This window comes from Achromobacter sp. GQ309, from assembly GCF_059759315.1.
Map to the genome: position 1 here is coordinate 1 of NZ_JCAXDP010000001.1, position 895,032 is coordinate 895,032.

Sequence of the window (895,032 nt, forward strand, 5' to 3'; positions counted from 1 at the left end):
GGTTCTTGAGACGCCCGGTGCGGCCTCGGTGCGGGTTCTTAAGACGCCCGGCACGGCGGTGGCCTGGGTGCGCGGGGCTACGATTGCGGTCCGGAGCCTTCGCTCCGGACTGCCCCGTCGTCATCGTCGTTGTCGCCTTCGGCGACTGCCTTCCGATTCCCTCGGGCGCATCTACACGCCCCGCGCACCCAGGCCACCGCCGCACCGGGCTGCGTCGTATGAGGTCGTGCGGTCGGCGGGGAGGGCGGCTTGCTTGGCCTTCTTCTGAAGGTTTGTTGATGGCCGGAAGATCTTGCGGGGCTGCCAGATGTCGGCCGCGCGGGCGGCCTTATCTGGCGTTCGGGGGGCTTGCGTCGACGGCTTCAAGTCGAGGTGTCTGACACCCGTCAAATCGAGGTGTCTGACACCCGTGGCGTATGGGTTGTTCGCTGGAATGGTCGAGAATCGAGGTGTCTGACACCCGCTGAGCCGGTCTCTCAGACTGACGATCCTGCTACCTGGGTGTCTGTTACCGGCCCGCCGACGGATGCGACACATTGAAGTGCGCGCAAAGCAAATCGCCGGCCTGTCAGGCCGGCGATTTCATTTGACGCTTGCTTGCCGCATTGTGCGTTTACGGAATCAGCGACAAGCCCACGCGGAACTGGCTTTCGTTGCGCTGGTTGTAGCCCAGCAGCGTCTCGCCGTAGCCGTTGAAGTACTGCAGATGCAGGTAGCCGTTCCAGTTCAGGAACGTGCGGCGCAGCGGCCACGCAAAATCCAGCTGCGTCGTGCGTCGCTTCTGATCTCCCTGGCGGTACATCGCCGAGACGACGGCGCCGTTGTCCTGGGCCCAGCGCAGTTGCCAGTCGACGTGGCCGGCGTAGTCGGCGTAGTCGCTGTTTTCCTTGGCGACGGCGAAGTAGGCCTTGACCTTGGGGGCGAAGGTGAGGGTGCTGCCGCTGTCGAAGCGGTAGTGGAAGCGCGGTTCGATGTAGCCGTCGTTGAGCGAGCGGGAGTCTTCGCCGTCCTTGCCGTTGGAGGCGTGTTCGACGCCGGTGTTCATGCCGAAGCGCCAGTTCTGGTTCTCGGATTTCCAGATGTCGTCGGTCATCCAGAAAACGCTGGGATTGAACGTGGTGTCGATGAAGGGCTTGGAGTCGCTTTCCAGGTCCCACAGCGAGGTCTGGGTGTAGCCCAGGTAGAAGTCGTCGTGCCAGGTGTCTTCGCCGCCGCGCGGGCTGATCAGGCGGTATTTGGCGCTGATCTGGAAGCGGGCGGTGGTGAGGCCGCGGGTGCCGACGGCGAAGTAGACGGGCTTGTAGGCGGAGAAGGCGCTGCGGAATTTGTCGAAGGCGGCCTGTTCGACGGTGGGTTCGATGGTGGCGGCGGGGGCGGGGCCGGCTTCGGGGGAGGCGCCTGCGGCGGCGACGGCTGCGGCCGGGACGGGTTGGCCGCTGCGTGGGTCGACGACGGGCGTCTGGGCGGGCGTGGTGGCCAGGGTGCCGCTGTCGCGGCCGGTGGCGTCGAGCGCCATCATGGACGGTTGGCCTTCGATGGAGACGGCTTGCAGGCCGCGTGCGGTGGCGGGCACTTCGGCGGACCAGGACATGCGCGCGAAGTTGTTGACGGGCACGCTGTAGTTGTCACGGCCGCTTTTCAGTTTGGCGAGGCTGCGGACGATCTGGCCGTCGGGGCTGCGCCACTGCAGGACGAGTTCGGGCGGGGCCTGCCAGTCGACGCGCGAGCCGCCTTCGTTGAAGAAGACGGCTTCGATGGTGACGGTTTCGCCGGGCGCCGCGGAGGGGCGGTCCAGCCGGTATGACACGCCTGCCGCGGCGGAGCCGGCCGCGCTCAGGGCCAGGACGGCGGCAAGGAGGCGGGGGGTGGGAGAGCGGTGAAAAGGACGGCGGGAGGTCATTGAGGATGTATCTGATTTTTGTGATCAGGCAATGTAGCACCGACTCTGGCAACAGTTTGTAAATCAGACTAATCGTATGTGTGGGCTGTAAAAAATGCGAAAAGCCCCGCGCGTTGTCGACAATGCGCGGGGCTTTTCGAGCCGGTTGTGGTGCGGGAATCGAGGTCGAGCAGGCCGGGCCTTGCGGCTCGATGCGATGCCACGCGCGGGCTTGCTGCAAGCGCCGCGCGTGGCCGGCATCGGGGTTATTCCCCGAACTTGATGCCCTGCGCCAGCGGCAGATTGCGCGAGTAGTTGATGGTGTTGGTCGCGCGGCGCATGTAGTTGCGCCAGGCGTCCGAACCGGACTCGCGGCCGCCGCCGGTTTCCTTTTCGCCGCCAAACGCGCCGCCGATTTCGGCGCCGGAGGTGCCAATGTTGACGTTGGCGATGCCGCAGTCGGAGCCGGCGGCGGACAGGAAGGTTTCGGCTTCGCGCAGGTCGTTGGTGAAGATGGCGGACGACAGGCCTTGCGGCACGCCGTTCTGCATGGCGAGGGCGTCGCCGAAGTCCTTGTAGCGCATGACGTAGAGGATGGGCGCGAAGGTTTCGTGGCAGACGACGTCGGTCTGGCCGGGCATTTCGGCGATGGCGGGGCGCACGTACCAGGCGTCGGGGTATTGGTCCGCCAGGACGCGTTCGCCGCCGGTGACCTTGCCGCCCTGTTCGCGGGCGGCGGTCAGCGCGGCCTGCATGGCGTCGAAGGAGGCGCGGTCGATCAGGGGGCCGACGAGGTTGCCGCTGTCGAGCGGGTTGCCGATGGGGGCACTGGCGTAGGCCTTGTGCAGGCGCTGGACCAGTTCGTCGGCAACGCTTTCGTGGACGATCAGGCGGCGGGTGGTGGTGCAGCGCTGGCCGGCGGTGCCGATGGCGCCGAAAACGATGCCGCGGGCGGCCATGTCCAGGTCGGCGGTGGGGCCGACGATGATGGCGTTGTTGCCGCCCAGTTCAAGCAGGACGCGGCCGAAGCGTTGCGCGACGCGCGGACCGACCTGGCGGCCCATGCGGGTGGAGCCGGTAGCGGACACCAGTGCGACGGTGTGCGAGTCGACCAGGGCTTCGCCGACCTCGCGGCCGCCGATTAGCACTTCGGACAGGCCGGCGGGCGCGTCGCCAAAGCGCTGGACGGCCTGCGCGAAGAGCGCCTGGCAGGCCAGGGCGGTGAGTGGGGTCTTTTCCGAAGGCTTCCAGACGACGGCGTTGCCGCAGACCAGCGCCAGCGCGGCGTTCCAGGCCCACACAGCGACGGGGAAGTTGAAGGCGCTGATGACGCCGACGACGCCCAGCGGATGCCACGTTTCCATCATGCGGTGGCCGGGGCGCTCGGAGGCGATGGTCAAACCGTAGAGCTGGCGCGACAGGCCGACAGCGAAGTCGCAGATGTCGATCATTTCCTGCACTTCGCCTTCGCCTTCGGCGACGATCTTGCCGGCTTCCAGGCTGACGAGGCGGCCGAGTTCCTGCTTGTGCTGGCGCAGGGTTTCGCCGAACAGGCGGATCAGTTCGCCGCGGCGGGGGGCGGGGACGTCACGCCAAGCCAGGCTGGCTTGCCGCGCGCGGGTGATGGCGGCGTGGGCCTGGGCCACCGTGTGCTCATGCACCTGCGCCAGTTCGGCGCCATCGATCGGGCTGCGGGCGATCAGGGTGCCGCCGGTGAGCGCACTGGAGGTGAGTCCGAGATTGCGCAGGATGTCTTGAGGAGTGTCCATGCCGGTTCCTTCGAGGCCTTGCGAAGTCAGCGCCTTCGCTTAAGGGTTATGCCTAAGTGGCGATTCTGGAAAAAAATTTACTATACGAAACTATGACGTGAAACGCGAAATATTTTTGAGGCGCCCTTTGCTGGCCTCCTTGAAACGCTAGTGCGTGCGGCAGATCCTCAGTCAGCCCCGTGCGCACTGCACCTGAAGGTGAATTCGTGGCGGAACCGTTGCTCGTTGTTCAGGCAGTCAAGAAGACCTATCAGCGCGACGGGCATCCCCCGCATCTGGCGCTGGACGGCATCGATTGCCAGCTCGAACGCGGCGAGGTGATGGTCGTGGTCGGTCCGTCGGGCTCGGGGAAGAGCACCTTGCTGCGCACCCTGAACGGGCTGGAAAGCATCGACAGCGGCACGATCCGCGTCAATGGCGTGTCGCTGACGGATCCGGCCACCGACGTCAACCGCTGGCGCACCGACGTCGGCATGGTGTTCCAGCACTTCAACCTGTTCCAGCACCGTACTGCGCTCGACAACGTGGCGCTACCCCAGCGGGTGGTGCGCGGGCGCAGCCGCGCCGATGCCGAACGCTACGCCCGCGACCTCCTGGGCCGCGTCGGCATGGCGGAATTCGGCGATCGCTACCCCAGTCAGTTGTCCGGCGGCCAGCAGCAGCGCGTGGCGATCGCGCGCGCGCTGGCGATGGACCCGCAGCTGATGCTGTTCGACGAGGCCACGTCGGCGCTCGATCCTGAAACGGTGGGCGGCATTCTTGAATTGATGCGCGCCCTGGCTCGCGACGGCATGACGATGGCCGTGGTGACGCACGAAATGGGCTTTGCTCGCGACGTGGGGGACCGCGCGCTCTTCATGGACGCCGGCCGCATCGTGGAGATGGGCACACCCGACGAAGTGTTCGGCCACCCCAAAGAAGCGCGCACCCGCGCCTTCCTGGAAAAGATTCTGTAGTCCCGCCGGTCCGGCTTATCCGGGCGCTGCCGGCGCGATGTGCCTTGCCCGGAACGATATGGGTCCAATCACCAAAGGGGTTAGCAATGCTGAAAATCAAACAATGGCTGGGCGTGGCCAGCGTCGCCCTGGCGGCCGCCACCGTGGCCCTGCCGGCACAGGCGGACGAACTTTCCGACATCATCAAGCGCGGTGAATTGCGCGTAGCGGTGCAGACCTCCGGGCCGCTGATGAGCTTCATGGATAAGACGGGCAAGCGTACGGGGCTGGCCGTGGAAGTCGCCAAGCGCATGGCCGACGACCTGGGCGTGAAGCTGGTGCTGCAGGATTATGAATGGAAGGGCCTCTTGCCCGCGCTGCTGTCGGGCAAGGCCGACATGGTGGCCGCCGACATGACCCCGACGCCGCAGCGCGCCGCGCAGGTGCTGTTCTCGCTGCCCATGTTCTACGCCGACACCGTCGCCGTGGTGCCCAAGGATTCGCCGTACAAGAACTACGCCGAACTGAACAAGTCGGGCGTCACCGTCGGCGCGCTGGGCGCCAGCACCTACGCCGAAGTCGGCAAGAAGATGCTGCCCACGGCCACGCTCAAGGAGTTCTCGGGCGGCAGCGCGCCGGTTGGCCAGGCGCTGTCCAGCGGCCGGCTGGATGCCGGCATCATGTCGCTGTCCACCGCCAACCAGTTTCTCGTCGACTTCGGCAACCTGCGCGTGCTTGAGGGCGTAATGGTGCGCGAGCCCCTGGCGTTTGCTGTCGGCCCCAACGCGTTCCGCCTGAAGTTCTGGCTGGACAACTGGCAAACGCTGAAGACCGCGGACAACTCGCTGCCGGAACTGGTCCAGTACTGGTATTCCACCGATTGGAAGAAAGACCACTGATCGGAGACGGGACCGCCCATGGACTGGCTGATCGATTTCTATAACTGGCGCATCGTCAGCCAGTACACGGGCCAATTTGCCGAAGGCCTGGCCAATACCCTGATCGCGGCGGGCGCAAGCCTGGTGCTGTCGGTGCTGGCCGGGGTTCCGCTCGCGCTTGCCCATATGTCGTCCCGCGGCGCGGTGTGGCGCCCGGTGGCGGCGTATGTGCAATTCGTGCGCTCCACGCCGCTGCTCGTGCAGATCTACCTGGTCTATTACGCGGTGCCTTATCTTGTGCCGGGCGCCAAGGGCTGGAGCGAGATGGTGCTGGGCATCCTCGCCATGACCCTGCACCACGCGGCCTACATGAGCGAAATCATCCGCGTCGGCATCGAGTCCGTGCCGCGCGGCCAGATCGAAGGCGCCAAGGCCTGCGGCATGAACTACCACCAGCGTCTGCGCTACGTGGTGCTGCCGCAGGCCTTTGCCAATACGCTGCCGCCGCTGCTGGGCCAGACCGCCGTACTCATCAAGGACACGTCGCTGCTGTCGTTGATCACGGTCTTTGAACTGGTCGCCGCGGGCGTGCAGATGAACAGCGAGCGCATCGTGCCCAACGAAGCCTTCCTGACCATCGCGGCGGGCTATCTGCTGATCTATTGCGTCATGCTGCTGCTGTCCAAGGGCGTCAGCCTGTGGCTGGCCGGCCCGGCCTGGAACGCGAGGTAATCATGCTGGACTCCTATCTTTCCACCGCCGGCGTCGTGCTGCCTTTTCTGCTCAAGGGCTTCTGGGAGACGCTGAAGATCTCGTTTGTAGCCATCATTGCCGGCTCGCTGCTGGGTTTTGTGATCGGCGTGATCCGCAGCTACCGCATCCGCGGCGTGCATCAGATCCTGGGGCTGTACATCCACATCCTGCGTGGCACGCCGTTTCTGGTGCAGCTCTACATCGTCTACTTCGTGCTGCCCAGTTCGGGTATCGAGTTGCTGCACTGGGATTCCGGCACGGCGGCCTTTGTGGCGCTGTCGGTGTACACGTCCTGCTACGTGGCGGAAATTGTCATGGGCGCCATCCAGGCCGTGCCGCGCGGCCAGACCGAAGGCGCAATGACGTTGGGCCTGCGACCCTTGCAGATTCTGTGGCTGGTGATCCTGCCGCAGGCCATGCGCCTGATCGTGCAGCCCATGAGCGGCGTGTACGTCATGCTGATCAAAAGCACCGCCATCCTCTCGGTGGTCGGCATCACCGAACTGACCCGCCAGGGTGAAGTCTTCATCATCACCTTCCCGGCCAAATCGCTGTTCATCTACGGCATGATCGCCGCCATCTACTTCATCTACTGCTACCCGCTCCTGCGCCTGGCCAACTGGCTGGAAAAGCGCCTGACCGGGGGCCTGCAAGGCGCGGGCCTGCACTGAGCCGACAACATGGTCTCCGAGTACATCGACACCTACTACAAGCGCACGATCGCCGACGGCGACACCTACTATCCGCCGCTGGCGGGCGCGGCCAGCGCCGACGTCTGCGTGATCGGCGCGGGGCTGGCGGGCCTGTCCACGGCGCTCGAACTGGCCCGGCGCGGCCGCAACGTGACCCTGCTGGAAGCGCGGCGGATCGCCTGGGGCGCCTCGGGCCGCAACGGCGGCTCGGTGTCGCCAGCGTTTTCCGCGGGCGCCGACGCCATCCGCAAGCACGTCGACGAAGACCACTACCGCCAGCTTTACCGCCTGTCGATGGAAGGCGTCGAGATCATCCGCGACAACATCCGCGACCTGCGCATCGCCGACGCCCACAAGGTCGACGGACGGCTGCGCGTCGTGCGCTACGAAGCCACCGACGCGTTGCGCCAGTGGTGCGACAGCCAGCAGCGCGACTTCGGGCGCGACGTGCGGCTGCTCTCGCGCAGCCAGGTTCGCGAACGGCTGGTGTCCGACGTCTACCACCAGGGCATCGAAGACCCCTCGTCCTTTCACTTCCATCCGCTGAACTACGCGCGCGCGCTGGCCCGCGAGTGCGTGCGGCTAGGCGTGCGCATCCACGAGGATTCGCCCGTCGTGCAGGCCACGCTGGACGGCGCGGTCAAGCACCTGAAGACCGAACAAGGCCAGATCGACGCCGCCACCGTGGTGCTGGCCACCGGCGGCTACACGGGCGACGTCGTGCCGGCCCTGCGCCGCGCAATGCTGCCCATCGCCACCTACATCATGCTGACCGAACCGCTGGGTGACCGCGTGCGCGAAGCCATTCGCAGCAATGCGGCCATCGGCGACGACCGGCGTGCCGGCAACTATTACCGCGTCCTGGATGGCGGCCGCATCGGCTGGGGCAGTAGAATCACCACCCGTGTCGACGACCCGCCCGATCTGGCCGAGTCCCTGCGCCGCGAATTGCTCAGCGTCTACCCCCAATTGCAAGGGGTGCGCGTGGAGGCAGCGTGGTCGGGACGCATGGCTTACGCGCGCCACCTGATGCCGCAGATCGGCCTGCTGGGTCCGAATGTCTGGTATTGCACTGCGTTCGGCGGACACGGCATGAACACCACGTCCGTGGGCGGACGCGTCGTGGCCGAGGGCATTACCGGCGACACGCAGCGCTACAAGCTCTTCGAACCGTTCGGGTTGGCCTGGAACGGCGGAAGCCTGGGCACGGCGGCGGTTCAACTGACTTATTGGTCTTACCAGGCGCGCGATTGGTGGCGTGAGCGTCAATCGCGGGGCTGACTATTGCGGGCTTGAGGATTCGGGCCCGAGGGTTCGGGTCTGAGTATTGCGGGCCTGACTACTGCGGGCATGACAGGGTATACAGATGCAAGGCAACAAACAGAGCGCATTGGCACAACGGCTGCGAGCCTTGCGCCAGGCGCGCGCGTGGACTCTGAAGCAGGCGGCCGAGGCCACCGGCGTGTCCGCGTCCACCCTGTCAAAGATAGAGAACAGCCTGCTGTCCCCCACCTATGACAACCTGATCAAGATCGCCGCGGGCCTGGACCTGGACGTGGCCGAACTCTTCACCGCCTCCGACGCCCACATGGGCACCGGCCGCCGCAGCCTGAGCCGCCAGGGCGAAGGCCGGCAGTACGAAACGCCGTATTACGATCATCGGTTGCTATGCACTGCGCTATCGCACAAGCGCATGATGCCGTTTCATACCCGCGTCAAGGCGCGCGCCTTTGACGAGTTCCAGGACTGGAGCCGGCACGGGGGGGAGGAGTTTGTGTATGTGCTGGAGGGAGAGGTTCAGCTTTATACCGAGTTCTATGAACCGGCCCGGCTGAAGGCGGGGGAGAGCTTCTATATAGATAGCCGCATGGGACACCGGGTGATCAGCCTCAGTCCGGAGGATGCGATTGTGTTGTGGGTGTCCACGCATACGGATATAGGCGAGGAGTAGGGGGCGAGCCGCTTTTTCCGCAACAGGGTAAAATGCGCGGCCCGGACGGGTTCCGGGCGTCACCACAACGCGCGGCAGTAGCTCAGCTGGATAGAGCACGGGCCTTCTAAGCCTGAGGTCGGGGGTTCGAGCCCCTCCTGCCGCGCCAGCCCTAAAGCTTGCCATATGAACCTTGACCGACTGCGCCGGGAATTTCCCCGCTACGACATCTCCACCCTGCCGACTCTGCCCGAAGGCTACGTTGACGCGTCTGAACGCATCGATGCAGCGCCGTCCTTCGTGAACGAGGAGCGCGGCTTGAAGGTGTATGTCGACTACGCCAACTACGCCGACCGCGAATCCGGCAGAAGCCAGCGCTACTGCGTCTCGCGTTGGGACGAGGAAGAAGGCGACTACGAGGATGTGGCGTTGTCGACGAATGATTGGGCGGAAGTCGTGCGGTTTTTGACTGCCTGAGTTGTCTTCCTGGGGACTTCCTATCCACCAGCGTGAATCCGCGTGCGGGCCGGCCAATCACAATAGGACGGTTTCTCCGCATCAATAAGACGGACTCCAATTTACGACCTATACGGGCAGCTTCTAAAAAGGGAACTGCCGCGCGTCGCCAAGTGCGACCTGCGCGGCATGTCCCCACAGGAAGCTCGCCATGCCCACCCAATCCCATCTTCGCTTCACCTTCGAAATCATTGGCGGTGAGACCCGCAACGACTTCGAGGTGGTCGAGTTTGAATTGCGGGAAGGCCTCAGCGAGACCTTCCATCTCGCCGTCGAGCTGACCAGCGCCGATCACGAAATCGACTTTGGCAGCGTGCTCGACCGTCCCGGTCGCCTCACGTTCTGGCACGGCGATACGCCCGTGCGCTACGTGCACGGCGCAGTTTCCTCCTTCGTTCAGCGCGACACCGGATTTCGCCGGACGCGCTATTCCGCCATCGTCGAGCCGCGGCTGGCGCGACTGAAGCTCAGTTCCGACTGGCGCATCTTCCAGTCCCTCAGCGTCCCGCAGATCGCCGAGGCGGTGCTCAAGGCCCACGGCCTCACCCTGGACTACGAGCAGCGCAATACCACGGAGCATCAGACCCGCGAATACTGCGTGCAAGCCGGCGACACGGACTACCACTTCGTCGAGCGCATCATGCGCGAAGAGGGATTCTTCTATTCCTTCCGCCACAGCGCCGAGGGGCATCAGTTAATCCACAGCGATCGCCTCTTCATTCACGGCCGAGTGGGCGACGAGCCCGTGCAGTACAACCCGACGCCCGGCGGCGACCAGGCGCAACCGGCGCTGCGCCGCTTTGCCTACACGGAAAACGTGCGCACCGCGCGACAGACGCAGCGCGATTACACATTCCACAATCCCCGCTACACCCACCAGCACAGCCGCGATGGACGGGAGCTGGACCACCAAGGCCGCCGCTACGAGCGCTACGACTATCCGGCGCGCGCCAAGTTTGACGAGGCCGGCAAGCCTTTTGCCGAGAACCGCCTGCGCGGGCATCGGCGCGATGCGCGTATTGCCTTGGTCGAAGGCGATGACCCGCGATTGCAGCCGGGTATCTCCTTCACGCTGGCCGGGCACCCCCGGGACGACATGAACCGCGGCTGGCGTCCGGTCCGCATTGTTCACCGTGGCACCCAGCACACCAGCCAGGGTGAGGATAGTGCCGACGCGCAACGTGGCACTCACTACCACTACAAGGCCGAGCTGGTGGCCGACGACGCCGAGTGGCGCGCGGAACCCCTGCCCACACCGCGCATCGACGGACCCCAGAACGCGGTGGTCGTCGGTCCACCCAACGAAGAAATCCACACTGACGAGTTCGGGCGGGTAAAGGTGCATTTCCCCTGGGACCGCCTGGACGATCAGGGCGAACACACCTCCTGCTGGATCCGCGTGTCGCAGAACATCGCCGGCGCCACCTGGGGCCACATGGCCATTCCACGCGTCGGCCAGGAGGTCATCGTCCAGTTCCTGGATGGGGATCCGGATCAGCCGATCATCACGGGAAGGGCCTACAACCGCTTGCAATTGCCCCCGTATGAACTGCCGAAGTTCAAGGAACTTGCGACAGTCAAGAGCAAGGAACACAAAGGTAACCGCGCCAGTGAGCTGCGGCTGGACGACACCACTTCTCAAATCAGCGCCGCGCTGATGAACGATCATGGCGCCAGCCATCTGCACCTGGGCTACCTGACGCATCCGCGGCCCCGCGGCGGAAAGCCGCGCGGTGAAGGGTTCGAACTGCGCACTGACCTGCACGGCGCCTTGCGCGCCGCGCGAGGTCTACTGCTGACCACTGATGAACAACCGGACGCCCAAGGAGGCCACCTTGCGCGCGCCCAGTTGGTCCAGTGCCTGGAAAGTGCGCTTGAGTTGGCGAGAAACCTGGGCGAGTACGCCGGACAGCACCAAAACCTGCCGCACGATGCCGGTCCCCAGGCAACCTTGTCCAGCGCCGTTCGCGACTTGGGGCACGGGGCAAACGACGAGAGCGGCGGAAACGGCGGGCAGCCGCTAATCGGCCTCAGCAGCCCGGCAGGCATTGCGGCCGCCACGCCGCGTTCCATCACGCTCGCGGCTGGCCAGCATCTGGACACCGTAGCTGAGCAGAACCAGCATGTCACGGCAGGCCAGTCCATCGTCATGAACGCCGGGCAAGGCATCAGCCAATTCACGCACAGCGGCGACCTGCGCCACATCGCGCATCAAGGACAGGTAAGCGTTCAGGCTCAACAAGCGTCGATCCACCTTCAGGCAGACAAGAGCGTCGTGGTCAGTGCCAGTAACGAACATGTTCTGGTGACCGCCGACAAGCACATCACGCTGTTGTGCCAGGGCGCCTACATCCGGATGCAGGGGGGCGACATCGAGTATGGATGCCCTGGCGCCATGACCTTCAAAGCTGGTAGCTACAACTGGATGGGTGCTGCAAGCGAGGCTGGTTCGTTGCCTCAGTTCGATGTCGGATCTACCCAGAGACGCTTCGTGTTGACGTTGCCCGATGGCGAACGACCGGCCGCCGGGCATCCGTACAGGATCACTCTTAGCAATGGGGATGTGATTGATGGCGTTACGGATGCGGAAGGTGGTACCGACCGTGTGGAGATGGGGGCAATGCACATCGCCTCGTTTGCGCTGCTTCCTCGGAACGGTTCAGGGGCGTTGTCTTCACTGTCCTCGGAAGCAGCAATGCAGGCGGCGGCCGGTAAAGCAACGCAGGGTTGACGAATTTGCTGGGCCAGCGGAAAGCGCCTCAAGTGGATTGAGGCGTCCAGCGCGCTGCCGAAGACAAGAAGAGGGAGATTCAAGGGATGCACTCACCCCCCATTACCGGAAAGACCCAAGCCATCGTTGCGCCCAACGCGACAGATGCTTACGTGCAAAAGCAGCAGCCGAAGCCTTGCATCGTGATTCTGATCCACGGCGTCAACGATCTGGCTGGTGTTTACGATGACCTGGAAACTGGCATCTGCAGCGGCTTGAACGAACGTCTGGACCATCTGTTCACGAAACGCGGCGAGCGCAGTCCTGCTGCGCTCAATCCGGCCAGGTACACATCGCCTAAAGACGATGACGGTAAAGCGCCGGACCCGGATGTGGCGTATTACCGCCGCCTGGCAGATGAAGGTAAGCATGGCGGTCATCCGCGCAGCGTGGTGATTCCCTTCTATTGGGGCTTTCGGGAAAAGGAAGACCGGATCCAGAAGCGGACCTCCCATGGCGAATGGCTGGACCGCTTCGGCAACCGGCTGGACAAGGCAGGGACCAAGGAAGGCGGTCCTTTTGCCAATGCCACCACGACCCTCCCGGACATGTTTGGCCAGGGATTTTCCGGCAAGGTGGCGGGGTTGCCTGCCAATTTGATGTTTGGATCTCCTGACCACCCGCTGTATCCGGCCCCGTCTCGGCGCTACATGGTGTTGGCGGCGCAGCGGCTGGCCATGTTGGTCAGGATCATCCGCGCCTATCGGCACCCCGATGGTCGCTCGGGCGAAGACGATACGATCAATGTGGTCGGGCATAGCCAGGGCAATCTCATCACGCTGCTGGCCAATGCCATGCTCCACGACGAGGGCTTGCGCCCCATTGATGGTTCCGTGCTGATGAGCCCGCCTTACAGTTTGGCGGAAACGTTCTTCGAGCGTAGCGAGTTGGGCGACGCGCAGCAGACGACCCCTGCGCGCGTCAAGACGTTAAGCAATGTCGTCGACTTCATCGGCAAGAACGCCCATCAGACGCCTTCATTGGCCGACATGGCCGATGCGGGTAAGGATAGTTGCATCGGCGGTGTGCGCTGGACGGGACAGCACTGTGAAACCTCGATTGATGGCAACACGGTCAAGTTCTCGGAGCGCGACAATCGCGGTGCTGTCTTTCTGTACTTCTCGCCACAGGACCAAACGGTAGGGATGGCAAACGTTCAGGGCATTGGTTGGCAAGGGGTTGCTGAAGCCGTAAGTTATGGGGTCTTCGATCCGGCCGCCTTCACGACCCGGCCTCACAACCCCGCCTATCAGACGAGTGCGGACGAAGGCGGGTACCGGCGTGTCAGCGTTCCTGCGCTGGCTGCGCTCGGCGAACGCTTCTATCAGCGCGTCTTTACGATGCGCGAACGGGATGGCAAGGGTGAAGAGGTCGGCAGGCCGCCGTCTCATGACTACGAGCTGGTGCGGCAGGGGGAGCGAACTTGGGAAGGAACTCCGCTCAACGCCGGGCGGACGATGGTCGCGAACGCCGACTTCTCTCCCGGACAAACCGTCACTATTCAAGCGCCAGCCCTGCCGGTTCCGTTCCTGCCGGATTTCGTTGCCGGCGGCGCGACGCTGGATCGCACCGGTTCCGGGGGCATCAAACCTGTGTGGACGGCGACCGATCCCATCGACGCGTCGATCGCCATCGCAAACGGCGGCATTGATGTCCACAGCACGCGGGTGATGACGCTCTCGACCGACAGCTTGTTGGGCCCTGCGCTGCGACGGGCGCTGGAGGAAAAGGCGACTGACCTGAATGACCTGAATCGCAACCCCTACCTGGACCCGGAAAACAGCGCATGGGCTGCCGATTGGCATCGCGTTGCGCACGTCAAGCCGTTGGGGGGAGGGCGCTACGACGCTGTGTTCGAAGAGACGCCGAACCAAGCGCGCAGGCGGATGATGGATATGCCAGCAGGCAGCAACGAAGCCCTCTCGTTTCACTCGGCGATTCCTATGAGCGCCCTGCACAGCCGACGCGCCGTGGCGTACGACCTGGCAATCGGGCAGGCCTGCAGCATTGACGATGAGGTGTTCTACGCCTACTTGTGCAGGGTGGCGGATTGGCGGCTTAGCTGGGCACAGATCTACTGGGACGGCCGAGATGAGGCCGTTTCTGATTCGCGTGTGTCGAGCCAACCCGACAGTGCACTTGCCGCGTTGCATGAGGCCGAGAACGCGATCAATAAGCGTCTGATCGATGCTACCGATCTATATCGCAGCAATCGGGAGCCGGGACAGGACGCTGCTGGTCTTGCGAGGGCAGCCGGTGGAGGATTTCTGCCCGAGTCCACGCTAAGCGCACCCATCCCCACTCTGATCGTGAGCGAGACCATCAGCGAGCGCGAGCGCAGCGTTCACGCAGAACCAGCTAGAACAGGCGCATACCAATGAATCGACATTCGATCTCCGCGGGTCTCGTCGTACTTCTGGCTGTGGCCAGCGGTTCCGCCTCTGCAGCCGGCGTTCCTGCAGATCCACTGACCGCCGTCACTTGTCCACTGCCGCCGCCCGACAGGCCCGGGCGAACTTTTTTCGTTGACACATTATCGTCAGGTGTTCACATGTACTTCAATGCTCCACGCACGTCTCCTCGCCTCGAAACACTGGATATCGTTCGCGTGGGAGTCAGCATCGATGTCTTCCGGCAAGGCCAGATCTGGGCGCAACTGCAAAAGCAAAACGCGAGCCAGCCCAACACGTTGCACCTTGGCACGGCACTGCCCATGGACCCCCAGGAGTATCCCATTAGTGCCACGCGCAAGAACATGGCCTGGCGACAGCGCATTTCCAACGCTACCGAGCTCGCGCTGAGAAGTTTCCCGGAACGCTGGCGAATACCTGCCATCACGGTGGTTCGAGGCTACAACCCCAACGCGGAACGCCTCCGCCTTCGTCCTGAGCGGACAGCAAGAATGTTGAACGATATGGCCAGCCTGGAACTCGGAGACGCAGGGCTGCATTGGCACCGTATCGGACAGTTGAAAAATGGCGTCATCTGCAACGACACACCAGAAGCCGTGATCGAGGCAGTCTTTGGCGTCTTCGAGCAAAACCCTGACATGCCAGCGCTATTGCTGTATGTCGTCGAGGGCTACAACATGGCTCGCATCTTGATGAGTCACGGCGAGAAGCCCATTGGCCTCGGCACGGGCCCCCGCCAACCAGGCGAGCTGACTGATAGCGTGGTGGCGCTGGTCGTCGCCCGCCCCGAACGCATCGGCTGGCTGCGCGAGTTCGCCAAGTACACGCAGTCCAAGCCCGACTCCATTGACCCGGCGTTTACCGGTTGGGAGCGTACGCCGCCACATGCCTTCAAGCCCAGCCCGTTTTTCCCCACCCCGATCACGCAACGCGGCTTCGAGCAGTGGGATCGCCTGAAGGTGCTGGCGCGGTTGCATCGGCCGGTGACGGTTTCCTTGCATCAGGACGGAAAGAGCTCGATCCCGCTCAAGGGCGCTTCACGCGATAGGGCGCTTGCCGAAGGCTGGGATCAGGCGGTTTCGGCGCTGGGCGGGGCACCTGCGCGGGCATTCTTCGACACGGGAAAACCGTCTGGCGCCATCGCCGAACTAGCCCCGGCGTTGCATGCGGCTCAGCATCCGGTGGATCTGCTCGACTCGGCTCAAAGTTATGACCTGACCCAGCGGCTGGGCGACACGGGCGCTGCGTCGCCGTTTGTCGGGTTGGCCCTGGCCACGATGGCAAGCTACCTCAACGCGGATAGCAGCGTGGTGGTCCCGTTGCGCCGCACGGACCGTGCAACCTTCATCGGCATCAGCCCGCCATCGCCAGGAAAGCAGCCTGTTGACGACCCGTTTGACGTGGCGTTGCGGCCTCAGCACGCGCCGATGTCTGAAGCGCCTTCTCCGGAGTTCAAGGCCTGGCACGGTCAACAGGTCATTGATTATCAGCGGGCGCAGGAGCGAAGCGCGCCGCGCTATCGAGACCCCGCCGTGGTCGCCCGGGAGCAGCGCATGCTCGATGACTTTATTGCGGGGCTTCCCGGCGGCGGCCCATTGGGTCCGAAGACCAACTAGGTCCAGTAGAAGGAGGCATAGCGATGCCCAACGTTATTCGCAAGGGCGACAGCACCGATCATGGCGGCGTGGTGCTGGAGGGCTTTGAACACACTAACTTCAACGGGAGGCCGTTGGCCGGTGTGGGGCACAAGGTTTCTTGCCCCAGGTGCAATGGCGTCTTCGCCATCGCAGAGGGAAATGCCGCCTACAACATAGGCGGAATCCCCGTCGCGGTGGAAGGGATGAGGACCACATGCGGAGCAAGCCTGATCGCGAACACGTCAACCGGGAAAGTTAGCTGCTGAGATGCCGGTCATGAACCCGAGCCCCACCATCGTAGCGGCCGACGGCAAGCCTGCCTTCGTTGTGCTGCCCTACGCCGAATACCTTGCGCTGATCCGCGCTTACAACGCGCCAAGGCGGCACCGTGTGCGCATACCCGCGGACGGAAGCATTCCGCACGAGGTTTTTCTCCTGATGACTCTTAACGACTGGAGCGTCATCCGTGCGTGGCGCAAGTTCCTGGGGATGACGAGAGCCCAGATGGCGGATGGATTGGACATACGGCGATCGAGCTATACGGCCATGGAGGCAACCGGAGCACGCCTGAACAAGGACACACGCGAGCAGATTGCGGTCCTCCTCGGCCTTCGGTTCGACCAATGCGATGTCTGACTTGGAAAACGGTGGGGCCCCGGTTGAGGTAGCCCCATCAGGCAAAAATCCGCGGCACGTGACGCTCGTGAGCAGCCTTGTCCCCTCGTTAAGCTGGATCGGTGCAGACAGGTTTGATCGACTGAAAGGGTTTGAAGAACGCCTTGCCGAAGTGCAGCGGTGATCCTTGACGGCGGTCGACCGGATGCTAAATCGCTCAAACGTCGACTAAAGCGCCATGCCGAACCACCCGCTTCGCCACATCCCCACCCACCCAATACGCCAGCTCCGCCGGATGCGTGATCTCCCAAGCCACAAAATCCGCCACCTTCCCAACCTCCAGCGTCCCGTGCGTCGCTGACAACCCCAACGCCTGCGCCCCATTCACCGTCACCCCCGCCAGCGCCTCTTCCGGCGTCATCCTGAACAACGTACACGCCATGCTCAGCATCAACCGCAACGACAGCACCGGCGACGTCCCCGGATTCAGATCTGTCGAAATCGCGATCGGCACGCCGTGCTGGCGCAGCAGATCCACCGGCGGCAACTGCGTTTCGCGCAGCGCGTAGAACGCGCCTGGCAGCAGCACCGCCACCGTCCCCGCCTTGGCCATTGCCAGCACGTCGGACTCGGTCAGGTATTCCAGATGATCGGCAGACAGCGACCCATAGCGCGCCGCCAGACTCGCTCCGTGCAGTGACGACAGCTGCTCCGCATGCAGTTTCACGGGCAGGTTCAGCCGGACCGCCGCCCGGAAAACCCGTTCGACCTGCTCCGGCGTAAAAGCAAGGTGTTCGCAAAAAGCGTCCACGGCGTCGACCAAGCCTTCCGCCGTCAGCGCCGGCAGCATGCGCAGCGCGACTTCGTCGATGTACTCGTCCGGATGCTCTGTGAACTCCGGCGGCAGCGCGTGCGCGGCCAGGCAGGTTGCCCGCACGGTCAGCGGCAGCGTCTGACCCAGGCGCCTTGCCACGCGCAGCATCTTGCGTTCATTTTCTAAATCAAGTCCGTATCCCGACTTGATCTCCAACGTCGTGACGCCATCACGCAGCAAATGCAGCGCACGGCGATGGGCGCTTGCGAACAGTTCGTCTTCGGTTGCCGCGCGTGTGGCGCGTACGGTGCTGGCGATGCCGCCGCCTTGGGCCGCGATGGTGGCGTAGTCGACCCCTTGCAGACGCTGTTCGAATTCCCTGCTGCGGTCGCCGCCGAATACCAGGTGGGTGTGGCAATCGACGAGGCCGGGTGTGACCCACGCGCCGCCCAGGTCATGGACGTGCGCGGCGTCCACGGCGGGCAGTTCGGAATCCGGGCCAATCCATTCGATGCGGTCGGCGCGGGTCACGATGGCCGCGTTGTCGATTACGGAATAGGTGCCGCCGGCCATCGTGGCGGCGTGGCAGTGTCGCCAGACCTGTCTCATGCGTTTCTCCTTGGTGCAAGCGCCGGCGCAAACACATGCGCCGGCGCTGCGTCGTTCAATCCGAACCCTGGGGCGCGGGCACCGGCTGCCGTTCCGTCGGGCGCTTGGGATATACCCAGAAGCGATAGGCCAGGCAAAGCAGCGCGATCCAGACAGCGCCCACGCCGAGCGCCGCCTGTGTGCTTGGGAAGTAGCCCAGGACTGCGATCACGAAGGCCATAAAGGCAATGGCCATCAACGGGGCAGCGGGCCAGAGCGGGACGGGGAACTTCAACTGCGAGATTTCCTCCGGGCTCATCTTGCGGCGCATCGCCACTTGCGACAGCAGGATCATCAGCCACACCCACACCGTGGCGAACGTGGCGATGGAGGCGATCAGCAGGAACACATCTTCCGGAATCAGATAATTCAGCAGTACGCCCAAGAGCAGCGCCACCGTCATTACCACCACCGTCATCCACGGCACACCATTGGCCGATACCGAGGCAAAGCCGCGCGGCGCCTGGCCTTGTTGGGCCATGCCGAACAACATGCGGCCCGCGGCGAAGATGTCGCTGTTGATGGCGGATACGGCCGCCGAAATCACGACAATGTTCAGGATGGTGGCGGCGGAACTGATGCCGAGGCTGTCGAAGATCTGCACGAAGGGACTGCCCTGGCTGCCGATCTGCGTCCACGGGAAGATCGACATCAGCACGAACAGCGTCAGCACGTAGAAGAGCAGGATGCGCATGGGCACCGCGTTGATGGCGCGGGGAAGGGTGCGGCCGGGGTCCTTGGCTTCGCCGGCGGTGATGCCGATGATCTCGATGCCGCCGAAGGCGAACACCACCACGGCCAGCGATGCAATCAGGCCGCCCACGCCGTTGGGCATGAAGCCGCCGTGCTCCCACAGGTTGTGCACGCCGGTTGCAACGCTGTCCGCGCCCATCCCCATGCCGAACAGCATGATGCCCAGGCCGCCGGCGATCATCGCGAGGATGGCGCCTACCTTCAGCAGCGACAGCCAGAACTCCAGTTCGCCGAATACCTTCACGGAAAGCAGGTTGATGGCGCCGATGAAGAGGACGATGGACAAGACCCAGATCCATCGGGGCACGTCGGGATACCAGAACCCCATGTAGAGGCCGAACGCGGTGATGTCGGCGAGACAGACAATGATCATCTCGAACGCATAGGTCCAGCCGGTCAGGAAGCCAGCCAGCGGCCCCAGGTATTGCGTGGCGTAGTGGCCGAACGATCCGGACACCGGGTTGCGCACCGCCATCTCACCCAGGGCGCGCATGACCATATAGACGGCGGCGCCGGCCACCAGGTAGGCAAGCAGCACCGAGGGGCCGGCCGCCTGGATCGCCTTGGCCGACCCATAGAAAAGGCCCGTGCCGATGGCCGAGCCCAATGCCATGAAGCGGATGTGGCGGGCGTTCAGCCCGCGTTTGAGTGTCTGCGCTTCTGCCGGTGTGTCTGACTGCGAGGATGCTTGCATTGTTGTCTCTCTCGGTTCCTTGGTCGATCTCGCGTGTAACGCCGCGCAGGCGCCTTCTGATGGGCCCGTACGCGCGGCGAGGCAATGACGGCCGGATGCTTCCGGCCGGGGGGCGTGGTATCAGAGGCTGGGCAGCAGACCGGCCGGCATCAGGCCGTTCATGACTTGCGCGGCGATCAGGCCGCTGGCCGCTGCGATGTCGGGCGCGAAGAAGCGGTCTTCTTCGTAGTGGGGCACTTTCTCGCGTAGCGCGCGACGCGCGGCTTCGAGCTGCGGCGAGGTCTTGAGCCCTTCGCGGAAGTCCAGGCCCTGGCACGCGCCCAGCCATTCGATGGCCAGGATGTCGCGCACGTTGTCGGCCATGGCCCACAGCCGCTTGCCCGCGTTGGGCGCCATCGACACGTGGTCTTCCTGGTTGGCCGACGTGGGCATGCTGTCCACGCTGGCCGGATGGGCCAGAGCCTTGTTGTCGCTTGCCAGTGCCGCAGCCGTCACCTGAGCGATCATGAAACCCGAGTTGACGCCGCCCTTGCGCACCAGGAATGGCGGCAACTGCGACATGTGCTTGTCCATCATCAGCGCGATGCGCCGTTCCGCCAGGGCGCCGATTTCGGCGAGCGCCAGCGCCAGGTTGTCGGCGACCAGCGCCACGGGTTCGGCATGGAAGTTGCCGCCGGAGATGACGTCGCCCTGCTCGACGAACACGAGCGGGTTGTCGGACACGGCGTTCGATTCTATTTCCAGTACCTGCGCCGCGTGGCGGATCTGCGTGAGGCAGGCGCCCATCACCTGGGGCTGGCAGCGCAGCGAGTAGGGATCTTGCACCTTGCCGCAATCGGCGTGGGAGTGGCCGACTTCGCTGTCGTCGCCCAAGAGGCTGCGGTAGACGGCGGCCACGTCGATCTGTCCAAGCTGCCCGCGCGCGGCGTGGATGCGGGCGTCGAAGGGGGCGCGCGAGCCCAGCATGGCCTCGACGCTCAGGCTGCCGCACACCAGACCTGCCGCCATCATGTCTTCGGCTTCGAACAGGCCGCGCAGCGCGAACGCGGTGGACACCTGGGTGCCGTTCAAGAGGGCCAGCCCTTCCTTGGCGGCCAGCGTGAGCGGCGCGAGGCCCGCGCGCGTCAGCGCCTCACGCGCGGGCAGCCATTCGCCTTGGTGGCGTGCCTGGCTTTCGCCCAGCAGGACCAACGACATGTGTGCGAGCGGGGCCAGGTCGCCCGAGGCGCCCACAGAACCCTTGAGCGGAATGTGCGGGTACACGCCCGCGTTGACCAGCGCGATCAGACTGTCGATGACATGGCGGCGCACGCCGGAATAACCGCGAGCCAGACTGTTGATCTTGAGCACCATGATGAGCCGCACCATGGCGTCGTCCAGCGCCTCGCCCACGCCGGCTGCGTGCGAGCGGACCAGCGAAGTCTGCAACGCCTGCAAGTCTTCGCGCGCGATCTTGGTCGAGGCCAACAGGCCAAAGCCCGTATTGATGCCGTAGACGGTGCGGCCTTCGGCGATGATGCGTTCAACCGTGGCCACGCTGGCGTCGATGGCCTGCGCGGCGCCGGGATCCAGCGTCAGGCTAACGGGCTGCTGATAGGCGCGCCGCAGGTCGGCCAGCGTCAAGTGGCCCGGTTTCACATGCAATTCCATTCCTCTTTCTCCTACGCCGGCGGTCCGGCTGCTTGCTATCGTTGTCATGCGGTCTGTTGCGCGGGCTGGTCCATCGCGAGGCTGCGCCGCGCGGGTGTCAGCGCTTGCCGGTCACCATGGGCAGGTTCAAGCCCTGTTCGTGTGCGCAGTCGATGGCGATCTGGTAGCCGGCGTCCGCGTGCCGCATCACGCCCGTGGCAGGGTCGTTGGTCAGCACACGGGCGATGCGCTCGGCAGCGGCGTCGGTGCCGTCGCACACGATGACCATGCCGGAGTGCTGCGAGAAGCCCATGCCGACGCCGCCGCCGTGGTGCAGCGACACCCACGTCGCACCGCTGGCGGTGTTGAGCAGGGCGTTGAGCAGGGGCCAATCGGAAACGGCGTCCGAGCCGTCGCGCATGGATTCGGTTTCGCGGTTGGGGCTGGCGACCGAGCCGGAATCGAGGTGGTCGCGGCCGATGACGATGGGCGCCGACAGTTCGCCTGACCGCACCATTTCGTTGAACGCCAGGCCCAGCTTGGCGCGCTCGCCCAGCCCGACCCAGCAGATGCGTGCGGGCAGGCCCTGGAAGCTGATGCGCTCGCGGGCCATGCTGAGCCAATGATGCAGGTGGGCGTCGTCGGGAATCAGTTCCTTGACCTTGGCGTCGGTTTTGTAGATGTCTTGCGGGTCGCCGGACAGCGCAGCCCAACGGAAGGGGCCCACGCCGCGGCAGAAGAGCGGACGGATGTAGGCCGGAACGAAGCCGGGAAAGTCGAACGCGTCGGCGACGCCTTCTTCCTTGGCCATCTGGCGGATGTTGTTGCCGTAGTCGAAGGTGGGGATGCCCTGGCGCTGGAAGGCCAGCATCGCCTGCACGTGTACGGCCATGGATTGCTTGGCGGCCTTGATGACCGCCGCCGGTTCGCGCTGGGCGCGGTCGCGGTATTCCTGCCACGACCAGCCGGCGGGCAGGTAGCCGTTCAAGGGATCGTGCGCGCTGGTCTGGTCGGTGACCATGTCGGGCTTGACGCCGCGGCGCACGAGTTCGGGCAGGATTTCGGCGGCGTTGCCGCACAGCGCGATGGACACGGCGCGGCCGGCCTGCGTGTGTTTGGCGATGCGGGCCAGCGCGTCGTCCAGGTTGGCTGCCTGTTCGTCCACGTAGCGGGTGCGAAGACGGAAGTCGATGCGGCTTTGCTGGCATTCGATGTTCAGGGAGCACGCGCCGGCCAGCGTGGCGGCCAGCGGCTGCGCGCCGCCCATGCCGCCCAGGCCGGCGGTCAGCACCCAGCGCCCGGACAGGTTGCCGCCGTAATGCTGGCGGCCGGCTTCGACAAAGGTTTCGTACGTGCCTTGGACGATGCCCTGGCTGCCGATGTAGATCCAGCTGCCGGCGGTCATCTGGCCGTACATGGCCAGGCCCTTGGCGTCCAGTTCGTTGAAGTGTTCCCAGGTGGCCCAGTGCGGGACAAGGTTGGAGTTGGCGATCAGGACACGCGGCGCGTTGGCGTGCGTCTTGAACACACCCACCGGCTTGCCCGATTGCACGAGCAGGGTTTCGTCGTCGTTCAGGGCCTTGAGCGATTCAACGATCTTGTCGTAGCAATCCCAGTCGCGGGCCGCGCGGCCGATGCCACCGTAGACGACGAGCTCGTTCGGGTTCTCGGCCACATCGGGGTCGAGGTTGTTCATCAGCATGCGCAAGGGCGCTTCGGTCAGCCAGCTTTTGGTGTTGAGCTGGCTGCCGCGCGGGGCGCGGATGGCGGCGTCGCGGAATCGGGGGGATGGGTTCAAGTGAAGTCTCCTGGATCGGGTCAAGGCGCGCTGTGATCCAGCGCCAAGGTGAGCAGATCTTAAGACGACTATGGTTGTATATACAATAGCAGATGACTGATTTTGGACTGAGGGATTACCCCAATGAAAAATGCCGAAACCAGTGAGATTTCGGCATGGGAAACGTCATGCGGGAGGGAGCCGCACTGCCGCGGTGCAGTTCAGTCGGACGCGACTCGTCGCGTCATAGGTACAGCGTGCGGAAAGCGGTGAACGTCACGTTGTGAACTTGCCTTCCAGCCGGTGACGGGAACCCGGATGGATCAGGCGGGCCAGTGTCACCGCGCGGTCGCCGGACCAGGTGCGCCGGCGGATCAGCAGGCAGGGTTCTTCGCGGTCGATCTGCAACAACTGGCACTCGCGCGGCTTGGCGAGAATGGCTTCGACCACGTGCTCGCCGGCGCTCAGCGGCGCCACGCGCGTCAGGTATTCGTACGGCGTGCTTTGCGTGAAGTCCTGCAGCAGGTAGTCGGGCGCAAGGCGGACATTGACGTAGCGGTCTTCAAGCTGGATGGGTACGTCGTCTTCGTAATGGACGATCAGTGAATGAAACACAGGTTGGCCTGCGCGGATGTCCAACGCCTGAGCTTGCTCGGCGCCGGCCGGTTCTTCGGCCAGCCGCACGACACGGCTGTGGTGGCGGTGGTTGCGCGCCGCGATTTCGTCGGCAATGTTGTTCACGGCGAACAGCGCCGAGCGCGCCTTGGGCTGCGCGACGAACGTGCCGACGCCTTGCATCCGCACCAGCAGGCCTTCGGCGGTCAGTTCGCGCAGCGCGCGGTTGATCGTCATGCGGCTGAATCCCAGTTCATCGACCAGCTCGGCTTCGGACGGCACGCGGTAATGCGCAGGCCAGGCGCCGCTGCGGATCTGCTGCGCGATCATCTGCTTGACCTGCGCGTACAGCGGAGCGGGCAGAGCATTGGCCGGGACGGGCAATCGGGGGGGAGAAGCGGCCACGGGTGGGATCCTGGGAGTGCGATACGTAAGCAAGGAAAGATGCGGTTCCTAGTATAGACAGGTACACATCACTTGCGAACGGCGGCGCCCCTATCCCGTCATCACGCCATTCTTCACCGCCAGAATGTGCGCCATCACGCTCACCGCGATTTCGGCCGGCGTCTTGCTGCCGATGTGCAGGCCGACTGGCGAGTGCAGCCGCTGCACGGATGTTTCGGTTTCGTCCAGATGCTCGATGAACCGCTGCCGGCGGCTGGCAGCGTTACGGCGCGAGCCGATGGCGCCGACGTAGAAGGCAGGACTGTGCAGCGCTTCCAGCAGCGCCATGTCGTCAAGTTTGGGGTCATGGCTGAGCGCCACGATGCACGAGCGGGAATCCGGGTTCAGCGCGCGCACTGCGTCGTCGGGCATTTCGGTGGTGAACGCCACGCCGTCGACGGACCATGTGCCCAGATGCTCGATGCGCGGATCGCACACGGTGACCGCAAAATCATTGAACAGCGCCATGGTGGCGACGTACTCGGCCAGCGACCCGGCGCCGATCAGCAACAGCCTGTACTGCGGGCCCAGCGTGCTGGACAGGGTGACGCCATCGAAATGCAGGGCCTCCGGCGCCGAGGCGTCGCTCAGCGTGACCGCGCCGCTGGCGCAATCGACCGTCCGCTGTACGAGCTGGCCGGTCTCGAGCCGGCGGACCAGTTCATTCAGTATTCCGCTGTCCGGTGCAAATTCCAGAAGCAGTTCAAGCGTCCCGCCGCAGGGCAGTCCGAACCGGTGCGCCTCGTCGGCCGTGACGCCGTAGCGGACGAGTTCGGGCGCCGATTGCGGAATGCTTCCGTCGCCGTAAGCCCGCGTGTAGCGGTGGATCAGGTCGTCCTCGATGCAGCCGCCGGACACCGAGCCGATGCAACGGCCGTCCTCGCGCAGCACCATCATGGACCCCACGGGCCGCGGCGACGAGCCCCATGTCTTGACGACCGTAGCCAGCATCAGGCGATGCCCGGCCTCCTGCCAGTCGCGCGCCGCGCGCAGCACGCGGACATCAACGCTTTCCATGGGCGTGCTTCCTTTGGATCAAAAAGGCGTTCATGGCGGACGGCCCTGATTCAGTCATAGATTGGCTTTCCGCTTATGCCAGCTTGCGGACCGGCAGGGCGCGGATCCGCTTGCCCGTCGCGGCGAAGATCGCATTGCACAGCGCGGGGGCGACGGGCGGCACTGGCGGTTCGCCCACGCCGCCCGGTGGCAGCGCGTGGTCGTCGTCGACCAGATGGGTGCGGATCACGCGCGGCGAGGCGTTGTGGCGCAGCACCTCGTAGTCGTGGAAGTTGCTTTGCTTGACGCGGCCTTTTTCAAATGTGATCTCGCTGGTCAGCGCCAGGCTCAGCCCCATGATGGCGCCGCCTTCCATCTGCGCGCGGATGCGTTCGGGGTTGATCTGCGGGCCGCAGTCCATCGCCATGTCCACGGCGACGACGCGGATCTCGCCCTTGTCGTCCACCGCCACCTCGACCACCGTGGCGGTGTAGCTCATGAAGCTGTAGCAGAAGGCCAGCCCGAGCCCATGCCCCTTCGGTAATGTGCGGCCCCAGCCCGCGCCCTTGCACGCGGCGTCGATCACCCCGCGAAGGCGGCCGGTGTCGTAGGGGTAGCGTTCAGGCGATTCGGTGTAGTTCCAGGTGTCGGCCAACGTGCCGGGATCGATCTGGCGCGCGGGGCCAATGAGATCCAGCGCGAATGCCTGAGGATCCTTGCCCGCGCGATGCGCGAGTTCGTCGATGAAGCACTGGGCCGCGAAGGCATGCGGAATGTTGGCGACGGACCGGAACCAGCCAATGCGCGCATGGGCTTCGACTTCGGCGGTTTCCACGCGCACATTGGGAATGCGATAGGGCATGTTGATCGCCGACATGGCGGACTCGAACATCTGCTGCCCCTTGGCGCCTTGCGCAAACAACGACGCGATGGTGGGGGAGGCGCTTCGATGCAGCCAGGACTGGACTTGCCCCTGCGTGTTCATGACGGCTTCCAGGCGCTCGACCGAGACCGTGTGCAGGTAGTCGTGATGGATGTCGTCTTCGCGGGTCCAGACCAGCTTGACCGGCGTGCCTTCGGGCATGGCGCGGGCGACGATGGCCGCTTCGTCCACAAAATCGGGCTTGGACTTGCGGCCGAAACCGCCGCCCAGCAGCAGCACGTTGACCTTGACGTTGGCGGGCTCAAGCTTCAGGCGCGCGGCCACGGCGTCCCGGGCAGCGACCGGATTCTGGATGGACGTCCAGACCTCGGCGCGATCGCCCTGGATTTGCACGGTGGCGACGGGCGGCTCCATCGACGCGTGGGCCAGGTGCGGAACGTAGTACTCCGCGGACACGCGCTCGGCTTCCGGCGCGTTGGTCCAGGCATTTGCGGCGTCGCCCTGGTTGCGCATCGTCTTGCCGGGCGCGCGCGCCGCCGCCTGCAGCGTCTGCTGGTAGGCGACGGAGTCATAGGCGCCGTTCGGACCGTCGTCCCATTCGATCTGCAGCGCATCGCGCCCCTGCCGCGCGGCCCAGGTGTTGCGCGCAACGACCGCCACACCGCCGAGCGGCTGGAAGGCGGGCGCCCCTTGCATGGCGGGGATTTCAACGACCTTCAGCACGCCTGGTACGGCGAGCGCCTTGGCGCTGTCGACGCGGCGCACCCGGCCGCCCACGACGGGCGGGCGCGCAACGACGGCGTAGACCATGCCGGGCAGGCGCATGTCCATGCCGTAGGTCGCCTGGCCTTTTCCGATGGCTTCAAGGTCGACCAGGCGCACCTGGTCCTTGCCGATGTAGCGGAATTCGGACCGGGCCTTGAGTTTGAGGGCGTTGCCCGCGGGCACGGGCTGCTTGGCCGCGTCCGCCGCCAGGTCGCCATACGATAGACGGCGGCCGCTCGGCCCATGCAGCACTTCGTGCTGTTCGGCTTTGACCTCGGCAATGGGCACGGACCACCGCGCCGCCGCGGCCGCTTCGAGCATCTGCCGGGCCGCCGCGCCCACGCGCCGCATCGGCATCAGGAAGTGGCGCATGCTGCGCGAACCGTCGACGTTCTGATTGCCGTAGCGGGATTCGTCGGCGGGGGCCTGTACGACCTTCACGCGTTCCCAGCGTGCTTCCATTTCGTCGGCCACCACCATCGGCAGGCTGGTACGCACGCCGGTGCCCATCTCGGCACGGTGCGCCACGATGGTGACGGCGCCATCGGAAGCAATGCTGACGAAGACGAGCGGGTCGTCCACGGTGCCGCCGGGCATGCTGTCGGCGCCGTATGCTTTGGCATCCGGCTCGGCGGCCACCGCCGCCGTGACCCATCCCTTTGCGGTGACGGCCAGCGTGAGTACGCCCAGGCTGCCCTGCAGGAAGGCGCGGCGCGAATGCTGAACGGCGGCGGTCATTGCTTGCTTCCTTGGGCGAGGCGGGCTGCGGCCTGCTGAATGGCCGCGAGGATCCGCGGGTACGTGCCGCAGCGGCAGATGTTGCCGCTCATGGCGTCCGCAATCTGTTGTTCGGTCGGATTGGGAGTCGCCTTCAACAGGCTTACCGCCGTCATGATCTGGCCAGCCTGGCAATAGCCGCATTGCGCGACGTTATTGGTAACCCAGGACGCCTGCACCGCCCGGCCGACCGGATCGGCTTCCATGCCTTCGATGGTGGAGAGTTGGCGGCCGGTGGCCACGGAGACGGGCGTCAGACAGGATCGCACGGGCGTACCGTCGATATGCACCGTACAGGCGCCGCACAAGGCCATGCCGCAGCCGAACTTGGTGCCGGTCATGCCCAGTTCATCGCGCAGGACCCATAGAATCGGCATTTCATCCGGGACGTTGACGTCCTTGGTCTGGCCGTTGATTTGCAATTGCGTCATGAAGGGAGTCCAGGGGGAGGGCACGACAAGCTGCCTTGCCTCGGGTGGCGGGGATCATTGCTTGAGTCCGGAATTTTGCCCAAAAAATCCCGGGTTGGTTCATTAAAGGGACAAATTCGCCAGTGTCCGGGGCCGGTCCTGCCTGCACAGGAGCCGGCCCTTGCCGTCACTTGCCGGCTTGCACCAGCAATTGCCGGTCCAGCGCGTCCGTTGCGCGGCGGGCCGTCTGCGCGTCGACGTGTGACGCCAGCACCTGGGCAAGCTGGCGCAGTTGCGGCGCCGTCAGGCCCACGTTCATACTGATCCGCATGTGCGATTGCAGTTGCGATTCGACGCCCGTCAGCGCGGCCAGCATGCTGACCGTAGCAATTTCGCGGCTTTGCCAGTCCAGGTTGTCGCGCTCGAAGATGTCGCCAAAGAGGTGCGTGCGCAGGTATTCGTTGGCGACGGGAGCGAAGTCGAACAAGGGGCCCTGGACCGGGCCGCCGGATAGCTTGGTCTGATTGGCCGTTCCGGCGGCCAGCAGCGCGTCGCCCTGCGGGATCGGCCGGCCGGGCTCGGCGCCGGGCGCATCCTGGATGCCGCGTTGCTGGCGGGCCTGCCTTACTTTCATCAGTTCGGACAGGGCATTGAGGCTGCGCGGAAAGCCGGCGTAGGCGTACAGCTGCACCAGCACCTCTTTGGCATCGCTGACCGTCAATCCGGCATCCAGACCTTGTTCAAGCGCCGCGTTCAGCCGCGCGATGTCGCCGGTTGCCGCCAACGCGGCAATGGGCACGATCGCCGCCTGGCGGGCGGACAGCGAGTCCGGGGCCTGCGTCGCCGTCTGTGTCTTGTCTGTCATGTTGGAGGCTCCTTGCGCGTGGACGGGCAGGGCGATCGCTGCGGCCAGGCCAACGGCAGCGGCAAGCGCGCGAGTGCGAAATTGGGTCATGCGGGCTTTAGCGCGAGGCATATTGTTCATCGCTGACCTTCTCCATCCAGTTGACGTTCTTGCCGTCGACCGACGGCGTGACGGCCAAGTGGGTCATCGCGGTGCCGGGTGCGGCGCCGTGCCAGTGCTTGACGCCGGGCGGGCAGTGGATCACGTCGCCCGGGCGGATTTCTTGCACGGGCTTGCCCCATTCCTGGGTCAGTCCAACGCCCGACGTCACCACAAGCCGCTGTCCGGCCGGGTGCGTGTGCCACGCCGATCGCGCCCCGGGCTCGAAGGTCACAAGTGCGCCCGAAGCATTGACGTCCTTGTCCGCCGCCCACACGGGATCGATGCGCGCGCGGCCCGTGAAGTAGTCGTCCGGACCGGCGATGGATGCCTGCGCGCCCGCGCGTGCGATCTGCTGGGCCGCGGGGGAGGCGGTGGGCTGCGGTTCCGCGGCTTGCGCCGCCGCCGTCTGGACGAGCGCGGCGCAGACCGCGATCTTGCTTACGTGTTTTTGCATGCTTTTCTGCCTCTGTTCGTTGGGCGGCGGCGCTGTCTGCCGCGCGCCACGTCGGGTTTGGCGGGGCGCCGACCCGCCATCGGCGCCCACCCGTCGCACTGTATGATCCGGCGGATTAGATGAGAAGATCGCAAAATCCGTATTCCCTGGTGCACGGAATTCACCAATGCCCAAAGAGAACCTCAACGATCTGCATGCCTTCATGGCGGTGGCGCAGACCCGCAGCTTCACCCGCGCTGCGGCCCAGCTTGGCTTGTCGCGGTCTGCGCTCAGCCACGCCATGCTGGCGCTGGAAGCACGCCTGGGCGTGCGGTTGCTCACCCGGACGACCCGCAGCGTTTCACCTACTGAAGCCGGCGCCCGGCTGTTGAGTGTGCTGAGTCCCCGGCTGAGCGAAATACAGCAGGAGCTGGAGTCGCTGACCGCAATGCGCGACAAGCCCGCGGGCACGGTACGCATCACCGCGCATGATCACGCCATCGTGACGGCGCTATGGCCGCGCCTGTTGCCACTTCTGCGGCAGTACCCGGACGTGCAGATCGAATTCAGCGTGGACTACGCGATGACCGACATCGCCGCGCAACGTTTCGACGCGGGAGTGCGCGTGGGCAACCGCGTGGACAAGGACATGATCGCCGTGCGCATCGCGCCCGACCTGCGCATGGCGGTCGCCGCGTCGCCGGACTACCTGGCCGGCAGATCACTGCCCGCCACACCGCAGGAACTGACGGAGCACTGTTGCGTGAACCTGCGGCTGCCCACGCACGGCGGCCTGTACGCCTGGGATTTTGAAAAGGATGGACGCGCGCTGAGCGTGCGCGTGAACGGGCAGACCGTGTTCAACAATACGTTCCTGATGCTGCAGGCGGCGCTCGATGGCATGGGCCTGGCTTATGTGCCCTATGACCTGGTCAAACCGCACATCGAAGCGGGCCGGCTGGCGCCCGTGCTGGAGGATTGGTGGCCGGTGTTTCCGGGCTATCACCTTTACTACGCAAATCGCCGGCAGCTCTCGCCGGCGTTGGCGCTGGTGATAGAGGCGCTGCGGTATCGCGCTGAATCGGATCGCGCGTCTGCTACGACTTAACACGCCTTTCCCAGCGCGCGTTTGCTATAAAAGCGGCTATAGCGTTTCTGTAGGGCCGGGAAAATGTCGATATTCACGATCAGCCGCTGCGGCGCGGCGTTGTTTTTTGTCGCGGTGGTGGCGGGGTGCTCGTCGAGCAAGCCGACGGCTGCGGAAAAGGCCAGCATGGCGGCCACCACGCCGGCCCGGTCCAACGATGAGTGCAAGGCCAATCGCAAGAAGTGCCTGCACGAAGGGTCCTACGATGTCGGCGAGCGGGATTACGCCGAAGACGAAGCCAAGCGCCTGAACCTCGCCGAGTCCCAGCGTCTGCGGCGCCTGTTCGGAAAGTAAACTCCGTCATCCTTTCAATCCGCAGAATCGTTGTCCATGACCCGAAAACCGCTCGCCATCATTCAGATGGGCCGCCCGCCCGAAGATCTGCGGCAGGCGCAAGGCGAACAATCCGACTGGATGCTGGCCGCGCTTGAAGATCCGGACCTGCCGGTGCGGGTCTTCAAGCCCCACGACGACGAACCCCTGCCCACGTGGAATGACGTGTCCGGCGCGGTGTTGACGGGATCGTGGTCCATGGTGACGGATCGCGAGCCCTGGAGCGAGCGCACGGCCGAGTGGCTGCGCGGCGCGCATGGCGCGCGGTTGCCGCTCTTGGGCATCTGCTACGGCCATCAACTGATGGCGCACGCGCTGGGCGGCGTCGTCGACTTTCATCCGCAGGGCCGCGAGATCGGCCAGCATGCCATCGACTTCTGCGCGGACGTTGGCGACGATGCGCTGCTTGGCGCGCTGCCGCGGCGTTTTCTGGCCAATCTGACGCATGAGCAAAGCGTGTTGACGCCGCCGCCGGGCGCCGAAGTGCTGGCCCGTTCACGGCACGATCCGCATCAGGTCCTGCGATATGGGCCGAACGCGTGGTCGGTGCAATTCCATCCCGAGTTCTCGCCGACGCTGATGTCGGCATGCCTGTCGCGCCGCGCGCCGGTGTTCGAGGCGGAGGGCCACGACGTGGCGGCGATGGTGGCGGGCCTTGTCCCCACGCACGATGCGCGCCAACTGCTGCGCACGTTTGCGCGCATCCTGTCTTCATAGCACACGCCCATGACACGCCTGCCGGCGTGGCCGATGTGCGCGCCGCTGTCGGCGTCGCGCCACAAAAAAGCGATTTTTTCCATTTCTTGCTGCGAAATCGCTTGTGTCCCCAGAACTGACATATTGCGTCCCTAGAATCCGTTCCTGCCATGCGCCGTGTGCATCACTGTGCCGCCTGCAATGCGGGTCTGGCCACATGCGCATGTCTGTTCACATCAATGGGAATCTGTAATGAAAAAGACTCTGTTCGCCACCGCCATCTTTGCCGCGCTGTCCGGCATGGCGCAGGCGGAAACCTCGGTGACGCTGTACGGCTTGATCGATACGGGCGTGGGCTATCAGCGGATCAAGGGCGATGGCTACCATGAATCCAAGGTCGGCATGAGCAACGGCGTTTCCAGCGGTTCGCGCTGGGGCCTGCGCGGTTCGGAAGACCTGGGCGACGGCCTCTCCGCCGTGTTCACGCTGGAAAGTGGATTCAACTCGGCCAACGGCCAGTCGGGCCAGAGCAGCCGCCTGTTCGGCCGCCAAGCCACCATCGGTCTGAAGAGCTCGTCGTGGGGCTTGCTGGAATTCGGCCGCCAGACCAACATCGCTTCCAAGTACCTGGGCGCGATCGATCCGTTCGGCGCCAGCTACGGCCAAGCCAACATCGGCAACGCGTTCAGCGCCGCCAACACCGTCCGCTACGACAACATGGTCCAGTACGCGACCCCGTCGTTCGGCGGCTTCCAGGCTGGCGTCGGCTACTCGTTCAACATCGCCGACACGACCGCCGCACAGACCGGCTTCCGCACCGCTGACAACACCCGCGCCATCACGGCCGGCGTGCGCTACGTGAACGGTCCGCTGAACGTCGCCCTGACGTACGACCAACTGAACCCGGCCAACCAGCTTGGCAATGACGCCACGCCCAAGGCATGGAGCATCGGCGCTTCGTACGACTTTGAAGTCGTGAAGCTGGCGGCCGCCTTCGGTCAGACGCGTGACGGCTGGTTCACCGGCCAAAGCATCAACGCCTTCGGCAGCGGCAGCCCCGAGGCCAAGAGCTTCAGCTCGAACGTTGGCGTCGAAGACTTCAAGGCCAATTCGTACATGGTCGGCGTGACCGTTCCGCTTGGCTCCAGCACCATCCTGGCTTCGTGGCAACGTGCCGATCCGGACAGCGATCTGCTGACCGGTGGCGATTCGGCCATGAACGTGTACAGCATCGGCTACACGTACAACCTGTCCAAGCGTACGAACCTGTACGCGCTGGGCTCCTACGCCACGGACTTCGCGTTCATCGACGGCGTGAAGAGCACGGTGGGCATGGTCGGTGTCCGTCATCGCTTCTAAGCGGCAGACGTGATGAGCGGCGCGCGCCAGGCGCGCGCCGCTTGCGCCCTGCACCGCGGTTGCACTGAGCGGATTGGGCGTCTTACCCGGCCACAGACGCGAAAAAAGCGGCCACCTCCCTAGCTCCACTCCCAGTCCGCTCACCCGAACTCCGATCATGGCAATTTGAAGGCCCGCGCAGGCTTGCGCGGGCTTCGTCATTTGTTGAGGCCGGATTGCGTAGCATTTTGGATCACCCTGCCGGCCGTCGTCGCCCGAGGGCAGGGTGAGTGTCGTTGTAGTATTGAACGCTCAGCCTAATCATCGGATAGCTATGCACACGCACAACGCACGGCTCGCAGAAATGACATTGGCGTTGACGCTGGCCATGGCCGCGGGCGCCTCTGCGCAGGCACAGAATGTTCAGCCGGGGGATGCGGCGGCCGCAGGCGGAGCGCCTGCTGCGGCTTCACCTGCGGCTAAGCCGCCAGCAGCGACAGCGCCGGCGGCGGCATCGACGGCGCCCGCAACTGCACCTGCGGCATCGGCGTCTGCGAAACCAGCGCCTGCTTCGCCGGCACCTGCGTCGCCGGCATCTGCCGCGTCAGCAGCGGCAGCGCCCGCGCCAGCAGGGGCAGCGCCTGCATCGCCGGCGCCGGCCGCGCCAGCCGCGCCAGCCGCAGCCACGCCCGCAGCGGCAGCGCCAGCCCCAGCAGCAGCCACGCCAACACCGGCAGCGCCCGCCCCGGCAGCACCCGCCCCATCAGCACCTGCTCCAGCAGCGCCGGCGCCGTCAGCGCCAGCCGCGCCGACACCGGCATCGCCGACACCGGCTCCTCCGGCCGCAGGATCGCCCGCAGCTGGATCGCCCACCGCCGGATCGCCGGCCGCCGGTTCGCCTGCTGCGCAACAAGACCCGAATGGCGCGACGGCGGACGCCGCCGCTCCCCCGCCGCAGCCGCAAACGCTGCAGGTGCTGGACGGCAAGCTCAAGGTCCTCATCCCCGCCGGCTTCACCGAAACCGAATTTCCGTCGGACCCGGCAACGCCCGAGGTCTCCGGCAAGATCTACCTGAATCGCGCCACCATGCAGGCGATCATCGTGATCGATGTGCCGGTCGAACTGGCCGTCGGCGACGACGACGCGTTCACATTGGGCGCGATGGCCGCAGGCTTTCAGTCGCAGCAGAAGGAAGCGGTGCCGACGTTCAAAAAGACGGGAGATGGCGCTTTCAAGGTTGGCAGCATCGGCGTTTTTCAAGTGGACGCGACCAGCAAACTGTCGGGCCGCCCGGCCGAGCTGACGGCGCTGTTCGCGGCGTCGGGCAAGAAGGTGGTGACGTTTTCCGCCTACACGCTCACGCAGGAAAAGGCCCGGCATCCCGGGCTGGTCGATGCCTTGAAGCAGGGCATGTCCGTCGCGCAGTAACGCCCGGCATCTGCCCGAGGCGGGCGCACGAGCGGTGCAGCAGGGGCCGCCGCTGTGGGTCAGCCGCGGCACGACCGGCGCGGTGCCTTGCCGCAATGCGACCGCCGCCGGACGTCCGTTCAGCGAACCACCCTCAGTTCGGTTTCCAGAACACGTAATCGGCCTGGTATTTGACCTGCGCCCGTTGGCCCTTGTTGGCCGCCGAGCAGGGCGTCTGCGGCGCGCCGCCGCCCGCGCGCACGAACCGCTGGATGTAGGTCACGCCGGTCAACAGACCCACGCCCGACGACGGATTGGCCAGGACGAGCTGGTCGTACAGGCGGTCCGGCCCGGCATTGGCGCGCACGGTTTCCATGCCGGTCAGCGTCGACCCGTCGGCCGCCCGCCAGGTTTCAGGCGGACTTTTGTAGGTGCCGGTCTGGCCGGATTGACCCGCGCCAAGCGTCGCAGCCGCGCCCGCGATGATCCACGCGTAGCGCGCGCCGTCGGTCTGGGTCAGCCGGCATTCATACGTGATGTCGCCTTCCGCCGGCGCCTGCCAGACGATGCGGTTGTCGGCCGGCACCTGCATGATCTGCGGCGCCTTGTCCTGTGCGGCCGCGCCGGTTGTGATGACTGCGAGGCCGGCCGCCAGCAGCAGGCGGGGCAGCTTTTGGCGGGTGTGAGGCGGAATGCGGTTCATCCGTGCTCCTTCTGGCGGGCCGGGCGCGCCCGCGATGCATGGTTTGTCGAGACGGCTAGCCTTGGAACCGGCGCCGAACGCCGGGTCGGGCCATTCTGCCACGATTCCCGGGCAGCGCCTCGCTCAGTGCACCTGCAGCGTGTAGGCGGTCCGTCCGCGCAGCAGCGTCAGCACCAGCGGCTGCGCGCCCGCGCCGGTCAGCAGGTTGCGCAGGTCGGCAAGCGTGCTGACGGGGCGCTGATTCACGCCGATGATGATATCCCCGCGCTGCAGCCGCGCGGCCACGGGGCCGCGATCGGGAAACGTGGCGCTGACCGCGGCGCCGTCGTTGCCTTGCACGCGTTGCGCGCGTCCCACCTCGGAAAACTCCACGCCCATCATCCGGGCGTCCAGTGAACCTGCATGCAGGCGCTCGTTCTGCTCGGGCTCGATGCGCAGCAGGACCTCGGTCCTTGCGCCGGCGCGGGACAATCCCAGCCGCACCTGGCGCCCGACCGGCAACAGACCCTCCGCATTGCGCAGTTGGGCGCTGGAGCCGATTGTCTTGCCGTCGATGGACAGGATATGGTCGCGGGCCTGGACGCCTGCTTTTTGCGCCGGCGAGCCATCGGCGACGCGCGCCACGACGACGCCGGTCGATCCCGGCGCCAGTCCAAGCTGGCGGGTATTGCGCGGCGTGATGTCCAGCGTGTCCAGTCCGAGTCCGCCGCGCTGCACCTGCCCGTGCTGCAACAGTTGCTGCATGACTTCGCCCGCCAGATTCGACGGAATGGCAAAGCCGATGCCTACATTCCCGCCCGACGGCGTGTAGATCATGGTGTTGATGCCGACCAGGTCGCCGTTCAGATTGACCAGCGCGCCGCCCGAGTTGCCGGGGTTGATGGACGCGTCGGTCTGAATGAAGTTCTGGTAGCCCGCGGCGCGCAGGCTGGACCGGTCCAGCGCGGACACGATGCCGGACGACGCCGACTGTCCGAGGCCGTAGGGATCACCGATCGCCACCACGAAATCGCCCACGCGCAGGTCGCTGGAGTCGGACAGGGTCAGCGCCTGCAGGTTCTGCGCGGCGATGCGCAGCACGGCCAGATCCGTGTCCGGATCGCTGCCCACCACCGTGGCGTTGAAGCTGCGCCCATCCTGCAGGGACACGCGGATGGCCGACGCCCCGCGCACCACGTGATGGTTGGTCAGGATGTTGCCCTGGGTGGCGTCGACGATGACGCCCGAACCCACGTTCTGCCGCAGGCTGCCGGGCGTGGACGCGCGGCCGCCGCTCGATGCCGCAGCGTCGGTAGACGCTGAAATATTGACGACGGCCGGCGTGACGCGTTCGAGCATTGGCGCCAGCGAAGGCAGCGGTTGACCACCGACGGCCACAGGCAGCGCGGCGCGGCCGGGCGTGGGCGCCGACGTCAGCACCAGCAGGCCGACGGCGGCCAGCGTGGCGGGTAAGCGTTGCAGGGTCAGAAGAAAACGCTGCGCTGGGCGCGCGCGTTTGAGGCGGGGCGGTGAAGCCGGGTGGGGCATTTCGGTCCTTCATGCAGCGACGCGGCAGTATCGGGCGGCGCTGCTGCAGGGATGTGACGGCGCGCGAAGGCGGCAGGCTGCCAGCGCGCGGGCGCGCGCCGGCAGGTCACGGATTGTCGCCGAACTTCCGCAAGGGACGTCCGGCGTGCCCCCGCAACGCGTCAGAAGCCGACGGCTTGTCCGTCGCGGCGCGAGTCCGACGCCGCCACGTAGCCGCCTTGCGGCAAGCGGCAGATGAGCTGCGCCGAGCCGAACTCCAGGCTGTCCACCGGGGCTACCGCGACGTTGTGGCCACGCGCGCGCAGCGTGTCGACCACGTCGGCCGGCAGGTGCGATTCCACGTTCACGACCGGGCCCTTCTCGACGCGGAAGCGCGGCGCGTCGCTCATGGCCTGCGGGTTCTGGCCGAAGGCCGCCAGACGCGTGACCATCTGCAGATGGCCTTGCGCCTGCATCGAGCCACCCATCACGCCAAACGACATGACCGGCTGGCCGCCGCGCGTCACGAACGCGGGGATGATGGTGTGCATCGGCTTCTTGCGCGGCGCGACCTGGTTGACGTGGTCGGGCGTCAGCACGAAATTCAGGCCCCGGTTGTGCAGGCTGATGCCGGTGCCCGGCACGACCACGCCCGAACCAAAGCCGTGATAGTTGGACTGGATGAACGACACCATCGTGCCGCTGGCGTCCGCCGCGGTCAGGTAAACGGTGCCGCCGGTGGCGGGCGTGCCCGCAGTGGGCACGCTGGCGCGGTCCATCGAGATCAGGCGGGCGCGCTCGGCCAGGTAGGCGCGGTCGAGCAGGGCACGCGCGTCGGTGCGCATGTGGCGCGGATCGGCGACGTGATGGTGCAGGTCGGCAAACGCCAGCTTCATGGCTTCGATGCTGACGTGGTAGTAGTCGGCGCTGTCGCGGCCCATGCCTTCCAGGTCGAATTGTTCCAGCATGCCCAGCGCCATCAGCGCCGAGATGCCTTGGCCGCTGGGCGGGATTTCGTGCAGCTCGTAATCGCGGAACGACTGCGAGATGGGCTTGACCCATTCGGCCTGATGTTCGGCCAGGTCGACGGCGCTGAGCGCGCCGCCCGTCTTGGCCGCGAAGTCCGCGATCTTGCGGGCCAGTTCGCCGCGGTAGAAGCTTTCACCACCGGTTTCGGCGATGTCGCGCAAGGTCTTGGCCTGGTCGGGAAAGCGCCACCATTCGCCCGCCTGCGGCGCGCGGCCCTGCGGCAGGAAGGCCTCGGCAAAGCCCGGCTCGGCCGCGAGCTTGGGCGCCTGATTGGCCCATTGGCGCGCAATGGTGGGCGACACCGCAAAGCCTTCCTCGGCGTATGCGATGGCGGGTTCGAAGAGCTTGGCGAAGGGAAGCTTGCCGAAGCGGTCGGACAAGGCCTTCCAGCCCGCGATCTGACCCGGCACCGTGACCGTGCCCCAGCCGGTGCCCGGCATGGCGTCGCGGCCCTTGAAGTACTCGGGCGTCCACGCGGCCGGCGCACAGCCGCTGGAGTTCAGGCCGTGAAGCTGGCCGTCGTGCCAGATCAGGGCAAACATGTCGCCGCCGATCCCGTTCATCACGGGCTCGACGACGGTCAGGGCGATCGCGGTGGCAATGGCGCTGTCAACGGCATTGCCACCGGCCAGCAGCATGCGTAGTCCCGCCTGCGCAGCCAGCGGCTGGCTGGTCGCGACCGCGTTGGCGGCCAGGACCGGCATTTTTCGGGAAGCGTACGGAAAAGACCAATCGAAGGGGGAGGACATGGGTGCTGGAACTCGTTGGAAAAATTACTGCGGGGTGATGCCGGCCTGGTCGATCAGCTGCTTGGTGCGCGGAATCTCGGCCTTGATGAAGGCGGCGAATTCCTCGCGGCTGCCGCCACGCGGCTCGGCGCCGGCTTCGGCGAGCTTACCGCGCAATGCGGGGTCGGCGAGCACTTTGTTGACGGCTTTGTTGAGCTTGTCGAGGATTGGTGCGGGCGTGCCTTGAGGCGCGACCAGACCGTACCACGGCGCGATGTCGTAGCCCGAGAAGCCTTGCTCGGCGATCGTCGGGATGTCCGGCGCCAGCGCCGAGCGCTGCGAATTGGACATGCCCAACGCCAGCAGCGAACCGCTCTTGGCTTGGGGCAGTCCGGTCATGATGGTGTCGAAGTACATCGACACCTGACCGCTCAGCAGGGCGGGGATGGCTTCGCCGGCGCCCTTGTAGGGCACGTGCAGGATGTCGATGCCAGCGACGGACTTGAGCATCTCGCCCGCCATGTGCGAGGTCGTGCCCGTGCCGAACGAGGCATAGGTCAGCTTGCCGGGATTGGCGCGCGCATAGGCCACCATTTCGGGCAGCGTCTTGAACGGCTGCGACGGATTGGCCAGCAGGATATTCGGCGTGTAGGCCACCATCGACACCAGCTCGAAAGCGTCGGGGTCGTAGGCCAGGCGTTTCTGCAGGAAGCGGTTGGTGACGACGGCGGCCGGACCGCCCATCAGCAACGTGTAGCCGTCCGCCGCCGACCGCGCGACCGACGCGCTGCCGATCGCTGCCGCGGCGCCCGGGCGGGCCTCGATGACGAAGGGCTGGCCCAGTTCGGCGGACAGCGCCGCGCCAAGCTGGCGCGAGATCAGGTCCGTGGCCGAGCCAGCCTGGAAGGGCACGACGATGCGCACGGGATGCTGCGGCCAGTCCGTGGCTTGCGCGGCCGCTTGCGCCCCGAAGGCCATCGCGGCGGCGCCTGCCAGCGCCCGGATGAGACGAAATTTCATGGATTCCCCTTGATCGCGTTATGGAAAGCGTATGGGCCGGGTCGGGTCTGATGCCCGTTCCGGCCGAGCGGGCGCGGTCTGCCGCGTCCTGCCCTGGATTAAACGCAACGAGCGAACCCCCGGCCATAGGTATTTGCATCCATGGATCATTGGATCCAATTTGTGTTATTTTCGCCCTTATCTATCATGGCGGCTTTCCAAGCCCGGGGACGTCAGTGCTGCAATTCCAGAAGACAGCCATCAGCGCCGAAGACGAGGCGTACCTGCATCTACAGCGTGAAATCCGCCTGGGCCGCTACGCGCCCGGCCAGCGCCTCGTGCCCGACGTGGTGGCCGCTGAGATCGGCACCAGCCGCATGCCCGTGCGCGGCGCGCTGCGCCGCCTGGCGTCGGAAGGTCTGGTCGAAATCCGCGCCAACCGCGGCGCCGTGGTGCGCGGCTTGAATCAGCAGGAGATGCTCGAGGTCTTCGAGATGCGCTCCGTGCTCGAAGGGTTGGCCACGCGCAATGCCGTGGAAAACATGGGCCCCGAGCACATCCGCCGGCTGTCGAACATGCTCGAGCAGCTGGACCAGGGCGCAAACGAAGATCTTGACTGGACCGCCGCGCACCGCGAATTCCATGAATACCTGTGCAGCTTCTGTAAACAACCGCGCCTGTTGAATCAGATCTCCGAACTGCATTCGGTTGTCGAACCCTACATGCGCCTCTGGGCTGCCCAACCCGGCCGCGTGCTGCGCGTGCGCGAATCGCATCAGGAACTGATCGACGCGCTACAGACCCGCGACGCGGCACGTTGCGAGGCCGCGATGCGCCAGCACGTGCTGAATACGGTGCCCGCTTTGCAGGCGTTTTTGGAGCAGGGTGGCTGATCCAGGTGTCGCTGCGATAGCCATCCCTTGGCGCAACCGTGGCATGGGCGGCAGACACCGTTCATTCGCAACTTCGACCGGCAGCGGGGCGGCCGGTCGAATTTTGCCTTGCGATGCGTTTTGACGGGCGATTTGATGTGCGCTTTGATGTGCGCTTTGATGTGCGCCGTGATGGAGCGATTTGACGAGCGCTTTGGCCCGCGACTCAATATGAAAACTCATTATCCAGCGCCTGGATTATTGAATTTAATTAGCGCCAGAAAAGAAAAAAGCCGCTAAAAGCGGCTGATTTCAAATGAATTCTTGGGGTGGCTGATGGGGCTCGAACCCACGACAACCGGAATCACAATCCGGGACTCTACCAACTGAGCTACAGCCACCTCTGGTACTGCGTTGCACTTCAGTTTCCTTCAGTGCTTTCGTCGTTTTGCGTCTTTGAATTTTGTTTCGAAAGCTGCTCAACAACGAAGAGGCCGAATTCTAGCACGTTTTTTTGAAGGGTGTGAAATCGCCTTCAAAAAGTAGTCTTGCCACAGGCGGCAGCCTTGCTATTCTTGCGCTGGTTAACCACTGGAGGCCGTGTTTCAAGCCATCGCCATGGATCGCATACACGCATTTTTGATCGAATACTGGCCTCATGTTGCCTTTGCCATCAGCATCGTGGCGGGCACGGGCGCGGCGGTGCATGCCGCGATGACCAAGCAGGATGTGCGGGCGGCCATTGGCTGGGTGGGGGTGGCGATGTTCTCGCCGATCCTCGGGGCGCTTTTCTATTTCGTGGCGGGGATCAACCGCATTCGCAAGACGCGGGTGTCGCAGCAGCGGGACGACGCGATGCTCGAGGACGCTGGGCAGGTCGCGACGGCGCCGGTGGATGTGGTGCCCATATCGGGCGAGCAGTTTGCGTCATTGAAAGTGCTTGGCGACCGCGTCAGCCGGTTCGAGCTGCTGGGCGGCAACCAGGTGCGGCCGCTGGCGGGTGGCGACGAGACGTATCCCGCGATGCTGCAGGCCATCCGCGAGGCGCGGCACACGGTAGCGATGCAGAGCTACATCTTCGATAACGATCCGATCGGGCGCGAGGTGGCCGAGGCGCTGATCGAAGCGCAGGCGCGCGGTGTGCAGGTGCGGGTGCTGATCGACGCCGTGGGTTCCAAGTATTCACGCCCGCCGATCGTGCGCATGCTGGCGAAGGCGAACGTGCCGGTGGCGCGGTTCATGACCAATCCGATGGGCGTGCTGCGCATGCCCTACGCCAATCTGCGCAGCCACCGCAAGGTGCTGGTGGTGGACGGACGTGTGGGGTTTACGGGCGGCATGAACGTGCGGGCGGCGTTTGTCAGCGCGCTGGCGGGGGATGCCACCAACCACGACACGCACTTCCGCGTGGAAGGGCCGATCGTGACGCAGTTGATGTCGGTGTTCGCGCACGACTGGAATTTCACGACGCACGAGTCGCTGTCCGCCAAGCCGTGGTTCGACCCTGACTACCTGCCGCCGTCGGGCCGTGTGCCAATCCGCTGCGTGCCGTCCGGCCCGGACCGCGCAATCGGCAGCACGCACAACATGCTGCTGGGCGCGTTGGCGGTGGCGCGGCATCACGTGCGGATCCAATCGCCTTACTTTCTGCCCGACCAGACGCTGATCGGCGCGCTGGCCACGGCGGCGCGACGTGGGATCGTCGTGGACATCGTGATTCCGGGCAAGAACAACCTGCGGCTGGTGGACTACGCGATGACGGCGCAGCTTGATCAGGTGGTGCGAACGGGCTGCCGCGTCTGGCGGTCGAGCGGTGCGTTCGATCACTCCAAACTGATGACGGTGGACGGCGCGTGGACTTACGCCGGCTCGTCGAACCTGGATCCGCGCAGCCTGCGATTGAATTTCGAATTGGACACCGAGATCTACGATCCCGAGGTGGCGCGCTGGATCGGCGCGCGCGTTGATGCGTTGATCGCCAACGCGCACCGCGTGACGCTGGAAGATCTGCTGCAGGCGCCGTTCGCGAAGCGCCTGCGCAACAAGGTGATCTGGCTGGCTACGCCTTATCTGTAGCGTGGGTCCCTTGTAGCGCGGGCCCCGGCCGGCAAGCCTGTGCCGCCGGCCATGCCCGCTTCGTCGATCAGCCGTCCGAAGCCGGCACCGCCGCATGTCGCACCGCGAACACGGCGCTCGCTTTGAGCATGACGCGGCCCTCCACCTGAAGGCGGCAGGTCGCGTAGATGAGCCGCTTGCCCTGTTTGTCGATCTGCACGTGGGCTTCGAGCCAATCACCCGGATTGACGGCATTCAGAAACTCGACGGACATCTGCGCCGTGACGACGGACACGTGGGCGTCTTCGGAAATGACGAGGCCCAGCGCACTGTCGGCAAACGTGGCCAGAAATCCGCCGTGTGCCATGCCGTGCATGTTGCCGTGCGCCGTGGTAACCCGCAGGGCCAACACGTTGTCGGCCTTGCGGCGATAGAACGGGCCCAGGTCGTTCAGGTGGCGCATGAACTGGCTGCTGGGATACCAGGGCGTGAAACCGGCGGGAAGGGAGTCTGTCATGGCTGGCGATGCAAGAGTCCCGTAGGACGATCCCCGAAAGTATTCCAGACGCGCCCGCGCAGGCATAGCGCGGTGATCGGGGCGCGGACGCACGCGGAATTGTCACCACGCCGTGCAACCCCCCGGCCCAGCGCTCATCTTCTGAGGGTAAGATTTACGGCACAACAATCACCCTACATGGCAGGAGCATTTGAAGATGGCGAAAGTCGGCATGATTGGTATCGGCCTCATGGGCCACGGCATTGCAAGCAACCTGGTCAAGCATGGTCACGCGCTGACCGTGCTCGAACACCCGGGCAACCAGCCGCTGGACGCGCTCAAGGCGGCCGGCGCGGTCAGCGTGACCAGCGGGGCCGAGCTGGCTGCGCAGTCGGATGTGATCATCCTGTGCGTCACCGGCAGCCCGCAGGTCGAAGCCGTGCTGCTGTCGCCGGCCGGTGTGCTCGAGGGGCTGCGTCCCGGCACCGTCATCATCGATTGCTCAACGGCCATTCCGTCGTCGACCGTTAAGGTCGCACAGGCCGTCACCGAAAGCGGCGGGCGCTTTCTGGACGCGCCCATGACGCGCACCCCGAAAGAAGCCGCCGAAGGCCGTCTTAACCTGCTGGTGGGCGGCGATGCGGCGTTGTTTGACGAATGCAAGCCGCTCTTGGCCTGCTTCGCTGAAAACATCACGCATGCCGGCCCGGTGGGCGCCGGCCATCGCATGAAGCTGCTGCACAACTATGTGTCGCTGGGCGTGGTGGCGCTGCTGTCCGAAGCCGCGGCGTGCGCGCTGCGTTCGGACATCGACCCGGCCGTCTTTGCGGAAGTGCTGGCCAAGGGCGGCGGCGGCGGCGTGGCGCTGGAGCGCATCAAGCCGTATCTGCTGGAACAGGATCCGTCGTCCCTGCGCTTTTTCATGTCGAACGCGCAGAAGGATCTTTCGTACTACAACACCATGGCCGCCGAAGCCGGGGCGGTCCGCGAGATCGGCGCCGCCGTGCAGCAAACGTTCGACCAGGCCGTTGCGCAAGGCGGCGGCGAACGTTATGTGCCCGAGCTGGTGTCGTTGCTGAAAGACCGTTAACGCCTGCGGGCCGGGGGTGCGGCGCACCCTCGGCAAGTCGCCCAAGGCGCGGGCGATTCAGCGTCCGGCGGCAGGCACTGCCCGTGGCGCGCGCAGGATTCCGCGCGGCGGCAGGCGCATCGAGATGAATGCGGCCAGGAACAGCAGCGCGCCGGCCGATCCGAAGGCCACCCAGTGCGTGCCAAAGGTCTCGAACGCCCAGCCGCCCAGCCACGAGCTGATCATGCCGCCGATCTGGTGGCCCAGATACGTCAGCCCGTACAGCACGCCAACCAGCCGGATGCCATACACGTCCGCCAGGATGGCCGAGGACAGCGCAATGCTGCCGGCCCAGACGATGCCGCCGATGGTCGCAGCCAGATACAGTTCCCAATGTGCGCCCACCATGACCAGCGCGAAGAATCCCAGTCCCCGCACCAGATAGATGGCCGCAAGGATGTTGCGGCGTTCGACCTGGTCGGACATGCGGCCCAGCACCAAGGTGCTGAAAATGGCGACCAAGCCAATCAGGCCGATGCCCAGCGAACTGGTTGTGGCGTCAAAGCCGTGGTCCATCAGCATGGGCATGCCGTGCGTGCCCAGCAGGTTCATGCTGAAACCACAGGCAAACAGACCCAGCGCGACCTGCCAGAACGGCAACGTGCGCAGGGCCTCGCCCAGCCCCGGCGCGGGCGCCTTGGATGTCGGCTTGGCCGTGCCGGTCTTTTCGATGATCTGATGGGGCAGCAGGTCGGTGTGCTCGGGTGCCTCGTCGCGCATCACGAAAAGCGCGACCGGCACGGTCAGCAGCGCAAACAGCACGGCAAAGCCCAGCAGCGTTTCCTGCCAGCCGACCGCCGAGATGGCGTAGGTGAGCGTCGGGGTCATCAGCGCGATGCCGGCCATCGACCCGGTGGACAGGAAGAAGAGCGCCATGCCGCGCTGGCGCGTGAACCAGCGGCTGATCACCGGCGTCAGCGCGACCGGACTGGTGAAGGCCAGACCCACGGATAGCGCAACGCCAAAGGCCAGCAAGAATTCGAGGGGTCCGCGCGCGAAGACGGTCCAGATGGAAGCCAATACCACGATGGCCGTGCCGGTCAGCAGGACGAAGCGCGTGCCGCGAATGCTGACCAGATAACCCGCCAGCGGCATGCCCAGGCCATAGCACAGCATGCCGATGGCGACGATGCCCGACAGCAGGCTGCGCGAAAAACCCAGGCTCTCGGCCATGGGCAGAAAGAACGGTCCGATGCCCATGCGCAGGCCGACCGTAAACAGGGTGAGTACCGTGGCGGCGCCGACGATGTTCCAGCCGAAATACCAGCCGCCCGACTCTTGCTTGTCCAATCCGCTTCTCCTCGATGTCTTTTCTTGTGGCCGCTTGCGCGCCAGGACTTGCAGACACCGAGGGCAGGCACGGAGGGACGCTCCGCTGTCGACAGGGGGTGGGAAGGACCAGGCGTGAATCGGCTTGCTTGCGCCGGCGGGTTTGACGCCAGACGCGTCATATTACTCCTGGCTATAAAGCGATGGCGGCAAGATTGAGTAATCCTGTCCGGTGAGCGGTCACCCCAAGTTTTTAATAAATATCCGATTTCGGGACGGGGAGTGCATACCTATACTCGCCTGCGCAGCGTGCTGGCAATTTGCCGGCCGTATTGGACACTTTTCAATTCTTCCTGGCTGTTCAACGATGCCGTATTCCGAACAACCGCTGCGGTGGAGGCAGTATCAATACCGGTCCATTCCGGACGAATTTCTGGCATCGCGTGATGCGGAATCAGTCACTGGCCAAGCCAGCGCATTGCCCAGTGGCTCCAAAGCCTACATCGTGGACGAGGACGAGTCTTCGGTGTGGGCGGTGCGCCGGACGCTCGCCGACTTCTCCATCGAAGTCGTGCAAAGTCGAACAGTCAACGAATTCCTGTCTATTTATTCAGCGGGCGAGTGCGACTGTCTCATCATGGATTTCGGGAAGGCGGCTGCCGATACCGCGGTACAGCGCGACCTGGTTCAGGCCAACGCGGCGTTGCCAACCATCTTCATCAAGGCCGAGCCCGAATTCGGAGATGCCGTCGAAGCCATGCGGCGCGGCGCGGTCGATTTCTTTGCCAAGCCCTTGAACTCAAGCCGGCTCTGCCAAGCCATTCACCATGCACTGCGCCTGAGCCGCCGCGCTCACCTGAATCGGCTCCGATCAGACCAGGAAGAAGCACGCAAAGCGATGCTCACGCCGCGTGAACTGGTGATTGTCCAAGACGTCATCGCCGGGCATTCCAGCAAAGAGATCGCAGAGCATCTCCATATTTCAGTCCGTACCGTCGACAACCACAAGGCGCGCATTTACTCGAAGTTGAACATCAACACCTCGCTCGCCTTGGCCCGCCTTTTCATTGGTCTGATAAAGCCGGTCAGCGAGGGCAGGCTTACTGAGTCGCCTCGCCATTTTTTGCCTGCAAAGAGGTAGTTCTACTCTGCATTTCGGCCTGTTGATCTTGAAATAATGTGACGCCCAGTTTCCAGATTCGTTGACGCAGAACGTGGCCTGCAGCCTTGCGCGACGCCGTGATGTAAATGCAAAGCGGCAAAGCGGCGCATCAAGGTCTGATTGAAGGGCACGAGGTAATTGGGGGCTCGCACGCCAGGCTGCCGCGCCTGGCCTGTAGAGAGACGTGTAATGCGCACTGCGCATCGTTGATTAAGTCACAAGGACCGTTATGAATAAAAAGATAATCTCCCGATTCGCGTGCTTGGGAGCCGCTGTTGGACTGATCGCAGTCACGCCTGGCCAAGCCATCGCTGCCGAAGACTTCAAACCGCCCGTGGGGAAAATCACTCAGCGTGCCGCGCCTGCCAAGGGGGCACCTTCATCCGGCACCAAAGCGCCGGCGGCGTCCGCGGCAACCACGGGATCTCAAGACATCACCCGCGCCCGCCCGGCTGCCGTGGCACCGGACAAGGGCCTCTCCATCACCTCGGGCGCAACGCTCAATTCCCAGTTGATCCGGGTGCGCACGTCGGGCGGCACCGGGGCGTTGAACTTCCGGCTGCTTGATACCAGCGGCAAACCCGCCGAACTGCCGGCCGGGCTGGTGTTCGGATCCGACGGTTCGCTGTCTGGCGCCGCTCCTTCCGTGGCCAGCCCCAAGACGTTGACGTATCTCATCCAGGTTGAAGACAGCGGCGGCGGCAAGGCCAGCCGTACCGTGCAACTGACCATCAATCCGCCCTTGAACGTTGAGGGCGGCTCCATTCAAGCGACGGCGGGCGGGCGCATCAAGAGCCCCGTCAAGTTCATCAACGTCAGCGGCGGCACCGGCAACTACGCCGTTTCCTATTCAAATCCCGACGGCAGCGCCATGCGCATGCCTTCCGGGCTGGTGCTCGACGGCAGCGGCCGTGTCAGCGGCGCGGTGCCCAAGTCCCTGGAAAAAATGGCGGGGCTTACGGCCACCATCAGCGACGAGGGCGGCGCCCGCGTTTCCATTCCCGTCGATTTCAACCTGGCGCCCGCGCTGGAGGTCTCCACCCTTCCGATCGAACTCACGGCGGGCGCCACGATGCCGTCGGCGGTGCCGGTGGTAAACGCCACGGGCGGAAGCGGTGCGGTGCGCTACACGCTATTCGACAAGGACGGCACGACGCCCGCCCGGCTTCCGGAAGGCCTGCAGTTCGACGAGGCCACCGGCACGCTACGGGGCTTGGTGCCGCCGACCCCGCAAGAAGGCCGGTATGTGGTGTTGGCCCAGGACGCCGGCGGCGGCGAGGCCAGTGCCCGATTCGAATGGAAGATCAATCCTCAACTTCAGATTTCGTTCGAATAAGCTGATTGACCCGCAAGACGCCCGCCTTCTGCATTCGTATGCAGAAGGCGGGCGTTTTCTTGCGGGTTGCATTGCGCCTTTGTTACAGGGCCAAGCGGCGAGCCAGGCCGTGCAATCCCGCGCTGACCTCCTTCTGGTCGGACTTGAAGCCGCGATTCTCGTCCGATGGGTGCGATTCAGTACGTAACATATCTTTCGTGCTGGATGCCATTCGGGATTGACGATGGCGATATGCTTGCTTTCTCACTCGTTTTTACGGGAAAGCCATGAGCGCAACGATTGAAGAACAGACTGCGGCTTTCAAGCCAGACCCCCGAATTTCGACCGGAAATCTCGGCATCGACGACATTCTCGGCGGCGGCTTGGATCCCAACAAAATGTATCTGTGCGAGGGAAGGCCGGGCACGGGCAAGACGACCATGGGAATGCAATTCCTCTTGGAAGGCGTCCGCCACGGCGAGCGCGCCCTTTATGTCGCGCTTTCCGAAAGTCCGGCCGAACTAAGTCTGGTTGCCCACCGCCACGGGTGGTCATTGGACGGTGTGGAGATCCTGGAACTGGTGTCCGAAGACGTGTTGGATCCCGAGCGGGAACTCACCGTTCTGCACCCCGCCGAGATGGAGCTGACCGAGACCACGCGCCTGATCCTGGACAAGGTTGAACAGCTTGACCCAGCACGGGTCGTCATCGATAGCCTGTCGGAACTGCGCCTGCTGGCGCAGGGCTCACTGCGTTATCGCCGGCAGATTCTGGCGATGAAGCATTTTTTCGCTAATCGCCGGTGTACGGTGATCCTGCTGGACGACCAGGCGGCCAAAGAGGACGACCTGCAATTGCACTCGATCTCGCACGGCGTGATCGCACTTGAGCAATTGGCGGTCGACTACGGCGCCCAGCGACGGCGGCTGCGCATATTGAAAATGCGCGGCATGGATTTTCGCGGTGGCTACCACGACTTCACGATCAGGAAGGGCGGGCTCGAGGTCTATCCGAGGCTCGTTGCGGCGGAGCATCACAAAGCGTTTTCCCCGACGCCCACGCCCAGCGGCAACGCCGAACTGGATAGCTTGCTGGGCGGCGGGTTGGACCGCGGGACGAATGTTCTGCTGATCGGCGCGGCGGGGGTGGGCAAGTCTTCGCTTGCGGCAACCTATGCGCTGGCATCGACGCAGCGCGGCGAGCACGCAGCCATTTTCGCGTTCGACGAGTCCCGGGCCACGTTCTTCGCGCGCTCACGTGCACTGGGAATGCCGCTGGAATCCGCGCTGGACGCAGGGCTTCTGACCTTCAGACAAGTCGATCCCGCGGAGATGGCGCCGGGCGAATTCACGGCGATAGTTCGCCGCGCGGTTGAAGATGATGGCGCGCGCGTGGTGGTGTTCGACAGTTTGAACGGCTATCTGAACGCCATGCCCGACGGGCGCTTTTTGATTCTGCAGATGCACGAATTGCTGAGCTACCTGGGGCAGCAGGGCGTGACGACGGTGATGATCCTGGCCCAGCACGGTCTGGTGGGCCCGATGGAAACGCCCATGGACATCAGCTATCTCAGCGATACGGTGATCATGTTGCGGTATTTCGAGCACGACGGACGCGTCCGGCGAGCCATCTCCGTCGTCAAGAAGCGCAGTGGCGCGCACGAACATGCCATCCGCGAATTCAGCATGTCCGAAGATGGGCTGGTCGTTGGCCCGCCGTTGACCTCGTTTCACGGAATATTTTCGGGAACGCCGCAATACACCGGCGACGATTTGCGCCTTCTGCTGAACAATCCCGATGCATCGACCTGAGGACGCTGAATCGCGGGTGCTCGTCTACGCACCGATCGGCCGAGACGGGGAAGCCGGCGCGCGGCTGCTGCAGCGCGCGGGTTTCGACACGTTCGTCTGTCGCAATATCGAGGAGGTGCTGGCGCAGGCGGACGCTGGCGCCCTGGCCGTCTGCCTGACCGAGGAAGGTCTGTTTGGCAAAAACCTGGAACTGGTGTCCGAGTGGTTGAAGGCGCAGCCGGCGTGGTCGGGGCTGCCGTTCGTCGTGTTGACCGGCAAGACGCAAACCGGTCCCATCGTGCGCTGGCGCGAGAAAATGACCGAGTTATTGGGCAATGTCTCGCTCCTGGAACGGCCGGTTCAGAGCCTCGCATTGACCACCACGGTTCAAACGGCGGCGCGCGCCCGGACCCGGCAATATGAAATCCGCACGTTGCTGCAAGCTGAGAAGCAGGCCGCGCAGGCGCTTGAGTCGGTCGTGGCAAGCCGGACGCGCGAACTGGAACTGGCCAACGCCGAGCTTCAGCAGCAGATGCGCGAGCGCAGCAGGATCGAGGAATCGCTGCGCCAGGCTCAGAAACTCGAAGCGCTGGGTCAGCTCACCGGTGGGGTGGCGCACGACTTCAATAACCTCCTGATGGTCATTTCCGGCGGGCTGCAAATGCTGCAGCGTCCCATCGACGAAGCGCGGCGCACCCGCTTGTATGGCTCGATGCGACAGGCGGTGGACCGCGGCGCCTCGTTGTCTCGCCAATTGCTGACGTTCGCGCGCCGCCAGGCGTTGCGTCCGGAGGTTCTCAACCTGAACACGGTCGTTCAAAACATGCTCGAGATGCTCGAGCGCAGCCTGCGCGGCGACATCGTCATTGCGTTGGCGCTGGCCGACGACCTCTGGCCGGTCGAAGTGGACCCTGGCGAGTTGGAACTCGTCATCCTGAATCTGGCGGTCAACGCGCGCGACGCCATGCCGGACGGCGGTGTGATCGAAATCCGGACCGAGAACATGACCGCATCCGGGAAGGGTGAATTGACCGTCGATCACATTGCATTGCGGGTGTCGGACACGGGGACCGGCATGAGCCCGGCGGTGGCTGAACGCGTGTTTGAACCGTTTTTCACCACCAAGGATGTCGGCAAGGGATCGGGGCTGGGACTGGCGCAGGCGTACGGCTTTGCCAAACAATCGGGCGGCGCCATCGATCTCTCCACCGAGATGGACGTCGGCACCACGGTTTCGGTCTTGTTGCCGCGGTCGAAACGGCGGCTGGCTGCGCAGGGAAAATCGGGCGAGTCCGGCGTGGTCCAGGAGCGGCCGGCGGCCTTGAACGTGCTGCTGGTGGAAGACGACGCGGACGTTGCGACCCTGACCGCCAGCATGCTGGAAGAGCTGGGTTATGTCGTGACGCCCGCCGCCAGTGCCGCCGAAGCCTTGAACGTGTTGAATGACGGCGCCGCTATTGATGTGATGCTGACGGATGCCATGATGCCCGGTGGCAAGAGCGGCATTCAACTGGCGCGGGAAGTGCGCGCCCAGAGGCCCGATCTTCCGGTGGCGTTGATGACCGGCTTTCTGGGCGAGGAAGTGAAAAGGGCGGGGCAAGAAGGTATTCCGCTGTTGTCCAAGCCTTATCGGCTGGAGCAACTGGCGGGGTTGCTGCTGCGCCTGACTGGCAGACGCGCTGCCGGGCGAGGATAGGGCGACACCTTCCAGCAGGATCGCGTCGCCGGCCAATCGCTCAGACTCCACGTGCAGCTCTGGCCGGCGCATTGGCGTTAACAGCCGCGTTGTGGCGTCTCGCGGGGCGAACGGGTATGAGATTTGCTGACATCGCCCGTCATCGCCCCAAGGAGACGCCATGATTTCGGAACGATTGCGCAGATTGCGCCGCATCGCGGCTTTTGCTGCCGAACGCTCGGGGGACTATGTTGAGCTGGTAGGCATCGAACTGTCCCTGTACCGGGCCGCGCTCGTCGCCACGGTGATCAGCAGCGTGGCCCTGGTTTTCTGCGGGCTGGGCACGTTGGGGTTCGTGTCGGTGGCCGCCATCGTGAGCTTCTGGGACACGGAGCATCGCAAACTTGCCGCGTGGCTCGTTGCCGGCGCGTGGTTGCTCATCACGCTCATTTCGCTCGCCATTTCGACACGTAGCGCACCGAAGGGATCGCCCTTTGCGGAGCTGAGCCACCAGGTGCGCCTCGATACCGCTGCTGCACGGAGCCACTATGCCCAAGATGACCACGCTAGCTGACAAGGCGGCCCTTCTGGCCAAGATGGAACGTGACCGCCAGGCGCTCTCCGTTCCCATGGCGCGCAGCGCGCCCCGCAGCAAGGTCGGCGGGGCGTGGGCGCGGACGGCGGCACTGGCCGCGGGAGCTTCGCTCGGATGGCCAAAGTTTATACGGCAGCCCCTGCGCGCGATGGCTGCCGTGGCGCTGCGCGACCGCGTTAACGAGTTGATGGGCCGCATGCAGGTGCGGCGCGTCAGCAATCCATTGCCTGATCCGGACATGGCGCGGCTGGAAAAGATGGTTGAGGAAGTGCGCGCCGCCGCGGTGCGCTCGGCCGATGACGCGGAGATCGAGCGCCTGCGGGCGCAGCTGGACGACCAGGTGAGGCGGCTGCGGACGGCGCGGGCGTTGCAGGCCACGCAGGCCTCGCGCGCGTTGCGGCCTTCGGATCCGTCGAATCTGTCACGTCCGGCGCATGCGCCGATTCCTTCGACCCGGTCGAGTCCGGCGGAGTTGTCGCGGCCGGCGCAACCTTCGGGCAATCTCGAGGCGCCTACCGGCCGGGATGTGTCGGCGATTCCATAGTTGGACACGGACAAGGCGGCGCGGTGGCCGCCTTGACACACAACCGACCAACTAGTAGATTGGCGAGCATTCGCATCGACTTGCCCCCCGCCAATCGGAGTCATTCTGGCCATGAGCCTGGAACTTTCTGCCCGCGCCGCCGAGATCGTCGCGCACACCAAACTGCTGCTCGCCGAAGGCGGCTATCACGGGTTCAGCTATGCCGATGTGTCCGAACGCGTGCGCATCGGCAAACCCAGCATCCATCATCACTTCCCGACGAAGGCCGAACTCGTCCTGACTGTCGTCATCCGCCATCGCGAAGAAGCGCTCGCGGGTCTGGCAGCGCTGGATCAGAACGTGGTAGATCCGGTGGAACGCCTGACCGCCTACACGGACTACTGGGCCAAGTGCATCCGCGAAGGCAGCGCGTCGATTTGCATCTGCGCGATGCTGGCGGCGGAGTCGCCGATGATTCCCCAGGAAGTCGCGACCGAGGTGCGGGCTTATTTCAAAGATTTGACCGCTTGGCTCGCCTCGGTGCTTGAAGCCGGGGCGACGGCAGGGCAGCTCCAATTGCGCGATAGCGCGCAGGTCGAGGCGCAGGCCTTCATGTCCACCGTGCATGGCGCCATGCTGACCGCGCGTGCGTTCAACGATCCGAAGGCGTTTGCCGCGATCACCCAGGCCGCGATCCGGCAAATGGCTGTGCAGGCGTGAAAGCAGCACGACGCGTGCGAAAGTGCGCGCCCGACGGCCCGGTAATGGGTCAATCGCGGCGGCGGCCGCGTGCCCGTTGACGATGCTGTTTGCGGGCGCGGGCCGTCAATGCCGACGCCAAGGCAAGCAGCTTGTCTTCATCCAGACGCTCGGCGTCGACCAGTTGCTCGTCGGCCCCCTTGACCGCAATCAGCAGCTCGTCCAGTTTCAGATGCAGCGCCTCGCTGTCCTTGTTCTGGCTTTGCTGAATCAGGAAAACCATCAGGAAGGTGATGATGGTGGTGCCGGTGTTGATGACCAGTTGCCAGGTCTCAGAAAAGCCGAACGCGGGCCCCGAGATCGCCCATACCACCACCGCGATGAGCGCGATGCCGAAAGCGACGGGTGAGCCCGCCCATTTGGTCACAAGCGACGCGAAGCGGTCAAAAAAATGGGAAACCGGATTGGGTTTGCCGGTCTTCCGGGGTCGTGGTTGCGGCCTGGATCTCGTTTGCCGCATTGCTGCGTTCCTTTTCGGCATGGCGCTCCATCCATACATGCACGGACCCCATGGACAGCAAGCCGCATGCCCGATTCCGCGCGGCTCGGCTGGAACGGTGCGTGCTAGGCTCTCGATGTTCCGGCCCGCCACGTTGCGATGAAATCCCTACTGCATTCCGAAAAGTTCCTGCTGCTCGCCTGCCTGCTTGCGATCGCGGGGTTCATGATCGACCCGCAACTGGAGGGTCTAGGCCAAGCAGCAAGCCTGGCGGAAACGGCCGTGCTGATCGCGGCGATCCTTGCCGCCTCCCTGAGCGTTGCGCGCCATGCCGAACGCATCGCGCAGAAGCTCGGCGACCCGTACGGCAGCATGATCCTGACGCTGTCAGCGGTGTTGGTGGAAGTGATCGTGCTGGTGATCGTGTCGTCCAAGGCGGGCTCGCCGACGCTGGTTCGCGACAGCATCTATTCGGCGGTCATGCTGGATATCAACGGCATTCTTGGCGTGGCCGCCCTGATCGGCGGGTTCAAGCACGGCGAGCAGGCATACAACGACGATTCGGCGCGCACGTACAGCGTGATGATCCTGACCGCCGTTACGGTGTCGATGATCATTCCCGAGTTCGTGCCGCAGCCCAGTTGGCGCGCCTATAGCGCCTTCACCGTGGTGTCGATGCTGCTGATGTACGGCGTGTTTGTGCGCATGCAGACCGGGCCTCACAGCTATTTCTTCAGCTACAGCTATCCCGAAAAAAAGACGCGCACGCCCGTGCCGCCCGGCGGCGGTCCCGGCTGGCGCCAGTCGGCCGCCGTGATGGCGGTCGGCATCGTGGCGGTGGGCGCGCTGGCCGAGCTGATGTCGCATGCGCTGAACCGCAGTCTGGAAGGGATGGATGTGCCGGTCGGGCTGATCGCCCTGGTGGTGGCGGGCATCTCGGCCGCGCCCGAGATGTTGACGGCCTTCCGGGCGGCGCTTGCCAATCGCATGCAGTCGGTGGTCAACATCGCGCTCGGCGCGTCGCTGTCGACCGTGATCCTGACCGTTCCGGCGATGGAGGCCATGGCCCTCTTCACCGGCCAGCGGATCGACATGGCGATGACGCCGCTGCAGACGCTGATGATGCTGGTCACGTTGATCGTGGCGGCCATCAACCTGAATGACGGCCAGACCAACGCTATCGAAGGCCTGACGCACTTTGTGCTGTTTGGCGCGTTCCTGATGCTGCTGACCCTGGGGCTATAGCGACGGAAGGTTTACTCCTTCGGCCCGGACTTCTCCGGCAGCACGGCCGGCGTGTCGTCGGCCGGCTTGAACATGCCGCCTTCCACGTCCGGCTGCGGCGCGGAATTGCCATCAATGGCCTGTTGCTCCACTGACGCATCTTGCCGGGCGCGCTCCCGGTCGTTGGCCTTGGCGAGATCCTTCTGCACACGATCCGCGATATCGACCTGGTCTTCGGTCGACGGGTCGGGGGCGGGATTGCCGTCTGCGGTCGTGGCGGCACGCGCCGGATCGTGGGCGTCTGCGGCCGTATCGCGGCCGCCGGGATGGATGGCGTTCATGGTGTTCTCCTTGAAAACGCATTCCGGCTGCAAGCCGCGTGCCTATCCGCGCGCCGACGCCAGTACCGGCTCGGCCGCTTCGTCACCTTGGGGCGCGTTGATGGGGACGATGCTACGCATGCTGCATGCGCTAGTCGGTTCTGGACCGTCTGCATCGCGAGGGCGACCGCGACACCGCCGATGGGCAGCGCGGGGGAAAAGCGTGAGGGAACGGGGGATTCAGCCAAATCCCCCGGAGCGCAGGCTCCAGGGGAGCGCGAACAATTATTTCTTCAGACCCGCCAGGGCGTCGCGCAGCATCTGTTTGGGGTTTTCGTTGCACTGCTTGACGAGCATCGGCGTGCGGGTGCTGATGCCCTCGACGTCAAGCACGGCCTCTTCGGGCTTGCCCTTGTTGTTAAGCGCTTCTGCATAGCTGACGACGACGGGGCGATAGGTCTCTTGGACGCCTAGGAAATCCTGGCATTGCCATAGCGCGAGAGGCTTTTTCGCATCAGCTGCCTGGCCGGTGACCGCGAAGGTCATTGAGCCAATAAGACCAATCATCAGTAGGTGCTTCTTCATATTCGAGCTCCTGGGGGTTGGCTTGCAGACGAAACGGCTTACTGAGAAACGGACAAAAACGGCCTATACAAAAAACGTGAGCGCGAGGCTCACCGGCCTAAATTACTGAAAACGGATGAGCGTCGTCAACGCACATTGCACCAAAGGGCGGAATGACGCGTGTATACCGGTTAAGCCGTATCGCTGGCCTGACGTCACTGCAGGGCCGTGTCCAGCACCATCATCAATACAAATCCCAGCATCAGACCGCAGGTGGCGGGGACTTCGTGACCTTTCCGATGGGTCTCGGGGATGATTTCGTGGCTGATGACGAACAGCATGGCGCCCGCGGCAAAGCCCAACCCCCACGGCAGCAACGACGCCGACCAGCCGACGATGGTTGCACCCAGCACTGCGCCAAGCGGTTCCACCAGGCCGGAGGCCATGCCGAATCCCACCGCGAACGCGCGCCGATACCCGGCGGCCAGCAGCGCGATGGCCACCACCAGGCCTTCGGGCACATCCTGAATCGAGATCCCCAAGGCCAGCGAGCCGGCCTGCACGGGGTCTGCTCCGGCATAACCGACGCCGATCGCCAGGCCTTCGGGAAAGTTGTGCAGCGTGATCGCAAACACGAACAGCCACGTTCGCCGCAGGTTGCGGGCAGGCTTGCCTTCCTTGCCCTTGATGAAGTGCTCGTGCGGCAAGACGCGGTCCAGAATCAGCAGCGCCGACGCGCCGAGCAGGATGGCGCCGGCCATGGAGAGTCCGGCGCTCCATGGCCCTCTGCCGAGCTCGCGGGCGGCGTCCAGGCCCGGAATGATGAGAGAAAAGGCGCAGGCGGCCAGCATGATGCCGGCGCCGAATCCCAGCAACGTGTCCTGGACCCGTTCGGGCACCCGTTGCGAAAAGGCCACCGGCAACGCGCCCAGCGCGGTGGCGCCAGCGGCAAGCAAGCCGCCCAGCAGCGCTGCACCCACCGCCGGATGCGAGGCGTCCAGGTAACGCCACAGCGCGAAGACGCCGAACGCGCTGAGTGCGAGCAGACAGGTTCCAAGCAGGCCCTTCAGCGTGGACGCGCGCGGATCCGCCAGGGTTTGGCCGTCCTGCACGGCGGGGCGGGGCACTTAACGCGATCCCGGAAAGCGTCGCGACGTCAGCGGCCAAGATGGCCATGCGTATGCCGTAAGCGCTGAATCCTTTTGCGTGCGGTGGCGCGGCCGTTTCATGATGCTCCTCGGTTTGAAGGGCCGGCGCCTCGTTGCTGGGCTGCCGGCCATGTCGTGCTGTGGTTCTGCGGTGGTGCGATAGCGCATTGACACTACAGGACCGTGACGCCAGAGCAATGCGCGTGCCCGGACCCGCGGCGGGGGCGGGGTCAACGAAAAAAGAGCGCCCGAGGGCGCTCCAGAAGACTTAAGCGCGCAATGCGCCGGGTCTTGCAAAGATCAGGTCAGGCAGAACTGCGGGACGCCGCTGGCGTCGACGCGCCGGATGCCCTTGAGGATCCATTTGGCGTGACGCTCGGCCTCGTGCTGCGCCGAGAAAAGCTTGCCGCTCGGGATGGGCCAGACGGCCTTCCCGTCGTGTTCGCCGTCACGCCGGGTCGTGACGTCGAGCCGATACTTGCCGCTCGGCAACTCAATGACATCGCAGTGGACTTTGAATCCATCTACGCAAATACCCTTTTCAGTATTCATCGTGCGCTCCAGAGCGTGGTGTTCGGAAAATTTCCTGCCCGGGATTTTCCAAAAACTGCCTCCGCGCGGGTGCAACAAAGTGCAAGAATTCCCGACCAAGGCCCGCAAGCGAATTTGTTCGTGAAAACGCGCCGCCAAATGCCCGCCGGTTCTCCAAATGAATCGGGCCCTGGACGATGCCCAGGGCCCTGGCGGGATACGCACCGCAGGCAGTGACTACCTGCGGGTGATCGTGAAGGGGGATGACGGCGCGCGGCCGACGACGCGAGATCTGACGCCGTCTTTCCAGCCGGCTTTCCACATCTCGACGCGGCTGCGCCATTCATGGACTGATTCGCCGGTCTGCGCAGGCATGGCTGCGGAGCGAAGGTAGGGGCAATCCAAAAGGGTCAACCCTTGGCGCGCGGCGTCTGCTCCCAACTTCTGGATATCCACTTGCATGGCAACTCTCCCAAAAGATGCGAGCAGCTAGTGTGCCGATGGCACTGCGCTCGCGCAACGGAGGGCGTGTAACGCTGCGTTTCCTTGTTACATCGCCGTAAAACACGCTATTTCTGCCGCAAAAAAGCGCCCCGCGCGATGCGGGGCGAAGACTCACGGTCCAACAAAACGCAAAGGTCACAGCGACGTGGCGAGGCCGTGCCAGCCACCGGACTCCCCAACCAGAGACCGGTAACCCTGCCGCTGTGACTCCCGGATCGCCGCAACTATTGTTCCCGTCGCGCGTGGCGGAAAGATGACGGCGCGTCGCGCGTGCTGATGCGCATGCACTGCTGCGATTTCTACACGATCGGAAGATTTGACTTGCGCGGTGTGGCGGAACACGACTTGCTGCCTTTGCCGCAAGCGCTCCGCACCGCGGCGCGTCTCCGACAACCACTCGCGAGGAGGGACCGAAATGAAATTCACCAAAGCGACCAACGCGAAAGCACAAGGCGATGCCATCGTATTCGAGATGGAAACGGCCGGTGTGACGCGGCAGTTCGAGATATCGGGCGATGTGCTGCGGCAGCGGTTCGGCGCCGCCGATGACACCGCGCCGGAATTGCTGCGTGCATTCGAAAGCGGCGCCGATGCGTTGCGCGAACTGGCGCACCGCACGCAGTGGGTGCCGACCGACGGTCCTATCCAGGTGGGCGAGGGCGATTTTGGCTAATGGCGAACGCGGACGCGTCGCTGGCAGGCCGCGCTTCGCGGCGCGGACGGGCATGACGTTTGCTGGATGTTCCTTGTTCGCCGGGCGGCATCAGGCCGACAGCCGGCGACTTATTTTCTACTGGAGGTCCGAATGAAAAACCGTCTTTTGAAAGCAGGGCTTGGCGCTGCAATTGTCCTCGGCATGAGTTCGGTTGCGCTTGCGCAAACCCCGGCGGCCCCTGGCGCCCAGGTGCCCGCTGCAACGAACAAGCTCGATAGCGAGGCTCGCGGCTTTTTGACAGACGCCGCGGAGTCCGGCCATCTCGAGGTTGCCGGCAGCAAGATGGCGCTGGAAAAGTCGCAGAACGCCGAGGTCAAGCAATTTGCGCAGAAGATGATCGACGATCACACCAAGGTGGCCCAGCAGCTCGAGGCCTTGGCCAAGAGCAAGGGCTTTGAGCCGCCCAAGGATCCTTCGATGATGCAGACGGCCAAGCTCAAGGCCTTGGGACTGCGTGACGAAGGCTTCGACAAGGCGTACGCCGACGAGATCGGCGTGGACGCGCACGAGGACGCGGTCAAGCTGTTTGAGAAGGCTTCGAAGGAAGTGAAGGACCCGGAGGTCAAGCAGTTCGCGATCGAAACGCTGCCCAGCCTGCAGCAGCACTTGCAGGCCGCAAAGACCTTGCAGCAAAGCGTGTCGGCCAAGAAGTAAATGCGTTGAGACGTGCCGGTGTCCCCACCGGCGACTGATGGATCAAGCGGGCCTGCCCGTTCGCTATTTCGGTAAGACTCACCGGCATGCGTCTTGCTGTTTACCGCACGGGCAAGGCCCGCTTCCCCATCGATCCACACACAGGAGTGATCATGAGCCAGAAGACATTGAAGGACCTGTTTATTCACGAGCTATCGGATGTGTACAGCGCCGAAAAGCAACTGACGCGCGCCCTGCCGAAGATGGCACGCGCCGCTACTGACCCCACGTTGGCCGAAGCCTTCAACACGCACCTTGAAGAGACGCGCGGACAGATCGAACGCATCGACAAGATCGTCGAAGGCGCGGATTTCAGGCTGAAGCGGATCAAGTGCGCCGCCATGGAAGGCCTGGTGGAAGAAGGCAAAGACGTCATCGAAGACGTTGAGGAAGGCCCGGTGCGCGATGCTGCGTTGATCGCTGCGGCGCAGAAGGTCGAGCATTACGAGATCGCCAGCTACGGCACGCTTTGCACCTTCGCCAAGCAACTGGGCGAGACCGAAGCACTGAAGCTGTTGAAGGAAACGTTGGCCGAAGAAAAGGCCACCGACGAGAAGCTGAGCATGCTGGCGCTGCAGCAGACCAATGCTGAAGCGGCCCAGGCGGGCAAGGCAAAGTAATTGCAACCTGCATGAAGCGGGTGACGATGCTGATGCGGCCCTGTGTCCTCGCGGCGCAGGGCCGTCATCGCCTCACCAGCGGGGCGTGGGGATCCGGGAGCGCATCATGAAACCTGTTGACGATACTTCCAGCCGCGCCCGCCCGGCGCGGCGCGGCGCCAGGACTGGCCGGGGACCGTGGCTGATGCTGGCCGTCTGGATTGGCGCCGTGGCCGTGCTGTTCATCGTTGGGCTGTTGATTCGCGGGATATAGCTGCGCTGCTTGATCCGGTCCGAGCGCACTAGGAGCACAGTCGCGATGCCACCATCGTGACGATCGTGCCGTCGGGCAGCTTGTAATGTCCGTCTCCCTGCCATGTCACGAGCTGCCCGTCAGGCAGGCAGCAATAAGAACTGGCCTTCGCATCTCCTTGGGGCTGCGAGCAATATCTGTCGATCCGGTAGGTGGTGCCATCGGCGGCGGCTGCCACCACCTCCATCACACGCTTATATGCGGGGTTCGCCATGTGTGCCTCCTGTTCGCCATTCGGGGTATTGGTGCATGCGGGCTTTGCGTGGTCAATACGCATCGCAGCATCCGGGACTCGTGCGCAGGGATCGGCGATCGTCGGACAGCCGCACGCATCGCGGCTTAATGGAGCGCAACCATGCATGAATTTGAGAGTCTGGACGGACGGGTAATCCTTGTGACCGGCGGCGGCAGCGGATTGGGTGCGGCGCTGTGCGAGCAGCTTGCGGCCGAAGGCGCCCGTATCGCGGTCAGCGACATCGACGAGCAGCGTGCCAATGCTGTCGCGGGCAAGCTGAAAGAAGGCGGCGCGGACGTCATGGCCTGCGTCATGGACGTGGGCGTGGCGGCCGACGTCGCCGAGTGCATGGACGCGGTCGTGCGGCAGTTCGGCAAGCTGGACGCGATCGTGAACAGCGCCGGCGTCGATGTCACCGCATCCATCGACCAACTCGATCCCGACGTCTGGGAGCGCGTGCTGCGCACGAATCTGACGGGACCGTTCCTGATGGCAAAGCTGGGCAAGAACCGCCTCAGCCCCGGCGGCCATATCGTGAACGTGGCTTCTACCGCAGCGCGGCGTGCGTGGCCCAACGCCAGTGCCTACCACGCCAGCAAGTGGGGATTGCTAGGCCTGTCGCATGCCCTGCATGCTGAATTGCGCGGAATGGGTATCAAGGTCAGCGCCGTCATCGCCGGCGGCATGCGCACGCCGTTCCTCCTGGACCGGCTTCCGGATATCGATACGAGCACGCTGCAGGATCCCGCCAACGTCGCGCGTGCGGTGCGCTTCGTATTGACGCAACCGCCGGAAACCGTGGTGCCCGAGGTGATGGTGTTGCCGATGCAGGAAACGTCCTGGCCCTGAACACACCCCAAGGAGATGACCCATGAGCACGAAGCCCCATTCCCATCAGGACGACCCCGCCGACGCGGACCGCAAGCCGGTGCCGCCCGGCGAGCGCACGCTCTCGGACCGCCCGGCCGATCCGAACCGCACGGGCGCGGGCCGCCAGTTTCCGCCCGGCATGGACCCTGCGGACGTGTGGGACCCGGGAAGCGCCACGCCGGACGCCCCGCCCGTGGACAACCGGTCCGGACAAGGTCAGCCGCCCGACCGCAAAAAATGAAAGCCCGCCCGGCCGAAAGGGCGGGGCGGGCAAGGGATGCGCCGGGCTGCGGCGCGTCGCGTTACGGCTGCTTCAGTTCGTCGGCCGCATTCACCTGCCCGAGCTCCGTACCCGTCACCGGGTCGCTGCTCGGGTCCGACGCCGTGCGGGCCGCCATGGCCTGCAGGGCCAGCACTTCGTCTTCGGTCAGGTTCACATTGGGCATGCCGTCGCCGTCGATGGCGCCCTGTTCTTCGCGGTCCGAGATGTACTCGAAGTTGGCGTCGCTGTTCCACGGGCCGCGGGTGTCGCCGTCGCCCTGCGACATGTTGAAGTACACCGAGGCAAAGCGCGGGTCGCCGGGCAGCTTCCCGGGCGGGAAGTTTGGCTCGATCGAATACAGGGCCTTTTCGAAAGAGCGCTGGTGCGACACTTCACGGGTCATGAGGAAGCCCAGCGCGTCTTTGACGCCCGGATCATCGGTGGCGTTGATGAGGCGCTCGTAGATGATCTTGGCGCGTGCCTCGGCGGCGATGTTGGACCGCAGGTCCGCCGACGGATCGCCGATGGTGTCGATGTAGCCGGCATTCCAGAGCTGGCCGCCCGAATTGATCAATGCCGGACCGCCGCCATACAGCACCTGCGTGACGTGCGAGTCGTTGCCCGGGCCGTTCAGACGCCGGTAGATCTCGGCTTCGGATTCCGTGGCTTCGGCCAGTACGCCTTTGGCGCCTTTGTTCAGCATGGCGACGAGCGTGCCGATGACTTCCAGATGGCTCAGTTCTTCCGTGGCGATGTCGAGCAGCATGTCCTTGCGGCCCGGGTCGTCTTCGGCCAGCGCCTGCGTGAAATAGCGACAGGCCGCCGCCAGTTCGCCCTGCGGGCCGCCAAACTGTTCCAGCAACAGATTGGCAAGACCGGGGTTGGTCTCGCTGACACGTACCGTGTATTGCAGTCGCTTGTTGTGTGCAAACATAACGTTCTCCTGATACCCGGCGCTCTGCCGGGATGCGTGTGCGCGGCGCGTTTGGACGTGTGCCGCAGGGTGTGTGCTCCGTGGTTGGATCTGTCCTCTTGCAAGCCGCGGACAGCGAACCGATGCCGCAACAAATGTTCCTGACGGCCAGGCTTTCTCGCGATCACGCTTGCTTGAAGACCATCAGATAAAAGATCGCCAGGAAAGCCACGAAAGCGATCGCACCGAGCGCGACCCGCCAGCCGAACCAGCGCGGGAATGTTGCCGGCAACAGGGTTCCGCATGGTCCGCTGCGGCGGCTGCAGCACGGCGGCCGTTGCGTTGAAGCGCGAGTCGGCCACTACCACCAGGCGTCTTGCGACGGCGATTACCAACGCTGCCAGCATCGGTAAATTTTTCGACAACGGTCCGGATGGGTGCATCGAGAATTCGGGCAGCCAAATGATGGATGCGGACGGGGTGGCGTTTGGGGCGCGTTTCAGGAATGGGGATTGCTGGCCCGATCCGCTGCGCGGTTTTCGCGTTAGGAAGCGGGAGCACTCAATGAAATTGAAACTGAAACCGCTACGTGAGCAGGTGATGGTGATTACGGGCGCGAGCAGCGGCATCGGCGCGGCGACAGCGAAGATGGCGGCTGAACGCGGGGCGAAGGTGGTGTTGGTGGGACGCCAGGAAAACAGGCTGAACAGCGTGCTGAACGATATCGTGCGCGGCGCCGGTGTCGGTGACGCTGATCAAGCCGGCTTCGATCGCTACCGGCTTTACTTCGCACGCGCGCAACTATATGGACGTTCAGCCTAGCCTCCCAGCGCCGGTTTACGCGCCTGAGGCGGTGGCTGATGCGATTCTGCACGCGGCGGAGCATCCGACGCGGGATTTGTACGTGGGGAGCGCGTCGCGGGCTATTTCTACGCTGGGTCAGAATATGCCGGGGCTGGCGGACCGTATGGCTGGATGGCTGTTTCGGCAGCAGCGCGGTGGCGCGGTGGCTGACGGCGGATCTGATTCGCTGTATGAAGGCGGCGGGTCGCATTCCGCCGAGCAGCAGGTTGGCCGTCGGAGTATGTACACCAAGATGGCGCTGAATCAGCCTCGCGGTACGGTTGTTGCTGCGGCGGTGGTGATTGGCGGGGCGGCTTGTTGGTTGCTGCGGTCGCGGCGTTGAGCGCTCGGCTTCGTTCTTGGGACGTCATGCTTGGTTCTTTTGACGCCCGGCGCGTCGTCGGCCTGGGGCGCGCGGGGCTACGATTGCGGTCCGGAGCCTTCGCTCCGGACTGCCCCGTCGTCATCGTCGTTGTCGCCTTCGGCGACTGCCTTCCGATTCCCTCGGGCGCATCTACACGCCCCGCGCGCCCCAGGCCGACGCCACGCCGGGCTCCAATGGCTTGAGCTTGGCGGGCGCTGGGGTGGGTGGAGTTCTTGAGGTTCTTGGCTGCGTTCGTGTGGGTATGGAGCGTCTTTCGGGGCCCGTCCCACGACGGCCGCGCGGGCGGCCTGGTGGGACTTACGCGGTGTCTTGCGTTTGGCGATGACGCTTCGCGCCTGCGGGGGCGTGCGCTGTTCTCCGAACCGCAGATCGTTTTGCTGGGTGTCTGACGGCGGCGCAGGAAAGCGCACGTCAACTCGTGATGCCTGCCTTCAGCCACGCCGAACAACCGGCCGGTGCCACCGAGCCGCTGACGTACATCGCGCCGGCCGCAAACAACCGCAGCTTCTCCGCCGTCGGAATCGCGGTCATCACCCACACGGATCCCTGCGAATCTGACCACACGACGCGCGCATCGGTATCGGCCAGCGCCTGAAACATCGCCCCGGGCGATGCGCCGGGCCGCAGTGCGATGACGGTGGTGTTGGCGTCCGCGCGCAAGGGAAAAAGGTTCATCAGCCCGCCGGTCAGCACGCCTGCAACCAGCAAGCTGGCAAACGTCTTGCTCGTGCGTCCTGTGGGCGGCGGACGGCGATGGTTGCGTGTGCGCCAGCCGTACAGCAGCGGCAGCACGCCAAATACGACAAACCAGGCCAAGTCCCACACCAGCGGATTCTCCGCGTCCATCTTGATGCGATGGATGCCGGTGATCCAGTGCGAGAGCAGCGCGTCGATGATGTGCCAGGCGCCGAAGCCGATCCAGAAGTGGCCCCATCGCGGACGGAGCGCGGGGCCGGTCGTGGCGGCGGAGCGGGCGCGGTATAGCTCGATCAAGCCCGCGGCTGCGATGACGTACATGATGGCGTGGAAGATGCCGTCGGCGGCGACCTGGGCGGTCAGGCTGCCCAGGGGGCCGACCTGTATGTTGGAGAGCAGGTGATGCCATTGCAGGATCTGGTGCAGCAGGATGCCGTCGAAAAAGCCGCCCATGGCGAAGCCCAGCAGGAAGCTGGCGCGGCGCAGGCGGCGGGGGACGGTCGGATCTTCCGGAGGGCGGACGAGTTCCATTGGGGCTCCTGGATTAGTGGGTGAAGGTTCGGTCAGGCGGTGGCGGGGACCGGGTGGATGCCGTCCTGGCCGCTGCGGCGGTCGTGGCCGGCTTGCAGGTCCCAGAGTGCGCGCAGGGGGCCGCGGGCGGCTAGGAGTTCGTCCAGGGAGCCGTCTTCGACGATGCGGCCGGCGTCTACGACGACGATGCGGTCGTAGCGGGTCAGGGATGACAGCCGGTGGGCGACGGCGACGACGGTGCGGCTGCGCATGAGTTCGGCCAGGGCGTCCTTGATGAGCTGTTCGGAGTAGCTGTCCAGCGCGGAGGTGGCTTCGTCGAGCAGCAGGATGGGTGCGTCTTTGAGGAAGGCGCGGGCGATGCCGATGCGCTGGCGTTCGCCGCCGGATAGCAGGGCGCCGCGTTCGCCGACGATGGTGGCGTAGCCGTCGGGCAGGCGCCGGATGAAGGTGTCGCAATGGGCCTGGCGCGCGGCGGTGATGACGTCTTCTTCGGTGGCGTCGGGCCGGCCGTAGCGGATGTTTTCCATGATGGTCCGGCGAAACAGACTGACGTCTTGCGGCACGACGGAGATGGCGTCTTTCAGGCTTGCTAGCGTGACCTCGCGGATGTCCTGGCCGCCGATCAGGATGCGGCCCTGTTGCGGTTCGTCGGCGCGCTGCAATAGCGAGAGCAGGGTCGATTTGCCGGCGCCGGAGGCGCCGACCAGGCCTACTTTCATGCCGGGGCGGATGGATAGGGTGATGCCGCGCAGCGCATGGCAGCCGTCGGGGTAGGTGTATTGGACGCCTTCGAAGGCGATGGCGCCGGCGGGATCGCGCAGCGTTTGGGCGTTCTGTACATCGGGCACGGAGTGTGGCCGTCCGACCAGACGCAGCATCTCGGCGATGACGCCGAACTGCTGCGCGGTGCCGACGAGCGCGAGCGCGAGGTCGCGCGAGCCATGCAGGATGCGGAAGGTGAGCGCGCTGACGACGACGACGTCGCCGGGGCTGGCTTGGCCCTGTTCCCAGGCGCGCAGCACCCAGAGCAGCATGCCGCCGGCCACGAGCCACAGGCAGGCGTCATGGATGACGCGTGCCTTTTCGACGTACATCCAGCTTCGGCGTTGGGCGCGGGCTTCTTCGCCGAGCGCCTTTTCAAGGCGTGCACGCTCGCGCGCCTGGGCGGAGAAGGCCTGCACGGCCCAGATGTTGGAGATGGCGTCGACGATTTCTCCGCCGACGTGGGCGGCCTGCTCGCCGTACTGCTGGTGCAGGCTGCGCCCGCGCGCGCCGAAGGAGATGATGATGGCGGCCAGCACGAGGACGAAGCCGAGCAGGGCGGCGGCCATGCGCCAGTCGACCATGCTGAGCACGACGACGGCGCCCAGGAAGTCGACGCAGGGCGGCACGATGCTCCAGACCATGGCGCCGTAGATGGCGCCGGCGGCGCTTGCGGTGGACGAGATGCGGTTGGCGAGGGCGCCGGAGTGGTGCTGGCGGAAGTAGCGGGTGGAATGGTGGCTCAGGTGCTCGAAGACCTCGACCCGCAGCGCCGCGCAGGCGGCCACGATGTTGCGGCAACCCAGCCATCCGCCGCAGCGCCATAGTGCGGCTTCAATGGCGATGACGGCGAGGAACAGGCCGAGCGCCCACCACACCTGCACGGATGCGTCTGCGCCCAGGGCCATGGCGTCGACGATGAGCTTCATGGCGTACTGAACCGTCACCGAGCACACCCCGGCCAGGACGACGATCAACCCCAGCAAGCCGAACGCCCAGGGCCGCTGGCGGACGTACCGCCAGAGAAAGGCCGTGGGATGGGTGGGGAGGGCGGGCAGGTCTGGCATGGCTCAATCTCCGTCGGCGCTGCGTTCGGGCGCCGGGAGCAGGCCGGCGGGACCGCGGCCCGCGCGTACCGCCTGCGCGCGCAGTTCGATTTCGAGCGGGGCGTACACGCTGCGCCGGCCATCGGACGCGGGCGCGCTGAGGAGGCCGGTCGGGCAGTGGCGGTCGTCTTCCCAGCCTGGGTAGTCCGTCACCGGATACAGGCAGATGCCCGCGACGTCGACGCCGCGCGCCTGCGCCAGCGCGACCTGGTCGGCGACATAGCGCATCCAGCGGGGGCGAGCGAGACCTTCGGCCCCGGTTTCTGCAATGAACAAGGGCTTGCCGTAGCGGTGCGCGCAACCCTGCAGAAGGTGGGCCAGGGACGTGTAGCGCGCGTCGTCCCATGGCAGGGGCGCGCCGCGGTGCATCCATTGGTTGTGGGGGTAGTAGTTCAACCCGATGACGTCGACGTAGCGCTCGTCGCCGCCCAGGTCCGCGTGCCCGCGTCCGCACAGCATGTCGAGTGCTTCGAACTGGGCCTCGCTGGCCGCCGCGGCTTCCAGGGCGTCGCCGGGTTGCGCGGGCTGAATGGCAATCAGCGGCTCGGCGCAGACCAGACGCGCGTCCGGGTCGGCTTCCTGGATCGCGTCGCTGGCCTGGATGGCGGCGCGGGCGAGCTGCCGCTTGAGTTCCAGGCCACGCCCGAGCGTGCATGGCCCGAAGTGCGCCATGTCGCCGCCCGCCCAGCTCCAGTACGAGATTTCGTTCATCGGGCAATACCAGGTGGGCATATCGGTTTCTCCTGCAATCAGGCGGGCCGTTGCGGCGGCATATCGGGCGAACGCCTCGGGAAAGGAGGGCGACCAGATATCCAGCCACGCCGGCCAGCCGTAGTGGCACAGGTCCCAGATCACTTCGACGTTGCTGTCGCGGGCGGCACGTAGCAGCGGCAGCAGCGAAGACCAGTCGTATACGTTGGCGGCGGGGCAGACGAGGTGCCAGCGCACCCCGTCCCTTGCCGTCCGCATGCCCAGCGCGGCGATGGCGGCGTAGTCCTGGGCCGCCCACTTCGCATGGCCCGTGGACTCGATCAGGTCAAGCTGCCGGCCATCGGGGAAGCGGTGACAGGAGCACTCGAACCCCGCCTGCAGGAAGCTCTGAAACGCCATGCCCCGATTCATTCGGCCACGACCGCACCGCGCGGTTCTGCCTGCCGGTTTGCCATCTCCTCGTACGTGGACAGGGCCTGCGCCACGACCTGGTCCATGTTGTAGTACCGATAAGTCGCCAGGCGGCCGACGAAATGCACGCCTTCGCACGCATCCGCCAGCGCCTGGTACCGCCGGAACAGCGCAGCGTTTTCGGGGCGCGGGACGGGGTAGTACGGGTCCCCCTGCGCGCTGGGATACTCGTAGGTCACGGCGGTCTTCGCGTGGCGCTGGCCGGTCAGGTGCTTGTATTCCGTGATGCGGGTGTAAGGGACGTCTTCGGCCGGGTAGTTGACGACGCCGACGGGCTGGTGCCATTCCTCATCCAGCGTTTCGTGCCGGAACTTGAGGGACCGGTACGGCAGCGGGCCAAAGCAATAGCCGAAGTATTCGTCGATGGGGCCGGTATAGATCAGCTCGTCATAGCTGAACGCCGACTTGGCTGCCTCGAAGTCCATCCCGAGCGCAAGGGATATGTTGGGATGGTCCAGCATGCGCTCGAACATGTGCGTGTAGCCTTTGAGCGGCATGCATTGATGGCGGTCAGTGAAGTAGCGGTCGTCGCGCGAAAGCCGCGTGGGTACGCGCGCGGCGACGGAACGGTCCAGTTGCGAGGGGTCCAGGCCCCATTGCTTGCGGGTGTACCCGCGGAAGAACTTTTCGTACAGGTTGCGGCCGACCTGCGACACGACGTAGTCCTCGGCGCTGGACACGACGGAAACCGGCTCGGCCACCGTCTGCAGGAATTGTTCGGCCTCGGCGGCGGTGAAGCTCCGGCCGTTCAGCCGTTCGAGGGTCGTGAGGTTGATCGGCATCGGTACCAGCATGCCGTCGGTGCGGGCCAGGACCCGGTGTTCATAGGGCCGCCATTCCGTAAACCGGGACAGGTATTGCAGCACCTTGTCGGAGTTGGTGTGGAAGATGTGGGGACCGTAACGGTGCACGAGCAGTCCCGCCTCGTTATAGAAGTCGTAAGCATTGCCCGCGATGTGCGGACGCCGGTCCACCACCATGACGCGCTTGCCGCTGCCGCGCGCCAGGCGTTCGGCCAGCACGCTGCCAGCGTAGCCTGCACCGACGATCAGACAGTCGTAGTGCGTGGGCGTCAGGCTTTGCGGCAGCCGCAGGGCGGCCGGCACCGGGAACGCCTGACTGGCCCCGCGCGCGGAGCTGGTCCAGGCGCGATTCATCGCATCGCAGATGCCTTCCCAGCTTCGATCCCACGACATGCCGTCCAATGCGCGGTCGGCGTGCTGGGCCACCGTGTCCGGATCGGCCGCCGCGTCCAGCGCAAGCGCTATCGCGTTGACGAAGGCTGGCGCGTCCGCAGCGATGTGCACGACGGGGCAGCCGCGGTAGGCGCGCACGACGTCCGCAATCGGTGTGGAGACGACGGGCTTGCCCGCCGCCAGGTATTCCGGCGTCTTGGTCGGGCTGATGTAGCGCGTGGATTCGTTCATCGCGAACGGCATCAGGGCGACGTCCCATCCCGCCAGATAGTCAGGAAGCTGGGGGTACGTGCGCGAGCCAAGGTAATGGATGTTGGGCGCCTGCGGCAGCGTGGACGGGTCGATCTTGACCACCGGGCCGATCAGCACGAACTGCCACTCGGGCCGCATGCCGGCCGCCTGCGCCAGCAGTGCCGTGTCGAAGCGCTCGTCCAGCACGCCGTAAAAGCCCAGGCGAGGAGATGGAATCGCGAGCAGGTCGGCAGGGATGCTGGCCGACGTCCGGCCCCGCGCGAAATGCTGCCGGTCCACGCTGCTGGGGAACGCCTGAACATTCGGGTGCAGCCGTCGCTTGGACTCGTAAAGGCTATGCCCGCCCGTGAAGACCACGTCGGCGCGCGAGAGCAGTTGCCGTTCGAGCGCGACCAGTTCCGGCGGCGCGCCGCGAAACGCGGACAGTTCGTCCATGCAGTCGTACACCACGAGCCCGGCGTCCAGATCTTCGGTAAACGGCAGGCTCATCGGCGTGTAGTACCACAGGACCGGTGTGGCAAGTCCGTGCTCGCGGACAAGCTCAGCAAGCAAGCGGTGTTGGTCTTGCTTGGCCGTTTCCCGCGCCACGTGCGGTGTGATGACGGTGACGCCATCGACGCGGCTGGACTCGAGCCAGCCGTGGCGGGCGGTGTCTTCCCAGACAGGTTCTTCGACGTAGTAGACGGCGTGGGCCCGCGCGAAACGCGTCATCAGATGCTGGGGCCGTTGGTGCACGAAATTCCAACGGAGATGGGAAAAGCACAATATCGCAGGGCGCTCGCGCGTCAGCCATCCGTTCGCCGCAGGTGCTTCCGGTGCGGTGGGAGGGCGGGCGTGGGGTGCGCCGCCAATTGAGGAATCGACGGTACGCATGGAAACTCCAGGAGATGGGGATGGGTCTGGTGATGGCGGGGCGGCTTGAGCCGGGGTATCACACCGAAAGCGTGTGAAAGGGCTTCGCAAGCATCGTGCCGAACGCGCGCGGGACGCGGGGCTGCGATAAATCGCGGGGATCAATGGCGATTGCGGCCCAAGGTGTTGACGCGTCGTGGATATTTTTCGACCGGCGTTGCAAGTTCTGCGTTCGCTCCTGCGTCCGCGCGGACATTTCAGATGAATCGTGGCTCGCGGCATGGCAGTTGCTGCGCCCTGCCTGATCGCGTGTTGCGGTCACGTCAAAGGAGATTCTGATGAAAGCACTTTGCTGGCACGGCAAACACGACATCCGCTACGACACCGTCCCTGATCCTGTCATCGAGCATCCGCGCGACGCGATCATCAAGGTGAGCGCGTGCGCAATCTGCGGGTCCGACCTGCATCTGTTCGATGGATTCATGCCGGGCATGAAATCCGGCGACGTCATGGGCCATGAATTCATGGGCGAAGTCGTGGAAGTCGGCGCGCAGGCGCAGAACCTGAAAATCGGCGATCGCGTGGTGATCCCGTTCACCATTACCTGCGGGGAGTGCGACCAGTGCAAGCGCGGCAACTTCTCGGTCTGCGAGCGCACGAACCGCAATGCGGCGCAGGCGGCCAAGATGTTCGGCCACACGACGGCGGGGCTGTTCGGCTACACGCATCTGACTGGCGGCTATGCCGGCGGCCAGGCGGAATACGTGCGCGTGCCGTTTGCGGATTCAACGCATGTGCAGGTGCCCGACGAGTTGTCGGATGAACAGGTGCTGTTTCTGGGAGACATTCTGCCCACCGGTTGGCAGGCCGCCAAGCAATGCGACATCGAATCGACCGACACGGTCGCGGTGTGGGGCGGTGGCCCCGTCGGCCAGATGGCGATCAAGAGCGCGATCCTGCTGGGCGCGCGCCAGGTGATCTGCATCGAATCCGTGCCGGAACGCCTGCAGATGGCGCGCGATGCTGGCGCAGTCACGATCAACTTTCAGGACGAGGCCGTCGTGGAACGGTTGAAGGAACTGACCAACGGCAAGGGACCGGAGAAATGCATCGACGCGGTCGGCATGGAGTCGCACGCCAGCAGCACGATGGAGCACATGTACGACCGCATGAAGCAGGCGGTGGGCGCCGAGACCGACCGGCCGCACGTGTTGCGCGAAATGATGTACGTGTGCCGGCCGGCGGGCATCCTGTCGGTGCCGGGCGTGTATGGCGGGATGATCGACAAGATTCCGTTTGGCGCGTCGATGAACAAGGGGCTGACGTGGCGCATGGGCCAGACCCATGTGCGGCGCTGGACGGACCAGCTGCTCGACCTCATCGTGCAGGGCAGGATCGATCCGTCGTTCGTCATCACGCATCGCGCCAAGCTGGAGGCCGGGCCTGAGTTGTACAAGACGTTCCGTGACAAGGAAGACCGCTGCATCAAGGTCGTGCTGACGCCTTGAAGTCTTGACGCGTTGACCCATTTAATCGTTGGGCTTTGACCACCGAGGCCGGAAATCCTGCATCCGGCCTCGCGTTTGTCAGGACTCCGGCTGGACGGTGTCGCACAAGGCGTCCAGTTCCCGCGTGACTTCCTGCCACGACCAGCGGATGAGATCCACGGCCACGCGCTCGCGGGCCGTGAAGCTGCCGCCGCTCGCGGCTTCCTCGACAGCGGCATCCAGTTTGGCAAATGGCTCACCGGTGCTGCACATGGGCGCTTCGGCGCCCTTGTCGCGAATGACGCGGGCCAGTCCATCGATCTGCTGCCGTGCCGCCATCGCGACGTCGTGCAGCGCGGGGCCCAGACGGTGGCAGACGTTGTCGGTCAGCTCCATGCCGCCGATGCGTTCCATCAGCGGCACGGTCAACCACAGTTCCTCGATCCGTTCCTGCAGCCGATGGGCCTGCGTGTCCGCGCCCAGAATACGAATGGGCACTGATCGCGACTGGCTTGCCATGTCGCGTGCGCGCCAGTGGGTACGTTCCAGGGCGGGCTTGTCGCGGGGCCGGGGCCGGGCACGGCCTTCGTTCACGGCGGCGGCCCATTCGACCAGCAGTTCGCCATAGAGCTGCAGCGACGCGGCCAGGTTGTAGCGCATGCTGTATCGGGCCGACAGGGGCAGCACCGCAAAAGCGGCCAGGATCCCGGCAATGGACCCCACGACGATGGCGAGCGTCTTGTTCACCGCGCCCGCGACGATGTCGGCGTCCGGCGTGACGGTCAGGATGGTTGCCGTGACCAGGCTGTAGTTCAGCGTCGGCCAGCGTATCGACAGGCAGGCGGCGGCCCCCACGCCGGCCACGATGCTCCATGGCGCCGGAATGTCGGCGGCGTGCGCCAACGGCACGAGCGTGATGCCCAGCGCCACCCCGATCAGTGCGCCCAGGATGCGGGCCGCGGCCTCGCCGACCGTGCCCTCGACCGTGGCGCGCACCACAAAAAGGGCGGAGAAGGCGCCCCACGCGACGTCCGGCATCTGCCACCACGTCATGCAGCCGAAGGCAAGCAGTACCGCCGCCACGGTCTGCAGCGGCAGGCGGACGCCGTCCTCGGCAATGGCGGCCCGGTAGGCGGCAGCGCGTTTCAATAAATGGGAAAAGAGGGGGCTCATCGGCAACTGATTCATCTACAGCATGGCGCGGGGGCGTCGGCATCGCCCGCGGGCACGGAAATACGGGCGCCAGATGGCAGCGACCGCACGCGGACGGCCCCGTGCGGTCGCTGAAGGCGCAAGGTGAATGCGGCGGGCAGGCTCAGGAATCGGACTGCTTGGGACGTCCGTACGGATCCTTGCCGGCCGGCGCTTGCGAGCCGCCGGCGGGGTATCCCGAATTGGAGTCGGGGTTCTGATTCACGTCCCCCGTCGGCGGCCCGTCCTCGGTCGGCTGGCCCGTGAAGCCGGTCTCGGCGCGGTCGACATGCGGTGACGGCGGCGGATTGGGCGGGGGAGCGGGTTTCGAATCGGTCATGGAAAGACTCCTTTCTCTCAGGCCAGGTTGTGGTACTTGCGCCCGATTTCCATCGTGGCGCGGTAAAAGCCTTCCTTGCTGCCGCAGTCATAGCGCACGCCGTCGTATTCGAAGCCGAAGACCTTGCGCGACTTGAGCAGGGCGGCGATGCCGTCGGTCAGCTGGATTTCGCCGCCCACGCCCGCCTGGGTGGCTTCCAGCAGCGCGAAGATCTGGGGTTCCAGGATGTAGCGTCCGACCACCGCCAGGTCGGTCGGCGCGTCCTCGGGCTTGGGCTTTTCCACGATGCCGGTCAGGCTCATGACGCTGTGCGCCTTGCGGCTGCCGGACACGATCCCGTACTGGTGCGTGTTGGTTTTTGGCACCTGCTGGATCGCCAGGACGCTGCCCTCGAATTCGCGGGCAACCTTCATCATTTCGCCGATCACGGGGGCGTCCGCGTCTATCATGTCGTCCGCCAGCAGCACGGCAAACGGTTCATTGCCTACAATGTTCGCCGCACAAAGCACGGCGTGGCCGAGCCCCAGGGCGGCGGGCTGTCGGGTGTACACGCATTTGACGCTGTCCGGAATGACGTTGCGGACGGTCTCCAGCAGGGCGTTCTTGTTCTTCGCCTCCAAGTCGTACTCAAGTTCGGGCACGCGGTCGAAATGATCCTCGATCGCCCGTTTGTTGCGGCCGGTGACGAAGATCAGTTCGGTGATGCCTGCCGCGACCGCTTCTTCAACGGCATACTGGATCAGTGGCCGGTCGACGATGGGCAGCATTTCCTTGGGCATGGCCTTGGTGGCGGGAAGAAAGCGGGTGCCCAGGCCCGCGACGGGAAATACAGCTTTACGAATCGGTTGCATTATTAAGGCCCTCTATGCCCGGGCGGCGCCTGGAATGGGCCGCCCACTGACTACGGGTTACAGCAAATTCTGTGCCCGTTTGGCGATTGCTGTAACAGGATTTTCTGAACGGCACGGCGTTTGCTGAGAGCGATGAGCATGAATAAACACGCAGGTGGGGACATTGCATGACTTCTTTACCGGATTTTCCGTCCGAGGACCGCTATCGCCTTCTAGTCGGCGCAGTGCGGGATTACGCTATCTATCTTCTCGACGCCAAGGGCCGCGTAAGCAGCTGGAATCCCGGCGCGGAACGATTCAAGGGCTATGGCGCGGACGAGATCATCGGGCAGCATTTCTCCGTTTTTTACACACCTGAAGACCGAAATGCCGGCGTGCCGGAGCGTGCGTTGGAGACGGCGCGGCGTGAAGGGCGCTTTGAGGCCGAGGGCTGGCGCGTCCGCAAGGACGGCAGTACCTTCTGGTGCAGCGTGGTCATCGATCCGGTCCATGACGACCGGGGCGTCCTCGTCGGTTACGCCAAGATCACGCGCGACATCACCGAACAGAAGGAGCGGCACGAGCAACTGCAGGAAGCCCGCGATTCCATGCATCACGCCCAGCGCATGGAAGCCATCGGCCGCCTCACCGGCGGCGTTGCGCACGATTTCAACAACTTCCTGACCGCGATCCGCTTTTCCGCGGAGTTCATCAAGCGCTATCCGGAACTGCCCCCCTCGCTGATGCGCTACGTGGGCATCATCATCGACACCACCGAAAAGGCAGCTCAGCTGACCCGGCAGTTGCTGGCCTACGCCAAGCGGCAGCCGCTGCAGCCGCACGCGTTTGATGTGCGTGACAGCCTGGCGTCGATGCGGGAGCTTTTCGAGACCTCGGTCGGATCGCACGTGGCAATCAGCTACGAGTTCGGGCCGGGCGACTGCACGATCTTCGCGGACCCGGGGCAACTTGAATCCGCGTTGCTCAATCTGATCATGAATGCGCGCGACGCCATGCCGGCTGGCGGCCAACTCAAGATATTGGCTAAGGTTGTGCCGGACGCGTCGGAACTGGAAGACCATACCAAACTCAATGGCCCGCATGTGGCCCTCTCCGTGCAGGACACCGGCCCGGGTATCGCGCCCGGCGTGCTGGCGCACGTGTTCGAGCCTTTTTTCACCACCAAAGGCCAGCATGAGAATTCTGGTTTGGGTCTGAGCCAGGTGCAGGGCTTCGTGCAGCAGTCCGGCGGCGACGTGACCGTGGACAGCACGGTTGGCAAGGGATCCACGTTCACGCTCTACCTGCCGGCCGTCACGTCACCTGGCGAGGTGGTCGAGGCGCCTGCCGCCGGCGTCATCCTCAACGTGCCGGTGCGCCGCCAGGTGCTGCTGGTGGAAGACAACCGCATGGTCGGCGAGGTGGTGTCGGCATGGCTGGCGGAACTGGGCCAGGACCTGACGTGGACGGTCGATGCCGAGAAAGCCCTGCACGAACTGGAGCAACGCAACGGCGGCTTTGACCTGGCGATCCTGGATCTGGTGCTTCCCGGCATGAACGGGATGGAACTCGCCCGCCGGATCCGAGAAAATTGGCCCGGCATTCGGATCGTGCTGGCCAGCGGCTATAGCGATGCGATGGCCGGACCGCGGGCGCTGGGATTCCCGGTCATGCAAAAACCGTACTCCGTCGAGGCGCTGATGCAGGTGCTGACCGAGGATGCGCACACGATGCCGTAAGGGCCGACGCATGGCGCTGCGGTGATCCCCGCGGGCGGTGGCCGACGTCCCGACGGATGGGCGTCAGGCTGCGCGGCGTTAGGTCCGGCGAAAGCGGTTGTGCGCCCGGCGCTTGATGACGCTGATATCTCCATCCGGCTCCATATACGCGCGGCGCACCTCTGAAACTTCGAGGACGCCTTTCAGCCGGAGCTGGCTCATCAGCTCGTCTTCCGTCAGGTATTCGCGGCGCAGCGCGCGCTTGGCGATCACGCCGTCGCGCACGAGGCATACGCGGTCCGATTCGAGCAGGCGGCCAAGCGGCTTGAAAAAGTAGCCTACCCGGTCGACCAGCACGGTCCAACCGATGATCGTGGAGATCAGGACCATGCCGTCCAGAATGGATTTGTATTCGCCCGCCATCGCATTCTGCGCGGCGTCGGCGATCAGGACCAGCACCAGCATGTCGGCCACGCCCAGCGAGCCGACATCGCGCCGGCCGGCAAGCCGCAGCAGCAAGAAGATGAACCAATAGACGATCGTCCCGCGGATGAAAATCTCTAGCGGCGAGAGCGAAAACGAAAACATCGTCGACCAGTCCGGGTCCATCGTGGCGCCTCCGACAATGAAACATCGAACGGCGAGCAAGTGCCGTGCCCGAACAAGCCTGGCGCGGCGCAGGGCATGAGTCGCACGCAGGAACGCTGATTGCTGCTCAGATGCGCCAACGTGGAGAAGTAAAAATGAATTCAGGTAACACCCCCTTGCGCTTGCGGGATGCCATCGCCGGAGAATTGGGAGTAACCCCGGACTTCGACGCGACCGAAGAGCTGGAAAGGCGCATTGCCTTCCTCGCCGACTACCTGATGCAGTCAGGCCGCGCAGGTTATGTCCTGGGAATCAGCGGCGGGGTGGATTCCACGGTCGCGGCGCGGATCGCGCAGCTTGCCGTCGAGCGCGTTCGCGGCCAGGGGAGACCGGCCACGTTCGTCACCGTGCGCTTGCCCTACGGCGAGCAGCGGGACGAAGAAGACGCGGCGCAGGCACTGGATTTCATTGCACCCGATCGCCGTATGCGGATCGACATCAAGCCGGCCGTGGATGCGCAACGCGAGGCGCTGCGCGCCGCCGGCCTTGAATACGCGGACGAGGCGGCCGAGGATTTCGGGGCGGGCAACATCAAGGCGCGGCAGCGCATGATTGCCCAGTATGCGATTGCAGGCGCGCTTGACTGCCTGGTGATTGGCACGGACCAGGCCGCCGAGGCCTTGATGGGGTTTTTCACTAAACATGGCGACGGCGCGGCGGACGTGCTGCCCCTGCGCGGTCTGACCAAGCGGCGGGTGCGGGCGCTGGGGTCGCTGCTGGGCGCGCCGGACCGGCTGGTGCTCAAGGTGCCGACCGCCGACCTTGAGTCGTTGCGGCCGTTGCGCCCGGATGAGGACGCGTACGGTGTGACATACGCGCAGATCGATGGCTATCTGGAAGGCGAGGAGGTTGCCGAAGACGCGGTCGCGGTGATCGAGCGCCAGTACCGCGCCACGGCGCACAAGCGGATGCTGCCGCCGGGGCCCATCGAATGATTTGAAGACGCTGCGCGACGACGCCAAACATCTGTTTTTGAGACTGCTGTCGCGGCACCTCACGCAAACTGGCGGCTGTATCATGGCGGGTACTCCCACGCACGCAACCTACAGGCCCAAAATGTCCCAATCGCCGTCTGTTCCCAACATCAAACCGGGAGTCGTCCGAAGCGACCTGAACTTCCCGGTGGTCGGACTGGGGGCCTCTGCGGGAGGGATCGACGCGCTCAAGACTTTCTTCTCGAACATGCCGGCCAAACCCGGCATGGCCTTCGTCGTCGTGGTGCATCTGTCTCCCGATCACGAAAGCATTCTCGACAGGATTCTGCAGGCCTGCACGGGGCTACCGGTCGAGCAGGTCACCAAGCCGGTGCCGATCCTGCGTGATCACGTCTACGTGATTCCTCCGGCGGCCTCGCTGTCGATGAATGATGGCTACCTGCGTATTTCGGCGGGGGCCAGTCGCCCGGAAGGCCGCCCGATTGCGATCGACGAATTTTTCCGCACGCTGGCCGATGTGCATACGAACCGTGCCGTCGGCATCGTGCTGTCGGGGGGCGGGTCCGACGGATCGGTGGGCCTTGCCCGCATCAAGGAACAGGGCGGCGTGACGTTCGCGCAGTTGCCCGAGGAAGCCGAGCACGGCACCATGCCGCGCAATGCGATTGCCACCGGCATGGTGGACATCGTGCTGCCCGTGTCCACCATGCCGCAGCGCCTCAAGCAGATCGCGGAAAACATGGACAGCATCCATCTGCCGCCGCTGACCGAGGCCGAGGCCTCCGGCGCCGCGGATGCCGAGCAGGCGACGGACGGGGCGCAACAGGAACGCAATGCGTTGCGGGACATTCTTGCCCTCTTGCGCGCCCGCACGGCGCACGATTTCCGTCACTACAAGAAGGCCACGGTGCTCCGCCGAATCGAGCGCCGCATGCAGGTCACGGGCGTGTCAACCTTGCCCGAATACGGAAAGCTGCTTCAGGAGCGCATCGACGAGACCCCTAAACTGCTGTCCGATATGCTCATTGGCGTCACGCAGTTTTTCCGGGACAAGGAAGCTTTCGCCAATCTGGATGAATTCGTGTTGCCCAAGCTGCTGAAGTCGCTGAGCACCACGCCGGAAGTGGCGTTGCGCGCCTGGGTGGCCGGTTGTTCTACAGGTGAAGAGGCGTATTCGCTGGCCATGCTGATGAGCGCGCAGGCCGATGCGTTGCCCCACCCGCCCAAGATCCAGTTATTTGCCACCGACATCGACGAATCGGCGCTAGCCGTGGGCCGAGCGGCGGCTTATCCGATGGCAATCAAGGGCGACGTGCCTGAAGCCATGCTGCAAAGCTTCTTCAGCGAGCAGGACAACGAGTACTGCGTCAAGAAGGAAATCCGCGAGCGGGTGCTGTTTGCCGTGCACAACATCCTGCGCGATCCCCCGTTCTCGAAGCTGGATCTGGTCAGTTGCCGCAACCTCTTGATCTACCTGGACCGCGAAGTGCAGCGCGACGTGTTGCGCATGTTTCACTTCGCATTGAAGCCGGGCGGTTATCTTTTCCTCGGCAGTTCCGAATCGGCCGATGCGTGCCCGCAGCTTTTTCAGGTGGTGGACAAGCGCCACCGCATCTACATCGCTCGGGAAACGCCGTCGCAACTGAGCGGCATGCCCGAACTGGCCGACGGCGGGATTAATCACGTTCGGCCGGTGCACGCTTCGGCGGCGCCGGTTCGCCAGCCCAAGGTCTCGTATGCCGCCGTGCACCAGCGTGCGCTCGAAATGTTCGCGCCGCCTAGTGTCATCGTCGATGCTCACAGCGACATCGTGCACATTTCGGAGCGGGCAGGCCGCTTCCTGCGCCACCCGGGCGGCGAACCTTCCCGCAATCTGTCCTTGTCGGTGCATCCGGAATTGCGCACGGAATTGCGCACCGCGATGTTTCAGGCCCTGCATTCGCGAAAGAGTGTCGAGGCGCGGCGCGTGAAAATGACGTTGGGCGAGCGCCAGACCTACGTCAACATGGTGGTGCGGCCATTCCGGCACGATGAGTCGGCCAGCGATTACCTGCTTGTGCTGTTCGAGGAAGTCGAGGACGTCATGAGCGCAGAGGGTGTCGTCAGCCCCGCGACGGGCTCCGCAGTGGTACTGACGCAACTGGAGGCCGAACTCCAACGCACCCGGGGCCAGTTGCAGGCGACCATCGAGCAGGCGGAAACCTCCACCGAAGAACTGAAGGCCTCCAACGAAGAGCTTCAGGCCATCAACGAAGAGTTGCGCTCCACCACCGAAGAACTTGAGACCGGCAAGGAAGAGCTGCAGTCTGTCAACGAGGAGCTGATCACGGTCAATGCGGAACTGAAGACCAAGGTCGATGAAACCGCGAAGATCAATGACGACCTGCAGAACCTGATCGCGTCTACCGACATTGCCACGGTGTTCGTGGATCGCATGATGCGCATCCAGTGGTTCACGCCCCGGGCGTCCGACATCTTCAATGTGATCCCGAGCGACGCCGGACGTTCGGTGCTCGACATCACGCATCGTCTGGAGTACCCGGACCTGGCCAAGGATGCCGCCGGCGTGTTCGAGCTGCTGCGCCCCTTGGAACGCGAGGTGCACAGCACGACGGACCGTTGGTATCTGGCGCGGCTGCTACCGTACCGGAGCGGTGACCACCGCATTGAGGGCGCGGTGCTTACGTTCATCGACATCACGGACCGGCGCAAGGCGGAAGAAAGCGTGCGACTGGGCGAGGCCCACTTGAAGCTGATGACCGAGAGCGCGCGCGATTTCGGCATCATGACGCTGGACAACGAAGGCATCATCACCAACTGGAATATCGGCGCCGAGCTGATGTTCGGCTACACCAGCGCCGAGGCGGAAGGCAAGCCTATCGCGATCATCTTCACCGACGAGGACATCGCGGCCGGCAGACCCGAGCATGAGCTGAATCGCGCCAGGAAGATCGGCTACGCCCCTGACGAACGCTGGCACAAGCGCAAGAACGGCAGCCTGGTGTTCTGCACGGGCGGCGTGAACCGGATGGATGATCCTGTCTATCAGGGGTTTGCCAAGATCGTGCGCGATGTCACTGACCTGAAGTTGCGCGACGCCGAGCAGGAGTCCCGTCTGGACCGCGCACATGCCGATAGCGTGCTGAAGGACGAGTTCTTCGCGGTTGTGTCGCACGAACTGAAGCACCCGCTCAACCTGATCCAGCTCAATGCAGAGCTGCTGGCCCGCACGCCGGCCGTGCGCAATTTCGGCCCCGCCGCGCGTGCCACGGACCTGATCCAGCGTTCGGTCAAAGGCCAGGCCCGCATCATTGACGATCTGCTGGATCTCTCGCGCGTCCGGACGGGCAAGCTGGCGCTCAACAAATCGATCATCGACGTCGTGGCCATCGCGAAAAACATCCTCGAGGTGCTCAAGCCCGTGGCGGCGTCGGCCGGCATCGATCTGCGCAGCGACTTTGATCCCGCGCTGGCGATCTACCTGGATGCGGATCCCGTGCGCATCGAACAGGTGATCTGGAACCTGCTGAACAACGGGATCAAGTTCACGCCCGAAGGCGGGTCAGTCGCGCTCACGCTGGCTGTCGAGGACAACCGCATGAAACTGGAAGTCGCCGACACGGGCCAGGGCATCGACCCGCTGTTCATCGGCCGGGTGTTCGACATGTTCAGCCAGGGCGATGTCCGCCAGAAGACGGGCGCCACCTCTGGACTGGGCATCGGCCTGGCGGTTGTCAGCGAGCTGGTGGGTGCGCATGGCGGCACGATTCAGGTCCATTCCGATGGCGTGGGACTTGGCGCGCGCTTCACGGTATGGCTGGATCTGGCCGGTTCCCTTGAAGCCGAGGACGCGCCGCAAGCCAACGCCGACATGCCTTTGGAAGGGCTGAAGGTGCTTTTGGTCGATGACTCCGAGGACGTCCTGCACATCATGCACGAGTTGCTGGACATGGAAGGGGCGGTAGTCACGGCCGCCTCCAACGGCCGGCAGGCGTTGGAAATCCTGGAGACCGCCCGCTTCGACCTGATGCTGTCGGACATCGGCATGCCGGAGATGGATGGCTATACGCTGATGCGCGCCATTCGCGAAAAAGACAGTGGCGCCGATCTGCCTTCCATCGCGCTCACCGGTTTTGGCGCCAAGGAAGACATGCGCGAAGCCGTCAGCGCAGGCTTTTCCGCCCACATCAGCAAGCCGGTGTCGCTGGACGATCTGCTCGAAGTGGTTCGCAAGCTGCGGTTGCGCGGGTGATCCGCGCGTTTGGGAAGTGGCCGGCACATGCGTTTGCCGCCACTTCCCGGCTCGTTTCGCCGGGGCGGATTCTTTCTGATCCTATTTGTTTAGTCTGGCAACAACTACTCAAGTGGACGCCCGACCCGGGGCACTTCTCCCCATCGCCCTGTCCTGCGACACCCGTTCCCAACGCATCGCTTTCGTTCCCGTTCGCCAACGGCGCAAACGAGAAAAGCTTGCACTAAGTGCCATCGCTACTTAAGCTGTGCTTTCGCGCCGCGCCCAGCACGTGCCGTGCCAGCGCCCGCAAGCGGATTCCCCCTCCGCCGCTCGACCATGCAGCCCTATTTCAGCCAGTCTTCCTCGTCAACGACATAAAGGATGCTTGTGCGAAAGTCGATGGTCTTGTTCGTTTTGCATGGCGCCCGGCCGACGCCGGGCCAGAGCCAGCCTGGCCTCAATTGGGCAGGTTCCGCCTGGGTCGGACTTTTCCCGATTGGCGGCATTCTCCTACTTCAACGCGATAACCCCATGGCGCCTTGCTGCGCCCTCGCTTCATAAGCTGCACGTCCGTCAGTCCGGCGCGCTCAGGCGTGCCCGCAAGGTGTCCACCCATAAGCTGTTCCGTATAGAAGCTGTCCAAGTAAGGCTCTTGCCTCCGCCATGAGGTGAGGGCAGCGCGAGACCCCGAGTCCGACCGCCTGGGAGTAGTGGATGACGCAAGTAAGCAGCAATGTCCGTCGTGTCATGTTGTATGCCTTGGGCGCCTGGACGCTTGCATTGGCGGGATGTGGTGACCGGAACGACGCGGCGGCCGTCACCATTGCGCCGATGAAGGTGTTCGTGATGACCGTCGGCCGCCAGCCGGTCGACCTGAACGTGGACCTGCCCGGGCGGATCGAACCGATTCGCACCGCTGAAGTGCGGGCACGCGTTGACGGCATCGTCGAGAAACTGCTGTACACCGAAGGCAGCGACGTACAGGCCGGCGATCCGCTGTTCCAGATAGACCCCAGCGACTACAAGGCGCAGCTGGCGCAGGCTAACGCCATGCTGCAGCGTGCGCAGGCCGTGCAGAAGAATGCGCGCTCGGTCACGGACCGGTTCCGTCCGCTGGTGCAGCGTCAAGCGGTCAGCGCGCAGGAATACGAAGCCGCGCTGGCGGCGCTGGGGCAGGCGCAGGCCAATGTGGCCGATGCGCAGGCCGCGGTTACGTTGGCGCAGTTGCGGCTGGACCGCTGCACGGTCAGGGCGCCCATCGCCGGTCGCGTGGGCCGCGCGCTGGTCACCGAAGGGGCGTTGGTCAGCGCATCGGCGGCCACGCTGCTGGCGCAGGTCAATCAGTTGTCGCCGATCAGCGCCACGTTCACCAAGTCCAACACCGCCATCATGGACCTGACCGACTACGCGCGCTCCGGCGCGCTGGCGACGGCGGGCAATACGTTTCCGGTGCGGCTTACGCTGGCCAACGGCCGGGAGTTTGGCGAGACCGGGGTCGTGGATTTCGCGGACCTGAGCGTCGACCGGACCACTGGCGCGCAGACCATCCGCGCCCGTTTCGACAACGCCAAGCGTGAGTTGCTGCCCGGGCAGTTCGTCAACGGTCAGATACTTGTCGGGGTGCGCCAGGAGGGCGTCCTGATTCCCGCGCGGGCGGCGCGGCTGAACGGCGATACGGCCACCGTGTTCGTCATCGGGCCCGACAACACGGCGGTGCCCAGGCAGATCGAGGTGGGTGAGCAGATCTCAGGAAGCTGGCTGGTGCGCCGCGGCCTTGAACCAGGGGAGAAAGTGGTCGTGGATGGCTGGCACAAGATAAGGCCAGGCCAACAGGTTGACCCGGTCGAACAGCAAGCCGCGAAACCCTAGCGGAGTCGGTCATGGGCTCATTCTTCGTCTTGCGGCCGGTATTTGCCTGGGTGGTGGCGTTGTTCCTGTTGCTGTTCGGGCTGATCGCGGTGGTGCTGCTGCCGGTGGAGCAGTACCCGAACATCGCGCCGCCTTCGATCACGATCCAGGCGACCTTCCGGGGCGCCGACACCACCACCATCGACCGCACGGTCACCTCGATCATCGAGGAGGAGATGAACGGGGTCGACAACTTCCTGTACATGGCGTCGGTCAGCCGCGCCAACGGCACGTCGCAGATCACGGTGACGCTGCAGCCGGGCACGGACCTGGACGTGGCCCGCAGCCAGGTGCAGGACCGCCTGAGCCGGGTCGAACCCCGGCTGCCGCAGGAAGTCCGCCAGCTTGGCGTGGCGGTGACCAAGGCGTCGTCCGGCTTCCTGATGCTGCTGGCGCTGCAATCGGAAAGCGGCAACGTCAGCGCCGTCGAGATGGGCAATTTCGCGTCCAACAACATCCTCAACGAGCTGCGCCGCATCCGCGGGGTGGGCGACGTGCAGCTGTTCGGCTCGTCGTACGCGATGCGGATCTGGCTGGACGAACGCAAGCTGGCCAGCTTTCAGATGTCGGCCAGCGACGCGATGCGTGCGGTGCAGGAACAGAATGCGCAGACGATCGGCGGGTCGCTCGGTGACCTGCCGCTGGCGCGCGGCGCGGACTTCAATGCACAGATCGTGGCGCAGAGCCGCTTTTCCACACCGGAGCAGTTCCGGCAGGTCATCCTCCGCGTCAACAACGACGGCTCGCTGGTGCGCCTGGGCGACGTGGCTCGGGTTGAGCTGGGCAACGAAAGCTACAACTTCCGGCTCAGCGTCAACGGCAAGGAGGCCGCCGGCATCGCCATTCAGCTGGCCAACGACGCCAACGCGCTGGACGTGGCACGGCAGGTGCGGCAGCGCATGGCCGAGCTGGAGCCCGTGTTTCCGGCGGGCGTCGGCTGGACGGTGCCGTTCGACACCACGCCTTTCATCACCACGTCCATCAGCTCGGTGCTGGTCACCATGGTCGAGGCGCTGTTGCTGGTCACGGCAATGGTGTTCCTGTTCTTGCAAAGCTGGCGCAGCACGCTGATCCCCACGCTGATCGTGCCGATCGCGCTGATCGGCACCTGCGCGGGCCTGTTCCTGTTTGGCGCGTCCATCAACCTGCTGTCGCTTTTTGGCATGGTGGTGGCGATCGGGGTGCTGAACGATGACGCCATCGTGGTGTCGGAAAACGTCGCGCGGATCATGCAGGACGAGAAGATTTCTGCGCCGGAAGCGACGCGCAAGGCGGTCGGCCAGGTGTGGGGGCCGATCATCGCCAGCACGCTGGTGCTGGTGGCGGTGTTCGTGCCGATGGCGATGTTTCCCGGTTCCAGCGGCGCCATCTACCGCCAGTTCTCCATCACGCTGTCCGTGGCGATCGTGGTGTCGACCGTGCTGGCGCTGTCGCTGGGCGCCGCGTTGTGCGCCACGCTGCTCAAGCTGCCGGACGGCAAGCCGCCCAAGGGCCGGATCTCGAAGGGCAAGCAGTGGGTCTTCGACAAGTTCAATAACGGCTTTGACGCGATGACACGCCAGTATGTGCGCGCGGTCGAACACATGCTGGTGCGGCCCCTGCGCTGGATGCTGATATTCCTGGGCGTCTGCGGCCTGACGGTGTTTCTGTTCTCGCGCCTGCCGGGCGGCTATCTGCCGCTGGAAGATCAAGGCTACTTCTTCGTGTCGTACACCGGCGCGCCCGGCACCACGGCCGACCAGACCGAGGCCGCCGTGCAGCAGGCCGAAAGCCAGCTGCGCCAGTTGCCAGCCGTGCGCAACGTGGCATCGGTGGTCGGGTTCAACTTCTTCGGCCAGGGGCAGACGGCGGCGCTGTCGTTCGTGGACCTGCACCCGTGGAGCGAGCGCACCGATCGGGCCGAGGCCGTCGACGCGCTGGTCGGGCGCAGCAACCTGGCGTTCCGGTCGATTCCGCAGGCGATGATCTTCGCGCTGAATCCGCCGCCCATCCCGTCGATGGGCAACGCGTCGGGCTTTTCCATGAAGGTGCAGGACCGCACTGCGCAGGGCGGCGCGGGTCTGGCCGCCACCGGCGCGGCCATGATCGCGGCCGCTGCGGCCAGCCCCGTGCTGACCGGCGTGCGGCTGGACGGCATGCCGCCGGGACCGCGCCTGTATGTCGAGATCGATCGGGTGCACGCGCGCGCATTGGGGCTGCAGGTCGCGCAGGTCAACCAGGCGCTGACGCTGGCGTTCGGGTCGAACTACGTCAACGACTTCCTGCTCGACGGTTCGGTGCAGCGGGTGTTCATCCAGGCCGAGGCCGACCAGCGCATGCAGCCGCAGGACATTGCCGCCTTGCAGTTGCCGAACAACCGGGGCGAGATGGTGCCGTTCTCGGCGTTTTCGCGGATGCGCTGGATCGACGGGCCGCAGCAGCTGGAACGCTACAACGGCTTTCCGTCCATCACCATCTCGGGCGAGGCCGCCGCCGGCCGCTCCAGCGGCGTGGCGCTGGCCGAGATGGAAGCCATTGCCGGGCGCGTCCTGCCGCAAGGCATCACCTATGAATGGACCGGCACGGCGTACGAAGAACGCCAGGCGGGCAACCAGGTGGCGCTGCTGCTGGGCCTGTCGCTGATCGTGGTGTTCCTGTTGCTGTCGGCGCTCTACGAAAGCTGGTCCGTGCCGGTGTCCGTGCTGCTGATCCTGCCGTTCGGCATTCTGGGCGCGGCCGCGTTCACGCTCGGGCGGGGCATGTCGGCGGACATCTATTTCAATATCGGGCTGGTCACGATCATTGGCCTGGCCGCCAAGAACGGCATCCTGATCGTGGAGTTCGCCTTGAAAGAGGAACTGGAAGGGCGCGACCGCAAGGAGGCCGTGGTCGATGCCGCCCGGCAGCGTCTGCGTCCCATCATCATGACCAGCATCACCTTCGTGCTGGGCATGCTGCCGCTGGTGCTGGCCACCGGCGCCGGCGCGGCCAGCCGTCAGGCGGTGGGCACCAGCGTGATGGGCAGCATGCTGACCGCCACGCTGTTCGGCGTTTTCTTCACGCCGCTGTTCTACATGGTTGCGCGGCGCTGGTCGGGGCCGCGCAAGAATGCGGCCAAGCCCGGGTCCTCGCCTGCTGCCAGCGTTCCGGCCAAGGCCGAAGAGCGGGGAGAGAACCCATGAGGCCGGCGCGCATTGCCATCTTGGCGCTGATGGGCTGGGGGCTGACCGCCTGCAATTTCGCGCCGGAGCACCGCCAGCCGGAAGTCGCGACGCCTGCGGTATTTCCCGGCGAGGTCCCGCCGGATGCGGTGGCGGCGCAGGACGTCACGTGGGAGCAGTTCTTCGGCGATCCGCAACTCAAGCGCCTGATCGCCCGGTCGCTGGAACTGAACCAGGATCTGGCCGCAGCCACGGCCCGGATCGAGCAGGCGCGCGCCTTCTACCGCATCGAACGCGCCAACCAGCTGCCGCAACTGGATGCCGGCGCGGCCGCGTCGCGCAACCAGCAGCCGCTGACCGTACTGGATCCGGCGCTGGCGGGGTCGCGGCAGACCGTGCAGTTCAACCAGTTCAGCGCCCAGGTAATGGTCTCGTCCTTCGAGCTGGATTTCTGGGGGCGGATCCGCAACCTGACCGCCTCCGCGTTGCAGCAATACCTGGCGACCGTGGAAGGGCGGAGGGCATTCCGTCTGTCGCTGATTGCGAACGTGGCCTCGACCTATTACGACGCCCGGGCGGGCGAGGAAGGCATCGCGCTGGCGCAGCGCACGGTCGAAACCCGCAGCTATGCACTGCGCGTCGCCAAGGACCGGCTGGACGCCGGCGTGACCTCGCTGGTCGACTTCGAGCAGTCGGCCATCCTGCTGACGCAGGCGCAGACCCAGCTCGCTGAGTGGCAGCGCGCCACGGCGGCGCACTGGAACCGTCTGTGGGTGCTGGTGGGCGAAGACCTGCAGCGGGAGATGACCGTTGGGCCGCCGATTGAGGCCGCGGGCCAGTTCGATGCGCTCAGTCCCGGCCTGCCGTCGTCGCTGCTTGTCGTAAGACCCGACATCCGCCAGGCCGAGAACCGCTTGCGCAGCGCCAACGCCAATATCGGCGCCGCGCGTGCAGCCCTGTTTCCGCGCATTGCGCTGACCGGTTCGTTCGGCTATGCCTCCACCGAGCTGTCGGACCTCTTTTCGTCGCCCAGCCAGATCTGGAACATCGGCGCGGGAATCGGATGGCCGATCTTCGATTACGGGCAGCGGCGCGCGGCGGTGGATCTTGCCACGGCGCAGCGCGACGAACTGATCGCCAACTACCGCAAGACGGTGCAGACGGCGTTCAGCGAAGTGGCCACCGCGTTGGAGAACCGCAAGCGCTTCCAGGAGCAGGTGACCGCGCAGGAAACGGCGATCCAGGCGCAGCGCCGCCTGGCCGAGACTGCCGAGCTGCGCTACATGAACGGCATCTCGATCTACCTGGAAGTCGTGGACGCCCGGCGCGGATTGTTCAATGCAGAGCAACAGATGCTGACGCTGCGCGCGTCCCAGCTTCAGAACGGCGTGTCGCTGTATGTCGCGCTGGGGGGCGGGGATGAGCAGCCGCAGGTGGTGATGGCGGGATCGCCGCCGGGCGCGGGGGGGGCGGCAGGCGAACCTGCGGCCAAGGGTTCGCCCGCCATGTCTACCCCCGTTCCGCCGCCCGGCGTGGGAGCGCCCCAGTGAACGCCGGCAAGCCCGGCAGCGCCAGCCCGCGCCCGGGGTGGCGCAGGCTGCGCAAAGCCGTGTTCATCCTTGCCGGCCTTGCCGTGCTGGTCGTCGTCACGCTGATGGGGGTGCGCCTGTACGACATCCAGCAGGGCCCGCCGCTGGCCGCCTGGCACACGTATGTTCCCCAGGAGCTGGACGCCGAACGCCTGGACCACAGCACCTGGGACGATTACCTCGCGCACGAGGACGCGCTTTTCACGCTGGTCCGGCAGAACGTAGGCGACAAGCTGCTGCCGGAGGACAAGGTGGACAGCAACCGCTATTTCGCGGACGCCAAGGTCTACCCCGAACACTTCGCGCACGACTGGAACCGGTCCTTCGTCCTGACGCCGGCGGGAGAGCCGCAGGGCGTGGCCGTGCTGCTGCATGGCCTGACGGATTCGCCGTACAGCCTGCGCCATGTCGCCGCGCATTATCAGTCCGTCGGCTACGTGGCGATCGCCATCCGGATGCCGGGCCACGGCACGGTGCCGGGCGGGCTGACGGACGCGCACTGGGAGGATTGGGCGGCCGCGACGCGTCTGGCGGTGCGCGAAGCGCGGCGCCGGGTGCCCGCACCCAAGCCGCTGCACATGGTGGGCTTTTCCAACGGCGGGGCGCTGGCGCTGATGCACACGCTGGACGCGCTGGACAATCCCAAGCTCGACAAGCCCGACCGGCTGGTGCTGCTGTCGCCGATGGTCGGCATCACGTCGTTCGCGCGCTTTGCGGGCGTGGCCGGGCTGCCCGCCATCCTGCCCGCGTTCGCCAAGGCCGCGTGGCTGAGCATCGTGCCGGAGTTCAACCCGTTCAAGTACAACTCGTTCCCGGTCCACGCGGCGCGCCAGTCGTTCGAACTGACGCAGACGCTGCAGGACAGGCTGGTCGCGCAGCAGCGATCCGGCGGCCTGGAGCGTCTGCCGCCCATCATCACGTTCCATTCGGTGCTGGACTTCACCGTCAGCACGCGCGCGCTGATCAACGCCCTGTATGCGCGCCTGCCCGCCAACGGCAGCGACCTGGTGCTGTTCGACCTGAACCGCGCTACCAAGCTCGGCCCGCTGTTCCGCCGCGGCGTGGCCTGGCAGCTGGCGGGCACGCTGCCAGGCGAAAAGCGCAATTACCGGCTGACGCTCGTCACCAACGCCAGCCCCACGTCCAGCGCCATGATCGAGCGCGTCATCGAGCCGAACGCGACCGCGGTCGTGGAACGCGCCATCGGCATGGACTACCCGCGCGAGGTCTATTCGCTGTCGCACGTGGCGCTGCCGTTTCCGACCGACGACGCGCTGTACGGCACGCACCCGGACAACATCGAGGAATTCGGCATCAGCCTGGGCGCCATGTCCATGCGTGGCGAGGTTGGAGCTTTCGTGATCGGCATGGATACGCTGACCCGGCTGACCTCCAATCCGTTCTATGCCTATCTGGTCAAGCGCGTTGATGGGGTGATACCAAGATGATGTCTTTCGCACTGTCCGGCATTTTCGCCATCCTGCTGCTGGGGCTGTTGTACCTGGCCAGCCCGGTGTTCGTGCCGTTGACGTTCGCGCTGTTCGTGATCTGCCTGGTCGCGCCGCTGCGCCAGTACCTGGGCCGCAAGATGCCCGCGCCGCTCGCGGCGATCCTGGCGTTGGTGGTGACGCTGGTCGTGTCGGTGGTGTTCCTGTCGCTGGCGGCATGGGGCTTCAGCCTGGTCGCGCAGTGGGTCATGGCCAACGCCGCGCGCTTCCAGCGCCTGTTCACGCTAGAGACCGAAACGCTGCACCCGCACGGCGCGATGGCGATCCAGATGTTCCAGGACAGCTTCAACGTGTCATGGCTGGTGCGGGCGATCCAGGAAGTGGCGCTGCGGATCAACAGCATGCTGGGCATGATCTTCATCGCCTTCGTGTTCATTGCGCTGGGGCTGTTCGAACTGGACGAGGCGCCGGAGCGGCTGACCCGCCTGCTGGGCGAGGCAAGGGCGCAGCGCTGGATGGCGGTCGCACGCGAGGTGGCGAGCAAGCTGCGCTGGTACATGGTGATCCGCACCATCGCCAGCGTGCTGACGGGTGTGACCGTCTGGCTGTTTGCGATCTACGCCGGGCTGGAGCTGGCGACCGCCTGGGGCGGGCTGGCGTTCCTGCTGAACTACATCCCGTTTCTCGGACCGCTGGTGGCGACGGTGTTTCCGGCGTTCTTCGCGTTCGTGCAATACGGATCGTTGCAGACGAGCATTCTGGTGCTGGTGGTCTTGAACTGCATCCAGATCGTTTACGGCTGCTATCTGGAACCCCGGCTGGCCGGCAGCGCGTTTTCGCTGTCGCCGCTGATGGTGATGTTTGCGGTGTTTTTCTGGGGGTTGGTGTGGGGCATACCGGGCACGTTCATCGGCGTGCCGCTTCTTATCACGATGACCACGGTGTACGGCGCCAGCCGCAGTTTGCGCGTTACCCGCGGCTGAGCCGGCCGTCCCGGGCAGCATCCGGGACGGCGGCCGACCTGCTCACGTCTTTGCTCAATACTGGAGGTGCATGATGGAAAGCAGTACTCCCAAGAAGCTTGGATTGCTTGCCCTGACGGGCATGGTGGTGGGGTCGATGATCGGCGCCGGTATCTTTTCGCTGCCCCGGACCTTTGGCGGGGCAACGGGCGTGGTTGGGGCGGTGATCGCCTGGATCATCGCGGGCGCGGGCATGTACACGCTGGCCCGTGTGTTCCAGGCGCTGGCCGAGCGCAAGCCCGACCTGGACGCGGGCGTCTTTGCGTATGCCAAGGCCGGGTTTGGCAATTACCTGGGCTTTCTGTCCGCGTTTGGATACTGGATCGGCAGCTGCATCGGCAACGTGTCGTATTGGGTGCTGATCAAATCGACGCTCGGCGCCTTCTTTCCCGTCTTTGGCGACGGCAACACGGTCATCGCAATCGCTGTGGCGTCCGTGGGCATCTGGATGTTCCACTTCATGATCCTGCGCGGGGTGCAGCAGGCGGCGTTCATCAATGCCGTGGTGACCGTGGCCAAGATCATCCCGATCGTGGTGTTCATCATCGTGCTGTTCGTGGCCTTCAAGGTTGACCTCTTCCGCATCAATTTCTGGGGCGACATGAGCGGCTACAGCCTGTTTGAGCAGGTGAGGCGAACCATGCTGGTGACGGTCTTCGTCTTCCTGGGCATCGAGGGCGCGAGCGTTTATTCCCGCTTCGCGTCGAAGCGTTCGCACGTGGGGGTGGCCACGCTGATCGGGTTTGTGACCGCGCTGCTGCTGATGGTGCTGGTGTCTCTGCTGCCCTATGCCGCCATGCAACAGACCGACATCGCGGCGCTGCGCCAGCCGTCCATGGCCGGCGTGCTGGAGTCGGTGGTGGGGCCGTGGGGCGCCGTATTCGTCAGCGTCGGTCTGCTGATCTCGGTGCTGGGCGCGTATCTGGCCTGGTCGCTGATCTGCGCCGAAGTGATGCACGCGGCAGCAAAGACGGAAGACATGCCGCGCGCGTTCGCCCGCGAGAACAAGAACGGCGTGCCGGTCGTCGCGCTGTGGGTGACCAACATCATCGTGCAGCTTTTCGTCATCAGCACGTACTGGTCACGCGATGCATTTTCGCTGATGCTCAGCCTGACCAGCGCGATGTCGCTGATTCCGTACCTGCTGGTCGCGGGTTTCGGCTGGCAGCTCGCCAAGCGCGGCGAAACCTATGTCGGCGGCAAGGATCAGAAGCGCGATCTCACACTTGCCAGCATCGCGGCCGTCTATACGCTTTTCATGATCTTCGCCGGCGGCTTGAAGTTCCTGCTGTTGTCGGCGCTGTTGTATGCACCCGGGTCGGTCCTGTACTTCTGGGCCCGGCGTGAGCAGGGCCGGAAATTCTTCACCGGCTGGGAGTTGGTCGTTTTCATCGTGGCATGCGTCGGAGCCCTGGCCGCCATCGTGGGCCTGATCTACGGCTGGATTGCCATCTAACGTCTGGGAGCTAGTCATGGCTGATACCGAGGAATTTGGAGTCCATTCAGAAGTCGGGCAATTGCGCACGGTGATGGTCTGCGCGCCAGGACGCGCCCACGAAAGATTGACGCCCTCCAATTGTGATGCGCTGCTGTTTGACGATGTCATGTGGGTCGACAACGCGAAACGCGACCATTTCGACTTCATGACGAAGATGCGGGACCGCGGCGTGGACGTCGTGGAAATGCACAACCTGCTGGCCGAAACGGTCGCGATACCTGAAGCGAAGAAGTGGATCCTGGACAACCAGGTCGTGGCGAACCAGGTTGGCCTGGGCCTGCTCGACGAGATCCGCAGCTACCTGGACGGCTTGCCGGCGCGCAAGCTGGCCGAGACCTTGATCGGCGGGCTGTCGACCGAGGAGTTCCCCGAGTCGATCGGCGGCGAACAGCTCACGCTCATCAAGGAAGCCGCCGGCGTCACGGAGTACCTGCTGCCGCCGCTGCCCAACACGCTGTACACGCGTGATACGACCTGCTGGATCTATGGCGGCGTCACGCTCAATCCACTTTATTGGCCCGCGCGGCACGAAGAGACGATCCTGACGTCGTCCATCTACAAGTTCCATCCGCGCTTTGCCGGCAAGGTGAACGTCTGGTGGGGCGACCCCACCGCCGATCATGGACTGGCCACGCTGGAGGGCGGCGACGTCATGCCCATCGGCAACCGGACGGTGATGATCGGCATGAGTGAACGCACGTCGCGCCAGGCCATCAGCCAGCTGGCGGCCAGCCTGTTCGCCAAGAATGCGGCAGACCGGGTGATCGTGGCGGCCATGCCCAAGCTGCGGGCGGCCATGCACCTGGACACCGTGCTGACCTTTGCCGACCGCGATTGCGTGCTGATGTATCCCGACATCGTCAACAACATCCAGGCGTTCTCCTACCGGCCGGGCAGCGCGCCGGGGTCGCTGGAGCTGCACAAGGACAAGGGGTCGCTCGTGGACGTGATCGGCGAGGCGTTGGGCATCAAGAAGATGCGCGTCGTCGAGACCGGCGGCAACGCCTATCTGCGCGAGCGCACGCAGTGGGACAGCGGCGCCAACCTGGTCTGCATCTCGCCCGGGGTCGTGCTGGCGTATGACCGCAATGTCTACACCAACACGCTCTTGCGCAAGGCGGGGATCGAGGTCGTCACCTTTGTCGGCGCCGAACTGGGCCGGGGCCGCGGCGGCGGGCACTGCATGACGTGCCCGATTTCGCGGGATCCCGCCTAGCGGCGCACTGCCGCGCGCGGCCATCCCTGAAAAGGGCGGCCGCGCGGGCGCGCAACCACCGGATCGCTTTCAGGAGAAGAACGTGAGCGGGGAAACTGCCAAACTTTCTCGCATGGCGCTGGCCGCCATGGTGGTGGGATCGATGGTGGGCGCGGGAATCTTTTCGCTGCCCAGCGTCTTTGCGCGCAATACCGGGCCGGTGGGCGGCCTGGTGGCCTGGGCCATTGCTGGCACGGGCATGTTGACGCTGGCGATGGTGTTCCAGTTCCTGTCGCGCCGGCGCCCCGATCTGGACGCCGGCATCTTCGCGTATGCCAAGGCCGGATTCGGGCTGTATCTGGGCTTTCTGGCCGCGCTGGGCTACTGGACGGCCGCCTGCCTGGGCAACGTCAGTTATTTCGTCATCTTCAAGGGAACGCTGGGCGCCGTCCTGCCGTTCTTCGGCGACGGCGATACCGTGGCCGCCGTGCTGGTGTCGTCGGTGCTGCTGTGGTCCACCCATTTCCTGATCCTGCGGGGCATCCGGCAGGCGGCGGGCATGAACACGGTCGTGACCATCGCCAAAGTCGTGCCCATCGCCATCTTCATTGTCTTCGCCGCGTTTGCCGTGGACCTGGACGTGCTGCGCGCCAACATTGCCGAAGGGCTTAGCGGCGGGGGCAAGGGCAGTCTTTTCGAACAGGTGCGCAACACGATGCTGGTCACGGTGTTCGTGTTCCTGGGCGTCGAGGGCGCCAGCGTCTACTCCCGCTACGCCAAGCGCCGTGAGGACGTGGCGGTGGCGACAATCGTCGGGTTCGTGCTGGTGCTGGCGCTGCTGGTGCTGGTGACGATGCTGTCGTATGGCGTGCTGCCGCGCGCGGAACTGGCCTCGCTGCGCAACCCGTCCATGGCGGGCGTGCTGCGGGCCGCGGTCGGACCGTGGGGCAGCATGCTGGTCAGCGTGGGGCTGATGGTGTCGGTGGCGGGCGCCTACCTGGCGTGGATCCTGCTGGCCGCCGAAGTGCTGCGCGCCGCGGCGGGCGCGGGCATCATGCCGTCGTTTCTGGGGCGGGAAAACCGCCACGGCGTGCCGGCGGCGGCACTGTGGCTCAGCAACGGCATCGTGCAGCTCTTTCTGATCGTCACGCTCTTCACCGAGGACACCTTTGTGCTGCTGAAGAACATGGCCAGTTCGATGAGCCTGATTCCGTACTTCTTCGTGGCGGCATTCGGGCTGATGCTGGCGGTACGCGGCGAAACCTATGACGGCTGGAGTCGGCGGCGCAAGATCGAGCTGGGGCTGGCGGTGGCGGCCACGGTCTATGCGGCCGGGCTGGTGTATGCGGGCGGTTTCCGGTATTTCGTCCTGTCTTGCGTCATCTACGCGCCGGGCACCATTCTTTTCCTGATATCGCGCCGCGAACAGCGCGGCAACATCTTCGCGCCGTACGAGTGGCCGATCCTGCTGCTCGTGCTGGTGTCCTGCGGCATCGGCGTGTGGGCGATCAGCACGGGCAATACGGCGTTCTAGCCGAAAGGGGCAGGGGGCAGCACGGCAATGAGCAGCGAACTGGCGATTGTCCTCACCATCCTTTGTGCGGCCGTCGTGCTGTTCGTCATCGGGCGGCCGCGGTCGGATGCCGTCGCGCTGCTGGTCATGCTGCTGCTGCCGCTGAGTGGCACCGTAACCTACCGCGAGGCGCTGGACGGGTTCTCGAATCCCGCCATCATCCTGATCGCTTGCCTCTTCGTGGTCGGCGAGGGGCTGGTGCGGACCGGGGTGGCGCAGTCCGTCGGCGACCTGCTCCTGCGGCACGGCGGCAAGAGCGAGGGCTGGCTGGTGTTGCTGGTGATGGGGGCGGTCGGCGCAATGGGCGCGGTGATGAGCTCCACGGCCGTCGTGGCCATCTTCATTCCGATCGTGCTGCGGATCGCGCGCAAATCCGGCATGGCGGCCCGGCGGATCCTGATGCCGATGGGCGCGGCGGCGGCGATCAGCGGCATGCTGACGCTGGTGGCGACCACGCCGAATCTGGTGCTCAATAGCGCGCTCGGTTATGCGGGCTACGAGGGTTTCGGTTTTTTCGACTTCACGCCGATCGGGATCGTCGTCCTGGCGGGCGGCGTTGCCTACATGCTGTTCGCGCGCAAACTCATCGACGCGGGCCAGGGGCCGCGCGCGCTGAACCGGCCCAGCCTGGGCGACTGGGCGACCAAATATTCCCTGCAGAACCGGGCATGCCGCCTGCTGGTGCAGACCGACTCGGACCTGGTGGGACGCCAGCTCGGACTGTGGGCGGGCGAACTCGGCAAGGCAGCATTCGTCATCGCCATCGAGCGCAACACGCGGTTCGCGCGGGCCGTCATGCGCGCGACGGCGGACGACGTCCTGGAGGCGGGCGACATCCTGCTCCTGGACAGGGACGCAGAGGGGTTCGATATCGACGGCTTTTGCAGCCGGCATCACCTGCGGCGGCTGGAGATGTCCGGCGTGTACTTCACGGATCAGGCCCGTGATGTGGGGATGGTGGAGGTCATCATCCCGTCGGAATCGCGGCTGGACGGCGCGAATGCGCGCGATTCCGTGGTGCTGGGGCGGCATGGTCTTTTCGTCGTGGGCCTGTGGCGCGGCAAAGAGGCCAAGCGCGACCTGCCCGACGTGAAGATGCGCGTGGGCGACACGTTGCTGGTGGTCGGGCCGTGGGCGGGCATTTTTTCCCTGCAGGCCGAAGAGCACGATCTGGTCAGCCTGGCGATGCCGGTCGAAGCCGATTCGCTGGTGCCGGTGCCCAACCGCGCCATCCATGCGCTGCTCTCGCTGGCGACGGTGGTGTTCCTGATGCTGACCGACTGGGTGCCCAACGTGATGGCGGGGCTGATTGGCGCGCTGATGATGGGCCTGTTCGGCTGCGTGACGCTGGACGTGGCGTACCGGTCGATCAACTGGCGGGCGCTGATCCTGATCGTGGGCATGCTGCCGTTTGCGCTGGCGCTCAAGCGCAGCGGCGGCGTGGATCTGGCCGCGCAGTTCCTGCTGCACTATTCGGGCGATTGGGGCATCTACGGGCAGTTGGCGCTGGTGTTCGTGGCGACGGTGACGCTGGGCGTGGTGGTCTCCGGCACCGCGACCGCCGTGCTGATGGGCCCGGTCGCCATCAGCATCGCCGAAAGCCTGCACGCGTCTCCCTATGCATTTGCGATGACGGTGGCCATTGCGTCGTCGGCGGCGTTCATGTCGCCGGTGTCTACGCCCTCCAATGCGCTGGTCAGCGTGGCGGGCGGTTTCGGGTTTGCCGACTATCTGAAGATCGGGACACCACTTGCTGTGTTTTCGCTGGTGGTCAGCGTGCTGCTGATTCCGATCCTGTTTCCGTCCTGAGGGCGGATGACCCCATCCGGAGGTTCGATCATGTTTGTCAGGACTGGCATTGCATTCATGGCGGCATCGCTGCTTCTTGGCGCTTCGCTGGCGCATTCCCATAGCTTGCCTGCGGCGCCGGCTGCCACGGCGCCGCCGCCGACCGCGCAGGCCGCGGCGGATTCGCGGATCCTGTTTGAAAACGTGCGCATCTTCGACGGCGTGTCCGGCGACCTGAGCCCGGCGAGCAGTGTTCTGGTTCACGGCAACGTCATCGAAAAAGTGTCGCGGGACAAGGTTGCGGCAGACGGCGCGCGCGTCATCGATGGCGGCGGCCGCACACTGATGCCGGGGCTGATCGACATGCATTGGCACAGCATGTTCGTGGGCGTGCCGCTGGCGGTGGCGATGACGCAGGATCCCACTTACCTGAACATCGTCGCGGGCGTCGAGGCGAAGAAGACGCTGATGCGCGGCTTCACCACCGTGCGTGACCTGGGCGGCTCGGCCTTCAGCCTGAAGCTGGCGGTGGACCAGGGCGTGATCCCCGGTCCGCGCATCTATCCGTCCGGCGCGATGATCAGCGTCACCAGCGGGCATGGTGACTTCCGCTCGATGGCGGACCTGCCGCGAACCCTGGGCGCGCCGGGCTCGCGGCACGATCTGTCCGGCGATAGCACGATCGCCGACAGCCCCGACGAAGTGCGCCTTCGCACGCGCGAACAGCTGATGCAGGGCGCGACGCAGATCAAGCTGACCGGTGGCGGAGGGGTGTCGTCGCCGCACAGCCCGCTGGATGTGGTGACGTTCACCGAACCGGAGTTGCGCGCGGCGGTGGATGCCGCGACCGACTGGGGTACGTATGTGGCGGTGCACGCCTACACGCCCACCGCCATCCAGCGCGCCATCAAGGCTGGCGTGCAGAGCATCGAGCACGGCAGCATGATGGACGAGGAAACGGCCGAGCTGATGGCGCGCGCGGGCGTGTGGCTGAGCACGCAGCCCTTTCCGGACGAACTGGCCGACGCCTTTCCGCGAGGATCGGATCAATGGCAAAAGGCGCAGGAGGTCTTTGCCGGGACGGACCGGACCTACCAGCTGGCTATCAAGCACAAGCTCAAGACGGCGTTCGGCACGGACATCCTGTTTTCAAGCCAGTTGGCCGAGCAGCAGGGCCGCATCCTGGCAAGCCTGACGCGGTGGTACACGCCGGCGCAGACGCTCATCATGGCAACCGGCACGAACGCAGAACTGCTGAAACTGTCGGGCAAGCGCAATCCCTACCGCGGCGATCTGGGTGTCGTGCGCGAAGGCGCGCTTGCCGACCTGCTGCTGGTCGATGGCGACCCGATCCAGGACATCAAGCTGATCGGCGATCCGGACAAGAACTTCCTGGTCATCATGAAGGATGGCGTCATCTACAAGGACGCAGTGCCCGTCCGTTGAGCGAGGCGTCCGCTCGTGGCGCTGGCCGTAACCCGACGCGTGTCGCGTGGCCGAGGCCGGCGTTCCGACGGCGGCGCCGTGGACCCGGATCATTCAGGCGCGATGCCGGGCACGCCCTGCCGGATGTTGCGGGAGAATTCGGCAGGGTCGGTGGTGGCGCGGGCGCGGTCCGTGTAGCGGCCGCGGCGCCGGTACTCTGCGGCGCTGCCGGCCCCCCGCAGGGCGTCCAGTTTGTACAGGTATTCCGGCAGGTAGCCTGACAGAAGCTGGCGGTAATCCATCGGCAATCCGGGCACGATGCGCCGGGCCATCTGGAAGACGATGGTGGTGCAGTTTGCCGTGAGCGTGTGATAGAAGCGGGGTGTTGTCCGGAGGCGGTTGGCGGCGTCGACGTAGGCCACGAAGAGTTCGCGCCCCGCGCCCTCGGGCATGTGGATGCGATACAGGTAGCTGTCTTCGCCGCGCACGTTGGTGCGCACCCGCAGGCTGTCCGCTTCGGTCGAGGCGATCACGCTCAGTTCGTACTGCTTGAAAAATCCGCCGATCTCGGAAAACCGGTCGCCCTGCTTGCGGCGGATTTCAACCGAGAACACCACGTGATCGTCGTCGCCAAACCCGAACGACACCAGCGCGTGGGCGATGGCGGGACGGCCCCAATACGACAGGGCCACGTCCACCGATTGCAGCGTGTCCAGCGCATAACGCCGGGTTTCCCAGCGGGGCGTGAAGTCGGTGCGCGATCGCCAGTCGAAGTTGCGCACGTTGTGCAGCGTGACGGTGTTGCCATTGACGACGCCGTGGGTTTGGCGGGCGACTTCGGCAAGCCAGGGGCGGTCGTTGGACGGGCGGATGCGCAGCCACCACACGAGCAGAACGGCTAGCGCCGCGCCATGCAGAACCAGGCCCGGCCACCAACGCGGCCATACCAGCCCGGCGATGGCCGCCAATGCCAACATCACCCAAGCCAGCACTGCGACCAATTTCCATGCAGATGAAAGCGGCGCGCGGATCCACAATGCCAGCGCACCCCAGCCCGTTTCCAGCGCAATGGCGATGCCCAGCAGGATGGAAACCGTCATTGCGCTCCTTGGACGGCGGTTGCGCCGCGCACTGCAATCAGAAGGTGCCTACCGTGACCAGTTGGTCGGACTCGAACATGGCGGCCGGGGAGATGATGGGTTCTTCCCACGGAATGTTCTTGCCGTAGCGTTCCCGCATCTTGGCCTGCACGGCAGGCGATGCGAGATCGAAGCTTTTCAGCGGCGCCAGCGCGCCGACCTTCACGCCCAGGACGCGCTGATAGATTTTCCACACCAGCTCGGAGCAGTAGATCTGGTCGTCGGACCAGGCGAATACCAGATCGTAGGGCTTGCCGACGTAGGCGGCGCCCGCCTTCGCCAGCCGATCACGCGCGTCGGGCGTCAGCAGGGAAGTGTCGCGCAGCCGCTTGACGACGTAATGGCCGCGCTCGCCTTGCGCGGTCCATTGAGAGAGGGGGGTGTAGCTGACGCGCGCCGCGGCCTCAAGCACGTAGGGCTGGCCTTGGCGCGTCACGATCATGCCCATGTGGCTGTAGGGCGAGTGCGTGGCTTGCTGGATGGCCAGGCTTTGCGCTGACCGGGACTGCTGGAACACCATGTCGCCCGTCTGGATGTCGGGCGCGGCGGCGGCCGCCATGGACACCGCGGACAGCGCCGCCAGCGCTGCCGTACAGACCTTTGCCGCCAGCCTCACGGGCGCGCCCGCCCGGTCGCAGGCGTCTGCTTTTTGGCGCGCGGTTTGGCCGCGGGTTTTTCTTCCTTGGGCGGCGTGTCGAACTCTTGTTTGTTGCGTTCGCCGCGTGGCGTGTTTTCGGGGTGGGGTTTGGGAAATGCCCAGGGCTTCGTTTTCTGATCCATTGCATGTACTCCTTGCACAGGCGGAACAGTAGCATTAGCCGGCGGCCCTGGGTAAGTGAGGGTTGACGTCAATATTCATCACATCGTGATATGAAGGCGGAAAATGTCCGCCGCGCGTCATTTGGTCTTGGGTATTTCGCCGACCCAGATGCGGTCGAACTGCTCGCGGACCCGGCGCGCCCAGTCGTCGATGGCGCTTTGCACGTCGGCGGCGGTGGGCTTGCGGTTTTCCGGCAAATTGCTGCCTGTGACTGCGCCCAACGACGCGATCAGCAATTGGTTGGTGGTGGCATCGCGCGCCGAGGCTTCGATCAGCAGCCGCGCCGACTGGTCGCGCAGGCCTGCAGCCTTGGCAGTCTGGCCCAGCACATAACCAATGGGCACATACTCGCCGGGCCGCGGATCGCGATCGTTGCGGAAGGTGCCGGTGATGGCGGCGCGCAACCGCACCGAGCGCGGGGCTGGCGCGGAGATCAGTTGATAGCCCGCCTGCGTGAACTCCCGGCGCAGGGCCGCGTTCATGTAGGCCAGCACGCGCTGGCGCATCTCGGCGTCGTCCCGGAAGTCCAGCTCGTCCGGCCGGTCGCCCGGAATGTAGGTGACGTCTTCCATGAGCAGCTTCTTGTCGAACTGGCTGCCGATCGGCGGACCTGGCCTGACCCAGATGCGGCCGCCGCTCCAGTTGGGATCCTGCTGAAGCTGGCTTTGCGGTTCGCCGAGCGCGGTGGAATAGTCCTTGGCCTTGGGCAGATTGGTGCAGCCGGCCAGTCCGATGAGCGCGCAGCAGGCCGCGCGCAGTGCGAGGTTGGGCTTCATGGCTTTTTCCCTTGTCAGAAAAACGGCGCCCACGGCAGGCAGGCGCAAAACCGGCACGATCCTTGCTGGGAATTATCTGCCTGAACCGCGGCGCGGCGCGGCAATTTTTTCGCTCGCGCAATGCATCGCTGCGTCGCCGCCACATCATCCATCTGGCCATGCGAAAACGCTGTCTCGCTGGTATTGGCCAGCGCTACGATTGGCCTGTGCACATAGAAGGGGGAGAGTATCTATGGACACCGCCAACGAATGGTATGCCGCCGTCAAGGAATGGCAGCGGGCACGTGACGAACTGACCGACGCAATCGCTGCAATCCAGTGGCCCAATCCCACGGCAGGGTGCCTGGAAAACTACGACCGCGCTTTCGCGCATGAAACGCAGGCTCGCGAGCGCATGAACGCGGCGTACGGTCGATCCCGGCAATAGGGCAAGACGGGCACGGGCGGTGTTTCGGGTTTGCGCCGCGCATGGCTCCATGAAAGGCAGGTTGTGTGGCTCTTTCAGTGGTGCCACGCGCGCGGTATGTTGTCGGTTTCCGTCCTACTGATCGCGCCGCTGCCATGTACCTGCCGTCCGCTTTTCGCGAAGATTCGCTGGAAATCCAGCACGAGTTCATCCGCGCCCACCCGCTGGGAGTTGTCTTCACCAGCGGAGAGGGCGGATTGATGGCGAATCACATCCCCTGTCTGCTGTATCCCGAAGGCGAGCACGGCGTCCTGCGCCTGCACGTGGCGCGTGCCAATCCGCAGCTGGCCGAGCTGGCCGCGGGACGTGAGTGTCTGGTGGCTTTTCATGGCGCGCAGGCTTACATCACGCCGTCCTGGTACGCGACCAAGGCGGAAACGCACAAGGTCGTGCCGACCTGGAACTTCGTGGCCGTGCATGTGTGGGGCACGCCGGTGATCCAGGACGATCCGGCCTGGCTGCGCGCCCAGCTTGAGGCGCTGACCCACAGCCAGGAAAAGGCGCGCGTCCAGCCGTGGCGCGTGGACGAGGCGCCCGCCGATTTCATTGCCGCGCAGATGCGCGCCATTATCGGCGTCGAGATCCCCATTGCCCGTATCGAAGGCAAGTGGAAGGTCAGCCAGAACCGCAACGTGGCGGATCGCGAGGGCGTCGCCGAAGGCCTGGTCAGCGAACGCGGCGACGCGGTCATGGCCGGCCTGGTGGCCCGGCGCGGCAAAGGCGCCTGAGGCATCAGGGCGCGCCGCGCTTGGCGTGCGCGCCCCGGCCGGCCGCAAAGCATGCGATGGCCGCGGCTTGCAGCAGGGCGGCCGCAGCCAGGAAGCCGGGAAGCGTCAATCCCGAAGGCTGCAGCCACGTGCGCAGCGCGCCGAATGCCGCGGGCGCAAAGGCATACGCGCCTTGCGAAAGCGCGACGATCAGCGGCACCACGCGTGCCGCCTGCTCGCGGGCGAATTCGGTCTGCGCGATCAGCGGCGGCAGCGACGTGGCGTTGCCGATGCCCGACCCGAACAGCACGACGCCCGTCCACAGCGCCCACGCATGGTCGGCGGCCAGCATCAGCACCAGCGATCCCGCAATCTGCACGGCATATGCCGCGCAGGCTATCTTGCGGCGGTCGGCCCCTGGCGGCATCAGCCAGCCGACGAGCGAGCGGCCGGCGATGGCGCTGGCCGTTGCCAGTCCCATCGCCAGGCCTGCCGTCTGCGCGCCCAAGATCGGCGCCAGCAGTGACAGCAGGTGCGCGATCAAACCGATCTGGGCGAACAGCCCCAATGCCATGCCGGCGGCCAGCGTCACGAACGCCCGGTCTTGGCGCAGCTTGGTAGCAAGTGTTGGCGTGGGCGGTGCGGCGCTTTCCTGCACTGCGCGCGATGGGGCGGTGGCCGGGGGCGTGCCGCTAGATTGGATGCCGCCCGACGATGAGCCGGCCGACGATGAGCCGCCCGACGGGACGCCGCCCGACGGCACGCCGCCTAACGGCACGCCGCCCGACAAATCTCCGTCCGGTGCCTGGCCGATTTGCTGTGGGGTCACCTTGAACACCTTGTGCGACAGCACGGCAATGACGGCGACCATCGCAATGCCAACCCACAGGGCTGCCTGCGCGAAGCCGGCCTGCGCAATCAGGAACACCCATAGCGGCGAAAAGACGATGCCGCCGACGCTGGCGCCGTTGTACGCCATGCCCAGCGCGGCGGGTCGCCGCCGCACGAACCACGGGGCAATCAGCGCGTTGACGGCTGCCGCACCCAGCGTGACCCAGCCCATTCCGCTGACCACTGCGGCGGCATAAAGCTGCCACGGCGCCTGCGCCACCGCCCATCCCGCCACGCCCAGCGCCAACAGCGCCGCGCCGCCTGCGGTCGTACGAGCGACGCCGATGCGCCGGTACAGACGCGGCAGATTGGCCACCACCACCGTGCCCGCCAGAAAATGCAGGGTGACCGCGCCCGACACCAGCCCGACGCTCCAGCCGGTGCGCTGGACGACGGCATGCAGGAAGACCGGCGGCCCGTAAAAGCCGACGCCCCAGCCGAAAATGGCGAGCATGAAGGTGGCGTAGAGGACTTTCCAGCCGAAAAAGGAAGGGGAAGCAGGCATGGGATGGCGTGGATGTTGTTTTCGTTGAGTCGAAGTATGCTTACGTCCTGCACACAACACTTTGGTCCATACCGAATCATGGAATCCGAGTTCGCCGACATCAACCTGTCCGCCGTGGCGGGCGCCATTGCCGATCCCGCGAGGGCGCGCATGCTATGCGTGCTGCTGGATGGCCGCGCGCGCACCGCCACGGAATTGGCCGCGGCCGCCGACATCGGCGCGTCCACGGCCAGCAGCCATTTCCAGCGTCTGCGCGATCAGGGTCTCGTCGAGATGGCCGTGCAGGGCAAGCACCGCTACTACCGGTTGGCGAGCGGCGACGTCGGCCACGCGCTGGAGGCGCTGTTGGTAGTGGCGGGCGCCGACCGCGCCCCGTTCAAGCCGACCACGCCTTCCGCGCTGCGCGACAGCCGCACCTGCTACGACCACATGGCCGGCACGCTGGCGGTGCAAATTCACGATGCGATGCTGGCCCGGCACTGGTTGACGCCGGACGGCCGCGACTATCTGCTGACGCCGCTGGGCGAGGCGTCGCTCGCGCAGGTGGGCGTTGATGCCGCGCAAGCGCGCCAGCGCCGCCGCCGCTTTGCCTGCGCGTGCCTGGATTGGAGCGAGCGGCGCTCGCATCTGGGAGGCGCACTGGGCGCCGCGCTGCTCGATGCGCTCTTGGCGCGCGGCTGGATCAGCAAGGATCTGGACTCACGCGCGCTGCGCATCACGGCCAAGGGCGAACGCCAGTTTCCGGCCTTCTTCGGTCTTGCCGGCGACCAGCCCGCCGCCCAAAGGGACGCGCATGCAGCAGCCTGATCGCTTCCTCCGCGCCTCGCCCCATCCATACCGCCCCATACGGCGGTGCACCCGCACACAACCTTTCAAGCCGCGGATGCGGCTTTTTTTACGTCCCGTCCCTCGCGGACAGCTTCTCAACCCTGTACAGGAGGTGGCCTTGCCTACGCTGGCCCTGCACGCGTTCCGTCACGTCATGTCGATCGTGACGGAATTGCGCATCGACGTTAACCATAGTCCCGAAGAAGTGGATAAGGAACTCGATGCCATCCACAACCGCATGAATCGTCCAATGGACCGCCTGCATGGATTGCCGGAGGTCAAGACCGATATCCCTGGCATTGTGCTTCGCTACCGCGAGGCCGACGGCGAGTATTACGTGTATGTGGTGGACGTGCGGCGCGGCCGGCTGGCGGGTTATACCGTCTTCAACCGCCTGATCGAAGTGGGGCGGCGCGCCGATCCCTACGTGCGCGCGCCGCATTCCAAGTACGCCGCCCCCTACCAAGGCATGGGACTGGCCACCGCGGTGTACCGCTGGGCGCTGGATGCGGGTTTGTGCATCCTAAGCGGCGCCCGTCAGTCGGTGGGGGCGCATCGTCTGTGGATGGGGCTGGCGCGCGATTATGTGCTGGGCTTCGTGGACCTGCGCAGCAAGCAGCTCACGTATCTGGGAAGTGAGGTCAGTCCGGCCGTGCGGGACGACCTGCATACCCGCATGATCCTGCTCGGTAAAGGCTGGCGGCTGGACGATTACATGCGCATGACAGGGATGAAAGTGTCCCGGGATGCACTTTCGCAACAGGGCCTAGGGTAAATCCCCGGAAACCGCTGTTGATGCTGCACCGCTAAATGGCGGTGCAGCCCCGCAAGCCGCGTCTACGCTGACTCTCGGCAAAATGGCCATTTTGATTCCCAGCGGTTGAGAAACGGGGACGCGCTTGCGGCAGCGCAACAGTGTTTCCATTTTCTGCTTGGGTTACAAAACTTATCCGGATTGTCATCGAATCACGGAGTATGCTCGACGGCAGATAGAGGACTACCGAAGTGCATCAGAACAACTTGATCTACAAGGGATACCGCCTCACGGCCAAGGTTTCCCGGGGCAGCGGCGCTATCGAAGTTCCGGCGCAATCCAGCGGCCCTGTCTTCATCGCATCGGTGATGGTCGTGCAGGCAGGCGCCATCCTTGAAGGCGGCGACGAATACCCCGTACCGCAATTTGCCGGCGGTGGCTTTGTCTACAGCCCGCGCGAGGCCGTCCATGCGGCCATTCTGCATGGCCGCGAAATCGTGGACGGCCTGACCAATCTGCCGTCCTGACCCGCCTGACTTTCGACGGCTACGTCGAAAACACTTCGCGCCAGTCGCGCGTCTTGGCCAGCGTCTGCACGGTGGCGGACTGCTCCAGGATCGTCACGGCCTTCTTGAATTCCTCGGCCGACGCGCCGTCTTCCAGAATCACCATGCGCGAGTTGCGCGCATCGGCCATCTTCACGTCCGACATCTTGCCGTGAGTCTGATAGACCTGCGTCCAGTCCATCTTCTTGCCCGCCTTCAGGGCGATGGGCTCGATGTAGGTGAGGGCGGTGCTGCCCGCCGCACGCACCGCGTACGCGAAGTCCGCCGTGTGACCGCTGCTGCCCTTGGCGCGCGCGCCCTTGACCATGCGGTTCACGCCCACGCCTTCGGCCAGCGCGCGTCCCACCTGGGCGCGGAAGCGCAGCTGGCTGAAACGTGGCATCCACTTCGCGCACTGAAACGACAGGGCCATCGCCAGCTTTACCGCGTCCCATAGCGCTTCCTGCAACTGCTCATTCGGGCCCGACGCCACGATCGCGCCCGACCGGTCGAAGTGGGCGAGGGTGACGCCCGGCGTCTCGTTCAGGATGTCGATGCGCTTGGCCGCTACCTCGATGCCGAAGCTCGACGCGTGCATCGCGGTCTCACAGGCGTCGGTCAGGTAGAACGACGACTCGTCAGGATGCGCGATGAAAAAGGCGGCGTGCTGGCCGTCAAGGCCCAGCGTCATGGGAGACACGGCGCGGATGGCGTGTTCGCCCGCCGGCAGGACGGTCCAGCCGGAGGCTTCCAGAAAATTACTCATAGGATCAGTTCGATTTGGCGGCCTTTGAGGGGATGCGCAAAGCCGCCGGCCAGCGTCAGATTCGCTCGCGGCAGGAAATACTGCATCAGCGCCGCGATGGTGTCCAGCGCGGGCACGACGGGCTCGGCATAGCCTTCGCCTTCCTCGACCCAGATGTGCTCATGGCTGCGGTCGGCCAGCGGCTTGCGGTACTGCGGCCGGTCCGCGCCCACCAGGCTGGTGTGAAACGAGTCGTCGGTGTCCACCCCGTACACCCGGTGCGGCCCGACGAACAGGCTGGCACAGAACGCTTCCGTCAGAAAGATGGTGGCCTGGCCGTGCACTGCGGTGCGGGCGCCCCGGTACATGACGCGAAAGATCACGTCTTCGCGCACGTCGCCCTTGATCTTGCAAGGGCTGCTGAACTCCATCCACTGCGCGCTGCCCGCCGCCGGCTTCGGGACCCAGACGATGGGCTTCGCGGTTTCCTTGGGTTCGGCAAGAATCTCTTGCACCTCATCAACGGTGATTAGCGGTTCGAACTTGTTGGCCATGGAAACAGATAAAGGGTCTTGGAGGGCGCGTGGGCAAACCGGCGAGTGGCGTGCGCTGCGCCCGCCGCGCCGCGGAGATGAACACGCGCGCGCAGCATTGCGAGGGGGCGTAATCTTACAAGATGAAGACGGCAGGGGTTGGTTGACTGTATGGATATACAGTCAAGCGGGCGGCCGGCCTGGAATGATGGCATGCCGGTGCCGGTGCCGGTGCCGCTGCCGGCGCCCAGCGCGAATCTGCCGTCACAGCGATGTCGCACCAAACGTGTCGCACTGCTTGATGCTGCCGCTTTCCAGGCCGCGCTTGAACCACCGCACGCGCTGCGCGGAACTGCCGTGCGTGAAGGCATCGGGCACCACGTAGCCCTGGCTCTGCTTCTGCAGCCGGTCGTCGCCGATGGCGGTGGCCGCTGCCAGCGCTTCTTCGACGTCGCCGCCTTCAAGAATGTTGCGCGCCGCATCGGCGCGCTGCGCCCACAGGCCGGCAAAGCAGTCCGCCTGCAGCTCCAGCCGCACCGACAGCGCATTGGCCTGCGACGGGTTGCGACGGCGCAGTTGGTCAACTTGGTCCGAAATGCCCAGCAGGTGCTGCACATGATGGCCGACTTCATGCGCGATCACATACGCCTGCGCGAAATCGCCCGGCGCCTTGAACCGGTTCTGCAGCTCGTCAAAGAACGACAGGTCTATATAGACCTTGCTGTCGCCAGGGCAGTAGAAGGGCCCCATGGCCGATTGGCCGGTGCCGCAGGCCGTCGGCGTAGCGCCGCGAAAGAGCACCAGCTTGGGTTCGACGTACTGGCGGTTCAGTTCCTTCTGGAAGATGGCATTCCACACGTCCTCGGTTTCGCCCAGCACCTTGGACACGAAGACGGCCTGCGGATCGTTGGCCGGCGGGGCCGTGGCGGGCGCCTGCTCCTGCACCGCCGGCCCCTCGGCCATGTCGAGGACCACGCGGGGATCCACGCCGAAGTACATTGCGACAAGGGCAAGTACTATCGTGCCTATGCCGATGGTGCCGCGGCCCCCGATTCGCGGGCCGCCCGACCGGCGGTCTTCCACATTGTTGCTCTGGCGCGAATTTCCAAGGCGCATATTCGTTCTCCGGGGCGGATCGGCGATACCGCCATTTTGCATCGCCGCGCAATTGAGCGGCTTTCAAGGATGTTAGGATAAACCCATGGCTTTGTACTTCTCCGTCCACCCAGCAAATCCCCAGCCGCGGCTGCTCAAGCAAGCCGCGCAATGGCTTAACGACGGGGGGCTGGTGGCTGTGCCCACCGACTCCAGTTATGCCGTCGTCGCCCGCCTGGACGACAAAAGCGCCGCCGACGGACTGCGCCGCCTGCGCGGACTCGACGAACGCCACCACCTCACGCTTCTATGCCGCGACCTGGCTGAAATTGGCCACTTCGCCCGCGTCGACAACAAGCAGTACCGCCTGCTGAAAGCCGCGACCCCTGGCCCCTGGACCTTCATCCTCGAGGCCACCAAGGAAGTCCCGCGGCGCGTATCGCACCCCTCGCGCAAGACCATCGGCATCCGCGTGCCGGATCACGCCGTCCTCCTGGGCTTGCTGGAGCAGGCGGGCTCGCCGCTCCTGTCCACGACGCTCATTCCCAAGGATGAAACCGAGGCGCTGAACGACGCCGAGGAAATCCGCGAGCGCTACGACCACGATCTGGCCGCCATCATCGATGCAGGCGCCTGCCCGCAGGCGCCCACCACGGTGATCGACCTCACGGCCGACGAGCCGGTCGTCGTGCGCCTGGGCCGCGGCGATCCCGCCACGCTCGGACTTGTCTGATTTCACCCCTCGCCTCGATGCACGAGACGTGCCGCGCGAGGGCGTGGCTCATCTACAATCCGGTTCGCCATGAATGACATCATCCAAACCATTGCGGTCTACGCGATACCGGTTATCTTCGCCATCACCCTGCACGAGGCCGCGCACGGCTACGTGGCGCGCATGTTGGGCGATCCGACCGCCTACCAGGCCGGACGGGTCAGCCTGAATCCGGCGCGGCACATCGACCCCGTCGGCACGCTGCTGGTACCGGTCGCCATCCTGCTGGCCTCCAAGCTGATCGGCGGCTCCATGCTGCTCTTCGGCTGGGCCAAGCCGGTTCCCGTCGACTTCGGCCGCCTGCGCCGTCCCAAAAAGGACATGGCCTGGGTGGCGCTGGCCGGCCCGGCTGCCAATATGTTCATGGCCATCCTGTGGGCGCTGTCGCTGCGCCTGTTCATGGAAAGCGGCCTGCACGAAAGCTTCTGGTTCGAAATGGCGGTGGCGGGCGTCAACGTCAACCTCGTGCTGATGGCGCTGAACTTGCTGCCCATCCTGCCCCTGGACGGCGGACGCATCCTGTTCAGCCTGCTGCCCAATCGTCTGGCCTGGCAATACTCGAAAATCGAGCCGTATGGCTTGATCATCGTCATTGTGCTTTTGGTCACCGATGTGCTCTGGTTATTGATGCAACCGGTGCTCGGGCTGGGAACGACAATCGTTCAGTGGTTTCTGTAAGATTCCCCCCAATATCCGTTAAACTCAGCGGTTTCACTGAATCAGGCCCTGGGGCAATCCCGCCGCGGGGTTTTGGAGCCCGAATCTATGGCATCCCCTGCTACCGCCGCAGGCGTTAATTTCCAGGGCAGCATGGTGGCCCTGGTCACCCCAATGCAACCCGACGGCAGCCTGGACTACGCTGCCTACCGGTCGTTGATCGACTGGCACGTCCAGGAAGGCACCGACGCGCTGGTGGTGGTGGGCACCACCGGGGAGTCGCCCACGGTCTCCATGGAAGAACACGCGGAACTGATCCGCGTTGCCGTCGAACTCGCCGCCGGCCGCATTCCGGTCATTGCTGGCGTGGGCGCCAACTCCACCGACGAAGCCATCCACCTGACGCGCCACGCCAAGGCGGTCGGCGCCCACGCTGGCTTGTCGGTCGTGCCTTACTACAACAAGCCGTCGCAAGAAGGCCTGTACCGCCACTTCCGCACCATCGCGGAAGCCGTCGACCTGCCCACCATCCTGTACAACGTGCCGGGCCGTACCGTTGCCGACATGAGCAACGACACGATCCTGCGTCTGGCGCAGGTGCCGGGCATCATCGGCATCAAGGACGCCACTGGCGACATCGCCCGCGGCGGCCTGCTCCTCCGCGAGGCGCCTGCCAGCTTCCAGGTCTTCAGCGGCGACGATCCCACCGCGGCCGCTCTTATCCTGCTGGGCGCGCGCGGCAACATTTCCGTCACGGCCAACGTGGCGCCCAAGCTCATGCGCGACCTCTGTGCCGCCGCCCTGGCGGGCGACGTGCCGAAGGTCCGTGAACTTAACGCGTTCCTGGCGCGTCTGAACAAGGCTTTGTTCGTTGAAGCCAACCCCATCCCCGTCAAGTGGGCGTTGGCCGAAATGGGCCGCAGCGCGCTTGGCTACCGACTGCCACTGGTCGAACTGAGCGCGCCGCATCACGCAACGGTGCGCAACGCGCTCCAGGAAACGGGACTGCTCTAAATATCGTGAGGAAACGTATGAACAAGCGTCATGCCGGTTTGTCGGCATTGATGTCTCTGGTGTTGCTGGCCGGGTGCTCCGAGGTCAACCAATTCCTGGGCAATGAAGAATCGGTCGACTACAAGAGCGCAGTGAACCAACGCGGAGAGCCCCTGAGCATTCCGCCCGACCTGACGCAAGCCAACAGCGACCCCCGCTACCGCGCGCCGGCATCCGGCTCCACCACCTTCTCTGAGTTCCAGCAGCAAGGCGTGGCCCAGGCCAGCGCCCCGAAGACCAGCAACGTGCTGCCCAGCCGCTCCGACATGCGTGTCGAGCGCGACGGCGACCTGCGCTGGCTCGTGGTGGACCGTCCGCCCGAGCAGGTCTTCCCCCGCCTGATCGACTTCTGGACCGAAAGCGGCTTTACCGTCGCCACCAACAACCCTGGTGCCGGCCTGATCGAAACGGACTGGGCCGAGAACCGCGCCAAGATCCCGGAAAGCTGGCTTCGCCAAGCCCTGGGCGCCGTGCTGGAAACGGCCTGGGATAGCGGCGAGCGCGAAAAATTCCGCACCCGCGTCGAACGCGTCAACGGCCACACCGAGATCTACGTCAGCCACCGCCAGATGCTTGAGAAGCGCGTCGGTTCCGACGGCGCCCAGGTGCAGTGGCAGAACGGCAAGGAAGACCCGGGCCTGAACGCCGCCATGCTGGCGCGCATGATGGTCTACCTGGGCACCGACGTCGACAACGCCCGCAGGCTGGTGCAGCAGGCGGAAGCCTCGCCGCAGCGTCCGGCTGTTCAGCAGGACGTCCGCGCGCAGGGCGCGTCGCTCATCGTCAGCGAATCCTTCGACCGCGCCTGGCGCCGTGTCGGCGTGGCGCTTGACGGCGGCGGCTTCGCCGTCGAAGACCGCGACCGTTCGGCTGGCGACTACTTCGTTCGCTATGTCGACACGGACACCGGCGAAAAGATGGAACAGCCCGGCTTCTTCAGCCGCATGTTCTCCGGCGACAAGAAGGCGCAGGCGCCCCAGTACCGCATCCACCTGGTGGGCAACGGCGAACAGACCACCGTCTCGGTACTGGACGCCAACGGTTCGCCTGACAACAGCCCGACGGCGCAGCGCCTGCTGAGCGTCCTGAAGGACAAGATGTAATTGAAACGACCTCGCCGCGCACGCTCAGCGTGCCGCGGCAAGGCACAAAAAAACCCTGGCATGACATGCCAGGGTTTTTTTTGCGTCTTTCAGGGCGGGGGTTCGTGCCTGAAGATTTACGACGCGGGGGTGGTCGAGCCGCCCGGGGTGGTCGAACCAGAGCCGGGCGTCGTGCCAGGGGTCGGCGCGGGCGATGCCGGCGGCGTGCCGCCAGGAGCGGGCGTGGTCGCGCCGGGAGTGGGGTTGGCCGCCGGTGCCGGGGCATCTTCCTTCTTGTTGCAAGCGCTGAGCGCGACGGCCAGCACCGAGGCAATAATCAAGGTTTTGCTCATCATTATTTGAACTCCTGTAGATGACGACTCTTGAAACCCCGTTAGGGGAAACCAGAACTCAGGCTACAGGAAGGTTCATGCCGATCGCGTGTGAAAGTTAAAGCGGTGGCATCCCAAAAGCAACAAACCTTTCAGCTTGGTGTTATCTCTTTCTTGATGTGACCCGGCTTACAGACCTGATTTCTTTCTGTGCGACACGGATACTTTCAGGTTTCCAGATACTACTCGGGGCGGTAATGAATCCAACCCGAGTCCAGCCAATCCGCCAGGCAGGCGCGCGCTTCCTCTGACAGACGGGCGCAAGCGGGATGCGCACAATCCAGGCTACGCGCATCGGCCAAGAGTCGCAATGCCACATCTGCGGGCGTCATGGCCGTTTCCCCGTTGATGAAAAGCTGCTTGCCGCGATACAGCATGCGGCTGCGGCGATTCAACACCAGGCGGCCGGACGCGGGCCAATCCTCTTCCAGATCGACATCCAACCCCTCGGGCGCATCGAACACGCTGAGGTTGCTGGGCTCGGTCAGCCAGCAGCCCAGGAAGCGCGATGCCAGGGCATCGTCAAAACGCAGCTTTTCGACCGTTTCCAGCGTGGCGGCCACCAGTCCGTCCGGCAACGCCGCGGGCGTGTCCACCGCCGGCTGGCCCGGGTCACGGTAGACCGCCGACAGCTTGGGGCCGGGCAGGGCGGGTTCGCCATAGGGACCGCCCAGAAGGCCCACGCGAGCCATCACCTGGTCCGCAGCGGCTTCAAGGAGGCCGCGCGCCAATGTTGCCTGCGTCGGCGCCCGGAAACCGATGGAGATCGTCATGCAGCCGTCTCCCATGGCAATGCCGTCATGCGCGGCCTGCGGCGGCAGGTACAGCATGTCGCCCGGCGCCAGCACTGCCTTTTCCTCGGGCTGGAAATTGCTCAGGATCTTGAGCGGCAGACCCGGCTCCAGCGACAGGTCCTTCTGGCGGCCGTAGCTCCATTCGCGCTCGCCCGCGGCCTGCAGCAGAAACACGTCGTAGCTGTCGAAATGCGGACCGACGCCGCCGCCGTGGCTGGCGACGCTGATCATCACATCGTCCAGGCGCGCGTCCGGAATGAAGCGGAACAAGGCCATCAGTTCGGCCGCCGCATCGCTATGCAGGTCCACGCTCTGCACCAGCAGCGTCCAATCACCCTCGTTGTCCTTGGGCAGGCGTGCAAAGGGGCCGTTTTCCATCTGCCATTCGCCGTTCTCGCGCCAGATCAGACGCGATTCCACGTCGTCGCGGCGCGCGAGCTTCTTGATGGCCGCGATGGTGACGGGCGGCTTGAAAGCCGGAATGGCCTGGCGGATCAGCAGCGGCTTCTTCTGCCAGTAACGGCGCATGAAGTCGTTGGGGCTTTGATTGCCCAGGAGCGGCAGCGGTTGGTCGAGGTTCATTGGAGGTGCTTCTTCAAGCGGTAAAGGGCATCCAGCGCTTCGCGCGGGGTGAGGCTGTCGGGGTCAATGGCGGAAAGCTCCTCGCGCAGCGAGTCCAGCGCTTCGATGGCGTCCGAACGTTCGGCTTCGGCGTACGCCTGCGCGTCGGCCTCGGCGGCGGCCGAGAACAGGCCCAGCTGCGGCGTCGGGGCGCCTTGCGCTTCCAGGCGTTCAAGTTCGCGTGTCGCCTGGCGGATGACCGCGGCGGGCACGCCCGCGCGCTGCGCCACCTGAATCCCATAGCTGCGGCTGGCCGGACCTTCGCGCACTTCGTGCAGGAACACGATGCCGCTTGCCGATTCCGCGGCGGCCAGGTGCACGTTGGCGGCCGTGGCCTGCTCGGCGGGCAGACGCGTCAATTCAAAGTAGTGCGTGGCAAACAGCGTCAGCGCGCGGTTGTGCGACAAGAGGCGGCAGGCGATAGCCCACGCAAGCGCCAGGCCGTCATAGGTAGACGTGCCGCGCCCGATCTCGTCCATCAAGACCAGACTGTTGGGCGTGCTGGCCGACAGGATGGCCGCGGCCTCCGTCATTTCCATCATGAAGGTCGAGCGTCCGCCCGCCAGATCATCGGCCGCGCCGATGCGCGTGAAGATGCGATCGATCTTGCCGATCCGGGCGCGCGACGCAGGCACGAAGCTGCCGATGCGCGCCAGCAGCACAATCAGCGCCACCTGCCGCATGTACGTCGACTTACCGCCCATGTTCGGGCCGGTGATCAACAGCATGCGCCGCGCCGGATCCAGGCGGCAGCCGTTCGGCGTAAAGCGTTCGATGGCGCGCTCCACCACCGGGTGGCGGCCGGCGTCGATGTCGATGTCGGCCTGCTCTGACAGCTCGGGCGCGACCCAGTCATGGCGCTGCGCGTGCTCGGCCAGGGCGGCCAGCGTGTCCAGTTCGGCCAGCGCTGCGGCGCAGTCCGACAACGGGCGCACGTGTTCGGCCAACACGTCGAGCAATTGCTCGAACAGCCATTTTTCGCGGGCCAGCGAGCGGTCCTGCGCGGACAGCACCTTGTCTTCCCAGGTCTTGAGTTCGGGCGTGATATAGCGTTCGGCGTTCTTGAGCGTCTGGCGGCGGCGGTAGTCTTCTGGCACCTTGGCCGTCTGGCCCTTGGTGACTTCGATATAGAAGCCATGCACGCGGTTGAACTCCACGCGCAGATTGCTGATGCCGGTGCGCTCGCGCTCGCTGGCTTCGAGCTGGACCAGGAAGTCGCCGCCATCGGCGGCCAGACCGCGCAATTCGTCCAGTTCCGCGTCAAAGCCGGTTGCCAGCACGCCGCCATCGCGGATCGCCACGGCCGGCTCGGGGGCAATCGCCCGCACCAGCAGCGCGGCCAGCGCGGGATCCACCGACAGGTGGGAGATCAGTTCGCCGATACGCGGCGAGGCCGACATGGGCTCGACCAGATCGGCCAGCGCGGGTAGAGCCTGCAAAGCGTCACGCAAACTGGCCAGTTCGCGCGGGCGCACGGACCGCAGCGCCAGTCGCGCCGCGATGCGCTCGATATCGGGAAAGGCGTTCAAGGAGGCGCGCAGGGCTTCCAGCAGTCCCGCCGAACCGAACGTCTGCTCGACGTCCATACGGCCGGCCAGCAGCGCAGAAATGGCCTGCTGCCGCGCCAGCGCCTGCTCATTCTCGCGCAAGGGGTGATGCAGCCAGCGGCGCAGGAGACGGCTACCCATCGGCGTGCGGCAACCGTCCAGCAGCGAGAACAGCGTGGGCGAGTCTTCGCCCGACAGCGTCTGGGTCAGCTCCAGGTTGCAGCGCGTGACCGGGTCCAGCAACACGAACTGCCCTGGCCGCTCGGCGGACAGGCTCTGCACGTGCGCCAGCGCCTGCGACTGCGTGCGCGCGGCATAACGCAGCAGGGCGCCCGCTGCGCAAATGCCGGCCGGCATATCCTCAATATCAAAGCCCGCCAACGTGTCGGTCTTGAAATGCGCCAGCAGATGCGCACGGGCGCCGTCGCTTTCGAAGTGCCAATCCGGCACCCGGGAACGCGCGCCCTCGAACGGAAAATCGAACTCCGCGCTGTCGGCGCAAACGATCTCCGCCGGCGCGATGCGGTGCAGTTCGGATTCCAGTTGAGCCGGCGCGCATTCGGTCACCCGGAACTCGCCACTGGCCAGATTCAGCCAGGCCAGCCCGGCACGCGGCGCGCGCGCGCTGCCGCTGACGAAAATGGCCGCCAGCGCGCGGTCCGCCTTGGCGGGGAGCAGGGCGTCATCGGTCAACGTGCCAGGCGTCACAATGCGCACGATACGGCGCTCGACCGGGCCCTTCGAGGCGGCGGGATCGCCGATCTGTTCGCAGATGGCGATGGACTCGCCCATCGCGACGAGCCGCGCCAGGTATTGCTCCATGGCATGCACGGGCAGCCCGGCCATGGGAATGGGCACGCCGTTGGACGAGCCCCGCTTGGTCAACGTGAGGTTAAGCAACCGCGCGCCGCGCTCGGCGTCTTCGTAGAACATTTCATAGAAGTCGCCCATGCGATAGAACAGCAGCAACGGCCCGGCCTCGGCTTTGAGGCGCAGGTACTGCTGCATCATAGGGGTATGGCTTGACAGGTCCTCGTCCGTTTTGGCCCGAGATTTCGGCGTTATGCCTTGAGTTTCTTGCATTTATTGAGGGAGCGTCGGGAAAGTTGTCATCGTTTTATGGCCCAACTACGCCCATCGAAATCCGCCAACACTTAGCGGTTTGGCGTAGCTTTTGGCGGGGTCGAATTGAGAAGTTACGCCGCTTCGTTTAGGATTCTCGAAAAACCTACGCCAGAGGATCCTTCCCTTCATGCAATTCGACGCGCGCGCCGCTAAGCTGCTTGAGCCAGGCCGACACCTTACCATTGATGGCTATCCCGGGTTGCGGCTTGAAGCAACCGCCACCGCACGAACATGGATCTACCGGTACAAGAGCCCGGTAAGCGGCAATATGCGTCAGACGAAGTTGGGGCGCTGGCCAGCTATGTCGATCGCCGCTGCGGTTGTGGAATGGGAAGTCCTCCGGCAAAAACGCGACGCGGGGATAGACGTGGCAGTGGAGGCCAAGCAAGAGCGCCAGGCGGTGAAGGTCGCCGCTGCTGCAGCCAAAGAGAAGGCTAAAGGCGTTTTGACAGTAGCGGACGCCTGCGATATCTACGTCGCCGGCCACATCAAGCAACATCGGGCCGAAAAGGGCCAGATCGAAATCGAGCGCACGTTTCGAACCATGCTGGGGGACCTTGCGAGCAAGCCCGCAGAGGCGGTAACTCGTGCGGATGCGTTTGCGCTCATCGAATCGTTTTCCCACATTCCTGTGCAAGCACAGATCCTGCGCCGCGAACTAGGGGCAGCGTGGGACTATTGTCATGACGCGGGGAGACTGGCGGAGAACGTGCCGAATTGGTGGCGCGCAATTCTGCGCGGAAAGCTGAAATCGAAAGGGAAGGCGATCAACGGCAAGAAGGGGGGCGTCAAGAAGCGGGTCCTGTCACCGAAGGAAGCGGGGGAGCTGATACCTTGGCTCGCCAACTTTTCCCGCGACGTGGATGACTTCTTGACGATGTATCTCTGGACTTGCGCCAGAGGTGCCGAGATCGGATCTATCGAGGCTGAGGAAGTCTCGGAAGAGGCTGATGGGTTGTGGTGGACCGTACCGAAGGAAAAAACCAAGAACGTGAAGCGAGCTGAGGCGACGGATTTTCGGGTGCCGTTGGTTGGCCGTGCCGAACAAATAGTGCGGCGCCGTTTGGATGTCCATCCCGCTGGTTACTTGTTCCCCTCATATGGCAAATCAGGCCACTGGGAGCAAAAGTCGGTCCAGACGCGCGTCTACTACCATCAGCCCTACAGTGAAACCACGCCACACCGAGTGAGGGCGCGTCTGAAGGTGACTCACTGGGCGCCTCATGACTTGCGACGCACCTCGCGCACGTTCTTGGCATCGCTCGGTTGTCCGCGTGAGGTGGGTGAGGTCATTCTTGGCCATATGCTGCCCGGCGTGGAGGGAGTCTACAACCGGCACTCTTACGACAAGGAGCGCAGGATTTGGCTTCAGCGCCTGTCGGAATACTTGGAAGAGTTGGTCCGGACTCACGGCTAGACGCCTGCGCTGTCGGGCCGACCGGCTCGCGGCTTCCGAGCGCCGGTATTGGCTGGTGGCAGCATTGTGGAACGCGGCCGGCTCTTCGCCCATTCCAGGATTTCTGCGTAGAGATACCCGACCCGCCGCCCCGACAGTTCTCGCGGCGCGGGGAACTCTTCGCGAGTAACCATGGCCTGGATAGTCGATTCCGCCAGGGTGGTAATCATGGCCGCAGTAGCTAGGTCGACGTATACGGGTTCGATGTGCACCATCGGTGTCATAAATCAACCTCCATCAAGCGCCGTCTCCGGTCCGCTTGCATTGATCCAATTGCACGATTTATGAGGCATAAAGATCGCTCCAGCATCTTTTATGAGTCATTTTCGGATTGCGTTCGATGCTTGGCGCACGGCCAGCTCAGGGAGCCGTCGCCGGCGGGGCAGGAGCATTGCGCCTCGCCGGCCTGGTCCGCTCGCCACTTCCGGTAGCGTTCCAAACTGCCCTTGGCGCTGGGCTTCGGAGCGGTGATGCCCTGATGCTCGTCTAGCCAGGCCTGCACCTCACCGCCCGACCACATCTTGCGCAGGTGCGTCGGGAACAGGATGCGCATGCCCTGGCTTGCCGGGGGCGCGGCATTCCTCCTACACACGGCGCACGGGATGTTGTCGCCAGATGGCTTCCCTTCGCAGGCAACGCATTGCTTCGCTTCTCCGGATACGGGGGCGCTCGCCAGGACAGCGGCGAGTTGGTCGCGCCAAGCGTCGTGGTCGCCGGCCGGTTCGTTGTCATAGACGAACAACTCCAGCGGGGTTAGCGCTTCGCCGCGTTCCCGTTTGGTGGAAAATCGCTCCCATTCGGGTAGTTCATCGGCTACAAGGGCGTACATGTGAGAATTGATGAAGCTTGATATTGGTATCATTTAGTAATATCTCCGCTCAACTAAAAGAAAAGGTGGAGAAATGCCGCTTTGTTCGGATTGCGAGGAAATAGTGCAAAACCAGCGAGGCGCACCGGGGCACGAACGTTTAATCAGCCTCGGATATGTTCGGAGCCTTGCAGTGGCGCATGCCGGTGGGACGCACGAGGCGTTTGTGTGCTCTTCCTGCGGGGCCGAATGGGACTATTTCGACCAAAAGAAAGGTGCTATGGCGGGATGGACGCGCACTTAGCGTCGGCAGCGCGGCCGTTATCAGCGGCGCGGTCCGTAATTGCGCAGCCCGAGCCGCGTTGACGTGCATTTCGCGCCCATATGCTCAAACCGGGAGAAGAGAGGAAAAATGGAAAAGGAACCGTTTTCAGGCAAGAAGACATTGACCGTAGGCTTGTTGGCGTTGCTTGCGATCTTTGTAATCTTCAAAAAATCACCGGAAGAAATGGAAGCTTCACGCCCAAAGCAGACACCCCCGCAAATCGTCCAGACGCAGGCGGACCTCAAAGGGGTATCGGCGGTGGACGCTGAAGCGGAAAAAAAGCGGACTGCTGAGCGACAAGCTCAACAGGAACAAGAGCGGATCAGGGAAGCTGCGCGGAAGGCAGAACAGGATGCCAAGATGGCAAGATCGTTGGCGATTGCCCAAGCTCAAATTCTGATTAAAGAGTCGCTCAGAGATCCAGATTCGCTTGAGTGGGATTCCAAGTTCTATAACCTGAGCAATGGCGCCATGTGCTTTCAGTACCGTGCGAGAAACGGCTTTGGGGGTATGAATAGGGAGTATCTGGTCGTCGCAAAGGGCAAGGTGTACGAGAACCAAGCAGCGCGCTGGAACCAGTTCTGCACCAAAGGGCAGATCGAAAAGCACGGGTGGTGAACTTGGTTGGGAAGAGCGTCTTCATCGTTAAGCTAAGACCTGGATCACCGGACGCAAGAACGCGCTCCATCGTGCATCCTTTGCCGCCTCTGATGAAATTAGAAGCTAAGTAGAGTTGTTCCTTCTTTTCAACACAACCACGGACGAAATATGAATATCCCGGCTTATGCGTCACACGTACCCCGCGAAAAATTGGTCCGATACCTTTGCAAAAGCCGGTGCAATAGCACCCGCTTTGGCGAGGTCTCTAAAGCCGATTGGAAGGCCAAGCACCCCGTTGATAATGACGTTTTTGTTACATGCCTCAAATGCAGAGGGACGCAGTTGGATGCCTACAACTGGGAACGTGTTTGAGCGATCAACTTTAGTGCTGCTGCGCATCTTTAGCATCAGAGGTCGGTACTCGGCGCTTGGCTAACTCACCCCGTAGCTTTTCTTCCCAGCAAGAAGGGCAGAGCGTGTCCCAGGCCATGCCGGAGAATGCGCCCCGGCAGATAGCGCATTTCTGGGCGGGCGCAGTTGGCGAGGCGTCGGGCACGCCCAGGGCGGCGCCCAAGCGATTGCGGAGGGGCGCGTCTGCCGCGTCGAGGGCGTCGCGATAACGCTGGCGCTCTTCCGGGGTCATCTTCGCGACCATGTCGTGCAGCACACGGGTGGACAGCGCGGCCAGGTCAACGTCGTCCAATTTGTCGAGGTTTTGGGGGGGCGTTCATGCGTGGGCATCCTCTGCGGTGGGGATTTCGGCCTGGCTGGCGGTTGCCGCGGCCTCGGCCTGACGGCGTTGCTTCTCCGCCTGCTTGGCACGGACCGTTTCAACGGCGCCGTGGGCCTGGAACAGATCGAGCAGGGCGGCGGCGGGGATGGTGATGGTTTCGGCAGCTACGCGGCCTTCTTGGATGTCCAGAAGGGTAGCGCGCTGGTTGGCGTCCAATCCCTGCATGAACGTGTCCACGCCGCTGATGAGCGGGGAGACCACTTTGCGGGGCAGGGCGCGGCCGTGGATGGTGCTGGGCGTCACGCGGGACTTGCCGGAGGCCTTAGCTTTCTCAAACTCACCTTGCAGGAAGGCGCCAGCACCTTCGCCGTACTTGGCAACGGCCTCAATGGCAGTGGACGCCTTCACAGCGCCGGACCGCACGAGCGCATGCACATCGCTGTTGGCATGGGCCAGCGCGATCATCTTGGCGACCCATTGAGGGGATACCTGTTCCAGTCGGCTGATGCGCTCGTTGTCCCACTTGAAGCCCGCCAGCTTGGCGTAGCCGAAGGCGGTCTCCAGCGGCGTCAGGTGCCGGCCCTGGGCGCTGCTGATGACGCGCGCGGTGCGGTCTGCGTCGTTGCCAACGAAGGCCGTGACGTCGATCCAAACGACGCCGTCCTCATCCTGCAGCGGCGCGCCGGCGGCAATCGCGCGGCCGATCTGCGCGTGGCGGCGATGCCCGTCCACCAGCCACACGCCACCCTCGGGCCGGGGGCGGACTTCGAGCGGCGGAATCTTGCCGCCCGCCATGATGTGCTGAAACAGGGCTTCGTCGTCGGCCTCGGCGCGCTCACGTTCCTCTCCGTCCAGCAGATCGAGGGGGGTGCGCAGGTTGAAGCCGGGTTCGACGTGCAGATCTTCATAGCGGGCCTGCATGGCGTGGGCGCGCTTGATTTCCTTGGAGAGGATCTTCTGCCGGAAGGAAACGGGGGCGGTGGATTCGGTCATGGGGGCTCCAGGAATCAGAATTTCTTCTCGCCGCCGAGCGCTTCCACCAGCTCGGCAAGCATTTTGGCGAGTTCGCCCGTCATGAGAACCATGTCCGAGTCGAACTTCTCGTCATCGTTCTGCGCGTAGTCCGCGCCTTCCTTCAGCACGTCCAGTGGCGAGACACGGCGGATATCGAGGCTTTCGGTCAGAACGAACGAAATGCGGTCGGCCCAGGTCATGGCGAGGCGGGTGCATTGCTTGCCGGACTGGATGTGCCGGCGCGCGTCCTCCGCGTCGATGGAATGCTTGAGGTAGCGGACCGCCGCGCCGCTCGTGCCAGACGAGCGCAGTTCGGTGTCTTGGTCGATGGTGAAGTTGGACGGGGCTTCGTCTTCAGCCAGCCAGCCGGTCATGGCGGCGGCAGGCGACTGCGCGACGTACAGGTTTTCCAGCGGCAGGGGGTCAACCGTCTTCGCCAGCAGGCCGATGACCTCGTCTGCTTTGGCCGATGAGGCGGTGTCGATCACCAGCCAGCGATTCAACGGGTCAATCCAGACGCGGGTATCGCGATAGACGCTGAAGGCGCGCGGCAGGAGTTCGTCGGCCACGCGTTTCTTGATTTCCTTCATCTGCTTGCGGCCGGGCCTGTACCCCTGCTGCTCCTCGATTTCCTCGGCCCGCGCCCTGGCGACCTGAGCAATCACGGAGGGCGGCAACAGCTTCTTCTCGGCGCGCATGCTGAGCAGGAAGCGACCGGCAACGGCGTGGGCGAGCTCGCCGCCTACGCGGGGCGTGATCCATCCGATGGACTGCATTTCCAGATTGGTGCCGGACTGGAAGGCGTGACGCTTCAGGCCCGCCTGGAGCTTCTCTGCATAGTCAGATAGGGGAGCGGACAGGCGGTAAAACTTGAGGTTTTTGAACCACATGGTGGACATGCCTTTTTATAGGGAATGAGGAACCCAGCCGATGACGGGTTTCTTGGTTGACTTGCTGATGACGGGCGCGCCATTGGCGTCGCGCTTTTCGCCGCGCGCCATGATTTGCAGCCGGGAAGTGCGGTGCATGCGTTGGGCAAGCGTGATGTAGTCGCGGGCAAACTGCGGGGCGTCAAAGCCGCCAGACACCTGCACCGGCTTGGCCTTCGCGAGGAAGTACTCCGTCTTGACGGCAATCCAGTTGGACTCGTACTCAGCCGTGAGGCTGTCGCGGACTTCCTTCGTCATCAAAGTGAGTTGCTTTTCCCAGGCCTTCGCTGCCGCCTTGCGTGCGATGGGCTCGGTCATTCCGAATACGCAGAATGCGCTCATGGCTGCTTCCTTTTGACTCGTATGCGCTCCGGGCGCGAAACGGGGCCGGCAGGACAGCGCCCGGCCCAAATGTTGCTGATGGTCTGCGGAGAGACGCCGTAGCACTCGCCCAGGTCTTTTGCGGTTAGACGACCCTTCGCGCCCTTGATGAACGCAAGTTCTTCGGGGCGCATGGCTTCCTGTCTGGAATCTGCCCAGCGCAGGCGTCGGCGCGGCAACGGTATCGGGGGCGTCCAGCCGGCTCGATCCCGCAGAATGAAGTCGATACCGTTCATGCGACCGCCCGCAGCATCCAGCCCAGGACAGTCGGGCCGAAGAGGAAGAACGCAGCCAGCGCCAGGCTGGCGGGCCATGCCCACAGCGGGATATCCGCGTCGTCGTTCCAGTTGCCTTTGCCTGCGTGGTCCCGGGGCGCGATGAGATCGCCAAGCTTGCGGGCCAGATGGGCGATGGACGGCAGCTTCCGGCGGCACCGCGGGGGCGCCGTTGCAGCGATAGCGTTCATGATGCTTTCCAAGGATCGGCCGCGATATAGCGGCGGTTGAAGTGTTCGCCGATGGGGACCAGCACTACCGCCGCCAGGGCAAGCAGGGCCAGGCCCCACCAGACGGCGGGGATAGTTGAGGGCATGGGGATCTGCGCGGGTTTGCGCGGTGGTGGGCTTCGGAGAGCGGGCCGGTAGCCCGGGAAGACTCCTGAAAGTCACTGTCAGCGCCGGTGACGTTGCGACGCCGGCCCGCTCTCCGAAGCCGCCCCGGTTAGGGCGGAGAAGGGGCGGTGCTACTTGCTGATGCTGCTGCCGAAGTTGAAGGCGTCGATCAGTTCTTCGATGAAGCGAATGAGCATGGCAAACATCTAGATTTCCATAGGGGTAGTGGGGGCCTGAACAGGGAAGTCCGAATAGAATCTGTGCAGGCCCGAGTCACAGAGATAAAAATGGATCGCCGTCGAACACTTATTGGCGTTGTCGTCTCCCTTATCTATCTAGGGGCCGTTGTTGCGCTGTCTTGGAGTGATCGCGCGGCATTATTTAAGATGGCTCCAAATGAGGTGGGGGATTTTCTCGCGGGAATATTTGGTCCGCTTGCCGTCCTATGGCTGATTCTTGGCTACTTTCAGCAGGGGGAGGAATTGCGGCACAGCACGGAGGCGCTGAAGCAGCAGGCGGAAGAGTTGAGACAATCCGTTGAGCACCAGCAAGCTTTGGTGGAAGTCACGAGACGCCAAGTCGATGTGCAGCTTGAGAGCTTCGCGCAAGATAGAAAGAAGGAGCGGGATGCTCTGCGGCCGAAGATTTGGCTTTCTACCAACGGGTTCGCGGTATCAGGAGGGCGTACCGAGTCTCGTTTCAAATTGGAGAATTTCGGATATCGCGCTACTGACGTCTCAGTGGAGTGCTGCGTAGGCAGTAAACAGCTGCCAGCCTACCGCTATACCTCGCTCAACGAGAGCAGTTCTTTCGATTTATCCGTACATGGCTTGCAGCGCACGGATATCGGGAACATTCGGTTTGTGATCGCTTGGATCGACGGAGCGGGAGAGAAAGGCATCCTTGAGTTCCCCGGTACCGTGCAGCCTACCGATTCAAATGGGGTTCAAGTTTTCCTGGCGAAGCCATTCGAGCGAGTGGACGGCTAGTAGGCACCTGCCGATACCCCGCACGCGGGGCATGAGCCGGGGCTGTCAGGCCGCGATCTTTTCGGCTTTTGCGGGCTTTCCGCAGAAGGGGCAGAAAGACACATGCATTGGCACCGCTTTGCCGTCCTGGCTGCGGTAGCCGGGGGCATCCGCCTTTACTTGAAGGGGGATGTAGAGCCGCGCGTCCATTGCATTGCCGTCGATGACGAAGGCGACATTGCCCATCTTGACGCTGCTGATTGGGCCTTTGATTTGCGGTTGAAGGTGCGCCTTGGCTTCTTCTTCGACACGCGAAATGCACTCGCATTGCATGGTCATTTCCTCAGTGCTGGGAATCAGTCGTCGTACTGCTCGGATGCGGTCGATTCCACGTCATCCGCATCTATGTCGAAATCGATTCGCGTGCGCCCCACGTACAAGGCAAGGAGTGTGGCCTGGAAGCCGCTGATGGCATGGGGCAGGGACGATGGAGTGATTTGTTGGCCGCTCAGCTTTAGCGAATAGCATTCGCCCTCTTCGGTGAACGCAAGCTGGTATGCGGCGCTGAATCGGTCAGTCCGTGTTCCGCAGGTACTCGACTTCCGGGTATCACTGTCGAGCGCGAGGTGCCTGTGGCCGTAGGAGCCTTCCTCCAGACGGGCAAAGAATTCGGCGCCGCCTTGGACGTGCAGACCGTTGCGTGCGTCTTTCATCAACTGCGACAGCTTTATGCGTGCAGGAAGGTCGGGCAACACGCTTGCCGCAGCTTCTGCCAAGGCGGTGTTAATTGTGGCGGCATTCTGGCCGTGGACTGCTTCGCGCAGAGCCTCATTCAAGACGTGCTGGAATTTCGCCACGTCGGACACCCGGAGGCCGTGAGGCAACGCATCTGCCAACTGAACCTTGAGCGCCTTGCTGAATTCACTGTTGTAGCCGGTGGCGTCACGGACTGCGCTGGTGATCGCATCGGTCAGGTGCTTATCAAGAATGGGCTGGAGCTTTTCGGGTGCGAGTGCCTGGGAGACGGCTGCTTCCAGGTCGATATTGACTTTCAGTTCCATGGGATTCCTTTGCGCGGGCATGCGCTGGATGGGGGAGTGCTTCGGTAAGCGCTGACTCGCAGCGCTGGCCGAAACCCGCTTTTCAGCGGAATCGGAAGAGGCCGGGGTTATCGTCGCCACGCCCGGCTGGGCGTTGCCTGGCTGTGGAAGCCCAAGCACACAGGGTCCGGGGGCGCGCTAGCGCCTGGTTGGTTGTCCTGTTTCGCCCGCCGTCCCCTCTCGGGGGCGGGCGGCCTCAGTTGTTAAAGAGCGGTCTGCTTGGACACGTTTCCGAAGCAAGTGAGGTGAGTATAGAAAACATAGACTTTACGGTCAACAAAAACGAGACTCGAAGGTCTCGCTTTTGTAGATTTTTTGTAACGGGGATGGTTCTACGCGTCGGGGCGCAGCGCCGTGCGAGCGTCGAAGGCCAAGTCAGCAGCTAAGGTCAGCACGCCTTCTTGGCGCTCGAGAGAAAGCGACGAAAAGGCGATAAAACCTGGCCCGGTGGTGTAGGCGAGAAGTGCTTCTAGTTGTTCTAGCTTCGTGAAGCCTTCTTCGAACGCCGCTAGGTCGAACTTTATGGTGGTTGTCATTCCTTGGCCCTCTAAACCCTGCCGCAGGTCATTTCGGGCAATATCGCCTCGTGACCGATCTCCTTCCTAAGATTTCAGCACTGAGCCGTTCGGGCGAATGCTTCGAACAAGGGTCAAACACTCGCACAGTGCGAGTATTTATTCCAGCACTGTGCGAGTACGCTGCCGCGCATGGGAAGAGCACGAGCCTCGCAAGTTAGAGATTGGGACCAAGTGACGGTCCGCCTGCCGCCAGGCATGCGTGATCGTATAAATGATCTGGCGGCGAAGAACGGCCGCTCGGCGAATGCCGAGATTGTGGCAAGACTCGAACGGTCATTGTCTACGGACGATTTACCGGACTTAGCCACCCTGAGGGCCGTCGTTCGGGAAGAGGTGATTGCCGCCCTGGCGATTCGCCGCGCCGAGGAGTAGGCCTATAGCGTTTCACAGGTCTAGGCGGCTAGCACCTACAAATCCGGCGCCGTACGGGCGGCGTAATGCGCCATATCTTGAAGCCAAAGGCATGTGGAGGTTCGTCAGCCGGCGCGCTTGCAAGCGACATATAACCACCTTACAGCCGCGAGTCCGGCATACTCGCCCATCTGCGCCCGCACCAGACGAGCTCCGCCGGCGGTAATTGCGAACACCAGTCAGAGCTGGGATCTACGCGCAGAACATAACTTCGCGCGTCGCGCCGGAAAGAGTGGGACGACGCAACGAAGTACGTTGGTTTAGATTTTCAAACACGGATTCTTCGGCTCAGGCACGCCTGAGAGCCGCATCGGTTGCGGATCCGTAACGGTGTTGACCCGTGGGGGGGCCGGCTTTTCTTCGTATGGAGGCTCAGGTCGACATTGCTTGCTTACGGCGACAGTCTGCAGTTGGCACAGCCGGCTGTTTGCGGACTTGATGGCGGCTTTCTTCTCCATCGAGTTGCCAATGCCGAAGTCACCCATAATAGCTAGGGCATCGCGCCCATCGAACTTGCTCTCCGAGTTAACCTGCTCGATCCAGCCTTGGACCTTGGCTTCTTCCAGCGCGATATCGGAGCAAGACATACGGCTACTCTCGTATTCGGTCAGACTTCCTTGTCGACCATAGTTTTTTGTCGAGCACCCGGCTAACAAGGAGGCCACCATAATGACCAAAACCGCGCCTTTCATCGATCCACTTCCTTTTGTTAGAAACTCTGAATCCAACGTCACCGCCTCCCGCCCTGACGCCAGCCCAACAACAGCCGCTCATCTACGCCGTTCCGCAAGTCATAGGGTGACCAGAGGACGGTGCCGATGATGCGAACCTCGCTGCCGTCGTCCGTCGCTAGCGGGAATGGATGGTACTGGGGGTCCAGATTGGTGGAAATTGCCATCCACGTTCCATCTTTCCACTGCTCCAGACATTTCACGATCATTTCGCCAGCCCGGTTGATGGCATAGACGAAACGCGGTTGGACCTCGTGCAACTCTACTGGGTGGATGTCTACCAGCATGGGATTGCGGTGACGAATGGCTGGCTCCATGCTGAAACCATTCCCGTAGCAGATTTTCATCCGCTTAATAGGCCGATTGAACGACTCAAGGAATGAACGGCGCAGCAGTATCTGGCCTATTTCTGTCTCTTGATAGTTCTCGATTCCCAACTTCCCTGCGGCCATACGAACGTCCAGCTCTGGAATCGGCACGAACTCATGATCGTTCGCGGAGTACCCCGAGTCCTCAACGTGACCTACATTGATCGCGTGGCTAATCCGCAGCCCGTGGTTCTCACGCTCCATCTGTGCAGTGGTCTTGCCCCCCTCCCAGGGGGCGGGAGGCAGGCCGGAAATGCGCATAGGAAATTCGTCGGCAGTCACGTCCATGTCCACGAGCCCGCCAGCTTTTTGAGCGCGCAATGCTTCGCCGGAAGGATGGCTCGGCGATAGAGGCATTGGGGACACCCTTATGCCGTGCTTGAGCTGGGCGATAGCGAGCGCCAAGGCCCCTTGCAACTCGCTCAATTGAGCAGCTGGCAAGGCATGCACCTCATCTTCAGAGATGCCAGGGAAGGGCCAGGGGCGATGCTTTAGGGGCGGGGCGGGCGACTGTACCGAATTCGCAGAACCGGAAAGCCCCGGAAGTGGTTCGGTGTACCGGGTCAGTTCCCCGATTCGGACAAGCTGCTCAAAGCTCGGCTCGTGTCGGCCCTTCTCCCAGGCGGACACGTTTCCCTTGCCCACTCCGAGAGGCTCCCCAAGCTGTGCCTGGGTTAGTCCTGCGTGCAGGCGGGCGGCCTTGATCCAACTCTTTATATCCATGATCGCAGTGTAAAGAAATTCTGGACTAGACGGGTCTATAAGAAATTGACTCTTTCGGTCTAGGAAATGTAGACTATTGAAATGGACCACAACACTATTCATCCCTTGGAGGAGGCGGCAAAGGTCTTCGGATCGGAAGCTGCCCTGGCCCGCGCCTTGAATGTCAGCCGCGCGGCGTTTAACCAGTGGAAAAAGCCGGGACGTCAAACGCCAGCGAAGCACTGCCCACGCATTGAAGAGCTCACGGGCGTCAAGTGCGAACGTTTGTGCTCAAGCGTTGACTGGGCTTACTTGCGCAAGCCGCGTACGGGGCCGGCGCATGCGTGACGCTGCCCTGATGGCCTTCGGCGCAAGACTCGCCGTCCAACGCCTCACGGAGCAGGACGCTGCATGGTTCTTCAACGTGCCGGCGGAGCCAACGCTCCCCGACCCACCCGAGCGAGCCGAGCCAGCTGACGCTGACGATCGGATCCAGGTTGGACCGTTGGACGTGTAGGGCGAAATTCGCTTTTTCCATGCAGCGCATCGTAAGGCCGCTGCTCAGCAATAGATACGTTCAGGAAATTCACATATGAACATCACGAGTGCGGCCGATTTGACGGTGCATGACTACAAGGGCGGCAGCGAGGCGCTGGGGGCGGTTATCGGCATGTCGCCGGCCGTGCTGCGCAACAAGGTCAACCCCAACAACACCACGCATCACCTGACGCTGGCTGAGGCCGACCGCATTGTGCGAATGACGGGGGATGTGCGCATCCTGGCCGCTTTCGCGCATGGCAACGGCTATCTGCTGGTCAAGGCGCCCGAGTCCTGCGGCGAGAGCGACATGTCAGTGCTGGAGCAGGTCGCGGCGCTGATGATCGCGCATGGCCGGTTCGGTCATGAGGTGTACGACGCTTTGGCTGATGGAGGTGTTGACCAGCAGGAAATGCAGCGCGTGGACGCTGCGGGCCGGGCGTTGATGGAAGCGGTTGCCGGTGTCGCCCGCCGCCTTAGCGGGATGGCCGAGCAATGATTCAGCGCGGAACATCCGGTGTACCCGTGCGGCCTCGTGTGCCGTCCACGGAGCGCAAGGGGGCGGCGCTGTCGCGCGCGGCTGCAATGATGTGCAACGGCGCGAAGTTCCAGCGGTGGGTTGTGTCCCGCATCGGCGCCGCCCCTGATGGCGTGTCGGCGAGCCAGCAAGCGGCGCAGTACGTCCGCGACATCTGTGGGATCACCAGCCGCGCCCAACTGGATCACAACGCTCAGGCGGCCAATCTGTTCCATGAGGCAGTGCGCAAGCCATTCGTGAAGTGGAGCGGCATCTATGGCTGACTGCCTGCATATGTTCCGGGGCTACCGCGTGCCGCCTGAGACGGTGGAGCAGGTCAAGCAGGCCATCATCGACACGCGCGGTCGGGTTGACCTTGAGGCTTTGCGCGGCATCGTGGCGCCCGCGATGAAGGCCGTTGATCCCTGGTCCAGCACGACGCGGGCACAGGCGGCGGCTTGCGCGGTCGATTCATTTCTGTTCGACGCCGCGCGGGCCGGCTTGGTGGAGCGTCACACGAACGGTTGGAAGTTCCCGGCCTGGTGGCGAGCCAAGAATCAGGCGAGAGCGGTATGTCGCTGATGCGCAAGACACCCCTCAAGCAAAAGACGCCTCTGAAGCGTGGTGCGCCGATGATGCGCGCAACGCCCATGCCGCCGCCCCGTGCCGCAATGAAGGCGCGCAAGAAGGGCAAGAAGCCGCCCAAGACCGTCTACCGCAATCAGGCGCTGCTGGACCTTGCCGAAGGCGAGGAATGTTTGCTGCGCGTGCCGAGGTACTGCCAGGGCGGCATCGATACCACTGTGGCCTGCCATTCCAACTTGCTGCGCGACGGCAAGGGGAAGGGCATCAAGGCGCACGACTGGGCCATTGCGTTTGGCTGTGGTCCTTGCCACTGGTTCATTGATCAATCGCCAGCACCGCTGGAACAGAAGCTCACCTATTTCATCCCCGGCTTGCGCCTTACGCGCTTGCGAATCATCGCTATGGGCAAGTGGCCCGAAGCGGCCGAGCGCGGGTATCAACTTTCGTATGGAGAACAGTCATGAGCGTTCAGGGCATGACATGGGCGCTTGCGCAGAGGATCGTGAAAGATCCCACGGCGCGCCACGTATTGCTGTGCCTGGCGAACTACGCCGGGCCGAAGGGTGAGGGCGCGTTTCCCTCTGTGGCTACGCTGGCCGAGGATACCGGGCTGTCGAGTCGCACGGTGCAGAACAAGCTGCGCGAGCTGGAAGCCTTGCAGATCATCCAGCGCGGCAATCAGGATTTGGTGGTGGCCTACATCCGACGCGCGGATCAGCGGCCGGTTTGCTACGACATGGATCTGTCACGGGGCGCACCTGCTTCACCCCGCGTGGAACATTCCGCCGATCAACGGCGGGGCGAACCTGCTGCACCCCGTAACGAACGGGGTGAATCTGACGACGCAACGGGGTGCAGCTCACGACACGACGGGGTGAATCTGACGACGCCACGGGGTGAACCTGCTGCACCCGATCCGTCATTGAACCATCAAGGAACCATCAATAAACCCAAAGGCGCGCGCAAGCGCTCGCCGGGGTTCGACCCGCTGACCGTGGAACTTCCGTTTTGGTTGGATGCGGAACTGTGGGGGCGCTGGGTGCGGCACCGTGTGCAACTCCGCAAGCCGTTGACCGAGGAAGCCGCCCGGCAGCAGGTCAGGGACTTGGCGAACTTCCGCGAGCAGGGCCACAAGCCGGAGGCTGTCATCGAACACGCCATCGGTAAAAGCTGGCAAGGCCTGTTCGCCCCGAGTGGCACCGCAGCTGGGGGCGCGCAGCGTCCCGGCAAGTTCAACCCGACCGACTACGTGAACCGCAATCGCACCCATGGAGGTCCCGACTATGACGACGGTCGCACAATCGACGAGTGAGCGGGCCGGCTGGGCCGTGCCGCTGGCGAAGCTGGAAGGCATTTCGCTGATAGACCACCTGTGGAATCGCCTATCGGGCACGTATGGGGGGCGCTGGCTGAAGGACTTTCCGGACATGCAGAGCATCGAGAACTGGAAAGCCGCATGGGCCGAGGCGCTGGACGATGATCGCGTGACGCCGCAGGAAGTGGCCGACGGGCTGCGCACCTGCCGCCGCATGTTCCCCGACTGGCCGCCCGCGGTTGGTGAGTTCATCCGCGCGTGCCGGCCGGGGCTGATCCCGGAGAACGCCTTTCACGACGCCGTTGCAGGAATGACCGCGCGCCGTCGTGGCGAAATGGGGCAATGGACCCATCCGGCGGTGTACTGGGCCGCTGTACGCGTCGGGTCGCATGACCTGCTGAACTGCGGCTACTCGGTCATGCAGTCCCGGTGGGAGCGGGCGCTGTCGGAGGAACTTAGCCGCGGCGAATGGTCAGCCATTCCCGCTCCGGCCGTCGCGCTGCCTGCCCCAGGGGCGACCCATGCCACGCCCGAGGAAGCAGCCAAGGCATTGAAGGAGATGGGCGCGGGCGCGATCCTGACCGATTCTGGCCGCGATCCGCGCCGCTGGGCAAAGCGCATCCTGGCCGAAGCACAGCGGAAGGGGGGGCGGGTGCCATCCCTGGCGGTGCTGGGCATGGCACAGGCCGCAGTGGGCGCGCCGATCGACGCCGGGGGCGCGGCATGAGTGCGATGCAACGGAACAAGGGCGCGGCCTTTGAGCGCAAGGTCGCCAACCTGTTGACCGACGCGACCGGAACGACTTGGCGCCGCAGAGTGCGCAACCAAGCGGGCGACAGCGATGTGGTGGCCGACGAACCGGCGTTCGCGCGTATCAGCATCGAATGCAAACACGCAAACGTGCTGTGCCTTCCAGCTTGGTGGCGTCAAGCCCAGGAACAGGCAGGGGCGGCGGGCGTGCCGGTGCTGATCTACAGACAGACGGGGGCGCGCGGTGAAGCCGTGATGGTCGACGCGCACGACGTGAACCCAAAGACTTTTCCCGTTCGGGGGCGGCACACCGTCACGCTCGGATGGGAAGCCGCAATGCAATGGATGCGGGAAATGCTGCCCGCGAAAGTGACCTATTCCCCGGGGATTATCTGATGACTACCTTGACTCCTTCTCGCGTCCCCTCAGTGCCGACCGTGGCGGCTAAGGCGGTGCCGCTCTTTTCCAGCGCGCATGCGGCGCTGATCTTCGCGTTGCACTACTCGATGCAGCAGTATGATCGGCCGCTCATGAATCGGATTGCGTCGGGCGAATTGACAGCAGGAATGTCCACCGGGGACGGGCCGGGGCTGTCCGGACTGGATGGGGCAGGGCAAGCGGGCATGATCCGTGCAGAACTGGCCCGGCTCAGTCCGATTGAGCAGGCGGTCCTGGTCGCTCACGCTGCGCCTTCACAGATTCCGTGCGCTTGTGGAATTGCGTGCTGCTCCGGCTTCAAGACCAATCCGGAATGGCAGGATGCGATGAGCACACTTACGACTGCGGCGGCGTCTGGGGCGCTGTCCGGCTGCGTGTCGAACGGCCGTCTCCGCTCGGCGCTCATCCAACGTTTGTTAGGTGCGAAGGTTACGCTGGCCGAGCTGGCTGAGCGGTTTGAGGTCGATGACAAAACCGCGGCCGCACATCATGCGAAGCTGAAGCGTTGGCTGTTCGGGGGCGCAGGCGAAAAAGCCGGGGGACTGCACCATCGGGCTTATTGCGCGCTGAGCGATCGGCTGAAGGCGTGCAAATGGATTGCGGAGGACGCGGACGCGTGAAAAAATTGACGAATGGGGTTTTTTGCCCCAAAATACGTCCCTGACGGATACGGTGTATTAGTCTGTCCAAATAAACCCGCCAAGCGCAAGCAGGCGGGTTTTTGCGTTTTTGGAGGCGTCACTGTCGAAGACACTGATTGGTCTCGCGCATAAACTCCATATAAGCGCTGGCTCGCTTCTCATCGCTAATGCAAATATAAGTTTGGTTCAGCATCGCGCATGCCGCAGCCGTATCGGGTACCTTTTGGAATGTCGCTTTAAAAACTTGTGAGGCCTCGGCCTTGAAATTTGCAGACATTGGAAGTTGAGCAAACTTCGTCAGATCGACTCCTGCCTGGATAGCGAGCTGTCGATTGGTGTCGTATGACGCCGGAGGCGCAACACTGCAGGGGGGGGATTGACAGCCGCTTAACAACATTAGCAGAGCTACGGGAGCCATGCTGAATTGAGTTGCGCATCTCATATTAGCTCTCCTAGTTAGCGGGAGGTCAGCGACAAATTGATCGGTTCTTTAAAGCTCCATCAGCTCCGCGAACTTGCAATGGCACGCATGTATCACTGGGTGCAAGGGAAATAACCTTGCTTTCCGCAGAACGGTTACTGTTGTAGAAGACGACTACCCGCACCTGTTCGCGCGGTCCCCTGTTCTTCATTCCGTCGAGAAAGGTGTACGTGACGCGAAATCTATCAGTCGATCTCGGTCCGAGCACTTGCGCCACGGGTGTTTCCACGATCAATACCGGGTCGTCGGATGGATACCAAGCTTTCGCAGGGCTGCGCATTTGGGATTTTGCACCAGCCACGATCGCGCCTGTACTGTCTACGGTGACCGCATAAATTTCGGTTAACTCGACCACGGACGCTAGACCGCGCGAGCTCCTTAAATTCTCGTCGAACCAGACCTTGACTACAGAGATCTGCGCTGGCTTGTCACCCGAATTTCTGACAAATATATCGATCGCGATCGGCGGGTTTGATGTCAAGTTTCCGGGGGCGGGAATTTGCTGGACTACTGAGTCCACCACCAGCTTCGCCTCATCGGTCCGCTCGCAGGAATGGGTCTCCTTCAGGTAGGTTCTGAACTCGCTAATTTGGGCGTCTGAACGCCCTTGCTCGGACAAGCACGCTACTGTCCTAAGAAGCATTAAGCAGGAAGCGTCTTGATCCTTCACGGTCTGATAAGTCTCCTCGAATCGGTTGCGCCATTGGGCTTGGCTAAGATTCGCCGCCTTAACTACGCTTGCACTGAGCTCCGTTTGGACCGAGAGAAGGACGTTCTTGTCGGTAAGCGTTCTTTCTGGTGCAGCAATAGCGCAAGGGGTTCCGCTATTGGTTGTGGAACAGGCAACCAACATCAAGGCAGCGGCTGAGGAACATATGGACGTCCAGACTTTCAAGGCACCACCTCGCAATTTGTGGCGGGATTTTCGGGTTGTACCGCTGTGTTTATCTACTTCGCAATGGGTATTTTTCACCGGTGCTAAATGTTCTAGCTCTCGGATTGGACCCGGAACGGGACCCCGATCTCGAGGGTAAAACATCCAATAATGAAAGATGAAAATCAAAACACTTAAGCCGCGACTGCCAATTGCGGGCTCGCGGCTGGCAGTAGCTCCTCCGATCAGCGCGAAACGCATGACGGGCCGCAAGCTGCAAGACCGCCGGTTGCGTGTCTGGTCTGCCGATCCGCACTGCGCCCACTGCGGCGCGTTGACCGCATACCCCGAAGGGTTCGAGCTGGACCACAAGGTCAGTCTGCACGATGGGGGCGCGGACACCGATGAGAACTCGCAGGTGCTGTGCGTCTCGCGCGATGCGCACGGGCGCAAGGTGGGATGCCACGACGCTAAGACGCGGCAGGACATGGGATACAGGAGCCGCACGTAATGGCGCAAGTCACGGTCAAGCTTTCCCTGCGCGTCGCGTGGTGGGTCCGCTGGTACTTGGTCGGCATCGTCATCGCGGCACGGCTGACGGGCGCAACCCCGGACATGACGAAGGTGGAACGGTGGATCAGGCGCGGCCTGTCCGTCCACGCCAGCAGGAAGGGGTAGGACGCCTCTGCATCGAGGCCGGGCCCGAGGCGCACCCGGTCCATCGTCGCGTCCAGTATGGCCTCTGCGTGGCTCCCTGGGGTATCGGCAGAGGGGCAGCGGCCGGTGGTCAGGCGGCAGGCAGGGGGGGGCGGGTCGAAAGTCTAGGGCGGCTCGACACTGGAAACCACCTGTTCCCTCATGCGCAGAAAATTTCCCCCTTAACCGGATTTGTTAACCGAGATTGTTAATGGCATTAACCGACAAAAAGCGCCGCTTTGTGCAGGCGTTGCAGTCGGGCCTGTCCGGTGCTAAAGCCGCTATCCATGCGGGCTACAGCGAAAAAGGGGCGGCCGTTGCAGCGTCCCGGCTGATGAAAGACAAGGACGTCCAGGAAGCCCTGGGCCGTGTTAACCAAGTTAACAAACTGAAGGAAGAGGCCGCAGCCGCAGGGAAGGAGGTTTCGCTCCCCGATCTGGGCAAGCTGTACTCCGATCCCCTGGAGTTCCTCAAGGCAGTCGCAAACGATCCCGAGCAGGACATGAAGCTGCGCGTGGAGGCCGCGAAGGCGTGGGTCCCATACGTACATGGAAAGATGGGGGAACAAGGAAAAAAGGACGCGAAGAAACAAGCAGCAGACAAGGCGGCAAGCGGTGGACGATTTGCACCGCCGCCACCGCCCACCCATCTGCGCGTCGTGGGGAAGGGTTAAGCCATGTCCTGGACAACTGCATGCCCGGATTGGGCAGCACGCTTGCGCGAGCGCCGTTCGATCATTCCGGCGCCGATCTTTGCAGACCAGGCCGAATACGCGTTGAACATCTTTAAGCAGTTGCGCGTTGTCGACCTACCCGGGAAACCCACTTTTGGCGAGTGCAGCGAAGAATGGGTGTTTGCCTTTGTGCGCGCCATCTTCGGCGGCTATGAGGCGGCAACGGGGAAGCAGTTGATCCGCGAGTACGGGCTGCTTATCAGCAAAAAGAATACGAAGTCCACCATCGCGGCCGGCATCATGCTGACGGCTCTTGTCATGTGCTGGCGCGAGGAAGAGGAACACCTGATCCTGGCCCCGACAAAAGAGGTCGCCGACAACAGCTTCAAGCCCGCCGCGAGCATGATTCGCGCGGATGAAGAGCTGTCGGACATGTTCCACATCCAGGAACACATCCGAACCATTACCCATCGCGTGACGCGCAACAGCCTGAAGGTCGTTGCTGCGGACACCGACACGGTATCGGGCAAGAAGTCCGGCCGCGTGCTGGTGGACGAGCTGTGGGTGTTCGGCAAGCGAGCGAATGCCGCGGCGATGTTCATGGAGGCGTTGGGCGGCCAGGTCTCCCGCGATGAGGGATGGGTGATCTACCTGACCACGCAGAGCGATGATCCGCCTGCCGGGGTGTTCAAGGAGAAACTCGACTACTGGCGCGATGTCCGCGACGGGAAGATCGAGGATCGGAAGACGCTGGGGGTTCTGTACGAGTTCCCGGATGAGATGGTGAAGGCGAAGGCCTACCAGCTACCGGAGAACTTCTACATCACCAACCCGAATCTTGGCCGCTCTGTCAGCGCGGAGTGGTTGCAAGACGAACTCAAGAAGAACCTCGGCAAAACCGACGGGTCAAGCCAGAAGTTTCTGGCTAAGCACATGAATGTGCAGATCGGGCTGAACTTGCGATCAGACCGCTGGGCCGGCGCCGACTTCTGGCTGGCTCAAGGTGATCCAGCCTTGGCAGATCTGGATGAGTTTCTTGACCGCTGCGAAGTGGTCGTGGTCGGCATCGACGGGGGCGGCTTGGATGACTTGCTTGGGCTAGCCCTGATGGGGCGGGAAGTTGAAACGCGCCGCTGGTTGCATTGGGGGCGCGCCTGGGCGCACAAGATTGTCTTGGAGCGTAGGGCGGAAATTGCCCCTGCTTTGCTGGACTTCGACAAGCAGGGCGACCTGAGGATCGTGGATCGGCCCGGCGATGACGTGGCCGAAGTGGCTGACATTGTCTGTCAGGTGCGTGATCGCGGGCTGTTGCCGGAGAAGCTGTGCATCGGTGTGGATGGATCGGGTATCGGAGACATTGTTGACGAGCTCACCAGTCCGGGGCGGAACTTCACCCTTGAAGAAATCACCGCCATTTCGCAGGGATGGCGCTTGAATGGCGCGATCAAGACCACAGAGCGCAAGATTGCCGGGCAGGAGATGCTGCACGGGGCGCGTCCGCTGATGGCCTGGTGTGTCGGCAATGCAAAGACAGTACAGCAGGGAAACGCGATCGCCATCAACAAGCAGGTATCGGGTACGGCAAAAATCGACCCGCTCATGGCGCTCTTTGACGCCGTTTTCCTGTTGTCGCTCAACCCCGAGGCCTCTGGCCGGTCGGTATACGAATCCCGCGGGATTCGATTTATCTGAGAGAACTCATGAAATTACTGGACCGCTTTCTGGGCGGCTCGGCGGACGAGTCGGCGCCTGAAGCCGGTCCGCGGCTTGAGCCCACCATTGCGCTAGAAAGTGCGCAGGCGTCGGCGCAGCCCAGGGGGCAGGCGTTTCGAGGCTTGGATGATCCAGCGCTGCTGGAATACATCCGCAGCGGCGACTACAACAGCCGGGTCGAGTCGCTACGGAACATGGCCGCACTGCGGTGCGTGTCGCTGATCGTCACTTCACTTGGCATGTTGCCGCTCAACCTAATTCGAAACGACACGTCCAAGGCGCCAGCGAAAGACCACCCGGGCTATCGGCTGATGAAGCTGAAGCCGAATGGGTGGCAAACGCCCTTCGAATTCAAAAGCATGATGCAGCTGCATGTTCTGCAGCAAGGCAATGCCTACGCCAGGGTTATCTGGTCAGCTGGCAGGCCGATCGCCCTGGTGCCAATGGCGCTCGGGTCCGTCAAGGCCGAGCTTGTGGGCTGGGAGATGCGTTACACGTACACCCGGCCGGATGGCCAGCAGGTAAAGCTATCGCAGAAGGAGGTGTTCCACCTGCGGGACATCACCATTGATGGGGTGGAAGGGCTAGGCCGTATGAAGCTCGCGCGCGATGCGATCTCACTGGCGCGCGACGCCGAGCGCGCCGCTGGTCGCGTATTTCGGACGGGCAACCTGGCGGGCGGCGCCGTGGAGGTCCCCAAGGCGCTATCGGACACGGCCTACGGGCGGATGCGCAATTCCCTGGACACGGATTTTGCGGGCGCTGAGAACGCTGAGCGCTGGATGTTGTTGGAGGAAGGCGCCAAGGCAAACAAGTTCAAGGTGACCGCAGCCGAAGCGCAGCACATCGAGAACCGCAACGCCCAAATTGAAGAGGTAGCGCGCGCCTTCGGCGTGCCGCGGCCCCTCTTGATGATGGATGACACCAGTTGGGGGTCGGGCATCGAACAGTTGGGAATCTTCTTCGTGCAGTACGGGCTGCAGTTCTGGTTCACGGCGTGGGAACAGGCGGCCATGCGCACCTTCCTGACTGACGAGGAACTGGACCAGCTGGCCTACAAGTTCAACGAGCGGGCTCTGATGCGCGGCACGTTGAAGGACCAGGCGGACTACTTCGCCAAAGCGTCCGGCGCCGGCGGCCATGCCCCGTGGATGTGGCAGAACGAGATCCGCGACCTGTCAGACCTACCGGCCAGCGATGACCCGCAGGCAAACAAGCTGCGCGACCCCATTACCCAAAAAGGAAAACCCAATGAGCCTGCTGCAACTGCCTGAAATCAAGGCGGATGCCCGCCTTGGCGCCGCCGACTTCGATCTGCGTCCAGACGCACTGGAGCGGTGGGCTCCCCGAGTCCGCGCGGCCGCGGCGGACGAAGACGCCACCATTTCCATCTACGACGCCATCGGAGATACGTGGGACGGTAGCGGCGTGACGGTCAAGCGCATTCAGGCCGCGCTGCGTTCCGTTGGCGCCCGGGACGTGACGGTGAACGTCAACTCACCTGGCGGCAATTTCTTTGAGGGAGTCGCGATCTATAACGCGCTGCGCGAGCACAAGGCCAAGGTCACGATCAAGGTATTGGGACTGGCGGCGTCAGCAGCGTCGGTAATTGCGATGGCGGGCGATGAAATCCTGATGGGTCAGGGATCGTTCCTGATGATCCATAACGCCTGGGCAGTAGCCATCGGGAACCGCCACGACCTGATCGACGCAGCCGCGAAGCTGGAGCCGTTTGATGAGGCGATGGCACAGGTTTATGCGGCTCGAACGGGCATGACGCCGAAGCAGGCCGCAGCCCTCATGGACAAAGAAACCTGGATCGGCGCGGAACAGGCGGTCGAGGATGGCTTCGCCACCGGCCTGCTGGATGGCACCGCAGTCACCGAGCAGCCGCAATCGAGCGGCGAACGGCGGGCTCTGGCCCAGGTGGAGGCGGCCATGGCTCGCGCCGGATATAGCCGCTCGTCTCGCCGCGACACCTTCAAAGCACTTTTCTCCGGCAAGCCGAGCGCTGCCACAACCACCACGCCGTGCGCTGGTGACGACGTAGCAGCCCTGCTGCAAACCACACTTACAACCCTGCGAGGTTAAACATGAAGCAACAATCGAATGCCCGCGTCCCCCGCGGGCTGGTTTCCGTACGCGCCGACGCCGGCAGCCCAGGTGAGGTGAAGGCCCTCATCGAACAGCTGAACCAAGCGTTCGCCACGTTCAAGGACGAACACTCCAAGCAGCTGGATGAGGTCAAGAAGGGCACGCATGATGCGCTTCAGGCCTTCAAAGTCGAGAAGATCAACGCGGACATCTCCCGGCTTCAATCCGCCATCGACGACGCCAACATGAAGATCGCGTCGGCTCAGATGGGCGACGGCACCGGCCAGCGCCTGAAGGACTCCGAGTATAGCGACGCCTTCAACGCGCACTTCAAAAAGGGCGACGTGCAGGCCGCGCTGAACAAGGGGGCCGCAGAAGAAGGCGGCTATCTCGCGCCGGTGGAGTGGGATCGCACCATTACCGACAAGCTGGTGCTGGTATCGCCCATGCGGCAACTGGCGACCGTACAACCGGTATCCGGCGCCGGCCTGACCAAGCTCTACAACATGGGCGGTACGGCATCTGGCTGGGTGGGCGAGACTGCGGCGCGTCCGCAGACCAACACGGCTGGTTTCGCTTCGCTCGGCTTCGGTTGGGGCGAAATCTACGCCAACCCCGCGGCGACGCAGCAACTGCTTGACGATTCGGCGATCAATCTGGAAAGCTGGCTCGCAGGTGAAGTGGAAACCGAGTTTTCCAAGCAGGAGGGCCTGGCTTTCGTTTCGGGCAACGGCACCAACAAGCCCTTCGGGATCCTGACCTATGTCGAAGGCGGCGCCAACGCGGCCAAGCATCCGTTCGGCGCGATCAAGGTGGTGAACAGCGGCGCGGCGGCAGCCATCACGTCGGACGGCATCATTGATCTCATCTACGACCTGCCTTCGGCATTTACGGGCAACGCGCGCTTCGCTATGAACCGCAAAACCCAGGGCCAGGTCCGCAAGCTGAAGGATGGTCAAGGCAACTACCTGTGGCAACCGTCCTTCGTCGCTGGTCAGCCGGCCACCGTGGGCGGTTTCCCGCTGACCGAAGTGCCGGACATGCCGGACGCGGTGGCGGGCGCCACGCCGGTGCTGTTCGGCGACTTCAAGCGCACCTACACCATCTTCGACCGTGTGGGCGTGCGAGTGCTGCGGGACCCGTACACGAACAAGCCCTTCGTTCTGTTCTATACGACCAAGCGCGTCGGGGGCGGAGTGCATAACCCCGAGCCGATGCGTGCCATGACGGTCGCTGCGGACTGAACACCGCGGGAAGGCGCCGGCCGGCGTCCTTCCCCATCTCAGGAGAGTTACATGGCGAAGCTGATCAAGGCGTTTCGGGGTGTGCCGAAGGGCGCTATCTACCCGGTTGAATTTGCGGCCGGTGAGGAATGCCCTCCCGAACTAGAAGCCGGCGCGCGGGATTTGGGGGCGCTGGAAGCGAGCGCGGAGGATTCGGACGAGAAGAAGGACCTGGTGGCGCAGCTGGACGCCGCGCAGATTAAGTATGACAAACGCTGGGGCATCGACAAGCTCCGTGCAGCCCTGGCTGAAGGCCTGAAGGACTGATCATGCCGCTGTTGACGCCTGAAGAGTGCATTGCTCATTGCAACGCCGATCCGGCGGACGCGCCATTGCTGGCCGACTTGCTTGCTGCTGCAGAAAGCGCAGTGGCAGGCCATCTAAACCGGGCATTCTTCTCGGCTCACTCTGACCTCATCGCCGCACAGGACGCGCTGCCGAAGGCTGCTGGAGATGCGCAAGACGCACATGAGGCTGCCCTGGCCGCCGCTGCTGAACTTAGCAACGCGGCTGCGCGCCAAATGGCAATTGCACTTGCGACGGAGAGGCTGAAGGAAGCGAAGATCGGCTTTCAGCGCGTGCTGTTCGGCATTGTGGCTACACCTCGTGTCAGGGCCGCAGTGCGGCTGACGCTCGGCAATCTGTACGCCAACCGCGAAGAGGTGGTTGTCGGTGCAAGCGCCGCTCGGCTTCCCCAAGGCGTGCCGGAACTCCTGCGAGCCGACAGGCGGGAGATGATGCCATGAGGGCCGGGACACTGCGCACCTGGATTCGGATCGAACGGCAGGAAGATGGGCAAGACGACGCGGGGCAGCCGAACGGGCCCTGGGTGGAAGTTGCAACAGTACCGGCAGATCCTCGCGGTCAGAGCGGTATGGGCGCCATTACCCGCAATCAGGAAAACATTGGTGCGTCCATCAACGCATACAGTTTCCGGATCCGGTTCCGCCGCGGCATCGACCAGGGGATGCGCATTCTGGAGCTGTACGACGGGCAGCCGGTGGGCGAACCCTTCGACATCAAAAATGTTCGGATGGACCTTGCGCGACGGCAGTGGACGGACTTGATCTGCGAGCAGGGGGGCGGCGATGGCTAACGGGCTTCAGGCGTCTTTCGTCACCTCCGGCTGGTCTGCGGGCTTGGATCGGCTATTGGGTCCCGCACGGGTCAGCCTGGCGCGCTCAATGGCCGTGGCTGGCGGGGAAGTGTTGCGGAATGAGGCCAAGGCTCGTGTGAATACGCATAACGGCGTCTTGGCGGGTGCGATCTATCTAGCATTCCGGGAGCGGTACTCGACAGAGCAGGAGGTTCAGTACGCCGTCACTTGGAACAAGAGCAAGGCTCCACACGGCCACCTGGTCGAGTTTGGACACTGGCAGATCTACGCCGTGATCCGCAAGCCGGACGGCAGCTACATCACGGACACGCGGCGCAAGCTCGCAACCCCGAAATGGGTACCCGCCTATCCGTTCCTGCGGCCGGCGTATGAAGCCGCCGCGGCTCTCGCGCAGGCGGCAATGATTCAGCGCGGGCGGGAACGGTTGCCGGAACTTCTGGCAGGACAGGAGATTCGCGATGTCACTTGAAGCCCAGTTGCTCGCAGTCCTAGGGCCGTTGGTCGGCGGGCGTGCCTATCCAGATGTCACCCCGGACAAGCCTATGTTTCCGTTGATCGTTTATCAAGGCACCGGCGGGCAAGAGCAGTGGTACGTGGAGCGCAAACGCCGCGAGAAACGGCATCAGCGCGTGCAGGTGTTCGTGTGGGCCGCCACGCGGGCGCAGGCAAGTGACATCGCGGACCAGATCGGCACCGCCTTGTGTGAAAGCGACTTTCCTGCTGTTGAGCCGTATGGCTCTCCCACCAGCCTCTACGAAGAGGCAATCAAGAAGTACGGCACCCGCCAGGACTTCGGTATCTGGTTCCTTCCCTCCTGAATTTTCCCTGCTTCTACATCGAACCCGGCCTCGCGCCGGGTTTTTCAATTGAGGAACACAAATGGCTTCCATCTTCATCAACGGGTCGCAATTCCGGGTTTCGAAAACGATAGCCCTGGCTGTGGCGATTTCTTCGATTGCGAACGGCGTTGATCCGCTCGCGTCTACCGTCACCCCCCCGGAGGACGGCGACATTCTGGTCATCGACTCCGGCTGGGCCGCCTTGACCGAGGCTGTTTACCGCGCCACTGGCGCCACCGCGAACGGCTTCAAGCTGGAGGGTGCGGACACAACGGACCTGAGGTTGCACCCCGCAGGAAGCGGGGCGGGCGCTTACCAGGCGGTCACCGATTGGTTCAGCTTGGACCAGATCACGGACGTGCAGATCACCGGTGGTGAGCAGCAGTACCACCAGTTCCAGTACGTCGAAGACCCGAGCAGCAAGCAGCGGCAGAAGCCGACCGTTAAGAGCCCGACTGTGCTCACCTACACGCTCGACTACGACCTCAACAAGGCGTGGTATGCGGCACTGGTCAAGGCGGACCGCCTGCGTATCCCGGTTGTGCTGGAAACGAAATATCCGGACGGCGCCATCACCTATTACTACGGCTATCCGTCCTTCAACAAGAACCCGACCGGCGGGCAGAACGTGAACCTGCAGAACACGTTCACGCTGTCGCTCATCGCGGATCCGATCACCTACGAGGGCGCGTAATGACGTTCCAGATCAAAGCCAACCCGACTATCGACGCGAAGGTGACGATTGTGGGCCAGGGGCGCCAGCAAGAACTGAACGTGACCTTTCGCCATAAGACGGGCAAAGAGTATGACGCGTTGATGCAGAAGTTGGCGGCCAACAAGATTTCGACCGCCGACCTGCTGCTCGTGCTGATCGAGAAATGGGATGCGGACATGCCCGTTAGCAAGGAGGCATTCGACTTGCTTTGCGAGCATCAGCCCGGTGCCGATCTTGCCATCGCGAGCGCCTTCAACGATGCGATTCGGGTCGAGCGCAAAAAAAACTGACTGAGGCTGTGGCGGCGTTCCTGTGGGAGCCGCCATCAGCCGCGACCTTAGCAAAAGCCGGTTTGAAGCCCCGCTACTTCCAAAGGCCCGCGGTCGAGCTTTGGCAGGAGCTCGTGCCTGCATTCAACCTGTTCACCCGGAACTACACGCAGTGGCGTGTAGGGGCGGGAGGGCCGATAGGGCTGGACTACGGGGTCCTGTATCACGACCTGGACCGTCAACAGTGCCCCAGGGCCGAACAGCAGGAAATCATGGACGACCTTCGGATCATCGAGCGGGCGGCCCTGGAAATCTTCCATAAGAGTTGAACATGGCACAGGAAAGCATTGGCACCGCGCGGCTAGACATCGTCGTTGATACCTCGCAATTTGACGCCGCGATCGCGTCGGCCAAGCGCGGAACCAGCGACATGTCTCAGTCCGCGCAGGCGGACTATACGAAGCTGGCAGCCGCTGAGCGCCGGCGTGTTGATGCCCTGGTGAACCAGGCTAACACCATCGGAATGACGCGAAAGGAGCAGATCCTTTACAACGCCGCCCTGCGCGGCGTGCCAACGTCAATCCTCGACGAGCTCAAGACCAAGCTGGCGGCGACGGGAACGGCGGCAGTAGGAGCCACCAAGCAACTGAACCAGTACGGGATCAGTGCTGCGCAGCAGGCCGCCGCATTGAGGGGCATGCCCGCGCAGCTGACTGACATCGTGGTTTCGCTGCAGGGGGGGCAGCAACCGCTGACCGTGTTGCTTCAGCAGGGCGGCCAGTTGAAGGACATGTTCGGCGGCATTGTGCCGGCGGCGCGGGCGCTGGGCGGGGCGCTGTTGGCGCTCATCAATCCGTACACCCTGGCGGCCGGGGCGGCTGCGGCGGTGGCAGTGGCTTGGGTAAAAGGTTCTTCCGAAGCGGAGAACTTTCGTGATTCCTTAATTCTGACCGGCAATGCCGCGGGTGTAACGGCGGGTAATCTCGTCGCGATGGCGCGCGGCCTAGGCGAGATTACCGGAAGCCATTCGCGCGCAGTTCAAGCCCTGAACGCCGTGGCGGCCTCCGGGAAGCTCTCCGGCACCGCACTGTCGGACGTGGCACTTATTGCTGCTGAAATGCAGCGCGCGGTTGGCACGGGGATTGAGAGCACAGTCGAGATTTTCGCAAAGATCGGCAAGGACCCCGTGGCGGCGGTTGTTGACCTCAACGAGCGCTATGGGATTTTGACCGGTTCCATCTATGCGCAGGTTCAGGCTCTGATGGAGCAGGGGCGGGCGCAAGAGGCTGTTGAGCTGGTCGCTCGGCAAGCGGCTGCGGAGCTCACGGGGCGGACCGCAGAGCAAAAGCAAAACCTGGGATCGCTTGAGTCGGCGTGGAACAAGCTAGGCGCAGCTGCGTCATGGGCTTGGGACAAGATGCTGGACATCGGCCGGGAGAACACGGTTGATGAGACGCTTCGCGAGTTGGAACGAGAGGTGCGCCAGCGTGCGGAGAATATCCGCATTGCGGCCGAAGCTGGTGCCACGATAAGCGAGAAGGAAAGGCAAGGCCTCAAGAATGCGGAAGCTCGGCGTAACGCTGTAATCGCGCAGAAGAAGGAGGCGGAAGACGCCGCCAAAGCAGAGGCGGAGCTCCTCCGGGTCAATCGCGAGGCGATTCAATCCCGGAAAGAGATATCCAAGCTCATTGACGAGGGAGCGGACAAGGCGGAGAAGCGTCGCAAGGACTTTAAGGCCTTGGACGACTGGATTTCCAAGGCGCAGAAGGACGGCACTACGCTGGACGCCTCCGTCATTGCGGCGGCTCGGGGAGCCCTTGAAAAGCGGTATGAGGACAAGGGTGCGAAAAGGGTCTACACGGACGATGCGGCAACCAAGCTCCTGCAGCAGTACCGCGAGGCTGAAGCCTCCTTGCAGGCCCAGATCACCAGCGAGGGCAAGCTGGCCACCTGGGGGCAAAAGCGTGCCCAGTTCGAGCAGCAGATTGCCGACTTCAAGGACAAGAAGGTCCTGACCGCAGATCAGAAGAGTCTGCTTGCCCAGGCAGATTTATTGCGCCGCCAGCTCGATCTGAACGTGGCCGCTGAGAAGGAGCTACGCACCAAGCAGGAAGCGGCCAAGGTCGACGCGCTGCGCGCCAGCCTGTCCAGCTCTCGGGATCTGGAACAACAGCAGTACGACGACCAGGTGGCGGGCTTGGGCCGGGGGAATCGGGCGCACGAGGAATTGCGTGCCCGCCAGGGGATTCTGCGGGACTACCAACGTCAGAAGGCGCAGTTTGACCGCTCGATGGCCTCGGGCCAAATCTCGCAGGAGACATACCAAAGCGAAACCGCGCTCTTGCAGGAGCATCTGCAGCTCCGCCTAGAGATGCAGCAAAAGTACTTCGACCAGGTCCGGGAAGCCCAGGGCAATTGGAGCAACGGCGCTACCTCGGCCTTGGAAAATTATCTGGATTCGGCTTCCGACATTGCAGGGCAGACAAACGCGCTGTTTTCCAACGCTTTTCAGGGCATGGAAGACGCGATCGTACGCTTCGCGACGACCGGCAAGCTTTCGTTCAAGGACTTCGCGACATCAGTTATCGCTGACCTCGCCCGGATTGCCGCCCGTCAAGCTATTGCGGGAATGGTCGGCAGCCTGTTTGGCGCCTTTGCTGGTGGTGCCTCCGCGGGTATCGGCGGCGCCACCGCTGCGGACGTGGCCGGGGCTGGGGACGGGCTCATGTTCCTATCCGGCGGGGGATACACCGGAGACGCGCCGCGGAACAAAATCACCGGCATGGTCCACGGGCAAGAGTATGTGCTGAATGCGGCCGCAACCGCTCGAATCGGACGGCAAGCGTTAGATGCAATGAACGCAGGCGCACCGGTCGCGCTGAGCGGGCTTGATACAGGTTTCACCAAGCCGTTGATGAGATCGGTGTCTTCAGCGGTTCCGCAGCAAATGCCAAGAATCACGATTCATAACAACGGCACACCGCAGGAGTACCGCGCGGAGCAGTTGACCCGAGACGATGTTGTCTTGATTGCGCGTGACCAGGTCTTTTCGCAAGGCCCCCAAATGCTGGAATCACAACTGGGCCGGCCTAACTCTCGGGGGGCGCGCGCGATGAGTAAGAACTTCAAAACAGAGCGAAAGCGATGAGCGACTTCCCTGTAATGCCATTTCGCCCGGTGCAGGCCGGGTACGCGCCTGCACTTGGAGATGGATCGCAGCGCATTGGCTTAGAAGGCGGGAGCGGCCGATATCGAGCTGGCGTGCAAGGCGCGCCGCACATGGTTGCCGTCACCTACGTCGTCTTCGGAGAGGAGTACGACGTGCTGATGGGATTTTGGCGAAACATGCGCCGATTGGGCGGCGGCCCCTTCCATGCGGACTTGGTAATTGACAGCAGCACCAGTCGAAGGTACGTCGCGCATTTCATGCCGGAAACGGCGCGGCCGGTCCCCATCGGTGGCGGTGGCTGGTCGGTTTCGTTTCAGCTTGAGGTGGACACGCTGCCTGAATTCGATGACGCCGATCTAGATTATTGGGGCTCGCTGGTAAACATGCTCGCCGTGTATGGCAGCTTGCCGGCTGCCAAGGAGATTTTGAGCCTGTTGGCCAAGTTGGTGAATGAGGACCTGCCGCATGATTAGCGCGAATGACGCCCAGTACGTCGATTTCTATTTCGGGGCACCTCCAAGCGTCGCGGAGCTTCAGACGTTGGAGATCAGCCATCCCGCGTTCTCGCAAGTATGGCGGCTGCAGCCAAACTATCGTGAGGGCTTCTGGGCTCGCCTGGAGTCGGGTGAAGCTGTCTTCTGGCAGTACGTCCCCATGAGACTTCAACAGCTAGGTGATCGCGGAAATCTCGATTTTGGTATTGCCGTGACGCTTGGGGACTTGGGCGAAATACTTCCCGATGAGATTGAGCGTGCTAGGCGAGCTGGAACTCTTCGCACCATTCCGCCGACGGTGGTCCATCGTGCTTACCGGTCCGATGACCTAGATGCGCCCATGATTGGGCCGATCTTTCTACAAGCCAGAAAGATCACCAGAAACCGGGGCGGTGCGCAGTTCGACGGCACGGCACCCCAGACGAATCTGACGAAGACCGGGATGCTGTATCGCACAGATCTGTTTCCAATGTTGTTGGGCTACCTATGAGCATCGATTTTCTTCTCAGCCGAAGCTATGACCGCGACTCGTACAACTGCCTGCATTTCGCAGCCGACGCTTGGGAGCATTTGACCGGAGACAGCCGCCTTCGCCAAGTCAACGAGCGAGAGCTAGCTGCAGGACGGCTGGCCGAGTTGTTCCGTGGAATGCGAAAGGTGCAGGGGCCTTCGCAATTCCCGTCCATCGCGCTCATGGAGACACTGCACGGGGAAGCGCATATCGCTGTGTGTGTCAGAGGACGACTTCTTCAGAACAACGAATCTGGGCCGTCGTTTTTCCCAGTTGAAGCCCAGACCCGACTGTATCGAAACATGAGGTTCTACGCATGACGACCGTTCACCTTTATCGCGCGCCAGACGGGAAGCGCGAAACACGGGAGGTGGCTGACCTACATGCCTTTCTTAAGGCGGAGCTTGGACCGAGGCTGCCCCCCGCTTGCCGCATCACCGACATGGCAACCGGCCGATCGGTGAGACCGCGCAAGCCGGAAGACATCGCCGAGCTGCGGCAGCTTCCTGGCCCATTCGTCGTGGAAGCCTACCCTCTTGGCCCCATGTTTCTGCCGGCATTAGCGGTTGCGCTGGTGACATCGGTGGCGTCGATGATATTGACGTCCATCCTGGCGCAAGACCCTCCGAATCAAACTGCACGGAATGTTCAAAACGAATCACCAAACAATGGCCTGTCCGAACGCACGAACCAAGTGCGAGTGAATGGGCGCGTTCCGGACATATACGGGCAAGTTCGCTCGACCCCAGATCTCCTCGCACGGCCTTATCTGATTTTCGAGAACCATGTAGAGAAGGAAGTGGCGTTCATGTGCGTTGGCCGAGGAGCATACGAGGCGCACGACGCGCGCGATGACACAACCTTGATCGAGGAAATCCCGGGCGCCTCGGTGGAGGTCTACGCGCCGTTCACCTCTCCTAACAGTGGGCACGCACCGCAGCTTCGGATAGGCAACGCGATCAATCTCCCTATCACCACCGCGAAACGAGCGAACAGCGTGAACGGTCAGACCCTGCAGCCTCAGGACTATGGCAGCGTGGTCCGGCGCGGCATGGTGTTCCGTTCTCCGAACGAAATTGTCTCTCAGGACGCTGACCTAGACTTCGGCGAGTTGTTCGTGCCCGGTGACGTGATCACAGTCTCCAACGCGGCCCAATCACAAGGGACGTTCTCTTACACGCCTCCGGGTGGTGCTATTTTCGCGTCTGAGAACTCGCCTTCATCGCAATGGGGCGTGGTGGCGTTCGCGGGAGACCAGACCGCTTCGTGGTCCGCCGGCCAAATCGTCACGTTGTCGAATGGGTACGTGACATGGACGGCGTCCACAGGAGGGGATGCGGACCTTCCCTATACAGCGTCCAGCAATTTGACTGGCATCTACGGGGTTCTAAGCTCCTCCTATGATCCTATTGATGATATGACCCGGCTGCGTTTGGACGTCGTTCAAAACTCAGCGGCATGGGCGGCCTTCAGGAACGCTTCCGCTGGTGTAACGGGGTCACCCGTGCTAACCCGGCCTTCGGACATCATTCAGTTCGACCTATCCGGTCAGTACACCATCACGACGGTGACCGGCTCACTACTGACGCTCAATACTCCCGCCGGTGTAAACAGTGGCTGGACTGTGATGCAAACGGAATATGGTGGTCAGTCAGTGGTGATGAATCCCACCATAAGCACGACGGGCGAGCGTTGGGTGGGGTGGTTTAGCGTGGAAAGCGTGCGGCCGATCACACGACTGATCTCCAACGTTATCGCGCTCAACGGTCTCTATAAGGACAATGGCCGGCAGCAGTATCGTCGCGATGTGGTGTATCGAATCGAGGCCCAGCGTCTCGACGCATCCGGCGTTCCGCATGGGGAAGTTCTCGCGTTTGAACGCACTATCCAAGGATCCGCGGTCACGCGATCTGTGAGGGCGGACACGTTGGATGCGATCTTGCCGGGTGCGGCCAGCACGCGGTGGCGCTTGCGCGCCAGGCGCTTGACCAACTCTGATACGGATTTTGAGGGTTCTGTTGTCGATGAGATCAAGTGGCGGGATCTGTATGCATGCTCATCGGTTGATCAAGCGCACTTCGGTGACGTGACCACGGTGCAATCGGTAACGCTGGCGACAGATGGCGCTTTGGCTGTGAAGGAACGCAAGCTGAACCTGTTGGTGACCCGGAAATTGCCGCGGCGGGTTTCGGGCGCTGCTTTTACGACCGAGCTGTATCCGACAACTGATGTAGCAGACATCATAGCGGCGGTGTGCCTAGACCCGCTGATCGGCAATAGGACACCGGCGGAAGTGGATTTCGAAAACATCTACACCACTGCGGACGAGGTACGCGAGTACTTTGGGGTAGATGTGGCGCGGTTCGATTACACCATCGACAGCGACAATCTCAGTTTCGAAGAAACGCTGGCGATGATTGCCGAGGCAGTGTTCTGTCGGGCGTACCGGCGCGGCAGCGTCATCCGCCTCTTTTTCGAGCGGGCCACGGACGACTCTACCCTCCTGTTCAACCATCGGAACAAGCTTCCCGGATCTGAACAGCGTACCGATGGCAGTGATGAAGAGTACGACGGCGTCGAGTTTCAATGGATCGACCCGGCCAACGATGCTCCCGTGACGATCTATTTGCCGGAGGACCGGTCCGCGATCAATCCGCTGAGGGTCGAATCGGTCGGCGTCAGAACGCAAGCGCAGGCGCACATACATGCCTACCGGCGCTGGAACAAGATCCGCTATCACGATCAATCTGTTGAGTTCGACGCGCTGCCAGAGGCGAACTTACTGCGTGTGAGCGAGCGCATTCTGTGCGCGGACAATACGCTGGGCCGCAGTCAAGACGGGGACATACTTCACGTCGATGAAGGTAACAATCGGCTGGTGACGCTGTCGCAGCCATTCGATTGGGGTGACGGTCCTTACGTGATATTCCTGCAGGGAAGCGACGGCTTAGTTGAGAGCATGGGCGTAGCGTCAGGTGGCCGACCTCGACTAGCGTTGCTCCAGCGAACCCCTCGCGCTCCAGTCATCTGCCGAGGGGAGGCATATAACGCTACCGCCTACGTCATAAGCGACGCCGGCGATGATCGCACCGCAAAACCGTTCATCCTGACAGAGAAGGACACCCCGAACGACGATGGGACCATCCCTCTGAGGGCGATCAACTACGACGCCAGGTATTACCAAAACGACCTCGATTTTCACCCTTAGGTTTCATTATTCACCAGACGAGCCCCGCCCAGTGCGGGGCTTTTTTTTTGAGAGTCCCCAATGGCTGGATACCTTACAAGGCAGCAGTTGCTTAACGGCCGCGTAGATGCCGAAACCCTGGATGCGTTCTCGAATGGCGCCGTGGGCACGCCGAACGTCAACCGGGCGGGCAATGACGTGAAAAACCTCGCTACCCTTCGGACAGAGGTGTTGGACGCCGCGTCCGGCGTGGCGAATATTCGTACGTATTTAACTGTGGCCGCCATGTTGGCCGATACCAGCCGTCCCGTTCCGACGACAGGACGAGTCACGAATGATCCCACCTCGGGCAACAACGGGGATTACGTTTGGAATGGTTCCGTGTGGGCTTGGTCCGAAATCCAGCCAGCCACGACGCAAAGTGTGATGGCTCTCGATCAGCGTGCGAACGCCCTCGAGACGCTGATCCATGATGGCGTACAGCCAATATTGAGCATCGCCAACGAAGAGGGCGCCGTCGTAGTGTCACAAGACGAGGCGACCTATGCTGCCCCCAGCTTCACCATTACGGGCCGTCTGAATGAGCCTACCAGCATTGGTGACGCTGAAGGCGGCAGGCTCTTGATGGGTGACGATGAGGGGGTGTGGGTGGGGCCGATGTTTATCCAAAATGTGGATATGCCCGGCGTGTTTGTTGTCAATGAGCGCGGTGAGGTGCTCGACCACCCCTCGTCGGAACCTGGGGTTCCGGAAGACGCGCGTATCGATTCGCCCTTCGATAGGGGGGTGTATTTCAGCGCACGGCTGGCAATCTTCCAGGGTCAGACAACGCGGCTTGATCTCTCCAGCATGTTGGGGGTCCGAAGCCGCGTGGAGCGCGTTATCGGCAGCGTCGCGAGCACCAGCACAGCGTTCTCGCGCTGTGGCATGTATGGGCTTGATATTCCCGGAGATTTGTCGTTAACCGGCGGAACATTGGTGTTGAGCCTTCGGGATAAGAGGGATCTGGCCTCGCGTCAGGCGCGCAATATTCAGATTGCCGCGGTCGGAAATCAAGGCGCCGCCGTCAACCAGCGGATCATGATCATTGGCGACAGCATCGTCAATCGGCAGCTGGTATCGCTTATGGCCCCAGAGTTGGAAAACCGAAATTTCGTGCCCGAATGGGTTGGGACACTTAACACCAGCGGCGTTTCGAACAACGCGAACGATGCCAGCGGGCCACTCGCTGAAGCCCGCGAAGGCTGGGAGACGGGAGATTTCACCGGCGCTGTGGCGGACCGCATTTCGATTGTGAGCCCGGGGGGCGAGGCCGCTTATCTGGCAATGATCAAAACGGACCAGGTGGTCTACAACCCATTCCTGCGGATTGCGACTCCGGAAGACCCCGCCGAAGACGTGCGCAACGGTTGGATCCTCGACTTCGCATACTACGCCTCAAGATTTGGCCTTCAGGCACCTGATCAGGTTGTCATCACAGTGGGGACAAACGACGCGCGGGATCGGTCAGGGGCAGAAATCTCGCAGGCAGTACTCGATAACGATCGGCTGATCTACAAGAGGCTGAAGCTGGCGTGGCCATCGGTAAAGATCCTGCGCGCGCTGCCAGGAACCGCGAGACAGGATGCTCGCGAAGAACTGTGGACCACGAAGTACACCGCCATTCTTCGCAGCATCATGCAGGCGGCGTCTGAGCACGGCGCGACTGTCGCTCCGACCTGGGCGCTTGAGAACCCGGAAAGCGATTACACGCTGCTGACCGGATCTACTGATCCGATCACAGGGTTCCGCACCACGACCTACTCGGACAGCATCCACCCCACCATGTCCGGCAGGGTATCGCTGGCTCGCAATCTTGCCGCTCATGTCGCGGCAAAGTCTTTGAATCTCATCTGAGGAATTACAACTATGGGCGTTGCAATTGTTTCGCGCGGATCGGCCGCGCCTTGGTACAGCCGTGTCGTTCCCCCCGTCACGCGGGGTCTGGTTGGCTGGTTCACATTTGATACTGATATCCGTCGGCTGTCGTTGAATCGAGTGCCCGGCCGAGGGCCGGTCCAGATCATCGGGACGCCGGCGGTTTTTGGCGCGTATGCCAGGTTCAAAGGAAACGCAAACTACATCCAGACGGACATCCCCGAGACCGAGCAGGCCACCATCCTGGTGGTGTGTCGCACGGCAGCGCCTATCGCGAGCGCGTCTGCCGCAGACTCGGGTATGTACGTGTCCACGTATCGGGGGCCCGCGGTTACGCCTGGCTATACAGGCACAGCCTTTGGCGTGAGCCTCTACCAGACCTCGACCGGCTTGGCTGCGGGTGGGGCCCGGGATAACGGCTCTGGCGGGATCACCTCGGCCGGTACCACGCTGACCAGTGGCGAAGTCGCTACCGCATGGGGGCTCCGTATCGTCCGGGTCGGTTCGCAGAACGTCGCTCGTAACCTCACCACCGGGCAGTCGTCGACGGCGTCGCCGACGACGGCACGCGTCCTGACGGGGAACAAATTCCGGATCGGCAGCGCAACAGACACCTACGCCGCTGAAGTCGATATCAGCTCCGTCGCCATCTTCACCGAGGCGTTGACCGACGACGAAATCGCTAAATTGGCGGACGTTATTCGGGCCCGGGCGCAGCGCCTTGGAATCGAAGTCTGAACAACATGCCCGCCTCGGCGGGCTTTTTTTCGTCTCAAGGGGACGCGATTGAACATCCAAGACTTCGACGCCCTCGCGGCAAAGCTGGCCGGCGTGATTGGCGCGATGGTGTCCATGCGATTCCTGCAAGGATCACGCACAGCAAAGGCCAGCATGGCCGCGACTGGCGCCGTTCTGGCGTACTACGGCTCGCCGTGGCTGGCGCAGTTCCTAGGTATCCCCGAGGGGCTGTCAGGCTTCCTGTGCGGTTTCCTTGGCATGGCGATCATGTCGCGCATGTGGCAGGCCGTGCAGGAAGCGCCCATCGGCGCGCTGTGGCAAGCAGTTCTTGATCGCGTACGCGGTAAAGGGGCCTGACATGGACGCCAAGATCCACATCACCTTGTGGGCCGTCCTCGCCTTCGTCTGCTGGCTTGTGGTCGCCGGCGGCGCTGTGCTGGCGGTGTTCTCTAAGTCGATCAAAGACACGACGCTGGAGCGCGTCGGCTTGGCAGCCATCTGCCTTACCGCAACAGGTACAGCCTGCCGGATCTTCGTTGCCGGCTGGGCAAGCGCCGGCGACGCCGCCCTTGCAGCTTCGGCTGCCTTCTATGTGGCCGCAGTAACGGCCAAGCACATCAGGATCCCCAAAGCATGAGCCAATTTCAACTATCCCAGCGCAGTCTGGCGCGCCTGATCGGCATCCACCCCGACCTTGTCGAAATCGTCAAATTGGCGATTCAGCGTACGGCCGTGGATTTCACCGTGGTGGAGGGCGTGCGGACGCCGGCGCAGCAGCGCGAGTACGTCACGAAGGGCGCCAGCCAGACGATGAACAGCTACCACCTTCCGCAGGCCGACGGCCTCGGCCACGCCGTCGACCTAGCGCCGCTGGTGCGCGGCGTGATCCCCTGGAACGACTGGCAGGCCTTCGCCGATCTTGCCGAGGTGGTGAAAGCCTGCGCTGGCGAGCTAGGTGTACCGGTGGAGTGGGGTGGCGACTGGAAGTCGTTTAAGGACGGCCCGCACTTCCAGATCGCGCGCGACTGGCGAGGTCGGGCATGAACGCCGCGGCCAGGCTTGGCCAAGCGCTGGCAGGGTGGAAAGGTTACGTGGCGGTCGCGCTGGCAGTCTCTGCGCTGGGCGGATGGTCAGGGTGGACCGCGCAGGGCTGGCGCGCGGCCGCGACGCTGGCCAAATCCGAAGCGGCGCAGGCGGCAAAGCGTGATGCCCAAGCACAGGCAATAGTTGCCGCCGTAGAGGCGGCCCGAGAAGAGGGAAAGCGGCGCACGGCCGCAGTGGAGAAAGCGCGTGATGACGCAACGAAACAGGCCGCTGCAGCGGCTGCTGATGCTGCTGGTGCTCGTGCTGAGCGTGACGGGCTGCGCGCCCGGGCAAACACGTTGGCTCGCGCCGCAATCTCCCGAGATCCCTCCGCTGCCAACGGAAGCCCGACAGGGGCCTCTGCCGTTGATTTGCTCGCCCACATGCTCGGCCGGGTTAGCGACCGAGCTGAAGAGCTTGCGGCACTTGCCGACCGTGCCCGTATCGCCGGATTGACATGCGAGCGCAGCTACGAAGCGTTACGCTGACGCCAGATCCAACTCAAGTGCGCTCCGTTCCGGGGCGCACGGTTCAGCGTGCTAATATGATTCATAATATTTCCAAGTGCACGCGCCTCTGCTCGCCATGCTGGTTTGGTTTTCTCAACAGAGTGTAATTTATTGGATCATCAATCTAGGGGTCCCGTTGGCCGTGCTCGCGTTCAATGTCAGCCAGCGTGGATTTTCGGTTTCTGGAGCCACAGCCCCGTCTGATTGGATCTTGCTGCTTGCCGGGGTTGACTTTGCGGCGGTAGCCCTCATGTCTACTGGCAAAGCTCCCCCAAGTGTGGGAGCATTGGGGCCAGCTGTAGTGATAGTGGGGTTGCTAGGGCTATGCGCGCACAATTTTAGTCGGCGTTGGTTCGAGCCCAGGGTAACCAAGGCCGTCGAGGGCTGGTCCACTCAGCAGAGTGGATCGCTTCCGAAGACGATGGCTGCGGGTAAGGTGCTGTGGGAGTACTCTATTGCAATGATGGTCCCAGCCGTTTGGACGATTGTGCACATGTTTATGTACGTGACAGGTGGGTGGAATGGCTAATTTGATCTTTCCAATCATCGCTACATCATTGATGGCGATTGCGATCTTGGCTTTTTTCGCTTGGGTTGTGACCCGTCCGAGTTTGCTCCGGTTCGTTCACGAATGGTTCGTGCGTCCAGCTTTTGACCGCCGAGTCGCTGCCTCAAAAGTGACGGCCGACAAGCTGTGGAGCGACTCTACGTCTGGTGATACTGCGGCGTTAATGGAGTATTTCTCGGCAAATGATCGCGGCATTTTGGGGGCTAGAAATGCAACCATTATGGGTGCTTCTTGGTTGATTGCCGCCGAGACTAGGCCATATCTGCGTTTGTCGGTGTCCAGGAAATTAGAAGATCCAGCATCAGAGCTACATCCTTTCGAGGTTATCGGCGGTGGTGGGGCGGTGCATCTGCATTAATTATGAATCAATCTCAGCAGTCGCCCGTGTATCCCCCAATTGAGGACACTACTTTCATTGTCTGCAATGATGTCAAGTCTTCAGGCCAGGGTACTCACGATATTATTGGTTTATGCCCTGGCGGCGTTATTGTTATCCCGAATGAATACCGCCCGGGTGGAGCTCTCCGCCGAGTTACCTTTTTTATAGATTTCAAAGGGTTAGCTCCTAGAGTGTATTCGATAGCTGTGGCGGTCAAGTCACCCGAAGAGAGTACTATTTTCGACAGCAAGTCCGAAATGACTGTGCCGCAGGCGACTGGCATTACACCTAATCCTTTTTCGACAATTTTCTCGGTCGAACCTTTTCCCATTGAAAGCAGTGGGACGCATAGCGTTTGCTTGACAATCGATGGTCATGAGTACAAATGGAATTTCCAAATTTTATTTGTGCCTCAGCTTAAGGGCGCGCCCTTGTTCCACCCTCCGGCGAACTCTGCCTGACTTGTGGCTCTTTAGTTCGTAATGCCTCGCAAATAAATAGCGCATCCTCGATCGAGTAGGTTTTTTTGCGGAAGGCAGGTCGCCTCGAACTGCCTCCACCCCTCTCTAGTTGTGCCCGAGCTTACACATCCATAAGTCGCGGTGATTGGAGGGCTCGCAACTCCAAAAAAATACCCAGGCTGGTGGCCTGGGCGAATCGCGCCGCATCCGCCGGCACGGGCTGCGCGAACGCTGAGGGTAAGGCAAGTGGCTAAGGCGGACCATAATAAATTCACTATTGTCCGTATACTGAACACCTAGCCCGGTTGAAGCCACTGCATCCACCACCCTTGGTAGTAGCGCCGGCCGTCGATCTCTTCGAAGCCGCAGACCATCATCCCCCTGTCAGAACAGAAAGTGAGCAGTTCTGGCTCGAGTAGGTCAGGGATTGGCCTTTTAGCCGTCGCGCCGAACTTGGCTAGGCCATCCATCGTCATGATGCGCACCTGACGCCGCATGTCTTGGCGCGTGATCGAGTACATCCGCACAGTGCCAGTCACGGCTGGCGCGGGGTCATTGTCCCGGCGCTTCTGGCCGAGGTAGTGGGTGCGGACGATGGAGCAAAGCATGATTCTGCTGCGATATACTGTATGTATATACAGTATATCGCAGCAGAATCGGCGTCAGGTCGTCGCGTGGCGACGAGCTTGTCGGAGGGGAAGGGTACGAGGAAGTCGCGGCTTTGATCGGCGCTCGCGGTCAGCCAGTCGCCATACGCACCCTCGGGAAGGATCACCACCATGCGTTTTTCTTTGTTGGGTTGGTGGTAGTCGCGGAAGAGGGGATCGTTGTCCGCGTTGATGGTGAGCATCGTGTAGCTCTCCTGCCACTGGCCGGCGGCGTCGCGGTAGCGGTCCCAGAGGCCTGCGACGCCAAGCGGTCCGCCGTCGGCCTTGGTGAATCGCGTGGCCACCGCCTTGCCGGATCGCCAGTCGGGTTCGAAGATCGCGTCCGCAGGGATGATGCAGTGCTGCGCTCGGCGCCAGGCGTTGCGGAAGGTGAAGGCGTTGGCTACGCGGTCGTCGCGGGCGTTGAAGGTGGACAGCTTCTCAGCCCCGGGTAGCGCGTCCGGCCGGGTGGATCCCGAGATCAAGCCCCAGCGGCCGGTAACGGCCTCCAAGCTCGGCACCGCCTCGTCGCCGGATTCATGCTCCGGCGGCCGGCGGACGAAGATGCCCTGATACCGCGGCCACATGTCGTACTGGTCGAGCACGCCCGGCCTTGTCACGCCGAACTTCTTTAGCAGCAGCTCAGCGTCTTTCAGGGTCTGGTAATGGCTACACATGTGTCCTCCCCAGCACCGGTGGTCGCGCAACAACGGTGGTGTAACGCCGTGAATATTTTTATGAATAATTTGAGGTGAAATATGTAAGGCGTGCTATTCTGCCCCCGTCGACTTGTCTTAGGAACTCGAATGCCATTGCCTCATCAGGAAGCGGTTCTATACAATCTGCGGCCCTTTGCCCAGGATATCGTCAATTCAGTCCTACGCGCTTGGGACGAGTGCCGAGAGAATCCGTTGAATGGGCCGTGGTTGTTCAAGCGTACCCGAGCAAACGTTGTGTGGGAGCGTATAGCCCGCCATGCGATGGTGAGCTTTGACGGCAATCCATCCGTTTCGGTGAGAAGGCGGAACGAATCTCTTGATTTTTTCATCGCGGATCAGGTCCTGTTCCGTTTTAAGAAGGGTGATAGCAACGGCGTGAGTTCCAACTATCCGACGCAACTTGCCCTAGCATTTCATGACCATGCCAACAATCTGTTGGGATTGCCAGACGTACAGCGTGTCGACGTCGTCTACCGACTGAATGCGCTTGAGACCGAGATTGAGGATGTGATGGTTGTGGCTCGAGAGGGGGAGAGGATCTTGTGGACAGAGAGTCTGCTCCAGGCTGGCGACGCATCCAATGTCGTATCGATCCTGCCTGAAGGCCCCGCTCCCGAAGAGCCGGCCGGCCGTCGAGTTGTTCGTCCGCGCCATAACAACGGCGCGGTTAAGAAAGTAAGTGGAAAATGAAGCACGAATTCAATGCCGATCTCCTTCGAATCGCGCGACAGTCGCGCGGTTTCAGTCAAAGTCTCTTGGCCGACAGGAGCGGTGTGTCCCAAGCCCACATTTCGAAGTGGGAAAACGCCCTATTGCAGCCAACTGAAGTCCTACTTAGTAAGGTCGCGGGCGCGTTAAATTTTCCGGTTAGCTTCTTCTTCGAGCCCGACCGCGTGTTCGGGCTGCCGGTTAGCGTTCATCCGATGTACCGGAAGCGTGCGAGCGTTGGCAAGCAGAGTATTGAAAAGCTTGAGGCAGAGGTGAACATTCATTTGTTCCATTTTCGGCGCCTGCTCAAGTCGGTTGACTTGGCGCCTGAACTTGATCTGCCCGAAATTGAAGTTGATGAGTATGCAGGGGGGGCGGAAGGCGTCGCGGAAATGGTACGTCGAATGTGGCTAATTCCTGTAGGCCCCATACGAAATTTGATGTCGTACGTGGAACGGGCTGGCTGCCTCGTCATCCTGAGTGACTTTGATGGGGAGTCTGTCGATGGTCTGACGGTGCGAACGCCCGATATGCCGCCGTGCATATTTTTGAATAGGAACCAGCCCGCAGACAGGCAACGATTCACTCTGGCTCATGAACTTGGGCATCTTGTGATGCATCGCCATCCTTCGCCTGCGATGGAGGACGAGGCGAATGCATTCGCTGCGGCGTTGCTGATGCCCGCTCGCGACATACGACCGATTCTCTTGGGCGGAACGATCACGGTACCGAGGCTTGCGGCGCTGAAGCCAATATGGCGCGTATCAATGGCGGCTATCCTGGTGCGTGCAAAGACTATTGGCTTGCTTACGGACAATCAGAGCAGCTATTTGTGGCGGCAAATGAGCCAATTGCAGTATCGACGCCGAGAACCGGCTGAATTGGATTTCGCCGCCGAGGTGCCATCAGTTGTGCCAGAGGTCGTGAGAAGTCACCTCGAAGACCTCGGCTACGCCTTAAGCGACTTGCGGACGATGTTGCATACATCGGGCGACGACATCAGCCGGCTCTACAATATCGCTCCGCCGAACGCGAGTCGACTCAGATTGGTCTGAGCGCTCCCTTGATCAGAGCGAGAGTTGCGAGCGGGGGGTCGGCTAGTGCCTGTCAATTCGCTTCTCGCTCACCGGGATAGGATAGCGATTTACTTCCACCCTATCGGGGTTAGGTTTCCGATGTTGCCTAATTTTCGCGTGCTCCTCCATGCATCTTGGAGGCACATCGAATGCATCGACGGGCCCTTCATCATTGGCTTCGATCTGCCTGATGAGGCGGGCAACCGCAGGTAAAGCCGGGGCAAATTCGCCTTGGTGGATCCGAATTGTTCCTTGCTCCAAATCGTCTTTGTGAGCCGTAAATGTAAACAGGACAATTTTTTTATTGTCTCGGAAATCCCAGGCGGAGCCCTGGAGCCGACCCCAAACATCGATCTCCCCTTCGACATTTGCGAGTCCAGCCACGAAATCCCACATACAAGTCCATGGGGTTGAGATCATGCCGCCAACCTGGCCCCCGTCGGAAACCAACAATAATCTTATGTCGGTTTCCGATAATTCAGGTGCGCCGAGTATGTATTCGCTGTTGTTGCCCCACACGCCTGTCCAATAGGCGTCGTCATAAAACCAAGCCTTGAACTCCTGCACTGCCAGCCGGGCCTTTTGCGGCGTTGTGCGAAGGTTCTCGATGGCGGCACCAGAATTAAGAAGCCCCCAGGCAATAGTTGAGAAAATCCCCGCGAACACCCAGTGTGATGGGCTGCTGAGTGTCTCGATAGCTCGCCTCCAAAAGGTGCGCCGCGGTTGAGATCTTCGAGCGGGGTCGTCAAGGCCCGGGATACGTTTCCTGTCGTGATTCATGGAGCACCAAGATTGACGAGCGAATTGCCGACGGCGTCGGTTTTGGCGTAGCTTTTGAAAGCTATCGGAATTATCTCTATGGTAGTTACCAATGCATCATGGGAGTGTGGCCCGCGTGGGCGTCGGCGGCGGTGTTTTGCAGTGCGGAATTCATGCCCGTGATTGTATCGGGGCGGGGAAGGGGTTGCTGAGCTGGGGCGGGACGATTTGGCGGCGGGTTGCGATTTTTCGGATCGGCGGGCGGTTCGTGTGCACGGTGGCTGGAACCGAAATCCCTCGATTTTTGACACCGTCGAACTCCATCGGGCAATGAAGGGCCAGATTGAGATCGAGCGTACGTTCACAACCATGCCGGGCGATCTAGCCGATACGCTTGCAGATACGATCACCTTCGCGGTTGCGTTTGCGCTGTTCGGGTACGATTGCTCGCTAACCAAGCGAGGCAACAGCATTAACCAGCAGAAGGGAATCAGCATGCTGCGCGATTTGGGTTGGTCCTTCTACAGCATCCTTGCGCTGATTTGCGGTATTGCTACTGCCTGGTTGCACTGGTGGGTGGTTATGCACGAGGGACTCTGGCCGTACATCATCTTCGAATTGATCCCCGGGCTTCCCGGCGTGGCTTCCGGCGTATATGCCATACACCGAGATGGCAGCAAGGTAGCGTGGGCTGGTGTGCTGCTGTCGTTGTCGCCGCTGGCGACTTGGCTCAGCATCTGACAAGCGACTTTTTAAACATTTCCGTCCAGTGTCAGACATCTTCAAGCGTTAGACGAGCCAGCGGCCGCGCCGTGATCTGAAGCGCCCCTTACCGATGGCAAGCCCCGCCGATCCGCATGCCGACTAATACAATTGGCGCGTTATCCAGACGGTCTGCCCATCCGTGACCACAAGCGAAAAGTTGAAGACCTGGGCCAAACGAATCAAGCGTGACGGCGTCACGCTATGGTTTGCCGGCAAGGACCCGCGGACGCCCTGGTACGCGAAGGCGCTTGGCGTGCTGGTCGTGGCTTACGCCTTGAGCCCGATCGACCTGATTCCGGATTTCATCCCGGTGCTGGGATACGTCGACGACGTCCTGCTGCTCCCCGTCCTGATCTGGCTGATTATCAAACTCCTTCCTTCGGATGTCATCTCGGATTGCCGCCAGCAGGCTGATGAATGGATGCGAGAAAAGGGTGCAAAGCCCCGGAGCGTCCTCGGCGCGATATTGATCGTTGCGGCCTGGGCAGCCTTTGCCGCGGCGGCATGGCTGTGGTGGTCCGCCAGAGACTAGCCGCCGGCGTCACGATCCCGCCAACTTGCAGCCTTATTGCCCCGCCGGGCACAATTCCCCCTCGTGGCGCACGTGGACGCCGCAGGAGTTTCAACCCTCATGTCCGATATTGCTGTTCCTGCCGAGCTGGACGCCACCGAGCGGGTGACCATTTCCAGCGGCGACCACCAAGCCGAATTCGCCCCGGGCGGGGGCGGGCGTCTGACGCGTCTCTCTACCGGCGCTCACGACTGGATCGTGCCCCTGACCGCCACCGAATGGCCCGCCGGCAAATGGCCTCGCGCCGGATCCTATCCGCTCGCGCCATATTCCAACCGCATCCGCGACGGCGTCTTCACCTTCAACGGCGCCCGATACGCGCTGCAGTCCGTGCCGAACCGCCCGCAGGCGATTCACGGCGCCGGGTTGTTCCAGTCCTGGCAGGTCCGCAATCTGACACCCGACAGCGTCGACCTGGTGCTCGACCAACCCGCTGGCGTGCTGGGCTGGCCCTGGCCGTTCGAGTGCGTGCAGCGATGGCGTCTGGACAGCCGCGGGCTCAGCCTGAAGCTGTCCATCACCAACCAAGGCGACACCCCGATGCCATGCGGTATGGGCATCCATCCGTATTTCACGGCCCAGCGCGTGTCGCTGCACGCCCGACGCATCTGGCCGTCGGATGAGAATGGCCTCCCCACGGGAAGCAAAACGACGACAGTGCGTGAATTGCGCCAGTCCGCCGAGGGCTGCGACACGTACCTGTCGCAGTGGCAGGGCCGCGCGACGCTGCATTGGCCCGATGGGCACGAACTGGCGCTGCATGCCGACCCGGCGTTTGCGCATCTGGTGGTGTACACGGCCCCGGGCGCGGATTTTCTTTGTGTAGAACCGGTCACCAACGTGGCCGACGCGTTCAACCTCGCGGCGGCTGGCGAGACCCGCACCGGCATGCAGGTGCTGGAACCCGGCGAGCGTTTTGCCGCCACGCTGCTATTAGGCCTTGCGCCGGCTCGCAAAAGGTAAATGGCAGCTTGGTAACCGCCGCACCCTGCGGCGATAATCCGCACAAATCAAGCATCAGGAGTCATACGTGAAAAAGCTCAGCACCGAACAATTGCAGGCCGCTGTCGAGACACTGCGCCGGACGCAGGCCAAGCTGGCTCGTGCGGGCAACCTGCCGCTGGAGCCGACCATCTATGCCAGCGCCAAGGGCTTTCGCCGCAACGTGCCCGATTACCTGTGGTCGTGGCTGTCCGGCCTGCTGGCGCCGCACAAGAGCCTGTCCGCCTGGATGGACGCGCATCAGACGGGTTGGCGCGAAGGCAAGACGCCGGCGGCCGCCGTCTATGCCCGCACGGAAAACGGCTGGTTCCAGTGGCTGATTGCCGAGCTGGAAGCCGAAATCAACGACCCGCACGCACGCGCCAAGCGCGAAGGCCGAGGCTGACAGGCCTGTTCACGCCCGGCGCGCCGCGCCGGCGCACGCGATCCCGCACGGGATCGCCGCGTTTCTAGAACCCCTCCAGCACGATCTTGCCGCGCGCCTTGCCGCTTTCGATGAAGGCATGCGCGCGCCGCAGGTTTTCGGCGTTGATCTTGCCGTAGTGCTCGCCCAGCGTCGTGCGCAGTGTGCCGTTGTCGATGAGACGGGCGGCCTGGTTCAGGAGCTCGTGCTGGGCGATGAGATCGGGCGTGTTGTGCAGCGGCCGCGCAAACATGAATTCCCAATGCAGCGACGCCGATTTGCCCTTGAGCAGCCGCACGTCCACCGCGGCCGGGTCGTCGATCAGTGCGATCTTGCCCTGCGGCGCAATCGCCTCGGCCATCTGCGCAAAGTGCTTGTCCGTGTGCGTCAGGCCGGCGATATAGCTGACGTTCTCAAAGCCGATGCGCTTGAGCTCCTCGGTCAGCGGCCGCGTGTGATCGATGACGTGATGCGCGCCCAGTTCGCGCACCCAAGCCTGTGTTTCGGGACGCGAGGCCGTGCCGATCACCGTCAGGCCGGTGAGCTGACGCGCCAACTGCACGAGGATCGAGCCAACTCCACCAGCCGCGCCAATGACGAGCAGGCTGCGCTGGCTGGGCGCGGCGTTGTCCAGCACGCGCAGGCGGTCGAACAGCAATTCCCATGCGGTGATGGTGGTCAGGGGCAGGGCGGCGGCCTGCGCAAAATCCAGGCTCTTGGGCATGTGGCCAACGATGCGCTCGTCCACGATGTGGCGTTCGCTGTTGGCGCCCGGGCGGGTCAACGCGCCGGCGTACCAGACGCGGTCACCAGGCTTGAAGAGGCTGGTCCGGGCGCCGACCGCGCGCACCACGCCCGCGGCATCCCAGCCGATGATTTCCGGCTTTCCTTCCTGCGGCTTGCGGTTGGCGCGGATCTTCACGTCAACGGGATTGACCGAGATGGCATGCACGTCCACCAGCAGGTCGTAGTCGCCCGGCACGGGTTCGGGGGCGGTGATGTCCTGCAGCGCGTCGGCGTTGTCGGCGGGCAGGTTCTTGAAGTAGGCAATGGCTTTCATGATGGGGTGCTGGTGATTCAAGGGATCAGATGATGGAGCGGACCACGCCGCCGTCCACGCGCAGGGCCGCGCCATTGGTGGCTGACGCCTGCGTCGAGCAGGTGTAGACGACCATGTTCGCCACTTCTTCCACCGTGGCAAGGCGGCGCAGCAGCGATGTCGGGCGGTGCTGGGCGATGAAGTCCTGCTCCATCTGTTCCTGCGAAACGCCTTGCTCTTTGGCCATTTCCGCAAAGAAGTCGGAGACGCCTTCGGAGCGCGTCGGGCCCGGCAACACGGCGTTGACGGTGACATTGGTGCCCGCAGTCAGCTCGGCCAGGCCGCGCGACACGGCCAGCTGGGCCGTCTTGCTGACGCCGTAATGGATCATCTCGGCGGGAATCTGCACGGCGGATTCGCTGGAGATGAACACGATTCGGCCCCAGTTGGCCGCCAGCATCCGCGGCAGGTAATAGCGCGACAGGCGGATGCCGCTCATGACGTTGGTGTCCATCATGGCCTGCCAGTCGTCGTCGGTGATTTCGGTGAAGGACTTGGGCGTGAACGTGCCGGCGTTGTTGACCAGGATGTCCACGTCGGGATGCGCGGCGCTGACCGACGCCGCGCCGTCCGCGGTGGCCAGGTCCGCCTGCACGGTGGTGACCTGCGCGCCTGCGACCTGCTGCGAAATGGTCTGCGCGGCCTGCGCCAGCTTGCTTGCATTGCGACCATGCAGGACGACCTGCGCGCCGGCCTGCGCCAGTCCGGTGGCGATGGCCAGGCCGATGCCACCGGACGATCCGGTGACCAATGCCTTCTTGCCCTTCAGTTCGATGTTCATGCGGTGACTCCTTGTGCGTCGGGGAATGAGTGCATGATTACCCACACCGCAGCCATGAAAAACCGGCTAGCATCGCAGGCAGTTTCAATAATTTTTTGAAAATGAGGCCGGAATTGGTCCGATTCGAGGATTTGAGAATCTTTGTCGCCGCGACGGATCTGGGCAGCTTTTCCGCCGCCGCGCGCGAGCTCGACCTGACGCCGGCGGTGGCCAGTGCCGCGCTCAAGCGGCTGGAACAGGAACTTGAAACGCGGCTCTTTGTGCGGTCCACGCGCAGCCTGCGGCTGACCAGCGACGGCGAGCGTTATCTGGAGTACGCGCGGTCAGCGATCTCCACGCTCGAGGCTGGCAAGAACGCCATGGCGCGCGACAAGACGGACATCGCCGGCACCTTGTCGGTGTCGATCCCTTCCGACCTGGGCCGCCACGTGCTGCTGCCGTGGCTGGACGAGTTTCAGCATCAGCATCCCCGCGTCAATTTCCAGTTGCGCATCAGCGACCGGCTGGCGGACCTGTACCGGCAGCCGGTCGACATCGCCGTGCGTTACGGCACCCCGAACGACTCAAGCCTTGTCGCGCTGCCGCTTGCCGAACACAACCGGCGCGTGGTGTGCGCCGCGCCCGCCTATCTGGCGCGACATGGCGTGCCGCAAACGCCGGCGGATCTGCGGCGGCACAACTGCTTGTCGTTCGTGCTCGGCGAAACCCTGCATGACCGCTGGACATTCGAGCATGACGGCACCAGCCTTACCATTCCGGTCAAGGGCGATCGCGTCGGCGATGACGGCGACCTGGTGCGGCGCTGGGCGCTGGCCGGGCACGGCGTGGCGTACAAATCACGATACGACGTGCTGACGGATCTGCGTGCGGGCCGGCTTGTCGAACTGCTGGCCGGCTACGTCAGCGAACCGTCACCGTTGTACCTGCTGTGCGTGCACCGCATGCTCCTATCCCCCGCAGTGCGGCGGCTGCGGGAGTTCTTGCAGGAGCGCTTCAAGGCGTTCGAGGCCGGTTAGCTGCGCGTTGATGGGGGGCTGCGGCATGGATACGCCGCAGCAGTTCGCCAAATCAATGCGCCGCGTGATGCCCGCCCGCTGCCTGCTTGTTCGCCGCACGCGTGCGCGCCGCCTTCTTGGCCGCAGCCGAGCGGCCGGCCGCACCCTTGGTCGCCGCGGCCTTGCGCGCCGCAGCCGAGCGGTCCGCAGCCGTGCGCTTGCTCGCCGTCTTGGTCGCGTTGCGTGACAGCGCCGACTTCGATGCGGGCTTGGTGCTTTCCTTCTTCAGGGCCTTGGTCGCCGCCTTGGAGCGCGTACTCGACTTGGCATGGCCGTCGTGTGCCGCGCGCGTGTCTTGCTCGGCCTTGCGTTTGGTTTCGGCGCTGGCCTTCTTGGGCGTGCCGAGCTTCACACCAGCGCGGCGCGCCTTGGACAGGCCGATCGCGATGGCCTGCTTGCTGGACCGCACGCCATGCTTGCCTTCGCGCACGTTGTCGATTTCTTCGCGCACAAACTCGCCGGCCTGCGTCGACGCGGACTTTCCTTCGCCCTTGTCGCGCTTGGCGCGTTCGATGGTCTTTCGTTCAGGCATGGTGATCTCCTTTGCTTCGCGTTGCAAAAGCGATTCCGTCGCCGGTCGAGACCGCGCGACGGAACTCGTAACACCACTCTATCGCTGCGCAGGTATCCTGTGTGTTCGAATGGATTGCCGGTCGTAAGCGCCGGAACACGGCCAAGCACCGACGATTCACGACTCACCTCACAGCGGAGACGAGCTATGTCGAATCATGTCTATAAGCAGATCGAGTTGGTGGGCTCTTCCACCAAATCCTCCGACGATGCGATCGCGAAAGCCATTGAGCGCGCGTCCGAAACCTTGCGCAACCTGGATTGGTTTGAAGTGACCGAAGTGCGCGGTCACATCAAGGACGGCAAGGTGGCGCACTGGCAGGTGGGATTGAAGATCGGCATGCGCCTCGAAGGCGATTCCTGATCCCGGTGCTGGTCATTCCTTGACCGCACCTCGCAAGTGACTGTCACATAACGGGTTTCTGTACTTGTTGTGCGACTGTTCAGAGGCTTGTCCACATTCCATGGGGACAAGCCTGTCTGCTTTTTGCAAGAGGCCTGCCATTCTCGATGCGGCCCGCATCTCGGTCGCCTAGTGGGCGTTTCTTGCCCGCGACCTGCAAGTCCCTGACCTGCAAGGCTTTTTGCAGACTCCCCCTAGGCTGTCCTCAGGCTTATCCACATTTGCCGGGGACAACACAGCCCAAACAAACTGCGTTTGGGCCTTTCGTGACCACGCCCCGCAGGGCGTTGATATGCAACAGGATTTTCAACCTGTGCGCACACTGTCCTCATGCTTTTCCACAGAAGGCGGGGACAAATCCACAGTGGGGTGAGCGACACCTGGATTTCTTGGACGCTAGCGCCAAAAACCGGGGATAACTCCATCGGAAATCGTCCATAAGGATGATTGCGCATTTATTGACCGCGCCCTGCAAGTGCTTGGCGCGACAGGGAATTTTGCACCTGCCCCAAGGCTGTCCTCACCTTTCTCCACAGTTGAAGGGGATAAGTGCAGCCGACTGGAAGAACCTCCGGAGGCTCGGTCCGAAACTATCAAGGGCGGTGTGGTGCAACGCCGGTTCTAGCTCGCTTGGGGTTGACGAAATGTCGTCACGGCTTGCAGGCCGGCGAGCTTGTGAACATTCAGGCTGTTTGCCGCGAAAAATAGTTTTTGTCTGATATCCGATGGTGGGTAGGTATGGGGTAATGCAAGCGCACTCCATGCGCGTCCATCGCGACTTCCCATTTGCCGTGGACGCGTTCCTATTGGCGGCCTGGATCCTCCCCGAAGGTGAAGATAGGTCTGCACGCAAAGGAAACCACCCATGTCCAAGACAACGGCCGGCGGAGCAACGTCGGCGCCGGCCTGCTGCCCGCGCATCCCCATTCTCCCTATTCGATATGCGATCGTCCCGGATGCGGATGGATCTGCTTTGTATCGGTACGCCAAGTCCGGTTTCAATCTGGAAGCGGATTTCCAGCGTCTGCAGCTTTCGTCCTATACCTTGCGCGCGCTTCGTCCGGGATACGTCTACGTGTTCATGAAGGGTCCCAAGGGCGAAAAGCTCGTTATCCATGAGTACGACGGTGAGGGACATTATCAGGAACTGACGTACACAGGTCTGGAGGACTACGACAAGACGAACAGGTACAGGACGGGAGCGCGCATGGGCTGGGTGTGGGCAGACACCAGCCCGGACACCGCCAAAGAGGTGTGGATCGGCTACAGCACACATCTTTGGACGAATGCCATGACGGCCAGGATTGCCAAAGATCCTGAAGCGCGCCAGCTTCACATGCGACCCTTGGACATGGTCGAACTGACCTCTGGCGTCAAATCGCCGTCTGGTCAAGCCCACATACTGCCGGCCGATGCTTTGACGGATTGGGTGGAAGACTTCAAGCCCCTTGGGCAGCGCATGCCGCTTGAATGGAGTTGCCACGCCAGCGAGGATGACCTGTCGGTCGCGACCTTTGTCGCTCAGGGCAACCATTACCGCTTCACGCGCCCGCGCGTCCCAGCGGTGGTCGCGCTCAATGACGCCGAGGGGATCAGCCTTGATTTGGGTTTGATCGCCGCTGCGTATCAGCATCAGATCACGGATCTAAAACGCAGGCCTGGCCAGAGGGCAGAAGGCGCCAGTCAGCCTCACCTGCCCGACTGTCTCAGCTTGGACGTCGAACAAATCCACCTGGCCAGTTCAGAGTTTCATCACAAGAATCTGACCGCCTTGCTGCTGACTCGTACCTTGAAGTCAATGTTTCCCGCTGACCGCGGCGACCCAGCGAACATTGCGTCAAGAAGAGGCGAGTGGCATCGGAATCAGCCGACGAATCGGTCGATCCCATCGCAGGAGCAGCTGGAATATGAAGTTTTGACCGACGAAAGAATGTCTCCGTCGGGCGCGCGCCTGGCTAAAAGAATAGATACAGAGCGGTATTTCGACTTTTTAAGGCAACGCAAAGAAGCAGACGCGCAACTGCGTGTGATGGTGCATGAACTGGACCAAGCATGTTCAGATCATGACTCTTGGATATCCACCGCGGAATCGAAGCATAAGGTCGACCCGAAGAGTCTGGCTGCGATGTTCGAGACATTTGATAGGAATGACCGTCGGTCTGCGGCAGGCTTGGAGTTGTCTATCGCGTTGATGTTGCAGAGCATGACGCAATCGCTCGCTGTTAAAGACGAGGGCGACTCCCGATATGAACGGCTCGAGAGATGGTGTGACGATCCTGAAAGCACCGTTTACATTTCACTAGCTGCATTCAATCCGTTTAAAGATAAAGCGGATGCAGTTGGCTCGATACTGGGCGCACCAGATGCTGTCATCTCTGAGCTTGGCCTCAAATTTCCAGCGATCAACGGCGTCACCGATCTGACCTCCCAGACCATCACCACCGTCGCGCTAAAGCGACTCAAGGGGAAGACTCGCTGGGACGCAAGCCGGAATCTCCGCCAACAAGTCCACGCGGCGGCGGGCGAGGCGAATTTGGAAAAAGCGGTGGGGTTAATGGCGGGACGCTACACTGTTTTGGATACTCTCACCCAGACACACGAGCTTTCCAATGAATTAAAGGAATTGGTCGATAAGGGTATGGCTGAGGTGGAACGTACAGGCACCAGCGTCAGAGTTAAAGGTAATAGATCGGTATCGATCGAGCGAACCCAGACTTCCACGGTAAAGCCGAAGCTCAAGGCGTTGAGCACCACGTCAATCGGGGCTGGCCTTAACCTCGGAATGGTTTACTTCAATATTATCAATATTGGGTATGCGCTAAAGACGGTGGAAAGCAAATACTCGCACGAAGCTGCGTTGAATTTTGCGTCGGCGCTTCTTGGGATCATAAGTTCCATAAGTTCGGCAGCGATGAGTACGCGATCCGCTTACTCTGCGGTAAGGGCGAAATTTGGCCATCGAATTCCTGGTTTGGCTTTTTCTATTGCATTGAAGAAACTCGTTCTGTCCAGGCTTTATGCTTCGGCTGCTGGCGGGCTTGCAATTATTGCCGGTATAGCGGCGGATATTCTAAAGGCCAATCGCCTTTTCCAGGGCGGCAATCAGGCGGCAGGCAGTTATACGTACGCCGGAGGGACTTTGGTGGCGGTGGGATCGGGAGTGCTCTTAGGGACGAGCGCCATTGCTAAAGTTCTTTCTGGTGGAACGGCGATTGCCGGAGTGTCTGCATCCGTTCCCGTTGTCGGCTGGGTGGCGGCCGCAGTCGTCCTAACGGGCGTGGCTTTACTGGCCGGCGGTATTTGGTTCCATTCCCTGGCGGCTGCTGAGGCGCATTCTGCTATGGAGCTTTGGGCCGCACGGTGCCAATTGGGAAACTTGAAAAATGACGGCGAGCAGCGGGAAGGCATCCTACTTGACAAAGATCTTAATCTTCCAAGATATGTTGACATCAGCGCCGAGATGAAGGATTGGTATCAGGCGTTTTTCGCCCCGATCCTACTCGATTCTGATCAGATCGAATCTGTCAAATTGAATGGCATGGAGAACGGGTGGCACGATAGATGGTTTTCTGATGATGACGTTGAATTCGTTGTGCTCTTGCCCGGATTTATTTTGGGGCAAAGCACGTGGGACGGGGGGCTGGGCAGTGTGGGAAAAAATGTTGGACTTGGTCTGCCGCCAATTACGGTGTTTGGCTTGGAACCTGCTTGCTACGTCACGTCCGCTGGTTTGGTGTTGCATTTCAAAATCAAGGATAAAGGCTTCTCCAACGCGATATTGACAATCGAATTTAAGCCCAACCAGGGGCTGGATGAAGAAGCCGTCGCTGGCGCCAACTTTCTGCTAGAGGATTGAGCGGTTTATATGTCAATAAATTGGATTTGGTCGAGCAATGACACTGCCGGTGTCTCGCCCATGATCGGGGATCAACTTGTAGAGACCGACGATACCCGGTTGCGAATAAGAAACCCGTGGGTGGCGAGCTCTGCTGCTACAGGGAAAGTGTATGCGTCTGTCCTCGTTGGCGGCACTGGCGCAGCAACATGTTTCTTTCTGGCTGAAATTTACGGAAAGCCAAAATTTGACTATGCGTTTTTGATCTCAATGGCGTCGCTAGCTGTTTTCGTCTCATTTATGCTTGCGATTAGCATTCGAATAATAAAAAATGAATCGGATTTTATATTTGATAGGTCCGCCAAGCAGGTGTACTACAGGGAGCGCCGACGGTTGGTTGCAGGCAATTGGAGGTCTGCAGTTGCGGGTCAGCAATCCAAGGTGGAATTTACTGGCAGAGCAGTGGTTGTGATGCATTCGCTGATATTGAGAATGCAAGCTGAGTCCGTATCTCATTGCGGGACAAAATCCTCGCCGGTGTCACTGTTCGTTTCGGTCGAAAGCAATGCGCCGACCGAGGCGTCCGAGATGTATGTCGGGCAAGTATGGGAGTTCATTCGAATATTCATGGACGAAGGTCCAGGCAAGCTGCCCGAACCAGGCGAATCTAACTGGTGGAATCGCCCAAATGTTCGCATCTTCCTGACTCCCGCCGAAGCGTTGCGCCATTATGTCCCTTGGCGGACGGGAGAGCCCAATGAGTTGCAAGGAAAGAGCAATTGGCTTTTGCCTCTATGGCTCGTGTTTTTCCCCTACAACATGTTTTGCGCACTGTGTTGGTACGCGGTGTGCCGAGTTATGAAGGTCCAAGGTATGCCGCCACCGATGCACTTCGCGGGGTCTGAAAATCCCAATTCAAGTCGGATTTCTGACCAAAAAAAACCCCTCGACGAATCGAGGGGCTTGATCGCCCGGAGGTAGGTCGGGCGATCGGCGCCGGCACGCTGCGCGTGGCCGGCGTCGGCGGCAGATCAGGTGTTGAATTTCTTGACCCAGTCGACGTAGCGGTCCACCCAGCCCTGCAGGAATTTGCGGGTGCCTTCGTTGGTGATGTTGAACTGGTCGTCGACCAGGCCTTCGGAATACTGCAGGAAGACTTCCGGCGTGGTGAGGGCGTTGGCGCCTTCGGCGGCCAGGATGTTGCGCAGGTGTTGCTGCATCATGGCGGTGCCAGCGGCGCTGGGCGATGCGCCCACGATGCCGACGGCCTTGCCGGGCCACGAGTTCTGGCCCCACGGGCGCGAGCCCCAGTCGATGCCGTTCTTGATGGCGGCCGGGACCGAGCGGTTGTGCTCGGGCGAGACGAAGAGGATGCCTTGCGCGTCGGCGATCTGCTGCTTGAGCTTGGCGGCGGGCGCGGGCAGGTTGTTTTCGTTGTCCTGGTTGTAGAGCGGGATGTCGCCCAGGCTCACATACTCGAACTTGAAGTCGGCCGGAACCAGCTTTTCCAGCGCACGCGCCAGGCGCAGATTGATCGAGGCGGCACGAAGGCTTCCGACGAAGACTGCAATCTTGTATGTGCTCATGAGCGTGTGCTCCAACGAGGGAAAAAGGAACAGCCAGTGTAGACCTGCACGGGGCCAGGCTCAATGCCGATTGCGCATATTCATATGGCGCCGTCGGTCCCGAGTCATGCCAAGGCCGATGGCCGCGTCAGGTCATCAAACTGACATGCGCCGCCACCACGCGCCAGCCTTGCGGCGTGCGCATCCAGGTCTGGCTTTGGCGTCCGATGCGCGTGCTGCCTTCGCGCTGGAATTCCAGGTTCGCGGTGGCGAAGTCCTGGCCATAGGTGGTGATGGCGGTGCGCAGGACCTCTCTTGCAAGACCTTGCGGGGAACGCTGTGCGCGGAAGGCGCGGATCTCGTCGTAACCGTAGAGGTTTTCGCCGGCGCCGTAACGCAGGGTGTGAGGGCTGTTCCAGAACAGGGTGTCGAGCACTTGCACGTCGTTGGAAACCAGCGCGGCTTCGTAGCATTCAACGGCGGCCGTGACTTCGGCCAAGACGTCGGGTAGGTTGATGTCCATTGCTGCTTATCTCCGATATGCACCGAACTGGTGCGTCGTGTAGGGGTTATCACCAATATGGGGTGTGTTGCGGTGCGCAATTACTCGGGCCATCTCGCTGAATGACACCGCCAAGGGGCAAATGCTGCGCCGCAAGGCTGGCACACGGATTGCTAGGGTTAACGTGCATAACACGCTGCACGCTGCCCAGGAGTTCCGCCATGTCTCATTCTGCCGTTTCCGGTCCGGTCACCATGCTGGTGACGCGCCACATCGCGCCCGAGCGCTATAGCGATTTCCTGTCCTGGATGCGTCAGGGCGAAATCCTGGCGGCGGGTTTTCCGGGGTTTCTCGGATCTGGCGTGCTGCAGCCGCCGGAAGGCGGCGATGAGTATCAGATCGTGCTGCGCTTCACCGACGAGGCCAGCCTGAACCGGTGGGAAAAGTCCTTGCCACGCCGCATGTGGCTGGAGCGCGGTGCAACGCTGGTGCGCGCGAGTCACGAGCATCGGGTGAGCGGCACGGCTGGGTGGTTTGCGCCGAAGGCCAGCACGCCGCCGCGCTGGAAGCAGGCGGTCAGCATTTGGCTGGCCTACTTTCCGGTGCTGCTGGTGTTCTCGGTGTTGGTGAGCGAGCACTTGAGCATCCTGCCGGTGTTCTGGCGTGTGTTGATCACGAGCGTGATATTGACGCCCATCATGGTGTTTGTCTGCATTCCCGTCATCACGCGCGTGCTGCACCGCTGGTTGCGCGCCAGCTGAACCGGGCCGGCATGGCGGCCGCCCGAGGAGCGGCCTGAAAGCCCGAAAGCCCAAAAGCCCGAAAGCCCAAAAGCTCGAGAGCCCGAGAGCCCCAAAGCCCAAAAGCGTTAAGGCCCCCAAAGCTCGAAAGCCCGCGCGCCCCCAAGCCCGAATTTTGGCAACCCCCGCAGGCCCCCCGCCCGCCCGCCTTCACGCCGCCTTCGCGCGGCGTGTCGCGTACAGCCGGTGCAACGTAATCTTGCGCACCGCCTCCTGACTGTCCTTGATATGCGCGCGCAGCAGCGCCGCGGCGCTCGCGCCGTCGCGCGCCAGTACGGCGGACAGGATCGCGGCGTGTTCCCGGTACGTGGTGCCGATGCGATCGGGCTGGGTGAAGTCGAGCCGGCGCACGATGCGGATCCGCTCGGTTGCCGCCCGATGCACCCGTGCGATCTCTGGGTTGCCGGCGGCCGCCACCAATTCGATATGAAAGCGCTCGTCCAGGTCGGCCAGCCATTCGCAATCGCTGGACCGCTCGCTCTCATCGACCAGCCACGTCTCCACGAGCGCGCGCAGCGCCAGCAGCGGATCGGGCGATTGCCCGGGCGTGCACAGCGCATGAACCGCTGCCGCTTCCAGCACGCTGCGCAGCTCATAGAAATGATCCAGCGTTTCAAAATCCAGCGGCTTGACCAGCCATCCATTGCGTTGCCGCACCTCCAGATAGCCTTCGCGCTCTAGCCGGAACAGCGCCTCACGGACCGGCGTCCGGCTGACCTGAAGCCGGTCCGCGATCTCCGTTTCGGTGAAGCGGTCGCCCGGCGCCAGCCGGAACTCCAGGATGTCACGCTTGAGCGTGGTGTAAGCGGAGTCGGCCAGCGTGCGCGGCATGTCGATGGCGGCGAATGCGGATTCCATGTCGAAGCTCCAGGCGTTGCGGTGTAAGGAACGTCAAACCGGCCGCGTGCGTGCCGCGCCAGCCTGCTCCAGCGTGTGGGCCGCACGCAGGCAATCGGCTTCTCGCCAGGGCGCGGCGATCAGTTGCACGCCGAGCGGCAGGTGGCCGTCTTCGTCCAGTTCCGGCCACGTGGGCGCCGTGCAGACCGGCAGCCCGATGGCGGAAATGGGTTGCGTCAATAGCCCCATGCTGGCGCGAGCGGGCATTTGCTTGCCCGCGAGTGTCAGCCAGTCCGCGCCGATGGGCGTGGCGCTGACGGGCGTGGCGGGCGCGATCAGCACATCGTATTGGTCGAAAAGGGCCAGCGCCTCGAGGTAGGCGCGATGGCGCACGCGCTGCGCCTGCTGCACCCAGGCTGCTGGGACGAGGCTGCCGGCGACCAGGCGGTCGCGCGAGTGCGGTTCGTAGTAGTCGTAATGCGTGACGAGCCGGCGGCGGTGCAGCGCGCCGCCTTCCGCCGCGGTGATGATGAAGGCGGCGGAGCGCGCCTGCACGGCGGCCGGCATGTCGACCACGTCAGTCGCGCCCAGGGCGCGCGCGGCGATTTCCACGGCGCGGCGCGCCTGGGGACCCGCCCATTCCGAAAAGTAGCCGCCCAGCACCGCGACGCGCAGCCGTCCATTGCCTTCCGCGATGGCCGGCAACGTGGGCGCCGCCGGGCGCTGCGCGCAGGCGACGTCCGCGGCATCGGGGCCTTGCAGTGCGTCGTAGGCGGCGGCCAGGTCGCTGGCGCTGTTTGCAAACGGACCCAGATGATCCAGGCTGCCCACGAACGGGAAGGAACCCGTGCGCGGCAGGCGGCCAAAGGTGGGCTTCAAGCCAAAGACGCCGCACAGCGAGGCAGGCACGCGGATCGAACCGTTGGTGTCCGATCCCAGGGTCAGCGGCACCAGCCCGCCGGCGACGGCGGCGGCGCTGCCGCCGGACGAGCCGCCCGCGATGCGCGAGGTGTCGTGCGGATTGCGGCAGGCGCCGTAATGGGTGTTTTCCGTGGTGAAGCCGTAGGCGTGCTCGTCCATGTTGAGCGCGCCGATCAGCACGGCGCCCGCCTCACGCATGCGCTCGACCAGCAGCGCGTCGCGCCGAGCGGGCGGGTTGGAGGCGTTGACGCGCCCGCCGGCCAGCGTGACCTCGTCGGCGATATCGAAGAGATTCTTCACGGCGTACGGCACGCCCGCCAAGGGCGGCAGCGTTTCGCCGCGTGCGCGGCGCGCGTCGATGGCCAGGGCTTCCTGCCGCGCGCGGCTTTCCGTGACGGCCGTGAAGCAGTTGTAGCGGGGATCGCGCTCGCGCACGCGGGCAAGCGTGGCGTCCAGCACGGCGGCGGCGCTGCGTTCGCCGCTGCGGACCTGGCGGGCGATGTCGTGAGCGGGGCCGGTCACGGACGGAACACCGAAGCGGATTCCAGTTCCACGGGCAGCGGCTCGTCGGCGAAGGTCGACGCAATGTCGTGGATGCGCGAGAACTGCTGCACGACCTGCTCGGCGGCGGACTCGCGCAATGCATATCCCGACAGCGCCAGCGCGCTGCGCACGTATTGGTCGATGGTTTCCTGTGTCATGGCGAATGCTCCCGGTATTGGCTTGGGATTAATAGCGTGGAATCACTTGCGCACTTCGCGCTGGAAGATTTCCAGGCTCAGTTTCTTCATCTGGATGAAGCTTGGCTCGGACAGCGTCTCGACCGTGCGAGGCCGCGCGTCCGTGTAGTCCAGGATCTCCGCGACGCGCGTGGGGCGCTTGGTCAAGAGCAGCACCTGATCCGCCAGGTACACGGCTTCCTCCAGGTCATGCGAGACAAGCAGCATGGTCGTGCCGGTCTGCAGGAAGACTTCCTGCAGCTTTTCCCGGATGAACAGCGTCATCTCGAAATCCAGCGCGGAAAACGGTTCGTCCAGGAACAGCACTTCCGGTCCGGGGGCCAGCGCGCGCATGATGGACGCGGTCTGCTGCTGTCCGCCCGACAGCTCGTACGGATAGCGGTTCAGGTCGAACTTCACGTCGAACGACGCCACCAGTTCCTCGACCCGCGCATCGACCTGGGCCTTGCTGCGGCCTTCCAGGCGCAGCGGGTAGGCGATGTTGTCGATGGTGCGCAGCCACGGGAACATGGCTTCGCGGTAGTTCTGGAACACGTAGCCGATCTTGGTCTGCGCCAGCGATTTGCCGTCGAACAGGATCTCGCCGGCATCGATGGGGATCAGGCCGGCGATCATGTTGATCAGCGTGGACTTGCCGCAGCCGTTGGGACCGAAGACCGAGACGATCTTGCCCTTGGGGATGTCGAGGTTGAAGTCTTCATAGAGCGGCCAGCCGGCGAAATACTTGGTCAGGCCGCGGATGGTGATGTGCGTGCCCAGCGGGCCGGGCTGGAAGGGCGCGGCGGCTGGCGCGGGGGCGATGACGGGGTTGATGACGGTGGACATTTATCGGCCGCTCCAATGAACCACGCGCTTTTCCAGCACGAGAAAAAGAATGTTGAGCACATAGCCGAGCGCGCCGGCCGCCAGGATCGCGGCGTACATTTCGCGCACGTTCAGCACCTGCTGCGCATTGATGATGCGATTGCCCAGGCCGCTGTCCGAACCGATGAACATCTCGGCCACGATCACGATGACCAGCGCCATCGACACGCCGCTGCGCAGGCCGACAAACGTGGGCTGCAGGCTTTCCCAGATCAGCACGTCCTTGAAGATCTGCCAGCGCGACGCGCCCATCACGCGCGCCGCCATCACGCGCTGCTTGCGGGCGTTGATGACGCCGTACGCGCTGTTGAACAGGATCACCAGCACGGCCGCGAAGGCAGCGATGGCGATCTTGTTCATGTCGGTCACGCCGAAGATCATCAGGAACAGCGGGATCAGGGCGGAGGACGGCGTGGACCGGAAGAAGTCCACCAGGAACTCGACGCTGCGGTAGGCCTTTTCATTGCTGCCGAGCAGCACGCCCAGCGGCACGCCGATCACGCCGGCCATCAGGAAGGCCTGAACGGTGCGGTTCAGCGACGACAGGAAGTCAGCCAGCAGCGGGCCGCCCGCCATGCCCTTGACCAGCGCCACGATGGTCGCGCTGGGCGTGGGCAGCAACACCGGACTGACAAGCTGCAGGCGGACCACCAGGTCCCACACCACAAAGAGCGCGAGCGGGCCGATCAGCGGCAGCAGGCGCGAGGTGTCGAACTTGCGCGGCGGCTTGGACATGGCCGGTTGCGCCTTGGCGGGCTGCGTCTTCGCCGGCGCGGTGGCAGAGGCCTGGGAGGGAGCGGGCGTGGCGCCCGTAGCCGTGGTTGCGGTCATGGATCAACCCTTGTAGAGCATGGTCGAGACGTCGACCTTCTGCGCGAAGACGCCCTTGTCGGTGAACAGGTCGAAGAACTTCTGGAAGTACTGCACGTCGCTGGGCGTGAACTCGTTGTGCAGCGTGTAGGCGGCCAGCGGCACTTCCTCGGTCATCGGGCCTTCGATGGCGGTGTAGCCCTTCAGGAAGGGGCGCGCCTCTTCAGGCTTGGTGCGGATCAGTTCGATGCCGCGCGCATAGGCGGCGATGAATTTCTTGCTTTCCTCGGGATGCTTCTTCAGGAAGGCGGTGGTCAGCGAAGCCGAGCCGCCGAACCACGGCGCCATCGGATCGCCCAGGACGTACTTGGCGATGACGCCGGTCTCCAGGACGCGGGTCGTGCCGTTCAGGCGGCCCACCGTGCCCGTGGGTTCCAGCGTGTAGCACGCATCCAACTGGCCGGCGGCAACCGCGGCGACGTGCTGGCTGATCGCCAACTCGACCACGGTTGCCCCCGTTGCGCCGGCGCGCTCCAGGACTGCTTTGGCCAGCGTGGAATTCTGGATGCCGGGACCAGAACCGACCTTTTTCCCCTTGAGGTCTGCGATGGATTTGATGGGACTGTCTTTTGCGACGATGAACTCATCCAGCACGTTCTTGGCGTTGCTGGGATTGGACGCAAAAATCTTGAACAGGCCGGGCGAAGCGATCTCGCCGATGGCCAGGTTGGCCGAGCCCGTGCCGTTGGCGCTGCCATCGGCGCGGCCCGCAAGCATGGCTTCCATGACCTGCTGCGCGCCCGCGAACTTCAGCGCCTCGACGTTCAGGCCGGCCTCCTTGAAATAGCCTTTCTCGATCGCGGCGTAGAACGGCAGGCCAGCGGCCACGGGCCAGAAGCCGATGCGGATGACCGGACCCGATTGCGCGCGCACCAGCGCCGGGGCGGCGAGCGCCGCCGCGCCCATGGCGGTGCCCTGGATCAGGCGGCGGCGGGTGGCGTTGAAGGCGTAGGGTGCATTGCGATGGATCATGTAAGGCTCCTGGGCTGCTTGATTGGGGGCGCTTGTAGACAAGCTTGCATACCAGTCATCAAGCAATAGCCGTGCCAGGTTTTGTGCGCGGTGGTTTCCTCCGTGGCGCGCGGTCACGCCGCTTCAGGCTGGTGCCCGGCATGAACCAAGTTGGTGCAGGGCGCACCACATAAGGGGACATAACGTGTCCTCTTGCCGTGCCCGCTCGCCGGCAGCGACGCGTCCCGCCCCGGCTGCGTTGGCAGTAGCATCGGCGCATGAACACGCGTTTTGTCGAAGCCTTTCTGTGGTCCGCGCGGCTGGGAAGTTTTCGCGCCGCGAGCGACCGCCTGCATATCACGCAGGCGGCCGTGGCCAACCGCATCGCATCGCTGGAAGAGGACATCGGCGCGCGCCTGTTCGAACGTGACGCCAAGGAACTGAAGCTCACGGCGGTCGGTACGCGGCTGCTGGATTATGGCGAGCGCCTGCTCGAGATCCGCCAGCAGATCCTGTCGCTGGGCAAGCGCGGCGACGAGGTCGCCGGGCTGGTGCGGATTGGCGCCATCGAGACCGTGGTGCATACGTGGCTGATCGGCTTTCTGACGAACCTGCGGTCCACGTATCCCGGCATCGAGGTCCAGCTGACGTCCGAGACGGTGCGCGCCCTGCATCGCGGGTTGCGCGAAGGCACGCTGGATATCGCGTTCCAGACCGACGTGCTGAACGACACGGGCATCATCAGCATGCCCTGTCTGCCGATGGAGATGGGCTGGGTTGGGCCGCCAGGCAGCGAGGAGACGATGACGGCGCACGATCTGCTCGGCGAGCCGGTGCTGACGATGAGCCCGGGATCGCAGCCGCACGAGGCGCTGAAGGCCCTGTACCGCGAGGTCGGCATGCCGCAGGGCAAGGTGCATTTCGTCAGTTCGATCTCGGCGCTGGCGCGGCTGGTGCGCAGCGGCTTCGGCCGTGCGCTTGTGCCGTTGCCGCCCATGTACGAGTACGTTGCGCGCGGCGAGATCCAGGTCATCCGCACCGATCTGCCGGTGCCGCCGCAGCTACTGGTGGTGAGCTATCTGGAAAGCGGCGGCTCGGACGCAATCCGGCTGGTGGCGGAACTGGCGTGCCGCGCCTCGGATCAGTTCACGGCCGCCGTCGTGGCCCCGGGTATGGGATCAGCCCATTAACCGAGCGTCAATGCGCCTGCGGGTCGAACTTGCGTACCAGCACGGCCCACTTGTCGTGCTCGCCCTTGATGAAAGTGGCGAATTGCGCTGGCGTGCCGCCGACAGGCTCGGCGCCTTCGCGAATCATCTGCTCGTTCAATGCGGGCAACGACGCGTTGACTTCGCGGTTGACCAATTCCACCACCTGCTGCGGCGTGCCCTTGGGCGCAAAGAAACCAAACCACGAGCCCGCGTCAAAGCCTGGATACCCCGACTCGGCGATGGTCGGCAGTTCGGGCAGGGTGGCGGACCGCTGCAGCGTGCTGACCGCCAGCGCGCGCAGCTTGCCCGAACGGATGTGGCCGATCACGGACGGAATGGTGGCGAACATGAAGTCGATGCGGCCGGCCAGCAGATCGTTGACCGCGTCCGCGCCCTTGTAGGGCACGTGCGTGGCGTTCACCTTCAGTTCGTCCATCAGCATGTAGCTGGACAGGTGCGAAGACGTGCCCACGCCGGTCGAGCTGTAGTTCAGTTCGCGCGCGCCCTTGACGTATTTCAGGAAGCCCTGGATGTCCTTGGCGGGCGAGGAGGGCGGCACAACCAGCACGTTGGGCACTGTGGCGATCTGCACCATCGGGACCAGGTCGGTCAGCGGGTCGTAGTTCAGCTTGTTCAGCGTGGGATTGACGGCGATGGGGCCGACCGAGTTCACGATCAGCGTGTGCCCGTCGGGCGCGGCGCGCACCACGTATTCGGTGCCGATGTTGCCGCCCGCGCCGGGCTTGTTTTCCACGACGAAGGGCTGGCCCAGCTTCTGCGTCAGCGTGTTCGTGACGCTGCGCGTAAGCGTGTCGGTGGTGCCGCCGGGCGAGAACGCCACGATGACCTTGACCGGCTTGTCGGGGTAGCCGGCGGCGCTGGCGGCGGGCGCGATACAGGCGCCCGCCAGCGCCGCGCAAGCCAGCAGGGCTTGGGCAGTGTTCATGAATGTCTCCTCGCGTGGTCGTTGTCGTGTGGGATATCGCGCCGTGCCGCCACGCCGGCCGGCGCTGGAAATGTTCAGGGGGATTCCGGGCGCGGCCTCAGTCCCGGTAGCCGGGGTCGATGCGGTCCAGCTTGCGCAGCAGCGCGGGCCACTCCATGACGCCATACGGGCGGCGCGTGCCGGGCTGGTAGTTGTTCCAGGTAGCCTCCAGGACGGGCGGCGGCACGGCTTGCAGCGGGGCGCCCGTCGCCATCGCCGCCAACTGCGAGCGGCAGGCCAGTTCCAGACGGTGCATCCAGTTGAAGGCTTCGCCCACGGTGCGTCCTACGGTCAGCGCGCCGTGATTGCGCAGGATCAGCGCCTCGCCCTGGCCCAGGTCCTCGAGCAGCGACGCCTGTTCCTCGGTGCCCAGCACCACGCCCTGGTAGTCGTGGTAACCGATCTTTAGGAAGCGCATGGCCGTTTGCGTCAGCGGCAGCAGGCCGCACTCCAGTGACGACACGGCCATCGACGCCCAGCTGTGCGTGTGGATGACGCAGTCCACCTCGTGCCGGTGGGCGTGGACCGCGCTGTGGATCACGTAGCCGGCCTTGTTGATGCCGTAGTCCAGATCGCCGAAATCGGGCTTGGACAGAATGGTTCCGTCCACGTCGACCTTGATGAGGCTGGACGCGGTGATTTCCTCGTACATCATCCCGTAGGGGTTGATGAGGAAGGCGTTGTCCTCGCCGGGCACGCGGGACGAGATATGGTTGGCCATCATGTCGGCCATGCCGTAGAGCTCGACCAGGCGATAACAGGCGGCAAGGTCCACCCGGGCCTGCCATTCCGCTTCGGAGCAGTGCGCCCGCATGGAGGAAATGCCCAGCCGGCCGGGACGAGAGGGGGAAGTGGTCATCGGATTTCGTGAAGGTTGATCGTCGCATGCACCGCGCTGCGACTTGATGTGGATCAATTTATCTTCAGAAAATCCGACCGCCTAGGCATCCCGAGGCTATGGGGGCATCACGAATCCAGAAGGGTTGCCCCCGGCCAGCCGCCGTGCCGGACCAGTCCGCGCATGGCGTCCAGCAGCACCACGCGCGCGGCCAGCGCGGCGGGCGACAGCTCGTCGTCACTGATGCAGTAGATGTGGTTGCGGCGGAACAGATAGGGATCATCGATGGGATGCATGCTGAGCAGGCCGGTCTCGACGCGGGCCACGGCCGCGCCCGGCTGGATGGTCGCGATCGGATGGGCCTGCACCAGGTCCATCAGCGTCGTCAGGCCGTCGACCTCGACGCCGATCCAGGGTTCGATGCCGGCCCGCTCGAAGGCCGCTTCGACCCAGGCGCGCAGACCATGCGCCTTGCTGGTGACGGCGAGCGGCAACCCGGCCAGATCGGTCATACGGACTGGCTCGCCATCGGGGCGCTCCACCATGCCGCGCGGCGCCAGCAGGAACAGACGCTCGTCCAGCACGGGCACCACGCTGCGGCCCTGCGCGGTGTCGTTCTGGAACAGCACGGCCAGGTCCAGCCGGCGGGCGTTGAGCAGGTCGCCCAGATTGCCCGAAAGCCCCTCGACCAGATGCAGGCGCACGTTGGGATAGCGCTCGGTCATGGCGGCGTAGAACGGGCGGGCCAGCAGCGACGCAGTGGTGGGCGCAAAGCCGACGCTGACGGTGCCGGCCAATCGCGCCTCGCGCGCGGCCGCCACGGCGCTTTCCGCGTGGCGCAGGGTCAGTTGGGCCTGGCGCAGGAAAGCGGCGCCGGCCGGCGTGGTGGTCACGCCGGTGGGGCTGCGCGTCAGCAGCCGCGTCGCCAGCTCGCTCTCCAACCGGCTGATCTGCTGGCTGAGCGCCGACGCGACCACCCCGAGGTCGCGCGCGGCGCGGCCGATGCTGCCCAGCTCGGCGACGCGGACGAAGTAACGGAGTTGGCGCAGTTCCATGAGGCGATTTCCAGGCTGAAGAAAACGGGGCCGGCGGGGCCCCGGGTGACCTGCCGGAGCATACTTTTTTCGTTCAAAAATATGTCAGCTATCTGAACAACGCCTGAATATCAAACGAAAATTGTTTACACTCGCATCCACAAAATTCAAGCCGGAACGGGCCGCCGCGGGGGCGGGCCGTCCGAATTACGGGAGAAAGACGATGCGCAAGTTGCTTTTGGGTGCGGTGCTGGCCGCCGCGGTGTATGGCGGAGTGGCGCAGGCCGCCGTCGAACCCAAGGCCGTGGTCGCCACGTACTCCGACCTGGCGCTGGCCGGCTACGAGGATTCGCTGACGGCCGCCAAGAAGCTGCGCGACGCCATCGACGCGCTGGTCGCCAAGCCCAGCGCGGAAACCCTGAAGGCCGCGCGCGAGGCATGGATCGTGGCGCGCGTGCCGTATCAGCAGACCGAGGCCTACCGCTTCGGCAACCCCATCGTCGACGACTGGGAAGGCCGCGTGAACGCCTGGCCGCTGGATGAAGGCCTGATCGACTACGTCGACGCCTCCTACGGCACGGAAAACGACCAGAACGCGTTCTACGCCGTGAACGTCATCGCCAATTCCAAGATCTCGGTGGGCGGCAAGACGGTCGACGTCAGCAAGATCACGCCCGAGCTGCTGTCCGACGTGTTGCACGAGGCCGACGGCAACGAGGCCAACGTGGCCACGGGCTATCACGCGATCGAGTTCCTGCTGTGGGGCCAGGACCTGAACGGCACCGGCGCCGCGCCCGCGGACCGCAAGGGCACGCCGCAGGAGCGTCACTCGGGCAATCGCCCGCATACGGATTTCGATCCGAAACAGTGCACCGGCGGCAATTGCGAACGCCGCATTGAGTTTTTGAAGGCGGTAACGGATTTGCTGGTGACTGATCTCGAAGAAATGGTGGGCAACTGGAAGAAAGACGGCGCGGCGCGCAAGGCGGTCGAAGAGGATCCGAAGGCCGGCCTCATCGCCATGCTGACCGGGCTGGGCAGCCTGTCGTACGGCGAACTGGCGGGCGAACGCATGAAGCTGGGCCTGATGCTGCACGATCCCGAGGAAGAGCACGATTGCTTCTCGGACAACACGCACAATTCGCACTATTACGACCAGATCGGCATCCGCAACGTCTATCTGGGTTCGTACACGCGCATCGATGGCAAGAAGGTGACTGGCGCCAGCCTGTCCGAACTGGTCAAGGCCAAGGATTCCAAGCTGGACGCCGAAGTGCGCGCCAAGCTGGACGCCACCGTCGCCGCCATGCAGGCCATGAAGACGCGCGCCGAAACGGTCGAGACCTATGACCAGATGATCGCGGAAGGCAACAAGGAGGGCAACGCGGTGGTGCAGGCTGCCATCGACAGCCTCGTCGCGCAGACGCGCAGCCTGGAACGCGTGATCGCGCTGCTGGACCTGGGCAAGGTCGCCATCGAAGGGTCCGACAGCCTGGATAAACCTGACGCCGTATTCAAGTGAAACTCGCATTAGCCGCCGTACTGGCGGCGTCGGTTCATGCCGTCGCCGCCGCCGCGCCCGCCGCTCCCGGCGGGCGTGACGATCTGACGCCCGAAGACCAGAAACGCGTCACCGCCATCACGGCGCCCACCAGCGATTTTTCGAAGGTCGAATCCTTCGAGACCATGCAGGCCGGCGCCACGACGACCAACAAGCTCATCAACGCCGACATCTTTTCGCAGCCGTCGGCCAACATGAGCTTTGAAGGCCGCCAGGAGTTCATCGTCGGCAACGGCCTGTTCCGCAAGGATTGGGTGTCCGCGCCTTCGTCCACGCAGGCGTCCGACGGCCTGGGCCCGCTGTTCAACGCGCGCTCCTGTCAGGCCTGTCACACCAAGGACGGCCGCGGCACGGTGCCGGGCTTCGATCCGCTGGAACGCACGGATGCGGTCGCGCTGCTGCTGCGCCTGGCCGTGCCGGAAGGCGCCGATCGCGGGCATCCCAAGCTGGGCGCCGACGAGATCGCGGCCTTGCCCGAACCCGTCTACGGCGTGCAGTTGCAGAATTTCGCGGTCGCGGGCCTGCCGGCCGAAGGCCGCATGGAAATTGAATACGAAGCCGTGCCCGTGGCGCTGCGCGGCGGCGAGACCGCCACGCTGATGAAGCCCACGTATCGCATCGAGAACCTGGGTTACGGGCCGATGCGTGCGGACACGCAGATCTCGCCGCGGCTGGCGCCGCCGATGATCGGGCTGGGCCTGCTGGAATCGATCCACGAGTCGGACATCCTGGCGAACGTCGGCGCGGACAAGCGCGACGGCATCGTCGGCAAGGCCAACAGGGTCACCGATGCGCGCACCGGCGCGCGCGTGCTGGGCCGCTTTAACCTGAAGGCAGGCCAGCCGACGGTCGAGCAGCAGAGCGCTGCCGCATTCTCCAACGACATGGGCCTGTCCACACCGCTGTTCCCCAAGCATTCCGGCGAATGCACGCCCGCGCAGACGCAATGCCTGGACATGCCGCACGGCGCGCAGCCGCGCTTTGGGCCGGAGGAAGTGCCGGGCAAGCTGATGGACTTCGTCACCATCTATTCGACCAACCTCGCGGTGCCCATGCGGCGCGATGCGGATGACGCGCGCGTGCTGGCGGGCAAGAAGCTGTTCTACGAAGCCAATTGCGTGGCCTGCCACGTGCCCAAGTACGTGACCAGCCGCAACGCCAAGCAGCCGGAACACCGTTTCCAGCTGATCTGGCCGTACACCGACATGCTGGTGCACGACATGGGCGACGACCTGGCCGACGGCGTAAGCGACGGCATGGCCACCGGCCGCGAATGGCGCACCCCGCCGTTGTGGGGCATTGGCCTGACCAAGACCGTCAATCCCAATGCGACCTGGCTGCACGACGGGCGCGCCCGCACGCTGCTGGAAGCCGTGCTGTGGCATGGCGGCGCGGCCAAGCCCGCGCGCGACCGCGTCGTCGACATGACGCCCGAAGAACGCGCGGACCTGATCCGCTTCCTGGAGTCCCTGTGATGGCCCGCCATTTGTTCATGCGCGCTGCGGCTGCGGCATTGATGCTGACGGCGCCGATTGCCGTGGTTGCGGCACAGGCCGCGCTGCCCGCCGACCTGGGCGAACGCCTGGCGCGCGACTACGCCCGGCCGGCGGTTGCGAAGATGACGGACGCCGCTGCCGCGCTGGAAAGCGCGCTGGGCGGCTGGTGCGCCAAGCCCGATGCGGCCGGCGCCGGGCGCGTCGGCGATGCGTTCAAGACGCTGGCGCACGCATGGTCGGGCGTCGAGATCCTGCGCTTCGGCCCGCTGGTGCAGGCCAACCGCTTTGAACGCCTGGCCTTCTGGCCCGACACGCGCGGCGTGATGCCCCGCCAGGTGCAGACGCTGATCGCGGCCAAGGATGACGCGCTGCTCAAGCCCGGCGCGCTGGCTGGCCGCAGCGTCGCGGTGCAGGGCCTGCCCGCGCTTGAGTACGTGCTGTACGGCGAGCCCGACCTGCTCAAGCAGACCGGCGAGCCCAGCTTTGCGTATGCCTGCGGCTACGCCACGGCCGTATCCGCCAATGTCGCCACGATCTCGCGCGACCTGGGCGAGGCCTGGGATGCGCAGGGCGAATTCGGGCGGCAGTTTGCCAAGCCCCAACCGGGCAATGACCTCTATCGCAGTTCGCAGGAAGTTGCCGCCGAAGCCATGAAGGCCCTGTCCACCGGCCTGCAGTTCGCGCGCGACGTGAAGATCGAGCCGGTGCTGGGCGATTCGCCGCAGGCCGCCCGTCCGAAGCGCGCGGCGTTCTGGCGCAGCGGCCTGTCGATGCGCCTGCTGGCGGCCAACCTGGATGCGCTGAAGGCGTTCTATGTGGCGGGCGGCTATCCCTTGCCCGCGGGCGAGGAATGGATGGATGCGTCGGTGCGCGGCGAATTGTCCAGCGCCGCAGAGACGCTGCGTGCGGTGCCGGCGCCGCTGGACCAGGCGCTGGCGGGCGAGGAAGGGCGCCGCCTGCTGGTCCTGGCGTCTCTGACGCTCAAGAACGCGAAGGCCATCGTTGACGAGAACCTGGCGCCTGCTCTGGGCGTCACCATCGGCTTCAACGCGCTCGATGGAGATTGACCGGCGCCGCTTCCTGGCGCTGGCCGCGGCGCTGGGCCTGTCGCCTTCTGCGGCGCGCGCCGCGCTGCCGGCCGATGGCGGGCAGCTGTACCTGACCGCGCGCAAGCGCGGCGGCCGCGATGAAGCCGTGGTGCTGGACGGGACGGGCCGCGATCGCCTCACGATCCCCATGCCCGCGCGCGGCCACAGCTTTGCGATCGACGCCACCGCGCAGCGCGCCGTGGTGTTCGGCCGCCAACCCGGCTTTTTTGCGCTGGGCTTTTCGCTGGAAGGCGGCGAGCCCGCGGCCTTGCCGCTGCCCGATGACCGGCATTTTTTCGGTCACGGCGCCTTCGTGCAAGGCGGCCGCCTGCTGGCCGCCACGGAAAACGACTTCGAAGGCGGACGCGGCGTGCTGGGTCTGTACGACGCCACCCCCGGCGGCGGCTACCGGCGCGTGGGGGAGTTCGATTCCGGGGGCATCGGACCGCACGAGGTCGTGTTGATGCCCGACGGCAAGACGCTGTGCGTGGCCAACGGCGGCATCCTGACGCACCCTGACTACGGCAAGCTGGAACTGAACCTGGACACCATGCGGCCGTCGCTCGCGTATATCGACGCGGCCTCGGGGCAACTGCTGGAGAAGGTGGAGCTTGCGCCGGCGCTGCACCGGCTGTCGATCCGGCACCTGGCCCTGGCGGTCGATGGCGCGGTGTGGTTCGGTTGCCAATACATGGGCCCGGCCGCGGATCGTCCGGCGCTGGTCGGCCGCCATCGCCGCGGCGCGGCGCTGGAACTGTTCGACGGCCCGGCCGAGACGCTGCGCAACATGCGCAACTACGTCGGCTCCGTCACGGTCGACGCCGCCGGTGGCATTGTGGCCACGTCCAGCCCGGTTGGCGGGCAGGTGATCTACTGGGACGCCGCCAGCGGCAAATGCCTGGGCGTCACAGCACTCGCCGACGGCTGCGGCGTCGCGCCTGCCGTGCAAGGGGGCTTTCTGGTCAGTAGCGGATTGGGCGCGATGATCCGCGTTGACGCGCCAGGCAAGGAAAGGCCGGTCCTGCCGCCATCGCGTGACATGTCCTGGGACAACCATTTCCGCATCGTGCCGGCGTAACGCCGCTTTGCCTGCCGGCGCGGCAAGACCTATGCTGCATGTCTGACCGATTCGGGTGTCAGACACCGGAATCAGTCTTACGCCGTACGCTGCGGCGGCACGCGCTGCTCCGCTTTACAAAGCCTGACACTCCCGTCGGGCGCTGCGCCGCTTTGTGCCAGCCGCTTCTGATACATTCTGCCGTCGATTTTTTTCGCAGGAGGTTCCATGGATGAGGCCGTAAAAGAGTTCTATATCTGGGCCCCGAGGCTGATGGATATGGGCATCAATCTGCTCGTCGCCTTGCTCATTCTCGGTATTGGCTGGTGGGTGTCGTCGTTGCTGGGCAACTGGGTTCGCCGGGCCGCTACGCGGTCGCCGAAGATCGATCCCACGATCGTGCCCATGTTCTCCACGACCGTGATGTGGGCGGTGCGCATCTTTACGGTGATCGCGGTGCTGGCGCGCTTTGGCGTGCAGACGGCCAGTCTGATCGCCGTGCTGGGCGCCGCGGGTCTTGCCGTCGGTCTGGCCTTGCAGGGCACGCTGCAGAACATTGCTGCCGGCATCATGCTGCTGATCCTGCGTCCGATCCGCGCCGGCGAGTACATCGCGCTAAGCTCTGGCGCGGATGGCACGGTCGAGGAAGTGGGCCTGTTTCTGACGCGCCTCGTGCAGGGTGACGGCATCCACATGACACTGCCCAACAGCACGGTCTGGAACGCCACGATCACCAACTACAGCCGCAACAAGACGCGCCGCCTGGACATCCCGGTGCCGGTTCGCTATGGCGATGACCTGGATGCGGTGGTCGCCAAACTGCAACAGATCGTGGACGCGCGTCCCGATGCGTTGAAGGACCCGGCCCCGCAGGTGAAGGTGTTCGACTACAAGGAAAACGGCGTCACGGTGAACGTGCGCGTGTGGGCCGAGTCGAGCAAGTATTGGGAGCTGCGCTGGAGCCTGTACCAGGAGATCCGCCGCTCGCTCGAAGAGGCCGGTTTCCAGGCCCCGATCCCGCTGCGCGAGATCCAGAACCCCAAGACGGGCGCAGCTGCTACCTGATTGCGGGTCTTGTTTCGTCAGCCATGAAAATGGGCGCCTCGTAGGAGGCGCCCATTTTTATGTGGCGGCGAGATGGCGTGCACCAGCAAGGCGTGACGGCATGACCGCTTCTCGATCCTTCGGCTTCCCGGCTTAACGGCCTGGATGCGTGACCACGACTCAGCCGCGCCCCGGCACCTTGCCAATCAGGCCGGCATCGCAAGCCGCGCCAGTTCCGTCTTGATCCAGCCCGCGATCTCGCGCTGTCGCTGCGCGGGCATGCGGTCGATGATGGCGGTGACGCTGACGGCCAGCAGAGGCGCGCCCTGCGCGTCCAGCAGCGCGCAACCCACGCCCAGCGCGCCACGCACCGCGTGGTTGCCCACCACCGAATAACCGCGCGCGCGCGTGTTTTCGATGAGGCGGAACATTTCCTGGGGCGTCATGCCGCCGTACTCGTCCAGCCTGCCCGAATTACGTTCCACGATGCCGCGCGCGATGTCGTCGGGCAGGGCAGCCAGCAGCGCCATCCCGCCCGATCCCACACCCAGCGGCTGGCGCTTGCCCGCATAGGTGGCAAGGATTTGCACGGGATAGCTGCCGATTTCGCGATGCAGGCTGATCGAATCGTCTTCCTCGCGCACCACCAGGAACACGGCGTCGCCGGTGCGGTCGGCCAGGCGGCGCAGCACGGGGAGCAGTTGGCGCACCCGCGGATCGCGGGAACGCGTGTCCGGATCGACGGCAAGCTGGGCACGGTACTTCTTGGTGCCCGCGACCGGCAGCACGAGGCCCGCGTCGAGCAGGGCGGCCAGCAGTCGGTAGATAGTGGGCCGCTGTATGCCGGTCAACCGGGCGATATCGGTCACGCTCAGGCCGTCCGGTCCCTGGTCGCGCAGGGCGGCCAGAACGGCGAGGCCGCGTCGCAGAGTACGTGGGCCGGCGGCCGCGGCATCGCTGTCTTGCATGCAGATCTCTGAAAACTAAGGGTTATCAACGTACGGACGAGGGAAAACCATCGTCCGTAGGGTGGACTCTACCTTGATGGCCAGCGCATGTATAGCGCAGAATGCGTTCATCCAATAATTCAAATCGTCCATCTAATGGACAGTACCTGCACGGAGACACTATGACTACAGGTCACAAGCCTGGCATGCGGCGTTTGGCCGCCACCCTTCTGGCCACCGCCGCAAGCGCATTTGCAATGGGTTCCGCCCACGCCGCCTATCCCGACAAGCCCGTCCGCATCGTGGTCGGTTTCTCGGCCGGCGGCACCACCGACGTGATCGCCCGCATCATGGCCAAGGAACTGACCGAGTCGCTCGGCCAGTCCTTCGTGGTTGAAAACAAGCCGGGCGCCGGCAGCAACATCGCGACTGACCAGGTCCAGCGCGCCACGCCGGACGGCTACACGCTGCTGTTCGTCGCAGTGACCAGCGCGATCAACCAGACCCTGTACAAGAACGTTTCGTTCGACCTGACGAAGGACTTTGCTCCGGTCGCCCTGGGCGCCAAGGTCCCGAACATCCTGGTGGTCAATCCCCAGGTGCCGGTCAAGTCCGTGCAAGAGCTGGTCGACTACGCCAAGAAGAACCCGGGCAAGCTGGCTTTCGCCTCGTCCGGCAGCGGCACCTCCATCCATATGGCAGGTGAGCTCTTCAAGATGAAGGCGGGCATCGACGTGCTGCACGTGCCGTACAAGGGCAGCGCCCCGGCCATGACCGACCTGATCGGCGGCCAGGTGCAGTTCATGTTCGACAACATGCCGTCGGCCTGGCCGCACGCGCAATCGGGCAAGCTGAAGGCGCTGGCCGTGACCACCGCCGACCGCTCCAAGAGCGCGCCGGATCTGCCGACCATGAAGGAATCGGGCTTCACGGACTTCGACGTGTCGTCGTGGTTCGGCCTGCTGGCCCCGGCCGGCACGCCGCCGGAAGTCATCAACAAGCTCAACGCCGCCATGCAGCAGGCGCTGGACAAGCCTTCCGTGCAGACCAGCTTTGAAAAGCTGGGCGCCGTGGGCGTGAAGACCACGCCGGCCGAATTCGGCCAATTCATCAAGTCGGAAGTCGAAGGCTGGGCACCCGTGATCAAGGCCTCGGGCGCCACGGTGGACTGATCGGCGTCCCTGCCGGTTACACGCCGGCAGTTGGCACAGTAAAAAGGGACGGTCATGGACCGTCCCTTTTTCGTGCGTTGCCCGCCAAGGGCGAATCCAGCCGGTTCTTCGGACCCGCTATTTCTTCTTGGCAGCGTTCAGCATCGCCGTGCAGACCCCGCGCATCATGTCGACCTCGTCGCGGGTCAGCGCCAGGCGGGAGTACAGATGGCGCATGCGCGGCATCAATTTCTTGGGATGGGCCGGGTCGAGGAACTGTACGCCGACCAGCGCTTCCTCCCAGTGCGCCAGAAACGCCTGGACCGCCTCGCTGGAAGCCGGCTCCGCGCCACGCGAAGGCTCCTGAGCGGTGGAACGCGGCAGGAGTTCGGCGCCCTGGTCCACCAGCAGCGCATAACGCAACTCCCAGGCGGCCAATTGCAGCGCCTGGGCGACGTTCAGCGAGCTGTACTCGGGATTGGCAGGGATGTGGCAGATGCGGTGGCACAGCGCGATCTGCGCGTTCGTCAGACCGGCGCGCTCAGTGCCCAGCACAACGGCGGTCACGCCCTCGGCCGTGTCCGCCAGGTGGGCGCAGGCCAGGTCGGCTGCCTGCCGGATGTCGCAGGGCGGGGGACCCAGGTCGCGCACCCGCGCGGTTAGCGCGAATGCCAGCGTGACGGGCGCCAGGGCTTCTTCCAGCGACGGATAGATGCGGGCGTTCTCAAGCACGTCCAGCGCGCCGCTGGCCAGCGCCACGGCCTCCGGCTGGCTTGTTACATCCGGGAATTTGGGGTCCACCAGGACCAGTTCCGAGAAGCCCATCGTCTTGATCGCACGGGCCGCGGAACCGACGTTTCCGGGGTGGCTGGGGTTCACCATTACGAAGCGAACACGTGAAAATGCTTGAGTCATTTAAAATGGCACGTTTGGCTTCGTGCCTTCCTGGTTTTTTGAGTCGATTTCCCCGCGGGGGCGACGGCGTGCCGGGGGGCGGCAAGCGGCCTATCATCAAGCCAACTCATCGCATACGTACGGAATTTTATGCACCCGATGCTCAACATCGCCATCAAGGCGGCCCGGCGTGCCGGCACCATTATCAACCGTGCCAGCATGGATTTGGAACGACTCAGCGTGGCTCGCAAGGGGCCGCGCGATTATGTCACGGAAGTCGATCGGGCCGCCGAAGAGTCCATCGTCGAAACGCTGCGCGCTGCCTACCCGGACCACGCCGTCCTGGGCGAGGAGTTCGGTCTGCAGGGTCCGGACCAGGCGGAATTCCAGTGGATCATCGACCCGCTGGACGGCACCACGAACTTCATCCACGGCCTGCCCAACTATGCCGTGTCGATCGCGCTGACGCAGCGCGGCCAGGTCACGCAAGCGGTCATCTATGATCCCTCGCGCAACGAACTCTTCACCGCCAGCCGTGGCAGCGGCACGTTCCTGAACGACCGCCGCGTGCGCGTCTCGGGCCGCACCCGCTACCACGACGCGCTGCTGGGCGCGCACTGGCCCAACGCCGGCGATCCCGAACAAGGCTCGCAGCGGTTCCGCCAGATGGCCGAAGGCGCCACCGGCGTGCGCCGCCTGGGCTCGACCGTGCTGGATCTCGCCTACGTGGCCACCGGCCGCCTGGATGGGTTCTGCGGCGTGGGCCTGAAGCCGTGGGATGTGGCGGCGGGCAGCCTGATGGTGCTGGAAGCGGGCGGTCTGGTCGCTGACTTCGACGGCGAACAAGGCTGGATGGACAGCGGCAACGTCCTGGCCGCCAGCCCCAAGATCTTCACGCAGATGCTCTCGACGCTGAACCCGCCCTCGGCGGCCTGATCGGCGCGGCGGGCAATAAAAACCGGCCCTGAAGGCCGGTTTTTCGTGTCAATGCAAACCGGCCCTGGCGGCCGGTTTTTTCATGCGGCGCGCAATCAGGCTTCGCCGGTCTGCGCTACCAGCTGTCCATCTGGCAACACCATCCACGCCTGCACACCCAGGCTGCGCACCAGCGCGGCGGTGCGTTCCAACGGCATGTTCGAGAACGCCGTGGACAGGGCATCGGCAGTTGTGGCGGTGGATGCCATGACCGACACGCTGCGATAGAGCGGCCGCGCCCGACCGGAGTGCGGATCGAACAGGTGCGAATACTGTCCCGCGGCATCCAGCGGCGTGCCGTAGCCGCCGGAAGTGGCAAGCGCCTGGTTGCTGATCGGCACCTGCGCCAGGATCTGGTCCGGCGACATGGGGTCGGCCAGCCCGACGCGCCAGCCCGTTGCGTTGGCCGTCGCATCCAGTCCGCGTATCTCGCCCATGTCGACCAGCGCGCGTTCCAGCCCGGCGTTGCGAAACAGGTCCGTCACGCGGTCGGTGATGTAGCCCTGCGCGATGCCGTTGAGCGTCAGCGCCATGCCCGGCTGCAGTTCGATGCGCTGCGGGTCGATCTTGATGTCCTGGTACGACACGCATCGCAGCGCCCGGGCGATGTCCGCCGGCGCGGGACCATCCTGGGACGCGCCAGACCGCGCGAAGTGATCTGCGTACACGCGCCACAGCGGCTGCACGGACGGATCAAAGAGGCCTCCCGTCAGGTCCGCGTAGTGCCGGCTCTCGCTGAGCAGGCGGACGAGGTCGGAGGGAGGATCGACCAGAAACCCCTGGCGGTTCAGGATCGACAGCGCACTGTCGTCGCGGTACAGGCTGAACACGCCCTCGAGGCGACGCAGTTCCTGCAACGCCCGCTCGATGAGCTGTTCGGCGGCCTGGCGGTCGGGATGGTAGAGCCGCAATTCCGCATCCGCGCCCAGCGCCACGCCTTGCCAACGCGTTGGCGAGATGGCCGCGTGCGCGCGGCGCAGGAAGCTGGGAGCGAGGGCCAGCGCGGAAGACGCGGCGATGATGCCGAGGAAGCGGCGGCGGGCGGGAGGGTTCATGGCGATATCAACTGATTAAGGCGCGATTGGCGCGGGCACATGAGGCAGGTCGGAGGGCTTGGCGCTATTGAGCAAACACATAGTCCTCGGGCACGTCGGCAAAACGCACGACACGCCCGCCGTGGGTCTGGGCGAAGGCCAGCGCACGCGTTTGATCCGAAAACGGAATGGCGTCTTCGGCGCCCATGCCGCCGATGAAGCTGGAGTTGATGACGTAGAAGGCTTGCCGTGCGTCGACCCATGCTTTCAGATCCGCCGCGCCATCGGGACCGGCGGCTGCCATGTCGTTGACGTAGATGGCGGCCAGGCCTTTGGGTTCTTCGGGCAGCAGCGTGTAGGCGAAGACCTGCTTGATGGACGAGAACCACACCGGCGCGGCGCGGCCCTTTACGAATATCTGGCCCTTCGGCCCCGCATGGTCCAGCAGCATCATGCCGCAGTAGTGGCCGACGGCGTCGGCGGAGACGGCCTGCGGCGCGGGTGGCGGCGCGGCGGGTTCGTCGCCGCCGCAGGCCGAGACCGCCAGCACGACGGCCGAGAAGGCCGCCATTGCGGCCCAACGTTTCAGCGTCATAGCTGTTTCCTCCGGAAGCAGAAGGCGGCCAGCAGAAACGGCACCGCGATCCACAGCAATTGCGCCGCCACCAGCAGCGGCACGGGCATGTGGGCCTGGTCGCTGACGCCGGCCATGCCCGCATACATGGAAATGTTCTCGAACCCGGTCAGGTTCAGCAGGCGGTAGACGTCGGACGGATTGGCCAGCAGCAGGGCATTGAGCATGCCCGGCGTGACGTGGCGACCCTGGTCCGCGGCCAGCACGCCCAGGAGGCCCATGTCGTAGATGACGACAAAGAACAGCCAGACGCCCAGCGCGATGCCCGCTGCCGTGGCGCGTTCCCGCACCAGCGTGCTGATGAGGTAGCCCATTGCCAGAAAGCTGGCGCCCAGCAGGACGCTGGCCCCGATCAGCATGGCGAAGGGCCGCCAGGCGCCGGCGTCCATGCCCCCGTAGACCCATTGCAAAGCCAGCCCTGCCGACCCATATCCCGCACCGGTCGCGATGGCCAGGATGGCCAGGTGCCCGATGAACTTGCCCATGATGACCTGCCAACGCGACACCGGATAACTGAGCAGCAGCGCCATGGTGCCTCGGTCTACCTCGCCCACGATGGCGTCATACGCCAGCAGCATCGCGATGAGCGGCACCAGGAAGATGGAGAGGCTGGACAGGCTGACCACCGTGACGGTCAGCGGATCGACCTTGACCGCACCGGTGGGGGCGCTGCCCAAGAGGCCGAGCGCGAGCGCCAGTGCGGCCAACAGGAGCGATGTGGCAAGGACCCAGCGATTGCGCAGGCCGTCGCGGATTTCCTTGCCGATGATTGTGCTTACGGCGTTCATGCGTCTTCCCGTTCAAGCAGATGGGCGTAGATGTCGTCCAGCCCCGGGACCTGGATGTCCAGGTCGCTGATGGGCGCCCCGATGGTGCCGATGCTACGGATGGCCTCGACCTTGTCCGATTCGTGGCACAGGCGTTCGTAGCGGTTGGCGTCGACCTGGCGCCAGGCCGAGGAGGGCGGGGCGGATGCGTTGTCCGGCCCGAGCGTGACGCTGATGCGGATGGGCAGCCCGGTGTCGCGGCGCAGCGCCGACATGCCGCCGTCGGCGATCTTCACGCCCGCCTTCATGACGACGATGCGGTCGGCGTGGCCGGCCAGCTCCGACAAGGCGTGCGTGCTGAGGAGAATGGTGGCGCCGCTTGCGCGCAGTTCGTGCACGATCTCGTAGAACTTGAGACGCGACGCCGGATCCAGGCCGGTGGTGGGCTCGTCGAACAGCAGGATGCGGGGCGCGCCCAGCAGCGCCTGGGCCAGCGCCAGCCGCTGGCGCATGCCTTTTGAATAACCGCCCACGCGGCGGTGCGCCGCGCCGGAGATCCCCACTTTCTCGAGCAGATCCGCGTTGCGCGACACGGGTTGGCGCTTCAGGCGTGCGTAAAAGGCCAGGGTCTCGGCGCCCGTCATCGCGGGATGCAGCGCCACCGTTTCGGGCAGGTAGCCGATCCGGTCACGCAGGCGCGCGGCGGCCGGACTGTGCGCGTCCTGGCCGAAGAGCGTGACGCGCCCGTGCGTGGGTCGGATGAGTCCGAGGATCAGCTTGATGAGGGTGCTTTTGCCCGCGCCGTTGTGCCCGGCCAGCGCCACGCATTCGCCTTCGCGCAGGTCCAGGTCCAGGACGCTGATCGCCCTGTGGCCGCCATAGTGTTTGCTGACGCCCGCAAGCGTCACCAGTGGGTTGCTCATTGATTGTCCTCGGCGCGCTTCGCGCCGTTTATTGCGACGGGGTTGGCGGCGCTTTTTGCATCAGGCGATGCACCGGGCTTCGCGTTGGCCACCGCACCGCCGTAATCGATCCGTTCCCGCACAGGTTTCATCAGCGGCCTACTGTCGATCACGCCGCCTGGCAGGATTGCGGGGAACTGCGATTGCGCCCAGCGCACCACCGAGATGGCGGGGCTATTGAGCAGAATCCGCGCGGCGGGCGCGCGCCACAGCAACTGGTCCACCACGTCGTTCGGGCGGTAGGCCGTGTCGGCGATGCCGTCGCCGTCCAGGTCGAAGGCGGTGTTGTCGCTCCAGTAGTTGCCGCGGCCGTTGTTCGACCATTCCATCACCCGCGTGCCCACGTACTTGACCTGGTTGCGGTTGTTGATGAAGGCGTTGCCTGAGATCCGGTTGCCCTCGGAGCCGGCGGTGAAGTGGATGCCGATGTCGCAGTTGGAGAAATGGTTGTCCGCAAAGCGGTTTTTGTTGGCGTTGTAGATGAACACGCACTTGCCCGCGCCATCGACGGTGTTGCCGGAGATGTCGGAGTTGTTGGCGTAATTCATCATCAGCCCCTGCTCCACGTTGTTCACCGCCACGTTGCCGGTAACGACCAGGCGGTGCGAGTACATGATGGCGTAGCCGATGTCGTTGCCGGTGGACACGTTGCCGCTGATCTCGCTGTCGTTCGTGTACATGTAGTGCACGCCATAGCGCAGGTCATGGAAACGGTTGCCGGTGAACCGGTTCTGCTTGCTGGTGTTCACGAAAACGCCGTCGCGGCCGGCGGAGATGTCGTTGTCCACCACCGCGCTGCCCGGCGTGTTCCATAGCGACACGCCGTTGCCGCGCTCGGCCACGCGCAGTTCCTGGTTGCCGACGATGCGGTTGCCGCGCACCATCGCGTCCTGCGGGCCCCATACATAGACGCCGAACAGGTTATCCAGGATGTCGTTGTGTTCGACCACCGCGTGGTGCGCGGTGCGGTCCAGAAAGATGCCCGCGTCCATGGCGGGCAGGTCCAGCCCGGAGCGCGTGACGGTCAGGTTGCGCAGAGACACGTCCGCGGCCTTGACCCACAGCGTGCGTCCTTCGCGGGTGCCGGCGATGATGGCGGAACGGTCCTGCGGTCCTTCGATGACGAGGGGTTTGTCGATGACGATGGCGCCGGGGTAGGTGCCGGGCGCCAGCCGCAGCGTGTCGCCGGGCTGCGCCGCGGCCACGGCCTGCGCCAGGTCGGCGCCTGCGGCGACCTCCAGGGTGGCGGCCGCGGCCGCCCCGTGCAGGGCCGGGCCGAAGCCGGCCAGCACGAAGCCGGCCGCGGCCCACGCCGCGTTTCGCAAGGTTGCGATGGCAGCCATGGATCGTTACGCAGACTTCTTGGGGTGCACGATCATCTGGCCGGACATTTCCATGTGCAGCGCGTGGCAGAACCACTGGCAGTAGTACCAGTAGATGCCGGGGCGATCCGCCTTGAACGTGATGGACGACGTGGCCTGGGGTCCGATTTCCATGGCGATGCCGTGGCCTTCGAGCGTGAAGCCGTGCGTCAGGTCTTCGATCACTTCCATGTTGGTCACGAACACGGTGACCTCATCGCCCTGGTTCACCTCGAACTGCTTCAGGCTGAACATCGGCGCGACGGCCATCATGTACACGCGGACCTTGTTGCCGTCGCGCACGACCTTGGCCGCGTCTTCCAGCGACACGCCGTCCTTCTTGGCGATCTGGCGGGCGTCTTCCCACATGGGGTCATCGCGCTTCCAGACGCTGATCGGGTTGATCTTGGAACGGTGCACCAGGCACATGTCGTGCGGCTCGGCAAAGCTGGGGCCGTCATGCACAAGCTTCATCTCGTCGCCGGAGATGTCGATGAGCTGGTCGTTTTCGGGCTTGAGCGGACCCACGTTCAGGAAGCGGTCTTTCGAGAACTTGTTCAGCGACACCAGCCACTTGCCGTCGGCTTCCTTGGTTTCGCCCATGGTCGAGTGGTTGTGGCCCGGCTGGTAATGCACGTCCAGCTTCTGCAGGATCGGGTCAACTTTTTCGCCCTTGTACGCGCGCTTGGCCTTGTCGATGTTCCACTTGACCATCTGGCTGTCGATGAACAGCGTGGTGTAGGCGTTGCCGCGGCCGTCGAACGCGGTGTGCAGCGGGCCCAGGCCCAGTTGCGGTTCGGCCACGACGCAGTCGCGCGGCTTGATCTTGTCGGCGAACAGGTCGTCCAGCTTGCGCACGTCGATCACGGTGACCGTGGGCGAGAGCTTGCCGTTCAGCATGAGGTGGATGCCGTCGGGCGCGGCATTGCAGCCGTGCGGCGAATTCGGCACCGGGATGTAGCGCGTGTACTTGGACCCGTGGCGGCCGTCGACCACCGGCACGCCGCCCATCGTCTTGAAGTCGCCGTCCTTGACCGCCTTCTCGATGCGCTTGAGGTCGAAGACCACGACCCAGTCCTGCTCGTTGGCGGACATTTCCTCGACAGTGACGCCTTTCTCGGAGTTGTAGCAGGTGGCGAACGAATACTTGCCCTGGTAGTCGGCGTCGCCGTTGTCCAGGTTGCCGTCGACCAGCACTTGCCACGCCACCTTCATGGTGTCGCCATCAATGGCCGAGTACACCGAGAAGAAGTTCTTCTTGGGATCGTCCAGCACCTTGCCGTCGTTGGGCAGCGGGATGATGTGCTCGCCGTTGGCAAACACGTAGCCGGTGCGCGGATAGCGCTGCGGACGCAGGCCGTGCACGCCCGACACGTTGGGCAGTTCAACGATTTTGTCCGTCTTCATCACGTCCAGACGGATGCGGGCCACGCGGTTGTTGGCCTTGTCGTTGATGAAGAGGTAGCGGCCGTCGTAGGTCTGGTCGGTAAACGACAGGTGGGGATGGTGGGCGTCGCCGTTGGGGAATACGCCGCCCTTGTCTTTCAGGTACTCGCGGGTTTCAGGCGTGAGGCCTTCGGTCAGCACCTTGCGGCTTTCGTTGGTGCGGCCCCAGCCGGTGGCGCTGCAATGGTTGAACACGGGGATACGCACGAGTTCGCGCATGGACGGCAGGCCCAGCACGCGGACTTCGCCGGACTGGCCGCTGGAGTTGAACGCATAGTATTCGTCGAGCTCGCCCGGCGCGACATGCCCGAGCACGGCGCCGTTGCCTGATTTGCCCTCTTTGCCGTGCGCGGTGGACATCTGCGCCCCGGCTACGAGGCCGGCCGCGCCGGTGATGGCTGCGGTGCCCAGGAAGCTTCGGCGTGTGAGGCCGGCTTTTTCGGGGGTCTTGTCGGACATGGATAACTCCTAGGTAGGGACGGCGCAGAGCGCCGCGGTACGAAAACCGTGTTTCACGATTCCCGGTTGGGGCGATTTGCCGAGTTGGGCGTCGGCATGCGGTGCAGAACGACTTCCTGCACCGACGGCTCAGGGGGCGGAGCCGGGCGCCGCTCACGCTTAGCCTGCTTCTGGATCAGGTGAGGGCACTTCTGTTTGTGGTGGTAAAGCATTTGGCAGTGCAGGCACTGGATGCACTCGTTCGGGTTGATTTCGCCGGAGGGGTCGATCGCCTGAACGGGGCATTCGATGTTGCAGCGCTGACAGGGGTTGCCGCAGTCGCGGTAGCGCTTGAGCCAATTGAAGATGCGCAGGCGGGCGGGGATGGCCAGCGTGGCGCCCAGCGGGCAGAGGTAGCGGCAGAAGAAGCGTTCGATGAAGAGGCCCGCGGCCAGCAGCGCCACGGCGAACAGCACGAAGGGCCAGTGGCGCACGAAATGCAGGATGATCGCGGTCTTGAAGGGTTCGACTTCGGCCAGTTGTTCGGCGACCGCCAGGTCGTACAGCGAGAAGCCGAAGAGCAGCAGGAAGATCACGTACTTGAACGTGGACAGGCGCTGCGCCACGCCGTGGCGGATCTTGAGTTGGCGCACGCCAAGCCGCCGGGCGATGCGGTTGGTCAGTTCCTGCAGTGCGCCGAACGGGCACAGCCAGCCGCAGAATGCGCCGCGGTTCCAGAACACCATGGAGATGGCGGTGGCGCACCACAGGATGAACACCAGCGGGTCCATCAGGAAGTATTCCCAGCGGAAGTCGGTGCGCAGGGCCGAGAAGAACGTCAGCACGTTCACGATGGACAACTGCGCCTGCCCGTACCAGCCGATCCAGAACAGCGCGAAGGCCAGGAACGCGAGGCGCAGGCGGTCGTGCAGCAACGGGCGCGACGTCAGTTGATCCTGGAAGAAGAAGATGCCGACCAGCACCGTCAGGGCGACGGTCAGGATGGCGATCTGGCCAGCCTTGCGTTGCCAGATTTGCTTCCACAACGCGGGCGGGGCGGTTTCGACGTCGGGCGAGGGCGCGGGTGCAGTGGCGGGTTGGCCTGCTGCTGCGGGTGCGGTCGGCGGCGCGACGGCGCGGGTGTAGGCCGTGGGCAGGTCATACGGCAGATCGAACGTGACGAACGCCTTGTCCGACACGCTGAGCACGCGCTGCACCATCAGTTGCAGCCGCCACGGTTTGACCGGGTCGAGCGAGGCGTCCTCGGGCACGACGAAGAGGGCGACTTCGCGCAGCGCGGGCGCGCCCTTGGCGTTGACGTCGGCCAGCCGCTGGTGGTTGCGGTCGCGGAACCGGAAGGCGCTTTCGTCCTGGATGACCTCGATGCGGTCGAAGATGCCGCCGCGCACGTAGCCCGAACCCTTGAATGAATAGAGACCGTTGCCGGCGACCAGCACGGCCTGCTGGCCGGGCTTGAGGCGTTCTTTCAGGCGCTGCCAGCCGATGTCGCCCAGCAGGCTGCGGCCGATGGACGGGGCGCTGACCAGTGCGGCGTACAGGTCGATGAAGGTGTCGTCGGGGCCGCCTTCGCCGTGTTCGGCGGCGTCCTTGCGGCCGGACCGCAGAAACGCCTGGTTGACGTCGTCGGGCGTCAGGCGCAGGTTCTTCACGGCGCCGGCGTCGAGCAGTTCCTGCCAAGTCTGCACGGTGTCTTTGCTTTCGTCGATGACGCGGGTCGCCGCTGGTTGCGCGGTCTGGCGCGGCGCGCCCGACTTGTCGATGCCGTGGGCGCGCGCCACCGCAATGGCGGACCGCGTGATCGTGTCGCCGATCACCATCAGCGTGACCGTAGCGCCGCTGACGATATCGACGGGCGGCGGTGCGCCGTGACGGGGCGGGGCGTCGACGAAGTTCAGGCCGACATAGCCCTGGATGAAGTGATCGACCTTGGCTTGCGGGATGCCGATCAGCACGATGGGCTCGTGGTGTTCGACCAGCTTTGCGCCCATGATGCGGCCGCTGTCGGAAAGCCCCACCAGCACGTCGATGGGTTTGCTGGAGTAGCCGCGGGTGTTGACGACGTCGGTGGTCAGGTAGACAAGGCCCAGTGGCTTGTTGCCTGCAAACACGCGGGCAATCGCGGGCTTGCCTTCGACGGGACCGGTGCGGTCGGCGCCGGGGAACACGTCTGTGATGGGTGTGCTGGCAAGAAAGTCAGGCAGGCGCTGCGCCTGCGCGGTTTGCGCCAGGAACAGACAGGAAAGCCATAAAACAAAGAACGCGGCCTGAATGTGTTTGGTGAACCGGTGGGGTACTTCGGTACTGCCGCGCATGCTGAACTCTGTTCGTCGTGTTTGCTTACGGCCATCCTACGAACATGCACCCAGGACCGGATTGCGGTTTGTCAATCTGCCAGAGTCGAAGGCCTAATAGCCCTACGAAATGTAGGGGAAGTTCCTGAGTTTTGAGGGGTATCCGCAGGGGGTGTTGATGGATGTCAAGAGAGCGAGGGGAAGGCAGTCCTACACTGATCCGCGGCGGCAACGGCGTCTGCATCTGGCTGGCGTACGTGCATCGACCGCTGTGTCATCGGAGAATTTCATGCTGGCAAAAGCCACCCTCGCCATCCTTCTTTCCGCCTCCAGCCTGCCCGTGCTGGCCGCGCAATGTGAAGCCACCGTCGAAAGCAACGACGCCATGCAGTTCAACGTCAAGGAAATCGTGGTCGACAAGAGCTGCAAGGAATTCACGGTCAACCTGAAGCACGTCGGCAAGATGGCCAAGGTCGCAATGGGCCACAACTGGGTCCTCACCAAGGAAGCCGACAAGCAGGCCGTCGCCACGGACGGCATGGGCGCCGGGCTGGCACAAGACTACGTCAAGGCGGGCGACACCCGCGTCATCGCCCACACCAAAGTCATCGGCGGCGGGGAATCCGACTCCGTCAAGATCGACGTCTCCAAGCTCGCCGCTGGCGAAAACTACGCATTCTTCTGCTCCTTCCCCGGCCACTGGGCCATGATGAAGGGCACGCTCAAAGTCGGCGGCTGATGCCCCGACGGGTCTGTTGAGACAAGCAAGAGCCGGCCGGGGGGCCGGCTTTTTCATGCCCGCATCGTTTGACGCGCGGCGCGCGTAAACCGGGACACACGGCCCGTTTCAGGCGCTTGCAAGCCTTAGTCCATACGGCTCAAAGCCTCTGTCCATCAGGCTTACGGAGGGGATGCGTCACCGGCATGTCATGGATTTTCCATGTACGATTACCGGTCGTGTAACTTCTGGAGCTCCTGATGGAGTGGCTGCTGGACCCCGCTGCGTGGGTCGGCTTGCTTACCCTGGTCGTCCTTGAGATCGTCCTGGGCATTGATAACCTGATTTTCATCGCCATCCTGGCGGACAAGCTGCCGCCCGCGCAGCGCGATCGCGCGCGCATCATGGGCCTGAGCCTCGCGCTGATCATGCGCCTGGGCCTGTTGTCCGTCATGTCATGGCTGGTCACGCTGACTACCCCCCTGTTCAATATCGGTCCGCTATCGCCCTCGGGGCGCGACCTGATCCTGATGGTGGGCGGCCTGTTTCTGCTGTTCAAAGGCACCATGGAACTGCACGAGCGCCTGGAAGGCAGCATGCACACCGGCTCGTCCGGCCCGCGCGTCTATGCCAGCTTCTGGGTGATCGTCACGCAGATCGTGGTGCTGGATGCGGTGTTCTCGCTGGACTCGGTCATTACCGCCGTCGGCATGGTGGATCACCTGGCCATCATGATGATCGCGGTCATCATTGCCATCGGCATCATGCTGATCGCGTCCAAGCCGCTGACGCGCTTCGTCAACGCCCACCCGACGGTGGTGGTGCTGTGCCTGGGCTTCTTGCTGATGATCGGCTTTTCGCTCCTGGCCGAAGCCTTCGGCTTCAAGGTGCCCAAGGGCTATCTGTACGCCGCCATCGGGTTCTCGGTTGCCATCGAGGCGCTCAACCAGGTGGCGCGCCGCAACCTGCTCAAGCTCGACGCCCGGTTTCCCATGCGCGAACGCACCGCCTCTGCCGTGCTGCGCATGCTGGGCAAGCGGCCGCCGGCCAGCGACGAACCCGACCTGCCCAACGCCGGCAGCCCGGCAGTACAGGCCTTCGGGGTCGAAGAACGCAACATGGTCAGCGGGGTGCTGACGCTGGCCGAGCGCTCCATCCGTTCCATCATGACGCCGCGCACGGACGTTTCCTGGATCAATATCGACGACGATCCCGACAACATCCGCCGCCAGCTCACCGAGGCGCCGCACAGCTTCTTCCCGGTGTGCCGCGGCTCGCTGGACGAAGTGCTGGGCATCGGCCGCGCCAAGGATCTGATCGCGGACCTGATCACCGAGGGCAGGGTGCGCCGCAACCGCCTGCGCGATCCCATCATCGTGCACGAGTCGATCGGCATCCTGCGCCTCATGGACACCCTCAAGCGCTCGCGCGGCCAGCTCGTGCTGGTGGCTGACGAGTTCGGCGCCATCGAGGGGCTGGTGACGCCGATCGACGTTTTCGAGGCCATCGCCGGCGAATTCCCCGACGAAGACGAGCTGCCCGACATCGTGGCGGACGGCGACAACACCTGGAAGATCGACGGCGCGGCCGACCTGCACCACGTCGAGCAGGTGCTTGAAACCGAAGGCCTGGTCGACGACGCCCAGGACTTTTCCACGCTTGCGGGCTATCTGCTCTCGCGCTTCGGACACCTGCCCAAGCCGGGCGACGTGTGCGAATACCAGATCCATCACCAGCATTTCCGCTTCGAAGTCCTGGAAATGGATGGCCGCCGCATCGCGCTGGTGCGCGTCGAGAAGCGCCCCGAAGAGCATTTTCCTGACGAAGCAACCCTAGCCAACGACTAACAGAGAGAGACCCCAGCCCGTGACCGAGAACTCGCTCTATCTGATCAAAGCATTCATCCTGGGCATCCTGGAAGGCCTGACGGAATTCATCCCCGTGTCCAGTACGGGCCACCTCATCCTGGTCGGCGACTGGCTCAATTTCGATTCGGGCGACGGCAAGGTGTTCGAGGTGGTCATCCAGCTGGGATCCATCCTTGCCGTGATGTGGGTCTTCCGAGCCCGGCTGCTCAAGCTGATCCGCGGCACGCTGACGGGCGTGCCCAGCGAGGTGGCCTTCACCCGCAACCTGATCCTGGCGTTCCTGCCGGCGGCGGTGATCGGCGCGATCTTCATCAAGACCATCAAATCGGTGTTCTACCACCCGGCGGTGGTCGTGGTGACGCTGGTGCTGGGCGGGCTGATCATGCTGTACGTCGAACGCCGCACGCGCCACACGCCGGGCGATGCGCCGGGCGCTGCTGACGACACCGCCTCGGACGAGCGCGCGTCGGCGCACACGCTGGAACAGATCACCTGGAAGCAGGCGCTGGGCGTGGGCGTGGCGCAGTGCTTTGCGATGATTCCCGGCACCTCGCGGTCGGGCGCCACCATCATCGGCGGCATGATCGCCGGCATCCAGCGCAAGACGGCCACCGAATTCTCGTTCTTCCTGGCCATGCCGACCATGCTCGGCGCGGCGGCCTACGACATGTACAAGAACTTCGGCCTGCTGACCCAGCACGACCTGTCGGGCATCGCCGTGGGCTTCATCGCGGCGTTCCTGAGCGCCATGGTGGTGGTGCGGGCCGTGCTGCGCTTCGTGGCCAACCACACGTACCGCGTGTTCGCCTGGTACCGGATCATCTTCGGCGGCATCGTGGCGGCCTGGATCTTCACGCGCTGATTCCTCCCGCCACACGGCGATCGCAGAAAGAAAAAGGGCCGCTTTCTCAAGCGGCCCTTGTTTTTTGTCCGGCGTGGGACGGGTGGCGTCTACGCTTCCGTTTCCAGGTCGTAGAACTGCAGCCCGTCGCGGTCAATGACCAGCCAGCCGCCGCGCGGCGGCGACACGTGATCGCAGTCCCAGTCGGGCAGCACCCAGCGCTCGCGCTTTTGGCCGTCGACATCGAGCACGTGGCGGTTAGGGCGATGCGTGTGGCCATGCACCAGCACGCGCACGCCCGTCTCGCGGAAGATCGATTCGATGGCGTCCGCGTTGACGTCCATGATTTCCATGGACTTCGTCTGGTTGGCCGCCTGGCTCTCGCCCCGTGCCTGCTGCGCCATGGTCAGCCGCTCGGGAATGGTCTTGGCCAGGAATTCGGCCTGCCATTGCGGATTGCGGACCATCTTGCGGAACTGCTGGTAGGCGGCATCGTCCGTACAGAACTCGTCGCCGTGCGTCAGCAGGACCTGGCCGAAATCGGTTTCCAGCAGGGCCGGCTCGGGCAGCAGGCTGGCGCCCACGGCCTTTGCCAGTTCCTCGCCGATGAGGAAATCGCGGTTGCCGCGCCCCAGCCAGACCGGGATGCGGGCGGCCGTATTGCGCAGCGCCACCAGCACCGTGGCAAGCCACGGCGGGGCGGCGCGGATCACGTCGTCGCCAATCCAGGCGTCGAAGATGTCGCCGGGCAGCAGCAGGGCTGCCGCCTCTTCCTCTGCCGCCTGCAGAAAGGCCAGGAAGGCCTCCGAGGTGGCCGGCGTGGCCGGCCCCAGGTGCAGGTCGGATGCCAGCCAGACCGGGCCGGGCAGGGAGATCTTATTCAAGAACTTCGGCCTTCTCGATGATGACGTCTTCGTTCGGCACGTTCTGGTGGAAGCCCTTGTTGCCGGTCTTCACGCCCTTGATCTTGTCGACCACGTCCTGGCCTTCGGTGACGGCGCCGAACACGGCATAGCCCCAGCCGTTCGGCGTGGGCGACGTGAAGTTCAGGAAGTCGTTATTGGACACGTTGATGAAGAACTGGGCGGTGGCCGAGTGCGGATCGCTGGTGCGGGCCATGGCCAGGGTGTACTTGTCGTTCTTCAGGCCGTTGTTGGCCTCGTTTTCGATCGGGGCGTGGGTCTGCTTCTGCTTCATGCCGGGTTCGAAGCCGCCGCCCTGGACCATGAAGCCGTCGATCACGCGATGGAACACGGTGCCGTTGTAGAAGCCTTCCTTGACGTAGGTCAGGAAGTTTTCGACGGACTTGGGCGCCTTGGCGGCGTCCAGGGTGATGACCATGTCGCCTTGGTTCGTTTGAAGCTTGACGCGGGGATTGGTGCTCATGGTTTTGGTGCCTTCGGAGGTGGAGGGAGAAGAAGAGGCTGCGGGGGCGGCGCTGACGAACGCCGGAGCGAATGCAGCCAGTGCGAACGAGCACGCCGTCAGGCGCAGCAGGTGAAGAGGGGAGTAACGGGACATCATTTGCCTTGTTTATCCTTCAACATTGTTTCAACTTCGCGGACCTTTTCCCGCATGCCAGGCACGCCGTCGCCGGCGGCCTCCTTGTAGGTTCGCAAGGCCTGCAGCAGTTGCAGGTCGCCGAGGTTGGCGCGGGCGGCGGCGTAGTTCGGGTCTGCGCGCAATGCCATCTGGAGGGCATCCTGCGCACGGTCGAGTTCGCCGCGTCCAGCATATAGAGCTGCCAGATTGTTCCAGGGTTCCGGCAATTCCGGGAACCGCGTGGTCATATCGTTGTAGATGTCGATGGCTTCGTTCGTGCGGTCCAGGGCGGCGAGGGCGCGCGCATGCTGGAACATGAGCTGCACGTCGGTGCCGCGCTGGTCCTTGATCTCGGCCTGGCGCTTTTCGATCATCGCCAGCGCTTCCGCGTTTTCGCCACGGTTCAGCATGCGCTCGATGTGCGTCGTGATCTGCGACGCGGACGGGATCAGCCGGGTGTCCACGCTGGGCTTGGCGGCTTCCAGCAGATTGGCCAGAGCGTCCCAGCCGCCTTCAGGCGGAATCGGGTCCAGGGTGGTGCGGGTGGCGTTAGGGTTTTCTCCCGCGCCGCCGCTCATCGACTGGGCGAGGGCGACGCCCGCCGGCGCGCCGGCCAAGGCCAGGGCGAGCAGGGCAACGCAAAAACGCGGCTTGATAGTCACGTGGGCTTTCCGTTAAAAGTCTTGGCCGGCTGGCGCTTACGCGCGCGACCGGGCCGCTTGCTATACTTGACGACCGCCATTTTAGCCCCGGTTGCGTTTTTGGCTCGACCATCGCGTTCAAGGCAGTAGGGAATAGGGGCCACCGGAAGAATACGGGCCATCGATCCCGCACCGACAGCTGTGCCGGAACAGGCTGCCGGGACAGCACTGCCGGGACAGACTGCCAGGACAGCGCTGCCAATGGACTGCACTGCCAATGGACTGCACTGCCATCGGGGCGGCAATGTAAATGGGGCGGCGAATTGGGCGGCACGCGTTGACGGTATTTTCCGTCGACAGCAACTTTCCGAAACCGCCACGGAACACTAAACGAAACCTATCGCGCCATGCTGCAAATCTACAACACGTTATCGCGTACCAAAGAACCGTTCAAACCGGCCCAGGCCGGCCAGGTGCGCATGTACGTGTGTGGCATGACCGTGTATGACTTCTGCCATCTGGGCCACGCCCGCATGCTGGTGTCGTTCGACGTCGTGCAGCGCTGGCTGCGCGCCAGCGGCTTGTCGGTGGACTACGTGCGCAACATCACGGACATCGACGACAAGATCATCCGCCGCGCCGTGGAAACGGGCCGCCGCATCGGCGAAGTCACCGAGTTCTACATCGAGGCCATGCATGCCGACGAGCGCGCGCTGGGCGTCGAATCGCCTGATCGCGAACCCCGTGCCACGCAGTACGTGGGCGAGATGCTCGACATCATCGGCAAGCTCGAAACCAACGGGCTGGCCTACCAGGCCGAAGACGGCGACGTGAATTACGCCGTGCGCGGTTTCCCCGGCTACGGCAAGCTGTCCGGCAAGACGCTGGATGACCTGCGCGCCGGCGAGCGCGTGGCGGTGGGATCCAGCAAGCGCGACCCGCTCGATTTCGTGCTCTGGAAATCCGCCAAGGCCGAAGAACCCGCCGACACCAAGTGGGAATCGCCGTACGGCCTGGGCCGCCCGGGCTGGCACATCGAGTGCTCGGCCATGAGCAAGTCGCTGCTGGGTTTGCCGCTGGACATCCACGGTGGCGGTCCGGACCTGAAATTCCCGCACCATGAAAACGAGATCGCCCAGACCGAGGGCGCGTTCGGCGGCACGCTGGCCAACATCTGGATGCACTGCGGCCCGCTGATGGTCGATTCGGACAAGATGTCCAAGTCCCTGGGCAACTTCCGCACCATCCGCCAGACCGTCGCGCAGAATGACCCGGCGGCTGACCAGTCCGAGTACCAGGTGAACCCGCGCGAAGCGGAAATGGTGCGCTTCTTCATTGTGCGCAACCATTACCGCAGCCCGCAGAACTACACGCCGGACAACCTGATCGACGCGCAGAACGCACTGGATCGCCTGTACCAGGCCCTGCAGAACGTGCCGGCCGACGATCAGGGCATTGACTGGAACGAGCCGCAGGCACAGGCCTTCAAGGCCGCGATGGACGACGACTTCAACAGCTCGGGCGCCGTGGCCGCGTTGTTCGAACTGGCCTCCGAGGCCAACCGCACCAAAAGCGCGCGCAGCGCCGGTCAGATGAAAGCCCTGGCTTCGCTGCTGGGCCTGCTGCAGCAGGCGCCCGCCACGTACTTCCAATCCGCCACCCGCTATTCCGCGGCCGCTATCGAGCAAGGCGCGCGCAGCACGCTGGATGCCGACGCCATCCAGTCTCTGATCGACGCGCGCGCGGCCGCCAAGGCTGCGCGCAACTTTGCCGAAGCCGACCGCATCCGCGCCGAGCTGCGCGAATCCGGCATCGAGCTGGACGACAAACCGGGCGGCCTGACGCAATGGCGCCGCGCGTGACCCCGCAGGATACGCCGGACATGTCCACCGCAGATCTCGAGATTCCCAAGCCTGAATACTGGGAGGCCGCCGTGGCGCACCTGATGCGCCGCGACCGCATTCTGAAAAAGATCATCCCCCAGCACCCGGAGGTCTGGCTGACCTCGCGCGGCACGCCGTTCATCACGCTGGCGCGGGCGATCATCGGGCAACAGATTTCCCCGAAGGCGGCCGATGCCGTCTGGACCAAGTTCATCGACGCCGTGGGCAAACGCCCCACGCCCGTCGCCGTGCTGCGCGTTGGCCTGGACGGCCTGCGCAAGGCCGGACTGTCGCAACGCAAGGCCGAATATGTGCTCGACCTGGCCGTGCATTTCGGCGAGCGCCGGGTCCATCCCGAGAAATGGGCGGCCATGGACGACGAGGCCGTCATTTCGGAACTGGTCGCCATCCGCGGCATCGGACGCTGGACGGCGGAGATGTTTTTGATTTTCAATCTACAGCGGCCTGATGTCCTGCCGCTGGATGATCCCGGGTTGCTCAAGGCAATCTCGCTACACTATTTCAGCGGCGAGCCTGTCTCTCGCTTCGAGGCTCGCGAAGTCTCGTTGGCGTGGCAGCCCTGGCGTACCGTGGCGACCTGGTATCTGTGGCGCAGTCTGGAACCGACGCCGGTCCAATACTGACGCAAACCAGGCAGCCCATCTACGGAACCACACTACATGCGCAATACATTTCTGGAATTTGAACAGCCGCTCGCCGAGCTTGAGAACAAGATCGAGCAGCTGCGCTATGTGCAGGCCGATTCGGCGGTAGACATTTCCGATGAAATCGGACGTCTGCAGCAGAAGAGCCAGACGCTCGCCAAGGAGATCTACGCCAAGCTCACGCCCTGGCAAACAGCGCTTGTTGCGCGTCACCCCCAGCGTCCCTACACGCTGGACTACGTGCGCGAAATGTTCACCGACTTCCATGAACTGCACGGCGACCGCATGTACGCCGACGACCAGTCCATCGTGGGCGGCCTGGCGCGCTTCAACGGCACGCCGTGCATGGTCATCGGCCACCAGAAGGGCCGCGACACCAAGGAGCGCGCTGCGCGCAACTTCGGCATGCCGCGCCCCGAGGGCTATCGCAAGGCCCTGCGCCTGATGCGCCTGGCCGAAAAATTCGGCATTCCCGTCTTCACCTTCGTGGACACCCCGGGCGCCTATCCCGGCATCGGCGCCGAAGAGCGCGGCCAGTCCGAAGCCATTGGCCACAATCTTTACGCCATGGCCGAACTGAAAGTCCCGTTGATCTGCACGATCATCGGCGAAGGCGGTTCGGGCGGCGCGCTGGCCATTGCCGTCGGCAACGCCGTGCTGATGCTGCAATACGCCACCTACGCCGTGATTTCGCCGGAAGGCTGCGCCTCGATCCTCTGGCGCAGCGCCGACAAGGCCCCCGAGGCCGCCGACGCGCTGGCCATCATCGCGCCCCGCCTCAAGGATCTGGGTCTGGTGGACCGCGTGGTCAACGAACCCGTCGGCGGCGCTCATCGCGACCCCCGCGTCATGGCCCGCCTGCTGCGCCGCGCGCTCGGCGACGCCCTGCGCCAGCTGCAGGGCCTGACCCCCGAACAGCTCGTCGAGCAGCGTCTCCAGCGCGTGCGCTCGTACGGCGCCTTCCAGGAAGTGCGCGCGTAAAGCGGGCAGGGCGCCGGCCCTTCAGCCGGCGCCGCGGCCCCCGCGCCCTTGCACGCTCATGACTGACGTCCCGCCGCCCGGCAGCCATCCCCGGGCCGACGCGGGCGCCATTCCCTCCCTGCCCATCTCCACCGCGCTTGCCGCGGCGCTGCGCCAGATGCTCCAGGCACTGCCCGAGCGTCCGCGCCGCATTGCCGTGGCGTTCAGCGGCGGCGCGGACTCGGCCATGCTGGCCGTACATGCGGCCGCCGTGGCGCCGCTGCTGGGCATCGAGGTGATGCTTTTCCATGTGCACCACGGTTTGCAGGCGCAGGCCGACGAGTGGGCGCAACACGGCCAGACCCTGGCCGCAATACTGTCGGTTCCGCTTATCGAGGCGCGCGTGCAGGTCGAGCCGGCCAGTGGCAAAGGAATCGAAGCCGCCGCGCGCGATGCGCGGTATGCCGCGCTCGCCAGGTTGGCGCAGGAGCACGGCGTCCACCACATCCTGCTCGCCCACCATCGCAACGATCAGGCGGAAACCGTGTTGCTGCGCCTGCTGCGCGGGACCGGGTTGTCGGGCATGGCGGCCATGGCGCCGGTGACGCAGCGCGATGGCGTGTCGTACGTGCGCCCGTGGCTTGAGCAGGATCGCAGCGCAATTCTTCAGGCGGCAGATGACGTAGAGGCAGCCATCGGCTGGCGCGCCGTGCAGGACCCAACCAATGCCGATCCGCGCTACACCCGTGCCGCGCTGCGTGAATTGCTGGCGCCCGTGCTGGATGCACGCTGGCCCGGCTGGCGCGGCATCGTCGCGCGCCATGCGCGGCACATGGCAGAGGCGGCAGAGATTCTGGACGAAGTCGCCCGTGAAGATTTCGCACGGCTGGATCCCGGTGCCGATGACGCCAGTTTTTCGTTGCAGGCGTGGCGCGGACTATCGCCCGCCCGTCAGTCGCAGGTGTTGCGGTATTGGCTGGAGCGAAATGGGGCGCGGATGCCCACCGACGCGCGCATGGCGGACCTGCTGAGGCAGTTGCGTGGCCTGCACAGCCTGGGCCATGACCGGCAATTGCGAGTGGAGCAGGCGGGCCACGTGATTCGATGTCACCGCGGCCGCGTGTGGGTGGAGCGCCGGGACCGGGCCGGTTCGTAAGCCGGATCGGACGCCGGATCGGCCGCAGGTTTGCGGCAGGAGGTCAGCTACTCCGATTTGGGGCGGTATCGACAAGCCCGACACCGTATTCACCCCGAAAATGGACATAAATCTGCGCAAACTGCGCAAATTTTTACCGTCGCGCTAGAATATATGGTTTTGCCCGTCAACACTTGCGGCGGGTGTCCAGCCAGAGTACGAGATGTCCCTGATCGTTCACAAATATGGCGGTACTTCGATGGGCTCGGTCGAGCGCATCAGAAACGTGGCGCGTCGCGTCGCAAAGTGGCACGCCGCCGGCCACCAGGTTGTTGTTGTTCCGTCCGCCATGGCGGGCGAGACGAATCGTCTGCTGGGCTTGGCGCGCGAGCTCTCGCCCCAGCCCGACGGCCGCGAACTCGACATGATCGCCGCCACCGGCGAGCAAGCCAGCAGCGGCCTTCTGGCCATTGCCTTGCAGGCCGAAGGCGTGTCCGCTCGCAGTTATGCCGGTTGGCAAGTGCCCGTGCGCACCGATTCGTCGTTCACCAAAGCCCGCATCACGTCCATCGACGACGCCCGCGTGCGCGCTGATCTGGACGCCGGCCGCGTGGTCATCGTGACGGGCTTCCAGGGCATCGACCCTGACGGCCACATCACCACGCTGGGCCGCGGCGGCTCCGACACCTCGGCTGTAGCCGTGGCGGCCGCCATCAAGGCCGACGAATGCCTCATCTACACCGACGTGGACGGCGTCTACACGACCGATCCGCGCGTCGTGCCCGAAGCGCGCCGCATGTCCGTCGTTTCCTTCGAGGAAATGCTGGAAATGGCCTCGCTGGGCTCCAAGGTCCTGCAGATCCGCTCGGTCGAATTCGCCGGCAAATATCGTGTTCCGGTCCGGGTCCTGTCCTCGCTGACCGACCCCCTTATCCCGCTCGACGAAGAAATGGTCTCGGGCACGCTGATTACTTTTGAGGAAGACGAAAAAATGGAAGCCGCCGTTGTCTCCGGCATCGCCTTCAGCCGCGACGAAGCCAAAATCACCCTGCTGGGCGTTCCCGACAAACCCGGCATCGCATTCTCCATCCTGGGTCCCGTCGCCGCCGCCAATATCGACGTCGACATGATCGTGCAGAACCAGTCCGTGGCCGGTACGACCGACTTCTCGTTCACCGTGAACCGCAACGAATTCACGCGCGCCGTTGACCTGCTCAAGCGCGAAGTCATCCCCGCCGTCGGTGCCCGTGAACTGTCCACCGACGAAAAGGTCGCCAAGGTCTCCATCGTCGGCATCGGCATGCGCTCGCACGTGGGCGTCGCCAGCCTGATGTTCCAGACGCTCTCGCAAGAGGGCATCAACATCCAGATGATCAGCACCAGCGAAATCAAGACCTCCGTCATCATCGACGACAAGTACATGGAACTGGGCGTGCGCGCACTGCACAAGGCCTTCGGTCTGGACCAGGCGCCGGCCACCAAGGTCTGATGAATCAGGTCCGGCACGATTTTTTTGCATGAACGCCCCGATCGCGGGCAAGAGCCAAAAAAATCGTGCTAGAATCTCGTTCTCTTTTCGGAGACGTGCCCGAGAGGCTGAAGGGGCTCCCCTGCTAAGGGAGTATGTGGCTAAAAACTGCATCGTGGGTTCGAATCCCACCGTCTCCGCCAAAGACACTTGCACCAGTGAACCAAGGTTGCCTCAAGACCCGCATAGCTTATTGCTCTGCGGGTTTTTTGTTTTCTACGCGGTAATTGTGCGCGTTTGACCACGCGTAGCCGTAGTCCTGGTTGCAGTTGTAGTCCTAGTCTCGATACGGTTGCGGTGATCTACGTCTTTCTTCCGATCAACGCCCGTGCCTGTTCAACCACATCCGCGTCGTTCGGCCGGAAATCCACCTGCACTGCTTGCGCAAGGCGCACGAAGTGCGATTGCGAACTGCGCGCGTACGCCGGGTCGTAGTGCCTGTCGATCAGTTCGCGCGCCAGGTCCTCGCGGCGCCCTTCGTCCACCAGCGTTATCCAGCCCTTGATGGTTTCTCGGCTGTGCAGTCCCACCATGCGCTGCAACTGCGCTTTGAGCCAATCCGGCGTGTCGAACAGCCGCGCGTAGTCCTGCTGCAGGAAGCGCGTGCGGTCGTCGCGGCTGGCGCGGACTTCGACACAGTCACCCTGATGCATGGCCTGCAGCAAGGATGCGGGCAGTTCCACCGCGCCGATCTTGCGGCTTTCTGCTTCGACGAACACCGGTTGGCTGGCGTCAAGTTCGCGCAGCCTGACTGCGAGCAGCGTGTCGAAGCGCTTCTGCGTGGGCTGCTCCGCGCCGGGCAATGCACCCAGCAGCGAACCCCGATGGGAGGCAAGGTCTTCCAGGTCCAGCGTCTGCGCGCCTGCGTCGCGCAGCGCGTGCAGCAAGCGCGTCTTGCCGCTGCCGGTGGGGCCGGTCAGTACGACGAAGCGCAGCGGTTGTGGGAGCGTTTGCAGGCCGTCCAGGGTGGCGCGCCGGTAGGTCTTGTAGCCGCCGTCGAGTTGCCGGGCGCGCCAGCCGATCATGTTGAACATCAACGTCATCGAGCCCGACCGCTTGCCGCCTCGCCAGCAGTAGATCAGCGGACGCCAGCCTTGCGGGCGGTCGGCGAAGGTCGTCTCCAGATGGCGGGCGATGTTGCGAGCGACGATGGCTGCGCCCGCGCGGGATGCTTCGAAGGGAGATACCTGCTTGTACATCGTGCCGATCAGGGCGCGTTCTTCGTTGTCGAGCACTGGCGCGTTGCGGGCGCCCGGAATGTGATCGTCGGCGTATTCCAGCGGGGTGCGCACGTCGATGATTTCGTCGAAATCATGCAGTCTGTCCAGACTGACAAGCAGGTGTTTCACGCGGACCGCCCTCAGTAAGTCGATCTGCAATTCTCGCACGCTGCGCTGCGGTGTCGAGCTGGATCCTATTGAGGATGGATAGAATGGCAGCCCTCGCCAGGATGGGTGTCTGACACCCTCGGAGGGCGCAGTTTCATGCATGTAGTCCATCGATGCGGATGCCAGACACCGAAGCCCCACCTAATCGCGAAGCGTCATCACCCCAACGCAAGACACTGCGTAAGTCACCGCAGGCCGCCCGCGCGGCCGAACGGGGACGGGCAACGCAAGATGCTTCTGGCCCAAGAACCTCTGCGCAAAAACGCCAAGCACACAGACCGCCCCAGCGCCCGACAGGTTTCAAATGCTAGAGTCCGGTGCGGTGGTGTCCCGGGGTGCGCGGGGCGTCGATAAGCCCGAGGGAATCCGTAGGAGTCGCCGAAGGCGAGGACGAGGATGACGATGGGGCAGTCCGGAGCGAAGGCTCCGGACCGCAATCGTGGCCCCGCGCACCCCGGGACGCCACCGTGCCGGACGCCTCAAGAACCCACACCGAAAAAGTAGCAATGGACTTTTCCTTCAAGTGCACCGCCTGCGACGAGTTCCACCACGGCCTGCCGAGCTTCGGCGCCGATGCGCCCGCAACGTACTACGCCGTACCGCCCGAAGATCGCCCCCAGCGTTGCGATCTGGGCAGTGACGATTGCGTAATCGACGAGCAGCACTTCTATGTGCGCGGCTGCATCGAGCTGCCGATCGCGGGCCACCCAGAACCCTTCGTGTGGGGCGTGTGGGTCTCGCTCAGTCTGCAAAGCTATGAAACGTGGGTGCGGATGTCGGACGAGGCAAAGCGTTCGCACACGCCGCCGCTGTTCGGCTGGCTTACGACGCGGCTCGATCCGTATCCCGACACGATCGGACTGAAGACGCACGTGCATCTTCGGGACGACGGCATCCGGCCGTACATCGAACTGGAGCCGACGAGTCATCCGTTGGCGGTGGAGCAACGCGAGGGGATCACGACCGGCCGCGTTGCGGAGATCTATGCGCTGCTGGTGCACGGGCAGGCGGGCGCGGCGTAGAGAGGGCGATTCGCCCGACGGATCGCCGCCCGACGGATCGCCGCCCAACGAATCGCCGCCCCGCCAGCCCGCGTCAGGCGCCGAACGTCAGCGCATTCGTCAGATCGCCCATCGCCGCTTGTCCTCGCGCCGTCATGGCGTCATCGCGCGCTTTCAAACCATCGAGCATCGGCAGGTCGAAGAGCCGCGTGGCAAGACGCAGGATGGAGCCCGTGTCGTAGATCGTGTGGTCCACCGTGCCCTTCTTGGCAAAGGGTGACACGATCACCGCCGGGATACGCGTGCCCGGGCCCCAACGGTCGCCTTGCGGCGGCGCAACGTGATCCCACCAGCCGCCGTTCTCGTCCACCGTGATCACCACCACCATGTTCTCCCACTGCTTGCTCTTCCTCAGGCTGTCCACGATGTGCGCGATGTGGCGATCACCCGAGTCCACGTCCGCGTATCCCGCGTGCATGTTCAGGTTGCCCTGCGGCTTGTAGAAGGTCAGCGGCGGTAGCGTGCCCGCTTCGGCGTCGGCCAGGAATTTGTTGGTGGAATTGAGATCACCCAGGCCGCCGTCGCGGATGTGCACCGTGCGCGCCTCGGTGCCCGGCCCCGTGCTCTTGAAATAATTGAACGGCTGGTGATGCGCCTGGAAGTTCGGCGATGACGGAAAGCCCGTGCTGGCCGTTGAATCGACGGCGGCTTTCCAACCGCCTGCATACCAAGCCCAGTCCAGGCCCTTCGCACTCATCAGATCACCGATGTTGGCGTGCGTTTGCGGAACCATCGTTTGCGGGCTGGCCGGATCCGCCAGTGTCGGATCGGTGGCATCGCGGCTGAACGACGGCCAGTAGGGCGGGGCCATCGTATTGACGCCATAGCCGTCGGGCGTGAGTGCGCTGGCGCCGAACTGCGGGATGCCGGTCAGCGCGCTGGCGGGTGACGTGGCCTTGGGTTCCAGGCGCGGATCGGTGGGGTCCGCGCTTTGCAGTTGCGCGATCTGCGTCTTGGCGACCGACGTGGCGGCGTCGGGATAGAAAGGCGGACGCGCCGCGACCAGGTACTGATGGTTCAGGAACGAACCGCCAAAGGCGCCCTGGAAGAAGTTGTCGCACAGCACGAATTCCTGCGCCAGCTTCCACAGCCGCAGGTTGTACGCCGAATCGCTGTAGTGCCCCATGACGAGCGCGCCGGAATCAGCCCACGCGACGAACTTGTCGTTCTTGCCGCCGTTGATCTGCATCTGGTTCTGGTAGAACACGTGCCAGAGGTCGCGCGTCACCACCCCTTGCGGCAGCGGGTCGCCTTGCGGTCCCTGCAACGCGAAGGGCGCGTTGGGCAGGTTATTCATGTAGGCCGCGGCCTGATCCACCTGATAAGTAATGTGGTTGACCTGCTGCGACGTGGGCACCATGCCGTTCCAGACCGGCGGCAGCACGGGCAGCGGCGTGCCGTCGCGATCGAGCTGCGTGTAGTCGGCCGGCGTCAGCGCGGACAGCGGCTTTTCCACGCCGGGGAAGTTGGCGAACAGATTGTTGAAGCTGCGGTTCTCGGCAAAGATCACCACCAGCGTCTTGACGTTGTCGCGCAGCTGCGTGGTGAGGTCAGGAGCAGGGGCGGGTGTGGGTTCCGGCGCGGGCGCGGGGGCGGGGGCCGCAGGACTGTCATCGTCGTCGTCGTTGGAGCATCCGGACAGCGCGCTCATCGCGGCTGCGCTCGCGCCGAGTGCGGCAATGCCGGTCAGAAAGCCGCGGCGCGTGGCGCGCACCGGCGTCGTGCTGGGGGCGTCCTGGGAAGGTTCTCCAGTGCTTTTGTCTTTGTCGGACATGAAAGGTCTCTTGAGCTTGCGGATGACGTGGCGCACTGTCATTGCGTCACGAAGATCGCCGGATGACAGCCGGCATCGTTAACGGCCGCTAGGCTAAAGAGACAACGTTCTATCGATGTGACCATCCGCTGTCGGGAAGCTGTACGCAGCCATCCACGCGCCTTCCGACTTGCGCAACGCGTGAAACAACGCTATTATTCAAGGCTTGCTTTTTCAAGCGCCCGTAGCTCAGCTGGATAGAGTACCTGGCTACGAACCAGGGGGTCGTAGGTTCGAATCCTGCCGGGCGCGCCAAGTTCTTTTTTGGGTTGTTTGTGTTTTGCGCAGACCTGCCGGAAAGGGAATAAAAAGCAGGCGTAGTGAAGTACAAGTTGCCGCAAGAAGTTCTGCGATAAGTTTTACTGCACTACAAACATGGCACGATTATTCTGATATAATTTTGCCTCTTTGCCGGAGCGCCCGTAGCTCAGCTGGATAGAGTACCTGGCTACGAACCAGGGGGTCGTAGGTTCGAATCCTGCCGGGCGCGCCAAACTTCACGGTCTAAACACCGCGATGTAAAAGCGGCAAAGAAAATGAAAAGGCCTTTGATCTTGAATCGAAGGCCTTTTTGTTTTGTGCGTCAAATTGGTGAGGCGTACATCGGTGGGCGTACATCGGTGGGCATCAATAGGTGGGCATCAATAGGTGGGCATCAATAGGTGGGGCATCACACCGATGCGCATCAAATAACTGCGCATCCCATCGATACATCCAATACAGCCCCATCGCATCAATGCGCAGCCTCTTCCTTTTCTTTCGATTGCGGCTTGTCGTCCGCTTCATCGAAGCCCCAATCTCCGAATAGATACCAATCTTCGCCGAGCGATTCCGCCGGGTGCATGGTGCGGCCCGAGCCGTTGCCACAGGCCATGGAGTCGGTGGAGCAGTATCGGTCGCAACCCCAGCAGATGCGTTCGGGATGCTTGGGGTGCAGGGGAAATTTCTTGGCCATGCTGTCTGCCTGATGTGTTCTTGTTGAACTCAGCGTACTGCTGCCTGGCCGTGTGTTTCATTGACATCCCGCAAACGCCAGGGCGCTGTCTGTGCCAGTACGCCATTTAAACGGGGCCGATTTGCATGGCACGGTTCTTTCGTGTTATAAACACGCCTCTTTCGGGGCGCCCGTAGCTCAGCTGGATAGAGTACCTGGCTACGAACCAGGGGGTCGTAGGTTCGAATCCTGCCGGGCGCGCCAACTTATTCGAGGCCATGCTTCACGGCATGGTTTCAGCCAGAAAGACGCAGCAATGCGTACGCGAAAAGCGGCTTGATGAATTCATCAAGCCGCTTTTTTTTCGCCGCAGATTTTGCGCATCTTGGCAGCAGCGATACCCGGCATCACCACACGCGATATACCCGCCCCGTCTGCGCGCCTTCGACGCTGCGGCTGTAGGCCAGCGCGACACGGCTGGCCGGCGCGGCTTCGAAACCCTGGAAGTACGGACCATAGTTGTCCAGCGATTCTTCCAAGACCGTGGGGCTGACGGCGTTGATGCGGACGCCTTGCAGTTCTACCGCTGCACCACGCACGAAACCGTCGATGGCGCTGTTCACGGCGGCGGCATTGGCGCCAAAGCGGATGGGTTCATCGCTCAGGATGCCGCTGGTCAGCGTGATCGAGCCGCCCGCGTTGACGTAGTGCTGGCCGATCAGCGCCAAGTCGACCTGGCCCAGCAGCTTGTCATGCAGGCCGATCTTGAACTGATCCGCCGTCATCTCGGCAAGCGGCCCGAAATGCAGGCTGCCGGTAGCGGAAACGATCGCGTCTACCTTGCCCACGCGTTCAAACAGGTCGCGAATGCTGTCGCTGCGGGTCACGTCGACCTGATACTGGCCGCGGGTCTTGCCCACTGTGATGATGTCGTGCCGATGGCCCAGCTCGCGGGCGATCGCGCTTCCGAGGGTGCCGCTTGCGCCGATGAGGATGATCTTCATGAGGTTCTCCGGGAATGCCGATAAAGCGCGCCGGCAGGACGCCGACGCATGGACGCATTCTGCGCGCCGTATTCCGCCCGAAAAATCCTAGAATTGTTGGATCAGTCAACACTCGGAGTGTGTAATCCATGGATCGCCTGCTCAGCATGGAAGTCTTTGTGGCGGTGGTGGAACTGGGCAGCCTGTCTGCCGCGGCAGCGCAACTGGATATGTCGCCTGCGATGGCGGCCAAGCATGTCAAAGGCCTGGAAAACCGGCTGGGGCTGCGGCTGATGAACCGCACGACGCGGCGCCAGAGTCTGACCGAGGCGGGCCAGGCTTACTTCGCGCGCTGCAAGACAATCCTTGCCGACATCCGCGACGCAGAGCAGGGGGCCGAAGCGCTGCGCTCGGCGCCGCGCGGGCATCTGCGCATCACCTCGTCCGTATCGTTCGGGTCATTTGCGCTGGCGCCGGCCATCGCCGAATACCTGTCGATCTATCCGGACGTCAGCGTGGAGCTGTCGCTAAGCGACATGGTGGAGGACGTGGTCGCGTCGCGTTTCGATGTGGCGCTGCGCATCGGCGAGCCTGCGGATTCCGGCCTGGTGGCGCGCCGAATCGGCCTTTACCAGATGATCATCTGCGCGGCGCCCGCATATCTGGCGCGTTACGGCACCCCGGCCGTGCCGGGCGATCTGTCCCGGCATCAGTGCCTGGATTTCTCGCATTGGAGCCGGCGCACCGGCTGGCGGCTTGGCACGGACGAGGGCGGAGAAATGGGGTATCCGACGGGGCGGTTCGTGTCGAACAACGGGCAGGCGCTCCGGCAGGCCGCGCTGGCGGGCTTTGGCATCGTGCTGCAGCCGGAGCTGCTGCTGGCCGACGACGTGCGCGCCGGCCGCCTGGTGCCTATCCTGCAGCCTTACTGGCCGGTGGCCCGGCCCATCACGCTGCTGTATGCGAAGGACCGCCAGGCTCCGCCGAAACTCACGACATTCGTGGATTTTGTCGTGACGCGTTTCGGGCGGTAGTGGCGGGCTGTCGTGGAGAACGTTGGCAGCGGCCGTCAGGCGCGTCGTCGGTCCACTGCGGTCAGGGATGTGCCGCTCTTGAGAAGCTGGTAGGTCTGGCCGCCCAGCCACGCAACCTTTTCACCGGAACTGGTGCGGCAGACGCAGTGCGTCTTGGGATCGAAGCGTGGCGTGCCCAGCGCGGAATATGCGCCAGGATCGGAAACGAAGCGTTCAATGCGATACAACGTGCCATCCGGCGATGTGGCGAGCACGTCGGTCAATCGTCTTGCGGTGCCGAGCATATTCAATACCTCCATGCGCGGGCCGTCAGGTGTCGGCGCCAAAGTCGTTTGAACAATTCATGGCGCGGGCGCGGGGCAATGCCGTCGCGCGCTGCGCTAATGAAACTGTCCTCCTAACAATGAATCATCGAGTTGTTCCGGCGAAACGCCGAGGGCTTCGGACACGCGGTCAAGAATGACCTGCCTGGGCCGCGGGCGGGGCCGTTCCAAATCGATATAGATGGAGTGATCGACGCCAAGCCGGGCAGCCATGTCAGCAGTGCTGATGTTCAGGTGCTCGCGCCAGGCGCGGATCAGGCTCCAATCGTTGCCGGTTTTTAGATTGACTACAGCGGGCGGCAGGCGCGCTTGAGCCCCGGCAAATGTCTTGCGAGAGGCGCGCGGCGCGGTGGCCGGCTTTTCATCGCTCGGGGCGGAGACGTTGTGCCGCGACTCGCCTCGAGGTGTGGTGTGCGCGGTGACGGCGAGAAAGACGGCGCCGCCGTTCAACTGGCGGTATTCGTCGTTGCCCACCCAGCACAGCGTTTCGCCGTTATCGAGCTTGCATTCGCAATCCAGATGGGTATTGCTTGGCATGCCTTCAAGCAGGGCGATGGTTTCCGTGGTCGTGGCGTGACGCACCACACGGTGCAGCACACCGTCCGGCGAACGTACGAAGACGTCAGGAAGTCTCCAGGAAAACGGAATGATCATCTCCACAAGCGAAGCTCATTACACCACTGTATAGCGCGGTTGTAATGGTGAAAGTGAGGGTTTCCCCGCGAGTGTGGCGCAAGTGTCATAGACGTGTGATCCGGTTACGGCGGATCCTCACCAAACCTCGCTGCGGCAAGCACCTTGGGCATCATTTCGGCCGCGGCGCCGCGCAGGTTGTGGTGGGCCAGACCGTCCAGGGGCGTTGCGGCCGGGTTGACCTGTACGACCGTGGCGCCGCCTGCGATGGCCAGCTGAGGCAGTTCTGCGGCGGGGTACACGAGCGACGAGGTGCCGATGCTGAACAGCAGGTCGCACTGCTGCACGGCGACGGTAGCGTCGCGCCAGGCCTGCGCGGGCAGGCTTTCGCCGAACCAGACGACGCCCGGCCGCACCGGGGCGCCGCAAGCCGTGCAGGCAGGCGGCGGGATGCGGCGGCCGGCATCGGGTTCTTCCGGTGTTTCCGTGGCAAAGGACTGGGGGGCGCCGCAGCGCGAACAGCGCGGCGCATGCAGGCTGCCGTGCAAATGCGTGACATCGCGGCTACCCGCGCGCTCGTGCAGGTCGTCCACGTTCTGCGTGATGACGGTCAGTTGGGGGACATGGCGGGCGAGCGTCGCGATGGCATGGTGTGCGGCGTTGGGCGAAGCGCGCAAGACCTGCGCGCGCCGCCATTCGTACCAGCCCCAGACGATGTCGGGATGCGCGTGAAAAGCTTCGGGCGTGGCCAGCGCCTGTGCGTCAAAGCGCGACCAGAGCCCGGTCAAGGCATCGCGGAACGTGGCGATGCCGCTTTCCGCGGAGACCCCTGCGCCCGTGAAGACGACGACGCGGCGTGCGTCGCGCAGCGCCTGCGCCAGCGGGGGCGGAATATCGTGATGCGTGTTTTTCATTTCCAACCTTGCAGACAGTCCGATACGCTGCACGCGCCGCCACGGGGATGTCAAGCGTGGTTGCGCGATGTTCGGCCGAGCCGGAAGCGGCAGGCGCGTGCGTCGCCGTCCTGAATCGTGGATACTCTTTTTTCATTCTGGGATTTGATCCCGCCTGGAGACGTGCAATGCCTGAATCGACCACCGGCCTGGAACGGCTGCGCCGCTTTATCGCCACCGCGACGCGGCTGGCCACGCCGCAGGCGCTGGCGCAGAGCCCCGAACTTGAGGCAGCGTTCTCGGACCTGGTGAGCCACGACGATTGGCTGCCCGAAGCCTGTACCGCCCCGCACCCGCAGTTCTATCAGCAGTACCTGCTGCACTGCGATCCGCTGGAACGCTTCTCGCTGGTGAGCTTTGTCTGGGGGCCCGGCCAGTTGACGCCCGTGCACGATCACGAGGTCTGGGGCTATGTCGGCATGCTGCGCGGCTCGGAGATCAATCAGCGGTTCTCGCGGGACGTCGACGGGCGTTTGGCCATGGCGGGCGAGCCCACGACGCTGCGGCCCGGCGATGTGGAGCGCCTGTCGCCGGCCGAGGGCGACATCCACCGGGTGTCCAACGCGTATCCCGACCGCGTCTCCATCAGCGTGCATCTGTACGGCGGCAACATCGGCGCCGTGTCGCGCCACGTGTACGACCCGGTCACCGGCGTCGCCAAGCCGTTCGTCTCGGGCTATTCGTCGCCCACCCTGCCCAATTTGTGGGACCGCTCTGCCGCTGTCCGCGCCACGCTGGCCTAGCGCGGGCATTGCGGCAAATCCGCTGTTCCCGCGGCGTGTCTCGTGCTATGTTCCCGTCCTAAATATTAGGAAAAATAACGAATGGACAAGACGCTGCTTAAAGGGCTGATGGTGCTGGAAGCGGTGACCGATGTGGACAATCCGCCGCGCACCATCGATGCGCTGGCCGCGCGCGTGGGCCTGACCCGCAGCAATACGCATCGCACCCTGCAGACGCTGATTCACGCCGGCTACGTCATCAAGGACGACGACGGCGGCGGTTACCGCGGGGCCGTGCGCCTGTTTGAACTGGCGGCGAGGCAGTTGGCGCAACTGGACGTGCGCAAGCTGGCCGCGCCCTACATGCGCACGCTGGCGGACCAGACCGGCGAGACCGTGCACCTGTCGGTGCTGGACGGCTTTGACGTGGTGTACGTGGACAAGATCGACAGCCCGCAGCCCATTCGCGCGTACTCCATGGTGGGCGGCCGCGCGCCCGCCTACGCGGTGGCGACCGGCAAGGCGCTCCTGGCCTACCAGCCCGAAGGCTACGTCGAACGCTACGCGGAGCAGATGGTGCGGCACACGCCGTCCACCATCGTGTCCATGCCGCTCTTGAAAGACGAACTGCGCAAGATCGCGCGTGCCGGCTACGCGATCAATCGCGGTGAATGGCGTGAAGGGGTCGGCGGGCTGGCCGTGACCGTGTTCAACAGCCTGGACCAGCCCGTGGCCGCGGTCGGCATCTCCGGGCCGCTGGACCGTCTGAGCGCCGCTAGGATGAAGCAGCTTGCGCCGGATGTGGCGGCCTGTGCGCAGTCCATCTCTCAGGGGATGGGATATCGCCGGGGATTTCTGGATCAGTAGCGGGCGCGGCGCGCAGGGTGGCCGCGATCCGTTCGGCCTGATCGCGCGCCAGCCGGGCATTTACGTCCATGGACGTGGTCCAGAAGTACGTGCCGCCTGCCAGGCTGCCCAGCACCGAGACGCCCGCCACGATGTGGCCACCGGCGTTCTTCAGGCAGCCGGTGCCGTAGTCCAGCGCCAGGCCGCCATGCGGATCGGCCTGCGCGTGACCGTCGCGCAGCAACTGGGACACCAGCGGATCGGCCGTGCGCTGCGCGTCCACGGAAAAACTCGTCGCATTGATCAGATACTGGCTTGTGTGTTCGACGTGCTCACCTGCCGTGTGCAGCCGTGTGCGGAACAGGCCGGTGGCCGGATCGTGATCGCAGCCGGCAAAGCCGGCGGCAACGTGGAGCTGCTTGGCGCCGAGCAATGCCTGCAACTTCAAGGCGTTGCGCATCGGGAAGGTCGCGCGCCTAGCCATCCATAGCGAACGCCAAGTCGACTGGAAGCGGCGCCGTTCGGTGTCCGGCAGCAGATGCCAGATCCGGTCCACCGCCCCATTGGTGGCGGCGGCCACCGCCTGCCACGGACGCGGCGCCGTGGCCGACCGGCGGATTTCATCATCCAAGGCGGCACGCGCGTCGCCGTCGATGCCCAACACATCGTCGTCGTCCAGCGAGCCGTGCAACGCCATCACCTCGTCCCGCAGCGCCTGCCAGATGACGTCCAGCGTCAGCGCGCCGCCGTGCCGAGCCGCCAGTTGGAGCGCGCCGTCGGCGCTCAGCTGTTGCAGCGTGCCGGGCGCACGGTTGTGCGGACTGCGCACCGATGGCAGCCGCCCGTTGCGCGAGACGCACAGAATGGGCCCGCGGTGTCCGGCCTGCTGCAATGCAGCCACGGCGTCCACGGCGCTCAGGCTGGTGCCGACGACGCACACGGACGCATCGGGCGCGATTGCTTGCGCCAGCGCCGACACCGGATACGGGCTGTTGAAGTAGCCTGCCACGCCATCCAGCGCAGGAAACGCCTGCGAAGGCAGGTTGCCGTTGCACAGCACGACGTGGCGCGCCACGATCGGCGCACACTGAGCGGGCTGGACATGCACACGGCCATCAGGCTGCGGGACCACGCGGAGCACGCGGTCAGGCACATGCGCCAGCGTCACGCCCAGCGTTTCAGCAAGCTGGCGGCAGCGCTCGTAGACGGCGCGCATGTAGGCGCCGAACAGCGGACGCGGCAGGAAGTCGGCAGGGTCGATGGCCGTGACGCCGTAGCCGTGCAGCCAGTCCGCATCCTGTTCGCGCAGCCAGTCGACGAAGTCCAGCCGATGATCGGCGCGCGCGGACATGTTGCCTGCCGGAATGTTAAGCAGGTTGCTGCGCAAATCGTCCTGGTACGCACCGCCCGGACCGGGGTCGGCCTGCGGTTCGAAGAGATGGACCGTTGGCGGGCGCACGGCCGGCGCGGCTTGCAGCGCCACCAGGAACTGATACAGGAAGCTGACGCCAACCGAGCCGCCGCCGACGATGGCGAGGTCGGAGGTGGCCGGCTGGGCCAATGCGGTGGCGCGCGTCATTTCGCCGCCGACAGACGCACCACGTCGGCCCAGCGCGCGACTTCCTGCTTGAGCATCCGGCTGGTGTCGGCGGGCGAGGTGGCGATGGCGTCGGCACCCAGCTTCAGCGCGGCCTGCTGCACGGATTCCATCGCCGCGGCCTTCTGCATGCCGTCCGACAGCCTGTCCACGACCGCGGGCGGGGTGCCTGCCGGCGCGAGCAGGGCATACGTGGTGGCAACCGAATAATCCTTCACCCCCTGTTCCGCCAACGTCGGCAGGTCGGGCAACGCGGTGGCGCGCTTGGCCGTCGTGACGCCCAGCAGCCGGATCTTGCCGCTGGCGACCTGCGGCAGCAGCGCGGGCAGCGTTTCGATCACCATGTCGATCTGGCCGCCCAGAAGATCTGTAATGGCGGGACCGCTGCCGCGGTAAGGCACGTGCATGAGCCGCGTGCCGGTGACCGCCTGGAAGAGCTCGCCGGCCATGTGCTGCGAAGTGCCGGGTCCGGCTGACCCGAAGGTGATAGATCCGGGTTTGCTCTTGGCCAGCGCGATGAGTTCCTGCACGTTCTTGGCTGGAATCTTGCTGCTGTTCACGGCCACCGCCATCGGCATGCTGGTGGCCATGGACACGCCAACGAATGCCGTGCCGAAGTCGTAGCCCGGCTTGTCGGGCATGGCGGCGTGGATGGCATGGCTGCCGACTGCGCCCATCAGCAGGGTGTAGCCGTCGCCTGCGGACTTGGCGACAAATTCCGCGCCGATCTCGCCGCCCGCGCCGGCCTTGTTCTCGACGACCACGCTCTGTCCCAGGAAGTCTCCCAGATGCTGCGCATAGATGCGCGCGGCCGCATCGGTTGCGCCGCCCGGCGGAAACGGCACCACCATGCGGACGGGTTTGGTCGGCCAGTTGTCGGCCGATGCGGGGTTGGCCGACAGCGCCAGCACCGTGCTGGCCAGGGCAATACGCCACGACAGTCTCATGCAAGTCTCCTCGGTGGACGGGCCAGCATGCGACGGAGGCGGTTCGCGATTGCGGGGCGCCGGGGCCGCTGCAGTCCTCTTTTGTAAATCCTAAATATTAGGATTGACGTTTCAATAAATGGTTTACCTAGAATTCCACACGGTGCTATGCTGGTCAACAATTAACCGCGGCTCTTAGGGATTGCACTAGGATTCACCCGGACACCAGCGGCTTTCCCGGGGGGCGCGTCTGGATGATGCCATCGATGAAGGCCGCGTCTTATACTGTTTTCCGCATCCCAAATATTGAATTTTCATAACGAGAGGTCAGACATGACACCCAGTTCGGCGCTAGCCGGCATTACGGTGCTGGAGATTTGCAACGTCGCGGCGGGACCCTTTTGCGGCATGTTGTTGGCGGACATGGGCGCGGACGTGATCAAAGTGGAGAACCCGGAAGGCGGCGATACGCTGCGCAGCTGGCCGCCCATCTCGGACGGCTACAGCGAGAACTTCGCCTCGCTCAACCGCAACAAGCGGTCGGTGACGTTGAACCTGAAGGACCCCGGCGATCTGGCCTTGGCGCGCGAATTGGCGTTGCGCGCTGACGTCCTCATCGAAAACAACCGGCCGGGCGTGATGGAGCGGCTGGGCCTGGGCTACGTGCAACTGCGCGAGGCCAATCCCCGGCTGGTGTACTGCTCGATCTCGGCGTATGGCCAGTCTGGACCGCGTTCGCAGGAAGGCGGCTTTGACCTGACCATCCAGGCCATGAGCGGCATCATGAGCGTCACCGGCGAGCCCGGCGGCGAACCGGTCAAATGCGGCGTGCCGCTGGCTGACTTTTCCGCGGGACTGTACGGCGCGTTCGCCATCGCATCGGCGCTGCGCGCGGCGCAGGCCAGCGGGCAGGGCACGCACATCGACGTGCCGATGCTGGGCGCCACGCTGGGCATCGCCGCCTTGCAGACGTCCGAGTTCTTCGGCAGCGGCAAGGATCCGGTCAAGCTGGGGTCGGCCCATCCGCGCAATGCGCCGTATCAGGCGTTTCGCTGCAAGAACGGATACTTCGGCATGGCCGCGGGCAACCAGGCGTTGTGGAAGGCCGTGTGCGTGACGGTGGGACGTGAAGACCTGCTGGGCGATCCGCGCTTTACCGATACCAGCGCCCGCGCTCGCAATCAGACGGCGCTGCGCGACATCCTGGAAGCGATCTTCGCTGAGCACGAAGCACAGGACTGGCTGGCACGCTTTCGCGCGGCCGGCGTGCCGTGCGCGCCGATCAACACGTATTCGGAGGTGCTGGCCGATCCGCAGGTCGAGCACATGGGCTGGGTGCAGGCGCTGGAACTGCCGAATGGCGTGCAGACCCGCACGTTTGGCCTGCCGGTGCGGTTTGACGGCGAGACCACGGCGCTGCGCCGCCGGCCGCCCGCGCTGGGCGAGCACAACGACGAGGTGCTGGGACCGCTGCGCGTGTCTGCCAAGGGAGGCAAGCGATGAGCGTTCTGCGTATCGACCGGCAAGGGCCGCGCCACGTGCTGACGCTGGCGCGCCCCGAAAAGATGAATGCGCTGTCGGCCGACCTGGTTGAGGCGCTGATCGCCGCGCTGGACGAGGCCGAGGGCGCACGTGCCCAGGTCATCGTGCTGCAAGGCGAGGGCAAGAACTTCAGCGCCGGCTTTGACTTTGGCGATTGGCAGACGCAGAGCGAAGGCGATCTGCTGCTGCGCTTCGTGCGGATCGAGACGCTGCTGCAGCGGCTGGCGGCCTCGCCGTGCCTGACCGTGGCGCTGGCGCATGGGCGCAATTTCGGCGCGGGCGTGGATGTGTTTGGCGCCTGCAAGTGGCGCATCAGCGCGCCGGACGCGACGTTCCGCATGCCCGGGTTGAAGTTTGGCCTAGTGCTGGGCACGCGGCGTTTCGCGTCGCTGGTGGGCGCGGAGCGCGCGCGCACGATTCTTGAACAGGCCGCCACCTTCAACGCTGAAGACGGGGTGCGCGATGGCTTCGTCAGCCGATTGGCCACGCCGCAGGAATGGCCGCAGATCGGCGAGGCGGCGCTGGAAACGGCGAGCGCGCTGACCGACGCGAGCCGCACGCAGCTCTACGCGGCCCTGTCTCAGGAGACGCCGGACACGGATCTGGCGCGGCTGGTGCGTTCGGCCGCGGCGCCCGGCCTGAAGGACCGCGTGGCGGCGTATCTGCAGGCGCGCTAGGCGCGTCCCATCAAGCAGGAGGAAGACAATGGCTTCAGGATTCAACCAGAAGAACAAGCAGTGCAGCCTGCAGGAACTGGCGGCGCTGGTGCCCAACGGGGCGTCCATCGCGCTGGGCGGCAGCTTTCTGCACCGCGGACCGTTCGCCTTCGTGCGCGAACTGATCCGCCAGGAAAAGCGCGATCTTGAACTGATCAAGCAGTCGCCGGGCTATGACGTGGACATCCTGTGCCGCGCGGGCGTGCTGCGCCGCGTACGCGCGGGCATCGTCGCGATGGAAGGCAACTTCGGGCTGGCGCCGTGGTATCGGCGCGCCGTGGAGCGCCACGAGATCGAACTTGAGGAACACGCTTGCGCCAGCCTGACGGCCGGGCTGCGCGCGGCGGCCTTTGGCGTGCCGTTCCAGCCCTGCGGCGGTCTGCATGGCAGCGGCCTGCCGGAGCTGAACGGCTGGAAATGCCTGGATGATCCGTACGGCAGCGGCGAGAAGACCTGGGTGGTGCCGGCGATACGGCCGGACTTCGCCGTGATCCAGGCGTCCGAAGTGGATGCGCTGGGCAACGTGCGCGTGCAGGGCACGGCGCACTGGGACCGCATCATGTCGCGCGCCGCGGGCAGCGTGCTGGTCGTGGCCGAAAAGCAGGTGGACAGCGCCGTGTTCGAGGCGCAGCCCGAGTCCACGCTGGTGCCGTATTTCATGGTGCAAGCCTTCGCGGTCGTGCCGCAGGGCGCGTGGCCGGGTTCGTGCTGGCCCGATTACGCCATCGACTATCCGGCGGTGGAAACCTACATGGACAAGAACAGCGATCTGCGCGCGCATATGGCCGCGGCGCCCGAAGCGCGGGAGGGAAATCATGGCTGAGCAATGGTCGGGATTTTCGTACATCGTCACCAATCTGGCGCGATTCATCCGTCCTGACGAAATCACCTTCAGCGGCGTGAATTCCACCATGCCGATGCTGGCGTGCCTGCTGGCCAAGCGCGCGTACGACTGGGACTTCGTGTACATCAACGTGGCGGGCGGCGTGAACCCGCGGCCGTCGCACATTCCGTTGTCCAGTTCGGATCCGGTGCTGGCCGAGCACACCGCGTCGATCTTTTCCAACGAAGATTTCTACGACCTGTGCACGCGCGGCCGCATGGACCTGACCTTTCTGGGCGCCGCGCAGATCGACGGCGCGGGCTGCGCCAACAACTCGTGCATCGGCGACTGGCATGAACCCAAGGTTCGGCTGCCCGGCGGGGGCGGCGGGGCGGTGATGCTGCCCACGGCCAAGCGCGCCTGCACCTGGCGCACCGAGCATTCGCGCCGCACGTTCGTGCCCAAGCTGGACTTCATGACGTCGTGGGGCGGCTTTCATGGCGTGGTGACGCCGATTGCGGTGTTCATCAAGCGCGACGGCCGGCTGGCCCTGCAGTCGTGGCATCCGGAGTCCAGCATGTCTGAAGTACGCGAACGCACCGGCTTCGAGTTCGACGCCAGCGGCGCGGGCCCGACCGAACCGCCGACCGAGCAGGAAGCGCGCGCCTTGCGCGAGCTGGATGCCGATGGACAGTTCGAACGCGACGCCGCCGTCGCATTGCGCTGACAGCGCCACGCATCAACGAGCCCGGTACAGGGGGAGTAATCATGACGATTGCCGATGCCACGATCGTGGCGGCGTTTGCGCGCTTGTGGGACCAGCCGGAATGGGCAGCGCGCCCTGCGCTGGTGACCGCCGAGGAAACGGTCAGCTACGCGGACCTGCGCCGCCGCGTGGGACAGGCGGCGGGTGGCCTGCGGGCCGCCGGCGTCGCGCCGGGCGAATACGTCGGCGTGGCGATGGAGCGCGCGGTGGCGCAGGTGGTTTCCCTATTGGGCGTCATGGCGGCGGGCGCTTGTCCGTGTCCGCTCGAGCCGCGGCTGTCGGTCGAGGAAACCGCGCGGCGTGTGGCGGCGGTGGGCTTGACGTGGATGCTGGCGGACGCCGACAACGCCGCTACGGCCAGCGCCTGCGGCCTGCCGGAAGCGCGCGTGCTGGATGCCGCCAAGGTGGCGTCGAATGTGGCGTCGAATACCCCGGACTGGGCGGGCGCGGACATTGCGCCGCAGGCGCCGGGGCTGCTGCTCTTCACGTCGGGCAGCACGGGCAATCCGAAGGGTGTGCTGCTTTCCCATCAAGGCCTGGTCAACAACGCGCGCGGCGTGCTGGGGCACACGGGGCTGACGCCTTCGGATCGCCTGCTGCACGTCATGCCGCTGCATCACACCAACGCGCTGAACAATCAGATCTTCACCCCGCTGTTGGCAGGCGCCAGCGTGGCGCTGGCCGGCCGGTTCCGCGCGCAGGACATGCCCGGTCTGCTGGACGCTTTCAGGCCCACGATCATCACCGGCGTGCCGACGATGTATGCGCGCATGCTGGAACTGACGTTCGATCCGGACAGCCTCGCCGTGCTGCGTTTTGCGCGCTGCGGTTCGGCGCCCATCACCGAGGCCTTGCATCGGCGGATCGAAGCCTTTCTTGGGTGTCCGCTGGTTGTGTCGTACGGGCTGTCAGAGGCCACGTGCACATCCACAATGAATCCGCCGGACGCGCGGCGCGTGGGATCGGTCGGGACGGTGCTGCAAGGACAGGACGTAACCCTGCGCTTGCCCGATGGCAGCGTGGCGCCGGCCGGCGCGGAAGGGGAGATCTGCATCGCGGGCGACAGCCTGATGCTGGGCTATCTGGGCGTGGACAGCGCAGACGCGGGTGCACCCACGCTGCTGCGCACCGGCGACCTGGGACGCTTCGACGCGCAGGGCTACCTGACCATCACCGGCCGCATCAAGGACGTGATCATCCGGGGCGGCGAGAACATCTCGCCCGCGCTGATCGAAGGAGTGGTCACCGGAATGCCGGGCATCGCGGCCTGCTGCGTGGTGGGGGCGCCGGACGATGATCTGGGCGAGACGCCGGTGATCTTCGTGCAACGCAATGGCGAAACCGCGCCGGATGCGGCCGAGATACAGGCCGAGGTGCTGGCGCGGCTGGGCCGGATCTATGTGCCGCGCGACGTCTGCTGGATCGACCGGCTGCCCGAGAACGCGGTGGGCAAGGTGGACCGCAAGGCGCTGGCGCGCCAGGCGGCGACGCGGGAGACGGTGCAGTAAACGCGAAAGGGGGGCGCGATGCCCCCCTTGCGTGTGCATGGCTCAAGCGTCAGTCATTCGACCTTGCCGATCCGCTTGACGGCCACTTCCAACGAGGCCGAATCCTTTTTCCAGTAGTCGTCGAATGCCGGCGCGTCCAGGTACTGCATCGGGCTGCCGGTGCCCGCAATGCGCGCCTGCACGGCCGGGTCGGTCGCAATCTGCTTGACGGCCTGGCGCAGCTTGTCGATGACGGCGGGCGGGGTGCCGGCCAGCGCGAAGACGCCGGACCACTGCACGAAGCTGGCGTCGTAGCCCTTGGACGTCAGCGACGGCACGTCGGGCAGGCTGTCCAGCTTGCCGTCGCCCCAATGCGCCAGCGGCCGCACGCGTCCAGCCTGGATCAGCTGCATGACGCTGGACGGACCGGTTGCCAGCGCGTCGACCTGGCCGCCGACGAGCGCCTGCACCGCGGGACCTGCGCCCGTGAACGGCACGTGCATCATCTTGACGCCCGCGGCGTTCTGCAGCATTTCCATCGGCACGTGCATCGTGCCGTAGATGCCCGAACTGCCGTAGCTCAGCTTGCCGCCCTGTTTTTTCGCGGCGTCGATGAACTCGTCCAGCGTCTTGTATGGCGCATCCGCGCGCACGACCAGCACTGTCGGGTCGGCCGTGATGCGGGCGATCGGCACGAACTGGTCGAGCTGATAGGCCGGCTTGCGTTCCAGCAGGCGGTCTGCGGCGGGCAGGATGGAGATCGACGACAGGCTCAGCAACAGCGTGTAGCCGTCGGGCTTGGCGCGGCCCGCCTGGCCAATGCCGATGGCGCCGCCCGCGCCGCCCTTGTTTTCGATGACGATGGGCTGGCCCAGCTTGTCGCCCAGGGCCTGCGCCAGCGGCCGGGCGATGGTGTCCGCGACGCCGCCGGGCGGGAAGGGCACCACCATCGTGACGGGCCGCTCGGGATACCCGGCGGCCATCGCGGCCGTGGCCCCGAGGCATAGCAAGGCGGCCGCGGCCGCCCGTCTGGCTACATGCTTGCAGCGCAGGTTCATGTCTCACTCCTTAGGTTTTTTGCGGCGCGGCGCCGGTTTCTTGTGACCGGCGCTCGTTTACGCGGGCGTCAGACGAATCGGTTTTCGATGCGTCCAATGCCGTCGATTTCGATCCGGACGACGTCTCCGTGCTTGAGGAACTGCGGCGGGTTCAGACCCTGGCCCACGCCAGCGGGCGTGCCCGTGGCGATGACGTCGCCGGGGTACAGGGTGATGCCGCGCGAGCAGGTCTCGATCAGCGTGGGGATGTCGAAGATCAGGTCTTCCGTGTTGCCGTCCTGGCGCAGTTCGCCGTTGACCCAGCAGCGCACACGCGTCTGGCGGCCGTCCAGTTCGTCGGCGGTGACCAGCCACGGACCCATGGGGCAGAAGGTGTCGAACGACTTGCCCAGGTCCCACTGCTGGTGGCGCATCTGCACGTCGCGCGCGGTGACGTCATTGACGACGGTGTAGGCAATGACGTGGCTCATGGCTTCGGCGCGCGAAATGTTGCGGCCGCCTTTGCCGATGACGACGGCCAGTTCGGCCTCGTAGTCGATCTTGTCGGAAATGCCGGTGGGCAGCGTCACGTCTGACCAGGGGCCGACCACGGTCTGCGGCACCTTGGTGAAAACGATGGGCCAGGATTCCGGATTGGCGTCGTTGTCCTTGAACACGGAATCGCGCAGTTCCTTGGCATGCGCGTGGTAGTTGCGGCCGACGCAGAACAGGTTGCGCGGCTGCGCGGGCAGGGGCGCTTCGTGCTCGACCTGATCCCAGCGATAGGCCGGACCCGTTTGCGCGGGTAGGGCGCGGCCATCGGCCAGCCATTGCACCGCCGTCAGCGCGCCGGCTGCCGCAAGTTGCGGCGGGAAGTCCAGCGCGGTGACCGTGCCGCCATCGTCCGACACCACGCCCACGCGCCGCTCGCCATTGATTCGAAATACCGCGATTTTCATGCTTGCTCCTACGGCGGCCGGGGCCGCCCGTGATGACATACCAAAAGATACCAATTGGCCGATTCTCAGGCCCAATTGCTGGTGTTGGGCAGGATAAACCAAAATTGTTCCCAGGCGAATCGGGTAATTCGCGGACGAGAAAGAATTTATTGGTCTGTTTTGGTATCATTTGCGGCGTCATCATCCGGGGACATCCATGGACAAAGCCTCCGCCATGCGGGCGGTCATCATCGAAAACCTGCAGTCGGGCGAATGGGCGCCAGGCCACCGCCTGCCGACCGAACGCGCGTTGAGCGAGCAATTCGGCATCAGCCGGTCAACCGTGCGCCGAACGCTGACGCAATTGAAGGAAGAGGGCCTGATTTCGCAGCGCGTGGGCAGCGGCACCTACGCCAACCCGCCCTCGGCGCTGGCGCAGACCGAGGCGCTGCTGCGCGGCGAGGTGCTGTCCACCAGTCCGGCCGAACTGATGGCGGCGCGGCTGGTGCTGGAGCCGGCCATCGCGGCGCTGGTCGTGCAGCACGGCACGCCGGCGGATTTTGCCGCGATGCAGAACGCCTGTGATGAAGCGGAGACCGCAGCCAGCTTTGAACAATTCGAAGTCTGGGACGCGAAACTGCACGAACTGATGGCCACGGCCACGCACAACCTCTTCATCGAAAAGGTGTTTGCGCTGATGACCGCGGCGCGCTCGCAGGCGACGTGGGGCGCACTCAAGCGCAAAAGCCTGACGCCCGAGCGGCGCGCGGCGTATCAGGTCGAACATCGCGAGATCGTCGAGGCGCTGCACGACCGCGACGCGGACCGCGCCATGGCGGCCGTGCGGCGGCATCTGGTGCACGTCAGGGAGAATCTGCTGGGGTAAGGGGGCGGGGCCTAATTCACCCGCAAATGCCGTTGCAGCGTATCCAGGAACACCTTGGCCCGCGCCGGCGTCACGCGGTTGTCGGATAGGGCGTAGATGGTGGCCGGCGGCAGTTTCCAATCGGGCAGGATCTGTTCCAGCGCCAGTTCCCGCAGCGTTTGCGACAGCGCCTGATGGCTGGGCATCCAGGCGATCCCCAGCCCGGCGGTGGCCAGCTGCACGCCCAGCGCCGCACTGTTGGTGCCGATGTGGGTCGGTCCGCGAACATTCAGCAGGCTTTCGCCTTCCCCCAGCGTCCAGTCGGGCAGGCCGCCCGTGACGATGCGCTCGTGCAGGCCCAGGTCTTCCGGGCAGGTCGGGCGGCCGAAGCGGTCCAGATAGCTGCGGGCCGCCACGAGAATCCACTGTACCTGCGCCACGTGTTTCTGGATCAGCGCGGAATCCTCGAGCTCTCCCGTGCGCAGCATCAGGTCGAAGGGATGGCCGCTGCGGGCGGCGCCGGCCGAGCCTAGCTCCACCTCGAAGGAGATCTGCGGATAGGTTTCGCGCAGTTCCTTCAGCACCGCCGGCAGGATCATGGTCAGACCCGGCATCACCGACACGCGCAGGGTTCCGGCCAGATGGTTAAGGCCGGAATGGATGCTTTCGTGCGCGGACAGGGCGGCTTGGACATGCGTCGCGCATTGGTCGAAGTACTGCTGGCCGATCGCGGTCAGGCTGACGCTGCGGGTGGTGCGGTTCAGCAGCTTGTACCCCAGCGTCTGCTCCAACTGCGTCAGGCGCCGGGACAGCGTGGCCACGGGGAGGCCGAGTTCGGCGGCGGTGGCGGACAGCTTGCCGCGCTTGGCGACTTCCACGAAGTAATGGATGTCCTGCATCGAGATAACGTTTCTGTTCATGATGATTTCCGGGCGCGAGCCTTGATTGCCTGGGTATTTTCGGGGTGATCGCGCGGGGCGATTGTTGTCATTGCGGCAACATCGTGGTCCCTGCGCCGGGGCTACTGCCGCGCTGCGCGCCGGCCTACGATTTGGGCGTCGAACAAGCCAGCGCAAAACCCGATAACCCCATCGGGGCAGCGCCCAACCCACCCAGGAGTCACCATGAGCCAACGTCTCAACGCCTTTGCCCAGTCGCCCGAACTGTTCAAGAAATTTGTCGAATTCAGCATGCTGGCCAAGGCCGGCGCGATCGAGGAGTCCATCCTGACCCTGGTCGACATTCGCGCCTCGCAGATCAATGGCTGCGCCTTCTGCCTGGACATGCACATCAAGCAGGCCAAGATTGCGGGCGAACGCGAACTGCGCCTGCATCACGTCGCCATCTGGCGCGAATCGAACCAGTTCTCGGCGCGCGAACGTGCATGCCTGGCCTGGACCGAAGCGCTGACCACGCTGGGCGTGCACGGCGTGCCGACCGAGGTGTACGAGCGCGTGCGCGGTGAACTGTCCGAAAAGGAAATCTCGGACCTCAGCTTTGCCATCATGGCCATCAACGGCTGGAACCGCCTGAACGTGGGCTTCCAGACGGTGCCGGGCTCCGCCGACAAGGCATACGGGCTGGACAAGGCCCAATTCAACTAAGGAACGATCATGAAAATCCTCGTCATCGGCGGCACGGGCCTGATCGGCTCCAAGCTCGTCAAGCTGCTTACGGAACGCGGTCATGAGGCCATCGCCGCTTCGCCCGCGACCGGCGTGAACACCATCACGGGCGAAGGCCTGGATGCGGCCCTGGCCGGCGTTGACGTGGTGGTCGACGTCGCCAACTCGCCGTCCTTCGAAGACAAGGCCGTGCTGGAATTCTTCCAGACCTCGGGCCGCAACCTGCTGGCCGCCGAGAAGCGCGCCGGCGTGCGCCATCACGTCGCGCTGTCGGTCGTCGGCACCCGCCGCCTGGCCGAAAGCGGTTACTTCCGCGGCAAGATCGCGCAGGAAGACCTGATCGAGGCGGCCGGCATTCCGTACACCATCGTCCATAGCACGCAGTTCTTTGAATTCCTGGGCGGCATCGTGCAGTCCGGCACGCAGGGCGAGGAAGTGCGGCTGTCGTCCGCCTACGTGCAGCCCATCGCGTCCGACGACGTGGCGCTCGCCATGGCCGACGCCACGCTGGGCGCGCCCGTGAACGGCATCGTGGAGATCGCCGGTCCCGAAAAGGTCAGGCTGTCGGAACTGGCGCAACGGTACATGGGTAGAATCGGGGACACTCGCACCGTGCAGGCGGACGCCGGCGTGCGCTACTTTGGCGCGCTGCTCGACGACGACACGCTGGTGCCGGGATCCGGCCCCCGCCTGGGCAAGATCGACTTCGAAACCTGGTTCAGCCGTTCGGGCGCAAGAAAGTAGCGGCGGGCACAAGGACCCACATGAGCAAACTGCGGCCTCCTCCCCAAAGCCTCCTGGACAAGTACCGGGGCGGCGACTTCCGTCCCCTGTACACCACCAGCGTGACGGTGCGCGGCGGGGAGGCCGCGCACGGGCGCGCCTCAGGCATTGCCATCTCGGACGATGGCGAACTGATCGTGGAATTGCGGCTGCCGGTGGAGCTGGGCGGCACGGGCGGGGGCACCAACCCCGAACAGCTGTTTGCCGCCGGCTATGCGGCATGTTTCCACGGCGCGTTGAGCATGCTGGCCGAGCGGTCCGGCCTGTCGATTCCCGAAGCCTCGGTCACGGCCACCATTTCGTTCGGACGAGACCCGGTCGATGGCTTGTTTGCGCTGACCGCTGACGTCAACATCCACCTGCCGGGCCTGGAGAGGGCCCTTGCCGAAGAACTGGTGCGCAATACGGAACGCCTCTGTCCGTATTCCAAGATGGCGCAGGGCGGCATTGAAAGCGTGGTGGCGCTGACGCAGTAGCGCGGCCTTCTTCACGCCTGCTTCGCCAGCAGGCTGTCCAATATCTGCAGGTCCATTGCGCGGATGTGTTCGGTCATGTAATCGATGAACACGCGCATGCGCGCCGGCAAGTGCTGGCGGCTCAGGAAACAAAGGTAATGGCCGCGGTCCTCGGGCGCATATTGCGGCAGGCAGGCGACCAGCGTGCCGGCGCGCAGGTGGTCGCAGACCTGGTAAGCGGCCATCTGCGCAATGCCGTGACCATCCAGCACCGATTGCAGCACCAGGTCGGCATCGTTGAACGTCAGCATGCCGGGCGGCGCCACCTTGCGCAGTTGACCCGCCACCTTGAATTCCCACTCGAAAACGCGGCCCGACGCCAGCTTGAAATTCACGCAGGCATGGTCGGCGATGTCGTCGACGCTGCCGGGCAGGCCGTGCGCGGCGGCATAGGCGGGCGAGGCGCACAGCATCATCTGCATCGGGATGATCTTTTTGGCGATCACCTGGCTGTCTTCCATGCGGCCGTTGCGGAAGGAGACGTCGACCCGGTCGGTGGTGAAGTCGGTGGGACCGTCGTCCAGCAGCAGCTCGACCGAGATGCCGGGATTGGCCTCACGAAACCCCATGAGCAGCGGGGCAACGACCTTGCGGCCGAAACCCACGGTGGCGCACACCCGAAGCTGGCCCGACGGCGGGCCTTCGCGCAGATCGCGCATGTCGTCCAGGGCCTGGATGATGCGCTCGACGCCGGGGTGGCATTGTTCGTAAAAACGGTGGCCCTCGGGCGTGAGCGAGGTGCTGCGCGTGGTGCGCACGAAGAGGCGGGTGCCAAGCTGGTCTTCGAGCTTCTGGACGCTGCGGCTGACGGCAGAGCGGCCGATGCCGAGCCGGTCGCCCGCCTTGGCAAAGTTGCCCTCGGCGGCGACGGCAATGAAAGCCATGACACCGGCATAGCTGGTGGCAAAGCTGTCGGCCAGGGAATCCGGTCCGTTTGAAGGGGTGTCGGAGGAGGGAGGGTAGGGTGTCGACATGGTGGCGGCGCCGCAAGTGGGTTGATCCTACAGCTAAGACGGCGCGCGCCGCAATCTTGTGACATCGGGCGCAAAAAAAAGAAGGCCTTCCGCTTTGGGAAGGCCTGCTGGCGTTCTGAAGGGCGGGGTCCGCCCGGCGTCCCTATTTGACTGGTGTCAGAGCGGGCGCGCCTTGCTTCTTGATGAGGACGACCACGAACTTGGCCGGCTCGGTCTGGCTGGCGTTGCGGCCGACGGTGTGGATGTCGTCGGGACCTTCATAGAAGGTCTGGCCGGGCTTGAGCGTGACTTCCTTGCCGCCCTTGACCTGCATGACGATCGTGCCCTCCAGGACGTAGACGAAGGCGGAGGCGTCGTGGCGGTGGACGGGGTCGGCGCCGCCGGGCGGGTAGTCGACGACGAGCATCAGGGCTTCCTTGCCGGGGATGTCGGGCAGGGCCTTTGTCATTACTTCGGTGACGACGGGGTCGGTTGGCTTGGGGGTGGCTTGGGCGTGATGGGAGGCGGCTTGGGTGGGCTGGCTGAGCAGCGTCGCTGTGGCTATGAAGGGCAAGACGAATTTTGTGAGCTTTGACATGGTTTGTCCTTTGAGGGGTGACGGGTCCATCGTAGGTTTGGTGGGGGCGGGGCGGTAGGTCCGTGGAGGGGATCACGGTGTTGCCTGTCAGGCACCAACGTTCTTGGGTCGCACGACGTTGCTGTTACCGTAGTCGCTGTAGGTCGCCCGACGCCGTGGTCACCGGGGAGGCGATCGCCCACGATTGCGGTCCGGAGCCTTCGCTCCGGACTGCCCCTTCGTCATCTTCGTCCGCCTTCGGCTCCCTTCAGATTCCCTCGGGCGCATCGACGGCGCTCGCCTCCCCGGTGACCACGACGCCGTGCTACGAGGGTCTTTGGTTTGGGGCGCTGTAAGACCTGTGGTCAGGGCAGGAGATCTGCGGGGCCGCCGGGTTGCTGCCGCCCGGACGGCGGCAACCCGGCATTGGGTCGGTGGGGCGTCGTGGCGGTGTGCGCTTGCGCGCTGGTGGTGGTGGGGGTGCTGATGGGCCGTCGTCACGGGGGAGGGGCGGTGATGGGCGGCGCGCGTCGACGGCCAGCCACAACCTGCCGACCTGTACGCGCGCCGCCCATCGGGCACTGGAGTTCAAGTGGCGATTGGGGACGCGCCGCTTGAGGTAGGCGAGAACGTCTGCCGTTGCCGGTATCAGACGCCTGACGCAGAAGCAGCTACGCGCGAAGCGTCATCGCTGCCGGTGTCTGACACCTTTGGGAGTCGGACTTGGCATGACGCAAATTTCGCCAGGGTGTCTGACACCCGACGCAGAAGCAGCCACGCGCGAAGCGTCATCGCTTCGACGCAAGACGCAGCGTAAGCCCACGAAGGCCGCCCGCGCGGCCGCCCGGGGGCGGGCCCCGCAAGATGCTTCTCGTCCTCTCAAGTGTGTGCAAGAACCTTAAGAACTCAAGCCGCCCCAGCGCCCGTAAAGATCAATCAACTAGAGCCCGGTGTGGCGTGGGCCTGGGGTGGGCGGGGCGTTTAGATGCGCCCGACGGAAACCGAAGGGAGCCGAAGGCGGACGAGGTTGAGGACGGGGTAGTCCGGAGCGAAGGCTCCGGACCGCAATCGGAGCCCCGCCCACCCCAGGCCCACGCCGCGCCGGGCGTCTAAAGAACCCAAAAACCTCAAACCGCGCCCGCCTGAATTCATCAGGCACGCTTGAGCGAAGCAGCAATACGAGCCAGCTTATCCGGATTCCGTTGCACCAGCACCCGCGTCAACCGCTCGCCATCGGTCTCGTAAGACTGCACGGATTCCAGCTCGCCATCGATGAAACGCAACAAGGTCCATTGCCCATTCACCTGCACCACCTCGACGTCCAGCGCATCGCGATACCGGCGCTTGCCCGCATAAAAAAGTTGCGCCAGTCGCTTGCCGCCGACCAGGCTGGCAAATGCCGTGACCTTGTCGCCGCCGTCGCCGATGAGCTCGGCGTCGTCGCTCAGCAACGCAAGCAGCCCGTTGAAATCACTGCGCTGCATCGCATCCGCAAACGCCTGCAACAGACGCTGCAGCGTTGCCCGCGGCACTGTTTCGCGCGGTGCGCCCTGGCGCAGTTGCTGCCGCGCCCGCCGCACCATCTGGCGGACGGCAGCCGGGTTCTTGTCCAGCGTTTGTGCGATGTCTTCGTAGTCCGCGTCGAACACATCGCGCATCAGAAACGCCGCGCGGGCATCTGGCGAAAGTCGTTCCAGCATGAACAGAAACGCCACCGAAACGTCGTCCGCCATCTCGTGGATCTGCTCCGGCGTCGACGGCGCGGCCATCAGCATCGGTTCGGGTAGCCAGACGCCCACGTAGTTTTCGCGCTCGGCCTTGGCGGCGCGCAGGCGGTCGATGGACAGGCGCGTCGTGGCAGTGACGAGCCAGGCCTCCGGGTTCTGGATGCAGGCGCGGTCGGCGCCATGCCAGCGCAGCCAGGCTTCCTGCACCACGTCTTCCGCCTCGGCCACGGCGCCCAGCATCCGGTAGGCGATGGCGTAAAGGCGGGAACGGTGCTGGTCGAAGAGGGCGACAGAGTCGGTCATGGAGGGGGCCAGCGCCGGGACGAGGGGGGAGGGAGGCAGGTATTTTGCCGCAGGGGCCTGCCTGCGACAAGCGCGCGGGACGTCCATGGCGGTCTCCCCTCTTGAGCCGCGAGAGCTACAGCACGATGTCATTCGTGCACAGCGGCGGCAGCGCCGTGGCGCCGCGCATCTGCCTCAGGTCCCGTTCCACCATCGTGCTCAACTGACTGATCGGCACGTCGTTGGCATTGCCTTCAAACGGATTTTCGGTGCTCTGGCCCACCTGCTCCAGCGAGGTGTAGATCCACGAAATGATGACGCTGAAGGGCGCGGCCAGCCACGCCATCTGGCCCTGCATGAAGCCGCCCGCAGCGTCGCCGATCAGGTCGAACTGCGCGGTCAGGCCAAAAGGCAGCGCCACGCAGAACGCGCGCACGAAAAGCGTGTTGATGATCGCGTACTGGCGCGGATACGGAAAATCCTTGATGCGTTCGGCCTGCCCTTGCAGGTCGAGCAGGTCGCGCAGTCGCCCGTTAAGGTCAGCGTATTCCGACGCCGTGATCGCGCCGTCGTCCAGCAGTTGCCTTGCCGCGCGGGCTTGCCCATCCAGCAGTTGCACCGCCTTGTTGTCGGCCGTCGCCAAGGCTGCGATTTCCGCCGCTGGTAGGTAACGGGCTAGCGCGGAATCAAGCGGCATGCGGCGCTCGGGGATCACGTAGCGCTTGCCGTATTCCGCATTCGGCCGGTTCTGCATGGACTCCCAGACCCGGGGCGCGCGAAGCTGATAACGCAGGGCCGTCAGCCACGCCAGATGCCGGTCGACCAGCCCTGCGGCGCGCCCGGCGTCACCCGCATAGTGGCCGCACAGCATGCCCCACGCGCGGCTGGCGCTGACGATGCCCATCCAGATCTTCTGCGCTTCGACCGTGCGCGTGTACGTCTGCACATTCTTGAAGCCCACGACGAATGTCGTTGCCGTTCCCAGCAGCGTTACCACCGACAAAGGCAGCGTCAGCCATTTCATGCCCGCCACCTGGTACAGCAGCACGGGCACAAGGCTGAGGGCGGCGAGGCCATAGATGGTCCGGCGCGTCCAGACCACGAATTCGCACAGGCGATAGGATTTTCCGAGGTGCATGATGTCGATTCCTGATTGCCTTCAGACGTCCGTTCAAGGAGCGGTCGGGCCGGCCTGGCGCGCCGCTTTCACGCCCCACGCGCGCCGGGCATAGCGATACGCCAGGAACAGCACCGCCGCCGCAATGGCTACGACCGACGCGCGGCCGCCCAGCGCGCTCAGTGCTGCCAACAACGCTTCCACCCGCGCGGAAAACACTGCGCCCAGCACCAGCCCCACCGCGGCCCACAGCGCCAGGCCCGCGCAGTCGTGCCAGACGAACGACCGCAGGCGCGTGCCGCTTGCGCCGCACAGCGGCACGGCCACCATCGACAGACCGGGCATGAAGCGCGCGACGATCAACAGGCGCACGCCCCAACGGTTGAAGAAGCGCTCGGTCCTGCTGATGCAGGCCTCGCGCGAGAGCGACAGGTTGCACACGGTGTGCAGCGTGCGCGGCCCGTAGCGTCGGCCGCCGCGGAACCACAGCAGGTCCGCCAGCACGCCCGCCAGCACCGCGGCGGCCAGCACGACGGCCAGCGGCAAGGCGACGTGGCCCGCTGCGCCGGCCGTCGCCGCCTGGCTGGCGCCCACGGCGATGAGCGTGGGCATGACGGGAAGCGGCAGGCCGAGCGATGCGCCCAGCACGTTCAGGAACACGGCCAGCACGCCGTATTGCGCGATCCATTCATGCGGCAGCATGCGGCGCTCCCTGCGTATTGCGGTGGGGCGCGATGGCGGGCGTGGACATGTGGGATCTCCTGGAATCGCCGCGCCGCGGTGCGTGGCCGGTCAGGACAGATCCTAGAGGTGGCGCTTGCGGCGCGGTAGACCCGCGCAGGGACGCACGGTGTTGTCCGGGCGACAACAATGCGCTGCGGGGATGCTGCCGGCCAGATTTATGCGCTGTCGCGAGTCACGATGCGAAAGCCGATTTCCACCACCGATTGCGCGGGACGCTGGCCGTTCGCGCGCAGGCCGATCATCTCGGCCGCCTGCGCGCCGATGGCGGCGCCATCCACGTGCACGGACGTGATGGCCGGGGACATCGACGCGGCGATCTCCATGTCGCCAAAGCCCATCACGGCCAGTTGCCGCGGCACCTCCAGCCCCTGCGCCGCGGCCTCGGTCAGGACGCCGGCGGCCATCATGTCCGAGCTGCAGAACACCGCGTCGATGCCCTGGCCAGAACGCTGCAAGGCGCGCAGGCCTTCGCGGCCTTGCGCGTGCGTCGTCGGCGCGGGCATGTAGTGCACCAGCGGTTCGGGCAGGCCCGAATCGACGGCGGCGCGGACCAGGCTTTCGGCGCGCAGCCGGGCGCGGTGGTCGTCGCCGCTAAGCACCGCCTGCCGCGTCTTGCCGGCGTCGCGCAGATAGTGGCTGACCGCGGCCCCGATCGCGTCATGCGACAGGCTGAGCAGCATATCGATGGGCGCGTCCGTGGCGTCCCACGTTTCGACAATGGGGATGCCGGATGCTTTCAGCAATTGCCGGCCTTGCGGGGAGTGCATCACGCCCGTCAGCACGATGCCGTCGGGGCGGCGCCCGATGATGGCGCGCAGCAGGGCGTCCTCGCGCGGTGAGTCGTAGCCGCTTTGGCCCACCATGAGCTGGAAGCCCTTGGCCTCGAGCGACCGCGTCAACGCCGTGAGCATGCCGCCGAAAAGCGAGCCTGTGATCGAGGGGACCAGCACCATGACCAGGTTGCTGCGTGACAGGCGCAGGCTGCCGGCCATCAGGTTGGGCACGTAGCCCAGCGACTGGATCGCGGCATTGACCTTGTCGAGCGTGGCCGGGGAAACCTGCTGCGGCGTATTGATGGCGCGCGACACGGTGATCATGGACACCCCGGCCGCCTGCGCCACCTCGCGCACGGTGACGTTGGCGCGCTCCGGGGAGCGGGAAGGCGAATCGGCGGACGGCATTCGGGACGGGCGCATCGTAAAGGGAACAGGAACGGACGTGAAACTGGGGTCAAGCCTACCTGCAGACGTCAATCTTGCGGGCCGGAGGCGGTTAGGGTTTGTCCGGATAGTAGCCGGACAGGGCGAAGAAATATTCTAAAAAGGCCGTGATGTTAACGTTAACAAAAGAAATGTTAACGTTAACGTTCATAAAAGAACCTATACCGGAGACAGTAATGACGAGCAACGCGCGCAAGTGGATTGTTGGTTTGACCCTGATGGCCGCAGCCGGCGTGGCGCACGCCTGGCCCGACAAGGCCGTCACGGTCGTCGTGCCGTTCCCGCCCGGCGGCGCGACCGATTCGGTGGCGCGCGCGCTGGCCAACAAGCTTGGTGAACAGCTCAAGCAATCCTTCGTCGTGGAGAACAAGGCCGGCGCCACCGGCACGATCGGCGCCTCGCAGGTGGCCCGCGCCGCGCCGGACGGCTACACCCTGATGGTCACGTCGCTGGCCCCGCTGGTGGTGGCGCCGCACCTGATGAAGGGCATCACCTACGATCCGGCCAAGGACTTCACGTACCTGACCGTGGCCGTGCAGACCCCCAACGTGCTGGTGGTCAGCCCGCAGCTCGCCTCCAAGGTCAACAGCGTGCAGGACGTGCTGGCGCTGCTGAAGGAAAAGCCGGGCGCGATCAGCTTCGCGACATCGGGCGCGGGGTCGTCGGACCACCTGACTGCCGAACTCTTCTGGCAGAAGACCGGCACGAAGGGCCTGCACGTGCCGTACAAGGGCGGCGCACCGGCCATTTCCGATCTGCTGGGCAATCAGGTGGAGATGTCCTTTCAGAACGTGAATGCCGTGCTGCCGCACATCAAGTCCGGTAAGCTCAAGGCCATCGCCGTCACGGGTTCCAAGCGTTCGCCGGTGCTGCCCGACGTGCCCACGTTCGCCGAAGCATCGGTGCCGGGTGTCGACGTCTACGCCTGGCAGGCCGTCGTGGCCCCGAAGAACCTGCCCGCAGACGTGCGCGACAAGCTGTCCGCCGCCCTGACCGCCGCCCTGAAGGATCCGGCGATCAGCAAGCCCTTCACCGACATCGGCCTGGAGGTCGTCGCCAACTCGCCCGAAGCCTTCACGAAATTCCAGCAGCAGGAAAGCGCCCGCTGGAAGCAGGTCATCGAGACCGGCGGCATCTCCGTGCAATGACGCAACGCGCCCGGCCGTGGCGGCCGGGCTTTTTCAAGAAGCAATCATGACTCTTCACGCATCCCAAGCCTCCCAGACGCCCACGATCACCGGCATGCGCGTCGTGCCGGTGGCCGGCCAGGACTCCATGCTGCTCAACCTGAGCGGCGCTCATGCCCCTTACTTCACGCGCAACCTGGTCATCCTGACCGACAGCGCGGGCAACACCGGCGTGGGCGAAGTCCCCGGCGGCGAAAAGATCCGCACCACGCTGGAGGACGCACGCGCCCTGATCGCGGGCAGCTCCATCGGCAACTATCAGCACACGCTGAATCAGATGCGCCAGGCCTTCGCTGGGCTGGACAGCGCCGGCCGCGGCGCCCAGACCTTTGACCTGCGCGTGGCGATCCATGCCGTGACGGCGGTGGAATCGGCGCTGCTGGACCTGTTGGGCCAGCACCTGGGCGTGCCTGTCGCGGCGCTGCTGGGCGAGGGCGTGCAACGCACGTCCGTGCAGATGCTGGGCTATCTGTTCTACGTGGGCGACTCCGCACAAACGCCGTTGCCTTACCAGACGGCGCCCGATGCCGAAGGCTGGCTGCGCGTGCGGCACGAAAAGGCGATGACGCCCGAGGCCATTGTCCGGCTGGCCGAGGCTGCTCACGAACGCTACGGCTTCCAGGATTTCAAGCTCAAGGGCGGCGTGCTGCGCGGCGAAGAAGAGGTCGAAGCCATCCGCGCCTTGCACGAGCGCTTTCCCGAGGCGCGCGTCACGCTCGACCCGAACGGCGGCTGGCTGCTCAAGGACGCGGTGCGCCTGTGCCGCGATCTGCATGGCGTGATGGCTTATGCGGAAGACCCGTGCGGCGCCGAAGGCGTGTTTTCCGGCCGCGAAGTCATGGCCGAATTCCGCCGCGCCACCGGCCTGCCGACCGCCACCAACATGGTGGCCACCGACTGGCGCGAGATGGCGCATGCGCTGTCGCTGCAATCGGTCGACATCCCGCTGGCCGACCCGCATTTCTGGACCCTGCAGGGCTCGGTGCGCGTGGCGCAAACCTGCCAGGCGTTCGGCCTGACGTGGGGCTCGCATTCCAACAATCACTTCGACGTGTCGCTGGCGATGTTCACGCATGTGGGCGCCGCCGCGCCGGGCCGCGTCACCGCGATCGACACGCACTGGATCTGGCAGGACGGCCAGCACCTGACCCGCAACCCGCTCCAGATCCGCAACGGTTATGTCGAGCTGCCGCAGACCGGCGGGCTGGGCATCGAGTTGGACATGGAAGCGATCGAGCGCGCCCATCAGCTTTATCTGCAGCACGGCCTGGGCGCGCGCGACGATGCCACGGCGATGCAGTATCTGGTGCCTGGGTGGAAGTTCGACAACAAGCGGCCTTGCATGGTGCGCTGATCTGCATCGCGCCGACCGGTGAAGAGGCAGGGCGCGGGGCAGGGAACTACCTTGCCCCCGCACGCTCCAGTGTGTGGGACAGGCAATAGACGTCTGACCACGCCGGGCCACCACCCGTCATCGCGCGCATCTGGGCCGAGTTCAGAATGTCGCCGTCGCAGGCGGTCACCGCGTTGATCGCATAACCATTGACGATGTAGATCCAGTCGGCCGCGCGGTCTTTTCCGCCGCGTATTTTCTGTTCCGTGGTGGCGTTCATTGCCGGCGTGTCCGTCACGATCAGATGCGCGCCGGACAATCCCGGCTGCGCCGCCGCGGCCGCCGCATGCGCCTTCAGATACGCACGCAGCGCTTCCTCCGACCCTGGCAAGGGGGACAGGCGAATCGTCAGGGCATATCTGGCCAAGCCGCCGCCGACGCTCTCGACCACGCGGCATTGGCTGCGGATCATGTTGCGGTGCTGCGGCATGAGCTTCGTGGACCACGGCGTGGGCGCGTTGAGCCGCTGGAGGTAGCCGGGGGAGACCAGCGTTTCGTAGGCGTCCAGCTCGTACAACACGAAGAATCCTTCCCCGCCCTGGGCGCTGGTCCAGCGCGTGCCGCGCAGAAACCCGGGAACGCCCATGCGCTCCGGGAAGTGCTCATGGGTATGCCAGTCTTCGAACTCCGCGCGCCACGCCGGCGCAATGTCCCACCACATTGCGATCGCGGCCTTTCCGAGCATGGCCATGATCAGTTTTTGGCCCGCAACGCGGTAAGTTCCGCGGTAACCTGCTGCATGACGTCGGGTCCGATTTCGCCCGCGAACTTGTCCACCACCGGTTTGACTGCGCCGCGCAGGCGCTCGACCGCTTCAGGCGTCAAGGTGTTGACCTGCATGACCTTGCGCAGATCGTCGATGGCCACCGCTTCCTTGGCCTGCGAGATCCGCCGTTCTTCCGCCTTGGCCTCGGCGGCCGCTTCCAGGATGATCTTGCGCTCGGCCTCCGACATGCTGTCCCACGTCTTGCGGCTCATCAGGAACGGCATGCCCGTGTAGATATGGCGCGTCAGCGACAGGTATTTCTGCACTTCGGCAAACTTGGCGGACAGGATCACGCCCACCGGATTGTCCTGGCCGTCGATGGCCTTGGACTCCAGCGCGCCGTAGACCTCTCCGAACGTCATCGGCACCGGGTTGGCGCCCAGCGTCTTGAACATGTCGATGTAGACGGGCGCGGCGATGACGCGCATCTTCAGGCCTTGCAGGTCCTGCGCCTGCGCGATCGGGCGCTTGCTGTTGGTCATGTTGCGAAAGCCCAGGTCCCAGATGCCCAGGCCGATCAGGCCGTGATCGGACAGGCCATTCAAGAGGCGCTGGGCAACGGGTCCGTCCGAAACTGCGTACGCCTCGCGTGCGTCGTTGAACAGGAACGGAAGGTCAAAGACCATGAACCGCTTGTCGATGCCGGCCAGGAGGCCCGTCGCCATCGAGGTGAAGTCCAGCGTGCCGCCGCGAACGGCCGACAGATTCTGGGGATCGCCGCCTAGCACCGCATTGGCGTAGATCGACACCTTCATCTTGCCGCCGCTTTTCTCCGCGACCAGATCGGCAAATTTCTGCGCGCCCTGGCCCAGGGGATGGTCCGCAGCCAGGCTGAACGCGAATTTCATCGTGCGCGCCTTGATCTCTTGTGCGGCGGCGGTTCCCGCTACGGCAAGGCAGGCCAGGATGGTCGCTGCGGCATTCACGGCGATGCGCAAGCACGTTTTATTTGAATTCATCACAAGCACCTTCTTCGGTTGTCGTTGGCAAAGGTCCGGTTGATGCGGTTACGGCGGCGGGCCATCGTGTGAATACCCGGCTGCGAGCATAGGGCATAATTTTGAATCCCGTTCAAAATTTGATCGAATTCAAAAATTGAACGATTCCATGGATGGTCACCCGGAGAGCGCGATGAGCGGGGCAATCGAAAAAACACTGGCGTTGCTTGAATACCTGGCTGCCCATCCCGACGGCGCGAACCTCGCCGACATTGCGGACGACCTGCACCAACTGCGCAGCGGATGTCACCGGACCCTGCACGAACTCATGAAGTTCGGCTACGTCCGGCAGACGTCGGTGCGGGGCGAATACGCATTGACGACCAAGCTGGCGTCGATGGGTTTGAGTTTCCTGAGCCGGTCCGGCGTGATCGACATCGCGCAGCCGGTCATCGACCGTTTTGCAGCGGCAACCGGTGAACTCGTGCGCCTGGCCATCGTCGACGGCAAACGCCTGACGCTGGTGGCCAAGGCGCAAGGCGCGAAATCCGGGCTGCTGTACGACCCGGACATGGGCATCGACCTGCGCCTGTCGTGCAGCGCGGCCGGCCACGCGTGGTTGATGACGTTGCCTGAAGACCAGGCCATTGCCTACGTCACCGAACAGGGGCTGGGAAAACCGCGGGATTTCGGGCCGAATGCCCCCACGTCGATCCGCGCGTTGCTGGCCAGCCTGGACGCGCATCGGCGGCGCGGCTACAGCATTCTGCAGGACGTCTACGCGGCCGGCATGAGCGCGATGGCGGCGCCCATCCGGCGTCCCGGGCATCAAAGCACCGGCATTCTGGTGGTGGCCGGTCCATCGCAACGCTTGACCGTTAAAGCCATGGAGAAATTCGGGCCGGCGCTGCTGCGCGCGGCAAGCGAGCTGGCGCAGGCCGGAGACGCCTCGCCGTTGCTGCGCTCCGCGCGCGTGGGCACCTGGGGAAACGGCCCCGCGCAGGGTGAAGAGCCGGCGGCGGATTAATCCGCGGACGCCTCGTCTCCGGAATTGCGGCCCTGCATCGGGAAGCGCGTCCGGAACATCGGCGATGCCAGGCTGGCCAGCGCCAGTTCCTGCGCAGCCGCCAGCAGGTCGGGACCCAGCGCTTCCATCCGCGCTTCGGTCAGGCGCATCGCCGGACCGGCAATGCTCAGTACGCCAATGGCCGCCTCGCCCTTGCGCTGCACGGGCGCTGCCATCGCGGTCATCCCCGGCGCGAACACTTCGTTGATCATCGCGTAGCCGCGCTTGCGTCCGGCCTGAAGCATCTTCGTCAGCGCGGCGATGGTGGTGGGGGCATTGGGACCGTATTCCTCCGGCGAACCGAAACCCTGGCGCGAGACCAGGTCCAGCGCGCGTTCGTCGGTCATCGTCAGCATCCACGCGTGGCCCGAGGCGCTGCACGACAGCCTGGCTTCGGATCCCATCTCCGGGTCGTAGCGCAGGCCGTGACGCGCGCCCTGCGCCTTCGCAACCCAGGTCAGCCGCTCTTCGTTGTCCACGATGGCCAGCCGCACGAGTTCGCCGGAGATGTCCGCCAGCCGATCCACCAGCGGCTGGGCGATGTCGACGATGCCTGTCGCCGCAAGGTAGCTCAACCCGATTGAAGCGACTCGGGCTGTCAGCGCGTAGTCGCCGTGATCCCGGATCTGGCGCACGTAGCCGCAGCGGCAAAGGTCTGTCAGCAGACGGTGCGCGGCGCTCTGCGGAATCTCCAGTTGCTGGGCAAGTGAAGCGAGGGGCACGCCTTCGGGTCTGGAGGACAGGTACTCCATGACGGCGAGCGCGCGTTCGAGGACTCCGGCCATGTCATCTCAACAAGTAGTGGGGTGATGGATGATAACCCTAGGTGGAAAACTATTCCACTCGGAATTACATTCCACTACCGAGTCTTGCCAGACATCGAAAAAATTCCAAATAACACCGGAGACAACGATGAAGACCAGCCTTTTCCGCATTGCATTGATGGCCGCGCTGTGCTCAAGCGCCATGACGGCCGCCGCGCAGGACGTCCAGGAACGCACAATACGCTTTGGCCATCTGAACAACACGGATCACCCCGTCAGCGCGGGGGTGCAGAAGTTCGCGGAACTGGTGGCGGCCAAGAGCGGCGGAAAGCTGAAGGTGAAGGAGTTTCCCGCCTCGCAGCTCGGCAATGAAATGCAGCAGCAGTCCGGGCTGCAGGGGGGCGTGCAGGAGATGTCCGCGCCGGCTTCCACGTCGCTGGCGGGCATCGTCAAAGAGTTCGGGCTGATCGATCTGCCGTTTTCCGTGACGGACTTCGGGCAGGCCGACGCGCTGCTGGACGGCCCGCTGGGCAAGGCCCTGATCGCCAAGCTGCCCGAAAAAGGTCTGGTCGCGCTGGGCTTCTGGGATCTGGGCTTTCGCAACGTGACGAACTCCAAGCACGCCATCGGCAAGCCGGAGGACCTGGCGGGCCTGAAGATCCGCGTGATTCCCAATCCCGTCTTCCTCGATACGTTCAAGGCCTTCAAGGCCAATCCCGTTCCGATGCCCTTTGCGGAGCTGTATGGGGCGCTGGAGTCGCGGGCGGTCGACGGCCAGGAAAATCCCTATTCGGTGATCCTGTCCAACAAGTTCTATGAAGTGCAGAAGTACGTCAGCGCGACCAACCACGTGTATGCCGCGAACATCGTGCTGGTCAGCAAGAAGTTCTGGGACAAGCTGTCGCCCGCCGAGCAGAAGATCCTGCAGGAGGCGGCCGATGAAGCGCGCGGCTACCAGCGCAAGGTCAGCCGGGCCGCCGCGCAGAAGGCCGTGACGGAATTGCAGGCGAAGGGCATCCAGTTCAACACGATCGAACCGGGCGAAAAGGCCCGCATGCAGCAGGTCGTCAAGCCGGTGATCGAGCACTTCACCAGCAGCTACGACCCCGCGATCGTCAAGCTCTACAACGACGAACTCGCCCGCATCCGCAAGTAACCCGCACCGGCATCCCCATCATGAAGATCCTTGTCCTGCACGGCCCCAACCTCAACCTTTTCGGCCGCCGCGAGCCGCACATCTACGGAACCACGACGCTTGCGGAGATCAACGACCGCCTGGCGGCGCTGGCCGCGGAATTGGGCGTCCAGTTGTCGACGCTGCAATCGAACCATGAGGGCGCGTTGATCGACTTTCTGCACGAGAACATCGACTCCGCCCAGGGCGCCTTGGTGAATCCTGCCGGGCTGACCCAGCACGGCGTGCCGCTGCACGATGCCATCAAGGCCATGCCGTTTCCCACGCTGGAGGTGCACATGTCGAACATCGCCGCCCGTGAGACCTGGCGCGCGCATTCAATTATTTCGCCGGCGGTGCGCGGCACGGTGCAAGGGTTGGGCCCCCAGTCCTACCTGACGGCGTTGCGTGGCCTGGTCGGGCTTTTGCAGGACGCCAAGGCATGAGCCCGGCGCCCGCGCATCCGACGCCGCAAGGAGGCTGGCCATGGTAGTCATAGACAGATTCATCGGCGCGGTCTGCCGTGTGCTGGAGTTTGCCATCGCCTTGCTGCTGGCGGCGATGGTGGTGCTGGTCTTCGGCAATGTCGTGGCGCGTTACGGCTTTAACTCCGGCATCACGCTGTCGGAAGAGCTGTCGCGCTGGATGTTCATCTGGCTGACGTTTCTAGGGGCGGTCATCGCCCTGAAGGAGCGCGGCCACCTGGGCATGGACATGGTCGTGGCCAAGCTGCCCACGGCGGGCAAGAAGATCTGCCTCGTCGCGGGACAAGTCCTGATGCTTTACATCGTGAGCCTCATGTTCAAGGGAAGCTGGGATCAGGCGGTGATCAATGCCGACGTCAGCGCGCCCGTGAGCGGCCTGCCGATGGCCATTGTCTACGTGGCCGGATTGGTGTTCTCGGTGATGGCGGGCCTGATCATCGCCATGGATCTGTACCGCGTGCTCGCCGGCAAGCTGCAGGACCAGGATCTGATCATGGTCCAGGAGTCCGAAGAGGCGGTGCAGCTCAAGCAGATTCTCGAGGATGCCGGCAACGGCGCGCCCGGGAGAAGCGCATGACGATCGCCGTGTTTATCGGATCGCTGCTGGGGGTCATGGCGCTGGGTGTGCCGATCGCCTTTGCGCTGCTGGCCAGCGGCGTGGCGCTTATGTGGCATCTGGACATCTTCGACGCGCAGATCCTCGCGCAGAACGTCATTGGCGGGGCGGACAGCTTCCCGCTGTTGGCGGTGCCGTTCTTCATGCTGGCCGGCGAAATCATGAACGTGGGCGGGCTGTCGCGCCGTATCGTCGATCTTGCGCTGGCGCTGGTCGGGCACGTGAAGGGCGGGCTTGGCTACGTCACGATCATGGCGGGCTGCCTGCTGTCGGCGCTGTCGGGATCGGCTGTGGCGGACGCCGCTGCGTTGACGGCGCTGCTTCTGCCGATGATGGTAAGCGCCGGTCACAAGAAGCAGACCGCGGGCGGCCTGATTGCCGCGACAGGTGTGATCGGTCCGGTCATTCCGCCCAGCATCGGACTGGTCATCTTCGGCGTGGCGGCCAATGTGTCCATTTCCAAACTGTTCATGGCGGCGATCGCGCCCGGCCTGATGATCGGTGGGGCGTTGTGGCTGACATGGGCGTTTCTGGTCCGGCGCGAAAAGATCGTGCCTCCGCCGCGCAAGTCTGCGCAGGAAATTGCCACCGCGTTCCGCAAGGCGATCTGGGCGTTCATGCTGCCGGTGATCATCCTGGTTGGGCTGCGGATGGGTGTCTTCACGCCGACCGAAGCCGCGGTCGTCGCTGCGACCTACGCGCTGCTGGTGTCGACGCTGGTGTACCGCGAACTCAAGCTCAATCAGCTCTACGCAGTGTTCGTGTCGGCAGCCAAGACCAGCGCCATCGTCATGTTCCTGATTGCCGCCGCCATGGTCAGCGCGTGGCTGATCACCGTGGCCGATCTGCCGTCCAAGGTCGTGGACATGTTGCAGCCTTTCATGGGCAACAAGATCCTGCTGATGGCCGCGATCATGGTGCTGGTGATGGTGGTGGGCACGGCCATGGACATGACGCCGACCATCCTGATCCTGACGCCCGTGCTGATGCCGGTGGTGCGCGCGGCGGGCATCGATCCGGTGTATTTCGGCGTGCTGTTCATCATCAACAACTCGATCGGGCTGGTCACGCCGCCCGTGGGCACCGTGCTCAACGTGGTGGCCGGCGTGGGGAAGATGAAGATGGACGACGTGACGCGCGGCGTCCTGCCGTTCATGGCCGCCGAGTTTCTCGTCATGTTCCTGATGGTGGCCTTTCCGGCCCTGGTGATCATTCCCGCGCGGTGGTTTGGCGGGTAGGCGCCAACGCACCTCCCGCGCCGCTCGCCGGCGCAACCTGAAGCTCGATTCATTGGAGATTTTTCGCGATGTCCGATCTTGCTCAATACCGGCGCCCCTTCTGGGACACCCAGCCGGGCTACCGTTTCGATCCGTATGGATCCACGCGTTTGCGCTCGCCGAACGAACCGCTGATCGTCGTGCCGCAGACGCTTTCGGAGGTCACGGGGCCGATGTTTGGTGCGGCGTTCGTCAAACAGGGCGATAACGACCTGACCCGCGTTTCCACGGCGGAGGCGATCGGCGAGCGCATCATCGTGTCCGGCCGGGTGCTGGACGAGAACGGCCGGCCGGTGCCGGACGCGCTGATCGAGATCTGGCAGGCCAATGCCGCGGGCCGCTATCTGCACAAGCGCGATCAGCACGATGCGCCGCTGGATCCGAACTTCAGCGGCGAAGGGCGAACCGTCACGGACGCGCAGGGGCGCTACCAGTTCAAGACGATCCGGCCGGGGGCGTATCCGTGGGGCAACCATTACAACGGATGGCGTCCGCAGCACATTCACTTTTCGCTGTTTGGCCGAGCCTATGCCACGCGTCTGGTCACCCAGATGTATTTCCCCGGCGACCCGCTGCTGGAGTTCGATCCCATCTTCCAGTGCGTGCCAGACGCCAAGGCGCGCAACCGGCTGATCGCTGCGCTGGATTGGGAGACCACCGTGCCCGAGTACGCGCTGGGCTATCGCTTCGACATCGTCCTGCGCGGCCGCAACGCCACCCCCATGGAGTAACGCATGCTCTATCCCACCAGTTCACAGACTGTCGGTCCCTATCTGCACATCGGGCTGTCCGGGTTGAACCGTGACGATCTGACGGCAGGGTGCGGCGACCTGGGCGCGGCGCCCGTCGTCATCGAAGGACGCGTAATCGATGGCGAGGGCAATCCCGTGCCGGACGGCATGGTCGAGATATGGCAGGCCGATGCGCGCGGTGTGTACGGGCATCCTGACGATCCCCGGCATGGCGAGGGCAGTGCGGGCTTCGGCGGCTTTGGTCGTGTGGCCACGCAGCCAGACGGCGGCTTTCGTTTCACCACGATCAAGCCGGGCTGTGTGCCCGGCCCGGACGGACAGATGCAGGCACCGCATCTGGTGGTGTCCGTCTTCATGCGCGGCCTGCTCAAGCATCTGTCGACGCGGATGTACTTTCCGGATGAGCCCGGCGCCAACGAGCAGGACTGGATCCTGACCAAAGTGCCCGCACACCGGCGCGGCACGCTAGTGGCAACAGCGGCGGAGGCGGGCGTTTTGCGCTGGAACATCGTCCTGCAGGGTTCGGAAGAAACCGTGTTCTTCGACATCTGAGCCGGTGTGCGACAAGGTCTACACGATGAGCAACCTTTCCGGGCTGACCGAATCCATCTATTCGGATGACGCGATCCTGTCGCTGTTTTCGGGCGCGGCGACCCTCGGCCAGATGCTTGCCGTGGAGGCGGCCCTGGCGCGCGCGCAGGCGCAATGCGGCGTCATTCCTCAAAGCGCCGCAACCGCCATCAATGAGGTCTGCCGGCGTGGCGAAATCCGCGACGTGCTGGACGTGGACGGCATTGCCAGGGCTGCGGTGGCAGCGGGCAACATCGCCATCCCCTTCGTCAAGCAACTGACCGCGGCCGTCGCGCGCGTGGATGCCGAAGCCGCCCGCTACGTGCATTGGGGCGCCACCAGCCAGGACATTCTGGACACCGCGCTTGTCCTGCAGTTGCTTCAGGTGGCGGCCAGGCTGGACGCGGGGCTGGAGCGCGCCTCGCTGGCGTGTGCTCGACTGACCCGCGCGCATCGGGACACCATCATGGTCGGACGCACGTGGCTGCAGCATGCGCTGCCCACGACATTCGGCGCCAAGACGGCGGGCTGGTTGGAGGCGCTGGAACGTAGCCGGCTGCGCGTGCGGCAGGACACGTCACAGATGGCGCTGCTGCAATTCGGCGGCGCCGCGGGCACGCTGGCCAGCCTGGGACCGTCGGCAAATGAGGTGGTGCAGGCGCTGGCCGCCGAGCTGGGCCTGGGCGCGGCTGCGATGCCATGGCACACGCACCGCGACCGGCTTGCCAGCCTGGCCGCGTCGCTGGGAGTGCTGACCGGCACGATGGGCAAGATTGCGCGGGACCTGTCGCTGATGGCGCAATCCGAGGTCGGCGAAGTGAGCGAGCCATCGGGCCCGGGGCGAGGCGGATCGAGCACCATGCCGCACAAGCGCAATCCCGTGGGCTGCGCGGCCATCCTGGCCGCCGCGATCCGCGTGCCGCCGCTGGTGTCGACGATGCTGTCGGGAATGATCCAGGAACATGAACGCGCGCTGGGCGGCTGGCAGGCCGAATGGGATGTGCTGCCCCAGATTGCCGCGCTGACCGGCGGGGCGTTGCGCCATTTGACCGGCGTGCTGGACGGGTTGGAGGTGTATCCCGAGCGGATGGCGCAGAACCTGGCGCTGACTGACGGTCTCATTCTGGGCGAGGCCTACATGTTGGCGCTGGGCACGCGGCTGGGCCGTCTGCCCGCCCACGCGCTGGTGGAACGCGCGTCGCGCGATGCTGTTGCGAACGGGCTTTCGCTCAGGGATGCGCTGCGCGAGGCGTTGGAAAGCGATGCCGCGACGCGTGGAATGCTCAGTGACGATGACCTGGATCGTCTTGGCAATCCGGCGAATTATGTGGGCGAGGCGCCGGCGATCTGCGACAGCGTGTTGGCGGCCTGGAAGGCGAGCGGGAACGGCGCGAAGGCGGCTTGAAGCGCCTTGAAGCGCCTGCGCATCGCAGCGGCTCAGAACGCTGAGAACCGCATCGCGCGCGTTGCGTTGTGATTCAGGACTGCCCGCGCAGTCGCGCCAATTCCGCCGACAACTCCGCCACCAGCGCCTGCGCGCGCGCCAGCGGATCCTGTGTGTTGACCGGCGCCTGCGGTTCGGGCGCGGTTTCATGCAGCCGGGGCTGCACGCTTTCATGGCCCATGCTGACGTCCACGTCGAACACCAGCTGTTCGGCGCGGTGCCATGTGGTGAACCATTCCAGCGGCTTGCCGTGCTGGTCCATGCCCTGGCCCTGCAGCATCAATAACGGCGTGCCGGCCTGCGTGTCCAGCAGGGCCGCCAGCGCGCTGTCGGCCGCGACCGCGCGGATCTGGTTGCGGCCGGCGCCGGGGCGCAGACCGAACTGCCGCGTCAGCACGCCGTGCAGGGAGGCGTCGGCCAGGTGTTCAGCGCGCAGGCCGGGCACCGCGTCGGCGGGCAGCCAGGTGCGCACGTAGGCCAGCGGCGCTTCGGCCACGTGGCGCAGGCGTTCGAGCATCAGGAGGCGGGTGGTGCCGAAGAACTCGGCAACCTCGGCGGGCGGCTCGGCCGGGCCCAGCGCCAGCACGCGCGTGCGCAGCGCAACGCCCGACTGGGCAAACTGTTCGTACAGACCGGTGGACCGCTGCACCAGGCGGCGGTGTTCCTGCGGCGCCGCCACGGTGGCGGGGCGGCCGGTCTCGCGTTGGATGAGGCCTTCGGCGGCAAGTGCCGCGAGGGCCTGGCGCACCACGCTGCGCGCCACGCCGAAGCGGTCGCACAGCGCGGCCTCGCTGGGCAGCACGGCGCCCGCCGCGAGCTTGTTCGTGCGGATGTATCCGCGCAACCGCGACGCCACCTGGGCGTGCAGCGGGATGTCTCCCGCGCGGTCAAGATCGGGCAATGCGTCGTGCGTGGCGGGCGCCATGGGAATCAACCTCCGGTTTGTGCCCGCGCAGTTTCCCATACATGCGTCCAGCCCGGGGCCAGATGCGCGGCGCGCTCGGCGGCCAGGATCAGGCTGTCTTCGCGCGCGATGCCCTTGCCGGCGATGTCGAAGGCGGTGCCGTGGTCGACGGACACGCGCACGACGGGCAGGCCGACGGTGATGTTGACGCCATCATCGCCGTACACGGACTTGAAGGGCGCGTGGCCCTGGTCGTGGTAACAGGCGATCACGAACTTCCATTTGCCGCGCACGGCCTGCGGGAACAGCGCGTCGGCCGGGATGGGACCGGCGGCCAGGATGCCGGCGGCGTTGGCTTCGGCCACGGCGGGCGCGAGGATGTCGGCGTCTTCGCTGCCGAAGATGCCGTTTTCGCCGGCGTGCGGGTTCAGGCCCGCGACGGCGACGGGTTCGTCGGCGCGGCCCAAGGCCGTGGCGAACGAGCCGGCCAGGCGCAGGACAGCGCGCATGCGGGCAGGGTTCACGTCTTCGATGGCCTGGCGCAGCGACACGTGCGTCGTGGCGTGGAAGATGTAGAGGTCGCCGGCCGACAGCACCAGCGAGAAGGTCTTGACGCCGAACTCATGCGCCAGCAGTTCGGTGTGGCCGGGCCACTTGTGGCCGGCGGCGTGCATCGCGGCCTTGTTCAGCGGGGCGGTGACGATACCGTCGATCTCGCCGGCGCGCGCCAGGGCGCAGGCCGTGGTGACGAAGCGCACCGAGCCGTCGCCGGCGTCCGCGCTGATCTCGCCCAGCTTGACATGCGCGAGCGACGGGCCGGCCTGCAGCACTTCGATCACGCCCGGGGTGTTGGTGGCGTCGGCGGGACGTTCGATCTTGCGCACGATGGCGGGATCGGCGCCCAGATTGCGCACGGCATTGGCCATGACGTCTGCGTCGCCAACGACGAAAAGGCGCGCCTTCTGGCGCAGTTCGTCGTGGCCCATGAGCATCTTGGCCGTGATTTCCGGCCCGATGCCCGCTACGTCGCCCAAGGTCACGGCCAAGAGGGGCAGCTTTGCGGGAGGGGTTTGTGTCATCGCTTGAATCTCCTGTCGCGGATCGCGCGCACCGCGCGAACCAGTACGTCTTCGGTGCCAAAGCCGCCGGCCTTGGTCACCACGGGCAGGCCAGCGGCCGTGCCTCCGGTCAGCGTGCCCAGTGGCACGCCGCCCATTACTTCGTCCACCAGCGCAATGCCGTTGGCCTGCAGGGCCACCAGCACGCTGCGCGCGCCGTCGCCGCCGGTGGCGACGACCCCTGCCGCGCGCGAGGCGGCGATCAATTGCGCGGCAAGGCTGCCGAGGCGGTCGGCGACCTTGTCGGAATCCAGGCCGGCGCGTTGGCCTTCGGGGGCCAGCAGCAGAATGGTGCCGGCTTCCAGCGGGGCCTGCGCGTGCGCCTGCAGGAGCGGTTGGCTCCAGGCATGCCACTGCGCGTCGTCGGCGAGTTGTTCGAGCGACGGGCGCCAGGTGTCGGCGCCCGCAGCCTGCAATGCGGCAGCCTGGCCGCGTGCGGCGCTGTGCTGCGAGGTCACCACGACGACAACGGGGGCGGTCTGGTCGGCGCCCGCCCAAACGCGGGCCAGCGGGACGGCCAGGCCGCCCGCGCCCACGGGCAGGGCGCGCTCGCCCAGCAGGCCGACGGCGCGCGCCAGCCGTTCCAGGTCGGCATCGGTGGACGCGTCCACCACCACGGCGCCGCCCGCGTGCGCGATGCGCGCGGCCAGCGTTTCCGGCGTGTCTTCAGCCAGTGGCGCCACGTGGGCGCAGCCGAGCAGGGTGGGGATGTGGCTTTCGGTCACGGGGGTGACCGGATCGGTCGCGGCCGAGGTTTCGGTGACCGGCTTGCCGTTCACATAAAGAATGCCTTGCTCGACGGTGCGGCCCGTCGCCGGAAAGGCGGGGCAGACCACCGCGATCGCGTCATCGCCCCAGGCGTCGCGCGCCGCGTCGATCTCGGCCTTGAAGGCGCCGCGCAGCGTCGAATCCACTTTCTTGTACAGGCGGGTCACGCCGGCATCGCGCAACTGACGTACGTTGCCGCGGATGACCTCGGCCGCATCGGCCGCGCTAAGCGCGCGGCTGTTGGTCGTGACGGCCAGCACCTCGACGCCGTCGTGGGCGGGCCCGGACAGGGCCTCGTCCGCGCCGCCGATCGACAGGTGCGTGCACCAGCCGGCGCGCACGAATTGCACGGCGGTGTCGCCGGATCCGGTCAGGTCGTCGGCAACGATGGCGATGGTGGGTTTCACAGGGCCTCTCCGCGGGCTTCGGTCAGGGGCGGGGCGACGGTGGCGTCGGCGTCCTCGGACTTCAGTTCACCGGCGCGCTTGAGGAACCAGGATGCCAGCACCGGGGCCAGAATGGAACTGATCAGCACGCATGCGGCGACCTGCGCGGTGGCGGTGGACACGTATTGCTGGAAGTTGGGGTCGGCTGCCGCGACCACGGCGGGCGTGGCGATGGCGTTGCCGGCGGTGGTGCCGGCTGCGAAGCCCAGGCCGCTCCTGCCGCCGCGGCGCAGGATCATGCGGTAGCCCAGGTAGACCAGGCCGCCCGTGATCGGGCTGATGATCAGGCCCAGGATCAGGCCGCTGATGCCGCCGCCAACCACGGCGCCCAGATCGATGCCGGTGCCCAGCGCAAAGGCGAAGAACGGAATGACGATGTTGGGCACGGGCTTGAGCACGTCACGCCACTTGGGGTCCAGGTTGCCGACGACCACGCCCAGCAGGAAGGGCACCAGTGCAGCGACCAAGGCGATCATCGGGATGTCGGCCAAGCCGGACGCGCCCAGGAACAGCAGGCTGAAGAAGGGGCCGTCGTTGACCGCGCTGGCGACGTAGGCGCCGCGGTCGCGGGCATCGCCGTATTGACCGGTGTAGGCCAGCCACAGGCCGCCGTTGCTGTTGTCGAACGCGGCCAGCATGGCCAGGATCGACACGCCCCACAGACCGTCCAGACCGACGTAGCTGCCGAGGATGATGATGAGCGTGGCGGGCACCAGCGTTTTCATCAGCAGGATGGTGCCGGCCGTGGCCAGGATCGGGCCGCCGGTGCGGGCGTTTACGTGCGTGCCGGTCGCGAAGATCAGCAGCGCGATCAGCGGCAGCGCGCTGTTCTTGAAGAGGGCGGTGGTGAAGCCGCCGATGGCGAGCGCATCAGGGGCGAAGGTGCCGATCAGGGAACCCAGGATCAGCGGCACCAGCATCAATCCACCAGGGATTTTCTGCATCGTGCCAAAAAAGGGCGAGCGGGTAGTTGCGGTCGACACTATCGAGGTCTCCAGGACGATTTTTCTGGGTTGCAGACGTTCATGCGCGCGTCTGTCGGACGGGTGAAAAAATCGTAGTGTACACCTGTACGTACAGCATGTACGTACAGGTTGGCCTCAATTGCCGTCCCGGATATGGGGACGGTTTCGTCGTCAGAAGCGGTAGGCGCCGCTCAACATCACCGTGCGGCGCGCACCATAGAAGCAGTCGCCACGGTCCAGGCAGACCACTTCATACGTGCGGTCCGCGATGTTGTTGACGTTGAGCGCATAGCGCCACGGTCCGTTGGTGTAGCTGACCATCGCGTCGAACAACGTCACGGACGGCGTCTCCGGCGCGCCGCCGTCGCGGAACTTGGACAGGAAGCGCGTGCCGGCGCCGACCGCGAAGCCGGGCTGGCCCGCGATCGCGAAGCGATACTTGCTCCACAGCGACACCATGTGCTTGGGCATGCCTTCGAGCTGCGGATCGATGTCGGTGTAGATGTAGTTGGCGATCACGTCGACGTTTTGCGTGACGCGTCCGCGCATCTCCAGTTCGACGCCGCGTGTACGCGTCTTGCCCGCCTGGATCTGATTGTTGGGATTGTCCGGATCGTTGGTCTGGCGGTTGCTTTCGCGCAGGTCGTACGCCGCCGCCGTGAATTCCAGGTCGGCACCCGGGGGCATGTACTTCAGGCCCAGTTCCCACTGCTTGCCGCGCATGGGCTTCCAGCGCTGGTCGTAGAAATCCGCGCCCGCGATGGGGGTGAAGGACTCGCTGTAGCTCACGTACGGCGACCAGCCGTTGTCGGCCGCGTACATCAGGCCGAAGCGCTTGGTCGTGGCCTGATCGGTTTCCTTGTCCTGGCCCTCGGCCGTGCTTTCGACGCGATCACGGCGGATGCCTGCCAGCAGGATCCAGTTCTTGTCGAACGTGATCTGGTCCTGCGCATAGAAGCCCAGCTGCTGCTGGCGCTGCTTGGGCGAATCGCTGAGCGTGTAGTCGGGCGCGTTGCCATACACCGGGTGGTACAGATTCAGCGGCGACCCCAGCCCGCTGTCCGATTGGCTGGTTTCGCGATAACGCGTGTAGTCCATGCCGACGATGACGGTGTGCTGCGTGCGGCCCCAGTTCAGCTTGCCTTCCAGGTTCTGATCGGCGAGCAGCGTGCGCATGCGCGGCTTGTTGATGTAGTAGTAGCGGTCGACGGTGGTCTGTTCGGGATCGATGTAGGAATCGCCGCGGCGGTCGCCATACACGTTCGGGTACAGCGATTTGTAGTCCACGCTGCTGACCGTGTTGCGGAAGCTCTGGCGGACCTTCCAGGTGTCGTTGAACTTGTGTTCGAACAGCCAGCCGACGTTGAATTGCTCGGTGTCGTAGGTGTCAAAGCCCGGTTCGCTGGCAAAACGGCGCGTCGGAATGCGGCCGTTGGGATTGTGATCCACGGTGCCGCTCCATGGCAGGAACGATTGCGTCGTGCCGGAACGGTCCTTCTGCCAGGAGGCCTGCAGCGTCAGCGACGTGGCTGCGCTGGGTTGCCACGTGAGCGACGGCGCGAGGAACATCCGGTCGTCCTGCGCATACTGCACCTGCGTGTCGCTGTCGCGGCCCAGCGCCACCACGCGATACAGCCACTGGCCGTCCTCGGTCAGCGGGCCGGTGATGTCGGCCTGGATCTCGCGGCGGTTGAAGTTGCCCAGCTGCACGCCGATTTCACCCTGCTGCTCGGCCTGCGGGCGCTTGCTCACCAGGTTGACGATGCCACCCGTGCTGCCCTGTCCGTATAGCATCGACGACGGGCCGCGCAGCACCTCGACGCGTTCCAGGCCATAGACCTCGGTGCGCGGGTTGTTGAAGCTGAAGAACTGGCGCAGGCCGTCCAGGTACTGAACAGGTTCCACGCCGCGCACACGCACGTAGTCGCCGCGGTTGTCCACGCCATAGGCGTTGGGCCGCACGCCGGCTGCGTAGTTCATCGTGTCCTGCACGTTCTGCGAACCCTGGTCGATGATCTGCTCGCGCGGGATCACGGTGATGGCCTGGGGCGTTTCGGACAATGGCGTGTCGGTCTTGGTGCCGGTGGCGCTGCGACGGGCCACGTAGCCGTCGACGGGACCGGTGGCGGTTTCGCCGGTGCCCAGCACCTGCACGGCGGGCAGGGTGGCGGGCTGTTCGGGCTGCGCATGCGCGGCGCCCGCGCCCAGGCAGGCGGCCAGCGCGGCGGCGGCGGGAACACGGGTGTGCAGCCGCGCGCGCGAGGCGGCGGGGGTGTGGTGGTGCTTCAAGAGGATCTCCCCACTGGCGTCGGTTGGGTGCGGCCAGTTACGTATAGAAATGACAACGATAATAATTATCAATTGTGGCGATGTGCTCAGCCAATAGCGCGCGTCGCGGGAAGATGTAAAAAAGCCCTGCGGCGCTCCGGCGTGGCAGGGCTTGCACAGGAATCCCCTGTGAATTCATCGAGTTGAAGCGCGGCTTGATGCGGGACGCTGCCGCGGCCGCTGTTGGCGGCGCGCGACAGTGTTGCACGCGCAAAAACGGGGTGCGGTCGGCGGTGCGCCGATCAGTCCTGGCGGGTCGCCTGATTCGCGGGGGCCGGAGGGTTGGCGGCGGGCGTGGCGGCAGGCGCCGGCGCGTCGGGACGCAGTTCGCGCCGCAGAATCTTGCCCACGTTGGTGCGCGGCAGGTCGTCGCGGAACTCGATGTGGCGCGGCACCTTGTAGCCGGTCAACTGGCTGCGGCAATGCGCGATCAGCGTTTCCGCGTCCAGCGTGGGGTCCTTGCGGATCACGAACAGCTTGACCGCCTCGCCGGAGCGTTCGTCCGGCACGCCGACAGCCGCTACCTCGCGTACACCAGGATGCAACGCGGCCACGTCCTCGACCTCGTTCGGGTACACGTTGAAGCCGGACACCAGGATCATGTCCTTCTTGCGATCGACCAGGTACACGTAGCCGGTCTCGTCGACATAACCGACGTCGCCCGTGCGCAGGAAGCCGTCCGGGTACATGACGAGCGCCGTCTCGTCCGGCCGGTTCCAGTAGCCCCGCGTGACCTGCGGACCGCGCACGCAGATTTCGCCGTTTTCGCCGATGCCCAGTTCGCGGCCCGCGTCGTCGCGGATCGACAGATCCGTGGAGGGCACGGGCAATCCGATGGATCCATTGAAGATCTTTGTGTCCAGCGGATTGATGGTGACGGCGGGCGACGTTTCAGTCAGGCCGTAGGCCTGGGCGATCGATACGCCGGTCGTTGCGCGCCACCGGTCCGCCACCGACCGCTGCACCGCCATGCCGCCGCCCATGGTGAGCCGCAGGCGCGAAAAATCCAGGTGGGCGAAATCGGGGTGGTTAAGCAGCGCGTTAAAGAGCGTGTTGACGCCCGTGAAGGCCGAGATCGGCACCTTGCCCATTTCCTTGATCAGGCCGGGGATGTCGCGCGGATTGACGATGAGAAGGTTGCTCGCGCCCAGCTTCATGAAGGTCAGGCAGTTCGCCGTCAGCGCGAAGATGTGATACAGCGGCAGGGCCGTGACGATGCATTCCTCGCCGTCTTTCACCAAGGGTCTTACCCACGCGTAGGCCTGGCTCACGTTGGCGACCATGTTGCCGTGCGACAGCATGGCGGCCTTGGCCACGCCGGTCGTGCCGCCCGTGTATTGCAGGAACGCCAGGTCGGCAGGCGAGAGCCGCATGTCGGTGTAGGGAAGGTCGCGCGCCGCACGCAGCACGTCGCCCAGCTTGTGCGAGCCGGGCAGCGACCACGCGGGCACCATGCGCTTGACGCGTCGGACCGCGAAGTCCACCAGGCGACCCTTGATCGGGCCCAGCATTTCTCCGATGGACGTGACCACCACGTGCTCGACCTGCGTGCCGGGCAAGGCTTTTTGCAACGTGGCCGCGAAGTTGTCCGCGACCACGATGGCGCGGGCGCCAGCGTCGGCCAACTGGTGTTCCAGTTCGCGCGCGGTGTAGAGCGGATTGCAGTTGACCACGATGCAGCCGGCGCGCAGGGCGCCGAACAGGCAGACCGGGTATTGCAGCAGGTTGGGCATCATCAGCGCGACGCGGTCGCCGCGCGCAAGGCCCTGGGCGTGCAGCCATGCGGCAAAGCGGCGCGTCAGCGCGTCCAGTTCGGCATAGGTGATCGACTTGCCCATGCTGATGTAGGCCGTCTTGTCCGGAAAGCGCCGGAAGCTTTCCTCGATGATCGTCACCAGCGTTGTCTCGCCGTCGGTCTCGATCTCGGCGGGCACACCGTAGGGATAGCTCTTGTGCCAGATTCGTTCCATGTCTTGCGGTTCCGTTGGGGCGCAAGGCCCTAGTTGCCCAACAGGGCTTTCTTCAGGGAAGCCTGCGCGGGGCTGTCGCCCAGCCAGACGCGCAGCAGGGCGCGGGCGAAGGCGGGATCGTCGATGCGTCCGCGCGGCTTGCCGTTGCTGGCGATGGCCACGCCGCGGGCGTCGAAGTCCAGGTCGATGACGTCGCCTTCGCGCGCGGCGCCGATGTCGGCCATCAGGCGCGACAGGCGTTCGGCGGGTTCTTTCAACGCGGCCAGCGCCTGCGAGGGCGTATTGTCGCGCAATCCGTCCTGCAGCGCGCCATCCAGGCTCTTGCTGTCCACGTCGCGCAGCATTTGCAGACGGATCCGACGCGGCTCGGTGCTGCCGATGATCGCGGCGGGGTCGTGGGTCTTCGTGGTGACGTACAGCGCCGCCACGTAGACCTTCACGACGAAGCGGGTGCGCAGGCCGGCGCCGTTCAGCGTCAGCGCGTGACCGCCTTCGGCAAGCTGTTCGGGCACGCGCACGCCGGCGACGTCGACGTCAGCGTGGGCCGGCGCGCCCGCCAGGCTGGCGGCAAGGATCAGACTCAGGGCGGCGGCGCGCCCTCCGGGGTTGAAACGCATTGGTCACCTCCAGTGTTCTTCTGTTTGTAGAACTTCTTGTCTGCGATGTAGATCGTGCGTTCCACGACGGCGTACACGACGTCGTCCTTGTCCTTCAATTCGACCGTGTAGGTGCGGGTCGTTTCGTGATGCGAGGCAAGCAGGCGCCGGATTTCTGCGATCTCGCCCGGCGGCAGCCGGAAATCCACGTACAGCGTGGTGTAGGCCGGCTTGCGAAAGCGGATCGATGCCGCCTTGTCCCACACGATGTGATCGGCGCCCAGCGCCGACATCAGCATGGTCGGATGCGCGCCGTCCGTCACCGCGAACAGCGAGCCGCCGTACATCGACCCCACGATATTGCGCGTGCGGCGCAAGAGCGGCAGCTTGATGCGGATGTGCTGGAAGTCCGGCGACACGTGCAACACGCGGCCGCCGGTTGCGCGAAACGCCGGATGCAGGTTGAAGCCCACCCGCATCAGCCGCGCGCGCCACTCGGGCGACAGGTTCTTGAACCAGTAGGGCTTCACGCTGTCCGCCGCCTGCTTACAGGGCCTCGAACAGGCCGGCGGCGCCCATGCCCGTGCCGATGCACATCGTCACCAGCCCGTACTTGCCGCCGGTGCGGCGCAGTCCGTGCGTGATCGTGGCGGTGCGGATCGCGCCGGTGGCGCCCAGCGGGTGGCCCAGCGCAATGGCGCCGCCCAGCGGGTTGACCTTGGCCGGGTCCAGCTTCAGCTCGCGGATCACGGCCAGCGACTGCGCCGCGAAAGCTTCATTGAGTTCGATCCAGTCCAGCGCGTCCTGCTTGATGCCGGCGCGGTCCAGCACCTTGGGAATGGCGGCGACCGGACCGATGCCCATGACCTCGGGCGGCACGCCGGCCACGGCAAAGCCCACAAAGCGGGCGAGCGGGCTGAGGTTGAATTCGCGCAGGATGCGGTCGGACACCAGGATCACGGCCGCCGCGCCATCGGACATCTGCGAGCTGTTGCCGGCCGTGACGCTGCCGCGCGTGGAGAACACGGGCTTCAAGCGGGCCAGCGCTTCCAGGCTGCTGTCCGGGCGCGGGCCTTCGTCGACCTCGATAAGCCGGCGCGCCACGCGTACCGCGCCGCTGGCGCCGTCCGGCAGATGCGTGACCACTTCATAAGGCGTGGTCTCGGCGCGGAAGTGGCCGGCAGCGATGGCTGCGCACGCCTTCTGGTGCGACGCCAGCGCAAAGGCGTCCTGGTCTTCGCGCGACACCTTCCAGCGCTCCGCAACCTTTTCGCCGGTCAGCCCCATGCCGAACGCCATGCCGACGTTCTCGTCATGGGCAAAGATTTCCGGATTCATGGACACCTTGTTGCCCATAATCTGCGGCATGGCGCTCATGGATTCGGTGCCCGCGCCGATCATGATGTCGGCCTCGCCCATGCGGATGCGGGCGGCGGCGTCCGCCACGGCCTGCAAGCCGGACGCGCAGAAGCGATTGACGGTGACGCCCGCCACGCTTTGCGGCAGCCCCGCCAGCAGCAGGCTGATGCGGGCCACGTTCATGCCTTGTTCGGCCTCCGGCATGGCGCAGCCGGCGATGACGTCCTCGATGCGGGCTGCGTCCAACCCCGGCACCTGCGCCAACGCGCCATTCAGCGCGGCGGCCAGCATGTCATCGGGGCGGGTGGTGACGTAGGCGCCATTGCGCTTGCCCACCGGCAAGCGCGTCGCGGCGACGATGTAGGCGTCTTGGATCTGCGTGCTCATATCCATTTCCTCAACTAACAATAGCGAGACATATCAATCGGACCCCCCCACAAAACGGTCTCCCACAAGCGGGGCCGCGCGGATCCGGCTTTGCCGGTCCGCTTGCGGCGCCCCTGGGGGAAGCGCCGCAGGCGCAAGGGGGGGACTAATTCCGTAGTGGTTTGCCGGTTTCCAGGGTGTGGCGGATGCGCGCCTGCGTTTCCGGCGTGCGCAGCAACGCCACGAACTCCTTGCGCTCCACGGCCAACAGCCATTCCTCGTCGACCTTCGTGCCGGTCTCGACCTCGCCGCCGCACAGCGCGACCGCCGCGCTACGCGCCACGCGGTAATCGTGCGCGCTGATCATGCCGCCTTCACGCATGTTGACCAGCACCATCTCGAAGTTGGCGATGCCGTTGCGGCCAGCCACCGGCACGTTTTGCAACCGCGCGGGCGGGGTGTAGCCGGCCTGCGCGGCGGCGCGCGCCTGGCCGATGGCCACGTAGAGCAGTTCGCCGGGATGGAACAGCACGATGTCGTGCTCGCGCGCGAACCCGGCGTCGATGGCTTCCAGCCCGCTCTTGGCGACCTGGGCCATGGCAATGGTCTGGAAGACCGGCTGCAGATATGGAAAGACCTCGCCGGGCGTGGCCGTCTTGGCCGCCAGCGCCGCAGCGCGCGCGGCAAATTCCTTGCTGCCGCCACCCGCCGGGATCAGGCCCACGCCGGCTTCGACCAGGCCGATGTAGCTTTCCAGCGCCAGCACGCGGTGCGAGGCGTGCATCAGGAATTCGCAGCCGCCGCCCAGCGCCATGCCCTGCACGGCGGCCACCGTCGGAATCTGCGCGTACTTGAACGACTGCGAGGCGCGCTGGAATTTTTCGACCGTGGCTTCCAGCATCTCCCATTGGCCCGCCGCGCAGGCTTCTACCACCTGCTGCAGGTTGGCGCCCACGGCAAACGGCGCGTCGTGCCAGATGACCAGGCCGTCGAATTCGCGTTCGGCCTTGGCCACCGCCTGCAGCACGCCTTCCAGCACTTCGGCGCCCAACGTGTGGTTGCGCGACGTGACGGACAGGATGGCGATGCCGGCGTCGACCTGCGGCAGGTTCCACAGGCGCACGCCCTCGTTTTCCCAGACGGTGACGCCCCGGTCGTCGGGGGCTTCGCCTACGACGCGCTCCGGGAACAGCTGGCGCGCGTACACGGGCAACGTCGAGCGCGGATGCAGCTTGCCGGTGCGCGCGGAATACGAGCCTTCCGGCGCATGCACGCCCTGGCGGTTGGACTCCAGCACCCAGGCGGGCAGGGGCGTGTTGCTCATGGCGCGGCCGGCGGCGATGTCCTCGGCCACGGCGGCGGCAATTGCCTGCCAGCCGGCGGCCTGCCACGTTTCAAACGGACCTTGCGACCAGCCAAAGCCCCAACGCATGGCCAGGTCCAGATCGCGCGCGTTGTCGGCCACGTGCTCAAGCTGCACGGCGCTGTAGTGGAAGATGTCGCGGAACAGGCTCCACAGGAATTGCGCCTGCGGATGGTCGCTGGCGCGCAACGCGGCAAAGCGCTTGGCCGGATCGCGTTCCTTGAGCAGCGCCGCCACCTCGTCGGCCAGCTTGCCGGTGCCGGGGGCGTAATCCTGCTTTTTCAGATCCAGCACCTGGATCTCGCGGCCCTGCTTGCGATAGACGCCGGCGCCGCTTTTCTGGCCGAGCGCGCCCTTGGATATCAGCGCCGACAGCCATTCCGGCAGCGCGAAATACTGATGCCACGGATCGTCGGGCAGGTTCTTTTCCATCGTGCCCACGACGTGGGCCAGCGTGTCCAGCCCGACCACGTCGGCGGTGCGGTACGTGGCGCTCTTGGGGCGGCCGATCTTGGGGCCGGTCAGCGCGTCGACTTCGTCGAAGGCCAGACCCAGGCGCGCGGTGTGGTGCATGGCGGCCAGGATCGAGAACACGCCGATGCGGTTGGCCACGAAGTTCGGGGTATCCAGCGCGCGGATCACGCCCTTGCCCAGCGCAGACGTCAGCCAGGTTTCCAGCTGGTCCAGCACGGCCGGCTGCGTGTGTGACGTGGCGATGATTTCCACCAGGCGCATGTAGCGCGGCGGATTGAAGAAATGGATGCCGCAGAAGCGGTCGCGCAGCCCGGCGGGCAGCGCGTTGGCCAGCGCGTCGATGGACAGGCCGGAGGTGTTGGAGGCGACGATGGCGCCGGGCGCGACATGCGAGGCAATGCGCTCGTACAGCGCCGTCTTCCAGTCCATGCGCTCGGCGATGGCTTCGATGATGAGGTCGCAGCCTTGCAGGCGCTCCAGGTCGTCATCGTAGTTGGCGGGCGTGATGAGCGCCAGGCGTGATGCGCCGGCCAGCGGCGCGGGTTCCAGCTTCTTGAGACCGGCCAGCGCCTTCTTGACGGTGCCGTTGCGGTCGCCTTCGCGGGCGGCCAGGTCGAACAGCGTGACCGGCACGCCGGCATTGGCCAGGTGGGCGGCGATCTGCGCGCCCATGACGCCGGCACCCAGCACGGCGACGTGTTTGACGACGAACTTGCTCAAGGGAGTCTCCTGAAAAGGCGGGCGGACGGCGCGCGGCCGTCCGCCCGTTCACGGCTAGAAGCGGGACGAGAGCTGCAGGCCGAAGATGTGGCCGCTGCTGTCGTAGGTGCCCGCGACGCGGCCCTTGGTGGCCTGGCTGCCGGACGTGGTGTCGATGTCCGTCTTGCGCAGGTACAGGTACGTGTAGCCGACGTCGATCGTGGTGGACTTCGTGGCGGCCCATTGCACGCCGGTCGAGAACCAGTAGCGGTCGTTGTCGGGCAGGGAAGTGGGACGGTCGGCCGCATCGTGCACCGGCGATTGGTCGAAGGCCAGGCCGAACTTCCACTTCCAGGCCGGGGCGAACTTGTAGTTCGCGCCCACGGCGACGCGCCAGGTGTCGCGGAAGTTGAGCGGCAGCTCGTCGTCGCGCGCGCCCGGGCCCGAGTTCTTGATCTTGAGCTCCGGAATGCTGCTCCAGCCCGTCCAGGACACGTCGCCCAGCAGTTCCCACTTTTCGTTGAGCTGGTGCGTGGCGCTCAGGATCAGCGAGTCGGGCAGGTCGACGTTGGCCTTGGCGTCAAACGACACGGATTGGCCGGTGGGGCCGATGTTGTCGATGTCGGTGTCGCCCTTGGCCGAGTGCTTGATCTTCGAACGGTAAGACAAGCCGACGCGCGTGTCTTCGGTGGGTTGCAGCATGAAACCGACGTTCCAGCCCCACGCGTCACCCTTCAGATTCAGGTCCGCGTCGCCATTCGTGGCCAGCGGCAGGCCGGCGATGGGCACGACGGTCTTTTTCTTGTAGGTCGCATCGATGTGCTGCCAGTTCACGCCAAAGCCCATCGAAAACTTCTCGTTGACCTTGTAGGCGATGGACGGGTTGACGTTGATGGTCTTGATGTCGAACTTGTTCGAGTGGTACTGGCCGACCCAACCGTCGTCGTATTCGGTCATCAGGCCGAAAGGAGCGCCGACGCCCAGGCCGATGTACCACTGCTCGTTCAGTTGCCAGGAGGCATAGATATTGGGCACGACGCCCAGGTGGCCCGCGTCCCCGCCATTGCCGCCGGTGGGAACCGAACCGTTCAAGCCTGATCCGGGAATACCGGGCACGCTGGGATTGCGGCTGTTTCCGTTGTCCGAAAACTTGAACGACGGTTTGATCAGGTTTACCCCGCCGGAGAAATTGAGCCCTGGCAGATAGGTCAAGCCTGCCGGGTTGAAATACATGATGCTGGCATTCTCCGGGTTTGCCGCCGAGCCGGCATACGCGTTGCCCAGGCCGCTGGCGTTCTGCTCCAAGAGCTGAAAGCCGGCAGCGTAGGACGTTGCGGATGCGCCCAGGCCGACCAGGATGGCCGACAGGGTGCTCAGGGACAATGGACGTCTGCGCATGGTACTGACTCCTCGAGTTGAATGTGTGTCTCTCTCTACCACTGCCGGCCTGTTGCTGCCGGTCTATTCGGCGCGAGCCGCTGTGCTGCGGTGCTGCTGGGTGCTGCCGTCTTCGTAATGCAAGGGGCCGCCCGTGAAAGGCGCGAAGCCCGTTCCAAAAATCACGCCGGCGTCGGCCAGGTCGGCGTCGGCCACGATGCCGCTGGACACGCGTTGCCGCGTGGCGTCGATCAGCGGCTGGATCAGGCGCTGCGCCAGGCCTGCCGGGGCGGCGGCGGGGTCGCGTTGCTTGACCGGCTTGCCGTCGCGCCAGGTGTAAAAGCCCTTGCCGCTTTTCTTGCCGAGTTCGTTGCGGGCCAGACGGTCTGCCAGGCATCGCGGCGGCGCCGCGCCGTCGGCAAGCTGCGCGCCAGCGTCCCGCGCGATGTCCAGGCCCACGGTGTCCGCCAATTCCAGCGGCCCCATCGGCATGCCGAAGGCCACCATGGCGGCGTCCACGGTTTCCGGCGCGACGCCGTCGTCCACGCTGCGCATGGCCTGCAGCATGTAGGGCGCCAGCACCGCGTTGACGAGAAAGCCGGGCGCGCTCTTGACCGGCAGCGCCAGCTTGTCGATCTGGCCGACAAAGGCGCAGGCGCGGGCTTCTATGGCGGGGTCGCCATCGTCCGCGTGCACGACTTCCACCAGCGGCATCTTGGCCACGGGGTTGAAGAAGTGGATGCCGACCAGACGATCCGGACGGGCCAGGCCCTCGCGGAGCGTTTCGAGCGACAGGCTGGACGTGTTGGTGGCCAGCAGCGCGTCGGGCTTCATGCGCGGCTCCAGCGACTGGTACAGCGCGCGCTTGGCATCGGGCTGCTCGCTGATGGCTTCGATGATGACGTCCGCCAGCGGCACGCCGCCGCCTGCCGGATCCGGGACCAGCCGGTCGAACGCGGCGCGCGCCAGGCGCGGATCCTTCAGGCGGCGCGCGTAGAGTTCGGCGGCGCGCTTGATGGCGGGCGCGATGCGCGATATCTCCTGGTCCTGCAGCGTGACGGTCATGCCCTTGAGCGCGCACCAGGCGGCGATGTCGCCGCCCATCACGCCCGCACCGACCACATGGACGTGACGGGCCGGCGCGACGCCGGGCTGCTTGCCATTGGCCTTCAGGCGCTCCTGCAGGCGGAACACGCGCAGCAGGTTGCGCGCGGTGCCGGACGAAATGATGCGGTCGATCAGGTCGGGCGCCTTCAGCGCATTGCCCCCATGTTTTTCCCAGATCTCCACAATGGCCGGCGCAGCCGGGTAGTGGCCGAGCGGATCCTTGGCCGCGATCTGCTTGCGGGCGCGGTTGGCGACGATGGCCTTGAACGGCCAGCGGTTCAGCAGTCCGCCCAAACCGCGCGCGCGCCGGGCAGGCTTGCGCGACAGCACGGTCTGGCGTGCCGCGGCGAGCAGCAGCCGCGGGGGAACACGCGCGTCGACCAGCCCCAGTGACGCCGCGCGGCGCGCATCGGCGCCGCGGCCGGTCAGCATCATGTCCAGCGCGGCGGGCGCGCCGATCACCTGCGGCAGGCGCAGCATGCCGCCCCAGCCGGGGAAGATGCCCAGCATGACTTCAGGCAGGGCCAGCGAGGCGCCGGGCTGATCGGCCACCAGCCGGTAGCGGCAAGCAAGTGCCAATTCAAGGCCGCCGCCCAGGCAATGACCCTGGATCAGCGCCAGCGTGGGATAGCGCACGCCGGCCAGGCGATTCATGAGGTTCCAGCCGCGCGACACCAGCCCGCGCGCCTGCTCGGGCGTGTCCAGGGTGGCGAATTCGTTGACGTCGGCGCCCACGATGAAGCCCGTGGCCTTGCCGGATTGGATGATGAGGCCTTTGGGCGGATCGGCGTCCAGCGCGTCCAGCACCACGGAGAGTTCGGCCATCGTGTCGGCCGACAGCGCGTTGACCGCGCTGCCCGCGCGGTCGAAGGTCAGCCAGGCAAGTCCGTCGGGGTCGCGATCCAGGCGCCAGTGGGAAAGCGTGTCCAGTGTCGTCATGGGCGGTCCTCGTCCAGGGTTTCGACCAGCATCGCGCCGCCTTGACCGCCGCCGATGCAGATGGCCGCCATGCCGCGCCGGGCGCCGCGGCGCTTGAGCGCGTGCAGCAGATGCAGCACGATGCGGGCGCCAGACGCGCCCACCGGGTGGCCGATGGCGATGGCGCCGCCGTCGACGTTGAGCCGTGAGGGGTCCAGGTCGCCCCAGGCAGGTGTGCCGAAGTTCTGCTGGCAGTAGGCCTCGTCCCGCCACGCGGCCAGGCAGCCTAGCACCTGCGCCGCGAAGGCCTCGTTGATCTCCCACAAGTCCAGGTCATTCAAGCCCAGGCCGTGGCGCTGCAGGATCGGCGTGGCGGCATGCACGGGGCCCAGCCCCATGATCGCGGGATCCAGCCCGGCCCATTGCGTATCGATGATGCGGCCCAGCGGGCGCAGGTTCCATTTCTGCACGGCCTCTTCCGAGGCCAGCACCAGCATCGCGGCGCCGTCGGTGACCTGCGAGCTGTTGCCTGCGGTGATGTTGCCCCAGGGCTTGTCGAACACGGGCTTGAGCTTGGCCAGCTTGTCCGGCGTGGAGTCGTCGCGCACGCCGTCATCGTGGGGATGCAGCTTGCCCTGCGTGTCGATGAGCGGCGTGATCTCGGGCATGCCGGCCGCGCGCGCCGCGAGCGCGCGCTGGTGGCTGCGCGCCGCATAGGCGTCCATCGCGGCGCGGTCGATGTGAAAGAGCGTGGCGACGTTTTCGGCGGTCTGTCCCATCGACAGTCCCACCACCGGGTCCGTCAGCCCCTTGAGCAATCCGATGACGGGCGCCAGGTGTTTCGGTCTGAAGCCGCCCAGCGCCTTGAGCTTGGCGCCCAGGCCGCGCGCGGCATACCAGTGCGACAGCCAACGCACCATGCCGTCCGAAAACAGCACCGGCGCGCGCGACAGCGCATCGGTGCCGCCGGCCAGCACCAGGTGCGAACGGCCGTTCTGGATGTTGGCGATGGCGGAGTCCAGCGCCTGCATGCCCGACGCGCAGTTGCGCATGACGGTCCACCCCGGCACCCGGTCGCCGCAGCCTAGCCGCAGCGAGATCACGCGGCCGATGTTGACTTCCTCGGGCGAGGGCGCGGCGCAGCCGACGATAACCTCGTCCAAATCCGTGGGCGCGTAGGGTTGGCGCAGCAGCAGGGCGCGGCCGGCCTGTACCGCCAGATCCCCGGCGGAGAAGGGTCCCGGGCCCGTACGGGCCTTCAGGAAAGGCGTGCGTGAACCATCGACGACGTAAACCGGTTTGAATGCCATCCGCTTCCTCCCTCAGGCGACTTTGCGTTCGGCCGTGGGCCGGTCTGCGTCGGCGGCGCCGAGGTCAAAGGGGAAATCATCCACTTTGACGACGGTATCGCGCAAGCGGTTGCGGCGTTTGACGACCGCATACTCTTCGGCGGTGATCGCGCCGATGGTGACCGCCGCGTCGGCGATGTCGCGCACGTTGGCTTGCGGATTGCCGTCCAGCACGCCGCGTTTTTCGATCTCGCGGATCTTGGCCTCGATGGGCTCGGCCTCCAGCGTGGCGGCCAGCGCCTGCTCGATCGCGCCCACGGGTTCGTCCGCGGTATCGGGCAGGTGGCAGCCTGCCGTCAGGCGGTCGCGCGTTGCGCTGGGGCTGATCAGCAGCCGGGCCACGTCCTGGCCAAGCTGGTCGGACGGCGGGATCTGGCTCTGGCCCCACGGGAACACGATGCGGCGGATGATCCACGCGACAGCGCGATTCGGGAAGTTGTCCAGCACGCCGTCAAAGGCCTCCTGCAACTTGCACAGCGCGTCCTGGATCGACCAGTGCGCCAGCGGCGCGTCGGCCTTCTGGCGGCCTTCGTCCTCGAAGCGCTTGAGCGTGGCGCTGATCAGGTACATCTGCGACAGCACATCGCCCAGGCGCGCCGACAGACGCTCGCGGCGCTTCAGGCTGCCGCCCAGCACCAGCATCGACGTGTCGGCCAGCAGTGCAAAGGCGGCCGAGTAGCGGCCCAGGAGCTGGTAGTAGCGCTTCATGTCCGGTGCGACGTCGGCGTTGACGGCCACAAAGCGCGCGCCGGTCAGCGAGGTGCCCAGCGCCCGCAGCGTGTTGCGCACCACGAAGCGGGCGTGGCCCCAGAACGCGGCATCGAAATCGTCCAGTCCCTGCTTGCGGTCCGGCGATTGCGCGGCCTGCATTTCCGCCAGCACATAAGGATGGCAGCGGATTGCGCCCTGGCCGAAGATGATCAGGCTGCGCGTGAGGATGTTGGCGCCTTCCACGGTGATCCCGATGGGGATCTGCTGGTAGGCGCGGCCCAGGAAATTGGACGGTCCCAGGCAGATGCCCTTGCCGCCGATCACGTCCATGCCGTCGTTGACGACCTGGCGCGCGCGTTCGGTGACGTGGTACTTCACGATGGCCGACACGACCGAGGGCTTCTCGCCCAGGTCCACCGCGCCCGCCGTCATGGTGCGCGCGGCGTCCATCATGTAGGTGTTGCCGCCGATGCGGGCCAGCGCCTCTTCGACGCCTTCGAACTTGCCGACCGGCATGCGGAACTGGCTGCGCACGCGGGCATAGCCGCCCACTGCGCGCGCCGTCAGCTTGGACATGCCCGTGTTGGAAGAGGGCAGCGAGATCGAGCGCCCCGCGGCCAGGCATTCCATCAGCATGCGCCAGCCCTGGCCGGCCATGGCGGGACCGCCGATGATGAAGTCCAGCGGCATGAAGACGTCAGTGCCGCGCGTCGGGCCGTTCATAAACATGGCGTTCAGCGGGAAGTGGCGGCGGCCGGTGTCCACGCCGGGGTGGTCGTGCGGCACGAGCGCGCAGGTGATACCCAGGTCCTTCTTGCCGCCCAGCAGCCCGTCCGGGTCGTACAGGCGGAACGCCAGGCCCAGCAGCGTGCAGACCGGCGCCAGCGTGATGTAGCGCTTGTCCCAGGTGACGCGCATGCCGATGACTTCGCGGCCCTGCCATTCGCCCTTGCAGACGATGCCGCTGTCGGGGATGGCTGCGGCGTCCGAACCTGCCCACGGGCTGGTCAGCGCGAAGGCCGGCACCTCTTCGCCGCGCGCAAGACGCGGCAGGTAATGGTTCTTCTGCTCCTCGGTGCCGTAATGCAGCAGCAATTCTGCGGGACCGAGCGAATTCGGCACCATGACCGACACGGCCAGCGCGGAGGACCGCGTGGACAGCTTGGTCACGATTTCGGAGTGGGCGTACGCGGAAAACGCGAGGCCGCCGTATTGCTTGGGAATGATCATGCCGAGGAAACCCTCGGACTTCAGGTAGTTCCAGACGTCGGCGGGCAGGTCGAAGCGCTCTTGCGTGACGTTCCAGTCATTGACCATGCGGCAGGCGGCTTCGGCCTGGTTGTCCAGGAAGCGCTGCTCTTCGTCGGTCAGGCGGGGGCGCGGATATGCCAGCAGGCGGCTCCAGTCGGGACGGCCGCGAAAGAGTTCGCCTTCCCACCAGACCGTGCCGGCCTCGAGCGCATCGCGCTCGGTGTCGGACATCTGCGGCAGCACTTTGCGGTACAGGTTGAAGATCGGCGCGGACAGCAGCGCCCGCCGGATGGGGCGCACGCCCAGCAACACGGCGGCCAGGAGCGCAATGACAACCAGCGCGACGATGACTGCGTACATTTTCTTGTCTCCTCGTTGTTCTTCAGTTGCCTGGCGGTGACCGAAGGCGGCTCGCCGGCCTGTTGCGGTGGAAGGCGGTCAGGCGCCTCCGGGGCTTGCGTTCAAGTGCGGCAGAGGCGAGCGCAGCCCACCCAGCAGGAAACTCATCAGGCGCGGCAAGAGCAGCTCGCGGTCGTTGGGCTGTTCCGCCTCGTCGCCGGCCAGACCGGTGACCGAGCGCAGCAGGTCGGTGCCCATGATGGCGTACGACGTCGCGCCCAGCATGAACTGGAAGCGCCAGATGATCTCGGCGCGCGGCACGTCGGGCAGGGCGGCGAACAGCGCGTTGCGGTAGCGCGCGAGCACGTCGGCATATTCCTCGGCAAACAGCGCGCGGATGAAATCCGTGGGGTCGGTCATCGTGCGCTCCAGCAGCGGCAGAAAGGTGCTGCCGGCCTGCGCCGGATCGGCGGCCAGGCGCAGGAGGGTGCCGAAGAACGCGTCCACGATCTGGGAGGGCTTCAAGGGCTTGCCGCCGGATTGCGCCTCGAGTTCGTCCAGAAGGCGCATGCGCTCGCGATTCAGCACTTCCAGGCGGCGTTTGAGCACCGCCTGCACGAGTGACTCTTTCGAGCCGAAGTGATAGTTCACCGAAGCGAGATTCACACCGGCCGCGCCCGTGATCTGGCGCATCGACGTCGCTTCGTGTCCCTGTTGCGCAAACAGGGACTCGGCGGTGTCAAGGATGGTTTCTCTGGTGGACGTGGCGCGGATTTCTTGCATAAGGTTGAATTCAAACGTTTGTTTCAAAGCATTATGCGGGAGGCAGGGATGAGAGGCGAGCCTCTGCTATCCCCAATAGGGTTTACCCCTAACCATGCGCGCGTGATATGTCGGTTTTGCGGCACGTGCGCTTCGCATCGGGCGTAAGGACGAGACCCGCCGGAAAGAAGAATGAGGCGCGACATGTCCGCCAGGTTGAGTTTTGGCCGATCGGCCTCGGACACCGGCCCTAGGATGAATGTGCTCTGGAACGCACGCCCAAAACCCCGCAGTATCAGCGCGAGAACATGAACGCATTGCCCCGGGTGTGTGCCGGGCGGAGGCACCCGCGCAGTCACGGCGCGGCAGGCCAATCGCCCTGATACAGGAGCACGAGAAATGAAGACGTACAAGGTGGGACTGCTGGTTGACGGGTATGAGCAACCCGGCTGGATGCACGAGATGGTTGAGTGGTTACTCCATAGCCAGGATTTCGACCTGACGGCACTGCTGGTGATGAACGGCGAAGCCGCCGATACCGCGCCCAGGCTGAGCGTGAAGGCACTGTTTGGTTCGCTGTCGCGTCTGGAAGGCAAACTGCTGCCGCAGAAGCAGCGGGACATGCTGGCCTGCCGCGACATGCGCGATGGCCTGCAGGAGGCGGGCGCGTCGGTGATCCCGCTGGCGCCGGGGGACGAGGATCCGCACGCGCGCGCCGAGGTCCAGGCGCTAGGGCTGGACCTGGTCATCACGCTGGGTGCGTCGCCGGCCACACGGGCGCAGCTCGCCAGTTGGTCGCGGCTGGGCGTCTGGCAGTTGAGCTATTCCGATATTGCGGTGGCGACAAGCCGATATGCGGGTTTCTGGGAGGTCTTTCAGCGCGAGGATCACACCACCGTGAAACTCTGGCGCGTGGGCGCCAGGCAGGAAGACGACGAGCTTCTGGACCAGCGCAGCTTCAATACGGAAGTGTTCTGGCTGAAGAATCAGGCGCGCGCATTCAGTTTGGGAAACTTCATGGTCTACGACGCCTTGCAGGCGCTGGCCCATGACCGCCCGGGCGTCGCCCCGCCCGCCATGCAGATCATGAGCGGCCCGCGCCGGGCCGATCCGGCGGAGTGGGATAGCGCTGCATATATTGCGCGCCAGGCTTGGTTAATGTCCGATCTCGTTGTGCGCCGCATCATGAAACGCAATGTCCGCTGGCGGATCGGTATGTTTCCGTCTGCACGCCAGCAGGCCGTGGTCTCCGAAGCCATGGTATTGCAGCCGCCAAAGGGCCGGTTTTTCGCCGACCCTTTCGTTTATACGCACGATAAAAAACCATATATATTTTTCGAGGATTACGATTTTACGTCCCGCAAGGGCACGATCTCGGTCGCGACCTACTCGGACGGGGCTTTCCGGCTGCTGGGCACCGCGCTGAACCTGCCCTATCACCTCTCGTTTCCATATATTTTTGAACACGAAGGCGTGACGTACATGGTTCCGGAAACGTGCGGAAATCGCAGTATTGAACTGTGGAAGTGCACTGAATTTCCGCTGAAATGGGAGCTTGACGTTAATCTGATGACCAATATTTCGGCCGTGGATACCATTATTTTTAAACACGGCGAATACTGGTGGCTATTAACAAATATCGACCGGACGGACGGGCAGAGCCATTGCGACGAGCTGTTCGCGTTCTTCTCCGATTCGCCACGTTCCACGACCTGGACGCCGCACGCCTGCAACCCGATCGTGCGCAACCCGATGCGCGCCCGCAACGCCGGAATCGTTGTCTCGCCTGGGGGAGACGTGATCCGGTGCGCGCAGTACCAGGGCTTCTGTCACTACGGCAAGGGCGTCTCGCTCAACCAGATCGAGGAATTGACGCCTTCCACCTATGTCGAAACCGACGGCGAAATCCACTACGCAAACTTCCTGAGAAAACGCCATGCTTCAATGCACCATTGGCATCATCAGGGGGGGCACACGGTATTTGACTTCGCCTATATGGAGTAAATCCGCCTGCGGGCGTGTAAATAAAAAATGTTACCGTTATTTCGAATACAGGGACTGTTCACGGGCTTGATGTGTCTGCGGATACAAGTTGACAGGTTTCCCTCTTCCACCGGCTATTCGACGCCGCGTCCGGCTGATGTCCCGACGCGGCTTTTTTTCGTCTGTAACAAGGGCCAGAGCGCCTGTGCAGGCCGCCCTGACGGGCCGTTTCATAGAGGGAGACACGTCCCCGAAGCCCGTCGCCGCTGGTGAAAACCCTAGCGGCGAAAAGGACGAGATGAACTTCTCATCCATATTTAGGAACGTGATTAAGGCTAACGATTGATTTCTGATTTTGTCGGATTATATCGCCCTGAAACGTCTTGATTTTGACAAATCCGAACCATAAGATGGGTTCCATGCCATCCGTTATGTTGGCTACCAAAGTCGCCCAGCCCAAACGTCCCGGTTCAGCTTCATTAGATATTCCGGGATATGCGGACCACCCCCGCAGGGCTGGATAAAAAATAGTCTTCAGCACAGCGAAGATCCCTTCTAGGCCCGTCGAAAAACCGGGAGGACACCATGGCCAAGATGGTCCTGATTGAAGCTCATCCGCTACTGCGGTTGGGTTTGTGGCAGATTCTTAGCAAGTTGGATGATGTGTGGGAGATCGAGGGGATGGGCCTTGCGGACGTGTCCAAGGCCGACGGCGTGCACGCGGGCGCCGATCTTCTGATCTATGGTTTGCCAGTGGATACCGATGAAGCATGGAGCGCGTTGCACGAGATTCAGCGCGTTCTGACGCCCAAGCGGATTCTGCTTTTGACGGACGTCATGCCCTTGCCCATGCCGGTGCAAGGCCTGCCTGGCGCCAGCGTGTACGGTTGCCTGATGAAAACGGCCTCGGTCGAGATCCTCGAGGCCGCCATCCGCCTGGTGATGGCGGGCGGGCAATGCTTCCCCAGCGAACAGGCGCTGCAGGCTCCGGCCTCCACCGTATGCGCCTTGCCGTCGCGGGACGCGGAAGAAGCCGGCTCGAAGGGCACCATGCCCGTGAGCGCGGGGGCACAGCTCCTGCAGATCACGCCGCGCCAGTACGAAGTGCTGGTGCTGCTTGCACGGGGTTATCCCATCAAGACCGTCAGCCGGATGTTGAACATCTCGGTGGCGACGGCCAAGACGCACGCGTGCACGCTGTATCAACGCCTGCATGTCAAGAACAAGGGCGAAGCCGTTTACGCGGCGCTGCAACGCGGTGCGACCTTGGAATGGCATGAACCGAACGGGCGCGAAGTGGATGCCGGGCAGATCTATGGGCGCAAGCTCGGTTGAGTCAGGTTTGCGCTGCCTGCCCGGCAGCAGGAACGCTCAGTTCCAACGCTGCCGGGGTTGCGCATAGCCAATACGGCTAAGGCATAGAAAGCAGGTGTTCGGGTTGCTGTCACCTCGCTTTCCGCCACCAATCATCCTCCTGAACGAGATTCAGCGAACGTAGCCGCTGATAGCATGAGTTGTGTCCGCAAGCATGGATTGATAGGGCGAATCACTTAGTCTCGCCACTGCAATCCCAAGGCTGCGGACAGGATTCCCTTGAACCTGGCGACGCGCGTGAACCCGCGCCTTGCGCGGCGTCGCGCCAGCGTCATGGGAGCCGTAATGGGCCATGCGTCACAAGGTTCTTCCCGGGATGACAACCGTACTGATCGAAGACTACGCTCTGCTTCGTGTCGCAATTCAGCATGTGCTGGAACGTGTGCGCAACGCCGACGATATCCTGGCCATCTCGCCAGCTCACCTTCTCAATATGTCCAGCTCGATCAACAAGCCAGTGGAGTTGCTGGTGGTCGGTTGCAGCGGCACTGCGGAGCAGGACATCGGGCTTCTTTCCCAGGCGATGGCATTCTTCATGCCCCGGCTGGTGCTGGTGCTGTATTCGGCGATGGACCAGAGCGTCATGGCCGCGTGTGCGCGCGCCGGCGTCGCGGGCTATCTGCCCAAGGCGTCCAGCCCCGACGCGCTGGCCGCGGCCGTCAGCCTGGTGATCGCAGGCGGCGAATGCTATCCCCAACCCGCAGGCAGGCCGCCCAGCACGACACACGCGTCCGTGCAGGAGCTGCGTGAACTTACGCAGCGGCAGGAGGAAATCCTGCAGCTCCTTGTGCAGGGTAAGACGATGCGCGAGATCGGCCAGCAGGTCGGCATCTCGGTCGCCACCGTCAAGAGCCATGCGCGCACACTGTACTGGAAGCTCAATGCGCGCAACCAGGCCGAGGCCGCGTACATCGCGGTGCAGATGGGGTTGGTGCGAAGCTCGAATGGGCAGCCCGCGCCCGGGAAGGGCGAAGCGGGTTGATGCGATGGCGCGAGTCAGGGCCTGTGCGGGTGGCGATGCTGCCTGCACGGGCCCTGCTTTTTTTTGGGCGCGTGAAAGTTATCGCAATAAAAGTCGTTCGTTGAGCGTTGCGTCATCGGATGCTGTGCCACTGAGCATTGCAGCGGCGCGTGGCGGGTCCCGGCCACGCCCAAGGTTGCGAACCCGATCAAGTTCTCAGCTGCTGCACGTCAAAATCATACGTGTCTGATATCCAAGCCTGTGTTGGCATGCCGTAATGGCCGGGCGCGGGCTGAGCACTCATCGGGGATGAGAAAGGCCTGTCGTTCCCGGGAGCACGCCATTTCTATCCAGTCCGATTTGCGGTTCACATTTGCCGTCTACGACAAGTCCTTCGTCGTCGTCGATTTCACGTTGCAGAGAGGTCTGTCCAGGAACTTCGTGATGCATGTGGCCCTGGCTATCGCCAATGCGGCCGCCGACATGCGCAATGTTCTTGACCAAGCAGCGGCGCTCACGATCCGGTGTCACGCCATCTTGAGGAACCCGACATGAAGCAGCCCTACAAGAAAGCACTGGGTCCCGACCGTCCCAATGAAAAACAACTGGGCAAGGCCATCTCACCGCCAGCGTGTCAGCGATGCGTGCCCATCTATCCTTTGCGCTATGGCGTTGCAGAGCGCTCCTGGGAAGAAGGCGTGTTTCCGACGCTTAGCACCGATGGCTATCCCGAGCTGGCCGCTGGCAAGGCATACGGCCTGCGCGTGCTGCGTCCCGGCGCCTACGTCTACCTGTGCTATTTCCAGCACGGCCGTATGTGGACGCAGCACTATCAAGTCACCGATGACCTGCGCTTTGCACGCATTTGGTGGACTCGCGAAGACGATCAGGATGACATCCCGGGGCGGCTCGCTCGCCCTGAGATCGCCAGCGCCAGACCCTATCTATCTGCCCCAGAGAGCAAGACAGCGGACGTTGTCTACCTGCTGACCAGTGAGACGATGCTCACCCATGCTTGGCTATGGAGCATTGAGAATGATGCCGATGGCATCCGCACCAGGTTGGCGACAACGGTCAGACCGTCCGGTGGCGTTGAACAGCCCCACGCGTTCAACATTGCGCTGCTTGCTCACGCAACACCGGAACTGCGACGACCCGGCTCGAACGAAAAGCCGGGCTACACATGGAGCGAGATATCTCTCCCCGAGTCGTTCACGACCTACGACACCGTCATTCCAGGCGCTCACGTCGAGCTTGTTCCCATAAAGGATATCGTTCCGCTGGCGGTCGTACTGCACGACCCGATCGGCGTCGTGAGTGAATTGGCGCATCTCGTCGCTGTTGCCGCGGCAGATCGGCAAGTTTATGAAATCGATAACAATCACGCATACACGAGCGCGACCGTCATCAAACAGTACTTGCAGAGCGTTCAGAAGCAGGCGACCCCGCAAGCCCACGCCAAAAGGCGAGATCTGGTTCGCTTCGATCAAAACAGCAATGCGGATGTCTTGTTCGGCAATGCGGTTCCATACATGCTGGCGTACGAAGAAGCCGTCAAGCGGAAACAGTCCGCCATCGACACGCTAGTGAACGACCTGGAGAGTTGGATCAAGACTGGCGGCAGCGCCATCGCCGACGATTGGCAGGGTGGGTGGTTCAGCAAGGTGCTGTCCTGTTTCGACCTGGGCGCAAAAGAGAATGCGCAAGACTACGAGCGGGTTGTTGCCCACTGCGTTGGTAACCTGACTCACAGCGAAAGCGGTCGATCCACCTACCGAAAGATGTTGTTGGCCCAACCAGAAAAAAGTCCTGTCTGGTTGGCGCTGGGTCACGGCATCCGAGCGCTGCACGGCAACTTCGCCAACCCTCCGCTGCTGAAAAATGTGCTGGACATTGGGGTTGCCGCCTTTGCGCCTATCTTTCAATTCAATGTTTCTTATCCGGCGACTAAAGCCTCAGATGTACTCGTCAACCAGATGCTGTCACAGCTGGGTGATATGAGTTTGCCCGATGCTACGGCCGACAGGATAGTTCGACGATTACGCCTATTTGCTGAAGTTCGTGTTGGCAGCACGATCGTCACGTACCGCGTGTCCAGCGCTGAGGCGCGCTTTCAATACGCCCAGTTTCATGGTGAGCAACACATGAACACCGAACGGCTCAGGAAGTGGGGTATTACGGTCAAGCGGCCATTGCGCAACCAGGCGGCATCGGTGCTCCTATACGAAGAGGTGCGCGTGGGCGACCAGGTGAAACGCATTTCTTCCGCTCCATCCACAGCGAACAATCGACAGCCTTTCCAACTTGAAGGAAATGTTTTCAGTCGTATGCTGGAGCAGACCCGTCAAAGTCGAGCTTACGGCGCCGCGCAGGCTGGAATTGTGCGCGCGGAATATGGGTTCACAGGCCTTGCTGCCGTATCAGCCATCATGGCACTGCGCTCTTCAATCAGAGATCTCGTGAACGGGAAGGATGATCGGTCGCTTGTAGGTATGGTTAACGGCGTCAGCGCATTAGCGGCAGTGGCAGCTGTGATTAGCTCCGGTTTGTTGGTGAAGGGCGATCTGATCCAACTACATGCATTGGCGAAAGGGAAGTCACTTGCTTTAGCCCGATTAGCCGCTTTCGAAGTGCGAAGACTAGCAACGATGTATGGCGCAGGAGCTGCTGGCCTTGGAGCTGTCGCCGACGGAATACGTGCTGCTATCGCATTCACGACGCAGCAAAATTTCGAAGCGGGCCGAATGTATCTTGCGTCTGCTGGGTGCGGAGTGTTGGCGACCGCGGGCTTGGCTTTAAGCGCCTCCGGCACCGTCCTTGGCATTATCGGACCAGTCGGCTGGGTCGTGCTGGCCTTCATCGCCACTGTTGGAGTAATTTATTTCAGCATCCAGGCCGCTTTCGCGAAGTTTCAGCCCGACGAAGTCTGGTTGGCCCACTGTTATTGGAGTCGGGGAGATCAAGCATATCGCTATAAATCTATGGGCCAGGAACTCGCTGCTTTTCACGGCGCCGTCTACGGCGTTCGCGTTATAGCGAGTTGGGAGACGCCCTCGATGTCGGCGCGCGACATCATAATCCGCAGTATCCCTGTCTACGGTCTCTGGCAAGACAGCGTTGATCTAAAGCGTGCTGCGGCCAAGGAAGGCATAGGGACGCTTTCCCTATCTGTAGTTCTGCCCGCGTATCCTACTTTAAACGAAGGGCCGCCGCTCATAAGCCATGACGATGTTTTCCAATACACGCTCAATGCCAGGAGACACGGTCAAAGCCTGAATATAGTCCGCGGACCCATCGCAACTGGTCCGGGTTACCGCTTTCCGTATGACACGGAATGCATGGTCGTTGGTAAGGACTATATTCGAGACGGTACCCGCCATGTGAGTTGGCAAATTACTATGCGGGCAGACACGGAGATCATGCTGGATTACTGTTACAGGCCGGATATCGTGAACGAACCTGGCCTCGCGATGTTCCCACAGCAGGAGCCGCTTGTCTTTACACACGGTACGTGGCTCACAGATCCCATCGACGAAGCGCTGCTTGCTCCAGTCCAGGAGCCTAAATGATGCGGACTACCAAGCAGCTTCGGCAGCTCCGCCCAACGTTCAGGGACGTTCAGAGAAAGTGGCGGCTGTTTCGCTTCGCAAGTACGTTATTGCCACTGGACGCTGACTCACGCGAAACGCCCGCCATCGAAGCAACGCGATTCAATGAAAATTGCGTCGAAGTGGTTTCCGATACTTTGCAAACCGGAAAGGAGGGGGCGCTTCTACGAATTTTCGTTTTCTCTGGAATTTTTTTATTTCTCTATGCGTTGATCGGAGGCTTTGGCGGCTGGTCTGCAGGCGTGTTGATACTGTCACTCGGCCTCCCTGGTATTGGTCTTCTGTCGTTTTTCATTCCTCGTGTCTTGAGTCCGCGCTATCGATATCGTTGTTCGAAAGTGCGTTTTGATCGCCGTAGTCGTCGTGTCTACTATGTTCCGTATCCGGACGAAAGCTCGGAAGCGGTGTGGGAGCTTGATTGGGATCAGTTGCTGGGAATTCAATGGTCAACAGGTCAGGCGCAACCGTATCTTTACCTTGTTGGCTATACGTGCAACCTCCCCGAGCCTCAATTGGTCAAGATACCCGTAATTTTTAACGAGAAGATTTTCGGAACCCAGATCTGGGCTTGGCTTCATCTGTTTATGGATAAGGTCGGAAACCTTCCCCCACCAAGAATCATCCTCTTCCCTCAGAATCCGGGCGACGTGCTGATGCGCTATGGTGGCCGCCGGATCTTTAGGTCCCTAACGACGAGGAAGGGGTGGTTATGGTTGCCTGTGACGATCTGGGTGGATTTGGCGATTCTGCTTCTATACATGCCATCCTGGGCCTTGCCGCAACTGATCGTCCTCAAATATCCGGAGATTCAATTTCCGGAAGAGAACAATCGACATTGTGGCTTTTCTTCGGGCTAAACAAGAACGCAGATGCGCCGTCGCATACTGCCGTGCCGCGGCGCCCAAAGTTTCGTAGATTTGCGCGTTGTAGCTGAGCTTGCGCACTACCTCTGCCATCGCCACGTGGTGGCGTTCATTGCCACAGCAGGAGCAGCTTATTTCAGTTTCCAGGCCGCTCTCGCCAAATTCCAGCCCGACGAAGTCTGGTTGGCACATAGCCATTGGAGTCTGGGTAATCGGGCATATCGATATAACTCGCTGGACCAGGAACTCAATGCATTCCACGGTGCCGTGTACGGTGTCCGCGCTGTAGCGAATTGGGAGACTCCCTCAATGTCGGCAGGCGATATCGTAATTCGCAGCATCCCTGTTTATGGCCTTTGGCTAGACAGCGCTGATCTAAAACGTGCTATCGCCAAGGAAGGAGTGGGAACGCTTTCGCTCACAGTGGTCTTGCCCGGCTATCCCACTTTGGGCGAAGGCGAGACCGTCATTAGTCATGCCGATATTTTCCAATACACGCTCAAAGCCAAGAGGAACGGCAAAAGCCTGAATATGGCCCGCGGGCCCATCGCTACACCTCCGGATTACCGCTTTCCCTATGACACAGAATGCATAGTTATTGGCAAGGATTCCATCCGCGATGGCACCCGCCAGTTGAGCTGGCAAATCACTATGCGTGAAGATACGGAGATATTGCTGGACTACTGTTACCGACCGGATGTGGTGGACCAACCCAGCCTCGCGTTGTTTCCACAAAACGAACCGCTTGTCTTCACGCGCGGTACTTGGCTAAAAGATCCCATTGACGATGCGTTGATCGCTCCGGTTCAGGAACCCACGTGATGCGGGCTACCAAGCAACCCCGCCGCCCGCGCCCGTCATTTAGAGAAATCCAGAAAAAATGGAGGCTATTTCGCTTTGCATCGACGCTACTGCCTCTGCAGCCCGACGCGCAGGAATCCTCCGCCATAGAGGCAACCAAGTTCAACGAGCATTGCATCGAAGTCGTATCCGATATGCCAACCGAAGGTGAGGGGCTCATTCTTCGAATGTTCACTTTCTTTGGGCTGGTTGTTTTTTTTATTGCAGTGGTCGTAGGCGTTGACGACTGGTTCGGATTGATTTGGCTGTTCGTTCTAGGCTTTCCAGTCATAGGGCTTATGTTGTTCTTCCTTCCTCGCGTATTGGGACCGCGCCATCGATACCGTTGTTCGAAAGTTCGTTTCGATCGCCGTAGTCGTCGGGTCTACTACGTTCCATATCCCGAAGAAAGCTCGGAGGAAATATGGGAACTTGATTGGGATGGGCTTCAGGGCATCAGGTGGATGACGGGTCATGCGCAACCGTATCTTTACATCGTGGGCTATACCTGCAACCTGCCTGTGCCGCAATTAGTCAAGATACCCATAATGTCCAACGAGAGAATTTTCGCAGACCATATCTGGGCTTGGCTTCATCGGTTTATGGCCCAGATCGAAGACTTGCCCCCACCCAAAATCATCACATTCCCCCAAAGTCCGCGTGATGTGCTGATGCGCTACGGTGGCCGTTGGATCGTAAGGTCTCTCACCACAAAGAAGGCGCGGCTATGGTTGCCGCTGACAATCTGGGTGGATTTGGCGATTCTGCTTGTGTTCATGCCGTCCATGGCCTTGCCGCAATTGATCGTTCTCCTATACCCGGAGATTCAATTTCCGGAAGAGAACAATCGACATTGTGGCTTTTCTTCAGGCTAAACAAGAACGGCGGGGCAAGGCGACGCTGTGCATGATGTCCCGAGCCCGCCAATGCGTGCGCCAAGTCCGACAGACACCGCCTCTCAAACATCCCCCTCACTCGCCCGCGTCCCCGCCGGCGCTCCGCGGCCCTTGCTCTTCGCAATCGCCATAAACTCCCGCTCCGCCGCACCTAGCACCGCGTCCACATGCAGATGCGCCATCGCATACTGCCGTGCCGCCGCGCCCAAAGTTTCGCGGATTTGTGCGTTATAGCTGAGCTTGCGCACCGCTTCGGCCATCGCCACGGCATCCTCGGGCGGTGTCAGCAGCCCGCACCGCGAAACCACACTGGCCAGCTCCGTACCGCGCGCCGCGCCGCAGACCACCGGGCGGCCGCTGGCCAGCATGCCGGTCAGTTTTGAAGGCATCACCAGGTCGGCGGCGCCGGCGCGTTGGGGCAGGAGGTGGATGTCCGCGGTGCCCAGCAGCGCGCCCAGGCGTTCCGCTGGCTGCAGATCCAGAAAGATGACGCGCGTCAGGCCTTGGCACTTCTCTTCCAGCGCCGCGCGTTCAGGCCCTTGCCCGCAGAACAAAAACCACAGGCGGTCCTCGCGGTTGAGACGCCGCGCCACGTCCGCCAGAATCTGCAGACCCTGCTTGCCGCCCATGTTCCCCGAATACAACGCAACGATGGCGTTATCCGGAATGCCGAGCTGCGCACGGTAATCGCCGCCTTCGGCCAGCGGCGTGATGGCGTTGACATCGATCCAGTTGGGCAGCAGCACCGCACGGGCGGGTTCGATGCCTTTGGATAGCGCCAGATCCAGCATCCGGTTTGAAATCGTCGACACGCGATCGAACCGGCGCATCAACCAGCGCTCGGCGCGCTTGACCATCGATCGCAAGGCGCCGCCCTTCAGCAGCCCCAGTTCAAACGCCGCGTCGACCTCGAAGTCCTGGATGTGCAGCCAGGCGCGCGCGCCGGTCAGGCGCGCGGTCAGCCATGCGGCCGGGGCGCAGAAGAGGGCGGGTTCGACGACCAGGATGATGTCCGGGCGGCGCATTGCGGCGCGCAGCAGCGACGGCAGGCTGGACAGCGCGAAGCTTGCCAGGTGCACCAGGCGCTTGGCGCCGCCAGGTCTTTCGGGCACCCACAAGGGCGCGCGTCGCACGGTCACGCCGCGGCGCGTTTCCTTGGCATAGCGCGAGCCGCGGTAGCCCTCGTGCACCTTCCATTGCGGGTAGTAGGGCGGGGCGGTGACCACACTGACTTCGTGCCCGCGCGCGGCCAGCCATTCGGCCAGTTCGGCGGTGTACTTGCCGGTGCCGGTCAGTTCGGGCGCGTAGTTGATGCCATAGATGAGTATTTTCATGTTGGCGTGGCGGTGCGGGGCCGGATGGGTCGGCACGGGTTGCCGTGGCAGACCATTGCGGCGGGCATGTTGCGGAACACCGAACTGCGTGCGCCGATGACCGCCTCGCGCGCGATCGTCACGCCGGGTCCGACGAACACGTCGGTCGCCACCCACGCGCCGTCTTCGACGCGCACGGCGCGTTCACGCAGCGGGAAGTCGGGCCGGCCGGCGTCGTGGTCCGCCGCGCACAGATAGCTGCGCTGGGACACCACGGCGTGCGCGCCGATGTGGATGGGGCCCAGGCTGTAGATCACCGCGTCGTCGCCGATCCAGGCGTAGTCGCCGATCTCGACCTTCCAGGGGTAGGTGACCGTGGCCGTGGGCCGGATCAGCACCTTGTGGCCCACGCGCGCCCCGAAGCAGCGCAGCAGCCAGCGGCGAAAGCCGTAGGCCACCTGCGGCGACCAGCGAAAGAGCGTGCCTTGCACCATCCACCACAACTGCACGGTCAGCGCCGAACGCCCGCGCTGACCCGGCGCCAGCGCGAACTGGTCCAGGCGTTGCAAGGTGCTCATTTGGCCGCTCCCGCAACGGCATCGCGCTGCGACGCGGCCTCGCTGGCCCGGCGCGCCTTCAGGATTTCTTCGGTCTTGATGCGGATCTGCCAGTAGTACATGGCGCGCGCGACGGCGTAGTCATAGCCCGCCTTGCCGTCCAGGAAGCCCAGCTTGAAGACGTAGGAATGCAGAAACGAGATGGGCGCCTTGAACGGCATGGCCTGGAAGATTTTCTTGAGCAGCGCGCGTCCGCCCACATTGGCTTCGCGCGGGTCGTTCATCAGGCCCTTGGTGCGCAGGTTCGCTTCCCAGTCCGAATAGCGGTTGTGCTTGTCGAAGTAGTGATAGAGCGAATCGTGGTCGTTGTGCACCATGCGCTGGCGCAGCGCGAACGTTTCGCCCTGGACCTGCGGCTGGTAGTGGCCCTCGACCTCCCACATGTTGGCGACGTCCAGGTCGTCGTAGTCCAGGAAGCGCGAGCGGTCGCGCGCCAGCAGCGCCAGCTTGTAGACGCGGTGGCCGTGTTCGAGCTTCTTGCCGCAGAACACGTAGTCGAACGGCACAAAGGCGCCGCCCGCGCCGGCCGCAAAGCGCGGCAGCACCTCGCGGATCTCGGCGGCGAGGCTTGGCGTCATTTCTTCGTCGGCGTCGACATACAGGACGACGGGGTGCGAAAAAGGAAGCTGCTCCAGGCACCACTGCTTTTTCTTCGGATACTTGCCGTCCCAATTGAAGTTCGACACGTGCGCGCCCATCGCCGTGGCGATCGAGCAGGTTGCGTCCGTGCTGTTGGAGTCGACGACGAAGACCTCGTCGAACTCCACCAGCCCCTTCAAGCACTTCGCGATGTTGCGTTCCTCGTTCTTCGTCATCACCACGACGGATACCGGTATCTTCTGCATGATGCTGTCCTGTTCAGGGCGTTCCGCGCTGCATGAGCGGGCGGAAGAGATCGATGACGTTGCGGCAGTGCCGCTCAAGGGAAAAGGCGTCCGCGCGCTCGGGGCCCTGGGCCGCCAGCTTCTCGCGCATCTCGCCGTCGTAGGCCAGGCGCCGCACCGCCTCGGCCAGCGCCTCGGCGTCGCCGACCGGCACCAGCAGCCCGTAGCGGCCGGCGTCCAGGATCTCGGCCGGACCATGCGGGCAGTCCGTGGAGATCACGGGCACGCCCAGGCACAGGGCCTCCACCAGCACGTTGCCGAAGCTCTCGCGCACGGAGGTGAGCGCAAAGGCGCCAGCACCGGCGATGACCGGAAAGGGGTTGTCGATATGGCCCGCCAATGTGACCTGCGTGCGCGATGGCCTGTCGTCGATGCGCTTTTGCAGGGCGGCATGCTCGGAGCCTTCGCCCAGGATCGTGAATGCGATACGCGGGTCGTCCAGCAGCGCGGCCGCGTCGATCAAGGTGGCATAGTCCTTCACCGCCTCGAGCCGGCCCACGGCCACGACGTGGTAGGGAGACTCGCCACCGTCGTTCAGCCTGGGCTGCGCGCCTTGCCGGCGCACGTTATCCAGCGGCACGCCGTTGTAGATGGTGTGGACCTTGCCGCGCAGCGGCGGGAACATGCTGACCAGGTCTTCCTTCACACCGCGCGACACGCCCACCACCGCGTCATGGCGCCGGTAAGTCTGACTGACCAGCCAGCACTTCAGACGGCGCATTTTCGATGCGCCGTAGTGGATGGCCGGGCTGCTGTGCTCGAAGGCCACGGTTCGGAAGTTGCCGCGCAGGACCTTCTTGGCCAGCACGACCAGCATGTTGCACAACAGACCGTGCGAGCAGACGATGGCGGGCTTTTCGCGGCGGATGTGCTGCAGCAGCTTGAAGAACGCCACGGGCAGCGCCAGCCGCAGCTTGGTTGGGGACTCGATGATCGGAAATGCGCGGGTGACCTTGGGATTGGCGATGGGATACTCGCGATTGCGCGAACGCAGCAGGAACAGGGCGGAGTCCACCCCCTGTTCCGGCAACGCATCCACAATGAAGGCGACGCATCTTCCGACGCCGCCATGCAAGTCCGGTGCGACAAACAAGACATCAGACATGGGGTATTACTCGCGTGGGTGGCGCCCGGCGCACGATATCCGGGCGAGGGCTGGGAGCGGGAGATTCTTGGCGAGGCACCGGCATGATCTGTGCATTGCGCATCAGCGACAGGCAATAGCACAGCAGGAAGCCGGTAAACGCGGTCTTGGGCGCATAGGCCAGACCGCCGGACATCGAGTCGATGAAGATGTAGATGGGCGCGGTGGCGAGCAGATATCGCCGGTGCATCTCCAGCCCGGGATGGGCGTAGCGCCGAAAGAGCGAGAACAGCAGGATCAATAGTGGCGGCAGCATGATCATGATCGTGCCGACCACGCCGAACTTCATCAGGTAGAAGGCCCATGAGTTGTGCGCGAACGTGCTCAGCTCGAAGCCGTTTTCGCCCATCACCCAGCTGCGAAAGCCCGCGCCCTTGCCGAACACGGGGCTTTCCGCGAAGAACTGCATCTGGCCTTCCATCTCCTGGACGCGCGCGCCGTAGCTGGAGTCTTCGTCCAGGCGCTCGACGCTGAAGATCCGATCGGTCAGCACGTCCAGATAGCCGATGGCGCCGAAGATCAGCACCCCGGCCACGGCCGCGGGCGCGAAGATCATCACGGCGCGGCGCCGGATGTCGGCGCTGCCGGCCAGCAGCACGGCGATGATGACGGAGATCGCCAGCTGCAGGTACTGGCTGCGGTTCAGCGAGAACACCAGCGCCATCACCATGTAGAGCGTCAACATGTAGGCCTTGGGGCCCGATACGTTCAGCGTGCGGCGGAAGTACAGCAGTGACACCACGCCCATCGGGATCGCCCACACGCCCAGCCGCACGTTGCGCAGGGGATTGGCGACGCTGAAGCCGGCCGCCTGTTCCACCAGCATCAACGTGGCAACCGCCAGACTCGCCGCAACGATGTACTTCTGCAGGATCGCATAGGCGTGCGGACTGTCGATGTCCTTGTAGCAAAGGAACGGCGTGCAAAGGAAGTAGAAGACGATGCGCAGGTCGCGCGCGACGTCGCCGGTCTCGATGCCGGGGTGATGGCTCGACACCACCAGCAGATAGATCACCGAGATCGCCTGGATGCCCAGCAGCACCCCCAGCGCGCCGCGCGGGAACGCGTACGCGCCCGGGTCGGCCAGCCGGAGCGCCTTGACGCCCAGCATGGCCACGAACAGCAGGTCGAAGGGCGAGAGCTTGAAGCTCCCCACCCCGATGACGAACCTGTCGTCGTTCAGCGCCAGCGCGGTGAAGACGAACAGGCCCAGGAGGTGCAGGGTGGAAAGCCGGCGCGTAGTCATTGCAGTTCCGTATCAGTGTCGGTCCGGCCTAGTGCGCGGCCCAATCGTCGCGTCCGAAGATCTTGGTGGTCAGCTTCTCCAGCAGATACGTCAGATCGCCCTGGCGTGCGTGCGCGGCGACTTTCGAGGCGCGGCAAGACAGTTCGAACAGCTTGCCCAGACCCGGTTCGGTACGCCGGATGCGGCTGACGATCTGTTCGCGCTCTTCCAGCAGCACGTCCTGCATCAGCGCCGTCTTGGTCTCGTCGTGGGCGGTGTAGACGCCCAGCGCGTCCGGCACGATCAGGTTCTTGCCTTCGCGCAGCAGCCGGCTCCACAGCTCCAGGTCCATGCAGTAACGCATGCTTTCCTGCAGCAGGCCGTACTTGCGCAGCAGGTCGCGGCGGAAGATGGCCGACTGGTTCGGGATCGACGCCTTCACCACCGTCAGCGTGCCGCGGTTGACGGGCGTGTAGTGGATCTTGCGGAAGATGTGGTTGTTGGCATCCGCCACGAACAGGTTGCCGCTGACGATCGGCGCGCGGCCCTTGGCGGCGGCCGTGCCCAGCTTGCGCAGCGCGCCCGGAAAATACAGGTCATCCGAGTTCTGCCAACCGACGTAATCGCCCGTGGCGCGTTCGAAGCCCTTGTTGATCGCGTGCGACTGGCCGCGGTCCGGTGTGCTTTCCCAGTAGGACAGGTAGCGCTCGTACTTCTTGATGATGTCCACGCTGCCATCCGTGGAGCCGCCGTCGATGATGATGTATTCCAGCCGCGGATACCCCTGGTTCAGCACGGACAGGATGGTGCGCTCCAGGAACTTGGCCTGGTTGAACGAGGGCGTCACGATCGTCACCTTGGGCAGCAGGCCGCTGGCGATGGGCGCTGGCGGACGGAGCTCGCGGACGAAGTCGATGAGCTGGCGTGAATACTCGTTGTGGCGCTTGCGCATGTAAGACCTCAGCATGTTGGTTATCGGGTGGCCGCAGGCATGGCGCCCGGAAACTCGGGGCGGGATTGACGGATGGCGAGGGCCACGCCGGCCAGCGTGATCGCCGCGTAGGCCATGCGGCCCCAGGCTGCGGCGTGTTCCCCCGCCACGTGAACCAGTCCCGCCATGACGCACAGCATTGCCAGCCCGCCCAATCCGTTCAGGATCGCGACGGCGCGGGAATTGCCGAGCCCCAGCAGGGAGAAATGCGCCGCAGCGTTCAGGGACAAGAGGCCCGACGCCACGATCAGCAATTGGAATGTGCCCAGATGGCCGCCGGCGACGTCGTCGCCCAGCAGCACGTTCAAGAGCGGCCGGCTGACCGCCAGCACCGCCAGCGTGGCGCCGGCCGACAGCGCCAGGTTCCACAGCATCATGCGGCGGATCTCTCGTTCGGCCGCGCCCGGGTAGGGCGGCGAGACCGAAAGGCGGGTCACGCGCGGCATGGCCTTCTGGAAGATGGCGACGGACGCGGTGTGGATGATCTGGCCCACTTGCACGCCCACGGTGTAGATCGCCAGCGCCGCCGGCCCCATCAGGCTGCCGACCAGCACGCGGTCGACCGAGCCGAAGGCCAGCGCGCTCAGGCTGTTCAGCCACGACCAGCGCGAGAACCGGAAGGCGGCCATCATGGCGCCGCGATCGCGCACGGGCCGCACGATGTAGCGGTCGTAGGCGCGCGAGAACACGCGCATCTTGACGCTGCCCGCGATCAGGAGGCCCAGCGCCTGCGCCAGTCCCGTCCACGTGGGCGAGGCGGTGTACCAGGCGGCCGCGCACGCGAGCGCCATCGTGCCCGTGCGGCTGAAGACCTCGCACAGCGCGGTGGCGCGAAAGTCCTCGCGCCCCTTCAGGCAGCCGGAAAAGAGCTGGTCATACTGCTGCGTGAGATAGATGGCGAGCGCGGGCATGGCCAGCATCGTCACCGCCACGCCGCCGAACGTGGCTTCTGGCCAGCCCAACCCCACCACGCCCCACAGCAGCACGGCAGCCAGGGTCACCACGGCCAGCGCACAGCCGATCAGCGACATGCTGACGCCGGCCGCGCGATAGGCGCCGCCGGGTTCGTGCGCGCTCTCGGACACCAGCTTGGTCGCAGTCACCGCCGCGCCCAGGTTGGCCGCGTTGCCGAAGCCGGCCAGCGCGATGATCATCGAATACTGGCCGAAGCCGACCGTGCCGAGCTGGCGGAACAGGATCGGCAGCGCCACCAGCGCCGCGACGGGACCGATGCCGTACTCCACCAGCCCCCAGAAGGAGGCATTGCCGGCGATGTGTTTCTTCACGAATCCAAGCATCGGTAACCCTGTCTGTCATGCTGGCGCGGCCGTCAGGCCACCGGCAGCGCCTGTTGCGTGCGCTCGCGCAGGAAATGGCCGTAGGCCAGCGTGATGCCATGCGTCAGAGAGATCTCCGGCCGCCAGCCCAGCGCCTGCACGCGCGACGAGTCCATCAGCTTGCGCGGCGTGCCGTCGGGCTTGGAGGTGTCGTAGACGATCTTGCCCTCGTAGCCGATGACGCGCGCCACCAGCCGCGCCAGGTCCGCGATGGAGATGTCCTGGCCGGCGCCGATGTTGTAGATGCCCTCGGCGTCCGGATGCTCCATCAGCATGACGCTGGCCTGCGCCAGGTCGTCCACGTACAGGAACTCGCGCAGCGGCGACCCGGTGCCCCAGATCGTCACGCTTTCCGCGTTGGCCTCGCGGCCCTCGTGGAACTTGCGGATCAGGGCCGGCAGCACATGGCTGCTGTGCAGGTCGTAGTTGTCGTGCGGGCCGTAGAGGTTGGTGGGCATGGCGCAGATGAAGCGCGCGCCGTGCTCCCGCTGATAGGCCTCGCACAGCTTCAGGCCGGCGATCTTGGCGATGGCGTACGGTTCGTTGGTGGATTCCAGCGGACCGGTCAGCAGCGCGTCCTCGCGGATGGGCTGCGGCGCCTCGCGCGGGTAGATGCATGACGAACCCAGAAACAGCAGCTTGCGCACCCCGGCCGCATACGCGGCGCGGATCACGTTGCACTGGATCATCAGGTTCTTGTACAGAAAATCCACCGGATGCGTCTGGTTGGCCAGGATGCCGCCCACCTTGGCGGCGGCCAGGTACACCACGTCGACCGGCGTGGTCGAAAAGAAGCGGTGCACCTGGTTCTGGTTTTCCAGGTCCAGTTCCGCGCGGCTGCGGGTCAGCACGTTCTCGTAGCCGCGCCGGTGCAGTTCGCGGGTGATCGCCGCGCCCACCATCCCGCGGTGGCCGGCGACGAAAACGCGTTGGTCCAGGTTCGTCATGGCGGGCTACTCCTTGTAGGCGTAGATTTCGTAGCCGTTCTGTTCGACCAGCGCATCGCGCCGCGCGTCCTTCAGGTCCGCCTCGACCATCTCCTTGACGAGCTGCGCAAACGTGGTGCGGGGCGACCAGCCGAGCTTTTCGCGGGCCTTGGTGGGATCGCCCAGCAGGGTCTCCACTTCAGTCGGACGGAAGTAGCGCGGATCGACGCGGACGATGACCTGGCCGGCCTTGACGTCATGCACCGGCGAGAACAGCACCGTGGCCGTCTCTTCCAGGCCTTCGCCTTCCCACGCCAGCAGGATGCCCAGTTCGCGCGCGGCGGTGTTGATGAACTCGCGCACGCTGTACTGCATGCCCGTCGCGATGACGTAGTCTTCGGGCGTGTCCTGCTGCAGCATCAGCCACTGCATTTCGACGTAGTCGCGGGCGTGGCCCCAATCGCGCAGGGCGGACAGGTTGCCCAGGTACAGGCATTCCTGCAGCCCCAGCACGATGCGCGCCAGGCCGCGGGTGATCTTGCGCGTCACGAACGTTTCGCCGCGCTTGGGCGATTCGTGGTTGAACAGGATGCCGTTGCAGGCGTACATGCCATAGGCTTCGCGGTAGTTCACGCTGATCCAGTAGGCGTAGAGCTTGGCGGCGGCGTAGGGGCTGCGCGGGTAGAAGGGGGTGGTTTCCTTCTGCGGCGTTTCCTGCACCAGGCCGTACAGCTCGGACGTCGACGCCTGGTAGAAGCGCGACTTGTTTTCCAGCTTCAGGATGCGGATGGCTTCCAAGAGGCGCAGGGTGCCCAGGCCGTCGGCGTTGGCCGTGTATTCCGGTTCCTCGAACGAGACGCCCACGTGGCTTTGCGCGGCCAGGTTGTAGATCTCGTCGGGTTGCACCGACTGGACGATGCGGATGAGGCTGCACGAGTCCGTCATGTCGCCGTGGTGCAGGACGAAATTGCGGGGCTGGTCGTGCGGGTCCTGGTACAGATGGTCGATCCGCGCGGTGTTGAACAGCGAAGCGCGCCGCTTGATGCCGTGGACCTCATAGCCCTTGGCCAGCAGAAGCTCCGCCAGATAGGCCCCGTCTTGGCCAGTTACGCCGGTAATCAGTGCCCGTTTTGGCATGGTTGTGTCCTTAAGACTTAGTGACTGCACGAAAGGAGCCGATGGCTGCGTTACCAATGTGCAAAGAGATTACTGTTGCACCAGCCGCTGAGATATCGGCCAAAAGGTCTAAGAGTTCAGCCTCTCGGTAGGGAAAAAGGGACTGGATGGATTCGTCCACCACTCCCAATGCGGTAACCGCCAGCATGGCCACCAGCGCCGGGCGCCGGTTGACCGATACGTAGATCAGCCCGGTCAGGAAGGCGTAGGCGGCCAGATGCAGCCGCTTGTCGCCAAAGGCATCGGACATGTCCGCCGCCAGCCCGGGAAGATTGCCCACCGTGATGAGCACGATGAAAAAGAGGGCCGCCACGGGCAGGCAGATCTTGGCCATGCCCGGGCGCCAAAAGGGAACCCGCTCCGGCTCTTCGCCGCCGGGCCGCCCCAAGGCGAAGACGGCCCCCTCGGGGGGCAGCAAGCGCGCGGAGCGTGTGCGGCGTGGGGGCTCCCTAAACACGGCCGTAGATGTCCTGGAAACGCACGATGTCGTCTTCGCCGAGATAAGCCCCCGACTGCACCTCGATGATTTCCAGCGGAATCTTCCCGGGGTTCTCCAGGCTGTGGATCTCGCCCAGCGGGATGTAGGTCGACTGGTTCTCGGTCAGCAGGTACTGCTTGTCGCCGTTGTAGATGCGCGCCGTACCCGACACCACGATCCAGTGCTCGGCGCGGTGGTGGTGCATCTGCGACGACAACCGCGCGCCCGGCTTCACAGTGATGCGCTTGACCTGGTATCGCGGCCCCTGGCCGACCGAGTCGTACGACCCCCACGGCCGCTGCACCTCGCGGTGGTGGTTCAGTTCGCTGCGGTGCTGCGACTTGAAGACCTCGACCAGGCGCTTGACGTCCTGCGAGCGCGACTTGTGCGCCACCAGGACCGCGTCGGCCGTCTCGATGACCACTATGTCGTCCAGGCCCACCGAGGCCACCAGCCGGCTGGTCGAATGGATGAGGCAGTTGCGCGAATCCTCCACCATGACGTCGCCCGTGGTGGAGTTGCCTTCCACCGACTTCTGGGCGATGCCCCATACCGCATCCCACGCACCCACGTCGCTCCACGAGGCGGCCAGCGGGATGACCACCGCGCTGTCGGTGCGCTCCATGATGGCGTAGTCCATGGAATCGCTGGGGCATGCCTCGAACGCCGGGCCGTCCAGATGGAAAAGGCCGTTGTCGCCATGCCCCGTCGCCACGGCCGACTGCGCCTGCGCGAGGATCTTGGGCGCCAGCCGGCCCAGCTCGGCCAGGAAAACCGACGCCTGGAAGGCGAACATGCCGCTGTTCCAGTAGTAACCGCCGTCGTCGATGAAGCGCTGGGCGACCTCGGGCGACGGTTTTTCCACGAACCGGCGCACACGGCGCGCCGGGGCCATGGCGCCGGGCTCGTCCGCCTGGATGTAGCCGTAGCCGCTGAGCGGCGCGGTCGGCTTGATGCCGAACGTCACCAGTGCGCCTTGGCGGGCCGCGTCGTACGCCTGGGCAAACGCCGTGCTGAGCACCTCGCCGTCTTCCAGCACGTGGTCCGACGGCATGATGAGCATGATGGGATCCTCCCCATCCTGCATGGCCCGCAGCGTGGCGGCAGCGATGGCCGGCGCGGTGTTGCGCGCATACGGCTCCAGGATGACCTCGACGTCCTTGATGCCCAGCTCATCAGCCTGCTCCGCCGCGATGTAGCGATGCGCCTCATTGCAGACCAGGATGGGCCGCTCTTGCGCGCCCGCCGACTCCAGCCGTCGCAGGGTGTTCTGCAGAAGGCTGCGGTCATCGGTCAAACGGATGAACTGCTTCGGCAACAGTTCGCGCGACAGCGGCCACAGGCGCGAGCCTGAACCACCGCAAAGAATCACTGCCCGGTACGGAGGACGGGGGTTGGTCATGGCTCTCACTCCTTGAAGTAGGCCTGGGTGTACGGATGCACGCCGGGATCGGCGGCGATCACTTCCCGCGGCAGCCAGCGATAGCCGCTGTGCTGGGACAGGGGAAGGCTTGCGGTATCCAGAGAAAGCTCGGCCTCATACGCGAGGACGACGTAGTGGGTGGAGCGTCCCGCCTCACCCGCGAAATTGGTGCCGTAGAAGTGCTCGTACACGCCGCGCGGCGTCCACTCGAGGTCGGGCAACGACAGGCCCAGCTCGTCGTGGACGATGCGGCGCAGCGCGTGGCGCAGCGACTCGTTCTTGCGGATCCGGCCACCCGGCACGAACCACGCGCCCTGGGCGGGCGGATTGGCCCGCAGCCCTGTCAGGTAGTTGCCGGCGCCATCGCGCAGCAGGAGATCGATCGACACCAGGGGCAGCATTTCCACGGCCTGGCGGAAGTCCGAGCGGCCAAGCATGCCGCCACGAGGCCCCGGCGCTTCACGCACGGGCCATCCCAACGGTTCAGTAGACATTGCGGCCCGTCCATCCCGAAATCGCGGTGCGCGCGATGATCAGCAGGTCCATCCTGAACGTCCAATGCTGGATGTAATAGATGTCGTGTTCGACGCGGTCGCTCATCTTGCGCAGCGTGTCGGTCTGGCCGCGAAAGCCGTTGACCTGCGCCCAGCCGGTGATGCCGGGCTTGACGCGGTGGCGCATCATGTAGCGCTGCACCAGGTCCTTGTACATTTCGTTGTGCTCCAACGCGTGCGGGCGCGGGCCCACCACCGACATGTCGCCCATCAGCACGTTCAGGAACTGCGGCAGCTCGTCCAGGCTGGTGCGGCGCAGGAAGCCGCCGATGCGCGTGACGCGGTTGTCGTTGCGCGTGGCCTGGGTGACCACGCCGTGTTCCTGGTGCACGGTCATGGTGCGGAACTTGTAGACGTGGAACACCTTGCCGTCCACGCCGAGGCGGGGTTGCGTGAAGAACACGGGGCCGCGCGACGTCAGCTTGATCAGCATGGCCACGGTCAGCATGACGGGCGCCAGGCCGATCAGCGCGCACAGCGCGAAGCTGCGGTCGAAGGCTTCCTTCGCCCAGCCGCGCACGCCGGCGGCGGGCAGGCTGTTCAGTTGAATCGCGGGCAGTCCCAGGAACTCGCCGATGCGATGGCCCAGCAGCTGGATGGACATCACATCGGGAATCCAGCGGATATCCACCAGGTCGTTGCGCAGGTGATAGAGCACTTCGCGCAGCTCCTGGCCGGCTTCCATCGGCAGCACGATCCAGATCTCGCGAACCTTGTTCTCACGAACGAAGTCGGTCAGGTTGTCCAGGTCGTGCAGACGGCGGACCTGCGGCGGCAGGATCTCATGCGGTTCGGCGTAGATCCCCGATATCTGATAGCCGGCCTCGCGGTACTTTTCCACGCGGCGCCACATGTCGTGGCCCAGCGCGCCAAAGCCCACGAGCAGCACCCGCTTCTTGTCCATGCCGCGATCGCGCGCCGCGCCCAGCGCCGCATAGACGGCGATGCGCACGCCGGCCAGCGCCAGCGCCGTCATGCCGAACCAGGTTGCAGCCCATAAGCGGGATATCGCGCCGGTCTGGTGCATGAGAAAACTGACGAAGATGCCCAACGCAAACACGGTGGCCCACGCGGCAAGGCTGCGCACCACCAGATCGGTGAGCAGGCGTCCGCGCCACGACACATACAGGCGGAAGGCCGGGAAGAGCGCTATGACGCCCAGGCCGCACAGATAGATCAGGAACAAATGAATCTGCGGAGGATCCGTGAAAGCATCTTCCGAGAACTTCAAGCCGGTGGCAGTCAGGCCGCAGGTGATGACGATCGCGGCGTCGAGCAAGCGATACAGATAGCTTGCCCCACTGAACCTTGCCGACGTGTCCGTTTGGGACGGGTCCATCGCGCACTCCTGTTCGGGGAAACGCCTTGCGCAATGCAAAAACTGTGCAGTGCCGCAAAGCATGTGGCTACCGACAAAATCTTATTGAGTGCGCAACTCACCCGAAACCTCCAAACGGTGTAGGAGAAGGCTTAGGGCATCCGTCGAATGTGCGGGCTTAGGAAAAGCGTGTGGAATGTCGCAACCCGTTACGCATCGGGCTCCTTTCCAGGCAACGAAGTCATTCACAGTGGATTCGCCATGACTACATTTTTCGGAACGATGAGCCGAGCCATAGCCGCTATCGCGCTCGTGTCCTCGCTAGGCGCTTGCGCCCTATCACCCGGTATGACGTTCAACGCCAATCAGCTCGCGGATCCGCTGGACCCGAACTCCAAGGCGGTCATCAAACAGATCACGCCGTCCCTCGTTCTTGAAGAGCAGCGCGCACGTGAAGCGCTGATCGATAACGAAGGCATCGGTCACCTCATCGGCAAGCCGGCTCCCTACCTCATCGGGCCGGGAGACATCCTCTCGATCGTCGTGTGGGATCACCCCGAGCTCGTGCTTCCGACGCAAACCTACGCCATCGGATCAGGGGCAACGGAATTAGCTATTGGGGATACCGCCTCGGGCATTCCGGGCTATACGGTCTCATCCGCTGGATATATCCAGTTTCCGTATACGGGACTGCTGAAAGTGGCGGGGTTGACTGAACTTCAGGCGCGCAATCTCATAGTCAATAGTTCGGGCAAGTACATACAGGACCCGCAGATCACCGTACGCGTTCTGGGATTCCGCAGCAAGCGCATCTTCGTCGATGGCGAGGTAACCACGCCGGGTACGGTTGCGATCAATGATGTGCCCATGACCCTGTTGGAAGCGCTCAACAGGGCCGGAGGCATCCTGCCAACCGGAGACCGCAGTGCGGTTTATGTGATCCGCGATGGCAAGCGTACTCGCGTGAACCTTCCCGCGCTGATCGAGCGCGGCCAGGACCTGAACCAGGTCATGCTCAAGGCAGGGGACATCGTGAGAGTCACGCCGCGCGAGGATAGCAAGGTGTTCGTGATGGGTGAGGTGTTCATCCCCGGGGCTTCCGTCATGCGTGATGGACGCTTGTCGCTGACCGAAGCATTGGGTCTTGCTGGCGGGCCCAACCAGATCACGGCCGACACCTCGCAGATTTTCGTCGTGCGCGCCACGGAGGAGGCAAAGCCTTTGGTGTATCACCTGAACGCCGCATCGCCGCAGGCACTGGCGGTGGGCGCCAAGTTCGAATTGCAACCCAAGGATGTCGTGTTCGTGGATTCGGCGGGCCTGGTGCGGTGGAACCGCTTCATCAGCAACCTCTTCCCGAGCGCGCAGACCGTACAGACCGTCAGGTCCATCGATTAGTCCGCCTCAAAACCCCGCCTTTGGGGGCGCCGCAACCGCGGCGGCGCCCTCTCCTGGAGAGCTGCATGTCGTTGCCCATCGAATCGTTCGAGCCGTCAGTACCGGCCCGTCAGCAGGAAACCCCGTTGTCGTCCCACGTGGACGCCATTTTTTCCAACCGCTGGATGATCATTGCGATCACCATGTTCGCGTTTCTCGGCGCGCTCGCCTATGTGATGGTGACGCCGTCGGTCTATTCGGCTGACATCATCGTGCAGGTGGAGGAGGAGCTCCCGAACGGACAGGCGCGCAGCCTGCTGGGCGATGTCTCATCCATGTTCGACACCAAGGCGGAAACGTCGGGCGAAATGGAAGTGCTGCGCTCGCGCATGGTCGTCGGTCCCGCCGTCGACAAGTTCCTGCTCTACATCCATGCGAAGCCGCGCTACTTCCCCGTGGTGGGCGAATGGCTGGCGCGGCGCTACGAAAGCCTGCCGTATCCGTCCAGCCTGCCGCGCGGGGGCTATGCGTGGGGCGGCGAGTCCATTGCAATCTCGCAACTGGACGTGCCCAACGAGTGGCTGGGCAAGCCGTTCCGGCTGACCACGCTGGGCGAGGGCCGCTACACGCTCAGCGACAAGCTGACCGGCGCCACGTTCACCGGCACGGTGGGCAAGCCCGAGCGCTTCCTGTTGCCGGGTGGCGGCGCGATGGACGTGCACGTCGACGCGCTGTCGGGCCGTCCCGGCACCGAGTTCACGGTGTCGCGCAGCTCGCGTCTGGCGGCCATCGAGAATGTGCAATCGCGCATGGGCATCTTTGAGCGTGGCCGCACGTCGGGCGTGATCGGCGTCACGCTGGAGGGCAACGATCCGGCGCTGACCACCGCAGTGCTGAACCAGATCGGCCAGGAATACGTGCAGCAGAACGTGAACCGCAAGTCCGCGCAGGCTGAGAAGTCGCTGGTGTTCCTGGAGCAGCAGCTGCCGCAACTGAAGGCCGAGCTTGATGCAGCGGAAACCAAGTACAACCAGCTGCGCAACAAGCGCGGCACGATCGACCTGAGCGAAGAAGCGAAGCTGATCCTCGGGCAGTCGGTCGACGCCCAGACCCGCGTGATGGAACTGCGCCAGAAGCGCCAGGAACTGATCACGCGCTTTGCGCCGACGCACCCGAGCATCGTGGGCATCGACCGTCAGATCGCATCTCTGACGGGCGACGTCAACCGCCTGGGCAACAACATCAAGCAACTGCCGGATCTGGAACAGGACGTGGTGCGCCTGGTGCGCGACGTGCGCGTCAACACCGAGCTCTACACGGCGCTCTTGAACAACACGCAGCAGCTCAAGCTGATCCGCGCCGGCAAGGTGGGCAACGTGCGCATCCTGGATGCCGCCGTGCAGCCTGACAAGCCCGTGCGTCCGAAGGGCGCGATCATCATCGGCGTGGCCACCGCAGCCGGTCTGATCTTCGCCATGCTGTGCGCGTTCGTGCGCAACGCCTTGTTCGGCGGCCTGTCGGAGCCGGAAGACGTCGAGCGCCATACCGGCCTGCCGGTGCTGGCCGCCATTCCGTACAGCGACGTGCAGGACAAGCTGTGGCGCCGCAGCCGGCGCAAGAACGCCACCGTGCCTGCGCTTCTGGCGCAGAGCCAGGGCAACTCGCCACCGATCGAGAGTTTGCGATCCTTCCGCAACGTGCTGCAGGCCTCGCTGCGCCAGTCCGCCAACAACATGGTCATGTTCACCGGTCCGGTCGCGGGAGTGGGTAAATCCTTCCTGTCTGCAAACTTTGCCTTCATCCAGGGGGGCGTCGGCAAGCGCGTGCTGCTGATCGATGCCGACTTCCGCAAGGGCCAGCTCAACCGCTATTTCGGCGTGCCGAAGGAAGATGGCCTGTTCGAAGTGCTGACCGGCACGATCCCGCTCAGCCGCGTCCGCAAGCACAGCGTGTCCGAAGGCGTGGACTTCATCGCCACGGGCGCCGTGACGTTCGATCCGTCGGAGCTGCTGGCCTCGCCGGTGTTCGGCGAGACCCTGCGGGAACTGGCCACGCAGTACGACATGGTGATCCTGGACACGGCGCCCGTGCTGTCGTCGCCGGATGCCGCCGTGGTCGGTACGCATGCCGCGGCAGTCATGGTGGTGGTGCGGTCGGGCATGAATACGGTCGGCGAGATCCGCGAAACGGCCAAGCGCCTGATCCAGGCGGGCGCGCCGGTCGATGGCGTGCTCTTCAACGGTCTCAAGCTGCTGCCGGAACGTTTCGGGTTCCGGTCCAAGTACGGTGGTTATCGCTACTCCCGTGCGGCGTACTACGGTGATTTCAAACAGAACGGTCCCAAGTGAACGCCACACGGAGAAACTGGCATGCACGGAACTTTTGGCTGGGACACGCCGCAAATTCTGGATGCGGTTTTCAAGGCCTATGACATACGGGGAACGGTCCCGGACGAGCTGGATGCCAGGTTTGCCCACAGCCTCGGGATGGCGGTGGGCGCCAAGGCGCACGCACAGGGGGTGCGGTCGATCGTGGTGGGGCGCGACGGCAGGCTGAGCAGTGTCGAGCTGTCCGCGGCGCTGCAGGCCGGGCTGCGCTCGGCGGGCATGCACGTGATCGACATCGGCATGGCGACCACGCCCATGGTGTATTTCACGGCCCGGTTGATGGACACCGGGACCGGCATCGCGGTGACGGGCAGCCACAACCCGCCCACGCACAACGGCTTCAAGATCGTGATGGAAGGCGGCTCGCTGTATGGCGACGGCCTGACCGCGCTGCGCGACGCGATGCGCCAGCCGATCGATTCGGCGCCCACGCCCGGCGGCCGCACCCAGATGCAGATCACGCCCTGCTACGCGGCACGCCTCGTGGGCGACATCCGCATGGCGCGGCCCATGAAGATCGCCATCGACTGCGGCAGCGGGGTCGCGGGCGCGGTGGCGCCGGCGCTCTTCCGGGCGCTGGGCTGCGAGGTGACGGAGCTGTTCTGCGAGGTGGATGGATCCTTTCCGGGGCATCACCCCGATCCGGCCGATCCCCATAACCTGCAGGACCTTATTTACTGCCTGCGCTATTCGGACTGCGAGGTCGGACTGGCGTTCGACGGCGACGGCGACCGGCTGGGCGTGGTCACAAAATCGGGACAGATCATCTGGCCGGACCGCCAGCTGATCCTGTTTGCCCGCGACGTGCTGGCGCGCAACCCGGGCGCCGAGATCATCTACGACGTCAAATGCAGCCGCCACGTGGCCCGCGCCATCACCGAGGCGGGCGGCAAGGCGACTATGTGGAAGACAGGGCATTCCCTTATCAAAGCCAAGATGCGCGAGTCGGGAGCGCTACTTGCTGGGGAGATGAGCGGCCACATTTTCTTCAAGGAGCGCTGGTACGGCTTTGACGACGGCATCTACGCCGCCGCCCGCCTGCTGGAGATCCTCTCGTCGGCGCCGGACCCCTCGGCTTTGCTGGAAAGCTTGCCCCAGTCCTGCGCCACCCCCGAATTGAAACTGGAGACCACGGAAGGCGTCGAGCTGGTGCAGGCGCTGCGCGATCAAGGGGAATTCCCCGGCGCAGTGTCCATCAACGAGCTCGACGGGATCCGTGTGGACTACGCGGATGGCTTCGGCCTTGCGCGACCGTCCAACACCACACCGACGGTGGTACTCCGGTTCGAAGGAGACAACGTGGCCGCGCTGGCTCGTATCGAGGAGGACTTTCGCAAGGCGTTCAGGCGCATTGCACCTCACATTCGTTTACCGTTCTAAGGAGCATCACGCGATGGGAAAGGCTCAACAGGCGATTGAGGCGTTAAGGGCAGACTCCGGACTGGCAAACAGCCCGGAGTGGGTGGCTTTCGCGCAGGCTGCGCAAAACGCTGAACTGGACGCCAGTGCGCTCAAGGTGATCGAAGCGGCAGGATTGTGCGTGGACTTGACCATGCAACGCCAGTCGGCGTCGCTGGACGGCGCGGGACAGGCGCTGCTGCAGGCGCGCGGATTGGAAGAGGCGCGCCGCGCGCTGTTTGCCGGGGAACCGGTCAACTGGACTGAAAACCGGGCGGCATGGCATACCGCGCTGCGCGCCGGGCGCACCCGCGAGCAGCCGGAAGGGCAGGACGCGGATTCCGTCTGCGAGTATTCGCGCATGACCGACTTCGTGCGGCGCGTGGACCAGACGGCGGACTTCTCCACCGTCCTGCACATCGGCATCGGCGGCAGCGACTGGGGTCCGCGCCTGGCCGTGCAGGCATTCGGCGGACCGCAGCAGCGCCGGCAGATCCGCTTCGTGTCCAACATTTGCGGCCATGCCTTCCATGACGCCGTGGCCGGGCTGGACCCCCGCCGCACGCTGGTCGTCATTTCCTCCAAGTCCTTCACCACGTCGGAAACGCTGCACAACGCTCGCGCCGCCATCGCCTGGCTCAAGCAGGGCGGCGTGGCCGACGTGTCCGACCATCTGGCGGCCGTGACCGCCAATGCGCCGGCCGCGCGCGCGCTGGGCGTGCCGTCCAGCCAGGTCTTCAAGATGTGCGACTGGGTGGGCGGACGCTATTCCGTCTGGTCGGTGGCCGGCCTGTCGATCGCGCTGACGGTGGGCTTGGACGTGCTGATCGGGATGCGCGCGGGCGCCGAGGCCATGGACCAGCATTTCCTGCAGACGCCGTTTGCGTCCAACGCGCCGGTGCAACTGGCGCTGGCCGGCCTGGTCAATTGCAGCGTGCTGGGATTCAACTCGCTGAATGTGGCGGCCTACAGCGGGCGCCTGCTGCACCTGGTGACCTATCTGCAGCAGCTCGAAATGGAGTCGCTGGGCAAGCGGGTCGCCGGCGACGGCGCCGCGGTCGGCGTGCCGACGGCGCCCATCATCTGGGGCATGCCGGGCACGGACGGCCAGCACACCTTCTTCCAGTGGCTGCATCAAAGCGAGGAAGGCGCGCCGGTGGACTTCATCGCCAGCTTGCAAGGGCACGCGGACAGCCCCGATGCGCATCGCATGCTGCTGGCCAACTGCCTGGCGCAGCGCCAGGCGCTGATGCGCGGCAAGAGCCTGGAGCAGGCGCTGCTGGACGTCGCTCACATCGACAACCAGGAGCGTGCGCTGTCGCTGGCGCAGCACATGGTGCATCCGGGCGGACGGCCGTCGACGCTGATCGTGCTGCGTCAGCTCGATCCGCGAGGCCTGGGCGCACTGCTGGCCCTGTACGAGCACAAGGTGTTCGTGCAGAGCGTGGTGTGGGGCATCAACCCCTTCGACCAGTACGGCGTGGAACTGGGCAAGCGGCTGGCCAGCGGCATCGAGCGCGAACTGGCGGTGCCGGTGTCGGCGGGCGTGGTCGACTGGGGGCATGACGCTTCCACGTCGTACTGGATCGACCGCTACCGCAGCCATGCGCAGGCCCCGCGTCCCCGCCATGCGTGGGTGCCGGGCATGACGGCCCACCTCTGACGGAGCATGGACATGCCGGACACGCAAGTGTTGGTGACGGGCGGCGCCGGCTACATCGGTACGCATACGCTGGTGGCGATGATCGCCGCCGGCCTGCGGCCGATCGTGCTGGACAACCTCAGCAACGGCAGCCGAGAGGCTGTTCGCCGGGTTGAACAGCTTTGCGGTGCGCCGATACCGCTGATCGAAGGCGACATCCGCTCGCGCGGCCTGGTCGCGGCCGTGCTGGCGGATGCGGCGGCGCGGGGCTCGCCCGTGCAGTCCGTGCTGCATCTGGCCGGCTGCAAGGCCGTGGGTGAGTCGGTGGCTGACCCGCTCAAGTACTACGACAACAACGTGCAGGGGTCGCTTGTCCTGTTGCGCGCCATGCGCGAGACGGGCGTGTCGCGGCTGGTCTTCAGTTCGTCGGCAACGGTGTATGGCGAACCGCAGTATCTGCCGTTTACCGAGGCCCATCCGCTGGCGCCGGCCAATCCGTACGGCCGCACCAAGCTGATGGTCGAGGAGATGCTCCGGGACGTGTGCGTGGCGGATCCCGCATTCAGCGCCGTCACGCTGCGCTACTTCAATCCGATCGGTGCGCATCCCAGCGGACTGATCGGAGAGAGTCCGCGCGACCTGCCCAACAACCTTTTTCCGTTCATCACGCAGGTGGCGGTGGGGCGCCAACCGTTTCTGCGCGTATTCGGCGACGACTACGACACGCCGGACGGCACCGGCGTGCGCGACTATCTGCACGTCATGGATCTGGCGCGCGGCCACGTGCAGGCGCTGACCTATGCGGACAGCCATCCCGGCTTCGTGGCGGTCAACCTGGGCACGGGGCAGGGCACCAGCGTCATGGAACTGGTGCGGGCGTTCGAACGCGTCAACGGCTGCAAGATCCCGCTGCGCATCCTGCCGCGGCGCGCGGGCGACGTCGAGCGCATGTGGGCCAACCCCGATCTGGCGGCGACGCTGCTGGGCTGGCGCAGCACGCACGATGTGGAAGCCATGTGCGCGGACGGCTGGCGCTGGCAGCAGGGCAACCCGCAAGGGTATGAGGCGGAGCCGGGGTTGGTCCCGGCCGCGGCATAACCCCAACGCCGTGTCGGAGGACTTCCGGCGCATACGCCGGAGCGGTTACAGTTGACGGAATTATTGCGAAGCAGCATTCCCCGGGGCATTGCGCGGGGGGCTTCGCATCGTCAGCGAGGCAAACCCATGTTCGTTATCCATCCTTCTGCCGCACGCGCCGGCTCCCTGTCCGGAGTCCGGCAATGAGCGGCCCCAGCTATTTCCCCACGGCGCACTGGAACCTGGACGGCATCGTGTCTGGACTGCGCGATGCGCGCGTTGCGTGGCGCGGTCCGCGCGGCCGCCTGCGCGACGACGCCGGCCTGCGTGAATTCCCTTCGCAGGAAAGCCTGCGCCAGATCATCAAGGACCTCTGTGGCGCCTTGTTCCCCATGCGCCTGGGGCCCATCGATTTGCGCGAAGAGGTCGAAGACTTCTACGTCGGCCACACCATCGGCGCCGCGCTCGATGCGCTCCTGCATCAGGTCTGTCTGGAACTGCAGTACGAAGGCCGGCATGATCCGGCCCAGCAAGCGGACACGCAGCAGCGCGCCACCGAGATCGTGCGCCGTTTCGGCGCCGAGCTGCCGGCCGTGCGCGCCGCGCTCGATCTGGACGTGATGGCGGCCTATCAGGGCGACCCGGCGGCGCACAACGTGGACGAGGTTCTGCTGTGCTATCCGGGTGTCGCGGCCATGATCCATCACCGCCTCGCCAACGTGCTGTACCGGCTGGGCGTGCCGATGCTGGCGCGCATCGTGGCCGAGATCGCCCATGCCGACACCGGCATCGACATCCACCCGGGCGCGACCATCGGCCGCAGCTTTTTCATTGACCACGGCACGGGCGTCGTGATCGGCGAAACCGCCATCATCGGCGACCGCGTGCGGCTCTACCAGATGGTCACGCTGGGCGCCAAGCGCTTCCCGCCGGGCGAAAACGGCGAACTCAAGAAAGGCCTGGCCCGCCATCCCCTGATCGAGGACGACGTCGTGATCTACGCCGGCGCCACGATCCTGGGCCGCGTCACCATCGGCAAGGGCTCGACCATCGGCGGCAACGTCTGGCTCACGCGCAGCGTGCCGCCCGGCAGCAACGTGACGCAGGCCAGCCTGGTCAGCGACATGCCCGATTGCGGGCTGGGCGGATGAACACGGCGGGCCGCGCGGCCTGATTGCCGCGCGGTGGCGGGACGCAAGGAGCGAGGATTGGATACTGCACTTCCGGAGCTGGCCGCGCTGCGCGGCTTTGTAGACCGCCATCCGCGGCTCTTCGTCCTGACCGGGGCCGGGGTCAGCACCGATTCCGGCATTCCGGACTACCGCGACACCGAAGGCGAATGGAAACGCCAGCCGCCCATGACGCTGCAAACGTTCATGGGCGCTGAGCTTTCGCGGGCGCGATATTGGGCGCGCAGCATGGTGGGCTGGCGCCGCTTTGGACACGTCAAGCCGAATGCGTCGCATCTTGCGCTGGCGCGACTGCAGGATCGCGGTCACGTCGCCATCCTGGTGACGCAGAACGTGGACGGCCTGCACGAAGCCGCGGGCAGCCGCGATGTCGTGGACCTGCACGGACGCCTGGATGCCGTGCGCTGCATGAACTGCGACTGGCGCGGCGGCCGCCACGATTGGCAGGAAAAATTGCACGCGCTGAACCCGGACTGGGTGCAGCTTGAAGCCAGCGACGCGCCCGACGGCGACGCCGATCTGGACGGCTACGATTTTTCGCGGTTCACGGTGCCGCCGTGTCCGCGCTGCGGCGGCATCGTCAAGCCCGATGTGGTGTTCTTCGGCGAGACCGTGCCGCGCGAGCGCGTCGAGCGGGCCAATGCCGGCCTTGAGAGCGCCGACGCCGTGCTGGTGGTGGGCTCGTCCCTGATGGTGTATTCCGGCTATCGCTTCGTGACGGCCGCCTCGCGAGCCGGCCTACCCATTGCCGCCATTAATCTGGGACGCACCCGCGCGGACAGCCTGTTGACCCTGAAAGTGGAACAACCCATCGCGCTGGCGCTGGAAGCGCTTTAGAAAGAAGCGGGGGCGGCCGGTTTTTGACCGGTCTAAGCAAGTGCTTGCCCGGCAACGATTTTTTCGGCCGGTTACAGACCTTTCCATAGGGTTGTCCACAGGAACTGGGGATAACTCCTAGGGATAACCCCAGTTTTTTGGGGTGATCCCGGCCGCAGTTGTCAAGTCTCGATGCCTTCCAATGCGTCCCCCAGCAGCGCCTTGCGCGCCGCGTGCCAGCTGCCCGCGTCGGGCGCGTAGAGCAAGCCGCCCGTGCGATGCGTGGGCTTGTAGGGGGAGCCGTCGAAATGCGCCGCATAGCCACCGGCTTCCCGATGCAGCAGCCAGCCGGCAGCGTGATCCCACGCCGTCAACTGGTTGTACAGCGCGACGTGGCAATGGCCGGCGGCGATCATGCGGTATTCATGCGCGGCGCAGCGCAGCGAGGCCGTGCTGCCCAGGCGCGACAGGTTGCTGTTGACGGTCGTGCGCAGCGGCTCGGGCAGGGCGCCGGTGGAGATCAGGCCGTCCATGTCCTCGGGGGGCGCGGGGCTGGCGACGGCCAGCGGCAGCCGCTTGCCGTTTTCGAATTCGAGCCAGGCGCCTTCGCCGCGCACGGCCAGCGCGCTGTCGCGGCTGACCGGATCGTAGATCACGCCCGCAATCACGTCGCCGCGATGGCAGGCCGCGATCATCATTCCGAACAGCGGCAGGCCCGCCACGTAGTTGCGCGTGCCGTCGATGGGATCGATGAGAAAGGCGAGGTCGGCGTCGACCAGCATGTTCAAAAGGGCGGGATTGCGCGCCGAGGCTTCCTCGCCGATCAATACGGCGCCCGGATGCAGCTTGGACAGGCGCGCGGCGATGAGGCGTTCGGCGGCTTCGTCGGCGTCGGTGACCAGATCGCGCGGCGAGGTCTTGCCGCGCACGGCGCCTTCGGGCAGGTTGCGAAACCGCGGCATGACCTCGGTCTGCGCGGTTTCCGCCAGGATGGCCGCCAGCTTGCGGGTGTCCTCAAGGGTGAAAGTTCTGCTCATACGGACTCGTCCAGGGAACGCGCAAATCTAACATGCCTGGATGGTATCCGAGTGAATGTGGCGCATACATCGGCCACGCGGACGACAGGCGCGCGCGGCAGGACGCCGCGCGCGCCGGACTTCACGCGCCGAGATCGACGCAGAGGTACTTGATCTCCAGGTACTCTTCGATGCCGTACTTGGAGCCTTCGCGGCCCAGGCCGGATTGCTTGACGCCGCCGAAGGGGCCGACTTCGTTGGAGATGAGGCCGGTGTTGATGCCGACGATGCCGTATTCCAGCGCTTCGGACACGCGCCAGATGCGGGCGTAGTCGCGCGTGAAGAAGTAGGCGGCCAGGCCGAAGATGGTGTCGTTGGCCATGCCGATGACTTCGTCTTCCGAATCGAAGCGGAACAGCGGCGCGACGGGACCGAAGGTTTCCTCGCTGGCAAAGCGCATCGATTGCGTCACGTCGCGCACGACGGTCGGTTCGAAGAACGTGCCGCCCTTGGCGTGGGGCTTGCCGCCGGCGATGACCTTGGCGCCGTTGGCCGTAGCGTCGGCGATGTGCTCCTGCACCTTTTCAATGGCGTTCTTGTCGATCAGCGGACCTTGCGTCACGCCGTCTTCAAAGCCGTCGCCGACCTTCATGGCGTTGACCTTGTCGACCAGGCGCTTGGCCACTTCCTCGTACACGCCGGCCTGCACGTAAATGCGGTTGGCGCACACGCAGGTCTGGCCGGCGTTGCGGTACTTCGAAGCCAGGATGCCGTCGACCGCGCGGTCCAGGTCGGCGTCGTCGAACACGATGAAGGGCGCGTTGCCGCCCAGTTCGAGCGACAGCTTCTTGATGGTGGGCGCGCATTGCTCCATCAGCGTGCGGCCGACTTCGGTGGAACCGGTGAAGCTCAGCTTGCGCACCACGTCGCTTTCGCACAGGGCCGCGCCGATGTCGCGCGAGCTGCCCGTGATGACGTGGAACACGCCAGCCGGCACGCCGGCTTCTTCGGCCAGCACGGCCAGCGCCAGCGCGGTCAGCGGCGTCTGTTGCGCGGGCTTGACGACCATGGTGCAGCCGGCGGCCAGCGCGGGGCCGACCTTGCGGGTGATCATGGCGGCCGGGAAGTTCCACGGCGTGATAGCGGCGGTGACGCCGATGGGCTGCTTGAGCGCCATCAGGCGCTGGCCGGCCTTGGGGCTTTGCAGGATGTCGCCGTCGATGCGCTTGGCTTCTTCGGCAAACCATTCCAGGAACGACGCGGCGTAGGCGATTTCGCCCGCGGCTTCGGTGACCGGCTTGCCCTGTTCGGACGTCATGATGGCAGCCAGGTCTTTCTGGTGCTGCATCATCAGCTGCGCCCACTTCAGCAGGATCGCGGCGCGTTCCTTGCCCGTCTTGGCGGCCCACGCGGGCAGCGCGGCCTGTGCGCTGGCGATGGCCTGCTCGGTTTCCTTGCGGCCCAGCTTGGGCACCGACACGATGGTCTTGCCGGTGGACGGATTGTCGACGGGGATCGATGCGCCTTCGCCGGCGCCGACCCACTTGCCGTCGATGTAGCAGGCGTCGCGCAGCAGGTCGGGACGGGCGAGGGGATGGGACAGTGCTGTCATGTTGGAAGTCTCCTTGATGGGTGCGGCGGGCCAAGCGATTGCGGGCGTGGCGGGCGTGCGGCCTGTTTATCAAGCCGCCTGCCTGCTACGCCCGCAATCGTTGTTCCTGCCAGCCGAATAACCGGTTATTCAGGGCCTTTGCCTTAAGCGGCAAGCGCCTCGGACAGGATGTCCAGCGCGCGTGCGAACTGGGCGTCGGGAATGGTCAAGGGATACAGGAAGCGCAGGACGTTTCCGTATACACCGCAGCTTAGCAAAATCAGGCCGGCGTCGAGCGCGCGCTGCTGCACGCGCTTGACGGCTTCAGCGTCGGGCTTGCCGGCCGCATCGTTCAGTTCCAGCGCGACCATCGAGCCCAGACCGCGCACGTCGGCGATGCCCGGCACCTTGGCCCGCAGGCCTTCCAGATGCGCGCGCAGCTTTTCGCCCAGTTGGGCGGCGCGTTCGCACAGCTTTTCTTCAGCGATGACGTCCAGCACGGCGTGCGCCGCGGCCACGGCCAGCGGATTGCCGGCGTACGTGCCGCCCAGGCCGCCCGCGGCGGGGCCGTCCATGACATCGGCGCGGCCGACGATGCCCGAGATCGGGAAGCCGCCGCCCAGGCTCTTGGCCATGGTGATGATGTCGGCCTGCACGCTGTGGTGTTCCATCGCGAACAGCTTGCCGGTGCGGCCAAAGCCCGTCTGGACTTCGTCGGCGATCAGCAGGATGCCGTGTTCGTCGCAGACCTTGCGCAGCGCGGTCATCAGTTCGGGCGGCGTGATGTTGAAGCCGCCTTCGCCTTGCACCGGCTCGATGATGATGGCTGCGACGCGCTTCGGATCGATGTCGACCTTGAACAGCAGGTCCAGCGCCTTGAGCGAATCGGCCACGCTGATGGATTGCGTGGCGTTGGGGAACGGCACGTGATAGATGTCGCCCGGCATGGGGCCGAACGACAGCTTGTAGGGGGCTACCTTGCCGGTCAGCGCCATGCCCAGCATCGTGCGGCCATGGAACGAACCCGAGAAGGCGATGACACCCGAGCGGCCGGTGGACGAGCGCGCGATCTTCACGGCGTTCTCGACGGCTTCGACGCCGGTCGTGAAGAAGGCGGTCTTCTTCAGGCCGTCGATGGGGGCGAGACGGTTGATGCGCTCGGCCAGCGAGATGTAGCCTTCGTACGGCACGATCTGATAGGCCGTGTGCGTGAAGTTGTCGAGTTGCGCGGCGACCGCGGCCTTGACCTTCGGGTGCAGGTGGCCCGTGTTCAGGACGGCGATGCCGCCTGCGAAGTCGATGTATTCCTTGCCTTCGGCATCCCACAGCGTGGCATTTTCCGCGCGCACGGCGTAGAAGTCGCACATGACGCCGACGCCGCGCGGCGTGGCCAGGGAACGGCGGGTATTCAGATCCTGATTCTTCATCTCGGTCTCGATGAGAGTGATGGGCGGTAAAACACTTATTTAATGCTACGATGGCCCCACTTGTGGGAACCACTTTGATAAATCAGGTAGAACCAATTGCGGTCCATCGTCGGTGACTTGCTGCTGCTGCGCCTGGCCGACGGCGCCAGCGAGCCCATGAACAAGCGGCTCTATCGCGGCATCCGTGAAGCCATCCTGGATGGATCCATTGCCGCGGACTCGCGCCTGCCCGCCACCCGGGACCTGGCGGCCGAACTGGGCATTGCCCGCAACACCGTCGTTCACGTCTACAGCCAGCTGCTGGCCGAAGGCTATACCCGCAGCCGGCAGGGCAACGGCACCTTCGTCAATGCCTCGGTGCCGGATTCGTATCTGGCCAGCGGCCGCCGCGCGCGGCAGGCGCAGCAGGCGCCGTCGCGTCCGGCGCTGTCGCCGCGCGGCGCGGCCATCGTGGATGGCGTGTCGGCATCGCCTTACCAATGGGGCGCGTTCATGCCGGGGGTGCCCGACCTGACTGAGTTCCCGCACAAGAAGTTCGGCCGCATCTTCAGCGCGCTGTGGCGCAATCCCGCGCCGGATCTGCTGACGTATTCGTATGGCGGCGGCCTGCCGGCGCTGCGCGAGGCGCTGGCGCAGCATCTGGCGCTGACGCGGTCCATCGACTGCGATCCCGAGCAGATCATCATTACCGAGGGTTCGCATCAGGCCATCGACCTGACCACGCGCATCCTGGGTGAGGCCGGTGAAACGGCGTGGGTCGAAGACCCGGGCTATTGGGGCGCGCGCACCATCCTGCAAGCCAACGGCCTGCGCACCGTGCATCTGCCGGTGGATGAAGAAGGCATGCGTGTGCCTGACGCCGTGGACACGCCGCCGCGATTCATCTTTGTCACGCCGTCGCATCAGTATCCGCTGGGACCCGTGATGTCGCTGGCACGCCGGCGGCAGTTGCTGGCGGTGGCGCGGCAGTGCGGCAGCTGGATCATCGAAGACGACTATGACAGCGAGTTCCGCTTTTCCGGCCGGCCGATCGCATCGCTGCTCGGTTTGGAGTCCGACGCGCCGGTGATCTACATGGGGACCTTCAGCAAGACGCTGTATCCGGGCCTGCGCGTGGGCTATCTGGTGCTGCCCAAGACGCTGACGGCGGCTTTTCAGGCGGCGCATGCGGAGCTGTACCGCGAAGGGCATCTGATGACGCACGCGGCGCTGGCCACGTTCATTTCCGAAGGCCATTACGCGGCGCACATCCGCCGCATGCGCATGCTGTACGGCCGCCGACGCGCCATGCTGGTCAACCTGATCGAGCGCCGGCTGGGTCCGGACTGGCTGCATCGCGATGCCAGCATGGCGGGCTTGCATCTGGTGCTGACGCTGCCCGCGGACATGGACGACCTGCGCGTCGTTGAGGTGGCGCGCAGCAAGGGCGTGCTCACGCGCGCGCTGTCGCGGTATTACGTGAACGAGGAAGGGCGTCGGCCGGGGCTGCTGCTGGGATATGCCTGTGTGCCGGAGCACGACATCGCGCGCAAATTTGAAGTGCTGCTGGAGAGCTTGGCGGAGGTGGCGCGGCCGGCGGTAAGGACGAGTGCGAAGGCGGGTGTCTGACCCCCGTCACAGGCCCGGCAGTTGCAACGCCGACGCGAAGGCCGCCGCGTTGCGCATGCCCTGGTCTTCGAAGTTGGTGTTGAACACTGCATGCGCCTGCGCCGATTGCGAGGCCAGCCGCGTGAAACGTGCGACCAGTTCGGCCAGTTCCGTTTCCGAATATTCGTACTGAAACCGCCCCGACGACGCCGGCCCTGACGCGTTCCACTTGGCCGCATTGCGCCCGTGCAGACGCAACAGCGTCAGCTCCGGATGGGTGCTTTCCCAAACCGCGGGCACGGTGTTCTCGAACCCTTGCGGCGCGTCGACAACCGTGTGCACGACACCCAGATCCCGTTCGAAGGCCAGCGTGTCCGCCGTGGCCGCCGGGCTTTCGAACCAGCTGTGGTGGCGGAATTCCACCGACACCAGATGTTCTTCCATCCGCCGCGCGCAGTCCGCCACGCGCGCCATGCCGCGGGCGTCGCGCCGTACCCAAGGCGGAAACTGGAAATGCACCGCGCCCAGCTTGTCCGCCATCCGCAACGGCTCGATGGCCAGCTGGTAGCGCCGCCAGAGCTCGTCGCGCAGGTCGCCCGGCATGCGGTCGTGGTAGATGATGGGCTCCGGCCAGTCCGCCAGTTCGCGCCGGATGTCGCCGGGCAGGGCGGTGAGCGGCGTCTGGTGGCCGGTAAATAGCCGGAACGCCTTGATGTTGAAGACGAAATCGTCCGGCGTGCGGGTGGACCACAGGTAGGCGTTGTCCGGCGTGGGCATCGCGTAGAAGCTGGAGTCGACCTCGGCCAGCGAAAAGCGCGACGCATAGAATCGCAGCCGCGATTCGGCGCTGCGCGCATCGGGCGGGTAGAAGCGGCCGCAGGCCAGCAGGGTGGGGTCGGTCCAGGAGGCGGTGCCGGTCAGGATGCGGGGAAAATCGGGCATGGCGCCGGGCGGTTCAGACGGAAGTCAAAAAATTCTGTATAAATATACAGTGTTCACCCGGAGCCAGCCTTGGCTCCTTCCTTTTTTGCGGCCGCAGCGCTGCGGCTCCGCGACATGCCAGACCAAGATCAGACTCCCAGCACGCCCGACAACCCCCAGACCGCCGCCCGTCCGGCCGAGCGGCCCGATCCGCTGGCCGACCTGAATCCCGCGCAGCGCGAGGCCGCCGAATTCGGTGTGGCCGGCGCGCCCGGCAACGACGGCCCGCTGCTGGTGATTGCGGGCGCGGGGTCCGGCAAGACCAATACGCTCGCGCACCGCGTGGCGCATCTGATTCTGAACGGGGCGGACCCGCAGCGCATGCTGCTGCTCACGTTTTCGCGCCGCGCGGCGCTGGAAATGGAGCGGCGCGTGGGGTCGGTGCTGCAGCGGGTGATGAACCTGCGTTCGTCGCAGCAGGCGCCGTCGCTGCCGTGGGCGGGCACCTTCCATGCGATCGGCGCGCGTCTGTTGCGCGATTGCGCGCTGCGTATCGGCCTGTCCGAAGCCTTCACCATCCACGACCGCGGCGACGCCGAGGACCTGATGGGCATGGTGCGGCACGAGCTGGGCCTGTCCTCCACAAAATCCCGCTTTCCGCTAAAGGGCACGTGCCTGGCGATCTACTCGCGCGTGGTGAACAGCCAGACGCCCGTGGGCGACGTGCTCAAGACGTCGTTTCCGTGGTGCGCGCAATGGGAAGACGAGCTCAAGAATCTGTTCCGGGCGTACGTCGCGGCCAAGCAGGACCAGCAGGTGCTGGACTACGACGACCTGCTGCTGTACTGGTCCGAAATGATGTCGGACGCGGAGATAGCAGCGGATGTCGGCGCGCGCTTCGATCATGTGCTGGTGGACGAATACCAGGACACCAACCGGCTGCAGTCGGCCATCCTGCTGGCCATGAAGCCAGACGGCCGCGGCCTTACCGTGGTGGGCGACGACGCGCAATCCATCTACTCGTTCCGCGCGGCCACGGTCCGCAACATCCTGGATTTTCCCAACCTGTTTCCCGCGCCCGCGCGCGTCATCACGCTGGACCGCAACTACCGGTCGTCGCAACCCATCCTGACTGCCTCCAACGCCGTGATCGCGCAGGCGACCGAACGTTATGCCAAGGACCTGTGGACCGACCGCAAGTCGTCGCAGTTGCCCGAGCTGGTCACGGTCAGCGATGAAGCCGGTCAGGCGCGCTGGGTCGCCGATCAGGTGCTGGCGCAGCGCGAGGGCGGTGCGACGCTCAAGTCGCAGGCGGCGCTGTTTCGCACCGCCAGCCACAGCGCCGCGCTGGAACTGGAGCTGACCCGCCGCAACATCCCCTTCGTCAAATTCGGCGGGTTGCGCTTTCTGGAAGCGGCGCACGTCAAGGACCTGTTGTCGATCCTGCGCTGGGCCGAGAACCCGCGCGGCCGCATGGCGGGTTTCCGCGTCGCGCAACTGATGCCGGGCATCGGCCCCGCCACGGCGGGCAAGCTGATGGATGCGATGTCCGCGTCCACCGAGCCGCTGCGCACGCTGCGCGAGTTCAAGCCGGGCGCGGCGGCGCAGGAAGAGTGGGGCGCCTTCGCCGACACGTACGCCGCGCTGTGCGACCCCACGCTGAAGTGGCCGGCCGACGTGGACCTGGCGCTGCGCTGGTATAGCGGCCAGCTCGAGCGCCTGTACGACGATGCGCGCGTGCGCAAGACAGATCTCGACCAGCTTGTGCGCATTGCGTCGGGCTATCCGACACGCGAGCGCTTCCTGACGGAACTGACGCTGGACCCGCCCGACGCCACCAGCGACGAATCCGGCGCGCCGCTGCGCGACGAGGATTACATGATCCTGTCCACGATCCATTCCGCGAAAGGCCAGGAGTGGAAGGCGGTCTACGTGCTGAACGTGGTGGACGGCTGCATCCCGTCCGACATGAGCACGGGCACGGCCGAAGAGATCGAGGAAGAGCGCCGGCTGTTGTATGTGGCCATGACGCGGGCCAAGGAACGGCTGCAGCTTGTCGTGCCGCAGCGCTTCTACGTGCATCAGCAGACGGGGATGGGCGATCGCCACGTGTACGGCTCGCGCACGCGGTTCATCACCAACGCCATGCTGCCGCTCTTTGACCACCTGCCCAAGCTGCCCGATCTGCCGCCCGGACGGGCCGAGCCGCGCGAGCCGCAGGCGCCGCGCATCGACGTGGCCAAGCGGGTGCGCAACCTGTTCTGAGGCGTCGGCCCGCCCGGAGGCTGGGCTATCATCGGCCGATAATCACACGCTGCACCGCAGGGATCGATTTGTCCGAGGATGTCTATGTCTACTGAAGAGCAAGCCGCCGACGCGCCCAAGGGCGAAGTCGTGGCATCGATCGCCTACGTGAACGGACGGCGGGACCGCGAGGTCCCTATCGAAGAGGCCGGCCAGTACGTTGCCCAGCGTCAGGGCCAGAGCATGCTGTGGATCGGGTTGCGCAACCCCAGTCCGGAGACGCTTGCCAAGGTGTCGCGCGAGCTTGGCGCGTGCGACAAGAACCAGGAAGAGATGCTGGAAGCCCACCGGCGTCCCAAGATCATCGACTACGGCAACATGATTCTCATCGTCGCCGTGACGGTCGAAGTCGAAGCGGAGCGTCCCATCTTCGGCGAGACGCAGTTTCTCATCGGCGACGGCTTCCTGGTCACCGTGCGGCGCGGCGCCACCGCCGGGCACAGTCCGCTGCGCGAGCGCCTGGAAGCCTCGCCCGACCTGCTCAAGCGCGGCAGCGACTACGTGGCGTCCGAGCTGCTGGACTGGCTGGTGGATCGCTACGTGGCGGCGGCCGTCAAGATCGAAAGCGTCGTCGAAGGCGCCGAACAGAAGCTGCTGATCCGAGGCGCCAAGGACTCGGACATCCGCAGGCTGTACCGGCAGCGGCGGGATCTCTTGCGCATCCATACCGTGGTGTCGCCGCTGGCCGAGATCTGCCGCCGGCTGGCGCGCGTCGAAATGTCCGCGGTTGACGAGCATGCGCGGCCTTACTTCGGCGAAGTGGCGGATCGCGTGCTGCGCGTGGATGAGCTTTTCAATTCGCTGCGCGAGTCGCTGGCGTTCGCCTTTGAAGCCAGCCTGATGATCGGCCAGGCGGCGCAGAACGACACCACCCGCAAACTTGCGTCCTGGGCCGCCATCCTGGCCGTGCCCACCGCGATCGCCGGCATTTATGGCATGAACTTCGAGTTCATGCCGGAACTGAAATCCCCATGGGGCTATCCGGTCACGCTGGGCGTCATCGCGTCCGTGTGTTCGGTGCTGTATTGGCGGTTCCGGAAGTCGGGCTGGTTGTAATCCCGGGGTGTCAGACGACATCAACCAGGCGTCTACAGCGAGCTCCCTTGTGGCAAACTCGCTGTCGTTTTCCCTCTGGAGTTCCGCCGGTGCGTGGCAAATCCCCCTTTCGCGGCGGCAGCAAGCTGACCGCCCTTGTCGTCGCCCTGGTTCTGGCGGCGGCGGGCGCCATCGTGAACTGGCTTTCCCCGCAGGACTCCGCGCCGCAGCGCCCGGGGCCGACGGCAACCGGCAAGCCCACGGGGACAGCGCCGGCGGGCGGTAAACCGTCGGCCACGGCGCCTGCGGGCGGTGTGCCGCAAGGAACCTACACGTTGACGGGCACGATCGTGAATGTGGCGGACGGCGATACCGTGACGCTACGGGCGCCCGACGGGCAGCGGCGCATCCGGATGGACAGCATCGACGCGCCGGAAGAGGGCCATGGCACGGATCAGCCCGGCCAGCCTGACGCCGAGGCGGCGCGCAAGCATCTGGCTGGACTGGTGGCCGGCAAGATGCTCACCGCGCAGTGCTACGAGCAGGATCAATATGGCCGCGATGTCTGCGCGCTGATATTGGACGACGGGCGCTCTGCCAACCGCGTGCAGGTCGAGGCTGGCTACGCCTGGGCCTACACGGCCCGCAAGGGCGATTACCTGCGCGACAAGGCCATGCCGGATCTTCAGCGCCAGGCCAAGGCGGCGGGGCGCGGGCTGTGGGCGAGGCCGGACGCCATGCAGCCCTGGAAATGGCGCTATGACTGCTGGCGCCAGCGCCAGTGCGGCTGAGCGCCGCCATCGGGGTGCTTCGCCGTCATCCGGGCTTCTCACCTTCATCCAGCCGCCCAGCCGGCACCCCAACGCGCGCCGGCCCGATCCGCCCGTAGCGCCTCTAAGGGCATGCCGGGGTATTTCCCCGGCCCCCCTTTTGCTATCCTCTGTCGCTACGAAACGAAGGGAAGGTTTCCATGGGTGTACTGAAGCGGCTCTGGGCGTCGGCCATGCTGCTGTCGCTGGCGTTGGCGGGCTGCTCGCAAGAAAGCCCCATCAACAGCCCCTATCCATCCGGCGCCGAAAGCCAGAACACGCTGTATTCCGCGTTCGTCAAACGCTCTCCGAAGTACCTGGACCCGGCCAGCTCCTATTCCGGCGACGAAACGCCGTATACCTACAACATCTATGAGCCGCTCTACGGGTATCACTACCTGAAGCGGCCCTACGAGCTGATCCCGCGCGCGGCCGCGTCGATCGATCCGCCGGTGTACCTGGACAAGGACGGCAACACGCTGCCCGCGGACGCGCCGGGCGACCAGATCGCGCAAAGCATCTACGACATCAAGATCCGGCCGGGCATCCGCTTCGCGCCGCATCCGGCCTTCGCCCGCAAGCCGGACGGCAGCTACGCCTACTTTCCGCTGGCGCCCGGCGAACTCGACGACAAGTTCTACATTCCCGACTTCCCGCTGACCGGCACCCGCGAGCTCACCGCCGACGACTATGTCTATGCGTTCCGGCGCCTGGCCAGTCCGCGCGTGGTGTCGCCCATCTATTCGCTGATGGCCGAACACGTGCAGGGCCTCAAAGACTACGGCGACCGGTTGCGCAAGCGCGACCAGGACCTGCGGCGCGACGTGCCCGGCGGCGCGGGCGCGTCGCCCTGGCTGGACCTGCGCGAGGACGACGGCTTCAAAGGCGTCGAGGCGCTGGATGCCCACACGCTGCGGATCCGCGTCGACGGCAAGTATCCGCAGTTCAAGTATTGGCTGGCCATGACCTTCACCGCGCCCATCCCCTGGGAAGCGGACCGGTTCTACAACCAGCCCGGCATGGCCGCCCACGACCTGTCGCTGAACACCTGGCCGGTGGGCACCGGCCCGTACATGCTGGTCGAATCGCTGCAGAACCGCCGCCACGTGCTGGGCCGCAATCCCAATTACCACGGCGAACCCTATCCCTGCGAAGGCGAACCCGGCGACAAGGCCGCGGGTCTTCTGGCCGACTGCGGCAAGCCTACGCCCTTCATCGACCGCGCCGAGTTCAGCGTCGAAAAGGAAGCCATTCCTCTGACCGGCAAGTTCATGCAGGGCTATTACGACGTGCCGCAGATCGAGCGCGGCGAATACGGCGTGGCCATGCTGGTGGCGGCCGGCGACAGCCAGGACAAGGCGCGCAAGTATCAGGAACACGGCATCAAGCTGCCGACCACGGTCGAGACCGCCAACTGGTACATGGGTTTCAACTGGCTGGATCCGGTGGTGGGCAAGGGCGACACGCCCGAGCAGCAGGAACGCAACCGCAAGCTGCGCCAGGCCATCAGTATCGCCTTCGACTGGGAAGAGTACGTGGCGGTGTTCGAGAACAGCCAGGCGTCGGTGGCCTATGGCCCGGTGCCGCCTGGCGTGCTGGGCTACCGCGATCCGCCCGAAGGCATCAATCCCGTCGTGTATGACCTGGTGGACGGCAAGCCCGTGCGCAAATCCATCGATGTGGCCAAGCGGCTGCTGGCCGAGGCCGGCTACCCGGACGGCCGCAACGCGCAGACGGGCGCGCCGCTGGTGCTGTACTTCGATTCCATGTCCGGCGGCGGCTCCAACCCGCAGTCCGACTGGATGCGGCGCCAGCTGGCCAAGATCGGCGTGCAGCTCGACGTGCGCGCCACCGACTACAACCGCTTCCAGGACAAGATGCTGCGAGGCGCCGCGCAGATCTTCCTGTGGGGCTGGAATGCCGATTACCCCGACGCCGAGAACTTCCTCTTCCTGCTGTATGGCCCCAATGCCAAGGCCAAGGGCGGCGGTGAAAACGCGGCCAACTATGCCAGCCCCGAGTTCGACAAGCTGTTCGAGCAGATGAAATTCCTGGATGACGGCCCTGAGAAGGCCGCGCTGATCGCCGAGATGATCGCCGTCGTCCAGCGCGATGCGCCATGGATGTTCGGCTACTTCCCGATGTCGGGCGGGGCCTATCAGCAGTGGGTCGGCAACGCCAAGCCCACGCAAATGGTGCGCAACACGCTGCAGTACATGAAGATCGACCCGGCACTGCGGCAGCAGAAGATCGACGAATGGAATTCGCCCATCTGGTGGCCCGTCGGCGTCTTCATCCTGCTGCTGGCGCTGGCGATCTGGCCTTCGTATGTGGCGCTCAAGCGGCGTGAACGCCAGACGGCGTTTGTGCCGCCCGAACGCAAGGAGCATCAATCATGATCGGCTATGTCATCCGCCGGCTGTTGTACGGCGTGCTGATTCTGATCGGCGTCAATCTCTTTACCTTCATCCTGTTCTTCGCGGTGAACACGCCCGACGACATGGCGCGGCTGGCCATCGGCGGCCAGCGCGTCAGCCAGGACGCGGTCGAGAAATGGAAGGCCGAACGCGGCTACGACAAGCCGCTGTTTTTCAATGCCGAGGCCCAGGGCACGGCGCAACTCACGGACACGGTGTTCTACCGGCGTTCGGTGCCGCTGCTGGTGATGGATTTTGGCGCGTCGGATGGCGGCCGCGACATCGGCCGCGAGATCAAGACGCGCATGGGGCCCAGCCTGGCGCTGGCGGTGCCCACGTTCTTTCTGGGGTTGTTCGCCAGCATCGTGTTCTCGTTGACGCTGGTGTATTTCCGGGCCACGCGGCTGGACTTCTGGGGCGTCGTGCTGTGCGTGATGCTGCTGTCGATATCAAGCCTGTTCTACATCATCGCGGGGCAGTGGCTGTTCGCGAAGCTGCTGCGGCTGGTGCCGTTCTCGGGCTATTCGGGCGGACTGGATGTGATCAAGTTCCTGGCGCTGCCGGTGCTGGTGGCGATCGTGTCGCGGCTGGGGCCCGAAGCGCGCTTCTACCGCACCCTGTTTCTTGAAGAGATCGGCAAGGATTACGTGCGTACCGCGCGCTCAAAGGGCCTGGCCGAACGCGTCGTGCTGTTCCGCCACGTGCTGCGCAACGCCATGCTGCCCATCCTGACCAGCACGGTCGCCGCGCTGCCGCTGCTCTTCATGGGCAGCCTGATCGCCGAATCGTTCTTCGGCATTCCGGGGCTGGGCAGCTACACCATCGACGCCATCAATGCCCAGGACTTCTCCATCGTGCGCGCGATGGTGTTCCTGGGCGCCGCGCTTTACATCGTGGGGCTGATCCTGGCCGACATTTCCTACACGCTGGCCGATCCCCGCGTGCGTTTCGAGTAGCCGCCATGCCCAAGTTCGTCTTTCTCTGGACCGATATCGCGCTGTGGCTGATGGTGGCAGGCGCGCTGGCCTACGTCTGGCACGTGCGCCGCAGTCCCAACCTGCGCGCCACCTGGGCGCGTGTCGCGCGCGATACGCCCGCCATGTGTTCGGCCGTCATCCTGGTTGCCTTTTCGGTGGTCGGCCTGCTGGATTCCGTCCACTACCGTCCGCTGCTGCCGCCCGCACCGGGCGCCGCCGCCGACGCCCCGCCGGTCTATGCGCCCGCGGTGCGGTCCGCGCTGGACGGCCTGTTGGCCGGCACCGTGCTCACGCGCCCCGAAAAAACCTATTCCGAGCCGCTGGCCGCGCATCAGTTCACCAAAGAGACCATGCTGGTCGACGATAAGCCGGTGCGCGATTTTCCGCGGCTGCGCGGGGCGGCGCTGCACCTGACCGATCCCGAGAAAGAGCGCGGCGGCGATATCGCGATGCGGCTGGGGTGGGGACTGGCCGCGGGGCTGGCCGTTGCGTTGGCCGGCGCGGTCCTGCTGTTTGCCTGCCTGACGCGCGCCACCGGATCGGCGTCCCATGCCGCCGAGGGATTGCTGGCCGGCCGCGCCGACATTCCCTGGCGCGCCATGACGATCACCTTCGCCCTGTTGTGCCTGACGGTGGGGGCGCTGGCGGGGCTGTCCACCGGCTATCACGCGCTGGGCACCGACCGCATCGGCAACGACGTGCTGTGGCAGGCGCTGAAAAGCATCCGCACCGCGCTCGTCATCGGCAGCCTCACCACGCTGGCGATGCTGCCGCCGGCGATCATTTTCGGCATCGCGGCCGGGTACTTCAAGGGCAAGGTCGACGACGCCATCCAGTACCTGTACACCACCATCACCTCGATTCCCGGCGTGCTGCTGGTGGCCGCCTGCGCGCTGATGATGCAGGTGTACATCGACAACCATTCCGACCTCTTCGACACCTCGGCGGCACGCGCCGACCTGCGGCTGTTCCTGTTGTGCATGATCCTGGGCCTGACCGGTTGGGCCGGGCTGTGCCGCCTGCTGCGCGCCGAAACGCTCAAGCTGCGCGAGCTGGAATACGTGCAGGCCGCGCGCGCCTTCGGCGTGTCGCACTGGCGCATCATGACGCGCCACCTGCTGCCCAACGTGGCGCACCTGGTGCTGATCACCGTGGTGCTGGAATTCTCGGGTCTGGTGCTTTACGAGGCCGTGCTGTCCTACCTGGGCATCGGCGTGGATCCCAGCATGAATTCCTTCGGCTCGATGATCGACGGCGCGCGGCTGGAAATGTCGCGTGATCCCATGATCTGGTGGAACCTGATGACCGCTTTCCTCTTCATGCTGGCGCTGGTGTTGGCCGCCAATCTGTTCGCGGACGCGGTGCGCGACGCCTTCGACCCGCGCACGCGGCGCTACAAGCCCAGCCGCCTGGCGCGCCTGGGCTTTCTTGGCCGCCGTCCGGAAGCCATGCTGGCGGCGGACGGCCGCGCCTCCAAGACCGGAGAGGCGCCATGAGCTACGACACTCCCTTGCTGACCGTAGACGGCCTGGACGTCGACGTCGCGGGCGAAAGCGGCATGACGCATGCGGTCAAGCGCCTGCAACTGGCGATCTCGCAGCGCGAGACCTTCGCGCTGGTGGGCGAATCGGGCTGCGGCAAGAGCATGACCGCGCTGGCGCTGTTGCGGCTGCTGCCGGACGCCGGACGCATCGTGGGCGGGCAGATCGACCTGGACGGCGAAGACCTGAACCGCCTGCCGGAAAGCGCCATGCGCGGCGTGCGCGGCGGGCGCATCGGCATCATCTTCCAGGAACCGTCCACCAGCCTGAACCCGGTCATGCGCGTGGGCGACCAGATCATCGAGACGCTGACCGCGCACACGCCGCTGCGCGGGGCCGCAGCGCGCGCGCGGGCCATCGACTGGCTGCGCCGGGTCGGCATTCCCGATCCCGACCGCCGCATCGACGACTATCCGTTCCAGTTTTCCGGTGGCCAGAAGCAGCGCGTCATGATCGCCATCGCGCTGGCGGCCGAGCCCGTGCTGCTGATCGCCGACGAGCCGACCACCGCGCTGGACGTGACGGTGCAGGCGCAGGTGCTGGACCTTCTGGCCAGCATCCAGCAGGAAATGGGCATGGCCGTCCTGCTGATCACGCACGACCTGGCCGTGGTCAAGAACGTGGCGCATCACGTCGCCTTGATGCGCAGCGGCGAGATCGTCGAGAGCGCCAGCGCCGAGGAATTCTTCCGCGCGCCGCGCCATCCGTATGCCAAGCAGCTCTTCGAAGCGATCCCCACCTTCGATAAGCGTGGCGTGCCGCTGACCGAACAGGGACGTGCCGTGGCCGCGCAGCAGCGTCAGCAGGCCGGGCCGGATCGCACGGCAGGCGTGGTGCTGGATGTGCAGGATCTGAAAGTCCATTACCCGGTACGCAAGGGGCCGCTGCGCCGCATCGTGTCGTGGGTCAAGGCCGTGGACGGTGTGACCTTCACGCTGCGCGCGGGGGAAACGCTGGCGCTGCTGGGCGAATCCGGCTGCGGCAAGACCACCACCGGCAAGGCCTTGCTGCGGCTGATCGACGGCGCGCGCATCTCGGGCCGCGCGATGCTGCAAGGCCAGGACCTGCTGACGGCCGACCGCCGCCAGCTGCAGCGGCTGCGGCAGGACATCCAGATCGTGTTCCAGGACCCGTACGCCTCGCTGGATCCGCGCATGCGCATCGGCGAGATCCTGGACGAGGGGCTGGCGTCGCTCAAGCGCGGCATGAGCCGGCAGGACCGCGAAAAGCACGCCGCGCAGCTCATCGAGCGCGTCGGGCTGCCCGCCAACACGCTGACGCGCTATCCGCATGAATTCTCGGGCGGACAGCGCCAGCGCATCGCCATTGCGCGCGCGCTGGCGGTCGAACCCAAGGTGCTGATCTGCGACGAGCCCACGTCGGCGCTGGATGTGTCGGTACAGGCGCAGATTCTGGATCTGCTGCGCGAATTGCAGGCCGATCTGGGCATCGCGTATCTCTTCATCACCCACAACTTCGGCGTGGTCGAATACCTGGCGGACCGCATCGCGGTGATGGACAAGGGCCGCATCGTCGAGCTGGGTCAGGCCGAATCGGTCTTGCTGGCGCCGCGCCAGGAAGTCACGCGCCGGCTGCTGGCCGCGGTGCCGCGTCTGCATTTCGGGCCGCCTGACGCGGATTGATCCGTCTAATGCCGCGTGAATGGGTTGAAGCCGGATCCGGCCGATGTGGCCGGATCCGGTTGAAGCGGCAGCAGGGTTTAGGCCCTGCCGCCGCCTACCCAGGCTGATGCGCGCTGCCCGCCTCCAGCCAGTCCAGCGTGTCTCGCTTCACGCCGCGGCCGCAACGCGTCAGGAACCCGTGCACGGCCTCCAGGTCCGCGGTGTCGTAGTTGCAGGACGCCATCGCGATGGTTTCGGCGATCCACTGCCGCTCCTGCGCGAGCACCCGGCACTGCGCCTCGACCGGCCGGATCACGATGATCCGGCGGTCAAGCGGGTGGCGGCCGCGTTCCACATAGCCGGCCGCTTCCAGCCGGTTGATGAGCGCGGTGGCGCCACCCGAACTGATGCCCATCAACCGCGCCAGATGCCCCGTGGGCAGGGCATCGAACGCCATGACCAGCTCCAGGGCCTTCAGGTCCGCCACCGTCGTGCCCAGCTTCTCGGCCAAGGCCGATTGGCAGGCGGTGTTGTAGGCGGCAAACTGCCGGCCGAGCAGCAGGCCGATCTCGTCCAGCATCCCGGACCGCCGGCTGCTCTTTGATGGCTCGACCATGCCGGTCATGGGCTCGTGGTGATGGTAGGTCTGTTGTTGCAGCATGATGTGGTTTCCTGGCGATTAGGGGGATTATTTCTTGCCGGCCAAGCCGCCGAGCAACCCGCCGAGCAAGCCGCCGTTGGGCGCACCGCCCGTCGTGCCACCTGTCGTGGCGCCCGTCACCCCCACCAGCAGACCGCCGAGCAGGCCGCCGTTGGCTGCGCCACCCGTCGTTCCGCCCGATCCTCCCGAGCTGGCCGGCGCGCCGGTGGTGACACCTGCGCCCGCGCCAGCGCCCGCACCCGCCGCGACGTTCACGCCACCCAGCAGCCCGCCCAGCAGGCCGCCGCCGTTCGTGCCGGCCGAGGCGCCTGCACCAGCCGAGGCGCCCGCACCGGCGGTGGCGCCGGCGCCACCGGTCAGTCCGCCGGTCACCCCACCCAGCAGCCCGCCGCCAGCCGCGCCGCCCGCCGCGCCATTCAGGGCGCCCGTCACACCGCCCAGCAGTCCCGTCACGGGCGCCAGCAAGCCACCCGCGCCATTGGCGTCGCCGGTCACGCCGCCCAGGCCTCCCGTCAGCGACGCAACCGCGCCCGTGGCGTTGGCCAGCGTCGAGCCCAGCGGATTCGCGTTGCCCGGCGTGGCATGGACCAATCCGCCTGCACTGGCGACGGCCCCGCCCAGTCCTTGCAGCACGCCGTTCAAGCCGGGTGCAGCACCTGGCAACGAGCCGCCCAGATTCGTGACCGTGCCGCCCAGGCTGGTCAACAGGTTGGCGACCGGTGCGCCCAGCTTCGTCGTGTCGCCCACTTGCTGAGTCAGGCCCACGACGTTGGCGGCCAACGGGCTGGCGGTGGGGTCGAGCGCGCCGCCCACGCCTGCCAGTGTCGTCTGCAGGCCCAGCGGCAGCACGTTGTCGACAGTCTTGCCGACATTGCCCAGCGCGGGCTCGAGCAGCGGCGTGGTCGGGCCGTTGAGCACTCCGCCCGTCACGCCAGCCACGACCTGCGTAATCGGTTGCAGCAGACCGCCCTGGCCAGCCAGCGGGCCGGTCAGCGCGCCCACCGCGCCGGTGGCATTGCCCAGCACCGTCGTCAGGGGATTGGGATTGTTCGCGTCCGCATGCAGCAGGCCGCCCGTGCTGGCCACCGTCTTGCCCAGACCATCCACCAGCCCGCCCACGCCAACCGACAAGCCGCCGGGCAGGCCCGCGCCCTTGACGTCCGTGCCCAGGTCGCTGACCGCGCCTCCCACCTGCCTGACGATGCCGTCAAGGGGCTGGCCCAGGCCGGTCGTGGCGCCCACCTGCTGCGTCAGCCCGACCACGGTGTCCGCGACCGGCTTGATGGTGGGGTCCAGCGCCTTGCCCACGCCGCCAAGGGTCGAGTCCAGGTTCAGAGGCAGGGCGTTGTCGACTGCGCCGCCGGTGTTGCCCAGCGTCGTTTCCAGCACGCCGATGACGCGGGGCGGGTTGGTGCCGGGATCGGTGCCGCCACCGCCGGGATTGGTGCCGCCTCCCGGGTTGGTGCCACCACCGGGGTTGGTGCCCCCGCCGGGGTTCGTACCGCCGCCCGGGTTGGTGCCTCCCCCGGGGTTCGTTCCACCGCCGGGGTTCACGCCGGGATCCAGGCCGCCTCCGCCGGGGTTGGTCGGGATATCGGTTCCTGGGAGACCTGCGGTTTTCTTCCCGCTGCCGCCGTTTCCTCCGCAGGCGCTCAGTGCGCCTACAAGCGCGGTGGCCAGGACGGTGGCGGAGAGGACGCGATGGAGGCGGCGCTTTTCGGAATGGATCTGCATGACGAACTCCTTTGGCTGGAAGAATCGGGTCCTGAAACAACCCGGTACGCTTCCTGATGCACAAACCATGCCAAGATTTTTCAGATCCGACGCAAAACACCAGTTTGGGTAATGCTGTGCCGAAAAATCCCCTTTGTTATCAGGCCCATATCCAGAGCTTTAAGGGTTTTTCCCTGGTTCCTGATAATCGTTGTTTTGGGATGTCGGCGACCCTGCGACTGTTACGAAAAGCCGGTCATCGGCCGTAACGTTACGGCCGACGTTACGTCGGGCGTTACGTAACATCGGCGCCTTTTCCGAATTAAAAACGCCCGTCGAAACGGGCGTCTTTAAACCATTGCCACAACCGCGCGGGGCAGGGGTTGGCAGTTATAGTGCGTCCCAGAAGAGCGAATAGTTGGCGTTGAAACGCACGTCACGGTCGTTATTGACGGTGGCCGATCCCACCGGCTTGGCCACGTTGAAGTCGAAAAGATAATGCTTGTCGTCGGTGATCCGCACGCCCAGCGCTACGGATGACAGGTGCCGGTTATTCAGCGTCTGCAGGTCCTTGTTGTTGTACCAGGTGCGCGCGTAGTCGACCAAGGCGTAGGGCTGTACGCTGGAAAGGTATGTCCAGCCCACGCCGAAGCGGCGATTGATTTCGGCCGACACGCCGACGCCTTTGTCCCCGCTTTGCTCACCCTGCGGATAACCCATGGCAAACCGCCAGCTGCCAAAGGAGATCTGCTCGGAAGAGGGCAGGATATTGCTGGAATACTGCCCCGCGCCGGAGAACACAAGTCCGAACTGGTGGGGCAGCGCGAATGTCTGCCGGGCGTTCAGGTTGTAGCGCGTGAAGTCCAGGTCCAGCCGTGGCGTCGCGGAATAACCGTAGTTGGTCGAGATATCCTTTTTTGCGCCTGCGGCGTCAAACCCCTTGGCGGCCGTCAACGTGACGTCCGTCGCTTTGGTTTCTGAAACCTGGATATAACGCATCTCGGCTGTCGCGGCGCGCACCTGCGCGTCTTGCTGCAGCCACCGGTCGGATTCGCGGGCTTCGTAACGGTCTTTGGAATTGGCGGCATATACCCCCAATGTCCCGGTCAGCGAACGCCGGTTGTTCAACAGGAACGGATAACTGACGCCGACGCCGATACGATCGTTTTTGACTCGCCGATCAAAACCCAGCAGCTCGATCGCGTCGTCGTGCGGGCGCGCATCATAGTAATAACCGTCAACCTTGACCGACAGGCCATCTGCGCCGATCGGCACCCGGATTTCGCCGGACACGTATTTGACGTCATCGGTATTGAACGGCACTGCCGCAGTGAGCTTCACTTGCTCGCCCAATGGCGTCAGGCTATTGGTCGTGACATTCACTACGGGTTGCATGCCGGTGCCCAGGTCCGCAATGTCGCCGCTCAGGTTGACGGGCTGGCGGCTGGCCGTCAGCGACAATTCGGTGGCGCCGTCTGCGCGGCGGGGCAGATCCAGGCTGGGCGTGAACCTGACGCCTGGCACGGTACGCATGAGGTTCAGCTGGCGCTCTAGCGTGACCTGGCTGAGCGGCCGTTCCGCGAGCATCGGCGCGGCCAGTGTTTCAAGGCGGTCCTGCGCATTGCCGATGTCGCCGTCGATCCGAACATTGGCGATATAGCCTTCGACCACCGTCACGACGACCAGGCCGTTTGCGAACGTCTGGTTCTGCACCAGCGCAAATGACAGGGGATAGCCCTTGTCGCGGTAGAGCTGCGTGATCTTGTCCACCTGAGCGACCAGCTCACCCAGGCTGATTTCCTTGCCCGCCAGCGGGGCGAGTATTGCGGACACTTCCTCGAACGGAATGGCGCGCACCCCGGTGACGTCGAAGTTACGCGGCACGATCCGTTGCGCCAGCCGGGCCTGCAAGGCCAGTTGCTCCGGGGTGGCGGTCTGGACCACCGGCGGCGGCTGCCTTGCCGAGGGCGGACGTTCCAGCCTTGGCAGGGCGTCCACCGGATTGCCCCGTAACGGTCCCTCCGCGCGGGCGGGCGAGGCCGTTGCCATCATGCAAAACAGGGCCAGGGCCAACGGGCCGCCCTGAATTTTCACTCGTGTGCCTTTTTTATCTTTCATTTCTGCTTGCTCATGTGAAGGCCGAGCCGATAAAGATCGCGTGTCGAGTGGAATAGGGGGTTGCGTCACCAGTAATGGAAAGTTTCGATTAAGGCCGTTTATATGGTGCCAGTATTGTCTGAACAATGACAATGGATTTCAAACTGCGGTTGTACGACGTGCAATATGTCTTCCGCGCTCAATTGTCCCGATGTCCCCATTAATTCGTTGGTTGAAAGATAGGCGAGATTGGGGTGTTTTTTATACGATTCCCTCGAAGTTGGGAGTATCCGTTACAACTGGCGTGTCGCAACATTGCGAAATTCAGTGAAAACCCTGATGCGTATGATTTGGCAATATATAAACTGAGGTCACGTATCAAAAATACGCAAAATGTGTGGACCCTCCCGGAGATTCATATGGCTGGGAATTACTGCGAGATGCACTGCAATTACCTGCCGGCCGCACATAACCGCTGCCGGTCACCACACAAGGAGCTTTCATGAGCCCGGGCGACATCGTCCCGCTCTCCTTCGATAGCGGCCTGGTGGCGCTGTCGTTCCTGATCGCGGCCCTGGGCTCGTACGTCGCCCTGCTGGCGGCGGCGGGCATCCGCGCCGAAACGCAGGACGGCGAGATCCGCCTCGGCTATGTCGTCATCGGCGCGGTGGCGATGGGCGGCGTGGGTATCTGGAGCATGCATTTCATCGGCATGCTGGCGCAGAACCTGCCGTTTGAAGTCGGTTATCAGATGGGGCTGACCCTACTCAGCTTTCTGGTTGCCGCCGGGTTTTCCGGTTGGGCCTTCTGGTATGTCGGCCGCGACCGATTCACTTTTATCCGGTGCCTGATCGGCGGGTGCGCCGCAGGCTTCGGCGTCGCGTCCATGCATTATGTCGGTATGAGTGCCGCGCGCATGCCGGCGGTTCTGCTCTGGAATCTTCCCCTGGTGGTCTTGTCGGTGCTGATTGCCGTCATTGCGGCCACCGCCGCACTCTGGCTTGCATTCAATACGCAGAATGAACGCCAGCGCATCGGCGCCGCCATATTGATGGCCGTCGCGGTATGCGGCATGCATTACACGGGCGCGGCCGCCGGCGCGGTTATCTGCACCGCCGCCAATGACGCTGCCGGCGGGTATATCGGGGGCGCCATGCTGCCGTATATCGCATTCGCCTTGTCCATCATTACCTTGCTGCTCATGCGCTGGCATTTGCAGCGGGCTTCCCAACGCTTTCGCGCGCGCATGGCGCAGCGTATCGACTCGATCATTGAATCGGCGCCTGCTGAGGCGCCGCACAGATCTCCGGGCGCCTCACCTGGTCCGGGTTAGCAGGTCCCTGGATCCCCGTCGCGGCAGTGCAGTGGCGTGCGGGCGGTTCAGGATTTGAAGGGGCTGGTTCTGTTCACGCAACAACGGCCTCGGTCGTCAATCGATGCTCATGGAGCTTGTTATGAAAGCAACACTTGCGCAGTTCTGGAATGACGAAGACGGCATCACCGCCCTGGAGTACGGGCTGATCGCAGGCATGGTAGCGGTGGCCCTCATTGTGGCGGTGGGCGCCTTTACCGGTTCCTTGAAAGGCATGTTCGAGGACCTTGGCACCAAGCTGGACAACGCCAAGGCAGGTACCGGCACCACGCCGCCGGCTGGCGGCGCCGGCTGAGGCGCAAGCGGAATCGCGCTGCGGTGGTCGGGCCACCGCAGCGCGACGCCGCAACCCGGCCTCGTTTGGTTGATGGGGGCTGCGTCCGCCATGGCGCGCCTGTCGTGTTACCGGATTTTTGGAAGGTCTAGCCTTGTATCCAGGGGTGCTGCTGTGGTGGCTGTTGTTCACATGCTGGATTCTGGCGCTGATCCATGGCGATCTGCGTCATCGCCGCGTCCCCAACCGGCTGATCGTCGTGGGATTCGCGGCCCAATTGCTTTGGCTGCTGGCGGCCTTGCTGGCGCCCGGCTGGGCCTATCCGCCGCGATGGAGCGGAGGGCTGCCGACGCTGGCCGGATTTCTGACTGCGGCGCTTTTCCTGCCGCTGTGGCGCTGGCGTCTGATGGGGGCCGGCGATATCAAGGCCATCGCCGTGCTCGGATTGCTGCTGGGCTTTGCGCCGCTGATGGTCACTCTGGTGCTGGCCAGCGTGCTGGCCGGTCTGCACAGCTTGCTGTATCTGGCCGTGTCGGGCGTCTGGGCACTGAGCGACCGCGCGCGCCAGATTCCCTATGCCGCATATCTGGGCCTGGCCGCCTTCAGCGCGGCGCTTATTCCGTGGAATTCGCCCTGGTATTCGTGGTGTTCTTCCTGGTGTTCTACGGGATCCTGACGTATTCCCTGGTGGTCGCCGCGCAGCATTCCGTGACGCTCGCCGCGCAGGACGGCGCGCGCAAGATCCTGCAGTGGCAGCCGGGCACCGGGTCGCTCTCGGCGCGGGCGGGAGCGGGACGAGAATCGGCGCTGTCGCAGGCGGCGTGGATCAGCGCCATGTCCGCCGGACCCGTACAGGTTGCGGTCTGCGGCAGTGCGGGCGTCCTGACCAGCGCGGCCGGCGGCGCGTGCAGCGGCTTGCCGCTGGCGCAGGATCAGGTCGAAGTCAACGTGTCGTACGCGTACGGCGCCCATCCGCTCCTGCCGGCCGTGCCATTTTTGAACACGGCGCTGATGCCGGCTTCCAGCGTGCTGAGCGCCCGTGCCACGGTGCATCTGGGCGACGCCCTGGGCGGGGGTAGCTGACATGCGCGCGACGCCGAGAACCCTCAACCGCATCAAGACCCGCGCGCGCCAGCGCGGCATCGCGGCGCTGGAGTTTTCGCTGGCGCTCACGGTGCTGCTGCTCTTCATCTGCGGCGTGGTCGGATTCGGTGCGCTGTTCTGGATGCAGCAGCAATTGGCCGCCGCCGCCGCAGACGGCGCGCGCGCCGCCGTCCATGCGCGGTTCAGCGGCCAGTCCGACGTGCCGGCCATCGCCTGCGTGGCGGCAATGCGAACGTTTTCCGCCGGATCGGCGGCGCTGTGCAGTGCTACGCGCGCGCCGTGCGCGTGGAGCGGCGCAGGCGGGGCGCAGGCCGACTGCGCCACCGTCGCCATGACCTACAACACGCAGACCTGGCCGCTGCTGGAGACCGTGCGTGGCCTGGTCACCGCCTTGCCGGGCGCAAACCGCAACTGGATTCCAAGCAGGCTGCATTCGCAGGCTGTCGTGCAGATATCGCAGGGGACGCCATGAGCAGTCTGAGCAAGATCGTCGCGGGGTTGTTGCTGGTGGCGGGCGTCGCGCTTGCGTTCGTGGCCTGGCGTCTGGCGTCGGCGCCGCCGCGCCCGGCAGCCACCGTGGCGCCGGCGCCGGTGGCTGTTGCGCCGGCAGAGCCGGTCAAGCTGTATCCGGTGGTTGTGGCGCGCGAGGCGATCCCGGCCGGTTCACGCATCGACAGCGCACGCATGCTGACGGTGGTGCAGTGGCAGGCTGCGTTGTCCGGCGGATTTGCCGACGTCGCGCCGCTGGATGGCGCGGTGACAAGAGTGGACATTGCCGTGGGCGATCCGATCGTGCCCAGCCTGCTGACGCAGGGGCTGGCGCGCCAGCTCAAGGCGGGCGAGCGCGCCGTCGCCATCGCGGTGGACGAGGTTGTCGGCGGGGGCAACCGCATTGTCCCGGGCGACATGGTGGACGTGTTCTTCATGATCGAGAAAAGCCCCGAAGTCGCCTCGGGCCAGGCGCGCCTGTTGCAGTCGCAGGTGCGCGTGCTGGCCTATGGCCAGGCCACGGTGGAAGGACCGGACGAGAAGCCTGCCTTGCAGCAAGGCGGTCCTGGCCAGCCGGCGCGCACCGCGGTGCTGGCGGTGCCGGTGGATCGCGTGAACGAATTGATGCTGGCCAGCCGCGCGGGCCGTCTGCAGCTGGCCCTGCGGCCGGTGGGCGACGACAGCATGCCGGATGTGGCCCTGTTCGCCCCGCGCGGCACGGTGTTGCCGGTGCGGGCGGATCTGACGCCCGCGCAGCGCGAGTCGCTGCTGACGGGCCCGAACCGCGCCTTCGCGGGCGAAAGTTTGGTACAGCTCGATGGCAGCACGGCCGCCGCTCTGGCGCCCGCCGCGCGTGGTTCCGCAGCCCGGCCGGCAGCCCGGCCCCAAGGGACCGGCGGCGGCCGGACGGTGGAAATCATTCGAGGAGACAAATCCGAGCACGTGCGCTACTGAACGGGGCGGCGGGCGCACCAGGCGCGGCCCGCAGCCGAAGAATCCCATCATCAGATCCGGCACTATGAAGAAACTTCAGCGCACTACCATGATCTGCCTTCTGTCGGCCGCCGCGGCGATGACGCACGAGGGAATCAGCCTGGCACAAACCGCGGCCCCAGCGACCGGCGCAAACGCGCCGGCCCGCGATATTTCAATGGCGGTCAGAGAGCAGCAGACCGTCATGCTCGACCACGGCGCGCCGTCGCGCATCGCCATCGGCGATCCGGACGTGGCCGATGTAAAGGTGCTGCCCGCTACCGGCAACCGCGCGGGCGCCGTGCTGCTGTACGGCAAGAAGCCCGGCACCACGCGGCTGCAGGTCTGGACGGGCGGCAACGCCGCGCCGCAGGTCTGGACCGTGCGGGTCGGCAGCGGCGTGCAGGGCGCACTGGCCAGCCGTGGTTTGGGCGGCGGCGCCAACGTGGACATTGCGGACGGCCACGCGGTCGTGTCGGGCCACGCCGAATCGCCACTCGGGCAGATCGCCTCGGCCACCATGGCGGCCGCCGCCGTGGGCGGCGACAAGAATGTGGTGGACCTGTCCACCGCTGGCACGGGCGGGGTCGTGCAGGTGGAAGTGAAGGTGGTGGAAGTGTCGCGTTCGGTGATGAAGGCGGCCGGCATCAGCTTCACGGCCAGCAACGGCCCCTGGAGCGGCGGCAGCTCCACCATGCCCGCCAGCCTGGGCGGCGCGCTGGCGTCCGGGTTCTCGCTGTTCTATGACTCCAACAACTTTGCGGCGCGCCTGCGCCTCTTGCAGACCAACGGCATGGCGCGCGTATTGGCCGAACCGACGCTTGTCGCGCTGACAGGCCAGAGCGCCAGCTTCCTGGCGGGCGGCGAGCTGCCGATTCCACAAGCCGGCGGACTGGGAACCGTCAACGTAACCTTCAAGCCCTTCGGCATCGGCCTGACCGTCACGCCCACCGTGCTGTCGCGCGACCGCATCGCGCTGAAGGTGGCGCCCGAGGCCAGCGAGCTCGACTACACCAACGGCATCGCCATCAACACCAGCGAAGACACCAGCACCATCATTCCGGCGCTGCGCACACGGCGCGCCGACACGATGGTCGAACTGGGCGATGGCGAAAGCTTCGTGATCAGCGGCCTGGTGTCGCGCCAGACGAAAGCGATGGTCAACAAGGTGCCCATGCTGGGCGACCTGCCCATCATCGGCGCGTTCTTTCGCAGCGTCGATTATTCCCAGGAAGACACCGAACTGGTCATCGTCGTGACGCCGCGCCTGGTGCGCCCGATCGCGCGCGGCGTGGCCCTGCCGCTGCCGGGCGCGCGGCAGGAGCAGACCGACACGGCGTTCAATGCCTGGGGTTATTACCTGACCGGCCCGGCAAGCGGCCAACAGATGCCGGGATTCTCACGGTGACCAATATGAAGACACATGCCAGCGAAGGAGTGGGCCTGCAGAACGGCACGCGGTTCCTGTTTTGTTCTCAGGGCAGTGCGATCGCCGCGCAATTGGGAATGGCGTTGGGTGACCTGGGCGTGCTGACCCAGGAGTCGCCGCGCATCGAGGAACTGGCGCGGCGCCTGACCGAGCTGGCGCCGCAGGTGGTGTTCCTGGATTTCTCACTGAGCGACGACGAACCCGGCAAGCTGTTCAAGTCCGCCGAACTGGCGCGCCTTCTGGCGCGCATCGCGCCAACGCTGCCGCGCGTGGCGGTCGGCTACGTCAGCCAGCCGGAGGGCGCGATCGCCGCGCTGCGTGCGGGCGCGGTTGATTTCGTCGATCCGTCCGTGGCGCCGCAGGAAGTTCGGGAAGTGGTGCTGCGCGTGCTCGACCGGCCGTCGGGCGGGCGCACGGACGGCACGCGCCGCAGCGTCGTGCTGATGGGCGCGCGTCCCGGCGTGGGCACCAGCACCTTGTCCGTCCATCTGGCAGGCATGGTGCAGGACCGCCTGAAGCTGGCGCACAACCAGCGCGCCGCCAAGGCTTCCCAACCGCCGGGCGAGCCGCTGCCGTTGTCCAGCCGCGTGGCGCTGATGGACCTGGGCTGGCCCGTGGGCGATTGCCAGCTGTACCTGAACATCGGCGGCGACTTCGATTTTGCCGAGGCGGCGCGCAATCTGCGCCGCCTCGATTCCACGCTGCTCGGATCGGCGATGGCGCACACGGCCAATGGCCTGAGCGTGCTGTCGCTGCCGCGCGATCTGGGACAGATGCGCGAAGTGTCGCAGTCGGATTCGCTGCTGGTGTTTGAACGCATGCGTCAGCATTTCTCGGTGGTCGTGGCCGACGCGGGCGGCTTCACCAATGCCGAGTTCGTGTCGGGCCTGGCGCGCAACTCGCAGCTGAACTGGATCGTGACCGACCAGAGCGTGGGCGCGCTGGTGTCGCTGGCCGGGCTGTTGCAGGAACTGGAGCAACTACACGTGGACCGCTCCACCCTTGGCCTCATCGTCAACCGCTATGACGAGCGCTACGGCATGACGGCCAAGCAGATTTCTGAGCGCTTCAACCTGGAACTCGTGGGCACGCTGCCGGACCGCACGCTGCCGCTGATGGTGTGCACCAACCGCGGCCATCTGCTGCACGAAGAGGCCGAGCGCGACGTCTACGTGCGCGCGGTGCAGACGCTGGCCGAACGCCTGTGCGCCGAGGAAACCTCGCCCGGCGGGCACGCAAGCTGGCTGGCGACCTGGCTGCCCGGCGTGCATCGCCGCATGGTGATCGGCTGAAGGCCAACAGCGCCTGACGGCGAAACAGACGGACGGTTACGGAATCCGACATGATCATGACAGCGACGATAGAGTTCGGCGGCGACGGCGACAAAGGCTTCTCGGCGTCGGACCGCTACCAGGAAGTGAAGACGGCGGCCTACGAGCATCTGCTGTCCCGCATCGAGGAACTGGGTGCGGAATTTGGCCGGTGGGCGCGATCGGCCATTCAGGAATTCGTGGACATCGAGGTCGCGAGCTTCGTGCGGATGCGCCGCGTCGCGATCAACGAGAGCGAAATGCGCGCCATCGCGGAGGCGCTGACCAAGGAGCTGGCGGGCCTGGGGCCGCTGGAAGACCTGCTCGCCGACCCGGCCGTGGAAGACATCCTGATCAACGGCTACGACAACGTCTTTGTCTCGCGCCGCGGCGTGCTGGCCCGCGAGTCGCTGCGCTTTACCGACAACCAGCATGTGCTGCGCATCGTGCGCCGAATCCTGGCGCCCATCGGCCGCCGGCTGGACGAGTCCAGCCCGATGGTGGATGCGCGCCTGCCCGACGGCGGCCGGCTGAACGTGGTGATCGAGCCGCTGGCGGTGGACGGTCCCATGGTGTCGATCCGCAAGTTCCGGCAGGACCCGCTGAAGCCGGCGGACCTGCTGACGCTGGGCACCTTCGACGAAGCGATCTACCGCCTGCTGAACGAGGCCGTGAAGAACCGCTGCAACATCCTGGTGTCCGGCGGCACCAGCTCGGGCAAGACGTCGCTGCTGAACGCGCTGGCGTTCTTCATCCCTGAGAACGAACGCGTGGTGACGGTGGAGGACACCGCGGAACTGTCGCTCAACCATCCGCACGTGGTGCGGCTGGAATCGCGCCAGGGCGGCTTTGACGGAAGCGGCGCAGTGACCATCCGCGAACTCATCCGCAACAGCCTGCGGATGCGGCCCGACCGCGTGGTGGTGGGCGAAGTGCGCGGCGCCGAGGTCATGGACATGCTGCAGGCCATGAACACCGGCCATGAAGGGTCGATGGCGACCATTCACGCAAACTCGCCGCGCGAATGCCTGTACCGGATCGAGATGCTGGCCGGCTTTGCCGGATTCCAGGGCAGCGAAGACAGCCTGCGGCGCCAGATTGCCAGCGCGCTGGATTTCATTGTGCAGATCGGCCGCCTGTCCAACGGCAAACGCCGCGTGCTGTCGGTTACCGAGATCACCGGCATGGGCGACAACGTCATCTCCACGCAGGAGCTATACCGCCACGACCCGTTTGCGACGCCGGATGGCGAGGAACGGGATCGCTGGAACTGGCTGGGCATCCATCCCCATACGCCCAAGCTGGCCAAGCTGCGCAACGAGGCGCGCGCCAACGACAACGCGCCGGACGACCGCGATGGCGGGGGTGGCTTCTGGAGCCGGAGGCGCTGATGCAGGACGTGATGGCGCTGTTGAGTCTGGCGGCGGTGCTGGCCGTGGGCGCGGTGCTGCTGTGGCGCCACGCCGACCGCAGCGCGCGCCGGGCCGCCAGTTCCGCGTTTCTGGACAGCCAGTTGGCGCGCGGCCGCGAAGAGACGGCGGGCGACGCGCCCTTTGCCGAGAACGCGCGCGAGTTCCGCAGCGGCCACGCCGGCTGGGACCGTCTGCTGCGGCTGGCCGGCCTGCGGCAAAGCGTCGGCCTTTACCTGCGCATCGCGCTGCCTGTCGTCGTGGGCGGGGCGCTGGCGTGGGCCTTTCTGGGACCGCTGTCGGGCGCGGTGACGTTCCTGCTGCTGGCCGTGTTTGCGTACTTCCTGCTATGGCTGAGGGCCGACAAGCGTCAGCGCCGGATGATTTCGCAGTTGCCCGCCTTCCTGGACAACATCGTGCGCCTCTTGACCATCGGCAACAGCATCGCCGCGGCATTCCGCACGGCGGCGGCCGCCACCGATGAGCCGCTGCGCGAAGTGGTGGAGACGGCCGCAAGCCTGAGCAGCTCGAAAGAACTGGACGCGGCGCTGGCGCACGTGTCCCGCATGTACGGGCTGAAGGAGCTGTACATGGTGGCGGCGGTTGTGTCGCTGGCGATGCGCTTTGGCGGGCGCAGCGATCAGGTGCTGGAGCGCATGGCGGCCTTCATGCGCGATGTCGCCCAGGCACGCAATGAGCTGACGGCAAGCTCGGCAGAGGTCCGGCTGTCCGCCTGGATCCTGGCGTTGCTGCCCGTAGGCGTGGCCGGCTTCATCATCGTCGCCAACAACAACCTGTTCATGGGCCTGTGGGAAGACCCGCAGGGCTTCAAGATGCTGCTGACCGCGGTCTGCCTGCAGATCGGCGGCTGCTATTGGCTGTATCGCATGGCCAAGGCCATCTGAGGGGAGGCGGCGCATGGACACCCTCCAATCCTTGAACGCGAACACCGTGCTGGCGATGGCGCTGATGCTGGTGGCGGCGGGTCTGGTGGTGCTGGGGCTGGGCATGGCGCGGCGCCTGCGCAGCCAGGACCGCAGCCGCCAGGTGGTGGATCAGGCGCTGGCGGCGAGGGAAGGCGCAGCGGCATCGGCGGCGCCCAGAGAAGAAAGACGCGGCAGGCTGGCCGCGGCGGCGCGTGTGGCCGATACGTTCGGCAAGCGCCTGAGCGAAGGCCGGCTCGCCGACGCGCTGCTGGCCGCCGAAGACCGCAAGCTGGTCGACATGGCTGGCTACTCCCAGCCCGGCACCGCGCGTTCGCGCTTCGTGCTGGTCAGGTTTGGCCTGGCGCTGCTCTTGCCGGTGGCTGTGATTCTGCTGGACTGGCACAAGCAGTTGCCGCAGATGCCGTTGCGCGCGTTTGTCGCGGGATTCGTGGCGTTCGCCATCGGCTACATGCTGCCCAAGTGGATCGTGCAGCGCCGCCTGGCGCGCCGCCGCCGTCAGGCCGCCGACGAGCTGCCTTTGCTGATCGACCTGTTGCGTCTCTTGCAGGGCGTCGGCTTGTCGATCGACCAGAGCCTGCAGGTCCTGGTCAAGGAGTTCGGCCAGGTGCTGCCGGTGCTGGCTTCGGAATTGCGGCTGGCTTCGGAACTGTATGTGCGCGGGCGCACGCGCGAACAATCGCTGGCCCGCATGGCCACGGGTTTTGACAACGACGACCTGTCCGCCATCTGCCGCCTGATCGCGCAGGTGGATCAGCACGGAGGCGCCGTGCAGGAGCCGCTCAACCGCTTCGGCGAGCGCCTGCGGGACAAGCGGCGCCTGGAGCTGAAAGAGAAGGTGGGCAAGACCACGGTCAAGATGACCGGCGTCATGATCGTGACGCTGCTGCCCGCCCTGTTGATCGTGACGGGCGGCGCGGGGTTTATCGCGGTGTTGCGCGGCTTGTCGCGCATGGGAGGGATGTGATGGACGGAAGAATGGAAAACCGGTCGCGCTGGGGGCTTGTGGTCACGGCGCTGGTCATTGGCGCGGGTCTTGCCGGATGCCAGACCAACAAGGCGGAATCCGCCTGGCAACTGATCCAGCAACAGCAGCAGGAGCAGGCGCTGATGCGGCAGCAGGAGGACGAGGCCGAAAACAAGCGGCGGCCCAAGGAGCCGGAGCTGATGCTGTCCCTGATCGTCGAGGCGCAGCGGCAGGACCGCTACTTCGCGTCGCTGGCGTATATCGATGGCTTTCAGCAGAAGTTCGGCAATGATCCGCGCGTGGCCGTCCTGCGCGCCGAGGCGCTGCGCCAGACCGGCCAGACCGCGTTGAGCGAAGCGGCCTACCGCGCGTTGACCACCACCGATCAGGCGGCCGAGGGCTGGCATGGCCTGGGCCTCATCGCCGGCGGGCGCGGGCAGTTCGACCAGGCGGCGGACTACCTGGGGCGGGCGGCCCGGCAGTCGCCCATGGACGCGCGGATCCTCGGCGACCTGGGCTATGCGCGGCTGCGCGCGGGCGATCCGGCGGGCGCGCGCGTGCCGCTGGGGCAGGCGGCCGAGTTGACGCCCGATAGCGGCAAGGTGCTGGCGAATCTGGCGGTGCTGCTGCTGGTGGAGGGCGATGCGCTGCGCGCGCAGCAGGTGATGGCGCGCGCGCAACTGGGCGAGGAGGCGCGTGGGCAGGTGCTGCGCATGGCCGCCGAGATTCGTGGCCAGTTGGCGCCCGCGCCCAGCGCGTCTTCCGCGTCGGCCACCCGGGTGTCCAGCGGCGAGCAGGTTGTGTTGCCCAGGATGAGCCCGCTGATGGAAGGGCTGGGCAATGGTCCCATCGTGCGCTAACCCAATGTTCAGGAAATCCGCCATGATCCGTTCCCTTCCGCACGCGCTTTTGATGCTGGCCTGCGCCGCGATGGCGCCTTCTGCGGCACACGCGCAGACGAATGCGCCGTTGACGGGCGGCATGTCCGCCGTGCCGGGCGCCGCGGCGTCCCCGACCGCCATGCCGAACAGGCCGGTGGTGCAGCAGGTGCAGACGCCGATGCCGGCGGCGCCGGCGGCAGCAACGGCGACGACGGCATCGGCCGCCTCTTCGGCCCCCGCCGCGCCGGAGGCCTTCGGCGACGTGACGCGCGGGCTGCTTGCCGCGCAGGCCGACGGACGGCGGGCCGGCAATGCGTTGCCCGTGCTGGGGCCGGTCTCCACGGCCGCGTGGAACCGCTACGTGGAAAGCTTCAAGCAGCCCATTCCCGTGTGGTTCGACCGGAACGTGGAAATCCCCAACGTCCAATAGCTCCCCTCGGCGGGGCGCTCCCGCCGCATGCCCAGACGGAGTCGCAAGCGCATGTCAGCCGGCCATCAACGTTTCCCTCCGCCGCCGCGGCAACGCGGCAGCATGACCGTCGCCGCCGTGTTCGCGGTGCTGGTGGCGGTGGTGTTGCTGGGCGTGCTGCAGTTGGGCTACGGGGCCTACATGAAGCGCGAGATGCAGAAGGCGGCGGATCTGGCCGCGTTGTCGGCGGTGCAGGTCCTGAATCTGGGCGCCAGCGCGGACTGCACGCGCGCCGCCGCCGCAGGCCGCGCATCCGCCCTGGCCAATCTGCCGGACATTCTTGACACGTTCACGGCCGCCGACCTGACGGTGGAGTGCAAGGTGTGGGATCCGGCGCGGTCCGACGCCAGCGGCATGCACGTGTTCGACGCGGCGGGCGGGCAGGCCTACAACGCGGTGCGGGTGGCGGTGCGCAAGCAGCTGGCCAATCTGGTCCCCGGCGTGGACGGCGTCACGGCGTCGGCCGCGGCGGTGGCGACCCGCACGCCGCCGGTGGCCGCCTTCACGGTGGGATCGCGCCTCCTGCGGCTGGAGCGCGGCGGGTTGCTGTCGCAGCTGTTGGCGACGGCGGGTGCTTCGCCGTCGCAACTGGACGTGCTGGATGCCGCGGGGCTGGCCAACGTCAACATCACGCCGGCCGGTCTGCTGGAAGCGCTGGGCCTGCCGCTGTCGGCCGTGGCCGGCGTGGGCACGCCCGAACAATTGGCCGCGCTCAACACCCTGACGCTGGGCCAGTTGCTGAACGCGACGCTCAGCGTCATCGACAAACAGGCAACGGCCACCGCCGACGTGGCGCTGCTGCGCAACGCCATCAACACCGTCCTGGCCGTGATGCCGCTGAACCTGCCGGTGAAACTGCTGGGCGACGGCGGTGTGCTGGATCTGCACGTCGCGGGCGGCGACGCCAGCGCCGCATTGCAGGCCGAGGTCAACGCGCTCAACATCCTGGAAACCGCCTTGGTCATCGCCAACGGCAGCAACCTGATCAATCTGGGACTGAGTGTGCCCTTGCTTGGCCTGGACGCACGTGTTCGCATCGTCGAGCCGCCGTCCGTGGGCGTGGGCGGCGTGGGCACGCAGGCGATCAGCGCCGGGATTCGCGTCTATCTGCGCGTCAACACCACCAACATTCCGCTGGTCGGCCCCTTGCTGGCCAACACCCTGAACACCAAGGTGGACCTGCCCATCATCATCGACGTGGCGCAATCGACGGGTACGCTGCGCAAGCTGTGCGAGGCGCCGCTGCAGGAAAACCAGGCGGTGATCGACGTGACGTCGGCCGCAGCAAGCGTCTGCCTGGGGCGCTTTCCCGGCATGAAGTCGGCCACGGACAGCAGCGCCGCAAACTTCCAGTCGCTTACCAATCGCTGCGAACCGAGCGCGTTCACCGCAATCGGCCGCCATCAGGTCCTGAACGTGCTGGGCATCCTGCCGCTCACGGCGCGGGTAACGCTGCCGGTGTTCAGTTCGACGGCGCCCGTTTCGGTCACGCTGACCGAGCCGCCATCGCCCAACGCCACGGCCACCGTCAACGCCACGAACGTAAACCTGTCCAAGCTGGCCGCCAACCTCACGGACGCGCTGATCGGCGGCATCCTGGGCGACCTTTTCAACACCGGCACGCCATTGACCGAAGCGCAGCGCAAGGACCTGGCGACCCAGTTGGTGGGCGGCGACAAGAACAACGCGGGCAAGACGATCTCCAAGGTGGTCAACGACATGCAGTGGTCCAAGACCGCGATGGACCAGTTGAGCGCGCGCTTGACTACCGGCGGCCTGACCGGGGTGCTGGGCGGCACGCTGCAACTGGTGGGCGGCATTCTGAACTCGCTGCTGCTGGCGCCCATCAGCGATGTGACGTGCGCGCTGGCGCTGACGCCGGATGCGATCCGGCAGTGCCGGGTCAACGCGGTCGGCACGCTGGCCCTGAACGGCAGCGGCCAGGTCGGCGGCGTGCTGTCGGTCGTCATGGTGCTGCTGGACCCCTTGCTCAGCTCGCTGTCCGTGGCGCTGCAGCAATTGCTCGATGTGCTGGGCCTGAGCGTGGGCCAGACCGACGTCGCCCTGATATCCGTGGATTGCGGCAAACCCCGCCTGGTGTACTGATGACAACGCTCCTGAATTCCATTTCCTTCCCTCCCGCATGGGCCAAGCGATGAGCGAGAATTTCGCGCGCGAAGATTTTGACGTGTACGTCTGGGAAGGCGCCTCCGACATCGCCAGCCGCGCCGAACGCTGTCTGGCCGGCATGGACGTGTCGCTGATCCGGGCCGACGCCGGCACGGCGTTCCCGCCGCCACGCGACGTGTCGCGGCGCGCGGTGGCGCTGGTGTCCGTGTCCGTGATGGGCGACAAGCGCTTCGGCGGCTACGACTGGCTGGCGGCGCAAGGCATGCCGGTCATCTGGGTGGCGGCGGAGGCGCGAGGGCGCGATCCGCGCTTCTACCCGCCGGAATACTCGTATACGCTGCCGCTGTCCTTTACCAGCGCGGACCTGCGCAAGTTGCTGACGGAATTGCTGGGCACGCTGAACCAGCTGGACCGCGCGGCGCCCCGGCGCGAGCAGCCGCTGATCGCCGTATCCGCGGCCATGCAGGACCTGCTGGCCGAAGCCGGGGTCTACGCGGACTGCCGCAGCAATGTGCTGATCCACGGCGAAACCGGCGTGGGCAAGGAGCGTATCGCGCGCCTGCTGCATGACGAGGCCGCATGGCGCGCGGGTCCGTTCGTGGCGGTCAATTGCGGCGCCATCCCCGAAGGCCTCTTCGAAGCGCATTTCTTTGGCCACGCGAAGGGCGCGTTCACGGGTGCAATCGGTGCGCACAAAGGGTATTTCGAGCAGGCGCACGGCGGCACGCTGTTCCTGGACGAGATCGGCGATCTGCCGCTGTACCAGCAGGTCAAGCTGTTGCGGGTGCTGGAACAGAACACGGTGACGCGGCTGGGTTCAACGGCGGAGGTGCCGGTGGACTTTCGTCTGGTTGCCGCCACCAACAAGGATCTTCGGATGCTGGTGGGGCAGGGCGAATTCCGCGCGGATCTGTATTACCGGCTGGCGGTCATCGAGCTGCGCATTCCCAATCTGGAGCAGCGCGGTCCGCACGAGAAGGCGGCGATCTTTCGCGCCTTGCTGCTGAGCCAGGGCGTGCAGGACGAGCCCCCGCCATGGCTGCTGGACCGCGTGGCGCGCACGCGTTACGAGGGCAACGTGCGCGAACTGTCCAACGTGGCCGAGCGCGTGGCCATCGTGCGGCGACAGTTCCAGGCCTGGGACCAGCCGCGCATCGAGCGCATCTTCGATCAATTGGCCGAACCGCTTCGGCTGGCCGGCACGGCGGCTGTGCGATTCGATCCCGCCAGCTTCACCGATGCCGAACGCGCCGAACGCGAACGCGTGCTCGCGGCGCTGGAAGCCAATGGCTGGCGCCGTCAGGACACCGCGCACACGCTCGGCATCAGCCGCAAGGTGCTATGGGAAAAGATGCGCAAGCTGCACTTGGGCGCCGCGCAGAACGAATCGGCCGACGGCCTTGCCGAGACGACTTGAACCCGCAATAGGGAATGGCCCGTACGGGGCCACAGTTTCGAAGCCGAATCAGACGAGCATTGCTCTGTCGGCAGAAATAAATTGATATAGTTCCGCAACCGTTTTTTTGGGGTGAATATGAACGTCCAATTTATCCGTGGCGCCACCCGCGTGGCGTTGTTGGGCTCGGTCCTGACAAGTCTGGCCGCTTGCGCCAGCGCGCAGCCGGAACCGCCCCGGCCCACGGTTAAACAGGTCGAGGACACGCAGGCCGCCTCCACGCCCGTGACACCGCCCGCGCCGCCGCCGGCTGCGCGTCCGGCCTCCACGGTGTCGGAGCTGCAAAGCCTGATCCAGAACCGCCAGGTGTCGGAGCTGCGCACGGCCTACAACGGCACCTACGGCGCCAGCCTGTTGTTCAAGCCCGACGACCTGACGTATTACGTCGCGCTGTTCCAGCAGAAGGACTTCTGGCGCGTGATCAAGACCAAGTCCGACAAGCAGGCCGAAGCCACGTATCGCGCGTTCGTCGCGCAGTCCGCCGAGCTCGCCGAAGTGGACATCAAGCGCATCAAGATGCAGGCCGAAAACGCGCATGCCGAAAAACTGCTGGCCAGCCGCAGCGCCGAACTGAGCGCGCTGCAAGCTGACCGCACCGTGCGGCTGCAGCAGGAAGAGCAGGTCGCGGCGCGTCAGCAGCAATCACGCGAGGAAGCCACGGCGCTGGCCGGACAGCAGAAGGACGTGCGCCAGCAACTGCGCGACCTGCAGCGTCAGATCGACGCCTTGCAGGCGCAACAGGCACAGGTCGGCAATCCGGCAGCGCAAACCCGGGCCAAGTAGCACGCCTTCTTGTACTCTGGGCGTTGCACCCCATATAGACGCCATGGCTCTGAAAGTTTTTGACCTCCAGTGCGACCACGACCACATCTTTGAAGGGTGGTTCGGGTCGCACGAAGACTACGACGCGCAGCAAGCGCGCGGCCTTGTCACGTGCCCCGTCTGCGGGTCGGCCACCATCACCAAGCGCCTGTCCGCTCCCCGTTTGAATGTCGCCCACCTGCACGCGCCCGCGGCCCAGCCGCTCGTGCCGGCCGGCGCGTCCGACGCGGAAAAGATGGCGGCCCTGCAGGCCGCCGTCATGCGCCAGGTTCGCGCGCTGGTGCGCAGCACCGAAAACGTCGGCCCCCGCTTCGCCGAAGAAGCGCGCCGCATCCACGAAGGCGACGCCGACGACCGCCCCATCCGCGGCACCGCCACGGTGGAAGAACGCGAAGCCCTGGCCGAGGACGGCATCGAAGTCATGGCGGTCCCGGATTTTCTGGACGACGAACGATTGCAATAGCGGGCCGAGGTGTCCGGCTCTCCTGGCTAGATGATCTGCAGTTTGAAGCAGCGTCTCAAAGGGTGTCAGACACCTTGCCACCCACCGCCCAAAAAAAAGCCAGACCGAAATAGGTCTGGCTTTTTTGCGCTGGGCCGGATCAGTTGTTGACGCGGCTGCGGTATTCGTTGGTGCGGGTGTCGATTTCGATCTTGTCGCCAATGGCGCAGAACAGCGGCACGTTCAGTTCGTAGCCGGTGTTGATCTTGGCCGGCTTGGTCACCTTGCCCGAGGTATCGCCACGGACGGCGGGTTCGGTGTAGGTGATTTCGCGCACGAGCGTGGTGGGCAGTTCAACCGAGATGGCGCGGCCGTCGTAGAAGACCACTTCCACGGGCATCGCTTCTTCCAGGTAGTTGAGCGCGTCGCCCATGCTTTCGGCTTCGATTTCGTACTGGTTGTACTCTTCGTCCATGAAGACGTACATCGGGTCGCCGAAGTAGGAATACGTGCATTCCTTGCGATCCAGTTGAACGACTTCGAACTTTTCGTCGGCCTTGTAGACCGATTCGCTGGCCGAGGCGGTCAAGAGGTTCTTGAACTTCAGCTTGACCACGGCGGCGTTACGGCCAGACTTGTTGTATTCGGCCTTCTGGACCACGAGGGGATCCTTGCCGACCATGACCACGTTTCCGACTCGCAATTCCTGAGCGGTTTTCATCGATAAAACTCCGGGGGTGATGGGTGCACTCGCCGTGCTTGCATAAGCCGCGTGAGGCTTTGCACACCCCGGGAGGCGTCATAGTTGAGGCCCGACAGATTCAGGGCAACTCAGAAAACTCTCTATTCTAACGTTTCTTGGCCAACTCTGCGCAAAACGTGGCCAGATTTTCGGCCAGGCCGGGCAGGGCCGACTGGCTGGCGTTCCAGGCGAGGGCTGCGTCGGACCACGCGCGCCAGGCGTCGGGCGCCAGCGCGGCGCTGACGGCCGGGGCCGTGCGGCCGGGTTCGGACTCGTTCCAGGCGCGGATCAGCGCATGCGCCATTTCGGGGGCCGGGTAGCGCGCCAGCCAGGCTTCCAGCTTTTCAAGATGGACGTTTTCGTCCTGGGGATAGATCTGCCAGACCAGCGGCCGGGCGGCCCAGGCGGCCCGCACGAAGGAATCTTCGCCACGCACGAAATTCAAGTCCGCGCACCACAGCAGGCGGTCGTAATCGGGCTGCGCCAGAAAAGGCAACCGGACGACGCGCGGCGCGCCAGCCGACTGGCAGGCCGCTTCCAGCGCGGGCGCGACGCCCTGCGGCACCAGCAGCAGGGTAGGGCGCGTGTCGGCCGCCAGGGCCTGGGCCAGTTCGGCCACCGGCGCCGACGGATAGCAAAACAGGGACACGGTGCGCGCGCCACTGCGCCGCAGCGCCAGCGCATCGTCTGGCACGCCGGCCGAGCGCAGGAAGGCGTCCTGCATGTCCGCCGAGCCCTGCAGCGCTTCGCGCTCCACGGCCAGGGCCGGTTCGCGCAGCAGGCCGCCCGTGGCCGGCGTAAACCCCGGGAAAAAGAAGTGCTTCACCAGGCCGTCCGGCCGCTGCGACGGCAGCCCGTGGCAGCTTTCGACCCACGCTTCGGCGCTCAGATATTCCAGGTTGATCCAGACGGGGTGGCTGCGGCGCATGGACGCGACGAAGGTCTCGGGCGGATCGCACGCGAACGCCTCGATCACGACGTCGCGCGCCTGCAGCGTGGCGTCGGGTGCATCGGACCAATGCATGACGTCGACGCCCGACAACTGCTGGTGAGCGGCGTCGGCCAAGATGCCGGGCTGGATGTGCGAGAAGCTGGCCAGGTCGTCGACCCACAGGCGGACATCCCAGCGGAAATCGCGCGCGAGCTGGCGCGCAAGACGCCAGCAGACGCCGATATCGCCGTAGTTGTCGACGACCCGGCAGAAAATGTCCGCTTGCATGGCTGGCCTAGTGGAACTGGGCGGGGGCGGCCTCGGCGTCCTCGGGCAGTTCGGCATGCACCAGTTCGCCCAGGGGATTCGGGAAGTAGGGCGCGCCGCAGTCCTCGCAGTACTCGGGCGGCAGCACGCCGGGGATGCGGCGAACGTCGGTGACCCCGTATTCCTTCAGCAGTGCCGCGATTTCGTCGACCACGTCGGGCTGGCCTTCGTCCATGACCAGGTCTTCCTCGCGGCCGTACAGAGGCCACACGCAGCCGTAATACACGTCGTTGCTGCTGCGCGCGGTAAAGCCGATGCGGTATTCGTCGATGCGGCCTTCGCCGCAGCCGGCCACCACGGCCCGGAGCTGCGAGGCTTCAAGGTTGACGGCGCCTTCCAGCCAGCTGACCGCCGCGCGCAGCGACAGCGGGCGCACCTGACGGTCGGCTTCGCGGTTGCTGACGTAGTAGGCGTCGGGCAGCAGGGCCTCGAAACCGCACCCCGGCAGCAGCGCGGCCAGCGTGGGCTGCGCTTGCGCGGCCCATTGCGCCAGGCAGGCATCACGGCTGGCGTCGGCATCGCCCAGCTTTTCCTGCCAACGGAAGATCGGCTCGCCTTCGGGCACGGCGACCGTGCCGACGATGTAGCGCGTGTCGGCCAGCATGTTCGCGGTTTCGGTGTCGGTGTTCAGGGCCGGCTTGGTGGTCTCGGCGCCCAGCGCCTGCGAGCCCAGGCGTTGCAGCCATTGCCAGGTCTCGGAGAACGTGCGCGGCATCTGGTCCACGCTGACCAGCAGCGGCATCAACGTGGTGCGCGCATTGCTCGACAGGACATGCCCGTGAAGCTGGGCCAGCAGGGCTTGCTGCGCGCTGGCCGAAATGGGGCCGGTAGGAATGGCGTAGCGGGTCCAGGCGACGATGGGCGCGACGATCAGCAGGATGTCGTAGCGAACGCCGTTTTTCTCGATCTTCATCGATTCGGACAGGGTTTCGGCCTGTTCGATCAGAACTTCGTAGGCGCCCACGTCGCTTTGGGCAAGGTGGTCCAGCGCCGCTTCGAGCGGGGCGTCCTGGCCAGCCTTGAGCAGCTTCGGGATCGCTTCGCCAAGCTGGGTCTCCCAGAAGACGTCTTCGACGCGGCTGCCCGAGCGGTTCAGCGCCTGGGCAAGCGCGACCAGCCGGGTAGCGTCACGGGTCATGCGGGGAGCGGATTGGCTGCGGGATCGGGCCATAACTTCGGGGAACGTCCATTCAGTGTGTAACGACGTAGTTTAACGCCCGGCACCCTCGGCGGGGTGATGGCCCATTGCACTCCGACCAGACTGACCCCGCCGCCGTTCGGTAGGGGCGTGACTACGGCGGAATTCTCAAGCGCGCGCGGTCTTCATTGATGCTTATCGGGCAACAGATTATCCCGAGACCGGGGGTTTATTGCTCGTTTGAATCGGCCGACAATGACGGCATCGTTATTGTTTCTGGAGGCACAGCCATGCGTTGGCCTACGCTTTTCGTATCCCACGGTTCTCCCATGCTCGCCGTCGAGCCCGGCCGCACCGGCCCCGCACTAGCGGACTGGAGCGCCGCGCAGGGCCGCAAGCCGCGCGGCATCCTGGTCGTTTCGCCGCACTGGATGGGCGAGGGGCTGGCGCTCTCGACCCGCGATCAGCAGGTCGCCTGGCACGACTTCGGCGGCTTCCCGCAGGAGCTTTACGCGCTGCAGTACGCCGCGCCCGGGTCGCCCGAACTGGCCGCGCGCGTGCAGGCGCTGCTGGCCGAATCGGGCATCGCCGCCGATCGTGATCCCCGGCGCCCGTTGGACCACGGGGCCTGGGTGCCGCTGCGCTATCTGTACCCGGATGTGGACGTGCCGGTTGTGCAACTGTCACTGGACATGGGGCGCGACGCGGCGGGACAGATGGAACTGGGTCGCGCGCTGGCGCGCCTGCGCGACGAAGACATCCTGATCATCGGTTCGGGGTCGCTGACGCACAACCTGCGCCACGTCCGCATGCCGCAGAACGCGCCGGCGGCCGAGTACGTGCCGGGCTTTCAGGCGTGGTACGCGGACAAGCTGGCGCATCACGACGTGCCTGCGCTGCTGGATTGGCAGGCGCAGGCGCCTGGCGCGATGCAGGCGCATCCGCATGACGATCATCTGATGCCGCTGTATGTGGCATTGGGCGCGGGCGGCACGAAGGCGCGGCGGCTGAATGACGAGGTGTCGTACGCGGCGTTGGCGATGGACGCCTATCAGTTTGATTAAGCCCGCGCCATTACCTGGTGTCTGACACCCGTTGAGAAACGGCGGCAAGCCGAAGATATCTCTGGAGGGTGTCAGACACCTCCGCCGCCCATGAAAAACGCCCCGGAACCGCAAGGTCCCGGGGCGTTCTTACTGCGCTGCAGCCGTTGACGATCAGGCAGCAAGCAGCTGGCGCAACACAAACGGTAGGATCCCGCCGTGCTGGTAATAATCGACCTCGATCGGCGTGTCGATACGCAGCAGCACGGTCACGTCCTGCTTCGAACCGTCCTTGCGCGTGATCGTCAACGTCACGTCCTGCATCGGCTTGATGCCGTTTTCCAGGCCCGAGATGTCGTACGTTTCTTCGCCGGTGATGCCCAGCGACTGCACACTGTCGTTGCCCTTGAACTGCAGGGGCAGCACGCCCATGCCCACCAGGTTGCTGCGGTGGATGCGCTCGAAGCTGCGCGTGATGACCGCCTTGACGCCGAGCAGCTGGGTGCCCTTGGCGGCCCAGTCGCGCGACGAGCCGGTGCCGTATTCTTCGCCGCCGAACACCACGGTGGGCGTGCCGGCCGCGACGTACTTCATGGCGGCGTCGTAGATCGACATCTGTTCGCCGGTGGGCTGGAACAGGGTTTCGCCGCCTTCGAAGCGGCTGCCGTCCGGCAGCGCGGGAATCATGAGGTTCTTGATGCGCACGTTGGCGAAGGTGCCGCGCATCATGATTTCATGGTTGCCGCGGCGCGAACCGTAGCTGTTGAAGTCGGCCTTCATGACGCCGTTTTCCTTCAGCCACTTGCCGGCGGGCGAGCTTTCCTTGATGGAGCCGGCGGGCGAGATGTGGTCGGTGGTGACCGAGTCGCCGAACACGCCCAGCGCGCGCGCGCCCTTGACCGTGGGCATCGCGCCCGGCGTCATGCCGAAACCTTCGAAGAAGGGCGGTTCGGCGATGTACGTGGAGTCGGGCCAGTTGTAGGTATCACCCGTGACGCCCTTGATGTTTTCCCACAGCTTGCCGGGGTTGCTCTTGACCTGGCCGTAGTTGGCCTCGAAGGCCTCGGGGTCCAGCGCGTACTTCAGGAGCGCGTCGATTTCCTCGGTGGTCGGCCAGATGTTGCCCAGCCACACGTCGCCATTCTTGCCGCGGCCGACGGGCTCGGTCATCAGGTCGCGCGTGACGGTGCCGGCCAGGGCGTAGGCCACGACCAGCGGCGGCGAAGCCAGGAAGTTGGCCTTGATGTTTGGGTGGATGCGCGCCTCGAAGTTGCGGTTGCCCGAGAGCACTGCCGAGCAAACGAGGTCGTTGCTGGTGATGGCTTCGTTCAGGTCAGCCGTTAGGTCGCCGGCGTTGCCGATGCAGGTCGTGCAGCCGTAGGCCGCCACGTCGAAGCCCAGCTTTTCCAGGTAGGGAAGGAGGCCCGTCTTGGTCAGGTATTCGGTGACCACGCGCGATCCGGGGGCCAGCGAGGTCTTGATGTGCTTGGGCACTGTCAGGCCGGCTTCCACGGCCTTCTTGGCCAACAGGCCCGCCGCCAGCAGCACGCTGGGGTTGGACGTGTTGGTGCAGGACGTGATGGCGGCGATCAGGATGTCGCCGTTCTTGACCTTGGTGCCGGTGCTGGTGGTGAAGGTCTGATCCAGCTTTTCGGCGGGCTGGTTGAAGCCGTTTTCGGCGACCGGCTTGGAGAACAGGTCGATGAACGTGTTCTTGACGTTGCCGATCTCGATGCGGTCCTGCGGACGCTTGGGGCCAGCCAGCGACGGGGCGACGGTGGACAGGTCCAGCGTCAGCAGCTTGGTGAAATTGATGTCCTGGGCCGCGGGAACGCCGAACATCTTCTGCGCCTTGAAATAGGCCTCGAAGGCAGCGATTTCCTCTTCGGTGCGGCCGGTGCCGCGGAAGTAGTCGATGGTGCGTTCGTCGACCGGGAAGAAGCCCATGGTGGCGCCGTACTCGGGCGCCATGTTGCCGATGGTGGCGCGTTCGGCCACGGTCAGGCTGGCGGTGCCTTCGCCGCAGAATTCGACGAACTTGCCCACCACCTTTTCACGGCGCAGCATTTCGGTGATGGTCAGCACCAGGTCGGTGGCAGTGACGCCGCCGCGCAGTTGGCCCTTGAGCTCGACACCCACCACATCGGGCGTCAGGAAGTACACGGGCTGGCCCAGCATGCCGGCTTCGGCTTCGATGCCGCCCACGCCCCAGCCGACCACGCCGATGCCGTTGATCATGGTGGTGTGGCTGTCGGTGCCCACCAGCGAATCGGGGTAGAAGACGTTGTTCTTCTTGTCCTGGTGCACACCGCGCGCCAGGTATTCCAGGTTGACCTGGTGGACGATGCCGAAGCCCGGCGGCACGACGCCGAAGGTGTCGAACGCCTGCATGCCCCACTTCATGAACTGGTAGCGCTCCTGGTTGCGCTTGAACTCCAGCTTCATGTTCAGGTCCAGCGCGTTCTTGGTGCCGAAGTAGTCGATCATGACCGAGTGGTCCACCACCAGGTCCACGGGCACCAGGGGTTCGATGCTCTTGGGACTCTTGCCCATCTTGTCGGCAACCGAGCGCATGGCCGCGATGTCGGCCAACAGCGGCACACCGGTGAAGTCCTGCAGCACGACCCGGGCGACCACAAAGGGAATTTCGTCTTCGCGCTTGGCGTTGGCCTGCCAGTTGGCGAGCTGCCGCACGTGTTCTTCGGTGACTTTCTTGCCATCGCAGTTGCGCAGCACGGATTCCAGCACGATGCGGATGGAGACCGGCAGCCGCTGCACGTCGATGCCGAGCGATTTGCCCAGCGCCGGCAGCGAGTAGAACTGACAGGACTTGTTGCCGATCTTGAAATTCTTGAGTGTGTCTAGGGTGTTGTGCGGCATGATGGACTCCGTGGTTTTGCCCAGGCTGAAGGCGGCATTTTCAGGCGTTTCGGCAGGTTTGTCATTGTCTCTTGGACAAGTTTGCCGAGGGTCTATATCTTGGTTTATGTCTTATATCTTATATAAGACTTGGGCGACGCGTCAAAGTTCCGGCCCTTTATCGACCCAGACCGGTCCGGATTCGGCGAAACCCTTACTTTGGCGGACGCGCGCCAAGCCTGCAAGACCCTGCGCGCGCAAGAATGGCCCTTAGATCAGGCGCGCCGGCAGCTCCGCCGCCACGTATTCAAGAAATCGTTTCAACGCCAGCGGCTCGCCGCAGCGCGCGGGCATGACGGCGTAGATTCGCGCGGGCGCCGCCGACCAGCTGGGCAGGATATGCGCCAGACCGCCTTGGTCGAGTTCAGGGCCGCACAGATAGCGCGGGACCAGCGCCACGCCCAGCCCCGCGCCGGCCATTGCGCGCAGCGTGTCCATATTGCTGCTCAGGCTGCGCGGCTGGAACTCCACTGACTGCATTTCACCGCCCGGCCCGGTCAGCCGCCAGGTGTGCGGGCTATCCTGCGTGCCGTGGGCCAGCAGGGGCAGGGTAGCCAGATCGCGCGGGTGGCGCGGTGCGGATCTGGCCATCGCAGGGCTGCACACCAGCGCCAGCGGCACTGGGGCAATTTCCAGCGCATTGAGCTTGGCATCCGTGAGCGAAGACGCCTGGGCGCGGAACGCCAGGTCGTAGCCTTCACCGACCAGATCGATGATCTGGTCGCGGGTATCCAGCAGCACCCGCACGCGGGGATGGTCCGCGCAGAAACGGGCGACCAGTCCGCCCAACACCCGCGTCGCAAGCGGCGCCGGCGCGGTGATGCGCAGCATGCCGGCTGGCGCATCGCCCATCGACGCAGCCAGATCGAAGACGCTGCGCGCTTCGCGGGCCAGCGCCTGGGCGTGGGCATGTATCTGTTCGCCCATCGGCGTCAGCGACACACGGCGCGTATTGCGTTGAAGCAGCCGCACGCCCAGGCGCGCTTCAAGCTCCGCAACCCGGCGGCTGAGCTTGGAACGTTGCATATTCAACACACGTGCGGCCGCCGAGAAGCCACCTTTTTCGACTACTTCGCTGAAAAGCAGCAGGTCTTCAAGGCGATGAACGTAGTTAGGCATACAGCGTTTTAATAGGAGAAATTCGAAAATTTGATGGCATTGTCCTGACAGCCGGGACAATTATTCCTGAAATTGGCCCCTACTGTCCGGCGGGCCGACCTCATAAGCTGTCGCCGCAATACATGTTCAGCAAACAGCAAGGCAGCACTTTTTGACTCTTCATCTCAGCGCCGTCATCGCCGGATCCAGCCGCTACCTGGGCGACGCCTGCACCATCCGTCAGTTCCGCCATACCGATTTTTCGGGGGGCATGTCGCCCGTGGTGCTGGTGGACCACTTCGTCATGACGGGTCCCACGTTTGAGCCACATACGCACGCCGGCGTCAGCGCCGCGACGCTGCTGCTGGAAGACAGTACGGGCGTCATGCAGAGCCTGGAAGGCATCGAGAACAATCGCGAAATCCGCGCGGGCGACCTGCAGTGGACACAAGCCGGGCGAGGCATCGTGCACGCGCAGCGGCCGGCGGGCGACGCCACGCTGCACGGACTGCAGATCTTCATCGACCACCCGGCGCATCTGAAGTCCCTGCCGCCGTCTACGTCGTTGCTGCGCGCTGCGGACATGCCGGTCATCCAGACCCCCTCGGGCAAGGTGCGCGTGGTGGCGGGCAGCTATGCCGGTCTTGAATCGCCCTTGTGCACGCCCGAACCGCTGCTGATCCTGGACGGCTGGCTGCGGCCGGGCGCGACGACGCTCCTGCCCATGCCACCTGGCTGGAATGCCTGGTTCTATGCGGTGCAGGGCGACTTGGGCGTGCGCGCCAGGCACCGTAGCAAGGGCGGGCCGCCGCTGCCCAAGGTGGCGGGGGGCGATCCGGACTTTGCGGTGCTGCCCGCCGGTTCCGCCGCTGCCGCCAGCGCCACGCCGGATGGTGAAGAAGGCGTGCTGCTGCTTATGGCGGGCAAGGTGCCCGTTCATTTTGTGCTGGTGGCCGGCCCCGCCGTCGTGGCGGCGTCGGAGCAGGGCGCCGGCATCACGCCGGCTGCCGATGCGGCCCTAGCCGAGGCGCTGACGGCATACGACGCCGTGGAGAGCCCGGCGGCGGAAGATGCATTGAGCATCTGCTGAATCAGGACGGAATCTGTTGTTCAGCCGCAACGTTGGACACGGATTCTTCTTGAGGGACGCAATGAGAACGATTCTCTTTTGGTAACATCTAGCGCGTCAGATCTCTCAAGCGGATCTCCCCACCGCACCGCGGAGCTTGTTTCCGCACCACCAGCGTCCCCCTATGAAAATCAGAACTCTCGCTTGCATGGCCGCCGCGCTGCCGTGCTTTGGCGCCGTCCACGCCCAGACCGCGCCCCAGACAGCCCCCCAGACGACCCAGCCCGCCACGACCAGCGGTCCCGTGACCTCGATGGACGCCATCCGGGTCGAGGCGAGCGCTGACGCGTCCGCCGGCGGCCTGTCGGCGCCGTTCGCGGGCGGCCAGGTGGCCCGCGGCGGCCGTGTCGGCATCCTCGGCACCGAGGATTTCATGAACACGCCGTTCAGCGTGACCAGCTACACGAATGAGCTGATCCAGGATCGTCAGGCGAAGAGCGTGGGCGATGTGCTGCAGAACGACTCGGGCGTGCGCGTGGCGCGCGGCTTCGGTAATTTCCAGGAGTCGTACTTCATTCGCGGCTTCATCCTGAGCTCGGATGATGTGGCCTACAACGGCCTCTACAGCCTGCTTCCCCGCCAATACATTGCCACCGAACTGTTCGAGCGCGTGGAAGTGCTCCGCGGCGCAACCGCCTTCCTGACGGGCGCGACGCCCGGCGGCGGCGGCATCGGCGGCGTGATCAACCTGGTGCCCAAGCGCGCGCCGAACGAACCGCTGACGCGCGTCACCACGGGCGTTTCCAGCGGCGGCCAATTCCAGCTTTCCACCGACATCGCGCGCCGCTTCGGCCCGGATGACAGTACCGGCATCCGCCTGAACGCCGCACAACGCAGCGGCGACACGGCGATCGATGACGAACACAGCCGCACCAGCGTCGTTTCGCTGGGCCTGGACTGGCGGTCGGCCGACACGCGCCTGTCCGCCGACATCGGCTGGCAGGAAAACAAGCTCAAGCGTCCGCGTCCCAACGTGACGCTGGGCGCCGGTGTCACGACCGTGCCCGATGCGCCGGACGCCAGCTCGAACTATGCGCAGCCGTGGACCTATTCCAACGAGCGCGACGTCTTCGGCACGTTGCGCGCCGAACATGACTTCAGCGACAAGCTGACCGCGTACGGCGCGTTCGGCATGCGCCGTAGCGACGAAGCCAATTCGCTGGGCAACATCACGCTCACCAATGGCAGCACCGGCGCCGGCAATTTCTACCGCTTCGACAACACCCGCGAAGACAGCGTCAACACGGGAGAAATCGGCCTGCGCGGCAAGTTGCGCACCGGTCCCGTGGGTCACGAATTCGTCGTGTCGGCCTCGTGGTTCGATCTGAAGAAGAAGAACGCGTACGTGATGGACTTCCGCAACACGTTCCCCACGAACATCTACGATCCCATCTCGTACGACAAGCCTGCATTCAGTGCCGGCGCGCTGCGCGGCAACGATCTGGACAACCCCGCGTTGCAAGGCCGTACCCGCCTGAGCAGCTATGCCATCGGCGACACGATGTCCTTCCTTGACGACAAGGTGCTGTTCACCGCCGGCATTCGTCATCAGCGCATGTCGCAACGTGACTACGCCTACAACACCGGCGCGGAAAGCGGCGCCTACGACGCCAGCCACAATTCGCCGGCCTTCGGTCTGGTGTTCAAGGTGGCGCCGAGCGTTTCGCTGTATGCCAACTACATCGAAGCCTTGGTTGCCGGCCCGACCGCGCCTGCGACGGCAGGCGGCCGTCCCGTGCCGAACGTTGGCCAGAGCCTGCCGCCCTTCGTGTCCAAGCAGAAGGAAGTGGGCGTGAAGTACGAAGGCGAGAGCCTCGGCGGCGGCCTGGCGTTCTTCTCGACCGACAAGCCGCGCGCGGCCTACAACGCCAGCAACGAGCTGACCAATTCGGGCGAAGACCGCCACCAAGGCGTCGAACTGACCGTCTTCGGCGAGCCCGTGCGCAGCGTGCGTCTCCTGGGCGGCCTGACCTGGCTGGATGCCAAGCAGGTCAAGACCGGCACCGCCTCGCTGAACGGCAACCGCGTGATCGGCGTGCCGCGCTTCCAGGCCAACATGGGCGTGGAATGGGACATCCCGGGCGTGGAAGGCCTGGCCATCGATGGCCGCGTGGTCTACACCGGCTCGTCGTATGCCGATGACGCCAACACGCTCAAGGTTCCCGGCTGGACGCGCTTTGACGCCGGCCTGCGCTACATGATGGACGTGGACGGCCACGTCGTGACGCTGCGCGCCCGCGTCGACAACATCGCCAACCGCAACTACTGGTCGTCGGTGGGCGGCTATCCGGGCAACGGCTACCTCGTCCTGGGCGGTCCGCGCACGTTCTCGCTGTCGGCCAGCATGGACTTCTGATCGCTGCGGGCTGATGCCCGTACATGAAAAATCCCCCGAATGCCTTGCGGCGCGGGGGATTTTTTTGGCCTGTCGCCGCATAGGTGCACAACGGTGTCTGACACCCTCGGCACAACGGTGTCTGACACCCTCGGCACAACGGTGTCTGACACCCTCGGGAGACGATCCTCAGCCTGTACCGCCGTCTCTGCGGGTGTCAGACACCCGACAGGCGACGCCTTACCAGAACCATCCGCCCCGCGACAGGCTCGACTCGCAGCTCTTGTACTGCGCGGTAAATTTCTCGGCGCGCGCCTGCACTTTCTGCGACACGGTCTTCAACCACGCCTTACGGTCATAACTACGGTTGCGGTATCCGGTCCAGCCTTCGTGATAGTTCAGGTACTGCCCATACGCATCCCACTTAGAGATCCCGTTGATGCGCTGCGTCTTGCTCATGTACCAGCCCATGAAGTCGAGCGCGTCGGCAAAATTGTCCCGGCTGGACGTCCAGCCGCCCGCTTCGCGCTTGTAGTCGGCCCAGGTTTCGTCCTTGGCCTGCGCATACCCATAGGCGGAACTGACGCGGCCCCAAGGGATGAAGCCCAGAAAGTAATAGCGCGGCGGCAAAGCGTCGTGCTTGAAGGACGACTCCTGGTACATCATCGCGATGGGCACCGGCACCGGGGCGCCCCATTTCTTCTGCACGTCCAGCGCCGCGTCGTGCCATTCCGGTTTCTCTCGGAAGATGGCGCAGATGTTGTCGGGATTCGAGGGCGGCGCGGTGGCGCAGCCGGCTAGCGTCAGCAACAGCGTCGGCGGCAATAGCCGGATCATTGGCAGGCTTCCTCCAGGAAAAATGCGCCGGGGCTTCTCCGGCGTTGGCGGCCGACGTCTCACCGGCATGCCTGGATTGTATTGAAACGTTTCGTTATACAGGCTGCGCGCCGATCCGAATTGCCCGGATAAAGGCAAAAAAAACGGCCCCGGGCGATTGCGCGGGGCCGTTGTTCAGGCTGTCAGGCCTGGCAGGGGAGTCGGGATCAGACCTCGATCACGTCCGCCACGTCCTTGTAGTCGGCGATCTTGTCGAAGTTCAGATACTGGTAGATCTGGTCGCCGCTCTTGTTGATGACGCCCATGTCGGCCATGTACTCGTCCTTGGTCGGGATGCGGCCAAGCTTCGAGCAGATGGCGGCCAGTTCGGCCGAACCCAGGTACACGTTGGTGTTCTTGCCCAGGCGGTTCGGGAAGTTGCGGGTGCTGGTCGACATGACCGTCGCGCCTTCGCGGACCTGCGCCTGGTTGCCCATGCACAGCGAGCAGCCCGGCATTTCGGTGCGGGCGCCGGCGGTGCCGAACACGCCGTAGTGGCCTTCCTCGGTCAGTTGCGTGGCGTCCATCTTGGTCGGGGGAGCGACCCACAGCTTGACCGGGATGTCGCGCTTGCCTTCGAGCAGCTTGGACGCAGCGCGGAAGTGGCCGATGTTGGTCATGCAGCTGCCGATGAACACTTCGTCGATCTTGGCGCCGGCGACTTCCGACAGCGTCTTGACGTCGTCGGGGTCGTTCGGGCAGGCAACGATGGGCTCATGCACGTCGGCCAGGTCGATCTCGATGACCGCGGCGTATTCGGCGTCGGCGTCCGGCTCCAGCAGCTTGGGATCGGCCAGCCAGGCTTCCATCGCCTTGATGCGGCGGCCCAGCGTGCGCTCGTCTTCGTAGCCGTTGGCGATCATCCACTTGAGCATCACGATGTTGCTGTTGATGTACTCGATGATCGGTTCCTTGTTCAGGAACACCGAGCAACCGGCGGCCGAGCGTTCGGCCGAGGCGTCCGACAGTTCAAAGGCTTGTTCGACCTTCAGGTCGGGCAGACCTTCGATTTCCAGGATGCGGCCGGAGAAGATGTTCTTCTTGCCTTGCTTGGCAACCGTCAGCAGGCCTTGCTTGATGGCGTACAGCGGAATGGCGTTGACCAGGTCGCGCAGCGTGACGCCGGGCTGCAGCTTGCCCTTGAAGCGGACCAGCACCGATTCCGGCATGTCCAGCGGCATGACGCCCGTGGCGGCGGCAAAGGCCACCAGGCCCGAGCCGGCAGGGAACGAGATGCCGATGGGGAAGCGGGTGTGCGAGTCGCCGCCGGTGCCGACGGTGTCGGGCAGCAGCATGCGGTTCAGCCACGAGTGGATGACGCCGTCGCCGGGACGCAGCGACACGCCGCCACGCGTGCTGATGAATTCCGGCAGCGTGTGGTGCGTCTTGACGTCGACGGGCTTGGGGTAGGCGGCGGTGTGGCAGAACGACTGCATCACCAGGTCGGACGAGAAGCCCAGGCAGGCCAGGTCCTTCAATTCGTCACGGGTCATCGGGCCGGTGGTGTCCTGGCTGCCGACCGAGGTCATCTTCGGTTCGCAGTAGGTGCCCGGGCGGATACCCTTGCCTTCCGGCAGACCGCAGGCGCGGCCGACCATCTTTTGGGCCAGCGTGTAGCCGCGGCCGGAATCGACCGGATCCTTGGGCAGGCGGAACAGCGTCGAGGGCGCCAGACCCAGCGCTTCGCGGGCCTTGGCGGTCAGGCCGCGGCCGATGATCAGCGGAATGCGGCCGCCGGCGCGCACTTCGTCGAACAGCACGTCGGACTTGACCTCGAATTCGGCGATGACTTCACCGTTCTTGATGGCCTTGCCGTCGTAGGGGCGCAGTTCGACCACGTCGCCCATTTCCATCTTGGAAACGTCGAGTTCGATCGGCAGGGCGCCAGCGTCTTCCATCGTGTTGTAGAAGATCGGGGCGATCTTGTTGCCCAGGCACACGCCGCCAAAGCGCTTGTTCGGCACGAAGGGGATGTCTTCGCCCGTGAACCACAGCACCGAGTTGGTGGCCGACTTGCGCGACGAACCCGTGCCGACCACGTCGCCCACGTAGGCGACCAGGTGGCCCTTTTCCTTCAGGGACTCGATGAACTTGACCGGGCCGCGCTTGCCGTCTTCTTCCGGTTCGAACGCAGCGCCGTCGCGCTTGTTCTTGAGCATCGCCAGGGCGTGCATCGGGATGTCGGGACGCGTGGTGGCGTCGGGGGCGGGCGACAGGTCGTCGGTGTTGGTTTCGCCAGGAACCTTGAAGACCGTGATGGTCAGGCTTTCCGGCAGTTCCGGACGGCTGGTGAACCATTCGGCATCGGCCCAGCTTTGCAGCACGGACTTGGCGTTGGCGTTGCCCTTGTCGGCCTTTTCCTTCACGTCGTGGAAGGCGTCGAACATCAACAGGGTCTTCTTGAGCGCATCGGCGGCGATGGTGCCGATTTCCGCATCATCCAGCAGGTCGACCAGCGGGCCAATGTTGTAGCCGCCGAGCATCGTGCCCAGCAGTTCAGTCGCCTTGGCACGGCTGATCAGCGCACAAGCTTCCTTGCCCAGCGCCACGGCGGCCAGGTAGGAGGCCTTGACCTTGGCGGCATCGTCCACGCCGGCCGGCACGCGATGCGTCAGCAGCTCGACCAGGTTCTGCTCCTCGCCAGCGGGCGGGTTCTTCAGCAGTTCGATCAGTTCAGCGGTTTGTTTGGCCGTAAGGGGCAGCGGGGGAATCCCCAGAGCCGCGCGTTCGGCGACGTGTTGGCGGTAAGTATCCAGCATGTGAGGCCTGCTCAAAGTCGGGTTGGAAGAAGGGTTGTCGGCCGGAATTGTAGAAGCAAGTGGGGGCCGGTAGCAAATGTCTTATATCTTATATAAGACTTGAGCCGATAGCTGTTGTTCGGTGGCGACGCCTTGGCCGGGCGACGGGCGTCCCGCGTTAGTCGTCGGCTGCGGGCCTCGGGCGGCTGGAGTCATGCGGCAGGAGTCGGGCACGCGGCAGCGGGGTGGGGAGGTGGGGGCGCCTGGACGACAATGGCCCAGGCGCCCCGCAAAGAAAAAGCGGCCCCGAGGGCCGCTTCGGTATAAAAGCCCACCGCCAGCCGGTCAGGGCGCCGTGGCGTCGTACACCACGCCGACGCGGGCGAAGTTGCCGCCGTATTGCTTGACGTCCACCTGGAACGGCGCACTGTCGCCCGGCGGCAGACGCGGCACCCGCAATTCCTGGAACGTGGCGCCCGTGAGCTGATCCTGCGCGTCGTACAGGCTGACCCACACGCGCACCTTCTCGACCTCGCTGCTGCTGTCGTTGCGCACCCTGCCGTGCACCGTCACGTACTTGTAACGGAAGCGGTAGGTAAAGTTCAGCGTGCCGGTGCCGATGGCGGCTTCGGTGTTTTCCACCGTCACGGCCAACTGCGGACGCGGACCGGGCAGGGCAGCGCGTTTGGCGGGCAGCCAGTTGGTTTTCACCTCCGTAAAGCGTTCGACGCGCCCGGTCAGCGCCACGGGCACGCGCTCGCCAGGGTACAGATGCGTCGGCAGGCTCCAGGCCTGGCGCAGCTCGAGCGGACGCGACCCGTCGAACACCGCGATTTCCGCCCGGGGCGACAGCGCTACGAACTGGTCGCTGGTGTTGACCAGTTCGGCATACAGCACCGGGCGTTCGATTTCGTCCAGCAGCCGGCGAGGTGCGGACAGCTTCAACGCCCCGGCTTCAAACAGGGCGAAATCCGGGTCCAGCAGTTCTTCGGTGGTCAGACGGACATGGTCGATGACCCGCGTGTTGGCCGGGCTGACGCGCACGATGCGGCTGACGGGCGGCTTGGCCACCGGCGCGGCGGGTTTGGCCGCGGCCTGCGCCGGGGGCGGGGGCGGGCTGGCGGATCCCAGCGCGGCGTATTTCCACGCGGCATACCCGCCCGCGCCAAACAGGATCAGCGCCAGCCCTGCCAGGGCCGGCCGCGACAGGCGCCGGGAGGAGGAGGGATCAGCTTTCACTTTGCACCATGTAATCGTAGGAGGCGACCTCGCCATCGCGCAGCATTTCGCAGCGCACGTCGAAGGACGTCAGCGCGTCGGGGGCCAGCGGGCTGGCGGTCGCGTAGCCGTTGCCCGTGCCGATCAGGCCGCCGTCCGCGCCGTACAGCATGACGGTGATCTGCGTGCTGCTGGCAGGGTTGGTGCCCTGGTTGCGGATCAGACCGACCAGACGGTAATTGCCGTCATTGCGCACAAGCTGAACGCGGCTGGCAGCCACGTCGTTGTTCTTGCCGCGCGCGGGCGACGGCGTGCCGACCTGCAAGTCGTAGCGGCTGTACGCCTTGGACGGCAACGATATCTTCAGCGGCGTGTACTCCCCCGGTTCCAGCGAGCGCGCGGGCGCCGAGCCCGACACGGTGGACAGCGACAGGTCCCCCTGGAAGAACGATGCCGTCACGCGCGGCACGTCGATCTTCCGGCCGGTCTCGTTGCGCACGATCATGACCAGCTCGTTGCGCCCGCGCGTCTTGATCTCCTGCACGTCCGTCAGCTTGACCAGCGAGGCGTCGATGGGCGGTTCGACAATGCGGGCGGGCAGGGGCGACGGGCGCGAACCCAGCGATGAGACGACCAGCGGAATGACGACGGCGGCAAGGATCGCCGCCGAGATCGCCGCGATGGCGGCGGGCTTGATGGGCGCAGGCTTAGGCTGCTGGATGTTGCGCAGGATCTTTTCCAGCCGCTGCGCGACGTTGTCTTCGACCAGCGTCACCGCATGGCAGTGGCTGCACTGGTATTCGTTGGTGTCCAGCTTGGTGAAACTGGCGCTGCCGCACGTGGAGCAGGTCAGCGTCACCGTGTTGATAGTGGTCTGTTTGGGCGTCATTCTCGCTGGGCGTCTTTTGCGCTACGCAGGCGGTCCGGCCGCGCGCCGCGATCCGGGACGGCGCGGCGGGATCGGCGTGAAGGGCTTACCGGGCGGCAAGGATAGCGGCCGTCGGCCGCACCCGGGGTGCATGAGCGCATCAGTTTGTGACCATATGTGTGGAATCGGCGATATCGGGGCCGGAATGCGTGCCGCACCCGGTGCTATCATCCCCGGCGAAAAATCGTTGTCACATCAACTATTACGCTGCCGTTTCCCGTCGATCCGCTCTCCTGCCGCCCCAATTGGCGCGCAGCCGGGCAGAGCCGAGGTCTGGCTCTCCTGTATGAGCATCTATCAACATCTGCTTTTTCTGGCCTGCGTGGCGCTTGCCACCTATGCCCAGACGATGACGGGCTTTGCGTTCGGCCTGGTGCTGCTGGGCCTGTCGGGCGTGTTCCAGCTTGCCTCGGTATCCGAGGTGGCCAACGTGGTCAGCGTGCTGTCCCTGGTCAATGCGGGCGTCACCTTGCTGCGCGCCAAGCCGCAGGTGAACTGGTCGCTGCTGACTCCCGCCGCGGTAAGCAGTCTGGCCGGCGTCGGGGTGGGCGTGGCCGCGCTGACGTGGATCAGCGGGTCCATGGCGGTGTTGCTGCAATTGCTGCTGGGCGTCACCATCCTGGCGTGCGCCATTTTGCTCGTGACGCGGACCCAGCCGCTGGCGCAGTTGTCGTCCCGCACTTCCAGCGTATTTTTCGGTGGCGTTTCGGGCGTGCTGGGCGGCCTGTTTTCCAGCGCCGGTCCGCCCATGGTCTATCACCTGTACCGCCAGCCGCTGCCGTTGGCCACCATCCGCAACAGCCTGCTGATCCTCTTCTCGCTCAATGCCACAGTGCGCCTGGCGCTCGTGACCGGGCAGGGCGCGTTCATGGTGTCGTCGTTCTGGTTGAGCGTGCAAGCGCTGCCGGTCGTGATCGGCGTGACGTGGTTTGCGCGCCGCTACAGCACCGAGAATTCGATGAAGAAGGTCAAGCGGATGGTGTTCGTGCTGCTGCTGGCCGCCGGCCTGGGGCTCATCGTCCCGGCGACGAGGATATTGGCGGCCGGCTAGATACGGCCGGTTAGGCGCGGCCGGCTAGGTACGGCCGGTTAGGTGCGGCCGGCTAGGCGCGGCCGGCTACGCGCTGTCGGCTAAGCGCGGCCCATCGGGCGCAGCCGGCGAGATACCGCCGGCCTTACTCACCCGTCAACCACGCTCCCCCGTGATGTAGCGCTCGAGTTCATGAATGATGAATTTCTGCTCGCTCATCACGTCCTTGACCAGGTCGCCGATGGACAGCAATCCGATCAGCTTGTCGTTGTCGATGACCGGCAGATGGCGGAAATGCCGTTCGGTCATCATGGCCATACAGTGTTCCCGCGTGTCGGTGGGGCTGACGTAATACACCGAGTCCGTCATGATGTCGCGCACCTTGGTCGTGCGCGACGACCGGTCCTGCAGCACGATCTTGCGCGCGTAGTCGCGTTCGGTCAGCATGCCCAGCACCACGTCGCCTTCCACCACCACCACCGCCCCGATGCTGCGGTCGGCCATCGTCTTGATCGCGTCGAAGACCGACGAATCCGGCGAAACCGTTACGACGGCGTGATTGGCCTTTTCCCTGAGAAGCTCAGCAACTGTCTTCACGATGTGCTCCCGAATCGGTGGTGAGGATCGAAGCACCATCCTAAGCCTGCCTGCGGCATTGCCGCAAGCAGGGCGCGTTACATCGTGTTTTTGACGCGAAACGCTGGCGCGGATCGGCCTTCATGCCGTTTCCTTGCCGTACAACGCCGTACGCAGATAGGTCAGCGCGTCGCTGCGGCTGCTGAGGGCGTCAGCCCCGATGCGGTCATGCCAATACGATTCCGATCCCGCCGCGAGCCGCCATTCGCGCAGCCTGCGCGTATACAACTGCAGGTCGTACTCCTCGGTGACGCCAATGGCGCCGTGCACCGCGTGCGCGATGTCGGCCACGCGCGGCACGGCCTGGCTGGCGCGGGCCTTGCCCAGCGCGGCGAGCAGCGGACGGGGCAGGCCGTCATTGCCCTGAAAAGCCAGTTGCGCGGCCATGCGGGCGGCCCACACCTGTTCGGCCATCTCGCTGATCTGCTGCTGCACGGCCTGAAAGCGCCCGATGGGCTTGCCGAACTGCGCGCGCTGGTTCGCATAGTCCAGCGTCATCGCCAGCACGCGGTCCATGGCGCCCGCGATCAACCCCGCGTAGGCGGCGGCCGCCATCGTATCCAGCGGCGCCGGACTGTCGAGGCGTTCGGCGTCGGACAGCGCGCAGGAAACGCCGCCGTCCAGGCTGCCGTGCACCCCGTTGGATTCGACGCGCACCGCTTGCATGTGCAGCAGCCAGGTCTGGCCATCGATGCCAGCCAGCACGTAGTCAGCGCTGCGCGCCCACGCTACGCTCACGCCCGCGATGCGCCCGCCGTCGATCGCAAGGCCGTGTGGCGCCAGCGCGATGGCCCCCGCCGCCTGCGGCCGCTGCACGCGGCTCAGCCACGCGCGCGCCAGCAGCGTATGAGCAATGGGGTAGGGGCACAGATGGCGCCCCGCCGCCAGCACGACGGGCAGCACATCGGCCAGGCCCAGGCCCGCGCCGCCATGATCTTCCCGCACCAGCGCATCCGCGAATCCCGCATCCTCGCAGGCCTGCCACGCGTCACCGGACGGCTGGCCCCGCTCCACGCGCCGGATGACATCCGGGGTGCAGGTCTGGGCAAAAAGGCGTTCGGCGGCGTCGCCAAAAATGTTGTCCATGACGGTCGTCCTTATCGAAGGCCAAGGCCGCGGGCAATGATGCCGCGCAGGATTTCGCGGGTGCCGCCGCGCAGCGAAAACGTCGGCGCGACCTGTTCCAGATAGGCCAGCGTGCGCAGCAGCGGAAGCGGCACGGGGCGGTCGGAGTGCCTGCCCAGCGTATCGCCGATCAGGCGCGGAATCGTCTGTTCAAGCTCGGTGCCCAGATCCTTGACCAGCGACGCCTCCGTGGCGGGGCTCAGGCCCGCCGCCAGCTGGCCGGCCACGGCCAGCGACATCGCGCGCAGCACCGCCATCTGCGACAGGATGCTGCCCAGCGCTGTCCGGCTGGCGGCATCGGCATCGCCACCGCCATCGCGGCAATGCGCCAGCCAGCACTCCAGCAGAGCGATGCTGGAGTACAGGCGCTCGGGGCCGCTGCGCTCGAAGGCCAGTTCCGCATTCACTTGCGCCCAGCCGCCGCCTTCCTCGCCGATCAGCGCCTCGTCGGGCAATTCGACGTTGTCGAAGAAGACTTCCGAAAAGTGCGCATCGCCCGCCAGGTCTTCGATCGGGCGCACCGACACGCCGGGCAACGACAGGTCCACGATCACCTGCGACAGCCCCTGATGCCGGTCGTCCGCGGTGCCGGACGTGCGAACCAGCGCAATCATGTAGTGCGATCGGTGCGCGTTCGTCGTCCAGATCTTGCTGCCGTTCAACCGCCAGCCGCCAGCGAAGGGTTCGGCCCGGGTGCGGATGCTGGCCAGGTCCGAACCGGAGCCCGGCTCGCTCATGCCGATGCAGAAGAAGGCCTGCGCGGCGCAGATGCGCGGCAGATAAAAGTCCTTTTGCGCTGGCGTGCCGTATTTCAGGATGAGCGGCGCGCTCTGGCGGTCGGCAATCCAGTGCGCCGACACCGGCGCGCCCGCGCCCAGCAATTCTTCGGACAACACGAATCGCGCAAAGTGGCCGCGTGCCGCGCCGCCGTATTCGCGCGGCAGCGTCAGGCCCAGCCAGCCGCGTTCGGCAAGCTGGCGGCTGAAGCCCGCGTCAAAACCCATCCATGAACGGGCGCGCTCATCCGGCTCCAGGCCGTCCAGCGCATCGGCCAGGAAGACGCGCACCTCGGTGCGCAAAGCTTCATCCTCGGGAGGAATGGCAGTGAGTTCCAGCGTGTCGATCATCAGTCGCTCCGGGTCAGGCGAGGGCGCCGCGACAGGCGCCGACAGCCACTATCCGGGAATGCACTGATAGCTGTCCAATATTATTTTGCGGGTTTGCGATATGGGTTTTGTATCGAGTGGCGGGCAGTATGATGGAACGCACTTCATGGACCGCATCGCGCGACCCACAACGCACGAACCACAACGCACCACAAGGAGGAAACACCATGAATGAAGTCATCGTCGCTTCGGCCGTCCGCACCGCCATTGGAGATTTCGGCGGCGCGCTCAAGGATGTGCCCCCCTGCGATCTGGGCGCCACCGTCATCCGGGCCGCGCTGGAACGCGCAGGCGTCTCGGGCGACGAAGTCGGCCATGTCGCCGTTGGACACGTGATCAACACCGAGCCGCGCGACATGTACCTGTCGCGCGTGGCCGCCATGAATGCCGGCATCTCCAAGGAAACGCCCGCGTTCAACGTCAACCGCCTGTGCGGTTCGGGCCTGCAGGCCATCGTGTCCGCTGCGCAGACCATCATGCTGGGCGATGCCGACATTGCCGTGGGCGCTGGCGCCGAAAGCATGAGCCGCGCGCCGTACATCGCGCCGGCCCAGCGCTGGGGCGCGCGCATGGGCGACAGCGTCATGCTGGACATGATGACCGGCGCGCTGTCCGACCCCTTTGGCAAGATGCACATGGGCGTCACGGCGGAAAACGTGGCCGCCAAGTTCGGCATCAACCGGCAGGACCAGGACGCCACGGCGGCGGAATCGCACCGCCGCGCCGCCGCCGCGATCGATGCGGGTTACTTCCGCGACCAGATCGTGCCCGTGAAGATCAAGTCGCGCAAAGGCGAGATTGTGTTCGACACCGATGAGCACGTGCGCCGCGACGTCACGGCCGACAGCCTGGCGACGCTCAAGCCGGTGTTCCAGAAGGAAAACGGCACCGTCACGGCGGGCAATGCGTCCGGGTTGAACGACGGCGCGGGCGCGCTGGTGCTGATGAACGCGTCTGTCGCGGCCAAGCGCGGCGTCAAGCCGCTGGCGCGTCTGGTGGCCTACGCGCATGCGGGCGTGGACCCCGACATCATGGGCATCGGCCCGGTGCCGGCGACGCAGGCGGCGCTCAAGCGGGCTGGCCTGACGGTCGATCAGCTGGACGTCATCGAGGCCAACGAGGCGTTCGCCGCGCAGGCGTGCGCGGTGTCGCGCGAACTGAAGCTGGACGCCGCCAAGGTGAACCCCAACGGCAGCGGGATCGGCCTGGGCCACCCGATCGGCGCGACCGGCGCCATCATCACCACCAAGGCCCTGCATGAACTGCAGCGCGTGGGCGGACGCTATGCGCTCGTGACCATGTGCATCGGCGGCGGGCAGGGCATCGCCGCGATCTTCGAACGGATCTGATTCGTTCGGCTCGGCAAGCCCGCGAGGTTCCGGCAGCGCCGGATCCTCGCGGGTTTTTTCATGGGGCCTCCTGGCCCAGATAATCCTTTGCCCACGCCTGGCATTCGGCATGCAGCATTGCGCCCATCTGCGCCCGCCGCGGCGCGTCGAGCCGGCTGCTGATCGCGCCAAAACTGAACGCCACCCAGGTCAGCTCCGACACCGGAAACGCCACGCCCACGCCGGACACGCCGGGCGTGATGGTGTCCACGATCTCGGAGTATCCCGCGTTGCGCGTCTGCCTGACCGCCTTCATCAGCGCGGTGCTGGAGACGCGGATCTGCGCGTAGCTGGCCGCATGCCTTGCGTACAGCGCGGCGATCTCGTCGTCCGGCAGGGCCGCCATCAGCGCCAGGCCGCCCGCGCCCACGCCCAAGAGCCGCCGTTCGCCCTGGTCGATGGTGAATACCTTGACCGGAAATGAGCCGGCCTCGCGCAGCAAACATAGCGCGTAGTCGCCCTGGCGGATCACCAGGAACACGGTGTCGCCAGACAGGCGTGCCAGCTTCTGCGCGAACGGGCGCAGGGCGTCCAGCAAAGGCGTGCGCCGCAAGGCGGCAAACCCCAGTTGCATCGAATCCACGCCCAGCCGATAACGGCGGGTGGCGCGGTCGCGTTCGGCGAACTGTTCTTCCAGCAGGCAACTGAGCAGGCGGTGCGCCGTGGAACGCTCCAGGCCGGTGGCGGCCATGACGCCCTGCAGGTCGATGCCGTCTTCCTGGTGCTGCGCCAGCACGCGCAACAGGCCGAGCGCGCGTCGCATGCTCTGCGTGCCGCCGGTGGATCCTAGGTTGTTCATATTGTGGGAAAAATGGTTCGAATATTTTGTATTTTAGGATTTGCGGTGCGTTAATTCAATGCATGGAGATCGCGCTGCATCCGACGGCGCGGCATGACAAGGACGAGGAGACCATGGAATACGCCACCCTGGCCGTCGAACGGCACGACGCGGTATGCCGCATCAGTCTGGCCCGCGAATCCGCGCGCAATGCCCAGAGCCAGCAGATGCTGGACGAACTGGATGACGCCCTCTCGCGCGCCGAGCAGGACGATGCGGTGCGGGTGGTCATCCTGGCCGGCCGCGGCGCGCATTTCTCGGCCGGGCATGACCTGAAGGAAGCCCAGGCCAAGCGCGCCGACTTCACGGTCGAGGAACGCTGGGATTACGAGTCCCGCCACTACTACGGGTATTGCCTGCGCATCTGGGACTTCCCCAAGCCCACCGTGGCGCAGGTGCAGGGCGCGTGCGTGGCGGGCGGATTCATGATCGCCAACATGTGCGACCTGGTGGTGTGTTCGGACACGGCGTACTTCTCGGACCCGGTCGGGCACACCCTGGCCGCGGCCGCCACCGAGGTGCTGATTCATCCCTGGGTCATGGGGCTGCGCAAGGCCAAGGAAATGCTCTACACCGGCGAGAAGGTCGATGCGCAGGAGGCATTGCGCATCGGCATGGTGAACCGGGTGGTGCCCGAAGCCGAACTGGATGCCGCCACGCTGGCGCTGGCCCAGCGCATCGCGCAGGCGCCGCCGTTCGGACTGCGCCTGATCAAGCGGTCGCTGAACCGCACGGCGGACGCGCAGGGCTTTCGCACGGCGCTGTCGGCGCACTTCGACACGCATCAGTTGTCGCACCTGAGCGAGGAATTCCAGGCGGTGCGCGAGCGCGGCCTGGCGCAGGCCATCCAGCGCAACAAGAAAGGCGAAGCCGCATGACCTCACGCCTTGAACCGCTGCTGAATCCGCGCTCGATCGCCATGATCGGCGCCAGTGCCAACCCGGGCCGCATTGGCGGCATGCCGCTGGAACTGCTGACGCGCTTTGGCTTTTCGGGCGGCATCTATCCCGTCAACCCGAAATACCAGGAGGTCTTCGGCCTGCGGTGCTGGCCCGATATCGAAGCCGTGCCCGAGCCGGTGGACCTGGCGGTGCTGGCCATCGCCGCGGCCGACGTCACGCCCATGCTGCGGCGCTGCCATGCCAGGGGCATCTCCGCGGCCATCGTGTATGCCGCGGGCTTTGCCGAGGCGGGCGGCGAGGGCGCGCGTTTGCAGGACGAACTGGAGGCCTTCGTGTCGGAAAGCGGCATGGCGGTCGCGGGCCCGAATTGCATGGGCTTCGCAAACCTGAACACGCAGGCGCATACCGCCTTCGCGTCGGTCTTCAAGACCGCGCCGGCGCAGGAGGGGCCGGGCTCGGTCAGCCTGCTGACGCAAAGCGGCAACGTGTGCGCGGCGGTGTACGCGATCGCGCGCCGGCTGGGGCTGCCGTTCTCGCACTTCATCAACACCGGCAACGAGGCCTGCCTGGATTTTTCGCAGTACCTGGAATATCTGGCGGCGGACCCGCAGACGGAAATCGTGCTCGGCTACATCGAACAGTTGCGCGATGGCGGCCGCTTCGTGCGCGCGTGCCGCGAGCTGGAACGCCAGGGCAAGCTGCTGATTGCCTTGAAGGCAGGCGCCACCGATAAGGGCGCGCAGGCCGTGCAGTCGCACACGTCGGCGCTGGCCGGCGATCGCCGCGTGTATGCGGCTGCCTTTCGCCAGTTGAACGTCATCGAGGCCACGGACTTCGCGCAGATGGCGCATCTGGCCAGTCTGGCGACGCTGCGCCACCGCACGGCCGGCAAGCGCGTGGCGGTGCTGACGATGTCGGGGGCGCTGGGGGCCATCCTGGCCGACAAGTTCATCGGTGCGGGGCTGGATCTGCCAGACCTGCCGCCGGATCTGCAGGAGGTGCTGCGCGGCGGCATTCCGGATTACGGCATGGTGGGCAATCCGGTGGACGTGACCGGCAACGTGGTCAACGATCCCGCCTTTGTGCGCACCGTGCTGCAGGCGCTGGGCACGTCGGACGCCATTGATGCCGTGGTCGTGTATGCGCCCGGCTACATGCTGGACCGCATGGCCGACGCGTTGGCCGAAGCGTCCCGGGAGCACCCGCGGTTGTTCGTCGCCATCGATACGGGCCTCGCGCAAAGCCGTGCCGCGCTGCGCGAGGCGGAAGTCGCGGTGTTCGAGGATCTGGGTCTGGCCGTCGCGGCGCTGGCGCCATATTTGCTGTGGTGTGACGCGCGCACTGCCCGGCGGCAGGCGGCGGCGCCCGCACTGGATATGGCCAGCGCGCCGGCTCTGCCATGCAACGAAGCGGACGCTCGCGCCTTCGTGGCCGCATTCGGTCTGCCCCAGGCTGTCACTGCGGTGGCGCGCAGTGCGGACGAGGCCGTGCGCGATGCGCGCATTGCAGGCTATCCCGTCGCCCTGAAGGTCCTGAGCCCCGACATCGCGCACAAGACCGAAGCGGGCGGCGTCGCGCTGAACCTTGCGGACGACGAGGCGGTGCGCGTGGCCCATGCCAGCGTGACGCGGGCGGTGACGCGCGCGCAGCCCAATGCGCGTATCGACGGCGTCATGGTCCAGAAGATGGAGCGCGGTGTGGCGGAGATCATCGTTGGCGCCACGCGCGATCCGGTCTTCGGCCCCGTGCTGACGGTGGGCCTGGGCGGGGTGCTGACCGAGATCTACCAGGACACCAGCCACCGGCTCCTGCCGGTGGACGAGGACATCGCCTTGCAGATGTTGCAGGAGCTCAAGGCGTTTGCGCTGCTGGACGGTTTCCGGGGCAAGCCCCGGGGCGATCTGGCGGCGGCGTGCAGGAGCATCGTGGCCGTGGGCAACGCCTTGCTTGCCGCGCCCGCGCATGTGGCGCAAATAGAAGTGAATCCCTTGCTGATCAATGAGGCGGGACAGGGCGTTGCGGTGCTGGACGCGCTGATCCTGCCCGCAACCCCGTAGCGCGTCTGCGCATTCCTCAGGAGGAGACAAGCATGATCAAGACAATATTGGCCGGCGTCGCACTGGCCTGCATCGGCGCCACGAGCGTCGCGCAAGCCCAGGACAACTACCCCGCGCGCCCCGTGCGTATCGTGGTGCCGTTCTCGCCCGGCGGCGCGACCGACATCATGAGCCGTCTGCTGGCCGAAAAGTTGAGCGGAAAACTCGGCCAGCCGGTGATCGTGGAAAACAAGCCGGGCGGCGGCACCATGATCGCGTCCGATTACGTGTCCCGCGCCGAGCCCGACGGCTACACGCTGCTGATGGCCGCGTCGTCGCTGGGCATCGCGCCCAGCATCTACACCAAGGTCAACTACGACCCGGTCAAGGACTTCGCCCCGATCACGCAAGTCGCGTCGGTGGTTCACGTGCTGGGTGTCCACCCGTCGGTGCCGGCCAAGAATGTCGGCGAGCTGATCGCCTACCTGAAGGCCAATCCGGGCAAGGTGAGCTACGGCTCCGTCGGCACGGGCAGTTCAACCCACCTGGAGGCCGAACTCTTCAACAGCATGGCCGGCGTGCAGATGGCGCACATTCCCTACAAGGGCAGCGCGCCCGCGCTCAACGACCTGGTTGCGGGGCGTCTGCAGGTGATGTTCGATGCGTGGGCCTCGTCGGGCCCCTTCGTCAAGGACGGCAAGCTGCGCGCGCTGGCGGTCACGACGGCCAAGCCTTCGGCGTCATTGCCCGAGCTGCCCACGGTGGATGCGTCCGGCCTGCCGGGCTATTCGGCCATGCCGTGGCTGGGGCTGGTCGCGCCCGCGCGCACGCCGCAGCCCGTGATCGACAAGCTCTACCAGAACCTGGCGCAGATCCTGCAGCAGCCCGACGTGAAGAAGCAGTTCGAGGGGCTGGGGCTGGACATCATCGGCAGTGATCCCAAAGCCTTCGGCGCGTTCATCCAGAAAGACGTGGCGACCTGGGCCAAGGTGGCGCGCGACTCGAACATCCGGCTGGAGTGAGGCATGACGATGCAGCAAACCGCCGTGCCCGACAGCGCGGCGCTGGACGACGAGGCGTTCCGGCAGACGCTTCGGGGCTGGCTCGACACGGCCTACGCAGCGTTTGCACGGTCCTGGCCCGGCGGGGCCGACCCGCGCAATCTGGACTACCGGCGCGCCTGGGAAGACACGCTGTGCGCAAACGGCTGGTCCGGGCTGGGCTGGCCGGCGGCATACGGCGGCAAGGCGCTGCCGCTGTCGCGCCAGGCGGTCTTCCATGAAGAGCACGCGCGTTGCGGCGCGCCGCTGGGCGTGAACCTGATCGGCCACGGCATCCTGGCGCCCACCTTGCTGCATTTCGGGTCCGAGGCGCAAAAGCAGCGCTTCCTGCCCGGCATCCTGTCGAACCGCGAGGTGTGGTGCCAGGGATATTCAGAGCCGGGCGCCGGGTCCGACCTGGCCGCCGTGCGTACGCGGGCGGAACCGGCGCCGGGCGGCTTCCGCGTGAACGGCCACAAGATCTGGACCTCGTTTGCGGACCGGGCGCAGTGGTGCTTCGTGCTGGCGCGCACCGATCCGGACGCATCCAGGCACAAAGGCCTGAGTTTTCTGCTCGTGGACATGCGCAGTCCCGGCGTGCGGGTCGAACCCATCCGCCAGCTCACGGGCGAAGCCGAGTTCTGCGAGGTCTTTTTCGAGGACGTGTTCGTGCCGCAGGACGCGCTGCTGGGCGGATTGAACCAGGGCTGGCGCATCGCGATGGCGGCCGCAAGCTTCGAGCGCGGCACGTATTTCATCCCGCGACTCGTGCGTTTTTCGCAGGAGCTGCGCGAGGTGCGCGCGCTGGCGCTGCAGGCGGACAAGCAGGGCCGCGTGCCGGCGTCATCGGCATCGGTGCGGCATCGCTGGGCGCGGCTGGCGGCCGACAGCCACGTGCTGGCGCTGAAATCGCAGCGCGCGCTGGCCGGCGCGACGCGGGGCGATCCGCCCGGACCGGAAGGATCGTCCACCAAGATCCACTGGAGCGAGGCGCACCAGCGCCTGCTCGAACTGTCCATGCAATTGCTGGGCGAGGACGCCTGCCTCGGCGTGGACGCAGCCGACACCCGCGCGGCGTCGCTGACGCACGCCTATCTATGGTCGCGGGCCGAAACCATCCTGGCCGGCACGTCCGAGATCCAGCGCAACATCATCGCCGAGCAGATGCTCGGCCTGCCCAAGGGCTGACCGTAAATGAATCTGCATCTGAGTGAAGACCAGCGCATGCTGCGCGACGCCGCGCACCGTTTCCTGTCGCAGCGCCATCCGGTGGCCGTGGCGCGCGGCGCTTGTCATCAAGGTGCGCCGGCCCGCCAGGCGCTGTGGCGCGATCTGGCCGAACAGGGCTGGCCCGCCTTGCTGGCGCCCGAGGCACAAGGCGGACTCGGCTTGGGCATGCGCGAGGCCTGGATCGTCGCCGAGGAAGCGGGTCGCCATCTGCTGAGCCTGCCGCTCGTGTCCAACATGGTGATGCTGCCGACGCTGTGCGAGGCGGGTGGGGCGGTCGCGCAATGGGCTGGCGACATGATGGCCGGTGACACCTGGTACGCCGACGCGGCGTTGCGACCCGACGGGTCGGCCTTCATCGAAGGCGCCGGCGAGGGCGTGCGCGCGCTTGCCGTGCGCGAGGCCGGTCCGGCGTCCGTGCGGCTGGATCTGCTGTCGCCGGTGGCGGGCGTGGCGGGATTGGATCCGACCATGCCGGTTGGGGTCGCGGCGGATCCCGCGGTCCTGGAAAGCACCGATGTCCAGGTCAAGCCGAGCACGTGGCATCTGCTGCGCACGCGTCTGCGCCTGTTGCGGTCGGCGGAAATGTTGGGTGCGGCCTCGGCGGCGCTGGACGTGGCAGCGGGGTACGCCCGCGAGCGCCAGCAGTTCGGCCGCCCCATCGGCGCCAATCAGGCGATCAAGCATGGGCTGGCCGAGGACTGGATGGCGATGGACGATGCGCGGCTGGCGGGCTGGGCGGCGGCAACTGCCCTCGATGACCGCGCGGCGTCGGCGGCAACCGATTGCCTGTTCGCGCCGCTGCTGGCCGTCGAAGCCAGCCGCCGCGCCACCCAGAACGCGATCCAGACGCATGGTGCGCTGGGCGTGACCTGGGAGTGCGATGCGCATCTGTACCTGAAGCGCGTCCTGCGGCTGTCGGCCAGCCTGGAGGCTGAAGTGTCCGGCCCGGACCTGCTCGAGCGCATCTGGGAAGCAGCGGCGTAATCGGCGGCCGGGGACGGGGCGGCCGGCCTACAATCGCGCCCATGTACAAATCCAACTTCCCCTCCGAACTCGACCAGCCGACGCTTTCCGAAGCCGACGGCGTCCGCTATCTGCACTTCAACACCGAATGGGTGCAGGGCGCGATGAACATCAAGAGCCCCGCCGATCTGGTGCTGGAATACACCGCGCAGATGATGGCCTGGCTGCTGTTCCTGGAGCCGCCGAAGGAAGAGGCCATCGGCATGCTGGGCCTGGGCGCCGGGTCGCTGGCGCGCTTCTGCGCCAAGCACACGCGCGGCCCGCTGCTGGCCGTGGAATGGAATCCGCGCGTCACCGCCGCCTGCCACATGTTCTTCCGCCTGCCGGGCGCGAACCGCTTGCAGGTCGAGCACGCCGACGCCGGCGCGTGGGTGGCCGATCCGCTGAACGCCGGGCGCTGCCCGGTGCTGATGGTGGACCTGTACGACGCGGCCGCCGAGGGCCCGGTACGCGACAGCGTGAAGTTCTACCGCGACTGCCGCCGGGTCCTGGGCGACGTCGGCATCCTGGCCGTGAACCTGTTCGGCCGGCACGAAAGCTTCGGCAAGAACATCGACAACCTGTCCAAGGCCTTCGACGACCGCATCGTGCTGCTGCCCGAGGTCGAGGCCGGCAACCAGATCGTTCTGGCGTTTTCCGGCCCGAGCCTGGCGATCACCCCAGCTGAATTGCTGGCGCGCGCCGAGATCGTGGAAGGCAAGTACGGGCTGCCTGCTCGCCGCTGGGCGCGATCGTTGACGCGCCACGCGGTCGACGGAGTGCTGCATTTTTGATGGACGCACGCGCCATCGGCGGATTCATTCCGAATCGTCCCGGTCCAGCGATTCAACCTGCGCGAAGGCTTCGGTGATCCGCTGTTAGGGAAGGTCCCAATCCGCCCCGGCTTTACCTTTCTCCAGCCCCGGGTCTATCATCGGCTTATTCATAATTATGAATTACGGCATTTCCCCGCCGTCTGCCCATGACCCTACCTATCGTCCGGCAAGCCCTGTATCTGGAAGTCGCGGACCGCCTGCGCGGCATGATCCATGCGCGGTCGCTGCGTAACGGCGAATGGATCGATGAACTCCGCTTGGCCGGCGAAATGGGCATTTCGCGCACGCCGCTGCGCGAGGCGCTGAAGGTGCTGGCGACCGAAGGCCTCGTCCGGCTGGAACCCCGCCGCGGCTGCTTTGTGAACGAACTGTCCGCACAGGACCTGGAAGACATCTTCCCGCTGATGGCCATGCTGGAAGGGCGCTGCGCCTTCGAGGCCGCGCGCAAGGCCACCGACGCGCAACTGGCCGAACTGGAACCGCTGCACGCCGCGCTGGCCGGCCACGCCAAGGCGGGCCGCATCGACGCCTACTACAAGACCAATTACCTCATTCACGAAGCCGTCCAGGCGCTGGCCGGCAACCAATGGCTGTCCGACATGGTGGGCAATCTGCGCAAGGTGCTGAGCCTGTCGCGCCATCGCAGCCTGTCGCGGCCCGGCCGCATCGAGCAATCCTGCGCCGAACACCTTGCCATCTTCGAGGCCCTGAAGGCCCATGATTCCGACGCCGCGCAGGCGCTGGCGCACACCCATCTGATGCGCCAGCTTGAAGCGCTGCGCGTCCTTAGCAACGAAGACGCCGCCGACGCGGCGCCGTCCGATCCCATCGTCATCGAGGAGCCCGCCCATGTCCGCACCCGCCAATCTCGCGCCCGCGCGCGGCGCACGCACGCCTGAGCCCGAGGCCGATCTGGTCGATGCCGCCGCCGCGGCCGAAAGCGCCAGCCTGATCACGCGGCTGGGCCGCCTGTGGGAGCGCGGGCGCCTGCCCAGCGAATCCGAAGTCCGCCGCCTGTTCGAGGCGCGCCTGACCGACGTGGCCGCCAACAAGCTGGCGCGCCGCTGGTGCGAGCAATACGCCGCGGCCGACGGCAAGGATCGCCGCCTGATGCTGGCCGCGCTGGCGCAGATCCGCGCCACGTATGCGGGCGATGGCGGCGAGGGGGTGCGCCTCTTCAAGCGCTTCAACGCCCAGCCGCAAGGCCTGCGCTTTCTGGTGGAACTGCGCGCGGACATGCTGCGCTGGCGCAAGCAGGTGGCGGGCATCCAGTCGCTGGACAAGGAGCTGGAAGGCCTCTTGTCGGCCTGGTTCGACGTGGGCCTGCTGGAACTGCGTCCGCTGACCTGGGATTCGCCCGCGTCGCTGCTGGAAAAGCTGATCCTTTACGAGGCCGTCCACGAGATCAAGTCCTGGGACGACCTGCGCCACCGCGTGGCGCCCGACCGCCGCTGCTATGCGTACTTTCATCCGCAGATGCCGGGCGTGCCGCTGATCTTCGTGGAAGTGGCCTTTGCCAGCCAGATGGCCGACAACGTGCAGGTGCTGCTGGACAGCACGCTGCCGCCGCAGGACCTGGACAAGGCGCGCTGGGCGATCTTCTACTCCATCTCGAACACGCAACCGGGCCTCAAGGGCATCAGCTTCGGCAATTTCCTGCTCAAGCGCGTGGTCGAGCAGTTGCTGGAAGAACTGCCCAAGCTGAAGGCCTTTGCCACCTTGTCGCCGATTCCGGGCTTTACCGATTGGCTGGGCAAGCAGGACGCGCAGGCCGTCGAGGCGATCGTGCGCGAAGACAAGACGCGCGCCAAGGACCGTCAGCGTGAAGGCGTGCCCGACGGGCAGCGCTGGGTCGCGCGTCTGGCGAAGGCCGCGCAGGGCAAGGCGCCCGACGTGGTCAAGCGCGCCGGCTTCCGGCTGGCGGCCTGCTATCTGCAGTCGATGAAGAACGGTCTGCCGGTCGATCCCGTGGCGCGCTTTCATCTGGGCAACGGCGCGCGCATCGAACGCCTGAACTGGGCGGCGGACACCTCGCCCAAGGGCCTCAAGCAGTCGTGCGCCATGATGGTCAATTACCTGTATGACCTTGACGAACTGGACACCAACCTTCAGCGCCTGAACGAGGGCAAGCCGCAGATCAGCCGCGGCGTGGGGCGCGTGGCCTGACCGCCGGAAACACGGCGGCGGGTTCCTGACAATCACAACAAGGGCAGGGGACATGACGGAGAACGTGGCAGGCCAGAGCCAAGGCCAAGGCAGTGTGCGGCTCGATCGCGACGGGCATCTGGCCTGGGTGACGCTGTCGCACCCGGGACGCCTGAATGCGATCACGGTGGGCATGTGGCGCGAACTGCGCGATGTCTTCACGCGCATCGCGCAGGATGACGCCGTGCGCTGCGTGATCGTGCGCGGCGAGGGGGGCAACTTCGCCGCCGGCGCCGACATCCGCGAGTTCCCCGCCGAACGCGCCGACATGGCCGGTGTGCAGCGCTATCACCGCGAGATCCTGGCGCCCGCCCTGCGCGCCGTGGCCGAATGCCCGCAACCGGTCATCGCGCAGATCGACGGCGTGTGCGTGGGCGGCGGGCTGGAGATCGCCTGCCAGTGCGACCTGCGCATCGCCGGCGCGTCGGCCCGCTTCGGCGTGCCGATCAATCGCCTGGGTTTTCCGATGGCCCCGGACGAAATGCGCGGCCTGCTGGCGCTGGCGGGCAGGGCCGCCACGCTGGCCATTCTGCTGGAAGGCCGGGTGTTCGGCGCCGCCGAAGCCAAAGACCTGGGTCTCTTGACCCGCATCGTCGACGACGGCGACGTGGCCACGTCCGCCCGCCGCAGCGCCGACCGCATCGCCCAGGGCGCGCCGCTGGCCGCCCGCATCAACAAACGCTTGTCCGCCAGGCTCGCCACCGGCGCCGCCTTGACCGAGGACGAGTATCGCGATTATTTCTCCTATGCCGAAAGCCGGGACCACAGCGAGGGCGTGCGCGCCTTCCTGGCCGGCGAAGACCCATCCTTTACCGGAGACTAGACAGGTGAGCAACGCCAACCTATACGCTGTCCTGCAAGGCGGCTTTCCCAAAGACCGCAGCAAAGTCGCGCTGGAAACGCCCGACCTCCAATACACCTGGGACGACATCGACCGCGCGACCGCGTGCCTGGCGAACCTGCTGCAATCGCTGAACCTGCCCGACGGCGCGCGCGTCGCCGTGCAGGTCGAAAAGTCGCCCGAGGCGCTGCTGCTGTACCTGGCCACGCTGCGCGCCGGCCTCGTGTACCTGCCGCTGAACACCGCGTACCGCGAATCCGAAATCGAATACTTCCTGGGCAACGCCGAGCCGTCCGTCGTGGTCTGCGCCAGCAAGAACCTGGACTGGGTCAAGCGCGCCGCCGACAAGGCCAACTGCCCGCACGTCTACACGCTGGACGAGGACCGCACCGGCACGCTGCTGGACGCGGCCGGCGGCCTGTCGCAGACGTTCAAGACCGTTGAAAGCAAGCCGGACGACCTGGCCGCCATCCTGTACACGTCGGGCACCACGGGCCGCAGCAAGGGCGCGATGCTCTCGCACGGCAATCTGGCGGCCAACGCGCGCACCCTGCATGAATACTGGGGCTGGCGCGAGGACGACGTGCTGCTGCACATGCTGCCGATCTTCCACGTGCACGGTCTGTTCGTCGCGTCGCACGGCGCGCTGCTGGCGGGCGCCCGGATGATCTGGCTGCCCAAGCTGGACGCCGACCAGGCGCTGCACTATCTGCCGCAAAGCACCGTGATGATGGGCGTGCCGACCTACTACGTGCGTCTGCTGGCCGATCCGCGCTTCAATCGGGACGTCTGCGCCAACATGCGCCTGTTCATCTCGGGCTCCGCGCCGCTGCTGGCCGAAACGTTCTCCGACTTCAAGGAACGCAGCGGCCATCCCATTCTTGAGCGCTACGGCATGAGCGAAACCGTCATGCTGACCTCCAATCCGTACGACGCCGCGCTGGGCGAGCGCCTGGCGGGCACCGTCGGCCGCGCCTTGCCGGGTGTGGATGTCCGGGTGGTCGACGACGCCGGCAAGCCGCTCGCGCCGGGCGAGATCGGCAACGTGCAGGTGCGCGGTCCCAACGTGTTCTCGGGCTACTGGCGCATGCCGGAAAAGACGCGCGAAGAATTCACCGAAGACGGCTGGTTCAAGACCGGCGACGTGGGCCGCTGGGGCGGCGAGTCCGCCGGCCGCACGGCGCCGGACGACTATCTGTCGATCGTCGGCCGCAGCAAGGACCTGATCATCTCCGGCGGCTACAACGTGTACCCCAAGGAGATCGAGACGCTCATCGACGACATGCCGGGCGTGTCGGAGTCGGCGGTGATCGGCGTGCCGCATCCGGACTTCGGCGAGGCCGTCGTGGCGGTGGTGGTGCCCAAGGACGGCGCGACGCTGGACGCCTCGGCCATGCAGGCGGAGTTGAAGAGCCGCATCGCCAACTTCAAGGTGCCCAAGCGCGTTCATATCATCGACCAACTGCCGCGCAATACGATGGGCAAGGTTCAGAAGAACGTGCTGCGCGACACCTACAAGGCGCTGTAGTCCATACCGAAGCCGGTCCCCGCGGGGCCGGCTTTTTTATCACCGAATTCTTTCACCGCGTTCATTTACCGCAGCCAAGGAGAAGCATCCCCATCCAATGCCCCGATAAGACCTGCCCGCCGCATTCAGAAGAAAAAAATATCTCAGCGACGAGACGCCAGAAAACAGGCGCCGTCCCCCGATGCAGCAAGAGGAGACAAAATGACTTATCGCACCACCGCCGCGGCCGTGTTCGCCGTGGCAGCCCTGGGTTTCGGCGGCGTTGCCGCCGCGCAATGGCCCGAACGCCCCATCACGCTGATCGTTCCGTTTCCCGCCGGCGGCGGCACGGACACGTTCGCCCGTCCGCTGGCCGCGCAGCTCACCACGCAGCTTGGCCAGACGGTGGTCATCGACAACAAGGGCGGCGCGGGCGGCACCGTGGGCGCCGGCGTGGCGGCCAAGGCCAAGCCCGACGGCTACACGTTCTTCATGGGCGGCGCACACCATGCGCTGGCGCCTTCCCTGTACAAGAGCCTGAGCTACAACATCCAGAAGGATTTCGTGCCGGTCGCCCTGGTGGCGCAGCCGCCGCAGGTCGTCGTCATCAACGCAAGCAAGCTGCCGGTCAAGACCTTGCAGGAGTTCATCGACTACGCAAAGAAACGCCCTGGCGAAATTAACTTCGGCACGGCAGGCAAGGGCAGCACGCACCACCTGGCCGGCGAGCTGTTCGCGATGCAGACGGGGGTCAAGCTGGTGGACGTGCCGTATCAGGGCGCGGGTCCCATGCTGTCGGCGCTGATCGGCGGTCAGGTGGATCTGGCGTTTGACGGCCTGGGCTCGTCGGCTGGCCACATCCGCGCCGGCGCGATCAAGCCGCTGGCGGTGGCCGCCACCGAGCGTTCGCAATCGCTGCCCGACGTGCCCACGGCCGCCGAAGCCGGCGTGCCGAACTACGTCGTGTCGACCTGGTACGCAATCTGGGCGCCCGCGGGCACGCCGAAGGAAGCCACGGAAAGAATGGCCGCCGAGATCACGAAAGCGCTGAACACGCCCAAGCTCAAGGAGACCTGGGCGGGCAACGGCACCGGCGTGCCCACGCTGACCGGCGCCGAGTTCGGCAAGTTCGTCGACAGCGAAGTCCAGCGCTGGGCCAAGGTCGTCAAGGACTCCGGCGTAACGTTGGACTAAGCGGTTGGACTAAGCGGCTGAACTAAGCGGCTGAACCAAGCAACCTCAGCGCCAATCGCTGGCCTGGCTCAGCCGGGCCAGCTGGTCGCGCGTCAGCGTCAGGCTGGCGGCCTTGACCAGTTCGTCCAGCTGGGCGAGCGACGTGGCGCTGACGATGGGCGACGTAATGCCCGGCTGCGCGATCTGCCAGGCCAACGCAGCCTGTGCGGGCGTGCAGCCGGCGTCCTCGGCCACCTCGTCCAGCGCCTTCAGGATGCGGTAGCCACGATCATTCAGATACGTGTCCACGATCTTCTTGCCGCGCGCGCTCTTGCCTGCGTCTTCGGGACCGCGGTACTTGCCGCTGAGAAACCCGCTTGCCAGCGCGAAGTAATTGATCGTGCCCATCTGTTGGGTCTTCACCAGGCTTTGCAGACCGGATTCGAAGGGCTCGCGGGTGTACAGGTTGTACTCGGGCTGGATGCTTTCGTAGCGCGGCAGGCTGTGCCGCTCGCTGGCGATCAGGGCTTCCGACAGCCGCACCGCCGTGTAGTTGGACGCGCCGATCGCGCGCACCTTGCCGGCTTCGATGTGCTTGGCGTATTCGGCCAGCGTGTCGGTCAGCGGCGTGTCCGGGTCGTCCTGGTGCGATTGGTACAGGTCCACGTAGTCCGTCTGCAGGCGCGCCAGCGATGCGTCCAAGGAGCGCCGGATGTAGGCGGGCGACAGGCCTTTCTGGCCCGGACCCATCTCCATGCCGACCTTGGTGGCGATCAGCACCTGGTCGCGCTTGCCCGATCGCTTGAGCCACTTGCCGATCAGGGTTTCGGATTCGCCACCCTGGTTGCCGGGGACCCAGCGCGAGTACATGTCGGCCGTGTCGATGAAATTCAGGCCGGCGTCCACCAGCGCATCCAGCAAAGAAAAGGTGCCGGCCTCGTCGACGGTCCAGCCGAAGACGTTGCCGCCGAAAGTGAGCGGGGGAACCTGCAGGCCGGATCGGCCCAGTGCGCGTTTGATCATGGTGGCCTCGGGATGCCGTCGGCGGGCACGCGGAACGGGATGAACGGCGTTTGCCCGGCGGTTGTCAGTATATTCACGCCGCCGCCCCGGGACGGGGCGAGCCTGTATGGATGCACCATTACAGGGATTCCCCCCAAGTCCATTTGGTGGACGGCACGTTAGACTATACGGCTTTGTGGCAGGACAAACGGATCAAAAACCCGCGCCCGCCATGAAGAAACCGGCAAATTCAACAAGCAACACCCAGGGTTCAAGGAGCAAACATATGCTGATCGGAAAAAAACATTTTCTGACGGTTGGCGCGATGGCGCTGGCGATGGCTATCGCCGCACCGGTCGCCGCGCAGCAAAAGTCCGTCGCGGTGACCGCCATCGTCGAGCATCCGGCGCTGGACGCCGTGCGTGACGGGGTGCAAGACGCCCTCAAGCAAGCCGGCTACGAGCCGGGCAAGAACCTGAAGTGGCAGTATCAAAGCGCGCAAGGCAACAACGGCACGGCCGCGCAGATCGCCCGCAAGTTCGTCGGCGACCGCCCGGACGCCATCGTCGCGATCGCCACGCCGTCGGCGCAGGCCGTCGTGGCCGCCACCAAGGACGTGCCGGTGGTGTATTCCGCCGTGACCGATCCGGTTGCCGCGCAACTCGTGTCCAGCATGGACGCCTCGGGCACCAACGTGACCGGCGTGTCGGACCTGCTGGCGCTGGACAAGCAGGTTGAGCTCATCAAGAAGATCCTGCCCAACGCCAAGCGCGTCGGCATCGTCTACAACCCGGGCGAGGCCAACTCGGTCGTCGTCGTCAAGAAACTCCAGGAAATCCTGCCCAAGTCGGGCATGAGCCTGGTCGAAGCCGCCGCCCCGCGCTCGGTGGACGTGGCATCCGCCGCCCGCAGCCTGATCGGCAAGGTCGACGTCATCTACACCAACACCGACAACAACGTCGTGTCGGCGTATGAGTCACTGGTCAAGGTGGGTAACGACGCCAAGATCCCGCTGATCGCGTCGGACACCGACAGCGTCAAGCGCGGCGGCATTGCCGCCCTGGGCATCAACTACCGCGATCTGGGCGTGCAGACCGGCAAGGTCGTCGTGCGCATCCTGAAGGGCGAGAAGCCCGGCGCGATTCCGTCCGAAACCAGCTCCAAGCTCGAGCTGTACGTGAATCCGGGCGCGGCCGCCAAGCAGGGCGTGACCCTGCCCGAGGCGCTGATCAAGTCCGCCGCGGTGGTCGTGAAATAATACGGCGCGAAATCGGCCCCGCCATGCCTATCCGGCGTGCGCGGGGTTTTTCTTGCGTTTTTCGTGGTGTGCTTACCCGATGTTCCACAGGGCGGCAGCGTTCACAAGATGCTCGCGGCCCGGCGTTGTTGCTTCCTTGACAGGTCTCGTGCTTTCGCTGGCTGCGCCGGCGTGTAGGCACGCGGGCGGGAAACGAGAGAAAATCCATGCCGGGAAACGTTCATTGCGAAAGCTCGGGTAAAACTGACCCGCGAACGCAAGAAATCGTACGTTTCACTTCTTTAATATGCTCGTTTCTTATCTTGATTGGATCTGACCCATGTCATTGTTCTCGTTGTTAGGCGCGCTGGAGATCGGCTTGATCTTCAGTCTGGTGGCCTTGGGCGTGTTCATCTCCTTTCGCCTGCTGCGCTTCCCGGACCTGACCGTGGACGGCAGCTTTCCGCTGGGCGGCGCAGTCTGTGCGACGCTGATCGCCTCGGGCACCGATCCGTTTTCCGCGACCATCATCGCCACCATCGCCGGCGCGGCCGCCGGGCTGGTCACCGGCTGGCTGAACGTCAAGCTCAAGATCATGGATCTGCTCGCCAGCATCCTGATGATGATCGCGCTGTATTCGATCAACCTGCGCATCATGGGCAAGCCCAACGTGCCGCTGATCACCGAACCCACCGTCTTCACGATCCTGCAGCCTGCGTGGATTTCCGACTATGTCGCCCGCCCGCTGCTGCTGATCGTCATCGTCATTCTCTGCAAGCTGGCGCTGGACTGGTTCTTCGCGACGCAAACCGGCCTGGCCGTGCGCGCCACCGGTTCCAACGGCCGCATGGCTCGCGCGCAAGGCGTGAACACCGGCCGCATGATCCTGGGCGGCATGGCGCTGTCGAATGCGCTGGTTGCACTGGCCGGCGCGCTGTTCGCGCAGACGCAAGGCGGTTCGGACATCTCGATGGGCATCGGCACCATCGTGATCGGCCTGGCCGCGGTGATCGTCGGCGAAAGCATCCTGCCGTCGCGCAAGCTGGTGCTGGCCACGCTGGCCGTCATCATCGGCGCCATCGTCTACCGCTTCTTCATCGCCCTGGCGCTCAACAGCGATTTCATCGGCCTGAAGGCGCAGGACCTGAACCTCGTCACCGCGGTGCTCGTCACGATCGCCCTGGTCATCCCCATGCTCAAGCGCCGCCTGGTCGGCAAGAAGGGGCGCTGATATGTTGTCCGCAAAAGACCTGAAAATCACCTTCAACGCGGGTACGCCCATCGAGACCCGCGCCCTGCGCGGCCTCACGCTGGAAATCCCGTCGGGCCAATTCGTTACCGTGATCGGTTCCAACGGCGCGGGCAAGTCCACATTCCTGAATGCCGTGTCGGGCGACCTGCCCATCGATTCGGGCCGCATCGACATCAATGGTGTGGACGTGACGCGCAAGCCCGTGTGGGCGCGCGCCGGCAGCGTGGCCCGCGTGTTCCAGGACCCGATGGCGGGCACCTGCGAAGACCTGACCATCGAGGAAAACATGGCGCTGGCGCAGATGCGCGGCGCCTCGCGCGGCTACAGCCGCGCCGTGAAGGCCTCGATGAAAGCGGGCTTTCGCGAGCGCCTTGCCACGCTGGGTCTGGGTCTGGAAAACCGCCTGACCGACCGCATCGGCCTGTTGTCCGGCGGCCAGCGCCAGGCGGTCAGCCTGCTGATGGCGGCGCTGCAACCGTCGCGCATCCTGCTGCTGGACGAGCACACCGCCGCGCTCGACCCCCGCACCGCGGACTTCGTGCTGCAACTGACGGCGCGCATCGTGGCGGAAAACCAGCTCACCACCATGATGGTCACGCACAGCATGCGCCAGGCGCTGGATGTCGGCGACCGCACCGTCATGCTGCACCAGGGCCAGGTCGTGCTGGACGTGTCCGGCGACGAGCGCCGCGGCATGGACGTGCCGGACCTGCTGGCCATGTTCGAGCGGGTGCGGGGCGAGAAGCTGTCGGACGATGCGCTTTTGCTGGGCTGAGGACGAAAAGGCGCGGTAAAAAGCGCGGTCAACAATGCGGTCCTTCAAGGACCGCATTTGCCTAGATGAAGCGGCCGGGCCGGAAGGCCGCGTGGCGCGACGCCGCCGCACCGTCCAGCATCAGTTCCGCCAGCACCTTTGCCGTGCCCGGCGCGGTGCTGAAGCCGATGTGCTGGTGCCCCAGCGCCAGCCACAGGCCGGGATGGCGCGGCGCTTCGCCGATCATCGGGCGGCTGTCGGGTAGGGTGGGGCGGCGGCCCAGCCAGGCGGCGGCGTCCAACCGGTCGCCCAGCGGGAAGGCCTCGCGGGCGCGCTGTTCCGCCAGATCCAGCTGCTCGGGACGCGCGGGCGCCTCGCAAGCGTTCAGCTCGACGCCCGTCGACAGGCGCAGCCCGCGCGCCATGGGCGACAGGACGTAGCCGCCGCCGGTGTCGTAAACGGGGCGGGTGACGCGTGCGCCGTCGCGGCCGTTGTAATGCATGTGATAACCGCGTTCGAACGCCATGGGCAGGTCGATGCCGGTGGTCTTGAGCAACGCCTTGGACCACGGTCCCAGCGCGACGACCAGCCGGTCGGCCGACACCGATTCCGATGCGCTTGTCCCTTGCACCGCCCAACCATTGCCATCGCGGCGGATGGCGGCGGCGTCCATCCGCTTGAACGTGCCGCCCTCGCGCTGGAACAGGCGGGCGTACGCGCCGACGACCTCGTGCGGATCATCCACCGAATACGAACCCTGAATCCACAATGCGCGGTGAAAGATCGGCGACAGGGCGGGTTCGACCTCGGCAAGTTCCGCAGGGTTCAGCTCGCGGGTCGGCACGTCGTACTGCGCGAAGGTGCGGCGCGCCAATGCGCCCGCGTTCCAGGCCGCCGCCGTGCGGTACAGGAAGATCCAGCCGGTGTCGCGCAGCCGGTGGCGCGCGCCGCTTTCATCCAGCAGCTTCAGGTGTTCGGGCGCGGACAGCCGGATCAGGCCGTCCAACGCGCTTGCAGTCTCCTGGAAGACGGACGGCCGCGCGCTCATGAGGAATCGCGCTGCCCAGCCCAGGTTCGAGGCCAGGTAGGGCCAGCGGTATCGGAACTGGACGGTGTCGTTCTTCAAGAGACGCGGCAGTTGTCCCCAGAGGCCAGGGTGATTGAACGGCATCAGTGAACTGCGGGCCAGCACCCCGGCGTTGCCCATCGACGTTTCCATCCCGGGCGCCTGCCGATCCACAAGCGTGACCGACATGCCGCGCCGCTGCAGTTCCAGCGCGCAGCAGACGCCGACGATGCCGGCGCCCAGCACGATGACGTGATTACCCATGTCTTGTCTCATCCTTGTCGATGGCCGCCCAGAATACGCGCTGCTGCCGTCACGCCCCACCATGAGGCTTCTTCAAAAACCGAATACCCCGACAGGTCGGCGTGCGCGAACAGCACCGGACCGTCCACCGCACGCAGGGCAGCCAGGCCCGGATTGGACAGGTAGCCGCACACCGGCGTAGCCATTGCGTGGCCACGCACCGTGATCTCCAACTGGCGCGCATTGCGCCAGAACTCCTTGCCATACGCCGCCACCAGATCCACCGCAGCCACGTCGCGCAGGTCTTGCGGGCTGGCGCGTGTCAGCCATTCGCGCGCGGCCTGCGGCGTCTGGCCGCTCAGCGCGTGATACGCGGTGAACACGCTGCGCGGCGTACGCGCCACGCGCAGCAATTGATGGGTGGACACGACGTAGCCCAGCGCCTGGCCTTCGTAGACGACGTTGTCCCACGACAGCGGCTCGCCCGGCGCTTCCAGCGGATAGCCGTCCATGACGAAGTTCGACACCATCCAGGCCGCGTGCGGCGCGGCATGCGTGGCCGGGTCGTAGCCGTACGCGCGGATGTCCGGCAGCAGTCGCTGCGCGACAAAGAGCGGCATGGCGCAGACGGTGCGGCGGGTTTGCAGGGCATAGGCGCGGGCGGCGCCATCGGCCGAACCCTCGATGCACAGGACGCGCGGGCCGGTGGCCAGTTCCTCGATACGCACCGCCGTGCCCGGCAGCAGCCAGTCTGCGTGGCCGAGCTTGTGCGTGATGGCCGCGCGCATCCGTTCGGCCAGCGTCGCCAGCCCGCCCGGCCAGGTCAGCACAGCGCCTTCGCCGGCATTGGCGGCATGGCCGTCGCGGCTGGCAAAGTAATGCAGCCCCGCCCACGCGGAGACGACCTCGATTCCCGCGCCGTAGTCGTCCCGGCAGCAGTAGTTCAGATACCAATGCAGCGCGGGCGAGGTATAGCCTTCACGCGCCAGCCAGTCCTTGAACGTCAGCGCGTCCAGCGCGCGCCACGCCGGATCGCGCGACGACAGGTCGAGCGGAATGCAGAACACCTTGCGGCCGTCGCTGCCGACCTGTGTGCGCAGCTGATCGACCAGGGCCAGAAAGCGCTGGTGCTGGGCGGCGTCGGCATCCGGCACGTCCGTCATCGGCAGCAGGTGTTCTTCCCAGCGCCCGTTGCGCAGCAGTCTTTCCTGCGGGGAATGCACCAGGACGGCTTCGTCGTAGTAGGGACGCGCGTCGCCCGCGCCGCGCTCGATGATGCCGAAGTCGGCCAGCATTTCACGCACGTGGGCGGACGCCAGCGAGGGCAAGGGCAGGTAGTGCGCGCCCAGCGGATAGTCCAGCCCATCGCGCACGCCCGCCGCGGCGTTGCCCGCGAATTCGGGGCCCTGCACCACGACAAAATCGGTGAAGCCTTCTCGGGCCAGTTTCCACGCGCAGGACAGGCCCGCCACGCCGGCGCCCAGGATTGCAACTTCATGCTGCCGCGTGGCCGACGGCTGCGGCAGGGCGGCCTTGTCGCGCAGCGCGTGGCCGGCCTGCATGCCGGGATAGTGCACGTCGGGCGTCGTCTCGACGACGCGCGCGCGCCAATAGCCGACCGAGCCCGCCGCGGCGGCCGTGGCAGCGCCCAACAGGAAGCTGCGGCGCCGCATCAGCGGATGACCTTGCGCCAGTCCTCGTCGAAGTAGCGCACGAGCGATTGTTCGTTCAGGCGGTTCGGCGGCATGGCCAGCGCCGGCATGTCGGCGGGAAAGTGAAAGAGCTCGCGCACGGTGACGGCGTCCAGATAGCGCGTGGGCACGGTGATTTTTTCGGGCGGCGCGTAGTCGCGCCGCTTGCTGGCCAGGATGAAACCCCAGTCGCCGAACGACGGCACGTAGGAGTGATACGGCCAGGTGTTCAGGCCGGCTTCCTTCAGGGTTGCGTCCACGCTCCAGAACGAACGCGGCGCGAAATAGGGCGAGGTGGACTGCACGACCATATAGCCGTTTTCCGCCAGATGCCGCGCCATCAGGTGATAGACCGGCACGGAATACAGCCGTCCCAAACCGAAGTTGGACGGATCGGGAAAGTCCACCACGATGAAGTCGTAGACCTCGGCGTGTGTCTCCAGCCACCGCCCCGCGTCGTCATTGATGACGGTGACGCGCGGGTCCTTGAGCGCGCCCGCGTTCAGCGCGACCAGCGGGTCCGAACGCGAAAACAGATTTGTCATGGCCGGATCCAGATCCACCAGCGTGACGTGCTCGACGTTCTTGTATTTCAGGATCTCGCGCACCGCCAGGCCGTCGCCGCCGCCCAGCACCAGCACGTTGCGCGCCCACGGCAGCACCTGCAGGCCGGGATGCACCAGCGATTCGTGATACCGGTGCTCGTCGCGCGACGAGAACTGCAGGTTGCCGTTGATGTACAGGCGCAGGTCGTCGTGCCAGCGCGTCACGGCCAGGCGCTGATACTGCGTGGTCTCGGCGTGGATGATGTCGTCGCCATACAGGCCTTTTTCGGCCCAGGCGGTCATGCTGCCGGAATAGACGAATCCCAGGCCCAGAATCCCCAGCACCACGCCGGCGCGCACGGCTTTTTCGCCGGGGCGGGTGACTTCGGCGCGGAACAGCCAAGTGGTCCACAGCGCGACGCTGGCGTTCAGGATGCCGAACAGGAAGCTGGTGCGCAGCAGCCCCAGCTTGGGCGCCAGCAGCAATGGGAACACCAGCGACACGGCCAGCGCGCCCAGGTAGTCGAAGGTCAGCACGCGGCTGACGATTTCGCGGAATTCGGCCTTGCGCTGGTTGAAGACCCGCATCACCAGCGGGATCTCCATGCCGACCATCAGTCCGATGATGAAGACGCCGACATACAGCGCCGCGCGAAAGGGCGCGGACAGCCACGCGAACACCAGGAACAGGACTGCGGCCGACACGCCGCCCAACAACGCCACCAGCAGCTCGACGTCGATGAAGCGATTCAGAACGTCTTCGTCTCTTACATATTTTGACAACCATGAACCGATGCCCATCGCGAAGAGATAGCATCCGATCACGGAAGAGAACTGAAGGATCGAATCCCCAAGCAAATAGCTGGCGAGCGCGCTGCTGATGAGCTCGTAGCCCAACCCGCAGGACGCAACGATCAATACCGAGAGAATGAGAACGCGGTCGCGCATGGGAGTGTCCGAGCCAAAAAATGCGTTCGCAGTATATCGAACGCGACGTATATACTGCGCGCAATTGGGAGGCTGGCAATGGGAGAAGCAATGCATCCGGCGGTGACCTATCTGATCTATATCGTCTCGGCGCTTGTCATGCTGGGCGTTTTTACGGCGGTCTACACGGCCATCACGCACTACAAGGAATTCGACCTCATCCGCGAGGGCAACATTGCCGCCGCCCTGTCCTATGGCGGCGCGCTGGTCGGCTTCAGCCTGACCCTGTGTTCCAGCATCGCGGTCCACGCCAGCTTCGTCATGTTCGTGGTCTGGGGCGTGGCGGCGATGATCGTGCAGATCGTCGTCTACGCGGTGGTGTCCAAGGCCATACGCGGCATGACCGACGCCATCGCCGAAAACAACATCGCCATGGGCGGCCTGATCGGCGCGATTTCGCTGTCGGCCGGCATCGTCAACGCCGCCTGCCTGACCTGAGCGGCGCGCACTCTCCGATCTGACACAGGAGGACTTTCCATGAGTCTCGGTTCATTCATTCGCAAGCAGTTCATCGACATCCTGCAATGGAACGAGGATCGCGACGGCGTGCTCGCCTGGCGCCATCCGATGCAGGATTTCGAAATCCAGTACGGCGCCAGCCTGACCGTGCGGGAATCGCAGATGGCGGTGTTCGTCAACGAAGGCAAGGTGGCCGACGTGTTCGGCCCCGGCATGTACAAGCTGACGACGCAGACGCTGCCGATCCTGACCTACCTGAAGAACTGGGACAAACTGTTCGAGTCGCCCTTCAAGTCGGACGTCATCTTTTTCAGCACCCGCCTGCAGTTGGGCCGGCGCTGGGGCACGGCGCAGCCGGTGACGTTGCGCGACAGCGAATTCGGCATGGTGCGTCTGCGTGCGTTTGGCGTGTATTCGTACCAGATATCCGATCCCGGCAAGTTCTACCGCGAAATCAGCGGCACGCGCGACGTGTACACCGTGGACGACCTTGAAGCGCAACTGCGCAATATGGTCGTGGCCGCCATGACGACCGCCCTGGGCAGTTCCAAGGTGCCGTTCCTGGACATCGCCGGCAACCAGGGCCTGATGTCGCAGAGCATCGCCGAACAGCTCGCGCCCGTGTTCGACCGCTACGGCGTCAAGCTGGACAACTTCACGGTCGAGAACGTGTCGTTGCCCGAAGAGCTGCAGAAGGCGCTGGACACCCGGATTTCGATGGGCATGGCCGGCGACCTGGGCAAGTTCACGCAGTATCAGACGGCGACGTCGATTCCGCTGGCCGCGCAGAACGAAGGCGGAATTGCCGGCATCGGGGCGGGCCTGGCGGCCGGCGCGGCGCTGGGCCAGACGATGGCGCAGGGGCTGGGCGTATCTCAGGGCCAGCCGCAGCAGCCGGCCCAACAGCAGCCGGCCCAACAGCAGCCGCCGCAACAACCCGCCGCTCAGCCCGCGCAGGCCGATCCGGTGCAGCGCCTGCAGCAATTGAAAGACCTGCTGGACAAGGGCCTCATCACGGCGGCGGACTACGACTCGGCCAAGGCCGAGGTGCTGAAGAAACTCACCAGCTAAGGCCCCATGCAGCAGGTTCTGTGTCCGCAGTGCGGCGCCCCAGTCAAGTTCACGTCCGCGGCCTCCGTCATGGCGGTCTGCGGCGCCTGCCGCAGCACCTTGCTCAAGGATGCCGAGTCGGTCAGGCGCATCGGCGAGGCGGCCGATGTCCTTGAGGACTATTCGCCGCTGTGCCTGGGCGCGACGGGCACCTATGACGGCAAGCGCTTTGACGTCATCGGCCGCATCCAGATGCGCTTTGACGAGGGCTTCTGGAACGAGTGGTACGTGTGGTTCGATGACGCATCCGACGGCTGGCTGTCGGACGCCTCGGGCCAGTATGCCGTCACGCGACGCCGCAAGGTCAAGTCCGTACAGGAGATGCCGGCGTTCGACAGCATCTCGCCCGGCGACGAACTGAAACTGGACGGCCAGCGCTTCGTGGCGGCGGACGTGCGCACCAGCCAGGCAGGCGGCGCGCAGGGCGAGCTGCCCTTCGTGCCGGGCGACGGCTGGCAGGCCAAGGTGGCCGACTACCGCAGCCTGGACGCGTTCCTGACGCTGGATTTCTCCGACGGTCCGCAGCCCGAACTCTATATCGGCAAGGCGTTCGACCTGTCCGCCATGCAGGCGGGCTCGTTGCGCACCAAAGAACAGGTCGAGGAAACCGCGGGACGCTTCCGCGGCCAGATCAAGGCGCTGGACTGCCCGAACTGCGGCGCGCCGATCTCCTTCGTGGCCGCCATGGCCACGAATGTCGTTTGCCCGTCGTGCGCCGCCGCCGTCGACTGCTCGGGCCCCACGGCCGAGGTCATCGAAAAGGCGCGCAAGGTGCAGAAGATCCGCGCCACGTTGCCGCTGGGCTCGGTCGCCAAGATGGAAGGCGCCGACTTCACGCTGATCGGCATGATGAAGTGCGCCGATCCCGATCCCGAAGAACCTTCAAGCTGGATGGAATACCTGCTGTTCAACCCGGCCAAGGGGTTCGTCTGGCTGGTGGAGTCCGACGAGGGTTGGGAACGCGTGCAGGTCTGCGACACCTGGCCCAGCCACAACAACGCCACCAGCGTGCGCTGGCGCAACCGGGTGTACCAGAAGCTGTACGACTACACCTCGCGCGTTGAAATGGCGCTGGGCGCGTTCAACTGGCGCGTCAAGGTGGGCGACAGCACGCAGATCACGGATTACCAGGTCGGCACGTTGAAGCTGACCCGCGAACTGGCCGACAAGGAACTGGGCTGGTCGGCGTCGGCGCCGGTGTCGCCGGCGCAACTGGCGCAGTGGTTCGACCGCCCGGAGCTCAATCGCCAGAAGGCGATGCGGATGGCGTCGGCCAAGGGCGGGGGCGGCTATCGCAAATGGGCCAAGGGCGCGCTGATCGCGATGGTGTTCCTGAACTTCAACAATATTTTTGCCGGCCGCTTCATTCCGGTTTTGATCGGGATGGTGTTTCTCTGGCTACCGGCCATGCTGGCCGACATGCTGACAGGCGAGGACGAATAGATGAAGGGCAAGTTGTTGTATGCCATGTACGCGATGGTGGTCGTGCTGGCCACCACAAGCGCCAGTGCGCCGGGCACGCGCCTCTCCGGCGGCAGCAGTAGCAGCAGTTGGGGCAGCAGCTCCTCGGGCGGCTCGGGCTGGTCCTCGGGCGGATCCCACAAGTGACCGTGTACGGGACACCGGGCCGGCACGTGCTGGCGGACTTCCGCGGCGTGGCGCCAGACCTCCTGACCGACGCGCAGGCGCTGGAACGGCACATGACCGCGGCGGCGCGCGCGGCCGGGGCGCAGGTGCTGAGCACCCATTTCCATCATTTCGGGGAAGGGGCGGGGGTAACCGGCGTGATCCTGCTCAGCGAATCCCATATCAGCATCCATTCCTGGCCGGAGCACTGCTTCGCGGCCCTGGACATCTTCATGTGCGGCGCGGCCCGGCCCGAAACCGCGTTGGACTTTCTGCGCGTTGCGCTGGCGCCCGAGTCCGTGCACGTCACCACTGTCGACCGCGGCTGATTCCGCCGCCCGGCGTCTCCCTTGATATTTCATAAACCCCTGTGGCGAGCGAAATTGACGACCGTTATATACCTGGATATATTTCGATCCTGACACGCCGCCATCCACAGGAGAAATACATGTTGCACAAACGCCCGCTCGTGGCGCTGACCGTGGCGCTCGCCGCCTGGAGCGCCAATGCCAGCGCCGGAGAAATCGTGGTGTCGGCCGCCGCCAGCCTGACCAATGCCTTTAAGGAAGTGGCGCAGGGCTTTGAAAAGGAACATGCCGGCACCAAGGTGGTCCTGAACTTCGGCGCCTCCGACGTGCTCTTGCAGCAGATCGTGAAGGGCGCGCCCGCGGATGTATTCGCGTCCGCCGACCAGAAGGCGATGGACAAGGCGGTCGAGGAAAAGGCCGTCAAGCCCGCCACCCGCGTGGACTTCGCGGCCAACCAGATCGTGCTGATCGTTCCGACCGACAGCAAGGCGGGCATCAAGTCGCTCAAGGACCTGGAGCGCGACGAGGTCAAGCGCATTGCTTACGGCAATCCGGCCTCGGTGCCGGTCGGCCGCTATACGCAGGCTGCGCTGCAGGCCGAGGGTCTGTGGGACGCCGTGCAGGCCAAGAGCGTGCTGGCGCAGAACGTGCGCCAAAGCCTGGACTATGTGGCACGCGGCGAGGTCGATGCGGGCTTCGTGTTCGCGACCGACGCGGCCATCATGCCGGGCAAGGTCAACGTCGCCGTGCGCGTGCCGTCGACCACGCCCGTGACCTATCCGATTGCGTTGACCACACGCGAGGCCGCGGCCAAGGAAGCCGAAAGCTTCGTGGCCTATGTCATGTCGCCCGCCGGGCAGGCGATACTGTCGCGTTTCGGCTTTCAGAAGCCCTGAGTCTTTGTTGAATCGTAGGTATCGATGAGTGATCCGGTCTGGGTCCCGCTGCTGCTTTCCCTGAAAGTGGCCGGTTGGGCGACGCTTTTGGCGACCGTGGCCGGCACGGCTGCGGCGTACGGCCTGTCGCGCTGGCGCTGGCCCGGCCGCGACCTGTTGGACGCCATCCTCACGCTGCCGCTGGTGCTGCCGCCGACCGTGCTGGGTTACTACCTGCTGGTGCTGCTGGGCCGGCGCGGCATCATCGGCGAGACGTTGGCGCGCTGGAATATCGAGCTGGTCTTCACATGGCAGGGCGCCGTGATCGCGGCGTCGGTGGTGGCTTTTCCGCTTGTGTTCAAGTCGGCGCGGGCCGCGTTTGAAAACGTGGATGGCCAGCTTGAAAACGCGGCACGCGTGCTGGGCGTGGGCGAGGCGGGCGTGTTCTTTCGCGTCACCTTGCCGCTGGCTGCCCGCGGCATCGCGGCCGGCGTGCTGCTGGCGTTTGCGCGGGCGCTGGGCGAATTCGGCGCCACGCTGATGATCGCCGGCAACCTGCCGGGCCGCACGCAGACGCTGTCGGTCGCCATCTACGAAGCGGTGCAGGCGGGCGATGACGCCACCGCCAACATGCTGGTGCTGGTCACATCCATCACCTGCATCGTCGTGCTGCTGGCCGCCGGCAAGCTGGTGCCCATCGGCGCTGGCCAGCGCAACGGAGGCGGGCAATGAGTATCGACCTTGCCGTGCGCAAGCATATGGTGTCGGGCGACCGCAAATTCGAACTCGACGTGCAGTTCAAGTCGGCCGCCAAACGCATCGCGCTGTTCGGGCCCTCGGGCGCGGGCAAGAGCCTGACCTTGCGGGCCGTGGCCGGATTGCTGCGCCCCGACGCCGGGCGCATCGTCATCAATGGACGGGTGCTGTTCGACAGCGAGTCGGGCATCAACCTGCCGGCGCGATCGCGCCGCGTGGCGTACCTGTTCCAGGACTACGCGCTGTTTCCCCATCTGACCGTGGCGCAGAACATCGCATTCGGCCTGCGCGGCGGTTGGCTCAATCCGCCACGCCGCGAGGTGACGCGCGAGGCGCAGCGCTGGGTCGACGCCTTTGAACTGGGCGCCATCGTCGGCAGCTATCCCAACGAGATTTCGGGCGGGCAGAAGCAGCGCGTCGCGCTGGCGCGGGCGCTGATGCTGCAGCCCGACATCCTGCTGCTGGACGAACCGTTTTCCGCGCTGGACTCGCAGTTGCGCGGCAAGATGCGGCAGGAACTGGATGCGTTGCAGCGGCAGCTGGATGTGCCGATGCTGCTGATCACGCACGATCCCGCGGACGTGGAGGCCCTGGCCGACGAGGTGTTCGAGGTGCGCGAGGGCAGGGTGGGGCGCCACGACGAGAACGTGGGACTGTAATCAACATGGTGAAGGCCTGATTCACCTGACGGCCGGACTTGGGTGAAGGCCGCCGCGACTGCAGAAGTCAGTCCAGCACGCCGAGAATCACGCTGGACGCCTTGAAGATCGCCACCGCCTCGGCGCCGACATCCAGCTTCAGGTCTGCGGCGCTCTCGTTCGTGACGATGGCCGCCAGCGTGGCGCCGCCGTCCATGGCAATCAGGATTTCGCTGTTGACGGCGCCCGGGCGCAGATCAGTAATGCGCCCCTGCAGCTGGTTGCGCGCCGACAGGCGCAGTCCCGGCCCCGGCGCGCCGACGATGACCGACGACGCCTTGACCAGCGCGATGGCTTCCTTGCCGGGCGCAAGGCCCAGCTCTTTGGTGCTTTCGCGGGTGATGGTGGCCGTGACCGCGTGGCCGCCGGCGATGCGCAGCACCACTTCATCGTTGACGGCGCCTTCGCGGATCTCGATGACGGTGCCCAGAAACTTGTTGCGTGCGCTGGTCTTGAGCATGAAACGCCTCATCAGGTCGATGTCGCCGCTGGCATCCAGCCCCGCGCGCGTCAGGTTGTCCATGAACTTGCGGTGTTCGACTTCAAGCGCCCGGAAGGTCGTGATCAGGCGGCGCGCCCGGTCCGTCAGCTGCGTACCGCCGCCGCCCTTGCCGCCCGCCGCGCGCAGCACCAGCGGTTCGCCGGCCAGGTTGTTCATGGCGTCGATCGCGTCCCACGCGCCCTTGTAGCTCATGCCCACGGCGCGCGCCGCCGCCGTGATCGATCCGGTCGCGTCGATCTGCGCCAGCAGATCAATGCGGTTCTTGCCGCCCCAGGTCTGGGCGCCGGAGCGAAACCAAATGGAGCCGTCGAGTTCAAGCATGGGCGTGTCTGTAGGGATGGCCGGAAGCGACCGGAAGTGTAATGGACCCGGCGCGCGGGGCGTTGGGGAAGTGGTCCTGCGCGGCGTGGAAGTCGTCCTGCACGGCCACGGCAGTCCGGACGCGCCGGTGAACAGGCACCCCCAATCTGGCGGCAAGCGCGGCATCGCGTGATCTTGCCTGGAATTTTGGTGGTTGCGAATGAGATTCTGTTGAAACTTTGATGGCTTCGCGGCACTATGTGGTCGCCTTGAACTCACGGAGAGATCGACATGAAAGCGTTGAAATTGCTGACGGCGGGTTCCATGACGGCATTACTGGCGGCCTGCGCCTCAGGCCCAACGGTCAAGAGCGATTACGACCACCAGGCAAATTTTGCGCAGTATCAGACGTTCGGCTACATGTCTCCGCTGGGGACGGACAAGGCCGGCTACAACACGCTGCTGACCGAACGGCTCAAGAGCGCGGCCCGCGGCCAGATGGAAATGCGCGGCTATACGTACAGCGCCACCAATCCCGATTTGCTTCTGAATTTCGGCGCCAAGCTCCAGCAGCAGACCGAAGTCACGCCCGGCTTCGCGCCCATGGGCCCGTATTACGGGTATCGCACCGGCTTCTACGGCGGCTGGCCCGGCTACGGCTGGGGCGACGACGTCTACCAATACACCGAAGGCACGCTGAGCGTCGACCTGGTGGATGCGCGGCTGCGGCAACTGGTCTGGGAGGGCGTCGCCGTGGGCGAGGTCCAGAATCCCGACAGCGCGGGTTCGGCGGAGAACGTGGACAAGGTGGTGGCGGAGGTCTTCGCCAAATACCCGTTCCGCGCCGGCGTCGGCACGCCGCAGGTGCCGGACAAGACCAAGCGATAGAGGACGCCGCATGACCGCTCGCCGCAAGGCCCTGGCCGAAGACACCGGCGATACGCCGCCCTACGATACCGTCGCGCTCGTGCTGCAGGGTGGCGGCGCGCTCGGTTCCTACCAGGCGGGGGTGTACCAGGGCCTGCACGAAGCCGGCATCCGGCCCAACTGGATTTCCGGCATTTCCATCGGGTCGATCAACGCCGCCATCATCGCAGGATCCCCGGAAGACGAGCGGGTCGACCGCCTGCGCGGCTTCTGGGAAAGCATCTGCCGGCCTACCGGTTTTGCCTCGTTGCCCTGGGGTGATGCCTTCACCCGCATGTTCGAGGGCCAGCCGTTTGGCTTTGGCTCGCCCGCGATGAACGGGCAGGTCTCGGCAATGCAGGCCCTGTTGACCGGCCAGCCCGGTTTCTTCAAGCCGCGCTTTCCGCCGCCCTATCTGGTGCGGGGCCGCGGCGCCGCTTCCACCAGCTTCTACGACACCACGCCGCTGGCCGACACCCTGCGCCAGTTCGTGGATTTCAAGCTGCTCAACAGCGGCGCGGTGCGGGCCAGTTTCGGCGCCGTGAACGTGCGCTCAGGCAACTTCGCGTATTTCGACACCCTGCATCACACGCTGGGGCCCGAGCATGTCATGGCCTCGGGCGCCTTGCCGCCGGGGTTCCCGTCGGTGGAGATCGGCGGCGAGCACTATTGGGACGGCGGCGTCGTCTCCAACACGCCGCTGGCGCAGGTGCTGACCACCGAAAACATGCGTGACACGCTCGCGTTCCAGGTCGATCTCTGGCCGGCGCGCGGCGAACTGCCCACGTCGCTCGAAGAGGTGGCCGAGCGGCAAAAGGATATCCAGTATTCCAGCCGCACCCGCCTGGTCACCGATCAGCTGCGGCGCGTGCTGAAACTGCGGCACGGGCTGCAGCGGCTGCTTGAGCGCCTGCCGGAAAGCGAACGCGACGCGCCGGACCTGGCCGACATCCGCAAGCTTTCGCACACGCCGGCCACCAACATCATCAACCTCATCTACGAGGCCAAGCACCGCGAGCGGTACTCCAAGGACTACGAGTTCGGCACCGAAGCCATGCGCGAGCACTGGGAGTCGGGATTGACCGACATCCGCCGCACGCTTGAAAAGCCGGGCATCCTGGCCCGTCCGACGCAGGACAGCTGCTTCGTCACGCACGACATTCATCGCAACGGCACCCATCATTCGTAGCGGGCGGCGGGATCATCCGGCGGCGTAAAAGTCGGATTGGTCTGATAGATGAGCGGCGACGGGCGCAGAACCCCGCCGTGAGGGTAGCCTTCCGGGACAAACCGCAACCTTGTTCCGGGACGGGCCGCCCCAAAGCGTGCCACCGGCCGTCCTGGTGGAGATCCGCCTTGAACGCTCCCTTTCCTTATCCCGGTATTGCTTCCGTTCACGCTGGCGTTTCTGCCGGCGTGGCTCCTGGCATGACGGCTGGCGTTGCTGCCGGTGTTAATGCTTCCGGCCCGTGGTCTTCCAGCCAGGCGCACGAGCCCGTCGACGGCTGGTGGAGCCTGCTCTATTGGGGCTGGACGCTGCAACTGCCCAACGGCGTGCGGCTGGATCTCACCGAGGTCGAGCGCGCCTGCTTTGCGTGCCTGTTGAAGAACCCGCGCCGCGAACTGGCCCGCAGCGAAGTGAAATCCTTGCGTGGCGGCATGAACATGCGGTCGCTCAACGTCGCTATCTGCCGGCTTCGCACCAAGGTCCGCCTTGCGGGCGCAAGGCTGCCGCTGCACACGGTGCATGGCGTGGGCTACGCATTCCTGGGCAATCTGCGGGAGCTCGCCACCGGCTAAAGATTGTTGCGGAATTACTCCCGAAAGTTCCCCCGAACTGCCCGAAAGTACGTGATTTCCCCAATATCTGAGTTACATTACTGGGCTATTCATGTGTCGTTGGTGACGCTTGGTCATGATTTGATCGCTGCCTCCTGGCACGTTCGGATTGCTGCGGTTCCTGACGCGATTTCACGACGCGATTCATTACGCTACGCGGGGGTTTCAATGCGGTTTTCGCCTAAACGATTTTCGGGTCTGGCTGTTTCCGGTGGCGTCCTCGCGCTGATATTGGCGGGTTGTGGTGAAAAGCCCCAGATGAATCCTGGCATGCCCCAGGTCAGCGTCGTCACCGTGCAGCCGCAGCGCGCACCCATCGTCTCTGAACTGCCCGGCCGCGTGGACGCCGTGCGCGACGCGCAGATCCGCGCCCGTGTTACCGGCATCGTGCAGCGCATCACGTTCGAGCAGGGCGGCGATGTGAAAGAAAACCAGCTGCTGTTCAAGATCGATCCGGCGCCCTACAAGGCCGCCTACGATCAGGCAACTGCGCAGTTGAAGCAGGCGCAGGCCAACCTGTTCAGCGCCAAGCTGCTGGCCGACCGCTATGCCCCGCTGGTCAAGGCCAACGCCGTCAGCAAGCAGGAATATGACAACGCCGTGGCATCCTTCCGCCAGGCCGACGCCACCGTCGCCGCCGCCAAGGCCGCGCAGGACAACGCCGCGATCAACCTGAGCTACACGGACGTCACCTCGCCGATCACCGGCCGCATCGGCAAGCCGCTGGTCACCGAAGGCGCGCTGGTCGAATCCACCTCCGCCACGCAGATGGCCACGGTGCAGCAGCTGGACCCCATCTACGTCGACTTCACGCAGTCCACCGCCGACCTGGCCGCGCTGCGCCGCGCCTTTGCCAGCGGCCGGCTGCAGCAGGTGGGCAAGGACGCGGCCCGCGCCACCGTCGTGCTCGAAGACGGCTCCGAATACGATCACCCCGGCAAGCTGCTGTTCACGGGCATCACCGTGGATCCCAGCACGGGCCAGGTGAACCTGCGGGCCGAAGTCCCCAATCCCGACGGCATCCTGCTGCCCGGCATGTATGTGCGCGTCCGGCTGGAGCAGGGCTTTGACGACGTTGCCCTGATGGTTCCCCAGCAGGCGCTGCAACGCACGGCCGATGGCAAGCAGAGCCTGATGCTGGTGCGCGACAACAAGATCGCGCAGTCGCCGGTCACCACCGGTGGCGCCTTCCAGAACAACTGGTTGATCACCAGCGGCCTGAAGGCCGGCGACGTGGTGGTGGTCGAGGGCTTCCAAAAGATCCGCCCCGGCGCGCCGGTGCAGGTCAGCCAATGGAAACAGGGCGGGGCGCCTGCACAGGGCGGCGCGCCAGCCGCGCAGCCTGGCGCCAAGCCCGCTGAGGGTGCCGCAGCCCCCGGGGCAGCCCCCGCCGCCAAGCCCGCCGAATCCGCCCCGCAGCCCGGCGCCAAGCCGGCCGAACCTGCCCAGCAGGACAAGGCCGCAGGCCAGAAATCGTAAGCGGCACGCGGCGCAGCAAGCGCCGCGTTCCTCTTTGGTGAGCATCGCTTTCAGAGTCAGCCCACATGCCGCAATTTTTTATCGATCGACCAATCTTCGCCTGGGTAGTCGCCCTTTTCATTCTGCTGGCAGGGGTGTTGGCCATCCCGAACATGCCGGTCGCGCAGTACCCCGATGTGGCGCCGCCCGCCATCACGATCACGGCCACCTACCCGGGCGCGTCCGCCCCGGAAGTGGCCGAGTCGGTCACCAGCATCATCGAAGACCAGCTCAACGGCGCCAAGGGCCTGATCTATTACGAGTCGGTCAGCGATTCCTACGGCACGTCGACCATCACCGCCACGTTTGCGCCCGGCACCAATCCCGACCTGGCACAGGTGGACGTGCAGAACCGCGTGTCCAACGTGATCGCCCAGTTGCCCGCCGCCGTGCAGCAGCAGGGCCTGCAGTATGAGCAGACCAGCACCGGCTTTCTGATGATTGTGACGCTGTCGTCCACGGACGGCACGCTGGACCAGACGGCCCTGGCCGACTACATCACACGCAACGTGAAGAACCCGGTGTCCCGGGTGCCGGGCGTGGGCCAGTTCCAGCTCTTTGCCGCGCCGCGCGCGATGCGCATCTGGGTGGACCCGGCCAAGCTCGTGGGCTTCAACCTCAGCATGTCAGAGGTCAATAACGCCATCGCCGGCCAGAACGTGCTGATCTCCGGCGGCAGCATCGGCGCGCCGCCCAATCCGGATTCGCAGCGCATCACGGCCACGGTCACGGCCAACGGCCAGCTCAGCACGGTCGACGGCTTCGGCCGGATCGTCCTGCGCGCCAATACCGACGGCTCCAAGGTGCTGCTGCGCGACGTCGCCCGCATCGAGGTCGGCGCCGACAACTACCAGTTCGGCGCCCGCCTGAACGGCAAGCCGACGGCCGCCTTCGCCATTGTGCTGTCGCCCAACGCCAACGCGCTGGCCACGGCGCAAGGCGTGCGCAACCAGATGCAGGAGCTGTCCAAGTACTTCCCGGACAACATCCAGTACTCGGTGCCGTACGACACCGCGCCCTACGTCAAGGTGTCCATCGAACAGGTGCTGCACACGCTGGCTGAAGCCATGGTGCTGGTGTTCCTGGTCATGTATCTGTTCCTGCAGAACGTGCGCTACACGCTGATCCCAGCGCTGGTCGTTCCGGTGGCCATGCTGGGGGCGTTCGCGGTGATGCTGGCGCTTGGATTCTCGATCAACGTGCTGACCATGTTCGCGATGGTGCTTGCCATCGGGATTCTGGTGGACGATGCCATCGTGGTCGTCGAAAACGTTGAACGGATCATGGCGACCGAGGGCTTGCCGCCCAAGGAGGCCACCAAGAAGGCCATGCCGCAGATCAGCGGCGCCATCATCGGGATCACGCTGGTGCTGGTGACAGTGTTCCTGCCGCTGGCCTTCATGAGCGGGTCGGTGGGCGTGATCTACCGTCAGTTCTCGGTGGCCATGGCCGTGTCCATCTTCTTCTCGGCACTGCTGGCGCTGACCTTCACGCCGGCGCTGTGCGCCACGATCCTCAAGCCGGTGGCCAAGGGCCACCACGAGGACAAGAAGGGTTTCTTCGGCTGGTTCAACCGCAAGTTCGACGCCACCACCCACGGCTACCAGAACTGGGTGTCGCGCATCCTGCACAAGGGCGGCCGGATGATGCTGGTGTTCCTGGTGCTGGTCCTCTTGCTGGGCTGGCTGTACCTGCGTCTGCCGTCGTCGTTCCTGCCCGAGGAAGACCAGGGCTATGTGGTCAGCAACATCGAGCTGCCCACCGGCGCGAGCGCCAATCGCACGGTCGAGGTGATTGAGCAGGTCGAGAAATACTTCCAGGGCATTCCGGCCGTCGAGAACATCATCGCCGTGCAGGGCTACAGCTTCAACGGCAACGGCCTGAACGCCGCCATTGCGTTCACCACGCTCAAGGACTTCAAGGACCGCAAGGAGCGCCAGGATTCCGCCGGCGCCATTGCGTTCACCGCTTTCGAAAAGCAGCTCATGGGCATCCATGATGCGCAGGTGTTCACGCTGGTGCCGCCGGCCATTTCGTCGCTGGGCAACGCCACGGGCTTCGACCTGCGCCTGCAGGACCGCGGCGCGGCCGGCACCGAGGCGCTGGCCGCGGCCACCGCCCAGCTGATGGGCGAGGCCATGAAGAGCCCGATCCTGTCGCAGGTCCGCATCACGGGCCTGTCGGCGGGCACGCAGCTCACGCTGAACATCGACCGCGACAAGGCGGCCGCTTTGGGCGTGGACTTCAATGAAGCCGCCTCGCTCATTTCCACCGCTGTCGGCTCGGCGTATCTCAGCAAGTTCCCCAACATGGGCCGGATGCAGAACATCTGGGTCCAGGCCGATGCGCCGTACCGCATGCAGTTGTCCGACGTGCTCAAGCTGAACGCGCGCAACGGGCAGGGCGGGATGGTGCCGCTGTCGACGTTCGTGTCGGCGGAATGGGTTCAGGGGCCGGTGCAGGTGGTGCGCTACAACAGCTACGAGTCCATGCGTATCGGCGGCGCCTCGGCGCCGGGCTACTCCACCGGCCAGGCCATGGAAGAAATGCAGCGTCTGGTCGCGCAGTTGCCGCAAGGCTTCGGCTACGAGTGGACCGGGCTGTCCTACCAGGAATTGCAGGCCGGCAACCAGGCCCCGATCCTGATGGGCCTGTCGCTGCTGGTCGTGTTCCTGGTGCTGGCCGCGCTGTACGAAAGCTGGGCCATCCCCATTTCCGTCATGCTGGTGGTGCCGCTGGGCATGCTGGGCGCGGTGGCGCTGGTCAGCGCGCTGGGCATGTCCAACGACGTGTACTTCCAGGTCGGGATGGTGACCGTGATCGGCTTGGCGGCCAAGAACGCCATTCTTATCGTGGAGTTCGCCAAGGACCAGTACGCCCGCGGCATGGGTCTTTATGAATCCGCGGTCGAGGCGGCGCGATTGCGTTTCCGTCCGATTCTGATGACGTCGCTGGCGTTCATCCTGGGCGTGATCCCGCTGGCGATGGCCACCGGCGCCGGTGCGGCCAGCCAGCGCGCAGTGGGCCTGGGCGTGCTGGGCGGCATGCTGGCCGCCACGCCGTTCGCCGTGATTTTCGTGCCGACGTTCTTCGTGGTGGTGCTGGGTCTCTTCAAGACCCGCCCGCGCCTGTTGGGCGCCGAAAAGCGTCTCTTCGAGGAAGAACAGGCTGCCAAGAAGGCGGAGGCCGAAAAGGCGTCCTTGCCCGGAACGCCGCAGCCCGCACAACCCACTGGTGGCCAGGAGGGCAAGGAATGAAAGCCCTGATGTTCAGACAGACCGCCTTGTCCGCCTTTGTGGCGGTGGCGTTGGCCGGCTGCTCGCTGGCTCCCGATTACAAGCGTCCCGACGCGCCGGTCAGCCCGGCGTGGCCCGACCAGCCCAAGGTGCAGTACGGCGCGTATACGCGCGCCACCACGCTGGGCTCGCAGCCCGCCGCCGACGTGATGCCGCAAGCCGGCACGCCTGCCGCGGACCTGGGCTGGCGCGAATTTTTCCGCGACCCGCGCCTGCAGGCGTTGATCGAACTGTCGCTGGTCAACAACCGCGACCTGCGCGTTGCGGTCCAGCGTGTCGAAGAAGCCAGGGCGCAGTATGGCATCCAGCGCGGCGCGCAGTGGCCCAGCATCGGCGCCGGCATCCAGGGCCAGCGTCAGCATCTGCCGGCCAACATGCGGGCCGGCGGTCCCGATTCCAGTTCCATCAGCAGTTCGTACCAGGCCGGGATTGGTCTGACGACCTTCGAAATCGACCTGTTCGGCCGCCTGCGCAACCTGTCCGAAGCCGCGTACCAGCAGTACCTGTCGACGGAACAGGCACAAAAAAGCGTGCACATCACGCTGGTCGGATCCGTCGCGCAGTCGTATTTCAATCTGCGCGCCGCCGAGGTCCAGCTGGAATTGACGCAGCGTACGCTGGCCTCGCGCCAGGAATCGTATGACCTGGTCAAACGCCGCTTCGATGGCGGCGTCGCGTCCGAACTGGACCTGAACCAATCCAAGTCGCTGCTGGACACGGCTTCCGCCGACCTGGCGCAACTGGCCCGCGCCCGGTCGCAAGCCATGAACGCGCTGGTGCTGGTGGTGGGCACGCCGCTGCCCGACACGCTGCCCCCGCCGGCCACGTTCGGCCGCGACCAGTTGCTGGCCACGGTGCCGTCCGGCCTGCCGTCCGACCTGCTGGAGCGTCGTCCCGACATCGCGGCCGCCGAAAACCAGTTGCTGTCCGCCAATGCCAACATCGGCGCGGCGCGCGCGGCGTTTTTCCCGACCATCTCGCTGACCGGCCTGTTGGGCGTGGCCAGTCCGTCGCTGGGCGACCTCTTCAAGGGCGGGCAGGGCTACTGGAGCTTCTCGCCGTCGATCACGACGCCGCTGTTTGCCGGCGGCAGCATCCGCGAGGGACTGAGCCTGGCCAAGGCGCGCGACAATATCGCCGTCGCGCAGTACGAACAAACCATCCAGCAAGCGTTCCGCGAAGTGTCGGACGCGCTGGCGGGCGAGGCCACCTACGGGGCGCAGCTTGACGCCCAGCGCGCGCTGCAGGATTCGTCGGCGCGGACGCTGGAGTTGTCGAATTTGCGTTATACCAACGGTATCGACAGCTACCTGCAGGTGCAGACCGCGCAGGTGGACTTTTTCAACGCCCAGCTGTCGCTCGTGCAAACCGGCCTGGCCGCGCTGATCAACCGCGTGGAGCTGTACAAGGCGCTGGGCGGCGGCTGGGAAGAAACAACGAAAGTGCAATGATAGAACTCGGTGTAAATATTGATCACGTCGCCACGCTGCGGCAGCAGCGCCATACGGCTTATCCCGACCCGATCGCCGCGGCGCTGCGCGCCGAAGATGCTGGCGCCGACCTGATCACGCTGCATCTGCGCGAAGACCGGCGCCACATCCAGGACGCCGACGTCTACGCGATCCGCCCGCAACTGCGCACCCGCATGAACCTGGAATGCGCGGTCACGCCGGAAATGCTGGAGATCGCCTGCGCGGTCAAGCCCAGCGACGTCTGCCTGGTGCCCGAAAAGCGCACCGAGCTCACGACCGAGGGCGGGCTTGAAGTGGCTGGCGCCTTTGGCCCCGTATCCGACGCCGTGGCGCTGCTGGCCGAAGCCGGCATCCGCGTGTCGCTGTTCATCGATCCGGACCCAGTCCAGATCGCCGCAGCCGCCAAGGCCGGCGCACCCGTCATCGAACTGCACACCGGCGCCTACGCCGAAGCCGAGGGCGAAGCCGCCGAAGCGGAACTGCAACGCATCCGCCTGGCCGTGGCCGAAGGGCTGCGCCACGGACTGCGCGTGAACGCCGGCCATGGCCTGCACTATGGCAACGTCAAGCCGGTGGCCGCGCTGGACGGCATTTCCGAACTCAACATCGGCCACGCCATCGTCGCGCAGGCTATCTTCGACGGCTGGGAAAAGGCCGTGCGCGATATGAAGGCGCTGATGGTGCAGGCGCGCCTGCACGCGCTGCGCGGGCTTTGAACGCGGGCCGATGACGCGTTTTGACCGCTAGCCAGGCGATGCCGATGTCCGACTCTTCTTCCGCCACGCCCGCCGGCGCCATTGCCGGCATCGGTATGGACCTTCTGCGCATCGACCGCATCGAACGCGCGCTCGCCCGTCACGGCGACCGGTTTGCCGAAAAGATCCTCGGCCCCGAGGAACTCCTGAAATTCCACGCCCGCCGCGCCCGCGACCCGGTGCGCGGGCTGCGCTTTCTGGCGACGCGCTTTGCCGCCAAGGAAGCGTTTTCCAAGGCGATCGGGCTGGGCATGCGCATGCCGATGACGTGGCGGCGCGTGCAGACGCTGAACGCACCGGGCGGCCGCCCCGTGCTGGTGATCGCACCAGAACTGCTGAGCTGGTACGCTGACCGGTTTGGCGCGGCCCACGTTTCCATTACCGATGAATCCGACATGGCCGCCGCGTATGTGGTGGTCGAGCGCAAGCCCTAAGCCCTGCACTCGGGGCCATCCCCGCCGGCTTGCCGCACCCAGTTACAAGGACAGCCTCCATGGCCAAGAAAAAATCCAAGGCGGTCCTGCCCCCCGGCCCCGTGATGGTCGATGTGGCGGGATATTCGCTCACCAAGGCGGAAAAGAAGCGCCTGCGCCACCCGCTGGTGGGCGGCGTCATTCTTTTTGCCCGCAATTTCGAGAACCGCGCCCAGCTCACCGCGCTGACGCGCCAGATCCACAAGGCCCGCAAGGAGCCGCTGCTGATCCTGGTGGATCACGAAGGCGGCCGCGTGCAGCGCTTCCGCGAGGACGGCTTCACGCCCTTGCCCCCGATGCGCGCGCTGGGCGAACTGTGGGACACCGATCCCCTGCAGGCCATGCGCCTGGCGACCGAGGCCGGTTACGTCCTGGCCGCCGAGCTGCGCGCCTGCGGCGTGGACATGAGCTTCACCCCGGTGCTGGACCTGGACTACAGCGTCAGCAAGGTGATCGGCAACCGCGCCTTCCACCACGATCCCCGCGTGGTGACGATGCTGTCGCGCGCCCTGGTTCAGGGCCTGGCGCTGGCCGGCATGTCGTCCTGCGGCAAGCACTTCCCCGGCCACGGTTACGTGGGCGCCGACTCGCACCACGAGATCCCGGTCGATCCGCGCACGCTCGATGAAATCCTGAAGGACGACGCCGCGCCCTATGCATGGCTGGGCGACGCCGTGCTGCCGTCCGTCATGCCCGCGCACGTCATCTACCCCAAGGTGGACAAGCATCCCGCCGGTTTTTCCAAGCGCTGGGTGCAGGACATCCTGCGCAAGCGCCTGGGCTACGATGGCGTCGTGTTCTCGGACGACCTGACGATGGAAGGCGCCTCGGTCGCGGGCGACATCCTGGACCGCGCCAACGCCGCGCTGCGCGCCGGCTGCGACATGGTGCTGGTGTGCAACCGCCCGGACCTGGCCGACGACCTGCTGGCGCGCCTGGAATTCGACCATGCGCCCGAGTCCGTGGCGCGCATCCGGCGCCTGATGCCGCGTTTCGACGCGCCCGATTGGGACACCCTGCAAGCCGAAAGCCGTTACCAGAATGCCCGACGACTTCAATCTCAAATCGTTCCTGTCTGACCTGCCGCATCTGCCGGGTGTCTACCGGCACCTGGATGCGGCCGGCGAGGTCATGTATGTCGGCAAGGCGCGCGACCTGAAGAAGCGCGTCTCTTCGTATTTCCAGAAGACGCTGTCCAGCCCGCGCATCGCGCAGATGGTGGCGAAGGTGGCGCGGCTTGAGGTCACGGTGACGCGCTCGGAAGCCGAAGCGCTGATCCTGGAAAACAACCTCATCAAGAGCCTGAAGCCGCGCTACAACATTCTGTTTCGCGACGACAAGTCCTATCCATACCTGCACATCACCGGGCATGAATGGCCGCGCATCGCGTATTACCGCGGCGCCACCAACAAGCGCGGACAGTTCTTCGGCCCGTTCCCCAACGCCTGGGCGGTGCGCGAAACCATCCAGATCCTGCAGAAGGTGTTTCGCCTGCGCACCTGCGAAGACAGCGTCTTTGCGAACCGCTCGCGTCCCTGTCTGCTGCATCAGATCGGGCGCTGCTCCGCGCCGTGCGTCGGCGCGATCGAAGCGGCCGAATACGAGCGCGACGTGCACCGGGCCGTGCGCTTTCTGAACGGCGAGGCCAAGGACGTCATGGGCGAGATCGAGGCCCGCATGCTGCAGGCCTCCACCGAACTGCGCTTCGAGGAAGCCGCGGCGCTGCGCGACCAGATGGGATCGCTGGCGCGCGTGCTGCACCAGCAGACCATGGAAAACGTCAGCGGCGAGGACACCGACATCATTGCGGTGGCCATCGCCGGCGGCAAGGTCTGCGTGAACCTGGCCATGGTGCGCGGCGGCCGCCATCTGGGCGACAAACCGTTCTTTCCGTCGCACGCCGAGGGCGAGGCCGCGCCGCAGGTGCTGGAGGCCTTTGTGGCCCAGCATTACACCGACAACGCGATGCCCCCCATCCTGGTCTGTTCGCATACCTTGCCCGATCCTGAGCTGATTACGCTGCTGGTCGAGCAATCCGGCGGCCGGCCGTCCCGCGTGCTGACGCGCCCGCAAGGCACTCGCCGGTCCTGGCTGGAACAGGCCGCCAAGAACGCCGAGATGGCGCTCGCCCGCGCGCTGACCGAGTCCGGCGCCCGCGCCGCCCGCACGCTGGCGCTGGCCGAAGCCCTGGATCTGGACACGGACGAAGCCGCGCTGGACGCCCTGCGCATCGAATGCTTCGACATCAGCCACACTGCCGGCGAAGCCACCCAGGCGTCCTGTGTGGTGTTTGAACACCACGACATGCAGCCCTCGCTGTACCGCCGCTACAACATCGCCGGCATCACGCCCGGCGACGACTACGCCGCGATGCGCCAGGTGCTGACCCGCCGCTTTGCCAAGGTCGCCGACGGCGACGCGCAGATGCCGGGCCTCGTCCTCATCGACGGCGGCAAGGGCCAGGTCGAGGTCGCACGCAAGGTCTTCGCGGAACTGGGCCTGGACATCCAGACGCTGGTCGGCGTGGCAAAAGGAGAAGGGCGCAAGGTCGGCCTGGAAACCCTGGTCTTCGCCGACGGCCGCCCGCCCGTCGCGCTAGGCGGCGAATCCGCCGCCCTGATGCTGATCGCCCAGGTGCGCGACGAAGCCCACCGCTTCGCGATCACCGGCATGCGCGCCCGCCGTGCCAAGACGCGCAACGTCTCGCGCCTGGAAGAAATAGAAGGCGTAGGCGCCCGCCGCCGCCAACGCCTCCTGGCCCGCTTCGGCGGCTTCTCCGGCGTCGCCCGCGCCAGCATCGAGGACCTGGCTTCGGTGGACGGCATCTCGCAAGACCTGGCAATCCGCATCTACGAGGCGCTGCGCTGACGCCCCGGAATCGCCCAGATGTCACGAACTTGTGTCACCCTCGCCGCCGGCCAACAAGAGGCCAGAGCGTTCAGCCTCGCCGATAGGCTCGACGACGTGCCAGGGCGAACGCTCCAATCCAAACCTCCCTCATCAACCCGCCCCCAAATTTCAACCACCCGCCCCGACGAGCAATCCGGGCCGCGCGGATCCGGCTCCGCCGGTCCGCAGAGGCGCCCCTGGGGGAGGCGCCAAAGGCGCTTCGGGGGGGACCGCCCTCTGTTAGGATACGGACACTATGCCAATTAACGTTCCCATTATTCTGACGTGGCTGCGTATCGCCATGATTCCGCTGGTGGTCGGGCTGTTTTATCTGCCCGAAAGCTGGATGTCTGTTCCCATGCGCGACACGCTGGCGGCATGGGCATTCATCATTGCCGCGCTGACCGACTGGTTTGACGGCTGGCTCGCCCGGCGCTGGAACCAGACATCGGCATTTGGCGCCTTCCTGGATCCCGTCGCCGACAAGCTGATGGTCTGCGCCGCCCTCATCGTGCTGCTCGACCTGAGCCGCGTCGATGCCTTCATCTCCCTCATCATCATCGGCCGCGAAATCACCATTTCTGCGCTGCGCGAATGGATGGCCAAGATCGGCGCCAGCGCCAGCGTGGCCGTGCACCGCTTGGGCAAGTTCAAGACCGCCGCGCAGATGATCGCGATTCCGTGCCTGCTGTATAACCAGTCCATCTACGGCATCAACACCAAGCTGCTGGGTGACATCCTGATCATCGTGGCCGCGGTGCTGACGGTCTGGTCGATGCTGTATTACCTGCAGCGCGCCTGGCCCGCGATTCGCGAAAAGGCCATGTGACCGATTTGCCGGGCCGGCTGCGCAACAGCCGGCCCGGTGCAGTTGCAACACCGCACGGCGGCCCGGCTCGCGCAAGACGGCCGCCGTGTCACTTCAAGAGCGATACGCCGGCTCGATCCGGCACGGCACGCGCGCCGCAATCGCCATGAATACGTCGCCCGGACACAAGTCTGCGCGACGCCGGAGACAACCCGCGATCCGCCCAAGGCGGCCCGCAACCTGCCGCCCATGCGCGGCCCTGTGCAATGAACACCGCTACCGCCGCCACCCCCTTGCTCTCGGACGCCGACGTACGCCGTCGCGACTGGAAAATCATCCTGCTCATCGGCGTGGCGCATGCCTCGTCCCACTTCTTCCAGCTGGTCCTGCCGTCGCTGTACGTCGCGCTGGGCCAGGAATTCGGACTGGACTTCGCGCGGCTGGGCCTCCTGGTGTCCACGTTCTACGTGGTGTCCGGCATCGGCCAGGCATCGTCGGGTTTCGTGGTCGACCGCATTGGCGCGCGTCCCGTGTTGTGGTTCGGGCTGGCCTGCTTCGTGCTGTCGGGCGTGCTGATCGGCTCGGCCACGGGGTACGTCATGCTGATGGCCGCGGCCGTCGTGGGCGGCATCGGCAATTCGGTGTTCCACCCGGCGGACTACTCCATCATCAACCACCGCATCACCGCGCCGCGGCTGGGTCACGCCTTCTCCACGCACGGGCTGACCGGCAACCTGGGTTGGGCGCTGACGCCCGTGTTCATCACCACCATCACGCTGCTCGCCAATTGGCGCGTTGCGGCTTACAGCGCCGCCGGTCTCGTGGCGCTGGTGCTGCTGTTGACGGTGCTGGGCCGCAACCTGCTGGGCGGCCCGTCCCCCGTGGACGCGGGCGGCGACGCCAAGGACGCGGGAATTGCGCCCAAGCCCGCCGCCAAGCCGCAAGAGGGCGTGCTGGCGACGCTGTCGGCGCTGCTGGCCAAGCCCGCGCTGTGGGGCGCATTCCTCTTCTTTGCCTGCACGTCCATCGCGCTGTCCTCGGTGCAGAACTACACGATCCCGCTGCTGGGTCAGCTGTACGACCTGTCCAAGGTCACGGCCAGCTCGGCGTTGTCCGGTTACATGGTCGCCTCGGCCGTCGGCATGGCGGCGGGCGGCTTCCTGGTGTCGGCCAATCCGCGTACCGAGCGTACCGTCATGGTCGCGCTCATCCTGGCCGGTCTGACGCTGGTCGTGCTGGCGCTGGGCCTTGTGCCCGCCGTGCTGGCTGCGCCGGTCGTGGGGCTGGCGGGCTTCTGCTCGGGCGTAGCCGCGCCGTCGCGGGACATGTTGATTCGCCGCGTGACGCCCAAGGGTTCGACGGGGTCGGTGTACGGCCTGGTGTATTCGGGCATGGACGTTGGCTCGGCCCTAGGGCCGCTTGCCTTCGGTCTGCTGCTGGACGCCGGCTTGCGGCAGGGGCCGTGGGTGGGCGCGGGCGTGGCGTTCGCCGTGGCCGCCTTCCTGGCGCAGTGGATCGCGGTGCAGGCGCGCCGCGCCGAACCGCCCGCCGCGGTGGCCGCCGCGCGCCCCTGACCGCTGGACACCCTTGATCCGCCTTGACGGCGCCGACGCCACGTTGCGCGCCGTCAAGCTTCGGTTTCGGCCTCTGGCGCCGGCCGGCGCCGATTGACGCCTCGCAAGGTCACGGCATGGCTTCCTCGCTGTAATAACCACATGGTTGGTCTGGTTATTCACAGGAGAAGCAAATGAGAAAGAAAACAACGTTGCTGGCTGCGGGGCTGGTACTCGGACTGTGGGCAGGGCAGGTCTGGAGCGCATCGCAAGAGCCCATCCAGCCCATCGAACCGGCGGTCATCGAAGAGCCGGCCAAGGTCGAGCTGGGCAAGAAGCTCTTCTTCGATCCCCGACTGTCGCGCTCCGGCGCAATCTCCTGTAATTCGTGCCACAACCTGGCCATGGGCGGTTCGGACAACCTGAAGGCCTCCATCGGACACAAGTGGCAGCAGGGCGGCATCAACTCGCCCACCGTGCTCAATTCCAGCCTGAACATTGCCCAATTCTGGGACGGCCGCGCGAAGGACCTGCGCGAGCAAGCCGGCGGCCCGATCGAAAATCCGATGGAAATGGCCTCCACGCACGAGCTGGCGGTACAGGTGCTCAATTCCATCCCCGGTTACCGCGCCGAATTCAAACAAGTCTTCGGCAAGGACAAGATCACCATTGACGAGGTCACCAGCGCGCTGGCCGCGTTTGAAGAAACGCTGGTCACGCCGAATTCGCGCTTCGACCAATGGCTCAAGGGCGACAAGAACGCGCTGACGGTGCGCGAGCTGGCGGGCTATGAGCTTTTCAAGAACAGCGGCTGCGTGGCCTGCCACAACGGCGTGGCGGTGGGCGGCAACTCGTTCCAGAAGATGGGTCTGGTCACGCCCTACGTGACCGAGAACAAGGCCGAAGGCCGCGCCGCGGTCACGGGCAAGGACGCGGACCGCTTTAACTTCAAGGTGCCGACGCTGCGCAATGTGGCGCTGACCTATCCGTACTTCCACGACGGCGAAGCGGCCACGCTGACGCAGGCCGTCGACGTGATGGGCCGCCTGCAACTGGGCCGCACATTCACCGCCGAGGAAAACGGCCAGATCGTCGCGTTCCTGAAGACGCTGACGGGCGACCAGCCGGTCATTCAGTATCCGTTCCTGCCGCCGTCCGAAGACGATACGCCGCGGCCCGAGCCGTTCGTGAAGTGATGCGAAAGCCGTGAAGCAAAAGCGGTAGAACAGACGCGCCACAACAACACGGCCGCCCCGAGGGGTGGCCGTTTGCGATTGGCGCCTTATCCGGGGCTCATATCCGAGGCCCATATCCGGGGCCGATGTCCCGGGCCGATATCCGGGCTCGATATCCGGGGCGGTTTTGCCGGTCTGCTTACTGCCGAACCGTGCGCACGTCCGCGGGCGGCGCCGCTTCAAAGTTGCTGCGCCACGGATTGATGTCCAGCCCGCCGCGCCGGGTATACCGCGCATACACCGTCAACTGCTCCGGTCCGCAGGCCTGCATGATGTCGCTGAAGATGCGCTCGACGCAGTGCTCGTGGAATTCCGCGTGCTGGCGGAACGACACCACATAACGCAGCAGGGATTCGCGATCGATCGGCTTGCCCCGGTAGCGGATCTGCACCGTCGCCCAATCGGGCTGGCCCGTCACCGGGCAGTTCGACTTCAACAGGCGCGACGCCAGCGTCTCCTCGACCACATCGCCCGCCCGGGTACGCAGCAGTTCGGGCGCGGGCTCGTAGGTGTCGATCTCGATATCCAGCTTGTCTATATAGATGCCGTCCAGCTCGCCCATCTGCAGCTCGGAAAACCGCTGCGGCAGGAAGAAGTCCAGGCCGACCGGCGCGCCCGCGGCTGCGCTCAGGTCGCGTTCCAGCCGGCCGCGCAGGGCTGCCGAATTGACCAGGCGGGTCTGGTTGAACGAATTCAGGTACAGCTTGAACGACTTGGATTCGATGATGTTGGGGCTGTCGGCCGGCACCGAAAACGTCGCCATCGCCACCCGCGGCTTGCCCTTGGCATCCAGCCACGACAGCTCATAGGCGTTCCACAGGTCCACGCCCGTGAACGGCAGGTTGCCGGCGGTCAGATTGAGCGCTGCGCGGTTGTGCGAACGCGCAATGGGAAACAGCAGCGAGGGATCGTATTGCGAGGCGTAGGCCACGCTCTGCCCAAGCGGGCCGTGAGACAGGGTCATAGCAGAGACAAATAGAACGGGGATGGCGGCATTGTAGGCGCTTAAAAAGCGTCCGATTTTCCGCAATGTGAAACGTAACTCTCGGGATGTGAAAGTCCGTGCTGCGCAGCAGCGGGACGGCATTTCACAAACGACAATGGCGTTTCATTATACAAAATCCCGTCTGTAACCCATTGATTTAACTGACTAAGATTTTTCCTCTTGTATAAGACCCGGCGTCACATTGCTCCGCAGCACAGGCATAGACTTTCTCCCATCGATTCACGCAAAGCCAGACGCGAATCTTTTGAAGTCTCTTATCACTGACCAGGAGCATCACAATGAGCAATCGCGAAACCGAAATCCGCAATCTCCAGAAAGATTGGGCCGAAAACAGCCGCTGGCAGGGCATCAAGCGCGACTACAGCGCCGAAGACGTCATCCGCCTGCGTGGCTCGATCAGCGTCGAACACACGCTTGCCCGCCGCGGCGCCACGCGTCTTTGGGAGCTCCTGCACAGCGAGCCGTTCGTCAATTCGCTGGGCGCCCTGACCGGCAACCAGGCCATGCAGCAGGTCAAGGCCGGCCTGAAGGCCATCTATCTGTCGGGCTGGCAGGTCGCCGGCGACGCCAACCTGGCCGGCGAAATGTATCCCGACCAGTCGCTTTACCCCGCCAACTCCGTGCCGCAAGTGGTTCGCCGCATCAATAATTCGCTGACGCGCTGCGACCAGATTCAGTGGATGGAAGGCAAGAACCCCGGCGACGAGGGCTACATCGATTTCTTCGCGCCCATCGTGGCGGACGCCGAGGCCGGCTTTGGCGGCGTGCTCAACGCGTATGAACTGATGAAGGCCATGATCGAGGCCGGCGCGTCGGGTGTCCACTTCGAGGATCAACTGGCTTCCGTGAAGAAGTGCGGCCACATGGGCGGCAAGGTGCTGGTGCCGACCCGCGAAGCCGTGGCCAAGCTGGTGTCGGCCCGCCTGGCCGCCGACACGATGGGCACGCCCACGCTGCTGCTGGCGCGCACCGACGCCGACGCCGCCGACCTGGTGACCAGCGACGTCGACGAAAACGACCGTCCCTTCATCACGGGCGATCGCACGGTGGAAGGCTTCTTCCGCACCCGCGCCGGCATCGATCAGGCCATTTCCCGCGGCCTGGCCTACGCTCCGTACGCCGACCTGATCTGGTGCGAAACGTCCACGCCCAACCTGGAATACGCCCGCAAGTTCGCGGACGCCATCCATCGCCAGTTCCCGGGCAAGCTGCTGGCCTACAACTGCTCGCCGTCCTTCAACTGGAAGAAGAACCTGGACGACGGCACCATCGCCAAGTTCCAGCGGGAACTGGGCGCCATGGGCTACAAGTTCCAGTTCATCACGCTGGCCGGCTTCCACGCGCTGAACTACGGCATGTTCGAGCTGGCCCACGGCTACGCCCGCCGCCAGATGAGCGCCTTCGTGGAACTGCAGCAGAAGGAATTCGCCGCCGCCGAAATGGGCTTCACCGCCGTGAAGCACCAGCGCGAAGTGGGTACGGGCTACTTCGACGCCGTGACGCAGACGATCGAGGGCGGCAAGTCGTCCACGACCGCGCTGACCGGCTCGACCGAGGAAGCGCAGTTCGAACACGGCAAGACGCAGAAGGCCGCATAACGCGGCGGTGTCGGCCGGCGGCGCCCGCACCCCGCAAGGGATGCCGGGCGCCGCATGCAGGTGTGTAGTTGCAGGTGCTGTTGTAGGGTGGATTCAAGGGTGCCTGCGGGCACCCTCTTTTTTTGCCCGCACCACCCGTCCGCGCCGCCGCATTACAGATCGAACTCACAGATCGAACTCACAGATCGAACTCACAGATCGAACACGGCCGAATACACCAGCCGCTCCTCCACCACGCGCCGCTGGCGCACGGCGCCCGCGCGCTGCTCGGGCACGGTGCTGTCGGTGTAATAGCGCTCGTACTCGCGCACTGCGACCCGTGCCGGCTTGCCGCCAAGATCGGGCAGGGGGACGCCCGCGCTCCAGATGACAGGGTCCAGCAGCTCGCCCAGCACGGGGCCTTCGAACACCGGGGGAAAACGCACCACCGGACCGGCAACGATCTCGCCCAGCCGGGCCGGCGCCTCGTGCAACGACACGTCGCGCGGGGTCAACCGGCGCGCCACGTCGGTGACCGCCGGGCTGATCGTCTGCGCGATGCCCCCGCTGGCTGGACTGAGCAGGCTGGAGGCCAGCACGCTGGTATCGGTCCACGCCAGGTCGGTGTCGAGCGCCGGGTCGCGGGTCTGCAGCACCAGCTCGACCCGGTTGCGGCCGGTTTCGCCGGTCTGGCCGGGTCCGGGGATGAACGAGATGTCCAGATACTCGGACTCCATCGGGAATTGCATCGGCCCGTGCGCCGGAACCACGCCGCGCAGCGTGAACGCCAGACGGCCGCGCTGGCGGGTGAAGACGGCACGGCGGCGCGGCAGCACCTGCGAGAACTCGGCCAGCACGACGCGAGAGAGCTTGGCGCTGTCGATCGCGTTGGGCTGATACCGCGCCAGCGCCAGCCGCGTAAACGGCATGTAGCTGCGGCCCGGGTCCAGCTCGATGTCGCAGTACCAGCGCGCACGCTCGTCGTCCCATCGCACGCGGTGACCGACCACGCGCACGCGCTGGCCGGGCATTTCCTGCAACGGCACGTCCTCGTCGATGACGCGCGCCGGAAAGTCGGCGGCGCGGGTGCGGTGCTTGGGCAGCGGCGCGTCCCACAGCGGATCCATGCCCCACTGCGTGACCAGCGGCGTCAAGGCGTCGGGCACGTCGGTGAAGTTCTTGTTTTCACCGTAGATCACCACGCCCAACAGTTCGCCGTCGCCCGACGAGAACCACGGGCGCTCCAGCCACACGCGCAGCCCGTTGCCCAGGCGTGTGATGTCCAGCGTGCCGTCGCCCGCGGTCTGCTGCCAGCGGAACGTGGGCAGCACGTACATGAGGCGCGGCGCATCGGGCGGTGCGCTGGCCGGCACGATGGTGTTGGGCGCTTCGCCGGCCTGCGCCAGCACGGGTGCGCCGGGGTCGTCCGGGGCGCCTTCCTGCACCAGCGGCCCCTGCGCGATGGGCCCCAACACGGTCACCTTGTCCGTCTGGTCGTAGAGCGCGGGCGGCAGGTACTCGCGGAACCGAGTGGTGGCGCGCAGCCGGTACCGGATCAGCCGGAAGCGCGTATCGCCGAATTCATGGCGGTTGCCCGGCGCGCGCTGGCGTGTGCCGTTGAACGACTGTTCCGCGATGATGTGGCTCAGGCTGAAGAGGTTGGGATAGTTCTCGGCCAGCGGCATTTCGGCCAGCACGCCGTGACCGTCGAGCCGTCTTGGACGCGGCCGCGCCGGATCGTCTTCCCATTCGTGCCAGTCGGCCTCGATCTCGATCTTGCCGGTCGTCGGCCCGTGCAGCCGCACGCGCGCTTCCAGATCGACATGCGCCGCGCCGGGCTCGCGCTGCGGTTGGCCGGGCAGCAGCAGGAGCGGGTCGCAGTCGGGCTGCTGGGTGGCATGCACCAGCACGAGCGGGCGGTACGGCGTCAGCATCCAGCAGTTGCCCAGGATGGCGGCGGTCTGCAAGGTCTTGCGGCCGGCGTCGGTGCCGGTCCATTCCGGCAGGCCGAACGTATTGAGCAGGCCGTGGTGCACGAAGCTGGAATAACGCAGCCGCGCAATCATGCCCTTGGGCAGGAAGAACGTCAGGATCCGGTTGTCCTTGTCCCACTTGGGCATGCCGTCGTCCGGATAGCTTTCGGCGCACGGCGGATCGGTCAGCGTGGCGGGGCGTTCGGCCAGCGCAATGCGCAGGCCCTGCGTGTCGGGCCATTGGCCCGCGTAGGTGACCAGCAGCACCAGTTCGCCGGCGGAAGGCGTGGCCAACACGGCGACGCCTTCCCCCAGCAAGGCCGGGCCCGTGACGCCCGGCAGGCTGTAGCCGGGTTGCGCACGCAGGCAGATGCCCCAGGCGGCCGCGTCGGGCAGATACGGCGTGCGCACCTGCGCCTCGCCGTGGATCACGTATTGGCCCGCGGCCAGACGCTGACCCGTGGGTTCTTCGGCGTTGGGCTGCTGCGGCGGCACCTGATCCGTCCGGGCGACCTCGGCAAGCGCTTGCGGGGTAATCAACTCCACCTGCGAGCCGGGCAGTTTGTCGAACAACGTGCCGATGTCGCGCGCCGAAATCTCGTACGCCTTCTTGATGCCATCCGCGGTGCCGAACATGCTGTCGAACAGCCCATGCGTTTCGCATTGCAGCTGGGCGGCTTTCGGTGGCACCACATGCCGTTCGTTGACCGGACTGTAGGTGAAATCGGTGGTGGTCACCGACGCCAGGAAATCCGGGCTGGCCAGATAGACCTGCGGATCCTGGCCGCGGTTGCTGCGGATCACCAGGCGTTCCAGCGATTCGCCTTCGCTGGTCCGCGTGCGATGCACCAGCGCGGGCGGGTCCACAGGTTCAAAGCGCCAATAGGTCACCGGCTGCGTGACATTGTCGTCCTTCTCCAGCGACGGATCATCCGGCGCCAGGCTGTTGCCCGCCAGGTCGACCAGACGCGCGCGCAGCCGGTAAGGCATGCCGTAGCGCAGCCGCGGCAGGCTGCCCTTGACCGCGCTGAAGGTCACCGCCAACCCGTTGCCCTTGTCCGTGACCGCGTCCTGCACGTCCTCGGGCCGTTCGCCCTGCACGCCGCTTGCCGGGTCCGTCTGATCGCGCAGCGTGCGCCCGGGGCGCGGAGCGACGAGACTCCAGCCCGTCCAGCGGAACAGCGATTCGTGCAGGTAGTGATCGTCGGGCTGTCCGCCGCCGGTGGCGGACGCGCCTTTGACGTAGCCTTCATCGTCCGGCAGGTCCAAGTCCGGGCCGCCGTCGGTACAGCGGTACACGCCGTGGCGATGACAAAGCGATTGCCACTTTTGCGGGTCATTGGCCGGGTAGGGCTGGACGTCGATACGGTAGCCGCGCAGCAGGTCTTCCGTGTAGAGCAGCATGCTGCCGGGCGCACCCTCCAGCGCCGCATTCTTGAGCGCCGCCGAGGCCGCATTCTGCGCGACTTCGCGCGCACGGTCGCGGCGCGAAATGCCCAGGCCGCCGGAACGCAGCGCCGCCACCGGCTGCTTGTCTCCGGTGCTGTAGGTCACCTCGCCGTCGGCGCCGTGCTTCAGGCTGCGGCCGATCAGGTTCTGTGCCGTCAAAACGAAGTCGACCGTCTTGAGCGCGGCGCCGTCTGGGTCCAGCTGGTAGACGTCGAACAGCGGATTGCGCGGCTCAGTAAGATTCCACCGGTCGTCGGCGCTGCGCAGCCGCAGCATGCCGCGTTCATGGTCGGGGCTGCGCGGCCGCGTTGTGAAGCGCTCGGCATCGCCCCGCCAGGCCGTCGCGGGAAAGGCGCCACCCTCGGGCTGCCCGCCGTCCCAGCGCGGCGCCAAAAAGATTCGGCCCTGGGCTTGCTGCCCGGCGGCAATCCGCTTGTCCAGCGGCGAATCGGCAGGCAGCACGCAGTCGATCACCAGCCCCAGCCGCCGCATCAGCGCCGGGTAATCGCCATACGAGGCCACGATGGCGTGGAAATCCATCTCGGGCTGCTTGGGCGGAGGCGGTACGTTCTTGCCGTCGGGCCGCCGGATCGCACGCTGGGCGGCAGTGGGCGGATCGCGGCGGTAGAAGCGGTTGGCCATGAAGAGCGTGTACTCGCCCTGCGAGCGCCAGCTCGCCATCAGGCTCTGGTCCACGCCTTGATGCGCCGGGTCCTGCCACCGGCCCGGCATGGCGCGCAGCGCAAACGTGGGGCCGGCCTGCGGCTTGCCATCGGCCTCGCCGCCAGGGGCAGTGGTCTTGCCGGGATACACGCTGTGCTCGCCATAGACCTGTCCGCGCAGCGCGCGGTCGATGCCGCCTTCGCGATCGCCGAAGAACCGGTCCAGGCCCGGCACCAGCTGTTCGACGCGCTCGCGGCCGTCGCCGCGCACGTGTTCGGTCCGGGTGCCGCAGGCTTCCAGCAGGCCGCGCAACCCGGGATGCGCGTTGCGCCATGGCAGCAGCGTCGGGTGCGTGGTGGTGGCGTTGAGCGCCAGGTTTCCATAATGCTCGCGCGTCAGGCTCAGTACGCTGGCGACGGAAAACGAAAACAGGTTCACGCGGCTCATGTCGCGGAACACGAAGCCGGCCACGGGCGTTGCGGGCGGCAGGAGCCGCGTCCAGAGCTGCGAATCGGCCTGCGGCAGCGTTTCCAGCGGGATCTCCTCGCCATCGGCGTCAAGTGCGAAGCGCGCGCGGGCAAGCGTGGCGGGCCAGTCGACCCAGTCCGCGTAGGCATCCAGCCGCTGCTCGTCGGCGGCCTGCGGCGTGAGCCGGGGCGACGCCACGATGGACACGCGCAGACGGCCGGCGAATTCACCGTCCGGCACGCGGCCGTTGGGAATGACGGTCCACAGGATGGTTTGCTTGGGCATGGGCAGTCCTCAGGCAAAGGCTTCGGCGTATTCGCGCCAGGCGTAGCGGCTGTCGTCGTCGATGAGCGCCAGTTCCTCGTCCAGCGGCAGGTCGGGACGCGGGCCCATCAGGTCGCGGAATCCCGGGTCGCCGTTGGCGCCCGCGAACTTGCGCTCGCAACTGATCTCCACGGTCTTGGAAAACATGAAGATCTCGATCTCGATCGTCAGCGTGGCGCGTCCGGCGCACTTGCCGCTTTCGAACTCGTAGCGCATCTCCAGGTAAAGCTCGATCGACACGCTGATCAGGCCCAGCACGCTGACGTACCCGCCCATGCGGAAGTACCCGGTCAGCGAGCACGCGGTCTGCTCCATGCGGAAATAGATGCCCGCCATGACGTGCACGCCGCCCGAGGCCACGCCCAGGTTCACGGACACGCTGGCGCCGAACTCAAACGCCGCCTCCATGATCTGCACGCCCTTCGGATCCAGCGTGATGCCGAAAAAGCCCCCGCCGCCGAACATGCAGACGGACAGGTTGAAGGGTTGCTCGCGTGTGCAGAAGTTGAAGCGCACAGACAGCGGCTGGCCGATGAAGGGCACCGTGAAGCCCGCGCCCAGACTCAGGTTGGACAGGTTGAACACGCCGATGGCGATGGCCGGCAGCGCCACGTTGTAGCCTGCGTCGATGCCTTGCGGCGTGATGTCCAGATGCGGCGGATCGGAGAAGCCGTCCAGCGGAATCAGGTCGCGCAGCGTTTCCACGAACGACAGCGGCCCGACGAACTTGATGCCCGTCAGCAGCACGTCCACGTTCATCTTGGACGCGGTGTCCACGCGAAACTCGATCTTCTCGAAATTCAGCTCCAGAAAGCTGGCCGGCGCGATCAGCACCAGGTCAAAGCTCTTGAGCGAACACGTCACCGACAGCTTGGGCGCGCTCTGGCCGTTCTTGCGCACCTTGGCTTCCACGGCCACGCGAAAGCCCTGCGGGTCATTGGCGCGAAAGAGCGGCGGTTCGCCCGCGACCAGCGACCAGCTCTTGATCGCGGGGTTCCAGTCAAAGCGCAGAGTCAATTCGTCGCCGGTCAGCATCTCCAGCAGCTCGGCGCTGGCCAGCACCGCATCCATGGCGGTTTTCACGGCGCGCAGCGCGGTGGTCAGCAATTGGCGCGGCGCGCCGTCCAACAGTACGGAAGCGGCAATCGTGTCGGCCAACGGCTGCACCGCCGCGGAAACGGCCTGCAGCCGGGGCTTGAGCACCGTGGGGTCCGAGAAGATCGCGCCCAGTTGATCGGGTTGCCCGACCAGCGCATCCAGCGCGTCGTACAGCGTCTTGCCTTGCGTCAGCAGCACGGGCACGACGCCCAGGCCGTTGACCAGGATTTCGGCTGTCCGTGCCGCTTCCAGCAGCGACTGGCGCAGACCCGACGGCAGCGAGACGCCGCCGACCTTGGCATCCGCCGCGCCCCGCAAGTTGGTGATGGCGCCTTGCGCTGCGGTCAACGCTGCTGGCAGGCCGGGTAGGGCGGGCGCCGTGTCGAAGGACATGCCGGCCAGCTGCGCTACCTGGGCGCTGATCGCCGTGGCCGCCGCCGCCAGCGCGTCCACCTGGTCGCGCGCGTTCTGCACCAGGGGTTGCGCGTACGCCTCGGCCTGCGCCTGCAGGTCGTCCAGCGTGTCGTCCAGCGCGGTGAGGGCGCCTTGCGCGATGCGGCCCGGTTCCTGCACCATGCCCGCCACCAGCCCGTACAGCCGGCCCGCGTCGTTCACCAGGCTTTCGAGCTGCGAGCAGGCCTCGGCCACGAAGCGCGGCACCTTGTCCGCCTGCCCGGCCACGTCCTCCACGACCTGGATCACGTCGCCCAGCGGAATGCAGCCAAACAACAGCGGCAACGGCAGCCCGCCGCCCGACGCGGGGAACACGTCGGCGCCGATCATGCGCCCGGCGATGAAGTCGTCGGCCTTGCCGCTGATCGGGCCCGCCAGCCGCGACAGCGCCGTGGGCCGCAGATTCGGCTGCACGAAGCCGCCCGAGCGATCGCCTTGCGCCGAGAAGTCCAGAGACGCGCCGCCCTGGTAGCCGGGCTCCGCATCGATGTCGCCGAACACCTGCCCTGCGTTGCCGTCAAAGCCGTGCGCCAGGTAGTACGGATTCCATGTCAGCGTGCTGTTCTTTGCGCTGCCGGTCAGCTTGGCCAGCGCGGCGATGCGGATGGCGGCGCGCCGGATGTACGGATAGAAGACGGGGCCGGTCAGGTCGTCGCTGTACGCCCGCAACTGCACATTGCCCTTGTCGACGACCGCGTCGAATTCCAGCGAGTCGGCTTGCGCCGCCGTGTCGCCCGCCTTCTGGCTGGGCGCCAGCGTTACCTGCTGCTGGTTCATGGGCGCGCTGCGCTGCGACAGCGGGGCGTTTCGCCACGCGGTCCGGGCGGTTTCGGCAAAGTCCTCCGCCTTGTCGAACATGGGCGTCAGCCATTGCCCGGATTGCTTGCGCGGGCAGGCCTCGCCGCCGTCCATGAAGATCATGGGCAGGTCGAACTGCATGACGCGCCCGTCGATGTCTGTGGCCGCGCAGGCGAAGCGGAACGGTGCGCCGCCCACGTAGGGCCAGAACAGCAGTTGGCCCGAGATGCCGCCGGGCGATGCCAGCGGCGAATCCAGGTTGGGCGTGGACGAGGTCAGGATGCGCACGCTGGTCAACGGCATCTGACGGTGCAGGAATACGGTGTTGCCTGCGGGATCGCGCGTCACGTAGTCGGGATGCGCAAAGACCTTTTCGCGCTCGCGCACGACGATGAAAAGGCGTTGGCGCAGGTACGCCGGATTGCCGCTGCGATCGCGATGGAACTTGCGTTCGCTGACCTTGATGAGCGAGACGCGATGGCCGAACGGAAACAGCAGACCTTTGTAGACCACGCGCACATAGTGGTCGCGGCCCATCGCGCCGCGATGCGTCCATTCTTCCAGCGACAGCCCGGGCGCATCCCAGTTGCCGCGAGAATCCAGCCATGCGCCCAGCGCGGACAACATCAGCAGGTTTGTGCCGATGGCCTGCGGCGCGTAATTGGCCACCGAGAAATTGGAAGACAGATGCGCGATCTGGAACCGGTCGAAGTCGTCCATCGGCATGCGGAAGGGGCTGATGCCGGGGGCGGGCAGATACGTGCTGGCCGGCACGGGAAAGGCCGATTGCATGGGCTTCGTGGTGCCTTCGCCGCCCAATGCCCAGACCGCGCGCACGGTGCGCTGGGCGTCGGCCTGCGGCGGTTCGACGTCGGGATCGGCCGACGCGGGCGCCAGCAGCCGCGAATGCCACAGCTCCGTATGCTGTGTGGCCGCGGACGTGGCCGGCGACTTCGCGTGGCGCCAGCGCTCCTGTGCATATGGGCTGAGGATCAGCCGCCACGGCAGTTCGATCGCCGTCTGCTGCGCCGTTGGCGGCGCGGGGCGCGGCCCCCGCGGCACGGGGATGGCGATGTCGCCGGCGCGCAGCGGCGGTACGTCGGTCCGGACGGCCGGCAGGCGGTAGGCCCGCAGTCCCGGACTGCCGCTTGCCTGCCGCAGCAGCAGATTGGCGCCGGGGGCGTCGGGCTGCATGGCGATGCGCGCGTTGCGCAAGGCAAAGCTCGACAGCGCCGCGCGCTGCACCGGGGGCAGCTTGGCCACGCGCTTGTCAAAACCGATCTCCAGCAGGTCGTGCCAGCGAAGCGGGGGGCGCGGCGCCTTGGCCGTGGGCGGCCGTGCGTTGGCGGGTACGGCCAACGGCAGCGACTCGACGGCCTGCAGCACGCCCTCCAGCGTGTACGGCACGTCAAAGCCGTCCGGCACGGTAAAGGCCAGCCGGGACTCGTTGGCGATGCGGGCGCGCACCGGCGGGCCGGTCGGCGGCTCGGCGCCGCCGCCGGACGGCTCGGGCTTGGCGGGCGTGCCGGGACGCGGCGGGTCGGGGTTCTTCGTGCCGGCGGCCGCAGTCTCGAAGAACGTTTCCTCGGCGATGGACTGCGGCGGAAAGTGCAGGATCAACGTCGCGGCGCCGCTGGCGGTTTTTTGCAGCCGCGGCGGCTGTCCCGGCGTGATGGTCAGGTTGCGCAGTTCGATGCGCAAGGCCAGCAGATCGTCGGCGCGCAATACCGGATGGCCGGGCCGCGAGCCGTCGAAGAAGTTGCGGTTGTGATCGGGCGGAAAGAGGGGAAGGATGGGCGGGATGCGGACAACGCCGCCATCGATCACCACCCTTGGTCCGCCTGCGGCGGGTCCGCCCGTTGCAGGTTGGCCCGCCGCCGGGCCGCCTGCCGCAGGTTCGCCTGCCGCAGGTTCGCGGCGTTTCACGGTGTCGGTCTTCGCGGCCGGACGAGGCTTTTTCGTGGCCATGCCAGTTCTCCAAACAAGGAACCCGGGAAACAAATCCCTGCCCATGCCCGTGTACGGGCGATGGTCCAGCTACCTGCGAATCGAACTGCGCACAGCGAACTGCTTGAATGTCGGACTGCTTGATTTGCCCGATCTGAATCGAACGGTGCAAGTGGCGAAAATCTATCCGCCCGCCGCGTCTGCCGTCAATGTCGTGACGGGAGGCCGCGCGTGCCCCGGCTGCGCCCGCACGCGATTCCACGAGCGACCGCAGCAACGGCCGGAAAAGCCGGATGGATGTGAACGAAGGTTGTAGGACGGATGAGGCCAGAGGAACGGTTGAAGTGAATTCTCAACCTTTTGTCCTAAGCGATGCGGCGTAGGTCTGCGGCGCGCAGGTCGGCCGCCATCCCGATTGACGACGTGAATCCGGGTCCGCTTTTTTTTGTTTGCATCCGTAACGAACCCGGCCCCGCTTTGCCTTGCGTGCGTGTTGACCTACGCGGCGGCGCGTTCTTCCTTCAGCGAAGCCATGTCGATCACGAAGCGGTATTTGACGTCGTTCTTCACCAGCCGCTCGTAGGCCTCGTTGACGGCTTGGATCGGCACCATCTCGACATCGCTGACGATGTTGTGTTCGGCGCAGAAGTCCATCATCTCCTGGGTCTCTTCCATGCCGCCGATCGCCGAGCCCGCCAGCGACTTGCGGCCCATGATGAGGTTGGCGCCGGGGATAGGATCCAGCGGCGTCAATGCGCCCACCAGCGCCATGGTGCCGTCCAGCGCCAGCAGCGCCATGTAGGGATTGACGCGTGGCTGACGGGAACGGTGTTCAACAGAAAGTCGAACGTGCCGGCGTGCGCCGCCATGGCGTCGGCATCGCGCGACACCAGCACTTCATCCGCGCCCAGACGCTTGGCGTCGCGCGCCTTGTCGGCAGACGTCGTGATCATCACCACGTGAGCGCCCATCGCGTGTGCAAACTTGACGCCCATGTGGCCCAGGCCGCCCAGACCGATGACGCCCACCTTCTTGCCGGGGCCGACCTTCCAGTGGCGCAGCGGAGAGTAGGTGGTGATGCCGGCGCACAGCAGCGGCGCGACGGCCTTCAGGTCGAGCTTGTCGGACACCTTCACGACAAAATGCTCGCGGACCACGATGCGATCGGAATACCCGCCAAACGTCAGCTGTTCGCTGCCGCGTTCCTTGTCGTTGTAGGTCAGCGTGGCGTTTTCCTCGCAGTACTGTTCAAGGTTCAGTTGGCATGCCTTGCAATGGCGGCACGAGTCCACCATGCAACCCACGCCGGCGTAATCGCCCACCTTGAACTTCGACACGTTCTTGCCCACTTGTGCGACGCGGCCGATGATCTCGTGGCCGGGCACCATGGGGTACATGGAATTGCCCCAGTCGCCGCGCGCCTGGTGCAGGTCGGAGTGGCAGATGCCGCTATACAGGATGTCGATCAGCACATCGTCATCGCCGGGTTCACGGCGCGTGAAGCTGAAGGGGACGAGCGGGGTGTCGGCGCTGTGGGCGGCGTAGCCTTGGGCTTGGATCATGACGGCCTCTTGGGATGTTTATTGAGCAGGCGTTCACAATAATCCCGGGCTGCTTTGCGGTTCAAGCTAGAATTTCGGCATGATTTATTGAACAAATTTGCACAATCATGGCGCTCGACAACCTGTCCCACCTTGCCGCGTTCTCCGCGGTGGCCCGCCTGGGCAGTTTCCGCAAAGCGGGCGAAGAGCTCAGCCTGTCCACGTCGGCGGTCAGCTATGCCATCCGCAACCTCGAAGAGCGGTTGGGCGTGAACCTGTTCAACCGGACCACACGCAGCGTCGCCCTGACTGAAGCCGGCCACCGCCTGGCCGAGCGCCTGCAGCCGGTACTGCACGGTCTGGACGATGCGCTGGACGAAATGAACCACTTTCGCGGCTCCGCCGCCGGCACGCTGCGCATCAATACGTCGCGCGCGGCGTCGTACCTGCTGCTGATGCCGATGGCGGCTCAGTTCCTGGCCGCCTACCCGGACATCCGCCTGGAGATCGGCGAAGACGACAGCTTTGTCGACATCGTGAAGTCCGGCTTCGACGCAGGTGTGCGTCTGCTCGAAGCGGTGCCCGAGGACATGGTGGCCGTTCCCATCGGCCCGGCGCTGCGTTCCGTGGTGGTGGCCTCGCCGGATTACCTGCGGGAGCGCGAGCCGCCCCGGCATCCGGCTGACCTGATGAGGCACGAATGCGTCCGCTATCGTTTCCCCAGTGGCCGGTACTTCAAGTGGGAATTCAAGCGGGACGGCGAGGTGCTGGAGTTCGACGTGCCGGGGCGTCTGGCCCTGAGCGACGTGCATGCCGAGGTGCGGGCGGCCGCCGACGGCATCGGCATCGGCTACGTGCCGGAAAACTACGTTGCCGGACTGTTGGCATCCGGCAAGCTGGTGCGGCTGCTGGAGGACTGGTGCCCGACGATCCCCGGATTCATGTTGTATTACCCCCGCCAGCGCCGTGTGTCATCGGCGCTGCGGGCGTTCATCGACATGGCGCGGCAGTGACGCGCCGCGCACGAAGCCGCCGGCCCGGCTAGTCCGCTTCGGCCTCTGCGCTGTACAGCGACGCCAGACATTCGGTCAGCGGCGCAATGCCTTTGGCTAGTTCGTCGACCGCGGCAGCGTCCACACGCGGCAGCGGCGGTATCTCGGCCAGCACCCGCACGCGGCCAAAGCGTTCGATGGCTTCCTTGTTGCCCGCGGAGAGCGGTCCGCTCATGACCACGCCAAGCACCGGAATGCCGCGCCGCTGCAGCGCCGCGAGGCTGAGCAATGTGTGGTTGATGGTGCCCAGTCCGCTGCGCGCCGCCAACACCACCGGCATGCCCAGGCGCGCGATCAGGTCGATCATCATGTGCGTATCGTCGATCGGCACGTACAGGCCGCCCGCGCCTTCCACGATCAGCGGCGCGCGTGTCGGGGGCGGCACGATGCTGGTGGCGTCGACCACGGTCTCTTCCAGCGTGGCTGCCGCCCATGGCGATAGCGGCGCCTGGAGGACGTAGGCAGGTAAATGCAGGCGGTGGGGCGGCAACTGCGCCAGCTGGGCCACGGTGTCGGTATCGCCCGGATCCTCGGCGACACCCGTCTGCACGGGTTTCCAGTAGTCGGCGTTCCAGGCGCGGGCGAGGATGGCCGACACCAGCGTCTTGCCGATACCGGTATCGGTGCCGGTTACAAAAACCCCGACGGGGCGCCGCGTCGATGTCTTCTGCATACCGCAAGCCAGGTGAATGGTCACCACGGCCCCATGTTGGTCGAGCGCGGCCGGACAGCGCCGGAAACTGCGGACGTGCCGCGGGCGTAGGGGAGGCGGCTGCGGCAGCGCAATGGACAACCGCATTGGCCAGAGCACCGTTTTATCAGTTGCCCCGTCCGCGCGCCACCCGTCACATAGATCAGTGCCGGAGGATGGGCGGGCGGCATGTTGCCGAAGCGCGGCGGCGGGGCAGTGGCAAATCGTCTTTGGCGTCTTGATTCAGATCAAGGCGGTCGGGGACAGGCCTGACTACCATCGGCAACATGCGTGCCAAATCGATTTTCGCCGTCCCGGCCAGCCTGCCCGATGCCGACCGCCAGCAACGCCGCCATGCGCTGGTGCGTCTGTCGCTGGCCTGGCTGGCAATGATGCAGGTCATGATGTTCGCCTGGCCCGGCTATCTGCGCCATGAATCCATGCCTGCCGACGCGCTGGAAACCCTGGACTGGGCCATCGTCCTCATGAACTGGGCCAGCTTCGCGCTGACCGTGCCCGTCGTCCTGTATTCGGCATGGCCCATCTGGCGCCACGCGGGCGCCAATCTGCGGCAGGGCCGCGCCGGCATGGATGTGCCGGTGGCGCTTGGCATCATCGCCGCCTTCATCCCCAGCGTCCACGCCACGTATACGGGGCGGGGCGAAGTCTATTTCGACTCGGTCACGATGTTCGTCGCGTTCCTGCTGACCGCGCGCTATCTGGAACTGTGCGCCCGCCAATCCTTCGGCGGCGCGGGTTCCGCCGGCCGCCGCCATGCCCGCGTCGAAGACCAGCGCCTGTTGCTCGGCACGCGCGCCGACCGCGTGGCGTCGCGTTTCGTCATGGTGCAGGTCGCGCTGGCCTTGGCCGCCGCGGCGGGCTGGGCCTACATCGATCCCGCCCACAGCATTCCCGTCATGGTGGCGCTGCTGGTCATGAGCTGTCCCTGTGCCATGTCCATGGCCGTTCCCACCGCCATGGCTTCCGCGCACAGCGCGCTGGCGGCGCATCCCGACATGCCCGAGGCCGCGCTTGACGCGCTGCTTGCCGAGGCCCGGCGCAAGGCGCGGCAGAATCTTTACGGCTCGCTCGTCTGGCATCTGCTGATGACGCCGCTGGCCCTGGTGGGCTGGGTCACGCCCTGGCTTGCCGCCATCACCATGCTGGTGTCGTCGCTGGCCGTGGCCTACAACTCCTGGCGCCTGTGCCGCCGCGACTGGTCGGGCCGTCTGGCCGCTGGCGCCGCACTGGGAGCAGCGCCATGACCATCCTCTACCTGCTACTGCCGCTGTCGCTGCTTTTCGTGCTGGCGATCGGCGTGTCGCTGTGGTGGGCCGTCTTCAACGGTCAGTACGACGACACCGACAGCGCCGGCACGGCCATCTTGCGCGACGACGACAGCGGCGCCGCCGGCCGCCGCTGATCGCCGCGGCGCAAATTACCGCCGCCGATGCGCCTCTGCGGACCCCGCCGCAGCGCATCGGCCAGGTCTTTTCACGGCCCGATACCCCTAATAGCGTTGCGGTTATGCAGCGATGTCCAAGGCGTCGCAACCCGGTTGATCCAAATCAACGCCTCCTCGAGTGACTAGTCCCATCATCGAAGCCTGGAAGTTCTTGTTACTTTAGGGGATGGGTGATGAACGATTGCCCCGCAATCGCAAGCAAGTCCGATACCTTCAACTACAAGGTCGTGCGGCAGTTCGCCATCATGACCGTGGTCTGGGGCATTGTCGGCATGGCTGTCGGTGTTTTTCTGGCCGCTCAGCTAATTTGGCCTCAATTGAATTTCGACACCGCATGGCTCAGCTACGGCCGCCTGCGCCCGCTGCACACCAACGCCGTGATCTTCGCCTTCGGCGGCAGCGCACTTTTCGCGACGTCCTACTACGTCGTCCAGCGCACCTGTCAGGCGCGCCTCTTCTGCGACAAGCTCGCCGCCTTCACGTTCTGGGGCTGGCAGGTCGTCATCGTCGCAGCCGCCATCACCTTGCCCATGGGTTTTACCAGCAGCAAGGAATACGCCGAACTCGAATGGCCCATCGACATCCTGATCACGCTGGTCTGGGTCGCCTACGCCATCGTGTTCTTCGGCACCATCATCAAGCGCCGGTCCAAGCACATTTACGTGGCCAACTGGTTCTTCGGCTCGTACATCCTCACCATCGCCATCCTGCACATTTTCAACAACATTGAAATGCCGGTGTCGATGTGGAAGTCCTACTCCGCCTACGCGGGCGTGCAGGACGCCATGGTGCAGTGGTGGTACGGCCACAACGCGGTGGGCTTCTTCCTGACCACCAGCTTCCTGGGCATGATGTATTACTTCGTGCCCAAGCAGGCCGGCCGTCCCATCTACTCGTACCGCCTGTCCATCGTCCACTTCTGGGCGCTGGCCTTCACGTACATGTGGGCGGGCCCGCACCATCTGCTGTACACCTCGCTGCCCGACTGGACCCAGTCGCTGGGCATGACCTTCTCGCTGATCCTGCTGGCGCCTTCCTGGGGCGGCATGATCAACGGCATCATGACCCTGCAGGGCGCCTGGTACAAGCTGCGCACCGACCCGATCCTGAAGTTCATGGTCACTGCGCTGTCGTTCTATGGCATGTCCACCTTCGAAGGCTCGATGATGTCGATCCGCACCGTGAACGCGCTGTCGCACTACACGGACTGGACCATCGGCCACGTGCACTCCGGCGCGCTGGGCTGGGTCGCCATGATTTCGTTCGGCTCGCTCTACTACCTGATCCCGCGCCTCTATGGCCGCGAAAAGATGTACAGCGTCAAGGCCATCGAACTGCACTTCTGGATCGCGACCATCGGCGTGGTGCTGTACATCGCCGCCATGTGGATCGCCGGCGTGCAGCAGGGCCTGATGTGGCGCGACACGGCGCCGGACGGCACCCTGGTCTACAGCTTCGTCGAAGAACTGAAGACGCGCGTTCCGTACTACCTGATCCGTTTGCTGGGTGGAACCCTGTTCTTGTGCGGTGTGTTCGTCATGGCCTGGAACGTATGGAAGACGGTGAGCGGCGCGACCGCGGTCAATCCCGCCATTCCGCAAGACGATCCCCATGCCGCCCGTCCGTCGGTCCCCGCGACCGCCGTGCCGGCCACTGTTTGACGAGGACATCATGGCCAACAAGAATCACGGCTTCTTTTCTCATCAGACCCTCGAGAAGAACATCGGCTGGATGATCATCGCCAGCATCCTGGTGGTCTCCTTCGCAGGCCTGGTGCAAATCATCCCGCTGTTCTTCCAGCACAGCACCACCCAGCCCGTGGCGGGCGTCGAACCCTACAGCCCGCTGCGGCTGATGGGCCGCGACGTCTACATCCGCGAAGGCTGCGTGGGCTGCCACTCGCAGCAGGTGCGCGTGCTCGCCGCTGAAGTCCAGCGCTACGGGTCGTACTCGCTGGCGTCCGAGTCGGTGTTCGATCACCCGTTCCTGTGGGGTTCCAAGCGCACGGGTCCGGACCTGGCGCGCGTCGGCGAGCGCTACTCCGACGACTGGCACCGCATCCACTTGCGCGATCCGCGCAAGGTCGTGCCCGAATCCAACATGCCCGCCTATCCGTGGCTGGAAAAGACGGTCATCACCGGCCAGAACGTCGACCAGCGCATGCGTGCCCTGCGTGCCCTGGGCGTGCCTTATACCGACGAGGAAATCGCCGCCGCGCCCAAGGCCATCGAAGGCAAGACGGAAGAAGACGCGCTGGTGGCCTATCTGCAAGGCCTGGGTGTCGGCGTGCGCAAGGCGCAGCTTGCCAAGCAGGCCGAAGAGGCCAAGAAGGCTCAGCAACCTGCCGCCCAATCGGCCGTGCAACCCGCCGCGCAAGCGGCCACGGGAGGCTGATCGTGGTCGGCTACCTGAGCGCAATCGTCACCGCCATCTCGATGGCAACCTTTTTCGGCATCGTCTGGTGGGCCTGCTCGCGCGGCCGCCAGGGCGCCAACCGCGAGTCGGCCATGCTGCCGTTCGCACTGCCCGATGAATTCGGGCAGGCACAACAAGATGGAGCGAATCGGTCATGAGCGATTTCGTCAATGGCTTCTGGGGGTATTTCATCTCGATCGTCGCCGTGGGCGGGGTGGTGTGGTGCGTGTGGCTGCTGTACACGCAACGCCGCTGGCTCACCGCCAAGCCGGCCAGCGGCCAGGTCGAGGACACCGGGCACGTCTGGGACGGCGACCTGACCGAACTCAACAACCCGGTCCCCACCTGGTGGACGTGGATGTACCTGCTGGCCTGCGCCTTTGCACTGGGATACCTCTTCCTGATGCCGGGCCTGGGCGAATACAAGGGCAAGCTGGGCTACAGCAGCGCCGACGAAGTGGCGCAGCAGCAGGCCAAGATGGCTGAAGCCGTGCGTCCCATCTATGCGCGCTTCGAGACCATGACGGTGCCGCAGATTGCGCAGGATCCAGGCGCCCGTGAAATCGGCCAGCGTCTCTTCCTGAACACCTGCGCGCAGTGCCACGGCTCCGACGCTAAGGGCGCGCCCAGCTTTCCCAACCTGACGGACGGCGACTGGCTGCACGGCGGTTCGCCCGAAGCCATCATGCAGACCATCAAGGAAGGCCGCCACGGCATCATGCCGCCCTGGAAGGCTTCGATCGATCCCAAGATGGCCGGCGACATCGCGCAGTACGTGCGTTCGCTGTCTGGCCTGACCGCCGATCCGGTCCGCGTGTTCCGCGGCAAGCGCGAGTTCGCCAACTTCTGCGTCGCCTGTCACGGTGTCGATGGCAAGGGCAACCAGCTTGTCGGCGCGCCGAACCTGACGGACGACGTGTGGCTCTACGGCAGTTCGGAAGCCAGCATCGTCAAGACCATTCTTGATGGCCGCGACAACCGCATGCCGGCGCACGAACACATCCTGAGTCCCGAGCAGATCAAGATCCTGACTGCGTGGGTCTGGGGACTGTCCAACAAGCCCGACGCGTCTACGCAGACCGCTGCCGCGCCGGCCGAGGGCAGCACTGCCAAGCAGTGAACCGGCAGCACGTAAATGGGAGGCCGCGCGGCCTCCCATATCACTAAGCACTTACAAGCACGGAGCAGCAAATGGAAGATGGGTCAACCGCAAGCGTCAGCAGTTCGCCTGGCGGTGACCCGCCGCCCTGGCGGCCGCATACGCGGCCGCCGCGTCCTGGCCAGGAGACCCTGGAGCAGACGTTGGCGGGGGTGCGCAGCAAGATCTATCCGCGATCCGTCAGTGGCATCTTTGCCCGCTGGCGTATCGCGTTCGTCTTTATCACGCAGATCATCTTCTACGGCTTGCCCTGGCTCGAATGGAACGGCCGCCAGGCGGTGCTGTTCGACCTGGGCGCGCGCAAGTTCTACATCTTCGGCCTGGTGCTGTGGCCGCAGGACGTCGTGTACCTTGCCGTGCTGCTGGTCATTTCGGCATTGGCGCTGTTTCTCTTCACCGCGGTGGCCGGGCGCCTGTTCTGCGGCTACGCCTGTCCCCAGACCGTCTACACCGAAATCTTCATGTGGATCGAGCGCAAGGTCGAAGGCGACCGCATCGCGCGCATCCGGCTGGACGAATCCCCCTGGAGCTGGCGCAAGTTCCGCCTGAAGTTCACCAAGCACTTCCTGTGGATCGCCTTGGCCTGGTGGACCGGCTCTACGTTCATCGGCTACTTCGCGCCCATCCGCGAACTCGGCCACGAACTCTTCGCGCTGCAGCTCGGACCCTGGCAGTGGTTCTGGATGCTGTTCTACGGTTTCGCCACCTGGGGCAACGCCGGCTTCATGCGCGAATCGGTGTGCAAGTACATGTGCCCGTACGCCCGCTTCCAGAGCGTGATGGTCGACCCGGACACCTTCGTCGTCACCTACGACAAGCGCCGCGGCGATCCGCGTGGCGGCCGCTCGCGCAAGGTGGACCACAAGGCGAAGGGGCTGGGCGACTGCGTCGATTGCAGTCTCTGCGTGCAGGTCTGCCCGACCGGCATCGACATCCGTGACGGTCTGCAGTACATGTGCATCGGGTGCGGCGCCTGCATCGACGCCTGTGATCAGGTGATGGACAAGATGCAGTACGAGCCGGGCCTTATCCGCTACACGTCCGAGCGCGCCATGCTGGATGGCCTGTCCACGAAGAGCGCGCGGTCGCATCTGCTGCGGCCCCGCGTCCTGATCTACGGCACGTTGATCCTGTTGCTGGCGATCGCCTTCGTCGTCTCGCTGGTGGTCCGCAACCCGCTGCGCGTCGATGTGATCCGCGACCGCGGCGTGCTGGGCCGCGAGGTGGCAGGGGGCATGATCGAAAACGTGTATCGCCTGCAGATCATCAACACGTCGGACGCGCCCATGCGGCTGCGCCTGACGGCCGAAGGCATGCCCGACCTGGCGGTGCTGGCGGGCCAACAGGGATCGGACGTGGTCGAGGTCGAACCCGCCGCCAACAAACTGGTGCCGATGGTCATCCGCGCCCCGGCGGGCGCAGCGCCCGGCGCCCATCCCATCACGCTGCGCGCCAAGGGGCAGGATGGCGAGAACCGGCAGGTTGAAACCGACGAGGCTGCCAGTTTCTACGTGCCCGAGTAGGGCAGACACCGCCCTGGTCACCAAAAGGAATCTTCATGAACGCTGCACAAATCACCGTTGACGCCGCCGACGCGGCGCATCCCGCCAAGCCCTGGTACCGCGAGCCCTGGCCGTGGATCCTGATGGCGGGTCCGTTCGCCGCCATGGTCGGCTGCTTCATCACGATCTACTTCGCAATGACCCAATTCGCCAGCCAGCCCATCCAGGAGGGTGTGGTCAAACGCGGTCTGGTCATTGAACAAACGGCGTCCGGCGCGACCGCGAGCCCGGCATCGACGCCCGCCGGCTCTGCAGCCGCCAAACCTTGATCGGGGGAGTTCACGCATGGGATTGCGATCTTTGATGTGGATCCTGTGGCCGTCGTTCATGGCGGCCGCTGCGGGTAGCGCACTGATCTTCGCCCTGATCGACCCGCTGGACGTGGCCATTTTCGGCTACGTCCCAACCGGCAGAATGGGCTTCTATACGGTGTCGTTCTTTGTCTTGTGGGTGATGGCCGGCCTGTCCAGCGCGCTGACGGCGTACCTGATGCCCAAGGTTGAAGAAGACGACGACTTCTAGTTCCAGTGTTCCCAAAAAGAAAACACACCGTTCCGCCAGGTTGAACAAGCGCGGGCCGCGCGACGGGTAAAATCCTCCGGCTATGGTCAAGTTGGGGGCTCGCGTGCAGCCAGTCATTTCAGTACAAGGCTTATCCAAGCAATATGCGTCGGGATTCCAGGCGCTCAAAAATGTCAGTCTGGACATCCAGCGCGGCGAAATCTTCGCGTTGCTCGGGCCAAACGGCGCGGGCAAGACGACGCTGATCAGCATCATCTGCGGCATCGTCAATCCCACCCACGGCACGGTGCTGGCTGACGGCCACGACATCGTGTCCGATTTCCGCGCCGCCCGGTCCAAGATCGGTTTGGTGCCGCAGGAAATTTCCACGGACGCCTTCGAAAGCGTCTGGAACACGGTCACCTTCAGCCGCGGGTTGTTCGGCAAGCCGGCGGACCCCGCCTACATCGAAAAGGTCTTGCGCGAATTGTCGCTGTGGGACAAGAAGGACAGCCGCATCATGGCGCTGTCCGGCGGCATGAAGCGGCGCGTCATGATCGCCAAGGCGCTGTCGCACGAACCGGCCATCCTGTTCCTGGACGAACCCACCGCGGGTGTCGACGTCGAATTGCGGCGCGGCATGTGGGAAATGGTGCGACGGCTGCGCGAAAGCGGCGTCACCATCATCCTCACCACGCACTACATCGAAGAAGCCCAGGAAATGGCGGACCGCATCGGCGTGATCCGCAAGGGCGAGATCATCCTGGTCGAGGAGAAGAATGCGCTGATGGCCAAGCTGGGCAAACGCCAGCTTGCGCTGACACTGAAGGCGCCGCTGCCCGGCATTCCGACGGCGTTGGACGCCTACCAGCTTGAGCTTTCGCCCGACGGCTACAAGCTCGTCTATACCTACGACAACGAGCGCGGCGGCGATATTTCGCGTCTGCTGCAGGACCTGAGCCGCCTGCAGATCGAATTTGCAGACCTGAACACCTCGGAAAGCTCGCTCGAGGACATCTTTGTCAGCCTGGTGCACGGTCAATCATGAACTTCTACGCCATCCGCGCCATCTACCTTTTCGAAATGGCCCGCGCCTGGCGCACGCTGATGCAAAGCGTGCTGTCGCCGGTGATTTCAACGTCTCTTTACTTCGTCGTGTTTGGCTCCGCCATCGGTTCGCACATGGTCGAGATTGACGGCGTGAGCTACGGCGCGTTCATCGTGCCCGGCATGATCATGCTGTCGCTGCTGACGCAGAGCGTGGCCAACGCCTCGTTCGGCATCTACATGCCGCGCTTTTCAGGCACGATCTACGAAATCCATTCGGCGCCCATTTCGTATGTGGAAATCCTGATGGGCTACGTCGGCGCGGCCGCCAGCAAGTCCATCATCCTGGGCCTCATCATGCTGGCCACCGCGCGCCTGTTCGTGACGTTCGACGTGGCGCATCCGTTCTGGATGCTGTCGTTCCTGGTGCTGACCGCCGTCACGTTCAGCCTGTTCGGTTTCATCATCGGGATCTGGGCCGACGGGTTTGAAAAGCTGCAGATCATTCCGTTGATGATCATCACGCCGCTGACCTTTCTGGGCGGCACGTTCTATTCGATCAACATGCTGCCGCCGTTCTGGCAGACCGTCACGCTGTTCAATCCGGTGGTCTACCTGGTCAGCGGTTTCCGCTGGGCGTTCTTTGGCGTGGCGGACGTCAGCATCGGCGTCAGCGTGGGCATGACGCTGGCCTTCCTGGTTGCATGCCTGATCGGCGTGCGGTGGATTTTCAAGACGGGCTACCGCCTGAAGACCTGATACAACAGCAGCGTCAGACCTTGCACAATGCGAGAGGCGCCGCATTTCCGTTCAGGACATGCGGCGCCTTGTTTTTCCGAGGCGGCCGTCGTGGGCGGCGTGACTGCGTGCCCGTCAGCGCCCGGGCTTACCGCGCAGGCTGCATCTTCATCAGGCGATCACGAAGCTGGGGATCCTGCTGCACGGCCTGGCCGATGCCGTTGAATTCCTCGACCGACAGCCCGTCCGCGCGGACCAGCTTGACCATTTTTTCGTCGGCTTCCTTGACGACCTTCTGCTTGGCGTCGTCGGTCTTGGCGGCTTCGACCTTCGGACGGTACTCGTCAACGACGCCAGAGATCTTCTGCGACGCCGAAGCGAACTTCTGCAATTGCTGATCCGTCGGCTTCTGCACGGCGGGCGCCATGCCCGGCTGAGCTTGCGTCTGCGCCGGAGCCTGGGCGGCCTGTTGAGCCAGGGCAGGGGCACCGGACAGCGCCGTCGTCAGAATGGCGGCGGATAGGAATGCATATTTGGAACGCTGCATCAAAACTCCTTGTTCCGGTTGAAAGTCCGACCATGATGACCAGCCGGACCGCCGTGGGACAAGTTTCGCGATGTGTTTTCCTGTGTCGGCAGAACACGAGATCTCCGGCGCGCGGCGCGGGGGCAGCCCCGGGGGACGCCGGCCCCTTGCGTTCGAAACGTTTTGCGCGGTTTCGTAGTCGCTGCTGGCCGCGATGTGTCCTTAGGTTTGTCCTTCGGAAGCGGATCGGGCGCCTTTGCGGGCTTACGCCGCGTACCAGAACACCGCGAAGAAATGGCAGACGGTGCCGGCCAGCACGAACAGATGCCAGATGAAATGGCTGTAGCGCCAGCGGTTGTCGAACACAAAGAAGACCACGCCGCCCGTGTAGGCGAGGCCGCCAGCCACCAGCCACCACAGGCCGCCGGTCGGCACCAGTTCAAGCAAGGGTTTGACCGCGATAACGACGATCCAGCCCATCGCCAGATACAGGCCCGTGGATAGCGCGGGCCGGTTGAGCCGCTTGCTGGCCTTCAGGCCCACGCCCAGCAGCGCCAGGCCCCACACCAGTCCGAAGAGGGTCCACCCCCACGGGCCGCGCAGCGCGCCCAGCGCGAACGGGGTGTAGGTGCCCGCGATGAGCAGGTAGATGGCCGAGTGGTCCAGCACATTGAAGATCTGCTTGGCGCGGCAGCGGGGCAGGGCGTGATAGATGGCGGACGCGAGGTACAGCAGGCACATTGACGCGGCAAACACGGCGGCGCCGGCGATGAAGGCGGCATCGCCCTGGCGCACGGCGGCGGCAATCAGGAGCGGCGTGCCGGCCAGCGCGCCCAGGGCGCCCAGGCCGTGGCTGATGCTGTTGGCGATTTCTTCGCCCAGGGTCTGGGGTCGGTCGTTGGGAAACATGGGGAGCCTGTTGATGACAAGTTTTCCACCTTAGGCTTTTTGGCATGCGTCCTCAAGGCGCGCGTCGGGTCAGCTTGACCGATCGCAACGTCGTTACGCTGTGATACATTCGTCCCGCGAACAAACCGCCCAATAGAGGCGTCGCATGTTCTTCACTCCGGGCTTGCACGTCGGCCGCGCCAGGCGCTGCCGTGATCGACACTCTTAGGGGAAGCACTCATGAATCCGGCACCAGGTCTTTCGGTTGGGGCGTCCTCTCCGCCCATCCACGCGTGCGCACCAGACGACAGGCATCCGCCTTGCGGAGCGGCGTAGCCGCGGCGACCGCCGTCCGGCGCTGCCAACCCCGGCACCCCGGGCGGCGCGGCAAACAGGAACTTCCGAACAGGCCCTAACAATGGCGCGCAGTTTCAGCAGTCTGTTTTTCAAAGCGGCAAAAAAAATCACCCGCCTCCAGCGCACGGCAATGCGCATGGCGGCCCCCAAACCAGCCCGCAAGCGCGCCACGCCGGCGCGCAAGACGGCCGCCGGCTCCACGGCGGGGCGGGCGGTCAAGACGGCGCGGCCGGGCGGGACGGCGGGCGCGGGCAGGGCAGCGGCGCCCGAGGCGGCGTCGCTTGGCGCCGGCCGCTGGGAAGCCTCCCGCCAGTTCACGGACAAGACCGGCCGCCGGCTGGCCTTTGCCCGCTACACCCCCGCTTCCGTAAGTGCCACAGCCGCCGGCATGCCGCTGGTCGTGATGCTGCACGGATGCCGACAGACAGCCGAGGCTTTCGCGCGTGGATCGCGCATGAACCAGTGGGCGGACGCCGGGGATTTCATGGTGCTGTATCCGCAGCAATCCCTGGCGCGTCAGGTGCAGCGCTGCTGGCGCTGGTTTCAGCCGGACGACGATCATGGCGGGGCCGAGGCTGATCTGATCGCGGCCCTGATCCGGTCGGAAGTCGTGCGCCACGGTCTGGACCCCGAACGCGTCTACGTGGCGGGCCTGTCGGCAGGGGCGGGGATGGCGGCCCTGGTCGCCCTGCGTCATCCAAGCCTGATCGCCGCGGTGGCCATGCACTCGGGGCCGGTCGTGGGCGACGCGCATAACGCCGGCAATGGCCTCAGCACGATGCGGCGCGGCAGTATCAAGCCGTTGGCGCCGCTGGTGCAAGCCGTGGCGGACCCCGCCGTTTTCGACCTGGGCATGCCGGCACTGATCCTGCACGGCCAGCTTGATCCGGCCGTGGCGCCGCGCAATGCCAGGCAGTTGTTCGAACAGTTCCGCAACCTGAATGCCGCCGATCCGCACGCGTTGCCGATCGAGCGCGTGCTGGGGTTGGGCACCGAAAAGGCGTACCGCCGGGTGGATGTGCTGCGCGGCCGCAAGACGGTGCTGCGGCTGTGCGAGATCACGCGGCTTGAACACGCCTGGAGTGGCGGGGATCCTGCCATCCGGTATCACGCGCGCAGCGGTCCTGATGCCTCCGCGCTGGTCTGGCGGTTCTTTCAGAGTCAGCGGCGTACGGGCGCGATTGCCGTTGCGCAATGACGGACACCGGCGTCAAAAAGGACTGGCCGGTGGCTGGCGGTGGGCAGCAGGCAGGTGGTCGGCTGCGGTGCGCTATTGTCCGGGCATCCAGAATGATGTTGTCGCCGGCACCGGCGTCCGGGCGACCCCGTGGCGGCGTAACATCGCTGCATCCCAAAGCGCCCGGCGCCCGTTGATACCCTTCGCCAACACCCATTTTTACGGAAATCGTCGATATGCCCCTGTCCATGTACCAGGCGTCCGTGCCTGTCTTCATCCGCGGCCTGAACGTGCTGGCCGCGCTGCTGGAAAAGGCTGCCGCGCATGCGCAAGCCACCGGCATCGACCCTGCGGAACTCGTTAACGCGCGCCTCGCGCCCGACATGTATCCGCTGTCGGGCCAAGTGCAACGTGCCAGCGATGCGTCCAAGTTCGCGGCACAGCGCCTGTCGCAAGGCGACGCCCCGAAATTCGCCGACACCGAGACCACGCTTGCGCAATTGCAGCAGCGCGTCGCGGACACGATCGCATATCTGGAAAGCGTCAAGCCCGAGCAGGTCGACGGCGCCGAAGGCCGCCGCATCATGCTGAGCTTTGGCAACTTCAAGCCTGAATTCCAGGGCGACGAGTATCTGCTGACGTTCGCGCTGCCCAACTTCTACTTCCACGTGACCACCGCCTACGGCATCCTGCGCCAGGCCGGCGTGCCGATCGGCAAGCTGGATTTTCTGGGACCGTACCCGCAACTGGCCCCCTGATGAAACCAGGCGACGCGGTGTCGCCCGCGTCGCGCCACAGCCTCATTTTTTTGACGGGTCCCCGCAGCCATCCATCGGCCCCATCTTCGCCATGTTCTGCTGGATCTCCTCGGGCGTGAGGTCCTGCATGTGCGTGGCGATGGACCAGCGGTGGCCGAATGGGTCCACCACCTGCCCGTAGCGGTCGCCCCAGAACATGTCGGCAGCGGGCATCGTGACTTGCGCGCCCGCCGCGACCGCCTGCTGGATCGCGGCGTCTGCGTTGGTCACATACAAATGCAGCACCGCGGGCGTGCCCTTGAGCGCCTTCGGTCCCAGGCTGCCCCATTCCGGAAAATCATCCATCAGCATCAGGACCGAATCGCCGATCCGGATGGCCGCGTGCATGATCTTGCCGTTGGGTCCGGGCAGCCGCATCAGCTCCTCGGCATTGAAGGCTCTCTTGTAGAAGGCGAGGGCGTCGGAGGCGCCCTCGCAAATGATATGCGGCGTCAGCGTGTGCATGCCGTCGGGAATGGGCTTGGCTGCTTTGGTGGACATGATGTGTCTCCAGGTTTATTGAACGGCTGCGGGTTGAATGGTTGCGCTCGGGGCGTGGCCTCGCACGCTAGTTGCCGACCAGCGTGGCAAAGCCGCCCCAGCACATGCGCTTGACGTCGAACACGCCCTCGCAGCACATTTCCGCCAGGCGCGGATCGGACATCACCTTGGCGTTGATGCTGTTGCGCGCTTCCTTGCTGGGGTACAGGATCCACGCAAAGACCACGACTTCGCCTTCGCGCGCGCCGGCTGCCGCGCTGAACGACGCGAAGCCTTCTCCGTCGATGTCGTCAGCCACGCCTTCGCGGTAGTCCAGCGCGCCGTGCTCGCGCCAGATGCCTTCGGCGTGCGTGGCCATTTTCTTGTACGTCTCCAGGTTGGCCTTGGGTACGCACAGCAGGAAACCGTCTATGTACTTGTCCATCGATCACTCCTCACGTCCGCGTTGTTCTGGTTTGGGCCGGCACGTCCGCAATCCGTTCCGGCCGCCGTCCGGATTCCTGGATCGGCAGGAACCACTTTATCGGGATCCGCGCGGCTTTCAGATAGGCAATTGCGACAATCTTGCGGGTGGATTGCGTCAGCCTGCAGGCGTATGCTTGGCAACATGAAAAACGTCGCGTTCCTGCTGCCCAAGGGGACCAATATTGCGTCCCTGGAAACCGCGCGCCACGGCTTCATGGTGGCCAACGAATACCTGCGCGCGCACGGCCGCGAGCCGCGGTTCCATGTGCGCACGCTTGCGCTGACGCGCGAGGTCAGCCTGGACGACGGACGCATCAAGGTGCAGGCCGACATGGTGCTGGCCGACGCCACCGACATTCATATCTGCATTGCGCCGCCGCTTCTGGGTTCGGTATCGGACGCGGTCCTGTCGAACCGCGAGCTCATCGAATGGCTGTCGCGCCATCACCGCGAGGGCGGCGAGGTCGCCAGCTTGTGCATGGGCGCCGCGCTGCTCGCCGCGGGCGGCGTGCTCGACGGGCAGCAGGCGGTGGTGCACTGGGTGGCGCAGAATCTGTACGCCAGCCTTTTTCCCACGGTGCAATGGACCAGCGATCGCGTTGTCATGGCGGAAAACGGGGTCTATACGAGCGGCGGCGCATTCTCGGCCGCGCATCTGGTATTGCACCTGATCGAAAAGTACACCGACCGCGATACCGCGATCTGGTGCGCCAAGTACTTCCAGCTGGACTGGAGCCGCCAAAGCCAGTTGCCGTTCTCCGTCTTCATGGGTCAGAAGTCGCACGCGGACGAGATCGTGCGGGCGGTGCAGGAATACATCGAAGGCCGCTACCAGGAAAAGATCACCGTCGAGGAACTGGCCGGCCGCCATGCACTGGGCCGCCGCACGCTGGAGCGGCGCTTCCGCCAGGCCACCGGCAACAGCATCGTGGAATACGTGCAGCGTGTTCGCGTCGAAGCCGCCAAACAGCGGCTGGAAAGCTCGCGCAAGAGCGTCGCCGAAGTCATGTACGAAGTCGGCTACAACGACACCAAGGCCTTCCGCGACATCTTCAACAAATACTGCGGCATGTCGCCCGTGGGATATCGCGAGCGGTATCAATAGCACCGCGATTGCGCGGCAAACACCGCTTGAACCCTGCCGCACGCGGGCCGACGTCAAGCTTGTTTCAGCAGTGTTGCTGCGCCATGCCTTATCTTCGCTGTCTTTGTGGAATCGCAAACAACGCTGTGCGCAAATGTTTGCGAAATGTGTCGGGAAACATAGACTGGGGTTTTCCCTGAGGCCCCTCTATGAAGCTCCGCACCCATTTCGGCAATCTTTCCATCGGCACCAAACTGGGCCTGGGCTTCGGCGTCGTGCTCGCCCTGCTGCTGGCCCTGGCCGGCGTGTCGCATTTCGAACTGACACGCATCGGCAGCATCAACCGCGCCATCACGCAGGAAACCTGGGTGAAGGCCAACGCGATCTCGGTGGTCGACGTCACGACGCGCGCCAACGCCCGCGTCAATCTGGAACTGATCGTCAATGCCGACCCGGCCGCGATGGACAAGCTGTTCCAGCAGATCGAGGCCAACCGTAAGCGCATCGACGACGCCCTGGCCACCCTGCGGCCGTTGATGGCGACGGCCGATGCCAGCGCCCGGCTGCGCACGCTGGAAGAGGCTCGGGGCCGCTACGTGAAGTCCTTCCAGTCGGTGGGCGCCCTGCTCAAGAGTGCTGATCGCGACGGCGCCCGCCAGCGCATGCTGCAAGAGACGTTGCCCATTCTGGACAGCCTGCAGGATCACATCATCGCGTTGTCCCGGGAACAGTCGGCGGACATGGATGAGGCCGGCATTGCAAGCCAGGCCGTCATCCAGGAAGCCGAGCGCCTGAACGTTGGCCTGGCCGGCCTGGCGCTCGCCTTGGGCGCGCTGCTCGCGTGGCGGGTCAGCCGGTCGATCACCCGTCCGCTGGCGCGTGCGGTCAAGGCCGCGGAAACCGTGGCGGGCGGTGACCTGGGCCAGCGGATCGAAGCGGGCTCCCGCGATGAGACCGGGCGCCTGCTTCACGCCTTGCAGGACATGCAGGAGCGGCTGGCGGGCGCCGTCCGTGCGATCCGGCACGGGTCGGAAACGATTTCCAGCGCCTCGGGCCAGATTGCAGCGGGCAACGCCGATCTCTCCAGCCGCACCGAAGAACAGGCGGCATCGCTTGAGGAAACCGCGGCGTCGATGGAAGAGCTGGCCTCGACCGTGAAGCAGAACGCGGACAACGCGCGCCAGGCCAACCACCTTGCAGCCAGCGCATCGGAAATCGCGCTGCGCGGCGGGGCGGCGGTGTCCGCGGTGGTCGGCACCATGCAGGAGATCTCGGCCAGCTCGCACAAGATTTCCGACATCGTGTCGGTGATCGACGGCATCGCGTTCCAGACCAACATCCTTGCGCTCAACGCGGCCGTTGAAGCGGCCCGTGCGGGCGAGGAGGGCAAGGGCTTTGCCGTGGTGGCGGGCGAAGTCCGCTCGCTGGCGCAGCGCAGCGCGCAGGCCGCGCGCGAGATCAAGGCCTTGATCGAGGATTCCGCCGGCAAGGTGGGCGCGGGCGCGCGTCAGGCCGAGGGCGCGGGCGCCACCATGCAAGAGATCGTCACCGCCGTGCAGCAAGTGACGGACATCATGGGCGAGATCGCCGCCGCGTCGCACGAGCAGGCCAGCGGTATCGATCAGGTGAACCTTGCCGTGGCGCAGATGGACGAGGTGACGCAGCAGAACGCGGCGCTGGTCGAGGAAGCCGCCGCGGCCGCCGGCTCGATGCAGGACCAGGCACGCGAGCTGGTGCGGGCGGTGGGCGTGTTCCGCTTGTCCGAAGACGCCACGCGGCGCGGACCGGAGCAAGATCCCACTCGCGCCCCGGGCACGTTGATGCTTGCTTAGCGCCGCTATTTTCCGCAGGCGGCCTGCAACGCCTTCATCTGCGGGCTGCCTGGCGCAAAGCGCACGAACTGAACCTGGCTTTCGTCCAGTGTCTCGTCCTTGACGGTGGTGACCAGGGTGTCGTTCAGGAAGTAGCTGGTGGCCGGCAAGAAGCCGACCTGCGACCGGCGGCAATCGAACAGCACCTCGGTCACCGAACGGTCATAGCGCACGGGCTGTTTGTCCGCGCCCGGAATGGTCTGCGCAGCGGTGTAGCGCAGTTCCATCCTGCCCCGGGCGTTGCCCGACGCTTGCTGTGTGTTGGGCAGGCCCCCGATCCGGATCGAGACGTTGGGGTGATCGGGACGCGGCGGCACGTCGAACCATTGCTGCGCGTGAGCGCCGGAGCCGGCGAGGAGCGCGGCCAAGGTTAAGGCGGAAACTGCAAACGGTAGGCGCATGGATTGTCCGTGATCGAAAGCGGTTTTCTTCTGCCACCGCCCTGTGGCGCTTCAATCGTGCGTCGCCTCGGAGCAGGGCGTTCAAATGTAGCAAAATGCGGTCTGGCGCCGCGTGCGAAGTTCAGTTGCTACCACCCGCGCTACCGTCCGCGCTGACGGCGCGGCAAGATTTATCGCTAATACGTTGTCCAGATACGCATCAACATGAATTCCTTTGAATCCCTCCGGGCGCAGTTCGCCCGGTTTGGCGAACTGCGCCCGCAGCCGCGCGACGCGTGGCAGGGCGACATTGCGCTGCCACAGGTGCTCGCCGACTTTTACGAACAGGTGGGCCCGTGGGGCGCCACCTATCACCAGAACGTGGGACCGGTCGGCATCACGCTTTCCGAAACCAACATCAGCTTTCCGCCGCTCTACAAGCTCTGGGAACGGCAGGCCGGCTATCGCTGGGACGCGTCGAACGGCGAACGCGTTGCCGAATGGCAGGACAACTGGCTGGTGATTGCCGACCAGAACGCGGACCCCTTCATCCTGGACACGGAAACCGGCAAGATTCTTTACGCCATGCACGGCACGGGCGCCTGGGACGCCGACGTGGTGGCGCCCGATCTGCCGACGTTCGCGGCCGCGCTGGCCGCGGTGAGCGTCGTCTGCCTGGAGGCCGACGAAGACCTGCGCAACGATGACTGGGAAATCAGGCCCGAGCATCGGGCGCGTGCGTTGCAGGCGCTGACCATTGTGCTGGGCGACCCCGTCGAGGCCGAATGCTTTCTGGATGTGCTTGAGTTCTGACGAAGGAAGAAGACGAATGGCAACGTTTGCCGAATTGGCCGAGCACTGCGGCGTAGCCTTGCCCGGCATGCTGGCCCGGTTGATCGATGCCGGCCGCACCGGCTATGGCGAGGACAGCGCGGCGTGGCGCGCCGACTGGAAGAGCAACACGCTGGCCGCGCGGCCCGTGCTGTCCTGCATGGATGACCTGGAATGGATCGACGCGCAGCAGGCGCGCGAAACCGCCGAGGAATGGCTCAATCCCGGCTATCAGCACGGCAGGCGCTTTCTGCCGTTTGCAGAGTCCGGCGCGGGCGATGCCTATTGCCTGACGCCCACGGCGGGCGGCGGCGTGGGCGTTGCGCTCGTCTGGCATGACAGCAGCGATGCGCGCGTGGCGTGGGTGTCATTCGAGGCGTTTGTGTTCGACGCGCTGGTGCGTAGCGCGGCGGACGTGGGGCATCTTGTCGAGGATGGCTTCACGGCGGCCGAGGCGGTGGCTTGTGTCGCGGCGAACATCAACGCATTGAAGGAATACCTGCCGCCGGTGATGCAGGTGGAACTGGACCGGTTGATGGCGGATGCCCCGCCAGCGCCGGCGGACGGGGCGACGGTTTGGATCGATGAAGCGTCCGCTAGCGCGGCGTTGGCGCTGTTGCCGGTGGCAGAAGATGCGCCTTTTGAGGTGGTTCCGCGTTGGGAGTGCGGAGAAGCGTAGTCAGGGAATCCCCGTCAGCAGATGCGGCGCAGACCCGGAGGCCGCGCGCCGGAAGCGCGACGGCGACACGCCCATGTGATCGCGAAAGAACCGCGAGAAGTTGCCGGGCGTCGAAAACCCCAGGTCCATCGCCACCGAGGTCAGCGGCTGTTCCTGCTGGACCAGCCTGCGCACGGCTTCCTCCACGCGCACCGCGCTCCAGAACACCTGCGGCGTGGTGTTGAGCTGGTCCCGGAAGAGCGCAAAGAAGTGGCCTCGCGACAGCCCCACCTTGCTGGCGATATCTTCCACGGCAACCGGTTCGTGGACGTTTTCGCGCATGTACAGGATGGCAGTGCGAAGCCGCCGGTCCAGCGTCTGCGGGCGGGAGGCCGCGCCGGGCGGGCGCCTGGCCTGGGAGGACGATTCGATCGCCGCCTGCAGCAGCGCTTCGACCTCGGCGTCGATGTCGGCGCGCGGATGGTCCTGCGGCGCGACGATCTTGTCCAGCAGGCTCCAACAGCCCTGGCGCACGGCCGGATCGATTGGCACGCCGGGCGCGGTGAAATGAAACGGGCGGCCGGTGGCGGCGCGGCGCTCGTCCAGCCAGGGCTTGGCGATGTACAGGACAAGGAAGACGGCCGGACCCGAGCGGTCGAGCAGGCGGGCGTCATGGGATTCGTAGGTGTTGGTGCCCAACGCCAGGTGTTCGCTGTAAGGCACCAGTTTCGAGCCGACGTGCGCCTCGGCTCTTGCGCCGCCCAGCCACAGGGCAAGCTGCACTTCCGCATGCGCATGCGCAATCAAATCCCCGCGCAGCTCCAGCACGACCGCGCGGCCGAACGCGCCTTCGTGCAAGGCGTAAGTCTCTTGCATGATCTGTCTCCCAGTTTCTGATCGGGCGATGAGCGCGCGCTCGCCTCGCCGGGGCCACCTGTCCGCCGGGGCCTTCTGCGGGAATTTTATGGGCGTGGTTTCGGGCATTGCCGGGCTCTAGGTGTATACACCTATCACGCCATCTGACTCTGCGATAAGTTCCCGCACCGAACGATAAGCGCGGCCACGCCGGCGCTCCTAAAGTCGCGCTGACGGCGAGGCATGAACCGCTCGCCGATTTTCCGAAGCACGAAGGAGACTGCGGTGCGCATTGCAAGTTACTTGATGAATGGAGAGCCCGGCGTCGGCCTGGTCTCGGACGACGGCCTGACGGTCGCGCCGCTGGCGCTTGACGACGCGGGCAGGCAGCTCGGCGCGCAGGCCGTGATCGACCTGTTGACGGCGGGCCACCCGCTGCCCGGCACGTTGGCGCCGCTGCGCCTGTCCGACGTCGACCTGCGGGCGCCGCTGCCCCGGCCTCGGCGCAACGTCTGGTGCGTGGGGCGCAACTACCACGCGCATGCAAAGGAGTTGTCTGCGTCCGTCTTCAAGGACAACGACGCCAATCCGGAATCGTGGCCCATCGTCTTCACCAAGGTGCCGGAATGCGTGGTGGGGCCGCGTGCGCAGGTCCTGCTGCCGGTCGGCGTGTCCGCGCAGATCGACTACGAGGCCGAGCTGGGCGTGGTCATCGGCAAGACGGGCAAGAACATCGCGCGCGGCGCCGCCATGGATCACGTCTTCGGCTACACCGTCATCAACGACGTCACCGCCCGCGACGTGCAGATGCGGCACCAGCAATGGGACATGGGCAAGTCGTTTGATACCTTCTGTCCGATGGGGCCGTGGATCGTCACCGCGGATGCGTTCGATGGGACGAGAACGCGCGTGCGCTGCTGGGTCAACGGCGAACTCCGGCAGGACGGTCCCACGGAAAACATGATCTTCGACATCCCGGCTTTGATCGAAACGATCTCGCGCGGCATCACGCTGTACCCGGGCGACGTGATTGCCACCGGGACGCCGGCGGGTGTCGGCATGGGCATGACGCCGCCCCGGTATCTGGCAACCGGCGACGTGGTGCGCGTGGAGGTGGAAGGGCTGGGCAGCATCGAGAACGAATTCGTGGAGAAGGCGTCATGACGACAACGACGATCAATGGCCTGACGGTGGAAGTCGACGGCGACGGGCCCGCATTGCTGTGCATCCACGGGCTGGGCGGCTCGTCCAACACCTGGACGCCGCTGATGGGCGCGTTGACGGGGTATCGCGTCATCCGCCCGGATCTGCCCGGCAGCGCCAGGTCGCCTTTGCCGGATGGCGAACTGTCCATCGCGGGCTATGTCGATGCGCTGGTCGCGGTGCTGAAAGCGCTGGATTGCGGCGCGGTGCACGTTGCGGCGCATTCGTTGGGGACCATCGTCGCGCAGCATCTGGCGTTGAAGGAACCGGCCCAGGTCCGGTCGCTGGTGCTGTTCGGGCCGCTGGCCGAACCGCCGGAGGCGGGGAGGCCGGGCATCCGGGCACGCGCGGCGCTGGCCCGGCAGGGCGCGCCTGCCATGCAGGAGATCGCCGATGCCATCGTCAAAGGCGCCACCAGCCGCCGCACCAAGGCGGATCTGCCGGCGGTGCTGGCCCTGGTCCGCGAAAGCGTGATGCGGCAGCCGCCGGACGGGTATGCGCAAAGCTGCGAAGCGCTGGCCGACGCGAAGTCTGCCGATCTTGAACGCCTGGACGTGCCGGTGCTGCTGGTGACGGGGGACGAGGACGGCGTGGCGCCGCCAGCGAACGTGCAGGTGATGGCAGGGCGTATCCCGGGCAGCCGCTGCACCATCGTGCCGGACTGCGGGCACTGGACCACGTTTGAGCAGCCGGGTGCCTGCATCGAAGCGTTCCAGGCGTTTCATTCGGGCCTGGTCCGGTGAGGCGCGGCTGACTGCCAGGCTCGCCGTACCTGGTCCGCAGCACCGGCTTCGCAGCTTCGATCCGCAGCACCGATTTCGCATCAACACTTTTCATACAAAAATTCCGGCCCTGCGCGGGCCAGGAGGAGACTACGCATGTCCAAAATCGCAATTACCAATGCCGTCATCTTTGACGGAAGCGGCGACGACGTCTTTGACGGAGAGATACTCATCGACGGCGGCCGCATCGCCGAGGTGGCGCGCCTGCCCGAACGCGTCAACCGGGACGGCGCCCGCGTCATCGATGGCAAAGGCCGGTTCCTGATGCCGGGCATGACTGAGGCGCACACGCATTTCTCGTGGAATGACCAGCCCACGCTGGCGGCCATTCAGTTCATGCCGCCCGAGGAGCACATCCTCTGGTGTGTCCGCGTGGCCAAGCGCTATCTGGAAATGGGGTGGACGTCCGCCATTGGCGCGGCGGCGGCCAAGCCGCGGCTGGACGTGGTGCTGCGCAACGCGATCGAGGCCGGCGAGTGCCCGGGGCCGCGCTACCTGGCTGGCAGCCAGGAGATCACGACCATCGGCGCGCTGGGCGACAACACCTTGCCGCACATGCACTTCGAGGAGCTGAGCTTTGGCAGCGTCTGCAGCGGTCCCGAAGAGATTCGCCGCTCGGTCCGGACGTTCATCAAGTACGGCGTCGACCATCTGAAGATCAATCTGTCGGGCGAATACATCGCCGGCCTGCCGGCCGAAATGTCGCCCTTTGCGGAAGACGAGATCGCCATGCTGGCGTCGGAGGCCAAGCGGTACGGCAAGCGGATCGCGGCCCACGCGCGGTCCAGCGAATCGGTCAAGCAATGCGTGCGCCACGGCATCGAAATGGTCTATCACGCCAGCTTCGCGGACGACGAAGCGCTGGACATGCTGGAGGCCAACAAGGACAAGCATTTCGTCGCGCCGGGCATCGGCTGGCTGGTCCGTACCGCTTATCATGCGTCCGACTACGGCATCACGCCCGCCATAGCCGAAAGCATGGGCTACAAGCGCGAGCTGGAAATCGCCGCGGAGAGCCTGCGCAAGATGCACAAGCGCGGCATACGCATCCTGCCGGGCGGCGACTACGGATTCGCCTGGATGCCGCACGGCACGAATGCCAACGACCTCCAATACTTCGTTGACTACATCGGCATGACGCCGGTCGAGGCGCTGGTCGCGGCCACGCGGCTGGGCGGGCAAATCATGCAGCGGCCTGACGAGCTGGGGATGCTGCGGGCGGGGTATCTGGCCGACGTCGTCATGGTGGACGGCAACCCGCTGCACGATCTGTCGCTGCTGGTAGATCCCGCGCGGATCGTTCTGGTGATGAAGGAGGGGAAAGTCTGCAAAGACATAGTCGGCACGGTGCAGGACGGCACGGGGATCGGGAATGCGGCTCAGCCGCTGCGCGCGGAGCCGGCCTTAGCCTGACGCAGGGCGCAGGGCGAAGGCGCGCCTGCGCCAGGCCCTGAGGCCACGGCAGGGAGGGAAAAATGCGCGTGGATGGACGCGCGTCGCGGTACGATTCAGCATCGCCGCGCCGCCCATCCCGCCGGTTTGTCCGTCCCCCTCCCTGAGAACGTTGCATGACCACCCGTAGACACCTCTGCGCCGGCCTGCTTTGCGCCGGCCTTCTTCCCGTTGTGTCCGGTCCCGCCCTTGGCCGCTCTGAATTGCCCTACATCGACAGCGTCGTGAACGAAGCGGCCCGCGCGGTCATGCGGCAGCACGACATCGCGGGCATGGTGATCGCCGTCACGCATCAGGGCCGCCAGCGCTTCTACACCTACGGCGTCGAATCGCTGGAAACGCGGCGCGCGGTCACTCGGGACACGCTCTTCGAGCTGGGGTCGATCAGCAAGACCTTCACCGCGACGCTCGCCACCTACGCGCAGGCCAAGGGGCTGCTGACGCTGACCGACAGCCCGGCGCGGTTCGTGCCTGAGCTTGCCGGCACCGCGTTCGCCAAGCTGACGCTGGTGAACCTGGCCACGCACACCACGGGCGGCTTCCCGTTGCAGGTGCCCGACGACGTGCGCGATAACGCGCAACTGATGCAATACCTGAAGGCATGGAAGCCCGAACACGCGCCGGGCACGTATCGGACGTATGCCAACCCCAGTATCGGCATGCTGGGCGTCGTGGCCGCCGCCAGCATGAAGCAGCCGTTTTCGCAGGCGATGGAAAAGGACCTGTTTCCGAAGCTGGGTCTGTCCAGCACGTACATCAACGTGCCCGCCGCCAAGATGTCGCGCTATGCGCAGGGCTACAACAAGCAGGGCGCGCCGGTGCGCGTGAATCCCGGCGTGCTCGCGGCCGAGGCCTACGGCGTCAAGTCCAGCGCGCGCGACATGCTGCGCTTCGTTGAAGCCAGCATGGACATGGATGTGCTGGACAAGGACATCCGCCGCGCGCTCGCCGACACCCACGTCGGCTATTACCAGGTGGGCGGCATGACGCAGGACATGGCGTGGGAACAGTTTCCGTATCCGGTGGCGCTGGACACGCTGCTGACGGCCAACGCCGGCACGCTGAACAGCCAGAGCCATCCGGCCCAGGCGCTGCAACCGCCGTTGGCGCCGCTGGCCGAGAGTTGGATCAACAAGACGGGCTCGACCAACGGCTTTGGCGCCTATGTGGCGTTTGTGCCCGCGCGCAAGTTGGGCATCGTCATTCTGGCCAATCGCAACTATCCGAACGAAGCGCGCGTGCGGTTGGCGGCGGAAATCCTGGGCGAGCTGGACGAGCAGCCGTCCTCGGCCCGCGCCGCGCGTTGATTGCGGGTTTGCGCCGCACGCCGGCAGCAGGCCCGCGGCGCATCGGCATGGTTCAGGAACGTGTGCACTGACGCGTTGCGAAGGGTGTTGCGCGCGGGCCATGGAATGGCGCGCCGATTTCGATACGAATTACGACGTGTGCCGGTACGGGATGCGCCCGCCGGCACGCAGGGGGAACCGCTTTGGCGGTCATGACGGACCGCTCGAACCTGTTTCAACATATCTCCGGCGTATCCCGTCCCCAATAAATAAACGGATTTCTTGTCCGATAATGCAGGTCGTCGCCCCACGCCGGACCTCTCATGCCTCGCGTCACCCGCCGTATCACTTTTCCGTTGTTTGCCACGCTGACGGCCGTCCTGGCCGGATGTTCTTCCCCCAAGCCCGTCTACGAACGCGAGGACTTCGCGCAAACGGATACGTATTCGCGTAGCGTTCCGGCGGCCAGCAGCGCCGCGTGCGACGCGGGCCGGCGCGCCTTGCTTAGCCAGGGCTATCTCATCGACAAGTACGAGCCGTCTCGCGTCACGGGCCACAAGAACTTCGAGGGCGAGGACGGGCAGCATACGCAGATCAGCTTCAACGTCGAATGTGCATCGGACGGCGGTGCGAGCGACCGCACCACCGTATTTGCGAACGCCGTGCAGGACCGCTATTCGATCAAACGCACCGGCAACTCGGCCAGCGTGGGCGTCAGCGTGTTGGGCCAGGTGTCCATGCCGTTTGGGGGCAGCGACGATTCGCTGGTCAAGACCGCCAGCCAGACGGTGACGCGGCCCAAGTTCTATGACGGGTTCTTCCAGTTGCTGCAGCGGTTCCTGCCGGATGCCCAGGCGGCTGCCGCGCCGCATGAGCCGCCCGTGCGGACGAAGCGCGCCGCGCCCAAGTCCGCCCCGGCGCCCGCGCCCGCAGACCCGGTGGTGGCTCCGAATGCGCCGGCGGATACGTTGAATCCGACGGAGGCTGGCGGTGACAAGCCAGCACCGGCTGGCGATGCAGCGCCTGCGAAGACGCCTACGGGGGGAGCGCCTGCCGCAGGGTCGCCTGCCGCAGGATCGCCTGCCGCAGGTTCGCCTGTCCAAGGGGCGCCGGCTGCCGGATCGGCCACGGAAAAAGCGCCCGCAGCAGCGACGCCCGATACGGGTTCGCCTGCCGCCCCAGCCACGCCGCCCGCGCCGCAGTCCGGCAACTAACGCCCCACACCCTGGCGCATCGACCGCCGCCCGGTTTGCCGTATCGCAAACTGCCTGCGCGCACGCGCCGCACGGGTCTTCCGGCGAGCGGCGATAATGCCGCGCATGACATATCAACTCCTCAAAATGGCCCACGTCGCGGCCGCTGTCGCGTGGCTTTGCGGCTCGCTCTTCGTTGCCCTGTTTCTTCTGACCTCGCAGCCGCAGGAAGGCGAAGATGCGCCGAAGGAACGCAAGATGCTCCACGCGCTACGCCGCTGGACGCTCTACGTCACCACGCCCGCCATGGTCATCACCTGGCTCATCGGCCTGCATCTGGCCATGACCTTCGGGTGGTTCGCAATGAACTGGATCTGGATCAAGGTGGCCTTTGCGCTGAGCCTGTCGGCGTTGCTCGGCATGCAAAGCGCATCGCTGCGGCGCATGGCCGGCGGCAGCGGCAAGCGGCCGCCCCTGATCGATCTGCAGGCGCCTTATGTCGTGCTGGCGGCGACGGCCATCGTGACGCTGGCGGTGGTCAAGCCGTTCTGATCGACCCGGCCTGATCGACCCGGCCTGACTGCGCGTTCGGCACCGCGCCGGCGCGCCATATGCCAACGCGCCATATCCAAAAAACCCCGTAATAACGACTCAACCAACTATTCGTTCGCGCGCATAAGCCCCGTCCCTAGAATCGTCTCTCTCATAACTGCGTTGACTTAGAGGCGATTCCATCATGACTATCCGTATTCTTGCCGCCGGGGCTTCCGCGGACGCAGGCGTTTCCCAAGGCGCGCAGCAATCGCGCATGGCATGGACGCCGCTGTTCAAGCGCCTCTTGGGCGCCGTGCTGGCCTCGGCCGCCATGTTCCACGGCCCGGCGTTCTCGGCAGACCCGAAGCCGCTCAAGGTGGGTGTGCGCGGCGGCGTGGACGAGCAGATCTGGGAAGTGGTGACGCAGGTGGCCAAGAAAAACGGCCTGGCCGTCGAGCCCGTCGTCATCACCGGCACCGCGAGCCCGAACGAAGCGCTGAACAACGGCGACCTGGAAGCCAACGCCTTCCAGCACATTCCCTTCCTGAACGACCAGATCAAACAGCGCGGCTACAAGCTGGTGCCGGTCGCCAACACGCTGATCTCGCCCATCGCGTTCTATTCGAAGAAATACAAGTCGCTCAAGGACTTGCCGGAGGGCGCGAAGGTCGGCATTCCCAATGACCCCAGCAACCAGACGCGCGCGCTGGTCATCCTGCGCGACCAGGGCCTGATCACGCTGAAAGACGGTTTCGACCCGGCCACCGGCACCGCCACGCTGGCCGACGTGACGTCCAATCCCAAGAAGCTCAACTTCGTGGAAAGCGCATCGGTCGTGCTGGCGCGTTCGCTGCCCGACGTGGACACCGCGGCCATCGTCAACAGCTTTGCGTACCAGGCCGGGCTGATCGCCACGCGCGACGGCATCGCGGTCGAGAAGAAAGAAAACAATCCGTACGTGAACATCATCGTCGTGCGCGAGAAGGACAAGGACGCGCCGTGGGTGCCCGCGCTGGTCAAGGCGTATCACTCGGAAGAGGTTCGCCAGTTCATCCTGACCAAGTTCGAAGGTTCGGTGATTCCGGTCTTCTAAGCCAAGATGCAACGCGAACTTTCCCTGGCCGCGGACGCGGCCGGCGCAGCGCCATCGCCGGGGCGCGACGCGCACATCGTGTTCGAGGGCCTGCAAAAGCAATATCAAGGGCCCGCGGGCCCCGTCGTGGCGCTGTCGGACGTGTCGTTCTCGATCGCGCGCGGCGAGGTGTTCGGCATCATCGGCCGCAGCGGCGCGGGCAAGTCGACGCTGCTGCGCTCGATCAACATGCTGGAACGTCCCAGCGCCGGCCGCGTGCGGGTGGACGGCGTGGACGTGGGCAGCCTGGACGAGGATGCGCTCGTCGGCCTGCGCCGCCGGATCGGCATGATCTTCCAGCACTTCAATCTGTTGTCCGCCAAGACGGTGGCCGAGAACGTCGCGCTGCCGCTACGCGTGGCCGGCGTGAAGCCCGCCGCGGCGCGGGCGCGGGTCGAAGCGCTGCTTGAGATGGTGGGCCTGCGGGACAAGGCCGACGTGTATCCGTCAAAGCTGTCCGGCGGCCAGAAGCAGCGCGTGGGCATTGCGCGGGCGCTGGTCCACGAGCCCGAGATCCTGCTGTGCGACGAGGCGACCTCCGCGCTCGATCCCGAAACCACGCAGTCGATCCTGGGCCTGCTGCTGGACATCAACCGCAAGCTGGGCCTGACTGTCGTGCTGATCACGCACGACATGGCCGTGATCCGCGAGGTCTGCCACAACGTGCTGGTGCTGGACGGCGGCCGCAACGTCGAACTGGGCGAAGTGTGGCGCGTGTTCGGCAACCCCCAGGCCGACGCCACGCGCGCCCTGCTGCGGCCGTTGCAGCACGACCTGCCCGCGGACCTGGCGGCCAAGCTGGTGCCCGACCTGCAAGGACGCCCCGGCGTCGCGGTGCTGCGCCTGCGCTTCACCGGACAGGACCGGCCGGAGGGCGTGTCGCTTCAGGCACTGGCGGCAATGGGACCGGGCGCCACGCTGCTGCACGGCGGACTGGACCGGCTGCGCGGCCATGCGCAGGGCAGTCTGCTGGTGTCCGTGCCCGCGCACGCGCTACAGGAAGAGGCCGCGCGCGCCGCGCTGGTGGCCGATCAGATCAAGGTGCTGGGCTATGTCGCTACCGATGCTTGACAAGTACCTGCAGGCGTTTCTGCAGACCCTGACCATGGTGAGCATTTCCGCCGCCATCGCCATCGCGACCGGCCTGGCGCTGGCCGTGGTGCTGACCATCACGGCGCCCGGCAATCTCTACCCGCGTCCGCGGTTCAACAAGGCGCTGTCGATCACAGTCAACACGTTCCGCGCCATCCCGTTCATCATCCTGCTGGTGGCGATGCTGCCGTTCACGCGCTTTTTGGTCGGCACGACGCTGGGCACATGGGCCGCGATCGTGCCGCTGTCGGCCAACCTGATTCCATTCTTTGCGCGCATTGCGCAGGTCAGCCTGAACGACGTGGACCCCGGTCTGGTCGAGGCGGCGCGCGCCATGGGCTGCCGGCGCTGGCACATCGTGCGGCACGTGCTCCTGCCCGAGGCGCTGCCGGGCATCATCGGCGGCATGACGGTCAGCGTCATCGCCATGATCAACGCGTCGGCGATGGCGGGCGCGGTGGGGGCGGGCGGCCTGGGCGACCTGGCGATCCGCTATGGCTATGAGCGCTACGAGACCCGGGTGATGTTCGAGGTGATCGTCATCCTGATTGCGCTGGTGTCGATTGTGCAGTTCACCGGCGAGTGGCTGTCACGCCGCGCCGACCACAAGCGGTGAACGATGCGAGCCGCGCGCGTGACATCGTCCGGTTCAGCGCAACGGCGCTTGCGGCATGGCGGCCAGCGACTGCGTCGCCAGCTTCTCCTGCTCGCCGGCCAGCCGGTTGACGGCGTCCTGATGCTGATGAAAGCGCGCCAGGTCGGCGTCGCGGCCGAACATCAGCTCGTCGCGGTCCGCGTACCAGAACTGCCGGTTGTCATCGAGCAGCGTGATCATCATCCCGAACTCGTGCAGGATCTGCGTCTCCAGGTCCCAGACGCGCGCCAGCTTTTCGGTGCTGGCCGCCCGCGAGTCCTGCAGCGCCTTCAGGATCTTGTCCTTTTCCGGCTCGGATATGGTCAGCGAGCGCACCAGCGCCGGCATGCCGTCCAGCACTTCCATGCTTTGTTCGCGGTACCCCGGTACAAGCTTTTCTGCCTGTTCCAGGATCAGGCGGCTTTCGATCAGGCCCGAGTCGCGCGCCAGCCGCCGGGCGTCGAACAGCTTGGGCAAGCCGATTTCCTTGAGTTCCTGCAGGTAGGCGCGATGCTGCGCCAGCCGTTTGCCCGCGATGGTCTTCATGGCCCGTTCCATTTCGCCGTACGGGCCGGTGGCTTTGGGCGAGGGGTCGATGGCGGGTACGTCCTCGGGCGCGCCACTGCCGCCACCGGCCTGCAGGCGCAGCGCGTCGATGGCTTTGCGGATTTCGGTGTTGGCAATGTCGCGCTGGCGGTTGTCGTGGTTGCGTTCGGCAAGCGGCCCGGCCACGGCAGCCAGCAGAAATACCCCCGTGCCCAGCATGATGCGCAAGCGGTTGCGCGGCGTGCGAAAGCGCTTCCAGATCGAAAAGACCCCCAGGACGACAAACGGCAGGAGGCCCAGCAGGATGGCCCCGCCGAAGGCCAGCTTGGCCACGTCCAGCATGGTGGCGGGCCGGCTGCTGTAGACCGCCCACGCCAGCACCCCGGAATAGACCAGACAGGTGGCGGCCTTGAGCAGCCAGCCGGGTTGGGGCGGTGTCGCGGGGGGAACCGCCGGGCCGGCGGCCGTGGCGGGCGCTTGCGGGTCGTTCATGTCGCGCACGAAAACGGGGATACGGCGTTTGACTGTAAAGACTCGCTTCGGCCCCGTCAATGCCGCGGGCTGGCGGCAATTTCCGATTTCCAGGCAGGCGCGATGCGCCCCTGCACCCACCCATGACAGGAGTGAACACCATGACCGACCCCGCGCAGCAGGGTTTTGCGACTCGCGCCATCCACCTGGGCTACGACCCGCTGGACGAACAGGGCGCGCTGTCGCCGCCGCTGTATCTGACGTCCACCTACACGCAGGACAGCATCGAGGCCTTCGACCGGATCCGGCTCGGCGAGGCCCAAGGCTATGTCTACGGCCGGACGCGGAATCCGACGCAGGCGCTGCTGGAAGAGCGGCTGGCATCGCTGGAAGGCGCCGAGGCCGGCGTGGTCACGGCGTCGGGCATGGCGGCCATTTCGGCCACCCTGTTCTCGCTGCTGCAAAGCGGGGACGAGATCGTGGTCGACCAGATCGTCTATGGCACGGCCTTCACGCTGTTCACGCAGGGGCTGTCCCGATTCGGCGTGCGCGCCGTATTCGCGGATTTCACCCAGCCGCAGTCCGTGGCCGCGGCCATCGGCCCCAAGACCCGGGCGGTGTACTTCGAGACCCCCGCCAACCCGAATCTGCGCCTGGTGGACATTGCGGCCATCTCGGCCATCGCGCGTGGCAAGGGGCTGCTGACCATCGTCGACAACACCTTCGCCACGCCGGTGCTGCAGCGGCCGCTTGAGCACGGTGCGGACATCGTGCTGCATTCGGCCACCAAGTACCTGGGCGGGCACGGCGACCTGCTGGCGGGCGCGGTGGTGGGCCGCAAGCAGCACATCGACGCCATCCGGCTGCAAGGCCTGCGCTATTTCACGGGCGCGACGCTGTCGCCGTTCACGGCGTTCCTGGTGCTGCGCGGGATCAAGACGCTGGAGCTGCGGGTGCAGCGCCATAGCGAGTCCGCGCTGAAGGTGGCCAAGCTGCTGCGCGAGCATCCGGCGGTGGCCGACGTGTTCTATCCGGGCCTGTCCGGCACGGCAGGCGCCGACATTGCACAGCGCCAGCAGGCGGCGGGCGGCGGGTTGGTGGCTTTTGAGCTGAAGGGTGGCCTTGCGGCGGGAAAGACGCTGCTGAACAGCCTGAAGCTGGCGCGCATCGCGGTCAGCCTGGGCGATCCCGAGACGCTGATCCAGCATCCGGCGTCGATGACGCATGCCAGCTACTCGGCCGAGGACCGCGAACGCTATGGGCTGTCGGAAGGCCTGCTGCGGCTGTCGGTCGGGCTGGAAACGCCGGCGGATATTTTGGCGGATCTCAAGCAGGGGCTGGATCGCGTGTAGCCGGGCCGGGCATCGGATCTGCCGTCGAGGGGAGCGATCAACGAGACGCAAAGGGCGGCAATCACGACGTCGAGGGGGCGGCGATCAGGCCGGCGATGACGGCTGTTCCTCGGAAACGTCGCGCCGCCATGCCACCCATTCGCCTTCGCCTTCGTAATGGCGCAGCCCCCGCGCGGCGGTCGCCAGTCCCGCCCGCAGCACGTCCATGTCGAGTCCCGGCATGTTGCGAAGCAGGGCGGGCGGCAGGTCGTTGATATCGAGCACGCGCTCGTCGAACTCCATCCGCATCAGCCCGCCGTCTTCGTTGGCCACGCGAACGAACCACAGGCTTTCCATGTAGTCGCCAAACCAGGGATCCGGATAGATCGCCTGGGTGAACGCGAAGCCGAACTCATGCACGTCGCGCCAGGGCCAGAACTGCTGCAATCCCATGGCGCGTGCCAGCTCGCCCGACCGCGTGAGGCCGGCGTCATCAAAGCGCACGATTTCCTGCAAGGGATCTTCGGCCGGTGGCGGACCGGCAAACCATCGCTTGATGCGTGACCACATGGCGTCGCGAATGAGGGGATGAGGGACGTGCAGTGTAATGGGGCCGGGTTCGTGAAAAAATGTTACAACCGTTGATCCCCATCAACGCGGCGTGCCGTGGCGCACGTTAGGGTTTGACGTTTGCGCAGCAAGGACAGGACCAATGACCGACAAGACATCGCCAGCCCCCGATCAAGACGCCCCGCCGGCGCCCGCCAAGCGGTCCAGCAGCGGCCAAGGCGCCGCCAAGCGTACGGCAAGCACGCGCCGCGCGCCCGTCACGCGCGCCGCCAAGGGTGTGGCGAAGCCGGCCGGCGTTGCAGGGGCCGCCATCGACCCCGCCGTTGAACCGGCCCTTGAATGGCGCAAGCGCGTGGCCGCGCGGCAGGACGCGGCGCGGCAGGAGACCGCGGCGGTGCTGGCCGATATCGCCAGCCGCTACACCATCGGCAATCCCGGCGAGGCGCACGCGGCGCTGCGCACCGTCATCGACGCGCTGTCGCCCGACGACGCGCAGGCGGTGCATCGTGCGCTGCTGGAAGCCAACCGTCAGACCCCGGGCGCGCGCCGCAATCCCGACGACGAGCTGGCCGGAGATTGGCGCGAGGGCGTCTATCCGTATCGTCACCGCATGCTGCGGCGCAATTACGAAAAGCAGAAGTACAAGCTGCAGGTCGAACTGCTGAAGCTGCAGGCGTGGGTCAAGGCCACCGGCCAGCGCGTCGTGATCCTGTTCGAGGGGCGCGACGCCGCGGGCAAGGGCGGCACGATCAAGCGCATGATGGAACACCTGAATCCGCGCGGCGCGCGCGTGGTCGCACTGGAAAAACCGTCCGATACCGAAAAGGGCCAGTGGTACTTCCAGCGTTACGTGCAACACCTGCCGACCGCCGGCGAGATCGTCATGTTCGATCGCTCCTGGTACAACCGCGCCGGCGTCGAACGCGTGATGGGCTTTTGCTCGCAGGACGAATACCTGGCGTTCCTGCGCCAGACGCCAGATTTCGAGCGCCATTTGGTCAGCAGCGGCATCACGCTGATCAAGCTGTGGTTTTCGGTCAGCCAGGAAGAACAGCGCAGCCGCTTCCAGCAACGCAAGGTGCATCCGCTCAAGCAATGGAAGTTGAGCCCGGTCGATCTGGCGTCGCTGGACAAGTGGGACGACTACACGCGCGCCAAGGAAGCCATGTTTGCCCACACCGACACCGCCGACGCGCCGTGGATCGTGGTCAAGTCCGACTGCAAGAAGCGCGCCCGTCTGAACGCCATGCGTTATGTGCTGAGCCGCCTGCCTTATGAAGGCAAGAGCGACGACCCGCATATGGCGATCGACTCGCTGATCGTGGGCCGGGCGCTGTAAGGCTTCAGCCGCCCAGCGCAGCCAGGTTCAACACGTGGCTGCGTCCAATCCACACCGCGCAGTCGCGGTGGTCGCGCAGCGAATGGCCGGTGTTCGGGTGCATGAAAACATCCAGCGCGCCGTGGTTCAGCGTGAGCCACGTTGCGATCTCGGCCAGGTGCTGCGGGTCAAAGGCAATCTGGTAGCTCCATTGCGGATGCGGGCCCACGGGGCGCTCATGGAAGCGCCCCATGTCCATCTTGCCGTCAAACGTCGCGACAATTCGTTCGCGCAGGGCGAACGCGGTGTCGCGGCTTGCCGCGTCGAAGTACACATGGGCATGCCAGCTCGCGACGTCCGTCACGGAAATTTCCATTGTTCTGTCCTGATACCTGATACGGTTCAGCCGCCCGCGCGCTTGGCGCGGTGGCCCTGTTTCGTCAGCGCCTCGAGGATGCGGTCGCAGTGGTCGCCCTGCACCTCGATCACGCCGTCCTTGACGGTGCCGCCCGAACCGCACGCGGTCCGCAGCTGCTTGCCCAGCGCGTTCAAGGCGTCGGGCGCCAGCGCCAGTCCGCGCACCAGCGTCACGCTCTTGCCGCCGCGGCCCTTGGTTTCACGCGAGACCCGCGCCACGCCGTCACCTGCCGGGACTTTTGCGGCCGCCGCCTTGCATTGACATTGCGCGAGGGGCTGACGGCATTGCGGGCACATGCGCCCGGTTTCGGTGGAATAGACCAGGCCGCCGGTTGCGGCGCGCTTCATCAGGATTTGCCCCGCATCTGGTCGATGAGACGGCGGTCACGCTTGGTGGGGCGCCCCGCTTCGATGCCCAGTGCCGGCTCCGGCGCGAGGCGGCGCATTTCGGCGGCGCGTTCGCGGGCGGCCACGCTTTCGGGCGTCTCTTCGTACAGTTGGCGCGCAACCGGGGCAGGCCCGCGCACGCCGCTGACGGCCACGACGCGCACCTGCACGGCGGGGTCTTCCTTGCGTACCGTGATCACATCGCCCGCGCCGACCTCGCGCGCGGGCTTGGCGGGCTGTCCGTTCACGAACACGCGGCCCTTGCCGATTTCATCCGAAGCCAGGCTGCGCGTCTTGTAGAAGCGCGCCGCCCAAAGCCATTTGTCGAGCCGGATCTTGTCCATCCTGCGGGTTCCTGCGGTAAAGCTGGTCAAGGCGTCATGATAGCGCCGCCCGGAGACCGGAAGCGCCGGCGGGCATGGCATGCACCCGCGCGCGCGTCGCCAACCGTTGCCGCAATGGCGACCGCGCAGGGCAAAAAAAGCGGCGCCCCGAAGAGCGCCGCAAACCGGCTACGCGGTGTCCGGGCCGTGGGGCCCGGCAGTACTCAATCCAGCTTCAATCCAGCTTCCTTCACGACGCGCTGCCACTTCTCGATTTCGGCGCGGCGGAACGTGTCCAGTTCGGCGGGTGTGGAGCCGATGGGTTCGGCGCCGATGCCGGCAAGCTGCTCGGCAATCGTGGGGTCCTTCAGCACCTTGGCCAGCGCCTGCGAGACCTGCTCGACGATGGCGGGCGGCGTGCCGGCCGGGGCGAACACGGCGTTCCATTCGTAGGTCTCGTAGCCCGGCACGCCCGACTCGGCGATGGTGGGCAATTCGGGTGCGGTCTTGGAGCGTTCCAGGCCGCCAACGGCCACGGCGCGCAGCTTGCCGTTCTTCACGTGCTGCCAGGCCGAGCCCATGCTTGCGAACATGACGGGGACCTGGCCCGACATCACGTCGATCATGGCCGGGCCGCCGCCCTTGTACGCGACGTGCTGCAACTGCGTCTTGGCCAGCAGGTTGAACAGTTCACCCGCCAGGTGCTGGGCGGAGCCGGGGCCGGCCGACGCGAAGTACACCGGCTCCTTGGCATCGGGCTGACCGAGCTTGATCAGGTCGCCGACCGACTTCACTTCATACGACGGCGTCACGACCAGCACGTTGGGCACGCGCAGCAGCAGCGACACGGGCGCGAAGGCCGACAGCGTGTCGAACTGCATCTTGCTGTGCAGCGCGGGGTTCTGCGCGTGGTTGGAAGCGTCCAGCATCAGCGTGTAGCCGTCGGGCTGGGCCTTGGCGACGACCGCGCCGCCGATCATGCCGCCGGCGCCGCCGCGGTTTTCGATGACGACGGGCTGGCCGAGTTCAGCCGCCAGCTTCGGGCCGATCAGGCGGGCGACCACGTCCACGGTGCCGCCGGGCGGGTAGGTCACGACCAGCGTGACGGCGCGTTCGGGGTAGGCGGCGTGCGCGGCGCCGGCAGCGCCAGCCAGCAGGCCGGCGGCGGCGAACAGCGCGCTACGGTGCGCCAGGCGTTTGAACAGAGGGGTCATGGAGCGTCTCCTTGGAATTGGAATAGCCGCAACGGCGTGTCGGCGAGTACGGTGCGCCGTTGCGCGGGGTCGTCGATCCAGGCGTCCAGCCACTGCGTCGCGGCGGGATAGGACGCCAGGTGGCGATGTTCGGTATGGGGCCAGTCGCTGCCCCACATCAGGCGTTCAGGGGTGTAGGCGTCCAGCAATTGCTGCGTGGCCAGACGGCCGGCCGCGGCGCAGGCCGGCGCGGCCCAGTTGCGGTACGGCGCGGCCAGCTTGACCCAGATCCGGCCGCTGTCCGCCTGGCGCAGCAGGTATTGGAAGCCTGCATCCAGGACGCCGAGCGCGCGATCCGGGCGGCCGAAATGGTCGACCACGATGCGGCAGCCGGCCGCTAGCAAGGCCGGCAACACGCCGTCCAGGCGCGCGGCTTGCAAGTGCACTTCAACGTGCCAGTTCAGGGCATTGACGCGGGCCAGCAGCACCTGCCACGCCGGCGTCTGCAGCGCGGGCGTGTCCAGGCCGAAAAGGTTCAGACGGATGCCGACCACGCCGGCGTCGGCCAGGGCCCGCAGTTCGGATTCGCTGGCATCCTGCGCCACGACGGCCACGCCGCGCAGGCGGGCGGGGGCGGCACGCAGCGCCTCGACCAGATGGCTGTTGTCCGTGCCCAGGAAACTGGGCTGCACCAGGACGCCGTGGGTCAAACCGTGCGCGTCCAGCAGCCCCAGGTACTCGGCCAGCGTGGCGTCGTAGTCGGGCGTGTGACGGCGCGTGTTGGCCAAGGCGAGGCCTTGGTGAAACACGTGGGCGTGGGTGTCGACGGCGGCGCCTGGAATCGGCGAGGGCAAAGCGGTCTCCTCATGCGGCGCACCGCTCTCTCGGAACGGCGACGCGCTATGTAGTGTTCTGTAAGTCGGGATTCTAGGAAGTCGGGGTATAGTTTTCCATTCTGGAAAGGCGCATTAAATATATTGGAACGATATGGAAACGCGGCATCTGCGGTACTTCCTGGCAGTGGTTGACCACGGCAGCGTGAGCCGCGCCTCGGACTGGCTGGGCATCGCGCAGCCGGCGCTGAGCCAGGCGTTGACGCGCATGGAGAAAGACCTGGGCGTGCGCCTGTTCGAGCGGTCGCGGCAGGGCACGACGCCCACGCCCGCCGCGCAGGCCATCCTGGAGGACGTGCGCGCCAGCGTCGCCCGCATTGACGCGGCGGCCCGGCGCGCCAGGGAGATCGGGCGGGGCAGCGCGGGCCAGTTGACGGTCGGGCTGGTGTCCTCGGCGCTCTTTGACACCTTGCCCCGCGCGCTGCGACAGATGCGCAAGCAGGCGCCCGGCGTGCGCATCATCCTGCGTGAAATGAGCAACGCCCAACAGGCCGAGGCTTTGCAGACCGGCGACATCGACATCGGCCTGATGCACACGCCCGTGGCCGTCGGCGGCCGCATGCGCGAGCGCCAGCTGTTGCGCGACCGGCTGGTGGCCGCCGTGCCCGACGAATTCGAGGTCGATGCCGACGGCCAGGTGTCGATGGCGCAGATCGCGCAGGCCGGCCTGGTGATGTACCCGCAGACGCAACTGCCGGCATTTTATGCGGCCATCCTGGATGCCATGCGCAAGGGCGGCCACGATGCGCACGTGAACCAGGAGGCCAGCCTCACGCTGACGGTGCTGTCGTGCGTGGCGGGCGGCTGCGGTGTGGCCTTGCTGCCCAGCTGGATCCGGTCCATGGGATTTCGGGGCGTCCGCTTTTGCGAAGTGCGCGATGGCGAGCGTCTGCCCAGCTTCGACTTGAGCGCGATCTGGCCGGCGCGCAGCGTGCCGACGCTGGCGGATCTGTTCGCCAATCTGGATCTCAGATCCGAATAAGTGCGTCACGGCTTTCAACGGCCCTTCAACGTCCTTCAATCTGGCTTAAGCCAGGCTTAAAACCGCGTTTTTACCGGAACTGCCGTCGATCCCGCCGTCTAACCAGGAACGTCTTTGCGAGGTTCCGGGCTCATGGATCTGAATTGGCAGCAGCAACTCGCGGAAAGCGCCCTGTGGCTCGTGCGCGCATTCGGCATCTCCGCCGTCGCGCTGGCGCTCGTCACGCTCGTCCTGACCCGCACCACCGTCTGGGGCCGCAAATTCTGGCGGCTGGCCTGGCCGTATCTCACGCCGCGCCGCAGTTGGCGTCCGATGCTGACGCTGGCGCTGCTGCTGTTCCTGGCGATGTTCGCGGTGCGCATGACCGTGCTGTTCTCGTTTTGGTACAACGGGTTCTATAGCGCCCTGCAGGCGCTGGATCAGGCCGTCTTCTGGCACTTTCTGGGCATTTTCGCCGTGCTCGCCACGGTGCATGTGGTGCGCAGCCTGGCCGACAGCTATGTGGGGCAGGCCTTCGACATCCATTGGCACGTCTGGCTGAATGATCGGCTGACGCGCGACTGGCTGGGCGCGGGCGCCTACTACCGCGGACACTTCCTGGCCGAACCCGTCGACAACCCCGACCAGCGGATCGAGCAGGACATTGCGCAGTTCGTGACGGGCTCGCGCACGCTGGCCATCGGCGCGCTGAGCGCGATCGTGTCGCTGGTGGCCTTCACGTCGATCCTGTGGGGGTTGTCGGGTCCGTTGACGCTCGGCGGCGTTGAAATTCCGCGCGCCATGGTGTTCGTGGTGTACCTGTACGTCATCGTCGCCACGTGGCTGGCCTTCAAGATCGGCCGTCCGCTCATCAAGCTGAACTTCCTGTCCGAGCGTCTGACCGCCAACTTCCGATATGCGCTGGTGCGCCTGCGCGAAAACGCCGAAAACGTCGCGTTCTACCAGGGCGAGGAAGTCGAGCGCGCGACCCTGTGGACCCGCTTCACGTCCTACATCGCCAATCTCTGGCAGCGCGTGTACCGGGGCTTGAAATTCGACGGCTTCAACCTGTCGGTCAGCCAGATCGCAGTGGTGTTTCCGTTCATCCTGCAGGCGCCGCGTTTCTTCAGCGGGGCAATCAAACTGGGCGATGTCATGCAGACGTCGCAGGCGTTCGGGCAGGTCCAGGAATCGCTGTCGTTCTTTCGCAGTTCGTACGACACGTTCGCGCAGTACCGCGCCACGCTGGATCGTCTGAACGGATTCCTGGATGCCAACGAGGCCGCGCGCGCGCTGCCGCAGGTGCAGACGCAAGCCCTGCCGGATGGGCTGCAGATCGAAGGCCTGAACGTGTCGCGCCCGGATGGCGCGCGTCTTCTGGAAAACCTGAACCTGCGCCTGAATCCCGGTCAGGCTCTGCTGATCAAGGGGCCGTCGGGCAGCGGCAAGACAACCTTGCTGCGCGCGCTGGCGGGCCTGTGGCCGTATGCCAGCGGCGAGGTGCGGCGGCCGCAAGGCGAGTCCGCGTTGTTCCTGTCGCAGCGGCCTTATCTGCCGCTGGGCGACCTGCGAGGCGCGGTGGCGTATCCGGGACTGGCGCAGCCGGCCGACGACGCGCGTCTGGCCGACGCGCTCAGGCAGGTCAACCTGGGACATCTGGCCAGCCGGCTCGACGAGGTGCACGACTGGTCGCGCGTGTTGTCGCTGGGCGAGCAGCAGCGCATCGCGTTTGCACGCGTGCTGTACAACCGGCCGGCGCTGGTGTTTCTGGACGAGGCCACCTCGGCCACGGACGAAGGACTGGAACACATGCTGTACAGCCTGCTGCGCGACGCGTTGCCGGACAGCATGCTGGTCAGCGTGGGCCATCGCAGCACGCTGGATGCTTTCCATACGCAGCGGCTGGATCTGGATGGTGCGGGCGGGTGGAAGGCCGGCCCGATGCCGGCGTCGCGCCACGGCGATGCGCTGCGCAGAGCGGCGGCCTGACGGACTGCGCTGCACATGCAAAAGACCGCACGCAGCGGCCTTTTGCACGTCTTGCCGAAAATCAGGTCCCCACGCGCAGCGGTCCGGTCAGCTTGCGCAGCGCGGCAATCACGCTTTGCGCGGTGATGCGGCCGGTCTTGGGATTGGCGGAGGGAATGTTCTGGATTTCCACCGAGAACGAGGCGGAACCCGACACGACCTCGACGCGATGCACGTTGCGTTCGAGTGAGGGATCCGCCCAGATTTCCAGCGTGGTGCGGTCCGGGCCGATGCCCGCCAGCGACACGCTGACGGCCACGTTGAGGTTGGCCGGAAAGCCCACGGCGGCCTCGCGCGGCGAGCCGCGGAAGATCAGGCGAGGTTCGGTGATGCCTTCGATGTCGATGTTGTTTTCGGTAAGGTAGGGCGCGCCGAGCAGGCCGCGCACCGGTTTGCGGGTGATCATCGTGACCGAGTGGATCACGCCTTCCGCGGCGGCGGTGATGGCGTCCAGCCCAAGAATGGCGCCCGACGGCACGATGACCTGGCCACCATGCTGGCCCGCGATGCCGATCAGGTCTTCGTGGCGCAGCAACGCGCCCGAACTGAGCACCACCATCTTCTTGCCGGCACGCAGCACGGGTTCGGCGATGTCGCGGAACACGGCAGCGGGCGCGCATTCCACCACCACATCGCAGTGTTCGGCGAGCCCGCCGATGGTGGTGAACGTGGGCGCGCCGTTCTTCCAGTCGAAGGCGGGCGGGGCGTTGGGATCGCGCACCGCGACGGCGGCGAGCGTCAGGCCGGGCAGGCCCGCATCCAGGGATTGCGCCACGGCCTGGCCGATGGCGCCGAAGCCGGCGATGCCGACGCGGAAGCTGTTCATGGGTATCCGGAGTGTTGGGCCAACGGCGGGACCGCGGGCGGTTCGAAAATGCGGCGCAAAAGCCTTGCCGCAAGACTGCCGGCCACTGTAGCCAGGGCATCGCGACGCGTCAATGCGGGATGCCCGCAAGGCTCGCGAGACGTGTGCGCAGGGCCGTGGGTCACGTCGCCCGCAACGCGCCACATGTTGCCGGCGCGGTGTCGCTGCGAGGGCATCTACGACAGCGCGAATTCCTCGCCGTCGTAGTGGCTGGCAATCTCGATCTCGCCGGACGCCAGGCGCCCAGACCACGCGTCCAGCTCGCGCCGCTCGTAGGCGGTGACGTCTGCGCCCAGCACCAGCCGCAACGAGGCCGCAGCCTCCAGGCCGAAACGCGTGATGCGTCCCACGGCCAGCGCGCCCGCGGCGTGGTCCGCGGCCGCGCGCTCCACGCACAGGCCGGAGTCCGCGAGCGCCGATGCCAGATAGACCTCCGGATCGCGGGCCACCCAATCCAGCACGTTGCCGATCTGCCAGATGCCGGCCTCGCGGCAGGCGCGCGTGACGCCGTCGCGGCCGCCATCCATCATCGCGAACAGCACGCGGGCGCGTTGTGCGGCGAGCGCACGTGTCCAGGCCTCACCCAGGTCGGGGTCGTGCTGATTGCCGCAAAAACCCGTAAGCGGATCCCGGCCCGTCACGCGGCGCACGCCGTCGGCAAAGGCGGCGCGGCCCTTCACTCCGGGCCGGACGCGCTCGCCGGAGAGGTGTGCGGGGCGGCCATCCGCGGGGCGGCCACCCGCGGGGCGGCCATCCGCGACCAGGCCGCCCGCGCCATCTCCCTCCGCCCGCAAGCCGGCCAGAATCCCGGCAAGAAACGCGGAATGCTCCTGCAGAATCTCATAGCTCGCGACGTTGGCCGCCGTATGACTGCCTTGTGTGATCGCGAACTGCGTACGCGGAAAATGCGGCGCCACCTCGGCCACGGGCACGTCGCCCTGGCCGCCGTGCACGATCACCAGATCCGGGTTGCCGTTGCACAACTGCGCAAGGCGCTCGGCACGCGCGGCCGGGTCAGTGGCCGCGATCCATTCCTCGTGCAGCGCATGGCCCGCACGCGCCGCGCGCTCGGCGCCCTGCAATGCCGCCTCGTTGAAGCCGCCCCGGCCGGGAAAGCCGAACAGCACGAGCAGACGGCGGGCGCTCACAGGCTGGCTCCCGTCGCGCGCACCACCGGCCCCCAGCTATCGGCCTGCCGACGCACGAAATCGGTGAACTCCGCCGGCGTCTTCTGCGCCAGCACGAAGCCCTGGCCCTCGAGCTTGGCCCGAATGTCCGGATTGTCCAGCACGGATCCGACCTCCGCGTGCAGCCGCACGGCCACCGCGTCTGGCAGGCCCGCGGGGGCGGAGAGCCCGATGAAGTTTTCCGCGACCAGGCCCGGATAGCCCAGTTCGCCCACCGAAGCGATGCTGGGCGCCTGCGGCACGCGGTCCTGCGTGGTGACGGCCAACAGACGCAGTTGCCCTGAGCGCAGGAAGGGCAGGTTCTGCGGCAGGGCATCCACCGCCACGCGGATCTGTCCGCCCAGCAGATCGTTGCGCATGGCGCCGGAGCCCTTGTACGGGATGTGCTGCAGCGGCGCGCCCGTCTGCCGCGAATACAGCTCGCCCACGATCTGCCCCACGGACGCCAGCCCGCCGCTGCCGTATTGCACCGGCTGGTCCTGCGCCTTGATCCAGGCGGTCAGCTCGGCAAGGCTGGACACCGGCACGGACGGGTGCACGACAAACACCGTGGGCACTGCGCCCAGGTAGGCGACATGGCAGAAGCTTGCCAGCGCGTCGTACCCGCCTTGCGGCATCAGCGCCGGCGAGATCGACAGGGGCGCCGAGTTCGACATCAGCAACGTGTAGCCGTCGGCGGGCGACTGTGCGACAAGGTTTGCGCCGATGGTCGAGCCCGCGCCCGGCTTGTTTTCGATGACGATGGACTGACCCAGCCGTTCGGCCAGCACGGGCGCAATGATGCGCGCGGCGATGTCGCTCGCGCCACCGGGCGGAAACGTGACGACAAGACGGATGGGACGCGCGGGCCAGTCTGACGCCCGCGCCAGTCGAGGCCGAGCCAGCGGCAGCGCCAGCGTGGTGGCAAGCAGGAATTTGCGTCGGGAGATCGGCATGGCGAAAGCTTCTGTCGTGCGGCCGCATGGCGGCAAAGGCGCACACTGTAAGAAGCGGGGCGGCGGCTGACAAAGAATTTGTAGCCGTTTGCTTATGCCGTCCTGGTAGCCGAAGCGATAGCAGGCGTGAAGCCTGTCGCCACCGTTGCCGATGCACGTTCCGCGATGGACGCGGCGCGTGCATCGGCGATCCGGGTAAGAACGATCAACTGCCCTTGTGCGCGCTCGCCATGTAGTCGACCGTCAGGTTCGACAGCGCGCGCACGCCGTTGATGAGCCCCGACTCGTCAACGTGAAAGCGCGGCGAATGGTTCGGTGCGGCCTTGTCGACATCCGTTCCCTTGGGCGTTACGCCCAGGTAGAAGAACATGCCGGGCACCTTCTCCTGATAGAACGAAAAGTCCTCGGACGCCGTCGACTTGGGTTGCAAGCCATAGTTGCCTTCGCCCGCCACGCGCCGCAGCGTGGGACCCATCTGCTCGGCCAGCGCCGGCGGATTGACGGTGGCGTTGTAAAGCTCGACGACTCGCACGTCCGCCTTGGCGCCCGCGCTTTGCGCGATCATGTCCGCGGTGCGCGCGATGCGTTGATGGATGTCCGTCTTCATGCCTTCGTCGTATGTCCGGATGGTGCCGGTCATCGCAACGCTGTCGGGCACGATGTTCATGCGGTTGCCGCCGTGGATGGCGCCCACCGTGATCACCGCCGGTTCCAGCATGCTATTGATCTGTCGGCTGGGAATGGTCTGCAAACCCAGGATGATCTGCGAGCTGACCACGATGGGGTCGATCCCGGACCACGGGCGCGCGCCGTGCGTCTGCTTGCCGGTCACGTCGATCCAGAACTGGTCGGCAGCGGCCATTGCGGGACCTGCGCGCCATGCCAGCCAGCCGGCCGGGTAAGCGCTGGACACGTGCAGACCGAAGATCGCGTCGACCTTGGGATTGTCCAGCACGCCTTCCTGCACCATCATCTTCGCGCCCCAGACCTTCTTGCCGTCGGGCTCGAAGTCCGCGGGGCTTTCCTCGGCGGGCTGGAAGATGAACTTGACCGTGCCGGGCAGCTCGTCCTTCATGCCGGCCAGCACTTCGGCGGCCGCCATCAGGATCGCCGTGTGCGCATCGTGGCCGCACGCGTGCATGACGTCGACTTCCTTGCCGAGGTACGTGCCCTTGGCCTTGGACGCGAACGGCACGTCTACCTGTTCTTTGACGGGCAGGGCGTCCATGTCCGCGCGCAGCGCCACCACGGGCCCCGGCTTGCCGCCCTTGAGGACCGCGACCACGCCGGTGCCCGCAACGCCGGTCTTCACGTCCATGCCCAGCGCGCGCAGATGATCGGCGACCAGTTTGGACGTGCGGTGTTCCTGGTTGCCGAGCTCCGGATGCTGATGAATGTCGCGGCGCCACGCGATTAGCTTGTCTTCGATGGCCTTGGCGCGTTCGTCAATCTGCGCGGCCAGCGCGGGGTTGGCGGCGGGTTGCACCGTGCCTTGCGTGCCGGGCGCGCCTTGCGCGGCCGCCGGGCCGGAAAAGATCAGGTGGGCGGCCAGCGCCAAGGGCGCCAGACGGAACAGGGAATTGCGTTGCGGCATGCTCTCCTCCTCGGGGTAGTTAACTTGTTATTGACAAGGATCTTACCCGAGCGCCCCAGCGCAAGGGGCCCTGTTTCCAGTGCTTACGTTGCGCGGAATTTACCGCGCGCCGGCGCTACTGCAGCTTGATGCCCAGTTCCTTGATCAGCGGTCCCATTTCGGCGCGATCGGCCTCGATGGTGGCTGCCAGTTCCTCGGGCGAACTGCCGATCGGAATCATGCCCAGCGTTTCCATCTGCGCTTTCATCGCAGGGTCTTTCAGGATGTCGGTCACCGCCTTCTGGATCTGCGCGACGCGGTCCTTGGGGATGCCGGCCGGTCCCATCAGGCCGATCCACGGCTGCGGTGCGTAGTCCAGTCCCGACTCCTTCAACGTGGGCGTGTCGGGCAGGCCGCCAAAGCGTTGCGGACTGGTGATTGCCAGCGCCCGCAGCCGTCCGCTGTCGATCAGGCCTTTCGAGCTGGACGGCGCGTCCAGGCCCACGTCGAGCTGCCCGCCGATCAGGTCATTCTGCGTTTTGCCCGACGAGGATGACGGCACGTACAGCGCCTTGATGCCGGCGCGCCGCGCCGTCTGTTCCCAGACCAGGTGAAACGCGGTGCCGATCGAGAACGAGCCCACGCTCAAGTTTCGCGTCTTGCTTTCGCGCACGAAGTCTTCCCAGGTCTTGAGGGGACTGTCCTTGGGCACGATGAAGATGAACGGCGTGCGCGCCACCAGCGAGATGGGCTGCAAGTCCTTTTGCGTGTCGAACGGCAGGCTGTCCACCGCAAACGGCACGATGGTCACCGACGACGCGACGACCATGCCGAGCGTGTAGCCGTCTGGCGCCGACTTGACCAGTGCGCCGGTGCTGATGATGCCCGAGGCGCCCGGCTTGTTTTCCACGACCACGGGCTGGCCCCAGGCCGCGCCGAGTTTGCTGGCGAGGACGCGCAGCATGACGTCGACCGGACCGCCGGGCGGATTGGACACGATGATCTTGACCGGCTTGTCGGGATAGGCGGCGGTGGCGGCAAGCGGCAGGGCAAGCGCGAGCGCGAGGAAGGTTTGCTTGAACATGGAATTCCCCTTGTGTTGTTGGTATGCGGGGCGCGGCGGCAAGGCCGGCGCCTGTCGTGTGGCGTAGCGGGCTCAGGCCAGGATCTGCATGTGTGGCGCTTGCGGCCAATCCGGCGCATCGCCGCGGATGAACGCCAGCCATGCGGTCTGCGTCTGGCGCGCCAGTTGCTCGCCCTGCGCGGCAGGTAGTCCTGCCAACATCGGGGCATCGGCAAATGCCTGCAGCGTGTCGAACACGAACGGCAATTCAATGCAGTGACAGGCGCCGAAGCGGTCCGTCGGCGCGACGTCAAAGCGCGCCAGCCAGGCGTTGCGGCCTTGGGCCACGGCCTGCCGGGCCCAAAGCCGGGAGGGCGCGCCGAACACGGCGTCGCCCATCTCCTGGCTGGCGGCGTCGGTGCCGTGGTCCGGGAACGCGGCCATTTCGTCGCGCGTGTAGCAGACCAGTACGTCCGCGCGGCCCGCGGCGGTCAAGAGCGCCGGGGCGATCTCTTTCGGCAGCACCTGGCCGTCCAGCACCGGCGAGAACAGGCTGCGGCTGCTGCCTTCGGCCCGCAGGGCCTGCACGACCTCGGGCGCCTGCTGCGCCGCCAGCAACGCGGACACCGGCAGCCCGCGCGCCACCGAAAGCGAGTCGGCGCCGGCCGCGCGCAGAAAGACCTGACCCAGCGCGTCGGCCTGCTGGGCGCTGCGAAAGCCGCGGCCCAGCGCGGCGCTTTGCAGGATGGCGCGGGAGAAGCGCGGCTGGCGCGCCAGCATGGCGCAGATCGACGAGGCGCCTGCCGATTGGCCCATGACTGTGATGCGCGCCGGATCGCCGCCCAGATCCTGGATGTGGTCCAGCACCCAGTCGATCGCCAGTTCCTGATCCAGCAAGCCGACGTTGGCCGTTTGCCCGGGCACGTACAGCCAGCCCAGCGCGGCCAGCCGGTAGCTGACGGCCACGACCACTACGTCGCCGCGTTCGGCCAGGCGGGCGCCGTCGTACCAGTCGAGCGCGCCGCCGCCGCTTTGCCAGGCGCCGCCGTGCAGCCACACGACGACGGGGCGGCGCTTGCCGTCCGCCGCCGGCGTCCAGATCGTCAGGTGCAGGCAGTCTTCGGATTGTTCGGCGTCAAAATCGCCCATGGCGCCGCGCAGGCGCGAGGGCAACTGCGGCGGGACGGGGCCGGTACCCGTAGCGTCGAATTCGCCGCGAATGTCCGCCGGTTGCGGCGGTGCAAAGCGCAGTTCGCCCACGGGCGCCTGCGCATACGGAATGGCGCCATAGCGGCACACGCCGCCGTCGCGCACGCCAACCAGCGTGCCAGTGCGCAGCGCCGCCTTCACGCGTTCACTCATATTCCTGCCCCTTGTATCGTTGTTCATCGTCCAGCGGCGGCAATCTGTGCTGCTGCCGGACTAATGGTAGGGAGGAAAGTGCCGCGCCGGGCATTCCGGTTTTGAACATAGCCATGCGCAACTCGCATGGCTGGATGGGGGCTGTCCGGACCGTGGCGACCCGGATCCCGCCATCGGAACCTTCCGCTATCTGGCGATGCGTGCGTCCAGGCTGTTGTCCGCCAGCGCCTGCGCCTGCTCGCGCGTCATGCCCAGGTGTTCGTGGAGCGCGTGGAAATTTTCGGTGACATAGCCGCCGAAGTAGGCGGGATCGTCGGAGTTGACCGTGACCTTCACCCCGGCATCCAGCAGCGACAGGATGTTGTGCTCGCGCATGTGATCAAACACGCGCAGCCGGGTGTTGGACAGCGGACAGACGGTCAGCGGAATCTGCTCGTCGATCAGGCGCGCGATCAACTTCGGGTCTTCGGCGGCACGCACGCCGTGGTCGATACGCAGCACCTTCAGCAGGTCCAGCGCCTCCCAGATGTATTCGGGCGGACCCTCTTCGCCCGCATGCGCCACGGCCGGCAGGCCTTCGGCGCGCGCACGGTCGAACACCCGCTGGAAGAGGCGGGGCGGAAAGCCTTGTTCGCTGCTGTCCAGGCCCACGGCGATGAAGGCGTCGCGATACGGCAATGCCTGCTCCAACGTACGCATGGCCTGTTCTTCGGGCAGGTGGCGCAGAAAGCTGAGGATCAGCCCGCTGGTCACGCCCAGTTGCTTGCGGCCGTCAGCCAGCGCCTGGCTGATGCCGTTCAGCACGGTTTCAAACGGCACGCCGCGGTCGGTGTGGGTCTGCGGATCGAAGAAGGGTTCGGTGTGCACCACGTTCTGCTCGTGGCATTTGAGCAGGTAGGCCCACGTCAGGTCGTAGAAGTCCTGCTCGGTGCGCAGGACGTCCGCGCCCATGTAGTACAGGTCCAGGAATTCCTGCAGGTTGTTGTAGTTGTAGGCGCCGCGCAGGGCGTCGATATCGGGCCAGGGCAGCGCCACGCCGTTGCGCTGCGCCAGCTTGAAGAGCAGCTCGGGTTCGAGCGTGCCCTCCAGATGCAGGTGCAATTCCGCCTTGGGCAATGCGTTGAGCCAGTCGTACATGGGTGCTCCGGTATGAATGAGGTGCGTGTTCGGGATGCGGCGCGCGGTTCATGCGGCCAGCGCGATGCCATCGGCCTGGATGGTGCGTTCGAGCTGGGCGGCGAAGGCGCGCGCCTGACGGGTGCTGGGGCGGTCGCGGCGCCAGATGGCGGCAAGGGGCGACCTGCGCAGGGCGGGACGGGCCGGCAGCACGGCGAGTTCGCCGCGCGCCTGCCGGACGGCTGCAACGCTGCCGGGCAGCATCCACAGGTAGTGTCCGTCCACGAGTAATTCGCGGCCGAATTCCAGCGACAGGACGCCGATCATATCCGGAATCGCCAGACCGGCCTGGCGCAGGGACAATTCCAGCTCGCCGCGGATGCGGCTGCCGGGCAGGGCGGTGATCCACGGATAGGCCACATAATCGGCCAGCGTGGCCTGCGGCAGGCGCGTCAGCGGATGATGCGGGGCGCAGGCCAGCACCACGGGATCCTCCAGCAGGGTGGTCGACCGGTAGATCTCCGGATTCACGGTGGACGAGAAACGGCTGATCAACACGTCCAGCGCGCCGGCGTCCAGGTCCTCGATCAGCCGTTCGTGCGTGCCGATCTCGATGGTGAGCGTGATGCGCGGATGCGCCTCGCGGTAGTCGCGCGCGGCCTGCGCCACCGGCCAGCCCGCAAACATGGAAAAGCAGCCCACGGTCAGGCTGCCTTCTTCACCGCGCGAGACCGCAGCCAGGTCGACCTCGGCCTTGCGAAAACCGGTCAGCAACTGCCGCGCGTGGCGGCACATGGCGTCGCCCAGCGGCGTGCAGGTCGTGCCCTTTGCCGTGCGCTCGAACAGCCGCGCACCCACCAGCTCCTCGATCTCGGCGATCGCGCGGGACAGGCCCGATTGCGTGCTGTGCAACTGCGCCGCCGCCTTGGACAGGTTGCCCAATTCGGAGACGGTCAGCACGATCTCCAGGTGCCGGATGCGAAGTTTGCCTCGGAACGGTGTCATGGCGCAGGGGAGCGGAAGCGATTTGCCGATTATTCTCCCGTGCCGGGCGCTTGGCAACGCGGTGCGGGATTCGGGATATAGTTCGACGCCTGCATGGGCTTCGGCTTGCAACGGGAGAGCGGCATTGACTTTGAAGGAGCGGGGCGGCTGGTGTGCCGCGCAATGCGTCACCCAGCGTGAAGGCTGGCCTGACGCCAAACGTGCCGGCGTCCTCGCAACGATCACCTTGCTGGCCGCGGCGCTGGCCGGCTGCACCGCGTCGCGCGTGGACGAGGTCGCCGTGAGGTGGCCGTCCTTCAAAGACAACACGCAAGTCCTGTTGCCGTCGGATCCGGCGCAATGTCCCGACCTGACCGGCACTTATCGCGCCCAGGGCGAACGCCGCGCGGGCGATGCCGACGCTGTCCTGCTCGAAGACCTGCGTGGATTTTTGCTTTACCCCTTGGGCCTGCCGGGCATGCGCGATGCGCCGCTTCCGGCGTGGAAGCCGTCACCCCGCTCGACCGTTTCGTTCGTGGCTGATGCGCGCGGTTGGCAGATCGAGACGCGTGATGGGCAAGGTGCGCACGAGGCCGCGCTACTTGCCGTCCACGACGACGGCGCCAGCTCCATGGCCTCGGGCGGCGAGCCCATGCGCCCCGGCAACACGATCTGGCGCGCTGCCGGTTGCACGCAGGGCCGGCTATGGATCAGCGTGCGGCATGATTGGCGCCAGCATGAATCCATGGGTGTGCGGCGTCATGTTGCCGTTCTGCGCAAGGACGCAGGCGGGCTGCTGCTGACGGTGCAACGCGAGTCCGACAGCATCGGAATGCTGCTGCCCTGGTACACCAATCGCGGCGATTTGTTCCAATACTGGTTTGCGCCCGCCACCAATCATCCCTGAATTCCGCGGGCGCGAGCCTGCCTTCACCGAGACCGAGAAAAACATGACCGCCAAACGGCTTTTCACCTGGACCTTCTTTTTTGCGCTATTCGTGGTGCTGGTCGCGATGTTCTGGCGCCAGCTGTTCATACAGACCCCGCCGTCGCTGCGCGAGCTGGGCGGCACCATCGAGGGCGGCAACGCCCACATCTATGGCGAATCGCCGCGCCAGGACGGCATGGCCGAACGGGCGATGCTGGCCGCCGCGCACCGCGGCGAGCCGGGCGCCCAATACATGCAGGGCCTCGTCATGGAGCACTTCGACATGAAGGAAGCGCTGCGCTGGTACGAGGCCGCCGCGGCCCAGGGTTATGAACTGGCGGTGCAGCGCCTGGCGCAATTGCGCGACGCGCCGCAGGCTGCGCAATAACGGCACGCAAACAACGCCGCGCAATGGCCCCACGCCAGTAATGCCGCTCACGCCTCGTCGCGCAATGGCAGACATGCCTTGAACGCACCCGCATCCCACGCCCGCTTCGTGACCGGCCCGCTCGGCGGGCACGTGCTCGAGATGATCCTGACCGGCTGGGCCAGCATGCTGGCCGTCTTCGCCGTGGAGTTCCTGTCGCTGCTTTACCTGGGCACGCTTGAGGACGAAGCCGTATTGGGCGCGGTGGGTTTCGGGTCCATGACGCAATTCACCATCACGTCCGTCTGCATCGGCGTCACGGTGGGCGGCGCGGCGCTGGTCTCGCGTGCGCTTGGCGCCCAGGACGCCGGCCGGGCGCGCACGCTTGCGGGCGCGTCGCTGATCCTGATGGCCGCCGCCGCGGTGGCGGCGGGCGCGGTGTTTCTGGCGGCGATCGGCCCGTTCACCGCCGCCATTGGCCTGGCCGAAGACGTGCGCGACCATTTGCTGTCGTATGTCCTCATCACCACGCCGTTCGCGGTGGTCATGGGTATCGGAATGATGCTGTCGAATCTGCTGCGCGCGGCCGGCCAGGGGCGGCAGTCGATGTGGGTGCTGCTGTCCGGCACCGGCACGGTCGCCGTGCTCGACCCCATCGTCATCTTCGTGCTGGACGGCGGCATGGAGGGCATTGCCTGGGCCGGCGGGGTGGGGCGAGTCGCCACCGTGGTGCTGGGCGCCTGGCTGGTGTTTTGCAAGCACCGGCTGGTGACCTGGCCGCTCGCGCGGGAACTACGCGAGCACCTGGGCGCCATCGGCAACATTGCCTTGCCTGCGGCGCTGACCACCCTGGCCACGCCGGCGGCGGTCATCTTTACCGTCTCTACCTATTCCAGCTTCGGTCCCAGCGTGCTGGCGGGCGCCACGGTGGTCGACCGGCTGCTGCAACTGGCCTATTCGCTGTTCTTCGTGCTGCCCGGCGCCATCGGCCCGATCCTCGGGCAGAACCTGGGGGCCGGCCACTGGGACCGCGTGAAGGCCACCGTGGCGCTTACGACGCGCTGGGCGTTGCTGTACGGGTTCTCGGCGGCCGTCGTGCTGGCAGTGCTGGCGCCGTGGATGCCGGATGTCTTCAGGGTCACGGGGCCCGGGCGCGACCTGATCGTCTTCTTCTGCCATGTCGGCAGCTTTGCGTGGGCGCTGAACAGCCTGTTCTTCGTCGCGATCTCGGTGTTCAACAACCTGGGATACGCCACGTATTCCACCGCTATCGGCTGGCTGCGCGCCACGGTGGGCACCATACCCTTCGTGTGGCTGGGCGCGCACCTGGGCGGGCCCGAGGGCGTGATGCTGGGGCAGATGGGCGGCTTTGCGATTTTCAGCCTGATTGCGATTTGGCTTTGCCGGCGCGTGCTGCGCGCGCCACCGGCGGGATTCCAGCACGGCGCGGCGGCCTAGCAGGGGGGGGCGCGTTCGATTTCGGCGGCTGGTCGCGGTACGATCCCGGCTGACTTCGATTTTTCAGGAAAGCCATGCGCCAGAGTTTCTCCCGTCCTCGAATCGACAGCCTTTCCCGCGTGCTGCTGGCCGCGGCACTGACCGCCGCTGCCGCCAGCGCCGCGCAGGCGCAGTCGCCCGGATCGGCCACCGGATCGCGCGTCCAGACGCCCGCGCCGGAACAGCAACAGCCCGTGCTCAAACCCAAACGCAGCTTCGACGATACGCCGGCGCCGGCCGCGCATGCCGCGCCCGCTGCGGCACCCGCCGCTTCTGTGGCCCCCGCCGCCGCGCCGGCTCCGTCTGCCGCGCCTGCTGCTGCCGCTGCTCCGGCTGCACCTGCTGCGTCTGCCGCGCCCGCCGCCGCTGCCGCCGCGCCGACCGTCATCGTCCCGACCGAGCTCGACACCAAGGCCTGCATCGACAAGCTGCGCAAGGGCGCCACGGCCAACGGCCTGACCGTCGCCGACTGGGACAAGTACACGGCCAACGCCACGCTGCTGCCCACGACCGTCGCGTCGGCCAAGGGTCAGCCCGAGGGCCGCGAAAGCTGGTGGGACTACATCGCCAAGACGGTCGACGACGAGCGCGTGCAGGACGGCAAGGCCGTGCTCTCCAAATACGGCAAGGAGCTTGGCGCCATCAGCCAGCAATACCAGGTTGACCCCGCGACGCTGGTCGCCATCTTCGGCATCGAAACCAACTACGGCCGCCAGGTCGGCAAGACCGATGTCCTCAATGCCTGGCTGACGCGCGCCTGCACCGAGAACAAGCCGCTTTGGGAAAAGAACGCGTACGCGTCCGTGCGCCTCTTGCGCGACGGCACCGTGCCCGCCGACAAGTTCGTCGGATCCTGGAGCGGCGCGTTCGGCATGACCCAATTCATTCCGACTTCGTTCTACGAACTGGCTGCCGACGGCGATGGCGACGACCGCATCGACCTCTACAACTCGCTGCCCGACGCGCTGGCCTCCACGGCAAACCATCTGCGCAAGCGCCGCGCCCAATGGACGCATGGGTTGCCCGCCGTCGTGGAAGTGCGCGTGCCGGCCGAGCTGGCCGCCGCGATCCCGCCCGAGCCCGACGCCGAGTACGTGGGATCCAAGGACCGCCGCACGATCGCCCAATGGGCGCAGGCCGGCGTCAAGCAAGGAGACGGCTCGGTGTTGAAGCTGCCTTCGGGCAACGACCAGCAGGCGTACCTGTTTGCGCCGACCGGCGCGCGCGGACCGGTGTTCCTGGCCACGGTCAATTTCGACGCCATCCTGCACTACAACCAGTCGCGCCGCTATGGCTTGGCCGTGTCGCTGCTGCTGAACCGCCTGCAAGGCGGCCCGGCGCTGGTGACCGCATGGCCGACCGACGATCCCGGCCTGTCGCGCGCGCAGATCAAGGAACTGCAGAAGCAGCTTTATGGCCGCGGCCATGACATCGGGGTGGCCGACGGCATCCCGGGCGGCAAGACGCGCGATGCCGTGCGGGCAGAGCAGGCGCGCCTGAACCTGCCGCAGGACGGCCGGGTGGGCAAGCGTATCCTGGACGCGCTGGTGGCGGAACAGCCCGCCGCCATGCGTGCGTATCCCGAGCAATAAGCGGGGCGCCGATGGCGCAGCGGCGGGCCGCGGCGAATCCGCTGCGGCCTTGGCCGGCCTCTGCGAGCACGCTGCGGTTTTTCTTTGGAGTCTCGTAGGGCTGCAGCGCGGGTGAGGGTTAGGCGCAAGTGTGCAAGACCGCGCCGGCCGGTATGATCGGCGGGTCCGTCATCCGGACGGCCAGCCCGTCCCCGAACTTCGTCCGCCATCGCCTCCGACTCCCATGCCGTCCGCCGAGTTTCCCGACGATTTCCAGACCCTGTGCCTGTCCGCCAGCCGGATGTCCCAGGCGCATTTGCCGTTCATGATCGAAATGCACGCCAATGCCGACCTGATGCAGTCCATGGGAGGCACGCGCGACGCGGCGGCCAGCCGGCGCTATGTGGCGCAGAACATCGTCCACTGGACCGAGCATGGCTATGGCATGTATGTGCTGCAAGACCGCGACACCGGTCGGCCCGCGGGCCGCGCGGGGTTGAAGGTGTCCACTGCGCCGGAGCGGGCCAGCGTTGAACTGGCCTATGCCTTGCATCCCGACTGCTGGGGCAAGGGTTTCGCGCCGGAGATTTCGCGTGCGCTGATCGGGCTGGGGTTTCGGCTGTTGCCCGTCGACGTGCTGGGCGCCGTGGCGCTGCGTTCAAACCTGGCGTCGCAACGCGTCATGGAAAAGACCGGGCTGCGTTATGTCGGCATGACCGGCGACGCGCCGGAGCCCAAGGTCTGCTACGAAATCCGCCGCGCGGACTGGCGCAAGCGGGAAGGCGTGTGAGGGCGCGCGACGTGCCCGAGCTGGGTGCGCGGCGCTAACATGACGCGATGAGCACGAAGAAACCGACTGGCGGCAAGTCGAGCCCCGCCGCAACATCCAACGACGACCCGCCGCCTGTTCCGCCGGAGCGTCCCGCGCCTGACGAATGCTGCAACAGCGGGTGCATTCCCTGCGTCTATGACCTTTACGACGAAGCGATGGACCGCTACCGCGAAGCGCTGAAGGCATGGCGCGCGCGGCACGAGGCGCACGGCAACTGAAGCGGATGCTTCAGCCGGCAAGCTTCATGTGGATGATGGGAAAGGGACGGCCCGAGTCGTCGTAGGCCGAGCGGCCCACGTCCTGAAATCCGTAGTGCTTGTAGAAGCCATGCGCCTGCGGATTCTGCTCGTTCACGTCCACCAGCAGCGTGCCGTGCAGCGATCGCGCAAAATTCAGCAGGCGGCGGCCAGCGCCTTTGCCTCGCTTGTTGGCATCCACGAACAGCATCTCGACCTTGTTGCCGATCAGACCCATGAAGCCGGCCACTTCGCCGGCATCGTCCTCACAGACCCAGACCCTGACGGACGGCAGGTACGTGTTCAGCACCTGCGGGTACATGGCCTGGATTTCCTTTTCAGTCAGAAAAGTGTGGGTGGCGCGCACCGAACGGAGCCAGATGTCCACCAGGGCCAGATCGTCGCCGTGGTTGCGTTCTCGGATTTTCATTTTCTTGTTGCTTGGGTGTCAGACACCGGTAAGCCGCTAAAGCCCGGCGCGATACAGGTCCGTGGCTGCCAGGACGGTTTCCATCTGCACAGTATGCGCGAAAACGAATCGGTCTCCGTAGACCGTTTCATCCGGAAACTCCGAAATCAGCGCCATGGGTAGTTCCTCGCGGTCGGTCTCCGTGACCTGCACGGGGATGCCGTTAAGCACGTCAAAACCCTTTTCGAGCGCATGGGCATGAAAGAGTTCCAACTGCCGCGCGTTGAACTCCACCAGTCCCGGCACGTTGCGCGCCAGCCGCGCGGTGACGCCTTCGATCAACCGTTGAGCGCGGTCGGCCCATCCCGGATGATGGCGCAGGACCAGGAAGAATCCCTTGGGAATGGTCCACAGCTCGAAGTGGCGCGGCAGGTAACCCGACAGCGGACGCGTCCATTCGTGCGCGGGATAGCCATGCAGGTTGATATGCAGCTGCGCGCCGCTGATCGCATGCGCCTGGTGACGGCCGTCCCGTTCGAAAAACGGCGCGCGTTCGCGGTAGGCGATGTCGTCGCCCAGCGCGCTGTAGCGCGAAGCGTGCAGCATGTGGCGCGGGTGGTGCTCGCGCAGCCGGTTAAAGAGCGCATAGCCGTCCGGGTTCTCGGAGGCGATCAATGCGAAATGCGCGTCGCCGCGTGCGGCCAACGCCTCGGCCGCACGCAAGGCGCCCACGACACCAGAGGTTTCGTTGGCATGCTGCGCGCCGGAAATGAAGACGGCCGGGCCCGACCCGCGCACATAGGTGCCCAACACGGGTCGGCCTTGACGTGACACGGCTTGGAAGGTGTCGCCGCCAAAGGCCGCCATGCAGCCGGCGATCTGCGCGGCCGACAGCGGCTCTCGGGCTTGCGCCAGCGGACCGGGAAGCGCGGCCGGCGTCACGGGAGCGACCGGGGCGAAGGGCTCCACCGAGATCTGCACGCGCGGCGCGCCGTCGTGGCGGCGGATGTCGGGAATGATCTGGCCGGGTTGCAGGCCGCGGTCGCCGGAGGGGCGGCCGGAATGCTGCTGGAAGTGCTCCAGCAGCGAGAAGTAGATGTCCTCGTGCAGCGCTTCGAACGTGCTGACGATTTCCTCGTCCACCGGCAGGGCGAAGTCGATGCCGGGCAGATCCACGCGGATTTCCAGCCGGTCGAAATACGGCTCGTGCGCACCCCACGTGTGGTTGCGAACCGTGTCCAGGATGCTGCGAAAGAGCAACTGGTACTCGGTGGCCTGCGCGGCATCGGCCTGCACGGCGCCGCTGGCATCCTGCACACGCAGCCAGCCGGTAGGCGACAGCTCCGGCGTGCCGTCCGGCGCATGCCCAAGCTGGTTCGGCGCGAACACGCGGGTGTCGAGCGTGCGGCCGTCGGCATACGACAGGTGCACGTCGTAGTGCAGGTCGTCGGCGCCGGGCAGCATCGTCACGCGCACGTCTTTCAGCAACGCCACGAGCGGATAGGCCTCCAGCGTGAAGCGCTTGGCCTGCGCGTGTTCGTGCAGCGGATAGCGGATCTCGGCCGAGACCAGGCCCTCGCGCTCCACCTCTTCAAGGAAATAGTGCACGAGCGGTTTGTACGCGCTGCGAAAGCGCGCCGTCACGCCCGCCTGCTCAAGCTTGGCCTGCGCGGCGCGCCGGGCGTCCACGCCTTCGAACACCCAGCCTTCCACGACAGCGCCACGCCATGCCGGCGCCATGTAGGCGTGTGTCCAGGCGTCCAGCGTGCGATCGAAACTCTTGTCCAGCAACGACATACTCAACATTCCTTCCGGCCCGTGGCGCGGATCGATTCTTCAGACCTTGCCGGTCGGGTCCAGGCGGTCGCGCAGCCAGTCGCCCAGCAGGTTCAGGCCCAGCACCGTCAGCATGATGGCCAGCCCGGGAAACACGCTGACCCACCAGGCCGTCTGCATGTACGTGCGGCCGTCGGCAAGCATACCGCCCCAGCTCGGGATCATGGGATCCACGCCCAGGCCCAGAAAGGTCAGGCTGCTTTCCAGCAGGATGTTGTTGGCCACGTTCAGCGTCATCAGGATCACCAGCGGACCCAGCAGGTTGGGCACGATGTGGTGGCGGATCATCGCCAGGTCGCGCACCCCGAAGGCGCGCGCGGCCAGCACGAACTCGCGCTCGCGCAACGCCAGCACCTGCGCCCGCACCAGGCGAGCGTACTGCACCCATTGCGACACGATCATGAAGAAGATGACGTTGAACAGCCCGCCGCCCAGGATGGCGATGAACGTGATCGCCACCAGGATGAAGGGCAGCGCCAGCTGCACGTCGGCAAAGCGCATCACGATCATGTCCCAGAAGCCGCGGTAGTACCCGGCGATGAGACCCATCACGATGCCCAGCAGCGCGCCGCCCAGCACCGAGGCAAAGCCCACCAGCAGCGAAATCTTGCCGCCGACGATCACGCGGGCCAGCACATCGCGGCCCAGCGGATCGGTGCCGAAGGGATGCGCGGCCGACGAGAAGGGCGCCATCAGGCGGGCGGCCAGGTCCATCGATTCGCCGCCGTCCGGAAACAGCCAGCCGGATGCCAGCACCAGCAGGACCATGACGCCGGTCAGAAGCGCGCCCAGCACGAATTCCAGCGAGCGGTAGCGGCTGCGCGGCTTCATGGCCTTGGGGGCGGCGGGGGAAGTGGTTGTCTGCATGATGCTCAGCGCGTGCGAATACGGGGATCGACAAAGCCGTAGGCGATGTCGACGATCAGGTTGACCAGGACGATGACGGTGGCCAGCACCGTGACGGTGCCTTGCAGCACGGGATAGTCGCGGCCGGAAATGGCGTCGAAGGCCAGCGTGCCCAGCCCGGGCCAGTTGAAGACCATCTCGATCACGACGATGCCGCCGATCAGGCCGCCGAATTGCAGGCCCAGATACGTGATCAGCGGAATGGCGCAATTGCGCAGCGCATGCTTGTACAGCACGATGCGTTCTTTCAGGCCCTTGCTGCGCGCCACCATGATGTATTGCGCCGACAGCGTCTCCAGCATCGTCGTGCGCACCAGCCGGATATTGGTGGCGCTGAGAATGATCGCCATGGTCAGCGACGGCAGCACCAGGCTGGCCGGCCCGCTCCAGCCGGACGGCGGCAGCAGCGGGAAAGTAATCGACAGCAGCAGCACCAGCATCAGCGCCAGCCAGAAATTGGGGAAGGACAGGCCCACCAGCGACAAGATGCGGATGGCCTGGTCGGTCGCCTTGCCGCGCTTGATCGCCGCCTGGATGCCCAGCGGCAGCGAAATCAGGATGGACACGAGGAGCGACGTGAACGCCAGCATCAGCGTCGCGGGCAGCGCATCGCCGATCAGCTTGGCGACCGGCGTGCCGCCCATGAAGCTGCGCCCGAAATCGCCATGCAGCAGCCCCTGCATATACGACAGATATTGTTCGTGGAACGGCCGGTTCAACCCGAGCGCCTGCCGGATGTTGGCCAGGTCCTGTTCGGTCACGCTGCCTGACCCCTGGCTCAGCATCAGAGCAGGGTCGCCGGTCAGGCGCACGGCATAAGAAACAAGCAGCGTCACGGCCACGATCACGAAGACGGCCTGCAACACGCGTTTGATGAGAAATCCGGTCATAAGGCGCCGCACTGGCTTGCACCGGTGCGGGTCAGTAATGTTAAGACTGCAACAACCATCGTCGCTGCTTCAACGAGGCACACCCCAAGCGGGATGCCGCGGATCCGGGCTCTGCCGGTCCGCAGGCATGCCCCTGGGGGAAGCGCGAAGCGCTCGGGGGGGACTTACTATTCGGGGACTTACTCAACGGCGGTTTCGACGAAACGGAAGCGGATGTCGCCCGGGACTTCCAGGTTCTTCACGCGCTTGTTCACGCCCACGATCGTGTTCAGGCTGTACAGCGGCAATTCCAGCGCCTGATCGGCCACGTAGGCGGCGATCTCCTGCAGCATGCCTTCGCGCTTCTTCACGTCATAGACCGTGCGCTGCGCTTCCAGCATGGCGTTCAGCTTTGGGTCGTTGTCGTACGGATTCCACTTCTGGCCCGAGTGGTACATCAGGTACGCGGTGTTGTCGTAGTCGTACGTCCAGCCGCCCCATTGGTTCTGCCACATTTCGCCGGTCTTGCCGCCGGGGATGATGTCGTTGAGCAGCACGCCGGTTTCATACGGCTTGATGGTGGCGCGCACGCCCACGCCCTGCAGGTAGCCCGACACGGCCTGCGCGACTTCGCGGAAGTTCGAATCGCTGCCGCGCACGTCGATCTGCACCGTGGCGCCCGGCTTCACGCCGGCGGCGGCCAGCAGCTTCTTGGCTTCGGCGGGATTGAAGGGCAGGGGCTTTTGCTCGGGGTTGAAGCCAAACGACTGCGGGCCCTGGAAGCTGGCGATCGTCTTGGCCTGGCCCAGCAGCAGCTGCTTGACGATGGCGTCGCGATCGACCGCCATGATCAGCGCACGGCGCACGTCGCGGTGCTGCGTGATGCCGTTCTTGGTGTTGTAGCGCAGCGCGAAGGCCACCGGACCGCCGGTGGAAATCACGTCGGCATTGCCCGACTTCTTCACCGTTTCGATCAGGCCCAGCGGGATCAGCGTGGCGATGTCGATGCGGCCGGCCTGCAGCTCGGCGACCTGCGTGCCGGGTTCGCCGATGAAGCGGTACACCACCTTGTCCAGCTTCGGCTTGCCGCCCCAGTAGTCATCGTTACGCGCCAGCGTCACGTTGACCTTGGGCTGGTAGCTGTCGAACTTGAACGGGCCCGTGCCGACCGGATGCGTGTTGAAGTTGTCTTCGCCTTTCTCGGTGATGTACTTGGGCGGCACGATCATCGCGCCGTAGCCTGCCAGCTTGGTCAGCAGCACCGGATCCGGCTGCTTCAGGATGAAGTCGACTGTGTACTCGTCCACCACCTTGACCTCGCCGATCGAGTCGTAGTTCGACTTCTGCGGGCCCTTGGCGCCTTCCGCGCCCAGCAGGCGCTCGAAGGTGAACTTGACGGCTTCGGCGTTGAAGGGCTCGCCGTTGTGGAACTTGACGCCTTCACGCAGCTTGAAGCGCAGACGCTTGTTGTCGTCCAGGTATTCCCAGCTGGTGGCAAGGCCCGGCTGCAGCTTGAGGTCTGCGCCGCGCATGGTCAGGCCGTCGTACAGATTGCTGCCGACCGATCCCCAGAACGTCACGAAGGTGTCGATCGGATCCCAGCTGCCCGGATCCTGGTTGATGGCCACGTTCAGCGTGCCGGCGGCCTGCGCCGTCGAAACGGGCAGCGCGGCGGCGAGGGCCAGGGTCAGCGCGGTGGCGGAGAGGGTGGTGCGAAGGAATTGCATGGTCGCCTCCAGGGACGAGAAATCGGGTCGGACCGACGGATGAAAGAGGTTCAGGCGGCGCGGGCGACCTGATGGCCGGGCGCGAACTCGAAGAGGGGAACGATGGCAGGCTCATCGCCAACCCGGCGCACCGGGCTGGGGATCTCGCCTTCGATCAGGGACGTGTCGATGTGGCGGCCGGGCTCGGCCACCGGGACCGCAGCCAGCAGCTTGCGCGTGTAGGCATGTTGCGGCGATTCAAAGATCTGGCGGCGCGTGCCCAGCTCGACGATCTGGCCCAGGTACAGCACCGCGACCCGGTGGCTGACCTTTTCCACGACCGCCATGTCGTGCGTGATGAACAGATACGACAGCCCGCGATCCTTTTGCAGATCCATCAACAGGTTCAGGATCTGCGCCTGGATCGACACGTCCAGCGCCGACACCGATTCGTCCGCAATGATCAATTTGGGATTGCTGGCCAATGCGCGCGCGATGCACACCCGCTGGCGCTGGCCGCCCGAGAATTCATGGGGATAGCGCGTGGCGTGTTCGGGCTTCAGACCCACCTGTTCCAGCAGCTCGCCCACGCGGCGGGCAATGGCGTCTTCGCCGGTCAGCAGGCCATGCGTGCGAATCGGTTCGGCGATGCTGAAGGCCACGGTCTTGCGCGGATCCAGCGACGCATACGGATCCTGGAAGATGTACTGGATCTCCTGGCGCAGGCGCTGCCGGCCCGCGCTGTCCATCGAAAAAATATCCTGCCCGTTGTAGCGAACCGCACCGGACGTCGGCGCCACCAGCTGCTGCAAGGTCTTGCCGATGGTGGACTTGCCGCTGCCGGATTCGCCCACCAGCGCCAGGGTCTCGCCGGGGTAGACGTCAAAACTGACCTGCTCCACCGCATGCACGCGGTGCGTCACGCGGCCGAACAGGTTGTGGCCCACGTCAAAACGCGTGGTCAGCTTGTCCACGCGCAGCACGGGTTCGTCGTAGCTGGCCGTGTCCTGCTCGCGGGTCTCGCCCACCTCGCGCAGCGTGTCGCCTTCCAGCACGGTCTGCGGCGTGCGCAGCGGCAGGTCGCGGCCAGTCAGGCTGCCCAGACGCGGCACGGCGGCCAGCAGCGCGCGCGTGTACGGATGCTTGGGCGCGTTGAAGATGTCTTGAACGGTGCCTTGCTCGACCTTCTTGCCGCGCAGCATCACGACCACATCGTCGGCCATCTCGGCCACCACGCCCATGTCGTGGGTGATGAAGATGACGGCCGTGCCCAGGTCGCGTTGCAACTCGCGGATGGTGTTCAGGATCTGCGCCTGGATGGTGACGTCCAGCGCCGTCGTCGGCTCGTCGGCGATCAACAGACGCGGCTGGCACGACAGCGCCATCGCAATCATCACGCGCTGGCGCATGCCGCCGGACAACTGGTGCGGATAACGGTCCAGCAGTTGTTCGGCGTCGGGCAGGCGCACCTTTTCCAGCAACTTGCGTGCGGACTGGCGCGCCGCGGAGCGTGACAGCTGCTGGTGCAGCATGATGGCTTCGACGATCTGGTCGCCGATCGTGAACACCGGGTTCAGCGACGTCATCGGCTCCTGGAAGATCATCGCGATGTCGTTGCCGCGAATCGCCCGCATCTGTTCGTCGCTGGCCTGGGTCAGATCGACCTCGCGATCGTCGCCGTCACGGAACAGGATCTGGCCGGTGGAAATGCGTCCGCCGTTGTAGTCGGTCAGGCGCATGATCGCCATCGACGTGACGGACTTGCCCGAACCGGACTCGCCCACGATCGCCAGCGTGCGGCCGGGCCGCACGTCGAAATCCAGGTTGTCGACGGCGCGAAAGCCGCCGGTGTCGGTATTGAAGTCGACCGAGACGCCGCGCACGGACAGCAGCGGAGCGGAAGAAGAAGCGGTGGTGCTAGACAACGTGGATTCTCACAGCGAGGTGGCGGCGCGGGCAGCCTGGTCGTACAGGCCCGAGAGGGCGCGCAGGGTGTTGGCCAACTGATGGCTGGCGTCGTCTGCGGCGGGGGAGTCGATGAACGGCTTGACGAGGCACTGCTCGCGCACTTCGGCGTAGCGCTGGATCGCGGCCGCGCCGGCGTCGGTCGTGGTGTAGATCACTTCCTTGCCGGTCTTGGCGCTTTGAACGACGCCCAGACGCTCCAGCTTCTTGAGCGAGTAGTTCACCAGATGGGTGTCTTCGACATTCAGGGTGAAGCAGATGTCCGCCAGTTTCTTGCCCCGGCCCCGATGGAACACGTGGTTGAGCACCAGGATGTCCAGCGACGTGAGTTCGGGCAGTCCCGCGCAGGCCATGCAACGCACCATCCAGCGATTGAACGCATGCGACGCGATGATCAGGCCGAATTCGACCTCGGACAGCTCAGGAGCGGACGAGGCGAGGTGGGAAGACGAAACGATGGCGTCCCGGACGGATACAGGCATGGGTGAGTCAGGCAAGGGGACGGATCGGCGACAAAACGTTGGTGAATTATTGACGATTTGTCGATATGGGTGCATTCGGGTTAACCCGGTCTGAGCTTTCGGATTTCTCTGATTCCGGGGTGATAGGGCGGCGATTTACAAATGCGTTCCTCGCGAAGGCTGTTCTGACAAATGTCAACAGAGACACGGTTCTGAGGCCTGCGCACTCCCCACATCGCCTATCCCACCTAAGCAAAAAATGCCCAAAACCCATGCTGGTCAACGCTCGGACGCGGCCGTTCCGACGCGGCGGTGCGTACACCAACGCCGCCTGGCGGCTGTCCACACTTGGCCCGGCAGACGATCACGGCAGTGCTGGCTGGCAAAGGGGATCTGGGCGGCAGTGTTCGCGGCTGCAAGCGCCGGTCCCGTCCTGGGCCAGCCGGCACCGCAGACACCTCCTACGGCAACGGAAATCCAGCGCCGGCAGGAACAAGAGATCGACGCGCACCGCGCCCGCGCGGCGGAGCGGCCCGACATCCTGTCGGCGCCGTTCGTGGACGCCGCGCGCGAGTTGGCGCTACCGGAGGAAAGCCCGTGCTTTGCCGTGCGGGAAGTCATCTGGGAGGGCGCTGAACCGCCGGCACGCCTGACCAGCGCCATGGTGGCAGTGCTTGGCGAGTGCGTCGGCGGCCGCGGGCTGCGCGCGCTGCAGGAACACCTGATCGGCTTGCTGCTCGATGACGGCCTGATCACCGCGCGGGTCGTCGTGCCCGAACAATCGCTGGCGGCCGGCTCGTTGACGCTGCGGTATCTGCCGGGCCGCATCTCCGCCGTGCAAAGCCTGGGCGCCATCGGCTGGTGGCGCACGGCGCTGCCCACGGGCCCGGGCGGCGAACTGAACCAGCGAGACCTGGACCAGGCGCTCGAGAACATCCGCCGTCTTGGCAGCCAGACCGACGCCGCCATCGACATCGCGCCAGGCCCCGACGCGGGCGACTCCGACATCCTCATCAAGACCGGCACGGGCAAGCGCTGGCATGGCTATCTGGGCGGCGACAACGGCGGCATGGACACCGTCGGCAAATACCAGATCAATGCCGGCCTGACGCTGGATTCCCCGCTGTTCCTGTACGACCAGCTGTCGGTCTCGTGGAACAGCAATGCGCACTGGCGCGACGCCGACTCCAACACACGCGCGGCCTCCGTCAACTACAGCCTGCCGTTTGGCTACTGGACCGTCTTCGCGGGCGCCAGCAAATCCACGTACCGCCAGACGGTTGCGGGCTTCGAAGAACCCATCGTCTATGGCGGCACCACCAGGCAGATCCAGGCGGGCGCGTCGGTTGTGCCGTATCGCGGCACCGCCTACAAGGGCAACCTGTCGTTCACCATGCTGCGCAAGCGCGCCGACAGCACCCTGAACGATGTGGCCATCGACGTTCAGCGCCGCGACGTCACCGGGTACGCAATCGCCTACGGGCATCGCCACTACGCCGGGCGCGCGGTGCTCGACATTGGCGGCGGCGTGCGTGGCACGCTGCCGCAGTTTTCCGACGCACCCGGCTACGTCTACGGCGATCCTGACTGGAATGGGCGCAGCACCATCCTCACCGGCAATGCGGGGCTGTATCTGCCGTTCCAGATCGCCGAGCACTCCCTGGCCTATCACGCCAACTGGCAGATCCAGCACGCCAAAACAGCCGTCGTGCCCGCCGACTATTTCACGATCGGAAACCGTTACGCCGTGCGCGGCTTTGACGGCCCGATGACGCTCGCTGCCGAAGACGGCTGGACGCTGCGCAACGACCTGTCGTTCAACCTTGACGCGCTGACCGGGCTATCCGGACAGCAACTCTATGCCGGCATCGACGTCGGCCGAGTGGGCGGCCCCTCCGCCGCCTATCTGTCGGGCCGAACGCTGGTCGGCGCCGTCGCCGGTCTGCGCGGACAGCTCTCCATCCCGACCGTCAACGCCAGCTACGACCTATCCGCGGGCTGGCCGCTCAAGAAACCTGAATCTCTCGACACCGCATCGACCGTCATCGCGATGGCCTTGATGCTCGAGTTCTGAATCCGCTGTTCCCCGTCAGGTACGCATGATGTCCAAGTTTCGTTCGTTGATCGTCTGGTCCATCGTCTTCACGCAAGTCTGGATGCCGGTGCTGGCGCAGACGCTGCCGATTTCGGTGGACAAGCGCGTGCCCGGGCAGAAACCGATCGTGGGCGTCAGCAACGGCGTGCCCGTCGTGAACATCGCGCCGCCGTCCGCCGGCGGCGTCTCCAACAACCGCTACACGCAATTCAACGTGGGGCCGTCGGGCGTGGTGCTGAACAACAGTGGCGGCGCCAGCCAGACGCAATTGGCCGGCCAGGTGGCCGGCAACGTCATGCTGGGCAACCAGCGCGCCACCACCATCCTGAATCAAGTCACCGCGGCCAACCCGTCGCAACTGATGGGCACGCTGGAAGTCGCCGGCAACCGCGCCAACGTCATCGTCGCCAACCCGGCAGGCATCACCTGCAACGGCTGCGGCTTCCTGAATGCGGACCGCGCCACGCTGACCACGGGCCGCCCGCACGTCGGCCCTGACGGCACCATCGCGCTGGACGTTGCCGGTGGCAAGCTGCGCGTCGAAGGCGAGGGGCTGAACGGCACTGCCGCCAGCCAGGTAGACCTCATCGCCCGCACGCTGGAGATCAACGCCGGCGTGTGGGCCGACCGGCTCAACGTCACGGCGGGCGCGGCGCGCGTGGATTATGCGACGGGTAACGCGTCGGCCCGCGCGGGCGAGGGCTCTGCGCCCGTCGTGGCGCTGGACACCGCGGCGCTGGGCGGCATGTACGCCAACAGCATCCGGTTGATCGGCACCGAAGCCGGCGTCGGCGTGAACGTGGGCGGCGACCTGATCGCGCTGACCGGCGACCTGGAGGTCAGCGCATCCGGCGACGTCCGCATTGCACCCAGCGCTGCCATGCAGGCGGGACGCGATCTGCGGCTGGCGTCGGGGCGCGATGTGGCGGTCGACGGCACGGTGCAGGCCGCGGGCAACGTGGCGCTGGTGGGTGGGCGTGATGTTGGGATTACCGGCGTGGTGGGCGCGGGCGGCTCGGTTGATGTGAATGCGGCGGGCGATGTGAAGGTGGCCGCGCAAGGGGCGTTGCAGACTCAAGGTGCGCTGCGTGTCGCGGCGGGGCAGGATTTGGCGCTGGGCGGGTCGCTGCTGATGGGTGGGGAGGATGTTCGGGTCGAGTCCGGGCGTGATTTGCGGATTGGGGGGGATATGCCGCCTGCGGGTGAGTCTGGTTCGGAAGACGTGGGCAATTCGGGCGGCGCTGGTTCGGGCGGTTCGAATGGCGGTGGCTCGAATGCGGGCGGTTCGAATTCAGGCGGTTCGAATTCGGGCGGTTCCAATGCCGGCGCTGGCAACAGCGCGGGTGCGGAAGGCGGCACTTCTAACGCCGCCAGCGGCGCGGCGCAGGCCGGCACGGACGCCAGCGGTCTGGTCACGGCCAAAGGAGCCATTGCATTGAAGGCCGGACGTGACGTCGTGCTGCCCGGACAGCTCACCGCAGTCGGCGCACTGCATGCGCAGGCTGCCGGCGATCTGACCGCAGGTGTGACCGCGCAACTGCAATCGGGCGGACCCGCCCAGATCCGAGCCGGCGCGGATCTCAGTCTTGGCGGCCTGGTTGGCGCGCGCGGCGACATCACGCTGATGGCGGGGCGCGACGCAAGCATGACGGGCAAGGGATCGTCCACCGGCCGCGTCGCCCTCGACGCCACGCACAACCTGCGCATCGACGCGCCCGCGCAGTGGGACGCCGAAGGCGCGGTGGTGGTGAGGGCAGGCGGGGCTCTGGCGCAGGCCGGCACGCTTCGCGCCAACGGCGACACCACGCTCACGGCAGGCGAAACATTGGCGGTCGACGGCACGGTCTCGGCCGCGTCCGGCAACATGAATATCTCGGCAGGAGGCCACGTCTCCATCGGTTCGAAAGCCCAGGTGGCGGCGGCCGGTAACGTTGCCCTAAACGCCAGCGGCGATCTGCAAAGCACGGGCGAGGTCACCTCCCTGAAAGACCTGTCGCTGCTGGCCGCGCGCAACGTCCAGCTCGACGGCGCAACGCTTGCCACCGGCAATCTGCGGCTGCAGGCGGGCAAGACCCTGACGGCCTCGTCCGCATCGCGCAATCAAGCGGACGGCTCGGCCACAATCGCGGCTGGCGAGGCGTCGCTCGCGGGCGCATTGATCGCAGGGCATTCCGCGCAGCTCAACACACAAGGTATTCTGCGCGTGGACGGCACGGTGCTGGCCGACGCCGGCACGTTGAAAGCCGTCAGCGGCGGCGATATGACGCTCGGCAAGGACAGCGTCCTGCAGTCCGCGCAGCAATTGACTGGTCAGGCTGGCGGCAAGCTGATCGCAAACGGCACCATCTCTGGTGAAACCGATATCCGGCTCTCCGCTGGAACCGACGCCCAACTGAACGGCAAGACGGTCGCCAACGGCACGCTTCGCGCCGACGCGGGCGGTGATCTGACGGTGGGCCAGGACGGGCTGGCGCAGGGCAGCGCGAATCTGCATCTGCGCGCGGGCCAGGACCTGCGCGTCGCAGGCACGGCCGGTACCGCGCAACCGGCGGCAGGTGCAGGCATCTCGCGATCGGCGACAGGCTTCGGCAGCGCGCACTCGGCGGTGGGCGCAGGCGCGCAATCGGCGACAGGTGCAGGTACCGCGCAATCGGCGGCAGCCGTCGGCACCGCCCAATCGGCGGCGGGCCCAGGCGGTGTGCTGCGGGCCGAGGCGGGCCGCGATCTCTTCGTGACCGGCCTCGTCACAGCGGGCACGCCCGCGAGCCTCTCAGCCGCGCGGAATGTCGGCATTGACGGCACGGTCGCGGCGCTTGTGGGTGACCTGACGGCCGGTGCGGGCGGACAATTGCGAGTCGGCGCCACCGGACGCATGCAAGCCGCACAGAACCTGACTGCGGCATCCGGCGGCGACCTGGCGTCCGACGGCGCCATCGTCGCGGGCGGCGGCCTGACACTCGCGGCCATCGGTGATGCCCGTCTTGGCGGCACCGCCGCCGCACTCGGCGAGGCGGGCACGGGCAACCTGTTGCTCACCGGCCGCGACGTGACCGTCAAGCAAGGCGGCCAGGTGCAGGCCGCGGGCACGTTCACCGCACAAGCCCAACGCGACCTCGCCGCCGCTGGCGCATTGGCGTCGGTCGGCGACATGATGCTGGCCGCCGCGCGCGATGCTCGTGTAGATGGCACGGCCGCCAGCGACGCAAATCTCGCACTCACCGGCCGCAACGTCGCGGTCGGCGTAGCAGGCTTGGCACAGGCCGCCGGCACGCTCACGTCCACCGCGCAAGGCACGTTGCTTACCGCCGGCAGCATGCTGGCCGGCGTCGCACAGACGCTCACCGCCGGTGATGGCATGACCATCGACGGCACCGTCGCCGCATTGCAGGGCGACCTGACGCTCAACGCGCTGCGCGGCGACCTCGTCATGGGCGCCGCGTCGACCCAACAGGCCGGCGCGGCATTGACCGCCTCCGCAGGCGGCGCTCTGAAAGCAATGGGTTCCGCTGCCGCCGGCCAAGGGATGACGCTGCGCGCTGGCACCGATGCCACGCTCGGCGGCATCGCCGCCTCCCAGGCCGGCAATGTCACCGTCGACGCCAAAGGTGCGTTGACCACAACGGCCGATGGCCGCATCCAATCCGCCGCAAACATCGACCTGCAATCCGGTGGTCTGCTGCAGAACGCAGGCGTCATTTCCGCGGTCGGCGTCGCCAATCTGGTGTCAGACACCGGTCTGAACAACACCGGCTCCGTGCTTGCGGGCGGCGACGTCAACGCCACGGCGCCTGGCGCGCTGACTAACAGCGGCCGCTTAATCGCCGGCGTCGGCGATGATGGCACGCTCAGCCTGCCCGGCAGCGTCAAACTCACCGCAGCCTTTATCACCCACCCCGGCATCAGCGCGGCCGGCAAGAACATGACGCTGACGGCAGGCGGCATGGACCTGTCCGACGGCAACCTGTCGTCCATCGGCAAGCTCGCGCTGACATCGCCGGGAGACATCGCCACGCTCGCGCTTTCCTCGCCCGGAGACATCACCACGCGCAACGCGGTGCTGCACGGCGGCAGCCTCGACATCGACGCCGTCAACCTGCGCAACCAAGACGGCAAGCTGACCTCCGCGGGCGACGCCACGCTGAAACTGGGCGGTGAACTCGACAACATCAACGGCCTGATCGCCGCCGCGGGCGACACCCGCATCGACGCCGCGCGCATCGGCAATGCCGGCGGCACGCTCGCGGGTTCGAACGTGACCCTCGTCGCGACCGGCGCCGTCAACAATCAAGGCGGCCTGATCCAGGCCGACGACACCCTGACCCTGACCGCCGCCAGCCTGGACAACCGCGCCACGCTGACCGCAGGCGGATCACCGTCCAAGGGCGTGCTCGCCAAAACGGCCACCATCGTGGCCGGCGGCATCAACAACCAGGCCGGCTCCCTCAGCGCCAGCCAGGACCTGACCCTTGACACCGGCGAACTCGACAACACTGGCGGCGAAATCGCGGCTGGGCGCTACGCGACGGTCAAGGCGGCGGTGCTGAAGAACGCTCAGGGCAAGGTGTTGGCGGGCGAACGCCTGGCGGCCACGATTCAGGCGCTGCAAGGCCTGGGCCTGCTGCAATCCGCGCAGGATCTTTCGTTCACCTACACCGGTTCGCTCAACCAGACCGGCGACATCGCCGCGGGCCGCGACCTGACGATGTCGGTGGGCGGCAACATGGACAACAGCGCCACGGTCAGCGCCGGCCGCGACCTGACCATCACGGCCAACTCGCTCAACAACCAGGCCAGCGGCGAACTGCTTTCCGGACGCAACAACACCATCGACGTCACCAACGGGCTGACCAACTCCGGCCTCATCGACGGCGGCACGACCACCATCAACGCAGGCCGGGTCGACAATTTCGGCCGCATTTATGGCAACGCCATAGCCATCCGCGCTGGAGAACTGGTCAACGGTTCGGGGCCGGGCGGCGGCGCGGTGATTGCGTCGCGTGGTGATCTGGATATCGGCGTCGGGTCGCTCGTGAACAAAGAGCACGGTCTGGTTTATGCCGGCGCGGATCTGCGCATCGGCGGCGCGCTGGATGCGAATGGCAAGGCTGTCGGGCAGGCGGCTTCGCTCGTCAATGCATCGGCCACGATCGAGGCGGCGGGCAATGCCGTGATTTCTGCGGCTTCGCTGCAGAACATCAATACGAATTACGCCAGCGAAGTGGTGCCGGTTCAGAAGGTCCCCAAGTTGTATGTGACGCCGGCTGGCACGACCGACATGTACGACATGGAGACCAACTGGTTCTGCGATCAAGTGACGCCCACATGCGGTAATGCGCCGGCGTGGCTAGATGACGACCCCGAACGCAGATTCCTGTTGCCTTCGACAAAGTACCCCCCATCCCAATATGGTCCTCCGTTCGATTATGCGCCGTCGTACAAGGGGAAAGCGGGTGTGGATGCGCCCATTGCTCCGGCGCGTGTCGCAAATCTGCGCGAATGTCTCATGGCGGGAATTGCCTCCGAGGACTGCGTGGGGACCACACGTTACGTGGCAGGGGATCGGATATGGTCCGTTTTTGGCGTGCCCCCACCCGAAGGAAATATCCCTCCAATGGTCGAAGTCTGCCGGGGGGCCCTCTGCGAGATGGTGTCTCCGCCGGAGCGTGACGCCGCTATTGCGCGAGACAAGGGCAGGCATGACCTGCTGGACGCTCGCATCCGGGAGTTCAACGCAGACTTCAATAGCCGTTTGGTCGGCACCTTCACATACTACGAAGTCGAAGAGACCATCACCGAAACCCGTACCGTCTCCTCCGATCCCGGCAAGATCCTGTCCGGCGGCGCGATGACGCTTATTGGTACCGTCACCAACGATAAGAGCCAGATCGCGGCGGGCGGCACGCTGTCGGTTAGCGGCCCCGCCATCAACAATATCGGCGCTGGCGGCCAGCGGATCATCACACGCATCGGCACCGCCACGGTCACCCAGCCTCGAGACAGCGACCGCAAAGAATACTCCGAGCCCTACAACCGCACCCTGACCGCCGAATCCATCGAGCTGCCAGTCGGCACGTCCGGCGGCAACGTGTCGGTCTCCCTCAGCGGCGCGGCGCCCGGCGCCAACGGCGCCACCGCAACCGGCCCGGTCCTGATCGCCAGCCTCGGTCTGCCTGGCGGCAACGTCGTGCGGACTGTCTCCAACCCGGCAACGATCCCCGACAGCCAACTGTTCGCCGTCAACGGCACGCCCGGTGCACCCTACGTCGTCGCGACCGATCCGCGCTTCATCGGCAACCGCGAGTCCGTCTCCAGCGACTACCTGTTCGGGCTTCTGCGACAACCCGGCGCGCCCGTCGGCAACGCCGGCGCATCCGGCGCCATCAATACAGGCCTGGGCAACACTCCCGGCGGCCTGAACGCCCTGATCCCCGCCCGCGCCAAATTTCTGACCCCGTCCGGTGAGCCCCGTCGCCTGGGCGACGGCTTCTACGAACAAAAGCTCGTCGCTGACCAGATCCTGGCCACCACCGGCCAGCGCTTTCTGGAGGGCTTCGGCGACAACGACAGCCAGTACAAGCAACTGCTCACCAACGGCGCACAGTTCGCACTGAACAACGGCATCAAACTCGGCGCCACGCTGACCGAAGCGCAACAACGCCAACTCACCACTGATCTCGTCTGGCTCGTCGAACAGACCGTCACGCTGCCCGACGGCACCACCGAGACCGTGCTGGTCCCGCAGGTCTACCTGCTGGTGCGCGAAGGCGACCTGCAGGGCGACGGCACCCTCATGGCCGGCCGCGACGTCAAACTCGCCGCCGACGGCGACATCACCAACAGCGGCACCATCGGCGCCCGCGACGCCACCGTCATGACTGCCGCCAACATCGTCAACCAGGCTGGCGGCTTGATCCAGGGCGCCATCGTCGACCTCGCCGCGCGCGAAGACCTGACCAATCTGGTCTCGCTCATCAAGGGCGACAACGTGGCCCTGTCGGCGGGCCGCGACATCGCGCTGACTTCCACGTCCGCGTCCGAAAACAATGGCGCTACCTGGGGTTCCTACGTCTCGGGCGTCTCCCGTGTGGACGCCGGCAACCTCAGCCTGCAAGCCGGGCGCGACATCAACCTGACGGCGGCGCAAGTCACGGCCACGGAAGACGCGCGTCTGCAGGCTGGCCGCGACATCAACCTGGCCACGCGGCAGGAAAGCCACGGCGAATCGCTGGTCCGCAACAAGAAGAACCGCCACGACCTGAGCACCAGCTCGGAAGTCGGTTCATCCATCGCGGCAGACGGAAACCTTACGCTGATTGCAGGGCAGGACGTCAATGCCCGCGCCGCGGATGTCACGGCAGGCGAACAGCTTGCGGTCGGCGCCGGTCGGGATATCAACTTGATGGCGGGCGTGCAGACCGGCTCGGCGTACGACGAAACCCATTACAAGACCAAAGGGTTCATGTCGTCGAAGACGACGCACACCAAGACAGCCCGCGACTGGGAGCAATCTCTGGCCACCACCTTCACCGGCGACACGGCGGTACTGATGGCGGGCCGCGACCTGACGGCGTCGGGCTCAAATGTCGGCGCGCAGAAGGACCTGGTCATGTCGGCCGAACGCGACGTCAACATCCTGCCCGGCCAGAACGCCCACGACGGCTACGACTACAAGATGGTCAAGAAGTCGGGCTTCGGCGCCATGGGTGGGTTCAGCTTCGGCACCAGCAAACAGACCGACTCGCTGGACAGCAAAAAAGTCTTCCATAACGCCAGCACTGTGGGCAGTGTCGAAGGTGATGTGCTCATTAACGCGGGCAACGCGCTGAGCATCACCGGCAGCAACGTCATCGCACGCCAAGGCGACATCACGCTGATCGGCAAGGAAGTCAACATCGGCGCCGCGCTGGACACTACCCAGGAGCGCGAATTCCATGAGATCAAGCAGACGGGGCTGACGCTCACGGCGAGCAACCCTGTCGTCAGCGCCGTGCAAACGGGCGTGCGCATGGCGGATGCGGCGGGCAAGACAGATAACGCCGTCATGCGGGGCCTGGCAGGTGCGACCGCAGGCTTGGCGGCAGTCAATGCCTATGACGCGGTGCAAGCGTCATCCAAGGCAGCCGCCGCGGCCGAAGCAGCCAAGCCTGGCTCCTCCAACGAAATCGACAAGGTCGGTGGCATCAGCATCAAGCTCAGCCTGGGCACCAGCAAGAGCAGCAGCACAACTGACCGCCATGCATCAAGTGCGTTCGGGTCGACCGTTGCCGCCGGCAAGGACCTGACCATCGTCGCGCAAGGTGCGGGCAAGGACTCGGATATCACCGTCACGGGTTCGACGCTGTCGGCCGGCAACAACGCGGTGCTCAAAGCCGAAGGCGACATCGTGCTGGAAGCCGCGCGCAACGCCTCCGAGCAAAAGACCACGAGCAAGAGCAGCAGCGCCAGCATCGGCATCGGCTACTCCACCGGCGGCGAGCAAAACGGATGGACGCTCGAACTGGGTGCGTCCGTGGGTCGAGGCAACGCCAACGGCAAGGACGAAAGCTGGACCAACACCAACGTCACCGCAGGCAACGTCCTGGCGATCCAGTCCGGCGGCGACACCACCCTCAAGGGGGCGGCAGCGAAGGCCGATCAGATCATCGCGTCGGTCGGCGGCAACCTCTTGCTGGAGAGTTTGCAGGACAGCAGCAAATACGACTCCAAGGACAAAAGCGCGGGCTTCGGCCTGACGCTGTGCATCCCTCCGTACTGCGCGGGCCCGAGCAGCGTCTCGGCGAACGCCGGCACGGGCAAGATGAACAGCAACTTCAAGACCGTGACGGAGCAGACGGGCTTGTGGGCGAACGACGGCGGCTTCCTGATCGACGTCAAAGACAACACCACACTCATTGGCAGCGTCATCGCCAGCAGCGACAAGGCGGTCGCCGACGGACTGAACAAACTGACCACGGGGACGCTGGTCACCGAAGATCTCAAGAACACGGCGCACTACAGCGGCAGCCAAGTGTCGATCGGAGGCGGGTTCGGGTTTGGCGGCGGCAAAACCAGCCAGTCAGGCCTGGGCACAACCAAGGGCGGCGAGGTCGCCGGCGGCGCGAGTAAAGATGCGGGAACGTCTATTCCCACGAGCAGTAGCGGCTTTGGAATGGGCACACCGATCGTGGTCGCCGCGAGTGGCAACAGCAGTTCTACAACGCAAAGCGGCATCAGCGGCGGAACGATCGTTATTCGCGACGAGGCGGGGCAGTTGGCGCTGACTGGCAAGACGGCCGCCGAGACGATTGCGGCGTTGAGCCGGGATACGTCGGACACGTTGAACGCGCTTAAGCCGATCTTTGACAAGGAGAAGATCGAAGCGGGGTTTGAGATTGCGTCGGAATCCCAGCGGCAGATGGGGCAGTTTTTGACGAATCGGGCGAAGGAAATTGACGCGCTAAAGGCGAAGGCCAAGGACCAGACGCTGTCGCAGGCTGAACGGGATCAAGCTGCTGTGGCGGCGGAGAAGCTTAATGGAGAGTGGGGGCCGTCTGGTACCTATCGCCGCATTGTGGGCGCGGTCTCGGCGGCGGCAAGCGGTAATGTGACAGGTAGCGGTGCTGGCTTCGTGCAAGCGGCAGCTGTGAATTATCTCCAGAGTTTGGGCGTGTCGCAGGTGAAGAAGGTCGCCGATTCCATGGGCTCTGGGGCTGATTCGGATGCGGCGCGCGCCCTTCTGCAAGGAGTTGTGGCGTGCGCGGGAGCCTCGGCAAGCAGCGGGAATTGTGCCGCTGGTGCCATGGGAGCTGCGGCAAGTTCAGTGCTGGCCAAACTGATAAGCATGGCTACGGGAGATGAGCTGTCGTCGGAGGAACGAGAAGCACGGGGAAACTTGATTGCCAGTGTTGTGGCCGGTATGTCCGAAGCAATGTCTGTGGACCCCTCCACGAGCACTATTGCTGCGGTGACTGAGTTAACGAATAACGCGCTCACTCTGTCCGAACTGAAGCTCTTTGAAGCAGAAGCTTCTGCCTGCGAAGCGATCGGCAATTGTGATCAGGTACAGCAAAAGTTTCGCGAGCTCAGCATGGAGACTCGGGAAGTCATGATAGCTGTATGTGCCGCCGATCCGACCGCCTGCAGGGAACGTTTTGGCGAGTTTGTTGAGCAGTCTACCGAGTACCGAAAGCAGTTAGACAAGTTGCTCGGCATGGATCTTCCAGATGCTCTCAAGGGTGATTTGGGTGTTTATTTCATGCAAAACGCCGAAGCAGCTAGCATAGTTATTCACACTGAAATTGCCGTTGATCTTCAAAAGCGATATGGCGTGAGTCCGGAGGTGGCCGAAAGGGCTATGCTGGTGGGCAGCGCCGTTGCTGGCATGATTAAGGGAGCAAAAGGGGCTGGAACCGCGGGAATCCCAGATGATGCAATCAAAGCTTTGCCAGGACCAAGGCAAATAGAAGCATCTTGGAGTGCGAGCACGTACAACAAAGGCGGCTTGATGACTGGTATTGAACACGTGTTCTACCGCCATGGACCAGAATCACGCTTCTCGAATGTTAGTAAGTTTTCTCAGGGGACATCTCTCAAGGATGTTTCTAGCTATGTAGACAGCGCGCTGAGATATGGGAAAGTCTCTCCCAATGGTCCCGGAGGTTATGTTATCGAGTACAATGCAGGAAAGGTCATAGGGACTAATTCCACAGGTGTCCCAACCTCCACAATTAAGGTTAATGTTCGTGGTGGGGTGATTCAGACGGCGTTTCCATTCTGATTAGGAAGATAATAATGGCTAACGGTGGGTCTCTAATGGAGCGATTCATTGCTCAGGAATTGAACGCTAGTGTGCGCTCTGTTTTGAATGGGGCGCTTGACGAAAGGGCCGGCTCGGATGACATTTTGCTCAGGGAGTTTGAATTTAATTGTTTTGACGTTGTTCTTGATTTCGAGAGAGGGGTAGTTAGGTTGCAGGATGCGCTGTCGTCAGGTGTTGAAAGCTCTATTGAATTGCCATTACCGGATTTTATTTTTGCATGTGGTTTGCACTTGGTGAAAACGTAGATAAATAGTCCTGGCATGAACGGCATAAATCGCCAAAACCAGCGTCTGGCCGGTTGTGGGATGACAGTGGATCGCCTGGGGCGGTGGATGCGGAGGCCGTGTCACATCTGGCTCTGCGCGCGTAGACAATGAAAATTGCGTCGGATACTGTTCGAGCAAAAGGTATTTATGTTACTAAGGCCTTGACTGGTGTTACCCAAAAGCAATTGGATAAAAATTCAATCATGGATCTGATTTTGGCGTGATCGGCCGCAAGCTGGACCAACACCAACGTCACCGCGGGCAATGTCCTGGCGATCCAGTCCGGTGGCGACATCACACTCAAGGGGACGGCAGCCAAGGCCGACCAGATCATCGCGTCGGTGGGCGGCAATCTCTTGGCCGAGAGCTTGCAGGACAGCAGCAAGTACGACTCGAAGAACAAGAGCGCGGGCTTCGGCCTGACGCTGTGCTGTGCATCTCACCATACTGCGCAGGCTCGAGCAGCGTCTCGGCCAACGCCAGCACGGGCAAGATCAACAGCAACTTCAAGACGGTGACGGAGCAGACGGGCTTGTGGGCGGGCGACGGCGGCTTCCTGATCGACGTCAAAGACAACACCACACTCATCGGCAGCGTCATCGCCAGCAGCGACAAGGCGGTCGCCGACGGCCTGAACAAACTGACCACGGGGACGCTGGTCACCGAAGATCTCAAGAACACGGCGCGCTACAGCGGCAGCCAGGTGTCGATCGGAGCCGGGTTCGTGTTCGGCGGCGGCAAAGCCAGCCAGTCAGGCCTGGGCACAACCAAGGGCGGCGAGGTCGCCGGCGGCGCGAGTAAAGAGGCCGGAACGTCTATTCCCACGAGCAGTAGCGGCTTTGGAATGGGCACCCCGATTGTGGTCGCAGCCAGCGGCGACAGCAGTTCTACAACGCAAACTGGCATCAGCGGCGGCACGATCGTCATTCGTGATGAGGCGGGACAGGTCGCGCTGGATGGCAAGACGGCGGCGGAGACGATTGCGTCGTTGAATCGGGATACGTCAGACTCGTTGAATGCGCTCAAGCTGATCTTCGACATGGAGAAGATCGAGGCGGGGTTTGAAATCGCGTCGGAAGCCCAGCGTCAGGCGGGGCAGTTTTTGACGAACCGGGCGAAGGAAATAAAAGCAGCCAAGGAGCGCTCGGAAAACCCATCCCTTTCGTATTCGGAGCGCGCTAAAGCAGCCCAGGAATATGCAGATCTGGAAAGCAAGTGGGGCGCGCGGGGAACCCATAGTCTGTGGGGGATGATCGTTCTGGGCGCGGCCAGCGGAAACGTGACAGGCGGCACAAGCCAATTTGTTCAGGCTGCGGCCGTCAATTATCTGCAAGCCCTTGGCTCAGCCCAAATCAAGGAGTTGAGCGGCGCGCTAGGCGGGGAGGGTTCAGTCGGGCACGCCCCGCTGCATGCGGTATTGGGCTGCGCCGGCGGTGCCGCACAAGGCGCATCGTGCGGTGCGGGCGGGGCTGGCGCGCTTTCAGGCGTTGTGCTGAACAACCTGCTGGAGAGCATGGACGGAGTCCAAGGCAAAGATCTGACTCCCGAAGAGGCTCAGGCGCGCACCAATTTGATTTCCAGCATCGTCGCGGGCATAGCGGCGTCGATTGATCCCAATGCGGCGGTGCCCGCAGAGCTTGCGGCACGCATCGAGGTGGAGAACAACAGCCAGTACCGGAACCGCGACAAGGTTGCCCGGATGAAAGCCGAGCTCGTGGGGCGCCTGGAGGCAGAGTGCGGCAACGACAATGGCTGCTTGCAGGCAGGGTGGGCTGAAGCCGATCGGATGACGGCGTCGTATGACGAAGTTCTTACGTTGACCCACTATCCTGATCTGACTAAAGAGAAGGCAGACGAGCTTGCGCAAGCAGTGTTGGATCTGGCTCCAGGCGTGTCGAATGTCAGTGCGCTATACGAGCTGGTGACGGGAAGTACGGCCACCGGCGATGAGGCAAATCGATATTTCGCGGCGATCGGTCTTGTGCCGCTGGCCGGCGGGATGATCAAGAAAGGCGGCCAGGCGATACATGTGTTTGCGGAGGGCGACAAGGCGCTTGACGTTGCGAAGGTGGGAAGCCAAAAAGGCGACTTCTGGTCTGCAACTAAGTCCAAGAATCCGGTAGAAAATGCGTATAACCATTGGGAGAAACATAAATGTGAGTTTCCCGAATTTTAGAATTCCAAAAAATACGTGGAAGGTGCGAAGAAATTTCTAAATGATCCCCCTCCTGGAAGTCTTGCGAAGACCCGGTCGAACGGGGATGTAGTGATTTACAATGCCGAGATTAATGTCATCGGAATTAGATCTGCTGATGGAGCGGCTCGGACTATGTTTAAGCCTGAGCCTTCTCAGCACGGATTTTCGACGAATCTGGAATATTTTTATGCTCAGTGACGATCGACTAAATTGTCGAGTTTGCGGCTTTCGCTCAGAAGTTCCCCCATGGGGTGAAGATGGACTAACGCCGCTTTACGATTTTTGTCCGTGCTGTGGCGTTGAGCATGGTTATCAAGATTCGACCAAGCACGGTGCCAGCAAATATAGAGCTCGTTGGATTGCGGCTGGGGCAGAATGGGAAGACCCCGGATCTAAGCCTGAGGGCTGGCTTGTTGGTGAGCAATTGGCTGGTGTTCCATCTGACTTTCGGTAGGCGGCCGGAAATAAGACTGTCTGGATCCTTGTAAGTGAGGCAATGCAAAGTTGTTATCCACGCGCAGCGGTGAGTCTGCCTCCGACGAGGATGGAAAACGGGTTTACCGCAGCTTTCCAATCGGAGGTCGCTTGTGCGGCTGGGAGATTTTCGTTGGTGGTGACCGGGATGGTGACACTGGTGGGTACTATATTTATCTGAAGAAAATTGATTGTGAGGGTTTTGATTGCTGGTTCGAGCATGAGGCCGGACTTCAGTCCCAGCTAGCTGATTTTGAGGTGCTTTGCGAGGATTAAGTTACAGGGCTCATGATCGTGCGGATATGGTATCCAATAGCCATGAGGGGCGCGGTGGCCGCGATCCAATAGCTATCGAATCCCACTCCTTGCCCAGGCGAGAGTTGGAATGGTCAGGACCCGCTCCTAAGCGTCTTGGTGCCAGCTTTAAAAAAAAGCACATTGCTGAGTAGCTTCTATACATTTTGGTCGGCTCACCGGGAACTCCCGATATTGAGGATAGAACCTATCCCGCGCTGCGAATTGCGCAGGCTGACCATCTCCCGCCGGAAGAGTACGACGATCTGATTCGTCGCATCAAAGCCGCGATCACGCAACGCCGGATATGTGGCCCACTTCCACACCTCGGGCGCCGGTCACACCACACAGCCCCACCTCCCATATCCGGAAGATGCCAGAGTTAAGGCAGTGAAAGGCATGGTCTGGGTCCGCGTGCTATTGGACGCCGAGGTAAGGGCCACCGCAATGTGGTGATGATTGGGTCGCGTGACCACGCATTGGATCAAGCCGCGATCGACGCCACAGCGGCGTGCGTATGACGCCCTCCAAGCGGGATGGTATCTCGGGTCCTGGGCCAAACCGTGCGTGTTTTCACCTACCAAATTGGCCCGCAATGATAATGAGGAAACTGCGGCCGGACGCGTTCGAATCTATGCACGGATGCTGAACTATCTTCAACGCAGTTCAAAAGCCTTGCATGACACAAAATAGCCAGATGGTCGGGACTGTGATGGTTGGCGCCCGAACCGCCCGCGTATTTTCATAATGCTCTGATTCTGCCAATCCGAGGCACGGTCTACAAATGCGGCGCGAGCGCTCATTTTCAGACGGAGCCGCATCAACCTTCTCTTTTGTCGAATCGGCTGACATATCGCCGCTGCTGCGCGCAGCTTGAGACGGAAGGCGAATCTGGCTGGGCTGCTCGTGAATCTTCAATCCAAGGCACGCAATTTGCATTGCCTTCATTCACAAGTGTCCATATGAAAAAGCTGCTTTCGATCGCTGTGATCTTTCTGAGCGGATGTGCCATCCACCAGCCTACGCCGAAATACCAATTGGATAAGCTGGCCAATCGAGCCGCCATTCAGTCAGGACTGCCGGTCGAAATCTTTTATCACCCAGATGAGTACGTGATCATGGACCTTGGCGGTTCGCAGTCGCTTGGCGTGCTGGGAATCTTGGGGCCGGTGGGACTATTGATGGGGGTCACGGCGGACGCCGCGCATAAGTTGGACATGAAGGCGCGCACCGAGCGGCGTTCTAAGGAATTTTCCGAACTGGTCTCCAAGAAATTCCCCAACGAGAGCTTCAACCAGGCGTTCGCGCGCCAGATCGGTGACTTGCTCGTCAAAGATGGGCGTGCGGTAAAAGTCACGAAAGTGCTGCGGCCCTCAGGTAGTGAGGACCTGGTGTCGAGCGTTTCTGAGGACCTCGTGCCGACCGCCGGATACATGCAGCTCTTGCTGCGCCTGGGCACCGCATATGGCGCGGCGTCCGCGACGGATTCGTACAAGCCAATGACCATCATCGAGTATGCATTGAAGGACACTGATGGACGGGCGCTGATGTCGCGCAGTTTCTCTCAAGTCTATGGGAATTCCGATCAGACTTTCCTTACGTATCCTGGCCTGCTTGAAGACTACGTAGATGCGCACAAGGAGCTTGGCGCAAGGCTCCATGCCTGGAGCGAGCCGGTGTATTCCGAGATATTCCTGTTTCCCGATTCCGCTTCCGCGGAGTAAACCAAGAATCTTCGCTGCCCATAACCACCCTCATCGTTTCAACCTCCAACGCCGAAGCGATCCGGCCGTTGCGATGACTTGTGTCACGTCGGCATGCCCGGCGACTCATGAAACTGCCATCCCGCCGGCCGCCACACCAGTTCATGTGTGAGCGCTATTCCCTCCAAGAGCGCTTCATCATGCGAGACCACCACCATCGCACCGGGATACTCCCGGAGCGCGCTTACCAGCGCCTCCGCCGCCTCAATGTCCAAATGATTTGTGGGTTCATCCAACAGTAGCAACTGCGCAGGCGTCTTCCGCCACAACGCGCACGCCAGCGCAGCCTTGAGGCGCTCCCCGCCGCTCAATGTCCCGGCGGGCGCATTGACCAGCGCAGACCCAAGGCCCAGCAATGCCAATCGACTGCGAAGTTCACCTTCCGATAACGTGGCGCCCAGCACCTGCAGCGTTTCCAGCAAGCTTTTGTCTTCCGGAATGAGGGACGCCCGCTGATCCAGCATGGCGGTCGGCACGCGGACGTCGCATACGCCTGCGTGCGGCGCCAATTCCCCAGCCAGCATGGACAGCAACGTACTCTTGCCGCATCCGTTCGGCCCGCGAATGGCCAACCGGAACGGGCCAGACAGCGTCACCGTTAACGCACATGCTTCCACTGGATAGGGCGTTTTCGCATGCTCCAGATGCAGCACGCGGCGACCTTGTGGCACGGCGGTTTCGGGCAAGGCCAGTGCGATGCCTGCCGATTGATCGATTTGCGCAGCGGCCTGCCTTACCGCATCGTCCAACGCGGCAACGGTCTCTTGCCGCCGGATATTCTCACGGCCGGCATGAGCTTGGGCGTTGGCCTTCTTCATGCCCAGCAGGATCGGCGCCTGGTTTGCATCCCGGGCCTTGCGGGCGTCGCGGGCGTTGCGTTGTTGTTGGGCATCGTGCTGTTGGCGCAGCGCGCGCAGGCTCGCAGTGCGTTCGTTGCGTGCGTGAGCCAGGGACGCTTCGAGCGCGGCGGCTACGCAGTCCCGGTGGGCGCGGTAAGCGGCGTAGTTACCGGCATATGTGGTGAGTGTGCCTCGATCCAGTTCGACAATGCAGGACATGGCGTCCAGCAGCGTCCTGTCATGACTGACGGCGATCAAGCCGCCGCGCCAGGCGGCGATCTGGTCCATGAGCCAGCAGCGTGCGCCTGCGTCCAGATGGTTGCTGGGTTCGTCCAGCAGCAGGGCGTCGGGGTTCTGCATCAGGGCGCCTGCGAGTGCGACGCGCGTGAGCTCGCCGCCGCTGGCAATCGAGGCGGGGTGCTCGGGCTGCCACGCGGGCAAGCCGGCGTCGGCCAGCATGCGGGTCCATTCATCACGGATGCGCCAATGGCCTTCGGCCAGATCGAAGTCTGACTGGCGAGTACTGCCGGCTTCGATGTGGGACAAGGCCTGCAGGATCGGCGCAATGCCGGCGACGTCCGCCAATGTGGTGGCGGCGGTTCGCGGTTGTTCCTGAGGTACGTACGCGATGCGGCCGCGGCGGATAATGCGGCCGGTTTGCATGCCCATGGCGCCGTGCGCCAACTGCAGCAACATGGACTTGCCCGCACCGTTGCGGCCGATAAGGCCATAGCGGGTGCTGCCGTCAAAGTCGTGGCTGACGTCATTGAGCAGAATGCGTCCATTGGGCAGTGCATGGCTGACGTGACGCAGGCTGAGGAAGGGCGCCGAGGATTGCGGCTGGGGATGCGCCGGTGCGGGCGCGCGGGAAGACTGGGCCATAAGAAGCTCTCCGGATTCGATAAGACGCGTTGCGCGCAGCGCAAGCGGTGATCTGGGGGAGGGCTTAGAGGGTCATGGCCGGACGGGTCTCCACGATGTGGGAATGAGGTGAATTCGAACAACGCGCGGCGGGAAAGTTCCTGGGCGCATTGTGCGCAGTGTATTTCAAATGCGGGCCGATGACTGGCCTACGTGACTGCCACCAGCGGGCTGCCGGCGCCCGAAGCACGAGGCGAATATCAATGCGTGGTTGGCAACCGATACACCGCGCCGTGCTTCAACGAGTGACTGGCAACCTTTACACCGCGCCGCCTTGTCGGCGGGCAGCCACCGAAAGCGCTATCGCTTCTACCGCGTACCCCTTCAATCTTCCAGCATCCGCAGATCCGGCGGCCGGTTCTCGATGATTGCTTCCATGCTGAAGAATCCCGTCACCGTCGACAACTCGAAGTCCGTGATCAGCTTCTGATAGAACCGGTCGTACCCCACCATGCCGCGGCACACGACTTTGATCAGATAGTCCCAATCGCCGCCGATGCGATAGAACTCCGTCACCTCCGGCAGACGCTCGACATGCTTTCGGAAGCCATCAGCCCAGGCCTTCGCGTGGTGGCTGGTGCGGATCATGACGAAGACGGTGAGGTCCAGGCCCAGCGCAACCAGGCTGACTTCGGCCCGCGTGCCGCGGATGATGCCGCAGGCATTCAATCGTTGAAGCCGTCGCCAGCAGGCGTTCTGCGACAAACCGACCCTGTCGGCAAGCTCGCGTTGCGACAAGGCGCCGTCTTTTTGCAGGCAGGAGATGATGCTCAGATCAAGTTTGTCTATTTTTTCCATCGATTCGATCATGTGACCCGTTTTCATGAACTTATGGCAAAAAAACGGTGATGTTTCATCAAGGCATCCATCGTATGATATTTGCGTACTTTTCGGATCCCTCCCGCCATGAATATGCCTTTTGCCGAGGCGCCCGTCCGCGTCTCGGCTTCGCCGTTGCAGCAGTTTCAAGACAGCCTGAAGTCTTCCGATATCGCGGCGGCGCTTGCCGACGGGCTTATCGGCAAGGATGCCTGCATTGACGGGCCCTTCGGGTCCAAGCCTTTGGTTTATGCGGATTACGTCGCATCGGGCAGGGCGCTGATGCAGGTCGAACGCTTTGTGCTTGAACAGGTGCTGCCGTATTACGCCAATTCGCACACCGAGGCTTCGTTCTGCGGCGGCTTCATCACCCGGCTGCGGCGCGAGGCCCGCGCCGCCGTCGCGCGGTGCTGCGGCGCCGACGATGAGCATGCGGTGATTTTCTCGGGGTCGGGCGCAACGGCGGGTATCAACCGGCTGGTGAATCTGTTCGGCGTGAACGCGGCGGTGGCTGCCGGCCGGAAGGTTCGGGTCATCATCGGACCGTACGAGCATCATTCGAATATCCTGCCGTGGCGCGAATGCGGCGCCGAGATCGTTGAACTGGCAGAAAGCCCCGAAGGGGGCCCGGATCTGGCGCAGTTGGCGCGGGCGCTGGATGCGCCGAAAGATGCGCTGGTGGTCTGCGCGCTATCGGCCGCGTCGAACGTGACGGGCATCGTGGCGGACGTCGCGGGTATTACGCGGCGCGTGAAGGCTGCCGGCGCGAAGATGTTGTGGGACTACGCGGGCGGCGCGCCGTACCTGCCCATCCGGCTGTCGCCGGCGCCGGATGCGCAGATCGACGCTATCGTGTTTTCACCCCATAAGTTCATCGGCGGGCCTGGGGCCTCGGGCGTATTGATCGTGCGCCGCGACGCGGTGCTCGACACGACGCCGACCTGGCCGGGAGGCGGCACGGTGAAGTTTGTTTCGCCTGTGGGACATGATTACAGCGGCAGTCTGGAATCTCGGGAAGAAGCGGGTACGCCGAATGTGGTGGGGGACATCCGCGCTGCACTGGTAGTGCTGGTGAAGGAAGCGCTGGGCGCGGAATTCATGCAGGAGCGCCATGCGCACTTCGTGCAGCGCGCGCTTGCCGCCTGGAAGGGCGCGGAGCGTCTGGAGCTGCTGGGGTCGTTGACGGCGAACCGTTTGCCGATCTTCTCTTTCCGGGTGCGCAACGGCAAGGGCGGGTTTGTGCATCAGCAACTGGTGACGCGCATGTTGAGCGATCGCTTCGGCATTCAGGCGCGCGGCGGATGCGCTTGCGCGGGACCCTACGTGCATCGTCTGCTGGATATCGACGACGCGCAGTCGCTGCAGATGCGGCAGGCCATCATGGACGGCCGCGAGATCGAGAAGCCCGGCTTTGTGCGGTTGAACTTCAGCGCGCTGCTGTCTGACGCTAAGGCGGACTTCATTCTGGAATCGGTGCTTGCGTTGGCGGCCGACGCGCCGGAGTACGAATCCCTGTATGGCTTTGATCCCAGCCGCGCGATTTTCTTTCCGCGCGATGCCGCCAAGCAGGCGGCGTAAGAGCCAGGTAGTCGATTGACCGCGAACGTGGCCGCTCGAGCGGCCACAATCGCAATGTCTTACCGTTATCAGTCTTTCATGTGCAGGCCGCAGGTCCGGATCCACGAGGCCTTCATACCGCTCAGATCATCAGACGCGCCCGTAAGGTTGCGCGTCACCTGATCCGAAAACTGCACGCCGTTGCGGCGGCACGCTTCGAAGTCGTCGTTCAAGGCAAAACGCGCGTCCAGCAGGTCCAGCCGGCCTTGGCATAGCTCCCGATTCAGTTCCAGATTATTGGCAGCCTCGCGCGTGCGTTGGACGTCCTGAGCCTGTTTGATGCGGGCCAGTTCTGCATCGACGCGCGCGACACAGCCGTCGTCGGCAAATGCGGACGTGCTGGCGCACGCGGCGATGATGAGAAGAATGGCGAGGGACGGGCGGGGCGAGACGGCCATGCGGATGAACCTTCGTGGTGCGCGATGAATGGCTTGCATCATAACTGCTGGCTAAAGTTCTTCGCCTTTGCGGCCGTTAACGCCGGTACAGCGTTTATCGGCCATCAGGGGGCCAGCTCCATGTTCAATATCATCTCCATCGTGCTGACGATCGTCGCGTTGATCGCCTGGGCCGTGCATCGTCAGCAGAAGCGGCACAAGGCTTTGTTGGCGAAGTTTCGCGAGCACAATCAGCGGTCGGGTACGGCGTTTCCGGAAGACAGCGTCGACAGCGAGTTGATTCTGAGCGACAAAGCTAAGAAGGTGGTCATTGCGTTCGACCCGCAGAGCCAGAAACTGTGCATGGTCGATGGCGCAAAGGACCCGGGCGAAGTCCTGGACTTTTCCTATATCCGCAAGTGGCAGCTCAAATGGACCGAGAAGTCAGGTAATGGAAACCTGTCGTTCCTGAACGTTCACTTCGACTTTTCCACCAATGACCTGAAACGGCCATTGATCCGTATTCCGGTCGCTGGCAAGGCTTACGGCGACACGTGGAATAGCCGGCTGGGAATTCTTCTGCAGGCGTGACGCACCGTCGGAATGGGACGAGGATGCCCCCGGAATAGCCAGACCCCCGCTGGGTTTGCCGGCCGTCGAAGAGGCGGTGGGGAAGGCGTGAACCGTCCGCGTTATGATTCCCGATCATTCGGTGCTTTGGGGCAGGTGTGCGTTACGTTCGCGATCATTGGGAGTACATGACCACCCCGGGCCGGTATCCCGGCATCGATGTGCTGCGAGCAATCGCAGTGTCGCTAGTGGTCCTATTTCACGCGAATGCCATTAGGATTGGCTGGGTCGGCGTGGATCTGTTCTTCGTCCTGAGCGGCTTCCTGATTGGCGGCATGCTTCTAGAGAAGATCGGGGCCGGAAAGCTCTCAATGTGGGAGTTTTACAGTAGGCGGGCGTTGCGGATACTCCCGATCTACTATTTCATGATCTTGATGTACTACTTTTTCAAGGCTGGTGCGCCCGCCTTGGACTGGTCCGCTATTAGAAACATGCTGTACGGGGGCCTGTTTCTCCAAACCACGGGGCCGTATTTTTTCCCAAATCTTATCCGGGTTGACCCCCAATTCATCGTGGATGGGTCGTGGTCATTGGTGATCGAAGAAATGTTCTACCTGATCGCCCCACTTGCGCTCGTACTTGCATTCAAGGTCACCAAAAACAACCTGAAAAACGTGACACTCATCGTGTTCTTGGTCGCGCTGGCGGGGATGGCGGCAAGGCTTTGGGTGACGTTTGACTACGCTCCGAATGACGGTAGGTACTTCGGCACGTTCATCCAGTTTCACATGAGATTTGACGAGTTGGCAGCCGGCGTCGTGGCCGCAGGCATCGTCTTGCAAGGCTGGAACGTACGGAGGTGGTCAGCCGTGCTACTGGCGACGTCCGCCGCGCTATGGTGCCTATTTGGCGCCTTCATGCTCGCCAACCCCGCTTTTCTGGCCGCGCCGTACACGATTACCGATGCAACGGTCTGGCTACCTACACTCTTTGGGGCTGCGGGAGCGTTAGCGCTGCTGGCGGTGTATTGGTGGCCCTGCCGGTCGAAGCTGGTGGTCTTCATTGCCAGGTTGTCGTACCCGCTCTATCTGGTTCACCTGCTCGTGTTCCAGGTCGTCAAACGTTATCGCGGAACGGGATTCTGGGCGGCCATTGACTCGCATTTCGGAGCTTTCGGCGTGTGCACGCTGATGATTGGCGTGTCGGTCGTACTAGCCTACGCCGTATCTTTGCTTGTAGAGTTTCCATTCTTGCGGGCATACAAGGGCCGCAGGCCCGCGCTGGCCAACCATTCCCCAGGGTTCGCCGCCTCCACCAAATAGCGCATGTCTAACCGCCTTCGGGCGGCTCTTCATGCGGGCGATTAATCCCACGGTTCATTGTGGTAGAACGGGACCGATGGTGCCACGCTCTGTTGTCTGCGTGACCGGATTATCTGGCGCGCTACCTTCCGCCCATACCTGGGCACCAGTTTGTCCAACTCATCATTGTGGAACCAGCGCGCCTTCGCCCGTCGCAGCACCAGTAGTACGACGATGGCGCAACCGATTAGCGCCACGTTCACCTGGATAGGTGCGAACGCCAATTCGTAGGCATGGGATAAGACATCCTGAAGACTGTAATTGGTCATTTTGATAGCCCGGATGTAACGAAACCGACATCAATAAAGTCCAACAGCTGACACATTATCCAGCCCGCCGCAAGCGGGCTTTTTTATGCTCGATTGCGGGCGTTGTTCAAGTCCCCAATTTGTGGAACTTGTAAATGGCTGGCCCGCGTGTGACGCAAGCACAGAGAGTATCCGCAAGTCGCTCTCTGTGGCAATGGCTACTGGTCCAGAGGCCGCCTGGGCGCTGGGATTACGGACGAAGTAGGCCATAGGACACTGGGCAAAAAGCCAGTTTACCGTTGTCTAAAACTGTCCTACCGTCCCTTCCAGATCCATGGCTTATAAAACCTGAGTTGCTGCTTCCTTTCAGTCAGCCAGCGGTCACCCCTTCTGTTTTATCAACGCTTGACGACGGAGATGAAAGAGAATGACCAACACGCTTATCAGTGTCGATCTGGAACAATCCCCCTACGAAAACAAGCAGATCCACAACCGCTGGCATCCGGATATTCCGATGGCGGTGTGGGTGAAGCCGGGGGACGATTTCATTTTGGAAACCTACGATTGGACGGGCGGCGCGATCAAGAATGACGACAGCGCCGATGACGTGCGGGACGTGGATTTGTCGACCGTGCATTTTCTGTCCGGGCCCGTGGGGGTGGAGGGTGCAGAGCCGGGCGATCTGCTGGTGGTTGATCTGCTGGATATCGGCGCCAAGCCGGACAGTCTGTGGGGATTCAACGGATTTTTCAGCCGCAACAATGGCGGCGGCTTCCTGACGGACCATTTTCCGCACGCACAGAAATCGATCTGGGACTTTCACGGCATGTTCACGTCGTCCCGGCACATCCCTGGCGTCAATTTCGCGGGCCTGATCCATCCTGGGCTGATCGGCTGCCTGCCTGACAGAAAGCTGCTGGACGAATGGAACCGGCGCGAGCAGGCCCTGATCGATACCAATCCAGATCGCGTGCCGCCGCTGGCCAATCCGCCAGCACCCAAGACCGCGCACATGGGGGCCTTGCAGGGCGCCGACCGCGACCGCGCAGCGGGCGAGGGGGCGCGCACGGTTCCGCCGCGCGAGCATGGCGGCAATTGCGACATCAAGGATTTGTCGCGCGGGGCGCGGGTGTTCTTTCCGGTGTATGTGAAGGGCGGCGGCCTGTCGGTGGGGGATCTGCACTTTTCGCAGGGCGATGGCGAGATCACGTTTTGCGGCGCCATCGAAATGGCCGGCTGGGTGCACATGCGCGTATCGCTGATCAAGGGCGGCATGGACAAGTATGCGATCCGCAACCCCATCTTCAAGCCCAGTCCGATCACGCCGGCCTATAAGGACTTTCTGATCTTCGAGGGAATTTCCGTCGATGAAGCGGGCAAGCAGCATTATCTGGACGTGAATGTGGCCTACCGGCAGGCGTGCCTGAACGCCATCGAATACCTGAAGAAGTTCGGCTATTCGGGCGCGCAGGCTTATTCGCTGCTGGGGTGCGCGCCGGTGCAGGGGCACATCAGCGGCGTGGTGGACATTCCCAATTCGTGCGCCACGCTCTGGCTGCCCACCGAGATCTTCGACTTCGACATCCAGCCGTCCGCGAGCGGTCCCGTCAAGCACATCAAGGGCGATGTGGACATGCCGCTGTCGCGCGATCTGTAGGAGACGACGATGCCGATGTACGACTATGCGTGCGCGGATTGCGGCGCTTTTGCAGCGCTGCGGCGGTTGGCGCAGTGGCGGGATCCGGCGGCCTGCCCGCAGTGCGGGGCGTTGTCGGACCGCATTGTGGGCGGTGCCCCAGCGGTGTCGGCGCTGTCCTCGGCCTTGAACCGGGCGCACGCGGCGAACGAGCGCAGCGCCAATGAGCCGCGCAGCACGCGCGCGGGGCACGGCATGAACTGCGGGTGCTGCGGCAGCGGGCGGTCGCGGGGAAGAACGCGCACATCGCGAGATGGCGCAAAGTCATTCGCGGGCGCGCGGCCCTGGATGATCAGTCACTAACGCACGCTGCGGCCCGGGTGCCTCTGCATGAAGGCGCCCGGCCTGCGGTGCGGCAGCTTGTCGCGAGGCAGCCTAGGCCTGGGCCTGCGCCGCCGGTTCCAGCGGCGCCACGGCGGCGCCCTGGATCTTGTGGCGCGCCAGCGCTTCGGCGACGAAGCCGGATTTCTTCATGGCTTCCACGTAGGCGGCCAGGTAGGCGCTGGCCTTGGCGCCGCGGCTCTTGGGCACGCCCATGGCCTGGCGGATCAGCATGAAGTGACCGTCCAGAAGGCGCAGCCCGCCCAGACGCTGCGCGTCGGCTTCGAGCTGTTGCTTGACGCCCGCGGCGACCTCCATGTTTTCCTGCACGAAGGTGTCGACGACGGCGGGCGAGGTCGGGGCGCGAAAGATCTCGGCCTGTTTGAGTTCGCGCGTCAGGTACAGGTCATAGGCGCTGCCCTTGCCGACCACGACGCGGTGGCCGGCGCGGTCGACCTCGTCCTTGTTGACGATGGGCGAGTCCTGGCGCACCAGATAAGCGCCTTCGATAACGACATACGGCGCGGTGAAGGCGATCTGTTCGCCGCGCAGCGGGTCGATCGCGAAAAAGCCTACGTCGGCCTGTTCGGCGGCGACGGCATTGACGGATTCGCCGGCGGACTTGAAGACCACCAGTTCCAGCTTCACGTCGAGCCGGCGCGCGAGTTCAGTGGCCAGGTCCACCGACACGCCACCAGGCTGGCCGGTGGCGGGATCGGTGTTGGCGAGGATGGGATTGCCCAGGTTGATGGACGCGCGCAGCGCGCCCGTCGGGGCGAAGGCAGACAGCATTTCGTGATCGGTCTTCATGGCTTCCTTGCTGGATGAAACGCGCCGCCGGGCGCGGTCGATGCCAGAGGATAGCCTCAAAGGCGGCGGCGGCGCGATGGCTTATTGCACGCGGCGCAGCACGTAATGCGCCGCGAGCGGGCCGGTGGGGCGCGTGCCGTCGCGGTAGAGCATCGTTACCTGGTTCTCGCCGACGAAGTAACGCTGGCTATCGCCTGCGGCGTCCAGCCGGATCGTGCTGCCGTCAGACTCCCAACTGAAGGTGCCCGTCACGATCTCGGGCTGCGGCTGGCGGTCCAGGTACTGGGTCAGCTTTTCGTAGCGGCCATCCTTCATCAGCGTCAGGCGGGCGCGGATGCCGGGGCAGTCGGCGCAGGGCAGGGTGCCTTCGTAGCTGCCGGGCCAGTCCAGGGAGTCGCGGGAGGTGTGGTGGTCTACCGGCACCGACCGGGCGGTGATGGGCTTTGACGGGGCGCAGCCGGCGAGCAGCGCAAGACTCAGGGTGCAGGTCAGGGTGGTTTTCATCATGGCGAGCTCCTGTGTGACGGACTGGCTTATTGGCTGATCTCAGATGGCCAGACGCGTCCTCACGATACGGACAGTAACGGGCCCATGCTGAAACGGGATGTAAGGCCGATGCGTGTCATAAACATCCAACCGACGCGGCCAAGCGTGCGCTAAGCTCGGCCTTCCTTGCGCGTGAGGCGGCATTAGGCTGCCGGCGCAGCGATAGCGGCACAAGGCGACAGGGCCGCGAGGCGCAAGGCAACAGGACCACGAGGCAACAGGACTACAGCATGAAAGGCGAACATCATTACAGCGTTACCGTCGAATGGACCGGCAACACCGGCGCCGGTACGGCCGGCTACGCGGCCTATTTCCGCGACCACGTCATCCAGGCCGCCGGCAAGCCCGAGGTGCCGGGATCGTCGGACCCCGCCTTCCGCGGCGATGCCTCGCGCTGGAATCCCGAAGACATGCTGGTGGCCTCGCTATCGGCGTGCCACAAGCTCTGGTATCTGCACCTGTGCGCGGTGGAAGGAGTGACCGTGCAGGCCTATCGGGACGAGGCCGAAGGCGTCATGCAGGAAGATCCGGAACGCGGCGGCGCGTTTGCATCGGTCACGTTGCGGCCCCAGGTCACCATCGGCGCGGGCGACGACGCCGCGCTGGCGGAACAGCTGCACGAACGCGCGCACCACTGCTGCTTCATTGCCAATTCGGTGAATTTTCCGGTACGGTGCGAGCCGCGCATTGCGATCCAGTCCTCCCCCTGACGCCATTCCCATGACATCCGCCCTGATCGTGATCGACGTGCAACGCGCGTTGTTCGAAACCTCGCCGCCGCCCTTCGAGGCCGCGCAGGTGCTGGCCCGCATCAATGCGTTGGCCGAACGTGCCCGTGCGGCCGGTGCGCCGGTTGTTTACGTCCAGCATGAAAGTCCCGGGTCCGATCTGGCGCATGGTGAGCCGGGGTGGGACCTGGATACGCGCCTCGCGCCGGCCGCCGACGACTTCCGTGTCCGCAAGACGACACCTGATTCGTTTCTGCGAACGGAATTGGGGCAGGTGTTGGCGGAGCGGGGCGTTACGCATCTGGTGGTGTGTGGGTACGCGACAGAGTTCTGCGTGGACACGACCGTGCGGCGGGCGGCGGGGTTGGGGCTGGCGGTCACGCTGGCGGCCGACGCGCATACCACGCACGACAAGCCTCATGCGGACGGCGGCCAGATCCGGGCGCATCACAACGCCACGTTGCCGGCCATTTCCAGCTTCGGTGTGAAGATCGCCGCTGTAGCGGCCGCTGATCTCTTTACCGGCGGTGCGTCGCGATGAATGTGATGGATCCCGAACTGCTGGCGCTGCTGGTGACGCGCGACATGCCGTTTGGCAAGTACAAGGGCAGGTTGATCGCCGACCTGCCCGGACCGTATCTGGCGTGGTTCGCGCGCAAGGGCTTTCCGCCGGGAGAGCTGGGCCGCTTGCTGGCCTTGATGCACGAACTGGATCACAACGGCTTGTCATCGCTGCTGGATCCGCTGCGCAAGACCCGGCGCGCGTCCTGAGACCCGCCGCGGAAACCGCAGGAAACAACTGGCGGGGATGATGTTGCGTCTTGGCACGACGCCTGCCATCCACCGGGGATACGATTAGGCGGTGCGCCCGGCCCTCGGCCCGGGCGCTGACTCATCTAACCGAGGTCGCCATGAACAAAAAACACGTATCCGCTTTCCTGTTTGCCGCCTTGTGCGCGGCGGGCGCTGCCCAGGCCCAGAATGTCGCGCCCGGCGCCACGCAGGAGATGCAGTTTCCCTCGGCCCAGGGCAGCCTGTCGCCACCCTCGACGCTGCGCATGACCGTAACGCCCGAAGCCCCGCCGCCCGCACCGATCCGCGACACGCCCCAAAGCCAGGCCGAGTTCCAGCGCTGCCGTACGGTGTCGGACCGCGCAGCCACGTCGAATGCGCAGATGCAGGCCGGCGTCGAGCAATGTCTGCGCGAACTGGAACAGCGCCGCCAGCAGCAATAAGCCCCCACGGGAATCCAGGGCCGGAGCCAGAGCGGGTACACTTGTGCGCCGTTTTGCTCTAAGCGCCTGAATTCCCATGATTTCCACCGCCTGCGGCGTCGACTTCGGCACCTCCAATTCCACCGTCGGCTGGAGCCGTCCCGACCAACATGCGCTCCTCGCGCTGGAGGACGGCAAGACCACCTTGCCGTCGGCCATCTTCTTTCACGACGAGGACGCCGAGGTCAGCTATGGCCGCGCGGCCATCTCCGACTACCTGGCGGGCTACGACGGGCGCCTGATGCGTTCGATGAAGAGCCTCTTGGGCAGCTCGCTCATCGACGGCTCGACGGAAGTGCAGGGCCGTTCCATCCCTTTCCGTGTCCTGCTGACGCGCTTCATCGCTGAATTGAAGGCGCGCGCCGAGACCGCCGCCGGGCGCGGCTTCACCCGTGCCGTGCTGGGCCGTCCGGTGTTTTTCGTGGACGATCATCCCGCGTCCGACAAGACGGCGCAGGACACGCTGGAAGAGATCGCGCGCAACGTCGGGTTTACCGACATCGAGTTCCAGTTCGAGCCGATGGCCGCCGCTTTCCACTATGAGTCGCAGATCAGCCGCGAGGAACTGGTGCTGGTGATCGACATCGGCGGGGGGACGTCGGACTTTTCGCTGATCCGGCTGGGGCCGGACCGCGCGGCCAAGCCGGACCGCCGCGACGACATCCTGGCCTACGGCGGCGTGCATATCGGCGGGGTGGATTTTGACAAGCAATTGAGCCTGGCGCACGTGATGCCGCTGCTGGGCCTGGGCAGCCAGTTGCGCAGCGGCAAGGACGTGCCGTCGACGCAATACGGCAACCTGGCCTGCTGGCACACCATCAACCAGGCCTACACGCGCAAGGCAGCCGAGCATTTTGCCTATATCCGCGCCGAGGCCGGCGACCGCCAGAAGATCGATCTGCTGCTGAACCTGGTGAAGGAGCGTGCGGGCCACTGGGTGGCGGTGCAGGTGGAAGAAGCCAAGATCGCGCTGTCCGAGGCGCCCGCCGCGCGCATCGACTTGTCGCGCATCGCGCCGGATCTGGGTGTCGAGGTGACGCGCCCATCGTTCGACGCGAGCGTGGGACGCTTGATCGACAAGGTCGAGACCACGGTGGGCCAGTTGCTGCGCGATGCGGGCGTGTCGACGGCGGACGTGGATACCGTGTTCTTCACGGGCGGCTCAAGCCGTGTGCCGCGCCTGCGCGAAAGCGTGTCCCGGCTGGTGCCCGAGGCGCGCAGCGTGGAAGGCGACCTGTTCGGCAGCATCGGCGCGGGTCTTGCGCTGGATGCCGCGCGCAAGTTCGGCTGACCGGCCGCCTGCGGGGCGGTGGTAAGCTGCCAGGCGTGCCGGCAACGGCTCGCCGCCCCTCTCAGTTTCCGATCCAGACGTCCTCATGACCCGACCCGCCGATACCCATCTCGTCGAAACGCTCCTCGAAAGCGAGGCCCCGTATGACGGCAGCTTCCTGAAGATCCGCCGCGATACCGTCAGCCTGCCCAACGGCCATACCGGTATCCGCGAGTACGTGGTGCACCCGGGGGCGGTGGTGGTGATTCCGCTGCTCGACGATGGCCGGGTGCTGCTCGAGCGACAGTTCCGATATCCCATCGGCCGCGTGATGACGGAATTTCCTGCGGGCAAGCTGGATCCGGGCGAGGATCCGCTGGTGTGCGCCAAGCGGGAACTGCTGGAGGAGACGGGCTATACCGCCGGCCAATGGGCCCATGCGGGCGCCCTGCACCTGGCCATCGCCTATTCCACTGAAATCATTCACATCTTCTTTGCGCGCGGCCTGCGGGCAGGCGAGCGCCAGCTCGACCAGGACGAATTTCTGGATGTCATCAGCAAGCATCCCGAGGAGCTGCTGGCGGCGTGCAGCCAAGGCGAGGTCACCGACGCCAAGACGCTGACCTGCGTACTGTGGATGCAGAACGTGCTGTCCGGCGCCTGGAAGCTGGACTGGCAGGACAACGTCGCCTGAGCGGCGGCGGGCAGCCTGACGACGATGTGCTCGCACCCGGTTCTCGTCCAGCCCTTGGGCCTGCGCTTTGACGCGCCGGCCGGCACGTGCGTGCTGTTGGCGGCGCAGGCCGCGGGCATCAAGCTGCCCAGTTCGTGCCGCAATGGCACCTGCCGCGCCTGCATGTGCCTGATGCTGGACGGATCGATCGTGTACGGCATCGAATGGCCCGGCCTGTCGCGCGACGAAAAGGAAGAGGGCTGGATCCTGCCGTGCGTGGCCCAGGCGACGTCGGCGCTGGAAATCCAGGCCCCCGGCGCTGCGTTGATCGAGACGGCGCCGCCCGCGGTTCGCCCGCTTACCGGCGCCAGGCGCTGACCGCGGCGACCGGCAACAGGGTCGCAGCCATGCCTGCGGCCATTCCTGCCGCCATGCCCAGCACCATTCCCCAAAACGGCGCAGCGCCCAGCGCCTGCGCTGTCTGAACGCCCAGGCGCGCGCCCAGCACCATACCGATCGCCATGAGGACCAGGCAGAGCACCCGGCTTGCCAGCGGCGGTTCGCCGGCTTGCAGCCGCAGCCAGAGCCATCGGATACGAGGCATTCGGGACCAAGGCAATTGAACCCAGGGCCATCGAGTCCCGGACAGCTGAGACCAGGGCAGCAGCGCCGCCAGCGCCATCGCGGCCGAGCTGGCCGGCATCAGCACGACGTGCCGCCATGCCAGTTGCGCCAGCGTTCCCGGCGCACCGCACTCGCTGGCCAACAGCGCGGCGGGCGTGCGCCACGTGTCCACAATCAGTCCGGCGCCCATGGCCGCCAGGCACACCAGCCACAGGCCAGCCATGCCGGCCGTGGCCTGCGGCCTAGCGGTGGTCGTGGCAGGCTTGGCGCGGGGTGTCGCCGTATCGGTCATGGTGGCGCACCCAGTCGCGAACATCGAAATACGGGCCGTTTTCGTTGCGGCCCAGCGGCGCGATGTCGAGGTAGTTGTAGGCCCCCGCCAGGCGCTCCACGCCGCGTTCGAAGGCCGAGTAGGTGTGAAAGATTTCGCCGTCGGGATCACGGAAGAACGCGCTGGTCCCTGGACGTTCCTCGACGGCGCCATCCGCCTGCGGCACGGACGCTTCGAAGTCGAAATTGAAGTCGCTGCCCGCTGACGAGTACCAGTCAAACTGCCAGCCCATGCGGGCCTGGAAGGCGGCCAGCCGGGCATACGGCGCGCGCGAGACCGCCACCACCGTCACGTCGTGGTGCCGCAGGTGCATGAGCGCGCTGTCCAGGTGATCGGCTAGGAGCGAGCAGCCCACGCACCCGTCCTCCCAGTCCGGACTGAACATGAAGTGATAGACGATGAGCTGGCGCCTGCCGTGGAACAGGGCATCCAGGCCTTGCATGCCGTGCGCGCCCTCAAAGGTGTATGGCTTGTCCACTCGCACCCACGGCAGCGCCATGCGGTCGCGGGCCAGGGCGTCCGAGGCGTGGGTCAGTTCCTTTTCGCGCCGCAACAGCGCCTCGCGGGCAACGGTCCATTGGGGGCGGGATACGACGGGATGATCGGTTTGCATCGTGCGTCTCCTTTGCGTGCCGGGCGCTTGGACCCGGGGGTCAAGTTCGGATCCGGCGGACAGGTCCGGGGCGCCAGGTTCAGGCCTTGCCGGCCAGGTGGTCCGCCAGCCGGTCCATGGCGCCGGACCAGCCATTCTCGTGGCCGTCGCGGGTGGCTTCGTCGACGAACGGTGTCTGCAGGAAGGCAAGCTCGGTGCCCCCGTGTGCCGAGGTGAAGTCCAGCGTGATCAGTGAGGTTTCCTGCGGCGTGTCGCGCCATGCCCAGGTGAACACCAGACGGCGATGCAGCGCGACTTCCTGGTAGCGGCCGCTGGCGTAGTGTTCCCCGCCGTCTGCGGTGATGAAGCCGACTTCATAGGCGCCGCCCACGCGCACATCGGTTTCGGCCAGCAACACGCGTTGCGTGCCTGCCGGGCCGAACCAGCGCATCAGCGCTTGCGGGTCGGTCCAGGCTCGCCAGACGCGTTCGACGGGGGCGTCGAAGCGGCGCTGGAGCCGCAGCTCGAGGGGGGAGATTCGGTTTTCCATGGGTGGATTTCCTCTTCGTGATAGAGATATCGCGCCAGCGAATCCAGTTGGCCGGTCCAGAACCTTTCGTACCGTGCCAGCCAGCCGGCGGCGGCGCGCATGGGTTCGGGAGACAGCGTGCAGCGCACGACCCGCCCGTCCTTGGCGCGCGCGATGAGGCCGGCCTCTTCCAGCACCCGCAGGTGTTTCATAAAGGCGGGCAGGGATATGGCGTGGGGTCGGGCCAGGGTGCTGACCGAGGCCGAGCCCTGTTCCAGGTCCGCCAGCACCCGGCGGCGCGTGCCATCCGCCAGCGCGGAGAAGATGGCATCGAGACCATCATCATTTAACTTAACCATAAGGTTAAGTTTTAGGTCTGCCACAAGCGCGTGTCAAGCGCGATGGCTTCGGACTTTCCCTAGGGGTGAAGCGCGTTACTTGCCGCGCGGCTTGATGATGTCGCAGGCCGCGGCGGTGTTGCTGGCCGGGGCGTCGCCGCCCAGCAGCGCTCGCACGCCGCAGACCGAGCCGAACATGCGCTTGCCGTCGTGGCCCACGCCGCCGACTTCGAAGGCGCTGTGACGCAGGGGGACGGGCTTGGAGCCTCGGGCGGCCAGCACGTGCTCGTACTGGACGTAGCCCGTGCCGCGCGCCAGCCGGGTGGCGCCCTGGGCTTCGGCGCCGCAGGCTTTGTCCAGCAGCCGGTGCTCGGGGTTGTTGTCCGCGCCGCCCAGCAGGTAGACCACATCGCGCGCCGCGTAGCGCACGAAGAGGCGGGAATCGTCGGATTCGCCGGCGTAGGCGGGCAGCTTGTCCGTGCCGTACTTGTACTGGTTGTAGGTGGGGCAGATGCCGCGCTCGTAGGGCGCGTAGCCCTTGCCGTCGGCGCGTGGCCTTTCGTTGGTCAGGTACAGGTAGGAAGAGGGGTTGGCGACCACGTACCGCAGGGTCAGGCCGTCGCGTCGCAACACCCCGTCCACGTTGTTCAGCACCGCATACCGGTGCACCAACTGCGCGCCGGCCGAATGGCCGGCAAGCACCAGGCCGGCGAGCGACGGCAGGCGCTTGCGGTCGTCCAGGCTGCGCAGCAGGTCGTCCAAAACCTGGAACGAGGTGACGGGGGCGGGCCGGCCCGTGGCCTGGACGCTTTCCTGGCCGTCTTCCCAGCTGGCCTTGCGCCAGGCGGCCATGCCCGCGAAGCCCGAGTCGATCGAGCCGGAAAACCGCGGGGCCAGCACCAGCGTGTCGCCGGCGCGCGCCGGGTCGGCGGCGACCAGCGCGGCGGCGGTTTCGTAGTAGTTGTCGGCGTCGCGCTTGACGCCGTGGATGACGATGAGCACTTGCTTGATGCCGCGCAGGTCGTCCTTGGCCAGATCCCGGTTGGCGTAGACCGGCATCTTGTACCGGTTTCCGGGGCGGCCCAGTTCAACCGCCTGCCAGCGCAGCGGCGCCGCGCGCTTGGGCACGGGCGTGGCTTCGTCGTAGTCGTAGGGGTCGGGCAGCGGCGTCTGCGCATGCGCAGCGCCGCAAGCCAGCAGGGTGGCCAGGGCGAGCGAGGCCGCCAGCGCCGTGCGGGTCAGGGATGTGGCAGGCGCGCGGCGCATGGCGCGGCGACCGCTCAGCAGCTTTCGAGTCCCAGCAGTTGCTTGAGCGCGGGCAGGTCCAGGATGCGGACTTCGCGCTGGTTGATCTTGATGAGGCCGTCGCGGGCAAAGCGCGAGAACAGACGGCTGACCGTTTCCAGCGTCAGGCCCAGATAGTTGCCGATTTCTTCGCGGCTCATGCGCAGCACGAACTCGGTGGACGAGTAGCCCAGCGACGCATAGCGCTGCGAGAGGTTCAACAGAAATGCGGCCAGGCGCTGTTCCGACCGCATGGAGCCCAGCGACGCCAGCATCTGGTGCGAGCGGGTGATCTCGCGGCTCATGAGGCGGCGGAATTGCTGTTGCAGCGACGGCAGGTGCGACGCGACGCGATCGACTTCGTTCAGGCGGATGACGCAGACCTCGGAATCTTCGAGGGCCACGGCGGCCGACACGTGCTTGCCATCCAGCATGCCGTCCATGCCGACGATCTCGCCGGGCAGATGGAAGCCGGTGATCTGGATCTGGCCGGTGGCGTCTTCAAGTTGCGTTTTCAAGCTGCCGAAGCGCACGCCGTAGACGGCGTCGAGCGGATGATCCAGCGAAAAGAGCGTCTTGCCTTTTTCCACGCGGACGCGCTCTTTGACCAGTTCGTCCAGCTTTTCGACTTCGGCGGCTGCCATGCCCACGGGAACGCAGACGTGACCCAGCATGCACGTGGAACAGTGGGCGGCATCAGGGGCAATGGGGACCCGTTTTTGCATACGATGACCTTTAGAGTGCCCATTGCACGGCGGGCGCCGGAACGGGTGTGAAGCACGAGACAGGCGTCTATTGTAGTCCGTTGTTACTACGGGTGTCTTACCGGGCGTCCTGCTTTGTTCTGGAAAGGCGATGAGCAATCCAGTCTTCCCCGGTGATATCGACCGCCGCGGCCCGAAACGCGGGGTCGATCGGATAGTACTCGCAGGGCAGCAGACTGGTCGGGCCGGCGCCTTCCAGACTGGCGGTAACCGTGCGGCGCACGAAGCAGCAGGGCTTGCCGGGCTGATATTCCTCGATCTCGTCCATCAGGGCGATCAACGCCGGTTCCACCTGGAAAACGTCGCCGCGCACGCGCCGGCCGTCCTGCACGGGGATGAGCCCGGGCCAGTCGCCAAAATCGACCAGCATGCCGGGCACGCTGGCCGCGCCGACGTGGCTGGCGGCCGGCAAACCGCGCGCTGCGGCCGCCCGGGCGAGGTCGTTGATTTCGCCGGCCCGTAGGGTGCCGTACACAAAAACGTATATGCTCATTGCTCTGTTTGCTGGTGCACGTCGAAGAAGACCATGAGAGGCGCCGGGTGTTGAAATTGTCTCACCCGGCCACATATTCAGGTTATCGAGCCAGCCGGCACGGATCGGTCAGGCTCCCCACAAGCCAATACGACCATTATGCGATTCGACAAACTGACGACCAAGTTTCAACAAGCGTTGGCAGACGCCCAAAGTCTGGCCGCCCGCAACGACCACCCCTACATCGAACCTGTCCACGTGCTGTCCGCCCTGTTGTCGGATTCCGACAGCGGCGCGGGCAGTTTGCTGGCGCGTGCCGGTGTGGCGGTCAACCGACTGGGCCCGGCCCTGGAGTCCGCCCTGAAGGGCTTGCCGCAGGTGCAGGGCGAAGACAACGTGCAGGTGGGCCGCGACCTGCAGGGCGTGCTGACCCGTACCGACAAGGAAGCCTCCCGCCGCGGTGACACCTATATCGCCAGCGAACTCTTCCTGCTCGCGCTGGCCGACGACAAGGGTGAAGCCGGCCGCATTCTGCGCGACGCGGGCCTGCAGAAAAAGGCCCTGGAAGCGGCGATCGACGCCGTGCGCGGCGGCGAGAACGTGTCGGGCGCCGAAGGCGAAGCCAACCGCGAGGCCCTTTCCAAGTACACGCTGGACCTGACCGAGCGAGCCCGCCAGGGCAAGCTGGATCCGGTCATCGGCCGCGACGACGAAATCCGCCGCACCATCCAGATCCTGCAGCGCCGGACCAAGAACAATCCCGTGCTGATCGGCGAACCCGGCGTCGGCAAGACCGCCATCGTCGAAGGCCTGGCGCAGCGCATCGTCAACGACGAAGTGCCCGAGACCCTGCGCGGCAAGCGCGTGCTGTCGCTGGACCTGGCGGCGCTGCTGGCGGGCGCCAAGTTCCGCGGCGAGTTCGAAGAGCGCCTGAAGGCCGTGCTGAAAGAGCTGGGCCAGGACGACGGCCGCAACATCGTGTTCATCGACGAGCTGCACACCATGGTGGGTGCGGGCAAGGCCGAAGGCGCGATGGATGCGGGCAACATGCTCAAGCCGGCGCTCGCGCGCGGCGAGCTGCATTGCATCGGCGCCACCACGCTGGACGAATACCGCAAGTACATCGAGAAGGACGCGGCGCTTGAGCGGCGCTTCCAGAAGGTGCTGGTCGACGAACCCGACGTGGAATCCACCATCGCCATCCTGCGCGGCTTGCAGGAGCGCTACGAAATCCACCACGGCGTCGAGATCACCGACCCGGCCATCGTCGCGGCCGCCGAGCTGTCGCATCGCTACATCACCGACCGCTTCCTGCCCGACAAGGCCATCGACCTGATCGACGAAGCCGGCGCGCGCATCCGCATGGAAATCGACTCCAAGCCGGAAGTGATGGACAAGCTGGACCGCCGCATCATCCAGCTCAAGATCGAGCGCGAGGCCGTCAAGAAGGAAACGGACGACGCCTCCAAGCGCCGCCTGGGCGTCATCGAGGACGAGCTGCAAAAGCTGCAGCGCGAGTACAACGACTTCGAGGAAATCTGGAAGGCCGAGAAGGCCGCGGTGCAAGGCACGCAAGCCATCAAGGAAGAGATCGACAGCGTCCGCGCCGAAATGGCGGAACTGCAGCGCAAGGGCCAATTCGACAAGCTGGCCGAGCTGCAATACGGCAAGCTGCCGGATCTTGAGGCACGTCTGAAGGCCGCCGAGGTGGGCGCTGCCGAGGCCGCCGAAAACGCCGAAGGCGACGAATTGCGTCCGCGCCTCTTGCGCACGCGTGTCGGCGCCGAGGAAATCGCCGAAGTCGTGTCGCGCGCCACCGGCATTCCGGTGTCGAAGATGATGCAGGGCGAACGCGAAAAGCTGCTGCACATGGAAGAGTTCCTGCACAAGCGCGTGGTGGGTCAGGACGAGGCCGTGCGCCTCGTGTCCGACGCCATCCGCCGTTCGCGTGCGGGGCTGGCGGATCCGGCGCGGCCGTATGGCTCGTTCCTGTTCCTGGGCCCCACCGGCGTGGGCAAGACCGAGCTGACGCGCGCGCTGGCTGAGTTCCTGTTCGACTCTGAAGAGCACATGATCCGCATCGACATGAGCGAGTTCATGGAGAAGCATTCGGTGGCGCGGCTGATCGGCGCGCCGCCCGGATACGTGGGCTACGAAGAGGGCGGCTATCTGACCGAGGCCGTGCGGCGCAAGCCCTACAGCGTGGTGCTGCTCGATGAAGTCGAAAAGGCGCATCCGGACGTGTTCAACGTGCTGCTGCAAGTGCTGGACGACGGCCGCCTGACCGATGGCCAGGGCCGCACCGTCGATTTCCGCAACACGGTGATCGTCATGACGTCGAACCTGGGTTCGCACCATATCCAGACGCTGGCTGGCCAGCCGTACGACGTGGTCAAGGAAGTGGTGTGGGATGAACTGAAGCAGACGCTGCGGCCTGAATTCCTGAACCGCATCGACGAAGTGGTGGTGTTCCATGGCCTGGAAGCGCAGCACATCGAGTCCATCGCCCGCATCCAGCTTCGCCGTCTGGGCGAGCGCCTGGAAAAGCAGGAGATGCGGCTGGAAGTGACGGAACCGGCCCTGGCCGAACTGGCCCGCTCCGGCTTCGATCCGGTGTTTGGCGCGCGCCCCTTGAAGCGTGCGATCCAGCAGCAGATCGAGAACCCGGTGGCGCGTCTGATCCTGGAAGGCAGGTTCGGTCCGCGCGACGTGGTCCCGGTGGATTGGCAGGATGGCCAGTTCGTCTTCACCCGCACGTTGCAGTGATCGCGCTGCAATAAGCAGAATGCCCGGCGCGTAGCCGGGCATTTTTTTGTCTGCGCCGTAGCGCCGACGCGCCGCCGCGCCGAACAGATCGGCGCGGCGCTGGGCAATCACATCACTTCGCGACCGTCACGAACACCGGGTTCGAATAGAACCACAGGTCGTTGTAGTTGCGGGCGTTGATGGCGTTGAAGCGCGCCGCGTTGTCGGCAAAATCGACCTTCGCATCCGGCAGCGGTTCGCCCGCTGCGGTTTCGCCTGCCACGTCCACGCCAAGATTGGTGCCGCGCAGGCGCAGGTACTGGCTCTTGTCGGCTTTGATCGTGGTCGTGATGACGTTGTAGCCATCTTCGTCCACCTTCCAGTCGGCCTTGGTGAAGCGGGCCAGTACGCGCGTCGTGGGGTTGGTGTCGGCGTCGTATTCCGGGGTGCCGGGTGCGGCGCGTTCGGTCACGTCGCCGACGATCAGGTCCACGTGGTTGACGGTGGGCTTGACGTAGGTGGGGTTGCCGCTTTCGATCGGGTACTCGTAGTTGTTGCGCTCGGGGCTGCGGAAGCGGATCGTGACCTCGACGGTTTCACCCTTGGCCGCCTGCAGTTCGCCGCCCATGTGCACGGCGCCGGCCGCGCCCTTGGCCTGGAAGTCCAGCGCGTCGATCAGGTCGCCGAAGACACCGAACATGCGGCCGCTTTTCAGGCCCGTGACCACGGCCGCCATGTCGTCGCCGTCCTTCCAGACGTACGTCTTCGAGTATTCGCCGGGCGCGTAGCCGCTGCTGTACAGACCCTGGCTCGTGCGGAAGTGGTAGTCCGAATCGGCCACGTTCCAGATGCGTCGGCCTTCGCCCAGCAGCGCGTCCCACGTGCCGCCCAGGTGCGCGACCAGGTAATCGGCGCCGCCATAGGTGCGGTTGGGCAGGAAGGCGTTGGTGTAGGCGGTGGCGTAGCCGCCACGGTCCGGCTCCATCTGGTTGCCGACCATGCCTTCGATCGCGAAGAAGACGCTCGGGGCCAGGTCGTTCATCTCGCGCAGCTGGGCGATCGTGTACTTGCCCGCGTAGCGCGACGGGTGGTTCAGCAGCATGTAGCTGTCGGGGTACTTGTCGCGCAGCCACTTCAGCGCGGCCAGCGAGTCGGCGTGCGTGGTGAACGCGCGCGTTTCGCCGGACAGGCGCGAGACCAGCAGCGGGTCGAACAGGTTGGGATCACGGTTGGTGAACAGGTACTCGAACTCGGCCACGGCCTCCAGCGACTTGGGCGACTGCGGATCGTTGTAGCCGATGCCGATGTTCACGTGGTCATGCGTCGGCATGTCCCATTCGAACGACGAGAAGATGATCTTGCCGGCGTAGCGGCCCGCGGCCTGCGCCTGCTTGATGTAGGGCACTTCGTACTGCGCCATGCCTTGCGAGAACGGGATCGATCCGCCGGGCAGGTTGACGCCGGTATGGTCGCGGGCGGACAGGCGCAGATGGTTCGAGATGGCGGCCCAGTCCAGCTTGTAGCGGTCGAACGCCTGATCCAGCGCGCTTTCCAGGCTGACCTGCGCGTCGTCCGACTGGAACGTGTGCACGTGCAGATCGCCCGTGGACCACGCACCCGTTTCGACCGGCTTGGGTTGCTCTGCGGGCGGCGTCGGGTCGGTCACGACGGGCGGCGTCGGCTCAGGGGTGACCACCTCGTCATCGTCATCGCTGCCACCGCAGGCGCTCAGCAGGGTCACGCAAGCCAGCGACAAGGGCATGATGGCTCGCCGCAGGCGGGATACTTCGAACTGCATCTACAACACTCCAACGTCATGTCGGCATGCAACGCGCATGCCGCAAAGCGCGCAACTATGCGGGCGGGGAATGACGTGGGAATGACAGTGGCGCGCCGGATGTCGATTTCCGTGCGCCTGGCGTTGTCTTCAGCAGCTATTTTTTTGCGGCTCGGCCTTCGGCCAGCGCCTGCGTGATGATGGCGTTCGCGGTCCAGCGCACCACATCGGTGACCTCGGGCAGGTCGAGCTTCCAGATGTCCTTGAGCACCAGGAACACCTCGGTGCCGTACACCAGCGACAGCGCCTGCGCGACGCGGTCCTGCTGCGCCGGTGTCAGGTCGGCGGCCAGGGGTGCGATGGCGCGCCTGAGGATGTCGACGCGGTGGCCGCGCACCAGTTGGGGCTCGGCGCCGGCCTTGCCGGCGCTGGCCTGCGCATGCTGTTGCAGCGACACCTGAATGGCAGCGCGCAGCGGCGCCTCGTGCGCCGCCAGTCGCGGATACGCGAAGCGCAGCAGCTCGTCGACGCGCGCCGCCGCGTCGGGCGCATCGGAATTCCACGCGAGGATGGGGCCCAGGCTTTCGTCCACCACGGCGGCGATCAGCGCGCTCTGGCTGGGAAAGTAGCGGTAGGCGGTGGCGCGCGAGACTTGCGCGTGTTCGGCCAGCTCGGCGACCGAGGGCGTGACGCCTTGCGCCATCAATTGCTGGGCGGCGTCGAGCAGGGTCTTGCGCATCCGGGCGCGCGGCCCGTGCGGAGGTTCGCCGCTGGCGGCTGCCTGCGGGCTGGCGGGGGCGATCAGCTTCGTGCCGGCCGCTGCCGAGGACGCCTTGCGGGCGAGGGATTCGGATTGACGTGAGACAGGTGTCTCAGTATGATTCTTTCGTCTCATTTCTGGATTCTACGGGCCTTTGGCCTCACATATCGAGGCGCGCACGCAGTGTAGCCGCCCGCGGAGGAGTCATGACGCATACCAAGCAGCGGGTCTTTGTCGCCGCGACCTACGACACCAAGGGCCACGAGGCCGACTACGTGGCGGATCTGCTCCGGCGCGAGGGGCTGGACGTGGTGTCGGTGGATGTCTCGACCTCGGGCGCGCCCAGCGCCGCGCAGGTCTCGGCGCAAGAGGTCGCGCGCAGCCACCCGGACGGCGCCGCGGCGGTCTTCACGGGCGACCGGGGCACGGCGATTGCGGCCATGGCTCTTGCGTTCGAGCGCTACGCCGCCGGCAACGCGGAAATCGGCGCGCTGCTGGGCCTGGGCGGCTCGGGTGGCACGGCGCTCATCACGCCGGCCATGCGCGCGTTGCCCATCGGCACGCCCAAGGTGATGGTGTCCACGATGGCGTCCGGCAATGTCGCGCCGTATGTGGGACCGTCGGACATCGCGATGATGTATTCCGTGACCGACGTGGCGGGCCTGAACCGCATCTCGCGCCGCGTGCTGGCCAATGCGGCCGGCGCGATCGGCGGCGCGTTCCGCCAGTCGTCGGCCGCGGCGGCTGACGATGGCCGGCCGGCGGTGGGCATCACCATGTTCGGCGTCACCACGGCCTGCGTGCAGCAAGTCACGCCGCTCCTTGAGTCGCAGTTTGATTGTCTGGTGTTCCATGCCACTGGCACGGGCGGGCAGTCGATGGAAAAGCTGCTGGACAGCCGCCTGCTTGCCGGTGTGCTGGACCTGACCACGACTGAGGTCTGCGACCTGCTGTTCGGCGGCGTGCTGGCCTGCACCGATGACCGCTTTGGCGCGGTGGCGCGCACGGGCGCGCCCTATGTCGGGTCGTGCGGCGCGCTGGACATGGTGAATTTCGGCGCGATGGACACCGTGCCCGAACGCTACCGCGCCCGACGCTTCTATCCCCACAACCCGCAGGTCACGCTGATGCGCACGACCGCAGAGGAAAACACGCGGCAGGGCGAATGGATCGCCGACCGGCTGAACCGTTGCGACGGCCCGGTGCGCTTCCTGATTCCCGAGGGCGGCGTGTCCGCGCTGGATGCGCCGGGCCAGGCGTTCTGGGATCCCGAGGCCGACGCGGCGCTGTTTGCCGCGCTGGAGGCCAACCTGCGGCAGACGGCGGACCGCCGCCTGATCCGCGTGCCTTGCCACATCAACGATCCGCTGTTCGCCAGGACGGCGGTCGACCACTTTCTTGAAATTGCCGCACATTGAAGGACTGCCGCCATGCCGCGTTTTGACCGTAACGAACTGCTGGACAAGTTTCGCGCCATGGTGCGCGCGCGCACGCCCATCGTGGGCGGGGGCGCGGGCACCGGACTGTCCGCCAAGTGCGAGGAAGCGGGCGGCATCGACCTCATCGTGATCTACAACTCGGGCCGCTACCGCATGGCGGGCCGCGGCTCGCTCGCGGGGCTGCTGGCCTACGGCAACGCGAACGAGATCGTCGTGGACATGGGCCGCGAAGTGCTGCCGGTGGTCAAGAAGACGCCGGTGCTGGCCGGCGTGAACGGCACCGATCCGTTCTGCGATTTCGACGTGTTCCTGGACGACCTGAAACGGCAGGGCTTTGCCGGCGTGCAGAACTTTCCCACTGTCGGCCTCATCGACGGCAACTTCCGCGCCAATCTCGAAGAGACCGGCATGGGTTATGCGCTGGAAGTCGACATGATCCGTCTGGCGCATCAAAAGGGCATGCTGACGACGCCGTACGTCTTCAACGAGGACGACGCCGTGGCCATGGCCCGCGCGGGGGCTGACATCATCGTGGCGCACATGGGGCTGACCACCGGCGGGTCCATTGGCGCGGAAACGGCGCTGACGCTGGATGATTGCGTGGGCGCCATCGACCGTATTGCCGAGGCCGCGCTGGCGGTGCGCCCGGATATCATCGTGCTGTGCCACGGCGGCCCGATCGCGACGCCCGACGATGCGGCCCACGTGCTGCGCGCGTGCAAGCATTGCCACGGCTTCTATGGCGCCAGCTCGATGGAACGCCTGCCGACCGAACAGGCCCTGACGGCCGCCACGCGCGAATTCAAGAACCTGACCTTCTGATCCCCATCGCCGCAGTTTTCGGCTTATTCGACACGCATTGCGTATAACGGAGCCCGTATGCCGCATACCGTACACATCACCGCTGTCGTCCACGCGCCATTGAACAAGGTCTGGCCGCTGTTCCGGGATTTCAACGGCCTGGCAGGCTGGCATCCCGGCGTCGCGGAGAGCCGGCTGGAAGCGGGCGGCCGCCATGACGCCGTGGGCTCGGTGCGGCATCTGACGCTCAAGCCTTCCGGCTTCGTGCGGGAGCAGCTTTTGATGCTGGACGATCCCAATACCGAGCTGCGGTATTCGATCATCGAGACGGATCTTCCGATGCGCGATTATGTCGCGGGCGTGTCGCTGCATCCGGTCACCGAAGGCGGCGGCACGCTGGTGCAATGGTGGGCCGATTTCCGCGTCGAGGGGGCAGCGTTGAACGATGTGGCTGCGGCGGTCGGGCAGAACGTGTTCGCGGCGGGATTGGCCGCGTTGGACGAGAAGCTGCGCGCGGGTGTCTGACACCCGATCGCAGGGGCGGCGCCGGTCAGCACGCGGGTGACACCCGCGCACCTAGTGCTTTCGCCGTGTGGCGGACAGGCGGCGGCAGCCTGCGGGCAGTTGGGCCGTGCGCAGGTACTCGTGGATCGATGCGATCAACGCCTGCGCGGCCGGGCTCAGCGGGTATTCCTTGTTGCGGATGATGCATAGCGTGCGCACCACCGTGGGCCGGGCCAGCAGCGCGTAGGCCAGCCCCGGCTCCATCACGCGTTGCGCGGCCAGCGCCGGCAGCAGCGCGACGCCCATGCCTGCCTTGACCAGCGCGGCCTGCGACGTGGTGCTCGATGCTTCATAGAACGGCGCCGCCGCCTCGATGGGCAGGTCGGCGCGGGCGCGCAGCAGGGCCATGATGCCCGTTTCATCTACGACTCCAACCAGCTTGCGGCCGGTCAGGTCGGACCAGCGCATGGCGCCGTCGCGCGCCGGGCGCAGCGTGGCGTCGTCCTGGCGGTAGAGCACACCGAAGCGGTCTTCGAGCAAGGCGTCGAATTGCAGGCCGGGGGCGTCGGCCCAGCGGCTGGTCAGCCCGAAATCGACCTCGCGCGCGGCCACTTTGCGTTGGATGCGGCCGGAGTTGTCGTCGCTGAGATAAAGCCGCACCGCCGGATACTGCGCCGCGAACACGGCGGCGGCGGGCGCGATGAGCTGCGTGATGGCCGACGGCGCCGCCGCCACGCCGACGCGTCCGCGTTCCAGCGCGCCAAAACGCACCACGTCCTCGATCACGCCGTCAAAGTCCGCCAGCAGCCGCATGACGCGCGGCAGGAATTCCTCGCCGGCCGGCGTCAGCAGCACGCGCCGGCTGGTGCGCGCAAAGAGCTGGGTGCCCAGCGCGTCTTCAAGCTGGCGAACCAGGCTGGTGACGGACGACTGCGTCTGGAACAGGCGTTTGGCGGCATGCGTGAAGCTGGACTCCTGGGCTACCGCCACAAAGGCGGTCAGGTGCTTCAAGGTGACGTGCTTGGGCAGGCGATGCATTTCAAAACGCGATAGATGGATCAATAAAAACAATTTTTCCAGATTGATCGCGCGGACGATACTAGGTCCTTCACCAAGGCAGGAACACCATGCAGGAGACTTTGGATCTGATCATCGAAGGCGGCTGGCTCATCGACGGGCTGGGCGGTCCGCGCAGGCGCGCCGATGTGGGCGTGGCGGGCGAACGCATTGCGGCGATCGGGGACCTGTCGAAGGTGCCCGCGGCCACGCGCGTGAACGTCGCGGGCAAGATCGTGGCGCCCGGCTTCATCGATGTGCACGGTCACGACGACCTGATGTTCGTGGAAAAGCCCGATCTGGCGTGGAAGACGAGCCAGGGCATCACCTCGGTTGTCGTGGGCAATTGCGGCGTCAGCGGTGCGCCCGCACCGCTGCCGGGCAACACCGCGGCGGCGCTGGCGCTGTTGGGCGAGACGCCGCTTTTTGCCAGCATGACGCACTATTTCGACGAGCTGCGCGAGCGTCAGCCCGTCATCAATGTGGCCGCGCTGGTGGGGCACGCGAATCTGCGCCTTGCCGCGATGCGCGATCCCACCGCGCAGCCCACGCCCGATGAACAGGCGGCCATGCAGCAGATGCTGGCCGACGCGCTGGCGGCGGGCGCCGTGGGCTTCAGCACTGGATTGGCGTATCAACCGGGCGGGGTGGCGCAGCCGCCCGAACTGGAAGGGCTGGCCCGCGTGGCGGCGGCGCGGGGCGCGATGCATACCAGCCACATCCGCAATGAGGGCGACGCGGTCGAGGCGGCCGTCGACGAGGTGCTGGCCATCGGCCGCAACACCGGCTGCGCGACCGTGCTGTCGCATCACAAGTGCATGATGCCGCGCAACTGGGGCAAAAGCGCCGCCACGCTGGCCAACATCGACCGTGCCCGTGCCGAGGGCGTGGACGTGGCGCTGGATATCTACCCGTATCCCGGCAGCTCCACCATCCTGATCCCGGAGCGCGCCGACACCATCGACGACATCCGCATCACGTGGTCGACGCCACATCCCGAATGCAACGGCGAATACCTGAGCGACATTGCGGCGCGCTGGGGCTGCGACAAGACGACGGCGGCCGAACGCCTGTGCCCGGCCGGGGCGATCTATTTCGCGATGGACGAGAACGAGGTCCGCCGCATCTTTCAGCACGAATGCTGCATGGTCGGGTCCGATGGCCTGCCCAATGACGCGCATCCGCATCCCCGGCTGTGGGGCAGTTTCACGCGCGTGCTGGGGCGCTACGTGCGCGAGGCGCAGCTTGTCACGCTGGAGGCGGCGGTGGCCAAGATGACCGCGCTGCCGGCCCGCGTCTTCCGGCTGGCGGACCGTGGCCGGATTGCCGTGGGCGCGTGGGCGGACATTGTGGTGTTCGATGCCGATACGGTGATCGATCGCGCCACCTGGGAAGCGCCGACGCTCGCGTCTGCCGGTGTGGAGCACGTGCTGGTCAATGGCACGCCGGTTTTTCCGGCCACGGCAGACACCCCGCGGCCCGGCCGCATTCTTCGCCGCGATCAGGCCGCGGCCCAACCCCTTCCATAACAACAGCCGTACCAGGAGACCCAACATCATGATCCGCAAGACTTGCGCCGCCCTGGCGCTGGCCGCCGCGCTGCCGGCCGCTCACGCCGCCTTTCCCGACCGCCCCATCACGCTGATCGTGCCGTTCCCGGCGGGCGGTCCCACGGACATCGTCGGCCGCGTGGCCGCGGCCAAGGCAGGCGAAATTCTGGGCCAGCAGATTGTCGTAGAGAACCGCACGGGCGCGTCGGGCACCATCGGCATGACGGCCACCGCGCGCGCCAAGCCGGACGGCTACACCGTGGGCCTGGCCACCGTCAGCACGCACGGCACGGCGCCGCACCTGTTTCCCAACCTGGCCTATGACCCGGTCAAGGACTTCACGCCCATCAGCAATCTGGTGACCAGCCCCAACATCCTGAGCGTGAATCCGAACTTCCCGGCCAAGACGCTGGCCGAGTTCGTGACCCACGTGCGCGCCAATCCGGGCAAGGACGGCTACGCGAACGCGGGTGCGGGCGGCGTGAACGACCTGGGCATGATCTGGTTCCTGCAGATCATCGGCGGCAAGATGAACAGCATTTCCTATCGCGGTTCGGCGCCGGCGCTGACCGACACGGTGGGCGGCGTGGTGCCGGTGATCTTCGACAACTTTCCGTCGTCGCTGCCGTACGTCAAGAGCAATCACCTGAAACCCCTGGCGATTACCGGAACGGCGCGCAATCCGCGACTGCCCGACGTGCCGACCTTTGCCGAGCAGGGCTACAAGGATTACGACGTGACCGCCTGGTACGGCGTGGTGGGGCCGGCCAACATGCCGGCCGACGTGCGCGACAAGCTGGCGGATGCCTTTGCGCGCGCGGTGCGCGATCCGGCGACCGCGGCAAAGATGGAAGAGACCGGCGCGTTCCCGCTGGGCAACACGCCGGCCCAGTTTGGTGAGCAGATCAGCACCGAACGCGATCGCTGGAAGACGGTGATCGAGCGGGCGCAGATCAAGCTGCAGTAGGGACTCGGGAAACGCGGGCCGCGTGCGTCGTCAATACACGTCGCGCCGGTAGCGGCCCGTATGCTGCAGGGCTTGCAGGCGGTCGGCGCCCAGGATGTCCTGCAGCGCGGCATCCACGCCGCCCGCCATGCCTTGCAGGCTGCCGCAGACATACACGGCGGCGCCGGCATCCACCCAGGCGCGCACGGCGTCCGCCTCTTCGCGCAAGCAGTGCTGCACATAGCGGCGCTCGGGCTGGTCGCGGGAAAACACCGCATCCACGCGTTCCAATGTGCCGTCTTGCCGCCAGGCGTCGATCTCATCGCGGCAGAACGCGTCGCAAGCGGCGTTGCGCTCGCCGAAGACCAGCCAGTTGCGGCGGTGGCCGGCAGCGCGGCGCGCTTTGATCAGCGCGCGCAGGCCCGCAAGGCCGGTGCCGTTGCCGATCAGAATCAGCGGGCGGTCGTCAGCCGGCGGGTGGAAATTTCGGTTCGTGCGTACACGCAAGGCGATCTCGTCGCCGGTCTGCGCAATGTGCGTGAGCCAGCCGCTGCCCAGACCCAGCGCGCCGTCGGCGCCTTGCATCTGGCGCACCAGCAGCTGGATGGCGCCGTCAGCGGGCAGCGAAGCGATGGAGTATTCACGATGCGCCTCCAGCGCGCCGCCGCGTTCGCGCCGGGGGCCGATTTCGGCGATGTCGCCCGCCTGCCATGCTGCCGTGCTCTCGGGCGGCGGCGACAACGTCAGCAGATAGCAAGGGCCGCCCTGGCTGCCGGGATTCAGCAGTTTCCGGCCCGCCAGGCGCCAAGTGTCGTAGACGGGCGCTTCCCAATCGGGCAAATCGCTGCGGCCGGCCAGCAGGCCCAGGTAATGCTGCCAGTGGCGTAGCGCGGCCGCGTCGTCGTTGTCGACCTCGACCAGATCGAACAACGGCGTCGCGCCTTGCGCGTGCAGCCAGTCGTTCAGCCGGTGGCCAAAGCCGCAGAACTGCGCGTACTCGCTGTCGCCGAGCGCCAGGACGGCATATTGCGCGCCGGCCAGCGCGGCGCCCTGCGGCGTCTGCTGCATCTGCCCGGCAAACGCCGCGGCCGCATCGGGCGGATCGCCCTCGCCGTAGGTGCTGACGACAAACAGCATGCGCCGGTAGGCGGCCAGGCGTTGAAGGTCCAGTTGGTCCAGCGAGGCGACGCGCACGGTCAGACCGCCGGCGCGCAGAGATTCCGCAGTTTGCATGGCCAGCGACTCGGCATAGCCGGTCTGGCTGGCGTAGGCCACCAGCACCGCGTCTTCGGGCGCGGGTGCGCTCAGCGCCTGCAGCGCCAGCGCGTGTTGCGCATGCTGGCGGCGGGCGCGTTGCCAGGCCCACAGGCACAGCAGCAGCCAGGTCAGCACCACGCACGTTGCCGCGATGAATCGGGTGTGCAACATGGGCATTCAGGTGGCCAGGGCCAGGGCTTCAAACTGCGGGGTGGCGACGACGCGCCAGGCGTCTTCGCTGCGCACGATGAACAGCGCGGCGAGGGCATGGCGGCGCGCATAGGCCAGCCCCTCGGCTTCGCCCAGCACCGTCAGCACGGTGGCCAGCGCGTCGGCCTGCATGCAGACGGGGTGCAGCACGGTTACCGAGGCGACCGCGTTGCGTACCGGGTGGCCGGTGCGCGGGTCGATCGTGTGGGCGTAGCGCGCATCGCCGTCGCCGGCGTGGCGCCGGTAGTCGCCCGACGTGGCGATGCTGCAGTTGTGCAGCGGCAAGGCCAGCGCATGGTCGTCGCTGGCGTCGGGGACTTCGATGGCGACGCGCCAGGATTGTCCGTCGGGACGCTTGCCGCGGGCGCGCAACTCGCCGCCGACTTCGACCAGGTAATCGGTGATGCCCAAGGCATCGAGCGCCATCGCCGCGCGGTCCACGCCGTACCCCTTGGCGATGGACGACAGGTCCAGATAGACGCCGCCGGGCTGCCAGGCCGCGCGGCGGTCTTGGTCCAGCGGCACGCGCCGCCAGCCGCAACGATCAAGCGCGGTCTGGATGGCGGCCGGAGAGGGCGGTTCAAAGGCGCGCTGGTGCGGCCCGAAACCCCAGGCGTTGACCAGCGGCCCCACGGTGGGATCGTAGGCGCCGCCGCTGTCCTCGGCCAGCATCAGCGCATGATGCAGCACATGGAAAAACTCGGGCGGCAGCGTCTGCCACCCGGACTCGGCACGGTTGTAGCGTGTGATGTCCGAGTCTGCTTCCCAGGTGCTCATTTGCGCGACGACCTGGTCCAGCGCGGCCTGGATGCCTTGCCGCGCTGACGCTTCGGTCACGCCCGCCGGCAGCGCCAGGCGCGCGGACCAGGTGGTGCCCATGGTGGCGCCGGCCAACGCGGCCGGGCGCGCCGGCATTGCGCCATAGGCGACGCGAACGGCCGGGGCCGCCGCGTTGCGCGGTGCGAAGGAAGCAGAGGTCGCCACGCGCGCGCCTTTGCCTTACGGTTGCAGCACTTCGACAGTGCCGGCGTACGACAGGCGGCGCTTCTTGGCCTGCGGCACGGTGACCTTGGCGTCTTCCATGCCGGCTTCGATCCAGTACAGGCCGGGCTGCGGCCACTTCACCGAGAACTTGCCGTCCTTGTCGGTCTTGATCTGGATTTCGCCGACCTTGTCGCGATAGCGGCTGCCGCCGGGCACGACGTTCACGTCCAGGTCGGCGGCGGGCTTGCCGTCCAGCAGCATCTGGAACGTGGCCGCTTCGTCGGTGAAGAGGTCGTTCGGGTGCGTCACGGGCGCCAGCTCCAGGCCACGGCCCACGGGCTTGACGGCCGAGGGCTTGCCGGCGGTGACGAAGGTCTCGACCCGGCCCAGGCTCTGCGAGACTTCAAGCTCGTCGGCCTTGGCCGGCACGGCCTGCGCCATGCCTTCCACCTTGCCGAAGTAGCGCTTGTTCTTGCCGTCTTCCTTCCAGCGCGCGAACACGCCGTCGTTGACCACGGCAACGCGGTAGGTGCCGGCTTGTTTCAACTGCAGGTCGAACGTGCTGCGCAGCTTGCCGCGGTTGATGTTCTCGGCTTCGGCGGCATTGCCGTCAGGCGCGGTGACGGTCAGGCCGTCCAGGCGCAGCGGCGCGTGGTTGAAGTAGAACTTGTCGTTGCCGACCGCGGCGTCCACGGTGATCCAGCTGTCGGTGCCCGACAGCACCGTCGAGGACGGCACGATCCAGACGTCATGGGCGTGAGCGGCAAAGGGCAGGCACAGCGCCAGGGCGGCGGCCAGTTTGGCGGCGGATTTCATCGTTGCGTTCCTTGCGTTTCTTGCGTTGCTTGCGTTGCTTGCGTTGCTAAAGGGGCTGGTCACGAGGCCGGTCAGGGTTTGAGGTCGAGCGCGATGGCGCCCAGTTCGTGTTCGCCGCGCGCGCTCAGTTGCTCGGCCTTTTGCGGCGGCCATTGGAAGGGGATGCGCACCAGTTCGCGGCCGCCCACTTCGCGCGCGGCCTCGACCACCACCGCGTACTGGCCGGGCTTGAGCTGCGCGAGCGGCTTGCTGGCCGCGTCAAACGACAGCGCGTGCTTGCCCACGGGCTTGGTGGCGCCGCTGACGCCGTCCACCGGGAACTGCTGGTTGCGGCCGCTGCGGCGCCACCACTGGCGCATGTCCTTAAGCCATTCGGTGCCTTCGTTGTTCTTCTTGGCCACGTCGTACCAGACGGCCAGGTCGGTGGCCACGCTCTGGTCGGGGTTCTCGATCCAGATCGCCACGTATGGGCGGTGGTATTCGGCCACGTCCAGACGCGGGACCTCGATGGACAGGCCGATGTCTGCGGCGTGGGCCGTTCGTGCGATCAGGCCGGCGAGCAGCGCCGGCAACAGCAACTTGCGCATGGAAATCTCCAGGGCGTATCGATGGAATCAGTGGATGAAAAGCAGCGCCAGCACCAGCGGAATCACAACGCCCAGCCCCACCATGGGCCAGGTTGCGCTGCGGTTGCCGGCGTGCATCTTGAGCAGCACCAGTCCGGTCAGCGAGAACACCAGACAGGCGACGGCGAAGATGTCCAGGAACCAGCTCCAGGCCAGACCCGTGTTGCGGCCCTTGTGCAGGTCGTTCAGGTACGAGATCCAGCCGCGATCGGTACGTTCGTATTCGATATCGCCGCTGGCGCGGTCGATGGACAGCCAGGCATCGCCGCCCGCGCGGGGCAGCGACAGGTAGACCTCGTCGGGGGACCACTCGGCCGTCTTGCCGGACGTCGAGGCGTCCAGCGTCTCGTCCAGCCAGGCGGCGACCGAGGCGGGCAGGGGCGCCTTTTTTGCCGCGGGCGCGGCGGCAAGCTGCTGGAGTTGGGCTTCGGGCAGATGGGCCTCGCGGCTGGTCACCACGGCCTTCGATTCGATGTGTGACGCGTTGTTCAGCGTCAGCCCCGTCACCGCGAACAACAGCATGCCCAGCAGGCAAAGCGCAGAACTGATCCAGTGCCACTGATGCAGTGTCTTGAGCCAGTAGGCGCGGCGGCGGGGAGCGGGTTGGGTGTCCATGGAATGTCGGGCAGGAAGCGGCCGGATTCTAGCATTTAATGAGAATTACTCTTAAAAAAGCGAGGCCTTTTCGCGCACGGAAATTTCAATCGATTTCGGCGGAAAGCGCCTTGTTTGCCGAAGCTGAACGCAGGCTGAACGGGTGCGCCGGCCGATCAGCGGGACTAAGATAGGCCACCCTTTGCAAACACCGGAGGTCGTCATGCTGCAACAGCAAGTCGTGGATCAAATCGGTCGTCATTGGGGATGGGTGGCGCTTCGCGGCGTCGTCGCCATCCTGTTCGGGTTCATGGCCATGTTCATGCCGGCCATCACCTTGTCGGCGCTGGTGCTGGTGTGGGGCGCTTTCGCGCTGGTGGACGGAGTGCTGGCGCTGATCGCCGGATTCCGCATCCGCGACAACGGCAAACCGCTATGGGCGCTGATCATCGTGGGCCTGCTGGGCGTGGCGGCGGGTATCGTCACCTTTCTCTGGCCGGGGCTGACGGCGCTGATCCTGCTCTACATCATCGCGATCTGGGCGATCGTCGCAGGCGTATTCCAGATCATCGCCGCCGTGCGCTTTCGCAAGGCCATCCGCAACGAATGGCTGCTGGGCCTTTCCGGGCTGGTGTCGGTGGCCTTCGGCGCCATGCTGGTCATGCAGCCGGGCGCGGGTGCGCTGGCGCTGGTGTGGGTGATCGGGATCTATGCCGTGTTCTTCGGCATACTGCTGCTGGTCTTTTCCCTGCGTCTCAAACAACACGGCACCGTCTGACCTCCATGTCCGCCTATCAAACGCTGGTTCCCCTGAATTTCCTGGCCGTGGGCCTGGGCGCGATCCTTGGCGCGTGGTCCCGCTGGCTGGTCGGTCTGTGGCTGAATGCGGGCTCGTGGCCGTGGGGCACGCTGGCGGTCAATCTGGCGGGCGGGTATCTGGTAGGCGTGGTGCTGGCGCTGGTGGCCGGGCATCCCGAGTGGCCCGCCTGGGTGCGGCTTGGGGCCATCACCGGTTTCATGGGCGGGCTGACCACGTTCTCGACCTTCTCGGCCGAGACCGTAGCGATGCTGGAGCGTGGCGCATATGTCAGCGCGCTGGGCTATGCCGGGTTCAGTCTGGCCGGGTCACTGGCGCTGACGGCGGCGGGGCTGGCCACGGTCAGTCTGCTGCGCTAGGCACGTTGATGCGCGTGCTTTAGCGGCGATTGAAGCTGCGGGCGTGCCGCCGCCATTGACGCCTTGCGCGTGCCGCGCCGATCAGCCTCCGTCCGCCCGCGTGGCGACCGCCGCGGGCAGCCACGTCGGCTGGCCGGGCATGTCGTGCGCCTGCATGTTCATGCGGTATTCGTAGCGGTCTGGCCGGTAGCGGGCATGCAGCCACTCTACCGGCCGCCCGGACTCGTCGCGCACCACCCGGTGCAAGCTGAGCAGGGCCGACCCCACCGGCACCTCCAGCAATTCGGCGATGCCGGGCTCGGCCAGCACGGCTGAAATCGACTGTTCGGCCCGCGCCACGCGCACGCCCAGATCGCGGAAGATGGCCAAGAGCGGTTTGGCGTCCAGATCCTGACGGCGGATGCGCTGGCCGATGTCATCCGGCACAAACGTGGTCAAGTAGGAAAACGGCTGGCCTTCGTGGCTGCGCACGCGCACGGCGCGCTGCACGGGTGCGCCGGGCAGCAGTTCCAGGCGCGCCGCCACCGGCGGCGGGGCGGGCGCGGTTTCCAGTTCAAGCAGGCGCACCTGCGTGTGCATGCCCATGCGGGCCAGGTGCGCCATCAGCGCGTCGATACCCGCGCCGTGCTGCGGGCCCGGAAACTGCGCCGGCGGGGCCGCGAACGTGCCGCGCCCCTGCCGCCGCTCGATGAGGCCATCAGCCGCCAGCGCATCTAGCGAGCGCCGTATCGTCAGGCGGGACACGCCGTATTCGGCGGCCAGCGCGTTTTCGCCGGGCATCGCCCTGTCCGTGGCGAACCCGCCGGCTTCGAGCCGTTGCTTCAGCAGCAGATAGACCTTGTGATAAAGCGGCAGCGGGCTGTCGGGCACGGTGGGGCTCCTGGTTGACGTTCAGTCGACGGTCGCGCCGGTGAACTTGACGATCTCGGCATAGCGCGCGATGTCCTCGCGCACGAAGACGCCCAGTTCCTCGGGGCTGCTGCTGACCGCGCTGGCGGCCTCGCCTTCGAGCAGCTTGCGGAACGATGGCGTGTCGACCGCCTTGCGCGCCGCGGCGTTCAGGGCCGCCAGCTTGTCGGCCGGCATCTTGGCCGGACCAAACAGCGCGAACCACGCGTTCGATTCGAAACCCTTGATGGTATCGCCGATGGGCGGCACGCCGGGAAACTGCGGCAGCGCCTGCGGACTGGTGACCCCCAGCGCCCGCAGCGCGCCGCTCTTGATGTGCGGCAGCGCGTTCAGCGAACTGGCGAACATCATGTCCACCTGACCGCCCAGCAGGTCGGTGATGGCCGGCGCCGTGCCCTTGTACGGCACGTTCAGGATGTCCAGGCCCGCCATCATCTTCATGCGTTCACCCGCCATGTGCAGCGACGACCCGATCGCGCCCAGCGCCATCGTGTGCTTGCCGGGGCTGGCTTTGACCAGCGAGACGAACTCCGGCATGGTGCGCGCCGGGAAATCCTTGCGCACGACCAGCACGCTGGGCACGTTGGCCAGCATGCTGATCGGCGTGAAATCGGCCACGGGGTCGAAGGGCAGGTTCCGGTACAGCGTGGCGTTGATGGAAAAGCTGGTGAAGGTGACCAGCAAGGTGTTGCCGTCGGGATTGCTCTTGGCGACATAGTCGGCGGCGATGTTGCCGCCCGCGCCCGGCTTGTTCTCGACCACGACGGGGCGTTTCAAGTCCACCGTCATGTGCTGCGCGATGTTGCGCGCCACGGTGTCGGTGGTGCCGCCCGGCGGTGCGCCGACGACCAGCCTGATGGCGTCCGCCTGCGCGAGGGCGGGGGCGGTTGGCATGGCGAACGCCGCCAGCAGCGCGCAGCCCGCGGCGATCCGATGAAGTCCCGGCATGAGTTGTCTCCTGATATGTTGTATTGAGGACAATACAAGTATAGGAAGACGCTCCCGGGCACGCCAGATCGTTTCCCCGTAGAAAGGCGTCAATTGTCCGGCGCGCCTGCCGCCTTCGCGTACTCCACGATGGCGATGTCCCGGAACGCCTGGATCAACGCCAGCCGCGGCGACACGCGCGACCAGATCAGTCCGAAGCGGCGCGGTTCGCAGTGCGCGGGCAGCGGCAGGGCGAGCAGAGCCAGCCGTTCGATCGTGCCGTTGGTGGACCGGGGCAGGATCGCCACGCCCAGATCCCGGCTCACCATGACCGCAATCGATTCGATCGCGTTCAGCTCGAACCGGTCCCGCGGCGTGATGCCGACGCGGCGCAGATACTCGTCGACATGCCGCCCGCTCCAGTCGTTGCGCTGGTAGCGGATGAACGGCTCCGCGGTGAGTAGGCTGTGCGGATGACGGCCGGCGTGGCGCGGGGCCGCCGCCAGCACATAAGGTTCTTCTCGCAGCAACTGCCAGCCCAGGCTTTTGGACAGCGGATAGGGCGCTTCCAGCGCGATGGCCGCATCGAGTTCGCCGCTTTCAATGGCCGGATAGAAGCGGGCGCTGTGCCCGGGCTGGATCTCCACGCTGATCAGCGGATGGCGTCCGACCAGATGTTCAAGAATGGCCGGCACCATGGAGTTCAGCGCGGTGTTGCCGGCGCCCAGCCGAAGCTCGCCCATCATCTCGCCCGACCGCGCCAAGTAGCGGATCTTTTCGATCCGCTCCAGGACCTCGCGCATCGGTCCGATCAGTTCGATTGCCTTGGCCGTCAGGTGCACGGTGCGGCCGGCCCGCGCGACCAGTGGCACGCCCAGCTCCTGTTCCAGCTTGCGGATCTGCTGGGCGACGGCGCCGTGTGTCAGTCCCAGGCGGCGGGCGGCTTCGGCCATGGAGCCGTGCTGCGCCACGGCGGACAGCGTGTGAAGAAAGTCGGTGTTCATGATGATAGGGATTCTATCTTTTTATCGTATGGCGGCTTTCCCCTGGCGGCGTGCAGCGCGGTCACAATGCGGCCAGGAGACCACAATGAGAAGCAAGCTTTTCGTGCCGGCGTCACGGCCGGAACTATTCGACAAAGCCATGGCCAGCGCTGCCGATGCGCTGTCCTTCGATCTGGAGGACGCGGTCGCGCCGCCTCGCAAGGCGGCTGCGCGTGCCGAGCTGGCCAGCTGGCTCGGGTCGCCCGCCTTTCAAACGGCGCAGGCTCAACATCCCAAGAAAATTATCGTTCGCGTCAATGCGTCGGACACCCCTTATTTCGCGGACGACCTGGACGCGCTGGGACGATCGCCGATCGACATGCTGAATCTGCCCAAGGTCGAGTCCGCAGACGCGCTGCGCGAGGCCGCGGATCGCGCCGGCCAGGCCGGTTTCGAGGGCGAGCTGCTGGTCACCGTTGAAACGCCGCTGGCGCTGGCCCGCGCGGCCGAGCTGGCGGCGGCGCACCCCCGCGTGGCGGGCCTGCAATTGGGGCTGGCCGACCTGTTCGAACCCCTGGGCATCGACCGTTACCAGCCCGAGACCCTGCGCGCGGTGATGCTGGCGTTGCGGCTGGGCGCCGGTTCCGCGGGCAAGTACGCCATGGACGCCGCCTATGCCCGCGTGCGCGACGGCGAGGGCTTCCAGGCCGAGGCGCAACTGGCGCGCTCGCTGGGTTTCCTGGGCAAATCCTGCGTGCATCCCAGCCAGATCGCCATCGCCAACGAGGTCTTCGGATTCAGTGCCGAAGAGATCGATGCGGCGGAACGGATCGTCGCGGCAAGCCAGGCGCAGGAAGGGGTGGGCGCTTTTCTGCTGGACGGCAAGATGATCGACGCGCCCTTCGTGCGGCGCGCCCGCGACGTCCTGCTGGCCGCAGGACGCGCTGCCTGAAACGGCCTGCGCGAATCGCGGCCGAGCTTTTTATCGGATGAATTGCATGATGGAAATTGAAACCTCCGCTCAGTTGCCGCTGGCCGGCGTCAAGGTGCTGGACCTCAGCGCCTACATCGCGGGTCCGTACGGCTGCGCCTTGCTGGGCGACATGGGCGCCGACGTGATCAAGGTCGAGCCGCCCGAAGGCGACAACCTGCGCAAGTACCCGTCGACGCTGCCGGCCGAGAGCCGCGCCTTTCTGGGCATCAACCGCAACAAGCGAGGCCTGTGCCTCAATCTGAAAGACGAAGCGGGTTACGAGGTGCTGGTCAGGCTGGTGCGCGAGGCCGATGTGCTGGTCCACAATTTCCGCCCCGGCGTGCCGGAGCGCCTGCGCATCGACTTCGCCACGCTGGCCGCCATCAACCCGCGCCTGATCTATTGCGCGATGACGGGTTACGGCGCGGCCGGTCCGATGGCGCGCCACGCGGGCTACGACCAGGTGCTGCAGTCCATGACCGGCATGTGCGCGGCGCAGGCCAAGCCCGACGGCCCGCCCGAGGTGCTGTACGGATCGGTGGTCGACTACTACGGCGCCGCGCTGATCTCCAACAGCGTGTCCGCCGCGCTCTATCAGCGCGAAAAGACCGGGCGCGGGCAGGCCATCGAAGTGTCGCTGCTGGGCAGCGCGCTGGCTATGCAGTCCGCCCGCCTGGTCTGGGCCGAAGGCGAGCCGCGCCGCATCGAACGCGACATGCGATCGGGCGGCATCACGGGCATCCATCCCACGCGCGAAGGCCATCTCTACATCTCGGCAAACACGCCGCATTTCTGGCGTGCGCTGTGCGATCACCTGGACCTGCAGGATCTGGCGGACCATCCCGACTACGACACCGTGAAAAAGCGCGCGGCGCAGGCGGCCGTGCTGATCCCGCTGGTGCGCGAGGCGCTGGCGCGGGCGTCGGCCCGTGAATGGGCCGAGCGCTTCGGCCAGAGCGTGCCTTGCGCGGAGGTGCGGCCGGTCGAGGACATGTTCGACCACCCGCAGGTGGAGGCGATGGGATTCATGCGCCCGTATCACAGCGAGAAGGCGGGCAATTACCTCGGTCTGGCGCAATGGGCGCAGTTTGGCGGAGCCGCCGCGCAAGACGAAGCCAGTGCCGGCGCCGTGCGCGCCGCGCCGGGTCTGGGTGAACACAGTCGCACCATTCTGTCCGCCCTGGGATACACAACGAGCGAAATCGACCAATTGCTGCACACCTCCGTGGTGCAATAAGCAGTAACAACCAAGATAAGAATCGTCCGGCAAAAGGGCGAGGAGACAGGAATCATGAATCAAGCGCAACGCTATGTGCGCCGCCCGGACGGATCGAACTGGGGCGATTTCGGAAACGATGACCAGCTGGGCACCCTCAACCACCTGGACGTCCAGGCGCGCCTAGCCGCGGTTGCCGAAATCCGCACCGGGATCTCGTTTTCGCTGAGCCTGCCGCTGACCGTGCCGCGCGCGCCGGTGCTGAATCCGCGCCGCAAGGGCCCGGTGATCCAGCCTGCCGACAAAAACGGGGTGCCGGTCTACCGCTATCCGCTGGACCGCGACGTGCCGGGCGCCACCGATGTCATCAGCGATGACCGCGTCACGCTGTCGCCGCAATATTCCACGCAATGGGACGCGCTGGGGCACGTGGGGTCGATGTACGACGCCCACGGCACCGGCCAGCCGCAGCCCACCGGCTACAACGGCTTCGCCGTCAGCGAGCCCGCCACTGAGGGCTTTACCGGCACCCGCGACCTGTCCATCGCACCGATGGCGCGCCACGGCATCCAGGGGCGCGGCGTCTTGGTGGATCTGCGCGCCCATTTCGGTGATGCGCAGCGCAAGGTGTCCCACCGCGAGCTGATGGAAGTGATGCGCGCCGATGGCGTGGAAGTCCGGCCGGGCGACGTGCTGTGCCTGCACACCGGGCTGGCCGACCTGGCGCTGACGCTCGGCGACGACGAGCAGGAGCGGCTCAGGACGAGCTGCTGCGTGCTGGACGGCGCCGACGCGGATCTCCTGGCGTGGATCAAGGACAGCCGGATCGCGGCCATCGCCGCCGACAACCACGCGGTCGAACTGCGCAACCATCACCTGGACTCGGGCAAGGGCGCGCTGTTGCCCCTGCACGAACAATGTCTTTTCAAGCTGGGCCTGCCCTTGGGCGAGCTCTGGCACCTGACCCCGCTGGCGCAATGGTTGCGCCAGCACGGCCGGCATGCCTTTTTCCTGACCGCGGCGCCCATGTACGTGCCCGGTCTGGTCGGCGCGCCGGTCAACCCCATCGCGACCGTCTGACGACGGCTCGCGCCACGACCCTTGACCGATCGAACATCCCCGCAGGGGAGACCCGAGGAGCACACATGAAGAAAACCCGTCGCACGGCCCTGGCCGCAATTCGTCCGCTGGCCGCCGCCATCGGTCTGGCCACCGCCTTTGGCGCCGCGCACGCAGCCGGCTACCCCGAGCAGCCCATCACCGTGGTGGTGCCGTATTCCGCCGGCGGCGGCGCGGACAACGCCGCGCGCATCATCGCGCAAGGCATGGGCGAAGTCGCCGGCCAGAGCGTCGTGATCGAGAACAAGGGCGGCGCCAGCGGTTCCATCGGCGCGGCGTTCGTGGCGCGGGCCAAGCCCGACGGCTACACGGTGCTGTACGACGCGTCGTCCTTCTCGATCAATCCGGTGCTGCGCAAGCTGCCCTATGACGCCAAGAAGGACTTCGTTCCGGTCTCGCAGGCCGTCAGCGTGCCCAACATCCTGGTGGCCGCGCCCGGTTCCACCTTCAACAACCTGCAGGACTTCATCGATGCCGCGCGCGCCAAGCCCGGCCGCCTGACGTTCGCGTCCTACGGACCGGGCAGCCTGGCCCAGATGGCCGCCGAACTGCTCAAGAAGGATGCCAACCTGGATATGGTGCACGTGCCCTACAAGGGTGGCGCACCGGCCATCGTGGACGTCATGGGCGGTCAGGTCGACGTGTACTTCGCCAACGCCGCGTCCAGCCTGAACTACGTCACCGGCGGCAAGCTGAAGGCGCTGGCGGTCTCGTCGTCGCAGCGCATGCCCGAACTGCCCAACGTGGCGACGGTGGGCGAGGCCGGCATCAAGAACTTCAACGTGGTCGAGTGGAACGGCTTCTTCCTGCCGGCCGGCGCCAGCCCCGAGGTGGTGGCCAAGCTGCAGGACCTGGTGCAAAAGGCGCTGGCGCGTCCTGAGACCCGCGAGAAGCTCGCCAAGCTGGGCCTGTCGCCGGTCGGCAGCAGCGCCGAGGACTTCGCCAAGTTTGTCGACGCGGAACAGACCCGCTGGGCCGAGGTCGTGAAAACCAATAACATCCAGGTGAATTGATCATCCGGGGGCGGGCGCGGCAACGTTTGCACGCGCCAGCCCCCGATCCGAATGGAGATTGACCAGATGAGCCGGGAAGACGATTTCGAGCGCGGCCTGGAAAACCGCCGCGCCGTGCTGGGCGATGAATGGGTGCAGCGTTCGCTGGATCGCGCCACCACGTTCACCGCCGACTACCAGAACATGATCACGCGTTATGCCTGGCACGATATCTGGAGCCGCCCCGGACTGCCGCACAAGGCGCGCCGCATGATGGTGCTGGCGGTGACGTTGTCGCTGGGCCGCTGGGAAGAATTTGAACTGCACGTGCGCGCCGCGTTGACGGCACAGGATGCCTCGCGCCTGACGCCCGATGAACTCAAGGAAGTGCTGCTGCAGAACGCGATCTACGCGGGCGTGCCGGCGGCCAACACGGCCTTCAATCTTGCGCAGAACATCCTGCGCGAGGTTGCGGGGCAGATCGGCTATGAGCTCGCCGCGGCAGACCCGCGCCAGGCCGACCTGTTCGGGACAAAGCCGGCCTGACCGGTCTGCGTAAGGCGGGCGGCTTGCCCGCCTTACGCTGTTCAGTCCGCGCGGGGATTCAGCACGCGAGCCGCCTGCAGGCCGCTGCGCACCGCGCCTTCCAGCACGCCGGGATAGCCGGTGTCGGTCCAGTCGCCCGCCAATGCCAGCGTGGGCCACGGCGTCGTATTCAGCGGGCGGGTCAGGCCCGGCACCGCGGCAAACGTCGCGCGCTTTTCAATGAACAGTTCAGCCGCTGCCACCTCGGGCATCGGCGGCAGCCGCAGCGGATGCGCCGCGGCCTGTTCGGCCACCTGATCGATCAGGGCTTCAATGGTTTGCCGCCGGTTGCGTTCGCTCATGCCGATGGCAGCGCTGGCCACCACCGCCAGTTCCCCGGCCTTGGTGTCGCCCGCGAGCTGGGCGCGGTCGAACAGCCACTGGCCGGCATGGCCGCGGGCCGCATCCTCGCGCAGCATCATCATTGGCTCGGGCAGCCGCCACGGGCCAGCCAGCCGTATGTTCAGCGTGGCGATGGGCAGATAGTCGAAGGCCTTGAGCGCATCAAGCAGCCCCGTGGCGCCGGCCTCGCGCAGCGGGCCGTCCAGGAGACGCGCGGCGAAGGTGGGCGGCACGGCCAGCACGGCCGCGTCAAAACGTTCCTGGTTGATGTCGATGCCGTCGACGGACGGATGCAGCTGGCGCACCGTGCTGCCATAGCGCATGGTGACCTGTCGCGCGGCGGCGTCCGGCCATAGCGCCGACAGGTCCGTGCAGGGCAGCAGCAGGTCGCTGTCTTCACGCGCGCCGGCCAGGCTGTCGCGCAGCACGCGGGCGAACAGCACCGCGCTGGCGGTGGCGATTGGCGTGTTCAACGCGGCCAGGCAAAGCGGTTCCCACATCTGCCGGATCAGCACGTCGGATTGCGCGTGATAGTGCAGCAACTGCAGCACGGTCCAGTCGCGCGGCGGCGACCAGGACATGGTCTTCAAGCCGCGCATCAGGCGCAGCATCGCAAGCCGGTCGGACCAAGACAGGCCACGTGCGCGCAGGACGGCCATGGCCATGTGCAGCGGCGCCGGCAGGCGCGGGGCGGACAGGTTGAAGCGGCCGTCCAGGCTTGCCAGCCGCAAGGGGCGCCGCATCAGCAGGGCGTCGGGGTTGCGGCCCACGCGGCGCATCAGCGCCAGGGTTTCCTTGTAGGCGCCGCACAAGAGATGCTGGCCGTTGTCGAGCGGTGCTTCAAAATCGCCGTGGAACACGCGCCGCGCGCGGCCGCCGGGGGTGTGCCCGGCCTCGAACACCGTGACCTTGGCGCCGGCTTCACGCAGGGCGACGCTGGCCGCCAAGCCGGCCCAGCCTGCACCAATGACTGCCGCCTTCACCGGGCCAACCGGCGGACCAGGCCGCGTCCGCCGCCCACCCAGGTTTTCCAGGCGAGCCAGAGTTTGCGCAAGGGGGTGAGCGAAATGCGCTGGTGCAGCACCTGCCAGTTGTCGCGCTCGATCTCGTCGAGCAGCGCATGGTAGATGGCGGCCATCATGAGTCCCGGACGCTGCGCGCGGCGGTCGGCCTCGGGCAGGTTGCTCATCGCCTCGCGGTAGAGTTCGCGGGCGCGGTCGGCCTGGAACTTCATCAGCGCGCTGAAGCGGTCGGAATACTCGCCATTCAGGATGTCCGAGGCCTTGACCTCGAACTGCTGCATGTCGTTGACCGGGATATAGATGCGCCCGCGGCGGGCGTCGTCGCCCACGTCGCGGATGATGTTGGTCATCTGGAACGCCAGGCCCAGCTTTTCGGCGTAGACCAGCGTCTTGGGATCGGAATAGCCGAACACGCCGGCGGACAGCTCGCCCACGACGCCGGCCGCGTGCCAGCAATACTTGCGCAGGCCGGGCCAGTCCAGATAGCGGGTCTGGTCCAGGTCCATTTCCATGCCGTCGATCACGGCCAGCAGACGGGCGCGGGTGATCGAACAGCTCTCCAGGTGCGGCTGCAACGCGCGCGTGACGGGATGGTCGGGCTTGCCGTCGAACATCTGGTCGATCTGCGTGCGCCACCAGGCGAGCTTGATGCGCGCCAGCGACGGATCGGTGCATTCGTCGACCACGTCGTCGACTTCGCGGCAGTACGCATACAGGGCCGTGATGGCGCGCCGGCGCTCGGGAGGCAGGAACAGGAAGGAGTAGTAGAAGCTGGAGCCGCTTTTGGCGGCTTTTTCCTGGCAATACTCGTCAGGGGTCATTAGGCACGGCCTGTTACTTGATGGAGCGCCACAACATGATGGCCCAGTCTTTGGCGCCCAATTCGGGGCGATTCATGAATACATCGTAGCCGCTCGCCTCGATCCGCTCCAGGACGCGCAGCCCGCCTTGCACCACCAGGCGCAGCTCCAGGCCGATGCGGCCCGGCAGGCGGCGCGCCAGCGGAGCGCCGAAGTGTAGCAGCGCGCGTGTGCGGTCAACCTGGAAGGCCATCAGCTCGCGCCACGCTGGCGTAAGCCGGCAGGCGGCCAGGTCTTCATCCGACACGCCGTGGCGGCGCAGGTCTTCCTGCGGGAGGTAGACGCGGTGCTTGTGCCAGTCCACCCGCACGTCCTGCCAGAAGTTCACCTGCTGCAGGCCGGTGCAGATGGCGTCGGACTCGGTGATGTTCTGCGGCGTGCTGGCATCGAAGAGGTGCAGCATCAGTCGCCCGACCGGGTTGGCCGAGCGGCTGCAGTAATCCATGAGGGTGGTGTAGTCCTCGTAGCGCTTGACCGTCAGATCCTGCTCGAAGGCGGAAAGGAGGTCGTAGAACGGCGTGATCGGCAACTGGTGCCGGGCGATCGTCTGCGCCAGCGGCCCGAAGATGTCGGACAGGGGCGGCAGGCCCGGCGCCGGGGGCGTGCCGGGTTCGGCGCCGATGCGGTGCAGCTCGGTGCGGAACGTGGCGAGCTGGGCCAGGCGCTCCTCGTCGGTCGCGCTGCCTTCGTCGGCAATGTCGTCCGCGGCGCGGGCGAACCGGTAGATATCGGTCACGGCGCCGCGCAGCCTGCGCGGCAACAGCAGCGAGGCAACGGGAAAGTTCTCGTAGTGATCGATGGACATAAAAAGAGGCCAGTGGGCAGGAATGGACCTGCAAAGACGGCGTAAAGCGGAAAACGGTCTCATTTTAGAGTAGTCGCCCGCGCTTGATCCGGCGCGCCGCCGCCGGGGGCGGCGATCAGTTAGACTTGGACGCCACAGGATCCCACACCATGCCGCGCCCAATATCCGCCACCGTTTCCGTTTCCGCCCTTGCGCACAATCTGGCCACCGTGCGCCACCACCTGGACCAGACCGCCGCCGCGGCCGCCGGGCTGCCGCCGTCGATCTGGGCCGTCATCAAGGCCAACGCCTACGGCCACGGTATCGAGCAGGCGGTGGCGGGCTTTTCCAAGGCGCAGGGCCTGGCCATGCTGGACCTCGAAGAAGCCGTGCGTTGCCGCGAGGCCGGCTGGGGCGGGCCGATCCTGCTGCTGGAAGGCTTCTTCAACCCGTCCGACCTCGACATCGTCGACCGCTACCATCTCAGCAGCACGGTCCACCACCGCGACCAGCTCGACATGCTGGCCCGAGCCCGCCTGTCCCGGCGCGTGGACATCATGCTCAAGCTCAACAGCGGCATGAACCGGCTGGGGTTCAGCCCGGCGGCGTTTCCCGCCGCTTACGAGCGCGCCGCGCTGCTGCAACAGCAGGGCACGCTGGGCTCGGTCGGCAAGATGACCCACTTCGCCTGCGCGGATGGTCCGCAAGGCGTGAACGAACAGCTCAGCGTCTTCAATTCGGTGACGCATAAGCTGCCCGGCGCGATCAGCGTGTGCAACTCGGCCGCCGCCCTGCGCTTTGCCGATATCGCCGTCGGCTCCGAAAGCCAGGCGCACTGGGTGCGGCCGGGCATCTGCCTCTACGGCGCGTCGCCTTTCGCGGATGCCGAAGCGTCCTCTTTCGGCCTGAAGCCCGCCATGTCGCTCCGCTCGGAAATCATTGGGGTCCAGGAAATCAAGGCCGGCGACTCCGTCGGCTACGGCGCGCTGTTCCGCGCCGAACGCGCCATGCGCATCGGCATTGTGGCCTGCGGCTACGCCGACGGCTATCCGCGTCACGCCTCCACCGGTACCCCGGTCGTGGTGGCGGGTATCCGGACCCAACTGCTGGGACGGGTGTCCATGGACATGCTGGTCGTGGATCTGGGGCCCGTGCCGTCCGCCGGGGTCGGTTCGCCTGTGTCGCTATGGGGCGAAGACGGCCCCTCGGTGGACGAAGTCGCCAGCGCGGCCGGAACCATCGGCTATGAACTGCTGTGCGCCCTGGCGCCGCGCGTGCCGGTCACCCGGGACGTCTGATCCCCCCGCGCCACGGCGTCCAGGGGGCAAGAATTGCTACGCAAATTACAAGACACGCGGCGCCGGATGGTGTCTACTTTGGAAACCGGGCGCTCAGGCGCCCGTTTTTGACCAAGAAAACAGACTGCGAGGTTTCAATCCATGAAGGACAAATGCGTGCTCATTACGGGCGCCACCAAAGGCATAGGCTGGGCGCTTACTCAGCGGTTGTCCGACATGGGCTGTCACGTGGTTGGTATCGCGCGCAACACGACCGACGTCGATTTCCCGGGCTACCTGTACGCCTGTGATCTGGCCGACGCCGGCCGCACCGAAGAGGTCCTGCGCGAAATCCGCGAAAAATTCCCGGTCGACGCCGTCGTCAATAATGTCGGCATCGTGTCGCCCCAGCCGCTGGGCGAAATCGATCTGGCCACCCTGTATAACGTGCTGGACCTGAACGTGCGCGTGGCGGTGCAGGTCACGCAGGCCTTCATCGAATCCATGAAGGTGCGCCGCGCCGGCCGCATCGTCAACGTGGTCAGCCGCTCAATCCACGGCGCGCTGGACCGCACGGCGTATTCCGCCGCCAAGAGCGCGCTGGTGGGTTGCACCCGCACGTGGGCGCTGGAATTGGCCGAATACGGCGTCACCGCCAACGCGGTCGCGCCGGGCCCCATCGAAACCGAAATGTTCCGCGCCACCCGGCCCGCCGGCAGCGACAACGAAAAGCGCGCGCTGGCTTCCGTGCCCATGAAGCGCCTGGGCACCCCGGCCGAAGTGGCCGCGGCCATCGCCTTCCTGCTGTCGGACGACGCCGGTTTCATCACCGGACAGGTGCTGGGCGTGGACGGCGGCGGCAGCCTGGCGGGCCGCTCCTGAATTTTGCCGCTGCAAGTGTGAACAACGCACCCCACGGGGTGCGTTTTTTTTGGCTGGCGCAAGCATGGCGGCGTTCAGCCGGGCTTGTATAATAATAACTATCATTTCCATTTTGGATGCTCGCCGTGTCGGACCGAGAGCACGCAGTTGGCGCATCGCTTTCCGCCCTGTACACCGCGCATTGCGGCTGGTTGCAGAATTGGCTGAATCGCCGTCTTCAGGATAATCACCAGGCCGCCGACCTGACCCAGGACACCTTTCTGACCTTGTTGGTGCGCCGGCACGCCATCGCGGATGTGCGTGAGCCCCGGGCATTCCTGACCACCATCGCGCGCGGCCTGCTGATCGATTTCTGGCGGCGCCGGGACATTGAACTGGCCTGGGCCGAAACACTGGCCGCGCGTCCCGAGATCACCCACCCATCCCCCGAAGTGCAAGTCCAGGCGCTCCAGGCGCTGGTCGAGATCGACCGCAAACTGCATCGCCTGGGCGTGCGCGCGCGCGCCGCTTTCCTGATGCACCGCATCCACGGCATGACGCATCCCGCCATTGCAGCGGAGCTGCGCGTGTCCGAGCGGACGGTGCGCAACGACATCGCGCAGGCCATGCTGTGCTTTTTGCTCGATACCGACCTGCAACCCGCTGGTGTGTATGGCGAAGAGGCAGGACGTTGATGGGCGCCGCCGCCGTCGATCCGCGCATTCTTGAGGCTGCCGCGCAGTGGTATGCGCTGCTGAGCTCGGGGGCGGCCAGCGAGCAGGAGCGCGCACGCTGGCAAGCATGGATGGACGCCGACAATGCGCATCGCCGGGCGTGGCAACGCGTCGAGGATGTGGGCGCGCAGTTCGATGCGCTGGTCGCCCAGCCGATGGGACGTGAGGCCAGCCTGGCCAGCCTTAATGCCGCCGCGCAGGGCCGGCGCGAGCGCCGCCGGCTGCTGACGGTTGCGCTGATTGCAGGCGCGACGGGATTGCTGGGCCTGGGCATTGCGCAGTCGCCAGCCGGCCGTCGAACCTGGGCGGCCTGGCAGGCGGACCTGGTCACGCCGGTGGGCGGATCGAAAGAAATCCGGCTTGCCGACGGCACGCTGATCCAACTCAATACCGATACCGCAGTGAAGGTCGATTACACCCGCGACCAGCGCCGCCTGGTGCTGCTGCGCGGCGAGATCATGATCGCCACCGCGCCCGACCCCGGGCGCACCTTCGTGGTGGACACGCCAGAAGGGCGGTTGCAGGCGCTGGGTACGCGGTTCAACGTGCGCAGCCTTGACGGCGAAACCACGCTCGCCGTGCTGGAGGGCGCGGTGCAGGCGCATTTTGCGGGGGCGCCGCCCGCCGGGATTCGAGTCGATGCCGGCATGCGGATGCGTGGCGGATCGCAAGGCATGGACGCGCCGGCAGCGCTGCGGGCCGACGACCACAACTGGACACGCGGCATCGTGCAGTTCGAGGAGGCGCCGTTGGCGCGGGTGGTCGCGGAACTGGCGCGTTACCGCCGCGGGCATCTCGGTTATGCCGATGACGTGGCGGCGCTGCCCGTGACGGGCACGTTTCCGCTGCATGACAGCGATCGCGCGCTGCGCCTGCTGAGCCAGGCACTGCCCGTGCGCATCAGCCAGCCGCTGCCGTGGTGGACGACCCTCCAAGCCCGCTGAACCCTCGCTGTTACAAAATAGTTTGCCGCTTTTGCCGCGCTCATCCGGCCTATGGGCAATTCAACACCCATATCGCGGATTCGTGGCATGACCAACCCCCTCACTGTTTTCCCCAACCTTCCGAGCCGCCGCGCGCGCATCGCCCCGCTGGCGCTTGCCATCGGCGTGATGCTGAGCGGCGGGGCGCCCCTGAGCGTCGTGCACGCGCAGTCCATCCAGACGCAGGTCCGCGATTACGACATCCCGGCCGGACCGTTGAGCCAGGTGCTCAATCTGTTTTCCGCCGAAGCCGGCCTCTTCGTCAGCGGCCACGGCGATCTGAGCAGCGGCCGGCAGAGCCCCGGCGTACGCGGCCGGTATACGCCCGAGGCCGGGATGGCCGCGTTGCTGACCGGCACTGGTCTCGTGGCGGAACGTCTGCCCGATGGCGGCTTCGTCCTGCGGCAAGGCCGCCAGGACGTGACGCTGCTGGAGCCGATTGCGGTGACCGCCCAGATCGAACGCCCGGATGGCCCGGTGCTGGGCATCGCCGCCACGAACAGCGCCACGGCAACCAAGACCGATACGCCGATCATCGAAACGCCGCAGTCGATCTCGGTGGTGAGCGCCGCGCAGATCAGCGATCAGAAGGCGCAGAACCTGCAGCAGGCGCTGGGCTATACGCCCGGCATCATGCCCGGCATCGTCGCCAAGAGCTCGATGTTCGAAGACACGATGAGCATCCGCGGCTTCGAAGCCAACCCGCAGACCGGCAGCTATTACCGCGACGGCATGCGCTACATGATCAATCAGTACAACGGCAAGCAGGAGCCGTACGGACTGGAGCGGGTGGAAGTGCTGCGCGGGCCGTCATCCGTGCTGTATGGCGCCGCCGCGCCGGGTGGCATCGTCAACACCGTGACGAAGCGTCCGCCCGGCGAAACGATGGGCGAGATCAATCTGGACGGCGGCAGTTTCGACCGCCGTCAGGTGTCGGCGGACATCGGCGGTCCGATCGATGAGGCCGGGGTGTGGTCCTATCGCCTGACCGGCCTGTTTCGCGAGAGCAAGCAGTTCATCGACTACAGCGCCGACGATCGCACCTACATCGCGCCCGCGTTGACGTGGCGCCCGTCAGCGGCCACCTCGGTCACGCTGCTGGCCAACTATCAGCGCAGCAAGACGATCAATCCGACAGAGGTGCCGGTCACCGGCTCGCTCTGGACCAACCCGAACGGACAGGTTCCGCGTTCGCGCTTTCTGGGTGAGCCCAACAACAACCGCTTCGATGTCGAATCGACGTCGTTGGCCGTGCTGATCGAACATGCGTTCAATGACACGCTGAAATTCCGCCAGTCGATGCGCTACTACGACGCGGACCTGACGATGCGCTACGTGCTGCTGCAAGGCGACGTGGACGCCGCGACGCAGCGCAGGGTGGCGCGTTCGGCACGCGGTTTCGATGACCGCACCACGGTGCAGACGATCGATACCAACATCGAAAAGCGATTTGAAACGGGGCCCGTGACGCAGACGATTCTTGCGGGCTTCGATTACACGCGCTCCACCTACAACAGCGACCGCCTGCGCGGCAATCTGCGGCCCATCGACGTCTTCGATCCGGTTTATATGCCCGGCGATGTCGTGGTCCTGCCCTGGCAGCAGCGCCGCAACACCGAGCATCGCCTTGGCATCTACCTTCAGGATCAGTTGAAGATTGCGGACAAGGTGGTGGTGCTGCTGGGTGGACGGTATGACAACGTGCGCGCCGAGAACCGCGCCTTGCACGCGCCGTCCACCAATTCGAACGACAAGGACACCGCCTTCACCGGCCGCGCCGGCGTGGTGTATCTGGCGGACAATGGCCTGGCGCCGTACGTCAGCTTCAGCCAGTCGTTCGAACCCACCAGCGGACGCGACCGCACCGAAGGCGCCTTCGAGCCCAGCCGCGGGACGCAGTACGAAGTCGGCATCCGATATCAGCCCGCAGGTCAAGACATCATGCTGAGCGCGGCGCTGTTCAACCTGGAGCGCAAGAACGTGCTCACGCCGGATCCGGTGGATCCGACCTTTCTGGTGCAGACCGGCAAGGTGCGCTCGCGCGGCCTGGAGCTCGAGGCGCGCGCACGCGTCACGCCGCAAATCGATGTGATTGCCGCTTACACCTACACCGACGCCCGCGTGGTCAAGAGCAATCTGCCGGGCGAAGAGGGCGAGCGCTTCAACACGCCTCTGCACGCTGCTTCCCTGTGGACCGATGTGAACCTGTCCGAGTGGGTGCTGATGGGACTCAAGGCCGGCGCCGGCGTGCGCTATGTCTCGGCGCGTCCCGACCGGCCGTCCAGCGGTTCGCTCGGCGGCGCCGGCTACACGCTGATCGATGCGCGCGTCAGTTATGAAAGCGGCCCGTGGCTCTACGCGCTCAACGTCACCAACCTGACGGACAAGACCTACATTCCGTCGATCTGCTACGGCGGCGTGTGCGACTACGGCGAGCCGCGCCGCATCATCGGCACGGTGAGCTACCGCTGGTGAACGTGCGCGCCGCGCTGCTGCGGCTGCATCGCTGGACCGGCCTGGTGCTGGCCGGCTTTCTTTGCCTGGTGGCGCTGACCGGCATCCCGCTGGCGTGGTACGACACGCTGGACGCCGCCACCGCGCCGGCCTTGCATCGCGTGGCGCCGCCTTCGGCGGATGCCACGCGGCTGGACGCGTTGATCCTGCGGGAACACGTAGCCCGACTCGCGCCAGCCGCGGCGATGCCCGCCACGCCGCTCGGCGGACAGGACGGCCGCAGCGTGCCGTTCCCGGTCTGGCTGCACGAGGAAGGCGCGGGCGCGCCGGTGCTGCACGAGGTCTTCGTCGACCCGTACTCCGGCGCCATTCTGGGCCAGCGCCGCTGGGGCGATCCGCGGGAAGGGCTGCGCAACCTGATGCCGTTCCTGCATCGGATCCACACGGCCCTGCTGTTCGAGGGTATCGGCGAGCGGTTGCTCGGCATCGTCGCCTTGGCGTGGACGCTGGACGGATTCGTCGGCGCGTGGCTTACGCTGCCTGCCCGGCCCCGAGCGCGCAAGCCGGCGTCCTCCGCGTGGCAGCGCTGGGCGCCCGCCTGGCGCATCCGCTGGCAGGGTGGTCCGCATAAGCGCAACTACGATCTGCATCGTGCCGGCGGGCTGTGGCTGTGGGCAGCGCTGACGCTGATGGCATGGAGCAGCGTCGCGCTGAACCTGCCCTCCATTTACGATCCGGTGATGCGTGCCGGTCTGAGCTATCAGGCCGATCCCCGACGCGGCGCGGCCGTGGCGGCCGGTGACCCGATGCCGCCCGAGCAGGCCCGCGACGCCGGGCGGTGGCTGATGGCGGAACTGGCTGCCCGCGAAGGCTTCGTAGTGCTCGGCGAACACTGGCTGGCGCTGGATGCGCGCCGCAAGCTGTATCGCTACAGCGTGCGCAGCAGCCGGGATCTGCGCACGCGCAGCGGTGCGACGTCGGTCGTGTTCAATGCGGTGAATGGGCAGCTCGTGGGCAGCCATCTTCCAACGGGCAGGGCCGCCGGCGATACCGTCAAGCATTGGCTGACCAGCCTGCACATGGCGGCGTTCTGGGGCTGGCCGTTGCAACTGATGGTGGCGCTGGTCGGCGTGGTTACGCTGGCGCTAAGCGTGACCGGGGTCTGGCTGTGGTGGACGCGCCGCCGCGCACGTCAGTACGGACCCTTGCTTGCGCCGACGGCGGCCAGTTCCTTGAACTCGCCGGCCAGCGCCTCGGCCGCGCGCGCCAGCAGTACGGCGTCCACGCCCACCGCCACGAAGGTCGCGCCCAAGGACAGGTAATGCTTGGCCTGCTTCACGCCGCTGTGCAGGATGCCTGCCGCCTTGCCGGACCGCACGATGCGCGCGATGGCATCGTCGATGGTCTTCTCGACCACGGGATGCTCCGGCTGGCCCAGGTAGCCCATGCTGGCCGACAGGTCGGCGGGTCCGATAAAGACACCATCCACGCCGTCAACGGCCAGGATCTCGTCAAGCGCCGCGATGCCGTCCGGGGTTTCGATCTGCACCAGCACGCACATCTGGTCGTTGGCGCGTTCAAGGTAGTTGGGAATGCGATTCCAGCGCGACGCGCGCGCCAGCGCACTGCCCACGCCGCGGATGCCCTGCGGCGGATAGCGCACGGCGGCAACTGCGGCGGCCGCTTCCTGTGCCGATTGGATCATGGGCACCAGCACCGTCTGCGCGCCGGTGTCCAGGATCTGCTTGATCTGGACGGGGTCGTTCCAGGCCGGACGCACCACGGGGGCAACCGGATACGCCGCCACGGACTGCAATTGGGCGAGGGTGGAGTCGAGCGTATTGGGCGCGTGCTCGCCGTCGATCAGCAGCCAGTCGAACCCGGCGCCCGCAAGGATTTCCGAGGTGTAGGCGCTGGCCAGGCCGGCCCACAGGCCGATCTGGGGTTTGCCGTCGCGCAGGGCTTGCTTGAACGTATTGGTCAGGAGGTCCATGGACTGGGGATCGCGTGGAGGGAGGAGAGGGGATTGACGTTCAGGGCGTACCGGCATCGCGGGTGGGGCCGTCGCGCTTGATGAGGTCGACCATGGCGTCCACATCGGTGTACAGGCGCTCCAGCAATTCCTTGCCGATCCTTTCTTCGATTTCCTGGTACTTCGCGTCGACCTGGGGCCGCATGCGGTCGATGAGCTTGTTGCTTTTGGCGGTCAGGGAGATTTCCTGGCGGCGCTGGTCGGCGCTGGACCGCGTGCGCTTGATGAGCCCTTGCTCTTCCATGCCGGCCAGCATGCGCGTGAGGCTGGGGCTCAGGATCTGACAGGCCCGGGCGATCTGATTGGGTTCCAGCGAGCCCACCTCGCTCAGCGTGCGCAAGACCCGCCATTGCTGTTCGGTGACGCCGGCTGCGTGCAGGATGGGGCGGAAATGCGCCATCAGCGTTTCGCGCGCGTAGAGCAGCAAATGGGGAAGATTGCGGTGGTGGAAGCTCGGACTCATGGCGGCTATGTTAGCAAGAAGCCGCCCAAAAAATGCTCAATTATTCAGGCCTGAACGCGGCCTGCCCCGGCGCGGCGGCGGGCCGGGGCAGGTCAGGGGGGGGCGGACCAGCGGCGCAGTCAGGCCGCAGTCAGGAGGCAAAGCCAAGGCCGCATTGGGACTGGCGAGGGCCAGTCCCGGACGTCACGCCGGGTTCTGGCGGGACAGTTCCTGCAGGTCGTCGGGTAGCGCAAAATCGGGCGCGCCCCGCTGCAGCTCGCGCAACGCCTGCACGGCGTCTTCTTCGCGGTCGTCCACGATCAGGCCGCGGATCTGGGCCACGCGCGCCTCGATGTCCTGTTCGGTAAAGGCTGCAACCTGCTGTGCTTCTGCCGGGGCCTCCTGCGCGGCTGCTTGCGCGGATTCCTGCGCAGCCGTTTCGGCGGCTGCGGGCTCGGCGGGTGCTGCAGCCGCGGCGGGTTGCGCCCCTGCAGGATGGGTCGAGACGGGTTGGGTCGATGCAGGTTGCGACACCGCCGGCTGTGCCGGGACGGCTGGTTCCTGTTGCAGGGCGACGACGCGGCGCAGGGGCGACGGATCGCTGGCCGGCGCGGCGGACGCGGAAGGCGCAGCCTGCGCGGCGTCGCTTTCCTGCACGGCCACCAGTTGCATCTGCGGCTCGGTGTCCTCGATGGCCTCGCGCATGTCGGTCCATGCAAAAAGGCCTGCGACCATCACGGCGCAGGCGGCGGCGCCCCAACCGGGATGCCAGCTATGGCCGGGGTGCCATCTGCGTCGTACCGCGGCATCCAGTTCCGGATTGGCGCCGGGACCCGGCTTGCGGTACAGGGCGCGCAGATCCCGTTCATCGTCTTCGTCAAAAGGGGGGCGATAAGTAATGCTCATGCGCGTACTCCTCGCACATACGCCGGGTGGCACAGCGTATCCGCGTTCGACCTTTGCGAGCGCCGCGCCGGTGGTCCGGCGTCTGGTCGTGCTGGGGTCATGTTCCGGTTTGAGCGGTCTCGTGAAAGGCCGCGAGTGATTGCGCCGCGATTCCCCACGCAGTGCGTCGCAAGGACGTCCGTCGTAGAGTATGCCGTCCGGTTGGGACGGTTCGACAATATGCGCTGCACCTGGCGATTATGCGCGATTTGAAACGGATCGGGCAGGAAATTTCTTCTGTTTGCATCATGTAACCACTGCGCTGGGCGGTTTGTGAAAGCTGTCTGAAAGAAATGCCTTTCGCCCGTGCGCGATCGGTGTGCCAAAACGATCTCTGTACTGGCGCAGCGCCCGCAGGTTGCCGGGTACACTTTCGCGCATGGCAAAAACCCGAACCGTATATGTGTGCGCCGATTGCGGCGGCACCACCCCCAAGTGGCAGGGAAAATGCCCGCACTGCAACGCGTGGAACACGCTTGAAGAAACGGTGGAATCGTCCGCGCCCGCGGCCGCTGCCCATCGTTATGCGCCGCTGGCCTCGTCCAGCCCGGTGCGCAGCCTGTCCGAAATCGAGGCCCGCGAAACCCCGCGCACGCCCACCGGCCTGGACGAATTCGACCGCGTGCTCGGTGGCGGCCTGGTGGCCGGCGCGGTGGTGCTGATCGGCGGCGACCCCGGCATCGGCAAGTCGACGCTGCTATTGCAGGCGCTGGCTTCGCTGTCAGAGTCCACCAACGTGCTGTACGTCACGGGCGAAGAATCCGCCGAACAGGTCGCGCTGCGCGCGCGCCGGCTTGGCCTGCAAACCGGCAACGTCAATTTGCTGGCCGAAATCCGCCTTGAAGCCATCCAGGCCGCGGTGTCGGAACAGAAGCCGTCGGTTGCCGTCATCGACTCGATCCAGACGCTGTACAGCGGCGAACTCACCGCGGCGCCGGGCTCGGTCTCGCAGGTGCGCGAATGTGCCGCGCAACTGACGCGGCTGGCCAAGCAGACGGGCATCGCGATCGTCATGATCGGCCATGTCACCAAAGACGGCGCGCTGGCCGGCCCGCGCGTGCTGGAACACATCGTGGATACCGTGCTGTATTTCGAGGGCGACACGCATTCGTCGTTCCGCCTGGTGCGCGCGTTCAAGAACCGCTTTGGCGCCGTCAACGAACTGGGCGTGTTCGCCATGACCGACCGCGGCTTGCGCGGCGTGGCCAATCCGTCCGCCTTGTTCCTGTCTCAACACGAACAGCAGGTTGCGGGCTCGTGCGTCATGGCCACACAGGAAGGCACGCGCCCGTTGCTGGTCGAGATCCAGGCGCTGGTCGACAGCTCCCACGCGCCCAATCCACGCCGCCTGACGGTCGGCCTGGAAGGCAACCGGCTTGCCATGCTGCTGGCCGTGCTGCACCGGCATGCGGGCGTGTCCACCTTCGACCAGGACGTGTTCGTCAACGCGGTGGGCGGCGTGCGCATCACCGAACCCGCGGCCGACCTGCCGGTACTGCTGGCCATCATGTCTTCGCTGCGCGACCGGCCGCTGCCGCGCGGTCTGATCGCGTTCGGCGAAGTCGGTCTGGCCGGCGAGATCCGTCCCGCCCCGCGCGGGCAGGAGCGTCTGCGCGAAGCCGCCAAGCTCGGCTTTTCGGTGGCCCTCATCCCCAAGGCCAACGCGCCGCGCCAGCCCATCGAGGGCCTGGAGATCTGGGCGGTGGACCGGCTGGACGCGGCACTGGAAAAGCTGCGCTGATGCGTGGCGTCGTTGGTTGGAGCAATACGTGAGTCTGTTCGTCATCGCCGCATGCCTGGCCGCCGGCTGCATGATCGGTTTCATGGGCGGCGTGCTGGGCATCGGGGGTGGGCTGATCGCCATTCCGGCTCTTGTCCTGCTGATGGGCATGTCGCAGCAGCTCGCGCAGGGCACGGCGCTCATCATGGTCTTGCCGACCATCATGATGGCCGTGCGCAAATACAACCAGCAGACGCGCATCGACAAGCGCGTCGCGTTGGCCGGTGCGGCGGGCGCCGTGGTGTTCACGTGGGTGGGCGCGCAGATGGCGCTGGGCATCGACTCGACCTTGCTGCGTCAGAGCTTCGCGGTGTTCCTGTTCTTCATAGCGCTGTTCTACGTCTGGCAGACGTGGCGCGCCTCGCGCCCGGCGGCCCACCACGCACCGCGGCCGACACGCGCCACGCCCGTCTTCACGCCGCGGCGCGCCAGCGTGCTGGGCATGCTGTGCGGCACGCTTGGCGGGTTCTTCGGCGTGGGCGGCGCGGTGCTGGCCGTTCCAATCATTACATCGGTCTTTCGCCTGCCGCAGACCGCCGCGCAAGCGCTCACGCTCAGCATGGTGATTCCGGGCTCGATGATCGCGCTCGTCACCTACACGTGGGCAGGGCAGGCCAACTGGATGGTCGGCGCGCCGCTCGCGATCGGCAGCCTCATCTTCGTGCCCATCGGCGTGCGGCTTGCGTACCGGCTTCCTGAACGCAAGCTGAGAGCTTGCTTTGCGCTGATGCTGTTTGCCACCGTCGCGCTGTTGGCGTTTGAAAGGTAAACCTGCAAAAGAATAGTCGCCCCGCCGCCCGGCCGCCCGAAGGCGGGGCAGCCCCCTCGGGGGGCAGCAAGCGAGCGAAGCGAGTGCGGCGTGGGGGCAACAATTTTTTAGTGACCGAAAAATTGTGGTTCGGTGTTGAACCTTCTTGGCGGGCAAGCTTCCAACCGCATACGGGCCTAGCGGCATCGTGCCGCCCCGTAACGGAAAAGGGCATATGCCCTTCACCAACCAGGAGTACTTACATGACGACTCACTCCCGCATTGCTGCGTTTCTTTCCACTTCGGCCCTGTGCCTTGGCCTCGCTGCCGCGCCGTCGGCGTTCGCGGCTGGCGCCAGCAAGACCGGCGACACCAAGACCCAGGCGCATCACAAGCATCACAAGGCTGACAAGTCGTCCGCCAAGCATTCAGCAGGCGCAGCGACCAACCACAAGTCCGGCGCCACGACGCCGACCAAGTAACCGCGCCGGGCGGCGACGCCCACGTTCCTTTGCGCGACAAAGACTGACCGGACACGCGGGGGCCGGAAAGTCGAAAGCCTCTCGGTATGGGCGCCGAGAGGCTTTTTCATTTCTGCTTCAAGCCGCGCGCCATGCCGGCGGCGGCCGCATTCGCTTACTCCACTGGCGTGATCACGCGGCCATTCTCGAAGAACGACTGCAGGTTCTCCAGCATCATGTCTTCCATTGCCAGACGCGTTTCCTCGGTGGCGCTGCCGATGTGCGGCAGCAGCACGGCCTTGTCGCTCTTGATCAGCGCTTCCGGCACCTTGGGCTCGTGTTCGAAGACGTCGAGCGCGGCGCAGCCCAGCTTGCCGGCTTCAAGCGCGGCGACCAGCGCCGTCTCGTCGATGACCGGCCCGCGTGCAATGTTGACGATGATGCCCTTGGGACCCAACGCCTCGAGCACCTCGCGGTTCACCAGGTGGCGCGTGCTCGGTCCGCCGACGGTTGCCACGATCAGGAAATCGGCCCACTTGGCCAGGTCCGTCAGCGAGGCCTCGTAGCCATAGTCGACGTCGTCGCGCTTTCTGCGGTTGTGATAGCGCACGTCCATGTCAAAGCCCGTACCGCGCTTGGCGATGGCTTCGCCGATGCGGCCCAGACCCACGATGCCCAGTTTCTTGCCGCTGACGCGCAGCCCCAGCGGAATGCTGCCGTGCACCTGACCCCATTGGCCGGCACGCACGAAGCGTTCGCCCTGGCCCATGCGGCGCGCGCCTGCGATCAACAGGCCCCAGGCCAGATCGGCCACGCAATCCGTCAACACGTCCGGCGTATTGCTGACCAGCACGCCACGCTTGCGCGCGGCGTCGACATCGATCGTCTCGTAACCCACGCCCCAACTGCAGATGGCCTTCAGGTCGGGCAGCGCGTTGATGAGTTCGGCGTTGGCGCCGAAATTCGCGGACGTGACGACGGCGGTGACGCCCTTGCCATGTTCGGCCAGCGCGGCCTTGCGGTCCGGGTACTTCCACAATTCGATGACGTCATAGCCGTCGGCCAGGCGCTTGTTGGCGGAGGGAGAGCCGGCCAGCGAGCCGACCTGGATGATGCGTTGCTTGGTGGTCATGTTGTCGTACGGTTGGGTGGCGAAGGGTTCATGCTACTTGATTCATGCAGAAGACCGCGGGCCAGCCCCGCATCCGCGGGATCGGGACGGGCCGCGGACAAAAGATGCCCGCCTTCGGGCATCCCGTCGCTTTACTCGAGCTGGATGTTGGCTTTCTGGATCACGTCCTTCCAGCGCTTGACCTCGGCCTGCTGGAATTCCGCGAACTGCTGCGGCGTGTTGGCGACCACTTCAAAGCCCAGGCCTTGCAGCGTCTTCTGCGTCTGCGGTTCGCGCAGCGCGGTGCGCAAGGCCTCGGCCAGCTTGTCGACGACCGGCTGCGGCGTACCCTTGGGCACGGCAAAGCCCTGCCAGGAATACACGACCATATCCTTGATGCCGGCCTCGGCCAGCGTCGGCACGTCGGGCAGGTCGGTCGCGCGCGTGTCGCCCGTGATGGCCAGCGCCTTCAGCTTGCCCGCCTTGATGTGGTTCTGCACCGCGCCCAGATTCTGGAAGGACACGTTGACCTGGCCGCCGATCAGGTCCGCGATGGCGGCGCCGCCGCCCTTGTACGGTACGTCGACGCCGGTGCTCTGCGTGCGCTGCCGGAACAGCACGGCCGACAGGTGGTCCGACGATCCCGTGCCGGACGAGGCGTACGACACGCGGTTCGGATTCTTCTTGGCGTAGTCGACCAGTTCGGCCACGGTGCTGGCCGGGAACGACGTCGCCGCGACCAGCACGTTGGGGTTGCGCACCGCCTGCGTCAGGTAGGTGAAGTCTTTGCTGGGGTTGTACGACAGGTTCTTGTACAGGGCTTCGTTGATGGCGAAGGTGCCGATGGATCCGACCATCATGGTGTAGCCGTCGGGCGTGGAGCGGGCCAGCGCCTGCGCGCCGATCGCGCTGTTTGCGCCCGGCTTGTTCTCGACGACGAAGGTCTGCCCCAGGATCTTCGCCAGCGCCGGCGTGACCGAGCGCCCGGTGATGTCGGAAGAACCGCCTGGCACGAAGGGCACGATCATGGTGACGGGCTTTTCCGGGTAACCGGCGGCAAGGGCCGCCGGCGACCCAAGCACAACGGCGCCCGCCGCGAGTACGGCGCTGATCAGTTTGTTCATGGTGTCTCCTGGTTCGCGTGATGATGAAGAGCCCGCCGCTCACGCGTTGCGGACGGGCCCCGGATCGGCGCAGGGTCAGTCGACCTTGGCGCCGGATTTCTTCACAACGTCGGCCCACTTGACGGTTTCCTGGGCCATGAACTGCTTGAACTGGGCGGGCGTGTTGCCGGATGGGGTCGCGCCTTGCGCCTGAAGCTGTGCGCGCACGGGCTCCTGCTGCAAGGCCGCCGCCACGTCGCGCTGGACCTTTTCCACGATGGCGGGCGGCGTGCCGGCCGGCGCCAGCAGACCGAACCAGCTCGAGGCCTCGTAGCCCTTCACGCCGGCTTCAGCCATCGTGGGCACGTCGGGCAGGGCGGGGGAACGGTTGGCGGTCGTCACGGCCAGCGGGCGCAGCTTCCCGGCCTTGATAAAGCCCATGGACGAGGGGAGATTGTCGAAGATCAGGTCCGCCTGCCCGGCCATCACGTCGGTGAGGGCCGGGCTGCTGCCCTTGTAGGGCACGTGCGTCATGCGCGTGCCGGTCATGCTCTGGAAGAGTTCGCCCGACAGATGCGTGGAAGTGCCGTTGCCCGTGGACGCCATGTTGACGCTGTCGGGATTGGCCTTCAGGTATTTGATCAGGTCCGCCACGTTGCGGATGCCGTGCTTGTCGGCGAACTTGGGGTTGACCTCCAGGATGTTGGGCACCGGGATCACCAGCGTCACCGGCACGAAGTCCTTGACCGGGTCATAGGGCAGCTTGGCGTACACGGACTGATTGATGGCGTGGGTGCTGACCGTGCCCATCAGGAAGGTATAGCCGTCGGGCGTGGCGCGCGCGGCTTCGGCCGAGCCGACATTGCCGCCGGCGCCCGCCTTGTTGTCGACCACCACGGGCTTGTTCCAGCTCTTGCCCAATTCGGCCGCCACGACGCGCGCGGCGATGTCGGCAGTGCCGCCGGCGGGGAAGGGCACGATGATCTTGACTTCGCGTTCGGGGTAGTCCGCGAAGGCCGGCGAGGCCGGCAGGGCAAAGGCGGTGGCCGTCAGCAGGGCGGCCGCAATAAACCGGCCTCGCACAGGGGCTGCATGCATGGAATTCGTCTCCTCGGTGTGCGCGTGGCCGCGCATCGTTTCTGGGGGTATTCCGCTCCCGGCGAGCCGGGAGCTCAAAGCCGCATGCGGCCCGCGCCTCATGCGACTTGTGTGCTGCCGAACTACTTGTAAAACAAATATAGGTATTGAGCTATAGCTTGTCAACCAAGTATACTTTTTTCACCTTACTTATCTGACAACCGCACTGACAACCCACCCGCCAGGAGCCCCTTCCATGAAAACCACCCCGGTCACCGCCCAGGATCTGCAGCGCTCGGTCATCGCCGTGCCGCCGCTGGCCCGCAACGCCGATCTGTCGCTGAACGAAGCGGCCAACAAGACGCTGCTCGGCCACCTGGAAGCGGGCGGCGTGCGCAACGTCATGTATGGCGGCAACGCCAACTTCTACAACGTGGGTGTGAGCGAATATGCACGCATCGTGGACATGCTGGCAAGCCTGGCGGGTCCGGATACCTGGATACTGCCCTCGGTGGGGCCCGACTACGGCAAGATGATGGACCAGGCCGCCATCCTGCGATCGCGCGCCTTTCCGACCGCGATGCTGCTGCCCATGTCCTTCCCCTACACCGACGCCGGGCTGGCCGACGGCGTGCGCCGCTTCACGGATGCGCTGGGCAAGCCTGCAGTGGTCTACATCAAGTCGGCCGACTACCTGGCCCCGGAAACCGCGGCACGTCTGATCGAGGAAGGCCGTCTCGTCGCCTTCAAGTACGCCGTCGTGCGCGGCAACCCGTCCGAGGACGCCTACCTGTCCGCGCTGCTGCAAGCCGTGGATTCGCGCTGGGTCGTCAGCGGCATCGGCGAGCGCCCGGCCATTGTCCACTACCGCGAATTCGGCCTGAAGAGCTTCACGTCGGGATCCGTCTGCGTGGCGCCGCGCGGTTCGATGCGCCTTCTGCATCTCTTGCAGGAAGGCCGCTTCGACGAAGCCGAAGCCGTGCGTGAGCAGTACATGGGCCTGGAAGACTGCCGCGACGGCATCAGCCCCATTCGCGTGCTGCACGATGCCGTGACGCTGTCGGGCGTGGCGGACATGGGCCCGATGCTGCCGCTCCTGACCGGCATCTCCAGCACCGAACGCGAACGCGTGGCGCCCGTGGCGCGCGCGCTGGCCGCCTGGGACCGCGAAACCGCCACGGCATGACCGCGTGCGGCGCAGCGGACGCAATGCGGGTACGATGAGCGCCGTCCGCGCATCGCAGCAGTCTTTCAGGGCCTGTTCTCCGCGCGAGGACAGGCCCTACTACCAGGAGTTTCCGTGGCTCGACCCAAAGCATCCCCCTCATCCACGCCGCACGCGCCCGACGAGGCGCAAGCGCCCGCCGCGCCGGTGCTGGAACGCGGGCACCGGGTGCGGCTGGCGGACCAGCTTTACGGGCAGATCTTCGAACAGATCGTGTCCGGCGGACTGAACGTCGGCGACAAGCTGCCGTCCGAAAATGAAATCTCCGAACGCTTCGGCGTGTCGCGGCCCGTCGTGCGCGAAGCTTTGCTTCGCCTGCGCGCCGACGGCCTCATCACCGCGCACCAGGGCCTGGGTACGTTTGTCAGCCACCAGCCTGCGCCGCGCCTGAAGGCCTTCAACGATGTGCAGAATGTCAGCGCCTATCTGCGCGCCCAGGAGGTGCGTGTGGCGCTGGAGGGCGATGCCGCGCGCCTGGCGGCGCTGCGGCGCACCGACGATCAGCTTGGAAAGATTGCCGACGCTCACGCCGCGTTTGCCGACACGCTGGCAAAGGGACAAGTGTCCGCCGAAGCGGATCTGGCCTTTCATGCCAGCATTGCCGAGGCCAGCGGCAACGACTTCTATCTGGGCGTGCTGGAAAGCATCCATGAGTCCATCAGCGGCTTCATGCGACTGACGCTCAACCTGACGCGCACCGGCTCGCGCCAGCGCGCGCAGCGCGTTGTGGACGAACATGCCACCATCCTGGACGCCATCCGCGAACAGGACGGCGAACGCGCGCGCGTCGCCATGCAATTCCATCTGGGTCAGGCGCGGCACAGACTGGTCGACCGCGACCGGGACTGACCCCGCTGCCGACGCCCGCCACACCTACAAGACGACAGGAGACAGACAGTGTCAGGGAACGGAGCAAACGCCACGGCCGTGCCGGTGGAGCAGGTGCGAGAACAGATCCTGCAGGTGCTGATGGCATGGGGCATGGCCGAAGACCTTGCCCACATCACCGCGGGCCTGATGGCGCGCACGGACCTGCTGGGCATCGATTCGCATGGCATCTCCATGCTGCCCGCCTATGAGGACAAATGGCGCGCCGGCACGCTGCGGCTGGACGCCCGGGCCCGCGTGGTGCGCGACGGCGGCGCCAGCGCGCTGATCGACGGCATGGGCGGCCTGGGCTATCCGGTCGCCGCGCAGGCCATGAACCTGGCCGTGGACAAGGCGCTGGAACACGGCGTGGGCGCTGTCTCGGTCTGCAACTCGCACCACTTCGGCGCGGCAGGCGTCTATGCGCGCATCGCCGTCGAGCGCGGCGTGGTGGGACTGGTCACCAGCAGCGCCAACGGCGTCATCATGGTGCCCACGCGCGGCGCGATGCCGATGCTGGGCACCAATCCCATCGCGTTCGGTGCGCCCGCCGCCTACAACGAACCCTTCGTGCTCGACATGGCGACGACGACCGTCGCGGCCAACAAGGTCAAGGTCTACGACTTCCTGGACAAGCCGCTGCCGCCGGGCTGGGCGGTGGACGGGCAGGGCGCGCCGGTCACGGACGCAGATGCGGCCATGCAGTACATCTTCAAGCGCCCCGAGGGCGGCCTCACGCCGTTGGGGGGCACCACCGCCATGAGCAGCCACAAAGGCTATGGCCTGGCGATGATGGCGCAGATCCTGGGCGGCACGCTCAGCGGCAGCGCGTTCGCTGCGCGGCGTGCGGGCACGCGCCGTCCCGGCGAGCCCGACGACGTCGGACATTTCTTCCTGGCGCTCAACCCCGACGCCTTCCGCGCGGCCGGGTCGTTCGAAACCGACATGGACGACATGATCGACGCCATGCACGACACGCCGCCCGCCGATCCCGCCGAACCCGTGCTGGTGGCGGGCGAGCCCGAAGCGGCCGAGCGCATGCGCCGGCTGCGCGAGGGCATCCCGATTCCGGCAGCGCTGGCCGAACGCCTGCGCGCCATCTGCGAGCGCGCTGGCACGCCGTATCTGCTGGATCCCGCCTGACCGGTCGTGGCGCGCGCGCAAGAAGCCCGAGGCGCTTTGCGTTCCCGTGGTCATCGGATTCCAAGTTCACTTTTCAAGACATGAGGTCAGCAATGAATTCACCTCTTCCCAATCGCTTCCGGCAACGCATCCTGGCCCGCGAGCGGCTCATCGGATTCTGGATGTGCATGTCCAGCCACATCACCGCCGAACTCGTCGGCCTGGCGGATTTCGACTGGCTGCTTCTGGATGGCGAACACTCGCCCAACGAGGTGCCGATGTTCCTGCAGCAGCTCCAGGCCTTGCAGGGCAGCGCCAGCGCGGCCGTGGGGCGTCCGTCCTGGAATGATCCGGTCGAGATCAAGCGCCTGCTGGATATCGGTTTCTACAACCTGCTGATTCCCTTCATCGAATCCGAAGAAGATGCGCGCCGCGCGGTGGCCGCCACGCGCTACCCGCCGCAAGGCATCCGCGGCGTGGCGGGCGCGATGCGCAGCAACCGCTACGGCACGGTGCCGGACTATCTGCACACCATCAACGACAACATCTGCGTGCTGCTGCAGATCGAAAGCCGTCCGGGCATCGAGGCGGTGGACGAGATCGCCGCCGTCGAAGGCGTGGACGGCGTGTTCATTGGCCCGTCGGACCTTGCTGCGGCATTGGGTCATATTGGCAACCCCGGCCACCCCGAGGTGCAGGAGGCGATCCGCCACCTGCATCAGCGCGTGACTGCGCAAGGCAAGGCGGTGGGCATTCTGGCGCCCGTGCATGCCGACGCGCGCCGTTATCTGGACATGGGGATGCACTTCGTGGCCGTGGGGACCGACCTGGGCGTATTCAAGCAGGCGACCTTCGCGTTGCGCGAGGCGTTCCCGACCTGATGTCTTGATGCGCCAGGCCCCCCCGGGGGCGCTGGTCGTTGCGAGCGAAACCGCTACGCCGGCGCCGGACAGGCAAACTGTCCGGCGCCGTTTGCATTTACAGGCGGCTTACTCTTCCAGCGCGAGCAGCTCGGCCACGGTCTGGCGGCGCCGGATCAGGCGTGCCTCGCCCTGGTCCAGCAGGACCTCCGGTGCGAGCGGTCGGCTGTTGTAGTTCGAGGACATCGACGAACCGTAAGCACCGGCGTTGTGAAAGACCATGAAGTCGCCGATGCGCGGACGCGGCAGCAACTGGTCGGTCATGACGCCGCCTTCGTTCTGCGTGAATACGTCGCCCGATTCGCACAGCGGGCCGGCCACCGCGATGCGCGTCTGCGGCGCGTCCTGCGGGTCGCTGCCGTCCGGCGCATGCACCGAGATCCGGTGATAGCTGCCATACATGGCCGGGCGCATCAGATCGTTGAAGCCCGCGTCAACCAGCGCGAAGTCGTGCTCGGGACGCCGGTTGATCGAATGCACTTCGGCGACCAGCACGCCGGACTCGGCGATCAGGAAGCGGCCGGGTTCGATCTCCAGGCGGATCTCATGACCCAGATACTGGGCGATGCGCTGACGCGCGGCATCCCATTGCTCGAAGTAGTGATCGCAGTCGATGCGCGGCTCGCCGTCGCGGTAGGGGATCGACAGCCCGCCGCCCGCCGAAATGGCTTCGATGTCGTGATCCAGCGTCTTCACCACGTCCACCATGGCGTCGCACACGCTGGAAAGATGGCCGTAGTCCACGCCCGAACCGATGTGCATGTGCACGCCCACCAGCTTCAGGCCGTGGCGGCGCACGATGGAGATCGCCTCGGCCACATCGTCGATCCAGATGCCGTGCTTGCTTTGCGGGCCGCCGGTATTGGTCTTGTTGCTATGGCCGTGGCCAAAGCCCGGGTTGATGCGCAACCAGACGCGATGGCCCGGTGACGCCTGGCCCACACGCGACAGCATGTCCAGCGACCCGGCGTTGACCGTGATGCCGTGCTTGAGCGCGGTAGCCAGCGTGGCGTGGTCGATCAGGTCGGCCGTGAAGACGATGCCTTCCGGTTCGCTGCGCGGGTCGAAGCCGGCGGCCAGGCTGCGTTCGATCTCGCCCAGGGATACCGCATCCACCACCACACCTTGCGCGCGCATCAGGCGCAGGATGTGCAGGTTCGAGCACGCCTTCTGCGCGTAGCGGATCGTGTCGAAGCGGCGCAGTTGGGCAATGCGTTCGCGGATGACGGCGGCGTCGTACACCCAAAGCGGCGTGCCGTGTTCGGTGGCAAGTCGGGTGAGCTGGCGCGGATCGAAGGTCATGATGAAAGGAACCCTGTGGGAAGTGAAGCGAAGGCGGCATGATGCCTGCGTTGGTCCATCCAGTAAAATGCTTTGATTTTCGACACCGATTCATTCCTGATATGGTAGGCGCAATGCTCACGCATCGGCATATCGAAGTCTTCCGCGCGGTGATGATCGCGGGCAGCGTGACGAAGGCCGCCGATCTGCTCAACACGTCGCAGCCCACCGTCAGCCGCGAACTGGCTCGGATGGAGCAAACGATCGGTTTCGCTCTCTTCGAACGGATTGCGGGGCGCCTGCGGGCCACGATGCCGGCGTTGGCGCTCTTCGAGGAGGTGCGGCAGTCCTACGCCGGCCTTGAGCGCGTGGCGTCCGCCGCGGCCCGTCTGCGGGCGTTTCGCGAAGGGCAGCTGTCGGTGATCACCCTGCCGGCGTTTTCGCATTCGATACTGCCTGATGCGTTTCAGCGTTTTCATGGCCAACACCCCGGTGTGAGCCTGTCCGTCGAAACCCAGGAGTCTCCGCTGCTCGAAGAGTGGCTGACAGCACAGCGCTATGACCTTGGCTTGACCGAACACGATGCCGCGCCCGCCGGCACCCGGCTGGAATTGCTGGTGCAGGTTGACGAGGTCTGCGTGCTGCCTGACGGCCATCCGCTGCTGGCGCGCGCGGCGGTCGAGTTGGCGGATTTTGAAGGGCATTCCTTCGTCAGTCTGTCCGCCAGCGATCCCTACCGCGTCCAGATCGACGAAGCGTTCGCCCAGGCGGGCGTGTTGCCCCGCTCCGTTGTGGAAACGCCTACTGCGGTGTCGGTTTGCACATTCGTGCGGCAAGGACTGGGCCTGGCGATCGTCAATCCGCTGACCGCGCTGGACTTCGTGGGACGAGGGCTGCACATCCGGCCGCTGAAACGGTCGTTTCCGTTCCGCGTGAATGTGGTGTTTCCGGAACACCGTCCGGGCAATCCGCTGGTCGCCGCGTTTATGGAATCGCTGCGCGACGCCGCGGCAGCCATCAAGGGCAGGCTGGCGGCAGCAGAGTCCGCATGAAGCGGGGCAGGGCACGTCCGAGAGGGGGCGGCACTCTAGCAGGCTGAGACGCAGGTGCTGGACCTTGGGGCGCGCAGCGAACCGCGCAGCGAACCTCTCAGTCAATCGGCGCAACCAACAAAAAAGGATGCCCGTGGGCATCCTTCTTTATTTGCCGTATTCGTGTCGCCCCGGAAGACCGGGGCGGCAGAATGGCTTAGGCCAGCGCCTTGATGGCGGCAGCCAGGCGGCTCTTGTGGCGAGCGGCCTTGTTCTTGTGGATGATGTTCTTGTCAGCCACGCGATCGATCACGCTGGTGGCCTTCTGGAACACTTCGCCAGCCGCAGCCTTGTCGCCAGCGGCGATGGATTGGCGAACGCGCTTGATGGCGGTGCGCAGCATCGAGCGCAGGCTGGAATTGTGCTTGTTGCGCTCAACGGATTGGCGAGCGCGCTTGCGGGCTTGGGCGGTATTGGCCATGTTGCTTTGTAAGTTGAATTCGGCAAAGTCGAACATTGTAGCAAGTCCCGTGGGGAATGCAAGCTTTTAATGTCGCTTTAACCGATGGAGCGCCCGTCAACCGGGCGGGAGGGCGCTGCTGGGAAGAATTCCCGGGTTGGAGAACCCTTGCGTCAGATCCTCTTGAAAACATGAGGAAAATTCGCGGCGCCTATCGATAAAACCAATGGACAAACCACTGGATAAAAACTAGGTGTCGAGTATACAACGGAAACCGCGCCGCCCGGCATACCTTCGGGGCGGACGTTGTCAGGCGGCCACGTTGATGGAGACGAACCAGGGCGTGAAACGGCGCACCTGGATGGGCATCTGGTCTTGCAGGCTGTCCAGCGCGGCGTCGGTGTCGTCCAACGGAAAATGGCCGGACACGGGCAAGCCGCCTGCGGCCATGGACACGCGCAAGGTGCCGCTGCGATAGGGGCGCAGCGCCGCGATGACTTCGCCGAGGGGGCGGCCACGGGCCTCAACCCAGCCCGATTCCCAAGCGGCTTCGGCCATGAGCTCGGCGCGCGGCGTGTCCATGCGGGCATTGTCGAAGCGGGCGCCGGTGCCGGCGCGAATGGTGCCGTGCGCCCCGGACATGGTCTCGACCTCGACTTCGTGTTCGTGTACCACGACGACCGTACGCTGCGCCTGCTGGCGCACCATGTAGCGGGTGCCGAGCGCGCGGACCGTGCCCTGGGCGGTCTGCACCAGGAAAGGACGGCGGGAATCGGGTGCGACCGACACGGTCACGGCGCCATCCAGCAGACGAACCTGACGATACGCAGGCGTGAAGTCCAGGTTGACGCGGCTGCGCGCGTCGAGCAAAAGCTGGCTGCCGTCCGAAAGCAGGTAGCGGCGGCGCTCGCCCGTTGCAGTGGCCGCGTCGGCGGCGACGTTGTTCAGCGGGTAGAACGCATTGCCGACATAGGCAGCGGCCGCGCCGGTGCTGGCGAGCGCAAGCGCGCCAGTCAGAAAACGGCGGCGGGGCGGCACGATGGCGGCGGGTGGGGGCGGGATCAGCGACTGGGCAGCGGCAGCGGCGTCGCCACTGCCGGTGGCATAGGCGTCGCCAAGCCGGCCAAACGACGATCCTGCCAGGGTGCCCGTCAGTTGCTGCCAGGCGTTTTCATGGACAGGGTCAGCCGCTCGCCAAGCCAGGAAGTCGTTGTAGTCTTGGGCCGTTGCCTTGCCGGAGCGCAGCAGCAGCAGCCAATTGATCACCTGGTCCGCCATGGGTTGTCCTTGGGCGTACTTCAATTCATGCTTCCCGCAGGCAGGGGCCTACAGGGGGTCCTCTCAGTGGCAATTTTTAAATCATAAAGGTTTTTTACCAAAGATTACGGGGTGGTTGTCAATTCTTGACGAAATTAATGCGAAAAGCCGGCGTTTGGCCGGCTTTTTGAAGGCAATGTAGCCCGAACAGGCGGAATTACTGCTTCGGGCGTCGTCCGAAGTCCCTGGGACGAAATCCAAACAGTAACAACATTCCGAAGTACACCACGCCGCTTGCCGCCAGCACGCCGGCCAGCAAGAGGACACGCTGGCCGGAATGCGTTTGCAGCGCGATCCAGTCGATCCGTGTGTCCGCATACCAGAGCAGCGCCGCCAGCCCGGCCAGCGCGGGCACCAGGCGCAGGGCAAACGCAGTCCAGCCGGCGCCCGGCATGTACACGCCCCGCCGCCGCAGCCCGATCAGGAGCGCCAGCGCGTTCAGGCAGGCGCCCAGGCCAATGGCCAAGGCGAGCCCCGCGTGGGCCAGCGTCGGCACCAGCATCACGTTCAGCAGCTGCGTCACCACCAGCACGGCGATGGCAATCTTCACGGGCGTGCGGATGTCCTGCTTGGCATAGAAGCCGGGGGCCAGGATCTTGACCGCCAGCAGGCCAATCAGCCCGGCAGAGTAGGAGATGACGGCCAGGCGCGTCTGCAGCACGTCCTGCGCGCTGAAGGCGCCGTAATGAAACAGCGTGGCGACAAGGCCGTCCGACAGCATTGCCATGCCCACCGCCGCGGGCAGCCCCAGCAGCAGTACCAGGCGCAGGCCCCAGTCGAGCAGCGCGCTGTAGCCACCGTGGTCGTCGCGGGCATGCGCTGCGGACAGGCTGGGCAGCAGGACGGTGCCCAGCGCCACGCCCAGCAGCGCCGTGGGAAATTCCATGAGGCGGTCGGCGAACGACAGCCATGTCACGCTGCCCGGCGTGAGCCACGTCGCGATATTGGTGTTGATCAAGAGCGAGATCTGCGCCACCGACACGCCCAGCGTGGCGGGCGCCATCTGCTTGAGGATGCGCTGCACGGTCGGATCGGCCCAGGCCTGCCCAAAGCGCAGCGAAAAGCGTGGCGTCAGGCCCAGGCGCGCCAGGGCCACCCATTGCACGGCCAATTGCAGCACCCCGCCGATCATGACGCCGACGGCCAGCGCGTAGACCGGGACGTCCATGCGCGGCGCAAGCCAGATGCAGGCGCCGATCATGGACAGGTTCAGCAGCACGGGCGTGAAAGCGGGCACTGCAAAGCGCCGCCACGTATTGAGCACGCCGGACGCGAAGGCGATCAGCGACATGCAGAGGATGTACGGGAACATCATCCGCGTCATCCAGACCGCCGCGCCGAATTCGGTGTCGCGCGCCGCACCCCGCAGGCCGCTGGCCATGGCGGACACCACCCAGGGCGCCGCGACGATGCCGATCAGCGTGACCAGCATCAAGGCGGCGGTCAACAGCAGGGCCACGCGGTCCAGCAGTGTGCGGACTTCTTCTTCGGAGCGGTTGTTGCGCGCGGCGCCCAGGATGGGGACGAAGGCCTGGGCGAAGGCGCCCTCGGCGAACAGGCGGCGCAGCAGATTGGGAATGCGGAAAGCGACCCAGAAGGCGTCGGTAATGGGGCCGGCGCCAAACGCGCGGGCCACCAGGATGTCGCGGATCAGGCCGGAAATGCGGGACAGCAAGGTGAAACTGCTGACCGTGGCCGCCGAACGGAACAGGCTCATGGGTGGACTACTGAAGTGAAAAGCGGGCCGGATCGCCGCGTTGATGGGGACGGAATGCCGGCCATCTGCAGGGCCGGCATTGCAAGGCCGGCCCCTTTGGACCGGCCCGTACGGACCGGCCATGAAGCTGAATTACTTCGGCGGCATACGGATGGCGCCGTCGAGACGGATGGTTTCGCCGTTCAGCATGTCGTTGGTGATGATGCTGTGGACCAGCTTGGCGTAGTCTTCCGGGCGGCCCAGGCGCGCGGGGAAGGGGATGCTGGCGGCCAGCGAGTCCTGCACTTCCTGCGGCATGCCGAAGATCATCGGGGTGCCGAAGATGCCCGGGGCGATGGTCATGCAGCGGATGCCGGTCTTGGACAGGTCGCGCGCGATCGGCAGCGTCATGCCCGCAACGCCGGCCTTGGAAGCTGCATAGGCCGCCTGGCCGATCTGGCCGTCAAAGGCAGCGACGGATGCCGTGTTGATCATCACGCCGCGTTCGCCGGTGGGTTCGGGCGTATTGGCGCTCATGGCCTCGGCGGCCAGACGCATCATGTTGAAGCTGCCGATCAGGTTGATCGACACGACTTTTTGAAAGAGTTCCAGCGGGTGCGCGCCATTCTTGCCGACGATCTTGGCGGCGGGAGCCACACCCGCGCAGTTGACCAGACCAAACAGCGAGCCCAGTTCCAGCGCGGCGGCCACGAGCTTCTTGCCGTCGGCTTCCTGCGTCACGTCGCAGTGCACGTAGCGCTGGCCGAGTTCCTTGGCGAGGGCTTCGCCCGGCTCGTCCTGCAGGTCGGCAATGACGACCTTGGCGCCATGTTCGACCAGCATGCGGGCGGTGCCGGCGCCCAGGCCGGATGCGCCGCCGGTAACGATGAATACCTTGTTCGCGATTTCCATGTGTGTACCACCAGATCAGTTCAAGGGAAGGAAGGCGGCGCGCCGGGCGCCGGATGCAACAAGGCCTTCGGGCCTGGGCCGGAACGCGCTGCGTCCGGCCGGCGCCGAAGGCCTTTGGGCCATCGAGACGCCGATCAGCTTTGAACGGCTTCGAACAGGCGCGACTTGATTTCGTCGACGGCGCCCACGCCCGAGATCTTGCGGTACTTCGGGGCCGCGGCGGAATCTTGCTGCGCCCAGGCCGAGTAGTAGTCGACCAGCGGACGCGTCTGCTCGCGGTACACCGACAGGCGGTGACGCACGGTTTCCTCGCGGTCGTCGTCGCGCTGGACCAGGTCCTCGCCGGTGACGTCGTCCTTGCCTTCGATCTTGGGCGGGTTGAAGCGCACGTGATAGCTGCGGCCGCTGGGCTGGTGCACGCGGCGTCCGCTCATGCGTTCGATGATGTCTTCTTCGGGCACGGCGATTTCCACGACGTAGTCCAGCTTGACGCCGGCGCTCTTGAGCGCGTCGGCCTGCGGGATAGTGCGGGGAAAGCCGTCGAACAGGTAACCGTTGGCGCAGTCGGGCTGCGTCAGGCGGTCTTGCACCAGGCCGATGATGATCTCGTCGGAAACCAGGCCGCCGGCGTCCATGACCTTCTTGGCTTCAATACCCAGCGGGGTGCCCGCTTTCACCGCGGCGCGCAGCATGTCGCCGGTGGAGATCTGGGGAATGCCGAAGTGCTGCGTTAGAAACGCGGCCTGGGTGCCTTTGCCGGCGCCGGGGGGTCCGAGCAAGATGAGACGCATGAGTGCTCCTGAAGGGGTTTATTTTTTGTGATCCGGGGGATTATGCCGCAACGCAGCAGCCAATGCGGGGCTGCGCCATGGGAAATAACCCTTATATCTGATTGCTGTAGATCAAGCGGACGCGCTCGAGATCGGCCGGGGTATCTACCCCACCCGCAGGAGGCGTCGACGCCCGATGGACGACGATGACGTGACCGTGTTCCATGGCCCGCAGTTGCTCCAGCGATTCGAAGCGTTCCAGCGCGCCTTGCGGCAGGGTCGGGAAGCGGCGCAGGAACGACGCGCGGTAGGCGTACAGGCCGATGTGATGCCAGGCAGGCAGTCCCTGCGCCAGCACGCGATCGCCGCCGGCCAGCGCGTCCCGCGCCCAGGGAATGGGGGCGCGCGAAAAATACAGCGCGCGGTCGTCCGCGGCGCAGACCAGCTTGACGACGTTGGGATTGAACAGCGCCTCGGCGTCGGCCAGGGGGCAGGCACAGGTGGCGATGTCAGCCTGCGGATACGCTTGCAGCTTGGCCGCCACCGCGTCGATGAGTTCGGGTTCGATCAGGGGCTCGTCGCCCTGCACGTTCACCACGATGGCGTCGTCGGGCAGGCCAAGCTGCTCGACCGCTTCGGCCAACCGGTCGGTGCCGGTGGGGTGATCGCCACGGGTCATCAGGGCGCGCAAGCCGTGCGCCTGCGCCGCCTGCTGCACGCGCCCGTCATCGGTGGCGATGAAGATCTGCGAGGCGCGGGACAGGGCAGCACGGTCGGCGGTGCGCACGACCATCGGCTTGCCGGCGATGTCGGCCAGCGGCTTGTCGGGCAACCGGGTCGACGCGGTGCGTGCCGGGATGATGGCGATGAAGCTCACGATGCAGCGTTCAGCGAGGGGCGGCGGTGTCGTCCAGCGCGCGGGCCTCGGATTCCAGCATGACCGGAATGCCGTCGCGCAGCGGGAAGGCCAGCCGGTCCGCACGGCAGACCAGTTCGGCCTGCTGCCGGTCGTGTTCGAGGCGGCCCTTGCACAAGGGGCAAACGAGGATGTCGAGAAGGCGGGATTCCATGACCGCGATTCTAAAACAGTTTTGCCGCCGGACAGCGCGCGGCGCGTCGGAGTTGCGTCAAGCGGCCTGTTACGCCGTTGGGTTGCGGCCCCGGTTTACGCCGCCACCGTTCTGCCCCCGACCCGGGCGCTCTTTGCGAGCGCGCAGTGCGTCGGCCAGCCAGTCAAAGAGCCTCGGGTCGGAGAACGCGGCTTGCACCGGCACTTCCCACAAGCGGGGATCGTTCAAGGCGCCGCATTTGATGGCGTCCTTGGCCGTCACCAGGATGACGTCGGCATCCAGCGCCTGGAAGGGTGACGTAGCGTAGTCGTGGTGATCGGGCAGGGGAAGCGTCGCGGATAGCGTGATGCCGGCTGCCCGCAGCGTGGCAAAAAAGCGCTCCGGATTGCCGATGCCGGCCGCGGCCGCAATGCGCGGCTGCCCGGCAAAGGCCGATAGCGGCTGCGTGGCGTGTGCCCCGATATGGCGCGCCAGGCCGGGTTCAAGCCACATCTGGACCTGGCGGGGACGGCTGCTTGCGGTGTCTGACACCCTGGGGAGACGGCCGTCATGCTGCGACGGTGCATCAAGGGTGTCAGACACCGCAAGCGAATTGCCCGGCGTACCGATATTCGTGACCACGGCGTCCACGTCGGCCAGACGGCTGGGGGGTTCGCGCAGCGGGCCGGCGGGCAGCAGGCGCCGGTTGCCCACGCCGCGCTGGTCCTGCACCACGATTTCGATGTCCCGTGCTAACGCCAGATGTTGCAGGCCGTCGTCCGAGACGATGACATCGACCTTCGGATGCGCCTGCAGCAACACCTGGGCGGCGAGGGCGCGCTTGGGGTGGATGCACACGGGGGCGCCGGTGGCGCGCGCGATCAGCGCGGGTTCGTCGCCGAATCGAGCGGCTTCCAGGTCGCCCAGCCCCACCCGCGGATGGGGACCGACCTTGACGCCATAACCCCGGCTGACCACGCCCGGCGTGTAGCCGCGGGCCCGCAGGTTCTCGACGGTGGCGATCACCATGGGCGTCTTGCCCGTGCCGCCCACGAAGATATTGCCGATCACGACCACGGGCACGGGCGGCCGGTAGGACACCTTGGCGCCGCTGGCGTAGCGCGCGCGCTTGCGCTCGACCGCCCAGGCGGTCAGCGCGGACAGCGGGCGCAGGGCGGTGGACAGCCAGCCGCCGCGCTGCCATTGGCGGGCCAGCAGTGATGCGCGTCGGGTTTTCAACGGTTGGTCTGGGCGGCGAAATTGACGCGGCCGATGCCGGCAAGGCGCGCGGCTTCCATGATGTTGATCACGGACTGGTGGGTGGCCTGGGCGTCGGCATTGATGATGACGAGCGGCTCGGTCTTGCCGGCCGCGGCCTGGCGCAGGGCGTCGGCGATTTCGGGCGGCGTGGAGACGTCGATGAGGGTTCCGTTCAGGGCGTAGCGGCCATCCTGGCTGACCGCGACTTCCAGCGCGGGCGGCGTGTCCTGTTCGGACGATGCCTGGGGCAACGTCACCTTCAACTGCGTGAACCGGGTGAACGACGTGGTGGCCGCCAGGAAGATGAGGATGACCAGCAGGACGTCGATGAGCGGAATCAGGTTGATGTCCAGCTCATCGCGGTCGCCCCGGGAACCGCGGAAATTCATGGGCGGGCCTCGCGGGAGGCGCGCGCCGGCGCAAGGGCACGGATCAGGCGCGATGCAGCCTGTTCCATGGCGTTGAGGTAGCCGTCCACGCGGCCGCGCAGATAGCGGTGCGCAATCATGGCGGGAATGGCGATGAGAATGCCGAAACCGGTGTTGTAGAGCGCAATCGAAATGCCGCGCGCCAGTTGGGCGGGGTCGCCGCCGCCGGGCGTGTAGGAGCCGAAGATTTCGATCATGCCGACGACCGTGCCGAACAGGCCCATCAGCGGGGCGACGACGGCGATGGTGCCGATGGCGGAAATGTAGCGGCTGAGATCATGCGCGACGGCGCGGCCAGTGTCTTCGACCACGTTGCGCAGTTCTTCGCGCGGCAAGTGGCGGTGGCGCATCACTTCGGCCAGCACGCGGCCCAGCGGCGAATTGCGTTCCAGCCGGTGGATCGAGTCTGGCGTGTCCTGGTGATTGCGCAGCATTTCGGCGACCTGCTCGTTCAGGCCGCGCGGCATCACCAGGTTTCGGCGCAGGGACAAAAAGCGCTCGAAGATCAGCGCCAGGCCCAGCACGGATGTCGCCAGCAGGGGCCAGATGGGCCAGCCGGCCTCGCGCAGAATGGAAAGCAAAGCGGTCAACTCCTGAGGAGCCGAAGGCGCCGCAAGCGGCGCACAGTGGCATCTGAACAAGCCGAAACTGTAACGGTGCGGCGCGTATGTGGCAAGGCAGGGGAAGACCCGAATTATCCACAGAATCTGTGGATAATTCTGTGTAGAACTCAGCCGGAAGGCTTATGGGCACGGGGCTTGCGCTTGTTTGCTCCAAATGCGCGCACTGCCGTGTCCTATATAAGTCCTTATAAATCAATGATTTGCACCGAATTTGCTGGCTTTCTGGGCAGTTCGTGCAAATTTCTGCGAACGCGGTATCATTGCGCCCCGCTCCGCCTGCCCTGTGGACAGGTTCGCATCGGAAAGCCCCATGACAATTGAGCTCCCAGTCACAAACAACGCATTTGCGCGGGAAATCCTTACAGTTGCCCAGCTAAACCAAGCAGTGGGGCAGTTGCTGGAACGCAGCATCCCGGCGCTGTGGGTTCGCGGCGAGATTTCCAACTTCACGCAGGCGGCGTCCGGGCATTGGTACTTCACGCTCAAGGACAGCCGGGCCTCCGTGCGGGCCGTCATGTTCCGCAGCCGCGCCAGCGCCGTGGGCTTCGTGCCACGGGCGGGCGACCAGGTCGAGATCCGGGCGCGCGTTTCCCTGTACGAACCGCGGGGCGACTATCAGCTCCAGGCTGACGCCATGCGGCGGGCAGGATTAGGGAATCTGTACGAGGCTTTTTTGCGCCTCAAAGAGCAACTGGCCTCCGAGGGGCTGTTCGATCCGGCCCGCAAGCGCGAGCCCGTCCGTCTGCCCCGCGCGATCGGGGTGATCACCTCGCTGCATGCGGCAGCGCTGCGCGACGTGCTGTCGGCCCTGGCCCGGCGGGCGCCGCAGGTGCCGGTCATCATCTATCCGGCCCCGGTTCAGGGGGCGGATGCCGCCAACAAGCTGGCCGCGCAGTTGCGTCTGGCCAATGAGCGGGCCGAGGTCGATACGCTCCTGCTGGTGCGGGGCGGCGGCAGCATTGAAGACCTCTGGAGCTTCAACGACGAAGACCTGGCGCGCCAGGTGGCGGTCAGTGAGATTCCCGTCATCAGCGGCGTGGGTCACGAAACCGACTTCACCATCGTGGACTTCGTGTCCGACCTGCGCGCGCCCACGCCCACCGCCGCGGCCGAACTGGCCTGCGCGCCGCGCGCCGAATTGCTGGGCCGCGTCATGCAAACACTGCAAACCATGGTGCGCGGCCAGCAGCGCCGGCTGGAGCGGGCAGCGCAGCGCCTGGACCGCGCCACCGCGCAGTTGGTGTCCCCGGCACAACGCCTGCAACACCAGCGCGAGCGCTTGAACAGCCTGCAATACCGACTGGCCTCGGCCTGGTCCGCGCCGCAAGGCCGGCGCGCCGCGCGCGTCAATCTGCTGGCGCAGCGCCTTGGCCATCGCGTGCCGGATACGGGCAGGGCCGCCGAACGTCTGGCGGGCGCCGTGCGTCAACTGGGGCAGGGCCATGCCCGCCTGCTGGTGCAGCGGCGCAATCGCCTTGCCGCCGCCTCGGCGCAACTGCGCGCCCTGGATCCGGGCAATACGCTGGCGCGCGGTTACGCGATCGCCCGCGACGCGGAGGGCCGAATTGTTCGTGACGCGGCCGCGCTGGCGGCGGGCCAGCCGCTCGACCTGAGCTTCGCGCAGGGCGGGGCGCAGGTCCAGGTGCAATCCACGCGTTCCACGCGCGACCCAAGCTAGTTTTTCCGCGAGCCCCGAAAGGGGACGGCGCGCGGCGTGAACGCACGCAAATCCTCTCCACCCGAATCATGGCGGCAGGATGTTCCACGACAGAAATCTGAAATGGGCGGCCACCGGACTGGCCGCGGCGATATGGGCGACCGGGGTGGGCTCCGTGGCCTACGCGGAAAACGCGACCGTTTCCCCGGCAGCGCCCGCAGCCACCGCACCCTCAGTTACACCACCCTCAGCCGCAGCCGCCGATTGCAACTGCACGTCGCCGTACCGCGAATACAAAAGCGCCGACACGCCGGAAACGGAGGCCCTGTTCGCAGCTGCCGGGCGCAACGACGAGGCGGCATTCCTGGCCGCGCTGGCGCAGGTCGAACGGCCCGGCGACTATGCCCGTGACGGCGTCCCCTTGCTGCATGCCTTGCTGATGCCGCCACGTGATCTGCGGTCGCAGTACGTGTATTGGGACATGACGCCGGAAGACGCGGCGCGGTTGCGCCAGGCGCACGAGGCCAGCATGCCGGCCCGCGCGCGCATGCTGGCCGCGCTGCTGGCCACCAGGCCGGACCTGAACGACATCACGTACGAATCGCGCCGGCCACCGCTCCACCTGGCGCTGTTGTACGGCACGCCGGCCATCATGGAGGCGTTGCTGGCCGCGGGCGCCAACCCCGACCAGCGGGGTGACCAGAACAACACCCCGCTGGAATTCCTGCTGCACCGCGATTTCGAATTCGCAGTGCGCCAGACCTACCTGCCGCGCCTCGTCGACCGCAAGAGCCTGACGCGCATGGTGGTGGCCTTGTTCGGCGCCGGCGCCAGCCGCCCGTATGCGGCGCTCGACGCAGATACCGCCGCGTCAAGTGTCTTGAAGGACGGACACGGCAAGACGCGGCCCGCGGCGGACTTCCTTGCGTGGTTGCCCCTGGTGGAACTGACGGAAGGTGCAGAGGCGCTGCGAGCGCTGGCCGCCACGGGCAGCCGGCCTGCCTATGAAGAGGAACTGACCGCCCTGGCGTTCGCCGCCTACGAAGGCGATGCGCAGGCCGTGTCGTACCTGATGGAGGTGGGCCCTCGCACGATCCCGGCCACGGCGTACGGAGAAACCGGCGACCGTGACGTGTGGCTGGATGCGGCGCAAGCAGCGGTCGAAGGCGGACACCCCGCAATCGCCGAACATTTGCTGCGCGCGGGCATGCCCTTCGCGCAACGCGGCCCCCAAGTGGGCTCGGGCGGCCTGATATTCGCCAAGCCCCAGATGGGCAACCGGCCGATCATGAACCTGGCGGCCCAGCGCGGCGACACGCAGACCGTGCAGCGCCTCCTGGCCCTCGGTGCGCCGGTCGACGGCGATCCCGCGGAACCGCATGGCAACACGCCGCTGGCCGATGCCGTCGAAGCCGGCAAGTCCGGCGTCGTGAAGGCGCTGCTGGCCGGGGGCGCCGATCCGGGCTTGCGGCGCGAAGGCTATGACCGCCGGTCGGCGCTGGAGGTTGCGGTGCGGGCCGGAGACACCGCGCTGCTGCGCACCCTGTTGGCGGCGATGAAGCCTGACGCGCTGCGCGCGGCGCTGCAGAACCCCGCCGACTCGCCGGTCGCGCAACTGCTGCGGCAGCCGGGCGGGCAGGGCGCGGCAGTGCTGCGCATGTTCGCGGACGCGGGATTCGACATGAATACGCTGGACGCAAGCGCCATTCGCCAGGCGCTCGAAAGCCGCGATACGGCGCTGGCCTTGATGCTGATCGAGGCGGGCGTGCCGGTGAATCCGTACGTGGACCCCGCGGTAAAGGCGGCCGATAAAGCAGCCGGGGATGGGGCCGGCCGCGATGCCTGGCCGCCAAGCCCGGACGATCCGCGCGGCACGCCGCCGCTACTCCTGGCGACGACCTCGGGCCAGGTGGCGGTCGTCGATGCATTGCTGGCCAAGGGCGCGGACCCCGCCGCCATCGCGCCGGACGGCGAGAGCGCTTTGTATTGGCTGATCGGTCGTCAGGACGCCGCCATGCTGGATCGGCTGCTGCGCGCCGGCGCGCGGTTCGACGACCCGCGGCTGCCGGTCGTGCCCAACCCGTACGCACTGCTCAATGCCGCCGTGGCGTCCGGAGACATGGAAACGGTGCGCCGCGTGAGCGCGGCGAACCGCCAGCCGGTTGCGCAAGCGTGCATGCCAGACAACGGCGAGTTCGTGCTGATCGACAAGCCTGGCTACTTTGCTGCACTGCATGCGGCCGGTTTCACCGGCAAGTCATCGTCATGTGCGCGGGATGGACGCGCCTTGCCCGATCGCATCGTGTCGATGCTGCTGCATAGCCGGGAGCTGGTCACCGCGCGGCATGACACCGTGGTGCAGGTGTTGCGTCTGTTGAAGGCGTCGGGCACCGATCTGGATGCGCCGCTGCCCGACGGCGATACGCCCCTGAACGCCGCCATCCGGTTGGGACGCCGGGACCTCGCCCAAGCGTTGCTCGACGCCGGCGCCAGCCCTGATGCCGGCGACGGCTCGAGCCGTGGTCCTGCGTGGATCGCACTTGAAACCGGCCAGCCCGCCATGCTGTCCTTATTGGCGCAGCACCACGCGCGCTTCGACGCGGCGGTGGCGCCGCCGGGCCAGTCGTTCCGTACGGCGCTTGCCTGCCAATCCGATCCGGCCTTTGCGCGCGTCCTGCAGGATGCGGGCATCACGCTGCGGGCGGACTGCGCGCCGCCGCCCGCGCAAGGCCGGCGTGTGGGATCCAAAGCCGCCAGCAAGTCTTCGGAAGCCGTGCGCGTTCCGGGTCATTACTACCTGCGCGGCGTGCGGGAAGTCGGCAGCGAATTGCTGCTTCTGGAAGACGGCAGCTTCGAGTACTTCCTGAGTTATGGCGCCGTCGACATCAACGCGCGGGGCGTCTGGCGCAGCGACGGCAAACAGGTGTTCCTGGACACGCCGCCGCTGCGGCCGTACTCCGCCATCGCGAACGTGCGCGCGGACACCAGGCCGGCCGAACCCGGCATGCTGACGGTGCGCGTGTATCACCGTGGCCGTCCGGTCAATATCGACGTGGCGGTGTCATCGGCCGATCAGGACTACGGCGGCGGGCCGCGCCAATCGGAAGGGGCGGACGGCGTCTCCGTGCCCATCGCGGCAGGCGCGTTGAAGGCGCTGGCCGTCTTCGTGCCGGCGCCGTCTGGTGGACGTTGGCACGAGGTGGACGTGGCCCGCATCGACGCCGCCACGCGGGCCGTGCGCATCGACGTCGACGTGCCCGACGACGCGGCCAGCGCGCCGCTGCACAAGGTCCTGGCCATGGATAAGGACGGCGCGCTGGTCGAAACCGGCAGCGGGCAGGAGCTACGTTACGTGAAGTGACGCCATGTGGTGACGCCATGCGGTGAGGCCATGTGGTGAGGCCATGCGGTGAGGCCATGTGGTGAGGCCATGCGGTGAGGCCATGCGGTGAGGCCATGCAGTGAGGCCGTGCGCGCCGCCGCGCGCGGGCGCAACAACATGCGGTCATAAGCATGTGCCCGTTAACCCCGCGCCAGCGCGGGGTTAACACGGTATCCTCAGGAGTTGCCGATACAATTGACCGGCTTGATCGTGCTCTCAACAGAAGGAACCATCACATGGCACATACTCTTCCCCCCCTGCCTTACGAACTCGACGCTCTGGCGCCGCACATCTCCAAGGAAACGCTGGAGTTCCACTACGGCAAGCATCACCAGACGTACGTCACGAATCTGAACAACCTGATCCCGGGTACGGAATTCGAAACGCTGTCGCTGGAAGACATCGTGAAGAAGTCCTCGGGCGGCATCTTCAACAACGCTGCCCAGGTCTGGAACCACACGTTCTACTGGAACAGCCTGGCTCCCAAGGCCGGCGGCGCACCGACGGGCGCGCTGGCTGACGCCATCAACGCCAAGTGGGGCAGCTTCGACGCCTTCAAGGAAGCCTTCAACAAGTCGGCTGCCGGCAACTTCGGTTCGGGCTGGACCTGGCTGGTCAAGAAGGCCGACGGTTCGGTCGACATCGTCAACACCAGCAACGCCGCCACCCCGCTCACGACGGCCGACAAGCCGCTGCTCACCTGTGATGTCTGGGAACACGCGTACTACATCGACTACCGTAACGCGCGTCCCAAGTACCTGGAAAACTTCTGGGCCCTGGCGAACTGGGATTTCGCTGCCAAGAACTTCGCCTGATCGGCGGTTCCGGCGCGCATGCGGTCTTAGCGCCGCATGCCTGGCAACACGACCCCTCGCCCCGGCGAGGGGTTTTCTTTTGTTCAGCAAAAAGTCAGTTTCGAAAACCCTGTCGACTGTCGCGTTCATTACACGGAACTGACGCCTGAACTGGCTTTTTCTCAGGGTAAGCCCTAGACCAAACGTCGATATCGTTCCTCCCCGGTCAGCGCTTGCACCCCGGAGCGCATGGCTGCGGCGAAGCCGCCACAAGCCGGGGCACACACAGGGAAGGGAAGCATGTTGCGGTTATTTTCGGGGATGCGCATCGGCGCTCGCCTGACAGGGGCGTTTTTGCTGGTGGCGGTGATAGGCGGTGCGATCGGGGCCTTCGGGGTATGGGGGCTGTCGCGTATCAATGAAATGAATGACAGGCTTTACGACACCGAATTGCGCGGCATTTCGGATCTGAAGGAAGCCAACATCAACCTCATCTACGCAGGACGTGCGCGCAACGCATATCTGGCGGCGTCGACCGAGGCAGACCGGCAGGCGCTGCGCAAGCAGTTCGACGACGCGGTCAAGAACATGGACGTGCTGCGCGAGAAGGCAGCCGCGAACTTCCAGGAAGCACAGACCCGCGAACTGCTGGCGCAATTCAGGGAAACCGAGCAGGTCTGGAAGCGCGAGGCGACGGCATTCTTCGACGCGGCCAAGTCGCAGCCGCTGACGCAGAGCGATCCGCGCGTGGCCGAGATCGAGAAGCGCGTCATCGTCGCGTCGCAAAAGCTGGACGACCTGATGACCAGTCTGGCCATCAGCAAGGAAAAGTCTGCCGAGCGCTCGGTGCAAGAAGGCACGGACCTTTATGGCACCGTCCGCGCGATCATGATTGCGCTGGCTGTCGCGGGTGTGGCGATCGGCATGCTGCTCGGTTTGCTGGTAACGCGCGGCATCGTTCGCCCGCTGACCGAGGCCGTATCGGCCGCACGCCAGGTGGCCGCGGGCGACCTGACCACCGATATCCGCGTGGTCACGCGCGACGAGACCGGCGATCTGATGGGCGCGCTCAAGGCCATGAACGAAAGCCTGGCCCGTATCGTCAAGGACGTGCGCGACGGCTGTGAAAACATTGCGTCGGCGTCGTCGCAGATTGCGCAGGGCAACGCCGATCTGTCGCAACGCACGGAAGAGCAGGCCTCCTCGCTCGAGCAAACCGCGGCCTCGATGGAAGAGCTGACCAGCACGGTGCAGCAGAACGCCAACAACGCCAGCGAGGCCGACCGCCTGGTCAGCCAGGCGTCGAACGTCGCCGTGCGCGGCGGCGAGGTGGTCGAGGGCGTGGTGCAGACCATGAGCGCGATCTCGGACAGTTCGCGCCGCATTGCCGACATCACGGGCGTGATCGACGGCATCGCGTTCCAGACCAACATCCTCGCGCTCAATGCCGCCGTGGAAGCGGCGCGCGCGGGCGAGCAAGGCCGCGGCTTCGCGGTCGTGGCGGGCGAGGTGCGCACGCTGGCCCAGCGTTCCGCTGTAGCTGCAAAGGAAATCAAGGCCCTGATCGACGAATCCGTGACGCGCGTCGAAGGCGGCTCGCGTCAGGTCGACGAGGCAGGACGCACGATGCGCGAAGTCGTGGACAGCGTGCGCCAGGTCGCGACGCTGGTGCGCGAGATCTCGGGCGCATCGGAAGAGCAATCGACCGGCATCGGGCAGGTGAACCAGGCCGTCTCGCAGATGGACACGGTGACCCAGCAGAACGCCGCCCTGGTCGAGGAAGCCGCGGCCGCCGCGGCCAGCATGCAGGAGCAGGCCACGCGTCTGGCGCAGGAAGTGCGCCGCTTCAAGGTGGATGCAGGCAGTGGATCTGCGGTTCAGGCGCAAGCCCGGCTGCTGCCGGCCGAACGCGTGGCGGCGCGCAAGCCCGCCGCGCCGGCAGCCCGTGCGGCGCAGGCCCGGCCCGCGCTGGCAGGCGCTTCGCAGGACGAGTGGTCGTCGTTCTGAAGCCTTGCCGCGTCGTGATGGACGGCCGTTGACCGGCCGTTCCCGTCCGCGCTTGCGCGTGCGCAACGCTGCATTCTTTCGGCTACGGGTCAGGATGGGATGGTAAGGTTGGCAACCTCCCCACGCCGCCCTGTCCCCGTCCATGAGTCTGCCCGACCCCGTCCGTCGCGTCATCGCCCGAACACGCCGGCTGGCGCGCCGCAAGGTGCGCCAGATCAACCGTCTGTCCAGGAAGAGCGTGCAGCTCGGGCTGTTGCTCGGCGGCGCCGCGTTGGTGGCGCTCATGTCGCTGGGCTTTACCTATCTGGCCGACAAGGCGCTGGCCTGGAACCGCCAGTGGGTCGCCTACAACGGCTGGCTGGCGTTGCTGGTCATGCCGTTCGGGCTGGCCGCGCTGCGCTGGCTCACGCTGCGTTTCGCGCCCAACGCTTCCGGCAGCGGCATTCCGCAAGTTATCGGCGCCTTGTCGCTGCCGCCGGGCCCCAGCCAGAACAGCCTGGTGTCGCTGGCCCAAAGCCTTTGGAAGATACCGCTGGCGTTCTTCGGCATGCTGTGCGGCGCGTCGATCGGCCGCGAGGGTCCTTCCGTGCAGGTCGGCGCGGCGCTGATGCTGGCGTGGGGCGATTTCTGGAAACGCCGCGGCTTGCAGCTGCGCGGTTTTCACGCCAACGAGCTGATCGCAGCGGGCGCCGCCGGCGGCCTGGCGGCGGCCTTCAACGCGCCGCTGGCCGGCGTCATTTTTGCCATCGAGGAACTGGGGCGCGGCACCGTGCTGCGCTGGCAGCGGCTGGTGCTGATCGGCGTGCTGGCCGCCGGCTTCCTGGTGGTGGCGGTGGAAGGCAACAATCCTTATTTTGGTGTCTTCGCCGGCGCGCCGCTGTCGCAGAACATGGTGATGTGGATCGTCATCTGCGGCGCGCTCAACGGCGCGCTGGGCGGCATCTTCGCCCGCCTGCTGGGCAAGGGGCCGATCGGCGCGGCGCCGCAGTCGTGGCGCGCCTGGATCCGGACGCATCCGATCTGGACGGCGTTCATCATGGGGCTGGCCTTGGCGGTGATCGGCCTGTGCACCGCGGGCAGCGTGTACGGCACCGGCTACGCCGTGGCGGCCGACCTGCTCAACGGCAAGGACTTGGTGCCCGACGGCTTTGGCCTGGCCAAGCTGGCGGCCACCGTCGCGTCCTATTGGGCGGGCATTCCCGGCGGCATCTTCACGCCGGCGCTGACCACGGGCGCGGGCATCGGCCATCACATCTGGGAACTGGCGGGCGAGGGCGTCGACCAGCGCGTGTTGGTGCTGCTGTCGATGGCGGCCTTCCTGGCGGCTGCCACCCAGGCGCCGTTGACGGCAAGCGTCGTGGTGATGGAAATGACCGGCAGCCAGCCGATGTTGTTCTGGCTGCTGGTCGGGTCGTTGCTCGCGTCGGGCGTGTCGCGCCAGTTCTGCCCGCAGCCGTTCTACCATTTGGCGGCCGGCCGCTTCCGTCGTCAGGCCATCGTCGACGCAGGCCGCGCGGCCAAGTCCGGGGCGCACTGATACCGGGCATGGGCGCCCCGGTTTCGTGCACGCGCGGGCCAGGCAATGTGAACGTCCACTGGACACTGTCCGTTCTGCGGACATCCTGGTAACGCACCAACTTGGCGCGAAACCGCTGCGTTAACATCGTCCGATCCCGAGTTCTTTCACTTCACTTCGAGCTTCCCATGACCGTGAATGCCTTTATCTGTGATGCGATTCGTACCCCCTTCGGCCGCTACGGCGGTGCGCTGGCTTCCGTGCGGCCCGACGATCTGGCTGCCGTAGCCATCAAGGCGCTGGCGGCGCGCAATCCTGGCGTGCGCTGGGAAGAACTCGACGACGCCATCATGGGTTGCGCCAACCAGGCGGGCGAAGACAACCGCAACGTGGCCCGCATGGCCACGCTGTTGGCCGGCCTGCCGGTCGAAGTGCCCGGCGCCACGGTCAACCGTTTGTGCGGCTCGGGTCTGGACGCCATCGGCACCGCCGCGCGCGCCATCCGCGCCGGAGAAGCCGGCCTGATGCTGGCCGGCGGCGTGGAAAGCATGAGCCGCGCCCCGTTCGTCATGGGCAAGGCCGACAGCGCCTTCTCGCGCAGCGCCGCCATTTATGACACCACCATCGGCTGGCGTTTCATCAACAAGCTGATGAAGGCGCAATACGGCGTGGACTCGATGCCCGAGACCGCCGAAAACGTCGCCGACGATTTCAACATCAGCCGCGCCGACCAGGATCTGTTCGCGCTGGCCAGCCAGGAAAAGACCGCGCGCGCCCAGAAGGAAGGATTTTTCGACGCCGAGATCGTGCCCGTGTCGATCGCCCAGAAAAAGGGTGACCCGATCATCGTCTCCAAGGACGAGCACCCGCGTGAAACGTCGCTGGAATCGCTGGCCAAGCTCAAGGGCGTGGTCCGCGAAGGCGGCAGCGTCACGGCCGGCAACGCGTCGGGCGTAAACGACGGCGCCGCCGCGCTGCTGCTGGCCGATGAAAAGGCCGCCGCCCGCCATGGCCTGACCCCGCGTGCCCGCGTCGTCGGCATGGCGACCGCCGGCGTCGCGCCGCGCATCATGGGCATCGGTCCGGCGCCCGCCACGCAGAAGGTGCTGGCTCAGACCGGCCTGACGCTGGATCAGATGGACGTGATCGAACTGAACGAAGCGTTCGCCGCGCAAGGTCTGGCCGTGCTGCGCCAGCTTGGCATCGCCGACAACGATCCGCGCGTGAACCCCAACGGCGGCGCGATCGCCCTGGGCCACCCGCTGGGCGCCAGCGGCGCGCGTCTGGCCACCACGGCCATCAACCAGTTGCATCGCACCGGCGGCCGCTACGCGCTGTGCACGATGTGCATCGGCGTCGGCCAAGGCATCGCGCTGATCATCGAACGCGTGTAAGGCGCGTGGTACGGCCTGCGGCGCGCGTCGCGCTGTCCGGCAAACAACAAGGGAGCCCTCGGGCTCCCTTTGTCATTACCTGCCGGGGCGGTCTGCCGGAAGGCGTCAGGGCAGGCCGTCGAGCTTTTTCCCGGCAGTGATGCCGTGCTTGCCGAACCAGCCTTGCGCCATTTCCAGCGCGTAGCGCACCGGCTTCTTTGCGCAATGCGGGTCTTCGGTCTGCGGCGCCATGTCTTCAATGTTGACGATCGTGCCGTCGTCGGCGATAAAGGCAATCGACAGGGGCAGCAGCGTGTTGCGCATCCAGAAGCACTGCACGTCCGGCTGGTCGAAGACGAACAGCATGCCGTCGTTGCCCGGCAGCTCCCTGCGGAACATCAGACCGTCGCGCCGCGTGGCGTCCGTGTTTGCAACTTCTGCGCGGATAATATGGATTCCGGCCGACAATTGCGTCGTGGGCAGACGCGGCTGCGGGCCGGTCTGCTGCTGGGCGCTGGCGGGCAGGGGCAGGGCGGCTGCGATCGCGATGGCGGCGGCGGCGATCACCGGCGCCTTGCGGCCACCCGCGTTTGCCGCTGACGATGCCTTGGTGAAGGTTGTTTTGAACAGCGTACGAACAATGGGAAACAAAACGGCAATCTTCAGCATGGCCCGGCGGAGTATTAAGAAAAATAACAAGGCGGGGCCCGAAAGCCCCGCCTGGATAATGGCGCAACCTTACCGTTGCGCTTTAAAGGGTAACTCAGGCAGCCGTAATATTGAGCGCCTGTTTTCCTTTAGGCCCCTGGATAATCTCGAAGGCCACTTTCTGGCCTTCTTTCAGGGTTTTAAAACCATTCATCTGGATGGACGAGAAGTGGGCGAACAGATCTTCACCGCCATCGTCGGGCGTAATGAAGCCAAACCCCTTTGCATCGTTGAACCATTTGACGGTGCCCGTCGATTTGGGATTGTCCCCTTGGACGGCGGTTGCGGTCGTATCAGACATGCGGCCTGCCTCATTGAATCGTATGTTGACAGAAGGGCATTGTGGTCTAGACCCCTGTCCCCCCTCCGGCTTCCTGGCAGATTTTCGGTAAATTGAAAACCCCAGAATGCGTGGATAATGCGCCGCTTTTCTTGACCTAGTCAAGTATGGATACTACGTATTTCTGCGTGTAATTTTCAGTAAGTTGAGTGGTTGCCGTCCCCAGTTTAAATAGAATACCCGCCCTATGAGTTCTACCTTGGATTCCCAGCATGACTTGGTCGTCGAGAAGGCGCCGGCACGTACTGCGCCGCCGCCGATGTACCAGGTGTTGCTGCTTAATGACGACTACACCCCGATGGAGTTCGTCGTGAAAGTGCTGCAGAAATTCTTCAATAAAAACCAGGAAGAGGCGACGCGCATCATGCTGCAAGTGCATCACGAAGGCCGAGGCGTCTGCGGGGTTTACCCCCGTGACCTCGCCGCCACACGGATCGCGCAAGTCGGTCAGTATGCGCGGGCGCGTCAACACCCGCTGCAGTGCGTGATGGAACCGGTTTGATCTCGACAAAACACAATGGCGCCGCCAGCAATGGCGGCGTTGTGCTGCCGGTTGCATCCCGGGCACAGGGATGAACGGTTTTGCCGCGTAACGGGAAGCGCGCGGCACATGCGGGTCGGCAGCTCCGCCGCTAAGGAGCGTTGCGTTCTAGTGGGCGGGGAGGTTTCGCCGTGAGTGGAAAGTTCAACAAGACCTGGCTGGCTGTAGCCGGGATCGCGGTGGTGGCCGGCGCAATTGGCGCGGGCTGGTGGATGGGCAAGGGGCAGCAGCCGGCAAGTCCGGCAGCGGTTCCGGCGGCGCAGACAGCGACCGCCGCGGCTCCGCAGGCGGCGAACAACGCGGCGCCGGCACTGCCTGCCACCGCAACCGTGGGTGCCGCGGATCCCTTCGCGGCCTTGAATTGCCAACCCCGCCAATACAACGATGCCTTGTCGCTGGCCGTGACCTTCACGCAGCCGGTGGATGCCAAGAGCAATCTGGACGCTTTCCTTCAGGTGACCGATACGGGTTCGACGGCCGGCAAGGCCGACGAGGACAGTGAATCGGCCGCCGCGCCGGGCCAGCAGCCGGCCTCGGTGCGTCCTGGCGATTCTGCGCCCAAGGGCAAGATCCTCAAGGGCAACTGGGTCGTCGGCGACAACCCGCGCGTGGTGTACTTCCCGTATGTGCAGCCGCAGCGCTCCTACGCGATCACGGTCCGCTCGGGCCTGCCCGGCGCGGGCGAAAAGGTCGCGCTGACCGAGGCTTCGCATTGCGAAGTCAGCACGCAGGCCATGCCGCCGTCGTTTTACTTCGCCAGCCGCGGCGTCGTGCTGCCCGCCGGCCAGAACGGCGGCCTGCCGGTCGCCACGGTGAACGTGCCCGAGGTTGACGTGCAGTTCCTGCGCGTGTCCCCCGACCGCGTGCCCGAACTCTTCGACACCGTGCTGGGCGTGGGCCGCGCGCCGGCCGCCTCGGAAGACGAGGACGACGGCAACTATGACGAGAACGACTGGCGCTACGCCGGTAACCGCAGCCTGAAGGGCTCGGTCAGCAACTGGGACCTGGACCGGCTGAATTCGCTGACGACCAGCGTCTATCAGGGCCGCTTCGTCACCGACGACAAGCCGAACCGCCGTCACGTCACGTTCCTGCCCGTCGAGGGCATCAAGGAACTGCAGGAGCCGGGCATCTACGTTGCGGTCATGAGCCAACCCGGCCGTTTCCGCTATGAGTACCAGGTCACCTATTTCTACGTCAGCGACATCGGGCTGCACGCCCGCCGCTACAGCGACCGCATCGAAGCGTATTCGGTGTCGCTGAAGTCCGGCCAGGCCATTTCCGGCGCGGTGTTTGAACTGGTGGACGGCGCCGGCAAGCCGCTGGCCAAGGCGGCCGCCGATGCGCAGGGCCATGTCCGCTTTGACGGCAGCTTTGCCAATGCCCGCGTCATCCGCGCCTCGCGCGACAAGGAAATGACCGTGCTGGCGCTGGGCGAACCGGCCCTGGATCTGTCCGAATTCGATACGGGCGGCCATGCGTCGCGCGCCAACAATCTGTTCGTCTACGCCGGCCGCAACCTGTATCGCCCCGGCGAGACCTTCCACGTATCGGTGCTGCCGCGCGACCTCGACGGCCGCGTGCTGACGCCGTCGCCGCTGACTGCCACCATCAAGCGTCCGGATGGCCGCACGATGCAGACCGCGCTGTGGCAACCGCAGAAGGATCTGCCCGGTTACGTCGAACGCGCGATCGAACTGCCGCTGGATGCCCAGACCGGCACGTGGCTGCTGGAACTGCGCGTCGATCCGTCCTCGCGCGCGCCGGATGCCTCGTGGAAGTTCCAGGTCGAGGAATTCCTGCCCGAACGCATGAAGATGGCGCTGACCTCGGGCCAGGACGTGTTGTCCCCCGACGAGGAGCTGACCGTCGATGTGCAGGGCGACTACCTGTATGGCGCGCCGGCTGCCGGCAACCGTCTGCTGGCCACCTTCCAGGTCAAACGTGATCGTTTTGCGCTGGCCCAGCAATGGCCCGGCTTCATCTTTGGCGACGTGGCCGACGATACGCGCCGCAGCTTCGGTGAACTGCCGGAATCCGCGCTGGACGACAAGGGCCGCGCGCAGCTCGACGTGAACCCGAACGCCGCCGGCACGCATTCGCCCATGAAGGTCCGTGTGTCCGCCAGCCTGCTGGAATCCGGTGGCCGCCCGGTGGTCCGCTCCATCGAACGCACCGTCTGGCCCGCCGACAAGCTGATCGCCGTCCGTCCGCAGTTCGACAGCGACGTGGCCCGCGAGAACGCGCCGGCCGGTTTTGAAGTCATCCGCGCCAACGCGCAAGGCAAGATCGAACCGCTCGCGCAGGCGCAGATGCGTCTGTTCCGCGAAGAGCGCCAGTACTACTGGCGCTTCGACGACCAGCGCGGTTGGAACAGCGGCTATACCGAAACCGAAGAACTGGTCGACTCGCGCGAAATTGCGCTGAACGATCGCACCCAGCTGACCGTGCCGGTCAAGTGGGGCCGCTACCGTCTGGAAATCACGGATCCGGAAACCGGCGAAACGATGCGCTATCGCTTCTATGCCGGCTGGAACGCGCAGGACGCCGATGCCATGGGCAACCGTCCCGACCGCGTGCAGATGAAGCTGGAAGGCGTGCCCGCCAAGCCGGGCGACACCGTCAAGCTGACGCTGACTCCGCCGCATGATGGCCAGGCGCTCATCACCGTCGAAGGCGACCGCATGCTGTGGTCCAAGTGGGTGGCCGTGAAGGCCACGGGCACCGAGGTCGAGATTCCGGTCGACAAGGAATGGAAGCGCCACGACCTGTACGTGGCCGCGGCGGTATTCCGCCCCGGCAGCGAAGGCGACCGCGTCACGCCGGCCCGCGCGCTGGGCCTGGCGTTCCTGCCGATCGCCAGCGCCGACCGCAAGCTGGACGTCAAGCTCACCGCCGCGCCCAAGGCCGTGCCGGAGACCAAGACGACCGTGCGCGTCAAGGTCGATGGCGCGCAGGGCAAGCAGGCGATGGTGACGCTGTCCGCGGTCGACGTGGGCATTCTCAACATCAACCAGTACGCCACGCCCGATCCGCTGGATTACTTCTTCGGCAAGCACCGCTACGCGCCCGAGTTGCTGGACATGTACGGCAAGCTCATCGAGAAGATGGACGGCACGAAGGGCAAGCTGAAGTGGGGCGGCGACGCCGCAATGCGCGGCGACAGCAAGAGCCTGCCCAAGAAGGTCAAGCTGGTGGATCTGTTCTCGGGTCCCGTTGCGCTCAACGCGCAGGGCGAAGCGGACATCCCGCTGGACCTGCCTGACTTCAATGGCACGCTGCGCCTGATGGCCGTCGCGTTCACGCCCGACAACTACGGCAGCACCGACGCCGAAATGGTCGTGGCAGCGCCCATCGTGGCGGAACTGAACACCCCGCGTTTCATCACGCCGGGCGACCAGGCCGCCATTGCGCTGGACGTTACCAACATGAGCGGCGCCGAACAGAAGATCTCGGTCAAGCTCGAAGCCCTGGATCCGCTGGCCATCGTCGACGGCGTGCGCACTGTCACGTTGAAAGACAAGCAGCGCACGACGCTGCGGTTCACGGCCACCACCACCGGTTCGTACGGCCTGGGCCTGATGCGTCTGACCGTGGACGGGCAGGGCGGCGCCAAGCCGATCCGCATCGTGCGCGAGTCCGTGCTGCAGGTGCAGCCCGCGCATGCGCCGGAGCGCCAGGTGCGGCGTCTGCGCCTGAATCCGGGCGAGTCGCAACCGGCGCAGGCGTCGTGGGTCGCTTCCTATTACCCGGACTCGACGACCGTCAGCCTGACCGTGTCCAATCGTCCGCCGTTCAACGTCAACCGTCTGGTCGAGGACCTGCTCAACTATCCGTATGGATGCACCGAGCAGACCATCAGCGCGGCCATGCCGTGGGTGATGCTGGATGAAGACGCCGCCAAGCAGTTCGGCCTGAAGCCGCGCACCGAGGCCGAACGCGCCGCCAAGGTCGCCGGCGCCATCAGCCGCCTGTCGGGCATGCGCAACTCGGTCGGTTCGTACAACCTCTGGAGCGGCGCGTCCTCGCGCGACGTGTGGCTGACGGCCTACGCCGTGGGCTTCATGCAGGACGCACGCGATCGTGGCTTCGATGTGCCCGACGCGTCGCTGGATCGTTCGCGGACGTGGCTGCTGGAGCAGGTGCAGCAGAGCGCCGGCGCATTCGGTACGTGGTCGGCCAACCTGCGCCGCAACGTCGAGGCCAACCGCATCGACAGCAGCGACGCCAACGTGCTGCGCGAAGACCATCGCCGCTTTGCCGGCCTGGCCACCGCCGCGCTGGTGCTGGCGCGCGACAAGAAGGCGCCGTTGTCGACCGTGCGTCAGCTGTTCGACAACTATCAGGAGCGCGCGCGCTCGCCGCTGCCGCTGGTGCAACTGGCCGCCGCCTTCAAGCTGATGGGTGACGAAGGGCGCATGAAGCAGGCGCTTGACCTGGCCATGACGCGCACCTATGGCATCAACATCAACAACCGCAGCAGCGCCTACTACGACGAATGGATGGGCGACTACGGCAGCAGCGTGCGCGACTACGCGTTGTCCTACGCGCTGGTCTCGCAATACGAGCTGCGCCACGAACGCAGCGAGAACCTGCTGAATCAGCTCTCCAGCCGCCTGGGCAACCGTTCGTACCTGTCCACGCAGGAGCAGATGGCTTTGCTGCTGGCCGCGCGCGCCGCGGGCGGCAACAAGAACACGCCGTGGGAAGCGGTGCTGACCGTCAATGGCGAGCGCAAGCCGCTGACGGGCGGCAAGAGCGACCAGACCGTGTCGCTGTCGGCCGCGGATCTGGCGGGCACGCAGTTGCAGAACACGGGCAGCCAATCGCTGTTTGTCGAATACGACATCCAGGGCAGCCCGACCGCGACGCCCGCGCCGCGCAACGACATCATCCAGCTCAAGCGTGGCTGGTACCGTCCGGACGGCCGCCCGTGGGACGGCGGCACCCTGCAGACCGGCGACATGCTGGTGGTGTGGGTCCAGGCCAGCGCCAACCAGAACATCCCCGATGGTCTGCTGGTTGACCGCGTTCCGGCGGGCTTCGAGGTCGAAAACCTCAACCTGTCGCAGAGCCCGGAAATGCAGGACTGGAAGATCGGCGGGCGCCGCGTGGCCGACGCCATGTCGGATTCCAACATCAAGCATCGCGAGTTCCGCGACGACCGCTACGTCGCCGCAGTGTCGCTGGGCCGTGGCAAGGTGGACGTGTTCTATCTGGTGCGCGTCGTGACGCCGGGTCGCTACGCGGTGCCGTCGACGGTGGCCGAGGATATGTACCGCCCCGAAATCCGCGGCGTGGGTGAGCAATGGAGCACGGTCGAAATCCGCGATCGCGGCGCCAAGCGTCCTTGAACGCCGCCGCTGCTTGCCAGTCGGGCGCATCGCGCGCCCGCCGCTGGCGGCGGCGCGGCATCTTCGCGGCCAGCGCGTTGTCTGCGCTGGCCGCGTTGTTATTCGCGCTCGACCGTCTGTATCCGCTGCCTCCCATCGATTCGGGCGGGGCGGCGGTTGTCGTCGCCGCCGATGGCACGCCGCTGCGCAACTATCCCAGCCGCGACGGCATCTGGCGCTATCCGGTCCAGCCCGATCAGGTTTCGCCCCGCTACCTGGAGACGCTGCTCACCTACGAGGACCGCTGGTTCTACTGGCACCCCGGGGTGAACCCCGTGGCGCTCGCACGCGCGGGCTGGCAGTGGGCCACCAACCGCCGCATCGTGTCTGGCGGCTCCACGCTGACCATGCAGGTGGCGCGGCTGATCGATCCGCAACTGGCGGGCAAGCCGTCGCGCACGATGTCGGCCAAGCTGCGGCAGGCGTGGCGCGCCGTGCAGCTGGAAATGCACTATAGCAAGGACGAAATCCTTTCCCTTTACCTGACCCACGCGCCGATGGGCGGCATCGTCGAGGGCGTCGAGATGGGCTCGCGGCTGTGGCTGGGCAAGCCGGCCCGCGACCTGGGCCCGGCAGAAGCGGCGATGCTGACCGCCTTGCCGCAGGCCCCGTCACGGCTGCGTCCCGACCGTCATCCCGAGGCCGCCCAGGCCGCCCGCGACAAGGTGCTGGACCGCATGGCCGAACTCGGCCGCTGGACTCCGGCTGAGGTGGCTGACGCCAAGATAGAAACTGTCATCGCGCCGCCGTTGCGGGCGCGCTGGCTGGCGCCCCTGGCGGCGCAGCGCCTGCTGCTGGAAGCGGGCGGCGCGCGCCGCGCGGGTGGCCGGCCACCCCTGGTCACCTCCACGCTGGATGCGGACATGCAGGCGTCGGTGGAACAAATGTTGCTGGACCGGGTCGATAACCTTCCGCCCAAGGTGTCGATGGCGGTGCTGGTGATGGACAACGATTCCCTGGAGGTCAAGGCTTACGCCGGGTCGGCAGATTTTTCCGACGATTCCCGGTACTCGCATGTGGACATGGTGCGCGGCGTGCGATCGCCGGGGTCGACGCTCAAGCCGTTTCTGTATGCCCAGGCCCTGGACGAGGGGCTGATCCATTCTGAAAGCCTGCTGATCGACGCGCCCATGTCGTTCGGCGGCTACGCACCCGGGAATTTCCAGGCGGCCTTCGCCGGCCCGATCAGCGTGGCTCAGGCGTTGCAGCGGTCGCTCAACGTGCCTGCGGTGGACCTGCTGGACCGGGTCGGACCAGCCAGTTTTGCCTCGGTTATGCTGGCGGGCGGCGTGAAGTTACGAATGCCCGCGGGCGCCGAGCCAAATCTGAGCTTGATTTTGGGCGGGGGTGGCACCACATTGGAAGAACTGGTCGGCGCGTATCGTGCGCTGGCCCGGGACGGCATCTCGGGGCGGCCCCGCTTGACGGCGGAGCAGCCGGTTGTCGAGTCCCGTATGATGAGTCCTGGCGCGGCCTGGATCGTCCGGGACATCCTCGAAGGCGGTGGACACCCGGACCGGCCGTTTTACCAGTCGGGCAATCCCGGCCGGCAACTGGCCTGGAAAACCGGGACCAGTTTCGGATTCCGGGATGCCTGGGCGGTCGGTGTGACCGACAGATGGACGATCGGCGTATGGGTCGGCAGGCCCGACGGTACGCCGAATCCAGGATTTTTTGGGGCGAATGTGGCGGCGCCGCTACTGCAGGATATCGTGGCGGCATTGCCGGAAGGCGCCCAGCAGGTCCGCGTCAGGCCCGAAACGGTGCAGGCGGTGGTGACATGCTGGCCCTTGGGTTACAGGCTGGGTAGCGAGCCCTCGGGCGCGTGTCCCGAACAGCGGGCAGCCTGGATGCTCAATGAAACGGCGCCGCCCTCGTTTGCCGGCTATGCCGATGCCACCCAGGGACCGCTTCGGCTCGGGGGTGTGGCCAACGGCTCGGTGCTGCGGCCCGTGCCCGGCATGCGGCAAGTTGCGCTGGACGTCGACGTCCAGGGCGCTGAAGGCGAAGTCTGGTGGATGCTCGATGGTCGTGTCGCAAGTCATGGCGCCGCGGGTCATCCGTTTAATTTGGTGCTGGCGCACGACGGCCGGTATACGCTAACCGTCATGGATACACATGGCCGGCACGACAGCGTGGTTTTTGAAATCGCTGGCGTTACGCCATGATCGGCATAGAATATGAATCGTGTATTAGCCCGCTTCGATGCGTTACGGAGGAAGCGTGATTTCTCAAGAGCTTGAAGTCAGCCTGCATATGGCTTTCGTCGAGGCCCGTTCGGCCCGGCACGAATTTATTACCGTCGAGCACCTGCTGTTGGCGTTGCTCGACAACGCTTCGGCGGTCGAGGTCCTGCGCGCCTGCGCGGCCAACCTGGACGACCTGCGTCGCAACCTGCGCCAGTTCGTATCGGAAAACACCCCGGTGATCCCCAGTGGCGCCGAAGTCGACACGCAACCCACGTTGGGTTTCCAGCGCGTCATTCAGCGCGCGATCATGCACGTTTCCGCCGGTGGCACGGGCAAGAAGCCTGTGACGGGCGCGAACGTGCTGGTGGCCATTTTTGGCGAAAAGGACTCGCACGCCGTGTACTACCTGCAACAGCAGGGCGTCACGCGCCTGGACGTGGTCAATTTCCTGTCCCATGGCATTACCAAACAGCCGCAGGTGGAGTCCGCCGCCGTGCAGAAAGAGCAACAGCCCAATGGTGAAGAGCAGGGCGACTCGCGTCAGTCGCCGCTGGATCAGTACGCCACCGACCTGAACGCCGCCGCGCTGGCCGGCCGCATCGATCCCCTGATCGGCCGCGAGCACGAAGTCGAGCGCGTCATTCAGGTGCTGTGCCGCCGCCGCAAGAACAACCCGCTGCTGGTGGGCGAGGCGGGCGTTGGCAAGACCGCCATCGCGGAAGGCCTGGCCTGGCGCATTACGCGCGGCGAAGTGCCCGAAGTCCTGCAGGCCGCTCAGGTCTATTCGCTGGACATGGGCGCGCTGCTGGCCGGCACCAAGTACCGCGGCGATTTCGAACAGCGTCTGAAAGGCGTGCTCAAGCAGATCCGCGGCAACCCCGACGCGATCCTGTTCATCGACGAAATCCACACGCTGATCGGCGCCGGTTCGGCGTCGGGCGGTACGCTGGATGCCTCCAACCTGCTCAAGCCGGCGTTGTCGTCGGGGCAGCTCAAGTGCATCGGCGCCACCACCTACACCGAATACCGCGGCGTCTTCGAAAAAGATCACGCGCTGTCGCGCCGGTTCCAGAAGATCGACGTGCCCGAGCCCAGCATCGAACAGACCGTGCAGATCCTGCGCGGCCTGAAAAGCCGCTTCGAAGAGCACCACAGCGTGCGCTATTCGGCCGCGGCGCTGTCGGCTGCCGCCGAGCTGTCGGCGCGCTTCATCAATGACCGCCACCTGCCCGACAAGGCCATCGACGTGATCGACGAGGCCGGCGCCGCGCAACGCCTGTTGCCGCGTTCGCGCCAGAAGAAGGTGATCGGCAAGGTCGATATCGAAAACATCGTTTCCAAGATTGCGCGCATTCCGCCGCAGTCCGTCTCCAACGACGACCGCAGCAAGCTGGCCACGCTGGACCGCGACCTGAAGACGGTGGTGTTCGGCCAGGATGGCGCGATCGACGCGCTGTCGGCCGCCATCAAGATGGCGCGCTCGGGCCTGGGCAAGCCGGAAAAGCCGATCGGCGCTTTCCTGTTGTCCGGCCCCACGGGCGTCGGCAAGACCGAAGTTGCACGCCAGCTGGCGTTCACGCTGGGTGTCGAACTGCTGCGCTTCGACATGTCCGAGTACATGGAGCGCCACGCGGTGTCGCGCCTGATCGGCGCGCCGCCCGGATACGTGGGTTTCGACCAGGGCGGCCTGCTTACCGAGGCAATCACCAAGCAGCCGCATTGCGTGCTGCTGCTCGACGAAATCGAAAAGGCGCACCCGGATGTGTTCAACATCCTGCTGCAGGTCATGGACCACGGCACGCTGACCGACAACAACGGCCGCAAGGCAGACTTCCGCAACGTCATCCTCATCATGACGACCAACGCGGGCGCCGAGACCTTGAACCGTCCGTCGATCGGTTTTGCGAACTCGCGGATGGTGGGCGACGAAATGGCGGAAATCCGCCGCATGTTCACGCCAGAATTCCGCAACCGCCTGGACGCGATCATTCCCTTTGCCGCGCTGGACCACGAGGTCATCATGCGCGTGGTGGACAAGTTCCTCATGCAGCTTGAAGACCAGTTGCACGAGCGCCGCGTGGAAGCCGTATTCACCACGCGCCTGCGTGAACACCTTGCCAAGGAGGGGTTCGATCCGCTCATGGGCGCGCGTCCCATGCAACGTCTTATTCAGGACACCATCCGGCGCGCGCTGGCCGACGAGCTGCTGTTTGGCAAGCTGGTCGACGGCGGTTCGGTCACGGTGGATCTGGACGAGTCGGGCAAGGTCACGCTGGACTTTGACGATAGCGGCAAGCCGCCTTCGTCGGACGCGCCGGATAAGCAGGAAGTCGAACTCGTCGACTGATGACCGCGGACCGCCAGCCGCTGATCGAATGCGAACATTGCGCAAGCATCTATCGCCGACATCAGCTTGAACCTGGCGAGACCGCCAATTGTGCCCGCTGCGGCGCCGTGCTCTGGCGCTACAGCGGGCTTACTTTGTCCAATTGGCTGGCGCTCGCCATCACTGCCCTGATCGTCTTCGGGGTGGCCAACGCCTACCCGGTCGCTTCGATGTCCGTGCAGGGCATGGTCCAAGAAGCTTCCCTGCTGGATTCCATCTCCATTACCTGGCGTCAGGGCCATTGGGTCGTCTCCATCATGACCGGCCTGGCGGGCTTCGCGCTGCCGCTGTTGCAACTGATCGTGCTGCTGTGGGTGCTGGGTCCGCTGTCGCGGGGCCGCGAGCCCGCGGATTTCCACGCCGCCATGCGCCTTTTGGGTGTGCTGCGGCCGTGGTGCATGGTGCCGGTTTTCCTGCTTGGCGTGCTGGTTGCGGTCGTGAAACTGGCCGGGATGGCCGCGGTGGCGCCTGGCATCGGTCTGGCAGCGTTTGGCATCCTGACTGTGCTTCTGACGATGCTCGGCAAACTGTCGCCCCATGTGCTGTGGCGGTATGCCGAATCCGTCGGCGTGGTGCCCGTGCATGTGCCCGAAGCCGGGCCCGACGTCGTGTTGACCGGGTGCCACGTCTGCGGCCAGGTGCAGGCGCTGCCGAAGGACGCCGACCCCGAGGCGCATCATCACTGCGTGCGCTGCGACGCGGTGGTGCATTACCGCAAGCCCGACCATGTGGCGCGCACCTGGGCGCTGCTGCTTGCGGCCGTCGTCTTCTACATCCCTGCTAATGTGCTGCCGGTCATGAACGTCAGTTCGCTGCTGGGCGACAGCGCGCACACCATTCTGGGTGGCGTGGTGGAACTCTGGCAGATGGGCTCGTGGGACATTGCGCTGATCGTGTTCATCGCCAGCGTGGCGGTGCCGCTGACCAAGCTGCTGGCACTTATCTTGCTGCTGCTGACTGAGCAATGGCGTAGCACAACCAATCTGGGGGCGCGTACGCGGTTGTATCAGATGGTTGAATTCATTGGCCAGTGGTCCATGCTGGATGTATTTGTCGTTATATTGCTGGCGGCCCTGGCCGACTTTCAGGGCTTGATGGAAATCAGCGCCGGTGCCGGCGCCGCCGCGTTCGGCGTGGTTGTCATCCTGACCATGCTGGCTGCCATGAGCTTCGACCTGCGTCGTAGCTGGGACCTTGAAGGTCAGACCGAAATCGAATCAGCGCCGGTGGAGGGCCGGCATGCGCCGGCGTCCGTCTCCGGCAAGCAAGTGGGCTAGGAAAGGCCTCCCGCCGTTGTTTTCCGCTCAGAAAAGGAAAAAGTAGATGTCCGAGCAAGCCCCCGGATCTGGTGAAGAGAAATTCGCGTCGCCCGCGATCTCGCGCAAGAAGAAGAGCCGGATCTCCTGGATCTGGCTGGTCCCTGTCGTGGCCGCATTGATGGGCCTGTCGCTGGTCGTGCGGACCTGGATGCAGGCCGGACCCGACATTTCCATCTCTTTCAATACTGCCGAAGGCCTGGAAGTGGGCAAGACCCAGCTTCGCTACAAGGACGTGAACATCGGCACGGTCAAGTCCATCGGCTTCAATGCCGACCGCAGCAAGGTGGTCGTGAAAGCCGAGCTCTCCAAGCAGGTCTCCGACCTGGCGCGCGAAGGCACCAACTTCTGGGTGGTGCGGCCGCGGCTGGACGTAAGCGGCGTGTCGGGCCTGGGCACTCTGCTGTCAGGCGCCTATATCGGCGTGGACGCGGAAGAGGGCAAGGACAACAGCAACCGCGCCACGAAGCTGTCTTTTGAAGGTCTGGAAACCCCGCCCGCCGTGACCCACGACCGCGCGGGCAAGCGCTTCATGCTCAAGGCCTCGGACCTGGGCTCTCTGGATATCGGCTCGCCCGTCTATTACCGCCGCATCAACGTGGGCCGCGTGATCGGTTACGCCCTGGACGAGAACGGCAGCGCCGTGAATGTCGAGGTGTTCGTCGATGCGCCCAACGACAAATTCGTCACCAACGGCACCCGCTTCTGGAACGCCAGCGGCGTGGACTTCAGCGTCAATGCCGATGGCCTGAAGGTGCGCACGCAGTCGCTCGTCTCGATGGCGGTGGGCGGCGTGGCGTTCGCAACCGTGCAGAACGCCCGCGACGGCGATGCGGCGGCCAAGGCCGACACCGAGTTCGACCTGTACGCCACCGAGGCCGCAGCCAAGGCCAACCCGGACGGCGAGGCCTTCCCGATCCGCATGCGCTTTGATCAGTCGATCCGCGGGCTGACCGTGGGGGCGCCGATCGACTTCAACGGCATCACGCTGGGCGACGTCACGCAGATCACGCTGGACTTCGATCCCGCCACCAAGCGCTTCTATTCGCTGGTGGACGCCACCCTGTATCCGGAACGGCTGGGCCGCGTCTACGAAGAAGTCCGCGAACGTGCGATCAAGGAAGGCGACGTGGCAGGCGGCCGCTTGCTGGGCGTGATGATCAAGCATGGCCTGCGCGCGCAACTGCGCACGGCCAACCTGCTGACCGGCCAGCTCTATGTGGTGCTGGACAACGTGCCGAACGCCAAGCCGGTTGAATTCGAGATGTCGGAACCGGCGATCATTCCGACGGTGCCGGGCAACCTGGATCAGCTCCAGCAGCAGGTCACCAACATCGTCACCAAGATCGAGAAGATTCCGTTCGACAAGATCGGCGAGGACCTGCGCGCCACGCTGGCCAGCACGTCCAAGCTGATGAATCGACTGGACAAGCAGGTGGCGCCGGAAGCCCAGAAGGCGCTCAAGGCAGCCAAGGACTCGATGGCGAACATCAACTCGCTGCTGGCCTCTGACGCCTCGCTGCCGGTCAACACCGAACGGGCGATGCAGGAACTGAGCCGCGCGGCGCGTTCGCTGCGCGCGCTGGCCGACTTCCTGCAATCGAATCCCGAAGCCCTGCTGCGCGGCAGAGGCGAAGACCCCATCCCGGGCGCCGGCCCAGTCAGGAACTAGACGCTCATGAAAAGCCGACTCTCTTGCCCCGCAACCCCGTCCCGCAGCAAACGCGCCCGCGCCGCGCTGGCCGTGCTGGCGCTGTCCGGCGCGCTGGCCGCGTGCGGGTCGTCGCCGCCCGTCCACTATTACACGCTGCAGACGCCCGAGCGGTCGGGTGCGCCCGCCGCGGCGCCGGGTTCCGCCTCGTTCCTGATCGAGGTGCAGCCCGTCACGCTGTCCACGCAAGCCGACCAACCGCAGTTGATGGTCCGCACCGGCGACGGCAGCATTTCCGCCTTGTATTCCGAACGTTGGAGCTCGCCGCTGGGCGACGAGTTGCGCAATGCCTTGTCCGATGCGCTCAAGCGAGACCTTGGCGCACTCGACGTGCAGATGGTCAAGCCGGGTCCGGGGGCGCCGATCTGGCGCGTCCAGACCGACGTGCAACGCTTCGAGATGGTGTCCGGCAGCATGGCGCAACTGGACGCCACCTGGCGGGTACGGCCCGTCGACACCAAGGGCAGGGGCCTCTTGTGCCGCAGCGTCGTCACCGAAAACGTGCCGGACGAGGCCGTGGGCAGCCTGATCGCGGCGCAGCAGCGCGCGGTGGTGAGCCTGGCGGGCGTCATGGCGGCTGCCATTCGCGGCCAGAATCCGGCGGGTTCCGGCTCGGTCCAGATGATGGGATGTTCCGCCCTGAAGGAATGATCCTTCCGGGTTTCCCGGATAAACCTCGCGATCTCAAGCGGTTAACTGGGTTCAACCTAGGGTTAACCTTAATACAAACGCGGTTGCAACCTGTCTAGCATACGGTCCTACCCATACTGGGTCCCGTCCGGGCCCAGTTACACCTTTGCCATGCGACAGGAAGCAATCTCTTATGGCCAGCACGACCCTCGGCGTCAAAGTCGACGACGCACTCCGCGACCGCCTGAAAGCCGCCGCCACCAAGCTCAACTGCACGCCGCACTGGCTGCATAAGCAGGCGATCCTGTCCTATCTGGACAAGATCGAGCGCGGCCATCTGCCCGCCGAGATGTCCCACCTGAGCGCGGATGCCGCGGGCGAAGAGGATGCGGCCGAATCCCATGCCGCACCCACGCCGCCGTTCTACGAATTCGGTCAGGACGTGCAGCCGCAATCCGTGCTGCGCGCCGCCATCACGGCGGCCTATCGCCGCCCCGAACCCGAGTGCGTGCCGCTGCTGCTGGGCCAGGCCCGCGTGCCCAACCTGGAAAAGGTGCACGCGATGGCGGCCGGCCTGGTCAAGAAGCTGCGCGGCAAGCGCACCGGTGGCGGGGTCGAAGGCCTGATCCAGGAATTCTCCCTGTCCAGCCAGGAAGGCGTGGCGCTGATGTGCCTGGCCGAAGCGCTGCTGCGCATTCCCGACCGCGCCACGCGCGACGCGCTGATCCGCGACAAGGTCGCCCGCGGCGACTGGAAGTCGCATATGGGCGGTTCGCAGTCGCTGTTCGTCAACGCGGCCACCTGGGGTCTGATGATCACGGGCAAGCTGGTGGCCGTGAGCAGCGAGCAGTCGCTGTCCAAGGCGCTGACGCGCCTGATCGGCAAGGGCGGTGAGCCGCTGGTGCGCAAGGGCGTGAACATGGCCATGCGCATGATGGGCGAACAGTTCGTGTCCGGTCAGACGATTTCCGAAGCCCTGGCCAACAACCGCAAGATGGAATCGCGCGGTTTCCGCTATTCGTACGACATGCTCGGCGAAGCGGCGACCACGGCGGAAGACGCCGAGCGCTACTACGCCTCGTATGAGCAGGCCATCCACGCGATCGGCAAGGCCGCTGCGGGCCGCGGCATCTACGAAGGCCCCGGGATCTCGATCAAGCTGTCCGCCCTGCATCCGCGTTATTCGCGTGCCCAGCGCGAGCGCGTCATGGCGGAACTGCTGCCGCGCGTGAAGGCGCTGACCATCCTGGCGCGCAGCTACGACATCGGCCTGAACATCGACGCCGAAGAAGCCGACCGCCTGGAGATCTCGCTGGACCTGCTGGAAGCGCTGTGCTTCACGCCTGAACTCGAAGGCTGGAGCGGCATCGGCTTCGTCATCCAGGCTTACCAGAAGCGCGCGCCGTTCGTCATCGATTACGTGATCGACCTGGCCCGCCGCAGCCGCCATCGCGTGATGGTGCGACTGGTGAAGGGCGCGTACTGGGATAGCGAAATCAAGCGCGCCCAGGTCGACGGCCTGGAAGGCTATCCGGTCTACACCCGCAAGTTGTACACGGACGTGGCGTACATTGCCTGCGCCCGCAAGCTGCTGGCCGCGCCCGAAGCCGTGTATCCGCAATTCGCCACGCACAACGCCTACACGCTGGCAGCGATCTACCAGCTTGCCGGCCAGAACTACTACCCCGGTCAATACGAGTTCCAGTGCCTGCACGGCATGGGCGAGCCGCTGTACGAAGAAGTGGTCGGCCCGCTGACCCAGGGCAAGCTCAATCGTCCGTGCCGCATCTACGCGCCGGTCGGCACGCACGAAACGCTGCTGGCGTACCTGGTGCGCCGCCTGCTGGAAAACGGCGCCAACACCTCGTTCGTGAACCTGATCGGCGATGAGACCATCCCGGTCGAAACGCTGGTTGCCGACCCGGTGGAAGCCGCCTCGCGCATCACGCCGCTGGGCGCCCCGCACGAGAAGATTCCGCTGCCGCGCGAGCTTTACGGCAATCCGCAGGACGGCGCCCGTGCCAACTCGGCGGGCCTGGACCTCAGCAACGAACATCGCCTGGGCTCGCTGTCGGCGGCGCTCCTGGCCAGCGCCGGCACGCCGTGGCGCGCCGGTCCGATGCTGGGCGAAGGCGGCGAACACTGGGATGCCGCCAAGGCAATCGAAGTGCGCAACCCCGCCAATCTGCGCGACGTGGTCGGCCATGTCATCGAAGCCGATTCGGCCGACGCCGAAGTCGCCCTGCGCGCCGCCGCCAATGCCGCGCCGATCTGGCAGTCCACGCCGGTCGCCGAGCGCGCCCAGTGCCTGCGCCGCGCGGCGCAATTGCTGGAAGAGCAGATGCAGACCCTGCTGGGCCTCATCGTGCGCGAAGCCGGCAAATCGCTGCCGAACGCCATCGCGGAAGTGCGCGAGGCCGTGGACTTCCTGCGCTACTACGCCGACCAGGCCGAGCAGGAATTCAGCAACGACACGCACCGTCCGCTGGGCACCGTGCTGTGCATCAGCCCGTGGAACTTCCCGCTGGCGATCTTCACCGGTCAAGTGGCGGCCGCGCTGGCGGCGGGCAACACCGTGCTGGCCAAGCCGGCCGAGCAGACCCCGCTGATCGCGGCGCAAGCCGTGGCCATCCTGCGCGCGGCCGGCGTGCCTGCCGGCGCCGTGCAGCTGCTGCCGGGCCGCGGCGAAACCATCGGTGCGCAACTGGTGGCCAATCCTGGTGTACGCGGCGTGATGTTCACGGGTTCGACCGACGTCGCCCGCATCATCGCGCGCACCCTGGCCGACCGCCTGGACGATAACGGCCACACCATCCCGCTGATCGCGGAAACCGGTGGCCAGAACGCCATGGTGGTGGACTCGTCGGCCCTGTCGGAGCAAGTCGTATTCGACGTGCTCAGTTCGGCCTTCGATTCGGCCGGCCAGCGCTGCTCGGCGCTGCGCGTGCTGTGCGTGCAGGAAGACAACGCGGATCACGTGCTGACGATGCTGCGCGGCGCGATGCGCGAGCTGGCCGTTGGCAATCCGGATCGCCTGTCCGTTGACGTGGGTCCCGTGATCGACACCGAGGCCCGCAACGGCATCCAGCGTCACATCGAATCCATGCGCACGGCCGGTCATCGCGTCGACCAGGTCGAACTGAACGGCGAATGCCGCCACGGCACCTTCGTGCCGCCGACCATCATCGAAATCGACAACGTCAGCGAGCTGACCCGTGAAGTCTTCGGGCCGGTGCTGCACGTGGTGCGCTACAAGCGCGACGAACTCGACGCGCTGCTCGACGCCGTCAACGGCACGGGTTACGGACTGACGTTTGGCGTGCACACGCGTATCGACGAGACCATCGCGCACGTGACGGGCCAGGTCCACGCCGGCAACGTCTACGTCAACCGCAACATCGTGGGCGCCGTGGTGGGCGTGCAGCCGTTCGGCGGCGAAGCGTTGTCGGGCACGGGTCCGAAGGCGGGCGGTCCGTTGTACATGTACCGCCTGCTGGGCACGCGCCCCGCAGGGCTGCCGCCGGCGCTGGACGCCGCGGCGCCGCTGCCGCAGCGCATCGCGCTGCCCGGCCCGACGGGCGAGACCAACACCTATATGGTCGAGCCGCGAGGCGCCGTGTACTGCGTGGCCGCCACCGAGGCCGGCGCGCGGGCACAGTGGTCCGTGGCCCGTCTGACCGGCAACCACGCGTGGTTTGCAGACACGCCGGCCGCGCAGGCGCTGCTGACGACGCTGGATGCCGATCAGCAGGGCCAGGCCGGCATCCTTTCGGATGCTGACGTGGACGAGGCCGACTACCAGGCCGTGCTGTTCGAAGGCGACGGCGACGCGCTCAAGGCGCTGAACCAGCGCATCGCGCGGCGCCCGGGTCCCATCCTGGCGGTGCACGGCCTGACCTCCGACGCCTTGGCGGCTGGCGCCAGCTACGTGCCGGAACGCCTCCTGACCGAGCGTTCCGTCAGCGTCAACACGGCGGCCGCGGGCGGCAACGCCAGCCTCATGACCATCGGTTAAGCGTGACCAGGGGTAACCCTCAGGAAACTGAGGGTTATCTCCAATATCGGGCTAGGTTGCACTGGAACGAAAATCCGGTCGCACCTCTGGCCTGGCTGCCGCAATCCGGCATTCAGGCTCTGCAGAAAATGCATGCGCGGGACCCGGATATCACTGGGCCCGCGGTAGTAAAAAACCAAAAGCCTGGCTAAAAGCTCAGGTATAACAAGGCCTTAGTCCGATATTTCGGAGGATTCCCCATGAAGTTCCGCACCACTTTGAAGCTTCTCGCTGCAAGCATCGCCGCCGCCGGCATGACGGCCGCCGTGCAGGCCGCCGACGTCAAGTTCGGCTTCGCAGCCCCGCTGACCGGTCCGCAATCGCACTACGGCGAGGACATGCAGAATGGCCTGAACCTGGCCCTCGAAGAAGCGAACAAGAAGGGCATCAAGATCGACGGCGAGACGGCCAAGTTCGTGCTGGTTTCGCGCGACGACCAGGCTGATCCGCGCGTGGGCGTGCAGGTCGCCCAGCAACTCGTCGACCAGGACGTTGTGGGCATCCTGGGTCACTTCAACTCGGGCACCACGATTCCCGCGTCGCGCGTCTACCACGAAGCCGGCCTGCCGCAGATCGCCATGGCGACCTCGCCCGAATACACCAAGCAGGGCTACGAAACCACGTTCCGCATGATGACCAGCGACACCCAGCAGGGCGCCGCGGTCGGCAAGTTCATCGTGCAGAACCTGAAGGCCAAGAAGGTCGCGATCATCGATGACCGCACCGCCTACGGCCAGGGTCTGGCGGACGAAGTCGAGAAGGCCGTCAAGGCCGCCGGCGGCCAGGTCGTGCGCCGCGAATACACCACCGACAAGGCCAACGACTTCACGGCCATCCTGACCAACATCAAGGGTTCCGCGCCTGACGCCATCTTCTACGGCGGCCTGGACGCCCAGTCCGGCCCGATGAAGCGCCAGCTCGCCACGCTGGGCCTGAAGGCCCCGCTGGTGTCCGGCGAAATGACGCGTAGCGACACCTTCATCAAGCTGGCGGGCGACGCCGCAGACGGCACCTATGCCTCGCTGGCCGGCGTGCCGCTGGACAAGATGGCCGCGGGCAAGGACTTCGATCAGAAATACCAGGCCCGCTTCAAGAAGGCCCCCGGCGTGTACGCGCCTTACGCCTACGACGGCGCCTGGAACATGATCACGGCCATCGAAGAGGCCGGTTCCGCCGACCCCGAAAAGTACCTGCCCAAGCTGGCCAAGCTGAACCGCAAGGGCGCGACGAGCGAGCACATTTCCTACGACGACAAGGGCGATCTGAAGGAAATCTCGGTCACCATCTACGAAGTCAAGAACGGCAAGTGGGAGATGGTTGAAACGATGGTCAGCCAGGCTAACTAAGCCGGCTTGAAACCAGGGCGGAGCCGCGCGCCGCTAGCCGCGCGCCACGTTCCGCCCGCTCTTTTCCGCACGCGCCGTCCGGCGCAGCGGCGCGCGACGCGCGGCCAGGCCTTTGCGCCCTGGCCGCCCCGCGCGATTCTTCCAGGCTTATTCAGCGGCCCCTATGGATATCTTCATTCAACAACTGATTAACGGCGTCACGCTCGGCAGCGTGTACGCCCTGGTCGCCCTTGGCTACACCATGGTGTACGGCATCATCGGGCTGATCAACTTCGCGCATGGCGACGTCGTCATGATTGGCGCAATGGCTGCCACCACGGTCGCCATCACGCTGGTGGGCGGCGATCCCGGCGCCTCGGCCTTCGTGGTGCTGGGCGTCGGCCTGCTGGTCTCCGTGCCGCTGTGCATGGCGGTGGGCTGGACAGCCGAACGCGTGGCCTACCGGCCGCTGCGCCGCGCGCCGCGTCTGGCAGCGCTGATCACCGCGATCGGCGTGTCCATCATCCTGCAGAACGTCGCCATGATGGCCTGGGGCCGCAACTACCTGAACTTCCCGCAGGTGCTGTCGCCGCAGGTGTTCGAGTTTGGCGGCGCGCGCATGAGTTCGCTGCAGATCGCCATCGTGGTGATTGCGGCGCTGATCATGGGTGGACTGCTGGCGGTCGTGCACAAGACCCGGCTTGGCACAGCGATGCGCGCAACCGCGCAGAATCGCGAGGTTGCGGGCCTGATGGGCGTGAACATCAATACCGTGATCTCGGCCGCCTTCCTGATCGGCTCGGCGCTGGCCGCCGTGGCCGGCATGATGGTCGCCACGTATTACGGCGTGTCGCAATACACGATGGGCTTCATGCTGGGCCTGAAGGCCTTCACCGCCGCGGTGCTGGGCGGCATCGGCAATCTGGTGGGCGCGATGGCCGGCGGTCTGCTGCTGGGCATCATCGAGTCGCTGGGCGCGGGCTACATCGGCGACCTGACGGGCGGCTTCCTGGGCAGCCATTACCAGGACGTGTTCGCGTTCTTCGTGCTGGTGCTGGTGTTGATCTTCCGTCCCTCGGGTCTGCTGGGTGAACGGGTGGGGGATCGCGCATGAGCACACATCTGAAGAAAAGCGGGTTCTCCGCCCGCACGCTGATCGGCATCGCGCTGATCGGCGTCGTGCTGGCGGTGCTGCCGTTCGTGATCGGCATGGCCGGGCAAAGCTGGGTTCGCATCCTGAACTTTGCGCTGCTGTACGTGATGCTGGCGTTGGGCCTGAACATCGTGGTCGGCTTTGCGGGTCTGCTGGACCTGGGCTACATCGCGTTCTACGCGGTGGGCGCCTACACCTGGGCATTGCTTGCGTCGCCGCATTTCGGGCTGCACCTGCCGTTCTGGGCAATCCTGCCGATCGCGCTGGCGGTGGCATGCCTGTTCGGCGTGCTGTTGGGGGCGCCGACATTGAAGTTAAGGGGCGACTATCTGGCGATCGTGACGCTGGGGTTCGGCGAGATCATCCGCATCTTCCTGAACAACCTGAACGCGCCCATCAACATCACCAACGGGCCACAGGGCATCAACCGCATCGACACGTTCAAGGTTGGCGAGTTTGCGTTCGGGCGTACCCAGAACCTGCTGGGCATCCGCTTCACCGGGCCGGAAAAGTACTACTACCTGCTGCTCGCGCTGACGCTCATCATCATCGTGGTCTGCGTGCGCCTGCAGAATTCCCGCATCGGCCGTGCGTGGGAAGCCATTCGCGAAGACGAAATCGCCGCCAAGGCGATGGGCATCAACACCCGCAACATCAAGCTGCTGGCCTTCGCGATGGGCGCATCGTTCGGTGGCGTGGCCGGCGCGCTGTTCGCGTCGATGCAAGGTTTCGTCAGCCCCGAGAGCTTCTCGCTCATGGAGTCCATTTCGATCCTGTGCATGGTGGTGCTGGGCGGCATGGGCCACATTCCGGGCGTCATCCTGGGCGCGCTGATCCTGGCCGCGTTGCCGGAGTTTCTGCGCGCCGTCGTGGAGCCCGTGCAGCACATGCTGTTCGGCGCCGTAGTGCTGGATCCGGAAGGCATCCGCATGCTGCTGTTCGGCCTGGCCATGGTGTGCGTGATGCTGTTCCGTCCGGCGGGCCTGTGGCCGTCGGCGGTACGCAAGCGCGAACTGGCGACCAAGACGCAAGGAGGCGCGGCATGAACAAACTGCTGCAAGCCCAGGGACTGGGCAAGCGCTTCGGCGGCCTGCAGGCCTTGTCGGGCGTCAGTTTCGATATCGAACAGGGCGAGATCTACGGCCTGATCGGCCCGAACGGCGCGGGCAAGACCACGCTGTTCAACGTGCTGACCGGCCTCTACATCCCCGAGGAAGGCACCTGCACGTTCAACGGCGAATCCATGTCGGGCAAGAAGCCGCACGAGGTCGCCTACGCGGGGCTGGCGCGCACCTTCCAGAACATCCGCCTGTTCGCCAACCTGAGCGCGATCGAAAACGTGATGATCGGCCGCCACATGCGCACCCGCGCCGGCGTGCTGGGCGCGGTGCTGCGCACGCGCGCAACGCGTGCCGAAGAGGCCGCCATCGAGGCGCGCGCTCAGGAACTGCTGGACTACGTCGGCATCGGCCATCGCGCCAACGACGTCGCGCGGTCGCTGCCGTATGGCGACCAGCGGCGCCTGGAGATCGCGCGAGCGCTGGCGACGGATCCCAAGTTGCTGGCGCTGGACGAACCGGCCGCGGGCATGAATGCCTCGGAAACGGTAGTGCTGCGCAAGCTGGTCGAAAAGATCCGCGCGGACGGTGTCACCGTGCTGCTGATCGAACACGACATGAAGCTCGTCATGGGCCTGTGCGATCGCGTGCTGGTGCTGGAGTACGGGAAAGTGCTGGCGATGGGCAAACCCGCCCAGGTGCAGCGCGATCCCAAGGTCATTGAAGCGTATCTGGGCGCGGGCGCCGCGCAGGATCCGCTCATCCACAACGAGGGCCAGGCAACATGACGGCATCCCAACCCCTGCTCGAGCTGCGGGGCCTGCAAGTGTCCTACGGCGGCATCCGTGCAGTGCGCGGCATCGACCTGCGCGTGGACGAAGGCGAACTGGTCTGCCTGATCGGCGCCAACGGCGCGGGCAAGAGCACGACGCTGCGCGCCATCTGCGGACTGGTGCCGCTGGCCGGCGGCGAAGTCGTCTACGCCGGGCAATCCATCGGCGGCCAGAAGTCGCATGAACTGGTCCGCAAGGGCCTCGTCATGGTGCCCGAAGGCCGCGGCATCTTCGGGCAACTGACCATCGAAGAGAACCTGGCGATGGGCGGCTACATCCGCCGCGACGCGGCGCAGATCCGCCAGGACACGGATCGCGTCTTCACCTTGTTTCCGCGTCTGGCCGAACGCCGCAAGCAGGCCGCCGGCACGTTGTCTGGCGGCGAACAGCAGATGGTGGCGATGGGCCGCGCGATGATCGCGCGTCCCAAGCTGCTGCTGCTGGACGAGCCGTCGATGGGCTTGGCGCCCTTGATGGTGGAAAAGGTGTTCGAAGTGGTTCGCACCATCGCCAGCGAAGGCGTCACCATTCTGCTCATCGAGCAGAACGCGCGCCTGGCCCTGGAAAACAGCCATCGCGGCTACGTGATGGAGTCGGGCGAGATCACCTTGTCCGGTCCCGCGCGCGACATGCTGCACGATCCCAAGGTGCGCGCGGCGTACCTGGGCGAAGTGGAGTAATCAGGCGGACGCAAGGCGGTCTTGCCGCCTTGCGTTCTTTCTGCTTCAGGCCTGCACCGGTTCACGGTCCACGGCCGCGACCACCCCGGCGCCGATCAGCGCGTCGATCTCTTCCTTGCCGTAGCCGAATTCCCCCAGGATCGCGATGGAGTCCTCGCCCAGCCGCGGTGCGGCGCGATGGTAGCGGGCGGGCGTGGCCGACAGTTTCACGGGCATGCCCACGGTGCGCACCTTGCCGGCCACCGGATGATCCTGTTCCACCACCATTTCACGCGCCAGCGTCTGCGGGTGCGATAACGCCTGCGCGATCGAGTGGACGGGGCCCGCCGGAACACCCGCGTCGTCGAAGATGTTCAGCCATTCCTGCGCATCACGGGTCTTCAGGATGGCGGAGATTTCCTCCACCAATTCATCGCGGTTCTGCATGCGGTCGCGATTGCGGGCAAAGCGCGGATCTTCCGCCCACTCGGGCCGCCCCAGCGCCTGCGCGATGCGCTGCCAGTTTTTTTCGTTGGCGCCGCCGATGATGATCCAGTCCGTGCGCGTGGGAAACGCCTGGTACGGCGCGCTCAGCACATGCGCCGATCCCGTGGGACCGGGCGAGACGCCGCTGCCGAAATAGATGGCGGCGTGCCAGTAGAGCTGCTGCAGGCTGGCTTCCAGCAACGAAGTTTCCACGATCTGGCCTTCGCCGGTGCGTTGCTTGTGCTGGTACGCGGCCAGCACGCCGAAGGCCGCCAGCAGGCCCGCGTTGATGTCGGCCACCGAATTGCCGGTGCGCAGCGGCGGGCCGCCAGGCTCACCGGTGATGGCCATCAAGCCTGAAAACCCTTGCGCCACGAGATCGAAGCCGCCTTTATCCGCAAAGGGGCCGGTCGTGCCGTAGCCGGACACGGCGCAATAGATCAGGCCCGGGTTCTCCTTGCGCAGCGTCTCGTAGCCCAGGCCCAGCTTCTCCATCGTGCCCTTGCGGAAGTTCTCGGTCACCACGTCGGCGTCGCGGATCATGCGCAACAGGACCTTCTTGCCTTCCGGATGCTTGAGGTCCAGCGCGATGGCGCGCTTGTTGCGGTTGAGCATCAGGTATGGCGCCGAGATGCCGTTGATCTGCGGGTCGCGATACTGGCGCGAATCGTCGCCGCCGTCGATCTTTTCGACCTTGATGACGTCGGCGCCCAGGTCGGCCAGCATCATGCCGCAGGTGGGGCCAGCCATGATCTGGGACAGCTCGATGACGCGCATGCCGGCCAGCGCGCCGGCGGGGGCATCAGAACCAGGGAAGGGCGGGCGGCCGGAGCCGCGGGTGTCGTTGTGCATGCGTATTCCTCGATCTCTCGTTCAGCGGCCGGTGAATTGCGGCTTGGCCTTGGCCAGGAAGGCGCGATAGCCCGCGCGGAAGTCTTCGGTGTCGAAGCAGTCGAACGCCTCGTCGCGGTCGGCGTCCGTCAGCGTCTTGCCCTGCACCAGATTGCGCACGAACTTCTTGTGCCAGCGGGCCACCAGCGGCGCGCCATCGGCGATCCGGCGTGCGGCCGCCTGCGCCTCGTCGGCCACCTTGTCGTCCGCGACCACGCGCGAGACGACGCCCAGGCGCAAGGCTTCGGCGGCGTCGAAGATGTTGCCTTCCAGCAAGACCTGCAGCGCGACGGTCGGACCGACCAGCCGAACCAGCGGGGCCAGCTCCGAGTACGACATCACGAGACCCAGATTCTTGATGGGCACGCCGAACCGCGAGCTTTCGCCGCAGATGCGCAGGTCGGCCAGGCTGGCGATCTCCAGCCCGCCGCCCACGCAGATGCCGTGGATCTGCGCGACCACGGGGTGAAGGCAGCCGCCGATCGCCTCGATCGTGCGGCGCATGACGGCGCCGTATTCCACCGCCTGGCGCTTGTTGCTGCGCGCGGTCTCGAATTCGCCGATGTCGTTGCCGGGCGAAAACGCCTTCTCGCCCGCGCCGCGCAGCAGCACGCAGCGCACGCCGTCGTCGCGGTCCAGTTCGAGAAACGTGTCGCCCAGCAACCGCCAACTGTCGATCGTGAAGGCGTTGAGCTTTTCGGGCCGGTTCAGCACCACGGTCGCGATGTCGCCGTTGCGCTCGAGCAGGATGGGGGTAGCGGTAGCAGTCATGAGGTTCCTTTTGCTTGCGCGGGGCGGTCCCCGCCGGATGGATCGGGTTCAGCGTCGAGGCTTATTGCTTCTTCAGGCCCAGGCTCGCGGTGAGCTTGCCGTACTTGCTCCATTCATCCCGCACGTAGGACGCGAAGGCCGCAGGGGTTTGCGGGCCGCCGCCCAGGTCCATGCCCTGGTCGGCCAACTTGGCGGCGATCTCGGGGTCTGCGAGCGTCTGGGCGAGTGCCCGATCCAGCTTGTCCATGATCGGACGGGGCAGTTGGGCGGGCGCGAGGACGGCGTACCACTGCACGACGTCCAGCCCCTTGATGCCGGATTCGGCCAGCGTCGGCACGTCGGGCAGTCGCTTGCTGCGTTCGGGGCTGGTCACGGCCAGCGGACGCAGCTTGCCCGCCTGGATCTGGTTGATTGCGCCGGGTAGCGTGTCGAAGTTCAGGTCGACGTTGCCGCCGAGCAGGTCGGTCATGGCCTGACCGCTGCCTTTGTAGGGCACGTGCTCCATGGACACGCCGGCAATCTGCGAAAACCGTGCGGCGCTCAGGTGCTGCGGACTTCCCATGCCGGATGAGGCGTACAGCAGTTGCTTGGGCTTGGCCCGGGCGTCGTCCACCAGGTTCTGCACGGTGGTGTAGGCATGCTTGGTGGGGTTTACGACCAGCACGTTGGGCACGGATCCGATGTACCGCACCGCCGTGAAATCCTTGTTGGGGTCGATGTTGGACTGCACGACATACGGGGCGGCGACAGTGGATTGCATGTTGGCCAGGAGCAGCGTGTAGCCGTCCGGGTCGGCCTTGACCACGTAATCGGCCGCGATCAGGCCGGAGGCGCCCGGCTTGTTCTCTACCACGACCTGCTGGCCGAGCAGGGTGGAGAGCCGTGCCGACAGAATCCGGGCCGACACGTCGGTGCCGCCGCCCGGAACGAAACCGACGACCAGGCGAATGGGACGTTCCGGCCATTTCGAGTAGTCCTGCGCCAGGGCGGGGGCGGCGGCCGACAGTCCGGCGGACAGCGTCAATACGCCGATCCAGGCGCGAGCATGCTTTTTCATAGGGTCTCCTTTGGTGGATGAATCCTGCCCAGGGGCTGCTTGCTCTATGATTTGGGTCAGGTTGGTATGCCGTTGGTGTTTGGTATACCAGATACAAAAATAGTCGAAGTCGCGAGCATGAACAACCCATGGCTAACCCTGAACCCCTGATTGCTGACGTGTCCGTCCCCGATTTGGCCATCCACCATCCCACCTTGCCGGCGGTCGTGGCCGAACGGCTACGCCAATTGATCATCGATGGCACCCTGAAGCCGGGCACCTGGTTGAACGAACGGGATCTGTGCGATCTACTGAAGATTTCCCGCACGCCGCTACGCGAGGCGTACCGGATGCTGGCCTCGGATGGCCTCGTGACCTTGCAGCCCAAGCGCGGGGCGATGGTGATCGAGTTGTCAGCCGAAGACATCGAAAACATCTTCGACGTGTTGTCGGTGCTGGAGGGGCTGGCAGTGCATAGCGCAGCCGAGCGCGCGTCCGAGGCGGAGCTTGCCCAGATCGCGCGTCTGCATGCGCAGATGCTTGAAAACTTTGAGAAACGCGATATCCGCGCGTATTTCGCGGCCAGCATGGGCACGCACATCGCAATCAACCGCGCCGCGCACAATCCGGCGTTGTCGCATTCCTACGACCGGTTGAACCTGCAGGTGCAGGCGCTGCGCTACAAGTCCAATTTCGACCTGGATGAATGGACGACGGCGGTGGCCGACCACGAGGCCTTCGTGCAGGCGCTGTTGGCGCGCGATGGCGAACGCGCCGAAGCGCTGATTCGCAAGCACGTCGGCGGCAAGAAAGCCTATAACCTGCGCGGCCGGTCCGGGAACGGCGTGGCCTGACGGCATGGCGGCCTGCGCCGCCATGCGGTTGGGAATCAGGCGGGCTGCACGACCACGCGCTTTCGGCCGATCATCAAGGCAAGCACGGCGGCGATGATGCCCGTCGCGCCTGACACCACGAAAGCCATCAGGTAGTTGCCCTGTGCCTCGCGCAGCGCGCCCGCCATCCAGGCGGCGCTGGCCGCGCCCATCTGGTGTCCCGCCACGATCCACCCGAAGACGATCGACGCGTCGCGTTCGCCGAACGCTTCCGTCGTCAGGCGCAGCGTCGGCGGCACCGTGGCGATCCAGTCAAGGCCGAAGAAGATCGCGAAGATCGACAGGCTGTAGAACGAGAAATCGGAGTAGGGCAGGTACATCAGCGACAGGCCGCGCAAGGCGTAGTAAACGAACAGCAGCTTGCGCGGGTCGTAGCGGTCGGTCAGCCACCCGGATGCCGTGGTGCCGAGCAGGTCAAAGATGCCCATCATGGCCAGCAATCCGGCCGCCTGCACCTCGGGCATGCCGTGGTCGCCGCAAAGCGCGATCAGGTGCGTGCCGACCAAGCCGTTCGTCGTGAAGCCGCACACGAAAAACGTGGCGAACAGATACCAGAACGTGCGGGTCTTGGCCGCCCGGGCCAGCGTGCCGAACGTGGCGGCCACCATGCCCGTGCGCGGCGCGGCGGGCGCGGGCGGTGCGTGCGGATCGCTGCCGAACGGCACGAGGCCCACGCTGGACGGACGGTCGGGCACCAGCCACCAGGCCAATGGCACCAGCGCGGCTGCGGCGCCCGCCACCGTCCAGACCACGCGCGTCCAATCGCCGGACGAGGCCAGCGCGGCCAGGACTGGCAGAAATACAAGCGTGCCGGTGGCGGCGCTGGCGGTCAGCAGGCCCATCATCAGCCCGCGGTGCTTGACGAACCAGCGGTTGACCACGGTGGCGCCCATGACGATCGCCACGGCGCCCGAACTCAGGCCCGAAAACACGCCCCAGGTCATGATCAGATGCCAGGGCTCGGTCATATAGGCACTGACGGCGCTGGACGCCGACATCAGGATCAGCGCGGTGATCAGCACGCGCCGCAGCCCAAAGCGTTCCATCGCGGCGGCCGCAAACGGGCCCACCAATCCGTACAGAAAAATGCCCAGCGCCGCGGCAAACGAAATGGAGCTTCGGCTCCATCCGAACGCCTCCTCCAGCGGCACCAGCAGCACACTGGGCGAAGACCGCAAGCCGGCCGCGACCAGCAGTGACAGAAAGATCACGCCGACGACGACGAACGCATACTTTTGGCCGGCGCGGCGGAAGGGAAAGGGAGGCTGGGCTATACTCATGTTACTGACCGGTACGTATTAGGGTTCGCGCATAGTACGTACCGGTCAGTAACATCGTCAAGCTTTTTTTGGCGACCCTGTTTCCGGAGCGGCCGTGCGTGTCGTTCCGCAAAAAAGGAGCCTCGTATGGCCAGCAAGACCCCTTCCGCCGCCGCCACCGGCACGGCCGGCAAATCCGCGTCCAAGCCGCTTCTGGCGGCCGACCGCATCCGCAAGACCGCTCGCGAGATGTTCTACCGCGACGGCATCCGTGCGGTGGGTGTGGACGCCATCGTCACCCAGGCGGGCGTGACCAAGCCCAGCCTGTACCGCAGCTTTTCCTCGAAGGACGAACTGGCTGCTGCGTACCTGCGCGACTACGACGCCGAATTCTGGGCACGCTTCGACGCCGCCTGCGCCGCGCATCCGGGCGACCCGCGCGCCCAGTTGCTCGACTATCTGACCGGCATGGCCGGCCGCGCGGTGCAGAACGGCTATCGGGGTTGCGGGCTGACGAACGCGGCCGTCGAGTACCCGGAATCGGAGCATCCCGCCCGCGCCGTCGCCGTGGAACACAAGCGCGAACTGCGCCGCCGGCTGAACGCCATGGCTGCCGGGATGGGGGCGGAGGACCCGGAAGCGTTGGCAGACGGATTGCTGCTGTTGATCGAGGGCGCGTTCGTCTCAAGCCAGCTTTTTGGTGAAGGCGGACCGGCGGGCAGGGTGGCGGCGATGGCCGACAAGCTGATCCAGGCGCATCTGCCCCGCCGGACGGGCTAGGTCATCGCACAAAAGCGGTGCGTAACGCTGTGCGGCGCGCACCGTTTTGGTGGTGTTTGTCCCCATTGCGCAACGCCGAAAAAAATGTTTGTAATTTTTATTGCAACGCAGCATACGTGGATCTAAGATGGCTTCACGTTGTTCCACATCGCTTTTCTCAAGGAGAGAATCATGAGCGATACCGCGTTGAAAAATGCCCGTATGTCGGATGCGCTGGAGCGGTCCCTGATCCGCGAGGCCATCAAGGCGGAAACCCTGTCCGGTCCCCACGCAGGCTCGCGCTGGTTGCGCCTGAAGCTGCGCATGGCCGCACTGGGCGGTGCCGTCGGCGAGGTCCTGCACAATATGGACGCCGGCCGTCGTCAGCACCCGGTAGTCTCCGCCTACCACTGAAGTACCCCGCCAAAAAAAACGCCAGCTTTGATCGCTGGCGTTTTTTTTGTGTCCGCCGCAGAGGACGGTTTGGCCCTTTCAGGCGACGAGATCAAGCAGCAGGTAGCCGTCCAGCACGATGATGCCCACGGTTGCCCCGATCGCGGCCCAGCCCCAGGCGCCCCGCAGCACATAGGCGCCCATCAGACGTTTGCGGCATGCCAGCACCACCAGCGGTCCCAGGGCGAAGGGCAACGCCAGGCTCAGGACGACCTGGCTGAGCACCAGCAATCCGTCCGGATCCTTGCCACCCGTGAACGCAAGCAGACCCACGGCGGCGGCGCCTGCCACCACGCGCGTCATCAACGCACGGCGCCGGTCCGACCAGTTGCTGCCCACCTGGAATCCCTGCGACAGGATGCGGCCAGCCAGCACGCCCGTGATGGTGGAGCTTTGTCCGGCGGCATACAAGGCCACGGCGAACACCACCGCTGCGCCGATCCCTAACGTATGGCCGATCACCGCGTGGGCGTCGTCCAGGCTGGACACCACCATCCCGGAACCGGACAGCGACGCCGCAGCGACGATCATGATCGCCGCGTTGATCAGCATCGCCACGCCCAAGGACACGATGGTGTCGTTGCGCGCCACGCGCATGGCCATGCCGCGCGCCTGCTGGGGCAAGCCTTGCGCCCGTTGCGCCAGCGTGCCGGAATGCAGGTAAAGGTTGTGCGGCATAAGGGTCGCGCCAAGAATCCCCAGCGCAATCAGGAAACCTTGCGGATCGCGCAGTGCCTTGCCGGTCTCGGTCACGCCTTGGGCCACTTCCGTCCAGGCCGGATTGGCCTTGAACAGCAAAAATATGAACGACAGCGCCACCACTGACAAGAGCAGGGCGATCACGCGTTCGTGCCGATCGGCATTGCCACGCGTCATGGCCAGCACGGCGAAGGTGCCGATGCCCGTGACGGCAACCCCTGCGATGAGCGGCAGATTGAACAGCAGCCGCAGTGCAATCGCGCCGCCAATCAGTTCGGCCAGCGCAGTGGCCAGGATGGCGGCCTCGCCGGCCAGCCAGGCGGCTTTGGCCAGACGGGGCGACAGATGGCGGGCGGTGAGGGTGGCCAGATCCTGGCCGGTTGCCAGCGCCAGACGCGACACCAGCACTTGAAAGCCCAGTGCCAGAAAGGCCGATGTGATGACGACCATCAACAGCCCGTAGCCGAAGCCGCTGCCGCCAGCGATGTCGGTGGCCCAGTTGCCCGGGTCGATGTAGCCGACGGCCACGAGGATGCCGGACCCGACCATGCGGCGCAGGTTGGCGGAAGTCCGCGCGTCCTGCGCCAGGGCGGCATTACCGCCTGAAAGCGCGTAGATGAATCCGGTCATGCGTCGCTCCTGAGAATGGTTCTCATTGTCCGGAAGCGACTTTGCATCGTCCAATTGATTTTGACCACGCCCGGAATAGGGCGCGCCAATGATCCGGCCCCGGTTCAGAGGCCGGATCGCCCGCGTTGATCAGGACTTGAGCTTGGCGTCCATCGAGATCTTGGCGTTCAGCACCTTGGAAACCGGGCAGCCCTTTTCGGCCTTGCGCGCGGCGTCCTCGAAGGCCTCGGCGGAGGCGCCCGGAATGACCGCCTCGACGGTCAGATGGACGGCGGTGATGGCAAACCCATCGTCGAGCTTGTCCAGCGTGACTTCGGCCTTGGTGTCCAGGCTGTCCGCGACAAGGCCGGCTTCGGAAAGAATGTTGGACAGCGCCATGGTGAAGCAGCCGGCGTGCGCCGCGCCCAGCAGTTCTTCGGGGTTGGTGCCCGGCGTGTCGCCGAAGCGGGTATTGAAACCGTAGGGTTGGCTCTTGAGCGCGCCGCTCTGCGTGGAAATCGTGCCTTTGCCAGTCTTCAGATCGCCCGACCAGGCGGCGGATGCGGTTTTCTTCATACAGGACTCCTGTGTGGGAACGCGGCCGTGCGCGGCGCGTCCGGGGTGGGTGAGAGGCGCCGTCTCGCGAACGGCGCGCCTTGCCTCAGGCGGCACCGTCGATGATACGGCCCGTCACCCCGCCCGGCGCGGAAAACGCCGGTACGCAACGGCAAGCCGATGTAACGGCAGGTCGGCCACGGGTGCCGGTCGCGCGCCTCGGCCGATTGAGATGGGCCGGCCACATCAAGAGGCCGCGTGAGCGCATCAGGCAAAATAGCGGCATCTCCTTCACTCCTACCCAAGAGCCGTAGTCATGCCTCGCATCCTTGCCCGCTACGCCTGCGCTGTCGCGCTGGCTGTTCCCGTCCTGTCCGCTCAAGCCGAAATCGTGATCGGCGTGGACGTGTCCACCACGGGCCCCGCCGCCGCCATCGGCATCCAGACCAACAACGCGATCCGGCTGTGGCCCAACACGCTGGGCGGCGAGCCTGCTCGTTACGTGGTGCTGGACGACGGCACGGACGTGAGCCGCGCGGTCAAGAACATGCGCAAGCTGACGTCCGAAGACAAGGTGGACGCCATCGTCGGCCCCAACATTACGGCGTCTGCATTGGCCGGACTGGACGTGCTGGCCGAGACCAAGACGCCGATGATTGCGTTGGCGGCGTCCAGCGTCATCGTCGAGCCGCAGTCGGATCCCAAGCGCACCTGGGCCTTCAAGATGCCGCAGAACGACTCGCTCATGGCGACCGTGCTGGTCGAGGACATGAAGAAAAAAGGCCTGAAGAACGTGGCCTTCATCGGCTTTGCGGATTCCTACGGCGATAGCTGGTGGAAAGAGTTTTCGGCCGCCGCCGGCTCGGACCTGAAGATCGTGGCGCAGGAACGTTTCCAGCGCACCGACGCCTCGGTCGTCGGGCAGGTGCTCAAGGTCATTGCCGCCAAGCCCGACGCGGTGCTGATCGCCGGCTCCGGCACGCCGGCGGCGCTGCCGCAAAAGACGCTGCTGGAGCGCGGTTTCACCGGCGCTGTCTACCAGACGCACGGCATCGGCACGCTCGAGTTCCTGCAGGTGGGCGGCAAGGACGTGGAAGGGACGCTGTTCCCCACGGGCCCGGGCGTCGTGGCGCGCGAGCTGCCCGATTCCAATCCGGTCAAGAAGGTGGCCGTGGAATTTGCCGACAAGTATGAACAGCAATACGGGCCGAACACGCTGACGCAGTTCGCCGGTGATGCCTACGGCGCCTGGATGCTGCTGGACTCGGCCGTGTCGCGCGCGTTGAAAACCGGTGCAAAGCCCGGCACGCCGGAATTCCGCCTGGCCCTGCGCGACGCGCTGGAAAACACCCGCGATCTGGTCGTGCCCAATGGCGTCCTGAACATCACCAAGGACAATCACCAGGGCTTCGACGAGCGCGCCCGCGTGATGGGCACGGTCAAAAACGGGCGTTTTTCGTACGCAGAATAATTGGTGCCATATCTCTGTACCGTTCGTAACGTGTTCTAACGCTCCATAGGGCAACGGACGACAAAAGCAGGCTTAGGCCTGCTTTTTCATGCCTATATCATTCGTGTCCGAATCATTTCTTAGCGTATTATTTTTAGTGAAGCCATGCACCTAGAAATAAATTCGGGAGAAATAATTCATGACCCTCATCCAATCCAGACGACTGTTGCTGGCCCTGAGCCTGGGCGTGCTTGCCGCATGTTCGGACTCGGGTGGCGACAAGTCCGCGGCCGGCGGCGGCGAGACCGCCAGTAACGCCAGCACCCTGGAAGCGGCCAAGGCGGCGGGCAAGATCCGCATCGGTTATGCCAACGAGGCGCCGTTCGCGTACATGGATAGCAAAGAGGCCAAGGTCACCGGGGAATCCGTGGAGATTGCCCGCGTGGTGCTCAAGCGCATGGGCATCAACGAAGTCGAAGGCGTCCTGACCGAGTTCGGATCGCTGATCCCCGGCCTGGCCGCCAAGCGTTTCGACATCATCGCGGCCGGCATGTACGTCACGCCCAGCCGCTGCCAGCAGGTCGCGTTTTCCAACCCGACGTATGGCGTTGGCGAAGCGTTCCTGGTCAAGCAGGGCAATCCCAAGAACCTCCACAGCTACGAAGACGTGCTCAAGAACCCGGACGCCAAGCTGGGCGTCGTGGTCGGCGCGATCGAGGGCGAGTACGCCGAAAAGGTCAAGATTCCGGCCGGCCAGGTGGTCGTGTTCCCGGATGCCGTCAGCGCGCTGTCCGGCGTGCAGGCGGGCCGCGCCGATGCCTATGCCGCCACCGCGCTCACCGTCAACGACCTGATGGGCAAGACGCAGGAGGGCAGCGGGCTGGAGAAGGCCGATCCGTTCACCGATCCGGTCATTGATGGCAAGGGCGTGCGCGGCTACGGCGCCTATGCCTTCCGCACGGACGACAAGGCCTTCGCGGATGCCTTCAACGCCGAACTGGCCAAATTCATTGGCACCGACGAGCACAAGCAGCTTGTGGCGCCTTTCGGCTTTACCGCCGACGAACTGCCCCAAGGGGTGACCGCGGACAAGCTCTGCAGCGGACAGTAAGGGGCGCCGATGCAGCTGATGTCTGAACATATCGCGGAGCTGGTGCCGCCCCTGCTCGAGGGGTTGGCCGTCACGCTCCAGATCATGGCGGGCGCGGTGGTCCTGGCGGTGCCGCTTGCGCTGCTGTCCGGGATCGGGCGGCTGTCTTCCCTGCGGCCGGTGCGGTGGACGGCGTCGGTGTACGTCGAGGTCTTTCGCGGCACGTCCGCCCTGGTGCAGCTCTTCTGGTTCTACTTCGTGCTGCCGCTGTTTGGCGTGCAGTTGCCGGCCATGCTGGTCGGCATCGTGGTGCTCGCGCTGAACGCGGGCGCGTACGGCGCGGAAGTGGTGCGCGGCGCCATCCGGGCTGTTCCGCCCGGGCAGCGTGAGGCGGGCGTGGCGCTTAACCTGACGCGCCGCCAGATCATGCAGCGCATCGTGCTGCCGCAAGCGGTGCCCGCCATGTTGCCGCCGGCGGGCAACCTGCTCATCGAGCTGTTGAAGAACACCGCGCTGGTGTCGCTGATCACCATCACCGACCTGACCTTCCGCGGGCAGTTGCTGCGCAGCGAAACGCTGCGCACGACCGAGATCTTCACGCTGATGCTGCTGATGTACTTCGGCGTGGCGCTGCTGATCACCGCGGGCGTGCGCCTGCTTGAGCGGAGGGTCCGAGTCCGATGACACCGATATTCGACTGGTCTTTCGCACTGGAAATCCTGCCCACGCTGGGTTCGGCGCTCGTCATCACCATCCAGGCCACCGTGCTCGGCATGCTGGTGGCGGTCACGTTGGGCCTGGTGCTTGCGATGCTTCGCCGATCGAAGCTGCGCATCGTGTCGCTGCCCACGGCGTTCTTCATCGAGTTCGTGCGCAGCACACCGCTGCTGGTGCAGATGTACTTCCTGTTCTACGTCCTGCCGCTGACGGGGGCGCAGATGTCGCCGCTGATGACGGGGATCGTGGCGCTGGGGTTGCACTATGCCACCTATTGCGCCGAGGTCTACCGCGCCGGCATCGAGGCCGTGCCGCGCGGCCAATGGGAAGCCGCCACGGCATTGAACATGTCGCGCTGGCGCACGACGGTGGGCGTGGTGCTGCCGCAGGCGATTCCGCCCGTGGTGCCCGCGCTGGGCAACTACCTGGTGGCCATGTTCAAGGACACCCCGCTGCTGTCGGCCATCACGGTGGTCGAACTGCTGCAGCAAAGCAAGATGATCGGATCGGCGACGTTCCGGTACACCGAACCCCTGACCCTGGTGGGCCTGCTGTTCCTGGCGCTGAGCCTGGTCGCGGCCTGGGGCGTGCGCGGCCTGGAGGCCCGCCTGCAACGATTTGGAGGAAAGCGATGAGCGCCAGCGTAAGCATCAAGAATCTGCACAAGCGTTTTGGAGACGTGGAAGTCCTGCGCGGCATCAACCTCGAGATTCCGGCGGGACAGACGGTGGCTGTCATCGGGCCGTCGGGCTCGGGCAAATCCACGTTGCTGCGCGTGCTGATGACGCTGGACCCGCCCACCAGCGGCGAGATCGAGATCGACGGCGAACCCATGTGGACCGATGCGCAGGGCCGCCCCGCGGGCGTCAACTCCGAACACCTGCGCAACGTGCGCGGCAAGATCGGCATGGTGTTCCAGCACTTCAACCTGTTCCCGCACATGACGGCGCTGGGCAACGCCATGGAGGCGCCGCTGCACGTGCTGGGCATGCCGCGCGACCAGGCGCGCGATCGCGCCGTCGAGTATCTGGAGATGGTGGGACTGGGCGACAAGCTGGACGTCTATCCGGCGCAACTGTCGGGCGGGCAGAAGCAGCGCGTCGGCATCGCGCGCGCGCTGGCGATGTGTCCGCAGGTCATGCTCTTCGATGAGGTCACATCCGCGCTGGATCCGGAGCTGGTCGGCGGCATCCTGCAGATCCTGCGCGACCTGTCCGCCCGCCGCAGCATGACGATGATCATCGTCACGCACCAGATGAAGTTCGCCGAACGCAGCTCGGACCGCACGCTGTTCTTTGACCAGGGCAACATCGTCGAAGACGCCGAATCGTCGGTGCTGTTCAGCCAGCCCAAGGAGGCGCGCACGCGCCAGTTCCTGGATTCGGTGATCGAAGGACAGTAGGAGCGCGCTTAAACCCTGCCGGGGGCGTTGGGATTTGGGGGCGTTTGCGTGTCCGGGCGCTATGCTGTGTCGTCCAACGCTCCCGGAGCCCCCTAGCATGAGCCATCTGTTCAGCCCCACGTCAATCGGCAACGTCGAACTGCCCAACCGCATCGTCATCGCGCCCATGTGCGAATACTCGGCGGAAGAGGGGCGCGCCACCGACTGGCACATGATTCACCTGGGACATCTGGCGCTATCGGGCGCGGCGCTCCTGTTTACTGAAGCCACCGCAGTCGAGGCCGATGGCCGCATCTCGCCGGGAGACCTGGGCCTGTGGTCCGACGAGACCGAAGCCGCACTGGGCAAGGTGGTCGCCGCCGTGCGCCGCTATTCGCCGATCAAACTGGGCATCCAATTGGGACACGCCGGCCGCAAGGCATCCAGCGATGCGCCCTGGAACGGCGGGCAACTGGTGCCCGAAAGCGACGGCGGCTGGCTGGGCTGGGCGCCGTCGGCTGTGCCGCACAACGCGCACGAGCCCGCGCCGCATGCACTGGACGATGCGGGCCTTGAACGCATCCGCAATGCATTTGTGGACAGCGGCCGCCGCGCGCTGCGCCTGGGCTTTGATGCGATCGAGGTGCATGCCGCGCACGGTTATCTGCTGCATCAGTTCCTGTCGCCCCTGTCGAATCGGCGCGACGACGCGTACGGGGGATCGCTGGAAAACCGCATGCGCTTTCCGCTGGAAATCTTCCAGGCCCTGCGCGACATCACGCCGCCTTCCGTGGCGCTGGGCGTGCGCGTATCGGCGACGGACTGGGTGGAGGGCGGCTGGGACCTTGAGCAGACCCTGGTGTTCGCCGAGGCGCTGAAGGCGCGCGGCTGTGAATTCATCGACGTGTCCAGCGGCGGCGTGTCGCCGCAGCAGAAGATTCCGGTGGGGCCGAATTACCAGGTCCCGTTCGCCGAAGAGATCAAGCGCCGGATCGGCATGCCGACCATCACGGTGGGATTGATCACCGAGGCCCAGCAGGCCGAGGACATCCTGGCGCAGGGCAAGGCAGACATGGTCGCGCTGGCGCGCGGCATGCTCTACGACCCGCGCTGGCCGTGGCATGCGGCGGCCGAACTGGACGGCCAGGTCAGTGCGCCGAAGCAATACTGGCGGTCGCAGCCGCGTGAGCTGAAGGCGCTGTTTGGCGAGACGCGCTTCGGACAGCGATAGGCTGTCAGGCAAGGTCAATGAAAAAACGCCGCGATTGCGGCGTTTTTTTCGTCAGAATTCTGCGGGCAGCTTTTCGCGCCAACGGTTTGCGAGCAGCGCCGGCCGTCATCGGCCACGCCGTCTACAGCTTGGCGTATGCGGCTTCCAGCTCGCGATGCAGCACGTCGGCAAAGTCCGCGCTGGCGGGATCCTGCTGCGACAGCAGGCGCGCCAGCACGACGTTGTCTTCCTCGCCGTTCCAGATCTTGATGTAGGTGCCTTCCTTGTAGCCGTGCTGCTGGCGGAAGATGTTCAACACGTTCTTGGACACGTATTGCGTGTAGGCGTCGTTCCAGGTCATCTCGCAGGCGGTCATCGTCTGCTCCAGGACCTTGAAGCTGGCGCGTCCGCACACGGCCAGTCCGCCGATCAATTCGAGCAGTTCCGGCACGTTCAGTGAGTCCAGCGCGTAGGTCTTGCCGTCCAGGATGACGGAGGCCGGCGTGGCCAGATCGGCCACAAGCGCGCGGGCGGCGGCTTCGACGTCGCCAGCCGACTGGACGATCGTGTGCGACAGATAGAAATGCAGGATGTCGACCAGTTCCATCTGGACCTGCGGCAGGTCGATGGTCTGCTTCTTCCACCACTTCCAGCCGTAGTGCTCCAGGGCTTCGGCCGATTCGACGAACGCGGCGCGCAGGAAGCGGGCGCCGCCGTTGACCCAGTCCGGATTGATCATGCTGTTCAGATGGCCTTGCAGCTTCAGCATCGTGGCCGCCTGGGCCTGGTTCAATCCGACTACGTTGTTCACTTTCACTCCGGGAGGGGCTGGTTCAATGGCCGGAAATGTTAGCACCAACGCCAACCAGCCAAGCCGCAGCGTGTCAGGCGCCGTCCTTGCGGTATGACGACGGCGTCAGGGGCGGCAGCTTGTTCAGCGCCGACTTGCGCGGGTTGCGCGCGCTGCTGGCCGCTTTGAACAGCATGAAGGCAAAGAAGGCCAGGAACACGGCGGGCATCAGTTCGTCCAGTTCGAACCGGGGGCTGTGAAACGCGCGGAAAGCGATGTTGGCCGCGGCCCAGCCTGCCATGATGCCGGCCACCGTCAGCACGGCGCCGATCTTGCGTGACCGCGCCTGCCGGGCGAGCGTGATGTTGGCCTCGTCGGGTTGGCCCGGGAACGTCGCCAGGGGCGCTTCGGGTGCCGAACGCGCACGCGGGGATGGCGACGCGGTATTGCCCCAAGGCGCGTCGGACAGCGAACCGGGCGTCGGGGAGGGCGGGACGGCCACGGGCATCGGCACGGCAACCGGCGCCGTCTGCCTGCGCGTTTCGCGCCGGCTGGCGATGCGGCCCGGCGAGGCGCCCTTCGCGTTGGTCAACTCTTCGATATAGCGCGCGAAATCGCCGTTCTTGGGCTCGGCATCAATGGCCATGACGCTCTCCGGATCAATTGCCCCGCCGCGCGCGCACCGGTTGGCGGCGCTTGCGCACCATGGCGAGGAGAAGCCCGCATCCTAGCAAAACCGAGAGCCCCGCGCCGATCATCATGGCGATCTGCTGCGCGTTCTGCGCCGTGCCCAGGCTGCGCGCGGTGATGTAGCCGGGCGCCAGCATCAGCGGCATCCACAGCACTGCTGACAGCACGTTGGCCAGCTGGAAGCGCCCATGCGCCATGCCCATCACGCCCGCCACCGTGGGAATGGTGGAGCGGATGGGGCCCAGAAAGCGGCCGATCAGCACCGACGCAAAGCCGTAGCGGTAGAAGAACAGCCGAGCCCGTGCCACGCCGGTGCGCTGCTGCTTGAGCGGCCAGCGCCGCAGCACGTTGGGTCCCGCCCAGCGGCCCAGATAGTAAGAGAGCGCGTCGCCCACGATCGCGCCGGCGATGCCCCAGGCGATCACGCCCCAGGGCGCGAGCGTGCCGGCGCCGATCAGGCCGCCCGTCAGCAGCATCAGGGCGGTCGCGGGAATGAAAAGTCCCAGGAGTACCATGGACTCGCCCAGCGTGAGCAGGAAGGTGATCGGTCCGGCCCAAGCCTGGTTGGCTTCGATGAACTGGCCGATCTGGGTGATGTATTCATCCATGATGCAAAGTTGAAAATTAGCTGAACGCAATCGGGTATGTTAACGCCTGCGCGGCCGGCCGTGAGGCGGCTAGGCCATTTGGCGGAACGCTCGACGTTGGAGAAACATGGATTCAGTTACACAAGCGGTGCTGGGCGCCAGCATTCAAGGCGCCATGCTGGGGCGCGTGCAGGGCAGACGCGCCCTCATCTATGGCGCGGCGCTGGCCACCTTGCCGGATCTGGATGTCCTGATGAGCTACCCGGACCCGGTGTCGCTCATGACCTATCACCGCGGCTTCTCGCATTCCGTTTTCGTGCTGACCGGCCTGGCGATGCTGCTGGCCTGGCTGATACGCAAGTATTGGCCCAATGCACCCTATGGCGGGCGAAGGCTGTTCCTGACGATATGGCTGGTGCTGGTGACGCATCCCATCCTGGATGCGTTCACCGTCTATGGCACCCAGTTGTTCTGGCCGCTGGCCCTCACGCCGGAAAGCTGGTCGACCGTGTTCATCATCGATCCGGTCTACACCGTGCCGCTGCTGTTGGGTGTCCTGTTTGCCATCGCGGTCGGAATGACCCGCAACGCGCGCCGCTTCATGGTGGGGGCGCTGGTCTTCAGCACGCTATACCTTGGTTTCGGGCTGGCTGGCCGCATGGCGGCCGAGCATCGCGTGCGGGACGCCATGCAGGAACAAGGCGTTACGGTGACGCAATTGCGCGCGGTCCCCATGCCGTTCAACACCCTGGTGTGGCGGGTGTTTGCCAAGACCGGCGATGGCGACTATTACGAATCGGTGAGCAGCCTGTTCGACCGCGATCCGCCGGAATGGGTGCGTTTGCCGCTCAATCTGGACGCCGGACGCGTGCTGGCGGGCGAGCCGCTGCACGAACGGCTGCGTTGGTTCACGGATGACTGGCTGCGGTATGACGTGATCGGCGATGCGCTGGTCGTGTCGGACCTGCGCATGGGCATGGCGGGTCACTACACCTTCCGGTTCAAGATGGCGGAGCGTGCGACGGATGGCACGTGGCGCGCGGTTACGCCGTCCGTCTGGCCGACCAGCCGCGGCGGCTGGAATGAGATGAAGCTGGTGCTGGGTCGCATCCTGCATGCGCAACCGCCGCTGCCGCTGGCCGAGTGGTCCGAACTGACGAAGCAGTAGGCTGAAATCGGGCTGACGGCTCGCACGAACAAGGCTCCCGCGACCCGGGAGCCTTTTTTCTTGCGCGGCCGTATTGACCTGTTTCCGCTGCTTGCATTATTCTTGTTCTCTAATAAGGAACTTCGGTTCCGTTAAATGGAACAAGTATGAGTATTCTTGACGGCGTTCAACGCGTGCTGTCGCTGTACGCAGAGGGCGCGGCCGAACTGAGCTTTACCGAGGTCGCCGCGCGGCTGGCCATGCCCAAAAGCACGGCTTCGCGTCTGCTGAACCAGATGCAGAACTACGGCATGCTCGATCAGGACGCCGCCACGCGCCGCTATCGGCCTGGCGCGCTGCTCGCGCAGGCCGTGCGTGCCGGTATGGCCGCCACGCCGCTGGACGAGGCCTGCCGTGCCGTCCTGGCCCGGCTGTCGGACGACAGCGGACTCACGGCGTATCTGTCCACGCTGAATCAGCGCGAGACCGTCGTGCTGCAACGGCTGAATGGCTCGCACCCCGTGCAGGTGCTGTCGCCGCCCGGATCGCGCCGCGCCGCGTCGGGCACGGCGATGGGCCGGGCGCTGCTGTCGCGGCTGACCGACACCGAATTCCAGGCCCTGTATGGCGCCGATCCCGCCCAGTCGCTGCCAATGGAAGGACGAGACTGTCCAGCCACCGTCGGCGACCTGGCCGCGTTGGTGGCGCAGACGCGCGCGGACCACTGCGGCGTGGCGATCGACCAGGCTATGCCGGGCATCGGCGCCGTCGCGGCGGCCGTTCGGGACCCCGCCACCGGCGAACTGCGCGGGCTCTGCTTGTCGTTTGTCTCGTTCCAGGCTGATGCGGCGCGCGTGGCGGTGCTGCGCGAATCCGTGCTGCAGCACGTCGGTGCGCTTGGGCGCGAGCTCAACGATCCCTACTGGCTGAACTGACCTACCGAATGCCTTGCGGCGGCCTCGCCGCCGCATCCAGAACCATCACCTATCGGACTTCATTCATGAACCTTCTGCTCCTCAGCAATTCCAGCAGCGACGCCGGCTATCTGGTGCACGCCATGGCCGACATCCGCGAACTGATCGAATCCCTGCCGCAAGGCGCGCCGGCCGTGTTCGTGCCGTTCGCGGGGGTCACGCGCAACTGGGACGACTACACGGCGCTGGTCACGTCGGCATTGGCCGACACGGGCCTGGCCATCCAGGGCCTGCACACCGCGCAGGATCCGGTCGCGGCACTGGAAGGCGCATCCGTCATCATCGTGGGCGGCGGCAACACGTTCAACCTGCTGGGCGAATTGCGCCGCCAGGGCCTGCTCGACGTCGTGGCGCGCCGCGTGCGCGAGGGCGCGGCCTACCTGGGCTGGAGCGCGGGTTCCAACCTGACGTGCCCCACCATCTGCACGACGAACGACATGCCCATCACCGACCCGAAAGGCTTCGACGCGCTGGGGCTGGTGTCCTTCCAGATCAATCCGCACTACACCAACGCGCATCCTCCCGGCCACCGCGGCGAAACGCGCGCCCAGCGCCTTGCCGAGTTCTGCACGCTGAATCCGGCCATGCCGGTGCTGGGCCTGCCCGAAGGCGCAGGCCTGCGCGTGCGCGGCGCCAAGATCGCGCTGGTTGGCCCGCACGACGCGCCGCTCTTCCTGGGCCGCGAAGAACCGCGCATGTTCCGTCCCGGCCCGGTGGAGATCCCGGCATGAAGCAGGTGATCGACGCCATCGAATTGCTGTCGTCCGCGCACGTCACGGGCGAATCCGTGGCGCAGGTGCTACGCGACGCGGGCAATTGCGAAGTCGAGGTCACGCCTCTTGCGCGTGATGGCTTGGCCACGGATTTCCTGTCCATCGTGATTCCCGGCCTGGATGATTCGGCCCCGCAACTGGGCATCGTCGGCCGGCTGGGCGGCATCGGTGCGCGCCCCGCGGTGACGGGCCTGGTGTCGGACAGCGACGGTGCGGTCGTGGCGATTGCCGCTGCGCTCAAGGTGATGGCGATGGCGAAGCAGGGCGACGTGCTGCCCGGCACGGTCCGCATCCGCACCCACATCTGCCCGCGCGCCGGCACGCGCCCGCATCATCCGGTGCCGATGATGCGCTCGCCGTTCCCCATGCGCGAGATGATGTCGCACGAAGTGGATCCGCGCATGGACGCGATCCTGTCGGTGGACACGACGCGCGGCAACCGCCTGGTCAACAAGCGCGGCGTGGCGCTCACGCCGGTCGCCAAGCAGGGCTACCTGCTGCGCATTCCCGAGACCATGCTCGACGTCATGGGTTGGGTCAGCGGCGAACTGCCGGTGACGCTGCCCTTGACCACGCAGGACATCACGCCCTACGAAAACGGGTTGTGGCACGTGAACTCCCTGATGCAGCCGGCCATCGTCACGGACGCGCCGGTCGTCGGCGTGGCCTTGACGGCGCAGACCACCGTGCCGGGTTGCGCCACGGGCGTCACCAACGCCGTGGATGCCGACGTCGCCATGCGCTTTTGCATCGAGATCGCCAAGCTCTACGGGCAGGGCGCCATGACCTTCTTCGACGACGCCGAGTGGGGCGTGCTGCAGGCCCGCTACGGTTCGATGGCGCACCTGCAGACCGTCGGCCGCGAAGACGGAGCCGTGCAATGAGCGCCCTCACACCGCGCCGCGTCGCGTTCTTCACCATCGGTCAATCGCCGCGTAGCGACGTGGTGCCGGAGATGGCGCCCGTGCTCGGCGCCCATGTGCGCATCGATGAGTTCGGCGCGCTCGACGGCCTGGACGCGGATGCTTTGGCCGCGCTGGCGCCGCGACCGCGCGAATACCGCTTTGCGACGCGCATGCGCGACGGTTCCCAGATCGAACTGGACGCAGCCGCTGCCGAGGCGCGCTTGGCCGACGTGATGCGCCAGGCGGACGGCCAGGGCTACGACATCCTGGTCCCGCTGTGCACCGGCACGGCCATCGCGCCGATGCGCACCCTGGTGGTCGAGCCGCAGCAGGTCGTGGATCACCTGGTCGCAGGCCTGGCGCAGCATTGCCGCAAGGTCGGGCTGGTGGTTCCGCTGGAAGCGCAGGTCGACGCTTTTCATATGGCCGTGCCGCTGGAATGCGAAACGCAGGTCGTGCACGCGTCGCCGTACGAGGCCGACGCGCAGCAGGCCGCCCGCAACTTCGAGGCCGCCGGACGCGAACTGGCGTCGTGCGATCTGATCGTCATGCACTGCATGGGCTACGCGCAGTCCATGCGCCAAGCCGTGGCGCAGGCATCGGGCCGCCCCGTGCTGCTGTCCAACCGCCTGGTGGCGCAAGCCCTGGCACAAATACTGGAATAACGCCGCCGGACGCAATCCCGAAGTTCCGGCCGCACAGGTTCGCGCGGCCGGTCCGGGCGAGCGGCGAGAGGAGACGAAGCCGACTTCGTCAATCAATCGTTGGGAGTTTTTTTATGTTCAGCCGTACCCTGCACCGCGCCGCTGGCGCACTATTCGCCGTCGCCGCGCTGTCGGCCACTTCCGCGCATGCCGCCGACGCCTGGAAGCCCGCCAAACCCGTGCGCCTGCTCGTGGGCTTCGCGCCGGGCGGTTCGGCCGATACGCTGGCCCGCCTGCTGGCCGAGCCGCTGTCGGCCCGCCTGGGCCAACCGGTCGTCGTCGAGAACCTGGCCGGCGCCGGCGGCAACATCATGGCGTACCGCCTGAGCCAGGCGCCCGCCGACGGCTACACCATCGGTATCGCCGCGGCCGGTTCCATGGCCATCACCCATGTCCTGAATCCCAAGGGCACGAACTACAAGCCCGCCGACTTCACGCCCATCACGCTGGCCGCGGTGCAGCCCAATGTGGTCATCGTGAACAAGGACGTGCCGGCCAACAACCTGGCCGAACTGAAGGAATATTTCCAGAAGACGCCGACGGCCACGTACGGCACCGCGGGCGTCGGCATCTCCAACCACCTGATCGCCGAGACCATGCTGTACAAGCTGGGCGTCAAGGTGCCGCACGCCGCCTACCGCGGCGCCGCGCCCGTGATCACCGACCTGCTCGGCGGCCACATCGCCATGACGATGGACAACATCTCGACCGCCGCGCCGTTGGCGTCGCAAGGCAAGGTCAAGGCAATTGCGGTAGCGTCGATCAAGCGCGCCGCGCAATTGCCCAACGTGCCGACGCTGGACGAGCAAGGCCTGAAGGGCTTTGACATGCCGACGTGGCAAGGCGTGTTCGCGCCCGCCGGTCTGCCCGCCGACGTGCTGGCCGCCTATTACGCCGCACTGCAGGACGTGCTGAAGCAACCGGCGCTGATCGAGAAGATGGCCGGCCTGGGTTCGGAGCCCGTCACCGGCATGACGCCCGAGAAGTTCAGCGAGTTTCTTGAAAACGACCGCAAGCAGTGGGCGGACATCGTCAAGGCCGCGAACATCAGCCTGGAGCAGTAAGGCGCCGCAAGCGGCTTGAACCGCTGTAAGGCAAAACGCCAGACCCGAGAGGGCCTGGCGTTTTTTATTGGAGCGTCGGAGAAGAGGCGGCTTGTCGGAGCATGACGCGCGGCTGGCCGGCGATTAACGGATCCTGCCTAGGCTCATCGGAGCTTGCCCAAGCCAATCGGAGCTTGCGCAAGCCAATCGGAGCTTGCGCAGGCTCGGCGCGGCGTAGCGCGGCAATGCGCCACCGCGTCAGGCCGGCATGCGCGCCGCGATCTCCGCGATGAGACGGCGCGCGGCATCCAGCTTGTTGCCGGCGGGCAGCGGGTGTGTGCCTTGCGCGTCGAACAGCACCAGTTCGGTGGTGTCGGCGTCCATGACCTTGTGCGCCAGATTGCCGACCAGCAGCGGGATGCCTTTGCGCGTGCGCTTGGCTTCGGCGTGCTCGGCCAGCTTTTCCGTTTCGGCGGCAAAGCCCACGCACCAGGGGCCATTTTCGAGCTTGGCCACTTCGGCCAGGATGTCCGGATTGGGCTCGAATTCCATCAGCGGCGCGCCGCCGCCTTCGCTGGTTTTCTTCAGCTTCTGCGTGCTGACGTTCTTGACGCGCCAATCGGCCACGGCGGCGACGGCGATGAAGATGTCGGCATCGCCCACACTGGCCATCACGGCGTCGTGCATCTGGCGCGCGGTGGTGACGGGCAGGGCGGTTACGCCGCGCGGGATGGGCAGGAACGTGGCGCCGGTGATGAGGGTGACGCGGGCGCCGGCCTCCCGGGCGGCGCGAGCCAGCGCATAGCCCGTCTTGCCGGAAGACCGGTTGCTCAGCACGCGCACCGGGTCCACGGGTTCAGAGGTGGGGCCTGTGGTCAGCAGCACGTGGCGGCCGGCCAAGAGCTTGGGCTGGAAGAAGGCGATCAGGTCGGTCAGGATCTCATGGGCTTCGAGCATCCGCCCGTCGCCGGTTTCGCCGCAGGCCTGTTCGCCCGCCGAAGGTCCCAGCACGGTCACGCCGTCTCCGCGCAGGGTTTCGACGTTGCGCTGCGTGGCCGGGTTAGCCCACATTTCGCGGTTCATGGCGGGCGCCACCAGCAGCGGACAGGCGCGGGCCACGCACAGCGTGGACAACAGGTCGTCGGCCATACCGTGTGCCACCTTGGCCATGAAGTCGGCGCTGGCGGGCGCGATCAACACGGCGTCCGCGCCGCGCGTCAGGTCGATGTGCGCCATGTTGTTGGGCACGCGCGCATCCCACGCGTCCACGAACACGGGGCGGCCCGACAGTGCCTGCATGGTGACCGGCGTGATGAAGTGCGTGGCCGCCTCGGTCATCACCACATCCACCGTGGCGCCTTGTTCGGTCATGCGCCGCACCAGCTCGGCGATTTTGTAGCAGGCGATGCCCCCGGTCAGACCGAGGACGATGCGTTTGCGGGCGAGATCGAGCATGAGGACGGGGCGGCGGGTTAGCGCCGCATAATCGTGGAAGTGAGAGGGATTTTATTCTGCATTGCCGCAATGCGCCGTTCGTCATGCATTAGAGGGGGCATCAAACCGGACGAAAGCCGCGGAAGGCGCAGCATGGGGTAGGCCTGACGAAAGCAGAAAGGGGCGCAAACCGGCGCTTCGAAAAGGCGTTGCAAAGAGGCACTGCAAAAAGGCGGTGAAAAAAGGGGGGGCGTTGCCCCCCTTGTCGCGTCACGCTTGCGGCTTGCGGGCACGAAGCAGTTCGTCCAGCACCAGCAGCACGGCGCCGCAGGTGATACCGACGTCCGCAATGTTGAAAGCGGGGAACTGCCAGTCGTTCCAGTAGAAGAGCAGAAAGTCCACCACGTGGCCATACACCACGCGGTCGATGACGTTGCCGATGGCGCCGCCCAGGATGAGCGTGAGCGCCAGGCTGAAACGCGGTTGGCCGTGCGTGCGGCGCAGCATCCATATGATGACCACTGCCGCCACGCAGCCCAGCCCCGTGAACAACCAGCGCTGCCAGCCTTCTTCGGACGCCAGGAAGCTGAAGGCGGCGCCGCGGTTGAACACCAGCGTGAAGTCGAAGAAGGGCAGGATGTTGACGCGCTCGCCGTACTGGAATGACGTGTTGAAGTAGACCTTCGTCAACTGGTCCAGCACGATGATCAGCAACGCCAGCGCCAGCCAGCCACCCACGCGCGCGGGCGCGGCGCGGGCGGGGGCGGTGCCCGTCACTCCGGGTTCGGCGGGGCGGGCCATGTTCAAGCCTTGTCGCGGGCTTCGCCCGAGCCGAACAGGTTGGACACGCAGCGGCCGCAGATCTCGGGATGATCGGCGTCCTGGCCGACGTCAAGACGCCAGTGCCAGCAACGTTCGCACTTCTTGTGGGCCGACGGCGTGACCTCGATGCGGGTGTCGCCTTCGCCCGCGTGCACCGCGGCGCGCGAGACGATCAGGACGAAGCGCAGGTCGTCGCCCAGGCTGGCCAGCAGTTGCTGGTCTTCGCCGTTGGCGTACAGGTCGACTTCGGCCTGCAGCGACGAACCGATATCGCCCGCCGTACGCACTTCTTCCAGCTTGCGCTGGACCTCGGCGCGGATGGCGCGCAGGCGCGTCCACTTGGCGGTCAGGGCATCGGCGTCCGCAAACGGCGGCAGCACGTGATAGACCTCGGTGAAGATCGTGGCGCGGGCGGCGTCGGCCTGGTTCTTCAGGGCGGACGCAACCAGTTCCTTCCAGGCCTCTTCCGCCGTGAACGACAGGATGGGCGCCATCAGCTTGAGCAGCGTCTGCGTGATATCCAGCAGGGCCGTCTGCGCCGAGCGGCGGGCGCGGCTGTCGGGGGCCGACGTGTAAAGGCGATCTTTCAGGATGTCCAGGTAGAACGCACCCAGGTCTTCCGAGCAGAACGTCTGCAAACGCGAGACGGCCGGATGGAAATCGTAGCGTTCGTAGTTGGCCTGCACTTCCGACTGCATCTGCGCCGTCATGGCCAGCGCGTAACGGTCGATCTCGAAGAGTTCGCCGTAAGGCACTGATTGCGACACCGCATCGAAGTCGGCCAGGTTGGCCAACAGGAAGCGTAGGGTGTTGCGGATGCGGCGATAGCCTTCCACCACACGCTTGAGGATTTCGTCGGAGATCGACAGCTCGCCCGAGTAGTCGGTGGAGGCCACCCACAGGCGCAGGATTTCGGCGCCCAGGGAATCGGAGACCTTCTGCGGGGCAATCACGTTGCCGACCGACTTGCTCATCTTGCGGCCCTGGCCGTCCACCACGAAGCCGTGCGTCAGCAGGGCCTTGTAGGGCGGCTGGCCGTACAGCATGCAGCCGGTCAGGAGCGACGAATGGAACCAGCCGCGATGCTGGTCCGAGCCTTCCAGGTAGAGGTCGGCGGGCCAGGCGAGTTCAGCGCCATGCGAACCGGCGAATTCGCCGTCCTTGCCGCCCAGCACCGTTGCGTGCGTGCTGCCCGAGTCGAACCATACGTCCAGCGTGTCGCGGTTCTTTTCGTACTGGTCGGCTTCGTCGCCGAGAAGCTCGCGGGGATCGAGCGCCTGCCAGGCCTCGATGCCGCCCTGTTCGACGCGCTGCGCCACCTGTTCCAGCAATTCGGACGTGCGCGGATGCAGTTCGCCGGTTTCCTTGTGCACGAAGAACGCCATCGGGACGCCCCACTGGCGCTGGCGCGACAGGGTCCAGTCCGGACGGTTGGCGATCATGGCATGCAGACGGGCGCGGCCCCACGCGGGGTAAAACGCCGTGGCGTCGATGCCGGCCAGCGCCGATTCGCGCAGGGTCGGGCTGCCGTCCTTGGGCGCGACATCCATGCCCGCGAACCATTGGCTGGTCGCGCGGTAGATGATGGGCGTCTTGTGGCGCCAGCAGTGCATATAGCTGTGCTTGTGCTTTTCGACGTGCATCAGCGCGCCGGCTTCCTTGAGCGCTTCGACGATCTTGGGGTTTGCGTCCCAGATCGACAGGCCGCCAAAAAGCGCCAGGCTGTCCACGTACTTGCCGTCGCCCATCACCGGGCTGATGAAGTCGGTGTCCTTCATGCCGTGCTCCTTGCACGACACAAAGTCTTCGATACCGTAAGCCGGCGCCGAGTGCACCACGCCGGTGCCGGAGTCTGCCGTGACGTAGTCGCCCAGGTACACGGGCGCCTTGCGATCGTAGGCGGCGTTGAACTGCGCCAGCGGATGGCGGAACTCGATGCCTGACAGGGCCTCGCCGGGCGCCGTGGCGATGACTTCGCCTTCGAGGTCCCAGGATTTCAGGCAGGCTTCGACGCGTTCCTTGGCGATGAGCAGCAGGGGACCGAACTTGGGCGTGGCAGCCGAAGTGACCCGCACCAGCGCGTATTCAATTTCGGGATGGACGTTCAGCGCCTGGTTGGACGGAATGGTCCAGGGCGTGGTCGTCCAGATCACGATGGCGCCGTCGTCCACCGAATCCAGGCCGAAGGCTTGGGCCAGCCGCTTGTGGTCGGCGAACGGGAACGCGACGTCGACGGCGGGATCCACGCGATCCGCGTATTCGACTTCAGCCTCGGCCAGCGCCGAGCCACAGTCAAAACACCAGTTCACCGGCTTCAGGCCACGGAACACGTAGCCCTTGTCCAGGATGCGGCCCAGCGCACGGATCTCGTCGGCCTCGTTGCTGTAGTTCATCGTCATGTACGGACGATCCCACTCGCCCAGCACGCCCAGGCGCTTGAAGTCCTTGCGCTGGCGATCGATCTGTTCGAGGGCGTAGGCGCGGGCCTTGGATTGCACTTCCGCCACGGGCAGGTGCTTTCCGTACTTCTTTTCGATCTGGATCTCGATGGGCATGCCGTGGCAGTCCCAGCCCGGCACGTAGTGCGCGTCATAGCCGGCCATGTTGCGGCTCTTGACGATGATGTCCTTCAGGATCTTGTTGACCGCGTGGCCGATGTGGATGTCGCCGTTCGCATAGGGCGGGCCGTCATGCAGCACGAAGCGCGGACGGCCGCGGCTGGCCGCACGGATCGCCTGGTAGACGTGGTTTTCCTCCCATTGCGCAATCCAGGCGGGCTCGCGCTTGGCGAGGTCGCCCCGCATGGGGAAGGGGGTATCGGGCAGGTTGAGGGTCTTTTTATAGTCCATGAACGGCAAAATAGGCGCGCGCGTTTCGCGCGTCTTCGGCGATGGCGGCAGTCAGGGAAGGGAGATCAGGAAATTTTTCTTCGTCCCGCAGCTTTTGCAGGAATTCAACGCGTACGAGTTTACCGTAAGCGTTGACGGACTCGTCGAGCAGGTGTGACTCAAGCAGCACTCTGCCGCGGTCCTCGACCGTCGGGCGCACGCCTAGACTCGCCACCGCCGGCAGCGCGCGGTCGGCCAGCCCATGAACCTGCACGACGTAGATGCCCGACCGCGCGGCGCATCGTTCGGCCACACGCAGGTTCATGGTGGGATAGCCGAGCGTACGGCCGAGCTTCTGGCCGTGGATCACGTGCCCGCTGATATGGAACGGGTGGCCCAGCAGATGGCGCGCTCGTTCCAGGTCGCCCACGGCCAGCGCGGTGCGCACCTCGGAACTGGAAATGCGGTGACCTTGACGGTCGGTCACGTCCGCCAGCGTCTGGACCTCGAAGCCATGCACCATGCCGGCTTCGCGCAGCAGGTCGATATCGCCGCTGCGCTTGTGCCCGAAGCGAAAGTCCTCGCCCACGAGCAGCCATTTGGTCTGCAGCCCCTGCACCAGAAGGTGCTCGATGAAGGCGTTGGCCGACATTTCAGCCAGCCGGGCATTGAACCGCTCGACCACGACCTGCGATATGCCGTAGCGCGCCAGCGCGGCCAGCTTGTCGCGCAACCCCGAAATGCGGGTCGGCGCCAGTTCCGGACGCTGGTTGAGGGTGGCGAAATACTCCCGCGGGTGCGGCTCGAACGTCATCACGGCCGGCGTCAGCCCGCGTTCGCGTGCCACCTGGCAGACGCGGGCAAGCATGGCCTGGTGCCCGCGATGGACGCCGTCGAAATTGCCGATTGTCAGCGCGCAGGGGGCGCGCCGTTCGGGCGGGGGCAGGGATCGGTAGATGCGCAGCGATGGTTTCACGAGCGAGAGTTTACAATTTTGGATTACGGGTTTGTTCGTATCCCGCCCGCAGGGGGTGCTCAGCCGCCTTTGCGGGCACGGCGTGCGCAGGGCGCGCGCCTGATTTCGGGACCGGAACCGCCCGTTTTCCCTTGGAATTGTTCATCTTGCCGGAAACTTCTTCTATTAAGCGCCGCCTCGTCATCCTGATCTCGGGGCGGGGCAGCAACATGCAGGCGCTGGCCGAGGCCTGCCGCGACGAACACTGGCCGGCGGAAATCGCCGCCGTGATCGCCAGCCGTCCCGACGCCGGCGGCCTCGAATGGGCCGCCGCGCAGGGCATTCCCACAGCGGCCCTGTATCACAAGGACTACGCCAGCCGCGAAGCCTTCGATACCGCGCTGGCCGCCGAAATCGATCGCTATGCGCCCGACTACGTCATCCTGGCCGGGTTCATGCGCGTGCTGACGCCCGGCTTCGTCAATCATTACGCCGGCCGCCTGGTCAACATCCACCCCTCGCTGCTGCCCGCATTCCCCGGCCTGCACACCCATGCGCAGGCGCTGGCCACCGGCGTGCGCGTGCATGGCTGCACGGTGCATTTCGTCACCCCGGTGCTGGACCACGGGCCCATCATCGCCCAGGGCTGCGTGCCGGTCCTGGCGGGCGACACGCCTGAATTGCTGGCCGAGCGCGTGCTGGCCGTCGAGCACCAGGCCTTTCCGGCTGCCGTTCGCTGGCTTGCCGAAGGCCGGGTTACCCTGACAAACGATCACCGCGTGGCCGTCCAGGGCGACCCCGTGCGCCTTTTTTCCTGGTCGCCGGCCGCTTGAACGGCCCTGAAAAGCATTTTTCGGGCGGAACGCTTCCGCCCTACTGGAATACACCATGACTAAACCCCAATCCCCGCGTTCCCGCCCGGCCGGCTCCTTCGGCGCCGCCTCGGAAGGCCGCGACGGCCGGTCTTTTTTCTCGCGTCCCAAGGGCGACGCCCGCAAACCGGCGCCGCGTGACCGGGCCGAATCCGGCGACCGCGCGCGCGACGAGCGCACGAGCGATCGCGGCGGCTATGGCCAGGACCGCGGCGAGGGCCGGGGCCGCCCCGACTCCCGCTCGTCGTTTGGCGGACAGCGCAATGAAGGGCGCGGCAGCGAACGCGGTTCGTACAGCCAGGACCGCCGCGAAGGGCAGGGACGCCCGGATTCGCGTTCGTCGTTTGGCGGTCAGCGTGGCGAAGGGCGTGGTTCCTATGGACAGGATCGCGGCGAAGGCCGAGGCAGCGAACGCGGTTCGTACAGCCAGGATCGCCGTGAAGGCCAGGGACGCCCGGACTCCCGCTCGTCGTTCGGCGGCCAGCGTGGCGAAGGCCGGGGCTCCTTTGGTCAGGATCGCGGCGAAGGCCGTGGCGGCGAACGCGGGTCGTACAGCCCGGATCGCCGTGGAGGTCAGGGGCGCCCGGACTCGCGCTCGTCGTTCGGCGGCCAGCGCGGCGAAGGTCGCGGCTCCTTCGGCCAGGATCGTGGCGAAGGCCGGGGCGGCGAACGCGGTTCGTACAGCCAGGACCGCCGTGAAGGTCAGGGACGCGCGGACTCGCGCTCGTCGTTCGGCGGCCAGCGCGGCGAAGGTCGCGGCTCCTTCGGCCAGGATCGTGGCGAAGGCCGTGGCGGTGATCGCGGTTCTTACAGCCAGGACCGCCGTGAAGGTCAGGGACGCCCGGACTCACGCTCCTCGTTCGGCGGCCAGCGAGGCGAAGGTCGCGGCTCCTATGGACAAGATCGCGGCGGTGCCCGTGGCGGCGAACGCGGTTCGTATGGACAGGATCGCAGCGAAAGCCGTGGCGGTGAACGCAATTCGTACGGCCAGGACCGTCGCGAAGAGCAGGGACGTTCGGATGCCCGCTCCTCCTTCGGCGGCCAGCGCGGCGACTCGCGTGGCGGCGAGCGCGATCACGCCCCGCAAAAGCCCCAGTCCAATCGACCCCGCCTGTCGCACGCGGCCATCCGCATCGATCAGGTGCAGCGCGTGCTGGGTGAAATCCTGCAATGGACCTATCCGGCCGACGCCGCGCTCTCGCACTGGCTGCGCCATCACCCGAACCTGGGCGCGCGCGACCGTTCCGAAGTCGCCGAGGCCGTCTATGACGTGCTACGCCACCTGCGCCGCTACCGCCAGTACGGCGAAAGCGGTGTCGGCCCCGCGTCGCGCCGTCTTGCCATCCTGGGCCTGAACGCGACCCTGGGCGCCGAGTTCCTGCAGGAGGGCATGGACGCCGCGGAGGCAGAGTGGCTGCAACGGGTCACCCGTATCGACGTCGCGACTTTGCCCCGTGCCGTGCGAGGCAGCATCCCCGACTGGCTGGACGAGCGCCTGAGCGCCATGGAAAGCCCCGAAACGCTGGTGGAAGCCCTGAACCGCCAGGCCAGCCTGGACCTGCGCGTGAACCCGCTCAAGGCCGAGCGCGATGCCATGCTGGCGGAACTGCAACAAGGCGCGGGCCGGTATGAGCCCACGGCCATGCCTTTTTCGCCCTGGGGCATCCGGATGGAAGGCCGCCCCGCCATCAACCGGTGGCCCCAGTTCGAAAACGGCAGCATCGAGGTCCAGGACGAAGGCAGCCAACTGCTGGCCCTGCTGGTCGCCCCGCGCCGTGGCGAAATGATCATCGATTTCTGCGCAGGCGCCGGCGGCAAAACGCTGCTGCTGGGTGCACTGATGCGTTCGACCGGCCGGCTGTACGCCTTTGACGTCTCGGCGGCCCGCCTGGCGCGCGCCAAGCCGCGCTTTGCGCGTAGCGGCCTCTCGAATGTGGTCCCGGTGGTGATCGACAACGAGAACGACGCCCGTGTAAAGCGCCTGGCCGGCAAAGCCCAGCGCGTGCTGGTCGACGCGCCTTGCAGCGGCATCGGCACCCTGCGCCGCAATCCGGACCTGAAGTGGCGCCAGCACCCCGAGGCGCTGGCGGAACTGGGGCAGCTCCAGGAACGCATCCTGAACAGCGCCGCGCGCTGTGTCGCGCCCGGCGGCCGCCTGGTCTATGCCACGTGCAGCCTGCTGGCCGAGGAAAACGAAGTCCAGGCTGACCGCTTCCTAGCCAGCCATCCGGACTTCGAACGTGTGGATGCCGCCGAAATCCTGGGCGCCCGTTGCGAGTCCCTGAAACTGGAAGGCCCGTACGTGCAACTGCGTCCGGATCTGCACGGCACCGACGGCTTCTTCGCCGCTGTGTTCGAACGCAAGAAGAAGGGCGCCGGCACGGATGCCGCCGAGGCTGCTGAAGCCAATCTCGCCGACGAGGACGACCGGATCGACGCGGCCGATGGCGCTGAGGCCGAAGCCCAAGCGGGCGCCGACGCTCAGACCGTTACGGCCGAGGAAACCACCGTCGAGGAAGCCGAAGTGAAAGCTTCTGACGTCAAAGAAACGGAAACCGCGGTCAAGGACCCGGCGTAACGCCCACCGTTGCGCTGTAGCGGCGGGTTCCGATGGTCTTGTTCTGATACTTCACTTCCCAGGACAGGGTGTCGGAACCCGGCTGGTCGGCCTGGTAGACAACCTGCGCCACCGGCACCGATTTGTACGCGCAGCGCCCGGAATTATTGGACTGCCCGCGCGTCTGCTGGATGCTGGCCTTGCCCAGCGTCGGCATCTGGGTGATGGACACGCGCGGCGCCCGCAGCGCCAGGCAGTCCGACCCGCGGATCTCATAGTAAGAAGCCAGGACGGCGACGTCCCCAGACTTCAGCGTTTGCGCTGAAGCCGGGGCGGATATCGCCACACCGAGCGCGGCCAAAACGGTTAAAAAACGGTGACGCATTGTGGTGAGCGATATTCGTGGGAGAAAAGAGACAGTGGGCGGGCGGAACGGGGTGCAGTGTGCCCCGGTATCGTGGCGCCTTCAAGACTGCGGGTTTGCCTGACTGGAACTTTAAACGCCAAATGGTGCCAAAACCCGGTGCGACTGCGATTTTCAGGCCGTCCCCCTCTGGGCAAAGCCGCCGCAACCGCACAAGTAAAGCCTCTGCGCGCGCTCAAAGCGCTCGCAGGGCGGCTTTTTGGCTCAAAACCGCGCCTTAGTCCTTGATTTCTCTCAATAACTATTTTGAAACTAGATTGTCATCAGACGGCTAAGGTACGCTAAACTTTCAGCCACCTTCTCATGCGAGGCTCATAACAGCTTTATGGATTACATCCTCTCCTTCATTGCCGGCGGCCTGACCCAAGCGACTTGGTGGCAGATCGTCGTTTTCACTTTGGTCGTGACGCACATCACGATTGTTGCGGTCACGGTTTTTCTCCATCGCAGCCAAGCGCACCGCGGTCTGGATCTCCATCCGGCTGTCATGCACTTCTTCCGCTTCTGGCTCTGGATGACGACCGGTATGGTCACCAAGGAATGGGTGGCTATTCACCGCAAGCATCACGCCAAATGCGAAAAGGAAGGTGACCCGCACTCGCCCATGCTGTTCGGCATCTGGAAGGTTCTGTTCCGCGGCGCCGAGCTGTACCGCGAAGAATCGAACAACAAGGAAACCATGGCCAAGTTCGGCCACGGCACGCCTGACGACTGGCTCGAGCGCAACGTCTACAGCAAGCACAGCCTGTGGGGCGTGCTGACCATGCTCGCCATCGACGTCGCCCTGTTCGGCGCGATCGGCGTCACGGTCTGGGCTGTCCAGATGGCCTGGATTCCCTTCTGGGCCGCCGGCGTCGTCAACGGCATCGGCCACTTCTGGGGCTACCGCAACTACAACAGCCCGGACACCAGCACCAACGTGTTCCCGTGGGGCATCGTGATCGGCGGCGAAGAGCTGCACAACAACCACCACGCCCACGGCACGTCGGCCAAGTTTTCGGCCAAGTGGTACGAGTTCGACATCGGCTGGTGCTACATCAACATCCTGAAGTTCTTTGGCCTGGCCAAGATCAAGAAGGTTGCGCCCAAGCTCAAGCTGGACGACTCCCGCACGGGCATCGACCTGCGCACGCTGCAAGGCGTGATCACGCACCGCTACGAAGTCATGGCCCGCTATGCGGACGTGATCAAGAGCGCCGCCCGTGAAGAACTCGCCAAGCTGAAGGCTTCGCGCCAGGAAGGCAACGCCGAATGCGGCTACACCAAGCTGCACAGCGTGCGTCGCGCCATCCATCGCAACGAAGATATCCTGCAGCCCGAGCAACTGGCTGCCGTGGACAAGGCCATCGCCCAGAACAAGTCGCTGTCGACGCTGGTGCAGATGCGCCGCGAACTCGGCCGCATCTGGGAAAGCTCCAGCGCCAGCAGCGAACAGCTTCTTCACGACCTGCAGGCCTGGTGCCAGCGCGCCCAGCAAAGCGGCATCGCTGGGCTTGAGCAGTTCGCTCAACATCTGCGCCGCTACGCGGCATGATGCTAGAGAAGCTAAATCCTGAACAACGCGCCGCAGTAACGTTAGAACCGCAGCACGCCCTGGTCTTGGCCGGGGCGGGCAGCGGGAAGACCCGGGTGCTCACCACCCGCATGGCCTGGCTGATTCAAACCGGCCAGGCTTCGCCTTTTGGGCTGCTGGCGGTCACGTTCACCAACAAGGCCGCCCGCGAGATGCTGGCGCGCATGTCGGCGATCTTGCCGATCGATACGCGCGGCCTCTGGATCGGCACGTTCCACGGCCTGTGCAACCGCATGCTGCGCGCGCATCATCGCGACGCCGGCCTGCCCCAGAGCTTTCAGATCCTCGACGTCACGGACCAGCTTGCGGCCATCAAGCGCCTCATGAAGGCCAACGGCGTCGACGACGAAAAATACCCGCCCCGCGATGTGCAGCGCTTCATCAACGGCGCCAAGGAAGAGGGGCTGCGTCCGCCGGACGTCGAGGCTTACGACGCCCATCGCCGCCGCCTGATCGAGATCTACCAGCTCTACGAAGCCCAGTGCCAGCGCGAAGGCGTGGTCGACTTCGCCGAGTTGCTGCTGCGCGCCTACGAATTGCTGTCGCGCAACGCGCCCGTACGCGAACATTATCAACGCCGTTTCCGGCACATCCTGGTCGACGAGTTCCAGGACACCAACACGCTGCAGTACAAGTGGCTGCGCCTGCTGGCCGGCGGCGGCGCGGCCATTTTTGCCGTGGGCGACGACGACCAGTCCATCTACGCGTTCCGCGGCGCGAACGTCGGCAACATGGCCGACTTCGAGCGCGACTACGCGCATGGCACCGTCATCCGCCTGGAGCAGAACTACCGGTCCTACGGTCACATCCTGGATTCGGCCAACGCGCTCATCGGTCACAACTCGGGCCGCCTGGGCAAGAATCTCTGGACCGATCAAGGCGAAGGCGAGCCTGTCCGCGTCATCGAACAGCCGTCCGATGGCATGGAAGCGCAGTGGATCGTGGACGAAATCCGTTCGCTCATCCACGAAGGCAGCGACCGCCGCGAAATCGCCGTGCTGTATCGCAGCAACGCGCAGTCGCGCGTCATCGAACACGCCATCTTTTCCGCCGGCATTCCGTACAAGGTCTACGGCGGCCTGCGCTTCTTCGAACGCCAGGAAATCAAGCACGCGCTCGCCTACCTGCGCCTGATGGCCAATCCGCACGACGACACCTCGTGGATGCGGGTGGTCAACTTCCCGACGCGCGGCATCGGGGCGCGCACGCTCGAGCAATTGGCCGACGCCGCCCGGCAGCATGACACCAGCCTGTATGGCGCGGTGGCGCTGGTCGGCGGCAAGGGCGGTTCGAATCTGGCGCAGTTTGCGCAACTGATTCATCGCCTGATCGAAGAAACGCGCGAGCTGCCGCTGCCCGAAATGGTCGAGCACATGCTCGAAGCCAGTGGCCTGAATGCGCACTACAAGGCCGAGCGCGAAGGCGCCGAGCGGCTGGAGAACCTGAACGAACTGATCACGGCCGCGGCCGTGTTCGCGTCCGAGGAAAACTACGACGGCATGCCCGCCGGCGTGGTGCCCGACCACGACACGTCGTCGACGCTCATGCCGGGCGTGGTGGACGCGCCGGCGGTTGCGGGAGACAACCTGACGCCGCTGGCCGCGTTCCTGTCGCATGCGGCGCTCGAGGCCGGCGACAACCAGGCCCAGCAAGGCCAGGACGCCGTCCAGCTCATGACGGTGCATGCTGCGAAGGGCCTGGAGTTCGACGCCGTCTTCATCACCGGCCTGGAGGAAGGACTGTTCCCGCACGAGAACAGCATCCTCGAGCCCGCCGGCCTCGAAGAAGAACGCCGCCTGATGTACGTGGCGATCACCCGCGCGCGCCAGCGCCTGTACATCAGCCTGGCGCAAAGCCGGATGCTGCATGGCCAGACGCGCTATGCGATGCGCTCGCGCTTCCTGGACGAAATTCCCGAGCAGCATCTGAAGTGGCTGACGCCCAAGGCTGGACTGGCGCCCATCAGCGCCACGGGCGCGGGCTGGGGTGGCGGCAACCGGGGCGATGCCTTCGGCCGCAAGCCAACCAACACCATTGCGCCGCGTCAACCCCGTGGCGTCGCAACCGGCGTCACGGTGGGCGACAAGCAGTATCGTGTGGGTCAGGGCGTCCGTCACGCGCGTTTCGGCGACGGCACCATCATCGGTCTGAGCGGCGCGGGTCAGGACGCACAGGCGGAAATCCACTTCCGCGACGTAGGCGCCAAAACGTTGGCGCTGGGCATCGCCAAGCTCGACATTGTTCAGGGTTGACTACATATGGCTACCAACGATTCCCCCAAAGCCGAGCTGGCGGCCCTGCGCGCCGAAGTCGACGAGATCGATCAGCAGATCATGTTGCTGCTTGGCGTGCGATTCCGTTGCACCGACATGATCGGCGAACTCAAGACCAACCACGGCATGGACCTGGTCGATCCCAAGCGCGAAGCCCAGCAGGTCGAACGCATCCGCCGTTTGGCGCTGGAAGCGGGCGTTCCGCCCGATCTGGCTGAAACCATCCTGCGCGAAGTCATCGACACGGTAATCGACAACCATACCCGCCTGCGCGAGCGTCCGTACTCGTAACCGCAGGCGCGCGCCCAGCGCTTCCCACGCAAGCGCGCGGCACGCTCAAGCCCAAAGATATCGGCCCCGGATTGGGGCCGATTTCATTTGGATCAGGCTTCGCTCTGGTCTATCTCTTCCAGCGATCCCTGCAGCTCAAGCCACTGTTCTTCCAGTTCCCCCATCCGCTTGCCGTGTTCGCCATGTTCCGCCATGACCTTCTGGCGTTCAGCGCGACGCGCGTCGGAATACAGGTCCGGATCGGCGATCACCGCATCCAGGGCGGCCAATTTGCCGCGCAGCTTTTCCATCTCGGTTTCGACCTTGGCCAGCTTGGACTCCAGCGGCTTGCGCAGTGCAGACAGGCGTTGCCGCTGTTCGGCCTCGGCGCGGCGTTGCGCCTTGCGATCCACGACAGGCTCGCCGCCGCTTTCAGCGTTTTCACGCGCCTCGGCCCGCTCGTCCGCGTTGCGCGCGGCCAGCCAGTCGCGGTAGTCCTCAAGGTCGCCGTCGAACTCGCGCACCGCACCGTCCGCCACGATCCAGAAGCTGTCCACCGTAGTCCGCAAGAGGTGCCGGTCGTGCGACACCAGCAGCATGCTGCCGCCGAAGTCCGCCAGCGCGGTGGCCAGGGCCTCGCGCGTCTCCACGTCCAAGTGGTTGCTGGGTTCGTCCAGCAGCAGCAGGTTGGGCTTTTGCCAGACGATCAGCGACAGCGCCAGCCGCGCCTTTTCGCCGCCCGACATCGGGCCGACCTTGCTGGTGACCGTATCGCCCGAGAACCCGAACCCGCCAAGATAATTGCGCAGCTCCTGCTCGCGCGCCTCGGGCGCCAGGCGGGCCAGGTGCGCGATCGGCGTGCTGTCCACGTCCAGCATGTCCAGCTGGTGCTGGTGGAAATACCCGATGGCCAGGCCGCGCGAGGCGCGGCGCTCGCCCGCCTGCACGGGGATCTCTTCGGCCAGGGTCTTGATCAGCGTGCTCTTGCCGGCCCCGTTGGCGCCCAACACGCCCACGCGGCTGCCGGCGCGCACCATCAGCGTCACGTCGCGCAGGATGGGCACCGCGTTGCCTTCGGCGTCCGTGTAGCCCGCGGACAGGTGTTCCAGCGTCATCAGCGGATCGGGCACCTGTTCGGGTGACGGAATGCGGATGTCGATGCCCGCTTCGGCCTGCAGCGGCGCCAGCACCTGCATGCGCGCCAGCGCCTTCACGCGGCTCTGCGCCTGCTTGGCCTTGGAGGCCTTGGCCTTGAAGCGGTCGATGAAGCCTTGCAGCCGGGCCGTCTCGCGCGTCTGGCGCTCATAGGCAATGTTGGATTGACGCAGGCGCTCGGCGCGTTGCGTCAGGAAGTCGCCATAACCGCCGCGATACCGCGTCAGCTTGGCATGGTCGAAATGCAGAATGGACCGCGCGACGGCATCCAGGAATTCGGTGTCATGGGAGATCAGCATGACGGTGCCTTCGTAGGCGCCGAGCCACTTCTCCAGCCACAACATGGCGTCCAGGTCCAAATGGTTGGTGGGCTCGTCCAGCAGCAGCAATTCGGACGGAGCCATCAGCGCGCGGGCCAGCGATAGACGCATGCGCCAGCCGCCGGAAAAGCTCTCGACGGGCTGCGTCCATTCGGCAGGCTTGAAGCCCAGGCCGGCCAGCAGTTGCTCGGCGCGCGAGGCGGCGCTCCAGGCGCCGGCTTCCACCAGCGCGGCTTCCACTTCCGCGATCTGCGTGCCCTGGTCGTCGGACAGCGTCGCGCGCTGCGCCTGCAACGCGCGCAGGTGCGTGTCGCCGTCGATGACGAACTCGCGGGCAGGGCGGTCGTCGGCGTGAAGTTCCTGCTCGACGCTGGCGATGCGCCAGCCGGCGGGCAGCGACAAGGTGCCGGCGTCCAGGTCCAGCGCGCCGGTCAGCAGCGCGAACAGCGAGGACTTGCCCGCGCCGTTCTTGCCTACGATGCCGACCCGTTCACCGGGGTTTACAACGAATTCGGCGCCGTCCAGCAGCACTTTCGTGCCGCGGCGCAGGGTCAATCCAGAGGCGCGTATCACAGGCTCAGTTGCTCGCGGGTAAGCAGCAGCAGCTGGTCCGAGGCTTCCTCGGTGTCCAGCCAGACGGGCGAAAGCTGCGGGAAGGCGGCCTCGAAGAAATCGCGCTCATGGCCGATTTCCAGCACCAGCACGCCGTTTTCCGACAGGTAGCGTGGCGCGGCGTCCAGGATGCGGCGCACGAGGTCCATGCCGTCGTCGCCGCCGGCCAGCGCCAGTTGCGGTTCGTGCAGATACTCCTGGGGCAGGGCGCGCATCGAACCGCTGTTCACGTAGGGCGGATTGCAGACGATCACGTCGTATTCGCGCGCGGGCAGGTTGTCGAAGAGATTGCTGGCGTGCAGGTCCAGGCGATCGGAAAGCCCGTAGTCGTCGACATTGCGGCGGGCGACTTCCAGCGCGTCGGCGGAAACATCCACGGCGTCCACGTGGGCGTAGGGAAAGGCCAGCGCCGACAGGATCGCCAGGCAGCCCGAGCCGGTGCACATGTCCAGCACGTTCTCCATCGCCAGCGCGTCCTGCACCCACGGCGACAGCCCCTGGTCCAGCAGCTCGGCGATCGGCGAGCGCGGCACGATGACCCGCTTGTCGACGTAGAACCGATGACCGCGAAGCCACGCTTCGTTGGTCAGGTAGGCGGCGGGCACGCGTTCGGTGGCGCGGCGGTCCAGCAGGTCGAGGACGCGCTCGCGCTCTTCGCGCACCACCCGGGCATCCAGGAACGGATCCAGCGTGTCCAGCGGCAGGTGCAGCGCGTGCAGTGTCAGGTAGACCGCCTCGTCCCAGGCATTGTCGCTGCCGTGTCCCAGCGACACCTGGGCGCCATTCAGGCGCGACACGCCGTAGCGGATCAGGTCGCGCACGGTCTGCAGTTCTTCGCGGGAGGTTGCGTTCGTATCAGGCATTCAATTCACCGCCCCAGGGGGAAAACGGAAAAACGCCCCCGGGAGGGGGGCTAAAAAGATCGCGCGGCGGGACTTGCATCCCGCCGGCGCGTGCATCATGCGGGCAACAGCAGGTTTTCCAGCGTGCGCCGATAGATGTTCTTGAGCGGTTCCAGCGAGGCGACCTCAATGCGCTCATTCACCTTGTGGATCGTCGCGTTGCCGGGGCCGAACTCGATGACCTGCGGGCAGATCTTGGCGATGAAGCGGCCATCCGACGTGCCGCCCGTGGTCGACAGCTCGGCGGTCACGCCGGTTTCGGCATGGATCGCCTTGACCAGTGCATCCGTCAACGATCCCCGCGGGGTCAGGAACGGCTCGCCGCCCAGTTCCCACTCCAGGTCGTATTCCAGGCCATGCTTGTCCAGCACGGCATGAACCCGCTGCTTCAGGCTTTCCGGCGTGCTGGCGGTCGAGAAGCGGAAGTTGAACAACGCCACTGCCTCGCCCGGCACCACATTCGTGGCGCCCGTACCGGAGTTCAGATTCGACACCTGGAACGTCGTGGGCGGGAAGTATTCATTGCCCTGGTCCCATTCGATGTTCACGATGTCGGCCAGCGCGGGCGCAAGCTGGTGCACGGGGTTGCGCGCCAGATGCGGGTAGGCCACGTGGCCCTGGATGCCCTTGACCGTGAGCTTGCCCGACAACGAGCCGCGGCGGCCGTTCTTGCAGGTGTCGCCCAGCACGTCGCCCGACGTGGGCTCGCCGACGATGCAGTAATCCAGCTGCTCGCCGCGCGCTTTCAAAGCGTCGCAGACGATGGCGGTGCCATCGATGGACGGGCCTTCCTCGTCGGAGGTGATCAGCAGCGCGATCGAACCGCCATGGTCCGGATGGGCCGCCACGAACTCCTCGGCCGCCACCACAAAGGCGGCGATCGAGCTTTTCATGTCGGCCGCGCCGCGGCCATACAGCCAGCCGTCGCGTTCGGTGGGAACGAAGGGATCGCTGTTCCACTTTTCGCGCGGGCCCGGGGGCACCACGTCGGTGTGGCCGGCAAAGACCGTCAGCGGGGCGGCGCTGCCGCGCCGGGCCCACAGATTGGTCACGCCGCCCTGCGCGATGGTCTCGCAGGTGAAGCCGATGCGTTCGAGCCGGGCGGCAAGCGCCGCCTGGCAGTCTTCGTCCGCGGGCGTCACCGAGGGACGGGCGATCAGGTCCTTGACCAGATCCAGTACGGCCGAATTGCTCATCAAGCCCTCAGCAGATCGTTGATGCTGGTCTTGGCGCGGGTCTGCGCATCGACACGCTTGACGATCACGGCGCAGGCCAGGCTGTGCGAACCGTCAGCCGACGGCAGCGAACCGGGCACCACGACCGAGCCGGACGGCACGCGGCCGTACGTGATCTTGCCGGTGGCGCGGTCGTAGATCTTGGTGCTTTGCGACAGGAACACGCCCATGGCCAGCACCGAGTTCTCTTCGACCACGACGCCTTCCACGACTTCGGAGCGCGCGCCGATGAAGCAGTTGTCTTCGATGATGGTGGGGTTGGCCTGCAGGGGCTCGAGCACGCCGCCGATGCCGACGCCGCCCGACAGGTGGACGTTCTTGCCGATCTGGGCGCACGAACCGACGGTGGCCCACGTGTCGACCATGGTGCCTTCGTCAACGTAGGCGCCGATGTTCACGTACGAGGGCATCAGCACCACGTTGCGACCAATGAACGAGCCGCGGCGGGCGACGGCCGGCGGCACCACGCGGTAGCCGCCTTGCTTGAACGCGTTGTCGCCGAACTCCGAGAACTTGAGCGGCACCTTGTCGTAGAACTGCAGGGGCGCCTGGCCCATGATGGCGTTCTCGTTCAGACGGAACGACAGCAGCACGGCCTTTTTGATCCACTGGTGCACGACCCAGTCGTCATTGATCTTCTCGGCCACGCGCAGGCGGCCCAGATCCAGACCGTCGATGGTGTGCTCGACGGCTTCGCGCACTTCGGCGCTGGCGTCGACGGGCGACAGGTTGGTCCGGTTTTCCCAGGCTTGTTCAATGGTGGTCTGCAGGTCGAGAGTCATATCGGCTCAGCTTTTAAAGGTTGGTCAAACAGAGGTATGTACAAAATGGGCGATGCGCTCGGCCGCCTGCACGCAGTCGGCCAAAGGCGCCACCAGGGCGATGCGGATGCGTCCCTGGCCCGGATTGAAGCCATGGGCCTCGCGTGCCAGGAAACTGCCCGGCAGCACGGTAACACCGGTGCGGCCATAGAGGTCGCGCACGAACGCCGTATCCGAACCGGGCGTTGCCGCCCACAGATAAAACGAAGCTTGCGGCCGTGACACATCCAGCACCTTCTGCAGGATGGGCACGACCGCATCGAATTTCTCGCGGTACTGGCGCCGGTTTTCCTTCACGTGGGTCTCGTCCGTCCACGCGGCAATACTGGCCGCGGACACGATCGGGCTCATCGCACTGCCATGATACGTGCGATACAGCAAAAAACGGCCGATCAGCGCGGCATCGCCGGCCACGAACCCGGAGCGCAGGCCCGGCACGTTGGAGCGCTTGGACAGGCTGGAAAACGCCACCAGATTGCGGTAGTCGTCCCGGCCCAGACGGCGCGCCGCCTGCAAACCGCCCAGCGGGGGATCGCCTTCGTCCAGGTAGATCTCGGAATAACACTCGTCCGACGCAATCACGAAGCCGTAGCGGTCGGACAATTCGAACAGGGTTTTCCATTCTTCCAGCGACATCACGTTGCCCGCGGGATTGCCCGGCGAACACACGAACACCAGGCGCGTCTTCTTCCAGACGTCGTCCGGCACCTGGTTCCAGTCGCTGCCGAAATTGCGCACCGGATCGGCATTGACGAAGTAGGGCGTTGCACCCGCCAGCAGCGTGGCGCCTTCGTAGATCTGATAGAACGGATTGGGGCAGATCACCACCGAACCCGCCGACGGATCGATCACGGTCTGGGTGAATGCAAACAGCGCCTCGCGCGATCCGAGTGCCGGCAGCACCTGCGTGTCGGCATCAGGCGCCGGTATGCTGTAGCGGCGCGCCAGCCATTCGGAAATCGCGCGGCGCAATGCCGGATCGCCCTTCGTGGAGGGGTAGACCGACAGCCCGCCCATGCTGTCGCGGATGGCTTGCGCGACGCGCTCCGGCGCGGCGTGTTTGGGCTCGCCGATCGACAGGTTGATGGGCGCAATACCGTCCGGTTGCGAGCTGGCGGAGGCCAGCAAAGCCCGCAGTTTTTCGAACGGGTAGGGGTGTAGGGCATCGAGGCGCGGATTCATGACGCAAGATTTTAACAAGCAAGCTACAATAGCGGGCTTGGCCTATTGCGAAGGTGGCGAAATTGGTAGACGCACCAGGTTTAGGTCCTGACGCCGTAACAGGTGTAGGGGTTCGAGTCCCCTCCTTCGCACCACCAAATCCCCCCATGATTTCAATGATTTAGGTTTTTAACCTGTCATTTTCAAAATCATTGGGCCGGTCAGGCCAAACCCGCTTCAGTTCGTGGAAAGTGTCCGGTTACCCGCCGGTTTCCCTGAGCTTTTCAGGCCGATTCGTCCAGACCCACTCTGGAATTCCCAGGCGAGGGTGGCACCCAGTGGCGCCATTAAGCCGTGGCCCCATCCACGCAGTCCGTCGGCAGCGATTCATGCGCCGCGTTGACCGCCGATCCATCGACGTGCCGCAGTGACGGCCCGATCGAACAGATTCCCCACAGATCACGCCTGCTCGCTTGAACATTAGCCTTGCCGCGAGCCTTTCCCCGTCCGACCCGTTTGCATAGAGCACGCCATGCTATCGACACTGATATACCGCAGCCGTGCTGTCACTTCGATGAACGCGCAGGATCTGACCGACCTGCTGACGCCCGCCCGAGCTCGCAACGCCGCCCTGCAGGTGACCGGCATATTGCTCTTTGACGGCGTTCATTTCGTCCAGTTGCTGGAAGGCCCCGACGAGGCGGTCAACCTGATATTCGATGCCATCCGGCGCGACGATGCCCACAAGAACGTCGTGCTGCTCATGCAGGATCACGGGCCTACCCGCCGGTTTGGGGGGGATGCGATGGCGCTGCTTGACCTGCGAGCGCTCGATCCCCAACAGGTTTCTGCGCGCATTCTGGCCAAGATGAAAAAGCCGACGCGCTGGCCGGGCGGTGACGACCGGGTGGTAAAGATTCTTGGCTGGTATGCCGATGCGCATGGCACGGACCATATCGTCGAAGGCGACGACGCGGCCAACTGGCGGTTTGCGGCCAGCGGTGTTCCTTTGGCGCAGGAAGATCCCGCAGCGCCTGCGCGGCCGTATCCCTTTGCGCTGCAACCCATCGTCGATCCCCTGCGGCGCGAGATCACCTCCCTTGAATTCCTGATCCGCGGTCGATCGGGCGGATCGCCGGAACAGTTGTTCGCCAGCCTGGATCCCGCGGACCGTTATCGCGTGGATCTGGAATCCAAGGCCTCGGCATTCGAGCTGGCGCGGCGGCTGGGCCTGACCGATGTAAAGCTGTCGGTCAATCTGTTGCCCATGTCACTGATTGAAGATCCGGCCGCGGTCGACCGCCTGGTGGATCAGATTGCGGCGTGCGCGCTGTTGCCACAGCATGTGATCGTCGAAATCACCGAACAGGAAGCGATCGAGCGGCCGCGCGCCTTCAGGGATGCGATCGAACGGCTGCGCCGCGCCGGCATCGGCGTTGCGATCGATGATTTCGGGGCTGGCTATGCGGGCCTGTCGCTGCTGGCCGAGTTTCAGCCGGACAAGCTCAAGATCGACCGGCAGCTCATTCAGAACATTCATCAGGACGGACCGCGCCAGGCAATCGTCTGCGGCATTGCCCGCACGTGCAGCGCAATGGGCATCACGCCTGTCGCCGAAGGCGTGGAGCGGATCGAGGAATGGTGCTGGTTGCAGGCTGCCGGAATCGAGCGGTTCCAGGGCTATCTGTTTGCCAGGCCGGCGCTCAATGCCGTTCCTGAAGTGCAGTGGCCTGAACGCGTCCGGCTGGACTGATTCGGCTCAGACAGCGCACTTTACCGCCGGGCCGCTTTGGGCAACCACGCCGTGAACCAGGCCGCTGCGCCAAGCGCCGCCAGGATGACCACCGTGCCCACGGTGGTGGTGAAAGCCGGCACGTACATCATCGCCAGATCCGTCAGCACGATGACGAGGAACGCGCCTGCCCAAGCCCACGCGATCCGTTCCGCGGTGCGCCGGAACGCCGGGCGGGCGGCCACGAGCGCGGCGTGGGTGCCGACCCGGTGCTCCAACAGCGCAAAGGTGATGAAGGGAACAAAGGCGAGCAGCAGTTTCACGGTGATCCTCCGGCGAAGGCGTGCCGCTGAAATTAGCATCCGCTGTTTGCTTCCGCCAACGAAATCGCGCCCGCCAACCCAGCCAGCGAATGCAGTCCCATCCGCCATCCGAACGATCCCAAGCGGCGTGCGCCCCGGCTATGTTGTCGAGCAGCGTCACGCCTGACGCGCCGGCGTACAAGAATCGTCAAGATTTTCGATTCTTGAATATTGCCTCGCGCGCTTGCCGATACCTTAGGGCTTTCGTTACTGAGGGATGGACATGTATTCACTACCCAAGCGTTGCGGCGCAGAGTTCTTCGGCACCTTTTGGCTGGTGCTGGGCGGTTGCGGCGCGGCGGTGCTTGCCGCCGGTTTTCCCCAACTGGGCATCGGATTCGCGGGCGTTGCGCTGGCGTTCGGCCTGACCGTCCTGACGATGGTCTTCGCTGTGGGCCACATATCTGGCGGGCACTTCAATCCTGCTGTCACAGTCGGCCTGGTGGCCGGCGGACGCTTCCCCGCCCGAGAAATCCTGCCGTACGTCATCGTTCAGGTCCTGGGCGCCATCGCCGCTGCGGCGGTCCTGGCCTGCATCGCCAACGGCAAGCTGGGTTTCGACCTGAGGGCCAGCCACTTCGCCGCCAATGGCTATGGCGCCTATTCACCGGGCAAGTACACGCTGCTGGCCGCGATGGTGACCGAAGTGGTGCTGACGGCCGGCTTTATCTTCGTGATTCTCGGCGCCACCAGCAGGCGGGCGCCGGCCGGCTTTGCGGCCATTCCCATCGGCTTTGCGCTGACCCTCATTCACCTCATCAGCATCCCGGTCACCAACACATCGGTGAACCCGGCACGCTCGACCGGACCGGCGCTGTTCGTGGGTGGCTGGGCGTTGGAACAGTTGTGGCTGTTCTGGCTGGCGCCTATCGTCGGCGCGGTCATCGGCGCGGTGGCCTACCGGCTTGTCAGCGACCCGGCGATCGAACGCGCCTGACAGGGCGGAAACGCGGCGCGGGGGATCACTTCTGAGCCGCTGTGAGCTGAAAATGGGGCCGGTCAGATGATGGCGCGAGGAAGCAGGTTGTACATTACGCACTATCACCTGCTTCACCTTTACAGGATCGCCCATCATGACCGCCCCAGAAGTCGTTATCTCCCCCTCGATCGCCTGCGCGAACGACCGGCCCTTCGTGCTGTTCGGCGGCATCAATGTGCTGGAATCCAAGGATCTGGCGCTGCGCGCGTGCGAGGAATACCAACGCGTCACCCGCAAACTGGGCATTCCCTACGTATTCAAGGCGTCGTTCGACAAGGCCAATCGCTCGTCCATCCATTCGTACCGCGGTCCTGGCCTCGAAGAAGGCATGAAGATCTTCGAAGCCGTGAAAAAGGAATTCGGCGTGCCGGTCATCACCGACGTCCACGAACCGTGGCAGGCGGCGCCGGTGGCCGAAGTTGCCGATATCCTGCAACTGCCGGCCTTTCTGGCGCGCCAGACCGATCTGGTCGTCGCGCTTGCCAAGGCGCAGCGCGTGGTCAACATCAAGAAGCCGCAGTTCCTCAGCCCCGCGCAGATGCTGAACATCGTCGAGAAGTTCACCGAGGCCGGCAACGACAAGCTGATTCTGTGTGATCGCGGCACCAGCTTTGGCTACGACAATCTCGTCGTCGACATGCTGGGTTTCGGCGTCATGAAAAAGGTGTCCGGCAACCGCCCGCTGATCTTCGACGTGACCCACGCGCTGCAGCAGCGCTCGTCGCTGGACGCGGCATCCGGCGGTCGTCGTGAACAGGTCGCAGACCTGGCGCGCGCCGGCATGGCGGTCGGGCTGGCGGGCCTTTTCCTGGAAGCCCACCCCGATCCCAAGAACGCGAAATGCGATGGCCCCAGCGCGTTGCCGCTGGACAAGCTCGAGCCCTTCCTGACGCAACTCAAGCAGCTCGACGACCTGGTGAAGTCCTTTGCGCCGATCGACATCGAACCCTGACGCGCTTGCGGTCATCACACGGCCGCCAAGCTGTTATACGATCCAGGCCAAACATTAGGGAGGCCTGGATGTCTTTGTATGTGATCGTCGCCGTGCGCAAAGAGGCCGGAAGTGGCCATATCGCCTACGTGCGCTGGGGGCAGGCCGTGCGTGGCGTTCCCGGCTGGATCTCGGAGCCCACGACGGCCGCAGCCGCTGAAGTCATTGAACTCATCAAGGAAGGCGCCGAGGTCGAGACCGCGATCAGTGTCGACGGCCTCACCGTCGCTTCGCGCGCGGTGCGTGTGCTGGTGGACGCCGGCGGGCGCGAACACCTTGCATCGGTGCCGGTGCCCAGTTCCACCTTGCACACGCTGTTCGACCTGCCGGAGTTCTAACCGGTGCGGCTGCCCTAGCGGCGGCCCTCGGCAAAGTTGACCAACGCGTCGCCGGCCATCCGATAGCGCACCCACTCATCCTGCGGCAGCGCGCCGATGGATTGATAGAAGTCGATGGCGGGCTGATTCCAGTCCAGCACACTCCACTCGAGCCGTCCGCAGCCGTTCGCCACGGCCTCGCGTGCCAGATGGCGCAGCAGGTCGCGTCCCGCGCCGATTCCACGGTGCTCGGGCGTGACGTACAGGTCCTCGAGATAGATGCCGTTTTTTCCGAGCCAGGTGGAGTAGCTGTAGAAATAGACGGCGTAGCCAATGGCCTTGCCGTCCAGCAGGCACATCAACGCCCGGGCGGGAGCGCCTTCGGCAAACAAGGTGCGTTCGACGTCGTCGGCGCTGGCGATCACTTCGTGCGCAGCGCGTTCATAGACGGCCAGTTCGGTAATGAAGGCATGGATCTGGGCCGCGTCCGACGGTGCGGCAGGACGAATTTCGATATTCACGGATCTTTCCTGTTTGTTGGGATGGCTATCCTACTCGCTATTGGCGCAGCGGGCAGGCCGGAACGTGGGGAATACCCTTGTTGCGCGGCGGACCGCCCGGCGCGACGCTTTACCGGGATTGCACCCAGAGTCCAGACGCGTGCTCACGAAGGATGCCTTCAATGCCCGAGACTGCTCCTGCTGTCGCACACAAGCCGCCGTCCGCCGGCCGCAGACGGCGGTTTTCCTGGATCTGGCTGGTGCCTATTGTTGCGGCGCTGGGCGGCCTGCTGCTGGTGCTGAAAGTCTGGATGGACGCAGGGCCCGAGGCCACGATCAGCTTCCAAACGGCGGAAGGGCTGGAGGCCGGCAAGACACAGGTGCGCTACAAGGAAGTCAACGTCGGCACAGTCCAGCGCGTGGCGCTCAACGAGGACCGGACCGGCGTGATTGCGACGGTGCGGCTCAACAAGGACGCGGCTGGGCTCTTGCAGGAGGGCACCGTGTTCTGGGTGGTGCGGCCGCGCCTGACGCTCAGTGGCGTTTCAGGCCTGAACACGTTGCTGTCCGGCGCCTACATCGGCCTGGATCCCGCCGGCCGTAATGGCGACAGCGATCCGCGCAAGGCGACCAAGTTCGCTTTCGTCGGTCTGGAAATCCCGCCCGAGGTGACGCAGGACAGGCCGGGCAAGCGCTTCACCCTCAAGGGGCAGGACCTCGGTTCGCTGGACATCGGATCGCCCGTCTATTTCCGGCGCATTGCAGTAGGGCAGGTGGTGAGCTATCGCCTCGATGCCACCGGCCAGGGCGTCGATATCCAGGTGTTTGTCGATGCGCCCAACGACGCCTTCGTCAACGAAGGCACGCGTTTCTGGAACGCCAGCGGGGTGGACTTCTCGGTGGACGCAGGCGGGCTGCAAGTGCGGTCTCAATCGTTGGTGTCGGTGATCGTGGGCGGCGTCGCCTTCGACTCGGTCGAGACCCGTTTACACACCGCAGCCAAGCCGGACGCCGCGTTCGTCATCTACCCCTCGGAGACCGCGGCGCGCGCGCAGCCGGACGGCACGCCGCTGCGCATCCGCATGCGGTTCGACCAATCGGTGCGCGGACTGTCCGTGGGCGCGCCCATCGATGCGTTTGGCGCGTCAGTCGGACAGGTGGATGCCATCGGACTGGAACTCGATCGCACCACGCAGCAGTTCTATGCCCTGGTGGATGCCACCCTCTATCCGGAACGGCTGGGCGCCAAGACGTTTGAAGAAATCAAGGAGTTTTCGGGCTCTACGGTCACGCATCCCAGCGGCAAGCTGATGGCGGCCTTGATCGACCAGGGATTACGGGCGCAATTGCGCATCGGCAATCTCCTGACAGGCCAGTTGTATGTCGCCTTTGCGGTCTTCCCGGACGCCGAGCCCGTGACGTTCAAGATGGAGGAGGCGCCTTTCATTCCCACGGTGCCGAACAATCTGGACCAGTTGCAGCTGCAGATCAACAGCATCCTGACCAAGCTGGACAGGATTCCCTTTGAAGGTCTGGGCGCTGAACTCAATAACCTGCTGCAGGGCACGTCCAAGCTGGTAAAGCGGCTGGACACACAGCTTGCGCCCGAGGCGACCGCGACGTTGCGCCAGGCAAGCCGGTCGCTCGCCGCCGTCGGTGGGCTGCTCAGCCCCGATGCCGGCTTGCCCGTCAACACGAGCGCATTGCTGCAGGAACTGGCGCGCACGGCGAGGTCGCTACGTGAGTTGGCAGACTACCTGCAGGCTCACCCGGGGTCACTGCTGCGGGGGCGCGCGCCGGATCCGGTGACGGGCCGGTCGACGGCCCGGTAATCTGCGTAAGCAGCCTTGCATCGTGTTTCCTGGCCCGCAGGTGTCCGATACCCGCGGACCACCTGCCGCATCAAAGTGTGGGCGGCCACCCTTGGTGTCTGACACCGGTCTCCATCGGGAACGCCACTTGCTGTATGACGCCGGGGCGCCGGTGGGTTGCGGACCGAGCGGTTCCCCGTCAGAGCGGAGACTCAGCATGGACCATAGTGAAATGATGGCGCGCATGATTACGTTGCCGGTGTCGCCGGGCAGATTCGACGGGTGGGACGGCGTGCTTTCAACCCTTGCGGACTGCCTTATGCAGGTGCAGGGAAAGCTCACGGAAGCCGATGTGAAGCGCTTTCTGGACGTGGGCGCGCTGGTGTATCGGACCTGCTGTCAGGACGAGGCGCGCCAGCGCTGGACCGCCGAGGAACTGGCTGCCTATCACCGCAAGGCGCCTGCAGACGCCTGAAAGGCGCGCTTCAAAAAAGGCACTGCCTCAACGCAAAGGTCCTGCCAAACGCGCGGACCTCGTCGCCGTCCACCGATGCCGCCACATCCCAGTGGTCGCCTCGGGTGACCAGAATGGATTGACTTGAAAAGGCGTGACGAAGCGCAAACTGCCAAAACGCGCCTTCCGAGCCTTCGGGCGCCAGGTCATGCGGTCCGATCTGCAGCCGCGACGGCCGGGGGGTTGCGCCCATCGACCACTTCAGCGCGATCAACAAGAACGCGAAACGCGCGGATGCAGAAGCGGGTTGAATGCACAGCACTCGAATCTTCTCGCTCATGGCCATCACCCTGGCTGAACAGATGAGCCAGCGTAGCAAACGCCGTGCCGCGCATCCATACCGCGTTTGGTCGATTCAGCGCAGCGCCCGTGTCCTGACGTATGACCGGTTGATAGAATGGCCGGCCGCCCAGCGCCGTCTTGCCCAGGAGATCCACATGTCCCGAATCGTCGTCAATCCCGACACGGTATTCAATTCTGTGCAGTATGGATTCAGTCAGGCGGTTATCGTGACCGGGCAGCGCCGTATGCTGCTGTCCGGCCAGGTCGGCGTAGACGCCAACGAGAAGACGGTCGGTCCCGGGCTTCAGGTGCAAACCGAGGCCGCGCTGGACAACATCGAGCGCGTGCTGGCGGCGGCCGGCGGCAACCTGTCGCAGGTCATCATGCTGCGCATCTACATCTGCGATTCGGTGAGCACCGAACAGGAAGTCGTGGCGCAGGCGTTGCGGGACCGCTTCAAGGTCGATCCGCCGCCGTCTTCCTGGATCATCGTCAGCGGGCTGTCGCTGCCGGAATGGTTGATCGAGATCGAAGCGGAAGCGATGCTCGACTGAGCAGCGGGTTGCGGCTTTCCATCTGCGCGCCTGCTAGGCTGACGCCTCGCGCCATGGCGGCTGGGCAAAAGCTGCGCGCAGGGACGCCAGAAATCCCGCCGTGCGCGCGGACAACTCCTGCCGCGACTTCACCAACGCCACGACATTCGCGTCCGGCAGATTCCAGCCTGCCAGCAATGGCACGAGTTCACCCGTGCGCAGGTGCGCGGTCACGTCCCATTCCGACCGCGCAATGATGCCGTGTCCGGCCCGCGCCCAATCCAACGCCGTCGCGCCGGCATTGCACGACATGACGGGCGCAATGCGCACGGCGACGCCCGCGCCGCGGGCTCGCCTGAACCGCCACAGCGTCACGTCCTCGTCGTTTTCGCGCAAGGCGATGCAGTCGTGGTTGCGCAGGTCCTCCGGCGTGGTCGGCAAGCCACGCCGCGCCAGGTAGGCGGGCGATGCGCACAGGATGCGCCGGTTGGGCGCCAGCGGGTAGGCGACCAGCGTGGAGTCGCGCAATTCTCCAATATGAATCATCACGTCCCAGTTATCCGACGCCAGCCGGGGAGGGCCGTCCGACAATGTCAGACTGGCCGTGACGTCTTCGCTGCGCGACCGGAAATCCGCGACCAATCCGGCGATGTAACGTTGGCCGAACCCCAACGGTGCAACCACCCGCAGATGTCCCGCCACGACGCCGCGGCGTCCTGCCAGTTCGTCGGCCAGCAAGGTCAGGTCATTGCAGATCTGCGCGGCCCGCATGGCCAATAGACGGCCTTCTTCGGTCAGCGCGATGCCTCGGGCCGACCGATTGACCAGCCGTACGCCCAGCCGCTTTTCCAGCGCGTTCAGGCGCTGGGTGATCGCGGGTGGTGTGACGTCCAGCGCGCGCGAGGCTTGCGCAAGCGAGCCGGCCGTCGAAAGGCTCAGGAAAAAGCGCAGGTCGTCAGTGGCAATCATTCAGTTTTGGCTTAATGGGATATTAAGTTGGCATTAAACAAGGTAAGCGCCTTCCGCGCCATACTGCGTGCTGATTCCCGCAGGCCCGTCCTGCCTGCCGCTCACTCGCAAAGAGATTGCCATGACCCTCGAAACCGTCGCATCCACGCTGGATGCCCTGGAAACGCCCTGTCTGCTGCTCGATGAAACGCGCATGATGCGCAATATCGCGCGGCTGAACGCCCTGATGGCCGGCCACGGCGTCGGGCTGCGTCCCCATCTGAAAACGCCCAAGTCCATCGAGGTCGCCCGCCGGCTGATGGCGACGCCGCAAGGGCCAGCCGCCGTCTCGACCTTGCAGGAGGCAGAACAGTTCGCCGCCGCTGGCGTCACGGATCTGCTGTATGCGGTGGGCGTGTCGCCGTCGAAGCTCGACCGCGTGCTGGCCTTGCGAAAGCGCGGCGTCGACCTGACCGTTGTCGTCGACAGCATCGAGGCCGCGCGCGCGGTGTCGGCGCGTGCCAAGGCTGCCGGCGATCCGATCCCGGCGCTCATCGAGATCGATTGCGACGGCCACCGTGCCGGCGTGCAGCCCAAGGACACGGACCAACTGCTGGCAATCGCGCGCGTGTTGCACGAAGACGGCGCGTGCCTGCGCGGCGTCATGACGCACGCGGGCGAATCCTATGGCTGCCGCAGCGTCGAGGCGATTGCGGACATGGCCGAACAGGAACGCTGGGCCGCCGTGAGCTGCGCAAAGGCGATCCGCGGCGCGGGCCTGCCGTGCCCGGTCGTCAGCGTCGGCTCCACGCCCACCGCGCATTTTGCGCGCAATCTGGATGGCGTGACGGAAGTCCGCGCCGGCGTGTACGTCTTCTTCGACTTGGTCATGGCCGGGTTAGGCGTGTGCAGCGTGGACGACATCGCTGCGACGGTGCTGACCACCGTCATCGGCCATCAGCCCGAGAAGGGCTGGATTCTGGTCGACGCGGGATGGATGGCCATGTCGCGGGATCGTGGCACCGCCAAGCAGCCGGTGGATCAGTTGTACGGGCTGGTGTGCGATGTGGACGGCAAGGTCTATCCGGACGTGCTGCTGGCCGAAACCAACCAGGAGCAGGGGATCATCAAGGTGCGCCCTGGCAGCAACGCGGTCCTGCCGGACCTGCCCATCGGCGCCAAACTGCGCATTGTCCCGAATCACGCCTGCGCGACGTGCGCGCAGCACGACGCCTACGAGGTCGTGCGCCCCGGCGAGCCGGGCGTGGTGGCACGCTGGGAACGCTTCCGTGGCTGGTGAGCCGCGCATCAAAAAGGATTTCGGCATGGACTTCATTCAAACGCCCGATGCCACGCCGCCGGCCGGGCATTATTCCCAGGCGGTTCGCGCCAACGGCTTCGTCTTCGTATCGGGGCAGCTGGGTTTTTTGCCGCCGGCCGGACCCGGAGTGCGCCCCGTGCTGGCGGCGGACGCGGCCGGCCAGACAAGGGAAGCGCTGCGCAGCGTGCGGGCCATTCTCGAAGCCGCAGGCTCGTCGTTATCGTCCGTGGTCAACGTCACCGTTTACATCCCGGACGTCAGTCTGTGGGATGAGGTCAACGCGGTGTACGAAGCGTGCTTTGGCAGCCACCGCCCCGCGCGCGCCATCGTGCCCACGCGCGAACTCCATTACGGCGCGCTGGTGGAAATCAGTGTCGTGGCGGTGGGCTGACCGGGTTCTGAGGGGCAAGGACAGACGCGAGAGGCCGGCAAACAGGCGACGCCTATAATGCGAGCGCCTCAATGCCCTTGGCGGAGACCGTCCACATGCACTACGAGTATCTGTTCTGGTCCATGGCTGCCATGGTGGCCGCCGCACTTGCCGGCGGCGCCTTGTGCGGCCGCCTGCAGTCCGTCAAGCAACTGGTGATCGGCTTGCTGGGGTGGGCGGCGGCAATCTTCGCGGTGGTGCTGCTGCTGGCGCGCCAGGGCGGGTTCGATGAACTGGCGGCGATGCTGTCCATCGCCGCCTTCATGTTCAGTCTGGTGATCGGCACCGCGGCGGCGCTGCTGACGCGGCGTATCCGGCTACACCGTCAACAACAGCAAATGCCTCAATCGTTGCGCCAATGACGCGCAGAGCGGCCGGCCGGGCCTTTCATTCTTCCGGGTCGAAGTCCTCATCCTCTTCGTCGTCCTCATCCTGCTCGAGGGCGTCGTAACCCTTCCAGGTAATCCGCCAGCGCGTCGCACCGGCGTTCGCCGAAGTCTCGCTGACCTGCTTGACCAGGCCAGCGTCTTCCAGCAGGTCCAGGTGATGCGCGATGACCTGCAGGCCTTGCTCTTCGGGATGCGGCGCCAGCGCGGCGTTCTTGATGTCGTGCGTGCTGAGGTTGGGGCCGGGGGCGTCGCGCAGGGCGCCCAGAATCGTGACGACCAAGTCGAAATCGCGTTGCATGTTGTTCACCATGTAGGGGTAAAAGAACACGCCGACGATAGCAGACTTCGGCTGCAGCAATAGGACTGCGCGCGCGCCTGCGTTACAGTCCGGGGTTCTTGCTAAACCACATTCGAAAACACCATGAAAAAACCCGCAGAACGGGATTGCCTGGCGGTCGTCCCCGGCTACACGGGCCAGTCCGCCAAGCTGTTCCTCTCGCGCGGCGAGGATGAGCGCATCGACGGCGTGACCGTCTACGACCTGCTCGGCCACGTCAAGCAGCAGGGCGACGCCGAGGCCGCCGCCGCCTGGGTGGGCGAATGGCTCGCCAAAGAGGCCGACAACCGCAAGGCCCGCCGCACGCAGCTCCAGGCCCAGCTTTTCCTGTGCAAGCTGGCCGGTGACGAGAAGACCGCCTTCCTGGCTGCACAAAAGCCGCTGGCCCGCGTGTTGGCCGAAGCCGGGGTGCGCTGCCGTAGCGTGGCGGCCACGTCTGGGGCCGCCCGCCAGTCTCTGGGCCCCCTGTCCAAGAAACGTTAGCCTAAGGCTGTTATAGTCGCGCCTGGGCGTGCGTGAGCACCTGCGTGGTGCAGCGCCCTGGCGGGCTCAGCCCGCAAATCAAGGAAGATGGAAATGGAAATACTCAGTCGGCACGTTGCCGACGTAGCGGGCGGCGTTGAGCTGCACACCACGCTGGATGGCGAAAGCATCAGCGTCTATGTCGTGATGGGCATAGATGATCTCAATGCGATCGCAGACATCGTGCCGCGCGAAAAAGTCGATGCAGGAGCGGACATACACGCCGCCAATGTCGACAATGTTGATAATGCGCAAGAACAGATCGACCAAGTGCTGGAAAATATGAATCCCGGCGACGTGGCGGTTTTCCTTTGCTCGGGTCCCGATGCTTTTGGCGCGGCGCTCGACTTGTTGGGTTTACCTATCGACGAGTAAGCCTGACGGCAAACCATAGTGTCATCCAAACGGCGTATTGCAGGTCGTACGCGCTTTTGATGGCATTTATATAAGCCTTGTTTGTTTTTTTATGATGTATTGGTGTTAACACCAATGCAGGGACTCGTTTACCCTTTAAAAACGTGCGAAATAACTGCGCAGTTTCTCTTTGTTGCATTATTGGCACGTATTTTTTAGGATTATGTTGACTTGTGAGGGGAACATAACGATAGTGTCGGCACACGATCACAAGCGTTGCGATTTTCGATCAGTGCCGTGCCTTTTCCGGCTCAGCGTTATTGTTCTACTGTCCCCTCCTTGATTGATTCGTGACCTCCGGGCATTTGCCCATTATCTCTAGGAAATACAGTATGGAAACCGGCGTCGTTAAGTGGTTCAATTCGGAAAAGGGTTATGGCTTCATCACCCCGGAAGCGGGCGGCAAGGACCTCTTCGCTCACTTCTCCGAAATTCAGGGCTCGGGCTTCAAGTCTCTGGAAGAGAACCAGCGCGTCAGCTTTGTGACGGCCAATGGCCCCAAGGGCCCGCAAGCCACGAAGATTCAAGTCCTGTAAGGATCTGAGTTTTCTCAAGAAGGCCCCTCGCGGGGCCTTTTTTGTTTTCTGCGCGGTATCCTTGACGGCCGATTCTCCTCGCGGCCAACGCTTCGGCTGCGGCAGCGCGTCCAAATCCCCCGAGCCATCGCCGCCATGACCACCACACCGCCAAAGCCGTTCGCCCTGCAACCCGACGATGTAGTCGCATTCTGGCTGGACGCTGGTCCCGCGCAGTGGTTCAGCAAAAGCGCCCAGTTCGATGCGGCCTTTCGAGCGCGCTTCGAAGACGCGCATATGGCGGCCGCTTCCCGCCGGCTCGATGCCTGGCTGGACGAACCCGCCGGCGCGATCGCGTTGATGATCCTGCTGGACCAGTTTCCTCGCAACGCCTACCGCGATACCGGGCATATGTTCGCCACTGACGCGTTGGCGCTGCATTTTGCCGAACGCGCCATCGCGGCGGGCCATGATCTTGCAGTCGACGCCTCGCTGCGCCAGTTTTTCTACATGCCGTTCGAACACGCCGAGAACCTGGCGGCGCAGAATCGGGCCATCGCGTTGATGGAGCCGCTGGGCGCGGAAGCCGTGCGATGGGCCGTCCTGCATCGCGACATCATCAAGCGGTTCGGGCGCTTCCCGCACCGGAACGCGGCATTGGCACGGCAGACGACCCAGGCCGAACGCGAGTTCCTGGAATCGGGTGGTTTCGCAGGGTAGGGCGCGCGGCACGCACAGAGCTTTCAAAACGGCGCAGTGTCCACGTGTATCGGTACGTGGCAAGTTGAAAATGTTGAGCGTGCCGCCCGGGCCGGCTTGCGCTCTTTAGCGGGTGTAGCGGCCTTTTCGGGGCGCGAATCCAGCCCTTTCGGACATTTGACGTTTTTCCGGGTTCACCAATAAACTGGTTTCAGCGAGATTCTCAAGCGACGCGGTCTGCGTTCTCCTTGGTCGCCGTCAGTGGTGCCGCGGTTGCTATCCTCTCCCATCCTTGAAGATCTGGCGTCCCGCGAGCAATCGCTTTTTAGGTCAAGGACATCCCATGGCAACCGGCATCGTCAAGTGGTTCAACGCCGAAAAGGGTTATGGCTTCATCATGCCCGACGACGGCAGCAAGGATCTTTTCGCTCACTACTCCGAAATCCGTAGCGAAGGCTATAAGTCGCTACAAGAAAACCAGCGGGTCACTTTCGACGTTGGAACCGGCCCCAAGGGTCCCAGCGCCAAGAACATCAAGGTCGCGGCCTGAGCTTCTTGGGTAGTGCTCCGGGTTCTGACCCGGTGTTCTATCCATAAAAAAGCCCCCACGTTTTGCGCGTGGGGGCTTTTTTGTCCTGGCTTGCCTTAGTGCTTGGCTGAGCTGCCGGTCGACAGCTTGTCGACCAAGGCGATCCCCAGCGCCGACAGGATGAAGATGGCGTGGATGATGGTCTGCCACATCACGCCGGCTTCGGTGAAGCGCGCGTTCGGCGTGCCGATGGTGCCGGCTTCGATGAAGGTGCGCAGCAGGTGGATCGACGAGATGCCGATGATGGCCATCGCAAGCTTCACTTTCAGCACGCTGGCATTGACGTGGCTAAGCCACTCCGGCTGGTCCGGATGGTTCTGCAGGCGCAGGCGCGACACGAACGTCTCGTAGCCGCCCACGATGACCATCACCAGCAGGTTGGAGATCATGACCACGTCGATCAGTCCCAGCACGATCAGCATGATTTCCATTTCGCCGAAGCTGGTGGCGTGGGTGACCAGGTGCCAGAGTTCCTTGAGGAACAGCATCACGTAGACGCCCTGCGCGACGATGAGGCCCAGGTACAGCGGTAGCTGCAGCCAGCGCGAACTGAAGATGAGGCTGGGAAGCAGGCCCAGGCGGGGAGGGGGATTCGGGATCATGTTGGGTGCGAGCCGTTGGGTTTGCGAAAAAAAGCGCGGCGGCAATTCTATCAACGCCATGGGACAGCGGACATCTCTTTTGACCGGCTTTAAAAGGGCCTCCCGATGCTTAGCATGGCAGCCCTCGAATTGCTCGGCTATTTGGTAAGAGAAAATCGCATTTGCGAAACTCTGTGCCGGAATGCTTCGAAAGCTGTGGGCGTATATAGAATTGCCGCCTCGTTTGCATAGAACAAGTCAATAGGAGTTTGTTCCCATGAAGATCCGCTACACCGTCGCCGCGTTGGCCCTTGCGCTCGCCCCTTACTCGGCCGCACATGCGTTGGACATCGGTGGGCTCGTCGGCGCCGGCGCCAAGGTCGTCCAGGCGGCCACGCTGAGCGATGCCGAGATCAAGACCCTGTCGGACAAGGCGTGCGCGCAAAGCGATTCGCAGGAAAAGATCGCCGCGCCGGGCAGCAAGTACGACGCCCGTCTGCAGAAGATCGCCAAGGCGCTGGGCAGCACGGTCAATGGCCAGAAGGCCAGCTACAAGGTCTATGTCACCAAGGACGTCAACGCGTGGGCAATGGCCAACGGCTGCATCCGCGTGTATAGCGGTCTCATGGACATGATGACGGACGACGAAGTGATGGGCGTGGTCGGCCACGAAATCGGTCACGTGGCGCTGGGCCACACCAAGAAGGCGATGCAGACCGCCTACACGGTGTCGGCTGCGCGTGATGCGGCGGGCGCGGCTGGCGGCGCGACGGTGGCTCAGTTGAGCTCCTCGCAACTGGGCGACCTGACCGAGAAGTTCATCAATGCGCAGTTCTCGCAATCGCAGGAAAGTGCGGCGGACGATTATTCGTTCGACCTGCTGCAGTCCAAGAAACAGAATACGCGTGGCCTCGTGACCGCGTTCCAGAAGCTGGCCGAGCTGGACGGCGGCAAGAGCGATATGATGAGCTCCCACCCGTCCTCGGCCAAGCGTGCACAACACATCGAAGACCGCATCGCCAAGGCCAAGTAACCTCTCGGCCAGGCGTCCGTCCTCGCTTTTTGGGCGATAAACGGGGCGCGAGCATCCGGGCAAATCCGGGGCTCGCGCCCCTTTGCGTCAGGGTTCCGGAAGTTTCCGGTAAAATGCCGCGTTTATCCGCCCGTAATCTCATCTCTCGGAAAATAGGTCTTTTAATGCAGCCTGTGGTTGAAACCCTCTCCGGCCTGGAGCGCCGTGTTGATCTGGCCGTCTCGGTGGCCGACGTCGAAAAGGAAGTCCAGGCGCAATTGAAGCGCGTGGCTCGGACCGCCAAGGTCCCCGGCTTCCGTCCGGGCAAGGCGCCGCTCGCCATGCTCGAGCGCAGCCATGGCCCCAGCATCCGCTACGACGTGATCAATAGCCAAGTTGGCCGTGCCTTTGAACAAGCCATCGACGGCGCCAAGTTGCGCGTTGCCGGCGCCCCGAACCTCGAGCCCAAGACGGAAGGCGTTTCCGACGACACGCTGGCGTTCACCGCCACGTTCGAGGTCTACCCCGAAGTCGCCGTGCCGGACCTGTCCGAACTGGCCGTCACCCGCTACGAAACCGCCGTCACCGACGCGGAAGTCCAGCAGACGCTGGACGTGCTGCGTAAGCAACGCGCCACGTTCGAAGCCCGTGAAGGCCGCGCCAGCGCCGACGGCGACCGCGTCACGCTCGACTTCGCCGGCACCATCGACGGCGTGCCGTTCGAAGGCGGCAAGGCCGAAGACTTCCCGTTCGTGCTCGGCCAAGGCCGCATGCTGCCGGAATTCGAAGAAGCCGCCCGCGGCCTGAAGGCTGGCGAAACCAAGGTTTTCCAGCTCAAGTTCCCGGATGACTACCAAGGCGTTGAAGTCGCCGGCAAGACCGCCGAATTCACCATCACCATCAAGGAAGTGGCTGAAGGCGTCCTGCCCGAACTGAACGGCGAATTCGCCAAGTCGCTCGGCCAAGCGGAAGGCGACGTCGAAAAGCTCAAGGCCGACATCCGCAGCAACATCGAGCGCGAAGTCAAGGTCCGTTCGCAAGGCCGCACCAAGGCCAGCGTCATGGACGCCCTGGTCGAAGCCGGCAAGTTCGACGTGCCGAAGGCCCTGATCGACAACGACGTGCAAGGCCGTATCGCCGCTGCCCGCGAAGAACTGAAGCAGCGCGGCGTGCCCAATGCCGAATCCGTGCCGATCCCGGCCGAGGCTTTCTCGACCGAATCCGAGCGCCGCGTCCGCCTGGGCCTGCTGGTGTCCGAACTGGTCAAGCAAGCTCAGCTGCAAGCCAAGCCGGAACAGGTGCGCGCACGCATCGAAGAATTCGCCCAGAACTACGAACAACCCGCCCAGGTTGTCAGCTATTACCTGGCAGACCGCCAGCGTCGTGCTGAAATCGAGGCTATCGTGCTCGAAGACAACGTCGTCGCGCATGTTCTGGAAAAGGCCAAGGTCACCGACGAAAAGGTGGCTTTCGATCAGTTGATGGGGATGGCGTAACACTATGCAGAGATTCACCGATTTCTATGCGGCAATGAATGGCGGGTCTTCGGTGACCCCCACCGGCCTGGGCTACATTCCCATGGTGATCGAGCAGTCGGGGCGCGGCGAGCGCGCCTACGACATCTATTCGCGTCTGCTCCGCGAACGGCTCATTTTCCTGGTGGGTCCGGTGAACGACGCCACGGCCAACCTGGTCGTGGCTCAGTTGCTGTTCCTGGAATCGGAGAATCCTGACAAGGACATTTCCCTGTACATCAACTCGCCCGGCGGGTCGGTGTACGCGGGAATGGCCATTTTTGACACCATGCAGTTCGTCAAGCCGGACGTGTCCACCCTGTGCACCGGCCTCGCGGCCAGCATGGGCGCGTTCCTGCTGGCGGCTGGCAAGAAGGGCAAGCGTTTCACTCTGCCCAACTCGCGCATCATGATTCACCAGCCCTCGGGCGGCGCCCAGGGGCAGGCTTCCGACATCCAGATCCAGGCCCGCGAAATCCTGGACCTGCGCGAGCGCCTCAACCGCATCCTGTCCAACAACACCGGACAGAGCATGGAGCGCATCGAGCTGGACACGGAACGTGACAACTTCATGTCGGCCGAAGATGCGGTATCGTATGGCCTGGTGGACAAGGTCATGGCCTCCCGGTCCGAAGGCTGACTTCCCGGTTGAACCAGACCCGCTGCCATCATGTTTGAGTAAGCGCATGCGCTAGGCCATTTACCCGGCCTGGCGCATCTTTACCTGAGATACGAAAGAAATATGCCTGAAAAAAAGGGATCGGCAGACGCTAAGGTGCTGCATTGCTCGTTTTGCAATAAAAGCCAGCACGAAGTCCGCAAGCTGATCGCGGGTCCGTCGGTATTCATCTGCGATGAATGCATAGATCTGTGCAACGACATCATCCGCGAAGAGGCCCAGGCCACCGCGCGCGCGGCGATTCGTTCCGAGCTGCCCACTCCGGCTGAAATCAAGACTTTCCTGGACCAGTACGTCATTGGGCAATCGTCGCCCAAGCGCATGCTGGCCGTGGCCGTCTACAACCACTACAAGCGCATTCGCCACGGCGAAATCAAGGGCGACGAAGTCGAGCTCTCCAAGAGCAACATCATGCTGATCGGGCCGACCGGCTCCGGCAAGACGCTCCTGGCCCAGACGCTGGCTCGCATGCTGAACGTGCCCTTCGTCATGGCCGACGCCACCACGCTGACCGAAGCCGGTTATGTGGGTGAAGACGTCGAAAACATCATTCAGAAGTTGCTGCAGAACTGCAACTATGAAGTCGAAAAAGCCCAGCGCGCCATCATCTACATCGACGAGATCGACAAGATTTCGCGCAAGTCCGACAACCCGTCCATCACCCGCGACGTGTCGGGCGAGGGCGTGCAGCAGGCCTTGCTGAAGCTGATCGAAGGTACGGTGGCGTCGGTGCCCCCGCAGGGCGGGCGCAAGCACCCCAACCAGGATTTCGTGCAGGTCGACACGACCAACATTCTGTTCATCGTGGGCGGCGCCTTCGACGGACTGGAAAAGGTCATCCGCGACCGCACTGAAAAGTCCGGTATCGGCTTCTCGGCGTCCGTGCGCGCCAAGTCCGAGCGCGGCGTCGGTGAGCTGTTCTCCGAAGTCGAGCCCGAAGACCTCATCAAGTTCGGTCTCATCCCCGAACTGGTCGGCCGTCTGCCCGTGGTCGCCACGCTGGACGAGCTGGACGAAGCCGCGCTCGTCCAGATTCTGACCGAGCCCAAGAACGCCCTGCTTAAGCAATTCCAGAAGCTGTTCGCCATGGAAGGCGCTGAACTCGACGTGCGCCCTGCCGCACTGAAGGCCATCGCCCGCAAGGCGCTGCGTCGCAAGACGGGTGCTCGCGGCCTGCGTTCCATCATCGAGCAGGCGCTGCTCGACACCATGTACGACCTGCCCTCGCAGGGCAACGTCAAGCGTGTGGTGCTCGACGAAAACGCCATCGAAGGCGAGGGCAAGCCCTTGCTGATCTACGCGGATGAAAACGCCGCGCCAGAGAAGCCGGAGCGCGGAGAAGTCCGCGACGCCGCCGCCTGATATTTCAAAAAAGCCCGTTCTCGTAACGGGTTTTTTTGCCTAGGGCGCTTCTCCATCCACGATCACACTTTTCAGCCGGCCGCCATGGCCGCATACTGAAGACGGTTCCAGGGCCTTTTTGGGGCCTTTTGGTGATCCAGGCGGCCGAGATCTTGAATTTTCGGCTATTGTTCCCATAACAGACGTAATTGACGAGTTTGCTCGGGTATTACCCGGGTGTCCCGTCCCCATACGCCGAGTCATACCGAGGAACCTCATATGTCTGCCAGCCAGACCCTGCCTTCCGACCCGATCGACCTTCCCCTGCTGCCGCTGCGCGACGTCGTAGTGTTCCCGCATATGGTCATCCCGCTGTTCGTCGGCCGTCCGCGCTCCATCCGCGCGCTCGAGGTCGCGATGGAAGCGGGCAAAAGCATCATGCTGGTGGCTCAAAAGTCCGCCGGCAAAGATGACCCCACGCCTGAAGACGTATACGAAATTGGCTGCGTCGCCGGCATCCTGCAAATGCTCAAGCTGCCCGACGGCACCGTGAAGGTGCTGGTTGAAGGCACGCAGCGCGCGCGCATCAACACCATCGAAGACGCCGATTCGCACTTCACCTGCCAGGTGTCGCCTATCGAACCGGACGCCATGCAGGGCTCCGAAACAGAAGCCTTGCGCCGCGCCATCGTTGCGCAGTTCGAGCAGTACGTAAAGCTCAACAAGAAGATCCCCCCGGAGATCCTGACCTCGCTGGCTGGCATCGACGATGCTGGCCGCCTGGCCGACACGATCGCCGCGCATCTTCCCCTGAAGCTCGAGCAGAAGCAGAAGATGCTCGAGATCACCGGCACCTCCGAACGCCTCGAAGGCTTGCTCACGCAACTCGAAACCGAAATCGACATCCTCCAGGTCGAGAAGCGGATTCGTGGCCGCGTGAAGAAGCAGATGGAAAAGAGCCAGCGCGACTACTACCTGAATGAGCAGGTCAAGGCCATTCAGAAGGAGTTGGGCGAAGGCGAAGAGGGCGCGGACATCGAAGAGCTTGAAAAGAAGATCATCGCTGCCCACATGCCCAAAGAGGCGCGCAAGAAAGCCGATGCCGAGCTCAAGAAGCTCAAGCTCATGTCGCCCATGTCGGCCGAAGCCACTGTGGTGCGCAACTATATCGACACGCTCATCAATCTCCCCTGGAGAAAGAAGAGCAAGATCAACAACTCGATCAGCAACGCCGAGACGGTGCTGGACAACGACCACTACGGTCTCGAAAAGGTCAAGGAACGGATCCTCGAATATCTTGCCGTGCAACAGCGCGTGGACAAGGTGAAGGCGCCGATCCTGTGCCTGGTCGGCCCTCCGGGCGTCGGTAAAACCTCGCTTGGTCAGTCGATCGCCAAGGCCACGAACCGCAAGTTCGTGCGTATGGCCCTGGGCGGCGTGCGCGACGAAGCCGAGATCCGCGGTCACCGTCGTACGTACATCGGCTCGATGCCCGGCAAGATCGTGCAGAACATGTCGAAGGTTGGCGTGCGCAATCCGCTGTTCCTGCTTGATGAAATCGACAAGCTGGGCATGGATTTCCGCGGCGATCCCTCGTCGGCCTTGCTCGAAGTGCTGGACCCGGAACAGAACCACACATTCCAGGACCACTACATCGAGGTCGACTTCGATCTCTCCGACGTCATGTTCGTGGCGACCAGCAACACGCTGAACATTCCGCCGGCCCTGCTGGATCGTATGGAAGTGATCCGCCTGTCGGGTTACACCGAGGAAGAAAAGATCCACATCGCCCGCGACCATCTGCTGCCCAAGCTGATGAAGAACAACGGCGTGAAGGATACCGAGCTGACTGTCGACGACAGCGCGCTGCGCGATATCGTGCGTTACTACACCCGCGAAGCCGGTGTCCGTGCGCTCGAGCGCGAAGTGGGCAAGATCTGCCGCAAGGTCATCAAGCAATTGCTGACCCAAAGCGATCGCGCCAAGGCTGAGGGCAAGACGCTCGAGGTCAAGGCGGTCAACGTCACGGCCGACAACCTCAGCGATTACCTCGGTGTGCGCCGCTACGCGTTTGGCATGGCCGAAAAGGAAAACCAGATCGGTCAGGTGACCGGCCTGGCGTGGACGGAAGTCGGCGGCGACCTGCTGACGATCGAAGTCGCGGACATGCCCGGCAAGGGCGTCATCCAACGTACGGGTTCGCTCGGCGACGTGATGAAGGAATCGGTCGAAGCGGCGCGCACCGTTGTGCGTTCGCGGGCTCGCCGCCTGGGCTTTGCCGACAGCGTCTTCGAAAAGCACGACATGCACGTGCACGTGCCGGAAGGTGCGACGCCCAAGGACGGTCCGTCCGCGGGTATCGCGATCACCACGGCCATGGTGTCGGCCCTGTCGCGCATCCCGGTGCGCGCCGACGTCGCCATGACGGGCGAGATCACGCTGCGCGGCGAAGTGCTGCCGATCGGCGGCCTGAAGGAAAAGCTGCTCGCGGCTCACCGTGGCGGTATCAAGACGGTTCTGATTCCGGAAGAAAACGTCAAGGATTTGGCGGAGATCCCGGACAACGTCAAGAACCACCTCGAGATCGTGCCGGTGCGTTGGATCGACAAGGTGCTGGAACTGGCCTTGGAGCGTCTGCCGGAGCCGTTGGCCGAGGAAGAAGTCGTCAAGGAGCCCCTGGTTGCCAAGCCGGCTGAACCCGGCTCTACCGACCCGGTCATGAAGCACTGATGGCGTCTTGAACGCCAGGGCGCTCTCGAAAGAGGGCGCCCGAAGCCCAAGGGTGTCTAAAGTCTTACGGACCGCCCCAAAGCAAAAAACCCCGCTCAGTGAGCGGGGTTTTCTTTTGGATGTGGCATACCGGTAGCGAGGTATGGCGTAGGCGGCGTAAGCCGCCTGCAGGGCTTGGCTATGTGCAGGACAAGGTCCCCGGCTTAGTGCAGCGCTTGCGTGCGGATAAGACCCACCGCAATGCCTTCCAGCGCGAATTCCTGATCGGCCTTGACCACGATGGTTTCGGAGTCGGGATTTTCAGGCAGGAGCTCGATATGGCCGTTCTGGCGTTGAAGGCGCTTGACCGTGACATCGTCGCCGATACGAGCCACCACGATCTGGCCATTGCGGGCTTCAGATGCCTTTTTGACAGCCAGCAGATCGCCTTCAAGGATGCCTGCGTCGCGCATGCTCATGCCGCGGACTTTGAGCAGATAATCGGGCGCCTGGGCAAAGAGGCTGGGGTCCACGCCGACTTCGCGTTCGACATGCTCGGCCGCAAGAATCGGGCTACCCGCCGCAACACGGCCGACCAGCGGCAAGAGAAGCTGGGCGAGGGCAGGGATGGGGAGTGAGGCCTGGGCGGGCGCGGTGGCGGCGTCCTTCAGACGGATGCCCCGCGAGGCGCCGGCCGTGAGCTCGATGGCGCCCTTGCGTGCCAACGCCTTGAGGTGGTCTTCGGCGGCGTTTGGAGAGCGAAAACCCAGGGCCTGGGCGATCTCGGCACGCGTCGGCGGAAAGCCGGTGCGCGTGACCGTTTGCCTGATGAGGTCCAGGATTTGTTGTTGGCGATCCGTGAGTTTGCTGGCCATGGCGATGATCCGGTGCGAGCGGACTGTACATATATACAGCGCCATTCTGGGGGACGCAGCGCAAAAAAGCAAGCTAGTCTCGAAGGCAGCAAAAACGGGACCCGCAGGTCCCGTTTCTGGCTGAAGACGGCTCGGGCCGCCAAGTGATTTACAGCACAGCTGCGATGCCGGCTGCCACCTTGTCGATGTTGCCGCTGTTCAATGCGGCCACGCAGATGCGTCCGCTGGACACGGCGTAGACGCCATGTTCTTCACGCAGACGGTCCACCTGAGCGGCGGAGAGGCCCGAGTACGAGAACATGCCGCGCTGCTTCAGCACGAAGCTGAAGTCCTGCTTGCCGCCGTGCTCTTTGATCTTGTCGACCAGTTGCGCGCGCATCAGGCGGATGCGATCACGCATGCCGGCCAGTTCTTCTTCCCAGAGGGCGAACAGCTCGGGCGTGTTCAGCACCGTGGAGACGACCGTGCCGCCGTGCGTCGGCGGGTTGGAGTAGTTGGTGCGGATGACACGCTTGAGCTGGCTCAGCACGCGCGTGGCTTCGTCCTTGCTGCCGGCCACGACGGTCAGCGCGCCGACACGCTCGCCGTACAGCGAGAACGACTTCGAGAACGACGAGCTGATGAACATGGTCATGTCCAGGTCTGCGAACAGGCGCACGACCGAGGCGTCTTCCGTCAGGCCGTCGCCAAACCCTTGGTAGGCGATGTCCAGGAACGGGACCAGGTTGTTTTCCTTGACGACAGCGGCGATCTGCTTCCACTGGTCGGGGGTGGGATCCGCGCCCGTGGGGTTGTGGCAGCACGCATGCAGCACGACGACGGTCTTGGCGGGCGCGGCCTTCAGGTCGGCCAGCATGGCTTCGAAGTTCAGGCCGCGGGTGGTGGCGTCGTAGTAGGCATAGGTGCCGACTTCAAAACCGGCGCGTTCGAACAGGGCGCGGTGGTTTTCCCAGCTGGGGTCGCTGATCAGGACCTTGGAGCCCGGCAGCAATTGGCGCAGGAAATCGGCGCCGATCTTCAGGGCGCCAGTGCCGCCCAGTGCTTGCGTGGTCAGCACGCGACCAGCGGCAGCCAGCGCGGAATCCTTGCCCAGCAGCAGCGCCTGAGCACCGGCGTTGTAGCCGGCGATGCCTTCGATCGGCAGATAGCCGCGAGCGGCGGCAGCTTCGATGCGGGCGGTTTCGGCCTTGCGCACTGCGCCCAGGAGCGGGATCCGTCCCTGATCATCGTAATACACGCCCACGCCCAGGTTCACTTTACCGGGGCGGGTGTCCGCGTTGTATTGTTCGTTCAGGCCAAGAATGGGGTCGCGCGGCGCGAGCTCGACGGAATCGAATAGGGTGCTCATGGGACTCTGATGAGGTGGGTGGACGCAGTACGAAGTGCTGTGGATAATGGGGGGTTTACCCTGGAACAGTCTAGCATGCCTAAGAGCGCAATAGACCCGAGCGCGGGGGCTCCCGCCGCAGGTCCGGGATTCGTCGATTTCCCTGACAGCCCGTTTCACCTCTATCAACCCTATCCGCCGGCGGGGGACCAGCCCACGGCCATCGCAGGGCTGACGCAGGGTGTCGAAGACGGCCTCATGTACCAGACGCTGCTGGGCGTGACCGGGTCAGGCAAAACCTACACCATGGCCAACGTGATCGCGCGCATGGGCCGCCCGGCGCTGGTCCTTGCGCCCAACAAGACATTGGCCGCGCAGCTCTACGCCGAAATGCGCGAGTTCTTCCCGAAGAACGCGGTGGAGTATTTCGTTTCTTACTACGATTACTACCAGCCCGAGGCCTATGTGCCGACGCGCGACCTGTTCATTGAGAAAGACTCGTCCATCAACGAACACATCGAGCAGATGCGGCTGTCGGCCACCAAAAGCCTGCTCGAACGGCGCGACACGATCATCGTGGGTACGGTGTCGTGCATCTACGGTATCGGCAACCCCGGCGACTATCACGCGATGGTTTTGATCCTTCGCGCGGGCGACCAGATCGCCCGCCGCGAGATCCTCGCGCGCCTGGTGGCCATGCAGTACACCCGTAATGACGCCGAGTTCACGCGTGGGGTCTTCCGCGTGCGCGGCGAGACCATCGACATCTTCCCGGCAGAAAGCGCCGAGCTCGCGTTGCGCGTGACGTTGTTCGATGACGAAATCGAAACGCTCGAACTGTTCGACCCGCTGACGGGTCGCATCCGCCAGAAGCTGCCGCGCTTCACCGTCTATCCCGGCTCGCATTATGTGACGCCGCGCGACACCGTGCTGCGCGCCATCGAAACCATCAAGGAAGAGCTGCGCGAACGCGTCAAGCGGTTCGTCGACGATGGCCACCTGGTCGAGGCTCAGCGTCTTGAGCAACGCACCCGCTTCGATCTGGAAATGCTGCAGGAGCTTGGGTTCTGCAAGGGCATCGAGAACTACTCGCGTCATTTGTCAGGCGCCGCGCCGGGCGACCCGCCACCGACCCTGATTGATTACCTGCCGTCCGACGCGCTGATGTTCATTGACGAGAGCCACGTCACGATCGGCCAGCTCAGCGCCATGTACCGCGGCGACCGCTCCCGCAAGGAGACGCTCGTGCAGTACGGTTTCCGCCTGCCGTCGGCGCTGGACAACCGTCCGCTCAAGCTCGAGGAGTTCGAGACGCGGATGCGCCAGTGCGTATTTGTTTCGGCAACGCCTGCCGCATACGAACAGGAGCACGCGGACAACGTCGTGGAGCAGGTGGTGCGTCCCACGGGCCTTGTCGATCCTATCGTCCAGGTGTTGCCCGCTCGCACGCAGGTGGACGACCTGCTGGGTCAGATCAAGGCGCGTGTTTCTCAAGGCGACCGCGTGCTGGTCACGACGCTGACCAAGCGGATGGCCGAAGACCTGACGGACTTCCTGAGCGAGCATGGCGTGAAGGTGCGCTACCTGCACTCGGACATTGACACGGTCGAGCGCGTCGAAATCCTGCGGGACCTGCGCCTGGGCACGTTCGACGTCCTGGTGGGGATCAACCTGCTGCGCGAGGGTCTGGATATTCCGGAGGTGTCGCTGGTGGCCATCCTGGATGCCGACAAGGAGGGCTTCCTGCGCTCAGAGCGCAGCCTCATTCAGACCATCGGCCGCGCGGCCCGCAACCTGAACGGTCACGCGATTCTCTATGCCGACCGGATCACGGATTCGATGAAACGCGCCATGGACGAGACTGCCCGCCGGCGCACGAAGCAGCTTCAATTCAACGTCGACAACGGCATCACTGCGCGCGGCGTGCACAAGGCGGTGCGTGAATTGATCGACGGTATCGTGGCGCCTGCCCAACACGACACGCTGGAAGCGGCAGTTCCCGCGGAATTGTTGAAGGATGAGAAGGCCCTGGCGCGCGAGATCAAGCGACTGGAAAAGCTGATGATGGACCACGCCCGCAATCTCGAATTCGAACAGGCTGCTGCCGCCCGAGACTCGCTCAATGCCCTCAAGCAGCGTGTGCTGCTGGACGGGGCAGTGTAGGGCAAGGTCGAACGTTTCAATTCATGTCTGTTCGCTTACGGCAAGCTGAAAATGCGCAAAAAGTGGTGCGCTGCCATCATGGTGTAACCATTCAGGAATTTTGCACGCGTTGCGCCTCATGGGTTACCTGAATACAAGCTTGCAACTCCATGATTTCTTTGGGATTATGTGCCCCATTAATTTGCGCTACGTCAATTGCGCAGGTGCAAAAAAAGCTTGCCTTATCTCGGGTTTTCCCGCACACTTGCTTCCATGATGACCAAGGTACTTTTCGTTTGCATGGGCAATATCTGTCGCTCGCCGAGCGCAGAGGGCGTGTTTCGCCATTTGGTGAATGACGCGGGTTTGGGCGATGTTGTGCGCATCGACTCCGCGGGCACGCACGCGTTTCATATCGGCGAGGCGCCTGATGCCCGGGCGCAGGCTGCGGCACGTAAGCGCGGCTACGAGATCACTCACTGCGAGGCGCGTCAGGTCACCGCGGAAGACTTCCGTGACTTCGATCTTATCCTCGCCATGGACTGGGACAATCTGTCCGCCATGCAGCAGCAATGCCCCAAGGCGTACCAGCACAAGCTGATGCTCCTGATGCGCTTTGCCAATGAGTTCGAAGAAGCCACCGTGCCCGATCCGTACTACGGTGGCGCCGACGGTTTCGGCAAAGTCCTGGACTACCTCGAAGATGCCTGTCAGGGTGTTCTCGAACTGGTCCGCAAGCGCGCTACCCAGTACCAGGCTGCCTGATCGGCCGGTTGCAGAGTCGCTTGCAGAGCGGCTCTCAGGGCACAAGGCAGTAAAAAACCGCGCAGATGCGCGGTTTTTTGTAGCCGGGAGCCATACCAAATTAGTCGGGAATAGGCTATACTTGAGCCAATTACTCGGGTATTGACCGCTGGATTCGCTGGCGGCCACTGCCGGAATCACAGGGAATTCACCATGCGGCTAACTACCAAAGGGCGTTTCGCCGTGACTGCCATGATCGACTTGGCTATGCGGCAGCATAGCGGCCCGGTCACTCTTGCGGCCATCAGCCAGCGTCAGAACATTTCGCTTTCGTATCTGGAACAGCTCTTCGGAAAACTCCGTCGTCACGAGCTCGTGGACAGCGTCCGCGGCCCGGGCGGCGGTTATTCGCTTGCGCGCCTGGCGCGCAACGTGACTGTTGCAGACATCATCTTCGCCGTCGACGAACCGCTGGACGCCACGAGCTGTGGCGGCAAGCGGGACTGTACGAGCGGCAACGACGGCAAGCCGGGCAAGTGCATGACGCATGAACTCTGGGCTACGTTGAATCGCAAGATGGTGGATTACCTGGATTCGGTGTCCCTGCAGGATCTCGTCGATCAGCAGCGTGTGCGCCAATTGCAGGAAGCGACCAATCAAGCACAGGCCTGCGCAGTGCGCGTGAACCGGGTGGGAGGCGCTACCGCCGCCAACGCCCCGACCACCACTGTTGCTGCCAACGCCACCGTATAAGAAGTAGGAGTTGTAGAAATGACCACCCGTCCGATCTATCTGGATTATTCGGCCACGACGCCTGTCGATCCCCGCGTTGTCGATGCCATGGTGCCGTGGCTGTACGAAAACTTCGGCAACCCGGCGTCGCGCAGCCATGCGTTTGGCTGGGAATCCGAAGAGGCCGTCGAACGCGCCCGCGAACAAGTCGCCAAGCTGGTCAATGCCGACCCGCGCGAAATCGTCTGGACCTCCGGCGCCACCGAATCCAACAACCTCGCCATCAAGGGCGCGGCAAATTTCTATGCCGAGCGCGGCAAGCACATCATCACGGTCAAGACCGAACACAAGGCGGTTCTGGACACCTGTCGTGAACTGGAGCGCCAGGGCTTCGAAGTCACCTATCTGAACGTCAAGGACAACGGCCTGATCGACCTGGAGGTCTTCAAGGCTGCGCTGCGTCCCGACACCGTGCTGGTGTCCGTGATGATGGTGAACAACGAAATCGGCGTGATCCAGGACGTGCAAACGCTGGGTGAAATCTGCCGCGAAAAGGGCATCATTTTCCACGTCGACGCCGCTCAGGCGACCGGCAAGGTGGAAATCGACCTGCAGAAGCTCAAGGTCGACCTGATGTCGTTCTCGGCCCACAAGACTTACGGCCCCAAGGGCATCGGTGCGTTGTACGTGCGCCGCAAGCCGCGTATCCGTATCGAAGCGCAGATGCATGGCGGCGGTCATGAGCGCGGTTTCCGCTCGGGCACGCTGGCCACGCACCAGATCGTCGGCATGGGCGAAGCCTTCCGCCTGGCGCGCGAAGAAATGGGCACCGAGAACGAGCGCATCCGCATGCTGCGTGATCGCCTGTGGAATGGCCTGTCGGAGATCGAAGAGGTCTACCTGAACGGCGACATGGACCAGCGCGTGCCGCACAACCTGAACGTGAGCTTCAATTACGTCGAAGGCGAGTCCCTGATCATGGCGATCAAGGAGCTTGCGGTTTCCAGCGGTTCGGCCTGCACCTCGGCCAGCCTGGAGCCTTCGTACGTGCTGCGCGCCCTGGGCCGCAACGATGAACTGGCGCACAGCTCGATCCGCTTCACGCTGGGTCGTTTCACGACCGAGAAGGAAGTGGACTTTGCGGTCGAACTGATCAAGAGCCGGGTTGGCAAGCTGCGCGATATGTCGCCGCTTTGGGAAATGGCCAAGGAAGGCATCGACTTGAACACCGTGCAGTGGGCCGCGCACTAAGCGCCCGCGCCTTGATATACGTGGAGAATTAACATGTCTTACAGCACCAAAGTTCTGGATCACTACGAAAACCCCCGCAACGTCGGTTCGTTCGACAAGTCGGACGACTCGGTGGGCACCGGCATGGTCGGCGCGCCGGCCTGTGGCGACGTGATGAAGCTGCAGATCAAGGTGAACGAAGCTGGCGTTATTGAAGACGCGCGCTTCAAGACCTACGGCTGTGGCTCGGCCATCGCCTCCAGCTCGCTCGTGACCGAATGGGTCAAGGGCAAGACGTTGGACCAAGCCATGAACATCCGCAACACGCAGATCGCCGAAGAACTGGCGCTGCCGCCGGTGAAGGTGCACTGTTCCATCCTGGCCGAAGACGCGATCAAGGCCGCGGTGCAGAACTACAAAGAAAAGCATTCGGCCACCGCCGAAGCTGTGGCGGGCTGATCATGTCCGTTACCCTGACCCAACAGGCTGCCACCCACATCGGCCGCTACTTGCAGAAGCGCGGAAAGGGTATCGGCTTGCGGCTCGGCGTTAGGACGACGGGCTGCTCCGGCATGGCCTACAAGTTGGAGTATGTCGACGCGGTCGAAGCGGAAGATGTCGTCTTCGAGAGCTTTGGCGTGAAGGTCTTCATTGACCCCAAGAGCCTGTCGTATCTCGATGGCACGGAGCTGGACTACGCCCGCGAGGGCCTGAACGAAGGCTTCAAGTTCCGCAACCCCAACGAGAAGGCGACCTGCGGCTGCGGCGAGTCGTTCACGGTGTAAGTCTTGGCTGGTGACGATCACTTCAGCCTGTTTGGCTTGCCGGCACGATTCGACCTGGACGGCCAGGCGCTTGAGCACGCCTGGCGCACCGTCGCCGCGAAGGTGCACCCCGACCGCTTTGCCACGGCCAGCCCCGCGGAACGCCGCGTGGCGATGCAATGGGCGGCACGGGCCAACGAGGCCTATCGCGAATTGAAGGATCCGCTGCTGCGGGCCCGCTACCTGTGCGAACAGGCGGGCGTGGACCTGCAGACCGAAAGCAACACGTCCATGGACGGCGCTTTCCTGATGCAGCAGATGACCTGGCGCGAGATGCTGGATGACGGGCGCGACGACGCCAGCGTTCTGAACGCGTTGCAAGCCGAACTGGACGAGGCGCGTGCCGAGATGCGCGCCACGCTGACGCGCCTTCTGGATGACGAACGCGATTACGCGGCGGCCGGGCGCAAGGTGCGGGAATGGATGTTCGTGGAAAAGCTGGCTCAGGAGCTGGCCCACGTGCAGCCCGCGGGATAGCCAACGGCGCGCTGGGGCGTTCCCGTCATGGGCGCCTGTCCGGCGCGGCCTACTGACCAGAAAAACAGAATCATGGCCTTATTGCAGATTTCCGAGCCCGGTGAATCGCCCGCGCCGCACCAGCGCAAGCTGGCGGTCGGGATTGACCTGGGCACCACCAATTCGCTGGTCGCTGCCGTGCGCAGCAGCGTGGCTGAAGTGCTGCCCGATGCCCAAGGCCATGCCTTGCTGCCGTCGGCGGTGCGCTATTTCCCCGGCGGCAAGGTCACCACGGGCCGCGAGCCGCTGGCCCAGCAGGCCGAAGATCCCCTGAACACGGTCGTTTCCGTGAAGCGTTTCATGGGCCGGTCGCTGGAAGAGGCGCAGGCAACGCGCGCGCCTTATGAGTTTGTCGATGCACCCGGGATGGTCCGGATCCGCACGGCGCAGGGCGACCTGAGCCCGGTCGAGGTGTCCGCGCAGATCCTGGCAGTGCTGCGCCAACGCGCCGAAGACGTGCTGGGCGACGAGCTGGTGGGCGCGGTCATTACCGTGCCCGCGTATTTTGACGACGCGCAGCGTCAGGCCACGCGCGACGCCGCGCGCCTGGCGGGCTTGAACGTGCTGCGCCTGTTGAATGAACCGACCGCGGCCGCCATTGCCTATGGGCTGGACAATGCCGCCGAGGGTGTCTACGCCGTTTATGACCTGGGCGGCGGCACGTTTGATATTTCCATCCTGCGCCTGACGCAGGGCGTGTTCGAAGTGATTTCCACGGGCGGCGATACGGCGCTTGGCGGCGACGACTTCGATGTCCTGATCGCGGATCATGCCGTGGCGAAGCTGGGCTTGGGCGAACTGTCGCCCGCCGAGCGCCGCGGTTTGCTGATGGCGGCGCGCGCCGCGCGTGAAACGCTGTCGGACGCCGACGTGACGAGCCTGAAGCTGACGCTGTCGGGCGGACGCGACGTCGATCTGACGCTTACCCGTGATGAATTTGAATCGCTGGCCCAGCCGCTGATCGAGCGCACGCTGGACACGGCGCGCCGCGCGCTGCGCGATGCGGCGCTCAAGCCGGCCGACGTGCGCGGCGTGGTGATGGTGGGCGGTGCGACGCGCATGCCTGTCGTGCGCGCCGCGGTGGCCAAGGTGTTCGGCACGGAACCGCTGACCGATCTGGATCCGGATCAGGTCGTGGCGCTGGGCGCCGCGCTGCAGGCCAATCTGTTGGCGGGCAACCGGGCGCCGGGTGAAGACTGGCTGCTGCTGGACGTGATTCCGCTGTCGCTGGGCCTGGAAACGATGGGCGGCCTGGTCGAACGCATCATTCCGCGCAACAGCACCATCCCTGTGGCGCGCGCGCAGGAATTCACGACGTTCAAGGACGGCCAGACGGCCATGAGCATCCACGTGGTGCAGGGCGAGCGCGACCTGGTGGCGGATTCCCGTTCACTGGCGCGCTTTGAACTGCGCGGCATTCCGCCGATGGTGGCGGGCGCCGCACGTATCCGCGTGACCTTCCAGGTCGACGCGGATGGCCTGCTCAGCGTCACGGCGCGCGAGCAGAGCCAGGGCGTCGAGGCAATGGTGTCCGTCAAGCCGTCTTACGGTCTGTCCGACGACGAGATCGCGCAGATGTTGGCCGATAGCGTGGCGCAGGCTGACACGGATGCCAAGGCGCGCATGTTGCGAGAGCAGCAGGTCGACGCGCGCCAGTTGGTGGAATCGGTGCAGGCGGCGCTGGCCGTTGATGGCGACCTGCTGGAGCCGGAAGAACGCAAGCGGGTGGACGAGTGCCTGGAGGCCGCTATCGCGGCGCAGCAGGCCCAGGACGTGGACACCGTCACCCAAGCCGTGCAGGCCCTGTCCGCCGCGACCGACGACTTTGCCGCGCGCCGCATGGACCGCAGCATCCGCGCCGCGTTGGCCGGCCGCAAACTAGACGAAATCGCCTGATAAGAAGTTATGCCGAAACTGACTGTATTGCCTCATCCCGACTACTGTCCCGAAGGCGCGGTGATCGAAGATGCGCCCAAGGGCGTGTCGATCTGCCGCGTGCTGCTGGACAACCACATCGATATCGAGCACGCCTGCGAACTGTCGTGCGCCTGCACGACCTGTCATGTGGTGGTCAAGCAGGGTTATTCTTCGCTGGAAGACGCCACGGACGACGAGGAAGACCTGCTGGACAAGGCCTGGGGCCTGACCCCGACGTCGCGTCTGTCGTGCCAGGCGCTGGTGACCGACGCAGACCTGACGGTCGAGATTCCCAAGTACACGATCAATCACGCCAAAGAGGGCCATTGATGAAGTGGACCGACACCTACGAGATTGCGGCTGCGCTGTACGACGCGCACCCTGACGTGGACCCGAAGGTGCTGCGTTTTACGCAGTTGCGCGAATGGGTCATGGCCTTGCCGGGCTTCAGCGACGATCCCGCCCACAGCGGCGAGAAGATCCTGGAGGCCATTCAGATGGCCTGGATCGAAGAAGCCGACTGAATGTGGCTGCACAAGACGCTCCCTTTAGGGAGCGTTTTTTTTGGGCGGAGCGGCCAGGCTGCGGGCAGCCTCGGGCGCGGTCTCGCGCATGACATGCTCGCGTCGCGCGGGCCACGGTATCATCGGGGATTCGTTTGTTTGTCCTTTCCAGCCGAGTCCACCGATGCCCGCTGCCCAATTGCGTTTTGGCCTGGCCGCCAATCGTTTGCACCATGAAACCCCCGACGCTGCCCTGTTCACTTGGCTGCGTGCGTGTTCGTCCACCATCCGCGAGCTGGGCGTGCAGTTGCACACGGTGGGGCGCACCCATGATGCGATCGTGCGCGAAGGCATGCTGCAGGGTTATCCCGGTCTGATCCGTTACCCGTACGGCCGCGAGGGCGGTCTGATGAAGCTGGTGGCGCGCGTGACCGAAGGTCGTGACGGCCAGGCGCCGTTTGATGGCGCGATCTACCTGATCGATCCCGTTGACCCGTCGTCGATTTTTCCCGAAGCGCTGGCGCTCAAGCGGCAGTGCATTACGCACGGCCGTCCGTTCATTTCGACGCTGGCGGGTGCCATCGAATGGATGGAGGTCGAACGCATACACGCCGGGCTGGCGCCGGATGCGTCCGCGTCGCGCCATTTCAATTTCTCGGGTCAGACGCTGGCGATGATCGCCCACGACGCGCTCAAGGACGAGATGGTGGCGTTTGCCAGCGAGCATTTCGATGTGCTGTCGCGCTTTGCCCGGCGCGTGGCCACCGGCACGACCGGCGGCCGGCTGAATGAGCTGGCGTGGTCGCGCGGCTGGCCCAAGGACACGCCGTGGGTGCATCGCTACCTGAGCGGCCCCCTGGGCGGCGATGCGCAGATTGCGGAGCTAGTGCTTGAGCACCAATGCCAGCGCGTCATCTTCTTTGAAGACCCCCACGTCGCACGCCAGCACGAGGCCGATATCCAGCTGCTGGAACGGGCGGTGCGCGTCGTCACCGAGTCCGCCACCTGCGCCACATCGCCCACGGTCGCGCGCCGCTGGGCGCAAGCGGTCGAAAAGCGGATCGTCTGAGCGCTACGCGCGCGCCGCGGCAGGCCCCGCGTCGGTGATGATGCGGGCGACGCGGTCCGCGACGGCTGCCGCCGCCAGCGACAGCGGCAGCACGTCGGAACGGCACAGGAATACCGGGCGGGTCAGACGGGGCCGGCTGATCCGCCGCAATTGCACGAGGCCGCGCTCGGCCTCCTGGCGTACGGCTTCAAACGACAGGATCGTATGGGCGACCCCGGCCTGCGCCAGCTCGATCAGCTGCGGGATGGCGTTGGCTTCGGCAATGACGCGGAATTCAACCTGTTCGCGCTGCTGATATTGATCCAGTAAGCGTCGCAGGCTGTGCGGATTGCCCGGCAGCACCAAAGGCAACGCGGACAGGGCGCGCAGGCTGATGGTCGGCAGCGCAGCCAGCTCTGCTGATGCGCGTTTGCCGCGTTTTGCCAGGGGCGGTGATACGACCACCAGCTCCTCGTCGATCAGATGCTGGAAACGCAGATCGACGGACGCTTCATCGCTGAATGTCAGTCCCAGATCGGCATGGCCCGAGCTCACGAAGCCGGGGATGTAGCCCGTGCTGGACTCGATGATCTTCAAGTAGACGCCCGGCCAGTGGGCGAGGCTGAACCGCAGCAGCGGCACCGTCAGCAGCTTGGCCATGGACGTCGACATGGCCAGCGACACCGTGCCACGCGGCGCGTTGAGGTCTTCACGCACATCGGCACGCGCCGCGTCGATGCGGCCGAGGATTTCACGCGCATGCGCCAACAGGCGCGTGCCCGCCGCGGTGGGCGCGACGCCGCGGGCGCTGCGTTGCAGCAGGACGACGCCCAGGTCTTCTTCAAGATTGCGGATCTGCAAACTGAGCGCAGGCTGGGCCACATGCAGCGCCGTGGCGGCGCGGCTGATCGAACCCGTTGACACCACCGCGACAAAGCATTGCATCGCGCGTATGGACATGGACATGAAGGATCTCAAAAAAAGCGGGCCATCATTTCTTTGTTATGGCCCGCATATTTAAACGGTATTTCTAATATAGCAATCCGCTTCCGATAATGGGCGCCATCCAAAAGAACCACAGGAGACATCATGACGCTCAACAAACTGTTTGCCGCCTGCCTCGCTTGTTCGGCGCTGTCCGCGCCCGCGTTTGCGGAAGCGTGGCCCTCCAAGCCCATCACGCTGGTGGTGCCGTTTTCAGCGGGCGGGCCAACGGATTTCATCGCGCGTCTGGTGGCCGAGCCGCTGGCGCGTGAACTGGGCCAGCAGGTCATCGTGCAGAACAAGCCGGGCGCGAGCGGAAACGTGGGCTACCAGAGCGTGCTCAATGGTACGGCCGATGGCTACACGCTGATGCACAACACGGTGGCCATGCAGGCCATCAATCCGCTGATGTATCCCAGCGCCAAGATGCATCCGCTGAAGGATTATGTGCCGGTCGGCACGACGGGCGCGATGCCGAACCTGCTGGTGGTGAACCCCGAGCGCACGCCCGTCAACACGCTGGCCGAGCTGGTCGAGCGCGGGCGCAGCGCGCCGCACGGCCTGAGCTACGCGACGTTCGGTCCTGGCAGCTCGCCGCACGTGTACGGCGCGTCGCTGCAGAAGCTGGCCAATTTTCAGGCTGTGGGTGTGGCCTACAAGGGCAGCGCCAATGCCGTGACCGATGTGATCGGCGGGCAGGTCGACTTTCTGTTCGACAGCATGTCCACCAGCATCGGGCAGGTGCAAGGCGGCCGGTTGAAGGCGCTGGCCATTACGTCCGCCGAACGATCGCCGTTGCTGCCGAACGTGCCCACCTTGAAGGAAGCGGGCTACCCCAGTCTGGATTTGAAGTTCTGGTTCGCGTTGCAGACGCCCGCCGGCACGCCAGACGACGTCGTGCAGAAGCTGCGCGCCGCGGTCGCCAAGGTGGTGGGCAGCGACGCGTACCGCAAAGCGATGCAGGAGCGCGGGGCCGAGGCCTTTCAGGTGGCGCCGGCCAAGCTGGATGACTTCTTCAAGCAGGAAACCGCGCAGTGGACGCAGGCCGCGAACACCATTGGGCTGAAGGCGGAACAGTGAACACGGCAGGCGGGCATCGCATGACTCCATTGAAGAACATCACGGTCCTGGACCTGAGCAAGGTGCTTGCGGGGCCGCTGTGCGGGCAGTATCTGGGCGAGCTTGGCGCGCGCGTGATCAAGGTCGAACCGGTGGGCACCGGCGACGATACGCGGGCGTGGTTGCCGCAGGATGCGGGCCAATCCGCGACCTTTCTGGCCGTCAATCACAACAAGCGCAGCCTGGCGGTGGACTTGAAGTCCGAGGCGGGGCGGGCGGTGGTGCATCGCCTGGCCGCGCAGGCCGACGTCGTACTGCAGGGCTTTGGCGGCAAGACCGCCGCGCGGCTGGGCGTGGATTACGAGACGCTCGCTGGCATCAACCCGCGCCTCGTGTACTGCGAGATCTCGGGCTATGGCCGGGAGGGCCCGATGGGCGAGGAGCCCGGCTATGACGTCATGCTGCAAGCCTTCAGCGGCATGATCAGCACGATGGGCGATCCGGGCGGCAATTTTGTGCGTGCCAGCTTTTCGCCCGTGGATCTGGGCACCGGTTCGTTTGCGCTGAGCGGGATTCTGGCGGCGCTGCTGGAGCGCGGCCAGACGGGCAAGGGGCAGTATCTGGACGTGTCGCTGCTGGATACGTCGTTGGGCCTGATGTCCTACATGGCGCAGAACTATTGGCGCACGGGCAAGGTGCCCCGCCGCATGGGCACCGGGCATCCGGCCATGTGTCCTTACCAGGCCTTTCGCGCGTCCGATGGCGATCTGATGCTGGGGGTGGGCAACGACGCGCAGTGGCGGCGTTTCTGCGCGGCGGCGGGGCTGCAGGATTATGTGGATGCGCCGGCGTTTGCGACGAATGCCGAACGTGTCCGCAACTTTGATGCGACGGTTGCCCTGGTGCAGTCGTGCATCGAAACGCGCACGGTGGCGCAATGGCTGGACGTGCTCAAGCCGGCGGGCATTGCCTGTTCCGCGATTCACACGTTGGACCAGGCGCTGGCGCATCCGCAGGTCGCGTCGCGTGAGTTGATCGTGACGAGCCAGCATCCGGTCCTGGGCGAGGTGCGCAACGTAGGCCTGCCCGTGCGATTCGGACGGCAGCCGCGCGTCGCTGCGCGGCCCGCGCCGATGCTGGGCGAGCACAGCCGCGAGATCCTTGCGGAACTGGGCTTTGACGAATCGGAGGTCGCAGCGATGCTGGCAACCGGCAGCGTGCAGCAACACGCCGCCCACGGAGATGCGAAATGAGTTCCTTGCGTTATGAGGTCCGGGACGGCATTGCGGAAATTCATCTGTGCCATGCGCCCGTCAACGCGCTGGACGTGAACGTGCTGGACGCGCTGATCGGCGCGCTGGACGAGGCAAATGCGGATCCGTCCGTGCGCGCGGTGCTGCTGGCGAGCGGTCTGCCGGGCCGATTCTGCGCGGGGCTGGATATGAAGCAGCTGCTGCAAAGCACGCCCGCGCGCGTGCGCGAGTTGCTGACTCGGCTTTACATCAAGCTATATGACGCGCAGTTCAATCTGACCAAGCCGTCGATATCCGTCGTGTCGGGCGCGGTGCGCGGCGGCGGCATGACCGTGGCGATTTCCAGCGACATGATCGTAGCCGCCGACACCGCGACATTCGGTTATCCGGAGATCGACGTGGGTGTGCTGCCCGCCATTCATTACGTGCATCTGCCGGCCATCGTGGGCAAGCACCGGGCGTTCGATCTGCTGTTCACCGGCCGCACCTTCGACGCGCACGAGGCGCACGCGATGGGTTTGGCGACGCGCGTGGCGCCGGAGGCCGAGCTGCTGGATCAAGCGCGCGCGCTGGCGCGGTCGCTGGCCGCCAAGCCCCCGGAAGTCCTGGCGATGGGACGGCGCGCATTCGTGTACAGCAACGACAACGAGTACCGGCGCCGGGTCGCGACGGCGGTGGAGGTGTTCTGCAACGCCGCTGCCACGCCGGAGGCGCACGAAGGCTTGAGCGCCTTCGTGCAGAAGCGCGCGCCCGACTGGGCCAGCGTCGCCGAGGCGCGCTAGCGCTACTGGCCGGTGAAACGGGGAGGGCGCTTTTCGCGGAACGCCGCGACGCCCTCCGCGAAGTCCGCCCGCGCGGCCGACTGCAGAAAGCGTGCGGTCTCTTCGGCAAGCTGCGTTTCCAGCGGCGCGTGCGCGGCACTGCGCAGCAATGCCTTGGCGCCTGCAATGCCGTGCGGTGCGTGGCGGGCGAAATCCTGCGCATAAGCCTGCGCCGCAGCCGCCAGTTCACCGGCCGGCGCGGTGCGCGTGATGATGCCCCACTCCTGCGCCTCGTCAGCGGTGAACGCGTCGTGCCGCAACAGAAGATCAAGCGCGCGCTTGGGACCGGCGGCGCGGATGAGGCCATGCGTCATGCCGGCATCGGGCGTGGCGCCGAGCTTCAGGTAGGCCGTCATGAAGCGTGCGCCGGCTTCGGCGATGGCCAGATCGCAAGCCAGCACCAGCGACAGGCCCGCGCCCGCTGCCACGCCGTGCACCTGCGCGAGCCAGACCTTGTCCATGCGCGGAATGCGCGCGACGAAATCATTGAGTGGCGTGAAGAGATCCGACAGCGTGGCGCGAACCGTTGCCGTGTCGCCCGTGAACATGCTGATGTCGCCGCCCGCGCAGAAGGCCTTGCCCACGCCGCGCAACAGCACGACCTTCACGGCGTCGCGCGTTTCGAGCCACTGCGCGGCCCGCAGCAGGTCGCGGGCCATGGCGACATCGATGGCGTTGAGCGCGTCCGCCCGGTTCAGCGTCAGAGTGGCGAGGGCGCCGTCGGTCTCCAGCAACAGCGTCTGGAACTCCGGTAGTTCCTGGGTCATGGCGAGTCTCCGTTGTCGGGTAAATACCAACTGTCGATCAAAAAACCGCGATGCTATGGTCTGAACCGAGCGCTTGCTTGGTTGGGGTTCGAGCTCGCTTAGCGTAACGCATAGAACGATTTTCCGGCGCTGTACTGGCGAAGGTAAAGACAGGTTCGTTGCATCACCTGCCTCGCAGGGTCGCCAGGTTCACCGTCGTAAAAAATGCCCGCCTCAGGCGGCAAAAAAACTTCGCATCAAAAGCGGGGAGACAAATGGTGGATCAGTCCGACAGGCCTGCGTTGCTGGAGGCCGAGGGGGTGACGCTGGCGTTCGGCGGGGTGAAGGCGCTCACCAATGTGGGCTTTCGCGTCGCGCCCGGCTCCATCACCACGGTCATCGGCCCGAACGGCGCCGGCAAGACCTCGCTGTTCAACACGATCTCCGGGTTCTACAAACCGGCTGCCGGACGCATCCGCTTCGAGGGCCGCGACATCACGCGCGTGCATGCGCCGGAACGCGCCAGGCTTGGGCTGGCGCGCAGCTTCCAGAACATTGCGTTGTTCCGCGGCATGACGGTGCTGGACAACATCAAGCTGGGCCGCCACGCGCATCTGCGCACCAACGTGCTGGATGCGCTGTTCTACCTGGGCCGCGCGCGCCGCGAGGAAATGGCGCTGCGGGCGGACATCGAAGAACGCATCATCGACTTCCTGGAGATCGACCATATCCGCCACGCGCCGGTCGCGGCGCTGTCGTACGGGTTGCAAAAGCGGGTGGAGCTGGCGCGGGCGCTGGCGATGCAGCCGAAGGTGCTGATGCTGGACGAGCCGGTTGCCGGCATGAACCGCGAAGAGACGGACGACATGGCGCGCTTTATCCTGGATGCGCGCTCTGAATGGGGCGTGACCGTGCTGATGGTGGAGCACGACATGGGCATGGTGATGGACCTGTCGGATCACGTCGTGGTGCTGAACTTTGGGCAGGTGATCGCCCATGGCACGCCGGCAGAGGTGCAGGCCAATCCCGAGGTCATCAAGGCGTATCTGGGCGCGGGCGACGTGGGCGATCTGCGCCGGCGGTTGCGGGAGGCGGCCTGATGGACTGGCTGTTCCTGCTGGAGGTGTCGCTGGCCGGGCTGGGCAGCGGCGGCCTGTATGCCCTGGCCGCGCTGGCGTTCGTGATCGTGTACAAGGCGACCCGCGTGGTCAACATCGCCATCGGCGAGTTCCTGATGCTGGGCGCCTACGTGTTCTATGCGTTCGCGACGGGCATGGAATGGCCGATCTGGCTGGCCATCGTCGGCGCGGTCGTCGTGTCCGGCGCGCTGGGCGCCGTTGTCGAGCGCCTGACGATACGGCCGATGCTGGGCGAATCGCCGATCTCCGTCTTCATGATCACTGTGGGCCTCGCATCGATTCTGGTCGGTGCGGTCGAGCTCATCTGGACGGCCGATCAGCGGCGCCTGCCGGAGTTCATGCCGCGCGCGCCCGTCATGGTGGGCGAGGCGTTCGTCGCGCCCAAGGTGTTTTACGGCTTCTGGGTGGCGGTGGTGCTGGCGCTGCTGGTGCTGGTGGTGTTCCGCTACTGGCGCGGCGGCGTGGCGCTGCGTGCGACCGCGTCGGATCAGGGCGCGGCCTATGCCATGGGCATCAACGTGCCGCGCGTGTTTTCGCTGGCGTGGGTGACGGCGGGCGCCATTGCCGCGGTGTCAGGCGTGATCGTGGGCGCGATCGGCGGCATTTCGTCGTCGATGGGCGTGTTCGGGCTGTCGGTGCTGGTGGTCGTGATCGTGGGCGGTTTGGACAGCGTTGCCGGCGCGCTGGTTGGCGGCATCTTCATCGGCCTGCTGGAAGCGTGGGCCGGCGCGTATCTGGGGGGCGAGTACAAGCTGCTGGCCACGTTCGTTGTGCTGGTGGTCGTGCTGATGGCCAGGCCCTACGGCTTGTTCGGCACCCGTGAAATCGAGAGGCTTTGATCCATGCGCATCGCGACCGCCAAGCAGACCTACCTGGCCGACGAGGCGCTCTTCGACACGCGCACGCAGCACGTGTGGCTGGCGCTGCTGGCGGCCTCGCTGGTGCTGTTTCCCTTTGTGGCGAACGCCTATTGGCTGTATCTGGCGTGCCTGGTCGCCATCAACATCGCCAGCGCGACAGGGCTGAACATCCTGACCGGCTATACCGGGCTGGTCAGCCTGGGACAGGCGGCGTTCATGGGCCTGGGCGCGTACACCGTGGCGGTAATGGAACTGCACCTGGGCACGCCGGTTCTCGTCAACCTGCTGGCGGGCGGCATCGTTGCGATGCTGGGCGGGTTGCTGGTCGGCATTCCGTCGTTGCGGGTGAAGGGACTGTACCTGGCGATCTCCACCATTGCCGCATCCTTCATCGCGCATTTCATCTTTGCAAACTGGCAATTCACCGGCGGGACGAGCGGCCTGCAGGTGCCGCCGGCTCGCATCCTGGGCATGGACCTGGACACCTCGTTCAAGATCTACTGGCTGATCGTGCCGGTGACCGTGCTGATGGTGCTGGGCGCGGCCAATCTGTTCCGCACGCGCATCGGCCGGGCGTTCATCGCGATCCGCGACCGCGACATTTCCGCCGAGGTGCTGGGCATCCGGCTCTTGCGCTACAAGCTGCTGTCCTTCGGACTGTCCTCGTTCTACGCCGGCGTGGCGGGCGGTTTGTGGGCGTACTTTTTCCGCGTGGTCACGCCCGAGAGCTTTCCGCTCATCATGTCGATCTTCTTTCTGGCGGCCATCATCGTGGGCGGCATGGGCTCGATTCTGGGATCCATCCTGGGCGCCATCTTCATGACGATGGTGCCCGAGTTCCTGAAGCTGGTTGTCGGCTGGCTGCCGGTGGGCGGCGACGCACTGCGGCTGATATCGCCGGTGCGCACCATTGTTTTCGGCCTGCTGATCGTGGGCTTCCTGATCTTCGAGCCGCACGGGCTCGCGGAAATCTGGCGGCGCGTGCGCCGATTCTTTCACCTATGGCCATTTCGCACGTAGCGCGATGCGTGCGGCGTGACGGCGGCCATCTATAAGACCCAGGAGACAAACCATGAAGCGCATCCGGATAGGCAGCGGTTTATCGAGATTGTTGGCCCCGTTGGGCCTGGCGGCAGCACTGGCGGCGGCGCCCGCCGCGCAGGCGGCCGAGGATCTGGTGCTGGGCGGCTCGATCCCGCTGAGCGGCGTCTTCGCCTTCGCGGGGCAGGGCATCCACGCCGGGATCACGGATTACGTGAAGATCATCAACGACCAGGGCGGCATCAAGGGCCGCAAGCTGCGTTACGTGCCGGAGGACACCGCGTACAAGGTGGACGCGTCGGTGGCGGCGTTCAAGAAGATCACCAGCCAGAACAAGGTCAATTTCTATTACGGCGATTCGACGGGCTTTTCCAAGACCATCAACGCCGAGCTGAACCGAACGGGCGACATCCTGATGACGGGCGCGTCGTTTGCGACCGAACTGAATGACCCGGCCAAGTATCCCGCCCAGTTCATGCTGGGGCCGGATTACACCGAGATGTTCGGCATCCTGCTGCGCTACATCGCCAAGGAGCAGCCGGGCGCCAAGGTGGCGTTCGTGTATTCGGACACGGAGTTCGGCCGCGACCCGATCGCCAGTTCGCGTGCGGTGGCCGAGAAACTGGGCCTGAAGGTGGCGACCGAAATCATGACGCCGCCAGGCAGCGTGGACGTATCGACAGAAGTCATCAAGCTGCGCCGCGCGGATCCGGACTTCACCATCTTCCATGGCTACGTGCTGGCGCCGATCCCCGAGTTCGTGGGGCAGGGCAAGCGCATGGGGCTGAAGACGCGCTACATGGGCACATTCTGGACGATGGACAACTCGACCGTGATGCAGATGGGCGAGGATGCCGAGGGCTTCATGGGTGTGATGCCGTACCGCTACTACTACGATCAGGCGGCCGACGCGCCGATGCTCAAGAAGATCCGCGAGATGCGGCCCCAGTACCAGAGCACGGGCTACATGCAGGGCTTTCTGGCCGCCATGCTGTTCTCCGAGGTCGCCAAGCGTACGCTGGACGCCGGCAAGGAACTGACCGCGGCCAACATGAAGGCGTCGCTGGATGGCATCAAGGACTTCGATACGGGCGGGCTGATCGGCGTGCCGATCACCATCAAGGGCAACTCGATACCCGTGGGCCGGATCTATCGCGCGGACGTCAAGCAGAAGCAGATGGTGCCGGCGTCCGACTGGATCGTGCTCAAGTGAGGCTGCCGTGAATCCGGGACATGACGCGCGGGGGCCAGAGGTGCGAGCGGGCGTGACCACTACGGCGCCGCCCAAGGCGGTGCTCGACATCAACAACATCGAGGTCGTCTACAACAAGGCGGTGCAGGTGCTGCGCGGCTTGTCCCTGTCGGTGCCGGCCGGCAGCATCGTGGCGCTTCTGGGCAGCAACGGGGCCGGCAAATCGACCACGCTCAAGGCCGTGTCGGGACTGCTGGACCTGGAGGACGGCGAGCTGGTGCGGGGCCATATCGTGTTCGGCGGCGGCGATACGGCGGGCATCAAGCCGCAGAACCTGGTGCGATCGGGCCTGGCGCACGTGATGGAAGGCCGGCGCGTGTTCGAGGACCTGACGGTGGAAGAGAACCTGGTGGCGGCGACGTATGCGCTGACCGGACGGAAGGCGGCACGCGCGGACTTCGATCTGGTCTACGGTTATTTCCCGCGGCTGTTCGAACGGCGGCGCGGGCTGGCGGGTTATCTGTCCGGCGGCGAACAGCAGATGCTGGCGATCGGCCGCGCGCTGATCGCCCAGCCGACGCTGATGCTGCTGGACGAGCCGTCGCTGGGACTGTCGCCGATGCTGGTCGAAAGCATCTTTTCGATCATCGCGCGCATCAATACCGAACAGGGGGTGTCGATGCTGCTGGTGGAGCAGAACGCGTCCGTGGCGCTGGCAGTGGCGCATTACGGCTACATCATGGAGACCGGCAAGGTGGTGATCGACGGTTCCGCGGACAAGCTGGCGGCGGACCCCGACGTGCGCGAATTCTATCTGGGCATCGGCGGCTCGGGCGAGGCTCGGGGCTTTCGCGACATCAAGCACTACAAGCGCCGCAAGCGCTGGCTGTCATGAAGGACGCGCATACCGATCCGGGCGGCTGGCCGCCGTTGACGCTGCCGCAGATGCTGCGCGAGCAGGCGCGCCGGCAGCCGTCCGCCGTCGCGATCCGGCAGAAGGAGTTCGGCATCTGGAAGCCCATGACGTGGGATCAGTACTGGCAGCGCGCCTGCCGCGTCGGCCTGGGACTGCGCGCGCTGGGGCTTAGCGTGGGCGGGCGGGTTGCCATCGTCTCGGACAACCGGGTGGAATGGCTGCTGACGCAGATGGGCGCCTGCGCGGCCGGCGGTGTGGCGGTCGGGGTCTATTCCACCAGCCCGGCCGAGGAAATGGGCTACGTGCTGGCGCATGCGGATGTGGAACTGGTGGTGTGCGAAGACCAGGAGCAGACGGACAAGGTGCTGCAGGTGGCGGACAGGCTGCCGCATCTGCGCCGCATTGTGGTGATCGAAACGAAGGGCCTGCGATCGTATGCCGACGCGGATCGGGCGCGCATTGTGACCTTTGCCGAGGTCGAGGCCGATGGCGGCCAGCGCGAGGCGGTGGAACTGACCGCGCTGAACACGATGCTGGACGGACAGCAACTGGACGACACCGGGTTGATGATCTACACGTCCGGTTCGACCGGCAAACCGAAGGGCGCGATGCTGAGCTATCGCAACATGCGCGGCGTGGCGCCCGGCATTGCCGATCGCCTGTCGATGGATGCGTCCAGCGTGCACCTGTCGTACCTGCCGCTGTGTCACGTCGCCGAGCAGATGTTGTCCACGTTCGTGCCCATCTATTTGGGTTCGCAGGTGAATTTTGGCGAGTCGCTGCGCACTGTGCAGGAAGACCTGCGCGAAGTCGCGCCGACGATTTTCCTGGGCGTGCCCCGCATCTGGGAAAAGCTGCACGCTGCAATATCGATCAAGATGCAGGAGGCCGGCCCGGTGCAGCGGTGGCTGTACGGCCGCGCGCTGGCGCAATGCGCGCCGTTCCTGGAAAAGTCTCCCGCGCAGTACAGGCTTGGCGAACGGCTGACGCACTGGCTGTGGTATTGGCTGGTGCTGCGCGCCTTGCAGAATTTCATCGGACTGCGGCGCGTGCGGGTGGCGATGACGGGCGCGGCGCCGATCCCGCCGGACGTGGTGCGCTACTTTCGCACGCTGGGTGTGCCGCTGGTCGAGGTGTACGGCCTGACGGAGTCGACCGGGATGATCTTTGGCCAGCATCCGGACCGCGTGAAGGTGGGCACGGTGGGCGAGCCGATCCTGGGCGTGGAATGGCGAATCGGCGAATCCGGTGAACTGCTGGTGCGCGGCGACATGGTGTTCCAGGGTTATTACAAGAACCCTGAAGCGACGGCCGACACCGTGCGCGACGGCTGGCTGCACACGGGCGATGTCGTGGCTGAGGAGGCCGGGCGCGTGCGCATCGTGGACCGGCTCAAGGACATCATGATCACCGCAGGCGGCAAAAACCTCACGCCGTCCGAAATCGAGAACGCGGTCAAGGGCAGCCCGTACGTCAAGGAATGCATCGTCATCGCCGACGGCAGGAAGTACGTGTCCGCGCTGATCCAGCTGGAGTTCGACACGGTGGGCAAATGGGCCGAATCGCGGCGCATCGCATTCACGCATTTCCGGTCGCTGGCCGAATGCCCGCAAGTGCGCGAGCTGGTGGAGCAGGAGGTCGCGCGCGCCAACGCCGGGTTGGCGCCGGTCTCGCAGATCAAGCGCTTTCATCTGCTGACCAAGGAACTGGACCACGACGACGGCGAGGTGACCGCGACGATGAAGGTGCGGCGCGCCAGCATCTACCGCGCGTACGCCAACGAAATTGAAACGCTCTACGTTGAGGAGACGACGGCATGAACCAAGCCGTGATCCTGGAAGCCGTGCGCACGCCGTTCGGGCGGCGCGGCGGATGGTGGGCGCAGACGCGGCCGGACGCGCTGCTGGCCGAGACCGTGCAGGGACTGCTGGCGCGCGCGGCGCTGCCGGGCGACAAGGTCGAGGACCTGATCGCCGGATGCGTCAGCCAGGCGGGGGAGCAGGGCGCCAACATCGGGCGGCTGGCGGCCATGCTGGCCGGGCTGCCGGAGAGCGTGCCGGGCGTGGCGCTCAACCGGATGTGCGGGTCCAGCCAGCAGGCCGTGCATTTCGGTGCGCAGGCCATCGCCGCGGGCGACATGCGCTACGTGGTCGCGGGCGGCGTCGAGAGCATGAGCCGCGTGCCCATGTTCCTGGACGTGACGCTGGGCCAGACGGAATTCCGCGGCTTTGAATCGCTGAACCCGGCGCTGCTGGCGCGGTATCCGCTGATCCATCAGATCGAGAGCGCGGAGCGCATTGCCAGCCATTGGGGACTGTCGCAGGCTGAGATGGACCAATGGGCGCGGGAGAGCCACGCGCGGGCCTGGGCGGCTGCCAGCGCCGGACTTCATGCGGAGTTGCTGCCCGGCACGCCGGCGCTGCGCGACGAGGGCATCCGCGAGACCACGGACGCGGCCCGCATGGCGGTCATGGCGCCGGCGTTGCGGCCGCCGGGTCAGGGGGGCGTCACCGCGGCCAATGCGAGCCAGCTCGCCGACGGCGCGGCGGCGGTGCTGCTGGCCGACAAGGATACGGCCCTGGCCGATGGCTTGCGGCCGCGGGCACGATTCCTGGCGCGCGTCGTGGTGGGGTCGGATCCCGTGATGCAGCTGACGGGCGTAATCCCGGCGGCGCGGCAAGCGCTGTCGCGCGCGGGCCTGGCGCTGGAGGACATCGACTGGATCGAGATCAACGAGGCCTTTGCGAGCGTGGTGTTGGCCTGGCAGCGCGAAATGGGCGCGGACCTGGCGCGTGTGAATCCGTGGGGCGGCGCGATCGCGCATGGCCATCCGCTGGGCGCGACGGGCGCGGGCCTGATGGCCAAGATGCTGGCGGGACTGGAGGCGACCGAAGGCGAGCTGGGCATGCAGCTTATGTGCATCGGCCACGGCATGGCGACCGCGACCCTCATCCAGAGGCTCTGACGCGCCATGGACAAGACCGGGACCGCCGCGCCGCGCGACGATGGGGCGGAGACCGAGCGGCGGCGGGAACTGGTCCTGGCCGCCGGCCGGCTCTTCAGCAAGCATGGCTACGAGCGCACGACGGTGCGCGAACTGGCCAAGGCCGTGGGGCTGCAATCGGGCAGCCTGTTCCATCACTTTCGCAGCAAGGAGGAGATCCTGGTCGCCGTCATGAACAACGGCATCCAGGAAGTGATCGACCTGGGCGGCAAGGCGCTGGCCAGCTATGTTGAGCCGGAGGACCGCCTGGCGGCGCTATTCCGCGTGCACATGTGGAGCATGCTGCACGGCGCGGGCGGGGACGCGATGAACGCACTGGTGTACGAATGGCGCAGCCTGTCCGCGCCCAGTCAGGCGGCCGTGAAGGGGCTGAGCGATCGCTACGAGGCGATGTGGCAGTCGGTGGTCGCGGGGGCGGTGGAGGCGGGATTGCTGCAGGGGGACGCACGCGTCATCAAGCGATGCGTGCTGGGCGCAATGAACTTGACGGTGCAGTGGTACAAGCCGGGCGGCCGGCTGGCGCCCGCCGCGTTCATCGACGCCATGCTGCAGGCGTCATTGCCGGCGTTGCCGGCGGGTGCGGGCAGGTGGCCGATAGACCCTAACCTCGCCGTTTGAGGAATGCGCCGACGGCGCACGCCACCGACAAGGCCAGCAGCGAGGCCGCAACCGGCAGCAGGAAATCGGCTTCGCCGTGATAGCCGCCGCCGGTGACGCCGCCTGCCACGCCGCCCATCCAGAGCAAGGCGGTCAGAATGGCAGCGATCAGCGAGATGGCGGTAGCGACGCACAGCACGATGAATACCGGCCGCCGCGCGGGGATGGTCCGGTAGGGGGCGCCCGGCTGGATGCGGCGGGGTTGCTTGATCCAGTAGACCAGCCCCGCCACGACCAGCAGCAGCATCAGGATCTTGAAGATCATGATGCGCTCCGGGGATCAGTCTTCACGGCGCAGGTGCGGGAAGAGGATGACGTCGCGGATGCTGGGGCTGTCGGTCAGCAGCATGACCAGGCGGTCGATGCCGATACCGCAACCGCCCGTCGGGGGCATGCCGTATTCCAGGGCGCGGATGTAGTCCGCGTCATAGAACATGGCTTCCTCGTCGCCGGCGTCCTTGGCTTCGACCTGCGAGCGGAAGCGCTCGGCCTGGTCTTCGGGGTCGTTCAACTCCGAGAAGCCGTTGGCGATTTCGCGGCCGGTCATGAAGAGTTCGAAGCGCTCGGTGATGCCTTCGCGGGTATCGGAGGCGCGCGCCAGCGGCGAGACTTCGACCGGGTAGTCGATGATGTAGGTGGGGTTCCAGAGCTTGGCTTCGGCGGTCTCTTCGAACAGCGCCAGTTGCAGTGCGCCCAGCCCGGCGCGCGAAAGCACTGGGCCGTCGGCGTCCGCGCCCAGCTTCTTCAGTTCGGCGCGCACGAACGCCGGGTCATCCAACTGGGCCTGCGTGTAGCCGTCGGCGTACTTGAGGATGGCTTCGCAGATGGTCAGGCGGTCGAAGGGCTTGGACAGGTCAAGCTCGCGTTCCTGGTAGGTCAGGACGGCGCTGCCGCTGGCCGAGATGGCGGCCTGGCGGATCAGTTCTTCGGTGAAGTCCATGAGCCAGCGGTAGTCCGCGAAGGCTGCGTAGAACTCCATCATCGTGAATTCGGGGTTGTGACGCGGGCTGACGCCTTCGTTGCGGAAGTTGCGGTTGACTTCGAACACGCGTTCAAAGCCGCCGACGATCAGGCGCTTGAGGTAGAGCTCGGGCGCGATGCGCAGGAACATTTCCATGTCCAGCGCATTGTGGTGCGTGACGAAGGGCTTGGCCGCCGCGCCGCCCGGGATCGGGTGCAGCATGGGCGTTTCGACTTCGAGGAAGCCCGCGTTCAGCATGAACTGGCGGATGCTGCCCACGGCCTTGCTGCGCGCTTCAAACGTGCGGCGCGTGGCGTCGGTCATGATGAGGTCGACATAGCGCTGGCGGTAGCGCAGTTCCTGGTCGGCAACGCCGTGGAACTTGTCGGGCAGGGGGCGCAGCGACTTGGACAGGAGGCGCGCGGACGCGGCGTGCACCGACAGTTCACCCTTGTTGGTCTTGAAGACCGACCCTTCGATCGCGATGATGTCGCCGATGTCCCATTGCTTGAACGCGGCGTAGACGTCTTCGCCGAGCGTGCCGCGGTCCAGGTAGATCTGGATGCGGCCGGTGCTGTCCTGCAGCGTGGCGAAGCTGGCCTTGCCCATGACGCGCTTGAGCATCATGCGGCCGGCGACCTTGACGGTGACGGCGGCGGCGGCCAGGGCTTCCTGCTCCTCGCCGTCGTACTTGTCATGCAAGGCCGCGGCGCGGGCGTCCGGGACGAAATCGTTGGGGTACGCGACCCCGGTTTCGCGCAGTTTGGCCAGCTTGGCGCGCCGTTCGGCGATCAAGCGGTTTTCATCCTGGGCGGGAGCCGGAGTGGTCGAGTGGTCGGTCATGGTCGGGGGATCAGTCGTAATTGCGGATGTCGTCGATTTCGGTCGTGCCGAAATCTTCGCGATCCAGGTAGGCGAGGATGCGGGAGGCTACGTTGGCGGGCGAGGACAGCTTGCCGGTGGCATGGAAGTCCTGGAACTTGGCCAGCGCGGGGAAGCTTTCGACGGAGCTGGCACGGATGGCGGCCTGCATGTCGGTGTCGACGATGCCGGGGGCCAGCGCGACGATGCGCGCGCCGTCGGCGCCTTGTTCCTGCTTGACGACGCGGGCGTGCATGTCGAGCGCGGCCTTGGTGGCGCAGTACACGCCCCAGCCCGCGTTCGGGTTGCGGCCCGCGCCGGAGGAGATGTTCAGCACGCGGCGGTCGGCCTTGATGTCGGCGACGGCGGCGAGGAAGCGCGCCGTGAGCAGCATGACGGCGGTGACGTTCAGGTTGAAGGCGGCGGTGATGGCCGCGCCGTCGGTGAGTTCGTCGGTGCGCGCCACGGGATGCACCGTGCCAGCGTTGTTGATCAACAGATAGCGCTTGGCGTCGCGCGGGAGCGCGGCGCAGATGCGTTCAGCCGCGGATTCGGCCGCTTTCAGGTCCGAGAGGTCCACGGACAGTTGTTCCAGCTGCACATCCTGCGAGCGCGCGTGGGCGGCGAGCTCGGGGTCTTCGCGGCGCGCCAGCGTGATGAGGCGGGTGCCGGGTTTGACCAGGCCGCGCGCCATGGCGGCGCCGATGCCGCGCGAAGCGCCGGTGAGAATTGCAATGGTGTCGGACATTCGTGGACCTCTGGGTGCGTGAAAGCGGGAAGAATCGCGGAACTTAGACGTTTTGCTTCAGGCTGGCCTGGATGAAGGGATCCAGGTCGCCGTCCAGCACCTTCTGCGTGTTGGAGATTTCGACGTTCGTGCGCAGGTCCTTGATGCGGCTCTGGTCCAGCACGTACGAGCGGATCTGATGGCCCCAGCCCACGTCGGTCTTTGAGTCTTCCAGCTTCTGCTGCTCGGCCATGCGGTTGCGCATTTCCAGTTCGTAGAGCTTGGACTTCAGCATCTGCATGGCTTCGGCACGGTTGCGGTGCTGCGAACGGTCGTTCTGGCACTGCACGACGATGCCGGTGGGGATGTGCGTCAGACGCACGGCCGAGTCGGTCTTGTTGATGTGCTGGCCGCCCGCGCCCGAGGCGCGGTAGGTGTCGACGCGCAGGTCGGCGGGGTTCACTTCGACTTCGAAGGAATCGTCGACTTCCGGGTACACGAAAACGCTGGCGAACGACGTGTGGCGGCCGCCCGAGGAGTCGAAGGGGCTCTTGCGGACCAGGCGGTGCACGCCGGTTTCGGTGCGCAGGTAGCCGAAGGCGTAGTCGCCTTCGATCTTGATCGTGGCCGACTTGATGCCCGCGACTTCACCGTCGGATTCTTCAAGGATCTCGGCCTTGAAGCCCTTGCGTTCGGCGTACTTGAGGTACTGGCGCAGCAGCATCGACGCCCAGTCCTGCGCTTCCGTGCCGCCCGCGCCCGCCTGGATGTCCAGGAAGCAGTTCAGGGGATCGGCCGGATTGGAGAACATGCGGCGGAATTCCAGGGCTTCGAGCTTTTCCTGGAAGGCGTTGGCGTCCAGTTCGATCGCTTCGAGCGTGTCGCCGTCATCGTCGGCGGCGGCCATTTCGAAGAGTTCCTGGGAATCGGCCACGCCGGCGCCCAGGCTCGTCAGTGTTTCCACCACGTCCTCGAGCGATTTCTTTTCACGGCCCAGGTCCTGGGCGTGCTTGGGGTCGTTCCAGACGGCCGGGTCTTCGAGCTCGGCGTTTACGACCTGGAGGCGTTCAGCTTTGGCATCGTAGTCAAAGATACCTCCGTAGAGCCTGTTCGCGCTCCGCGTAGTCGGCGAGGCGGGCTGCGAGCTGGTTCTGACGTTCGGCTTCCATGATTGATCCTGTGATGACTTTTGTGCGAAACCTGGCATTTTACCGTGGTTGGACCGACTGCGCGGGCGCACGGCGGCAGATGGAGGACGGGCCCGATTTCGGCCGCCCGGTGGCGCGGTTCCAAGTTGTTCAGTTTTTTGTCAACCCGACGGCTCTAGCCTTGGCGGGTGGCTGCGATGTCCCCGTTTGGGACCGCCGACCCCGAAAACGCCGGCCCCGCGCCGGCCTATCCCGCCAGAGGAATGGAGACAGAGATGGAAAACACGATGACCCCCGGGGTCTCGCCGGCGCTTGACGCCAGCGAAGAGGACCGGATCTACCGCAAGGTGGGCTGGCGGCTGGTGCCGCTGTTGGTAGTCTGCTATGTGGTGGCGTACCTGGACCGCGTCAACGTGGGGTTCGCCAAGCTGCAGATGCTGCAGGAACTGCAGTTCAGCGAGACGGTGTACGGGCTGGGCGCCGGGATTTTCTTCATCGGCTATTTCATCTTCGAGATTCCCAGCAACATCATCCTGCACAAGGTGGGGGCGCGGATCTGGATCGCCCGGATCATGATCACGTGGGGCATCATTTCGGCCTGCATGATGTTCGTGACCAGCGTGCATATGTTCTATCTGCTGCGCTTTCTGCTGGGCGCGGCCGAGGCCGGGTTCTTTCCCGGCATCATCCTGTACCTGACTTACTGGTATCCGGCCGCCCGGCGCGGCCGCATCACGACGTTCTTCATGACCGCGGTGCCCATGTCCGGCCTGATTGGCGGCCCGATCTCGGGATGGATCATGGCGACTTTCCACGGTGACCACGGCCTGTCGGGCTGGCAATGGCTGTTCCTGCTGGAGGGGATTCCGTCGGTGGTGATCGGCGTGCTGGTGCTGATCTATCTGGACGACCGCATCAACAAGGCCAAGTGGCTGACGGCCAATGAAAAGGCCGTGCTGATCCGCAATATCGCGGCCGAGGAGCAGCAGAAAGAGGATCCGCCGATCCGCGCCGCGCTGACCAAGCCGCGCGTGTGGGCGATGGCGCTGATCTATTTTTCGTTCGTGATGGGCCTGTACGGCGTGGGGTTCTGGATGCCGAGCCTCATCAAGAACACCGGGGTGCAGAGCCCGCTGGCGATTGGCCTGCTGACGGCGGTGCCCAACCTGTTCGCCGTGATCGGCATGATCCTGATCTCGCGCAATTCCGACCGGCAGCGCGAGCGCCGCTGGCACGTGGCCTTGCCTGCGCTGTTCGGCGCGGTGGGGCTGTTCCTGTCGGCGGTGTGGAGCGGTAACACCGTGCTGGCGATTCTGGCGCTGACGGTGGCCAACATCGGCATCTGCACGGTGCTGCCGCTGTTCTGGAGCCTGCCGACGGCGCTCCTGGGCGGCACGGCCGCCGCCGCGGGGATCGCGCTGATCAATTCGGTGGGGAACCTGGCCGGCTTTGTCAGCCCGTATCTGGTGGGCTGGCTGAAGGATATGACCGGGACGACGAACACCGGGCTGTACATGCTGGCCGGCTGCCTGGTGGTGGGTGCGCTGGTGGCGCTGGCGCAGCCGGCGAAGCTGGTGAACAAATAAGACCGCTGGCGGACGGTGTCTTATGGGCGTCAGACACCGTCGCGCATTATCCGGCGTGTTCGATCACCAGCTGCACCGACACCATCCCGTTCCACACGTTCTGTTCCAGGCGGTACGCCGCCTGGATGCGTTCCGGCAGGGACTGGTCGTGGCCGAACCAGATGGCGTCGAAACGTTGGTGGCCGCGTTCCAGGGACAGCTTCAGGTGCTTTTCGCCGACCAGACGCTGGTTGCGCACGACAAACTCGTCCAGGAACAGGGGGGCGGCAAAGCCTGCGCCCCAGACCTGCTGTTGCAGCATCCCGGCCACGTCGGCGTTGGCGTAGCCGGTTTCCAGCGAGCCGTCGGTTTCGATGACGGGCTCGAAGGAATCGCGTCCGGTCAACTCGCGCACGGCGGCGTCGAAGGCGGGGGCGAAGGCCGGGAAATCGGACTTGCCCAGCGTCAGGCCGGCCGCCATGGCGTGGCCGCCGAACTTGCGGATCAGGTTGGGATGGCGCTTGGACACGAGGTCCAGCGCATCGCGCAGGTGCACGTCCGGGATCGAACGGCCGGAGCCGCGAATCTCGTCGTCGCCGGCCGGCGCGAAGGCGAGGGTGGGGCGCCAGAATTTCTCTTTCAGGCGTGAGGCGACCAGCCCCACGACGCCCTGGTGCCAGCCCGGGTCGAACACGCAGACGGTGGCGCCGGCGGTGGCATCGGGCGCTTCCATGGCGGCCAGCGCCTGCTCGCGCATCTCGGCTTCGATCGTGCGGCGTTCGCGGTTGATGTTGTCCAGCTCGCGCGCCATTTCCAGCGCCTGCGCCTCGTCGTCCGTGGTCAGGCAGGCGATGCCCAGGCTCATGTCCGCCAGGCGGCCCGCGGCGTTGATGCGCGGTCCGAGCGCAAAGCCCAGGTCGAAGCCATTGGCGCTGCGCGGCTCGCGGCCGGCGACGGCAAAGAGCGCGCGCAGCCCAGGTTGCAGACGGCCGCTGCGCATGCGCTGCAGGCCCTGCGTGACCAGGAGGCGATTGTTGGCGTCCAGTTTGACGACGTCAGCCACCGTGCCCAGCGCAACCAGGTCGGACAGCGCGTCCAGGCGCGGTCCGCCGTCCGGCGCGTAGACGCCGCGGCGGCGCAGTTCGGCGCGAAGCGCCAGCATCATGTAGAAGATGACGCCCACGCCGGCCAGGTTCTTGGACGGAAAGCCGCAGCCGGGCTGGTTGGGGTTCACGATGGCCAGCGCGTCCGGCAGGGTGTCGCCGGGCAGGTGGTGGTCGGTGATGACCACGCCGATGCCGGCGTCATTGGCCGCGGCCACGCCGTCGACGCTGGCGATGCCGTTGTCGACCGTGATGATGATGTCGGGCTTGCCCGCGCGGTGGCGGCAGGCCAGTTCGACCACGGCCGGGGAAAGGCCGTACCCGGTCTCGAAACGATTAGGCACCAGGAAGTCGACGTCGGCGCCCATTGCGGACAGCGCGCGCAGGCCGACGGCGCAGGCGGTGGCGCCGTCGCAATCGTAGTCGGCCACGATCAGCAGCTTTTTGCCGGCCTGGATGGCGTCGGCCAGGACGGCGGCCGCGTGGGCCGAATGGGTCAATCCAGCCGGCGGCAGCAAGGACGGCCAGGCGAGGCGGGTCTGGTCCGGATGCGTCACGCCGCGCGCGGCCCACAGGCGGGCCAGCAGGGGGTGGATGCCGGAGGATTCGAGGACGTGGCAGGCGGCCAGGTCGGCCGGACGGATGGTTAAGCGGGGTGAGACCACCAGGCGCTCCAGTTCTTCTTGGGCGCGGGCAGCAAGCCAAGCAGCCCCCCGCGCGGTTTCAGGTCAAGGGCGGCCTTGCGGTCATCGCCCAGCAGCAGCAGTTGCACCGGCGTGGCGGGCAGGCCTTTGGCGGCGGCCAGCGGACGCAGATGCTGCGCATCGAGTTCGGTCAGCGCGTCGAGCCACGCGGCCCAGTCGCCGGCGCGTTGCGGCGCGTCCAGTTGCGTCAAGACTTGCGCCGGGCCGGCGGGCGCCGCCGTCCAGGGCGTGCCGCCGCCATACAGCCACAGCGCGTTGACGGGCGGCAGGCCGCGGGCGGCCCGGACGTCGTTGACCGGGTGTTCGTGCCACGCCATCTGGATTTCGTTCAGCAGGCGCCGCCACGGGCGCGTTTCGGCATCCTGGCGCCACCAGTCGTTCAGGCGCTTTCCGGCTACGGCCAACGGACTGGCGGTCTGGGGGCGCAGGTCCGCCGGCAGGCGCAGGCGCCAGCGCTGCGGCGACAGCGGCTCGACCGAGAATCCGGTGCCTTCGAAGATAGGGCGCGCAGTGTCGAGCAGGGCGGCCGTTTCCGATTCGGTCAGGTCCATCGAATCCGGATCCAGCAGCGACGCCTGATCCGCGCCCAGCGCAAGATGGACCAGTTCGCATAGCCAGACGGGTTCGTCAGCCAGTGTGTGGGATTGTTGCCCGGCCAGCAGCGGGCCGAGCCCGGCGCTTTGCAGCAGGCCAGGTTCGGGCGCATACCCGGCGCGCTCCAGCTGCCACGATTCGAAGGCGGTGCAACCGTGGGCGCGCAGGTCGTAGGCCTGGGGACGAGCGGTCGCAGCCTGTAGCCAGCCGTGCAGGGTGGGCGCGCGCTCGGGCAGAAGCTTGGCCAGTTCGGCGGCGACGGGAAGGGCGGGCAAGGCGCCCGGAATGACGATCAGCATGGCGGCGATTGTAGTCCGCGCCGGGATGGGGAACTTAGCGCCGCGGCCAACTGCCATACGTTGTCACGCCTGGTCTAGGATCCGCACATCCGCGGGGCGATTTACGGGCGGTTAATGCAATAATGCGCACGTGCTGAAAATACCCTACGAACTATGGATCGGCGCCCGCTATGCGGGGCTTGCCCGGATCCGCCAGCGACGCGGCCGCCGCGATCGCTTCATCTCCTTCATCGCCGCCAGTTCCATGGCGGGCATCGCGCTGGGCGTCGCCGCCCTGATCGTGGTGCTGTCCGTGATGAACGGGTTCCAGAAAGAAGTGCGCGACCGCATGTTGTCGGTGCTGCCGCACATCGAACTCTATCTTCCCGGCGCATCGCCCGAACGGGTGCTTGAGCAGTGGCAGCAGTTCGCCACCGCCGCCGAGCGCAATCCCGAGGTCAAGGCCGGCGCGCCCTTCGTGGCAGCGCAGGGCATGCTGGTCCGGGGGCAGGCGTTGCGTGGCGTGCAGGTGCGGGGCATCGACCCCGCCACCGAGGGCAACGTGTCGGACCTGCCGCGCCAGATGGTGTCGGGCAAGCTGACCGACCTGAAACCCGGCGGCTTCGGCGTCGTGCTGGGCAACGAGCTGGCCGACGGCATGGGCGTCAAGGTCGGCGACACGCTGCTGATGATGGCGCCGCAGGGCTCGATCAGCCCGGCCGGGTTTGCCCCGCGCATGCGCCAGTTCACCGTGGTGGGCGTGTTCTCGTCGGGCCACTACGAATACGATTCTTCGCTGGCGTTCGTGGACAACGAAGATGCGGCGCGCGTCTTCCGCGAAAGCGGCACCGCCGGCGTGCGTCTGCGCATTGCCGACATGCAGAAAGCCCCCGAAGTGGCGGCCGAACTGCGCAACGTCCTGCCGCCGTATGTCATGGCCAGCGACTGGTCGCGCAACAACCGCACGTGGTTCGCCGCGGTCCAGACCGAAAAGCGCATGATGTTCCTGATCCTGGCGCTGATCGTGGCCGTGGCGGCGTTCAACCTGCTGTCCTCGCTGGTCATGGCCGTCAAGGACAAGCAATCCGACATCGCCATCCTGCGCACGCTGGGCGCGGGTCCCGGCGAAGTGGCCCGCATCTTCCTGGTGCAAGGTGCGCTGATCGGCGTGATCGGCACCTTGCTGGGCGTGGCCGGCGGCATCGCCATTGCGTACAACGTGGACGTGATCGTGCCGTTCATCGAACGCATGCTGGGCGTGCATTTCCTGCCGCGCGAAATCTACTTCATCAGCGCGCTGCCGTCCGATCCGCAAGTGGGCGACATCGTCACCATCGGCGTGACCTCGCTGGTGCTGTCGCTGCTGGCGACCTTGTATCCGAGCTGGCGCGCCTCGCGCCTGCAACCCGCACAGGTGCTGCGCCATGATTGATACCCCGACGCAGAAACCGCAGTCCGGCACGACGCCGGCGCTGCAGGCCGAAAACATCGTCAAGGTCTATGACGAAGGCCCCGCCCGGATCGAAGTGCTCAGCAATGTCAGCCTGTCCGTCGCGCGCGGCGAGATGGTCGCCATCGTGGGCGCGTCGGGGTCCGGCAAAAGCACTTTGCTGCACATTCTGGGGCTGCTCGACGTCCCGACCAGCGGCTCGGTATCGGTTGACGGCCAGGTGGGCATCGGGCTGTCCGAGTCCAAGAAAAGCGCGGTGCGCAACCGCAGCCTGGGCTTCGTCTACCAGTTCCACCACCTGCTGGCCGAGTTTTCGGCGCTGGACAACGTGGCGATGCCGCTGATCGTGCGCCGCGAGAACCGCGACAAGGCCCGCGAGGCGGCACGAAAAGTGCTCGGATTGGTCGGCCTTTCCGCCCGGGAAGGGCACTTTCCCGGCCAGTTGTCCGGCGGCGAACGGCAGCGCGTGGCGCTGGCGCGCGCGCTGGTGACGCGGCCGGTGTGCGTGCTGGCGGACGAGCCCACGGGCAACCTGGACCGGCACACTGCCCACAACATGTTCGAACTGCTGACGCGGGTGAACCAGGAGTCGGGCACGGCATTTGCGATCGTCACCCACGATCCCGAGCTTGCCGCCCGCGCCGACCGTCAGTTGCTGATGGAAAACGGCCGCCTGGTGTCAGGCTAGCCCGGTCCGCAGCGAAAGCCGTCCGCGCGGGTCCGCGCGACGGCCGCGGGGCGGATAATCCGCATAAGGAGGACTCGCCCATGCTCATCGACACCCATTGCCATCTGGACGCCGCTGAATTCGATGCCGATCGCACCGAGGTCGCGGACCACGCCGCCCATGCGGACGTCCAGGCCATCGTGATCCCTGCCATCGAGCGCGCCAATTTCGCGGTCGTGCGCGACCTGGCCGCCAGCATCGCCGGCGGCGCGTATGCGCTGGGCATCCACCCGCTGTACGTCGCGCGCGCCGAGGACGGCGATCTGGACGTGCTTCGACAGACCATCAAGGAATCCCTGGGCGATCCGCGCTTTGTCGCCATCGGCGAAATCGGGCTGGACTTCTTCGTGCCGGAGATCGCGTCCGGCCCGCCGCGCGAACGTCAGGAACGGTTCTACGCTGCGCAACTGGACATGGCCGTGGAGTTCGGCCTGCCCGTGCTGCTGCACGTGCGCAAATCCCAGGACATCCTGCTGAAGTACCTGCGCCGCCATCCGCGTATCGGCGGCATCGCGCATGCGTTCAATGGCAGCGCGCAGCAGGCGCAGGCTTTCATCGATCACGGTTTTGCGCTGGGGATGGGCGGCGCGATGACGTTCGAGCGGGCGCTGCAGATTCGCCGTCACGCGGTGGACGTGGGGCTGGAGCATCTGGTGCTGGAGACCGACGCGCCGGACATTCCGCCCGCCTGGCTGCATGAGCCCGATCGGCGCAATCGTCCCGGCGAATTGGCGCGGATCGCGCAAGTCCTGGCGGAGCTGCGCGGCATCACGCCGGCGCAGGTGGCGCACGCCACCACCGCGAACGCGATGCGGGTGTTGCCGAGGTTGCCGGCAGCGATACTGGCCGACGCGGATTGACCCGTCGGAATTCGTGGCATTGAGTTCGGGTTATGGGAACACCGTCATCAAGTTCTGATGCGGCACGCCGTTCGTGATGTCACCCCACAGCAGGGCGCGCCGAGGTGGCCGATAGCAGCGGCAGGTCCATGCGCACGCTCAAGCCATGCGGGGCGACGTTGCGGGCCGATATCGATCCTTTGTGCGCGGCGATCGCGGCCTGCGCGATGGATAGACCCAGTCCCGCGCCGCCGCCTGGCGTGTTGGCGGCGCTGGCAGAGCCCGCGCGATAGAACGGCTCGAAAAGCGACGCCAGCTCCTGCGTGGCGACGCCCGGGCCGCGGTCTTCGATCTCCAGGCTGGCTTCGCTGGCGCTCGTCAGAAGCCGCACACGGATGACGCTGTGCGCAGGCGCAAAGCGCAGGGCGTTGCGCAGCACGTTCTCGATGGCGCTGGCCAGGCTGGCGCGGTCGCCAGCGATGAGGATCGGCGCGGGCGTGTCCCAATCGATCTGCAGATGCCGCCCCTCGGCCTCATAGCGCGCATCATCCACGACGCCGGCCACCACGTCCGACAGATTCAGCGGATCCGTCGGCACGGGCAACGCACCCACGCGGGCGAGCCGCAGCGTGTTGCCCACCAGGGCGTCCAGCCGCTCGCATTCGCGTTCGATGCGGTCAAGCTGCAGATCCCGGCGTTCGTCGTTGCGCCGCGCCAGTTCGGAAGCCAGGCGCAGGCGCGCAAGCGGTGACCGGAGTTCATGCGCCACGTTGTGCAGCAGTTGTTCGCGCGTATCGACCAGCGCTTTCAGGCGCACGGCCATCGCGTCGAAGTCGCGCGCCAGCAGGCCAAGTTCGTCCTGGCGCGTGGCGAGCTTCGGCGGTGTTTGTGTATCCAGTTGCCCAGCCGCCAGGACGTGCGTGGTCTCGCGCAATTGCGCCAGCGGCGCGGTGATGTGGCGCGTCAATGCCCAGCAGAAGGGCGCAGTCACCGCCAGCGCGAACAGCAGCAGCGCCAGCGCAACGGGTGACAGCGCCAGCACCTCCCAGCGCGACGAGTCGAACGGCAGGAACAACATCAGCAGTTCGGAGCCGTCCGGCAGGATCAGGATCTGCGGCTCCCACCACGACACGCGTTCACCTGCGGGATCCGCCGGCACATAGTCGGACTGCGGCGACCGGTCAGGCGCGGCGCGGTATGCCACCAGCCAGTCATACAGACGCGTGGGCAGGCGCCGGCCCAGGATCTCCTGGTCCTGCGCGTCCAGGACGTAGATCTTCAGTGCCGAATAGTTGTCGTCCATGGCGCGGACCCAACGTTCCAGGCCTTCTGCGCCCTGCGTGCGCGCGACCTGCGCGGCGTCGCGCGTGAGGTTGCCGGGATTCAGGCCATCCAGCGAATTGAAGCGGTACCAGGCCACCGACGCCGTCAGCACCATGCCGCAGACCAGGATGACCGCCATGGCGCCCCAGAACGTCAGGAACGCGCGCCAGAAGAGCGAACGGGCGGGCAGCAACGTCATCACGCAGCGCCCGCCAGCACGTAGCCCAAGCCGCGCAGATTGCGGATGGACAGCGTGTCGGCGTGTTGATCCAGGCGCAGCTTCTTGCGCAGGCTGCTGATGTGCGTGTCAATGCTGCGGTCGTAGCGGTCCGGGGCGCGGCCCAGCGCGTACAGGCCGATCTGGTCGCGCGCAATCACCTGGCCGGGCGTGCGCATCAGGATTTCCAGGATGCGCTGTTCGGCGCCGGTCAGCATGACTTCGTCGGCGCCCATGCGCGCGCGGCCGGTGGCCGGGTCCAGCGACAGGGCGCCCAGGCTCAGCGACGGACTGGCGGGGACGGGCGTTTCTTCAAAGCGGCGCAGCACGGCCGTGACGCGCGCCTTGAGTTCACGCGGACTGAAGGGCTTGGCCAGGTAATCGTCGGCGCCGAACTCCAGACCCAGCACGCGGTCGGTCTCGCCGCCGTGCGCGGTGAACATGATGACCGGGCGGCGAGAGCGCTGGCGATAGTGCTTGAGCAGGTCCAGCCCATTGCCGTCGGGCAGCATCAGATCAAGCAGCACCAGGTCGAAATCGTCCTGCGCCAGCAAGGACAAGCCTTGCGAGCCGGTATGCGCCAGCGTCAGCTGGCATTGATGGGGTTCCAGGTATTCGCGCAGCATCTGCGCCAGCTCGACGTCGTCGTCGATCAGCAGGATGCGGCGCGCCACCGCTGAATGAGTGAAAGGCATGCGTGTTGGGCGTCGAGCATCCGGCAGTTTGGCCGAACGCTGCGCGCCGGAGTGTCAAGAAGTGCAAAGAAGATAAAAGTTGCGGAAAGCGTGTTGCGGCGTGCTGCAAGCCCCAATTCTAATATGAGAATGGTTTTCATTAATAAGTGGGAGCCGGGTAGTGCGGCGCGTGGGGCGCAGTGCAAACCGGGGACGGGAGAAGTTGGAATCATGAGCAGGAAAGATCTGGCCGCCGGCCAGCGCATCACCGCGTCGCGCACGCAACTGGCCGCCGCCTTGTGCGCCGCGGGTTTCGGCCTGGGGCCGTCCGCCGTCTGGGCGCAGGCCGCGGACGCCACCACGACGATGGACACGGTGGTCGTGACGGCCAGCGGTTTCGAGCAACGCATTCAGGATGCGCCGGCCTCGATCAGCGTCATCACCCGTGAAGATCTGGACAAGAAGTTCTACCGCGACTTGAACGACGCGCTGGTGGAAGTGCCGGGTGTCATCGTCACGGGCGGTGGCGATCGCCAGGACATCAGCCTGCGCGGCATGGGGCCGAAGTACACGCTGATCCTGATCGACGGCAAGCGCCAGAGCTCGCGCGAAACCCGCACCAACTCGGACTCGACGGGCGTGGAGGGCGGCTGGACGCCGCCGCTGTCGGCCATCGAGCGCATTGAAGTGGTGCGTGGTCCGATGTCGTCGCTGTACGGGTCGGACGCCATGGGCGGGGTGATCAACATCATCACGCGCAAGGTGCCCGACGAATGGCACGGCGAAATCCGCATGGATACGACGATCCAGGAGAGCAGCAGGTCAGGCGACATCTACCAGGGCAACTTCTACCTGGCCGGGCCGATCAAGAACGACCTGCTGGGTTTGCAGATCTACGGCCAGGCCACGCAGCGCGACGAAGACAACATCTACAACGGCTACCGCAAGCGCAACGCCGAAAGCGTGACCGCAAAGCTGGCGCTTACGCCCAACCGCGATCACGACATCGTGCTGGAAGCGACCACGATGCGCCAGAAGTTCCAGGACACCCTGGGCAAGACGGTCGAGCCGCTGCCGCCCGGCACGGCGTGCCCGCGCACGGGCTGCCCGGCGTCGTCCGAAACCGATTACCGCAGCAGCAAGTGGGCGTTGTCGCATACCGGCCGCTGGGGCTGGGGCGTGTCCGACAGCTACGTGCAGCAGGAAGAGTTCGACAACCGTTCGCGCCAGATGAAGATCAAGAACGTGGATCTGCAGACCAGCTGGTCGTTGCCGCTGGGTTCGCACATGCTGACGCTGGGCGGCAGCTACCTCAGCCAGCGTCTGCATGACCAGAATGGCAACCAGTTGCCCAACGGCCCGAGCAAGGTGGACCGCTATCAGTGGGCACTGTTCGCCGAAGACGAATGGCGCCTGACCGAAAGCTTTGCCGTCACGACGGGCCTGCGCATGGATGAGGACGAGAATTTCGGCAGCCACTTCAGCCCCCGCCTGTACGGCGTGTGGCACATGGCCGAACGCTGGACCCTGAAGGGCGGCGTGTCCACCGGCTTCCGCGCGCCGGACCTGCGCCAGACCGTGGCCGGCTGGGGCCAGACCAGCCGCGGCGGCAACATGTACGGCAACCCGGACCTGACGCCCGAAAAGTCGGTGACCCAGGAAATCGGCCTGCTGTATGACGACGGCGAAGGCATGAGCGCCGGCGTCACGCTGTTCAACAACGACTTCAAGGACAAGATCACCCGCGTGGCTTGCCCCTTGTCGCAGTGCACGGACGGTCCCAACCAGTTTGGTTCCGATCCGACTACGTATATGAACGTGGACAAGGCGGTGTCGCGCGGCGTGGAAGCCAGCCTGAAGCTGCCGCTGGCGGCGGACTGGTCGATGACCAGCAGCTACACCTTCACGAAGTCCGAGCAGAAGTCCGGTCAGTACAAGGGCGAGCCGCTGAACCAGTTGCCTAAGCACCTGTTCACGACCACGGTGAATTGGCAGCCGTCCGACGCATTGCAGGCGTGGGCCCGCGTGAACTTCCGCGGCCGCGAAAGCCAGCCGACCACGGGCCCGTCGTCGGACGCGCTGGTCGCGCCGTCGTACACGTTCGTGGACCTGGGCGGTTCGTACGCAGTCAACAAGACCGTGTCGGTGTATGCCGGCATCTACAACCTGTTCGACAAGCAGGTCGCCTATGACGACTTCGGCTACGTTGAAGACGGCCGCCGTTACTGGTTGGGCGTGGGCGTGAAGTTCTGAGTTTCGACGGGGCGCCTTTGGCGTCCCACCACAGAGAGGTTTGCATGAACAATGGAAAACAGGCGGGCGCCGCCCGCCGCTGGGCAACCCGGGCCGGTGTGGCACTGGCCTTGAGCGCTGCGGCAGCCGTGTGCGCCGCGCAGTCCACCACGCCGGTCAAGCACGCCCGCGGCGAAACCGCGGTGCCGGCCAATCCGTCCAAGACGATCGTGCTGGATCTGGCCGTGCTGGACACGCTGCACACGCTCGGCGTGGACCCGGTGGGCGTGCCCAGCGCCGCCAAGCTGCCGCCGCAACTGAGCCAGTTCGCCGACAAGCGATACCTGAAGGCGGGCACGATGTTCGAGCCCAACTACGAGGTCATCCACGCCGCCGCGCCGCAGGTGATCTTTGTGGCCGGCCGCTCGGCGCCCAAGTATGACGAGCTATCCAAGATCGCGCCCACCGTCGACCTGACGGTCGATGCCAAGGACCTGGTGGGCAGCGTCCGGCGCAACACCGAAACGCTGGCTGCGCTTTATGGCAAAGAGGGCGAGGCCAAGGAAAAGCTGGCTGCGCTGGACGCGTCGATCGCGTCGCTGAAAGGCAAGGCCGCCAACGCGGGCACCGCGTTGATCGTGCTGACGACCGGCGGCAAGATGAGCGCCTACGGTCCGGGCTCGCGCTTTGGCGTGATCCACGACGCGTTCGGCGTCAAGCCCGCCGCGACGGGCCTGAACGTGTCCAACCACGGCCAGGCGATTTCGTTCGAGTTCATTGCCCAGACCGATCCGGACTGGCTGTTCGTGATTGACCGCGACGCCGCCATCGGCCGCGAAGGCGTGTCGGCGCAGCGCATGCTGGACAACGAACTGGTGCGTCCGACCAAGGCGTGGAAGAACCAGCGCGTGGTCTACCTGAACGGCTTCAACTGGTATCTGCTCGGCAGCGCGGGCCTGACGGCCATGCAGCAGAACGTGGATCAGATCGCCGCGGCGCTGTCGCAAGGAAAGTAAGCAGCATGCAAGACGGGAAGGGCTGCCGGTGAACTGGCGGCGCGCAATCAGCGGGTGGGGTGGCCTGACGGCCGTGGTGGTGGTGTTGCTGCTGTTGTGCGTGGCCAGCATCAGCCTGGGCGCGGGCCAGATGCATTGGGCCGCGCTATGGAACGGCGGCGAAGAGGGCGAGCGCGCGTGGCGGCTGCTGCTGGTCAGCCGCGTCCCGCGCACCCTTGCGCTGCTGCTGGCAGGCACTGCGCTGGCCGTCGCCGGTCTCATCATGCAGATGCTGGTGCGCAACCGGTTTGTTGAGCCCACGACGGCCGGCACCGTCGAATCCGCCACTCTCGGCATCCTGGTCGTCACCTTGCTGGCGCCCGATACGTCCGTCATCGGCAAGATGCTGACGGCCACGGGTTTTGCGCTGGCGGGCACCTTGCTGTTTCTGACGCTATTGCGCCGCGTGCCGCTGCGCACGCCCTTCATCGTGCCGCTGATCGGATTGATCCTGGGCGGCGTGATCCAGGCGGTCACCACCTTCATGGCGTACCGCTTCGACCTGTTGCAGTCCCTGCATGCGTGGACCACCGGCGACTTCTCCGGCGTGCTGCGTGGCAGATATGAACTGCTGTGGATCGGCTTTGCGCTGGCGTGCGCTGCGTATGCCGCCGCCGACCGTTATACGGTGGCGGGCATGGGCCGCGAGTTCGCGTCCAACCTGGGACTGAACCATGCGCGGCTGACGCTGGTCGGCCTGTTGATCGTTTCCGCCATCTCGGCCGTGGTAGTGGTGACGGCCGGCAGCATTCCGTTCCTGGGCCTCATCGTGCCCAATGCCGTCAGCCTGTTGCTGGGCGACAACATGCGACGCGCCATTCCTTGGGTGGCATTGCTGGGCGGCGTGTTCGTGCTGGCCTGCGACATCATCGGCCGGCTGGTCATCCACCCCTACGAGATTCCCATCGGGACGGTGGTGGGCGTGCTGGGCAGCATCCTGTTCCTGTGGCTGCTGCGCACGCGGAGGAACCGCCTTGGCTGAAATCGCCTCGACTTCCCGCATAGCCCCGCGCCCGCCGCAGACATGGCGTCTTACCGCGCTGGGCGCCGGTGCGCTGCTCTGCATCGTTGCCTTCATGACGCTGGGCGCAAATGGCCATTGGTCGTTCGTCATTCCCTTCCGCGGCGGCAAGCTGCTGGCCATGCTGCTGGTGGCGTATGCGGTGGCGGTGTCGTCCGTGCTGTTTCAGACCATCACGCATAACCGCATCCTTACGCCCGCCATCATGGGCTTCGACGCCCTATACCTGTTGATCCAGGCCGTAGTGGTGTTCGGCTTCGGGCAGGCGGCGGCGACTGCCAATCATCCTGTCGCCGCATTCCTGCTGGAAGTGTGCGCGATGACGGCGTTCGCGTGCCTGCTGTTCCGCTGGCTGTTCTCCGACGCCGTGCGCAGCCTGCATTTGATGATGCTGGTGGGCATCATCTTCGGACTGCTGTTTCGCAGCCTGTCGAGTTTCGTCGTGCGGTTGATCGATCCGAATGAATTCCTGGTGCTGCAGGACCGCATGTTCGCCAGTTTCAATTCGGTGCGCGTGGAGTTGCTGCCAATCGCTTTCGGGGCGGTTTGCGCCGCGTCGCTTTTCGTCTGGCGCATGCGACGGCGCTACGACGTGCTGGCGCTGGGGCGCGATATGGCATTGAACCTGGGCGTGAACTATCGCCGCACGCTGATGGTGACCCTGGCGGCGATCGCGGTGCTGGTGTCCGTCTCGACGGCGCTGGTCGGTCCCGTGACGTTCTTTGGTCTGCTGGTCAGCAACCTGGCGTACCAAGCCATGGGATCGGACAGGCATCGGTACACGGTGCCGGCCGCGACGCTGCTCAGCGTCATCTTCCTGGTAGGCGGCCAGACGCTGTTGGAGCGCGTGTTGGGGCTGAACACCACGGTCAGCGTGGTGATTGAATTCGTGGGCGGCGTGATGTTTCTCGTCCTGATCTTGCGCAGGGGGCGCCGATGATAGAAATCCAGAACGTCAGCAAGCAGTACGGCGACACCGTCGTGATCGACGATGTCAGCCTGGACCTGCCGGCCGGCGGCGTCACCGCCATCATCGGGCCGAACGGGGCGGGCAAGTCGACATTGCTGTCCATGGTGAGCCGGCTGCTGCCGATGAGCGCGGGCCGCGTGCTGGTGGAAGGCCTGGACGTCACGCGCGCCGACAGCCGGGAACTGGCGCGGCGCCTGGCCATCCTGCGCCAGGACAACCACCTGCCGCTGCGGCTGACGGTGAAAGACCTGGTGGCGTTCGGCCGCTACCCCCACACGGGCGGGCGGCTGACGATGGATGACAAGGTCCACATCGATCAGGCCATTGCGTACCTGAATCTGGAGCCGCTGGCGGACCGCTATCTGGACGAGATGTCCGGCGGCCAGCGCCAGCGCGCGTTCGTGGCGATGGTGCTGTGCCAGGACACGCGCTACGTGCTGCTGGACGAGCCCTTGAACAGCCTGGACATGAAGCATGCCGTCGCCATGATGGGCACCTTGCGGCGCGCGGCTGATGAACTGGGCAAGACGGTGGTGCTGGTGCTGCACGACATCAACTTTGCGTCCAGCTACGCGGACCGCATCGTGGCAATGCGGCAGGGGCGGATCGCCCGGCACGGCACGCCGGCGGAATTGATCCGGCCCGACGTGCTGAGCGATCTGTACGAACTGCCGATCGACGTGCACGAGATCGGCGGCAAGCGCATCTGCGTGTACTACCGCTGAGGCGGGGCGTCCCACTGCAGGGCGCCCGCCGGATCGAACCGCTTACTGCGTCAGATCGATCGCGTAACGCGACAGCTGCGTCACGGGATCAGGCGTGGCATCAAACACCGACACGTTGGTCACATCATGCGCCGTGGCCATCGCCAGCGTGCCCGGCACCGACGAAAACACCACCGGTCCGGCCAGCGAACTGACCTGCGCGAAACGCCAGCTGCGGTCCAGGCCGTAGGTGGCCAGGTCGAGCGTGGGGTTCTTCTTGATGTAGCTGATCAACACGTCGCGGCTGGCGTCCGGCGCCTGCAGCACGATGTCGCCCTTGCCACCGGCCAGACCGGGGAAGTCGCCGCCACCGCTGGCGCGGTAGTTGTTGGTCACCACCAGGAATTGCGCATTCAGATCCAGCGGTGCGCCGTTGTACGTCAGCGCCGTGATGCGCGAGCCCTTCGGCTTGGTCACGTCGATTTCATACTGCAGCGCATTGCCGGCCGCATACAGCACGTCGAAGTTGAACGTCGGAAAGCCGGTGTCGATCAGATCCTGCGGCGCGACCTGTGCGGGGTCGATCTGCTTGAACTGCTCGGCCGTCTTTTCCAGCCATTGGCGCACGATGTCGCCGCTGACCCGCACGACTTGCAGCGTGTTGGGGTACAGGTACAGGTCGGCCGCGTTGTTGATCGCGACGTTGCCTTGCTTCACATACGTGAAGTCGCCGGGACCGTTGCGCCCGCCCTTGAACGGCGCGGCGGCCGACAGGATCGGCAGGCCCGCGTACGACGGGCTGTTCTTGGCGATGTAGTCCGTCAGGTAATCGATCTGCGCCATGTTGACGATCTGCAGCGCGGACACGTCGCCGGCCAACGCGTAGTACGTGGCCATGTCGAACTGGCTCTGGCCGATCGGCGTCTTCACGTAGTCGATCGTCGCGGCGTGCTCGGCTTGAACCAGCTGCTGTGCGGCCGCGTCGGGCGCCACGTAGGTCGCCGGCGTGGATCCGCTTTGCGCGGTCAGGCGCGTGGAGATGCGCTGCACCTGCGTCGCCTCCTTTTGCACCTTCCAGCCTTGGTCATACGCGAGCTTCAGCGTGATCTGGCCGAGGTTGTTGCCCCACTGGCCGGCCTGCACGGTCGGCACGCCATTGATCAGGCCCTTTGCCAGCTCGACACCGGGTTGCCCCGCGAACTGCGATTTCTCGTTCGTGTCGGGGAACAGCAGATGCTGGTGGCCCGTGATGAGCGCGTCGATGCCGGGCACCTGGCTCAGATAGCCCGCGCCGTTTTCCATGTCCGGGCTGTAGGGCGTGGCCAGGTCGATGCCGCCGTGCGCCAGCGCCACCACCAGGTCCGCGCCCGCAGCCTTCATTTCCGGCACGTAGCGCGCCGCGGTCTCCTTCCAGCCCGTGACTTCCACGTGGCCTTCCAGATTCGCCTTGTCCCACTGCATGATCGGCGGCGGGGCGAAGCCGATCACGCCCACCTTGATCGGCACGTCGATGGACTTGCCCGCGCTGTCGGTGGCGGTGAAGGTCTTTTCAAGCAGCACATAAGGCTTGAAGATCGGCTGCTTGGAGGCCGCCGAGACGACGTTGGCCGACACGAACGGGAACGCCGGCGCCGCGCAATCCTTGGCGCCCGCGGGGTTGGTCTGCGCCGTGCCCTTGGTGATGCCGGCCAGACCGAAGTCCACATTGGTGATCTGCGATAAATAGGGCAGGCCGTAGTTGAACTCGTGATTGCCCATCGTGGCCGCGTCGTACGACAGCAGCTTCATCTGCTTGTAGATCGCGATCATGTCGGAACACTGCACCGGCGACACCAGCGCCTGGTAGTCCGACAGCGCCGTGCCCTGCACCGTGTCGCCGTTGTCCAGCAGCAGCGTGTTCGGATACTGCTTGCGCGCGTTGGCGATCAGCGTGGCCGTGCGGTCCATGCCGTAGCTCTTGTCTTCGGCAAGCTTGTAGTAGTCGTAACCCAGCACATTGGCGTGCAGGTCGGTCGTGCCCAGGATCGCGAGGTCCAGCGTCGTGCCTTGGGGCACGCTGGCCTGCGGCGGGGTCTCGGGCGCGGTGGTGTCGTCGTCATCGTCATCGCCGCCGCAGGCGGACAGGCCGGCCACCAGCGCAAAGCTGGCGGTCACTGCAAAGATCTTGCGTAGGTTTGGCTTCACCGTCTTTCCTCCGTGTTGAAGGGAGGAATTTTGGGGACGGTGTGTGACCTACCCGTGACATGCACGGGGTCAAATCAACGAAGCGGGGATTCGCGAGTCAGGCAATCCGCGTCCAGCGCCGCCAGCGCATCCAGGAACCGCCAGGCGAAAGAACCCGGCCCGTCGGCGTGCACCGCGGCGCGGTCGCCCGCGATGCCAAAGCACGACAGGGCGGCCACCGCCGCCACATAGGGATCGTCCTTCGATACGGCGGCAAAGGCCCCGACCACGGCGCTGAGCGCGCAGCCGGTGGCCGTCACGCGGGGCATCAGCGGCGAACCGCCCGCAATGCGCACCGCGCGCGTGCCGTCCGTGACGTAATCGACTTCGCCGGTGACCGCCACCACGGTCTTGCGGCGCGCGGCGATGTCGTAGGCTGACTGCTCGGCCTGCGCCACGGCGTCGCGGGCGTCCACGCCCTTGCCGGCGCTGTGGCCGCCGGCCAAGGCGATGATCTCGGATGCGTTGCCCCGGATGATGGCGGGTTCAAGGTCCAGCAGTTGTTGGATGGCATCGCGGCGAAAGGCGGTGGCGTGATGCGCCACGGGATCCAGGACCCAGGGGGTGCCGGCTTCTGCCGCGGCTTGCGCGGTCAACAGCATGCTGCGCAGCCAAGGCGAAGACAGCGTGCCGATGTTGATGACCACCGCGCCGGCGAAACGGGCGAACTCGGGCGCCTCTTCTTCGGCGTGCACCATCGCGGGCGATGCGCCGATGGCGAGCACCGCATTGGCCGCGTAGTTCATGGAGACGAAATTGGTCAGGCACTGCACCAGCGGCGCGTCGCGGCGGACGGCGGCGAGCAGGTCCTGAGACTGGTGGGCGAGGGAATGCAGGTCGGGATGCGTCATGCCGGGCGGTCTCGGGGCGTGGGACGCGCATGCGGAGGCACACGCACCATCCCTACGCCAGCGTTATCTGGATCAGGTTCGACGGGTCGCCGTGCATCGTCTGCCATGGCAATGGCAGACCAACGGATTCTCAGCTTCTTGGCGAAGCTCCCCGGGTGGATGGCGTATGTTCCCGGCGGAACCGGGGAGGTGTCAAGCGGCCAATTCGTGCCGGATCGCTTTGCATACTCAATTTGAGGTATTGGCGGGTGCTACGCCTGGTTCACAATCATTGACCCGCCTCTGATCGCCGTGATGAACGCACACGCGACGATATCGGCGGGGCGCCATGACTCCCTATGCAAGCAGGTGACCGCCATGCTGAGTGCAGAACAACTCCAACGCATCTTTCCCAACTGCAAAGCCCCCGCTGCGTGGGCCGACGCATTGGCTCCCGCATTTCAGAAATACGAAATCGAAACGCCGGATCGCATCGCCAGCTTTCTGGCGCAAACGGGGTATGAGTCGGGCCAGTACAACCGGATCGAGGAAAACCTCAATTACTCAACTGCCGCGCGGTTGACCAAGGTGTGGCCAAAGCGATTTCCCGATGAGGCGTCGGCCATGCCGTATGTGAACAATCCGCAAGGACTGGCGAATCTGGTGTATGCGAACCGGATGGGCAATGGCGATGCGCAAAGCAACGACGGCTTCCGGTATCGGGGCAGGGGCATCATCCAGCTGACGGGGCGCAGCAATTACGACTCGGCCGGCGACGCCATGGGTGTCAATTTGCTTGAAACGCCCGAGTTACTGTCCGATCCGAGATGGGCTGCGCTGAGCGCCGGGTGGTATTGGCAGTCTCGCGGGCTGAATGAGTTGGCGGACGACCGTACGCATGACGATGACCTGGAGGATTTCGCCAGGATCACACGGCGGATCAATGGCGGGCTGGTGGGTCTGAAGGATCGTTTTGCGTTGTTCAAGCAGGTTTATGCCGAGCTGATGCGGTGAAGGCGCAGGTCCGCGTCGGCGCTTCGGATAGCCTTGTTCGGCAGCAGTCGGCCCATCCGGAATCGTCAGGTCGCGTGTGGCCAGCGTGACTAGGGTTTGCGGTCGCATTGAAGAAAATGCGCGTCATGCGCCGGCGCATTATTAGTCCGGCATGCTTACGCAGCCGAAGCCATGCAATACAACGCCCGCCCGGCGCAGGGTGCGACGGGCGGGCGGTTTCAATACAACGCGTATTGCAGCTTGAGGTGCTTACGTCGCGGCGCGGAAACGATTGCGCAGATCGCGGATCTGGTCGTGGTTGCGCAGCACGCCCTGATATTGGCGTTCGACAACAGCGCGCACGTTGTCAGGCAGCGTTTCTTTAAGCGCCTTTTCGTAGTCCGCCTTGGCCACGTCCTCGCCTTTCTCGCATTCCTCGAGCAGCGTCAGGTCGGTGCGGCTGGATACCGCCGCCTTGATGTTCGTCCAGCCACGATGCATGGCGCCGGCCACCGTGCCGCTGTCCTCGGGCTCGCCGCCCAGTTGCGTCACCAGGGTTTGCAACTCCGTGGCGCCGGCCGCGCAGTCGCGCGAACGGTTGCGGAACAGCTCCTGCATCTCGGGCGCCTTGGCGTCTTCAGCGGCCGCGGCAAAGCCCTTTTCGCCGTTCTTCGACGTCTCGATCAGATTGTTCAGCACCTTGATTACATGTTCAGCCATGTTGGTCTCCTTGGTTTGGAAGGAACAGGCGGCGCAGGCCGCCTGGGAATTGGAGACTCAGCAAGTGGCGTGCCTGGGTGGGGTTGCGGATCAATCAGCGGGGTAAGGGTCTCGGCGCAGGCCTTGCGGTCAGCCGGGGTGGACAAACGCGTTCACTGCGCGATCAGCTGCGTTTCTGTCCCCCTAGGCTGTGAGCTTTCGGGAGGCCGACATCAACGGGCGATCATTTTGTCTCGCATTCGTGGCGGGCGCTGCGTGGGTGCAGATTCTGCCTACCCTGCCGCCGGCGTACGCGCTGTGGATCCTCGCATGCGGTTGTGCAGGGGCGCTCTGGTTCACGTCGGGGGCAACGCGTCCCCTCGCGGCGACCGGGGCAGCGGTGATGGCGGGGTTGTTGGCGGGCGTGCTGAATGCCGCGCTGCAAGCACAGCATCGCCTTGACGATGCGCTGGCGGAGGTTCACCAAAACGAGGTGTCGCGTCTAGTCTTGCGCGTGGTGGCGTTGCCGGACGGCGACGCGCAGCGTCAGCGCTTTCTGGCCGAACTGGCTGAGCCGGCACGATCGGGCATCCCGAATCGGATCCAGGTCACCTGGCAGGCGGGCGCCGGCGCCAACCAACGTGTGCCGCAGGTGCTGCCGGGGCAGGTCTGGCGGATGGCGCTGGTGCTGCGCAGACCACATGGCCTGCTCAACCCGGCCGGACCCGACACGGAAGGGCGCATGTTTGCCAGCGGCGTGCGGGCAACCGGCACCGTGCGTGGACAGCCTGTGTTGCTGGACGACCGGCCTTGGGCGTCGCCCGGCATCGCAATTGAACGTGCGCGGCATCACGTGCGCGAAGGCATGCGTGCGGCGCTGGGCGCGCATCGTTATGCGCCGGTGCTGATTGCGTTGGCAATTGGCGATCAGGCTGGTGTGTCGCGCGACGACTGGCGGATATTCAACCGCAGCGGCATCACGCATCTTGTGTCGATCAGCGGCATGCATGTGACATCGATTGCGGGCATTGGCGGTCTGCTCGCGTCGGCGCTGTGGCGACGTCTGCGCTGGCGCGGAGTGGGAATGGCGGAGCGCATGCCGGCCCGCATCGCCGGCGGGGCGGTGGCCGCGTTGGTTGCGCTGTTGTATTGCCTGCTTGCGGGGTGGGGCGTGCCGGCGCGCCGCACGTTCTTCATGTTGCTGGTGGTGCTGGCGGCGGCGTTGTCTCGGCTGCCGTTGTCGGGCGGTCGTGTGCTGGCGTGTGCAGCGGCAGCCGTGGTGGCGCTGGACCCGTGGGCGCCAATGGCAGCGGGCTTCTGGTTGTCGTTCGGCGCGGTGGCAGTGTTGTTGCGCATCGCTGCCGCGCCGATTGATGTCGACGCCGGCTGGCGCGCGCGCTGCGCGACGCGGCTGGGGCAGGCCGTGCGCGTGCAATTGCTGGTGACGATTGGGCTGATGCCGTTGCTGGCATATCTGGTGCATCAGGTGTCGCTGGGCTCGCCTTTGGCCAATGCCGTGGCCATACCCGTTGTGACCTTTATCGTGACGCCGCTGGCGTTGCTGTGCGCGGCGCTGTCGTGCCTGCCGGGTGCCGAGACGTTGGCGGCGTGGGCAGGGCAGGCAGGACTGGACTCTTTCGACCTCACCATGGTGCCCGTGGCATGGGTGGGCAACGCAAGCTGGGCCAGCGTGCCGGTTGCGGCCGCTGGGTGGATGTGGCTGCTGCTGGCGGTCGCGGGCATGGCGTGGGCGTTGCAGGCACGCGGGTGGCCGGGGCGTCATCTGGGATGGGTCTGCATGTTGCCGTTGCTGTTCTGGCGGCCGGACAAGCCCGAACCCGGCTACTGGCGCATGAGCGCGATGGACGTAGGGCAGGGCAGCGCGATCCTGGTGGAGACGGCCAATCAATCGCTGCTGTTTGACGCCGGGCCGCGCAGCTATGGCGGCAGCGATGCGGGCGAACGGGTGGTCGCGCCATTCCTGCAGTCCCGGGGGATCGGACGGCTGGACGTGCTGGTACTGTCGCACGCGGATATGGATCATGTTGGCGGCACGCGTGCCGTGCTGGCGGCGGTGCCGGTGGCGCGAAGCTTTACGTCCTTCGATCTTCCGACGTACGTGCGGCGGGACGCCCGCATGTGGCCCGACGTGGGCAATGCGCGGCCGGTACTGCCTGATGAGATGGTGCGTTGTGAACGCGGACTGCGATGGGAAGCGGATGGGGTGGTGTTCACTTTCCTGCATCCGGGGCCGTCAGAACGCAACGCGAAGGCGGATGACCGCAATGCCGACAGTTGTGTGCTGCGCGTGGAGGGTAAAGACCATTCCCTGCTGCTGACCGGTGATGTGGGCGTGGCGCAAGAGCGGGCCCTGGTCGAGCAGGGGCTGGCGGATGCGGACGTCGTCCTGGCGCCGCATCATGGTTCGGCGTCATCGTCCAGCCGTGAATTGGTGGCGGCCACGCAGGCCAGGCACGTCATCGCGCAGGCGGGACATCTGAATCGGTTCAAGCATCCGGCGCGGGCGGTGGAGCTGCGGTGGATGCGGGCTGGCGGCAGGTTCTGGCGGAGCGACAAGCATGGGGCGGTGATGGCGGAATCAGGTCCCGGCGGGTTGGAGGTTTGGGGGCAGCGGGAGCGGGGTGGGCGGTATTGGCATGGGAAATAACTGCCTGACAAGCGGGATTATAAAATTCGAGCCGTGCGCCTGCGGTTGAATTGCAGGCTGCACAATAGCCATCGAATCGGCGCCGCCGAACTCTCCCGCTGACGCAAAATCCAAATGAATTTCAAAAGCCTTGAGGTCTTTTACTGGGTGGTCAACTTCAGCAGCTTCAACAAAGCTGCGGCAAAACTGCACACGACTCAGCCTGCAGTCTCACAACGCATTGCGGCGTTGGAGAAGGAACTGGGTATCAAGGCGTTGGACCGGACGTCTCGCGCGGTAAAGCTCACCGCGAAGGGCCGCGTCCTGTACGGGTACGCCGAGCGTTTCATGGCGCTGCATTCGGAAATGATGATGAAGGTAGCCGAAGAGCAGGCGATCAGTGGAGTCATTCGCCTGGGCGTTGCCGAAACCATCGTTCATACCTGGCTGGTGGAGTTCCTGGAGCAATGCCGCAAGCGCTATCCCAACGTGATCATCGATTTTGTCGTGGATATCACGCCCACCCTGCGCGAAGACTTGAAGTCGGGTGAGTTGGACATGGCTTTCCTGCTCGGGCCATTGAATGACGATGTGCTGATTGAAAGGCCGCTTTGCAGCTACGAACTCAACTTTCTTTCGGCGCCTTCGCTGAAAGTGGGGAAAGAACCTTTGTCGAATAGCGAGGTAGCGCGCCATCCTCTGATCACTTTTCCCAAGCGAACCTACCCGTATACGTTTCTTCATCGGGAGCTGACCACCCCCGAGCATGGCGCGCCTCGGATCTTCACCAACTGGTCCCTGTCCACCATCGTTCGCATGGCAGAGGATGGCTATGGCGTATGCGTCGTCCCGCGGTTGGCGGTAGCGAAGGAAGTGGCGCAGGGGCGGTTGAAGGTTCGGCGGGCGCAGATGCAACTGCGTGATCTGTCCTTTGCCGTGGCTTATGCGCCAGGCAGTGACCAACAGACGAAAGATGCGTTGTCCGAGCTTGCCGGCGAGATTGCGCGGGCTTCATCCGCTGGCAATCCGCGTGGGCGAAGAAAAGCCCGCCTCTAGCAGTTCTTTCACCTCGTCAACGTATTAGTGGTTTCCCTGATAACTGCGGACTTCGTGCGCCCGCTGAAAGTGCACGCTCCTCGGAAAACTGCGATCAATAAGACAGCCTTATTGATTTCTATCCAAAGATAGGATTGGTTGTTATGAAACGACCGGGATGTAATGGGTGCGCAAAATCCCATTCAGCCTGGAGCAGCCTTGAATTCCGCAGATCCCACATCCGCCTTTGCCATCACGCTTGGTGACGTGCAGCAGGCACACGAACGCATTCGTTCCCACATCGTGCGTACCCCCTTGCTGGAGAGCGCATCGCTCAATGCATTGACGGGGGCGCGGGTGTTGATCAAGGCCGAGTCCTTGCAGAACGCCGGCGCCTTCAAGTTCCGCGGCGCGGTCAATCGGTTGCTGCAACTGAGCGACGCAGAAAAGCGAGCAGGCGTGGTGGCCTTTTCATCCGGCAACCATGCGCTGGCCACGTCGTTGGTGGCACGCACGTTAGGCATTTCGGCGTCGATCATCATGCCGGCCGACGCGCCCCGCGCCAAGATTGAGGGCGCACGCGCGAATGGTGCGGAGGTGGTGCTGTACGACCGCCAGAAGGACGACCGCGAAGCAATTGGCGCGGAAATCGCAGGCAGGACCGGCGCAGTGATCGTCCCGCCCTATGACGACCCCCACATCATGGCCGGACAAGGCACCGTCGGCCTGGAAATCGTCGAGCAAGCCCGCGACATGGGCGCGTCGCTGGACATCGTGATTGCGGCGTCCAGCGGCGGCGGTCTGGTTGCTGGCGTGGCGACGGCCGTCAAGTCGCTGTCGCCCGAAACGGCTGTGTATGCCGGTGAGCCAGCGGGCTTTGACGAACTGGCGCGATCGCTGGCATCCGGCCAGCCTGAAAGCAATGCGCCCGGCGCCAAGTCGATCTGCGACGCACTGCAGGTGGTCAAGCCGGGCAAGCTGACCTTTCCGATCAACCTGGACCTGCTTTCCGGCAGCCTTGTCGTCACCGACGACGAGGTCAGGCGTGCAATGAAAGCCGCGTATCAGCACCTGCGTCTGGTGGTGGAGCCGGGCGGCGCCGTGCCGCTTGCCGCCGTGCTGGCGGGAAAAATCGACGTTGCGGGCAAGACCGTTGTCGTCGTACTGAGCGGCGGCAACGTCGATACCCCTGTGTTCATCGAGGCGTTGAACGCCTGACCTATCATGCTGAATTCCGAATCCAAGACATATCACCGCGTTGCACGCACCATCGACGACTTCATGCGCGTCGACTACACCGGCGTGGGACTGATCGGCAATCTCTACGAGGCGCTGCAGTCGCGTCAGCCCGGATATGCCTGCATGGGCGCTGCCGAGCGGTTGCAGAAGGCCGCCCAGGAAAGCGCCGGCCCGATCCTGATTGCGACAGGTTTTCCGGAAGGCGGCGGTGCGCCCGAAACCGATGGCCCGATCGGTGCCGCGCTGATGGCCCGGGCCTTCTTCCTGGGGTTGCGTCGCGAGACCGTCATCGTCATCGACGAAGACTGGGAGGAGATGATGATCGCCACCTGCCGCGGCGCGGGCCTGGCGCCGATGCCGTTTCCGGAAGATGGCGTCATCAAGCCCTTCGATTTCTTGCGGCCGGTGTATATCAAGACGGTCCCCAAGGACGATCGCGGCGCCCACGCGGTTTGCGACGCGCTGGTGACAATAACGCGTCCCTGCGCCGCGATCGCAATCGAGCGGCCCGGAAAAAATGCCAAGGGCCTGTACCACGGGTTGGGCGGTCGCCCGCTGGACGGGTTGGTCGCTAATCTGGACTATCTGTTCGAGAGAATCCAGGCGGCAAAGATTCCGTTCATCGGCATCGGTGACGGCGGCAACGAGCTGGGCATGGGCGTGATTGCCGAGGATTTGCCACGGTTTTCACCCAAGGCCGCGGATACCGGCACGCCGGGACGCGGCGGCGTCGCCGCTGTCACGGCTGCCGACTGGCTGGTGGTGTCGAACATCTCCAATTTTGGTGCAACGGGCGTGGTGGCGGCGCTTGCTGCCTTGCTGGAGAACCCGGTGGTGTTCCACGAGCCCGAACTGGAAATCCGCAGCACCGAGCTGTGCGTCGCCAGCGGCGGCGTGGATGGCATGTTCATGGCCCCGGAGCCAGCACATGACGGCATTGCCATGCAGGAGTACGCAGGGATGGTTCGCGCACTGCGTGGCAGTGTGATGCGCGCGCTGGGTCACTCGATCAACTGGCAGGGGCATCAGGGCGACTGGAGGCAACTGAAATGAGCGCAACCACCATCTCCGGTCGGCTGGCCGAACTGGGACTTGCATTGCCAACCGTCAATCCGCCGCGCGGCAGCTACGTCCCGGCCGTGCGCGCCGGAGACTTGCTGTTCGTAGCGGGACAAGCGCCGCGGCGCAACGGCGTGCTGGAGTTCTCGGGCCGCGTGGGGCGCGATCTGAGCGTCGAGCAAGGCCGCGATGCTGCGGCGCTGTGCGCGCTCAACGTGCTCGGCCATCTGGCTCAGGCCTGCGGGGACGATCTGGCGCGCGTCGCCGGCTCGGTGCGGCTGGCCGGTGTGGTCAATTGCGCCGAGGACTTTGATGCCCATTCGAAGGTCCTGGACGGCGCTTCGGATCTGCTGACCGCTGTCCTGGGCGAGCGCGGCCTGCATGCGCGCATCGCCACCGGCGCTTCGTCGTTGCCGTCGGGCATGGCGGTGGAAGTCGAAGCCATATTCCAACTCAAACCATAAGTCAGGGCGGGGCGTCCGCCTGACATCCGCAAGGGGAAAATTCGTGCAAGCAACTCTGACTCAGCCCGCCTACGCGGGAAATGCGCCGGACCGGAATGCCGTCTACCGCAAGGTGGCGCTGCACATCATGCCGTTTCTCATGTTGTGCTACGTGGCGGCGTATCTGGACCGCATCAATATCGGCTTTGCCAAGCTGCACATGCTGAACGACCTGGGCTTCAGCGATGCCGTTTATGGCTTGGGCGCGGGACTGTTCTTTATCGGGTATCTGATCTTCGAGGTGCCCAGCAATCTGCTGATGATGCGCATCGGCGCCAAGCGGACGATTTCCCGCATCATGATTCTGTGGGGCATCATTTCGGCCGGCTTTGCCTTTGTCGAGACGCCGACGCAGTTTTACGTGTTGCGCTTCCTGCTGGGCGCGGCCGAGGCCGGCTTCTATCCTGGCGTGATCCTGTATCTGACCTATTGGTTTCCCGCAAACAAGCGCGCAAAGATGGTGGCGCTTTTTGTGGGTGCGGTGCCGTTGTCAGGAATGATCGGCGCGCCGCTTTCCGGCGCCATCATCGAATGGGGCCATGGTGCGCACTCGTTGGCTGGCTGGCAATGGATGTTCCTTATCGAAGCCGTGCCGTCGCTGATCCTCGGCCTGTTGTGCCTGAAATACCTGGCCGACAGCCCCGCGGTTGCCCCGTGGCTTACCCAGGGCGAGCGCGAGCTGGTGGAAGGCGAACTCCAGGCCGAGCGCGAGCTCACCCGTCACGACAAGTCCACCGTGTCGCTCGCGGCCACGCTGAAAGATCGGCGGGTGTGGAAGATGACCAGCATCTGCTTCTGCTCGGCCATCTGCTCTTACGGCGTGTCGTTCTGGCTACCCACGCTTGTGCAGCAGCTGAACGTGGGGGACGTCATGCACGTGGGTCTTTACACCGCAGTGCCGTTCACCGCGGCTTTCGTGGTGATGTATCTGATCGGCCGCAGTTCTGATCGCATGCGCGAGCGCCGCTGGCATCTGGTTGGACCGTTCACCTGCGTGTGCGTCGGCTTGATTGGCAGTGTCTGGTTCCATGGGTCGATGGGGCTGGCGCTTCTGTCGCTGACGATCGCCGCGGTTGGCGCCTACAGCACGACGTCCATGCTGTTCACGATTCCTGGACTGTTTCTTTCGGGCGTCGGCATGGCAGCGGGCGTGGCACTGATCAACTGCTTCGGCGGACTGGGCGGATTTGTCAGCCCGTATGTCGTCGGCGTCGTCAAGGATGTCACAGGCAGCACCGATAATGGCGTGATATTTATCGCCTGCGTGGCAATGATCGGTGCGGCCCTTACGTTGACGCTGCCCAAGAAGCTGGTGAACCGTTGATCCGATGCATTGGCCGCTCAGGCATTGCCTGCGGCCAACGCATCAAACAAGCGATCCCCGCCCATTTGCCCGCCCTTGAGCATCAGTTCAATTCCGTCGATCACGGGGTCGTCGCTGCGTGCAACGCTGACCGTCACCCCCGGCGCCAGCACGCAGCGAAACGCCAACCCCCACAATCCCAAGGCAAGCGTCGCCTGGCTTGAAGTGTCTCCGCCCGCGATGCCAATGCGGTTCAGCCGATGACCGGTCTTTGCGCTGGCGCGCACGATGTCCGCGACGAGGCTGGCGGTGGCGCGGGCTGTTGCGGCGGTCTGGTCCGCGCTGACCGAGCCGGCAGGCCTGTCGGTATACACCAGGACGTTGCGGCCTTCGGCCAATGTCGCGGCGGCCAACGCGATCTGTTGCGCGGCATAGCCGGCATCAGCCAGCAGCCGCACGACTTGCAGCGGTTGGCGCGTATAGCTTTCGCACGCAGCGATCTGTCGCGCGGTGACGGGCGACAGGCTGCCCGCGACGACCAGCACCGGGCCGTCCGACGGGCCGAGCGGGGCCGGTTGTGTAGCGGGGGCTTGTCCGGCGGGCCGGACGCGGGCCAGGGCTTGCTGCACGCTGCTCGGGCCGACGGCCACGAGCGGGGCGCGGGCTGCCTCGCGTTGAATCAGGCGGCCGATCACGGCGAGCTGCGATTCGTCCACCAGATCCAGGAGCAGCGGTCCGTCCGCGTTTTCCATGACCTGATCGATCCACCCATCGAGCTCGGCGATGTTCGTACCGGAATTCACGGCGGGGTCGGCGCCCGCGTTCACTGCCAAGTTCGCAATCGGGGGATAAGCAACATGCGGCACCGACCGCACGCCCTCCAACCCCTGCGCCTCCAAATGCCGTCGCAAATCCGCCTCGTGCATCGGCGTGACAGGATGCACGCTCATCACGGGATGGCGATCGATGCGATGAATCTCCGGCGCAGACCCCGCGCGCGCAAAGAGGTTTCCAAAACTGCAATACCGGCCAATGCTGGGCTGCCCGCCAACGATCGGCACGATGGGGTTCGCAAAATGCCGGCGCAGCTCCCGCACTGCCACCCCGATGCTGCCAATATGCGGCGAACTGTCGAACGTCGAACAGCACTTGTAATGCAGCACGCGCGCGCCGGTGCTTGCCATGAACGCGCCAACCGCGCGCAGTTCCTCGACCATCTCCGCCGGGGCCATCCCACGCGCGGCGCCCGCGATGCCGATGGCATCCAATGGCCCGGCACGTTCCAGTTGCGAAGAAGAAGGCACGCCCAAAAACAGCAGGCTGCGCAGGCCCGCCCGGGCGACCTCGGCGAGCGTGTCAGTGGCGCCGGTGAAGTCGTCGCCATACCAGCACACCTGCGGCGCGGTGCCGCCAATCATGCGCGGCTTCCAAAAAACTCCAGCGCGCGCTGCAACTCAGGCGCGTTGCGGGCGTAGTCTTCCAGCTGCTGGTTGTCCCGCACGGCGTGCCACGCCTGACGAATGCTTTGCACCCCTGCCGCCGGACCATCCGGATGCGCCAGAATGCCCCCGCCCGACATGAACAGCAGATCGTCGCTGCGCACGGCCGTCCAGGTCGCGGGCACCGTACCGGCCCACTGACCGGACGAGAAAGCAGGCATGACGGCGTCGTCGATCCCAGGGGTCAACGACGCCAGGCAATCGCGCGCCGAGTCGACGACTTCGCTGTCCTCCTGCGAAAACTTGCCTTGCAGACCATGCACGTGCATGTGGTCCACACCGGCCAGCCGCCACAGCGTCTGATACGCCTGGAATCCCATGCCCAGCAGCGGATGGCGCGATAGCGCGCCGAACCCATTGCGATGACCATGCAGCGCCAGCGGCGTGCTGCGGCGCAAAGTCTGGATGGCGGAATAGCCGCACCAGTTCAGGCTGGCCATGACGCAGGTGCCGCCTTCGCGTTCGATCAGTTCGGCGTGGCGGCGCATGGCGTCGGTTTCGTCGGTGATGTTGAACGCGACCATCACGTTGCGGCCGGTGCGTTCGCGGTGCGCGCGCACTACGGCCATCACGGCGGCGACGCGCTGGGCGAGCGGGGCGTGGGCCGGGTTGGCGCACACCTCGTCGTCTTTGATGAAGTCCACGCCGGCCGCGCACAGCTGCGCCACCAGGTGCGCGGTCTGCTCGGGCGAGAAGCCGACGTTTGGCTTGATGATGGTGCCGACCAGCGGACCCTTGTCCACGCCGGTCAACGCGCGCGTGCCGGCGATGCCGACCTGGGGCAGGTCGAATTGCGCGCGGTAGTTGGCGGGCAGCTCCATGCTTTCGAGCCGCAGGCCGGTGACTTCGCCCAAGTCGTACAGATTGCCGCCGACCGTGGCGGCCAGCGTGGGCAGGTTGGCGCCCACGTTGGCGACCGGAAACGCGATGCGAATCCGCGCGCGCTGAAATTTGCCGGGCATGCCGCCCGGCTGGCGCGCGAGATATGCATTGGGCAGGCTGGGCGTGTCGACCGTTTCCAGCGTTTCGATGGATTCGATCCGGGCGCGGGCGCGGGCGCGCAGTTCGTCCGTTTCGCCCTGCACGCGCGTGAAGGTGCCGCAGGACTGCTCGCCGGCCATGACCTCCGCAACCTTGGCGGGGTCGACGGGGGTCTCAATCAGGTAGGTGGCGGTAAACGATTGGGAATTCATGGTGGCGTGTGCGGCAGGGGTGTATCAGAGGCGGCTCAGGTCGGGGAAGGCGCGGACGGGGTCCTTGCCGTCCCAGTTCACCGAGCTTTCGCGGATCAGGTCGAAGAGGCGGCCTTTGGGGCCGGCCACTTCGGAGAGCTCGATGACGGTGCCGGGGTGGTATTCGGTGTCAAAGTAAATGAAGCGGCCTTTCTCGCCGACTTCACCGCTCATCTTGGGCTTGAAGCCTTGCGCAAGCAGGCGCTCCAGGTCGGCGTCGTAGCTTTCGGTCCAGTAGGCGACGTGCTGCAGGCCGGTGCGGCCGGCTTGCAGGAAGTCTCGGTACATGGAGGGCACGTCGTTGCGGGTCTGGATCAGTTCGACCTGCACGTAGCCGGAATTGGCCAGGGCGACGGAGTTGTGCGGTTCATAGCCCTTGCCGTCGTATTGGTAATTGACGATGGGCACGCGCGGGTTGTAGTACCAGGGTCCCACGCCGAGCTTGGTGCTCCAGTAGTCCATGGCGGCTTCGATGTCGTGCACGACATAACCGAGTTGGCGGATCTCGCCCAGGAAACGACTCATGTTGGATCTTTATAAAAGGGTGGCTGAGAGACGGGAAGGGCGCGGCCCGCAAGGGGCCGCGCCGCGTCACAGGAAACCGATGGAGAACCAGGGGAAGGCGGCGACGACGATCAGGCCGATCAGCAGCGCGCCGATATAGCCCCAGATCGGGCGGATGCCTTCGTTGGGATCGACGCGGCTGATTGCGCAGGCGCCGTAGTAGCCGACACCGAAGGGCGGTGCGAACAGGCCGATGCCCATGGCGAAGATCACGACCATCGCGTAATGGACTTCATGCACGCCGGCCTGCACCGCGATCGGGAACAGCAGCGGGCCGAACAGCACGATGGCGGGGATGCCTTCCAGCACGCTGCCCAGGATGATGAAGGCCACGATGGAGACGGCCAGGAAGCCGTAGCTGCCGCCGGGCATGCCCGCCATCAGCTTGGCCAGATCGCCCGAGAAGCCCGATTGCGTCAACGCCCACGCCATCGCGGTGGCGCAGCCCACGATCAGCATGATGGCGCCGGACAGGGAGGCAGTCTCGATCAGCATGGGCTTGACGCGCGCCCAGTCGAAGCAGCGGTAGATCACAAGGCCCACGACGACGGAGTACACGATGCCGATGGTGGAGACCTCGGTGGCGGTGGCCACGCCTTCGACGACGGCGGCGCGGATCACGAACGGCAGGGCCACGGCGGGCAGCGCGATCATGAAGAAGCGGCCGATCTCTTTGAAGGTGAAGCGCTGGACGAGGCTCAGGTCTTCCTTTCGGTAGCGCCACCAGACCACGCCGCACAGGGCCAGGCCCAGCACGACGGCGGGCAGCAGGCCGCCCGTAAACAGCGCGGCGATCGACACGCCCGTCACCGACCCGATGGTGATGAGCACGATGGACGGCGGAATCGTCTCGGTCTGCGCGCCGGTGGCGGACAGCAAGGCGACCAGATCCCCAGGCTTGGCGCCGCGCTTTTTCATTTCGGGGAACAGCACGGGCGCGATGGCCGCCATGTCGGCGATCTTCGAGCCCGAGATGCCGGACACCAGATACATGGCGCCGATCAGCACGTAGGACAGTCCGCCGCGCACGTGGCCGAGCAGGCTGGCCAGAAACTGGATCATGGCGCGCGCCATGCCTGTCATTTCGATCAGCGAGCCCAGGAAGATGAAGAGCGGCACCGCGAGCAGCATCAGGTGCGACATGCCTTCGTCCAGCCGGCCCACCATGACGACCATCGGCGTGTTGGTGGTCAGCGCCAGGTACGAGAAGGTGGCCAGCGCGAACGAGAATGCGATCGGCACGCCCGAAAACACGGTGGCGGCGACGATGCCCACGAAGAAGATCACCAGGTTCAGCTTGCCCAGTCCGGAGAACAGGGGCTGCGCGAGCCAGAACAGGCCGACGACCGCCGCCACGCCCGCCAGCGCCATCGCCACCTGCGGCAGCGGCTGCGTGCGCAAGAGGCGCAGCAGCGCAATGACGCCCATCAGGCCCATGCCAACCGGAATCGCCGAGGCACGCCACGCATTGCTCAGTTCCAGCGCCGGCGTGATGATGAAGTGTTCTTCATGCGCGTACTCGATGGCGGGCGCCAGGATCAGCACCAGGAACGCCAGCGACGCCGCAAGCGCTGCGGTTTCAAGCTGCGCGCGACGCGCCGGGCTGACGTTGTTCACCAGCGCCGTCATGCGCATGTGCTCGCCGCGCCGCAACGCCACGACGGCGCCCAGCATGGACAGCCAGAGGAACAGGATCGACGCCAGTTCGTCGGACCAGACCAGCGGGCTGTGGAACGCGTAGCGCGCCACCACGCCCGCAAACAGGACGAGGATCTCGACCAGCACGATGGCTGCGGCAACGTGTTCGACCACGGTGCCCAACACGCTGTCGAGCGCGCCGGCCGCCCGGCGCAGGGGATTGGCCGGCAGCGCGGGCGCCGCGGCGTGGGGAGCGGACAGGGAGGACATGGCGCGCGACCTCAGGCCAGCTTGCCGACGGACTGCTCCAGGAGGCCCCAGGCCTCATTGCCGAACCGGCCTTGCCATTCCTTGTAGAAGCCCGCGGTGCGCAGTTGTTCGCGGAAGCTGTCGGCGGACGGCTGGTTGAACACCAGGCCCTTGGATTCCAGGTCTGCCTGCACCGAGGCGTTGAGCTTCTTGATGTCTTCGCGCTGGGCCAGGCCGGCTTCGTTGATGCCGCGCGCCACAACCGTCTTCAGGTCGGCGGGCAGGCCTTCCCACATGCGGCCGTTGGCGATGAACCAGTAGCCGTCCCAGATGTGCTTGGTCAGCGAGCAGTACTTCTGCACTTCGTACAGTTTGGCGACCTGGATGATGGGCAGGGGGTTTTCTTGCGCGTCCACCACCTTGGTCTGCAGCGACGAGTAGACCTCGCTGAACTGCAGGCTGGCAGGCGCGGCGCCCAGGCCCTTGAACATGGAGATCGGCAGCGAGCTCACCGGCACGCGGATCTTCAGGCCGTCCATGTCAGCGGCCGTATTGACCGGACCCTTGCTGCTGGTGGTCTGGCGGAAACCGTTGTCCCACATCTTTTCAAAGGCGTAGAGCTTGCGCTGCGCGATGGCGGCGCGCACGTGGGCGCCCAGCGTGCCGTCCATGGCGTTCCAGACCTGGTCGTAGTCCTTGAACGCGAAGCCGACGGCGTTGATGGCGGCCACCGGCACCAGCGTGGCGATCACCAGGGCGGACGGCGTGAAGAAGTCGATGCCGCCCGAGCGCACCTGAGCCAGCATGTCGGTGTCGCCGCCAAGCTGGTTGTTCGGGAAGATCTTGATGTCGACGCGGCCGTTGCTTTCCTTGAGGATGCGTTCGGCCGCTTCCTGGGCGCGGATGTTCAGCGGATGCGTCACCGGCAGGTTGTTGCCGTACTTGAGCGAGAAATCGGCGGCGCGGGCGATCAGCGGAAAGCCGGTGCCGGCGACGGCGAGGGCGGGAACCGCGCAAAGGCGGCGCAGGGCACTGCGGCGAGTAAGCAGCTTCATGGTTGTCTCCGTTGTCTTGCTTATGATGTTTTTTGATGTGCCACAAAACCGCCTTAGCCCTGCGGCACTGTGGACAATAGTGAATAGGCGCTATCATCGTCAAATCTTATTCATGATGGTTTTTGATGTGAATAGAAGTGCCTCCTCTCGTGGACTCGCCAAGCTGGCGGACGTGGCTGCCCGCGCGGGCGTGTCGACGGCCACGGCCGATCGCGTGCTCAATCGCCGGCCCGGCGTGCGCCCGGCCACGGCGCAAAAGGTCTTCAAGGCCGCCATCGAACTGGATTACCTGCCGGACGAAGAGGCGTACGCGGCCCCCGCGCCCGAGCCGATGCGGCTGGTGTTCCTGCTGCCGCGCGGCAGCAATCGCTATCTGCGCATGCTGGGCGATACCGTCAACTTTGCGCACGAGCACTTTGCGCCGTTAAATGCCAAGTGCCATGTCGAGTACGTGGAAAGCTTCAATCCCGATGCGCTGGCGCAGGCGCTGGCCAAACATGGCAAGCGGGCCGACGGAATTGCGTTCATGGCGCTGGAGCACCCCGTGGTGCGCGAGGCCGTGAATGCGCTGGCGCAGCAGGGCGTGCCGACGGTGACGCTGATCTCCGACATCGCCAACAGTGCGCGCACGGCTTACGTGGGGTTGGACAATCGGGCCGCCGGGCGCACGGCCGGCTATCTGATCGCGCGCTTTATCGGGATGCGCGCGGCGCATGTGGCGCTGATCGCGGGGTCGCGGCATTACCGCGCCCATGAAGAGCGGGAAAGCGGATTTCTGCAGCTCTACGCCGAACAATTCCAAGCCATGCAGGTGGTGGACCTGCGCGAAGGCTATGACGACGCGCAGCGCAACTACGAACAGACGCGGCAGTTGCTGGAGCAGTATCCGCAGCTTGCCGGGATTTACAACATCGGCGGCGCGTCAGACGGTGTAGCCCGCGCGCTGAAAGAAGCAGGGCAGCAGCACCGGGTTGTTTTCATCGGGCATGGACTGACGCCGGACACGCGTTCGCTGCTGATCGACGGCACGATGGACGCCGTGATCACGCAAAGCCCGATGGAAGCGCTGATGAGCTGTGTCCGCATTTTCAGCAATCTGCGGGATAAGCGCAGCGCGATGAATGGGGTGGAATTGGCGCGCAGCCAGGTGATATTCCGGGAGAACCTGCCGTAGGGGTGGGGGCGGGCGTATTATTTCGGCTATGGGCTCGCACCCAGTGCGGCAGCGGCGGGGCACGCCGCTGCCTACTTCAACGGATGGTTCCTCTACAACGGTTGCCCGGCGCTTGCCGGCGGACGGCCGTGAAGGCGCTGCGCCATGGACCACACAGCCGACCGCCAGGCCATTCCCGCCTCTTGCGAGGCGGGGTTCGCCGCGCGATCACCGGCGGGTGATCACGATTTCCATGTACTCGCTGGGCACCACGACCGCCGAATCGCCAGAGCGGTTGAAGCGTTGGATCTGCGCGGTGATGTCGGCCGTCAGTGCCGTCTGCGCCGCCGGTTCCAGCGCGCCGAAGGCCTTGAGCAGCGGGCCGTAGTAGGTCTTGAAGACCTGCATCCAGTGCTCGGGCGAGCGGTAGCGGAACACGAAGTGGCGCGGTTCGCACTGAATCGACGCGGCTTGCGATCCGAACATCTCTTCGATGCGCGCCTTGGTTCCCCACAGCGCGGGCGACTTGACGCCGGCGGGCGGGGGCAGGTGCTTGCCGATGGTCTTGAAGATCTGGCCGATGAAGCCGTCGGGCGTCCAGTTGGCCAGGCCGATCTTGCCGCCGTGCTTGCACACGCGCATCAGCTCGGACGCGGCCTTGTCCTGGTCTGCCGTGAACATCACCCCGAAGGTCGACATGACGACGTCGAACGCGGCGTCGGGGAAGGGCAGCGCCTCGGCGTCGGCCTCCTGGAATTCGATCTTCAGGCGTTCCGCGGCGGCGCGTTCGCGGCCGCGGCTGAGCAGCGCGGGCACGTAGTCGGTCGACGTGACGTCGCACCAGCGGCGGGCGGCGGCCAGCGTGGCATTGCCGTTGCCGGCGGCAACGTCCAGCACCTTCTGCCCGGCGCGGACATCAAGGGCTTCGCAAAGCTGTTCTCCTACGATCTGCAGCGTGGTGCCGACGACGGCGTAGTCCCCGGAGGACCAGGTGCCCTGCTGGCGGGTCTTCAAGGCGGCCAGGTCGGGCTGTGCGGTTTCGCGCACGTCACTGGTGGCAAGGGAGGAAATGGACATGGTGACTCTCCGTTATTGCGTGGGGTGCGCGACAGCATCCATTGCCAGCGCGCCGGGGTAGTGCAACCAGCGCCGAGAAGGAATTCGCGTGCCGTGCGCCCCGGAAACAACGATAAAAACCAGGCGTGGAGGCGAGCGTGGTAGCGGGCGTGGAATCTGCCGTGGATTCGACCGGCGCGGGCATCCACGTGCGCATGCTGGGACCGCTGGCGATCAGCCGCGGGGGCGCGCCGCTGGCGTTGCCGCCGTCGCGCAAGCTGCGGGCGCTGATCGCCTACCTGGCGCTGGCCCCGAACGCCGTGATGCGGGCGCACCTGTGCGAATTGCTGTGGGATATTCCGAACGATCCGCGCGGCGAGCTGCGCTGGTGCCTGAGCAAGGCGCGCGGCCTGCTGGATGAGCCGGGCCGCCGCCGGGTCGAGACGGTGCAGGACGCGGTGCGCCTCGACCTGTCCGATTGCCGCGTGGATGTCCTGGACATCGGCGCGGCAATGCAGGACGGCATCGACAAGGCGGGTCCCGACAGACTGCGCGCCCTGTTGGCGCTGTTCCAGGGCGATTTCCTGGAAGGGCTTGAGATCGGCCGCAGTCCGTTCTTCCATAGTTGGCAGACCGCGCAGCGGCGGCGCCTGCGGGCTTGCCATGCGGCCGTGCTGGCGCACCAGGCCGCAAGCCTGCCGGCGGGCGCGGAAGAACGCTTCGCCTGCCTGGACAAGTGGCTGCAATTGGCGCCGTTCGATGCGCAGGCGCATGAACTGATGCTGGACGCGCTGGGCCTGCGCGGGCAGTGGCGCGAGGGCGAGGAACATCTGGCTGCGGCCGTGCGCGCGTTTGAGGCCGAGGGGCTGGATGGGCGGCCGCTGCGCGAGGCGTGGCGTGACGTGCGCGCCCGGCGGGCGGGCGGCGTGCAGACGTTGGGGCAGGGCTTGGGTCAAGCGCTGGATCCGGCTTTTGCGGTGGCGCCGCGTTCTGGAGAGGCGGGGGCGACGATCACGGCCGAGACAGGCGCGCAGATCACGGCCGACCCGCCGCTCCAGCCGACGCCTGAAGCGGATCTGCTTTCCCGCCTTTCCGAGCTCCCGCCGGACCGGCGCGGACGGGCATCCATCGCGGTCATGCCGTTCGTGGACCGGTCCGCGCAGGCCGGTGTACGGGGCGGATTGGCGGACGGCCTGGCCTTTGACGTTATCGCGCGGCTGGCAAAGCTGCGCAGCCTGTTCGTCATTGCGCAGGGCACCGTGTTTGCGCTGGATCAGCGCAGCGTCGGACCGGAGGAAGCGGGCCGCACGCTCAACGTGGATTATGTCGTCAGCGGCTCGCTGCGGCGCCACGGTCAGCGCCTTGCCGTGGACGTGCAACTGGTCGATTCACGCACGGCGCGTATCGTCTGGGCCGATGTCCTGGATCACCCGTTCGATGACGCCTTGCTGGCGCTGGACGAGATCGGCAACCGGATCGTGGCGTCCGTGGACATCGAGATCGAGGCGGCCGAGCGCAACCGCGCGATCCTGACGCCGCCCAATTCGCTGGACGCTTGGCAGGCGCATCACCGCGGCCTGTGGCATATGTACCGGTTCAACCGTACCGACAATGAGCAGGCCCGGCATTTCTTCGAGATGGCGGTGCGGCTGGATCCGACGTTTTCGCGGGCCTATGCGGGCTTGTCGTTCACGCATTGGCAGACCGCGTTCCAGCGTTGGGACGAGCAGGGCGATGCCATCGACCGGGCGTTCGAAACCGCCGGCCAGAGCCTGATCGCCGATGACCGCGATCCGGCGGCGCATTGGGCGATGGGGCGGGCGCTGTGGCTGCGCGGCAGCCAGGATCAGTCGGTCAGCGAACTGCGGATCGCCGTGGACCTCAGCCCCAACTTCGCGCTGGGCCATTACACGCTGGGCTTTGTCGACTGCCAGATGGGCGATGCGCAAGCCGCCATCGGCGCATCCGATCACTCGCGCCACTTGAGCCCTTTCGATCCACTGCTGTTCGGCATGCTGGCCGTGCGCGCACTGGCGCTGGTGCGGCTGGGCCGGATCGAGGAGGCGGCCGGATGGGCGATCAAGGCCGCCGCGCGCCCCAACGCGCACGTGCACATCCTGGCGATTGCCGCCTGCTGCCTGTCGCTGGCCGGCCGAACTGACGAGGCGCTGGGGTTTCTGCCCGCCATTCGCAAGGCGCAGGCGACCTACCGGGTCGACGACTTCCTGGCGTCATTCCGGCTGGAGCCCGACACGCAGGCGCTGTTCCGCGAAGGAGCGCGGCGGATCGGAATCGGATAGTGCAGCATTCGCCACGCATCGCCAGATTTCGCTTGCTAGGTAGCTGCCTAGGCAGCTAATATCCCGTCATTGATTTCGACGGCGGCGCGCCGGGCCCATCATGAGCAACGCAACTCCTTCTGTGCTGGACGAACTGTGCACCGGCGAACTGGGATTCCTGGTGACGTCGGTGCGCAACGGCATTCTGGACGCACTGGACCGCGATCTGGCCCCGTTGCAGATAACCGTGCAGCAGTACGTCGTGCTCAATTGCATCGTCAAGGGGTGGGGCCGCACGCTCAGCGACTTCTGCCGGGTGCTGTCCTATGACTCGGGCGCCATGACCCGATTGCTGGATCGGATCGTGGCCAAGGGCTTCATTCGCCGGGTCGAAAACGAAGCCGACCGCCGCAGTTCGCTGATCGAGCTGACCGAACAGGGCAAGGCGGCTTTTCCGCAGGCGCGCCAAGCCACCGAAGTGGCGTTTCGCCGGCTGCTGGACGGCTTTTCCGAGGTAGAGGCGCAAGTGCTGCACAAGCTGCTATCCCGAATCCTGATCAACGCGCGGCCGGATTAATTTGCCGGGCGCTTTTTTTATCCATATACCTGCCTAGGCATATACAGCCTGGGCTGTGAATAATGTCCCAACCCAAGCCTTCCGTCCCGCTGCTCCTCGTCATCGGCGCGCTGACGTTCATCGACTTCCTGCAGAACGGCATGGCCACCTTTGGCGCAGCGCCCATCATGGGAGAAATCGGCGCCAGCCCCGAGGAATACACCCACATCGCGCTCATCTACGCCTGCGTGGCGGTCATGATGATCGCGTTGCAGGGCTGGCTTACGCATCGGCTGGGCTTGCGCGCCTACCTGCTGGCGTCGCTGGCCGCCGCCGGCATGGGCGCGGCGGTCTGCGCGCTGGCGCAGGACCCCGCGCAATTCCTGTTGGGGCGCGTGTTGATGGCGCTGGGCTGCGCAGCGATGCTTACCTCGTCCCGGCTGACCGTCAACCTGATTCCACCCAGCCCCGCGCGCTTTCTGGGCATCAAGGCCTTGGCGACCGGTCTGTGCCTGGGGACCGCGCTGGCGCCCTGGCTGGCCGCGATGGCGGTCGAGCACGATGGCTGGCCGTTGATGTTCTGGCTGATCGCGGCGTTGTCGGTGCTGGCGATGGCGCCCGTCTTGCTGGCCATGCCGGGACGCGAGGCGGGATCTGTCCTGGCCGGCAACGTGCGCCTGCTGCCGATCGCCGCGCTGGGCGCGGGCAGCTTCCTGGTGCTGCATGCGTTGCAGCGCGCCTATTACGACTTCTTCAGCCACGGCAGCCTCCTGGCGCTGTCGGCGGCGGCGGGGGTAGCCGCGCTGGGTTATTTCGTGTGGTCGGAAACGCGCAACGGCGCGCCGCTGCTCCGGCTGGGCGGCATGAACGAAGCGCGGTTCCTCTGCGGACTGGCGCTCTTCACGGTCTGCTATGTGATGCTCGGCGCCAATGGCTACCTGGTGCCGGTGATGCTGCAGCGTGCGCTGGGGCAGGCCTGGGTCACCGCGGGCAAATTCTTTGCGCTGGGATTGGGGGCGGGCGTGCTGACCTGGGCCGTGATGTCGCAATTGCTGCCGCGCTGGCCCTCGCCGCGCAAGTTCTTCGTGACCGGCTTCCTGGCGCTGGCGGCGTTCGGGGTGTGGATGTCACGCCTGACGCCCACGGCCAACATGTGGACCGACGTGTTTCCCGCGCTGGCCTGCTACGGCATGTTCATCATGACCCTCATGCCCACGACCGCGATGCAGACCTTTACGGGCCTGACGGGCGACCCGGCAGTGTTCGCTCATGCGCAGCAGGTCAAGAACATGCTGGCGCAGGTCGGCCAGGCGCTGGGGATCATGCTGGCCACCATCGGCCAGCAGTGGTTCACGTCGCGGCACTACACGGTGCTGCGGGAAAGCATTGCGACCGGCAACGCGCAGTTCGAGGCGGCGATGGCGCAGCTGACCGCCTATTTCACCACGGCCGCGGGGCCGGCACAGGCGCAGCAGCTTGCCACGGCGCAGATCGCGCAATTGCTGGACCAGCAGTCGGTGCTGCTGGCCAGCCTGGATCATTTCCGAATCGTGGCGGGCGTGGCGCTGGTGGCGGCCGTCGTCAGCCTGGTCCAGCGCGTGTTCCGCTAGGGGCAGGGTTCAGTTGCCGCCCAGCTGCGCGATGATCTGCCGCGCCACGTCTGCCAGCGACAGGCCGCCGTCCATCGCCGCGCGTTGCAGGCGTTCGTGCGCCGCCTGCTCGGTCAGGCCGTAGCGGCTGATCAACAGCAGCTTGGCGCGGTCGATGCGTTTCCTGTCGTCCAGCGCGCCACGCACGCTGGTCAGCGCATCGTCGGCCTGCTGCATGCGCAGCGTCTGCTCGCGCATCATGTCCAGAATCGACCGTTCCAGCTCGCCGCCCACGCCGTCCTCGGGCGGCACGTCCAGGATGCGGCTCTGCACGCTGAACACCATGCTGGGGACGCGGCCGCTGGCATGATCGGTGTAGCGGCTGAGCAGGAGGCGGCGGTCGTCCAGTTCCTGGCGGGTGTCGGCGATGCGCCGGGCGCACTGCTGCGCCAGTTCCTGCGCCAATTGGGTTTCAACGTTGCGCATGGCGTCGATGCGCGCCGTACACAGGTCGAACCACAGCTCGGCCAGGCCGCTGTCGACGCGCTGCGCGTCCGACGTGTGCTGCGCCATGTCGCGCATGCGTTGCACGGGTTGCGCCTGCTGCTGGATCTGGTCCCACGCCTGCAGTGGCGCGCCCTGCACATACTGCGAGTAGACGCCGAAGCTGCGGGCCTGGTTGGCCGCGAGGCCCAGCATGCGCGCCTTGCGGGCGTCGTCGAACCAGCCGGCTGTAAAGCCCATGACGCCGCAGGCGCGCTCCTGGCCGCTCAGTTCCTTGCCTTGCATGAAATTCAGCAGCGCCACCAACAGGCGCGTGACATCCGGATCGAGTGAAGAGTCGGCGGCTTCGAAGACCACTGCAAGCAGGCTGCCGATCACCTGGGTGAATCGGGTATCGGCGTCTTCCACCGCCACGCGCCGGTCGCGGACCTCGCGGCGCAAGGCCGGCAGCTCGTCCAGCCGGAAGAGGGCGTAGGCGATGCAATTGAGCAGGCGTGCCCGGCCGCTGCCGGCCGCGGGGTCGGATTCCAGCCCATCTAGAAATGTGCGTACGCCGGCTTCCACGGCCTGCGCGTCGCTCGACAGGCCGGCCAGCACCGGCTGCAGCCGGTCCGCGGCGCTGCACAGGGTCAGGTTGGAGTAGCCGCGCTCCTTTTGCAGCGCGTGCACCAGCGCGCTGATGCGCAGCACCAGGTCGCAGGTGGCGGCCAGGACTTCCAGTCCCTGAAGCTCGCTGCGGCGGGCGGCGAGCAGGAAGCGCAGCGGCGGCGGCATGTGGCGTTCGGCCATCGGTATCTCTGTGCGGGGTGAGGCGCGTCTTCGCGGAAATCAGGCCGTCCAGCGTTGCGGCGCAAGCACGCCGCCCGCGTCGTCCAGCACGCCGAACATCCGGCAGGCGGCAACTTCGCCGATGACCAGCACGGCAGGGCTGCACAACCGGAAGGTATGGGCATCGGACGCCATGCTGGCCAGCGTCGACGGACAGACCCGCTGGCCGGGAAGCGACGCGCGCTCGATCATCGCTACCGGCGTGTCCGGCGCCATGCCGGCGGCCAGCAACTGGGCGGTCATGTCGTGCACCTTTGCCACACCCATGTAGACCACCAGCGTCGTGCCGCTGCGTGCCAAGCCGGACCAGTCGGGCGTTGCGCCGTCCTGCGAATGCGCGGTGATGAGTGTAACGCCCTGGGCCATGCCACGCAGCGTCAGCGGAATCCCGGCCGACGTTGCCGCGGCCAGCCCGGCGGTGATGCCGTTTACGATTTCGCAGGCGACGCCGTGGTCGCTGAGCCACTGCGCTTCCTCGCCGCCACGGCCAAAGATGCAGGGATCGCCGCCCTTGAGCCGCGCCACGCGCAGGCCCTGGCGGGCGTAGCGCAGCATCAGGCGCTGGATGAAGTCCTGCGGCGTGGAGCGGCAGCCCCCGCGCTTGCCCACGCGCACGATGCGGGCGTTGGGGCAGTGCTGCAGGATCTCGGGGTTGACCAGGTCGTCGACCAGGACCACGTCGGCCCGGGCAAGCGCCTTGACGGCTTTCAAGGTCAGCAGCTCGGGATCGCCGGGGCCGGCGCCGATCAGGGACACGGTGGGATTCGTGGCGGGCATGGTCGTCTCGTTTCAGGAGGTCAGGGCCTGGACCACGATCACGATAGCCAGGATCAGGCAGAGGCCTTTCCAGAAAGCCACCGGATTGCGTTCCAAGAGGGGCAGGCGTTCGCCGCCGCGCACGTCGGGCGGATTGCGCAGCGCGTGCGTGAATTCAGACAGCTCGGGCGTGCGGTGCTGCGGGTCGGGATGCAGGGCCCGGCTGAGCACGCTGTCGATCCACGCCGGGATTTCGCGTTCCCGGTCCAGCACCGACACGTAGGTCAGCCGTAGTTGCGCGGCGCGGCTGCGCGATCGCGCCACCTCGGCGCCGTAGGGCAGGCGGCCGGACAGCATCTGGTACAGGATCGCGGCCAGCGAATAAATGTCGGACCGCGTCGTGCCGGCTTCGCCCAGGAAGTACTCGGGCGCCGCATATTGGGCGGTGCCCAGCACCGGCATGGCGTCGTCGCCATCGGCGCCCAGTTCCTGGATGCCGGCCGTCCGGGCCGAGCCCAGATCGATGATCTTTGCCGTGCCGTCGGGCGTGATCAGGATGTTGTCCGGCCGCAGATCCTGATGCACGATCTCCAGCCGGTGAAACGCCTGCAGGCCGCGTGCGATCTGCTCGATGATGGCGATTGCCGGTTCCAGCGCCGGACGCGGATTGGCCGCCATCCATTGCGTCAGCGTGCGCCCTTCGATGTATTCGCTCACGGTGTAGAGCGAGCGGCGCTGCCGCGTGCGCGGCCAGGCGCGCACGACGTGGCGGCTGTCGATGCGGCGCGCCAGCCATTCCTCGGTCAAGAGGCGTTCCAGATAGGCGGGGTCGTGCCGCAGGTCCAAGGACGGGATCTTGATGACGACGGTGTCGCCGCTGTCGAGGTCTTCGGCCAGGTAAACGTGGCTGCGGCTGCTGGCGCGCAGCTCGTCCGTGATGCGAAAGCCTTCGAACGTCTGACCCACGTCCAGCAACGGCGGACAGGGCAGGCTGCCGGAATACTGCGCCATCTCAGCGGCCTGGCGCGCGGGCAGGGCGTCGACGCGCACGATTTGCATGGTCAGGTTGTCGTCGCTGCCGCGGGCAAGCGCCAGCGCGACCAATGCGCGCGCGGCGGCGTCCAGATCGCTGGCGTTGGCGGCCACGGCCTCGCGCAGATCGTCGTCGCCGACATGCTCGTACACGCCATCGGTCGCCAGCAGGAACACGTCGCCGGGTTCCACGGCCTGGGTGTGATAGTCGATTTCCAGATGCGGCGCCAGGCCCAGCGCGCGGCCCAGGTAACTTTTGTCGTGCGCGACCCAGACGCGATGGTCCTCTGTCAGTTGCTCGATCGCGCCATCCCGCAGGCGATAGATGCGCGCGTCGCCGATATGCAGGATGTGCGCGGTGGCGCCCTTGAGCACCATCACGGTCAGCGTGCAGACGTAGCCGCTGTCCTGGTCCTGCCCATGGCGCTGGCGGCTTTGCGAATGCAACCAGGCGTTGGCCGCGCTGAGCACCTTCTGGGCCGACTTCTTCACCGACCAGGTCTCGGGCGTGCAGTAATAGTCTTCCAGAAAGCTGGCCACCGCCGTCTCGCTGGCGATGTGGCTGACGTTGCTGCTGCTGATGCCGTCGGCCAGCGCGATGGCGATGCCCTTGGCGCCCAGCAGCGGCTCGCCCGGCACGCACAGCCCGTGGAAGTCCTGGTTGACGGACTTGACGCCGGGATCGGTGTGCTGGCCCACCGCCACTTTCAGCGAGGCGGCGGGCGCGCCGGGAGAGTAGCCGTCCATGCTGACGCGATCAGTTGAAGCGGCGCTTGGGCGCGGTCTTCATGTGCGTGGTGTAGAGCGTCAGGCCCGTCAGCGAGATGCCGCCGATCAGGTTGCCCAGCACCACCGGGATTTCGTTCCAGATCATGTAGTCCATGATCGAGAAGTTGCCGCCCATGATCATGGCCGACGGGAACAGGAACATGTTGACGATGGAGTGCTCGAAGCCCATCGCGAAGAACAGCATGACGGGCATCCACATGGCGATGACCTTGCCGCTGACGGAGGTCGAGATCATGGCGCCCACGACGCCCAGCGACACCATCCAGTTGCACAGCACGCCGCGGATGAAGATGGTCAGCATGCCGCCGGCACCGTATTCCTTGTAGCCCAGCGTGCGGTCTTCGCCGATGTGCGAGATGACCTGGCCGACCTTGTTGGGCGGCACCGAAAAGCCGTACGTGAAGACGATGGCCATCAGCACGGCGACGGTCAGCGCGCCCAGGAAGTTGCCCACGAAGACCTTGCCCCAGTGCTTGAGGATGCCGCCCATCGTGACGCCGGGCCGCTTGTCAAAGAGCGCCAGCGGGGTCAGCACGAATACGCCCGTCAGAAGGTCGAAGCCCATCAGGTACAGGATGCAGAACCCGACGGGAAAGAGCGCGGCGCCCAGGATGGGCGAGCCGGTCTGCACCGTGACGGTGACGGCGAATACTGCGGCAATCGCGAGGATGGCGCCGGCCATGAAGGCGCGGATCAGGACGTCGCGGGTTGCCATGTAGAGCTTCGATTCGCCGGCATCCACCATCTTGGTGACGAACTCGGAGGGAGCGAGGTAGGACATGATGTTTCCTGTTGCTGTGCTGATGTGATGAATACGTTTGCGGCGGTCGTCAGGCGATTTCGACCGCGTCGCCGTTCAAGCGCACCTGCCAGGTCTGCAGGCGCTGCTCGGGAAATTGCACGCAGCTGCCGTCCGCCAGCCGGAAGTGCTGCTTGTAGAGCGGAGACGCCACCACCAGGTCGCCGGCCAGCTGGCCCACGATTCCACGGCCGATGACGTTGGCGCCGGACTTCGGGTCGCGGTTCGACACGGCGTACAAGGTCTGGCCCTCGGCGTCGGGCAGGTAGAACAGCGCGACCTGCGCGCCGTCGACCAGGGCGACGACGCCGGAGTTGGCGACGAGGTCCTGGCGGTTGCACGCGTGGCGCCAGGCGGGGTGGGTGTTGGGCAGGGCAGCCATCAGACGATCTCCTCGGCAATCGGGATGACGCGCTGAGCGGCGCGCGCCGGGGCCGGGCGGGGCTGGCCGCGTTCCTGCACGAAGTGGATGTCGGGATCGCCCTGGCTGTCGTTCACGAACGTGCGGAAGCGCTTGAGCTTTTCGGGGTCGCTGAGGGCGTTGGCCCACTCGCATTCGTAGCGGTCCACCACCAGTTGCATCTGCGCTTCAAGCTCGGCGCCCAGACCCAGGCTGTCGTCGATCACGACCGCCTTCAGGTAGTCCAGCCCGCCTTCCAGCGATTCGCGCCACACCGACGTGCGCTGCAGCTTGTCGGCCGTGCGGATGTAGAACATCAGCAGGCGGTCGATGTAGCGGATGAGCGTGGCGTCGTCCAGGTCGGTGGCAAAGAGCTCGGCGTGGCGCGGCCGCATGCCGCCGTTGCCGCACACGTACAGGTTCCAGCCGTTCTCGGTGGCGATCACGCCGATGTCCTTGCTTTGCGCCTCGGCGCATTCGCGGGTGCAGCCGGACACGGCGAACTTCAGCTTGTGCGGGGCGCGCAGGCCTTTGTAGCGGTGCTCGATGTCCAGCGCCATCTTCACGCTGTCCTGCACACCGAAGCGGCACCAGGTGCTGCCGACGCAGGACTTCACGGTGCGGGTGGACTTGCCGTAGGCGTGGCCCGTCTCGAAGCCGGCGGCGATGAGTTCCGACCAGATGCCGGGCAGCTCGTGCAGTTGCGCGCCGAACAGGTCGATGCGCTGGCCGCCCGTCACCTTGACGTACAGGTTGTATTTCTTGGCGACCATGCCGACGGCGATCAGGCCGTCCGGCGTGACTTCGCCGGCCGGCATGCGCGGCACCACCGAATAGGTGCCGTTCTTCTGCATGTTGGCCATGAAGGTGTCGTTGGTGTCCTGCAGCGGCACCAGGTGCGGGTCCTGGATGGGCCGGTTCCAGCAGGACGCGAGAATCGAGCCGATGGCGGGCTTGCAGATCTCGCAGCCGACGTGACCACGGCCGTGGCTGGCCAGGATTTCTTCGAAGGTCTCGGCGCCGCTCACGCGCACGATCGCGTACAGCTCCTGGCGGGTGTAGGCAAAGTGCTCGCACAGGCTCTTGTCCACCACGACACCGCGGCTGGCCAGTTCGTGTTCGACCACCTGCTTGAGCAGGCCCGCGCAGCCGCCGCAGCCCGAGGCCGCCTTGGTGCAGGCCTTGACGCCCGCCAGGTCCGTACAGCCGCCGTCGATGGCGTCGCAGACGGCGCCCTTGCTGACGTTGTGGCAGGAGCAGATCGTGGCGGTGGCGGGCAGGGCGTCCACGCCCAGCAGCGGCGCGGCCTGGCCTTGCGGCAGGATCAGGCTGGACGGATCTGCGGGCGGTGCGATGCCGTTCTGCGCGTATTGCAGCAGCGTGTCGTAGTAGCTGTTGTCGCCCACCAGCACCGCGCCCAGGACACGCTTGCCGTCCTCGGAGATCACCAGGCGGCGGTAGCTGGAGCCGGCCTCATCGATGAAGCGGTAGCTGCGCGAGCCGGGCGTGGCCCCGTGCGCGTCGCCAATCGACCCCACGTCCACGCCCAACAGCTTGAGCTTCGTGGACATGTCGGCGCCCGAAAACGCCTGTTCCGGCGCGCCGCACAGTTCGGCGGCGACAATGCGGGCCATCTGGTAGCCGGGGGCAACCAGACCGAATACCGTGCCGTTCCACGACGCGCATTCGCCGATGGCGTAGATGTGTTCGTCGCTGCTGCGGCAGCGGTCGTCGATGGCGACACCGCCGCGCTCGGCCAGCGCCAGCCCGGCCTTGCGCGCCAGGAACACCTGCGGACGGATCCCGGCCGAGAACACGATCAGGTCGGTTTCCAGCGGGGCGCCTTCGGCAAAGCGCATGCGGTAGCGGTATTGCGTGCCCGGCTTGATGTCCTGCGTGGCGCGCGACAGGTGCACGCCCACGCCCAGCGCCTCGATGCGCGCCTTCAGCGCCGCGCCGCCGGCCTCGTCCAATTGCACCGGCATCAGGCGCGGCGCGAACTCGACCACGTGCGCTTCCAGGTTCAGCGACTTGAGCGCGTTGGCCGCTTCCAGCCCCAAGAGCCCGCCGCCGACAACAACGCCGCGCCGCGCGCCGCTGGCGGCTTCGCGGATCAGGTCCAGGTCGTCGATGCTGCGATACACCAGGCGCGAATTGCCCTCGGCGCCCGCGATGGGCGGCACGAAGGGATAGGAGCCCGTCGCCAGCACCAGCTTGTCGTAGGCGAAGCGGCCATTGGCGGTGATGACTTCCCGCGCGTGGCTGTCGATGTCCAGCACGGGCTCGCCCAGGCGCAGCGTCACGCCGTCCTGCTCATACAGCGAGGCCTCGCCCAGCGCCATCGACTCGGCGTCGCGCCCGTTCAGGTACTCGGACAGATGGACGCGGTCATAGGCGCGCCGGGTTTCTTCGCCAAAGATGGTGATGCGATAGCGCTCGAGGGCGCCGCGGGCGATCAATTGCTCGACGCAATGATGGCCCACCATGCCGTTGCCGATGACAATCAGCGTCTGCAAGGAATCGGAGGTGGCCGCTGCATTCATGGGATTTCCCCAGGCTTGGATTTTCGGTTTCAAAAGACAAACGGCGCCCTGGACCTTTCGGTCGGGGCGCCATTGCCGGTACTGCTCACGTTGTCTTGCCGGGTTTGCACCCGCACATAGGCAATTAAGCAAAGTCCATGCCAGGTATGTCGAGGCGCGATGTGTCGGGGGAAATTCCCTTGCGATTCATAGGGAAGGAGGGCGTTGCGAAGGCGCGATGAGGGGCAGCGGCCGATCTGCGCGGATCCGCGCGCATGCTTCGTATCGGTGCATATCCGTGTGCGCCCTGCACCCGTTTGGCGCAGCGCAGCATGGATGGCTGTTGGGACGTGCGGCGGCCGACAGCCGAATCAGGCGAATGCCGCCTGCACCGCGGCAAAGGCGGCCGCGACGAGCGGATCGTCGCGCCGCGCCGCCTGGGTGATGAAGGACAGCTCTGCCTGGATCGACAGGCCTTTCACGAGCTGCAGGCCGCTGGATTGCGATTCGCGCAGCGCGATGGCGTCGCGCGCGAGGGACAGGCCCACGCCCGAGCGCACCAGATCCAGCATCGAAGCCTCCTGATCGACCTCGGCCACCGCGTGCGGCGTAATGCCCAGGGCGTCGAACTTGTCGGACAGCAGGCGGTGGTGGACTGAATCCGGCGGGGTCCAGATCCACGGCAACGCGGCGATTTCCGCCCAGCCCCGTCCCGCGACCTGCGCGCTCCAGCTTTTTGGGGCGACGACGTAATAGGAAAAGGAAGCAAGCGGTTGGGCGTGCAGGCCGGAGGGCTGGCTGCCGTCCCGGGCGTGTGGCCCCAGAAAGAACCCCACGTCCAATTCTCCGGCGCGCACTTGCCGGCCGACCGATCCGGACATGCCGTGCCGCAGGGTGGGGCGGATCTTCGGGTAGTGCTCGACCAGATACTGCAGCGTGGCGCCCAGCCGCAGGAATTCCGGGTCTAGGATCGTCCCGATGCGCAATTCGCCCTGAACGGTATCGCGCAACGCGCCGATAGCGCGCTGAAAGTCGTCCAGCGCGTCCAACACCCGCTGCGCCGACGGCAACAGCGCCCGTCCATCCGCGTTAGGCGCCAACCCCTGCGCCGTCCGCGCAAAAAGCGTCAGGTCCAGCGATTCCTGAAAATTTTTGAGCTGCAGGCTGAGCGCAGGCTGTGTCAAATGCAGATGCTCGGCCGCGCGCGTCAAATTACCTTCGCGCGCGACGGCGGCAAACGTGCGGATGTGCTTTAGGTCCATGGATGCTCCCGGAAATCGCGTTGGAGGGTGTCAGACACCTCATTTCGTCCTACAAAACCGGTGGTGTCAGACACCTCATTCAGTCCTACAAAATCAGGGGTGTCTGACACCCACCCGAACCCGACCAAGCGTGGAAACTGCCGAGCATTATTAGAGACGCTAATAATCCCCTTTTCAACATTTCATTGGACAGCCGCCCCGTCCTGCGCCAGAGTCTTGCCAGATTCCCGGCGCGCGTCCAACGTCGTAGCCGGGGCGGCTCACCGTGGCGGCGTTCGATTTGGACCCGCGACTTGATAAGAAGAGCTTATGGAGACATACGACTACATCATCGTGGGCGCGGGGTCGGCCGGCTGCGTTCTGGCCAACCGCCTGAGCCGCGACCCTGCCGTGCAGGTGCTGCTGCTGGAAGCCGGCGGGCGCGACAACTATCACTGGATTCACATCCCCGTCGGTTACCTGCACTGCATCGGCAACCCGCGTACGGACTGGATGTACCGAACCGCCGAAGAGCCGGGGCTGGGCGGGCGCTCGCTTATCTATCCGCGCGGCCGCGTGCTGGGCGGATGTTCGTCCATCAACGGCATGATCTACATGCGTGGCCAGAAGCAGGACTACGAGGACTGGGCCGCGCTGTCGGGCGACGCGGCCTGGAGTTGGGATCAGGTGTTGCCGGTCTTCAAGCGCAGCGAGGACTATCACCGGGGCGCTGATGAATTCCACGGCGCGGGCGGCGAATGGCGCGTCGAGTCGCAGCGCCTGCGCTGGGACATCCTGGAAGCCTTCGCTTCGGCGGCCGAACAGGAAGGCATCCCGCGCGTGCAGGATTTCAACCGCGGCGACAATTTCGGCAGCGGCTATTTCGAGGTCAACCAGCGCAGCGGCTGGCGCTGGAATACGTCCAAGGCGTTTCTGCGGCCGGTGCGCAAGCGCCCGAACCTGCATGTGATGACGGGCGCGCTGGCCGAACAGCTTGAATTCGATGAAAAGCACTGCGTCGGCGTGCGCGTCAACCAGAACGGCCGCGCGACGTCGTTGCGCGCGCGGCGCGAAGTGGTGCTGGCGGCCGGCGCGGTGAACTCGCCGCACCTCCTGGAAGTCTCCGGCATCGGCGAGCCCGCGCGCCTGCGCGAAGCCGGCATCACGCTGCGCCACGCCTTGCCCGGCGTGGGCGAGAACCTGCAGGACCATCTGCAATTGCGCGTCATCATCAAGGTGAACGGCGTCAAGACGCTGAACCGTATCGCGTCCACGTGGCTGGGCAGGGCGGGCATCGGGCTGGAGTATCTGGTGAGCCGCAGCGGTCCGATGAGCATGGCGCCGTCGCAATTGGGCCTGTTCGCCAAATCCGATCCCGGCCAGGACCGCGCCAACGTCGAATTCCACGTGCAGCCGCTGTCGTTGGGTGCATTCGGCGAACCCCTGCATGGTTTCGACGCCTTCACCGCCAGTGTCTGCAACCTGCGCCCCACGTCGCGCGGCAGCGTGCACGCGCAAGGACCGGCGGGGCAGACGGGCAGCGAAGCCCCCCTCATCCGCCCCAACTACCTGAGCACCGACGACGACCTGCGCGTGGCTGCCGATTCCATTCGCCTGGTGCGCCGCATTGCCGCCGCGCCCGCCCTGCAGCGATACCGGCCGGACGAATGGCTGCCGGGTCCGGCATTCCAGACCGAAGAAGAATTGCGCCAGGCGGCGGGCAAGATCGGCACCACCATCTTCCACCCGGTGGGCACCTGCGCGATGGGCCGGGACGCCGACAGCGGCGCGGTGGTGGACGCGCGGCTGCGCGTGCATGGGCTGCAAGGCCTGCGCATCGCCGACGCGTCGATCATGCCGCGCATCACCTCGGGCAACACCAATTCGCCGACGATCATGATTGCGGAGCGCGCGGCGGACATGATCCGGGAAGAGGCGGGGGCGGCGCGATAGCCGTCCGCCAATGACAACAAGCCGCCCGGTCAGGGGCGGCTTGCCTGGACACGCGCGAATACGGCGGGTCTAACGCAGCGACCGGTATGTCTCCTGACGCTGCGGATGCGTCAGGATCACCTGCCAAAGCTGCCCTTCGCGCGACCGGAAAAAGCCCGCGCAGCACATCAGGTAGTACTTCCACATCCGGTAGAAGCGGGTGCCGTAGCGCGACTCCAGCGTGGGCCAGGCCTGCTCGAAGCGGTCCCACCATGCCATCAGCGTGCGGTCGTAGTCTGCCCCGAAGTTGTGCCAGTCCTCGACGATGAACCGGCCTTCGACGGCCGTCGCGATTTCGCGCGCCGACGGCAGCTTGCCGTTGGGAAACACGTAGCGGTCGATCCACGGATCGGTGCTCTGGCTGGTGGCCGCGATACCGATGGTGTGCAGCAGGAAAATGCCTTCGGGCGCCATCAGCCGCTGCACGTTGGTGAAGTACGTGTCGTAGTTCTTCGGCCCGACGTGCTCGAACATCCCGACCGACACCACCTTGTCGAAGCGGCCTTGCAGATCGCGGTAGTCCTGCAGCAGCAGCTCCACGGGCAGGCCTTTGACGCGTTCCTGCGCCAGGGCCAGTTGCTCCTTGGATACGGTCACGCCCGTGACCTTGACGCCGTAGCGCTCGGCCGCGAACTTGGCCAGTCCGCCCCAGCCGCAGCCGATGTCCAGCAGCGTCTCGCCTTCCTTCAGTTGCAGCTTGCGGCAGATCATGTCCAGCTTGGCGACCTGCGCCTCCTCCAGCGTCTGGGCGTGTTCCCAATACGCGCAGGAGTAGATCATCCGGCTGTCCAGCATCGCCTCGAACACGTCGTTGCCGGCGTCATAATGCTGCTCACCGACTTCAAACGCCCGATGCTTGGACTGAAGATTGAACAGCTTGTGGCGCAGGTGCTCGGCAATCAGCTTGATGCGCGCCACGCCCAGCGCCGCCGATCCCATGTCTGCACGCAGCAGGCGGGTGAAGAGCTCGTCCAATTGGTCGCAGTCCCACTCGCCGTCCATGTACGACTCGCCCAGCCCCAACGACCAGCTGGCGAACACCCGCTCGTACATATGCTTGTCATGCACCTGCATGTCCCAGGGCCGCGAACCGTTGATCTGCACGTCGGCGCGCGCCATCAGGTCCTGCAGGATTTTCGGGGGGGCGGGGGGAGGGGGAATGACGCTGGGTTGACCGGCAGGCTGCTCGGTCAGCGGAGTGATGGGACTGCTTTGCTGCATACGGACTCCATATCAATTTTGGGATGACTGATCTGGCAATGCCTGAAGCTTTTTACTGTGCGCCTTGAAAGGTATGCAACTCCAATTTAATGATTGCATCGGGCCCATAGCCAACGGCAATGCGCGGCGGGCCGGGCGGAAAGCGGGCGAAGGACGGACGCTCGGAGAATGCAAGGATCGTAGCCACGACCGCCGGGATAGTCCAGAGCAGGCCGCACCGGCGTTGCATAACCGATAAGATAGCGGCCAAAGTGGCGCGGCCGTGCCGGCGCGCGCCGATCGTGGAGCCTATCGAAGTGGATGCCAGCCTGGAACCCCGTTTGGAATTCGTCACGTGCGCCAGCCCGGCGGGCCTGCACCGCATGGCCTATTGGGAATGGGGCGATCCCGCCAATGACCGCGTGCTGCTCTGCGTGCACGGTCTGACCCGCAGCGGGCGCGACTTCGACGCACTGGCGCGCCGGCTGGCGGGCACGTACCGCGTGGTCTGCCCCGACGTGGTCGGCCGCGGCCGGTCGGATTGGCTGGTCAATCCGGCGTTCTACACCGTGCCCCAATACGTGTCCGACATGGTGACGCTCATCGCGCGCCTGCGCCCGGCCAGCCTGTCGTGGGTCGGCACGTCGATGGGCGGGTTGATCGGCATGGCGTTGTCAGGCGCCGCCGCGTTCGCCAAGGCCATGCTGGCAATGCGCCCGCATGCCGGCATGCTGCCGCCTGACCAGGGGCTGCGCCTGGACAAACTGGTGCTCAACGACGTGGGCCCGCGTCTGGAAAACGGCGCCCTGTCGCGTATCGGCCAGTATGTGGGCGCGCCTGGTGAATTCGCCACCTTCGAAGAGGCCGTGGCGACGATGCGCGCCAATTCGGAAACCTTCGGTCCGCATACCGACGCCCAATGGGCCGAGCTGGCCAAATACCTGTACCCGGCGCAGGGAGGCAAGTGGGTCAAGCACTACGACCTGGCCATCGCCCAGGCGCTGGCGGCCCAGACGCCCGAAGAACTGGCGGCGGGCGAGCAGATCCTGTGGCGGTCGTATGACGCGCTGGACTGCCCGATCCTGATCGTGCGCGGCGAACTGTCCGACCTGCTGACGCGTGCCACCGTCGAAGAAATGCGCCAGCGCAATCCGCGGGCCCAGGCGCTTGAAGTGCCGGGCGTGGGGCACGCGCCCACGCTGATCGCTGACGATCAGGTGAACCCGGTGGCGGAATTCCTGCTGGCCTGAACGGCCAGGCGGCAATGTGGGGACGGCACCGCGCTAGGCGCGCCGCCGGGCCTTCTCTACAATAGCTGCATGAAATCGCCCACCCTGAACATCGACCTGCATTGCCATTCCACCGTTTCGGACGGCGCGCTTGCGCCCCGGGACGTGGCGCAGCGGGCGTTCGCCAATGGCGTCGATGTCTGGGCACTGACCGATCACGACGAAGTGGGCGGTATCGCCGAAGCTTCCGCCGCGGCAGAAGAGCTGGGCATGCGCTTTGCCACCGGCGTCGAAGTCTCTGTCACGTGGGCCGGCCTGACCGTGCATATCGTCGGCCTGCGGTTTGATCCCACCAACGCGGCGCTGGTCGAAGGCCTGCGCAAGACCCGCTCGGGACGCGCGGCCCGCGCCAAGCGCATCGGCGACCGCCTGGCAGACATGGGCATGCCCGGCGCCTACGAAGGCGCGCTGCCGTTTGCCGGCAATCCCGAACTGATCAGCCGCACGCACTTTGCGCGATACCTGGTGCAAGCCGGTTATTGCCCCGACGTGCAAACCGTTTTCAACAAGCATCTGGGCGACGACTGCCCCGGCCATGTGCCCATGCAATGGGCCACGCTGGCCGACGCCGTGGGCTGGATCCGCGGCGCGGGCGGCCAGGCCGTCATCGCCCACCCGGGCCGCTACAAGTACACGCCCCTGCAGTTTGCCGCGCTGTTCGACGAATTCCTGCAATTGGGTGGCGTGGGCATCGAGGTCAACACGGGCAGCCACACCGTGGAAGAAGCCCGCCAATATGCCGAGGTAGCGCGCCGCTATGGCTTTCTGGCCTCGCGCGGCTCGGACTTCCACAGTCCCAAGGAAAGCCGGATGGACCTGGGCCAACTGCCGCCGCTGCCATCCGACCTGAAGCCGGTCTGGCACGACTGGTTCTGACGCGGGCGGCCCGCGCCGCCCATTCCGAAAGCTTCGACAGTGATCGCGCCATCGCGATGCAACCGCCATGAATAAAGCCTTTGTTAAAGAGTCCGACCACGAGGACGACGACGATCTGCCGCAGGCCCAAGCGTTGCCGGCCGGCACCAAGAACTACATGACGCCCGAGGGTTACGAGCGCCTGCGCGGCGAGCTGACCCAGCTCATGAATGTGGAACGCCCGGCCGTCGTGCAGGTGGTGTCGTGGGCCGCGTCCAACGGCGACCGCTCGGAAAACGGCGACTACCTTTACGGCAAGAAGCGCCTGCGCGAGATCGACCGCCGCATGCGGTTCCTGACCAAGCGGCTGGATATTGCCGAAGTCGTGGACCCCAAGGCCCAACCCAACCGCGACCAGGCCTTCTTCGGCGCCACGGTCGTCTACGTGGACAAGGCCGGCGAGGAACACACCGTCACCATCGTTGGCGTGGACGAGGCCGAGCCCCTGGCCGGCAAGATCAGCTGGATCTCGCCGGTGGCGCGGGCGCTGATCAAGGCGCGGGAAGGCGACACGGTGGTGCTGCGCACGCCGGCTGGCATCGATGAGCTGGATATTCTGGAAGTCAGCTATCCGGAATAGGGAAGTCAGACGCCCCAAAAGATAACGGGCGCCGGTTGTGGCCGGCGCCCGTTTGGTGGGCGGGATTCTAGCGTCCCTGCCTCGGTTGGCGGCTTGCGCCGCCGGTTCCCCTGGGGCTTGCTGCGAAACTTTCGCGGTTTGCTTTTTGCGGGTTACTTCTTGCGTTCTGCGATCGACTTTTCGGCCTTGTTGACCAGGTCCTCGCCGATCTGCTTCTTCCACTTTTCATAGACCGGCTTGGTGGCCTTCACGAACGCGTCGTGATCGGCCTGCGACAGCGTCGTCACGGTGACGCCGTGGCCGGCGATTTCCTTGAGCAGCGACGGGTCTTCGGGCGTGACGCCCTTACGCGCGATCACGATCTGCTGCTTGCCGGCGTCCAGCGCGGCCTGGCGCACGATGTCGCGGTCCTTTTCCGACCAGGAATTCCAGACTTCGCGGTTGACCACGAAGATCAGCGGATCGGCCACGTAGTTCCACAACGTCAGGTACTTCTGACCCACGGTGTAGAGCTTGGAGCCCGTGTAGATCGACAGCGGATTCTCCTGGCCGTCGACCGCGCCGCTGGCCAGCGCGGGCTGCGCGTCCGCCCAGCTCATCTGCGTGGGATTGGCGCCCAGTGCGGTGAACGTGTCGATGTACAGCGGCGACCCGACCACGCGCAGCTTCATGCCCTTCATGTCCTCGGGCCGCTTGATCTCACGCTTGGAATTGCTGACCTGGCGGTAGCCGTTTTCGCCCCAGGCCAGCGGCACCACGCCGGCCTTTTCGATGAGCTTGAACATGTCCTTGCCCACGTCGCCTTGCACCAGCGCGTCGATGGCGGCGTAGTCGGGCATCAGGAAGGGCAGGGAGAACAGGTTCAGCTGCTTGACCTGCGGCGACCAGTTGATGGTCGAGCCCACGGCCATGTCGATCACGCCCTGGCGGATCGCCGTGAACTCGCGGGTCTGGTCGCCCTGTACCAGCGAGGTGCCGGGGTAGACCTTGATGTTGATGCGGCCTTCGGTGCGCTCGCGCACCAGGTTCGACCAGATCTCGGCGCCCTGGCCCCACGGGAACGTGGTGCCCACGACGATGGAGAGCTTGTACTCGGGCTTGTAGTTCTGCGCATGCGCGGGCGCCATGCCCACCACGGCTGCCGCGCACAGCGCCGCGCCGATCAGGTTGCGGAATTTCATGTTGCGTCTCCTCTCTCTGCGAGTCTTTCTGTTGTTGTCATCCATGGCCGGGAACCCTTGCCGGGCCGGCCCCGTCCAGCCTCTCTCAATAACCCAGTTTGCGCGGCAGCCACAGCGCCAGTTCGGGAAACACCAGCACCGCGACCAGCACCATGAACATCGCGCCCAGCAGCCATACCACCCAGCGCACGGTCGATTCCATCGGCACGCGCGCGATGCGGCACGACACCATCAGGTTCACGGCCAGCGGCGGGGTGAACTGGCCCAGCGCCACCTTCAAGGTCAGGATCACGCCAAACCACACCGGATCCCAGCCGTAGGCATTGGCGATCGGCATGAGCAGCGGCACGAAAATCAGAAAGATGGAGATGCCGTCCAGGAACATGCCCACGGTCATCAGCAGCAGGATCAGCAGCGCCAGCACGCCCCATTCGCCCAGGCCGGAATTGACGATGGCATGCGTGATCGGGTCGATCACGCTCAGCGTCGACAGCGCCCACGCGAAGATCCCGGCCAGCGTCACTACCAGCATGATCACGGCGGACAGCTCGGCGGCTTCGCGCAGGATGGTGTAGAGGTCGCGGAACTTGATGGTGCGGTGAATGAAGCCGCCCACGAACAGACCATAGAACACCGCGACGACGGCGGCCTCGGTCGGCGTGAACCAGCCCATCCGCATGCCGCCCAGGATCAGCACGGGGGCCGCCAGCCCCCACGACGCTTCGCGCAGGCTCTTCCAGAACGGCGGGCGGGGCAGGTGCGCTTCCAGCGCGCCCATCTTGTACTTGCGGCTCAGCCACACGGCCGGAATGATCAGCGCAAAGCCAGCCAGGATGCCCGGGATCATGCCGGCCGCAAACAGCGCGGGCACCGATGCGCCCGGCACCAGCACGGAATAGATGATGAAGGCCACGGACGGCGGGATCAGGATGTCGGTGGCGGCGCCGGCGGCCACCACGGACGCCGAGAACGACCCCGGATAGCCGGCGCGCGACATCGCGGTGATCATCACCGCGCCCACGGCCGCGGCGCAGGCCGGTCCCGAGCCCGAGATGCCGCCCAGAAACATGGCCACCGCAATCGACACCAGCGGCAGCATGCCCGGACCGCGTCCGACGATGGCAATCGCAAAGTCCACCAGCCGCTTGGCCACGCCCGAGCGGTCGAAGATGGAACCCACCAGCACGAACATCGGAATCGCCAGCAGCGGGTACTTCGCCAGCCCGGCATAGAAGTTCTGCGGCACCGTCAGCAGGCCATACCAGGGCGTATCCAGGTTGGTCAGCACGATCGCCACCGTGCCGCCAATGCCCAACGCGACGCCAACCGGCACGCCGATGATCATCAGGACGATGAAGACGGTAAAGAGGATGGCGGCGATCATCGCTGGGCTTCCTGGCCCGGCGCGCGCACGAGGCGGCGCAGCGTGCCGAGCGTGCGCAGCGAAATCGCGGCGGCCATCACCGGCAGCCAGATCGAATACCACCAGGTCGGCACGCCGATGGCCGGGGAGGTTTCCTCGTAGATGTATTCGTCGTAAACCAGTTTGACCGACAGCACGGTCAGCAGCACGAAGAATCCCAGCACGCAGCCGTTCGAGATCAGCGCCATGATGCGCTGGCGGCGCGGCGAGCCCGAGTCCGCCAGGATCTCGATGCGGATGTGATGATTGCGCACGAACGCGACGCTGCCGCCGGCCATCGTCAGCACGATCAGGAGGAACACGGAAATCTCTTCCGTCCAGGCGAACGATTGATCGGTGAAGTAGCGCACCAGCACATTCAAGAAGGTGATGATGGCCAGGGTCGCCAGCAGGATCACGGCCAGCCAGTCCTCGACGGCCAGCGGCACCTTTACGGCGGGATCTGCTTCTACGGGGATGATCGGTTCTACGGGCTCGGCGGGGGCTTCGGGGCGGGACATGTGAGGCGGCGGCCAGCGGGCGCCGAAAGGCGCTTTTCTTGTTGGAAGGGTCGCTGCATCCTACCGTTGCGCTGCGGGGCCAGGTCTTCGTGTTTTCCCGCAATGCGGGGTCGAAGCAACATGCTGCGCCGCATCAACGTGGCGGGGCGGGAACGCCGCCGGGAGGGCAAAAGGGCCGCCTTCCGGCCCGTGGCGCCGGCGATATTGCTTTGCACCATGCCAGTGCGCGGCGAGCGGAATTCTTTTGTAACAATGGCCAAATCGGACCGCTGGAACCCGCCGCGAACTTCGGCTCCGGGAAAACCCCTTAAACGGGTAAAATCCCTGCTTTGCACCCCTCTTTATACGGCGCCCGCATCGTGTCCCTAGTTCAGCATCTGCCTGGTTCCTCCGTCCTGTCCTCCTTTCGACGTGATCGCCTTCTGGCGCAATTGAAGGAAGCCGGCCTGCCGGTGGCCGACATATCCGCCCGCTACGAGCACTTCGTCAGCACCGACGCGGCCCTGACGGCCGAACAGCAGCAGCAACTGTCGCAACTGCTCGACTACGGCACGCCCGCCACGGGTGACGCGCCCGCCAAAAGCGTGCCCCTGCTGGTGATCCCGCGCCTCGGCACGATCTCCCCCTGGGCCAGCAAGGCCACCGACATCGCCCACAACTGCGGCCTGTCGTCGGTGCATCGCATTGAACGCGGCGTGCGCTATGTCATTACGCCCGAACGCGGCCTGCTCGGCGCCAAGTCGCTCGACGAAGCCATGCTGGCGCGCGCGGCCGACTGCCTGCACGACCGCATGACCGAAACCGTGGTGGACGCCAGCTTCGACGGCCAGGCGCTGTTCCAGCCGCTGGCCGGCAAGCCCATGCGCACGGTCGACGTCCAGACGCGCGGCGCCGATGCGCTGGTCGAAGCCAACACCACGCTGGGCCTGGCCCTGTCCGACGACGAGATCGAATACCTGGCCAAGTCCTTCACCGATCTGGGCCGCGATCCCACCGATGTCGAGCTGATGATGTTCGCGCAGGCCAACAGCGAACACTGCCGCCACAAGATCTTCAACGCCGAATGGGTCATCGACGGCCAGTCGCAGCCCAACACGCTGTTCGGCATGATCCGCGCCACGCACAAGGCGCAGCCGCAAGGCACCGTCGTCGCCTACTCGGACAACGCCGCCATCATGGAAGGCGGCCCCGCGCAGCGCTTCCAGGCCGGCGTGCCGGGCCTGGCAGGCCAGGGCGCCGACAGCGCCAAGTACATCCGCCGCGACACCACCGTGCACACGCTCATGAAGGTGGAAACGCACAACCACCCGACCGCCATCGCCCCGTTCCCCGGTGCGTCCACCGGCAACGGCGGCGAAATCCGCGACGAAGGCGCCACCGGCCGCGGCTCCAAGCCCAAGGCGGGCCTCACGGGCTTCACCGTGTCGCACCTGCGCTTTGACGACGCACTGCAACCCTGGGAAGCCGACCACCACGGTCTGCCCGATCGCATCGCTTCGCCGCTGTCCATCATGATCGACGGCCCCATCGGCGGCGCCGCGTTCAACAACGAATTCGGCCGTCCCAACCTGCTGGGTTATTTCCGCTCGTTCGAGCAGACCGCCGGCGGCACGCGCTGGGGCTATCACAAGCCCATCATGATCGCGGGCGGCCTGGGCAGCATCGATGCCGGCCTCACGCACAAGGATGTGATTCCCCCCGGCGCGCTGCTGATCCAATTGGGCGGCCCGGGTTTCCGCATCGGCATGGGCGGCGGCGCCGCCTCCAGCATCAGCATGGGCAGCAACTCGGCTGAACTGGACTTCGACTCCGTCCAGCGCGGCAACCCCGAAATCGAACGCCGCGCCCAAGAGGTCATCGACCGCTGCTGGCAGCAGGCCGAAAACAACCCCATCATCGCGATCCACGATGTGGGCGCGGGCGGCCTGTCCAACGCATTCCCCGAACTGGTCAACGACGCCGGCCGCGGCGCCATCTTCGACCTGAAGCGCGTCCCTCTCGAAGAATCGGGCCTGTCGCCCGCCGAAATCTGGAGCAACGAATCGCAGGAACGCTACGTCCTGTCGATCCTCCCGCAAGACCTCGAACGCTTTGACGCCATCGCCCGCCGCGAACGCTGCCCGTACGCGGTGGTGGGCGTGGCCACCGAAGAGCGCCAGCTGCGCGTGGTGGACGGCGAAGGCCTGCCCGGCCTGGACACGATCCGCCCGCAAGGCGACGCCGAAGTGCGCCCCGTGGACGTGCCCATCGACGTCATTCTGGGCAAGCCGCCGCGCATGACGCGCGACGTCACCCGCCTGCCCGGTGTGTCCGAGCCGCTGGACCTGGCCGGCATCGACCTGACCGAAGCCGCCTATCGCGTGCTGCGCCACCCAACCGTGGCCAACAAGTCCTTCCTCATCACCATCGGCGACCGCACCGTTGGCGGTCTGTCCAGCCGAGACCAGATGGTCGGTCCGTGGCAAGTGCCCGTCGCCGACTGCGCCGTCACGCTGGCCGACTACGAAGGCTTCCGCGGCGAAGCCATGTCGATGGGCGAACGCACCCCCATCGCCATGCTGGACGCCCCGGCTTCGGGCCGCATGGCCGTGGCCGAAGCCCTGACCAACCTGGCGGCGGCCGACGTCGCGCGCCTTGAAGACATCAAGCTGTCGGCCAACTGGATGGCCGCCTGCGGCGTGGCCGGGCAAGACGCCGCGCTGTATGACACCGTGTCCGCCGTCAGCGAACTATGCCAGGCCACCGGCCTGTCCATCCCGGTCGGCAAGGACTCGCTGTCCATGAAGACCTCCTGGGAACAGGATGGCGAGCAGCGCCAGGTCGTGGCGCCCGTGTCGCTGATCATCACGGCGTTCGCACCCGTTGCTGATGTCCGCGCCAGCCTGACGCCGCAACTGCGCACCGACGCCGGCGACAGTGTCCTGATCCTGATCGACCTGGGCCGTGGCCGTCACCGCATGGGCGGCTCGATCCTGGCGCAGACCTACAACCAGGTCGGCCAGACCGTGCCGGACATCGACGCGCCGCAAGACCTGCGCGCCTTCTTCGTCACCATCCGCACGCTGGCCGAAGCCGGCACCATCCTGTCCTATCACGACCGTTCCGATGGCGGCCTGTTCGCCACGCTGGTCGAAATGGCCTTCGCCGGCCGTACCGGCATCTCGGTCAACCTGGACATGCTGACCTTCGATCCGCAGTCCGCCGATTGGGGCGACTACAAGATCCGTCCGGAACAGGTCGCCGTGCAGCGCGACGAACTGACGCTCAAGGCCTTGTTCTCGGAAGAAGCGGGCGCCGTCATCCAGGTGCCGGCTTCGCAGCGCGACGCCGTCATGCAGGTCCTGCGCGGCGCCGGCCTGTCGGCCCACTCGCACGTCATCGGCGGCCTGAACGGCGCCGACGAAGTCGAGTTCTACCGCGACGGCCGCAAGGTCTGGGGCCAGCCGCGCGCGGACCTCGGCCGCGCGTGGTCCGAAGTCTCGCACCGCATCATGGCGCGCCGCGACAACCCCGCGTGCGCCCAGGCTGAACTGGACGTCTGGAACGACACCAAGGATCCGGGCATGAGCCCGACCGTGGCCTTCGACCCGCAAGAGGACGTGGCCGCGCCGTTCATCAATACCGGCAAGCGTCCGCGCGTGGCCATCCTGCGCGAGCAGGGCTGCAACAGCCAGGTCGAAATGGCCTGGGCCTTCGATACCTCGGGCTTCGAGGCCATCGACGTCCACATGACCGATCTTCTGTCCGGTCGCCTGGACCTGGCCCAGATGCAGGGCCTGGTCGCCGTCGGCGGCTTCAGCTACGGCGACGTTCTGGGCGCCGGCGAAGGCTGGGCGCGCACCATCCGCTTCAACAGCAAGCTGTCGGATCAGTTCGCCGCGTACTTCGCGCGTCCCGATACCTTTGCGCTGGGCGTGTGCAACGGCTGCCAGATGATGGCCGCGCTGGCGCCCATGATCCCGGGCGCCGAGCACTGGCCGCGCTTCACGCGCAACCAGTCCGAAAAGTACGAAGCCCGTCTGTCGATGGTGGAAATCGCCAAGTCGCCATCGATCTTCTTTGCCGGCATGGAAGGCGCCCGCGTGCCGGTCGCCGTGGCCCACGGTGAAGGCTTTGCCGACTTCTCGCAGCAGGGCGACGCCAGTCGCGTGCTGGCCGGCGCGCGCTTCATCGACAACTATGGCCAAGCCACCGAAGCCTATCCGTTCAACCCGAACGGCAGCCCGGGCGGCCTGACCTCGGTCACCACGGCCGACGGCCGCTTCACGGTGATGATGCCGCACCCGGAACGCGTGACCCGCAACGTCATGATGTCGTGGGCGCCCGAGAAGTGGGGCAATGCGGACTCGGGCGGTGCGTTCAGCCCGTGGATGCGCATCTTCCGCAACGCGCGCGCCTGGCTGAAGTAAGCGTTTCGGGCTAAGCCCCGAACCCCTGGCCACCGAAACCGCCGCGGCTCGTCCGCGGCGGTTTTGCGTTGACGGCCTTGCTGCGGCGGCGATGATCCCGCTGCCGAAGGGGGGCTCTGGCGGCAGGCGCACAAGCTGTCCGCCACGCGGTCCGCTCAACGCATGTAACCCGGTGAAATATTTAACTTTTCATTGCATTGCGCCGTTAAGGGGAAAGCGTTACGCAACCCCCGGAGTGGCTTTCAATGTTCAAGAATTTAAGTATCCGCGCAATCCTGACGACCGCCTTGGCCGTCTTCTTTGCACTCTTTCTGGTGACCGGCATCGCGGTCTACCAGCAACTGACCTCCAACCGCACCTCGATCGAGGTGATGCTGGACACCAACCTGGTCCGCGCCAATTCGCTGGACGACGCGGCGTCGGACCTGCTGCGCGCCCGCGTGGTGCTGCTGGCGGCGCATAGTGCGCTGCTCGAAGGCAAGAGCCTGGACACGACGGCCAGCAACATGCAGCGCATGGACAGCTACGTCACCAAGGCCACCGGTCAGATCGAAGCCGCGCGCAAGCTGCCGGAAACGTCGCCGCAGGGCAAGCCTTTGTTCGAGGCGGCGCTGGCCGCCTACGACGTCTACGTGCGCGAGGCCATCGGCCCGATGATCGCCGCCATTCGCGCCGGCGACGCCAAGGAGGCCGGCCGCATCAATCAGGAAAAGGTCAGCCCGCTGGGCACCAAGTTCACCCAGGCCAACCAGCAATACGTGGACTTCGCCGACGAAGTCGGCCAGCGCGTGGCGCGCGATTCCGCCGCGCGCATCAATACCGCGATCGTCTTCCTGATCTGTCTGCTGGTCGTGGTGGCCGCACTGGTCGTGGGCCTGTATGTGGTCTTCGGCCGCGCCGTCTTCCGTCCGTTGCATGAAGCCGGGCGCCTGTTCGACCGCATCGCCAGCGGCGACCTGACCAACCGCATCGAGCAGCGCGGCAACAATGAGATCGGCGTTCTGTACGGCGCCGTCAAGCGCATGCAGGACAGCCTGGCGCGCACGGTGTCGGCCGTCCGCCTGGGCGTGGAAGAGATCCACACCGGCTCGCGCGAAATCGCCGCCGGCAACATCGACCTGTCCTCGCGCACCGAGCAGCAGGCCGCGTCGCTGGAAGAAACCGCCGCCAGCATGGACGAACTGTCCTCCACCGTGAAGAACAATGCCGACAGCTCGCGCAGCGCGGCGCAACTGGCGATGGCGGCATCGGAAGTCGCCACGCGCGGCGGCCAGGCGGTCGGCGACGTGGTCGGCACGATGCGCGGCATTGCCGACAGCTCGCATCGCATCTCCGACATCGTCGGCGTGATCGACGGCATTGCCTTCCAGACCAACATCCTGGCGCTGAACGCCGCGGTCGAGGCCGCGCGCGCGGGCGAGCAGGGCAAGGGTTTCGCCGTGGTGGCCAGCGAAGTGCGCGCGCTGGCGCAGCGCAGCGCCGCCGCCGCCAAGGAGATCAAGGGCCTGATCGACGACTCCGTGCAGAAGGTCTCGGTGGGTTCGGACCAGGTGGAGGCCGCCGGCGCCACCATGCAGGAGATCGTGACGTCGGTGCGCCGCGTGGCGGACATCATCAACGAGATCTCCAGCGCGTCCGAGGAGCAGTCGCAGGGCATCGAGCAGGTGAACCAGGCCGTGTCGCAGATGGACAGCGTGACGCAGCAGAACGCGGCGCTGGTCGAAGAGGCCGCGGCCTCGGCGGCATCGCTGGAAACGCAGGCCCAGCGCCTGCGCGACGCGGTTGCGGTGTTCAAGCTGCAATCCGGCCGGGTGATCGACGCTGAAGCTCCCGCGCTGGACAACCGCGGCGCTGAGCCGGCGCTCATCGGCGCCTGATTCCGCCCGCCAAAGTTACGCGCCAATAAAAAGCCGGCCCCGAAGGCCGGCTTGCATGTCCCACGCAAGGCCCCGACGCAACGCGCCGGGGCCTTTTGCATTACTGGTCGAGCTGGATCTTGGCGTCGTTGGCGACGTTCTTCCACTTCTTCACGTCGCTGGCGATCACTTGCTGGAAGGCGTCCGACGAACCGGCCACCACGGTGCCGCCCAGGCTGGCCATCTTGGCCTTCACTTCCGGCGTGTTCAGCGCCTTGACCGAGGCGTCGTGCAGCTTGGTCTTCACGGCTTCCGGCAGGTTCTTCGGGGCCAGCAGGCCGTTCCACGCGTTGGCTTCATAGCGCGTCAGGCCGGCTTCCTTGAAGGTCGGCGTGTCGGGCAGTTCCGGCGAACGCACGTCGGCGGCGATGGCGATCGGTCGGATCTGGCCGCTCTTGATGTAGGGCAGCGAGGCCGGCACCGGTTCCCAGATCATCGACACCTGGCCGCTGATCACGTCGGTGAAAGCGGGGCCCGCGCCGCGGTAGGCGATGTGCATCAGGTGCGAACCCGTCATCGACTTCATCAGTTCCATCGCCAGGTTGCCCAGGCCGCCCGCGCCGGACGATGCGTACGTGTACTTGTCCGGGTTGGCCTTCGATTGCGCGATCAGCGCGTTCAGATCGGCGGCGGGGAAGTCCTTGGTGACGCTCAGCACGCCTGGCACGGTGACCAGTTGCGTGATGGCCGTGAAATCCTGCGATGCGTCGTACGTCAGGTTCTTGTAGACGGCGGGGTTCGTGCCGTGGGTGCTGGAGGAGGCTAGCAGGATGGTGTAGCCGTCGGGTGCGGCGTCGGCGACGTAGCGCGTGCCGATCGAACCGCCTGCGCCAGCCTTGTTCTCGACCACCACCGTGACGCCGAGTTCGGTGCCCAGTTGCGCGGCGAAGACGCGGCCGATGATGTCGGCGGTGCCGCCCGGGGCGAACGGCACGATCATGCGGATGGGCTTGCTCGGGTAGTCGGACTGCTGGGCCGAAGCGCCGGCCGCCAGCGTGGCGCCGGTCAGGAGCGCCAGGGCGATGGTGGTTTTCTTCAGGGTCATCTGTATCTCCACGAGAAGGTTAGTCGAGGCTGCGATCGAGCCAATCGACGATCAATCCGGCAATGTGGTCGCTGTTGCGATCCAGCATGCAGAAGTGCGAGTTGCCGGCGATGCCGGCAGCGGGCAGGTCCAGCACGTCGGCGCGTTGTCCGGCCGCGCGCAGGGCGTTCCAATAGGCGTCCGTCTGGGCGCGATAGCGCTGCCAGGTGTCGTCCGCGGTGAAGTGATCGCCCCAGACCAGCAATTGCGGGGGCAACTGACAGGAGGCCTGGGCCGGGGTGCCGGTGGGTTCGACGGCCACGACGGCGCGCACGGTCGCGGCATATTCCTGCGCTAGCTGCGTGACAAAGCCGCCGCCCTGGCTGTGGCCGACCAGGATGCAAGGACCCACGAAGTCGAGCAGCGCGCGATAGGCGTCCAGCGCCATGTCGCCGTGCGTCAGCCAGCGCGGGACGAACTGTTTGGAAAAGGTGTCGAACGCCTCGACGGGAAACTGCTGTCCCGGATACGCCTGGCGCGGTTCGCCGGCCGGCGCATAGCCCGAGGCCGGGCCGATGCGGAACAGCCGCCATGCTTCTTCCTTGGATCGGAAGATGGGGGCCGAGTCGTAGACCTCGGGAAACATCGCCCACGAGGCGCGGCCGCGTTCCGGCGCGTCGGACACGAAGACGTCGTAGCCGGCCTGCAGCAGGCGCCACAACCAGCCGTCGCGGCCATCCGGCGTGCTTTCCCATTGCGCGCCGGTCATGCCGCCGCCATGCCATAGCAGGACGGGGTAAGGCCGCGTCGGCTGCGCAAGGCGGTACTCCTGGACATACAACTGGCCGACGCTGTAGCCGCCGTTCATGTCGATGAGCCGGGGCGACGCATTGCCGACCACCTTTTGCTGCTGCATCGGCAGTCCGCCGGCCACGACTTCGACGCCGCCCAGGTAATGGCTGCGGATGGACTTGAGCTGGACAGGGATGTCGGACATAGGGTTTTCCAGGAGTGGATGCGGGGATATTAGTTGCAAGGTGTTTCTGTCTTGTGCAAAATGCGCACTCGTTGTGCCGAACAGGCACAGCCGATGAGCCGCTGGCCAACACGCATCCAGCCCCGGACAGACATGGGGCGGGGCAGGAGAAGACGCATGGACATCAAATGGCTGGAAGACTTCGTCGCGCTGTCGAAGTCGCGCAACCTGTTTCAGGCCGCGGAGTCGCGCAACGTGACGCACCCGGCGTTCGGGCGCCGCATCAAGGCGCTAGAGGATTGGGCGGGTGTGCCGCTGGTCGAACGCGGCCACCAGGTGTCCACGCTGAACGCCGCCGGCCGTAGCGTGCTGGCCGCCGCCATCGACGTGCTGGACATCCTGCAAGAGACGCGCGAAGCGCTGCAGAAACCCGAACAGGAACGCGCCCGCAAGATCACCATCGCATCAGGCAAGACGCTGGCGCACTCGGTGCTGCCGGGGCTGATGGCCGGCGTGCAGCGCAGCCTGCCCGCGTTTCAGTTGAAGGTGATCACCACGACGCTGAATTACGGCGTAGACATGCTGGGGGACGGCGAGGTCGATTTCCTTTTGTGCCATGCCCACGAACCGCTGTACGCCAAGATCGACAATCCCAATTACCGTTGCCGGCGCGTGGGCGCCGACAAGCTGGTGGCCGTGAGCGCGCCCGTGGCGCCCGGCGGCCGTCACCCCCGGTTCGCGGTGCCCAAACTGGCGTCCGACCCGCCCGTGCCTTTCCTGGCCTACGCCGACAGCATGTCGCTGGGTCGCATCCTGCACGACAAACTGCGCGGCCTGTGCGAGGTGCCGCTGCTGCAAACCACCTACGAGTCCGACCTGGCCGACGCGCTGCACGCCATGGCGCGGCAGGGTTTCGGCCTGGCCTGGCTGCCGCACACGCTCGTCGAACCCGACCTGCGTGACGGCCGACTGGTCCGCGCCGACGGCGCCCGCAACGACATCCATATGGAAATCCGCCTGTACCAGTCGGTCGGCAACACCAAGCCCCTGGCCCGCGAGGTGTGGAGCCGCATCGAGGCTTACGCAGCCAAATAACGCCGTTTGCCCGCGCAGGCATAAAATAGCGGTTTGCCCCTTTCCCGCACACAGGAAGCCAGCGCCATGAACGCACGCATCCCCGAAGACGCATTGCCGCCCACCCTTGATCCCAAAGCCCTCCAGGACTTCGTGGACGACAAGTGGGACAACGAGATCATCCCCGCGCTGACCGACTACATCGCCATTCCCGCCAAGAGCCCGGCGTTTGACGCCGACTGGGAAAAGAACGCGTTCATCGAGCGCGTGGTGCGCGATGCAGCGCAGTGGGTCGAAGCGCAGAAGGTCTCGGGCCTGAAGCTGGAAGTGGTGCGCCTGCCCGGACGCACGCCCGTCATCTTCTTTGACGCGCCCGCCACCCGCAGCGACAACGGCGACACCGTGTTGCTCTACGGCCACCTGGACAAGCAACCTGAATTCTCGGGCTGGCGAGCCGGACTCGGTCCGTGGACGCCCAAGTACGAAGACGGCAAGCTCTACGGCCGCGGCGGCGCCGACGACGGCTACGCCGTGTACGCTTCGCTGACCGCCATCATGGCGCTGGACAAGCAAGGCATCCCGCGTCCGCGCTGCGTCGGCATCGTCGAGACCTGTGAAGAATCCGGCAGCTACGACCTGCTGCCGTACGTGGATGCACTGCGCGATCGCCTGGGCAACGTGGCCCTGGTGGTGTGCCTGGATTCCGGCGCCGGCAACTACGACCAGCTCTGGATGACCACGTCGCTGCGCGGCATGGTGTCCGGCACGCTGGAAGTCCAGGTCCTGGACGAAGGCGTCCATTCCGGCGACTCCAGCGGCGTCGTGCCGTCCTCGTTCCGCATTCTGCGCCACCTGCTGGACCGCCTGGAAGACAGCGGCACCGGCCGTCTGCTGCCGCAAAGCCTGCACTGCGAAATCCCCGCCGAACGCATCGAACAGGTCAGCGCCACCGCGCGCATCCTGGGCGACGAAGTGTGGCGCCGTTTCCCCTGGAGCTGCGGCGCCGACGGCGGCTTCGTGCTGCCCATGACCACTGAACCCGAACAGGCGCTGCTGAACCGCACGTGGCGCCCGACGCTGTCGGTGACCGGCGCCGAAGGCCTGCCGCCGCTGTCCAGCGCTGGCAACGTGCTGCGCCCGCGCACCGCCTTCAAGCTGTCGCTGCGCCTGCCGCCGCTGGTGGACGCGGTGGCCGCCTCGCAGGAAATCAAGGAACTGCTCGAAGCCGACGCGCCCTATAACGCCAAGGTCATCTTCAAGGCCAACGAAGGCGCCGCCACCGGCTGGAATGCGCCCGCCACCGTGCCGTGGCTGACGCAGGCCCTGGACGCCGCTTCGCAGCAGTACTACGGCGCACCCTGCGGCTACATCGGCCAGGGCGGCACGATTCCGCTGATGAGCATCCTGCAAAAGGGCTTCCCGCAGGCGCAGTTCATGGTGTGCGGCGTGCTGGGTCCCAAGTCCAACGCGCACGGCCCCAACGAATTCCTGCACGTGCCGTACGGCAAGAAGCTCACCGCCGCCGTGGCTCAGACCATGGCCGCCATGCCGGCCGCTTGACCTGCACGCGTGCCACGCAGAGCGCGGGGCCTTCGGCCTTGCGCTCTTTCTATTTCCAGGACTGATTCCATGATTTCCACTTCCGACGCCTACGCCAATGTGGTCGCAGAAACCCGCCACTGGCTGAACCAGGCGGTGATCGGCCTGAACCTCTGTCCCTTCGCCAAGGCGGTGCAGGTTAAGGACCAGATCCGCTTTGCCGTTAGCGACGCCACCGACGCCGAGGGCGTGCTGACCGACCTGCAGGACGAGCTGGCGCTGCTGGCTGAAACCGATCCGGACAAGATCGACACCACGCTGCTCATCATCCCCGATGCGTTGGACGACTTCATGGAGTTCAACGACTTCGAAGACCTGTCCGACCGTCTGCTCAAGCGCATGCGTCTGGTGGGCGAGTTGCAGGTGGCCACCTTCCACCCGCAATTCCAGTTCGCCGACACGCAGCCGGACGATATCGAGAACTACACCAACCGCTCGCCGTATCCCATCCTGCATCTATTGCGTGAAGACAGCATCGACCGCGCGGTGGAGTCGTTCCCGGATGCCGCCGAGATCTACGAGAAGAACATCGACACGATGAACAAGCTCGGGCTGGAAGGGTGGAAAAAGCTGATGACGAAGGCCTGATCGGCGGGCCTTGATCGGGCCTTGGTTGGGCCTTGAATTGGGCCTTGATCGGGCCTTGATCGGGCCGCGACTCGGCCCACATCCAGTCCCCGCATCGGGTTCGGCATCGGGTCCCGCATCGGGCTCCGTATCGCGTCCATCACCCAGGCGGTTACCGGGATATCCCTAGATAGCCCGTCGGTTGTATTGCATACAACATACGATCATTGTGACCGTCGCCGATCGGCGGCGGCCTGTACGTCCTTCCCCTTTTCATTGTCTTGCCTCGCGGCCCTCGTCGGCCGCGCGTTGGCCTTTGCCTTTGTCTGGAGAGCCGTATGCGATTCACCCGCCGTCATGCCCTGGGCGCGCTTGCCGCCTTGCCGTTGATCTCGCGCCCGGCCTGGGCTCAGCAGAACGCATTTCCGACGCGTCCCGTGCGTCTGCTGGTGGGCTTTGCGCCCGGCGGACTGACCGACATTGCCGCGCGCGCGCTGGCCGACCGCATGGGCAAGACGCTCAAGCAGAACGTCGTCGTTGAAAACCGCCCGGGCGGGCAGGCCATCATCGCCACCGTCGCAGTGGCGCGGGCCGAGCCCGACGGCTACACGCTGGGCTTTGCCGGCACCAACGGCATGATTCTCAACCCCTTGCTTTACAACAATCTGCCGTACCAGCCATCGGACTTCAAGCAATTGGGATCCATGGGCAAATCACCCATGCTGCTGATCGTGCATCCCGACCTGGGCGTGAACACCGTGCAGGAGTTCATTGACCTGGCCAAGAAGAAGCCCAACGACATCACCTGCGCGCATGCCGGCCGCGGCGTCATCAATCATCTGGCGCTGCTGCATTTCCAGTCGAAGACCGGCACGCAATTCCAGGACGTGCCCTACAAGGGCAGCGGTCCGGCGCTGCTGGACCTGATGGCGGGCACTGTGCAAAGCACGTTCGACTTTCCGACCTCGGCGCTGCCCAACATCAAGTCCGGCAAACTGAAAGTGCTGGCCGTCACCGCGGACAAGCGGCTGTCCAGCCTGCCCGATGTGCCCACGATGAAGGAAGCGGGCGTCGACGACTTCGAGCTCTACACCCGCATGATGATCTCGGGCCCCGCCGCCATGCCCGCCGACGTCGTGAAGACGCTGGAGCACGCCGTGCGCGAAGGCACGCGCGATCCCAGCCTGGTCCAGCAATTCGCGGAGCAGGGCGTGGCCGTGGAGTTCACGTCGTCCGCAGATCTGGATAAGGTCATCGCCGACGAATCCGCCATGTGGGCGCAGGTCATCAAGGCCAACGGCGTGCCCAAGACCGACCTGAAGGCATAAGGCCGCGACGGCAAGGAGACGACAGTGACACAGCCCCGTATCACCGTAACGCCCGAACGCGCGCTGATCGACGTCGAGCGAGACATCCGCATCGAAGGCTTTCCGGCTTATGCCTTTATCACCGTCACGGCCAGCATGCACATGTGCGGCGCGGCGTGGCGCTCGGAGGCCGTGTTCGTGGCCGGCCACGACGGACGCCTGGACATGCGGCGCGATAGCCCGGTGTCCGGCTCGTACGCCGAACCGTCGGCCATGGGCATCGTCTGGTCCATGGTGTGCCAGGACATGGACCGCGTGGTGTTTCCGCCCGACAGCACGGATGCGCTGACCGTGCACCTTCACGCCACGAATGGCGCCCTGTCGGCAGAGGCCACTTTGGTGCAGGACTTCCTGGCGGACGGTGTCACGCACCGATCCGTGCGCGAAGAGGTGGACGGCATGTCGCTGTCCGGCGAACTATTCGTGCCGGCCGGACCCGGCCCGCATCCCGTCGTGGTCTACATGAACGGCTCGTCGGGTGGCGTCAACGCGCCCCGCGCCGCGCTGTTTGCCGCTCGCGGCTATCAATGCCTGGCGTTGGCGATCTTCAACTACGACGGCCGTCCGAAGTACTTGAACGACATGCCGCTCGAATACTTCGAAGCCGCCCTGAAATGGGTCCGCAAATCGCTGCAGCCGCGTGACGGCTTCGTGGCGGTGTCGGGCATCAGCCGGGGCGGCGAGACATCGTTGCTTGTTGCCTCGCATTTCCCCGACCTGGTCAGCGCGGTCGTCGCGTACGTGCCGTCGCCCGTGATGCACGGCGTGGTCAGCGCCGGCGCGCCGGGCACCGGCCGCGATGCCCAGGTCTGGACCCGGCATGGCGAGCCCTTGCCGCACCTGTGGCAAGACAACGCCACGGCCGACTGGAACGCCGCCTATGCCTCCGAGCCGCCGTATCGCCAGACCCTGGCATTCCTGAGCGCCACGCGCGATGCTTCGGCCTTCGGGCGCGCGCGCATTCCCGTCGAAAACTATCCCGGACCGGTCATGCTGGTCAGCGCGTCCGACGACGGCTTCTGGCCCAGCACCGCGTATTCCGAAATGGTGGTGCGCCAGCGTCAGGCGTTTGATCTGCCCACGAATCACTACGTCTGCGCCGGGGCGGGCCACCATGTCCACTATCCCTGCCTGCCGGCCACGCTGATCAACAAGCCACACGCGATGTCCGGACTGCTGCTGGATGCAGGCGGCACGCCGTCGGCCAACGCGGCTGGGAACGAAGGGTCGTATCGCGCGGTGCTGGACTTTCTGGTGCAGGCGCGAGGTGGGCAAGGGTAGGGCGCGAGCCTTATTGCCGGCGAATGGCCTCGACCTGGATCTTCAGCTTGACCTCGGGCTTGAAGCCCATGTCCAGGCCGAAGTTCATGCCGAAATCCTTGCGGCTGAACTCGGTGGAAGCATCGGCGCCGCAGACCTCGCGCTTGACCATCGGATGATCGATGCATTTGAAGTCGTCGATATCGAGCTTCACCTGGCGCGTGACGCCGCGCAGCGTCAGGTCGCCCGTGGCTTCCTCGGGCTTGTCGCCGTCGAACTTGGTGAACTTGCCCTTGAACGTGGCGGTGGGGTACTTGGCTGCATCAAAGATATCCGGCGCGATCGCGTGCTGGTTCATTTCGTCGTGGCCGAAGTCCACCGACTTGATGTCCACGGTGACTTCCAAGGTGCCGGTGCGCGCCGCGCGGTCCAGCACGACCACGCCGCTGGACTGGTTGAACTTGCCCCGCCAGGTCGACAGGCCGCCAAAGTGATCGGCCTCGAAGCTGGGGTACGTGTGCGAGGGGTCAAGGTCATACGTGACCGGCGCGGCGGTCGCGGCGAAGGTCATCGACAGCGCACTTGCGCCCAGCAACAGGGACGGGATCAACTTCATTGCGGCTCCTTGTGGATGGCGTTCAGGCACGCCGGCGACGGGTCGCCTGCGTGCCGGAAAGACAAGACAATAACATTCAGTTCTGTGTCAGCAGTGCGGCGTAAATCAAAAATCCGGGGCGCTGCGCGGCGCACCGTCCGATGGCATCAATCCACTTTGCCCAGCCATGCCGACAGATCCTGCAAGGTCTCACGCAGGGCGTTGAAGCGCTGTTCACCCAGGTGCGCTTTCCATTCCAATTCAACGGCCGCCACGCATCTGCGCATCAGCACGTACATCTCCTGACCGCGGGCGGTGAGCTGCAATTCGGTGGAATTCGATGTGGCGCCGGGCCGGCGCAGCAGATAGCCGCGCCGCTCCAGTTCGGCCAGCACGTAGTTCATCGCCTGGCGCGACATGTTGCATTGGCGGGCCAGCTCGATCGGCCGCCGGCCGTGCGGGCCGGGATACATGAAGACGCCCAGTTCGGTCAATGACACGTCAAATCCCTGCTCGTTGACGGCGGACAACATGCGCGCGACCACGTGCTCGCGAGGCAGCCGCAGCAAGGAACCGATCATCGGCAGGCCGGTTTGCGGTTCGGATGCGGCGCTATTTTTTCTGCTGGACATGGCGTAAAAAATTTGTACACTGGAACGTAAAGTAACTTTACACGGGAGTATGCCATGAACGTAGCGCAAGCATTCGATGAAGAAGAAGTGATCCGCGTGGGCCAACTGGAAATCCGCTATCTCCAGCCAAGCGGGCGGGGCAACCGCATGGGGGCGTTTGAATTGTGTGTGCCGCCGGGCTCGAACGTGCCGCCGCCGCACAGCCACGACAACGAGGAATTGATCTACGTGCTTGAAGGCACGCTGCGCTTTACCGTCGGCGCAGAAACGCGCGACCTTCGTCCCGGCGATTCGATGACCACGCCGACCGGTGTGGCCCATGCGTTCAGCAACCCGCACGCGGTCATGGCCAAGGCGCTGGTGATCAACACGCCGGAAATCAGCGCCGATTACTTCCGCGAGATGGCGGCCCTGATCAACGGCGGCGGGCCGCCGGACAAGGCCCGGATGATGGAGACGATGAAGCGGTTCGGCCTGACGCCGATCGCGCCGGCGCCGGCATCGGCGCCTGCTGTGGCGGCGGCGGCAGGTTGACCGCGCGCGTGATCGGCGCAGCGTTCCGGGCAGCATCGCCGGCATCCGAGGCGGCCGGTGATCGCGCAAAAAGGGCGTCGCCAGGACGCCCTTATTTCGGTTGATTCGACTTCGATCGCTTCAGCTTCGATTGCTTCAGTTTCGGTCGCTATCGCCTCAGTCGATTCAGCTTCGGCTGATGAATCCTCGGCCTACTCGTCGTTCGCCCACTCGACCTGCACGCCCAGGCTGCGCAGGTTCTCGACAAAGCTCGGATGGGCGCGTCGGATCGGCGTGGCGTTGCGAATCTCCGAACGTCCCTTGATGCTGCTGGCCACCATGAACAGCGCGATCGCCACGCGGATGATGTAGGGGCTTTCGACCACGCCCGGCGTCAGCGGATTGCCGCCAAACGTCACCACGCGATGCGGGTCCGACGAGAACACGTGCGCACCAAATTTGGACAGTTCGCCCGTCCAGCCCAGCGCACCGTCGTAGACCTTGTTCCAGAACATCGCATTGCCCTCGGCGCACACGCCCAGCGCAATGAAGATCGGCAGCAGATCCACCGGAAAGTAAGGCCAGGGCGCCGCCTCGACCTTGGTCAGCACGTTGCTGGTGAACGGCGTCTGCACCTTCAAAGGCCCGTCCCGCAGCGCGCGGGACCAGCCGTCCTTGTGCTCGATTCGCACGCCGAACTTGGCGAACGTGCGGTCGATCAGCGGAAAATTGCCCGGCGTGCGATTGCGCACCACCACGTCGCCACCCGTGATCGCGCCCAGCGCGAGGAAGGTCGTGATCTCGTGGAAATCTTCTTCAAACGTGAACTCGCCGCCGCCCAGACGCTTGCCGCCGCGCACCACCAGCCGCGAGGTGCCGATGCCGTCGATATCGGCGCCCATCATTGCCATGAACCGGCAGAACTCCTGCACGTGCGGCTCGGACGCCGCATTGGTCAACGACGACTCGCCTTCTGCCGCGGCCGCGCACAACACGAAGTTCTCGGTCGTGGTCACGGACGCATAGTCCAGCCAATGATGCGTGGGCTTGAGCGGACCGCTCGCGCGCACCAGCAGTGACCCGCTGGCGCGTTCCACCTGGCCGCCGAATGATCGGAAGATGTCCACGTGGGGATCGATCTCGCGCACCCCCAGCGTGCATCCCTTGACGTTGTCCTCCAGCCGCGCCACGCCAAAGCGCGCCAGCAGCGGCGGCACCAGCATGATCGACGAACGCATCTCCTCGGGCAGCCGGTGGTTTGCCGCATCGAAGACTGTGTTCTTGTGATGCAGCGCCAGCGTGCGCGTCGCATCGTCCAGCCGGACGTCACTGCCCAGTGTGCGAAAGATGTCCAGGATCTTGCGCACATCGGTGATATCCGGCACCCCATGCAATGTCAACGGCTGATCGGTCAGCAGCGTGGCGCACAGGATTGGCAGCACCGCGTTCTTGTTGGCCGAAGGGACGACGCGGCCGCGCAAAGGCGTGCCGCCGTGGACGATGAGGTTGGACATGGGGATGGGGACTGCCGGGAAAGAAATAGGGGAGAGCGCGGGGATTGTACCGGGGTCTTTCCAGCGGCCATTTTGACGAAAGGCGGCCAAACGTTTCAAACTGCAATACCGGCGCCGGGAAATAGGACGCGCAGCACGGTTGTCAGTCTTCGATCTTGCGCACCAGCGACAGCGGCACCCAGCCGCTCTGGCCATCGGATAGCCGGGTACACCACATCCAGCCATTGAGTTGCTCTGAGCCGGCCAGCTCGTCGCCTTCGTCCACGTCCAGTTCCCTCGCGGTATAGGCGCGTAATGCGCGGCCTTGCCGCGCATCGATCCTTTCGATGATCTGGCCCGGAACCCACCCTCCGGATTGCCCCGATGTCGTGCAGAAGTACCAGTTGTCCCAGCCTTCGGGCCCTTTGTACTGTTCTCCGACCGTCAGCGGCGCGCCTTGTGCGAAGGTGATCGGTTCCGGATATTCGCTGCGGTGTTGACCGAGCGCGACATATCTCATGCAGGCTTATCCCGATTCTTGCGAATCAGCACCGCGCCGCCGATCGTCAGCACCAGACCGCCGCCGATGTACGGCAGGCCAAAGATCAACAGGGTGAAGAACAGCGCCGTATTGGCATCCCGCGCGCCGGGGCCGCCACCGGTGTGCATCGCGGGATCGATCTGCAGCATGGCAATCGCGGCGGTCAGCAGCAACATCACGCCAAGCGTCGCGCATCCCCAGCCGAACAGACGGCGCAGGTTGGCAATGCGCGCCAACGCCACGGCCGAGACGACGGCGACCAGGACATAAAGAACCACGCTGGCCATTGCGACCCGATCCAGCAAAGCCGAATCCAATGGGTCAGCGCCTGCCCCCGCGCTCGGATACACGCCGAACACCGCCAACAACAGCGGATTGGTGATGCCAAAGCTGGCGCTACCGATCAACAATCCGAAGACGATGCTGACAAGCCATTTGATCGCGGTAGGAGGCATGGGGCGGGTCGCTTCTGAAAGGTCAGTAGTAGATGTCGACGTAATCGGTCAGGCCGCCGCACGCTTCCATCTGCTGCAGGCGCCAGTACTTGCGCTTTCCGGTCGCCTTGAACTCGTAGTCGCCCGTGCGTTCGCAGCGGCGGCCCTTGTCCGGCGCGTCCAGGATCAGGATCGTGCCGCGCAGCACGAAGCTGTCGCGGCCAATGGAGACGACCTCGCCTTTGACCTTCAAGGTGCCTTCATGGTTGGCCTGCGTGCCTTCCAGGCGCACCACGTCGTTGTCGTCGATCGCGTTCATCTTGCCGCGCTTGGCGGACCACAGCCATTGCAGCGTGACGCCGCTGTTGTTCAGGAGCCGTTCGTAGGCGGCCTGGTCGTTGATCTGGGTTTTTTGCACGGGCGCCAGGGCGCCGCCGGCCGGCGCCTGCTGTGCGGGCGCTTGTTGAGCGGGCGCGCGTTGCGCAGGCGCCTGCTGCATCGGGGCTTGTTGAGCCGGAGCCTGCTGCGGGGCCGGCGCCTGGTTGCCCGAATTGGCGCGCGGGGGGAGGATGGCTGCGCCAGGATCCTTCTGCGCGAAGGCGGCGGCAGAGACGAAGGCCAGGCCCAGCGCGAGAAGCAGCGTTCCGGACTTGCGTTTGATTCCCGAGGCGCGGGCAACGTGAGTTTGCATGGTCTGTATCAAGAGAGGAGAGGGATGCGCCGTCTTTCGTCTTGATGGGGCCCGGTCATCGACCCTGACCCCGATTACGGCACGGGCGCCAACTTATCACGCCCGTGCGCGCAAATAATTGCGGGGTTTACCGTAGCTGTATCCATTCGTTAGGCGGAAAACAGAATGCTTCACCCTGCCGTGATCTGAAGGTGTTCACGCCCTGCGCCGCACATTCTCTTCATGCAGTGCGCGGACCTGTTCGACGAACTCCGGCACGGGCCCTTCAGCCTGGATGCCGTCGACGACTTCGGAGATGGGCAGTGGCCGCACGGCCGAAGGTGGCGCGCCCCAACCGCGCATCCATTCGGCGTACTGGGCCGACGACACGGCGTAGACGATCCGGCCAAGTCCCACCCAGCCGTGCGCCGCGGAACACATCGAACAGTGCTCGCCGGACGTGTACACCGTGCAGGCCGCACGCTCGGCTTGCGGCACATTGTTGGCGGCCCAGCGGGCAATCTCGAATTCCGGATGCCGCGTACGGTCGCCGCTGGAGATGTGGTTGTGGTCTTCAAACAGCACCCGCCCGTCGCCCGACACCAGCACCGATCCAAACGGCTGGTCGCCCGCATCGAGCGCCTGTCGGGCCAGCTCGACGCAGCGTGCCAGGTGCTTCTTGTCCTCTTCGGTAATCACGCGTGATCTCCTTGTCAAAATCGAGGCCGGCGCGGACCTCCCGCGCCGGCGCAGTCGCTACAGCAGCAGCGGCGAAATCTTGCTGCCATCCACCGACACGCCCGCCATCAGGCCGCCGTTGTTCATCACGAAGCCGACGATGGGTTGCTGCGCGGTGTTGGAATCGATGCTGCCGTTGACCCCCACGTTGGCCACGGCGACGGTGGCGTCCGCGCCAATCGTCCAGCCGCTGCTGGCGCGGAACTTGGCCAGCGCGTCGTCCGTCATGAAAAGCAGCACCATCGCCTTGGACTGCGCGCCCGCCTGAAAGCCGATGGATCCGCCCGTAATGCTGTAGTAGCCCTTGTCCTGACCGCTGACCTGCAGCACGCCTGTCCCATGCTGGGCGCCCACGATGAAGCTAGCGCTTAGCACCGCCGGAAACACCAGGACGCCCCGGGCGCGTTCCACCAGCTGCCGTGATTGCGGCGAGGATTCATACAGCTTGGACAGCGTGGCCGCCGTGGCGGCATCCAGTTCCTGACGCTTTTCGGCGGCGGTGGCCGTAGCGCGCGAATCCGTCGTGGTGCAGCCCGCAAAAAGAAAACCTGCCATGCCCAACGTGACGGCGGCCACGGCAGTCCTGCGGAATTTCGAAGTGATATCAAGCATTTGCGCTTCCTTTTTGTGGGTGACCAACGAGGTACATCAAATCATCTCCTGGCTGGAGATTACCCCGGCTCGCGCGAGGAGGCGACGGGTGTAGGGCGTTCGGGGTGAAAAAGTGCCTGCTACCGGGGAAAGCATAAAATCCGTTCAAGGTTGGTGATGGCTTCCAATGGGCGCAAGCCTAAGACCCATCATGTAAGACCTAATCCCACCCCGGCCTCGAGCCGGGGCATTCATTTTTGGACTCCCGGTTCTGCCGGCCCGTCGAATCCACTCAGCGCAAGACCGAATCCCCTCGGTTTAACATCGCGCCATGCTTCTCATCATCTTTCTCTGGATCGCACTCGCGATCGTGGTCGGCTTCATGGCCAAGCGTCGCGGGCGCAATGGCATTGGGTGGGCCTTGCTTGCCGGCCTGATCAGTGCGCCGGTCGCGGGCATTTTCCTCAAGCGCATTCCCAACCGGTCGCCGCTCGCCAGCCAGCCGCTTCTATCCACGCATATCGAATGCCTGCATTGCGGCGAGCGCATTCTGCGTGAGGCGCGCGTGTGCCGGCATTGCGGCGGCGACGTGACCGACGCGGGTCTGACGGCCGTACGGCAAGCGATGCCTGTCGGGTACTGGTTCGACCTGCCCGACCCCGCATTCAAGCTGATGCGGACTGCGGACCGCGTGGCGTTGATAAAGCCTGTTCCGCCGTGGATCGTGGTGGACCAGTCGCTTGACTCCATCGTCATTGGCAGCCGCTGGCCCGGAAAGCTCTGGCGCGTGCGCGTCGAAAAGCAGGGCGATATGTCCGATCTGGTTGCGCAGCCGGGCTACTGGCGCGCCAGTGCCATCGAATTGCTGGAAGCGTTGCCGTTGTCGGTGCTGTTCGGCCCGAAGGGCGAGGCGGTGCTGGAGATCATCGCGCAGATCAATACGCTGTCGCGCAGCGAGGCGCAGGCGCTGGCCGACAACCTGCCGGAGAACACCTGGATGGCGTACAGCCGCGCGTGGATGCGCTGGTCGCAAGAGAACGGCGAGCCGGCTGCGGATGAAGAAAGCAATTGGCGCGGCGCGTTGGCCGCCACGCGGCGGGGCGACAAGGCCCGGTCGCCGGTTCACTCCGGCTTTCTGTTGATTCACAGCCAACTGCGGCAGCGCGCCGAGCAACTGGATGGCGGCAACGCGTTTACCTTGATCGAGGAAGACGGCGAGACCGAACAGGTGTTGAAGCCGATGTGGCAAGCGGCTTGTGATGCGCTGCTGTTTGCCGCAATGGCGCGCGCCGCGCCGCAGTATGTGTCCGACGAGGACGCGGTCATGTTGCTGCAGGCCTGGACCCGCGTGCTCAGGCGTGAAAGCGAGCGCGCTTGAGATTCACCACATCGATTCGTTCAGGATCTTCCGGGCCCGCTTGAACGTGATGACCGCTGCGCCGGCCGCCAGAATCAGCGCGATCCACCCGTTCATGTTGAACTTCATCTTGCGCGCGTAGTTCGCGTCGTGCACCAGCTTGGCATCGACCAGCGTTTCGCCGTTCTTGCGCACGCCATAAACCCGGACGGGAATGGCCATGTTGTACTGAAGCGCAATCGTGCTGTCGGCAAGCTGCGCATCGTTTTCCTGCACCGCAAACTCTACGTGCTCACCCTCGGTATACGGAACTCTGTAGGTCGCTTCATAGAACTTGAACACCATGTAGGGGTAGTTGCCTGAATACACGCAGAGCGCGCCATAGTGCTCCCATCGCCCGCGAATCTTCGCCCTGGTGTCGCAGCTTGCCACCTTGTCCACCCGCAGGCTGATCGTGTTCAGCTTCGCGGGGTCGTAGGGCAGACGGACGTCTTTTGCCGCGTTGAAGCAGTAGATGGCGACGCCGGCAAGCACCAGCGCGGCAATTGCGGGAAGTCGGCAAGGCAGGAGGGCGCGTTTCCAGTCAGCCAGCTCACTGCTCATGCTGGCTGACTCGGGAACGCGGACGGCGGTTGTTGGGGCCTTGGTCGATTTTCATGACGCGCGCTGCAGAATTTGCGAGCGCTGATTTTAAACAGGCGCTGAAGCAAGCGCTGAATCACGCGCGCTGCTGCGACGCCTTCCTACTTCGGATCGCAGTGATTCCGGAACGCCTTCTCGCCCGCGTCGGAGACCTCGACCCACTTCTGATCCGGCGGCGCATCCTGCACATAGCTGTCGTGCCAGTTCCACCACTTGTACGGCGGCGTCTGCGGATAGCCCGCGGGGGAATCTTCCCAGGTCTCCTGCCGTCCCAGCGGCGTGATGTCCAGGTAGTTCCACGTGCCGCCCATCTGCTCGTCGCCACGGTTGTTCAGGAAGTAAGTGCGATAAATGCGGTCGCCGTCGCGAAAGAACACGTTGGTGCCGTGCCATTCGTCCACGCCGAAGTCCGCATCGAAGCTGTCGATCAGCGTGAACCACGGCATCGTCCAGCCCATGCGCGCCTTCAGCCGTTCAATGTCCGCCTGCGGCGCGCGGGACACGAAGACCAGCGTCGTGTCGCGGGCGTTCAGGTGTGCCAGATGCGCAACCTGGTCCGCCACCATCGAACAGCCTCGGCACGCGTGGTCCGGCCAGCCGAATACGCCCGGCTCGTGAAACGCGCGGTAGACGATGAGTTGCCGGCGGCCTTCAAACAGGTCGCGCAGCGTGACCTTGCCGGACGGGCCATCAAAGACGTATTCCTTGTCCACCGCCGTCCAAGGCATGCGGCGGCGCTCGGCAGCCAGCGCGTCGCGGGCGCGGGTGTGGGCCTTTTCCTTGATGAGCAGTTGTTGGCGGGCGGCTTCCCAGTCTTCAGCGGATACGACCGGGGGCGTCTGCATGGCGGCGTGGGCGCCGTTGCCTGCGGATGCTGGGGGTGTGGTCATGGGGTGATCCTCCTGGTGTCTTTAGTTCCCGTGCGCCCTGTTCGGGCGGGGGGAATGGGAACAGTGTGGCACCGGGAAGGGCGGGACAGGAGTAACAAATCTGGCGCGAAACTGCGCCAGACGCGTGGCGCCCGATGTGCGCGATCCGTTCGTTCTGCGTCAGGCGGTGATGAGCGCCGCCTCCCGCGGCATGGCCTGTGCCGTCCACCCCCGAAGGCTTTCGCGCAACAGCGACACGGCGGCCTGGCCGCTTTCGTTCAGACGATGCGCCGCGTACAGGCCAAATTGCGCGCTGAGCGGCAATGCGCCTTCGTCCCCAATGGAAATCACGCGCATGGTGTCGGGCCGCAGGCACTCGGTCGTCAGCAAGGCCACGCCCAGGCCGTTCTCGACAGCCGCGATCGTGGCGCCCACGTTGTGACTGGTCAGCGACACCCGAAAATCCCGCCCCGACGCCGTCAACGCATCAAACGCCAGCCGGCGCCAGGAGCACGGTTCGGCATAGACGATCACGTCCAGCGGCTGGTCGGGGTCCAGGGTTTCGTCGATGCCGCAAACCCAATGCAGATCCACGGTCCAGGACTCGATGGGTTCATCGACAAAGCCGACGCAGGCGCCCACCGCCACGTCCAGCGTGCCGTCCTGCCAACGCGCGGCAAGCCGCTCGCCGTCGTCGACTACAACGTCCAGATGCAGATTGGGACACGAGCGCCGTAGGCGGCCCAGCGCCGCCGGCAAGGCGGCCACCGCCACGTCTTCGGACAGCCCGATGCGAACGCTGCCGGCCACCGCGCGCTCGCGCAGCCGCGCTGCGGCCGCCTCGCCCAGCGCGAGGATGCGGTTGGCGTAACTGAGCAGCACCTCGCCCTCGGTGGTGGGCGCCATGCCGCGGCCGGTTCGATGCAGCAGCCGCTTGCCCACCATTTCCTCCAGACGGCGGATCTGCGTACTGAGCGCCGATTGCGCGCGGCCGGATTGGTCCGCTGCGCGGCTCAGGCTGCCGTAGCGGCAGACGGCGACAAAGGTGCGGAGCAGGGCAGGGTCGAAATCGGCTGACATTATCAATACCTGAAATCTGGTTTACGAGATATCAGTCTAGCTGTAACCCTGGCGCGTGCCTAGGATGACCCTTGTCGCGAAATGTCCGACTCAACTCAAGGAACCATCCACCATGACACAACCCCAAAACCTGCGCGTCGTCCTCGCCTCCCGGCCCGTCGGCCGCCCCAAAGCCACCGATTTCCGCGTCGAACGCGTGCCTGTTCCGGAACCGGCCGACGGCCAGGTGCTGCTGGAAGTCCAGACCCTGTCGCTCGATCCCTACATGCGCTGGCGCGTCAGCGACGAAAAATCCTACGCCACGCCCATGGAAATCGGCGATGTGATGGTCGGCGGCACCGTTGCCCGTGTTCATACGTCGCGTCATCCCGACTGGCGCGAAGGCGACATCGTTCTGTCGTCTGCCGGCTGGCAACGCTACGCGCTGTCCGACGGTACCGGCCTGCGCCGGCTCGATCCCGCGAACGCGCCGCTCTCGACCGCGCTCGGCGTGCTGGGCATGCCGGGTCTGACGGCCTACGTCGGGCTGCTGAACATCGGCCAACCCAAGCCAGGTGAAACCGTCGTCGTCGCGGCCGCGAGCGGCGCGGTGGGTTCCGTCGTCGGCCAGATTGCACGCATCAAGGGCGCGCGCGTCGTAGGCATCGCGGGCGGGCCGGAGAAGTGCGCCTTTGTGAAGGAAGAGCTGGGCTTTGACGTGGTCGTGGACCACCATGGGCCGGACTTTGCGCAGAAGCTGGCCGAAGCCTGCCCCCACGGCATCGACGTGTACTTTGAGAACGTCAGCGGCCATGTGTGGGATGCCGTGCTGCCGCTGCTGAACGACTTTGCCCGCGTGCCGGTGTGCGGCCTGATCGCCAATTACAACGACGGCCCCGCCGACCGGAGCGGTCCCGACCGCCTGCCCGCCACCATGCGCGAGATCCTTTCGCGGCGTATCACCATGAAGGGGTTCATCGTGTTCGATTTTCCGAAGGAACAGGAAGACGAGTTCCTGAACGTGGCCGGGCAGTGGATCCGCGAGGGCAAGCTGCGGTGGCGCGAGGATGTGGTCGAGGGCCTTGAGAATGCGCCCGAAGCGCTGATCGGTCTGCTCGAAGGCAAGAACTTCGGGAAGCTGGTGGTGCGGGTGGGGGACTGACGCACCGGCGGTCTGGCGTTCAGGCGGCCTATTGGCCGATCGTGCGCGCCTTGCTGCGCCGCGCCTTCGGCTTGGGCGCCACGCCCAGGCGCGGATCGCGCGCCACGGCCAATGCCGCCAGCGTTGCCGCAGTCGATTCGAAGGACTCGCTCGACTGCGGCAAGTACAGCCACTTTCCCAGCACCGGATGCGGCAAGAGGTCGGGAATGTCCGCCAGCAACGCCGCATGACGTTCCTGCGACGTGCAGACCATGACCCCATTCCACGGGTCCTCCCGATCGGCGACGATCAGATACAGCAAGCCGTCCAGATACGCGGCGTCGGCGCCGAACATCTTGCGATGCGTGAAGCTTGCGTCGCTTTCGAGCGGCTCAAGTATCCACAGCAGCGAATTGGATTTTGCAGCACGCTGTTTGCGAGGTGGGGCGAAGGGATCGGGCGAGTTGCGCATGGATAAGAAGCGGTCGGGCAGGGCACAGCGACTATGCCACAGCGGCTACTGCTCGAACAACGGCGCCAGTGGCAGAAGCGGCCCATACTTCTTCAGCTTTTCCCACTCCTCGGCCGCCTGGCGCAGTTCCTCGTTCTTGCGCGCTTCCTCCAGGATTTCGTCGATTCGCGGCGCCAGTGCGACGGACAGGTCGATGATGTCGTTGGCGGTGTAACCACGCTCCCAGCGTGCGCGTAACGTCACGTCATCACCCTTGGCCCGCATGGCACGCGTCGCTTCTTTCAGCAGGGCCTTGCGCTGATCCGCATTGAGCCGCTCGGCAAACGAGATGCCCGCCACCAGGCCCTGGACCATGCCTTTCTCCCGATACCCGGTGGTAGCCGCCACCTCGCTCGCGACGCTGCGGCTGATGACCCTGGGCGCCAGGTTGTCGCCGATCCAGCTTCGGCTTAACCGCAGCAATCCAGCGCTAAGGCCGTGGCCGAAGCCCGTGCGCATCCCTTCCGCGCGCGCCGCTTCCTGCGCCTCGGCGTAGGTCATCGCAAATTGCACCATCAGCATGATCGCGTCCTGCGGGCCGGGCATCAGGAAGTCCGCCACCCAGCCGGCGGCGCTGCCGATCTTGCTCAACGCTGAGGCCGCGCGGCCTTGGACTTTCAGGACCGATCCGGCTTCTTCGGCCAGGGCGGCGGTGGTGGCGGGCGCGGACGCAGCTTTCTTGCCGAAGCGTTGTTCAAATTCCTCCATCCGAGGCGGGCCGGCGGGGACCTTGGGCTGTTCGCCGGGAATGCGGGGTTTGGTGGCGGGTTGTTCGACGGGGAGTTGGGGCAGGGACCCTCTTGGCCGGGGGCGTCCCACGTTATCCGGGTGCTGAACGAACTTTTCGTCGGGTAGCCCGGCTCGCACGGCGGGGTCGCGCATGGTCGATAAGGATCGATAGTGACCCGTACCATCGTTCCAGGTCTTGACCTTGCCGCTCTCGAAATCCACTTGACCCGCCCAGTTGACGCGTTCGCCGCGCGCCGCTTCGGTGTGACCATATCCGCCGCCGACCGTCCTCTTCGACTTGACGGCGAAGATCTCGCCGTCTTTCACTACAAAGTCATAGTTGCCGCGCGCCGTGCGGACGTACTTTGGGCCGACCTCCTTCCACGTGCCGTTGACGTTCCTGAGCCGGACGACTTCGCCCGACGATCCCGGCGCCGGCAGATCCCTGGGCAGATTGCCATAGGTCGGACCGCTTGCGTCGCGCTGGAGAAGACGGGCGCCGTGCGTGCTCATCGACGATTGCTGAACCACGTGCGCCAGCTCATGCGCCAGCAGCGCTCGGCCTGCGGTCGTGCCCGGCGCGTACTGACCCGCGTTCAGAACGATGTGATGGCCGACGGTATAGGCGCGGGCTTCAACGGCCCTTGCAGAATCAGTCGCCAGCGCATCGGAATGCAGCTGGACGTGGCTGAAGTCGCGCTGGAAACGAAACTCCATGAAGGCGCGGGTATGGGCGTCGAGGGGACGGCCTTGCATGGATAGCACGTCGCGCAGGCCGGGAACGTCATCGAGCGATGCGGCGTTGTGCGGGTCAGCCGGCCGCAAAAGCGGAGGCGGTGGAACCGGTGTGGGTTGCAAGGTGGACGGCACGGCGCCGTGCGCCTGATCGTCTTGAGACTGCGGCATGCGCATCACGCGTTCGGACATGCGATGCGCTTCCTGCTCTGACGCGTCGCCGGGATGGCTGATCTCAAGGTGCGTGCCGGGGGGATGCACGGATATCGCGGTGACCGCGTGAACCGGACGCCACCGCTGAAGTTTCGTATCGCGCGCAGCCTCATCTGGCGGCGTGCGCGACGCTGCACGCTTATCCGCTGCGTCCCGTTTGCGGCTTGCGGCCGGCCCTTTGTGAACCGCCGCCTTGGGCTTTTGCACGAAAGCGCGCATGGATTCGCTCCGTTCGTTCCGGCGATTATTGTCCTCCTTTGCGGGGTGGCTGAATACGGGCGGGTTTGGTCCGGCACCTATTTCTGTAATACTCCGGCATCACCGTTTCAGTACGCGCTCGTCATTAACTGACATCGCCAAACCCTCACGGCTTTCGGATTCCGCCCATGTCTGAACACCATCAATTCATCTTCCCCCGCGACTTCCATCTGCCGCCGCCCAATTGGCCCGCGTTGGAAGCGCGGCTGCTGGAAGGGGGTTATGTCCTGCCGGCGCATGGCGACACCATTCCCTACCGCGCCAACAACGACGACGGTTTCGACGGAGATGACGCGTCATGGCGCAGCGTCCAATACTGCCTCGGCCCGGCGGCCAGACCCTACCTGAGCGATGCTGTCAGAGAGGATTACGACGCCGATCCCAGACACTTTCCGCTCATGTTGCTGGCCTTCGATGGGCCGAATCCCCGCGTCATGGTCGGCGAAAATCTTTTCGCGCCGAGCGTGCCGGGATCGAACGAACCCGCCATGCCGATGCCCGCCGAGTCGCACATCGACTTCATCGGCGAAGCCTACGAGAACCCGGCCGTCCAATGGCAATGCGAGGAAAGCGGACGCAGTTATCGCATCCTTGAACTCGATTGGCATTACAGCCTGGCGATGGGATTCCGGATGGTGCAATGCGAAGGACTGGATCGCGAGAGTGCGGAAGGATTGGCGGGCTTGATCGGCGAACTGACGGGTCAGGTCATGGGCTGCAGCCATCGGCATCTATGACTGCGCAGGGGCGTGGACAATCGTCAGCCTACAGCCAGAGACAATTCGAAACGCCGCAGCGCGCCTGCCGACACATCTTCGCCCCTGCACAATGGCATCCTATGTGTGACGAATGCCAGACCCATTCCCAAGGAGCGATATGTCGATTCAAACGTTAAGCCGCTACGGTGTTGTGTTGTTTCTTGCCGCCATGAGTTCGGGCTGCTCGGTCGTGGGCGAGTGCGGATTGCTTCGCAGCAGCTGCGGCTATGAAGGCCAGTACGAGTCGGGCGAGGAAGATTACGCGGAAGACGAAGCCAAACGGTTGAATAAACAGTCTTCTGATCGGTTGCGTCGAAGCTCCGGAGACTGATGCGGCCCGCGGCTTGTCTGAATTGGTGAAGGCGTCCTGATCCCGCCGCGGTGCAGCTGCGCGGGTACTTGAACGCGACGCGGCCGGGATCGTCGAATACCTGACGCCTCGCCCCGATAGAATGCCCAGCGCCCGGTCAGCGTGGTGCTGGGCAGAATTTCAAAATGCTCTCATTCTGAAAACGCGCTCGGCGTTTTATCTACCGAAGCCGATCATTCATCACGGCCAGTCAGCCAAGTTTCCCAAAAGATTCGAAGTAGTCTTATTTCCGTAATGATTGCCGCGGTGGTTTCATACGCCTGCAGCATGCGATGTGCTGCAGGTGGAACCGCTGATAAATCCATATTCCGTTCCCAGCGAGCGCTCGCTGTAGACCGGCAGCTTCAGATTTCATGATGGTCTGCGGCGAGTAATCTGGATAAAGCAGCGGCGGCTAAATCGCGTTAAAAGTTGGGGCATAGGTAGGGTGACGCAGTTAGCCGATGCCTGGGGCCGTGGCGCAAGTCACGGCCTTTCTTTTGCATCCTCTCAATCTTGGACCCGGTGGCGTTCATGCAAGCGGCAACTGCTTCCGAGCACGCGAAAGGAAGACTGCCCGAAGTCCGAGCACCGCAGGCAGGACAACAATTGCGAGCCAGCCTGCGATCGACGCCGCCCATGCCCAACGATATTTCCAGGAGATGAATTCCGGTACGCCGTTGTCGTCAAACCACGGGTCAAGTGATATCACTATCAATCCCATGGCATAGCAAAGTACCAATGCCAAGAGGGTAACGGTAAGCGCAGGCGGCGCTCTTTTGACCGAGCGTCCCTTCACCACACAAGCCAGCCAGATCGTCAGGACGCCCACGAGTACAAGGGGAAAGATAAGGATCATCAGCATTTCGTGCGCTCTGTCTTGTCGGGGCTCATAGATACTGCTTAATACTCCCCCAGAAACTCCTCCGGATCGGCTTCGATCTCGGCAATCGACCCCATCAATAGCGCCTCAAAGCTCGGCGCCACCCAGGTGATCTGGTCCGGGTCATGGGTGAAGGCGATGATCTGCCCCGGTGTGCCAGCCTCGGTGGGCGAGTGGTCGATCATCAGCAGCAGTGTTGCGCCGCCGAAACTGGCGAAGGGCAGCCAACCCTGGTGAAACCAGCCGTCCCTGATGCGCGCATCTCGCGGCTCCGGTTCAGCGTATCCGACATATCGCGATGCTCGATCCGCCATACGCGCTCGTGCCGCAATCGCCTTTTCCAACGGCAGAAAATCATAAGCCGTCAGATAGCCCGGCTGCATGAACACCGGCACATCGCGCTCGGCCCCGTTGGCACGAAGCCAAGCCTGCCGGGCGTCCGCAGCGATAAGGAAGCCAAGTTCCGCCTCTACCGCTTCCAACATCGATTCCGCCGCGCCCGGGTTTAGGTTTAGCGCGTGACCGTGCGCGTCGCATACCGCTCGAACCCGATCAAGGTATTGAGAAAAATTCATCGCCGCTGGTGGTCCTTTTGCGTGTTATGCAGCTTGCGGCAAGAAAAATCGATCTTTCAGTTCCTGTAGGCCGATCCTGTCCAACATCTCGGTCAACCGCTCAGCCGGCTTGCGAGTCGGCAGATTCTTGTGTTGCGCAATGATCAGCTCATTCTTCATCGAGTGTTCCCAGCCGACCAGTTCGGTCACGCTGACCTGATACCCATGGGCTTCGAGCTGCAGGCACCGCAGCACATTCGTAATCTGGCTACCGAACTCCCGCGTGTGCAGCGGATGCCGCCAGATCTCTGCCAGCGGATCGGCCAGCGCTTTTGCCTTGTTTTTCCGCAGCACCGAAGCCACTTCCGCCTGGCAGCACGGCACGACCACGATGTATTTGGCCTTCTTCTCCAACGCAAAATGAACTGCGTCGTCGGTGGCGGTATTGCAGGCGTGCAGGGCGGTAACGACGTCGATCGATGCGGGAAGCTTGTTCGAGGTGATGGATTCCGCAACCGACAGGTTCAGAAACGACATGCCGCCAAAGCCCAGCCGCTTGGCCAGTTCCTCCGACGACTTCACCAGTTCTTCCCGCGTTTCGATGCCGAAGATGTGCGAGCCGTTCTTCAGCGCCTCGGGCTGATCCTTGAAGAACAGGTCATACAGGATGAAACCGAGATACGACTTGCCCGCGCCGTGGTCGGCCAGTGTGACGGCGCCGCGTTGCGCTTGGACGTCCTTGAGCAGCGGCTCGATGAACTGGAACAGGTGGTAGACCTGCTTGAGTTTGCGGCGGCTGTCCTGGTTCATCTTGCCGTCGCGGGTCAGGATGTGCAGAGCCTTGAGCAGTTCGATCGACTGGCCGGGGCGGATGTCGTGGGTTTTTTCGGACATGGGGAAAGGCAAAGCGCCCCGCTGGGGCGGGGCGCGTAGAGGTGCGGAAAGAGGCATTTTACCCCTCTGCGTGTTTGACTCCGGCTCTTCCTGAGGGCCGGCGCCAGACACGCAGGTCAAGGGAGCGCCTCAGACCGTCACGAAGACAGGCTCACCCAGATTCAGCATCAACCGATTCGCCCACGCAAAGATCGCGTCCGAATGCAGCAGATCCAGGATCTCGCCTTCATTCAATCCAACGTCCTTCAGCGCCTGGATGCTGGCCGCGTTCACGTCAGCCTGCGCTTCGGTGATTTGAATCGAGAACTTCCCAATGGCCTGTTCACGCTTGGTCGTGCCAGCCGTGATCGGATCCTCGAACACCTGCCCAATCACGTCATTGCGCTTGGCCAGTTGCTCGAACCGCTGCGCATGCACCGACGCGCAGTACACGCAGCCGTTGACGCGCGACACCACGGTGGCGCCCAGCTCGCGTTCGGCGCGCGACATGCCGCCCGGAGCGTACATGATGGCGTTGAAGGCCGTGGAGCGTTGGCGCAGGATTTCCGGCTGGTGGACCAGGAACAGGTAGTAGTCCGAGACCTTGGCCTTGGGGTGGCTTTCTTCCAGGACGGCGATCTGTTCGGGCGTGGCGGTGTCGACGTTGACGACGTCGAGCCAGGCCTTCCACTCCAGGACTTCGTTGGTGAAACCGTGGGCCTTGATGACGTCGCCGGGTTCGGTGTTGCCGGGGTTGATGACGGCAGTCGCTTCCGCGGCAGCAGAACCGGCGCCTTGACCCTCAGCGGCTTTCATCGCCACCAACCCCGCCACCAGACGCGTCTGATACGACAGGAAGGCGATCAGCTGCGACAGGGTGACAACAGCGGGCGTCGAAACCCCCGCCGCCGGCAGCGTCTTCAGCGCCGCCTCGTCGCCTTCGACAGGCTTTTCAATCAGCTTGCGCGTGAATTCCAGCACGGCGGCCAGTTGCGGGTTGGCGGCGTCGGCCGGCTTGCCCGATTCGGCGACGGCGACGTCCGCTGCCGCGGCGCCGGCTTCCACGGCGCGGGCGCGATAGTGCGCAGCCAGCAGCGGCGACGGCGTGATGCGCGTGGCATACAGCGCGACCAGCAGCCGGTCGGCCAGCGACAGGCCGGGCAGGGCCGGGTCGAACAGGGCGTCGTAGCTGCCTTGCGTGGCGGCGGCGACCTTGTCGCGCTTGTGGCGCACGTCAAAGGTCTGGCTGCCGGGCGTCAGGCCCACGAGCTGGTCGACGAGGTCTTTGTTGATGTCGTAGACGATGGGGTGTTGTGCCATTGAGGAATTCTCCTAAAGTTTCTTTCAGCCGGCGTTGCGCTTGTCGACCGCAGTCGCAGCCGCCGCACCCTTGGCCTTCACCGCTGCATCCAGGAACGACGTCACGCCTTCCCAGGATTCCTGGTCGGCGCGGGCGTTGTCCTTGGGGTTGCCGCCGCTGGTGCTGATCCTGCCCGACACCGGGTGGGCGTACACAAGCTGCGTGGTGGGCACGTAGGGGAACAGGATCGAGTGGCCGCCGTTCTCGTAATCCAGCCACTTGACCGGGTATGGGTGCTGCACCTCGACCAGCTTGTCCTGCACCATCTTCGAATACAGGCTGGACGGCCACGAGCCGTCGTCGGTGCCGGACAGCAGCATGACCGGGCCTTCGATGTCTTCCACGCGGATGCGGGCGCGGGCGACGGCGTCGGGGTCTTGCAGCGCGGTCAGGATGGCCTTCTCGTGGCGATGCGGCGCGGGGCCTTCATCGAACGGGGCCCAGGTGGCGGTGCGGTTGTTTTCCCAGACGTGGGGAATGGGCTTGCCGCCCAGCAGCCACGTCGGGCCTTCGCGGCCGATCTTGGGATCGCACGCGTTCTGGCCGCTGTGCACGACAGCGCCGGGCACGTAGGCCACGACCGCCGACACTTCCTTGGGGAAGGTGGCGCCCAAGAGCAGCACCAGTTCGCCGCCGCGCGATTGGCCGCTGATGGCGACGAAGTCGTGCTTGGGCTGGACCTTCTTGCGCAGCCAGCGCAGTCCGGTCTGGAAGTATTCGAGCGGGGTGTTGGAAATGTAGTCCGACAGGCCCGGCGCCTTGAAGTACGCCAGCGCAAAGGCGGCGTAGCCGCGCGAGGCGTACAGGGCGGCGCGCGGTTCATTGATGCCGCCGCCGGACCCGTTCAGGATCATGACGGCGGGATGCGATCCCGGAGCGCTGCCGGCGGGCAGGTACAGGGTGCCGACCAGACCTTCCTCGCGGACTTCAACGCGCGTGACGCCGTCGGACGCCAGGCGTTGCGTGAAGCTGGCGCGCGCTTCGGCGCCTTCCACGCGAGCCACCACGTCGGTGACCAACGCGTCGGTCACCGGGTGGTTGAAGTATTCACGGCTCTTGCCGTCCTCGGGGGACTGCGCCCAGATCAGCCCCATCGGGGACAAGCCGGTGTAGTCGCCGGAATCGGGCGCTTCGCGGGTCAGGTCAACCACGCCGTCCTCGCCCGCCGTGTAGGCGGCCTGGGCTTGCCAGACCACGCCGTTGCGGCGGGTGAGGGCGGTGATCTCGACGGTCGCGCCGGGCGCCACGTGTTCGACGCGGATCTGGCGCGGGACGTCGATGAGGGCGTCCGCGGGGGTGATGGTCAGGGTCGGCGCCATGGCTTTACTTGTCCGAAACCTTGGTGACCATCATGGCGGCCGTGCGGTCGCTGGTCATCGGCGTGACCTTCAGGCCCTTCTTGGTTGCCCAGATGTTCTTGTAGTGGAACAGCGGGATGATGCCGACGTCATCGGACACGAGCTTGACCGAGTCGCGCAGGATGGCTTCACGCTTGGCCACGTCGAATTCCGAGGTGGATTGCTCCAGCGCGGTGTCGACCTTGGCGTTGCTGTAGTGGCCCCAGTTGGACGCGCCCAGGCCCTTCTTGGCGTCGACCGTGGCCAGGATGTTGACCAGCGCGTAGCTGGCTTCACCCGTGCCGTTGCCCCACGCCAGCATGCTGACGGCGAATTCGTTCTTGTTGGCGCGGCCCGAGTACACGGCCCACGGCACGACTTCCACTTGCGTCTTCACGCCCACGCGGGTCCAGAACTGCGCGACCGCCTGGGCCGTTTCCGGGCCTTGCGGATAGCGGTCGTTGGGAACGTGCATGGTCAGCTTGAAGCCGTCCGGGAAGCCCGCTTCAGCCAGCAGCTTCTTGGCTTGGGCGACATCGTTCGGGATGTCCTTGATTTCGGGGTTGTAGCCGAAGGTGCCCTTGGGCATCCACTGGTTGGCTTCGGTGGCGGCGCCTTGCAGGATGCGGTCGGCGATGGCCTTGCGGTTGATGGCCAGGTTCAGGGCCTGACGCACGCGCACGTCCAGCAGCGGGTTCTTGTCCAGCGGCTTGCCGTTGTTGTCGGTGATGTACTGGTTGGGCGCGGGGTTGAAGCTGGGTTGCAGCAGCATGACGCGCAGGCCGTCGTACGGGTAGACCGAGATGTTCGAGGCCTTTTGCAGCTTGGCCAGGTCGGACACCGAGACCTTGTCGATCACGTCCACGTCGCCGGCCAAGAGGGCGGCGGTGCGGGCGGCGGCGTTGTTGATGTAGCGGTAGTTGACCTTTTCCCAGATCTGCTTGTCGCCCCAGTAGGCGTCGTTGCGTTCCATCAGGACGCGGTCGCCGGGGGTGTACGAGACGAACTTGTAGGGGCCGGTGCCGACCATGGCCTTGCCCGAGTTGTAGTCTTCGGTCGACGACTTTTCGCCGACGTGCTTGCTGACGACGTGGATGGACGCCAGGTTCAGGGGCAGGTCGGGGTTCGGGGCCTTGGTCTTGACGATGAGCGTCAGCGGGTCCTTGGCGGTCATCGTGTCGATGGTGCGCAGGTAGCCGGCGTAGGTGGCGACGCTGCCGGGCACGCCGCGGGCGCGGGTGTAGGAGTAGATCAGGTCGTCGGCCGTGAACGGCGTGCCGTCCTGCCACTTGACGCCTTCTCGCAGCTTGAACTCCCAGGTGGTGTTGTCCAGCGGCTTCCAGCTTACGGCCAGACCCGGCTGCAGCTTGTTCCACTTGTTCTCGATCAGGAGGTCCCAGAAGTGCAGGGCCACCGAGCGGTCGCCGGCGTGGTTGTTCAACTGCGGGTCCAGCGACGACAGCGGGTCGGCAAAACCGATCGACAGGTTGTCGGCGGAGGCCGCGGCCGAGGCGCCCAGGATGGCGGCGGTGAGGGTCGAGAGAATCAGGCGTTTCATTGTCCGGGATCCTTGGTAGAGGGGGAACGGAGTGGGTCCATTGACCGCGGCGGTCGTGCCGCAGTCATTGATCGTCAGGCCATGTCGTTCAGGTGACAGGCGCTTAGGTGGTTGATGGCGATTCCCTTCAATGTGGGAACCTCGGTCTTGCAGCGCGGCATCGCGTGCGGACATCGCGGATGGAAATGGCAGCCGGTAGGCGGGTTGAGCGGGCTGGGGATCTCGCCCTTGATCGCGGTAAAGGTCTTGTGGCGCGACTTCAGGGTGGGAATCTCGGCCAGCAGCGCCTGGGTGTACGGGTGATTGGGACGCTGGAAGACTTCTTCCACCGTCGCCGTTTCCACGACGCGGCCCAGGTACATGATGACGACGCGGTCGGACAGGTGTTCGACCACGCCCAGGTCATGGCTGATGAAGAGATACGTCAGGTTCAGCTCTTCGCGCAGGTCCATGAACAGGTTCAGGATCTGCGCCTGGATCGACACATCCAGCGCGGCCACGGCCTCGTCGCAGACCAGCATGGACGGCTGCACGGCCAGCGCGCGGGCAATGCCGATGCGTTGGCGCTGGCCGCCGCTGAACTGGTGCGGATAGCGCTGGCGCAGGGCGGGGTCCAGGCCCGCGCGCTCGAGTTGCGCGCTGACGTAGTCGTCGAAGTCGCCGTTGCCGACCAGACCATGAATGCGCGCCGCTTCGCCGACGATCTCGTCCACGCGCAGGCGCGGGTTGAGGCTGGCATAGGGGTCCTGGAAGATCATCTGCACCTTCAGGCGCGCGGCGTGGGCTTCGGCCGCGTTCATGTCGGCCGGGCGCACGCCGTTGATGCGGACCTCGCCGCCCGACGGCGTGAGCAGGCCGGCCGCGATGCGGCCCAGCGTGGACTTGCCGCAGCCGGATTCGCCGACCAGACCGACGACTTCGCCGGGGTTCACGATGAGATCGACATGGTCCACGGCACGCGTGATGGCGGGCGGCTTGGACAGGCCCAGCGATTGCATCGCGCGGCCGGCGGCGCCGATCTTGCGTTCGCCGAAGCGCTTGCTGACCTGGCGCAGGTCGATCAGCGGGGTGGGGGCGTTGGCGGTTGCGCTCATGCCGCCACCTCGCGGTGGATCTGAATGGAAGGATGGAAGCAACGCACGTCGTGGTCGGGTAAGGCTTGGGTGATGCCGGGTTGCTGGCCGCAGGCGGCAGTGGCGCGCGCGCAGCGCGCCGCGAACGCACAGCCGGCCGGCAGGTGCAGCAGGTTCGGCGTCATGCCGGGAATCTGGCGCAGGCGCTGCCCGCGCTGGTTGTTGCTGGGCAGGCTGTCGATCAGGCCCACGGTGTACGGGTGCTGCGGACGGTCCAGCACGTCGTCGACCTTGCCGTGTTCGACGATGCGGCCGGCGTACATGACGGCCACGTCGTCGGCCAGGCCGGCCACCACGGAAAGATCGTGCGTGATCCAGATGAGGCTGGTGCCGTGCTGCTGCGCGAGCTTCTGCACTTCGGACAGGATCTGCGCCTGGATGGTGACGTCCAGCGCGGTGGTGGGTTCGTCGGCAATGATGAGATCCGGGCGGTGCAGCATGGCAATGGCAATGGCCACGCGCTGGCGCATGCCGCCGGACAGTTGATGCGGGTAGGCCAGCAGGCGTTCCTCGGGGCTGGGAATGCCCATCATGCCCAGCGTGTCGCGCGCCAGGATGCGGGCCTCGGCCTTGCTCATCTTGTTATGGGCGCGCACGGTCTCGATCATCTGCACGTCCACCCGCAGCACGGGGTTCAGCGTCATCATCGGATCCTGGAAGATCATCGCGATGCGGTTGCCCTGCAGCTTGCGCAACTCGCGCGGCGCCAGCTTGGTCAGGTCGCGGCCCTGGAACAGGACCTCGCCGCCGGCGATACGGCCCGGCGCATCGACCAGCCCCATGATGGAGAAGCCCGTCACGGACTTGCCCGAGCCGGATTCGCCGACCAGGCCCAGAATCTTGCCGCGTTCCAGCTTAAAAGAGACGCCGTCCACTGCGGGCAGCACGCCCGCGCGGGTATGGAACTGCGTGCGCAGGTTGCGCACTTCAAGCGTGGCCGGCGCGCCAGCCGAGGCGGTGCGGTCGGTCATTTGTGGGTCCTCGGGTTCAGCACGTCGCGCAGGCGGTCGCCCACCAGGTTGATCGCCACGATGGTGATGAGCAGCGCGATGCCGGGGTAGAAGCTGATCCAGTATTCGCCGGACAGCATGTATTGAAAGCCGTTGGAAATCAGCAGGCCCAGCGACGGTTCGGTCACCGGCACGCCCAGGCCCAGAAAGCTCAGCGTGGCTTCCAGCGTGATGGCGCGCGCGATCTGCAGCGTGCCGATGACGATCAGCGGCGGCAGGCAGTTGGGCAGGATGTGCTTCAACATGATCCGCCAGTTGGGAATGTCCAGGCAGCGGGCGGCTTCGACGTATTCGCGGCGGCGTTCGACCAGGGCCTGGCCGCGCGCGGTGCGGGCGTAGTAGGCCCATTCCAGGATCACGAGCGTCAGCACCACGTTGCCCACGCCCTTGCCCAGATAGGCCAGGATCATCATGGCCACCAGGATCGACGGGAACGACAGGATCAGGTCCACGAGACGCATGATGAAGGCGTCGACCTTGCCGCCGGCGTAGGCGGCCAACAGACCCAGCAGCGTGCCGATGATGCCGGCGATCAGCGCCGAGCCAACGCCCACCATCAGGCTGATGCGCAGGCCGTACAGGATGCCGGACAACAGGTCGCGGCCCTGGCCGTCGGTGCCCAGCCAGTAGTGAAAGGTCTCCAGGCCGTTCATGGTGCCGGGCGGCAGGCGCGAGTCCAGCACGTCGATCTGCAGCAGGTCATACGGGTTCTGCGGCGAGATCCAGGGCGCCAGCACGGCAGCCAGGATCAGCAGCGTGGCCACCACCAGGCCCAGCACCGCCGTCTTGGACGACAGGAACTCGGTCAGGTTGCGGCGCCACGGCGACTCGCGGCGCAGGGCAGGCGCCTGCGCGGTATTGGATACGGAACTCATGCCGTGGCCTCCAGCCGCACCCGGGGGTCCAGCACTTTGTACAGAATGTCGACGATCAGGTTCAGCGTCACGAACAGGCACACCACCACGATCAGGTAGGCCACGATCACGGGGCGGTCCAGCGCGTTCAGGCTGTCCAGGATCAGCTTGCCGGCGCCGGGCCAGGCAAAGATGCTTTCGGTGATGACGGCAAATGCGATGGTCGAACCGAGTTCAAGGCCCAGCACGGTCACCAGCGGAATCATGGTGTTGCGCAGCACGTGCACACAGACCACGCGGAACGGCGACAGGCCCTTGGCGCGCGCGAACTTCACGAAGTCCAGCGGCATCACGTCGCGCACGCCGGCGCGGGTCAGGCGGATGACCAGCGAGATCTTGAAGAGCGACAGGTTGAACGCCGGCAGGATCAGGTGGCGCCAGCCGTCGGCCGTCAGCCACGACCACTGGAAGCCCAGGAACTCCACCGTCTGGCCGCGGCCGCTGGCCGGCAGCCAGCCGAGCGACACGCTGAACGCCATGATCAGCATCAGCGCCACCCAGAAGGTGGGCAGCGAGAAGCCGACGATGCTGCCGGCCATGATCATCTTGGACGCGCGGCTGTCGGGGTACAGGCCGGCGAACAGGCCCAGCGGCAGGCCGACGATGACGGCAAACGACAGGGCGGTGATCGCCAGTTCAAGCGTGGCCGGCAGGCGCTGGATCACCAGTTCGATCGCCGGAATGTTGTAGACGAAGCTGTTGCCCAGGTTGCCGTGCAGCGCGCCGTTCAGGAAGGCCAGGTACTGCTGCCACAGGGGCTTGTCCAGACCCAGTTCAGCGATGATGCGCGCGCGGTCGACCTGGTCCACGTCCTGGCCGATCAGGATGTCCACGGGGTTGCCGATGGCGTGCAGCCCCACGAAGACGATGAGCGTCATCAGGAACACGACTACGGCGGCTTGCGCCACGCGGCGTAGCAGCCATGCGGTCATTGCGCGGTCTCCGCCTGCGAAGCGGTCGCCGGCGCCGGGGCTGGGGTCCATTCATCGCCGAACACTTCGGGCTCGGAGAACGCTTCCATGTTGGCGTAGTGCGTGGCCACGTCTTCGCGGTAGAACAGACCTGCGATGCCTTGCGCCAGGCGCTTGGCGCCTTCGCTGATGGCGGGGATGTCGCCCGAGATCGTGCCTTGCGTCAGCGCGGCGGGGTACGAGAAGCAGTGGACGCGATCCAGGCCGGGGCAGGCGCCGGGCACTTTTTCCTGCAGTTCGAAGACGGGGCCCAGGTCGGGCGAGTCATGCAGTTCCTGGTCTTCCTCACCGGCGGGTGGCGTGTAGCGGTCGCCCCAGGCGCGCACGTGAGGCGCGAGCGGCGCGAATTCCGGCCGCACGGTCCAGTCGATACGAAAGCCCGTGGAGAAGATCAGGAAGTCCAGCACGAACACGCCTTTGGGCGTGGTGACGTGGATCTCATCATCGATCAGCGCCAGGTCCAGCACGCCACAGCCCAGGTTGAAGAAGGCGTTCGGGTGGCGCGACACGCGCAGCGTGCTGCCGCGCGGGGGCGGCACCTGCGCGGCGTTGATGTAGTGGCGGATCTTCCACTTCCATTCGTCGGGTAGCGTCAGGTGACCGTGGGTCAGGCCTGGATTGCCCGCGCCCTTGCCCTTGTTGATTCGGGGGATGTCGTTGCGGCGGATCAGCAGGTCGACGCTGGCCGCGCCGGCTTCCAGCGCGGTCGCCGCGCTGTCCATGGCGGATGCGCCCGCGCCCACGACGCCGACGCGCTTGCCGGCCAGCGTGTTGTAGTCCATCACGTCGGACGAATGCGCCCAACGGTCGCGCGGCAGTTTCTTTGCAAAGTCAGGCACATAGGCGCCGCCCAGGCCGTCGCGGCCCGTGGCCAGCACGACACGGCGGGCCAGGACGGTGCTGCGCCCGGCGGGCGACTGGATGTCCAGTTCCACCAGCTTGTCGGCGCGCGGCTGCACGGACAGGATGCGGTGTTCGTTGCGCACGTCCAGGCTCAGTACGCGGCGGTACCAGCGCAGGTAGTCCATCCATTGCAGGCGCGGGATCTTGTCCAGCGCTTCCCACGCGTCCAGACCGAATTGCGCTTCGAACCAGGCGCGGAAGGTCAGGGCGGGCAGGCCGAGCGCGGGACCGGTCAGTTGCTTGGGCGAGCGCAGCGTCTCCATGCGAGCCGTCGTGGCCCACGGGCCTTCGAAGCCTTCGGGCGCCTGATCGAAAATCGGCGCGTCGATGCCCAGATGCTTCAACGACGCGGCCGCCGCAAGACCGCCCATGCCGCCGCCGATGATGGCCACGTCCAGCACCTGCTGGCCATCGACCAGCCGGGGCGTCACCCAGTTCTTGGCGGGCAGTTCCAGCCACGACAGGTCTTGCCGAAGGCGCGCCTCCAGGGCGGGCAGGCCTTGCGGCGGGGTGGCGATGGGCAGATTCATGATGCGGGTGTTTCCATAACAGGGGCGTCATCGCCGTAGATCGACTGCAACAGCGCCGAATGCTCGCAGGCGTCGTGCAGCACAAAGCCCGGCAGCAGGGCTGCGGCGGCTTCGGCCAGTGCGTCCGCCATGGCCTGGCAGGCCGGCGTCAGCGTTTGCGACTGCGGGGTGATGACCCCAAAAAAGAAGGGGATGTCCAGGTCGATGGGCCGGATCGCCACGCCCGCCACCGGCGAGCCGTAGGCAGTCACGGGTTCCAGCACCGACACGCCAAGCCCGGCGCGGACGGCGGCCAGGGCATTGACGGACGAATTGGTTTCGATGGTGCCCAGCGCCTGTACGTTGTGCGAGAGGGCCGCGTCCAGACGGCGGCGCAGGCGATAGGGATTGGCCATGGTGATGAGACGGCGGCCGGCAAGGGCCGACACCGGCACCACGGCATGCTGCGCCACAGGATCGTCTTCGGGCAGGGCGACGACGCAAGGCGCCTGGGCAATCCAGTGCACGGTCAGGCCGCGGTGTTCCAGCGGCAGGCTGGTCACGCCCAGTTGCGCGGCGCCCGACAGCACGGCGTGCACCACGCGTTCCGGCGAGGCGCTGCGCAACTGCACGCGTGCGGCGCCGAGGCGGTCTTCGATGCGTTTGAGGGCAGCGGGCACCAGACCGGCGGCGAGGGCGGACGTGGCGGTCACCAGGAGCGGCTGCGCCTGGCCGCGCGCGATTTCATCGGCCCGGCCGCGGATCTGCTGCAGGCTGGTCAGTGCGCGTTCAACGTCGTCATACAGCAGGAACCCCTGTTCGGTCGGCGTCACGCGGGGACCGCTGCGCGCGAACAGGGGATAGCCGATCTCGGCCTCCAGTTCCTGCAACAACCGGCTGATCGCCGGCTGCGAGCGTCCCAGCAGCCGTCCGGCCGCGGTGACGCTGCCGGTGGACATGACGGCCGCAAAGGCCTCGAGTTGACGGAGTTCCATTGGTCTTGATTTATGCCAAGGACGAATTCTGGCCGCTCAAGTATGCACCCTACAAATACTAAAAAGGCATAAGTAAATTCCCTAGATGCGAATGACCGCGCATTTTTAATTACCGCGAGTTATTTCAAGGACTTAGGGTAAGTCCGGGGGGGAGCGGTGTCCGGCGCGCCAGGAGAGGGCGCAGACGCTGAAGGACGATTCAGCGCAGCGCAGGCGAGATTCCAGCGATGGAAATGGGGTGGGCCGGGGAGAAACGCTAGGACCCGTCGGGTCCGGCTTGCGCACCCTGAATCGGCGCATGGGAGGCCAGAAGCGCACGGCCTTTTTCCGTCAGCACCAAGACGGCTTCGCCCTTCACGGTGCTTTGCTCCTGCGTCATGTCGATCAAGCCATTCGCCGTGGCGTCTTCCCAGGCCGACAGCCTGGGGCAGTGGGTACGCCACGCTTCCATGGTCTCTGCGTAGGTTCGAGGACGCGCCGCAATCCACAGCAGGAATTGGACGAGGTTGCCCTGTTGTGACGCGCCGGATTCCAAATCTGCTTGCGAATGGTCAGACATGGGACTTCTCCGTTCTGGGCCAGGATGCGCCTTTGACGATACTCCCGCGCCCGTCTGCGCTCCAGCGCTATCTGGGAGCCATCCCCTTGCGCAACCGGTTGGAGGGTTCCAGCAGCGCGTCTTTCATGTCGTCGCGCTCCAGCACGCAGGGTTCGCGGTGCAGGTCGCGTATGAAATCGTCGTAGAGCTCGCCGGTGATGCCGGCCGGGCGCTTGAAGTCGCCGGATAGCTGATAAGCGCGCAGCAGGATCGAACGCAGCCGCTTGACCTCCCAAAGCAGGGTGATCACATCGGGGTTCCAGGGCTGACGCTCGCGGATGCACCGCAGGTCGGCGTGGGAAAGGGGGTTTTTGAACGGCATGGCGGAAAATACTGTTTATTTATCCAGTATAGTCCGCCGGGATGAGAGGCAGGCGTCGGTGTTTACAGCAATGGCGCCCACTTCGTGGGAACGGGTAACTCCGCAATACCGAATGTGAGAATTGTTGAGCCTTTGAAGCTCCGTCGTCCGTACCATTCCGTGAAAGCAAAATGAAAGGGAGTGGAGCGATGCTGTGCGGCCAATGCGCGGCCATCACCGTGGATCAGGCGGGGGCGCCGGGACATGAAAACCTGATCAGCCTGGGCCATGTCCGGTCGTTGCCCCTGGCGCAACGCGGCGTCTCGCACGAGGCATTCACGTGCGGCGAATGCGGCGCCAATTGGGATTATCTGCACGATCGGCGCAACCCGGCATCGGGTTGGGCACTTTGTGATCGCACCATGCCCGCCCCGCAACGGTCCATCGATCCGCCGGCCGTGGAAGCGGCCTGAAAAATGGCCTGCCGGTCAATCCGGCAGGCCGCGCAAGCCTCACTAGTCAGCTGTTGCGCGTTACACCACGCGCGTATGCACCTGGCCTTCGCGGAACCACGAATCCAGGTTCGCGCGCATCAGGTCCGCCATCGCGCGGCGCGTTTCGTGGGTGCCGCTGGCAATGTGCGGCAGCATCACCACGTTGTCCATGGCGTTCAGTTCCGGGGGTGTGGCGGGTTCGTGTTCGAACACGTCCAGGCCGGCGCCGGCAATGCGTTTGTTCTGCAGCGCCGCCACCAGTGCGGCTTCGTCGACCACCGTGCCGCGCGCAATATTGATAAGCCACCCGTCCGGACCCAGGGCGTCCAGCACCTGTGCATTCACCATGTGGCGCGTCGCGCCGCCGCCCGGCACGGCCAGCACCAGGAAGTCGCATTGCGCGGCGAGCTCGACGATGTCCGGGCAATAACGGTAACCCTCGGGCGCGTCTGGCCGCGGCTTGCGGTTGGTGTACAGGATCTCCATGTCGAAGGCCTGCGCGCGGCGGGCGATCTGCAGGCCGATGTTGCCCAGGCCGACGATGCCGCAGCGCTTGCCGGTCATGCGCGAACCCAGGCCGAATCCTTCGGTGGGCCAGCGGCCGGCGCGCACGAAGCGGTCGGCTTCGGCGATGCGGCGCGAGACGGCCAGCATCAGTGCCAATGCCGTGTCGGCGACGCAGGCGTCCAGCACGCCCGGCGTGTTGGTGACCACGACGTTGCGCGCCTTGGCCGCCGCGATGTCGATGGTGTCGTACCCCACGCCAAAACTGAAGATGCATTCCAGGGCGGGCAGGGCGTCGATCAATTCCTTTGTCGCGCCGAAGCGGCCGCTGGTGGCAATGCCGCGGATGGCGGCGCCATGTTCGCGCAGCAGCGCCGCCTTGTCCTGGGCCTCCCAGAGGCGATGAACGCGGTAGCGCGATTCCAGGTCGGCCACCAGTTCAGGCAGCAGGGGACCGACCATCAGCAGATCGGCGGCGGAGGCGGGAAGGGATGCAGTCATGGATACGGCTTATATAGGTAAGAAGGAAAGGCCCGCCGAGGCGGGCCGGGACCGGAATCAGTTGGTCTGGATGTTGCGGGACTTGATTATCTGCCCATAGCGTTCGCGCTCGCTAGCGGCCAGATCCTGCAGCTCCTTGGGTGTCGATCCGTGGGCGACGGCGCCCTGCGATTCGAGCTTGGCCTTGACCGCGGGATCGGCTGCCACGGCGCGGATCGCCTCGGACAGCTTGTCGATCACGGCCTGCGGCGTGCCGGCTGGCGCCAGCACTGCCGTCCACGAGCCGCTCTGCGCGTTCTTGACGCCGGCTTCGTCGATGGTGGGCACGTCCGGCATCGCGGGCGAGCGAGTCGCGCCGGTCACGGCCAGCGCGCGCAGCTTGCCGGCCGTGACATACGGCATGGTCTCCAGGACCGACGCGAACAACATGTCGACGCGTCCGGCCATCAGATCGGTCATCGCCGGGCCGCCGCCCTTGTAGGGCACGTGCACCAGATCCACGCCGGTGGCTTCCTGGAAGATCTCGCCGGACAGGTGGGGCGCGCCGCCCGTGCCCGAGCTGGCAAAGGTGTGTTTGCCGGGCTGGGACTTGGTCAGCGTCACCAGCTCCGCGACGTTCTTGGCCGGCAGGCTGGCGGGCACCACCAGCACGAACGGCAGGTCCGAAAACAGCGACACGGGCGCAAACGCCTTCACCGGGTCGGAATGCAGCTTGTAGATCCAGGGGTTGATCGCCAGCATGCCCGAGTTCGCGAACAGCAGCGTGTAGCCATCGGGCTGCGAACGGGCCACCAGGTCGGCGGCGATCTGGCCGCCGGCGCCCGGGCGGTTGTCCACCACCACCGACGACGAGAATTTTTCACCCAGGGCCGCGGCCAGCAGGCGCGCTGAGATGTCGGTGCCGCCGCCGGGTGAGAAGGGGACGATCAGATTGATCGGGCGTTCCGGGTACCCTGCGGCGCTGGCCGCGTGCGGCAAGGCGGCGGTGGCAGCCAGGGCCAGCGCCGCGGCGAGGAGCCGGACGCGAATCCGGGCGGTGTTCTTTGTCTCCATGGATTTTCTCTTTTATGGCGTTGATGGCGGCAAGGCCGCAAAAAAATGGTGCTGCGGGTAAGGCTCCTGATGCTTCGCGGGCCGGAATCCAGCCCTGCAGCCGAGTATAGGGATGCCTGTCCATGGATAGCCGTTCGAGCTATAAATAGCATCAATCAATTCAAGGATTGAATCGATGGAATTCCGCCAGCTCGAGTGCTTCATTGCGGTTGCCGAAGAATTGCACTTCGGCCGCGCCGCCGAGCGCCTGTGCATGACGCAACCGCCGCTCTCGCGCCAGATCCAGCTGCTGGAGCAGGACCTGGGCGTGACCCTGTTCGAGCGCAACAGCCGGCAGGTGGTGCTTAGCGCCGCCGGACGGCGCTTTCTGCGCGACGCGCGCCATTTGCTTGAGTTTTCGGCGCAGGCCGCCGCCACCGCGCGCCGCACGTCCGGCGGCGAAGCCGGCCACATCAGGCTGGGCTTCACGGCCGTGGCTTCGTATCGCCTGATGCCGTCGCTTATCGTGCAGGCGCGCAAGCTGCTGCCGGGCGTGGAGATCCAGTTGCGCGAAACCGTGACGACCGAGCTGAGCCGCCTGCTGCTGGCCCACGAGCTGGACGCCATCCTGGCGCGCAGCGTGCCGCAACAGGCAGGCATCGAGTCGCGCCTGCTTGAGCGTGAACCGCTGGTGCTGGCGCTGCCCGCCGATTCGCCCTTGTGCGAGCACGCCATCGTGCCGCTGCGGTTGCTGCAGGGGCAGCCATTCGTGCTGTATTCGCCTCGGGAAGGTAAGTACTTCTACGACCGCATCGTGGGCGCTTTCGGCCTGGCGGACGTGCAGCCGCAGTATGTGCAGCGCGCCGGGCAGACGCATACCTTGCTGGCGCTGGTGCGAGCCGGGCTGGGCGTGGGCCTCGTGCCAGATTCCGCCCGCGAGCTGCGGTTTGAAGGTGTCGTGTTCCGGCCGATTGGCCAGCGCGATCTCTACGCGGACATGTACCTTGCCTGGCACGCGCAGCACGATAATCCGGCGCTGGATGCATTTCTGCAGCGCGTGGCCAAGCGAAACAGCCCGGAAACTGTCGGAAGCCCCGGACAGGCGTGAGCCAGACTTCTATCTAGCGGCGCTTGGGGCGGTTCGGCGCGGACAACGGCGCGCCGACGTGGCTGGCCAACCAGTGTTCGATCTTGTCGTCCGGGCGGGCGGCCCAGTCCTTGCCGATTTCCACAATGAGCAGGTTGCGGGTGTCGCCGTAATCCTGGGGTTTTCCATTCCCTGGGTTGTCCATTCGCGGATATATCAAGTTGAAACATCCATAGACCATCCAAGTGGATGATTTATGATTCGATCCATGCCGCCTCGCACCTCTCAACTCGCCTCCACGCCCAAGCCTGCGGACGAAAAAATCACCATCAACCTGGGTTATGTCGACCTGGGCCAGATTGATTTGCTCGTCCAGGAAGGGTTCTACGCCAACCGCACGGACCTCATCCGCACGGCCATCCGCAATCAACTTGCCACCCACGGCGACGCCGTGCGCCAGGCCGTCAGCCGCAAGACGCTGGTGCTGGGTATCCAGCACTACACCGCCCAGGATTTGCTCGCGGTCCAGACCGCGGGCGAAATGCTTCAGATCCGGGTGCTGGGCCTGGCAACCATTGCCTCCGACGTCACGCCCGAGCTTGCGCTCGCCACGATCGAATCCCTGACGGTACTGGGGGCGCTACATGCCAGCCCCGCCGTCAAAGCCGCCCTGCGTCAGCGCATCCGCTGATCCCCGCGGCGCGAAAAAAGGTCACGCCATGCACCCTGATTTTCAGCACCTCATGCACCGGGCTACCCAGCTCACCCAAGCCGGCGATCTGACGGCAGCAACCGCCGCCATTCAGGCCGCCCTGCGAAACGGCCTGGCTGCCGCGCCTGCCCGGCAGGACGATGCCGACGTCATCGACGTGGAGGCTTGGGAAGTTCCGGATACCGCCCAAGCTTCCAGCGCGGCGCCGCACGTTTCCGGCGACGCTGCGCAGTCCGCCCCAAAACCGGCCGCCGCGGGCGATACGTTCACGGCGGGGTCATTCCGCAATTCGTCCGGGCAGCGCGCCTACAAGCTGTATGTGCCGCCCAACCCGGATGGCACGCCGCGTCCGCTGGTGGTCATGCTGCACGGATGCACGCAGGACGCAGACGATTTCGCCGCGGGCACCGCCATGAATGCGGCTGCGCGCGAGCAGGGCTTCCATGTGCTGTATCCCATCCAATCGCGCGACGCCAATCCGCAGAAGTGCTGGAACTGGTTCAAGCACAACCACCAGCAGCCAGGCCGGGGCGAGCCGTCCATCCTTGCGGGCATGACGCGCGAGGTGATCGCCGCCCACAACATTGATCCCACGCGCGTGTATGTCGCGGGACTGTCGGCGGGCGGGGCGATGGCAGCGATTCTGGCTGGCGCTTATCCCGAACTGTATGCGGCGGCAGGTGTGCATTCGGGGTTGGCCGCTGGCGCGGCGACGGACCTGCCTTCGGCGCTGTCCGCCATGAAGGGCGTGGGCCTGAAACCCGCCGCACCGGCCGGCAACGGCGTGCCGGTCATCGTGTTCCATGGCGATCGCGACGCCACCGTCAATCCCGCCAATGCCGGCAACGTGATCGCGGCCAGCGTCGGGCACAACGCGCGTGTCGAAACCGTTCGCGTGGCGGGCGCGGGCAGCATGCGCGACAGCACGCAGCATGTATACCGCGATGCGGCGGGCAACATCGTCGCCGAACGCTGGGATGTCCACGGCGCCGGCCATGCCTGGGCAGGCGGCTCGGAGCAAGGGTCCTACACGGATCGGACCGGTCCGGATGCGACGGCCGAGATGCTGCGATTCTTCTTCGCGCGCACGTCGCGCGCTCAGTGATTCGCTAACGTTCCAGCGTGGTCAATGGCGGCTTGGATCGCGGCCAATGTAGTATCGGCCGTGATTCCCCTTGCATGTGATCCCTTGCATGCGACCACCCCTCAACGCGCCGCTAGCCGGCGAATGGAGCACCGTGAAAATCGTCAGAATCATCGAAGAAATGCGTCAAGGCGACCAGGAACAGACCCGCGCCCATGAATCCCCGACCGAGGGCGACCTGCTCGCCGCCCTTGACAGACTGGATGGCGCGGTCTTCAGTTCGACCGCCTTCGTGATTGATGACGACACGGTCATGTCGATTGGCGGTGGCGGCGACGGCGCCTATGTCGTGTTCATCTCATCCGGCGGCGACACGCGGATCCACACGCTGATCGACCCCGCCAAATCCGAAGATCACGACCAGGACCTGGTGGCGGGTGGACAATCAGGCAGTTATCCGCAGTACCAGTGCGTGGACCGTTCCAAGGCAGCGTCTGCGCTGTTGTACTTTCACGCGCACGGCGCCGCGTCGCCGGATTTGAATTGGGCTAGCGAATAGCGACCGGCTTGCCGTAGAACACCCGCGCGCACAGCAGACCGGCGACTGCGGCGGGCAGGGCGCCCATGAACAGCGGAAATCCCAGCGCTGCCAACGACCTGTCCCGGCTGCCGAACGTCAGCAAAAAGACAAAGGCATACGCCGCGCCAATGAGCCCCATGCGCAGGACTGCCAGCCAGGACGGCGCGACTGGCTTGAGCGCGCCCGCCGTCATCCCGCAAAAGAGCGCCGGCACACCGCCAAACAGATACGCCCACGGCAGCCCATAGAGACCGAACAGGAGCAGTTCCGGATCCTGGGCGCCGATCGACATGGTCACAGCGATGGGCACTATGGCGACGGCCGGTCCCATGAATGCGAAGATCGCGGCGCCCGACAGCATGTCGCGCGACATGGCGCGGCCGGAGTCCTCGGGTCTGCGCTGCATGCGGCGGTAGACGGCAGCGGCCAGCGTAGACGCGAGAAGCAGGGCGCCAAAGAAATAGATCATCAGGTCAGTTCCGTTTGTCAGGGTGTATAGGCTTGCGGGTGGCCGGCCTGCTACTGGCGGACGAGCGTTCCGCAGGCGTGCGCCTGGCCGTCAGCATTGTGCGGAAATTGCGCCGCAAGCGTGTCAAGGCATCTTTTTCTTGCCCAGCAACGTCAGCGTCAGGCTGCGGCCGGTGCGCATGAAGGGATAGAGCGCCTTGGACAGGCACGCGTTGCTGAAGATGGTGGCGTTCAGGCGATTGAACACATCGCTGCCCGTGCTGAGCAAGGCCAGCCGGTGGATGGCGTCCGCGCCCCAGTAGTCGCGGCCATCCAGGTGCAACAGCATGCCCTGGTTCAGGTCATAGCCTTGCGCGCGATGGTGCGCGGCCAGATCGGGATGGTCGCGCATGTTCAGCATGGCGACAGGCCCAGCGGCCTTGCGCAGCCGCATCATCCGCACGTAGTTCGAGCAGAAGGGGCAATCGCCGTCATAGAGAAGGTAATTTTCGTCGGACTGCATCGTCGGGATCCGTCGGGGTTTGCAGAAACATACCGCAAAAACCCGTTCGGGCGGTCCGCGGGGCGCGTTGCCGACGAGCGCGCTGTCGAAATGCGCGCGGCCGGCAAGCGCGGGAACCGGCGCCTTCAGCCGCCCCGATGTCCGTGATAGCGCGGCGCCGCAACGGCGCGCGTGTTCTCCTTGTGCTCGGAACCGACCAGCGCCTTGCGCCGGGCTTCTTCGTGCTGGTGATCGGACTTTGCGCGTTCTTTTTCCGCATGCGGCGGCGCATGCGTGTCGGGCGCGGCGGCCGGGGCCGCGTGATGGGGATCGGGGCGGGAAGTCGTGGGCGTCATGGTGCGCACCTGCAAAGGCAACGCGGCATATGCCGCGTTTTCACGTTACGCCCGCGGTCCGCGATTCTCCAGGGTTCAATTGCAACAGCTTGGCAAGTCTTGCCGTAGCGCGGCGCGGACCCGTGCCGGGATCAAGCGCTTTCGGAAGACCCTTCGTGTACGCCCCACGCCAGTTCGGCCGCATAGCGGCGCACATCCTTCGGCCACTGTGCGACGTGCCGGGCGTACGCATCGCGGTCATCGGCATAGAGCGCACGCGTCGCATCCTCGAAACCCGGCAGGTCGCCGGCCAGGCTCGACATGAACCGGTAGGCGGCTTCCTGGCGTTGGCGCCGCGCATCCTGCGCCTCGTTGTCGCGGCGGGCTTGCTCCACCAGCTTGCGCAGCGCCACCGACGCGCCGCCGGGTTGGGCGCTTAGCCAATCCCAATGGCGAGGCAACAAGGTCACTTCGCGGGGCACAACGCCGAGCTTCGGCCGGCCTCGGCCTCGCGGGGTGTCGCCGGGTTGCGCGTCGTCAATCGCGGGGGCAACAACGTCCGTTGGCGTATGGCGGGCGACGATCTGCGCGTCGTCGCCGCGAAGGTCGAGGTCGATCTGCTTGCCGGTCGTGTCCTCGAAAACCAGCACCGCGTCGTTGCGGCGCGCGTTCAGCGCCTGCCTGACGGCCAGCGCCACGTCGGCGAGGGCGCCGGCCGCCAGCATCCGATGGCCTTCGAAGGCGGTGTGGGAATCGGGGAGGGGGGAAGGCATATTTATATCCGGGTAATTTGATGGGGAGGATTATTGCCCGGGTAAAAACAGCTGTCAATAGAATCCGGATAAAACGCTAAGGCGCGTGAACCGCGTCGTTAGGCAGTGTCATAAATATCCATCCCAACCTAGGGTCAACACCTAGTCAAAACATGCCGACGGCGTATAATCTCGCTTTGCGCCCGGAGTTACCCATGCGTCTCGTTCAAAAAGCGCTCACCTTCGACGATGTGTTGTTGGTGCCTGCGTATTCCGAGGTGTTGCCGCGCGACACCTCCCTGGCCACGCGCCTGACTCGCAATATCAGTCTGAATATCCCCCTCGTGTCCGCCGCCATGGACACCGTCACCGAATCGCGTCTGGCCATCGCCATGGCGCAAGAAGGCGGCATCGGGATCATCCACAAGAATCTCTCCGCCGACGCCCAAGCGCGTGAAGTGGCTCGCGTCAAGCGCCACGAGTTCGGCATCGTGATCGATCCGGTCACCGTCACCCCCCAGATGAAAGTGCGCGACGCCATTGCGTTGCAGCGCCAGCATGGCATCTCGGGCCTGCCGGTCGTCGAAGGCCGCAAGCTGGTCGGCATCGTCACCAACCGCGATCTGCGCTTCGAAGAAAACCTGGATCAGCCCCTGCGCAACATCATGACGCCGCAGGAACGCCTGGTCACCATGAAGGAAGGCGCCACGCTCGACGAAGCGCAGGCCCTGATGCACAAGCACCGTCTGGAACGCGTGCTGATCGTGAACGACGGCTTTGAACTGCGTGGCTTGGCCACCGTCAAGGACATCGTCAAGAACACCGAACACCCGATGGCCAGCAAGGACGCCCAAGGCCAATTGCGCGTTGGCGCGGCGGTGGGCGTAGGCGGCAACACCGAAGAACGCGTTGAAAAGCTGGTCGCCGCTGGCGTCGACGTTCTCATCGTTGATACCGCGCACGGCCACTCCAAGGGCGTGCTCGAAGGCGTGCGCTGGGTCAAGCAGAACTACCCCAAGGTTGAAGTCATCGGCGGCAACATCGCCACCGCAGCCGCCGCGCGCGCGCTGGTCGAACACGGCGCCGACGGCGTCAAGGTCGGCATCGGCCCGGGCTCCATCTGCACCACGCGTATCGTGGCCGGCGTCGGCGTGCCGCAAATCCACGCCATCTCCGAAGTCGCCAAGGCGCTGGAAGGCACGGGCGTTCCGCTCATCGCCGACGGCGGCATCCGCTACTCGGGCGACGTCGCCAAGGCGCTGGCCGCTGGCGCGTTCGCATGCATGATGGGCGGCATGTTCGCCGGCACCGAAGAAGCCCCCGGCGAAGTCGTGCTGTTCCAGGGCCGGTCGTACAAGTCGTACCGCGGCATGGGCAGCCTGGGCGCCATGACGGAAGGCTCGGCCGACCGCTACTTCCAGGACCCGGCCAACAACGCCGACAAGCTGGTCCCCGAAGGCATCGAAGGCCGCGTCCCCTACAAGGGCAGCGTGCTCGCCATCATTTACCAACTGGTCGGCGGCATCCGCGCCTCCATGGGCTACTGCGGCGCCGCCACCATCGACGACATGCGCACCAAGACCGAGTTCGTGGAGATCACCTCCGCGGGCGTGCGCGAGTCCCACGTGCACGACGTGCAGATCACCAAGGAAGCGCCCAACTACCGCGCCGACTGATCCGCACAGTCAACTACAATGTCATGCATCACGCACCGGCAGATCCGCAAAGAACAGCGGGTCTGCCGGTGCGGTTTTATTTCCAACGGGTAGAGTCTCCATGCACCAGCGCATTCTTATCCTCGACTACGGTTCGCAAGTCACCCAGCTGATCGCCCGCCGCGTCCGCGAAGCCGGCGTCTATTCCGAAGTCCACCCTGGCGACGTCGACGACGCCTTCGTGCGCGAACAGCAGGCGCAGGGTCTGAAGGGCATCATCCTGTCCGGCAGCCACGCTTCGGCCTACGAAGAGGGCTCCATGCGCGTGCCGCACGCCGTGTTCGAGCTGGGCGTTCCCGTGCTGGGCATCTGCTACGGCATGCAGTCCATGGCGCAGCAACTGGGCGGCGTGGTCAGCTTCTCCGACCACCGCGAATTCGGCTACGCCGAAGTCCGCGCTCACGGTCACACCAAGCTGCTGGAAGGCCTGGAAGACTTCAGCACGCCCGAAGGCCACGGCATGCTCAAGGTCTGGATGAGCCACGGCGACAAGGTCACCGAACTGCCCCCCGGCTTCAAGCTGATGGCCTCCACGCCGTCCTGCCCCATCGCCGGCATGGCCGACGAAGACCGCCGCTTCTACGCCGTCCAGTTCCACCCCGAAGTCACGCACACCGTTCAGGGCAAGGCCATGCTGGCCCGCTTTGTGAACGAAATCTGCGAATGCACGGGCGACTGGAACATGCCTGACTACGTCTCTGAAGCCGTCGCCCGCATCCGCGAACAGGTCGGCACCGACGAAGTCATCCTGGGCCTGTCCGGCGGCGTGGACTCCTCGGTTGCCGCTGCACTGATCCACAAGGCCATCGGCGACCAGCTCACCTGCGTTTTCGTCGACCACGGCCTGCTGCGTCTGGACGAAGGCAAGCAGGTCATGCAGACCTTCGCCGAAAACATGGGCGTGAAGATCATTCACGTCGACGCCACCGCGCAATTCATGGGCAAACTGGCCGGCGTCGCCGACCCCGAAGCCAAGCGCAAGATCATCGGCCGCGAATTCGTCGAAGTCTTCCAGGAACAAGCTGGCAAGCAGAAGAGCGCCAAGTGGCTGGCTCAGGGCACGATCTACCCCGACGTCATCGAATCCGCCGGCGCCAAGACGGGCAAGGCCACGTCGATCAAGTCGCACCACAACGTGGGCGGCCTGCCGGACACGCTGAACCTGCAACTGCTGGAGCCCCTGCGCGAACTGTTCAAGGACGAAGTCCGCGAACTGGGCGTGGCGTTAGGTCTGCCGCCGCAGATGGTGTACCGTCATCCGTTCCCGGGTCCGGGTCTGGGTGTGCGCATTCTGGGCGAAGTGAAGCATGAATATGCCGAACTGCTGCGCCGTGCCGACGCGATCTTTATTGAAGAGCTGCGTAATACCAAGGACGAGGCCAGCGGTCTGACCTGGTACGAGCTGACCTCGCAGGCGTTTGCCGTGTTCCTGCCGGTGAAGTCGGTGGGCGTGATGGGCGACGGGCGTACGTATGAGTATGTCGTGGCGCTGCGTGCGGTGCAGACGTTTGACTTCATGACTGCGGATTGGGCGCCGTTGCCGCATCCGTTGTTGGCTCGGGTTTCCTCGCGGATTATCAACGAAGTGCGCGGGATCAATCGGGTCGTGTACGACGTGTCGAGCAAGCCGCCGGCGACGATTGAGTGGGAGTGATCCTGCGGTAGTGTGGTTCCCGCAATAGTGAAAAAAGGCGTTTCGGCGCCTTTTTTCTATTGCAGCATCCTCCGGTTTATCTTTGGTGCTGCGGTATGTGACCAAAGCCGCGACGCACCCTGTATGCCGTTTATCGGGCGAAAGCTAGACTTTCAGGAAACGTCTCGTGCTGATGCCGGTTGTGCCACGACTATGCGTCCGTCGTCGATGGGGTTTAGCGTTCGAGTTGCCAAAAGCACGCCCAACTGTGCCTCGATCCGGGCCGTGATATTTGCACTTGCGCGATTAAATCCTAGCTGCCGAGCCACTTCAGCGATTAGGTGTGCGGAAGATATTGAAAACGCAAGCGATGTCGTCTGAACCAATGCGGCTCGAATTTCCTCAGGTGCAATCAGTTCGATCTTCCGTTCAGCTGTCGGCAATGATGATCTGTCGCGGATTGTAATTGGCACGCTTCCATCCAACTGCCCAGGCCGAATGACAAATCCTTCGTCCTGCAGAATGTATGCGTGCTCGTTAATTGCGGCATCCACCGCATCCTTGATGCGGGCGACCACTCTCGTCCCGGCCCTGCTGACGCCGAACGCAGCCATAAGCCGACGACCGATGATGTCCACGCTTACAGGGGCTTCGCCATCAACAACAGCCGTCACCAATTCACGAAGGGTGTGCAGTGGCGCAGATAGGATGTCGCTGCCGTCCCTTTGTAGAGGGAGTTCGACCGAGACGTACCGAGCGGCGGGAAGGCCCGCGTCCGACAAATCAGCTGCTTCTCGATCGAATTCGATCTTCGCAGACGCTTCAGACCGGGCGGGGGACAAGACCTTCAATTGGGCAGATTCAGTCGCTGCTTCAAACGATTCTTGGGCCGCTTTGATTGCGTCTATGACCCGGTCTGTCTCGTTTCCTGCATTTCGGAACCAGTCCGTGCTCCAAATACGATGAAAGCGCCATCCCAAGCCTTCGAGGACGCCTTGGCGCAGGCGATCGCGGTCTCGAGCTGATTTTGCGCTGTGATAAGCCGCGCCGTCACATTCTATTGCCAGCAAATAACGTCCAGGAAGCGCTGGATCGCGCACTGCAAGGTCGATGAAGTAGCCGGCGGTGCCAACCTGGGGCTCGATACTATAGCCTCGTTCCTGAAGCGCGCGCATAACCTGATCTTCAAATGGAGAATCCGTCGCTTTCCCGGTTTCTACACTGCATTCCAGTTCGCGCGTCTCGGCGTACTTGAGCAGATTCTTCAACGCGCGTACGCCATGTTTGGCGCCTGCGTCCAGCTCAAGCTCGTCAGCGCGGAAGTTGCTAAACACAGTCATCGCCATCTTGGCGCGTGTAATAAGTACGTTAAGTCGACGATGTCCACCCTCACGATTCAGCGGCCCGAATTCCTTCGCGATGCGACCGGACTCATTGCGGCCATATCCAATGCTGATAAACATGACGTCTCGTTCATCCCCCTGGATGTTCTCCAAATTTTTTACGAAGAATGGTTCATTGGGATGCGAAGCGAAAAACACTTCGGTTTCAGGGTGCGCCTTGCGCAAACGTTCCAACTCCTCCTCGATACGATCGCGCTGAGCGACGCTGAAAGCGGCTACGCCCAACGACAGATGTGGGGTAGTGCGGGCGTGCTCAAGGACTGCTTCTGCGACCGCTTGCGCCTCGCCGGGATTGCTGCGCGTCTTACCGCGATCGTATAGCGCAGCGGGGTTATGTCTGAAGGATATGCCCGTTGCATATCGATTCTGACCAGCGGCGGGAAATACCACGAGCTTGCTATCGTAAAACTCGGCATTGGATACGGCGATCAGCGACTCGTGTCGGCTTCGGTAGTGCCAACGCAGGTATCGTTCGTTGCAGCCTTTGGCTTTAAATAGGCTAAGAATGCTCTCGATGTCGGCAGTTTCCGTGTCGTCTTCTTGCTCAGCGTCACGACTGAAGAAATCGGTTGGCGGCATCTGCCGAGTGTCGCCGACCACGATGACTTGCTGGCCTCGTAAAATTGCGCCCAGTGCGTCTACCGCTTTAACCTGCGACGCCTCGTCGAAGATCACGACGTCGAACGCCACCTTGGCCGGAGGCAGAAAGTTGGCAATCGACATCGGGCTCATCATGAACACCGGTTTTAATTGTTGGATCGCGCGCCCCGCACGGTCGATCAATTGGCGAATTGGCAGATGTTTACGCTTTTTATTGATCTCTCCTCTCAGTACGGCCATTTCACCAGGCTGATTTATCTGAGGCTTTCGTTTCCAAATGTCCGTAGCGAGCTTAGTCTGCGCATGTTCGATCGACGCGAGGTCTAGATTCTTGAAGCGTTGAATTCTGTGCTCATGTTCCAGGCGATCGAACCCCGCTAATGCCGGGTGATCGTTATAGGCCTTTTGCACCAAGAAGTCATACCAACTGATATCCAACAGCGGACGCAGAGTGTCGGCTTGGTCGCAATTCTGAGCAACCTCCCTAATAGGTTCTAACCCTGCTGCATTAAATCGCGCGGTCAGGGTGTTGAATCGCGCCATATGGTGGAGTTGAGGCAACTGCCTAAGCCACGTGTCAAGGCGATCACCGAGCTCTTGCAGAGGATGTTCGGTCCAGGGAATTGGCTTCAGCGCCAGCGAAGTGGTTGCGGCCTCTACAGCGGCTTTAAGAGCGTTAACGTTGGCTTCTGTGGATGCTGCCATTTCTCCAAGACCGCTTGCATCTTGGTGTCCCGACAAGAAATCCACGATGCCCTGAGGCATGTCACCTTTGCCAACCTCATCATGCAAGGTGATCACCCAACGCGAAATGCGGTCCAGTACATCCCAATCGGATTTTTCGAATTGCCATTGCGCGCCGAATAGCGCTTCCCCTAACGCCGCATGGGAAACGTAAATTTTCTTATGCTGTTGATACGCGAGCACGCTGTCCGCCAGCTCGACTAGTTGCTGCGGATCGTTAGGTAAGTCCGATTTCGCAAGCCCCTGCATTCTTCTCTTTGCCGCACGCCATTCGCCCGACAGGGAGCGCCACCACTTGCCCCCATATCGGGCTAGACTTTGACGTGCGGAAAGCAGATCCTCGTTCTCAGCCGCATCTATCAAACTTGCAGACCAGTGCCGTCGTGCCGATGTCATCCCGGATCCTGCATCGGTCAATGCTTTTAGTGCGTCGCGGCGTGCCTGCCAGTCTCCTGTCGATAGGCGGATGCCAGAAAGCTTGGGGGCCTCGGCTGCGCGTCTCGCGGCTCTGCATACGACGTCGATATCATGCAGGCTCGCCGGCTGGGTGAACTGTAGGCGTTGAGACAGGTCATTCGAAGATCGCAGCAATGATTGAAGCGCGGCGCTGCCCCGACTCAGCGCTTCGTTCGCTCGGTTCTCTTCGATAGGTGTGAAGACTGTGTGCTGGCTCCCCCATAACGCGCTAGCTGTTGGACGACCCAGCGCGCCCAGTACCAGCACCATGCTGTCTACGAGATCCAGGGCGTCGACATGATCCTTCTCTTCCCATTTGACCATGGCGGGCATCGCGAGCGCCGTCAAGTCGGGGAACTGCCGTTTCAGGGACAGCAGCCGACCTAGCACTACAGAAAACGGCATCTTTGTTTTGCCCACAGGCGCCGCCACCGCTTCACAGTAAGCGTTCAACTCAGTTTGGACTCTTCGCAACTGCTGCAAGTCGCGCTCACCGCTCTCCACGACGGGCCGCCCTTGTTCCAGTGCGTGGGCCAGATCTCGAAGAACGGCGGTTTTGGTGGCACGGTGGCTGTGCAGCTCAAGTACGGCATCGCCGAGATGGCATTCGTCCAATCTCCGCTTCACCACCTCAAGGGCCGCCATCTTCTCAGCGACGAACAGTACCGTCTTGTCTTGGCCAACGAGTTCGGCAATGAGGTTGGTGATCGTCTGAGATTTTCCTGTCCCCGGAGGGCCTTGAATCACGAGATTTCGCCCTTCGCGAACCTCCAGAATGGCTTGAGTTTGACTACTGTCCGCGTCCTTGACGAAGTGCACTTCGCCCGGTGTGATCACCTCGTCAATGTGCACGTCCTCGTGATAAGCAGCAGAGTCTCCGGCGAATCCCTCGCCAATCAGGCGGCGGACCACGGGGTGGTCGCTCGGTTGCTTTTCCTTAGGCCATGTTTCAGGATCCAGGTCCTTGTACATGAGGAACTTGCCAAACGAAAAAAACCCAAGCATCACTTCATCGGCGCACACGCGCCAGCGCGGCTGACGGGCCACAGCGCGCTCTACGGCCATGAAATACTCGAGCCATGCGGCGGCATCCCATTCGGCCTCGGCATCGGGCATTGGCAAGGCGATGCCGAAATCAGTGCGAAGCTTGGCGGCCAGCGACATGTTCACCTGAATGTCGTCACCGGTGGGCTCTAGGTGGAACGTCTCTTGGGCCGATTTGCGCACTAAGTTGCACGGTACTAGTACTAGAGGCGCGCGCCTCGGATCTTTGGAAGAATCGCTTTCATACCAATGAAGAAATCCGATAGCGAGGAATAGAAGGTTTGCGCCTTGCTCTTCCACAAACGCTTGCGCGTCCGAGCGAATCTTCAACAGTTGAAGAGAAAGCGAGTCTTCGGTGCTGGCCACTTGCAGCTCGTGAGCGCGATGCCCGACGGGTTTGGTCTGGTGATTTGGTAGGGGTTGTGCGCCTTCGAGCACAGGGGAGCTGTTGCATGGCTTTGCGTCTAGGCGTTCAACATCGCTGTCAGTTGAGTCGTCGGCGAAGGAACGCGGAGCGGCTATTGTAGGTGCCGTCGTAGCTTGAGAACCTGCCGCGGCTGAAGCACTGGTCCGGCCGACTCCTGTTGCACGGAACGTGAGTGTCTTTTGATTGTCCACCAGAGCTATCAAGAGAGACTCTGCCGCTGCCGAATGAACAGTAATTGTTTTGCTTGTTTTTCTTGCGCTGATCAGATTGTTGCGCAGCCCAATGTCTAATAATTCCTGGCGGCTTTGCAGCAACTTCGTATGGATGTCTGCGGTAGTTCCATTAATTACTGACATAACTGTGTTCGGCTCGGGATGATTGAGCTACGCCTCGCAGCGCGCTTTCTTTTGTGAAGACCATGACGCAAATCCATGCTAGTGGTCCATTCGTATATGAGGGGTGGGGCAACACAGCCGCCACAGACCCAAATACTACAATGAGTAACGTCGCCTGACGGTTAGGATTTGGTGTTTACCTTGTCTATTCAGTGCTTGGTAGCAGATTCGCGACAACGCGATGCGCCCAAGCGATGGCTGGCCCGTTTGACCGGAGTTCAGTTGTTTAGAGGTGTCGAATATTCGCAAGGCCGCCCAAGTGTTTCCGTTTTAATGGTGACCGACCATATATACTGCCCGATCTCATTTAGGTAACACCCCACAGGAGATATCGGATGCGCTTAAAGGCCCTTGCACTTGGCTTGATGACTGTTAGTGGTACGGCGGTGGCTGCACAGGACAGTACGCAAACCTTACAGCAGGCCTTGAAGCAAGTACCGCAGGTGGTGTTGAGCGCCCCTGAAGCCATACAGATATCTTTCCTGGACGTGCAAGCGTGGCGGGGCCTTGAAAAGACCGGACCCACCGCCGACGCCATGCGTCGGTTGTCCATTGCCCAGGCAATCACTCCGCTTCAATCCATTGGTCACGGTCTGGACAAGTGGTCCGATAGCGCGCATATCCCTTTCGACGAGTTGTCCTATTTCGCCGGATTTGGCCAGTCGCCCAGCAATGTCACCTACTGGGGCCTGAAGGACAAACAAGCCGCGGCGAAGTTTGTGGATCGACTGAAGCAGGCTGAGTTCAAGCCGGTGGAAAGCGATGTGGCCGGCCTGTTGGCAAACGGCGAGCCCAATAAGCCCGATCTGGCCAAAGCCACCGGGCAGCAGCCATGGCGGGGCACGATGGGCATGCCGACGTTTGTCTTGCCGCTTGATACAGCGTTGGTGCAGGCGGCAGGGCCGGCGGGAATGAAGACGCTGTCCCAGACTGCGCCGTCCGTTGCGGACAGCGAGATCGTTGCGGCTGCCGTGGCCGGGTTGAAGGAAGCCGTGCCTGCGGATGGTGGGAAGATCGTGCAAGCGGCCGTCATCTCGCCGGTTTTTGGTCTGCAAGGGGTCGATCCGGCCAAGGTGTTGTCGGGATCGCCCGGCGATCTGGATAGTGCGAAGCAGAAGCTTCAGGCGGCCGCGGCGTCCAGCGGGCGCGGCATTCCGCCTTACTTTGGGGGCATCATTGCCGATGTGCAGGTCAAGGATGCGCCGGCCGTTGTGATTGCTTTGTCGTATGCAGATTGCGCCGCCGCTCAGCAGGCGGTCGATGGTGTTGGCGCTGCGTGGAAGCAGGGCTTGGCAGCGGCGGTGCAGGCCGATGTGAAGGGACGTACCGTCCAGGCTGGCAAGCTGTGCGCGGCGGTCGTCAGCTTGACTGCGCCAAAGGCAGAGAATGTGGACAATCCGATTCTTAGCCAGATCATGAACCGCTATATGCAGCGCGACGCTTCGGTTCTGCAGATCGGTTCTTCGCAGCAGTAACTGACCGGTTGTCGAATCTGCGACTTGATGTGCAGGTTTGGCAGTCGCTGCACCTAGCATAGTGGGCAGGCGGCTCGCCGTGTTGCCTGCACTCGCCCTACGCTTTTAGCAGCGATGCCAGCGGCCAGTTGAGCTTCCGAAGACGCGGGGCGCAATGAATGTCATGCGCCGGTTCCGCAGTTAACGGGCGGAGCAAAGACCCTCGATGACTCGACGTGTGTGAGTGATGAACGCCTCGGTTTCAATCGCATGCCGCTGCGCCAAATCGTCCGGCGCTTGCCCAAGATAAATCGCCCGCGCGTGGTTGAGGATCGGCCGAAATTGCGGTTCGATCCGCGCCAGCAGCCACGCCGCCGCGTCGGCCTTCGAAGCGATTTCTCCTGTCACAGCCGTGTACCAGATGCGCGCCAGCGCCAGGATGATATTCCGCTCCTCGTCCGCCCAGTCCTCTGGTTGGTTCCACTGCGCAACGGTGTCGAGCAATGCGCGCATCAGATCTTGGCGCGGAACGGCGTCAAAAAGCTGGTCGGCGGGCGGGCCGAAGACCGGAATGCTGTGGCCCAACACCTTTGTCAGAACGATGGCGAGGTCGTGGTCCTGCATGGGCGGCTCCACGATGCCCGCCAGTAAGTCTTTGCGCAGCCATTCGCCAAACTGAAGCTCCCGGCGGGCCGGGTGGCGCCAAGGCACGACATGCTGAAGCGTCATCACGGTGACTTCAAGTGCGCGCAAACTGGGCGACTGGCCCGGTGGCGCGGAGACCGTCAGCAGTTCGGTCGCCAATGCACGGAGCGTGGCCGCGTCGGGCGGCGCGGTCACGGTGACGAGCAGGTCGATATCGCTGTGTGGTTGCAGCCCGCCGTCGACGGCGGAGCCGAACAGATGGATGGCGGCAAGGCGGGTTCCGAGATGGCGGTCGATGACGCGTCTGGCGTCATCGATCTGCGTGGCGATGGCGATGGGCGGAGCTTGGGTCATGCAAGGATAATAGCCAAGCGTCGGAGCTATGGGCCAGCCGGATGTTTCCCGCGTGCGATCCGCCTCCATAACAGTTTTCATCGAAGCTTCATGACCAACTATCCCCAACTTTTCAGTCTTCAAGGCAAGATCGCCGTCGTGCTGGGCGCGGCGTCCGGCATCGGTCAGGCGTCGGCGCACGCGCTGGGCGCGATGGGCGCTTACGTGATGTGCGCGGACCGCGACGAGGACGGCGCGCAAATCACGGCGCAGCAGATCATCGACGGCGGCGGTGCGGCCAACTGGATGCAGACCGATGCCGCCAGCGGCGAGTCCATCGCGCAATTGGCCGCCAGCGTTCTGGATGAAAAAAACCGGATCGACATCGCGGTGGCAACCCCGGCGCTGAACATTCGCAAGCTCATCATCGATTACACGGAAGAAGAATTCGACCAGGTGGTGAACCTGAACCTGCGCGGCGCCTTTCACTTCATGCGCCACTTTGGCCGACCGATGATGAAGCAGGGCACTGGCAGCCTGATCCTGTGTTCGTCGATGCGCGCCGTGACGATCGAGCCGGGGCTCGGCATTTATGCGGCCACCAAAGCGGGCATCGAGCAGATGGTGAAGGCGTTTTCGGCCGAGGTCGGCAGCTACGGTGTGCGCGTCAATGCGGTGATGCCGAGCATCATCGAGACCCGTCTGACCGAGCCGCTGAAGGAACGTCCCGAGATCTACAACACCTACGCCGGCCACACCGTCCTGAACCGTTGGGGGCAGCCGTCCGAAGTGGGCGCGGCGGTGGCGTTTCTGGCGTCGGATGCCGCGAGCTATATCTCGGGCAGCAGCCTGGCGGTGGATGCGGGCTGGACGGCTATCGACGGGCCGCCTACGGGGTTGACGCAGACACGGCCGTCAGAATGAACGCGGCGGCGCTCGGTGGCGTTACGATGATGACCCTCTGGTTCCATCGCACGCTGGCCTGACTGGCCGGTTTGCCACGTACCGACTTTCGACTTCTCGCTGTTCAGACGCGCGAGGCTTGCCCCGGAGAATGCCCACGTGACGACGTTCGAATCGCAGAAGGGAAAATACTTCGTCCTCGGCGCAAGCCTCTGGCGCGATGGCATTGGCCCTGGCATTGTGATCGCCAACGAGGAAAAGCTGATTCGGCCCGGCATGTACACGATGGTCCCGCCCGACGGCGATCCTTCGCAATACTGCGAACGGCCGCACATCGTCCATGTTCCTGAAAATGGCGGAGCGCTTCGGCAATTCGAGCAGTGGTGCGGCATCTGGATCGTCTCGGAGCCGTTGAAGCAGGTCTTCGAGTCGGTCGATCCCGAGGCCTTTGTGTTCAGCGCTTGCGACTACACGCAGGCCGACGGCTCGCCAGGACCGCAATATTATTTTTGCAGCGTGATGCGCACGCTCGACGCACTGGATGTGGAAGCGTCGCGGGTCAAGAAGAAGTACGACCGGAATTTCTTTACCGGCGAAGACGAGCTGTACTACACCATTGTGGGTGGCGCCAATCTCGTGTTTCGAGAGGAGCGCATCGGCAGTGCGCACATATTCAATCAGACGCAGATGGCGATCGACCCGGTTTGCGATCGGGTGATGTACGACGCGCTATGCGCTGCGGACCTGGATGGGGTGGAGCTGCGGGATGCGGCGGATTTGTGATCATTCAGATCGGCGTTGTTAAATCGGCAATTGGCTTGGAGTGTCGGGTAGCAAAGATATGGCATCGGTATTCGTTCTTGGCGAAGATAAAACGCGGCAGATCCGCGATTGGACACTCCACTGGAGCGACAAGCACCAGAACCTGGTGCTGACGTGCCAGTTTCCCTCGGGCAAGTCCTTTAGCCGCCCCATCAGCGATTGCCGGGTCGAGCCGACTCGTGAGTTGAACGACGTGCTGCGCATGAAGAAGGGAAGCGCCGTGGCCAAGCCTGTCGAGAGGGCGATGGTCTACGGTGAGAAGTATGTCGCCATCGAGTACGCAGGCGCTTCCAGAATTTATGTGGAGAAGCTTGCGGACATCGAACTCGTTCCACAGGCCCCGTTGCACGGCGGTGACGTATTCCAGTATTTCGTTTCGGTGGCAACTGGCCGCGAGGACGCGGCAATCGGGGACCAGAAGATCGTTGCGGCGAATGTGACCCGGCAGCTGGGTCGATTGCCGCCTCGCGGAGACACTGCTTTGCATGCCTACTGCACGGGGCAGAATGCGCGGCAACAGCCTGCAGGCGACCTGATCTTTCCCTTTGGCGTCAATGAAAGCCAGTTGGCGGCAGTGAACCGCGCGTTTGAAGCGCAGGTAAGTGTTATCGAAGGGCCGCCAGGAACGGGCAAGACGCAGACCATCCTCAATATCATCGCGAATATCCTTTTGCGAGGCCAAACGGTAGCCATCCTTTCCAACAACAATTCGGCCGTGGGAAACGTCTTTGAAAAGCTCGGAAAGTGCGGGCTGGACTATCTGGTGGCTTGCCTTGGAAGCCAACAGAACCGAGAGGATTTTTTTGCGGCTCAGCCTGCGGTACCGGCGTGGGAGCTAGCGTTGCCGCCAAACATGGAGTCGTTGCAGAAGACGCTCGCGCAGCTAAAGCAGTTCTTGGCCGCGCACAACGCCGCGGCAAGGCTCAGGGCGGAAATCGACGAGGTGTCGGTGGAGCAGCGTTACCTGAAGCAATGGCAGGAAGAAAATCCAAGCCAGCGCGTCGAATCCCTGCGTAAACTCAAGCTGTCTGCGCAGAAGATGGCGGATCTGATGGCCTATCTGAGGCACCTCGGCGACGGGCGCATCGGGTTAAGAAATCGGTTGGACCTGTTTGTGCACTTCAAGATAATTCGCGTCAAAGCCTTTGGGAACGGTGAACTGCGTCGCGCAGCCGTCCACGACTTGCAGATGCGGTATTACGACCGCTTGCTCAACGAGAAGAACGCGGAGTTGGCCGCCTGCGAAGCCGTATTGGCCGGCGGAAACTTCGATGCGCTGCTAAAGGACATGACCACGGGGTCGATGACATATCTGAAAGCGCATCTTCATCGGCAGGTGCAAGACACTGCGCCTTTTGAACCGGATACGTACCGCCGCCACTTCGACGCCTTTCTCAAGCGCTTTCCGATCCTTACCAGCAGCACGCATTCAATCGTCAATTCCATCGAGTCGGGCGCGGTCCTTGACTACGTCATCATTGATGAGGCCTCCCAGCAAGACATCGTGCCGGGAATCTTGGCGCTGGGATGCGCGAAGAACGCCGTCATCGTTGGCGACAGCAAACAGCTCGCGCACATCCCGTCGGGTGTTGCAGTAGCAGCTCCCGCGGCCGCTTACGACTGCGAGAAGCACAGCCTTCTGAATTCGGCCATTGATGTGTTCAAGGGGGCGTTGCCCAGGACGCTGCTGAAGGAACACTATCGCTGTCATTCCAGAATCATCCAGTTCTGCAATCAGCAGTTTTACGGCAACGAACTCATACCGATGAACAGCGACGCAGGCGACGGGGCGTTAAGGCTTGTCGTTACCGCCAAAGGAAACCATTCGCGCGGAAATACCAATCTTCGCGAACTGGATTCCCTGATGGCGTCCCTGGAAGCGCCGAGCTCGGATGGCGCGTGGCAGGATGAAGGAAGAGGGTTCATCGCACCGTTCAGAGCCCAGGTTGTCTTGTCCGGATCGCATCTGCCCAGCGATTTTGTGCGAGACACCGTACACAAGTTTCAAGGTCGGGAGTGCGACGAGATCGTCTTTTCCACAGTGCTTGATAAAAAGCGCGAGAACGAAAAGCGGATCAATTTTGTTGACGATGCGCGCATGGTCAATGTGGCGGTGTCGCGTGCCAAGAAGCGATTCACATTGGTGACGGGTGATGATGTCTTTACGGCTGGGAATGGTCCGATTGCTGCATTGATCCGCTACATGGAGTACTACGCAGACGAAAAGCAGATCCTGCGCGCGCCCGTGGTGTCGGCCTTTGACTTGTTATATAGCGAATACGACAAGTCGCTTGATCGGCTTGCCTCTCGCTTGCAGCTGAAAGATTCGGCATACCGGTCCGAGCGTATCGTGGCTGCGTTGCTGCGGGACGCGCTGTCTGAACCAGCCTGCGCCGCGCTGATGTGCCATTCGCAGGTCCCGCTGGATCAAGTCGCGGCGATGTCCAATCCAGGCCTGACGACCCGCGAACGCGAGTTCATGCGACAGGGCGCAAGCTGCGATTTCGTGATTTATTTCAGGGTGGGGAAAGCGCCCGTCGGCGTGATCGAAGTCGACGGCGGGACGCATGGCACGCTCGAGCAATCGGAGCGGGATGCGTTGAAGGACAGCATTTTGGAAAAAAGCGGCGTTGCCGTGCTGCGGCTCAAGACCGTGGAGAGCCGCATCGAAGAACGGATTGGACAGTTTCTCTTGCCCTGGGCGATGCGCGAGGCTGCGTAAGTCAGGGTTGGGTAGCCGGCCCGGGGGCCGGCTGGCGGTCTGGTCGCGACTTAACCCGCCCGCCCCATAATGCTCAGCGCCACAGCCTCAGCAATCTTGATCCCGTCCACCCCCGCCGACAGAATCCCGCCCGCATAACCCGCGCCTTCACCCGCGGGAAACAATCCCTGCGTGTTGATGCTCTCCAGCGTCTCGTTATCCCGCTTGATGCGAATCGGCGAAGACGTCCGCGTTTCCACGCCCGTCAGCACGGCATCGGGCATGTTGAAGCCCTTGATGGTCTTGTCAAACGCCGGCAATGCCTCGCGAATCGCAGTGATCGCAAAGTCGGGCAGGGCGGTGGCCAGGTCGGTCAGGTGCACGCCGGGCGTGTAGGACGGCTGCACCGCGCCGAACTCCGTCGAGGCCTTGCCTTCCAGAAAATCCCCCACCAGCTGACCCGGCGCGCTGTAGTTGCGGCCGCCGAGCTCGAAAGCCTGCGATTCCCACTTGCGCTGGAAGTCCACACCGGCCAGCACATGCTCCGGGTAATCGACCTCAGGCGAAATCCCCACGACGATCCCGGCGTTGGCATTGCGTTCGTTGCGCGAGTACTGGCTCATGCCGTTGGTGACGACGCGGTTGGGTTCTGACGTGGCCGCGACGACCGTGCCGCCGGGGCACATGCAGAAGCTGTAAACGGAGCGGCCGTTGCTGGCGTGGTGCACCAGCTTGTAGTCGGCGGCGCCCAGGATCGGGTGGCCAGCATTGGGGCCGAAGCGCGCCCGGTCGATGAGGGACTGCGGATGTTCGATCCGGAAGCCGATGGAGAAGGGCTTGGCTTCCATGAACACGCCCTGGTCGAGCAGCATCTGGAAGGTATCGCGGGCACTGTGGCCGATGGCGAGGACGACGTGGTCGGCTTCGATGTGTTCGCCGTTTGCCAGCGTGACGCCGGTGACCTTGCCGCTTTCGCGGTGCAGCGTTTCAACGCGGCTGGAGAAGCGGACTTCGCCGCCCAGCTTGGTGATGGTGTCGCGCATGACTTCGACCATGCCGACCAGGCGGAATGTGCCGATGTGGGGCTTGCTGACGTAGAGGATTTCCTCGGGCGCGCCGGCCAGGACGAATTCCTTCAAGACCTTTTCACCGTAGTGCTTGGGGTCTTTGATCTGGCTATACAGCTTGCCGTCCGAGAACGTGCCGGCGCCGCCTTCGCCAAACTGGACATTGGAGTCCGGATTCAGGATGCGCTTGCGCCACAGACCCCAGGTGTCCTTGGTGCGCTCGCGCACGGCCTTGCCGCGTTCCAGGATGATGGGCTTGAAGCCCATCTGCGCCAGCACGAGGCCGGCAAAAAGGCCACAGGGGCCGGTGCCGATGACGATGGGGCGCTTGGTGAGCGTGGCGGGCGCCTGGGCGACGAACTTGTATTCGGTGTCCGGGGACGGCTTGACGTTGCGGTCGTCGTGAAAGCGCTGGAGCAGCGCGGCTTCGTTGGCGACGTCGACATCCAGCGCGTAGATGAGCAGGATGTTGTGCTTTTTGCGCGCGTCGTAGCTGCGCAGGAAGATGGTGAAGCCGTTCAGGTCGCTGGCCGGAATGCCCAATTTATTGAGGATTGCCGCGGGCAGTTCCTCGGGCGTGTGGTTCAACGGCAGCTTGATTTCAGACAGACGCAACATGCTTGGGGTCCAGACAGAGGGGCGATCACAACGTCGCCAAACGCGGATTGTACTGGACGGCTGGCGTCGATCGACCCGGCTGGTCCAGCCGGGCCGGCCCGCTTTTTACGGCTGCGCGTGGCCGCCGCGCCACCATGCCGTTCCCGCTTGCGGCGCCCCGATATCGACGCGCTCTCCCATGATCGGTGTGGCCAGAACTACGCCATGGTCCCGCGCCAGAGCCGCGATGCGCTCGAACGGCTGTTCCCACGGATGCATGGCCAGGTCGAACGTGCCGTTGTGGATCGGCAGCAGCCAGCGGCCGCGCAGGTCCAGGTGCGCCTGAAGGGTTTCTTCAGGCTGCATGTGGACGAAGGCCCAGCGCGTGTCGTACGCGCCGGTTTCCATGAGGGTCAGGTCGAAGGGGCCGTAAGCGTCGCCGATGGCCTTGAAGCCGTCGAAGTAGCCGGTGTCGCCGCTGAAGAAGACGCGCAGGTCGGCGTCCTGGATGACCCACGAGGCCCACAGGCTGCGGTCGCTGTCGGTGAGACCGCGGCCGGAGAAGTGCTGGGCGGGCGTGGCGGTCAGTCGCAGGCCGTCGACCTCGGTGGACTGCCACCAGTCCAATTGCTCGACGCGGGCGGGGTCGATGCCCCAGGCTACCAGTTGGTCGCCGACCCCCAGCGGCGCGATGAAGTGCGCGGTCTTGCTCGCAAGCTGTGCGATGGCGGCGCGGTCGAGGTGGTCGTAATGGTTGTGGGACAGGATGACGCCTGCGATCGGAGGCAGGTCGTCGATGCTGATGGGCGGCGCATGAAAGCGGGCGGGGCCGGCCCATTGCACGGGTGAAGCGCGTTCGGAGAAGACGGGGTCGGTCAGCCAGAAGCGGCCGCGCAGTTTCATGAGGATGGTGGAATGCCCAAGCCGGTAAAGGCTACGGTCGGGGGCGGCTTCCAGGGCTGCGCGGTCCAGCGCGCGCACGGGGATGGGGATGTCGGGAACCGTGCCGCTTGGCTTGGCGAAGAGGACGGTCCAGGCGAGTTTGAGGCCTTTCCAGAAGCCCATGGCGGGGCGCGGTCGCGGATTGCTGAAACGTCCGTCGCGCTGTTGGGGGGATTGCGGATAAAGCGGCAAGGCGCGGCGGTTGCAGGCGGAGAGGACGGTCACGGCGGGTGTTCCCATGAGATTCGAAAAATGGCGCGACGGCGGCAAACCGCTCGCGCCAAAAATTACACTGCACAGTGTAGTTTCCAAAATCAGAAAAGTACACCGTCGGGTGTAGAATTTCGCCCATGTCGACGAAAGCTCCCGATTCCGCCAAGGAACGCCCGCCCAAACGCCTGACCGACCGCAAGCGCGAGGACATCGTGCGCGCGGCGGTGGAGGAATTCCGCACTGCGGGGTTCGAGGCCACCAGCATGGACCGCATCGCTCAGGCTGCTGGCGTGTCCAAGCGCACGGTCTACAACCATTTCCCGAGCAAGGAGGCGCTGTTCGCGCTGATGCTGGAGCAGTTGTGGGCCAGCAGCGCGGCCAGCGTCGACATGGCCTACCGGCCCGATCTTCCGCTGGCGCAGCAATTGCGACAGTTGTTGATGCAGAAACTGGAGTTGCTGGGCGACGCCAGCTTCATTGATCTGGCGCGGGTCGCCATGGCGGAGATCATTCATTCGCCGGACCGCGCGCAGGACATCGTGTGCCGGATGGACGAGAAGGGCAGCGGGGTGACGGCGTGGATTCAGGCGGCGATTGCCGATGGTCGCCTGGCCGAGGTGGATCCCGTATTTGCGGGCCATCAGCTCGAGGGACTGGTCAAGGGCTTTGCGTTCTGGCCGCAGGTCACGCTGGGGCAACCACCGTTGAAAAAGGCGGAGCGCGAGCGCGTGGCGGATTCAGCGGTTGGGATTTTTTTGGGGTATTACGGCCGAGGCGCGTAGCCCGCCGCGCGTGCGCGCCTAACTCTTAGAAGAACTCGTCGAGCAGGCAGTAAAACGCAAGACGGCGGTCATCCGGTTCGACGCCATAGCTGCGAAAGAACGGCTCGATCCACTCGCGTCCCAGATTGCGTTCGATGCTGCGCGCGGCCAATGCAAGGTCCTGGTGGCGGTCGCTGACGCCAAGGCGGCCGCAGTCGATGTAGCCGGTGAATACGCCGCCATCGGCCATGAAGTTGGGCAGGCACGCATCGCCGTGCGCCACGACGAGATCGTGCGTGGTGGGCCGCGTCGCAAGGAGTTCCGCAAACGCGTCTTCGGCGGTGCGTCCAATTCTCTCGTCATCGAAATCCGATTCGTCCACCAGGCCGGCGTCCAGCGCCCGTCTGGCCTCGGCGATACGCCGTTCAAGGGTGTGATCGAAAGGGCATTGGTCGATGGGAATGCAGTGCAGACGATGCAGCGCATCGGCCATGATGGCGATCACCTGCGCAGGCGGCAGACCCGCGCTGGCCAGATCCTGGCCAGCTACGGCGCTCATCAGCAGCCAGTGCCGCGTGGGTGTGGCGGCCGCGTCGATCACGGTGGGGCACGGCAGGCCGTGCGCGGCCATCCATTGCAGGCGCTCGATTTCGTCTGGCAGTTCGGGCAGCGTGCCCGTGTGCTCGGATTTGAGATAGCGATCAGGCTGATTCGCGCTGCGAATGCGATAGACGTCCGCGCGCGACTCACCGATGGATTGCTGCTCGAGCCGCGCTCCGGCAAGGCGCGGTTGCCACTGCAACGGAAGGCTGTCGTGAATGCTGTATTGAGCGTGCATGGGGTTCATTTCAGGGATTGCGCGCGGTACATCACGCGTCTGCGGGCCGCATGAATCAAGGGTTTTCGTTCACCTTGCTGTCAGAAAGCGCGGCATTTTGAAGGTTCTTACGTTGTCCTTAATGCAAAAGACTTTCCCACGTCAAGAAATTCCATCTGATACGGTCGATTGAGCAGATCAGAAGCGCATAATGCCGACACCTGCTCTTACGTCCCTTTTCAAAGAGCAGTGTTGATTTTGAGCAAGAAAAGAGCGTGTTGTCACTAGCTCGGGCAGTTCGTGTTTCCAGGTTTCATGTTCGGTAGCGCGCTAGGACAACTTGGAGTATTCACGGAGATGTCCATGACTGATGACGCACAGCCGCGCCGGCGGTTTCTGCAAACGATGGCCATTGTGCCAGCGTCGACGCTGGCGATCGGCGGCCTGACGGTCGGCTGTACCAACGCCGCCGACGGCAACGCCGCAAAGGCGGCCAAGCCCTACGAGCCCACCTATTTCACCAAGGCCGAATGGGCCTTCATCGTTGCCGCGGTGGATCACCTGATTCCCGCCGACGAGTACGGCCCTGGCGCCATCGTGGCCGGTGTGCCCGAGTTCATCGACCGTCAGATGGAAACGCCCTTTGGCCACGGCAAGCTGTGGTACATGGACGGGCCGTTCCACACCGATCAGGTGCCGGAACTGGGTTACCAGCTCGATCAGAATCCCCGCCAGGTCTATCGCAATGGCATCGAGGCCTGTGATGCCTGGTGCGTGAAGACGCATGGCAAGGCGTACGCCGAACTGGACAAGGCCTTGCAGGAACAGATCCTGAAGGACCTGCAGTCGGGCAAGATCGCATTCGAATCCGTGCCGTCCAAGACGTTCTTCAGTTTCCTCTTGGCCAACACCAAGGAAGGCTTCTTTGCCGATCCGATCTACGGCGGCAACAAGAACATGGTGGGCTGGAAGATGGTGGGTTTCCCCGGCGCGCGCGCCGATTTCATGGACTGGGTCGACCAGCCCAACGTGAAGTATCCCTATGGCCCCGTGTCGATCTCTGGGGAGAAGGGTTAAATCATGGCGATCAAGAAAGACAAAGTTGATGCGGTGCTGGTCGGATTCGGCTGGACCGGCGCGATTCTGGGTCAGGAGCTGACCGAAGCGGGGCTGCAGGTGCTGGCGCTGGAGCGCGGCGGCATGCAGGACACGCCCAAGGACGCGGAATACCCCAAGGTGATCGACGAGCTGAAGTATTCGGTGCGCGGTTATCTGTTCCAGGACCTGTCCAAGGAAACCGTGACGATCCGCCACGGCGTGGATGACGTGGCCGTGCCTTACCGCCAAAACGGCTCGTTCCTGCTGGGCACGGGCGTGGGGGGCGCGGGCTTTCACTGGAACGGCATGCACTACCGCGTGCTGCCCGAAGAACTTGAACTGCGCACGCGGTATGAAACGCGCTACGGCAAGAAGTTCATTCCGGAAGGCATGACGATCCAGGACTTCGGCGTGACTTACGACGAACTGGAACCGTACTTCTCGAAGTTCGAATACGTGTGCGGCACGTCGGGCAAGGCCGGCAACCTGAACGGCAAGATCGTCGAAGGCGGCAATCCGCTGGAAGGCAAGCGCAGCAAGGAATTTCCGCTGCCGCCGCTGGCCACGACCTACGGCGCTTCGCTGTTCGAGAAGGCTGCGCGCGAAGTCGGCTTCAACCCGTATCCCACCCCCGCGGCCAACGCGTCGGGTCCGTACACCAACCCGTACGGCGTGCGCCTTGGCCCCTGCAATTTCTGTGGCTTCTGCGAGAACTACGGCTGCTACATGTATTCGAAGGCCTCGCCGCAGACCACGATTCTGCCGGTGCTGCTGAAGAAGCCGAACTTCGAGCTGCGTACGCGCTCGCAGGTCATCAAGGTCAATCTGGATTCGACCGGCAAGAAGGCCGTTGGCGTGACGTACATCGACGCAGACGGCAACGAGGTCGATCAGCCTGCCGATCTGGTGATCCTGTCGGCTTACCAGATGCACAACGTGCGTCTGCTGCTGCTGTCGGGTATCGGCAAGCCGTATGACCCGAAGACCAAGGAAGGCGTGGTCGGCAAGAACTACGCGTACCAGATGAACGGCGCGGTCAACGTGCTGCTGCCCAAGGGCACGCAGCTGAACCCGTTCGTCGGCACCGGCGCCGGCGGCGTCGGCATGGACGACCTGAACGGCGACCAGTTCGACCACGGCCCGCTGGGCTTTGTTGGTGGCGCCAGCATCCGCCACGTGCGCTACGGCGGCCGTCCGATCAAGCAGACGCCGACGACGCCGGGCACCCCGACGTGGGGCACGGCCTGGAAGGCGGGCGTGCAGGATGCGTATCAGCGCTTCATGACGATCGGTATTTCCGGTTCGGTGATGTCGTACCGCGATGCGTATCTGTCGCTCGATCCGACCTACAAGGACGCCTACGGCCAGCCGCTCTTGCGCATGACGTTCGACTGGCACGACAACGAGTTCGACATGCTGGGTTACATGGGCAAGCGCATGGAGACCGTGGCCAAGGCCATGAATCCTGAAAAGCATTTCGTGGCCGTGCGCAAGAAGGGCGCGCGCTACGACACGCGCGTCTACCAGAGCACGCACAACACGGGCGGCGCCATCATGGGCTCGAACCCCAAGGAAAGCGTGGTCAACAAGTATCTGCAGAGCTGGGACGTGCCGAACGTGTTCGTGATGGGCGCCTGCGTGTTCCCGCAGAACATGGGCTACAACCCGACCGGTCTGGTCGGCGCGCTGGCCTACTGGGCGGCACAGGCGATCCGCGAGCAGTACCTGAAGAACCCCGGCCCGCTGGTCCAGGCTTAAGGAGACGGAACAATGATCAAGCAAACCATTGTTGCGGCCTTCTCGGCCCTCGTTGCCAGCGCCGCGTTCGCGGCCGACGGCACGTCCGCATCGACCGACGCGCAGATGATCAAGCAGGGCGAGTACCTGTCGCGCGCCGGCGACTGTATCGCCTGCCACACGGCCTCGGGCGGCAAGCCCTTTGCCGGCGGGTTGGGCATCGATTCGCCGCTGGGCATGATCTATTCGACGAACATCACGCCGGATAAGGAAACGGGCATCGGCAATTATTCGTACGAGGACTTCGACCGGGCCGTGCGCCACGGCGTGGCCAAGGACGGACATTCGCTTTACCCGGCCATGCCGTACACCGCGTACGCCAAGGTCACGCCGGAGGATGTGAAGGCCCTGTATGCCTACTTCATGCACGGCGTCGAGCCCGTGAAGCAGGAAAACAAGGACACCGACATCGTCTGGCCGATGTCGATGCGCTGGCCGTTGACGGTGTGGCGCTGGATGTTCGCGCCGGATGTCGCGACGGCGCCTGTCACGGTGAACACGAGCGGCGCGGACAAGCAGGCGCTGCTGCGTGGCCAGTACCTTGTCGAAGGCCTGGGGCATTGCAGCACCTGCCACACGCCGCGCGGCGTGGCGTTGCAGGAAAAGGCGCTGACGGACGCGGATGGCTCGGCCTTCCTGTCGGGCGGCGTGGTCGAAGGCTGGCTGGCCAAGAACCTGCGCGGCGACGCGACCGACGGCCTGGGCGCCTGGAGCAAGGAAGACATCACGACCTTCCTGAAGTCCGGCCGCAACGGGCATTCGGCAGCGTTCGGCGGCATGGCGCAAGTTGTCGAGGAAAGCACGCAGCACCTGACGGACGACGACCTGAACGCCATCGCGGTGTATCTGAAGAGTCTGCCGCCGGTGAACAAGGATGCCACCAAACCGCTGGCCTATGACGAGTCCGTGGCGAATGCGCTGCGCACCGGCAAGGACAAGAGCGACGGCGCCATGGCCTTCCTGAACAACTGCGCGGCTTGCCATCGCAGCACGGGCAAGGGCTATACCGAGACCTTCCCGCAGCTCGCGTTGAGCTCGACGGTCAACTCGGCCGATCCGGCCTCGTTGATCCACATCGTGCTCAAGGGCGCGCAGATGCCGGGCACGGCGTCGGCCCCGACTGCGTACGCGATGCCGGGCTTTGACTGGCGCATGACCGACAAGGAAGTCGCCGACGTGGTGAGCTTCGTGCGGTCGAGCTGGGGCAACAAGGGCGCGGCAGTCAGCGCGTCCGACGTGGCCAAGGTGCGTAAGGACATCGGCGCGGCCCCGCAGCCGGTGCGCGCGCAGTGATGTGACGATGTCCTGATTGACGGTCCCGCCGCTTTGCCGGCGGGATGGCAAACGGCGCCGGAGAGCTTGAGGCTTTCCGGCGCCGTTTTTCATGCGCGGGTTTCTTGCGGGGCTCACCAGCGACGCCGAGTACGACGACATCACGGCGTATTTCGTGGAGCCCGAAGAAGAAGAGGGGATGACCATCGTCAGGCACGCTTCGACAGAATCCGGACAGGCCGGCCTGCTATGATTACTGGATAAATAAACAGTTCGTCCGGCCGCCGCCGATGTTGCCCGCCCACCGTTACTACTATCTGCACAATTTCCAGCGCGCGCTGGCGTGGGTCTCGGACCGCTACGCCGACCTGCTGGACGATGACGATTGCCGCTTTCTGGCGGATTTCGCGGCGTTGCCGCAGGCGTCGCAGGCGTTGATGGTGCGCATGCTGATGCGGCGCGGGCCGTGGTTTCGGGCCAGCCGGCTGGTGTACGAAGAGATCCCGGCCGTCGAAGAGGCGGCCGCGGCGTTGGAGGCGCTAGGGTGGCTGGACACGCGGGCGCCGATGTCGCTGGATGAACTGTTTGCACTATTGACCAAGCCCGAACTGTGCCGCGTGTTCGCATCGCACGCGGCAGCCAGACCGGGCGTGCGCAAGGCCGACATGCTCGAGACGCTGCGGGCGGACATGCCCGACGCCCGGCCGTTCTGCGGCTGGGCGCCCGATACCGTGGAAGCCGTCTGGCGCGTGATGGTGGCGGACCGCTGCGAACGGCTGCGCCTCATGTTTTTTGGCAATCTGCACCAGGATTGGTCGGAGTTCGTGCTGGCGGACCTGGGCGTATTTCAATACGAGACCGTGCCGTTCGATGCGGCGTCGCGGGCGTTTCAGACGCGGGCGGACGTGGACTGTTATCTCGCGTTGCATGCGTGCAGGCAGGCGCTGGACGACGGCGTGGCCGTGGACGACCTGCTGCGGGCGGCGCAGGATTGTGCCAGTGGCAACGCCTGGCTGGAAAAGCGCCGCGCCAAGGTGTTGCTGCGCATCGGACAAGCCTGCGAGCGCGCGCAGGATTGGGAAGCCGCCCAGCGCGTGTACGCGGCCTGCGGCTATCCCGGCGCGCGGCATCGGCGCATCCGGGTGTATGAACGGATGCAGCGGTTTGAAGACGCGATGGCGCTGGCCATGACGGCGGCGAACGCGCCCGAAAGCGAAGAGGAAAGCCAACGCGTAGCGCGCATGATGCCGCGGCTGCGTCGTGGGCTGGGGCAGGGCGCGGCGGCGCGTGCGGCAGCGCCCATCCTGCCGCGTACGGAACTGGCGCTGGTCCGCCCGGCGCATCCCTCCTCGGTCGAATACGTGACGCGCGATCACCTGCATCACGACGACGCGCCGGTGCATTACGTCGAGAACGCGCTGATCAATTCGCTATTTGGATTGCTGTGCTGGCCGGCCGTGTTTGCGCCGTTGCCGGGCGCGTTCTTTCATCCGTTCCAGCGGGGGCCCGCCGACCTGGAAGCGCCGGATTTCCACGCGCGGCGGCAGGCGCACTTCGCGGCCTGTCTGGCGCAGCTGGATACGCCCGCCTATCGCGACGTCATTTTGCAGCGGTACGCCGACAAGGCGGGCTTGCAGTCGCCGTTTGTGTTCTGGGGCGCCTTGTCCGAAACCTTGCTGGCGCAGGCGCTGGACTGCCTGCCGGCTGCGCATCTGAAGCTGTTCTTTACGCGTCTGCTGCGCGACGTGAAGGGCAACCGGACCGGTCTGCCGGACCTGGTGCGGTTTTGGCCGGCCGAGCGCCGTTATGAACTGATCGAGGTGAAGGGACCCGGCGACAAGCTGCAGGACAACCAGATCCGCTGGCTCCAGTACTGCGTGGCGCACGGCATGCCGGTGCGCGTATGCCACGTGAGCTGGTTGCAGGAGGCCGCATGAGCTACGCGGTGGCAGTGCGGGCGTTGTGCGAGTTCACGGCGCGGGCCGGCGATCTTGACCTGCGCTTTACCCCTGCGCCCAGCGGCCTGGAAGGCATGGCGGGGCACGCGGCAGTGACAGGGCGGCGCGGGCCGGACTACGAAACCGAAGTGTCTTTGTCGGGCGTGTTTGGCGATCTGCTGGTGCGCGGGCGGGCCGACGGCTACGACCCGGCGGCCAATCAGCTCGAAGAGATCAAGACCTACCGCGGGCAGTTCGACAGCGTGCGCGAGAATCACCGCGTGGTGCATTGGGCGCAGGCTAAGGTGTACGGCCATCTGCTGTGCCAGGCGCGTGGTCTGGCGAACGTGCGGGTGGCGCTGGTGTACTACAACGTCGCGACCGAGGAAGAAACCGTGCTGGTGGAAACGCACGAGGCTGCGGACTTGGCTGCGTTCTTCCAATTGCAATGCGAACGGTTTCTGGCGTGGGCCAAGACGGAACTGGCGCACCGGCAGGCGCGCGATGCGGCGCTTGAGGCGCTGGCATTTCCGCATGGCGAGTTCCGAGCCGGGCAGCGCGATCTGGCCGTGGCCGTCTACCGCACGGCGCGCGATGGCCGCTGTCTGATGGCGCAGGCTCCTACGGGCATCGGCAAGACGCTGGGCACGATATTTCCGCTGCTCAAGGCCAGTCCGGGTACGGGCCTGGACAAGGTGTTTTTTTTGGCGGCCAAAGGATCGGGCCGCGGGTTGGCGGTGGAGGCGCTGGAAACCATCAATGCGCAGCCGGCCAAGCCGGGCTTGCGAATTCTGGATCTGCAAGGGCGCGATAAAAGCTGCGTGCATCCGGATCTGGCCTGCCACGGCGATTCCTGCCCGCTGGCGCGCGGCTTCTACGACCGTCTGCCGCAGGCCCGCGCCGCGGCGGTTGAACACACGCGGCTGGACGCGCCGACCGTGCGCGCCATCGCGCTGGAACACGAGGTGTGTCCGTATTACCTGTCGCAGGAGCTGATCCGCTGGAGCGACGTGGTGGTGGGCGACTACAACTATTACTACGACGCGACGGCCATGCTGCATGCGCTGACGCAGGCGCATCAGTGGAAGGTGGCCGTGCTGGTCGACGAGGCGCACAACCTGGTTGACCGCGCGCGCCGCATGTACACGGGCGAGCTCGACCAGAACCGGCTGACCGCCGCGCGGTATGCGGCGCCCAAGGCGCTTAAAAAGCCGCTGGACGGGCTGCACCGGTCGTGGAACGCGCTGAACAAAAAGCAGACGGAACGCTATCAGGCGTACGACGAGGCGCCAGCCGGCGTGCTGACGGCAGTGCAGAAGGCGGTGGCGGCCATCACCGAGTTCATCGGCCAGACGCCGCTGGCGCAGGATGATCCCTTGCTGGGGTTCTATTTCGAGGCACTGCATTTCATGCGGCTGGCGGAACAGTTCGGCTCCCACGCGCTGTTTGACGTGACCCTGGGCGAAGTGGGCGTCAGCAGCGCCAAGACGCCGCCGTCGACGCTGTGCGTGCGCAACGTGATTCCCGCGCCGTATCTGGCGGCGCGCTACGCGACGGCGCATGCGACGGTGCTGTTTTCCGGCACGCTCAGTCCGCAACAGTTCTACCGGGACACGCTGGGCCTGCCCAAGGACACGCCCTGGATCGACGTCGCCGCGCCGTTTCAGGCGGGGCAGCTGGCCGTGCGCGTGGTGGGCAACGTATCCACGCGCTTTCGCGATCGCGAGCGGTCGCTGGCGCCCATCGCGGACCTGATCGCGCGCCAGTACGACGAGCGGCCGGGCAATTACCTGGGCTTTCTGAGCAGCTTTGACTATCTGAAGCGCGTGACGGACCTGATGCGGGAGCGCCATCCGCAAGTGCCGATCTGGCTGCAGACGCCCGGCATGGACGAGCCAGGGCGTGCGGCTTTTCTGGCGCGGTTTACCGAGACGGGGCAGGGCGTCGGATTCGCGGTGCTGGGCGGCGCGTTCTCGGAAGGCGTGGACCTGCCGGGCAAGCGGCTGATCGGCGCGTTCATCGCCACGCTGGGGCTGCCGCAGGTCAACCCCGTGAACGAAAACATGAAGCGCGCCATGGACATGCGTTATGGCGAAGAGAACGGGTACGACTACACGTATCTGTACCCGGGCATGCAGAAGGTGGTGCAGGCGGCGGGCCGGGTCATCCGCACCGAACACGATGAAGGCACCGTGCACCTCATCGATGACCGCTATCGCCGCGCCAAGGTGCGCGGGCTGTTGCCGGGGTGGTGGCGGGTGGACTGAATGCGCGTGCTGCTAGGCGGGGCGCGCTTCGGGATGTGGGTCGGGATGCGCCGGCGAGCGGAGTTCGGTCAGCGGCTGGTTGGGATCGCGCGACAACTGATAGCCGTACCAGAGGCTGCGCGCCATGCGTTTGGCCATTTCCTGCGCGGCATCGGCCAGGGCGCGATTCGGCAGGGCGTCGGTGGTCTCGCCAAAGAGGACCAGCCAGCGTTCGAAAAGCTCGGCTTTCAGGTTGGGCATGGCCGCGTGTTTGGGCATGGGCATGCCGGTGAACCGCCGCGTGCCCAGGATAACGGCTGACCAGAAGTCCGAGAGCGTGGCCAGGTGTTCGTCCCAGTCGTGGACCATGCCGTTGAAGATTGGCCCGAGCGCTTCGTCGGCGCGCGCCTTGGCGTAGAAGGTATGGACCAGGTCCTGGATTTCGGCTTCGGTGCAGATGTCGGCGGTGGCGGTATCGGTGGCGATGTCGTGCGTGGTCAAGATGGTCTCCGGGCGGGGGGCAGGAGGCGATCTTAGGGCGAGGGTGGAAGCACGCGGGTTGATATGGCTCAAGCGGCGCGGCGTAATTTATTCGGACGCGTGCTCGGACGGGATCGGGATCTGTTTTCGGCAATAATGATATCCATTCTTATTAAGGCGGATGGATATGCGACAGATGAACGGGCGGCGCAATGGCCTGACTTCGACGGTATTGGCGGTTGCGTTGAAAGCGGCATTAACGGCTGCGTTGGCTGCGACAGCGCCGGGCGTGGCGGTTGCACAGTCAGCGCAAGGCGCGGTCATCCCGCAGGGCCATGCCGACAAGCCGCTCCCCATGCAAAAGGGTGAATTCGTGGCAGGCACATGGTCGGCGGACAGCGGCGTGACGCTGGATCTGCTGGACCCGCAAGGGCGCCATGTCCGCCGCCTGAGCGACCGCGAAAAGCCGGCCGGCGTGCTGATGCTGGTGGGGCCGGCCGATGGCGTCTATACCATACGGGCGCAGGGGCAGGGTGCGTATGAATGGTCCGTGACCCAACGCCTGCCGCTGTCCGAACAGCATGCGCCGGCGCCCACGCTGGACAGCCCGCGCCTGGCCGCGCTGGCCCAAACGTTGTCGCAGGGCGGCACGACGGCCACGTTCTGGGAAGAGATGAAGCGGCAGGGCACGCCGCTGATCGAGCCGGCAAACGCCACGCACGACCGTGTGACCTTCCTGTGGCAGGGCGCGGAACGTAACGTGCGCCTCTTCGGCGGTCCGTCAACGGACCACGCGCAGCTGTCGCGGCTGGGCGATTCCGACGTCTGGTACGTGAGCTTCCTGGTGCCCAAGACGGCCCGCCTGTCTTACCGGCTGGCGCCCGATGTGCCGGAACTGCCGGGGACCGGTATGGCGCGGCGGCGCGCGATTCTCGCCACGGCGCAGGCCGACCCCAACAATCCCAAGGTCTATCCCGAACGCGGCATCGACGCGTTCCAGACCTATTCGGTGCTGGAACTGGCGGACGCGCCGCCGCAGCCGTGGGTCGCGCCGCGCGCGGGTGTGCCCGCCGGCAGTGTCGAGGCGCTGGAACTGCGCAGCGAAATCCTGGGCAATACGCGCACGATTCATCTGTACCGGCCGGCAGGCTGGAAGTCCGATGGCCCGGACAACCACGTGCTGGTGCTGTTCGACGCGGGCGCCTATCTGGGGCGTGTGCCTACGCCCACCATCCTGGACAACATGATCGCGGCCGGCGTCATTCCCCCGACCGCGGCCGTGCTGATCGACAACCCCACCGCAGACTCGCGCGGCCGCGAGTTGCCGCCCAATCCGGATTTCGCCGACTTCCTGGCGCGCGAGCTCATGCCGTGGGCGCGCAAGCAGGGCATTGCAGCGCCCGCGGCACGCACGGTGATTGGCGGGTCAAGTTATGGCGGCCTGGCGTCGTCGTATGCGGCGTTGCGTCATCCCGATGTCTTCGGCAATGTGCTGAGCCAGTCCGGCTCGTACTGGTGGTCGCCGCCCGGCGAGGAAGACCAGTGGCTGACGCGGCAATTCGTGGCGGTGCGGACGCTGCCGGTGCGGTTCTTCCTGGGCGCGGGCCTGTTTGAATCGGGGCGCGGCGGCCAGCCCGGCATCCTGGAGACCAACCGCCATCTGCGCGACGTGCTGCGAGCCAAGGGTTATCTCGTGACCCATCGCGAGGTGGCGGGTGGCCACGATTACCTGAGCTGGCGCGGGACCTTGTCGGACGGGTTGCTGGAATTGATCGGCAAGAACGGTCTGGCGCGGCAGTAGACGGGGGCGCCGGGCGGCGCGGCATGCTGCCGTTGTCCTGCCGTTGCCCTGCCGGTGTCCGCGGCGCGCGGAAGCCTTCACGCCCTGGGCGCGGCGTTGCCGATTTGCGTAGTATTGTCGCGATGCGCGCGGCCGGCCGCCGCGCTGCGCCCAATGACAAACGCGCCCGGCGGATCCGCGGCGCGCGCCAAGGAGACGAACGCCCATGCCTACCCCCGCCCCGCTCAATGACATCGTGGCCATGCCCGCGCACGCGCTGTCGGATGCCATCCGCAGCCGCCGGGTGTCCTGCCGCGAAGTGATGCAGGCGTACCTGGCGCATATCGACCGGGTCAATCCCAAGCTGAACGCCATCGTCGCGCGCCGCGACAGCGACGAGCTGCTGCGTGAGGCCGATGCGCGGGATGCGCAGTTGGCCGCGGGGCAGTGGCAGGGATGGCTGCACGGCATGCCGCAGGCCCCCAAGGACCTGACCGCCGTGCGGGGCATGGTCACGTCGATGGGGTCGCTGGTCTACAAGGACGTGGTGACGGCGCACGATTCGATTCTGGTCGAGCGCATGCGCGCCGCCGGCGCGATCTTCATCGGCCGCAGCAATGTGCCGGAATTCGGCCTGGGCTCGCACACCTACAACAAGGTTTATGGCGCCACGGGCAATCCGTATGACGCCACCAAGACCGCCGGCGGCAGCAGCGGCGGCGCGGCGGCGGCGCTGGCGGCGCGCATGCTGCCCGTGGCCGACGGCAGCGACTTCGGCGGCTCGTTGCGCAATCCCGCGGCGTTCTGCAACGTGTATGGGATGCGTCCGTCGGCCGGGCGTGTGCCGTCCGGTCCGTCGCCCGAAGTCTTCCTGAAGCAGCTTTCCTACGAAGGCCCCATGGGGCGCACGCCGCGCGACGTGGCCTTGCTGCTGTCGGTGATCGCCGGCCACGACAAGCGCGCGCCGCTGTCGCTGACGGACGATCCGGCGCAATACGCGCAGCCGCTGGATGCGGACTTGTCCGGCAAGCGCGTGGGCTGGCTGGGCGATTGGGGCGGCTACCTGGCGATGGAACCCGGCATCCTGGATCTCTGCGAAGCGGCCTTGAAGGATCTGGAGAGCGCGCGTTGCCAGGTCGATGACTACCAGGTGCCCTTTGCGGGCGACCGGCTATGGCGTATCTGGCTGGCGCACCGCCATCTGATGGTGGGCGGACAGTTCCATGCCCTGGTCAACAATCCCGAGACGCGCAAGCTGGTCAAGCCCGCGCTGATCTGGGAGGTCGAGGGACTGGAGGGCTTGACCGCCCGCCAGATCTATCAGGCGACCGAGGAACGCAGCGCGTGGTATCAGACGGTGCTGCGCATGTTTGAAGACGTCGACTTCCTGGCGGTTCCATCGGCGCAGGTGTTTCCGTTCGACGTGAACCTGGATTGGCCCAAGGAGATTGCGGGCCGGCCGATGGATACGTATCACCGTTGGATGGAGACCGTCACGCCGTGGACGCTGGCCGGTTGCCCGGTCATCAGCGTGCCCGTGGGCTTTAACGCCGAAGGGCTGCCGATGGGCATGCAGCTTATCGGTCCGCCGCGCGGCGACCTTGCCGTGCTGCAACTGGCCCATGCGTACGAAAAGGCGCGCGATTGGGTGCAGGATCGGCCGCCGGTCGCGCTGTGGGAGGCTGCGGGCTGACCCGCCTGCCGCGTCTGCAAACTTCGCCGGCGGACCTGCCGGCCGCTTCCAGAAGCATCGCCGGTTCAGCCGCCGGCGTACCACCGCTAACAAAGGCCGCTTGATTTTATGTAATAGAACTTTGCATTTTCCCGACAAGCTAGCCATGTTTTGCGTTTTCCTGCGTTTTTCATGGCTGTGATGCGGCACCTTTGTAATAATTGTCGAAATTTCCCACATTCGAGCAGGAATGCGCTGATTGCCGGCGGGGAAATACCCAGGGGCGTCCCGGCAGGGCGTCGACGAGTCGATACAGTACAAAGGTCTCCCGGTATGAAGAATGTGACGCTCCGCCAAAGAATCATGGCCAGTTTTCTGGCCATTCTTGCCATCATGACGTTGATGGTGGTGGTGGACTACCGGCGGCTTTTGGATGTCGAAGCGGAAGCGCAGATGATCAACACCGACGCCGTGCCCGGCATCTACTACAGCACGTCGATCCGGGCAGCATGGTTCACCGGTTTCGTGGTCGTGCAGGACGCCTTCAATGCGCCGACCGAGGCCGAGCGCCGCGCCGCGCTGGAAGCCCTGCCGCGGAACGACCAGCAGCTTGAAGAACACATCGACTTCTACCGGCGCACCATCGCCCGGCAGGACGACCAGCAGATGTTCGACGACTTCCAGAAGGAATTGCTGGAGTACAAGCGCATCCGCGCCGACATCCTGACGCCGGCCCTGTTGGCGGATCCGGCGCGGGCACAGACGCGGATCCTGACCGAGTTGCGGCCGTCGTTCTACCGAGGGCGCGACATCCTGGCCAGGATGGTGATCGAAAACAAAAAGCAGGCGGATGATGCTGCGGTGAGCATCCAGAAATCCGTGGAGTCGGCCGAGACCGGAATGCTGGTGTCCCTGCTGATGGCGATTGCCGCGTCCATCGTGTGCGGCTACCTGCTGATGCGCGCCATTGCCAACCCCATGCACGACATCGTGAAGACGCTGGAAGCGACGGGCGGAGGCGACCTGACGCGGCGGCTGAAGCTGGCGCGCAACGACGAATTCAACGCCATCGAGACCGGCTTCAACGGCATGGTCGACGAGCTGACTGGCCTGGTCGGCCGGACGCAGCGCTCGGCCGTGCAGGTCGCCACGTCGGTGACCGAAATTGCCGCAACGTCCAAACAGCAGCAGGCCACCGCGTCGGAAGTCGCCGCCACCACCACCGAAATCGGCGCGACGTCGCGCGAGATCTCGGCGACCTCCCGCGAACTGGTGCGCACCATGACCGAAGTCTCCAGCGCGGCTGAGCAGACCGCGACGCTGGCCGGCAGCGGTCAGGTGGGCCTGGCGCGCATGGAAGACACGATGCGCAACGTGGTGGGCGCGGCGGGCTCGGTCAACGCCAAGCTGGCGGTGCTGAATGAAAAGGCCGGCAACATCACGCAAGTCGTGACGACCATCACGAAGGTGGCCGATCAGACCAACCTCTTGTCGCTGAACGCGGCGATCGAGGCCGAGAAGGCGGGCGAGTACGGCCGCGGCTTCGTGGTGGTGGCCACCGAGATCCGCCGCCTTGCCGACCAGACCGCGGTGGCGACCTACGACATCGAGCAGATGGTGCGCGAGATCCAGTCGTCGGTGTCGGCCGGTGTCATGGGCATGGACAAGTTTTCCGAGGAAGTGCGCCGCGGCATGGCCGACATGCAGCAGGTGGGCGACCAGCTCTCGCAGATCATCCAGCAGGTGCAGACGCTGGCGCCGCGCGTGCAGATGGTCAACGAAGGCATGCAGGCGCAGGCCACCGGGGCCGAGCAGATCAACCAGGCCCTGCAGCAGCTCAGCGACGCGGCCCAGCAGACGGTGGAGTCGCTGCGGCAGTCCAGCCTTGCGATTGAAGAGCTGACACTGGTGGCCAACGACCTGCGCAGCGGCGTGTCGCGCTTCAAGGTGTGATCGCGTCCATGACTGCTCCTGCCGTCCGCGCCCGCGCCGCCGCGAGCCACGCCGGCTCCGCTCGCCGGCTGTACCTGCTTTTCAGAATTGGCGCGGATCGCTATGCGCTGGACGCCGGGGATATTGCCGAAGTGCTGGGGCTGCGCGTCTTCAAGCAGGTGCCGGGTGCGCCCCACTGGGTGGCGGGCTTGATGGAACGCCGCGGCGTTGCCGTGCCGGTCATCGACATGAGCGCGCTGGCCGGCGCGGGCCCGTTCGCCGCCGTCACCAGCACGCGCGTGGCGTTGGTGCGATACCGGCCGGAACACTCTGACGCCGAGCGGCTGCTTGGGCTGATCCTGGAACAGGCCACCGAAACCGTCCACTACCACCCGTCGGGGTTTCAGCCGCATGCGCTGGACAATGCCGAGGCGCGCTATCTCGGTCCGGTCCTGACCGACGCGCAAGGCATGGTGCAGGCCGTTTCGGTCAATGATCTGCTGCCCGCCTACGTGCGGGCGCTGCTATTTCCGTCTGACGGCAACGCGTCGGCAGCCGAGGCGCAGCCATGAGCCTGGTCGAGGAATTCAGCGGGCTGCTCAAGCGCCGCATGGGACTGGACAGCGGCTCCATCGGCCAGGCGGCCGTCGAGCGTGCAGTGCGGCACCGCATGCACGCGGCTGGGGTGGACGACGAGCAGGACTATCTGATGCGCGTGCAGGCCTGGCCTGAAGAAATGCAGCAGTTGATCGAAGCCGTGATCGTGCCCGAGACCTGGTTCTTCCGGTATCCGGAATCGCAGGATGCGATGGCGGCGCTGGCACGCGAGCGGTTGTTCGCGCCTGGCTGTGAAGGGCGCATGTTGCGCGTGCTGAGCGTGCCGTGCTCCAGCGGCGAAGAGCCGTACTCGATTGCCATGGCGCTGCTGGATGCGGGCGTTCCGTCGCACCGGTTTCATGTGGATGCCATCGACATCAGCGTGCGCATGGTGGAATTCGCCCAGCGCGCCGTGTACGGCCGCAATTCGTTTCGCGGAGGCGATCTGGCGTTCCGCGATCGCCATTTTTCAGAGGTGCCGGACGGCCATCAACTGGCTGCGCGCGTGCGCGGGCAGGTCCGGTTCCAGCCGGGCAACCTGTTTGATCCGAATCTGTTGGCGGGCGCCGCGCCGTATGACTTCGTGTTCTGCCGCAACCTGTTGATCTACTTCGACCTGGCGACGCAGGAACGGGCAGTGCAGGTGCTGCGCCGGTTTGCGCGCGATGACGGTGTGCTGTTCGTGGGACCGGCCGAGACCAGTCTTCTGACCGGCCGCCGCCTGCCTGCCGTGCCGCTCGCGCGGTCCTTTGCCTTCCGGGCCAAGCCTGCGCCAGCGCCGGCAGAGATGCCGGCTGCTGCGCGCGCGCCGCTGTCCGGCCAGGGTCCCATCGTTCACGCCTGGACGCCGCCGCGCCGCCCGGTCGCGCAGACGCCCGCGCCGCGGCTGCCGGTGCCACATGCGGCAGTTTCCGATACGCCATCCGCACCGCCCGCCGCCGCAACGGGCCAGGCCGCGCAGACGTCGCTGCGCGAGATCGCCGCGCTGGCCGATCTGGGCCGGGTGCGCGATGCCATGGCGAAATGCCAGGCGCACATCGATATCCACGGCGCCAGCGCCGACGCGCTGCATCTGCAAGGTCTGCTGCTGGACGCGGAAGGGCAGTCGCGTCAGGCGCAGGCCGCCTACCGCAAGGCGTTATATCTGGACCCGAACCACCGCGAGGCGTTGCTGCATCTGGCCGCGCTTGTGGCGTCGGATGGCGATCACGAGGGCGCCCGCCGCCTGCAGGCGCGCGCGGCGCGCGGGGAGGCGCGACGTGACTGACGCGATCGAAGCCCTGTCCGGCGTGGACGACTGCTGGAACCGCATCGGGATACGCGGCGACAAAAGCTGCCCGCAGCTTGCCGAGCACGTGCATTGCCGCAACTGTCCGGTGTATGCCGCGGCGGCCAAGCGCATCCTGGACCGCCTGCCGCCCGCCATGGAAGCGGCCGACGAGGCCGCCCCGCCGCAGCATTCGGCCAATCTGTCCTCGCTGCTGGTGTTCCGGCTGCACCGCGAATGGATGGGCCTGCCGACCCGGTCGCTGGACGAGGTGGCCGGCACGCGCGGCATCATCAGCCTGCCGCACCGGCGCGATCCGGCGGTACTGGGCGTGACCAACGTGCGCGGCACGTTGACGGTGTGCGTGTCGCTGCCGCGCCTGTTGGGCCTGGATGCCGCGGCGCCCCAGGCGCGCGAGCGTCCTGCCACCGCCCGCATGCTGATTTTCGGCGGCGCGGGCCGCGCCGTGGTGCTGCCCGTGGACGAGGTCGAAGGCATGCACGAAGTGGACCTGGAGGCGCTGGAGCCGCTGCCGTCGACGGTGCAGGGCGCAAGCCTGAAGTATTCGCGCGGCGTGGCGCGCTGCGGCGGCCGCGCCGTCGGGGTGCTGGACGAAACCCTGCTGATGCAGGCATTGGAACGGAGCCTCGCTTGAATCCCGATCAGATGCGCGACGCCTCGCTCCTCGAACTGTTCCAGATCGAGACCCGCACCCAGGTGCAGGTCTTGAACGACGGGCTGCTTGCCCTGGAAAAGAACCCCACGTCCGCGCCGCACCTTGAAGCCTGCATGCGCGCCGCGCATTCGCTCAAGGGCGCGGCGCGCATCGTGGACCTGCATCCGGCCGTACGCATCGCGCACGCCATGGAAGACTGCCTGGTGGCCGCGCAGGAAGGCCGTCTGCTTTTGCAAGCCGCCGACATCGATGCCTTGCTGCTGGGCACCGACCTGCTGCAGCGTGTCGCAACGCCGGGCGTGGAACTGGACGCCGAGATCGGCGATCTGGTGGCGCGGCTGAGCAGCGCGCCCAATCTGCCCAACGCCTCCAAGGCGCCCAGCACGTCCGGCACGCCGCCAGCGCCGGGCCCGCGCGCGGGGCGGCCGTCGGACTACCTGCCGCCCATCGTGCGGATCGAAGACGAGCCTGCCGCCGCCGCGCCGGCTGGCGCCGCAAAGCCGACCGCACCCGCCACCCTGCCATCGCGCCGCAGTTCGGACGGCAGCGTGGGCGAGGGCGAGCGGGTGCTGCGCGTGACCGCCGACACGCTGAACCGCCTGCTGGGCTTGTCCAGCGAGACCCTGGTCGAATCGCAATGGGTGGGGCCTTTCAGCACGGCCATGCTGCGGCTGCGGCGAATGCAGACGGGCGCGGCGCACGCGTTGGACGGCCTGCGGGCCGTGCTGGCCGATCAGCAACTGGACGCGCGTGGCCAGGCCGCACTGGACGACGCCCAGCGCATCCTTGAACAATGCCAGCGTGAACTGACGCAGCGCGCCAGCGAAGTCGACGAATTCGGCTGGCGCATGAATCATCTGACGCGGCGCCTTTATGACACCGCGCTCGCCTGCCGCATGCGGCCCTTTGGCGACGGCGTGGGCGGCATGCCGCGCATGGTGCGCGATCTGGGGCGTTCGCTGGGCAAGCAGGTTCGCCTTGAAATCGAGGGCGAAAACACGCAGGTGGACCGGGACATCCTCGAAAAGCTGGATGCGCCGCTCATGCACCTGCTGCGCAACGCCGTGGATCACGGCATCGAGGCGCCCGACGTCCGCGAACGCGCGGGCAAGCCGGCCGAGGGCCTGATCACGCTGTCGGCGCGCCATTCGGCGGGCATGCTGCTGGTTGAGCTGGCCGACGACGGCACCGGCATTTCGCTGGACCACCTGCGCGAAGAAGTCGTCGAACGCAAGCTCACGAATGCCGAGACCGCGTCGCGCCTGAGCGAAGCCGAGCTGCTGGAATTCCTGTTCCTGTCGGGTTTCAGCACGCGCGACGAGGTGACCGAGATATCCGGGCGCGGCGTTGGGCTGGACGTGGTCCAGACGATGGTGCGCCAGTTGCGCGGCGCGGTACGGGTCTACCAGCAGCAGGGGCGGGGCACGCGCTTTGTGCTGGAGATGCCGCTGTCGCTGTCGGTGGTGCGCAGTCTGCTGGTCGAGGTGCAGAACGAGATCTACGCGTTTCCGCTGGCGTACGTCAGCCACGCGTTGCAAGTGGACGCCCAGGACATCGAGCAGCTGGAAGGCCAGCAGCATTTCCGGTTCCAGGACCGGCAGATCGGCCTGGTGTCGGCGCGCCAGATCCTGCGCGCCGGCGAGGCCGCGCCAGCCACGGAGACCTCGTCCGTGGTGGTGGTGGGCGACCATGACCGGCTCTACGGCATCGCGGTGGACCGCTACGTGGGCGAGCGCACGCTGGTCGTGCAGCCGCTGGATCCCCGCCTGGGCAAGGTGCAGGACGTGATGGCGGGATCGCTCATGGATGACGGCACGCCGCTCCTGATCCTGGACGTCGAGGACATGCTGGTGTCCGTCCAGAAGCTGATCGAGGGCGGGCGGCTGTCGCGGGTCGACAGCGGGTCGGGCGCGGCGGCCACGCGCCGCCGCAAGCGCGTGCTGGTGGTGGATGATTCATTGACGGTTCGCGAGCTTGAGCGCAAGCTCCTCTTGAACCGCGGCTTCGATGTGGCGGTCGCCGTGGACGGCATGGATGGCTGGAACATGCTCCGCAGCGAGGACTTCGATCTGATCGTGACCGACGTCGACATGCCGCGTATGGACGGCATCGAGCTGGTGTCGCGGATCAAGGCGGATCCCAGGCTGCAGACCCTGCCCGTCATGGTGGTGTCGTACAAGGACCGGGAAGAGGACAGGCAGCGCGGACTGGATGCCGGCGCGGACTACTATCTGGCCAAGGGCAGCTTCCATGATGATGCGCTGCTCGACGCCGTTGAAGACCTCATCGGGAAGGCGCGGACGTGAGAATCGGGATCGTCAACGATATGCCCCTCGCCGTCGAAGTCCTGCGGCGAGTCATTACATTGGAACCCGGCCTGGAGGTCGCCTGGACGGCGTCCGACGGTCTGGAGGCCGTCCAGCAATGCGCCCGCGATCGTCCCGATGTCGTGCTGATGGATCTCATCATGCCCGTCATGGATGGCGTCGAGGCCACGCGCCGCATCATGGCCGAAACCCCCTGCGCAATCGTTGTGGTCACCTCCGACGTGGCGGGCCACACGTCGCGCGTTTTTGACGCCATGGGTCACGGGGCGTTGGATGCGGTGGACACGCCGGTGGTCGGCGCCGCCGACATGCGCACCGCGGCGGCCCCGCTGTTGCGCAAGATCCGCAATATCGGCTGGCTGATCGGCCGTTACGGCAATCGTGCCGCATTGACGCCGGTCAGCAAGCCTGCGGCGCCCGCTAGCACGCGCCGGCTGCTCGCGGTGGGCGCGTCGGCCGGCGGCCCGGCGACACTGGCCCAATTGCTGCGCGACATTCCCCTGGATTTTCCGGCCGGCATCGTGCTGGTGCAGCACGTGGACGCGTCGTTTGCGGCGGGCATGGCGGACTGGCTCAATGACCAGGTGCCGCTGCCGGTCAGGCTGGCGCGCGAAGGCGAACGGCCGTTGCCCGGCCAGATCCTGCTGGCGGGCACGGATGACCATCTGACTCTGCTCGAGGATGGTACCCTCCGGTACACGGATTGTCCGCGCGAAAGCCTGTATCGGCCCTCCATCGATGTCTTCTTTCATAGCGTCGCGCAGCACTGGCGCGGCGTCGCGGTCGGCGTGCTGCTGACCGGCATGGGCCAGGACGGCGCGCGCGGCCTGAAGGCGCTGCGCGAGCGTGGATGCCTGACCATCGCACAAGACCAGGCCACCAGCGCCGTCTATGGCATGCCGAAGGCGGCCGCGGCCATGCAGGCCGCGGTGGAAATCCGGCCGCTCGAACAAATTGCGTCCCGCGTGATTCAGGCTTTCGCCTGAGCCGCGGCACATCGTTAGCATCAAGGACTCACTATGCTCCCATCCCCCGACGACACGGTCTCCGCGGATCTCAATTCGCATGGGGCGATGGTGTTGCTCGTCGACGACCAGGTCATGGTTGGAGAAGCGATCCGGCGCGCGCTCGTGCCCGAGGGCAACATCGATTTTCACTATTGCTCGGACCCTTACAAGGCCTTGAGCGTGGCGATCCAGACCCGGCCCACGGTCATCCTGCAGGATCTGGTGCTGCCCGGCGTGGACGGCCTGAGCCTGGTGCGCGAATACCGCGCCCATCCCGTCACGCGCGACATCCCCATCATCGTGTTGTCCACCAAGGAAGATCCCGCCATCAAGAGCGCGGCCTTCGCGACGGGCGCCAACGATTACCTGGTCAAGCTGCCGGACTCCATCGAGCTGATCGCGCGCATCCGCTACCACTCGCGTTCGTACATGGCGCTGGTGCAGCGCGACGAAGCCTATCAGGCGCTGCGCCAGAGCCAGCAGCAACTGCTGGAAAGCAATATGGAGCTGCGCCGGCTGACCAATTCGGACGGCCTGACCGGCCTGGGCAATCGTCGCTATTTCGATGAATACCTGAATGCCGAATGGCAGCGCGCGGGACGGGACAGCCGCGAGATCAGCATGCTGATGATCGACGTGGACCACTTCAAGTCCTACAACGACACCTATGGTCACATCGCGGGCGACGAAGCGCTCAAGCGCGTGGCCAACACCATCTTCGCCAGTTGCGACCGTTCCACCGACCTGGCGGCGCGTTTTGGCGGCGAGGAGTTTGCGCTGGTGCTGCCGGGCACGCCGGGCGGCAGCGCGCGGCTGGCGGCCGAGAAGCTGCGCCGGGCCGTGGAAGCCATGCAGATTCCCCAGCGCGACGCGGGCTTCGGCCCGTGGCTGACGGTCAGCATCGGGCTGGCGACGGCGGTCCCGCAAGAGGGGCAGCCTTGCACCGAGCTGATCCAGGCCGCCGACCGGGGCCTGTATGAAGCAAAGCGGCAGGGGCGCAACCGGGTGGTGCCCGGACAGCTCTGATGCGCTTGCCTGCCGCTCCGCCTGCTAGCGGGGGTGGCGGCGGCTGATGCCGGCTGCGCCCAGCATCAGCAGCAGGCTGACGGCAACGGCCACTGCGGCCATCGCCATGCCTTCTCCCACTGATCCCTGCTCGAACTGCCGTCACACGAAGATCGACACGGTCTGCACGCCGGCCGGCGCCAGCAGCAGCGACGTCACCAATTCCCGGGACGCCACCGCAAACACCATCAGCATCGACGCCGCCAGCCCGGGCAACACCAGCGGCAGGACGATGCGCCGCAGCGCGCGCGCTGCGCTGGCGCCATGGACCCGCGCCGCCGCTTCCAGGTTGGCGCCGATCTGCGCCAAGGCCGCGCCGACATACCGCACCGGGTAGGGCAGAAGCAGGCAGGTGTACGACAGCAGCAGGATGCCCCAGGTCCCGTAAGGCGTGGCCGGCCAGAACGGCTGGTTCCACGCCAGGATCAGGCCGACGCCGACCACCACGCCGGGCAATGCCGCTGGCAACAAAGCCAGCGCGTCGATCAGCGCGGCCCCGCGTACGTGCCGCCCCGCGATGCACCACGCCGCCAGCAGGCCGACCGCGCCGGCCAGCAAGGCGGTCCCGCTCGCCAGCGACAGGCTCGTGGACAAAGCCTCCCATGCGTCGCCGCGCGCATCGAACAGCGCGGCAAAGTTGACCAGCGTCAGATTGCCGGCCGCGAGGCCGCCCGACACGTTGCGCGTCAGCGCGGCAGCCAGCATCGAGGCCAAGGGCGCCGCCACCGCAATCAACGCCACCGTGGCAAAACCCAGCAGCACGGGGGCGCGCCATGGGCCGAGTTCAACGCGCGCCAGCGGCGCAGGCTTACCCGTTGTGGTTTCGAAACCCCGGCCCGCCAGCGCGGCGCGTTGGACGGCGTAGGCGGTCAGGGCCAGCGCCACTAGCACCAGCGACAGCAGCGATGCGCCGGGCAGGTCGATGGGCCAGTCGGCCAGCCGGCGTTCGATGGCGGTGGTCAGCACGGCAACGCCCGATTGCGAGCCGAGCGCCGCGGGTACGCCGTACTCCTCGATGGCGAGCGTGAACGCAAGCAGCAGGCTGGCGGCAATGGCAGGCAGCGCCAGCGGCAGCGTGACGCGCACGAAGGCGCGCCACGGACCCGCGCCGAATACGCGTGCCACGTCCGCCATCCGCGCGCCGGTGGCCGCCATGCTGCGCGAGACGGCGAAGTACACGACGGGAAAGATCGCCAGGCCCATGGCCAACGTCACGCCGGTCGGCGAAAACAGCAGCGGGCCAAGATTGAAGCCCGTCAGCTGTTCCAGATAGCCGCGCGGCTGCAGGGCCATCGTCCACGACAACGCGGCGATGTACGGCGGAAGCAGAAAGGGAACCAGGAACAGCAGGTCCCACATCCGCGCCAGCGGCACGCGGAACAGCCCGCGCAGGGCACCAAGCGGAATGCCGATGGCCGCGCTGACCGCCGCCACGCCAAGGCCCAGTTTCAGCGTGCCGCCGATCAGGCTGAGCGTGCCGGGACTGCCCAGCGTCGCAGGCCAGGCGCCGAACGGATCGCGTAGCGAACCTTCGCCCAGATGGGGAAACACGGCTTGCAGCGCCACGAACGCCATGGGCAAGGCGACGAGCACCGCCAGGGCGGCCAGGGTGGCGGCCGCCAGGAGATAGATGCTTTTCATGGAGGGGATCGGATGCCGGGCAGGCCGGCATCCCGGCCTGTCAGTGTTGGCCGAAGATCCGGCCGAAGCGGGTCAGCACCTCGGCCCGGCTGGCACCGGATTCGGTGGCGGTGTCGGGCAGCAAGGCCAGATCCTTGAACACCGGCCGTTTGGCCGCCACGTCCTGACGCGCGGGCATCAGCCAGGCGTCTGCCACGGCGCGCTGGCCTTCTCCGGACAGCACGTAGTCCACGAACTTGCGCGCCTCGTCGGCCTGGCGCGCGGTCTTCAGGATCATCATGGGACGCGGAGCGATCGCGGTGCCGCTGGACGGGAAGATGACCTTCACCGATTCGCCCTTGGCGACGCTGGCATACGACACGTAATCCACCGCGCCGAACACCGCCGCCTTGGCGCCTTGCAGCACTGGCGTCAACGCCTGGGCGTTGGGGCCGGAGATGGTCATGCCGTTGTCGCGCAGCGTTTCGAACAGCCTCCACGCGGCCTCGCCCTGGGCGTTTTGCAGACCCAGCAGCAGGTCGAGCGACGCACCTGACAGGGCCGGATCCGGCATGGTGACCAACTGCTTGAATTGGGGGGCGGTCAGATCTGACCAGTCGCGCGGTTCGGGCGTGCCGCTCTTCGTGTTCCAGACTATGCCTAGCGCGGAGATGCCTTGCGCGACATAGGTGGGCGCCTTGAAGCGCGCAGGCACCTGCGCGGCGTTCGGGCTTTCGTAGGCCATCAGCCAGCCGCGCTGGTCCAGGTCCTGGGCGGTGTCCCAGGAGGCCGAGATCAGCACGTCGGCGCGCGGGTTGGCCGCTTCGGCCTCCAGGCGCGCCATGACCTTGCCCGTGGTGGCCTGGAACACGTCCACCTTGATGCCGGTCTTGTCCTGGAAGCCGGCTGCCAATTGCTTGATGAGGCCGCCCGGTCCGGCGGTGTAGACGGTCAGCGCCTTGGCCTGGCCCGAGGCCAATCCGATAGAAAGCGTCATGAAGAGCGTTGCGAGTAGTTGGGAAGAAGGTGCGAGTGACATTTAAGCAGAGTCCTTGTTGACCGGCACGAGTTCGGCGATGCGGCCGTTTTGCATGCGGGCGATCGTGTGCGCCAGCGCATGGGCTTCCTCGTGGTCATGGGTGACGTAGACGGCGGTCGTGCCGATGCGGCGCAGTAGCGCGCCGATCTCGGCGCATAGCGTTTCGCGCAGCGTCCGGTCCAGGTTGGAGAGAGGTTCGTCGAACAGCAGCACGCGCGGGCGGGCGACAATGGCGCGCGCCAGCGCCACGCGCTGCTGCTGGCCGCCGGACAGGTCGGCAGGGCGGCGTTCGGCATGTTCATGCAGGCCGACCATGGCAAGGGCGTCGCGCACGAGCGCGGGGCGCTCGCGGCGCGAGACGCCCCGCATTTCAAGCGGAAAGCCCACGTTGCTGGCCACGCTCATGTGCGGCCAGAGGGCGTAGTCCTGAAACACCATGCCCAGGCCCCGGCGCTCCGGCGGCTCGTGCTGGCCCGCGCCGCTGACCACCGCGCCGCCGAACCGGATGTCGCCGTGCTGCGGCCGCAAGAGGCCGGCCAGCGCCTTGAGCAGCGTGCTCTTGCCGCAGCCGGACGGCCCAAGCAGCGCCAGGACCGTGCCCGCAGGCACGTCCAGGTCCACGCCGTCCAGCACCGTATGGCCGTTGAACGCATGCCGCAGGCCGCGCACGGCGATGGCCGTGCCGCCGGCATTGGAGGCGGGCGCGTTCAAAACCGATGCCGCATGCCGAGGTTCAGGCCGAACTGGTTCTTGCCCGGTTCGACGTTGGCGCCGTACTTGCCGCCGACCACGCTCAAGGACGATTTGTCGTCGTTGATGGCGTAGGCCGCCACCGCGTACAGCGTGGTGCGCTTGGACAGGTCGTATTCGTTGCCGAGCACGATCATCGTCGACTTCTGGCCCGTGCCGGCGGCTTGTACGGCGGGGCAGGCGGCATTGTTCATGTCGTCGCACACTGAGTCGTTCAGGTGGTAGACGGCGGCCGACAGGCGCATGTTGCCCTGCGGCTTGTAGCTGGCGCCCAGCCACGTCATGTTGTTCTTGTAGCTGCGCTGCGTCAGCTTCTGGTCCAGCCAGCGGTAGCCGGCGTAGACCTTGACGTCCTCGAAGTCGTACGACACGCCCGCGACCACGCGGTCTTCGCGGTTGCCGCTGTTGGCGCCCGTCTTGGGTTTGTCAGCGTTCTTCGAGTGATACAGCACCGCGGCGTCCAGACCGCCCGACTTGTAGCGCAGACCGCCGCCCACCATGCGTCCTAGCTTGCTGTCATCGAACGACTGTTCGTTGTTCCAGCCGAAGCTGTAGTAGCCGCCGACGGACACGGGGCCCAGCTTGCCGACGTACATGACGGCGTTGTCGGTACGGTCCGAGAACGCGGCGTCAGGCCGCTTGATCGAGAAGTTGGCGTTGTCGAACGGGTTGTACTTGCTCATCCATTCGATCATCAGCGTGTTGTGGCGCCCCAGCGTCAGGCGGCCCCACGTGTTGCTGGAAAAGCCCACGTAGGCCTGGCGCCCGAACAGCCGTCCGCCTTGCAGCGTGGTGCCGTTGCTGGAGTCAAAGCCGTTTTCAAGCACGAAGATGGCGGAAACGCCGTCGCCCAGGTCCTCGGAACCCTTCAGACCCCAACGCGAACCGTTCAGGTTGCCTGCGCTCATGCCCGTCTTGCTGTTGCCGTCGGGACCGTTGCTGAGGTACTGCAGGCCGGTGTCGATCAGGCCATAAAGCTGGACCGAGGTGGCGGTGGCGGCGAGCGCGGCGGGCGCTGCCAGGGAGAAAGCGGACAGGCAGGCGCCAGCCGCCGCAATGCGGAGTGTCGATTTCAAAATGAAAGTCCTCTTTGGGATTCAATCGGAGCCGACACTCTAGGGGCGTGTTGCTACACGTCGATGACACTGCCCCCCATGCATTTCCCACTGCCTGGCGGGTGAGCCGCGGCAAATGGCCTTTGATGATCCCGCCGCAGATTACCCGCCCGTCTTGCCGTCCTTGCGATGCGACCGGAACAGAAGATGGGTCGTCGCCAGATGAAAGCGCACCGCGATCTCGGCGCATTCGGGATCGCGCGCGCGGATGGCGGCGATGATCTGGCGATGGTGTTCTACGCTGCGCAGCATGTCGTCGCGGCCGTAGAAGTAGAACGAGCCGATGATGATCGGCATGTCCAGCAGGTTCTCGACCAGGGATCGCACCCGCGCCGACTGCGCGGCGTTGAGCAGGGCGTGGTGGAACAGGTTGTTGTAGTGCTGGACCTGGGCCACATGATCGGGCGCGCCGGAGTTCACGGCGTCCAGCATGCACTGGTTGATGCGGTCCAGTTCGTCGATCTGCTCGGGCGTGGCGCGCTCGGCGGCGGCCTTGGCGGAATAGGGTTCGAGCAGCATGCGCAGCTCGAAGGCCTCGTCGATGTCGCGGTCCTGCCAGCCCAGCACGACCGCGCCGCGCCGGCCTTCGCGGGTGACCAGGCCGTCCGCGATCAGGCGTTCGATCGCGTTGCGCACGGGCGTGCGGCTGACGGAAAGCTGCGCGGCGATGTGCTCCTCGCGCAGCGGTTCGCCGGGCAGGAACGAGCCGGCCATCAGGCGGCGGCGCAACTCTCCGTATACGTAATCACTGGCGCTCGACATGACGCGGCTTGGCTCTTCTCGGATTTGGAAGCTGGGACTATAACAACGGCGCGCGGGACCATGGGCGCCGAGGCGTTGGCCGCCGCGCAGGCGGGTTCTACACCTTCACCCCGTGCTCCGCCAGACGCGCCAGAAAGCGCGGCCAGACCTCGGGATTGAGCAGACGCGCCGGCTTGCGCCCGGCGAGCATGTCCAGGATCTGCGTGGCCGAACCCTGCGCCACCTTGCGGCGGCCTTCGTGCGTGACGCCGCCCGTGTGGAAGGCGGCGGCCACGTCCGGCCGCTGCAACAGGCCGCTGCGCGGAGGCGGCGGTTCCACCTGCCAGACGTCCAGGCCAGCACCCGCAATATGACCAGATTCCAGCGCCGCGAGCAGGGCGTCTTCCTCATGGATGCCGCCGCGTGCGGTGGAGACGAACAGCGCGCCGCGCTTCATCCGGCGCAAGGCGGCGGCGTCGACCATCCCTCGCGTGACGGCGTTCAGCGGGCAGTGCAGGCTGACGATGTCTGCCTGTTCCAGCAGCGCATCGAACGAGACGGGCGCGGCGCCGCGTTCGGCGATCTGTGCGTCCGTCAGCAGCGGGTCGTACGCAATGACCTTCATACCGAAGCCCGTTGCGATCCGCGCCACCCTGCGTCCGATCTCGCCGATGCCCACGATGCCGATGACGCGGCCTTCGATCTCGTGACCCATCAGGGCTTCGCGGCTGACGGCGGTGCCCGCGCGCAGTGCGGCTTCCGATTCGCCCAGCCGCTTGACCAGCGACAGCAGCAGGGCAAAGGTCATTTCTGCGACCGATGCGGCATTGGCGCCGGCCTGGTTGACGACCGCCACGCCCGCGCGGGTGCATGCGGCCACGTCCACCGTGTCGTAACCCGCGCCGCCCGACGACACGCACAACAATTGCGGACACTGGGCCAGCAGGTCCGCCGACACTTGCCAGCGTGCCGGCACCTCGTCCTTGGCCGCACTGACGTGGTATGCATGCGCGCCGGCCAGGCCGGCCGCCGTCACCGCGTCGCCGCCGGCCGGCAGCACGCGCAGGTCCAGCGTGCCGTCCCGCGCAATGGTCTCGTCGAACACCGGATCGATCCACAGATCCAGACGCGCCACGCGCAACTGAGGCCTGCTGAGTGCCGCACCGCTCATGGCTAGACTCCCGTGCAACCCAACGCGCGCAGACGGGCGTCGACCCACGACGTATCCAGCGTGCCCGCAGCAATGTCCGCCAGCATCTTGGTTTCCACGTCGTGCTTTGCCGCTGCGGCCTCAAAAATGGCCTGCGCCTGATCGAACGGCACGGCAAGCAGCCCGTCGTCGTCGCCCAGGATCAGATCGCCCGGGGCGATGGTCATGCCGTCCAGCGCGACCACGCAGTTGATCTCGCCGGGGCCGTCCTTGTACGGGCCGCGGTGCGTGACGCCGGCCGCATAGACGGGAAACGCGCTGCGGCGGATGGTGCCGCAGTCGCGGATGGCGCCGTTGATGATGATGCCCGCGATGCCGCGCGACTCGGCGTAGGTCGTCATGATCTCGCCGATGATCGCGTTGGTCAGATCGCCGCCGGCGTCGACCACGATGACGTCGCCCGGTTGCGCCAGGCTCAGCGCCTTGTGCACCAGCAGGTTGTCGCCAGGACGCGTGCGCACGGTGAGGGCCGGGCCGGCCAGTGGCGTGCCGTCGTGCATGGGCCGCAGGCGCGCGCCGCCGGCCGTCATGCGCGACATGCAGTCGCTGACGTTGGCGACCGGCACCTGGCGGAATTTGTCGACCAGTTCCTTGCTGACCGCGCGTTGGCGGGCGTGGATTTCAAAACCTGTCATCACTGCTCCTGATAGCGGAATAGCTAAAAATCGGGTTCACTGCTTGGGAATGCCGGCTTCCTGCACGACCTTGCCGAAGGCGTCGTGGTCCGTGCGGTGGCGGCGCGCCAGGTCTTCGGGCGAGCCCTTGAGCACGCTGTAGCCGGCGTCTTCAAGCTTCTTGATCAGTTCGGGGTTGGACTGCACCTTCTGCAGCTCGCTGTTCAGCGCGGCGATCACGTCATCGGGCGTCTTGCCCGGGGCCATCAGGCCCCACCAGATCGACTGGTTGATGGTCGGAAAACCGCTTTCAGGAAAGGTCGGCACGTCGGGCAGGGCGGGCGAACGCTCGCTCGCGACGACGCCCAGCGCGCGCACCTTGCCGCCGCGGATCTGCGGCAGCAGCGACGCGACGGAGCCCACGTAGATGTCGATCCGGCCGCTGGCCAGGTCGGGGAACGCCTGGCTCCAGCCGCGGTACGGCACGTGCATCAGTTCCATGTTGGCGGCCTTGCGCCACAAGTAGCCGGTCAGGTCGCCCGTGCCGCCGATGCCGGGAATGCCGAGCGAAACCTGGTTGGGGCGCGCCTGCGCGGCCTTGACGACGTCGGCGATGGTCTTGAACGGCGAATCGGGCACCACGACGAAGACGCTGGGCGAAGACGCCACGGGGCCGACCGGCTTGAAGTCTTTGAAGGTGTCGTAGCTGAGCTTGCTGTAGAGCCAGGGGTTCAGCACGATGTTGTCGGTCTGCGCCATGACCAGCGTATGGCCGTCGGGTTGAGCGCGCGCCGTGGCGTCCAGCGCCAGGTTGCCGCCGGCGCCGGGCTTGTTCTCGACGACGATGTTCCAGCCGGCGTCCTGACTGATGGCGCTGCCGATCATGCGCGTCAGGGTGTCGGTGCCGCCGCCGGGGGGAAACGGCGAGATCAGGGTGATGGGGGACTTGCCCAGGTCGGCGCCATGCGCGGCGGCGCAGCCCAGCACGAGCGTTGCGGCCAGCAGTTTCTTGAACAGTTTCATTGTCTTCCTCACGAAGTGTTTGCAGATTCGGTCCGCGCTCTGTGGCGCGGTGGGGGTGTCAGGACTGGCGGGCCAGCGTGGTCAGCCAGGCCAGGCGCGCCTCGACCGTATCGGGCGCCGGGGCTTCGCCCTTGGCGCGCGCGGCCTCGATGCCACGGGTGGATCGCGCAAAGAGCTGTTCGACGCCATCAAGCACCAGCGGCTCAAGGCCCGCTTCCTGCAACTGGTCGCGCGCTTCGCGCACTTCGGCCAGCCGGCGCGGCGCATGCAGCACGTGCGAGCGCACGAACGAGTCCATGAACGCGGTCAACGGCGTGCGGTCGATGTCGGCCAGCACTTCGTACAGCGATTCGCGCAGACCCATGCGCTCGGCCGCCACCAGGCATTCGACGGCCAGGCTTTCCATGCCTTTGGTCATGATGCTGCGCAAGAGCTTCAAACGCACCGCGTCGCCGGGCTTGCCTTCGATGATCCGGACCGTGGCGCCCGCGCTTTCGCCCAGCGCCGTCACCACTGCCGCGCCCTCGCCGGCGCATAGCAGTGGCGTCTTTTCGGCGAGCAGGGCGATGGCGCCCATGATGGCCACGTCCATGAACGGGATGGCGCTCGCGGCAGCGGCGGCGGCCGCCTTCTGCATGTCGGGCGCGCTGGCCGTGGTGAAGTCGGCGTAGACGGCGCCGGCGCGCATGTGGGGAAAGGCCTGCGCGGCGACTTCCGCCGCGCTGTAGCCGTACACGGCCGAGACCACGACGTCGGCCTCGGCCAGCCAGGCGCCCGGTTCGGCATGCAAGGCCGCGTCCGCGGCCTTGGCGCGATCCGCCATTTCCGCGTCCGAGCGCAGGTCGCAGATGCCGACGATGCGATGTCCTGCGGCGATCCAGGCACGGGTGTAGCAGTGGCCGACCTCGCCGCATCCAATCAGTGCGATTTTCATCTTAGAAACACATAAAAAAAACAATACGTGTTTATAGATCGGCAATTTATGGGGCGAAAGGAGGTGTTTACCCTAGGTTTTTCATGTGCAAAGTACATTAAAAAAACAATCAGGCCTTGCGTTGCAGCAGGTGATAGCCCAGCGCGGCGCGCGCTTCGCGGATGGTCGCCCCCTGGCTGATCCGCTCGCGGATCGCGGCCTCCACGGCTTCGATCTTGCGCGCGGTCTCGGCCACTTCACGGGCGCGCTCGCGCGGAACGATCACCACACCGTTGGCGTCGGCCACCACGATGTCACGCGCGGCCACGCGCACGGTCCCCACCGCGACGGTGGTGTTGACCGACTCCACCTCCACCCGGTCCTTGCCGGTGCGCATGAAGCGGCCGGCGCTGAAAACCGGATAGCCGTCGCCCAGCGCCTTGCCCACGTCGCGGCACACGCCGTCAATCACGGTGCCGGCGATGCCGCGCAGGCCGGCGTATTGCGTCATGATGTCGCCCCACACCGTGCAGTCGGTGCGGCCATCGTTGTCGATCACCACGATGTCGCCTTCGGCGACCTCGTCGATGAAGTCGCCAACGGTGCCGGCGGGCGTCGCGGCAGGAACGTACCTGACCGTGAAGGCGGGGCCGACAACCGGGCGGGCATAGTTGTCCAGCGGCATGATGCCAAGCGCCTGGCCGTGCAGGCCCAGCTTGTCCATGGCGTCGGACACGCCCGGCGTATCCAGTCCTTCGAATAGGGCGACCAGCTCCTGGTCGTGTGCGGCGGCTCTCTTGGGGTTTGTCATCGTCGTTCCTTGGGTGAGTGGGGCAGCGAGGGCGCGTTGGATCACTTCGCGTGGATGGCTTCGAATTCCTTGTCGTGCATGACCTCGGCGACCGAGCGGCCCGCGCGCACGGCGGCGACCATGCCGTCCTGCCGCTTTGCAATGCGTTCGGCAAGATCCAGCACTTCATCGATTCGGGCGGCCAGCACGAACACGGCGCCGCACCGGTCCGCGATGACGTAATCGTCTTCATGCACCGTCACGCCGGCCATCTGCACGGGCTTGCCGGCATCGATCTGGATGACGCGGTTGCGGGCGCTGATCATGGTGACGCCGCGTCCATAGACGGGATAGCCGATCGATTCGCTGCCTTCGATGTCGCGGCTCAGGCCGTCGATGACCGATCCTCGCACGTGTTTGACACGCGCCGCATTGGCCAGAATGTCGCCCCAGCAGGAAATGCCCTCGGCGCCGCCGGCGATGACCAGCACGCGGTCGCCGGTCTGCACGGCGTCGATGACGGGAGAGATCAGATGCACGGCCGGCTTGGCGTCCGTCTTGGGACCCAGTTGGATGGTGCTGGCGCGGCCCACGATCTTCGGGCAGTCCCACAGCGGCCGCAGGCCGTAGGTGGCGCCGGGCAGTCCCAGAAAGTCCAGGGCGTCCGAGACGGTATTGGTGTCCAGCGAGGCAAGGCGGTCGAGCGTGGATGCTTGGGACATGGGGAAACCTCCTGAGTGAAGGCTTCATTATGGGAAGCGCGTCGTGATAGATAAATTCGTTTTCAAGTATCTCTGTGATACGGTTTCAGGATCAGCGCGGCAGCGCGCAACCGGCAACGAGGGCAGGGCATGAGCACGATCGACTTCAGGCTGATACGGCAACTGTGGATGTTTCTGGCGGTGGCCGAGGAACGGCATTTCGGACGGGCGGCAGCGCGGCTGGGCATGTCGCAGCCGCCGCTGACCGAGCAGATCAAGGTGTTGGAACAATCGCTGAAACTCCAACTCTTCGAACGCTCGCGCCGGGGTACGCAGTTGTCGGCGGCGGGCGCGGCGATCCTGCCCGCGGTGCGCCAGTTTGCCGGTCAGGTCGAACACCTGGAGCGCGTCGTGCGGGAGGTCGCGTCGGGCCAGTCGGGCGTGCTGCATGTGGGCGCGATCACCTCGGCGATGCTGGACACCGTTCCGCCGCTGCTCAATGAGCTGAAGCGGGCGCACCCGAGCCTGACGGTCTTCGTGCGGGAGATCGACAGTGTCGAGGCGGTGCCGGCGCTGCTGTCGGGAGAACTGGACATGGCGTTCGTGCGCATCGATGGCGACGTCGGCGAGGGCATCTCGACGCTGCCGTTGACCGAGGACCGGCTGGCCGTGGCGCTGCCTGACGACCACAAGCTGGCGGCGCTGCCTCGCGTGCGTCTTCAGTCGTTGGCGGCGGAGCAGCTTGTTATGTCGTCCCGGCAGGTGAGCCCCGTGTATTTCGACATGCTCACCGCGATCTGCCGCGCCCACGGCTTCACGCCCCGCGTGCTGCACGAGGTGCGGTCGGTGGCCTCGCAGGTCGCCTATGTGGGATGCGGCCAGGGCGTGGCGCTGGTGCCGGCGTCCATGAAGAAGCTGGCGCCGGCGAACGTCGTCATCCGGCCGTTGAAGGAAAAGATCATGGTGGTTACCGCCGCGTTGGCGTGGAATGCGGCGCGCTTTCACCCGCTGGTCGAGGTGGCGGTGCAGTGGCTTGAAAAGACGCATCGCAAGCGGCGTCCGGAAGGGTGATGCCAGGCGGCGCGGCAAGCGCTGCCCGGCGTCGGCCGCCTACTTTTTTGCGGCGGCTTCTTGCTCGAAGGCGCGTGTCTGCCGGGCCAGGCTGGCCCGCCATTCCTCGCCCGGCTGAAAGGCCAGCACGGCCGCGTCGCGCCCGGATGCCGCCAGGAAGGCGGGGTCCTGGAGGGTGTCCTGGAGCGCCTGTTCCAGCTTGTCGCGAATGGCGTCCGGCAAGGTTGCCGGGCCGCCCATGCCGCGCTCGGACGAATACAGCAGCGGCACCCCGGATTCCGTCGCGGTGGGGATGGCGTTATGGCGCTTGTCGCTGGCGATGGCGATGGCCTCGAAGGGGCCTTTCGGGTCGGCGAGTTCCGGCACCTCGCTCACGGTGATCAGGCCGTAGTTGATGTGATCGCCCAGGATCCCCAGGCGGATGTCGCCGCCGCCCTTGAACGGCACGCTGGTGCCTCGCACGTTCTGGCTGCGCTCCATGTCCATCAGCGCCAGATGTCCGGTCGTGCCGTCGCCGCTATGACCGAACGACAGCGATTCGGGCGACTGCTTCAGCTTCGCGACGAGCGCCGGCAGGTCATCCGGCGCGCTGGATCCGCGGCGCTTGATGAAGAGCAGCGGGTCGTCGACCAGACGGGCGATGAGCCGGACGTCGTCGGGCTTGTACTTCGCGCCCTTGCTGACGGGCAGGTACACGAAGCCGGGCGCGTTGATCATGCCCAGCGTGTAGCCGTCCGGCTTCGCGGCGGCCACGTAGCGCACCGCGATTTCTCCGCCCGCGCCGGGCTTGTTGATCACGATGATCCGCGCCTTGTCGCCCAAACGCTTTTCCATGTGCTGGGCCACCAGCCGCGCCATCACGTCCGTACCGCCGCCGGGGGCGAAACCCACCACCAGTTCGATCGGACGGTCGTCCGGCCACGCGGCATGCGCCACGTTGGCCGCCAGGGCAAGCGCCCCGGCCACGAGAACCCGCTGAAATTCGTTTGCCTTCATGCCTGTCTCCTTGAATGGCTGTCGTGCGCCCTCGCGCGTCAGTTGACCTGGATGCCTGCGGATTGGATGAGCTGGCGATAGCGGTCCAGTTCCTCCGCCCAGAACGCCGTGAACGCTGCGGGCGTGCTTTGACGCAGTTCCACGCCCATGGCGATGAGCCGTTGCGAATAGGCGGGATCGGACATCACGGCGTTCAGGGCGCTGCTCAGCTTGTCCACGATGGGCGCGGGCGTGCCTGCCGGCGCCGCCAGGCCGAACCAGGTGGTCAATTGCATGCCGGCCATGCCCAGTTCCTCGAACGTGGGCACGTCGGGGATGGCCTTGAGCCGGGCGTCTGAGGCAACCGCCAACGCGCGGACGCGCTGGCTCTGGATGTGCCCGATCGCGCCGTTGTCGAACATGTAGTCCAGCCGTCCGCCCATCAGGTCGGTCAAGGCAGGGTTGTTGCCCTTGTACGGCACATGCGTGACCTCGATCTTGTTGATCGCGCGAAACAGTTCGCCCGACAGATGTCCCGAGTTGCCGGTGCCGCCGGAGCCGTAGGTCAGTTTGCCGGGTTGCTTGCGCGCCGCCGCCACGATGTCGGCCGGACGCTTGAACGGCGAGTTCTCGGGGACGATGAGCACGCTGGGCACCAGCGCGACTTCACCTATCGGCGTGAAGTCCTTGATCGGATCGAAATGCACCTTGGCATACAGATTGGGCGCCGAGACGTTGGCCGAGCTGCTGGCCAGCAGGAGGGTGTAGCCGTCCGGCGCGGCGCGGGCGAATTGAGTGGTTGCGATGGTGCCGGAAGCGCCCGCCACGTTTTCGACCACGACCGTCGCATTCAGGCGCTTGCCCAAGGCATCGCCCAGCGAGCGGCCAATGGTGTCCGCCGAGCCGCCCGCGGGCCACGGCACGATGAGGCGTATCGGTTTGTCCGGATACGGGGCGGCCGCCATGACGGCCGCGCTGAACGCGGATACGAGGGCGCCGCACGCCCAACGCTTGATGGGAAAGCGCATGGTTGTCTCCTTGTTGAACCCTCCCTCTTGCTCGGTGGCGTGTCGGGGAGGTGTGAAAAGGCGCCGCGATCAATCTGTACGAGCCTTGGCGGCCTCCTTGGGAAGATGCGCAAGGACGAGTGACAGCAGCAGGTCTTGCGAATGGCTGAAAAAGTGGTCCGCGCCCGGCACGACGATGATCGGATGAGACGTGGGCCGTGCCCACGCCAGCAGCGGCGCCAAGGGCGCCTGCGTGTCCGATTCGCCATGGATCAGCACCACGTCGGCGGGCAAGGGGGGCGTGTCGTAGACCCGGTCTGCCTCGACGGCGCCAACCGGCAGCCCGGCCAGGATGAAGGCGGCAGGCGCGGCGTCCTGGTCGGCCAGCGCGCGAATCGCGTGGGCCAGGGCGTAAGCGCCGAACGAAAAGCCAATGAGCGCCAGCGGCGTATCGGGGGCTTCGGCACGCACGGCACGCACGACGGCAAGTATGTCGTCGGCTTCGCCCAGACCGTGGTCGTACACGCCGGCGCTGGCGCCCACGCCCCGAAAGCTGGGCCGTATCGCAAGCCATCCGGCGTCGCGGACGCCGTGCGCCAGTCGGTGCGGGATCTTGTGGCGCGGCGTGCCGCCCAACAGCGGTTGTGGATGGGTGATGATGGCCACCCCAACGCGCGACGTCGCGGGGCGGTCAATCAGCAATTCCAGCGGACCGGCCGGACCGGGGATAAGCCGTGTTTCCGTCCTTGCGCCGGCGGGGAGTTCGATATCAATCAGGTGGGACATGTCGGCCAGATAGCGCTTTCGGGTGTCCCAGATTAATCCGTTATGAAAAGGCCGAATAAATAGAATTTCGTGATGGAATTCATCACGGCGGGAGATGGCCCGGCCGGCGCGCGATCTATCCGGCGGGCCACGGGACTACTTGGCCAACCAGCGAGCGGAAGGCCAGCGTGCATTGCGCACTGCATCGCGGGCGCATTGGATCAATTCGTTCATGACGCAATGCACCGAATTGGCGATGGGGCGGGTGGCGGGTTGCGCCAGCACGATGCGCCGCACCAGCAGCGGATCCACGACCGGGGCAGCGGCCAGGATTGCGCGATCGACGTCGTCGGCCACGGCGATCGACGGCAGGATGGTGTAGCCGTGCCCGTCCAGCACCAGGCGCTTCTGCACGCTCATCGCATTGGTCTCGGCCACGATGTGCAACTCGGTCTCTTGTGTACGTGCAGCCTGCTCGACCAGCGACCGCAGTCCATGCGGCGCGCCCGGCAGCACAAGCGGCCGGCCGATGATGTCGGCCATGCGAACGGGCGTGCGGGTATCAAGTCCGCTGTCCGGCGGTCCCACGAACCACAGGCTCTCTTCCAGCAAGGTGCGGAACTTCAGCGCGGGATTCGGCTTGGAGTCGTACAGCAGCGCGATGTCAACGTCGCCGGTCTCCAGCCACGACTGCAGGTGCCCGGCATACCCCGACGTCAGCCGCAGGCGGATGCCGGGGAAGTGCGCCGCCACGGCGGACAGCAGCGCGCTGGACAGCATGTCTGCCGTGCTGGGCAAGAGGCCCACGGTGACGATGCCGCCCACCGTGCCGCTGGACGGCCGGATCTCGGCGCGGGCGCGGTCCAGTTCGTTCAGCGCACGCCGCGCATAGTCCTCGAGCGTCTTGCCGGCGTCGGTCAGTTCCATGCCGAGGCGTCCGCGCGTGAAGAGCGGCGTGCCGATATCGTCTTCCAGCAGCTTCAATTGCCGGGAAACCGCCGGCTGCACGATGTTCAGCAAGCGGGCGGCGCTGGTCACGCTGCCGGTCTCGGCCACGGTGACGAACGCCTTTAGTTGCTTCAAATCCATCTGCGGCTCCGGGTATGCGCAAGGGTGATGATTTCCATCACGAAATTCTATTTAGTTGGCGATTCTATAGCGACATAAGATACCTCGCAGCACTTAGCCACCGGGAAACCCACTCATGACTTCAACTACCACCGAGGCCCCTGCCTGGCAGCAAGCCGCGTTCGACGCGCTGAAAGCCGGCGGCATCCGCCAGATCGCCTACGTGCCGGACGCCGGCCATTCCTATGCCATCCGGCAGGCGCAACTAGATCCGGAAATCACCGACGTGGTCCTGACCACCGAAGAAGAGGGCGTCGCCGTCGTCAGCGGCGCGTGGCTGGGCGGCCAGCGCGCCGCGCTGCTGATGCAAAGCAGCGGCGTGGGCAATTGCGTGAACATGTTCTCGCTGCTGCGCAGCTGCAACTTTCCCTTCCTCACGCTGGTGACGATGCGGGGCGAGTACGCGGAATTCAATCCGTGGCAGGGGCCGATGGGCAAGACCACCCAGCAGGCGCTTGAACTGATGGGCATCACGGTGCTGCGGGCGTCGAACCCCGACGAGGTCGGAGAGATCGTCAGTGCCGCTGCCGATTCCGCATTTCTGGCCGGCGAGCAGGTGGCCGTCCTGCTGTCGCAAACCTTGATTGGACGTAAGAAGTGGGAGCGCAACTGATGTCGACCACCTTGAATGCTTCGGGCGCCGTGGACCGCCGCGCCTTCGTGTCGCAACTGATCGCGGCTTCGCCGGACGCGCTGATCGTCTCGGGCCTGGGCTCGCCATCCTATGACGTCTATGCCGCGGGCGACCGGGACAAGAATTTTTATCTATGGGGCGCCATGGGCGGCGCCGTGGCGCTGGGGCTGGGCCTGGCGCTGGCGCAACCCGACCGGCCGGTGCTTGTCATCACCGGCGACGGCGAACAGTTGATGGGCGTGGGCACGCTGGGCACCGTCGGCGCCAAGCAGCCCAGGAACCTGACCATCGTGGTGCTGGACAACGGCCACTTCGGCGAGACCGGGATGCAGCGCAGCCACACCAGCCTGGGCACAGACCTGGTGGCCGTGGCGCAGGGGTTTGGCATCAAGGACGCGTTTGCCGTCAAAGAAACGGGCAGGGCGGGCGAGGTCGCCGAGCGCGTGATGGCGCGCCGTGGCGTCGCCTTCGCCCAGGTGTTCATCAATCCGGACGAACCGCCGCGCGCGCTGCCGCCGCGCGACGGTGTGTACGTCAAGAACCGCTTCCGGGCCGCCCTGGGATTTTCGACGTTCTGAGCAGCGGCAGCCCCTTGGGCTGTCATGCTGCATTCAGGCCAGGAGGCTGTGATGAAGACTTACTCAATGCGGATTGCGGGGGCGCCGGCCGCAGCGATCTCGGGCGAATGGTTCGAGACGCAGAACCCCTATACCGGCGAGGCCTGGGCGCGGGTCGCGCGCGGGGCCGCGCAAGACGTCGATGTGGCGGTGCAGGCCGCCCATTTCGCTTTTTCGGAAGGACCGTGGGCAGAGCTGACCGCCACCGAACGCGGCCGGTTGCTGTATCGACTGGCTGATCTCATCGAACGCGATGCACGCAAACTCGCGGCAACGGAGGTCCGGGACAACGGCAAGCTGTACGCCGAGATGCTGGGACAGCTGACGTACCTGCCGCAATGGTTCCGCTACTACGGCGGCCTGGCGGACAAGATCCACGGGTCGACGCTGCCCTTGGACAAGAAGGGCTATTTCACCTACACGCGTCACGAACCGCTGGGCGTGGTGGCGGCGATCACGCCGTGGAATTCGCCCTTGCTGCTGCTGGGCTGGAAGATTGCGCCGGCGTTGGCAGCCGGCTGCACGGTGGTCGTGAAACCGTCGGAGTTCACGTCCGCCTCCACGCTGGAATTCGCGGAACTGTTCGACGAGGCAGGGTTTCCGCCGGGCGTGATGAACGTGGTGACAGGCTATGGCCAGGAGGTGGGGGCCGCGCTCGTCCAGCACCCGCTCGTGCAAAAGGTCACCTTCACCGGGTCGGACCAGACCGGCCGCCTGATCAACGAGCAGGCCGCGCGTCTGCTAAAGCACACCTCGCTGGAACTGGGCGGCAAGTCGCCCAACATCGTCTTCGAGGACGCGGACCTGGAACAGGCCGTGTTCGGCGCGATCTCGGGCATCTTCGCGGCAAGCGGGCAAACCTGCATTGCGGGCTCGCGCCTGTTGCTCCAGGACAGCATCTACGATCGCTTTGTCGAAAAGCTGCTGTCGCTGGCGGGTGCCGCGCGCATGGGGGATCCAATGGATCCGGCCACGCAGGTCGGGCCCGTCACGACGCCGCCCCAATACCAGAAGGTGCTGGATTACATCCGCATCGCGCGGGACGAGGGCGCAACCCTGCTGTTGGGCGGCAAGGCCGCGCAACGGCCGGAATGCGGCAAGGGGTGGTTCGTGGAACCGACCATCTTCGGCGACGTGCGCAACGACATGCGCATCGCCCAGGAAGAGGTGTTCGGGCCGGTGCTGTCCATCATCCGCTTCAAGGACGAAGCCGAGGCGCTGCGGATCGCCAATGATGTCCGCTTCGGACTGGCCGCCGCGGTGTGGACCCAGGACATCGCCCGAGCCATTCGGATGTCGGAGCGCTTGAAGGCCGGCACGGTATGGGTGAACACCTACCGTGCGGTCAGCTTCATGGCGCCCTTTGGCGGCTACAAGGATTCGGGGCTGGGGCGCGAGAACGGCATGGACGCCGTCAAGGAGTTCCTGCAGGTCAAGAGCGTCTGGCTCAATAGCGGGGCGACCGCCAGCAACCCGTTTGTGCTGCGTTGAACTGGCATTGGCGGCCACGGACCGTGGCTCGCCTGCCTGCTTCTTCGATGCCCGCCGCCGCGCTACGCGCCGCCGCCGCGCGTCGACTGTGCATCCGACTGGAAGATCTTGCCGAAATCGCATTGTTCCTGCGCCAGCGCCGCGATGGCTGAAATCAGGTTGCTGGGACGGTCGCCGCGAAAGACCGCCGCGTAGGCGGCAGGTGGCAGGGCGGGCGTCACCGTCAAGATTTCCAGCGCGCCCGACTCCACCATGGGCGCCAGAAAGGTCTTGGGCAGATAGCTGATGCCCATGCCTGAGATCGCCAGGCCGATCAACGCCACCAGGCTGTTGCTCAGCACGGTCTGCTCGGGCTGCACGCCCACCGAACGAAACCACCGGTTGTAGAGCTGGCCCGTGCCGGAACGCTCGTCCTGCGTCAGCAGCCGGTGCTTGACGAGGTCCTGCACCTTGAGGCGCCGCCGCGGCGCCAGCCCCGGCTTGCACATCCATGAGTTGACGACCTGCCCGACCCGGCGCGACACGAAACGCTGGTCGTCGAAGACGTCCGGCACGATCATCAGGTCCACTTCGTCGGCGAGGAGCTTGTCGCGCAGGATGGCGCTGGTATCGACGTGCGGCTCGATGATGACCCGGGGATAGCGCGCCTGGATTGCGCTTACCAGTCTTGGCAACCAGGTCATGGCCGTCAGTTCCGTGATGCCGATGCGAACGTGGCGCTCCATGACGTCCGGGCGCTGGAACTGCTCGATCGCCGCATCGCGCTGTTCCAGCAGCCGTTTCGCCAGCAGGAACATCTCTTCGCCTTTCTCCGTCAGCCGGGCCGTCCGCAACGTGCGGTCAAAGAGCGGCGTGTCGAAGAGCGCTTCCAGTTCCTGCACGCGCTTGGACACGGCCGATTGCGTCGTGTGCAGCCGGTTGGCCGCTGGTGCAAAGCCGCCAAGCTGGACGACCCAATACACGGCTTCGAGTTGCTTGAACGTGATCAACGGCGCCTCCTTCGTGGCCAGAATAGATCGAATTCAGGAATCCGATCGGATTCCAATTTATCGCTTTTATTGATTTAACGCCGCGCTCAGAATTTGTGCCTGAGGATTCGAACGCATTGGAGGCGTACATATGTTTCTTACGGAAGAAGAGTCGGCGATGCTGACGGGCGGCAAGGGACCAGCCGTGCAGAAGGCCATGGAAATCCTGGTGGCGTTAGGCGAGAGCTTTGGCGCCAAGCGCCTGCTGCAGGTCAGCAACGTTCATATGGCGGGTTCGTCCGTCCTCGTCGCGGAGGAAGCCGGCACGCGTTTTGTCGAAGACATCAAGCGGCAGGGCGGCACGTTCGTCACCCGGGTGACGACGAACCCGACGGCGGTCGACCCGGTGCAGTGGCGCGAGATCGGCATCCCCGAATCGGACAGCGCGCTGCAGACGCGCCTGACGGACGCCTACGCCGGCATGGGCGCCAACACCTGCAACACCTGTATTCCCTATCTGGTCGGCAACAGCCCGCGCTTCGGCGAGCACATGGCCTGGGGCGAGTCGTCGGCCGTGGTGTACGCCAATTCGGTGTGCGGCGCGCGCACAAATCGTGAGGGGGGCCCCAGCGGCCTGGCAACGGCGCTGACCGGACGCACGCCGGAGTACGGATTTCACCTGACGGAGAACCGCTACGGAAAACTGCTGGTCAAGGTCGAGACCACGCTCGACGACATGACCGATTACGGCACGTTGGGCTACTTTGCCGGCCGCATCGCCGGGCAGGACACGCCGGTCTTCACGGGCATTCCTTCCGATCCTACGCTGGAGCAGTTGAAGGCGCTGAGCGCCGCGTTGGCGGCTTCCGGTGCGGTGAGCATGTTCCATGCGGTCGGCGTCACGCCCGAAGCGCCCACGCTTGAGGCGGCCTTCGGCGGCAACGCGCCTGAAAAAGTGCTGGTGTTTGACGACGCCGAAAAGAAGAAGGCCGAGGCGGCGCTGAACAAGGAGCCCTCGGATCACGTGGACTGGATTCTGGTGGGCTGTCCGAATGCCTCGGTGCAGGAGATCCGCGAGGTGGCCGAGGCGCTGGAAGGCAAAAGCGTGCACCCGGAGGTCGCGTTGTGGGTCACCACGGCCGGCGCCATGTATGCCATGGCCGAGCGCATGGGGTACATCCAGACGATCAAGGACGCGGGCGGGACGGTCGTGCGGGAAACGTGCCCATTCCTGGCGCGCAGCCGCGTGATCGCGCCGGCGAAGGGCTATCGGACGTTGACCACCAACTCCGCCAAGATGGCGTTCTATGCCCCCGGTCAGTTCGGACTGCCCACCCATTACGGCAATCTCGATCGCGTCATGCAGGCCGCCGTCAGCGGCGTCTGGAGGTAAGCCATGATCCAAGCCAAACGCATCCTCACCGGGCGCAAGATTGTCAAGGGCAAGACCAGCGGACAGGCCGTCGTGACGGCAGAGGCGATCAGCTTCAACGGCGGCGTCGACAACATGACGGGCATCGTCACGGAACCCGGGCACGAGCTGGAAGGCGTGAACATCGCCGGCAAGGTGCTTGTGTTTCTGACCGGCAAGGGATCGACCGGCGGCTCCTACAAGATCTACGACATGGTCTCGCGCGGAACGGCGCCACTGGCGTTCGTGCAGGTGACGCCGGAACCTATCACGACGATCGGGGCGATCATCGGCGCCATTCCTGTCGTGGCCGGGCTGGACGAAGACCCGACCAAGGCCATCGCCACGGGCGATTGGCTGGACGTGGATGCCGACGCGGGCACCGTCGTGGTCACACCGCAATAGCAGTCCGCTCGCGGCGTCAGCCGCACCCTTCACCGGCCTTCGGGTAGTTGCGCAGACGACGCGACGCCCGGATCGGCCGTGCTTATTCCAATCAAGGAGACAACCATGACTTCACGCGCAATCATCGCCCTTGCCTTGGGCGCCTGTCTTGGCGCGGGCGCCCCGGCAGCGCACGCGGCTCAGCCCGACGCGGGCGCCGACTGGCCGACCCGCAAGGCCATCACGATGATCGTTCCTTTTGCGGCCGGCGGCAGCACGGATGCGACCGCGCGGCTGCTCGCCGAACATCTGTCCCGGCAACTCAAGCAACAGGTGGTCGTGGAGAACCGCGCGGGGGCGGGCAGCAACCTGGGATCGAGCGTGGCGGCGCGCGCCACGCCCGACGGCTACACGCTGCTGCTGGCCACCAGCACGATCGCCACCAACGTGACGCTGTACAAGAACTTGGGCTTTGACCTGCGCCGTGACCTGATTCCCGTGTCGCAGATCGCGTCCATTCCAAACGTGCTGACCGTGAACAACAACGTGCCGGCCAAGTCGCTCACGGAGTTCATCACGCTGGTTCAGAAGAAGGACGCGCCGGTGAACTACGGTTCCGCGGGCAACGGGTCGGCCTCGCATCTGTCCGGCGCGCTGTTCAACGCGATGGCCAAGGGCGACATGGTCCATGTGGCGTACAAGGGCGGGGCGCCGGCGAACGTGGACCTGATGGGCGGCCAGGTGCAGGCGGTGTTTTCACCGTTGGTGGAAGTGCTGTCGTACCTGGAAAGCGGCAAGCTGCGCGCATTGGGCGTGACCACCCCGGAGCGCTCGCCGCGCCTGCCCGATGTGCCGGCGGTGGGTGAAGCGCTGCCTGGATTCGACGTCTCGCTGTGGAACGGTGTGTTCGTGCCGGCCGGCACCCCGCCCGCCGTCGTCGATGGGCTCGCCCGGGCCCTGAAGTCGGTGACGCAAGACCCGGCGTTCCGCAAGGTGCTGCTGGATCAGGGTTCCGCGCCCACGAGCCAGTCGCCTGCGGAGTTCAAGGCCTTCCTGGACCAGGAAATCGACAAGTGGGCCAAGCTGGTGAAGCTATCTGGGGCAACGGTGGACTGAGGCCGGGCGCCGCCTCTCGGAAATGCTTCGGCTGCTGCCTGCGCGCACGTCACAACCTGCAATATCTCCCTCGCGCCTCGGCGTTATTGTCTGGAAGATGCGTGACGCGCCCGCCCGGTCGGCTGGAACACCAGAATGAGGCACACCATGACTTACTCGAGCTATCACAAGAAGGACATCTTCGGCCGCCCCTTGCATGCCGAGACGCAGATGATGTCCTATGGCTACGATCCCTATCTGTCCGAGGGGGCGGTCAAGCCGCCGGTGTTTCTGACGTCCACCTTCGCGTTCCGCACCGCCGAGGACGGCGCGGCGTTCTTTGACTTGGTGTCGGGCCGCAAGCCCTTGCCGCAGGGCGAGACGGCGGGGCTGGTGTACAGCCGGTTCAACCATCCGAACCTGGAAATCGTGGAAGACCGGCTCTCGCTGCTGGACGGTTCGCAGGATGCCGCCGTCACTTCCAGCGGCATGTCTGCGATCAGCGCAGTGCTGATGGCGTTTCTGCGGCCGGGCGACCAGCTGGTGCAATCGGTGCCGCTCTATGGCGGCACCGAGATGCTGATCGGCAAGATCTTTCCGGAGTGGGGCGTGGGTTCGCATCCCGTGGCAGACGGGCTGTCGCCGCGCAACATGCGCACCGCGCTGGAAGAGGCCGCAGCCAAGGGGCCGGTAAAGCTTTTCTATGTCGAAACGCCCGCCAATCCGACCAACGCGCTGTTCGATTTCGAGGCCATGAAAAACGAGCTGGACGCGTTCGAAACGCGCCACGGCTACCGGCCGATCTCGGTGTGCGACAACACGCTGCTCGGGCCGATCTTCCAGAAGCCGGCGGAGCACGGGGTGGATTTGTCGGTGTATTCGCTGACCAAGTACGTTGGCGGCCATAGCGATCTGGTGGCGGGGGCGGTCACCGGCAGCAAGGAGCTCATCAAGAAGGTGCGCGCGATCCGCAGCGCCTTCGGGTCGCAACTGGATCCGCATTCTTGCTGGATGATCACGCGGTCGATGGAAACGGTGGTCCTGCGCATGAAGCAGGCGGCACGCACGGCAACCCGCGTGGCGGAATGGCTGGCGGGCAATCCGCACGAAAAGGTGCAGGTATTCCATCCGGAACTGATCGCCGATCGCGCCTACCAGGAGGTGTACAAGCGGCAATGCACCGGGCCGGGTTCGACGTTCGCCTTCGTGCTGGACGGCGGCCGCGAGCGCGCCTTCCGCTTCATCAATGCGCTGCATCTGTTCCGTTCGGCCGTCAGCCTGGGCGGCACGGAGACGCTGGTGTGCCATCCGGCGTCGACCACGCATTCCGGCGTGCCCGCGGCGGAGCGAGATGCCGCGGGCGTGTCCGAAGGCTTGATCCGGGTGTCGATCGGCCTGGAACACGAGGAAGACCTGATCGCGGACATGGACCACGCATTCCGCAACGGCTGATCGGTACAGGCAGTGCGCCCGCACGCAGGCAGACCGCTCCCGCCGCGTCCCGGGATTTCAGCCCGGCTGAATCGCCCGGCGGGCGCGGTTCAGCAGCACGAACGCGGCAGTGCCCAGCAGCATGATCGTGGCGGTGGCGATCACCGCCGCGTAGCCTGTCTCGAAGGCGCCACGTGCCATCTCGGTCAGCGTCGCCGCGAGCTCCGCGGGCAGGCTTTCGGCGACGACGAGCGCCTCGTCCAGGCTGTCACGTGCGGCGCCGGTCGCTGCCACCCCCGCGGGCACGGACAGCGACTGCGCATACACGCCCGACAGGATCGAACCCATCAGCGTCACGCCCAGCGCGCCGCCCAGTTCATATGAGACTTCCTCGATTGACGCGGCCATGCCCGCGCGTTCGGGCGTGGCGCTTTGCATGATGGTGCTGGACGCGGCCGTCATGGTGGCGCCGATGCCCAGTCCCAGCACGCACAAGCTGATCATCTGCGGGATGACCGCCGCATCGTAGGTCAGGAGGTACCCGCCCATGCCCGCGCCTGACACCAGCAGCGACAGAAACAGCATGCGCCGGCTGCCCACGCGCCCGAGCAAAAGACCCGCGAGCGGCCCGGCGACAAAGGCGGCCAGCGGCAGCGGCAGGATGAACAGCGCGGACTGGATGGGCGACATGCCCAGCACCAGTTGCAAGCGTTGGCTGAACACCAGCTCCATCCCCAGCAGTGCCGCGGCGGCAAACAAGGCGGCGGCCACGGCCGAACTGAAGGACGCGTTGCGGAAGATGGCGAAGTCGATCAGCGGATAGGGCCGCCGCCGCTGACGGCGCACGAAAACGGCCAGCATGGCGGCGCCCGCCGCGCAGGCCACGATGGCGTGCAGCCAGGACGGCGACGCACGCCCCAGTTCCTTGAGCGCGTAGGCGCACAGGATCATGCCCGCCATCACCTGCAAGGAGCCGACCAGATCCCACGGCCGCGATGCGTCGGGCTGGCTTGCCGGGATGAACCGCCAGGCCAGCGGCAACGCCAGCAGCACGATGGGGACGTTGATGAGAAACACCGAGCCCCACCAGAAATGCTCCAGCAGCAGGCCGCCCACGACGGGTCCGAGCGCGGCGCCGCCCGAAGCGACCGACGCCCAGACGCCAATCGCCACGGCGCGCTCACGCTCGTCGGCAAACGCCAGGCGCAGGATGGACAGCGTGGCGGGCATCATCATCGCCGCGCCCACACCCAGCAACGCACGCGCCGCGATCAGGACGACCGCGCCGGGCGAATAGGCGGCGGCGAGCGACGCCGCGCCGAATACGGCCAGCCCCATCATGAAAAGGCGCTTGTGGCCCAGCCGGTCGCC

The 895,032-nt window shown here is 65.2% G+C and carries 819 protein-coding genes, 7 tRNA genes, 5 pseudogenes and 1 riboswitch (1 of these 832 only partly in view); of the genes and pseudogenes, 468 read left to right on the plus strand and 363 right to left on the minus strand.

The annotated features are described in order from the left end of the window. Window positions 1-613: 613 nt before the first annotated feature. The gene (locus AC6CIE_RS00005; protein ID WP_218344399.1) at window positions 614-1,900 is read right to left on the minus strand and encodes a phospholipase A; all 1,287 of its coding nucleotides are present in this window, start codon (window positions 1,898-1,900) and stop codon (window positions 614-616) included. Window positions 1,901-2,145: 245 nt separating this feature from the next. Further along, window positions 2,146-3,648 carry an L-piperidine-6-carboxylate dehydrogenase gene (gene amaB, locus AC6CIE_RS00010; protein WP_175139292.1) on the minus strand — a complete coding sequence of 501 codons (1,503 nt, stop codon included), beginning with the start codon at window positions 3,646-3,648 and terminating at the stop codon, window positions 2,146-2,148. 206 nt (window positions 3,649-3,854) lie between these two features. Here amaB and AC6CIE_RS00015 point away from each other — a divergent pair, with 206 nt between their 5' ends. From AC6CIE_RS00015 to AC6CIE_RS00075, 13 genes are all read left to right on the plus strand, one after another. Further along, window positions 3,855-4,604, plus strand: coding sequence for an amino acid ABC transporter ATP-binding protein (locus tag AC6CIE_RS00015; RefSeq protein WP_056563861.1), 750 nt, complete (start codon window positions 3,855-3,857; stop codon window positions 4,602-4,604). Between the two features lie 86 nt (window positions 4,605-4,690). After that, a complete protein-coding gene (locus tag AC6CIE_RS00020; protein WP_175124386.1) occupies window positions 4,691-5,482 on the plus strand; it encodes an ABC transporter substrate-binding protein in 792 nt (263 codons plus the stop codon). Window positions 5,483-5,500: 18 nt separating this feature from the next. After that, window positions 5,501-6,193, plus strand: a complete 693-nt coding sequence (locus AC6CIE_RS00025; protein ID WP_175124385.1) for an amino acid ABC transporter permease — start codon at window positions 5,501-5,503, stop codon at window positions 6,191-6,193. Between the two features lie 2 nt (window positions 6,194-6,195). Then, the gene (locus AC6CIE_RS00030) at window positions 6,196-6,885 is read left to right on the plus strand and encodes an amino acid ABC transporter permease (RefSeq protein WP_175139291.1); all 690 of its coding nucleotides are present in this window, start codon (window positions 6,196-6,198) and stop codon (window positions 6,883-6,885) included. A 9-nt stretch (window positions 6,886-6,894) separates the two neighbouring features. After that, on the plus strand, window positions 6,895-8,187 hold the full coding sequence (locus AC6CIE_RS00035) for an NAD(P)/FAD-dependent oxidoreductase (RefSeq protein WP_239215503.1): 1,293 nt from the start codon (window positions 6,895-6,897) through the stop codon (window positions 8,185-8,187). A gap of 85 nt (window positions 8,188-8,272) precedes the next feature. Continuing rightward, the gene (locus AC6CIE_RS00040) at window positions 8,273-8,857 is read left to right on the plus strand and encodes a helix-turn-helix domain-containing protein (RefSeq protein WP_175124382.1); all 585 of its coding nucleotides are present in this window, start codon (window positions 8,273-8,275) and stop codon (window positions 8,855-8,857) included. A gap of 71 nt (window positions 8,858-8,928) precedes the next feature. Beyond that, a tRNA-Arg gene (locus tag AC6CIE_RS00045) sits at window positions 8,929-9,005 on the plus strand. Window positions 9,006-9,022: 17 nt separating this feature from the next. Further along, on the plus strand, window positions 9,023-9,313 hold the full coding sequence (locus AC6CIE_RS00050) for a hypothetical protein (RefSeq protein ID WP_175124381.1): 291 nt from the start codon (window positions 9,023-9,025) through the stop codon (window positions 9,311-9,313). Window positions 9,314-9,503: 190 nt separating this feature from the next. Further along, a complete protein-coding gene (locus AC6CIE_RS00055) occupies window positions 9,504-12,083 on the plus strand; it encodes a type VI secretion system Vgr family protein (RefSeq protein WP_498090714.1) in 2,580 nt (859 codons plus the stop codon). A gap of 86 nt (window positions 12,084-12,169) precedes the next feature. Continuing rightward, on the plus strand, window positions 12,170-14,503 hold the full coding sequence (locus AC6CIE_RS00060; protein ID WP_498090715.1) for a T6SS effector phospholipase Tle3 domain-containing protein: 2,334 nt from the start codon (window positions 12,170-12,172) through the stop codon (window positions 14,501-14,503). A 170-nt stretch (window positions 14,504-14,673) separates the two neighbouring features. Next, window positions 14,674-16,149, plus strand: a complete 1,476-nt coding sequence (locus AC6CIE_RS00065; protein ID WP_498090716.1) for a type VI lipase adapter Tla3 domain-containing protein — start codon at window positions 14,674-14,676, stop codon at window positions 16,147-16,149. 23 nt (window positions 16,150-16,172) lie between these two features. After that, on the plus strand, window positions 16,173-16,436 hold the full coding sequence (locus tag AC6CIE_RS00070) for a PAAR domain-containing protein (protein WP_175124377.1): 264 nt from the start codon (window positions 16,173-16,175) through the stop codon (window positions 16,434-16,436). A 10-nt stretch (window positions 16,437-16,446) separates the two neighbouring features. After that, a complete protein-coding gene (locus AC6CIE_RS00075; RefSeq protein ID WP_175124376.1) occupies window positions 16,447-16,806 on the plus strand; it encodes a helix-turn-helix transcriptional regulator in 360 nt (119 codons plus the stop codon). Between the two features lie 196 nt (window positions 16,807-17,002). Here AC6CIE_RS00075 and hutI read toward each other — a convergent pair whose 3' ends face one another. The 10 genes from hutI to AC6CIE_RS00125 form a co-directional block, all read right to left on the minus strand. Next, window positions 17,003-18,208, minus strand: coding sequence for an imidazolonepropionase (hutI, locus tag AC6CIE_RS00080; protein WP_498090717.1), 1,206 nt, complete (start codon window positions 18,206-18,208; stop codon window positions 17,003-17,005). A gap of 55 nt (window positions 18,209-18,263) precedes the next feature. Continuing rightward, complete coding sequence (locus AC6CIE_RS00085) at window positions 18,264-19,694, minus strand: amino acid permease (RefSeq protein ID WP_498090718.1); 1,431 nt, start codon at window positions 19,692-19,694, stop codon at window positions 18,264-18,266. A gap of 120 nt (window positions 19,695-19,814) precedes the next feature. After that, window positions 19,815-21,344, minus strand: a complete 1,530-nt coding sequence (hutH, locus tag AC6CIE_RS00090; RefSeq protein ID WP_175185740.1) for a histidine ammonia-lyase — start codon at window positions 21,342-21,344, stop codon at window positions 19,815-19,817. A 97-nt stretch (window positions 21,345-21,441) separates the two neighbouring features. Then, the gene (gene hutU, locus AC6CIE_RS00095) at window positions 21,442-23,121 is read right to left on the minus strand and encodes a urocanate hydratase (protein WP_175185739.1); all 1,680 of its coding nucleotides are present in this window, start codon (window positions 23,119-23,121) and stop codon (window positions 21,442-21,444) included. A gap of 255 nt (window positions 23,122-23,376) precedes the next feature. Beyond that, window positions 23,377-24,120 (minus strand): histidine utilization transcriptional repressor HutC, encoded by a 744-nt coding sequence (gene hutC, locus AC6CIE_RS00100; RefSeq protein WP_279974892.1) that lies wholly within the window; start codon window positions 24,118-24,120, stop codon window positions 23,377-23,379. A 90-nt stretch (window positions 24,121-24,210) separates the two neighbouring features. Beyond that, window positions 24,211-25,176 carry an XdhC family protein gene (locus AC6CIE_RS00105; RefSeq protein ID WP_498090719.1) on the minus strand — a complete coding sequence of 322 codons (966 nt, stop codon included), beginning with the start codon at window positions 25,174-25,176 and terminating at the stop codon, window positions 24,211-24,213. A gap of 73 nt (window positions 25,177-25,249) precedes the next feature. Further along, window positions 25,250-27,541, minus strand: coding sequence for a xanthine dehydrogenase family protein molybdopterin-binding subunit (locus AC6CIE_RS00110; RefSeq protein ID WP_498090720.1), 2,292 nt, complete (start codon window positions 27,539-27,541; stop codon window positions 25,250-25,252). Continuing rightward, window positions 27,538-28,011: a (2Fe-2S)-binding protein gene (locus AC6CIE_RS00115; RefSeq protein WP_218344411.1), complete on the minus strand. Its 474-nt coding sequence runs from the start codon at window positions 28,009-28,011 to the stop codon at window positions 27,538-27,540. Before AC6CIE_RS00115 ends, AC6CIE_RS00110 begins: the two co-directional genes overlap by 4 nt. 166 nt (window positions 28,012-28,177) lie before the next feature. Then, window positions 28,178-28,855, minus strand: coding sequence for a carboxymuconolactone decarboxylase family protein (locus AC6CIE_RS00120; protein ID WP_498090721.1), 678 nt, complete (start codon window positions 28,853-28,855; stop codon window positions 28,178-28,180). A gap of 97 nt (window positions 28,856-28,952) precedes the next feature. Beyond that, window positions 28,953-29,450, minus strand: coding sequence for a (R)-mandelonitrile lyase (locus AC6CIE_RS00125; protein WP_175124367.1), 498 nt, complete (start codon window positions 29,448-29,450; stop codon window positions 28,953-28,955). A gap of 166 nt (window positions 29,451-29,616) precedes the next feature. Between AC6CIE_RS00125 and AC6CIE_RS00130 the strand changes: the two genes are divergently transcribed. Then, on the plus strand, window positions 29,617-30,537 hold the full coding sequence (locus AC6CIE_RS00130; protein WP_175124366.1) for a LysR family transcriptional regulator: 921 nt from the start codon (window positions 29,617-29,619) through the stop codon (window positions 30,535-30,537). Here AC6CIE_RS00130 and AC6CIE_RS00135 read toward each other — a convergent pair. Next, window positions 30,534-30,704 (minus strand): hypothetical protein, encoded by a 171-nt coding sequence (locus AC6CIE_RS00135; protein ID WP_254594319.1) that lies wholly within the window; start codon window positions 30,702-30,704, stop codon window positions 30,534-30,536. The genes AC6CIE_RS00130 and AC6CIE_RS00135 overlap by 4 nt on opposite strands. On the opposite strand from AC6CIE_RS00135, the gene AC6CIE_RS00140 reads away from it, so the two are divergent. From AC6CIE_RS00140 to AC6CIE_RS00150, 3 genes are all read left to right on the plus strand, one after another. Further along, entirely contained in the window at window positions 30,703-30,870 is a 168-nt protein-coding gene (locus tag AC6CIE_RS00140; protein ID WP_313065589.1) for a hypothetical protein, read from the plus strand. The two genes, AC6CIE_RS00135 and AC6CIE_RS00140, sit on opposite strands and share 2 nt — an antisense overlap. Window positions 30,871-30,906: 36 nt before the next feature. After that, on the plus strand, window positions 30,907-31,626 hold the full coding sequence (locus tag AC6CIE_RS00145; RefSeq protein WP_175138696.1) for a glutamine amidotransferase: 720 nt from the start codon (window positions 30,907-30,909) through the stop codon (window positions 31,624-31,626). A 231-nt stretch (window positions 31,627-31,857) separates the two neighbouring features. Next, complete coding sequence (locus tag AC6CIE_RS00150) at window positions 31,858-32,964, plus strand: porin (RefSeq protein WP_175185732.1); 1,107 nt, start codon at window positions 31,858-31,860, stop codon at window positions 32,962-32,964. 458 nt (window positions 32,965-33,422) lie between these two features. Here AC6CIE_RS00150 and AC6CIE_RS00155 read toward each other — a convergent pair whose 3' ends face one another. Next, window positions 33,423-33,773 (minus strand): hypothetical protein, encoded by a 351-nt coding sequence (locus tag AC6CIE_RS00155; RefSeq protein WP_498090722.1) that lies wholly within the window; start codon window positions 33,771-33,773, stop codon window positions 33,423-33,425. Window positions 33,774-33,916: 143 nt separating this feature from the next. On the opposite strand from AC6CIE_RS00155, the gene AC6CIE_RS00160 reads away from it, so the two are divergent. Then, window positions 33,917-34,372 (plus strand): DcrB/PsbP domain-containing protein, encoded by a 456-nt coding sequence (locus AC6CIE_RS00160; RefSeq protein ID WP_218344415.1) that lies wholly within the window; start codon window positions 33,917-33,919, stop codon window positions 34,370-34,372. Between the two features lie 133 nt (window positions 34,373-34,505). On the opposite strand, the gene AC6CIE_RS00165 is transcribed toward AC6CIE_RS00160, so the two are convergent. From AC6CIE_RS00165 to AC6CIE_RS00180, 4 genes are all read right to left on the minus strand, one after another. Beyond that, window positions 34,506-35,054, minus strand: a complete 549-nt coding sequence (locus tag AC6CIE_RS00165; protein ID WP_175138693.1) for a DUF3455 domain-containing protein — start codon at window positions 35,052-35,054, stop codon at window positions 34,506-34,508. Between the two features lie 123 nt (window positions 35,055-35,177). Beyond that, window positions 35,178-36,581, minus strand: coding sequence for a trypsin-like peptidase domain-containing protein (locus tag AC6CIE_RS00170; protein WP_498090723.1), 1,404 nt, complete (start codon window positions 36,579-36,581; stop codon window positions 35,178-35,180). Between the two features lie 161 nt (window positions 36,582-36,742). Next, window positions 36,743-38,338, minus strand: a complete 1,596-nt coding sequence (ggt, locus tag AC6CIE_RS00175; RefSeq protein ID WP_217481065.1) for a gamma-glutamyltransferase — start codon at window positions 38,336-38,338, stop codon at window positions 36,743-36,745. Between the two features lie 24 nt (window positions 38,339-38,362). Then, window positions 38,363-39,337: a Bug family tripartite tricarboxylate transporter substrate binding protein gene (locus AC6CIE_RS00180; RefSeq protein ID WP_175124358.1), complete on the minus strand. Its 975-nt coding sequence runs from the start codon at window positions 39,335-39,337 to the stop codon at window positions 38,363-38,365. Window positions 39,338-39,552: 215 nt separating this feature from the next. On the opposite strand from AC6CIE_RS00180, the gene AC6CIE_RS00185 reads away from it, so the two are divergent. Then, entirely contained in the window at window positions 39,553-40,209 is a 657-nt protein-coding gene (locus tag AC6CIE_RS00185; protein WP_175124357.1) for a GntR family transcriptional regulator, read from the plus strand. Window positions 40,210-40,513: 304 nt separating this feature from the next. Here AC6CIE_RS00185 and AC6CIE_RS00190 read toward each other — a convergent pair. Continuing rightward, window positions 40,514-40,589, minus strand: a tRNA-His gene (locus tag AC6CIE_RS00190). A gap of 217 nt (window positions 40,590-40,806) precedes the next feature. On the opposite strand from AC6CIE_RS00190, the gene AC6CIE_RS00195 reads away from it, so the two are divergent. Further along, the gene (locus AC6CIE_RS00195; RefSeq protein ID WP_175185727.1) at window positions 40,807-42,264 is read left to right on the plus strand and encodes a phospholipase D-like domain-containing protein; all 1,458 of its coding nucleotides are present in this window, start codon (window positions 40,807-40,809) and stop codon (window positions 42,262-42,264) included. Window positions 42,265-42,331: 67 nt separating this feature from the next. Here the strand turns inward: AC6CIE_RS00195 and AC6CIE_RS00200 are convergent, their stop codons facing one another. After that, a complete protein-coding gene (locus AC6CIE_RS00200; protein WP_056563788.1) occupies window positions 42,332-42,760 on the minus strand; it encodes a PaaI family thioesterase in 429 nt (142 codons plus the stop codon). Between the two features lie 196 nt (window positions 42,761-42,956). Here AC6CIE_RS00200 and AC6CIE_RS00205 point away from each other — a divergent pair, with 196 nt between their 5' ends. Then, the gene (locus AC6CIE_RS00205) at window positions 42,957-43,829 is read left to right on the plus strand and encodes an NAD(P)-dependent oxidoreductase (RefSeq protein WP_498090724.1); all 873 of its coding nucleotides are present in this window, start codon (window positions 42,957-42,959) and stop codon (window positions 43,827-43,829) included. Window positions 43,830-43,886: 57 nt separating this feature from the next. On the opposite strand, the gene AC6CIE_RS00210 is transcribed toward AC6CIE_RS00205, so the two are convergent. Then, complete coding sequence (locus tag AC6CIE_RS00210) at window positions 43,887-45,158, minus strand: MFS transporter (protein WP_175124354.1); 1,272 nt, start codon at window positions 45,156-45,158, stop codon at window positions 43,887-43,889. A gap of 346 nt (window positions 45,159-45,504) precedes the next feature. Between AC6CIE_RS00210 and AC6CIE_RS00215 the strand changes: the two genes are divergently transcribed. From AC6CIE_RS00215 to AC6CIE_RS00245, 7 genes are all read left to right on the plus strand, one after another. Next, window positions 45,505-46,278, plus strand: a complete 774-nt coding sequence (locus tag AC6CIE_RS00215) for a response regulator transcription factor (RefSeq protein ID WP_498090725.1) — start codon at window positions 45,505-45,507, stop codon at window positions 46,276-46,278. Between the two features lie 478 nt (window positions 46,279-46,756). Further along, window positions 46,757-47,635, plus strand: a complete 879-nt coding sequence (locus AC6CIE_RS00220; protein WP_175124330.1) for a putative Ig domain-containing protein — start codon at window positions 46,757-46,759, stop codon at window positions 47,633-47,635. 266 nt (window positions 47,636-47,901) lie between these two features. After that, entirely contained in the window at window positions 47,902-49,425 is a 1,524-nt protein-coding gene (locus AC6CIE_RS00225) for an ATPase domain-containing protein (protein ID WP_175124329.1), read from the plus strand. Continuing rightward, window positions 49,412-51,100 (plus strand): ATP-binding protein, encoded by a 1,689-nt coding sequence (locus tag AC6CIE_RS00230; protein ID WP_498090726.1) that lies wholly within the window; start codon window positions 49,412-49,414, stop codon window positions 51,098-51,100. Before AC6CIE_RS00225 ends, AC6CIE_RS00230 begins: the two co-directional genes overlap by 14 nt. Before the next feature lie 160 nt (window positions 51,101-51,260). Further along, a complete protein-coding gene (locus AC6CIE_RS00235; protein WP_175124327.1) occupies window positions 51,261-51,653 on the plus strand; it encodes a phage holin family protein in 393 nt (130 codons plus the stop codon). Continuing rightward, complete coding sequence (locus tag AC6CIE_RS00240) at window positions 51,628-52,218, plus strand: ATP synthase subunit epsilon domain-containing protein (protein ID WP_498090727.1); 591 nt, start codon at window positions 51,628-51,630, stop codon at window positions 52,216-52,218. The genes AC6CIE_RS00235 and AC6CIE_RS00240 overlap by 26 nt, the downstream gene beginning before the upstream one ends. Before the next feature lie 111 nt (window positions 52,219-52,329). Beyond that, window positions 52,330-52,917 (plus strand): TetR/AcrR family transcriptional regulator, encoded by a 588-nt coding sequence (locus AC6CIE_RS00245; protein ID WP_498090728.1) that lies wholly within the window; start codon window positions 52,330-52,332, stop codon window positions 52,915-52,917. 49 nt (window positions 52,918-52,966) lie between these two features. Here AC6CIE_RS00245 and AC6CIE_RS00250 read toward each other — a convergent pair whose 3' ends face one another. Further along, window positions 52,967-53,437, minus strand: coding sequence for a low affinity iron permease family protein (locus tag AC6CIE_RS00250; RefSeq protein ID WP_498090729.1), 471 nt, complete (start codon window positions 53,435-53,437; stop codon window positions 52,967-52,969). Window positions 53,438-53,554: 117 nt separating this feature from the next. Here AC6CIE_RS00250 and AC6CIE_RS00255 point away from each other — a divergent pair, with 117 nt between their 5' ends. Further along, window positions 53,555-54,640 carry a calcium:cation antiporter gene (locus AC6CIE_RS00255; protein WP_286936199.1) on the plus strand — a complete coding sequence of 362 codons (1,086 nt, stop codon included), beginning with the start codon at window positions 53,555-53,557 and terminating at the stop codon, window positions 54,638-54,640. Window positions 54,641-54,651: 11 nt separating this feature from the next. On the opposite strand, the gene AC6CIE_RS00260 is transcribed toward AC6CIE_RS00255, so the two are convergent. From AC6CIE_RS00260 to AC6CIE_RS00280, 5 genes are all read right to left on the minus strand, one after another. Next, window positions 54,652-54,960 (minus strand): hypothetical protein, encoded by a 309-nt coding sequence (locus tag AC6CIE_RS00260; RefSeq protein WP_175124323.1) that lies wholly within the window; start codon window positions 54,958-54,960, stop codon window positions 54,652-54,654. 264 nt (window positions 54,961-55,224) lie between these two features. Continuing rightward, a complete protein-coding gene (gene hdeA / locus AC6CIE_RS00265; protein ID WP_056563757.1) occupies window positions 55,225-55,524 on the minus strand; it encodes an acid-activated periplasmic chaperone HdeA in 300 nt (99 codons plus the stop codon). A 194-nt stretch (window positions 55,525-55,718) separates the two neighbouring features. Beyond that, a complete protein-coding gene (locus AC6CIE_RS00270; RefSeq protein WP_498091533.1) occupies window positions 55,719-56,597 on the minus strand; it encodes a ZIP family metal transporter in 879 nt (292 codons plus the stop codon). A gap of 354 nt (window positions 56,598-56,951) precedes the next feature. Next, window positions 56,952-57,203, minus strand: coding sequence for a hypothetical protein (locus AC6CIE_RS00275; protein ID WP_175124322.1), 252 nt, complete (start codon window positions 57,201-57,203; stop codon window positions 56,952-56,954). A 216-nt stretch (window positions 57,204-57,419) separates the two neighbouring features. Next, the gene (locus AC6CIE_RS00280) at window positions 57,420-57,644 is read right to left on the minus strand and encodes a CrpP-related protein (protein WP_175124321.1); all 225 of its coding nucleotides are present in this window, start codon (window positions 57,642-57,644) and stop codon (window positions 57,420-57,422) included. A gap of 457 nt (window positions 57,645-58,101) precedes the next feature. On the opposite strand from AC6CIE_RS00280, the gene AC6CIE_RS00285 reads away from it, so the two are divergent. The 4 genes from AC6CIE_RS00285 to AC6CIE_RS00300 all read left to right on the plus strand — a co-directional run bounded on the left by AC6CIE_RS00285 (window position 58,102) and on the right by AC6CIE_RS00300 (window position 59,967). Next, window positions 58,102-58,359: a DUF1488 family protein gene (locus AC6CIE_RS00285; RefSeq protein WP_175124320.1), complete on the plus strand. Its 258-nt coding sequence runs from the start codon at window positions 58,102-58,104 to the stop codon at window positions 58,357-58,359. A 132-nt stretch (window positions 58,360-58,491) separates the two neighbouring features. Continuing rightward, window positions 58,492-59,055 carry a DUF4142 domain-containing protein gene (locus tag AC6CIE_RS00290; RefSeq protein WP_175124319.1) on the plus strand — a complete coding sequence of 188 codons (564 nt, stop codon included), beginning with the start codon at window positions 58,492-58,494 and terminating at the stop codon, window positions 59,053-59,055. Window positions 59,056-59,207: 152 nt separating this feature from the next. Continuing rightward, entirely contained in the window at window positions 59,208-59,714 is a 507-nt protein-coding gene (locus AC6CIE_RS00295; protein WP_498090730.1) for a YciE/YciF ferroxidase family protein, read from the plus strand. A gap of 106 nt (window positions 59,715-59,820) precedes the next feature. Then, window positions 59,821-59,967 (plus strand): hypothetical protein, encoded by a 147-nt coding sequence (locus AC6CIE_RS00300; RefSeq protein WP_175124317.1) that lies wholly within the window; start codon window positions 59,821-59,823, stop codon window positions 59,965-59,967. A 28-nt stretch (window positions 59,968-59,995) separates the two neighbouring features. Here the strand turns inward: AC6CIE_RS00300 and AC6CIE_RS00305 are convergent, their stop codons facing one another. Then, entirely contained in the window at window positions 59,996-60,220 is a 225-nt protein-coding gene (locus AC6CIE_RS00305; RefSeq protein ID WP_175124316.1) for a hypothetical protein, read from the minus strand. A gap of 141 nt (window positions 60,221-60,361) precedes the next feature. Here AC6CIE_RS00305 and AC6CIE_RS00310 point away from each other — a divergent pair, with 141 nt between their 5' ends. Together AC6CIE_RS00310 and AC6CIE_RS00315 are read left to right on the plus strand one after the other, a co-directional pair. Beyond that, window positions 60,362-61,090: an SDR family oxidoreductase gene (locus AC6CIE_RS00310; protein WP_175124315.1), complete on the plus strand. Its 729-nt coding sequence runs from the start codon at window positions 60,362-60,364 to the stop codon at window positions 61,088-61,090. Between the two features lie 22 nt (window positions 61,091-61,112). After that, on the plus strand, window positions 61,113-61,352 hold the full coding sequence (locus AC6CIE_RS00315; protein WP_175124314.1) for a hypothetical protein: 240 nt from the start codon (window positions 61,113-61,115) through the stop codon (window positions 61,350-61,352). Window positions 61,353-61,413: 61 nt separating this feature from the next. Here AC6CIE_RS00315 and AC6CIE_RS00320 read toward each other — a convergent pair whose 3' ends face one another. Further along, window positions 61,414-62,307: a manganese catalase family protein gene (locus AC6CIE_RS00320; RefSeq protein WP_175124313.1), complete on the minus strand. Its 894-nt coding sequence runs from the start codon at window positions 62,305-62,307 to the stop codon at window positions 61,414-61,416. 258 nt (window positions 62,308-62,565) lie between these two features. Between AC6CIE_RS00320 and AC6CIE_RS00325 the strand changes: the two genes are divergently transcribed. Beyond that, on the plus strand, window positions 62,566-63,108 hold the full coding sequence (locus AC6CIE_RS00325; RefSeq protein WP_498090731.1) for an SDR family NAD(P)-dependent oxidoreductase: 543 nt from the start codon (window positions 62,566-62,568) through the stop codon (window positions 63,106-63,108). A gap of 817 nt (window positions 63,109-63,925) precedes the next feature. Here the strand turns inward: AC6CIE_RS00325 and AC6CIE_RS00330 are convergent. Genes AC6CIE_RS00330 through glf form a run of 4 tightly spaced genes read right to left on the minus strand, consistent with a single transcriptional unit; the run spans window position 63,926 to window position 69,974 of the window. Further along, complete coding sequence (locus AC6CIE_RS00330; RefSeq protein WP_498090732.1) at window positions 63,926-64,741, minus strand: DUF2243 domain-containing protein; 816 nt, start codon at window positions 64,739-64,741, stop codon at window positions 63,926-63,928. A gap of 32 nt (window positions 64,742-64,773) precedes the next feature. Continuing rightward, window positions 64,774-66,570: an ABC transporter ATP-binding protein gene (locus tag AC6CIE_RS00335; RefSeq protein ID WP_498090733.1), complete on the minus strand. Its 1,797-nt coding sequence runs from the start codon at window positions 66,568-66,570 to the stop codon at window positions 64,774-64,776. Between the two features lie 3 nt (window positions 66,571-66,573). Next, window positions 66,574-67,719, minus strand: a complete 1,146-nt coding sequence (locus AC6CIE_RS00340) for a beta-glucosidase (RefSeq protein ID WP_498090734.1) — start codon at window positions 67,717-67,719, stop codon at window positions 66,574-66,576. 8 nt (window positions 67,720-67,727) lie between these two features. Continuing rightward, window positions 67,728-69,974, minus strand: coding sequence for a UDP-galactopyranose mutase (glf, locus tag AC6CIE_RS00345; RefSeq protein ID WP_498090735.1), 2,247 nt, complete (start codon window positions 69,972-69,974; stop codon window positions 67,728-67,730). Between the two features lie 455 nt (window positions 69,975-70,429). On the opposite strand from glf, the gene AC6CIE_RS00350 reads away from it, so the two are divergent. Next, complete coding sequence (locus tag AC6CIE_RS00350; protein ID WP_498090736.1) at window positions 70,430-71,599, plus strand: zinc-dependent alcohol dehydrogenase; 1,170 nt, start codon at window positions 70,430-70,432, stop codon at window positions 71,597-71,599. Between the two features lie 78 nt (window positions 71,600-71,677). Here AC6CIE_RS00350 and AC6CIE_RS00355 read toward each other — a convergent pair whose 3' ends face one another. From AC6CIE_RS00355 to galU, 3 genes are all read right to left on the minus strand, one after another. Beyond that, window positions 71,678-72,751, minus strand: a complete 1,074-nt coding sequence (locus AC6CIE_RS00355; protein ID WP_495603157.1) for an FUSC family protein — start codon at window positions 72,749-72,751, stop codon at window positions 71,678-71,680. 142 nt (window positions 72,752-72,893) lie between these two features. Beyond that, window positions 72,894-73,109, minus strand: coding sequence for a hypothetical protein (locus AC6CIE_RS00360; protein ID WP_175185708.1), 216 nt, complete (start codon window positions 73,107-73,109; stop codon window positions 72,894-72,896). 17 nt (window positions 73,110-73,126) lie between these two features. Then, window positions 73,127-73,960 (minus strand): UTP--glucose-1-phosphate uridylyltransferase GalU, encoded by an 834-nt coding sequence (gene galU, locus AC6CIE_RS00365; RefSeq protein WP_175185707.1) that lies wholly within the window; start codon window positions 73,958-73,960, stop codon window positions 73,127-73,129. A 167-nt stretch (window positions 73,961-74,127) separates the two neighbouring features. On the opposite strand from galU, the gene AC6CIE_RS00370 reads away from it, so the two are divergent. Continuing rightward, window positions 74,128-75,678 carry a PAS domain-containing hybrid sensor histidine kinase/response regulator family protein gene (locus AC6CIE_RS00370; RefSeq protein ID WP_498090737.1) on the plus strand — a complete coding sequence of 517 codons (1,551 nt, stop codon included), beginning with the start codon at window positions 74,128-74,130 and terminating at the stop codon, window positions 75,676-75,678. Between the two features lie 78 nt (window positions 75,679-75,756). Here AC6CIE_RS00370 and AC6CIE_RS00375 read toward each other — a convergent pair whose 3' ends face one another. Beyond that, window positions 75,757-76,266 (minus strand): DUF421 domain-containing protein, encoded by a 510-nt coding sequence (locus AC6CIE_RS00375; protein ID WP_175185705.1) that lies wholly within the window; start codon window positions 76,264-76,266, stop codon window positions 75,757-75,759. 134 nt (window positions 76,267-76,400) lie between these two features. On the opposite strand from AC6CIE_RS00375, the gene nadE reads away from it, so the two are divergent. From nadE to AC6CIE_RS00435, 12 genes are all read left to right on the plus strand, one after another. Then, window positions 76,401-77,240, plus strand: a complete 840-nt coding sequence (nadE, locus tag AC6CIE_RS00380; protein ID WP_498091534.1) for an NAD(+) synthase — start codon at window positions 76,401-76,403, stop codon at window positions 77,238-77,240. Window positions 77,241-77,361: 121 nt separating this feature from the next. Further along, window positions 77,362-81,492: a CheR family methyltransferase gene (locus AC6CIE_RS00385; protein ID WP_498090738.1), complete on the plus strand. Its 4,131-nt coding sequence runs from the start codon at window positions 77,362-77,364 to the stop codon at window positions 81,490-81,492. A 696-nt stretch (window positions 81,493-82,188) separates the two neighbouring features. Beyond that, entirely contained in the window at window positions 82,189-83,343 is a 1,155-nt protein-coding gene (locus AC6CIE_RS00390; RefSeq protein WP_175124301.1) for an efflux RND transporter periplasmic adaptor subunit, read from the plus strand. Between the two features lie 11 nt (window positions 83,344-83,354). Beyond that, window positions 83,355-86,543, plus strand: a complete 3,189-nt coding sequence (locus AC6CIE_RS00395) for a multidrug efflux RND transporter permease subunit (RefSeq protein WP_286936191.1) — start codon at window positions 83,355-83,357, stop codon at window positions 86,541-86,543. Further along, window positions 86,540-88,072, plus strand: coding sequence for an efflux transporter outer membrane subunit (locus tag AC6CIE_RS00400; protein WP_498090739.1), 1,533 nt, complete (start codon window positions 86,540-86,542; stop codon window positions 88,070-88,072). The genes AC6CIE_RS00395 and AC6CIE_RS00400 overlap by 4 nt, the downstream gene beginning before the upstream one ends. After that, a complete protein-coding gene (locus AC6CIE_RS00405; protein ID WP_175138638.1) occupies window positions 88,069-89,559 on the plus strand; it encodes an alpha/beta hydrolase in 1,491 nt (496 codons plus the stop codon). Before AC6CIE_RS00400 ends, AC6CIE_RS00405 begins: the two co-directional genes overlap by 4 nt. After that, entirely contained in the window at window positions 89,556-90,542 is a 987-nt protein-coding gene (locus AC6CIE_RS00410) for an AI-2E family transporter (protein WP_175124298.1), read from the plus strand. The genes AC6CIE_RS00405 and AC6CIE_RS00410 overlap by 4 nt, the downstream gene beginning before the upstream one ends. Window positions 90,543-90,615: 73 nt before the next feature. Next, on the plus strand, window positions 90,616-92,037 hold the full coding sequence (locus tag AC6CIE_RS00415; protein WP_175124297.1) for a basic amino acid/polyamine antiporter: 1,422 nt from the start codon (window positions 90,616-90,618) through the stop codon (window positions 92,035-92,037). A gap of 16 nt (window positions 92,038-92,053) precedes the next feature. Further along, window positions 92,054-93,295 (plus strand): arginine deiminase, encoded by a 1,242-nt coding sequence (arcA, locus tag AC6CIE_RS00420; RefSeq protein ID WP_175124296.1) that lies wholly within the window; start codon window positions 92,054-92,056, stop codon window positions 93,293-93,295. 82 nt (window positions 93,296-93,377) lie between these two features. Then, window positions 93,378-94,808: a basic amino acid/polyamine antiporter gene (locus AC6CIE_RS00425; RefSeq protein WP_498090740.1), complete on the plus strand. Its 1,431-nt coding sequence runs from the start codon at window positions 93,378-93,380 to the stop codon at window positions 94,806-94,808. 27 nt (window positions 94,809-94,835) lie between these two features. Further along, the gene (locus AC6CIE_RS00430; RefSeq protein WP_175124294.1) at window positions 94,836-96,656 is read left to right on the plus strand and encodes an SLC13 family permease; all 1,821 of its coding nucleotides are present in this window, start codon (window positions 94,836-94,838) and stop codon (window positions 96,654-96,656) included. Window positions 96,657-96,686: 30 nt separating this feature from the next. Next, window positions 96,687-98,081, plus strand: a complete 1,395-nt coding sequence (locus tag AC6CIE_RS00435; protein ID WP_246282961.1) for a metal-dependent hydrolase family protein — start codon at window positions 96,687-96,689, stop codon at window positions 98,079-98,081. 89 nt (window positions 98,082-98,170) lie between these two features. Here the strand turns inward: AC6CIE_RS00435 and AC6CIE_RS00440 are convergent, their stop codons facing one another. From AC6CIE_RS00440 to AC6CIE_RS00455, 4 genes are all read right to left on the minus strand, one after another. Then, window positions 98,171-99,160, minus strand: coding sequence for a DUF4105 domain-containing protein (locus AC6CIE_RS00440; protein WP_175185700.1), 990 nt, complete (start codon window positions 99,158-99,160; stop codon window positions 98,171-98,173). A 37-nt stretch (window positions 99,161-99,197) separates the two neighbouring features. Further along, entirely contained in the window at window positions 99,198-99,815 is a 618-nt protein-coding gene (locus tag AC6CIE_RS00445) for a YiiX family permuted papain-like enzyme (protein WP_246282960.1), read from the minus strand. Then, the gene (locus tag AC6CIE_RS00450) at window positions 99,812-99,979 is read right to left on the minus strand and encodes a hypothetical protein (protein WP_174245436.1); all 168 of its coding nucleotides are present in this window, start codon (window positions 99,977-99,979) and stop codon (window positions 99,812-99,814) included. Before AC6CIE_RS00450 ends, AC6CIE_RS00445 begins: the two co-directional genes overlap by 4 nt. A 117-nt stretch (window positions 99,980-100,096) precedes the next feature. Next, complete coding sequence (locus AC6CIE_RS00455) at window positions 100,097-100,795, minus strand: DUF3313 domain-containing protein (RefSeq protein ID WP_175138635.1); 699 nt, start codon at window positions 100,793-100,795, stop codon at window positions 100,097-100,099. Window positions 100,796-101,027: 232 nt separating this feature from the next. Between AC6CIE_RS00455 and AC6CIE_RS00460 the strand changes: the two genes are divergently transcribed. Both AC6CIE_RS00460 and AC6CIE_RS00465 read left to right on the plus strand, forming a co-directional pair. After that, complete coding sequence (locus AC6CIE_RS00460) at window positions 101,028-101,222, plus strand: hypothetical protein (RefSeq protein ID WP_175124291.1); 195 nt, start codon at window positions 101,028-101,030, stop codon at window positions 101,220-101,222. A 134-nt stretch (window positions 101,223-101,356) separates the two neighbouring features. Beyond that, window positions 101,357-101,989, plus strand: coding sequence for an FMN-binding negative transcriptional regulator (locus tag AC6CIE_RS00465; RefSeq protein WP_498090741.1), 633 nt, complete (start codon window positions 101,357-101,359; stop codon window positions 101,987-101,989). A gap of 4 nt (window positions 101,990-101,993) precedes the next feature. On the opposite strand, the gene AC6CIE_RS00470 is transcribed toward AC6CIE_RS00465, so the two are convergent. After that, complete coding sequence (locus tag AC6CIE_RS00470; RefSeq protein ID WP_498090742.1) at window positions 101,994-103,364, minus strand: MFS transporter; 1,371 nt, start codon at window positions 103,362-103,364, stop codon at window positions 101,994-101,996. A gap of 78 nt (window positions 103,365-103,442) precedes the next feature. Between AC6CIE_RS00470 and AC6CIE_RS00475 the strand changes: the two genes are divergently transcribed. From AC6CIE_RS00475 to AC6CIE_RS00485, 3 genes are all read left to right on the plus strand, one after another. Further along, on the plus strand, window positions 103,443-104,171 hold the full coding sequence (locus tag AC6CIE_RS00475) for an ArsR/SmtB family transcription factor (RefSeq protein WP_175124288.1): 729 nt from the start codon (window positions 103,443-103,445) through the stop codon (window positions 104,169-104,171). 139 nt (window positions 104,172-104,310) lie between these two features. Then, window positions 104,311-104,967, plus strand: a complete 657-nt coding sequence (locus AC6CIE_RS00480) for an N-acetyltransferase (protein ID WP_498090743.1) — start codon at window positions 104,311-104,313, stop codon at window positions 104,965-104,967. 230 nt (window positions 104,968-105,197) lie between these two features. Beyond that, window positions 105,198-105,473, plus strand: a complete 276-nt coding sequence (locus tag AC6CIE_RS00485) for a hypothetical protein (RefSeq protein ID WP_175124287.1) — start codon at window positions 105,198-105,200, stop codon at window positions 105,471-105,473. A gap of 19 nt (window positions 105,474-105,492) precedes the next feature. Here the strand turns inward: AC6CIE_RS00485 and AC6CIE_RS00490 are convergent, their stop codons facing one another. The 3 genes from AC6CIE_RS00490 to ypfJ all read right to left on the minus strand — a co-directional run bounded on the left by AC6CIE_RS00490 (window position 105,493) and on the right by ypfJ (window position 107,885). Further along, window positions 105,493-106,257, minus strand: coding sequence for a DUF1828 domain-containing protein (locus AC6CIE_RS00490; protein ID WP_175124286.1), 765 nt, complete (start codon window positions 106,255-106,257; stop codon window positions 105,493-105,495). Beyond that, on the minus strand, window positions 106,254-106,790 hold the full coding sequence (locus AC6CIE_RS00495; protein WP_175124285.1) for a hypothetical protein: 537 nt from the start codon (window positions 106,788-106,790) through the stop codon (window positions 106,254-106,256). Before AC6CIE_RS00495 ends, AC6CIE_RS00490 begins: the two co-directional genes overlap by 4 nt. Before the next feature lie 243 nt (window positions 106,791-107,033). Continuing rightward, complete coding sequence (ypfJ, locus tag AC6CIE_RS00500; RefSeq protein ID WP_175124284.1) at window positions 107,034-107,885, minus strand: KPN_02809 family neutral zinc metallopeptidase; 852 nt, start codon at window positions 107,883-107,885, stop codon at window positions 107,034-107,036. A gap of 85 nt (window positions 107,886-107,970) precedes the next feature. On the opposite strand from ypfJ, the gene AC6CIE_RS00505 reads away from it, so the two are divergent. From AC6CIE_RS00505 to bamC, 4 genes are all read left to right on the plus strand, one after another. After that, window positions 107,971-108,597: an L-threonylcarbamoyladenylate synthase gene (locus AC6CIE_RS00505; RefSeq protein WP_175124283.1), complete on the plus strand. Its 627-nt coding sequence runs from the start codon at window positions 107,971-107,973 to the stop codon at window positions 108,595-108,597. A gap of 69 nt (window positions 108,598-108,666) precedes the next feature. After that, window positions 108,667-109,314: a site-2 protease family protein gene (locus AC6CIE_RS00510; protein WP_175124282.1), complete on the plus strand. Its 648-nt coding sequence runs from the start codon at window positions 108,667-108,669 to the stop codon at window positions 109,312-109,314. An 87-nt stretch (window positions 109,315-109,401) separates the two neighbouring features. After that, window positions 109,402-110,307 carry a 4-hydroxy-tetrahydrodipicolinate synthase gene (dapA, locus tag AC6CIE_RS00515; RefSeq protein ID WP_498090744.1) on the plus strand — a complete coding sequence of 302 codons (906 nt, stop codon included), beginning with the start codon at window positions 109,402-109,404 and terminating at the stop codon, window positions 110,305-110,307. Window positions 110,308-110,324: 17 nt separating this feature from the next. After that, on the plus strand, window positions 110,325-111,449 hold the full coding sequence (gene bamC / locus AC6CIE_RS00520) for an NlpB/DapX family lipoprotein (protein ID WP_175124280.1): 1,125 nt from the start codon (window positions 110,325-110,327) through the stop codon (window positions 111,447-111,449). Between the two features lie 116 nt (window positions 111,450-111,565). Here bamC and AC6CIE_RS00525 read toward each other — a convergent pair whose 3' ends face one another. From AC6CIE_RS00525 to mutS, 3 genes are all read right to left on the minus strand, one after another. Continuing rightward, on the minus strand, window positions 111,566-111,781 hold the full coding sequence (locus AC6CIE_RS00525) for an endopeptidase (protein WP_224776987.1): 216 nt from the start codon (window positions 111,779-111,781) through the stop codon (window positions 111,566-111,568). 221 nt (window positions 111,782-112,002) lie between these two features. Continuing rightward, complete coding sequence (locus tag AC6CIE_RS00530) at window positions 112,003-113,196, minus strand: ribosomal protein uL16 3-hydroxylase (protein WP_498090745.1); 1,194 nt, start codon at window positions 113,194-113,196, stop codon at window positions 112,003-112,005. Next, complete coding sequence (gene mutS / locus AC6CIE_RS00535; protein ID WP_498090746.1) at window positions 113,193-115,865, minus strand: DNA mismatch repair protein MutS; 2,673 nt, start codon at window positions 115,863-115,865, stop codon at window positions 113,193-113,195. Before mutS ends, AC6CIE_RS00530 begins: the two co-directional genes overlap by 4 nt. A 169-nt stretch (window positions 115,866-116,034) precedes the next feature. Here mutS and AC6CIE_RS00540 point away from each other — a divergent pair, with 169 nt between their 5' ends. After that, window positions 116,035-117,324: a tyrosine-type recombinase/integrase gene (locus AC6CIE_RS00540; protein ID WP_498090747.1), complete on the plus strand. Its 1,290-nt coding sequence runs from the start codon at window positions 116,035-116,037 to the stop codon at window positions 117,322-117,324. Here AC6CIE_RS00540 and AC6CIE_RS00545 read toward each other — a convergent pair. Next, window positions 117,321-117,587, minus strand: coding sequence for a helix-turn-helix transcriptional regulator (locus tag AC6CIE_RS00545; RefSeq protein ID WP_313492014.1), 267 nt, complete (start codon window positions 117,585-117,587; stop codon window positions 117,321-117,323). The two genes, AC6CIE_RS00540 and AC6CIE_RS00545, sit on opposite strands and share 4 nt — an antisense overlap. A gap of 89 nt (window positions 117,588-117,676) precedes the next feature. Then, a complete protein-coding gene (locus AC6CIE_RS00550; protein WP_498090748.1) occupies window positions 117,677-118,192 on the minus strand; it encodes a hypothetical protein in 516 nt (171 codons plus the stop codon). Window positions 118,193-118,583: 391 nt separating this feature from the next. Between AC6CIE_RS00550 and AC6CIE_RS00555 the strand changes: the two genes are divergently transcribed. Beyond that, window positions 118,584-119,114 (plus strand): hypothetical protein, encoded by a 531-nt coding sequence (locus AC6CIE_RS00555; RefSeq protein ID WP_498090749.1) that lies wholly within the window; start codon window positions 118,584-118,586, stop codon window positions 119,112-119,114. A 364-nt stretch (window positions 119,115-119,478) separates the two neighbouring features. Here AC6CIE_RS00555 and AC6CIE_RS00560 read toward each other — a convergent pair whose 3' ends face one another. From AC6CIE_RS00560 to AC6CIE_RS00585, 6 genes are all read right to left on the minus strand, one after another. Beyond that, on the minus strand, window positions 119,479-119,799 hold the full coding sequence (locus AC6CIE_RS00560; RefSeq protein ID WP_498090750.1) for a hypothetical protein: 321 nt from the start codon (window positions 119,797-119,799) through the stop codon (window positions 119,479-119,481). 24 nt (window positions 119,800-119,823) lie between these two features. Further along, complete coding sequence (locus AC6CIE_RS00565) at window positions 119,824-120,822, minus strand: ParB/RepB/Spo0J family partition protein (protein ID WP_498090751.1); 999 nt, start codon at window positions 120,820-120,822, stop codon at window positions 119,824-119,826. 14 nt (window positions 120,823-120,836) lie between these two features. Next, window positions 120,837-121,733: a recombination-associated protein RdgC gene (locus tag AC6CIE_RS00570; protein WP_498091536.1), complete on the minus strand. Its 897-nt coding sequence runs from the start codon at window positions 121,731-121,733 to the stop codon at window positions 120,837-120,839. Between the two features lie 15 nt (window positions 121,734-121,748). Further along, window positions 121,749-122,114, minus strand: a complete 366-nt coding sequence (locus AC6CIE_RS00575) for a hypothetical protein (RefSeq protein WP_175185688.1) — start codon at window positions 122,112-122,114, stop codon at window positions 121,749-121,751. 271 nt (window positions 122,115-122,385) lie between these two features. After that, window positions 122,386-122,619, minus strand: a complete 234-nt coding sequence (locus AC6CIE_RS00580) for a hypothetical protein (protein ID WP_498090752.1) — start codon at window positions 122,617-122,619, stop codon at window positions 122,386-122,388. Next, window positions 122,616-122,744 carry a hypothetical protein gene (locus AC6CIE_RS00585; protein WP_498090753.1) on the minus strand — a complete coding sequence of 43 codons (129 nt, stop codon included), beginning with the start codon at window positions 122,742-122,744 and terminating at the stop codon, window positions 122,616-122,618. The genes AC6CIE_RS00580 and AC6CIE_RS00585 overlap by 4 nt, the downstream gene beginning before the upstream one ends. A gap of 147 nt (window positions 122,745-122,891) precedes the next feature. Here AC6CIE_RS00585 and AC6CIE_RS00590 point away from each other — a divergent pair, with 147 nt between their 5' ends. Then, window positions 122,892-123,752, plus strand: a complete 861-nt coding sequence (locus AC6CIE_RS00590) for a hypothetical protein (RefSeq protein WP_498090754.1) — start codon at window positions 122,892-122,894, stop codon at window positions 123,750-123,752. 45 nt (window positions 123,753-123,797) lie between these two features. On the opposite strand, the gene AC6CIE_RS00595 is transcribed toward AC6CIE_RS00590, so the two are convergent. The 3 genes from AC6CIE_RS00595 to AC6CIE_RS00605 form a co-directional block, all read right to left on the minus strand. Next, on the minus strand, window positions 123,798-124,070 hold the full coding sequence (locus AC6CIE_RS00595; RefSeq protein WP_498090755.1) for a hypothetical protein: 273 nt from the start codon (window positions 124,068-124,070) through the stop codon (window positions 123,798-123,800). A gap of 17 nt (window positions 124,071-124,087) precedes the next feature. Then, window positions 124,088-124,792: a hypothetical protein gene (locus AC6CIE_RS00600; protein ID WP_498090756.1), complete on the minus strand. Its 705-nt coding sequence runs from the start codon at window positions 124,790-124,792 to the stop codon at window positions 124,088-124,090. A 371-nt stretch (window positions 124,793-125,163) separates the two neighbouring features. Further along, window positions 125,164-125,367: a hypothetical protein gene (locus tag AC6CIE_RS00605; protein ID WP_498090757.1), complete on the minus strand. Its 204-nt coding sequence runs from the start codon at window positions 125,365-125,367 to the stop codon at window positions 125,164-125,166. 171 nt (window positions 125,368-125,538) lie between these two features. Here AC6CIE_RS00605 and AC6CIE_RS00610 point away from each other — a divergent pair, with 171 nt between their 5' ends. Beyond that, complete coding sequence (locus AC6CIE_RS00610; protein WP_498090758.1) at window positions 125,539-125,781, plus strand: Arc family DNA-binding protein; 243 nt, start codon at window positions 125,539-125,541, stop codon at window positions 125,779-125,781. Window positions 125,782-126,080: 299 nt separating this feature from the next. Here AC6CIE_RS00610 and AC6CIE_RS00615 read toward each other — a convergent pair whose 3' ends face one another. The 3 genes and pseudogenes from AC6CIE_RS00615 to AC6CIE_RS00625 form a co-directional block, all read right to left on the minus strand. Continuing rightward, entirely contained in the window at window positions 126,081-126,512 is a 432-nt protein-coding gene (locus tag AC6CIE_RS00615; RefSeq protein ID WP_498090759.1) for a hypothetical protein, read from the minus strand. A gap of 38 nt (window positions 126,513-126,550) precedes the next feature. Next, a complete protein-coding gene (locus AC6CIE_RS00620; RefSeq protein ID WP_498091538.1) occupies window positions 126,551-127,360 on the minus strand; it encodes a S24 family peptidase in 810 nt (269 codons plus the stop codon). A 129-nt stretch (window positions 127,361-127,489) separates the two neighbouring features. After that, window positions 127,490-127,744: pseudogene (locus AC6CIE_RS00625) on the minus strand (helix-turn-helix transcriptional regulator); the annotation flags it as partial. On the opposite strand from AC6CIE_RS00625, the gene AC6CIE_RS00630 reads away from it, so the two are divergent. From AC6CIE_RS00630 to AC6CIE_RS00670, 9 genes are all read left to right on the plus strand, one after another. Further along, window positions 127,724-127,969, plus strand: coding sequence for a transcriptional regulator (locus tag AC6CIE_RS00630; RefSeq protein ID WP_498090760.1), 246 nt, complete (start codon window positions 127,724-127,726; stop codon window positions 127,967-127,969). The pseudogene AC6CIE_RS00625 and the gene AC6CIE_RS00630 overlap by 21 nt on opposite strands. Window positions 127,970-128,213: 244 nt before the next feature. Beyond that, entirely contained in the window at window positions 128,214-128,657 is a 444-nt protein-coding gene (locus tag AC6CIE_RS00635; RefSeq protein ID WP_498090761.1) for a phage regulatory CII family protein, read from the plus strand. 26 nt (window positions 128,658-128,683) lie between these two features. Then, the gene (locus AC6CIE_RS00640) at window positions 128,684-128,959 is read left to right on the plus strand and encodes a hypothetical protein (protein WP_498090762.1); all 276 of its coding nucleotides are present in this window, start codon (window positions 128,684-128,686) and stop codon (window positions 128,957-128,959) included. After that, window positions 128,952-129,257, plus strand: a complete 306-nt coding sequence (locus tag AC6CIE_RS00645) for a hypothetical protein (protein ID WP_498090763.1) — start codon at window positions 128,952-128,954, stop codon at window positions 129,255-129,257. The genes AC6CIE_RS00640 and AC6CIE_RS00645 overlap by 8 nt, the downstream gene beginning before the upstream one ends. Next, window positions 129,248-129,724, plus strand: coding sequence for a nuclease domain-containing protein (locus tag AC6CIE_RS00650; protein WP_498090764.1), 477 nt, complete (start codon window positions 129,248-129,250; stop codon window positions 129,722-129,724). Before AC6CIE_RS00645 ends, AC6CIE_RS00650 begins: the two co-directional genes overlap by 10 nt. Further along, the gene (locus AC6CIE_RS00655; protein ID WP_498090765.1) at window positions 129,721-130,572 is read left to right on the plus strand and encodes a helix-turn-helix domain-containing protein; all 852 of its coding nucleotides are present in this window, start codon (window positions 129,721-129,723) and stop codon (window positions 130,570-130,572) included. The genes AC6CIE_RS00650 and AC6CIE_RS00655 overlap by 4 nt, the downstream gene beginning before the upstream one ends. Continuing rightward, entirely contained in the window at window positions 130,544-131,302 is a 759-nt protein-coding gene (locus AC6CIE_RS00660; protein WP_498090766.1) for a replication protein P, read from the plus strand. The genes AC6CIE_RS00655 and AC6CIE_RS00660 overlap by 29 nt, the downstream gene beginning before the upstream one ends. A 5-nt stretch (window positions 131,303-131,307) precedes the next feature. Further along, window positions 131,308-131,721 carry a putative PDDEXK endonuclease gene (locus AC6CIE_RS00665; RefSeq protein ID WP_498090767.1) on the plus strand — a complete coding sequence of 138 codons (414 nt, stop codon included), beginning with the start codon at window positions 131,308-131,310 and terminating at the stop codon, window positions 131,719-131,721. Beyond that, on the plus strand, window positions 131,721-132,383 hold the full coding sequence (locus AC6CIE_RS00670; protein WP_175122315.1) for a hypothetical protein: 663 nt from the start codon (window positions 131,721-131,723) through the stop codon (window positions 132,381-132,383). The genes AC6CIE_RS00665 and AC6CIE_RS00670 overlap by 1 nt, the downstream gene beginning before the upstream one ends. Window positions 132,384-132,871: 488 nt before the next feature. Here the strand turns inward: AC6CIE_RS00670 and AC6CIE_RS00675 are convergent, their stop codons facing one another. Beyond that, window positions 132,872-134,020: a hypothetical protein gene (locus tag AC6CIE_RS00675; protein ID WP_175122020.1), complete on the minus strand. Its 1,149-nt coding sequence runs from the start codon at window positions 134,018-134,020 to the stop codon at window positions 132,872-132,874. Between AC6CIE_RS00675 and AC6CIE_RS00680 the strand changes: the two genes are divergently transcribed. From AC6CIE_RS00680 to AC6CIE_RS00810, 27 genes are all read left to right on the plus strand, one after another. Then, on the plus strand, window positions 134,019-134,270 hold the full coding sequence (locus tag AC6CIE_RS00680; protein ID WP_254594902.1) for an HNH endonuclease signature motif containing protein: 252 nt from the start codon (window positions 134,019-134,021) through the stop codon (window positions 134,268-134,270). The two genes, AC6CIE_RS00675 and AC6CIE_RS00680, sit on opposite strands and share 2 nt — an antisense overlap. Then, window positions 134,270-134,437 carry a hypothetical protein gene (locus AC6CIE_RS00685; protein ID WP_498090768.1) on the plus strand — a complete coding sequence of 56 codons (168 nt, stop codon included), beginning with the start codon at window positions 134,270-134,272 and terminating at the stop codon, window positions 134,435-134,437. Before AC6CIE_RS00680 ends, AC6CIE_RS00685 begins: the two co-directional genes overlap by 1 nt. 229 nt (window positions 134,438-134,666) lie before the next feature. Further along, window positions 134,667-135,128: a terminase small subunit gene (locus tag AC6CIE_RS00690; protein ID WP_498090769.1), complete on the plus strand. Its 462-nt coding sequence runs from the start codon at window positions 134,667-134,669 to the stop codon at window positions 135,126-135,128. Window positions 135,129-135,131: 3 nt separating this feature from the next. Continuing rightward, complete coding sequence (locus tag AC6CIE_RS00695) at window positions 135,132-136,820, plus strand: terminase large subunit (protein ID WP_498090770.1); 1,689 nt, start codon at window positions 135,132-135,134, stop codon at window positions 136,818-136,820. An 8-nt stretch (window positions 136,821-136,828) separates the two neighbouring features. Next, entirely contained in the window at window positions 136,829-138,115 is a 1,287-nt protein-coding gene (locus tag AC6CIE_RS00700) for a phage portal protein (protein WP_498090771.1), read from the plus strand. Beyond that, window positions 138,093-138,932 carry a head maturation protease, ClpP-related gene (locus tag AC6CIE_RS00705; protein ID WP_498090772.1) on the plus strand — a complete coding sequence of 280 codons (840 nt, stop codon included), beginning with the start codon at window positions 138,093-138,095 and terminating at the stop codon, window positions 138,930-138,932. Before AC6CIE_RS00700 ends, AC6CIE_RS00705 begins: the two co-directional genes overlap by 23 nt. A 2-nt stretch (window positions 138,933-138,934) precedes the next feature. Beyond that, window positions 138,935-140,179: a phage major capsid protein gene (locus tag AC6CIE_RS00710; RefSeq protein ID WP_498090773.1), complete on the plus strand. Its 1,245-nt coding sequence runs from the start codon at window positions 138,935-138,937 to the stop codon at window positions 140,177-140,179. A gap of 51 nt (window positions 140,180-140,230) precedes the next feature. After that, window positions 140,231-140,485 (plus strand): hypothetical protein, encoded by a 255-nt coding sequence (locus AC6CIE_RS00715; protein WP_498090774.1) that lies wholly within the window; start codon window positions 140,231-140,233, stop codon window positions 140,483-140,485. Between the two features lie 2 nt (window positions 140,486-140,487). After that, window positions 140,488-140,964, plus strand: coding sequence for a head-tail connector protein (locus tag AC6CIE_RS00720; RefSeq protein WP_498090775.1), 477 nt, complete (start codon window positions 140,488-140,490; stop codon window positions 140,962-140,964). After that, the gene (locus AC6CIE_RS00725) at window positions 140,961-141,314 is read left to right on the plus strand and encodes a head-tail adaptor protein (RefSeq protein ID WP_498090776.1); all 354 of its coding nucleotides are present in this window, start codon (window positions 140,961-140,963) and stop codon (window positions 141,312-141,314) included. The genes AC6CIE_RS00720 and AC6CIE_RS00725 overlap by 4 nt, the downstream gene beginning before the upstream one ends. After that, window positions 141,307-141,804: an HK97 gp10 family phage protein gene (locus AC6CIE_RS00730; protein WP_498090777.1), complete on the plus strand. Its 498-nt coding sequence runs from the start codon at window positions 141,307-141,309 to the stop codon at window positions 141,802-141,804. The genes AC6CIE_RS00725 and AC6CIE_RS00730 overlap by 8 nt, the downstream gene beginning before the upstream one ends. After that, window positions 141,794-142,153 (plus strand): DUF3168 domain-containing protein, encoded by a 360-nt coding sequence (locus AC6CIE_RS00735; protein WP_498090778.1) that lies wholly within the window; start codon window positions 141,794-141,796, stop codon window positions 142,151-142,153. The genes AC6CIE_RS00730 and AC6CIE_RS00735 overlap by 11 nt, the downstream gene beginning before the upstream one ends. Window positions 142,154-142,214: 61 nt before the next feature. Further along, a complete protein-coding gene (locus tag AC6CIE_RS00740) occupies window positions 142,215-142,868 on the plus strand; it encodes a phage tail protein (protein ID WP_498090779.1) in 654 nt (217 codons plus the stop codon). After that, on the plus strand, window positions 142,868-143,179 hold the full coding sequence (locus tag AC6CIE_RS00745; protein ID WP_498090780.1) for a phage tail assembly chaperone: 312 nt from the start codon (window positions 142,868-142,870) through the stop codon (window positions 143,177-143,179). Before AC6CIE_RS00740 ends, AC6CIE_RS00745 begins: the two co-directional genes overlap by 1 nt. Before the next feature lie 62 nt (window positions 143,180-143,241). Continuing rightward, a complete protein-coding gene (locus tag AC6CIE_RS00750) occupies window positions 143,242-143,487 on the plus strand; it encodes a DUF1799 domain-containing protein (RefSeq protein WP_498090781.1) in 246 nt (81 codons plus the stop codon). Window positions 143,488-143,489: 2 nt separating this feature from the next. Beyond that, window positions 143,490-146,306 carry a phage tail tape measure protein gene (locus tag AC6CIE_RS00755; protein ID WP_498090782.1) on the plus strand — a complete coding sequence of 939 codons (2,817 nt, stop codon included), beginning with the start codon at window positions 143,490-143,492 and terminating at the stop codon, window positions 146,304-146,306. A 131-nt stretch (window positions 146,307-146,437) separates the two neighbouring features. Beyond that, window positions 146,438-146,800, plus strand: coding sequence for a hypothetical protein (locus AC6CIE_RS00760; protein ID WP_498090783.1), 363 nt, complete (start codon window positions 146,438-146,440; stop codon window positions 146,798-146,800). Beyond that, window positions 146,793-147,311: a DUF1833 family protein gene (locus AC6CIE_RS00765; RefSeq protein WP_498090784.1), complete on the plus strand. Its 519-nt coding sequence runs from the start codon at window positions 146,793-146,795 to the stop codon at window positions 147,309-147,311. The genes AC6CIE_RS00760 and AC6CIE_RS00765 overlap by 8 nt, the downstream gene beginning before the upstream one ends. A gap of 337 nt (window positions 147,312-147,648) precedes the next feature. Then, on the plus strand, window positions 147,649-150,540 hold the full coding sequence (locus tag AC6CIE_RS00770) for a host specificity factor TipJ family phage tail protein (protein ID WP_498090785.1): 2,892 nt from the start codon (window positions 147,649-147,651) through the stop codon (window positions 150,538-150,540). Window positions 150,541-150,600: 60 nt separating this feature from the next. After that, on the plus strand, window positions 150,601-152,415 hold the full coding sequence (locus AC6CIE_RS00775; RefSeq protein ID WP_498090786.1) for an SGNH/GDSL hydrolase family protein: 1,815 nt from the start codon (window positions 150,601-150,603) through the stop codon (window positions 152,413-152,415). 12 nt (window positions 152,416-152,427) lie between these two features. Further along, on the plus strand, window positions 152,428-153,174 hold the full coding sequence (locus tag AC6CIE_RS00780) for a hypothetical protein (RefSeq protein WP_498090787.1): 747 nt from the start codon (window positions 152,428-152,430) through the stop codon (window positions 153,172-153,174). A gap of 48 nt (window positions 153,175-153,222) precedes the next feature. After that, the gene (locus tag AC6CIE_RS00785; RefSeq protein ID WP_498090788.1) at window positions 153,223-153,531 is read left to right on the plus strand and encodes a hypothetical protein; all 309 of its coding nucleotides are present in this window, start codon (window positions 153,223-153,225) and stop codon (window positions 153,529-153,531) included. Between the two features lies 1 nt (window position 153,532). After that, a complete protein-coding gene (locus tag AC6CIE_RS00790; RefSeq protein WP_498090789.1) occupies window positions 153,533-153,811 on the plus strand; it encodes a hypothetical protein in 279 nt (92 codons plus the stop codon). Further along, window positions 153,808-154,218 (plus strand): M15 family metallopeptidase, encoded by a 411-nt coding sequence (locus tag AC6CIE_RS00795; protein ID WP_498090790.1) that lies wholly within the window; start codon window positions 153,808-153,810, stop codon window positions 154,216-154,218. The genes AC6CIE_RS00790 and AC6CIE_RS00795 overlap by 4 nt, the downstream gene beginning before the upstream one ends. Next, window positions 154,215-154,745: a DUF2514 family protein gene (locus AC6CIE_RS00800; RefSeq protein ID WP_498090791.1), complete on the plus strand. Its 531-nt coding sequence runs from the start codon at window positions 154,215-154,217 to the stop codon at window positions 154,743-154,745. Before AC6CIE_RS00795 ends, AC6CIE_RS00800 begins: the two co-directional genes overlap by 4 nt. 542 nt (window positions 154,746-155,287) lie before the next feature. Beyond that, window positions 155,288-155,692, plus strand: coding sequence for a hypothetical protein (locus AC6CIE_RS00805; RefSeq protein WP_498090792.1), 405 nt, complete (start codon window positions 155,288-155,290; stop codon window positions 155,690-155,692). Window positions 155,693-155,694: 2 nt separating this feature from the next. Continuing rightward, a complete protein-coding gene (locus AC6CIE_RS00810) occupies window positions 155,695-156,174 on the plus strand; it encodes a hypothetical protein (RefSeq protein WP_498090793.1) in 480 nt (159 codons plus the stop codon). 296 nt (window positions 156,175-156,470) lie between these two features. Here the strand turns inward: AC6CIE_RS00810 and AC6CIE_RS00815 are convergent, their stop codons facing one another. Both AC6CIE_RS00815 and AC6CIE_RS00820 read right to left on the minus strand, forming a co-directional pair. Then, on the minus strand, window positions 156,471-156,695 hold the full coding sequence (locus AC6CIE_RS00815) for a hypothetical protein (protein WP_498090794.1): 225 nt from the start codon (window positions 156,693-156,695) through the stop codon (window positions 156,471-156,473). Between the two features lie 152 nt (window positions 156,696-156,847). Further along, a pseudogene (locus AC6CIE_RS00820) lies at window positions 156,848-157,498 on the minus strand (SOS response-associated peptidase); the annotation flags it as partial. 129 nt (window positions 157,499-157,627) lie between these two features. Here AC6CIE_RS00820 and AC6CIE_RS00825 point away from each other — a divergent pair. Both AC6CIE_RS00825 and AC6CIE_RS00830 read left to right on the plus strand, forming a co-directional pair. Continuing rightward, window positions 157,628-158,230: a hypothetical protein gene (locus AC6CIE_RS00825; protein WP_498090795.1), complete on the plus strand. Its 603-nt coding sequence runs from the start codon at window positions 157,628-157,630 to the stop codon at window positions 158,228-158,230. Next, on the plus strand, window positions 158,227-159,303 hold the full coding sequence (locus tag AC6CIE_RS00830; protein ID WP_498090796.1) for a helix-turn-helix domain-containing protein: 1,077 nt from the start codon (window positions 158,227-158,229) through the stop codon (window positions 159,301-159,303). Before AC6CIE_RS00825 ends, AC6CIE_RS00830 begins: the two co-directional genes overlap by 4 nt. Before the next feature lie 42 nt (window positions 159,304-159,345). Here AC6CIE_RS00830 and AC6CIE_RS00835 read toward each other — a convergent pair whose 3' ends face one another. After that, window positions 159,346-160,104, minus strand: a complete 759-nt coding sequence (locus tag AC6CIE_RS00835) for a hypothetical protein (protein WP_498090797.1) — start codon at window positions 160,102-160,104, stop codon at window positions 159,346-159,348. 309 nt (window positions 160,105-160,413) lie between these two features. Here AC6CIE_RS00835 and AC6CIE_RS00840 point away from each other — a divergent pair, with 309 nt between their 5' ends. The 4 genes from AC6CIE_RS00840 (at window position 160,414) to AC6CIE_RS00855 (ending at window position 162,806) form a co-directional block, all read left to right on the plus strand. Further along, window positions 160,414-160,824 carry a hypothetical protein gene (locus AC6CIE_RS00840; RefSeq protein ID WP_498090798.1) on the plus strand — a complete coding sequence of 137 codons (411 nt, stop codon included), beginning with the start codon at window positions 160,414-160,416 and terminating at the stop codon, window positions 160,822-160,824. Window positions 160,825-160,987: 163 nt separating this feature from the next. Beyond that, window positions 160,988-161,380 (plus strand): YkvA family protein, encoded by a 393-nt coding sequence (locus tag AC6CIE_RS00845; protein ID WP_498090799.1) that lies wholly within the window; start codon window positions 160,988-160,990, stop codon window positions 161,378-161,380. 99 nt (window positions 161,381-161,479) lie between these two features. Then, window positions 161,480-162,382, plus strand: a complete 903-nt coding sequence (locus tag AC6CIE_RS00850; RefSeq protein WP_498090800.1) for an aldose epimerase family protein — start codon at window positions 161,480-161,482, stop codon at window positions 162,380-162,382. Between the two features lie 67 nt (window positions 162,383-162,449). Beyond that, window positions 162,450-162,806, plus strand: coding sequence for a hypothetical protein (locus tag AC6CIE_RS00855; RefSeq protein WP_498090801.1), 357 nt, complete (start codon window positions 162,450-162,452; stop codon window positions 162,804-162,806). A gap of 64 nt (window positions 162,807-162,870) precedes the next feature. Here AC6CIE_RS00855 and AC6CIE_RS00860 read toward each other — a convergent pair whose 3' ends face one another. After that, window positions 162,871-163,884, minus strand: coding sequence for a zinc-binding alcohol dehydrogenase family protein (locus AC6CIE_RS00860; protein ID WP_343737027.1), 1,014 nt, complete (start codon window positions 163,882-163,884; stop codon window positions 162,871-162,873). Between the two features lie 25 nt (window positions 163,885-163,909). Next, window positions 163,910-164,704, minus strand: coding sequence for an SDR family NAD(P)-dependent oxidoreductase (locus tag AC6CIE_RS00865; protein WP_218344539.1), 795 nt, complete (start codon window positions 164,702-164,704; stop codon window positions 163,910-163,912). A gap of 113 nt (window positions 164,705-164,817) precedes the next feature. On the opposite strand from AC6CIE_RS00865, the gene AC6CIE_RS00870 reads away from it, so the two are divergent. Beyond that, window positions 164,818-165,720 (plus strand): LysR family transcriptional regulator, encoded by a 903-nt coding sequence (locus AC6CIE_RS00870; RefSeq protein WP_498090802.1) that lies wholly within the window; start codon window positions 164,818-164,820, stop codon window positions 165,718-165,720. 52 nt (window positions 165,721-165,772) lie between these two features. Here AC6CIE_RS00870 and AC6CIE_RS00875 read toward each other — a convergent pair whose 3' ends face one another. After that, window positions 165,773-166,291: a DUF6496 domain-containing protein gene (locus AC6CIE_RS00875; RefSeq protein WP_498090803.1), complete on the minus strand. Its 519-nt coding sequence runs from the start codon at window positions 166,289-166,291 to the stop codon at window positions 165,773-165,775. Between the two features lie 186 nt (window positions 166,292-166,477). On the opposite strand from AC6CIE_RS00875, the gene AC6CIE_RS00880 reads away from it, so the two are divergent. The 3 genes from AC6CIE_RS00880 (at window position 166,478) to AC6CIE_RS00890 (ending at window position 171,548) form a co-directional block, all read left to right on the plus strand. Further along, window positions 166,478-166,693 (plus strand): dodecin, encoded by a 216-nt coding sequence (locus AC6CIE_RS00880; protein ID WP_056563617.1) that lies wholly within the window; start codon window positions 166,478-166,480, stop codon window positions 166,691-166,693. A gap of 904 nt (window positions 166,694-167,597) precedes the next feature. Next, a complete protein-coding gene (locus tag AC6CIE_RS00885) occupies window positions 167,598-170,588 on the plus strand; it encodes a T6SS effector BTH_I2691 family protein (RefSeq protein WP_498090804.1) in 2,991 nt (996 codons plus the stop codon). A 60-nt stretch (window positions 170,589-170,648) separates the two neighbouring features. Continuing rightward, complete coding sequence (locus AC6CIE_RS00890) at window positions 170,649-171,548, plus strand: hypothetical protein (protein ID WP_498090806.1); 900 nt, start codon at window positions 170,649-170,651, stop codon at window positions 171,546-171,548. A gap of 50 nt (window positions 171,549-171,598) precedes the next feature. On the opposite strand, the gene AC6CIE_RS00895 is transcribed toward AC6CIE_RS00890, so the two are convergent. Continuing rightward, entirely contained in the window at window positions 171,599-172,153 is a 555-nt protein-coding gene (locus AC6CIE_RS00895; protein ID WP_218344542.1) for an NADPH-dependent FMN reductase, read from the minus strand. 127 nt (window positions 172,154-172,280) lie between these two features. Next, window positions 172,281-172,655 (minus strand): oxalurate catabolism protein HpxZ, encoded by a 375-nt coding sequence (gene hpxZ / locus AC6CIE_RS00900; protein ID WP_498090808.1) that lies wholly within the window; start codon window positions 172,653-172,655, stop codon window positions 172,281-172,283. A 200-nt stretch (window positions 172,656-172,855) separates the two neighbouring features. Between hpxZ and AC6CIE_RS00905 the strand changes: the two genes are divergently transcribed. Further along, a complete protein-coding gene (locus AC6CIE_RS00905; RefSeq protein WP_191579228.1) occupies window positions 172,856-173,395 on the plus strand; it encodes an antibiotic biosynthesis monooxygenase in 540 nt (179 codons plus the stop codon). 189 nt (window positions 173,396-173,584) lie between these two features. Here AC6CIE_RS00905 and AC6CIE_RS00910 read toward each other — a convergent pair whose 3' ends face one another. Genes AC6CIE_RS00910 through AC6CIE_RS00935 form a run of 6 tightly spaced genes read right to left on the minus strand, consistent with a single transcriptional unit; the run spans window position 173,585 to window position 178,638 of the window. Continuing rightward, a complete protein-coding gene (locus AC6CIE_RS00910; protein ID WP_218344543.1) occupies window positions 173,585-174,292 on the minus strand; it encodes a GntR family transcriptional regulator in 708 nt (235 codons plus the stop codon). Window positions 174,293-174,325: 33 nt separating this feature from the next. Continuing rightward, on the minus strand, window positions 174,326-175,714 hold the full coding sequence (locus AC6CIE_RS00915; protein WP_498090810.1) for an AtzE family amidohydrolase: 1,389 nt from the start codon (window positions 175,712-175,714) through the stop codon (window positions 174,326-174,328). Next, window positions 175,711-175,893: a DUF4089 domain-containing protein gene (locus tag AC6CIE_RS00920; RefSeq protein ID WP_056563598.1), complete on the minus strand. Its 183-nt coding sequence runs from the start codon at window positions 175,891-175,893 to the stop codon at window positions 175,711-175,713. The genes AC6CIE_RS00915 and AC6CIE_RS00920 overlap by 4 nt, the downstream gene beginning before the upstream one ends. 42 nt (window positions 175,894-175,935) lie before the next feature. Further along, entirely contained in the window at window positions 175,936-176,757 is an 822-nt protein-coding gene (locus tag AC6CIE_RS00925; RefSeq protein WP_175186462.1) for an ABC transporter ATP-binding protein, read from the minus strand. Further along, window positions 176,758-177,627, minus strand: coding sequence for an ABC transporter permease (locus tag AC6CIE_RS00930; protein ID WP_370633053.1), 870 nt, complete (start codon window positions 177,625-177,627; stop codon window positions 176,758-176,760). 3 nt (window positions 177,628-177,630) lie between these two features. After that, the gene (locus AC6CIE_RS00935; RefSeq protein ID WP_498090812.1) at window positions 177,631-178,638 is read right to left on the minus strand and encodes an ABC transporter substrate-binding protein; all 1,008 of its coding nucleotides are present in this window, start codon (window positions 178,636-178,638) and stop codon (window positions 177,631-177,633) included. A gap of 257 nt (window positions 178,639-178,895) precedes the next feature. Between AC6CIE_RS00935 and AC6CIE_RS00940 the strand changes: the two genes are divergently transcribed. Then, window positions 178,896-179,807, plus strand: a complete 912-nt coding sequence (locus AC6CIE_RS00940) for a LysR family transcriptional regulator (RefSeq protein ID WP_481147741.1) — start codon at window positions 178,896-178,898, stop codon at window positions 179,805-179,807. 7 nt (window positions 179,808-179,814) lie between these two features. Here AC6CIE_RS00940 and AC6CIE_RS00945 read toward each other — a convergent pair whose 3' ends face one another. The 3 genes from AC6CIE_RS00945 to AC6CIE_RS00955 form a co-directional block, all read right to left on the minus strand. Beyond that, window positions 179,815-180,774 carry a Bug family tripartite tricarboxylate transporter substrate binding protein gene (locus AC6CIE_RS00945; RefSeq protein ID WP_175186458.1) on the minus strand — a complete coding sequence of 320 codons (960 nt, stop codon included), beginning with the start codon at window positions 180,772-180,774 and terminating at the stop codon, window positions 179,815-179,817. Between the two features lie 97 nt (window positions 180,775-180,871). Further along, window positions 180,872-181,672, minus strand: coding sequence for a class II aldolase/adducin family protein (locus AC6CIE_RS00950; RefSeq protein WP_175138615.1), 801 nt, complete (start codon window positions 181,670-181,672; stop codon window positions 180,872-180,874). Between the two features lie 107 nt (window positions 181,673-181,779). After that, window positions 181,780-182,706 (minus strand): LysR family transcriptional regulator, encoded by a 927-nt coding sequence (locus AC6CIE_RS00955; protein WP_175124258.1) that lies wholly within the window; start codon window positions 182,704-182,706, stop codon window positions 181,780-181,782. Window positions 182,707-182,908: 202 nt separating this feature from the next. Between AC6CIE_RS00955 and AC6CIE_RS00960 the strand changes: the two genes are divergently transcribed. The 5 genes from AC6CIE_RS00960 to AC6CIE_RS00980 all read left to right on the plus strand — a co-directional run bounded on the left by AC6CIE_RS00960 (window position 182,909) and on the right by AC6CIE_RS00980 (window position 188,952). Further along, window positions 182,909-184,207, plus strand: a complete 1,299-nt coding sequence (locus AC6CIE_RS00960; RefSeq protein WP_175124257.1) for an imelysin family protein — start codon at window positions 182,909-182,911, stop codon at window positions 184,205-184,207. Next, window positions 184,204-185,721, plus strand: coding sequence for a di-heme oxidoreductase family protein (locus AC6CIE_RS00965; RefSeq protein ID WP_498090814.1), 1,518 nt, complete (start codon window positions 184,204-184,206; stop codon window positions 185,719-185,721). The genes AC6CIE_RS00960 and AC6CIE_RS00965 overlap by 4 nt, the downstream gene beginning before the upstream one ends. Beyond that, complete coding sequence (locus AC6CIE_RS00970) at window positions 185,721-186,809, plus strand: imelysin family protein (RefSeq protein ID WP_175124255.1); 1,089 nt, start codon at window positions 185,721-185,723, stop codon at window positions 186,807-186,809. Before AC6CIE_RS00965 ends, AC6CIE_RS00970 begins: the two co-directional genes overlap by 1 nt. Further along, entirely contained in the window at window positions 186,799-187,908 is a 1,110-nt protein-coding gene (locus AC6CIE_RS00975; protein ID WP_498090816.1) for a DUF1513 domain-containing protein, read from the plus strand. Before AC6CIE_RS00970 ends, AC6CIE_RS00975 begins: the two co-directional genes overlap by 11 nt. Before the next feature lie 207 nt (window positions 187,909-188,115). Continuing rightward, on the plus strand, window positions 188,116-188,952 hold the full coding sequence (locus AC6CIE_RS00980; RefSeq protein WP_175124253.1) for a mechanosensitive ion channel family protein: 837 nt from the start codon (window positions 188,116-188,118) through the stop codon (window positions 188,950-188,952). 185 nt (window positions 188,953-189,137) lie between these two features. Here the strand turns inward: AC6CIE_RS00980 and AC6CIE_RS00985 are convergent, their stop codons facing one another. Further along, on the minus strand, window positions 189,138-189,899 hold the full coding sequence (locus AC6CIE_RS00985) for an IclR family transcriptional regulator (protein WP_105239793.1): 762 nt from the start codon (window positions 189,897-189,899) through the stop codon (window positions 189,138-189,140). 161 nt (window positions 189,900-190,060) lie between these two features. On the opposite strand from AC6CIE_RS00985, the gene AC6CIE_RS00990 reads away from it, so the two are divergent. Further along, window positions 190,061-191,050: a Bug family tripartite tricarboxylate transporter substrate binding protein gene (locus AC6CIE_RS00990; protein WP_105239792.1), complete on the plus strand. Its 990-nt coding sequence runs from the start codon at window positions 190,061-190,063 to the stop codon at window positions 191,048-191,050. A gap of 117 nt (window positions 191,051-191,167) precedes the next feature. Here AC6CIE_RS00990 and AC6CIE_RS00995 read toward each other — a convergent pair whose 3' ends face one another. Next, window positions 191,168-191,944: an RNA methyltransferase gene (locus AC6CIE_RS00995; protein ID WP_279976018.1), complete on the minus strand. Its 777-nt coding sequence runs from the start codon at window positions 191,942-191,944 to the stop codon at window positions 191,168-191,170. 129 nt (window positions 191,945-192,073) lie between these two features. Here AC6CIE_RS00995 and AC6CIE_RS01000 point away from each other — a divergent pair, with 129 nt between their 5' ends. After that, window positions 192,074-192,859: an inositol monophosphatase family protein gene (locus tag AC6CIE_RS01000; RefSeq protein WP_105239790.1), complete on the plus strand. Its 786-nt coding sequence runs from the start codon at window positions 192,074-192,076 to the stop codon at window positions 192,857-192,859. 95 nt (window positions 192,860-192,954) lie between these two features. Here the strand turns inward: AC6CIE_RS01000 and AC6CIE_RS01005 are convergent, their stop codons facing one another. The 7 genes from AC6CIE_RS01005 to AC6CIE_RS01035 form a co-directional block, all read right to left on the minus strand. Continuing rightward, window positions 192,955-193,953 (minus strand): FAD:protein FMN transferase, encoded by a 999-nt coding sequence (locus AC6CIE_RS01005; protein ID WP_498090818.1) that lies wholly within the window; start codon window positions 193,951-193,953, stop codon window positions 192,955-192,957. A 64-nt stretch (window positions 193,954-194,017) separates the two neighbouring features. After that, window positions 194,018-194,527, minus strand: a complete 510-nt coding sequence (locus tag AC6CIE_RS01010; RefSeq protein WP_175186452.1) for a nitrous oxide reductase accessory protein NosL — start codon at window positions 194,525-194,527, stop codon at window positions 194,018-194,020. Continuing rightward, window positions 194,524-195,354 (minus strand): ABC transporter permease, encoded by an 831-nt coding sequence (locus tag AC6CIE_RS01015; RefSeq protein WP_175124248.1) that lies wholly within the window; start codon window positions 195,352-195,354, stop codon window positions 194,524-194,526. The genes AC6CIE_RS01010 and AC6CIE_RS01015 overlap by 4 nt, the downstream gene beginning before the upstream one ends. Next, a complete protein-coding gene (locus AC6CIE_RS01020; RefSeq protein ID WP_498090820.1) occupies window positions 195,351-196,256 on the minus strand; it encodes an ABC transporter ATP-binding protein in 906 nt (301 codons plus the stop codon). Before AC6CIE_RS01020 ends, AC6CIE_RS01015 begins: the two co-directional genes overlap by 4 nt. Continuing rightward, on the minus strand, window positions 196,253-197,638 hold the full coding sequence (locus tag AC6CIE_RS01025) for a nitrous oxide reductase family maturation protein NosD (protein ID WP_498090821.1): 1,386 nt from the start codon (window positions 197,636-197,638) through the stop codon (window positions 196,253-196,255). The genes AC6CIE_RS01020 and AC6CIE_RS01025 overlap by 4 nt, the downstream gene beginning before the upstream one ends. A 6-nt stretch (window positions 197,639-197,644) precedes the next feature. After that, the gene (gene nosZ / locus AC6CIE_RS01030) at window positions 197,645-199,561 is read right to left on the minus strand and encodes a TAT-dependent nitrous-oxide reductase (protein WP_175138605.1); all 1,917 of its coding nucleotides are present in this window, start codon (window positions 199,559-199,561) and stop codon (window positions 197,645-197,647) included. A gap of 53 nt (window positions 199,562-199,614) precedes the next feature. After that, the gene (locus tag AC6CIE_RS01035; RefSeq protein ID WP_498090823.1) at window positions 199,615-201,873 is read right to left on the minus strand and encodes a 4Fe-4S binding protein; all 2,259 of its coding nucleotides are present in this window, start codon (window positions 201,871-201,873) and stop codon (window positions 199,615-199,617) included. Between the two features lie 268 nt (window positions 201,874-202,141). Between AC6CIE_RS01035 and azu the strand changes: the two genes are divergently transcribed. The 3 genes from azu (at window position 202,142) to AC6CIE_RS01050 (ending at window position 205,300) form a co-directional block, all read left to right on the plus strand. Then, window positions 202,142-202,591, plus strand: a complete 450-nt coding sequence (gene azu / locus AC6CIE_RS01040) for an azurin (protein ID WP_175124244.1) — start codon at window positions 202,142-202,144, stop codon at window positions 202,589-202,591. A gap of 239 nt (window positions 202,592-202,830) precedes the next feature. After that, a complete protein-coding gene (locus tag AC6CIE_RS01045) occupies window positions 202,831-204,417 on the plus strand; it encodes a TerC family protein (protein WP_175124243.1) in 1,587 nt (528 codons plus the stop codon). Window positions 204,418-204,436: 19 nt separating this feature from the next. Beyond that, on the plus strand, window positions 204,437-205,300 hold the full coding sequence (locus tag AC6CIE_RS01050; protein WP_175124242.1) for an undecaprenyl-diphosphate phosphatase: 864 nt from the start codon (window positions 204,437-204,439) through the stop codon (window positions 205,298-205,300). Between the two features lie 89 nt (window positions 205,301-205,389). Here the strand turns inward: AC6CIE_RS01050 and AC6CIE_RS01055 are convergent, their stop codons facing one another. From AC6CIE_RS01055 to AC6CIE_RS01065, 3 genes are all read right to left on the minus strand, one after another. Beyond that, on the minus strand, window positions 205,390-206,163 hold the full coding sequence (locus AC6CIE_RS01055) for a UDP-2,3-diacylglucosamine diphosphatase (RefSeq protein WP_175124241.1): 774 nt from the start codon (window positions 206,161-206,163) through the stop codon (window positions 205,390-205,392). Continuing rightward, on the minus strand, window positions 206,156-206,665 hold the full coding sequence (locus AC6CIE_RS01060; RefSeq protein ID WP_175124240.1) for a peptidylprolyl isomerase: 510 nt from the start codon (window positions 206,663-206,665) through the stop codon (window positions 206,156-206,158). The genes AC6CIE_RS01055 and AC6CIE_RS01060 overlap by 8 nt, the downstream gene beginning before the upstream one ends. A gap of 134 nt (window positions 206,666-206,799) precedes the next feature. After that, window positions 206,800-207,483: a tetratricopeptide repeat protein gene (locus AC6CIE_RS01065; protein ID WP_175124239.1), complete on the minus strand. Its 684-nt coding sequence runs from the start codon at window positions 207,481-207,483 to the stop codon at window positions 206,800-206,802. 386 nt (window positions 207,484-207,869) lie between these two features. Here AC6CIE_RS01065 and cysS point away from each other — a divergent pair, with 386 nt between their 5' ends. The 6 genes from cysS to AC6CIE_RS01095 all read left to right on the plus strand — a co-directional run bounded on the left by cysS (window position 207,870) and on the right by AC6CIE_RS01095 (window position 213,776). After that, on the plus strand, window positions 207,870-209,324 hold the full coding sequence (gene cysS / locus AC6CIE_RS01070) for a cysteine--tRNA ligase (RefSeq protein ID WP_175124238.1): 1,455 nt from the start codon (window positions 207,870-207,872) through the stop codon (window positions 209,322-209,324). Window positions 209,325-209,344: 20 nt separating this feature from the next. Beyond that, window positions 209,345-209,989: a DNA-3-methyladenine glycosylase family protein gene (locus AC6CIE_RS01075; RefSeq protein ID WP_175124237.1), complete on the plus strand. Its 645-nt coding sequence runs from the start codon at window positions 209,345-209,347 to the stop codon at window positions 209,987-209,989. Between the two features lie 36 nt (window positions 209,990-210,025). After that, on the plus strand, window positions 210,026-210,991 hold the full coding sequence (locus tag AC6CIE_RS01080) for an acetyl-CoA carboxylase carboxyltransferase subunit alpha (protein WP_175124236.1): 966 nt from the start codon (window positions 210,026-210,028) through the stop codon (window positions 210,989-210,991). Between the two features lie 157 nt (window positions 210,992-211,148). Then, window positions 211,149-212,126 (plus strand): tRNA lysidine(34) synthetase TilS, encoded by a 978-nt coding sequence (gene tilS / locus AC6CIE_RS01085; RefSeq protein ID WP_498091540.1) that lies wholly within the window; start codon window positions 211,149-211,151, stop codon window positions 212,124-212,126. A 202-nt stretch (window positions 212,127-212,328) separates the two neighbouring features. Further along, window positions 212,329-213,594, plus strand: coding sequence for an aspartate kinase (locus AC6CIE_RS01090; RefSeq protein WP_175124234.1), 1,266 nt, complete (start codon window positions 212,329-212,331; stop codon window positions 213,592-213,594). Between the two features lie 89 nt (window positions 213,595-213,683). Next, window positions 213,684-213,776, plus strand: a tRNA-Ser gene (locus AC6CIE_RS01095). Between the two features lie 159 nt (window positions 213,777-213,935). Here AC6CIE_RS01095 and mnmH read toward each other — a convergent pair. Beyond that, complete coding sequence (gene mnmH, locus AC6CIE_RS01100; RefSeq protein ID WP_175138600.1) at window positions 213,936-214,982, minus strand: tRNA 2-selenouridine(34) synthase MnmH; 1,047 nt, start codon at window positions 214,980-214,982, stop codon at window positions 213,936-213,938. Window positions 214,983-215,527: 545 nt separating this feature from the next. Here mnmH and AC6CIE_RS01105 point away from each other — a divergent pair. After that, on the plus strand, window positions 215,528-216,043 hold the full coding sequence (locus AC6CIE_RS01105; RefSeq protein ID WP_175138599.1) for a DUF2199 domain-containing protein: 516 nt from the start codon (window positions 215,528-215,530) through the stop codon (window positions 216,041-216,043). A 73-nt stretch (window positions 216,044-216,116) separates the two neighbouring features. On the opposite strand, the gene acpA is transcribed toward AC6CIE_RS01105, so the two are convergent. After that, window positions 216,117-217,856, minus strand: a complete 1,740-nt coding sequence (gene acpA, locus AC6CIE_RS01110; protein WP_498090825.1) for an acid phosphatase — start codon at window positions 217,854-217,856, stop codon at window positions 216,117-216,119. 217 nt (window positions 217,857-218,073) lie between these two features. Between acpA and AC6CIE_RS01115 the strand changes: the two genes are divergently transcribed. Together AC6CIE_RS01115 and AC6CIE_RS01120 are read left to right on the plus strand one after the other, a co-directional pair. After that, window positions 218,074-218,150: transfer RNA gene (locus AC6CIE_RS01115), tRNA-Arg, on the plus strand. 161 nt (window positions 218,151-218,311) lie between these two features. Continuing rightward, window positions 218,312-218,388 (plus strand) — tRNA-Arg (locus AC6CIE_RS01120). Between the two features lie 240 nt (window positions 218,389-218,628). Here AC6CIE_RS01120 and AC6CIE_RS01125 read toward each other — a convergent pair. Beyond that, window positions 218,629-218,850, minus strand: coding sequence for a DUF3079 domain-containing protein (locus AC6CIE_RS01125; protein WP_175124230.1), 222 nt, complete (start codon window positions 218,848-218,850; stop codon window positions 218,629-218,631). A 166-nt stretch (window positions 218,851-219,016) separates the two neighbouring features. Here AC6CIE_RS01125 and AC6CIE_RS01130 point away from each other — a divergent pair. Beyond that, window positions 219,017-219,093: transfer RNA gene (locus AC6CIE_RS01130), tRNA-Arg, on the plus strand. Between the two features lie 143 nt (window positions 219,094-219,236). On the opposite strand, the gene AC6CIE_RS01135 is transcribed toward AC6CIE_RS01130, so the two are convergent. After that, complete coding sequence (locus AC6CIE_RS01135) at window positions 219,237-219,833, minus strand: short chain dehydrogenase (protein WP_175138597.1); 597 nt, start codon at window positions 219,831-219,833, stop codon at window positions 219,237-219,239. A gap of 128 nt (window positions 219,834-219,961) precedes the next feature. On the opposite strand from AC6CIE_RS01135, the gene AC6CIE_RS01140 reads away from it, so the two are divergent. Next, window positions 219,962-220,846, plus strand: a complete 885-nt coding sequence (locus tag AC6CIE_RS01140; protein ID WP_218344564.1) for a LysR family transcriptional regulator — start codon at window positions 219,962-219,964, stop codon at window positions 220,844-220,846. Between the two features lie 35 nt (window positions 220,847-220,881). On the opposite strand, the gene AC6CIE_RS01145 is transcribed toward AC6CIE_RS01140, so the two are convergent. The 3 genes from AC6CIE_RS01145 to AC6CIE_RS01155 form a co-directional block, all read right to left on the minus strand. After that, a complete protein-coding gene (locus AC6CIE_RS01145; RefSeq protein ID WP_175124227.1) occupies window positions 220,882-221,130 on the minus strand; it encodes a hypothetical protein in 249 nt (82 codons plus the stop codon). 96 nt (window positions 221,131-221,226) lie between these two features. Continuing rightward, complete coding sequence (locus AC6CIE_RS01150) at window positions 221,227-221,829, minus strand: helix-turn-helix domain-containing protein (protein ID WP_498090827.1); 603 nt, start codon at window positions 221,827-221,829, stop codon at window positions 221,227-221,229. Between the two features lie 98 nt (window positions 221,830-221,927). After that, window positions 221,928-222,716, minus strand: a complete 789-nt coding sequence (locus tag AC6CIE_RS01155) for an SIR2 family NAD-dependent protein deacylase (protein ID WP_498090829.1) — start codon at window positions 222,714-222,716, stop codon at window positions 221,928-221,930. A 167-nt stretch (window positions 222,717-222,883) separates the two neighbouring features. Here AC6CIE_RS01155 and AC6CIE_RS01160 point away from each other — a divergent pair, with 167 nt between their 5' ends. Further along, entirely contained in the window at window positions 222,884-223,498 is a 615-nt protein-coding gene (locus tag AC6CIE_RS01160; protein ID WP_498090831.1) for a cysteine dioxygenase family protein, read from the plus strand. Window positions 223,499-223,579: 81 nt separating this feature from the next. Next, window positions 223,580-224,344 (plus strand): IclR family transcriptional regulator, encoded by a 765-nt coding sequence (locus AC6CIE_RS01165; protein ID WP_175186442.1) that lies wholly within the window; start codon window positions 223,580-223,582, stop codon window positions 224,342-224,344. Here AC6CIE_RS01165 and AC6CIE_RS01170 read toward each other — a convergent pair. Continuing rightward, window positions 224,253-225,902, minus strand: a complete 1,650-nt coding sequence (locus AC6CIE_RS01170; RefSeq protein WP_498090833.1) for an FAD/NAD(P)-binding protein — start codon at window positions 225,900-225,902, stop codon at window positions 224,253-224,255. The genes AC6CIE_RS01165 and AC6CIE_RS01170 overlap by 92 nt on opposite strands. Next, complete coding sequence (locus AC6CIE_RS01175) at window positions 225,899-226,867, minus strand: Bug family tripartite tricarboxylate transporter substrate binding protein (RefSeq protein WP_175138592.1); 969 nt, start codon at window positions 226,865-226,867, stop codon at window positions 225,899-225,901. Before AC6CIE_RS01175 ends, AC6CIE_RS01170 begins: the two co-directional genes overlap by 4 nt. A 312-nt stretch (window positions 226,868-227,179) precedes the next feature. Here AC6CIE_RS01175 and AC6CIE_RS01180 point away from each other — a divergent pair, with 312 nt between their 5' ends. From AC6CIE_RS01180 to AC6CIE_RS01200, 5 genes are read left to right on the plus strand one after another with little or no spacing between them, the layout of a single operon-like run. Further along, window positions 227,180-228,349, plus strand: coding sequence for a CaiB/BaiF CoA transferase family protein (locus tag AC6CIE_RS01180; protein WP_498090835.1), 1,170 nt, complete (start codon window positions 227,180-227,182; stop codon window positions 228,347-228,349). Then, window positions 228,346-229,065: an enoyl-CoA hydratase/isomerase family protein gene (locus AC6CIE_RS01185; protein ID WP_498090836.1), complete on the plus strand. Its 720-nt coding sequence runs from the start codon at window positions 228,346-228,348 to the stop codon at window positions 229,063-229,065. Before AC6CIE_RS01180 ends, AC6CIE_RS01185 begins: the two co-directional genes overlap by 4 nt. Before the next feature lie 28 nt (window positions 229,066-229,093). Next, window positions 229,094-229,927 (plus strand): CoA transferase subunit A, encoded by an 834-nt coding sequence (locus AC6CIE_RS01190; protein ID WP_175124218.1) that lies wholly within the window; start codon window positions 229,094-229,096, stop codon window positions 229,925-229,927. Further along, entirely contained in the window at window positions 229,920-230,654 is a 735-nt protein-coding gene (locus tag AC6CIE_RS01195) for a CoA-transferase subunit beta (protein ID WP_175138589.1), read from the plus strand. Before AC6CIE_RS01190 ends, AC6CIE_RS01195 begins: the two co-directional genes overlap by 8 nt. Window positions 230,655-230,695: 41 nt before the next feature. Continuing rightward, entirely contained in the window at window positions 230,696-232,201 is a 1,506-nt protein-coding gene (locus AC6CIE_RS01200) for a class I adenylate-forming enzyme family protein (RefSeq protein ID WP_498090838.1), read from the plus strand. A gap of 53 nt (window positions 232,202-232,254) precedes the next feature. Here the strand turns inward: AC6CIE_RS01200 and AC6CIE_RS01205 are convergent, their stop codons facing one another. Both AC6CIE_RS01205 and AC6CIE_RS01210 read right to left on the minus strand, forming a co-directional pair. Beyond that, window positions 232,255-233,238: a tripartite tricarboxylate transporter substrate binding protein gene (locus AC6CIE_RS01205; RefSeq protein WP_498090840.1), complete on the minus strand. Its 984-nt coding sequence runs from the start codon at window positions 233,236-233,238 to the stop codon at window positions 232,255-232,257. Between the two features lie 68 nt (window positions 233,239-233,306). Then, window positions 233,307-234,176, minus strand: coding sequence for a fumarylacetoacetate hydrolase family protein (locus AC6CIE_RS01210; protein WP_239215734.1), 870 nt, complete (start codon window positions 234,174-234,176; stop codon window positions 233,307-233,309). Between the two features lie 196 nt (window positions 234,177-234,372). Between AC6CIE_RS01210 and AC6CIE_RS01215 the strand changes: the two genes are divergently transcribed. Next, window positions 234,373-235,041, plus strand: coding sequence for a FadR/GntR family transcriptional regulator (locus tag AC6CIE_RS01215; protein WP_286939896.1), 669 nt, complete (start codon window positions 234,373-234,375; stop codon window positions 235,039-235,041). 11 nt (window positions 235,042-235,052) lie between these two features. Here AC6CIE_RS01215 and AC6CIE_RS01220 read toward each other — a convergent pair whose 3' ends face one another. After that, window positions 235,053-235,940: a LysR family transcriptional regulator gene (locus tag AC6CIE_RS01220; RefSeq protein WP_175186434.1), complete on the minus strand. Its 888-nt coding sequence runs from the start codon at window positions 235,938-235,940 to the stop codon at window positions 235,053-235,055. A gap of 204 nt (window positions 235,941-236,144) precedes the next feature. On the opposite strand from AC6CIE_RS01220, the gene AC6CIE_RS01225 reads away from it, so the two are divergent. Genes AC6CIE_RS01225 through AC6CIE_RS01235 form a run of 3 tightly spaced genes read left to right on the plus strand, consistent with a single transcriptional unit; the run spans window position 236,145 to window position 237,904 of the window. Beyond that, entirely contained in the window at window positions 236,145-236,624 is a 480-nt protein-coding gene (locus AC6CIE_RS01225; RefSeq protein WP_056563450.1) for a carboxymuconolactone decarboxylase family protein, read from the plus strand. Between the two features lie 9 nt (window positions 236,625-236,633). Next, window positions 236,634-237,389, plus strand: coding sequence for an SDR family oxidoreductase (locus tag AC6CIE_RS01230; RefSeq protein WP_175124210.1), 756 nt, complete (start codon window positions 236,634-236,636; stop codon window positions 237,387-237,389). A gap of 20 nt (window positions 237,390-237,409) precedes the next feature. Further along, window positions 237,410-237,904: an Ohr family peroxiredoxin gene (locus AC6CIE_RS01235; protein WP_286939892.1), complete on the plus strand. Its 495-nt coding sequence runs from the start codon at window positions 237,410-237,412 to the stop codon at window positions 237,902-237,904. 11 nt (window positions 237,905-237,915) lie between these two features. Here the strand turns inward: AC6CIE_RS01235 and AC6CIE_RS01240 are convergent, their stop codons facing one another. From AC6CIE_RS01240 to AC6CIE_RS01265, 6 genes are all read right to left on the minus strand, one after another. Further along, window positions 237,916-238,917, minus strand: coding sequence for a LysR family transcriptional regulator (locus tag AC6CIE_RS01240; RefSeq protein WP_286939890.1), 1,002 nt, complete (start codon window positions 238,915-238,917; stop codon window positions 237,916-237,918). Window positions 238,918-239,059: 142 nt separating this feature from the next. Next, window positions 239,060-239,494, minus strand: a complete 435-nt coding sequence (locus tag AC6CIE_RS01245; RefSeq protein WP_452006579.1) for a cupin domain-containing protein — start codon at window positions 239,492-239,494, stop codon at window positions 239,060-239,062. A gap of 1,130 nt (window positions 239,495-240,624) precedes the next feature. Further along, entirely contained in the window at window positions 240,625-241,503 is an 879-nt protein-coding gene (locus AC6CIE_RS01250; RefSeq protein ID WP_498090842.1) for an RNA polymerase sigma-70 factor, read from the minus strand. A 115-nt stretch (window positions 241,504-241,618) separates the two neighbouring features. Further along, window positions 241,619-242,620: a bestrophin family protein gene (locus AC6CIE_RS01255; RefSeq protein WP_498090844.1), complete on the minus strand. Its 1,002-nt coding sequence runs from the start codon at window positions 242,618-242,620 to the stop codon at window positions 241,619-241,621. A gap of 33 nt (window positions 242,621-242,653) precedes the next feature. Next, complete coding sequence (locus AC6CIE_RS01260; protein ID WP_498090846.1) at window positions 242,654-243,301, minus strand: DedA family protein; 648 nt, start codon at window positions 243,299-243,301, stop codon at window positions 242,654-242,656. Between the two features lie 197 nt (window positions 243,302-243,498). Continuing rightward, entirely contained in the window at window positions 243,499-244,524 is a 1,026-nt protein-coding gene (locus AC6CIE_RS01265; RefSeq protein WP_498090848.1) for a LacI family DNA-binding transcriptional regulator, read from the minus strand. Window positions 244,525-244,739: 215 nt separating this feature from the next. Between AC6CIE_RS01265 and AC6CIE_RS01270 the strand changes: the two genes are divergently transcribed. Together AC6CIE_RS01270 and gudD are read left to right on the plus strand one after the other, a co-directional pair. Further along, on the plus strand, window positions 244,740-245,711 hold the full coding sequence (locus AC6CIE_RS01270; RefSeq protein WP_175126178.1) for a Bug family tripartite tricarboxylate transporter substrate binding protein: 972 nt from the start codon (window positions 244,740-244,742) through the stop codon (window positions 245,709-245,711). 46 nt (window positions 245,712-245,757) lie between these two features. After that, entirely contained in the window at window positions 245,758-247,104 is a 1,347-nt protein-coding gene (gene gudD / locus AC6CIE_RS01275) for a glucarate dehydratase (protein ID WP_286936105.1), read from the plus strand. Window positions 247,105-247,150: 46 nt separating this feature from the next. Here the strand turns inward: gudD and AC6CIE_RS01280 are convergent, their stop codons facing one another. Beyond that, window positions 247,151-247,834: a hypothetical protein gene (locus AC6CIE_RS01280; RefSeq protein WP_286936104.1), complete on the minus strand. Its 684-nt coding sequence runs from the start codon at window positions 247,832-247,834 to the stop codon at window positions 247,151-247,153. Between the two features lie 2 nt (window positions 247,835-247,836). After that, window positions 247,837-248,868 (minus strand): TRAP transporter substrate-binding protein, encoded by a 1,032-nt coding sequence (locus tag AC6CIE_RS01285; protein ID WP_286936103.1) that lies wholly within the window; start codon window positions 248,866-248,868, stop codon window positions 247,837-247,839. A 172-nt stretch (window positions 248,869-249,040) separates the two neighbouring features. Between AC6CIE_RS01285 and AC6CIE_RS01290 the strand changes: the two genes are divergently transcribed. After that, entirely contained in the window at window positions 249,041-249,874 is an 834-nt protein-coding gene (locus AC6CIE_RS01290; RefSeq protein WP_175126182.1) for an IclR family transcriptional regulator, read from the plus strand. Here AC6CIE_RS01290 and AC6CIE_RS01295 read toward each other — a convergent pair. Continuing rightward, window positions 249,871-250,698, minus strand: coding sequence for an IclR family transcriptional regulator (locus tag AC6CIE_RS01295; RefSeq protein ID WP_175138015.1), 828 nt, complete (start codon window positions 250,696-250,698; stop codon window positions 249,871-249,873). The genes AC6CIE_RS01290 and AC6CIE_RS01295 overlap by 4 nt on opposite strands. A 127-nt stretch (window positions 250,699-250,825) precedes the next feature. Between AC6CIE_RS01295 and AC6CIE_RS01300 the strand changes: the two genes are divergently transcribed. The 7 genes from AC6CIE_RS01300 (at window position 250,826) to AC6CIE_RS01330 (ending at window position 256,956) form a co-directional block, all read left to right on the plus strand. Next, window positions 250,826-251,833 (plus strand): TRAP transporter substrate-binding protein, encoded by a 1,008-nt coding sequence (locus tag AC6CIE_RS01300; protein ID WP_452001305.1) that lies wholly within the window; start codon window positions 250,826-250,828, stop codon window positions 251,831-251,833. A gap of 20 nt (window positions 251,834-251,853) precedes the next feature. Then, window positions 251,854-252,297, plus strand: coding sequence for a type II 3-dehydroquinate dehydratase (locus tag AC6CIE_RS01305; RefSeq protein WP_056563405.1), 444 nt, complete (start codon window positions 251,854-251,856; stop codon window positions 252,295-252,297). 49 nt (window positions 252,298-252,346) lie between these two features. Then, on the plus strand, window positions 252,347-252,913 hold the full coding sequence (locus AC6CIE_RS01310; RefSeq protein ID WP_370633061.1) for a TRAP transporter small permease: 567 nt from the start codon (window positions 252,347-252,349) through the stop codon (window positions 252,911-252,913). Further along, a complete protein-coding gene (locus AC6CIE_RS01315) occupies window positions 252,910-254,190 on the plus strand; it encodes a TRAP transporter large permease subunit (protein WP_452001303.1) in 1,281 nt (426 codons plus the stop codon). Before AC6CIE_RS01310 ends, AC6CIE_RS01315 begins: the two co-directional genes overlap by 4 nt. 68 nt (window positions 254,191-254,258) lie before the next feature. Next, window positions 254,259-254,960: a protocatechuate 3,4-dioxygenase subunit beta gene (pcaH, locus tag AC6CIE_RS01320; protein ID WP_175126187.1), complete on the plus strand. Its 702-nt coding sequence runs from the start codon at window positions 254,259-254,261 to the stop codon at window positions 254,958-254,960. Between the two features lie 3 nt (window positions 254,961-254,963). Further along, entirely contained in the window at window positions 254,964-255,533 is a 570-nt protein-coding gene (pcaG, locus tag AC6CIE_RS01325) for a protocatechuate 3,4-dioxygenase subunit alpha (protein WP_498090851.1), read from the plus strand. Between the two features lie 25 nt (window positions 255,534-255,558). Continuing rightward, on the plus strand, window positions 255,559-256,956 hold the full coding sequence (locus AC6CIE_RS01330; protein ID WP_498090853.1) for a 3-carboxy-cis,cis-muconate cycloisomerase: 1,398 nt from the start codon (window positions 255,559-255,561) through the stop codon (window positions 256,954-256,956). A gap of 73 nt (window positions 256,957-257,029) precedes the next feature. On the opposite strand, the gene AC6CIE_RS01335 is transcribed toward AC6CIE_RS01330, so the two are convergent. The 15 genes from AC6CIE_RS01335 to AC6CIE_RS01405 form a co-directional block, all read right to left on the minus strand. Beyond that, the gene (locus AC6CIE_RS01335) at window positions 257,030-257,920 is read right to left on the minus strand and encodes a GntR family transcriptional regulator (protein ID WP_286899202.1); all 891 of its coding nucleotides are present in this window, start codon (window positions 257,918-257,920) and stop codon (window positions 257,030-257,032) included. A 5-nt stretch (window positions 257,921-257,925) separates the two neighbouring features. Next, window positions 257,926-258,978: a 4-hydroxythreonine-4-phosphate dehydrogenase PdxA gene (pdxA, locus tag AC6CIE_RS01340; RefSeq protein WP_105239726.1), complete on the minus strand. Its 1,053-nt coding sequence runs from the start codon at window positions 258,976-258,978 to the stop codon at window positions 257,926-257,928. Then, window positions 258,975-260,192, minus strand: coding sequence for a D-threonate kinase (gene dtnK, locus AC6CIE_RS01345; RefSeq protein WP_175126191.1), 1,218 nt, complete (start codon window positions 260,190-260,192; stop codon window positions 258,975-258,977). Before dtnK ends, pdxA begins: the two co-directional genes overlap by 4 nt. Further along, window positions 260,189-261,175: a 2-keto-3-deoxygluconate permease gene (locus AC6CIE_RS01350; protein WP_498091542.1), complete on the minus strand. Its 987-nt coding sequence runs from the start codon at window positions 261,173-261,175 to the stop codon at window positions 260,189-260,191. The genes dtnK and AC6CIE_RS01350 overlap by 4 nt, the downstream gene beginning before the upstream one ends. 192 nt (window positions 261,176-261,367) lie before the next feature. Further along, entirely contained in the window at window positions 261,368-263,446 is a 2,079-nt protein-coding gene (locus tag AC6CIE_RS01355; RefSeq protein ID WP_175138152.1) for a TonB-dependent siderophore receptor, read from the minus strand. Between the two features lie 320 nt (window positions 263,447-263,766). Then, complete coding sequence (locus tag AC6CIE_RS01360) at window positions 263,767-265,494, minus strand: AMP-binding protein (protein ID WP_498090855.1); 1,728 nt, start codon at window positions 265,492-265,494, stop codon at window positions 263,767-263,769. Between the two features lie 29 nt (window positions 265,495-265,523). Next, window positions 265,524-266,111: a chalcone isomerase family protein gene (locus tag AC6CIE_RS01365; protein WP_175126194.1), complete on the minus strand. Its 588-nt coding sequence runs from the start codon at window positions 266,109-266,111 to the stop codon at window positions 265,524-265,526. Next, window positions 266,075-266,620: a DUF4442 domain-containing protein gene (locus tag AC6CIE_RS01370; RefSeq protein WP_175126195.1), complete on the minus strand. Its 546-nt coding sequence runs from the start codon at window positions 266,618-266,620 to the stop codon at window positions 266,075-266,077. The genes AC6CIE_RS01365 and AC6CIE_RS01370 overlap by 37 nt, the downstream gene beginning before the upstream one ends. 16 nt (window positions 266,621-266,636) lie before the next feature. Continuing rightward, window positions 266,637-267,836, minus strand: a complete 1,200-nt coding sequence (locus AC6CIE_RS01375; protein WP_239213158.1) for an acetyl-CoA C-acyltransferase — start codon at window positions 267,834-267,836, stop codon at window positions 266,637-266,639. 145 nt (window positions 267,837-267,981) lie between these two features. After that, window positions 267,982-270,372 (minus strand): 3-hydroxyacyl-CoA dehydrogenase/enoyl-CoA hydratase family protein, encoded by a 2,391-nt coding sequence (locus tag AC6CIE_RS01380; RefSeq protein ID WP_218344591.1) that lies wholly within the window; start codon window positions 270,370-270,372, stop codon window positions 267,982-267,984. Between the two features lie 54 nt (window positions 270,373-270,426). Next, a complete protein-coding gene (locus AC6CIE_RS01385) occupies window positions 270,427-271,749 on the minus strand; it encodes an OmpP1/FadL family transporter (protein WP_498090857.1) in 1,323 nt (440 codons plus the stop codon). A gap of 63 nt (window positions 271,750-271,812) precedes the next feature. Next, window positions 271,813-273,774 carry a 3-hydroxyacyl-CoA dehydrogenase NAD-binding domain-containing protein gene (locus AC6CIE_RS01390; RefSeq protein ID WP_498090859.1) on the minus strand — a complete coding sequence of 654 codons (1,962 nt, stop codon included), beginning with the start codon at window positions 273,772-273,774 and terminating at the stop codon, window positions 271,813-271,815. Then, a complete protein-coding gene (locus AC6CIE_RS01395; protein ID WP_498090861.1) occupies window positions 273,771-275,063 on the minus strand; it encodes an acetyl-CoA C-acetyltransferase in 1,293 nt (430 codons plus the stop codon). Before AC6CIE_RS01395 ends, AC6CIE_RS01390 begins: the two co-directional genes overlap by 4 nt. 12 nt (window positions 275,064-275,075) lie before the next feature. Beyond that, window positions 275,076-277,424 carry an acyl-CoA dehydrogenase gene (locus tag AC6CIE_RS01400; protein ID WP_498090863.1) on the minus strand — a complete coding sequence of 783 codons (2,349 nt, stop codon included), beginning with the start codon at window positions 277,422-277,424 and terminating at the stop codon, window positions 275,076-275,078. A 78-nt stretch (window positions 277,425-277,502) separates the two neighbouring features. Beyond that, window positions 277,503-278,186 (minus strand): TetR/AcrR family transcriptional regulator, encoded by a 684-nt coding sequence (locus AC6CIE_RS01405; protein ID WP_239213168.1) that lies wholly within the window; start codon window positions 278,184-278,186, stop codon window positions 277,503-277,505. A gap of 378 nt (window positions 278,187-278,564) precedes the next feature. Between AC6CIE_RS01405 and AC6CIE_RS01410 the strand changes: the two genes are divergently transcribed. From AC6CIE_RS01410 to AC6CIE_RS01440, 7 genes are all read left to right on the plus strand, one after another. Further along, window positions 278,565-280,169 (plus strand): glucosamine inositolphosphorylceramide transferase family protein, encoded by a 1,605-nt coding sequence (locus tag AC6CIE_RS01410; protein ID WP_175126201.1) that lies wholly within the window; start codon window positions 278,565-278,567, stop codon window positions 280,167-280,169. A 564-nt stretch (window positions 280,170-280,733) separates the two neighbouring features. Beyond that, on the plus strand, window positions 280,734-281,483 hold the full coding sequence (locus AC6CIE_RS01415; protein ID WP_175138027.1) for a response regulator transcription factor: 750 nt from the start codon (window positions 280,734-280,736) through the stop codon (window positions 281,481-281,483). 355 nt (window positions 281,484-281,838) lie between these two features. Continuing rightward, window positions 281,839-282,504, plus strand: coding sequence for a response regulator transcription factor (locus AC6CIE_RS01420; RefSeq protein ID WP_191575823.1), 666 nt, complete (start codon window positions 281,839-281,841; stop codon window positions 282,502-282,504). 530 nt (window positions 282,505-283,034) lie between these two features. Next, window positions 283,035-286,052 (plus strand): toxin VasX, encoded by a 3,018-nt coding sequence (locus tag AC6CIE_RS01425; protein WP_498090866.1) that lies wholly within the window; start codon window positions 283,035-283,037, stop codon window positions 286,050-286,052. Further along, a complete protein-coding gene (locus AC6CIE_RS01430; protein ID WP_452001280.1) occupies window positions 286,049-286,948 on the plus strand; it encodes a hypothetical protein in 900 nt (299 codons plus the stop codon). Before AC6CIE_RS01425 ends, AC6CIE_RS01430 begins: the two co-directional genes overlap by 4 nt. Before the next feature lie 12 nt (window positions 286,949-286,960). Then, window positions 286,961-287,776, plus strand: coding sequence for a hypothetical protein (locus tag AC6CIE_RS01435; protein ID WP_498090868.1), 816 nt, complete (start codon window positions 286,961-286,963; stop codon window positions 287,774-287,776). Further along, window positions 287,776-288,669 carry a hypothetical protein gene (locus tag AC6CIE_RS01440; protein ID WP_495603262.1) on the plus strand — a complete coding sequence of 298 codons (894 nt, stop codon included), beginning with the start codon at window positions 287,776-287,778 and terminating at the stop codon, window positions 288,667-288,669. Before AC6CIE_RS01435 ends, AC6CIE_RS01440 begins: the two co-directional genes overlap by 1 nt. 83 nt (window positions 288,670-288,752) lie before the next feature. On the opposite strand, the gene AC6CIE_RS01445 is transcribed toward AC6CIE_RS01440, so the two are convergent. The 13 genes from AC6CIE_RS01445 to AC6CIE_RS01505 all read right to left on the minus strand — a co-directional run bounded on the left by AC6CIE_RS01445 (window position 288,753) and on the right by AC6CIE_RS01505 (window position 302,097). Next, window positions 288,753-290,024 carry a WcaI family glycosyltransferase gene (locus AC6CIE_RS01445; protein WP_495603263.1) on the minus strand — a complete coding sequence of 424 codons (1,272 nt, stop codon included), beginning with the start codon at window positions 290,022-290,024 and terminating at the stop codon, window positions 288,753-288,755. Continuing rightward, complete coding sequence (locus AC6CIE_RS01450; RefSeq protein WP_056563330.1) at window positions 290,021-290,581, minus strand: putative colanic acid biosynthesis acetyltransferase; 561 nt, start codon at window positions 290,579-290,581, stop codon at window positions 290,021-290,023. The genes AC6CIE_RS01445 and AC6CIE_RS01450 overlap by 4 nt, the downstream gene beginning before the upstream one ends. Next, window positions 290,578-291,465, minus strand: a complete 888-nt coding sequence (locus AC6CIE_RS01455) for a glycosyltransferase family 2 protein (RefSeq protein WP_175138034.1) — start codon at window positions 291,463-291,465, stop codon at window positions 290,578-290,580. The genes AC6CIE_RS01450 and AC6CIE_RS01455 overlap by 4 nt, the downstream gene beginning before the upstream one ends. A 13-nt stretch (window positions 291,466-291,478) precedes the next feature. After that, complete coding sequence (locus AC6CIE_RS01460) at window positions 291,479-292,609, minus strand: glycosyltransferase (protein ID WP_191575817.1); 1,131 nt, start codon at window positions 292,607-292,609, stop codon at window positions 291,479-291,481. Next, complete coding sequence (locus tag AC6CIE_RS01465) at window positions 292,602-293,894, minus strand: O-antigen ligase family protein (RefSeq protein WP_175126166.1); 1,293 nt, start codon at window positions 293,892-293,894, stop codon at window positions 292,602-292,604. The genes AC6CIE_RS01460 and AC6CIE_RS01465 overlap by 8 nt, the downstream gene beginning before the upstream one ends. A 28-nt stretch (window positions 293,895-293,922) precedes the next feature. Then, window positions 293,923-294,840, minus strand: coding sequence for a glycosyltransferase family 2 protein (locus AC6CIE_RS01470; RefSeq protein WP_224776689.1), 918 nt, complete (start codon window positions 294,838-294,840; stop codon window positions 293,923-293,925). A gap of 5 nt (window positions 294,841-294,845) precedes the next feature. Next, window positions 294,846-296,150 (minus strand): lipopolysaccharide biosynthesis protein, encoded by a 1,305-nt coding sequence (locus AC6CIE_RS01475; RefSeq protein WP_498090870.1) that lies wholly within the window; start codon window positions 296,148-296,150, stop codon window positions 294,846-294,848. 44 nt (window positions 296,151-296,194) lie between these two features. After that, complete coding sequence (locus AC6CIE_RS01480; protein ID WP_105239707.1) at window positions 296,195-297,148, minus strand: GDP-L-fucose synthase family protein; 954 nt, start codon at window positions 297,146-297,148, stop codon at window positions 296,195-296,197. Window positions 297,149-297,154: 6 nt separating this feature from the next. After that, complete coding sequence (gene gmd, locus AC6CIE_RS01485; RefSeq protein ID WP_175126163.1) at window positions 297,155-298,264, minus strand: GDP-mannose 4,6-dehydratase; 1,110 nt, start codon at window positions 298,262-298,264, stop codon at window positions 297,155-297,157. Between the two features lie 10 nt (window positions 298,265-298,274). Further along, a complete protein-coding gene (locus tag AC6CIE_RS01490; protein WP_175138037.1) occupies window positions 298,275-298,637 on the minus strand; it encodes a VanZ family protein in 363 nt (120 codons plus the stop codon). 115 nt (window positions 298,638-298,752) lie between these two features. Then, window positions 298,753-300,183 (minus strand): mannose-1-phosphate guanylyltransferase/mannose-6-phosphate isomerase, encoded by a 1,431-nt coding sequence (locus tag AC6CIE_RS01495; RefSeq protein WP_498090872.1) that lies wholly within the window; start codon window positions 300,181-300,183, stop codon window positions 298,753-298,755. A 5-nt stretch (window positions 300,184-300,188) separates the two neighbouring features. Next, window positions 300,189-300,641, minus strand: a complete 453-nt coding sequence (locus AC6CIE_RS01500; protein WP_175126173.1) for a GDP-mannose mannosyl hydrolase — start codon at window positions 300,639-300,641, stop codon at window positions 300,189-300,191. Between the two features lie 46 nt (window positions 300,642-300,687). Then, complete coding sequence (locus tag AC6CIE_RS01505; RefSeq protein ID WP_175183995.1) at window positions 300,688-302,097, minus strand: undecaprenyl-phosphate glucose phosphotransferase; 1,410 nt, start codon at window positions 302,095-302,097, stop codon at window positions 300,688-300,690. Between the two features lie 240 nt (window positions 302,098-302,337). Here AC6CIE_RS01505 and AC6CIE_RS01510 point away from each other — a divergent pair, with 240 nt between their 5' ends. The 7 genes from AC6CIE_RS01510 to AC6CIE_RS01540 all read left to right on the plus strand — a co-directional run bounded on the left by AC6CIE_RS01510 (window position 302,338) and on the right by AC6CIE_RS01540 (window position 311,984). After that, window positions 302,338-303,474: a polysaccharide biosynthesis/export family protein gene (locus AC6CIE_RS01510; protein WP_175126159.1), complete on the plus strand. Its 1,137-nt coding sequence runs from the start codon at window positions 302,338-302,340 to the stop codon at window positions 303,472-303,474. 65 nt (window positions 303,475-303,539) lie between these two features. Next, window positions 303,540-305,801 carry a GNVR domain-containing protein gene (locus tag AC6CIE_RS01515; RefSeq protein WP_498090874.1) on the plus strand — a complete coding sequence of 754 codons (2,262 nt, stop codon included), beginning with the start codon at window positions 303,540-303,542 and terminating at the stop codon, window positions 305,799-305,801. Between the two features lie 21 nt (window positions 305,802-305,822). Further along, on the plus strand, window positions 305,823-307,220 hold the full coding sequence (locus AC6CIE_RS01520; protein WP_175126157.1) for a phosphomannomutase/phosphoglucomutase: 1,398 nt from the start codon (window positions 305,823-305,825) through the stop codon (window positions 307,218-307,220). Window positions 307,221-307,233: 13 nt separating this feature from the next. Next, window positions 307,234-308,901 (plus strand): glucose-6-phosphate isomerase, encoded by a 1,668-nt coding sequence (gene pgi, locus AC6CIE_RS01525; protein WP_218344597.1) that lies wholly within the window; start codon window positions 307,234-307,236, stop codon window positions 308,899-308,901. 12 nt (window positions 308,902-308,913) lie between these two features. Beyond that, window positions 308,914-309,978, plus strand: coding sequence for a UDP-glucose 4-epimerase GalE (gene galE / locus AC6CIE_RS01530; RefSeq protein WP_175126155.1), 1,065 nt, complete (start codon window positions 308,914-308,916; stop codon window positions 309,976-309,978). A 182-nt stretch (window positions 309,979-310,160) separates the two neighbouring features. After that, window positions 310,161-311,108 carry a serine O-acetyltransferase EpsC gene (epsC, locus tag AC6CIE_RS01535; RefSeq protein ID WP_175138044.1) on the plus strand — a complete coding sequence of 316 codons (948 nt, stop codon included), beginning with the start codon at window positions 310,161-310,163 and terminating at the stop codon, window positions 311,106-311,108. Between the two features lie 57 nt (window positions 311,109-311,165). After that, window positions 311,166-311,984: an NAD-dependent protein deacetylase gene (locus tag AC6CIE_RS01540; protein WP_498090876.1), complete on the plus strand. Its 819-nt coding sequence runs from the start codon at window positions 311,166-311,168 to the stop codon at window positions 311,982-311,984. Between the two features lie 161 nt (window positions 311,985-312,145). Here the strand turns inward: AC6CIE_RS01540 and AC6CIE_RS01545 are convergent, their stop codons facing one another. The 3 genes from AC6CIE_RS01545 to AC6CIE_RS01555 all read right to left on the minus strand — a co-directional run bounded on the left by AC6CIE_RS01545 (window position 312,146) and on the right by AC6CIE_RS01555 (window position 315,997). Beyond that, complete coding sequence (locus tag AC6CIE_RS01545; protein WP_175126152.1) at window positions 312,146-313,000, minus strand: inositol monophosphatase family protein; 855 nt, start codon at window positions 312,998-313,000, stop codon at window positions 312,146-312,148. A gap of 121 nt (window positions 313,001-313,121) precedes the next feature. Further along, window positions 313,122-314,591: an NAD-dependent succinate-semialdehyde dehydrogenase gene (locus AC6CIE_RS01550; protein ID WP_175138046.1), complete on the minus strand. Its 1,470-nt coding sequence runs from the start codon at window positions 314,589-314,591 to the stop codon at window positions 313,122-313,124. Window positions 314,592-314,734: 143 nt separating this feature from the next. Further along, complete coding sequence (locus AC6CIE_RS01555) at window positions 314,735-315,997, minus strand: 4-aminobutyrate--2-oxoglutarate transaminase (protein ID WP_312996443.1); 1,263 nt, start codon at window positions 315,995-315,997, stop codon at window positions 314,735-314,737. A gap of 96 nt (window positions 315,998-316,093) precedes the next feature. Between AC6CIE_RS01555 and pdxR the strand changes: the two genes are divergently transcribed. After that, window positions 316,094-317,605, plus strand: a complete 1,512-nt coding sequence (pdxR, locus tag AC6CIE_RS01560; protein ID WP_367352700.1) for a MocR-like pyridoxine biosynthesis transcription factor PdxR — start codon at window positions 316,094-316,096, stop codon at window positions 317,603-317,605. A gap of 6 nt (window positions 317,606-317,611) precedes the next feature. Here the strand turns inward: pdxR and AC6CIE_RS01565 are convergent, their stop codons facing one another. Continuing rightward, complete coding sequence (locus AC6CIE_RS01565; protein WP_498090878.1) at window positions 317,612-318,526, minus strand: DUF72 domain-containing protein; 915 nt, start codon at window positions 318,524-318,526, stop codon at window positions 317,612-317,614. A gap of 114 nt (window positions 318,527-318,640) precedes the next feature. Between AC6CIE_RS01565 and AC6CIE_RS01570 the strand changes: the two genes are divergently transcribed. The 7 genes from AC6CIE_RS01570 (at window position 318,641) to AC6CIE_RS01600 (ending at window position 329,231) form a co-directional block, all read left to right on the plus strand. Continuing rightward, entirely contained in the window at window positions 318,641-320,770 is a 2,130-nt protein-coding gene (locus AC6CIE_RS01570) for an ATP-dependent helicase (RefSeq protein ID WP_218344599.1), read from the plus strand. 84 nt (window positions 320,771-320,854) lie between these two features. Further along, entirely contained in the window at window positions 320,855-321,865 is a 1,011-nt protein-coding gene (locus AC6CIE_RS01575) for a magnesium and cobalt transport protein CorA (protein WP_175126147.1), read from the plus strand. Window positions 321,866-321,954: 89 nt separating this feature from the next. After that, on the plus strand, window positions 321,955-322,635 hold the full coding sequence (locus AC6CIE_RS01580; RefSeq protein WP_239213185.1) for a thermonuclease family protein: 681 nt from the start codon (window positions 321,955-321,957) through the stop codon (window positions 322,633-322,635). Between the two features lie 179 nt (window positions 322,636-322,814). After that, window positions 322,815-325,052, plus strand: coding sequence for an ABC transporter substrate-binding protein (locus AC6CIE_RS01585; RefSeq protein ID WP_239213187.1), 2,238 nt, complete (start codon window positions 322,815-322,817; stop codon window positions 325,050-325,052). Next, on the plus strand, window positions 325,049-326,026 hold the full coding sequence (locus AC6CIE_RS01590) for an ABC transporter permease (RefSeq protein WP_056563262.1): 978 nt from the start codon (window positions 325,049-325,051) through the stop codon (window positions 326,024-326,026). The genes AC6CIE_RS01585 and AC6CIE_RS01590 overlap by 4 nt, the downstream gene beginning before the upstream one ends. A gap of 5 nt (window positions 326,027-326,031) precedes the next feature. After that, entirely contained in the window at window positions 326,032-327,543 is a 1,512-nt protein-coding gene (locus AC6CIE_RS01595) for an ABC transporter permease (protein ID WP_498090880.1), read from the plus strand. Next, a complete protein-coding gene (locus tag AC6CIE_RS01600; RefSeq protein WP_495603270.1) occupies window positions 327,540-329,231 on the plus strand; it encodes a dipeptide ABC transporter ATP-binding protein in 1,692 nt (563 codons plus the stop codon). The genes AC6CIE_RS01595 and AC6CIE_RS01600 overlap by 4 nt, the downstream gene beginning before the upstream one ends. Window positions 329,232-329,325: 94 nt before the next feature. Here the strand turns inward: AC6CIE_RS01600 and AC6CIE_RS01605 are convergent, their stop codons facing one another. The 3 genes from AC6CIE_RS01605 to AC6CIE_RS01615 form a co-directional block, all read right to left on the minus strand. Continuing rightward, window positions 329,326-329,871: a MarR family winged helix-turn-helix transcriptional regulator gene (locus AC6CIE_RS01605; RefSeq protein WP_498090882.1), complete on the minus strand. Its 546-nt coding sequence runs from the start codon at window positions 329,869-329,871 to the stop codon at window positions 329,326-329,328. 27 nt (window positions 329,872-329,898) lie between these two features. After that, window positions 329,899-331,605, minus strand: a complete 1,707-nt coding sequence (locus AC6CIE_RS01610) for a collagen-like triple helix repeat-containing protein (RefSeq protein ID WP_498090884.1) — start codon at window positions 331,603-331,605, stop codon at window positions 329,899-329,901. Window positions 331,606-331,974: 369 nt separating this feature from the next. Further along, window positions 331,975-333,636, minus strand: coding sequence for a ShlB/FhaC/HecB family hemolysin secretion/activation protein (locus AC6CIE_RS01615; RefSeq protein WP_498091544.1), 1,662 nt, complete (start codon window positions 333,634-333,636; stop codon window positions 331,975-331,977). A gap of 547 nt (window positions 333,637-334,183) precedes the next feature. Between AC6CIE_RS01615 and AC6CIE_RS01620 the strand changes: the two genes are divergently transcribed. The 17 genes from AC6CIE_RS01620 to AC6CIE_RS01700 all read left to right on the plus strand — a co-directional run bounded on the left by AC6CIE_RS01620 (window position 334,184) and on the right by AC6CIE_RS01700 (window position 350,172). Beyond that, window positions 334,184-335,014, plus strand: coding sequence for an MHYT domain-containing protein (locus AC6CIE_RS01620; protein ID WP_498090886.1), 831 nt, complete (start codon window positions 334,184-334,186; stop codon window positions 335,012-335,014). Window positions 335,015-335,135: 121 nt separating this feature from the next. Beyond that, on the plus strand, window positions 335,136-335,348 hold the full coding sequence (locus tag AC6CIE_RS01625) for a Flp family type IVb pilin (protein ID WP_056563247.1): 213 nt from the start codon (window positions 335,136-335,138) through the stop codon (window positions 335,346-335,348). Between the two features lie 133 nt (window positions 335,349-335,481). Then, window positions 335,482-336,003, plus strand: coding sequence for an A24 family peptidase (locus AC6CIE_RS01630; RefSeq protein ID WP_498090888.1), 522 nt, complete (start codon window positions 335,482-335,484; stop codon window positions 336,001-336,003). Continuing rightward, window positions 335,949-336,410: a TadE/TadG family type IV pilus assembly protein gene (locus AC6CIE_RS01635; protein WP_286936078.1), complete on the plus strand. Its 462-nt coding sequence runs from the start codon at window positions 335,949-335,951 to the stop codon at window positions 336,408-336,410. Before AC6CIE_RS01630 ends, AC6CIE_RS01635 begins: the two co-directional genes overlap by 55 nt. Before the next feature lies 1 nt (window position 336,411). Then, window positions 336,412-336,903, plus strand: a complete 492-nt coding sequence (locus AC6CIE_RS01640) for a TadE/TadG family type IV pilus assembly protein (RefSeq protein WP_498090890.1) — start codon at window positions 336,412-336,414, stop codon at window positions 336,901-336,903. Then, a complete protein-coding gene (gene cpaB / locus AC6CIE_RS01645; RefSeq protein ID WP_286936076.1) occupies window positions 336,900-337,874 on the plus strand; it encodes a Flp pilus assembly protein CpaB in 975 nt (324 codons plus the stop codon). The genes AC6CIE_RS01640 and cpaB overlap by 4 nt, the downstream gene beginning before the upstream one ends. 64 nt (window positions 337,875-337,938) lie before the next feature. Continuing rightward, window positions 337,939-339,300 carry a type II and III secretion system protein family protein gene (locus AC6CIE_RS01650; protein WP_175138059.1) on the plus strand — a complete coding sequence of 454 codons (1,362 nt, stop codon included), beginning with the start codon at window positions 337,939-337,941 and terminating at the stop codon, window positions 339,298-339,300. Then, complete coding sequence (locus AC6CIE_RS01655; RefSeq protein WP_175123677.1) at window positions 339,297-340,613, plus strand: pilus assembly protein CpaE; 1,317 nt, start codon at window positions 339,297-339,299, stop codon at window positions 340,611-340,613. The genes AC6CIE_RS01650 and AC6CIE_RS01655 overlap by 4 nt, the downstream gene beginning before the upstream one ends. A gap of 50 nt (window positions 340,614-340,663) precedes the next feature. Next, entirely contained in the window at window positions 340,664-342,022 is a 1,359-nt protein-coding gene (locus AC6CIE_RS01660; protein ID WP_175123676.1) for a TadA family conjugal transfer-associated ATPase, read from the plus strand. Further along, on the plus strand, window positions 342,022-342,945 hold the full coding sequence (locus tag AC6CIE_RS01665) for a type II secretion system F family protein (protein ID WP_498090892.1): 924 nt from the start codon (window positions 342,022-342,024) through the stop codon (window positions 342,943-342,945). Before AC6CIE_RS01660 ends, AC6CIE_RS01665 begins: the two co-directional genes overlap by 1 nt. 13 nt (window positions 342,946-342,958) lie before the next feature. Beyond that, a complete protein-coding gene (locus tag AC6CIE_RS01670) occupies window positions 342,959-343,951 on the plus strand; it encodes a type II secretion system F family protein (RefSeq protein WP_452001231.1) in 993 nt (330 codons plus the stop codon). 11 nt (window positions 343,952-343,962) lie between these two features. Then, window positions 343,963-344,811: a tetratricopeptide repeat protein gene (locus AC6CIE_RS01675; RefSeq protein ID WP_498091546.1), complete on the plus strand. Its 849-nt coding sequence runs from the start codon at window positions 343,963-343,965 to the stop codon at window positions 344,809-344,811. A gap of 22 nt (window positions 344,812-344,833) precedes the next feature. Next, window positions 344,834-345,262, plus strand: coding sequence for a DUF3613 domain-containing protein (locus AC6CIE_RS01680; RefSeq protein ID WP_498090893.1), 429 nt, complete (start codon window positions 344,834-344,836; stop codon window positions 345,260-345,262). Between the two features lie 102 nt (window positions 345,263-345,364). Beyond that, window positions 345,365-347,407: a TadG family pilus assembly protein gene (locus AC6CIE_RS01685; protein ID WP_498090895.1), complete on the plus strand. Its 2,043-nt coding sequence runs from the start codon at window positions 345,365-345,367 to the stop codon at window positions 347,405-347,407. A gap of 49 nt (window positions 347,408-347,456) precedes the next feature. Beyond that, window positions 347,457-348,848, plus strand: a complete 1,392-nt coding sequence (locus tag AC6CIE_RS01690) for a sigma 54-interacting transcriptional regulator (protein ID WP_175123671.1) — start codon at window positions 347,457-347,459, stop codon at window positions 348,846-348,848. Window positions 348,849-348,965: 117 nt separating this feature from the next. Continuing rightward, window positions 348,966-349,670 (plus strand): DUF2968 domain-containing protein, encoded by a 705-nt coding sequence (locus AC6CIE_RS01695; RefSeq protein WP_175123670.1) that lies wholly within the window; start codon window positions 348,966-348,968, stop codon window positions 349,668-349,670. A 43-nt stretch (window positions 349,671-349,713) separates the two neighbouring features. Continuing rightward, window positions 349,714-350,172 (plus strand): DUF1178 family protein, encoded by a 459-nt coding sequence (locus AC6CIE_RS01700; RefSeq protein ID WP_175123669.1) that lies wholly within the window; start codon window positions 349,714-349,716, stop codon window positions 350,170-350,172. A 139-nt stretch (window positions 350,173-350,311) separates the two neighbouring features. Here AC6CIE_RS01700 and efp read toward each other — a convergent pair whose 3' ends face one another. The 3 genes from efp to AC6CIE_RS01715 all read right to left on the minus strand — a co-directional run bounded on the left by efp (window position 350,312) and on the right by AC6CIE_RS01715 (window position 353,322). Then, window positions 350,312-350,872, minus strand: coding sequence for an elongation factor P (efp, locus tag AC6CIE_RS01705; RefSeq protein WP_006225610.1), 561 nt, complete (start codon window positions 350,870-350,872; stop codon window positions 350,312-350,314). A gap of 127 nt (window positions 350,873-350,999) precedes the next feature. Further along, window positions 351,000-352,112: an elongation factor P maturation arginine rhamnosyltransferase EarP gene (gene earP / locus AC6CIE_RS01710; protein WP_498090897.1), complete on the minus strand. Its 1,113-nt coding sequence runs from the start codon at window positions 352,110-352,112 to the stop codon at window positions 351,000-351,002. 7 nt (window positions 352,113-352,119) lie between these two features. Then, on the minus strand, window positions 352,120-353,322 hold the full coding sequence (locus tag AC6CIE_RS01715) for a DUF2863 family protein (protein ID WP_175183974.1): 1,203 nt from the start codon (window positions 353,320-353,322) through the stop codon (window positions 352,120-352,122). Between the two features lie 257 nt (window positions 353,323-353,579). On the opposite strand from AC6CIE_RS01715, the gene AC6CIE_RS01720 reads away from it, so the two are divergent. Beyond that, entirely contained in the window at window positions 353,580-354,353 is a 774-nt protein-coding gene (locus AC6CIE_RS01720; protein ID WP_175123666.1) for a DODA-type extradiol aromatic ring-opening family dioxygenase, read from the plus strand. Window positions 354,354-354,506: 153 nt separating this feature from the next. On the opposite strand, the gene acnA is transcribed toward AC6CIE_RS01720, so the two are convergent. Both acnA and AC6CIE_RS01730 read right to left on the minus strand, forming a co-directional pair. Beyond that, on the minus strand, window positions 354,507-357,212 hold the full coding sequence (gene acnA / locus AC6CIE_RS01725; protein ID WP_175123665.1) for an aconitate hydratase AcnA: 2,706 nt from the start codon (window positions 357,210-357,212) through the stop codon (window positions 354,507-354,509). Window positions 357,213-357,461: 249 nt separating this feature from the next. Further along, window positions 357,462-358,370, minus strand: a complete 909-nt coding sequence (locus AC6CIE_RS01730) for a LysR substrate-binding domain-containing protein (RefSeq protein WP_498090899.1) — start codon at window positions 358,368-358,370, stop codon at window positions 357,462-357,464. 151 nt (window positions 358,371-358,521) lie between these two features. Here AC6CIE_RS01730 and AC6CIE_RS01735 point away from each other — a divergent pair, with 151 nt between their 5' ends. Both AC6CIE_RS01735 and AC6CIE_RS01740 read left to right on the plus strand, forming a co-directional pair. Further along, the gene (locus tag AC6CIE_RS01735) at window positions 358,522-359,439 is read left to right on the plus strand and encodes a pirin family protein (RefSeq protein ID WP_286936069.1); all 918 of its coding nucleotides are present in this window, start codon (window positions 358,522-358,524) and stop codon (window positions 359,437-359,439) included. A 163-nt stretch (window positions 359,440-359,602) separates the two neighbouring features. Next, a complete protein-coding gene (locus AC6CIE_RS01740) occupies window positions 359,603-361,834 on the plus strand; it encodes a TonB-dependent receptor (protein ID WP_218344621.1) in 2,232 nt (743 codons plus the stop codon). 219 nt (window positions 361,835-362,053) lie between these two features. On the opposite strand, the gene AC6CIE_RS01745 is transcribed toward AC6CIE_RS01740, so the two are convergent. The 4 genes from AC6CIE_RS01745 to AC6CIE_RS01760 all read right to left on the minus strand — a co-directional run bounded on the left by AC6CIE_RS01745 (window position 362,054) and on the right by AC6CIE_RS01760 (window position 367,534). After that, complete coding sequence (locus AC6CIE_RS01745) at window positions 362,054-362,650, minus strand: transglycosylase SLT domain-containing protein (RefSeq protein WP_056563184.1); 597 nt, start codon at window positions 362,648-362,650, stop codon at window positions 362,054-362,056. 206 nt (window positions 362,651-362,856) lie between these two features. Further along, window positions 362,857-365,448: a bifunctional aconitate hydratase 2/2-methylisocitrate dehydratase gene (gene acnB, locus AC6CIE_RS01750; protein ID WP_218344622.1), complete on the minus strand. Its 2,592-nt coding sequence runs from the start codon at window positions 365,446-365,448 to the stop codon at window positions 362,857-362,859. 324 nt (window positions 365,449-365,772) lie between these two features. Beyond that, window positions 365,773-366,666, minus strand: a complete 894-nt coding sequence (locus tag AC6CIE_RS01755) for an FxLYD domain-containing protein (protein ID WP_498090901.1) — start codon at window positions 366,664-366,666, stop codon at window positions 365,773-365,775. Further along, complete coding sequence (locus tag AC6CIE_RS01760; protein ID WP_367352678.1) at window positions 366,656-367,534, minus strand: FxLYD domain-containing protein; 879 nt, start codon at window positions 367,532-367,534, stop codon at window positions 366,656-366,658. The genes AC6CIE_RS01755 and AC6CIE_RS01760 overlap by 11 nt, the downstream gene beginning before the upstream one ends. 325 nt (window positions 367,535-367,859) lie before the next feature. On the opposite strand from AC6CIE_RS01760, the gene AC6CIE_RS01765 reads away from it, so the two are divergent. Beyond that, complete coding sequence (locus tag AC6CIE_RS01765; protein WP_175183967.1) at window positions 367,860-368,624, plus strand: TSUP family transporter; 765 nt, start codon at window positions 367,860-367,862, stop codon at window positions 368,622-368,624. A gap of 135 nt (window positions 368,625-368,759) precedes the next feature. Here the strand turns inward: AC6CIE_RS01765 and AC6CIE_RS01770 are convergent, their stop codons facing one another. The 3 genes from AC6CIE_RS01770 to AC6CIE_RS01780 all read right to left on the minus strand — a co-directional run bounded on the left by AC6CIE_RS01770 (window position 368,760) and on the right by AC6CIE_RS01780 (window position 371,491). Next, on the minus strand, window positions 368,760-369,200 hold the full coding sequence (locus AC6CIE_RS01770; protein WP_105239654.1) for a CBS domain-containing protein: 441 nt from the start codon (window positions 369,198-369,200) through the stop codon (window positions 368,760-368,762). A 120-nt stretch (window positions 369,201-369,320) separates the two neighbouring features. Next, window positions 369,321-370,325, minus strand: coding sequence for an acyl-CoA dehydrogenase family protein (locus AC6CIE_RS01775; RefSeq protein ID WP_498090903.1), 1,005 nt, complete (start codon window positions 370,323-370,325; stop codon window positions 369,321-369,323). A gap of 11 nt (window positions 370,326-370,336) precedes the next feature. After that, a complete protein-coding gene (locus AC6CIE_RS01780) occupies window positions 370,337-371,491 on the minus strand; it encodes an acyl-CoA dehydrogenase family protein (protein WP_498090905.1) in 1,155 nt (384 codons plus the stop codon). Between the two features lie 206 nt (window positions 371,492-371,697). Between AC6CIE_RS01780 and bktB the strand changes: the two genes are divergently transcribed. Then, window positions 371,698-372,879: a beta-ketothiolase BktB gene (gene bktB, locus AC6CIE_RS01785; RefSeq protein WP_175138076.1), complete on the plus strand. Its 1,182-nt coding sequence runs from the start codon at window positions 371,698-371,700 to the stop codon at window positions 372,877-372,879. Window positions 372,880-372,937: 58 nt separating this feature from the next. Here bktB and AC6CIE_RS01790 read toward each other — a convergent pair whose 3' ends face one another. Next, window positions 372,938-373,681, minus strand: a complete 744-nt coding sequence (locus tag AC6CIE_RS01790) for an IclR family transcriptional regulator (RefSeq protein ID WP_343738885.1) — start codon at window positions 373,679-373,681, stop codon at window positions 372,938-372,940. Between the two features lie 149 nt (window positions 373,682-373,830). Between AC6CIE_RS01790 and AC6CIE_RS01795 the strand changes: the two genes are divergently transcribed. From AC6CIE_RS01795 to AC6CIE_RS01845, 11 genes are all read left to right on the plus strand, one after another. Beyond that, complete coding sequence (locus AC6CIE_RS01795; protein WP_498090907.1) at window positions 373,831-374,634, plus strand: enoyl-CoA hydratase; 804 nt, start codon at window positions 373,831-373,833, stop codon at window positions 374,632-374,634. Further along, a complete protein-coding gene (locus AC6CIE_RS01800) occupies window positions 374,631-376,715 on the plus strand; it encodes an acetate--CoA ligase family protein (protein WP_498090908.1) in 2,085 nt (694 codons plus the stop codon). The genes AC6CIE_RS01795 and AC6CIE_RS01800 overlap by 4 nt, the downstream gene beginning before the upstream one ends. A 32-nt stretch (window positions 376,716-376,747) precedes the next feature. Beyond that, entirely contained in the window at window positions 376,748-377,716 is a 969-nt protein-coding gene (locus tag AC6CIE_RS01805) for a Bug family tripartite tricarboxylate transporter substrate binding protein (RefSeq protein ID WP_175123652.1), read from the plus strand. Between the two features lie 3 nt (window positions 377,717-377,719). After that, entirely contained in the window at window positions 377,720-378,922 is a 1,203-nt protein-coding gene (locus AC6CIE_RS01810) for an acyl-CoA dehydrogenase family protein (RefSeq protein WP_498090910.1), read from the plus strand. Between the two features lie 6 nt (window positions 378,923-378,928). Next, on the plus strand, window positions 378,929-379,948 hold the full coding sequence (locus tag AC6CIE_RS01815; RefSeq protein ID WP_498090912.1) for an acyl-CoA dehydrogenase family protein: 1,020 nt from the start codon (window positions 378,929-378,931) through the stop codon (window positions 379,946-379,948). A gap of 41 nt (window positions 379,949-379,989) precedes the next feature. Continuing rightward, a complete protein-coding gene (locus AC6CIE_RS01820; protein WP_175123650.1) occupies window positions 379,990-380,760 on the plus strand; it encodes a class I SAM-dependent methyltransferase in 771 nt (256 codons plus the stop codon). A gap of 188 nt (window positions 380,761-380,948) precedes the next feature. Beyond that, window positions 380,949-381,701, plus strand: coding sequence for a GntR family transcriptional regulator (locus AC6CIE_RS01825; RefSeq protein WP_175123649.1), 753 nt, complete (start codon window positions 380,949-380,951; stop codon window positions 381,699-381,701). After that, entirely contained in the window at window positions 381,652-382,968 is a 1,317-nt protein-coding gene (locus tag AC6CIE_RS01830; RefSeq protein ID WP_218344633.1) for a malonyl-CoA decarboxylase domain-containing protein, read from the plus strand. Before AC6CIE_RS01825 ends, AC6CIE_RS01830 begins: the two co-directional genes overlap by 50 nt. Window positions 382,969-383,020: 52 nt before the next feature. Further along, window positions 383,021-383,830 carry an enoyl-CoA hydratase/isomerase family protein gene (locus tag AC6CIE_RS01835; RefSeq protein WP_498090914.1) on the plus strand — a complete coding sequence of 270 codons (810 nt, stop codon included), beginning with the start codon at window positions 383,021-383,023 and terminating at the stop codon, window positions 383,828-383,830. Window positions 383,831-383,834: 4 nt separating this feature from the next. Continuing rightward, window positions 383,835-385,376, plus strand: a complete 1,542-nt coding sequence (locus AC6CIE_RS01840) for a malonate--CoA ligase (RefSeq protein WP_313369599.1) — start codon at window positions 383,835-383,837, stop codon at window positions 385,374-385,376. Between the two features lie 201 nt (window positions 385,377-385,577). Further along, window positions 385,578-386,549, plus strand: coding sequence for a Bug family tripartite tricarboxylate transporter substrate binding protein (locus tag AC6CIE_RS01845; protein ID WP_175123645.1), 972 nt, complete (start codon window positions 385,578-385,580; stop codon window positions 386,547-386,549). 45 nt (window positions 386,550-386,594) lie between these two features. Here the strand turns inward: AC6CIE_RS01845 and AC6CIE_RS01850 are convergent, their stop codons facing one another. Next, the gene (locus tag AC6CIE_RS01850; protein WP_175138087.1) at window positions 386,595-387,551 is read right to left on the minus strand and encodes an aldo/keto reductase; all 957 of its coding nucleotides are present in this window, start codon (window positions 387,549-387,551) and stop codon (window positions 386,595-386,597) included. Between the two features lie 265 nt (window positions 387,552-387,816). On the opposite strand from AC6CIE_RS01850, the gene AC6CIE_RS01855 reads away from it, so the two are divergent. The 3 genes from AC6CIE_RS01855 (at window position 387,817) to AC6CIE_RS01865 (ending at window position 390,794) form a co-directional block, all read left to right on the plus strand. Beyond that, window positions 387,817-388,788 (plus strand): ABC transporter substrate-binding protein, encoded by a 972-nt coding sequence (locus AC6CIE_RS01855; protein ID WP_056563116.1) that lies wholly within the window; start codon window positions 387,817-387,819, stop codon window positions 388,786-388,788. 319 nt (window positions 388,789-389,107) lie between these two features. After that, window positions 389,108-389,998, plus strand: a complete 891-nt coding sequence (locus AC6CIE_RS01860; RefSeq protein WP_056563113.1) for an ABC transporter permease — start codon at window positions 389,108-389,110, stop codon at window positions 389,996-389,998. Window position 389,999: 1 nt separating this feature from the next. Continuing rightward, the gene (locus tag AC6CIE_RS01865; protein WP_175123643.1) at window positions 390,000-390,794 is read left to right on the plus strand and encodes an ABC transporter ATP-binding protein; all 795 of its coding nucleotides are present in this window, start codon (window positions 390,000-390,002) and stop codon (window positions 390,792-390,794) included. A gap of 61 nt (window positions 390,795-390,855) precedes the next feature. Here AC6CIE_RS01865 and AC6CIE_RS01870 read toward each other — a convergent pair whose 3' ends face one another. From AC6CIE_RS01870 to AC6CIE_RS01880, 3 genes are read right to left on the minus strand one after another with little or no spacing between them, the layout of a single operon-like run. Continuing rightward, entirely contained in the window at window positions 390,856-392,103 is a 1,248-nt protein-coding gene (locus AC6CIE_RS01870; protein ID WP_498090916.1) for an NAD(P)/FAD-dependent oxidoreductase, read from the minus strand. 8 nt (window positions 392,104-392,111) lie between these two features. Further along, window positions 392,112-393,755 (minus strand): FAD-dependent oxidoreductase, encoded by a 1,644-nt coding sequence (locus tag AC6CIE_RS01875; protein WP_498090918.1) that lies wholly within the window; start codon window positions 393,753-393,755, stop codon window positions 392,112-392,114. After that, the gene (locus tag AC6CIE_RS01880) at window positions 393,755-395,266 is read right to left on the minus strand and encodes a polyamine aminopropyltransferase (RefSeq protein ID WP_498090920.1); all 1,512 of its coding nucleotides are present in this window, start codon (window positions 395,264-395,266) and stop codon (window positions 393,755-393,757) included. Before AC6CIE_RS01880 ends, AC6CIE_RS01875 begins: the two co-directional genes overlap by 1 nt. A gap of 90 nt (window positions 395,267-395,356) precedes the next feature. Between AC6CIE_RS01880 and AC6CIE_RS01885 the strand changes: the two genes are divergently transcribed. From AC6CIE_RS01885 to AC6CIE_RS01920, 8 genes are all read left to right on the plus strand, one after another. Then, window positions 395,357-395,743: a DUF350 domain-containing protein gene (locus AC6CIE_RS01885; RefSeq protein ID WP_175123704.1), complete on the plus strand. Its 387-nt coding sequence runs from the start codon at window positions 395,357-395,359 to the stop codon at window positions 395,741-395,743. Window positions 395,744-395,782: 39 nt separating this feature from the next. Next, entirely contained in the window at window positions 395,783-396,835 is a 1,053-nt protein-coding gene (locus AC6CIE_RS01890) for an SPFH domain-containing protein (RefSeq protein WP_498090922.1), read from the plus strand. A 6-nt stretch (window positions 396,836-396,841) separates the two neighbouring features. Beyond that, window positions 396,842-398,317: a DUF4178 domain-containing protein gene (locus tag AC6CIE_RS01895; protein WP_481145284.1), complete on the plus strand. Its 1,476-nt coding sequence runs from the start codon at window positions 396,842-396,844 to the stop codon at window positions 398,315-398,317. Next, window positions 398,318-398,482 carry a hypothetical protein gene (locus tag AC6CIE_RS01900; RefSeq protein ID WP_175138093.1) on the plus strand — a complete coding sequence of 55 codons (165 nt, stop codon included), beginning with the start codon at window positions 398,318-398,320 and terminating at the stop codon, window positions 398,480-398,482. It abuts the gene before it with no gap. Then, entirely contained in the window at window positions 398,479-398,829 is a 351-nt protein-coding gene (gene speD, locus AC6CIE_RS01905; RefSeq protein ID WP_175123636.1) for an adenosylmethionine decarboxylase, read from the plus strand. The genes AC6CIE_RS01900 and speD overlap by 4 nt, the downstream gene beginning before the upstream one ends. A gap of 119 nt (window positions 398,830-398,948) precedes the next feature. Further along, window positions 398,949-399,704 carry a molybdate ABC transporter substrate-binding protein gene (modA, locus tag AC6CIE_RS01910; RefSeq protein ID WP_498090924.1) on the plus strand — a complete coding sequence of 252 codons (756 nt, stop codon included), beginning with the start codon at window positions 398,949-398,951 and terminating at the stop codon, window positions 399,702-399,704. 24 nt (window positions 399,705-399,728) lie between these two features. Further along, window positions 399,729-400,415, plus strand: coding sequence for a molybdate ABC transporter permease subunit (gene modB, locus AC6CIE_RS01915; protein WP_498090926.1), 687 nt, complete (start codon window positions 399,729-399,731; stop codon window positions 400,413-400,415). Beyond that, on the plus strand, window positions 400,412-401,098 hold the full coding sequence (locus AC6CIE_RS01920) for an ATP-binding cassette domain-containing protein (RefSeq protein ID WP_495601252.1): 687 nt from the start codon (window positions 400,412-400,414) through the stop codon (window positions 401,096-401,098). Before modB ends, AC6CIE_RS01920 begins: the two co-directional genes overlap by 4 nt. Window positions 401,099-401,165: 67 nt before the next feature. On the opposite strand, the gene AC6CIE_RS01925 is transcribed toward AC6CIE_RS01920, so the two are convergent. Continuing rightward, window positions 401,166-401,960, minus strand: coding sequence for a TOBE domain-containing protein (locus AC6CIE_RS01925; protein WP_175138097.1), 795 nt, complete (start codon window positions 401,958-401,960; stop codon window positions 401,166-401,168). A gap of 270 nt (window positions 401,961-402,230) precedes the next feature. Between AC6CIE_RS01925 and AC6CIE_RS01930 the strand changes: the two genes are divergently transcribed. The 13 genes from AC6CIE_RS01930 (at window position 402,231) to AC6CIE_RS01990 (ending at window position 418,644) form a co-directional block, all read left to right on the plus strand. Further along, window positions 402,231-402,827, plus strand: coding sequence for a DUF4136 domain-containing protein (locus AC6CIE_RS01930; RefSeq protein ID WP_498090928.1), 597 nt, complete (start codon window positions 402,231-402,233; stop codon window positions 402,825-402,827). A 10-nt stretch (window positions 402,828-402,837) separates the two neighbouring features. Then, complete coding sequence (locus AC6CIE_RS01935) at window positions 402,838-404,034, plus strand: patatin-like phospholipase family protein (RefSeq protein ID WP_279974309.1); 1,197 nt, start codon at window positions 402,838-402,840, stop codon at window positions 404,032-404,034. A 239-nt stretch (window positions 404,035-404,273) separates the two neighbouring features. Further along, the gene (locus AC6CIE_RS01940) at window positions 404,274-404,645 is read left to right on the plus strand and encodes a helix-turn-helix domain-containing protein (protein ID WP_218344646.1); all 372 of its coding nucleotides are present in this window, start codon (window positions 404,274-404,276) and stop codon (window positions 404,643-404,645) included. Window positions 404,646-404,852: 207 nt separating this feature from the next. Next, window positions 404,853-406,163, plus strand: a complete 1,311-nt coding sequence (locus AC6CIE_RS01945) for an efflux RND transporter periplasmic adaptor subunit (protein ID WP_175123628.1) — start codon at window positions 404,853-404,855, stop codon at window positions 406,161-406,163. Between the two features lie 65 nt (window positions 406,164-406,228). Further along, window positions 406,229-409,459 carry a multidrug efflux RND transporter permease subunit gene (locus AC6CIE_RS01950; protein ID WP_175123627.1) on the plus strand — a complete coding sequence of 1,077 codons (3,231 nt, stop codon included), beginning with the start codon at window positions 406,229-406,231 and terminating at the stop codon, window positions 409,457-409,459. Continuing rightward, window positions 409,456-410,949 (plus strand): efflux transporter outer membrane subunit, encoded by a 1,494-nt coding sequence (locus tag AC6CIE_RS01955; RefSeq protein ID WP_175123626.1) that lies wholly within the window; start codon window positions 409,456-409,458, stop codon window positions 410,947-410,949. Before AC6CIE_RS01950 ends, AC6CIE_RS01955 begins: the two co-directional genes overlap by 4 nt. Further along, window positions 410,946-411,686: a pyridoxine 5'-phosphate synthase gene (gene pdxJ / locus AC6CIE_RS01960; protein WP_175138101.1), complete on the plus strand. Its 741-nt coding sequence runs from the start codon at window positions 410,946-410,948 to the stop codon at window positions 411,684-411,686. The genes AC6CIE_RS01955 and pdxJ overlap by 4 nt, the downstream gene beginning before the upstream one ends. A gap of 38 nt (window positions 411,687-411,724) precedes the next feature. Next, the gene (gene acpS / locus AC6CIE_RS01965) at window positions 411,725-412,159 is read left to right on the plus strand and encodes a holo-ACP synthase (protein WP_370633063.1); all 435 of its coding nucleotides are present in this window, start codon (window positions 411,725-411,727) and stop codon (window positions 412,157-412,159) included. Window positions 412,160-412,218: 59 nt separating this feature from the next. After that, window positions 412,219-413,277 (plus strand): beta-N-acetylhexosaminidase, encoded by a 1,059-nt coding sequence (gene nagZ, locus AC6CIE_RS01970; protein WP_218344647.1) that lies wholly within the window; start codon window positions 412,219-412,221, stop codon window positions 413,275-413,277. Beyond that, on the plus strand, window positions 413,240-415,066 hold the full coding sequence (gene uvrC / locus AC6CIE_RS01975) for an excinuclease ABC subunit UvrC (protein WP_452001169.1): 1,827 nt from the start codon (window positions 413,240-413,242) through the stop codon (window positions 415,064-415,066). The genes nagZ and uvrC overlap by 38 nt, the downstream gene beginning before the upstream one ends. 277 nt (window positions 415,067-415,343) lie before the next feature. Then, window positions 415,344-415,916, plus strand: a complete 573-nt coding sequence (gene pgsA, locus AC6CIE_RS01980; protein ID WP_175123621.1) for a CDP-diacylglycerol--glycerol-3-phosphate 3-phosphatidyltransferase — start codon at window positions 415,344-415,346, stop codon at window positions 415,914-415,916. Window positions 415,917-416,161: 245 nt separating this feature from the next. After that, window positions 416,162-417,469, plus strand: a complete 1,308-nt coding sequence (locus AC6CIE_RS01985) for an MFS transporter (protein WP_498090930.1) — start codon at window positions 416,162-416,164, stop codon at window positions 417,467-417,469. 173 nt (window positions 417,470-417,642) lie between these two features. Beyond that, window positions 417,643-418,644, plus strand: coding sequence for a cytochrome-c peroxidase (locus tag AC6CIE_RS01990; RefSeq protein WP_498090931.1), 1,002 nt, complete (start codon window positions 417,643-417,645; stop codon window positions 418,642-418,644). Between the two features lie 178 nt (window positions 418,645-418,822). On the opposite strand, the gene queF is transcribed toward AC6CIE_RS01990, so the two are convergent. Next, on the minus strand, window positions 418,823-419,647 hold the full coding sequence (gene queF, locus AC6CIE_RS01995) for an NADPH-dependent 7-cyano-7-deazaguanine reductase QueF (RefSeq protein ID WP_175123618.1): 825 nt from the start codon (window positions 419,645-419,647) through the stop codon (window positions 418,823-418,825). A 320-nt stretch (window positions 419,648-419,967) separates the two neighbouring features. Between queF and aceA the strand changes: the two genes are divergently transcribed. Beyond that, on the plus strand, window positions 419,968-421,287 hold the full coding sequence (gene aceA, locus AC6CIE_RS02000) for an isocitrate lyase (protein ID WP_175123617.1): 1,320 nt from the start codon (window positions 419,968-419,970) through the stop codon (window positions 421,285-421,287). A gap of 191 nt (window positions 421,288-421,478) precedes the next feature. Here aceA and AC6CIE_RS02005 read toward each other — a convergent pair whose 3' ends face one another. The 3 genes and pseudogenes from AC6CIE_RS02005 to AC6CIE_RS02015 form a co-directional block, all read right to left on the minus strand. Further along, entirely contained in the window at window positions 421,479-426,104 is a 4,626-nt protein-coding gene (locus AC6CIE_RS02005) for a hypothetical protein (RefSeq protein ID WP_498090933.1), read from the minus strand. Between the two features lie 9 nt (window positions 426,105-426,113). Continuing rightward, complete coding sequence (locus tag AC6CIE_RS02010) at window positions 426,114-430,460, minus strand: hypothetical protein (RefSeq protein WP_498090935.1); 4,347 nt, start codon at window positions 430,458-430,460, stop codon at window positions 426,114-426,116. A gap of 477 nt (window positions 430,461-430,937) precedes the next feature. Beyond that, window positions 430,938-432,001: pseudogene (locus AC6CIE_RS02015) on the minus strand (NAD(P)-dependent alcohol dehydrogenase). Window positions 432,002-432,108: 107 nt separating this feature from the next. Between AC6CIE_RS02015 and AC6CIE_RS02020 the strand changes: the two are divergent. Continuing rightward, window positions 432,109-432,993: a LysR family transcriptional regulator gene (locus AC6CIE_RS02020; protein ID WP_218344652.1), complete on the plus strand. Its 885-nt coding sequence runs from the start codon at window positions 432,109-432,111 to the stop codon at window positions 432,991-432,993. 28 nt (window positions 432,994-433,021) lie between these two features. Here the strand turns inward: AC6CIE_RS02020 and bioD are convergent. Then, a pseudogene (gene bioD, locus AC6CIE_RS02025) lies at window positions 433,022-433,798 on the minus strand (dethiobiotin synthase); the annotation flags it as partial. 212 nt (window positions 433,799-434,010) lie between these two features. On the opposite strand from bioD, the gene AC6CIE_RS02030 reads away from it, so the two are divergent. The 11 genes from AC6CIE_RS02030 to AC6CIE_RS02080 all read left to right on the plus strand — a co-directional run bounded on the left by AC6CIE_RS02030 (window position 434,011) and on the right by AC6CIE_RS02080 (window position 442,631). Then, entirely contained in the window at window positions 434,011-434,988 is a 978-nt protein-coding gene (locus AC6CIE_RS02030) for a P-type ATPase actuator domain-containing protein (RefSeq protein WP_175138111.1), read from the plus strand. Next, on the plus strand, window positions 434,985-435,146 hold the full coding sequence (ccoS, locus tag AC6CIE_RS02035; RefSeq protein WP_105239608.1) for a cbb3-type cytochrome oxidase assembly protein CcoS: 162 nt from the start codon (window positions 434,985-434,987) through the stop codon (window positions 435,144-435,146). Before AC6CIE_RS02030 ends, ccoS begins: the two co-directional genes overlap by 4 nt. Before the next feature lie 215 nt (window positions 435,147-435,361). Next, on the plus strand, window positions 435,362-436,849 hold the full coding sequence (gene ccoN / locus AC6CIE_RS02040) for a cytochrome-c oxidase, cbb3-type subunit I (protein WP_175123610.1): 1,488 nt from the start codon (window positions 435,362-435,364) through the stop codon (window positions 436,847-436,849). A gap of 10 nt (window positions 436,850-436,859) precedes the next feature. Then, on the plus strand, window positions 436,860-437,582 hold the full coding sequence (gene ccoO, locus AC6CIE_RS02045; protein ID WP_498090937.1) for a cytochrome-c oxidase, cbb3-type subunit II: 723 nt from the start codon (window positions 436,860-436,862) through the stop codon (window positions 437,580-437,582). A 2-nt stretch (window positions 437,583-437,584) separates the two neighbouring features. Beyond that, complete coding sequence (locus AC6CIE_RS02050) at window positions 437,585-437,761, plus strand: cbb3-type cytochrome oxidase subunit 3 (RefSeq protein WP_056563017.1); 177 nt, start codon at window positions 437,585-437,587, stop codon at window positions 437,759-437,761. Further along, window positions 437,758-438,723: a cytochrome-c oxidase, cbb3-type subunit III gene (ccoP, locus tag AC6CIE_RS02055; protein ID WP_175138112.1), complete on the plus strand. Its 966-nt coding sequence runs from the start codon at window positions 437,758-437,760 to the stop codon at window positions 438,721-438,723. The genes AC6CIE_RS02050 and ccoP overlap by 4 nt, the downstream gene beginning before the upstream one ends. Before the next feature lie 71 nt (window positions 438,724-438,794). Further along, window positions 438,795-440,285, plus strand: a complete 1,491-nt coding sequence (gene ccoG, locus AC6CIE_RS02060) for a cytochrome c oxidase accessory protein CcoG (protein ID WP_175123607.1) — start codon at window positions 438,795-438,797, stop codon at window positions 440,283-440,285. A 35-nt stretch (window positions 440,286-440,320) separates the two neighbouring features. Next, the gene (locus AC6CIE_RS02065; RefSeq protein WP_367352646.1) at window positions 440,321-440,593 is read left to right on the plus strand and encodes a nitrogen fixation protein FixH; all 273 of its coding nucleotides are present in this window, start codon (window positions 440,321-440,323) and stop codon (window positions 440,591-440,593) included. A 16-nt stretch (window positions 440,594-440,609) separates the two neighbouring features. Continuing rightward, window positions 440,610-440,846, plus strand: coding sequence for a hypothetical protein (locus AC6CIE_RS02070; RefSeq protein WP_175138114.1), 237 nt, complete (start codon window positions 440,610-440,612; stop codon window positions 440,844-440,846). 103 nt (window positions 440,847-440,949) lie between these two features. Continuing rightward, window positions 440,950-441,873, plus strand: a complete 924-nt coding sequence (locus AC6CIE_RS02075) for an ABC transporter ATP-binding protein (protein ID WP_175123604.1) — start codon at window positions 440,950-440,952, stop codon at window positions 441,871-441,873. Then, entirely contained in the window at window positions 441,870-442,631 is a 762-nt protein-coding gene (locus AC6CIE_RS02080; RefSeq protein WP_175138116.1) for an ABC transporter permease, read from the plus strand. The genes AC6CIE_RS02075 and AC6CIE_RS02080 overlap by 4 nt, the downstream gene beginning before the upstream one ends. Before the next feature lie 127 nt (window positions 442,632-442,758). On the opposite strand, the gene AC6CIE_RS02085 is transcribed toward AC6CIE_RS02080, so the two are convergent. Both AC6CIE_RS02085 and trhA read right to left on the minus strand, forming a co-directional pair. After that, window positions 442,759-443,157, minus strand: coding sequence for a DUF4168 domain-containing protein (locus AC6CIE_RS02085; RefSeq protein ID WP_175123602.1), 399 nt, complete (start codon window positions 443,155-443,157; stop codon window positions 442,759-442,761). A gap of 243 nt (window positions 443,158-443,400) precedes the next feature. After that, the gene (gene trhA, locus AC6CIE_RS02090) at window positions 443,401-444,045 is read right to left on the minus strand and encodes a PAQR family membrane homeostasis protein TrhA (RefSeq protein WP_498090939.1); all 645 of its coding nucleotides are present in this window, start codon (window positions 444,043-444,045) and stop codon (window positions 443,401-443,403) included. A 472-nt stretch (window positions 444,046-444,517) separates the two neighbouring features. On the opposite strand from trhA, the gene AC6CIE_RS02095 reads away from it, so the two are divergent. Both AC6CIE_RS02095 and AC6CIE_RS02100 read left to right on the plus strand, forming a co-directional pair. Next, on the plus strand, window positions 444,518-445,579 hold the full coding sequence (locus AC6CIE_RS02095) for an extracellular catalytic domain type 1 short-chain-length polyhydroxyalkanoate depolymerase (protein WP_254594141.1): 1,062 nt from the start codon (window positions 444,518-444,520) through the stop codon (window positions 445,577-445,579). A 215-nt stretch (window positions 445,580-445,794) separates the two neighbouring features. Then, the gene (locus AC6CIE_RS02100; RefSeq protein WP_495601268.1) at window positions 445,795-446,316 is read left to right on the plus strand and encodes a DUF1993 family protein; all 522 of its coding nucleotides are present in this window, start codon (window positions 445,795-445,797) and stop codon (window positions 446,314-446,316) included. A gap of 42 nt (window positions 446,317-446,358) precedes the next feature. Here AC6CIE_RS02100 and AC6CIE_RS02105 read toward each other — a convergent pair whose 3' ends face one another. Together AC6CIE_RS02105 and AC6CIE_RS02110 are read right to left on the minus strand one after the other, a co-directional pair. Further along, the gene (locus tag AC6CIE_RS02105) at window positions 446,359-446,856 is read right to left on the minus strand and encodes a VOC family protein (protein WP_498090941.1); all 498 of its coding nucleotides are present in this window, start codon (window positions 446,854-446,856) and stop codon (window positions 446,359-446,361) included. Window positions 446,857-446,923: 67 nt separating this feature from the next. Next, complete coding sequence (locus AC6CIE_RS02110) at window positions 446,924-447,280, minus strand: DUF1428 domain-containing protein (protein ID WP_175123597.1); 357 nt, start codon at window positions 447,278-447,280, stop codon at window positions 446,924-446,926. Window positions 447,281-447,451: 171 nt separating this feature from the next. Here AC6CIE_RS02110 and AC6CIE_RS02115 point away from each other — a divergent pair, with 171 nt between their 5' ends. Next, a complete protein-coding gene (locus AC6CIE_RS02115; RefSeq protein ID WP_313700921.1) occupies window positions 447,452-448,426 on the plus strand; it encodes a GlxA family transcriptional regulator in 975 nt (324 codons plus the stop codon). Window positions 448,427-448,614: 188 nt separating this feature from the next. After that, a complete protein-coding gene (locus tag AC6CIE_RS02120; RefSeq protein WP_498090943.1) occupies window positions 448,615-450,237 on the plus strand; it encodes a methyl-accepting chemotaxis protein in 1,623 nt (540 codons plus the stop codon). A 5-nt stretch (window positions 450,238-450,242) separates the two neighbouring features. Here AC6CIE_RS02120 and AC6CIE_RS02125 read toward each other — a convergent pair whose 3' ends face one another. After that, window positions 450,243-450,644, minus strand: a complete 402-nt coding sequence (locus AC6CIE_RS02125) for a hypothetical protein (protein ID WP_498090945.1) — start codon at window positions 450,642-450,644, stop codon at window positions 450,243-450,245. Between the two features lie 237 nt (window positions 450,645-450,881). Here AC6CIE_RS02125 and AC6CIE_RS02130 point away from each other — a divergent pair, with 237 nt between their 5' ends. Together AC6CIE_RS02130 and AC6CIE_RS02135 are read left to right on the plus strand one after the other, a co-directional pair. After that, complete coding sequence (locus AC6CIE_RS02130; protein WP_498090947.1) at window positions 450,882-451,469, plus strand: hypothetical protein; 588 nt, start codon at window positions 450,882-450,884, stop codon at window positions 451,467-451,469. A gap of 16 nt (window positions 451,470-451,485) precedes the next feature. Beyond that, complete coding sequence (locus tag AC6CIE_RS02135; protein ID WP_498090948.1) at window positions 451,486-452,166, plus strand: SMI1/KNR4 family protein; 681 nt, start codon at window positions 451,486-451,488, stop codon at window positions 452,164-452,166. Here the strand turns inward: AC6CIE_RS02135 and AC6CIE_RS02140 are convergent, their stop codons facing one another. Then, on the minus strand, window positions 452,167-453,021 hold the full coding sequence (locus tag AC6CIE_RS02140) for a helix-turn-helix domain-containing protein (RefSeq protein ID WP_175123591.1): 855 nt from the start codon (window positions 453,019-453,021) through the stop codon (window positions 452,167-452,169). It lies immediately after the preceding gene. 264 nt (window positions 453,022-453,285) lie between these two features. Here AC6CIE_RS02140 and AC6CIE_RS02145 point away from each other — a divergent pair, with 264 nt between their 5' ends. The 9 genes from AC6CIE_RS02145 to AC6CIE_RS02185 all read left to right on the plus strand — a co-directional run bounded on the left by AC6CIE_RS02145 (window position 453,286) and on the right by AC6CIE_RS02185 (window position 462,290). After that, complete coding sequence (locus AC6CIE_RS02145; protein ID WP_481146803.1) at window positions 453,286-454,164, plus strand: fumarylacetoacetate hydrolase family protein; 879 nt, start codon at window positions 453,286-453,288, stop codon at window positions 454,162-454,164. Further along, window positions 454,161-454,946 (plus strand): alpha/beta fold hydrolase, encoded by a 786-nt coding sequence (locus tag AC6CIE_RS02150; RefSeq protein ID WP_498090950.1) that lies wholly within the window; start codon window positions 454,161-454,163, stop codon window positions 454,944-454,946. Before AC6CIE_RS02145 ends, AC6CIE_RS02150 begins: the two co-directional genes overlap by 4 nt. A 135-nt stretch (window positions 454,947-455,081) precedes the next feature. Next, window positions 455,082-456,398, plus strand: coding sequence for a metal-dependent hydrolase family protein (locus AC6CIE_RS02155; RefSeq protein WP_175123588.1), 1,317 nt, complete (start codon window positions 455,082-455,084; stop codon window positions 456,396-456,398). 155 nt (window positions 456,399-456,553) lie between these two features. Then, the gene (gene blaAMZ, locus AC6CIE_RS02160) at window positions 456,554-457,744 is read left to right on the plus strand and encodes an AMZ family class C beta-lactamase (RefSeq protein WP_498090952.1); all 1,191 of its coding nucleotides are present in this window, start codon (window positions 456,554-456,556) and stop codon (window positions 457,742-457,744) included. Between the two features lie 302 nt (window positions 457,745-458,046). Beyond that, window positions 458,047-458,937, plus strand: coding sequence for a DUF2242 domain-containing protein (locus AC6CIE_RS02165; protein ID WP_498090954.1), 891 nt, complete (start codon window positions 458,047-458,049; stop codon window positions 458,935-458,937). 105 nt (window positions 458,938-459,042) lie between these two features. Then, window positions 459,043-459,468 (plus strand): CopD family protein, encoded by a 426-nt coding sequence (locus tag AC6CIE_RS02170; RefSeq protein WP_498090956.1) that lies wholly within the window; start codon window positions 459,043-459,045, stop codon window positions 459,466-459,468. Window positions 459,469-459,781: 313 nt separating this feature from the next. Next, window positions 459,782-460,543, plus strand: a complete 762-nt coding sequence (locus AC6CIE_RS02175) for a MetQ/NlpA family ABC transporter substrate-binding protein (protein ID WP_239213300.1) — start codon at window positions 459,782-459,784, stop codon at window positions 460,541-460,543. A 6-nt stretch (window positions 460,544-460,549) separates the two neighbouring features. Beyond that, window positions 460,550-461,653 carry an ATP-binding cassette domain-containing protein gene (locus AC6CIE_RS02180; RefSeq protein WP_495601277.1) on the plus strand — a complete coding sequence of 368 codons (1,104 nt, stop codon included), beginning with the start codon at window positions 460,550-460,552 and terminating at the stop codon, window positions 461,651-461,653. Next, a complete protein-coding gene (locus AC6CIE_RS02185; protein WP_175123583.1) occupies window positions 461,634-462,290 on the plus strand; it encodes a methionine ABC transporter permease in 657 nt (218 codons plus the stop codon). The genes AC6CIE_RS02180 and AC6CIE_RS02185 overlap by 20 nt, the downstream gene beginning before the upstream one ends. A gap of 33 nt (window positions 462,291-462,323) precedes the next feature. On the opposite strand, the gene AC6CIE_RS02190 is transcribed toward AC6CIE_RS02185, so the two are convergent. Next, window positions 462,324-463,346, minus strand: a complete 1,023-nt coding sequence (locus AC6CIE_RS02190) for a hypothetical protein (RefSeq protein WP_175138129.1) — start codon at window positions 463,344-463,346, stop codon at window positions 462,324-462,326. Between the two features lie 140 nt (window positions 463,347-463,486). On the opposite strand from AC6CIE_RS02190, the gene AC6CIE_RS02195 reads away from it, so the two are divergent. Continuing rightward, entirely contained in the window at window positions 463,487-464,677 is a 1,191-nt protein-coding gene (locus AC6CIE_RS02195; RefSeq protein WP_279975047.1) for a trans-sulfuration enzyme family protein, read from the plus strand. 84 nt (window positions 464,678-464,761) lie between these two features. Here the strand turns inward: AC6CIE_RS02195 and AC6CIE_RS02200 are convergent, their stop codons facing one another. Then, window positions 464,762-465,226 (minus strand): hypothetical protein, encoded by a 465-nt coding sequence (locus AC6CIE_RS02200; protein ID WP_239216470.1) that lies wholly within the window; start codon window positions 465,224-465,226, stop codon window positions 464,762-464,764. A 142-nt stretch (window positions 465,227-465,368) separates the two neighbouring features. Between AC6CIE_RS02200 and ppk2 the strand changes: the two genes are divergently transcribed. After that, the gene (gene ppk2, locus AC6CIE_RS02205; protein ID WP_498090958.1) at window positions 465,369-466,565 is read left to right on the plus strand and encodes a polyphosphate kinase 2; all 1,197 of its coding nucleotides are present in this window, start codon (window positions 465,369-465,371) and stop codon (window positions 466,563-466,565) included. 4 nt (window positions 466,566-466,569) lie between these two features. Here the strand turns inward: ppk2 and AC6CIE_RS02210 are convergent, their stop codons facing one another. From AC6CIE_RS02210 to AC6CIE_RS02230, 5 genes are all read right to left on the minus strand, one after another. Next, window positions 466,570-466,920 carry a DOPA 4,5-dioxygenase family protein gene (locus tag AC6CIE_RS02210; RefSeq protein WP_175123578.1) on the minus strand — a complete coding sequence of 117 codons (351 nt, stop codon included), beginning with the start codon at window positions 466,918-466,920 and terminating at the stop codon, window positions 466,570-466,572. Between the two features lie 26 nt (window positions 466,921-466,946). After that, complete coding sequence (locus AC6CIE_RS02215) at window positions 466,947-467,309, minus strand: translation initiation factor Sui1 (protein WP_498090960.1); 363 nt, start codon at window positions 467,307-467,309, stop codon at window positions 466,947-466,949. After that, on the minus strand, window positions 467,309-467,692 hold the full coding sequence (locus AC6CIE_RS02220; protein ID WP_175138135.1) for an RNA-binding S4 domain-containing protein: 384 nt from the start codon (window positions 467,690-467,692) through the stop codon (window positions 467,309-467,311). Before AC6CIE_RS02220 ends, AC6CIE_RS02215 begins: the two co-directional genes overlap by 1 nt. A gap of 203 nt (window positions 467,693-467,895) precedes the next feature. After that, window positions 467,896-468,885 carry a tripartite tricarboxylate transporter substrate binding protein gene (locus AC6CIE_RS02225; protein WP_175123575.1) on the minus strand — a complete coding sequence of 330 codons (990 nt, stop codon included), beginning with the start codon at window positions 468,883-468,885 and terminating at the stop codon, window positions 467,896-467,898. Further along, window positions 468,882-469,718 carry an amidohydrolase family protein gene (locus AC6CIE_RS02230; RefSeq protein ID WP_498090961.1) on the minus strand — a complete coding sequence of 279 codons (837 nt, stop codon included), beginning with the start codon at window positions 469,716-469,718 and terminating at the stop codon, window positions 468,882-468,884. The genes AC6CIE_RS02225 and AC6CIE_RS02230 overlap by 4 nt, the downstream gene beginning before the upstream one ends. A gap of 133 nt (window positions 469,719-469,851) precedes the next feature. Between AC6CIE_RS02230 and AC6CIE_RS02235 the strand changes: the two genes are divergently transcribed. Both AC6CIE_RS02235 and AC6CIE_RS02240 read left to right on the plus strand, forming a co-directional pair. Further along, complete coding sequence (locus AC6CIE_RS02235; RefSeq protein WP_175123573.1) at window positions 469,852-470,739, plus strand: LysR family transcriptional regulator; 888 nt, start codon at window positions 469,852-469,854, stop codon at window positions 470,737-470,739. A 132-nt stretch (window positions 470,740-470,871) separates the two neighbouring features. Further along, complete coding sequence (locus AC6CIE_RS02240; RefSeq protein ID WP_498090963.1) at window positions 470,872-472,707, plus strand: ABC transporter ATP-binding protein/permease; 1,836 nt, start codon at window positions 470,872-470,874, stop codon at window positions 472,705-472,707. 61 nt (window positions 472,708-472,768) lie between these two features. On the opposite strand, the gene AC6CIE_RS02245 is transcribed toward AC6CIE_RS02240, so the two are convergent. The 8 genes from AC6CIE_RS02245 to AC6CIE_RS02280 all read right to left on the minus strand — a co-directional run bounded on the left by AC6CIE_RS02245 (window position 472,769) and on the right by AC6CIE_RS02280 (window position 481,852). Next, window positions 472,769-473,572 (minus strand): aspartate dehydrogenase, encoded by an 804-nt coding sequence (locus AC6CIE_RS02245; RefSeq protein WP_498090965.1) that lies wholly within the window; start codon window positions 473,570-473,572, stop codon window positions 472,769-472,771. Window positions 473,573-473,787: 215 nt separating this feature from the next. Further along, the gene (locus AC6CIE_RS02250; RefSeq protein WP_498090966.1) at window positions 473,788-474,759 is read right to left on the minus strand and encodes a BMP family ABC transporter substrate-binding protein; all 972 of its coding nucleotides are present in this window, start codon (window positions 474,757-474,759) and stop codon (window positions 473,788-473,790) included. Further along, on the minus strand, window positions 474,756-475,733 hold the full coding sequence (locus AC6CIE_RS02255) for a Bug family tripartite tricarboxylate transporter substrate binding protein (RefSeq protein WP_498090968.1): 978 nt from the start codon (window positions 475,731-475,733) through the stop codon (window positions 474,756-474,758). Before AC6CIE_RS02255 ends, AC6CIE_RS02250 begins: the two co-directional genes overlap by 4 nt. A gap of 205 nt (window positions 475,734-475,938) precedes the next feature. Beyond that, window positions 475,939-477,327, minus strand: a complete 1,389-nt coding sequence (locus tag AC6CIE_RS02260) for an amidohydrolase (protein ID WP_498090970.1) — start codon at window positions 477,325-477,327, stop codon at window positions 475,939-475,941. 115 nt (window positions 477,328-477,442) lie between these two features. Then, window positions 477,443-478,390, minus strand: coding sequence for a Bug family tripartite tricarboxylate transporter substrate binding protein (locus AC6CIE_RS02265; protein ID WP_175123567.1), 948 nt, complete (start codon window positions 478,388-478,390; stop codon window positions 477,443-477,445). A gap of 72 nt (window positions 478,391-478,462) precedes the next feature. After that, entirely contained in the window at window positions 478,463-479,731 is a 1,269-nt protein-coding gene (locus AC6CIE_RS02270) for a carboxylesterase/lipase family protein (protein ID WP_239216480.1), read from the minus strand. Between the two features lie 186 nt (window positions 479,732-479,917). After that, window positions 479,918-480,868 (minus strand): adenosine deaminase, encoded by a 951-nt coding sequence (locus AC6CIE_RS02275; RefSeq protein WP_498090972.1) that lies wholly within the window; start codon window positions 480,866-480,868, stop codon window positions 479,918-479,920. A gap of 48 nt (window positions 480,869-480,916) precedes the next feature. Further along, window positions 480,917-481,852 (minus strand): LysR family transcriptional regulator, encoded by a 936-nt coding sequence (locus tag AC6CIE_RS02280; RefSeq protein ID WP_286900140.1) that lies wholly within the window; start codon window positions 481,850-481,852, stop codon window positions 480,917-480,919. A gap of 124 nt (window positions 481,853-481,976) precedes the next feature. Between AC6CIE_RS02280 and AC6CIE_RS02285 the strand changes: the two genes are divergently transcribed. From AC6CIE_RS02285 to AC6CIE_RS02310, 6 genes are all read left to right on the plus strand, one after another. Further along, window positions 481,977-482,738: a hypothetical protein gene (locus AC6CIE_RS02285; RefSeq protein WP_498090974.1), complete on the plus strand. Its 762-nt coding sequence runs from the start codon at window positions 481,977-481,979 to the stop codon at window positions 482,736-482,738. Window positions 482,739-482,781: 43 nt separating this feature from the next. Further along, window positions 482,782-483,147: a sel1 repeat family protein gene (locus AC6CIE_RS02290; RefSeq protein WP_498090975.1), complete on the plus strand. Its 366-nt coding sequence runs from the start codon at window positions 482,782-482,784 to the stop codon at window positions 483,145-483,147. Window positions 483,148-483,225: 78 nt separating this feature from the next. Next, window positions 483,226-484,584, plus strand: coding sequence for an MATE family efflux transporter (locus AC6CIE_RS02295; RefSeq protein ID WP_498090976.1), 1,359 nt, complete (start codon window positions 483,226-483,228; stop codon window positions 484,582-484,584). 74 nt (window positions 484,585-484,658) lie between these two features. Next, entirely contained in the window at window positions 484,659-486,215 is a 1,557-nt protein-coding gene (locus tag AC6CIE_RS02300) for a lytic murein transglycosylase (RefSeq protein WP_498090977.1), read from the plus strand. Between the two features lie 223 nt (window positions 486,216-486,438). Further along, on the plus strand, window positions 486,439-486,984 hold the full coding sequence (locus AC6CIE_RS02305) for a GNAT family N-acetyltransferase (protein ID WP_498090978.1): 546 nt from the start codon (window positions 486,439-486,441) through the stop codon (window positions 486,982-486,984). Window positions 486,985-487,031: 47 nt separating this feature from the next. After that, window positions 487,032-487,244 carry an oxidoreductase-like domain-containing protein gene (locus AC6CIE_RS02310; RefSeq protein ID WP_175123559.1) on the plus strand — a complete coding sequence of 71 codons (213 nt, stop codon included), beginning with the start codon at window positions 487,032-487,034 and terminating at the stop codon, window positions 487,242-487,244. A gap of 10 nt (window positions 487,245-487,254) precedes the next feature. Here AC6CIE_RS02310 and AC6CIE_RS02315 read toward each other — a convergent pair whose 3' ends face one another. The 7 genes from AC6CIE_RS02315 to AC6CIE_RS02345 form a co-directional block, all read right to left on the minus strand. Then, complete coding sequence (locus AC6CIE_RS02315; protein WP_498090979.1) at window positions 487,255-487,692, minus strand: acetyltransferase; 438 nt, start codon at window positions 487,690-487,692, stop codon at window positions 487,255-487,257. Between the two features lie 36 nt (window positions 487,693-487,728). After that, window positions 487,729-489,468 carry a M14 family metallopeptidase gene (locus AC6CIE_RS02320; RefSeq protein ID WP_498090981.1) on the minus strand — a complete coding sequence of 580 codons (1,740 nt, stop codon included), beginning with the start codon at window positions 489,466-489,468 and terminating at the stop codon, window positions 487,729-487,731. Between the two features lie 39 nt (window positions 489,469-489,507). Further along, window positions 489,508-490,374 (minus strand): ABC transporter permease, encoded by an 867-nt coding sequence (locus AC6CIE_RS02325; protein WP_175123556.1) that lies wholly within the window; start codon window positions 490,372-490,374, stop codon window positions 489,508-489,510. Between the two features lie 5 nt (window positions 490,375-490,379). After that, window positions 490,380-491,303 (minus strand): ABC transporter permease, encoded by a 924-nt coding sequence (locus AC6CIE_RS02330; RefSeq protein ID WP_498090983.1) that lies wholly within the window; start codon window positions 491,301-491,303, stop codon window positions 490,380-490,382. A 179-nt stretch (window positions 491,304-491,482) separates the two neighbouring features. Continuing rightward, entirely contained in the window at window positions 491,483-493,009 is a 1,527-nt protein-coding gene (locus AC6CIE_RS02335; RefSeq protein ID WP_175183896.1) for an ABC transporter substrate-binding protein, read from the minus strand. A 50-nt stretch (window positions 493,010-493,059) separates the two neighbouring features. Then, window positions 493,060-494,913, minus strand: coding sequence for an ABC transporter ATP-binding protein (locus AC6CIE_RS02340; protein WP_341767684.1), 1,854 nt, complete (start codon window positions 494,911-494,913; stop codon window positions 493,060-493,062). 9 nt (window positions 494,914-494,922) lie between these two features. Next, entirely contained in the window at window positions 494,923-495,435 is a 513-nt protein-coding gene (locus AC6CIE_RS02345) for a winged helix DNA-binding protein (protein ID WP_054415947.1), read from the minus strand. A gap of 382 nt (window positions 495,436-495,817) precedes the next feature. Here AC6CIE_RS02345 and AC6CIE_RS02350 point away from each other — a divergent pair, with 382 nt between their 5' ends. Genes AC6CIE_RS02350 through AC6CIE_RS02360 form a run of 3 tightly spaced genes read left to right on the plus strand, consistent with a single transcriptional unit; the run spans window position 495,818 to window position 508,552 of the window. Further along, on the plus strand, window positions 495,818-497,488 hold the full coding sequence (locus AC6CIE_RS02350; RefSeq protein ID WP_498090985.1) for a ShlB/FhaC/HecB family hemolysin secretion/activation protein: 1,671 nt from the start codon (window positions 495,818-495,820) through the stop codon (window positions 497,486-497,488). A gap of 28 nt (window positions 497,489-497,516) precedes the next feature. Continuing rightward, a complete protein-coding gene (locus AC6CIE_RS02355; RefSeq protein WP_498090987.1) occupies window positions 497,517-508,265 on the plus strand; it encodes a hemagglutinin repeat-containing protein in 10,749 nt (3,582 codons plus the stop codon). A gap of 35 nt (window positions 508,266-508,300) precedes the next feature. Further along, window positions 508,301-508,552, plus strand: a complete 252-nt coding sequence (locus AC6CIE_RS02360; protein ID WP_452001092.1) for a hypothetical protein — start codon at window positions 508,301-508,303, stop codon at window positions 508,550-508,552. A gap of 166 nt (window positions 508,553-508,718) precedes the next feature. On the opposite strand, the gene AC6CIE_RS02365 is transcribed toward AC6CIE_RS02360, so the two are convergent. Next, window positions 508,719-508,958, minus strand: a complete 240-nt coding sequence (locus AC6CIE_RS02365) for a hypothetical protein (protein WP_498090989.1) — start codon at window positions 508,956-508,958, stop codon at window positions 508,719-508,721. Between AC6CIE_RS02365 and AC6CIE_RS02370 the strand changes: the two genes are divergently transcribed. Next, window positions 508,849-509,091 carry a hemagglutinin repeat-containing protein gene (locus tag AC6CIE_RS02370; protein ID WP_495603356.1) on the plus strand — a complete coding sequence of 81 codons (243 nt, stop codon included), beginning with the start codon at window positions 508,849-508,851 and terminating at the stop codon, window positions 509,089-509,091. The two genes, AC6CIE_RS02365 and AC6CIE_RS02370, sit on opposite strands and share 110 nt — an antisense overlap. Continuing rightward, window positions 509,001-510,749, plus strand: coding sequence for a pre-toxin TG domain-containing protein (locus tag AC6CIE_RS02375; RefSeq protein ID WP_498090991.1), 1,749 nt, complete (start codon window positions 509,001-509,003; stop codon window positions 510,747-510,749). The genes AC6CIE_RS02370 and AC6CIE_RS02375 overlap by 91 nt, the downstream gene beginning before the upstream one ends. A 1,455-nt stretch (window positions 510,750-512,204) precedes the next feature. On the opposite strand, the gene AC6CIE_RS02380 is transcribed toward AC6CIE_RS02375, so the two are convergent. After that, entirely contained in the window at window positions 512,205-512,486 is a 282-nt protein-coding gene (locus AC6CIE_RS02380; protein ID WP_498090993.1) for a hypothetical protein, read from the minus strand. A gap of 14 nt (window positions 512,487-512,500) precedes the next feature. Between AC6CIE_RS02380 and AC6CIE_RS02385 the strand changes: the two genes are divergently transcribed. Then, window positions 512,501-513,262 (plus strand): hypothetical protein, encoded by a 762-nt coding sequence (locus AC6CIE_RS02385; RefSeq protein ID WP_498090995.1) that lies wholly within the window; start codon window positions 512,501-512,503, stop codon window positions 513,260-513,262. An 83-nt stretch (window positions 513,263-513,345) separates the two neighbouring features. On the opposite strand, the gene AC6CIE_RS02390 is transcribed toward AC6CIE_RS02385, so the two are convergent. Both AC6CIE_RS02390 and AC6CIE_RS02395 read right to left on the minus strand, forming a co-directional pair. Next, the gene (locus AC6CIE_RS02390; protein ID WP_498090997.1) at window positions 513,346-515,022 is read right to left on the minus strand and encodes an ABC-F family ATP-binding cassette domain-containing protein; all 1,677 of its coding nucleotides are present in this window, start codon (window positions 515,020-515,022) and stop codon (window positions 513,346-513,348) included. A 363-nt stretch (window positions 515,023-515,385) separates the two neighbouring features. Next, a complete protein-coding gene (locus AC6CIE_RS02395; protein WP_175139653.1) occupies window positions 515,386-515,871 on the minus strand; it encodes an Lrp/AsnC family transcriptional regulator in 486 nt (161 codons plus the stop codon). Window positions 515,872-515,967: 96 nt separating this feature from the next. On the opposite strand from AC6CIE_RS02395, the gene AC6CIE_RS02400 reads away from it, so the two are divergent. Beyond that, window positions 515,968-517,458 carry an aminotransferase class V-fold PLP-dependent enzyme gene (locus AC6CIE_RS02400; protein WP_498090999.1) on the plus strand — a complete coding sequence of 497 codons (1,491 nt, stop codon included), beginning with the start codon at window positions 515,968-515,970 and terminating at the stop codon, window positions 517,456-517,458. Between the two features lie 68 nt (window positions 517,459-517,526). Here AC6CIE_RS02400 and AC6CIE_RS02405 read toward each other — a convergent pair whose 3' ends face one another. Further along, entirely contained in the window at window positions 517,527-517,895 is a 369-nt protein-coding gene (locus AC6CIE_RS02405; protein ID WP_313066434.1) for a hypothetical protein, read from the minus strand. Window positions 517,896-518,015: 120 nt separating this feature from the next. On the opposite strand from AC6CIE_RS02405, the gene AC6CIE_RS02410 reads away from it, so the two are divergent. From AC6CIE_RS02410 to AC6CIE_RS02425, 4 genes are all read left to right on the plus strand, one after another. Further along, window positions 518,016-518,465 carry a hypothetical protein gene (locus AC6CIE_RS02410; protein ID WP_239215753.1) on the plus strand — a complete coding sequence of 150 codons (450 nt, stop codon included), beginning with the start codon at window positions 518,016-518,018 and terminating at the stop codon, window positions 518,463-518,465. Window positions 518,466-518,632: 167 nt separating this feature from the next. After that, a complete protein-coding gene (locus AC6CIE_RS02415) occupies window positions 518,633-519,766 on the plus strand; it encodes an acyltransferase family protein (protein WP_498091001.1) in 1,134 nt (377 codons plus the stop codon). Between the two features lie 714 nt (window positions 519,767-520,480). Next, on the plus strand, window positions 520,481-521,710 hold the full coding sequence (gene fmdA / locus AC6CIE_RS02420; protein WP_175138433.1) for a formamidase: 1,230 nt from the start codon (window positions 520,481-520,483) through the stop codon (window positions 521,708-521,710). Window positions 521,711-521,719: 9 nt separating this feature from the next. Then, window positions 521,720-522,052: a zinc ribbon domain-containing protein gene (locus AC6CIE_RS02425; protein ID WP_498091003.1), complete on the plus strand. Its 333-nt coding sequence runs from the start codon at window positions 521,720-521,722 to the stop codon at window positions 522,050-522,052. A 72-nt stretch (window positions 522,053-522,124) separates the two neighbouring features. Here AC6CIE_RS02425 and AC6CIE_RS02430 read toward each other — a convergent pair whose 3' ends face one another. Next, a complete protein-coding gene (locus tag AC6CIE_RS02430; RefSeq protein ID WP_498091005.1) occupies window positions 522,125-522,880 on the minus strand; it encodes an ABC transporter substrate-binding protein in 756 nt (251 codons plus the stop codon). An 81-nt stretch (window positions 522,881-522,961) separates the two neighbouring features. Continuing rightward, window positions 522,962-523,387, minus strand: coding sequence for a copper resistance protein NlpE (locus AC6CIE_RS02435; protein WP_175123544.1), 426 nt, complete (start codon window positions 523,385-523,387; stop codon window positions 522,962-522,964). A gap of 269 nt (window positions 523,388-523,656) precedes the next feature. Between AC6CIE_RS02435 and AC6CIE_RS02440 the strand changes: the two genes are divergently transcribed. The 7 genes from AC6CIE_RS02440 (at window position 523,657) to AC6CIE_RS02470 (ending at window position 527,749) form a co-directional block, all read left to right on the plus strand. Continuing rightward, window positions 523,657-524,136, plus strand: coding sequence for an OsmC family protein (locus tag AC6CIE_RS02440; protein WP_498091007.1), 480 nt, complete (start codon window positions 523,657-523,659; stop codon window positions 524,134-524,136). A gap of 10 nt (window positions 524,137-524,146) precedes the next feature. Continuing rightward, complete coding sequence (locus tag AC6CIE_RS02445) at window positions 524,147-524,695, plus strand: cysteine hydrolase family protein (RefSeq protein WP_498091009.1); 549 nt, start codon at window positions 524,147-524,149, stop codon at window positions 524,693-524,695. Between the two features lie 5 nt (window positions 524,696-524,700). Next, the gene (locus AC6CIE_RS02450; protein WP_175138444.1) at window positions 524,701-524,925 is read left to right on the plus strand and encodes a DUF3820 family protein; all 225 of its coding nucleotides are present in this window, start codon (window positions 524,701-524,703) and stop codon (window positions 524,923-524,925) included. Window positions 524,926-525,065: 140 nt separating this feature from the next. After that, a complete protein-coding gene (locus tag AC6CIE_RS02455; RefSeq protein WP_175123541.1) occupies window positions 525,066-525,389 on the plus strand; it encodes a hypothetical protein in 324 nt (107 codons plus the stop codon). A gap of 76 nt (window positions 525,390-525,465) precedes the next feature. After that, window positions 525,466-526,719 (plus strand): Hsp70 family protein, encoded by a 1,254-nt coding sequence (locus tag AC6CIE_RS02460; RefSeq protein WP_367352605.1) that lies wholly within the window; start codon window positions 525,466-525,468, stop codon window positions 526,717-526,719. A gap of 85 nt (window positions 526,720-526,804) precedes the next feature. After that, on the plus strand, window positions 526,805-527,392 hold the full coding sequence (locus AC6CIE_RS02465) for an NUDIX domain-containing protein (protein WP_286900093.1): 588 nt from the start codon (window positions 526,805-526,807) through the stop codon (window positions 527,390-527,392). Between the two features lie 24 nt (window positions 527,393-527,416). Beyond that, a complete protein-coding gene (locus AC6CIE_RS02470; RefSeq protein WP_498091012.1) occupies window positions 527,417-527,749 on the plus strand; it encodes a 2Fe-2S iron-sulfur cluster-binding protein in 333 nt (110 codons plus the stop codon). Here the strand turns inward: AC6CIE_RS02470 and AC6CIE_RS02475 are convergent. From AC6CIE_RS02475 to AC6CIE_RS02505, 7 genes are all read right to left on the minus strand, one after another. After that, window positions 527,730-528,287, minus strand: a complete 558-nt coding sequence (locus AC6CIE_RS02475) for a hypothetical protein (RefSeq protein ID WP_498091014.1) — start codon at window positions 528,285-528,287, stop codon at window positions 527,730-527,732. The genes AC6CIE_RS02470 and AC6CIE_RS02475 overlap by 20 nt on opposite strands. Continuing rightward, complete coding sequence (locus AC6CIE_RS02480) at window positions 528,238-528,939, minus strand: DUF899 domain-containing protein (protein ID WP_498091016.1); 702 nt, start codon at window positions 528,937-528,939, stop codon at window positions 528,238-528,240. The genes AC6CIE_RS02475 and AC6CIE_RS02480 overlap by 50 nt, the downstream gene beginning before the upstream one ends. Before the next feature lie 79 nt (window positions 528,940-529,018). Beyond that, window positions 529,019-529,468 (minus strand): SRPBCC family protein, encoded by a 450-nt coding sequence (locus tag AC6CIE_RS02485; RefSeq protein ID WP_498091018.1) that lies wholly within the window; start codon window positions 529,466-529,468, stop codon window positions 529,019-529,021. Next, on the minus strand, window positions 529,369-529,806 hold the full coding sequence (locus tag AC6CIE_RS02490; protein ID WP_498091020.1) for an ArsR/SmtB family transcription factor: 438 nt from the start codon (window positions 529,804-529,806) through the stop codon (window positions 529,369-529,371). The genes AC6CIE_RS02485 and AC6CIE_RS02490 overlap by 100 nt, the downstream gene beginning before the upstream one ends. A gap of 75 nt (window positions 529,807-529,881) precedes the next feature. Then, the gene (locus tag AC6CIE_RS02495; RefSeq protein ID WP_239215773.1) at window positions 529,882-531,051 is read right to left on the minus strand and encodes a hypothetical protein; all 1,170 of its coding nucleotides are present in this window, start codon (window positions 531,049-531,051) and stop codon (window positions 529,882-529,884) included. Between the two features lie 14 nt (window positions 531,052-531,065). Next, window positions 531,066-531,794: a fumarate/nitrate reduction transcriptional regulator Fnr gene (gene fnr, locus AC6CIE_RS02500; protein WP_175123532.1), complete on the minus strand. Its 729-nt coding sequence runs from the start codon at window positions 531,792-531,794 to the stop codon at window positions 531,066-531,068. A 97-nt stretch (window positions 531,795-531,891) separates the two neighbouring features. Continuing rightward, entirely contained in the window at window positions 531,892-532,326 is a 435-nt protein-coding gene (locus AC6CIE_RS02505; RefSeq protein ID WP_218344703.1) for a gamma-glutamylcyclotransferase family protein, read from the minus strand. 138 nt (window positions 532,327-532,464) lie between these two features. Between AC6CIE_RS02505 and clpB the strand changes: the two genes are divergently transcribed. Beyond that, window positions 532,465-535,071, plus strand: coding sequence for an ATP-dependent chaperone ClpB (clpB, locus tag AC6CIE_RS02510; protein WP_498091022.1), 2,607 nt, complete (start codon window positions 532,465-532,467; stop codon window positions 535,069-535,071). A gap of 112 nt (window positions 535,072-535,183) precedes the next feature. On the opposite strand, the gene AC6CIE_RS02515 is transcribed toward clpB, so the two are convergent. Together AC6CIE_RS02515 and AC6CIE_RS02520 are read right to left on the minus strand one after the other, a co-directional pair. Then, entirely contained in the window at window positions 535,184-536,848 is a 1,665-nt protein-coding gene (locus tag AC6CIE_RS02515) for a CehA/McbA family metallohydrolase domain-containing protein (protein ID WP_498091024.1), read from the minus strand. 136 nt (window positions 536,849-536,984) lie between these two features. Beyond that, entirely contained in the window at window positions 536,985-537,632 is a 648-nt protein-coding gene (locus AC6CIE_RS02520) for a TetR/AcrR family transcriptional regulator (protein ID WP_239215820.1), read from the minus strand. A gap of 161 nt (window positions 537,633-537,793) precedes the next feature. Between AC6CIE_RS02520 and AC6CIE_RS02525 the strand changes: the two genes are divergently transcribed. The 3 genes from AC6CIE_RS02525 to AC6CIE_RS02535 are packed head-to-tail and all read left to right on the plus strand — an operon-like array spanning window position 537,794 to window position 540,352. After that, complete coding sequence (locus AC6CIE_RS02525) at window positions 537,794-539,005, plus strand: Tm-1-like ATP-binding domain-containing protein (RefSeq protein ID WP_218344705.1); 1,212 nt, start codon at window positions 537,794-537,796, stop codon at window positions 539,003-539,005. Between the two features lie 12 nt (window positions 539,006-539,017). Next, entirely contained in the window at window positions 539,018-539,848 is an 831-nt protein-coding gene (locus AC6CIE_RS02530) for a phosphoenolpyruvate hydrolase family protein (protein WP_175123527.1), read from the plus strand. 57 nt (window positions 539,849-539,905) lie between these two features. Continuing rightward, window positions 539,906-540,352 carry an SRPBCC family protein gene (locus AC6CIE_RS02535; RefSeq protein WP_175138420.1) on the plus strand — a complete coding sequence of 149 codons (447 nt, stop codon included), beginning with the start codon at window positions 539,906-539,908 and terminating at the stop codon, window positions 540,350-540,352. 51 nt (window positions 540,353-540,403) lie between these two features. Here the strand turns inward: AC6CIE_RS02535 and AC6CIE_RS02540 are convergent, their stop codons facing one another. Then, window positions 540,404-541,369, minus strand: a complete 966-nt coding sequence (locus tag AC6CIE_RS02540) for a LysR family transcriptional regulator (RefSeq protein WP_498091026.1) — start codon at window positions 541,367-541,369, stop codon at window positions 540,404-540,406. Between the two features lie 89 nt (window positions 541,370-541,458). On the opposite strand from AC6CIE_RS02540, the gene AC6CIE_RS02545 reads away from it, so the two are divergent. Both AC6CIE_RS02545 and AC6CIE_RS02550 read left to right on the plus strand, forming a co-directional pair. Further along, entirely contained in the window at window positions 541,459-542,916 is a 1,458-nt protein-coding gene (locus tag AC6CIE_RS02545) for an N-acyl-D-amino-acid deacylase family protein (protein ID WP_218344709.1), read from the plus strand. Window positions 542,917-542,944: 28 nt separating this feature from the next. After that, the gene (locus AC6CIE_RS02550; protein ID WP_175123523.1) at window positions 542,945-543,904 is read left to right on the plus strand and encodes a tripartite tricarboxylate transporter substrate binding protein BugE; all 960 of its coding nucleotides are present in this window, start codon (window positions 542,945-542,947) and stop codon (window positions 543,902-543,904) included. A 30-nt stretch (window positions 543,905-543,934) separates the two neighbouring features. Here the strand turns inward: AC6CIE_RS02550 and AC6CIE_RS02555 are convergent, their stop codons facing one another. The 5 genes from AC6CIE_RS02555 to AC6CIE_RS02575 all read right to left on the minus strand — a co-directional run bounded on the left by AC6CIE_RS02555 (window position 543,935) and on the right by AC6CIE_RS02575 (window position 548,391). Next, window positions 543,935-545,311, minus strand: a complete 1,377-nt coding sequence (locus AC6CIE_RS02555) for a sulfite reductase subunit alpha (RefSeq protein ID WP_498091028.1) — start codon at window positions 545,309-545,311, stop codon at window positions 543,935-543,937. 6 nt (window positions 545,312-545,317) lie between these two features. Continuing rightward, window positions 545,318-546,265: an FAD:protein FMN transferase gene (locus tag AC6CIE_RS02560; RefSeq protein ID WP_175123694.1), complete on the minus strand. Its 948-nt coding sequence runs from the start codon at window positions 546,263-546,265 to the stop codon at window positions 545,318-545,320. An 84-nt stretch (window positions 546,266-546,349) separates the two neighbouring features. Beyond that, the gene (locus AC6CIE_RS02565) at window positions 546,350-547,150 is read right to left on the minus strand and encodes a DUF4198 domain-containing protein (RefSeq protein ID WP_175123521.1); all 801 of its coding nucleotides are present in this window, start codon (window positions 547,148-547,150) and stop codon (window positions 546,350-546,352) included. Between the two features lie 71 nt (window positions 547,151-547,221). Then, the gene (locus AC6CIE_RS02570) at window positions 547,222-547,737 is read right to left on the minus strand and encodes a DUF2271 domain-containing protein (protein ID WP_056562769.1); all 516 of its coding nucleotides are present in this window, start codon (window positions 547,735-547,737) and stop codon (window positions 547,222-547,224) included. A 27-nt stretch (window positions 547,738-547,764) separates the two neighbouring features. Then, the gene (locus AC6CIE_RS02575; RefSeq protein WP_498091030.1) at window positions 547,765-548,391 is read right to left on the minus strand and encodes a PepSY-associated TM helix domain-containing protein; all 627 of its coding nucleotides are present in this window, start codon (window positions 548,389-548,391) and stop codon (window positions 547,765-547,767) included. Between the two features lie 202 nt (window positions 548,392-548,593). Between AC6CIE_RS02575 and AC6CIE_RS02580 the strand changes: the two genes are divergently transcribed. Both AC6CIE_RS02580 and AC6CIE_RS02585 read left to right on the plus strand, forming a co-directional pair. Next, window positions 548,594-549,148, plus strand: a complete 555-nt coding sequence (locus tag AC6CIE_RS02580) for an HdeD family acid-resistance protein (protein WP_056562763.1) — start codon at window positions 548,594-548,596, stop codon at window positions 549,146-549,148. Between the two features lie 5 nt (window positions 549,149-549,153). After that, a complete protein-coding gene (locus tag AC6CIE_RS02585) occupies window positions 549,154-549,546 on the plus strand; it encodes a fluoride efflux transporter CrcB (RefSeq protein ID WP_175123518.1) in 393 nt (130 codons plus the stop codon). Between the two features lie 81 nt (window positions 549,547-549,627). On the opposite strand, the gene AC6CIE_RS02590 is transcribed toward AC6CIE_RS02585, so the two are convergent. The 3 genes from AC6CIE_RS02590 to AC6CIE_RS02600 form a co-directional block, all read right to left on the minus strand. Beyond that, window positions 549,628-550,416, minus strand: coding sequence for a GntR family transcriptional regulator (locus AC6CIE_RS02590; RefSeq protein WP_498091032.1), 789 nt, complete (start codon window positions 550,414-550,416; stop codon window positions 549,628-549,630). 21 nt (window positions 550,417-550,437) lie between these two features. Continuing rightward, entirely contained in the window at window positions 550,438-551,403 is a 966-nt protein-coding gene (locus AC6CIE_RS02595) for a Bug family tripartite tricarboxylate transporter substrate binding protein (protein WP_498091034.1), read from the minus strand. 89 nt (window positions 551,404-551,492) lie between these two features. Then, window positions 551,493-552,386, minus strand: coding sequence for a LysR family transcriptional regulator (locus tag AC6CIE_RS02600; protein ID WP_498091036.1), 894 nt, complete (start codon window positions 552,384-552,386; stop codon window positions 551,493-551,495). A gap of 85 nt (window positions 552,387-552,471) precedes the next feature. On the opposite strand from AC6CIE_RS02600, the gene AC6CIE_RS02605 reads away from it, so the two are divergent. The 5 genes from AC6CIE_RS02605 to AC6CIE_RS02625 all read left to right on the plus strand — a co-directional run bounded on the left by AC6CIE_RS02605 (window position 552,472) and on the right by AC6CIE_RS02625 (window position 557,211). Continuing rightward, window positions 552,472-553,317 (plus strand): HpcH/HpaI aldolase/citrate lyase family protein, encoded by an 846-nt coding sequence (locus tag AC6CIE_RS02605; protein ID WP_175183869.1) that lies wholly within the window; start codon window positions 552,472-552,474, stop codon window positions 553,315-553,317. Between the two features lie 49 nt (window positions 553,318-553,366). Then, window positions 553,367-554,575, plus strand: a complete 1,209-nt coding sequence (locus AC6CIE_RS02610; protein ID WP_175138440.1) for a CaiB/BaiF CoA transferase family protein — start codon at window positions 553,367-553,369, stop codon at window positions 554,573-554,575. A 54-nt stretch (window positions 554,576-554,629) separates the two neighbouring features. Continuing rightward, a complete protein-coding gene (locus AC6CIE_RS02615) occupies window positions 554,630-555,634 on the plus strand; it encodes a cyclase family protein (RefSeq protein ID WP_498091038.1) in 1,005 nt (334 codons plus the stop codon). A 65-nt stretch (window positions 555,635-555,699) separates the two neighbouring features. Next, window positions 555,700-556,686: a Bug family tripartite tricarboxylate transporter substrate binding protein gene (locus tag AC6CIE_RS02620; protein ID WP_498091040.1), complete on the plus strand. Its 987-nt coding sequence runs from the start codon at window positions 555,700-555,702 to the stop codon at window positions 556,684-556,686. Between the two features lie 66 nt (window positions 556,687-556,752). Then, on the plus strand, window positions 556,753-557,211 hold the full coding sequence (locus tag AC6CIE_RS02625) for a carboxymuconolactone decarboxylase family protein (protein ID WP_175183867.1): 459 nt from the start codon (window positions 556,753-556,755) through the stop codon (window positions 557,209-557,211). Between the two features lie 41 nt (window positions 557,212-557,252). Here AC6CIE_RS02625 and hpnE read toward each other — a convergent pair whose 3' ends face one another. The 3 genes from hpnE to hpnC are packed head-to-tail and all read right to left on the minus strand — an operon-like array spanning window position 557,253 to window position 560,279. Next, window positions 557,253-558,575: a hydroxysqualene dehydroxylase HpnE gene (gene hpnE, locus AC6CIE_RS02630; RefSeq protein ID WP_218344715.1), complete on the minus strand. Its 1,323-nt coding sequence runs from the start codon at window positions 558,573-558,575 to the stop codon at window positions 557,253-557,255. Further along, a complete protein-coding gene (gene hpnD, locus AC6CIE_RS02635) occupies window positions 558,572-559,435 on the minus strand; it encodes a presqualene diphosphate synthase HpnD (RefSeq protein WP_175123509.1) in 864 nt (287 codons plus the stop codon). Before hpnD ends, hpnE begins: the two co-directional genes overlap by 4 nt. Window positions 559,436-559,448: 13 nt before the next feature. After that, window positions 559,449-560,279, minus strand: a complete 831-nt coding sequence (hpnC, locus tag AC6CIE_RS02640) for a squalene synthase HpnC (protein ID WP_175123508.1) — start codon at window positions 560,277-560,279, stop codon at window positions 559,449-559,451. A gap of 149 nt (window positions 560,280-560,428) precedes the next feature. On the opposite strand from hpnC, the gene alr reads away from it, so the two are divergent. The 6 genes and pseudogenes from alr to AC6CIE_RS02670 all read left to right on the plus strand — a co-directional run. Further along, complete coding sequence (gene alr, locus AC6CIE_RS02645) at window positions 560,429-561,556, plus strand: alanine racemase (protein ID WP_498091042.1); 1,128 nt, start codon at window positions 560,429-560,431, stop codon at window positions 561,554-561,556. Window positions 561,557-561,697: 141 nt separating this feature from the next. Next, a complete protein-coding gene (locus tag AC6CIE_RS02650; protein ID WP_175123506.1) occupies window positions 561,698-562,417 on the plus strand; it encodes an SDR family oxidoreductase in 720 nt (239 codons plus the stop codon). 125 nt (window positions 562,418-562,542) lie between these two features. Then, window positions 562,543-563,091 (plus strand): sigma-70 family RNA polymerase sigma factor, encoded by a 549-nt coding sequence (locus AC6CIE_RS02655; RefSeq protein ID WP_239215806.1) that lies wholly within the window; start codon window positions 562,543-562,545, stop codon window positions 563,089-563,091. Further along, window positions 563,091-564,074, plus strand: coding sequence for a FecR domain-containing protein (locus AC6CIE_RS02660; RefSeq protein WP_498091044.1), 984 nt, complete (start codon window positions 563,091-563,093; stop codon window positions 564,072-564,074). Before AC6CIE_RS02655 ends, AC6CIE_RS02660 begins: the two co-directional genes overlap by 1 nt. Window positions 564,075-564,161: 87 nt before the next feature. Next, window positions 564,162-566,588: a TonB-dependent siderophore receptor gene (locus tag AC6CIE_RS02665; protein WP_452001035.1), complete on the plus strand. Its 2,427-nt coding sequence runs from the start codon at window positions 564,162-564,164 to the stop codon at window positions 566,586-566,588. Between the two features lie 2 nt (window positions 566,589-566,590). Beyond that, window positions 566,591-567,736 (plus strand): annotated as a pseudogene (locus tag AC6CIE_RS02670) (PepSY-associated TM helix domain-containing protein); the annotation flags it as partial. Window positions 567,737-567,759: 23 nt separating this feature from the next. On the opposite strand, the gene hpaI reads toward AC6CIE_RS02670, so the two are convergent. The 3 genes from hpaI to AC6CIE_RS02685 form a co-directional block, all read right to left on the minus strand. After that, the gene (hpaI, locus tag AC6CIE_RS02675) at window positions 567,760-568,560 is read right to left on the minus strand and encodes a 4-hydroxy-2-oxoheptanedioate aldolase (protein ID WP_175138408.1); all 801 of its coding nucleotides are present in this window, start codon (window positions 568,558-568,560) and stop codon (window positions 567,760-567,762) included. A gap of 40 nt (window positions 568,561-568,600) precedes the next feature. Beyond that, window positions 568,601-569,062 (minus strand): homoprotocatechuate degradation operon regulator HpaR, encoded by a 462-nt coding sequence (gene hpaR / locus AC6CIE_RS02680; RefSeq protein WP_105239511.1) that lies wholly within the window; start codon window positions 569,060-569,062, stop codon window positions 568,601-568,603. A 183-nt stretch (window positions 569,063-569,245) separates the two neighbouring features. Then, the gene (locus AC6CIE_RS02685; protein ID WP_498091047.1) at window positions 569,246-569,947 is read right to left on the minus strand and encodes a hypothetical protein; all 702 of its coding nucleotides are present in this window, start codon (window positions 569,945-569,947) and stop codon (window positions 569,246-569,248) included. Window positions 569,948-570,365: 418 nt separating this feature from the next. Here AC6CIE_RS02685 and radA point away from each other — a divergent pair, with 418 nt between their 5' ends. The 3 genes from radA (at window position 570,366) to AC6CIE_RS02700 (ending at window position 572,996) form a co-directional block, all read left to right on the plus strand. Continuing rightward, window positions 570,366-571,727 (plus strand): DNA repair protein RadA, encoded by a 1,362-nt coding sequence (radA, locus tag AC6CIE_RS02690; RefSeq protein ID WP_175123498.1) that lies wholly within the window; start codon window positions 570,366-570,368, stop codon window positions 571,725-571,727. Window positions 571,728-571,755: 28 nt separating this feature from the next. Further along, complete coding sequence (locus tag AC6CIE_RS02695; RefSeq protein WP_498091049.1) at window positions 571,756-572,535, plus strand: sulfite exporter TauE/SafE family protein; 780 nt, start codon at window positions 571,756-571,758, stop codon at window positions 572,533-572,535. Window positions 572,536-572,777: 242 nt separating this feature from the next. Next, a complete protein-coding gene (locus AC6CIE_RS02700) occupies window positions 572,778-572,996 on the plus strand; it encodes a hypothetical protein (RefSeq protein WP_175123496.1) in 219 nt (72 codons plus the stop codon). Between the two features lie 154 nt (window positions 572,997-573,150). On the opposite strand, the gene AC6CIE_RS02705 is transcribed toward AC6CIE_RS02700, so the two are convergent. From AC6CIE_RS02705 to AC6CIE_RS02715, 3 genes are all read right to left on the minus strand, one after another. Beyond that, complete coding sequence (locus AC6CIE_RS02705) at window positions 573,151-574,107, minus strand: 2-hydroxyacid dehydrogenase (RefSeq protein ID WP_175123495.1); 957 nt, start codon at window positions 574,105-574,107, stop codon at window positions 573,151-573,153. A 131-nt stretch (window positions 574,108-574,238) separates the two neighbouring features. Beyond that, on the minus strand, window positions 574,239-575,210 hold the full coding sequence (locus tag AC6CIE_RS02710) for a Bug family tripartite tricarboxylate transporter substrate binding protein (RefSeq protein WP_175123494.1): 972 nt from the start codon (window positions 575,208-575,210) through the stop codon (window positions 574,239-574,241). A gap of 75 nt (window positions 575,211-575,285) precedes the next feature. Further along, window positions 575,286-576,287: a Bug family tripartite tricarboxylate transporter substrate binding protein gene (locus tag AC6CIE_RS02715; protein WP_175123493.1), complete on the minus strand. Its 1,002-nt coding sequence runs from the start codon at window positions 576,285-576,287 to the stop codon at window positions 575,286-575,288. A 235-nt stretch (window positions 576,288-576,522) separates the two neighbouring features. Here AC6CIE_RS02715 and AC6CIE_RS02720 point away from each other — a divergent pair, with 235 nt between their 5' ends. The 4 genes from AC6CIE_RS02720 to garL all read left to right on the plus strand — a co-directional run bounded on the left by AC6CIE_RS02720 (window position 576,523) and on the right by garL (window position 580,361). After that, complete coding sequence (locus AC6CIE_RS02720) at window positions 576,523-577,452, plus strand: dihydrodipicolinate synthase family protein (protein WP_498091051.1); 930 nt, start codon at window positions 576,523-576,525, stop codon at window positions 577,450-577,452. A gap of 114 nt (window positions 577,453-577,566) precedes the next feature. After that, on the plus strand, window positions 577,567-578,340 hold the full coding sequence (locus tag AC6CIE_RS02725; RefSeq protein ID WP_370633056.1) for a FadR/GntR family transcriptional regulator: 774 nt from the start codon (window positions 577,567-577,569) through the stop codon (window positions 578,338-578,340). 48 nt (window positions 578,341-578,388) lie between these two features. Further along, a complete protein-coding gene (locus tag AC6CIE_RS02730; RefSeq protein ID WP_218344721.1) occupies window positions 578,389-579,501 on the plus strand; it encodes an Ldh family oxidoreductase in 1,113 nt (370 codons plus the stop codon). A 92-nt stretch (window positions 579,502-579,593) separates the two neighbouring features. Next, window positions 579,594-580,361 (plus strand): 2-dehydro-3-deoxyglucarate aldolase, encoded by a 768-nt coding sequence (gene garL, locus AC6CIE_RS02735; protein WP_056562673.1) that lies wholly within the window; start codon window positions 579,594-579,596, stop codon window positions 580,359-580,361. Between the two features lie 108 nt (window positions 580,362-580,469). On the opposite strand, the gene lysA is transcribed toward garL, so the two are convergent. After that, complete coding sequence (gene lysA, locus AC6CIE_RS02740; RefSeq protein ID WP_498091053.1) at window positions 580,470-581,702, minus strand: diaminopimelate decarboxylase; 1,233 nt, start codon at window positions 581,700-581,702, stop codon at window positions 580,470-580,472. Window positions 581,703-581,815: 113 nt separating this feature from the next. Here lysA and AC6CIE_RS02745 point away from each other — a divergent pair, with 113 nt between their 5' ends. After that, window positions 581,816-582,733 carry a LysR family transcriptional regulator gene (locus tag AC6CIE_RS02745; RefSeq protein WP_498091055.1) on the plus strand — a complete coding sequence of 306 codons (918 nt, stop codon included), beginning with the start codon at window positions 581,816-581,818 and terminating at the stop codon, window positions 582,731-582,733. 196 nt (window positions 582,734-582,929) lie between these two features. Here AC6CIE_RS02745 and rpsT read toward each other — a convergent pair whose 3' ends face one another. The 10 genes from rpsT to AC6CIE_RS02795 all read right to left on the minus strand — a co-directional run bounded on the left by rpsT (window position 582,930) and on the right by AC6CIE_RS02795 (window position 591,185). Further along, window positions 582,930-583,193: a 30S ribosomal protein S20 gene (gene rpsT / locus AC6CIE_RS02750; protein WP_043542310.1), complete on the minus strand. Its 264-nt coding sequence runs from the start codon at window positions 583,191-583,193 to the stop codon at window positions 582,930-582,932. A 288-nt stretch (window positions 583,194-583,481) separates the two neighbouring features. Beyond that, complete coding sequence (locus AC6CIE_RS02755) at window positions 583,482-584,450, minus strand: FecR domain-containing protein (RefSeq protein WP_175123488.1); 969 nt, start codon at window positions 584,448-584,450, stop codon at window positions 583,482-583,484. A 196-nt stretch (window positions 584,451-584,646) separates the two neighbouring features. Next, on the minus strand, window positions 584,647-586,206 hold the full coding sequence (murJ, locus tag AC6CIE_RS02760; protein WP_498091057.1) for a murein biosynthesis integral membrane protein MurJ: 1,560 nt from the start codon (window positions 586,204-586,206) through the stop codon (window positions 584,647-584,649). Window positions 586,207-586,338: 132 nt separating this feature from the next. Then, window positions 586,339-587,097 (minus strand): 3-hydroxyacyl-CoA dehydrogenase, encoded by a 759-nt coding sequence (locus AC6CIE_RS02765; RefSeq protein ID WP_498091059.1) that lies wholly within the window; start codon window positions 587,095-587,097, stop codon window positions 586,339-586,341. A 134-nt stretch (window positions 587,098-587,231) separates the two neighbouring features. After that, complete coding sequence (gene adk / locus AC6CIE_RS02770) at window positions 587,232-587,888, minus strand: adenylate kinase (RefSeq protein WP_175123485.1); 657 nt, start codon at window positions 587,886-587,888, stop codon at window positions 587,232-587,234. 91 nt (window positions 587,889-587,979) lie between these two features. Continuing rightward, the gene (kdsB, locus tag AC6CIE_RS02775; RefSeq protein ID WP_175138399.1) at window positions 587,980-588,744 is read right to left on the minus strand and encodes a 3-deoxy-manno-octulosonate cytidylyltransferase; all 765 of its coding nucleotides are present in this window, start codon (window positions 588,742-588,744) and stop codon (window positions 587,980-587,982) included. A gap of 10 nt (window positions 588,745-588,754) precedes the next feature. Beyond that, window positions 588,755-588,937, minus strand: coding sequence for a Trm112 family protein (locus tag AC6CIE_RS02780; RefSeq protein ID WP_175123483.1), 183 nt, complete (start codon window positions 588,935-588,937; stop codon window positions 588,755-588,757). A 69-nt stretch (window positions 588,938-589,006) separates the two neighbouring features. Continuing rightward, entirely contained in the window at window positions 589,007-590,155 is a 1,149-nt protein-coding gene (gene lpxK / locus AC6CIE_RS02785; protein WP_498091061.1) for a tetraacyldisaccharide 4'-kinase, read from the minus strand. Beyond that, complete coding sequence (locus AC6CIE_RS02790) at window positions 590,152-590,565, minus strand: ExbD/TolR family protein (RefSeq protein WP_175123481.1); 414 nt, start codon at window positions 590,563-590,565, stop codon at window positions 590,152-590,154. Before AC6CIE_RS02790 ends, lpxK begins: the two co-directional genes overlap by 4 nt. Beyond that, a complete protein-coding gene (locus tag AC6CIE_RS02795) occupies window positions 590,562-591,185 on the minus strand; it encodes a MotA/TolQ/ExbB proton channel family protein (protein ID WP_175138397.1) in 624 nt (207 codons plus the stop codon). The genes AC6CIE_RS02790 and AC6CIE_RS02795 overlap by 4 nt, the downstream gene beginning before the upstream one ends. Before the next feature lie 352 nt (window positions 591,186-591,537). On the opposite strand from AC6CIE_RS02795, the gene xseA reads away from it, so the two are divergent. The 6 genes from xseA (at window position 591,538) to pcaF (ending at window position 601,977) form a co-directional block, all read left to right on the plus strand. Further along, complete coding sequence (xseA, locus tag AC6CIE_RS02800; RefSeq protein WP_498091063.1) at window positions 591,538-592,905, plus strand: exodeoxyribonuclease VII large subunit; 1,368 nt, start codon at window positions 591,538-591,540, stop codon at window positions 592,903-592,905. 79 nt (window positions 592,906-592,984) lie between these two features. After that, window positions 592,985-596,245 (plus strand): ankyrin repeat domain-containing protein, encoded by a 3,261-nt coding sequence (locus tag AC6CIE_RS02805; protein WP_498091065.1) that lies wholly within the window; start codon window positions 592,985-592,987, stop codon window positions 596,243-596,245. Window positions 596,246-596,502: 257 nt separating this feature from the next. Further along, window positions 596,503-597,081: a superoxide dismutase [Fe] gene (gene sodB, locus AC6CIE_RS02810; RefSeq protein ID WP_056324270.1), complete on the plus strand. Its 579-nt coding sequence runs from the start codon at window positions 596,503-596,505 to the stop codon at window positions 597,079-597,081. A 279-nt stretch (window positions 597,082-597,360) separates the two neighbouring features. Next, window positions 597,361-599,067 (plus strand): methyl-accepting chemotaxis protein, encoded by a 1,707-nt coding sequence (locus AC6CIE_RS02815; protein ID WP_498091067.1) that lies wholly within the window; start codon window positions 597,361-597,363, stop codon window positions 599,065-599,067. 142 nt (window positions 599,068-599,209) lie between these two features. Further along, window positions 599,210-600,604, plus strand: coding sequence for a chloride channel protein (locus tag AC6CIE_RS02820; RefSeq protein ID WP_498091069.1), 1,395 nt, complete (start codon window positions 599,210-599,212; stop codon window positions 600,602-600,604). Window positions 600,605-600,771: 167 nt separating this feature from the next. Further along, window positions 600,772-601,977 carry a 3-oxoadipyl-CoA thiolase gene (gene pcaF, locus AC6CIE_RS02825; RefSeq protein ID WP_175123475.1) on the plus strand — a complete coding sequence of 402 codons (1,206 nt, stop codon included), beginning with the start codon at window positions 600,772-600,774 and terminating at the stop codon, window positions 601,975-601,977. A 105-nt stretch (window positions 601,978-602,082) separates the two neighbouring features. On the opposite strand, the gene AC6CIE_RS02830 is transcribed toward pcaF, so the two are convergent. Then, window positions 602,083-602,625 (minus strand): DUF192 domain-containing protein, encoded by a 543-nt coding sequence (locus tag AC6CIE_RS02830; RefSeq protein ID WP_175123474.1) that lies wholly within the window; start codon window positions 602,623-602,625, stop codon window positions 602,083-602,085. Window positions 602,626-602,719: 94 nt separating this feature from the next. Beyond that, window positions 602,720-602,965, minus strand: a complete 246-nt coding sequence (locus AC6CIE_RS02835; RefSeq protein WP_006220277.1) for a cold-shock protein — start codon at window positions 602,963-602,965, stop codon at window positions 602,720-602,722. 226 nt (window positions 602,966-603,191) lie between these two features. Between AC6CIE_RS02835 and clpS the strand changes: the two genes are divergently transcribed. From clpS to AC6CIE_RS02900, 13 genes are all read left to right on the plus strand, one after another. Further along, complete coding sequence (clpS, locus tag AC6CIE_RS02840) at window positions 603,192-603,506, plus strand: ATP-dependent Clp protease adapter ClpS (protein ID WP_056562630.1); 315 nt, start codon at window positions 603,192-603,194, stop codon at window positions 603,504-603,506. Window positions 603,507-603,676: 170 nt separating this feature from the next. After that, window positions 603,677-608,899, plus strand: a complete 5,223-nt coding sequence (locus tag AC6CIE_RS02845) for an alpha-2-macroglobulin family protein (RefSeq protein ID WP_498091071.1) — start codon at window positions 603,677-603,679, stop codon at window positions 608,897-608,899. Then, a complete protein-coding gene (pbpC, locus tag AC6CIE_RS02850; RefSeq protein ID WP_498091073.1) occupies window positions 608,854-611,106 on the plus strand; it encodes a penicillin-binding protein 1C in 2,253 nt (750 codons plus the stop codon). The genes AC6CIE_RS02845 and pbpC overlap by 46 nt, the downstream gene beginning before the upstream one ends. Before the next feature lie 55 nt (window positions 611,107-611,161). After that, the gene (clpA, locus tag AC6CIE_RS02855; RefSeq protein WP_175138389.1) at window positions 611,162-613,474 is read left to right on the plus strand and encodes an ATP-dependent Clp protease ATP-binding subunit ClpA; all 2,313 of its coding nucleotides are present in this window, start codon (window positions 611,162-611,164) and stop codon (window positions 613,472-613,474) included. Next, complete coding sequence (locus AC6CIE_RS02860) at window positions 613,474-614,790, plus strand: paraquat-inducible protein A (RefSeq protein ID WP_175123469.1); 1,317 nt, start codon at window positions 613,474-613,476, stop codon at window positions 614,788-614,790. Before clpA ends, AC6CIE_RS02860 begins: the two co-directional genes overlap by 1 nt. A gap of 46 nt (window positions 614,791-614,836) precedes the next feature. Next, complete coding sequence (locus tag AC6CIE_RS02865) at window positions 614,837-616,501, plus strand: PqiB family protein (RefSeq protein WP_191575612.1); 1,665 nt, start codon at window positions 614,837-614,839, stop codon at window positions 616,499-616,501. Between the two features lie 6 nt (window positions 616,502-616,507). Next, the gene (locus tag AC6CIE_RS02870) at window positions 616,508-617,191 is read left to right on the plus strand and encodes a PqiC family protein (protein WP_498091075.1); all 684 of its coding nucleotides are present in this window, start codon (window positions 616,508-616,510) and stop codon (window positions 617,189-617,191) included. 172 nt (window positions 617,192-617,363) lie between these two features. Next, window positions 617,364-621,185: a trifunctional transcriptional regulator/proline dehydrogenase/L-glutamate gamma-semialdehyde dehydrogenase gene (gene putA / locus AC6CIE_RS02875; protein ID WP_498091077.1), complete on the plus strand. Its 3,822-nt coding sequence runs from the start codon at window positions 617,364-617,366 to the stop codon at window positions 621,183-621,185. Window positions 621,186-621,424: 239 nt separating this feature from the next. Further along, window positions 621,425-622,570, plus strand: coding sequence for a branched-chain amino acid ABC transporter substrate-binding protein (locus tag AC6CIE_RS02880; RefSeq protein ID WP_056562612.1), 1,146 nt, complete (start codon window positions 621,425-621,427; stop codon window positions 622,568-622,570). A gap of 241 nt (window positions 622,571-622,811) precedes the next feature. Further along, window positions 622,812-623,663 (plus strand): branched-chain amino acid ABC transporter permease, encoded by an 852-nt coding sequence (locus AC6CIE_RS02885; protein WP_370633066.1) that lies wholly within the window; start codon window positions 622,812-622,814, stop codon window positions 623,661-623,663. Next, window positions 623,660-624,748: an ABC transporter permease subunit gene (locus AC6CIE_RS02890; protein ID WP_498091079.1), complete on the plus strand. Its 1,089-nt coding sequence runs from the start codon at window positions 623,660-623,662 to the stop codon at window positions 624,746-624,748. Before AC6CIE_RS02885 ends, AC6CIE_RS02890 begins: the two co-directional genes overlap by 4 nt. Next, complete coding sequence (locus tag AC6CIE_RS02895; protein ID WP_498091081.1) at window positions 624,745-625,548, plus strand: ABC transporter ATP-binding protein; 804 nt, start codon at window positions 624,745-624,747, stop codon at window positions 625,546-625,548. Before AC6CIE_RS02890 ends, AC6CIE_RS02895 begins: the two co-directional genes overlap by 4 nt. Next, on the plus strand, window positions 625,545-626,273 hold the full coding sequence (locus tag AC6CIE_RS02900) for an ABC transporter ATP-binding protein (RefSeq protein ID WP_218344733.1): 729 nt from the start codon (window positions 625,545-625,547) through the stop codon (window positions 626,271-626,273). Before AC6CIE_RS02895 ends, AC6CIE_RS02900 begins: the two co-directional genes overlap by 4 nt. A gap of 45 nt (window positions 626,274-626,318) precedes the next feature. On the opposite strand, the gene AC6CIE_RS02905 is transcribed toward AC6CIE_RS02900, so the two are convergent. The 3 genes from AC6CIE_RS02905 to AC6CIE_RS02915 all read right to left on the minus strand — a co-directional run bounded on the left by AC6CIE_RS02905 (window position 626,319) and on the right by AC6CIE_RS02915 (window position 629,457). Beyond that, on the minus strand, window positions 626,319-627,590 hold the full coding sequence (locus AC6CIE_RS02905; protein ID WP_286899978.1) for a CaiB/BaiF CoA transferase family protein: 1,272 nt from the start codon (window positions 627,588-627,590) through the stop codon (window positions 626,319-626,321). Window positions 627,591-627,611: 21 nt separating this feature from the next. After that, a complete protein-coding gene (locus AC6CIE_RS02910) occupies window positions 627,612-628,400 on the minus strand; it encodes an enoyl-CoA hydratase/isomerase family protein (RefSeq protein ID WP_498091083.1) in 789 nt (262 codons plus the stop codon). A 61-nt stretch (window positions 628,401-628,461) separates the two neighbouring features. Continuing rightward, a complete protein-coding gene (locus tag AC6CIE_RS02915) occupies window positions 628,462-629,457 on the minus strand; it encodes a tripartite tricarboxylate transporter substrate-binding protein (RefSeq protein ID WP_495601347.1) in 996 nt (331 codons plus the stop codon). A gap of 128 nt (window positions 629,458-629,585) precedes the next feature. Here AC6CIE_RS02915 and AC6CIE_RS02920 point away from each other — a divergent pair, with 128 nt between their 5' ends. Then, window positions 629,586-630,290 carry a GntR family transcriptional regulator gene (locus AC6CIE_RS02920; RefSeq protein ID WP_498091085.1) on the plus strand — a complete coding sequence of 235 codons (705 nt, stop codon included), beginning with the start codon at window positions 629,586-629,588 and terminating at the stop codon, window positions 630,288-630,290. Window positions 630,291-630,325: 35 nt separating this feature from the next. On the opposite strand, the gene AC6CIE_RS02925 is transcribed toward AC6CIE_RS02920, so the two are convergent. Then, window positions 630,326-631,609, minus strand: coding sequence for an MFS transporter (locus AC6CIE_RS02925; protein WP_498091087.1), 1,284 nt, complete (start codon window positions 631,607-631,609; stop codon window positions 630,326-630,328). A gap of 126 nt (window positions 631,610-631,735) precedes the next feature. On the opposite strand from AC6CIE_RS02925, the gene AC6CIE_RS02930 reads away from it, so the two are divergent. Both AC6CIE_RS02930 and AC6CIE_RS02935 read left to right on the plus strand, forming a co-directional pair. Then, window positions 631,736-632,368 (plus strand): TetR/AcrR family transcriptional regulator, encoded by a 633-nt coding sequence (locus tag AC6CIE_RS02930; RefSeq protein WP_498091089.1) that lies wholly within the window; start codon window positions 631,736-631,738, stop codon window positions 632,366-632,368. A gap of 171 nt (window positions 632,369-632,539) precedes the next feature. Next, the gene (locus AC6CIE_RS02935) at window positions 632,540-632,761 is read left to right on the plus strand and encodes an XRE family transcriptional regulator (protein WP_105239468.1); all 222 of its coding nucleotides are present in this window, start codon (window positions 632,540-632,542) and stop codon (window positions 632,759-632,761) included. Between the two features lie 78 nt (window positions 632,762-632,839). Here AC6CIE_RS02935 and AC6CIE_RS02940 read toward each other — a convergent pair whose 3' ends face one another. Together AC6CIE_RS02940 and AC6CIE_RS02945 are read right to left on the minus strand one after the other, a co-directional pair. Continuing rightward, window positions 632,840-634,129: an Nramp family divalent metal transporter gene (locus AC6CIE_RS02940; RefSeq protein WP_498091091.1), complete on the minus strand. Its 1,290-nt coding sequence runs from the start codon at window positions 634,127-634,129 to the stop codon at window positions 632,840-632,842. Between the two features lie 129 nt (window positions 634,130-634,258). Next, window positions 634,259-634,684 (minus strand): OsmC family protein, encoded by a 426-nt coding sequence (locus tag AC6CIE_RS02945; protein ID WP_056562575.1) that lies wholly within the window; start codon window positions 634,682-634,684, stop codon window positions 634,259-634,261. A 295-nt stretch (window positions 634,685-634,979) separates the two neighbouring features. On the opposite strand from AC6CIE_RS02945, the gene AC6CIE_RS02950 reads away from it, so the two are divergent. The 6 genes from AC6CIE_RS02950 (at window position 634,980) to AC6CIE_RS02975 (ending at window position 640,532) form a co-directional block, all read left to right on the plus strand. Further along, a complete protein-coding gene (locus AC6CIE_RS02950) occupies window positions 634,980-636,134 on the plus strand; it encodes an ABC transporter substrate-binding protein (RefSeq protein WP_175123455.1) in 1,155 nt (384 codons plus the stop codon). 178 nt (window positions 636,135-636,312) lie between these two features. Beyond that, on the plus strand, window positions 636,313-637,224 hold the full coding sequence (gene ehuB, locus AC6CIE_RS02955; RefSeq protein WP_175123454.1) for an ectoine/hydroxyectoine ABC transporter substrate-binding protein EhuB: 912 nt from the start codon (window positions 636,313-636,315) through the stop codon (window positions 637,222-637,224). 9 nt (window positions 637,225-637,233) lie between these two features. Then, window positions 637,234-637,887, plus strand: coding sequence for an ectoine/hydroxyectoine ABC transporter permease subunit EhuC (gene ehuC / locus AC6CIE_RS02960; RefSeq protein WP_105239463.1), 654 nt, complete (start codon window positions 637,234-637,236; stop codon window positions 637,885-637,887). Beyond that, window positions 637,884-638,555: an ectoine/hydroxyectoine ABC transporter permease subunit EhuD gene (gene ehuD, locus AC6CIE_RS02965; RefSeq protein WP_175123452.1), complete on the plus strand. Its 672-nt coding sequence runs from the start codon at window positions 637,884-637,886 to the stop codon at window positions 638,553-638,555. The genes ehuC and ehuD overlap by 4 nt, the downstream gene beginning before the upstream one ends. Continuing rightward, on the plus strand, window positions 638,552-639,322 hold the full coding sequence (gene ehuA / locus AC6CIE_RS02970; RefSeq protein WP_105239461.1) for an ectoine/hydroxyectoine ABC transporter ATP-binding protein EhuA: 771 nt from the start codon (window positions 638,552-638,554) through the stop codon (window positions 639,320-639,322). The genes ehuD and ehuA overlap by 4 nt, the downstream gene beginning before the upstream one ends. Before the next feature lie 97 nt (window positions 639,323-639,419). After that, a complete protein-coding gene (locus tag AC6CIE_RS02975; RefSeq protein WP_175123451.1) occupies window positions 639,420-640,532 on the plus strand; it encodes an NADH:flavin oxidoreductase/NADH oxidase in 1,113 nt (370 codons plus the stop codon). Between the two features lie 121 nt (window positions 640,533-640,653). Here the strand turns inward: AC6CIE_RS02975 and AC6CIE_RS02980 are convergent, their stop codons facing one another. From AC6CIE_RS02980 to AC6CIE_RS02990, 3 genes are all read right to left on the minus strand, one after another. Then, window positions 640,654-641,304, minus strand: coding sequence for a dUTP diphosphatase (locus AC6CIE_RS02980; protein WP_498091549.1), 651 nt, complete (start codon window positions 641,302-641,304; stop codon window positions 640,654-640,656). A gap of 91 nt (window positions 641,305-641,395) precedes the next feature. Continuing rightward, complete coding sequence (locus AC6CIE_RS02985) at window positions 641,396-641,947, minus strand: hypothetical protein (RefSeq protein WP_175123450.1); 552 nt, start codon at window positions 641,945-641,947, stop codon at window positions 641,396-641,398. 13 nt (window positions 641,948-641,960) lie between these two features. Continuing rightward, complete coding sequence (locus AC6CIE_RS02990) at window positions 641,961-642,599, minus strand: DedA family protein (protein WP_498091094.1); 639 nt, start codon at window positions 642,597-642,599, stop codon at window positions 641,961-641,963. Between the two features lie 106 nt (window positions 642,600-642,705). Between AC6CIE_RS02990 and AC6CIE_RS02995 the strand changes: the two genes are divergently transcribed. The 6 genes from AC6CIE_RS02995 (at window position 642,706) to AC6CIE_RS03020 (ending at window position 648,145) form a co-directional block, all read left to right on the plus strand. After that, entirely contained in the window at window positions 642,706-643,746 is a 1,041-nt protein-coding gene (locus tag AC6CIE_RS02995) for a metal-dependent hydrolase (RefSeq protein WP_218344743.1), read from the plus strand. 146 nt (window positions 643,747-643,892) lie between these two features. Further along, window positions 643,893-644,660 (plus strand): IclR family transcriptional regulator, encoded by a 768-nt coding sequence (locus AC6CIE_RS03000; RefSeq protein WP_191575594.1) that lies wholly within the window; start codon window positions 643,893-643,895, stop codon window positions 644,658-644,660. Window positions 644,661-644,725: 65 nt separating this feature from the next. Then, window positions 644,726-645,430: a dipeptidase PepE gene (gene pepE, locus AC6CIE_RS03005; protein ID WP_175138370.1), complete on the plus strand. Its 705-nt coding sequence runs from the start codon at window positions 644,726-644,728 to the stop codon at window positions 645,428-645,430. Beyond that, window positions 645,427-646,356, plus strand: coding sequence for a DUF1177 domain-containing protein (locus tag AC6CIE_RS03010; RefSeq protein ID WP_498091096.1), 930 nt, complete (start codon window positions 645,427-645,429; stop codon window positions 646,354-646,356). The genes pepE and AC6CIE_RS03010 overlap by 4 nt, the downstream gene beginning before the upstream one ends. Then, window positions 646,353-647,042 (plus strand): AroM family protein, encoded by a 690-nt coding sequence (locus AC6CIE_RS03015; protein ID WP_498091098.1) that lies wholly within the window; start codon window positions 646,353-646,355, stop codon window positions 647,040-647,042. The genes AC6CIE_RS03010 and AC6CIE_RS03015 overlap by 4 nt, the downstream gene beginning before the upstream one ends. Window positions 647,043-647,155: 113 nt before the next feature. Then, window positions 647,156-648,145 carry a Bug family tripartite tricarboxylate transporter substrate binding protein gene (locus AC6CIE_RS03020; RefSeq protein WP_498091100.1) on the plus strand — a complete coding sequence of 330 codons (990 nt, stop codon included), beginning with the start codon at window positions 647,156-647,158 and terminating at the stop codon, window positions 648,143-648,145. Between the two features lie 237 nt (window positions 648,146-648,382). Here AC6CIE_RS03020 and coaBC read toward each other — a convergent pair whose 3' ends face one another. The 4 genes from coaBC to AC6CIE_RS03040 form a co-directional block, all read right to left on the minus strand. Beyond that, entirely contained in the window at window positions 648,383-649,579 is a 1,197-nt protein-coding gene (gene coaBC, locus AC6CIE_RS03025; protein WP_498091102.1) for a bifunctional phosphopantothenoylcysteine decarboxylase/phosphopantothenate--cysteine ligase CoaBC, read from the minus strand. A 249-nt stretch (window positions 649,580-649,828) separates the two neighbouring features. Continuing rightward, window positions 649,829-650,359 carry a signal peptidase II gene (lspA, locus tag AC6CIE_RS03030; protein WP_175123441.1) on the minus strand — a complete coding sequence of 177 codons (531 nt, stop codon included), beginning with the start codon at window positions 650,357-650,359 and terminating at the stop codon, window positions 649,829-649,831. Between the two features lie 2 nt (window positions 650,360-650,361). Further along, entirely contained in the window at window positions 650,362-653,229 is a 2,868-nt protein-coding gene (gene ileS / locus AC6CIE_RS03035) for an isoleucine--tRNA ligase (protein WP_175123440.1), read from the minus strand. Further along, window positions 653,219-654,184: a bifunctional riboflavin kinase/FAD synthetase gene (locus AC6CIE_RS03040; protein ID WP_175123439.1), complete on the minus strand. Its 966-nt coding sequence runs from the start codon at window positions 654,182-654,184 to the stop codon at window positions 653,219-653,221. Before AC6CIE_RS03040 ends, ileS begins: the two co-directional genes overlap by 11 nt. Before the next feature lie 146 nt (window positions 654,185-654,330). On the opposite strand from AC6CIE_RS03040, the gene purN reads away from it, so the two are divergent. Together purN and AC6CIE_RS03050 are read left to right on the plus strand one after the other, a co-directional pair. Then, window positions 654,331-654,996 carry a phosphoribosylglycinamide formyltransferase gene (gene purN / locus AC6CIE_RS03045; protein WP_175123438.1) on the plus strand — a complete coding sequence of 222 codons (666 nt, stop codon included), beginning with the start codon at window positions 654,331-654,333 and terminating at the stop codon, window positions 654,994-654,996. 1,189 nt (window positions 654,997-656,185) lie between these two features. Continuing rightward, complete coding sequence (locus tag AC6CIE_RS03050) at window positions 656,186-657,613, plus strand: RsmB/NOP family class I SAM-dependent RNA methyltransferase (protein ID WP_452001370.1); 1,428 nt, start codon at window positions 656,186-656,188, stop codon at window positions 657,611-657,613. Here AC6CIE_RS03050 and AC6CIE_RS03055 read toward each other — a convergent pair. Continuing rightward, complete coding sequence (locus AC6CIE_RS03055) at window positions 657,597-657,824, minus strand: hypothetical protein (protein ID WP_254594132.1); 228 nt, start codon at window positions 657,822-657,824, stop codon at window positions 657,597-657,599. The genes AC6CIE_RS03050 and AC6CIE_RS03055 overlap by 17 nt on opposite strands. A gap of 493 nt (window positions 657,825-658,317) precedes the next feature. Next, entirely contained in the window at window positions 658,318-658,494 is a 177-nt protein-coding gene (locus AC6CIE_RS03060; RefSeq protein WP_370633070.1) for a hypothetical protein, read from the minus strand. On the opposite strand from AC6CIE_RS03060, the gene AC6CIE_RS03065 reads away from it, so the two are divergent. From AC6CIE_RS03065 to AC6CIE_RS03075, 3 genes are read left to right on the plus strand one after another with little or no spacing between them, the layout of a single operon-like run. Then, a complete protein-coding gene (locus AC6CIE_RS03065; protein WP_370633069.1) occupies window positions 658,414-659,550 on the plus strand; it encodes a DesA family fatty acid desaturase in 1,137 nt (378 codons plus the stop codon). The genes AC6CIE_RS03060 and AC6CIE_RS03065 overlap by 81 nt on opposite strands. After that, window positions 659,547-661,841, plus strand: a complete 2,295-nt coding sequence (locus tag AC6CIE_RS03070) for a UvrD-helicase domain-containing protein (RefSeq protein ID WP_175123435.1) — start codon at window positions 659,547-659,549, stop codon at window positions 661,839-661,841. Before AC6CIE_RS03065 ends, AC6CIE_RS03070 begins: the two co-directional genes overlap by 4 nt. Window positions 661,842-661,847: 6 nt before the next feature. After that, window positions 661,848-662,153 (plus strand): chorismate mutase, encoded by a 306-nt coding sequence (locus tag AC6CIE_RS03075; protein WP_175123434.1) that lies wholly within the window; start codon window positions 661,848-661,850, stop codon window positions 662,151-662,153. A gap of 92 nt (window positions 662,154-662,245) precedes the next feature. Here the strand turns inward: AC6CIE_RS03075 and AC6CIE_RS03080 are convergent, their stop codons facing one another. The 5 genes from AC6CIE_RS03080 to dapC all read right to left on the minus strand — a co-directional run bounded on the left by AC6CIE_RS03080 (window position 662,246) and on the right by dapC (window position 668,359). Then, window positions 662,246-664,180, minus strand: a complete 1,935-nt coding sequence (locus AC6CIE_RS03080) for an ABC-F family ATP-binding cassette domain-containing protein (RefSeq protein WP_498091105.1) — start codon at window positions 664,178-664,180, stop codon at window positions 662,246-662,248. Further along, window positions 664,177-665,082, minus strand: coding sequence for a 50S ribosomal protein L3 N(5)-glutamine methyltransferase (gene prmB, locus AC6CIE_RS03085; RefSeq protein WP_498091107.1), 906 nt, complete (start codon window positions 665,080-665,082; stop codon window positions 664,177-664,179). Before prmB ends, AC6CIE_RS03080 begins: the two co-directional genes overlap by 4 nt. 95 nt (window positions 665,083-665,177) lie before the next feature. Further along, entirely contained in the window at window positions 665,178-666,317 is a 1,140-nt protein-coding gene (gene dapE / locus AC6CIE_RS03090) for a succinyl-diaminopimelate desuccinylase (protein ID WP_175123431.1), read from the minus strand. Continuing rightward, a complete protein-coding gene (dapD, locus tag AC6CIE_RS03095) occupies window positions 666,317-667,138 on the minus strand; it encodes a 2,3,4,5-tetrahydropyridine-2,6-dicarboxylate N-succinyltransferase (RefSeq protein ID WP_175123430.1) in 822 nt (273 codons plus the stop codon). Before dapD ends, dapE begins: the two co-directional genes overlap by 1 nt. 24 nt (window positions 667,139-667,162) lie before the next feature. After that, complete coding sequence (gene dapC / locus AC6CIE_RS03100) at window positions 667,163-668,359, minus strand: succinyldiaminopimelate transaminase (RefSeq protein ID WP_498091109.1); 1,197 nt, start codon at window positions 668,357-668,359, stop codon at window positions 667,163-667,165. Between the two features lie 47 nt (window positions 668,360-668,406). Between dapC and AC6CIE_RS03105 the strand changes: the two genes are divergently transcribed. After that, a tRNA-Leu gene (locus AC6CIE_RS03105) sits at window positions 668,407-668,493 on the plus strand. A 377-nt stretch (window positions 668,494-668,870) separates the two neighbouring features. Next, window positions 668,871-670,091 carry a diguanylate phosphodiesterase gene (locus tag AC6CIE_RS03110; protein ID WP_498091111.1) on the plus strand — a complete coding sequence of 407 codons (1,221 nt, stop codon included), beginning with the start codon at window positions 668,871-668,873 and terminating at the stop codon, window positions 670,089-670,091. 20 nt (window positions 670,092-670,111) lie between these two features. Here AC6CIE_RS03110 and AC6CIE_RS03115 read toward each other — a convergent pair whose 3' ends face one another. Next, window positions 670,112-670,393: a hypothetical protein gene (locus AC6CIE_RS03115; protein ID WP_498091113.1), complete on the minus strand. Its 282-nt coding sequence runs from the start codon at window positions 670,391-670,393 to the stop codon at window positions 670,112-670,114. Window positions 670,394-670,655: 262 nt separating this feature from the next. On the opposite strand from AC6CIE_RS03115, the gene aqpZ reads away from it, so the two are divergent. The 3 genes from aqpZ to AC6CIE_RS03130 all read left to right on the plus strand — a co-directional run bounded on the left by aqpZ (window position 670,656) and on the right by AC6CIE_RS03130 (window position 672,740). Beyond that, a complete protein-coding gene (gene aqpZ, locus AC6CIE_RS03120; RefSeq protein WP_175123427.1) occupies window positions 670,656-671,369 on the plus strand; it encodes an aquaporin Z in 714 nt (237 codons plus the stop codon). Between the two features lie 136 nt (window positions 671,370-671,505). Beyond that, the gene (gene kdsA / locus AC6CIE_RS03125; RefSeq protein WP_498091115.1) at window positions 671,506-672,363 is read left to right on the plus strand and encodes a 3-deoxy-8-phosphooctulonate synthase; all 858 of its coding nucleotides are present in this window, start codon (window positions 671,506-671,508) and stop codon (window positions 672,361-672,363) included. Between the two features lie 68 nt (window positions 672,364-672,431). Beyond that, window positions 672,432-672,740, plus strand: a complete 309-nt coding sequence (locus tag AC6CIE_RS03130; protein WP_175123425.1) for a DUF3892 domain-containing protein — start codon at window positions 672,432-672,434, stop codon at window positions 672,738-672,740. A gap of 14 nt (window positions 672,741-672,754) precedes the next feature. Here AC6CIE_RS03130 and AC6CIE_RS03135 read toward each other — a convergent pair whose 3' ends face one another. Further along, window positions 672,755-673,240: a GNAT family N-acetyltransferase gene (locus tag AC6CIE_RS03135; protein WP_175123424.1), complete on the minus strand. Its 486-nt coding sequence runs from the start codon at window positions 673,238-673,240 to the stop codon at window positions 672,755-672,757. Window positions 673,241-673,401: 161 nt separating this feature from the next. Between AC6CIE_RS03135 and AC6CIE_RS03140 the strand changes: the two genes are divergently transcribed. Next, window positions 673,402-675,051: a PqiB family protein gene (locus AC6CIE_RS03140; RefSeq protein WP_498091117.1), complete on the plus strand. Its 1,650-nt coding sequence runs from the start codon at window positions 673,402-673,404 to the stop codon at window positions 675,049-675,051. Between the two features lie 196 nt (window positions 675,052-675,247). Beyond that, the gene (locus AC6CIE_RS03145; protein WP_175123422.1) at window positions 675,248-675,505 is read left to right on the plus strand and encodes a hypothetical protein; all 258 of its coding nucleotides are present in this window, start codon (window positions 675,248-675,250) and stop codon (window positions 675,503-675,505) included. A 10-nt stretch (window positions 675,506-675,515) separates the two neighbouring features. On the opposite strand, the gene AC6CIE_RS03150 is transcribed toward AC6CIE_RS03145, so the two are convergent. Further along, the gene (locus AC6CIE_RS03150) at window positions 675,516-675,830 is read right to left on the minus strand and encodes a hypothetical protein (protein WP_255596062.1); all 315 of its coding nucleotides are present in this window, start codon (window positions 675,828-675,830) and stop codon (window positions 675,516-675,518) included. A gap of 151 nt (window positions 675,831-675,981) precedes the next feature. Here AC6CIE_RS03150 and AC6CIE_RS03155 point away from each other — a divergent pair, with 151 nt between their 5' ends. After that, a complete protein-coding gene (locus AC6CIE_RS03155) occupies window positions 675,982-676,380 on the plus strand; it encodes a RidA family protein (RefSeq protein ID WP_175183816.1) in 399 nt (132 codons plus the stop codon). A gap of 33 nt (window positions 676,381-676,413) precedes the next feature. On the opposite strand, the gene AC6CIE_RS03160 is transcribed toward AC6CIE_RS03155, so the two are convergent. Then, on the minus strand, window positions 676,414-677,328 hold the full coding sequence (locus AC6CIE_RS03160; RefSeq protein WP_498091119.1) for a LysR family transcriptional regulator: 915 nt from the start codon (window positions 677,326-677,328) through the stop codon (window positions 676,414-676,416). A gap of 121 nt (window positions 677,329-677,449) precedes the next feature. On the opposite strand from AC6CIE_RS03160, the gene AC6CIE_RS03165 reads away from it, so the two are divergent. The 3 genes from AC6CIE_RS03165 to AC6CIE_RS03175 all read left to right on the plus strand — a co-directional run bounded on the left by AC6CIE_RS03165 (window position 677,450) and on the right by AC6CIE_RS03175 (window position 679,420). After that, window positions 677,450-678,607 (plus strand): DSD1 family PLP-dependent enzyme, encoded by a 1,158-nt coding sequence (locus AC6CIE_RS03165; RefSeq protein WP_498091120.1) that lies wholly within the window; start codon window positions 677,450-677,452, stop codon window positions 678,605-678,607. 25 nt (window positions 678,608-678,632) lie between these two features. Further along, window positions 678,633-679,019 carry a RidA family protein gene (locus AC6CIE_RS03170; protein ID WP_175123417.1) on the plus strand — a complete coding sequence of 129 codons (387 nt, stop codon included), beginning with the start codon at window positions 678,633-678,635 and terminating at the stop codon, window positions 679,017-679,019. A 95-nt stretch (window positions 679,020-679,114) separates the two neighbouring features. Next, window positions 679,115-679,420: a hypothetical protein gene (locus AC6CIE_RS03175; protein ID WP_218344760.1), complete on the plus strand. Its 306-nt coding sequence runs from the start codon at window positions 679,115-679,117 to the stop codon at window positions 679,418-679,420. Window positions 679,421-679,445: 25 nt separating this feature from the next. On the opposite strand, the gene AC6CIE_RS03180 is transcribed toward AC6CIE_RS03175, so the two are convergent. Then, complete coding sequence (locus AC6CIE_RS03180) at window positions 679,446-679,745, minus strand: DUF2513 domain-containing protein (protein ID WP_175123415.1); 300 nt, start codon at window positions 679,743-679,745, stop codon at window positions 679,446-679,448. Between the two features lie 123 nt (window positions 679,746-679,868). On the opposite strand from AC6CIE_RS03180, the gene AC6CIE_RS03185 reads away from it, so the two are divergent. The 5 genes from AC6CIE_RS03185 to AC6CIE_RS03205 all read left to right on the plus strand — a co-directional run bounded on the left by AC6CIE_RS03185 (window position 679,869) and on the right by AC6CIE_RS03205 (window position 682,484). Beyond that, window positions 679,869-680,267, plus strand: coding sequence for a hypothetical protein (locus AC6CIE_RS03185; RefSeq protein WP_175123414.1), 399 nt, complete (start codon window positions 679,869-679,871; stop codon window positions 680,265-680,267). A gap of 93 nt (window positions 680,268-680,360) precedes the next feature. Further along, window positions 680,361-680,681 carry a hypothetical protein gene (locus AC6CIE_RS03190; protein WP_175123413.1) on the plus strand — a complete coding sequence of 107 codons (321 nt, stop codon included), beginning with the start codon at window positions 680,361-680,363 and terminating at the stop codon, window positions 680,679-680,681. Window positions 680,682-681,052: 371 nt separating this feature from the next. Beyond that, the gene (locus AC6CIE_RS03195) at window positions 681,053-681,256 is read left to right on the plus strand and encodes a cold-shock protein (RefSeq protein WP_006220190.1); all 204 of its coding nucleotides are present in this window, start codon (window positions 681,053-681,055) and stop codon (window positions 681,254-681,256) included. 135 nt (window positions 681,257-681,391) lie between these two features. Continuing rightward, a complete protein-coding gene (locus AC6CIE_RS03200) occupies window positions 681,392-681,955 on the plus strand; it encodes a DUF924 family protein (protein ID WP_175138353.1) in 564 nt (187 codons plus the stop codon). A 322-nt stretch (window positions 681,956-682,277) separates the two neighbouring features. Then, a complete protein-coding gene (locus AC6CIE_RS03205; protein ID WP_042794090.1) occupies window positions 682,278-682,484 on the plus strand; it encodes a cold-shock protein in 207 nt (68 codons plus the stop codon). A gap of 95 nt (window positions 682,485-682,579) precedes the next feature. On the opposite strand, the gene AC6CIE_RS03210 is transcribed toward AC6CIE_RS03205, so the two are convergent. Then, window positions 682,580-683,125 (minus strand): TIGR00645 family protein, encoded by a 546-nt coding sequence (locus AC6CIE_RS03210; protein WP_175123411.1) that lies wholly within the window; start codon window positions 683,123-683,125, stop codon window positions 682,580-682,582. 256 nt (window positions 683,126-683,381) lie between these two features. Here AC6CIE_RS03210 and loiP point away from each other — a divergent pair, with 256 nt between their 5' ends. The 5 genes from loiP to lon all read left to right on the plus strand — a co-directional run bounded on the left by loiP (window position 683,382) and on the right by lon (window position 690,380). Further along, window positions 683,382-684,137, plus strand: a complete 756-nt coding sequence (gene loiP, locus AC6CIE_RS03215; protein WP_498091122.1) for a metalloprotease LoiP — start codon at window positions 683,382-683,384, stop codon at window positions 684,135-684,137. Window positions 684,138-684,301: 164 nt separating this feature from the next. Continuing rightward, complete coding sequence (gene tig, locus AC6CIE_RS03220; RefSeq protein WP_175123409.1) at window positions 684,302-685,612, plus strand: trigger factor; 1,311 nt, start codon at window positions 684,302-684,304, stop codon at window positions 685,610-685,612. Between the two features lie 4 nt (window positions 685,613-685,616). After that, a complete protein-coding gene (clpP, locus tag AC6CIE_RS03225) occupies window positions 685,617-686,270 on the plus strand; it encodes an ATP-dependent Clp endopeptidase proteolytic subunit ClpP (protein ID WP_175123408.1) in 654 nt (217 codons plus the stop codon). 102 nt (window positions 686,271-686,372) lie between these two features. Beyond that, entirely contained in the window at window positions 686,373-687,671 is a 1,299-nt protein-coding gene (gene clpX / locus AC6CIE_RS03230) for an ATP-dependent Clp protease ATP-binding subunit ClpX (protein WP_056562435.1), read from the plus strand. Window positions 687,672-687,929: 258 nt separating this feature from the next. Continuing rightward, complete coding sequence (lon, locus tag AC6CIE_RS03235; protein ID WP_495601364.1) at window positions 687,930-690,380, plus strand: endopeptidase La; 2,451 nt, start codon at window positions 687,930-687,932, stop codon at window positions 690,378-690,380. Window positions 690,381-690,583: 203 nt separating this feature from the next. Here lon and lexA read toward each other — a convergent pair whose 3' ends face one another. Together lexA and AC6CIE_RS03245 are read right to left on the minus strand one after the other, a co-directional pair. Continuing rightward, a complete protein-coding gene (gene lexA / locus AC6CIE_RS03240; protein ID WP_498091123.1) occupies window positions 690,584-691,234 on the minus strand; it encodes a transcriptional repressor LexA in 651 nt (216 codons plus the stop codon). A 148-nt stretch (window positions 691,235-691,382) separates the two neighbouring features. Beyond that, on the minus strand, window positions 691,383-692,582 hold the full coding sequence (locus tag AC6CIE_RS03245; protein WP_105239416.1) for an amino acid aminotransferase: 1,200 nt from the start codon (window positions 692,580-692,582) through the stop codon (window positions 691,383-691,385). A 75-nt stretch (window positions 692,583-692,657) separates the two neighbouring features. Here AC6CIE_RS03245 and uvrB point away from each other — a divergent pair, with 75 nt between their 5' ends. From uvrB to AC6CIE_RS03300, 11 genes are all read left to right on the plus strand, one after another. Further along, window positions 692,658-694,724 carry an excinuclease ABC subunit UvrB gene (gene uvrB / locus AC6CIE_RS03250; RefSeq protein ID WP_175123405.1) on the plus strand — a complete coding sequence of 689 codons (2,067 nt, stop codon included), beginning with the start codon at window positions 692,658-692,660 and terminating at the stop codon, window positions 694,722-694,724. Between the two features lie 252 nt (window positions 694,725-694,976). Further along, on the plus strand, window positions 694,977-695,468 hold the full coding sequence (locus AC6CIE_RS03255) for a low molecular weight protein-tyrosine-phosphatase (RefSeq protein ID WP_006386176.1): 492 nt from the start codon (window positions 694,977-694,979) through the stop codon (window positions 695,466-695,468). 192 nt (window positions 695,469-695,660) lie between these two features. Further along, complete coding sequence (gene iscR / locus AC6CIE_RS03260; RefSeq protein WP_056318865.1) at window positions 695,661-696,200, plus strand: Fe-S cluster assembly transcriptional regulator IscR; 540 nt, start codon at window positions 695,661-695,663, stop codon at window positions 696,198-696,200. An 18-nt stretch (window positions 696,201-696,218) separates the two neighbouring features. Next, a complete protein-coding gene (locus tag AC6CIE_RS03265) occupies window positions 696,219-697,430 on the plus strand; it encodes an IscS subfamily cysteine desulfurase (protein ID WP_498091125.1) in 1,212 nt (403 codons plus the stop codon). A gap of 33 nt (window positions 697,431-697,463) precedes the next feature. Continuing rightward, window positions 697,464-697,868, plus strand: a complete 405-nt coding sequence (gene iscU / locus AC6CIE_RS03270) for a Fe-S cluster assembly scaffold IscU (RefSeq protein WP_175123403.1) — start codon at window positions 697,464-697,466, stop codon at window positions 697,866-697,868. A 2-nt stretch (window positions 697,869-697,870) separates the two neighbouring features. Beyond that, window positions 697,871-698,194, plus strand: coding sequence for an iron-sulfur cluster assembly protein IscA (gene iscA, locus AC6CIE_RS03275; protein ID WP_175123402.1), 324 nt, complete (start codon window positions 697,871-697,873; stop codon window positions 698,192-698,194). A gap of 3 nt (window positions 698,195-698,197) precedes the next feature. Beyond that, the gene (gene hscB / locus AC6CIE_RS03280) at window positions 698,198-698,710 is read left to right on the plus strand and encodes a Fe-S protein assembly co-chaperone HscB (RefSeq protein ID WP_175123401.1); all 513 of its coding nucleotides are present in this window, start codon (window positions 698,198-698,200) and stop codon (window positions 698,708-698,710) included. 72 nt (window positions 698,711-698,782) lie between these two features. Further along, window positions 698,783-700,645 carry a Fe-S protein assembly chaperone HscA gene (hscA, locus tag AC6CIE_RS03285; RefSeq protein ID WP_175183808.1) on the plus strand — a complete coding sequence of 621 codons (1,863 nt, stop codon included), beginning with the start codon at window positions 698,783-698,785 and terminating at the stop codon, window positions 700,643-700,645. Window positions 700,646-700,654: 9 nt separating this feature from the next. Next, window positions 700,655-700,996, plus strand: coding sequence for an ISC system 2Fe-2S type ferredoxin (gene fdx / locus AC6CIE_RS03290; protein ID WP_013394592.1), 342 nt, complete (start codon window positions 700,655-700,657; stop codon window positions 700,994-700,996). Continuing rightward, entirely contained in the window at window positions 700,996-701,190 is a 195-nt protein-coding gene (iscX, locus tag AC6CIE_RS03295; protein ID WP_175123399.1) for a Fe-S cluster assembly protein IscX, read from the plus strand. Before fdx ends, iscX begins: the two co-directional genes overlap by 1 nt. 163 nt (window positions 701,191-701,353) lie before the next feature. Continuing rightward, window positions 701,354-702,238: a methylglyoxal synthase gene (locus tag AC6CIE_RS03300; protein ID WP_056562398.1), complete on the plus strand. Its 885-nt coding sequence runs from the start codon at window positions 701,354-701,356 to the stop codon at window positions 702,236-702,238. A 3-nt stretch (window positions 702,239-702,241) separates the two neighbouring features. Here AC6CIE_RS03300 and AC6CIE_RS03305 read toward each other — a convergent pair whose 3' ends face one another. Then, the gene (locus tag AC6CIE_RS03305; RefSeq protein ID WP_498091127.1) at window positions 702,242-703,183 is read right to left on the minus strand and encodes a LysR family transcriptional regulator; all 942 of its coding nucleotides are present in this window, start codon (window positions 703,181-703,183) and stop codon (window positions 702,242-702,244) included. Window positions 703,184-703,306: 123 nt separating this feature from the next. Here AC6CIE_RS03305 and AC6CIE_RS03310 point away from each other — a divergent pair, with 123 nt between their 5' ends. The 3 genes from AC6CIE_RS03310 to AC6CIE_RS03320 are packed head-to-tail and all read left to right on the plus strand — an operon-like array spanning window position 703,307 to window position 706,295. Continuing rightward, window positions 703,307-704,281, plus strand: coding sequence for a Bug family tripartite tricarboxylate transporter substrate binding protein (locus AC6CIE_RS03310; RefSeq protein WP_498091128.1), 975 nt, complete (start codon window positions 703,307-703,309; stop codon window positions 704,279-704,281). 20 nt (window positions 704,282-704,301) lie between these two features. Next, entirely contained in the window at window positions 704,302-705,513 is a 1,212-nt protein-coding gene (locus tag AC6CIE_RS03315; RefSeq protein ID WP_498091130.1) for a CaiB/BaiF CoA transferase family protein, read from the plus strand. Further along, window positions 705,510-706,295 carry an enoyl-CoA hydratase/isomerase family protein gene (locus AC6CIE_RS03320; RefSeq protein WP_498091132.1) on the plus strand — a complete coding sequence of 262 codons (786 nt, stop codon included), beginning with the start codon at window positions 705,510-705,512 and terminating at the stop codon, window positions 706,293-706,295. The genes AC6CIE_RS03315 and AC6CIE_RS03320 overlap by 4 nt, the downstream gene beginning before the upstream one ends. Before the next feature lie 2 nt (window positions 706,296-706,297). On the opposite strand, the gene AC6CIE_RS03325 is transcribed toward AC6CIE_RS03320, so the two are convergent. After that, a complete protein-coding gene (locus AC6CIE_RS03325) occupies window positions 706,298-707,101 on the minus strand; it encodes an enoyl-CoA hydratase/isomerase family protein (protein ID WP_175183804.1) in 804 nt (267 codons plus the stop codon). Window positions 707,102-707,355: 254 nt separating this feature from the next. Here AC6CIE_RS03325 and AC6CIE_RS03330 point away from each other — a divergent pair, with 254 nt between their 5' ends. The 8 genes from AC6CIE_RS03330 to AC6CIE_RS03365 are packed head-to-tail and all read left to right on the plus strand — an operon-like array spanning window position 707,356 to window position 715,850. Beyond that, the gene (locus AC6CIE_RS03330) at window positions 707,356-708,180 is read left to right on the plus strand and encodes an ABC transporter ATP-binding protein (protein WP_175123393.1); all 825 of its coding nucleotides are present in this window, start codon (window positions 707,356-707,358) and stop codon (window positions 708,178-708,180) included. Next, window positions 708,180-709,058, plus strand: coding sequence for a branched-chain amino acid ABC transporter permease (locus AC6CIE_RS03335; RefSeq protein ID WP_175123392.1), 879 nt, complete (start codon window positions 708,180-708,182; stop codon window positions 709,056-709,058). Before AC6CIE_RS03330 ends, AC6CIE_RS03335 begins: the two co-directional genes overlap by 1 nt. Before the next feature lie 3 nt (window positions 709,059-709,061). Then, window positions 709,062-710,099: a branched-chain amino acid ABC transporter permease gene (locus AC6CIE_RS03340; protein WP_175123391.1), complete on the plus strand. Its 1,038-nt coding sequence runs from the start codon at window positions 709,062-709,064 to the stop codon at window positions 710,097-710,099. 52 nt (window positions 710,100-710,151) lie between these two features. After that, window positions 710,152-711,333 (plus strand): ABC transporter substrate-binding protein, encoded by a 1,182-nt coding sequence (locus AC6CIE_RS03345; protein ID WP_056318909.1) that lies wholly within the window; start codon window positions 710,152-710,154, stop codon window positions 711,331-711,333. Between the two features lie 52 nt (window positions 711,334-711,385). After that, complete coding sequence (locus AC6CIE_RS03350; protein WP_498091134.1) at window positions 711,386-712,207, plus strand: ABC transporter ATP-binding protein; 822 nt, start codon at window positions 711,386-711,388, stop codon at window positions 712,205-712,207. Further along, complete coding sequence (locus AC6CIE_RS03355; RefSeq protein ID WP_498091136.1) at window positions 712,204-714,048, plus strand: AMP-dependent synthetase/ligase; 1,845 nt, start codon at window positions 712,204-712,206, stop codon at window positions 714,046-714,048. The genes AC6CIE_RS03350 and AC6CIE_RS03355 overlap by 4 nt, the downstream gene beginning before the upstream one ends. After that, window positions 714,045-715,193: a thiolase family protein gene (locus tag AC6CIE_RS03360; RefSeq protein WP_498091138.1), complete on the plus strand. Its 1,149-nt coding sequence runs from the start codon at window positions 714,045-714,047 to the stop codon at window positions 715,191-715,193. Before AC6CIE_RS03355 ends, AC6CIE_RS03360 begins: the two co-directional genes overlap by 4 nt. A gap of 6 nt (window positions 715,194-715,199) precedes the next feature. Beyond that, window positions 715,200-715,850 (plus strand): TetR/AcrR family transcriptional regulator, encoded by a 651-nt coding sequence (locus AC6CIE_RS03365; protein WP_498091140.1) that lies wholly within the window; start codon window positions 715,200-715,202, stop codon window positions 715,848-715,850. Here AC6CIE_RS03365 and AC6CIE_RS03370 read toward each other — a convergent pair. The 4 genes from AC6CIE_RS03370 to prfB form a co-directional block, all read right to left on the minus strand. Beyond that, entirely contained in the window at window positions 715,834-716,154 is a 321-nt protein-coding gene (locus tag AC6CIE_RS03370) for a preprotein translocase subunit TatB (RefSeq protein ID WP_175123386.1), read from the minus strand. The genes AC6CIE_RS03365 and AC6CIE_RS03370 overlap by 17 nt on opposite strands. 15 nt (window positions 716,155-716,169) lie before the next feature. After that, window positions 716,170-717,693, minus strand: coding sequence for a lysine--tRNA ligase (lysS, locus tag AC6CIE_RS03375; protein WP_175123385.1), 1,524 nt, complete (start codon window positions 717,691-717,693; stop codon window positions 716,170-716,172). A gap of 10 nt (window positions 717,694-717,703) precedes the next feature. After that, complete coding sequence (locus tag AC6CIE_RS03380; protein WP_218344247.1) at window positions 717,704-718,459, minus strand: SDR family oxidoreductase; 756 nt, start codon at window positions 718,457-718,459, stop codon at window positions 717,704-717,706. A 43-nt stretch (window positions 718,460-718,502) separates the two neighbouring features. Further along, window positions 718,503-719,607 (minus strand): peptide chain release factor 2 gene (prfB, locus tag AC6CIE_RS03385; RefSeq protein WP_175138336.1). Its coding sequence is split into 2 segments (ribosomal slippage): window positions 718,503-719,525 and window positions 719,527-719,607, totalling 1,104 coding nucleotides; the frame shifts between segments, so codons are not numbered across the junction. A 254-nt stretch (window positions 719,608-719,861) separates the two neighbouring features. On the opposite strand from prfB, the gene AC6CIE_RS03390 reads away from it, so the two are divergent. After that, complete coding sequence (locus AC6CIE_RS03390; protein WP_218344246.1) at window positions 719,862-721,172, plus strand: MFS transporter; 1,311 nt, start codon at window positions 719,862-719,864, stop codon at window positions 721,170-721,172. A gap of 46 nt (window positions 721,173-721,218) precedes the next feature. On the opposite strand, the gene recJ is transcribed toward AC6CIE_RS03390, so the two are convergent. Then, entirely contained in the window at window positions 721,219-722,919 is a 1,701-nt protein-coding gene (gene recJ, locus AC6CIE_RS03395) for a single-stranded-DNA-specific exonuclease RecJ (protein ID WP_498091142.1), read from the minus strand. Continuing rightward, entirely contained in the window at window positions 722,901-723,851 is a 951-nt protein-coding gene (locus tag AC6CIE_RS03400; protein WP_498091144.1) for a hypothetical protein, read from the minus strand. The genes recJ and AC6CIE_RS03400 overlap by 19 nt, the downstream gene beginning before the upstream one ends. Before the next feature lie 130 nt (window positions 723,852-723,981). Here AC6CIE_RS03400 and AC6CIE_RS03405 point away from each other — a divergent pair, with 130 nt between their 5' ends. The 3 genes from AC6CIE_RS03405 (at window position 723,982) to AC6CIE_RS03415 (ending at window position 726,867) form a co-directional block, all read left to right on the plus strand. Next, window positions 723,982-725,262 carry a lipoprotein-releasing ABC transporter permease subunit gene (locus tag AC6CIE_RS03405; protein WP_056318935.1) on the plus strand — a complete coding sequence of 427 codons (1,281 nt, stop codon included), beginning with the start codon at window positions 723,982-723,984 and terminating at the stop codon, window positions 725,260-725,262. Continuing rightward, on the plus strand, window positions 725,255-725,968 hold the full coding sequence (locus tag AC6CIE_RS03410; protein ID WP_498091146.1) for an ABC transporter ATP-binding protein: 714 nt from the start codon (window positions 725,255-725,257) through the stop codon (window positions 725,966-725,968). Before AC6CIE_RS03405 ends, AC6CIE_RS03410 begins: the two co-directional genes overlap by 8 nt. Before the next feature lie 80 nt (window positions 725,969-726,048). Beyond that, the gene (locus AC6CIE_RS03415; protein WP_498091148.1) at window positions 726,049-726,867 is read left to right on the plus strand and encodes a TatD family hydrolase; all 819 of its coding nucleotides are present in this window, start codon (window positions 726,049-726,051) and stop codon (window positions 726,865-726,867) included. Between the two features lie 79 nt (window positions 726,868-726,946). Here the strand turns inward: AC6CIE_RS03415 and AC6CIE_RS03420 are convergent, their stop codons facing one another. After that, window positions 726,947-728,368: an ATP-binding protein gene (locus AC6CIE_RS03420; protein ID WP_498091150.1), complete on the minus strand. Its 1,422-nt coding sequence runs from the start codon at window positions 728,366-728,368 to the stop codon at window positions 726,947-726,949. Beyond that, window positions 728,368-729,081 (minus strand): response regulator transcription factor, encoded by a 714-nt coding sequence (locus AC6CIE_RS03425; RefSeq protein WP_175138330.1) that lies wholly within the window; start codon window positions 729,079-729,081, stop codon window positions 728,368-728,370. Before AC6CIE_RS03425 ends, AC6CIE_RS03420 begins: the two co-directional genes overlap by 1 nt. A gap of 210 nt (window positions 729,082-729,291) precedes the next feature. On the opposite strand from AC6CIE_RS03425, the gene AC6CIE_RS03430 reads away from it, so the two are divergent. Genes AC6CIE_RS03430 through AC6CIE_RS03450 form a run of 5 tightly spaced genes read left to right on the plus strand, consistent with a single transcriptional unit; the run spans window position 729,292 to window position 735,063 of the window. Then, window positions 729,292-731,313, plus strand: coding sequence for a ligand-gated channel protein (locus AC6CIE_RS03430; RefSeq protein WP_498091152.1), 2,022 nt, complete (start codon window positions 729,292-729,294; stop codon window positions 731,311-731,313). A gap of 44 nt (window positions 731,314-731,357) precedes the next feature. Next, entirely contained in the window at window positions 731,358-732,308 is a 951-nt protein-coding gene (locus AC6CIE_RS03435) for a siderophore ABC transporter substrate-binding protein (protein WP_498091154.1), read from the plus strand. A 28-nt stretch (window positions 732,309-732,336) separates the two neighbouring features. Beyond that, on the plus strand, window positions 732,337-733,329 hold the full coding sequence (locus AC6CIE_RS03440; protein ID WP_498091156.1) for an ABC transporter permease: 993 nt from the start codon (window positions 732,337-732,339) through the stop codon (window positions 733,327-733,329). Between the two features lies 1 nt (window position 733,330). Then, a complete protein-coding gene (locus AC6CIE_RS03445) occupies window positions 733,331-734,308 on the plus strand; it encodes an iron chelate uptake ABC transporter family permease subunit (RefSeq protein WP_498091551.1) in 978 nt (325 codons plus the stop codon). Beyond that, a complete protein-coding gene (locus tag AC6CIE_RS03450; protein WP_286899742.1) occupies window positions 734,305-735,063 on the plus strand; it encodes an iron ABC transporter ATP-binding protein in 759 nt (252 codons plus the stop codon). Before AC6CIE_RS03445 ends, AC6CIE_RS03450 begins: the two co-directional genes overlap by 4 nt. Window positions 735,064-735,105: 42 nt before the next feature. Here the strand turns inward: AC6CIE_RS03450 and AC6CIE_RS03455 are convergent, their stop codons facing one another. Together AC6CIE_RS03455 and thiM are read right to left on the minus strand one after the other, a co-directional pair. Next, window positions 735,106-737,226: a 5'-nucleotidase C-terminal domain-containing protein gene (locus AC6CIE_RS03455; RefSeq protein ID WP_498091158.1), complete on the minus strand. Its 2,121-nt coding sequence runs from the start codon at window positions 737,224-737,226 to the stop codon at window positions 735,106-735,108. A gap of 74 nt (window positions 737,227-737,300) precedes the next feature. Continuing rightward, window positions 737,301-738,116 (minus strand): hydroxyethylthiazole kinase, encoded by an 816-nt coding sequence (thiM, locus tag AC6CIE_RS03460; protein WP_498091160.1) that lies wholly within the window; start codon window positions 738,114-738,116, stop codon window positions 737,301-737,303. A 31-nt stretch (window positions 738,117-738,147) separates the two neighbouring features. Beyond that, window positions 738,148-738,280, minus strand: a riboswitch (TPP riboswitch). 193 nt (window positions 738,281-738,473) lie between these two features. Here thiM and AC6CIE_RS03465 point away from each other — a divergent pair. Then, window positions 738,474-739,109, plus strand: coding sequence for a glycoside hydrolase family 19 protein (locus AC6CIE_RS03465; protein ID WP_239216556.1), 636 nt, complete (start codon window positions 738,474-738,476; stop codon window positions 739,107-739,109). 249 nt (window positions 739,110-739,358) lie between these two features. On the opposite strand, the gene AC6CIE_RS03470 is transcribed toward AC6CIE_RS03465, so the two are convergent. Continuing rightward, complete coding sequence (locus AC6CIE_RS03470) at window positions 739,359-739,808, minus strand: PA2169 family four-helix-bundle protein (RefSeq protein WP_175138322.1); 450 nt, start codon at window positions 739,806-739,808, stop codon at window positions 739,359-739,361. A 190-nt stretch (window positions 739,809-739,998) separates the two neighbouring features. Between AC6CIE_RS03470 and AC6CIE_RS03475 the strand changes: the two genes are divergently transcribed. From AC6CIE_RS03475 to AC6CIE_RS03500, 6 genes are all read left to right on the plus strand, one after another. After that, the gene (locus tag AC6CIE_RS03475; RefSeq protein WP_498091162.1) at window positions 739,999-742,455 is read left to right on the plus strand and encodes a DNA internalization-related competence protein ComEC/Rec2; all 2,457 of its coding nucleotides are present in this window, start codon (window positions 739,999-740,001) and stop codon (window positions 742,453-742,455) included. A gap of 114 nt (window positions 742,456-742,569) precedes the next feature. Next, the gene (locus AC6CIE_RS03480) at window positions 742,570-743,490 is read left to right on the plus strand and encodes a LysR family transcriptional regulator (protein ID WP_498091164.1); all 921 of its coding nucleotides are present in this window, start codon (window positions 742,570-742,572) and stop codon (window positions 743,488-743,490) included. A gap of 198 nt (window positions 743,491-743,688) precedes the next feature. Then, the gene (locus AC6CIE_RS03485; protein WP_239212507.1) at window positions 743,689-744,687 is read left to right on the plus strand and encodes a threonine ammonia-lyase; all 999 of its coding nucleotides are present in this window, start codon (window positions 743,689-743,691) and stop codon (window positions 744,685-744,687) included. Window positions 744,688-744,693: 6 nt separating this feature from the next. After that, window positions 744,694-745,761 carry a DUF4392 domain-containing protein gene (locus AC6CIE_RS03490; protein ID WP_239212509.1) on the plus strand — a complete coding sequence of 356 codons (1,068 nt, stop codon included), beginning with the start codon at window positions 744,694-744,696 and terminating at the stop codon, window positions 745,759-745,761. Then, on the plus strand, window positions 745,758-746,231 hold the full coding sequence (locus AC6CIE_RS03495) for a RidA family protein (RefSeq protein ID WP_239212511.1): 474 nt from the start codon (window positions 745,758-745,760) through the stop codon (window positions 746,229-746,231). The genes AC6CIE_RS03490 and AC6CIE_RS03495 overlap by 4 nt, the downstream gene beginning before the upstream one ends. A 43-nt stretch (window positions 746,232-746,274) precedes the next feature. Further along, the gene (locus AC6CIE_RS03500; protein WP_239212513.1) at window positions 746,275-747,594 is read left to right on the plus strand and encodes an MFS transporter; all 1,320 of its coding nucleotides are present in this window, start codon (window positions 746,275-746,277) and stop codon (window positions 747,592-747,594) included. 17 nt (window positions 747,595-747,611) lie between these two features. On the opposite strand, the gene AC6CIE_RS03505 is transcribed toward AC6CIE_RS03500, so the two are convergent. The 5 genes from AC6CIE_RS03505 to AC6CIE_RS03525 form a co-directional block, all read right to left on the minus strand. Next, entirely contained in the window at window positions 747,612-748,991 is a 1,380-nt protein-coding gene (locus tag AC6CIE_RS03505) for a four-carbon acid sugar kinase family protein (protein ID WP_239212515.1), read from the minus strand. Next, a complete protein-coding gene (locus tag AC6CIE_RS03510) occupies window positions 748,988-750,265 on the minus strand; it encodes a ribulose-bisphosphate carboxylase large subunit family protein (RefSeq protein WP_498091167.1) in 1,278 nt (425 codons plus the stop codon). Before AC6CIE_RS03510 ends, AC6CIE_RS03505 begins: the two co-directional genes overlap by 4 nt. A 24-nt stretch (window positions 750,266-750,289) precedes the next feature. Then, window positions 750,290-750,829, minus strand: a complete 540-nt coding sequence (locus AC6CIE_RS03515; protein WP_175121125.1) for a VOC family protein — start codon at window positions 750,827-750,829, stop codon at window positions 750,290-750,292. 66 nt (window positions 750,830-750,895) lie between these two features. Beyond that, window positions 750,896-752,776 carry a TRAP transporter large permease gene (locus AC6CIE_RS03520; protein ID WP_175121126.1) on the minus strand — a complete coding sequence of 627 codons (1,881 nt, stop codon included), beginning with the start codon at window positions 752,774-752,776 and terminating at the stop codon, window positions 750,896-750,898. An 11-nt stretch (window positions 752,777-752,787) separates the two neighbouring features. Continuing rightward, window positions 752,788-753,810, minus strand: coding sequence for a TRAP transporter substrate-binding protein (locus tag AC6CIE_RS03525; RefSeq protein WP_498091169.1), 1,023 nt, complete (start codon window positions 753,808-753,810; stop codon window positions 752,788-752,790). Window positions 753,811-753,922: 112 nt separating this feature from the next. Between AC6CIE_RS03525 and AC6CIE_RS03530 the strand changes: the two genes are divergently transcribed. Continuing rightward, entirely contained in the window at window positions 753,923-754,984 is a 1,062-nt protein-coding gene (locus AC6CIE_RS03530) for a LacI family DNA-binding transcriptional regulator (protein ID WP_175121127.1), read from the plus strand. Window positions 754,985-755,191: 207 nt separating this feature from the next. On the opposite strand, the gene AC6CIE_RS03535 is transcribed toward AC6CIE_RS03530, so the two are convergent. Next, entirely contained in the window at window positions 755,192-756,040 is an 849-nt protein-coding gene (locus tag AC6CIE_RS03535) for a class I SAM-dependent methyltransferase (RefSeq protein WP_056562271.1), read from the minus strand. A gap of 161 nt (window positions 756,041-756,201) precedes the next feature. Here AC6CIE_RS03535 and AC6CIE_RS03540 point away from each other — a divergent pair, with 161 nt between their 5' ends. From AC6CIE_RS03540 to AC6CIE_RS03550, 3 genes are all read left to right on the plus strand, one after another. Then, a complete protein-coding gene (locus AC6CIE_RS03540) occupies window positions 756,202-758,319 on the plus strand; it encodes a transcriptional regulator (protein WP_498091171.1) in 2,118 nt (705 codons plus the stop codon). Between the two features lie 100 nt (window positions 758,320-758,419). Then, window positions 758,420-758,875, plus strand: coding sequence for a MarR family winged helix-turn-helix transcriptional regulator (locus AC6CIE_RS03545; RefSeq protein WP_498091173.1), 456 nt, complete (start codon window positions 758,420-758,422; stop codon window positions 758,873-758,875). Window positions 758,876-758,937: 62 nt separating this feature from the next. Beyond that, entirely contained in the window at window positions 758,938-760,464 is a 1,527-nt protein-coding gene (locus AC6CIE_RS03550) for an MFS transporter (RefSeq protein WP_498091175.1), read from the plus strand. Window positions 760,465-760,473: 9 nt separating this feature from the next. On the opposite strand, the gene AC6CIE_RS03555 is transcribed toward AC6CIE_RS03550, so the two are convergent. The 7 genes from AC6CIE_RS03555 to AC6CIE_RS03585 form a co-directional block, all read right to left on the minus strand. Then, window positions 760,474-761,736 carry a nitrate- and nitrite sensing domain-containing protein gene (locus AC6CIE_RS03555; protein ID WP_452000898.1) on the minus strand — a complete coding sequence of 421 codons (1,263 nt, stop codon included), beginning with the start codon at window positions 761,734-761,736 and terminating at the stop codon, window positions 760,474-760,476. A gap of 39 nt (window positions 761,737-761,775) precedes the next feature. Then, window positions 761,776-762,552 (minus strand): uroporphyrinogen-III C-methyltransferase, encoded by a 777-nt coding sequence (gene cobA / locus AC6CIE_RS03560; RefSeq protein WP_498091177.1) that lies wholly within the window; start codon window positions 762,550-762,552, stop codon window positions 761,776-761,778. 12 nt (window positions 762,553-762,564) lie between these two features. Beyond that, complete coding sequence (locus AC6CIE_RS03565) at window positions 762,565-764,310, minus strand: bifunctional protein-serine/threonine kinase/phosphatase (protein WP_343738466.1); 1,746 nt, start codon at window positions 764,308-764,310, stop codon at window positions 762,565-762,567. Between the two features lie 10 nt (window positions 764,311-764,320). Beyond that, window positions 764,321-765,133, minus strand: coding sequence for a formate/nitrite transporter family protein (locus AC6CIE_RS03570; protein WP_498091179.1), 813 nt, complete (start codon window positions 765,131-765,133; stop codon window positions 764,321-764,323). A 49-nt stretch (window positions 765,134-765,182) separates the two neighbouring features. Beyond that, complete coding sequence (gene nirD, locus AC6CIE_RS03575; protein WP_175138311.1) at window positions 765,183-765,533, minus strand: nitrite reductase small subunit NirD; 351 nt, start codon at window positions 765,531-765,533, stop codon at window positions 765,183-765,185. Then, window positions 765,533-768,094: a nitrite reductase large subunit NirB gene (nirB, locus tag AC6CIE_RS03580; protein ID WP_495601396.1), complete on the minus strand. Its 2,562-nt coding sequence runs from the start codon at window positions 768,092-768,094 to the stop codon at window positions 765,533-765,535. The genes nirD and nirB overlap by 1 nt, the downstream gene beginning before the upstream one ends. A gap of 350 nt (window positions 768,095-768,444) precedes the next feature. Further along, the gene (locus AC6CIE_RS03585) at window positions 768,445-769,335 is read right to left on the minus strand and encodes a LysR family transcriptional regulator (RefSeq protein ID WP_175121137.1); all 891 of its coding nucleotides are present in this window, start codon (window positions 769,333-769,335) and stop codon (window positions 768,445-768,447) included. A gap of 309 nt (window positions 769,336-769,644) precedes the next feature. On the opposite strand from AC6CIE_RS03585, the gene AC6CIE_RS03590 reads away from it, so the two are divergent. Then, entirely contained in the window at window positions 769,645-771,267 is a 1,623-nt protein-coding gene (locus AC6CIE_RS03590) for a GMC family oxidoreductase (protein WP_498091181.1), read from the plus strand. Between the two features lie 69 nt (window positions 771,268-771,336). Here AC6CIE_RS03590 and cfa read toward each other — a convergent pair whose 3' ends face one another. Further along, window positions 771,337-772,527 (minus strand): cyclopropane fatty acyl phospholipid synthase, encoded by a 1,191-nt coding sequence (gene cfa, locus AC6CIE_RS03595; RefSeq protein ID WP_286937155.1) that lies wholly within the window; start codon window positions 772,525-772,527, stop codon window positions 771,337-771,339. 296 nt (window positions 772,528-772,823) lie between these two features. Between cfa and AC6CIE_RS03600 the strand changes: the two genes are divergently transcribed. The 3 genes from AC6CIE_RS03600 (at window position 772,824) to greB (ending at window position 775,290) form a co-directional block, all read left to right on the plus strand. Then, the gene (locus AC6CIE_RS03600; RefSeq protein WP_175136751.1) at window positions 772,824-773,756 is read left to right on the plus strand and encodes an alpha/beta fold hydrolase; all 933 of its coding nucleotides are present in this window, start codon (window positions 772,824-772,826) and stop codon (window positions 773,754-773,756) included. Window positions 773,757-773,825: 69 nt separating this feature from the next. Further along, window positions 773,826-774,671, plus strand: a complete 846-nt coding sequence (locus tag AC6CIE_RS03605; RefSeq protein WP_175121140.1) for a 3',5'-nucleoside bisphosphate phosphatase — start codon at window positions 773,826-773,828, stop codon at window positions 774,669-774,671. Between the two features lie 67 nt (window positions 774,672-774,738). Then, on the plus strand, window positions 774,739-775,290 hold the full coding sequence (gene greB / locus AC6CIE_RS03610) for a transcription elongation factor GreB (protein ID WP_056319052.1): 552 nt from the start codon (window positions 774,739-774,741) through the stop codon (window positions 775,288-775,290). A gap of 152 nt (window positions 775,291-775,442) precedes the next feature. Here the strand turns inward: greB and AC6CIE_RS03615 are convergent, their stop codons facing one another. From AC6CIE_RS03615 to AC6CIE_RS03625, 3 genes are all read right to left on the minus strand, one after another. Next, a complete protein-coding gene (locus tag AC6CIE_RS03615) occupies window positions 775,443-776,471 on the minus strand; it encodes a DctP family TRAP transporter solute-binding subunit (protein WP_063952197.1) in 1,029 nt (342 codons plus the stop codon). Window positions 776,472-776,556: 85 nt separating this feature from the next. Continuing rightward, window positions 776,557-777,855, minus strand: a complete 1,299-nt coding sequence (locus tag AC6CIE_RS03620) for a TRAP transporter large permease (RefSeq protein WP_175121142.1) — start codon at window positions 777,853-777,855, stop codon at window positions 776,557-776,559. Continuing rightward, window positions 777,852-778,394: a TRAP transporter small permease gene (locus AC6CIE_RS03625; RefSeq protein ID WP_175136177.1), complete on the minus strand. Its 543-nt coding sequence runs from the start codon at window positions 778,392-778,394 to the stop codon at window positions 777,852-777,854. The genes AC6CIE_RS03620 and AC6CIE_RS03625 overlap by 4 nt, the downstream gene beginning before the upstream one ends. Window positions 778,395-778,753: 359 nt before the next feature. On the opposite strand from AC6CIE_RS03625, the gene purL reads away from it, so the two are divergent. Further along, window positions 778,754-782,803 (plus strand): phosphoribosylformylglycinamidine synthase, encoded by a 4,050-nt coding sequence (gene purL, locus AC6CIE_RS03630; RefSeq protein ID WP_498091184.1) that lies wholly within the window; start codon window positions 778,754-778,756, stop codon window positions 782,801-782,803. A gap of 245 nt (window positions 782,804-783,048) precedes the next feature. Next, the gene (locus AC6CIE_RS03635; protein WP_175121145.1) at window positions 783,049-784,680 is read left to right on the plus strand and encodes a methyl-accepting chemotaxis protein; all 1,632 of its coding nucleotides are present in this window, start codon (window positions 783,049-783,051) and stop codon (window positions 784,678-784,680) included. A gap of 100 nt (window positions 784,681-784,780) precedes the next feature. On the opposite strand, the gene AC6CIE_RS03640 is transcribed toward AC6CIE_RS03635, so the two are convergent. Together AC6CIE_RS03640 and AC6CIE_RS03645 are read right to left on the minus strand one after the other, a co-directional pair. Further along, window positions 784,781-785,764 carry a Bug family tripartite tricarboxylate transporter substrate binding protein gene (locus AC6CIE_RS03640; RefSeq protein WP_175121146.1) on the minus strand — a complete coding sequence of 328 codons (984 nt, stop codon included), beginning with the start codon at window positions 785,762-785,764 and terminating at the stop codon, window positions 784,781-784,783. 19 nt (window positions 785,765-785,783) lie between these two features. Further along, the gene (locus AC6CIE_RS03645) at window positions 785,784-786,740 is read right to left on the minus strand and encodes an alpha/beta hydrolase (protein WP_218344220.1); all 957 of its coding nucleotides are present in this window, start codon (window positions 786,738-786,740) and stop codon (window positions 785,784-785,786) included. Between the two features lie 156 nt (window positions 786,741-786,896). Between AC6CIE_RS03645 and AC6CIE_RS03650 the strand changes: the two genes are divergently transcribed. The 5 genes from AC6CIE_RS03650 (at window position 786,897) to AC6CIE_RS03670 (ending at window position 792,607) form a co-directional block, all read left to right on the plus strand. Further along, entirely contained in the window at window positions 786,897-787,814 is a 918-nt protein-coding gene (locus AC6CIE_RS03650; RefSeq protein ID WP_498091186.1) for a LysR family transcriptional regulator, read from the plus strand. A gap of 66 nt (window positions 787,815-787,880) precedes the next feature. After that, window positions 787,881-789,353, plus strand: a complete 1,473-nt coding sequence (locus AC6CIE_RS03655; protein WP_062841085.1) for a M20 family metallopeptidase — start codon at window positions 787,881-787,883, stop codon at window positions 789,351-789,353. Window positions 789,354-789,422: 69 nt separating this feature from the next. Continuing rightward, window positions 789,423-789,980, plus strand: coding sequence for a DUF1415 domain-containing protein (locus AC6CIE_RS03660; protein ID WP_175121149.1), 558 nt, complete (start codon window positions 789,423-789,425; stop codon window positions 789,978-789,980). A gap of 317 nt (window positions 789,981-790,297) precedes the next feature. After that, entirely contained in the window at window positions 790,298-791,287 is a 990-nt protein-coding gene (locus AC6CIE_RS03665; RefSeq protein WP_175136183.1) for a Bug family tripartite tricarboxylate transporter substrate binding protein, read from the plus strand. A gap of 24 nt (window positions 791,288-791,311) precedes the next feature. Beyond that, window positions 791,312-792,607, plus strand: coding sequence for an acyl-CoA thioester hydrolase/BAAT C-terminal domain-containing protein (locus AC6CIE_RS03670; RefSeq protein WP_498091188.1), 1,296 nt, complete (start codon window positions 791,312-791,314; stop codon window positions 792,605-792,607). A 10-nt stretch (window positions 792,608-792,617) separates the two neighbouring features. Here AC6CIE_RS03670 and AC6CIE_RS03675 read toward each other — a convergent pair whose 3' ends face one another. Continuing rightward, complete coding sequence (locus AC6CIE_RS03675; RefSeq protein WP_218344218.1) at window positions 792,618-793,202, minus strand: YceI family protein; 585 nt, start codon at window positions 793,200-793,202, stop codon at window positions 792,618-792,620. A 146-nt stretch (window positions 793,203-793,348) separates the two neighbouring features. Continuing rightward, window positions 793,349-793,813 (minus strand): MarR family winged helix-turn-helix transcriptional regulator, encoded by a 465-nt coding sequence (locus AC6CIE_RS03680; RefSeq protein WP_498091190.1) that lies wholly within the window; start codon window positions 793,811-793,813, stop codon window positions 793,349-793,351. A 96-nt stretch (window positions 793,814-793,909) separates the two neighbouring features. Here AC6CIE_RS03680 and AC6CIE_RS03685 point away from each other — a divergent pair, with 96 nt between their 5' ends. Continuing rightward, window positions 793,910-794,347 (plus strand): cupin domain-containing protein, encoded by a 438-nt coding sequence (locus AC6CIE_RS03685; protein ID WP_286899699.1) that lies wholly within the window; start codon window positions 793,910-793,912, stop codon window positions 794,345-794,347. A gap of 191 nt (window positions 794,348-794,538) precedes the next feature. Here AC6CIE_RS03685 and AC6CIE_RS03690 read toward each other — a convergent pair whose 3' ends face one another. The 6 genes from AC6CIE_RS03690 to AC6CIE_RS03715 form a co-directional block, all read right to left on the minus strand. Continuing rightward, the gene (locus AC6CIE_RS03690) at window positions 794,539-795,840 is read right to left on the minus strand and encodes a UDP-N-acetylglucosamine 1-carboxyvinyltransferase (RefSeq protein ID WP_191575502.1); all 1,302 of its coding nucleotides are present in this window, start codon (window positions 795,838-795,840) and stop codon (window positions 794,539-794,541) included. Window positions 795,841-795,982: 142 nt separating this feature from the next. Further along, a complete protein-coding gene (locus AC6CIE_RS03695; protein ID WP_498091192.1) occupies window positions 795,983-796,339 on the minus strand; it encodes an SH3 domain-containing protein in 357 nt (118 codons plus the stop codon). Further along, a complete protein-coding gene (locus AC6CIE_RS03700; protein ID WP_313064584.1) occupies window positions 796,336-796,815 on the minus strand; it encodes a hypothetical protein in 480 nt (159 codons plus the stop codon). The genes AC6CIE_RS03695 and AC6CIE_RS03700 overlap by 4 nt, the downstream gene beginning before the upstream one ends. 22 nt (window positions 796,816-796,837) lie before the next feature. Further along, entirely contained in the window at window positions 796,838-797,485 is a 648-nt protein-coding gene (locus tag AC6CIE_RS03705; protein WP_175121157.1) for a hypothetical protein, read from the minus strand. A 195-nt stretch (window positions 797,486-797,680) separates the two neighbouring features. Then, window positions 797,681-798,163 carry a nucleoside deaminase gene (locus tag AC6CIE_RS03710; protein WP_498091194.1) on the minus strand — a complete coding sequence of 161 codons (483 nt, stop codon included), beginning with the start codon at window positions 798,161-798,163 and terminating at the stop codon, window positions 797,681-797,683. A 57-nt stretch (window positions 798,164-798,220) separates the two neighbouring features. After that, window positions 798,221-798,814: a BPSL1445 family SYLF domain-containing lipoprotein gene (locus tag AC6CIE_RS03715; RefSeq protein WP_218344209.1), complete on the minus strand. Its 594-nt coding sequence runs from the start codon at window positions 798,812-798,814 to the stop codon at window positions 798,221-798,223. A 310-nt stretch (window positions 798,815-799,124) separates the two neighbouring features. On the opposite strand from AC6CIE_RS03715, the gene AC6CIE_RS03720 reads away from it, so the two are divergent. Next, on the plus strand, window positions 799,125-800,171 hold the full coding sequence (locus AC6CIE_RS03720; RefSeq protein ID WP_498091196.1) for a hypothetical protein: 1,047 nt from the start codon (window positions 799,125-799,127) through the stop codon (window positions 800,169-800,171). A gap of 3 nt (window positions 800,172-800,174) precedes the next feature. On the opposite strand, the gene AC6CIE_RS03725 is transcribed toward AC6CIE_RS03720, so the two are convergent. From AC6CIE_RS03725 to AC6CIE_RS03735, 3 genes are all read right to left on the minus strand, one after another. Next, a complete protein-coding gene (locus AC6CIE_RS03725) occupies window positions 800,175-800,753 on the minus strand; it encodes a hypothetical protein (protein ID WP_175136196.1) in 579 nt (192 codons plus the stop codon). A gap of 140 nt (window positions 800,754-800,893) precedes the next feature. Further along, a complete protein-coding gene (locus AC6CIE_RS03730) occupies window positions 800,894-801,637 on the minus strand; it encodes a DUF899 domain-containing protein (RefSeq protein WP_498091553.1) in 744 nt (247 codons plus the stop codon). A gap of 204 nt (window positions 801,638-801,841) precedes the next feature. Beyond that, window positions 801,842-802,741, minus strand: coding sequence for a LysR family transcriptional regulator (locus AC6CIE_RS03735; protein WP_498091198.1), 900 nt, complete (start codon window positions 802,739-802,741; stop codon window positions 801,842-801,844). Window positions 802,742-802,853: 112 nt separating this feature from the next. Here AC6CIE_RS03735 and curA point away from each other — a divergent pair, with 112 nt between their 5' ends. After that, entirely contained in the window at window positions 802,854-803,882 is a 1,029-nt protein-coding gene (gene curA / locus AC6CIE_RS03740; protein ID WP_498091200.1) for an NADPH-dependent curcumin/dihydrocurcumin reductase, read from the plus strand. Between the two features lie 28 nt (window positions 803,883-803,910). Here curA and AC6CIE_RS03745 read toward each other — a convergent pair whose 3' ends face one another. Beyond that, window positions 803,911-804,333 carry a hypothetical protein gene (locus AC6CIE_RS03745; RefSeq protein WP_279972042.1) on the minus strand — a complete coding sequence of 141 codons (423 nt, stop codon included), beginning with the start codon at window positions 804,331-804,333 and terminating at the stop codon, window positions 803,911-803,913. A 45-nt stretch (window positions 804,334-804,378) separates the two neighbouring features. Next, window positions 804,379-806,268, minus strand: coding sequence for an eCIS core domain-containing protein (locus AC6CIE_RS03750; protein WP_498091202.1), 1,890 nt, complete (start codon window positions 806,266-806,268; stop codon window positions 804,379-804,381). Window positions 806,269-806,435: 167 nt separating this feature from the next. Here AC6CIE_RS03750 and AC6CIE_RS03755 point away from each other — a divergent pair, with 167 nt between their 5' ends. Together AC6CIE_RS03755 and AC6CIE_RS03760 are read left to right on the plus strand one after the other, a co-directional pair. Continuing rightward, window positions 806,436-807,044 (plus strand): hypothetical protein, encoded by a 609-nt coding sequence (locus AC6CIE_RS03755; protein ID WP_175121165.1) that lies wholly within the window; start codon window positions 806,436-806,438, stop codon window positions 807,042-807,044. 139 nt (window positions 807,045-807,183) lie between these two features. Beyond that, entirely contained in the window at window positions 807,184-807,396 is a 213-nt protein-coding gene (locus AC6CIE_RS03760) for a hypothetical protein (protein WP_175121166.1), read from the plus strand. A 550-nt stretch (window positions 807,397-807,946) separates the two neighbouring features. Here the strand turns inward: AC6CIE_RS03760 and AC6CIE_RS03765 are convergent. The 14 genes from AC6CIE_RS03765 to AC6CIE_RS03830 form a co-directional block, all read right to left on the minus strand. Beyond that, a complete protein-coding gene (locus AC6CIE_RS03765) occupies window positions 807,947-808,279 on the minus strand; it encodes a hypothetical protein (RefSeq protein WP_217481025.1) in 333 nt (110 codons plus the stop codon). A gap of 38 nt (window positions 808,280-808,317) precedes the next feature. Next, window positions 808,318-808,872 (minus strand): SMI1/KNR4 family protein, encoded by a 555-nt coding sequence (locus tag AC6CIE_RS03770; RefSeq protein ID WP_498091204.1) that lies wholly within the window; start codon window positions 808,870-808,872, stop codon window positions 808,318-808,320. 24 nt (window positions 808,873-808,896) lie between these two features. Beyond that, window positions 808,897-809,745 (minus strand): class I SAM-dependent methyltransferase, encoded by an 849-nt coding sequence (locus tag AC6CIE_RS03775; protein WP_498091206.1) that lies wholly within the window; start codon window positions 809,743-809,745, stop codon window positions 808,897-808,899. 129 nt (window positions 809,746-809,874) lie between these two features. Then, on the minus strand, window positions 809,875-811,044 hold the full coding sequence (locus AC6CIE_RS03780; RefSeq protein ID WP_498091208.1) for a CMD domain protein: 1,170 nt from the start codon (window positions 811,042-811,044) through the stop codon (window positions 809,875-809,877). A gap of 24 nt (window positions 811,045-811,068) precedes the next feature. Continuing rightward, window positions 811,069-812,403, minus strand: coding sequence for an acyl-CoA thioester hydrolase/BAAT C-terminal domain-containing protein (locus tag AC6CIE_RS03785; RefSeq protein WP_498091209.1), 1,335 nt, complete (start codon window positions 812,401-812,403; stop codon window positions 811,069-811,071). A 4-nt stretch (window positions 812,404-812,407) separates the two neighbouring features. Beyond that, window positions 812,408-813,979 (minus strand): ABC transporter substrate-binding protein, encoded by a 1,572-nt coding sequence (locus AC6CIE_RS03790; RefSeq protein WP_175136203.1) that lies wholly within the window; start codon window positions 813,977-813,979, stop codon window positions 812,408-812,410. A 74-nt stretch (window positions 813,980-814,053) separates the two neighbouring features. Continuing rightward, the gene (locus AC6CIE_RS03795; RefSeq protein ID WP_175136204.1) at window positions 814,054-815,073 is read right to left on the minus strand and encodes an ABC transporter ATP-binding protein; all 1,020 of its coding nucleotides are present in this window, start codon (window positions 815,071-815,073) and stop codon (window positions 814,054-814,056) included. Then, on the minus strand, window positions 815,070-816,083 hold the full coding sequence (locus AC6CIE_RS03800; protein ID WP_175121173.1) for an ABC transporter ATP-binding protein: 1,014 nt from the start codon (window positions 816,081-816,083) through the stop codon (window positions 815,070-815,072). The genes AC6CIE_RS03795 and AC6CIE_RS03800 overlap by 4 nt, the downstream gene beginning before the upstream one ends. Then, window positions 816,080-816,997, minus strand: a complete 918-nt coding sequence (locus AC6CIE_RS03805) for an ABC transporter permease (protein ID WP_175136206.1) — start codon at window positions 816,995-816,997, stop codon at window positions 816,080-816,082. Before AC6CIE_RS03805 ends, AC6CIE_RS03800 begins: the two co-directional genes overlap by 4 nt. Continuing rightward, window positions 816,994-817,968: an ABC transporter permease gene (locus tag AC6CIE_RS03810; RefSeq protein ID WP_056566643.1), complete on the minus strand. Its 975-nt coding sequence runs from the start codon at window positions 817,966-817,968 to the stop codon at window positions 816,994-816,996. The genes AC6CIE_RS03805 and AC6CIE_RS03810 overlap by 4 nt, the downstream gene beginning before the upstream one ends. Further along, a complete protein-coding gene (locus tag AC6CIE_RS03815) occupies window positions 817,965-819,440 on the minus strand; it encodes a SidA/IucD/PvdA family monooxygenase (protein WP_498091211.1) in 1,476 nt (491 codons plus the stop codon). The genes AC6CIE_RS03810 and AC6CIE_RS03815 overlap by 4 nt, the downstream gene beginning before the upstream one ends. After that, a complete protein-coding gene (locus tag AC6CIE_RS03820) occupies window positions 819,437-820,414 on the minus strand; it encodes a LysR family transcriptional regulator (protein WP_175136208.1) in 978 nt (325 codons plus the stop codon). Before AC6CIE_RS03820 ends, AC6CIE_RS03815 begins: the two co-directional genes overlap by 4 nt. A gap of 256 nt (window positions 820,415-820,670) precedes the next feature. Beyond that, complete coding sequence (locus AC6CIE_RS03825; RefSeq protein ID WP_498091213.1) at window positions 820,671-820,973, minus strand: hypothetical protein; 303 nt, start codon at window positions 820,971-820,973, stop codon at window positions 820,671-820,673. 67 nt (window positions 820,974-821,040) lie between these two features. Beyond that, window positions 821,041-821,334, minus strand: coding sequence for a hypothetical protein (locus AC6CIE_RS03830; RefSeq protein ID WP_175136209.1), 294 nt, complete (start codon window positions 821,332-821,334; stop codon window positions 821,041-821,043). Between the two features lie 170 nt (window positions 821,335-821,504). On the opposite strand from AC6CIE_RS03830, the gene AC6CIE_RS03835 reads away from it, so the two are divergent. Beyond that, window positions 821,505-821,786, plus strand: a complete 282-nt coding sequence (locus AC6CIE_RS03835; protein ID WP_498091215.1) for a hypothetical protein — start codon at window positions 821,505-821,507, stop codon at window positions 821,784-821,786. Window positions 821,787-821,846: 60 nt separating this feature from the next. On the opposite strand, the gene AC6CIE_RS03840 is transcribed toward AC6CIE_RS03835, so the two are convergent. Then, on the minus strand, window positions 821,847-822,812 hold the full coding sequence (locus AC6CIE_RS03840; RefSeq protein WP_498091217.1) for a 2-hydroxyacid dehydrogenase: 966 nt from the start codon (window positions 822,810-822,812) through the stop codon (window positions 821,847-821,849). Window positions 822,813-822,869: 57 nt separating this feature from the next. Further along, on the minus strand, window positions 822,870-823,865 hold the full coding sequence (locus AC6CIE_RS03845) for a Bug family tripartite tricarboxylate transporter substrate binding protein (RefSeq protein WP_175183743.1): 996 nt from the start codon (window positions 823,863-823,865) through the stop codon (window positions 822,870-822,872). Between the two features lie 175 nt (window positions 823,866-824,040). On the opposite strand from AC6CIE_RS03845, the gene AC6CIE_RS03850 reads away from it, so the two are divergent. Continuing rightward, complete coding sequence (locus tag AC6CIE_RS03850) at window positions 824,041-824,952, plus strand: LysR family transcriptional regulator (RefSeq protein ID WP_175121181.1); 912 nt, start codon at window positions 824,041-824,043, stop codon at window positions 824,950-824,952. Window positions 824,953-824,965: 13 nt separating this feature from the next. Here the strand turns inward: AC6CIE_RS03850 and AC6CIE_RS03855 are convergent, their stop codons facing one another. Beyond that, a complete protein-coding gene (locus tag AC6CIE_RS03855; RefSeq protein ID WP_498091219.1) occupies window positions 824,966-825,136 on the minus strand; it encodes a hypothetical protein in 171 nt (56 codons plus the stop codon). Between the two features lie 63 nt (window positions 825,137-825,199). On the opposite strand from AC6CIE_RS03855, the gene AC6CIE_RS03860 reads away from it, so the two are divergent. The 3 genes from AC6CIE_RS03860 to AC6CIE_RS03870 all read left to right on the plus strand — a co-directional run bounded on the left by AC6CIE_RS03860 (window position 825,200) and on the right by AC6CIE_RS03870 (window position 827,286). Next, the gene (locus tag AC6CIE_RS03860) at window positions 825,200-825,622 is read left to right on the plus strand and encodes a ribbon-helix-helix domain-containing protein (protein ID WP_175121184.1); all 423 of its coding nucleotides are present in this window, start codon (window positions 825,200-825,202) and stop codon (window positions 825,620-825,622) included. A gap of 28 nt (window positions 825,623-825,650) precedes the next feature. Then, window positions 825,651-826,748, plus strand: a complete 1,098-nt coding sequence (locus AC6CIE_RS03865) for an extracellular catalytic domain type 1 short-chain-length polyhydroxyalkanoate depolymerase (protein WP_498091221.1) — start codon at window positions 825,651-825,653, stop codon at window positions 826,746-826,748. Window positions 826,749-826,881: 133 nt separating this feature from the next. Beyond that, window positions 826,882-827,286 (plus strand): Imm1 family immunity protein, encoded by a 405-nt coding sequence (locus AC6CIE_RS03870; RefSeq protein WP_481144638.1) that lies wholly within the window; start codon window positions 826,882-826,884, stop codon window positions 827,284-827,286. On the opposite strand, the gene AC6CIE_RS03875 is transcribed toward AC6CIE_RS03870, so the two are convergent. From AC6CIE_RS03875 to AC6CIE_RS03890, 4 genes are all read right to left on the minus strand, one after another. Continuing rightward, on the minus strand, window positions 827,276-827,776 hold the full coding sequence (locus AC6CIE_RS03875) for a hypothetical protein (protein ID WP_498091223.1): 501 nt from the start codon (window positions 827,774-827,776) through the stop codon (window positions 827,276-827,278). The genes AC6CIE_RS03870 and AC6CIE_RS03875 overlap by 11 nt on opposite strands. A 123-nt stretch (window positions 827,777-827,899) precedes the next feature. Then, window positions 827,900-828,277, minus strand: a complete 378-nt coding sequence (locus AC6CIE_RS03880; RefSeq protein WP_218344187.1) for a DCC1-like thiol-disulfide oxidoreductase family protein — start codon at window positions 828,275-828,277, stop codon at window positions 827,900-827,902. A gap of 125 nt (window positions 828,278-828,402) precedes the next feature. Beyond that, entirely contained in the window at window positions 828,403-828,612 is a 210-nt protein-coding gene (locus tag AC6CIE_RS03885) for a hypothetical protein (protein ID WP_495601416.1), read from the minus strand. Between the two features lie 131 nt (window positions 828,613-828,743). Further along, window positions 828,744-829,364, minus strand: coding sequence for a DUF2239 family protein (locus AC6CIE_RS03890; protein ID WP_498091225.1), 621 nt, complete (start codon window positions 829,362-829,364; stop codon window positions 828,744-828,746). A gap of 194 nt (window positions 829,365-829,558) precedes the next feature. Here AC6CIE_RS03890 and guaB point away from each other — a divergent pair, with 194 nt between their 5' ends. Both guaB and guaA read left to right on the plus strand, forming a co-directional pair. Continuing rightward, a complete protein-coding gene (guaB, locus tag AC6CIE_RS03895; protein ID WP_175121189.1) occupies window positions 829,559-831,019 on the plus strand; it encodes an IMP dehydrogenase in 1,461 nt (486 codons plus the stop codon). A 100-nt stretch (window positions 831,020-831,119) separates the two neighbouring features. Then, window positions 831,120-832,712: a glutamine-hydrolyzing GMP synthase gene (gene guaA / locus AC6CIE_RS03900; protein WP_175121190.1), complete on the plus strand. Its 1,593-nt coding sequence runs from the start codon at window positions 831,120-831,122 to the stop codon at window positions 832,710-832,712. 152 nt (window positions 832,713-832,864) lie between these two features. Here guaA and AC6CIE_RS03905 read toward each other — a convergent pair whose 3' ends face one another. Then, window positions 832,865-837,721: a DUF3320 domain-containing protein gene (locus AC6CIE_RS03905; protein ID WP_498091227.1), complete on the minus strand. Its 4,857-nt coding sequence runs from the start codon at window positions 837,719-837,721 to the stop codon at window positions 832,865-832,867. A 374-nt stretch (window positions 837,722-838,095) separates the two neighbouring features. On the opposite strand from AC6CIE_RS03905, the gene AC6CIE_RS03910 reads away from it, so the two are divergent. Further along, entirely contained in the window at window positions 838,096-839,235 is a 1,140-nt protein-coding gene (locus AC6CIE_RS03910) for a hypothetical protein (RefSeq protein WP_498091229.1), read from the plus strand. Between the two features lie 180 nt (window positions 839,236-839,415). Here the strand turns inward: AC6CIE_RS03910 and AC6CIE_RS03915 are convergent, their stop codons facing one another. Then, complete coding sequence (locus AC6CIE_RS03915) at window positions 839,416-840,213, minus strand: aminoglycoside adenylyltransferase family protein (protein ID WP_498091231.1); 798 nt, start codon at window positions 840,211-840,213, stop codon at window positions 839,416-839,418. Window positions 840,214-840,303: 90 nt separating this feature from the next. On the opposite strand from AC6CIE_RS03915, the gene AC6CIE_RS03920 reads away from it, so the two are divergent. The 3 genes from AC6CIE_RS03920 to AC6CIE_RS03930 all read left to right on the plus strand — a co-directional run bounded on the left by AC6CIE_RS03920 (window position 840,304) and on the right by AC6CIE_RS03930 (window position 844,639). Then, window positions 840,304-841,116: an SDR family NAD(P)-dependent oxidoreductase gene (locus tag AC6CIE_RS03920; RefSeq protein WP_498091233.1), complete on the plus strand. Its 813-nt coding sequence runs from the start codon at window positions 840,304-840,306 to the stop codon at window positions 841,114-841,116. 138 nt (window positions 841,117-841,254) lie between these two features. Continuing rightward, a complete protein-coding gene (locus AC6CIE_RS03925; protein ID WP_498091234.1) occupies window positions 841,255-841,878 on the plus strand; it encodes an imm11 family protein in 624 nt (207 codons plus the stop codon). Between the two features lie 58 nt (window positions 841,879-841,936). Then, window positions 841,937-844,639: an AAA domain-containing protein gene (locus AC6CIE_RS03930; protein WP_498091236.1), complete on the plus strand. Its 2,703-nt coding sequence runs from the start codon at window positions 841,937-841,939 to the stop codon at window positions 844,637-844,639. Window positions 844,640-844,689: 50 nt separating this feature from the next. On the opposite strand, the gene AC6CIE_RS03935 is transcribed toward AC6CIE_RS03930, so the two are convergent. Next, complete coding sequence (locus AC6CIE_RS03935; protein WP_498091238.1) at window positions 844,690-846,303, minus strand: NAD(P)/FAD-dependent oxidoreductase; 1,614 nt, start codon at window positions 846,301-846,303, stop codon at window positions 844,690-844,692. A gap of 105 nt (window positions 846,304-846,408) precedes the next feature. Next, the gene (locus AC6CIE_RS03940; RefSeq protein WP_498091240.1) at window positions 846,409-847,464 is read right to left on the minus strand and encodes an MBL fold metallo-hydrolase; all 1,056 of its coding nucleotides are present in this window, start codon (window positions 847,462-847,464) and stop codon (window positions 846,409-846,411) included. Between the two features lie 110 nt (window positions 847,465-847,574). Between AC6CIE_RS03940 and AC6CIE_RS03945 the strand changes: the two genes are divergently transcribed. Then, window positions 847,575-848,219 (plus strand): TetR/AcrR family transcriptional regulator, encoded by a 645-nt coding sequence (locus AC6CIE_RS03945; RefSeq protein ID WP_498091241.1) that lies wholly within the window; start codon window positions 847,575-847,577, stop codon window positions 848,217-848,219. 25 nt (window positions 848,220-848,244) lie between these two features. Here the strand turns inward: AC6CIE_RS03945 and AC6CIE_RS03950 are convergent, their stop codons facing one another. Next, window positions 848,245-849,036, minus strand: coding sequence for an APH(3')-II family aminoglycoside O-phosphotransferase (locus AC6CIE_RS03950; protein WP_175121197.1), 792 nt, complete (start codon window positions 849,034-849,036; stop codon window positions 848,245-848,247). 342 nt (window positions 849,037-849,378) lie between these two features. Between AC6CIE_RS03950 and AC6CIE_RS03955 the strand changes: the two genes are divergently transcribed. From AC6CIE_RS03955 to AC6CIE_RS03980, 6 genes are all read left to right on the plus strand, one after another. After that, window positions 849,379-850,092: a gluconate 2-dehydrogenase subunit 3 family protein gene (locus AC6CIE_RS03955; protein ID WP_175121198.1), complete on the plus strand. Its 714-nt coding sequence runs from the start codon at window positions 849,379-849,381 to the stop codon at window positions 850,090-850,092. 3 nt (window positions 850,093-850,095) lie between these two features. After that, window positions 850,096-851,871, plus strand: coding sequence for a GMC family oxidoreductase (locus AC6CIE_RS03960; protein WP_498091243.1), 1,776 nt, complete (start codon window positions 850,096-850,098; stop codon window positions 851,869-851,871). 12 nt (window positions 851,872-851,883) lie between these two features. Continuing rightward, complete coding sequence (locus AC6CIE_RS03965) at window positions 851,884-853,203, plus strand: cytochrome c (RefSeq protein ID WP_498091244.1); 1,320 nt, start codon at window positions 851,884-851,886, stop codon at window positions 853,201-853,203. A gap of 91 nt (window positions 853,204-853,294) precedes the next feature. Next, on the plus strand, window positions 853,295-853,435 hold the full coding sequence (locus AC6CIE_RS03970) for a hypothetical protein (RefSeq protein WP_175183730.1): 141 nt from the start codon (window positions 853,295-853,297) through the stop codon (window positions 853,433-853,435). Window positions 853,436-853,472: 37 nt separating this feature from the next. Beyond that, window positions 853,473-855,119 (plus strand): VRR-NUC domain-containing protein, encoded by a 1,647-nt coding sequence (locus AC6CIE_RS03975; protein WP_498091246.1) that lies wholly within the window; start codon window positions 853,473-853,475, stop codon window positions 855,117-855,119. Then, window positions 855,116-857,386, plus strand: coding sequence for an ATP-dependent DNA helicase (locus AC6CIE_RS03980; RefSeq protein ID WP_498091248.1), 2,271 nt, complete (start codon window positions 855,116-855,118; stop codon window positions 857,384-857,386). The genes AC6CIE_RS03975 and AC6CIE_RS03980 overlap by 4 nt, the downstream gene beginning before the upstream one ends. A 12-nt stretch (window positions 857,387-857,398) precedes the next feature. Here AC6CIE_RS03980 and AC6CIE_RS03985 read toward each other — a convergent pair whose 3' ends face one another. Then, entirely contained in the window at window positions 857,399-857,866 is a 468-nt protein-coding gene (locus AC6CIE_RS03985; protein ID WP_254594123.1) for a group III truncated hemoglobin, read from the minus strand. Between the two features lie 166 nt (window positions 857,867-858,032). Between AC6CIE_RS03985 and fes the strand changes: the two genes are divergently transcribed. From fes to AC6CIE_RS04030, 9 genes are all read left to right on the plus strand, one after another. Beyond that, a complete protein-coding gene (fes, locus tag AC6CIE_RS03990) occupies window positions 858,033-859,646 on the plus strand; it encodes an enterochelin esterase (RefSeq protein ID WP_498091250.1) in 1,614 nt (537 codons plus the stop codon). A 205-nt stretch (window positions 859,647-859,851) separates the two neighbouring features. Beyond that, on the plus strand, window positions 859,852-861,318 hold the full coding sequence (locus AC6CIE_RS03995) for an amidase (protein ID WP_498091252.1): 1,467 nt from the start codon (window positions 859,852-859,854) through the stop codon (window positions 861,316-861,318). A gap of 312 nt (window positions 861,319-861,630) precedes the next feature. Then, complete coding sequence (locus AC6CIE_RS04000; RefSeq protein WP_498091254.1) at window positions 861,631-863,250, plus strand: methyl-accepting chemotaxis protein; 1,620 nt, start codon at window positions 861,631-861,633, stop codon at window positions 863,248-863,250. An 8-nt stretch (window positions 863,251-863,258) separates the two neighbouring features. Further along, window positions 863,259-863,801, plus strand: a complete 543-nt coding sequence (locus AC6CIE_RS04005) for a chemotaxis protein CheW (protein ID WP_498091256.1) — start codon at window positions 863,259-863,261, stop codon at window positions 863,799-863,801. After that, on the plus strand, window positions 863,798-865,093 hold the full coding sequence (locus AC6CIE_RS04010) for a CheR family methyltransferase (RefSeq protein WP_498091258.1): 1,296 nt from the start codon (window positions 863,798-863,800) through the stop codon (window positions 865,091-865,093). Before AC6CIE_RS04005 ends, AC6CIE_RS04010 begins: the two co-directional genes overlap by 4 nt. Further along, entirely contained in the window at window positions 865,086-865,748 is a 663-nt protein-coding gene (locus tag AC6CIE_RS04015; RefSeq protein WP_239212600.1) for a chemotaxis protein CheW, read from the plus strand. The genes AC6CIE_RS04010 and AC6CIE_RS04015 overlap by 8 nt, the downstream gene beginning before the upstream one ends. After that, on the plus strand, window positions 865,745-868,075 hold the full coding sequence (locus AC6CIE_RS04020) for a hybrid sensor histidine kinase/response regulator (RefSeq protein WP_498091260.1): 2,331 nt from the start codon (window positions 865,745-865,747) through the stop codon (window positions 868,073-868,075). Before AC6CIE_RS04015 ends, AC6CIE_RS04020 begins: the two co-directional genes overlap by 4 nt. Continuing rightward, window positions 868,072-869,082 (plus strand): chemotaxis response regulator protein-glutamate methylesterase, encoded by a 1,011-nt coding sequence (locus tag AC6CIE_RS04025; RefSeq protein ID WP_175121209.1) that lies wholly within the window; start codon window positions 868,072-868,074, stop codon window positions 869,080-869,082. Before AC6CIE_RS04020 ends, AC6CIE_RS04025 begins: the two co-directional genes overlap by 4 nt. Window positions 869,083-869,115: 33 nt before the next feature. Further along, a complete protein-coding gene (locus AC6CIE_RS04030; RefSeq protein ID WP_175121210.1) occupies window positions 869,116-870,129 on the plus strand; it encodes a response regulator in 1,014 nt (337 codons plus the stop codon). A 141-nt stretch (window positions 870,130-870,270) separates the two neighbouring features. Here the strand turns inward: AC6CIE_RS04030 and AC6CIE_RS04035 are convergent, their stop codons facing one another. From AC6CIE_RS04035 to AC6CIE_RS04085, 11 genes are all read right to left on the minus strand, one after another. Then, the gene (locus tag AC6CIE_RS04035) at window positions 870,271-871,809 is read right to left on the minus strand and encodes an ABC transporter permease (protein ID WP_498091262.1); all 1,539 of its coding nucleotides are present in this window, start codon (window positions 871,807-871,809) and stop codon (window positions 870,271-870,273) included. A gap of 40 nt (window positions 871,810-871,849) precedes the next feature. Beyond that, the gene (locus AC6CIE_RS04040) at window positions 871,850-872,785 is read right to left on the minus strand and encodes an ABC transporter substrate-binding protein (RefSeq protein WP_498091264.1); all 936 of its coding nucleotides are present in this window, start codon (window positions 872,783-872,785) and stop codon (window positions 871,850-871,852) included. Window positions 872,786-872,827: 42 nt separating this feature from the next. After that, window positions 872,828-873,538, minus strand: a complete 711-nt coding sequence (locus tag AC6CIE_RS04045) for an ABC transporter ATP-binding protein (protein ID WP_175136237.1) — start codon at window positions 873,536-873,538, stop codon at window positions 872,828-872,830. Then, window positions 873,535-874,653: a porin gene (locus AC6CIE_RS04050; RefSeq protein ID WP_218344169.1), complete on the minus strand. Its 1,119-nt coding sequence runs from the start codon at window positions 874,651-874,653 to the stop codon at window positions 873,535-873,537. The genes AC6CIE_RS04045 and AC6CIE_RS04050 overlap by 4 nt, the downstream gene beginning before the upstream one ends. A gap of 141 nt (window positions 874,654-874,794) precedes the next feature. Then, entirely contained in the window at window positions 874,795-875,454 is a 660-nt protein-coding gene (locus AC6CIE_RS04055; RefSeq protein ID WP_175121215.1) for a GntR family transcriptional regulator, read from the minus strand. A 97-nt stretch (window positions 875,455-875,551) separates the two neighbouring features. Beyond that, a complete protein-coding gene (locus AC6CIE_RS04060; protein WP_367352375.1) occupies window positions 875,552-876,604 on the minus strand; it encodes an NAD(P)-dependent oxidoreductase in 1,053 nt (350 codons plus the stop codon). Window positions 876,605-876,606: 2 nt separating this feature from the next. Further along, window positions 876,607-877,278 carry an RraA family protein gene (locus AC6CIE_RS04065; protein WP_056561950.1) on the minus strand — a complete coding sequence of 224 codons (672 nt, stop codon included), beginning with the start codon at window positions 877,276-877,278 and terminating at the stop codon, window positions 876,607-876,609. Window positions 877,279-877,314: 36 nt separating this feature from the next. Continuing rightward, window positions 877,315-878,280 (minus strand): Bug family tripartite tricarboxylate transporter substrate binding protein, encoded by a 966-nt coding sequence (locus AC6CIE_RS04070; RefSeq protein WP_175183700.1) that lies wholly within the window; start codon window positions 878,278-878,280, stop codon window positions 877,315-877,317. Between the two features lie 58 nt (window positions 878,281-878,338). Further along, on the minus strand, window positions 878,339-879,214 hold the full coding sequence (locus AC6CIE_RS04075) for an NAD(P)-binding domain-containing protein (RefSeq protein ID WP_367352374.1): 876 nt from the start codon (window positions 879,212-879,214) through the stop codon (window positions 878,339-878,341). A 109-nt stretch (window positions 879,215-879,323) separates the two neighbouring features. Further along, window positions 879,324-880,004 (minus strand): RraA family protein, encoded by a 681-nt coding sequence (locus tag AC6CIE_RS04080; RefSeq protein ID WP_367352373.1) that lies wholly within the window; start codon window positions 880,002-880,004, stop codon window positions 879,324-879,326. A 41-nt stretch (window positions 880,005-880,045) separates the two neighbouring features. Beyond that, the gene (locus tag AC6CIE_RS04085; RefSeq protein ID WP_367352372.1) at window positions 880,046-880,705 is read right to left on the minus strand and encodes an RraA family protein; all 660 of its coding nucleotides are present in this window, start codon (window positions 880,703-880,705) and stop codon (window positions 880,046-880,048) included. Window positions 880,706-880,834: 129 nt separating this feature from the next. Between AC6CIE_RS04085 and AC6CIE_RS04090 the strand changes: the two genes are divergently transcribed. After that, window positions 880,835-881,755: a LysR substrate-binding domain-containing protein gene (locus tag AC6CIE_RS04090; RefSeq protein ID WP_367352371.1), complete on the plus strand. Its 921-nt coding sequence runs from the start codon at window positions 880,835-880,837 to the stop codon at window positions 881,753-881,755. 39 nt (window positions 881,756-881,794) lie between these two features. Here the strand turns inward: AC6CIE_RS04090 and AC6CIE_RS04095 are convergent, their stop codons facing one another. From AC6CIE_RS04095 to AC6CIE_RS04110, 4 genes are all read right to left on the minus strand, one after another. Continuing rightward, window positions 881,795-882,751 (minus strand): tripartite tricarboxylate transporter substrate binding protein, encoded by a 957-nt coding sequence (locus tag AC6CIE_RS04095; RefSeq protein ID WP_367352370.1) that lies wholly within the window; start codon window positions 882,749-882,751, stop codon window positions 881,795-881,797. Between the two features lie 38 nt (window positions 882,752-882,789). After that, entirely contained in the window at window positions 882,790-883,758 is a 969-nt protein-coding gene (locus AC6CIE_RS04100; protein WP_367352369.1) for a Bug family tripartite tricarboxylate transporter substrate binding protein, read from the minus strand. A 69-nt stretch (window positions 883,759-883,827) separates the two neighbouring features. Beyond that, window positions 883,828-884,523, minus strand: coding sequence for an alpha/beta hydrolase (locus AC6CIE_RS04105; RefSeq protein ID WP_367352368.1), 696 nt, complete (start codon window positions 884,521-884,523; stop codon window positions 883,828-883,830). A 135-nt stretch (window positions 884,524-884,658) separates the two neighbouring features. After that, a complete protein-coding gene (locus AC6CIE_RS04110; protein ID WP_367352367.1) occupies window positions 884,659-885,591 on the minus strand; it encodes a LysR family transcriptional regulator in 933 nt (310 codons plus the stop codon). A 115-nt stretch (window positions 885,592-885,706) separates the two neighbouring features. Between AC6CIE_RS04110 and AC6CIE_RS04115 the strand changes: the two genes are divergently transcribed. Genes AC6CIE_RS04115 through AC6CIE_RS04125 form a run of 3 tightly spaced genes read left to right on the plus strand, consistent with a single transcriptional unit; the run spans window position 885,707 to window position 888,372 of the window. After that, window positions 885,707-886,243, plus strand: a complete 537-nt coding sequence (locus AC6CIE_RS04115) for a phosphonopyruvate decarboxylase (protein WP_105239255.1) — start codon at window positions 885,707-885,709, stop codon at window positions 886,241-886,243. Next, window positions 886,243-886,842, plus strand: a complete 600-nt coding sequence (locus AC6CIE_RS04120) for a thiamine pyrophosphate-dependent enzyme (protein ID WP_343737313.1) — start codon at window positions 886,243-886,245, stop codon at window positions 886,840-886,842. Before AC6CIE_RS04115 ends, AC6CIE_RS04120 begins: the two co-directional genes overlap by 1 nt. 51 nt (window positions 886,843-886,893) lie before the next feature. Beyond that, window positions 886,894-888,372, plus strand: a complete 1,479-nt coding sequence (locus tag AC6CIE_RS04125) for an aldehyde dehydrogenase (protein WP_367352365.1) — start codon at window positions 886,894-886,896, stop codon at window positions 888,370-888,372. A gap of 62 nt (window positions 888,373-888,434) precedes the next feature. Here AC6CIE_RS04125 and AC6CIE_RS04130 read toward each other — a convergent pair whose 3' ends face one another. Continuing rightward, the gene (locus AC6CIE_RS04130) at window positions 888,435-889,361 is read right to left on the minus strand and encodes a LysR family transcriptional regulator (protein ID WP_367352364.1); all 927 of its coding nucleotides are present in this window, start codon (window positions 889,359-889,361) and stop codon (window positions 888,435-888,437) included. 130 nt (window positions 889,362-889,491) lie between these two features. Between AC6CIE_RS04130 and AC6CIE_RS04135 the strand changes: the two genes are divergently transcribed. The 4 genes from AC6CIE_RS04135 to AC6CIE_RS04150 all read left to right on the plus strand — a co-directional run bounded on the left by AC6CIE_RS04135 (window position 889,492) and on the right by AC6CIE_RS04150 (window position 893,682). After that, on the plus strand, window positions 889,492-890,733 hold the full coding sequence (locus AC6CIE_RS04135) for an aconitase X (RefSeq protein ID WP_218344157.1): 1,242 nt from the start codon (window positions 889,492-889,494) through the stop codon (window positions 890,731-890,733). Between the two features lie 3 nt (window positions 890,734-890,736). Then, entirely contained in the window at window positions 890,737-891,156 is a 420-nt protein-coding gene (locus tag AC6CIE_RS04140; RefSeq protein ID WP_218344156.1) for an aconitase X swivel domain-containing protein, read from the plus strand. A 105-nt stretch (window positions 891,157-891,261) separates the two neighbouring features. Further along, window positions 891,262-892,251, plus strand: a complete 990-nt coding sequence (locus AC6CIE_RS04145; protein WP_498091269.1) for a Bug family tripartite tricarboxylate transporter substrate binding protein — start codon at window positions 891,262-891,264, stop codon at window positions 892,249-892,251. A 147-nt stretch (window positions 892,252-892,398) separates the two neighbouring features. After that, window positions 892,399-893,682, plus strand: a complete 1,284-nt coding sequence (locus tag AC6CIE_RS04150; protein ID WP_498091271.1) for a cystathionine gamma-synthase family protein — start codon at window positions 892,399-892,401, stop codon at window positions 893,680-893,682. Window positions 893,683-893,739: 57 nt separating this feature from the next. Here the strand turns inward: AC6CIE_RS04150 and AC6CIE_RS04155 are convergent, their stop codons facing one another. Next, on the minus strand, window positions 893,740-895,032 hold the 3' portion of the coding sequence (locus AC6CIE_RS04155; protein ID WP_498091273.1) for an MFS transporter. Its footprint extends 228 nt past the window's final position; only the last 1,293 of its 1,521 coding nucleotides appear in the window; the start codon falls outside the window, past its right edge; its stop codon occupies window positions 893,740-893,742.

What these genes read in the sequence shown, in the direction of transcription:
- AC6CIE_RS03325 (WP_175183804.1), bottom strand. Translation starts at nt 707,101, where the DNA reads ATGACCCAGGAACTACCGGAGTTCCAGACGCTGTTGCTGGAGACCGAC.
- AC6CIE_RS01445 (WP_495603263.1), bottom strand. Translation starts at nt 290,024, where the DNA reads ATGAAAATACTCATCTATGGCATCAACTACGCGCCCGAACTGACCGGC.
- AC6CIE_RS01180 (WP_498090835.1), top strand. Translation starts at nt 227,180, where the DNA reads ATGACACCCAGTTCGGCGCTAGCCGGCATTACGGTGCTGGAGATTTGC.
- AC6CIE_RS03805 (WP_175136206.1), bottom strand. Translation starts at nt 816,997, where the DNA reads ATGAGTTCCGTATCCAATACCGCGCAGGCGCCTGCCCTGCGCCGCGAG.
- AC6CIE_RS02490 (WP_498091020.1), bottom strand. Translation starts at nt 529,806, where the DNA reads ATGGTTAAGTTAAATGATGATGGTCTCGATGCCATCTTCTCCGCGCTG.
- AC6CIE_RS01660 (WP_175123676.1), top strand. Translation starts at nt 340,664, where the DNA reads ATGATCATGACAGCGACGATAGAGTTCGGCGGCGACGGCGACAAAGGC.
- AC6CIE_RS00065 (WP_498090716.1), top strand. Translation starts at nt 14,674, where the DNA reads ATGTACTTCAATGCTCCACGCACGTCTCCTCGCCTCGAAACACTGGAT.
- AC6CIE_RS04075 (WP_367352374.1), bottom strand. Translation starts at nt 879,214, where the DNA reads ATGAAAATCGCACTGATTGGATGCGGCGAGGTCGGCCACTGCTACACC.
- AC6CIE_RS01270 (WP_175126178.1), top strand. Translation starts at nt 244,740, where the DNA reads ATGACGAGCAACGCGCGCAAGTGGATTGTTGGTTTGACCCTGATGGCC.
- AC6CIE_RS03890 (WP_498091225.1), bottom strand. Translation starts at nt 829,364, where the DNA reads ATGCCTTCCCCCCTCCCCGATTCCCACACCGCCTTCGAAGGCCATCGG.
- AC6CIE_RS03315 (WP_498091130.1), top strand. Translation starts at nt 704,302, where the DNA reads ATGACTCCATTGAAGAACATCACGGTCCTGGACCTGAGCAAGGTGCTT.
- AC6CIE_RS04110 (WP_367352367.1), bottom strand. Translation starts at nt 885,591, where the DNA reads ATGGATTTGAAGCAACTAAAGGCGTTCGTCACCGTGGCCGAGACCGGC.
- AC6CIE_RS01930 (WP_498090928.1), top strand. Translation starts at nt 402,231, where the DNA reads ATGAAAGCGTTGAAATTGCTGACGGCGGGTTCCATGACGGCATTACTG.
- AC6CIE_RS00430 (WP_175124294.1), top strand. Translation starts at nt 94,836, where the DNA reads ATGAGCAGCGAACTGGCGATTGTCCTCACCATCCTTTGTGCGGCCGTC.
- arcA (WP_175124296.1), top strand. Translation starts at nt 92,054, where the DNA reads ATGGCTGATACCGAGGAATTTGGAGTCCATTCAGAAGTCGGGCAATTG.
- AC6CIE_RS01575 (WP_175126147.1), top strand. Translation starts at nt 320,855, where the DNA reads ATGTCTACTGAAGAGCAAGCCGCCGACGCGCCCAAGGGCGAAGTCGTG.
- AC6CIE_RS02685 (WP_498091047.1), bottom strand. Translation starts at nt 569,947, where the DNA reads ATGAGCATTACTTATCGCCCCCCTTTTGACGAAGACGATGAACGGGAT.
- AC6CIE_RS00700 (WP_498090771.1), top strand. Translation starts at nt 136,829, where the DNA reads ATGAAATTACTGGACCGCTTTCTGGGCGGCTCGGCGGACGAGTCGGCG.
- AC6CIE_RS03645 (WP_218344220.1), bottom strand. Translation starts at nt 786,740, where the DNA reads ATGTCCGACATCCCTGTCCAGCTCAAGTCCATCCGCAGCCATTACCTG.
- AC6CIE_RS02995 (WP_218344743.1), top strand. Translation starts at nt 642,706, where the DNA reads ATGGATTCAGTTACACAAGCGGTGCTGGGCGCCAGCATTCAAGGCGCC.
- AC6CIE_RS01810 (WP_498090910.1), top strand. Translation starts at nt 377,720, where the DNA reads ATGACGATGCAGCAAACCGCCGTGCCCGACAGCGCGGCGCTGGACGAC.
- AC6CIE_RS00035 (WP_239215503.1), top strand. Translation starts at nt 6,895, where the DNA reads ATGGTCTCCGAGTACATCGACACCTACTACAAGCGCACGATCGCCGAC.
- AC6CIE_RS00800 (WP_498090791.1), top strand. Translation starts at nt 154,215, where the DNA reads ATGAACGCCGCGGCCAGGCTTGGCCAAGCGCTGGCAGGGTGGAAAGGT.
- AC6CIE_RS03975 (WP_498091246.1), top strand. Translation starts at nt 853,473, where the DNA reads ATGTTGCCCGCCCACCGTTACTACTATCTGCACAATTTCCAGCGCGCG.
- gmd (WP_175126163.1), bottom strand. Translation starts at nt 298,264, where the DNA reads ATGCCAAAACGGGCACTGATTACCGGCGTAACTGGCCAAGACGGGGCC.
- fnr (WP_175123532.1), bottom strand. Translation starts at nt 531,794, where the DNA reads ATGCAAAAACGGGTCCCCATTGCCCCTGATGCCGCCCACTGTTCCACG.
- AC6CIE_RS02895 (WP_498091081.1), top strand. Translation starts at nt 624,745, where the DNA reads ATGAACAAACTGCTGCAAGCCCAGGGACTGGGCAAGCGCTTCGGCGGC.
- AC6CIE_RS03360 (WP_498091138.1), top strand. Translation starts at nt 714,045, where the DNA reads ATGAACCAAGCCGTGATCCTGGAAGCCGTGCGCACGCCGTTCGGGCGG.
- lon (WP_495601364.1), top strand. Translation starts at nt 687,930, where the DNA reads ATGTCTGCCAGCCAGACCCTGCCTTCCGACCCGATCGACCTTCCCCTG.
- AC6CIE_RS02115 (WP_313700921.1), top strand. Translation starts at nt 447,452, where the DNA reads ATGCTTGGCAACATGAAAAACGTCGCGTTCCTGCTGCCCAAGGGGACC.
- AC6CIE_RS03650 (WP_498091186.1), top strand. Translation starts at nt 786,897, where the DNA reads ATGGACATCAAATGGCTGGAAGACTTCGTCGCGCTGTCGAAGTCGCGC.
- AC6CIE_RS03020 (WP_498091100.1), top strand. Translation starts at nt 647,156, where the DNA reads ATGTTCAGCCGTACCCTGCACCGCGCCGCTGGCGCACTATTCGCCGTC.
- AC6CIE_RS02665 (WP_452001035.1), top strand. Translation starts at nt 564,162, where the DNA reads ATGACCAACCCCCTCACTGTTTTCCCCAACCTTCCGAGCCGCCGCGCG.
- cfa (WP_286937155.1), bottom strand. Translation starts at nt 772,527, where the DNA reads ATGCAGCAAAGCAGTCCCATCACTCCGCTGACCGAGCAGCCTGCCGGT.
- AC6CIE_RS01315 (WP_452001303.1), top strand. Translation starts at nt 252,910, where the DNA reads ATGACGATCGCCGTGTTTATCGGATCGCTGCTGGGGGTCATGGCGCTG.
- AC6CIE_RS00255 (WP_286936199.1), top strand. Translation starts at nt 53,555, where the DNA reads ATGAAATCCCTACTGCATTCCGAAAAGTTCCTGCTGCTCGCCTGCCTG.
- AC6CIE_RS00690 (WP_498090769.1), top strand. Translation starts at nt 134,667, where the DNA reads ATGGCATTAACCGACAAAAAGCGCCGCTTTGTGCAGGCGTTGCAGTCG.
- AC6CIE_RS01555 (WP_312996443.1), bottom strand. Translation starts at nt 315,997, where the DNA reads ATGAAGAATCAGGATCTGAATACCCGCCGTTCCCTGGCCACGCCGCGC.
- AC6CIE_RS02710 (WP_175123494.1), bottom strand. Translation starts at nt 575,210, where the DNA reads ATGAACAAACTGATCAGCGCCGTACTCGCGGCGGGCGCCGTTGTGCTT.
- AC6CIE_RS01880 (WP_498090920.1), bottom strand. Translation starts at nt 395,266, where the DNA reads ATGCGCGACCGCGTTCTCATTCTCTCGGTATTGATCGTTGCGTCCTGC.
- AC6CIE_RS02470 (WP_498091012.1), top strand. Translation starts at nt 527,417, where the DNA reads ATGTGCTCGCACCCGGTTCTCGTCCAGCCCTTGGGCCTGCGCTTTGAC.
- clpS (WP_056562630.1), top strand. Translation starts at nt 603,192, where the DNA reads ATGAGTTCTACCTTGGATTCCCAGCATGACTTGGTCGTCGAGAAGGCG.
- AC6CIE_RS04060 (WP_367352375.1), bottom strand. Translation starts at nt 876,604, where the DNA reads ATGAGCGGTGCGGCACTCAGCAGGCCTCAGTTGCGCGTGGCGCGTCTG.
- AC6CIE_RS03725 (WP_175136196.1), bottom strand. Translation starts at nt 800,753, where the DNA reads ATGAGCAGTGAGCTGGCTGACTGGAAACGCGCCCTCCTGCCTTGCCGA.
- AC6CIE_RS00120 (WP_498090721.1), bottom strand. Translation starts at nt 28,855, where the DNA reads ATGACAGACAAGACACAGACGGCGACGCAGGCCCCGGACTCGCTGTCC.
- AC6CIE_RS04140 (WP_218344156.1), top strand. Translation starts at nt 890,737, where the DNA reads ATGATCCAAGCCAAACGCATCCTCACCGGGCGCAAGATTGTCAAGGGC.
- AC6CIE_RS02720 (WP_498091051.1), top strand. Translation starts at nt 576,523, where the DNA reads ATGAAAACCACCCCGGTCACCGCCCAGGATCTGCAGCGCTCGGTCATC.
- AC6CIE_RS01460 (WP_191575817.1), bottom strand. Translation starts at nt 292,609, where the DNA reads ATGTCTGATGTCTTGTTTGTCGCACCGGACTTGCATGGCGGCGTCGGA.
- AC6CIE_RS01220 (WP_175186434.1), bottom strand. Translation starts at nt 235,940, where the DNA reads ATGAACAGAAACGTTATCTCGATGCAGGACATCCATTACTTCGTGGAA.
- AC6CIE_RS02335 (WP_175183896.1), bottom strand. Translation starts at nt 493,009, where the DNA reads ATGCAATTCCTTCGCACCACCCTCTCCGCCACCGCGCTGACCCTGGCC.
- AC6CIE_RS00655 (WP_498090765.1), top strand. Translation starts at nt 129,721, where the DNA reads ATGAGCGTTCAGGGCATGACATGGGCGCTTGCGCAGAGGATCGTGAAA.
- AC6CIE_RS02660 (WP_498091044.1), top strand. Translation starts at nt 563,091, where the DNA reads ATGGGCGCCGCCGCCGTCGATCCGCGCATTCTTGAGGCTGCCGCGCAG.
- AC6CIE_RS01360 (WP_498090855.1), bottom strand. Translation starts at nt 265,494, where the DNA reads ATGGAACGAATCTGGCACAAGAGCTATCCCTACGGTGTGCCCGCCGAG.
- AC6CIE_RS03765 (WP_217481025.1), bottom strand. Translation starts at nt 808,279, where the DNA reads ATGCTGATGATCCTTATCTTTCCCCTTGTACTCGTGGGCGTCCTGACG.
- AC6CIE_RS04100 (WP_367352369.1), bottom strand. Translation starts at nt 883,758, where the DNA reads ATGCGCTTTCCCATCAAGCGTTGGGCGTGCGGCGCCCTCGTATCCGCG.
- clpX (WP_056562435.1), top strand. Translation starts at nt 686,373, where the DNA reads ATGCCTGAAAAAAAGGGATCGGCAGACGCTAAGGTGCTGCATTGCTCG.
- hpxZ (WP_498090808.1), bottom strand. Translation starts at nt 172,655, where the DNA reads ATGGACATCAACCTACCCGACGTCTTGGCCGAAGTCACGGCCGCCGTT.
- AC6CIE_RS01825 (WP_175123649.1), top strand. Translation starts at nt 380,949, where the DNA reads ATGACCCTACCTATCGTCCGGCAAGCCCTGTATCTGGAAGTCGCGGAC.
- AC6CIE_RS00615 (WP_498090759.1), bottom strand. Translation starts at nt 126,512, where the DNA reads ATGAAAGGCGCGGTTTTGGTCATTATGGTGGCCTCCTTGTTAGCCGGG.
- AC6CIE_RS03070 (WP_175123435.1), top strand. Translation starts at nt 659,547, where the DNA reads ATGATGCTAGAGAAGCTAAATCCTGAACAACGCGCCGCAGTAACGTTA.
- bktB (WP_175138076.1), top strand. Translation starts at nt 371,698, where the DNA reads ATGAATGAAGTCATCGTCGCTTCGGCCGTCCGCACCGCCATTGGAGAT.
- AC6CIE_RS03190 (WP_175123413.1), top strand. Translation starts at nt 680,361, where the DNA reads ATGGAAATACTCAGTCGGCACGTTGCCGACGTAGCGGGCGGCGTTGAG.
- AC6CIE_RS01670 (WP_452001231.1), top strand. Translation starts at nt 342,959, where the DNA reads ATGGACACCCTCCAATCCTTGAACGCGAACACCGTGCTGGCGATGGCG.
- AC6CIE_RS03495 (WP_239212511.1), top strand. Translation starts at nt 745,758, where the DNA reads ATGAGCGCAACCACCATCTCCGGTCGGCTGGCCGAACTGGGACTTGCA.
- AC6CIE_RS01455 (WP_175138034.1), bottom strand. Translation starts at nt 291,465, where the DNA reads ATGCAGAAGATACCGGTATCCGTCGTGGTGATGACGAAGAACGAGGAA.
- AC6CIE_RS03465 (WP_239216556.1), top strand. Translation starts at nt 738,474, where the DNA reads ATGCTGAGTGCAGAACAACTCCAACGCATCTTTCCCAACTGCAAAGCC.
- fes (WP_498091250.1), top strand. Translation starts at nt 858,033, where the DNA reads ATGCGACAGATGAACGGGCGGCGCAATGGCCTGACTTCGACGGTATTG.
- AC6CIE_RS02380 (WP_498090993.1), bottom strand. Translation starts at nt 512,486, where the DNA reads ATGAAGGCAATGCAAATTGCGTGCCTTGGATTGAAGATTCACGAGCAG.
- AC6CIE_RS02385 (WP_498090995.1), top strand. Translation starts at nt 512,501, where the DNA reads ATGAAAAAGCTGCTTTCGATCGCTGTGATCTTTCTGAGCGGATGTGCC.
- AC6CIE_RS00595 (WP_498090755.1), bottom strand. Translation starts at nt 124,070, where the DNA reads ATGACCATGCAATGCGAGTGCATTTCGCGTGTCGAAGAAGAAGCCAAG.
- AC6CIE_RS01440 (WP_495603262.1), top strand. Translation starts at nt 287,776, where the DNA reads ATGCGGGCTACCAAGCAACCCCGCCGCCCGCGCCCGTCATTTAGAGAA.
- AC6CIE_RS00710 (WP_498090773.1), top strand. Translation starts at nt 138,935, where the DNA reads ATGAAGCAACAATCGAATGCCCGCGTCCCCCGCGGGCTGGTTTCCGTA.
- AC6CIE_RS02210 (WP_175123578.1), bottom strand. Translation starts at nt 466,920, where the DNA reads ATGGAAATTTCCGTGACGGACGTCGCGAGCTGGCATGCCCATGTGTAC.
- AC6CIE_RS03940 (WP_498091240.1), bottom strand. Translation starts at nt 847,464, where the DNA reads ATGGGAACACCCGCCGTGACCGTCCTCTCCGCCTGCAACCGCCGCGCC.
- acpS (WP_370633063.1), top strand. Translation starts at nt 411,725, where the DNA reads ATGCCGATGTCCGACTCTTCTTCCGCCACGCCCGCCGGCGCCATTGCC.
- AC6CIE_RS01925 (WP_175138097.1), bottom strand. Translation starts at nt 401,960, where the DNA reads ATGCTTGAACTCGACGGCTCCATTTGGTTTCGCTCCGGCGCCCAGACC.
- AC6CIE_RS02430 (WP_498091005.1), bottom strand. Translation starts at nt 522,880, where the DNA reads ATGAAGACCGATCACGAAATGCTGTCTGCCTTCGCCCCGACGGGCGCG.
- AC6CIE_RS00470 (WP_498090742.1), bottom strand. Translation starts at nt 103,364, where the DNA reads ATGCCTGCTTCCCCTTCCTTTTTCGGCTGGAAAGTCCTCTACGCCACC.
- AC6CIE_RS01160 (WP_498090831.1), top strand. Translation starts at nt 222,884, where the DNA reads ATGCCTGAATCGACCACCGGCCTGGAACGGCTGCGCCGCTTTATCGCC.
- AC6CIE_RS03555 (WP_452000898.1), bottom strand. Translation starts at nt 761,736, where the DNA reads ATGGCCGAACGCCACATGCCGCCGCCGCTGCGCTTCCTGCTCGCCGCC.
- AC6CIE_RS03705 (WP_175121157.1), bottom strand. Translation starts at nt 797,485, where the DNA reads ATGCAAACTCACGTTGCCCGCGCCTCGGGAATCAAACGCAAGTCCGGA.
- AC6CIE_RS01920 (WP_495601252.1), top strand. Translation starts at nt 400,412, where the DNA reads ATGAGTATCGACCTTGCCGTGCGCAAGCATATGGTGTCGGGCGACCGC.
- hscA (WP_175183808.1), top strand. Translation starts at nt 698,783, where the DNA reads ATGGCCTTATTGCAGATTTCCGAGCCCGGTGAATCGCCCGCGCCGCAC.
- AC6CIE_RS01935 (WP_279974309.1), top strand. Translation starts at nt 402,838, where the DNA reads ATGACCGCTCGCCGCAAGGCCCTGGCCGAAGACACCGGCGATACGCCG.
- AC6CIE_RS03170 (WP_175123417.1), top strand. Translation starts at nt 678,633, where the DNA reads ATGGACTTCATTCAAACGCCCGATGCCACGCCGCCGGCCGGGCATTAT.
- AC6CIE_RS02930 (WP_498091089.1), top strand. Translation starts at nt 631,736, where the DNA reads ATGGCCAGCAAGACCCCTTCCGCCGCCGCCACCGGCACGGCCGGCAAA.
- AC6CIE_RS01135 (WP_175138597.1), bottom strand. Translation starts at nt 219,833, where the DNA reads ATGAAGATCATCCTCATCGGCGCAAGCGGCACCCTCGGAAGCGCGATC.
- AC6CIE_RS01450 (WP_056563330.1), bottom strand. Translation starts at nt 290,581, where the DNA reads ATGAGCACCTTGCAACGCCTGGACCAGTTCGCGCTGGCGCCGGGTCAG.
- gudD (WP_286936105.1), top strand. Translation starts at nt 245,758, where the DNA reads ATGACTCTTCACGCATCCCAAGCCTCCCAGACGCCCACGATCACCGGC.
- AC6CIE_RS00455 (WP_175138635.1), bottom strand. Translation starts at nt 100,795, where the DNA reads ATGAAGCCCAACCTCGCACTGCGCGCGGCCTGCTGCGCGCTCATCGGA.
- AC6CIE_RS03635 (WP_175121145.1), top strand. Translation starts at nt 783,049, where the DNA reads ATGTTCAAGAATTTAAGTATCCGCGCAATCCTGACGACCGCCTTGGCC.
- AC6CIE_RS02530 (WP_175123527.1), top strand. Translation starts at nt 539,018, where the DNA reads ATGCCGCGTTTTGACCGTAACGAACTGCTGGACAAGTTTCGCGCCATG.
- AC6CIE_RS03590 (WP_498091181.1), top strand. Translation starts at nt 769,645, where the DNA reads ATGGAGACATACGACTACATCATCGTGGGCGCGGGGTCGGCCGGCTGC.
- AC6CIE_RS00835 (WP_498090797.1), bottom strand. Translation starts at nt 160,104, where the DNA reads ATGAATCACGACAGGAAACGTATCCCGGGCCTTGACGACCCCGCTCGA.
- AC6CIE_RS02755 (WP_175123488.1), bottom strand. Translation starts at nt 584,450, where the DNA reads ATGGCGGACCAGGTGATCAATTGGCTGCTGCTGCTGCGCTCCGGCAAG.
- AC6CIE_RS02095 (WP_254594141.1), top strand. Translation starts at nt 444,518, where the DNA reads ATGGCGGCCCCCAAACCAGCCCGCAAGCGCGCCACGCCGGCGCGCAAG.
- fmdA (WP_175138433.1), top strand. Translation starts at nt 520,481, where the DNA reads ATGACCAACACGCTTATCAGTGTCGATCTGGAACAATCCCCCTACGAA.
- AC6CIE_RS01200 (WP_498090838.1), top strand. Translation starts at nt 230,696, where the DNA reads ATGACGATTGCCGATGCCACGATCGTGGCGGCGTTTGCGCGCTTGTGG.
- AC6CIE_RS03340 (WP_175123391.1), top strand. Translation starts at nt 709,062, where the DNA reads ATGCGCATCGCGACCGCCAAGCAGACCTACCTGGCCGACGAGGCGCTC.
- AC6CIE_RS03750 (WP_498091202.1), bottom strand. Translation starts at nt 806,268, where the DNA reads ATGCGCGCTTTCGTGCAAAAGCCCAAGGCGGCGGTTCACAAAGGGCCG.
- AC6CIE_RS02570 (WP_056562769.1), bottom strand. Translation starts at nt 547,737, where the DNA reads ATGCGCAAGTTGCTGTTGCCGGCGCTGCTCGCCGGCCTGATCGCACGA.
- pdxA (WP_105239726.1), bottom strand. Translation starts at nt 258,978, where the DNA reads ATGACACAAACCCCTCCCGCAAAGCTGCCCCTCTTGGCCGTGACCTTG.
- AC6CIE_RS01760 (WP_367352678.1), bottom strand. Translation starts at nt 367,534, where the DNA reads ATGACGCCCAAACAGACCACTATCAACACGGTGACGCTGACCTGCTCC.
- cysS (WP_175124238.1), top strand. Translation starts at nt 207,870, where the DNA reads ATGCTGCAAATCTACAACACGTTATCGCGTACCAAAGAACCGTTCAAA.
- AC6CIE_RS01265 (WP_498090848.1), bottom strand. Translation starts at nt 244,524, where the DNA reads ATGCCGTCCGCCGATTCGCCTTCCCGCTCCCCGGAGCGCGCCAACGTC.
- AC6CIE_RS01730 (WP_498090899.1), bottom strand. Translation starts at nt 358,370, where the DNA reads ATGCCTAACTACGTTCATCGCCTTGAAGACCTGCTGCTTTTCAGCGAA.
- AC6CIE_RS02555 (WP_498091028.1), bottom strand. Translation starts at nt 545,311, where the DNA reads ATGTTGCACACCCGATTCATCGCGGCAACGTGCGTGGTGCTGACCTGG.
- AC6CIE_RS01025 (WP_498090821.1), bottom strand. Translation starts at nt 197,638, where the DNA reads ATGGCTGCCATCGCAACCTTGCGAAACGCGGCGTGGGCCGCGGCCGGC.
- AC6CIE_RS01650 (WP_175138059.1), top strand. Translation starts at nt 337,939, where the DNA reads ATGAAGAAACTTCAGCGCACTACCATGATCTGCCTTCTGTCGGCCGCC.
- AC6CIE_RS01490 (WP_175138037.1), bottom strand. Translation starts at nt 298,637, where the DNA reads ATGGCCAAGATCTGCCTGCCCGTGGCGGCCCTCTTTTTCATCGTGCTC.
- AC6CIE_RS01245 (WP_452006579.1), bottom strand. Translation starts at nt 239,494, where the DNA reads ATGTCAAAGCTCACAAAATTCGTCTTGCCCTTCATAGCCACAGCGACG.
- AC6CIE_RS01185 (WP_498090836.1), top strand. Translation starts at nt 228,346, where the DNA reads ATGAGCGTTCTGCGTATCGACCGGCAAGGGCCGCGCCACGTGCTGACG.
- AC6CIE_RS04040 (WP_498091264.1), bottom strand. Translation starts at nt 872,785, where the DNA reads ATGACGCTTTCTATCGGATTGGCCTCGGGCCAGGCCAAGGCGCTGACC.
- AC6CIE_RS00660 (WP_498090766.1), top strand. Translation starts at nt 130,544, where the DNA reads ATGACGACGGTCGCACAATCGACGAGTGAGCGGGCCGGCTGGGCCGTG.
- AC6CIE_RS01855 (WP_056563116.1), top strand. Translation starts at nt 387,817, where the DNA reads ATGCTGATCGGAAAAAAACATTTTCTGACGGTTGGCGCGATGGCGCTG.
- AC6CIE_RS00055 (WP_498090714.1), top strand. Translation starts at nt 9,504, where the DNA reads ATGCCCACCCAATCCCATCTTCGCTTCACCTTCGAAATCATTGGCGGT.
- AC6CIE_RS01745 (WP_056563184.1), bottom strand. Translation starts at nt 362,650, where the DNA reads ATGATCCGGCTATTGCCGCCGACGCTGTTGCTGACGCTAGCCGGCTGC.
- AC6CIE_RS02445 (WP_498091009.1), top strand. Translation starts at nt 524,147, where the DNA reads ATGACATCCGCCCTGATCGTGATCGACGTGCAACGCGCGTTGTTCGAA.
- AC6CIE_RS02315 (WP_498090979.1), bottom strand. Translation starts at nt 487,692, where the DNA reads ATGAAAATCCGAGAACGCAACCACGGCGACGATCTGGCCCTGGTGGAC.
- AC6CIE_RS00960 (WP_175124257.1), top strand. Translation starts at nt 182,909, where the DNA reads ATGCGCAAGTTGCTTTTGGGTGCGGTGCTGGCCGCCGCGGTGTATGGC.
- AC6CIE_RS01830 (WP_218344633.1), top strand. Translation starts at nt 381,652, where the DNA reads ATGTCCGCACCCGCCAATCTCGCGCCCGCGCGCGGCGCACGCACGCCT.
- AC6CIE_RS01125 (WP_175124230.1), bottom strand. Translation starts at nt 218,850, where the DNA reads ATGGCCAAGAAATTTCCCCTGCACCCCAAGCATCCCGAACGCATCTGC.
- clpP (WP_175123408.1), top strand. Translation starts at nt 685,617, where the DNA reads ATGCAGAGATTCACCGATTTCTATGCGGCAATGAATGGCGGGTCTTCG.
- AC6CIE_RS00020 (WP_175124386.1), top strand. Translation starts at nt 4,691, where the DNA reads ATGCTGAAAATCAAACAATGGCTGGGCGTGGCCAGCGTCGCCCTGGCG.
- AC6CIE_RS00695 (WP_498090770.1), top strand. Translation starts at nt 135,132, where the DNA reads ATGTCCTGGACAACTGCATGCCCGGATTGGGCAGCACGCTTGCGCGAG.
- AC6CIE_RS03850 (WP_175121181.1), top strand. Translation starts at nt 824,041, where the DNA reads ATGGAATTCCGCCAGCTCGAGTGCTTCATTGCGGTTGCCGAAGAATTG.
- AC6CIE_RS04125 (WP_367352365.1), top strand. Translation starts at nt 886,894, where the DNA reads ATGAAGACTTACTCAATGCGGATTGCGGGGGCGCCGGCCGCAGCGATC.
- AC6CIE_RS02325 (WP_175123556.1), bottom strand. Translation starts at nt 490,374, where the DNA reads ATGCAGACAACCACTTCCCCCGCCGCCCCCAAGGCCATGAAGCCGCGC.
- AC6CIE_RS01610 (WP_498090884.1), bottom strand. Translation starts at nt 331,605, where the DNA reads ATGCAGATCCATTCCGAAAAGCGCCGCCTCCATCGCGTCCTCTCCGCC.
- AC6CIE_RS03715 (WP_218344209.1), bottom strand. Translation starts at nt 798,814, where the DNA reads ATGCTTGATATCACTTCGAAATTCCGCAGGACTGCCGTGGCCGCCGTC.
- AC6CIE_RS00505 (WP_175124283.1), top strand. Translation starts at nt 107,971, where the DNA reads ATGGCTTTGTACTTCTCCGTCCACCCAGCAAATCCCCAGCCGCGGCTG.
- AC6CIE_RS02390 (WP_498090997.1), bottom strand. Translation starts at nt 515,022, where the DNA reads ATGGCCCAGTCTTCCCGCGCGCCCGCACCGGCGCATCCCCAGCCGCAA.
- AC6CIE_RS04105 (WP_367352368.1), bottom strand. Translation starts at nt 884,523, where the DNA reads ATGTCCCACCTGATTGATATCGAACTCCCCGCCGGCGCAAGGACGGAA.
- AC6CIE_RS01565 (WP_498090878.1), bottom strand. Translation starts at nt 318,526, where the DNA reads ATGCCCGATTTTCCCCGCATCCTGACCGGCACCGCCTCCTGGACCGAC.
- AC6CIE_RS03015 (WP_498091098.1), top strand. Translation starts at nt 646,353, where the DNA reads ATGAGCGCCCTCACACCGCGCCGCGTCGCGTTCTTCACCATCGGTCAA.
- AC6CIE_RS01255 (WP_498090844.1), bottom strand. Translation starts at nt 242,620, where the DNA reads ATGCACCTCGGAAAATCCTATCGCCTGTGCGAATTCGTGGTCTGGACG.
- AC6CIE_RS02485 (WP_498091018.1), bottom strand. Translation starts at nt 529,468, where the DNA reads ATGGAAAACCGAATCTCCCCCCTCGAGCTGCGGCTCCAGCGCCGCTTC.
- AC6CIE_RS00435 (WP_246282961.1), top strand. Translation starts at nt 96,687, where the DNA reads ATGTTTGTCAGGACTGGCATTGCATTCATGGCGGCATCGCTGCTTCTT.
- bamC (WP_175124280.1), top strand. Translation starts at nt 110,325, where the DNA reads ATGAACAAGCGTCATGCCGGTTTGTCGGCATTGATGTCTCTGGTGTTG.
- AC6CIE_RS02085 (WP_175123602.1), bottom strand. Translation starts at nt 443,157, where the DNA reads ATGCAGCGTTCCAAATATGCATTCCTATCCGCCGCCATTCTGACGACG.
- AC6CIE_RS00580 (WP_498090752.1), bottom strand. Translation starts at nt 122,619, where the DNA reads ATGAACGCTATCGCTGCAACGGCGCCCCCGCGGTGCCGCCGGAAGCTG.
- AC6CIE_RS02940 (WP_498091091.1), bottom strand. Translation starts at nt 634,129, where the DNA reads ATGACCGGATTCATCTACGCGCTTTCAGGCGGTAATGCCGCCCTGGCG.
- AC6CIE_RS00025 (WP_175124385.1), top strand. Translation starts at nt 5,501, where the DNA reads ATGGACTGGCTGATCGATTTCTATAACTGGCGCATCGTCAGCCAGTAC.
- AC6CIE_RS01570 (WP_218344599.1), top strand. Translation starts at nt 318,641, where the DNA reads ATGCCAGACCAAGATCAGACTCCCAGCACGCCCGACAACCCCCAGACC.
- curA (WP_498091200.1), top strand. Translation starts at nt 802,854, where the DNA reads ATGACACAACCCCAAAACCTGCGCGTCGTCCTCGCCTCCCGGCCCGTC.
- AC6CIE_RS03660 (WP_175121149.1), top strand. Translation starts at nt 789,423, where the DNA reads ATGATTTCCACTTCCGACGCCTACGCCAATGTGGTCGCAGAAACCCGC.
- AC6CIE_RS02020 (WP_218344652.1), top strand. Translation starts at nt 432,109, where the DNA reads ATGGCGCTCGACAACCTGTCCCACCTTGCCGCGTTCTCCGCGGTGGCC.
- AC6CIE_RS00975 (WP_498090816.1), top strand. Translation starts at nt 186,799, where the DNA reads ATGGAGATTGACCGGCGCCGCTTCCTGGCGCTGGCCGCGGCGCTGGGC.
- AC6CIE_RS03735 (WP_498091198.1), bottom strand. Translation starts at nt 802,741, where the DNA reads ATGTCAGCCGATTTCGACCCTGCCCTGCTCCGCACCTTTGTCGCCGTC.
- AC6CIE_RS03195 (WP_006220190.1), top strand. Translation starts at nt 681,053, where the DNA reads ATGGAAACCGGCGTCGTTAAGTGGTTCAATTCGGAAAAGGGTTATGGC.
- AC6CIE_RS00195 (WP_175185727.1), top strand. Translation starts at nt 40,807, where the DNA reads ATGGATCGCATACACGCATTTTTGATCGAATACTGGCCTCATGTTGCC.
- AC6CIE_RS01780 (WP_498090905.1), bottom strand. Translation starts at nt 371,491, where the DNA reads ATGATCGACACGCTGGAACTCACTGCCATTCCTCCCGAGGATGAAGCT.
- AC6CIE_RS01235 (WP_286939892.1), top strand. Translation starts at nt 237,410, where the DNA reads ATGAGCAAACTGCGGCCTCCTCCCCAAAGCCTCCTGGACAAGTACCGG.
- acnA (WP_175123665.1), bottom strand. Translation starts at nt 357,212, where the DNA reads ATGCCGCACAACACCCTAGACACACTCAAGAATTTCAAGATCGGCAAC.
- AC6CIE_RS02190 (WP_175138129.1), bottom strand. Translation starts at nt 463,346, where the DNA reads ATGAACGACCCGCAAGCGCCCGCCACGGCCGCCGGCCCGGCGGTTCCC.
- AC6CIE_RS02195 (WP_279975047.1), top strand. Translation starts at nt 463,487, where the DNA reads ATGACCGACCCCGCGCAGCAGGGTTTTGCGACTCGCGCCATCCACCTG.
- AC6CIE_RS02405 (WP_313066434.1), bottom strand. Translation starts at nt 517,895, where the DNA reads ATGGCCGTCTCGCCCCGCCCGTCCCTCGCCATTCTTCTCATCATCGCC.
- AC6CIE_RS04005 (WP_498091256.1), top strand. Translation starts at nt 863,259, where the DNA reads ATGACTGCTCCTGCCGTCCGCGCCCGCGCCGCCGCGAGCCACGCCGGC.
- garL (WP_056562673.1), top strand. Translation starts at nt 579,594, where the DNA reads ATGAATTCACCTCTTCCCAATCGCTTCCGGCAACGCATCCTGGCCCGC.
- AC6CIE_RS04135 (WP_218344157.1), top strand. Translation starts at nt 889,492, where the DNA reads ATGTTTCTTACGGAAGAAGAGTCGGCGATGCTGACGGGCGGCAAGGGA.
- AC6CIE_RS00355 (WP_495603157.1), bottom strand. Translation starts at nt 72,751, where the DNA reads ATGAGCCCCCTCTTTTCCCATTTATTGAAACGCGCTGCCGCCTACCGG.
- AC6CIE_RS01680 (WP_498090893.1), top strand. Translation starts at nt 344,834, where the DNA reads ATGATCCGTTCCCTTCCGCACGCGCTTTTGATGCTGGCCTGCGCCGCG.
- AC6CIE_RS00730 (WP_498090777.1), top strand. Translation starts at nt 141,307, where the DNA reads ATGGCTAACGGGCTTCAGGCGTCTTTCGTCACCTCCGGCTGGTCTGCG.
- AC6CIE_RS01400 (WP_498090863.1), bottom strand. Translation starts at nt 277,424, where the DNA reads ATGTACGCAGTCATCGTCGCGCTGGTTGTCATTGCGCTCCTGGCCGCC.
- AC6CIE_RS00830 (WP_498090796.1), top strand. Translation starts at nt 158,227, where the DNA reads ATGAAGCACGAATTCAATGCCGATCTCCTTCGAATCGCGCGACAGTCG.
- AC6CIE_RS01505 (WP_175183995.1), bottom strand. Translation starts at nt 302,097, where the DNA reads ATGGACCCGTCCCAAACGGACACGTCGGCAAGGTTCAGTGGGGCAAGC.
- AC6CIE_RS00180 (WP_175124358.1), bottom strand. Translation starts at nt 39,337, where the DNA reads ATGAAATTTCGTCTCATCCGGGCGCTGGCAGGCGCCGCCGCGATGGCC.
- AC6CIE_RS02650 (WP_175123506.1), top strand. Translation starts at nt 561,698, where the DNA reads ATGAAGGACAAATGCGTGCTCATTACGGGCGCCACCAAAGGCATAGGC.
- AC6CIE_RS00825 (WP_498090795.1), top strand. Translation starts at nt 157,628, where the DNA reads ATGCCATTGCCTCATCAGGAAGCGGTTCTATACAATCTGCGGCCCTTT.
- AC6CIE_RS03415 (WP_498091148.1), top strand. Translation starts at nt 726,049, where the DNA reads ATGCTCATCGACACCCATTGCCATCTGGACGCCGCTGAATTCGATGCC.
- AC6CIE_RS02270 (WP_239216480.1), bottom strand. Translation starts at nt 479,731, where the DNA reads ATGAGTGAACGCGTGAAGGCGGCGCTGCGCACTGGCACGCTGGTTGGC.
- AC6CIE_RS02280 (WP_286900140.1), bottom strand. Translation starts at nt 481,852, where the DNA reads ATGACACCGTTCCGAGGCAAACTTCGCATCCGGCACCTGGAGATCGTG.
- nadE (WP_498091534.1), top strand. Translation starts at nt 76,401, where the DNA reads ATGAATTCAGGTAACACCCCCTTGCGCTTGCGGGATGCCATCGCCGGA.
- AC6CIE_RS02010 (WP_498090935.1), bottom strand. Translation starts at nt 430,460, where the DNA reads ATGGCCACGAAAAAGCCTCGTCCGGCCGCGAAGACCGACACCGTGAAA.
- AC6CIE_RS00955 (WP_175124258.1), bottom strand. Translation starts at nt 182,706, where the DNA reads ATGGAACTGCGCCAACTCCGTTACTTCGTCCGCGTCGCCGAGCTGGGC.
- ehuB (WP_175123454.1), top strand. Translation starts at nt 636,313, where the DNA reads ATGACCCTCATCCAATCCAGACGACTGTTGCTGGCCCTGAGCCTGGGC.
- AC6CIE_RS00260 (WP_175124323.1), bottom strand. Translation starts at nt 54,960, where the DNA reads ATGAACGCCATCCATCCCGGCGGCCGCGATACGGCCGCAGACGCCCAC.
- AC6CIE_RS01805 (WP_175123652.1), top strand. Translation starts at nt 376,748, where the DNA reads ATGATCAAGACAATATTGGCCGGCGTCGCACTGGCCTGCATCGGCGCC.
- AC6CIE_RS00885 (WP_498090804.1), top strand. Translation starts at nt 167,598, where the DNA reads ATGTCCAAGACAACGGCCGGCGGAGCAACGTCGGCGCCGGCCTGCTGC.
- AC6CIE_RS02240 (WP_498090963.1), top strand. Translation starts at nt 470,872, where the DNA reads ATGGATCTGAATTGGCAGCAGCAACTCGCGGAAAGCGCCCTGTGGCTC.
- AC6CIE_RS02400 (WP_498090999.1), top strand. Translation starts at nt 515,968, where the DNA reads ATGAATATGCCTTTTGCCGAGGCGCCCGTCCGCGTCTCGGCTTCGCCG.
- cobA (WP_498091177.1), bottom strand. Translation starts at nt 762,552, where the DNA reads ATGCCCGCCACGAATCCCACCGTGTCCCTGATCGGCGCCGGCCCCGGC.
- AC6CIE_RS03365 (WP_498091140.1), top strand. Translation starts at nt 715,200, where the DNA reads ATGGACAAGACCGGGACCGCCGCGCCGCGCGACGATGGGGCGGAGACC.
- AC6CIE_RS03860 (WP_175121184.1), top strand. Translation starts at nt 825,200, where the DNA reads ATGCCGCCTCGCACCTCTCAACTCGCCTCCACGCCCAAGCCTGCGGAC.
- AC6CIE_RS03775 (WP_498091206.1), bottom strand. Translation starts at nt 809,745, where the DNA reads ATGTCCGAAAAAACCCACGACATCCGCCCCGGCCAGTCGATCGAACTG.
- fdx (WP_013394592.1), top strand. Translation starts at nt 700,655, where the DNA reads ATGCCGAAACTGACTGTATTGCCTCATCCCGACTACTGTCCCGAAGGC.
- AC6CIE_RS02585 (WP_175123518.1), top strand. Translation starts at nt 549,154, where the DNA reads ATGTCCGCCTATCAAACGCTGGTTCCCCTGAATTTCCTGGCCGTGGGC.
- AC6CIE_RS01695 (WP_175123670.1), top strand. Translation starts at nt 348,966, where the DNA reads ATGAACGTCCAATTTATCCGTGGCGCCACCCGCGTGGCGTTGTTGGGC.
- AC6CIE_RS01430 (WP_452001280.1), top strand. Translation starts at nt 286,049, where the DNA reads ATGATGCGGACTACCAAGCAGCTTCGGCAGCTCCGCCCAACGTTCAGG.
- AC6CIE_RS03755 (WP_175121165.1), top strand. Translation starts at nt 806,436, where the DNA reads ATGTCTGAACACCATCAATTCATCTTCCCCCGCGACTTCCATCTGCCG.
- AC6CIE_RS00145 (WP_175138696.1), top strand. Translation starts at nt 30,907, where the DNA reads ATGACCCGAAAACCGCTCGCCATCATTCAGATGGGCCGCCCGCCCGAA.
- AC6CIE_RS03335 (WP_175123392.1), top strand. Translation starts at nt 708,180, where the DNA reads ATGGACTGGCTGTTCCTGCTGGAGGTGTCGCTGGCCGGGCTGGGCAGC.
- guaB (WP_175121189.1), top strand. Translation starts at nt 829,559, where the DNA reads ATGCGTCTCGTTCAAAAAGCGCTCACCTTCGACGATGTGTTGTTGGTG.
- AC6CIE_RS01985 (WP_498090930.1), top strand. Translation starts at nt 416,162, where the DNA reads ATGAACACCGCTACCGCCGCCACCCCCTTGCTCTCGGACGCCGACGTA.
- AC6CIE_RS01140 (WP_218344564.1), top strand. Translation starts at nt 219,962, where the DNA reads ATGGATCGCCTGCTCAGCATGGAAGTCTTTGTGGCGGTGGTGGAACTG.
- uvrB (WP_175123405.1), top strand. Translation starts at nt 692,658, where the DNA reads ATGCCTAAGAGCGCAATAGACCCGAGCGCGGGGGCTCCCGCCGCAGGT.
- AC6CIE_RS02495 (WP_239215773.1), bottom strand. Translation starts at nt 531,051, where the DNA reads ATGCGCCGCGCGCCTGCCACATCCCTGACCCGCACGGCGCTGGCGGCC.
- AC6CIE_RS03800 (WP_175121173.1), bottom strand. Translation starts at nt 816,083, where the DNA reads ATGACCGACCGCACCGCCTCGGCTGGCGCGCCGGCCACGCTTGAAGTG.
- AC6CIE_RS00810 (WP_498090793.1), top strand. Translation starts at nt 155,695, where the DNA reads ATGAATCAATCTCAGCAGTCGCCCGTGTATCCCCCAATTGAGGACACT.
- iscA (WP_175123402.1), top strand. Translation starts at nt 697,871, where the DNA reads ATGTCCGTTACCCTGACCCAACAGGCTGCCACCCACATCGGCCGCTAC.
- AC6CIE_RS03815 (WP_498091211.1), bottom strand. Translation starts at nt 819,440, where the DNA reads ATGAATCTGCCCATCGCCACCCCGCCGCAAGGCCTGCCCGCCCTGGAG.
- AC6CIE_RS00335 (WP_498090733.1), bottom strand. Translation starts at nt 66,570, where the DNA reads ATGCCAGACCTGCCCGCCCTCCCCACCCATCCCACGGCCTTTCTCTGG.
- AC6CIE_RS02540 (WP_498091026.1), bottom strand. Translation starts at nt 541,369, where the DNA reads ATGCATCGCCTGCCCAAGCACGTCACCTTGAAGCACCTGACCGCCTTT.
- AC6CIE_RS00720 (WP_498090775.1), top strand. Translation starts at nt 140,488, where the DNA reads ATGCCGCTGTTGACGCCTGAAGAGTGCATTGCTCATTGCAACGCCGAT.
- AC6CIE_RS00410 (WP_175124298.1), top strand. Translation starts at nt 89,556, where the DNA reads ATGATGTCTTTCGCACTGTCCGGCATTTTCGCCATCCTGCTGCTGGGG.
- AC6CIE_RS01790 (WP_343738885.1), bottom strand. Translation starts at nt 373,681, where the DNA reads ATGCGACGCGCGCTCGGCCTGTTGCGCGTGCTGGCGCAGCACCAGGAA.
- AC6CIE_RS04090 (WP_367352371.1), top strand. Translation starts at nt 880,835, where the DNA reads ATGAGCACGATCGACTTCAGGCTGATACGGCAACTGTGGATGTTTCTG.
- AC6CIE_RS01605 (WP_498090882.1), bottom strand. Translation starts at nt 329,871, where the DNA reads ATGCTGCAACAACAGACCTACCATCACCACGAGCCCATGACCGGCATG.
- AC6CIE_RS01250 (WP_498090842.1), bottom strand. Translation starts at nt 241,503, where the DNA reads ATGACCGACTCTGTCGCCCTCTTCGACCAGCACCGTTCCCGCCTTTAC.
- AC6CIE_RS02180 (WP_495601277.1), top strand. Translation starts at nt 460,550, where the DNA reads ATGCAACGCGAACTTTCCCTGGCCGCGGACGCGGCCGGCGCAGCGCCA.
- AC6CIE_RS01035 (WP_498090823.1), bottom strand. Translation starts at nt 201,873, where the DNA reads ATGCGCGGCAGTACCGAAGTACCCCACCGGTTCACCAAACACATTCAG.
- AC6CIE_RS00075 (WP_175124376.1), top strand. Translation starts at nt 16,447, where the DNA reads ATGAACCCGAGCCCCACCATCGTAGCGGCCGACGGCAAGCCTGCCTTC.
- AC6CIE_RS00040 (WP_175124382.1), top strand. Translation starts at nt 8,273, where the DNA reads ATGCAAGGCAACAAACAGAGCGCATTGGCACAACGGCTGCGAGCCTTG.
- AC6CIE_RS01720 (WP_175123666.1), top strand. Translation starts at nt 353,580, where the DNA reads ATGCGTTGGCCTACGCTTTTCGTATCCCACGGTTCTCCCATGCTCGCC.
- acpA (WP_498090825.1), bottom strand. Translation starts at nt 217,856, where the DNA reads ATGTCCGACAAAGACAAAAGCACTGGAGAACCTTCCCAGGACGCCCCC.
- AC6CIE_RS03530 (WP_175121127.1), top strand. Translation starts at nt 753,923, where the DNA reads ATGATGGTTTTTGATGTGAATAGAAGTGCCTCCTCTCGTGGACTCGCC.
- AC6CIE_RS00850 (WP_498090800.1), top strand. Translation starts at nt 161,480, where the DNA reads ATGTCCGATATTGCTGTTCCTGCCGAGCTGGACGCCACCGAGCGGGTG.
- AC6CIE_RS00920 (WP_056563598.1), bottom strand. Translation starts at nt 175,893, where the DNA reads ATGACACAGGAAACCATCGACCAATACGTGCGCAGCGCGCTGGCGCTG.
- AC6CIE_RS01300 (WP_452001305.1), top strand. Translation starts at nt 250,826, where the DNA reads ATGAAGACCAGCCTTTTCCGCATTGCATTGATGGCCGCGCTGTGCTCA.
- AC6CIE_RS03490 (WP_239212509.1), top strand. Translation starts at nt 744,694, where the DNA reads ATGCTGAATTCCGAATCCAAGACATATCACCGCGTTGCACGCACCATC.
- AC6CIE_RS00935 (WP_498090812.1), bottom strand. Translation starts at nt 178,638, where the DNA reads ATGATCCATCGCAATGCACCCTACGCCTTCAACGCCACCCGCCGCCGC.
- AC6CIE_RS01290 (WP_175126182.1), top strand. Translation starts at nt 249,041, where the DNA reads ATGAGCGGGGCAATCGAAAAAACACTGGCGTTGCTTGAATACCTGGCT.
- AC6CIE_RS03245 (WP_105239416.1), bottom strand. Translation starts at nt 692,582, where the DNA reads ATGAGCACCCTATTCGATTCCGTCGAGCTCGCGCCGCGCGACCCCATT.
- AC6CIE_RS03420 (WP_498091150.1), bottom strand. Translation starts at nt 728,368, where the DNA reads ATGACGTTGCTGCCCGCCCGTTCGCTCTTCTGGCGCGCGTTCCTGACG.
- hutI (WP_498090717.1), bottom strand. Translation starts at nt 18,208, where the DNA reads ATGAGACAGGTCTGGCGACACTGCCACGCCGCCACGATGGCCGGCGGC.
- AC6CIE_RS01500 (WP_175126173.1), bottom strand. Translation starts at nt 300,641, where the DNA reads ATGCTTGGCCGCTCGGACTTCCGCCAGGCCGTGGAAATGCTGCCCCTG.
- AC6CIE_RS01155 (WP_498090829.1), bottom strand. Translation starts at nt 222,716, where the DNA reads ATGAAAAACACGCATCACGATATTCCGCCCCCGCTGGCGCAGGCGCTG.
- AC6CIE_RS00495 (WP_175124285.1), bottom strand. Translation starts at nt 106,790, where the DNA reads ATGGCCAACAAGTTCGAACCGCTAATCACCGTTGATGAGGTGCAAGAG.
- AC6CIE_RS00125 (WP_175124367.1), bottom strand. Translation starts at nt 29,450, where the DNA reads ATGCAAAAACACGTAAGCAAGATCGCGGTCTGCGCCGCGCTCGTCCAG.
- AC6CIE_RS01545 (WP_175126152.1), bottom strand. Translation starts at nt 313,000, where the DNA reads ATGAGCAGAACTTTCACCCTTGAGGACACCCGCAAGCTGGCGGCCATC.
- AC6CIE_RS01405 (WP_239213168.1), bottom strand. Translation starts at nt 278,186, where the DNA reads ATGCAAGAAATCCGCGCCACGTCCACCAGAGAAACCATCCTTGACACC.
- AC6CIE_RS01375 (WP_239213158.1), bottom strand. Translation starts at nt 267,836, where the DNA reads ATGAGCACGCAGATCCAAGACGCCTACATCGTCGCCGCGACGCGCTTG.
- hpnD (WP_175123509.1), bottom strand. Translation starts at nt 559,435, where the DNA reads ATGACCCCTGACGAGTATTGCCAGGAAAAAGCCGCCAAAAGCGGCTCC.
- AC6CIE_RS02565 (WP_175123521.1), bottom strand. Translation starts at nt 547,150, where the DNA reads ATGAAATCCGCCGCCAAACTGGCCGCCGCCCTGGCGCTGTGCCTGCCC.
- AC6CIE_RS02705 (WP_175123495.1), bottom strand. Translation starts at nt 574,107, where the DNA reads ATGACCACCAAGCAACGCATCATCCAGGTCGGCTCGCTGGCCGGCTCT.
- AC6CIE_RS03435 (WP_498091154.1), top strand. Translation starts at nt 731,358, where the DNA reads ATGAACAATGGAAAACAGGCGGGCGCCGCCCGCCGCTGGGCAACCCGG.
- AC6CIE_RS00780 (WP_498090787.1), top strand. Translation starts at nt 152,428, where the DNA reads ATGGGCGTTGCAATTGTTTCGCGCGGATCGGCCGCGCCTTGGTACAGC.
- AC6CIE_RS01295 (WP_175138015.1), bottom strand. Translation starts at nt 250,698, where the DNA reads ATGGCCGGAGTCCTCGAACGCGCGCTCGCCGTCATGGAGTACCTGTCC.
- AC6CIE_RS00665 (WP_498090767.1), top strand. Translation starts at nt 131,308, where the DNA reads ATGCAACGGAACAAGGGCGCGGCCTTTGAGCGCAAGGTCGCCAACCTG.
- AC6CIE_RS02110 (WP_175123597.1), bottom strand. Translation starts at nt 447,280, where the DNA reads ATGGACAAGTACATAGACGGTTTCCTGCTGTGCGTACCCAAGGCCAAC.
- AC6CIE_RS00225 (WP_175124329.1), top strand. Translation starts at nt 47,902, where the DNA reads ATGAGCGCAACGATTGAAGAACAGACTGCGGCTTTCAAGCCAGACCCC.
- AC6CIE_RS03675 (WP_218344218.1), bottom strand. Translation starts at nt 793,202, where the DNA reads ATGAAGTTGATCCCGTCCCTGTTGCTGGGCGCAAGTGCGCTGTCGATG.
- AC6CIE_RS01330 (WP_498090853.1), top strand. Translation starts at nt 255,559, where the DNA reads ATGAGCAACCTTTCCGGGCTGACCGAATCCATCTATTCGGATGACGCG.
- lysA (WP_498091053.1), bottom strand. Translation starts at nt 581,702, where the DNA reads ATGACCTTCGATCCGCGCCAGCTCACCCGACTTGCCACCGAACACGGC.
- AC6CIE_RS03380 (WP_218344247.1), bottom strand. Translation starts at nt 718,459, where the DNA reads ATGTCCGACACCATTGCAATTCTCACCGGCGCTTCGCGCGGCATCGGC.
- AC6CIE_RS00555 (WP_498090749.1), top strand. Translation starts at nt 118,584, where the DNA reads ATGGAAAAGGAACCGTTTTCAGGCAAGAAGACATTGACCGTAGGCTTG.
- AC6CIE_RS04000 (WP_498091254.1), top strand. Translation starts at nt 861,631, where the DNA reads ATGAAGAATGTGACGCTCCGCCAAAGAATCATGGCCAGTTTTCTGGCC.
- AC6CIE_RS02440 (WP_498091007.1), top strand. Translation starts at nt 523,657, where the DNA reads ATGAAAGGCGAACATCATTACAGCGTTACCGTCGAATGGACCGGCAAC.
- AC6CIE_RS00460 (WP_175124291.1), top strand. Translation starts at nt 101,028, where the DNA reads ATGGACACCGCCAACGAATGGTATGCCGCCGTCAAGGAATGGCAGCGG.
- AC6CIE_RS02355 (WP_498090987.1), top strand. Translation starts at nt 497,517, where the DNA reads ATGTCCAAGTTTCGTTCGTTGATCGTCTGGTCCATCGTCTTCACGCAA.
- AC6CIE_RS02425 (WP_498091003.1), top strand. Translation starts at nt 521,720, where the DNA reads ATGCCGATGTACGACTATGCGTGCGCGGATTGCGGCGCTTTTGCAGCG.
- AC6CIE_RS02065 (WP_367352646.1), top strand. Translation starts at nt 440,321, where the DNA reads ATGAACGCTGCACAAATCACCGTTGACGCCGCCGACGCGGCGCATCCC.
- AC6CIE_RS00840 (WP_498090798.1), top strand. Translation starts at nt 160,414, where the DNA reads ATGAAGGGCCAGATTGAGATCGAGCGTACGTTCACAACCATGCCGGGC.
- AC6CIE_RS02805 (WP_498091065.1), top strand. Translation starts at nt 592,985, where the DNA reads ATGTTCCACGACAGAAATCTGAAATGGGCGGCCACCGGACTGGCCGCG.
- hpnC (WP_175123508.1), bottom strand. Translation starts at nt 560,279, where the DNA reads ATGTCCATCGATCACTACGAGAACTTTCCCGTTGCCTCGCTGCTGTTG.
- AC6CIE_RS03310 (WP_498091128.1), top strand. Translation starts at nt 703,307, where the DNA reads ATGACGCTCAACAAACTGTTTGCCGCCTGCCTCGCTTGTTCGGCGCTG.
- ccoS (WP_105239608.1), top strand. Translation starts at nt 434,985, where the DNA reads ATGACCATCCTCTACCTGCTACTGCCGCTGTCGCTGCTTTTCGTGCTG.
- AC6CIE_RS04080 (WP_367352373.1), bottom strand. Translation starts at nt 880,004, where the DNA reads ATGACAAACCCCAAGAGAGCCGCCGCACACGACCAGGAGCTGGTCGCC.
- hpaR (WP_105239511.1), bottom strand. Translation starts at nt 569,062, where the DNA reads ATGAGTCCGAGCTTCCACCACCGCAATCTTCCCCATTTGCTGCTCTAC.
- AC6CIE_RS00285 (WP_175124320.1), top strand. Translation starts at nt 58,102, where the DNA reads ATGAAATTCACCAAAGCGACCAACGCGAAAGCACAAGGCGATGCCATC.
- AC6CIE_RS01195 (WP_175138589.1), top strand. Translation starts at nt 229,920, where the DNA reads ATGGCTGAGCAATGGTCGGGATTTTCGTACATCGTCACCAATCTGGCG.
- pgsA (WP_175123621.1), top strand. Translation starts at nt 415,344, where the DNA reads ATGCCAATTAACGTTCCCATTATTCTGACGTGGCTGCGTATCGCCATG.
- AC6CIE_RS01480 (WP_105239707.1), bottom strand. Translation starts at nt 297,148, where the DNA reads ATGACGAACCTGGACCAACGCGTTTTCGTCGCCGGCCACCGCGGGATG.
- AC6CIE_RS00715 (WP_498090774.1), top strand. Translation starts at nt 140,231, where the DNA reads ATGGCGAAGCTGATCAAGGCGTTTCGGGGTGTGCCGAAGGGCGCTATC.
- AC6CIE_RS03145 (WP_175123422.1), top strand. Translation starts at nt 675,248, where the DNA reads ATGGACCATAGTGAAATGATGGCGCGCATGATTACGTTGCCGGTGTCG.
- AC6CIE_RS01600 (WP_495603270.1), top strand. Translation starts at nt 327,540, where the DNA reads ATGAGCTACGACACTCCCTTGCTGACCGTAGACGGCCTGGACGTCGAC.
- AC6CIE_RS02480 (WP_498091016.1), bottom strand. Translation starts at nt 528,939, where the DNA reads ATGCAAACCGATCATCCCGTCGTATCCCGCCCCCAATGGACCGTTGCC.
- AC6CIE_RS00875 (WP_498090803.1), bottom strand. Translation starts at nt 166,291, where the DNA reads ATGCCTGAACGAAAGACCATCGAACGCGCCAAGCGCGACAAGGGCGAA.
- AC6CIE_RS02330 (WP_498090983.1), bottom strand. Translation starts at nt 491,303, where the DNA reads ATGACCGGATTTCTCATCAAACGCGTGTTGCAGGCCGTCTTCGTGATC.
- AC6CIE_RS03960 (WP_498091243.1), top strand. Translation starts at nt 850,096, where the DNA reads ATGGCGATCAAGAAAGACAAAGTTGATGCGGTGCTGGTCGGATTCGGC.
- AC6CIE_RS02275 (WP_498090972.1), bottom strand. Translation starts at nt 480,868, where the DNA reads ATGTACGACTGGCTCAACGCATTGCCCAAGGCGGAATTGCACCTGCAT.
- AC6CIE_RS01685 (WP_498090895.1), top strand. Translation starts at nt 345,365, where the DNA reads ATGACCGTCGCCGCCGTGTTCGCGGTGCTGGTGGCGGTGGTGTTGCTG.
- AC6CIE_RS00150 (WP_175185732.1), top strand. Translation starts at nt 31,858, where the DNA reads ATGAAAAAGACTCTGTTCGCCACCGCCATCTTTGCCGCGCTGTCCGGC.
- AC6CIE_RS03780 (WP_498091208.1), bottom strand. Translation starts at nt 811,044, where the DNA reads ATGGCACAACACCCCATCGTCTACGACATCAACAAAGACCTCGTCGAC.
- ggt (WP_217481065.1), bottom strand. Translation starts at nt 38,338, where the DNA reads ATGTCCTCCCCCTTCGATTGGTCTTTTCCGTACGCTTCCCGAAAAATG.
- AC6CIE_RS00760 (WP_498090783.1), top strand. Translation starts at nt 146,438, where the DNA reads ATGGTTGCCGTCACCTACGTCGTCTTCGGAGAGGAGTACGACGTGCTG.
- AC6CIE_RS03795 (WP_175136204.1), bottom strand. Translation starts at nt 815,073, where the DNA reads ATGAGCGCAACCGCCAACGCCCCCACCCCGCTGATCGACCTGCGCCAG.
- xseA (WP_498091063.1), top strand. Translation starts at nt 591,538, where the DNA reads ATGACAATTGAGCTCCCAGTCACAAACAACGCATTTGCGCGGGAAATC.
- ccoN (WP_175123610.1), top strand. Translation starts at nt 435,362, where the DNA reads ATGAACGATTGCCCCGCAATCGCAAGCAAGTCCGATACCTTCAACTAC.
- AC6CIE_RS02990 (WP_498091094.1), bottom strand. Translation starts at nt 642,599, where the DNA reads ATGGATGAATACATCACCCAGATCGGCCAGTTCATCGAAGCCAACCAG.
- AC6CIE_RS00725 (WP_498090776.1), top strand. Translation starts at nt 140,961, where the DNA reads ATGAGGGCCGGGACACTGCGCACCTGGATTCGGATCGAACGGCAGGAA.
- AC6CIE_RS03010 (WP_498091096.1), top strand. Translation starts at nt 645,427, where the DNA reads ATGAAGCAGGTGATCGACGCCATCGAATTGCTGTCGTCCGCGCACGTC.
- AC6CIE_RS03915 (WP_498091231.1), bottom strand. Translation starts at nt 840,213, where the DNA reads ATGACCCAAGCTCCGCCCATCGCCATCGCCACGCAGATCGATGACGCC.
- AC6CIE_RS02890 (WP_498091079.1), top strand. Translation starts at nt 623,660, where the DNA reads ATGAGCACACATCTGAAGAAAAGCGGGTTCTCCGCCCGCACGCTGATC.
- AC6CIE_RS02465 (WP_286900093.1), top strand. Translation starts at nt 526,805, where the DNA reads ATGACCCGACCCGCCGATACCCATCTCGTCGAAACGCTCCTCGAAAGC.
- AC6CIE_RS02200 (WP_239216470.1), bottom strand. Translation starts at nt 465,226, where the DNA reads ATGTGGTCACGCATCAAGCGATGGTTTGCCGGTCCGCCACCGGCCGAA.
- AC6CIE_RS00385 (WP_498090738.1), top strand. Translation starts at nt 77,362, where the DNA reads ATGTCCCAATCGCCGTCTGTTCCCAACATCAAACCGGGAGTCGTCCGA.
- AC6CIE_RS00565 (WP_498090751.1), bottom strand. Translation starts at nt 120,822, where the DNA reads ATGACCGAATCCACCGCCCCCGTTTCCTTCCGGCAGAAGATCCTCTCC.
- AC6CIE_RS03810 (WP_056566643.1), bottom strand. Translation starts at nt 817,968, where the DNA reads ATGACCGCATGGCTGCTACGCCGCGTGGCGCAAGCCGCCGTAGTCGTG.
- AC6CIE_RS02080 (WP_175138116.1), top strand. Translation starts at nt 441,870, where the DNA reads ATGAACTTCTACGCCATCCGCGCCATCTACCTTTTCGAAATGGCCCGC.
- AC6CIE_RS02765 (WP_498091059.1), bottom strand. Translation starts at nt 587,097, where the DNA reads ATGGAAATCGCGAACAAGGTATTCATCGTTACCGGCGGCGCATCCGGC.
- AC6CIE_RS00235 (WP_175124327.1), top strand. Translation starts at nt 51,261, where the DNA reads ATGATTTCGGAACGATTGCGCAGATTGCGCCGCATCGCGGCTTTTGCT.
- AC6CIE_RS02070 (WP_175138114.1), top strand. Translation starts at nt 440,610, where the DNA reads ATGGGATTGCGATCTTTGATGTGGATCCTGTGGCCGTCGTTCATGGCG.
- AC6CIE_RS00860 (WP_343737027.1), bottom strand. Translation starts at nt 163,884, where the DNA reads ATGAAAGCCATTGCCTACTTCAAGAACCTGCCCGCCGACAACGCCGAC.
- AC6CIE_RS02600 (WP_498091036.1), bottom strand. Translation starts at nt 552,386, where the DNA reads ATGAACACCGACTTTCTTCACACGCTGTCCGCCGTGGCGCAGCACGGC.
- AC6CIE_RS02225 (WP_175123575.1), bottom strand. Translation starts at nt 468,885, where the DNA reads ATGACCCCTCTGTTCAAACGCCTGGCGCACCGTAGCGCGCTGTTCGCC.
- AC6CIE_RS01595 (WP_498090880.1), top strand. Translation starts at nt 326,032, where the DNA reads ATGCCCAAGTTCGTCTTTCTCTGGACCGATATCGCGCTGTGGCTGATG.
- AC6CIE_RS03155 (WP_175183816.1), top strand. Translation starts at nt 675,982, where the DNA reads ATGTCCCGAATCGTCGTCAATCCCGACACGGTATTCAATTCTGTGCAG.
- AC6CIE_RS01740 (WP_218344621.1), top strand. Translation starts at nt 359,603, where the DNA reads ATGAAAATCAGAACTCTCGCTTGCATGGCCGCCGCGCTGCCGTGCTTT.
- AC6CIE_RS00765 (WP_498090784.1), top strand. Translation starts at nt 146,793, where the DNA reads ATGATTAGCGCGAATGACGCCCAGTACGTCGATTTCTATTTCGGGGCA.
- AC6CIE_RS02545 (WP_218344709.1), top strand. Translation starts at nt 541,459, where the DNA reads ATGCAGGAGACTTTGGATCTGATCATCGAAGGCGGCTGGCTCATCGAC.
- AC6CIE_RS00325 (WP_498090731.1), top strand. Translation starts at nt 62,566, where the DNA reads ATGTTGCCGGCAACAGGGTTCCGCATGGTCCGCTGCGGCGGCTGCAGC.
- AC6CIE_RS02535 (WP_175138420.1), top strand. Translation starts at nt 539,906, where the DNA reads ATGCCGCATACCGTACACATCACCGCTGTCGTCCACGCGCCATTGAAC.
- AC6CIE_RS02920 (WP_498091085.1), top strand. Translation starts at nt 629,586, where the DNA reads ATGGCTAACCCTGAACCCCTGATTGCTGACGTGTCCGTCCCCGATTTG.
- AC6CIE_RS01845 (WP_175123645.1), top strand. Translation starts at nt 385,578, where the DNA reads ATGACTTATCGCACCACCGCCGCGGCCGTGTTCGCCGTGGCAGCCCTG.
- AC6CIE_RS01615 (WP_498091544.1), bottom strand. Translation starts at nt 333,636, where the DNA reads ATGATGGCAACGGCCTCGCCCGCCCGCGCGGAGGGACCGTTACGGGGC.
- alr (WP_498091042.1), top strand. Translation starts at nt 560,429, where the DNA reads ATGCCGCGCCCAATATCCGCCACCGTTTCCGTTTCCGCCCTTGCGCAC.
- AC6CIE_RS02130 (WP_498090947.1), top strand. Translation starts at nt 450,882, where the DNA reads ATGAATTCCTTTGAATCCCTCCGGGCGCAGTTCGCCCGGTTTGGCGAA.
- adk (WP_175123485.1), bottom strand. Translation starts at nt 587,888, where the DNA reads ATGCGTCTCATCTTGCTCGGACCCCCCGGCGCCGGCAAAGGCACCCAG.
- AC6CIE_RS00280 (WP_175124321.1), bottom strand. Translation starts at nt 57,644, where the DNA reads ATGCAAGTGGATATCCAGAAGTTGGGAGCAGACGCCGCGCGCCAAGGG.
- AC6CIE_RS00070 (WP_175124377.1), top strand. Translation starts at nt 16,173, where the DNA reads ATGCCCAACGTTATTCGCAAGGGCGACAGCACCGATCATGGCGGCGTG.
- AC6CIE_RS00130 (WP_175124366.1), top strand. Translation starts at nt 29,617, where the DNA reads ATGCCCAAAGAGAACCTCAACGATCTGCATGCCTTCATGGCGGTGGCG.
- rpsT (WP_043542310.1), bottom strand. Translation starts at nt 583,193, where the DNA reads ATGGCCAATACCGCCCAAGCCCGCAAGCGCGCTCGCCAATCCGTTGAG.
- AC6CIE_RS02455 (WP_175123541.1), top strand. Translation starts at nt 525,066, where the DNA reads ATGAACAAAAAACACGTATCCGCTTTCCTGTTTGCCGCCTTGTGCGCG.
- AC6CIE_RS02910 (WP_498091083.1), bottom strand. Translation starts at nt 628,400, where the DNA reads ATGACTGCTACCGCTACCCCCATCCTGCTCGAGCGCAACGGCGACATC.
- AC6CIE_RS01060 (WP_175124240.1), bottom strand. Translation starts at nt 206,665, where the DNA reads ATGAGCACCAATCCCCGCGTCAAGCTTCAAACGAACCAAGGCGACATG.
- AC6CIE_RS00680 (WP_254594902.1), top strand. Translation starts at nt 134,019, where the DNA reads ATGACGGGCCGCAAGCTGCAAGACCGCCGGTTGCGTGTCTGGTCTGCC.
- AC6CIE_RS00805 (WP_498090792.1), top strand. Translation starts at nt 155,288, where the DNA reads ATGGCTAATTTGATCTTTCCAATCATCGCTACATCATTGATGGCGATT.
- earP (WP_498090897.1), bottom strand. Translation starts at nt 352,112, where the DNA reads ATGCAAGCGGACATTTTCTGCCGGGTCGTCGACAACTACGGCGATATC.
- AC6CIE_RS01165 (WP_175186442.1), top strand. Translation starts at nt 223,580, where the DNA reads ATGGACAAGACGCTGCTTAAAGGGCTGATGGTGCTGGAAGCGGTGACC.
- AC6CIE_RS00450 (WP_174245436.1), bottom strand. Translation starts at nt 99,979, where the DNA reads ATGGATCAGAAAACGAAGCCCTGGGCATTTCCCAAACCCCACCCCGAA.
- AC6CIE_RS03550 (WP_498091175.1), top strand. Translation starts at nt 758,938, where the DNA reads ATGTCCCAACCCAAGCCTTCCGTCCCGCTGCTCCTCGTCATCGGCGCG.
- AC6CIE_RS00905 (WP_191579228.1), top strand. Translation starts at nt 172,856, where the DNA reads ATGTCTCATTCTGCCGTTTCCGGTCCGGTCACCATGCTGGTGACGCGC.
- AC6CIE_RS01015 (WP_175124248.1), bottom strand. Translation starts at nt 195,354, where the DNA reads ATGAACGCCGTAAGCACAATCATCGGCAAGGAAATCCGCGACGGCCTG.
- acnB (WP_218344622.1), bottom strand. Translation starts at nt 365,448, where the DNA reads ATGCTGGATACTTACCGCCAACACGTCGCCGAACGCGCGGCTCTGGGG.
- AC6CIE_RS02460 (WP_367352605.1), top strand. Translation starts at nt 525,466, where the DNA reads ATGATTTCCACCGCCTGCGGCGTCGACTTCGGCACCTCCAATTCCACC.
- AC6CIE_RS00350 (WP_498090736.1), top strand. Translation starts at nt 70,430, where the DNA reads ATGAAAGCACTTTGCTGGCACGGCAAACACGACATCCGCTACGACACC.
- AC6CIE_RS02260 (WP_498090970.1), bottom strand. Translation starts at nt 477,327, where the DNA reads ATGCCGCAACGCAATTCCCTGTTCCGTCTGGCGCCCTTGGCGCTGGCC.
- AC6CIE_RS02215 (WP_498090960.1), bottom strand. Translation starts at nt 467,309, where the DNA reads ATGAAGCGCGCCGCAACCGGCGGCCTGGTCTATTCCACCGAAACCGGG.
- AC6CIE_RS03205 (WP_042794090.1), top strand. Translation starts at nt 682,278, where the DNA reads ATGGCAACCGGCATCGTCAAGTGGTTCAACGCCGAAAAGGGTTATGGC.
- AC6CIE_RS01230 (WP_175124210.1), top strand. Translation starts at nt 236,634, where the DNA reads ATGAAAATCCTCGTCATCGGCGGCACGGGCCTGATCGGCTCCAAGCTC.
- AC6CIE_RS00610 (WP_498090758.1), top strand. Translation starts at nt 125,539, where the DNA reads ATGGGAAGAGCACGAGCCTCGCAAGTTAGAGATTGGGACCAAGTGACG.
- AC6CIE_RS01285 (WP_286936103.1), bottom strand. Translation starts at nt 248,868, where the DNA reads ATGAATTCAAATAAAACGTGCTTGCGCATCGCCGTGAATGCCGCAGCG.
- AC6CIE_RS04030 (WP_175121210.1), top strand. Translation starts at nt 869,116, where the DNA reads ATGCTCCCATCCCCCGACGACACGGTCTCCGCGGATCTCAATTCGCAT.
- AC6CIE_RS03880 (WP_218344187.1), bottom strand. Translation starts at nt 828,277, where the DNA reads ATGCAGTCCGACGAAAATTACCTTCTCTATGACGGCGATTGCCCCTTC.
- iscU (WP_175123403.1), top strand. Translation starts at nt 697,464, where the DNA reads ATGTCTTACAGCACCAAAGTTCTGGATCACTACGAAAACCCCCGCAAC.
- AC6CIE_RS03835 (WP_498091215.1), top strand. Translation starts at nt 821,505, where the DNA reads ATGAAAGGGAGTGGAGCGATGCTGTGCGGCCAATGCGCGGCCATCACC.
- AC6CIE_RS02985 (WP_175123450.1), bottom strand. Translation starts at nt 641,947, where the DNA reads ATGGCCATTGATGCCGAGCCCAAGAACGGCGATTTCGCGCGCTATATC.
- AC6CIE_RS00050 (WP_175124381.1), top strand. Translation starts at nt 9,023, where the DNA reads ATGAACCTTGACCGACTGCGCCGGGAATTTCCCCGCTACGACATCTCC.
- hutH (WP_175185740.1), bottom strand. Translation starts at nt 21,344, where the DNA reads ATGGAATTGCATGTGAAACCGGGCCACTTGACGCTGGCCGACCTGCGG.
- AC6CIE_RS03905 (WP_498091227.1), bottom strand. Translation starts at nt 837,721, where the DNA reads ATGTCAGTAATTAATGGAACTACCGCAGACATCCATACGAAGTTGCTG.
- AC6CIE_RS02790 (WP_175123481.1), bottom strand. Translation starts at nt 590,565, where the DNA reads ATGAATTTCCGCGGTTCCCGGGGCGACCGCGATGAGCTGGACATCAAC.
- AC6CIE_RS01190 (WP_175124218.1), top strand. Translation starts at nt 229,094, where the DNA reads ATGGCTTCAGGATTCAACCAGAAGAACAAGCAGTGCAGCCTGCAGGAA.
- AC6CIE_RS02700 (WP_175123496.1), top strand. Translation starts at nt 572,778, where the DNA reads ATGACGACTCACTCCCGCATTGCTGCGTTTCTTTCCACTTCGGCCCTG.
- AC6CIE_RS03200 (WP_175138353.1), top strand. Translation starts at nt 681,392, where the DNA reads ATGACCACCACACCGCCAAAGCCGTTCGCCCTGCAACCCGACGATGTA.
- AC6CIE_RS03165 (WP_498091120.1), top strand. Translation starts at nt 677,450, where the DNA reads ATGACCCTCGAAACCGTCGCATCCACGCTGGATGCCCTGGAAACGCCC.
- AC6CIE_RS00630 (WP_498090760.1), top strand. Translation starts at nt 127,724, where the DNA reads ATGGACCACAACACTATTCATCCCTTGGAGGAGGCGGCAAAGGTCTTC.
- AC6CIE_RS00755 (WP_498090782.1), top strand. Translation starts at nt 143,490, where the DNA reads ATGGCACAGGAAAGCATTGGCACCGCGCGGCTAGACATCGTCGTTGAT.
- AC6CIE_RS01950 (WP_175123627.1), top strand. Translation starts at nt 406,229, where the DNA reads ATGCCGCAATTTTTTATCGATCGACCAATCTTCGCCTGGGTAGTCGCC.
- AC6CIE_RS01900 (WP_175138093.1), top strand. Translation starts at nt 398,318, where the DNA reads ATGAAGGGCAAGTTGTTGTATGCCATGTACGCGATGGTGGTCGTGCTG.
- AC6CIE_RS00550 (WP_498090748.1), bottom strand. Translation starts at nt 118,192, where the DNA reads ATGTACGCCCTTGTAGCCGATGAACTACCCGAATGGGAGCGATTTTCC.
- AC6CIE_RS03140 (WP_498091117.1), top strand. Translation starts at nt 673,402, where the DNA reads ATGCCCGAGACTGCTCCTGCTGTCGCACACAAGCCGCCGTCCGCCGGC.
- AC6CIE_RS01835 (WP_498090914.1), top strand. Translation starts at nt 383,021, where the DNA reads ATGACGGAGAACGTGGCAGGCCAGAGCCAAGGCCAAGGCAGTGTGCGG.
- AC6CIE_RS00970 (WP_175124255.1), top strand. Translation starts at nt 185,721, where the DNA reads ATGGCCCGCCATTTGTTCATGCGCGCTGCGGCTGCGGCATTGATGCTG.
- uvrC (WP_452001169.1), top strand. Translation starts at nt 413,240, where the DNA reads ATGCCCGACGACTTCAATCTCAAATCGTTCCTGTCTGACCTGCCGCAT.
- AC6CIE_RS00400 (WP_498090739.1), top strand. Translation starts at nt 86,540, where the DNA reads ATGAGGCCGGCGCGCATTGCCATCTTGGCGCTGATGGGCTGGGGGCTG.
- tig (WP_175123409.1), top strand. Translation starts at nt 684,302, where the DNA reads ATGCAGCCTGTGGTTGAAACCCTCTCCGGCCTGGAGCGCCGTGTTGAT.
- AC6CIE_RS01940 (WP_218344646.1), top strand. Translation starts at nt 404,274, where the DNA reads ATGACGGCTGGCGTTGCTGCCGGTGTTAATGCTTCCGGCCCGTGGTCT.
- AC6CIE_RS03060 (WP_370633070.1), bottom strand. Translation starts at nt 658,494, where the DNA reads ATGGAGATCCAGACCGCGGTGCGCTTGGCTGCGATGGAGAAAAACCGT.
- ileS (WP_175123440.1), bottom strand. Translation starts at nt 653,229, where the DNA reads ATGGACTATAAAAAGACCCTCAACCTGCCCGATACCCCCTTCCCCATG.
- lspA (WP_175123441.1), bottom strand. Translation starts at nt 650,359, where the DNA reads ATGGCCCGCCCCGCCGAACCCGGAGTGACGGGCACCGCCCCCGCCCGC.
- AC6CIE_RS01000 (WP_105239790.1), top strand. Translation starts at nt 192,074, where the DNA reads ATGCACCCGATGCTCAACATCGCCATCAAGGCGGCCCGGCGTGCCGGC.
- AC6CIE_RS00775 (WP_498090786.1), top strand. Translation starts at nt 150,601, where the DNA reads ATGGCTGGATACCTTACAAGGCAGCAGTTGCTTAACGGCCGCGTAGAT.
- AC6CIE_RS01795 (WP_498090907.1), top strand. Translation starts at nt 373,831, where the DNA reads ATGGAATACGCCACCCTGGCCGTCGAACGGCACGACGCGGTATGCCGC.
- AC6CIE_RS01260 (WP_498090846.1), bottom strand. Translation starts at nt 243,301, where the DNA reads ATGCTGCCGCATGAATGGATCGCGCAATACGGCGTGCTGGCCGTGTTC.
- aqpZ (WP_175123427.1), top strand. Translation starts at nt 670,656, where the DNA reads ATGTATTCACTACCCAAGCGTTGCGGCGCAGAGTTCTTCGGCACCTTT.
- AC6CIE_RS00685 (WP_498090768.1), top strand. Translation starts at nt 134,270, where the DNA reads ATGGCGCAAGTCACGGTCAAGCTTTCCCTGCGCGTCGCGTGGTGGGTC.
- AC6CIE_RS00465 (WP_498090741.1), top strand. Translation starts at nt 101,357, where the DNA reads ATGTACCTGCCGTCCGCTTTTCGCGAAGATTCGCTGGAAATCCAGCAC.
- tilS (WP_498091540.1), top strand. Translation starts at nt 211,149, where the DNA reads ATGCTCCAGGCACTGCCCGAGCGTCCGCGCCGCATTGCCGTGGCGTTC.
- AC6CIE_RS00895 (WP_218344542.1), bottom strand. Translation starts at nt 172,153, where the DNA reads ATGAGCACATACAAGATTGCAGTCTTCGTCGGAAGCCTTCGTGCCGCC.
- AC6CIE_RS01870 (WP_498090916.1), bottom strand. Translation starts at nt 392,103, where the DNA reads ATGGGTAATCACGTCATCGTGCTGGGCGCCGGCATCGTCGGCGTCTGC.
- AC6CIE_RS00705 (WP_498090772.1), top strand. Translation starts at nt 138,093, where the DNA reads ATGAGCCTGCTGCAACTGCCTGAAATCAAGGCGGATGCCCGCCTTGGC.
- AC6CIE_RS01410 (WP_175126201.1), top strand. Translation starts at nt 278,565, where the DNA reads ATGAAGACGTACAAGGTGGGACTGCTGGTTGACGGGTATGAGCAACCC.
- AC6CIE_RS04115 (WP_105239255.1), top strand. Translation starts at nt 885,707, where the DNA reads ATGACTTCAACTACCACCGAGGCCCCTGCCTGGCAGCAAGCCGCGTTC.
- putA (WP_498091077.1), top strand. Translation starts at nt 617,364, where the DNA reads ATGGCCAGCACGACCCTCGGCGTCAAAGTCGACGACGCACTCCGCGAC.
- mutS (WP_498090746.1), bottom strand. Translation starts at nt 115,865, where the DNA reads ATGCAAGAAACTCAAGGCATAACGCCGAAATCTCGGGCCAAAACGGAC.
- AC6CIE_RS04070 (WP_175183700.1), bottom strand. Translation starts at nt 878,280, where the DNA reads ATGAAACTGTTCAAGAAACTGCTGGCCGCAACGCTCGTGCTGGGCTGC.
- iscX (WP_175123399.1), top strand. Translation starts at nt 700,996, where the DNA reads ATGAAGTGGACCGACACCTACGAGATTGCGGCTGCGCTGTACGACGCG.
- AC6CIE_RS04010 (WP_498091258.1), top strand. Translation starts at nt 863,798, where the DNA reads ATGAGCCTGGTCGAGGAATTCAGCGGGCTGCTCAAGCGCCGCATGGGA.
- AC6CIE_RS02170 (WP_498090956.1), top strand. Translation starts at nt 459,043, where the DNA reads ATGACATATCAACTCCTCAAAATGGCCCACGTCGCGGCCGCTGTCGCG.
- kdsA (WP_498091115.1), top strand. Translation starts at nt 671,506, where the DNA reads ATGACCGCCCCAGAAGTCGTTATCTCCCCCTCGATCGCCTGCGCGAAC.
- AC6CIE_RS01640 (WP_498090890.1), top strand. Translation starts at nt 336,412, where the DNA reads ATGCGCGCGACGCCGAGAACCCTCAACCGCATCAAGACCCGCGCGCGC.
- AC6CIE_RS01775 (WP_498090903.1), bottom strand. Translation starts at nt 370,325, where the DNA reads ATGGACAACATTTTTGGCGACGCCGCCGAACGCCTTTTTGCCCAGACC.
- AC6CIE_RS01495 (WP_498090872.1), bottom strand. Translation starts at nt 300,183, where the DNA reads ATGACCAACCCCCGTCCTCCGTACCGGGCAGTGATTCTTTGCGGTGGT.
- AC6CIE_RS02245 (WP_498090965.1), bottom strand. Translation starts at nt 473,572, where the DNA reads ATGAACAGCTTCCGCGTCGGCATCGCCGGCTTCGGCGCCATCGGCCAG.
- AC6CIE_RS01005 (WP_498090818.1), bottom strand. Translation starts at nt 193,953, where the DNA reads ATGAACCCTCCCGCCCGCCGCCGCTTCCTCGGCATCATCGCCGCGTCT.
- AC6CIE_RS02865 (WP_191575612.1), top strand. Translation starts at nt 614,837, where the DNA reads ATGTCCGAGCAAGCCCCCGGATCTGGTGAAGAGAAATTCGCGTCGCCC.
- AC6CIE_RS03255 (WP_006386176.1), top strand. Translation starts at nt 694,977, where the DNA reads ATGATGACCAAGGTACTTTTCGTTTGCATGGGCAATATCTGTCGCTCG.
- AC6CIE_RS00605 (WP_498090757.1), bottom strand. Translation starts at nt 125,367, where the DNA reads ATGACAACCACCATAAAGTTCGACCTAGCGGCGTTCGAAGAAGGCTTC.
- AC6CIE_RS02005 (WP_498090933.1), bottom strand. Translation starts at nt 426,104, where the DNA reads ATGCCCAAGCAAACCATCCTGTGGACCGTCATTCCCAACGGCCGCGTG.
- AC6CIE_RS01800 (WP_498090908.1), top strand. Translation starts at nt 374,631, where the DNA reads ATGACCTCACGCCTTGAACCGCTGCTGAATCCGCGCTCGATCGCCATG.
- AC6CIE_RS01885 (WP_175123704.1), top strand. Translation starts at nt 395,357, where the DNA reads ATGCATCCGGCGGTGACCTATCTGATCTATATCGTCTCGGCGCTTGTC.
- AC6CIE_RS03625 (WP_175136177.1), bottom strand. Translation starts at nt 778,394, where the DNA reads ATGTCCCGCCCCGAAGCCCCCGCCGAGCCCGTAGAACCGATCATCCCC.
- AC6CIE_RS03510 (WP_498091167.1), bottom strand. Translation starts at nt 750,265, where the DNA reads ATGAATTCCCAATCGTTTACCGCCACCTACCTGATTGAGACCCCCGTC.
- AC6CIE_RS01465 (WP_175126166.1), bottom strand. Translation starts at nt 293,894, where the DNA reads ATGACTACGCGCCGGCTTTCCACCCTGCACCTCCTGGGCCTGTTCGTC.
- AC6CIE_RS00525 (WP_224776987.1), bottom strand. Translation starts at nt 111,781, where the DNA reads ATGAGCAAAACCTTGATTATTGCCTCGGTGCTGGCCGTCGCGCTCAGC.
- nirB (WP_495601396.1), bottom strand. Translation starts at nt 768,094, where the DNA reads ATGAATGCAGCGGCCACCTCCGATTCCTTGCAGACGCTGATTGTCATC.
- AC6CIE_RS01665 (WP_498090892.1), top strand. Translation starts at nt 342,022, where the DNA reads ATGCAGGACGTGATGGCGCTGTTGAGTCTGGCGGCGGTGCTGGCCGTG.
- amaB (WP_175139292.1), bottom strand. Translation starts at nt 3,648, where the DNA reads ATGGACACTCCTCAAGACATCCTGCGCAATCTCGGACTCACCTCCAGT.
- AC6CIE_RS00645 (WP_498090763.1), top strand. Translation starts at nt 128,952, where the DNA reads ATGGCTGACTGCCTGCATATGTTCCGGGGCTACCGCGTGCCGCCTGAG.
- AC6CIE_RS02575 (WP_498091030.1), bottom strand. Translation starts at nt 548,391, where the DNA reads ATGGACACCCAACCCGCTCCCCGCCGCCGCGCCTACTGGCTCAAGACA.
- AC6CIE_RS01365 (WP_175126194.1), bottom strand. Translation starts at nt 266,111, where the DNA reads ATGCGTTTCAACCCCGGAGGGCGCGCCGCCGCCCTGAGTCTGATCCTT.
- AC6CIE_RS03935 (WP_498091238.1), bottom strand. Translation starts at nt 846,303, where the DNA reads ATGTTGCGTCTGTCTGAAATCAAGCTGCCGTTGAACCACACGCCCGAG.
- AC6CIE_RS00115 (WP_218344411.1), bottom strand. Translation starts at nt 28,011, where the DNA reads ATGACGCAATTGCAAATCAACGGCCAGACCAAGGACGTCAACGTCCCG.
- ehuD (WP_175123452.1), top strand. Translation starts at nt 637,884, where the DNA reads ATGACACCGATATTCGACTGGTCTTTCGCACTGGAAATCCTGCCCACG.
- AC6CIE_RS00575 (WP_175185688.1), bottom strand. Translation starts at nt 122,114, where the DNA reads ATGAGCGCATTCTGCGTATTCGGAATGACCGAGCCCATCGCACGCAAG.
- lysS (WP_175123385.1), bottom strand. Translation starts at nt 717,693, where the DNA reads ATGACCGACCACTCGACCACTCCGGCTCCCGCCCAGGATGAAAACCGC.
- AC6CIE_RS03640 (WP_175121146.1), bottom strand. Translation starts at nt 785,764, where the DNA reads ATGACCCTGAAGAAAACCACCATCGCCCTGGCGCTCCTGACCGGCGCC.
- AC6CIE_RS02105 (WP_498090941.1), bottom strand. Translation starts at nt 446,856, where the DNA reads ATGTCCACCAAAGCAGCCAAGCCCATTCCCGACGGCATGCACACGCTG.
- AC6CIE_RS03520 (WP_175121126.1), bottom strand. Translation starts at nt 752,776, where the DNA reads ATGTCCTCCCTGTCCGCTCCCCACGCCGCGGCGCCCGCGCTGCCGGCC.
- AC6CIE_RS02745 (WP_498091055.1), top strand. Translation starts at nt 581,816, where the DNA reads ATGCTCACGCATCGGCATATCGAAGTCTTCCGCGCGGTGATGATCGCG.
- AC6CIE_RS00735 (WP_498090778.1), top strand. Translation starts at nt 141,794, where the DNA reads ATGTCACTTGAAGCCCAGTTGCTCGCAGTCCTAGGGCCGTTGGTCGGC.
- AC6CIE_RS03300 (WP_056562398.1), top strand. Translation starts at nt 701,354, where the DNA reads ATGCCCGCTGCCCAATTGCGTTTTGGCCTGGCCGCCAATCGTTTGCAC.
- AC6CIE_RS00950 (WP_175138615.1), bottom strand. Translation starts at nt 181,672, where the DNA reads ATGACCACTTCCCCCTCTCGTCCCGGCCGGCTGGGCATTTCCTCCATG.
- AC6CIE_RS02320 (WP_498090981.1), bottom strand. Translation starts at nt 489,468, where the DNA reads ATGTCGTTGCTGGACAAGAGTTTCGATCGCACGCTGGACGCCTGGACA.
- blaAMZ (WP_498090952.1), top strand. Translation starts at nt 456,554, where the DNA reads ATGACCACCCGTAGACACCTCTGCGCCGGCCTGCTTTGCGCCGGCCTT.
- AC6CIE_RS03320 (WP_498091132.1), top strand. Translation starts at nt 705,510, where the DNA reads ATGAGTTCCTTGCGTTATGAGGTCCGGGACGGCATTGCGGAAATTCAT.
- AC6CIE_RS02935 (WP_105239468.1), top strand. Translation starts at nt 632,540, where the DNA reads ATGAGCGATACCGCGTTGAAAAATGCCCGTATGTCGGATGCGCTGGAG.
- AC6CIE_RS01590 (WP_056563262.1), top strand. Translation starts at nt 325,049, where the DNA reads ATGATCGGCTATGTCATCCGCCGGCTGTTGTACGGCGTGCTGATTCTG.
- AC6CIE_RS02410 (WP_239215753.1), top strand. Translation starts at nt 518,016, where the DNA reads ATGTTCAATATCATCTCCATCGTGCTGACGATCGTCGCGTTGATCGCC.
- modA (WP_498090924.1), top strand. Translation starts at nt 398,949, where the DNA reads ATGTTGCACAAACGCCCGCTCGTGGCGCTGACCGTGGCGCTCGCCGCC.
- AC6CIE_RS02165 (WP_498090954.1), top strand. Translation starts at nt 458,047, where the DNA reads ATGCCTCGCGTCACCCGCCGTATCACTTTTCCGTTGTTTGCCACGCTG.
- AC6CIE_RS01625 (WP_056563247.1), top strand. Translation starts at nt 335,136, where the DNA reads ATGAAAGCAACACTTGCGCAGTTCTGGAATGACGAAGACGGCATCACC.
- AC6CIE_RS02450 (WP_175138444.1), top strand. Translation starts at nt 524,701, where the DNA reads ATGGATCCCGAACTGCTGGCGCTGCTGGTGACGCGCGACATGCCGTTT.
- AC6CIE_RS02135 (WP_498090948.1), top strand. Translation starts at nt 451,486, where the DNA reads ATGGCAACGTTTGCCGAATTGGCCGAGCACTGCGGCGTAGCCTTGCCC.
- hpaI (WP_175138408.1), bottom strand. Translation starts at nt 568,560, where the DNA reads ATGGACCTCCTGACCAATACGTTCAAGCAAGCCCTGCGCGACGGCAAA.
- AC6CIE_RS02505 (WP_218344703.1), bottom strand. Translation starts at nt 532,326, where the DNA reads ATGAGCATATACGTTTTTGTGTACGGCACCCTACGGGCCGGCGAAATC.
- AC6CIE_RS00140 (WP_313065589.1), top strand. Translation starts at nt 30,703, where the DNA reads ATGGCGGCCACCACGCCGGCCCGGTCCAACGATGAGTGCAAGGCCAAT.
- AC6CIE_RS02870 (WP_498091075.1), top strand. Translation starts at nt 616,508, where the DNA reads ATGAAAAGCCGACTCTCTTGCCCCGCAACCCCGTCCCGCAGCAAACGC.
- AC6CIE_RS02360 (WP_452001092.1), top strand. Translation starts at nt 508,301, where the DNA reads ATGGAGCGATTCATTGCTCAGGAATTGAACGCTAGTGTGCGCTCTGTT.
- AC6CIE_RS03525 (WP_498091169.1), bottom strand. Translation starts at nt 753,810, where the DNA reads ATGAAGCTGCTTACTCGCCGCAGTGCCCTGCGCCGCCTTTGCGCGGTT.
- AC6CIE_RS03980 (WP_498091248.1), top strand. Translation starts at nt 855,116, where the DNA reads ATGAGCTACGCGGTGGCAGTGCGGGCGTTGTGCGAGTTCACGGCGCGG.
- AC6CIE_RS00745 (WP_498090780.1), top strand. Translation starts at nt 142,868, where the DNA reads ATGACGTTCCAGATCAAAGCCAACCCGACTATCGACGCGAAGGTGACG.
- AC6CIE_RS03390 (WP_218344246.1), top strand. Translation starts at nt 719,862, where the DNA reads ATGGAAAACACGATGACCCCCGGGGTCTCGCCGGCGCTTGACGCCAGC.
- AC6CIE_RS03150 (WP_255596062.1), bottom strand. Translation starts at nt 675,830, where the DNA reads ATGGCCATGAGCGAGAAGATTCGAGTGCTGTGCATTCAACCCGCTTCT.
- AC6CIE_RS03970 (WP_175183730.1), top strand. Translation starts at nt 853,295, where the DNA reads ATGCGCGGGTTTCTTGCGGGGCTCACCAGCGACGCCGAGTACGACGAC.
- AC6CIE_RS02310 (WP_175123559.1), top strand. Translation starts at nt 487,032, where the DNA reads ATGAGCACGAAGAAACCGACTGGCGGCAAGTCGAGCCCCGCCGCAACA.
- AC6CIE_RS01390 (WP_498090859.1), bottom strand. Translation starts at nt 273,774, where the DNA reads ATGACGACACTGGACACGCTTTCCCACTGGCGCCTGGATCGCGACCCC.
- AC6CIE_RS00510 (WP_175124282.1), top strand. Translation starts at nt 108,667, where the DNA reads ATGAATGACATCATCCAAACCATTGCGGTCTACGCGATACCGGTTATC.
- AC6CIE_RS00030 (WP_175139291.1), top strand. Translation starts at nt 6,196, where the DNA reads ATGCTGGACTCCTATCTTTCCACCGCCGGCGTCGTGCTGCCTTTTCTG.
- AC6CIE_RS01075 (WP_175124237.1), top strand. Translation starts at nt 209,345, where the DNA reads ATGTCCACCGCAGATCTCGAGATTCCCAAGCCTGAATACTGGGAGGCC.
- AC6CIE_RS02860 (WP_175123469.1), top strand. Translation starts at nt 613,474, where the DNA reads ATGACCGCGGACCGCCAGCCGCTGATCGAATGCGAACATTGCGCAAGC.
- AC6CIE_RS00585 (WP_498090753.1), bottom strand. Translation starts at nt 122,744, where the DNA reads ATGCCCTCAACTATCCCCGCCGTCTGGTGGGGCCTGGCCCTGCTTGCC.
- nirD (WP_175138311.1), bottom strand. Translation starts at nt 765,533, where the DNA reads ATGGCTGCCCTGCCCAACACCCACCCCGCCTGGCGCCACGCGTGCAAC.
- AC6CIE_RS03130 (WP_175123425.1), top strand. Translation starts at nt 672,432, where the DNA reads ATGTCTTTGTATGTGATCGTCGCCGTGCGCAAAGAGGCCGGAAGTGGC.
- AC6CIE_RS03545 (WP_498091173.1), top strand. Translation starts at nt 758,420, where the DNA reads ATGAGCAACGCAACTCCTTCTGTGCTGGACGAACTGTGCACCGGCGAA.
- AC6CIE_RS02560 (WP_175123694.1), bottom strand. Translation starts at nt 546,265, where the DNA reads ATGCCGGCGCGCCCGGCCGCGTTGGCCGGCGCCACCATGGGCACCACC.
- AC6CIE_RS02595 (WP_498091034.1), bottom strand. Translation starts at nt 551,403, where the DNA reads ATGCCGGGACTTCATCGGATCGCCGCGGGCTGCGCGCTGCTGGCGGCG.
- efp (WP_006225610.1), bottom strand. Translation starts at nt 350,872, where the DNA reads ATGAAAACCGCTCAGGAATTGCGAGTCGGAAACGTGGTCATGGTCGGC.
- AC6CIE_RS01550 (WP_175138046.1), bottom strand. Translation starts at nt 314,591, where the DNA reads ATGACAGCACTGTCCCATCCCCTCGCCCGTCCCGACCTGCTGCGCGAC.
- AC6CIE_RS00770 (WP_498090785.1), top strand. Translation starts at nt 147,649, where the DNA reads ATGACGACCGTTCACCTTTATCGCGCGCCAGACGGGAAGCGCGAAACA.
- AC6CIE_RS00240 (WP_498090727.1), top strand. Translation starts at nt 51,628, where the DNA reads ATGCCCAAGATGACCACGCTAGCTGACAAGGCGGCCCTTCTGGCCAAG.
- AC6CIE_RS02300 (WP_498090977.1), top strand. Translation starts at nt 484,659, where the DNA reads ATGCGCCAGAGTTTCTCCCGTCCTCGAATCGACAGCCTTTCCCGCGTG.
- AC6CIE_RS00740 (WP_498090779.1), top strand. Translation starts at nt 142,215, where the DNA reads ATGGCTTCCATCTTCATCAACGGGTCGCAATTCCGGGTTTCGAAAACG.
- AC6CIE_RS00165 (WP_175138693.1), bottom strand. Translation starts at nt 35,054, where the DNA reads ATGAACCGCATTCCGCCTCACACCCGCCAAAAGCTGCCCCGCCTGCTG.
- queF (WP_175123618.1), bottom strand. Translation starts at nt 419,647, where the DNA reads ATGACCCTGTCTCACGGCCCGCTTGGGCAGAGCGTGGCCTACGCCTCG.
- iscR (WP_056318865.1), top strand. Translation starts at nt 695,661, where the DNA reads ATGCGGCTAACTACCAAAGGGCGTTTCGCCGTGACTGCCATGATCGAC.
- AC6CIE_RS03680 (WP_498091190.1), bottom strand. Translation starts at nt 793,813, where the DNA reads ATGTCCAGCAGAAAAAATAGCGCCGCATCCGAACCGCAAACCGGCCTG.
- AC6CIE_RS01820 (WP_175123650.1), top strand. Translation starts at nt 379,990, where the DNA reads ATGTACAAATCCAACTTCCCCTCCGAACTCGACCAGCCGACGCTTTCC.
- AC6CIE_RS01145 (WP_175124227.1), bottom strand. Translation starts at nt 221,130, where the DNA reads ATGCTCGGCACCGCAAGACGATTGACCGACGTGCTCGCCACATCGCCG.
- AC6CIE_RS04065 (WP_056561950.1), bottom strand. Translation starts at nt 877,278, where the DNA reads ATGACAGGTTTTGAAATCCACGCCCGCCAACGCGCGGTCAGCAAGGAA.
- ehuA (WP_105239461.1), top strand. Translation starts at nt 638,552, where the DNA reads ATGAGCGCCAGCGTAAGCATCAAGAATCTGCACAAGCGTTTTGGAGAC.
- AC6CIE_RS00390 (WP_175124301.1), top strand. Translation starts at nt 82,189, where the DNA reads ATGACGCAAGTAAGCAGCAATGTCCGTCGTGTCATGTTGTATGCCTTG.
- AC6CIE_RS04145 (WP_498091269.1), top strand. Translation starts at nt 891,262, where the DNA reads ATGACTTCACGCGCAATCATCGCCCTTGCCTTGGGCGCCTGTCTTGGC.
- AC6CIE_RS01420 (WP_191575823.1), top strand. Translation starts at nt 281,839, where the DNA reads ATGACAACCGTACTGATCGAAGACTACGCTCTGCTTCGTGTCGCAATT.
- azu (WP_175124244.1), top strand. Translation starts at nt 202,142, where the DNA reads ATGCTGGCAAAAGCCACCCTCGCCATCCTTCTTTCCGCCTCCAGCCTG.
- AC6CIE_RS00650 (WP_498090764.1), top strand. Translation starts at nt 129,248, where the DNA reads ATGTCGCTGATGCGCAAGACACCCCTCAAGCAAAAGACGCCTCTGAAG.
- AC6CIE_RS01170 (WP_498090833.1), bottom strand. Translation starts at nt 225,902, where the DNA reads ATGACGCGCGCCACCGCATTGGCCCAGCCGGCCACCTCCGACCTCGCC.
- ccoO (WP_498090937.1), top strand. Translation starts at nt 436,860, where the DNA reads ATGGCCAACAAGAATCACGGCTTCTTTTCTCATCAGACCCTCGAGAAG.
- AC6CIE_RS03265 (WP_498091125.1), top strand. Translation starts at nt 696,219, where the DNA reads ATGACCACCCGTCCGATCTATCTGGATTATTCGGCCACGACGCCTGTC.
- AC6CIE_RS01515 (WP_498090874.1), top strand. Translation starts at nt 303,540, where the DNA reads ATGTCGTTGCCCATCGAATCGTTCGAGCCGTCAGTACCGGCCCGTCAG.
- AC6CIE_RS02155 (WP_175123588.1), top strand. Translation starts at nt 455,082, where the DNA reads ATGTCCAAAATCGCAATTACCAATGCCGTCATCTTTGACGGAAGCGGC.
- AC6CIE_RS01520 (WP_175126157.1), top strand. Translation starts at nt 305,823, where the DNA reads ATGCACGGAACTTTTGGCTGGGACACGCCGCAAATTCTGGATGCGGTT.
- AC6CIE_RS01875 (WP_498090918.1), bottom strand. Translation starts at nt 393,755, where the DNA reads ATGCGGCGCCGCAGCTTCCTGTTGGGCGCTGCCACGGCCGCCGCGGCG.
- AC6CIE_RS03790 (WP_175136203.1), bottom strand. Translation starts at nt 813,979, where the DNA reads ATGAAACGCCTGATTCTCTCGACCCTCACCGCCGCCATCCTGGGCGCC.
- AC6CIE_RS02305 (WP_498090978.1), top strand. Translation starts at nt 486,439, where the DNA reads ATGCCGTCCGCCGAGTTTCCCGACGATTTCCAGACCCTGTGCCTGTCC.
- AC6CIE_RS00865 (WP_218344539.1), bottom strand. Translation starts at nt 164,704, where the DNA reads ATGAACATCGAACTGAAGGGCAAGAAGGCATTGGTCACCGGATCGTCC.
- AC6CIE_RS02945 (WP_056562575.1), bottom strand. Translation starts at nt 634,684, where the DNA reads ATGAAGAAAACCGCATCCGCCGCCTGGTCGGGCGATCTGAAGACTGGC.
- AC6CIE_RS01945 (WP_175123628.1), top strand. Translation starts at nt 404,853, where the DNA reads ATGCGGTTTTCGCCTAAACGATTTTCGGGTCTGGCTGTTTCCGGTGGC.
- AC6CIE_RS03945 (WP_498091241.1), top strand. Translation starts at nt 847,575, where the DNA reads ATGTCGACGAAAGCTCCCGATTCCGCCAAGGAACGCCCGCCCAAACGC.
- AC6CIE_RS00205 (WP_498090724.1), top strand. Translation starts at nt 42,957, where the DNA reads ATGGCGAAAGTCGGCATGATTGGTATCGGCCTCATGGGCCACGGCATT.
- AC6CIE_RS01045 (WP_175124243.1), top strand. Translation starts at nt 202,831, where the DNA reads ATGGAGTGGCTGCTGGACCCCGCTGCGTGGGTCGGCTTGCTTACCCTG.
- AC6CIE_RS03160 (WP_498091119.1), bottom strand. Translation starts at nt 677,328, where the DNA reads ATGATTGCCACTGACGACCTGCGCTTTTTCCTGAGCCTTTCGACGGCC.
- AC6CIE_RS03845 (WP_175183743.1), bottom strand. Translation starts at nt 823,865, where the DNA reads ATGGAGACAAAGAACACCGCCCGGATTCGCGTCCGGCTCCTCGCCGCG.
- AC6CIE_RS00320 (WP_175124313.1), bottom strand. Translation starts at nt 62,307, where the DNA reads ATGTTTGCACACAACAAGCGACTGCAATACACGGTACGTGTCAGCGAG.
- AC6CIE_RS03450 (WP_286899742.1), top strand. Translation starts at nt 734,305, where the DNA reads ATGATAGAAATCCAGAACGTCAGCAAGCAGTACGGCGACACCGTCGTG.
- guaA (WP_175121190.1), top strand. Translation starts at nt 831,120, where the DNA reads ATGCACCAGCGCATTCTTATCCTCGACTACGGTTCGCAAGTCACCCAG.
- AC6CIE_RS01510 (WP_175126159.1), top strand. Translation starts at nt 302,338, where the DNA reads ATGACTACATTTTTCGGAACGATGAGCCGAGCCATAGCCGCTATCGCG.
- AC6CIE_RS03965 (WP_498091244.1), top strand. Translation starts at nt 851,884, where the DNA reads ATGATCAAGCAAACCATTGTTGCGGCCTTCTCGGCCCTCGTTGCCAGC.
- pcaG (WP_498090851.1), top strand. Translation starts at nt 254,964, where the DNA reads ATGCTCTATCCCACCAGTTCACAGACTGTCGGTCCCTATCTGCACATC.
- AC6CIE_RS00300 (WP_175124317.1), top strand. Translation starts at nt 59,821, where the DNA reads ATGAAACCTGTTGACGATACTTCCAGCCGCGCCCGCCCGGCGCGGCGC.
- galU (WP_175185707.1), bottom strand. Translation starts at nt 73,960, where the DNA reads ATGCAACCGATTCGTAAAGCTGTATTTCCCGTCGCGGGCCTGGGCACC.
- AC6CIE_RS00995 (WP_279976018.1), bottom strand. Translation starts at nt 191,944, where the DNA reads ATGACTCAAGCATTTTCACGTGTTCGCTTCGTAATGGTGAACCCCAGC.
- AC6CIE_RS01815 (WP_498090912.1), top strand. Translation starts at nt 378,929, where the DNA reads ATGAATCTGCATCTGAGTGAAGACCAGCGCATGCTGCGCGACGCCGCG.
- AC6CIE_RS01990 (WP_498090931.1), top strand. Translation starts at nt 417,643, where the DNA reads ATGAGAAAGAAAACAACGTTGCTGGCTGCGGGGCTGGTACTCGGACTG.
- AC6CIE_RS00600 (WP_498090756.1), bottom strand. Translation starts at nt 124,792, where the DNA reads ATGGAACTGAAAGTCAATATCGACCTGGAAGCAGCCGTCTCCCAGGCA.
- AC6CIE_RS00570 (WP_498091536.1), bottom strand. Translation starts at nt 121,733, where the DNA reads ATGTGGTTCAAAAACCTCAAGTTTTACCGCCTGTCCGCTCCCCTATCT.
- AC6CIE_RS00545 (WP_313492014.1), bottom strand. Translation starts at nt 117,587, where the DNA reads ATGACACCGATGGTGCACATCGAACCCGTATACGTCGACCTAGCTACT.
- lexA (WP_498091123.1), bottom strand. Translation starts at nt 691,234, where the DNA reads ATGGCCAGCAAACTCACGGATCGCCAACAACAAATCCTGGACCTCATC.
- coaBC (WP_498091102.1), bottom strand. Translation starts at nt 649,579, where the DNA reads ATGCTCGATCTCGCCCGCAAACGCATCGTCCTCGGTCTGACCGGGGGC.
- AC6CIE_RS02610 (WP_175138440.1), top strand. Translation starts at nt 553,367, where the DNA reads ATGGAAATTGAAACCTCCGCTCAGTTGCCGCTGGCCGGCGTCAAGGTG.
- AC6CIE_RS01585 (WP_239213187.1), top strand. Translation starts at nt 322,815, where the DNA reads ATGGGTGTACTGAAGCGGCTCTGGGCGTCGGCCATGCTGCTGTCGCTG.
- thiM (WP_498091160.1), bottom strand. Translation starts at nt 738,116, where the DNA reads ATGACGCATCCCGACCTGCATTCCCTCGCCCACCAGTCTCAGGACCTG.
- AC6CIE_RS00990 (WP_105239792.1), top strand. Translation starts at nt 190,061, where the DNA reads ATGACTACAGGTCACAAGCCTGGCATGCGGCGTTTGGCCGCCACCCTT.
- AC6CIE_RS01010 (WP_175186452.1), bottom strand. Translation starts at nt 194,527, where the DNA reads ATGACGCTGAAACGTTGGGCCGCAATGGCGGCCTTCTCGGCCGTCGTG.
- dapA (WP_498090744.1), top strand. Translation starts at nt 109,402, where the DNA reads ATGGCATCCCCTGCTACCGCCGCAGGCGTTAATTTCCAGGGCAGCATG.
- AC6CIE_RS00060 (WP_498090715.1), top strand. Translation starts at nt 12,170, where the DNA reads ATGCACTCACCCCCCATTACCGGAAAGACCCAAGCCATCGTTGCGCCC.
- AC6CIE_RS01850 (WP_175138087.1), bottom strand. Translation starts at nt 387,551, where the DNA reads ATGATCAAACGCGCACTGGGCCGATCCGGCCTGCAGGTTCCCCCGCTC.
- AC6CIE_RS03605 (WP_175121140.1), top strand. Translation starts at nt 773,826, where the DNA reads ATGAAATCGCCCACCCTGAACATCGACCTGCATTGCCATTCCACCGTT.
- AC6CIE_RS03995 (WP_498091252.1), top strand. Translation starts at nt 859,852, where the DNA reads ATGCCTACCCCCGCCCCGCTCAATGACATCGTGGCCATGCCCGCGCAC.
- AC6CIE_RS03430 (WP_498091152.1), top strand. Translation starts at nt 729,292, where the DNA reads ATGAGCAGGAAAGATCTGGCCGCCGGCCAGCGCATCACCGCGTCGCGC.
- radA (WP_175123498.1), top strand. Translation starts at nt 570,366, where the DNA reads ATGGCAAAAACCCGAACCGTATATGTGTGCGCCGATTGCGGCGGCACC.
- AC6CIE_RS02625 (WP_175183867.1), top strand. Translation starts at nt 556,753, where the DNA reads ATGAGCCGGGAAGACGATTTCGAGCGCGGCCTGGAAAACCGCCGCGCC.
- AC6CIE_RS00170 (WP_498090723.1), bottom strand. Translation starts at nt 36,581, where the DNA reads ATGCCCCACCCGGCTTCACCGCCCCGCCTCAAACGCGCGCGCCCAGCG.
- AC6CIE_RS00945 (WP_175186458.1), bottom strand. Translation starts at nt 180,774, where the DNA reads ATGAACACTGCCCAAGCCCTGCTGGCTTGCGCGGCGCTGGCGGGCGCC.
- AC6CIE_RS03865 (WP_498091221.1), top strand. Translation starts at nt 825,651, where the DNA reads ATGCACCCTGATTTTCAGCACCTCATGCACCGGGCTACCCAGCTCACC.
- AC6CIE_RS00250 (WP_498090729.1), bottom strand. Translation starts at nt 53,437, where the DNA reads ATGCCGAAAAGGAACGCAGCAATGCGGCAAACGAGATCCAGGCCGCAA.
- AC6CIE_RS03820 (WP_175136208.1), bottom strand. Translation starts at nt 820,414, where the DNA reads ATGGAACTCCGTCAACTCGAGGCCTTTGCGGCCGTCATGTCCACCGGC.
- AC6CIE_RS03875 (WP_498091223.1), bottom strand. Translation starts at nt 827,776, where the DNA reads ATGATCTATTTCTTTGGCGCCCTGCTTCTCGCGTCTACGCTGGCCGCT.
- AC6CIE_RS00310 (WP_175124315.1), top strand. Translation starts at nt 60,362, where the DNA reads ATGCATGAATTTGAGAGTCTGGACGGACGGGTAATCCTTGTGACCGGC.
- AC6CIE_RS00135 (WP_254594319.1), bottom strand. Translation starts at nt 30,704, where the DNA reads ATGCTGGCCTTTTCCGCAGCCGTCGGCTTGCTCGACGAGCACCCCGCC.
- AC6CIE_RS00360 (WP_175185708.1), bottom strand. Translation starts at nt 73,109, where the DNA reads ATGACCGATTCGAAACCCGCTCCCCCGCCCAATCCGCCGCCGTCACCG.
- AC6CIE_RS01215 (WP_286939896.1), top strand. Translation starts at nt 234,373, where the DNA reads ATGGACAAAGCCTCCGCCATGCGGGCGGTCATCATCGAAAACCTGCAG.
- AC6CIE_RS00340 (WP_498090734.1), bottom strand. Translation starts at nt 67,719, where the DNA reads ATGGCGTTTCAGAGCTTCCTGCAGGCGGGGTTCGAGTGCTCCTGTCAC.
- AC6CIE_RS02950 (WP_175123455.1), top strand. Translation starts at nt 634,980, where the DNA reads ATGCCTCGCATCCTTGCCCGCTACGCCTGCGCTGTCGCGCTGGCTGTT.
- AC6CIE_RS03305 (WP_498091127.1), bottom strand. Translation starts at nt 703,183, where the DNA reads ATGTCCATGTCCATACGCGCGATGCAATGCTTTGTCGCGGTGGTGTCA.
- AC6CIE_RS00890 (WP_498090806.1), top strand. Translation starts at nt 170,649, where the DNA reads ATGATCGGGGATCAACTTGTAGAGACCGACGATACCCGGTTGCGAATA.
- AC6CIE_RS01765 (WP_175183967.1), top strand. Translation starts at nt 367,860, where the DNA reads ATGAGCATCTATCAACATCTGCTTTTTCTGGCCTGCGTGGCGCTTGCC.
- pgi (WP_218344597.1), top strand. Translation starts at nt 307,234, where the DNA reads ATGGGAAAGGCTCAACAGGCGATTGAGGCGTTAAGGGCAGACTCCGGA.
- AC6CIE_RS01690 (WP_175123671.1), top strand. Translation starts at nt 347,457, where the DNA reads ATGAGCGAGAATTTCGCGCGCGAAGATTTTGACGTGTACGTCTGGGAA.
- AC6CIE_RS03400 (WP_498091144.1), bottom strand. Translation starts at nt 723,851, where the DNA reads ATGCTGATCGTCATTCCGGGCGCCTTGCCCGCCCTTCCCGTCGCCGCC.
- AC6CIE_RS02255 (WP_498090968.1), bottom strand. Translation starts at nt 475,733, where the DNA reads ATGCCGATCTCCCGACGCAAATTCCTGCTTGCCACCACGCTGGCGCTG.
- AC6CIE_RS02345 (WP_054415947.1), bottom strand. Translation starts at nt 495,435, where the DNA reads ATGCCTGTATCCGTCCGGGACGCCATCGTTTCGTCTTCCCACCTCGCC.
- AC6CIE_RS00315 (WP_175124314.1), top strand. Translation starts at nt 61,113, where the DNA reads ATGAGCACGAAGCCCCATTCCCATCAGGACGACCCCGCCGACGCGGAC.
- AC6CIE_RS02100 (WP_495601268.1), top strand. Translation starts at nt 445,795, where the DNA reads ATGCCCCTGTCCATGTACCAGGCGTCCGTGCCTGTCTTCATCCGCGGC.
- AC6CIE_RS00490 (WP_175124286.1), bottom strand. Translation starts at nt 106,257, where the DNA reads ATGAGTAATTTTCTGGAAGCCTCCGGCTGGACCGTCCTGCCGGCGGGC.
- AC6CIE_RS00540 (WP_498090747.1), top strand. Translation starts at nt 116,035, where the DNA reads ATGCAATTCGACGCGCGCGCCGCTAAGCTGCTTGAGCCAGGCCGACAC.
- AC6CIE_RS01890 (WP_498090922.1), top strand. Translation starts at nt 395,783, where the DNA reads ATGAGTCTCGGTTCATTCATTCGCAAGCAGTTCATCGACATCCTGCAA.
- AC6CIE_RS03885 (WP_495601416.1), bottom strand. Translation starts at nt 828,612, where the DNA reads ATGACGCCCACGACTTCCCGCCCCGATCCCCATCACGCGGCCCCGGCC.
- AC6CIE_RS02580 (WP_056562763.1), top strand. Translation starts at nt 548,594, where the DNA reads ATGCTGCAACAGCAAGTCGTGGATCAAATCGGTCGTCATTGGGGATGG.
- AC6CIE_RS03410 (WP_498091146.1), top strand. Translation starts at nt 725,255, where the DNA reads ATGATTGATACCCCGACGCAGAAACCGCAGTCCGGCACGACGCCGGCG.
- AC6CIE_RS02185 (WP_175123583.1), top strand. Translation starts at nt 461,634, where the DNA reads ATGTCGCTACCGATGCTTGACAAGTACCTGCAGGCGTTTCTGCAGACC.
- AC6CIE_RS00675 (WP_175122020.1), bottom strand. Translation starts at nt 134,020, where the DNA reads ATGCGTTTCGCGCTGATCGGAGGAGCTACTGCCAGCCGCGAGCCCGCA.
- AC6CIE_RS02435 (WP_175123544.1), bottom strand. Translation starts at nt 523,387, where the DNA reads ATGATGAAAACCACCCTGACCTGCACCCTGAGTCTTGCGCTGCTCGCC.
- AC6CIE_RS00815 (WP_498090794.1), bottom strand. Translation starts at nt 156,695, where the DNA reads ATGTACTCGATCACGCGCCAAGACATGCGGCGTCAGGTGCGCATCATG.
- AC6CIE_RS03185 (WP_175123414.1), top strand. Translation starts at nt 679,869, where the DNA reads ATGAAAAAACCCGCAGAACGGGATTGCCTGGCGGTCGTCCCCGGCTAC.
- AC6CIE_RS02915 (WP_495601347.1), bottom strand. Translation starts at nt 629,457, where the DNA reads ATGAAAAAGCATGCTCGCGCCTGGATCGGCGTATTGACGCTGTCCGCC.
- AC6CIE_RS02605 (WP_175183869.1), top strand. Translation starts at nt 552,472, where the DNA reads ATGAGAAGCAAGCTTTTCGTGCCGGCGTCACGGCCGGAACTATTCGAC.
- AC6CIE_RS00940 (WP_481147741.1), top strand. Translation starts at nt 178,896, where the DNA reads ATGAACACGCGTTTTGTCGAAGCCTTTCTGTGGTCCGCGCGGCTGGGA.
- sodB (WP_056324270.1), top strand. Translation starts at nt 596,503, where the DNA reads ATGGCACATACTCTTCCCCCCCTGCCTTACGAACTCGACGCTCTGGCG.
- AC6CIE_RS00925 (WP_175186462.1), bottom strand. Translation starts at nt 176,757, where the DNA reads ATGTCCACCGTCATCAACCCCGTCATCGCCCCCGCGCCAGCCGCCGCG.
- AC6CIE_RS03730 (WP_498091553.1), bottom strand. Translation starts at nt 801,637, where the DNA reads ATGCAGACGCCCCCGGTCGTATCCGCTGAAGACTGGGAAGCCGCCCGC.
- AC6CIE_RS03840 (WP_498091217.1), bottom strand. Translation starts at nt 822,812, where the DNA reads ATGACTGCATCCCTTCCCGCCTCCGCCGCCGATCTGCTGATGGTCGGT.
- AC6CIE_RS01280 (WP_286936104.1), bottom strand. Translation starts at nt 247,834, where the DNA reads ATGGCCATGCTCGGAAAGGCCGCGATCGCAATGTGGTGGGACATTGCG.
- AC6CIE_RS03690 (WP_191575502.1), bottom strand. Translation starts at nt 795,840, where the DNA reads ATGTCCAACCTCATCGTCCACGGCGGCACGCCTTTGCGCGGCCGCGTC.
- AC6CIE_RS03535 (WP_056562271.1), bottom strand. Translation starts at nt 756,040, where the DNA reads ATGTCCATTTCCTCCCTTGCCACCAGTGACGTGCGCGAAACCGCACAG.
- AC6CIE_RS02415 (WP_498091001.1), top strand. Translation starts at nt 518,633, where the DNA reads ATGACCACCCCGGGCCGGTATCCCGGCATCGATGTGCTGCGAGCAATC.
- AC6CIE_RS01700 (WP_175123669.1), top strand. Translation starts at nt 349,714, where the DNA reads ATGGCTCTGAAAGTTTTTGACCTCCAGTGCGACCACGACCACATCTTT.
- AC6CIE_RS04055 (WP_175121215.1), bottom strand. Translation starts at nt 875,454, where the DNA reads ATGTCGAGCGCCAGTGATTACGTATACGGAGAGTTGCGCCGCCGCCTG.
- AC6CIE_RS01715 (WP_175183974.1), bottom strand. Translation starts at nt 353,322, where the DNA reads ATGGCCCGATCCCGCAGCCAATCCGCTCCCCGCATGACCCGTGACGCT.
- AC6CIE_RS02925 (WP_498091087.1), bottom strand. Translation starts at nt 631,609, where the DNA reads ATGAGTATAGCCCAGCCTCCCTTTCCCTTCCGCCGCGCCGGCCAAAAG.
- AC6CIE_RS03480 (WP_498091164.1), top strand. Translation starts at nt 742,570, where the DNA reads ATGAATTTCAAAAGCCTTGAGGTCTTTTACTGGGTGGTCAACTTCAGC.
- AC6CIE_RS03210 (WP_175123411.1), bottom strand. Translation starts at nt 683,125, where the DNA reads ATGATCCCGAATCCCCCTCCCCGCCTGGGCCTGCTTCCCAGCCTCATC.
- AC6CIE_RS00370 (WP_498090737.1), top strand. Translation starts at nt 74,128, where the DNA reads ATGACTTCTTTACCGGATTTTCCGTCCGAGGACCGCTATCGCCTTCTA.
- AC6CIE_RS03695 (WP_498091192.1), bottom strand. Translation starts at nt 796,339, where the DNA reads ATGAGATATGTCGCGCTCGGTCAACACCGCAGCGAATATCCGGAACCG.
- AC6CIE_RS01955 (WP_175123626.1), top strand. Translation starts at nt 409,456, where the DNA reads ATGAAAGCCCTGATGTTCAGACAGACCGCCTTGTCCGCCTTTGTGGCG.
- AC6CIE_RS00295 (WP_498090730.1), top strand. Translation starts at nt 59,208, where the DNA reads ATGAGCCAGAAGACATTGAAGGACCTGTTTATTCACGAGCTATCGGAT.
- AC6CIE_RS00415 (WP_175124297.1), top strand. Translation starts at nt 90,616, where the DNA reads ATGGAAAGCAGTACTCCCAAGAAGCTTGGATTGCTTGCCCTGACGGGC.
- AC6CIE_RS03565 (WP_343738466.1), bottom strand. Translation starts at nt 764,310, where the DNA reads ATGGACGGCTACTCTCCCGGCGCGCCCGCCGCCTCGCTGAAAGTGGCG.
- nagZ (WP_218344647.1), top strand. Translation starts at nt 412,219, where the DNA reads ATGGCCAAGAAAAAATCCAAGGCGGTCCTGCCCCCCGGCCCCGTGATG.
- AC6CIE_RS04085 (WP_367352372.1), bottom strand. Translation starts at nt 880,705, where the DNA reads ATGTCCCAAGCATCCACGCTCGACCGCCTTGCCTCGCTGGACACCAAT.
- AC6CIE_RS01860 (WP_056563113.1), top strand. Translation starts at nt 389,108, where the DNA reads ATGTCATTGTTCTCGTTGTTAGGCGCGCTGGAGATCGGCTTGATCTTC.
- loiP (WP_498091122.1), top strand. Translation starts at nt 683,382, where the DNA reads ATGAAGATCCGCTACACCGTCGCCGCGTTGGCCCTTGCGCTCGCCCCT.
- AC6CIE_RS01350 (WP_498091542.1), bottom strand. Translation starts at nt 261,175, where the DNA reads ATGCAGAAAATCCCTGGTGGATTGATGCTGGTGCCGCTGATCCTGGGT.
- AC6CIE_RS01205 (WP_498090840.1), bottom strand. Translation starts at nt 233,238, where the DNA reads ATGAACCTGCGCTGCAAGCATGTAGCCAGACGGGCGGCCGCGGCCGCC.
- modB (WP_498090926.1), top strand. Translation starts at nt 399,729, where the DNA reads ATGAGTGATCCGGTCTGGGTCCCGCTGCTGCTTTCCCTGAAAGTGGCC.
- AC6CIE_RS00790 (WP_498090789.1), top strand. Translation starts at nt 153,533, where the DNA reads ATGGACGCCAAGATCCACATCACCTTGTGGGCCGTCCTCGCCTTCGTC.
- pepE (WP_175138370.1), top strand. Translation starts at nt 644,726, where the DNA reads ATGAACCTTCTGCTCCTCAGCAATTCCAGCAGCGACGCCGGCTATCTG.
- AC6CIE_RS01675 (WP_498091546.1), top strand. Translation starts at nt 343,963, where the DNA reads ATGGAAAACCGGTCGCGCTGGGGGCTTGTGGTCACGGCGCTGGTCATT.
- ypfJ (WP_175124284.1), bottom strand. Translation starts at nt 107,885, where the DNA reads ATGCGCCTTGGAAATTCGCGCCAGAGCAACAATGTGGAAGACCGCCGG.
- AC6CIE_RS02835 (WP_006220277.1), bottom strand. Translation starts at nt 602,965, where the DNA reads ATGTCTGATACGACCGCAACCGCCGTCCAAGGGGACAATCCCAAATCG.
- AC6CIE_RS04120 (WP_343737313.1), top strand. Translation starts at nt 886,243, where the DNA reads ATGTCGACCACCTTGAATGCTTCGGGCGCCGTGGACCGCCGCGCCTTC.
- AC6CIE_RS02235 (WP_175123573.1), top strand. Translation starts at nt 469,852, where the DNA reads ATGGAAACGCGGCATCTGCGGTACTTCCTGGCAGTGGTTGACCACGGC.
- AC6CIE_RS00475 (WP_175124288.1), top strand. Translation starts at nt 103,443, where the DNA reads ATGGAATCCGAGTTCGCCGACATCAACCTGTCCGCCGTGGCGGGCGCC.
- AC6CIE_RS01435 (WP_498090868.1), top strand. Translation starts at nt 286,961, where the DNA reads ATGCGCCGTCGCATACTGCCGTGCCGCGGCGCCCAAAGTTTCGTAGAT.
- AC6CIE_RS00395 (WP_286936191.1), top strand. Translation starts at nt 83,355, where the DNA reads ATGGGCTCATTCTTCGTCTTGCGGCCGGTATTTGCCTGGGTGGTGGCG.
- AC6CIE_RS00215 (WP_498090725.1), top strand. Translation starts at nt 45,505, where the DNA reads ATGCCGTATTCCGAACAACCGCTGCGGTGGAGGCAGTATCAATACCGG.
- AC6CIE_RS00440 (WP_175185700.1), bottom strand. Translation starts at nt 99,160, where the DNA reads ATGACGGTTTCCATCCTGCTGGGCATCGCCATTGCGCTGGAAACGGGC.
- AC6CIE_RS00930 (WP_370633053.1), bottom strand. Translation starts at nt 177,627, where the DNA reads ATGACCGCAACCACGGCTACGGGCGCCACGCCCGCTCCCTCCCAGGCC.
- AC6CIE_RS01080 (WP_175124236.1), top strand. Translation starts at nt 210,026, where the DNA reads ATGCGCAATACATTTCTGGAATTTGAACAGCCGCTCGCCGAGCTTGAG.
- ehuC (WP_105239463.1), top strand. Translation starts at nt 637,234, where the DNA reads ATGCAGCTGATGTCTGAACATATCGCGGAGCTGGTGCCGCCCCTGCTC.
- pcaH (WP_175126187.1), top strand. Translation starts at nt 254,259, where the DNA reads ATGTCCGATCTTGCTCAATACCGGCGCCCCTTCTGGGACACCCAGCCG.
- dapE (WP_175123431.1), bottom strand. Translation starts at nt 666,317, where the DNA reads ATGAGCAATTCGGCCGTACTGGATCTGGTCAAGGACCTGATCGCCCGT.
- dapD (WP_175123430.1), bottom strand. Translation starts at nt 667,138, where the DNA reads ATGACTCTCGACCTGCAGACCACCATTGAACAAGCCTGGGAAAACCGG.
- AC6CIE_RS00880 (WP_056563617.1), top strand. Translation starts at nt 166,478, where the DNA reads ATGTCGAATCATGTCTATAAGCAGATCGAGTTGGTGGGCTCTTCCACC.
- AC6CIE_RS00980 (WP_175124253.1), top strand. Translation starts at nt 188,116, where the DNA reads ATGGATGAGGCCGTAAAAGAGTTCTATATCTGGGCCCCGAGGCTGATG.
- cpaB (WP_286936076.1), top strand. Translation starts at nt 336,900, where the DNA reads ATGAGCAGTCTGAGCAAGATCGTCGCGGGGTTGTTGCTGGTGGCGGGC.
- AC6CIE_RS00795 (WP_498090790.1), top strand. Translation starts at nt 153,808, where the DNA reads ATGAGCCAATTTCAACTATCCCAGCGCAGTCTGGCGCGCCTGATCGGC.
- AC6CIE_RS02900 (WP_218344733.1), top strand. Translation starts at nt 625,545, where the DNA reads ATGACGGCATCCCAACCCCTGCTCGAGCTGCGGGGCCTGCAAGTGTCC.
- AC6CIE_RS03585 (WP_175121137.1), bottom strand. Translation starts at nt 769,335, where the DNA reads ATGGACCTAAAGCACATCCGCACGTTTGCCGCCGTCGCGCGCGAAGGT.
- AC6CIE_RS03770 (WP_498091204.1), bottom strand. Translation starts at nt 808,872, where the DNA reads ATGAATTTTTCTCAATACCTTGATCGGGTTCGAGCGGTATGCGACGCG.
- AC6CIE_RS03855 (WP_498091219.1), bottom strand. Translation starts at nt 825,136, where the DNA reads ATGGACAACCCAGGGAATGGAAAACCCCAGGATTACGGCGACACCCGC.
- AC6CIE_RS00230 (WP_498090726.1), top strand. Translation starts at nt 49,412, where the DNA reads ATGCATCGACCTGAGGACGCTGAATCGCGGGTGCTCGTCTACGCACCG.
- AC6CIE_RS03620 (WP_175121142.1), bottom strand. Translation starts at nt 777,855, where the DNA reads ATGATCGCCGCCATCCTCTTTACCGTCTTCATCGTCCTGATGATCATC.
- AC6CIE_RS03655 (WP_062841085.1), top strand. Translation starts at nt 787,881, where the DNA reads ATGAACGCACGCATCCCCGAAGACGCATTGCCGCCCACCCTTGATCCC.
- AC6CIE_RS00105 (WP_498090719.1), bottom strand. Translation starts at nt 25,176, where the DNA reads ATGGAAAGCGTTGATGTCCGCGTGCTGCGCGCGGCGCGCGACTGGCAG.
- AC6CIE_RS03515 (WP_175121125.1), bottom strand. Translation starts at nt 750,829, where the DNA reads ATGAGTCGTTTCCTGGGCGAGATCCGCCAACTCGGTTATGTCGTGCAC.
- AC6CIE_RS04095 (WP_367352370.1), bottom strand. Translation starts at nt 882,751, where the DNA reads ATGAAGGCAAACGAATTTCAGCGGGTTCTCGTGGCCGGGGCGCTTGCC.
- AC6CIE_RS01210 (WP_239215734.1), bottom strand. Translation starts at nt 234,176, where the DNA reads ATGAAAATCGCGGTATTTCGAATCAATGGCGAGCGGCGCGTGGGCGTG.
- AC6CIE_RS03425 (WP_175138330.1), bottom strand. Translation starts at nt 729,081, where the DNA reads ATGCCTTTCACTCATTCAGCGGTGGCGCGCCGCATCCTGCTGATCGAC.
- AC6CIE_RS03830 (WP_175136209.1), bottom strand. Translation starts at nt 821,334, where the DNA reads ATGCCGTTCAAAAACCCCCTTTCCCACGCCGACCTGCGGTGCATCCGC.
- AC6CIE_RS02885 (WP_370633066.1), top strand. Translation starts at nt 622,812, where the DNA reads ATGGTGTACGGCATCATCGGGCTGATCAACTTCGCGCATGGCGACGTC.
- AC6CIE_RS02975 (WP_175123451.1), top strand. Translation starts at nt 639,420, where the DNA reads ATGAGCCATCTGTTCAGCCCCACGTCAATCGGCAACGTCGAACTGCCC.
- AC6CIE_RS03825 (WP_498091213.1), bottom strand. Translation starts at nt 820,973, where the DNA reads ATGTCTGACCATTCGCAAGCAGATTTGGAATCCGGCGCGTCACAACAG.
- AC6CIE_RS02290 (WP_498090975.1), top strand. Translation starts at nt 482,782, where the DNA reads ATGACCGCCAAACGGCTTTTCACCTGGACCTTCTTTTTTGCGCTATTC.
- pcaF (WP_175123475.1), top strand. Translation starts at nt 600,772, where the DNA reads ATGACCGTGAATGCCTTTATCTGTGATGCGATTCGTACCCCCTTCGGC.
- AC6CIE_RS01175 (WP_175138592.1), bottom strand. Translation starts at nt 226,867, where the DNA reads ATGAGACTGTCGTGGCGTATTGCCCTGGCCAGCACGGTGCTGGCGCTG.
- AC6CIE_RS00670 (WP_175122315.1), top strand. Translation starts at nt 131,721, where the DNA reads ATGACTACCTTGACTCCTTCTCGCGTCCCCTCAGTGCCGACCGTGGCG.
- AC6CIE_RS03760 (WP_175121166.1), top strand. Translation starts at nt 807,184, where the DNA reads ATGTCGATTCAAACGTTAAGCCGCTACGGTGTTGTGTTGTTTCTTGCC.
- AC6CIE_RS02880 (WP_056562612.1), top strand. Translation starts at nt 621,425, where the DNA reads ATGAAGTTCCGCACCACTTTGAAGCTTCTCGCTGCAAGCATCGCCGCC.
- prmB (WP_498091107.1), bottom strand. Translation starts at nt 665,082, where the DNA reads ATGCCTGATACGAACGCAACCTCCCGCGAAGAACTGCAGACCGTGCGC.
- AC6CIE_RS02265 (WP_175123567.1), bottom strand. Translation starts at nt 478,390, where the DNA reads ATGTTCAAGCAAACCTTCCTCGCGCTCGCGCTTGCCCTGCCGCTTGCC.
- AC6CIE_RS03700 (WP_313064584.1), bottom strand. Translation starts at nt 796,815, where the DNA reads ATGCCTCCTACCGCGATCAAATGGCTTGTCAGCATCGTCTTCGGATTG.
- AC6CIE_RS04150 (WP_498091271.1), top strand. Translation starts at nt 892,399, where the DNA reads ATGACTTACTCGAGCTATCACAAGAAGGACATCTTCGGCCGCCCCTTG.
- dapC (WP_498091109.1), bottom strand. Translation starts at nt 668,359, where the DNA reads ATGAATCCGCGCCTCGATGCCCTACACCCCTACCCGTTCGAAAAACTG.
- AC6CIE_RS03930 (WP_498091236.1), top strand. Translation starts at nt 841,937, where the DNA reads ATGGCATCGGTATTCGTTCTTGGCGAAGATAAAACGCGGCAGATCCGC.
- AC6CIE_RS03470 (WP_175138322.1), bottom strand. Translation starts at nt 739,808, where the DNA reads ATGGCTGAACATGTAATCAAGGTGCTGAACAATCTGATCGAGACGTCG.
- AC6CIE_RS00635 (WP_498090761.1), top strand. Translation starts at nt 128,214, where the DNA reads ATGAACATCACGAGTGCGGCCGATTTGACGGTGCATGACTACAAGGGC.
- AC6CIE_RS01895 (WP_481145284.1), top strand. Translation starts at nt 396,842, where the DNA reads ATGCAGCAGGTTCTGTGTCCGCAGTGCGGCGCCCCAGTCAAGTTCACG.
- AC6CIE_RS02175 (WP_239213300.1), top strand. Translation starts at nt 459,782, where the DNA reads ATGTTCCACGGCCCGGCGTTCTCGGCAGACCCGAAGCCGCTCAAGGTG.
- AC6CIE_RS03745 (WP_279972042.1), bottom strand. Translation starts at nt 804,333, where the DNA reads ATGCGCAACTCGCCCGATCCCTTCGCCCCACCTCGCAAACAGCGTGCT.
- AC6CIE_RS03955 (WP_175121198.1), top strand. Translation starts at nt 849,379, where the DNA reads ATGACTGATGACGCACAGCCGCGCCGGCGGTTTCTGCAAACGATGGCC.
- AC6CIE_RS02150 (WP_498090950.1), top strand. Translation starts at nt 454,161, where the DNA reads ATGACGACAACGACGATCAATGGCCTGACGGTGGAAGTCGACGGCGAC.
- AC6CIE_RS02140 (WP_175123591.1), bottom strand. Translation starts at nt 453,021, where the DNA reads ATGCAAGAGACTTACGCCTTGCACGAAGGCGCGTTCGGCCGCGCGGTC.
- AC6CIE_RS01105 (WP_175138599.1), top strand. Translation starts at nt 215,528, where the DNA reads ATGGACTTTTCCTTCAAGTGCACCGCCTGCGACGAGTTCCACCACGGC.
- AC6CIE_RS03920 (WP_498091233.1), top strand. Translation starts at nt 840,304, where the DNA reads ATGACCAACTATCCCCAACTTTTCAGTCTTCAAGGCAAGATCGCCGTC.
- AC6CIE_RS00910 (WP_218344543.1), bottom strand. Translation starts at nt 174,292, where the DNA reads ATGGAATCCGCATTCGCCGCCATCGACATGCCGCGCACGCTGGCCGAC.
- AC6CIE_RS00305 (WP_175124316.1), bottom strand. Translation starts at nt 60,220, where the DNA reads ATGGCGAACCCCGCATATAAGCGTGTGATGGAGGTGGTGGCAGCCGCC.
- AC6CIE_RS03570 (WP_498091179.1), bottom strand. Translation starts at nt 765,133, where the DNA reads ATGTCCTACCTCGCTCCCTCCGAGTTCGTCACCAAGATGGTGGATGCC.
- galE (WP_175126155.1), top strand. Translation starts at nt 308,914, where the DNA reads ATGCCGGACACGCAAGTGTTGGTGACGGGCGGCGCCGGCTACATCGGT.
- AC6CIE_RS03785 (WP_498091209.1), bottom strand. Translation starts at nt 812,403, where the DNA reads ATGGCGCCGACCCTGACCATCACCCCCGCGGACGCCCTCATCGACGTC.
- ccoP (WP_175138112.1), top strand. Translation starts at nt 437,758, where the DNA reads ATGAGCGATTTCGTCAATGGCTTCTGGGGGTATTTCATCTCGATCGTC.
- AC6CIE_RS03180 (WP_175123415.1), bottom strand. Translation starts at nt 679,745, where the DNA reads ATGCAACGCGATTTCGACTTGGTCGTCACGATTCTGGGCGCCCTGCGC.
- AC6CIE_RS01865 (WP_175123643.1), top strand. Translation starts at nt 390,000, where the DNA reads ATGTTGTCCGCAAAAGACCTGAAAATCACCTTCAACGCGGGTACGCCC.
- AC6CIE_RS03075 (WP_175123434.1), top strand. Translation starts at nt 661,848, where the DNA reads ATGGCTACCAACGATTCCCCCAAAGCCGAGCTGGCGGCCCTGCGCGCC.
- AC6CIE_RS01395 (WP_498090861.1), bottom strand. Translation starts at nt 275,063, where the DNA reads ATGGCATTCAAACCGGTTTACGTCGTCGATGGTTCACGCACGCCTTTC.
- AC6CIE_RS02550 (WP_175123523.1), top strand. Translation starts at nt 542,945, where the DNA reads ATGATCCGCAAGACTTGCGCCGCCCTGGCGCTGGCCGCCGCGCTGCCG.
- AC6CIE_RS00985 (WP_105239793.1), bottom strand. Translation starts at nt 189,899, where the DNA reads ATGCAAGACAGCGATGCCGCGGCCGCCGGCCCACGTACTCTGCGACGC.
- AC6CIE_RS02815 (WP_498091067.1), top strand. Translation starts at nt 597,361, where the DNA reads ATGTTGCGGTTATTTTCGGGGATGCGCATCGGCGCTCGCCTGACAGGG.
- AC6CIE_RS03330 (WP_175123393.1), top strand. Translation starts at nt 707,356, where the DNA reads ATGGTGGATCAGTCCGACAGGCCTGCGTTGCTGGAGGCCGAGGGGGTG.
- AC6CIE_RS03000 (WP_191575594.1), top strand. Translation starts at nt 643,893, where the DNA reads ATGAGTATTCTTGACGGCGTTCAACGCGTGCTGTCGCTGTACGCAGAG.
- AC6CIE_RS02620 (WP_498091040.1), top strand. Translation starts at nt 555,700, where the DNA reads ATGAAGAAAACCCGTCGCACGGCCCTGGCCGCAATTCGTCCGCTGGCC.
- AC6CIE_RS03615 (WP_063952197.1), bottom strand. Translation starts at nt 776,471, where the DNA reads ATGAAATTCCGCAACCTGATCGGCGCGGCGCTGTGCGCGGCAGCCGTG.
- AC6CIE_RS00245 (WP_498090728.1), top strand. Translation starts at nt 52,330, where the DNA reads ATGAGCCTGGAACTTTCTGCCCGCGCCGCCGAGATCGTCGCGCACACC.
- AC6CIE_RS02515 (WP_498091024.1), bottom strand. Translation starts at nt 536,848, where the DNA reads ATGCAGTTCGAAGTATCCCGCCTGCGGCGAGCCATCATGCCCTTGTCG.
- AC6CIE_RS03355 (WP_498091136.1), top strand. Translation starts at nt 712,204, where the DNA reads ATGAAGGACGCGCATACCGATCCGGGCGGCTGGCCGCCGTTGACGCTG.
- AC6CIE_RS01620 (WP_498090886.1), top strand. Translation starts at nt 334,184, where the DNA reads ATGAGCCCGGGCGACATCGTCCCGCTCTCCTTCGATAGCGGCCTGGTG.
- AC6CIE_RS03110 (WP_498091111.1), top strand. Translation starts at nt 668,871, where the DNA reads ATGCTATCGACACTGATATACCGCAGCCGTGCTGTCACTTCGATGAAC.
- epsC (WP_175138044.1), top strand. Translation starts at nt 310,161, where the DNA reads ATGAGCGGCCCCAGCTATTTCCCCACGGCGCACTGGAACCTGGACGGC.
- AC6CIE_RS02820 (WP_498091069.1), top strand. Translation starts at nt 599,210, where the DNA reads ATGAGTCTGCCCGACCCCGTCCGTCGCGTCATCGCCCGAACACGCCGG.
- clpB (WP_498091022.1), top strand. Translation starts at nt 532,465, where the DNA reads ATGCGATTCGACAAACTGACGACCAAGTTTCAACAAGCGTTGGCAGAC.
- AC6CIE_RS01240 (WP_286939890.1), bottom strand. Translation starts at nt 238,917, where the DNA reads ATGTCGACACCCTACCCTCCCTCCTCCGACACCCCTTCAAACGGACCG.
- ccoG (WP_175123607.1), top strand. Translation starts at nt 438,795, where the DNA reads ATGGAAGATGGGTCAACCGCAAGCGTCAGCAGTTCGCCTGGCGGTGAC.
- AC6CIE_RS01090 (WP_175124234.1), top strand. Translation starts at nt 212,329, where the DNA reads ATGTCCCTGATCGTTCACAAATATGGCGGTACTTCGATGGGCTCGGTC.
- AC6CIE_RS03370 (WP_175123386.1), bottom strand. Translation starts at nt 716,154, where the DNA reads ATGATCTTCAAGATCCTGATGCTGCTGCTGGTCGTGGCGGGGCTGGTC.
- trhA (WP_498090939.1), bottom strand. Translation starts at nt 444,045, where the DNA reads ATGTTTCCCAACGACCGACCCCAGACCCTGGGCGAAGAAATCGCCAAC.
- AC6CIE_RS00530 (WP_498090745.1), bottom strand. Translation starts at nt 113,196, where the DNA reads ATGAACCTCGACCAACCGCTGCCGCTCCTGGGCAATCAAAGCCCCAAC.
- AC6CIE_RS01305 (WP_056563405.1), top strand. Translation starts at nt 251,854, where the DNA reads ATGAAGATCCTTGTCCTGCACGGCCCCAACCTCAACCTTTTCGGCCGC.
- AC6CIE_RS03175 (WP_218344760.1), top strand. Translation starts at nt 679,115, where the DNA reads ATGCACTACGAGTATCTGTTCTGGTCCATGGCTGCCATGGTGGCCGCC.
- AC6CIE_RS01425 (WP_498090866.1), top strand. Translation starts at nt 283,035, where the DNA reads ATGAAGCAGCCCTACAAGAAAGCACTGGGTCCCGACCGTCCCAATGAA.
- AC6CIE_RS02780 (WP_175123483.1), bottom strand. Translation starts at nt 588,937, where the DNA reads ATGGAATCCCGCCTTCTCGACATCCTCGTTTGCCCCTTGTGCAAGGGC.
- AC6CIE_RS00375 (WP_175185705.1), bottom strand. Translation starts at nt 76,266, where the DNA reads ATGGACCCGGACTGGTCGACGATGTTTTCGTTTTCGCTCTCGCCGCTA.
- AC6CIE_RS03950 (WP_175121197.1), bottom strand. Translation starts at nt 849,036, where the DNA reads ATGCACGCTCAATACAGCATTCACGACAGCCTTCCGTTGCAGTGGCAA.
- nosZ (WP_175138605.1), bottom strand. Translation starts at nt 199,561, where the DNA reads ATGTCCGACAAGACCCCCGAAAAAGCCGGCCTCACACGCCGAAGCTTC.
- AC6CIE_RS03910 (WP_498091229.1), top strand. Translation starts at nt 838,096, where the DNA reads ATGCGCTTAAAGGCCCTTGCACTTGGCTTGATGACTGTTAGTGGTACG.
- AC6CIE_RS01385 (WP_498090857.1), bottom strand. Translation starts at nt 271,749, where the DNA reads ATGCGCAGACGTCCATTGTCCCTGAGCACCCTGTCGGCCATCCTGGTC.
- murJ (WP_498091057.1), bottom strand. Translation starts at nt 586,206, where the DNA reads ATGAGCCTGTTCCGTTCGGCGGCCACGGTCAGCAGTTTCACCTTGCTG.
- AC6CIE_RS02220 (WP_175138135.1), bottom strand. Translation starts at nt 467,692, where the DNA reads ATGGACAAGATCCGGCTCGACAAATGGCTTTGGGCGGCGCGCTTCTAC.
- AC6CIE_RS01225 (WP_056563450.1), top strand. Translation starts at nt 236,145, where the DNA reads ATGAGCCAACGTCTCAACGCCTTTGCCCAGTCGCCCGAACTGTTCAAG.
- AC6CIE_RS02030 (WP_175138111.1), top strand. Translation starts at nt 434,011, where the DNA reads ATGCGTGCCAAATCGATTTTCGCCGTCCCGGCCAGCCTGCCCGATGCC.
- AC6CIE_RS02905 (WP_286899978.1), bottom strand. Translation starts at nt 627,590, where the DNA reads ATGCACAACGACACCCGCGGCTCCGGCCGCCCGCCCTTCCCTGGTTCT.
- AC6CIE_RS00085 (WP_498090718.1), bottom strand. Translation starts at nt 19,694, where the DNA reads ATGCAAGCATCCTCGCAGTCAGACACACCGGCAGAAGCGCAGACACTC.
- AC6CIE_RS03505 (WP_239212515.1), bottom strand. Translation starts at nt 748,991, where the DNA reads ATGATTGGCGGCACCGCGCCGCAGGTGTGCTGGTATGGCGACGACTTC.
- aceA (WP_175123617.1), top strand. Translation starts at nt 419,968, where the DNA reads ATGAGCAATCGCGAAACCGAAATCCGCAATCTCCAGAAAGATTGGGCC.
- AC6CIE_RS02395 (WP_175139653.1), bottom strand. Translation starts at nt 515,871, where the DNA reads ATGATCGAATCGATGGAAAAAATAGACAAACTTGATCTGAGCATCATC.
- AC6CIE_RS00005 (WP_218344399.1), bottom strand. Translation starts at nt 1,900, where the DNA reads ATGACCTCCCGCCGTCCTTTTCACCGCTCTCCCACCCCCCGCCTCCTT.
- AC6CIE_RS01470 (WP_224776689.1), bottom strand. Translation starts at nt 294,840, where the DNA reads ATGCTGAGGTCTTACATGCGCAAGCGCCACAACGAGTATTCACGCCAG.
- AC6CIE_RS00110 (WP_498090720.1), bottom strand. Translation starts at nt 27,541, where the DNA reads ATGACCGCCGCCGTTCAGCATTCGCGCCGCGCCTTCCTGCAGGGCAGC.
- AC6CIE_RS02120 (WP_498090943.1), top strand. Translation starts at nt 448,615, where the DNA reads ATGAAGCTCCGCACCCATTTCGGCAATCTTTCCATCGGCACCAAACTG.
- AC6CIE_RS02830 (WP_175123474.1), bottom strand. Translation starts at nt 602,625, where the DNA reads ATGCTGAAGATTGCCGTTTTGTTTCCCATTGTTCGTACGCTGTTCAAA.
- AC6CIE_RS00275 (WP_175124322.1), bottom strand. Translation starts at nt 57,203, where the DNA reads ATGAATACTGAAAAGGGTATTTGCGTAGATGGATTCAAAGTCCACTGC.
- pbpC (WP_498091073.1), top strand. Translation starts at nt 608,854, where the DNA reads ATGGAGCACGGTCGAAATCCGCGATCGCGGCGCCAAGCGTCCTTGAAC.
- AC6CIE_RS00200 (WP_056563788.1), bottom strand. Translation starts at nt 42,760, where the DNA reads ATGACAGACTCCCTTCCCGCCGGTTTCACGCCCTGGTATCCCAGCAGC.
- AC6CIE_RS00330 (WP_498090732.1), bottom strand. Translation starts at nt 64,741, where the DNA reads ATGGAACTCGTCCGCCCTCCGGAAGATCCGACCGTCCCCCGCCGCCTG.
- AC6CIE_RS02615 (WP_498091038.1), top strand. Translation starts at nt 554,630, where the DNA reads ATGAATCAAGCGCAACGCTATGTGCGCCGCCCGGACGGATCGAACTGG.
- AC6CIE_RS03720 (WP_498091196.1), top strand. Translation starts at nt 799,125, where the DNA reads ATGCTTCTCATCATCTTTCTCTGGATCGCACTCGCGATCGTGGTCGGC.
- AC6CIE_RS01335 (WP_286899202.1), bottom strand. Translation starts at nt 257,920, where the DNA reads ATGGCGCCCGCCACGCACGACGCATTGCCCGATCTTGACCGCGCGGGA.
- pdxJ (WP_175138101.1), top strand. Translation starts at nt 410,946, where the DNA reads ATGATAGAACTCGGTGTAAATATTGATCACGTCGCCACGCTGCGGCAG.
- AC6CIE_RS01020 (WP_498090820.1), bottom strand. Translation starts at nt 196,256, where the DNA reads ATGAGCAACCCACTGGTGACGCTTGCGGGCGTCAGCAAACACTATGGC.
- ppk2 (WP_498090958.1), top strand. Translation starts at nt 465,369, where the DNA reads ATGACCGACAAGACATCGCCAGCCCCCGATCAAGACGCCCCGCCGGCG.
- AC6CIE_RS00290 (WP_175124319.1), top strand. Translation starts at nt 58,492, where the DNA reads ATGAAAAACCGTCTTTTGAAAGCAGGGCTTGGCGCTGCAATTGTCCTC.
- AC6CIE_RS04035 (WP_498091262.1), bottom strand. Translation starts at nt 871,809, where the DNA reads ATGAAAAGCATCTATCTCCTGGCGGCCGCCACCCTGGCCGCCCTGGCG.
- AC6CIE_RS02715 (WP_175123493.1), bottom strand. Translation starts at nt 576,287, where the DNA reads ATGCATGCAGCCCCTGTGCGAGGCCGGTTTATTGCGGCCGCCCTGCTG.
- AC6CIE_RS02475 (WP_498091014.1), bottom strand. Translation starts at nt 528,287, where the DNA reads ATGACCGATACGGCGACACCCCGCGCCAAGCCTGCCACGACCACCGCT.
- AC6CIE_RS02525 (WP_218344705.1), top strand. Translation starts at nt 537,794, where the DNA reads ATGACGCATACCAAGCAGCGGGTCTTTGTCGCCGCGACCTACGACACC.
- AC6CIE_RS03665 (WP_175136183.1), top strand. Translation starts at nt 790,298, where the DNA reads ATGCGATTCACCCGCCGTCATGCCCTGGGCGCGCTTGCCGCCTTGCCG.
- greB (WP_056319052.1), top strand. Translation starts at nt 774,739, where the DNA reads ATGAATAAAGCCTTTGTTAAAGAGTCCGACCACGAGGACGACGACGAT.
- AC6CIE_RS03345 (WP_056318909.1), top strand. Translation starts at nt 710,152, where the DNA reads ATGAAGCGCATCCGGATAGGCAGCGGTTTATCGAGATTGTTGGCCCCG.
- AC6CIE_RS01415 (WP_175138027.1), top strand. Translation starts at nt 280,734, where the DNA reads ATGGCCAAGATGGTCCTGATTGAAGCTCATCCGCTACTGCGGTTGGGT.
- hdeA (WP_056563757.1), bottom strand. Translation starts at nt 55,524, where the DNA reads ATGAAGAAGCACCTACTGATGATTGGTCTTATTGGCTCAATGACCTTC.